At 71.2% G+C, this 661,029-nt stretch carries 543 protein-coding genes, 15 tRNA genes, 6 rRNA genes, 8 pseudogenes and 1 CRISPR repeat array (1 of these 573 cut by a window edge); of the genes and pseudogenes, 341 read left to right on the top strand and 231 right to left on the bottom strand.

Annotated features, from left to right (window positions below; all coding sequences use genetic code 11):
• Positions 1-790: 790 nt before the first annotated feature.
• The 8 genes from rpmH to CFRA_RS11305 all read left to right on the top strand — a co-directional run bounded on the left by rpmH (position 791) and on the right by CFRA_RS11305 (position 6,494).
• Positions 791-934, top strand: coding sequence for a 50S ribosomal protein L34 (gene rpmH / locus CFRA_RS11340; protein WP_075664750.1), 144 nt, complete (start codon positions 791-793; stop codon positions 932-934).
• 1 nt (position 935) lies between these two features.
• Positions 936-1,331: a ribonuclease P protein component gene (gene rnpA, locus CFRA_RS11335; RefSeq protein ID WP_075664749.1), complete on the top strand. Its 396-nt coding sequence runs from the start codon at positions 936-938 to the stop codon at positions 1,329-1,331.
• Positions 1,324-1,569 carry a membrane protein insertion efficiency factor YidD gene (gene yidD / locus CFRA_RS11330; RefSeq protein WP_075664748.1) on the top strand — a complete coding sequence of 82 codons (246 nt, stop codon included), beginning with the start codon at positions 1,324-1,326 and terminating at the stop codon, positions 1,567-1,569. Before rnpA ends, yidD begins: the two co-directional genes overlap by 8 nt.
• A 6-nt stretch (positions 1,570-1,575) precedes the next feature.
• The gene (yidC, locus tag CFRA_RS11325) at positions 1,576-2,703 is read left to right on the top strand and encodes a membrane protein insertase YidC (RefSeq protein WP_075664747.1); all 1,128 of its coding nucleotides are present in this window, start codon (positions 1,576-1,578) and stop codon (positions 2,701-2,703) included.
• Positions 2,704-2,849: 146 nt separating this feature from the next.
• Entirely contained in the window at positions 2,850-3,422 is a 573-nt protein-coding gene (gene rsmG / locus CFRA_RS11320; RefSeq protein WP_245797776.1) for a 16S rRNA (guanine(527)-N(7))-methyltransferase RsmG, read from the top strand.
• A 237-nt stretch (positions 3,423-3,659) separates the two neighbouring features.
• Entirely contained in the window at positions 3,660-4,577 is a 918-nt protein-coding gene (locus CFRA_RS11315) for a ParA family protein (protein ID WP_075664746.1), read from the top strand.
• Positions 4,574-5,866, top strand: coding sequence for a ParB/RepB/Spo0J family partition protein (locus CFRA_RS11310; protein WP_075664745.1), 1,293 nt, complete (start codon positions 4,574-4,576; stop codon positions 5,864-5,866). The genes CFRA_RS11315 and CFRA_RS11310 overlap by 4 nt, the downstream gene beginning before the upstream one ends.
• A 4-nt stretch (positions 5,867-5,870) precedes the next feature.
• The gene (locus CFRA_RS11305; protein WP_075664744.1) at positions 5,871-6,494 is read left to right on the top strand and encodes a hypothetical protein; all 624 of its coding nucleotides are present in this window, start codon (positions 5,871-5,873) and stop codon (positions 6,492-6,494) included.
• A 149-nt stretch (positions 6,495-6,643) separates the two neighbouring features.
• Here CFRA_RS11305 and CFRA_RS11300 read toward each other — a convergent pair whose 3' ends face one another.
• The 7 genes and pseudogenes from CFRA_RS11300 to CFRA_RS11270 all read right to left on the bottom strand — a co-directional run.
• Entirely contained in the window at positions 6,644-7,837 is a 1,194-nt protein-coding gene (locus CFRA_RS11300) for an N-acetylmuramoyl-L-alanine amidase (protein ID WP_075664743.1), read from the bottom strand.
• 113 nt (positions 7,838-7,950) lie between these two features.
• Entirely contained in the window at positions 7,951-8,277 is a 327-nt protein-coding gene (gene trxA / locus CFRA_RS11295) for a thioredoxin (protein WP_075664742.1), read from the bottom strand.
• On the bottom strand, positions 8,274-9,221 hold the full coding sequence (gene trxB / locus CFRA_RS11290) for a thioredoxin-disulfide reductase (protein ID WP_075664741.1): 948 nt from the start codon (positions 9,219-9,221) through the stop codon (positions 8,274-8,276). Before trxB ends, trxA (CFRA_RS11295) begins: the two co-directional genes overlap by 4 nt.
• Positions 9,222-9,381: 160 nt before the next feature.
• The gene (locus tag CFRA_RS11285) at positions 9,382-9,969 is read right to left on the bottom strand and encodes a sigma-70 family RNA polymerase sigma factor (protein ID WP_075664740.1); all 588 of its coding nucleotides are present in this window, start codon (positions 9,967-9,969) and stop codon (positions 9,382-9,384) included.
• Positions 9,970-10,142: 173 nt separating this feature from the next.
• A complete protein-coding gene (gene murJ, locus CFRA_RS11280; RefSeq protein ID WP_156888019.1) occupies positions 10,143-13,577 on the bottom strand; it encodes a murein biosynthesis integral membrane protein MurJ in 3,435 nt (1,144 codons plus the stop codon).
• A gap of 54 nt (positions 13,578-13,631) precedes the next feature.
• Positions 13,632-16,169: a serine/threonine-protein kinase gene (locus tag CFRA_RS11275; RefSeq protein WP_075664739.1), complete on the bottom strand. Its 2,538-nt coding sequence runs from the start codon at positions 16,167-16,169 to the stop codon at positions 13,632-13,634.
• Positions 16,166-16,654 (bottom strand): annotated as a pseudogene (locus CFRA_RS11270) (NUDIX hydrolase); the annotation flags it as partial. The gene CFRA_RS11275 and the pseudogene CFRA_RS11270, both read right to left, overlap by 4 nt.
• Positions 16,655-16,847: 193 nt before the next feature.
• Here CFRA_RS11270 and CFRA_RS11265 point away from each other — a divergent pair.
• From CFRA_RS11265 to CFRA_RS11250, 4 genes are all read left to right on the top strand, one after another.
• On the top strand, positions 16,848-18,290 hold the full coding sequence (locus CFRA_RS11265) for a CCA tRNA nucleotidyltransferase (protein ID WP_075664738.1): 1,443 nt from the start codon (positions 16,848-16,850) through the stop codon (positions 18,288-18,290).
• A gap of 97 nt (positions 18,291-18,387) precedes the next feature.
• Positions 18,388-18,993 (top strand): YqgE/AlgH family protein, encoded by a 606-nt coding sequence (locus CFRA_RS11260; protein WP_075664737.1) that lies wholly within the window; start codon positions 18,388-18,390, stop codon positions 18,991-18,993.
• A 321-nt stretch (positions 18,994-19,314) separates the two neighbouring features.
• Positions 19,315-20,040: an AzlC family ABC transporter permease gene (locus CFRA_RS11255; RefSeq protein ID WP_075665039.1), complete on the top strand. Its 726-nt coding sequence runs from the start codon at positions 19,315-19,317 to the stop codon at positions 20,038-20,040.
• Positions 20,040-20,396, top strand: a complete 357-nt coding sequence (locus CFRA_RS11250) for a branched-chain amino acid transporter permease (RefSeq protein ID WP_075665040.1) — start codon at positions 20,040-20,042, stop codon at positions 20,394-20,396. Before CFRA_RS11255 ends, CFRA_RS11250 begins: the two co-directional genes overlap by 1 nt.
• A 262-nt stretch (positions 20,397-20,658) precedes the next feature.
• On the opposite strand, the gene CFRA_RS11245 is transcribed toward CFRA_RS11250, so the two are convergent.
• The 10 genes from CFRA_RS11245 to CFRA_RS11200 all read right to left on the bottom strand — a co-directional run bounded on the left by CFRA_RS11245 (position 20,659) and on the right by CFRA_RS11200 (position 31,054).
• On the bottom strand, positions 20,659-20,970 hold the full coding sequence (locus CFRA_RS11245; RefSeq protein WP_075664736.1) for a hypothetical protein: 312 nt from the start codon (positions 20,968-20,970) through the stop codon (positions 20,659-20,661).
• A gap of 134 nt (positions 20,971-21,104) precedes the next feature.
• Positions 21,105-22,100, bottom strand: a complete 996-nt coding sequence (locus CFRA_RS11240) for a bile acid:sodium symporter family protein (RefSeq protein ID WP_075664735.1) — start codon at positions 22,098-22,100, stop codon at positions 21,105-21,107.
• A gap of 138 nt (positions 22,101-22,238) precedes the next feature.
• Positions 22,239-22,610, bottom strand: a complete 372-nt coding sequence (locus CFRA_RS11235; protein ID WP_075664734.1) for a Rieske (2Fe-2S) protein — start codon at positions 22,608-22,610, stop codon at positions 22,239-22,241.
• A 747-nt stretch (positions 22,611-23,357) separates the two neighbouring features.
• Positions 23,358-24,224, bottom strand: a complete 867-nt coding sequence (gene trpA, locus CFRA_RS11230) for a tryptophan synthase subunit alpha (RefSeq protein ID WP_075664733.1) — start codon at positions 24,222-24,224, stop codon at positions 23,358-23,360.
• Positions 24,221-25,450 (bottom strand): tryptophan synthase subunit beta, encoded by a 1,230-nt coding sequence (gene trpB / locus CFRA_RS11225; protein WP_075664732.1) that lies wholly within the window; start codon positions 25,448-25,450, stop codon positions 24,221-24,223. The genes trpA and trpB overlap by 4 nt, the downstream gene beginning before the upstream one ends.
• Before the next feature lie 123 nt (positions 25,451-25,573).
• Positions 25,574-27,094, bottom strand: a complete 1,521-nt coding sequence (trpCF, locus tag CFRA_RS11220; RefSeq protein ID WP_075664731.1) for a bifunctional indole-3-glycerol-phosphate synthase TrpC/phosphoribosylanthranilate isomerase TrpF — start codon at positions 27,092-27,094, stop codon at positions 25,574-25,576.
• Positions 27,084-28,112, bottom strand: coding sequence for an anthranilate phosphoribosyltransferase (trpD, locus tag CFRA_RS11215; protein ID WP_075664730.1), 1,029 nt, complete (start codon positions 28,110-28,112; stop codon positions 27,084-27,086). Before trpD ends, trpCF begins: the two co-directional genes overlap by 11 nt.
• Positions 28,113-28,170: 58 nt before the next feature.
• Positions 28,171-28,836, bottom strand: a complete 666-nt coding sequence (locus CFRA_RS11210; protein WP_075664729.1) for a glutamine amidotransferase-related protein — start codon at positions 28,834-28,836, stop codon at positions 28,171-28,173.
• On the bottom strand, positions 28,833-30,377 hold the full coding sequence (locus CFRA_RS11205; RefSeq protein WP_075664728.1) for an anthranilate synthase component 1: 1,545 nt from the start codon (positions 30,375-30,377) through the stop codon (positions 28,833-28,835). The genes CFRA_RS11210 and CFRA_RS11205 overlap by 4 nt, the downstream gene beginning before the upstream one ends.
• Before the next feature lie 257 nt (positions 30,378-30,634).
• Positions 30,635-31,054, bottom strand: a complete 420-nt coding sequence (locus CFRA_RS11200) for an SdpI family protein (protein WP_075664727.1) — start codon at positions 31,052-31,054, stop codon at positions 30,635-30,637.
• Positions 31,055-31,443: 389 nt separating this feature from the next.
• Between CFRA_RS11200 and CFRA_RS11195 the strand changes: the two genes are divergently transcribed.
• Positions 31,444-32,682 carry a dicarboxylate/amino acid:cation symporter gene (locus tag CFRA_RS11195; RefSeq protein ID WP_075664726.1) on the top strand — a complete coding sequence of 413 codons (1,239 nt, stop codon included), beginning with the start codon at positions 31,444-31,446 and terminating at the stop codon, positions 32,680-32,682.
• A 157-nt stretch (positions 32,683-32,839) separates the two neighbouring features.
• On the opposite strand, the gene CFRA_RS11190 is transcribed toward CFRA_RS11195, so the two are convergent.
• Entirely contained in the window at positions 32,840-34,147 is a 1,308-nt protein-coding gene (locus CFRA_RS11190; protein WP_075664725.1) for an alpha-hydroxy acid oxidase, read from the bottom strand.
• Between the two features lie 236 nt (positions 34,148-34,383).
• On the opposite strand from CFRA_RS11190, the gene leuS reads away from it, so the two are divergent.
• Together leuS and CFRA_RS11180 are read left to right on the top strand one after the other, a co-directional pair.
• The gene (gene leuS / locus CFRA_RS11185) at positions 34,384-37,233 is read left to right on the top strand and encodes a leucine--tRNA ligase (RefSeq protein WP_075664724.1); all 2,850 of its coding nucleotides are present in this window, start codon (positions 34,384-34,386) and stop codon (positions 37,231-37,233) included.
• 10 nt (positions 37,234-37,243) lie between these two features.
• Positions 37,244-38,038 carry a DUF364 domain-containing protein gene (locus tag CFRA_RS11180; RefSeq protein WP_075664723.1) on the top strand — a complete coding sequence of 265 codons (795 nt, stop codon included), beginning with the start codon at positions 37,244-37,246 and terminating at the stop codon, positions 38,036-38,038.
• 103 nt (positions 38,039-38,141) lie between these two features.
• Here CFRA_RS11180 and CFRA_RS11175 read toward each other — a convergent pair whose 3' ends face one another.
• Positions 38,142-38,696, bottom strand: coding sequence for a hypothetical protein (locus CFRA_RS11175; protein WP_075664722.1), 555 nt, complete (start codon positions 38,694-38,696; stop codon positions 38,142-38,144).
• A 189-nt stretch (positions 38,697-38,885) separates the two neighbouring features.
• Here CFRA_RS11175 and CFRA_RS11170 point away from each other — a divergent pair, with 189 nt between their 5' ends.
• Both CFRA_RS11170 and CFRA_RS11165 read left to right on the top strand, forming a co-directional pair.
• Complete coding sequence (locus CFRA_RS11170; protein WP_075664721.1) at positions 38,886-39,965, top strand: DNA glycosylase AlkZ-like family protein; 1,080 nt, start codon at positions 38,886-38,888, stop codon at positions 39,963-39,965.
• A gap of 267 nt (positions 39,966-40,232) precedes the next feature.
• Complete coding sequence (locus CFRA_RS11165) at positions 40,233-41,747, top strand: FMN-binding glutamate synthase family protein (protein ID WP_075664720.1); 1,515 nt, start codon at positions 40,233-40,235, stop codon at positions 41,745-41,747.
• A gap of 73 nt (positions 41,748-41,820) precedes the next feature.
• Here CFRA_RS11165 and CFRA_RS11160 read toward each other — a convergent pair whose 3' ends face one another.
• A complete protein-coding gene (locus CFRA_RS11160) occupies positions 41,821-43,404 on the bottom strand; it encodes a bifunctional ADP-dependent NAD(P)H-hydrate dehydratase/NAD(P)H-hydrate epimerase (protein ID WP_075664719.1) in 1,584 nt (527 codons plus the stop codon).
• Between the two features lie 455 nt (positions 43,405-43,859).
• Here CFRA_RS11160 and CFRA_RS11155 point away from each other — a divergent pair, with 455 nt between their 5' ends.
• Positions 43,860-44,501 carry a VanZ family protein gene (locus CFRA_RS11155; RefSeq protein ID WP_075664718.1) on the top strand — a complete coding sequence of 214 codons (642 nt, stop codon included), beginning with the start codon at positions 43,860-43,862 and terminating at the stop codon, positions 44,499-44,501.
• Between the two features lie 85 nt (positions 44,502-44,586).
• Here CFRA_RS11155 and CFRA_RS11150 read toward each other — a convergent pair whose 3' ends face one another.
• Positions 44,587-45,510, bottom strand: a complete 924-nt coding sequence (locus CFRA_RS11150; RefSeq protein ID WP_075664717.1) for an Fpg/Nei family DNA glycosylase — start codon at positions 45,508-45,510, stop codon at positions 44,587-44,589.
• Positions 45,511-45,853: 343 nt separating this feature from the next.
• On the opposite strand from CFRA_RS11150, the gene dps reads away from it, so the two are divergent.
• The 5 genes from dps to CFRA_RS11125 all read left to right on the top strand — a co-directional run bounded on the left by dps (position 45,854) and on the right by CFRA_RS11125 (position 50,807).
• On the top strand, positions 45,854-46,345 hold the full coding sequence (dps, locus tag CFRA_RS11145; protein ID WP_075664716.1) for a DNA starvation/stationary phase protection protein Dps: 492 nt from the start codon (positions 45,854-45,856) through the stop codon (positions 46,343-46,345).
• Positions 46,346-46,526: 181 nt separating this feature from the next.
• Positions 46,527-48,152: an IS30 family transposase gene (locus CFRA_RS11140; protein WP_075664715.1), complete on the top strand. Its 1,626-nt coding sequence runs from the start codon at positions 46,527-46,529 to the stop codon at positions 48,150-48,152.
• 125 nt (positions 48,153-48,277) lie between these two features.
• On the top strand, positions 48,278-49,768 hold the full coding sequence (locus CFRA_RS11135) for a DUF1846 domain-containing protein (RefSeq protein ID WP_075664714.1): 1,491 nt from the start codon (positions 48,278-48,280) through the stop codon (positions 49,766-49,768).
• A gap of 101 nt (positions 49,769-49,869) precedes the next feature.
• Positions 49,870-50,286 (top strand): aspartate 1-decarboxylase, encoded by a 417-nt coding sequence (gene panD / locus CFRA_RS11130; RefSeq protein WP_075664713.1) that lies wholly within the window; start codon positions 49,870-49,872, stop codon positions 50,284-50,286.
• Between the two features lie 119 nt (positions 50,287-50,405).
• Positions 50,406-50,807, top strand: a complete 402-nt coding sequence (locus CFRA_RS11125; protein ID WP_075664712.1) for an antibiotic biosynthesis monooxygenase family protein — start codon at positions 50,406-50,408, stop codon at positions 50,805-50,807.
• Positions 50,808-50,959: 152 nt separating this feature from the next.
• Here CFRA_RS11125 and CFRA_RS11120 read toward each other — a convergent pair whose 3' ends face one another.
• From CFRA_RS11120 to CFRA_RS11110, 3 genes are all read right to left on the bottom strand, one after another.
• A complete protein-coding gene (locus tag CFRA_RS11120) occupies positions 50,960-51,475 on the bottom strand; it encodes a hypothetical protein (protein WP_075664711.1) in 516 nt (171 codons plus the stop codon).
• A 137-nt stretch (positions 51,476-51,612) separates the two neighbouring features.
• Entirely contained in the window at positions 51,613-52,590 is a 978-nt protein-coding gene (locus CFRA_RS11115; RefSeq protein ID WP_075664710.1) for a universal stress protein, read from the bottom strand.
• 206 nt (positions 52,591-52,796) lie between these two features.
• On the bottom strand, positions 52,797-53,258 hold the full coding sequence (locus CFRA_RS11110) for a MarR family winged helix-turn-helix transcriptional regulator (protein ID WP_075664709.1): 462 nt from the start codon (positions 53,256-53,258) through the stop codon (positions 52,797-52,799).
• A 322-nt stretch (positions 53,259-53,580) separates the two neighbouring features.
• Here CFRA_RS11110 and CFRA_RS11105 point away from each other — a divergent pair, with 322 nt between their 5' ends.
• The 10 genes from CFRA_RS11105 (at position 53,581) to CFRA_RS11065 (ending at position 63,605) form a co-directional block, all read left to right on the top strand.
• Entirely contained in the window at positions 53,581-53,946 is a 366-nt protein-coding gene (locus tag CFRA_RS11105) for a DUF5318 family protein (protein WP_075665038.1), read from the top strand.
• A gap of 117 nt (positions 53,947-54,063) precedes the next feature.
• Positions 54,064-56,268, top strand: a complete 2,205-nt coding sequence (locus tag CFRA_RS11100; RefSeq protein WP_083666982.1) for a transglycosylase domain-containing protein — start codon at positions 54,064-54,066, stop codon at positions 56,266-56,268.
• A 92-nt stretch (positions 56,269-56,360) separates the two neighbouring features.
• On the top strand, positions 56,361-57,983 hold the full coding sequence (locus CFRA_RS11095) for a glycosyltransferase family 87 protein (RefSeq protein ID WP_075664708.1): 1,623 nt from the start codon (positions 56,361-56,363) through the stop codon (positions 57,981-57,983).
• Positions 57,980-58,168, top strand: coding sequence for a hypothetical protein (locus CFRA_RS11490; protein WP_083666981.1), 189 nt, complete (start codon positions 57,980-57,982; stop codon positions 58,166-58,168). The genes CFRA_RS11095 and CFRA_RS11490 overlap by 4 nt, the downstream gene beginning before the upstream one ends.
• Before the next feature lie 150 nt (positions 58,169-58,318).
• Positions 58,319-58,774 (top strand): hypothetical protein, encoded by a 456-nt coding sequence (locus CFRA_RS11090; protein ID WP_156888018.1) that lies wholly within the window; start codon positions 58,319-58,321, stop codon positions 58,772-58,774.
• Between the two features lie 270 nt (positions 58,775-59,044).
• Complete coding sequence (rpsF, locus tag CFRA_RS11085) at positions 59,045-59,332, top strand: 30S ribosomal protein S6 (protein ID WP_075664706.1); 288 nt, start codon at positions 59,045-59,047, stop codon at positions 59,330-59,332.
• A gap of 92 nt (positions 59,333-59,424) precedes the next feature.
• Positions 59,425-60,039 (top strand): single-stranded DNA-binding protein, encoded by a 615-nt coding sequence (locus tag CFRA_RS11080; protein WP_075664705.1) that lies wholly within the window; start codon positions 59,425-59,427, stop codon positions 60,037-60,039.
• 48 nt (positions 60,040-60,087) lie between these two features.
• A complete protein-coding gene (rplI, locus tag CFRA_RS11075) occupies positions 60,088-60,540 on the top strand; it encodes a 50S ribosomal protein L9 (RefSeq protein WP_075664704.1) in 453 nt (150 codons plus the stop codon).
• A 657-nt stretch (positions 60,541-61,197) separates the two neighbouring features.
• Positions 61,198-62,703, top strand: a complete 1,506-nt coding sequence (gene dnaB, locus CFRA_RS11070; RefSeq protein WP_075664703.1) for a replicative DNA helicase — start codon at positions 61,198-61,200, stop codon at positions 62,701-62,703.
• A 212-nt stretch (positions 62,704-62,915) separates the two neighbouring features.
• The gene (locus CFRA_RS11065; protein ID WP_075664702.1) at positions 62,916-63,605 is read left to right on the top strand and encodes a PadR family transcriptional regulator; all 690 of its coding nucleotides are present in this window, start codon (positions 62,916-62,918) and stop codon (positions 63,603-63,605) included.
• A 21-nt stretch (positions 63,606-63,626) separates the two neighbouring features.
• Here CFRA_RS11065 and CFRA_RS11060 read toward each other — a convergent pair whose 3' ends face one another.
• On the bottom strand, positions 63,627-65,972 hold the full coding sequence (locus CFRA_RS11060; protein WP_075664701.1) for a heavy metal translocating P-type ATPase: 2,346 nt from the start codon (positions 65,970-65,972) through the stop codon (positions 63,627-63,629).
• A 187-nt stretch (positions 65,973-66,159) separates the two neighbouring features.
• Between CFRA_RS11060 and trxA (CFRA_RS11055) the strand changes: the two genes are divergently transcribed.
• Both trxA (CFRA_RS11055) and CFRA_RS11050 read left to right on the top strand, forming a co-directional pair.
• A complete protein-coding gene (gene trxA / locus CFRA_RS11055; protein ID WP_075664700.1) occupies positions 66,160-66,546 on the top strand; it encodes a thioredoxin in 387 nt (128 codons plus the stop codon).
• Between the two features lie 275 nt (positions 66,547-66,821).
• Entirely contained in the window at positions 66,822-67,685 is an 864-nt protein-coding gene (locus tag CFRA_RS11050) for a PspA/IM30 family protein (protein ID WP_075664699.1), read from the top strand.
• 184 nt (positions 67,686-67,869) lie between these two features.
• Here CFRA_RS11050 and CFRA_RS11045 read toward each other — a convergent pair whose 3' ends face one another.
• Positions 67,870-69,387, bottom strand: coding sequence for an NYN domain-containing protein (locus tag CFRA_RS11045; RefSeq protein WP_075664698.1), 1,518 nt, complete (start codon positions 69,385-69,387; stop codon positions 67,870-67,872).
• Positions 69,388-69,647: 260 nt separating this feature from the next.
• Between CFRA_RS11045 and CFRA_RS11040 the strand changes: the two genes are divergently transcribed.
• The 4 genes from CFRA_RS11040 to rrf (CFRA_RS11025) all read left to right on the top strand — a co-directional run bounded on the left by CFRA_RS11040 (position 69,648) and on the right by rrf (CFRA_RS11025) (position 75,696).
• Positions 69,648-70,022 carry a GntR family transcriptional regulator gene (locus CFRA_RS11040; RefSeq protein WP_075664697.1) on the top strand — a complete coding sequence of 125 codons (375 nt, stop codon included), beginning with the start codon at positions 69,648-69,650 and terminating at the stop codon, positions 70,020-70,022.
• 509 nt (positions 70,023-70,531) lie between these two features.
• Positions 70,532-72,060, top strand: a 16S ribosomal RNA gene (locus CFRA_RS11035).
• A 348-nt stretch (positions 72,061-72,408) separates the two neighbouring features.
• A 23S ribosomal RNA gene (locus tag CFRA_RS11030) occupies positions 72,409-75,486 on the top strand.
• Positions 75,487-75,579: 93 nt separating this feature from the next.
• A 5S ribosomal RNA gene (gene rrf / locus CFRA_RS11025) occupies positions 75,580-75,696 on the top strand.
• Together the 16S, 23S and 5S rRNA genes form the textbook arrangement of a ribosomal RNA operon.
• A 137-nt stretch (positions 75,697-75,833) precedes the next feature.
• On the opposite strand, the gene CFRA_RS11020 is transcribed toward rrf (CFRA_RS11025), so the two are convergent.
• A complete protein-coding gene (locus CFRA_RS11020) occupies positions 75,834-76,796 on the bottom strand; it encodes a pseudouridine synthase (protein WP_245797592.1) in 963 nt (320 codons plus the stop codon).
• A 178-nt stretch (positions 76,797-76,974) separates the two neighbouring features.
• Between CFRA_RS11020 and CFRA_RS11700 the strand changes: the two genes are divergently transcribed.
• From CFRA_RS11700 to CFRA_RS11005, 4 genes are all read left to right on the top strand, one after another.
• On the top strand, positions 76,975-77,121 hold the full coding sequence (locus tag CFRA_RS11700; protein WP_169842196.1) for a hypothetical protein: 147 nt from the start codon (positions 76,975-76,977) through the stop codon (positions 77,119-77,121).
• A gap of 182 nt (positions 77,122-77,303) precedes the next feature.
• Positions 77,304-78,200, top strand: coding sequence for a universal stress protein (locus CFRA_RS11015; RefSeq protein WP_075664696.1), 897 nt, complete (start codon positions 77,304-77,306; stop codon positions 78,198-78,200).
• Between the two features lie 202 nt (positions 78,201-78,402).
• Positions 78,403-78,666, top strand: coding sequence for a GlsB/YeaQ/YmgE family stress response membrane protein (locus CFRA_RS11010; RefSeq protein ID WP_075664695.1), 264 nt, complete (start codon positions 78,403-78,405; stop codon positions 78,664-78,666).
• 304 nt (positions 78,667-78,970) lie between these two features.
• Positions 78,971-79,624, top strand: a complete 654-nt coding sequence (locus CFRA_RS11005; protein ID WP_075664694.1) for a TetR/AcrR family transcriptional regulator — start codon at positions 78,971-78,973, stop codon at positions 79,622-79,624.
• Between the two features lie 112 nt (positions 79,625-79,736).
• Here the strand turns inward: CFRA_RS11005 and yidC (CFRA_RS11000) are convergent, their stop codons facing one another.
• Positions 79,737-81,185, bottom strand: a complete 1,449-nt coding sequence (yidC, locus tag CFRA_RS11000; protein ID WP_075664693.1) for a membrane protein insertase YidC — start codon at positions 81,183-81,185, stop codon at positions 79,737-79,739.
• Between the two features lie 70 nt (positions 81,186-81,255).
• Here yidC (CFRA_RS11000) and CFRA_RS10995 point away from each other — a divergent pair, with 70 nt between their 5' ends.
• Complete coding sequence (locus CFRA_RS10995) at positions 81,256-82,104, top strand: class E sortase (RefSeq protein WP_075664692.1); 849 nt, start codon at positions 81,256-81,258, stop codon at positions 82,102-82,104.
• Positions 82,097-82,264 (top strand): hypothetical protein, encoded by a 168-nt coding sequence (locus tag CFRA_RS11645; protein WP_156888017.1) that lies wholly within the window; start codon positions 82,097-82,099, stop codon positions 82,262-82,264. Before CFRA_RS10995 ends, CFRA_RS11645 begins: the two co-directional genes overlap by 8 nt.
• Before the next feature lie 64 nt (positions 82,265-82,328).
• On the opposite strand, the gene CFRA_RS10990 is transcribed toward CFRA_RS11645, so the two are convergent.
• The gene (locus CFRA_RS10990; RefSeq protein WP_075665035.1) at positions 82,329-82,976 is read right to left on the bottom strand and encodes a DUF2020 domain-containing protein; all 648 of its coding nucleotides are present in this window, start codon (positions 82,974-82,976) and stop codon (positions 82,329-82,331) included.
• Here CFRA_RS10990 and CFRA_RS10985 point away from each other — a divergent pair.
• Both CFRA_RS10985 and CFRA_RS10980 read left to right on the top strand, forming a co-directional pair.
• A complete protein-coding gene (locus CFRA_RS10985) occupies positions 82,975-84,216 on the top strand; it encodes a sensor histidine kinase (RefSeq protein ID WP_075664691.1) in 1,242 nt (413 codons plus the stop codon). The two genes, CFRA_RS10990 and CFRA_RS10985, sit on opposite strands and share 2 nt — an antisense overlap.
• A gap of 158 nt (positions 84,217-84,374) precedes the next feature.
• A complete protein-coding gene (locus CFRA_RS10980) occupies positions 84,375-85,013 on the top strand; it encodes a LuxR C-terminal-related transcriptional regulator (protein ID WP_075664690.1) in 639 nt (212 codons plus the stop codon).
• A gap of 152 nt (positions 85,014-85,165) precedes the next feature.
• On the opposite strand, the gene CFRA_RS10975 is transcribed toward CFRA_RS10980, so the two are convergent.
• The 3 genes from CFRA_RS10975 to CFRA_RS10965 all read right to left on the bottom strand — a co-directional run bounded on the left by CFRA_RS10975 (position 85,166) and on the right by CFRA_RS10965 (position 87,884).
• On the bottom strand, positions 85,166-85,507 hold the full coding sequence (locus CFRA_RS10975) for a histone-like nucleoid-structuring protein Lsr2 (RefSeq protein ID WP_075664689.1): 342 nt from the start codon (positions 85,505-85,507) through the stop codon (positions 85,166-85,168).
• Positions 85,508-85,754: 247 nt separating this feature from the next.
• Positions 85,755-86,384 carry a DUF6474 family protein gene (locus CFRA_RS10970; RefSeq protein ID WP_075664688.1) on the bottom strand — a complete coding sequence of 210 codons (630 nt, stop codon included), beginning with the start codon at positions 86,382-86,384 and terminating at the stop codon, positions 85,755-85,757.
• A 207-nt stretch (positions 86,385-86,591) separates the two neighbouring features.
• A complete protein-coding gene (locus tag CFRA_RS10965) occupies positions 86,592-87,884 on the bottom strand; it encodes an MFS transporter (protein ID WP_083666980.1) in 1,293 nt (430 codons plus the stop codon).
• Between the two features lie 57 nt (positions 87,885-87,941).
• Between CFRA_RS10965 and CFRA_RS10960 the strand changes: the two genes are divergently transcribed.
• Both CFRA_RS10960 and CFRA_RS10955 read left to right on the top strand, forming a co-directional pair.
• A complete protein-coding gene (locus tag CFRA_RS10960; RefSeq protein WP_075664687.1) occupies positions 87,942-88,898 on the top strand; it encodes a LysR family transcriptional regulator in 957 nt (318 codons plus the stop codon).
• Between the two features lie 8 nt (positions 88,899-88,906).
• Positions 88,907-89,629 carry an LURP-one-related/scramblase family protein gene (locus CFRA_RS10955; protein ID WP_245797589.1) on the top strand — a complete coding sequence of 241 codons (723 nt, stop codon included), beginning with the start codon at positions 88,907-88,909 and terminating at the stop codon, positions 89,627-89,629.
• 83 nt (positions 89,630-89,712) lie between these two features.
• Here the strand turns inward: CFRA_RS10955 and CFRA_RS12000 are convergent, their stop codons facing one another.
• Complete coding sequence (locus tag CFRA_RS12000; RefSeq protein ID WP_075664686.1) at positions 89,713-91,521, bottom strand: cupredoxin domain-containing protein; 1,809 nt, start codon at positions 91,519-91,521, stop codon at positions 89,713-89,715.
• Between the two features lie 156 nt (positions 91,522-91,677).
• Positions 91,678-92,280: a superoxide dismutase gene (locus tag CFRA_RS10945; RefSeq protein ID WP_075664685.1), complete on the bottom strand. Its 603-nt coding sequence runs from the start codon at positions 92,278-92,280 to the stop codon at positions 91,678-91,680.
• A gap of 195 nt (positions 92,281-92,475) precedes the next feature.
• On the opposite strand from CFRA_RS10945, the gene msrA reads away from it, so the two are divergent.
• Positions 92,476-93,150 carry a peptide-methionine (S)-S-oxide reductase MsrA gene (gene msrA, locus CFRA_RS10940; protein ID WP_075664684.1) on the top strand — a complete coding sequence of 225 codons (675 nt, stop codon included), beginning with the start codon at positions 92,476-92,478 and terminating at the stop codon, positions 93,148-93,150.
• Between the two features lie 52 nt (positions 93,151-93,202).
• Here msrA and CFRA_RS10935 read toward each other — a convergent pair whose 3' ends face one another.
• Positions 93,203-93,934 (bottom strand): HAD family hydrolase, encoded by a 732-nt coding sequence (locus CFRA_RS10935; RefSeq protein WP_075664683.1) that lies wholly within the window; start codon positions 93,932-93,934, stop codon positions 93,203-93,205.
• A gap of 11 nt (positions 93,935-93,945) precedes the next feature.
• Positions 93,946-95,892, bottom strand: coding sequence for an alpha/beta-hydrolase family protein (locus CFRA_RS10930; RefSeq protein ID WP_083666978.1), 1,947 nt, complete (start codon positions 95,890-95,892; stop codon positions 93,946-93,948).
• A gap of 323 nt (positions 95,893-96,215) precedes the next feature.
• On the opposite strand from CFRA_RS10930, the gene CFRA_RS10925 reads away from it, so the two are divergent.
• The 4 genes from CFRA_RS10925 (at position 96,216) to CFRA_RS10910 (ending at position 101,188) form a co-directional block, all read left to right on the top strand.
• On the top strand, positions 96,216-97,172 hold the full coding sequence (locus CFRA_RS10925; protein WP_075664682.1) for an L-lactate dehydrogenase: 957 nt from the start codon (positions 96,216-96,218) through the stop codon (positions 97,170-97,172).
• Between the two features lie 220 nt (positions 97,173-97,392).
• The gene (locus CFRA_RS10920) at positions 97,393-99,324 is read left to right on the top strand and encodes a pyruvate kinase (protein WP_075664681.1); all 1,932 of its coding nucleotides are present in this window, start codon (positions 97,393-97,395) and stop codon (positions 99,322-99,324) included.
• Positions 99,325-99,463: 139 nt separating this feature from the next.
• On the top strand, positions 99,464-100,201 hold the full coding sequence (locus CFRA_RS10915; RefSeq protein ID WP_075664680.1) for a glycerophosphodiester phosphodiesterase family protein: 738 nt from the start codon (positions 99,464-99,466) through the stop codon (positions 100,199-100,201).
• A gap of 63 nt (positions 100,202-100,264) precedes the next feature.
• Positions 100,265-101,188, top strand: coding sequence for a DUF5926 family protein (locus tag CFRA_RS10910; RefSeq protein WP_075664679.1), 924 nt, complete (start codon positions 100,265-100,267; stop codon positions 101,186-101,188).
• A 128-nt stretch (positions 101,189-101,316) separates the two neighbouring features.
• Here the strand turns inward: CFRA_RS10910 and CFRA_RS10905 are convergent, their stop codons facing one another.
• The 11 genes from CFRA_RS10905 to CFRA_RS10850 form a co-directional block, all read right to left on the bottom strand.
• A complete protein-coding gene (locus CFRA_RS10905; RefSeq protein WP_075664678.1) occupies positions 101,317-102,453 on the bottom strand; it encodes a hypothetical protein in 1,137 nt (378 codons plus the stop codon).
• Between the two features lie 39 nt (positions 102,454-102,492).
• Positions 102,493-103,203, bottom strand: a complete 711-nt coding sequence (locus CFRA_RS10900) for a hypothetical protein (protein ID WP_075664677.1) — start codon at positions 103,201-103,203, stop codon at positions 102,493-102,495.
• Between the two features lie 130 nt (positions 103,204-103,333).
• Positions 103,334-104,359 carry a J domain-containing protein gene (locus CFRA_RS11640; protein ID WP_156888016.1) on the bottom strand — a complete coding sequence of 342 codons (1,026 nt, stop codon included), beginning with the start codon at positions 104,357-104,359 and terminating at the stop codon, positions 103,334-103,336.
• A 141-nt stretch (positions 104,360-104,500) separates the two neighbouring features.
• Entirely contained in the window at positions 104,501-105,406 is a 906-nt protein-coding gene (locus CFRA_RS10885) for a hypothetical protein (protein ID WP_075664674.1), read from the bottom strand.
• Positions 105,407-105,541: 135 nt separating this feature from the next.
• Complete coding sequence (locus CFRA_RS10880) at positions 105,542-106,444, bottom strand: hypothetical protein (RefSeq protein ID WP_075664673.1); 903 nt, start codon at positions 106,442-106,444, stop codon at positions 105,542-105,544.
• Between the two features lie 316 nt (positions 106,445-106,760).
• Complete coding sequence (locus CFRA_RS11930) at positions 106,761-108,029, bottom strand: LCP family protein (protein ID WP_462917334.1); 1,269 nt, start codon at positions 108,027-108,029, stop codon at positions 106,761-106,763.
• A gap of 362 nt (positions 108,030-108,391) precedes the next feature.
• Positions 108,392-109,255 carry a CPBP family intramembrane glutamic endopeptidase gene (locus CFRA_RS10870; protein WP_415684527.1) on the bottom strand — a complete coding sequence of 288 codons (864 nt, stop codon included), beginning with the start codon at positions 109,253-109,255 and terminating at the stop codon, positions 108,392-108,394.
• A 65-nt stretch (positions 109,256-109,320) separates the two neighbouring features.
• Positions 109,321-110,604: an amidase gene (locus CFRA_RS10865; RefSeq protein ID WP_083666976.1), complete on the bottom strand. Its 1,284-nt coding sequence runs from the start codon at positions 110,602-110,604 to the stop codon at positions 109,321-109,323.
• An 80-nt stretch (positions 110,605-110,684) separates the two neighbouring features.
• Complete coding sequence (locus CFRA_RS10860) at positions 110,685-112,328, bottom strand: 5-methyltetrahydropteroyltriglutamate--homocysteine methyltransferase (protein WP_083666975.1); 1,644 nt, start codon at positions 112,326-112,328, stop codon at positions 110,685-110,687.
• Between the two features lie 17 nt (positions 112,329-112,345).
• Positions 112,346-112,714: a DsrE family protein gene (locus tag CFRA_RS10855; RefSeq protein ID WP_075664672.1), complete on the bottom strand. Its 369-nt coding sequence runs from the start codon at positions 112,712-112,714 to the stop codon at positions 112,346-112,348.
• A 3-nt stretch (positions 112,715-112,717) separates the two neighbouring features.
• Entirely contained in the window at positions 112,718-112,960 is a 243-nt protein-coding gene (locus CFRA_RS10850; protein ID WP_156888013.1) for a sulfurtransferase TusA family protein, read from the bottom strand.
• A 206-nt stretch (positions 112,961-113,166) separates the two neighbouring features.
• Here CFRA_RS10850 and pheA point away from each other — a divergent pair, with 206 nt between their 5' ends.
• Positions 113,167-114,207, top strand: coding sequence for a prephenate dehydratase (gene pheA, locus CFRA_RS10845; RefSeq protein WP_083667079.1), 1,041 nt, complete (start codon positions 113,167-113,169; stop codon positions 114,205-114,207).
• Positions 114,204-114,872: a histidine phosphatase family protein gene (locus tag CFRA_RS10840; protein ID WP_075664669.1), complete on the top strand. Its 669-nt coding sequence runs from the start codon at positions 114,204-114,206 to the stop codon at positions 114,870-114,872. Before pheA ends, CFRA_RS10840 begins: the two co-directional genes overlap by 4 nt.
• A gap of 81 nt (positions 114,873-114,953) precedes the next feature.
• Here the strand turns inward: CFRA_RS10840 and CFRA_RS10835 are convergent, their stop codons facing one another.
• Together CFRA_RS10835 and CFRA_RS10830 are read right to left on the bottom strand one after the other, a co-directional pair.
• A complete protein-coding gene (locus CFRA_RS10835) occupies positions 114,954-115,301 on the bottom strand; it encodes a metallopeptidase family protein (RefSeq protein WP_075664668.1) in 348 nt (115 codons plus the stop codon).
• On the bottom strand, positions 115,298-116,338 hold the full coding sequence (locus CFRA_RS10830) for a septum formation family protein (protein ID WP_075664667.1): 1,041 nt from the start codon (positions 116,336-116,338) through the stop codon (positions 115,298-115,300). The genes CFRA_RS10835 and CFRA_RS10830 overlap by 4 nt, the downstream gene beginning before the upstream one ends.
• A gap of 138 nt (positions 116,339-116,476) precedes the next feature.
• Here CFRA_RS10830 and serS point away from each other — a divergent pair, with 138 nt between their 5' ends.
• Genes serS through CFRA_RS10810 form a run of 4 tightly spaced genes read left to right on the top strand, consistent with a single transcriptional unit; the run spans position 116,477 to position 121,028 of the window.
• Positions 116,477-117,736 carry a serine--tRNA ligase gene (gene serS / locus CFRA_RS10825; protein WP_075664666.1) on the top strand — a complete coding sequence of 420 codons (1,260 nt, stop codon included), beginning with the start codon at positions 116,477-116,479 and terminating at the stop codon, positions 117,734-117,736.
• Positions 117,733-118,602 (top strand): lysophospholipid acyltransferase family protein, encoded by an 870-nt coding sequence (locus CFRA_RS10820; RefSeq protein WP_075664665.1) that lies wholly within the window; start codon positions 117,733-117,735, stop codon positions 118,600-118,602. The genes serS and CFRA_RS10820 overlap by 4 nt, the downstream gene beginning before the upstream one ends.
• Before the next feature lie 5 nt (positions 118,603-118,607).
• On the top strand, positions 118,608-120,137 hold the full coding sequence (gene glpK / locus CFRA_RS10815; protein ID WP_075664664.1) for a glycerol kinase GlpK: 1,530 nt from the start codon (positions 118,608-118,610) through the stop codon (positions 120,135-120,137).
• A gap of 33 nt (positions 120,138-120,170) precedes the next feature.
• Positions 120,171-121,028 carry a Cof-type HAD-IIB family hydrolase gene (locus tag CFRA_RS10810; protein ID WP_075664663.1) on the top strand — a complete coding sequence of 286 codons (858 nt, stop codon included), beginning with the start codon at positions 120,171-120,173 and terminating at the stop codon, positions 121,026-121,028.
• Positions 121,029-121,445: 417 nt separating this feature from the next.
• Here CFRA_RS10810 and CFRA_RS10805 read toward each other — a convergent pair whose 3' ends face one another.
• Positions 121,446-123,623 (bottom strand): N-acetylmuramoyl-L-alanine amidase, encoded by a 2,178-nt coding sequence (locus CFRA_RS10805; protein WP_156888012.1) that lies wholly within the window; start codon positions 123,621-123,623, stop codon positions 121,446-121,448.
• A 304-nt stretch (positions 123,624-123,927) separates the two neighbouring features.
• Here CFRA_RS10805 and glf point away from each other — a divergent pair, with 304 nt between their 5' ends.
• The 13 genes and pseudogenes from glf (at position 123,928) to CFRA_RS10740 (ending at position 145,467) form a co-directional block, all read left to right on the top strand.
• Positions 123,928-125,124 (top strand): UDP-galactopyranose mutase, encoded by a 1,197-nt coding sequence (gene glf / locus CFRA_RS10800; RefSeq protein ID WP_075664661.1) that lies wholly within the window; start codon positions 123,928-123,930, stop codon positions 125,122-125,124.
• 444 nt (positions 125,125-125,568) lie between these two features.
• Positions 125,569-125,814, top strand: a complete 246-nt coding sequence (locus tag CFRA_RS10795) for a three-helix bundle dimerization domain-containing protein (protein WP_075664660.1) — start codon at positions 125,569-125,571, stop codon at positions 125,812-125,814.
• 302 nt (positions 125,815-126,116) lie between these two features.
• Positions 126,117-128,048, top strand: coding sequence for a glycosyltransferase (locus CFRA_RS10790; RefSeq protein WP_075665027.1), 1,932 nt, complete (start codon positions 126,117-126,119; stop codon positions 128,046-128,048).
• Positions 128,045-128,593, top strand: a complete 549-nt coding sequence (locus CFRA_RS10785) for a phosphatase PAP2 family protein (protein ID WP_415684400.1) — start codon at positions 128,045-128,047, stop codon at positions 128,591-128,593. Before CFRA_RS10790 ends, CFRA_RS10785 begins: the two co-directional genes overlap by 4 nt.
• Entirely contained in the window at positions 128,590-129,573 is a 984-nt protein-coding gene (locus CFRA_RS10780; protein WP_075664659.1) for a decaprenyl-phosphate phosphoribosyltransferase, read from the top strand. The genes CFRA_RS10785 and CFRA_RS10780 overlap by 4 nt, the downstream gene beginning before the upstream one ends.
• An 80-nt stretch (positions 129,574-129,653) precedes the next feature.
• Positions 129,654-131,564: an arabinofuranosyltransferase AftB family protein gene (locus tag CFRA_RS10775; RefSeq protein ID WP_483862411.1), complete on the top strand. Its 1,911-nt coding sequence runs from the start codon at positions 129,654-129,656 to the stop codon at positions 131,562-131,564.
• Between the two features lie 292 nt (positions 131,565-131,856).
• The gene (locus tag CFRA_RS10770) at positions 131,857-132,885 is read left to right on the top strand and encodes an alpha/beta hydrolase (protein ID WP_075664658.1); all 1,029 of its coding nucleotides are present in this window, start codon (positions 131,857-131,859) and stop codon (positions 132,883-132,885) included.
• 332 nt (positions 132,886-133,217) lie between these two features.
• Positions 133,218-135,137, top strand: a complete 1,920-nt coding sequence (locus CFRA_RS10765; protein ID WP_075664657.1) for an alpha/beta hydrolase-fold protein — start codon at positions 133,218-133,220, stop codon at positions 135,135-135,137.
• Between the two features lie 2 nt (positions 135,138-135,139).
• On the top strand, positions 135,140-135,697 hold the full coding sequence (locus CFRA_RS10760; protein ID WP_075664656.1) for a DUF732 domain-containing protein: 558 nt from the start codon (positions 135,140-135,142) through the stop codon (positions 135,695-135,697).
• A gap of 3 nt (positions 135,698-135,700) precedes the next feature.
• On the top strand, positions 135,701-136,627 hold the full coding sequence (locus CFRA_RS10755; RefSeq protein WP_075664655.1) for a cutinase family protein: 927 nt from the start codon (positions 135,701-135,703) through the stop codon (positions 136,625-136,627).
• A gap of 189 nt (positions 136,628-136,816) precedes the next feature.
• Positions 136,817-138,670, top strand: a complete 1,854-nt coding sequence (locus tag CFRA_RS10750) for a FadD32-like long-chain-fatty-acid--AMP ligase (protein ID WP_075664654.1) — start codon at positions 136,817-136,819, stop codon at positions 138,668-138,670.
• 186 nt (positions 138,671-138,856) lie between these two features.
• A pseudogene (gene pks13, locus CFRA_RS10745) lies at positions 138,857-143,746 on the top strand (polyketide synthase Pks13); the annotation flags it as partial.
• Between the two features lie 176 nt (positions 143,747-143,922).
• A complete protein-coding gene (locus CFRA_RS10740; RefSeq protein WP_075665024.1) occupies positions 143,923-145,467 on the top strand; it encodes an acyl-CoA carboxylase subunit beta in 1,545 nt (514 codons plus the stop codon).
• A gap of 427 nt (positions 145,468-145,894) precedes the next feature.
• On the opposite strand, the gene CFRA_RS10735 is transcribed toward CFRA_RS10740, so the two are convergent.
• The 5 genes from CFRA_RS10735 to trmB are packed head-to-tail and all read right to left on the bottom strand — an operon-like array spanning position 145,895 to position 151,252.
• Positions 145,895-146,272: a DUF3054 domain-containing protein gene (locus CFRA_RS10735; RefSeq protein ID WP_075664652.1), complete on the bottom strand. Its 378-nt coding sequence runs from the start codon at positions 146,270-146,272 to the stop codon at positions 145,895-145,897.
• Positions 146,273-146,318: 46 nt separating this feature from the next.
• A complete protein-coding gene (locus CFRA_RS10730; RefSeq protein ID WP_245797585.1) occupies positions 146,319-147,335 on the bottom strand; it encodes a lysylphosphatidylglycerol synthase transmembrane domain-containing protein in 1,017 nt (338 codons plus the stop codon).
• Positions 147,336-147,338: 3 nt separating this feature from the next.
• Positions 147,339-149,726 carry an MMPL family transporter gene (locus CFRA_RS10725; protein ID WP_075664651.1) on the bottom strand — a complete coding sequence of 796 codons (2,388 nt, stop codon included), beginning with the start codon at positions 149,724-149,726 and terminating at the stop codon, positions 147,339-147,341.
• Between the two features lie 15 nt (positions 149,727-149,741).
• On the bottom strand, positions 149,742-150,416 hold the full coding sequence (locus tag CFRA_RS10720) for an NYN domain-containing protein (protein ID WP_075665022.1): 675 nt from the start codon (positions 150,414-150,416) through the stop codon (positions 149,742-149,744).
• A gap of 8 nt (positions 150,417-150,424) precedes the next feature.
• Positions 150,425-151,252 (bottom strand): tRNA (guanosine(46)-N7)-methyltransferase TrmB, encoded by an 828-nt coding sequence (gene trmB / locus CFRA_RS10715; RefSeq protein WP_075664650.1) that lies wholly within the window; start codon positions 151,250-151,252, stop codon positions 150,425-150,427.
• A 191-nt stretch (positions 151,253-151,443) separates the two neighbouring features.
• Between trmB and CFRA_RS10710 the strand changes: the two genes are divergently transcribed.
• The 3 genes from CFRA_RS10710 (at position 151,444) to CFRA_RS10700 (ending at position 155,069) form a co-directional block, all read left to right on the top strand.
• Positions 151,444-152,754, top strand: coding sequence for a hypothetical protein (locus CFRA_RS10710; RefSeq protein ID WP_075664649.1), 1,311 nt, complete (start codon positions 151,444-151,446; stop codon positions 152,752-152,754).
• Positions 152,751-153,122: a hypothetical protein gene (locus CFRA_RS10705; protein ID WP_075664648.1), complete on the top strand. Its 372-nt coding sequence runs from the start codon at positions 152,751-152,753 to the stop codon at positions 153,120-153,122. Before CFRA_RS10710 ends, CFRA_RS10705 begins: the two co-directional genes overlap by 4 nt.
• Positions 153,123-153,248: 126 nt before the next feature.
• Complete coding sequence (locus tag CFRA_RS10700; RefSeq protein ID WP_075664647.1) at positions 153,249-155,069, top strand: phosphoenolpyruvate carboxykinase (GTP); 1,821 nt, start codon at positions 153,249-153,251, stop codon at positions 155,067-155,069.
• A gap of 68 nt (positions 155,070-155,137) precedes the next feature.
• Here CFRA_RS10700 and CFRA_RS10695 read toward each other — a convergent pair whose 3' ends face one another.
• The 3 genes from CFRA_RS10695 to CFRA_RS10685 form a co-directional block, all read right to left on the bottom strand.
• A complete protein-coding gene (locus tag CFRA_RS10695; protein WP_075664646.1) occupies positions 155,138-156,010 on the bottom strand; it encodes a YwiC-like family protein in 873 nt (290 codons plus the stop codon).
• A gap of 103 nt (positions 156,011-156,113) precedes the next feature.
• Complete coding sequence (locus CFRA_RS10690; RefSeq protein WP_075664645.1) at positions 156,114-156,329, bottom strand: hypothetical protein; 216 nt, start codon at positions 156,327-156,329, stop codon at positions 156,114-156,116.
• Between the two features lie 63 nt (positions 156,330-156,392).
• Positions 156,393-157,181 (bottom strand): class I SAM-dependent methyltransferase, encoded by a 789-nt coding sequence (locus tag CFRA_RS10685; RefSeq protein WP_075664644.1) that lies wholly within the window; start codon positions 157,179-157,181, stop codon positions 156,393-156,395.
• Between the two features lie 48 nt (positions 157,182-157,229).
• On the opposite strand from CFRA_RS10685, the gene CFRA_RS10680 reads away from it, so the two are divergent.
• Entirely contained in the window at positions 157,230-158,372 is a 1,143-nt protein-coding gene (locus CFRA_RS10680) for a glycosyltransferase family 4 protein (protein WP_075664643.1), read from the top strand.
• 167 nt (positions 158,373-158,539) lie between these two features.
• The gene (locus CFRA_RS10675) at positions 158,540-160,636 is read left to right on the top strand and encodes a bifunctional metallophosphatase/5'-nucleotidase (RefSeq protein ID WP_075664642.1); all 2,097 of its coding nucleotides are present in this window, start codon (positions 158,540-158,542) and stop codon (positions 160,634-160,636) included.
• Here CFRA_RS10675 and CFRA_RS10670 read toward each other — a convergent pair.
• On the bottom strand, positions 160,620-162,182 hold the full coding sequence (locus CFRA_RS10670; protein ID WP_075664641.1) for an MmpA family trehalose lipid delivery protein: 1,563 nt from the start codon (positions 162,180-162,182) through the stop codon (positions 160,620-160,622). The genes CFRA_RS10675 and CFRA_RS10670 overlap by 17 nt on opposite strands.
• A complete protein-coding gene (locus CFRA_RS10665) occupies positions 162,179-163,414 on the bottom strand; it encodes a porin PorA family protein (RefSeq protein WP_075664640.1) in 1,236 nt (411 codons plus the stop codon). The genes CFRA_RS10670 and CFRA_RS10665 overlap by 4 nt, the downstream gene beginning before the upstream one ends.
• Positions 163,415-163,443: 29 nt before the next feature.
• On the opposite strand from CFRA_RS10665, the gene CFRA_RS11745 reads away from it, so the two are divergent.
• Positions 163,444-164,658 carry an acyltransferase family protein gene (locus tag CFRA_RS11745; RefSeq protein ID WP_075664639.1) on the top strand — a complete coding sequence of 405 codons (1,215 nt, stop codon included), beginning with the start codon at positions 163,444-163,446 and terminating at the stop codon, positions 164,656-164,658.
• A gap of 1,230 nt (positions 164,659-165,888) precedes the next feature.
• Here the strand turns inward: CFRA_RS11745 and CFRA_RS12020 are convergent.
• The 3 genes and pseudogenes from CFRA_RS12020 to CFRA_RS10645 all read right to left on the bottom strand — a co-directional run.
• Positions 165,889-167,793 (bottom strand): annotated as a pseudogene (locus CFRA_RS12020) (alpha-(1->3)-arabinofuranosyltransferase domain-containing protein); the annotation flags it as partial.
• 4 nt (positions 167,794-167,797) lie between these two features.
• Positions 167,798-167,995, bottom strand: a complete 198-nt coding sequence (locus CFRA_RS10650) for a DUF2613 domain-containing protein (RefSeq protein ID WP_075664637.1) — start codon at positions 167,993-167,995, stop codon at positions 167,798-167,800.
• Positions 167,996-168,023: 28 nt separating this feature from the next.
• Positions 168,024-168,503 (bottom strand): universal stress protein, encoded by a 480-nt coding sequence (locus tag CFRA_RS10645; RefSeq protein WP_075664636.1) that lies wholly within the window; start codon positions 168,501-168,503, stop codon positions 168,024-168,026.
• A gap of 167 nt (positions 168,504-168,670) precedes the next feature.
• On the opposite strand from CFRA_RS10645, the gene CFRA_RS10640 reads away from it, so the two are divergent.
• The 3 genes from CFRA_RS10640 (at position 168,671) to CFRA_RS10630 (ending at position 173,500) form a co-directional block, all read left to right on the top strand.
• Positions 168,671-169,828 carry a glycoside hydrolase family 3 N-terminal domain-containing protein gene (locus tag CFRA_RS10640; protein WP_245797583.1) on the top strand — a complete coding sequence of 386 codons (1,158 nt, stop codon included), beginning with the start codon at positions 168,671-168,673 and terminating at the stop codon, positions 169,826-169,828.
• A gap of 107 nt (positions 169,829-169,935) precedes the next feature.
• Positions 169,936-171,627 (top strand): VanW family protein, encoded by a 1,692-nt coding sequence (locus CFRA_RS10635; protein WP_075664635.1) that lies wholly within the window; start codon positions 169,936-169,938, stop codon positions 171,625-171,627.
• Between the two features lie 178 nt (positions 171,628-171,805).
• Positions 171,806-173,500 carry an MFS transporter gene (locus tag CFRA_RS10630; protein ID WP_075664634.1) on the top strand — a complete coding sequence of 565 codons (1,695 nt, stop codon included), beginning with the start codon at positions 171,806-171,808 and terminating at the stop codon, positions 173,498-173,500.
• 132 nt (positions 173,501-173,632) lie between these two features.
• Here the strand turns inward: CFRA_RS10630 and CFRA_RS10625 are convergent.
• Positions 173,633-173,706, bottom strand: a tRNA-Gly gene (locus tag CFRA_RS10625).
• 63 nt (positions 173,707-173,769) lie between these two features.
• On the opposite strand from CFRA_RS10625, the gene dcd reads away from it, so the two are divergent.
• The 3 genes from dcd to CFRA_RS10610 are packed head-to-tail and all read left to right on the top strand — an operon-like array spanning position 173,770 to position 176,213.
• Positions 173,770-174,333, top strand: a complete 564-nt coding sequence (gene dcd / locus CFRA_RS10620) for a dCTP deaminase (RefSeq protein WP_169842192.1) — start codon at positions 173,770-173,772, stop codon at positions 174,331-174,333.
• A gap of 48 nt (positions 174,334-174,381) precedes the next feature.
• Entirely contained in the window at positions 174,382-175,719 is a 1,338-nt protein-coding gene (locus tag CFRA_RS10615) for a UDP-glucose dehydrogenase family protein (RefSeq protein WP_156888011.1), read from the top strand.
• 26 nt (positions 175,720-175,745) lie between these two features.
• Positions 175,746-176,213 carry a DnaJ family domain-containing protein gene (locus CFRA_RS10610; protein ID WP_075664632.1) on the top strand — a complete coding sequence of 156 codons (468 nt, stop codon included), beginning with the start codon at positions 175,746-175,748 and terminating at the stop codon, positions 176,211-176,213.
• Between the two features lie 24 nt (positions 176,214-176,237).
• On the opposite strand, the gene CFRA_RS10605 is transcribed toward CFRA_RS10610, so the two are convergent.
• The 4 genes from CFRA_RS10605 to CFRA_RS10590 all read right to left on the bottom strand — a co-directional run bounded on the left by CFRA_RS10605 (position 176,238) and on the right by CFRA_RS10590 (position 180,393).
• Entirely contained in the window at positions 176,238-177,323 is a 1,086-nt protein-coding gene (locus CFRA_RS10605; protein ID WP_075665019.1) for a glycerophosphodiester phosphodiesterase family protein, read from the bottom strand.
• A gap of 118 nt (positions 177,324-177,441) precedes the next feature.
• The gene (locus CFRA_RS10600) at positions 177,442-178,752 is read right to left on the bottom strand and encodes a pyridoxal phosphate-dependent aminotransferase (protein WP_075664631.1); all 1,311 of its coding nucleotides are present in this window, start codon (positions 178,750-178,752) and stop codon (positions 177,442-177,444) included.
• Positions 178,753-178,878: 126 nt separating this feature from the next.
• Positions 178,879-179,550, bottom strand: a complete 672-nt coding sequence (locus tag CFRA_RS10595; RefSeq protein ID WP_075664630.1) for a biliverdin-producing heme oxygenase — start codon at positions 179,548-179,550, stop codon at positions 178,879-178,881.
• 231 nt (positions 179,551-179,781) lie between these two features.
• On the bottom strand, positions 179,782-180,393 hold the full coding sequence (locus tag CFRA_RS10590) for a DUF1707 SHOCT-like domain-containing protein (RefSeq protein ID WP_075664629.1): 612 nt from the start codon (positions 180,391-180,393) through the stop codon (positions 179,782-179,784).
• 187 nt (positions 180,394-180,580) lie between these two features.
• On the opposite strand from CFRA_RS10590, the gene CFRA_RS10585 reads away from it, so the two are divergent.
• The gene (locus CFRA_RS10585) at positions 180,581-183,538 is read left to right on the top strand and encodes an FAD-binding and (Fe-S)-binding domain-containing protein (protein WP_075664628.1); all 2,958 of its coding nucleotides are present in this window, start codon (positions 180,581-180,583) and stop codon (positions 183,536-183,538) included.
• An 18-nt stretch (positions 183,539-183,556) separates the two neighbouring features.
• Here CFRA_RS10585 and CFRA_RS10580 read toward each other — a convergent pair whose 3' ends face one another.
• Positions 183,557-184,018, bottom strand: a complete 462-nt coding sequence (locus CFRA_RS10580; protein WP_075664627.1) for an NAD(P)-binding protein — start codon at positions 184,016-184,018, stop codon at positions 183,557-183,559.
• 245 nt (positions 184,019-184,263) lie between these two features.
• On the opposite strand from CFRA_RS10580, the gene CFRA_RS10575 reads away from it, so the two are divergent.
• Genes CFRA_RS10575 through CFRA_RS10540 form a run of 8 tightly spaced genes read left to right on the top strand, consistent with a single transcriptional unit; the run spans position 184,264 to position 191,315 of the window.
• On the top strand, positions 184,264-185,952 hold the full coding sequence (locus tag CFRA_RS10575) for a nitrite/sulfite reductase (RefSeq protein WP_075664626.1): 1,689 nt from the start codon (positions 184,264-184,266) through the stop codon (positions 185,950-185,952).
• A complete protein-coding gene (locus tag CFRA_RS10570) occupies positions 185,949-186,221 on the top strand; it encodes a hypothetical protein (RefSeq protein WP_075664625.1) in 273 nt (90 codons plus the stop codon). The genes CFRA_RS10575 and CFRA_RS10570 overlap by 4 nt, the downstream gene beginning before the upstream one ends.
• A gap of 51 nt (positions 186,222-186,272) precedes the next feature.
• Positions 186,273-187,061 (top strand): phosphoadenylyl-sulfate reductase, encoded by a 789-nt coding sequence (locus CFRA_RS10565; protein WP_075664624.1) that lies wholly within the window; start codon positions 186,273-186,275, stop codon positions 187,059-187,061.
• Positions 187,058-187,972 carry a sulfate adenylyltransferase subunit CysD gene (gene cysD / locus CFRA_RS10560; RefSeq protein WP_075664623.1) on the top strand — a complete coding sequence of 305 codons (915 nt, stop codon included), beginning with the start codon at positions 187,058-187,060 and terminating at the stop codon, positions 187,970-187,972. The genes CFRA_RS10565 and cysD overlap by 4 nt, the downstream gene beginning before the upstream one ends.
• The gene (locus CFRA_RS10555) at positions 187,972-189,267 is read left to right on the top strand and encodes a sulfate adenylyltransferase subunit 1 (RefSeq protein ID WP_075664622.1); all 1,296 of its coding nucleotides are present in this window, start codon (positions 187,972-187,974) and stop codon (positions 189,265-189,267) included. Before cysD ends, CFRA_RS10555 begins: the two co-directional genes overlap by 1 nt.
• A gap of 4 nt (positions 189,268-189,271) precedes the next feature.
• The gene (locus tag CFRA_RS10550; RefSeq protein WP_075664621.1) at positions 189,272-189,982 is read left to right on the top strand and encodes a sirohydrochlorin chelatase; all 711 of its coding nucleotides are present in this window, start codon (positions 189,272-189,274) and stop codon (positions 189,980-189,982) included.
• A gap of 21 nt (positions 189,983-190,003) precedes the next feature.
• Positions 190,004-190,939: a sulfite exporter TauE/SafE family protein gene (locus tag CFRA_RS10545; protein WP_075664620.1), complete on the top strand. Its 936-nt coding sequence runs from the start codon at positions 190,004-190,006 to the stop codon at positions 190,937-190,939.
• A gap of 49 nt (positions 190,940-190,988) precedes the next feature.
• Entirely contained in the window at positions 190,989-191,315 is a 327-nt protein-coding gene (locus tag CFRA_RS10540; RefSeq protein WP_083666970.1) for an ArsR/SmtB family transcription factor, read from the top strand.
• Positions 191,316-191,343: 28 nt separating this feature from the next.
• On the opposite strand, the gene CFRA_RS10535 is transcribed toward CFRA_RS10540, so the two are convergent.
• Together CFRA_RS10535 and CFRA_RS10530 are read right to left on the bottom strand one after the other, a co-directional pair.
• Positions 191,344-191,838, bottom strand: a complete 495-nt coding sequence (locus CFRA_RS10535) for an Hsp20/alpha crystallin family protein (RefSeq protein WP_075664618.1) — start codon at positions 191,836-191,838, stop codon at positions 191,344-191,346.
• Between the two features lie 157 nt (positions 191,839-191,995).
• Complete coding sequence (locus CFRA_RS10530) at positions 191,996-192,529, bottom strand: type 1 glutamine amidotransferase domain-containing protein (RefSeq protein WP_075664617.1); 534 nt, start codon at positions 192,527-192,529, stop codon at positions 191,996-191,998.
• A gap of 177 nt (positions 192,530-192,706) precedes the next feature.
• Between CFRA_RS10530 and CFRA_RS10525 the strand changes: the two genes are divergently transcribed.
• On the top strand, positions 192,707-193,276 hold the full coding sequence (locus CFRA_RS10525; protein WP_075664616.1) for a nucleosidase: 570 nt from the start codon (positions 192,707-192,709) through the stop codon (positions 193,274-193,276).
• Positions 193,277-194,342: 1,066 nt separating this feature from the next.
• Positions 194,343-195,767, top strand: a complete 1,425-nt coding sequence (locus CFRA_RS10520) for a hypothetical protein (protein ID WP_156888010.1) — start codon at positions 194,343-194,345, stop codon at positions 195,765-195,767.
• A 177-nt stretch (positions 195,768-195,944) separates the two neighbouring features.
• Here CFRA_RS10520 and CFRA_RS10515 read toward each other — a convergent pair whose 3' ends face one another.
• Positions 195,945-197,357, bottom strand: coding sequence for an AI-2E family transporter (locus CFRA_RS10515; protein ID WP_156888009.1), 1,413 nt, complete (start codon positions 197,355-197,357; stop codon positions 195,945-195,947).
• A 503-nt stretch (positions 197,358-197,860) separates the two neighbouring features.
• Between CFRA_RS10515 and dnaK the strand changes: the two genes are divergently transcribed.
• From dnaK to CFRA_RS10495, 4 genes are all read left to right on the top strand, one after another.
• Complete coding sequence (gene dnaK / locus CFRA_RS10510) at positions 197,861-199,717, top strand: molecular chaperone DnaK (RefSeq protein ID WP_075664614.1); 1,857 nt, start codon at positions 197,861-197,863, stop codon at positions 199,715-199,717.
• A gap of 8 nt (positions 199,718-199,725) precedes the next feature.
• Positions 199,726-200,373: a nucleotide exchange factor GrpE gene (grpE, locus tag CFRA_RS10505; RefSeq protein ID WP_156888105.1), complete on the top strand. Its 648-nt coding sequence runs from the start codon at positions 199,726-199,728 to the stop codon at positions 200,371-200,373.
• Between the two features lie 130 nt (positions 200,374-200,503).
• On the top strand, positions 200,504-201,682 hold the full coding sequence (gene dnaJ / locus CFRA_RS10500) for a molecular chaperone DnaJ (protein ID WP_075664612.1): 1,179 nt from the start codon (positions 200,504-200,506) through the stop codon (positions 201,680-201,682).
• The gene (locus CFRA_RS10495) at positions 201,679-202,107 is read left to right on the top strand and encodes a heat shock protein transcriptional repressor HspR (RefSeq protein WP_075664611.1); all 429 of its coding nucleotides are present in this window, start codon (positions 201,679-201,681) and stop codon (positions 202,105-202,107) included. The genes dnaJ (CFRA_RS10500) and CFRA_RS10495 overlap by 4 nt, the downstream gene beginning before the upstream one ends.
• On the opposite strand, the gene CFRA_RS10490 is transcribed toward CFRA_RS10495, so the two are convergent.
• A complete protein-coding gene (locus CFRA_RS10490; protein ID WP_075664610.1) occupies positions 202,052-203,206 on the bottom strand; it encodes an alpha/beta hydrolase in 1,155 nt (384 codons plus the stop codon). The genes CFRA_RS10495 and CFRA_RS10490 overlap by 56 nt on opposite strands.
• Positions 203,191-203,451: a hypothetical protein gene (locus tag CFRA_RS10485; protein WP_075664609.1), complete on the bottom strand. Its 261-nt coding sequence runs from the start codon at positions 203,449-203,451 to the stop codon at positions 203,191-203,193. The genes CFRA_RS10490 and CFRA_RS10485 overlap by 16 nt, the downstream gene beginning before the upstream one ends.
• Positions 203,452-203,540: 89 nt before the next feature.
• On the opposite strand from CFRA_RS10485, the gene CFRA_RS10480 reads away from it, so the two are divergent.
• Complete coding sequence (locus tag CFRA_RS10480) at positions 203,541-204,335, top strand: carbon-nitrogen hydrolase family protein (protein ID WP_075664608.1); 795 nt, start codon at positions 203,541-203,543, stop codon at positions 204,333-204,335.
• A gap of 22 nt (positions 204,336-204,357) precedes the next feature.
• Here the strand turns inward: CFRA_RS10480 and CFRA_RS10475 are convergent, their stop codons facing one another.
• From CFRA_RS10475 to CFRA_RS10465, 3 genes are all read right to left on the bottom strand, one after another.
• On the bottom strand, positions 204,358-205,569 hold the full coding sequence (locus tag CFRA_RS10475; protein ID WP_075664607.1) for a ferredoxin reductase domain-containing protein: 1,212 nt from the start codon (positions 205,567-205,569) through the stop codon (positions 204,358-204,360).
• A gap of 99 nt (positions 205,570-205,668) precedes the next feature.
• Positions 205,669-206,730 carry an LLM class flavin-dependent oxidoreductase gene (locus CFRA_RS10470; protein WP_075664606.1) on the bottom strand — a complete coding sequence of 354 codons (1,062 nt, stop codon included), beginning with the start codon at positions 206,728-206,730 and terminating at the stop codon, positions 205,669-205,671.
• 7 nt (positions 206,731-206,737) lie between these two features.
• Positions 206,738-207,844 (bottom strand): NAD(P)-binding domain-containing protein, encoded by a 1,107-nt coding sequence (locus CFRA_RS10465; RefSeq protein ID WP_075664605.1) that lies wholly within the window; start codon positions 207,842-207,844, stop codon positions 206,738-206,740.
• Positions 207,845-208,011: 167 nt separating this feature from the next.
• On the opposite strand from CFRA_RS10465, the gene CFRA_RS10460 reads away from it, so the two are divergent.
• Together CFRA_RS10460 and CFRA_RS10455 are read left to right on the top strand one after the other, a co-directional pair.
• Positions 208,012-209,367, top strand: coding sequence for a sodium/glutamate symporter (locus tag CFRA_RS10460; protein ID WP_075664604.1), 1,356 nt, complete (start codon positions 208,012-208,014; stop codon positions 209,365-209,367).
• 130 nt (positions 209,368-209,497) lie between these two features.
• A complete protein-coding gene (locus tag CFRA_RS10455) occupies positions 209,498-210,991 on the top strand; it encodes a DHA2 family efflux MFS transporter permease subunit (protein ID WP_083666969.1) in 1,494 nt (497 codons plus the stop codon).
• A 24-nt stretch (positions 210,992-211,015) separates the two neighbouring features.
• Here the strand turns inward: CFRA_RS10455 and CFRA_RS10450 are convergent, their stop codons facing one another.
• From CFRA_RS10450 to CFRA_RS10435, 4 genes are read right to left on the bottom strand one after another with little or no spacing between them, the layout of a single operon-like run.
• Positions 211,016-211,417, bottom strand: a complete 402-nt coding sequence (locus tag CFRA_RS10450) for a hypothetical protein (RefSeq protein ID WP_075664603.1) — start codon at positions 211,415-211,417, stop codon at positions 211,016-211,018.
• A 50-nt stretch (positions 211,418-211,467) separates the two neighbouring features.
• On the bottom strand, positions 211,468-212,367 hold the full coding sequence (locus CFRA_RS10445) for an SDR family oxidoreductase (protein WP_083666968.1): 900 nt from the start codon (positions 212,365-212,367) through the stop codon (positions 211,468-211,470).
• Positions 212,368-212,407: 40 nt separating this feature from the next.
• Positions 212,408-213,541, bottom strand: coding sequence for an MFS transporter (locus tag CFRA_RS10440; protein ID WP_169842188.1), 1,134 nt, complete (start codon positions 213,539-213,541; stop codon positions 212,408-212,410).
• 32 nt (positions 213,542-213,573) lie between these two features.
• On the bottom strand, positions 213,574-214,152 hold the full coding sequence (locus tag CFRA_RS10435) for a TetR/AcrR family transcriptional regulator (protein WP_075664601.1): 579 nt from the start codon (positions 214,150-214,152) through the stop codon (positions 213,574-213,576).
• 210 nt (positions 214,153-214,362) lie between these two features.
• On the opposite strand from CFRA_RS10435, the gene clpB reads away from it, so the two are divergent.
• The 8 genes from clpB to CFRA_RS10395 all read left to right on the top strand — a co-directional run bounded on the left by clpB (position 214,363) and on the right by CFRA_RS10395 (position 222,949).
• The gene (clpB, locus tag CFRA_RS10430) at positions 214,363-216,924 is read left to right on the top strand and encodes an ATP-dependent chaperone ClpB (RefSeq protein ID WP_075664600.1); all 2,562 of its coding nucleotides are present in this window, start codon (positions 214,363-214,365) and stop codon (positions 216,922-216,924) included.
• Positions 216,925-217,159: 235 nt separating this feature from the next.
• Entirely contained in the window at positions 217,160-217,756 is a 597-nt protein-coding gene (locus CFRA_RS10425) for a hypothetical protein (protein ID WP_075664599.1), read from the top strand.
• A gap of 51 nt (positions 217,757-217,807) precedes the next feature.
• Complete coding sequence (locus CFRA_RS10420) at positions 217,808-218,119, top strand: hypothetical protein (protein ID WP_075664598.1); 312 nt, start codon at positions 217,808-217,810, stop codon at positions 218,117-218,119.
• A gap of 48 nt (positions 218,120-218,167) precedes the next feature.
• Positions 218,168-219,004: a sulfurtransferase gene (locus CFRA_RS10415; protein WP_075664597.1), complete on the top strand. Its 837-nt coding sequence runs from the start codon at positions 218,168-218,170 to the stop codon at positions 219,002-219,004.
• A gap of 58 nt (positions 219,005-219,062) precedes the next feature.
• Positions 219,063-220,406: a type III secretion system chaperone family protein gene (locus CFRA_RS10410; protein WP_075664596.1), complete on the top strand. Its 1,344-nt coding sequence runs from the start codon at positions 219,063-219,065 to the stop codon at positions 220,404-220,406.
• An 11-nt stretch (positions 220,407-220,417) separates the two neighbouring features.
• Positions 220,418-220,972 carry an orotate phosphoribosyltransferase gene (gene pyrE / locus CFRA_RS10405; protein ID WP_075664595.1) on the top strand — a complete coding sequence of 185 codons (555 nt, stop codon included), beginning with the start codon at positions 220,418-220,420 and terminating at the stop codon, positions 220,970-220,972.
• A complete protein-coding gene (locus CFRA_RS10400) occupies positions 220,959-221,630 on the top strand; it encodes a TrmH family RNA methyltransferase (RefSeq protein ID WP_075664594.1) in 672 nt (223 codons plus the stop codon). The genes pyrE and CFRA_RS10400 overlap by 14 nt, the downstream gene beginning before the upstream one ends.
• A gap of 89 nt (positions 221,631-221,719) precedes the next feature.
• Positions 221,720-222,949, top strand: a complete 1,230-nt coding sequence (locus tag CFRA_RS10395; protein WP_075664593.1) for a glycoside hydrolase family 76 protein — start codon at positions 221,720-221,722, stop codon at positions 222,947-222,949.
• A gap of 75 nt (positions 222,950-223,024) precedes the next feature.
• Here CFRA_RS10395 and CFRA_RS10390 read toward each other — a convergent pair whose 3' ends face one another.
• Positions 223,025-223,735, bottom strand: coding sequence for a DedA family protein (locus tag CFRA_RS10390; RefSeq protein WP_075664592.1), 711 nt, complete (start codon positions 223,733-223,735; stop codon positions 223,025-223,027).
• A gap of 302 nt (positions 223,736-224,037) precedes the next feature.
• Between CFRA_RS10390 and fbaA the strand changes: the two genes are divergently transcribed.
• Positions 224,038-225,072: a class II fructose-bisphosphate aldolase gene (gene fbaA / locus CFRA_RS10385; RefSeq protein WP_075664591.1), complete on the top strand. Its 1,035-nt coding sequence runs from the start codon at positions 224,038-224,040 to the stop codon at positions 225,070-225,072.
• A 127-nt stretch (positions 225,073-225,199) separates the two neighbouring features.
• Positions 225,200-226,378 carry an FUSC family protein gene (locus CFRA_RS10380; RefSeq protein WP_075664590.1) on the top strand — a complete coding sequence of 393 codons (1,179 nt, stop codon included), beginning with the start codon at positions 225,200-225,202 and terminating at the stop codon, positions 226,376-226,378.
• Here CFRA_RS10380 and CFRA_RS10375 read toward each other — a convergent pair.
• On the bottom strand, positions 226,375-227,247 hold the full coding sequence (locus CFRA_RS10375; RefSeq protein ID WP_075664589.1) for a hypothetical protein: 873 nt from the start codon (positions 227,245-227,247) through the stop codon (positions 226,375-226,377). The genes CFRA_RS10380 and CFRA_RS10375 overlap by 4 nt on opposite strands.
• Positions 227,248-227,383: 136 nt before the next feature.
• Here CFRA_RS10375 and CFRA_RS10370 point away from each other — a divergent pair, with 136 nt between their 5' ends.
• Complete coding sequence (locus CFRA_RS10370) at positions 227,384-228,673, top strand: adenylosuccinate synthase (protein ID WP_075664588.1); 1,290 nt, start codon at positions 227,384-227,386, stop codon at positions 228,671-228,673.
• 30 nt (positions 228,674-228,703) lie between these two features.
• On the opposite strand, the gene CFRA_RS10365 is transcribed toward CFRA_RS10370, so the two are convergent.
• Positions 228,704-229,942: an amidohydrolase gene (locus CFRA_RS10365; protein WP_075664587.1), complete on the bottom strand. Its 1,239-nt coding sequence runs from the start codon at positions 229,940-229,942 to the stop codon at positions 228,704-228,706.
• A 53-nt stretch (positions 229,943-229,995) separates the two neighbouring features.
• Here CFRA_RS10365 and purT point away from each other — a divergent pair, with 53 nt between their 5' ends.
• Entirely contained in the window at positions 229,996-231,219 is a 1,224-nt protein-coding gene (purT, locus tag CFRA_RS10360; protein WP_075664586.1) for a formate-dependent phosphoribosylglycinamide formyltransferase, read from the top strand.
• Positions 231,220-231,250: 31 nt separating this feature from the next.
• On the opposite strand, the gene CFRA_RS10355 is transcribed toward purT, so the two are convergent.
• Positions 231,251-231,766 (bottom strand): GNAT family N-acetyltransferase, encoded by a 516-nt coding sequence (locus tag CFRA_RS10355; RefSeq protein ID WP_075664585.1) that lies wholly within the window; start codon positions 231,764-231,766, stop codon positions 231,251-231,253.
• Positions 231,767-231,970: 204 nt separating this feature from the next.
• Between CFRA_RS10355 and CFRA_RS10350 the strand changes: the two genes are divergently transcribed.
• Entirely contained in the window at positions 231,971-233,080 is a 1,110-nt protein-coding gene (locus CFRA_RS10350) for a LacI family DNA-binding transcriptional regulator (protein ID WP_075664584.1), read from the top strand.
• Positions 233,081-233,096: 16 nt separating this feature from the next.
• Here the strand turns inward: CFRA_RS10350 and CFRA_RS10345 are convergent, their stop codons facing one another.
• Positions 233,097-234,458 (bottom strand): FAD-dependent oxidoreductase, encoded by a 1,362-nt coding sequence (locus CFRA_RS10345; protein WP_075664583.1) that lies wholly within the window; start codon positions 234,456-234,458, stop codon positions 233,097-233,099.
• A gap of 459 nt (positions 234,459-234,917) precedes the next feature.
• Between CFRA_RS10345 and pta the strand changes: the two genes are divergently transcribed.
• The gene (gene pta / locus CFRA_RS10340) at positions 234,918-236,318 is read left to right on the top strand and encodes a phosphate acetyltransferase (RefSeq protein ID WP_075664582.1); all 1,401 of its coding nucleotides are present in this window, start codon (positions 234,918-234,920) and stop codon (positions 236,316-236,318) included.
• Between the two features lie 2 nt (positions 236,319-236,320).
• Positions 236,321-237,514, top strand: coding sequence for an acetate kinase (locus tag CFRA_RS10335; protein ID WP_075664581.1), 1,194 nt, complete (start codon positions 236,321-236,323; stop codon positions 237,512-237,514).
• Positions 237,515-237,579: 65 nt separating this feature from the next.
• On the opposite strand, the gene CFRA_RS10330 is transcribed toward CFRA_RS10335, so the two are convergent.
• The 3 genes from CFRA_RS10330 to CFRA_RS10320 are packed head-to-tail and all read right to left on the bottom strand — an operon-like array spanning position 237,580 to position 242,581.
• On the bottom strand, positions 237,580-240,057 hold the full coding sequence (locus CFRA_RS10330; RefSeq protein ID WP_075664580.1) for a serine/threonine protein kinase: 2,478 nt from the start codon (positions 240,055-240,057) through the stop codon (positions 237,580-237,582).
• Positions 240,054-241,094 (bottom strand): glutamate ABC transporter substrate-binding protein, encoded by a 1,041-nt coding sequence (locus CFRA_RS10325; RefSeq protein ID WP_075664579.1) that lies wholly within the window; start codon positions 241,092-241,094, stop codon positions 240,054-240,056. The genes CFRA_RS10330 and CFRA_RS10325 overlap by 4 nt, the downstream gene beginning before the upstream one ends.
• Positions 241,091-242,581: a hypothetical protein gene (locus CFRA_RS10320; RefSeq protein WP_083666966.1), complete on the bottom strand. Its 1,491-nt coding sequence runs from the start codon at positions 242,579-242,581 to the stop codon at positions 241,091-241,093. The genes CFRA_RS10325 and CFRA_RS10320 overlap by 4 nt, the downstream gene beginning before the upstream one ends.
• A 73-nt stretch (positions 242,582-242,654) precedes the next feature.
• Between CFRA_RS10320 and CFRA_RS10315 the strand changes: the two genes are divergently transcribed.
• From CFRA_RS10315 to CFRA_RS10305, 3 genes are all read left to right on the top strand, one after another.
• Positions 242,655-243,179, top strand: a complete 525-nt coding sequence (locus tag CFRA_RS10315; protein ID WP_075664578.1) for an NUDIX domain-containing protein — start codon at positions 242,655-242,657, stop codon at positions 243,177-243,179.
• 145 nt (positions 243,180-243,324) lie between these two features.
• Positions 243,325-244,383 (top strand): ABC transporter ATP-binding protein, encoded by a 1,059-nt coding sequence (locus CFRA_RS10310; RefSeq protein WP_075664577.1) that lies wholly within the window; start codon positions 243,325-243,327, stop codon positions 244,381-244,383.
• Positions 244,380-245,153 (top strand): hypothetical protein, encoded by a 774-nt coding sequence (locus CFRA_RS10305; protein ID WP_075664576.1) that lies wholly within the window; start codon positions 244,380-244,382, stop codon positions 245,151-245,153. Before CFRA_RS10310 ends, CFRA_RS10305 begins: the two co-directional genes overlap by 4 nt.
• A gap of 82 nt (positions 245,154-245,235) precedes the next feature.
• Here the strand turns inward: CFRA_RS10305 and CFRA_RS10300 are convergent, their stop codons facing one another.
• The 5 genes from CFRA_RS10300 to CFRA_RS10280 form a co-directional block, all read right to left on the bottom strand.
• On the bottom strand, positions 245,236-246,567 hold the full coding sequence (locus CFRA_RS10300; protein ID WP_075664575.1) for a Na/Pi symporter: 1,332 nt from the start codon (positions 246,565-246,567) through the stop codon (positions 245,236-245,238).
• Between the two features lie 228 nt (positions 246,568-246,795).
• Complete coding sequence (cls, locus tag CFRA_RS10295; protein ID WP_075664574.1) at positions 246,796-248,292, bottom strand: cardiolipin synthase; 1,497 nt, start codon at positions 248,290-248,292, stop codon at positions 246,796-246,798.
• Positions 248,293-248,316: 24 nt separating this feature from the next.
• Positions 248,317-249,141 carry an exodeoxyribonuclease III gene (locus tag CFRA_RS10290; protein WP_075665014.1) on the bottom strand — a complete coding sequence of 275 codons (825 nt, stop codon included), beginning with the start codon at positions 249,139-249,141 and terminating at the stop codon, positions 248,317-248,319.
• A 10-nt stretch (positions 249,142-249,151) separates the two neighbouring features.
• The gene (locus CFRA_RS10285) at positions 249,152-250,186 is read right to left on the bottom strand and encodes an N-acetylglutamate synthase, CG3035 family (protein WP_075664573.1); all 1,035 of its coding nucleotides are present in this window, start codon (positions 250,184-250,186) and stop codon (positions 249,152-249,154) included.
• 10 nt (positions 250,187-250,196) lie between these two features.
• Positions 250,197-250,790 carry a peptide deformylase gene (locus CFRA_RS10280; RefSeq protein ID WP_075664572.1) on the bottom strand — a complete coding sequence of 198 codons (594 nt, stop codon included), beginning with the start codon at positions 250,788-250,790 and terminating at the stop codon, positions 250,197-250,199.
• On the opposite strand from CFRA_RS10280, the gene CFRA_RS10275 reads away from it, so the two are divergent.
• From CFRA_RS10275 to CFRA_RS10265, 3 genes are all read left to right on the top strand, one after another.
• Positions 250,789-251,022 (top strand): DUF3263 domain-containing protein, encoded by a 234-nt coding sequence (locus CFRA_RS10275; protein ID WP_075664571.1) that lies wholly within the window; start codon positions 250,789-250,791, stop codon positions 251,020-251,022. The genes CFRA_RS10280 and CFRA_RS10275 overlap by 2 nt on opposite strands.
• A 183-nt stretch (positions 251,023-251,205) precedes the next feature.
• Entirely contained in the window at positions 251,206-252,051 is an 846-nt protein-coding gene (locus CFRA_RS10270; protein WP_156888008.1) for a LytR C-terminal domain-containing protein, read from the top strand.
• A 205-nt stretch (positions 252,052-252,256) separates the two neighbouring features.
• Positions 252,257-253,453, top strand: coding sequence for a glutamate--cysteine ligase (locus CFRA_RS10265; protein WP_083666965.1), 1,197 nt, complete (start codon positions 252,257-252,259; stop codon positions 253,451-253,453).
• 16 nt (positions 253,454-253,469) lie between these two features.
• Here the strand turns inward: CFRA_RS10265 and CFRA_RS10260 are convergent, their stop codons facing one another.
• The 9 genes and pseudogenes from CFRA_RS10260 to CFRA_RS10220 form a co-directional block, all read right to left on the bottom strand.
• Complete coding sequence (locus tag CFRA_RS10260; RefSeq protein WP_075664570.1) at positions 253,470-254,717, bottom strand: hypothetical protein; 1,248 nt, start codon at positions 254,715-254,717, stop codon at positions 253,470-253,472.
• 336 nt (positions 254,718-255,053) lie between these two features.
• A pseudogene (gene mnhG, locus CFRA_RS10255) lies at positions 255,054-255,431 on the bottom strand (monovalent cation/H(+) antiporter subunit G); the annotation flags it as partial.
• Positions 255,431-255,706 carry a monovalent cation/H+ antiporter complex subunit F gene (locus tag CFRA_RS10250; RefSeq protein WP_075664569.1) on the bottom strand — a complete coding sequence of 92 codons (276 nt, stop codon included), beginning with the start codon at positions 255,704-255,706 and terminating at the stop codon, positions 255,431-255,433. The gene CFRA_RS10250 and the pseudogene mnhG, both read right to left, overlap by 1 nt.
• A gap of 2 nt (positions 255,707-255,708) precedes the next feature.
• The gene (locus CFRA_RS10245) at positions 255,709-256,218 is read right to left on the bottom strand and encodes a Na+/H+ antiporter subunit E (RefSeq protein WP_156888103.1); all 510 of its coding nucleotides are present in this window, start codon (positions 256,216-256,218) and stop codon (positions 255,709-255,711) included.
• Positions 256,218-258,089 carry a Na+/H+ antiporter subunit D gene (locus tag CFRA_RS10240; RefSeq protein ID WP_083666963.1) on the bottom strand — a complete coding sequence of 624 codons (1,872 nt, stop codon included), beginning with the start codon at positions 258,087-258,089 and terminating at the stop codon, positions 256,218-256,220. The genes CFRA_RS10245 and CFRA_RS10240 overlap by 1 nt, the downstream gene beginning before the upstream one ends.
• The gene (locus tag CFRA_RS10235) at positions 258,082-258,573 is read right to left on the bottom strand and encodes a Na(+)/H(+) antiporter subunit C (protein WP_075664567.1); all 492 of its coding nucleotides are present in this window, start codon (positions 258,571-258,573) and stop codon (positions 258,082-258,084) included. The genes CFRA_RS10240 and CFRA_RS10235 overlap by 8 nt, the downstream gene beginning before the upstream one ends.
• 1 nt (position 258,574) lies before the next feature.
• A complete protein-coding gene (locus CFRA_RS10230; RefSeq protein WP_083666962.1) occupies positions 258,575-261,781 on the bottom strand; it encodes a Na+/H+ antiporter subunit A in 3,207 nt (1,068 codons plus the stop codon).
• Between the two features lie 305 nt (positions 261,782-262,086).
• Entirely contained in the window at positions 262,087-262,647 is a 561-nt protein-coding gene (locus CFRA_RS10225; RefSeq protein ID WP_075664566.1) for a hypothetical protein, read from the bottom strand.
• A 226-nt stretch (positions 262,648-262,873) separates the two neighbouring features.
• Entirely contained in the window at positions 262,874-264,238 is a 1,365-nt protein-coding gene (locus tag CFRA_RS10220) for a dipeptidase (RefSeq protein ID WP_075664565.1), read from the bottom strand.
• 271 nt (positions 264,239-264,509) lie between these two features.
• Between CFRA_RS10220 and groL the strand changes: the two genes are divergently transcribed.
• The 4 genes from groL to ppk2 all read left to right on the top strand — a co-directional run bounded on the left by groL (position 264,510) and on the right by ppk2 (position 268,358).
• Positions 264,510-266,159 (top strand): chaperonin GroEL, encoded by a 1,650-nt coding sequence (groL, locus tag CFRA_RS10215; RefSeq protein WP_075664564.1) that lies wholly within the window; start codon positions 264,510-264,512, stop codon positions 266,157-266,159.
• Positions 266,160-266,617: 458 nt separating this feature from the next.
• Entirely contained in the window at positions 266,618-266,836 is a 219-nt protein-coding gene (locus tag CFRA_RS10210; RefSeq protein ID WP_075664563.1) for a hypothetical protein, read from the top strand.
• Positions 266,837-266,933: 97 nt separating this feature from the next.
• Positions 266,934-267,152 carry a hypothetical protein gene (locus CFRA_RS10205; RefSeq protein WP_075664562.1) on the top strand — a complete coding sequence of 73 codons (219 nt, stop codon included), beginning with the start codon at positions 266,934-266,936 and terminating at the stop codon, positions 267,150-267,152.
• A 306-nt stretch (positions 267,153-267,458) separates the two neighbouring features.
• Positions 267,459-268,358: a polyphosphate kinase 2 gene (gene ppk2, locus CFRA_RS10200; RefSeq protein WP_075664561.1), complete on the top strand. Its 900-nt coding sequence runs from the start codon at positions 267,459-267,461 to the stop codon at positions 268,356-268,358.
• Positions 268,359-268,484: 126 nt separating this feature from the next.
• Here the strand turns inward: ppk2 and CFRA_RS10195 are convergent, their stop codons facing one another.
• On the bottom strand, positions 268,485-268,958 hold the full coding sequence (locus tag CFRA_RS10195; RefSeq protein ID WP_075664560.1) for a MarR family winged helix-turn-helix transcriptional regulator: 474 nt from the start codon (positions 268,956-268,958) through the stop codon (positions 268,485-268,487).
• A 118-nt stretch (positions 268,959-269,076) separates the two neighbouring features.
• On the bottom strand, positions 269,077-269,553 hold the full coding sequence (locus tag CFRA_RS10190; protein ID WP_075664559.1) for an inorganic diphosphatase: 477 nt from the start codon (positions 269,551-269,553) through the stop codon (positions 269,077-269,079).
• A gap of 108 nt (positions 269,554-269,661) precedes the next feature.
• Between CFRA_RS10190 and dacB the strand changes: the two genes are divergently transcribed.
• The 15 genes and pseudogenes from dacB (at position 269,662) to CFRA_RS11990 (ending at position 287,375) form a co-directional block, all read left to right on the top strand.
• Positions 269,662-270,966, top strand: a complete 1,305-nt coding sequence (dacB, locus tag CFRA_RS10185) for a D-alanyl-D-alanine carboxypeptidase/D-alanyl-D-alanine endopeptidase (RefSeq protein WP_075664558.1) — start codon at positions 269,662-269,664, stop codon at positions 270,964-270,966.
• 4 nt (positions 270,967-270,970) lie between these two features.
• The gene (gene tilS / locus CFRA_RS10180) at positions 270,971-271,987 is read left to right on the top strand and encodes a tRNA lysidine(34) synthetase TilS (RefSeq protein WP_075664557.1); all 1,017 of its coding nucleotides are present in this window, start codon (positions 270,971-270,973) and stop codon (positions 271,985-271,987) included.
• A 171-nt stretch (positions 271,988-272,158) separates the two neighbouring features.
• Complete coding sequence (hpt, locus tag CFRA_RS10175) at positions 272,159-272,743, top strand: hypoxanthine phosphoribosyltransferase (RefSeq protein ID WP_075664556.1); 585 nt, start codon at positions 272,159-272,161, stop codon at positions 272,741-272,743.
• Between the two features lie 150 nt (positions 272,744-272,893).
• Positions 272,894-275,584 carry an ATP-dependent zinc metalloprotease FtsH gene (gene ftsH / locus CFRA_RS10170; protein ID WP_083666961.1) on the top strand — a complete coding sequence of 897 codons (2,691 nt, stop codon included), beginning with the start codon at positions 272,894-272,896 and terminating at the stop codon, positions 275,582-275,584.
• Positions 275,585-275,593: 9 nt separating this feature from the next.
• Positions 275,594-276,184: a GTP cyclohydrolase I FolE gene (gene folE / locus CFRA_RS10165; RefSeq protein WP_075665011.1), complete on the top strand. Its 591-nt coding sequence runs from the start codon at positions 275,594-275,596 to the stop codon at positions 276,182-276,184.
• A 188-nt stretch (positions 276,185-276,372) separates the two neighbouring features.
• Positions 276,373-277,257: a dihydropteroate synthase gene (gene folP, locus CFRA_RS10160; protein WP_075664555.1), complete on the top strand. Its 885-nt coding sequence runs from the start codon at positions 276,373-276,375 to the stop codon at positions 277,255-277,257.
• Positions 277,258-277,357: 100 nt separating this feature from the next.
• Positions 277,358-277,720, top strand: a pseudogene (folB, locus tag CFRA_RS10155) (dihydroneopterin aldolase); the annotation flags it as partial.
• Between the two features lie 143 nt (positions 277,721-277,863).
• Positions 277,864-278,343: pseudogene (folK, locus tag CFRA_RS10150) on the top strand (2-amino-4-hydroxy-6-hydroxymethyldihydropteridine diphosphokinase); the annotation flags it as partial.
• Between the two features lie 98 nt (positions 278,344-278,441).
• Positions 278,442-278,906, top strand: coding sequence for a DUF3180 domain-containing protein (locus CFRA_RS10145; protein WP_075664553.1), 465 nt, complete (start codon positions 278,442-278,444; stop codon positions 278,904-278,906).
• 59 nt (positions 278,907-278,965) lie between these two features.
• Positions 278,966-280,639, top strand: coding sequence for a DUF6779 domain-containing protein (locus CFRA_RS10140; RefSeq protein ID WP_075664552.1), 1,674 nt, complete (start codon positions 278,966-278,968; stop codon positions 280,637-280,639).
• Complete coding sequence (locus CFRA_RS10135) at positions 280,639-281,484, top strand: 6PGD fold domain-containing protein (protein ID WP_075664551.1); 846 nt, start codon at positions 280,639-280,641, stop codon at positions 281,482-281,484. Before CFRA_RS10140 ends, CFRA_RS10135 begins: the two co-directional genes overlap by 1 nt.
• 9 nt (positions 281,485-281,493) lie before the next feature.
• A complete protein-coding gene (locus CFRA_RS10130; protein ID WP_075664550.1) occupies positions 281,494-282,357 on the top strand; it encodes a pantoate--beta-alanine ligase in 864 nt (287 codons plus the stop codon).
• Positions 282,358-282,511: 154 nt separating this feature from the next.
• Positions 282,512-284,101, top strand: coding sequence for a lysine--tRNA ligase (lysS, locus tag CFRA_RS10125; RefSeq protein ID WP_075664549.1), 1,590 nt, complete (start codon positions 282,512-282,514; stop codon positions 284,099-284,101).
• A gap of 504 nt (positions 284,102-284,605) precedes the next feature.
• A complete protein-coding gene (locus CFRA_RS10120; RefSeq protein ID WP_169842186.1) occupies positions 284,606-286,954 on the top strand; it encodes a YhgE/Pip domain-containing protein in 2,349 nt (782 codons plus the stop codon).
• A 298-nt stretch (positions 286,955-287,252) separates the two neighbouring features.
• The gene (locus tag CFRA_RS11990) at positions 287,253-287,375 is read left to right on the top strand and encodes a hypothetical protein (RefSeq protein ID WP_281247441.1); all 123 of its coding nucleotides are present in this window, start codon (positions 287,253-287,255) and stop codon (positions 287,373-287,375) included.
• 78 nt (positions 287,376-287,453) lie between these two features.
• Here the strand turns inward: CFRA_RS11990 and CFRA_RS10115 are convergent, their stop codons facing one another.
• Both CFRA_RS10115 and CFRA_RS10110 read right to left on the bottom strand, forming a co-directional pair.
• Positions 287,454-288,269 carry an arylamine N-acetyltransferase family protein gene (locus CFRA_RS10115; protein WP_075664547.1) on the bottom strand — a complete coding sequence of 272 codons (816 nt, stop codon included), beginning with the start codon at positions 288,267-288,269 and terminating at the stop codon, positions 287,454-287,456.
• Positions 288,263-289,297, bottom strand: coding sequence for an amidohydrolase family protein (locus tag CFRA_RS10110; RefSeq protein WP_075664546.1), 1,035 nt, complete (start codon positions 289,295-289,297; stop codon positions 288,263-288,265). Before CFRA_RS10110 ends, CFRA_RS10115 begins: the two co-directional genes overlap by 7 nt.
• A 451-nt stretch (positions 289,298-289,748) precedes the next feature.
• Between CFRA_RS10110 and CFRA_RS10105 the strand changes: the two genes are divergently transcribed.
• Complete coding sequence (locus tag CFRA_RS10105) at positions 289,749-292,547, top strand: ATP-dependent Clp protease ATP-binding subunit (RefSeq protein WP_075664545.1); 2,799 nt, start codon at positions 289,749-289,751, stop codon at positions 292,545-292,547.
• A 118-nt stretch (positions 292,548-292,665) separates the two neighbouring features.
• Here the strand turns inward: CFRA_RS10105 and CFRA_RS10100 are convergent, their stop codons facing one another.
• Positions 292,666-294,060, bottom strand: coding sequence for a lipase family protein (locus tag CFRA_RS10100; protein WP_083666959.1), 1,395 nt, complete (start codon positions 294,058-294,060; stop codon positions 292,666-292,668).
• Positions 294,061-294,335: 275 nt separating this feature from the next.
• On the opposite strand from CFRA_RS10100, the gene CFRA_RS10095 reads away from it, so the two are divergent.
• On the top strand, positions 294,336-296,051 hold the full coding sequence (locus CFRA_RS10095) for an ABC-ATPase domain-containing protein (protein ID WP_075664544.1): 1,716 nt from the start codon (positions 294,336-294,338) through the stop codon (positions 296,049-296,051).
• 129 nt (positions 296,052-296,180) lie between these two features.
• Entirely contained in the window at positions 296,181-296,354 is a 174-nt protein-coding gene (locus tag CFRA_RS11630) for a DUF4236 domain-containing protein (protein WP_075664543.1), read from the top strand.
• Positions 296,355-296,481: 127 nt separating this feature from the next.
• On the opposite strand, the gene CFRA_RS10085 is transcribed toward CFRA_RS11630, so the two are convergent.
• Both CFRA_RS10085 and CFRA_RS11485 read right to left on the bottom strand, forming a co-directional pair.
• A complete protein-coding gene (locus CFRA_RS10085; RefSeq protein WP_075664542.1) occupies positions 296,482-297,876 on the bottom strand; it encodes a lipase family protein in 1,395 nt (464 codons plus the stop codon).
• A 100-nt stretch (positions 297,877-297,976) separates the two neighbouring features.
• The gene (locus CFRA_RS11485; protein ID WP_083666957.1) at positions 297,977-299,026 is read right to left on the bottom strand and encodes an HhH-GPD family protein; all 1,050 of its coding nucleotides are present in this window, start codon (positions 299,024-299,026) and stop codon (positions 297,977-297,979) included.
• A gap of 47 nt (positions 299,027-299,073) precedes the next feature.
• Between CFRA_RS11485 and CFRA_RS10070 the strand changes: the two genes are divergently transcribed.
• Positions 299,074-299,700: a carbonic anhydrase gene (locus tag CFRA_RS10070; protein ID WP_075664541.1), complete on the top strand. Its 627-nt coding sequence runs from the start codon at positions 299,074-299,076 to the stop codon at positions 299,698-299,700.
• A 118-nt stretch (positions 299,701-299,818) separates the two neighbouring features.
• Positions 299,819-300,523, top strand: coding sequence for a hypothetical protein (locus tag CFRA_RS10065; protein ID WP_075664540.1), 705 nt, complete (start codon positions 299,819-299,821; stop codon positions 300,521-300,523).
• Positions 300,524-300,530: 7 nt separating this feature from the next.
• On the opposite strand, the gene radA is transcribed toward CFRA_RS10065, so the two are convergent.
• Both radA and CFRA_RS10055 read right to left on the bottom strand, forming a co-directional pair.
• Positions 300,531-301,970, bottom strand: coding sequence for a DNA repair protein RadA (gene radA / locus CFRA_RS10060; RefSeq protein WP_075664539.1), 1,440 nt, complete (start codon positions 301,968-301,970; stop codon positions 300,531-300,533).
• Between the two features lie 115 nt (positions 301,971-302,085).
• Positions 302,086-302,664 (bottom strand): hypothetical protein, encoded by a 579-nt coding sequence (locus CFRA_RS10055; protein WP_075664538.1) that lies wholly within the window; start codon positions 302,662-302,664, stop codon positions 302,086-302,088.
• A 325-nt stretch (positions 302,665-302,989) separates the two neighbouring features.
• On the opposite strand from CFRA_RS10055, the gene CFRA_RS10050 reads away from it, so the two are divergent.
• The 9 genes and pseudogenes from CFRA_RS10050 to rlmB all read left to right on the top strand — a co-directional run bounded on the left by CFRA_RS10050 (position 302,990) and on the right by rlmB (position 312,781).
• Entirely contained in the window at positions 302,990-303,580 is a 591-nt protein-coding gene (locus CFRA_RS10050) for a CarD family transcriptional regulator (RefSeq protein ID WP_075664537.1), read from the top strand.
• A pseudogene (gene ispD, locus CFRA_RS10045) lies at positions 303,573-304,325 on the top strand (2-C-methyl-D-erythritol 4-phosphate cytidylyltransferase); the annotation flags it as partial. The gene CFRA_RS10050 and the pseudogene ispD, both read left to right, overlap by 8 nt.
• 181 nt (positions 304,326-304,506) lie before the next feature.
• Positions 304,507-304,989, top strand: coding sequence for a 2-C-methyl-D-erythritol 2,4-cyclodiphosphate synthase (ispF, locus tag CFRA_RS10040; protein ID WP_075665009.1), 483 nt, complete (start codon positions 304,507-304,509; stop codon positions 304,987-304,989).
• Positions 304,990-305,291: 302 nt separating this feature from the next.
• Positions 305,292-306,014: a FadR/GntR family transcriptional regulator gene (locus CFRA_RS10035; RefSeq protein WP_075664536.1), complete on the top strand. Its 723-nt coding sequence runs from the start codon at positions 305,292-305,294 to the stop codon at positions 306,012-306,014.
• A 92-nt stretch (positions 306,015-306,106) separates the two neighbouring features.
• Complete coding sequence (nagE, locus tag CFRA_RS10030; RefSeq protein WP_211272329.1) at positions 306,107-308,215, top strand: N-acetylglucosamine-specific PTS transporter subunit IIBC; 2,109 nt, start codon at positions 306,107-306,109, stop codon at positions 308,213-308,215.
• Positions 308,215-309,405: an N-acetylglucosamine-6-phosphate deacetylase gene (locus CFRA_RS10025; protein WP_075664535.1), complete on the top strand. Its 1,191-nt coding sequence runs from the start codon at positions 308,215-308,217 to the stop codon at positions 309,403-309,405. Before nagE ends, CFRA_RS10025 begins: the two co-directional genes overlap by 1 nt.
• Positions 309,406-309,415: 10 nt before the next feature.
• Entirely contained in the window at positions 309,416-310,177 is a 762-nt protein-coding gene (gene nagB, locus CFRA_RS10020; RefSeq protein ID WP_075664534.1) for a glucosamine-6-phosphate deaminase, read from the top strand.
• A gap of 82 nt (positions 310,178-310,259) precedes the next feature.
• On the top strand, positions 310,260-311,693 hold the full coding sequence (cysS, locus tag CFRA_RS10015) for a cysteine--tRNA ligase (protein WP_075664533.1): 1,434 nt from the start codon (positions 310,260-310,262) through the stop codon (positions 311,691-311,693).
• A 143-nt stretch (positions 311,694-311,836) separates the two neighbouring features.
• The gene (gene rlmB / locus CFRA_RS10010; RefSeq protein WP_075664532.1) at positions 311,837-312,781 is read left to right on the top strand and encodes a 23S rRNA (guanosine(2251)-2'-O)-methyltransferase RlmB; all 945 of its coding nucleotides are present in this window, start codon (positions 311,837-311,839) and stop codon (positions 312,779-312,781) included.
• A gap of 78 nt (positions 312,782-312,859) precedes the next feature.
• Here the strand turns inward: rlmB and CFRA_RS10005 are convergent, their stop codons facing one another.
• The 6 genes from CFRA_RS10005 to CFRA_RS09980 all read right to left on the bottom strand — a co-directional run bounded on the left by CFRA_RS10005 (position 312,860) and on the right by CFRA_RS09980 (position 319,700).
• Positions 312,860-313,798, bottom strand: coding sequence for a CE1 family esterase (locus tag CFRA_RS10005; RefSeq protein WP_075664531.1), 939 nt, complete (start codon positions 313,796-313,798; stop codon positions 312,860-312,862).
• Between the two features lie 90 nt (positions 313,799-313,888).
• Positions 313,889-315,094 carry an SLC13 family permease gene (locus CFRA_RS10000; RefSeq protein ID WP_075664530.1) on the bottom strand — a complete coding sequence of 402 codons (1,206 nt, stop codon included), beginning with the start codon at positions 315,092-315,094 and terminating at the stop codon, positions 313,889-313,891.
• 8 nt (positions 315,095-315,102) lie between these two features.
• Positions 315,103-316,128: a metal ABC transporter permease gene (locus CFRA_RS09995; protein ID WP_083666954.1), complete on the bottom strand. Its 1,026-nt coding sequence runs from the start codon at positions 316,126-316,128 to the stop codon at positions 315,103-315,105.
• Positions 316,129-316,827: a metal ABC transporter ATP-binding protein gene (locus CFRA_RS09990; protein WP_075664529.1), complete on the bottom strand. Its 699-nt coding sequence runs from the start codon at positions 316,825-316,827 to the stop codon at positions 316,129-316,131.
• A 47-nt stretch (positions 316,828-316,874) separates the two neighbouring features.
• Positions 316,875-318,452: an aspartate-alanine antiporter-like transporter gene (locus CFRA_RS09985; protein WP_075664528.1), complete on the bottom strand. Its 1,578-nt coding sequence runs from the start codon at positions 318,450-318,452 to the stop codon at positions 316,875-316,877.
• Between the two features lie 27 nt (positions 318,453-318,479).
• Positions 318,480-319,700 carry a metal ABC transporter solute-binding protein, Zn/Mn family gene (locus tag CFRA_RS09980; protein WP_075664527.1) on the bottom strand — a complete coding sequence of 407 codons (1,221 nt, stop codon included), beginning with the start codon at positions 319,698-319,700 and terminating at the stop codon, positions 318,480-318,482.
• A 97-nt stretch (positions 319,701-319,797) separates the two neighbouring features.
• Here CFRA_RS09980 and CFRA_RS09975 point away from each other — a divergent pair, with 97 nt between their 5' ends.
• A complete protein-coding gene (locus CFRA_RS09975) occupies positions 319,798-320,901 on the top strand; it encodes a LacI family DNA-binding transcriptional regulator (protein WP_075664526.1) in 1,104 nt (367 codons plus the stop codon).
• Here CFRA_RS09975 and otsB read toward each other — a convergent pair.
• The 5 genes from otsB to thrE form a co-directional block, all read right to left on the bottom strand.
• Positions 320,898-321,674, bottom strand: coding sequence for a trehalose-phosphatase (gene otsB, locus CFRA_RS09970; RefSeq protein WP_075664525.1), 777 nt, complete (start codon positions 321,672-321,674; stop codon positions 320,898-320,900). The two genes, CFRA_RS09975 and otsB, sit on opposite strands and share 4 nt — an antisense overlap.
• A gap of 172 nt (positions 321,675-321,846) precedes the next feature.
• The gene (locus CFRA_RS09965; RefSeq protein ID WP_083666952.1) at positions 321,847-322,443 is read right to left on the bottom strand and encodes a hypothetical protein; all 597 of its coding nucleotides are present in this window, start codon (positions 322,441-322,443) and stop codon (positions 321,847-321,849) included.
• Positions 322,440-323,924, bottom strand: coding sequence for an alpha,alpha-trehalose-phosphate synthase (UDP-forming) (locus tag CFRA_RS09960; protein ID WP_075664524.1), 1,485 nt, complete (start codon positions 323,922-323,924; stop codon positions 322,440-322,442). Before CFRA_RS09960 ends, CFRA_RS09965 begins: the two co-directional genes overlap by 4 nt.
• 14 nt (positions 323,925-323,938) lie before the next feature.
• On the bottom strand, positions 323,939-324,328 hold the full coding sequence (locus CFRA_RS09955) for a hypothetical protein (protein ID WP_075664523.1): 390 nt from the start codon (positions 324,326-324,328) through the stop codon (positions 323,939-323,941).
• Positions 324,329-324,638: 310 nt separating this feature from the next.
• Positions 324,639-326,189 (bottom strand): threonine/serine exporter ThrE, encoded by a 1,551-nt coding sequence (thrE, locus tag CFRA_RS09950; protein ID WP_075664522.1) that lies wholly within the window; start codon positions 326,187-326,189, stop codon positions 324,639-324,641.
• Between the two features lie 183 nt (positions 326,190-326,372).
• On the opposite strand from thrE, the gene CFRA_RS09945 reads away from it, so the two are divergent.
• Positions 326,373-326,445, top strand: a tRNA-Thr gene (locus tag CFRA_RS09945).
• 89 nt (positions 326,446-326,534) lie between these two features.
• On the opposite strand, the gene CFRA_RS09940 is transcribed toward CFRA_RS09945, so the two are convergent.
• Positions 326,535-328,049, bottom strand: coding sequence for a cryptochrome/photolyase family protein (locus CFRA_RS09940; protein ID WP_245797579.1), 1,515 nt, complete (start codon positions 328,047-328,049; stop codon positions 326,535-326,537).
• 535 nt (positions 328,050-328,584) lie between these two features.
• Here CFRA_RS09940 and CFRA_RS09935 point away from each other — a divergent pair.
• The 4 genes from CFRA_RS09935 to CFRA_RS09920 all read left to right on the top strand — a co-directional run bounded on the left by CFRA_RS09935 (position 328,585) and on the right by CFRA_RS09920 (position 335,857).
• The gene (locus CFRA_RS09935; protein ID WP_075664521.1) at positions 328,585-330,009 is read left to right on the top strand and encodes a C1 family peptidase; all 1,425 of its coding nucleotides are present in this window, start codon (positions 328,585-328,587) and stop codon (positions 330,007-330,009) included.
• 433 nt (positions 330,010-330,442) lie between these two features.
• On the top strand, positions 330,443-332,191 hold the full coding sequence (locus CFRA_RS09930; RefSeq protein ID WP_075664520.1) for a pyruvate dehydrogenase: 1,749 nt from the start codon (positions 330,443-330,445) through the stop codon (positions 332,189-332,191).
• Between the two features lie 909 nt (positions 332,192-333,100).
• A complete protein-coding gene (locus CFRA_RS09925) occupies positions 333,101-333,814 on the top strand; it encodes a response regulator transcription factor (RefSeq protein ID WP_211272328.1) in 714 nt (237 codons plus the stop codon).
• A gap of 351 nt (positions 333,815-334,165) precedes the next feature.
• The gene (locus CFRA_RS09920) at positions 334,166-335,857 is read left to right on the top strand and encodes a sensor histidine kinase (RefSeq protein WP_245797577.1); all 1,692 of its coding nucleotides are present in this window, start codon (positions 334,166-334,168) and stop codon (positions 335,855-335,857) included.
• Between the two features lie 106 nt (positions 335,858-335,963).
• Here CFRA_RS09920 and CFRA_RS09915 read toward each other — a convergent pair whose 3' ends face one another.
• Together CFRA_RS09915 and CFRA_RS09910 are read right to left on the bottom strand one after the other, a co-directional pair.
• On the bottom strand, positions 335,964-336,713 hold the full coding sequence (locus tag CFRA_RS09915) for an alpha/beta fold hydrolase (protein WP_075664519.1): 750 nt from the start codon (positions 336,711-336,713) through the stop codon (positions 335,964-335,966).
• 35 nt (positions 336,714-336,748) lie between these two features.
• Positions 336,749-337,174, bottom strand: coding sequence for an HIT family protein (locus CFRA_RS09910; RefSeq protein ID WP_075664518.1), 426 nt, complete (start codon positions 337,172-337,174; stop codon positions 336,749-336,751).
• Positions 337,175-337,208: 34 nt separating this feature from the next.
• On the opposite strand from CFRA_RS09910, the gene purD reads away from it, so the two are divergent.
• On the top strand, positions 337,209-338,552 hold the full coding sequence (gene purD / locus CFRA_RS09905) for a phosphoribosylamine--glycine ligase (protein WP_075664517.1): 1,344 nt from the start codon (positions 337,209-337,211) through the stop codon (positions 338,550-338,552).
• Between the two features lie 493 nt (positions 338,553-339,045).
• Here the strand turns inward: purD and CFRA_RS09900 are convergent, their stop codons facing one another.
• Positions 339,046-340,254 (bottom strand): hypothetical protein, encoded by a 1,209-nt coding sequence (locus CFRA_RS09900; RefSeq protein WP_156888006.1) that lies wholly within the window; start codon positions 340,252-340,254, stop codon positions 339,046-339,048.
• Between the two features lie 406 nt (positions 340,255-340,660).
• Here CFRA_RS09900 and purB point away from each other — a divergent pair, with 406 nt between their 5' ends.
• From purB to CFRA_RS09865, 7 genes are all read left to right on the top strand, one after another.
• Positions 340,661-342,100: an adenylosuccinate lyase gene (purB, locus tag CFRA_RS09895; RefSeq protein WP_075664515.1), complete on the top strand. Its 1,440-nt coding sequence runs from the start codon at positions 340,661-340,663 to the stop codon at positions 342,098-342,100.
• A 141-nt stretch (positions 342,101-342,241) separates the two neighbouring features.
• A complete protein-coding gene (locus CFRA_RS09890) occupies positions 342,242-343,138 on the top strand; it encodes a phosphoribosylaminoimidazolesuccinocarboxamide synthase (RefSeq protein WP_075664514.1) in 897 nt (298 codons plus the stop codon).
• A gap of 640 nt (positions 343,139-343,778) precedes the next feature.
• Entirely contained in the window at positions 343,779-345,137 is a 1,359-nt protein-coding gene (locus CFRA_RS09885) for a class-II fumarase/aspartase family protein (RefSeq protein ID WP_075664513.1), read from the top strand.
• Between the two features lie 266 nt (positions 345,138-345,403).
• Positions 345,404-346,825, top strand: a complete 1,422-nt coding sequence (locus tag CFRA_RS09880; RefSeq protein ID WP_075665003.1) for a DASS family sodium-coupled anion symporter — start codon at positions 345,404-345,406, stop codon at positions 346,823-346,825.
• 202 nt (positions 346,826-347,027) lie between these two features.
• The gene (locus CFRA_RS09875; RefSeq protein WP_075664512.1) at positions 347,028-347,993 is read left to right on the top strand and encodes a LacI family DNA-binding transcriptional regulator; all 966 of its coding nucleotides are present in this window, start codon (positions 347,028-347,030) and stop codon (positions 347,991-347,993) included.
• A gap of 412 nt (positions 347,994-348,405) precedes the next feature.
• Entirely contained in the window at positions 348,406-350,649 is a 2,244-nt protein-coding gene (locus CFRA_RS09870) for a S9 family peptidase (RefSeq protein WP_083666949.1), read from the top strand.
• A 127-nt stretch (positions 350,650-350,776) separates the two neighbouring features.
• Entirely contained in the window at positions 350,777-351,562 is a 786-nt protein-coding gene (locus CFRA_RS09865; RefSeq protein ID WP_075664511.1) for a DUF2334 domain-containing protein, read from the top strand.
• A 356-nt stretch (positions 351,563-351,918) separates the two neighbouring features.
• On the opposite strand, the gene CFRA_RS09860 is transcribed toward CFRA_RS09865, so the two are convergent.
• Complete coding sequence (locus CFRA_RS09860; protein ID WP_075664510.1) at positions 351,919-354,801, bottom strand: ExeM/NucH family extracellular endonuclease; 2,883 nt, start codon at positions 354,799-354,801, stop codon at positions 351,919-351,921.
• Between the two features lie 301 nt (positions 354,802-355,102).
• Between CFRA_RS09860 and purS the strand changes: the two genes are divergently transcribed.
• Genes purS through purL form a run of 3 tightly spaced genes read left to right on the top strand, consistent with a single transcriptional unit; the run spans position 355,103 to position 358,420 of the window.
• Positions 355,103-355,354 (top strand): phosphoribosylformylglycinamidine synthase subunit PurS, encoded by a 252-nt coding sequence (purS, locus tag CFRA_RS09855; RefSeq protein WP_075664509.1) that lies wholly within the window; start codon positions 355,103-355,105, stop codon positions 355,352-355,354.
• Positions 355,351-356,058, top strand: a complete 708-nt coding sequence (gene purQ / locus CFRA_RS09850; RefSeq protein WP_075664508.1) for a phosphoribosylformylglycinamidine synthase subunit PurQ — start codon at positions 355,351-355,353, stop codon at positions 356,056-356,058. Before purS ends, purQ begins: the two co-directional genes overlap by 4 nt.
• Before the next feature lie 37 nt (positions 356,059-356,095).
• Positions 356,096-358,420, top strand: a complete 2,325-nt coding sequence (gene purL, locus CFRA_RS09845; RefSeq protein WP_075664507.1) for a phosphoribosylformylglycinamidine synthase subunit PurL — start codon at positions 356,096-356,098, stop codon at positions 358,418-358,420.
• Positions 358,421-358,981: 561 nt separating this feature from the next.
• Here purL and CFRA_RS09840 read toward each other — a convergent pair.
• The 4 genes from CFRA_RS09840 to CFRA_RS09825 form a co-directional block, all read right to left on the bottom strand.
• Positions 358,982-359,911, bottom strand: a complete 930-nt coding sequence (locus CFRA_RS09840) for a class I SAM-dependent methyltransferase (protein ID WP_075664506.1) — start codon at positions 359,909-359,911, stop codon at positions 358,982-358,984.
• Positions 359,908-360,693 carry an ABC transporter ATP-binding protein gene (locus CFRA_RS09835; RefSeq protein ID WP_245797568.1) on the bottom strand — a complete coding sequence of 262 codons (786 nt, stop codon included), beginning with the start codon at positions 360,691-360,693 and terminating at the stop codon, positions 359,908-359,910. Before CFRA_RS09835 ends, CFRA_RS09840 begins: the two co-directional genes overlap by 4 nt.
• Positions 360,690-361,739: an ABC transporter substrate-binding protein gene (locus CFRA_RS09830; RefSeq protein ID WP_083666948.1), complete on the bottom strand. Its 1,050-nt coding sequence runs from the start codon at positions 361,737-361,739 to the stop codon at positions 360,690-360,692. The genes CFRA_RS09835 and CFRA_RS09830 overlap by 4 nt, the downstream gene beginning before the upstream one ends.
• A 114-nt stretch (positions 361,740-361,853) precedes the next feature.
• A complete protein-coding gene (locus CFRA_RS09825) occupies positions 361,854-362,909 on the bottom strand; it encodes a FecCD family ABC transporter permease (protein ID WP_075664505.1) in 1,056 nt (351 codons plus the stop codon).
• Positions 362,910-363,300: 391 nt separating this feature from the next.
• Here CFRA_RS09825 and trhA point away from each other — a divergent pair, with 391 nt between their 5' ends.
• On the top strand, positions 363,301-363,999 hold the full coding sequence (gene trhA, locus CFRA_RS09820) for a PAQR family membrane homeostasis protein TrhA (RefSeq protein WP_075664999.1): 699 nt from the start codon (positions 363,301-363,303) through the stop codon (positions 363,997-363,999).
• A gap of 128 nt (positions 364,000-364,127) precedes the next feature.
• Here the strand turns inward: trhA and CFRA_RS09815 are convergent, their stop codons facing one another.
• Entirely contained in the window at positions 364,128-365,135 is a 1,008-nt protein-coding gene (locus CFRA_RS09815) for an acyl-CoA thioesterase (RefSeq protein ID WP_075664504.1), read from the bottom strand.
• Positions 365,136-365,336: 201 nt separating this feature from the next.
• On the opposite strand from CFRA_RS09815, the gene CFRA_RS09810 reads away from it, so the two are divergent.
• The 3 genes from CFRA_RS09810 to purM all read left to right on the top strand — a co-directional run bounded on the left by CFRA_RS09810 (position 365,337) and on the right by purM (position 368,826).
• On the top strand, positions 365,337-365,720 hold the full coding sequence (locus CFRA_RS09810; RefSeq protein ID WP_075664503.1) for a sterol carrier family protein: 384 nt from the start codon (positions 365,337-365,339) through the stop codon (positions 365,718-365,720).
• Between the two features lie 467 nt (positions 365,721-366,187).
• Positions 366,188-367,747 carry an amidophosphoribosyltransferase gene (purF, locus tag CFRA_RS09805; protein WP_245797566.1) on the top strand — a complete coding sequence of 520 codons (1,560 nt, stop codon included), beginning with the start codon at positions 366,188-366,190 and terminating at the stop codon, positions 367,745-367,747.
• Positions 367,744-368,826 carry a phosphoribosylformylglycinamidine cyclo-ligase gene (purM, locus tag CFRA_RS09800; protein WP_075664502.1) on the top strand — a complete coding sequence of 361 codons (1,083 nt, stop codon included), beginning with the start codon at positions 367,744-367,746 and terminating at the stop codon, positions 368,824-368,826. Before purF ends, purM begins: the two co-directional genes overlap by 4 nt.
• A 196-nt stretch (positions 368,827-369,022) precedes the next feature.
• Here purM and CFRA_RS09795 read toward each other — a convergent pair whose 3' ends face one another.
• Both CFRA_RS09795 and ygfZ read right to left on the bottom strand, forming a co-directional pair.
• Positions 369,023-369,265 carry a DUF3073 domain-containing protein gene (locus CFRA_RS09795; RefSeq protein WP_211272327.1) on the bottom strand — a complete coding sequence of 81 codons (243 nt, stop codon included), beginning with the start codon at positions 369,263-369,265 and terminating at the stop codon, positions 369,023-369,025.
• Between the two features lie 283 nt (positions 369,266-369,548).
• Positions 369,549-370,679: a CAF17-like 4Fe-4S cluster assembly/insertion protein YgfZ gene (gene ygfZ / locus CFRA_RS09790; RefSeq protein ID WP_075664500.1), complete on the bottom strand. Its 1,131-nt coding sequence runs from the start codon at positions 370,677-370,679 to the stop codon at positions 369,549-369,551.
• Positions 370,680-370,701: 22 nt separating this feature from the next.
• On the opposite strand from ygfZ, the gene CFRA_RS09785 reads away from it, so the two are divergent.
• A complete protein-coding gene (locus CFRA_RS09785; RefSeq protein WP_075664499.1) occupies positions 370,702-371,673 on the top strand; it encodes an aminodeoxychorismate lyase in 972 nt (323 codons plus the stop codon).
• A gap of 152 nt (positions 371,674-371,825) precedes the next feature.
• Here the strand turns inward: CFRA_RS09785 and CFRA_RS09780 are convergent, their stop codons facing one another.
• Complete coding sequence (locus CFRA_RS09780) at positions 371,826-372,449, bottom strand: heme-binding beta-barrel domain-containing protein (protein WP_075664998.1); 624 nt, start codon at positions 372,447-372,449, stop codon at positions 371,826-371,828.
• A 181-nt stretch (positions 372,450-372,630) separates the two neighbouring features.
• Between CFRA_RS09780 and CFRA_RS09775 the strand changes: the two genes are divergently transcribed.
• Complete coding sequence (locus CFRA_RS09775; RefSeq protein ID WP_075664498.1) at positions 372,631-373,731, top strand: diacylglycerol/lipid kinase family protein; 1,101 nt, start codon at positions 372,631-372,633, stop codon at positions 373,729-373,731.
• A 144-nt stretch (positions 373,732-373,875) separates the two neighbouring features.
• On the opposite strand, the gene CFRA_RS09770 is transcribed toward CFRA_RS09775, so the two are convergent.
• Positions 373,876-374,664, bottom strand: coding sequence for an LmeA family phospholipid-binding protein (locus CFRA_RS09770; protein WP_075664497.1), 789 nt, complete (start codon positions 374,662-374,664; stop codon positions 373,876-373,878).
• A 44-nt stretch (positions 374,665-374,708) separates the two neighbouring features.
• Here CFRA_RS09770 and mshD point away from each other — a divergent pair, with 44 nt between their 5' ends.
• The 5 genes from mshD (at position 374,709) to pstB (ending at position 380,074) form a co-directional block, all read left to right on the top strand.
• Positions 374,709-375,701, top strand: coding sequence for a mycothiol synthase (mshD, locus tag CFRA_RS09765; RefSeq protein WP_075664496.1), 993 nt, complete (start codon positions 374,709-374,711; stop codon positions 375,699-375,701).
• Positions 375,702-376,019: 318 nt separating this feature from the next.
• Positions 376,020-377,081, top strand: a complete 1,062-nt coding sequence (gene pstS, locus CFRA_RS09760; RefSeq protein ID WP_156888097.1) for a phosphate ABC transporter substrate-binding protein PstS — start codon at positions 376,020-376,022, stop codon at positions 377,079-377,081.
• A gap of 198 nt (positions 377,082-377,279) precedes the next feature.
• On the top strand, positions 377,280-378,305 hold the full coding sequence (gene pstC, locus CFRA_RS09755) for a phosphate ABC transporter permease subunit PstC (protein WP_075664997.1): 1,026 nt from the start codon (positions 377,280-377,282) through the stop codon (positions 378,303-378,305).
• A 21-nt stretch (positions 378,306-378,326) separates the two neighbouring features.
• Positions 378,327-379,256: a phosphate ABC transporter permease PstA gene (gene pstA, locus CFRA_RS09750; protein ID WP_075664494.1), complete on the top strand. Its 930-nt coding sequence runs from the start codon at positions 378,327-378,329 to the stop codon at positions 379,254-379,256.
• 44 nt (positions 379,257-379,300) lie between these two features.
• Entirely contained in the window at positions 379,301-380,074 is a 774-nt protein-coding gene (gene pstB / locus CFRA_RS09745; protein ID WP_075664493.1) for a phosphate ABC transporter ATP-binding protein PstB, read from the top strand.
• 222 nt (positions 380,075-380,296) lie between these two features.
• On the opposite strand, the gene phoU is transcribed toward pstB, so the two are convergent.
• On the bottom strand, positions 380,297-381,037 hold the full coding sequence (gene phoU / locus CFRA_RS09740; RefSeq protein ID WP_075664492.1) for a phosphate signaling complex protein PhoU: 741 nt from the start codon (positions 381,035-381,037) through the stop codon (positions 380,297-380,299).
• A gap of 255 nt (positions 381,038-381,292) precedes the next feature.
• Complete coding sequence (gene dusB / locus CFRA_RS09735) at positions 381,293-382,438, bottom strand: tRNA dihydrouridine synthase DusB (protein ID WP_075664491.1); 1,146 nt, start codon at positions 382,436-382,438, stop codon at positions 381,293-381,295.
• 258 nt (positions 382,439-382,696) lie between these two features.
• On the opposite strand from dusB, the gene scpC reads away from it, so the two are divergent.
• Positions 382,697-384,199, top strand: coding sequence for a succinyl-CoA:acetate CoA-transferase ScpC (gene scpC / locus CFRA_RS09730; RefSeq protein WP_075664490.1), 1,503 nt, complete (start codon positions 382,697-382,699; stop codon positions 384,197-384,199).
• 238 nt (positions 384,200-384,437) lie between these two features.
• Positions 384,438-384,510: transfer RNA gene (locus tag CFRA_RS09725), tRNA-Lys, on the top strand.
• Positions 384,511-385,011: 501 nt separating this feature from the next.
• Here the strand turns inward: CFRA_RS09725 and CFRA_RS11685 are convergent.
• Together CFRA_RS11685 and CFRA_RS11680 are read right to left on the bottom strand one after the other, a co-directional pair.
• Positions 385,012-385,449 (bottom strand): N-acetylmuramoyl-L-alanine amidase, encoded by a 438-nt coding sequence (locus CFRA_RS11685; protein ID WP_281247481.1) that lies wholly within the window; start codon positions 385,447-385,449, stop codon positions 385,012-385,014.
• Between the two features lie 86 nt (positions 385,450-385,535).
• Positions 385,536-385,889: a metal-sensitive transcriptional regulator gene (locus tag CFRA_RS11680; RefSeq protein WP_075664489.1), complete on the bottom strand. Its 354-nt coding sequence runs from the start codon at positions 385,887-385,889 to the stop codon at positions 385,536-385,538.
• A gap of 162 nt (positions 385,890-386,051) precedes the next feature.
• Here CFRA_RS11680 and CFRA_RS09710 point away from each other — a divergent pair.
• The 7 genes from CFRA_RS09710 (at position 386,052) to CFRA_RS09680 (ending at position 390,371) form a co-directional block, all read left to right on the top strand.
• Positions 386,052-386,124, top strand: a tRNA-Glu gene (locus CFRA_RS09710).
• A gap of 34 nt (positions 386,125-386,158) precedes the next feature.
• A tRNA-Asp gene (locus CFRA_RS09705) sits at positions 386,159-386,232 on the top strand.
• A gap of 384 nt (positions 386,233-386,616) precedes the next feature.
• Positions 386,617-386,690, top strand: a tRNA-Asp gene (locus CFRA_RS09700).
• 27 nt (positions 386,691-386,717) lie between these two features.
• Positions 386,718-386,790: transfer RNA gene (locus CFRA_RS09695), tRNA-Phe, on the top strand.
• Between the two features lie 476 nt (positions 386,791-387,266).
• Positions 387,267-387,548, top strand: a complete 282-nt coding sequence (locus CFRA_RS09690; protein ID WP_075664996.1) for a GNAT family N-acetyltransferase — start codon at positions 387,267-387,269, stop codon at positions 387,546-387,548.
• A gap of 174 nt (positions 387,549-387,722) precedes the next feature.
• On the top strand, positions 387,723-388,361 hold the full coding sequence (locus CFRA_RS09685) for an ABC transporter ATP-binding protein (protein WP_075664488.1): 639 nt from the start codon (positions 387,723-387,725) through the stop codon (positions 388,359-388,361).
• A gap of 3 nt (positions 388,362-388,364) precedes the next feature.
• A complete protein-coding gene (locus CFRA_RS09680; RefSeq protein WP_075664487.1) occupies positions 388,365-390,371 on the top strand; it encodes an FtsX-like permease family protein in 2,007 nt (668 codons plus the stop codon).
• Between the two features lie 87 nt (positions 390,372-390,458).
• On the opposite strand, the gene epsC is transcribed toward CFRA_RS09680, so the two are convergent.
• Together epsC and cysK are read right to left on the bottom strand one after the other, a co-directional pair.
• Positions 390,459-391,043 (bottom strand): serine O-acetyltransferase EpsC, encoded by a 585-nt coding sequence (epsC, locus tag CFRA_RS09675; RefSeq protein ID WP_075664486.1) that lies wholly within the window; start codon positions 391,041-391,043, stop codon positions 390,459-390,461.
• A 153-nt stretch (positions 391,044-391,196) separates the two neighbouring features.
• Positions 391,197-392,129 carry a cysteine synthase A gene (cysK, locus tag CFRA_RS09670; RefSeq protein ID WP_075664485.1) on the bottom strand — a complete coding sequence of 311 codons (933 nt, stop codon included), beginning with the start codon at positions 392,127-392,129 and terminating at the stop codon, positions 391,197-391,199.
• Positions 392,130-392,643: 514 nt separating this feature from the next.
• Here cysK and ramA point away from each other — a divergent pair.
• From ramA to CFRA_RS09635, 7 genes are all read left to right on the top strand, one after another.
• Positions 392,644-393,483, top strand: coding sequence for an acetate metabolism transcriptional regulator RamA (ramA, locus tag CFRA_RS09665; protein ID WP_075664484.1), 840 nt, complete (start codon positions 392,644-392,646; stop codon positions 393,481-393,483).
• Between the two features lie 259 nt (positions 393,484-393,742).
• On the top strand, positions 393,743-395,017 hold the full coding sequence (murA, locus tag CFRA_RS09660; RefSeq protein WP_075664483.1) for a UDP-N-acetylglucosamine 1-carboxyvinyltransferase: 1,275 nt from the start codon (positions 393,743-393,745) through the stop codon (positions 395,015-395,017).
• A gap of 581 nt (positions 395,018-395,598) precedes the next feature.
• Positions 395,599-397,127: ribosomal RNA gene (locus CFRA_RS09655) — 16S ribosomal RNA — on the top strand.
• Between the two features lie 339 nt (positions 397,128-397,466).
• A 23S ribosomal RNA gene (locus CFRA_RS09650) occupies positions 397,467-400,546 on the top strand.
• Between the two features lie 91 nt (positions 400,547-400,637).
• A 5S ribosomal RNA gene (gene rrf / locus CFRA_RS09645) occupies positions 400,638-400,754 on the top strand.
• 859 nt (positions 400,755-401,613) lie between these two features.
• Positions 401,614-402,312 carry an ABC transporter ATP-binding protein gene (locus CFRA_RS09640; protein WP_075664995.1) on the top strand — a complete coding sequence of 233 codons (699 nt, stop codon included), beginning with the start codon at positions 401,614-401,616 and terminating at the stop codon, positions 402,310-402,312.
• A gap of 6 nt (positions 402,313-402,318) precedes the next feature.
• A complete protein-coding gene (locus CFRA_RS09635) occupies positions 402,319-404,913 on the top strand; it encodes an ABC transporter permease (protein WP_075664482.1) in 2,595 nt (864 codons plus the stop codon).
• Between the two features lie 74 nt (positions 404,914-404,987).
• Here CFRA_RS09635 and CFRA_RS09630 read toward each other — a convergent pair whose 3' ends face one another.
• The 3 genes from CFRA_RS09630 to CFRA_RS09620 all read right to left on the bottom strand — a co-directional run bounded on the left by CFRA_RS09630 (position 404,988) and on the right by CFRA_RS09620 (position 407,351).
• Complete coding sequence (locus tag CFRA_RS09630; protein WP_083666945.1) at positions 404,988-405,335, bottom strand: FluC/FEX family fluoride channel; 348 nt, start codon at positions 405,333-405,335, stop codon at positions 404,988-404,990.
• Positions 405,332-405,817: a CrcB family protein gene (locus CFRA_RS09625; protein WP_075664481.1), complete on the bottom strand. Its 486-nt coding sequence runs from the start codon at positions 405,815-405,817 to the stop codon at positions 405,332-405,334. The genes CFRA_RS09630 and CFRA_RS09625 overlap by 4 nt, the downstream gene beginning before the upstream one ends.
• A gap of 112 nt (positions 405,818-405,929) precedes the next feature.
• A complete protein-coding gene (locus CFRA_RS09620) occupies positions 405,930-407,351 on the bottom strand; it encodes an alanine/glycine:cation symporter family protein (RefSeq protein WP_075664480.1) in 1,422 nt (473 codons plus the stop codon).
• 210 nt (positions 407,352-407,561) lie between these two features.
• Here CFRA_RS09620 and pgm point away from each other — a divergent pair, with 210 nt between their 5' ends.
• The 4 genes from pgm to CFRA_RS09600 all read left to right on the top strand — a co-directional run bounded on the left by pgm (position 407,562) and on the right by CFRA_RS09600 (position 410,506).
• Complete coding sequence (pgm, locus tag CFRA_RS09615) at positions 407,562-409,217, top strand: phosphoglucomutase (alpha-D-glucose-1,6-bisphosphate-dependent) (RefSeq protein WP_075664479.1); 1,656 nt, start codon at positions 407,562-407,564, stop codon at positions 409,215-409,217.
• Between the two features lie 238 nt (positions 409,218-409,455).
• On the top strand, positions 409,456-410,178 hold the full coding sequence (locus CFRA_RS09610) for a DsbA family protein (RefSeq protein WP_075664478.1): 723 nt from the start codon (positions 409,456-409,458) through the stop codon (positions 410,176-410,178).
• A 136-nt stretch (positions 410,179-410,314) separates the two neighbouring features.
• A tRNA-Ala gene (locus tag CFRA_RS09605) sits at positions 410,315-410,387 on the top strand.
• Positions 410,388-410,433: 46 nt separating this feature from the next.
• Positions 410,434-410,506, top strand: a tRNA-Ala gene (locus CFRA_RS09600).
• A 92-nt stretch (positions 410,507-410,598) separates the two neighbouring features.
• Here the strand turns inward: CFRA_RS09600 and CFRA_RS09595 are convergent.
• From CFRA_RS09595 to CFRA_RS09580, 4 genes are read right to left on the bottom strand one after another with little or no spacing between them, the layout of a single operon-like run.
• Positions 410,599-411,213: a response regulator transcription factor gene (locus CFRA_RS09595; RefSeq protein ID WP_075664477.1), complete on the bottom strand. Its 615-nt coding sequence runs from the start codon at positions 411,211-411,213 to the stop codon at positions 410,599-410,601.
• Complete coding sequence (locus tag CFRA_RS09590; protein WP_075664476.1) at positions 411,210-412,424, bottom strand: sensor histidine kinase; 1,215 nt, start codon at positions 412,422-412,424, stop codon at positions 411,210-411,212. Before CFRA_RS09590 ends, CFRA_RS09595 begins: the two co-directional genes overlap by 4 nt.
• The gene (locus CFRA_RS09585) at positions 412,406-413,173 is read right to left on the bottom strand and encodes an ABC transporter permease (RefSeq protein ID WP_075664475.1); all 768 of its coding nucleotides are present in this window, start codon (positions 413,171-413,173) and stop codon (positions 412,406-412,408) included. The genes CFRA_RS09590 and CFRA_RS09585 overlap by 19 nt, the downstream gene beginning before the upstream one ends.
• Complete coding sequence (locus CFRA_RS09580; protein WP_075664474.1) at positions 413,170-414,150, bottom strand: ABC transporter ATP-binding protein; 981 nt, start codon at positions 414,148-414,150, stop codon at positions 413,170-413,172. Before CFRA_RS09580 ends, CFRA_RS09585 begins: the two co-directional genes overlap by 4 nt.
• Positions 414,151-414,202: 52 nt before the next feature.
• On the opposite strand from CFRA_RS09580, the gene CFRA_RS11625 reads away from it, so the two are divergent.
• From CFRA_RS11625 to CFRA_RS09565, 3 genes are all read left to right on the top strand, one after another.
• Positions 414,203-414,550: a hypothetical protein gene (locus CFRA_RS11625; RefSeq protein ID WP_156888003.1), complete on the top strand. Its 348-nt coding sequence runs from the start codon at positions 414,203-414,205 to the stop codon at positions 414,548-414,550.
• 192 nt (positions 414,551-414,742) lie between these two features.
• Complete coding sequence (locus CFRA_RS09570; protein WP_075664472.1) at positions 414,743-415,201, top strand: pyridoxamine 5'-phosphate oxidase family protein; 459 nt, start codon at positions 414,743-414,745, stop codon at positions 415,199-415,201.
• Positions 415,183-415,944, top strand: a complete 762-nt coding sequence (locus CFRA_RS09565; RefSeq protein ID WP_075664471.1) for a fructosamine kinase family protein — start codon at positions 415,183-415,185, stop codon at positions 415,942-415,944. Before CFRA_RS09570 ends, CFRA_RS09565 begins: the two co-directional genes overlap by 19 nt.
• Before the next feature lie 106 nt (positions 415,945-416,050).
• Here CFRA_RS09565 and nadE read toward each other — a convergent pair whose 3' ends face one another.
• A complete protein-coding gene (gene nadE, locus CFRA_RS09560; protein ID WP_075664993.1) occupies positions 416,051-416,908 on the bottom strand; it encodes an ammonia-dependent NAD(+) synthetase in 858 nt (285 codons plus the stop codon).
• Positions 416,909-417,217: 309 nt separating this feature from the next.
• Here nadE and ykgO point away from each other — a divergent pair, with 309 nt between their 5' ends.
• From ykgO to nrdE, 4 genes are all read left to right on the top strand, one after another.
• Positions 417,218-417,340: a type B 50S ribosomal protein L36 gene (ykgO, locus tag CFRA_RS09555; protein ID WP_005288826.1), complete on the top strand. Its 123-nt coding sequence runs from the start codon at positions 417,218-417,220 to the stop codon at positions 417,338-417,340.
• A 372-nt stretch (positions 417,341-417,712) separates the two neighbouring features.
• A complete protein-coding gene (gene nrdH, locus CFRA_RS09550; RefSeq protein ID WP_075664470.1) occupies positions 417,713-417,946 on the top strand; it encodes a glutaredoxin-like protein NrdH in 234 nt (77 codons plus the stop codon).
• 259 nt (positions 417,947-418,205) lie between these two features.
• Positions 418,206-418,637 (top strand): class Ib ribonucleoside-diphosphate reductase assembly flavoprotein NrdI, encoded by a 432-nt coding sequence (gene nrdI / locus CFRA_RS09545; RefSeq protein ID WP_075664469.1) that lies wholly within the window; start codon positions 418,206-418,208, stop codon positions 418,635-418,637.
• 170 nt (positions 418,638-418,807) lie between these two features.
• Positions 418,808-420,967 (top strand): class 1b ribonucleoside-diphosphate reductase subunit alpha, encoded by a 2,160-nt coding sequence (nrdE, locus tag CFRA_RS09540; RefSeq protein ID WP_075664468.1) that lies wholly within the window; start codon positions 418,808-418,810, stop codon positions 420,965-420,967.
• 271 nt (positions 420,968-421,238) lie between these two features.
• Here the strand turns inward: nrdE and CFRA_RS09535 are convergent, their stop codons facing one another.
• Positions 421,239-421,946: a FadR/GntR family transcriptional regulator gene (locus CFRA_RS09535; RefSeq protein WP_075664467.1), complete on the bottom strand. Its 708-nt coding sequence runs from the start codon at positions 421,944-421,946 to the stop codon at positions 421,239-421,241.
• A gap of 224 nt (positions 421,947-422,170) precedes the next feature.
• Here CFRA_RS09535 and nrdF point away from each other — a divergent pair, with 224 nt between their 5' ends.
• The 4 genes from nrdF to CFRA_RS09515 all read left to right on the top strand — a co-directional run bounded on the left by nrdF (position 422,171) and on the right by CFRA_RS09515 (position 428,345).
• Positions 422,171-423,187, top strand: a complete 1,017-nt coding sequence (nrdF, locus tag CFRA_RS09530) for a class 1b ribonucleoside-diphosphate reductase subunit beta (RefSeq protein WP_075664466.1) — start codon at positions 422,171-422,173, stop codon at positions 423,185-423,187.
• 1,153 nt (positions 423,188-424,340) lie between these two features.
• A complete protein-coding gene (gene ctaD, locus CFRA_RS09525; RefSeq protein ID WP_075664465.1) occupies positions 424,341-426,035 on the top strand; it encodes an aa3-type cytochrome oxidase subunit I in 1,695 nt (564 codons plus the stop codon).
• A gap of 283 nt (positions 426,036-426,318) precedes the next feature.
• Positions 426,319-427,593, top strand: coding sequence for a phosphoserine phosphatase SerB (serB, locus tag CFRA_RS09520; protein ID WP_083666943.1), 1,275 nt, complete (start codon positions 426,319-426,321; stop codon positions 427,591-427,593).
• Entirely contained in the window at positions 427,590-428,345 is a 756-nt protein-coding gene (locus tag CFRA_RS09515) for a peptidyl-tRNA hydrolase (protein WP_075664464.1), read from the top strand. The genes serB and CFRA_RS09515 overlap by 4 nt, the downstream gene beginning before the upstream one ends.
• Before the next feature lie 172 nt (positions 428,346-428,517).
• Here the strand turns inward: CFRA_RS09515 and CFRA_RS09510 are convergent, their stop codons facing one another.
• The 3 genes from CFRA_RS09510 to CFRA_RS09500 form a co-directional block, all read right to left on the bottom strand.
• Entirely contained in the window at positions 428,518-430,500 is a 1,983-nt protein-coding gene (locus CFRA_RS09510) for an ATP-dependent DNA helicase (RefSeq protein ID WP_075664463.1), read from the bottom strand.
• A gap of 22 nt (positions 430,501-430,522) precedes the next feature.
• The gene (locus CFRA_RS09505; protein ID WP_075664462.1) at positions 430,523-431,872 is read right to left on the bottom strand and encodes a nicotinate phosphoribosyltransferase; all 1,350 of its coding nucleotides are present in this window, start codon (positions 431,870-431,872) and stop codon (positions 430,523-430,525) included.
• A gap of 82 nt (positions 431,873-431,954) precedes the next feature.
• Positions 431,955-432,674 (bottom strand): hypothetical protein, encoded by a 720-nt coding sequence (locus tag CFRA_RS09500; protein ID WP_075664461.1) that lies wholly within the window; start codon positions 432,672-432,674, stop codon positions 431,955-431,957.
• A gap of 149 nt (positions 432,675-432,823) precedes the next feature.
• Here CFRA_RS09500 and clpS point away from each other — a divergent pair, with 149 nt between their 5' ends.
• From clpS to CFRA_RS09480, 4 genes and pseudogenes are all read left to right on the top strand, one after another.
• Positions 432,824-433,123, top strand: coding sequence for an ATP-dependent Clp protease adapter ClpS (gene clpS / locus CFRA_RS09495; protein WP_075664460.1), 300 nt, complete (start codon positions 432,824-432,826; stop codon positions 433,121-433,123).
• A gap of 26 nt (positions 433,124-433,149) precedes the next feature.
• Positions 433,150-433,725 (top strand): DUF2017 domain-containing protein, encoded by a 576-nt coding sequence (locus tag CFRA_RS09490; RefSeq protein WP_075664459.1) that lies wholly within the window; start codon positions 433,150-433,152, stop codon positions 433,723-433,725.
• Position 433,726: 1 nt separating this feature from the next.
• A complete protein-coding gene (locus CFRA_RS09485; protein WP_075664458.1) occupies positions 433,727-434,677 on the top strand; it encodes a P1 family peptidase in 951 nt (316 codons plus the stop codon).
• A gap of 17 nt (positions 434,678-434,694) precedes the next feature.
• Positions 434,695-435,243: pseudogene (locus CFRA_RS09480) on the top strand (rhomboid family intramembrane serine protease); the annotation flags it as partial.
• Positions 435,244-435,492: 249 nt separating this feature from the next.
• Here CFRA_RS09480 and CFRA_RS09475 read toward each other — a convergent pair.
• Positions 435,493-436,470, bottom strand: coding sequence for an aldo/keto reductase (locus tag CFRA_RS09475; RefSeq protein ID WP_245797559.1), 978 nt, complete (start codon positions 436,468-436,470; stop codon positions 435,493-435,495).
• A gap of 139 nt (positions 436,471-436,609) precedes the next feature.
• Between CFRA_RS09475 and murI the strand changes: the two genes are divergently transcribed.
• The 4 genes from murI (at position 436,610) to CFRA_RS09455 (ending at position 439,680) form a co-directional block, all read left to right on the top strand.
• Positions 436,610-437,425 (top strand): glutamate racemase, encoded by an 816-nt coding sequence (gene murI / locus CFRA_RS09470; protein WP_075664456.1) that lies wholly within the window; start codon positions 436,610-436,612, stop codon positions 437,423-437,425.
• A 54-nt stretch (positions 437,426-437,479) separates the two neighbouring features.
• Complete coding sequence (locus CFRA_RS09465) at positions 437,480-438,250, top strand: MBL fold metallo-hydrolase (RefSeq protein ID WP_075664455.1); 771 nt, start codon at positions 437,480-437,482, stop codon at positions 438,248-438,250.
• Positions 438,251-438,314: 64 nt separating this feature from the next.
• Positions 438,315-439,055, top strand: a complete 741-nt coding sequence (gene rph, locus CFRA_RS09460) for a ribonuclease PH (RefSeq protein WP_075664454.1) — start codon at positions 438,315-438,317, stop codon at positions 439,053-439,055.
• A 4-nt stretch (positions 439,056-439,059) separates the two neighbouring features.
• Complete coding sequence (locus tag CFRA_RS09455; protein WP_075664453.1) at positions 439,060-439,680, top strand: non-canonical purine NTP pyrophosphatase; 621 nt, start codon at positions 439,060-439,062, stop codon at positions 439,678-439,680.
• Between the two features lie 505 nt (positions 439,681-440,185).
• Here CFRA_RS09455 and CFRA_RS09450 read toward each other — a convergent pair.
• From CFRA_RS09450 to CFRA_RS09440, 3 genes are all read right to left on the bottom strand, one after another.
• Positions 440,186-441,547, bottom strand: coding sequence for an HNH endonuclease signature motif containing protein (locus CFRA_RS09450; RefSeq protein WP_156888002.1), 1,362 nt, complete (start codon positions 441,545-441,547; stop codon positions 440,186-440,188).
• A gap of 298 nt (positions 441,548-441,845) precedes the next feature.
• A complete protein-coding gene (locus tag CFRA_RS09445) occupies positions 441,846-442,220 on the bottom strand; it encodes a DUF3817 domain-containing protein (protein WP_075664451.1) in 375 nt (124 codons plus the stop codon).
• Positions 442,221-442,345: 125 nt separating this feature from the next.
• The gene (locus CFRA_RS09440; protein WP_075664450.1) at positions 442,346-442,894 is read right to left on the bottom strand and encodes a hypothetical protein; all 549 of its coding nucleotides are present in this window, start codon (positions 442,892-442,894) and stop codon (positions 442,346-442,348) included.
• A 147-nt stretch (positions 442,895-443,041) separates the two neighbouring features.
• Between CFRA_RS09440 and CFRA_RS09435 the strand changes: the two genes are divergently transcribed.
• The 4 genes from CFRA_RS09435 to thiE all read left to right on the top strand — a co-directional run bounded on the left by CFRA_RS09435 (position 443,042) and on the right by thiE (position 445,136).
• A tRNA-Leu gene (locus tag CFRA_RS09435) sits at positions 443,042-443,125 on the top strand.
• Positions 443,126-443,144: 19 nt separating this feature from the next.
• Positions 443,145-443,543: a holo-ACP synthase AcpS gene (acpS, locus tag CFRA_RS09430; RefSeq protein WP_075664991.1), complete on the top strand. Its 399-nt coding sequence runs from the start codon at positions 443,145-443,147 to the stop codon at positions 443,541-443,543.
• Between the two features lie 67 nt (positions 443,544-443,610).
• Complete coding sequence (thiM, locus tag CFRA_RS09425) at positions 443,611-444,456, top strand: hydroxyethylthiazole kinase (protein WP_075664449.1); 846 nt, start codon at positions 443,611-443,613, stop codon at positions 444,454-444,456.
• Entirely contained in the window at positions 444,453-445,136 is a 684-nt protein-coding gene (gene thiE / locus CFRA_RS09420; protein ID WP_075664448.1) for a thiamine phosphate synthase, read from the top strand. Before thiM ends, thiE begins: the two co-directional genes overlap by 4 nt.
• A gap of 40 nt (positions 445,137-445,176) precedes the next feature.
• Here the strand turns inward: thiE and CFRA_RS09415 are convergent, their stop codons facing one another.
• Both CFRA_RS09415 and bcp read right to left on the bottom strand, forming a co-directional pair.
• Positions 445,177-445,827, bottom strand: coding sequence for a TetR/AcrR family transcriptional regulator (locus tag CFRA_RS09415; RefSeq protein WP_075664447.1), 651 nt, complete (start codon positions 445,825-445,827; stop codon positions 445,177-445,179).
• A 13-nt stretch (positions 445,828-445,840) separates the two neighbouring features.
• Positions 445,841-446,335 carry a thioredoxin-dependent thiol peroxidase gene (gene bcp / locus CFRA_RS09410; RefSeq protein ID WP_075664446.1) on the bottom strand — a complete coding sequence of 165 codons (495 nt, stop codon included), beginning with the start codon at positions 446,333-446,335 and terminating at the stop codon, positions 445,841-445,843.
• Positions 446,336-446,395: 60 nt separating this feature from the next.
• Here bcp and CFRA_RS09405 point away from each other — a divergent pair, with 60 nt between their 5' ends.
• From CFRA_RS09405 to CFRA_RS09390, 4 genes are all read left to right on the top strand, one after another.
• Positions 446,396-447,139, top strand: coding sequence for a DsbA family protein (locus CFRA_RS09405; protein ID WP_075664445.1), 744 nt, complete (start codon positions 446,396-446,398; stop codon positions 447,137-447,139).
• A 152-nt stretch (positions 447,140-447,291) separates the two neighbouring features.
• On the top strand, positions 447,292-447,567 hold the full coding sequence (locus tag CFRA_RS09400; protein ID WP_075664990.1) for a DUF3618 domain-containing protein: 276 nt from the start codon (positions 447,292-447,294) through the stop codon (positions 447,565-447,567).
• 148 nt (positions 447,568-447,715) lie between these two features.
• Positions 447,716-448,663: a hypothetical protein gene (locus tag CFRA_RS11470; RefSeq protein WP_083666939.1), complete on the top strand. Its 948-nt coding sequence runs from the start codon at positions 447,716-447,718 to the stop codon at positions 448,661-448,663.
• On the top strand, positions 448,647-449,765 hold the full coding sequence (locus tag CFRA_RS09390; protein WP_156888001.1) for a hypothetical protein: 1,119 nt from the start codon (positions 448,647-448,649) through the stop codon (positions 449,763-449,765). The genes CFRA_RS11470 and CFRA_RS09390 overlap by 17 nt, the downstream gene beginning before the upstream one ends.
• 5 nt (positions 449,766-449,770) lie before the next feature.
• On the opposite strand, the gene CFRA_RS09385 is transcribed toward CFRA_RS09390, so the two are convergent.
• From CFRA_RS09385 to uxaC, 7 genes are all read right to left on the bottom strand, one after another.
• Positions 449,771-450,328, bottom strand: a complete 558-nt coding sequence (locus tag CFRA_RS09385) for an isochorismatase family protein (protein ID WP_075664443.1) — start codon at positions 450,326-450,328, stop codon at positions 449,771-449,773.
• Between the two features lie 203 nt (positions 450,329-450,531).
• Positions 450,532-451,032 (bottom strand): gluconokinase, encoded by a 501-nt coding sequence (locus CFRA_RS09380; protein ID WP_075664442.1) that lies wholly within the window; start codon positions 451,030-451,032, stop codon positions 450,532-450,534.
• Between the two features lie 93 nt (positions 451,033-451,125).
• A complete protein-coding gene (gene manD / locus CFRA_RS09375) occupies positions 451,126-452,361 on the bottom strand; it encodes a D-mannonate dehydratase ManD (protein ID WP_075664441.1) in 1,236 nt (411 codons plus the stop codon).
• A gap of 311 nt (positions 452,362-452,672) precedes the next feature.
• Positions 452,673-454,784: a cytidylate kinase family protein gene (locus CFRA_RS09370; protein ID WP_245797557.1), complete on the bottom strand. Its 2,112-nt coding sequence runs from the start codon at positions 454,782-454,784 to the stop codon at positions 452,673-452,675.
• Between the two features lie 279 nt (positions 454,785-455,063).
• Positions 455,064-456,887, bottom strand: coding sequence for a beta-glucuronidase (uidA, locus tag CFRA_RS09365; protein WP_075664440.1), 1,824 nt, complete (start codon positions 456,885-456,887; stop codon positions 455,064-455,066).
• Positions 456,888-457,117: 230 nt separating this feature from the next.
• Entirely contained in the window at positions 457,118-458,500 is a 1,383-nt protein-coding gene (locus tag CFRA_RS09360; protein ID WP_075664439.1) for a mannitol dehydrogenase family protein, read from the bottom strand.
• Complete coding sequence (gene uxaC, locus CFRA_RS09355) at positions 458,497-459,906, bottom strand: glucuronate isomerase (RefSeq protein WP_075664438.1); 1,410 nt, start codon at positions 459,904-459,906, stop codon at positions 458,497-458,499. Before uxaC ends, CFRA_RS09360 begins: the two co-directional genes overlap by 4 nt.
• Positions 459,907-460,039: 133 nt before the next feature.
• Between uxaC and CFRA_RS09350 the strand changes: the two genes are divergently transcribed.
• The 7 genes from CFRA_RS09350 to cas3g all read left to right on the top strand — a co-directional run bounded on the left by CFRA_RS09350 (position 460,040) and on the right by cas3g (position 469,031).
• Positions 460,040-460,876, top strand: coding sequence for an ABC transporter ATP-binding protein (locus CFRA_RS09350; RefSeq protein WP_083666938.1), 837 nt, complete (start codon positions 460,040-460,042; stop codon positions 460,874-460,876).
• Entirely contained in the window at positions 460,873-461,619 is a 747-nt protein-coding gene (locus CFRA_RS09345; RefSeq protein WP_075664436.1) for an ABC transporter permease, read from the top strand. Before CFRA_RS09350 ends, CFRA_RS09345 begins: the two co-directional genes overlap by 4 nt.
• Position 461,620: 1 nt before the next feature.
• Entirely contained in the window at positions 461,621-462,223 is a 603-nt protein-coding gene (locus tag CFRA_RS09340; RefSeq protein WP_075664435.1) for a TetR/AcrR family transcriptional regulator, read from the top strand.
• Positions 462,224-462,432: 209 nt separating this feature from the next.
• Positions 462,433-463,062: a type I-E CRISPR-associated protein Cas6/Cse3/CasE gene (locus tag CFRA_RS09335; RefSeq protein ID WP_075664434.1), complete on the top strand. Its 630-nt coding sequence runs from the start codon at positions 462,433-462,435 to the stop codon at positions 463,060-463,062.
• Positions 463,063-463,132: 70 nt separating this feature from the next.
• Positions 463,133-464,419 (top strand): type I-G CRISPR-associated protein Cas7, encoded by a 1,287-nt coding sequence (locus CFRA_RS09330; protein ID WP_075664433.1) that lies wholly within the window; start codon positions 463,133-463,135, stop codon positions 464,417-464,419.
• 5 nt (positions 464,420-464,424) lie between these two features.
• Entirely contained in the window at positions 464,425-465,663 is a 1,239-nt protein-coding gene (csb2, locus tag CFRA_RS09325; protein ID WP_075664432.1) for a type I-G CRISPR-associated protein Csb2, read from the top strand.
• Positions 465,660-469,031, top strand: a complete 3,372-nt coding sequence (cas3g, locus tag CFRA_RS09320; protein WP_075664431.1) for a type I-G CRISPR-associated helicase/endonuclease Cas3g — start codon at positions 465,660-465,662, stop codon at positions 469,029-469,031. The genes csb2 and cas3g overlap by 4 nt, the downstream gene beginning before the upstream one ends.
• Positions 469,032-469,085: 54 nt before the next feature.
• A CRISPR array of direct repeats spans positions 469,086-471,188; the repeat unit is 28 nt; unit sequence GTCTTCCCCGCATGCGCGGGGGTGAGCC.
• A 73-nt stretch (positions 471,189-471,261) separates the two neighbouring features.
• Here cas3g and CFRA_RS09315 read toward each other — a convergent pair.
• The gene (locus CFRA_RS09315) at positions 471,262-472,371 is read right to left on the bottom strand and encodes a LacI family DNA-binding transcriptional regulator (RefSeq protein ID WP_075664430.1); all 1,110 of its coding nucleotides are present in this window, start codon (positions 472,369-472,371) and stop codon (positions 471,262-471,264) included.
• 206 nt (positions 472,372-472,577) lie between these two features.
• On the opposite strand from CFRA_RS09315, the gene CFRA_RS09310 reads away from it, so the two are divergent.
• The gene (locus tag CFRA_RS09310; protein WP_245797771.1) at positions 472,578-473,867 is read left to right on the top strand and encodes a glutaminase; all 1,290 of its coding nucleotides are present in this window, start codon (positions 472,578-472,580) and stop codon (positions 473,865-473,867) included.
• A 130-nt stretch (positions 473,868-473,997) separates the two neighbouring features.
• Here the strand turns inward: CFRA_RS09310 and CFRA_RS09305 are convergent.
• Positions 473,998-474,073 (bottom strand) — tRNA-Lys (locus CFRA_RS09305).
• A gap of 625 nt (positions 474,074-474,698) precedes the next feature.
• On the opposite strand from CFRA_RS09305, the gene CFRA_RS09300 reads away from it, so the two are divergent.
• Positions 474,699-475,886 (top strand): L,D-transpeptidase, encoded by a 1,188-nt coding sequence (locus CFRA_RS09300; protein ID WP_075664428.1) that lies wholly within the window; start codon positions 474,699-474,701, stop codon positions 475,884-475,886.
• 144 nt (positions 475,887-476,030) lie between these two features.
• On the opposite strand, the gene CFRA_RS09295 is transcribed toward CFRA_RS09300, so the two are convergent.
• Together CFRA_RS09295 and orn are read right to left on the bottom strand one after the other, a co-directional pair.
• Positions 476,031-476,103, bottom strand: a tRNA-His gene (locus tag CFRA_RS09295).
• A gap of 48 nt (positions 476,104-476,151) precedes the next feature.
• Positions 476,152-476,805: an oligoribonuclease gene (gene orn, locus CFRA_RS09290; RefSeq protein ID WP_075664427.1), complete on the bottom strand. Its 654-nt coding sequence runs from the start codon at positions 476,803-476,805 to the stop codon at positions 476,152-476,154.
• A gap of 286 nt (positions 476,806-477,091) precedes the next feature.
• Between orn and nrdD the strand changes: the two genes are divergently transcribed.
• Both nrdD and nrdG read left to right on the top strand, forming a co-directional pair.
• Entirely contained in the window at positions 477,092-479,257 is a 2,166-nt protein-coding gene (nrdD, locus tag CFRA_RS09285; protein ID WP_075664426.1) for an anaerobic ribonucleoside-triphosphate reductase, read from the top strand.
• A 13-nt stretch (positions 479,258-479,270) separates the two neighbouring features.
• The gene (gene nrdG, locus CFRA_RS09280; RefSeq protein ID WP_245797555.1) at positions 479,271-479,972 is read left to right on the top strand and encodes an anaerobic ribonucleoside-triphosphate reductase activating protein; all 702 of its coding nucleotides are present in this window, start codon (positions 479,271-479,273) and stop codon (positions 479,970-479,972) included.
• Between the two features lie 77 nt (positions 479,973-480,049).
• Here the strand turns inward: nrdG and CFRA_RS09275 are convergent, their stop codons facing one another.
• Both CFRA_RS09275 and cmrA read right to left on the bottom strand, forming a co-directional pair.
• Positions 480,050-480,481, bottom strand: a complete 432-nt coding sequence (locus CFRA_RS09275; protein WP_075664425.1) for a hypothetical protein — start codon at positions 480,479-480,481, stop codon at positions 480,050-480,052.
• Positions 480,482-480,572: 91 nt separating this feature from the next.
• Complete coding sequence (cmrA, locus tag CFRA_RS09270) at positions 480,573-481,373, bottom strand: mycolate reductase (protein WP_075664424.1); 801 nt, start codon at positions 481,371-481,373, stop codon at positions 480,573-480,575.
• Between the two features lie 137 nt (positions 481,374-481,510).
• On the opposite strand from cmrA, the gene CFRA_RS09265 reads away from it, so the two are divergent.
• On the top strand, positions 481,511-482,704 hold the full coding sequence (locus CFRA_RS09265; protein ID WP_075664423.1) for a chymotrypsin family serine protease: 1,194 nt from the start codon (positions 481,511-481,513) through the stop codon (positions 482,702-482,704).
• A 59-nt stretch (positions 482,705-482,763) separates the two neighbouring features.
• On the opposite strand, the gene CFRA_RS11985 is transcribed toward CFRA_RS09265, so the two are convergent.
• From CFRA_RS11985 to CFRA_RS09245, 4 genes are all read right to left on the bottom strand, one after another.
• Positions 482,764-484,179 (bottom strand): TrbL/VirB6 family protein, encoded by a 1,416-nt coding sequence (locus CFRA_RS11985; protein WP_075664422.1) that lies wholly within the window; start codon positions 484,177-484,179, stop codon positions 482,764-482,766.
• Positions 484,180-484,583: 404 nt separating this feature from the next.
• A complete protein-coding gene (locus CFRA_RS09255; RefSeq protein WP_075664421.1) occupies positions 484,584-485,288 on the bottom strand; it encodes a hypothetical protein in 705 nt (234 codons plus the stop codon).
• 245 nt (positions 485,289-485,533) lie between these two features.
• Positions 485,534-486,511, bottom strand: a complete 978-nt coding sequence (locus tag CFRA_RS09250) for a glutathione S-transferase family protein (RefSeq protein ID WP_075664420.1) — start codon at positions 486,509-486,511, stop codon at positions 485,534-485,536.
• A 129-nt stretch (positions 486,512-486,640) separates the two neighbouring features.
• Positions 486,641-486,717: transfer RNA gene (locus CFRA_RS09245), tRNA-Arg, on the bottom strand.
• A 134-nt stretch (positions 486,718-486,851) separates the two neighbouring features.
• Between CFRA_RS09245 and CFRA_RS09240 the strand changes: the two genes are divergently transcribed.
• From CFRA_RS09240 to CFRA_RS09220, 5 genes are all read left to right on the top strand, one after another.
• Entirely contained in the window at positions 486,852-489,236 is a 2,385-nt protein-coding gene (locus CFRA_RS09240; RefSeq protein WP_075664419.1) for a bifunctional copper resistance protein CopD/cytochrome c oxidase assembly protein, read from the top strand.
• A 163-nt stretch (positions 489,237-489,399) separates the two neighbouring features.
• The gene (locus CFRA_RS09235) at positions 489,400-489,975 is read left to right on the top strand and encodes a single-stranded DNA-binding protein (RefSeq protein WP_075664418.1); all 576 of its coding nucleotides are present in this window, start codon (positions 489,400-489,402) and stop codon (positions 489,973-489,975) included.
• A gap of 89 nt (positions 489,976-490,064) precedes the next feature.
• On the top strand, positions 490,065-491,735 hold the full coding sequence (ettA, locus tag CFRA_RS09230; RefSeq protein ID WP_075664417.1) for an energy-dependent translational throttle protein EttA: 1,671 nt from the start codon (positions 490,065-490,067) through the stop codon (positions 491,733-491,735).
• Between the two features lie 100 nt (positions 491,736-491,835).
• Positions 491,836-492,330 (top strand): acyl-CoA thioesterase, encoded by a 495-nt coding sequence (locus CFRA_RS09225; RefSeq protein WP_075664416.1) that lies wholly within the window; start codon positions 491,836-491,838, stop codon positions 492,328-492,330.
• Positions 492,327-493,142 (top strand): DUF8185 domain-containing protein, encoded by an 816-nt coding sequence (locus tag CFRA_RS09220; protein ID WP_075664415.1) that lies wholly within the window; start codon positions 492,327-492,329, stop codon positions 493,140-493,142. Before CFRA_RS09225 ends, CFRA_RS09220 begins: the two co-directional genes overlap by 4 nt.
• A 158-nt stretch (positions 493,143-493,300) precedes the next feature.
• Here the strand turns inward: CFRA_RS09220 and CFRA_RS09215 are convergent, their stop codons facing one another.
• The gene (locus CFRA_RS09215) at positions 493,301-494,272 is read right to left on the bottom strand and encodes a mechanosensitive ion channel family protein (RefSeq protein WP_075664414.1); all 972 of its coding nucleotides are present in this window, start codon (positions 494,270-494,272) and stop codon (positions 493,301-493,303) included.
• 252 nt (positions 494,273-494,524) lie between these two features.
• On the opposite strand from CFRA_RS09215, the gene CFRA_RS09210 reads away from it, so the two are divergent.
• On the top strand, positions 494,525-495,685 hold the full coding sequence (locus CFRA_RS09210) for a cystathionine gamma-synthase (RefSeq protein WP_245797549.1): 1,161 nt from the start codon (positions 494,525-494,527) through the stop codon (positions 495,683-495,685).
• A 64-nt stretch (positions 495,686-495,749) separates the two neighbouring features.
• The gene (locus tag CFRA_RS09205) at positions 495,750-496,541 is read left to right on the top strand and encodes an SDR family oxidoreductase (protein WP_083666935.1); all 792 of its coding nucleotides are present in this window, start codon (positions 495,750-495,752) and stop codon (positions 496,539-496,541) included.
• Here CFRA_RS09205 and CFRA_RS09200 read toward each other — a convergent pair.
• Positions 496,495-498,510 carry an FAD/NAD(P)-binding protein gene (locus CFRA_RS09200; RefSeq protein WP_075664413.1) on the bottom strand — a complete coding sequence of 672 codons (2,016 nt, stop codon included), beginning with the start codon at positions 498,508-498,510 and terminating at the stop codon, positions 496,495-496,497. The genes CFRA_RS09205 and CFRA_RS09200 overlap by 47 nt on opposite strands.
• Before the next feature lie 132 nt (positions 498,511-498,642).
• On the opposite strand from CFRA_RS09200, the gene CFRA_RS09195 reads away from it, so the two are divergent.
• From CFRA_RS09195 to CFRA_RS09145, 11 genes are all read left to right on the top strand, one after another.
• Positions 498,643-500,283, top strand: a complete 1,641-nt coding sequence (locus tag CFRA_RS09195) for a TIGR04028 family ABC transporter substrate-binding protein (RefSeq protein ID WP_415683958.1) — start codon at positions 498,643-498,645, stop codon at positions 500,281-500,283.
• Positions 500,280-501,218 carry an ABC transporter permease gene (locus CFRA_RS09190; protein ID WP_075664411.1) on the top strand — a complete coding sequence of 313 codons (939 nt, stop codon included), beginning with the start codon at positions 500,280-500,282 and terminating at the stop codon, positions 501,216-501,218. The genes CFRA_RS09195 and CFRA_RS09190 overlap by 4 nt, the downstream gene beginning before the upstream one ends.
• A gap of 10 nt (positions 501,219-501,228) precedes the next feature.
• Complete coding sequence (locus CFRA_RS09185) at positions 501,229-502,119, top strand: ABC transporter permease (protein WP_083667064.1); 891 nt, start codon at positions 501,229-501,231, stop codon at positions 502,117-502,119.
• Positions 502,119-503,771, top strand: a complete 1,653-nt coding sequence (locus CFRA_RS09180) for a dipeptide ABC transporter ATP-binding protein (RefSeq protein ID WP_075664410.1) — start codon at positions 502,119-502,121, stop codon at positions 503,769-503,771. The genes CFRA_RS09185 and CFRA_RS09180 overlap by 1 nt, the downstream gene beginning before the upstream one ends.
• Entirely contained in the window at positions 503,761-505,134 is a 1,374-nt protein-coding gene (locus CFRA_RS11980) for an alkylhydroperoxidase domain protein (RefSeq protein ID WP_075664409.1), read from the top strand. Before CFRA_RS09180 ends, CFRA_RS11980 begins: the two co-directional genes overlap by 11 nt.
• Positions 505,135-505,195: 61 nt before the next feature.
• Positions 505,196-506,095: a phytoene/squalene synthase family protein gene (locus CFRA_RS09170; RefSeq protein WP_245797547.1), complete on the top strand. Its 900-nt coding sequence runs from the start codon at positions 505,196-505,198 to the stop codon at positions 506,093-506,095.
• A gap of 2 nt (positions 506,096-506,097) precedes the next feature.
• Positions 506,098-507,648: a phytoene desaturase family protein gene (gene crtI, locus CFRA_RS09165; protein WP_075664408.1), complete on the top strand. Its 1,551-nt coding sequence runs from the start codon at positions 506,098-506,100 to the stop codon at positions 507,646-507,648.
• A 142-nt stretch (positions 507,649-507,790) separates the two neighbouring features.
• Complete coding sequence (locus CFRA_RS09160; RefSeq protein ID WP_075664407.1) at positions 507,791-508,033, top strand: GntR family transcriptional regulator; 243 nt, start codon at positions 507,791-507,793, stop codon at positions 508,031-508,033.
• Positions 508,034-508,207: 174 nt separating this feature from the next.
• A complete protein-coding gene (locus tag CFRA_RS09155; protein WP_075664406.1) occupies positions 508,208-509,365 on the top strand; it encodes an ABC transporter substrate-binding protein in 1,158 nt (385 codons plus the stop codon).
• Positions 509,366-509,406: 41 nt separating this feature from the next.
• On the top strand, positions 509,407-510,210 hold the full coding sequence (locus CFRA_RS09150) for an ABC transporter permease (RefSeq protein ID WP_075664405.1): 804 nt from the start codon (positions 509,407-509,409) through the stop codon (positions 510,208-510,210).
• A complete protein-coding gene (locus CFRA_RS09145) occupies positions 510,203-510,958 on the top strand; it encodes an ABC transporter ATP-binding protein (RefSeq protein ID WP_075664404.1) in 756 nt (251 codons plus the stop codon). The genes CFRA_RS09150 and CFRA_RS09145 overlap by 8 nt, the downstream gene beginning before the upstream one ends.
• A gap of 65 nt (positions 510,959-511,023) precedes the next feature.
• On the opposite strand, the gene CFRA_RS09140 is transcribed toward CFRA_RS09145, so the two are convergent.
• Both CFRA_RS09140 and CFRA_RS09135 read right to left on the bottom strand, forming a co-directional pair.
• Positions 511,024-511,572 (bottom strand): OsmC family protein, encoded by a 549-nt coding sequence (locus CFRA_RS09140; RefSeq protein ID WP_075664403.1) that lies wholly within the window; start codon positions 511,570-511,572, stop codon positions 511,024-511,026.
• Between the two features lie 182 nt (positions 511,573-511,754).
• Entirely contained in the window at positions 511,755-513,761 is a 2,007-nt protein-coding gene (locus CFRA_RS09135; RefSeq protein ID WP_075664402.1) for an FAD/NAD(P)-binding protein, read from the bottom strand.
• A gap of 233 nt (positions 513,762-513,994) precedes the next feature.
• Here CFRA_RS09135 and CFRA_RS09130 point away from each other — a divergent pair, with 233 nt between their 5' ends.
• Positions 513,995-514,762 carry a YwaF family protein gene (locus CFRA_RS09130; RefSeq protein WP_075664401.1) on the top strand — a complete coding sequence of 256 codons (768 nt, stop codon included), beginning with the start codon at positions 513,995-513,997 and terminating at the stop codon, positions 514,760-514,762.
• Between the two features lie 60 nt (positions 514,763-514,822).
• Here the strand turns inward: CFRA_RS09130 and pepN are convergent, their stop codons facing one another.
• Positions 514,823-517,453: an aminopeptidase N gene (pepN, locus tag CFRA_RS09125; RefSeq protein ID WP_075664400.1), complete on the bottom strand. Its 2,631-nt coding sequence runs from the start codon at positions 517,451-517,453 to the stop codon at positions 514,823-514,825.
• Positions 517,454-517,553: 100 nt separating this feature from the next.
• Between pepN and CFRA_RS09120 the strand changes: the two genes are divergently transcribed.
• A complete protein-coding gene (locus CFRA_RS09120; protein WP_075664399.1) occupies positions 517,554-518,168 on the top strand; it encodes a mycothiol-dependent nitroreductase Rv2466c family protein in 615 nt (204 codons plus the stop codon).
• Between the two features lie 99 nt (positions 518,169-518,267).
• On the opposite strand, the gene CFRA_RS09115 is transcribed toward CFRA_RS09120, so the two are convergent.
• The gene (locus tag CFRA_RS09115) at positions 518,268-519,347 is read right to left on the bottom strand and encodes a type I restriction enzyme HsdR N-terminal domain-containing protein (protein ID WP_075664398.1); all 1,080 of its coding nucleotides are present in this window, start codon (positions 519,345-519,347) and stop codon (positions 518,268-518,270) included.
• Between the two features lie 348 nt (positions 519,348-519,695).
• Entirely contained in the window at positions 519,696-520,760 is a 1,065-nt protein-coding gene (locus CFRA_RS09110) for an amidohydrolase family protein (RefSeq protein WP_075664397.1), read from the bottom strand.
• A 100-nt stretch (positions 520,761-520,860) separates the two neighbouring features.
• Between CFRA_RS09110 and CFRA_RS09105 the strand changes: the two genes are divergently transcribed.
• Positions 520,861-521,124 carry a hypothetical protein gene (locus tag CFRA_RS09105; RefSeq protein WP_075664396.1) on the top strand — a complete coding sequence of 88 codons (264 nt, stop codon included), beginning with the start codon at positions 520,861-520,863 and terminating at the stop codon, positions 521,122-521,124.
• A gap of 112 nt (positions 521,125-521,236) precedes the next feature.
• The gene (locus CFRA_RS09100; RefSeq protein ID WP_075664395.1) at positions 521,237-521,713 is read left to right on the top strand and encodes a ribose-5-phosphate isomerase; all 477 of its coding nucleotides are present in this window, start codon (positions 521,237-521,239) and stop codon (positions 521,711-521,713) included.
• Positions 521,714-521,738: 25 nt separating this feature from the next.
• On the opposite strand, the gene CFRA_RS09095 is transcribed toward CFRA_RS09100, so the two are convergent.
• Both CFRA_RS09095 and CFRA_RS09090 read right to left on the bottom strand, forming a co-directional pair.
• Positions 521,739-522,575 (bottom strand): aldo/keto reductase, encoded by an 837-nt coding sequence (locus CFRA_RS09095; protein ID WP_075664394.1) that lies wholly within the window; start codon positions 522,573-522,575, stop codon positions 521,739-521,741.
• Positions 522,576-522,732: 157 nt separating this feature from the next.
• The gene (locus CFRA_RS09090; protein WP_083666933.1) at positions 522,733-523,587 is read right to left on the bottom strand and encodes a hypothetical protein; all 855 of its coding nucleotides are present in this window, start codon (positions 523,585-523,587) and stop codon (positions 522,733-522,735) included.
• A 243-nt stretch (positions 523,588-523,830) separates the two neighbouring features.
• Here CFRA_RS09090 and CFRA_RS09085 point away from each other — a divergent pair.
• The 5 genes from CFRA_RS09085 (at position 523,831) to CFRA_RS09065 (ending at position 527,169) form a co-directional block, all read left to right on the top strand.
• Positions 523,831-523,905 (top strand) — tRNA-Gly (locus CFRA_RS09085).
• Positions 523,906-524,192: 287 nt separating this feature from the next.
• Positions 524,193-524,266 (top strand) — tRNA-Pro (locus tag CFRA_RS09080).
• A 51-nt stretch (positions 524,267-524,317) separates the two neighbouring features.
• A complete protein-coding gene (gene tig, locus CFRA_RS09075; RefSeq protein WP_075664392.1) occupies positions 524,318-525,706 on the top strand; it encodes a trigger factor in 1,389 nt (462 codons plus the stop codon).
• A gap of 120 nt (positions 525,707-525,826) precedes the next feature.
• The gene (locus CFRA_RS09070) at positions 525,827-526,465 is read left to right on the top strand and encodes an ATP-dependent Clp protease proteolytic subunit (RefSeq protein WP_281247480.1); all 639 of its coding nucleotides are present in this window, start codon (positions 525,827-525,829) and stop codon (positions 526,463-526,465) included.
• A 95-nt stretch (positions 526,466-526,560) separates the two neighbouring features.
• Positions 526,561-527,169 carry an ATP-dependent Clp protease proteolytic subunit gene (locus CFRA_RS09065; RefSeq protein ID WP_075664982.1) on the top strand — a complete coding sequence of 203 codons (609 nt, stop codon included), beginning with the start codon at positions 526,561-526,563 and terminating at the stop codon, positions 527,167-527,169.
• A gap of 64 nt (positions 527,170-527,233) precedes the next feature.
• Here the strand turns inward: CFRA_RS09065 and fabG are convergent, their stop codons facing one another.
• Positions 527,234-528,016, bottom strand: a complete 783-nt coding sequence (gene fabG / locus CFRA_RS09060; protein ID WP_075664390.1) for a 3-oxoacyl-ACP reductase FabG — start codon at positions 528,014-528,016, stop codon at positions 527,234-527,236.
• Between the two features lie 212 nt (positions 528,017-528,228).
• Here fabG and CFRA_RS09055 point away from each other — a divergent pair, with 212 nt between their 5' ends.
• Positions 528,229-530,196, top strand: a complete 1,968-nt coding sequence (locus CFRA_RS09055) for a choice-of-anchor I family protein (protein ID WP_075664389.1) — start codon at positions 528,229-528,231, stop codon at positions 530,194-530,196.
• Between the two features lie 6 nt (positions 530,197-530,202).
• Here the strand turns inward: CFRA_RS09055 and CFRA_RS09050 are convergent, their stop codons facing one another.
• Complete coding sequence (locus CFRA_RS09050) at positions 530,203-531,492, bottom strand: D-serine ammonia-lyase (RefSeq protein ID WP_211272325.1); 1,290 nt, start codon at positions 531,490-531,492, stop codon at positions 530,203-530,205.
• A gap of 147 nt (positions 531,493-531,639) precedes the next feature.
• Here CFRA_RS09050 and CFRA_RS09045 point away from each other — a divergent pair, with 147 nt between their 5' ends.
• Entirely contained in the window at positions 531,640-532,314 is a 675-nt protein-coding gene (locus CFRA_RS09045; RefSeq protein ID WP_156888000.1) for a nucleoside/nucleotide kinase family protein, read from the top strand.
• Here CFRA_RS09045 and pdxT read toward each other — a convergent pair.
• A complete protein-coding gene (pdxT, locus tag CFRA_RS09040) occupies positions 532,311-532,946 on the bottom strand; it encodes a pyridoxal 5'-phosphate synthase glutaminase subunit PdxT (protein ID WP_211272324.1) in 636 nt (211 codons plus the stop codon). The genes CFRA_RS09045 and pdxT overlap by 4 nt on opposite strands.
• Positions 532,943-533,851, bottom strand: coding sequence for a pyridoxal 5'-phosphate synthase lyase subunit PdxS (pdxS, locus tag CFRA_RS09035; RefSeq protein ID WP_075664386.1), 909 nt, complete (start codon positions 533,849-533,851; stop codon positions 532,943-532,945). The genes pdxT and pdxS overlap by 4 nt, the downstream gene beginning before the upstream one ends.
• Before the next feature lie 131 nt (positions 533,852-533,982).
• Here pdxS and CFRA_RS09030 point away from each other — a divergent pair, with 131 nt between their 5' ends.
• The 5 genes from CFRA_RS09030 to CFRA_RS09010 all read left to right on the top strand — a co-directional run bounded on the left by CFRA_RS09030 (position 533,983) and on the right by CFRA_RS09010 (position 541,330).
• Positions 533,983-535,392, top strand: coding sequence for a hypothetical protein (locus CFRA_RS09030; RefSeq protein ID WP_156887999.1), 1,410 nt, complete (start codon positions 533,983-533,985; stop codon positions 535,390-535,392).
• A gap of 1 nt (position 535,393) precedes the next feature.
• Positions 535,394-536,944 carry a MocR-like pyridoxine biosynthesis transcription factor PdxR gene (gene pdxR, locus CFRA_RS09025; protein WP_075664384.1) on the top strand — a complete coding sequence of 517 codons (1,551 nt, stop codon included), beginning with the start codon at positions 535,394-535,396 and terminating at the stop codon, positions 536,942-536,944.
• A 212-nt stretch (positions 536,945-537,156) separates the two neighbouring features.
• A complete protein-coding gene (locus tag CFRA_RS09020) occupies positions 537,157-538,281 on the top strand; it encodes an acetyl-CoA C-acyltransferase (RefSeq protein WP_075664980.1) in 1,125 nt (374 codons plus the stop codon).
• Between the two features lie 66 nt (positions 538,282-538,347).
• Complete coding sequence (locus tag CFRA_RS09015) at positions 538,348-540,636, top strand: 3-hydroxyacyl-CoA dehydrogenase/enoyl-CoA hydratase family protein (RefSeq protein ID WP_075664383.1); 2,289 nt, start codon at positions 538,348-538,350, stop codon at positions 540,634-540,636.
• Positions 540,637-540,742: 106 nt separating this feature from the next.
• Entirely contained in the window at positions 540,743-541,330 is a 588-nt protein-coding gene (locus tag CFRA_RS09010; protein WP_075664382.1) for a TetR/AcrR family transcriptional regulator, read from the top strand.
• On the opposite strand, the gene CFRA_RS09005 is transcribed toward CFRA_RS09010, so the two are convergent.
• The 4 genes from CFRA_RS09005 to CFRA_RS08990 all read right to left on the bottom strand — a co-directional run bounded on the left by CFRA_RS09005 (position 541,327) and on the right by CFRA_RS08990 (position 546,866).
• The gene (locus CFRA_RS09005; protein ID WP_075664381.1) at positions 541,327-542,919 is read right to left on the bottom strand and encodes a class I adenylate-forming enzyme family protein; all 1,593 of its coding nucleotides are present in this window, start codon (positions 542,917-542,919) and stop codon (positions 541,327-541,329) included. The two genes, CFRA_RS09010 and CFRA_RS09005, sit on opposite strands and share 4 nt — an antisense overlap.
• A gap of 161 nt (positions 542,920-543,080) precedes the next feature.
• A complete protein-coding gene (locus CFRA_RS09000) occupies positions 543,081-544,481 on the bottom strand; it encodes a sugar porter family MFS transporter (RefSeq protein ID WP_075664380.1) in 1,401 nt (466 codons plus the stop codon).
• Between the two features lie 284 nt (positions 544,482-544,765).
• Entirely contained in the window at positions 544,766-545,758 is a 993-nt protein-coding gene (locus tag CFRA_RS08995) for a LacI family DNA-binding transcriptional regulator (RefSeq protein WP_075664379.1), read from the bottom strand.
• A 148-nt stretch (positions 545,759-545,906) separates the two neighbouring features.
• Positions 545,907-546,866 carry an aldose 1-epimerase family protein gene (locus tag CFRA_RS08990; RefSeq protein ID WP_075664378.1) on the bottom strand — a complete coding sequence of 320 codons (960 nt, stop codon included), beginning with the start codon at positions 546,864-546,866 and terminating at the stop codon, positions 545,907-545,909.
• 144 nt (positions 546,867-547,010) lie between these two features.
• Between CFRA_RS08990 and CFRA_RS08985 the strand changes: the two genes are divergently transcribed.
• The 4 genes from CFRA_RS08985 (at position 547,011) to clpX (ending at position 552,583) form a co-directional block, all read left to right on the top strand.
• Positions 547,011-548,606, top strand: a complete 1,596-nt coding sequence (locus tag CFRA_RS08985; protein WP_075664377.1) for a xylulokinase — start codon at positions 547,011-547,013, stop codon at positions 548,604-548,606.
• A gap of 29 nt (positions 548,607-548,635) precedes the next feature.
• Positions 548,636-549,346, top strand: a complete 711-nt coding sequence (locus tag CFRA_RS08980) for an L-ribulose-5-phosphate 4-epimerase (RefSeq protein WP_075664376.1) — start codon at positions 548,636-548,638, stop codon at positions 549,344-549,346.
• Between the two features lie 53 nt (positions 549,347-549,399).
• Positions 549,400-550,908, top strand: coding sequence for an L-arabinose isomerase (gene araA, locus CFRA_RS08975; RefSeq protein ID WP_075664375.1), 1,509 nt, complete (start codon positions 549,400-549,402; stop codon positions 550,906-550,908).
• Between the two features lie 385 nt (positions 550,909-551,293).
• On the top strand, positions 551,294-552,583 hold the full coding sequence (gene clpX, locus CFRA_RS08970) for an ATP-dependent Clp protease ATP-binding subunit ClpX (protein ID WP_075664374.1): 1,290 nt from the start codon (positions 551,294-551,296) through the stop codon (positions 552,581-552,583).
• Positions 552,584-552,696: 113 nt separating this feature from the next.
• On the opposite strand, the gene CFRA_RS08965 is transcribed toward clpX, so the two are convergent.
• Positions 552,697-553,509 carry a TetR/AcrR family transcriptional regulator gene (locus tag CFRA_RS08965; RefSeq protein WP_075664373.1) on the bottom strand — a complete coding sequence of 271 codons (813 nt, stop codon included), beginning with the start codon at positions 553,507-553,509 and terminating at the stop codon, positions 552,697-552,699.
• A 347-nt stretch (positions 553,510-553,856) separates the two neighbouring features.
• On the opposite strand from CFRA_RS08965, the gene CFRA_RS08960 reads away from it, so the two are divergent.
• On the top strand, positions 553,857-554,831 hold the full coding sequence (locus CFRA_RS08960) for a malate dehydrogenase (protein ID WP_075664372.1): 975 nt from the start codon (positions 553,857-553,859) through the stop codon (positions 554,829-554,831).
• A gap of 159 nt (positions 554,832-554,990) precedes the next feature.
• Positions 554,991-556,511 carry an Hsp70 family protein gene (locus CFRA_RS08955; RefSeq protein WP_075664371.1) on the top strand — a complete coding sequence of 507 codons (1,521 nt, stop codon included), beginning with the start codon at positions 554,991-554,993 and terminating at the stop codon, positions 556,509-556,511.
• A gap of 26 nt (positions 556,512-556,537) precedes the next feature.
• Here the strand turns inward: CFRA_RS08955 and CFRA_RS08950 are convergent, their stop codons facing one another.
• Positions 556,538-558,133, bottom strand: a complete 1,596-nt coding sequence (locus CFRA_RS08950) for an MFS transporter (RefSeq protein WP_245797545.1) — start codon at positions 558,131-558,133, stop codon at positions 556,538-556,540.
• A gap of 200 nt (positions 558,134-558,333) precedes the next feature.
• On the opposite strand from CFRA_RS08950, the gene CFRA_RS08945 reads away from it, so the two are divergent.
• The 4 genes from CFRA_RS08945 (at position 558,334) to CFRA_RS08930 (ending at position 563,874) form a co-directional block, all read left to right on the top strand.
• Complete coding sequence (locus CFRA_RS08945; protein WP_211272323.1) at positions 558,334-561,048, top strand: valine--tRNA ligase; 2,715 nt, start codon at positions 558,334-558,336, stop codon at positions 561,046-561,048.
• Between the two features lie 95 nt (positions 561,049-561,143).
• Positions 561,144-562,703 carry a bifunctional tetrahydrofolate synthase/dihydrofolate synthase gene (gene folC / locus CFRA_RS08940; protein ID WP_075664979.1) on the top strand — a complete coding sequence of 520 codons (1,560 nt, stop codon included), beginning with the start codon at positions 561,144-561,146 and terminating at the stop codon, positions 562,701-562,703.
• Complete coding sequence (locus CFRA_RS08935; RefSeq protein WP_075664368.1) at positions 562,700-563,137, top strand: DUF4233 domain-containing protein; 438 nt, start codon at positions 562,700-562,702, stop codon at positions 563,135-563,137. Before folC ends, CFRA_RS08935 begins: the two co-directional genes overlap by 4 nt.
• Positions 563,138-563,271: 134 nt before the next feature.
• Positions 563,272-563,874: a hypothetical protein gene (locus tag CFRA_RS08930; RefSeq protein ID WP_075664367.1), complete on the top strand. Its 603-nt coding sequence runs from the start codon at positions 563,272-563,274 to the stop codon at positions 563,872-563,874.
• Between the two features lie 37 nt (positions 563,875-563,911).
• Here CFRA_RS08930 and CFRA_RS08925 read toward each other — a convergent pair whose 3' ends face one another.
• Positions 563,912-565,465: a purple acid phosphatase family protein gene (locus CFRA_RS08925; RefSeq protein WP_075664366.1), complete on the bottom strand. Its 1,554-nt coding sequence runs from the start codon at positions 565,463-565,465 to the stop codon at positions 563,912-563,914.
• Positions 565,466-565,620: 155 nt separating this feature from the next.
• Between CFRA_RS08925 and ndk the strand changes: the two genes are divergently transcribed.
• Positions 565,621-566,031, top strand: a complete 411-nt coding sequence (gene ndk, locus CFRA_RS08920; protein WP_075664365.1) for a nucleoside-diphosphate kinase — start codon at positions 565,621-565,623, stop codon at positions 566,029-566,031.
• A 40-nt stretch (positions 566,032-566,071) separates the two neighbouring features.
• Here ndk and CFRA_RS08915 read toward each other — a convergent pair whose 3' ends face one another.
• Positions 566,072-566,848: a thioesterase family protein gene (locus CFRA_RS08915; protein WP_075664364.1), complete on the bottom strand. Its 777-nt coding sequence runs from the start codon at positions 566,846-566,848 to the stop codon at positions 566,072-566,074.
• 82 nt (positions 566,849-566,930) lie between these two features.
• Positions 566,931-567,701 (bottom strand): hypothetical protein, encoded by a 771-nt coding sequence (locus CFRA_RS08910; protein WP_156887998.1) that lies wholly within the window; start codon positions 567,699-567,701, stop codon positions 566,931-566,933.
• 304 nt (positions 567,702-568,005) lie between these two features.
• Between CFRA_RS08910 and CFRA_RS08905 the strand changes: the two genes are divergently transcribed.
• The 15 genes from CFRA_RS08905 to CFRA_RS08835 all read left to right on the top strand — a co-directional run bounded on the left by CFRA_RS08905 (position 568,006) and on the right by CFRA_RS08835 (position 584,177).
• Positions 568,006-571,608, top strand: coding sequence for a translation initiation factor IF-2 N-terminal domain-containing protein (locus CFRA_RS08905; protein WP_415684279.1), 3,603 nt, complete (start codon positions 568,006-568,008; stop codon positions 571,606-571,608).
• A 217-nt stretch (positions 571,609-571,825) separates the two neighbouring features.
• The gene (gene rplU, locus CFRA_RS08900) at positions 571,826-572,131 is read left to right on the top strand and encodes a 50S ribosomal protein L21 (RefSeq protein WP_075664362.1); all 306 of its coding nucleotides are present in this window, start codon (positions 571,826-571,828) and stop codon (positions 572,129-572,131) included.
• A 45-nt stretch (positions 572,132-572,176) separates the two neighbouring features.
• Positions 572,177-572,476 (top strand): 50S ribosomal protein L27, encoded by a 300-nt coding sequence (gene rpmA / locus CFRA_RS08895; protein ID WP_075664361.1) that lies wholly within the window; start codon positions 572,177-572,179, stop codon positions 572,474-572,476.
• 122 nt (positions 572,477-572,598) lie between these two features.
• A complete protein-coding gene (obgE, locus tag CFRA_RS08890) occupies positions 572,599-574,119 on the top strand; it encodes a GTPase ObgE (RefSeq protein WP_075664360.1) in 1,521 nt (506 codons plus the stop codon).
• Between the two features lie 15 nt (positions 574,120-574,134).
• A complete protein-coding gene (proB, locus tag CFRA_RS08885) occupies positions 574,135-575,259 on the top strand; it encodes a glutamate 5-kinase (protein WP_075664359.1) in 1,125 nt (374 codons plus the stop codon).
• A 14-nt stretch (positions 575,260-575,273) separates the two neighbouring features.
• Positions 575,274-576,197, top strand: a complete 924-nt coding sequence (locus tag CFRA_RS08880) for a D-isomer specific 2-hydroxyacid dehydrogenase family protein (RefSeq protein WP_075664358.1) — start codon at positions 575,274-575,276, stop codon at positions 576,195-576,197.
• A 5-nt stretch (positions 576,198-576,202) separates the two neighbouring features.
• On the top strand, positions 576,203-577,117 hold the full coding sequence (locus CFRA_RS08875; protein ID WP_075664357.1) for a D-isomer specific 2-hydroxyacid dehydrogenase family protein: 915 nt from the start codon (positions 576,203-576,205) through the stop codon (positions 577,115-577,117).
• A 36-nt stretch (positions 577,118-577,153) separates the two neighbouring features.
• Positions 577,154-578,455, top strand: a complete 1,302-nt coding sequence (locus tag CFRA_RS08870; protein WP_075664356.1) for a glutamate-5-semialdehyde dehydrogenase — start codon at positions 577,154-577,156, stop codon at positions 578,453-578,455.
• A gap of 4 nt (positions 578,456-578,459) precedes the next feature.
• Entirely contained in the window at positions 578,460-579,278 is an 819-nt protein-coding gene (locus CFRA_RS08865; protein ID WP_075664355.1) for an alpha/beta hydrolase family protein, read from the top strand.
• 9 nt (positions 579,279-579,287) lie between these two features.
• On the top strand, positions 579,288-579,944 hold the full coding sequence (nadD, locus tag CFRA_RS08860) for a nicotinate-nucleotide adenylyltransferase (protein WP_075664354.1): 657 nt from the start codon (positions 579,288-579,290) through the stop codon (positions 579,942-579,944).
• Positions 579,945-579,996: 52 nt separating this feature from the next.
• Positions 579,997-580,461: a ribosome silencing factor gene (rsfS, locus tag CFRA_RS08855; protein ID WP_075664353.1), complete on the top strand. Its 465-nt coding sequence runs from the start codon at positions 579,997-579,999 to the stop codon at positions 580,459-580,461.
• A 13-nt stretch (positions 580,462-580,474) separates the two neighbouring features.
• Positions 580,475-581,191: a histidine phosphatase family protein gene (locus CFRA_RS08850; protein WP_075664352.1), complete on the top strand. Its 717-nt coding sequence runs from the start codon at positions 580,475-580,477 to the stop codon at positions 581,189-581,191.
• A complete protein-coding gene (locus CFRA_RS08845) occupies positions 581,188-581,997 on the top strand; it encodes a DegV family protein (RefSeq protein WP_075664351.1) in 810 nt (269 codons plus the stop codon). The genes CFRA_RS08850 and CFRA_RS08845 overlap by 4 nt, the downstream gene beginning before the upstream one ends.
• A gap of 81 nt (positions 581,998-582,078) precedes the next feature.
• Entirely contained in the window at positions 582,079-582,789 is a 711-nt protein-coding gene (locus CFRA_RS08840; protein ID WP_075664350.1) for a ComEA family DNA-binding protein, read from the top strand.
• Positions 582,786-584,177, top strand: coding sequence for a ComEC/Rec2 family competence protein (locus tag CFRA_RS08835; RefSeq protein ID WP_075664349.1), 1,392 nt, complete (start codon positions 582,786-582,788; stop codon positions 584,175-584,177). Before CFRA_RS08840 ends, CFRA_RS08835 begins: the two co-directional genes overlap by 4 nt.
• Here CFRA_RS08835 and CFRA_RS08830 read toward each other — a convergent pair.
• Complete coding sequence (locus CFRA_RS08830) at positions 584,140-584,877, bottom strand: hypothetical protein (RefSeq protein ID WP_075664348.1); 738 nt, start codon at positions 584,875-584,877, stop codon at positions 584,140-584,142. The two genes, CFRA_RS08835 and CFRA_RS08830, sit on opposite strands and share 38 nt — an antisense overlap.
• A 234-nt stretch (positions 584,878-585,111) precedes the next feature.
• Between CFRA_RS08830 and holA the strand changes: the two genes are divergently transcribed.
• Genes holA through CFRA_RS08815 form a run of 3 tightly spaced genes read left to right on the top strand, consistent with a single transcriptional unit; the run spans position 585,112 to position 587,103 of the window.
• Positions 585,112-586,065, top strand: a complete 954-nt coding sequence (holA, locus tag CFRA_RS08825; RefSeq protein ID WP_415684291.1) for a DNA polymerase III subunit delta — start codon at positions 585,112-585,114, stop codon at positions 586,063-586,065.
• Positions 586,066-586,075: 10 nt separating this feature from the next.
• Positions 586,076-586,462 carry an ankyrin repeat domain-containing protein gene (locus CFRA_RS08820; protein ID WP_075664346.1) on the top strand — a complete coding sequence of 129 codons (387 nt, stop codon included), beginning with the start codon at positions 586,076-586,078 and terminating at the stop codon, positions 586,460-586,462.
• The gene (locus CFRA_RS08815) at positions 586,459-587,103 is read left to right on the top strand and encodes a LysE family translocator (protein ID WP_075664345.1); all 645 of its coding nucleotides are present in this window, start codon (positions 586,459-586,461) and stop codon (positions 587,101-587,103) included. Before CFRA_RS08820 ends, CFRA_RS08815 begins: the two co-directional genes overlap by 4 nt.
• Before the next feature lie 79 nt (positions 587,104-587,182).
• On the opposite strand, the gene rpsT is transcribed toward CFRA_RS08815, so the two are convergent.
• Together rpsT and CFRA_RS08805 are read right to left on the bottom strand one after the other, a co-directional pair.
• Positions 587,183-587,446 carry a 30S ribosomal protein S20 gene (gene rpsT / locus CFRA_RS08810; protein ID WP_075664344.1) on the bottom strand — a complete coding sequence of 88 codons (264 nt, stop codon included), beginning with the start codon at positions 587,444-587,446 and terminating at the stop codon, positions 587,183-587,185.
• A gap of 220 nt (positions 587,447-587,666) precedes the next feature.
• Positions 587,667-588,209 carry a type II toxin-antitoxin system PemK/MazF family toxin gene (locus tag CFRA_RS08805; protein ID WP_075664343.1) on the bottom strand — a complete coding sequence of 181 codons (543 nt, stop codon included), beginning with the start codon at positions 588,207-588,209 and terminating at the stop codon, positions 587,667-587,669.
• Positions 588,210-588,358: 149 nt separating this feature from the next.
• On the opposite strand from CFRA_RS08805, the gene lepA reads away from it, so the two are divergent.
• The gene (lepA, locus tag CFRA_RS08800) at positions 588,359-590,209 is read left to right on the top strand and encodes a translation elongation factor 4 (RefSeq protein ID WP_075664342.1); all 1,851 of its coding nucleotides are present in this window, start codon (positions 588,359-588,361) and stop codon (positions 590,207-590,209) included.
• A 3-nt stretch (positions 590,210-590,212) separates the two neighbouring features.
• On the opposite strand, the gene CFRA_RS08795 is transcribed toward lepA, so the two are convergent.
• Genes CFRA_RS08795 through CFRA_RS08785 form a run of 3 tightly spaced genes read right to left on the bottom strand, consistent with a single transcriptional unit; the run spans position 590,213 to position 593,986 of the window.
• Positions 590,213-591,430: a DUF418 domain-containing protein gene (locus CFRA_RS08795; protein ID WP_075664341.1), complete on the bottom strand. Its 1,218-nt coding sequence runs from the start codon at positions 591,428-591,430 to the stop codon at positions 590,213-590,215.
• Entirely contained in the window at positions 591,427-592,074 is a 648-nt protein-coding gene (locus CFRA_RS08790) for a DUF1707 SHOCT-like domain-containing protein (protein WP_075664340.1), read from the bottom strand. The genes CFRA_RS08795 and CFRA_RS08790 overlap by 4 nt, the downstream gene beginning before the upstream one ends.
• Positions 592,075-592,111: 37 nt before the next feature.
• On the bottom strand, positions 592,112-593,986 hold the full coding sequence (locus CFRA_RS08785; RefSeq protein WP_075664978.1) for a BCCT family transporter: 1,875 nt from the start codon (positions 593,984-593,986) through the stop codon (positions 592,112-592,114).
• A 346-nt stretch (positions 593,987-594,332) separates the two neighbouring features.
• On the opposite strand from CFRA_RS08785, the gene CFRA_RS08780 reads away from it, so the two are divergent.
• The gene (locus CFRA_RS08780; protein ID WP_075664339.1) at positions 594,333-596,264 is read left to right on the top strand and encodes a BCCT family transporter; all 1,932 of its coding nucleotides are present in this window, start codon (positions 594,333-594,335) and stop codon (positions 596,262-596,264) included.
• Positions 596,265-596,344: 80 nt separating this feature from the next.
• Here CFRA_RS08780 and CFRA_RS08775 read toward each other — a convergent pair whose 3' ends face one another.
• Together CFRA_RS08775 and CFRA_RS08770 are read right to left on the bottom strand one after the other, a co-directional pair.
• A complete protein-coding gene (locus CFRA_RS08775) occupies positions 596,345-597,622 on the bottom strand; it encodes an HNH endonuclease signature motif containing protein (RefSeq protein WP_075664338.1) in 1,278 nt (425 codons plus the stop codon).
• A gap of 655 nt (positions 597,623-598,277) precedes the next feature.
• The gene (locus CFRA_RS08770; protein WP_083666927.1) at positions 598,278-600,026 is read right to left on the bottom strand and encodes an FUSC family protein; all 1,749 of its coding nucleotides are present in this window, start codon (positions 600,024-600,026) and stop codon (positions 598,278-598,280) included.
• 187 nt (positions 600,027-600,213) lie between these two features.
• Here CFRA_RS08770 and CFRA_RS08765 point away from each other — a divergent pair, with 187 nt between their 5' ends.
• Positions 600,214-601,635, top strand: a complete 1,422-nt coding sequence (locus tag CFRA_RS08765) for a YeeE/YedE thiosulfate transporter family protein (RefSeq protein ID WP_075664337.1) — start codon at positions 600,214-600,216, stop codon at positions 601,633-601,635.
• Between the two features lie 23 nt (positions 601,636-601,658).
• Here CFRA_RS08765 and CFRA_RS08760 read toward each other — a convergent pair whose 3' ends face one another.
• Genes CFRA_RS08760 through CFRA_RS08750 form a run of 3 tightly spaced genes read right to left on the bottom strand, consistent with a single transcriptional unit; the run spans position 601,659 to position 604,847 of the window.
• Entirely contained in the window at positions 601,659-602,429 is a 771-nt protein-coding gene (locus CFRA_RS08760) for an aldose epimerase family protein (protein WP_075664336.1), read from the bottom strand.
• 48 nt (positions 602,430-602,477) lie between these two features.
• The gene (locus CFRA_RS08755; protein ID WP_075664335.1) at positions 602,478-604,061 is read right to left on the bottom strand and encodes a PTS ascorbate transporter subunit IIC; all 1,584 of its coding nucleotides are present in this window, start codon (positions 604,059-604,061) and stop codon (positions 602,478-602,480) included.
• A gap of 15 nt (positions 604,062-604,076) precedes the next feature.
• Positions 604,077-604,847: a PTS sugar transporter subunit IIAB gene (locus CFRA_RS08750; protein WP_075664334.1), complete on the bottom strand. Its 771-nt coding sequence runs from the start codon at positions 604,845-604,847 to the stop codon at positions 604,077-604,079.
• Positions 604,848-605,049: 202 nt separating this feature from the next.
• Between CFRA_RS08750 and CFRA_RS08745 the strand changes: the two genes are divergently transcribed.
• From CFRA_RS08745 to CFRA_RS08740, 3 genes are read left to right on the top strand one after another with little or no spacing between them, the layout of a single operon-like run.
• A complete protein-coding gene (locus CFRA_RS08745; RefSeq protein ID WP_083666926.1) occupies positions 605,050-606,009 on the top strand; it encodes a bile acid:sodium symporter family protein in 960 nt (319 codons plus the stop codon).
• Positions 606,010-606,020: 11 nt separating this feature from the next.
• Positions 606,021-606,173, top strand: a complete 153-nt coding sequence (locus CFRA_RS11620; protein WP_156887997.1) for a hypothetical protein — start codon at positions 606,021-606,023, stop codon at positions 606,171-606,173.
• Positions 606,174-606,182: 9 nt separating this feature from the next.
• Positions 606,183-606,494: a hypothetical protein gene (locus tag CFRA_RS08740; RefSeq protein ID WP_075664333.1), complete on the top strand. Its 312-nt coding sequence runs from the start codon at positions 606,183-606,185 to the stop codon at positions 606,492-606,494.
• On the opposite strand, the gene CFRA_RS08735 is transcribed toward CFRA_RS08740, so the two are convergent.
• The 7 genes from CFRA_RS08735 to CFRA_RS08705 all read right to left on the bottom strand — a co-directional run bounded on the left by CFRA_RS08735 (position 606,491) and on the right by CFRA_RS08705 (position 614,841).
• A complete protein-coding gene (locus tag CFRA_RS08735) occupies positions 606,491-607,729 on the bottom strand; it encodes an amino acid permease (RefSeq protein ID WP_075664332.1) in 1,239 nt (412 codons plus the stop codon). The genes CFRA_RS08740 and CFRA_RS08735 overlap by 4 nt on opposite strands.
• Positions 607,730-607,851: 122 nt before the next feature.
• Positions 607,852-608,763 carry a ribokinase gene (locus tag CFRA_RS08730; RefSeq protein ID WP_075664331.1) on the bottom strand — a complete coding sequence of 304 codons (912 nt, stop codon included), beginning with the start codon at positions 608,761-608,763 and terminating at the stop codon, positions 607,852-607,854.
• Positions 608,764-608,817: 54 nt separating this feature from the next.
• Complete coding sequence (locus CFRA_RS08725; protein WP_075664330.1) at positions 608,818-609,768, bottom strand: DUF808 domain-containing protein; 951 nt, start codon at positions 609,766-609,768, stop codon at positions 608,818-608,820.
• 88 nt (positions 609,769-609,856) lie between these two features.
• Positions 609,857-611,215, bottom strand: a complete 1,359-nt coding sequence (locus tag CFRA_RS08720) for an FGGY family carbohydrate kinase (protein ID WP_075664329.1) — start codon at positions 611,213-611,215, stop codon at positions 609,857-609,859.
• Positions 611,216-611,220: 5 nt separating this feature from the next.
• On the bottom strand, positions 611,221-612,036 hold the full coding sequence (gene panC / locus CFRA_RS08715) for a pantoate--beta-alanine ligase (protein ID WP_075664328.1): 816 nt from the start codon (positions 612,034-612,036) through the stop codon (positions 611,221-611,223).
• The gene (gene panB, locus CFRA_RS08710; protein ID WP_075664327.1) at positions 612,033-612,866 is read right to left on the bottom strand and encodes a 3-methyl-2-oxobutanoate hydroxymethyltransferase; all 834 of its coding nucleotides are present in this window, start codon (positions 612,864-612,866) and stop codon (positions 612,033-612,035) included. Before panB ends, panC begins: the two co-directional genes overlap by 4 nt.
• Positions 612,867-612,933: 67 nt before the next feature.
• Positions 612,934-614,841, bottom strand: a complete 1,908-nt coding sequence (locus CFRA_RS08705) for a solute carrier family 23 protein (RefSeq protein WP_075664326.1) — start codon at positions 614,839-614,841, stop codon at positions 612,934-612,936.
• A gap of 204 nt (positions 614,842-615,045) precedes the next feature.
• Here CFRA_RS08705 and CFRA_RS08700 point away from each other — a divergent pair, with 204 nt between their 5' ends.
• Both CFRA_RS08700 and CFRA_RS08695 read left to right on the top strand, forming a co-directional pair.
• Positions 615,046-616,395 (top strand): TRAP transporter large permease subunit, encoded by a 1,350-nt coding sequence (locus tag CFRA_RS08700; RefSeq protein ID WP_075664325.1) that lies wholly within the window; start codon positions 615,046-615,048, stop codon positions 616,393-616,395.
• Positions 616,396-616,490: 95 nt separating this feature from the next.
• Complete coding sequence (locus CFRA_RS08695) at positions 616,491-616,751, top strand: hypothetical protein (RefSeq protein WP_075664324.1); 261 nt, start codon at positions 616,491-616,493, stop codon at positions 616,749-616,751.
• Between the two features lie 13 nt (positions 616,752-616,764).
• Here CFRA_RS08695 and CFRA_RS08690 read toward each other — a convergent pair whose 3' ends face one another.
• Entirely contained in the window at positions 616,765-617,490 is a 726-nt protein-coding gene (locus tag CFRA_RS08690) for a GntR family transcriptional regulator (protein ID WP_075664323.1), read from the bottom strand.
• Between the two features lie 87 nt (positions 617,491-617,577).
• Here CFRA_RS08690 and CFRA_RS08685 point away from each other — a divergent pair, with 87 nt between their 5' ends.
• The 3 genes from CFRA_RS08685 to CFRA_RS08675 all read left to right on the top strand — a co-directional run bounded on the left by CFRA_RS08685 (position 617,578) and on the right by CFRA_RS08675 (position 623,400).
• The gene (locus CFRA_RS08685; RefSeq protein WP_075664322.1) at positions 617,578-620,505 is read left to right on the top strand and encodes an FAD-binding and (Fe-S)-binding domain-containing protein; all 2,928 of its coding nucleotides are present in this window, start codon (positions 617,578-617,580) and stop codon (positions 620,503-620,505) included.
• Positions 620,502-621,410 carry an AEC family transporter gene (locus CFRA_RS08680; RefSeq protein ID WP_075664321.1) on the top strand — a complete coding sequence of 303 codons (909 nt, stop codon included), beginning with the start codon at positions 620,502-620,504 and terminating at the stop codon, positions 621,408-621,410. The genes CFRA_RS08685 and CFRA_RS08680 overlap by 4 nt, the downstream gene beginning before the upstream one ends.
• Before the next feature lie 130 nt (positions 621,411-621,540).
• Positions 621,541-623,400, top strand: coding sequence for a BCCT family transporter (locus CFRA_RS08675; RefSeq protein WP_083666924.1), 1,860 nt, complete (start codon positions 621,541-621,543; stop codon positions 623,398-623,400).
• A 9-nt stretch (positions 623,401-623,409) separates the two neighbouring features.
• Here CFRA_RS08675 and CFRA_RS08670 read toward each other — a convergent pair whose 3' ends face one another.
• Positions 623,410-624,402, bottom strand: coding sequence for an LLM class flavin-dependent oxidoreductase (locus CFRA_RS08670; protein WP_075664320.1), 993 nt, complete (start codon positions 624,400-624,402; stop codon positions 623,410-623,412).
• Between the two features lie 126 nt (positions 624,403-624,528).
• Positions 624,529-625,941 (bottom strand): branched-chain amino acid transport system II carrier protein, encoded by a 1,413-nt coding sequence (gene brnQ, locus CFRA_RS08665; protein WP_245797544.1) that lies wholly within the window; start codon positions 625,939-625,941, stop codon positions 624,529-624,531.
• A gap of 140 nt (positions 625,942-626,081) precedes the next feature.
• Between brnQ and CFRA_RS08660 the strand changes: the two genes are divergently transcribed.
• Entirely contained in the window at positions 626,082-627,326 is a 1,245-nt protein-coding gene (locus CFRA_RS08660; protein WP_156887996.1) for a hypothetical protein, read from the top strand.
• Between the two features lie 6 nt (positions 627,327-627,332).
• On the opposite strand, the gene CFRA_RS08655 is transcribed toward CFRA_RS08660, so the two are convergent.
• Both CFRA_RS08655 and CFRA_RS08650 read right to left on the bottom strand, forming a co-directional pair.
• Entirely contained in the window at positions 627,333-628,463 is a 1,131-nt protein-coding gene (locus CFRA_RS08655) for a MalY/PatB family protein (protein WP_075664318.1), read from the bottom strand.
• Between the two features lie 68 nt (positions 628,464-628,531).
• Complete coding sequence (locus CFRA_RS08650) at positions 628,532-630,472, bottom strand: ABC transporter ATP-binding protein (protein WP_075664317.1); 1,941 nt, start codon at positions 630,470-630,472, stop codon at positions 628,532-628,534.
• Between the two features lie 156 nt (positions 630,473-630,628).
• Here CFRA_RS08650 and CFRA_RS08645 point away from each other — a divergent pair, with 156 nt between their 5' ends.
• Positions 630,629-631,159, top strand: a complete 531-nt coding sequence (locus CFRA_RS08645) for a hypothetical protein (protein WP_083666923.1) — start codon at positions 630,629-630,631, stop codon at positions 631,157-631,159.
• Positions 631,156-631,704: an isopentenyl-diphosphate Delta-isomerase gene (gene idi, locus CFRA_RS08640; protein ID WP_075664316.1), complete on the top strand. Its 549-nt coding sequence runs from the start codon at positions 631,156-631,158 to the stop codon at positions 631,702-631,704. The genes CFRA_RS08645 and idi overlap by 4 nt, the downstream gene beginning before the upstream one ends.
• Positions 631,705-631,710: 6 nt before the next feature.
• On the opposite strand, the gene CFRA_RS08635 is transcribed toward idi, so the two are convergent.
• From CFRA_RS08635 to treS, 3 genes are read right to left on the bottom strand one after another with little or no spacing between them, the layout of a single operon-like run.
• Positions 631,711-633,024, bottom strand: a complete 1,314-nt coding sequence (locus tag CFRA_RS08635; protein ID WP_075664315.1) for a carboxylesterase family protein — start codon at positions 633,022-633,024, stop codon at positions 631,711-631,713.
• 4 nt (positions 633,025-633,028) lie between these two features.
• Positions 633,029-634,225: a phosphotransferase gene (locus CFRA_RS08630; protein ID WP_075664314.1), complete on the bottom strand. Its 1,197-nt coding sequence runs from the start codon at positions 634,223-634,225 to the stop codon at positions 633,029-633,031.
• Complete coding sequence (treS, locus tag CFRA_RS08625; protein ID WP_083666922.1) at positions 634,222-636,099, bottom strand: maltose alpha-D-glucosyltransferase; 1,878 nt, start codon at positions 636,097-636,099, stop codon at positions 634,222-634,224. Before treS ends, CFRA_RS08630 begins: the two co-directional genes overlap by 4 nt.
• Positions 636,100-636,172: 73 nt before the next feature.
• Between treS and CFRA_RS08620 the strand changes: the two genes are divergently transcribed.
• Entirely contained in the window at positions 636,173-636,385 is a 213-nt protein-coding gene (locus CFRA_RS08620; protein WP_075664313.1) for a hypothetical protein, read from the top strand.
• Positions 636,385-636,531, top strand: coding sequence for a hypothetical protein (locus tag CFRA_RS11675; protein WP_169842182.1), 147 nt, complete (start codon positions 636,385-636,387; stop codon positions 636,529-636,531). Before CFRA_RS08620 ends, CFRA_RS11675 begins: the two co-directional genes overlap by 1 nt.
• A 13-nt stretch (positions 636,532-636,544) precedes the next feature.
• Here the strand turns inward: CFRA_RS11675 and malQ are convergent, their stop codons facing one another.
• On the bottom strand, positions 636,545-638,680 hold the full coding sequence (gene malQ / locus CFRA_RS08615) for a 4-alpha-glucanotransferase (RefSeq protein ID WP_075664971.1): 2,136 nt from the start codon (positions 638,678-638,680) through the stop codon (positions 636,545-636,547).
• Positions 638,681-638,997: 317 nt separating this feature from the next.
• Here malQ and CFRA_RS08610 point away from each other — a divergent pair, with 317 nt between their 5' ends.
• The 14 genes from CFRA_RS08610 to CFRA_RS08545 all read left to right on the top strand — a co-directional run bounded on the left by CFRA_RS08610 (position 638,998) and on the right by CFRA_RS08545 (position 653,642).
• Positions 638,998-640,842, top strand: a complete 1,845-nt coding sequence (locus tag CFRA_RS08610; protein ID WP_075664970.1) for an AMP-dependent synthetase/ligase — start codon at positions 638,998-639,000, stop codon at positions 640,840-640,842.
• A 144-nt stretch (positions 640,843-640,986) separates the two neighbouring features.
• Positions 640,987-641,679: a hypothetical protein gene (locus tag CFRA_RS08605; protein WP_075664312.1), complete on the top strand. Its 693-nt coding sequence runs from the start codon at positions 640,987-640,989 to the stop codon at positions 641,677-641,679.
• Between the two features lie 12 nt (positions 641,680-641,691).
• The gene (gene hemW, locus CFRA_RS08600) at positions 641,692-642,912 is read left to right on the top strand and encodes a radical SAM family heme chaperone HemW (RefSeq protein ID WP_083666920.1); all 1,221 of its coding nucleotides are present in this window, start codon (positions 641,692-641,694) and stop codon (positions 642,910-642,912) included.
• An 88-nt stretch (positions 642,913-643,000) separates the two neighbouring features.
• Positions 643,001-644,029 carry a heat-inducible transcriptional repressor HrcA gene (hrcA, locus tag CFRA_RS08595; protein WP_075664311.1) on the top strand — a complete coding sequence of 343 codons (1,029 nt, stop codon included), beginning with the start codon at positions 643,001-643,003 and terminating at the stop codon, positions 644,027-644,029.
• Positions 644,030-644,122: 93 nt separating this feature from the next.
• Complete coding sequence (gene dnaJ / locus CFRA_RS08590; RefSeq protein ID WP_075664310.1) at positions 644,123-645,265, top strand: molecular chaperone DnaJ; 1,143 nt, start codon at positions 644,123-644,125, stop codon at positions 645,263-645,265.
• 9 nt (positions 645,266-645,274) lie between these two features.
• Complete coding sequence (locus CFRA_RS08585) at positions 645,275-646,030, top strand: 16S rRNA (uracil(1498)-N(3))-methyltransferase (protein ID WP_075664309.1); 756 nt, start codon at positions 645,275-645,277, stop codon at positions 646,028-646,030.
• A gap of 11 nt (positions 646,031-646,041) precedes the next feature.
• Positions 646,042-647,079 (top strand): PhoH family protein, encoded by a 1,038-nt coding sequence (locus tag CFRA_RS08580; protein ID WP_075664308.1) that lies wholly within the window; start codon positions 646,042-646,044, stop codon positions 647,077-647,079.
• A 3-nt stretch (positions 647,080-647,082) separates the two neighbouring features.
• On the top strand, positions 647,083-647,709 hold the full coding sequence (gene ybeY / locus CFRA_RS08575; protein ID WP_075664307.1) for an rRNA maturation RNase YbeY: 627 nt from the start codon (positions 647,083-647,085) through the stop codon (positions 647,707-647,709).
• A gap of 3 nt (positions 647,710-647,712) precedes the next feature.
• Positions 647,713-649,035, top strand: coding sequence for a hemolysin family protein (locus CFRA_RS08570; RefSeq protein ID WP_075664306.1), 1,323 nt, complete (start codon positions 647,713-647,715; stop codon positions 649,033-649,035).
• 34 nt (positions 649,036-649,069) lie between these two features.
• Positions 649,070-649,918: a pyridoxal kinase PdxY gene (gene pdxY / locus CFRA_RS08565; protein ID WP_075664305.1), complete on the top strand. Its 849-nt coding sequence runs from the start codon at positions 649,070-649,072 to the stop codon at positions 649,916-649,918.
• Between the two features lie 31 nt (positions 649,919-649,949).
• Positions 649,950-650,867, top strand: a complete 918-nt coding sequence (gene era, locus CFRA_RS08560) for a GTPase Era (RefSeq protein ID WP_075664304.1) — start codon at positions 649,950-649,952, stop codon at positions 650,865-650,867.
• Between the two features lie 7 nt (positions 650,868-650,874).
• Complete coding sequence (gene recO, locus CFRA_RS08555) at positions 650,875-651,624, top strand: DNA repair protein RecO (RefSeq protein WP_075664303.1); 750 nt, start codon at positions 650,875-650,877, stop codon at positions 651,622-651,624.
• Positions 651,625-651,662: 38 nt separating this feature from the next.
• The gene (locus tag CFRA_RS08550) at positions 651,663-652,424 is read left to right on the top strand and encodes an isoprenyl transferase (RefSeq protein WP_075664302.1); all 762 of its coding nucleotides are present in this window, start codon (positions 651,663-651,665) and stop codon (positions 652,422-652,424) included.
• A gap of 102 nt (positions 652,425-652,526) precedes the next feature.
• On the top strand, positions 652,527-653,642 hold the full coding sequence (locus CFRA_RS08545) for a VIT1/CCC1 transporter family protein (protein ID WP_245797542.1): 1,116 nt from the start codon (positions 652,527-652,529) through the stop codon (positions 653,640-653,642).
• 36 nt (positions 653,643-653,678) lie between these two features.
• Here the strand turns inward: CFRA_RS08545 and CFRA_RS08540 are convergent, their stop codons facing one another.
• Together CFRA_RS08540 and CFRA_RS08535 are read right to left on the bottom strand one after the other, a co-directional pair.
• Positions 653,679-654,146 carry a Fur family transcriptional regulator gene (locus CFRA_RS08540; RefSeq protein ID WP_075664301.1) on the bottom strand — a complete coding sequence of 156 codons (468 nt, stop codon included), beginning with the start codon at positions 654,144-654,146 and terminating at the stop codon, positions 653,679-653,681.
• A gap of 208 nt (positions 654,147-654,354) precedes the next feature.
• Positions 654,355-654,705 (bottom strand): ArsR/SmtB family transcription factor, encoded by a 351-nt coding sequence (locus CFRA_RS08535; RefSeq protein ID WP_075664300.1) that lies wholly within the window; start codon positions 654,703-654,705, stop codon positions 654,355-654,357.
• Positions 654,706-655,127: 422 nt separating this feature from the next.
• Here CFRA_RS08535 and CFRA_RS08530 point away from each other — a divergent pair, with 422 nt between their 5' ends.
• From CFRA_RS08530 to CFRA_RS08520, 3 genes are read left to right on the top strand one after another with little or no spacing between them, the layout of a single operon-like run.
• On the top strand, positions 655,128-656,513 hold the full coding sequence (locus CFRA_RS08530; RefSeq protein WP_075664299.1) for a glycine--tRNA ligase: 1,386 nt from the start codon (positions 655,128-655,130) through the stop codon (positions 656,511-656,513).
• Positions 656,514-656,538: 25 nt separating this feature from the next.
• Complete coding sequence (locus CFRA_RS08525; protein WP_083666917.1) at positions 656,539-657,090, top strand: hypothetical protein; 552 nt, start codon at positions 656,539-656,541, stop codon at positions 657,088-657,090.
• A gap of 10 nt (positions 657,091-657,100) precedes the next feature.
• On the top strand, positions 657,101-657,574 hold the full coding sequence (locus CFRA_RS08520; protein ID WP_075664298.1) for a hypothetical protein: 474 nt from the start codon (positions 657,101-657,103) through the stop codon (positions 657,572-657,574).
• Positions 657,575-657,613: 39 nt separating this feature from the next.
• Here CFRA_RS08520 and CFRA_RS08515 read toward each other — a convergent pair whose 3' ends face one another.
• A complete protein-coding gene (locus CFRA_RS08515) occupies positions 657,614-659,635 on the bottom strand; it encodes a TPM domain-containing protein (protein ID WP_075664297.1) in 2,022 nt (673 codons plus the stop codon).
• Positions 659,636-659,712: 77 nt separating this feature from the next.
• On the opposite strand from CFRA_RS08515, the gene CFRA_RS08510 reads away from it, so the two are divergent.
• Complete coding sequence (locus CFRA_RS08510; RefSeq protein ID WP_075664296.1) at positions 659,713-660,990, top strand: deoxyguanosinetriphosphate triphosphohydrolase; 1,278 nt, start codon at positions 659,713-659,715, stop codon at positions 660,988-660,990.
• On the opposite strand, the gene CFRA_RS08505 is transcribed toward CFRA_RS08510, so the two are convergent.
• Positions 660,987-661,029 carry the 3' portion of a hypothetical protein gene (locus CFRA_RS08505; protein WP_245797540.1) on the bottom strand. Its footprint extends 221 nt past the window's final position, so only the last 43 of its 264 coding nucleotides appear in the window; its start codon lies beyond the right edge, outside the window; the stop codon is at positions 660,987-660,989. The two genes, CFRA_RS08510 and CFRA_RS08505, sit on opposite strands and share 4 nt — an antisense overlap.

Genomic DNA, 661,029 nt, shown 5'->3' with positions numbered 1-661,029 from the left:
GCGGTGGCTGAAAATCCCACGGAAATCCCACGGACCCGGGCTCCGGGCCCGTGGGGGCCACCGCGCACCGCCGCGGCGGGGTGCCGCGGCTTCGCGTCTTGCTCATGAACTTGTCATTTCGAGGTCACTCGTTGTGCACCGGGCGCCCCACAGGGCGATCTGTGCGCCGACCTCGTATTCCACACCGTTATCCACAGGTGTGGACAGCGGCGCGGGCCGGAGTTCTCCACAGGCCTCACTCTAGCCTGTGGAGAATGTGGTTCTCCCAAATCAGAGCCATGACCTGCGGTTTCCATCCGGCCCGCGGAAACCCTCAACTCGATGTTGAGAGTTATCCACAGCCCGGTGATTAACCGGCCTGTGGGAATTGTGGGCGATAGCCCCATTGTTCCCCATCGCCCCCGATCACGAGACATCGCCCGCCTGTGGAGTTTCCCGCGGCGCGCCGCCGGGAGCGCGACGCGCCGTGTGGCCTGCCCGCGGGCCGGAGCGGACGGGGAAATTACAAGAAAGGAATTACAGGGGCCCCCGTCTGAGCGGCGCGTTCTCACCGGCGTGTCGATTTGGCCCGGGCCTGCGATCTCCCGTAGTCTGTCATGGTCTGTCGCACCGGCTAACCACGTGCCAGCGGCCCCGGGTCCCCGGGGTCGGAGGTCCCCGGACCGAATGGCCGACGGTTTGTCCCGGTGCGCTCTTACGGAGCCCGGCCGCCTGCGGCGCCGCTCCGGAAGTCATGTACGTGCGGCTCCCCTCCGGGAGGGGCCGGGATGAAAACTTTGAGGAGACCACTGTGAGCAAGGGCAAGCGGACCTTCCAGCCCAACAACCGCCGCCGCGCCAAGAAGCACGGCTTCCGTACCCGCATGCGCACCCGCGCCGGCCGCGCCATCGTCGCCGCCCGTCGCCGTAAGGGCCGCGCGAAGCTGACGGCCTAAGGTGCTGCCCCGGCACCTCAAGCTGACGTCCCCCGCGCAGTTCACGCGGGTGATCCGCGGAGGGACCCGGGCCGGAACCAAGACACTGGTCGCCCACCTGGGCGACCCCGAGACCGGGCCCCGGATCGCCACCCAAGGCGGTCCGCGGTTCGGTCTCGTCGTGTCTAAGGCCGTCGGCGACGCCGTCACCCGCCACCGCACCTCGCGCCGGCTGCGCCACATCTGCCGGCGCCTCGCCGAGGACGGCACCGTCGTCCCCGGTGAGGGTGTGGTCGTCCGCGCGCTGCCGGCCGCCGGCACCGCGGACTCGCAGCGTCTGGAACGCGACCTGCGCAAGGCGGTCGCCAAGGCGCGCGGGCGCGGGCGTCGGCAAGCGGAAGGCACCCACGGTGCCTAGTGTCGCCGCGCGGGCCGTGGCGGCGTCGATACGCTTCTACCAAAAGTACATCTCACCCCTTAAAATGGTGGCGACCTGCCGTTTTCAGCCCAGCTGCAGCGCCTACGCCCTCGAGGCGGTCCAGACCCACGGAGCGGTCAAAGGCACGGCACTCGCGCTCGCCCGGCTGGCCAAGTGCGGCCCCTGGCACCCCGGCGGCATCGACCCGGTCCCACCTCCGACCCCCAAGGAGCCCTGAACCTTCGTGCTCAACTTCATCTACTGGCCGATCTCCGCGGTCCTGTGGTTCTGGCACAAGATCTTCGCCTTCCCCTTCGGCGCGGATTCCGCTGTCTCGTGGATCCTCGCGATCATCTTCCTGACCTTCACCCTGCGCATCCTGCTGTTCAAGCCGATGCTCAACCAGATGCGCTCGAGCCTGAAGATGCAGAAGATGGCCCCGAAGATGCAGGCCATCCGTGAGAAGTACAAGAACGACCAGCAGAAGATGATGGAGGAGACCCGCAAGGTCCAGAAGGAGATGGGGGTCAACCCCGTCGCCGGCTGCCTGCCGGTCCTGGCCCAGATGCCGGTGTTCATCGGCCTGTTCCACGTGCTGCGCTCCTTCAACCGCACCGGTGACCAGGCCGGCGGCCTGGGGCTGAGCCCCGAGGAGAACGCCAACATCCCGAACTACATCTTCGGGGTCGACGAGGTGCAGTCCTTCCTGGGCGCCAAGCTCTTCGGCGTGCCGCTCTCGGCGTACATCTCGATGCCGCAGGACATGTACGCCGCGTTCCCGGACTCCGAGTCCCTGTCGCGCGGGATGATCATCGCCGTCGCCGCGCCGCTGATCGTCATCATTGTGCTGGCCACGCACTTCAACGCCCGCCAGTCCGTCGAGCGCATGAACCGCCGCCGCGAGTCCGGCAAGACCGCCGCGCCGAGCAACGACATGGCCGCGATGCAGACCCAGATGATGTCCAAGATGATGATGTGGGTCATGCCGGGCACCATCCTGTTCACCGGCTTCATCTGGCACATCGGCCTGCTGTTCTACATGGTGGCCAACAACATCTGGACCTTCTTCCAGCAGCGCTACATCTTCGCCAAGGTCGACGCCGAGGAGGAGGCCGAGGAGGCCGCCGCACTGGAGGCCAAGCGCGCCACCGCCCCGAAGCCCGGCCAGAAGCCGAAGCGCAACAAGGGCAAGGGCGCGGCCAAGGCGAACGACGCGGCCGCGAACACCGCCACCAAGACCGACGCCCCCAAGGCCGGAAACGCCGGTAACGCGGGCGCGGCCAGCAAGCCGAAGCCCGGCCAGAAGCCGCAGAACGCCAAGGGCGGCAAGAAGAAGAACAAGAACAAGGGCAAGAAGGGCGGCAAGCGGTGAGCCAGTCCCCCGAGACCGCCGGCGACGCCAGGGGCGCCGCCGCGGACGACGGCACCGACGCCGCCGACACCCTGACCGGTGACCTGGCGCGGGCGGCCGCCCGCGTCTTCGGCGACCGCCTCGATACGGCCCGCGAGTACCACCGGATGCTGGCGACCACCGGCTCCGAGCGCGGCTTCATCGGCCCGCGCGAGGTCCCGCGCCTCTGGTCGCGGCACATCCTCAACTGCGCGGTGGCCGGCGAGGCCATCGAGTCCGGCGCGCGCGTGACCGACGTCGGCTCCGGCGCCGGCCTGCCGGGCATCCCGTTGGCCATCGCCCGGCCCGACCTGAAGATCGTGCTGCTCGAGCCGCTGCTGAAGCGGTCCAACTTCCTTCACGACGTCGTCCGCGAGCTCTCCCTGGACAACGTCACCGTCGCGCGCGGTCGCGCCGAGGAGAAGAACATCCGGCGGGCCCTGCCGGCCGCCGACGTGGTCACCTCCCGCGCCGTGGCCCCGCTGGGCAAGCTGACCCGCTGGTCGCTGCCCCTGGCCAAGCGCGGCGGCGCGATGGTCGCCATGAAGGGCACCAGCGTGGCCGAGGAGCTCGAGCGCGACGCCCGCGAGATCGCCGCCGCCGGCGGAACGGACGCGGAGATCCTCACCGTCGGCGAGGACGTGCTCGCCGAGCCGACGACGCTGATCCGCATCGTCCGCGGCACCGACCGGGTGCACTGAGGCGCAGACGCGCGCCGAAGCCGCGGCGCGCAGGCGCCCGCCCCGGCTCCCGGCAGGCCTGGCCGGTGTCCCCCACCCGCCCGTGAGCGGCGGGCCCGGAGTCACCTCTCGGGCACCCGGCGCGAGCGGATAGAGTGGGGTGGGTAATCCGCGGCCGGCGCCCGGGCAGGGGCACTCCCCTCCAGGCGTCCGCCGCGGCGCGATCGCAGCGAGACGGAAAGGGGCAGATGCACCAGCATGGCCGATGAGCACAGCGCGCCCGAGGCCGCCATCCCGGAGCGCGCCCGCCTGGAGCGCCCGGAGCGCCCCCGGCTGATCACCGTGGCCAACCAGAAGGGCGGGGTGGGCAAGACCACCTCCGCGGTCAACCTGGCCGCCGGCCTGGCCAGCTGCGGGATGAAGGTCCTGGTCATCGACCTCGACCCCCAGGGCAACGCCTCCACCGCGCTCGGTGTCGAGCACCGCGCCGGGACCACCTCCAGCTACGAGCTGCTCATCGGGCAGGCCACCGCGCAGGAGGCCGTCCAGGTCAGCCCGCACCACCCGAACCTGCACTGCATCCCCGCCACCATCGACCTGGCCGGCGCGGAGATCGAGCTGGTCTCGATGGTGCGCCGCGAGTACCGCCTCTACGACCAGCTCAAGGGCGGGGTCCTCGGCGAGCGCGAGTACGACTACGTCTTCATCGACTGCCCGCCGTCGCTGGGACTGCTGACCATCAACGCGATGACCTTCGTCGAGGAGGTCCTCATCCCCATCCAGTGCGAGTACTACGCGCTCGAGGGTGTCGGCCAGCTGCTCAACAACATCTCCATGATCCGCGAGCACCTCAACCCGATGCTGCACATCTCGGCGATCCTGCTGACGATGTACGACGCGCGCACCAAGCTCGCCGAGCAGGTCGCCGCGGAGGTCCGCGAACACTTCGGTGACGTCACCATGCGCACCGTCATCCCGCGCTCCGTGCGCGTCTCCGAGGCCCCCGGCTACGGCATGCCGGTGCTCGCCTACGACCCGTCCTCGCGCGGCGGGATGGCGTACGCGGCGGCGGCCGAGGAGTTCGCAAAGCGCGGTGACTACACCCCCGGCGAGGGCACGGGCCCGATCGGCGTCAGCCCGGCGACCGCCGAACAGCTGAAAGGTAACGAGGAATGACGAAGGCGCAACCGAACCGCCGCGGGGGCCTGGGCCGTGGCCTGGCCGCCCTCATCCCCACCGGCGCGGAGAAGCCGCACCTTTCCGACGCCGCGGCCGACGCCGTGTTGGGCCGCTCCCGCCCGGCGCGTGACCCCCGCGACCCCGACCCGCGGGACGCGGATCCGCGCGACGCGCGCGATCCCCGGGACCCTGACCCGCGCGACGCCGCGGGCGAGTCCGCCACGTCCGCCGAGAACGGCAAGAACGGCAACGACAAAGGCGCCGGGAAGTCCGGCAAGGGCGCGGGCAAGTCCGGCAAGGCCAAGGACGCGGCCAAGAACAAGGACACCGGCAAGGGCGCCGGGAAGGCCGGCAGGGCCAAGAACAAGGACGCCCCGAACGGCCGCGCCCCGCACGCCCCGCACGTGACCCCCGGCCCGGCCACCCCCGGCCTGGACCGGCTGATCGCCGAGGCCGGCGACCGCGACCCCGCCCCGACCACCCAGGACGTCGGCGCGACCTACCAGGAGATCCCGGTCGGCGAGATCTACCCGAACGAGCGCCAGCCGCGCCAGGTCTTCGACGAGGACGATCTGTCCGAGCTGGTCCACTCCATCCGCGAGTTTGGCCTGCTGCAGCCGATCGTCGTGCGCCCGGCCGACCACGGCTTCGAGATCATCATGGGCGAGCGCCGCTGGCGCGCCGCCGGCAAGGCCGGCCTGGGCCGCATCCCGGCGATCGTGCGCGAGTCCGACGACACCTCGATGCTGCGCGACGCGCTGCTGGAGAACATCCACCGCGTCCAGCTCAACCCCCTCGAGGAGGGCGCGGCCTACCAGCAGCTGCTCGAGGAGTTCGACGTCACCCAGGAGGAGCTGGCCCGCCGCCTCGGTCGCTCGCGCCCGACGGTCACCAACACTATCCGGCTGCTCTCGCTGCCGGTGCCCGTGCAGCGCAAGGTCGCCGCGGGCGTGCTCACCGCCGGCCACGCCCGCGCCCTGATGGGCCTGAAGACCGGCGCCGAGGCCCAGGAGGCCCTGGCCGAGCGCGTCGTCGCCGAGGGGCTGTCGGTGCGCGCCACCGAGGAGGCCGTCACCCTGCTCAACCGGGGCGACCAGCCCAAGAAGCGCGCCGCGCGCTCGCAGGTCGAGCAGCCCGAGGCGATGACGCACGCCGCCGAGCGGCTCGCGGACGCCTTCGACACCCGCGTGACGGTCACCATGGGCAAGCGCAAGGGCAAGATGGTCATCGAGTTCGGCGACGAGGCCGACTTCGAGCGGATCATGGCGTTGATCGAGAAGCACTGAGGCGATGATCCCCCGGCTGGCCCCCGTCGCGCAGGAGACGCTGACCTCGGTGCACCCGCAGGCGGCGCGCAGCGTGTTCTGGGAGCTCGGGGATCTCGACGCCGGTGACCCGCTGCTCGAGAAAGAGGCGTGGCTGACCACGGTCCTGCTCACCTTCGGCACCTGCGGGTTCAACCTCGACGCCGGCTCCGGCCTGCGCGGCCGGGCCCGCGCGACCGTGCTCTTCTGCCCGCCCGCCGACGCCGCCGGCTGCGCGCGCATGCCCAGCGGCCCCGTCAGCGCCGACGCGCTGGTGCTGACCAGCCTCTTCGTCGACCCCGACCTCACCGTCGGCGCGAGCCACGTGCTTGTCGACGCCGCGCTGGCCGAGCTGACCGCGCGCCGCACCCGTGTCGTGGAGGCCTTCGGCTACCGCGACGGCGTGGAGTGCTCGACGCTGCCCGGCTCGCTGGTCGGCCTGGTCGCCGACCCGCAGGCCGTGGGTCTTTTGCCCGCCGAACTGCTCGCCGCGACCGGCTTCGAGGTCGTCGCAGAGCACCCCGTCTTCCCGCGCTTCCGCCTCGAGCTGCCGCCGCCCAACGGGCTGCTCTCCGCCGCCGAGGCCGAGGAACTGCTCGCCCCGGCCTAGCACTCCGACCTAGCGCCCGCGGCGCGTGCAACGAGCGCCCGCGGCGCGTGCAACGAGCGCCCGCGGCGCGCGCAGCGCGCCGCACACGCGCAGGAGCCGACGCCCGTGCGCGCACGGGGCGCGACGGGACGTCGGCAATTGATGGGGGTCTAGCTGCTGCGCTTCTCGTCGCGGAGCAGCTCCGCGAAGCGGTAGGTGCCCGTGCGCTGGGTGTCGTTGTCCAGCAGGTAGAGGCGCTTGACGGCGACCACGACGGCCTCGGCGATCGCGTCGCGCTTGGCCGGGTCGGTGATGATGGCGACGTCGCCCGGGTTGGTCAGGTAGCCGGCGACGACCTCGACGGTGGGCATCCGCGTCAGGCGCAGCACCTCCCAGGTGCGGCCGTGGTTGCCGCAGTTGGTCAGCTGCGTGCGCGCGACGATCTCGCGCTGGATGTAGCCGGAGAGCGTCTCACCGGTCAGGGAGTTCGCGCCGATCTCGGAGCCGAAGTAGAAGGTGGCCACGCCGGCGGCCTTCTCGTTGGGGTAGCTGTCGCAGGCCAGCGAGATCATCAGGTCCGCGTCCATCGCGTTGGCCATGTCCGCGCGCGCCTTCGCCGGCGGGTCGTCCTGGCGGGTGCGCGACAGCGTGGCCTCCATGCCGGCCGCCGTCATCCGGTCGCGGATGCGCTCGGCGAGGTCCCAGAGGATCTCCTCCTCGGTGATCCGCCCGTAGTGGCCGTCGACGGTCTGCCCCTGGCGGCCGTTGCCCAGCGCCGGGTCGATGACCACGCGCTTGCCGGCCAGGCGGGGACCCGCCTGGCGGACGTGCTCGCGCTCGCGGATCGCCTGGGCGGAGCCGCCCGTGATGCGCCGGCCCAGCAGGCTCAGCGCACGGGCGGTCTCGGGGCCGAACTCGCCGTCGGCGTCGATGCCGGAGTTGAGCTGGTAGGTGCGCAGCGCGTGGGCGGTGTCCGGGCCGAAGTGTCCGTCGATGCGGTCGGAGTAGAAACCGAGCTCCTGCAGCTGCTTCTGCAGCTGGGCGACGTCGTCGCCGAGCACGGGCTCGGTGTCGTTGAAGCGCAGCACGCGCTCGCCCAGCGTGTAGGAGGCGCCGCGCAGCTCGCGCAGCGTCATCTCGTCGATGCGGCCCGTGGGCATGATGCCGCGGGTCTGCTGGAAGGCCTTGATCTGCTGGGCGAGGTCCGCGTCGAAGTAGGTGTCCTCGTCGGAGTACTGGCGTGAGGACGCCGAGGTGTCCGGGATGTCACCGGCGTACCCGCTCAGCAGGCCCAGACGGGCCAGCGTCATCCTCGCCTCGGCCACACGCGGGCTACGGTCGCCGACTCGGAGAACGTCGGTCACGGCACTCCTTCCCAGACGTCGCACGTCTGTTACCCGGGCGTCGGGGCGCCCGGTCATCGGGCGCGGTCGGCCCGCCTTCCAGGCGCCGGGGCGCCTGTCCTAAAGATTAGCAGCTACAGAATCTTTTCCACGCGCCGGAGGATCTCGCCGGCCGGGCGTGCCCCGGTGAACTCGTCGACCTGCCTGCCGCCCGAGTAGATGACCACCGTGGGGATCGAGAGGACCTGGAACATGGCCGCCAGGCCACGCTCCGAGTCGACGTCGACGGAGACGACGCGGGCGCGCTCACCGAGCTTGTCGGCGACCTTCTCGAGCTCCGGGCGCAGCGCCTTGCACGGCCCGCACCACTCGGCCCAGAAGTCCACGAGCACCGGCACGTCCGACTCGACGACCTCCTTGCGGAAGGTCGCCTGGGTGACCGGGGTGACCGCGGCGCTCACGCCTCAGCCTCCGCACCGAGACCCAGGGTCTCGATGTAGGCCTGCGCGTCGAGCGCGGCGCGGCAGCCGGAGCCGGCCGCGGTGACGGCCTGCTGGTAGTGGTCGTCGACCAGGTCGCCGGCGGCGAAGACGCCGGGCACCGAGGTGCGCGTCGAGGGCTCCTCGACCTTGACGTAGCCGGCCGGGTTCAGCTCGACCTGGCCGTCGAGGAACTTCGAGCGCGGGTCGTGGCCGATGGCGACGAACAGCGCGGTGGCGTCCAGCTCGCTCTTCTCGCCGGTGACGGTGTCGGTCAGCTCGAGGCCGGAGACCTTGCCGTCGGCCTCGTGGATGGTCGAGACGGTCTTGTTGACCAGGAAGTCGATCTTGTCGTTCTGGCGGGCGCGCTCGAGCATGATCGGCGAGGCGCGGAACTCCTCGCGGCGGTGGATCACGGTGACGGACTCGCCGAAGCGGGTGAGGAAGTTGGCCTCCTCCATCGCGGAGTCGCCGCCGCCGACCACGGCGATCTTGTGGCCCTTGAAGAAGAAGCCGTCGCAGGTCGCGCAGGTGGACACGCCGCGGCCGGAGAGCTCCTCCTCGCCGGGGATGCCCAGGTGACGCGGGGCCGCACCGGTGGCCAGGATGACCGCGCGGGCGCGGACCTCCTCGTCGCCGACGTGCAGGACCTTCTCCTCCCCGTCGAGCTCGACGGAGTCGACCAGCTCCTGGCGCAGGTCGGCGCCGAAGCGCTCGGCCTGGCTGCGCATGGTCATCATCAGGTCGGGGCCCATGATGCCGTTCTCGAACCCGGGGTAGTTCTCCACCTCGGTGGTGTTCATCAGCGAGCCGCCGAACTCGAAGCCTTCGAAGACCACCGGTTTCAGCTCCGCGCGCGCGGCGTAGAGCGCGGCGGTGTATCCGGCGGGGCCGGAACCGATGATCGCGAGGTCGTGAACGGTCATTGATGTCTCCTTGATGGACGCGTCTGTGCCGAGGAGCCATCCTACCGTGCACCCCCGGAGACCCGTGCTTGACGACGTCGCGCGCGGCGCCGTCGGCGCGCACGTGCGGGTTGCGGCTCGTGCCGCAGCCTGCGCTGCGGCACCGTGGGCGCGCGGCGCCTCAGGCGACGAGCTGGCCGGGGCGCGCGGCGGTGGAGTCGTCGCGGGCCAGCGCGGGGTCGAGCACCTCGCGCAGGCGCTCGCGGGCCCGCCAGGCCCGCGACTTCACCGTGCCCGGGGCGACGCCCAGCAACGCGGCGGCGTCCGCGACGCTGTAGCCCGCGACGTCGACAAGCACGACGGCCGCGGCCTGGCCGGGTGTCACCTCCTTGAGCGCGCGGCGCACGGCCATGCGCAGCTCGGCGCGGTGCATCGGGTCGTGGCGCATGCCCAGGCGGCGGTGCGCGTCCTCGTCGAGAACGGGCGTCTCGACGCGGTTGCGGGCCCGCCCGATGTGGTCGAGCGCGGAGTTGGCCACGAGCCGGTGCAGCCAGGTGCTCAGGCGGGCCTCGGCGCGGAAGCCGTCCAACCCCTGGCTGGCGCGCAGGTAGGCGTCCTGGAGGATGTCCTGGACGTCCTCCTCGCGGCGGGCGTAGCGCCGCGCGACGGCCTGCATGCGGCGGTGGTGTCGGTTGAGTATCTCGGCGAAGGCCCCCTTCTCGCCGGCGCGGTACGAGCGCACGAGTTGCACGTCGGTGTGCTGGTCCATGTGTGATTCCCCCCGGAATGTTTGTTACGCCGACAGTAAACCGCGCCCCGGCCGCCCGCGCCCGGCGGGCCCGCCCAGTGTGGTGGTCACGGCGTCCCGGGCACGGCGAAGGCCCGGCCCCCGTCGGGGAGCCGGGCCTGGGCGGTGCGGTGCGGGCCGTGGGGTCGCGCGGACTAGCCGCGCTGGCCGACCACGCGGACCTCGCTGACGGTGACGTCGCCGTCGAACCAGATGCGCACCCCGGAGCTCGGGGCGGCCTCGGCCAGCTCGATGACGTTGCGGCCCGAGGCCAGCTCGCCCGCGGCCAGCTGCTCGCCGGCGCCCTCCCGCGCGGCGTCGGGACCCTCGGCGGCCTGCGAGCCGGCGGCGTCACCGCCGGAGCCGGGGCCGCCGGTCGCGCCCGCGGCGTCCTCGGCGACCTGCTCGATGCGGTAGCCGACGCCCGCGTCGCCCTGGGTGACCACGACGGTCTGCACCGGCACGGCGGCCTGGAGGGTCAGCTCCAGGCCCTCGCCGCGGCCCAGCGTGACCGAGGTCGAGGTGTCGCCGTCGACGGCCGCGTGCGCGTCGCCGCCGTCGGGAAGGGTCTCGGCGGACTCGAGGGACTGCACCAGCGGCAGCGGGTCCGGGCCCCGGGTCTGCGAGGTGCCCGGGCGGCTGACGGGGGCGTCGCCCTCGCCGTCGCCGAGCACGCCGGCCAGGTAGGTCGCCGCCACGGCGATGCCCACCACGGCGCCGAAGACGAGCACGGCCAGCACGCCGGTGCCCTTGCGCGTCAGGCCGCGCTCGCCGAAGCCGGGGCGCTGCTCGACGGTCGGGGCCTCGTCGGTGTGCACCTCGAGCTCGGCGGGCTCCTCGTCGGTCTCGCCGAGGCCGGCGCGGCGCAGCCGCTGACCCAGCTCGATCGGGTCGGTCTCGCCCTCGTGGGCGGCCTGCAGGACGCCGACGACGTCCTCGGGGGCGCTGTCGGTGTCGACGAGCAGGCCGAGCGCGGAGGCGACCGCGGAGGAGTCCTCCTCGCGGGAGGCGTCGGCGAGCACCGCCGGGAAGGCCAGCACGGCCTGGCCGGAGGTGTTGATGCGGATGCGCGACCAGTTGTCCAGGCCCAGCGGGGTACCGGCCTCGTGGGCGCGGCCGACGGCGTCGGCGAGCGGGCTGAGCGCGTAGGCGGCGGCGCGCGGGTCGGCGCCGCCCTCCTCGGCGACGGTCTTCAGCGGCGAGCCCTCGACCCAGTCGGCGACGATCAGACAGCCGTTGCGGTAGGCGGAGACCGTCACGTTCGGCGCGATCGACGGGTGGTTCAGCCCGGCGAGCTTGCGGGTGCGGCGGGTGACCTCGGCGGCCGCGCCCGCGGCGGCGGCCGGGGTGGCCGGCGCCAGCGGCGACATGCCGGAGGTGTCGACGAAGACGAGCGCGACGCGGCGGCCCGTGGCGCGCTCCTTGGCCTCCCAGAAGCGGGCGCCGGTGGCGGAGCCGTGCTCGGCGAGCAGGCGGTAGCGGCCCGTGTCCACCGAGGCGCCGGGCACCAGGCGGGGTCCGCGGACCACGCCGGCGGACATCGGCGGCGGCACCGGGGTGGCCGCGAAGGAGTCGGAGACGAGGTACTGCTCGGAGATCTCGCGCACGGTCGGCTCGCCGACCTCGAGGCCGCGCTCCTCGTCGACGCGGATCAGGCGGCGCAGGCCCGGCACGCGCTGGACCAGGGCGCCGAGGTTCTGCACCTCGGGCAGCCTGGAGAAGCTGAGCACGACGCCCGTGGCGACGAGGAAGATGACGCCGACGACGCCGAGGCGCAGCAGCTGGCCGATGCTGCCGAGTGCGGCGAGCAGCGGCGCGGCGACCACGTCGATGAGCCAGCCGGTCAGCAGCGCCGCGGCCACGCCGACGATCGAGGAGGCCAGCGCCCACACGGAGGTGCGCAGCACGGAGCCGGTGCCCAGGGGGCCGAGCTTGCGGCGCAGCAGGAACCAGCCGATGAAGGCGCCGGCGATGAAGCCGAAGCCGTTGGCGGCGCCGAGGAGGATGACCACGCGGTGCGGCGAGGAGGCGACCATCGGCGCGCCCACGGAGAGCACGACCTTGGTGGCGGTGATGCCGGCGATGATCCACGTTGGCGTCCACGCCTCCTCGCGGGCGTAGAAGACGCGCAGGTGCAGCAGCACGGTGGCGTACGGGATCAGCGTGAAGGCGGAGAAGCTCAGCGTCAGGCCGAGCAGCTCGGAGGCCTCGCGCTCGAAGGCGCCGTAGTGGAACAGCGCGATGCCGATGTCCCGGCCGAAGGCGGTGAAGAAGAGGACCACCGGGATCAGGGCGATGAAGGTCAGCTTCGTCGCCAGCGTCAGGTCGCGGACCACGCCCTTGTCGTCGCCGTCGGCGGCGTTGCGCGAGAGCCGGGGCATCAGGGCGGTCAGCAGGGTCACGCCGATGATGCCGTAGGGCACCTGCAGCAGCAGCCAGTGCTGCTGGTAGATGTTCGGCGCGGCGGCCGAGGAGGCCGACGCGATATTGGTCGTGATCACCCAGCCGGCCTGGGAGATGGCCACGTAGACGATGATGGCCATGGCCATCCCACCGAAGGCCTTGAGGCGCTCGTCGATGCCCCACAGGGGGCGCAGGTCGACGCCGGCGCGCTTGAGCGGCGGGATGAGGATGAGCATCTGCACCACCACGCCGGCGGTGGTGCCCAGGCCCAGCAGCAGCACGTGCGGGTCCGTGATCGGGCTCGGCGCGTTCGGGTCCAGCCCGCCGGGCAGGAAGCGGTAGAGCAGCAGCACGGTGATGGACACGACGTTGTTGGCCACCGGGGCCCACGCGCCGGGCCGGAAGACGCCCTTGGTGTTGAGCACGGCCATGAACAGGGAGAACAGCCCGTAGAAGAGGATCTGCGGGAGCACCAGGAAGGCGAAGGACGTCGACTGGGTGACGTTGACCTCGCCGTCGCTGCCCAGGGTCAGCCGTGTGAGCAGCGGCGCCCCGACCACGGCGAGGACCGTGACCACCCCCAGCAGGGAGAACGCCAGGGTGAACAGGCGGCGCACGAAGGCGCTGCCGTGGTCGGCGTCCTCTTTCTCGGCGCGCACGAGCACGGGCACCACCAGCGAGGTCAGCACCGCGCCGAGGACGATCTCGGTGATCAGGTTCGGCAGCGTGTTGGCCGTGTTGAACGCCGAGGAGATCGCGGGGCCCAGCGAGGCGCCGATGAGCACGTTGCGCAGGAACCCGGTGATGCGCGAGAAGAGCGTGGCCACCGCCATCGAACCGGTCGAGCGCACGACGTCGGCGTCGGAGGTGCCCTCGCGGCCGTCGTCGGAGCCGCCGGCGGCGGAGCTGCCGGAGCCGGCCGCGCCGGAGCTCGCTGAAGCGGAGCCGGCGCCGGAGCTCCCGGCACCCGAGGTGTCACCCGGGCCCCGCTCCCCCGCCGGGGCGTCGGCCTCGGCGACGGGGCTGCCCGGCGCGGCGGTCAGCCGCGAGCGGTCCTCGGTCGGCTCGTCCGGGGTCTCCGAGGCGGTGGTCGCCGCCGAGCTCGGCTCCGGCACGGGGGCGGGCGGGGCGGCGGCGCGGAAGCGGCCGCGCAGCCCGGGTCCGTTGGGACTGTCAGAGGGGTTCACAAAACCCCATTGTGTCCGCCGGGGGACCCGAACGGAAACTGCCACGCGCCCGGGTTATCGCCCGGAGCGCTTTAATTTCCGACGTCGCGCCTGCGCGCCCGTGGCGCGCACCCGGCGGCGGTGCCGCCGCCCGGCGCGGAAGAGGGCGGCCAGTGCGAGGCCGCCGACGAGGGTGACCCCGGCGACGGTGGCGCCGATCAGGCGTGCGCGGGTCTGCACGGTGATGTCGACGCGGTTGGAGATCGCCGCGCCGTCCGGGGTGGACAGCCACAGCTCGAGGTCGGTGCGCCGGTCGTTGTCCGGGATGTCCGCGGTCATCGACACCGTCAGGGAGCCGCGCGCCGGGATGCGCACCTCGTCGGGCGTGTTGAGGGTGGCCTCGCCCTCGGCGACGTAGTCGATGCGGGTGCGCGTGGGCAGCGGCAGGCCGTTGCGCGCGACGATGATCAGCGGCGAGGACTCCGAGGAGCGGGTGTAGACGTTGCCCGGGGGCATCAGCTCGACCGAGGAGCGCAGGTCCTGCAGCATCACCCGGTTGCCGCCGAGGCGCCCGGCGGTGGCGTCGACGGCGGCGTCGAAGCCGGCCACCGAGCGGCGCCGCGCCACCGTCAGCGCGGTGAGGATGTCGCGGCGCAGCGGGGCGGTGAAGCCGTAGCGCGTCAGGGCGATCGAGGGGTCGTTGGCCATGATGCGCGTCAGGTCGTCGGTGTAGGTCGCCTGCTGGGTCGCGCGCAGCACCTCGGCGTCGGAGTAGACGCCCGGGTCGGTGAACGGCGCGCCGAAGCCCTCCCCTGCGTCGGCCCCCGTGGCCGCGGCGGCCTCGGAGGCGGCGGCGAGGTCCGCGCCGTCGGCGCGGTCGACGGTCAGGTAGTCGGAGAGGGTGACGGTACCGCCGGCGGCGGCCACCGCGGCGTCGAGAATCGCGGCCGCGGACTCGCCGTCGGCGTGGCCGGGGACGGTGACCAGCACGGGGTCCTCACCGCGCAGGGCGAGGTCGACGGCGCCGGCGGCGGTGGTCTCGCGGGCCACGGGCGAGTCGAGGCGGTAGTCCAGCCGGGTCTCCGGGTTGGCGTAGCCGGCGGTGACCGGCTGCTCGCCGACGGTGGCCAGGGTCGCCGTCAGCGAGCCCTGGTGGGTCACGGCGCGGATGCCGGGGGCCAGCTCGGCGAAGTGGCCGGCGCGTGGGGCGGACCAGACGGTGTTGTCGGCGACGAGCACGGAGACGGTCTCGTCCGGCGGGCCCGGCACCCCGGAGCCGGCGGCGGGCAGGCCGGGGTCGTCGAGGGTGGAGCGCCCGGAGGCGTCCGAGCGCGGGGCGTCCGAGGCCTCCCAGGCCGGCTCGATGGCCGCCGCCGAGCCCTCGCCGGTGTCCGCCCAGGCCAGGGCGGGGGCGGTCGCGGGCTCGACGTAGCCGGCGCCGGGGAGCACGACGTCCTCGAGCGGCTCGGCGCCGAGCACGGAGCGCAGGGTGTCCGGGCCGCGCTGGAGGGCCTCGCGCATCAGCCAGGGGTCCCCGGTGCGCGCCACGGCGTCGAGGTCGGTGTCGGCCCAGGGCATCGCGACGGTGCAGCCCTGAGCGAGCGCGCGCAGGCGCTCGAGGAAGGCGGCGGCGTCGTCTGCGCCGCGGCCGGGCTCGCCTGTGGAGTCGTCGTCGAGCGACCAGGAGTCGCGCAGCCGGCGCTGCTGGGTGGCCTGGGAGCGGCGCGTCTCGGCCACGGTGTAGCCCTGGGTCATGCGCTCGGCGGCGTCGACGAGCGCGGGGTCGATGGCCAGGCAGAGCCCGTCGCCGAGGGTCTCGTGGCGGGCCTCCACGGCGCTGAGCAGGCCGTCGAGGCGCCCGCCCGGGGCCATGGCGTCGGCCAGGGACTCGTCGCGCAGGATCAGCGGCGCGGCCTCCGGGGCCTCGCCGGTCTCGCCGGGGACGGTGTCCACCTGGGCGGTGACGCGGACCAGGACGGTGGCGGGCGCGCGCTCGTCGTCAATCTCCCCGTCGGCGGCGGAGTCGGTGGTGCCGGCGCCCGCGCCGGTGCCCCCGCCCGCGCTCGCACCGGACTCCCCCGTCGGGCCCGCGGCGTCGCCGACGGCGACGAGCATGCGCTCGCTGGTCACCTCGGTGCCGGCGCGCACCTCGACGGCGACGGGGTAGACGCCGGAGGCGGTGCCGGGCAGGTCGACGGTGACCTCGCGGGTCTCCCCCGGGCCCAGGTCGGCGGCCGGTTCGGCGGGCCCGGCGGGCGCGTAGGCCGAGCGGTCCTGGACCAGCGCGGTGCGCGCCTCGGCGACGTCGCCGACCGCACCCGCGCGCAGCGGGGTGAGGCTGACCGGGCCGAGCTCGTGGTCGGTGGCGTTGCGCAGCTTCACGGTGATCTCGGCGTCCTCGCCGGCGGCCACGGACCGCGGGGCGGAGACGGTGTCCACGAAGAGGTCGGTCTCGCGCTCGTCGGCACGCACCGCCGGGTTGACCCACGTCTCGCGCGACTCCGGCGCGGACGGGGACATGGGGAACCCCTGCCCGGCCGCCGGCGCGGCCGAGGTCACGGCCAGGGGCAGCGCGACCAGGGCCGGGACGGCGAGTGCGGCCAGGCGCCTCATCGCGGCGTGTACCTCTCCTCCTTGAGCGCCAGCTCGGGCAGGAGGTCGTGGGCGCGGCGGGCGAGCTTGCGCTCGTCGGCGTACGCCAGGCGCTCGATGAGGCGGTCGGCGGGCACCCAGGTCACCTCGGTGACCTCGGGGTCCTCGTCGTTGAGGTAGCCGTCGACGAAGCGCAGCAGGTGGTGGTGGACGGTCTTGTGGATGCGCACGCCCTCGGAGACGAACCAGTAGTCGATCACGCCGAGGTCCGCGAAGACCTCGCCGTGGATGCCCGTCTCCTCCCAGACCTCGCGCTCGGCGGTCTCGTGCGGGCCCTCGCCGGGCTCGACGTGGCCCTTGGGCATCGACCACAGCAGGCGCCCGCGGCGGTCCAGCCGGCCGATCAGCGCGACGTAGATGCGCGAGAGGTCGACCTCGCCGTCGTGGACGGCCTCGCGCAGACCGGACACGACGAGGCCGCCGGCGGAGGTCTCGTCGCGCGTGGGCATCGGGGGGCGCTGCGGTTGGCGCCGCCGCCGCTTGTCCGACTGCTGGGGGCGCGGCCGACGCCTGCGCCGGCGCCGACGCCCGCCGTGGCGCTGGTCGTCGTTGGTACTCATCATCTGTAGATCGTATCCTGCAGGGGTGACTTCCCAGGACTCACCCGCCGCCAATCCCCTGCCCGCCGGTTCGGCGGCGATGCTCGCCCGCGCGGAGGCGACGGTTCTGGGACTGAAGGACGTGCTCGGGCCGCTGGTGGCGGACTTCGCCGCCCGCGGCGAGTCGCTCTACCTCGTCGGCGGGCCCGTGCGCGACGCGCTGCTCGGCCGGCTCGGCCACGACCTGGACTTCACCACCTCGGCGCGCCCCGAGGTCATCCAGGAGATCCTCGCCGCGCACTCCTCGGCCGTGTGGGACACCGGCATCGAGTTCGGCACCGTCTCCGCGCAAATCGCCCACCAGCAGGTGGAGATCACCACCTTCCGCGCGGACACCTACGACGGTGTCAGCCGCAACCCCGAGGTGCGCTTCGGCGACAGCCTCGACGCCGACCTCGTGCGCCGCGACTTCACCGTCAACGCCATGGCCGTGGAGTTGCTTGACGACGCCGCGTCGGGTTTCTCCTGCCGGTTCCATGACCCGTTGGGCGGGTTCCAGGCGCTGGTGGACGGCGTGCTGGACACCCCGGACGCGCCCGAGCGCTCCTTCGACGACGACCCGCTGCGCATGCTGCGCGCGGCGCGCTTCGTCTCCCAGCTGGAGTTCCGGGTGGCCGACCGCGTGGTCGCCGCGATGACGGAGATGGCCGGGCAGATCAAGCGCATCACCGTCGAGCGCGTGCGCGCCGAGCTGGACAAGTTCATGGAAGGCCGCGCGCCCTGGCTGGGCTGGGACCTGCTGGTGGCCACGGGGCTGGCGGACCTGGTGCTGCCCGAGGTGCCGGGGCTGCGCATGACCCCGGACGAGCACCTGCAGCACAAGGACGTCTACGCCCACTCGATGACGGTGCTGCGCCAGGCGATGGACCAGGAGGAGGACGGCCCGGACCTGGTGCTGCGCTGGGCGGCGCTGCTGCACGACTGCGGCAAGCCGGCCACGCGGGCGGCCAAGCCGGGCGGCGGGGTCAGCTTCCACCACCACGAGGTGGTGGGCGCGAAGCTGGTGCGCCGCCGCATGCGCGCGCTGAAGTACTCCAAGCAGATGGTCTCCGACGTCAGCCAGCTCGTCTACCTGCACATGCGCTTCCACGGCTTCGCCGACGGCGAGTGGACGGACTCGGCGGTGCGCCGCTACGTCACCGACGCCGGTGACCTGCTGCCCCGCCTGCACAAGCTGGTGCGCGCCGACTGCACCACCCGCAACCGCCGCAAAGCGGCGCGTCTGCAGGCCAACTACGATCGGCTGCAGGACCGGATCGAGGAGATCCGCCAGCGCGAGGACCTGGCCAAGGTGCGCCCGGACCTCGACGGCAACGAGATCATGGCCGTGCTGGGCATCGGCCCGGGCCCGCAGGTGGGCAAGGCGTGGTCCTTCCTCAAGGAGCTGCGGCTCGAGGAGGGGCCGCTGGAGCACGACGACGCGGTCGCGCGGCTGAAGGACTGGTGGGCCGGTCAGGACGACGCCTCGGGCGCGGACGCCTGAGCGGTCTGACCCGGCCGGCCCGTCCGATCTGTCTGGTTTGTCCGGTCTGTCTGATCTGCCCGCGACGGGCATGAGCGAGCGAAGGGAGCTGCAAGCGGTGGAGGACTTCTACTCCGACCGGCTGTTCAACGCGCTGGAGCGCACGGAGCCGGAGGCTGGCATGCTGCTGGTCGCCGCGCCCGGCATGCCCTCCCCCGAGTTCGCCCGCTCGGTGGTGCTGGTGGTCCAGCACACCGAGTTCATCACCTTCGGCGTGAACCTGGTGCAGCGCAGTGACGTCGCGATCGCCAACGTGCTGCCCGAGTGGGTCACCGCAGCGGTGAAGCCGCAGGTGATCTACCTGGGCGGGCCGGTGCAGCCGCAGTCCGTGGTCGGTCTGGGCGTGACGCGCCCGGGTGTGGACATCGGGGCGAACCCGCGGCTGACGCGGCTGGCCAACCGGCTGGTGCACCTGGACCTGCGCGGCGAGCCCGAGGAGATGGTCGAGGACCTGACGGGGCTCAGGCTGTTCGCCGGCTTCGCCGAGTGGGCGCCGGGTCAGCTGCAGGAGGAGATCGAGCGCGGCGACTGGTACGTCACCCCGGCGCTTCCCGGCGACGTGATCGCCCCGCCGCGCGCGGACCTGTGGTCCGAGGTGATGCGCCGTCAGCCGATGCCGCTGCCGCTCTTCTCCACCTTCCCGACGGATCTGGTGGACAACTAGGTTCGCGGGCCCGGGGGCGCGGGGCTGGGGCGCCTCCGGTTTCGGGGCTCCGGAGGTTGGGGTCCCTCCGGTTTTTGGGGCTCGGGCGTCTGGGGGCTCGGGCGTCTGGGGGCTCGGGTGTTTGGGGACTCGCGTGTCCGGTGGCTTCGGCGATTGTCGCGGGACCCGGTGCGCCCTGAATCTAAGCGCTCGTCGAACTGAACCGAGCGGTACACTGTCACGCACGCCTGTGCCGGATCCCGTCTGTCGGTGGTGCGTGCGGGGGCGTGACTCCCCGTCCGCGGTCGACGGGGTGTGCCGAGGACGGAAGGGATGGTGAGCATGCCGAGCGGCGTTTCACGTGAAACACTCTCGGAGATCAAGGGTGGCGTCAAGGAGACATGGGCGGTGGGCCTGGGGCTCATCCCGCTGGGACTCGCCTTCGGGCTGCTGATGGTCCAGTCCGGTTACGCGTGGTGGTGGACCCCGATCTTCTCCACCGTCATCTACGCCGGCTCCATGGAGTTCCTGGCGATCAATCTCGTCGCCACGGGCATCGGCCCCGGCTCTGCGGCGCTGACCGGGTTCATGGTGAACTTCCGGCACATCTTCTACGGGCTGACCTATCCGCGCGACCAGATCGACTCCGCGGTGGGCCGGGCCTACTCCACCTATGCCCTGACGGATGAGAGCTACGCGATCGTGTCCGCGCGCCCGCCGGGGCACATCACGGGTACCCGGGTGCTGACGATCCAGATCGTCTGCCAGCTCCTGTGGGTCATCCCCGGCATCATCGGCGCGCTCGCCGGCGAGGTGATCCCGGACAACATCACGGGCATGGAGTTCGCGTTGACGGCTCTCTTCGTGGTGCTGGCCTGGGAATCCTTCGCGAACAACCGGGACTGGTCGCTGCCCCTGACGGCGGTCGGACTCGGCGTTCTGGGCGCGGTGCTGGTCCCCGGCCAGATGCTCGTCCTGGCGCTGGTGGCCTACTTTGTTCTGCTGATCCTGCGCTACCGCATCCCGCGGCTGGACGACGCGCTCAAGCTGAAGGTGGGTGAGGCGTGATGCTCGACTTCCACGTCGCCGGCCTGCCGGCGGACATCACCCTCGGCATGGTGCTCGCCGTCCTCATCCCGGTCGGCATCGTCACGGTGCTCATCCGCCAGGCCCCCTACTCCGCCCGGAAGCTGCTGAAGAACAACTACTTCGTCGGCACGCTCGCGTTGACCATGCCGGTGGGCGTGATGGTCATCCTCGTCGTCTACACGCTCATCGGGCAGACCGAGGCGCCCGGAGGTCTGCTGGCGAGCGGCATCGCTCTCGCAGTGACCGTCGGGCTGCACGCCTGGCGCCGCGATTCGGGGCTGTCGATCCTCGGCGGCACGGCGACCTACATGATCCTGGTGAACCTCGTGTTCTGAGTTTGGTGGCTTGCCGGTCCTCGGGCTCCCGGGGTTCAGGCTCTCTTCGTCCTGTGCCGGAGGGTCGAAAGCGGGCCAGTGTTTCACGTGAAACACTGGCCCGCTTTCCTTGTGCGGAGGGATCTCGGGACTGCTGTGCGGCGGGAACTCGGGACTGCTGCATGGCGGACGCCCCGGTACCGTCGCGGGGCCGGTACCCGGAAGGTCCTTTGCGGCGGGTCCCCGGGTCGGCGCGTTCCCCACCACCGTGGAGCGCCGGTGCTCAGTTCAGGCCGGGGAGAATGGCGGCGGCCTCAGCCCAGAGCGCCTCGAACTCGTTGGCGTCCAGACGGGTCGCCTTCAGATCCGGATAGTCGGAGTAGGTGTCCGGGTGCGGGACAGTGCTTCCCGGGACGGCGACCTCGCCGTGCGGTGTGCCCTCGACCCACGCGCCGGTGACCGCGAACTCCGCGGTCTGCTGGACGAGGCGGACCATCCGGGCCGTCTTTGAGTCGATCTCCTCGACCTCGGCGGTGTGCACCATCGGCTCGGCGCCGGGCACGGACAGTTCGGTTCGCACGTAGATCTTGCTCATGGGTCCCGAGACTACCGCGTCCGAACCGGGTTCACGTGGGTGGCCTGTGACCACTCCCCCGCCCGCAGAAAGGGAGCGCCGGCCCGACAACCGAGGGTGTCAGGCCGGCGCTCCGGTGCGAACTTCGACGGGTCTCAGGCGGTCGCCTTCTCGGTGCCGCCTTCGGCGGTGTTGTCACGTGCGTAGCGGGCGGCGAGCCAGGAACACATCATGAGCTGAACCTGGTGGAAGATCATCAGAGGGAGGATGAGCAGGCCCAGTCCCCCGCCGGTGAAGATGACCGAGGCCATCGGCAGGCCGGAGGCGAGCGACTTCTTGGTGCCGCAGAACTCGATGGCGATGGTGTCCTTGCGGTTGAATCCCATCTTCTGCGGCACGAAGCGGGTCAGCCACAGCATGAAGGCCACGAGCACGACCGAGAAGATCACGAGGAACAGGACCTCCCACACCCCGGTGGTGCTCCAGATGTTCTCGACCATGCCCTTCGAGAACGCCGCGTAGACGACCATGGCGATCGAGCCCCGGTCGACGATCTTGGTGCCCTTGTTGGCGGCGAAGTCCTTCACCCAACGCCTCGAGAGCTGACCGAGGATGAACGGCAGCAGCAGCTGCAGGGCGATGTCGCGGAAGACGGTCGCGTCGATGTGGATGCCGCCCTCACCGCCGGTCATGAGCAGAAGCACAAGAACCGGGGTCAGGAACACGCCGGCGAGGTTGCTGGCCGAGGCGGCGACGATCGATCCGGCGACGTTGCCCCTGGCGATCGACGTGAAAGCCACCGACGACTGCACCGTGGAGGGCACCAGCGTGAGGAAGAGGATCCCCATGTAGAGGTCATGGGAGATGAAGGAGGTGAGCGGCCGGAGAGCCACACCTATGATCGGGAAGACGACGAAGGTGAAGCACAGGATCACCAGGTGCAGCTTCCAAGCCTTCACTCCCTCGAGGGCCTCGCGCGGCGAGAGGCGGGCACCGTAGAGGAAGAAGAGCAGTGCGATGCCGATCTTGGTCGCGACGTCGAAGGCGTCGGCGAAGGCACCGCGGGCCGGCAGGATGATCGCGATGATGACGGCCAGGATGATCAGGACGATCAGCGGGTCCGTGCGTTTGAGACGGTCGAGAAGATTCACTCCCCCATGGTAAGACGCGGGTCACGTTTCACGTGGAACCTTCGCGTCGCGGATGGGGTGTGGAGTCTTTGGGCAGGGTGCCGAACGGTCCGACGCCCCGGAGAAGGCGTCTGCGTGCCGGAGGGCACCCCTTCTGGGCTAGTCGGTGACTGCGAGGGTGTCGCCGTTCTCCGAGATCTGAGCCTCGGTCAGCGGGTCGCGGGCCGGCCCGTTGAGGACCGCACCGTCGGAGATGCTGAACATCGAACCGTGGCCCGGGCAGCGGACCTTGTCGCCCTGGACCTCGTCGATGTGCTGGTTGGCGTGCGGGCACAAGGTGGAGTAGGCCTTGTACTCCCCCGCGGTCGGCTGGGCGATGATGAAGTCGCCGACGATGACGGCGCTGCCCACCGGGACGTCGGCGGCGGGGACCTCCTCGGGCTCCTTGGAACCACAGGCGGCGAGGAAGGCGCCGGCGAAGGTGGTCGCGGAACCGAGGAGGAAGAGGCGACGGGAACACGTGTGAGTCATGATTCCAGTATGCCCGCGCGGACGTGGAATGGAAAACGTCTGTGACAAAATAGGTATGTGTGTGCAGTAAATATTGAAACGTCACTGTGACAGAGTACGGCGTGGTTCCGCCTAGGCTCGATATGGTGACAAGCTCCGAATATTGAATAGCTCAATCGTTGGCGAATCCTGTATACGGAACTGAAGTCGGGCTTCCGTGTCCGCCGCGTCGCGATCGAGGCCCAGACGCTCCGAACCCGCGGCAGGAAGGCGACCGTCATTCTTCCGAGGTGAAGTTCGCGTTCTGCGCTGTCCCGTCGAGCCCCTTCGGGCCCCCGGGTGGGTCGCGTGCTCTCGGCCGCGAGGTGAGTCGAGTGCCCTTCGAGCCCCCGGGGTGAACCGTGCGTGACAGTCCCCGTCCACGAGCCGTGCCTTGCGGTCCGCTCTGGCCGAGTCAGTGCGAGCCTACTCCCCCGCCAAAGCCATTGACGAGCCCATTACCCTCCCACGCCGGCGCCTCGCTCGTCGCCTTCGGGCGAGGCGATTTCACTCCCTGACCCGTCTGGTGCGGTGCCGCTCCCTGGCTGGAGGCAAGGGCATTCGTGACGGACTGCGACCCTCCCCGAAACGCCGAAGAGCCCCGAGGTTTCACGTGAAACCTCGGGGCTGACCGGCGCCTAGAAGGCGGCGTCGAACGCGTCCCGGCACCGACGGCAGCGCTCCGGCGGCCGCAGCGGCGAACCGGCGCCCCGGTGGCGAAGCCCGCACCTACTCGGCGCGCGTTGCCGCCTTCATCGCGGAGACGTACTCACGCAGCTCCTTGGCGAGCGCGTCCCAGTCGCCGACCTTCATGGCCGGCACGTCGTGCAGCGAGTGCGACTCGCGGGAGTCCTCCACCAGGTGCTCGGCCACGATGTTCGTGATCGCCGAGCCGGTGATGGCTCCCGAGGCGCCCGAGGCGATGACCTCGCGCACGTGCTCCGGGCGGGAGATGCCGAAGCCGACGAGAACCGGCGGGGCGCCGGCGGCCTTGAGCTCGTCGATCACGGCGTCCAGGCCGGAGTTCGTGGCCTCCAGCTCGGTACCCGTGACACCGTCGCGGGAGATCGCGTAGACGTAGCCGGAGGACTGCGTGGCGACGTCCTCGAGGATCGCGCCGCTGGCGTGCGCCGGGGCGATGAAGACGGTGTCGACGCCAGCGGCGTGCGCCGCCGGGACGAACGGACCGGACTCGCGCAGCGGGACGTCGGGAAGCAGCACGGAGTCCGCCCCGGCCTCGTGGAACTCGCGGTAGAAGTTGTCCAGGCCGCGCGTGACGGGGACATTGCCGTAGACCAGCATTCCGATGGGCAGGTCCGGGAACTCCGCGCGGATGGTGCGGATCTCCTCGAGCACCTCCTCCACGGTCGAGCCCCCGGCGAGCGCACGGGTGTGGGAGGCCTGGATGGTCGGGCCGTCGGCACTCGGGTCGGAGAAGGGGACGCCGAGCTCCAGAGCGTCGGCACCCGCGGCGACGACCTCGCGCACGATGCGCAGCGAGTCCTCGACGGAGGGGTCGGTGGCCATCACGAAGGGGACGAAGGCCCCCTCGCCACGCTCGGCCAGCGCGGCGAACAGATCGGTGTAGCGGGTCATCGGTTCTCCTTGTAGACGAGTTCGGGGTGCTCCTCGAGGGTGCGGCGCACGTGGGCGACGTCCTTGTCGCCGCGGCCCGACAGGGAGACCAGGATGTTGAGCTCCTCGGTGGCGGTCTTGGCGCGCTTGAGCGCGTAGGCCAGCGCGTGGGAGGACTCGAGGGCCGGGATGATGCCCTCCTTCAGGGAGAGCAGCTGGAAGGCCTCGAGGGCCTCGGCGTCGGTGATGCCGACGTAGGTCGCGCGCCCGCTCTCGGAGAGGTAGGCGTGCTGCGGGCCCACGCCCGGGTAGTCCAGGCCGGCCGAGATCGAGTAGGACTCGTCGATCTGGCCGTCCGCCGAACGCATCACGTAGGACCGTGCGCCGTGCAGGACACCGATCTGCCCGTTGTTGATCGTGGCACCGTGCTTGCCGGAGTCCAGGCCCGCTCCCCCGGGCTCGGTGCCGACAAGCTCGACGGACTCGTCGTCGATGAAGTCCGCGAACATACCGATGGCGTTCGAGCCGCCGCCGACGCAGGCGACCACGACGTCGGGAAGCCGACCGGTGCTCTCGAGCATCTGGGCGCGCGCCTCCTCGGAGATCACACGGTGGAACTCACGCACGATCGTCGGGAACGGGTGCGGGCCGGCGGCGGTGCCGAGCAGGTAGTGCGTGTCGTGGAAGGTGGCGGTCCAGTCGCGCAGCGCCTCGTTGACGGCGTCCTTGAGCGTGCCGGAGCCGGTGTCGACGGGCACGACCTTCGCGCCGTGCAGCTGCATGCGGTAGACGTTCGGCTGCTGGCGCTCGACGTCCTTGGCGCCCATGTAGATCACGCACTCCATGCCGAGCAGCGCGCAGGCGAGCGCGGTGGCGGTGCCGTGCTGGCCGGCGCCGGTCTCGGCGATGATGCGGTGCTTGCCCATCTTCTTGGCCAGCAGGATCTGTCCGATGACCTGGTTGGTCTTGTGGGCGCCGCCGTGGACGAGGTCCTCGCGCTTGAGGTAGATGTTCGCCGGGCCGTCTAGCGGCAGGTTACGGCAGCGCGTGATCGGGGTGGGTCGACCGAGGTACTCGCGCAGCAGGCCGCGGTACTCGGCCATGAACTCCTCGTCCTCGAGCGCCTCGACGAAGGTGCGCTCGAGCTGGTCGAGAGCGGGGATGAGGGCCTCGCCGACGAACTGGCCGCCGAACTGGCCGAAGTAAGCCGGCAGAAGCGTCTTTCCGCCGATCGTCCGTTCAGTCATGGTGTTCTCTCTGTCTCGTGGTGTGTGGTTCTAAGTAAGTGGTGTGTTTCGCGTGGGTGCGGTGCCGGGCCCGATCGCGGCGCGGCCCTGGGCGACCGCGCGGCGTCGACGGTTCCGTCGCTCTCAGGCGCGGCGCCCGCGGATGATTTCCGACGCCGCGCGCAGGCGTGCGGCGTCCTTGTAACCGGCCCAGGATCCCGCGTCCTCGCCGTACTCGAAACCGGAGTTGAGGTCGACACCGGCGCAGCCGGCCTCGAGCGCCTCGGCGAGGTTCCCGGGGTTCAGACCCCCGGCGAGCAGTGCGTGGGCCTTGACGTCGTCGGGGATGGCGGACCAGTCGAAGGCCGAGCCGGTGCCGCCGTCGCCGGAGTCGAGGACTAGGCGGTCGACCTCGCCGACGAGCGCGGCGGCGGTCTCGGCGGGGGTCGCGGCCGCGGCACCGGCCTCAGCGTGGGCAGCGCCGGTGCCCGCGCCGGCACCGGCCGGGTTCTCCCCCGCCGGGCTCATGGACACGGCGCGCCAGATCTCCACGCCCTCGGGCAGCTCGGCGCGCACCGAGGCGATGAACTCCTTCTCCGCCTCGATGGAGCCCTGGTACGGCGCGTGCAGCTGCGCGGCGTCGACACCGGTCTCGCGGACCAGCTCGCCCCAGCCGGATGTTTCACGTGAAACGGCGGCGAAGCGCAGACCCGGCTCGGCGGCGATGATCTCCTTCGCGGTTTCACGTGAAACATTGCGCGGGGAGCCCTCCGCGAAGACGAGTCCGCCCCACGTCGCCCCGCAGGCGCGGGCCACCTGGGCGGCGGTCTTGGTGCGCAGGCCGCAGACCTTCACGGTGCCGAAGACGAGCTCGCGGGCCGCGAGGTCGATGTCCGGCTGCGAGGTCAGCTGCGAGCCGACCAGGAACGCGTCCGCGTGGCTCAGTGAGCGCACGGTCCGGTTGTCCCGGATGCCGCTCTCGGCGACGATGACCGCGCCCTCGGGCACCAGCGGCGCCAGGCGGGCCGAGCGCGACAGGTCGATCGAGAGGTCGTTGAGGTCGCGGTGGTTGACGCCGAAGATCTTCGCGCCGAGCGTGGTCGCGCGGGCGACCTGCTCCTCGCTGATGACCTCCGTGAGCACGTCCAGGCCGAGACGGTCGGCCTCGGCTGAGAGCCGGGCGTACTCCTCGTCGGAGAGCACGGAGAGCATCAGCAGGATCGCGTCGGCGCCGAAGTAGCGCGCGGCGTGGATCTGCACCTCGTCGACGATGAAGTCCTTGCACAGCACCGGCAGGTGCGTGGACGCGGACACGGTCGCCAGGTGGTCGTAGTCGCCGCCGAACCGCTCCGGCTCGCACAGCACGGAGATGCCGGCGGCGTAGCGCGAGTAGATCCGCGCGATGTCGCCGGGGTGGTAGTCCTCGCGGATCATCCCGAGCGACGGCGAGGAGGACTTGCACTCCATGATGAAGCCGGCGCCGGGCTGCGAGAGCGAGTCGAAGAGCGAGCGCGTCGAGCGCGGCAGCGTCTCCGGGTCCACGTGGGAGATGCGCGCACGGATCTCCGGCAGGTGGGTGCGCCGGGAGGCGACGATGCCCTCGAGCACCGTCGGCAGCGCCCCTCCCCCGCCGCCGTGCGCGGCGTCGGTCGAATCAGTTCGCATAGTCGGCCTCCTCGTGCTTGTGCAGCCAGGCGTTGACCTCGCCGGAGTCCATGAGGCCCAGCGCCTTGTCCACGCCGGCGCGCAGGGACTCCGCGGCGTCGGAGATGTAGAACATGCAACCGGCGGAGGCGGCGATCGCGGCGCGGTGCGCGGCCGGGCCGGAGCCGTCGAAGGCGGCGTAGAGGTGCCTGGCGTTCTCGGCGCCGTCGCCGCCGACCATCTCGGCCAGATCGTAGGTGTCCAGGCCCAGGTCGCCCGGCGTGATCTCGTACTCCTTGATCTCACCGTCACGGGTGAGCTCCCAGACCTGCGTCGGGCCCCACACGGCGACCTCGTCGGTGCCGGCGCCGTGGACGACCATCGCGCGGCCGCGGCCCAGGTCGCGGAAGACCTCGGCGATCATGCGGCCGACCTTCGGGTTGGCCACGCCCATGATCTGGAACTCGGGGCGCGCCGGGGAGAGCACGGGGCCCAGGGTGTTGAAGAGGGTGGGCACCTTCAGGGCGCGGCGCACCGGCTGCACGTGCGAGACGGCCGGGTTGTAGGCCGGCGCGAAGAGGAAGGTGAAGTTCGAGGCCTCGAACTGGCGCACCGCGCGGTCCGGGTCGAGGTCCAGCGGGATGTTCATCGCCTCGAGCACGTCCGCCGAGCCCGACTTGGAGCTGACCGAACGGTTGCCGCACTTGATCATCTTCGTGCCGCCCGCGGCCGCGACCAGCGAGGCGCCGGTGGTGATGTTGATCGTGTTCTTGCCGTCGCCGCCGGTGCCGGCGGTGTCGAGGATGCCCTCGCCGGTGATCGGGAAGGGACGGCCGGCCTCGATGAAGGCGCGGGCCGCACCCAGCAGGTCGGCGTAGGTCTCACCGCGGGTGCGGATCATGGTCAGCAGCGCGGCGATGTGCACCTCGTCGTAGTCGCCGACGGTCAGCGGCGTGAAGACGGAGCGCGCCTCCTCGACGGTCGGATCGGGGTTGTCCAGGTACTTGACGAGTGCGTTCAGTGCGCTCTGGGAGGTCATTGTCTTGTGCGTCCTTGTCTGTTTCGTGTGGGTTGCAGTCTTGCTTGCCGACGCCGCGTCAGTCGCCGTCGCCGGTGGTGTCGCCGCCCGCGTCGTGGGCTGCGTCGTGGGCCGTGCCGTGGCCTGTGCCGTCCGCGAGGCGGGCGATGCACCGGTTGAGCAGTACCGGCCCGTCGGGGCTCAGCAGCGACTCCGGGTGGAACTGCAGGCCGATGGCGTTCGCGCTCTCCCCCGCCATGACGACGGGTCCGGTCTCGGAGCGGCAGTAGCCCAGGGCGGTCATGCCCTCGGGCATCCCGGTGGTGCCCAGCGAGTGGTAGCGGGCCACCGGGACGTGGCGCCCGGTGGCCGGGTCGGCCAGGCCCGCGAAGAGCGGCGAGGCGGCGCCCTCGTCGGTGAGCACCATGTCGTCGGTGATGCCGTGGACCGGCCCGCAGGCCGCCACGGTGCCGCCGTGGTACTCGAGCAGCGCCTGGAAGCCGAGGCAGATGCCGAGCACGGGCACCTGCGTGGCGTCGGCACGCGCGATGACGTCCATCAGGCAGCCGGCCTCACGCGGGTGGCCGGGCCCGGGCGAGGCGACGATCAGGTCGGGCTCGAGGGCGAAGACCTCGTCGACGGACACGGTGTTGCGCACGACCACGGTCTCGTGGGTGGCGGCGAGCGTGTCGACGAGGTTGTAGACGAAGGAGTCGCGGTTGTCCACGACGACGACCCGGCTCATCGGATCACCTCCAGTTCCTTGTTCTGGGCCTCGGCCAGCGCGTGCAGCACCGCGTAGGCCTTGTGCAGGGTCTCGTCCGCCTCGGCCTGGGGGTCGGAGTCGCGGACCACGCCCGCGCCGGCCTGGACGGTGGCGACGCCGTCCTGGACGAACGCGGAGCGGATGACGATGCAGGTGTCCATGTCGCCGGCACCGTCGAGGTAGCCCACGGCCCCGCCGTAGGAGCCGCGGCGCACGCCCTCGGCCTCGCGGAGCAGCTCGCTGGCGCGCAGCTTCGGCGCGCCGGTCAACGTGCCCATGTTCATGCAGGCGCGGTAGGCGTCCAGGGCGTCCAGCCCCTCGGCCAGGGTGCCGGCGACCTTGGAGACCAGGTGCATGACCGCCGAGTAGCGGTCCACGTCCATCAACCCGATGACCTTGCGGGTACCGGGCTCGCAGACGCGCGCGACGTCGTTACGCGCCAGATCGACGAGCATGGTGTGCTCGGCGAGCTCCTTGGCGTCGGTGCGCAGCGTGAGCTCGTTGCGGATGTCCAGCTCGTCGGTGGCGCCGCGCGGGCGGGTGCCGGCGATCGGGTAGATCCGCAGGGTGCGGTCGGCCGCGGTGTACTTCAGATTCGACTCGGGCGAGGCGCCGAAGAGCTCGAAGGGCCGGTCGGTCGCCCCGCGCAGGTAGAACATGTACGGGCTGGGATTCTCGGCGCGCAGGCGGCGGTAGGCGGCGAAGGCGTCGGGGCACTCCGTGGTGAAGGCGCGGGCGGGCACGACCTGGTAGATGTCGCCGGAGTAGATGTTGCCCTTGAGGCGCTCGACGGCCGCGCGGAACTCGGCGTCGGACTGCGTCGCGCGCGCCGGGAGGGTGCCGGCGTGGCCGCGCTCCCCCGCCGTGGCCTGCGCGGTGACGGCCGGGTCGTCGGCCGTCGCGGCGTCGGGGGCGTCGGTGAAGCCCTCGGCGAGGCGGGCCAGGCGGTCGAGCTCGGCGTCGAGGCGGTCCTTCTCCCCGTCGCCGTAGGCGAGGGCGTAGATGCGCGCCGAGTTGTCCCGGTGGTTGATCTCGAGGACGATCTCGGCGAGCAGGAACTGGTAGTCGGGGAACGTGTTGGGGCCGTCGGGGACCTCGGGCAGCTCCTCGAAGGTGCCCAGGTAGTCGAAGGCGAAGCCGCCGACGAGCAGGCCGCCGGAGTTCTGCAGGCGGCGCAGCGGCTCGACGGTGCTCGCCGCGGTGAGGCGCTCGCGCTCGTCGGCGGCGGTCGAGGCCGGGAAGGTGTAGCCGCCGGCGTCGATCTTCGCGGGGGTCTCGGCGAGCTCCTCGTCGAGACCGGCGTGGCGGGCGGTGCCGCCGGCGGAGAACTCCTCGACGGTGACGCGGTCGCCCGTGCAGGTCAGGCGCAGCGAGGAGGCCAGGATCCCGAGCGAGGAGATGCCGGAGCGGGTGGTGATGTCTGCGCTCTCGAGGAGCGCGGTGGTCGGTGCGGTGGCGCCGCCGAGGTGGGCGAAGAGCCCGGAGGCGTCTTCTCGGTAGGCGACGGTGCGTTCCAGCACGGTCGGTTGTGGTGCGGGCAACGGCGGACCTTTCTCACGTCGTCAGTTCGGGTCTGTGCGGCTCGGGCGGCCCGGATACGACGAAACGGCCCGCCGGATGATGCGTGCGAGCCGTGGAAGGTGTGGGTGCAACAGGGTGCAGGAAATCGGTGGCCCGCCGGTTAAGCGCGCCACCACCACTGCTGAAGAATGTTGCTCACGGGAAAGAGGATAGACCCCCGGTGTGCCGTGTGCAACACCGGGGGTGACGGGGTGGATCAGTCGTCCGCGCGCTTGGCGGCGCGGCGCAGGGCGTCCAGGTCGACCTTCGGGGTGTCGTCGGTGCTCTCCTCGGCGATGCGGCGCGCGTCGAGGGCGGCGACGGTGTGCGCTCCCCTGCCGGCGCCCGCACCGATCGCCGCGACCGCGCCGACGACGAGGGCCACGGGGACGATCCACCCCCAGCCGCTGACGATGGAGCTGAAGGCGGCGGCGAAGGCGAGCAGCACGCCGGCGAAGACCCACATGGGCCCGGCGATGCGGTGGGCGGTGACCCACAAGTCCTTCGAGCGGCGTACCTCGGGCACGCGCAGGCCGATCACGGAGTTGCCGGGCAGCCTGCCGGTCCATGCCAGGGCCCCGACGATCAGGACGGCGACGGCGAGGACGGCGAGGACTACGGTGACGGCGATGCTCATGGTCGTGATCTTACGGGTCACGCCGGTGGGCCCGGCTCTCGGGCGGACGGGCGCCAAGGTGGCCCGGGGCGGCCGATGAGCCGCCGGAGAGGACGGAGGAAGCACCGGTCGGTGGACCTTTGAATAGCGTCACTGTGGCGATATGTGCGAAAGGGGCGCCGCACGCGAGCCCGGCCGTCGGTGCGCGGGAGCAGCCCGGGTGGCAGACGGGAGTCGGCCGGGACTCGACCAGGAGAACCGCCCGACCCGTCCGGGGGCGACGTCCGGGGGCGGCGGTCCAGCACCGATGGCGGATTCCCGCAGGACGCCGAGTAGTCTCTTAGCCACCGCACAACGAACCGTGCGAGTATCCCAAGTCATTTCAACCACCCGAGAAAGCACTTCCCGCCATGGATCTCAAGCGCCTCTCACAGTCGTTGCTCTTCCGCGTGGTCGTCGCGATCATCCTCGCGGTCATCTGCAGCCGGTTCTTCCCCGAGGGGCTGGCCCGCGTCTTCGCCACGTTCAACGGACTGTTCGGCAACTTCCTCAGCTTCTTCGTCCCCGTCCTCATCTTCGCGCTGATCACCCCGGCCATCGCTGGCCTGGGCCGCGGCGCGGGTAAGTGGCTGGCGATCACCACGGGCATCGCCTACACATCGACGATCCTCTCGGGTTTCCTGGCCTACGCCCTCGCGCGTGGGGTCTACCCGGCGATGCTCGGCGGCCAGTCCGTCGCCGAGAACGTCGCCGACGTCTCCGACGGTGAGCTCGAGCCCTTCTTCAGCATCGAGATGCCGCCGCCCTTCGAGGTCATGACGGCCCTGCTGCTCGCCTTCTGCGTCGGCGTGGCCATGACCGTGGTCAAGTCCGACACGCTCTACGCGGCCAGCCGCGAGCTCGAGCGCGTGGTCATGAAGGTCATCTCGGCCTTCGTCGTCCCGCTACTGCCGCTGTTCATCTTCGGCATGTTCCTCGGCCTCGGCATGAACGACAACCTGCTGGACACCTTCGTCCTCTTCGGCAAGGTGCTGCTGCTGTCGATCGCCATGACCGTCGTGTACCTGATCTTCCAGTTCGTCGTCGCGGGCATGGTCGCCGGGGTCAACCCGTTCAAGGCGCTGGTGAACATGCTGCCGGCCTACGCGACCGCGCTGGGCACCGCCTCGTCCGCCGCGACCATCCCGGTCACGCTGCGCTCCACGCTGAAGAACAACGTCGACGCCAACGTCGCCGGCTTCACCGTGCCGCTCTGCGCGACGATCCACCTCGCCGGCTCGATGATGAAGATCATGCTCTTCGCCTTCGCCATCGTGTTCATGGCGGACATCGACGTCTCCGTCGGCCTGGCCATCGGCTTCGTGCTCATGCTCGGCATCACCATGATCGCCGCGCCCGGCGTGCCCGGCGGCGCGATCATGGCCGCCGTCGGCCTGCTCGGCTCGATGCTCGGCTTCGACGACAACCAGATCGCCCTGATGATCGCGGCCTACATCGCGATCGACTCCTTCGGCACCGCCGCCAACGTCACCGGCGACGGCGCGATCGCCCTGATCGTCGACCGCTTCGCCCGCGGCAAGATCAGGGCCGCCCGCCCCGAGGAGTCCGTCGCCGCGGACCTCGAGATCGAGGGCGCGGAGAAGGCTTAAGCCCGCTCCCCCCTCCCCCGCGCACGGCAGCGCCCCCGCACCGAGTGGTGCGGGGGCGTTTCGCTTGCCGACGCCGCGTCGGTCACCGTGGGAGCACGGGTGGCGCCGTGGGCGCACGGGCGCGGCGACGCCGCGCCGCGCGGCGTCGGAAAGCGCCCTAGCGGCGGGCGCGCTCGTACTCGCGCGCGGCGGTGCGCCAGTCCAGGTCGACGTGCTCCGGGGTCAGCGCGTGGATCGAGTCCACGCCCATCAGCCCCAGGGCGCGCTCCATCTCGTTGCGGAAGATCTCCAGCGCGTGGGAGACGCCCTCGGCGCCGGCGGCCATCAGCCCGTAGAGGTAGGCGCGGCCGATGAGCACGGCGTCGGCACCCAGCGCGCAGGCGGCGACGACGTCGGCACCCGACATCACCCCGGTGTCCAGCAGGATCGTGGCGTCCTCGCCGAGCGCCTCGCGCGTCTGCGGCAGCGTGTAGAGCGGCACCGGGGCGCGGTCGAGCTGGCGGCCGCCGTGGTTGGACAGCACCACGCCGTCCATGCCCTCGTCCATGCAGCGCACGGCGTCCTCGGTGGTCTGGATGCCCTTGACCAGCAGCGGGCCGTCCCAGTTGCGGCGCAGCCAGGCCAGGTCCTCGAAGTTGAGGGTGCGGTCGAAGAGCTTGCCGATCTCCGAGAAGGACTTCAGTCCCCCGCCGACGTTGGCGAAGCCGAGCGGCTCGGTGCTCAGGAAGTTCAGCCACCACTCCGGGCGGTAGGAGGCGTCCAGGAAGGTCTTCCACGTCAGCTGCGGCGGGAAGGTCATGCCGTTGCGGGTGTCGCGGTGGCGCGCGCCGGTGACCGGGCAGTCGACGGTGACCATCAGCGCGGTGAATCCGGCCTCCTTCGCGCGGCGCATCAGGTCCTCGGAGAGCCCGCGGCCCTCGGCCTTGGTCAGGTAGAGCTGGAACCAGTGGGCGCCCTCGGGGGCGGCCTGCCGGACCTCCTCGATGGTGGCGGTGCCCATGGTCGACAGGGTGAAGGCGACGCCGGCCTTGGCCGCGGCGCGCGAGCCGCCGACCTCGCCCTCGGCGTGCATCATGCGGGTGAAGCCCGTCGGAGCGATGGCCAGCGGCATCGACAGCTTCGAGCCCATCACGGTGGTCTCCAGGGTGATGTCCTCGACGTTGCGCAGCACGCCCGGGCGGAAGGACAGCTCCTCGTAGGCGGTGCGCGAGCGGGCCAGCGAGAGCTCGCGCTCGGCGGCGCCGTCGACGTACTCGAAGGGGCCCTTCGGGGTGCGCCGGCGGGCGATGCGGCGCAGGTCCCAGATGTCGGCGGCCTTCTTCAGGCGGTCGGCGCGACGGTCCGAGCTGGGCAGCTCGAGGTGCAGGTAGCCGGCGATGTCCGCCAGGGCGGGCAGCCGGTGGGTCAGGGGCGCCAGGCGCTTCGCCGTGGCGGGCTTGGGCGCGGGGTTCTGCGAGGTGGGCATGGGCGGGACTTTCTGTCGGGTTATCGGTACGACACGTCTGACGTTACCGGCCGCGTCAAGGGTCCCCGCCGTCGACTTCCGACGCCGCGTCGCTCACCGCGGGCGGGTGCGGGGCGCGGCGTGGCCGGCCGGGCGCGTCCCGGGCGGGGCGCGCCGCGGGCGGGTGAGGGGCGCGCCGACGCCGCGCCCCGGGACGTCGGCAAGCACGCAGGACACGCCGACTAGACTGTGTCAGCATGGAAACGCCGAGCACCCCCGCCCACCGCTACACCGCGGAGCTGGCCAACGAGATCGAGAAGCGCTGGCAGCAGTTCTGGACCGACAACGGCACCTTCGACGCGCCGAACCCCGTCGGCGACCTCGCGCCGGCCGACGGCAAGCTCCCGGAAGACAAGCTCTTCGTCCAGGACATGTTCCCGTACCCCTCGGGCGCGGGCCTGCACGTGGGCCACCCCCTCGGCTACATCGCCACCGACGTCTACGCCCGCTACAACCGCATGCTGGGCAAGAACGTCCTGCACACCCTGGGCTACGACGCCTTCGGCCTGCCCGCCGAGCAGTACGCCATCCAGACCGGCACCCACCCGCGCACCACCACGATGGCCAACATCGAGAACATGCGCCGCCAGCTGGGCGCCCTGGGCCTCGGCCACGACCAGCGCCGCAGCGTGGCCACCACGGACCCGGAGTTCTACCGCTGGACGCAGTGGATCTTCCTGAAGATCTACAACTCCTGGTTCGACGCCGAGCGGCAGAAGGCCCGCCCCGTCGACGAGCTGATCCCGCTGCTCGAGAGCGGCGAGATGCCGCTGCCCGAGGGCTTCGAGGGCCCCTACAGCGAGCTCTCCCGCCTCGACCAGCAGCGCGTCGTCGACGAGTTCCGCCTGGTCTACCGCGCGAACTCGACGGTCAACTGGTGCCCGGGGCTGGGCACGGTGCTCGCCAACGAGGAGGTCACCGCCGAGGGCCGCTCCGAGCGCGGCAACTTCCCCGTCTTCCGCCGCCGCCTGAGCCAGTGGATGATGCGCATCACCGCCTACGCCGACCGCCTCATCGACGACCTCGACCTGCTCGACTGGCCCGAGAAGGTCAAGACGATGCAGCGCAACTGGATCGGCCGCTCCCACGGCGCCGACGTCACCTTCGACGTCGCCGGCAACGACGTCACCGTCTTCACCACCCGCCCCGACACCCTCTTCGGCGCGACCTACATGGTGCTCGCCCCCGAGCACGAGCTTGTCGACGCCCTGGTGGCCGACGCCGGCGCGTACGGGGACGTCGACGGGCGCTGGACCTACGGCTGCGCCACGCCGGCCGAGGCCGTGGCGGCCTACCGCCGCGACATCGCCGCCAAGTCCGACCTGGAGCGCCAGGAGAACAAGGAGAAGACCGGCGTCTTCCTCGGCGTCTACGGCACCAACCCCGTCAGCGGAGCCCAGGTCCCGGTCTTCATCGCCGACTACGTGCTCACCGGCTACGGCACCGGCGCGATCATGGCCGTGCCGGCCCACGACGAGCGCGACTACGAGTTCGCCCACGTCTTCGGCCTGCCGGTGATCGAGGTGCTCTCCGGCGGCGACATCGACAAGGAGGCCTTCGTCGGCGACGGCCCGCACGTCAACTCCGCCAACGACTCCGGGCTGGACCTCAACGGCCTGGGCAAGGCCGACGCGATCGCGAAGGTGACCGCCTGGCTCGAGGAGCAGGGCACCGGCGCGACGAAGGTGCAGTACAAGCTGCGCGACTGGCTCTTCGCCCGCCAGCGCTACTGGGGTGAGCCCTTCCCGGTGGTCTACGACTCCGAGGGGGTGGCCCACGCGCTGCCTGAGTCGATGCTGCCGGTCGAGCTGCCCGAGGTCGCCGACTACACCCCGCCGACCTTCGACCCCGACGACGCCGAGAGCGAGCCGCACCCGCCGCTGGCCAAGGAGAAGGACTGGGTCACCGTCGAGCTCGACCTCGGCGACGGCCCGCAGACCTACCGGCGCGACACCAACGTCATGCCGCAGTGGGCCGGTTCCTCCTGGTACCAGCTGCGCTACATCGACCCGACGAACTCCGAGGCCTTCTGCGACCTGGAGAATGAGCGCTACTGGACCGGCCCGCGTCCCGCGGAGCACGGGCCCGAGGACCCGGGCGGCGTGGACCTCTACGTCGGCGGCGTGGAGCACGCGGTGCTGCACCTGCTCTACTCGCGCTTCTGGCACAAGGTGCTCTTCGACCTGGGTTACGTCAGCTCGAAGGAGCCCTACCGCCGCCTGTACAACCAGGGCTACATCCAGGCCTACGCCTACACCGACTCCCGCGGCGTCTACGTCCCGGCCGCCGAGGTCGAGGAGCGCGACGGCAAGTTCTACCGCGACGGCGAAGAGGTCAACCGCGAGTACGGCAAGATGGGCAAGTCGCTGAAGAACGCGGTGGCCCCCGACGACATCTGCCGCGACTACGGTGCGGACACCCTGCGCGTCTACGAGATGTCGATGGGCCCGCTGGACACCTCGCGGCCCTGGGCGACCAAGGACGTCGTCGGTGCGCACCGCTTCCTGCAGCGCACCTGGCGCCTGGTGGTCAACGAGGACACCGGCGCCGCGCAGCTCTCCGACGCGGAGCCGACCGAGGACGACCTCAAGGCGCTGCACCGCACCGTCGCCGGCGTGCGCGAGGACTACGAGCACCTGCGCGACAACACCGTGGTGGCCAAGCTCATCGAGTACGTCAACCACCTGACCAAGGCCTACCCGGACGACGTGCCGCGCGAGCTGGTCACCCCGCTGGTGCTCATGCTCGCCCCGCTGGCGCCGCACCTGGCCGAGGAGCTGTGGCGCCTGCTCGGCCACGACGAGACCGTCGCCTACGAGCACTTCCCCGAGTTCGACGAGAAGTGGCTGGTCGACGACGAGGTCGAGCTGCCGGTGCAGATCAACGGCAAGGTGCGTGCGCGCATCATGGTCGCCGCCGACGCCTCGAAGGAGGACGCGGTGGCCGCCGCGAAGGCGGACGCCAAGATCGCCGGCCACCTCGAGGGCAAGACCGTGGTCAAGGAGATCGTCGTGCCCGGCCGCATGGTCAACCTCGTGGTGAAGTGAGTCTGAACCGGTGAGCTCGAACCCCTGGGCCCTCTACGAGGAACTCGCCGCGGGCGTGCCGGCCGACCTGACCGTCAAGGACTACCAGGTCGCCGGCCGCTGGGCGTGGGTCGAGGCCTCCGACGGACAGGTCGGCATGGCCGCGGTGTACCCGGGCGACGGGCGGCCGGTGTCCTTCAACTCGATGGACGGCCTGTTCGGGCTGCCGCTGCGCGAGGCCGCCGGGCTGGCGAAGTCCTGGAACTTCACCGAGGCCGGCATCGGTGTGGCCGCGATGAACGCCTGGTACAACCACCCGGACCGCGGGGGTGCCGTGGGCACCGACGTCGCCGAGCTCAACCCGGGCCGTGCCGCGCGGGTGCTCGGCCGCTCGCACGGGGACTCCTTCCGCGTCTTCCGCGACCGCGTCGCCGGGCGCAAGGTCGTCGTGGTCGGCCACTTCCCGGGCCTCGAGGAGATGCTCGCCCCGGTCTGCGACCTGGCGATCCTGGAGCGCCACCCGCAGCGCGGCGACTACCCGGACTCGGCCTGCGAGTTTCTGCTGCCCCGGGCGGACTGGGTCTTCATCACCGGCTCGGCGCTGGTCAACAAGACGATGCCGCGGCTGCTCGAGCTCGCCGGGCCCGCGATGACCGCGGTGGTCGGGCCGAGCACCCCGATGACCGGGCTGCTCTACGACCACGGCGTGGACGTGCTCTCGGGCTTCCTGCCGACCGACTGCGAGCGGCTGACCGTCAGCCTGCGCGGCATCGGCGGCGGGCGGCGGTTCAACTACGGCCGGCAGGTCAACCGCGCGAAGGAGTAGGGCCGGCCGGTCCGGATCCCGGGCCAGGACCAGCTGGCCCGATCCCGGTCCCACTCCCCCGCCCGGCCAGGGGCCTGGGCCCTCGGGGCCGGCCCCGGACCCGTCAGAGCGTCCCCGCGACGTCGGGGATGAAGAGGGACGCCAGCACCAGCAGCACCACGACCACCCCGGCGACGATCCCCCACCGGCGCTTCTCCAGCAGCGGCAGCTCGGAGTCGGGGCGGGCGAAGAGCTCCTTCTCGTCGGCGGTCAGCAGCGCCCAGTCCTCGGTGTAGGCGTCGCGGCGGCGGGCCCACTCGGCGACGTGCCGGGTGTCGCGTCGGTTGCACCACAGCCAGTAGGCGCCCGGCACCGCGAAGACCAGGAAGTAGAAGATCGACGCGATCCAGCTGTTGACGGCCTCGGACTGCGGGTACTCGCCGGACACTCCCCCGCCGCCGACGAGCATGACCGCTCCCATGACCACCGCACCCCACGCGGCGACGCGCTTCCAGCCGGCGGGTCGGTAGGCGCGCAGGCGGGCGGCGGCCTCCCCGGCGCTGACCGGGGCGGTCGAGTCGGCACCGCCCTTCTCGAAGTGGCGGTCGTTGTACTCGACGTAGGCGGCCGCCGGATCCTCGTCGTCCCGCGCCGCGCCGTCTGCATCCCTGGTGCTCATACCCGAAGGCTACCGGTCCCCCGCGGCACGGAGAACCGCAGATCTCGCCGCCGCGCACGTCCGTTCGAATCGGCGCGCCCCGCAGGCCACCACGACCGGCCCCGTCATCACCATTCCCCCGCTCCCAGTCCCCCGCGCTCTCCCCGCACCGCCTTTAAAGTAAGGGCAGCCACAGCTACACTTGCTGGCATGGACACGAACCGAGAGATCCGCGCGCGACGCCTCGTCGCCCAGCATCTCGCCGGTTCCGCCGCGCGGCCGTCGACGGCGGGGCCCGTCGAGGTGCTCCGCGAACTGCTCGCCCTGCGCGCCCGCCGCTTCTGGCCGGGCGTCACCGCGTTGGCCGAACGCGCGGGCTGCCGCCCCGAGGACGTCCTCGACGAGGTGCGCGCCGGGCGCATCGTGCGCACCCGCACCGGCTGGGGCAGCGCCGTGCTCGTCGCCGCCGGGGACGCCCGCTGGCTCAGCGCGACCCTCACCTCCGCCGGCGCCCGCCTGGCCGACCTCGCCCGCGCCCGCCTGCTCGACCTCGCCGCCGAGGACATCGACACGGCCCGCGAGGTGCTGCTCGCCGAGCTCCGCGAGCGTCCCTTCGCCGATCCCCTGCGCTCCGCCGAGGCCTTCGCCCTGCTCGCCGAGCACGGCGTCGACCCCGACGGCGGCCGCGGCCCGCACCTGCTGACCATGCTCTCCCGCCGGCCCGAGGTCGTCTGCGGCGCGACCCGCCGGGAGGCGACCTACGCCCACGTCGACTCCCTGCCCGTCGCCCAACGTGAGCTCGCCGGCGACGCCGCCCTCGCCGAGCTCGCCGCGCGCTTCCTGCGCTCCCACGGGCCCGCCGACGCCGCGGACCTCGCCTGGTGGGCGGGACTGAGCCCCGCCGTGGCCGCCCACGCCGTCGACGCCGCCGAGGGCGTGGTGCCCTTCTCCCCCGTCGCGGACGAGACGATTGCCGACGCCGCGCGCGACGCCACCCCCGGCTTCGAGACAGGCGTGCGCCGGGGCCGGTGGATGGCCGACTGGCAGGCCGAGGTCACCTCCGGCGAGATCAAGCGCGCGCTGCGGCGCACCGTGGTGCTGCCCGCCGTCGACGAGTACGTCCGCGGATACGCGGACACCTCGCTGGTGCTCGGCGAGGCCGGCCGCCCCGAGGCCTTCTACGGCGAGCGCGGCATGCCCGCCGCCTCCCCCGGCAACGCCGGGCTGCCCGCCGACATCTTCGGCCAGCTCACCGTCGCCCACGGCGAGGTCATCTCCCCCGCCGCCTGAGCGCGGCACCGTCCGGGGCCGCCCGTCTCCCCCGCCGCCTGACCGCGCACCGCGATGCGCACCCACCGACCCGCGGGCCGCGCCTGGAGCTGCCACGCGGAACTGCCCCGTGCGGGCCGTGAAAGCACCCCCGAAAACCCACCCACATCTCACATCTGAACTCTCGGTGAGTTCCGCCCACCTCTGCGTCGGAAATCGGCCGGGGTTAAGCTGGAAGTTGACTGTGAACTCAGACTCTTTCTCCGGTAAAAACAGAGGTGATCCACGGTGGGTAAGCGGACGGCGGGCGTCCTCGGCGCGGCGGCGGCAGCGGTCGCCGCACTGGCGGTACGCGACTACCGCCAGCCCAAGCACTCCATCCTGCGCAACTACCCCGTTCTCGGGCACGCGCGCTACGCACTCGAGGCGATCCGCCCCGAGCTGCAGCAGTACTTCATCGAACGCAACTGGGACGGCCGGCCCTTCGACCGCAACACGCGCAGCCTGATCTACTCGCGGGCCAAGGGCCAGACCTCCACGAAGGCCTTCGGCACCGAGGAGGACGTCAGCGCCCCCGGCCACCGCACCTTCGTGCACTCCATGCGGCCCGTCGAGGTCCCCGAGACCCCGCCCCGGGTGCACATCGGCGGCGACCGGTGCACCAAGCCCTACGACATGGCGCTGCTCAACGTCTCGGCGATGAGTTTCGGCTCGCTGTCGGGCCGTGCGATCCAGGCGCTCAACAAGGGCGCGGCGATGAGCGGGTTCGCCCACGACACCGGCGAGGGCGCGATCTCGCCGTACCACCGCACCTACGGCGGCGACCTCGTCTGGGAGCTGGGCACCGGCTACTTCGGCGCGCGCACCCCCGAGGGCGGCTTCGACGAGAAGGTCTTCGCCGAGAAGGCCCAGGACCCGCAGGTCAAGATGGTCTCGCTCAAGCTCTCTCAGGGCGCGAAGCCGGGCCTCGGCGGCGAGCTGCCGGGTTCGAAGGTCACCGAGGAGGTCGCCGAGATCCGCGGCATCCCCGTCGGCAAGACGTTCCTGAGCCCCGCCGGGCACACCGTCTTCGACACGCCCGAGGGCCTGCTCGAGTTCGTCGACCTGATGCGCAGGCTCTCCGGCGGCAAGCCCGCCGGCTTCAAGCTCTGCGTGGGCTCCAAGCGGGAGTTCCTCGCGGTGTGCAAGGCGATGCTCACGACCGGGCTGCTGCCGGACTTCATCATCGTCGACGGCTCCGAGGGCGGCACCGGTGCGGCGCCCCAGGAGTTCGAGGACCACGTCGGCCTGCCGCTGACCCAGGGGCTGACCTTCGTGCACAACGCGCTGGTGGGTGTGGGCCTGCGCGACAAGATCGCGATCGGCGCCTCCGGCAAGGTCGCCGCCGCCAATGACGTGGTGCGCCGCCTGACGCAGGGCGCGGACTTCACGAACTCGGCGCGCGCGATGATGATGGCCGTCGGCTGCATCCAGGCGCAGCGCTGCCACGTGGGCACCTGCCCGGTGGGCGTGGCCACGCAGGACCCCCGCCGCGAGCGCGCCATCGACGTCGAGGACAAGGCCATGCGCGTCAAGCGCTACCAGGAGGCCACCGTCCACGAGGCGCTGCGGCTGATGGCCGCGATGGGCGCCGGCGAGCCCGCCGACCTGCGCCCCGACATGATCCGGCTGAACACGGCCGCCGGGGTCTCGCGCACCTACGGCGAGACCTTCGACTGGCTCGAGCCCGGCTGCCTGGTGGACGGTGACGTGCCCGAGAAGTGGCGCGAGGACTGGGAGGCCGCGGACCCGAAGAGCTTCTGAGTCTCGGTCCAGGCGGCATCCGCGATCCTGGCGTGAGCGCCGGACCTGCGGAAACAGGCCCCGGGGCGCGCCTTTAGTGGGCGTGCTCCATCTCCGCGGTCGCCCACGGAAGCGCGGCCGCGATGTCGGAGGCGACGATCGGCGCGGGCCCGTAGGGCGTCTGCGCCGCCAGCCACGCCGCCCGCGCGTGCAGCGCCGCCGCCGTGACCGCCGCGGCGTGCACCTGCCCGCCGCGCGCGAGCCAGGCCCCGCACAGTCCCGAGAGCACGTCGCCGGAGCCCGGCGTGGCCGCCCACGAGTGGCCCGAGTCGACGACCGTGGCCAGCTCCGCGGAGGCCACAACGGTCAGCCGCCCCTTGAGCAGCACCGTCGCGTTGAGCTCGCGGGCCAGCGCCCGCGCCGCCGTGATGCGGTCGGGGCCGGTCTCGCCGCCGATGCGGGCGAACTCCCCGGCGTGCGGCGTGAGCAGGCAGTTGCCGTGCTTGACGACGTCGCGCCGCAGGGCGTCGTCGCCGGCGAGCACCGTGAGTGCGTCGGCGTCGATGACTAGCGGCTCGGGGCGCGCCAGCAGCTCGGCCAGCTCCGCACGGGCTTGCGCGCCGGTGCCGCGGCCCGGGCCCACGACCCAGGACTGCACCCGCCCGGCCGCCCCGACGGTGTCACTGGCGACGACCTCGGGGTGGGCGCGCACGACCTCCTCGCGGCAGCCGCCCGCGTATCGCACCATCGCCGAGGTCGCCCGCAGGGCCCCCTCGGTGGCCAGCACGCCGGCGCCCGGATAGGTCGCCGAGCCCGCGGCGACGCCGGTGACCCCGCCGGTGTACTTGTCGTCGCCGGCGCCCGGCTCCACGGCCTCGAGCAGGCGGTGGGCGGCGACCGGGCGCGCCGGGTTCGACGCCGACCACCGGAAACCGGGACGGTCAATGGCACGGGTGAAAAACTCGTCGTCGGCAATCGGCTGCTCGGCCAGGATGCCGGAGAGCATCCTGCCGCCGAGGCCGATGTCGGCGAGCAGGACCTCGCCGCAGGCCGGGGTGAGTGCGTGGACGCGGCGCAGGCCGCCGAAGGTGACGGTGACCGTCGCGGTGACGTGGCGCGGGGCGCCGGTGTCGGGGTCGGCCCCGAGGCGCTCGCCGGTGTCGGCGGCGATGCCGCTGGGAACATCGACGGAGAGGACCGGCACGCGGTTGGCCTCGAGGTCGGCGACCACGGCGGCGGCGTCGGGGCGCAGGCCGGGCCGGCCGCCGATGCCCGTGACGCCGTCGACGGCGAGGTCGGCCTGCAGTGCGGGGGAGCGGTCGGTGTCCCGGCCGCTGTCCCGGCCGGGGTCCGCGGGGTCGAGGATGACGCCGCCGGCGTCGCGCAGGGCCCGCAGGGCACGCTCGTGCGGGTGGGAGCCGAGCAGGACGGCCGTGACCCGGTGGCCGTCGAGCTGGAGGCGGGCCCCGGCGTAGAGGGCGTCGCCGCCGTTGCCGCCGGAGCCGACGAGCAGGACGACGCGGCCGGCGTGTTCGCCGGCGAGGTCCGTGAGCATGTCGCGGGCGGTGGCGGCGACGGCCGCGGCGGCCTCGCGCATGAGCTCGTCCGGCTCGGCCTCGGCGTCAAGCAGGGGGCGTTCGGCGTTGCGGACCTGTTCGACGGTGTAGAGCTGCTCCATGACCACGAGCTTACGGGGGTTGGGCGCACCCCGGCGGGGTGAGAATGCCGGCTCCTGGGGGAGGTGGACGCGGGTCGGCGGGGGAGGGTCTCCGGACCGCGCCCGAACCCCGCCGAGGAAGATAGATTAGGCAACCCTACCCCCGGGTGGGGGCGAACGGTAATGCTCTGACCTGGGGTGATCGAAAATCGGGGTGAAGATTCGGCTGAGCCCTAGTCAACCGAAAGAGGTAAGGATAACCTGTACTTAGATCAGCGCAACGGGGACTGCCGGAGAGGTCCCCGGGAACCTGATCGAACGGGAAACCACAGTGAGTGCGTCCACCTTGGGTCGTGCAGTGCAGAAAACCCCGGTCCGAAACCCCCACGCGGGTGACGGTCCGGGGTTTTTCTGTTGCGCGGTGCGCGGCATCCGTCCGGGGCCCGGCCCCCACGCGGCGTTGTTAAGCTGTGCCCATGTCCAGCCCCGTCCGCCGACCGCTGCCGCTCGGCGCCGTGATCGCCTGCCTGGTGTCGTACGCGGCGGTGATCCTGGCGCTGACCACGCTCAAGGCCTACTTCGCGATCGGCTACCTGTGGGACCCGGCCAACCAGCGCGTGCGCGAGCTGCGACTGATCCCCTTCGAGCACTTCTTCACCTCGAGCACCTGGTTCGGCCCGGTCTTCGACGCCGTGGGCAACCTCGCCTTCTTCGTGCCCTTCGGCTGGCTGGTGGCCGTCGCCGCGGAACGGCTCGCCTTCGACGCGGCGGCCCGCGGCAGCCGGTTCGCAGCGCCGGGCCCGGTGCGCACCGCGGCGGTGGCAGGCCTGGCGTTCTCGCTGTGCATCGAGATCACGCAGTACATCTGCGCGCTCGGGCGCACGGACGTCGACGACCTGATCTTCAACACGCTCGGTGCGGCGCTCGGTGCCTGGATCGCCGGGCTCGGCGGGCGGCGGTGGCGCTGGCTGCTCGTGCTGGTCACCGCCGCGGCCGTGGTGGTCTTCGTGGTGCTGGTGCTGCTCGGCCAGCGCCTCGGCGACCCGGACAAGATCGTCGAGACGGCCGCCGGGCTCCAATTGACGACGCCCGCGGTTGTCGCCCCCGGCGTGGACTGACCGGCGAGTGCGTCACCGGCGCGCCGGGGCGCGCCGGACGTGTGCCCCGGGGCGTGCCGGACCAGCGTCCCGGGGCGTGCCGCGGTCAGCGCCGGCCCGGCTGGCAGGACGGGCACCAGAAGAGGTTGCGCCCGTCCATCACCTTCTGCTCGACCGGGGTGCCGCAGACCAGGCACGGTTGGCCGGCGCGGCGGTAGACGTAGACCTCGCCGCCGTGGTCGTCCTTGCGCGGGGCGCGGTGCATCGCCTCGGGCGTGTGTTCCGGGCGCACCGTGTCGATCCGGCCGCGGGCGACGCCCACGGCCATCAGTTCCACCAGATCGGCCCAGATCGCCCGGAGGACCTTCTGCGGGACGTCGCGGCCCGGGGTGAAGGGGGAGACGCCGAGGCGGAAGAGGGTCTCCGCGCGGTAGATGTTGCCCACCCCGGCGAAGAGCTTCTGGTCCATCAGCAGCGCGCCGATGGCGCGCCGGGAGCGGGACACCTTCGCGAGGGCCTCCGAGGGGTCGGCGTCCGCGCGCAGCGGGTCGGCGCCCTGTTTGGCGATCTCGGCCTCCTTCTCCGGGACGCTGAGCAGCCGGCACCACTGCGGGCCGTGCAGGTCGGCGGCGACGGTCTCGTTCGCGTCGGCGATGCGCAGCCGGACCTGGCCGACCGGCTCGGCGAAGGGCGCGACGTTGAACTTGCCGATCAGTCCCAGGTGAATGTGGACGACGGGGTGGGGGAGGTGCGTGCCCGCCGCGGTGCCCGCGGCGCCTGCGGTGTCGTCGACCCCGGTCGGGCCGGCCGCGGGCCTGTCGGTCTCGGCGGGGTCGCCGGACGAGCCGGCGGGGGAGAAGTCGATGAAGAGGTGCTTGCCCCACGCCTCCGCGGAGCGCAGCACCGTGCCGTCGAGTCGGGCGGCCTCGGTGGCGAAGCGGCCCTGCGGCGAGGAGACCTCAACCTCCTGGCCGCCGAACGTCTCCGTCAGCTGGCTCGCGAGGCGGTGGATGACGTGTCCCTCCGGCATCGGGACTCCTTTCCGTGTTCGCCTAACTGTCTACGCCCGCCCGGGCGCGGTCCCGTGACCGGGTCACCCGCGCCGTCGCGACCCGGGCTCCCGCGCGCAGTCGCCGTTGCCGCATCGCCGGCCGCCACCCTGGGCCACCCCCGCAACGGGGTGACTGAAGGGACGTCGTTAAGTGCGGGAAAACGGACATTTCTGGGAGTGCCCGACCGGGCATCTCACAATGCCTATCAATGTAGTCATATCACCAAGAAAAACCCAATAAACGCAGGTTAGGCGGCCCTTAAACTTCTTACGTAAGCCTTTGAGACGTAGCCCGAAACCAAATCCGCGCTATAATGAGGGCATGTCGAATTTCACTGTTCCCGGAATCAACGAAAACGACGCCAAGAAGCTCATTGACGGGCTGCAGGAGCGTCTGACCGACTTCAACGACCTTCACCTGATCCTGAAGCACGTGCACTGGAACGTCACCGGCCCGTCCTTCATCGGTGTCCACGAGATGATCGACCCGCAGGTCGAGGAGGTCCGTGGTTACGCCGACGAGGTCGCCGAGCGCATCGCCGCCCTGGGTGGCGAGCCGATCGGCACCCCGGCCGGTCACGCCGAGGGTCGCACCCCGCTGCAGTACGACCTGAACAAGGCCGACACCCAGTCGCACATCCGCAAGCTCGCCGAGCTGTACACCACCGTCATCGAGCGCCTGCGCGAGTCCCTGGCCGAGGCCGGCGACATCGACCCGATCACCGAGGACATCTACATCTCCGAGGCCGCCGGCCTGGAGAAGTTCCAGTGGTTCCTGCGCGCCCACATCGAGGACGAGAACGGCAACATCTGAGCCCGTTTCCCTCTGACGGCCCGCCCGCCGTGGCAGTGACGGCGTGAGGCGGCCGAAGCCTGAAGCGCGAGGCCCCGGGCGACCTTTCAACAAGGTCGCCCGGGGCCTTTTCCGCGCTCTAACGAGCCTTAGCTTCAGAGGGTCGTTGCAACTTTCCCCCAATGGAAGGCTGCCAACGACCATGCCGACAACCAGCCCCTTTCACTCACTGACCCAGTCAGACAAGAACCGGCTGACCCAACTGATCACCACCGGCTTAAGCGTGCGCGCCGCCGCGCACCGCATCGGCTGCAACTACAAACACGCACTCAACTTCGCCCACCACCACAAACTGATCACCCCGACACAACCGCCTGTCCTGCCCACCGGCGCCGCAGACGCGTTGATCACCGCGATCAAAAGCGGGGCAAGCATCCACGCGGCGGCGATGATGGTCGGCATCTCCCCGTCGATGGGCTACCGCATCGCATCCAGGGCAGGACTGCACACCCGGCTGACCCGCCGGCAACAACACATCCGCGCCACCGCCAGGCGCATCGACTTTCTCTACCTGCGCCTCGCCGGCATCCCACGGGCCCAGGTGTGCACCACACTTGCGATCGAGCCACGCCAGGGCCGCGACTTCGAGAAAGGACTGACCAAAACTCGAGGACAACGCCGCCGCTTTATCCCCACCGGGCCGGACGCGGCGACGTATAACAGGTTGATGGACGCCCTGATTGAAACCTGCGACGTCATCGAACAAGGCCGCCGGGCCATCCCCGCCCTGCCCGAGGGTGTTAACCCCTACAAACCGGTCAGCAGCAGGTACCTGTCGGTCAGCCAACGTGCGGTGATCGCCGACATGTACCGCGAAGGGGCGACGAAAGCCGCCATCGCCCGCGCCGTGGGCGTGCACCCGTCGACCATCGGGCGGGAGTTGTCGCGCAATCGCACCCCGCACGGCCCGTATCGGGCTGAGGGCGCCCAGCTCAAGGCCGCCGCGCGCAGGTTGCGGCCGAAGACCTCGAAGATCCTGTCAAACAGACGCCTGTATGACTATGTAGTCGAGGGTTTGCGGCGACAATGGTCCCCGCAACAGATCAGCGGGCGTATCCGCCTGGATTTTCCCGATGACGAGGAGATGCGCATCAGTCACGAGACGATCTACGACGCGTTCTACCTGGACGCGAAAGGCCGGTTGAAGGATCTGGGGCTTGCCCTTCCGACCGGCAGGAAGAAACGTCGACCCCGCGGTCGGCCGCGCGGCGGTGGCGGTATCCGGCGCTTCGTCGATGAGATGGTGCTCATCGACGACCGTCCCGACGAGGTCGCCGAGCGGGTCATGCCCGGTCATTGGGAGGGTGATCTGATCCTGGGCAAGAACAACGCCTCGGCGGTGATCACCCTGGTTGAGCGTGTCAGCAGGTTCGTCGTGCTGGGTCATCTGCCGGCCAGGCATGACTCGGTGGAGGTCACCCGGGTGTTAAAGGAGCTTGTCGGTGGTATCGATGAGTTGATCTTCTCGTCGATCACGTGGGATCAGGGCTCTGAGATGGCAGGCCACAAGGCGTTTTCGATGGCGACTGATGTTCCGGTGTATTTCTGTCACCCCGGATCCCCGTGGGAGCGGGGCACCAACGAGAACACCAACGGCAGGCTGCGTCGCAACCTGCCGAAGTCTTCGGATCTGTCGGTGTATTCGTCGATGGATCTGGAGATGATCGCCAACATTCACAACAACACTCCGCGCAAGGCGTTGGGGTGGCGTACTCCTGCTGAAGTGATGGCTCAGGCGCTTGCAGACGTCGGTAGCATCACCGACTAGAAATACCCGTCGTTGCGACGACCCCTAGAAACCACCAGCCCCACCCTTAAACGCCCCCACCTTTTAACGCGCCCACCTCCGCAATTACCGCCAACGCCCCCGCGCTGGGCTAGAATAAAGGTCCCATGGACCTGGGATTTGACCGTCAGAAGTACATCCGCCTGCAGTCAGAGCACATCATCGCCCGCCGTGGGGACATCGGGGGAAAGCTCTACCTGGAGATGGGCGGCAAACTCTTCGACGACTTCCACGCCTCGCGCGTGCTGCCCGGGTTCGACCCGGACACGAAGATCGCCATGCTCGAGCAGCTGCGCGACGAACTCGAGATCCTGCCCTGCATCGGCGCGAAGGACCTCCAGCGCAAGAAGGTCCGCGCGGACCTCGGCATCAGCTATGACGAGGACCTGCTGCGCCTCATCGACGCCTTCCGCGAGCGCGGCTTCCTCGTCGAGCACGTCGTGATCACCCAGTTCGAGGACACCAACGCCGAGGCCGTCGAGTTCGCCGAGCGCCTGACCAACCTGGGACTGAAGGTCCACCGCCACTTCGTCATCGAGGGCTACCCCTCCAACGTCGACCGCATCGTCTCCCCGGACGGCTTCGGCCGCAACGAGTTCGTCGACACCTCCCGCGACCTCGTCGTCGTCACCGCCCCGGGGCCCGGCTCCGGAAAGCTGGCGACCTGCCTGTCGCAGGTCTACCAGGAGCACCAGCGCGGCGTGAAGGCCGGCTACGCGAAGTTCGAGACCTTCCCGATCTGGAACCTGCCGCTGGAGCACCCGGTCAACCTCGCCTACGAGGCCGCCACCATCGACCTCGACGACGTCAACGTCATCGACCACTTCCACCTGTCGGCCCACGGCGAGTCGACGGTCAACTACAACCGCGACGTCGAGGCCTTCCCGCTGCTCAAGTCCATGCTCGAGCGCGTCACCGGCACCGTGCCGTACCAGTCGCCGACCGACATGGGCGTCAACATGGCCGGCTACTGCATCAGCGACGACGCCGCCTGCCGGGCCGCCTCCGTCCAGGAGATCATCCGCCGCTACTACAAGGCGCTCGTCGACGAGGCCCGCTCCGGCACCGAGGACACCACGCTGTCCGACCGCGCCGCCGTGATCATGGCCAAGGCCGAATGCTCGACCGCGGACCGCGCGGTCGTCGCCCCGGCACTCGCCATCGAGGAGAAGACCGGCCAGCCGGGTGCGGCGATGCAGCTGCACGACGGCACCATCGTCACCGGCAAGACCACTCCGCTGCTCGGCCCCTCGGCCGGCATGCTCATCAACGCGCTCAAGCACCTCGCCGGCATCGACCGCGAGCTGCACCTGCTCTCCCCGGAGGCCATCGAGCCGATCCAGACGCTCAAGACCGAGCACCTCGGCTCGCGCAACCCGCGCCTGCACACCGACGAGGTCCTCATCGCCCTGTCGGTCTCGGCCGCCGCCTCCGAGGAGGCCCGCCGCGCGCTCGCCGAGCTGCAGAACCTCGCCGGTTGCGACGTGCACACCACCACCATCCTCGGCTCCGTCGACTCCGGCATCTTCCGCAGCCTGAACATGCAGGTCACCAGCGAGCCGAAGTACTGGAAGAAGCAGCTCTACCGCAAGAGCTAGGTGCGTGCGCGGCGCGGTCAATTGTCCTCTCACGGGTGACACGAACTACGATTAGCGGCGTTTCGGGGCGCCCGCCCCGGCCCCGACCCTGAAGGACAACCATGCTGCGAACCGTCCTCGGCGCGAAGATCCACCGCGCCACCGTCACCCAGGCCGACCTGCACTACGTCGGCTCCATCACCATCGACCCCGAGCTCTGCGACGCCGCCGGGCTCATCGAGGGCGAGAAGGTCGCCGTCGTCGACATCGAGAACGGCAACCGCCTCGAGACCTACGTCATCCCCGACGCGCCCGAGGCCGCCGGCAACGGGCGCATCTGCATCAACGGCGCGGCCGCGCACCTGGTAAAGCCCGGCGACCTCGTGATCATCATGAGCTACGTGCAGGGCACCGAGGAGGAGGTGCGCGCCTGGGAGCCGAAGATCGTGCACGTCGACGCGGACAACCGCATCGTGGCCGTCGGCAATGACCCGGCCAAGGCCGTGCCCGGCGCGAGCGACCAGGTCTCGAGCCGGTAGCGGGTCTCGCGGGGCGGCCGCCGGGTGCTCGCCGGCGGTCCTCCGGGCGGCCGCCGGCGGGGGAGCGGCCGGTGCGCGGGCCCGGCCGCGGTGGCGCCTGCGCAGGTATCCTCGGGGACATGAGCATCGTCAAGATCAACGCACTGACCGTTCCCGAGGGCGCCGGCGAGACCCTCGAGGAGCGCTTCAGCCACCGTCTGCACGCCGTGGACGACCAGCCCGGTTTCGAGGGCTTCCAGCTGCTGCGTCCCACCGCCGGTGAGGACCGCTACTTCGTGGTCACCTGGTGGGCCGACGAGAAGTCCTACGACGACTGGGTCCACGGCCAGGACTTCGCCCGCAGCCACGGCGACGTCGCCGACGCGAACAAGACCGGCCACGGCACCCACGACGTCCACGCCTCCGGCGGCGAGTCCCACGGTGCCTCCGAGTCCGCCGAGAACGGTGACACCGCGCGCCGCCCCGCGGCCGTGAAGTCCGAGGTCCTCGAGTTCGACGTCGTCCTCGACTCGACCAAGTAGGCGCCGAGCCGAGACCGACCCGCGCAGACTGGAGCCCCCGTCCGGGAATCTCTCCCGCACGGGGGGCTTCGGCGTGGTTGCCTCGGTCTGCATGCCTAGACCGGCGCGGTCTGCGCGCCTAAGCCGGCGCCGCACGGCCTGTGTCGCCGGTCTTAGGGCGCGTGCGTGCCCAGGATCGCGACCTGGCCGACCGTGGTCATCCACAGCATCGCGTGCGGCACCAGGAACCAGAACGCGCCCATCCAGCTGCCCCAGCGGATGTAGCGCTGCAGCTTGCGCACCATGATGATGCCGCAGCCGACCATCCCGCCGATCGGCACCACGCAGGAGCCCAGCGACCAGACCAGCTCCCAGCGTCGCGAGCACAGCCAGGTGTTGAGCCCGGCGGCGCAGTTCTCGCCGCCGCTGAGCCGGGAGGCCAGCGCCAGCAGGAAGGACACCAGGAAGGAGAGGACCACGGTGCCGGCGAACCACAGCCACGCCTGCCGGGTGGAGCGGCGGTTGGCCTGCGCCTGCAGGTACGGGTCCGGCTCGTCGGCGAGCTCGTCGAAGCTGTGCGGCTCCGGGCGTGGCTTGTTGTAGCGGTCCGCGTCTGCGACCAGGTCATTCTCCGGGTGCTCACGCTCGCGTTCCCGCCCGCGGCGCCAAGAGAAATCTTCCTCACTCATACCCCCGGATTCTACCCACACCCCGGACACGTCAAGACCCACCGGTACCCGAAACTCCCCGCGTACAGCTGCGCCGGGTGGTCCGGCGGTTCACGCCCGGCACGCCGGCCGAGGCGCCGGGGCCCGCCCGGCGGCCCTCAAGACCGCCGCATCGGGAAGATGACCACCGGCACGCCGACGTGCGGCAGGAACGCCGAGGTCGCCGAGCCGACGAAGACCCGCTCGAAGGGGCCCTGCGGGTTGGACGCCAGGCACAGCAGGTCGCCCTTCTTCCACTTCAGCGCGTCGACGGCGCCGCCCCAGCCGTTGCCCGTGGCCACGGAGCTCTCCAGCTCGAGGTCCGGCATCGCCTCGGCGATGCGGTCGCGCACCCGGTCCAGCATGGCCAGTGAGTGCTCCCGCCAGTCCGCGGAGAGCTCGCGGGAGAGGTCCAGGCTGTCCTCCAACGGGGTGTCGGAGATCCCGGTGGGGGAGAAGGCCAGCACGCGCAGCGGCACGCCCCACGCCCGGGCCCGGACCGCCGAGCGCAGCAGCGCCGGGTCCTCCGGGTCGAACTCGCCCTCGAGGAAGGCGAAGTTGACCCGGCGCACGCCCTTCTTGGACAGCTTGACCTTGCGCGGGGACAGGCACACCGGCCGCGGCGAGGAGTGCAGCAGCGCGTCCGCGGTGGAGCTGACGGAGAACCGGCCCTTCGGCGCGGTCGCGTCGGAGTCCAGCGCGATGACGTCGGCGTCGAAGTCCTCGGCGGCCGCGGTGATCAGCGCGTGCTCGGAGGGGCCGTCGGCGAAGACGGCGACCTTGTCGTCCCACATCTCCTCCGGGATGCCGGCCTCGGAAAGCGCCTGCTCGACGCGGCGGCGGGCGGCCTTGGCCTCGCGGGAGAACCACTTGCCGTACTTGCCGCCCATCTTCTTCAGCGAGGTCGCCGGCCAGGGGCGCACGAACGTGGTCACCGCCCGCACGGTCACCGGCGCGGTGCGGCCCAGCCAGGCGGCGAACTCGACCGCGTCGCGCGGCTGCGCGTCCGGTCGCAGAGCGATGAGGACGCGGGTGGGCCGGTCGTCCGGCTCAGTCAACTGGGTGGGCCGGAGTTCCGACCCGGAAGCGTCTGCCATACGTGAGGTGTTCGATGTGTCGGGAAAGTGGAGGTGCCGGCCCCGGGGACCTGCCTGGCCCCGTCACCGGCGTGCGGTGAGCCGCGGATGCGACTCCGCCTGGCCTCAGATTACGCGGGCGCGCACCGCCCCCGTGTCAGAGGCGTCCACTTTTTCGCCCCGCAGGGGCCCGACGCAGGGCCCCGGACGGGCCTCAGCGGCCGCCTCTAGTGGTTGCCGGAGTCCCCGACGCGGTTGCCGTAGGCCTCGGCCAGGCGGTTGATCACGTCGGCGGCCTGGTCGGCGGTCTCCAGGTCCTTCTCGTCGAGGCTGCGCAGCAGGTCGGCGAAGTAGGCGTTGCGCTCCTCACCGACGCGCTTGAGCTCCTCGGCGCCGTGGTCGGTCAGCCGCACGCGCACGCCGCGGCGGTCGGTGGTGTCGCGCAGGCGCTCGACCATGCCGCGCTGCTCGAGCTGGTGCAGCGCATTGGAGGCGGTGGGCATGCGGATGCCTTCCTCGCGGGCGATCTGGCTGATGCGCGAGGGACCGTTCTCCGAGAGCCGCGACAGGATGGACAGCTGGGGACCGGTCAGGTCCGACTGCTCCGCGACGCGGAAGTACATCACGTACAGCTTGGTCAGCGCCGGACGCATGCGCCGGGCGATGGTCTCGGGGGTCAAAGCGTTCATGTCCTACCTTCGACGTCGACGGGTGCCGCGCCGCGCGGGGACCGGGGGAGGCGGCGATCACCTGAATACTACATTTCCTACAGTATGCCTATCTAATTTCAGGTTGCCCCGCAAAAGCCTCCCCTGCTCACCCCCGCTTGCCGACGTCCCGCACGTCCCCGCGCCCGGTTCCCGCACCGTTATAAGGGGTCGCCTGCGGCGACCCCCGCGCCGCCCGCCCGGGCGGCGCACGCGGCCACGGCGTCGGGGCGCGCGGACGTCGGGTGGCGCGGCGTCGGCAAGCGCGCCGGGCGGTCACGGACACGGGGTTAGGCTGGTGGGCATGTTCGAGATCGTCCGTCCCGTCAGCCACCGGGTGCGCCGTGCGCGCGTGCTCGCGGCGCTGCGCGACGGGCAACTGCGCAGGCAGGCGGCCTGCGACGCCGACGCGCGCCTGATCGCCGCCGCGCGCTTCCACGGCCGCGTGGCCGGCCGGGCCTGCCCGGTGTGCGGCTCGGACCAGCTGCGCGAGGTGCGCTTCGTCTACGGCGACGGGCTCGGCGAGCGCGCCGGGACCGCCCGCGGGCGCCGCGAGCTCGAGGCCCTGGTCGCCGAACTGGGGGAGGTCGGCGTCCACCTCGTGGAGGTCTGCCCGGGGTGTGGCTGGAATCACCTTCTCGGGTCCGGGGTCGCGGTCCCGCGGAGCTGAGCGGCGCGCGCCGTGGTGTCGCCGTTCGACCCCACGTAAAGGGGGACGTAATCTCTTGGGAGAAGTGTGTACACGGCGCGCCGGGGTCCCGGCCCGCGCGCCGTGCCGTGCGAAGTGATGGGGACCAACGTGTCAGAAGAGAACAGGTCCGGCGACACGCCGGCGAAGTCCAAGGCGAAGGAAGGCCGCCGCTCCGGCGGGGCGCGCCGCCTCGAGAAGTCCGGCGGCGGGCGTAGGCGCTGGCTGCAGTGGACCGGCGGCATCCTGGCCGCCGTCGTCATCCTGCCGATCCTCGGCTTCATGGTCGCCTACCTGCTCGCGGACGTGCCCGAGCCGGAGGAGCTGACCAGCGCGCAGGTCTCGCAGATCTACGCCGCCGACTCCGAGACCGAGCTGGCGCGCATCGTGCCGCCGGACGGCAACCGCCGCCAGGTCAAGCTCGAGGACATCCCGGACGGCGTGCAGGACGCGGTGCTCGCCGCGGAGGACCGCGAGTTCTGGACCAACCCGGGCTTCTCGATCACCGGCTTCGGCCGTGCCGTCATCGGCCAGATCACCGGTGACGCCTCCGCCGGCGGCGGCTCGACGATCACCCAGCAGTACGTCAAGAACGCGCTGGTGGGCAACGAGCACTCCCTGGCCCGCAAGGCCCGCGAGCTGGTCTACTCCACCAAGATGGCCAACGAGTGGACCAAGGAGGAGGTGCTGGCCGCCTACCTCAACACCGTCTACTTCGGCCGCAACGCCTACGGCGTGGAGGCCGCGGCCAACGCGTACTTCGACAAGCACGTCTCCGACCTGACGCCGGAGGAGGGCGCGGTGCTCGCCGCGGCCATCCAGCGGCCCAGCGAGCTGGACCCGTGGGTCAACCTCGAGGAGTCCGAGGCCCGCTGGAACTACGTCATGGACGGCATGGTCGAGTCCGGTACGATCCCCGCCGAGCAGCGCGCCGCCGCCGTCTACCCCGAGGTCCAGGACCCGGCGAACTACTCCGCCTACACCGAGGCCTCCGGGCCCAACGGCATGATCAAGAACCAGGTCATCGCCGAGCTCGAGACCGTCGGCCTGACCGAGGAGGACGTGACCACCCGCGGCCTGCGCGTGACCACCACGATCGACCCGCAGGCCCAGGACGCCGCCCTCGACGCCGTCTACGGCAACACCGAGGGCGCCAGCGAGAGCCTGCGCACCGCCGTGGTCTCCGTCGACCCGCGCTCTGGCGCCGTGCGCGCCTACTACGGCGGCGAGGACCCCTCCGGCTGGGACTTCGCCAACGCCGGCCTGCAGACCGGCTCGACCTTCAAGATCTTCGGCCTGGCCGCCGCCCTGCAGCAGGGCATCCCGCTCTCGGCGGCCTACTCCTCGGACCCGGTGACCCTGCCGGGCGGCATCCCCGTCGGCAACGTCGGCGGCGAGAGCTGCGGCACCTGCTCGATCTCCGAGGCCCTGAAGCGCTCGCTGAACACCAGCTTCATCCGCCTGCAGGACGACCTGGAGAACAAGACCCAGGACACCGCGGACATGGCCCACGCCCTCGGCGTGGCCCGCTCGATCCCGGGCGTGCCGGAGACCCTCACCGAGAACGGCGAGACCCCCTACGAGGGCATCGTGCTCGGCCAGTACCAGTCCCGCCCGCTCGACATGGCCGTCGGGCTGGGCACCCTGACCAACCGGGGTGTCTGGCAGCAGCCGCACTTCGTCAGCAAGGTCGAGACGGCCACCGGCGAGGTCCTCTACGAGTTCGACGACAAGGGCGGCGAGCGCCGCGTCAACGAGACCGTGGCCGACAACGTCATCCAGGCCATGCAGCCGATCGCGGCCTACTCCAACGGCCACGTGCTGGCCAACGGCCGGCCCTCGGCCGCCAAGACCGGCACCACGCAGCTCGGCGACACGGGCAACAACAAGGACGCCTGGATGATCGGCTCGACCCCGCAGCTGTCCACCGCCGTGTGGGTGGGCACCGTGGACAACTCGCCGATCTACATGTACGGCTCCGGGATGCCCTCGGACATCTGGAAGTCCACCATGGACGGCGCCCTGCAGGGCCAGGAGATCGAGAACTTCCCGCAGGCCAACCCCGTCACCTGGGGCGAGGGCAACTACAACACGGCCTACACGCCGCCGGCTACCCAGGCCGGCACCGGTTCGGCCACCCCGACCAGCGAGGCGCCCTCGCCGGAGGCCACGGAGCCGGAGCCGGCCCCCGAGCCCGGCCCGGCGCCGGAGCCGGTGCCCGGCGGTGACCCCAACGGCGGCGGCCAGCCGGCCCCGCCGGAGCTGCCCGAGCTCGACGTGCCCGAGGAGCTGCTGCCGTTCTGAGTGAGACGTCGAGCCCCGCGGCGGGCGCGGCGGACGCTACGGCGCGGCGCGGGACGGCGCCCGCCGGGGCGTCCGATAGGGTCGCGCGCGTCGTGCGCCCGGCCGCGCGCGTCCAGCCCGCCCGCACCGAGCCCGTCGCCCGCGGTGTCATCGAGCGCCTCGGCGGGCCCGTCGGCCGGCGCGCCCTGATCGGCCGCCAGCGCTGGTGGACCCCGCTGCGGGTGCTGCTGACCCTCGCGCTGACCTTCCTGGCCCTCGGCTACCTCTCGAAGGCCAACTGCCTGTTCGGCACCGCCGAGTCGGGCGTGAACTGGTCGGGCAACCGGCCCTACATGTCGGCCTGCTACAACGACATCCTGCCGCTGTACTCCGGGCGCGGTCTCGACGAGCCGGGCGACCCCTACGCCTACTCCTGGTCCGAGGACGGCCGGCTGCGCTACATGGAGTACCCGGTGCTCGCCGGGTGGTTCCAGGCGGTCGTCGGCGCGGTCGCGCACTACACCTTCCCGGTGGTGCGCCTGCTTCTCGACGTCCCCGAGGCCTCCTGGTACTTCACCCTGACCGCGCTCGTGCTCGCCTGCATGTGGCTGGTGGTCATCCGCCTGGTCGCCGAGCTCGCGGGCAACCGGGTCTGGGACGTGGTGCTCGTCGCCGCCTCGCCGGTGATCATCATGCACGCGTTCACCAACTGGGACATCCCCTCGATCCTGTGCGCCGCCGCCGCCCTGGTCGCCGTGAAACGCGGCGCGCCGGTGTGGGCCGGCGTGTGGATCGGTGTGGGCACGGCCGTGAAACTCTGGCCGTTGTTCCTGCTCGGCGCGTTCCTGGTGCTCGCCGTGCGCTCGAACCGCTGGCGGCCCTTCGTGGACATGACCTGCGCGGCCGTGGTGGTCTGGACGGCGGTCAACCTGCCGGTCATGGTCGCCCACCCGGAGGCCTGGGGCGAGTTCAACCGCCTCAACAGCACCCGCGGCGCCGAGTGGACCACGATCTACCAGGTCTTCACCCGCGTCACCGGGGTGAACCTGAGCGTCGGCTTCCTCAACACCGCCTCCTTCGTCCTCTTCGCCGGCGCCTGCCTGGCGGTCGCGCTGCTGGGCCTGCTCGCGCGCCGCCGTCCCCGGGTCGCCGAGCTGGTCTTCCTCATCGTCGCGGGCTTCCTGCTGTTCAACAAGGTCTGGTCGCCGCAGTACTCGCTGTGGCTGGTGGTCCCGGCCGTCCTCGCCCTGCCGCGGTGGCGCCTGCTGCTGACCTGGATGACCCTCGAGCTGCTCATGTGGCCGGCGACGATGATCTACATCGGCGCCGAGGAGGGCGACAAGATCCCCGCCGAGATGTTCGACCTGCTCATCCTCACCCGCGACGGTTTCATCGTCGCGATGGTGGTGCTCGTCGTGCGCCAGATGCTCGGCCGCTCCCGCGACCGCGTGCTCGCCGCCCACCGCGGCGTGGACATCCTCGCCGGCCCCTTCGGGATCGCCGACGCCCCGTGGGTCACCGCCCGCGCCCGGCGTTCCGGCGGGCGCGCCGGGTGGGCCGTCGAGGGCGACCCCACCGTGCGCGGGTGCTGGGGCCCCGAGATTTCCGACGCCGCCGTGGCCGGCGTCGGCGCCGAGGGCGCCGCCGGTGCGCAGGACGCCGCCGGTGCGTCCCGGGCGGGGCGTCCGGCCCGGCCCGCCGGTCCCGCCGACCCCGGAGAGGAGGTGGGTCGATGAGTCCCGTGATGTGGGTGACCGTCTGCTCCGTGCTGATCGCGTTCTTCTGCCTGCTGGGCGCCTTCGCCCTGTTCATGTACGGCAAGCCGCGCAAGTGGGTGTGGCTGCTCGGCGGGCTGGCGTTCGTGTGTGTGACCGTCATCCCGGTCGGCATCGCCGTCTTCTACGCCTCGGTCAACAACTAGGCGCCGGTGCGCCGGGGCCGGTGCGGGGCGCCGACGCCGTGGGGTGAGGGCACCGGCGCCGTGGGGCGAGAGCGCCGACGCCGTGGGCCGGGGGCACCCGGGCGGGTGGGCGCACTGCCGTTTCGTTGCCGAATACGTAGCGTGGCGGACATGACCACTAACGCGCTGACCAAGTTCTCCCGCGCCGCCGTCGCCGGCGTCGCCGTGATCGCCCTGCCCCTGCTCTCCGCCTGCTCCGGTGAGAGCAACACCGAGACCGTGACCGAGACCGCCACCGTGACCAGTGCGGCCGGCGGCGACGACAACGCCGACGACCGCGACGACAACGCGGGCGCCACCGAGACCGTCACCGAGTCGGCCGACGCCGGGAACACCGCCGCCCAGGGCGCCTCCCCGGGCGACCCGGCCCCCTGCGAGGTCGCCTCCTTCTCCGACGAGGCCCGCAACGACATGGCCGAGGAGGGTCTCGACGAGCAGCGCGTGCGCGACGTCGTCGCCCAGGGCTGCGGCACCGCCGAGCTCGACGACGGCGTCTGGGAGATCGACGTCGAGGAGATCGACGTCGAGATCCTGCCGGACGGCACCGTGGTCGACGTCGACTCCTAAACCACCCGCGGGCGCCGCGCCCGCTCCCGCGCGCCGCGCCCGCTCCCGTGCGCCACGGCGCGCGGGCGGCGCACCCCTGCACGAAGACCGCCGACGGCGCGCACCGCGGCGTCGACAATCGAAGGTCCGCCCCCTGACCGGGGCGGATTACTTTTTTCGGCCCCGATGCGCTACCCTTGTCGGGTTGCCTGACGCAGGCGACCCTCCTGCCCCACCCGACCGGGTGTGGCCGAAATTCGATTACCAGACCATAGGAGGTGATGAGGTCCCGTGCGTCACTACGAAATCATGATCATCCTGGATCCGAGCCAGGATCAGCGCAACGTTGCCCCGTCCCTGGAGAAGTACCTCGAGGTTGTCCGCAAGGAGAACGGCACCGTCGAGAAGGTGGATGTGTGGGGCAAGCGTCGCCTCGCCTACCCGATCCAGAAGCACGAGGAAGGCGTGTACGTCGTCGTCAACCTCGAGTGCGAGCCGGCGACCGTCGACGAGTTTGACCGCCTGGTCTCCCTCAACGACGCGACCCTGCGCACGAAGGTTCTGCGCACCGACAAGTAAAGCGGCAAACTGGTGTAGAACGACGCGCCGGCGGAGAGCCGGTGCGGTACCGAACTGCCCGATGAAAGCTTGAAGGAAGGTCTGAACCAACCATGGCTCAGGGAGACACCCCGATCACCATCGTCGGCAACCTCGTCGCCGACCCCGAACTGCGTTTCACCGCGTCGAGCATCCCCGTCGCAAGCTTCCGCGTGGCCTCCACGCCGCGGTTCTACAACCGCGACACCGGCCAGTGGGAGGACGGTGAGGGCCTGTTCCTCACCTGCAACGTGTGGCGCCAGTACGCGGAGAACGTCGCCGAGAGCCTGTCCAAGGGCATGCGCGTCGTCGTCAACGGACGGCTGCGCCAGCGCTCCTACCAGACCCGCGAAGGCGAGAACCGCACGGTCTACGAGATCGAGGTCGACGAGGTCGGTCCTTCCCTCAAGTACGCGACCGCCCAGGTCACCCGCAATCCCCGCGAAGGCGGCGGGGGATACGGCGGTGGCTTCGGCGGCGGCCAGAACCGCTCCGGCGGTCAGGGCGGAGCGCCCCAGGGCGGCTTCGGCCAGGCCCCGCAGGGCGGCTTCGGCGGGGGCAACCAGCCCCAGCCGTCCGGCCAGAACCCCGGCGGCCAGTCGAACCAGGGTCAGGACAACGACCCCTGGAACTCGGCCCCGCCCGTGGGCGGACAGTTCGGCGGCGGCGACGATGACCCGCCGTTCTAGACCAGCCGCGAATCACCCACCATTCCTCTTGAACGAAAGGCAGGGATCATGAAGCTGATCCTCACCGCCGCCGTCGAGAACCTGGGCGACGCAGGCGACGTCGTCGAGGTGCGTGACGGCTACGCACGTAACTACCTGCTTCCGCGCAGCCTGGCGATCCAGGCGACCCGCGGGGCGCTCAAGCAAATCGACGGCATCAAGCGGGCCCAGGAGGCCCGTGCCATCCGCGATCTGGACCACGCCCGTGAGGTCCGCGAGCAGGTCGACAAGCTCGACAACGTCAAGGTCTCCGTCCGCACCTCGGACAAGGGCAAGCTCTTCGGCTCCGTCAAGCGCGACGACATCGTCGACGCGGTGCGCGCCGTCGGCGGCCCCGCGCTGGACAAGCGCGCCATCGAGCTGCCGAAGACCATGATCAAGACCACCGGCAAGTACACGGTGCGCGTGCAGCTGCACCCGGACATCGCCGCGAACCTGAACTTTGAGGTCGTCGCCGCCTAACTGGCGCGCGCACGACGGCGCCTTCTGAGGCGCCCAACGACAACAGCAGACCCGGCCCCCGCCGCATCCCGCATGGGACGCGTCGGGGGCCGTGGTCTTTCCCGGGGTGGTCTGCGGGCGCTCCGGCGGCCGTGTGGCGGCCGTGTGGTGGGCCTGGGCCGGGCCTGGGGCGGGCCAGGGGCGCCCGCGCCTGTGCGGGGCTGTGGATAACTGGGGATGAATACGGGCCGGCTCACCGGCTCTTCACCTCGTTCACGGCGATTTCAGGCGCCTATCACCTGCCGTGTGCCGCGTCAAACCGCCGCGGGCTCGGTTCGCGGGGGTGGTCCGGCGGGGGTGAGATATCCGACAAAACCCTCTGACCAGCACTGATGATGGAAAGGCCTGGTCGCGCCCGCCGCGGCGGCGAGTTCTCCCCACGTGCTCCACACGTTCTCCACAAGCGCGTCTCGGCCGATGGGGAGTTGTGCACAACCCCTGTGGAGCGATCTGTGGATAACTTCGCTCTGTGAGGCATTTTCCACCCGCGCCGGCGAGCCCGTGTGGTATGTCGACGGGTGCCCGACGGGTAATGTTGCGGGCGTCAGAGGGCCCGCCCGCCGGCGGGTCCGGGGGAGCAGTGCGAGGGCCGCGGGGGCGGCCGGGAAAAGGAGAGCGATGAGCCCGTCCAGCTCGGAGGCAAGCTTCGACGACCAGGCGCTGCCGCCGGTGCCGGCGGCCCCGCCCGAGCCCGACGACGACTTCCCGCGCTCCGGCGGTCGCGGCCGCTCAGGGGCGCCCGGGCGGCGCCGCTCCGAGTACGGCGGGCCCGCCTTCGACGACTCGCGCGCGGGCAACTCGGGCTTCCGCCAGCCCCCGCACGACCGCGAGGCCGAGCAGGGCGTGCTGGGCGCGATGCTGCTCAGCCCGAACACGGTGCTCGACATCGTCGAGATCCTCACGCCGGACGACTTCTACCACCCGGCCCACGCCCTGATCTACAAGGCGATCATCGACCTGTTCGCCGAGTCCAAGGACATCGACCCGGTCATCGTCGCCGGGCGCCTGGACCGCCAGAACGAGCTCGACCGCGTCGGCGGCGCGCCGTACCTGCACACGCTGATCTCGTCGGTGCCCACGGCCGCCAACGCCCGCTACTACGCCGAGATCGTCGACGAGAAGGCCACGCTGCGCCGCCTGGTCGAGGCCGGCACCCGCGTGGTCCAGCTCGGCTACGAGGGCTCCGAGGGCGCCGAGGTCGACGCGGTGGTCGACATGGCCCAGCAGGAGGTCTTCGCGATCAACAACGACCGCTCCGCGGAGGACTACGCGGTGCTGGCCGACATCCTGCAGCCCACGCTCGACGAGATGGACGAGATCACCGCCAACGGCGGCCTGGCCATGGGCGTGCCCACCGGCTTCATCGACCTCGACTCGGTGACCAACGGCCTGCACGGCGGGCAGATGATCATCGTCGCGGCCCGACCCGGCGTGGGCAAGTCCACCCTGGCGCTGGACTTCGCCCGCTCCTGCTCGATCAAGCACGGCATGACCTCGGTGATCTTCTCGCTCGAGATGTCGAAGTCCGAGATCGTCATGCGCCTGCTCTCCGCGGAGACGGAGATCAACCTCGCGGACATGCGCTCGGGCCGCATGGACGAGGAGGCCTGGCAGATCCTGGCCAACCGCGTCGGCGACATCTCCGAGGCGCCGCTGTTCATCGACGACTCGCCGAACATGACGATGATGGACATCCGCTCCAAGGCGCGCCGGCTCAAGCAGAAGCACGACCTGAAGCTGGTGGTGCTCGACTACATGCAGCTGATGAGCTCGGGCAAGAAGGTCGAGTCCCGTCAGCAGGAGGTCTCGGAGTTCTCCCGTCAGCTCAAGCTCCTGGCCAAGGAGCTTGACGTGCCGGTCGTGGCGATCTCGCAGCTCAACCGTGGCCCCGAGTCGCGCACGGACAAGCGCCCGCAGCTGGCCGACCTGCGTGAGTCCGGTTCGCTGGAGCAGGACGCCGACATGGTCATGCTGCTCTACCGCCCGGACTCCCAGGACAAGGACAACGAGCGCGCCGGCGAGGCCGACATCATCCTGGCCAAACACCGCGGCGGCCCGATCGACACGATCACGGTGGCCCACCAGCTGCGGTGCTCCCGCTTCGTGGACATGGCGCGCGGCTAGCGGTTCGTCGGGGGCTTGACGACGCCGCGCGGTGCCCTGGGGCGGGTACGTGCGGCCGGGTGCTGTCGGGGTGAAAGGGCAGCTCAGGGGGAGTGACTTACTGAAGATATCGCTACGTCTTGACGTAGCGATACTTAGCGATATACGCTCGACGCCGTTCCTAGCGATATATAACGATATGTTCGGCGGGTGTCGGCCACGAAGGGAGAACCATGAACGCGACGAACGACTTCAACGGATTCAACGACTTCAGCGGCTTCGGCGGCTTCGGGGGTTTCGGCCGCTTCGGCCGCTTCGGCCAGCGTGGCCGGCGCAGCGTCGGCAGGCAGGGTGCGCCGGGCTTCATGCGGCGGGGTGACTTCGGTCTCGGCTTCGACTTGGGTGGCCCGCGGGGACCCTGGGGCGGCCGGGGCGGGCGCGGACGCGGCGGGCGGGCCCGCCGCGGCGACCTGCGCAACGTGATCCTGTTGCTGCTCGAGGAGCAGCCGCGTCACGGCTACCAGCTGATCACCGAGGTCGGTGAGCGCACCGACAACCGCTGGACCCCCAGTCCCGGCACCGTCTACCCGACGCTGAACCTGCTCGAGGACGAGGGCCTGATCACCATCAGCAACGTCGGCGGCCGCAAGGTCGCGGAGCTGACCGACGAGGGCCGCGCCACCGTCGAGGAGCACCGCGCGGAGTGGACCCGGATCCTCGACGCCTACGGCGACCCCGAGGGCGCGGAGGGGGCCGGCCCGGGCGCCCTGCGCCACGAGCTCCACCGCCTGGTCGCGGCCGTGCGGTTCCATGGCCGCGACCCGGAGAGCTTCGCCAGGATCGCGCGGATCCTCCGCGAGGCAAGCGAGCGCATCGAGTCCGAGGGGACCGACACCGAGGCTGGCCGGGAGCAGGCCGACTAGGCCGACCGGCCGCCGCGCCCCCTACCGGGCGAAGGCCGAGCGGAACCCGCGCAGCCGCAGCGAGTTGCTCACCACGAACACCGAGGAGAATGCCATGGCGATCCCGGCGAACATCGGGTTGAGCAGGCCCAGCGCGGCGACCGGGATCAGGGCGACGTTGTAGGCGAAGGCCCAGAACAGGTTGCCCTTGATGGTGCCCAGCGTGCGCCGTGAGAGCCGGATGGCGTCGGCGGCCGAGCGCGGGTCGTCGTTCATCAGGGTGATGTCGCTGGCCTCGATCGCGACGTCCGAGCCCGCCCCCATGGCCAGGCCCAGGTCAGCGGTGGCGAGTGCCGCGGCGTCGTTGACCCCGTCGCCGACCATGGCCACCGTGCGCCCGGCGGCCTGCAGCTTCTCCACCTCGCCGACCTTCTCGTCGGGCAGCACCCCGGCGATGACCTTCCCGATGCCGACCTCGCCGGCCACCGCGCGGGCGGCACCCGCGTTGTCGCCGGTGAGCAGCACCGGCTCGAGTCCCAGCTCGCGGAAGGCGCCCACGGCCTCGGCCGAGGAGCCCTTGACGGTGTCGCGCACCGTCAGCACGCCGGCGGCGGCGTCGTCGACGAAGAGCGCCACGGGGGTCGCGCCGGCGTCCTCGGCTGCGACGACCAGCTCCCACGCGGCGTCGGAAAGCTCCTCGCGCACGGGGCGACCCACGCGCACGCGGCGGCCCTCCACGGTGGCCTCCACGCCGTGGCCGGCGGTGGCGGCGAACGAGTCGGCCGCAGGCACTGTGCCGGTGAAGCCGGCGACGATCGCGCGCCCGATGGGGTGCTCGGAGCCGGCCTCGACGGCGGCGGCCAGACGCAGCGCGTTCTCGTCGCCGTATCCGTCGAGCCCGGTCGCGGAGTCGAGCGACATCTCGCCGGTGGTCACGGTGCCGGTCTTGTCCAGCACGATCGTGTCGACGCGACGGGTCGACTCGAGGATCTCGGGGCCCTTGATCAGAAGCCCCAGCTGCGCGCCGCGGCCGGTGCCCACGAGCAGGGCGGTCGGGGTGGCCAGGCCCAGCGCGCAGGGGCAGGCGATGATGAGCACGGCGACGGCGGCGGCGAAGGCGTCGGCCGTGCCGGAGCCGGCGGCCAGGTGCCAGACGAGCGTGATCACGGCGACGGCCATGACGGCCGGCACGAACCACTGGGTGACGCGGTCGACGAGGCGCTCGACGGGCGCCTTCTTCGCCTGCGCGGCGGTGACCAGGCGGCCCAGCTGGGCCAGGGTGGAGTCCTCGCCGAGGCGGGTGACCTCGACGAGCAGGCGCCCGGAGGTGTTCAGCGTGGCGCCGGTGACCTGGTCTCCGGCGGTGACCTCGACGGGCACGGACTCGCCGGTGAGCATCGACTCGTCGACGGCCGAGGAGCCGTCGGTCACGCGCCCGTCGATGGGGATCTTCTCGCCGGGGCGCACGAGGACGGTGTCGCCGACGCGCAGCGCCTCGACGGCCACGCGTCGCTCCACCCCGTCGCGGATGACGGCGGCCTCCTTCGCGCCCATGTCGAGCAGCTCGCGCAGCGCCGCGGAGCTCTGCCCCTTGGCGCGGGTCTCGAACCACCGGCCCAGCAGCAGGAACGTGATGACCACGCCGACGGTCTCGAGGTAGATCTCGTCCATCCCGGCGCCGGCGTGCGCGGTGACCGACATGTGCATGCGCATGCCGGGGTCGCCCGCGTCGCCGAGGAAGAGCGCCCACAGGCTCCACAGGTAGGCGGCGGTGGTGCCCAGCGAGATCAACGTGTCCATGGTGAATGCGCCGTGGCGCAGGTTGGTCACCGTCGCCTTGTGGAACGGCCAGCCGGCCCAGAAGTACACGGGGCTGACCAGCGCGAAGACGAGCCACTGCCAGTGGTCGAACTGCAGGGCGGGCACCATCGAGAGCACCGCCGCGGGCACACTGAGCACGGCCGCGCCGATGAGATGCCGGCGCAGGTAGTCGGCGTGGGCGTCGCGGGCCCGGGAGATCGCGTCGGTGCCGCCGCCGCTTGCCGACGTCGCGCCCGCGCCCGCGGCGCTCCCCGCGCCGTCGGCGGTGGCCGAGGCGCCGTCCGAGTCTGTGTCGGGGCCGTCGCCGGTGCCGGCGCCGCTGAGCTGGAAGGCGCCGTAGCCGGTCTTCTCGACCACGCCGATGAGGTCGGCCGGGGTGGTCTGCCCCGGGTCGTAGTCGACGCCGGCGGTCTCGGTGGCGAAGTTGACGCTGGCGGTCACGCCGTCGAGCTTGTTGAGCTTGCGCTCCACGCGGCTGGAGCACGACGTGCACGTCATGCCGGTCACGCCCAGGTCGATGTGGGCCTGGGCGCTCGCGTCCTGTCCTGGTGCCTGCGCTGTCGTCATGCCCTGAATTTTATACCCCCCGGGGGTATGCGGCAAGGGGGTGGCGGGCTGCGTGGGCCGGGCGGGGGCCTATAGGATTCGGGGCGGAATAAGGCGCAACCTCTCAACGTTGTTGAGGTTGCCCGACGCGGAACCGGCGAGGCTCCGCGACGAACATGAACCCAAATCATTAGGAGGCGCCCCGACCATGGCGACCATTGACGTGACCGAAGACACCTTCGAGAAGACCGTGACCGGCGAGGGCATCGTCCTCGTCGACGCCTGGGCCTCGTGGTGCGGTCCCTGCCGGGCCTTCGCCCCCACCTACGAGAAGGCCTCGGACAAGCACGAGGACGTCACCTTCGCCAAGCTCGACACCGAGGCCAACCAGAACCTGGCCGCCGCGCTCGAGATCCAGGCGATCCCGACCCTGATGGCCTTCCGTGACGGCATCATGGTCTACCGCGACTCCGGCGCCCTGCCCCCGGCCGCCCTCGAGGACCTGGTCAACCAGGTCAAGGGCCTGGACATGGACGATGTCCGCCGCCAGGTCGCCGAGCAGAACGCGCAGGCCGACCAGCAGGGCGACAAGTAGGTCCCCTGACCGCTGCTCGCTGAGGCGTGCAGGGTGCGCGGCCGGTCCACAGGTCCGTACCCCGAGGCACCTGACCGCCGGCCCGCGCGCCGCGGCACCGAACCGCCGTCCGGATCCGATCCGGGCGGCGGTTTTCGCGTCCCCGGAGCGGGCCACCTCACATTTCGCCCGGCGCAGGTGAGAAAGCCCACGTAGACTCGTCGGTGCATGAGCCCCTTCCGCGGGCGTGGCCGCGCGCCGGGCGCGCGGCGAGCGAAACAGAAAGGCTGACCACCGTGGCAAATCCCTTCAGCAAGGGCTGGAAGTACCTGATGAGCTCGTTCGACCAGAAGATCGACGAGAACGCCGACCCCAAGGTGCAGATCCAGCAGGCCACCGAGGAGGCCAAGCGCCGGCACGCCGAGATCTCGCAGCAGGCCGCCTCGGTCATCGGCAATGAGAAGCAGCTGTCCATGAAGCTGGACCGCCTGCGCAAGGACCAGGCGGACCTGCAGGACAAGGCGCGCCAGGCGGTGCAGATGGCGGACAAGGCCAACGCCTCCGGGGACGCGGAGAAGGCCCGCCAGCTCAACGAGACCGCCGAGGTCTTCGCCACCCAGCTCGTCGCCGTCGAGCAGCAGGTCGAGGAGACCGCGACCATGCAGTCGCAGGCCGCCCAGGCCGCCGAGCAGGCCCGCCGCCAGCAGGCCGAGTCCGAGGCCCGCCTCAAGGAGCAGCTCTCCCAGATCGACCAGCTGCGTGCCCAGGTCGACCAGACCAAGATGCAGGAGGCCTCCACCCGGGCCCTCGACAGCATGAACACGGTCGGCGGCGACGACTCGGTGCCCACGCTCGATGACGTGCGCGACAAGATCGAGCGCCGCTACGCAGACGCCCTCGGCGCCCAGGAGCTGACCCGCAACTCGGTGACCGACCGGATGAGCGAGATCGCTCAGGCCGGCAACGACATGCGCGCCGCCGACCGCCTCGAGCAGATCCGCGCGGAGCTCGGCGGCGAGGAGCGCGGCGAGCTCACCGCGGGCGAGGACGCCCCGGCGGATGCCGGGACCGACGAGGCCACGGACCCCGCGGGCGCAGCCGACAGCGCGACCGATGCAGCCGCGGACGCCAAGGACGCCGGCGAGGACGCCGACCGCTGAGACCCTCGGGCCAGGTCAGCCGCACGGGCGATCGACCTGCCCGCGGTGTCCGGCCCGCGCGCCGGGCCCCGGAGACACAGTCCGCCTCAGCGCACGAGAAAAGCGCCCCGGTCTTCACCGGGGCGCTTTCGCGTGTCCGGCGCGGGCCCGGCCGGCGCCGGGTGCCCTGCACCGGGCGGGTGCGTCAGTTCTGGCGGCGGACGTTGATGAGCACGCCGCGGATGCCGGCGTGGAAGCCGTCGCGCAGGTTCACGCGCTGCTTGTCGCTGAGCGTGTACTCGTGCAGCGTCTCGCAGGCGAACTGCAGCAGCGGGCGGTCCACCTCGGGCGGCAGCCCGCCGCCGGAGAGCATGTGGGCCTGGTCGCGCTGCTCGCCGGTGGCGGCGTTCTCGTACCACCAGGTCGCGTACTGCTGGCCGACGTCGAACGGCGTCTGGAAGCCCGCCGAGGCCCACACCTCGTTGGGCAGCGGCACGTAGCGCGAGCGCAGCCGACGCTTCGGGGCCATCATCGAGGGCTTCGGGCGCGGCTTCGGCTTGGGCTTGGCCTCGCCGGCAATGTCGCGCTCGACGGCGGAGTCGGCGTCGGGCGCCGGGGTCTTCGGGTGCGCCGCGGCGGACGCCTCACCCGCGGCCGTCGCCGCACCGTCGGCCTCGGCGGCCGGGGAGCCCTTCGCGGCCGAGGTCTGCTGGTCCTTGGTCTGCTGGTCCTTGGCCTGCTCGTTCCGGGCCTTCCGGTTCCCGCCAGGGGCCTGCTCCTTCGCGACCTTCTCCTTCGGGCTCTCACCCGGGCCCGCGCCCTTGGCGTCCTTCGTCTTCTCGTGCCTGCCGGCCTCCGCGGAAGCGGCGGCACCGGAGGTCTCGGAGGCGGAGGCGGAGGCGTCGGACGCAGAGACGTCGGACGCGCCGGAGGCGGCGGCGTCCGCTCCCGTGGCGGCAGGCGCGGCGTCGGCAATCGAGGCGCCGGCGCTCTCGGCGCACGCGGTGCCCTGCGCCTCCTGGTCGGCGGCGGTCGGGGTGGCCGGCGCCTCGGGACGCTCGGGCGAGGTGCTCGGCGGCTGGTCGCCCGCGGTCGCGTCGCCGGGCACGGAGTCGCCGTCGTTGTTCTCGGTTACCGACCCGGCGGCGGGCTCGCGCACCACCGGCGGGATCGGTCCCTCGAGCACCTCGAGGTGCATGGAGTCGTGGAAGTCCTCGCGCGGGTCGAGGATCGTGGTCGTGTCGCAGTGGTGGCGCAGGGCCGAGGACATCGAGTCCCAGCCGAAGCCGTAGAGGTGCACGCGCACGCCGCGTCGCGAAGCCTCGCTGACGCCGGGGATCATGTCCGCGTCGCCGGAGACCAGCACGATGTCCGAGCACTGCTGGTCCACCGCGGCGAGCACCATGTCGGCGACGAGCCGGGTGTCGACGGCCTTCTGCGTACGCCGCTCACCCCACTCGATGAGCTGGCCGGCGCGCAGCTGCACGCCGTCGCAGGTGCGCAGGGCGCGCTGGTAACGGTGCGGGCCGGAGTCGGGGATACCGTCATACCAGAGCTGACGGTGGATGGGCTGGTGAAGCTGGTTCTCGATCATCTCCCCGAGGACGTGCACCACGTCGGGGAGGTCGATCTCTAGTTGTGCGCGGGCCCCCGTCTCCCACGAGTTGTAGAAGCTCGCCAACAGATAGCTGGTGTCGACGAAGACAAGTGTGCGTTCAAGCATGGCTCCTAAAGTCCGTTCGCTAAGAGAGTTCTAAGACAGTTTCTGTCCCCAGCATGCACCACCGCCGCCGCCCGCGTCGACGCCTCACGAGGTTTCCGCAGGGCAGGGCACAAAAAATTGACGACGCCGCGTGGGTCGCCGTCGGCGGTACGGGCACCGTGGCCGGGGTTAGTTACTAGACTAACTAACCGACGATGACGTCCCGGACCCGCGGGTGGGGGAACCACCGGCGGCGCCGGGCGGTGTTGAGGAGGTGTCCCGTGGAAGATCAGGCGCAACCGTTGTTCAGGCAGATAGCCCGGTTCATCGAGGATGCGGTCGCGGAGGGGGAGCTCGCCGTCGGCGAGCGCGTCTCCTCGACCAACGAGCTCGCGCGCTTCCACTCCGTCAACCCCGCCACCGCGCGCAAGGGGCTGGCGATGCTCGTGGAACTCGGGGTGCTCGAGCGCCGGCGGGGCATCGGCACCTTCGTCGCCGAGGGGGCGCGCGAGCGGGTGCTCGCCCGGCGGGGCCGGGACTTCGCCCAGCAGTATCTGGCGCCCACCGTCGATGAGGCGGTGCGGCTCGGGATGTCGCGGGAGGAGTTGCACGGGCTCGTCGACCGCGTCGCGGAGAGTCGCGGTCTCTATCGGTGAGTCCGTGGGCGGGTGCCGCAGGCGCACGACGCTGAGCGGGGCTCTTGCGAACGTGAAAAACTATGTTGGCCTGCAGATTTGGCAAGTCTTGGACCCGTGTGTAAATTAATGGGGGTCAGCGCGACCGACAGCGCCCCGCCGCGGAGAGATTCCAGCGGTGAGATGGCGGAAGGAAAACAGCGACTGGCTACCTCGAACCGTAACGGCAAGCATCCTGATCGGATGCGAACCTAGCGTGTTTGTGTTGTGTGAGAACTCGATAGTGTGTTGATGTACTTTTTGTGGTGCGTTTCTTGTGGCTTGTCCGCCGGCGCTACCTGGGTTGTATGCCTTAGGTGGTGTTGGTGTGTGCCGGTGGGGGTTGACCTTCCTGGACCTTGGGTCCAAATGAATGGTTTTTGCCGGTGGCAGGTTGCTTGGAGTGCATTTTTTGTACTTTTGAGTTTTTTCTTGTCAGTTTTTTGTTTGTCAGGTTTCGGGCTTTTCACGGCTCGTTTTTTGCGAATTTTTTTGTGGAGAGTTTGATCCTGGCTCAGGACGAACGCTGGCGGCGTGCTTAACACATGCAAGTCGAACGGAAAGGCCAGTGCTTGCACTGGTACTCGAGTGGCGAACGGGTGAGTAACACGTGGGTGATCTGCCCTCAACTCCGGGATAAGCCTGGGAAACTGGGTCTAATACTGGATAGGACCACATCGTGGATGGTGTGGTGGAAAGCGTTTTGCAGCGGTTGGGGATGAGCTCGCGGCCTATCAGCTTGTTGGTGGGGTAATGGCCTACCAAGGCGGCGACGGGTAGCCGGCCTGAGAGGGTGTACGGTCACATTGGGACTGAGATACGGCCCAGACTCCTACGGGAGGCAGCAGTGGGGAATATTGCACAATGGGCGCAAGCCTGATGCAGCGACGCCGCGTGGGGGATGACGGCCTTCGGGTTGTAAACCTCTTTCGACCGTGACGAAGCCTTTGGTGACGGTAGCGGTAGAAGAAGCACCGGCTAACTACGTGCCAGCAGCCGCGGTAATACGTAGGGTGCGAGCGTTGTCCGGATTTACTGGGCGTAAAGGGCTCGTAGGTGGTTTGTCGCGTCGTCTGTGAAATTCCGGGGCTCAACTCCGGGCGTGCAGGCGATACGGGCATAACTTGAGTACTGCAGGGGTAACTGGAATTCCTGGTGTAGCGGTGGAATGCGCAGATATCAGGAGGAACACCGATGGCGAAGGCAGGTTACTGGGCAGTTACTGACGCTGAGGAGCGAAAGCATGGGTAGCGAACAGGATTAGATACCCTGGTAGTCCATGCTGTCAACGGTGGGCGCTAGGTGTGAGACCCTTCCACGGGTTTTGTGCCGTAGCTAACGTTTTAAGCGCCCCGCCTGGGGAGTACGGCCGCAAGGCTAAAACTCAAAGGAATTGACGGGGGCCCGCACAAGCGGCGGAGCATGTGGATTAATTCGATGCAACGCGAAGAACCTTACCTGGGTTTGACATACACCGGATCGCCCCGGAGACGGGGTTTCCCTTTGTGGTCGGTGTACAGGTGGTGCATGGTTGTCGTCAGCTCGTGTCGTGAGATGTTGGGTTAAGTCCCGCAACGAGCGCAACCCTTGTCCTGTGTTGCCAGCACATTGTGGTGGGGACTCACGGGAGACTGCCGGGGTGAACTCGGAGGAAGGTGGGGATGACGTCAAATCATCATGCCCCTTATGTCCAGGGCTTCACACATGCTACAATGGTCGGTACAACAGGTTGCGATACCGTGAGGTGGAGCTAATCCTTTTAAAGCCGGCCTCAGTTCGGATTGGGGTCTGCAACTCGACCCCATGAAGTCGGAGTCGCTAGTAATCGCAGATCAGCATTGCTGCGGTGAATACGTTCCCGGGCCTTGTACACACCGCCCGTCACGTCATGAAAGTCGGTAACACCCGAAGCCCACGGCCCAACCTTTTAAGGGGGGAGTGGTCGAAGGTGGGATCGGCGATTGGGACGAAGTCGTAACAAGGTAGCCGTACCGGAAGGTGCGGCTGGATCACCTCCTTTCTAAGGAGTATTTCTTATATTTTTTTGAATCCGGGTGGACGCACGCCACATTGGCGGCGGAGCAGGCCACTAAGTTAGAGACCACCATGAGGGCCCACACCGTTCCGGTACGGGGTGGGCGGCAGGTCATCAACACACTGTCGGGTGTCTGGCACGACACCGCACACACCACAGCCGTTGAGGTTGTGGTGTCGCGTGGTTCGTGTGCGGCACGGTGACGCCGGCCGGGACGATTGGTCCCGATGCCTGGTTGGTTGTCGTGTGTGGTGTGTGAGAACTGGAGAGTGGACGCGAGCATCTTATTTTTCTTGTTGTTGTTCGAATTTTTTGCCTTTTTGGTTATTCGATTCGTGTTTGTCTAGTGGCGCACGGTGGATGCCTTGGCATGCTGGGCCGATGAAGGACGTGTGAGGCTGCGTTAAGCCTCGGGGAGTTGTCAACTAAGCGTTGATCCGAGGATGTCCGAATGGGGAAACCCGGCCGTCGTTGTTGGCGGTCACCTGCCGGTGAATGTATAGCCGGTTGGGAGGTAAGGCGGGGAAGTGAAACATCTCAGTACCCGTTGGAGAAGAAAACAATTGTGATTCCGTGAGTAGTGGCGAACGAAAGTGGATTTTTGGCTAAACCTGTCCGCGTGTGACACCGTTTCCGGGGTTGCGTGGCAGGGGTTGTGGGCTTTGAACGTGTCGGTGCGGTAACCGCCGGCGGATGGATGTGTGTGGTAAGCGGAACCGGCTTGGAATGGTCGACCGGAGTAGGTGAGAGTCCTGTACGTGAATGCCGCATGTGTTGTCTTGTTCTTGTTTGCCCGAGTAGCAGCGGGCTCGTGGAATCTGCTGTGAATCTGCCGGGACCACCCGGTAAGCCTGAATACCCAGTGTGACCGATAGTGGATAGTACCGTGAGGGAATGGTGAAAAGTACCCCGGGAGGGGAGTGAAATAGTTCCTGAAACCGTGCGCTGTCAAGCCGTCAGAGCCCTTTAGGGGGTGATGGCGTGCCTTTTGAAGAATGAGCCTGCGAGTCAGCGGCACGTCGCGAGGTTAACCCGTTGTGGGGTAGTCGTAGCGAAAGCGAGTTTTTATGGGCGTTTAGTGGCGTGTCCTGGACCCGAAGCGGGGTGATCTACCCATGGCCAGTGTGAAGCGACGGTAAGACGTCGTGGAGGCGCGCACCCACTTAGGTTGAAAACTGAGGGGATGAGCTGTGGGTAGGGGTGAAAGGCCAATCAAACTCCGTGATAGCTGGTTCTCCCCGAAATGCATTTAGGTGCAGCGTCGAAGTGAGCGTGCCGGAGGTAGAGCTACTGGTTGGTTGAGCGGGATTATCGTCTTAGCAACATCAGCCAAACTCCGAATGCCGGTGTACGTGTTCTTCGGCAGTGAGACCGTGGGGGATAAGCTCCATTGGTCGAGAGGGAAACAGCCCAGATCGCCGGTTAAGGCCCCTAAGGGTGTGCTCAGTGGAAAAGGATGTGGGATCGCGAAGACAGCCAGGAGGTTGGCTTAGAAGCAGCCATCCTTGAAAGAGTGCGTAATAGCTCACTGGTCGAGTGGTCCTGCGCCGACAATTCAGTGGGGCTCAAGTACACCGCCGAAACCGCGGCAGACTTTTTTGTCTGGGTAGGGGAGCGTCGTGCACGCGTTGAAGCGTCCGGGTGACCGTGTCGTGGAGTGTGTGCGAGTGAGAATGCAGGCATGAGTAACGAATCTGGCAGGTGAGAATCCTGCCCGCCGGATGACCAAGGGTTCCTGGGTCAAGTTCGTCTTCCCAGGGTGAGTCGGGACCTAAGGCGAGGCCGACAGGCGTAGTCGATGGTAAACGGGTTGATATTCCCGTACCCGAGTGTGCGCGCCCAGTGGTGAGCCGGGGATACTAACCATCCGGTCGGTGCCTTTTTGTCCACTTCGCCTTCGGGTGTTGTGGCGTGGTACCGGTCGCGTGGGGCCTGATCCGTAGTAGCCAAGTGATGGGGTGACGCAGGAGGGCAGCCACGCCGTGTTGTTGGATTGCGCGGTGTAAGCGGTGAGAGGCTCCGGTGAGGTAAATCCCGCCGGAGGATAACCTTGGGCCGTGAAGCGTAGACACATAAAGTGTTGATGGTGGTGTGCTCATGCTGCCGAGAAAAGCCTCTAGCGAGTGCACATTCGGCCCGTACCCTAAACCGACACTGGTGGTCAGGTAGAGGATACTAAGGCGTTCGGGTGAACTGTAGTTAAGGAATTCGGCAAATTGCCCCCGTAACTTCGGGAGAAGGGGGGCCACACCTTGGTTGGTGTGGCCGCAGTGACAAGAGGGAAGCGACTGTTTACTAAAAACACAGGTCCGTGCGAAGACTTCACGTTGATGTATACGGACTGACGCCTGCCCGGTGCTGGAAGGTTAAGAGGACCTGTTAGACCCTTTGGGGTCGAAGCGGAGAATTTAAGCCCCAGTAAACGGCGGTGGTAACTATAACCATCCTAAGGTAGCGAAATTCCTTGTCGGGTAAGTTCCGACCTGCACGAATGGCGTAACGACTTCCCTGCTGTCTCAACTACAGGCCCGGTGAAATTGCACTACGAGTAAAGATGCTCGTTACGCGCGGCAGGACGAAAAGACCCCGGGACCTTCACTATAGCTTGGCATTGGTGTCCGGTCCGGTTTGTGTAGAATAGGTGGGAGATTGTGATCCGGCATCGCCAGGTGTCGGGGAGTCGTAATGTGAAATACCACTCTGACCGGGTTGGCCACCTTGAACCTTGGCCCATGATCTGGGTCGGGGACAGTGCCTGGTGGGTAGTTTAACTGGGGCGGTTGCCTCCTAAATGGTAACGGAGGCGCCCAAAGGTTCCCTCAGCCTGGTCGGTAACCAGGTTTTAGAGTGTAAGTGCACAAGGGAGCTTGACTGCGAGAGGGACTTCTCGAGCAGGGACGAAAGTCGGGACTAGTGATCCGGCACCTACTTGTGGATGTGGTGTCGCTCAACGGATAAAAGGTACCCCGGGGATAACAGGCTGATCTTCCCCAAGAGTCCATATCGACGGGATGGTTTGGCACCTCGATGTCGGCTCGTCGCATCCTGGGGCTGGAGCAGGTCCCAAGGGTTGGGCTGTTCGCCCATTAAAGCGGCACGCGAGCTGGGTTTAGAACGTCGTGAGACAGTTCGGTCTCTATCCGCCGCGCGCGTGGAAACTTGATGGAAGGCTGTCCCTAGTACGAGAGGACCGGGACGGACGTACCTCTGGTGTGCCAGTTGTCCCGCCCGGGGCATGGCTGGTTGGCTACGTACGGGAAGGATAACCGCTGAAAGCATCTAAGCGGGAAGCCTGTTCCAAGATGAGGTTTCATTTGAGGTCCCCTGTAGATGACGGGGTTGATAGGCCGGATCTGGAAGCATCGTAAGGTGTGGAGGTGACCGGTACTAATCCGCCGAACAAACACAAACACAATGACAGGTGATCCTGTTGCTCGCGTCCCACTCTCCGGTATCTGACACGCCACACGGGCCACTGGTTTCGGCCCGCCGGTTACAGGTCGTGTCGGTGGTTATAGTGGCGGGGAAACGCCCGGTCCCATTCCGAACCCGGAAGCTAAGCCCGCCAACGCTGATGGTACTGCACTCGGGAGGGTGTGGGAGAGTAAGTCACCGCCGACACCACAACTCAAAAAACGGAATACGGGAGCGCCCCTCGGTCGAAGTCATGTCGACTGAGGGGCGCTCCTTTTCGCGTATCCGGCCCCGTTCCATCCCTTTCGCGCCCCCTCTTTTTTCGGCGCCTTAGACGCTGAATCTCAATTCCATCCCCGGGTACGGAACTGCCGGCGCTCACCGCTCAAGGGATCGGTGAATGACAACTCGACCGACTTCAGCATCAGCGGGTGGTCGAACTCGCCCCAGCCGTCCGGGAGGATCTCCGGGTATAGCGGGTCATTGCAGATCGGCACGCCGGCGGCGTTCATGTGCACCCGCAGCTGGTGTGTCTTCCCCGTCCTCGGATGCAGGCGGTATACGGCCCAGCCAGGATGCGCCCCACCGCGTGAACCACAGGAGTCAGCGATCATCCCGCAGTCGCCCGTGGAGCGGACCACGGATCCCAGCTCGGTCACGGCGTTCGCCGTCCCGGGGACCTCCCGGGCCTGGAGGATCCCGCGGGTCTTCTCGATGCGGCTGGACCACACGACCCCTCCGGCACCGCGACCGGAGGCGGCACCGGGGAGCCGGGAGACGGCGCCGGCGCCCTCCGCGAGCGCTTGGTCGTACCGGTCCACGGCCTCGTACGTCTTGGCCACTACGCCGGACTCGAAGAGACCCTGGTACGCGCCCCGCACCTCGCGGCGGTTGGTGCACAGCACCAGTCCCGAGGTCGCCCGGTCCAGACGGTGTGCCGGGGCGATCTCCTCGTTGCCCGTCGCCCTCCGGAGGCGAACCACAAGGGTCTCGGTGACGTGTGCTCCCCGCGGCACGGTCGCCAGGAACGGCGGTTTGTCGACGACCGTGATGTCGCGGTCTGCGTAGACGACCTTCACCTCCCCCGGAACCGGAGCCTCGGGCGCCGGCATGCGGTAGAACCACACGTCCGTGCCCGCGGTGAGTCTGTCCTCTGCGGCGAGGGGCGCGGCGTCGGCAAGCACCACCTCGCCGGCGGCGAACCGTGCGCGCACCGCGGCGTCGTCGTCCTCGGGGTGGCGGTGTCGCTGCCCGCGCACCGCGGCGGAAACCAGCTCGAAGGCGGTGACCGTCGTATCCGCCGGCACCCGCAGTCGGCTGGCCGTGAGCCCGCCTCTCGGGGGCAGCGGGGCCGTGCGCGTGCGGCGGCGGGGGAGGGGACGGGGCGCCGATCCGGGGGTCGCACGCCCGTCCGGCACCGGCGACGCCGGGTCCGGGCCCGTTGTGGCCCGATAAGGTTCGTCGCTGTGTAGTACCATCGTCGGCATGGATCTTAACGCAATTCTCGCGCCCATCGTCGAGTTCTTCTCCACCGACCTCGGCCAGGTCATCGGCCGCTTCCTGACCGCCATCTACGAGTTCCTCTACCCGGCGAACTCCGAGGCCCCGCACGAGGTCCCGATCCCGGAGTAGGCCTCCGGCCACATTCCCCGCGGTGAGGGGGTTCCTCTCGGGTACCCCCGTGTGGGCGTCACCACCCACAACACGCGTCACCCCCGGAATGTAGACTGAAAGTGTGAGACGCGGTCGTCTCCGTCGGGTGAGCGACCGGGACAACACCGAGAACCATTCGACTCACAGAAAGGTCGATCAAGATGCCTCAGGAAGACATCATCGTCGTAGCCGTCGACGGCTCGAAGGCCTCGCACGTCGCCGTCCGCTGGGCGGCGAACACCGCCCTGAAGCGCGGTGTGCCGCTGCGCCTCGCCTCGAGCTACACGATGCCGCAGTATCTCTACGCCGAGGGCATGGTCCCGCCGCAGGAGCTCTTCGACGACCTCCAGGCCGAGACCATGGAGAAGATCGACGAGGCCCGCGAGATCGCCCACCAGGCGGCCCCGGACATCAAGATCGGCCACACCGTCGCCGAGGGCTCCCCGATCGACATGCTGCTCGAGATGTCGAAGTCCGTGACCATGATCGTCATGGGCTCGCGCGGTCTCGGCGGCCTGTCCGGCATGGTGATGGGCTCGGTCTCCGCCGCCGTCGTCTCCCACGCCTCCTGCCCGGTCGTCGTCGTCCGTGAGGACAACAACGTCGACGAGACCACCAAGTACGGCCCCGTCGTCGTCGGCGTCGACGGCTCCGAGGTCTCCCAGAAGGCCACCGAGTTCGCCTTCGCCGAGGCCGACGCCCGCGGCGCCGAGCTCGTCGCCGTCCACACCTGGATGGACATGCAGGTCCAGGCCTCCCTGGCCGGCCTCTCGGCCGCCCAGCAGCAGTGGGAGGAGATCGAGGGCGAGCAGAAGAAGCTCCTCGACGAGCGCCTCGCCGACCTCGTGGCCAAGTACCCCAAGGTCGACGTCAAGAAGCTGATCACCCGCGACCGCCCGATCCGCGCGCTGGTCGACGCCGCCGAAGGCGCCCAGCTGCTCGTCGTCGGCTCCCACGGCCGTGGCGGCTTCAAGGGCATGCTGCTCGGCTCCACCTCGCGCGCCCTGCTGCAGTCCGCGCCCTGCCCGATGATGGTCGTCCGCCCGGACACCCACTAGGCGGTCACCGGGCCGACCGGCCCGCCCCCGCGCCGGGCGAGAACCGGCGCGCGGACGCGGGGGCAGGTATAACGGTTCGATGAAATAATCGCATCAAACGCCGCCGACCCCTGGCATAGGGGGCCGGCGGCGTTTACCATTGGCATAAGCGGTCCATGTATCGCACACGGAATAAAACAATTACGAGCAAAGGACATTCATCATGCTTGGTATCGGTATCGTTGCGTGGATCATCATCGGCGGCCTCGCCGGTTGGATCGCCTCCAAGATCAAGGGCACCGATGCGCAGCAGGGCCTCCTGCTGAACATCGTCGTGGGCGTCATCGGCGGCCTGCTGGGCGGCTGGGCCCTGAGCCTGTTCGGTGTCGACGTCGAGTCGGCCGGCTGGTTCTTCAGCTTCCTGACCTGCCTCGTCGGCGCGGTCATCCTGCTGTCGATCGTCCAGGCGTTCACCCGCAAGAAGTAGGCCGGACGCGGAATCACATTCCGCATCGAGCACGGACCCGTCGGGCATCGCCCGGCGGGTTTTCGCATGCCCGGGGCCGGAACCGCGCTGTGCGCCCACCCCGGGCGTGCCCCCGCGTCCAGCCCGCGCCCACCCCGCCCGTGCCCCGTACCCGGCCCGCGCGCACGAGCGCGGCCGCCGCGCGGGACGTCGCCAATCTCACGGGTGTGGACCGCCCCCACCGAATGAAGTGAACGTACCGGTTTGTCTAGTATGGTGGTGCACGGATTCGACGGAAACCACACCCGAAAGGACGAGCAGTCAGGTGGCCACCTCGAGCACCACGAAAAAGAAGAAGGCGACGGGAACGGGCCGCAAGACCGGCCGGCGCCGCTCGCGGCCGAGCCCGCGCGAGCGCCTGCTGGCCTCCGCGACCAACCTGTTCACCACCGAGGGCATCCGCGTCATCGGCATCGACCGCATCCTGCGCGAGGCCGACGTGGCCAAGGCATCGCTGTACTCGCTCTACGGCTCCAAGGACGCGCTGGTCGTGGCGTACCTGGAGAACCTCGACAAAAACTGGCGCGAGGCGTGGGCCGAGCGGACCAGGGAGATGACGGACCCGGAGGACAAGATCCTCGCGTTCTTCGACCAGTGCATCGACGACTGCGAGAAGGAGAACTTCCGCGGCTCGCACTTCCAGAACGCCGCCAACGAATACCCGCGGCCCGACACCGACTCCGAGAAGCTCATCGTCGCCACCGTCATGGCGCACCGCCGCTGGTGTCAGGAGACGCTGACCGCGCTCCTCGACGAGAAGAACGGCTACCCCTCGGCCTCCCAGGCCAACCAGCTGCTCATCTTCCTCGACGGCGGCCTGGCCGGCGCCCGTCTGCTGCGCGACGCCGCGCCCCTGCGCACCGCGCGCGACCTGGCCCGCCAGCTGCTCTCCGCCCCGCCGGCCGACTACTCCATCTAGCCGCCCGGCCGGCTCACTTTCCGACGCCGCCGTGGTCGGCGTCGGCGCGCAACCCTCGGGTGTGCGGTGCGGAGGCGCCCGTCGCCGCGGCTGCCGGCCGCCGCAGGTGGCTTCAGCCCTTGCGGTGACGCCCGCCCTGCGCACGTCGCCGCCGGGTGCGCTTCGTGTCCAGGCGGTGCCGGCCGCCCCCCACCGCCCGTGCCGGGCTCTTCGTCCCCGAGGGGCGGGTCTTCGGCTCCGCGGCCTTCTCCGCCTCGGCCTCGGCCTCCGTCTTGGCCTCCGCCTCCGCTTTGGCCTTCTGGAGCTCAGCCTGCTTCGCCTCGCGCTTCTTGCGCGAGCTCTCCAGCGCCGCGGCGTGCATGGCGAGGAACTCCTCGCTGTCATAGGGCAGCAGCTTCGCGCCCTTCTCGGGCCCGGCCCACTCGCGGCTGGCCGTCAGGCCTTTCTTGGCCTGCAGCTTCTGCGCCCGGTTGAAACCGCGCTCGCGGCCCTTCGCCTGCGCGCGGGCCTTGGCCACGACCTTCTTGCGGGCCTTCTTCTCGGCCTTCTCCTTCTTGCGCGCCTTCTTCTCCGCGCGCAGCTCCCGGTGCAGCGCCGGGGCCTTCCACGGCGCGATGAACATCAGGGCGCGCTTTCCGCGGCGGCGCCACTTGGCCCGCCGACGTTCGGCGCTGCGCTCCTTGTGCGCGCCGTGGCGCTCGCGGCGGAAGGCGCGGAACTCGTCGGTGATCGGGTAGCGCGTCTGCAGGAAGAAGTACATGATCGCCTGCTGGCTGAGCGTCCAGAGATTGTTGGCGAACCAGTACAGCACGATCGCCACGGGCAGCGGCCCGTTCCAGCCGGCGTTGAAGAGCATCAGCGGCATCAGGACGAGCATGCCGATGAACACGCGGTTCATCACGATCGACGAGTGCGAGTCCCAGTTGAACTGCTCGAAGTTGCGGAAGATCGACAGCCCCATGTTCAGCGTGGTGAACGAGACGGCCAGCACCAGGATCGGCAGGACGAACCGGGCGACCGTCTCGCCGGTCGTGCCCAGCTCGGCCAGGATCGCCGGATCCATCGTCCGGTAGGCCGGCAGCGGCACGTCGCGCACCGTGGTCTCGAGGAAGGAGGCCACGTCCGCGGAGCTGAGGAACCCGATGCCGGAGTGTTCGGCGTCGATGCCCTCCGTGGGGCGCGCCATGCGCACGATGACCCGGTACAGGCCGAGGAACGCCGGGATCTGGATCAGCGGCGGCACGCAGCCGGCCAGCGGCTTGTAGTTGTAGCGGTCGTAGAGCTCCTGGACGCGCCGCTGGTGCTCGGCGGCGCCCTTGTGGTCGCTGCGTTCGCCGAAGTCGTCGTTGATCCGGCGCAGCTCCGGCATCATCAGCGCCATCGTGCGGCCCGACTTGTACTGGAACCAGAAGAACGGCGTGATCAGCCCGCGCACCGTGACCACCAGGCCCACCAGGGAGAGCACCCAGGCGATCGAGCCGTCGAGCCCGAGCACCGAGTGCAGCAGCAGATGCCACAGCTTCATGATCCCGGAGACCGGGTAGGCAAAGGCGTCGAGCACGCGGGGGACCTCCCTTCAGGCCCGAGAGCCGGGGCGATCGCCCCGGGTGGCGGTGGAGTACAGTTCACCTATGATACGTGGCCGCCACAACTCCCAGGGGGCGACACCGGCGCGCCCCAGGTTGAGCGTGCGCCAGGTCCTCGGCGAACTGCTCGTCATCGTCGGCGCGCTGTGTCTTCTCTTCGCCTTCTACGAGTCCTTCTGGACCAACCTCGAGTCCGGCCGCCTGCAGGACGACAAGGGCGCGCACCTCGAGGACGCCTGGGCCGCCTCCCGCGACAACCCGCGGCGGGTGATCCAGCCGGAGGCCGGCGACGCCTTCGCCTGGCTGACCGTGCCCGCCTTCGGCTCCGACTTCCGCTTCGCCGTGGTCGAGGGCACCGACGACGCCGCGCTGCAGGCCGGCCCCGGCCGCTACTCGACCACCCAGATGCCGGGCGAGGCCGGCAATTTCGCCGTCGCCGGCCACCGGGTGGGCAAGGGCGCGCCCTTCAACGACCTGGGTCGCCTGGAGGTCTGCGACGAGCTCGTCGTCGAGACCCGCGAGGCCGTGTTCACCTACCGGGTGCTGCCCATGGACTCCGATCCCTCGGCGCGCCGGGCGGCCGCGGAGGCCTGCCTGTCCCCCGGGCAGGTCGATCGGGTCGCCGGGGGCGACTACGGCGGGCTGCTCGGCCGCCAGATCACCTGGCCCTCGGACACGTCGGTGCTCGAGCCGCTGCCGGGGGTCCCCGACGCCGCCGCCGACCGGGCGGGGCTGGAGTCGCTGATCACGCTGACGACCTGCCACCCGCAGTTCTCCAACGCCGAGCGCATGATCATCCACGGCATGCTCACCGGCGTCGAGCCCAAGCCCGGTGCGCCCGCCCCGCAGCCCGCGCCCGACGTCGTCGAGCCCGCAGCCGAGGGAGGTGAGTGAACCGATGATCCTCTACCTGTGGCAGCGCACCCCGGGCCCGAAGGCGCTCAAGGCGCTGGTGGCACTGGCGATCCTGGTGGGCCTGTTCTTCCTGCTCATGGACGTCGTCTTCCCGTGGGTCTCCACGCTGATGCCGTACCAGGACGTGGCGGTCTCCTGAATTTCCGACGCCCGCGCCGCGCCCCCGGGCACGCACGGGCGCGCGCCCGCCGGGTGGCCGGCGCCTAGAGCCCGAGGTTCGCGATGACCTCGCGGGCGACGGCCTCGGCCTTGACCGACTGCCCCTGGTCGCTGAAGACGACCACCGCCGTCGGCCCCTTGGCCACGGCGTAGAGCGCGCCCCACGGCTCGGCGACGAGCTGGCCGCCGGCGCGCCCGCCCGACCAGCCGGGGATCTCCTCGGCCGGGTTCGTCGAGTCGATCGGCGCGGCGCGGTCCACCACCGCCGTGGCCTCCTCGGGAGAGGCCATGTGCCGCACGCTGACCTGCAGCTGCGGGGCCTCGCCGTAGGACCAGAACACGCAGGCGGGGGTGGCGAAGCGCTCGTCGGTGCCCTGGCCGGTGACCTTCTGACCGTTGGTGCGCGCCACCCACTCGGAGTCCAGGTAGGGGCAGGGCGTCCCGTTCTCGCGCCCGCCGGGGACCTCGGGGTCGGCCTCCACCGGCAGCCCGTCGGCCTCCGCCGCGCCCGCGGCGCCCGCGGCGTCCGCGCCGTCCGCCCCGTCCACGGTGACGTCGGTCGCGGCGGTGGTGGGCGCGGCGTCGTCAATCTCTCCCCCGCCCGGCGCGGAGCAGGCGGTGAGGGCGGCGGCGAGGCCGACGGCGACGCACGCGGAAAGGCGCGGCAGGCGGCTGGGTAGGCTACGGAGCATGAGCACCAGCTTAGAGCGCCGCGCTCCCGAGGCTCCCGGGGGCGAGGGGCTGCGCAACGGCCAGTACATCCTCACCTCGGTGGTGCTGATCCTCTCGGTGGTCGCCAGCGTCGAGATGCCGGTCAACCTCGCGCTGCTCAACCTGCTGCTGTGCGGGGCCTTCACCTTCGTCTACTTCTCCGGCACCGTCGACTGGCCGCGCTGGCCCGCGCTCGCCCAGTGGGCGTGGGTGACCGCGCTGAGCGTGGTGTGGCTGCTCATGCTGCCGGTCAACGACGTCTCGATCTACCTGATCCTCAGCCTGTTCTTCGTATACCTGGCCGTCTTCAACGACTGGCGCGGCGTGGCGGCCGTGGTCGCCGCGACGCTGATGTCGATCCTGATCCAGATCCCCGACGGGCTGACCCTCGGCGGCGTGGTGGGGCCGGCCATCTCCGCGCTGGTGGTCGTGGCCATCCACGTCGCCTACCAGAAGCTGTGGCAGGTCTCGCGGGAGCGCAGCGAGCTCATCGAGGAGCTGATGACCACCCGCAACGAGCTCGCCGAGACCCAGCACGCCGCCGGCATCGCCGCCGAGCGTGAACGCATCGCCCACGAGATCCACGACACCGTCGCCCAGGGGTTGTCCAGCATCCAGATGCTGCTGCACGCCGCCGAGCGCGATCTGGCAGCCACCGGGCTCGACGAGGAGGCGCAGGCGCCGGTGCGCATGCGCATCGACCAGGCGCGCCAGAGCGCCCAGGACAACCTCGCCGAGGCGCGCGCGATGATCGCCGCGCTGCAGCCGGCCAGCCTCTCGGAGGGCTCGCTCGAGGACGCCCTGGGCCGGGTCGCGCGCAGCTTCGGCGCCAGCGGCGAGATCGACATCGACGTCGACGTCGAGGGGGAGCCCGCGGTGCTGCCGATGAAGGCCGAGGCGATGCTGCTGCGCGTCGCCCAGGGCGCGGTGGGCAACGTGGTCAAGCACTCCGGGGCCACCCGGGCGCGCATCACGCTGAGCTTCCTGCCCGACGCCACGCGTCTCGACGTCGTGGACAACGGCCACGGCTTCGACCCCGAGGCGCTCGCCGAGCGGCCCGCCGGACTCGGCCACGTCGGCCTGGACGCCATGCGCCGGCGCGCCGCGGAGGTCGGCGGCACGCTCGCCGTCGAGTCCAGTCCCGGCAGCGGCACCGCCATCTCGGTGTCCGTGCCCGTCGCCGAGGACGGTGGGCAGGGCGCCGCCGAAGCCCGCGGCTGACGCCCGCGTCCCCCGGTCGGGGGTTGGACCACTGAAGGTGGGAGTCTAAACTCAACCAAAGAAGTACCCCCGTGTCCGGGACGATCCCGGGCGCGGGGTGCGGCCTGACCGGCCGCCCCAGACGATCACACAGGTGAGGAGATGCCGTGGCGCGAAGCGTGATCCGAGTGCTGTTGGCCGATGACCACGAGATCGTCCGGATGGGCCTGCGCGCCATCCTGGACGGAGCGGAGGACATCGAGGTCATCGGGGAGGTCGCCACCGCCGACGCGGCCATCTCCGCGGCCCAGGCCGGCGGCATCGACGTGATCCTGATGGACCTGCGCTTCGGCGCCGGCGTGGAGGGCACCAAGCTGACCACCGGCGCCGAGGCCACCCGCGAGATCAAGGCCCGGATGAGCCACCCGCCGAAGGTGCTCGTGGTGACCAACTACGACACCGACGCCGACATCCTCGGCGCCATCGAGGCCGGTGCCGTGGGCTACCTGCTCAAGGACGCCCCGCCCGCCGAGCTGATCGCCGCGGTGCGCTCCGCGGCCGACGGCGACTCCGCGCTCTCGCCGGTGGTCGCCGACCGCCTGATGACGCGCGTGCGCACCCCGCGCTCCTCGTTGACCCCGCGCGAACTCGAGGTGCTCAAGCTCGTGGCCGCCGGCTACTCCAACCGCGAGATTGGCCAGGAGCTCATGCTCTCCGAGGCGACCGTGAAATCGCACCTGGTGCACATCTACGACAAACTCGGCGTGCGCTCGCGCACCTCGGCGGTGGCCGAGGCCCGCGAACAGGGCGTCATTTAAGCGCGCACGCGGCAAGCCCCGGTGCCCTTTCCCGGAAACGGGGAAAGGCACCGGGGCTTTTCGGTCGGTCGCGGTGTCGGAAACGGCGCCGGTCGGGTGGCGTGGCGCCGGTCGGGGCGTGGTGCCGGGCGGGGAGCGGCGCCGGGGTCTAACTAATGCGCGGCGTTGTAGGCCTCGATGATCTCGGAGGGGATCTTGCCGCGGTCGGCGACGTTCTTGCCCTGCTCCTGGGCCCACTTGCGGATCTCGCGGGCCTTCGAGCCGCGGGCCGCGCCGCTGCGGCGCCGGTTCGAGCCGTTGGAGCTGCCGCGCACCGGGGTGGCCTTCTCGATGTAGGGCTCGAGAAGCTTGTGGAACTCCTCCGCGTGCTCGGGGCTGAGATCCAGCGTGTAGTGGTTGCCGTTGACGCTGAAACGTGTCACTTTCATCGTATTCTCGTCGAGCGGGGTTCCGTCGAGATCGTCAAAGTACTGGACGACTTCCTTGCGTGCCAATTGGTTCACCTCAATAAATCCATTGTCTCAGTGGATGTTCCGGAATCGGTTCCGGTAAGGGGGAGCCGCCAATTCCGCTATCGTTTTTATTCTGCACGTTAGTCGGCCATTCAGCAATACGCGGGAAATTGAATAAGGCAGTATTGGGTTACAAAAAACCGGTCGGGGCGGGAAGTCCCGCCCCGGCCGTCACAGGGGGCATTCTGCGTAACAGGAAACGCGGGCCCGTGCCCGCGCCGCCGTGGGATCAGGCCAGCTTCGCGTGCACCTGGTCGGTCAGCGACTCGAGGTCGCGGCCGATCGCGTCGTGGGCGCGGCGGCGCTGCTCGGGCGTCATGTACTCGGCGTTGTCCACGGCGGTGGCCAGCTCGTCGAGGCGGTTGTTTACGTCCTCGCGGAAGCCCGACTTCAGCGGGGCGTCCTTGACGGAGTTGCGCACGCCCTGGATGCGGGCCTTCAGCGAGGCGCCGTAGCCGGAGAACTGGGCCAGCTGCTCGGAGGTCACGCCGTAGCGGCGGGCCCGGCGGGCCTCGATCTGCTCGCGGCCGGCGGTCACCGCGCGGTAGACGACCGGGATGAGCAGCGGGGTCAGCAGACGGGCGGCCCCGGCCCAGCGCTTGACCTTGTCCTTGTTGAAGCGGCCGGCCTTGAGCTGGGCCAGCTGGTTCTCCGCCATCTTCTTCTCGTGCTTGCGCCGGGCCTTGAGCCCCTTCTGCTCGGCCTTGATCAGCTGCTTCTCCTGGCGCGCCAGGAGCTTCTCACGGCGCTCGGCGGCCTTGTGGCGGGCCTTGACCTCGCTGGCCGCGCGCTTCTTGGCGGCCTTGATCTCGGCGGTGGCGCGCACGCGGCTCTTGTGCAGGGAGGAGAGAATGCCCATGGTGATCGAAGTCCTTCGGGTAGTCGGCGTCAATTTCCCGGGGTCTAAAAGGGGCCGGGGCGGTGTTTCCGCCACAATCTTACCCGTCGACTCGGACCGTGACGCGGGGATCCACGCGGTCCGGGGCATGACTCGGTGGCGGCCGGGGCATGACTCGGTGGCGGCCGGGGCATCGGCGGGCGGGGCCCGGCGGGTGGCCGCCGCGTGTCAGGCCGCCTCGGCGGGGTGCCTGCGCTGCCAGACCAGCAGCACCACGGCGACGGCGGTGACCAGCAACGAGCCCAGGGTCAGCCAGGCGATGAGCCCCGACCAGCCGAAGCGCAGGAAGAAGAAGCCGCTGACCCAGCCGATCACCGAGGAGCCGACGTAGTAACAGAACAGGTACATGCTCGAGGCCTCGGCGCGGTTCTCGGTGGCGATCGCACCGACCCAGCTCGAGGCGATCGAGTGCATAGCGAAGAACCCGGCGGTGAACACGAAGAGCCCCGCGATCGTCGCCGCCAGCCACGGCAGCCCGTTGAGCAGGACGCCCACGACCATGGAGGCCGCGCCGACGGCCATGACGGGGCCCTTGCCGAAGCGCGAGGCGTAGCTGCCCGCCCGCGCCGAGGACCAGGTGCCCGACAGGTACATCAGGAACACCGCGCCAACGAGCGCCTCGGAGAGCCCGAAGCGCTCGATCATGCGGAATCCCATGAAGTTGTACAGGGAGACGAAGGTGCCCATGCCGGTGAAGGCGGTCAAAAATAGCAGCGCCAGCCGCGGGTTGCTCCAGTGGCCGACCATGGCGCGCAGTTCGGAGCGCGCGTGGATCTCCTTGGGCCGGAAGAACCGCTGCCTCGGCAGCAGCGCCCACAGCGCGGCGGCCATGACCACGGCCCACAGCGCGGCGGTGAGCATCGCCCAGCGCCAGGTGGAGAACTCCAGCACACCGGCCGGGATCAGGCGCCCGGTCAACCCGCCGACGGTGTTGCCCGCGATGTAGAGGCCCATCGCCCGCGGCAGGTCCCGGCCGTCGATCTCCTCGCTCAGCCAGGTCATCGCCACCGCGGGCACGCCGGCGATGACCGCGCCCTGCAGGCCGCGCAGCGCGATGAGCACCGCCGGGTCGGTGAAGGCGGGGATGAGCAGGCCGAGCAGCGATGCCAGCACCGCGGAGGTGATCAGCACCGGCCCGCGGCCGAGCCGCTCGGAGAGGATCGAGGCCGGCACGATGCACACGGCGAGCATGCCCGTGGCCGCCGAGACCAGCAGCGCCGCGGTGGAGGCGTCGATTCCCAGCTCGCTGACGAAGGTCGGCAGGATCGCCTGGGTGGAGTACAGCGCGTTGAAGGTCGCCAGCCCCGCGCACAGCATGGCCAGCGTCGCGCGCCGGTAGGCCGTCGTGCCGTGGCGCAGGCCGCGGTCACCCTCGTCCGCGCCCGCCTCGGGCGCGGCCTGGGACGCCGCGTCGCGCGCGGCGTCGGAAATCGGTGCGTGCTCGTCACTGGATGCGGCCATGGCAGCATCATGCCCGCCCCGCGATCATGAGTAAAATGCCAGAAACAACGCCAAGCCATGCAGGAAGTGAATGACATGTCCGAGGTGACGCTCACCGACCTCGCCGGATTCCTCGCGCTTGCCGACGCCGCGGTGGCCGAGCGTGCGTCGTTGACGGACGTCGCCGGGGAGTTGGGCGTGTCCCAGCCGACGCTGTCGCGTCGGATCCGGCGCGTCGAGGAGTACGTAGGCGCCGAACTCTTCGACCGTGACGGCCGGCGCATCGCACTCAACGCCCGCGGGCAGGCCTTCCTCGACCACGCGCGCCGGGCCGGCCACGAGATCGAGCGCGGCACCGCCCTGGTGCGTCGCCTGATGGACCCCGAGCGCGGCACGGTGCGCCTCGACTTCATGCACTCGCTGGGCACCTGGCTGGTGCCCCGGCTGCTGCGCAGCTACCGTCTGGCGCACCCGGGCGTCGAGATCGCGCTGCACCAGGGCGCGGCGCGCCACCTGGTCGACCGGGTGCTCAGCGGGGCGGCCGACGTCGCGCTCGTCGGGCCCGCCCCGGCGCCGGAGCTGCGCGACCGGCTGCGCTGGCACCCGCTGCGCGCCCAGCGCCTCGCGCTCGCGCTGCCGCAGGAGCACCGCCTGGCCGTCGGCGCGGCGGGCAGTCCGCTGGCCCTGGCCGAGGTCGCCGGGGAGCCGTTCATCGGCATGCTGCCCGGCTACGGCACCCGCATCCTGCTCGACCGGCTGGCCGCCCAGGCCGGCTTCCGGCCGCGCTTCGTCTTCGAGTCGATGGAGCTGACCACGGTGACCGGGCTGGTCTCCGCGGGGCTCGGCGTGGCGCTGTTGCCCATGGACGACCCCTACCTCGCGCCGACCGGCCTGGTGCTGCGCCCGCTGGACCCGCCCGCCTACCGCGAGCTGGGCGTGGTGTGGCGCCGCGAGACCCGGCCCGCGCCGCCGGTGGACCAGTTCCGGCGCTTCGTCGTCGGCACCGCTGGCGACGACGCCCCGGCTGCGGGATGATCGTCGTCATGACACAGGACGCAGCGAACGGATCCGGCGGCAGCCGTCGGGAGCGGGACGGCCGCTGGGAACAGGACGGCCAGGGCCAGGACGGCGGTTGGGGGCAGGACGGCCAGGGCCAGGCCGGGCCGCAGGGCCCGGGTCAGCCTGGTCCGCAGGGCCCGGGCCAGGCCGGCCGCGGCGGGCTGCTCGAGCAGAACACGCTGGTCTTCCAGCAGGTCACCGGGGTCACGAGCAACAACTTCGACATCACGGACCTCGCCGAGGCACCGGTCGGGCAGATCCTCACCGGCGGCTCCGGCCTGTCGCGGGCCTTCTTCGGCGCGCGCAAACTGGCCGTCTCCGAGCTGGACGGCACCCCGGTCGTGCTCGTCGACGACGTCATGTCGATCGGCTTCGACCGCTTCACCCTGAGCGATCCGGCGGGCAACGAGCTCGCCCAGGTGCAGACCAAGCTCAGTTTCCTGCGCAAGCGCGTCGGCATGGAGCTGGCCGGCGGGCACAGCATGGAGCTCAGCGGCAACGTGCTCGGCTTCGAGTTCGACTTCGAGATCGACGGGAACCGGGCCGCGCGCGTGACCCGGGAGTGGGCCGGTGTGGGCCGGGCCTTGATGGGCCACTCGCGTTACCGCCTCGACCTCGACCCCGAGCTGCCGGCCTGGCTGCGCGCCGCGGTCATCGGCGGGGTGGTCGTACTCGACCTCATCCGCGCCAAGGCCGCCCGCCGCTGACCGTGGCCGCCCGCCGGTGATCCAGGGGCGCCGGGCCGGTGATCCAGGGGCGCCGGGCCGGTGCGCCCCGCCCGCCGTAAGGCTCAGGCGGCGTGGACCGTCAGCGTCATGCCGCGGGTGCGGTGGCCGGCGATGGTGCACCAGCCCTCGAGCGTGCCCTCGACGACGCCGAGGTCGACCTCCGTCGACTCGCCCGGGGTCAGTCGGCCCGAGCGCGCCCCGTTGGCCATGGCGAGGTCGTGCGCGGTGGAGTCCTCATTGACCAGCTCGAGGATCACGTGCGCTCCGGCGGGGACCTCGACGACCTCGGGGGAGAAGACCATGTCGCCGGCCGAGACCTCCACCCGCACCGCGTCCGCCGCGTCACCGGCCGCCGCGGAAGCACCGCCTGAGCCGCCCGCCCCGCCCGGACCCGCGGCACCGGCGGCCCCGCTGAGACCGCCGAAGCAGGCGACGAGCAGCGCGACCAGGGCCACCGCGAGACCCGCCTGGCCCGCGGCCCCGGACGTCCCGGAGCCTTCGCCGGAACGGTCGGAACCGTTGGAGCGGCCGCCGCGGCCGGTCCGGTCCGCAGAGTCGCCCGCGGTCCCGGCCGCACCGGCACCCGCGTCCTCCCCGGCGAGCTGGACCCGCGCCGCCCGCACCAGCAGCACCGGCACCGTGACCAGCACGCCGACGCAGATGAAGGAGGCCAGCACCTTCAGCCAGGAGTTCTCGGCGAGCTGCCACACCGCGAAAGACAGGTTGAATAGCACGACGCGGAAGACCGCACCGCGCGAGGCCACGGCCGTCCCCGCCGGGGCGCGGTGGCGCAGTCCCACGGGAACCAGGTGGCTGACCGTGCCGAAGAGCAGCTGCGCGCCGAATGCCACGAGCAGCGCGGTGGTCGGGACCGCGGGCTGGGCGGCGTCCCCCGCCAGAACCACCGCGACCGCGTACCAGGCGACGATGACGACCAGCCACGCCACCGCACAGGTCGCCGAGAGGGAGGGGTAGCTCGCCCGACCCGCGCGCAGGGCCGGCGGCAGCCAGCCGGCGAGGCCGACGGCCCAGCCGGCGGCGTAGAGCGCGAGCCCCGCGGCGGCCACCGGGGCAGAGTCGACCGCGAACCCGACCGCGGCGAGCACCGTGGCGGCGGCCACCCCGCCGAGCAGCAGCCGGGGGCGGCGCAGCAGGCCGTTGAACCGCCACAGCGCGGGGAAGAGCACGATCAGGCTGGCCGCGGCCGAGAGCCCGACGAAGCCGAGCACCATCAGGCACACGTGCGCCGGTCGCAGCCGTGTCACGAGGTCCTCCGGCCCGGCGGCCATGAACGCGCCCACCGCCGCCCCGCAGGCCATCAGCAGCCACGCGAGCACGTAGCCGACCACCGTCGACGCCGTCCGCGGGGACTTCCCGCCCCGGCGGGCCCGTTGCAGGCGCCCGGCGATGACCAGGGCCTGGACCACCGCGGCCACGGCGATCAGCCCGGCGCCGCACACGGTGAGCGTCCACGAGTCCGGCCAGGCCTCGGAGGCGAGGTCGGCGGCGAGCATGAGCGCGGCGCCGAGGTTGAACAGCACGGCGCGCCGGCGCGGGGTCGGCTCCGTGCGCTCCCGCGGCGCGTCGGGTTCCCGCCCGCCCCGACGGGGCCGGGGCAGGAAGCGCACGGAGAGCCGCTCGCTCCACAGCAGCAGGGAGTTGCCCAGCACGCCCAGGGTGAAGGCGTGGATGAGCACCCACCGATAGCCGGGCAGGAACGGGTGGCTCAGCCCCGCGACCACGAGCGCCGCCAGCCAGAAGGCCGTCGGCCGGCCGACCTGGTCGAGCACCGCCCGGCGCAGGCCGGGGCGGTCGGAATCGGGGGAGCGGGAGGGCTTGTCCGGGTCCTCCGGCGGGCGCGTGGTGTGCATGATGCCCAGCCTAGACGCGGTTTAACACGTTTCCAACAGTGCTAAATGTGGGGCGTCCGACACAAAGCGAGACCCCGCCGGCGCACCCTGCGGTGCGCGGCGGGGTCGTGTCCCGTTGCGGGGACGGCCTGGAGGTTCAGGCCCTAAAGACCGGCCTTACTTCTTGGCGGCGGCGTAGCGCTCGGCGACGTCGTCCCAGTTGAAGACGTTCCAGACGGCCTTGACGTAGTCGGCCTTGACGTTCTTGTACTGCAGGTAGAAGGCGTGCTCCCACATGTCGAGGAGGAGCAGCGGGGTGAGGTTGATCGACAGGTTGCCCTGCTGGTCGGTCATCTGCTCGATGACGAGACGCTCACCGATGTGGTCGTAGCCCAGCACGGCCCAGCCGGAGCCCTGCAGGGACAGCGCGGCGTTGGAGAAGTGGTCCTTGAACTTCTCGAAGGAGCCGAAGTCGCGGTTGATCGCCTCGGCCAGCTCGCCGGTCGGCTCGCCGCCACCGTTCGGGGACAGGTTCTTCCAGAAGATGGAGTGGTTGGTGTGGCCGCCCAGGTTGAAGGCCAGGTTCTTGGACAGGGCGCGCACGGTGTTCTGGTCCGTGCCGTCCTCGCGGGCCTTCTCCAGGGCCTCGAGCGCAGCGTTGGCACCGTCGACGTAGGTCTTGTGGTGCTTGTCGTGGTGCAGCTGCATGATCTCGCCGGAGATGTGCGGCTCGAGGGCGTCGTAGTCGTAGGGGAGATCGGGGAGCTCGTAGACAGCCATGGGTTAACCGGTCCTTTCGTGGTTGCGTTTGTTCGGGCTGCGGCCGTGACGTCCGTGACGTCCGCCGCGCGCCGTGAGCCCCATGATAGGACTTTCCGTGGGTGGTGCAAGGGTTCAATAACTTGGATTTATTACTTCATATTGTGCTAACTCGGGCCCCTCCACGTGCCCGCCCGCGGTGCTAGCCTGGCGCGCATGTCGTGGCTGTTTCCCCGTACCCCTGAACTCGTCGACCCCGCCGACGCCCTGCGCGGCGGCGACGCACCCGTCCTGCCCGAACCCGCCCCGCACGCCGTGCTGGGCACCCCGATCACCGGCGTGTGGGAGCCCGGCCAGCGCAGCGTGATCGTCGGGCTCGGCTGCTTCTGGGGCGCCGAGAAGCTCTACTGGCGGACCCCGGGGGTCGTCTCGACGTCGGTCGGCTACGCCGGCGGCGTCACCCGCAACCCCACCTACCGCGAGGTCTGCACCGGCCGCACCAATCACGCTGAGGTCGTGCGCGTCGTCTTCGACCCCGAGCGCATCACCCTCGAGCAGGTGCTCGCCACCGGGCTCGAGGCCCACGACCCGACCCAGGGCTTCCGCCAGGGCAACGACGTGGGCACCCAATACCGTTCCGTCATCTACACCGAGGGCGAGAGCGCGATTGACGACGCCGCGCTCGCCCGCCGTCTGGTGGCCTCCTACGGCGAGCGCCTGGCGGACGCCGGCTTCGGTGCGGTGACCACGGAGATCATGCCGCTGGCCGAGACGCCGGCCGGCGAGTTCTTCCTCGCCGAGGACGAGCACCAGCAGTACCTGGAGAAGAACCCCGGCGGCTACTGCCCGGTGCACGCCACCGGCGTGGCCTGCGGCCCCGCCGACCGGTAAAGCTGCGGCCCCGCCTCTTAGTCAGGCTGCGGCGGCGCCGGCCGCCGCAGCGTCAGCCCTCGCAGCGCGTGAAGTTCAGCTCGTCGAGGCCGCCGACGACGAAGGCCTCGGCGGGCAGGTCGTCGTGCCCGGCCTCCGCGGCGCGCCCCGTGCGGCGGGCCCGGTCGCGGCCGGCGCCGGCGCAGCTGCGGTCCAGCAGCACGGCGCTCAGGCCCGCGTCGACGGCCGCGCGCACGTCGGTGACCGGGTTGTCCCCGATCATCACGCCCTCCTTTACACCCAGCCGCTCGAGTGCGCCGGTGAAGGCGCGCGGGTCCGGCTTGGGCACCCCGGCGTCCACCGTGGCCAGCAGCACCAGTCCGGGCAGAGCCAGCCCGGTGGCCTCGAGCTTGGCGGCCTGCATCTCGGAGCGGCCGTTGGTGAGCACGCCCACCGGCCGGCCCGAGTTCAGCGCGCGCACCAGGCAGGAGTGCGCGTCGGGGAAGGCCGTCCAGTTCTCCCGGTAGAGCTCCAGGTAGCGCGCGTAGAGCCCGAGCGCCTCGTCGCGGGTGAGACCGGGACGGCCGAGGAAGCCGCGGGCGCGCTCGACGCGCTGGCCGAGGTGGTCGGTCTCGCCGCGCTCGTAGGCGGCGAACCAGCGCCGCTCGAGCACCGACCACCGCGAGATGACCTGCTCGTCGGTGCCGTCGAGGTCGTTCTCCCGGGCCCAGGCCACGCAGGCGGCCGCCGCGGCGGCGTCGTGGTCGAGCAGCGTGCCGTCGAGGTCGAAGAGGATCGCTCGCATGCCCCCGGATTCTAGCCGCGCCGCTGGTGGGCGGCGGTCCAGCGCGCCGCCCGGTCCTTCAGCGGGGCGGTCAGCTCCACGGTGGCCGCGTCGCCGAGCACCGCGGCCCAGTAGTCGAGGAACTCGGCGTGGTAGTTGTGCCCGTGGCCGCCGGGGGCGCGCAGGCAGGTCAGCATGTCGACGGCGACCTGCCAGCCGGTGATCAGCGGCACCCACCGGGTGTCGACGGGCACGTCGAGGCGCTGCGCGGCGGGGGCCTTCTGCCCGCGCGCGCCGGGCTCGGCCAGCCAGTCGGGGCGGCGCAGGAAGAGCGCCGGGCCCCACCAGGAGATCGGGTCCGAGGCGTGCTGGGCCACCACGACCCTGGGGTGCGCCCACGGCTGCGGGTAGTCGTCGCCGCGCCAGTCGTGGTGCAGGTGGCTGGGGTGCGCGGCGAAGCGTACGTGCGCGCCGTCGCCGACCACGGGCAGGCGCCAGGGGCTGTCCCGGCGCCGGGCCTCGGTCAGCCGGCGCGTCAGACGGGTGAAGGTGGGCGCACCGGTGAGCACCGCGCCGTCGGCAAGCTCGAGCAGCTCGTCGAGGTCCCGGAAGGCGTCGGCGGTGCCGTAGGCGCCGAGCGACTCGCCGGTGACGAAGACGCGCGGACGGTCCCCGGGGGCGCGCCCGGCCAGCGCGCGGCGCACCTCGGTGAAGAGCGCGGCGGCGGCCGCGCGGGGCAGCGCGCCGTCGTTGAGGTAGCTGAGCAGGCTGGGCAGGAACGTGTACTGGATGGAGGCCATGGCGCAGTCGCCGCCGGTGAGGAACTCCACGGCGTCGACCGACCAGTCCGGGATCCAGCCGGTGCCCGTCGAGCAGTGCAGGACCAGCACCCGCCGGTCGAGCCCGCCGGTGCGCTCGAGCTCGGCCACGGCGCGCCGGGCGGCGGCCCGCACACCGCCGGGCGGCGCGGCGAGCGCGCGGCGCAGCTTCTCGGTGGAGCCGGGCCCGCCGACGCTGCGGTCGGCGTCGTCGACGGCGGCCAGACCGACGAAGACGCGCACGGGCTCCTTCGCCTCGACGCCGGTCACGGCCGTGATGTCGGCCGCCCGCGGGCCGTTGGACATGTTGGCCCGGCCGGCCGCGCCCAGCGAGTCCCAGCTCTCGGCGGAGACCGGCGAGCCGGAGCGCTCGGCGCGCCAGGGGCGGGTGACCCCGGAGAAGGTCTGACGGTCGAGGAACTCGGCGTGCTCGGCCATGCGGATGAGCACGCGGCGGACGACCACGCGGTCGCCGACGAGCACCCAGGCCCCGGCCACGGCGGCCAGCGCCGCCAGCCCCGCGGCCCAGCGCGGCGCCCGCGGCACGGCGCGGTGCAGGCCGGCGCGGGTGCGGTCGAAGCCCTGCTGGGTCAGCTCGCCGACGAGCAGCAGCGCGGCGTAGCCGGCGGTGCCGGCGACGGTGCCCGCGGTCAGCTGCGCGAGTCCGCGCGGGGTGGGCATGCCCACCAGGCCAGCCTGCCGGCGGCCGCGGCGCAGGGCGGCGCCGAGTGCCACCAACGTCGTGGCCGTCAGCCCCGTGTGCGCGGCGGCGAGCACGGTGGGGCGCACCCGGTACCAGCCGCGCGGGCGGGGCAGGCGCGCGCCGCCGTGGCGCAGCAGCCACCACACCAGGGAGCCGGTCAAATGCCCCAGGCCCTGGGCGGCGGTGAGGTTGGTGGCCGTCGCCCACCAGGGGCGCGGCAGGAGGGAGGGGCTCAGGGCCAGCCAGGTGGCCACCTCGGCGCCGACGATGCCGGCCTCGGTGGGCCGCCGCGGGCCCGAGTCGGGGTCCTGGCCGGGCATCGAGCGCACCCCGGGGAGCAGTCCGGCGCCGAAGCCGAGGGCGCTGCGGGCGGCCGAGCCGACCGCGCGGGCCGCGGCGCTCAGTCGCTGCGCGGCCTCGGCGCGGCGGGAGCGGGACGCGGCGGGGCGGTGCACCATGCCGTGGATCTTCGCAGAAGGTCCGCACGCGCGCCGGGCATGCGTCGCCAAGCGTGAAAATAGTCACAAATCGTGTCCGTGCGGGGCATTTCCGGGCCTCAAACGGGCGCGAAACCACATGTTCGGGCATAATGGGTCTCGGTTGCCGGAGCCGCCGACCACGGGGTCGGCGCCCGGGCCAGATGGACCGTCAGGGCCACCAAGACCCGAGAACCCATACGCACAACGAGCGGCCGCGACGCGGTCGCCCGCCGGGAGTCCACCGCACTCCACTCACTCACGCGGTCGTCCCGGCGATAACCAAGCAACAGGGAGATGCCGCCATGAACAAGACCGTCGGAAACAAAGTCGTCCTCATCGGCTGCGGTGACGTCGGAGTCGCCTACGCCTACGCGCTGGTCAACCAGGGCACCGTGGACCACCTCGCGATGATCGACATCGACGAGAAGAAGCTCGAGGGCAACGTCATGGACCTCAACCACGGCGCCGTCTGGTCCGCCTCGCACACCCGCGTGACCAAGGGCACCTACGAGGACTGCCGCGACGCCGCCATGGTCGTGCTGTGCGCCGGCGCCGCCCAGAAGCCGGGCGAGACCCGCCTGCAGCTGGTGGACAAGAACGTCAAGATCACCACCGGCATCGTCAAGGACGTCATGGCCAACGGCTTCGACGGCATCTTCCTGGTCGCCGCCAACCCGGTCGACATCCTGACCTACACCACCTGGAAGGTCTCCGGCCTGCCGTGGCAGCGCGTCGTCGGCTCCGGCACCGTCCTGGACTCCGCCCGCTTCCGCTACATGCTCGGCGACCTCTACGAGACCGCCCCGAGCTCGATCCACGCCTACATCATCGGCGAGCACGGCGACACCGAGCTGCCGGTCCTGTCCTCCGCCACCATCGCCGGCGTGTCCATGCGCCGCATGCTGGAGAAGGACGCCGACCTGGAGCCGCGCCTCGAGAAGATCTTCGAGGACACCCGCGACGCCGCGTACCACATCATCGACGCCAAGGGCTCGACCTCCTACGGCATCGGCATGGGCCTGGCCCGCATCACCCGCGCGATCATCCAGAACCAGGGTGTGGCCCTGCCGGTCTCCGCGCTGCTGCACGGTGAGTACGGCCAGGAGGACATCTACATCGGCACCCCGGCCGTCATCGACCGCGGCGGCATCCGTCGCGTCGTCGAGCTGGAGATCTCCGAGCACGAGATGGAGCGCTTCACCCACTCGGCCAACGTCCTGCGTGACGTCATGGACAAGACCTTCGGCGAGGACAAGTAACCCACCCGCGTCGCTTGACGACGCCCCGTCGGCCCCACGTCGTGCATCCGCGCGGCGTGGGGCCTTCGTCGCTGCGCGACGAAGGCCGGGGGAGCGCGGGGACCGGGGGCGGGTGCGCCTCGCCGGTGCAAAAGATGCCGCGTGCGGCGAACGCATGCACAATGAGCCACGTCAGACCCCTCGACGCCGCCCGGACCGGGCGGGGAAGGACCGCCGCCACGTGGACGCCCCGGAGAACCAGGAGTACCTGCGCTCGCTGACCGACCGCATCGACGCCCTCATCGCGGCCGTCGAGCGCGTCGGCGAGGACCACGCCGAGGCGCTGGCGAAGGTCCACCCCACCCACCGCGACGGCGCGCTCAACGTGCTGCGCTACGCGGAGCTGCGCACCCACGACCTGCGCCCGCTGCAGGCCGGGCTCGCCGACTTCGGCGCGACCCGCCTGTCGACCACCGAGCCGGCGGTGCTGGGCCGGCTGCGCGCCGCCCGCCAGGCCCTCGGCGCCTTCTACGACGAGCCGCGCAAGTTCCGCTACTCCGAGATCGCCGATGCCTTCGCCCGTGCCGACGAGATCCTCGACGACCACGCCGACCGCCTGCTCGGCCCGGCGCTCGACGAGACGCACTCGCGCATCATGGTCACCCTGCCCACCGAGGCGGCCGACGACCCCGGGATCGTCAGCGGCTTCATCGCCACCGGCGCCGAGCTGGTGCGCATCAACGCCGCCCACGACGACGAGACGGTGTGGCTGCGGATGGTCGACAACGTCCACCGCGCCGCCGAGGAGGCCGGCCGCGAGGTGCGCATCGCCGTGGACCTGGCGGGCCCGAAGCTGCGCACCGGCGCGATCGTGCCCGGCCCGCAGGTCGGCCGCGCCCGCGTCAAGCGCCTGCCCACCGGCAAAGTCATCGCGCCGTCGCGCATCTGGCTGAGCCCCGTGAACCTCCCTGCGCCCGCCACGCCCGAGCTCGACGGGCGCCCGGTGCTGCCCGTGCAGGTCGACGCCGAGTGGCTGGCGCGCATGGCCGTCGGCGACCGCATCAGCCTGCACGACAACCGCGGCTCCAAGCGCCACTTCACCGTCAGCGAGGTGCACGCCGACGCCGACGGCGCGGGCACGCCGGCGGTGCTCGCCGAGGGCCGCCAGAACGCCTACATCGCGGAGGGCACCCTCCTCGAGCACGACTGGGTCAAGGCCCGCGCCCACGGCATCCCGGCCACCGAGCAGCGCCTGCGCCTCGAGACCGGCGACGAGCTGATCCTCACCGACGACCCCGCCCCGGTGGACCCCGCCGGGCAGGAGGTCCCGCGCATCGGCTGCACCCTGCCGGAGGCCGTGCGCGCCATCCGGCCCGGCGACCGCGTGCTCTTCGACGACGGCGTGATCGAGGGCGTGGCCCGCGGGACCAACGCCGGCGCCGACGGCGGGGCGGCCGAGGGGCCGACCGAGGTCCGCCTCGAGATCACCCGCACCAAGATCGGCGGGGCGAACCTGGCCGCCTACAAGGGCATCAACCTGCCGGACACGGACCTGCCCGTGACCAGCCTGACCGAGGAGGACAAGGCGGCGCTGCGCTTCACGGCCGCCCACGCCGACATCGCGGACGTCTCCTTCATCCGCGACCGCGCGGACGTCGACACCGTGCTCGCCGAGCTGCACACGATCGTGCGCGCGGCCGAGGAGGCCGGCGACGAGGCCGCCGCCGCGCGCGCCCGCGACCTGGGCGTGGTGCTCAAGATCGAGACGGTGCCCGCCTACGAGGGCCTGCCGGACATCATGCTGGCCGGCATGCAGCACGCGAACTTCGGCGTGATGATCGCCCGCGGCGACCTCGCCGTCGAGCTCGGCTTCGAGCGCCTGGCCGAGGTGCCGGGGCTGATCATGGCGATCGCCGAGGCCGCGCACGTGCCCACCGTCATGGCCACCCAGGTCCTCGAGCACCTGGCCAAGGACGGGCTGCCCTCGCGCGCCGAGATCACCGACGCGGCCTACGCGCTGCGCGCCGAGGCCGTCATGCTCAACAAGGGCCCGCACATCAACCAGGCCATCGAGGTGCTCTCCCGGATGTCCACGAAGCTGGGCCGCTCCCAGCGCAAGAACCGCATGCTCATGCGCCGCATCAACAGCTGGGTGCCCGAGCCGGAGAACTAGAGGCAGCGCGGCTCCGCCGCGCTGCCGGGCGTCGGCACGCACCCGGGCGTCGGCACGCTCCCGGGTGATGCGCACGCCCGCGTCGGAAAGCGCGCGGCGGCGGTCGGCGAAATCGGCCCTACGGTGCCATGATGGGTGTGTGAAGATCATCGCGCACCGTGGCTACGCCGGAAAGTACCCCCCACTGACGCGGCTGGCCTACGAGAAAGCCCTTGAGCTGCCCATCCACGGCGTCGAGACCGACATCCGCCTCACCCGCGACGGCCACGCGGTCTGCTTCCACGACCCGGTGGTCAACTTCGGCACCGACGGCTCCGGGCGCACCTCCGGCAAGACCCTGGCCGAGCTGCGCGAGCTCAACATGGGCGACGAGGCGAACCCGCAGCGGATCCTCACCCTCGGCGAGCTGATCGAGCTGGTCAAGGAGTACGAGGACAAGCACCTCTACATCGAGCTCAAGCACCCGGTGCGCTACGGGCGGATGGTCGAGGAGACCGTGGCCAACGTGCTGCGCTACCACGGGGTCTCGGAGGACCCGCGGATGCACGTCATCTCCTTCTCGCCGATCGCCATCGGGCGCATGGCCCGGCTGCTGCCCCGGATCGGCCGCGTGGTGCTGCGCCGGCCGGTGCTGCGCTACCTCTACCCGATCGACCCGAAGATCGGCCGGCCCGACGTGATGGGGCTGTCGCTGATCCGCGCACACCAGCACCCGAGGCTGATCGGCGCGAAGCTGCTGCCGACCTACCTGTGGACGGTCAACGACGTCACGCAGATGAACTGGGCCGCCAACCACGGCGTGGACCTGCTGGTCACCGACGAGCCCGAGATGGCGATGTGGATGCTCGCCGGGATGGGCAGCGTCGGCCGCGAGTGACCCGGCGGCGCTGAGCGGGGCGTCCGCCCTGCCTGCGGGGCGGTACACGGTATCTTGGTGCCCATGTCGAAGAAGTCGAAGAAGAACCGCGAGAACCTGCCCGAGGGCATGAGCCGCCGCCAGGCCAAGCTGGCCAAGCGCGCCGCCGAGCGCGAGGCGCTGGCCCGCGACCCCCGCCCGTTCGGCGGGCTGGCCTGCGAGGCCGACCTCGTCGCCCTGCAGATGTTCGTGCCCTCCGCCGTCGCCACCGTGGCGGTCGACGGTGCCGAGCGCCCCGTGCGCATCGTCACCGTGCTGCCCGGCGCCGGCGCGGCCGTGGTCCGCGGCGAGGGCGACGCCGAGGAGGCGCTGGTGGCCCTCCAGGTCCAGTCGCGCACCGACAACGCCGGCCGCGACCTGGCGTACGCCCTGAACTGGGCGCGCACCGCCGCCAGCGGCGAGACCCTCAGCTCGACCGCCGCCGACGGCTCCCAGCCGAAGCTGACCGACCTGATCCCGGCGGACGCGGAGCTGGACATCACCGTCCACGACGACTTCTCCTGGTGGGTCCCCGAGGGCGTGACCCCGGACATGGCCGTCAACCAGGCCATCCAGCAGGCCAACGCCACGATCATGCCGTCCGAGCGCATCGACGCCGACGTGCCCGGTGCGGTGTGGTGGGTCAACCCCGGCTCCGGCAAGGCCCACATCCGCTGGGTGCGCCCCGAGAAGGAGGAGGACAAGGTCCTCACCGCGCTGGCGCGCATCGCCGCCCGCGGCGAGCTCAAGCTCGGCGAGGAGACCAAGTTCGCCGGTGTGTTCCGCACCCACGGCCTGGTCGTGCCCGTATGGGACCTCGACCCCGAGCGCGCCACCGACTCCTACGGCGAGGACCTCGCCCGCGTCCAGGCCGCGATCGAGGCCGAGTACGACAACGACGCCCAGCTGACCGCCGACGAGCGCAAGCAGCTGCAGAACATCAAGTCCCGTCAGGTCACCATCGGCTAGACGCCCGGGAGACCGGACGCCGGCCCGGCCCGCGCATCCCGCGTGGGCCGGGCCGGCGGCGTTTCCGGCGGCGTTTCTGGTCGGGGTATCACCGGCGCTGTGCCGGGGCGTGTGTCACCGGGCGTGCGTCACGGGGTGCCGAGGATCAGGAAGTACCACGAACCGCCGTACTCGGCGAACATGATTCCGGGCATCTCGCCGCCGGTGCCCTCGAACTCGACCAGGTAAGCGTCGGTGATGTCGGCACCGAACTCCTGCCTGACCGCTTCGAGCTCGGCGTCGCTGAGAGCGTTCTCGGAGAGGCGGTACTCCGCGTCGATGGTCGGGGTGCCGCCCGCGCTGTCGGCCAGCGCCGTGTACTCGTCGGCCTGGATCGAGGCGTAGGACCGGGCGGACAGTGCTTCGGCGGAGGGGTCCCCGGCGAATTCGCGCACCAGGTCCATGTTCGTGTGCTCTTCGATCCAGGCGGCGCGGTCGTCGCGGTTGTCGAGCGCCATGAACTCGTCGGCCATCGCGCGTGGGTCCGACCCGCCCGCGGGGGCCTCGTCCGGGCCGTCGGCGGATGCGCCCCCGGAGGCCTCCGCGGAGTCGCTCTCGGGACCGGCCGCGCCGGAGTCGGTGGGGCTCTCCGCCGGGGCGCTGACGGAGGTGCCGGCTTCGTCCGCCGCGTCGTCGGACGCGCGGCCGACGACCAACACGAGGAGCGCGATGACCAGGCCGGCGATGATCACGAATGCTCCGATCACGGCGGCGATGATGATCCCGGTCCTCGACGAGCCCGGTGTCTGTGCGCCCTGGGGCCGAGGGCCGTCGTACTGGCCGCCCCAACCGCCCTCGGCGGCCCAGCCACCCTGCGCTCCGCTCTCCGCGGCCCAGCCGGCCGCGGGGTCCGGCTGGTTGTACTGGCCGGCCTGGGGGTCGAACTGGCCGCCCTGGGGCGGGGCCCCGTCGTCCTGCCTGCTGTACCGGGCGTAATCCCGCTGACCGTACTGGCCCTGCTGCGGTTCCGGGTGGTCCGGCATGGACGCCAGGTCGCTGATGTCCCGGCGGGTCAGCGGGGCCGCGTCCGGGTCGTCGAGCACGGCGTCGTACCTGGCCCGTCGGCCGGGTGAGCCCAGGACGGCGAGGGCGTCGCGCAGCTCGTCGGCGCCGCCCGGGTTGGTGGTCTGCCCGGTCTGCAGGCGGCGGGTGATCTCCTGGCTGAGCTCTTCGCAGGAGGCTGCGCGGCTGACTCCGAGTGCGGCGTAGAGGTCGTGGTGGGCCATGGAACTAGTCCTTCCGGGGTGCTCTGTGCACGAGGTGCTTCACTGATTGGCGGAGACGAGGTAGTACCACACCCCGTTGGACTCGACGAACTGGACGGCCAGCACGTGCGGCATGCCGTCGGCCTCGTGCATGAGGTCCGCGGCGAAGAAGTCGGAGATCTCGCCGCCGAACTGCTGGTTCAGGTCCGCGAGCACGTCGTCGCCCGGCAGATGGGCCGTCTCGGAGAGGTAGTACTCGTTCCGGATGTCCGGGGTGGGGGTGGCCCCGGACGCGCCGAGCTGGGTGTCGTACGCGTCAGCCTCCTGGGCGGCGAACTCCTCGAGGGTCTTGCCGTCCCGGTCGTGCGCCTCGGGCAGGCCCTGGTAGGCGTGCTGCTCGAGCCAGTCGGTCCGCGCCTCGGTGTCGGTGCCGAAGGCGATGTACTCCTCGAGCATCTGGTGCGGGTCCGAGCCGCCGGTGGGCGCGTCGGCCGTGCCCTCGGCGGAGTCGTCCGCGGATCCGTCCGAGGGGGCCGGGGAATCGCCGGCATTCTCGTCGACGGACCCGGAGGCGGCGCCGTCCGCGGGGTCGTCGGTGGACGTCGCGGCGACTGTCTCACCGTCCTCCGGGCCGCGGGTCACCGCGTAGCCGACGAGGGCGCCGACAGTGAGCACCAGGACGACGATCGCCGCGATCAGGACGGGCTTCGCCCAGGACGGTCGCCGCGGCGCCGCCCCGTCAGGGCGGTCGTGGAGGTCGTGGTCGGCCATGGCCTGTGTCCTTTCCGGGCACCGTCGGGTCGTTTCTGGCTAGACCTTAACAGTTAGCTGTGTCACAGGCCGCGCAATTTCCCGGAGTCGCTTGCCTCGGGCCCGCTCACGCGCCGACCCTTGAGGCATGTCACTCGGGGTAATAGATCAGGAAGTGCCACGATCCGCCGGACTTCACGAAAATGACCCCGCCCGAGTTGCGGAAATCCACCATGTAAGCGTCGGTGATATCAGATCCGAAGGACTGTCTCATGGTCGCGGCATCCTTTGCGCTGAAGTCGCCTTCGGAGAGGAAGTAGTCAGCTCTGACACGCGGAGTGCCGTTCTCATTCACCGCATCCGCATACGCTTCGGCCTCGATCTCCGCGAAATTCCCGAGTGAGACCTGATTGGTGTCATCATCGGTTGCATCTGAGAATTCCTTCACCAGGTCGAAATCGGTGTGCTTCTTGATCCACTTGGCGCGCTTGTTGCGGCTGTCGAGGGCCATGAACTCATCGAGCATTTCTCGCGGGTCCGAGGATCTGGCGGAGGTGCGCTTCGAACTGCTGGTGGAGCTGCTCGGGGACGACGATTTGCCGGATTTGTTGGTGGAGCTGCTCGTGGACGACGATTTGCCGGACTTGTTTGCGGAGCTGCTCGTGGACGACGATTCGCTGGACTTGTCAGCGGACCCGCTGTCAGAGGAGGTGGTGGTCGTCTCGGCGGCGCTGGCCGGCTTGTCGCCGGAGCCGTCGCGGAGCAGGAAGAAGCCGAGGGCGGCGGCGACGAGGACCACGACGGCGATGACCGCGGCCAGGATGAGCTTGGACTTCGAGGTCGGCTGGGTCTGCGCCCCCGCGGCGGTGCTTTGGCCGGCCTGGTAACCCTGCGGGCCGGCCTCGTACCCCTGCGGCGCCGGTTGCTCGGGCATGTTGGCCAGGGCGGTGATGTCCGCGGGGGTCAGCGGGGCCGCGTTCGGGTTGTCGAGGACGGCGTCGTACTGGGCACGGCGTCCGGGTGAGCCCAGGACGGCGAGGGCGACGCGTAGCTCGTCGGGGCCACCCGGGTTGGTGGTCTGGCCGGTCTGCAGGCGGCGGGTGATCTCCTGTCTGAGTTGCTCGCAGGAGTTGCCGCGGCTGACTCCGAGCGAGGCGTAGAGATCGTAGTGGGCCATGTCCGGGTGTCCTTCCTGGGTGCTGCCTGTGCGCTGACCGGTGAACTGCCTTCAGCTTTCATAGAAAGAAGCTAAGGGGTGGGAAGCCGCTTCGCCAACGAAGTGGGGAGCGCTTCCCGGTGTTGTCCCGACGCGCCGCAGTCACCCGAGCTCCGCCAGGTCAGCCTGCAAATCGGATTGGTAGGAGACGTAAAACCACACCCCCTCACGTTTCTGGAGCATGAAGATCCCGGCTGTGCCGGTATCGCCCTCGAACCTTGCCTCGTAGGCATCGGAAGTGTCGCGGCCGACCGAGTCTCTCCATCCACGGGTGTCAACGTTGGAGAAAGGGTTCTTCTCCTCCTCGGAGAGGACGTATTCCTCGAGCTTTTTCGGCGTGCTGTTACTCTCCCCCAGAGTTTGTGAGTACGCATCGGCCTGGCTGAGGGCAAATGTCTCGAGGGAGTACACATCCGACATTGGTCCCTCGGCTTTCTCTCGAATCAGGTCGAAATCGGTGTGCTGTTTGATCCATTCGGCACGCTCGTCCCGAGTCTCAAGCGCCATGTACTCGTCGACCATCTGGCGGGGATCGGAGCCACCCGAAGCGGTCGGATCGGGTGCATCGGCCGAGTCGCTGGTGGACGTCTCTCCGGGAATTGCGGTCTCGTCGTCGGAGTTTTCGCGGATCAGGAAGAACGCGGTGGCGGCGGCGAAAATGAGCGCGACGACGGCAACAGCTGCGGCCAATACCGGCCAGGGCTTGGACGCTTTATTCGCTTGGGGGGCAGGCTGGTTGATCTGCGGGCCGGGTTGGTCGGGCATGGCCGCCAGGTTGGCGACGTCTGCAGGGGTCAGTGGGGCCGCGTCTGGGCTGTCCAGCACGGCGTCGTACTGCGCCCGCCGCCCCGGCGACCCCAGGACAGCGAGGGCGACGCGCAGCTCGTCGGGGCCACCGGGGTTGGTGGTCTGTCCGGTCTGCAGGCGGCGGGTGATTTCCTGGCTGAGCTGTTCGCAGGAGTATCCGCGGCTGACTCCGAGTGAGGCGTAGAGATCGTAGTGGGCCATGTCCGGGTGTCCTTCCTGGGTGGTGACAGGTGCTTCGTCTCTAGCTGGCCTCATGAGAGTCCAGGTTCAATAATCCGTCCAGGGACGGGCGCCGCTTGAAGGAGTAAACGAAGTAGTGCCATGAGTCGCCGGTCTTCACGAAGAGGATGCCGTTCGCTCCCCGTAGCCAGCTTCCGAGTCGAATATGGCTTCGTAGGCGTCTGTGATGCCGGGCCCTAACTCTTTCCTGTGAGCATCGAATTCTTCGGGGGTGATGTCCTCCTCGGACAGGTAATTTTCCTCGATGACGGTCAGCTCGCCGTCGGCGAGGTCCGCGGAGTAGAAGTCGGCCTGCATTGAGGCCCACGTCTCGGGCGACACCGAAAGACCTGAATCGTCTTGGAGTGCGGCATTGGGTAGCAGGTCGAAATCGGTGTGCCGCCTGATCCAGTCGGCGCGCTCGTCACGGTTGTCGAGGGACATGTACTCCTCTAGCAATGCACGCGGGTCTGAGCCGTCGGCGGATGGGCTTTCCGAGGTCGTGGCGGTGCCTGCCCCCTCCGCGGTGAAGCCTCCGCGGAGCAGGAAGAAGCCGGCGATGGCTGCGAACGCGACGACGATGACGGCGACGACCGCGGCAAGGATGAGTCTGGTATTCGCGGGGCCCTGAGCCGCTGGCTCTGTGGCCTCTCCCGAGGCCGGTGCGTCGGCCTGATCAGACCGTCCGTGTTGAGGGGCGGGGTGGTGGTGCTGTGGGCCGAACTGTCCAGCTGGCGAGTTAGATTGTCCGCTCTGTGGGCCAGGTTGGTCGGGCATGGCCGCCAGATCGGCGACGTCTGCGTGGGTCAGCGGGGTTGCGGTGGGGTTGTCCAGCACGGCGTCGTATTTCGCGCGGCGACCGGGGGAGCCGAGGACGGCGAGTGCGGAGCGGAGCTCGTCGGAACCGCCTGGGCTCGCGGTCTCCCCGGCCCGCAGCCGACGGGTGATCTCCTGGCCCAGTTGTTCGCAGGAATCTCGGCGGTCCAGGTTGAGAGCGGCGTAGAGGTCGTAGTGGGCCATGTCCGAGTGTCCTTCCGAGGTGGCAACTGAGGAAGCCTGTGACAAACGCTACCATTTTCCTGGGTGAAATATGGCAGAAACCTGGGACACTTCTCTCGATCTGCTTTGCGGAGACCGGTCAGGAGAATATTCCAGCGAAGTGGAACCGTGAATCTTCGGACCCGGCGAACTGTGCGGTCCGATCCCCGAGGTGGTCGTCTTTCCCGACTCGGAGCCCCTCCCCATAGAAGTCGCCGGCCGGACTCCGCCCGCCCGGACCCCGACCGCCCATCCACGGGCCGCCCATCCACGGGCCGCCCGACGACCGGCCGCCTGCCTACCGGATCGAGTCGAACAGCGCGTTCGCGCCCGCCTCGTCCCAGAGCACCACGTTGCCCACGTCGTAGTCGGCGAAGCCGCCCACGGGCACGGTCTCGGTCTCCACGCCGCGCATCGCCAGCGCCACGCGCGCCAGGTGCCAGACGTGGTCGCCCTCGCCGACGGTGAAGGAGCCGGTCACGCGGTTGAGCATCGGGACCGAGCGCAGCGGGTTGATCAGCGTCGCCGGCGAGGTGACCTTGTCCAGCAGCGCGCTGAAGAACTCACGCTGGCGGGCCACGCGGTCCAGGTCGCCGTTGGCGGTGGCGCGGGTGCGCACGTAGCCGAGCGCGGTGGCGCCGTCGACCTTCTGGCAGCCCGCGGCGATGTCCAGGTTGGCCAGCGGGTCGCTGATCGGCTCCTCGGGGCAGACCGTCACCCCGCCGACGGCGTCGACGGTGTTGGCCAGGCCACCCATGCCGATCTCCGCGTAGTGGTCGATGCGCAGGCCCGTGGCCTGCTCGACGGTCTCGGTCAGCAGCTGCGGACCGCCGTAGGTGAACGAGGCGTTGAGCTTGTCCATCCCGTAGCCGGGCACGGAGACGTACGAGTCGCGCGGCAGCGAGATCAGCTTCGCCTTGCCCGTGGTGGGGATGTGCAGCAGCATCACCGTGTCGGTGCGCCCGACGCCGATGTCGCCGCCGGTGCCGAGGCGCGCGATGTCCTCCTCGGAGAGCCCCTGGCGCGAGTCCGAGCCGACGAGCAGCCAGTTCGTGCCCGCCGTGTTGGCCACGCGCTGCTCGGGCTTGGCCTCGACGCGGTTGAGCCGTGTGTCCGCCCACAGCGTGGTGAGCACCGCGAGGACGAGCACCACCGCCAGGATGCGGCCCAGGCAGCCGCCGCAGCCGACGCGCGGCATGCGTGGCATCCGGAATTGACGACGCCGCGCGGGTGGCGCGTCTGCGTATCCGGGACGTCGGCGTCGGGGGCGCGGCCGGTCGGGGCCGCGTCCGGTGTCGCGGTAGGCGGCGCGCTCCCGCTCGCGGTAGGCCTCGGCCTGGCGCCGGGCGTAGCGGTCCTCGCGCTCGCGGCGGGCCTGCTCTTCGGGGGTGGGGATGTACTGGCGCGGCCGGTCCGGGTCGCGCCGGGCACTTGCGGCACCTGCGGCACCTGCGACACCTGCGGCACCCGCGGCTCGCGCCGCTCCCGCGGCGCCGGCCGCCGGGCGTGCGCCCCGGCCGTCGCGCGGGGCGCGCTCGTCGGGGCGGCGGTAGCCGCGGCTGCGCAGGTTGACGTCGTCGCGGCGGCCGAAGGCGCGGGGCTGCTCGCGGCGGGCCCGGGCCTCGCGTTCGCGCAGCTCCCGTTCGCGGTCCTCGCGGGTGTCGCGGGAGCGGTCCGGGCGGTCGGCGCGGTCACGGCGCTCGCCGGCGGGGCGGCGGCGCACAGGGCGGCCGAAGCGGTCGCGCAGCACACGCCCGTCCTGGCCGTAGACGACGTCGCCCAGGTCGGCGTCCGGGTCGCTGTTGCTGCGGTGACGCCCGCTGTGGCGGCCCGGCTCCTCGCCGCGCCGCCAGGGGGAGTCTCCTGTACGCCGTTGATCCATGGGGACACAATATCGCCCGGGGGCCGGGCGGACCGGAACAACCGCTCTTATCCGACGCCCGGGGGAACGCCCAGGAAGCACAGCCAACCGGCCCGGGCGAGCAGTGCGTAGCCGACGAAGGCCACCGCGTCGATGAGGAAGTGCGCGACGACCAGCGGCCACCACCGGCCGGTGCGGTGGAAGTACCAGGCGAAGAGAACGCCCATGACGAGATTGCCGAAGCCCGCCGAAACCCCCTGGTAGAGGTGGTAGAGCCCGCGCAGCACGGCCGAGGCCGCGATCGCCCCGCCGGGGCGCAGCCCCAGATGGCGCAGGCGCGTGACCAGCCAGACGACCACCACGGCCTCCTCGCCGAAGGCGTTGGCCGCCGACCAGACCAGAAGCGCCGGGGCCTCCAGCCACGGCACGGTCATGGCGGTGGGCACGACGACCTTGGACAGGCCCAGATGGACCGCCGTGACGTAGAGGACCAGCCCCGGCAGGCCGATCAGCGCGGCCAGACCCGCCCCGTGCAGCAGGTCGCCGCGGGTGAAGCCGCGCCGCGCCGGGCCGCGCTCCGGTCCCGGTCCCGCGGCCGCCGACCCGCTGCGGGGACCCCGCGGACCGGTCTCCCCGTCCGCGCGCGCCGGGCCCGGCACCACGGCCAGCAGGTAGAGCGCGAGCGCGCCCCAGGCCAGCAGCACCGCGGCCGAGGTCAGCTGCAGGCCCAGGTCCAGCCAGGGGATCCGCGCCTGCGGGGAGTAGAGCGTGGTCGACTGTTCGTTGAGCGCCTCCGGCTTGAGCAGAGCGTCGATCAGCCGCAGCACCGCGCGCACCGCCGAGGCGCCGAAGGTCACCGTCAACACGATGAGCAGCTCGCGCACGAGCACCCGGCGCCGCACGGCGCCGGCGGCGGAGCCCGCCGCGCCCACGGGCGAGCTCACCGCGCCGCGCGCTGCGTCGCCCGCTGCGCTGTCCACCGCGCCGTCCGCCGCGCTCACGGCGTCACCTGCGCGGCGAGGGCGAGCACCGCGGCGTCGGAAAGCGTGAACGAACCGATCTGCACCGAAGCCGGCAGCGGGCGGGCGGCGTCGACGGGCACGGAGACGGCCGCGCCCCCGGTGAGGTTGAACAGCGAGCCCCACGGCGTCCAGGCGGTCTGGGCGTCGAAGTCGTCGGCAGGCGCCAGGCGGGAGAACGCGCCGAGCGCCGGCGGGTCGTAGGCCAGCGTCGGGGTGAGCAGGGCGTCGACACCCCAGGCGTGCCGGTAGAGCTCGGCGATGCGCGCGCGCCGGGCCACCGCGCCGGTGACCTGCGCGTCGGTCAGCGCGAGGCCGCGGCGGCGCAGGTCGGCGACGACGGGGCTGGCGGGGCCGGTCGCCTGCGCGGCCCCGGAGAGCAGCAGCACGCGGAAGACGTCGAAGACCTCGTCGGTGGCCTCGGGGCGGGAGACCTCGACGACCTCGTGGCCGGCGTCGGCCAGGCGCTCGGCAGCCAGACGCGCGCCGCGCTCCCAGCGGGTGTCCACGTCCGCGCGCGGGGCGAACAGCGGCTCGGTCAGCAGCCCCACGCGCACCCGGCCGGCCTCGGGGTCCAGGCCGTGCAGCCGGGCGGTCAGCGCGAGGTCGCGGGTGAGAAAACCGGTGGCGGCCAGGCCGTCGCGGCGGTCGTGGGCGGGCTTGAACCCGACGAGCCCGCAGGCGGCGGCGGGCACGCGCAGGGAGCCACCGCCGTCGGAACCCTGGGCGGCCGCCACGATCCCGCGGGCCACGGCCACCGCCGCGCCGCCCGAGGAACCGCCGGGCGTGCAGCCGGGCAGGCACGGGTTGTGCGGCGCGACGCCGCCGACGGGCTCGCAGTAGGCGGTCAGCCCCAGCTCGGAGGTGGCCGTCTTGCCCGGGACCACCGCGCCGCGCTCGCGCAGCATGCGCACCACCGGGTCGTCGGCCTCGGCGAGGTGGACGCGCAGCGTCGAACCCAGCCCGGTGGGCATGCCCGCGACGTTGTTGAGGTCCTTGGCCGGCACCACCAGCCCGGCCAGGTCGCCGTGGGCGGACTCGGCTTGGGCGCGGGCGGCCGCGGGGTCCAGGTGGGTGAACCCGGCCGCCGCGGGACTGACCCCCTCGAGCGCGGAGAAGAAATTGTCGACGCCGCGCAGCGCCCGTTCCGCGTCCGCCGCGGCGTCGGCGCCGGGTACTGCGGCACCGGTGTCCCCGGGCACGGCGGTCCCGGAGGTGAACAGGCCGTGGAAGCCGGGGTCGGCGGAGGGGCGGGCGGTCATGGGGGCAAGCATAGGTGCCCGCCCCGGACCGCCTCAGCCCCGCGCCGGGTCAGGTCTGCGCGGACCCGGTCCGCTCCGGGTCAGCTCCCCGCGCGCAGCATGTCGCGGGCCCGGGCCATGGCGGCCAGCTGCCCCTCGGCGATCTTCGCGCTGACGATCGGGTTGTCGGCGAAGGTGGCGAAGCCGCAGTCCGTGGTCAGCAGCACCCGGTCGCGGCCGAGCTCGTCGATCGCGGCCTTCGCCCGGGAGACGATCGCGTCGACCTCCGGGATCTCCGGCACCTTCTGGTTGACCACGCCGACACCGACGCGCTGGTCGTCGCGGATGCCGCGCAGCGCGCTGAGCTCACCGGCGCGCGGCGTGCACAGCTCGAGGATCAGGTTACCCACGTTGACCTCGGAAAACAGCGGCACCAGCGGGGCGAAGTCGCCCGAGAGCGCCGCCGACTCGTCCGGGGTCCAGTTGCCGCGGCACACGTGCAGCGACAGCCGCTTCGGGTCGAAGCCGGCGGTGGCCTCGCGCAGCAGCCCGCGGGCGAACTCGAGCTCCGGTACGGAGTCCTTGCGCTCGCCGAGCGCGCCGCACATGAAGGTCCGCCCGCCGCCGCCGGCGGTGCCGTAGAGCACCTCGGTGAGCACCGGCTCGTCGAGCTGCACCAGTGCGGTGCCGCGGGCCAGCAGCGCCGCGATCTCCTCGCGCAGCACGCGCACCACGTCGCGGGCCAGGGCTTCGCGGTCGTCGTAGGCGCGGTCGGAGATGCACTCCATCCACATCGTGCGCGTGAGCAGGTACGGCCCCGGCAGGCACGCCTTGACGGGGGTGTCGGTGACCGACTGGACGAACTCGACCTCGTGGGCGGCCAGCGGGCGGTCGCGCCCCAGCGGCCCGAAGACCGCCGGGTGGCGCACCTCGTCGGCCGGCACGTCGAGCGCGCGCAGCTCCCGGCCGAACTCCTCCGGGTCGTCGACGTAGGGCAAAAGGTCGGTCACGGGGATCAGCTGCGTGTTCTGCAGCAGCCCGGCGACGAAGCTGGAGTAGTTGTCGCGGCGCTGCTCGCCGTCGGTGACCACGTCCACGCCCGCGCGCTCCTGCGCGGCGAGCGCCAGGCGCACCGCGTCGTCGGCGGTCTCGTTGAACTCCTCGTCGGTCAGCCGGCCCTCCAGGTGCTGGTGCAGCGCGGAGAGCAGCCACCGCGGCCGCGGCCAGGAACCCTGGGTGATCACCGACAACGGCTCGACGGCCGGCGCCGGCGCGGGTTCGGGCAGCCGCTCCGGGATGAAGGGCTCGACCACCGGCTGGGTAATCTCCATCTGCACCTTCTTGCGCTTGCGCTTTCCGACGCCCGCGGTGGCCGTGGCGTCCGGGAACGGGAGCCCGGCGCCCGCACCGGCGGGCGCCGCCGCGGCGCCCTCCGACGCCGCGGCAGGCGCGGCGTCGTCGGTCCCGGGCGGGGTGAACGCGCCCTTGCAGACGAGGAAGCTCCAGCGTTTACGGCCCTCCGCGTCGACGTCGGAGTGGACGTTGACCAGGTCGTTGCGGGTCAGGTTGCACCAGGAGGGCAGGTCGACCTCGACGGTGGACTCGTAGGAGACGATCTCGAGCAGCTGACCGGGCGCCAGCGGGTCGATGTGCTGCCGGATCATCAGCAGCAGCCCGTTGCCGCAGTCGAGGTCGCCGCCGTTGAACCCGGCGTCGGGGGTGTAGGGGTGGACGGACTCGGCCATGGCGCGCCGCCCGCGGACTAGTAGCTGACCGACGGGGTGCCGTCGGCCAGGAACTCGACCAGCTTGGCGCCGCCGACCACGGTGGCGCCCTCGATCAGGTCGTCCTGGGTGAAGCCGCGCTTCTTGATGCAGGGCGCGCAGACGTAGAGCTTGCCGCCCGCGGCGACGAAGTTGTCGATGAGCTCCTTGATCGGGGCGAAGCCCTCCTCGTGGATGTCGTCGGCGTAGCCGGCGACGGCCAGGCGGGCGCCCTCGGTGGACAGGAAGACCATCGTGTCCTGGTCGGAGCCGACGGCGGCGTTGGCGACGACGAAGCCGACGGTGGCCTTGTCGGTGTCGTTCTTGGCGTGGGTGATCGAGACGCAGAACTTGCCGGTGGCGGTCATGGTTTAGTCCTCTTTCTTCCGGATGATGAAGGTCGGCGGGTCGGAGTACACCAGCGTGTTCCCCGTCAATCCGCACCAGGCGGTCACGTCGATGAAGATGCCCTCGCCGGTGGCGGTCAGGTGCAGCACCTCACCGGGGGCGAACTCGTCGCGGAAGGCGAGCTTGAGTTTGACCAGCAGTTGGCCGCAGGAGAGGTCGCCGACGTCCCAGTAGAAGTCCGGTTCCACCTCGGCATCGGGTTGCACGTGTCCTCCTCGTGGACGCGTCACGGCGTCCGGCTCCAGGCTACGGGCGATCCCGCGGTTCCGCGCGGCGTGCAGGCTCCTTGGGGGATGGGCGCCGACGCGCGGCGGCGGGCGCCACGGGTGGGTGTGGCGGGCGACGGAGGGCGGGTGTGCGGGGTGGGGGAGAGCACCCGGCGGGCGGCGCCCCGGGCGATATGCTGGCGGCCATGCAGTCCACCGTCGCCTACCTCGGCCCGGCCGGCACGTTCACCGAGGCCGCCGTGCTGAAGTTCGCCGCCCGCGGCGCCTTCCCCGGCGCCGCCGGGGCCGCGGACCCCGCCCCCGAGACCCTGCCGCTGGGCTCGCCGACCGAGGTCCTCGACGCCGTGCGCGCCGGGCGCGCCGCCTTCGGCGTCATCGCCATCGAGAACTCCGTCGACGGGCCGGTCACCCAGGCCTTCGACGCCCTGGCCGCCGGCGAGGTCCAGATATACGACGAGCTCGACCTCGACATCGCCTTCACCGTCATGGCCCGGGCCGGCACCGCGCTGGCCGACGTGCGCCGCCTGGCCAGCCACCCCGTCGGCTACCAGCAGGTGCGCGGCTGGCTGGCCGCCCACGCGCCGGGCGTGGAGTTCGTGCCCGCCTCCTCCAACGGGGCGGCCGCGCGCATGGTCGCCGAGGGGGAGGTCGACGCCGCCGCGGCGCCCGGCCGCGCCGCCGAGCTGTTCGGCCTGGACCGGCTGGCCGACGGCATCGCCGACGTCGAGGGTGCGAGCACCCGCTTCGTGCTCGTCGGCCCGCCCGGTCGCCCGCCGGCCCGCACCGGGCGCGACCGCACCTCGGTCGCCTTCCGCCTGCCCAACACGCCGGGCACGCTCGTCGGCGCGCTCGGCGAGTTCGCTCAGCGCGGCGTGAACCTGACCCGCATCGCCTCGCGGCCGACCCGCGAGCTGATGGGCACCTACGTCTTCTACGCCGACATGGCCGGCCACATCGACGACGCCCCGGTGGGCGAGGCCCTGCGCGCCCTGTGGCTGCGCGCCGAGCACATCGCCTTCCTGGGCTCCTGGCCCGACCGCACCGACCCGGAGCGGGAGGCGGCCGCCGGCGGGCCCGACCTGGGGCGCATCGCCGCGGCCACCCGCTGGGTCGACGCGCTGCGCGCCGGTGAGCCGGTCACCGACACCGCCGCCGGCGGAGCGACCACCCAGGCCACCGGGGCTGTCGCCGACACCGAGGCCACCGACGAGGAGGAGACGAAATGACCGGCCGCATCATCCTGGTCCGCCACGGCCAGACCGCCTCGAACATCCACCGCGTGATCGACACCCGACCCCCGGGCGCCGAGCTCAGCGAGCTGGGCCGCGCCCAGGCCGCCGCCGCGGGCCGCGAGCTGGCCGGCCTCTCCGGCGAGCGTCTGGCCCGCATCTACTGCTCGGTCGCACTGCGCGCCCAGCAGACCGCGGTGCTCGCCGGTGCCGCCTTCGAGCGGGCCCGCGGCCTGGCGACCGGCACGCTGCGCCTCGACGTGCGCCAGGGTGTGCAGGAGGTCTACGCCGGCGACATGGAGCGCATCGCGGGTCCGGAGAACATCGCCGCCTACCTGGCCGTGCTGCACCGCATGCTCGCCGACGACGCCGCGGCCGCCTTCCCGCACGGCGAGGACACCGCCGCGGTGCTGGGGCGCGCCCGTCCGGTGCTCGAGTCCATCGCCGCCGAGCTCGACGGCACCGAGCACGACATCGCGATGGTCTCCCACGGCGGGGCCAGCCGCGTCATGGCCGCCCACGCCGCCGGCGTCGACGCCGACTGGGCCTTCGAGTCCCGGCTGCCCAACACCGGCTTCATCGTCCTCGAGCCCCACGGCCGCCCCTTCGGGCAGTGGGACATGGTGCGCTGGGACGTCGCCGAGCGCGACGTCGACGCCTGAAACCGGGGTCGCCGCGTCCGCGGGGCGGCGGCGTCCGCGCAGCGGGCGCCGACGGCGACCACCGGGGCGTCGGAAATTGGGTCAGCCCCAGCCCAGCTGGTGCAGCTGGCGCTCGCTCATGCCGAAGTAGTGGCCGACCTCGTGCAGCACGGTCACGCGCACCTCGTCGGCGAGCTCCTCCTCGGTCGCACAGAAGTCCTCGAGGGCCTCCTTGTAGACGAAGATCGCGTCCGGCAGGTAGCCGGTGTGGTCGAAGGTGCGCTCGGTCAGCGCCACGCCGACGTACTGGCCCAGCAGCGTGGGCTGCTCCTCGTTGCGGTCGCGCACGAGCACCACCACATTGACCATGCGCCGGGCGAACTCCTCGGGGATGGTGTCGAGGGCGTCGTCGACCATCTCCTCGAAGCGCTCCTCGGAGACGCGGATCATGGCGCCGGGGCGGGGGAGCTCTCCGCCGGGGCGGGCGCGGACGGCGAGGCGGGGGCCGACTCGCCGCGCAGCGGGCGGCGCTCCGGCGGCGGGGGCGGGACCTCGCCGTTGACGGTGAACTCGCCCTTCGCGGAGCCGGCCAGCGTGTTGAAGCCCTGGTCACCGGCGCTGACCAGCGCACAGTTGACCGAGCGGGACCCGCCGTCCCAGGACTCCGCGGACAGCGAGGACCAGAACGGCTGCAGCGTCGAGCGGTAGAGCTCCTCCTCGTCGCCGAGGTAGTCCATCGCCGCCTGGGTGCAGACCTCCTTGAGGTGCTCGTCCTGCTCCTCGACGCTCGGGGTGCCCTGCGGGAAGACCGGCGCGAGGTCCACGATCAGGGTGGTCTCCAGCTGGTGGTCCGCCCCGCAGTCGACCTTGTGCAGTGCGTTGACCTCGTCGACGGCCACGCACTCGCCCGGCTGGGTCACCCGGGCCTGGTCGACCTTGGCGACGTTGCCGTGGGTGGCCACCGGGGTGCCCGAGTCGTCGGTGGACTGCAGGCCGCACAGCAGCGTGCGGTCCCCGGCCTCCCAGTCGGCGGCCGGCGGCAGGATCGAGGCCACCGAGTAGCGGCCCGAGGGGTCGAGCCGGCCGTCGAGGTAGCGCAGCGTGACCGCGCGGCACAGCTCCTCGCGCAGCTGCGCCTGGCGGGTGACGTCCGGGCGTTCGGCCTCGTCGCCGAACTCGGAGGACGGGTAGGTGCCCAGGTCCTCGCGCGCCGAGACCTCGAAGCGGTGCTCCTGGTCGCAGTCCGTCTGCTCGAAGCCGGTGGGCGTGCCGTCCGCCGCGGTGGACCAGTTCAGGCAGGCCCCCGCGTCCGCGGTGGTGAAGGAGACCGCGTCCGCCGAGTCGCCGTGCGACTGCGCGGGGCCGGCCTGCGGGTCGGCTTCCTGGGACACCAGCGTGTAGGCGCCGACGAAGACCGTCGACGCCAGGGCGGCCAGCAGGGCCGTGCGCACGGAGGTCGCCGAGCGCCACCTTGATCTCGAATTCATAACGCCCCCAGTCTGCCACCTGCGGCGGGGGAAGGACAGTCCACGCGCCGGGGCGACGGCGGTCTGCTCGCCGGTCCCGGCCCCGCCGCCCCGCCGGTCCCGGCCCTGCGCGCGGGGCCGCCCGGTAAGATCAGCGCCATGATTGATCTCAAGCTCCTCCGCGACAACCCCGACGTCGTGCGCGCCTCCCAGGTCACGCGCGGCGAGGACCCCCAGCTCGTCGACGCGCTCCTCGAGGCCGACGAGGCCCGCCGCGCGGCGATCCGCTCCGCCGACGAGCTGCGCCAGGAGCAGAAGGCCTTCGGCCGCAAGATCGGCCAGGCCGACCCGGCCGACCGCCCGAAGTTGCTCGAGGGCGCCGAGGACCTCAAGGCCCGCGTGCGCGCGGCCGAGGAGGAGCAGAAGACCGCCGAGGCGCGCGTGGTCGAGCTGCAGATGAAGATCTCCAACGTCGTCGAGGGCGCGCCGGCCGGCGGCGAGGACGACTTCGTGGTCCTCGAGCACGTGGGCACCCCCACCGAGTTCGACTTCGAGCCGAAGGACCACCTGGACCTCGGCGAGGGCCTGGGCATCATCGACATGAAGCGCGGCACCAAGGTCTCCGGCTCGCGCTTCTACTACCTCGTCGGCGACGGCGCCTTCCTCGAGCTGGGCCTGATGATGCTGGCCGCCGAGAAGGCCCGCGCCCGCGGCTTCGAGCTGGTCATCCCGCCGGTGCTGGTCAACCCCGAGATCATGAGCGGCACCGGCTTCCTCGGCGAGCACTCCGACGAGATCTACTACCTCGAGCGCGACGAGCAGTACCTGGTGGGCACCTCCGAGGTCGCCCTCGCCGGCTACCACTCCGACGAGATCATCGACCTCTCGGACGGCCCGCGCCGCTACGCCGGCTGGTCGACCTGCTTCCGCCGCGAGGCCGGCTCCTACGGCAAGGACACCCGCGGCATCCTGCGCGTGCACCAGTTCAACAAGCTGGAGATGTTCGTCTACTGCCGCCCCGACCAGGCCGTCGAGCAGCACCGGGCGCTGCTGGACATGGAGCGCGAGATGCTCGCCGAGATCGAGGTGCCCTACCGCATCATCGACACCGCCGGCGGCGATCTGGGCCAGTCCGCGGCCCGCAAGTTCGACACCGAGGCGTGGGTGCCCACCCAGCAGACCTACCGCGAGCTGACCTCGACCTCGAACTGCACCACCTTCCAGGCCCGCCGCCTCAACATCCGCTACCGCGACGACAACGGCAAGCCGCAGACCGCCGCGACCCTCAACGGCACCCTGGCCACCACCCGCTGGCTGGTCGCGCTGCTGGAGAACCACCAGCGCGCCGACGGCTCCGTGGTCGTGCCGGAGGCCCTGCGCCGCTTCGTGGGCAAGGACGTCCTGGAGCCGAAGGCATGAGCGCGCGCCGGGAGGGATTCGAACGCCGCGGGCAGTTCCTCGTGCCCGCGGGCACGGAGCAGGTGCCCGCGCACCCCGAGTCGCGCGAGCTGGTCTACAACCGGATCATCATCCGGATCATCAAGGCGGTGCTGCGTGCCCAGGGCCTCGAGATCAGCGTGACCGGCTCGGAGAACGTGCCCGCCGAGGGCGGCGCCCTCCTGGCGTCCAACCACACCAACTACTTCGACTTCATCCTCGGCCAGATCCCGGCGCACCTGCGCGGCAAGCGCCTGACGCGCTTCATGGCCAAGAAGGAGATTTTCGACGTCCCGGTGGTCGGCGCGCTGATGCGCGCCATGCACCACGTCAGCGTCGACCGCGCCGCCGGCCGCGGCTCGATCGAGGCGGCCGTCGAGCATCTCAGGGACGGCGAGCTGGTGGGCATCTACCCGGAGGCGACGATCTCCCGCTCCTTCGAGCTCAAGGAGTTCAAGACCGGCGCGGTGCGCATCGCCGCCGCGGCCGGCGTGCCCGTGGTGCCGATGGTGACCTGGGGCGGCCAGCGCATCTGGACCAAGGACCTGCCCAAGAACCTCGGCCGCAGCCACCTGCCGGTGGTCATCCGCGTCGGCGAGCCGATGGACCCCACCGGCGACCCGGAGGAGGCCACCGCGCGCCTGCGCGCGAAGATGAGTGAGCTTCTCGACGCCGCGCGCGCCGAGTACGAGGCGGCCTACGGGCCCTTCGAGGACGGCGCGCCGTGGCTGCCGGTCTCCCTCGGCGGCTCGGCGCCGACGCCCGAGCAGGCGCTCGAGATCGACCGGCGCGAGCGCGCCGAGCGCAAGGCCCGCAAGGAGGCCAAGGCGAAGAAGAAGGGGAACTGACCTCCATGTCCGGCCGCCGGCGCTACGTCGCCGCCCTCGACCAGGGCACCACCTCCACCCGTGCGGTGATCGTCGACGAGTCCGGCCGGGAGGTCGGCGTCGGCCAGTACGAGCACCGCCAGATCCTGCCGCGCCAGGGCTGGGTCGAGCACGACCCGATGGAGCTGTGGCGCAACACCCGTCGCGCGATGGCCAAGGCCCTGGCCGAGGCCGACGTCGCCCGCGAGGACGTCGTGGCCCTGGGCATCTCCAACCAGCGTGAGACCACCGTGGTCTGGGACCGGCGCACCGGCCGGCCCGTCTACAACGCCATCGTCTGGCAGGACACCCGCACCACGGAGATCTGCCGCGAGCTGGCCGGCGACGCGGGCGACGACCGCTGGCAGTCGCGCACCGGCCTGCTGATCAACTCGTACCCGGCCGGGCCCAAGATCGCCTGGATCCTCGACAACGTCGAGGGCGCGCGCGAGCGCGCCATGCGCGGCGAGCTGGCCTTCGGCACGGTGGACACCTGGCTGTTGTGGAACATCACCGGCGGCGCGCGCGGCGACCAGGGCCGGCCCGCGGTGCACGCCACGGACGTGACCAACGCCTCGCGCACCCTGCTGATGGACATCCGCACCCTCGAGTGGGACGAGGAGCTGTGCGACGCCGTCGGCGTGCCGCCGGCGATGCTGCCGGAGATCCGCCCCTCGGTCGGCGACTTCGGCACCGTGCGCGCCCGCGGCTCGCTGGGCGGGGTGCCGCTGACCGCGATCCTGGGCGACCAGCAGTCGGCGATGGTCGGCCAGGGCTGCCTGGGCCCCGGCGAGGCGAAGACGACCTACGGCACCGGCCTGTTCCTGCTGCAGAACACCGGCGAGCGCCCCGAGCTCAGCGACCACGGCCTGCTGACCACCGTCGCCTACCAGGTCGAGGGGCAGGCGCCGCACTACGCGCTGGAGGGCTCCGTGGCCGTCGGCGGCTCGCTGGTGCAGTGGCTGCGCGACCAGCTCGGCATGATCCGCACCGCCCCGCAGGTCGAGGAGCTCGCCCGCGGCTGCGAGGACAACGGCGGCGTCTACGTGGTGCCGGCCTTCTCCGGGCTCTTCGCCCCGCGCTGGCGCGCCGACGCCCGCGGGGTCATCGTCGGGCTGACCCGCTTCGCCGACCGCCACCACATCGCCCGCGCCGTGCTCGAGGCCACCGCCTACCAGGTCCGCGAGGTCATCGACGCGATGTCCGCCGACGGCGGGCGCGGCCTCGACGAGCTGCGCGTCGACGGCGGCATGACCGACAACGACCTGCTCATGCAGTTCCAGGCGGACCTGCTCGGCGTCGACGTGGTGCGCCCGCGCTCCACCGAGACCACGGCCGCCGGCGCCTGCTTCGCCGCGGGGCTCGGGGCGGGGCTGTGGTGCGACACCGACGAGATCAGGGAGCTGGCCGGCGAGGGGTGCCGGTGGTCCCCGGCGGCCGACCGGGGGCGCATGGAGTCGCTCTACCGCGACTGGAACCGCGCGGTCGAACGCTCCTACGGGTGGGTCACCGACTAGCGGGGCCGCGGTCCACTAAGCTGAACTATTGACATGAACGATCCGATCCAGCTCAACCGCCCCGCCACGGCCCCCGAGAAGCGGCCGCGGCTCATCGCCTGCGACGTCGACGGCACCCTGTTGACGTCGGCAGAGCGTGTCTCCGCGCGGCTGCGCGCGGTGCTCACCCGGGCGCTGGAGACCGGCGCGGAGGTCGCGCTGGCCACCGGGCGCCCGCACCGGTGGATCTACCCTGTCCTCGAGCAGCTGCCGGTGATGCCGGTGTGCGTGACCGCCAACGGTGCGGTGCTCTACGACTCCGCCAGCGACACGATCCTGCGCCGGCACGAGCTCGCCCCCGAGGCCATGTCCGAGGTCGTCGGCATCGCCCGCCGCGAGTTCGGCGAGGTCGCCGTGGCGTGCGAGCGCTCCGGCGAGTCCGCCTTCGACCCCGAGGAGAGCCTCTTCGTGGTCGCGCCGAACTACATGCACACCTGGGAGGCCCAGGGCTACGCGGTGCTCTCCGAGGGCACCGTGCTCGCCGAGCCGGCCGTCAAGCTGCTGCTGCGCAACGAGTCGATGTCCGCCCCGGAGATGTACGCCAAGCTGGCCGACAAGATCGACCCGCGCCTGGCGCAGCTGACCTTCTCGATGGAGGAGGGGCTGCTCGAGGTCGGCGCGCCCGGGGTCACCAAGGCCCTCGGCGTGGCGGACCTCTCCGAGATGCACGGCGTGCCGCAGGACCGCTGCATCGCCTTCGGCGACATGGCCAACGACGTCGAGATGCTGCGCTGGTGCGGTTACGGCGTCGCGATGGGCAACGCGCGGCCCGAGGTCAAGGACGCCGGCGACTTCACCACGGTGACCAACGACGAGGACGGCGTCGCCCGCGTCCTCGAGTGGTGGTACTGAGCCGGTCGCGCTGAGCCGCTGACCGTCGGCCCCGCCCTCTGAGCAGGAGATTAGTATCGGGCGAGAAAAATATTAGTCAGGGTGTAACACCGGGCGGCTCAAAAGCGTTAGTCGGGGTGAACCTACCCGCGGGGTCGCGCGGGGAAAAGTTCCCCACCGCGGCCCCACAGACTCCGAAGGAGCCTCAACATGTTCGATTCCCTGCTCACCTTCTTCAACACCCTCGTCGACCTCTTCCAGGGCGGCGTCAACGGCATCTTCCACGCCGTGTCGAACCTGCTCAGCAGCTAGTCCCGCCTTCAGGGACCACGACGGGCCCCGCACCCTCCGCCACGGAGGATGCGGGGCCCGTCGCTGTTCGCTGCGCGTCCGGCGCGCGCCCGGTTCGGATCCGGCGCGCGTCCGGCGCGGGTCGGCCTAGTTGCCGGCCAGGTTGATGTCCACGGCGCCGGTGGCCGGGTCGTAGCTGATCAGGCCGTTCTGGAAGTCGACCTTCTGCACGCCGCCCTCGGTGCGCTGCTCACCGGTGGGCAGGCCCAGCGGGCCGGAGTCGAAGCCCTGCTTGGCCCAGGCGTCGGCGATCGCGCCCCACAGCGCGTGGGTGCCGGCCGCGTCGGAGGAGGTGATGATGCCGTTGTCGAACAGCGCGTAGCTGGTCTCGCCGCCGTTGGCCGCCGGGGTGGTGGTGACACCCGAGCGTGCGGAGCCGAGCACCGGGCCGAAGACGGCGTTGATGTCGCGCCACTTGGCCTCGATCTCGGAGTTGCCGCTGAGGGTGACCAGCTTGTCGATGATCGGCGGCACGTCGCGCAGCGTGATGTCGTTGAGGACCTTCACGTCGCCCAGCTGGCCGATCTCGGCGCGCACGTCCGGGTTGGCCAGCACGGCCGCGATGCCCAGGGCGGCCAGCCCGCCCACGGCGGCGACCTGCTCGGCGCGGCTGTCGCTGGTCAGGCCCTTGAGGATCTCGGTGACGTCCCGGTCGCCGCCGGCCAGCGGCCCGCGCGGGGCGTCGCCCGTGTTCGCGGCCCGCTGGTTGGTCGTCGTGGTCGTCGAGTTCGACTGCGGGGTGGTCGTCGAGGTCGTGGACGTCCCGTCCGACTGCGTCGTCGTCGACGGCGTGGAGGTCTGGTCCGAGGTGCCCGGCGAGGTGGTCGTCGAGGTGGACTGCTCCGCGCCGGTCGCCCCGCCCTTGATGGCGCTGTACTGCGCCTTGGCGAGCTGACGGATGCGGTCCATCTGCGCGTAGCCGGCGTCGCCCGGGCAGGTGGTCCGGCCGACGTCGCGGTGGGCGAAGATGTTCGGCAGGGTGACCGGGGTGCCCGCGGGGTACTTCGTGTAGCTGGTGCCCTCGGAGTAGTGCGTGGAGCGGCCCGTGGGGTCGAAGCCGGCCACGGCGGCGCGCCAGCCGGCCAGCTTGCCGACGGCCTCGATGGTCGCCTCCGGCGGGGTGGTCGAGGTGTAGTCGCCGATCATCGAGATGCCCCAGGTGTTCTGGTTGAACCCGCCGGCGTGGGCGCCCTGGACGGCCTTGGTCAGTCCGCCGTAGCGGCCCTCGTAGATGGTGCCGTACTTGTCCACCAGCGCGTTGTATCCGATGTCGCACCATCCCAGGGTGACCGCGTGGTAGTTGTAGATGCCGCGCACCTGGGCGGCGGCCTGGGCGCGGGAGTAGTTGTTGGAGCCCGCGGTGTGGTGGATGGTCAGCGCCGAGACGTGGTCGTCGATCTGCGGGCTCATGCAGCGCTTGCTCTCGTTGGCGCCCCAGCCGCCGCGCGAGACGATGCTCGGCATGCCGTCGGTCTCCGCGGTCGGGGCGATGCCCGCCTGCGCGTTGCCGTCGATGAAGACGGCCGAGAGGTCCTCGGCGTCGGTGGCCGAGGTGTCCTCGGTCTCGGCGACCGGGCGGATGCCCGCGTAGTCCGCCGGCATCGGCGCCGCGCCGCCGGCGTCACGGTCGTCCCCGTCGCTTTCCGACGCCGCGTCGTCCGACGCGGGCGCGGCGGGCTCGGCGTCCCGCGCGGGCGCGGTCTGCTCCGGCTCGGCGTTCTCTGCGTTCTCGTCGCCCTCGGGAGCGGCGTCAGCCGCGCCGTCGGCCGCATTTTCTTCCCCAGGAGCGGCGCCAGCCGCTCCGTCAGCCGCTCCGTCAGCCGCTCCGCCGAGGAGGTCGACGCCGGCGGTGGAGACCTGCACCTTGTGGGTCGGCTCGACGTAGATCAGCTCGGTGCCGTGCTTGTCGCCGGCGGTCTCGCCGATCGGCTCGAGGTCGTGCCAGGGGCCCCACTGGCCGTCGATCTCGGCGCGCACGTAGGCGGCGACGTCGCGCGGACCCTCCCAGGTCAGCGCGAACATGCTGAATTCCTCGTCGCGGGTGAACTCCTTGACGGTGCGCTCGCCCTCGCCGCCCTGGGCGTTGATGGCGGCGTCGTCGACGGCGACGTTGTCGCCGTCGGCGAAGGACTCGGAGACGTTGAGCACGTCCACCGGGCCGGAGCCGTCGGACTGGGTGTTGAGGACCTGGTTGCCGCCGAAGACGGCGGCGGCGAGCAGGGCTACGGAAGAGACGACCGCGAGTGTCGGGCGGTGCCTCTTCATGGTGAGTCGGCGACGTTGATGCACGGAAGCTCCTGGTAGAGGGTCGGGTCTGGTGCTCCGGGCCCGCGCGGCGCCGCGGCCCGGTACAGCTGTGAAAGCTGAGGCTAGATGAAACCGCTGACGATAGTAGTTGATAAAAGTGGTGATTGATACTCGTGTGACGGATTTTTCTTGAGGTGTCACCGAAATATCGCCCCCGCGTACGGCCCCCGGGCCGTCGCCCGGGCGCCGCACGGCGCCCGCCCGCACACGCCGCACGGCGCGCCTGCGCGGTACGCGCGCGGCGTCGATAAGCTTGGGTGCCATGAGCAACTATGACCTGATCGTCGTGGGCTCCGGCCTCTTCGGACTCACCGTCGCCGAGCGCGCGGCCAGCCAGCTGGGCAAGCGCGTGCTCATCGTCGAGCGCAGGCCGCACCTCGGCGGCAACGCCTACTCCGAGGCGGAGCCCGAGACCGGCATCGAGATCCACCGCTACGGCGCGCACCTGTTCCACACCAGCAACGAGCGGGTCTGGGAGTACGTCAACCAGTTCACCGACTTCACCGGCTACCAGCACCGCGTCTTCGCGATGCACGACGGCACCGCCTACCAGTTCCCGATGGGGCTGGGTCTGATCAACCAGTTCTTCGGCCGCTACTACTCGCCGACCGAGGCCCGCGAGCTGATCAAGGAGCAGACCGAGGGGCTCGACCCCGAGGCCGCGCAGAACCTCGAGGAGCGCGGCATCGCGCTCATCGGCAAGCCGCTCTACGAGGCCTTCGTCAAGCACTACACCGCCAAGCAGTGGCAGACCGACCCGACCGAGCTGCCGGCCTCGATCATCTCCCGGCTGCCCGTGCGCTACACCTTCGACAACCGCTACTTCACGGACATCCACGAGGGCCTGCCCGTCGACGGCTACACCGCGTGGCTGGAGAAGATGGCCGACCACGAGCTCATCGAGGTCCGCCTCGACACCGACTTCTTCGACATCGCGGAGAACCTGCGCGCGGAGAACCCGGACGCGCCGGTGGTCTACACCGGCCCGCTCGACCGCTACTTCGACTACGCGCACGGCCGGCTGGGCTGGCGCACCCTCGACTTCGAGACCTCGGTCGAGCCGGTGGGCGACTACCAGGGCACCCCGGTGATGAACTACAACGACGCCGACGTGCCCTTCACGCGCATCCACGAGTTCCGCCACTTCCACCCGGAGCGCGCGCGCAGCTACCCGAAGGACAAGACGGTCATCATGCGCGAGTACTCGCGCTTCGCGGAGGAGGGCGACGAGCCCTACTACCCGATCAACACGCCCGAGGACCGCGAGAAGCTCGAGGCCTACCGCGCCGACGCCGCGCGCGAGTCCGAGGAGAACAAGGTGCTCTTCGGCGGCCGCCTGGGCACCTACCAGTACCTCGACATGCACATGGCCATCGGCAGCGCGCTGAGCATGTTCGACAACCTGCTGGTGCCCTTCTTCGAGGAGGGCAAGCCGCTCGCCCAGCCGCGCGGGCACTAGGGCAGGACGCCTTCGGCGCCCTCCCGGGGAACGGGGCGTCGGCGCCGGTCCGGGGGCGCTGTCGGCGTTCCCCAGGGGGACAGGGAAGGGGCACGGGCCGCGGGCCTGTGCCCCTTCGGCGTCTCGTGGGGTCGACGCCGGGGGAGGGGGCGTGATCCGGGGTGAACGGGACGCATGTGACGTGAGCCATATGGCGCGGAGACGGGCGAACGCACCTCACCTGCAAAGTTAACCTTGCGTTAACCTATGGCCGTCGGTTAAAGTGAACACCAGGTTAACGGAGAGGGAACGAGAAGTTCTCACCGGGTGACCGGCCGGAAGCGAAAGTTTTCCGGAGAAGTTCGACGGAAATGCTTGACCGGCTGGACTTCACCCGCTAGGTTAACGGTAAGTTAACAAAGCAACACCGCAGAATTAACCACAACGAAAGGAGCGGTGACCAACATGTCCAACACTCTCATCAACAGCCTCCGAGAGGACCTGCACGCCCGCTTCGACGACGACCTCGGCGCGCAGCTCGTGGACCGCGTGCTGGATGAAACCGTCGAGGCCAAGAAGGACGCGGTGACGATGTTCCGGACCGTGCTCATCGAGCGCGAGGCCGTCGCCCGCCTGGCCGACCGTGCCGGCATGGCCGACGTCCACGTCCTGCACTCCGTCGAGAACGACTGCGCGGCCCTCGCGGCCTGATCCGCAGCACCCCGGCACCCGCCGGCGAAGTCGAAGCCTTCGACCCCCGACCCCCGACCCCCGGGCCGCTCACCGCGGCACCGGGGGTCGCGGCGTGTTTGATGACGGTGCGCGCCGCGCCAGCGGCTACCCTTTAACGAGGTACACCGCGCGGAAGGGTCGCCCGTCCCACCCGCGCCCGCCGACCCCCGACCCGAAAGGCGAGACTGAGCACCGTGAGCGAATCCGCTTCCAGCACCCCGCAGTCGGCCGACCGCGCCACCGAGGCCGCGGCTCAGGCCGTCGGCCGCGCCGTCGAAAAGCTGCAGCGCCTCCTGCTGCCGCGGCTCGGCGAGCCCGGCGACGTGCGCACCCTCTACCTGATGGAGACCGACTCCTCGGGCGGGCGGGTGCGCTTCCCCGACCGCCTCTCCGTGACCGTCCCGGCCGGCGACGAGCTCAGCTTCGAGACCTACTTCAACGCCTTCCCGGCCTCCTACTGGCGCCGCTACTCCCAGCTCGACAGCGTGATCCTCAAGCTCGAGGTCGCCGGCACCGCGCGCATCGACGTCTACCGCTCGCGGCCCGACGGCGGGCGCATCGCCGTCGACGCCGCCGTGGTCACCGACGGCACCGCCGCCTTCGAGCTCACGCTCGCGCCCTTCGAGGACGGCGGCTGGTACTGGTTCGACGTCACCGCGGAGACGGAGGTCACCCTCTCCGACGGCGGTTGGTACGCCCCGGTCGCCCCCGGCCCGCAGACCATGCCCGACGGCACCCAGGTCGGCCCCTTCGAGCGCCGCGTGACCGTCGGCATCCCGACCTTCAACCGCCCGACCGACGCGGTGGCCGCCCTCGAGGCCCTGGCCGCCGACCCCGAGGTCGACGAGATCATCGACGCGGTGCTCATGCCCGACCAGGGCGACCGTCACCCGGCCGACGAGCCCGGCTACGCGGAGATCACCGCCCACTTCGGCGAGCGCTTCCACGAGTTCCGCCAGGGCAACCTGGGCGGCTCCGGCGGCTATTCGCGCATCATGTTCGAGGCCCTCGGCGGCGTCGACGGCGAGGGCGAGGCCGACCACGGCAGCCCCTACATCCTCTACATGGACGACGACATCGCCATCGAGCCGGACTCGATCCTGCGCGCCGTCCAGGTCGCCCGCTACTCCGCGCGCCCGACCATCATCGGCGGGCAGATGCTCAATCTGCTCAACCGCGCCGAGCTGCGCACCATGGGCGAGGTGGTCAACCGCGGCGACTTCATGTGGGGCCCGGCCCCGCACGTCCACTACGACCACGACTTCTCCCGCAACCCGATGAACGACCTCGGCAAGCCGGGCGACCGCCCCGAGGTGCCGAACTCGCGCGACCTGCACCGCCGCATCGAGGTCGACTACAACGGCTGGTGGATGTGCCTGTTCCCGCGCGTCGTCGCGGAGACCACCGGCCAGCCGCTGCCGCTGTTCATCAAGTGGGACGACACCGAGTACTCGCTGCGCGCCGCCCGGCGCGGCTTCGAGACCGCCACCTGGCCCGGCGTGGCCATCTGGCACATGTCCTGGGCCGACAAGGACGACGCGATCGACTGGCAGGCCTACTTCCACCTGCGCAACCGCCTGATCGTCGCCGCCCTGCACCACGACGGCGGAGTCGACGGCATCATCCGCTCGCTGCGCAAGACCACCTTCAAGCACGCCATGTGCCTGGAGTACTCGACGCTGGCCATCCAGCTGGAGGCCATGCGCGACTTCCTGGCCGGCCCGGACCGGCTCTTCGACATCCTCGAGTCCTCCCTGCCGCGCATCAACAAGATCCGCTCGGAGTACCCGGACGCCCAGAAGCTGCCGGCCGCCTCCGCCCTGCCGCGCGCCACCGGCGCGCCCGGCGTGCCCACCCAGAACATCGGCGGGCGCCTGGCCAAGATCAAGAAGATCCCGTGGCTGCTCAAGGGCGTGGCCCACTCGCTCAAGCCCGCCGACCCGGCCGCCCACGAGGTGCCCCAGCTCAATCTCGCCAAGGACGAGGCCCGCTGGTTCTCCCTCTCGCGCGTCGACGGCGCCACGGTGACCACCGCCGACGGCAAGAACGTCGTCTTCCGCAAGCGCGACCGCGACCTGGCCAAGAAGCTGGTCAAGGAGACCTTCGCGCTGCACCGGGAGCTGCGCGAGAACTTCGACCGCCTGCGCGCCCAGTACCGCGCCGCCGCGCCCGAGCTGACCAGCCGCACCGCCTGGGGGAGGATCTTCCGGTGAGCCTGATCGACCTGAAGAAGCTGCGCGCCCGCGAGAGCGACGCCCTGGTCGCCCTGCAGGGGGCCGTGGCCGACGTCCCCGGCGTGCTGCCCACCGCCCGCGGGCTCTCCCACTTCGGCGAGCACGCGCTCGGCTGGCTGGGGCTCTCGGCCGCCGGCGCCGCCCTCGACGCGCCGCGCCGCCGCGCCTGGCTGCGCGTGGGGGCCTCGGCCTTCCTCGCGCACGCCGCCAGCGTCGCGCTCAAGCGCGTCGTGCGCCGGCCGCGCCCGGACGACCCGCGGATTTCCGTCGGCGTGGGCACCCCCTCTAAACTGTCGTTCCCCTCCTCGCACGCCACCTCGACCACCGCGGCGCTCGTCTCGGTCGCCGAGCTGACCGGCAACCGGTTGCCGCTTCTCGGCGTGCCCGTGATGATGGTCTCGCGCATGGTGCTCGGCGTGCACTTCCCCGTCGACACGGCCGTCGGGGCCGCGATCGGGGCGGCGACCGCCAAGGCGGTCAGCGCCGTCGACGCACAAGCCGACAGGAAGGCACGGACAAGGTGACACATCAGCCAGAGCAGCGGATCTTCGACTCCGAGCCCCACACCGAGGGCGTCGACACCAGGAAGAAGCGCCGGCCCCCGCGCAACCTCGCCGAGGGCATGGTCAAGGCGCTGCGCCCGAAGCAGTGGGTCAAGAACGTCCTCGTCGTCGCCGCCCCCGCGGCCGCCGGCGCGGACGCCCTGACCGACCCGCGCACCCTCGCGGACGTCGCCCTGGCCTTCGTCGTCTTCTGCCTGGCGGCCTCGTCGATCTACCTGATCAACGACGCCCGCGACGTCGAGGCCGACCGCGCCCACCCGACCAAGCGTTTCCGCCCGATCGCCGCCGGCGTCCTGCCGGTCGGCCTGGCGTACGCGATGGCCGTCGTCCTGATCGTCGGCGCGGTGGGCCTGTCCTTCCTCGCCACGGCGGGCGCGCAGCTGGCCCTGGTCGTCGCCGTCTACATCGGCCTGCAGCTGGGCTACTGCTTCGGCTGGAAGCACCAGCCCGTCATCGACATCGCGCTGGTCTCCTCCGGGTTCATGCTGCGCGCGATGGCCGGTGGTGTGGCCGCGGGCATCTCGCTGTCGCAGTGGTTCCTGCTGGTCATGGCGTTCGGCTCGCTGTTCATGGCCTCGGGCAAGCGCTACTCCGAGCTGCTGCTCTCCGAGCGCACCGGCGCCAAGATCCGCAAGGCCTTGCAGGGCTACACCCCGACCTACCTGCGCTTCGTGTGGACGCTGGCCGCCACCGCCGTGGTCATCGCCTACTCGCTGTGGGGCTTCGAGATGGCCGGGCAGGCCTCCGGGGCCGCCGGCATCTGGTACCAGGTCTCGATGGTGCCGTTCACCATCGCGATCCTGCGTTACGCCGCGGACGTCGACCGCGGTGACGGCGGCGCGCCCGACGAGCTGGCGCTGACCGACCGCGTGCTGCAGACCCTGGCGCTGGCCTGGATCGCGTGCATGGCCGTTGCCGTCTACCTCGTCCCCGCACTGTGAAGCACCGTCCGGGCCGGCGCACCGCGGTCCCGCTGACCGCCGCGACGGCGACCGCCTCCGGCGTGCTCGCCGCCGCGCTGATGTTCTGGGGCGGGTACGTCCGGCGCTGGATGAGCGACGACGGCCTCATCGTCCTGCGCACGGTGCGCAACCTCATGGCCGGCAACGGGCCGGTCTTCAACGCCGGCGAGCGGGTGGAGACCAACACCTCGGTGCTGTGGCAGTACCTCATCTGGGCCGGCGCCGAGGTCACCGACTGGCGCCTCGAGCGCGTCGCCACCGCCCTCGCGCTCGCGCTGACGGTCCTAGGCGTCCTCTTCGCCGCCCTCGGCGCCGCTCGGATGTACCGCGGCGCCGGCGCCGGCCGTGCCGGTCTCGTGCTCGTCCCCGCCGGCCTCGTGGTCTACCTCGCGCTGCCGCCGGCCCGCGACTTCGCCACCTCCGGCCTCGAGTGGGGTCTCTCGTTGGCCTGGCTCGGCGTGCTGTGGTGGCTGCTCGCCCGCTGGGCCACCCGCGCCGGGGCGTCCGCGCGCCTGGTCGGCGTGCTCGCCTGCTGGGCGGGGCTGAGCTGGCTGGTGCGCCCCGAGCTCGCCCTCTACGGCGGCGTGGTCGGCCTGCTGCTCCTGATCGCCGCCGCGAACTGGCGCCGCGTGCTGCTCGTGCTGGCCTGCGGGTTGCCGCTGCCGGTGGCCTACCAGATCTTCCGCATGGGTTACTACGGCCTGCTCACCCCGCACACGGCCGTGGCCAAGAGCGCCTCGGGCTCCGACTGGGGCTCCGGCCTCGACTACGCCCGCGACTTCATCGTCGCCTACCAGCTGTGGCTGCCGGCGCTGGTGCTCATCGCCCTCGGCGCCTGGTTCGCCGTACGGGCGCGCGGCCGGCGTGAAATTGCCGACGCCGCGTCGGTCCCCGCCCGCGGTGTCCGTGCGGCGTGGGCGCGGCGCGCCGCCGCGCGCCGCCCGGCCGTCGCCGTCGGTGTGGTGCTCGCGTGCGCGGCGCTGCACGGTGCCTATGTGCTGCGCGTCGGCGGCGACTTCATGCACGGCCGGATGTGGCTGCTGCCGCTCTTCGCCGCGCTGCTGCCCGTGGCCGTCGTCCCCGTCCTCGACCGGGACCGCCCGGACCGGCTCGGCGTGCTCGCCACCGGACTGGCCTGCACGGGCCTCGCCGTCTGGGCGCTCGTCGTCGTGCTCGCGGGTCACCGTTGGGAGCTCCCGGAGGCGGACGGGGAGCTCGAGATCGTCGACGAACGCGCCTTCTGGACCACCGTCTCGGGCCGCGAGCCGGGTGACCCGCCGCGGTGCGCGGAGGACTTCCTGGCCATCGGCTCGATGCAGGGCTTCCCTGGGGCGGTCGCCGAGGCCCGCAGCGAAAATGACGCGCAGGTCATGCAGATCACGGTGGACGGGGGCCGCGGCTACGACTGGGTCACCGTCCCGCGCACCGACGGCGCGGACGGCACGCCGCGGGACCTGGCCGGGGCCCCGACGACGCTCTACATGCTCAACCTCGGGATGACCAGCATGAATGTCCCGTTGGACGTGCGCGTGCTCGACACGGTGGGCCTGGCCACGCCGCTGGCGGCGCGTCAGCCGGAGATCCCCGAGGGGCGCGTGGGCCACGACAAGTACCTCCCGGCGGAGTGGCAGCTCGCCGACGGCGGGGCGGACCTGGAGATCCTGCCGCACTTCGTCGACGCCGACGAGACCCGCGCCGCGCGCGCGGCCCTGCGCGACGCGGAGATCGCGGAGCTGCTCGCCTCCTACCGCGAGCCGATGAGCGCGCAGCGCTTCCGGGCCAACGTCCGCTTCGCACTGACCGGCGGGCGCACGCTGCAGCTCGACCCCGACCCGCGGACCTACCTCGACGTCGGCTCCGACGCCGCCGCCGGGCTCCCCGACGCTGCCGCAGGGGAGCGGCCGCGGGTCGCGTGGCCGGTCGAGGTACACACCGACGGTGACCCGATGGCCGCTCGCTGGGCGCGCTGAAGCGCGCCCCGCGCGGCGTCGGAAAGCGGCGCGCCGGTACGGGTAACCCCCTGGTTAAGTCACAAAACGGTCACGGGAAGATAAAATTCAACTTTTCTCGTGCTGGGAGCTGCCCTATACTGCCAACCAAACAATCCCCCGGCCGGCGCCGGTCACCCGGCGCGCCAGGCCGCGGGGCTCAGCCACGTGTAACACCGCACCGAGTTCCGCCGATGGAGCGGGGGACGCCCGGCACCAGTCGGGTTCCCGCCGCCGATCGAGGGCGGATCGCCGAACCAAGGAGAATCCCAGAATGTCTGTACTGAGCACTCTGCGCCACGCCGGTCGCAAGACCGTCGCCGGCGTCGCCGCGCTCGCCACGGCGGCCGGTCTCATGGTCGCCGGGGGCGGCGTCGCCCAGGCCCAGGGCAACCGTGACTGGCTGCGCCCGGACGCCACCGGCACCTGCGACTGGGACGGCGTGGGCTTCTGGGTCCAGCGCTGTGACGTCTGGTCCGACGCGATGGGCCGCAACATCGCCGTCCAGATCCAGCCCTCCGGCCGCGGCGGCAACGCCGGCCTCTACATGCTCGACGGCCTGCGCGCCACCGAGGTCTCCAACGCCTGGCTGGTGGACACCAACGCCGCCGCGACCTACGCGGACAGCAACATCACCCTCGTGATGCCGGTCGGCGGCGCGGCCTCCTTCTACGCGGACTGGAACGGCCCGGCCACCTACGACCTGGAGAACCCGGTCAACTACCAGTGGGAGACCTTCCTGACCTCCGAGCTGCCGGCCTACCTCGAGGGCAACTTCGGCGTGGCCCGCGACAACAACTCGATCCTGGGTCTGTCGATGGGCGGCACCGCCGCGCTGACCCTCGCCGCCAAGCACCCGCAGCAGTACCGCCAGGCCCTGTCCTTCTCCGGCTACCTGACCACCACGATGCCGGGTTGGCAGACCATGATGCGCGCCGCGCTGCTCGACGCCGGTCTGTACAACCTGAACAACATGTACGGCTCGGTGCTCAGCCCCCGCCGCTTCGAGAACGACCCGTTCCTGAACATGGAGGGCCTGCGTAACACGGACGTCTACATCTCCGCCGCCACCGGTGTCGCCGGCCCGCAGGACGCCGGCTACCTGCCGGAGCACCAGGCCTCCGGCGCCGCGCTCGAGGCCGCCTCGCGCGTGTCCACCCAGGCGTGGGACGCCAAGGCCCGTGCCCAGGGCATCAACTTCACCGCGGACTACCCGGAGACCGGCCTGCACAACTGGGCCAACTTCGGCGACCAGATGAACAAGACGAAGGGCCGCGTGCTCGACGTCATGAACGCGCACTGACCGCGCCGGGCGGCTCCGCCGTCCGCCGCCGGTGCCCAGGCGCCGTCGTCCCCCCGGGGCGGCGGCGCCTTTCGCGTGCCGGCGCCTTTCGCATGCAGAAGTTCTTGCGGTTTCCTCCGCGTGTCACTTCCCAAACTCTCAAGTTGTACTTAAACTTGATGGCGACCTAGCGGACCGGGCCCTGACCCGGATCCGGACAGGCGACGTCCCGGAGGAGGGGAACCTCCGGGGCCGCACCGCCACGACGGGTCGCGAGTCGACGTGCGCGCACGCCCGCGCACGGGGCAGACCACCCAAGCGGACACCAGCGAAAGACACTTTAAGGACAGCTCATGCGTGACAAGCTCCACCGCGCCTCCTGGCGACGTTCCCTCTTCCTCGCCGCCACCGCCATCCCGGTGAGCCTGGCGACCGCGGCCGCTCTCGCCCCCGTGGCGGGTGCGCAGTCCGCGATCCCCGGTTCCAGCGGCAGCAGCCTGACCGACTCCATCGCGCCGAGCGGCGGCGAGCCGGAGCGCTCCCCGGTGCGCACGGAGTACCCGCAGATCGAGGGGCTGCCCGAGGGCGTCTCGATCGACCACGTCGACTGGCTGACCAACCGCCGCATCGCGATCTACATCAAGTCCGCCGCCATGCCGGACAAGCCGATCCAGGTCCAGATGCTGCTGGCCCGCGACTGGCACACCAACCCCGAGGCCACCTTCCCGGAGGTCTGGGCGCTCGACGGCCTGCGCGCCCGCGAGGACCACAGCGGCTGGACCATCGACACCAACATCGAGCAGTTCTACGCGGACAAGAACGTCAACGTGATCCTGCCCGTCGGCGGCGAGTCCTCCTTCTACTCCGACTGGCTGGAGCCGGACAACGGCAAGCACTACATGTGGGAGACCTTCCTCATCGACGAGCTGATCCCGGTGCTGCGCAACGGCTACCGCTCCAACGGCGAGCGCGCCGTGGTCGGCATCTCCATGGGCGGCACCGCGGCGGTCAACCTGGCCGAGCGCAACCCGGAGATGTTCAAGTTCGTCGGCTCCTTCTCCGGCTACCTGGACACCACCAGCCCGGGCATGCCCACGGCCATCCGCGCCGCCCAGACCGACGCCGGCGGCTACAACACCACCGCCATGTGGGGCCCGGACGGCTCCCAGGCCTGGATCGACCACGACCCGAAGCTGGGCATCGAGGCCCTGAAGGGCAAGACCGTCTACGTCTCCGCAGGCAGCGGCAAGGAGGACGCGCTGGGCCGCGCCCAGGGCAACCTGGCCGGCATGGGCCTCGAGGTCATCTCGCGCATGACCAGCGAGACCTTCGTCAACCGCGCCAAGGCCGCCGGCGTGGAGCCGGTCGTGCACTTCCGCCCCTCCGGCGTGCACTCCTGGGAGTACTGGCAGTTCGAGATGACCCAGGCCTGGCCCTACATCGCCGAGACCCTCGGCGTGCCGGAGGAGGGCCGCGGCGCGGACTGCGCCCCCGTCGGCGCCATCGCCGAGGCCACCCGCGGCGGCGTGATCGGCTCCTGCGTGAACAACGAGTACGACGCCGGCGAGGGCGGCAAGGCCCAGGACTTCCGCGGCGGCACCGCCTACTGGTCCCCGGACACCGGCGCCCACGCCCTCTTCGGCGCGATCAACGCCCGCTACGCCGAGCTCGGCGGTGCGAACTCCTGGCTGGGCTTCCCCAAGACCGGCGAGCTCACGGCCCCGGACGGGGTGGGCCGCTTCGTCCACTTCGAGCACGGCTCGATCTACTGGACCCCCGAGACCGGCGCCCACGCCATCCCGGGCGACATGTTCCGCCACTGGGGCACCACCGGCTACGAGAAGGGTGACCTGGGCTACCCGACCGGTGAGCCGGTCGAGCGCGACGGCGGCATCATCCAGGCCTTCCAGGGCGGCTACCTCGTGCGCGACAAGGCCGGCAAGAACTACTGGGTGCGCGGCCTGATCGCGAAGAAGTACGGCGAGATGGACGGCCCGGGCAGCGAGCTGGGCTTCCCGAAGAGCAACGAGTACCTGATCAAGGGCGGCGCCTTCCAGGAGTTCGAGAACGGCAACATCTACTGGTCGCCGGACACCGGCGCCCACTTCATCCGCTACGGCGGCATCTTCGACGCCTGGGGCAAGCACCAGTGGGAGCAGGGCAAGTACGGCTACCCGACCGAGGACCACAAGAACCTGCCCGGCGGCGGCGAGTCCGTCTCCTTCGAGCACGGCCGGATCTCGCAGTCCAACGGCGTGGTCAAGGAGGACTGAGCGTGTCCCTACGATTGACGAAGCCCGCGCGCCGCACGTTTGCGGCCCTGTGCGCCGCCGGTTGCCTGACCCTCGCCGCCTGCGGCGGCGAGGCCACCGTCGAGCACTCCGACGCCACCGGTGCCCCGGAGGCCTCGACCTCCGCGACCGACAACGGCGACAAGGACAAGAACGACAAGGACAAGAACGACAAGGACAAGGACAAGGACGGCGCGTCGGAGACGACGTCGCAGAAGTCCGGGTCCCACCGCGGCGGCGACGAGGCCGAGGGCGACCTCGGCGCCCGTGAGGTCGACGAGGTGCCCAGCGGGGCGCCCGCCGCCGACCCGGCCGAGGGCGACTACCTGAAGGCCCTCGACGAGAAGGGCATCCGCACCGCCGACGACGCCGACCAGCTCGTCGGGCTGGCGCGCACCGTCTGCGCCGAGGACAACGAGGACGGCGGCCGGGTGACGGCCGAGGCCGTGGCCGGCCAGCTCGTCGAGCAGAAAAAGACCGACCTGGACCAGCAGGACGCTGCGCAGTTACTCGTCGACACCGCGCGTGCGGAATACTGCTGACCCATGAGAAAGACTCTGACGGTCATCGCCGTCATCGCCGTGGTGCTGCTCATCGGCGCCGGGGTGGTGCGGTGGCAGAACACCCGTGAGGCCGACGGGCCGGGGACCGGCCCGCAGCCCACGGAGACCCTCGGCGAGGGCGACACGCCCGGCCAGCCCGACTGGTGCCCGGCGGTGGAGTTCATCTCCGCGCCCGGCACCTGGGAGTCGGCCCCGGACGACGACCCGATCCACCCGCAGGCCAACCCGGAGTCCTTCATGCTCAAGGTCTCCGCGCCCCTGCAGGAGCGCTACCCCGAGGACCAGGTCAAGGTGTGGACGCTGCCGTACACCGCGCAGTTCCGCAACATCAACGCCGACCACGAGATGAGCTACGACGAGTCCCGTCAGGAGGGCACGGCCAAGCTCAAGGGCGAGCTCAAGCTCACCCACGACCAGTGCCCGCAGACCGACTTCGTGCTCGCCGGCTTCTCCCAGGGCGCGGTCATCGTCGGCGACGTCGTCGCCGAGATCGGCACCGGCCAGGGGATCATCCCCGCCGAGCGGGTGCGCGGCGCGGCCGTCGTCGCCGACGGCCGGCGCGTGCCCGGCGTGGGCGTGGTGCCCGGCACCCAGGTCTCCGGCGTGGGCGCCGAGGTGGCGCTGGCGCCGCTGAGCAAGCTGGTCCAGCCGATCGTGCCGGGCGCGACGATGCGCGGCGAGCGCGTCGGCGGCTTCGGCGAGCTCAACGACCGCACCATGGACATCTGCGCCCCGGACGACGGCATCTGCGACGCCCCGCGCGACGTCGGCAACGCCCTCGGCCGCGCCCGCGAGCTCGTGGAGGCCAACGGCGTCCACGCGCTCTACGCCTACAACGAGCACGTGGTGCCCGGCACCACCACCGACCAGTGGCTCATCGGCTGGGCGCAGGGTCTCATCGACTCCTGACCCGGGTGCCCGGAAGGGCGCTGAACCCGGCCCGGTATGGAACGCGCCGGGCGCCGGGGTTCCCGGACATTGCGGTGGGCCACATGCTATTTTCTTCGTCAAAGTAATAAATCGGCCGAGGGGCGCGATCTGCCCCGTGGACCCCGACACCGACCGAGGGGCTCGGCCACGAGCCCAAAAGGAGAAGCGATGGATCTGACCGCGGCAATGGGCCGGTTCTTCAACGAGAAGGGTGAGATCACCCTCGTCCCGCAGCTGACGCTGGCCGGACTCGGCGAGCTGCTCTACCAGGCCGACGTCGCGGCCGGGGGAGGGGACCGCGTGGTCCTGCGCGCCTGGGACTTCTCGGAGAGCCTCGAGGGCACCGCCACCGAGTACACCCGCACCCAGGTCAACACCCGCATCAAGGCCGTCGCCGGGCGCCTCCAGCAGGTCGCCGGCCCCGGTGACCGCGTCGCCATCCTGGCCGGCAACTCCCCGGAGTACATCTTCTCCTTCATGGGAGCCCTCTACGCGGGCCTGATCCCCGTGCCGCTCTACGACCCCAACGAGCCGGGCCACGCCGAGCACCTGCGCGCCGTCTTCGACGACTCGAAGCCCTCCGTGGTGCTGACCAACTCGGCCTCCGCGCGCGCCGTGCGCGCCTACTTCGCCGACCGCCCCGGCCCGGAGCGCCCGCGCATCATCGCCGTCGACGCCCTGCCGGACTCGCTGGCCGAGGCCTGGAAGAACCCCGCCGAGCTCGCCGCCGCGGCCGGGATCGAGCCGCCGGCCGCCCCGGTCGACCTGCCCGCCTTCCTGCAGTACACCTCCGGTTCGACGCGCACCCCGGCCGGCGTGCAGCTGACCAACCGCTCGATCCTGACCAACGTGCTGCAGATCTTCCGCGCCGCCCAGCTGAAGACCCCGCTGCGCCTGGTCGCCTGGATCCCGCTGCACCACGACATGGGCATCATCCTGGCCGCCTTCGTGACCATCCTCGGCCTGCAGAACGAGATCATGGCCCCGCGCGACTTCATCCAGCGCCCCGGCCGCTGGATCCGCCAGCTCGACCGCACCGAGGGCGAGGACGGCGACGTCAACGTCTACACCGTGGTGCCGAACTTCGCCCTGGAGCTGGCCGTGCGCTACGGCATGCCCGCCGAGGGCGAGTCGCTCGACCTGAGCGCGCTCGACGGCATCATCGTCGGCTCCGAGCCGGTCACTGAGCGCTCCATCGAGTCCTTCATCGAGGCGTTCACCCCCTACGGCCTGGAGCGCAGCGTGCTGCGTCCCTCCTACGGCCTGGCCGAGGCCTCGCTGCTGGTGACCACGCCGCAGAACCCGGAGCGCCCGGTCATCTCCCGCTTCGACCGCGACGCGCTGGCCGAGGGCCGCGTCGAGTTCGTCGACCGCGACGCCGAGAACGGCGTGACCTTCATCTCCAACGGTCAGGTCGTCGAGCCGCAGCGCCTGATCGTCGTGGACCCGGAGACCCGCACCGAGGTCGCCGACGGCACCATCGGCGAGCTGTGGACCCACGGCGAGAACGCCGCCGCCGGCTACCTCGACCGCCCGGAGGACACCGCCGCGACCTTCGACAACACCCTGGCCGGCCGCCTCGACGAGGGCGGCCACGCGGCCGACGCCCCGGACGGGGGCTGGATGGCCACCGGCGACCTCGGTGCCGTCGTCGACGGCGAGGTCTACATCACCGGCCGCCTGAAGGACCTCATCGTCGTCGCCGGCCGCAACCACTACCCGCAGGACATCGAGTACACCGTCGGCGCGGCCACCGACCAGGTCAACTCCGACGCCGTGGCGGCCTTCTCGGTGCCCGGCGAGGACGTCGAGGAGCTCATCGTGCTCGCCGAGCGCGCCGACGACGCCGACCCGGCCGGCGACGCCGCCGCCGTGGGCGCCATCCGCGCCGCGGTCAGCCACACCCACGGCGTGGCGCCCACCGAGGTGCGCGTCCAGGACCCGGGCACCATCGCCCGCAGCTCCTCGGCCAAGATCGCCCGCCGCGTGGCGGCCAAGCGCTACCTCGCGGAGCGCGGCTGAGGAAGCACCCCGCGACCGCACCGGCGCCCGGCCCCGTGACCTCCGGAATGTCACGGCCGCCGGGCGCCCGTGCGATAACGGGGGTTAGTACCATCAACATCAGGACGTGGCCCGCCGGCCACCCCGCAACACACGACGGACACGGAGGACACCCGCTCAATGGATGACGCCCGAGGCGGAGCCGCAATGACGGTCGAGGAGATGCAGGACTGGCTGCGCGGCTGGGTCGCCGAGCAGACCGGCCTGGCACCCGAGGAGATCGGCGACGACAAGCCCCTGGAGAACCTCGGGCTGTCCTCCCGCGACGTCGTCGTCCTGTCCGGACAGCTGGAGAAGCTGACCGGCACCCGGCTGGACGCGACCGTCGCCTACGAGTTCCCCACCATCGCGGCCCTGGCCCGCCACGTCGTCACCGGCGGCCCGGCCACCGCCCGCCCGACGGTGCCGGGCGCGCCCGCGCCGGGCACCGCGGCGTCGGCAAGCTCCCTTCCCGAGCACCACGACATCGCCGTCGTCGGCATGGCCGCCCGCTTCCCGGGCGCCGACGACACCGAGAAGATGTGGGACCTGCTGGTCTCCGGGCGCTCGGGCACCTCCACCGAACCGCCCGCCGGGCGCTGGTCGGAGTACGCCGGCGACGAGACCGTCAGCCGCAAGCTCTCCGAGCTCAACATGGCCGGCGGCTACCTCGACGACATCGCCTCCTTCGACGCCGAGTTCTTCGGGCTCTCCCCGCTCGAGGCGACGAACATGGACCCGCAGCAGCGCATCATGCTCGAGCTGACCTGGCGCGCCCTCGAGGACGCGCACCTGCCGGCCAACGAGCTGCGCGGCAAGCCCGTCGGCGTCTTCTACGGCTCGTCGAACAACGACTACGGCATGCTCATCACCGCCGACCCGGCCGAGGCGCACCCCTACGCGCTCACGGGCACCTCCAGCTCCGTGATCCCGAACCGCGTCTCCTACGCCTTCGACTTCCGCGGGCCCTCGGTCAGCGTCGACACCGCCTGCTCGTCCTCCCTGGTCGCCGTGCACGACGCCGTCAAGGCGCTGCGCTCCGGCGAGGCCGACGTGGCGCTCGGCGGCGGCGTGAACATCATGGCCGCCCCGTTCGTGTCCACCGCCTTCGCCGAGCTCGGCGTGATCAGCCCGACCGGCGGCATCCACGCCTTCTCCGACGACGCCGACGGCTTCGTGCGCGGCGACGGCGCCGGCGTGCTCGTGCTCAAGCGCGTGGCCGACGCCGTGGCCGACGGCGACGAGATCCTCGCCGTGATCAAGGGCTCGGCCGTCAACTCCGACGGCCACTCCAACGGCCTGACCGCCCCGAACCCGGACGCGCAGGTCGACGTGCTGCGCCGTGCCTACGCCGACGCCGGGGTGGACCCGGCCACCGTCGACTACGTCGAGGCCCACGGCACCGGCACCATCCTCGGCGACCCGATCGAGGCCACCGCCCTGGGCGCGGTGCTCGGCGCGGGCCGCGAGCCCTTCGACCCGCTGCTGCTCGGCTCGGCGAAGACCAACTTCGGCCACACCGAGTCCGCCGCGGGCTCGGCCGGGCTGATCAAGGTCGTGCTGGCCATGCAGAACCGCACCCTGCCGCCCTCGCTGAACTTCTCCGCGCCCAACCACTTCATCGACTTCGACGCCGAGCACCTCGAGGTCGTCGAGGACCCGCGCGAGTGGCCCGCCTACTCCGGGCACATGGTCGCCGGCGTCTCCGGCTTCGGCTTCGGCGGCACCAACGCCCACGTCGTCCTCGCCGAGTGGGACCCGGCCGACTACCCGAACCTCCAGGCCGGCGGGCACACCGCCCAGCTGGCCGACCCGGAGGACCCCACCGTCCTGCTGCCGGTCTCCGGCCTGGTGCCCTCGCGGCGCAGGGCCGCCGCGGCCGCCCTGGCCGACCACCTCGAGGCGAACCCGGACACCGACCTGGTCGCCCTCGAGCGCGCCCTGGCCGGCCACAACCACGGCCGCTCGCGCGCCATCGTGGCCGCCGACGCCGTAGAGACCGCCGTCAACCGCCTGCGCAAGGTCGCCGACGGCGTGGTCTCCGTGGGCATCCGCGCCGCCGACGCCCCGGCGGCCGCCGGCCCCGTCTTCGTCTACTCCGGCTTCGGCTCCCAGCACCGCAAGATGGCCAAGGAGCTGTGCGCCCTCTCGCCGCTGTTCGCCGCCCGCATCGACGAGCTCGACGAGACCGTGCGCTTCGAGTCCGGCTGGTCCATGCGCGAGATCATCGAGGACGACGGGCAGACCTACGACCTCGAGACCGCCCAGGTGACCATCACCGCCATCCAGATCGCGCTGACCGATCTGCTCGCCGAGCTGGGCGTGCGCCCGGCCGCCGTGATGGGCATGTCGATGGGCGAGTTCGCCGCGGCCTACGCCTGCGGTGGCGTCGACGCCCACGACGCGATGCTCATGGCCTGCCACCGCGCCCGCCTGATGGGCGAGGGCGAGCGCACGCTCAGCGAGGACCAGCTGGGCGCGATGGCCGTCGTGGAACTGTCCGCCGAGCAGCTCGAGGAGCGCCAGGCCGCCGACGGGCGGTTCGCCGGCGTGGAGCCGGCCGTCTACACCGCCCCGGGCATGCTCACCGTCGGCGGGCCGCGCCAGGCCGTGCTCGACCTGGTCGCCGTCCTCGAGGAGGAGGGCAAGTTCGCCCGCGCCCTGAAGGTCAAGGGTGCGGGCCACACCAGCATGCTCGAGCCGATCATGGGCGAGCTCGAGGCCGAGATCCTCGGCGTCACCGGCCGCCCGATCACCGTGCCGCTGTTCTCCTCGGTCGACCGCGGCCGCGTCTACGAGCCCGGCGAGGCCCCGCACGACGCCGAGTACTTCCTGCGCTGCACCCGCCACTCCGTCTGGTTCGAGGACGCCACCCGCCTCGCCTTCGAGCGCGGCCACTCCACGATGGTGGAGATCGCCCCGAACCCGGTGGCGATCATGGGCCTGATGAAGACGGCCTTCTCCGTGGGCCGCGGCGACGCCAAGCTGCTCTTCGCGCTCAAGCGCAAGGTGCCCACCGCCCAGTCGATGCGGGACCTGCTCGCCGAGATGTACGTCGCCGGCGCCCCGGTCGACCTGCTGGGCCTGCACGGCTCCGGCGAGGCCGCCGCGGCCCCGGGCGCCCCCTTCAAGCCGCAGCACTTCTGGACCGCCGCGCGCCCCTCGGCCGGCTCGCGCGCCGGGCTGCCCGGCAACCGGGTGACCCTGCCCGGCGGCACGGTGGCCTTCGCCGCCGACGCCGCCGAGGTGCCCAGCACCGTCGCGCTGCTCGAGGCCGCGGCCGCCGCCGTCGACCCGGAGGCGCGCCTGGTCGCCAGCGAGGAGCCCGGCTCCCTGCCGGCCGCCGGCGAGGTGACCACCGTGGTCACCCGCTCGCTCGGCGGGCTCGACGTCGAGGTGCACGCCGTCTCCGAGGCGGGCGTGACGCACCGCGTGGCGGAGGGCTTCGCCCTGGCCGCCGGGCTGGGCGGGATTTCCGACGTCGCGCAGTCCAACCTGGGCGTCGCCCCCGTCGCCGCCCCGGCCGCCGACGAGCCCGTCGTCGACCCCTCCGCGGCGCCGGCGGCCTCGCGCTGGGACCCCGAGAGCGGCGAGTCCGTCGAGCAGCGTCTGCGCGCCATCGTCTCCGAGTCGATGGGCTACGACGTCGACGACCTGCCCGTCGAGCTGCCGCTGATCGACCTCGGCCTCGACTCCCTGATGGGCATGCGCATCAAGAACCGCGTGGAGAACGACTTCCAGATCCCACCGCTGCAGGTCCAGGCGTTGCGCGACGCCTCCGTCGCCGACGTCATCAAGATGGTCGAGGACCTCGTCGCCCAGAACGGCGCGGCGGCTTCGCCTGCCGCGCCCAAGGCCGACACCGAGGCCGACGCTGAATCACAGGACTCCGAGGGCGCTGACGCCCACGACGCCGCCGGAGTCGACAGCCAGGACGCCAAGGATGCCCACGACGCCGCCGGTGCGGACGCCGCCGCCGACACCAAGGCCGAGGCCGTCACCGCCGTCGCCCCGCGCGACGCCGCCGAGCGCATGGCCTTCGGCACCTGGGCCGGCATGACCGGCGCCGCCGTCGCCGGCGTGACCCACCCGCTGCCCGCGATCGACGCGGACACCGCGGGCAAGATCGCCGACCGCCTGACCGAGCGCTCCGGCATCGAGGTCTCGGCCGCGGACGTCACCGCCGCCGGGAGCGTGGCCGCGCTGGCCGACCTCGTGCGCGCCGGGCTGGAGAGCCCGGTCGAGGGTAACGTCCGCGTGCTGCGCGAGCGCCCCGAGGGCTCCGAGGCCCCCGCGGTGGTCATGTTCCACCCGGCCGGCGGCAACTCGGCGGTCTACCAGCCGCTGACCCGCCGCCTGCCCGAGGACGTGCCGGTCTACGGCATCGAGCGCCTCGAGGGCCCGCTCGCCGAGCGCGCCACGGCCTACCTCGACGACATCCGCCGCATCGCCGACGGCCGCCCGATCGTCCTCGGCGGCTGGTCCTTCGGCGGGGCGCTCGCCTACGAGGTCGCCCACCAGCTCAAGGACTCCGACGTCGAGGTCGCGCTCATCGCGCTGCTCGACACCGTGCAGCCCGCCGAGCCGGCCCCGGACACCCTCGAGGAGACCAAGGCCCGCTGGGGCCGCTACGCCGCCTTCGCCAAGAAGACCTACGGCCTCGACTTCCCGGTGCCCACCGAGCTGCTCGAGTCCGCCGGCGAGGACGCGGTGCTGGGCATGCTCGGCCAGTACCTCGCCCAGGCCGACCCGGCCGAGCACGGCCTGGCCGCCGGGGTGCTCGAGCACCAGCGCGCCAGCTTCGCGGACAACCGCATCCTCGACCGCCTCGACCTGAGCGTGTGGGCGGACGTCACGGTGCCCGTGGTGCTCTACCGCGCCGAGCGCATGCACGACGGCGCCATCGAGCTCGAGCCGGCCTACGCCCGCATCAACCCGGACGGCGGCTGGGCCGCCATCGTCGACGACCTCGCGATCGTCCAGCTGCACGGCGACCACCTCGGCGTGGTCGACGAGCCGGAGATCGCCACCGTGGGCGCCGACCTGACCGGGCGCGTGCGCCGCGTCGAGCAGGGCGCGGCCCCGAACCTGCCCGCGGAGGCGGAGGCGGCGCAGGCCGCCGCGGCCGCCGCGAAGAACGACAACGACACGACGGAATCGAGTGATCGCGCGTGACAGAGTCCGCAGAGTCCACCGCGAAGGCGGCGGAGGCCGCCGCGGCCGCGGAACCTGACCTGAGCACGACGGCCGGCAAGATCGCCGACCTGGAGGCCCGCCTGGCCCGGGCGCAGGACCCGGGCAGCGAGCGCTCCCGCACGAAGCGTGACGAGGCCGGGCGCACCACCCCGCGCCAGCGCATCGCCGCGCTCGTCGACGAGGGCTCCTTCACCGAGATCGGTGCCCTGGCCAAGACCCCGGGGGTAGCCGACGCCTACTACTCCGACGGCGTGGTCACCGGCTTCGCCCGCGTGGACGGTCGCCCCGTGGCCGTCTACGCCCACGACAAGACCGTCTACGGCGGCTCGGTGGGCGTCACCTTCGGCCGCAAGGTCGTCGAGGTGATGGACATGGCCATCAAGATCGGCTGCCCGGTCATCGGCATCCAGGACTCCGGCGGCGCGCGCATCCAGGACGCCGTGACCTCGCTGGCGATGTACTCGGAGATCGCGCGGCGTCAGCTGCCGTTGTCCGGGCGCAGCCCGCAGATCTCCGTGATGCTGGGCAAGTGCGCCGGCGGCGCCGTCTACGCCCCGGTGACCACCGACTTCGTCATCGCCGTCGACGGCGAGACCGAGATGTACGTCACCGGCCCGGCCGTCATCAAGGAGGTCACCGGCGAGGCGATCTCCTCGGCCGAGCTCGGCGGCGCCCGGCGCCAGGAGCAGAACGGCAACGTCTCGCTCGTCGCCGAGAGCGAGGAGGACGCCCTCGAGATGGTCCGCGACCTGCTCGCGCACCTGCCCTCGACCTGCTTCGACGACCCGCCCGTGCTGCCGGCGCCCTCCGACGAGGAGATCGCCGACGCCGTGGAGCTCGACTCGTTCATGCCGGACGACACGAACGCCGGCTACGACATGATGGAGCTGCTCGCGCAGCTCGGTGACGACGACGAGCTCATCGAGATCCAGGAGGGCTACGCCCAGAACCTGATCTGCGCGCTGGGGCGTGTCGACGGCCGCACCGTCGGCTTCGTGGCCAACCAGCCGCTGCAGTACGCCGGCTGCATCGACGCCGACGCCGCGGACAAGGGGGCGCGCTTCATCCGCATCTGCGACGCCTACAACATCCCGCTGATCTTCGTCGTGGACACCCCGGGCTACCTGCCGGGCGTGGCCCAGGAGGAGGCCGGTCTGATCCACCGCGGCGCGAAGCTCGCCTTCGCCGTGGTCGAGGCGACCGTGCCGAAGGTCGCGCTGATCGTGCGCAAGGCCTACGGCGGCGCGTACGCGGTGATGGGCTCGAAGAACCTCACCGGCGACATCAACCTGGCCTGGCCGACCGCGCAGATCGCCGTGATGGGCTCGGCGGCCGCCGCCGTGATGATCCAGGGCAAGCGCATCGCCGCGGCTCCGCCGGAGCAGCGGGAGATGATGAAGAAGATGTTCATGGACTTCTACGACCAGAACATGACCAGCCCGTACGTCGCCGCTGAGCGCGGCTTCCTCGACGCGATGATCCAGCCGCACGAGACGCGCATCGCCCTGCGTCGGGCGCTGCGCCAGCTCGCGGACAAGGACACCCGCGACCTGCCGAAGAAGCACACGATCTCGCCGCTGTGACCGTCCGGCGGCCCCGGCGGTGACCCGGCGGCGGGTGTGTCGCTCCCGGTGACGACCCCTCGGTGCGTCGCCCGGGTAACGCCGCGCGCCGCGGATACGATTGAGCATCTGTGGCGCGGGTCCGCGCCGCTCCGGTGGGCCGGTCTCTATGAGCCCGGCCCGGCCCGGTCCCGCCAGCCAAGCAACACCGTTTTTTCCCGAGGAGGCTCCCCGTGATCAGCAGCGCCATCGACATCGTCGGCGATCTCGTCAACTACGTCGTCATGATCTTCAACCAGCTCATCCACCTGGTCAGCTGAGCTTGAACCCCCGATGACCCGGTCCGCGCCCCCGCGTGGGCCGGGTTTTGCGTTCCCGGGCGCCCCTCGGCGGTGCCCCTCGGCGGCCCCTTCGGCGGTGCCCCTCTGCGGCGCGCCCGGGCCGCCGCCTAGCGGCGCGCCTCGACGGCGGAGGCGACCCCGCGCCAGCCGAGCATGAGCAGCGCGGACATGGTGCCGGCGACGATCATGAAGGACCAGTGCGGCACCGCGCCGTGCTTGACGCCCCAGATGGTCAGGCCGCACACGACGGTGATCAGCCAGACCATCAGCCCGCCGGAGCGCACGCGCCGGCCGTTGCGGCCGGTCAGCGCGGCCACGCCCCAGCCGAGCGCGACGCCGAGGGCGAAGGGCCACAGGGTGGACAGCCAGCCGGCGAAGCTCAGCGGCATGTCCTCGGACTGGTGGGCGATGCGCGCCAGGAGCGCGAAGACCCCGATCGCGACGATGTCCCCGGCGATGGCGGGGAGGTTCAGCTTCTTCTGCATGCCCTCCATTGTGGCCCACCGCGGCGCGCGCCGGAAGTCCGGGAGCTCAGTCGCGCCGGCCCAGCAGCCACTCGACGAAGAAGACGAGCCAGCCCACGGCGGCCAGGCCGACGAAGCTGAGCGCGCGGAAGACGAAGACGCCGCCGACCGCGGGGGCCGAGGGGATCTGGGCCAGCGGCACCAGCAGCGAGACCATCGCCACGTCGACCGGGCCCAGCCCGCCCGGGGTGATCTGCGCCTGGCCGACGAGCTTGGCCAGCAGGAAGGCCAGCACCGTGCCGGAGAGCGTCGGCTCGACGCCGACCGAGATCAGGCAGGCGTAGAGGCAGGCGATCTCGAGGCACCAGTTCGCGATCGCCCAGAAGAGCGCCAGCCCCAGCGTGCGCGGCGGCACGTCGACGGCGCCGAGCTGGTCGACCAGCTCGCGGAACTTGTCCACCCAGCGGTCCTCGGGCGCGCGGGTGAGCCGGTTGAAGCGCCGCAGCACCGCCTCGACCCACCGCCGCACGGTCGGCGGGTGCCGGCCGAGCCAGCGGAAGGCGGCCACCAGCGCCACGAGCACCGCGATCGAGCTGATCAGCGTCAGCGGGTTGATCGAGGCGTCGAGGAAGAGCACCGCGCACAGGCCGAGCACCGCCATGCCCGCCCCGGCGAGCACGCCGGAGATGACCAGGTACCAGGCGGCGACCACGGAACCCGCGCCCCAGGCCTTCTGGCGCAGGAAGATCATCGTCGCGGAGACGGCCGGCCCACCCGGCAGGGAGGCCGACCAGGCGTTGGCGGCCAGGCCCAGCATGTTCGCCGCCCACCGGCCGACGCGCACGCCCGCCCCGCGCAGCAGGACGACCATCATCTCGGCCTGCGCGTACATGGCGGCGGCCAGGGCGAGCACGCCGAGGGCGATCCAGCGCCCGTCGGCCTCGCGCACGTGGTGCACGCCCTTCTCGATGACGTCGGTGTTCGACTGCAGGGCCCACGCCAGGGCGGCCAGCAGCACCGCGACGACGGCCACGCGCACCCACGGGTTGCGCAGCAGCCGCAGCGGACCGTGCTCCGCGGTCACGCCCTAGTCCCGGTCCTCTTTGCCGAGGCGGCGCATCAGCTCGTCGAAGGGCACGAGGCTCGAGTCCTGGTCGGTGGTGCGCCCACCGCGGGCGGCCTCGTGGGAGTCGCGCGGCACGGCCGCGGAGACGGCGAGCTCACCGCCCTCGGCGACGGGCGCGGCGTCGTCAAGCACCGCGGCGTCGTCACGCGACGCCGCACCGGCACGCCCGGCGGCACCGTCGGCACCGTCGACCCCGCCCTCACGCGCGACGGCGCGCTCGGAGGCCACCGCCTCGCCGTGGCCCATGCGGCGGTAGACGGCGCGCACCCAGCCGGGCGCCCACCAGTTGTCTTCGCGCAGCAGGTGCATCACGGCGGGCACGAGCATCATGCGGATGACGGTGGCGTCGAGCAGCAGCGCGGCGATCATGCCGAAGGCGATGTACTTCATCATCACGATCTCGGAGAAGCCGAAGGCGCCGGCGACGACGATCATGATCAGCGCGGCGGCGGTGATGATGGAGCCGGTGTGGGCGGTGCCGAACTTGATCGAGGTGTCGGTCGTCTCGCCGCGGTGTCTGGCCTCGACCATGCGGGAGACGAGGAAGACCTCGTAGTCGGTGGACAGGCCGTAGACGATGGCGATGATGAGCACCAGCACCGGGCTCATCAGCGGGCCCGGGGTGAAGTTGAACAGGCCGCCGCCGAGGCCGTCGACGAACATCAGCGTCAGCACGCCGAGCGTGGCGCCCAGGCCCAGCAGCGTCATGATCACGGCCTTGGCCGGCAGGATCAGCGAACCGAAGACCAGCGCCATGAGCAGGAAGGTCGCCGCGACGATGTAGAGCGCCATCCAGGGCAGCTTGTCGAAGAGCGCCTCGATGGACTCGATCTCCATCGCCGGGGTGCCTGCGACGTAGACGTCCACGCCCTCGGGGGCGTCGATGGCGCGGAGGTCGTCGACCACCTGCTCGTTGTGGGAGCGGTCGGTCACGCCGGCGGAGAGCACGGTGGTGCCGTCCTCGGTCGGCGAGGCGGAGAAGCGCCCGGTCAGGTTCGGCACGGTGGCGGCCTGGCGGTAGACCTCGGCGAGCTGCCGGTTGTCGGCGCCGTCGACGACGAGCTTGACCGGCTCGGTGCGGAACTGGGGGAACTCCTCGTCGAAGGCGGCCTGCGCGGTGCGCGTGTCGTTGTCCGGCGGCAGATAGGTCTCGTTGATGCCGCCGAAGGTGATGCCCACGACCGGGATCGCGAGCGCGACGAGCACGCCGGCCACGCCGACGGTGACGGCCTTGGCGTGGCGCATCGCCCAGGCGGGCAGGCGCCACCAGACCGTGTCCTCGAGGCGGCGGGCCGTGCGCGCGGTGCGCCGCACCGACAGGCGGTCGATGTTGGTGCCGATCATGCCGAAGACCGCCGGCAGCACGGTCACCGAGAGCAGCGCGGCCAGGCCGACCGCGGAGATCGCGCCGTAGGCCACGGACTTCAGGAAGGCCTGCGGGAAGACCATCAGGCCCGACAGGGCCACGGCGACCATGCCCGCGGAGAAGACCACGGTCTGCCCCGCGGTGGCGGTGGTGGTGGCCACGGCCTGCGGCACCGGCTGGCCCTTGTCCAGCTCCTCGCGGAAGCGGGAGACCATGAACAGCCCGTAGTCGATGGCCAGGCCCAGGCCCAGCAGGGTGACCACGGACTGGGCGAAGACGTTGACCTGGGCGACGCCGGCGAGCGCGGAGAGCACGCCCAGCGAGCCGAGGATGGAGAGCACGCCGACGATCAGCGGCATCGCGGCGGCGACCACGGAGCCGAAGACGAGGATGAGCAGCACGCCGACCACGGGCAGGGCGACCAGCTCGGCGCGCTGGACGTCGGCGGCCATGCCCTCGTCCAGCGAGTCGGCCACGGCGGTCGCGCCCGCGACCTGCAGCTCGACGCCGTCGGGCAGGTCCTGGCCGCGCAGGTCGTCCTCGATCGCGCGGAAGTCCTTCAGGGTCTGCTCGCCGTCGCCGCGCAGGGAGACCGCGGCGAAGGCGGCGGTGCCGTCCTCGTTGATCAGCTGCCGGTTGTGGCCGTTGAAGTAGCTGGTCACCGACTCGATCTGGTCGGGGTGGGCCGACTCGATCCGCTCGATCTGCCCGGCGATCTCGGAGCTGGTGTCTTCGCGGGAGAGCACGCCCGGGTCCGCCGAATAGAGCAGGATGACGTCGCCGCTGTTGTCGCGGCCGAAGGTCTCCTGCTCGATCTGCGCGCCGACGGTCGAGTCGGCGCCCGGGTCCTCCCAGCCCTCCTGGCTGAGCCGGTCGTCCAGGCGCATGCCGAAGGTCAGGTAGAGCAGCGCGATGAGCGCGACGACGACCACCGGGACGAGGCGACGGTGGCGGTAGGCGAAACGCCCCCAGGCGTGGAACATGGTCTCCTCCCGGGTCTAGTCGGTGAGAGCGGTGAGCGGGCGGAACGGCTGCAGCCAGGCGCCGCCCTCGGGCAGGTTGTCCAGGTTGACGCGCGGCAGGGGCTCGCGGAAGACGCCGTCGATGTCCTCGAGGTCGACGAAGTCGAAGTTCTCCGCGTGCACGGCCCAGGCGGCGTGCTCGTGGAAGCCGAGGACGGTGACGGGCAGGCCCTCGTCGGTCAGCTCGTCGATGAGCCCGCGGAAGTTCTGCCCGTCGGCGGAGGCGACGACGAGCCCGCGCAGCGTGCCCTCGTCGTGGCGGCGCCGGATGTGGGCGAGCATGTCGGGGTCGACGTCGGAGTCGTCGGTGGTCTTCGGCTTGGCGAAGACGGCGAAGCCGATGTTGCGCAGCGCCTCGACCCAGGGGCGGACGTTCTCCGCCGCGCCCGGGGTGACGTTGGTGAACACGGTGGCCTCCGGCAGGACCTGCCCGCCGGTCTCCGCGCCGAGGCGCGCCGCACGGGCGACGAGCCAGCGGCCGACGGCGTCGAAGCGCGGCCGGTGCACGGAGGTGGGCCGCCCGCCGAGGATCGCGCCGAGGCCCATGTCGAGGTTCGGCGCGTCCCAGACCAGCAGCAGCCCGTCCGGTCCGGGCTCGGCGCCCTCACGGTAGGGGTGGACGGTGGCGTGCTCGTGGGTGCCTGCGTTCATGTGCGTCATTATCGCGCATCGCCTTCTTCCCGGTCGCTTTCCGACGCCGCGTCGGTCGCCGCGGGCGCGTCCGTGCGGCGCCACAGGAACTCCGTGATCTCGTGCTCGAGGCGGTGACCGCGACCCTCGAACTTGGTGATGACCTGCCGGTCGGTCAGGATCGGGCACTCCGGCCAGGGCCAGCCCTGGTACTCCAGCAGCGGCTCGACGTCGACGAGCTCGGCTATCCACTCCGCGTAGTCGGCGTGGTCGGTGGCCACGTGCAGCACGCCGCCGGGCTTCAGCCGGGTGGCGATCAGGTGCAGCGGGCCGGACTGGATGATGCGCCGCTTGTGGTGGCGGGCCTTGGGCCAGGGGTCCGGGAAGAAGACGCGCACGCCGGTGAGCGACGCCGGCGGGATCATGCGGGCGAGCACCTCGATGCCGTCGCCGCGGACCATGCGGATGTTGTCGACCCCGTTGCGCGTCAGGTTGCCGAGCATCTTGGCCAGGCCGGGCTTGTAGAGCTCGGCGGCGATGACGTTGGTGCCCGGTTCCGCCAGCGCCATGGCGACGGTGGAGGTGCCGGTGCCGGAGCCGATCTCGAGGACGGTCGGCGCGTCGGTGCGTCCGAACCAGGCGTCGTAGTCGATCGGACCGGAGTCCTCGGTGAGCACGGTGCCCAGCTCGGGGAAGCGCTCCTGCCAGAGGGCCTGCTGGTTGTCGGTCAGCGTGCCGCGTCGGAAGGAGACGGTGCCCAGGCGCGGGTAGTCCAGACCGTCGTGGAACTCGGTCTGCGGGGGCCGCCCGGCGGGCAGCTCGCCGACGCCGCGGCCGGTCGTGTCGGGGGTGGTCATTGGCCTCATTGTTCCCGTAGGTCCCGTGAACTTCAATTCATCTCTCCCGTGACGTCGGTTGCGGCGGGTGGGGTGGTTGCGCCCCGGGCGGCCGCGGCGGTTGCGTCCCGGGCGGGCGCAGCGGTTGCGCGCCGGGCGGGCGCGGGGGACGATGCGGGCAACGCACGGGGTGCCGGGGGAGGGGGAGCACCGTGGCCGAGACGCCGCCGATCTTCGCGGCGGTCGCCGACTGGGTGGCCGCCCGCCCGCTGGGCTGCCCGGCCGCCGCGGCGCTCACCGACGTCCTGCACGCGCTGACCGGCCCGCCGCGCACGGCGCTCACGACGCTCGACGCCGCCGCTCAGCCTGAGCTGGCCGCGGTGGCCGCCGAGTTCGGCTGCGCCCGCCCGGCCTGGCCCGTCGTCGGTGCGGGTGTCGACGCCGTCGTGCTCGTCCACCCCGGCCCGCTGCCGCCCGGGACCGCCGCGCGCCTGGCCTGCGGGCCGCAGCTGTTCTGCGTGGTGGACTCCGCCGCCGAGGCCCGCGCGGCGCTCGCCGCCGGCGTGGACCCCGCCGCGCTCCTGGCGACCCGGGCGCGCATCCTCGCCGGCGAGCTGCGGGCCCTGGCCCACCGCCTGCCCCGCCTCGCCGCCCCGCTGCAGGAATTGGCCTCCCTTTCCCCGGGAGAGATTGACGACGCCCGCGGTGCCGGCGCCGCCGGTTCCGTCACCGCCTCCGTCGCCGGTGGTGCGGCGGTCGCCGTGGCCGGCCCTGACGCGCAGGCCTGCCGCCGGGTGGCCGCGCGCCTGCGCGCGGGAGGGGTGGAGGTCGCCGGTCCGGGCGCGGCGGTGCTCGTCGCCGTCGCCCCGCCCGGCGGGTGGACGCCCGCCGATCACGCGGCACTCGCCGCGGCGGGGGAGGGGCGCGCGGTCTACTCCACCGCGGCTTTGCCGGCGGGCGTCCCCGGCGAGCACGTCGCGGAGGGCGACCTCGTCGCGCGCCTGGCCGCTCCTCTTCCTCCCGCACCCGACGGGCGGGCCTGGCGGACCGCGGCCGGGGTGGTCACCCGGCGCCGGCTGGCAGGACTCGACCGGGAGCTCGTCCGCGCGCTCGCCGCCGGCGACCCGGAGTCCGGTCACCGCATCCTCGCCGGGGTCGCCTCGGAGGCACGGTCCGGCGTCCCAGCGCGGCGTGAGGCCGAACTGCGCGGGGCGCTGGGTGAGGCGCTGCTGGTCGCCCTGCCCGCCGCCGTCGGGGCGGGCCTGGCCGTCGGGCGCACGCTGGGGGCGGGCGCGGGCGTGCTGGCCGCCGTGCTCGCGGGGCTGCTCATCGGTGCCGTGCGGGGGCTGACGGCCCACCGCCGGCGCGGGCGGGCCGGTCTGGTGCGCGCCGTGGAGGACCTGCGGGCCCGCGCCCGGTCCACCGGGCCGGCGGCGTCCACCGGGCCCGCCGGCCCGGCCGGTGCCGGGGTGCGCTGGCTGCGCCGCCGCGGCACCGGGGTCACGGGCGGAGGTGCCGGATGACCGGGTGGTGGGAGTTCCTCCTCGGCGACCCGGGCGCCACGGTCGGCACCGGCGCCGCGGCCGACTCCGGCGGGCCGGGGGCCGTGGGCGAGCCGGGCGGCTCGGTGGTCGCCGGGCTGCCCGGCGCCGGGGACACGCTCGCCGTCGTCGCCGACCTCGACGGCGACGGTGTGGCCGACCACGCCACCGTCGTCGACGCGCGGGGCCGTCCCTTCGTCTTCGTCGCCGGGCCCGCCGACGGTGACCCGCACGACGTCGGAAATCTCACGTCCGACGAAGCGGGACCACCGCATACCCCCGAAAGTGGTACGACATCGGTGGACGATCCCGCAGGAAACCGCCGTTGGTTCTGGGTTTCCGGCCCATGACAGACGTCCAAAAGTGATATTTGTCGTGGCCACGTTCAGCGGGCGGCGCGATCACACACGGATCATTACTCTTGAGTATGTACGTGCAGATCCGAAAAGACGTGACCCTGAACCAGGAGTTTAAGTATGGCCACTGAGATCAAGGGCCTGGTCGGCCCGGCTCCCACCGAGAACGAGAAGCTGCTCGAGTGGATCGCTGACGCGGTCGAGCTCTTCGAGCCGGAGAAGGTCGTCTTCGCCGACGGTTCCCGTGAGGAGTGGGACCGACTGACCACCGAGCTCGTCGAGGCCGGCACCCTCATCCGGCTGAACGAGGAGAAGCGCCCGAACAGCTTCCTCGCCCGCTCGAACCCGTCCGACGTCGCCCGCGTCGAGTCCCGCACCTTCATCTGCACCGAGACCGAGGACCAGGCCGGCCCGACCAACAACTGGGCCCCGCCGCAGGCGATGAAGGAGGAGATGCTCGACAAGTACAAGGGCTCCATGCACGGACGCACCATGTACGTCGTGCCCTTCTGCATGGGCCCGATCAGCGACCCGGAGCCCAAGCTCGGCGTCCAGCTGACCGACTCCGCCTACGTCGTGCTCTCGATGTCCATCATGACCCGCATGGGCTCCGAGGCCCTGGACAAGATCGGCAAGGACGGCGAGTTCGTCCACTGCTACCACTCCGTGGGTGCCCCGCTCGAGCCCGGCGAGGAGGACGTCGCCTGGCCGTGCAACGACACCAAGTACATCACCCAGTTCCCCGAGACCAAGGAGATCTGGTCCTACGGCTCCGGCTACGGCGGCAACGCCATCCTGGCCAAGAAGTGCTACGCGCTGCGTATCGCCTCCGTGATGGCCAAGGAGGAGGGCTGGATGGCCGAGCACATGCTCATCCTGAAGCTCACCAGCCCGGAGGGCAAGGTCTACCACGTCACCGGCGCCTTCCCGTCGGCCTGCGGCAAGACCAACCTGGCCATGATCACCCCGTCCATCGAGGGCTGGAGCGCCGAGGTCGTCGGCGACGACATCGCCTGGCTGCACCTGCGTGAGGACGGCCTCTACGCCGTCAACCCGGAGAACGGCTTCTTCGGCGTCGCCCCGGGCACCGACTACAACTCCAACCCGATCGCCATGAAGACCATGGAGCCGGGCAACACCCTGTTCACCAACGTCGCGCTCACCGACGACGGCGACGTCTGGTGGGAGGGCATGGGCGAGGCCCCCGACCACCTCATCGACTGGAAGGGCAACGACTGGACCCCGGACTCCAGCGAGAAGGCCGCCCACCCGAACTCCCGCTACTGCGTGCCGATCAAGCAGTGCCCGACGGCCGCCCCGGAGTACGACGACTGGAAGGGCGTCAAGATCGACGCCATCCTCTTCGGTGGTCGCCGCCCCGACACCGTCCCGCTGGTCACCCAGGCCCACAGCTGGCAGCACGGCACCATGATCGGTGCGCTGCTGTCCTCCGGCCAGACCGCCGCCGCCGAGGGTGCCGTGGGCACCCTGCGCCACGACCCGATGGCCATGCTGCCGTTCATGGGCTACAACGCCGGTGAGTACCTGCAGAACTGGATCGACATGGGCAAGCGCGGCGGCGACAAGCTGCCGGCGATCTTCCTGGTCAACTGGTTCCGCAAGGACGAGAACGGCAAGATCATCTGGCCCGGCTTCGGCGACAACTCCCGCGTGCTGAAGTGGATCGTCGACCGCATCGAGGGTCGCGTCGGCGCCGACGAGACCGTGGTCGGCCACACCGCCCGCGCCGAGGACCTCGACCTCGAGGGCCTGGACACCACCGTCGAGGAGGTCAAGTCCTGCCTGACCGCCCCGGCCGAGAAGTGGGAGGCCGACCTCGAGGACAACCAGGAGTACCTGACCTTCCTGGGCAAGCACGTCCCGCAGGAGGTCTGGGACGAGTTCGGCAAGCTCAAGGAGCGCATCGAGAGCGCCAAGTAGGCCTGCCCGCCACTCGGATCTGAGACCCCGTCCCCGCGTGGGGGCGGGGTCTCCGCGTGCGCGGGTCTCTACAACGCCGCGCAGAGCGCGCCGACGCAGACCAGCAGCAGCGGCGGGTTCTCGCGCAGGCCGACCTGCTTGGGCGTGAACTTCTCGCCGCCGGCGGCGCGGTGCGGGTACCACCAGGAGCGAGCCAGCGCCCAGACCATCGCCGCGGTCAGCAGCACGCCGGCCGGCCACATCGGGCGCAGCCAGGCGATCAGCGCGACCGTGACCAGCAGGGCCACCGCGTGGTAGCCGATGGAGGCGGCGAGGTAGCGCCGGTTGCCCTTCTCCCGGATCATCGACTTCACGTAGGTCACCGCCCCGGAGAAGAACATGGCCAGCACCACCGTGCCCAACCACGCCGTGCGCGGGACCTCCCCGAGCGTGCCGTGGGCGCCGACCTGCACGAGCACCGGCACCAGCAGCGCGGAGGCGATCGTCGTCGAGACCCCCGAGAGCGTCGAGCGCGGCCGGCCGAGCAGCGTCTCCACGCAGGCGACCGCGATGAGCGGGCCGAAGAAGAGCGCCCACCAGGCCAGCTGGGGCTGTAGGGCGAGGGCGAGGAGCCCGGCGACGCCGGCGACCGCGCCGTAGACGTAGACCGGGGTGACGTACTGCCTGCGCCGCTCCGGGGTGCGCGCCTTGGCCGTCAGCCCGAAGGCGAAGAACGCGCCGTAGCCGAAGAACCAGGCCACGAGCACGGCGAGCAGCACCGCGAGCGCGCGGGCCGGCGCGTCCGCGCGGACGAAGTGGACCACCGCGGCGATCGTGCCGACCACCGCCGGGGAGATCAGCATCGCCCACGCGCCGTGCTGGTTGGGCAGCCACGGCGAGATGCCGTGGCGCCGCTTCCTGCGGGTTCCGGGGTGGTGTCGGGTCGTCTCTGCGGTGTTCACGGCCCTGAGCCTAGCATCATCCGAAAGTTTGAAACCGGGTGGGCCGTGTTTAATTGGGCCGTGTCTAATGCGGCGTCCGGCGTGACGCGCCGACGCCGGGGAGCTACATCGGCCAGGCGAAGGCGGTCAGGATCGCGGCGGCCAGCAGCAGCCAGGCCCGCCGGCGCGCGGCGACCACGCCGCCGACGACGATCGCCACCGTGGTCAGCGCCGCATGCGCCCAGTTCATGGCCTGCGGGGCCTGGTCGCCGGTGAACGGCGCGCAGAGCCACACCGCGGCGATGAGCAGCCACGCGATGATGTTCGGGGCCTGGCGCACGGTGGTCCTCCCCGGACGACGGTCAGGTACGTCGGCGAGGTTAGCGCGCCCGCACCCGGGCGTCTAGGACTTGCGCAGCACGATGACCAGATTGCTCACCAGGAACTCCCGCAGCCCCGGCACCCGCGTGACCCACCACGCCCAGCGCGGGTGGTAGCGCGGGAATAGGCCGACGACCTCGGCCGCCCCCGAGTCGGCCACCGGGCGCGCCCAGCGCAGCCCGTCCGCGCACGAGACGGCGAAGAGCGAGCGGCCGAAGACGTTCTTCGGCTCGTGGCCGTGCCGGCGCGTGTAGCGCTCGCGCGCGAAGTCGCCGCCGACGTAGTGCTCCCACAGCCCCGTCTCGTGTCCGCCGAAGGGGCCCAGCCACACCGTGTAGCTGAGAACCGTCAGCCCGCCGGGGCGGGTCACCCGCAGCATCTCGGAGCCCATCGCCCACGGGTCCGGCACGTGCTCGGCGACGTTCGAGGAGTAGACGACGTCGAAGGCGCCGTCGCGGAAGGGCAGCGCCTCGCCGGCGCCGCGCACCGAGGCCGCCACCCGGATGCCCGCGGCCGCCATCTCCCCGGCGTCCGGTTCGAGCCCGACGTAGTGCGCCCCGCGCCGGGCGAAGGCCTCGGCGAAGTATCCCGGGCCCCCGCCCACGTCGAGCACGCGCGCCCCACGCAGGGCGGGCGCGGCGTCGTCAATCGAACCGGAGGCGTCGGCGACCAGGCAGCCGAGAAGCCCCGCGGTGTCCTCGGCGAGGTGGCCGTAGAAGCGCGCGGGGTCGGTCTGCTCGACGCGGACGTCGCGCAGCAGGGCGAGCGCGCGCGGCAGCGTGGCCCGCGCGCGGGTGTGGGGCAGGTCCATGACCGCCAGGCTAGTGCGGCGCGCGCGCCGGTTAGGCTGGGAGGCCACATGAAGATCCTGCTGTTGTGCTGGCGCGACACCGCCCACCCCCAGGGCGGCGGCTCCGAGCGCTACCTCGAACGCGTCGGGGCGTATCTCGCGCGCCACGGCCACGAGGTCGTCTACCAAACCGCCGTCTACCCGGGCGCGGCCCGCCGCGAGGTCCGCGACGGCATGACCTTCTCGCGCGCCGGCGGGCGCTACACCGTCTACGTCCGCGCCGCCGTCGCGATGCTCGCCGGGCGCCTCGGCCTCGGGCCCCTCAGGGACGTCGATGCCGTGGTGGACACGCAGAACGGCATCCCGTTCTTCGCCCGCGTCTTCGCCGGCCGCCCCACCGTGCTTTTGACCCACCACTGCCACCGCGCGCAGTGGCCGGTCGCCGGGCCCGTCATCGGCAGGCTGGGCTGGTGGCTCGAGTCGTGGCTGGCCCCGCGCGTCTACCGCGGCGCGCCCTACGTGACCGTCTCCGCCTCCAGCCGTGGCCAGCTCGTCGAACTCGGCGTGGACCCGGGCCGCATCCGCATCGTCGCCAACGGCGTCGACCCGCTCGAGGTCCCCGACGTCGGCACCGGCGCCGACACCGACGCCCCACCGGCGACCGCCCCCGTGCCCGACGCCCCCGTGCGCGTGGTGACGCTGTCGCGCCTGGTGCCGCACAAGCGCATCGAGCACGCCATGGCCGCCGTCGCCGAGCTGCCCGGGGTGGTCCTCGACGTCATCGGCTCCGGCTGGTGGGGCCCGCGCCTGCGCGAGCACGCCCGCGACCTCGGCGTGGAGGACCGCGTGGTCTTCCACGGCCAGGTCGACGAGGCTACAAAGCACCGCATCCTCGCCGGCGCGGCGCTGCACCTGATGCCCTCGGCCGCCGAGGGCTGGGGCCTGGCCGTCGTCGAGGCCGCCCAGCACGGCGTGCCCACCGTCGGTTACGCCGCCTCCGGCGGGCTGCGCGACTCGATCGACCACGGCCGCACCGGCGTGCTCGTCGAGCCCGACGACCCGCGCGCGTTCACCGCCGCCGTGCGTTCATTGCTTGACGACGACGCGGTGCGCGCCGCGATGGGCGAGCGTGCGCGTGCGTGGGCCGCCGGCTTCTCCTGGGCGGACACCGGCGCGGCCTTCGAGGAGCTGCTCGCCGAGATCGCGCGGTGACGCCGGGGCCGGCCGCGGCGCCGGGCGCGGCGCGGTGACCGGTGGGTTTCGCCCGCGTGACGCGGCGGTGAATTCCCTTTTCTTGCGCTGCAAGTGTCCTGAACCGCGGCTATGAAAAACATGAGGGTGCCCCGGACCGGGGCCGCCGCAGAACCTAAGGAGCCTTCATGTCCCACCGCATCCCGCGCCGCGGTCTGGCCGCCCTGACCGTGCTCTCCGTGAGCACGCTCGGACTGGTCGTCCCCGCCGGTGCCCAGGAGGAGGAGAACGGGTCCGCCCGCTTCCACATCTCCAACATCACCGACTTCCACGGCCACTTCGCCGCCAACAAGTCCGACCCCGGCGCCGCGATGCTCAAGTGCGCCGTCGACAAGGAGGCCGGCGACCTGCCGTCCTCCTTCGTCGCCTCCGGCGACCTGGTGGGCGGCTCGCCCTACGCCTCCGCGCTGCTCGAGGACGAGCCGGCCATCGAGACCCTCAACCAGATGGGCCTCGAGGTCTCCGCGGTGGGCAACCACGAGTTCGACAAGGGCTACGCGGACCTGAAGGACCGCATTGAGCCGGCCGCCGACTGGGACTACCTGGGTGCCAACGCCGAGGGCACCGAGCTGGCCTCCTACAAGATCGTCGATCTCGACGGCGTGAAGGTCGCCTACGTCGGCACCGTCACCGACGACATGCCGAACCTGGTCTCGCCCGGCGGCATCGAGGGCATCGAGTTCACCGACCCGGTCGCCGCGACCAACAAGGTCGCCGACGAGCTGACCGAGTCCGGCGAGGCCGACGTCGTCGTCGGCCTCTTCCACGAGGGCGTCACCGACCCGGCCGCCTTCTCCGAGAACGTCGACGTCGTCTTCGCCGGCCACACCCACCAGCCCGTCGAGCCGAACCTCGACCGCCCCGAGGGCGTGCCGCTGGTCATGCAGGCCGGCAGCTACTCGCAGTACCTCAACTCCGTCGACTTCAGCTACGACCGCGAGTCCGACACCCTGACCGTCGACTCCGCCGAGCTGCTCGACGCCGCGGCCATCAACGCCTGCGGCAACCCCGACCCGGCGATCGAGGCCACCGTCAAGGGTGCTGAGGAGGCCGCCGAGGAGGAGGGCGCCAAGGTCGTCGCCGAGATCGACGCCCCGCTGACCCGCGGCGTCAACGCCGGCGGCGACCCGGGCTCCAACCGCGGCGTGGAGTCCACCGCCAACAACTTCCTGGCCGACGCGGCGCGCTGGGCCATCTCCAACAAGACCTCGGTGACCGCCGACATCGGCGTGATGAACGCCGGCGGCGTGCGCGACGACCTCGACGCCGGCGAGGTCACCTACGCCGAGGCCTTCGCCGTGCAGCCCTTCGGCAACGAGATCACCTACACCCGCCTGACCGGTGAGCAGTTCAAGAAGGCCCTGGAGCAGCAGTGGAAGGACGGCGGCGAGCGTCCCGTGCTCTCCCTGGGCGTCTCCGACAACGTCTCCTACGTCTACGACGTCGAGGCCCCGGCGGGCGAGCGCATCAAGTCCGTGACCGTCGACGGCGAGCCGCTCGATCCCGGGCGCGAGTACGTCGTCGCCGGCTCCACCTTCCTGCTCGAGGGCGGCGACTCCTTCTCCGCGCTGGCCGAGGGCTCCGAGCTGGCCGCCACCGGCCTGATGGACATCGAGGCCTTCGTCTCCTACCTGCGCGACAACGAGGACGCCGCCCCGCGCGCCGGCCAGTCCAACGTCTCCGTGCACCTGCCGGAGAAGGCCGCCGCCGGCGAGGAGATCACCGTCGAGCTGTCCAGCCTGATCTACTCCGTCGACGACCCGGCCAAGAAGGTCACCGTCCGCGTCGGCGACACCGAGGTCGAGGCCGACATTGACCCGGACCTGGGCGAGCCCGGCCACGGTGAGGCCGGCAAGGCCTCCGTCACCCTGACCCTGCCCGAGGACGCCACCGCCGAGACCGAGCTGACCGTCACCACCGACGCCGGCACCGAGGTCTCCGCCCCGCTCGGCTCGCTCACCGAGATCGACGGCTCCGGCGACGACAAGCCCGGTGAGCCCGGCTCCGGCGACGACGGCTCCTCCGGCTCCTCCGGCTCGTCCGAGTCCGGCAAGATCGTCGGCGGCGTGCTCGGCGGCCTGCTCGGCCTGGGCGCCCTGGTCACCGCCCTGCTGGCCTTCCTGCTGCCGGGCGTGCCGGGTGCCCTGCCGGGCGCGCTCGACCGCCTGTCCGAGCAGTTCCCGCAGGCCGCCCCCTTCATCGACCAGCTCAAGAACGCCCTGTGACCCGCAGGCGCCGGGCGGTGAACGCCGCCGGCGCCGCCGCGGCCCACAGCACGGTCAACACGACGCCCGCCACCTTCGGCCACACCGGGGCGGCGGGCGCCGTCGTCTGTGCGAGCACCCCGCCGTCGCGGTCGATGACCCAGCCGACGCCCAGCTGCGCCAGCGCGTCCAGGTCCCCGGCCCGCCACGCCTGATCGGCCGCCGACCAGCGCGCCGAGGGCTCGTCCACGGTCACCCCGTCGACCACCAGCCGCCCCGCGGCCACCGTGGGCAGGGCCTTGTCCCAGTAGTCGACGGTGGGCACCCCGTCCACCGGCACCAGGCCGGTGGCACCGGCCACCAGCACGTCGCGACCGTCGGAAATCTCCCGCGCGACGGCGGGCACCGGGTCCGGCACCGGCGCCAGGCGGCGCAGCGCGGCGGGGAAGTCGAGGGCCTGGACCACGACGAGCACGAGCGCCAGCCACGCCCAGCGCTCGCGGGCGCCCAGCCGGCTGAGCCCGCCGAGCCCGGCCACGAGCGCCGGCACGGCCAGCAGCACGAACTTGTGGGCGTCGCGCACAAGGCCCGCCCCGGGCACGGTGGCCACCGCCCAGGCGAACCAGCCGGGCACCAGCCACGCGGCCAGCGGAATGACGAGACCGACTCCCGCGGCCACCCACAGGGGGCGGGCCACCGCGCGCCGGCCGAGCAGGCAGAGCAGGGTCAGCGCCAGGCCGAACAGTCCGAAGCCGGCGGCCCGCGAGTCCGGGGCGGCGCCGGCGTTCCAGATCCCGCCCAGGCTCAGCAGCGTGCCGCCGGTGCCCAGGTGCGCCTCGGCGCGCGGGGCGAAGGCCGCCGCCGAGGCCGCCGTCGCCGTGCCCGCACCCGCCCCGTCAAGCGCCGCCCACGCGGCCGGCACCAGCCACGGCAGGCACAGCGCGCCCGCCAGCGCCCAGGTCAGCGTCGCATCGCCGGGCTTCTTCGCGCCGCCGGCACGGGCACCGGCACCGGCGCCGCCGCGCCGCACGGTCAGCCCGCCGACGAGCCCGCCGAGCAGCGCGCCCGTCGGGGTCAGCGCGGCCGGCACCATGCCGGCCCACGCGAGCCCCGTGCGCCCGGACAGGCCCGCCCAGGCGATCGCGGGCAGGAGCCAGCCGGCGACCGCCAGCGACCAGTGGCCCTGCAGCAGGCGCTCGACCACCGCGGGGTTGAGCAGCGTGAGCGTGGCGCCGGCCGCCGCGGCCACGGGCCCGCCGCCGACGTGGCGCACGAGCGCGACCGCCCCGCCGGCCCCGGCCACGGCCCCGGCGGCGAGGATCCCGCGGGCCAGCCAGGAGGCCGGCAGCACGAGTCCGGCCAGGGCGAGCAGGCCGTCCTGGGGCGCGTTGCGCGCCGGGAGGTCGCCGAAGCCGAAGGCGCCGGCCGTCAGCGCCGGCGAGTCGAGCACCAGCATGTCGCGGTGGGCGAGCACCCCGGGCGCGGCGAAGGGCAGCAGGACGGCGCCGACAAGCAGCGTGCACCAGGCGGCCACGGCCGCCACGGCGAGGGCGTCGCGCCGGCTCATCGCCGCGCCGGATCCGCCGCCCGCCCGCGCCGGATGAACGCGGCCACCCCCAGGCCGACCACCACGAGGGTGAGCACGCGGCACACCCACGCCAGCGCGGCCAGCGCGCGGCGGGTGTCGATCGTGCGGCGCGCCTCGTCGCGGGCGGCCGCACGCGAGTCGTCGTCCCAGTGCGTCTCGGCGGCCAGCAGCGTGCGCGCGTCGACGGTGCGCGTCGCGGAGCCGCCGATCTGCTCGACGGCCCGCGGCCCGCCCGGGGCGCGCACGGCCTCGCCCGAGCCCTCCGGGTCCGCGCCGGCCACGGTGGCGTCGGCGTACTCGGCGGGGTCCTCGGCGGCGGCCAGGTAGACGCGCACGCGCTCGGCGACGTCCACGATGCGCCCGGACTGCGGCTCGACCTTCACCTCGCGGTCGACGGCGTAGTAGGGCTCGAGGGTGACCTCGGCGTCCGGGGCCAGCCCGCGCTCGCCGAGCTGCCCGGCGTCGTAGAAGCGCCGGGCCGGGCCGCGCACCGCGAGCTGCCCGGCGGCCTCGGCGCGGTCCTCGCCGAGCGCGGCGAGGGTGTCGGTCAGCCGGTGGCCGGCCACGCGCTGGCCGTAGACGTGGGTGAGCATCGACTCCTCGGCCGGGTCGGCCGGCGCCTTGCCGCGGTAGTCGAGGTAGGTCGTCTCCATCAGCCACGGGTCGAAGTACTGGTAGGAGCGCTTCTCGGCCTCGACCGGGAAGTCGTGGGTCAGCCCCTCGCGCACGAAGTCGCCCGTCTCCTGGTCCACCCCGGCCGCCGGGATCTCGACGCCGACGCGGCTGGTCGGGTAGGCCGAGGGGAAGGTCGAGTCGCGCTCGAGCACCGCCCGGTCGTGCACCCGGGCGAGCAGCTCGCCGTCGGCGGTGACCTCGCTGCGCGCGTCGGCCAGCGCACCGTCGCCCTCGGTCTCCGCGTCGTCGGGGTCGGTGCGCGCGGCGGTGTAGTCCACGGTCCGGTCCACCGCGAGCTCCACCGTGCGGGCCAGCTCGCCGGGCGCCTCCGCCGAGTCGGCGAGCTCTTCGGCGTCCACGACCCGGGCGTCGGGGTCCACGGAGCGCACGCTGCGGCTCACCCCGACCTCGAGGTCGTACATCAGGTACAGCACCACGCGCGGGGCGACGTCGCCGACCAGCAGCAGCACGAGCACGGCCGCCAGGGTCGCCAGGGCGGCGCGCCGCCGCGTCCCCGGCTGTCCCACGAGTCCCACGGGCGCCTCCTTCCAGTACCCTGGCGCAGGTGAGCGAGGTTATCTCGGGCCAATCCTACGCACGCCGCTTCGTCGAGTCCCTCGAGGGCCTGCGCGCCGTGGCCGCCGCGGGGGTGGTGGTCACCCACGTCGCCTTCCAGACCGGCGTGGACCCGGCGAGCCACTTCGGCGCGCTGACCGCCCGCTTCGACTTCTTCGTCGCCGTCTTCTACGCGCTCTCGGCGTTCCTGCTGTGGCGCCGCCACCGCACCGACCGCCGCTTCGGCCGCTACTACCGCCGGCGCATCGCCCGCATCGCCCCGGCCTACCTCGTCTGCGCGCTGGCGGTCCTGCTCTGGCTGCCCGAGGCCTTCGGCGCCTCGCCGCTCCAGGCCCTCGCCCAGCTGACGATGACCCAGATCTACGTGCCCGACGGCCTGATCGGCGGGCTGACCCACATGTGGTCGCTGTGCGTGGAGGTCGCCTTCTACCTGGTCCTGCCGTTGCTCGCGCTCACGGTCGGCCGCCTGACCCGCCGCCGGGCGCGCGTGGCGGGCGTCCTGGTACTCACGGCGGTGCTCTCCGCGTGGCCGTGGCTGCCCTTCGTCGCCGCCGCCGACGGCGCGGTCAACCTGCAGATCTGGCCGCCCAGTTACGCGCCCTGGTTCGCCGTCGGTCTGCTGGCCGCCGAGGCCGAGAGCTGGCTCGCCGGGCGCCCCGTCGCCCGCGCCCGCGTCGCGCGCCTCGCCGCCCCGCGGGGGCTCTACTGGGCCGCGGCGATGGTCGTCGCCTGGGCCGCCGGGCGCGAGTGGTTCGGCCCGCTGGGCCTCGAGCACCCCTCACCCGGCGAGTTCAGCGCGCGGATCGCCGCCGGCGCGCTCTTCGCCGCGCTGATCGTCGTGCCCTACGCGCTGGCCCCGCGGCCTTCCGACCTCATCGCCACCGCGCCGCTGCGCCTGGCCGGCCGGTGGAGCTACTCACTGTTCCTCTGGCACGTCGCGGTGCTCGGCGCCGTCTTCCCGCTGACCGGCATCGGCACCTTCACCGGCGGCTTCTGGCCCGTGCTGGCCGTCACGCTCGTCGTCTCGTTGGCCGTCTCCGGCGTCTCGCACGCGCTCATCGAGCAGCCCGTCCTCGACTGGCAGCGCCGCCGCGAGCACCGCCGCCAGGACCGCCCCGGCCAGCAGCGCCGAGTCGCCGGCGTAGAGCCCGTGCGCGCCGGGCGGCCAGGGGGCACGCGCGAGCCACGCCGGGCCCGCCCCTAGCGCGCCCGCGACCAGCCACGTCGGCCGGATCCGCGTGAACCTGTGCACCACCCACGCGACCAGGGCCGCGCCCGCGCCGGCGACACCGCCGACGAGCACCGCCGCGAGTGTGACCACCCCGAAGCCGGCCCACTTCCGCCCGATTGACGACGCCCCGGTGGTCACCGTCGTGCGCACGTCCGGCGCGTTGCGCACGGCCGACGCGGTGCGAGGGGCCTCCGCCCCTCGCGCCAGGGCCAGGACGAGCCCCACCAGGGTCAGCGCCGCGACCGCGCCGCCGCCGAGGAGCCCGGCCCGGTAGGCCGGCTGCCCGGCGAAGGAGAACTCCACGGTGCCGCCCACGCCCGCCGGCACCCGGAAGGCCTGCATGCCCGCGTCGAGCACCGCCGGCTCCAGCTCGCGGCCGGCCACACCCGCGCGCAGGCCGGGGTTCGCCGAGCGCCCGGTCAGCAGCCACCGCTCGTGGTCGGCCGGGGCGATCTCCACCGGGCCGCCGGCCCCGCCGCCGAGGGCCTCGACGTGCTGCTCCGGCGAGGCGGTGAAGCCCGGCTCGGCCAGCTCCACCCAGTCCGCGTCGGTCTCGACGAGATGGGTGCCCGCATCGAGGTCCACGGTCCCGCCGCGGGGGACCGCCCGGCCGTCGACGAGCACCTCGGCCGCACCGGCGGCGCGGACGGTGACGGTCATCTGACGCGGGGCGGTGAAGACCCGGCGCACGGCGCCGGGGTCCGGGGCCAGGCGCTGGAAGAAGAAGGCCCGCACGTCCGGGGAGGTGTCCGGCACCTCGATCGCGCGCTGCACCCCGGCGGAAAGCTCGCTGATCCCGACGCGCTCGGTCAGCTCCACGCGCACGGGCACCCCCGCGCCGACGCGCACGGTGCGCGGCACGCCCGCGCGCAGCGTGACGTCCAGGCGCCGGTCGCCCGCGGCGACCTCGACGGTCGTGTCCGCGGTGGCCGTCACCGTCACCTCGCCGTCCGGCTGGTCCGGGGTGACCTCGAGGAACTCGCCGGCCCCGCGGCCGGGGGCGGGCCACCAGGCGGTCTGCGGGTCGCCGTCGACGGCCGCGGTCGCCGAGCGCGCCGGGTCCGCCCCGCCGAAGCTCGTCGCGTCCGCCGCCGAGGAGGAGGCGGCGACGTGGCCGCCGTGCTCGACCACCCGGGTGCGCGGGCCCGTCGAGGGGTAGTCGGGCACCGGGTTGCGCACGTCCGCGCCCTCGGCGCGGTCGGACAGCGCCGCGGAGGTCGCGTCGCGGACCTCGCCGTAGTTGCGCGCGACCAGCTGCGGGGTGTCGGTGACCACCTCGGCGTCGCCGGGGACCAGCCGGCGCACCGCCGGGCCGCCCGCGGCGTCGAGCAGCGGCAGCGCCTCCCCGCCGCCGGCGACGCGCACCGGCTCGCTGTCGATCAGCCGCATGCCGGCCCGGGCGTCGAGGACGTGCACCTCGACCTCGCCGTCGCCGAAGGTGTGCACCTCGCCGGGAAGCAGGTCGGCGACGGCGGCGGCGTCGTCGCGGGTGCGCGGGTCGTCGAGGTCGTGGCGCACCAGCACCGCGCCGATCCCGAACGAGCCGAGCGCCCGGGCGGCGGCCTCGGGGTCGGCGCGCAGCGCGGCGTCCAGCCCGTCGAGGCCGCGGATGGCCTCCGGGTCGACCAGCGGGATCGCGTCGCGCACCGCCCAGGGGTTGTCGGCCAGCGGCTGGATGGGCTCGTCGCGGGTCCAGCCCCACTCCTGGCGGGCGAAGGGGCTGGGCGGGTAGACCAGCGTGCGCGTCTCGAGGGTGTCGAGGAACGCGGCGGCCTGCGGCCAGTAGTCGGGGACCTCCTCGTAGGCGCCGCGCGGCAGCAGCCGTCCGGAGAGCGCCGGCGCGGCCGAGGCGGCGAGCATCCCCGCGACCAGCACCAGTGCCGCCGTCCGCTGCGGCGCTGACGACCGCGGCCCCCGCACCCCGCGCAGCCCCCGCCCCGCGGCCAGGCGCTCGACCAGGAAGGCCACGCCGACGGCCAGCGGCACGCGCACCAGGGGATCGAACTTGTGCAGGTTGCGCAAGGGCGCGAGCGCCCCGTCGAGCAGGCCGACCCACCAGTCGCCCAGCGGGCCGTGGCCGAGCCCCAGCACGACGAGCCCGCAGGCGAGCATCAGCAGCCACGGCGCGCGCACCCGCCGGGGCACGCAGCGCAGCCCGATGAGCCCCGCGGCGGCCACGGCGAGGGTGACGACCACGAAGACGGGCTCGCTGACCAGCGCGAAGCCGGCGCGGCGTTCGGTGTCGACGAAGGGGGTCCAGCTGGTGGTCCCGCGCAGGATCTCCGCCGGGTTGAGCCAGCGGGTGGTCACCCCGGCGGACTCGATGAAGTCGGTGAACGGCGGCGCGTACCGGCCGAGCACCAGCAGCGGGATCAGCCACCAGAGGCTGACCAGCACAGATCCCGCCGCCCACGTCGCCGCGGTGGCGCCCAGACGGCGACGCGATGCGGCGTCGTCAATCAGGCGCCACAACAGCACCACCGCGCCGGGCACGCAGGCGGCGAGTGTCGCGGTGGCGTTGACCGCGCCCATCAGCGCGACGGGCAGGGCGGCGGCCGCGCCCGCGCGCCAGCCGGGGCGGCCGAGCAGCGCGAAGACCACCCAGGGGGCGAGCATGACCGGCCAGGTCTCCGAAGAGATCGCGGTCAGCGTCGTCAGCACGCGCGGGGCGGCGACGAAGGCGACGGCGCCGGCGACCTGCGCGGGCGTGCCGCGCACACCCAGCCGGCGCAGCAGGGCGAGCATGCCGGAGTAGCCGACGGCGAGCACGAGCAGCCACCAGGCGCGCTGGGCGAGCCAGTCGGGCAGCCGGTCGGTCAGCCAGAAGAAGAGGCCCTGCGGGAAGAGGTAGCCGTAGGCCTGGTTCTGCAGCTGGCCGAGGGTGAAGGTGTCCGTCCACGCGTCGAGTGCGCGGGCGAGGAAGCCGCCGGGGTCGACGGCGAGGTCGTGTTTGGTGTCGGCGGCGGTCAGCCCCGGCTGCTGGAGCAGCACTAGGGCGGCGAGGACCAGCCAGCCGATGACGTGCGCGCGCCAGGGGGCGGGCAGGGCGTGCCAGGGGGTGGGCAGGGCGTGCCGCGGGCGCGCCGGGTTCAGGGCCGCAGAGGCCATCGCGTCAGTCGCGCGAGCCGTACTCCGGTCCGCCGAGCAGCGCGTTGTCCGCGGTCACGGCCTCGCCCTGGGGGACCGAGTCGGCGCCGGTGAACATGGCGACGCCCATCACGGCGACCACCCCGAGGGCGACGCCGACGACCGCGCTCGCCAGCGCGGGACCGACGGAGCGGCGGTTGAGGGAGTCGGATTCGAGGGCCATGCCCGCAACCTTAGCAGCGCGGGCGGGCCTATTCGTCCGCGTCGTCGTCCGCGTCGTCCTCCTCGGGCGGGACGATGAACAGCGGCACCTCGGAGTTCTTCAGCAGCGCGTCGGTCACGGAGGTCTGCCACAGGGCGCGCAGCCCGCTGATCCCGCGCGCACCGGCGACGATGACGTCGGGGCGCAGCTCGCCAGCGGCGTCCAGGATCGCCGACCAGGTCGAGGTCGCCGACTCGACGAGGTGGGCCCGGGCGTGCAGGCCGAGCTCCTCGGCGAGCGCCACGCCGGCGCGGCAGGTGTCGCGGGCATGGCCGTAGGCGGGGTCGTCGGCCTCGGCGGTGTCCGGCCAGTCGCCCTGGTGGTTGCCGGTCATGGAGCTGGCGCGCGCGGCCTGGCGGTACATCGGCTCCCAGGCGGTGATGATCTCCACATGCCGCGGCGCGAGCAGGCGCGCGGCGTAGGTCAGCGCCCGGCGCGACTCGTCCGAGCCGTCGAAGGCGATGAGCATGGTGGTTTCTGCTGGGCCGGGGTTCACGGTCTTCCTCCCGAGGTCGGGTAGCTTCCGGGGTCCGCCCGTTTCCGTGCACGGACGGTTGTGCCGCCAGTCTACGTCCCGGCGGGGTAGGTTCGGGACCGTTCCGCCTCCCCGTCCACGCCCCACCGAGAGGAGCCGCCGTGCCCGCCCGCCGCGTGTCCGCCGTCGCCGCCGTCCTGGCGTGCGCGCTGCTCACCGCGTGTTCCACCGGCTCAATTTCCGACGCCCCGTCCGCCCCCTCGGCTGCGTCGCCGCCGGCGTCGGCGCCTGCGTCGACGGCCCCCGCCGACGCGGAGGCCGCGGAGGCCGAGGCGGCGAAGAAGGCCGAGGAGGCCGACGCCGAGGCGCGCCGGCTGGCGGCCTCGCTGATGGTCGTCGGCGTCACCGACTATGACTCCGCGCGCGCGGCGCTCGCCGCCGGGGCCGGCGGCATCTTCGTGGTCAGCTGGTCGGACCCGGGGCTGCTCACCGAGCCGGGCCGCGACATCCACGCCCTGCGTGCCGAGTTCGGCGAGGACTTTGAGGTCTCCATCGACTTCGAGGGCGGGCGCGTGCAGCGCCACGCGGACGTCCTCGGCGGCATCCCCGCCCCCCGCGAGCTGGCCGCCGCCGGGCCGGACGAGGTCCGCCGGGTCGCCTTCGAGCTGGGCACCCGGCTGCGCGCCCGCGGCATCGACACCGACTACGCCCCGCTCGTCGACGTCGACACCGCCGGGCTGGACATCATCGGCGACCGCGCCTTCGGCACCGACCCCGCCGCGGCCGCGCAGGGCGCGCAGGCCTTCGCCGCGGGGCTCACGGACGCCGGGGTGCGGCCCGTCTACAAGCACTTCCCCGGCCACGGCGCGGCCAGCGGCGACACCCACGAGGGCCCCGCGGTGACCCCGCCGCTGGGCGAGCTGGAGCACCTGGACCTGGCCGCCTTCGGCCCGGCGGTCGCCGCCGCCCCGCAGGGCACCGGGGTCATGGTCGGCCATCTCAGCGTGCCGGGGCTGACCTCGGGGGACACCCCCGCCAGCCTCGACCCGGCGGCCTACCGGCTGCTGCGCTCGGGCGCCTACCCCGGCGGGGTGCCCTTCGAGGGCCCGATCTACACCGACGACCTGTCCGGTATGGCGGCCGTCTCCGAGCGGGCCACCCCGCCCCAGGCCGCCGCCCGCGCCCTGGTCGCGGGGGCGGACCGGGTGCTGTGGTCCTCCGGGGAGGGCCTCGACGAGGCGGTCGACCTGGTCGCCGCGGCCGTCGCCGACGGCGGCATCACGCTCGACCAGCTGCGCGCGGCGGCGGCCCGCGGCTGAGGATCCGCGGGTGCACGGTGCAGATCCGCGGGTGCACGGTGTGACCTCCGGGTACGCGGGTCGCTAGGGTTGAGCGCGTGACAGACTCGTATTCCCTGGACGATCACGTGCGCGACGACCGCGACGACTCCGGTTCCGGCCGCTGGGTGAAGGTCACCGCCGGCGTGCTCGTCGGTCTCTTCCTCATCGCCGCGATCGTCTACGTCGCCGACTACCTGGCGACCCGCGACAACGTGCCCCGCGGCGCGACCGTCGGCGGGGTGGCCATCGGCGGCATGAGCCAGGACGAGGCGCGCCGCACGCTCGAGAGCGAGCTCGGCGGCCTGGCCGTGCGCCCGGTGAGCGTGACGGCCGGGGAGATGAAGGAACGCTTCACCCCCGCCGAGGCCGGCGTGGGCCCGGACTGGGCCGCGACCGTCGCCGCCGCCGGCGAGCAGTCCGCCAACCCGCTGACCCGCCTGCGCGGGCTGTTCACCACCTACGAGGTGGACATCGTCAGCGAGGTCGACGACGCGCGGTTCCAGCCCGCGCTGCGCCGCGTGGTCACCGGGCTGACCCGCGAGCCGGTCGACGGCCGGGTCAACGTGGACGGCGGCCGGGTCAACGTCGACGAGCCGGTCGACGGCCAGCAGGTCGACCGCGAGCAGCTGCGCGAGGCCATGGTCACCGGCTGGGCCGACCCCGAGGGCGTCGAGGTGCCCGCGGACGTGACCGGGCCGGCCATCGGCGAGGACGCCGTGAAGGAGGCCGCCGACGGACCGGCCGCCAAGGCCGTCTCGGCGCCGGTGACCGCCCACGGGCGCGAGGACATCGACGGCGTGCTGCCCGTCGAGCGCATGGGCGAGGTGGTCACCTTCCGCCCGGACGGCGACCGCCTGGTCGAGGAGGTCAACGTCGAGGCCGCCCGCGGCATCCTCGCCGAGGGCCTGGACGAGAGCGAGCAGCCGCAGCGCAACGCGCAGATCCGCTTCGTCGGCGACACCCGCGACATCACCCCGCACTCGGACGGTGTCTCCGTGGACTGGGACGCCACCCTCGAGGGGCTGCCCGGACGCATCACCGGCGACGAGGACCGCGAGTTCGACGCGGTCTACAAGGACGAGCCGGCCACCTTCACCACCGAGATGGCGGAGAAGGCGACGTTCGACGACGTCGTCGGTGAGTTCACCACCGGCGGTTTCTCCGACACCTCGGGGCAGAACATCCGCCGGGTCGCCTCCCAGGTCGACGGCGCGATCGTCGCGCCGGGCGACACCTTCTCGCTCAACGGCTACACCGGCCCGCGCGGCACCGCGCAGGGCTACGTCGAGGGCGGCATCATCATCGACGGCCGCGCCGGCAAGGCCGTCGGCGGCGGCATCTCCCAGTTCGCCACCACCCTCTACAACGCGGCCTACTTCGCGGGCATGGAGGACGTGGCGCACACCCCGCACAGCTACTACATCTCCCGCTACCCGGCCGGCCGCGAGGCCACCGTCTACGAGGGCGCGATCGACCTGGTCTTCCGCAACACCAGCCAGTACCCGGTGCGCATCGAGACCTCGGTCGGCGGCGACAGCGTGACGGTGCGCCTCAAGGGCGTCAAGCAGGTCGATGTCGAGTCGGTCAACGGCGGCCGCTGGGCGCAGACCAGCCCGCACGAGCAGCAGGTCTCCGGCCCGGACTGCTCGCCGTCCTCGGGCGCGCCGGGCTTCACCACCTCGGACACCCGCATCATCCGGGACCTGTCCGGCAACGAGATCTCGCGGGAGACCCAGACGACGGTCTACGACCCGCAGCCGATCGTCCGCTGCAGCTAGCCGCCGGGGGAGACGACGGGGAGAGGACTCGGGGAGATGAACGGGGAGCACCGGAGAGTGCTCCCCGTTTAGTTGGGTGGGGGAGACTGCAGCGGTCGATGGTGGTCGGTATCGTTACCGCACAGCGCCGCCTCACGGGGCGGGCCTCAACCGACGTCAGAATCCACGAGGAACCATTATGTCTCAGCACTACGACCTCTACGCCTCTCTCGGGCTGAACCGGGAGGCGAGCTGTGAGGAGCTCGGCGCCCAGCTCACGGCGCGCCTGGAGACCCTCCGCCAGGAGGGTGCCGGACCTGACTCGCCGCAGGTCGACGAGGTCTCCACGGCCCGCACCATTTTCTCCGACCCGCAGCTGCGTCACCTCCACGACGCCCGCCTGAATGACCCCGAGGCCACGCCCATCGACATTCCGGCGCTGCACGAGCTCGCCGCCTCAGGCTCGGGCCACCGTGACGTGCCGGCCGCACCGGCCGCTCCCGCCGCGCCGTTCGCCCCGGTCGAGGCGAACGAGCCGGGCAAGGCGGACGACCTGGGCAAGGTGAACGAGCACGACAAGCTGGATGACCTGGGCAAGGTGAACGAGCCGGGCACGGTGGACAGCCTGGGTGAGTCGGACGACTCCGCCGGTTCCACGGCCGTCCCGCTCTCCGAGGCGGAGACCACCAAGGTGCGCGTCGACGACGCCCCCGCGGACAAGCCGGGCGCGCACGCTGAGCCGGACCTCAAGGACCACAAGGATCACAAGGCCCCCGAGGGCGACAAGGACCACGACGCCCCGCAGGCCCCGCTGTTCCAGCAGCCGGGCCAGGCCGGCCCGCAGGGGCCGCAGGGTCCGCACGGCCCGCAGAACCAGCAGGCCCCGAACTTCGGCCAGCCCGGTCAGCCCGGTCAGCCGGGCCAGCCCGGCCAGCAGGGCCCGCAGTTCCAGCAGCAGAACCAGCAGCCGCAGGCGCCGACGCCGCAGCAGCCCCCGAAGCAGTACCGGCTCCGGGACGCCGAGGAGCCGGCCGCCACCTTCAAGGAGCGGCTCGCCCAGCTGCCCGGGCTGCCGAAGGCGATCGTCTACACCGCCCTCGGCGGATTCGTGGTCGCCCTGCTCGGCATCTTCATCCTGCCGGGCCTCGTCTACGCCGCCTTCGACTCCGGGCAGTCGGACATCTTCGGTATCTCGGACGCGTTCACCGGGAGCGCGCTCCTGGCCGCCATCCCCGTCTCGTTCGCCCTCTGCTTCGGGCTCTGCCTCCACGCGCTGGCGCTGGCTCTGCTGGTGCTGCGCGGCCGCAGCGAGCTGAACAACTGGGCCCTCATCGCCTCGACGGCCCCCATCGTCTGCGGCGCCCTGATGGCGCTCCTCTTCACCAACTTCCGGATGTCCTGGACGGCCCTGTTCGCGCTCTTCTACGCGATCGCGCTGATCATCATGCTGTCCATGGCGGAGACCCGCGCCTGGTTCCAGGGCAAGATCCGCGAGGAGATCCCGCAGCCGCAGTTCCAGCAGCCGCAGAACCAGTTCCAGGCGCCGGGCCAGTTCGGCCAGCCGCAGCAGAACCGCTTCCAGCAGCCGCAGCAGCCGCAGCAGCCGCAGTCGGGTCAGTTCCCGCAGCAGGGCCAGTTCCCTCAGCAGCCGCAGTCGGGTCAGTTCCCGCAGGGGCCGCAGTTCCCGCAGTCGGGCCCGTTCGGCCGGCCGCAGCAGCCGGAGTCGGGTCAGTTCCCGCAGTCGGGTCCGTTCCAGCAGCCCCGGCAGGGCCAGTTCCCGCAGGGGCCGCAGGGCCCGCAGTTCGGCCGGCCGCAGCCGGGTCAGCAGCAGGACCCGCAGTTCCCCCGGGGCCCCCAGGGTCAGCAGAACCCGGGCTCCGGTGAGAACCGCTAACTGAGCCTCAGGAACACCCCGAGACCGCCCCGAGGACGAAGGCCGGACCGCGATCACGCGTCCCGGGGCACCCGAAGCACCCCGAATCACACGAAACCCCTGAACCGGAGGCCCGGTCCAGGGGTTTCGATCTGGAGCCGATGACGGGAATCGAACCCGCGTATTCAGCTTGGGAAGCTGATGTTCTGCCATTGAACTACATCGGCACTGGCGTACACCTTAACACCGCGCCGACCCCTCGGGGAAACCCGGTCGCTACCATGGGGGACGTGCTTCTCTCCGACCATGACATCCGCTCCGCGATCGAGTCCGGGGACCTGGGCATCGAGCCCTTCGACCCGGAGCTCATCCAGCCGTCCAGCGTTGACGTGCGTCTCGACAGGTTCTTCCGGGTCTTCAACAACTCCCGCTACACCCACATCGACCCCAAGCGGAGGATGTCGGAGCTGACCACCCCGGTCGAGGTGGCCGAGGGCGACTCCTTCGTGCTCCACCCCGGCGAGTTCGTGCTCGCCTCCACCCTCGAGTGCTTCACCCTGCCGCCGCACCTGGCCGGCCGCCTCGAGGGCAAGTCCTCGCTGGGCCGCCTCGGCCTGCTGACCCACTCCACGGCGGGCTTCATCGACCCGGGCTTCTCCGGCTTCATCACCCTGGAGCTGTCCAACGTGGCCAACCTGCCGATCGTGCTCTACCCGGGCATGAAGGTCGGCCAGCTGGCGATCTTCAAGATGTCCTCGCCGGCCGAGGTGCCCTACGGCTCCGCCTCGTTGGGCTCGAAGTACCAGAACCAGCGCGGCCCGACGCCCTCGAAGTACTACCTCAACTTCGACTGACCCCGCTCGCGCTGCGGCCCGGCGGGGGAGGGGGTAGACATGACTGTCATGAAGATGACTGTCATCGGTACCGGTTATCTCGGGGCGACCCACGCGGCGTGCATGGCCGAGCTCGGCCACGACGTCCTCGGCGTCGACGTCGACCCCGCCAAGATCGAGGCGCTCAGCGACGGTCGGGTCCCGTTCTTCGAGCCCGGCCTGCCCGAGGTCCTCGAGCGCACCATGGAGTCCGGCCGGCTGCGCTTCACCACGGACTACGCCGAGGCCGCCGGGCACGCCACGGTGCACTTCCTGGCGGTGGGCACCCCGCAGCAGCGCGGCAGCTACGCCGCGGACCTGACCTACGTCCACGCGGTGCTCGACGACCTGGTGCCGCGCCTGGAGGGCCGCCACCTGGTGCTCGGCAAGTCGACCGTGCCCGTGGGCACCGCCGTCGAGCTGCAGGAGCGCGTCGACGCCCTGGCCGCCGAGGCCGGCAGGGGCGCGGAGGTCGAGATCGCCTGGAACCCGGAGTTCCTCCGTGAGGGCTACGCGGTCAAGGACACCATCACCCCGGACCGCATCGTCGTCGGCCACCGGACCGACCGCCCGAGCACCGCCGTGGAGACCGCCCGGGAGATCTACGCCCGCCCGCTGGACGAGGGCACCCCGTTCTTCGAGATGAACCTGCCGACCGCCGAGCTGGTCAAGGTCTCCGCGAACGCGTTTTTGGCCACCAAGATCAGCTTCATCAACGCTGTCTCCGAGATCTGCGAGGCCACCGGCGCCGACGTGACCCGGCTCGCCGACGCCATCGGCGTCGACGACCGCATCGGCCGGAAGTTCCTCGGCGCGGGCCTCGGCTTCGGCGGCGGCTGCCTGCCCAAGGACATCCGCGCCTTCATGGCGCGCGCCGGCGAGCTCGGCGTGGACCAGGCCCTGACCTTCCTGCGCGAGGTCGACGCGATCAACCAGCGCCGCCGCGAGCGCGTCGTCGAGCTGACCCGCGAGCTGACCGGCGGGCGGCTGATCGGCCGCCGCGTGTGCGTGCTGGGGGCGGCCTTCAAGCCGAACTCCGACGACGTGCGCGACTCCCCGGCGCTCAACGTCGCCGGTTCCCTCTCCCTGGCCGGCGCCTCCGTGAGCGTCTACGACCCGCAGGCCATGGCCAACGCCGCGCGCGTCTTCCCCACGCTCGGCTACGCCGGCAGCGTCGAGGAGGCCCTCCAGGGCGCCGAGGTCGTCGTGCTGGCCACCGAGTGGCGCCAGTTCCGCGACCTCGACCCCGCCGCCACGGGTGAGCTCGTCGACGAGCGCGTGATCATCGACGCCCGCAACGTGCTCGACGCCGACGCGTGGCGCGCCGAGGGCTGGACCGTCGCCGCCCTGGGGCGTGCGTTGAATTGACGACGCCCCCGCGCAAGCCGGCCGGGATGAGCTTCGAGACGTTCGTGGAGCGACGCATCCGGGAGGCGCAGGAGCGCGGTGACTTCGACGACCTGCCCGGCGCGGGCAAGCCGTTGCCCGTGCGCCGCGGGCCGGACACCTGGCTGAGCCGGCGCCTGGCCGCCGAGGACGTCGACCGTGAGGCGCTGCTGCCGCCGGCGCTGCGGCTGCGCAAGGAGCGCGAGCGTCTGGCGGGAAAGGCCCGCACCTGTGCCACGGAGGCCGAGGTCCGCGAGCTCGCGTCCGGCTTCAACCGCCAGGTCGCCGAGGTGATCCGCCAGGGCGTCGGCGACGGGCCCAACCTGCCCGTGCACACGGTCGACGTCGACGAGCTGCTCGGCGAGTGGCGCGCGGCGCACCCGCCCGCGCCGCGGGTGCGCGCCGACGTCGAGGGGCGCGACGTCGTCAATCGAAGCCGACCCAGGCGCCGGTGGTGGCTGTGGTGGCGGCGTTGAGTCGCTGAGCCGCAGAACCGTCGGCTACTGCCGGGCCCCGCCCGGCAGGTAGGTGATGCCGCGCTCGTCGAGGATGCCCTTCAGGCGCGTCGGGTAGTCGGTGATGATGCCGTCGACGCCGAGGTCGATCATCTTCTGCATGTCGGCGGCCTCGTTGACCGTCCACGGGATCACCGGCAGGCCGGAGGCGTGGGCGCGGGCGACGAGGTCCTCGTCGACGAGCTCGTACTCGGGGGAGAGCGCCCCGGCGTTGAGCTGCGCGGCGGCCTGGGTGATGTCGCCGTCGACGGCGTCGAAGTCCACGTCGCCGGTCCACACGGAGTCCGGCTTCCAGGTGGTGTCGTCCCAGAGCAGGACCGTCATCAGCTTCGGCTCGGCCTCGTGGACCAGGGGCAGGGAGCGCCAGTCGAAGGACTGGATCGTCGCCCGGTCGACCACGTCGCGCTCCTGGAGCACGGGCACGATCGCGTCGACGAACTCCTGCGGGCTGGCCGACTTCTCCGGCTCCTCGGCCTCGATCTTCGTCTCGATGTTGAAGCGGACCTCGGGCTCGCCGGCGGCGACGTCGAAGACGTCCTCGAGGCGGATCAGCGAGTTGGCGTGCGGGTGCTCGGCGTCGGGGAAGTCCTCGAGCTGCTTGTTGCAGTTGAGGGTCTGCAGCTGCTCGTAGGTCAGCTCGTGGACGAGCTTGCCCACGTAGGGGAACTGCTCGTCGCCCTCGGTGACCGGCTGGGTGTCCTCGCACTTCTCGGGGTCGATCTCCGGGTCGTGCCAGACGACGGGCACGCCGTCGGCGGAGAGGACCACGTCGAGCTCCAGGGTGGTCACCCCGGCCATGAGGGCCTCGGAGAAGGCGCCGGAGGAGTTCTCCGTCCACTCGCCGCGGCCGCCGCGGTGGGCCTGCAGGTCGAAGGTGTCGCCGAGCATCTCGCCGGCGCCGACCAGGTTCTCCTCCTGCGACTCCGTGGTCGGCTCGGCCTCGCCGTCGCCGCCCTCGTCGTTCGAGCAGCCGGTCAGCGCCAGGGAACAGGCCGCCAGGACGGCGGCGGTGGTGCGCACGGTGTTCTTCGTGCTCTTGGTGCTCTTCGCGCGGGGCAGGAAGCGGGACATCATCTGGCCTTTCGGGGGTCCGGGGCTGCCGCTCTCGGCGGCGGGTGGGTCCGCGGTCACGATAACCCCGCCCGCGCCGCCGCGCAGCCGTCGTGGGCCTCGGGTGCCCGCCCCGCCGCTACTGCTTGTAGCTCGCCAGGAAGTTGCCCAGCCGCTCGATGGCGGCGTCGAGCTCGGAGACCCACGGCAGCATGACCACGCGGAAGTGGTCCGGCGTCGGCCAGTTGAAGCCGGTGCCCTGGACCAGCAGGATCTTCTCGCGGCGCAGCAGGTCCAGCATCAGCTGGGTGTCGTCGTGGATGTCGTAGACCTCGAGGTCCAGCTTCGGGAAGGCGTAGAGCGCGCCGCGCGGCTTGACGCAGCTGACGCCCGGGATCGCGTTGAGCTTCTCGTAGGTCACGTCGCGCTGGCGGGTCAGGCGACCCATCTCGCTGGTCAGGTCGTAGATGGACTGGCGCCCGCCGAGGGCGACCTGGATGGCGTGCTGGGCCGGCACGTTCGGGCACAGGCGGGTGCCGGCGAGCAGCTCGAGGCCCTCGATGAAGCCGCCCGCGTGGTCCTTCGGGCCGGTGAGCACCATCCAGCCGGAGCGGTAGCCGGCCACGCGGTAGGCCTTGGACAGGCCGTTGAACGTGATGGTCAGAAGGTCCGGGGCCAGCGTGGCGATCGAGACGTGCTGCGCGTCGTCGTAGAGGATGCGGTCGTAGATCTCGTCGGCGAGGATGAGCAGGTCGTACTCGCGGGCGACCTGGACGATCTTCTCCAGGACCTCCTTCGAGTAGACCGCGCCGGTCGGGTTGTTCGGGTTGATCACCACGATGGCCTTGGTCTTCTCGTTGACCTTGGCGCGGATGTCCTCGATGGAGGGGTTCCAGTCGTCCTCCTCGTCGCAGAGGTAGTGGACGGCCTTGCCGCCGGCCAGCGTGGTCGCCGCGGTCCACAGCGGGTAGTCCGGCATCGGGATCAGTACCTCGTCGCCGTCGTTGAGCAGCGCCTGGGTGACCATGGTGATCAGCTCGGAGACGCCGTTGCCCAGGAAGACGTCGTCGACGTCGAAGTGCGGGAAGCCGTCGATGAGCTCGTAGCGGGTCACGATGGCGCGGCGCGCCGGGATGATGCCCTTGGAGTTGGAGTAGCCCTGCGAGGTCGGCAGCGCGGCGATCATGTCGCGCACGATGACGTCCGGGGCCTCGAAGCCGAAGAGCGCCGGGTTACCGGTGTTGAGCTTGAGGATGCGGTGACCCTCCTGCTCGAGCCGCTCGGCCTCGGCGGCGATCGGCCCGCGGATCTCGTAGAGGACGTCCTTGAGCTTCTCCGACTGGTCGAACTCGCGCCGCGGCCGACGCCGCCGGGCGGGCTTCGCGGCCTGTGCGGGCTGCGCGCTCTCGGCGGTCTCGGCGGACGTGTTCTTCTGCTTCTTGGTACTCACGGGACCTATCGTGCCACGTGACGACGCCCGCGCGGGAGCCGGTCGCAGCATTTCTTGCGGTGGTCGGTGCGCGCCGTGGCGGAATCAGGGTAGGGCCGTCAGGGGTGGGGCATCAGGAGTGGGGCATCAGGCCCGGGCGCTGTGAACCAGGTGGCGTTCGCCGAGCTCGGCGAAGACCGCGTGGTTGAGCGCGAAGGCCAGCGAGGCCTCCTTGACCGCCGCCCGGTACTCGCGGTCGTCGAGATCGAGGCGGTCGAGGCGCTCGCGGTAGCCGTCGCGGTAGGGCTTGATCTTGCCCACCGCGGAGAAGTCGTAGAAGGTCGTCGCCTCGGCGCCCAGGCCGTAGGCCTGGTGCATCTTGCGGGCGATGATCTGCCCGCCGGACATGTCGCCGAGGTAGCGCACGTAGTGGTGGGCGACGAGGCGCGCCGCGTCGCCGGCCGCGGCCAGCTCCTCGAGGTGGGCGACGTAGGCCCGGGTGGCCGCGCCCTCCGGCAGCTCGCTGCGCCAGTTCACCCCGGCCATCGCGGTCATATCCGCGGCGATCGCGGCGTGGCGTTCCAGCCGGGGGTCCGCCAGGCTGGTCAGCCGCGAGTCGCGGGCGGCGACCGTGCGTACGGCCTTCTCGAGCGCGGTGTAGACGCGCTGCAGCTGCGCGGTGTAGTCGGCCAGCGCGGCCACGGGCAGGGTGCCGCCGACGAGGGCGCCCATGAAACCGGCGTTCTCGGCGTCGGAGTGTGCCTCGGTGGTGCTCGTGCGCAGGTCGCTCGCAAGTGAGCGCAGGGTCGTGCTGGTCATCTCGGATCCTTCCGGTCCATCCGTTGGTAGATGAGGCTTACCTTAGACGCAAAAACGGGGGTCGAGAAGACCCTGAATCCAACATCGTTCTTTCGGCTGATCTGCTTCTTCCTCCGGTTCTTCCTCCGGTTCTTCCCCCGGCTCCACCCCCGCGCCGTCGACCACCGGCTCTTTCCCCCCCGCGCCGCCGACCGCCGGCTCCACCCCCGCCGCGCCGGTCACCGGCTCCTCCTACTGCTGCCCCCGGCTGCCGAGGAAGTTCTGGGCGATCCCCATCGCCTGGTCCGTCAGCTCCTCGCGCCTGCGGCGCTGCTCGGCACGCTTCTCCGCGGTGCGCAGCCGCTCGGCGGAGTAGATCTCGCGCAGGCGCTCCCGTTCCAGCTGTGCCGGTGAGGGGGCGTACCAGGAGTCCGGGCCGACCTTGGCCACGTAGAGCAGGATGAAGACCACGGGCACCAGCGCGAGCGCGACCCCGAGGATCGTCGCGCCGGCCACACCGGGGACGGCGGCGCCGACGACCGTGCCGCTGATCGCGGCGACGGCGCTGAGCATCAGCGCCGCGGCCCGGGGATGCCGGCCGCGCTTGCGGGCGGCGGCGATCTCGCTCGCGGAGTAGACGGCCTCGCCGGCGTCGCCGGCGCGGAAGACGCTGCGCGGCAGGTCGGTGAAGAGCACGTCGAGTTCGCGGCGCACCTGCGCGGCGGCGGCCGCCTGGCAGCGGGAGTCGTATTCGGTCAGGTCCAGACGCCCCTCGGCCATCGCGCGGCCGAGCGCGGACATGGCGGCCGAGCGGTCGGCGTCGGAGAGCCGGACCTCCGGGGTCCTGGAGTTCTGCGGGGTCACGTCACCGATCCTACCGGGCGCCGCGCCACCGGTCATCGGGGAAAACCCTGATCCGCGCCATCGTCGCCGGCGTCCCGTCCGCACCGCCGCGGTCGCCCGACCCGCACCCCCGCGCCACCCCCATCTTGCGGATAGGCGAGCCTCAGCACACTACGCGCGGCCACCCCCGCGATTCTACCCTCGTCATATGAGCCCCATCGCCGCGAAGAACCCCCACCGCATCGCGCGCCCCGACGTCCGCCAGCTGGACGGCAGGACCGAGTTCCCCGACCGCGTGCCCGACCACATGGCCGCCGGCACGCCCGAGCCCCTCAAGGGCGACCTGATCCGCCTGCTGGGCGAGGACAAGGTCCTCCACCGGGCGATCGACCTGGTCCGCTACGCCACCGACGCCTCGCCCTACCGCATCCTGCCCCAGGTGGTGGTCACCCCGGAGACCACCGACGACCTGGTCAAGCTGATCAACTACACGCGCGGCACCGGCCGCCACCTCACCTTCCGCGGCGGCGGCTCCTCGCTCAACGGCCAGGTGCAGACCGACGAGATCCTCGTGGACATGCGCCACCACTTCCGCGGCATGGTCCTCGAGGGCACGGTGCTGCGCGTGCGCCCCGGCGAGGTCCTGCGCAACGTGCAGGCCGTCCTCGCCCGCTCCGGGCGCCGCTTCGCCCCGGACCCGGCCAGCGAGTCCGTGGCCACCATCGGCGGCATCCTCTCCAACAACTCCGGCGGCATGCGCTGCCCGCCGGAGCAGGACAGCTACCACAGCCTCGAGTCCGTGCGCCTCGTGCTCGCCTCCGGCACCGTCGTCGACACCGGCGAGCCGGACGCGGACGCGAAGCTGGCCGCCGCCGAGCCGGAGATCCACGCCGGCCTGGCCGCCCTGCGCGACGAGATCCGCGCCGACGAGAAGCTCGTGGCCCGCCTGCGCCGCAAGTTCTCCATCCGCAACACCAACGGCCTGCGCCTGGACGCCTTCCTCGACGAGGACCTGCCCGTCAAGATCCTCGGCCGCCTCATGGTCGGCTCCGAGGGCATCCTCGGCTGCATCGACGAGGCGCGCCTGCGCACCCTCGAGCTGCCCACCAGGCGCGCCGTGACCTGGGTGATGCTGCCGCGCCTCGACCTGGCCGCCGGCTACGTCGCGGACATCGTCAAGGCCGGCGCCGCCGCCTGCGAGCTGCTCGTCTCCCCGGTGCTGCGCGAGTCCGTCGGCAACTTCGCCGGCGCCGAAGAGTCCTGGGCCGACCTCTCCGACGACGACTCCGCGCTGCTCGTCGAGGTCGCCGGCCGCGACGAGGAGGAGCTCGAGGAGAAGATCGCCGCGGTGCGCGAGGTGCTCGCCGACGCGGAGCTGACCAGCCCGCTGGAGTTCATGTACGACAAGGTCTCCATGGACCAGGCCTGGGAGATTCGCAGCGGGCTCATGCCGCTCTTCTCGACGACGCGCCCCGACGGCTCCGCGCTGCTCACCGAGGACGCCTGCTGCCCGCCGGCCGAGGTCGGCGCCGCGTCGAAGGACCTGATGGACCTCTTGACCTCCTTCGGCTACCCGCCGATGGTCATGGGCCACGCCGCCTACGGCAACCTGCACTTCTTCCTCACCCCCAACTTCGAGGACGAGGCTGCCCGCGACGAGTACGCCCGCTTCATGCAGGCCTTCTCCGAGCTGATCCTGGACAAGTACGACGGCTCGATGAAGGCCGAGCACGGCACCGGCCGCAACATGGCGCCGTTCGTGCGCCGCGAGTGGGGCGACCACATCTACGAGCTGTTCTGGCGGGTCAAGAAGCTGCTCGACCCGCACGGCGTGCTCAACCCGGGCACCAAGCTCAGCCTCGACGACGAGATCGCCATGCGCGACTTCAAGAGCTACCCGCGCATCGAGGAGGTGGCCAACGCCTGCATCGAGTGCGGCTTCTGCGAGTCGATCTGTCCCTCGCGCCACGTCACCGTCACCCCGCGCCAGCGCATCGCCCTGCGCCGCGAGATGGCCCGCCAGCCCGAGGGTTCCCCGGTCCTCGACGCGCTGCACGCCGACTACGGCTACGACGCCGTCGACATGTGCGCCGCCGACGGCACCTGCGCGATCGCCTGCCCGATCTCCATCGACACCGGCGCGATGATGAAGCAGTTCCGCGCGCTCGAGGCCACCGAGACCGCCGACCGCATCGCCCTGGCGCTGGCCAAGCGCTGGGAGACCGTCGAGGCCGCCGCCCGCACCGGGCTCGGCGCCGCCGACATCGTCACCCGGGTGCTCGGCAAGCCGGCCGGCACCGCGCTCGTCTCCGGCATCACCTCGCTGGCCCGCAAGGTCGTGGCCACCGACCTGATGCCCTCGGCGGAGAACGGCCTGCCGCCCGCCGCCGACGCGAGCCTGCCCGACACCGAGTCCCAGGGCGCGGCCGCCGTCTACTTCCCGGCCTGCATCAACCGCATGTTCGGCCGCTCCAACGGGGAGAAGTCACTGGCCCAGACGCTGGTGGACCTCTCCGCGCGCGCCGGGCGCCCCGTGGTCATCCCCGACGACGTCGCCGGCTCCTGCTGCGCGACGCCGTTCTCCTCCAAGGGCTACAAGCCCGCGAAGAAGTACATGTCCGAGCAGCTCGCCCGCGACCTGATCCGCTGGTCGGACCACGGCCGCCTGCCCGTCGTCGTCGACGCCGCCAGTTGCACGCACAACATCCTCGACGAGATCCCCGGCCAGCTCGACGGCGAGCTCGCCGAGCAGTTCGGTGAGGTCCGCGTGCTCGACGCCGTCGAGTGGGCGCACGACGAGCTCGTGCCCGCCCTCGAGGTCACCCACCGCGCCGGGCGCGTGGCCGTGCACCCGAACTGCTCGCTGCAGCACATGGGGCTGGCCGACGAGCTTGTCGACGTCGCGCGCTTCGCGGCCACGGACGCGTTCGTCCCGCACGGCGCGGCGTGCTGCGGCGCGGCCGGCGACCGCGGCCTGCTGCACCCCGAGCTGCTCGAGGCGGCCACCCGCGACGAGCGGGCCGGCCTCGAGTCGGCGGAGGCGGACATGGCCGTCGACGCCTACGTCTCGGCCAACCGCACCTGCGAGGTGGGCATGGAGCAGGTCACGGGCCGCGACTTCGAGCACGTGCTCTACCTGCTCGACGAGGCGACCCGCAGGGACTAGACGCGGGGCGGCTCCGCCCTAGACGCAGACGGGCACGCCGGTGGCGCGGCGCGTGAGCTCGCGCCACTCCGCGAGCCCGCCGACGGCCTCGCCCGGCCCGGCGGTCCAGGTGGTGTGGGCCAGCCCGCGCTCGTCGAGCAGGGCGGCCAGGTCGCCGGCGCCCGCCGGCTCCACGCGCCCGAGCGCGTCCAGGAGCGCGGCGGTGTCGGCGTGGGTGCCGGAGACACCGGGGACGGTGCTCAGCACGGCGTCGTAAATCGAGGCCAACTCGGCGGCGGTGACGTCGCGGCCCACGGTGACGTTGCCCAGCAGGCGCACGCGGTCGGTGCGGAACCAGCGCAGCAGGCCGGCGGGGGCGGGGCGGGCGTCGATGAGGTCCACACACAGCGGCGGCAGGGCTCGGGCGATCCTGTCCGCGGCGACGATGCCGGCCGGTCCGGCACCGACGACCGCGACGCGGGGTACTGCGACGTCGGTCATCGTGGGGTCCTTTCCTAGACTGGGTTGTCTAAAAATTTAGCACCCGGGGCGGAAAAACGGCGTGTTTTCATTCAGAACGCATCTGTGAGCTGTTTCATTCACGGTGTTAGTGTCTCCTAAAATGCCTGCGCAGAGCGTATAAGAAACGATAGACCATGTGGTTCACGGTTGAATAGACCGAGCGGTATTTCTAGGGTGTGTCGCATCCCACTGAACACGTCTCCGCACCCCGAGGAGCGGCACCCATGGCACCCACCACCACCAAGGTCCGAGAGCGCAAGCGCACCCCGCGCAAGAAGAAGCCCGAGGGCCAGTGGAAGATCGACGGCCGCGAGCCGCTCAACGACGACGAGCGGATCAAGCAGGCCGACCCGGCCTTCGCCGTGCGCCGGCGCGTCATCGACGTCTACTCCAAGCAGGGCTTCGACTCGATCGCCCCGGAGGACATCGCCCCGCGCTTCAAGTGGCTCGGCATCTACACCCAGCGCCGCCAGGACCTCGGCGGCGAGTACACGAGCAAGCTCGAGAACTCCGAGCTGCAGGACCGCTACTTCATGATGCGCGTGCGCTTCGACGGCGGCCTGGCCAGCCCGGAGAAGCTGCGCGCCGTCGGCGAGATCTCGCGCGACTACGCCCGCTCGACCGCCGACTTCACCGACCGGCAGAACATCCAGCTGCACTGGATCGAGATCGAGAACGTCCCGGCGATCTGGGAGAAGCTCGAGAGCGTCGGCCTGTCGACGATGATGGGCTGCGGCGACGTCCCGCGCGTCATCCTCGGCTCGCCGGTGGCCGGCGTGGCCGCCGAGGAGATCATCGACGGCACCCCCGCCATCCGCGAGATCCAGGAGAAGTACCTGCACAGCGGTGACTTCGACAACCTGCCGCGCAAGTTCAAGACCGCCATCTCCGGTCACGCCCGCCAGGACGTCACGCACGAGATCCAGGACATCTCCTTCGTCGCCTCCGTGCACCCCGAGCACGGCCCCGGCTTCGCCTGCTTCGTCGGCGGCGGCCTGTCGACCAACCCGATGCTCTCGAAGTCGCTCGGCGTCTGGGTCCCGCTCGAGGAGGTCGCCGAGGTCTGGGCCGGCGTGGCCGGCATCTTCCGCGACTACGGCTTCCGCCGCCTGCGCAACCGCGCCCGCCTGAAGTTCCTCGTCGCCCAGTGGGGCATCGAGAAGTTCCGCCAGGTCCTAGAGGACGAGTACCTGCACCGCAAGCTCATCGACGGCCCCGACGTGGGCACCCACCCCGGCTACCGCGACCACATCGGCGCCTACCCGCAGAAGGACGGCAAGTTCTACCTGGGCGTCAAGCCCACCGTCGGCCACACCAGTGGCGAGCAGCTGATCCGGATCGCGGAGGTCGCCGAGCGCTTCGGCGTCACCCGCATCCGCACCACCCCGGAGAAGGAGCTGCTCTTCCTCGACGTCGAGCGCGAGGACCTGACCAAGCTCTCGGCGGCCCTCGACGAGGTCGGCCTCTACGCCCACCCCTCCGAGTTCCGCCGCGGCATCATCTCCTGCACCGGCCTGGAGTTCTGCAAGCTCGCCCACGTGACCACGAAGGCCCGCGCCATCGAGCTCGTCGACGAGCTCGAGGAGCGCCTCGGCGACCTCGACGTGCCGCTGAAGATCTCGCTCAACGGCTGCCCGAACTCCTGCGCCCGCACGCAGGTCTCCGACATCGGGCTCAAGGGCCAGACCGTCACCGACGCCGACGGCAACCGCGTCGAGGGCTTCCAGGTCCACCTCGGCGGCTCGATGAACCTCGACCCGAACTTCGGCCGCAAGCTCAAGGGCCACAAGGTCATCGCCGACGAGCTCGCCGACTACGTCACCCGCGTCGTCGGCCGGTTCAAGGAGCAGCGCCACGAGGGCGAGCAGTTCCGCGAGTGGGTCGTGCGCGCCGACGAGGAGGACATCAAGTGAGCCTGCGCCGCGAGCCGAACCCGAACCGCAACCACCCGCTGTACTGCCCGTGGTGCGCCGGCGAGCAGCTCTTCCCGGCCGAGGAGAGCGACTTCGCCTGGAAGTGCTCCGACTGCACCCGCGTCTTCGAGGTCCGCTACTTCGGCCAGGACGACCCGCCGCAGCGGCCCGCGCCGGCGCGCTCCACCTCCGCCGCGCTGGCCGACTCCCTGCGCCGGCACGCGGGGGACCCCGTCCTCGGCGGCGCTGCGGGCACCCCCGAACACTGACACACTGACCAGCACACCCCGACCCGAGAGAACGAGAGAAAGGAGGCCACCGTGACGAGCGTGAACCTGCTGGGCAACGACTCCGGCGGCGCGCACTACCGCGACCCCGAGGTGTCGCCCGAGGGACCCCGCGAGACCGAGCCGCTGAGCCCCGAGACGGCCGCCGCCAACGAGCGGCTGGTCGACGAGTGGGCCGACCGCCTCCACGACGCCCCCGCCGACGAGATCATGGAGTGGGCCCACGAGCACGCCCCGGGCGCGATCGCGGTGACGATGTCCATGGAGAACACGGTGCTCGCGGAGCTCGCCGCCCGGCACCTGCCCGAGGCGGACCTGCTCTTCCTGGACACCGGCTACCACTTCGCGGAGACCCTGGACACGGCCCGCGCGGTCGACGAGCGCTACGAGCTGCCCCTGGTCACCGCCCGGCCGATCCTCACCCGCGCCGAGCAGGACGCGACCTACGGCCCGGACCTCTACCGCTCGAACCCGACGGCCTGCTGCCGGATGCGCAAGGTCGAGCCGCTGGCCCGGCAGCTCTCCGGCTACGTCGGCTGGGTCACCGGCCTGCGCCGCGCCGACGGTCCGACCCGCGCGCACGCGCCGGCCCTCTCGCTCGACCACACCGGTCGGCTGAAGATCTCCCCGATCATCACCTGGACGCTCGAGGAGACCCAGGAGTTCATCGACGCCAACCACCTCGTGGAGAACCCGCTGACGCACCAGGGCTACCCGTCCATCGGCTGCGCCACCTGCACCCTGCCCGTCGCCGAGGGCCAGGACCCGCGCGCCGGGCGCTGGGCCAACTCCACCAAGACAGAATGCGGACTGCACTCATGACGACCACCACCATCTCCCCGCTCTCCCCGCACCTGAAGGAACTCGAGGACGAGTCGATCCACATCCTGCGCGAGGTCGCCGGACAGTTCGACCGGACCGCGCTGCTGTTCTCCGGCGGCAAGGACTCCGTGACCGTCTTCGAGCTGGCCCGCCGCGCCTTCGCCCCGGCGGCCGTCCCCTTCGAGCTGCTGCACGTCGACACCGGCCACAACTTCCCGGAGGTCCTGCGCTTCCGCGACGAGCTCGTCGAGCGCACCGGCGTGCGCCTGCGCGTCGCCCGCGTCCAGGACTGGATCGACCGCGGCGACCTCGTCGAGCGCCCCGACGGCACCCGTAACCCCCTGCAGACGGTCCCGCTCGTCGAGACGATCGAGGAGCAGGGTTACGACGCCGTGCTGGGCGGCGCCCGGCGCGACGAGGAGCGGGCGCGCGCCAAGGAGCGCGTCTTCTCCGTGCGCGACTCCTTCGGCGGCTGGGACCCGCGCCGCCAGCGCCCCGAGCTGTGGGACCTCTACAACGGCGGGCACCTGCCGGGCGAGAACATCCGCGTCTTCCCGATCTCCAACTGGACCGAGTCGGACGTCTGGGAGTACCTGGGCGCGCGCGACATCGACCTGCCGGAGATCTACTTCGCCCACGACCGCGAGGTCTTCGAGCGCGACGGCATGTGGCTGACCCCCGGCGGGTGGGGCGGGCCCCGCGAGGGCGAGGAGCTGGTCACCCGCCGGGTGCGCTACCGCACCGTCGGCGACATGTCCTGCACCGGCGCGGTGCTCTCCGAGGCGGCCACCGTCGACGAGATCCTCGCCGAGATCGCCACCTCCACCCTCACCGAGCGCGGCGCGACCCGCGCGGACGACCGGCTCAGCGAGTCGGCCATGGAAGACCGCAAGAAGGAAGGCTACTTCTGATGACGACCGCCACCGCCCCCGCGCACGCCAGCGACGCCCTGGCCGACCGCGAGACCCTGCGCCTGTGCACCGCCGGCTCCGTCGACGACGGCAAGTCGACCTTCGTCGGCCGCCTCCTGCACGACACCCGCTCGGTGCTCGCCGACCAGCTCGCCAGCGTCGAGCGCACCAGCGCCGACCGCGGCTTCGACGGCCTCGACCTCTCGCTGCTCGTCGACGGCTTGCGCGCCGAGCGCGAGCAGGGCATCACCATCGACGTCGCCTACCGCTACTTCGCCACCGACCGGCGCACCTTCATCCTCGCCGACACCCCGGGCCACGTGCAGTACACGCGCAACACGGTCACCGGTGTGTCCACCAGCCAGGTCGTCGTGCTGCTCATCGACGCTCGCCACGGCGTGGTCGAGCAGACCCGCCGCCACCTGACCGTCGCCGCGCTGCTCGGCGTGCGCACCGTCGTGCTCGCCGTCAACAAGATCGACCTCGTCGACTTCGACGAGCGGGTCTTCCGCGACATCGAGTCCGACGCCCGCGCCGTCGCCGACGACCTCGGCATCGACGACCTCAAGGTCGTGCCCATCTCCGCCCTGCTCGGCGACAACGTCGTCGAGCGCGGGGCGAACATGGACTGGTACACCGGCCCGACCGTCCTCGAGATCCTCGAGGGCGTCGAGGTCGCCCGCGGCCGCGCCAACGACCTGGACTTCCGCTTCCCGGTCCAGTACGTCATCCGCGAGCACGCCTCCGACTACCGCGGCTACGCCGGCCGCGTGAAGGCCGGCACCGTGCACGTCGGCGACACCGTCACGCTGCCCGAGGGCCGCGAGGCCGTCGTCGCCCACATCGACACCCCGGACGGCGAGGTCGAGTCCGCCACCGCCGGCGACTCCGTCGTGCTCCGCCTCGACCGCGAGATCGACATCGTGCGCGGCGACCTCATCGCCGGCGCCGGGCGCCCGGAGGCCACCCGCCGCTTCGCCGCGACCGTCGTGGGCTTGAGCGACAAGGAGCTCACCCGCGGCAAGCGCGTGAAGATCCGCTACGGCACCCGGCTCACCCGCGGCCGGATCACCTCCGTCGACAGCATCGTCTCGATTGACGACGCCGCGCCCGTCGCCGAGGGCGCCGACCTCACCGTCGGGCTCAACGACATCGCGCACGTCACCGTCGACGTCGCCGAGGCGTTGCCCGTCGAGGACTACGCCGCCCGCGGCGCGGTCGGATCCTTCCTCGTCGTCGACCAGGCCGACGGTGACACGCTGGCCGCCGGACTCGTCGGGACCAGGCTGGGGTGAGACCGTGGAACCGCTGCTGATCACGCTCTCGCACGGCTCGCGCCGCCCCGGCGCCGCCCGGGGCAGCCGCGCGCTGACCTCCGCGGCCGCCGCGCGCTGCGCCACCACCGGGGTCTCCGCCTTCCTCGAGCTGGCCACCCCCTCGCTGCCCGAGGTCGCCCGCGTCCTGCCCGCCGGCACCCCCGCCGTCGTCGTGCCCCTGCTGTTCAGCGCGGCCCACCACGCCAACGTCGACGTCCCCGCCGCCGTCGCCGCGGCCCGCGACGCGGGCCTTCAGGCCCGCGCCACCCACGGCCTCGGGTTCGGGTCCGAGACCGCGGGGGTGCTGCGCGACGTCGTCAATTCCGAGGCGCCGGCAGGCGCCGACCTGGCCCTCTACTCGGTCGGGTCCTCGCACGCCGACGCCAACGCTCAAGTCCGGGGGCTCGCCGCCGAGCTCGGCGCGCTGACCGGGCGCAACGCCTCCCTGGTCACCGCCACCAACGGCCCCGACCCGGCCGAACGCCTCGCCGAACTGGCCGCCGCGGCCGGCCCGCGCGGGCTGCACCTCGTGCCCCTCTTCGTCACCTCGGGCCTCCTGCTCGACCGTCTCGTGCGGGCGCTTCCGCGCGTGCAGGACGCCACCGGGGTGACCGTCACCCGATCCGGCCCGCTGGCCACCCGGCTCGCCGACGTCGTCGCCGACCGCTTCCGCTCGGCGCTCATCTACGCATGACTCCCTGAAGGAGATCCGACCATGACCACCCTCATCCTCATCGCCCTCGCCGGGCTGGCGGCGCAACTCGTCGACGGGGGCCTGGGCATGGGCTTCGGCGCCACCTCGACGACGATCCTCATCGCCCTCGCCGGCCTCGGTCCGGCCCAGGCCAGCGCCGTGGTGCACACCGCGGAGATGGGCACCACCCTGGTCAGCGGCGTGAGCCACTGGCGCTTCGGCAACGTCGACTGGCGCGTCGTGCTGCGCCTGGCGGTGCCCGGGGCGGTCGGCGCCTTCCTCGGCGCGACGGTGCTCTCCAACCTGGACACCGAGGCCGCCCGGCCGATCACCGCGACCGTGCTGACGGCCATCGGAGTCAACCTGGTCTGGCGGTTCTCCCGGGGGCGCGTGCGGCGCGACTACTCCGGGCGCGGGCACTCCACGGGCTTCCTCGGCACGCTCGGCGCCTTCGGCGGCTTCATCGACGCCACCGGCGGCGGGGGCTGGGGTCCGGTGACCACCTCCACGCTGCTGACCCTCGGCAAGACCGAGCCGCGCCGGGTCGTCGGCACCGTCAACACCGCCGAGTTCCTCGTGACCACCGCGGCCGTCGCCGGCTTTGTCGTCGGCCTCTGGGACGACCTGGTGGCCAACCTCGCCGCCGTGCTCGCGCTGCTGGTCGGCGGGTGCATCGCCGCGCCGATCGCGGCGTGGCTCGTCTCCCGGATGAACCCCGCCGCACTCGGCGGGGTGGTGGGCACGCTGCTCGTGCTGCTCAACCTGCCCGTCGTGCTCGCCCCCTTCGACGTCACCCCCGGGGTGCTCTGGGGTCTGCGCCTGACGGTCCTCATCGTCGGCGGCTCGCTCGCCCTGCGCGGCTGGCTGCGGGCCCGGGCGGCGCTGGCCGTCGAGCCCGAGCGGCAGACCACCGTCAACGCCGAGCCGACGGGCACGCTGCTCGGCGACCCGCGTTAGGGCTGTAGGTCGCGGTGGGTACGCCCGCGCACGCGATAGGATGGGGCCCATGAGCGGGCGCGAGGAACTCCTTGACCTGGCCGACCGGTGGGCCGGCCTGTTCAAGCTGCTCGGGGACCCGACCCGCCTGCGCCTGCTGGCCGTCATGCACCACCGCGCGCCCGGCACCGCCACCGTCACCGACCTCGCCGAGGCCACCGGGGTACGCGTGGCGACGGCCTCCGCCGCGCTGCGCGCGATGGAGGCCGCCGGTGTGGTCAGCGGGGAGCGCGTCGGCCGCGAGGTCCGCTACACGCTGGACAACTCACGCATCCACGACGTGCTCCACCACGTGGGGTTCTCCCACGACAGCTACTCCCACGAGTCGTTGGACTAATTGAGGCCGGTCCCGGCCGGGCCGGGGACTAGTTCTCCCCGGTCTCGCTCGCGGCCTCGCTCTCGGCCTCGATCGTCTTCCGCGGCTCCGAGTGGGTCACGGAGATCTTGCGGCTCTTCGCGCGCTCGGCCAGCGGGAGGGTGACCGTCAGCACGCCGCCGGAGTAGTCCGCGGTGACGTTCTCGTTGTCCACGGAGTCGCCGACGGTGACCTGGCGGCGGTAGGTGCCCGTGAAGCGCTCGTTGGTCACCCACGAGGTGCCGTCCTCGCTGGTGCCCTCGTGCACCGTCGGACCGGTGGAGCGCTCGGCGGAGATCGTCAGCACACCGTTGTCGATGTCGATGTCGATGCTCTCGGGGTCGACACCCGGCAGGTCGGCGTTCAGGACGTAGTTGTTGCCCTCCTTGTAGAGGTCCAGCGGCATGAAGCGCGGGGTGCGCGAGGTGGCCCCGGCGCCGCTGCCGAAGACCTGGCGGGCCAGGTTGTCGAGCTGGGTGAAGGGGTCGTACTGGACGAGTGCCATGATGTTCTCCTCTGCGTCTCTCAAACTTGCTTACACCCTACTCAACTCTTTGCGGCCGAGGTTTATTCCAACGCGCTCAACTTTTCTTGTTTTGGCTGGTCCAGACATGCGTAAGCCCCGCCGACGGTGAGGTCGGCGGGGCCGTCGTCAATCTCTCTTAGTGGATGCCCTCGGCGAACTCCTCGACGATCTTGGCGTTGAACGCCGGCAGGTCGTCCGGGGTGCGGGAGGTGACCAGGCCCTGGTCGCACTCGCACTCGGAGTCGACCCAGGTCGCGCCCGCGTTGGTCAGGTCGGTCTTGAGCGACTTGAACGAGGTGACCGTGCGGCCGCGCAGGGCGTCGGCGTCGGCCAGGATCCAGGGGCCGTGGCAGATGGCGCCGATCGGCTTGCCGGCCTCGGCGATACCGCGCACCAGGGCGACGGCGTTATCGTCGGTGCGGATGATGTCGGCGTTGTTCGTGCCGCCGGGCAGGATCAGCGCGTCGAAGTCCTCGGCCTTCGCGTCCGCGGTGGTCAGGTCGACGGTGACCTCGGCGCCCTTCTTGCCGGTGATGGTGCCCGACTCGGTGGAGACGACCTTGACCTCGGCGCCCTCGGCCTTGACGGCCTCGACCGGGCTGGTCAGCTCGGAGTCCTCGAAGTCGTTGGTGGCGACGACGGCGACCTTGACGTTGTCCAACTGGCCCATGACTCTTCCTCCTGATTGATCGGTAACGTTTACGGCACCGAGGGTAACCATCGGCGCGCACTATTCAAGGTTTCCTGCGCAGCGGTGGTCTCGGGGCCTGCTTTGGTCATATCTGTGTCGTTGTCTGTGTCTGTGTCTGTGTCGTCTTTGCCGTCGTCTCTGTCAGGGGAGTCCCGCATGTCCGCACCCGTGCTCTTTGTCGCCGCCGACCGTGGCGAGGCCGCCGGCCTCCCGTCCGGGGCGGAACTCCTGGTCACAGGCGTGGGGCTCGTGCGCGCGGCCGCCGCGGTGGCGCGTCGGTTGGCGCGGCGCGAGTACTCGCGGGTGGTCAACATCGGTACCGCCGGCGCGCTCCACGACGGCATGCGCGGCGTATTTGAGGTCGAGACCGTGACCCAGCACGACCTCGACGTCGCCGCGATCGAGCGGATCATGGGTGTGCCGTTCCCGGTCGAGCTCTCGCTGCCGCTCGTCGGCGGGGGCGCGCTGCCCACGGCGCGCCTGGCCAGCGGCGACGCCTTCATTTCCGATGCCGCCGTCCGTGCGCGCCTGGCCGCCTCGGCGGATCTCGCTGAGATGGAGGGTTACGCCGTCGCGTGGGCCGCGCGCGAGGCCGGCGTCCCCGTCACCCTGCTCAAGCAGATCAGTGACAACGCCGACGACGAGTCTGAGGCGCGCTGGCTCGGAGCCCTCCCGCGCGCCGCCGTCGAACTTGCCGACGCCGCGCGCACCCTCGGCTTCGTGTGAGGGCGCGGCGTCGGCGGTGGGGCGGTTGGCGTTCAGTGTCGACGGGTTGTGGTTGCGGGTTGCTGGTGCTTGGTGCTTGGTGCTTGTTGGTTGTTGCTTGTTGCTTGTTGCTTGACGACGGTCGTGGGTCGCTCTGATGGTGGGTAACGCCCGTGATGGTGCTTAGCCGGTAACTGTTTGTCGAGGTGAAGGTGGTTCTTGGTCTGGTTCCGCCTGGGGGTTGGCCCGGATTGGGGTGTGCAGTGATCTACTGCAAGATTCTCCCGCCTACGTCGGCCGGTCATGTAGTGATTCACTGCAAGAACTTCGGGGCCGGGTCAGGGAGGGGCGGGGTGTGTCGGACCGGGGGCGCAGTGATCTACTGCAACGTCTCGTCGAGGGACTCGGGTGCCGGCGCAGTGGGTTACCGCACCGGTCCCGTTGGGGAATGGCAGGTTTCCGGACCGTGGCTCCGCCCGTCCGGCATCGCGTTGCAGTCATCTACTGCAAGCCTCGACAGTCTCCGGGGTCCGTCGCCTTATCGGCACTGATGCAGTGACCTACTGCAAGCTTAGAGTCGGTGACCCGCCGGCCATGAGAGCTTGCCGACCGTTGGGCCCCGTTGCAGCAACTCACTGCAAGACCTGGGCAGGCAGCCGCGACACCACAGGCCTCCTCCCGTCTGGTCTCCCGGCGCAGTGATCTACTGCAGCCCCCATCCAGTCCCGCCGATATCGACTTCGGAACGGCAGCGCAGTGACCTACTGCAGCCCCCATCCAGTCCCACCGATGTCGACTTCGGAACGGCAGTGCAGTGGCCTACTGCAACCCCTACCCGCGAGCACCATCCGGCACGCGCCCACCCCAAAACTCTCAGCCCATATTCGAACACATGACCGACCCATGTCACACCCCTCCACTACACTGAAACCCGAACACACAAGACACAACAAAACACCAGCACACACCACATAACCAGGGGGTAGAAAGGACCATGCGACACCACCGGGGACAACGAAAAGGCCACCACAAAGGATCGAACACCCACATCAAAAAGAGGCTCGGAATCCCCCAAGCTCACCGCACGATGGCCCGGCAGGAGACCAGCCGGCGCCGACGCATCGCCGCCAAGAAAATCAAGACCCGACTGCGCGCCCGCCAGGCCGCCCGTAACCGACGCGAAGAGGAACTACGACTCATGCGCGCCAACCGGTGGCGGAAAAACCAGGCCCCCGCAGGACACATCCCACAAAAAGACGGCACCAACCCACCCAACTACTTCTCGAACACCGACCAGACCGACCCCGTGGCCGTGAAAAGCCAATGGAAACGGCGCCTCGACTACGAGATCTGGATGGACAACCAACCCCGCGCCAACGAGACCATCACCGCCTACTCGACACGCATGGCCGCCTCCACCGCGGTCAGCCGCTACACGATCAAAGACTCCTACGTGACCTCGCTTGGCGCCTACATCGACAAACTGCCCAGGCTGAAGGCCCTACAGGAGATGCTCTTCCACATCGAGGTCAGCTCGCTGCGCACCATCGGCGCCGCCGTCATGGCCGTGGGGGACCCCGTGATCCTGGCACGTATCGATGAGGGCATCACTGACTTTCTCACCCCGACCGCGCCGAGGCAGGCGTTTCCGACGACCTCGAAGATCAGCGACAAGATCAACGAACTGGTCAACCTCTACGACCCCGAGATCCGCCTGCCCCGCGACTTCGACGACGACGGCACACCCGCACCGATACCCGGCATCTTCGAGGCGGACGACTCCCTTGCCGGGGTGACCGAGTACCGCATCACCCTGCCGGATGATCAGGCCAGCATCCTCAACGCCGTGCTGCAGACGAAATCCCTCTCCGATGGGACGAGTCTGACCCAGGCGTTCTACGACACGTTGACCGACAACACCACCGTCACCGTGACCAAGTGGGTCTACCAGGCCGCTGATCTGACCGAAGCGCCGATGTGGCTGCCCGGTGCCGGCTGGCTGTCGCCTGCCGCCCAGGCCCGCTGGGAGGAGATGGTCACCACCGTCAAAGACGCCACCTTGGGCCGGCAGGAGGAAACCGCCGCCCATGATCCGACGATGGGGCTGGACGCCTGGGTTACGGGTGTGCACGCCGACTGCTCGGGCCCGTCGTCGACGACGAAGACACCGGCCACGCAGTTCGAGCACCGCATCCCTCATGAGGAGGGCGGGGCCACGGCACTGGATAATGCCTCGAGGGTGTCGCAGCACTGGCACAACCTGAAGACCGACGGGCAGGTGAAATACCTCCACGACCCGGTGTCGGGGATGACGGTGTGGTTGTTGCCGGGCAACATCTTCCAGGTCAGTGTCCCGGACGGGCCTCTGACTCCGGGTGGGGCGCGTCTTGCGATGACGGTGGCGGAGCATCGTCGGCAGGCTGAGGAGCGGGCGAGGGCCCGGGGTGAGGCGAAGCGGGCTGCCCATAACGAAAAGATCGGTTACGACCCGGCCGCCCCGGTGCCCTTCTGACCAGGCGACGTTCTGACCGGGTTCTCTGCTGCCCCGGGTTCTCGTCGAGCCCGAGAACCTCCGGGCCTAGAGAATCCTCGGCCCGAGAGCCCCAACCCCCGCAAACCACAAAAAACGACGCCCACGCGCAGGGCGCGGGCGTCGGAAAGCAAGGAGAGGAGGTGAAGGAGAGTGGACTCAGTCCTCCGGCTTGCCGACCGCGACGGCGGAGCCACGGGTCTTCTTGAAGCTCGTGAGATCCCGCAGGTGCTCACGGACCTTGGTGAAGCCCTCGGACGCGGTGAGAGTCTCGCCGCGGGCGGTCGCGATCTGGATGTCGTCGATCGTGATCTCGCCGGCGCGCAGCGCCACCATCTCCGAGTGGTAGCGGAACCACACGGCCACGACGGCGGCGACCGGCACCGCGAGGAAGGCACCCATGATGCCGAAGAGCGTGGAACCGACCGTCACCGAGAGCAGCACGATCGCGGCGTGCAGGTTCATCGCCTTCGACTGGATGATCGGCGAGAGCACGTTGCCCTCGATCTGCTGGACCAGGACGATGAGCGCGAGCACCAGCAGCGCGTTGGTCAGGCCGTTGGTCACCAGCGCGATGACGACGGCCAGAGCGCCGGCGGTGAACGCACCGATGATCGGGATGAAGCCCGCGAAGAACGTGATCACGGCCAGCGCCAGCGCCAGCGGCACCTGCAGCACGACCAGGCCCAGACCGATGAAGACGGCGTCGACCGCGGAGACCAGCGCCTGCGCGCGGATGAAGCCGGCCAGCGTGTTCCAGGACCGGGAGAGCACCTCGGTCAGGTGCCAGCCCGCGTTGCCGCCGGTGTACTGACGCATCCAGGGCAGGAAGCGCGGGCCGTCCTTGAGGAAGAAGAACGTCATGACGACCATGACCAGCAGCGTCACCGCCGCCGAGGTCGCCCCCGACAGGCCGGCGAAGACACCGGAGGCGATCTGCGAGGCGCGCTCCTGCAGGAAGCCCATGACGTCGTTGAGCAGGTTCTCGAACTCGCCGAGCTCCAGGTTGAGCGGCGGGCCCTGCACCCAGTCCAGCAGCCGCTGGCCGCCGTCCTGCGCCTGCTCCACGAGCACCGGGATCTGCTTGCGGATCGACGGCGCGATGAGGGCGCCGACGCCGAAGATGATCGCGACCGCGCCGAGCAGCGTGATCACGACGGCGAGCGACGCCGGGACCTTGTGCTCGCGCAGCCACTTGACCGGCGGCCACAGGACGGTGCAGACGATGAGCGCGAGCAGCACCGGCAGCAGGCCGGTCCAGACCATGCCGAGGCCCTGCCAGAGGATCCAGCCGGCGGCGACCATGATGATGAAGCGCAGCGCCCAGCCGGCGGCCCAGCGGCCGTCGCGGCCGATGATCACGCCGCGGTCGGTCACGCCCTCGTCGCGCTCGACCGCGCCGGCGAAGGTGCCCTCCACGTGCGCGTGGACCGTGGCGGGGAAGTCCTCCGTCATGCGGCGCTGGGCGTCCTCCTCCGGCGGGGTCGGCGGATCGACCTGCTCGGAGCGCTCGATCTGCTCTTCGGTGCGCGAGCCCGCGGGCTGCTCACCGGACTTATCGGAGTTCGTCATATAGCGAGCGTATCGGAGCGGACCGCCGAGGGACACCCGGACGGCCGCCGCGGGCCGGGCCCGCCCGGGAGATGGCCGGGGAGAGTGCCCGGGCGGCAGCCCGGGGAGAGTGCCCGGGAAACAGTCCACGAGATTAACGACGCCCCGCGCCCAGGGCGTCGGCGCGCAGGCGACCGTGCGCGGTCGACTGCGCTTGCTCGACGGCGCTTGCTCGACAAAGCGCGGTCGACGGTGCGCGGTTGACGGTGCGCAGGCACGCACGTTGGGAGAGGGCTGCACAGGGTGGGGGACGCGCGACGTCGGAAATTTATGTGCGTTGAGCTGCGGAGACGGAGAAAGTTGAGTCTGTATGGAACAATTTTGGCGCCGGGGCGTTGTACCTGGTGCGAGGTTGAGTGAGCCTGGCTCAAGGGATTCTGTTACAGTGGTCCGCGTTGAGCCGCGACGGGTCAACTCCGCCAGAAGCTAACGAACGAACACTTAAATCAGGAGGAACACACACCATGGGTCGCGCAGTAGGAATCGATCTCGGCACCACCAACTCGGTCGTCTCCGTGCTCGAGGGCGGTGAGCCGCAGGTCATCGCGAACTCCGAGGGTTCGCGTACCACCCCGTCGGTCGTCGCCTTCGCCAAGAACGGCGAGGTGCTGGTGGGCCAGTCCGCCAAGAACCAGGCGGTCACCAACGTCGACCGCACCATCCGCTCGGTCAAGCGCCACATCGGCGACTCGAGCTGGCACGTCGACATCGACGACAAGAAGTACACCGCGCAGGAGATCTCCGCGCGCACGCTGATGAAGCTGAAGAGGGACGCCGAGAGCTACCTCGGTGAGGACGTCACCGACGCCGTCATCACCGTCCCGGCCTACTTCGAGGACTCCCAGCGTCAGGCCACCAAGGAGGCCGGCCAGATCGCGGGCCTGAACGTCCTGCGCATCGTCAACGAGCCGACCGCGGCCGCCCTGGCCTACGGCCTGGAGAAGAACGACGACGACCAGACCATCCTGGTCTTCGACCTCGGCGGCGGCACCTTCGACGTCTCCCTGCTCGAGATCGGCGACGGTGTGGTCGAGGTCCGCGCCACCGCCGGCGACAACGAGCTCGGCGGCGACGACTGGGACCAGCGCATCGTCGACTGGCTCGTCGAGAAGTTCCAGGGCGCCCACGGCATCGACCTGACCAAGGACAAGATGGCCCTGCAGCGTCTGCGTGAGGCCGCCGAGAAGGCCAAGATCGAGCTGTCCAGCTCGCAGCAGACCTCCATCAACCTGCCCTACATCACCGTCGACGCCGACAAGAACCCGCTGTTCCTGGACGAGACCCTCTCGCGTGCCGAGTTCCAGCGCATCACCCAGGACCTGCTGGACCGCACCAAGAAGCCGTTCAACCAGGTGCTCTCCGACGCCGAGCTCTCGGTCTCCGAGATCGACCAGGTCGTCCTGGTCGGCGGCTCGACCCGTATGCCGGCCGTGGCCGACCTGGTCAAGGAGCTCTCCGGCAAGGAGCCGAACAAGGGCGTCAACCCGGACGAGGTCGTCGCCGTCGGCGCCGCCCTGCAGGCCGGCGTGCTGCGCGGTGAGGTCAAGGACGTGCTGCTGCTCGACGTGACCCCGCTGTCGCTGGGCATCGAGACCAAGGGTGGTGTGATGACCAAGCTCATCGAGCGCAACACCACCATCCCGACCAAGCGCTCCGAGACCTTCACCACCGCCGAGGACAACCAGCCCTCCGTGCAGATCCAGGTCTTCCAGGGCGAGCGTGAGATGGCCAGCGCCAACAAGCTGCTCGGCTCCTTCGAGCTCGGCGGCATCGCGCCGGCTCCCCGCGGCGTGCCTCAGATCGAGGTGACCTTCGACATCGACGCCAACGGCATCGTGCACGTCACCGCCAAGGACAAGGGCACCGGCAAGGAGAACACGATCACCATCCAGGACGGCTCCGGCCTGTCCCAGGAGGAGATCGACCGCATGGTCAAGGACGCCGAGGCCCACGCCGAGGAGGACAAGAAGCGTCGCGAGGACCAGGAGACCCGCAACTCCGCGGAGTCGATGGTCTACCAGACCCGCAACTTCGTGAAGGAGAACGAGGACAAGCTCTCCGACGACGTCAAGGGCAAGGTCGAGGACGCCGCCAAGGGCGTCGAGGAGGCGCTCAAGGGCGACGACCTCGAGGCCATCAAGTCGGCCGTCGAGAAGCTGTCGACCGAGTCCCAGGAGATGGGCAAGGCCATCTACGAGGCCAGCCAGAACCAGGGCACGACCGAGGCGGGTGCCGCCGGTACCGCCGGCGCCGCTGACGACGACGTTGTCGACGCCGAGGTCGTGGACGAGGACGAGAACAAGGACGGTGGCGATAAGTGACCAACCCGATGAGCGACGACCCCGGCGCCCCCGAGGCGACCGACCCGGAGGCGACCAGCCCCGAGTCCGCTGAGGCCGCCGTCGAGGAGGCGGAGGCCGTGGTGGACGACGCCGCTGCCGCCGACGCTGAGGCTGCTGAGCCGGAGGCGGAGGCTGCGCACGAGGCGGAGGACGGCCTCGCGGCCGAGCTCGCCGAGCGCACGGAGGACCTGCAGCGGGTCACCGCCGAGTACACCAACTACCGGCGGCGCACCGAGCGGGAACGCCAGGCCGCCGTCGAGCACGCCCGCGCCGGCGTGGTCGGCCAGCTGCTGCCGATCCTCGACGACCTCGAGCTGGCCCGCCGCCACGGCGACCTCGAGGACGGACCGCTGAAGTCCTTCGCGGACAAGTTCCGCGGCACGCTCGACTCGCTGGGCCTGGAGGCCTTCGGCGAGGAGGGCGAGCCCTTCGACCCGGAGATCCACGAGGCCGTCCAGGACGCCTCGACCGGCGACGAGAAGGTCCTCGGCAACGTCCTGCGGCAGGGCTTCTCCCTCGGCGGGAAGACGGTGCGCACCGCGATGGTGATCATCGGCGACCCGCAGGGCGACGCCCCGGCGGACAACGGGGACTCCGAGGACTCCGCGGACGCGGAGCACACCGAGGAGGCCTAGCCCCGCCTCCCGGGCCGTCGGCGCGAGCCGGCGGCCCGGACCTTTAGCACCTTTTACTTAGACAGATTTAGCACCGTATTCAGTTAGCCCGACCACCGATGAAGACGATGGCGGAAGGAGGAGATGCCCAGTGGCTGAACGTGAATGGGCAGACAAAGACTATTACGCGGACCTGGGTGTCTCCTCGTCCGCGGGCCACGACGAGATCAAGCGCGCCTACCGCAAGATCGCACGCGAGAACCACCCGGACAAGAAGCCGGGCGACAAGGCCGCCGAGGCCCGGTTCAAGCGCGCCGCGGAGGCCTACGACGTCGTCGGCGACGAGAAGAAGCGCAAGGAGTACGACGAGTTCCGGGCGATGATCGCCCACGGCGGATTCGGAGGTACCGGGTTCCCGCCCGGCGGGTTTCGCACGTCGACGCAGGGCGCGAACGGATTCAACGTCAACGACATCTTCGGACAGGGTGGAGGATTTTCTGCAGAAGGCGGTCTGGGTGACCTCTTCGGTGACATCTTTGGCGGTAGGGGTGGCGGTCGCCAGCGTGCTTCGTCGCGGTCGCGGCGGGCGTCGCGGGGGGCCGACGTCGAGACGCAGATAACGCTCGACTTCCGCGAGGCCGCCAAGGGCACGACCCTGCCGCTGCAGATCTCCGGCGAGGCGCCCTGCGCGACCTGCCACGGCTCGGGCTCCCGCTCGGGCGAGAAGGCCAACTGCCCCGAGTGCGACGGCACCGGCTACACCAACGAGCAGCGCGGCGCCTTCGGGTTCTCCGCGCCGTGCGCGAAGTGCCAGGGCACCGGCGAGGTCATCGAGGACCCGTGCACCACGTGCTCGGGCACCGGCACCGTGCACCGCACCCGCTCGATCACCGTGCGCATTCCCGCCGGTGTCATCGACGGGCAGAAGGTGCGCCTGGCCGGCCAGGGCGAGGCCGGCCCGAACGGGCGGCCGTCCGGCGACCTCTTCGTCACCGTCCACGTGCGTGACGACGCCGTGTTCACCCGCAAGGGCGACGACCTGGAGGTCACCGTGCCCGTGTCCTTCGCCGAGCTGGCGCTCGGCGACACGGTCACCGTGCCGACCCTGGACTCGCCGGTGCGCGTGAAGATCCCCGCCGGTACCCGCGACGGGCGCACCCTGCGGGTGCGTGGCCGCGGCATCAACGGCGGCGACCTGCTGGTCACCGTCGAGGTGAACGTGCCGACCCACCTGGACGCGGCCGCGACCTCCGCGCTGCGCACCTACGCGCAGGCCGAGCGGGAGTCCGGCTTCGACCCGCGGGCCGACTGGGAGGGGGCGCGGCGATGAGTGACAAGGAAGAGCCGGTCACCGAGGAGGTCTTCGTGATCTCCGTGGCCGCGCAGCTCTCCGGCATGCACGCCCAGACGCTGCGCACCTACGACCGCCTCGGCCTGGTGACCCCCGCGCGCACCCGCGGCGGCGGGCGGCGCTACTCGCGTGAGGACGTCGCGCTGCTGCGCAGGGTGCAGAAGCTCAGCCAGGTCGACGGCGTGAACCTCGCCGGGATCAAGGCGATCCTGGACCTCGACCGCGAGAACGCGGAACTGCGGCGCCGCGTCGACGATCTCGAGGCCGAGAACGAGGCGCTGCGCGAGGCGCACACCGCCCGGACGCGCGGCGGCGAGCTGGTGCCCGTGCCGCGGTCTACGGCCGTGGTCATGTGGAGCCCCGGGGCGCGTAGACGCCGGTCGAATCGCCCGGACCACGCGTGATCGCCGCGAGCGCGGCGAGCGTGACCGGGTCCGCCCAGTAACCGCTGTGGTCCACGCCCCGGCCCGCGTGCCACACGCGCGCCCCGAAGCCGGGGGACGTCGGGTCCCGCCCGTGCACCCCGTCGCGGGCGTCGACGGTCAGGCCGATGGGGTCGGACGCGGACGTGATCGCGTGCACCCCGCCTGCGCCGGCGAGTGAGAGCTCGCCGGCGTTTTTCGCGTCCACCCCCGGACTGCCGACGAGCACCAGGTCATCGGCCTCGAGCGGTGCGCGGTCGTCGCGCGCGGCCCGGGCGGCGACGACGGAGCCGTAGCTGTGGCCGAGGACCACGCGGCGCTGCCCGGGGTTGCGGGCGGCGAGCGAGGCCTGGAAGGTGCGCAGGTCCGCCGCGCCGTTGGCCGCCGGCTCCCGGGCCACCGCGCCGGTCAGCGTCGAGGGTGCGCGGTAGCCGAGCCACATCACGGTCGCGGCCCCGGTCGCCGCGTGCAGGTCGCGGGCCCGGGAGAGGTGACCGGGCCAGGACTCCGGCTTCGAGGAGCCGACCCCGGCGACGAAGGTGAGGGTGGTGTCCGCGTCGTCGAGGTCGCCGACCACGGCGACGATCCCGTCGGGGCCGGCCTCGAGCAGGCGGGCCCCGCTGCCGGCGAAGAGCGGCGCGAGCTCGGGGTTCTCGGTCAGCTGCAGCTCGTGGACGGCGTCGGGGGAGAGGTCGTCGAGGTCGCCGAGGCGGCGCCCGGGCGGGGCGGCCGGCGGAGTGCACAGGGCGGTGACCTCCTCGGCGCAGCGCCGGTCGAGGACCGCGCCGAAGGCGTCGGCGAGGTCGGCGAGCGGGCCCTCCCAGCCGATGAGCCGCTCGTGCAGGGAGGCCGAGAGGTCGAGCACCGAGGCGACCGCGGTCATCTGCGCGGCCGTCTCGGCCCAGGGCGGGGAGGTCTCGGCCAGGCGCGCGACGCCGGCCGCCGGGCCACCGGCCACGTCGACGGCGAGTGCGGACTCCTCGGCGGCCCAGTCGCGGCCGGTCGCGCGGGCGTCGGCGGCGGCCGCGCGCAACCCGGCGGCCGCGGCGCGCAGGCGCAGGGCGGTCAGCGCCGGAGCCATGCGGCGGTCTCCGCGTCGGCGGCCAGCGCGGTCTCGGAGAGCAGACTCAGATCCGCGAGCACCTCGGCGCGGCGGCGGGCGCGATCGGACAGGGTGCCGTTCCAGGCGGTGAGGGCGCGGGTGAGCGCAGCGGCGGTGCGGGGCGGGTCGGCGAGCGGGACGGCGATCGAGGGGGCGTTGACGGCGGCCAGTGCGGCGCGGAGGCGGGCGTGGAAGGCCTCGGTGAGGATCAGGTTCTCGGTCATGGCCCCATTGCAGCGTGCCGGAGCGCGCGGTGCGCGCCGCGAGCGGCGAACCTGTGGATAACTCGGGCCCATCCACATACCCTGGGACCATGCGAATTGCGGCGGCACAGATCCTGTCCACGGGTGACCCGGAGAAGAACCTGGTCACGGTCACCGAGGCGGTCCGGGAGGCGGCGGCCGCGGGCGCGCGCGTGGTCGTGCTGCCCGAGGCGAGCTCCCAGGCCTTCGGCACCGGGCGCCTCGACGAGCGCGCCGAGGAGCTCGACGGGCCCTTCGCCGAAGGCGTGCGCGCGGTGGCCGAGGAGACGGGCACCGTGGTCGTCGTCGGCATGTTCCGCCCGGCCGACCAGGCCTTCCGGGACGGAAGGACGGTCAACCGCGTCTTCAACACGGCGCTGATCACCGGCCCCGGCGTGGACGACCACTACGACAAGATCCACACCTACGACGCCTTCGACTACGAGGAGTCCGCCACGGTCAAGCCCGGCGAACGCGTGGTCACCTTCGACGTCGACGGGGTGCGCCTGGGCGTGGCGATCTGCTTCGACCTGCGCTTCCCGGAGCTCTTCCGCGAGCTGGCCTGCCGCGGCGCGCACGCCGTGGTGGTGCCCACGAGCTGGGCGGACGGGCCAGGCAAGCTCGAGCAGTGGCTGCTGGTGACCCGGGCGCGCGCGATGGACACCGGCTGCTACATCGTCGGGGCGGACCAGGCGCTGCCCGAGGAGGAGACCGACGGGCCGACGGGCGTGGGCCACTCGGTGGTCGTGGGCCCGGACGCGGGCATCGTCGAGGAGGCCGGCGACCGGCCCGGGATCATCTACGCGGACATCGACACGGAGGCCGTGGCGCAGCAGCGCCGCACCCTCCCGGTGCTGCCGCGCTGAGCGCCCGGCCCCGGACGCGGACCTAGTCCCAGCTGAACACGGGCGAGAAGTCCTCGACCTGCACGTCGGCGGCGCCGGCGGCGCGGGCGGCGGCCACGCTCGCTGCGGCCGGCTCGGGCGGGCCGGCGACGATGACGCGCCGGCCGGTGAGGTCCCCGGCGGCCTCGACGGGCTCGGCGACCGTCCTGACGACCCCGGAACCGGCCCCCGCCCCGGAACCAGCCCCGGCCCCCGCCCCGGCAGAAGGCAACTTGACCGAGGAGCGCACCCACCACGCGTCGGTGGGGTGCGCGGCGGTGGCGGTGACGGTGAGCCACGAGGTCGCCGCCGCGAGCGCTGAGAGCGCGGGCAGGTCGTAGAGCTCGCCGGGGTACTCGGCGTGCATGACCACGTGGACCTCGGGGCGGGTCTGGGCGCTGAGCAGCGCGGTGACCAGGGCGCGCAGCGGGGCCCAGCCGGTGCCGTGGGCGATCATCGTCACCGGGCGCGGGTCGGCGGGGTCCAGGCGCAGCCCGCCCTCGGGGCGCCCGAAGACCCACTGGTCGCCCACCCGGGCGCGGCCGAGGTCGTGGACGGGGCAGTCGGCGGACAGGTCGAGGTGGAAGCGCAGCTGACCCATCGCGTCGGCCGGCAGCGCCGGGGCCAGCGGCACCCACACCCCGGGGGTGTAGGTGGCGGTGGTGGGCAGGCGCTGGCCGGGCGTGTAGGCCACCGGCAGGCCGGCGTCCACGGAGATCACCGCGATGCGGCGGGCGGGCCGCTCGACGGAGATGACCTGCCCGGCCGAGGCGGCGGGCACGCCGGCGCGGGCGTCGGCGAGGTCGGCGTCGGCCATGTGGGCGCAGCAGACCTCGGCGAGGTCCTCGGCGCGGGCGGCGGCCAGCGTGTAGTGCGCGCCGGCGGCCTTGAGCGCGGCACGCAGGCCCGCGCGCAGGGCGGTGGCCTGGGCGGCGTAGCGGGCGGCGGGCAAACCGTGGCGGCGCTCGGCGCGGGCGACGGCGGCGAGCCGGCCGGCGACCTCGTCGGAGAGGACGGGCAGGTGGCCGGAGCGCGGCTCCGGGTTGTGCTCGAGGACCCAGGCGGCGACGAAGGCGACGGTGGGCTCGGCGGCGCGCAGGGAGGGCACGGCCGCGGCCTGGCCGAAGTCCTCGGCCAGGCGTCCGCGGACGGCGGCGGCGAAGGCGTCGGCGTGGCCGCGGATCAGGCGGGCGAGGTCGGCGAAGCTGGCGGGCATGGGGCCAATCTTAGGGTCCGGCCCGCCGCGTCACTCCAATGCGTTCAGGCCAGTCACCCCAATGCGTTCAGGCCAGTCACCCCAACGCGTTCAGGTCGGTCACTCCAGCCCGGTCAGGTCGGTGTCCGGGGCGCCCGGCCGCCAGCCGAGCTCGCCGGCGACGTGGCGGGCGAAGTTCTCCAGGATCGAGGCGTTGACCTCGACACCCATCGGGTTGGGGATGGTGAGCATGAGGGTGTCCGCGCTCATCACGGCGGCGTCGGCGCGCAGCTGCTCGACGAGCTTGTCCGGCTCGGCGGCGTAGGTGCCGCCGAAGGTGACGGGCACGCCCTCGCCGAGCGAGCCGACCTGGTCGCCGGAGGCCAGCGTGCCGAAGAGCTCGCGGTCGCGCCCCGTCACGATGGGGAAGACGGAGCGGGAGACGGACACGCGCGGGGTCCAGGGGTGGCCGGCTTCCTTCCACGCGGCGCGGTAGCGCTCGATCTGCTCGGCCTGCAGGTCGCCGAGCGAGGAGCCGTCGGCCTCGCTGACGAGCGTCGAGCTCATCAGGTTCACGCCGTCGTGGGCGGCCTGCTCGGCGGTGGCGTGCGAGCCCGCGCCCCACCAGATGTGGCGGCGCAGCGTCGGCGACTGCGGAAAGACGGGCAGGCCGACGCCCGGGTGGTACATCTGCGGGTACTGGTTCTCCAGGGTGTCGGAGACGGCCATCGCCTCGCCGTCGGCGGCGGCGAGCAGGCGCAGGAACTTCTGCCGGGCCATGTCGCGCCCGTCGGGGGCCTCGGCGGTGTAGCCGAAGGCCTCCCAGCCGCGGCGGGCGGGCTCGGGTGAGCCGCGCGAGACGCCGAGGGCCACGCGCCCGCGGGAGACGAGGTCGAGGGTGGCGGCCTCCTCGGCCAGGTGCAGCGGGTTCTCGTAGCGCATGTCGATCACGCCGGTGCCGACCTCGAGGTTCTCGGTCGCGCCGGCCACGGCGCCGAGCAGGCTCATCGGCGAGGAGTGCTGCGGGGCGAAGTGGTGGACGCGGAAGTAGGCGCCGTTGACGCCGATCGCGTCGGCGCGCCGGGCCAGCTCGACGGCCTGCGTGAGGCTCTCGCCGGCGTCGGGGCCGCTCTGGTGGCCGATGGCGTGGTGTCCGAAGGAGAGGTATCCGAAGTATTTCATGCGGCCATTATAGCTGACGTGTCAACAACTTTGCAGCGGCGCGGCCCGCCTTGCGTCCCGCACGCGTCGCACCCACCGTCGACGCCGTCGAACCGTAGCCCGCGAGCAGCACCCGCGGCTCGCGCTCCGGGGTGACCTCGTCGCGCATCCGGATCCCGCCGCCCGGCCCGCGCAGCCGCAGCGGCGCCAGGTGCCCGAGCGCCGGCCGGAAGCCCGTGTTGAAGAAGATGACGTCCGCGTCCACCGGCCCCGGCTGCGGCGCCCAACTGCCCGGCACCACGAGCTCCCGCTTGCCGACGTCGCGCGGCTCGCCGAAGACGACACCGTGCGCCGTGGCGCGGGCCAGAGGCCCGCGCGAGACGAGCGTGCCGTCCGCGACACCCTCCAGATACTCCGGCAGGGAGGGGATGCCGGTGTTCTCGACCACCGGCCTCGGCGCGCGGCCGGCCGCCGTGTCGGCGCGCACCCGGGCCTCGACGTCGCGGCCCCAGGCCAGGTCGAAGGGGCGGGCGGTGAAGCGCGGCGGGGTGCGGGTGGACCAGACGGTCCCGGTGACCTCGGCGAGCTCGAGGAGGAACTGCACCGCCGAGAGCCCGCCGCCGACGACCACGGTGCGCGCCCCCGCGAAGTCGGCGGCCCGGGTGTAGTCGACCGTGTGCAGCACCTTTCCGCGGAACTCCCCGAGCCCCGGGAGGTGCGGCACGAACGGCCGGGTCCAGGTGCCCGTGGCGTTGACCACCACGCGGGCGCGCCACCGGGCGCCGCCCGCGGCGGTGACCACCAGGGCGTCGTCAATCGACTCCACGGACCGCACCCGCACGGGGCGCAGGACCGGCAGGGCGAACCGGCGCTCGTAGGCGCCGTAGTACTCGGCGACGAGGCGGGAGGCGGGCACGGACGGGTCGGGGCGCCGCATGGGCAGGCCGGGCAGGTCGGCGATGCCGTGGGCGCGGCCCAGGGTCAGGGAGTCCCAGCGCTCGCGCCAGGCGCCGCCCGGACCGGCGCCGGCGTCGAGGACGACGAAGCGCTCCACGCCGCGACGGCGCAGCTCGTGGGCGGTGGCCAGGCCCGCCTGCCCGGCGCCGATGACGACGACGTCGACGTTCGTGTACATGTCACCGAGCCTATCGGGAAAGTGGTGTGACCGAGCTGGTGGTGTGGCCTCCGACGCCGGGAACTAGAGTAGTTGTCTGGTGCACTCCCGAAGGATGATGCGCCGTCCGCGAACCGGACAGTCTCCGGACGGTCCCGGACCCAGACGGATTCTCACGAGGAGCAGAAGTGGAATACACCCCCTTTTCCCTGCTGATTGACGTGGGATGGATCTCCATCCTGATGGTCATCGGCAACGTGCTGCGGCGCACCGTCCCCTGGTTCCAGCAGCTGCTGCTGCCCAGCCCGATCATCGGCGGCCTGCTCGGCCTGCTGCTCGGGCCGGGCGCGCTGGGCTGGATCGGGTTCTCCGACAACATGGGCGACTACACGACGATCCTGATCGCCGCCGTCTTCGCCTCCATGCCCTTCTCCATGGTCTTCGACCGCTCCGTGCGGTCCGGCGCGAAGACCATGTGGTCCTACTCGACCGGCATGTTCATGATCCAGTGGGGCCTGTTCATCCTGCTGGGCATCTTCCTGTTCAAGCCGATCTGGGGCACCGAGGACTGGTTCGGCATGATGCTGCCGACCGGCTTCATCGGCGGCTTCGGCACCGCGGCGGCCGTCGGCTCCTCGCTGGACGCCGCGGGCGCGGACGGCGTGGCCAGCTCGCTGGGCTTCACCTCGGCGACCATCGGCACGCTGGCGGCCATCGTCGGCGGCGTCATCTTCGCCAACTGGGGCATCCGCACCGGGCGCGCCTCGACCGTGCCCGGCACCCTGCCCAAGGAGATGCGCTCCGGCTACATCTCCGAGCACGACGAGCGCCCCTCGATCGGCAAGGCGACCACCAACCCCTCCTCGATCGAGGCGGTCACCCTGCACGTCGGCGTCATCGCCCTGGTGATCATGATCGCCTACTACGTCAACGACCTGATCAAGTACTTCTTCCCGGCGGTCTCCATCCCGCTGTTCGCCATGTCCTTCGTGGTCGGCATCGTGGTCAAGCTGCTGATGAACATGGTCGGCGCGCGCGACTACCTCGACCGCGACACGGTCAACTCCGTCTCCGGTGGTGCGACCGACTACCTGATCGCCTTCGGCATCGCCTCGATCATCCCCTCGGCCATCGCCGACTACCTGGTGCCGCTGGTCGTCCTCTTCGTGCTGGGCACCCTGTGGTGCACGCTGTTCTTCTTCATCGCCTCGCCGGTCTACTTCGGGAAGAACTGGCTCGAGCGCGGCCTCTTCGGCTGGGGCTGGGCCACCGCCGCCGTGGCCACCGGTATCGCCCTGCTCAAGATCGTCGACCCGAAGATGAAGTCCGGCACGCTGAACGAGTACGGCGTGGCCTACATCGGCTTCGCCCCCTTCGAGATCGGCATGACCATCGTCGCCCCGATCGCTGCCGTGGCCGGCTGGACCATGGGACTGGGCATCGTCTCCACGGTGATAGCCGTGGTGGTGCTGGTCACGCCGTTCGTCTTCCGCTGGCTGCCCGGGCACACCCAGGACGAGGCCAGACGCAAGATAATCGGCTGACGGTTGCGGGTCAGGTGACGGCTGGATAGACTGCCCTTCGCTTGACCTGCACCAACCACAATTTCATTGAAGGCCCCGCGCAACCGGACGAATGCGCGGAGGCCTTCTTCGTTGTTTTGAAGGAGCGCGTATGAGCCAGACACCCGCCCCCGAATCCGCCGCCCGCGAGCCCGGACGGCCCGAGCAGCCGGAGAAGCTCGACGCCACCGCGGTGACCGTCATCGCGACCCTGGTGGCCACCTCGTTCGTGATGCTGCTCAACGAGACGGCCCTCTCGGTCGCCCTGCCCGTGATCATGGCGGACTTCGACGTCGCCGCCGCCACCGCCCAGTGGCTGCTCACCGCGGTGATGCTGACGATGGCCGTGATGATGCCGACCACCGGCTGGATCCTGGACCGCTTCACCACCCGCACCGTCTACCTCTCCGCGGCCGTCTTCTTCCTGCTCGGCTCCGTGGCCTGCGCGCTGGCGCCGAGCTTCCCCGTGCTGCTCGGCGGGCGCATCCTGCAGGCCGTGGGCACCGCGATGGTGCTGCCGCTGCAGATGACCGTGGTGATGACCATCGTGCCCCCGGCCCGCCGCGGCACCGTCATGGGCGCGATCTCCGTGGTCATGGCCGTCGGCCCCGCGCTCGGGCCGACCTTCGCCGGCGCCGTGATGTCCTTCTCCACCTGGCACACCACCTTCTGGATCATGGCCGGCCTCGTGGTCATCGCCGGGCTCTTCGCCGCCTGGCGGATGACGAACGTCGGCGAGATCCGCGTCGCCCCGCTCGACGCGCTGTCGGTGGTGCTCTCCGCCTTCGCCTTCGGCGGCCTGGTCTACGCGCTCAGCTCGATCGGCGCCATCGTGCGCGGCAGCGACGCCGCCCCGATCGCGGTCGGCATGGCCGTTGTCGGCGTGATCGGCCTGGCGCTCTTCGTCTGGCGCCAGCTGGCCATGGGGGAGCGCGCGCTGCTGAGCCTGCGCCCGCTGACCGTGCGCAACTTCGTGCTCTGCGCCGTCGTCCTGCTCTTCTTCCAGGCCGCCATGCTGGGCGTGGCCAACCTGCTGCCGCTCTACCTGCAGGGGGCGCTGCTGACCACCGCGCTGCTGGCCGGCCTGGCCACGCTGCCCGGCGGCCTGGTCGAGACGGTGCTCTCGCCGGTCTCGGGCGTGATGTTCGACCGCTTCGGCCCGCGGCCCCTGATCGGGCCCGGCGTGGCGATCGGCGCCGTGGCGCTCTTCTGGCTGTCCACCGTCGACCACGAGACCCCCTACGGGCTGATCCTGGCCGTCTACGCGCTCTTCGCCGTCTCCATGGCCATGACGCTGACCCCGCTGATCACCACCGCGCTCTCCTCGCTGCCCAGCGAGATCTACAGCCACGGCTCGGCGATCTTCAACACCGTCATGCAGCTGGCGGGCGCGGCCGGCACGGCCGTCTCCATCGCCGTCTACGAGGTCGTCGCCGAGTCCCGCGGCGGCGACCCGGCCGCCGTGGGCGTCGGCGCGGGCTGGGCCTTCCTGGTCAACGCGGTGCTGCTGGCCGTCGCGGTCGCCTTCGCCGTGTTCATCCGTCGCCCCGAGGAGGGCGCCGGCTCCGCGAAGGTCACCACCATCACCGAGGAGCCGGCCGCCTAGTTCCCCGGCCTCAATTCCCCGGCTTCAGCTCGCCGGCTTCAGCTCGCCGGCGCGGTGCAGCATCGCGGAGGCGACGGTGAGCCGCAGCAGCGTGGTCTGCTTGCCGACGTCCACCCGGTCGCCGTCGCAGAACCAGTCACCGTCGGCGGCGGGCGCGGCCACGGCCGCGCCGTGCGCGTCGACGAGCAGCACCCAGCCGTGCGGGTCGCGCGGCTGGAAGACGAGCGTCATGTGGTCGTCGGCCGGCAGGCGGCGCAGCGCGGGCCCGGCCATCGAGCCGGGGACCTCGAGCACGCCCTCGCCGGCGGGGCGCACGAGCACCTCGTGGACGCGCGGGAAGTCGCGCTCGGGGGTGGGCACGAGGATGCCGGGGCCGTATTCGGAGAGTTTGCCGGGCAGCTCGGCCGGGGTGACGCGGATGGACATGCCACTCAGGTTAGGCCGGGTCGGTCGAGTCCGTGTCAGCGCAGCCCGGGTCAGCGCAGCCCGTGGCGGCGTGCGAGGATGCCGGCCATCGCGTCGCGGGGCAGGAGCCGCGCGGCGGCGAAGGCCAGCGGGGCCTGCGAGCCGACGGCGTAGAGGGGCGCGGGGCGGGCGGCGGTGACCGGCTTCATGATCTCGGCGGCGACCCGTTCGGCGGAGATGCCGCGCGACTCGTTGCGGTTGAGCCGGCGCAGCATCGTGGTGAACTCCCCGGCGTAGGGCCCGTCCGGGTCGACGTAGACGGTGCGCCGGGCCGACAGTCCGGTGGCGATCGCGCCGGGCTCGACCACGGAGACGCCGATGCCGAAGCCGCGCAGCTCGCGGCGGGCGGCGAAGGCGAACTGGCGCACGGCGGCCTTGGAGGCGCCGTAGCTGCCGCGGTAGGCCAGCGGGAAGCTGCCGAGCATCGAGCCGATGAAGATCACGCGGCCGCGCCGGGAGTTGCGCATGCCGGTCAGCACCTTCTGGGTGACCTCGATCTGGCCGATGGTGTTGATCTGGAAGACGCGCTCGAGCGCGGAGCGCGGCAGCTCTTCGACGGGCCCGTTCTGCGACTCGCCGGCGTTGTTGACCAGCACGGTCACCCCGCCGTCCGCGCTGCCTGAGAGCCCACGGCTGCGCAGCTCGCCGGGCAGCAGCGCGATCGAGGCGGGGTCGGCCAGATCCAGCGGCAGCAGCTCGACGCCCTCGGGCGCGTCCGCCGTGTGCGGGGTGCGTGAGGTGCCCAGCACGCGGAAGCCGGCGTCGCGCAGGGCGACGGCGACGGCGCGGCCGATGCCGCTGGTCGCGCCGGTGACCAGGGCGGTCTCGCCGGGGCGGACCGGCGGCAGGTCGGCGGGCAGGAAGGTCGCCAGGGGAGCCGAGGAGCGGAGCCGGCGCAGGAGGTTTGCCATGGCGACAGTCTCGCAGGTCCGCGCCGTTCGCGCCGGGGAATCAGGGGGAGGTGCGCCACCCGGCGGCGGCGAAGGCGGCTAGAGCGGCCAGCGCACAGGCGGTGGCGGCCAGGGGCACGACCCCGGGCCCGCCGGTGGCCAGCACCCACCCGCCGAGCGCGCCGGCGACGGCGACGCCGAGGTAGGTGCCGGAGGTGTTGAGCGCGACCGCGCTCTCAGCACCGTCGCCGCCGACGGTGAAGTACCAGGCGGTCAGTGCGGGGGAGAGGGTGAAGGCACCCAGGGCCTGCGCGGCGACGACGGCGACGAGCGCGGCGGCCGGGGCGGGCGGGGCCGCGGCGAGCAGCCCGGCGCCCACGAGCCCGCCGGCGAGGACGCCGACGCCGAGCAGGAGGGTGCAGCGCGGCCCGAGCCGGTCGGCGAGCGCCCCGCCGAGGAGGACCCCGGCGACACCCGCCGCCCCGGAGGCGGCGAAGGCCACCGCGCGCAGGTCCTGGCCGGGGTGGGCGGCGGCGAGGTAGGGCGCGAGGTAGGTCAGCGCCATCATCGACCCGCTGATGGCCACGAGATTGCCGAGGAGCGCGGTGGCCACCGGCCGGGCGGCCACGGCCCGCAGCTGGGCGAGCGGCGAGGCGGCCGGCTCGCCGCGGGGGTCGGAGGACATGGTGGCGCGCACGGCGAGCAGGCAGACCACGGCGGCCGCCGCGAGCACGAGGAAGTTGGCCCGCCAGCCGGCCGCGTGCGCGACGGCCACGCCCACGGGCACGCCGAGAGCGATCGCGCCGGTGACGCCCATGGCCACCACCGCGACGTAGCGCCCGACCTTCTCCGGCGGGGCCTGGGCGGCCGTCCAGGAGAACACCGCCGGGGTCACGGCCCCCGTGCACAGCGCGGCGAGCACGCGCAGCACGAGCAGCACCGCGAGGTCCGGCGCGCAGGCGGCGGCGACGTTGACGGCGGCGAAGGCGCCCAGGGCGACGGTGAACAGCCGGCTGCGGCGCACCCCGGCGAGCAGGACCGCTGCCGGGGGCGCGCTGAGCGCGACGGTCAGGGAGAAGGCCGTGACCAGCTGGCCGGCGGCCGGCTCGGAGACATCCAGGTCGGCGGCGATGTCGGGCAGGATGCCGGCGATGACGTAGTCGTCCGTGTAGAGCACGAGCGCGGTCAGCAGCATCACCGCCAGCCACGGGGGCGGAACCCGCCGCCTCATCCGTCGACCCCCGCGGTGACGGCGGCGCGCACCAGCCGGAGCATCTCCCCGGCGGCGAGCCCGCCGTGGCCGGTGACGGACTCGAAGGTCAGCCCGACCATCAGCGCGGTGACCGGCTCGGCGTGCGCGGGGTCGGCGCCCAGGGCGGTGAGCACGGCGGCGACCACCGCGCGCATGTCCCGGGACATCCGCTCCGTGGTGGCGCGGTAGACCTCGTGGGTGCGCGCGGCGGCCATGAACTCGATGAGCACGGTGTTCTCCGCGCGGCGTGCGGCGTCGAGCGGGAGCAGCTCGGCCAGGACGGCGAGCGCGGAGTCGAGGTCGTGGCTGCCGGGGCGCCCGGAGAGGTCGTGGCCGGCCAGCCGACGGCCCATGCGCTCGCCGGCCTCCTCGGCGGCGTCGGCGAGCAGTTGGCGGGCGGTGGCGTAGGTGTTGCGCACGCTGCCCACGTTGAGCCCGGAGACGCGGGCGACGGAGCGGAAGGACAGGGCCGCGGCGCCCTCCTCGGCGACGACGCGGAAGGCGGCGTCGAGGATGCGGGCCCGGCGGCCGGCGGGGTCGACGAGTTTCGGCATGACCCGAACGTATCACAGGTGTGATAAATAAACCGGGCACGTGGCGCGGGCGCGTGCTCCCGGTTAAAGTTGAGTGTCAAAGACTCAAAGAATTTCGCCTTGAGTGGAATGGACTCAACCTCTGCGGCGTTGTGGAGGGTGAACAACAAACCGTGCGGCGCGCGCCGGGGTGACCGGCGCGGCGTCGTCAATGAAAGGCACACGACACTTATGAGCTCCTTCAACCCCACCACGAAGACATCGGAGGCGCTGCAGGCCGCCCTGCAGTCGGCCTCTCAGAACGGCAACCCCGACATCCGCCCGGCCCACCTGCTGGTGGCCGTCCTCGAGCAGGAGGAGGGCGTGGCCGCGCCCGTGCTCAAGGCCGCGGGCGTGGACCCGCAGGCCGTGCTCGACGAGGCGAAGAAGCTCGTCGACGGTTACCCCTCCGCCTCCGGGCAGAACATGGCCAACCCCAACTTCAACCGCGAGGCGCTCAACGCGCTGACCGCGGCGCAGGAGCTGGCCGGCGAACTCGGCGACGAGTACGTCTCCACCGAGGTGCTGCTCGCGGGCATCGCCCGGGGTGACTCCGACGCCGCCGACCTGCTCAAGGGGCGCGGCGCGACGTACGAGGCGATCACCGGCGCATTTCCGACCGTTCGCGGCTCCCACAAGGTGACCAACCAGGACCCCGAGGGGCAGTTCCAGGCGCTGGAGAAGTACTCCACCGACCTGACCGCCCGGGCCCGCGAGGGCAAGATCGACCCGGTCATCGGCCGTGACTCCGAGATTCGGCGCGTGGTCCAGGTCCTCTCGCGGCGCACGAAGAACAACCCGGTGCTCATCGGCGAGCCCGGCGTGGGCAAGACCGCCATCGTCGAGGGCCTGGCCCGGCGCATCGTCGCCGGCGACGTGCCCGAGTCGCTGAAGGGCAAGACGCTGATCTCGCTCGATCTGGGCTCCATGGTCGCCGGCGCGAAGTACCGCGGCGAGTTCGAGGAGCGCCTCAAGGCCGTCCTCGAGGAGATCAAGAACTCGAACGGCGAGATCGTCACCTTCATCGACGAGCTGCACACCATCGTCGGCGCGGGCGCGACCGGCGAGGGCTCCATGGACGCCGGCAACATGATCAAGCCGATGCTCGCCCGCGGCGAGCTGCGCCTGGTCGGCGCGACCACGCTCGACGAGTACCGCAAGTACATCGAGAAGGACGCCGCGCTCGAGCGCCGCTTCCAGCAGGTCTACGTCGGCGAGCCCTCGGTCGAGGACACCGTCGGCATCCTGCGCGGCCTCAAGGAGCGCTACGAGGTGCACCACGGCGTGCGCATCCAGGACTCCGCCCTGGTCGCCGCCGCGCAGCTCTCCGACCGCTACATCACCAACCGCTTCCTGCCGGACAAGGCCATCGACCTCGTCGACGAGGCCGGCAGCCGGCTGCGCATGGAGATCGACTCCTCCCCGCAGGAGATCGACGAGGCCGAGCGCATCGTGCGCCGCCTCGAGATCGAGGAGATCGCCCTGGAGAAGGAGTCCGACGCCGCCAGCGCCGAGCGCCTGACCCAGCTGCGCGCCGACCTGGCAGACGAGCGCGAGAAGCTCTCCGAGCTCAAGGCCCGGTGGGCCAACGAGAAGGGTGCGATCGAGAAGGTCCAGAAGGCGAAGGAGGAGCTCGAGCACCTGCGCAACGAGTCCGAGATCGCCGAGCGCGACGGCGACTACGCCCGGGTCTCCGAGCTGCGCTACGGGCGCATCCCGGAGCTGGAGAAGGAGCTCGCCGAGGCCGAGGGCGCCGCGGAGACCCGCGGTGCGGGCGCCATGCTCACCGAGGAGGTCAGCCCGGACACCATCGCCGAGGTCGTCTCCGCGTGGACCGGCATCCCCGCCGGCAAGATGCTCCAGGGCGAGACCGAGAAGCTGCTGCACATGGAGGACGAGCTGGGCAAGCGCGTCGTCGGGCAGCTCGACGCCGTCACGGCGGTCTCGGACGCGACCCGCAGGGCGCGCGCCGGGGTGGCCGACCCGAACCGGCCGACCGGCTCCTTCCTCTTCCTGGGCCCGACGGGCGTGGGCAAGACCGAGCTGGCCAAGGCGCTGGCCGAGTTCCTCTTCGACGACGAGCGCGCGATGGTGCGCATCGACATGTCCGAGTACAGCGAGAAGCACTCGGTCGCGCGCCTGGTCGGCGCTCCCCCCGGATACGTCGGCTACGACGCCGGCGGCCAGCTGACCGAGGCCGTGCGGCGGCGCCCGTACACCGTCGTGCTCTTCGACGAGGTGGAGAAGGCCCACCCGGACGTCTTCGACATCCTGCTGCAGGTGCTCGACGACGGCCGGCTGACCGACGGGCAGGGCCGGACCGTGGACTTCCGCAACACGATCCTGATCCTGACCTCGAACCTGGGCGCCGGCGGCTCGCACGAGGAGATCATGGCGGCGGTGAAGAAGGCCTTCAAGCCGGAGTTCATCAACCGCCTCGACGACGTGGTCGTCTTCGACCCGCTCAGCCACGAGCAGCTGACCCACATCGTCGAGATCCAGGTCGCGCGCCTGGCCGAGCGGCTCTCGCAGCGCCGCCTGAGCCTGCACGTCTCCGACGCCGCGAAGAGCTGGCTCGGCGACCGCGGCTACGACCCGGCCTACGGCGCCCGGCCGCTGCGCCGCCTGATCCAGCAGGCGATCGGCGACCGGCTGGCCAAGGAGCTGCTCGCCGGGAGGATCGTCGACGGCGACACCGTCGAGGTGGACGTCGCCGACGGCGGCGAGCACCTCACCATCGAGGCGGCCCGCTGAGCGGCGCTCCGCTGAGAGTGCTGCGCTGAGCTGCGCTCCGCTGAGTAGGCGAAATGATCCGCGGTTCACGCCGGACCGCGGAATTTTCGCTGTCCGGGTCTTCGCCGCCCGGCTCGTTGCCACCCGCCTTGTTGCTGCGCGGCTTTCTGCGGGCCCGGCGAATGTGGTGGGGAGCACTCCCGAAGACCCTTAATGAACACTGAAAATAAACTGACTGCAATATAAAATTGCAGGCATGAGGAAGACCATCGTCGCCGCCGGCGCCGCGCTCGCCGTGCTGGCCACGCCCGTCCAGGCCGTCGCCGCCCCCTCCCAGACCCTCGGGGTCGAGATGGGCGCCGGCACCGTCGTCACCCGCACCGTCAAGATCAACTCCGCCGCCGACCGCCAGACCGCGCTGAACTACCTCAAGAAGGTGCGCGCGGACATGTGGGACAGGAACATGCCCGTCGACGGCGAGGGCCTGCAGCAGAAGGTGCCGGACAAGGCCGCCTACGTCGACAGCCTGCAGTGGAGCGGTGACATGGAGCGCATCGCCTACCAGCGTGCCTTCGAGCAGTACGACGCCCGCGGGCTGTCGCACCTGCGCCCCGACGGCACCGACTCCTGGGGCGCGACGGTGGACGGCCGGCAGTCCTGGGGCGAGAACCTCTGCGTGGACAACACGCTGACCGGCTGCCTGCAGATGCTGACCTACGGCGAGGAGAAGGGGCTCCGCGAGGCGGACGGCGACCTCAGCGGGGGCGGCCACCTCTACAACGTGCTCGACCCGGACAAGAACCACGTGGGCGCGGCCTTCCTCGGCAGGTACGGCTCGACCCAGCACAGCTAGTTCCCCTCGGGCACGGCGGCGCTGGACGTCAACGGCACCGCGACGTTCTCGGTGGCCACCCCGAGGCCCGGGGCCTTCAACTTCCGCAACCAGGGCCCGGCCCCGAAGCCGGGTGAGCAGGCCGGTCAGCCGGGCACGAAGCCGGGCGACACCACCAAGCCCGGCGGGCAGCCGGGCACGAAGCCGGTCAACGAGCCGGGCGGCACCACCAAGCCGAGCGACGGCAACTACAAGCCGAACACCCCGGACCTCTCCTCCCTCGGCTCGAGCGGGGAGACCGGCAAGGTCCTCGGCATCATCTTCGGCCTCCTCTCGCTGTTCATCCCCATCGCCGCGTGGCTGATGAACAGCGGCCTGCTGTAGTCCTAGGTCACACTGCGCACCGGGTCCGGTCTGCATAAGATCGGACCTATGACCAACCTCGTCTCGACGTCCCAGCTCAACGAGCTCCTCGCCCGCGGTGCGGCGGTCAGCCTCATCGCCACCTACTGGGGGCCGCACAAGGACGCGGGCTTCACCCGGTTCGCCTCCGAGCACATCCCCACCTCCGTCTACTGCGACCCGGCCGCCGCACTGAGCGGCGTGCCGGACTTCCACGTCGGCCGCAACCCGCTGCCGGACCCGACCCGCCTGCGTGACTGGATCCACAACTGGGGCGTCGACGAGGACAGCGACGTCGTCGTCTACGACGAGGGCCGCGGCCTGCTCGCCGCGCGCACCTGGTGGACGCTGCGCTGGGCCGGCCTGACCAACGTCCGCATCCTGGACGGCGGGCTGGCCAAGTGGCTCTCCGAGGACCGCGTGCACATCGCCGGCCCCGGCACCCTGCCGGGCACCTCGCGCTTCGAGCCGGCGGCCGGCGCCATGCCGGTGCTCACCCTCGAGGAGGTCCGTGACTTCGACGGCCTGCTCATCGACGCCCGCGAGGCCGACCGCTGGGCCGGGCGCCGCGAGCTTCTCGACGTGCGCGCCGGGCACATCCCGGGCGCGGTCAACGTGCCGGTGCGCAGCCTGCTCAACGCGAACAACACCTTCCGCAGCCCCGGCGAGCTGCGCGAGATCTTCGCCGCCGCCGGCGTCACCGGCCCCGAGGACGCGAAGCGCACCTGCGTCTACTCCGGCTCGGGCAACCACTCCGCGCAGCTGCTCGCCGGCATGGAGCTGGCGGGCCTGCCGGGCGCGGCGCACTACATCGGCGGCTGGTCGCAGTGGTCCTACCACGACCTGCCCATCGCGAGCTCCCTCTGAGCGGATCCCGGCCCGGCCCGCCCGCGTGGGCGGGCGCGGTGACGATAGGCTCTAGACCGTGATCCCGACTCTGCTCTTCCTGCTCGCCGCCCTCGCGCTGCTCGCCGCCCTGGCGTTGTGGACCCTCGATTCCCGACGCCGCGGTGGTTCCACGGGCGCGTCCGACGCCCGCCCGGAGCCGGGCGCGGCGGCCCCGGCGCCCGGGGCCGGGCAGGCCGCCGGGCCCGAGCCCGAGCCGGCTGCTGAGGCTGAGCCCGAGGCTGAGGTCGCCGACGACGAGCCGCTTGACGTCGAGGTCGTCGAGGAGCGCGAGCCCGAGGCTGTGCCGGCTTCCGTGACGGCGCCTGCGTCGGCGGACGCGGCCGAGCCGGCGGCTGAGACCGGCGGCGAACCGGAAGCGGAGCGCGGGCCCGCCGCTGAGCCTGAGCCCGCCCCGCAGCGCCGCGGGGGTCTGCACCTGCCGGGCGCGCTGCGCCGCGAGCGCCGCGCCTGGGCCGAGGAGCACGGCTTCAGCTTCGCGCGGGCCGACGAGTACCTGACCGACGAGTGGTCCCGCGGGGCCGCAGCGGCCGGGGCGCCGGCGCGTGACGTCGTCAGCGGCGCCTTCGCCGACGAGTCCGGCGCCGAGCACGAGTTCCATCTGCTGGACCTCGGCCGCAGCCCGGTGCTCGCCGTGCGCCGCGGGGCGGCCTCCCCGGTCGTGGTGGACATGCGCCGCGCCGGTTCCGTCGGCGAGGAGTCCGCGGACCTGGTCGACGTCGCCGAGACCGCGGGCTTCACCGTGCACGCCTCCGATCAGGGCGCCGCCGCCCGCCTCCTCGACGTCCGCGTCGAGCGGGCCCTGTCCGCCATGCCCCCGGCCGTCACGGCCGCCTGGTGCGAGTCGAGCTGGACGCTCGCCGAGCTCGCCCGCGGCACCCGGGTCGAGGAGGCCGAGGCCGCCCTCGCCCCGCTGTGCCTGCTCTCCGACGCCGCGCGCGTGCTGCCGCCGCGCGGCGCGGGCGTGCCCCTGGACACCGACGGGCTGGACCCGAGCCGGACCACCCCGCCGCCGCACGAGCCCGAGGCCGGCACCCGCGAGCCCGAGCACACCCCGGACGCCCCCGAGAACCCGGTGGCCCGCCCGGAGGAGCCGCTCGAGATGCCCTCCCGGGCGCGTGCCCAGGCCCACGGCGTGGTCGAGCCGCGCGCGCTCGGCGGCGACGAGGTCGACGCCATCGCCGAGGGCGGGCACACCGGCGAGGCCACCGACGACCACCAGGGCACCCGCGTGGTGCGCCGTGGCTCGATGAGCTCCTCGATCTTCGACGACCTCACCGCCGAGCTCGGTCACGACCCGCTCGCCGAGGGCGGGGAGGCCGAGCGGGAGGACACGGACCGGGGCGACGACGCGGAGCGCTAGACTTTCAGGCTATGAGCATGAGCGACGTCGACACCTCCGATCTCAACCGCCTGGCCGAACTCGTCCGCGAACTCGCGGTCGTGCGCGGCAAGGTCATCCTCTCCTCCGGCGCCGAGGCCGACTACTACGTCGACCTGCGCCGGGCGACGCTGCACCACGAGGCCGCGCCCCTGATCGGCAAGCTGCTGCGCCAGCTGACCTCCGACCTGGACTTCGACGCCGTCGGCGGGCTCACCCTGGGCGCCGACCCGGTGGGCACCTCCGTGCTGCACGCCGAGGGCCGCCCGATCGACTCCTTCGTGGTGCGCAAGGAGGCCAAGAAGCACGGCATGCAGCGCCGCATCGAGGGCCCCGACGTCAAGGGCCGCAAGGTGCTCGTCGTCGAGGACACCACCACCACCGGCAACTCGCCGCTGACCGCCGTCAAGGCGCTGCGCGAGGCCGGTGCCGAGGTCGTCGCCGTGGCCACGGTCGTCGACCGGGAGACGGGCGCGGACAAGGTCATCGCGGACGCGGGCCTGGAGTACCGCCACCTGCTGGGCCTGGCCGACCTTGGACTCGAGTAACAGCGCCCCCGGCCCCACCGAGTGGAACGAGGGGCGCCACGGCGTCGGCCCCTGGGCCGAGGAGCACCCCGGCGAACCCGTCCCGGACGACGCGCGCCTGGACCCGGAGCTGCTGGCCTCGGGTGACCGGCGCAACGTCGTCGACGCCTACCGCTACTGGCGCCGCGAGGCGATCGTGGCGGACATCGACACGCGCCGCCACCCGTTGCACGTGGCCATCGAGAACTTCGAGAACGACGCCAACATCGGCACGGTGGTGCGCACCGCCAACGCCTTCGCCGTCGACACCGTCCACATCGTCGGCCGGCGCCGCTGGAACCGGCGCGGGGCCATGGTCACCGACCGCTACCAGCACCTGATGCACCACGACACCGTCGCCGACCTGATGGACTGGGCCGCCGGGGCGGACCTGACGGTGGTGGCGGTCGACAACACCCCGGGCAGCGTCCCCCTGGAGACCGCGGAGCTGCCGCGTCGTTGCCTGCTGCTCTTCGGCCAGGAGGGCCCCGGGGTCACGGAGTCCGCCCGGCAGGCCGCGCGGATGACCTGCTCGATCGCCCAGTTCGGCTCCACGCGCTCGATCAACGTCGGGGTCGCCGCGGGCATCGCCATGCACGCCTGGGTGCGCCGCCACGCGGATCTTTCCGCCGCGTGGTGAGCGTGACCCGCCGCGGGCGCTAATATGTGACAGGACGACAACGATGACCGCGCAGGTGCGCGGTGAGCTTGAAGCACAGGACGGGAGACGTGGCGGAGACCACCGGTACAGAGCACGCGGCCTCGGAGAAGTGGGCGCACCGCGCCGACCTCGCGGAGAACGCCATCAACGAGCGCCACGCCTCGAAGCTGTGGGGCCTGCCGCGCACGAACCTCGCCGTGACCGCCTGGCCGCCGACCACCAAGGAGTCGCTGTTCGTGCGCTGGCACTACTGGTGGCAGGCGCACTACCTGGACTGCCTGATCGACGCCTTCGAGCGTCGCGGCACCAAGACCCGTCGGGCGCGGGTGCGCCACACGGTGCGCGGCATCCGCATCCGCAACGGCGGAAGACTCACCCGCAACCGCTACTACGACGACCGCGCCTGGCTCTCGCTGGCGCTGGGGCGCATCAACGAGCACACCGGTCGAGGCACCAAGAAGCAGACCCGGGACCTCGAGCAGGCGCTCCTCGCCGGCATCGACGGGCTGACCGGCGTGCTGCCGTGGCGGGTGGGGGAGACGTTCTACAACGTGCCCTCCAACGGGCCGGCGGCGATCATGATGGCGCGCACCGGGCGCCTCGACCAGGCGATCGCCGTGGTCGACTGGATCCTGGAGAACCTGATCAACGACGACGGCCTGGTCATGGACGGCCTGCGGATGCGCATGCACGGCCCCGAGCTCGTGCGCGACGTCCACCCCTACTGCCAGGGCGTGATGCTCGGCGCGTGCCTCGAGATCGCACTGGCGCTGCGCGAGCGCGCCGGCTTCAGTGCCGACGAGTCGATCTCCGGGTGGGCGGACGCCGACCGGGTCGACGACGCGATGCCCTACATCACCTTCGTGCGCTCGCTGGTGCACGCGCTGGCCCTCGAGATGGCCACCCCGCAGGGCGTGGTGGACTGGGACACCGGCGACGGCGACGGCGGGCTGTTCAAGGGCATCCTCGCGCGCTACCTCGCCGACGTGGCGGTGCGCCTGCCCGCGGACAGCCCGGCGAACCGTGCGACGAAGAAGATCGCGCGCCGGCTGGTGGTCAACTCCGCCGACAGCGTGTGGAACCACCGCCTCGAGGTCGACGGCCTGCCGGTCTTCGCCACCGACTGGACCGACGACGCGCGCCTGCCGCACAACTTCGGGCTGGGTCCGCACTCGCTGGCCGAGCACACCGGCATGGTGCGCATCGCCGAGCGTGACCTCTCGGTTCAGCTGTCCGGCTGGATGCTGATGGAGGCCGCGGCCCGCATCGAGCTGCAGGGTGCGCAGACGGGGGCGTAGGGCGGCCGGCCGGCCCGGCGCCGCCCGGCTCGAGGGCGCTCAGGCCACCCAGGCCGCCCAGCTGGCGGGCGCCGCCTAACTCGCGCGCGCCGCGTCGGGGGCCTCCGGCGCGTCGACGGTGGCGGAACCGGCGCGGCGGGCGTCGAGGAACTTCTTGGCCGCGCCGATGATCCCCGGCAGGATCGAGACGAAGACGATCAGCAGGAAGATCGGCTCGATGTTCTCGCGGATGAAGTCGTAGTGGCCCAGCCAGGCGCCCAGGAGGGTCACGCCGCCGCCCCACAGGGTCGCGCCGCACACGGAGAACGGCAGGAAGACGCGGTAGTTCATCCGTGACATGCCGGCCACCAGCGGCGCGTAGGTGCGCACGATGGGCACGAAGCGGCAGATGATCACGGTGACGGGCCCGTGCTTGGCGAAGAACTCGTGGGACTGGGTCAGGTAGGCCTGCTTGAAGATCTTCCCGTCGGGGCGCCCGGAGAGCGCCTCGCCGAACTTGCGGCCGATCCAGTAGCCGGACTGGTCTCCGAGGAAGGCCGCGCACATGCACGCGACGATCACGGCCCACAGCGGGGCGAAGGAGTCGGGCTGCACGGCGAGCATGCCGCCGGTGAACAGCAGCGAGTCGCCCGGTAGCAGCGGGAAGAGCAGACCGGACTCGATGAAGACGATCAGGGAGATTCCGGGCAGGATCAGACTCCCGAAGGGGCCCGAACCGCTGAGCAGGTACATGGGGTCCATCCAGGTCGGCCCGAGGGCCATGGTGGTGACGAGGGCGTCATGCATGGCAAGAACAGTACGCCCGAAAGCCCTCTTTTCCCCAGCGCAGCGCGGTCAAAAGCGGCCAACCGGGGCGTACGCGGCCGGGTATGACGAACACCACAGCGGGGTGTGGCGCGACGTCGGCAAGCCCCCTGCCAGTACCGGAATGCCCGGATATGTCCGAACGTGTGGCATTTGCTGTGTGGTCGGGCAGCGAAAACGCGCGAGACCTGGCATACTGGGAGCAGCGAACGGGACCGGACATCCGTCGGGGCCCGTGCGGAAACAGACCACCGTCCAGAGGCACCTTTTGGGAGGAAGCTTCAATGCCCATCGCAACCCCTGAGATCTACAACGAGATGCTCGACCGGGCCAAGAAGGAGGGCTTCGCCTACCCGGCGATCAACTGCACCTCCTCGGAGACGATCAACGCCGCCCTGAAGGGCTTCGCCGAGGCGGAGTCCGACGGCATCATCCAGTTCTCCACCGGCGGTGCCTCGTTCGGCTCCGGCCTGGCGGTGCAGAACAAGGTCAAGGGCGCCCTGGCCCTCGCCGCCTTCGCGCACGAGGCCGCCAAGAACTACGGCGTCAACGTCGCGCTGCACACCGACCACTGCCAGAAGGAGGTGCTCGACGAGTACGTGCGCCCCCTGATCGCGATCTCCCAGGAGCGCGTCGACCGCGGCGAGCTGCCCCTGTTCCAGTCCCACATGTGGGACGGCTCCGCCATCCCGATCGACGAGAACCTCGTGATCGCCCAGGAGCTGCTGGAGAAGGCCCACAAGGCCAACATCGTCCTCGAGGTCGAGATCGGTGTCGTCGGCGGCGAGGAGGACGGCGTCGAGGCCAAGCACGGCGCGAATCTCTACACCTCCCCGGAGGACTTCGAGAAGACCCTCGACGCCATCGGACACGGTGACAAGGGCCGCTACCTGCTGGCCGCCACCTTCGGCAACGTCCACGGCGTCTACAAGCCGGGCAACGTCGAGCTGCGCCCGGAGGTCCTCAAGGAGGGCCAGCGCGTCGCCGCCAAGAAGCTCGGCCTCGACGCCGACGCCCAGCCCTTCGACTTCGTCTTCCACGGCGGCTCCGGCTCCGAGAAGGAGAAGATCGAGGAGGCCCTCGGCTACGGCGTCATCAAGATGAACGTCGACACCGACACCCAGTACGCGTTCACCAACCCGGTCGCGCGCCACATGTTCGCCAACTACGACGGCGTCTTCAAGATCGACGGCGAGGTCGGCAACAAGAAGGTCTACGACCCGCGTTCCTACATGAAGAAGGCCGAGCAGGGCATGTCCGAGCGCGTCATCGAGGCGTGCCAGGACCTGCACTCGGTGGGCACCACCCTGAGCAAGTAAGTCCCGCGCCGAGCGTCGCTTGACGACGCCCGCGCCCCGCCCCCGCGTCCCGCACCTGCGTGCGGTGCGCGGGGGCGTCTTCGTGCCCGTGTGATGACGGTAACGCGGGGCGCCTATCCTGGGGCACATGGCAAAGGAGCGTCTCAACACCCTCGACCGGCTGCGCACCGTGGACAAGTCCCTGGCCAGCCGGATGGGCCGGGTGCGCAAGCGGACCTGGGCGATCACCCAGCAGGCCGTGGCCGCCGGCGCCTCCTACTGGGTGGCCCAGGAGGTCTTCGGCCACAAGTTCCCGTTCTTCGCCCCGATCGCCGCGATCATCATCCTCGGCATGACCGGCGGCGACCGCCTGCGCCGCGCCGTCGAGATGTCGCTCGGCTGCATCGTCGGCGTCGGGCTCGGCGACCTCCTGGTCCCGCTGCTCGGCTCCGGGCCGTGGCAGATCGCCGTCGCCGTGGCCTGCGCGCTGGTCTTCGGCTCCTTCATCTCCAAGTCGCCGCTGGTCAACAACCAGATCGCCATCGGCTCCATCCTGATCGCCACGATCATGCCGCCCGGCGGCATCACACCGGCCGGCACCGGGGGACCCGACCGCATGATCGACGCGGTCATCGGCTCGACGGTGGGCATCCTCGTGATCGCCATCCTGCCGGACAATCCCCTGAACGCCGGGCGCCAGGAGATCTCGAAGGTCATGGCGATCGCCTCCTCGGTGCTCGACGACGTCGCCGAGGCCCTGCGCAGCCGCGACGCGCGCAGCCTGGCCAACGCGCTGCAGGCCGTGCGCGACACCCAGGGCGACATCAACTCGATGCTGGACTCGGCCAAGGTCGGCCGCGAGGCCTCGACGCTCTCGCCGCTGCTGTGGGGGTCGCGCCGGCGGGTGCGCTCGCTCGAGCGCATCCTCGGGCCCGTCGACAACGCCGTGCGCAACGTGCGTGTGCTCGCCCGGCGCTCGCGCGTGCTCACCGAGGACGGCGACACCGTCTCCGACGAGCAGATCGAGATCATCTCCGAGCTCTCCGGGATCCTGCTGAGCTTCTCCGAGCTCTACGAGCGCGGCGCCGAGGTCTCCGAGGCCGTCGAGATCCCCAACATCGTCAACCAGCTGCGCCGCCTGGGGGCGCGGGCCAACATGTCGCTGGTCAAGGGGCGGGTCCTCTCGGCGCACGTGGTGCTGGCCCAGACCCGCTCGATCATCGTGGACCTGCTCGAGATCTGCGGGATGTCCCGGCCCTCCTCGCTGGCCGTGCTCGCGCCGACCTCGCGCACCCCGGCCTACCCGCCGGAGGTCTGGGACGATTAGGGACGCACGATCTGCAGGTCGCGCATGTGGCGGTAGAACGTCGCGCGCTTGACCGGCCGCTTGGCCGGCACCCCGTCGACGGTGACCAGGATGTCGCGCCCGCCGGACTGCACGGCGCGGCCGGTGCGCAGGCTCGCCTCGTCGACCTCGCCGTGGGGGCGCAGCGCCCCGCGCAGCCGGGCCAGCGGGCCGCGCCCGGTCTCGGCGGGGGAGTAGGGCGTGGTGAGCACGGCGGCGGCGACGCCCGGGGCGTCGGTCATGGGCACCAGGCGGGCGCCGAAGAGCCCCCGGCGCGGGGGGTGCGAAGCGCCCTCGTCCCTGCGGAAGAGGATCGTGGCGTCGTCGACGATGATCTCGCCGGTGTACTCGCCGTGGGAGAAGTCCTCCAGCAGCGCCGAGCCCGCCACCGCCAGGCCGCGGTCCGAGCGGATCAGCGGCGCCGGGTTGACCGCCCCGTGCAGCGCCAGCGGGAATGCGCCCGCGCCCACCGGCAGCGCCCAGTTCGTCGCCGCGGGCGACGGATCGACCGGCACATAGCCGAACTCCACCCACAGGAAGTCCGCCCGCATGGCACGGGTGAGCACCGCCGACAGCGCGGCGTCGGAACCCACGACCACCACCCGCAGGGCGTCGTCAATGAACCGCGCCTGGGGCGCGGGGCCCGGGGCGCCGAGGTGGCGGACGTCGGGACGCGCGGCGATCTCGTCCAACGACGGGGTGGGGTCCTCCGGCAGCGCGGCGCGGGCGGCATCGTCAAGCACGCGCAGGTCGCCGCGCGCCGGCACCTGCGGCAGGTCGAGCACCTCGGCACCCGCCGGGGCCTGGAGGGCCCGGGCGGCCGGGCCGCAACGGAGGATGAGCACACGCATGGACAGCATTCTAGAGCTGGACGTCGGACGGGTAGAATGATCGCCTGGACGGGCGCGGCCACCGCGCGCCGCGCCGCACTCACGTCACCGTGAACAAGCACCGAGAACCCAGACCCGAGGAAGTGGACATTCCGCCATGGCAGCGATCGTGATCGTCGGCGCCCAGTGGGGCGACGAAGGAAAGGGCAAGGCCACCGACATCCTGGGCGGCCAGGTCGACTACGTGGTCAAGCCCAACGGCGGCAACAACGCCGGCCACACCGTCGTCGTGAACGGCGAGAAGTACCAGCTCAAGCTCCTGCCGGCCGGCCTGCTCTCCGAGAACGCCATGCCCATCCTGGGCAACGGCACCGTGATCAACCTCGAGGCCCTCTTCGAGGAGATCGACGGCCTCGAGGCCCGCGGCGCGGACGCCTCCCGCCTGCGCATCTCCGCCAACGCCCACCTCGTCGCGCCGTACCACCGCACCCTCGACCGGGTCCAGGAGCGCTTCCTGGGCAAGCGCGCCATCGGCACCACCGGCCGCGGCATCGGCCCGACCTACTCCGACAAGGTCGCCCGCGTCGGCCTGCGCGTCCAGGACGTCTTCGACGAGTCGATCCTGCGCCAGAAGATCACCTCCGCGCTCGACGTGAAGAACCAGATCCTGGTCAAGCTGTACAACCGCCGCGCCATCGAGGCCGAGGAGATCGTGCAGTACTTCCTCAGCTACGCCGACCGCCTGCGCCCGATGGTCATCGAGGCCGAGTACGAGGTCAACAAGGGCCTCGACGAGGGCAAGAGCGTGCTCATGGAGGGCGGCCAGGCCACCATGCTCGACGTCGACCACGGCACCTACCCGTTCGTGACCTCCTCGAACCCGACCGCCGGCGGCGCCTGCGTGGGCTCCGGCATCGGCCCGACGCGCATCACCTCCTCGCTGGGCATCGCCAAGGCGTACACCACCCGCGTGGGCGCCGGCCCGTTCCCCACCGAGCTCTTCGACAAGTGGGGCGAGTACCTGCAGGTCACCGGCGGTGAGGTCGGCGTGAACACCGGCCGCAAGCGCCGCTGCGGCTGGTACGACTCCGTGGTCGCCCGCTACGCCACCCGCGTCAACGGCTTCACCGACCTGTTCATCACCAAGCTCGACGTGCTCACCGGCATCGGCGAGATCCCGATCTGTGTCGCCTACGACGTCGACGGCGTGCGCCACGACGAGATGCCGCTGACCCAGTCCGAGTTCCACCACGCCGAGCCGATCTACGAGACGATGCCCGCCTGGGAGGAGGACATCACCGGCTGCCGCACCTTCGAGGAGCTGCCCCAGCGCGCCCAGGACTACCTGCACCGCATCGAGGAGCTCTCCGGCTGCCGCATCTCCTACGTCGGCGTCGGCCCGGGCCGCGACGAGACCATCGTCATCAACGACGTGATGCAGAGCTAGCCCGGGCCAGCTCTGCCGGGGGCTCGGGGGCTAGCCCATCAACCAGGGGGACGCGGCGACCAGGACGGCCTGGGAGCCGCGGTCGAGGGTCGGCTGCAGATCGGGGGCGAAGCCGGGGTTGTGGTTCGCCGGGGCCTTCTCCGGCTCCGCGAAGCCGCCCAGGCCCCAGTAGCAGTACGGCACGCCCAGGGCGTCCGGGATCACCGAGAAGTCCTCGCTGGCCGTCGCCGGGTCGAACTCGACGGTCGGCAGGTGCGCGCTGAACGCCTCCTGCACCGTCGCGGCGGTGTCCGCGTCGTTGTCCGTGAGCGGGTAGACGTCCGAGTACTCGAACGTCGGCTCGCCGGGCATGCCCGCCGCCGCGCACTCGCCGCGCACGATGCGCTCGATGGCGGAGTGCAGGTGCTTTGCGACGTCGTCGTCGTAGGCGCGGGTGTTCAACTTCAGCGTGGCGTGGTCCGGGATCACGTTCGCCGAGTCGCCGGCCTGCACCGAGCCCACGGTGACCACCGCGAAGGTGCCCGGGGCCAGCTCGCGCGAGACGATCGTCTGCAGGCGGGTCACCGCCGCGCACGCGGTGACCACCGGGTCCTTGGCCAGGTGAGGCATCGAGCCGTGGCTGCCCGCGCCCGGGATCGTCACCGTGACCGTCGTCGCCGTGGAGAGCACCGGTCCGGCCGCCGCGCCGACGGCCCCGCCGGGCAGCGTGGTCAGCACGTGCTGGGCGAGGGCGACGTCGACGGCCGGGATCTTCTCGGCCAGGCCGTCCTCGACCATGGCGCGCGCCCCGGCGGCGCGCTCCTCGCCGGGCTGGAAGACGGCGACCAGCCGGCCGTGCCAGGCCTCCGGGTGCTCCACGAGGGCGCGCACCGCGCCGAGCAGCGAGGTCGCGTGCACGTCGTGGCCGCAGGCGTGCGAGCGGCCGCGCTCCGGGTCGGCCGCGTAGTCCTTGCCGGAGTCCTCGGTGACCGGCAGGCCGTCGAAGTCGGCGCGCACGAGCACCGAGCCGCCCTCGGGGTTCTCCGGGTTCTCGACCACGGCGACCACGCCCGTGCCGCCGATGTGCAGCGGCTCCAGGCCGAGTGCCTCGAGCTCCCGCGTGATGCGCTCGGAGGTCTCGTGCTCCTCCATGGCCACCTCCGGGTGGCGGTGGAACCACTTGTAGAGCTCCTCGCGGTCCGCGCGGCTGGACTCGAGGGCGTCGAAGAGGGTGGCCAGGCCGCGGTTGTCCCCGGCGTCCGGTTCGGTGGGCGAAGTGACTGTCTCCATGACCGCGACGCTACCCCTCGGGGCCGCGTGGTCGCCGGGTTAGACTTGCGGGCATGAGTGCACCTGAGTCGATCGGCACGCCGCTGAGCCCCGGCGCCACCCGCGTGATGCTGCTGGGGTCCGGGGAGCTGAGCAAGGAACTGGCCGTCTCCTTCCACCGCCTCGGGGTGGAGGTGCACGCCGTCGACCGCCGCGAGGGCGCACCCGCCCAGCAGGTCGCCCACGTCGCCCACACCGTGGACGTCACCGACCCGCAGGCCGTGGCGGACCTGATCCGCCGCGTCGACCCGGACTTCATCATCCCGGAGATCGAGACCATCGCCGTCGACGTGCTCGAGGCCGCCGAGGCCGCCGGTGCGGCCGGCGTGGTGCCCAGCCCGAAGGCCGTGCGCCTGGCCACCAACCGCGAGGGGCTGCGCCGCATGGCCTCCGAGGAGCTGGGGCTGCCCACCACGACCTACCAGTTCGCCTCGGACCTCACCGAGTTCGAGGTCGCGGTCGGCTCCGTGGGCTACCCGTGCGTGGCCAAGCCGAACGTGGACGGGCCGGACGCGCGGGACAACCAGCGCATCGAGGCGCCCGAGGACGTCGAGCCGGCCTGGCGCGCGCTGACCGAGGGCGCCGGCGACACGCGGGTGATCGTGGAGCGCCTGGTGGACTTCGACGCGGAGATCACCATCATCGCCGTGCGTTCGGTGGACCCGGAGACCGGGCGGATGGCCACCTGGTTCTGCGAGCCGCTGGGCCACCTCTACCGCGACGGGGCCTTCGTCGAGTCCTGGCAGCCGATGGCCGTCAACCCCGACGCGCTGGACAACGCCCGCTCGGTGGCCGCCCGGGTCACGGGCGCGCTCGGCGGGCGCGGGGTGTTCAACGTCAAGCTCTTCGTCGAGGGCGAGGACGTCTACTTCTCCGAGGTGGTGCCGCGGGCGCACACCACGGGTCTGGTCACGCTGGCCACGCAGCGCTTCTCGCAGTTCGACCTGCAGGCGCGGGCCACGCTGGGTCTTCCGGTGGACGCCACGCTGGTCTCCCCGGGGGCCTCGAGCGCGATCCTCTCGCCGGTCGAGGCCGACGCGGTGCGCTACGAGGGGCTCGCCGAGGCGGTGGCGGTGCCGGAGTCGACCGTCGAGCTCTTCGGCAAGCGCGGCGCGACCGTGGGCCGGGCGATGGGTGTCGCCCTGGCCACCGCCGAGGACGTCGCCACGGCCCTGGACCGGGCGCGTGCGGCGGCGCAGGCGGTGCGCATCGTGCCGCAGGAGGGCGGCAGGCTCTAGCGCCTGCCTTCAGGGGGATCAGGCCGCGGGTCTAGGCCGCGGCGTCGAGGGCCTTGACGGCCTCGGCGACGGCGGCCGGGGTGGCCGTCATCGGCAGGTGGGCGACACCGGAGTCGTCGAACTCCTCGCCGGCGGCGGTGAAGCCGAAGCGCTCGTAGAAGCCGCGCAGGTGGGTCTGGGCGTCCAGGCGCACGGTGCGGCCCGGGAAGCGCTCGGCGGCCAGGCGCAGGGTCTGCAGGAGCAGCTCGGTGCCCAGGCCCTCGCCGCGGTGGTCGGCGGCGGTGGTCAGGCGGCCCAGGTGGACGGTCTCGTCGCCGTCGGTGCCCGGGTAGAGGCGGGCGCAGCCGATGAGGGTGGCGTGTCCGTGCTCGGACTTCCGGGTCCAGGCGAGGACGTGGAAGGTGGTGTCGAGGGCGTCGGTGTCGTCGATCTCGGCGTACGGGGTGTTCTGCTCGTGCACGAAGACGTCGACGCGGAGCTTGTAGAGCTGGTGCAGCTCGACGGGAGCCAGGTCCCGGAGCGCGGAAACCGCGAAGTAGTTGGTCATGGCGGGGAAGCATAACCCCGGCTCGTGCCCGCCCGGAAATCGCTGTGACCGATTATTTGGCTTCCGCGCCGCTATGCCACGCCTCTCAGCGGACCCCGCGGTGTCACCCGCGTGGATCCTGTGGGGAGACAAACGGGCGCCCTGCGGGGACAATCGGCGTGGATGTCGCCTCGGCGCATATATGTGCGGACTAACCTGGGGAGAATGAACTCCCGCCGCCCGACTCTCGCGCAGGTCGCCAAGGAGGCCGGGGTCTCGCCCGCGACCGTGAGCCTGGTGCTCAACAAGCGGCCGGGGACCCGCATCTCCGAGGCGACCGCGCGCCGGGTGCGCGCCGCCGCCGAGAAACTCGGCTACCGCCCCGACCCCACGGCCCGCTCGCTGCGCACCGGCCGTTCGCTGACTGTCGGCTTCGTCTCCGACGAGGTGGCCACCACCCGTTTCGCCTCCGCGCTGATCCGCGGCAGCATCGACGTCGCCGAGCGCAGCAGCAACCTGGTGCTCATCAACGAGTGCCCCTTCGACGCCGAGCACCTAGAGCGAGCCGTGGGCGGGCTGGTGTCCCGTCGCGTCGACGGCATCATCTTCGCCCTCATGCAGGCCCGCCACGTCACGGTGCCGCGCCTGCCGGACTCGATGAAAGCCGTCATCGCCAACGGAACGGCCACCGTCGCCGGCACCGACTGGCAGTTGCCCGCCGTGCTTCCCGACGAGCCCGTGGCCGGACGTAGGGCGGCCGAGTACCTGCTGGCGCGCGGTCACCGCCGCATCGCCCTGGTCGGGCGCAGTAAAGAGACTCTGGACCCGGCCGTCTCGGTGTGCGTCTCGGTGCGCATGGGCGCCGTCGACGCCACGCTGGCCGAGGCCGGACTCGACCTGACCATGGAGGTTCAGGGCTCGGTTTGGGAGCCGCCGCTGGGCGCGCGGGCTTTCGAGCGGGTGCAGGCCTTTAACGCGGAACACCCGGACGAGCCGGTCACCGCGGTGATCGCGGGCAACGACCGCATCGCCTTCGGTTTCTTTCAGGCCGCCGCGCACGCCGGGGTGCGCATCCCCGAGGAGATCTCCGTGATCTCCTTCGACGACGAGGTGCTGGCCTCGTACCTGGACCCGGGTCTGAGCACCGTGGCCATCCCGTACCTCGAGATGGGGCGGGTGGCCACGGAGCTGGTGCTCGAGCCGCGCAAACTGCGCGGGCGCAAGCACACCCGCACGGGTGAAGAGGCGGAGGCGGCCTTCCCCGGCCCGGTCGGGGAGGCCTACCTGGTGGACATGCCGCTGGTGGAGCGGGAGTCCGTGGCGGCGCGAGGCTGACGCCTCACGCCCCTGACTACTTGTCCTGCGGACCGGCGTGGGAGACCATCTCGTCCCACTCGACGATCTTCTTGCGCTCGCGGCCCTCGGCCTCGCCCAGGGCGCGCTCGGCGGCGTCGAGACGGTGCCAGCCCTCCCAGGTGGTCACCGCCAGGCCCTTGCCCTCGAGGAAGGCGAGCACCTCGGCCGGGTCGGTGGACTCCGGCTCGGCGAGCTTGCCGCCGTTGTAGTCCTCCAGCAGCATGCCGGTGGTCTCCTTGGCGTCGGACTTGGTGTTGCCGATCAGCCCGACCGGGCCGCGCTTGATCCAGCCGGTGGTGTAGAGGCCCGGCACGGCCGCGCCGTCCTCGTCGAGGACGTGGCCGCCGTCGTTGGGGATCACGGCGCGCTTGTCGTCGAAGGGCACGCCCTCGACGGCGTCGGAGCGGTAGCCCACCGCGCGGTAGACGGCCTGGACCGGCCAGACGGTGAACTTGCCGGTGCGGGTGACCCCGCCGTTGCCGTCGAGCTCGGTGCGCTCGGTCTTCAGGCCGGTGACCTTGCCGTCCTCGCCGAGGATCTCGACGGGCGACTCGAAGAAGTGGATCTGCAGGGTGTGCGGGGCCCCCTTCGGGTCGCGGATGGCATAGTGCTCGAGGGTCTGGCAGACCAGGTCCTGGGACTTCGACTCGCGGCGGGCGGTCTCGCTGGCCTCGTCGTAGTCGATGTCCTCCGGGTCGACGGTGACCTCGATGGTGTCGGAGTAGTCGAGCTCCTTGAGCTCGAGCGGGGTGAACTTCGCCTGGGCCGGGCCGCGGCGGCCGAAGATGTGCACCTCGCGGGCGGCGCTGGCGCGCAGGTTCTCGTAGACGTTGTCCGGGATCTCGGTGACGTGCAGCTCGTCGGCCGTCTTGGCCAGCACGCGCGAGATGTCCAGGCCGACGTTGCCCACGCCGATCACGGCGACCTGCTCGGCGGAGAGGTCCCAGTCGCGGGAGAAGTTCGGGTTGCCGTCGTAGAAGCCGACGAACTCGCCGGCGCCGTGCACGCCCTCGAGGTCCGCGCCCGGGATGTCCAGGACTCGGTCGCCGGTCGCGCCGGTGGAGAAGACCACGGCGTCGTAGTAGCGCTGCAGCTCCTCGACGGTGACGTCGACGCCGACGTTGATGTTGCCCAGGAAGCGGATCTCCGGCTTCTCCATCACGTTGTGCAGCGACTTGACGATGCCCTTGATGCGCGGGTGGTCCGGCGCGACACCGTAGCGGATCAGGCCGAACGGGGTGGGCATGCGCTCGTAGAGGTCGATGGAGACCTCCTGGCCGGACTTGATGAGGAGGTCGGAGGCGTAGATGCCGGCGGGGCCGGCACCGACGACGGCGACGCGCAGGGGGCGAGACATCGTGACTGTGGTTCCTTTACTTCTTCGGGTCTGTCGCTCCGGTGCATGTGCTGCACCTGCTTCGGTACGTGTGCTGCACCATACCCGTTGGTGGGCGGAAGTTGCACCGAGCTGTCTAGAACTGCGCCCAGTCTAACCGCCGCGCGGCGGTTGGGAAACCCCCGCCGCATGTGCGCCCGCACCCCGCCGCGCCGAGGGGTGACGCCAGCGTGCGGCGCGTGCGCGGGGTCGTCGCCGCTGCGGATGTTGGGCCGGTCCGGCGAGGGTACCCTCGGGGGTTGTCGCGTGAATGTTTCCCGCCGAGGTGCGGTCGCGGTGCCCCCGCCGCGCGGCCGAAGCGAAAAGAAAAACCAATCACGAAAAGAGCCCACGGTGCGCTGCGCCACACTATGATGTCCGGTGCCCCGCGCCTGACGGCCACGTCCGCAGCAGACGCCCACAGAAAGGTGGCTTCCCCGCATGACTAACCCGGCGCCCTCCGCGGCCCCCTCGGCACTTCTGACCCTGGTCAACCGCACCTTCGACGGCCTGGACACCGCCGCCCTGGCCGAGTCGCTGGACCTCTCCCACGCCGACCTGGCCCGCGTGGAGCCCACCGTCGGCGCCGCCCTCGCGGCCGGGCTGACCGATTCCGGCGCAACCCTGATCCGGGGTACCGGCGCGCTGGCCCACGACGCCCGCGTCGCCGCCGCCCTCGGCGTGCCGTTGCTGCTGGTGATTGACGACGCCGCCGGCGTCGGCAAGCTCGCCGTCGCCGAGGCCGAGGCCGCGGGTGCGGTGGTCGCCGCGACGCTGACGGCCACCGAGCTGGCCGACGCCGGGCACGTGCGCTCCGCACTGGCCGCGGTCGCCGAGGAGGCCCGCCCGGTCATGTCGCCGGAGGTCTTCGAGCGCCGCCTGGCCGCCCAGGCCGCCGCCGTGGGGGCGCGCATCGTGCTGCCCGAGGGCGACGACGACCGCATCCTGGCCGCCGCCGACCAGCTGCTCAAGGCCGGCGTGGCGCGCCTGACCATCCTGGGTGACCCCCAGGACGTCGCCAAGCGGGCGGCGGACGCCGGGCTGGACCTGTCCGACGCCGAGGTCGTCGACCACCGCACCGACCCGCGCCGCGAGGAGTTCGCCGCCGAGTTCGCCCGCCTGCGTCAGAAGAAGGGCGTGACCCTCGAGCAGGCGCGCGAGCAGATGGACGACGTCTCCTACTTCGGCACCATGCTCGTGCACACCGGCGCCGCTGACGGCATGGTCTCCGGTGCCGCGCACACCACCGCCGAGACGATCCGCCCGGCGCTGCAGATCATCCGCACCTCCCCGGAGGCCTCCGTGGTCTCCTCGATCTTCCTGATGGTGCTGCCGGGCAAGCTGTGGGCCTTCGGCGACTGCGCCGTCAACCCGAACCCGACCGCCGAGCAGCTCGGTGAGATCGCCGTCGTCTCCGCGCGCACCGCCGCCGGCTTCGGCATCGACCCCAAGGTCGCCGTGCTGTCCTACTCCTCCGGCGCCTCCGGCTCCGGCGCCGACGTCGAGCGCGCCGTCACGGCCGTCGAGACCGCGCGCGAGGCCGACCCCGAGCTCGCCGTCGACGGCCCGCTGCAGTTCGACGCCGCCTGCGACCCGGGCGTGGCCGCCAAGAAGATGCCCGACTCCCCGGTCGCGGGCCAGGCCAACGTCTTCGTCTTCCCGGACCTCGAGGCCGGCAACATCGGCTACAAGGCCGTGCAGCGCACCGCCGGCGCCCTGGCCGTCGGCCCGATCTTGCAGGGACTCAACAAGCCGGTCAACGACCTCTCGCGCGGTGCGACGGTGCCGGACATCGTCAACACCGTGGCCATCACCGCGATCCAGGCGGGAGGGAACCGCTAGCCATGCCGTACGCACTCGTCCTCAACTCCGGCTCCTCGTCGATCAAGTTCCAGCTGGTCAACCCTCTGGCCGCGGCCACCGAGAAGCCCTTCGTCGTCGGCGTCGTCGAGCAGATCGGCGAGCCGCAGGGCGCCGTGACCCTCAAGACCCAGGAGGGCACCTTCGCCGTCGAGCAGGAGATCCCGGACCACACCGCCGGCCTGCAGCTCGCCTTCGAGCTGATGGACAAGCACAACTGCGGGCCGCGGCAGGTCGACGTGATCGCCTGCGGGCACCGCGTGGTCCACGGCGGCATCCTCTTCTCCGCGCCGGAGCTGATCAACGACCAGATCCTGGACATGATCCGCGACCTGATCCCGCTGGCCCCGCTGCACAACCCGGCGAACATCGCGGGCATCGAGGTCGCCCGCGAGATCCTGCCGGACATCCCGCACGTGGCCGTCTTCGACACCGGCTTCTTCCACACCCTGCCGCCGGCCGCCGCGATCTACCCGATCAACAAGGACGTCGCCGCCGACTACTCGCTGCGCCGCTACGGCTTCCACGGCACCAGCCACGAGTACGTCTCCCAGCAGGTCCCCGACCTGCTCGGCCTGCCGCCCGCCGCGGTCAACCAGATCACCCTGCACCTGGGCAACGGCGCCTCGGCCGCGGCCATCCGCGGCGGGCTCGCCGTCGACACCTCGATGGGGCTGACCCCGCTGGCCGGCCTGGCGATGGGCACCCGCTCCGGCGACATCGACCCGGGCATCGTCTTCCACCTCTACCGCAACGGCATGTCGATCGACGAGATCGACAACCTGCTCAACAAGAAGTCCGGCGTCAAGGGCCTGGCCGGGGTCAACGACTTCCGCGCCCTGCGCGACATGATCCGCGACGAGAACGAGGACGCCTGGACGGCCTACAACGTCTACATCCACCAGCTGCGCCGCTACATCGGCGCCTACATGGTCTCGCTCGGCCGGGTCAACGCGATCACGTTCACCGCCGGCGTGGGCGAGAACGACTCGCACGTGCGCGCCGACGCGCTGGCCGGCATGGAGACCTACGGCGTCAAGATCGACGCGGACCGCAACGCGGGCCCGAACGACGGGCCGCGCGAGATCTCCACGGACGACTCCGCGGTCAAGGTCTTCGTGGTGCCCACCAACGAGGAGCTGGCCATCGCCCGCTACGCGGTGGCCTTCGCGCAGTAGTCACTGAGCCCGGTCCTTTCCCGGCGGCGCGGTCCTTTCCCGGTGGCGCGGCGTCAGCCGCGCCACTAGAACCACGTCTCGGGGCGGACCTGGTTGGCCATGTCGACCAGCGCGTAGCGGTGCCGGGCGAACGGCGCGTTGCGCGCCAGCCGCCGCAGCGTGTCGGCCAGTCCGGCGCGCAGCCCCCGCTGGGTGAAGGGGAACTCGAAGAGGTCGTTGGGGCTGGCGGCGGCCTCGACGTCGGCGTCGCGCAGGAAGTTCAGCCCGGCCGAGAGCACGGCGGCCTGGATCTGCAGGAAGCGCGGCTCGTTGGTGGGGATCTCCGAGAGCCGGCGCGCGGCGCGGCGCACGCGCGACTCGGTCAGCTGCCCGCCGATCAGATGCAGGATCGTGGTCAGCTGCGCCATGCGGTGGTGCCGGGAGGCCTGCGGCAGCCGGTCGAGGGCGCGCACGGCGGTCTCCAGCTGGTTCTCGGCCATCAGCTGGCGGGCCAGGCCGAAGGCGCTGGACACGGTGGTCGGGTTGGCCGCCCACACCAGCCCGTAGAGGCGGATGGTGTGGAAGCGCAGCACCTGCGGGTCGGTGCTCACGTGCGACCAGTCGTGCGGCAGCCGGTCGACGAAGTCGCCGTTGAGCTCCTCGAGCGTGGCGTGCACGCCGGCGATCGCGCGGGCGTCGTGCGGGTCGAGCAGCGCCACGCCCGAGTAGCCGAGGTTCTGCAGGATCAGCTCGTCGACGGCCGCGAGCGCGAGCTTCGGCGCGGACTCGCCGGGCAGGATGCTCAGCACCTCGAAGAAGTGCTTCTGCGCGGTCACCAGGTCGTCGAGCAGCAGCGAGGTCACCCCGGAGTACCAGTGGAAGCGCCAGTCGTTGCCCAGGGTCTCCTCGAGGCTGGCCAGCCACTCACGGGCCTGGCCGGTGAAGCCGAGGTCGAGCATCGCGCGCACCACGCCGAGCGGGATCTCCGCGGACCGGGTGTACTCGTCGGCGTGCATCGCCTGGCGCAGGGTCTCCAGCGCCTCCTCGGGCTCGGTGTAGGAGAACCCGGAGAGCAGCGGGGCGCCGACGTCGTGCCGGTCGACCAGCGGGACGGCCAGGGCGCCCACGACCTCGGGGGCGGTGATCGCCGCCGAGCGCTCGGTGCCGTCGAGGAGCTGGTCGGTGCGGAAGACGACGTGCTTGGTGCCGAAGGTGCGGCGCTGCGGGGAGAACAGCGAGTGCTGGTTGGGGTGCTGCACCCCGTCGCGCAGGGCGATGATCTCGCGCAGCACCCCGTAGAGCTGGCTGCGCAGCGCGCGGATGTCGGAGAAGCGCTTCTTCGGGTCCGGGTGCGTGGCCCGCTCGAGCAGCCGGTAGTAGCTGAGGTAGCCGCGCAGCATCGGCTCCTCCGAGGGCGAGGGGATGCCCGGGGCGAAGGCGCCGTCCTCGACGGGCAGGTCCAGCGTGAGCGCGGCCAGGGTGCGGCCGATGGTGTAGATGTCGCTGGCCACCGACGGGCCCTCGGCGGCGACCTCCGGGGCCTGGAAGCCGCGCGTGCCGTAGATGTAGCCGTAGGAGCCGATGCCGGTCACCGCCCCCAGGTCGATGAGCGTGACCTGGTCCTCGGTGGCGATGATGTTCTCGGGCTTGAGGTCGTTGTAGACCACCCCGCGCACGTGCAGGTACTCCAGGGCGGGCAGCACCTGCAGGATGTAGGCGATGGCGACGTCGACGGGCATCAGCCCGCCGGGGTAGTCGCGCATCCGGTCCTTCAGGCTGGGCCCGCCGACGTACTCCATGACGATGAAGCCGCCGGGCACGCGCGGGTCGTCGATGAAGTTGAAGATCTTGACCACGCCCGGGTGCGTGATGTCCGCGAGGAACTCCCGCTCCGCCGCGGCCACGCCCGCGTCCTGGTCGCCGGCCGCCGACTGCATGCCCTTGAGCACCACCAGGCGCTCGGAGACGTTGCGGTCGCCGGCCAGGTAGATCCAGCCCATGCCGCCGTGGCCGATCACGCCGAGGATCTCGTACTGCCCGGCGACGACGTCCCCGCGCTTCAGCTGCGGCGGGTCGACCTTGGACCCGGCGGCCTCGGGGTCCTTGAGCGCGGCCTCGGGCGGGACGAGGTCGATGAACGGCAGGGTGACCATGCCGTCGGCGACGACCCAGTCCTGGCGGCGCCGGCCGCGGCGCGAGCGGAAGGTGTCCAGTGCTTTCCGACGCGCGCGTTCCGACGCGTCGCGGCGACGCTCGGCGTCGGTGCGTTGCCGCGGCGCCGGGGCGCCGCGGTTGTCGCGCATCTTGCCCAGGTCGGCGAAGAGCCCGGCCAGGTTCGCCGGGTCGACCTGGTACTCGTCGTCGTCCTCGTCGTCGTCGGCGAAGGGATCGAAGGCGACGGCCTCGGTGCCGGGGGCCGGCTCGTCGTCCTCGTCGGCGAACGGGTCATAGGGCACGGCCTCAGTGGCCGGGCCCTCCTCGTCGTCGGCGAAGGGGTCGAAGGCCACGGCCTCGGTCGCGGGGCCCTCGTCCTGCGGTTCGGGGCGGTTGCGCGGCTCGGTCACTGGGCTTCCTCCTCGCGGTAGATGGCGGGCGGGGGCGACTGGGCGGGCAGGTAGGGGCCGAACCAGCGGTCGTAGAGGCGCTGCCAGGTCCCGTCGGTGGTCACCCGGCGCAGCGTCTCGTTGACCTGGCGGATCAGGCCCGCGGCCTCGTCGGACTCGTCGGCCGCGTCCTCGGGCTGGGCCATGGCCGCACCGTAGTACTCGCGGGTCAGCGGCTCGCCGACGATCTCGGTGAAGTCGTCCTGCGCGGCGATGCCGGAGAGCATCGTGTCGTCGGCCAGGATCGCGTCGGCCTGGTTCTGCTGCAGGGCGACCAGGCAGTCGGACCAGTTGCGGGTCTTGAGCAGGGTCGCCCCCTCGGCGTCGGCGCGGGCGTGCTCGAGGCCGGTGGAGCCGTCGGCGACGCACACGGTGCGCCCGCCCAGGTCCGCCGGGCCGGCGATGCCGGACTCCTTCTGCACCAGCAGGCGCATCTGCGCGCGCAGGTAGGGCACGGAGAAGGCCATCGTCTCCTGGCGCTCCTCGGTGATCGAGGTCGAGCGCAGCACCATGTCCACCTGGCCGTTCGCGATCGCGTCGCGGCGCTGGTCGGACTCGAGGAAGCGGAACTCCACGCGGTCCGGGTCGCCGAAGATGTCGCGGGCGAACTCGCGGGCCAGCTCCACCTCGAAGCCGCGCAGCTGGCCCGACTGCGGGTCGCGGAAGCTGAGCAGGAACAGCGACTGGTCCACGCCCACGATCAGCCGGCCGCGCTCGACGATTCCCGGGATGCGCTCGCGGGCGGTGCGCCCGTCGGGGCGCAGCGAGCCGATGAGGTTGTCGGTGCTCTGCGGGTTCGCGGTGTGCTCGCCGAAGTGCTCCACGCTCGCGCCGGCGGGCAGCGGCGGGCCGTCGTCGCGCGCCGGGGCGTGGCGCTCGACCAGGGCGGGCGGGCGCCCGGAGTCGTGGGCGCAGCCCGCGGCGCCGAAGGCCACGGCGGCGGTGAGGCAGGCGGCGACGGTGCGCCGCGCGGCGTCGGAAATCTCTCTGCGCGTCACAGGTACTCCTGGAAACGGGGGCGGATGCCGACGACCACGGCGATGACGGCGCCCAGGGAGAGCAGCAGCACCGAGGCGGCGACCAGGGTCGTCGCGGCCAGGCCGTCCGCGATGTAGGAGCGCATCGTCGTGCGCGACTCCGCGATCAGCTCGGCCAGCGCCCGGTCGAGGTCGTTGAAGGCCGTGGCCGTGGTCGGGGTGCTGTCGGAGCCGCGGGTGGTGTCCGTGGTCAGGCGCTCGCTGGCGGTGAAGTCCCCGGCGGTCAGCGCGCGGGTGAGCTCCCCGTGTGCGGCGCGCCACTCCTGCAGGGCCGTGCGCGCCTCGTGGACCATGGCCGCCGAGTCCGGGGAGGCGCCGACGGCGGACTCGCCGTCCTCGACGTCGTCGAGGGCGCGGGTGATGCGCTCGGTGGCCTCGTTGAAGGGGTCGGTGCCGTCCTCGTCGAGCGGCTGGCGGCGCACCAGGGCCAGGGTCTCGGCGGTGCGGGCCTGCTGGGCCTCGATGCGCGAGGCCGTCAGCGAGTCCCAGGGGGTCGCCGCCTGGTCGAAGCCGCGCGAGCCCGCCTGCCAGCTGGCCAGGTTGGAGGCGCTGACCCACAGAATGGCCACGACCATCATCGCGGTGGCGGCCAGGAAGCCCTTGTTGAAGCGGCGGCGGGTCTTCCGCCACAGCCACCACTGGGCGGCGGTGAGGAAGGCGACCGCGGCGAGCAGACCGGACAGGGGCACGAACTGCGGGCGGGTCAGCTCGGCCTGGGCGCGGGCGACCTCGTCGCTGGTGTGGTGGAACAGCTCGGCGGCGGTGGGCAGGATCTCGTCGCGCAGCAGCGCCGAGGCGGTCGCCGCGTAGGAGAAGGCCACGGGGTTGCCCTGGCGGTTGTTCGCGCGCGCGGTCTCGACCAGGCCGGTGTAGACGGGCAGCTCGCGCTGGATGGTCGCGATCAGCTCGGCGGCGTGGCCGTCCTCGTCGCGGATGCCGGCGGCGACCTCGGAGGCGGCCAGCGAGGCGCCGTCGACGGCCGAGTAGTAGGAGCGCAGCTCGTGGGCCGGCTGCGGGCCCGAGCGCACCAGCGAGTTCGTGGTCACCGTGTCCGCGAGCGAGAGCTGCGTGTAGAGGTTGTGCGCGGCGTAGCTGGTCGGCTCGGTGACCGTGAGCAGCTCGTCGAGGTTGTTCTGGCGCTCGGCGGAGGACTGCGACATCGAGTAGCCGGCCGCGAAGATCGCCAGGGCCAGCACGATGGTCAGCGTGATCATCCGGCCCGGGGTGGTCAGGACGTAGGAGCCGATCTGGCGCAGGTAGTACTTCGGCACCGAGAAGCCGGTGTGCAGCCACGAGCGCAGCCCGGAGGGCCGCTCGTCGGTGTCCTCGGAGACCTCGTCGAGCCAGTGGTCCTGGGTTCCCACGGGCAGCTCGGAGCGGTCGACCCGGATCTCCCGGGAGCGGCGCGACTGCCGGCCCGACCGGCCGGTCTTGGTCTCGCGGCTCATTCCTTCACTGTATCGTCTGCGCGCCGGCGGGCACACCTTTCTGCCCCGGAAGGAGGCGGCTACCCTGGGGGCCATGGATGGCGACGGCAACGGCTGGGCCGCGGGACCCGCGGGCGGCAGGCAGTGGGGCCGCTTCGGGGCGGCCGGACTCTTCCTGCTCGCGGACCCGCACGCGCCCCGGCTGCTGATGCAGCACCGCGCCCTGTGGACCAACATCGGCGGCACCTGGGCGCTGCCCGGCGGCGCCCGCGACTCGCACGAGACCGCCGTCGAGGCCGCCCTGCGCGAGGCCCACGAGGAGACCGGCATCGCCCCGGCGGACGTCGAGGTCGCCGGCGAGCGGGTGACCGCCGGGCCCTTCGCCGCGGACCCGGGGCGCCCGGAGCTGGCCGGCGGCTGGACCTACACCACCGTCGTGGCCGCCACCGCCTCCGGGGAGCCGCTGGCCACCGAGGCCAACAACGAGTCCCTCGAGCTGCGCTGGGTGCGCCTCGACGAGGTGGAGGAGCTGCCCCTGATGCCCGCCTTCGCCGCCGCGCTGCCGGGCATCCGCGCGGCGCTGCCCGGGGTGCTGCCCGCCTACTTCGCGGGGGAGTGACGCGGGGCGCGGGAGGAGCGACCCGGGCTTCGCGGGGAGTACCGCGGGGGTTTGCGGGGCTTCGCGGGGAGTGTGTCGGGGTATTTACCCGGACGGTGCGCTTGAGCACGGGAAACCGTAAGCGAGGTGTGGCAGTGTTGTCCCCGTGATTGAAGTAGCCAACCTGACCAAGCGCTTCGGGTCCACCTGCGCGGTCGACGACTTGACCTTCCAGGTCGAGCCGGGCGCCGTCACCGGGTTCCTCGGGCCGAACGGGGCGGGCAAGTCGACGACGATGCGCATGATCGTCGGCCTGGACCACCCCACCGCGGGCACGGCCACGATCAACGGCGTGCCCTACGCCCGCCTCGCGCGCCCGCTGCACACCGTCGGCGCCCTGCTCGAGGCGCGTGCGACCCACCCGAACCGCTCCGCCGCCAACCACCTGCGCTGGATCGCCGCCGCCGGCGGCATCCAGCGCTCCCGCGTCGACGAGGTCCTGGGCCTCGTCGGGCTCTCGGACGTCGCCGGGCGGCGCACCGGCGGGTTCTCGCTGGGCATGCACCAGCGCCTCGGCCTGGCCGCGGCGCTCCTGGGTGACCCCGAGGTGCTGCTCCTCGACGAGCCGGTCAACGGCCTGGACCCCGAGGGCATCCGTTGGGTGCGCGGGCTGATGCAGGCCCTGGCCGCCGAGGGGCGCACCGTGCTGGTCAGCTCGCACCTGCTCTCCGAGATGGCGCAGACCGCCGAGCGGCTCATCGTCATCGGCCGCGGTCGCCTGATCGCGGACACCACCACCCACGAGTTCATCTCCGGCCACTCGGCGACGACCACCCTGGTGCGCTCGCCGCGCCTGGCCGAACTCGCCGCCGCGCTCGAGACCCGCGGCGTGGAGATCACGCGCGGCGAGGACCCCGAGGGGCGCGAGCGCCTCGAGGTCGCCGACCACACCCCCGACGAGATCGGCGCACTGGCCTTCGAGGCCGGCGTGCCCCTCGCCGAGCTCGCCGAGCGGCGCGCCTCGCTGGAGGACGCCTTCATGGAGACCACCGGACACGCCGTGGAGTACCACGCCGGGACACCGGGGCCGCCGGCGCAGACCGGGCCGGAACACAACGGGCCGGAACAGAGCGGGCCGGCACAGAACGGGCCGGCACAGAATGGGCCGGAAAAGAATGGGCCGGCACAGAACGAGTCAGCACAGAACGGAAAGGCGGACCGATGAACCTGCTCAACACCGTCCGGGCCGAGACCGTCAAGCTGTTCACCACGCGCTCGGTGTGGTGGACCAGCGCGCTGTTCGTGCTGCTCAGCTTCGGCATCTCCCTGCTGCTGACCGTCACCCCGCAGCAGCCGCTGGGACTGTTCGTCTTCCAGATCCAGCCCTACACCGTCGTCTACGGCATCCCCTCGATCGGACTGCCCGTGCTCATCGTCCAGGCCGTGATGGTGGTGACCACCGAGTACCGCTACCGCATCCAGGCGACCGCCTACCTGGCCAGCCCCCGGCGCTGGACCGTGCCGGTGGCCAAGCTGCTCGTCTACGGGATCTACGCCGCCGCCCTGACCTTCCTGACCGCCCTGCTGTGCCTGGTCGTGGCCAAGGTCCGCGTCGGCGACGACGCCCTGATCTACTCGATGGGCGACCCCGACGTGCTGCGCATCCTGTGGGTGCTGCCCCTGGCGACCTTCCTGGTCGTCTGCTTCTCCCAGGGGGTCGGCCTGCTGCTGCGCCACACCGCCGGCGCCGTGGCGCTGCTGCTCGCCTGGATCCTCGCCCTCGAGGACATCGTCGCCTTCCTGCCCAAGATCGGCGAGCGCATCGGCGACTGGCTGCCGTTCCGGCACCTCAACAACTTCATCGCCGGCGGCGGCCCCGCCGGCGGCGCCACGGGCCTGGACTGGACGCAGGGCGCGTCGCTGGCCTACTTCGTCCTGTGGGCCGCCGGCCTGTTCCTCATCGGCGTCGGGGTGCTGTACAAGCGGGACGTGTGACGCTGACGCGTCACACCGGGAGCGCCTGACGGGGCTGACGCGACGCAGCCGGGGGGGCGTCGCGAGGCGGCAGCGTCGCGACCTAGGTGAAGAGGAGGAACGCGCCGAAGGCGAGGAGGGGGAGCAGGTAGAACGCCGAGAGCACCACGCCGAGCGCGGTCAGCCGGCTGCGGCGGGCGCGCCGGGCGCTCGTCCCGCACAGCCAGTACAGCAGGCGGCGCACCCCGGGCACCAGCGTCACCAGCAGCACCGCCGCGACGTTGAAGAAGACGTGGACCAGGGCCGCCTGCAGGCCGAAGACCCCGTAGGCGCCCGGCACCGTCAGCGCGGCGACCAGGCCACTGACCGTGGTGCCCAGGTTCGCGCCCAGGATCACCCACAGCGCCTCCGTGAGCCGCAGCGTGCGCGTGGCCGCGAAGGGCAGCAGCGCGGAGACCGTCACCGCCGAGGCCTGCACCGTGGCGGTGCCGAAGAGGCCGACTCTGAAGCCGCCCAGCGGGTTCATCCCGAAGAGCCGCTCGAAGAGCGAGCGCGTCGTCGCCGCGAAGAGCACCCGCAGCTGGCGGGCCATCACGCGCAACGCGACCAGGGCGAGGATCGCACCCAGGGTGACGCACACGACGCCGTCGGTAATCTCGCCGGGCAACTGCCCGGCCAGGCCGCGCGTGCCCAGCGCGTCGACGGCCGGCTGGAAGAAGCCGACGAAGGTCACGCGGGCGTCGTCGAAGGCCTCGGTGCGGCCGTCGCCGACCGCCTCGGCGGTGACCTCGGAGATCCGCTCGAGCGGGTGGAAGGCGGCCTCGAGGATGAAGAAGAGCAGCGCGGCCGTGGCGTTGAACCAGGCGTGCAGCGAGGCGGTGCTGAATGCGCGGCGGAAGGCGCCGCGGTCGTCGGCGTAGGAGAACGACGCCAGAAGCGGGGTGACCGTGGTGCCGATGTTGGCGCCGATGATCACGGGCACGGCCACCGGGACGCCGACCGAGCCGGTGGCCACCGCCGCGATCGTCAGCGCGGTCGTCGCCGTGGAGGACTGGGCGACGGCGGTGATCAGGATGCCCAGCAGGAGACCCGCCAGCGGGTGCATCGCGCGCTGCAGCAGGCCCTCCAGCGGGCCGGAGCCGAGCGCGTAGACGCCGTCGATGAGCAGGTAGAGCCCCAGGAACGCCAGCGCCAGGCAGCCGAGGACGGCCGACCAGCGCGCCAGGCGCCCCCAGCCCGAGAGCATGACCATGTCCTCGGCCTCGGGGATCTGCTTGGGGTTCATGAAGTGCTCGACGCCGAGCGGGCCGGCGGAGCTGCGCGCCGCGCGGGCGCGTGCACCGGCGGCGGTCGCGGAGCCGCGGCGCGGGGGAGCGGGCACCCCGCCGCGGTCGAGGCCGTGGCGGATGACGCGGGACTCGGGGAGGTCGACCACCGGTGGGACGGGACGCCGTTTCTCGGCGGGGCTCGGCACCACTTGCGGCCTCCTCCTCACGCTCGTCCGGACCGGTGTTCCTCTACTGTTCAGCTGTCCTTAATCTATCACCGACGTGCACGGTCCAAGAAATATTTTGTCCGGGTGCAACAGGGGTGTGACCCGGGCGCGGGCGCGGGCGCGGGCCGCTGCCGGGGCGGCGCGAGGGCCGGGACCAGGCGCCCCGCGCTACTGGAGCGCCGAGGTCAGCCGCATGACGTTGTCGACGTAGCGACGCATGACCCCGCGGTGGCGCCACTCGGCCAGCGTGAGCTCGGAGGAGGCGCGCCGGTAGGCCTCGGCGAGGTCGTCGAGCTTGAGCAGCAGGTCACCGCGCGCGACGAGCAGCGAGACCTCGTAGTTCAGTCCCAGGCTGCGCATGTCCAGGTTCGCAGAGCCGACCACGGCGACGGTCTCGTCGCCGCCCTCGCCCGGGTCCGCGAGCACGAACTTGGTGTGCAGGATGTAGGGGGCGGGGAACTGGTGGATGCGCACGCCGGCCTCCAGCAGCGCCTGGTAGTAGCTGGACTGGGCGTGGTGGACCATGAACTGGTCCGCCTTCTCCGAGACCATCAGCTCCACGTCCACCCCGCGGTGGCAGGCGGTGATCACGGCCTCGAGCAGCGACTCGTCCGGCACGAAGTACGGCGAGCAGATGATCAGCTTCTCCTTGGCGTGGTAGACCACGGAGTTGAACATGCGCAGCGCCGGCTCGGTGGTGTAGCCGGGGCCCGAGGGCACCAGCTGGACCACGTTCGCGCTCGAGTCGCGCGGCGGGGCGCCGGCCGGCTGCTCGCGGCCGTGCAGGGGGATCTCCTCGCCGGACTCGCTGTACCAGTCGGTGGCGAAGACCATCTCCATCGAGTCCACGATCGGCCCGGACAGCTCGAGCATCACGTCCACCCAGCGCCGCCCGGCCTTGACGTTGCCGCGCACCAGGTAGCTGCGGTCGATCATGTTCTGCGAGCCGAGGAAGGCCACCTCGCCGTCGACGATGACGATCTTGCGGTGGTTGCGCAGGTCCGGCCGGCGGAAGCGCAGCCGCCAGGGCTGCAGCGGCAGGGTCAGGTGCCAGTCCACGCCGAGCTCGTCCAGGCGCCGGCCCAGCTTCAGGTAGCCGGGGTACTTGAGAGACCCGAGCTGGTCGAAGAGCAGGCGCACGCGCACCCCGCGGTCGACGGCGCGTCCCAGTGACTCGAAGAAGACGTCCGTGGTCCTGTCCCAGGCCATGATGTAGATCTGTACGTGGACGTAGTCGCGGGCGCCGTCGATGGCGGCGGCCATCGCGGCGATGGACTCCTCGTAGTCGGTGTGCAGCGCGCGGTCCTCGCCGACGACGGCCGGCAGGTTGGTCAGCTTCCGGTTGAGCCGGATCATCGCGTCGAGGTCGTCGGAGAGGTCCATGCCGGCCGGGTGGTCCGGGGTGTCGGCCTGGATGTCCTCGATCATCGCGTTGGCCTCCTGCTGGATGCGGTGGCGGCGGCGGTTGATGTAGGGCGAGCCGAAGAGCAGGAAGAGCGGCAGGCCGACGAACGGCAGCAGCAGGATGGCCAGCAGCCACGCGGTCGAGGAGCTCGGCCGGCGGCCCTCGGGCACGTAGCCGATGGCGATGATCTTGATGGTGTAGTCGATGATCAACCCGACGAGCTGCCAGGTGTCCAGGTCGACGCTGAAGGAGAGGCCCATGCGCGAGTGTCCGAGGCCCGGGTGTCAGCGCACCGCGTCGAAGTCGGCGACGTCGTAGTCGACCACCACCGGGGCGTGGTCGGAGGCGCCCTTGCCGGAGCGCTCGTCGACGTCGATGAAGGCGCCGGTGACCCGCTCGGCGAGCGGGGCGCTGGCCAGCTGGAAGTCGATGCGCATGCCCTCGTTGCGCGGGAAGCGCCCGGCCGTGTAGTCCCAGTAGGTGTACGGGGTGTCGCCGGTGCGTGCGCGGGTGACCTCCTCGAGGCCGGCCTCGCACAGCCCCTCGAAGGCGGCGCGCTCCGGCTCGGTGACGTGGGTGCGGCCCTCGAAGAAGGCGCGGTCCCACACGTCGTGGTCCTGCGGGGCGATGTTGAAGTCACCCATCAGCGCCAGGCGCGCCTCCGGGTGGGCGTCGAGCTCCTGCTTGACGACGTCGCGCAGCCGCCACAGCCAGCGCACCTTGTACTGGTAGTGCGGGTCGGCGATGGCGCGCCCGTTGGGCACGTACAGGCTCCAGACGCGCACGCCGCCGCAGGTGGCCGCCACGGCGCGGGCCTCGACGCGCTCCTCGTCGATCCCGCCGGTCTTGGTGAAGCCGGGCTGGCCGTCGAAGTGGTCGGCGACGTCCTCGAGCCCGACCCGGGAGAGGACGGCCACGCCGTTCCACTGGTTGTAACCGACGTGGGCGACCTCGTAGCCGAGGTCCTCGAAGCGCTCGGCCGGGAAGTTCTCGTCGGTGCACTTGGTCTCCTGGACCGCGAGGACGTCGACGTCGTGACGGGTCAGGAACTCCGCCATACGGTCGGCGCGGGTGCGCGCCGAGTTGACGTTCCAGGTGGCGATGCGCATGGCCACCACCCTATCCCGAGGTCGCCCGCCGGTGCGCGTAGCGGTGGCGGTGGTGCTCGGCGAAGCCCGCGGAGCGGTAGAGGCGGATGCCCGCGGTGTTGGTGTGCACCACCTGCAGGAACGCCTGGCCGGCGCCGGCGCCCGCACCCCAGGCGAGCATCCCGGCGGTGATCGCCCTGCCCAGCCCGTGGCGCTGGAAGTCCGGGGAGACCTCGACGGCCGAGAGCCCCAGCCAGGAGCGCCCGGCGTCGTCGGCGGTGACGGTGCCGCGGGTGATCGCGGCGGTGCGCCCGTCCGCGGCGCGGATGCGCCCGAAGCTCATGGTGCCGTCGATGTCGCCGCGCAAAAGCTCCAGCGCGTGCCGGGGCAGGGCCTGCCCGCGGAAGTGGTAGAGCGAGTACCACTCCTCGTCGGGGGCGGCGTCGACCTCGAACGTGAACCCCTCCGGCAACGTCGCGGCAGGCGCGGCGTCGTCAAGCGGGCGCGTCATCACCAGGATCTCCGGGCCCCACTCCCACTCGGGCCCGGCGGCGAGGCGCTCGGCCGGGCGCGCGATGCGCTCGGGGACCTGGATGATCGCGGGCATCGAGTGGCGGGCGTAGAAGGCGAGGATCTCGTCCAGCGGCACCGCGCCGAAGCCGGCCTGCGGGCCGAGCGGCGCGGCGGAGTTGGAGCGCTCGGTCACGCCGTCGCCGGCGCGCAGCAGCCACTGCCCGTCGGAGCTGAGCGAGTGCTCGATGCCCGGGAAGGCGCGCGCGGTGGCGACCTCGACGGCGCGGATGTCGCCGTTGCGCACGGTGCGCTCGGGCAGCAGGCGCACGGTGACCAGCTGGGCGCGGTCGATGACCACGGCCTCGGCGTTCGACGGCAGGCCCCCGACCTCCTGCGGGCGCACCGTCAGCGGCTCGAGGGCGACGATGTGGCCGATGACGTCGGTGACCTGGCGGGTGCCCGGCACGCGCCGGCGCACGGTGACCCGGTCGCCGAGGCCGGGGGCTTCGGTGCGGAAGACGCGGCGGATCCCGGAGCGCGGACGCGGACTCATGGGAGAGGGGTCAGTCCTCGGGCTCGTCGTCGTGGCCGAAGGGGTCGCGGACCTCGCCCGGGGTCCAGGTGTTGCCCGGGTGGTCCCAGCCGTGGGCCTTGACGGCCTTCTTCGCCGCGCGCTTGTTGCGGCCGATGAGCACGTCCAGGTAGACGTAGCCGTCGAGGTGGCCGACCTCGTGCTGGAAGCAGCGGGCCAAAAAGCCCTCGCCCTCGGCGGAGACCTCGTTGCCGTCGAGGTCGTAGCCGGTGACCTTGGCCCAGTGGGCGCGGCCGGTGGGGAAGCCCTCGCCGGGCACGGACAGGCAGCCCTCGTCGTCGGAGCCGTCGACGGCCGGCATGGTCTGCGGGATCTCGGAGGTCTCCAGGGTGGGGTTGAGGAAGTAGCCCTCGTGCCAGTGGCCCTCGTCGTCGGGGCACTTGTAGACGAAGATGCGCAGGTCGAGGCCCACCTGGTTGGCGGCGAGGCCGACGCCGTGGGCCTTCTCCATGGTCTCGAACATGTCGTCGATGAGCTCGCGGTACTGCGAGAACGGCTCCTCGGCGGGGCGCGTGGGGTTGTGCAGGACGGGGTCGCCGTAGATGACGATGGGCCGGACAGTCATGGCATACAGTTTAGGCATGTCCACCCCGGCCACCGATGCGGACCTCCTCGAGTTCGCCGAACACGCCCCGCGCTCGCCCGGCGCGCGCGACGAGGCGATCCGGGAGCGCCTGGGGATCTCGCCGGTGCGGTACTACCAGCGGTTGAACAGGTTGATTGACGACGCCGACGCGCGCGCGGCGCACCCGTTGCTGATCGCGCGCCTCGAGCGGCTGCGCGACCGGGGGTTGTGAGCGGCCGGCTGCGGGGTGCGCGTGCGGTGGGGTGCGCGCCGGGGTTGCGGGGGAGCGTGCCGGGGGTGCGGGGGATGTGGTTCCGGGGCGCGGGGTGCGCGCCGGGGTCGCTGCGGATTTTCTGTGCGGTCGGCCCGGCATGGCTGCGGACAGATGGTGCGTAAATGTATTAGTGTTACGCGTGTGACTGATGTGAATGGCAACGGCGGACGCCGCGACGGCAACCACGACTACGACGACGTTTACGACGACGCTCACGAGGGGCAGCCCGAGGCGGCCGCCGGCGCGCACGAGGCGCCCGAGCGCGGGGAGGCCCGCGCCGCGGGTGCCGGTGTGGGCGCGACCGGTGCGGGCGCGGCCGGTTCCGGCGCCGCGGCCCGCTCGGGGCTGCCGCTGCGCGGCCTGGCGATGGTGCTCATCGCCGTCGCCGTGCTGCTGGGGCTCTGGGGTGTCTACGCCCTGACCTCCGGCGGGGACGACGAGGCCTCCGACTCCGCGGCCATGAGCGGCTCGGCCGAGCCGGGTGCCGGTCAGGGTCAGGCCGGCCAGAAGGGTCAGGCCGGACAGAACGGCGCGAACGGGCAGAACGGCCGGGGCGGCGAGGACGCCGCCGGCGAGCGCGCCGGGCAGGACGCCGGGGACAAGCAGCACAAGGACGGCGAGGCCGACGGCCGGACCGCCGAGGGCCAGGCCGGCGCGAACGGCGCGGCCGGCCACGGCGACGCCGCCCCGGCCAAGGTCAACGTGCTGAACAACTCCACCGTGCCGGACCTGGCCGCCCGCCTCTCCGACGAGCTCAAGGGCCAGGGCACCGAGGTCGGCTCCGTGGGTAACCTGCCCGGCGAGGTCCTCCAGGTCCCCGAGAACACCGTCTTCTTCCAGCCCGGCAACGCCGACGCCGAGAAGCGCGCCCGCGAGCTGGCCGACCGCGTCGGCGGCGTGGCCCGCGAGTACGACCAGGCGCTGCCCGACGACACCGCCGGCGCCAACGACCTGACGCTGGTCCTCGCCAACGACGTCGCGCTGTAGCGCCCCGGCGCCGGCGTGCCCGGCGCTGGTCCGCCCGGCGTCGGTGTGCCCGACGCCCGTCCATTCGTGGGCCTTTTCATTCACCGCGGCCCGGGTTGGGGCCACCGGATTCCGTCCCCGGCAAAACGGCCGGTAATCTCCAGGTGACGGCGTGAAAACGCCCGAGGACCACACCCGCAACCCCGAAAGGCCGGGCCCAGAAGCGATGACCACTCCGGCACAGACCCGCGGCTGGGAGCACCCCGGTACCCGCTCCGAGATCACCCCGATCCCGTTCAAGCGCAGCCCCCGCCACACCATCGGTGTGGAGTGGGAGGTCGCCCTGATCGACCCGGAGACCCGGGACCTGGCCCCGCGCGCCGCGGAGGTCATCGCGGACGTGCAGGCCAACCACCCGGAGATCCACCTCGAGCGCGAGTTCCTCCAGAACACCGTCGAGCTGGTCACCGGCGTGTGCGACTCCGTGCCGCAGATCGTCGCCGAGCTCGGCCACGACCTGGACGCCGTGCGCGAGGCCGCCGGCAAGCTCGGCCTGAAGCTGTGGGGCTCCGGCTCGCACCCCTTCTCCGACTTCCGCGAGAACCCGGTCAGCGAGAAGGGCTCCTACAACGAGATCATCGAGCGCACCCGCTACTGGGGCAGCCAGATGCTCATCTGGGGCATCCACGTCCACGTCGGCATCAGCCACGAGGACCGCGTGTGGCCGATCATCAACGCGATGATGACCAAGTTCCCGCACCTGCTGGCCCTGACGGCCTCCTCGCCGGGATGGGACGGCATCGACACCGGCTACGCCTCCAACCGCACGATGCTCTACCAGCAGCTGCCCACCGCCGGCCTGCCGTACCAGTTCAGCACCTGGGCCGAGTGGGAGGGCTACATGCACGACCAGGACATCTCCGGGGTGATCAACCACACCGGCTCGATGCACTTCGACATCCGGCCGGCGCCGAAGTGGGGCACCATCGAGGTGCGCGTCTCGGATGCGACCAGCAACCTGCGCGAGCTGGCCGCCGTGGTGGCGCTGACCCACTGCCTGGTCGTCCACTACGACCGGATGATCGACCGCGGCGAGGACCTGCCAATCCTGCAGCCCTGGCACGTCGACGAGAACAAGTGGCGCGCCGCCCGCTACGGGCTCGAGGCGCTGGTGATCACCTCGCAGGCCACCGACGAGCGGTGGGTCTCCGAGGAGCTCTCCGAGCTGGCCGACACCCTGGCCCCGCTGGCCGAGGAGATCGGCTGCGCCGAGGAACTGGCGCTCATCCCGGAGATCCTCGAGCGCGGCGCCGGCTACGCCCGCCAGCGCCGGCTCTTCGAGAAGCACGGCTCCTGGCTGCCGGCCGTCGACGCGACGATCGCGGAGATGGACGAGCTCACCCCGCCCACCCACGGCGAGTAGCGCTGCGACGCCGCCCTTAGGCGGCCTGCGTCGACCGCGGCCTGAGCCAGACCACCGCGCAGCCCACGGCCGCCACCAGGCAGGCGACGAGGGTCATCAGGACGACACCGTGAAAGTCCGCGGACTCGAGCAGGAATCCCCCGGACACTGACCCGGTGATGAGACCGAGCGGCGGGAGGATCTCGGCGCGGCCGCGGGCGGCGGGATGCGCCCGCCCGAAGGCGCTCCCGGCGACCATCGTCGAACCTGCTGTGTAGGCGAACGCCCAGAGCAGGCCGGAGACGATCATCAGCTGGAGCAGGGCCGCGAAACCCGTTTCGCCACCGTCGTGACCGACGTGGATCAGCAGGAGAAGGCCCGAGGCGACGGCGAAGGAGACGGCGGAGACGACGATCGGCCGGAGGCGGGAGAGGAGGAGCGAGGCCAGGAGGATCGGCAGGTACATCGAGGTCAGGTGGACCTGGGAGAGAACGGCGATGCCGCCGCCGTCCATGCCGTCGACCTGGGCCTGCAGTGGGACGACCGTCATGATCACGGTCATGACCAGGTAGCTGAAGAAGCCGATCAGCGCCCCGGCCCGCAGCCGGCCGGAGTCGTCCGGCGCCTCTCCGCGGGGGACGGCCGGGTCCTCCGCTCCGGTGTCTGCACCGGCCTCTGCACCGGCGTCCGCATCGGCACCGGCCTCGCGAGAGCTGAGACGCGGCGGGGTGGACCCCGGGAGGATGACGGAACCCGCGACCGCCGCCAGCCCGAGGGCGGAGACGGCGATGTAGGCGCGGAAGCTCTCCTCCGGGCCGCCGGCCAGGCTGTCGGCCAGCAGGGGCCCCGCGATCGCCCCGATCACACCGGCGAAGAGCACGAGCCCGGTGTCCCAGGCGGAGGGGCGCGGTGAGAAGTCGACCACCAGAAGGCGGTGGTAGTTGGAGAGCCCGATGAAGACCCCGACGAACAGGAGCCCCACGTAGAAGAGCGGCGGCACCTGCAGGCCGGAACCGCAGGCGGTGAGGATGCCTGAGGCCATGCAGCAGGCGCCCGAGATAGCGAAGGTGTTCCGCACGCCGAGGCCCTGGAAGAGTCTCCCGCCGAACCGTGCCCCGAGGATCGTGCCGGCGCCGATCATGACGTACGAGGCGGTGCCGCCCAGCGAGGAGCCGGTCAGGTGGAAACCGGTGCGGACGGTCAGTGCGAGGTCGATTCCGGCGATCGACATGGAGATCGCGTACAGCAGCGCGAACCGCGCGACGTTGAAGAACGGCGAGATCATCGGGTCTCCGCAACAGGTGGTTCGCGTCGCCGGGGGCCCGCCGTCCCGGTGGCGGTCACCGCCGTGCCGTGGTGGGGGAGGGTCTGGGGCTGTCCCCGTGTCCGGGGCATCCGGGCCACGCCGGAAGTTACCCCCGGCCCGCCGCCTCGGCGAGGCGCCCGGGAGAACTCGTGGAGAACATCCGGGCTCCCCTCAGCGTCCGCCAATGCTCGGGCGGCGGGCCGCCGGACGCGCCCGTGCGGCCCGCCCCTACGCCTGCCCGCCGCGGTCCGGCCGGGCGATCTTGCCGGTCTTGGCCGTCTTCGCGGCCTTGCCGGACTTGGACGCCTTGCCGCCCTTGGTGCGCAGGGAACGCTCCGCGGGGGCGTCGTTACGCGACATGTGCTCCGGGGTGCCGTAGAGCCCCTCGCGGCGGGCCACGCGGCCCAGGCGCTGTGCGGTGACCGGGTTGGTCATGAAGGTGAACAGCAGCAGGAGCACGAGCACGCCCAGGTCGCCGCGCTCGGCGACGGAGAAGTGCTCGGAGCCGAGCACGCGGATGATCGCGCCGATGACCGTCAGGATCAGGCCCGTCGTCTGCGGCTTGGTGATCGCGTGCACGCGCGACATGGTGTCGCCGAAGCGGTGCAGGCCGATCGCCGCGGAGAGCACCAGGAAGGCGCCGCAGCAGATGAAGACGAGCGAGACGAGGTCGGTGAAGAACTGCAGGTGCATCAGGAACCGTCCCTCTTGCGGAAGCGGGCGACGGACACCGAGGAGATGAAGCCGAGCAGCGCGACGACGAGCATCGCGTTGGAGACGGTGGTGTCCAGCGTCCAGCAGATGTAGACCGCCAGCGCGCACTGGATCATGGCGACCAGCCCGTCGAGGCCGAGCACGCGGTCCAGGGAGTTCGGGCCGGCGAGGATCTGGTACGTCGTCAGCACGAACGCCACGCAGAACGCGGCGGCGGCGACGGTGAGCACGCCGTTGTAGATGGTGGGGTCCACGGTCAGCTCCTCTCGAAGATTCTGATCATGTCGCGCTCGAGGCGGCGGATGTTCTCGATCTCGGCGTTGAGGTGCTCCTCGTCGTCCGCGTTGAGCAGGTGGACCGTCCACATGCGGTTGGCGATGTCGATGTCGGAGACCGAGCCGCCCGGCTGCAGGTTGTACGCCGCGGTGGCCAGGGTGAGCACCAGCTCGTTGGCCACGCGCATGGGCACGCGCACCACGGCGGTGCGCGGCGGGGCCTGCGGGCGGATGGCCAGCCAGGCGACCTGGACGGAGGCCTGGGCCAGCTGGCCGAACCAGCGCACGACGAAGCCGAAGGCGGCCGGCCAGTTCATCGAGATGTTGCTGATCGGCAGCTTCGGCAGCGGCAGCAGAACCACCACGAAAGCGGCCACGGCCAGCCCGCCGATGACGTTGGCCCAGGTGAACTCGCCCATCAGGAGGATCCACACCAGGGCCAGCAGGATGATGGCCAGGGGGCGGAAGCGGTTACGCAGCCCGTGGTAGATCATCGGGTCTCCTCCTTGTCCGCGTCCTCGTCGCCGCCGGCGTCCGTGTAGGCGTCGGCGCTGTCGCCGTTGGTGCCGGCGTTGACGTCGGCGCGGCCGGCGTCGGGCCGCTGCACCGGAGACTGCCCGCGCTCGCCGGAGTCCAGGCCGTCGGAACCGGCCTTGCGCGCGCCGTCGGTGCCGGGCTCGTCGTCACGTCGGTGGTCCGCACCGGTGTCCTCACGGGTGGTCGGGTCCAGATCGCGGCCCGGGTCGTCGGCCGAGGTGCCCAGCACAGCCTCACGGTAGACCGCGACGTTGGCCGAGGACTCCGCGGCGCGCTCGGTCACGGAGACCAGCGGGCCGGCGAAGAGAGTGATGGCGCACGAGGCGGCCACCAGCAGCGCCGTGGAGGCGACCATGCCGAAGGGCACGCGGCCGACGTCCTCGCGGTCGGCGATCTCGACCTCGTCGGTGATGTCGGCCAGCGGGGAGGGCCGGGCCATGGCCAGGTTGCCCTCCGGGGCGTCCTTGCGGGAGCGCCAGAAGCCCTTGGACCAGACCAGCACCATCACGTAGAGGGTCAGCAGCGAGGTGACCACCGCGCCGCCGATGAGCAGCCAGGCCCAGAACCCGCCGACCTCGGCGCCGGCCTGCATGAGCAGCACCTTGCCGATGAACCCGGAGAACGGCGGGATGCCGCCCAGGTTGATCGCCGGGATGAAGTAGAGCACCGCGATGACCGGGGTGACGTAGAGCAGCGAGCCCAGCCGGCGCAGCGAGGAGGTGCCGGCCTGGCGTTCGATCAGGCCGACGACCAGGAAGAGCGTGGTCTGCACCAGGATGTGGTGCACGGCGTAGAAGATCGCGCCGTTGAGCCCGTGGGCGGTGCCGAGCGCCACGCCGAAGATCATGTAGCCGATGTGGCTGACCAGGGTGAACGACAGGAGTCGTTTCATGTCGTTCTGCGCCATGGCGCCGAGGATGCCCACGAGCATCGTCGCCAGGGCCACGACCATGAGCATCGTCTGCAGCGAGCCGTCGGAGAAGATGACCGTCTGCACGCGGATGATCGAGTAGACGCCGACCTTGGTCAGCAGGCCCGCGAAGACGGCGGTGACCAGCGAGGGCGCGGTGGGGTAGGAGTCCGGCAGCCAGGCGTCCAGCGGGAAGATGGCGGCCTTGATGCCGAAGGCGACCAGCAGCACGCCGAAGATGGCGGCGCGGGTGCCGTTCGGCACGTCCTCCATGCGGATGCCGACCTGGGCCATGTTGACCGTGCCCACGGCGGCGTAGACCATGGCCAGCCCGAAGAGGAAGACCATGGAGGAGGCCATCGAGACCATCACGTAGCTGACGCCGGCGCGCACACGTGACGCGGAGCCCGACAGTGTCAGCAGCACGTAGGAGGCGACGAGGAATACCTCGAAGCCGACGTAGAGGTTGAACAGGTCGCCGGCGAGGAACGAGATGTTCACGCCCATCGACAGCAGCAGGTAGGTCGGCACGAAGACGGCGACCGGGTCGTGCTCGTCGCCGTCGCGGATGCCCTGCGAGATGCCGTACCACATCACCGCGAACAGCACGAGGCCGGAGACGGTGAGCATCACCGTCGAGAGCCGGTCGGCCACCAGCGTGATGCCCACCGGGGCCTGCCAGCCGCCGATCTGCAGGGTCTGCACGCCGAGCGAGTCGACGACGATGACCATGATCGCCGAGAGCGTGATCGTGGCCAGCAGCGCGATGAAGGCGATGGTGCGCTGGATCATCGGGTGCCGGGAGAAGACCAGCGCGAGCGCGGCGGCCAGCGCGGGGATCAGGATCGGCAGGGGGATCAGGTAGGCGATCACGGGCCCGACGGTGCCGACGAGCCCGGAGAAGTACTCACTCATCGTCCTCCCCCTTCACCGGTGCCTCGAAGGAGCGGGGACCGAAGGTGTCGCCCTCGGAGGTGGGGCTGCCGGTCTCCGGGTCGTCGGAGGCGTCGTGGTCGGGGGCCGCGGCGGCGGTGGTGGGCCGCGCGGCGATGGCGGCGTCCTCGACGTCGTCCTCGATGACGTCCGCCGTGCGGTAGCGGTACTGGCGGTAGGCCAGGGTGAGGATGAACGCGGTCATCGCCATGGAGATGACGATGGCGGTCAGGATCATCGCCTGCGCCAGCGGGTCGGCGATCAGTCCGTCGTGGGCCTCGCTGTCGCGGCCCTCGATCGGCGGGGCGCCGGCGCCGCCGCCGGCCTGCAGGATGAGCAGGTTGGCGCCGTTGCCGATGAGCAGCAGCCCCAGCATCATCTTCGTCATGGCGCGGTCGAGCACCAGGTAGACCCCGGCGGCGACCATGGTGCCGGCGGCGAGCAGCAGGAAGAGGTTGGCGACCATCTCAGCGCTCCTTTCCGTCGGTGTCGTTGTCGGTGTCGTGCTTGCCGACGCCGCGTGGGGCGCCGTGGGCGACTGACTCGCCCTTGCCGGTGGCGTCCGAGCCGCCGGCCGCGTCCGCGGCCGCGCGTTCGGCGGCCTCGTCGGCGGCGGTGCGGGCGTGGGCGGTCCAGTCGGGCTTGGGTCTCTCGGCCGCGGCCGTCTCCGCCGCACCGGAGGCGCCGGCGGGCACCGGCACCGGTATCGGCGGCGAGGCGGCGATCTTGCGCGGCATCTTCTCCGCGTTGGCGTTCGCCCGGGCGCGGGCGCTGGCGCGGCGGCGCTCGGTGGCGCGGGCCACGGAGCGGGCGCGGTCGCGGGCGCGCTGGCGGCGGCGCTCCTCGTCGAGGTCGATGCGCCCGCCCAGCGAGGTCAGGATGTGCATGGCCAGGCCGACGACGATGATGTAGACGCCGGCGTCGAAGAGCAGGGCCGAGGGCACGTGCATGTCGCCGACGAGCGGGACGGTCAGGTCCCAGACCTCGGAGGACAGCGGCGGCCGGCCGATGAACATCGGCCACACCGCACCGGCGACGGCCGCGATCAGGCCGGTGCCGAGGATGCGCGAGGGGTCGACCGGCAGGGTCGCCTCGAGCTCGGGGCGACCGCCGGCGAGGTAGCGCAGGCACAGCGCGAGCGCGGCGACCAGGCCGCCGGCGAAGCCGCCGCCGGGGGCGTTGTGGCCGGCGAAGAAGAAGTAGAGGGAGACCAGCATCATCGCCGGGAAGGCGAGGCGGGTGACCACGTCGACCATCAGGGAACGGTTCTGCGCCTTCTCGGTCTCGATGTCGGCGGAGAGCCAACGGCGGCCCACGGCGCGCAGCGTCGGGCGGTGCGAGGACCGGGAGAAGGAGCGGGTGCCGTAGATCAGGGAGGCCACGCCGACGGCGGCGATGACGATCACGGAGACCTCGCCCATGGTGTCCCAGGCGCGCAGGTCGACGAGCAGCACGTTGACGGTGTTGGCGCCGTGGCCGATCTCCTTGGCCAGGGCTGGCATGAGCTCGGAGATGGGCCGCTCGGAGCGGGCGTTCATGGCGAAGAGCGCCACGATGGTCACCGACAGGCCGGTCGCCGCGGACAGCCAGGCGCGGGCCCGGTTGCCCTTCGGGGTGCCCTTCCACTCGGTGGTGGTGGGCATCTTGCGCAGGACCAGCATGAAGATGACCATCTGGATGGTCTCGACGAGCACCTGGGTCAGGGCCAGGTCCGGGGCGCCGTGCAGGGCGAAGATCATCGCCAGGCCGTAGCCGGTCACGCCGACCATGATCACGCCGGACAGCCGGTTGTGGGTGCGGGTGGCGCCGAGGGCGGCGAAGATGATGATGGTCGCGGCCATGGCCTGCCAGGGGCTGGCCCAGACCTCCATGCGCACGTCGTCGCGGTCGCCGAAGATCAGGGCGGTCAGCGGCATGGCGGCGAGCACGGCGAAGATGACGCCGAGGTTGATCATCAGGGAGCCGCGCTGGGTGGAGGCGGTCAGGCGCAGCGAGATGGTGCGCAGGAAGCTGATGACGGCGTCGTAGGCGGCGTTGGCGTCGCCGAGCGCGGGCTCGGCGAGCTGCAGGCGGTGGACCACGCTGCGCTGCCAGAACATCACGGCACCGCCGGCGATGATGATCGCGGAAAGGCCGAGCGCCGGGGTCAGGCCGTGCCACAGCGCCAGGTGCGAGGCCTCGGTGCCCGGGAAGCGGGAGCCGAGGTACTGGGCGACCGCGCCGTCGAGCGGGGCGGGCCACAGGCCGAGGCCGACGGTGAAGACGGTGAGCACCACGGGCGAGAGCCACAGCTTGGGCCCGTAGGGGTGCATGGTGGCGATCGCCTCGGAGGTGCCGCCGCCGGAGGGGTGGTCCCCGGGCTTGGTGGCGAAGGCTCCGTAGAGGAAGAACAGGCTGTAGGCCATGGTCAGGATGCTGCCGAGCACCAGGCCGACGATCATCAGCGAGCTGGGCATGCCGACCAGGAGCGGCTCGTCCATGACCTTGTCCAGCGCGGTCTCCTTGGCCACGAAGCCGAAGAGCGGCGGGATGCCGGCCATGGAGGCGGCGGCGATGACGGCGAGGGCGAACATGAACGGCCGCTTGCGGCCCAGCCCGGAGATCTCCTCGACGTCACGGGTGCCCGAGGTGTGGTCGATGGCGCCGACGATCATGAACAGCGTCGCCTTGAACAGCGAGTGGCCGAAGGTCAGCGCGAGGCCGGCGAGCTGGGCCTCCCGCGAGCCGATCGCGACCACGGACATGATGAAGCCGAGCTGGGAGACGGTGCCGTAGGCCAGGATCAGCTTGAGGTCCTTCTGGCGCAGCGCCATCCAGCCGGCCACCAGCATGGTCATCAGGCCCATCGGGATGATGACCAGGTACCAGGCGCCGACGACGTTGAAGTCCGGGGCCAGGCGGGCGACCAGGTAGATGCCGGCCTTGACCATCGCCGCGGAGTGCAGGTAGGCCGAGACCGGCGTCGGGGCGGCCATCGCGCCGGGCAGCCAGAAGTGGAAGGGGAAGATCGCGGACTTCGACAGCGCACCGGCGAGGATGAGGATGACGGAGACGACGATGTAGGGCTGCCCGGCCAGGTCCTCGATGCCGGGGATCTCCGAGAGGTTCCAGACCCCGGTCGTCGAGCCGAAGAGGATGATGCCGACGAGCATGGCGAGTCCGCCGAGGGTGGTCACCATCAGCGCCTGGCCGGCCGCGCGGCGCGACGAGGCGCGCTCGCCGTAGTAGCCGACGAGCAGGAAGGAGAGCACGGAGGTGATCTCCCAGAACACGTACATCAGAAGCATCGCGTCGGAGATGACCAGGCCGTACATGGCGGTGGCGAAGAGCACCATCTCGCCGCCGAACTTGGCCAGGCGGCGCGGGGCGGAGTCGAAGTAGCCCCAGCAGTAGAGCAGCACCAGCGCGCCGACGCCCAGGATGATCAGGCTGAACAGGGCGCTGAGCCCGTCCATGCGGAACTCGAGGTTGAGGTGCAGCGGGTCGAGCCAGCGGTAGGTGGCGGTCAGGGTGCCGCCGTCGGCGAAGTTGCCGTCGACGAAGTGCCGTGCCGTCCAGACGAATCCCGCGGCCGGCACGAGCGCGAGGAGCCCGAAGCCGGCCCGGCCCATGGCCCGGATCAGCGGTGGCGCGGCCGCCGAGGTGACGGCGAGGGCACAGAGCAGGATCAGCACGCGGTGAAACTCCCCTTTTCACTTCGGTCGGGCAGGGCCAGGAAACCGGACCGGTAAGACACCCGAGCCGCGGGCCGGCGGGGGCGCTGCTGAACCCGCGCGCGGAATTCGGCCGCGGCGGGCTGAGGGGACGGGGATCTATGGGACACGGCCAACACGCCAGAGTGTACCTATATGTTTCCTGGCCCGTCGTTCCGCGCCGGGGAGGTCACACCCGCCCGGGCCCGGTCCGGGGTCGCCCTGGGCCGCGCGGCGGGACCGTCCCGGAGTGTGCGGGAGGACCGTCCCGGAGTCCGCGGAGGCGCTCAGCCGTGGATGCGCTCGGCGGCGCACGTCAGCGCGTGGACGACGGAGGTCTGCGGGTCGGGGCCGAAGCCCATCGCCCAGGCGGTGCGGTTCTTCCAGGAACCGCGGACGAAGGTGACCGTGGCCTCGAAGAGCGGGTACTGGTGGAAGTCCAGGATCTCGACGGCGCGGCCGGCGTCCGCCAGCAGCTCCGAGCAGGCCGCCGCGGGGCCGGAGGCGTCGATCTCGTGGAACTCCTCGCGCGGGGCGTGGGTCTTGGAGCGCCGGGTCGCGGAGATGCCGAAGCGGAAGGTGCAGTTGTCCCTGCGGGTGCTGGTGACGTGGTTGACCGCCAGGCGCGCCTCGGGGGAGTAGATGGTCAGGAACAGCTGCCAGTCCATCCCGGCGGCCTCCTCGCGCAGCCCGCGGGGCAGGCGGCGGGTGCCGTAGCGGCGGAAGAAGGGGTCGTCCCCGTCGTCGCGATGGCCGGGTGTGTCCGTGGTCCGCGGCGCGGTGGTGGTGCGACGGGTGGGGGTCTGGGTGCTGGCGGTGTCGGCGGTGGTGACGGAGAAGGCGTTCATCGTTCGGTCCTCGTGAAAGTGCGTGGGTGCAGTTGATGGACCGACTCTTCGGCGATGTGGTGCGACGGCTGAACCCCCATGCGCGGGGGTCAGTCCCTATCCCGCGCTGGGGTACGTAGCCTCGGCTACTCGCTGAAGAAGATCGATGAGGTGAGTCACATCGGTGAGCGTATATCGCGCAGCGCTCACCGTGCAAGGGTTTCGCCGGATTTTTCTCCCGGGCCGCCTACTTTCCGTAACGCAGCAGGAAGAGGGCCTCGGCGACGGCGAGGTTCTCGATCTCGGTCGGGTCGACCGACTCGTTGGGCGCGTGGATGCCGGTGCGCGGCTCCTCGACGCCGAACAGGGCGATCTCCGCGTCCGGGTGCGCGTCCTGGAGCACCTTGGTCAGCGGGATCGAGCCGCCGGAGCCGATGGCGGAGCACTCGGCGGCGCCGTAGGCCTCGGCGAGGCAGTCGCCGAGCAGGTGCACGGCGGGGCGCGAGGTGTCGCAGTCGAAGCCCTCGTTGACGTCGTCGATGGAGACCTCGACCTGCGCGCCCCACGGGGCGTGGTTGCGCAGGTGCTCGGCGAGCTTCTCGGCGACCTCGGCCGGGTCGTCGGAGGCCGCCACGCGCAGGTTCAGCCGTGCGCTGGCCGTGGCGGGCACGGCGTTGACGGCCTCGTCGACCGGGGTGGAGGTCCAGCCGGTCAGGGTCACCGCGGGGCGGGCCCAGACCAGGTCGGAGGGCTGGTCGCCGCCGGTGCCCATGATGCTGACGCCGTCGAGCACGCCGGCGTCGGCGCGGAAGGCCTCCTCGGTGTAGGGCTCGCCCGGCCAGGTCGCCGAGGTGTCCACGCCCTCGATCACGGTGCGGCCCGAGACGTCGCGGAGCGAGTCGAGCATGCGCACCAGGGCGAAGGCGGCGTCCGGGGCCGCACCGCCGAACATGCCGGAGTGCATGGCGGCCTCGAGGGTGCGCACGGTGACGGTGACCTGGGCGCCACCGCGCAGCGAGGTGGTCAGCGTCGGGGTGCCCACGGCGGCGTTGCCGGTGTCGGCGATGAGGATCGCGTCGGCGTCGGTCAGCTCCGGGCGCTCGGCGACGAGGTCGTCGAGGCCGGCGCCGCCCTGCTCCTCGGAGCCCTCGGCCACGAGGATGAGGCCGAGGTCGGTGCCGCCGGCGGCCTCGACGGCGCGCAGGGCGGCCAGGTGCATGGCGACGTTGCCCTTGCAGTCGGCCGAGCCGCGGCCGTACCAGCGCCCGTCGCGCTCGGTCAGGGTGAACGGGTCGGTCTCCCACGCCTCGCGTGCGCCGGCGGCGACGACGTCGTAGTGGCAGTAGAGGAGGACGGTCGGTGCGCCGCCGTTGGCGGCGCGGCGGCCGACGACGGCGAGGGAGCCGTCGGTGGTCTCGAGCTTGTCGACGTCGAGCCCGGCGGCGGTGAAGGCCTTCGCGACCCAGTCCGCCGCGGCGGCGGTCTGGTCGGTCAGTTCCGGGTCACCGTGCACGGAGTTGAAGGAGACGAGCTCGGAGAGTTCGCGGAAGACGGTCTCGCGGTCGCCGGCGACGGACTCGCGCACGGCCTGGGTCTGGGTGTCGTTGCTCATGGGCCCACTGTAACTACCCGTGCTGTAACTACCCGCGTCGCGCGCGAGAGCGGCCGCGGGGCCCGTCCGGGCGGGCCCGGAGAGGGCGATCGTGATCTTGCACTCGCAGGGGTCGACTGCTAGAACGGGATCTAGCACTTCACACCGATGAGTGCCAGACAGCGGGTGAGGTTGGCCAACACTCGACCGACCGTGCCGTCGCGGGCGCCTGCTGGCCGATGAACAGACGTGAGTGTCGTCCCCGACAAATCTTTAAAGGAGTAGCAACCACATGGCAAAGATCATCTCCTTCAACGAGGAAGCGCGCCGCGGCCTGGAGAAGGGCCTGAACACGCTCGCCGACGCCGTGAAGGTCACCCTGGGGCCGAAGGGCCGCAACGTCGTGCTCGAGAAGTCCTGGGGCGCGCCGACCATTACCAACGACGGTGTCTCCATCGCCCGTGAGATCGATCTCGAGGACCCCTACGAGAAGATCGGCGCCGAGCTGGTCAAGGAGGTCGCCAAGAAGACCGACGACGTCGCCGGCGACGGCACCACCACCGCCACCGTGCTGGCCCAGGCGCTCGTGCGCGAGGGCCTGCGTAACGTCGCGGCCGGTTCCTCCCCGATGGGCATCAAGCGCGGCATCGAGGCCGCCGTCGAGGCCGTGACCAAGAAGCTCTTCGAGCAGGCCAAGGAGGTCGAGACCGAGGAGCAGATCGCCGCGACCGCCGGCATCTCCGCCGCCGACCCCGAGATCGGCAAGCAGATCGCCCGTGCCATGTACGCCGTGGGCAACGGCGAGGTCAACAAGGACTCCGTCATCACCGTCGAGGAGTCCAACACCTTCGGTGTGGACCTCGAGGTCACCGAGGGCATGCGCTTCGACAAGGGCTTCATCTCCGGTTACTTCGCCACCGACATGGAGCGTCAGGAGGCCGTGCTCGAGGATCCCTACATCCTCCTGGTCTCCGCGAAGATCTCCAACGTCAAGGACCTGCTGCCGCTGCTCGAGAAGGTCATGCAGTCCGGCAAGCCGCTGCTGATCATCGCCGAGGACGTCGAGGGCGAGGCCCTGTCCACCCTCGTGGTCAACAAGATCCGCGGCACCTTCAAGTCCGTCGCCGTCAAGGCCCCGGGCTTCGGCGACCGCCGCAAGGCGCAGCTGCAGGACATGGCCATCCTCACCGGCGGCCAGGTCATCTCCGAGGAGGTCGGCCTCTCGCTCGAGACCGCCGACCTGCCGATGCTGGGCACCGCCCGCAAGGTCGTCGTCAACAAGGACGAGACCACCATCGTCCAGGGCGCCGGCTCCCAGGAGCAGATCGAGGGCCGCATCAAGCAGATCCGCGCCGAGATCGAGAACTCCGACTCCGACTACGACCGTGAGAAGCTGCAGGAGCGCCTGGCCAAGCTGGCTGGCGGCGTGGCCGTGCTCAAGGTCGGTGCCGCCACCGAGGTGGAGCTCAAGGAGCGCAAGCACCGCATCGAGGACGCCGTGCGCAACGCCAAGGCCGCGGTCGAGGAAGGCCTCGTCGCCGGCGGCGGCGTCGCCCTGCTGCAGGCCTCCCACGTGCTGGAGGACGACCTGGGTCTGAAGGGCGACGAGGCCACGGGCGTGAAGATCGTCCGCGAGTCCCTGTCCGCCCCGCTGAAGCAGATCGCGCACAACGCGGGCCTGGAGCCCGGCGTGGTCACCGCCAAGGTCGAGTCCCTGCCGGCCGGTGAGGGTCTCAACGCCGCCACGGGCGAGTACATCGACCTGATGGCCGCGGGCGTCTCCGACCCGGTCAAGGTCACCCGCTCCGCGCTGCAGAACGCGGCCTCCATCGCCGCGCTCTTCCTGACCACCGAGGCCGTCGTCGCCGACAAGCCGGAGCCTGCGGGCGCCGGTGCCGACGCCGACGCCGCGGCCGCGATGGGTGGCATGGGCGGCTTCTGATCCGTCTCCCAAGCCACGTGGCCGCCGCCACTGACCGGTTCTGACCGGGTCACCGGCGGCGAGGGCCGCCCCCGAAAGAGGGGGCGGCCCTCTTTCTGTGAGGCACCTGAAAAGTTGAATTCCAGGTGAATAACACGGAAGTAAAGCAAGGAATATTCCCCACTTATGTGGGCAGGTCCGAGCGTTACAATTCCATTCAGAAAGCATTATCCCAGGTCAGGGGTGTGCCGGAGTTTCATAGCGAAAATATTGGTCTGTATTTCCTGCCTGCCTGGAACCTGGGAGCGACGGAGCTCACATTTTTTCGGTTGACGGGTGAATCCTTTGTGGCAAGATGATCCCTGTGAGCACGGCGCCAGGCGCGAGCGTAGGGGGTAACCTACGGGCCTCACGGCCGCCGAGCTTCGCGTCACATTCATACCGGCCGCAACCGCGGTCCGCACGACAAGGAGTAGAGCATGGACTTCTCCGTCCTTTCCCAGATCTGGTCGCAGCAGTTCGACGAGCTGTCCACCTTCGCCGAGAACATCAAGGTCTTCTTCCAGGGCATCCCGGACTTCTTCATCCAGCTGGCCAAGTCCTTCGGTAGCGAGAACATCGACAACACCAAGGGCCTGTTCCCGACCGAGACCACTGAGGCTCCGGCCTCGGATGCCGGTACCGACGGCGCTGCCTAAGACTGATCTAGCTGTCAGCTCCCTACGCTGACGGCTTGAACTGCCCCACCTGGGGCAACAACTCATCACACCTACTTCTTCGAAAAGGGGAAACGCTATGGCTAACGAGCCGCAGATCGACAACACCTTCACGGGCGACGACGGCAAGGCCACCGAGGCCTGGACCAACCTGCAGAACTGGAACTTCCTGTCCTCCGGCTGGGGCGAGGGCGATGACCACCAGGACACCGTCATCTCTGCTCTGCTGAACACCTTCGGTGGCGTCTTCGCTGACACCGCCGAGGCCATCTCCAAGCTGTTCGGCCTGTTCCGCTAAGGAACTCTCGGCACTGAGTCGCTGAGACTCTGGAGCCTTGAGCGCCCCGCACCTTCGGGTGGCGGGGCGCTTTCGCATGTTCGGGGGTCGGCCTTGCCGCCCCGGGGCGGCTGGCGTCGTGTCTGACTGTCAGCATCGGCCGGCGCACCGCACACGCCGAACGTGCCGCACACGCCTTGCGGGTCCACGGGATGTGGTCTCCGGGGGGTGTGGTACACCGCCCGATCACCCCTGACGGGAGTCGCCGACGTCACCTCCTGAGCTTGCTGTCAGGCAGAACCACCGCATACGGGTAGAATGATTCACATGGCTGAGCACAGTGACGACGATCTGCCGATCATCGACCTCACGAAGACCGAAGGCTACGTGGTCGATGACTCGGACGAGGACGATCCGGCCCTCATCCGCCCGGACGGCACCCCGGTGCAGACCTGGCGTGAGAACTACCCGTACGACGAGCGCATGTCCCGTGACGAGTACGAGCACGTCAAGCGCGCCCTGCAGATCGAGCTGCTGAAGTGGCAGAACTGGACCAAGGACACCGGCCAGAAGCACATCATCCTCTTCGAGGGCCGCGACGCCGCCGGCAAGGGCGGCACCATCAAGCGCTTCAACGAGCATCTCAACCCCCGTGGCGCCCGCACCGTCGCCCTGGAGAAGCCCAGCCCGCGTGAGTCGACCTCCTGGTACTTCCAGCGCTACATCGAGCACTTCCCCTCGGCCGGCGAGATCGTCTTCTTCGACCGCTCCTGGTACAACCGTTCCGGCGTCGAGCGCGTGATGGGCTTCTGCACCGAGTCCCAGCACGCCGAGTTCCTCCGCGAGGTCCCGATGCTGGAGAACATGATCCTCGGCTCCGGCATCTCGCTGACCAAGTTCTGGTTCTCCGTGACCCAGAAGGAGCAGCGCACCCGCTTCGCCATCCGCCAGGTCGACCCCGTGCGTCAGTGGAAGCTCTCGCCGATGGACCTCGCCAGCCTGGACAAGTGGGACGACTACACCCGGGCCAAGGAGGAGCAGTTCCGCTACACGGACACCGACGAGTCGCCCTGGATCACGATCAAGTCCAACGACAAGAAGCGTGCCCGCATCAACGCGATGCGCTACATCCTCAGCAAGTTCGAGTATTCGGACAAGGACCACGAGCTCGTCGGCGAGCCCGACCCGAACATCGTGATGCGCGGCCGCGACCAGATCGGCGACTGATCCGCTGAGACCGGCCGCACCCGCGCCGCGGGTGTGGCCGCCACCGTCGCGAAGCAGCCGAAAGCCGGGCGCGGACCTCTCAAGGTCCGCGCCCGGCTTCTTCTCTGCCTGGCCTGCCGCCTGAGCCTACTGCGCGGGGGTGTCCTCGGCGATGATCGCGCGGGCCAGCTTGCGCAGGTGCTTGAGCTGCTTGGAGGTCGACTCGTCGAGTGCGGCGTCCTCGCCCTCGGCGATGAGCTCGGCGAGCTTGTTGTGGGCCTTGCGGCCCTTCTTCGTGGCCGTGACCAGCTGGCGGCGCCGGTCCTGCGGGTCGCGGGTGCGCCCGGCCCAGTTCTTCTCCTCGAGCCGGTCGATGATGCGCACCACGTCGGAGGGGTCGATGAGCAGCGTGGCGGCCAGGCGGGACTGGTTCTCGCCGTCGCCGCCGACCTCGACCAGGCAGGCGAGCACCCAGAACTCGCGCAGCGTGGTGTCCTCCTCGGCCAGGCGGGACTCCACCTCGTCGCGGGTGCGGCGTCGCAGGCGTTCGAGCTGGAAGGACGGGGAGCTCAAGAGCTCCGCGGGCAGGGGCAGCGGATCGGCGGCGCGCTTTTCGGACATACCCCGAATCTACCGTGTTTTCCGTGCTGACAAGGCAGAACCCGCCGTCGGTGACGAGATTGTGGTCACGTCACGCACGGCGGGCAGGGCCGGAGGGGCCTGTTTCAGGCCGGCGGGCCTACTTCTTGGCGCGCTCCACGGCCTCGGCCAGGATCTTCTCGGCCTCGGCCTTGTCGCCCCAGCCGGAACCCTGGACCTCCTTGTTGGGCTCCAGGTCCTTGTAGTGGACGAAGAAGTGCTCGATCTCGTCCTTGACGTTCTGCGCGACATCGTCGATGTCCTGGTAGCCCTCGTAGCGGACGTCGTCGATGACGCAGAGCAGCTTGTCGTCGCCGCCGGCCTCGTCGGTCATCTTGAACACGCCGACCGGGCGGGCCTCGACCACCACACCGGGGAAGACGGGCTCGGGCAGGATCACGAGGGCGTCCAGCGGGTCGCCGTCCTCGCCGAGGGTGCCGTCGATGAAGCCGTAGTCGGCCGGGTACGCCATCGGGGTGAACAGGTAGCGGTCCAGGTAGACCTTGCCGCTCTCGTGGTCGACCTCGTACTTGTTGCGCGAACCCTTCGGGATCTCGACGGTGACTTCGACGCTCATGCCAGTTGGTCCTTTCTCGGTTGACTTTCCCGTCATCCTACCCGCCCGCGGAGCCACGCCCGGGGTCGCGGGCGGTGGCCGACTCATGCGGGCGGTACGGTGAACCGCGTGAAGTCACAGAAGGCATGGTGGATCACGGCGGCCGCGGCCACCGCCATCCTCGTCGGCGGCGTGGCCGCGGCGGGCGTGGCCTACGACCGCGCCTACGGCGACCTCGAGCACGAGCCGGCCTTCGAGCTGGCCGAGCCGGAGGAGCTCATGGAGCCCGTCGACCCGGTCGCCCTCGACCAGGCCGCCCGCGACCGGCTCGCCGCCGGTCTGCAGGGCGTGGCCGGGGACGCCGAGCTCGGCCGCTTCGGCGCGATCGTCACCGACGCGGCCAGCGGCGAGACCGTCTGGTCGGTCGAGCCGGACACCGCGCTGCGCCCGGCCTCCTCGACCAAGGTGCTCACCGCCGCGGCGGCCGTCGCCGAGCTCGGCGCCGAGGACCGCATCACCACCGCCGTCTACCGGGGTGACAACCCCGGTCAGATCGTGCTGAAGGCCACCGGCGACGTGTGGCTGAACGCCGACTCCCTCGACGAGCTGGCCGCCGCCGTGCGCGCGTCCGGCACCCCGGTCGAGGAGGTCGCCGTGGACGTCAGCGCCTGGTCCGGCGAGCGCATCCTGGCCGGCTGGGACCCCGTCGACGTCGACGCCGGCTTCGTCGCGCCGCTGGACCCGGTGATGATCAACGGCGCGCGCATCGACGCCACCGAGGGCGACGTGCCGCGCAGCCACACCCCGGCCGCCGACGTCGCCGCCGCCCTGGCCGCCCGCCTCGACGCCCAGCCCGCCGCGGAGCCGACGGCCGCGACCGTCCCCGCGGGCGCCGAGAAGATCGCCGAGGTCGACTCGCCCACGCTGGGCGAGCGCATCGACGCGATGATGCTCGACTCCGACAACGTCATGGCCGAGGCCATCGGCCGCGAGGTGGCGCTGGCCCGCGGCGAGACCGGCGACGCCGCCGGCGCGACCAAGGCGACCCTCGACGTGCTCGCCGAGCGCGGCTTCGACACCACCGGCACCGACATCCACGACAACTCCGGGCTCTCGGTGGACAACCGCATCACCCCGCGCCTGCTCGACCAGGTCCTGCACTACGCGGCCACCGACACCGAGCTGCGCCCGCTGCTGACGGCCCTGCCCGTCGGCGGCGCCTCCGGCACGCTGGCCGAACGCTACGGCGACCTGCCCGGGCGCGGCTGGGTGCGCGCCAAGACCGGAACCCTGGACCAGACCTCGGCCCTGGCCGGCGTGGTGACCAGCGAGAACGGCCACCAGTTCACCTTCGCGTTCATCTCCAACGACGTCGACGTCCTCGCCGCCCGCGCGGGCGCGGACCGCCTGGCGTCCCTGCTGCGCGAGGCCTGAGCCGGTGCCCCGCGCCCTCGGCGAGGTGCCCCTGCCGCACGACCCGCCCGCCTTCGGCCGCCTGCGCGTGGCCGTGCGTCGGCACCTGCGCACCCACCCGATTGCCGACGTCGCGCGTGCGACGTCCCGAGTCGGCTCACCGTCGCGGGCTGAGCCTGCGAAGCCCGCGGCGTGCGGGCTGTCGGGTGGACCCGACTCGACCGCGCTGCTCGCCGCGCTGCTGGCCGAGGGCCTCGCCATGGAGGCCGTCGTCGTCGACCACGGCCTGCAGGCCGGCTCCGCCGAGGTCGCTGAGTGCGCCGCCGCCACCGCCCGCCGCCTGGGGGCCACCGCCCGCGTGGTGCGCGTCGACGCCCGCGCCGGCGCCGGGCCCGGGGGAGCGGGCACCGAGGCCGCCGCCCGCGACGCCCGCTACCGGGCGCTGGCACGGGCCTCGGCCGGGCGGGTCTGCTTCATCGCCCACACCCGCGAGGACCAGGCCGAGACCTACCTGCTCGGCGCCCTGCGCGGAAACCCCGCCGGCATGCCCGAGCGCGGCCCCGACCCCGCCGACCCCGCCCACGAGCTGCGCCGCCCGCTGCTGGGCGTCGCGCGCGCCGACACCGCCGCCGCCTGCGCGGAGCTCGGCCTGGAGCCGTGGACCGACCCGCAGAACAGCGACCCCGCCTTCCGCCGGGTGCGCGTGCGCGCCGAGGTCCTGCCGCTGCTCGACGACCTGGTCGGCGGGGCGGCCGCAGGCCCGCTGGCCGCCGCGGCCGCCCGCGTCGCCGCGGACTCCGCCGCACTCGAGGAGTGGGCACGCGGCGTCGACGCCACCGACGTCGCCGCCCTGGCGGCGGTGCCGGCGGCCGTGCGCACGCGCGCACTCGCACACCTGGTACGGAACCGCGGCGGGCGGGTCACCGCGGCGTCGTTAAGCGACCTGGCCCGCCTGATCACCGACTGGCACGGGCAGGGCCCCGTCGATCTCGGCGGCGGGTTGCGCCTGGCACGGCGCGCCGGGCGCATCACGGAGGTCTGAGCCCCGGGGGTGGCACCACCCGGTCATTGTGGCCGTCAGCGCGGGCGTGGCAGACTGTGCGGTGCACGGACCCGGGGAAGCGCCGGTGCCGGCCCGCCGCGGGCGGGTGAGCAGGGCGCGGCGGCCCCGGGCCACCCACACACCGCGAACCCCAGGCCGAAAGCGAGCGACATGCACGACAAGAAAGACTACGACGTCCCCGAGAACCCCTACGGAGACGACGTCGAGGCCGTCCTCGTCCACGAGGACGAGCTCGCCGCGCGCGTCCAGGAGATGGCCGACGCCGTCTCCGAGCGCTACCGCGACAGCGAGCAGGACCTCCTGCTGGTCGGCGTGCTCAAGGGTGCGGTGTTCTTCATGACCGACTTCGCCCGCGCGCTGAGCATCCCCTCCGAGATGGAGTTCATGGCCGTCAGCTCCTACGGCTCCTCGACCACCTCCTCGGGCGTGGTGCGCATCCTCAAGGACCTCGACCGCGACATCGCCGGGCGCGACGTCCTCATCGTCGAGGACATCATCGACTCCGGCCTGACGCTGTCCTGGCTGATCCGCAACCTGCGCCACCGCAACCCGAACTCCCTGAACGTCGTCAGCCTCTTCCGCAAGCCCGAGGCCCAGACCGCCCAGGTCGACCTGCTCGACGTCGGCTTCGACCTGCCCAACGAGTTCGTCGTCGGCTACGGCCTCGACTACGCCGAGCACTACCGCGACCTGCCCTGGCTGGGCACCCTGAGCCGCAGCGTCTACGAGGACTGACGCCACCGCGAACGCGTCCGGTGCGCGAGCGGGTATCGTTGCTCTGTCCGAGGCCGTGGACGCGACAACCGCGGCCTTCCACCCCGTCGCCGCCGTGCGGGAGGAACCCGTGCGGCCGCGACCCCCTGCGACCCCGCGAAGAATGACCACATGAAAAACAAGCGCATCCTGCAGATCGGCGTCATCGCTGCCGTCGTCCTCGTGCTCTTCTACGTCTTCTCCCTGCTCACAGACGACACCAGGGGATTCCAGAAGGTCGAGACCTCGGTCGCGATGAAGCAGCTCGCCGACAACAACGTCGCCGAGGCCCAGATCGACGACCGCGAACAGCGCCTGCGGCTCAAGCTCAAGGAGCCGGTCAACGTCGAGGAACGCGAGGGCGTCGAGGAGATGCTCACGCAGTACCCCGCGCGCACCAGCCCCGAGATCTTCAAGGCCGTCGAGTCTTCCGAGACCGAGAAGTTCGACACCGAGGTCAGCCAGGACAGCTTCCTGGTCAGCATGCTGCAGTTCCTGCTGCCGATGCTGCTGCTCTTCGGCCTGCTGATGTTCTTCCTGGTGCGCATGCAGTCCGGCGGCATGTTCGGCTTCGGCTCCAACAAGGCCAAGCAGCTGACCAAGGACATGCCCACCAACACCTTCGCCGACGTCGCCGGCGCCGACGACGCGCTCGACGAGCTGCAGGAGATCAAGGACTTCCTGCAGGACCCGTCGGTCTACGAGAACCTCGGCGCGAAGATCCCGCGCGGCGTGCTGCTCTACGGCCCGCCCGGCACCGGCAAGACCCTGATGGCCCGGGCCGTCGCCGGCGAGGCCGGGGTGCCCTTCTACTCGATCTCCGGCTCCGACTTCGTCGAGATGTTCGTCGGCGTGGGCGCCTCGCGCGTGCGCGACCTGTTCAAGCAGGCCCGCGAGAACAGCCCCTGCATCATCTTCATCGACGAGATCGACGCCGTGGGTCGCCAGCGCGGCGCCGGCATGGGCGGCGGCCACGACGAGCGCGAGCAGACCCTCAACCAGCTGCTCGTCGAGATGGACGGCTTCGGCGACCGCGAGGGCGTCATCCTCATGGCCGCGACCAACCGCCCCGACATCCTCGACCCGGCGCTGCTGCGCCCGGGCCGCTTCGACCGCCAGATCCCGGTGAGCAACCCGGACCTGGCCGGCCGCGCCCAGATCCTCAAGGTCCACGCCGAGGGCAAGCCCTTCGCCCCCGACGCCGACCTCGACGCGCTGGCCAAGCGCACCGCCGGCATGTCCGGCGCCGACCTGGCCAACGTGCTCAACGAGGCCGCGCTGCTGACCGCCCGCATCGGCGGCAACGTCATCACCGCCGACGCGCTCGAGGAGGCCACCGACCGCGTGATCGGGGGCCCGCGCCGCAGCTCCAAGGTCATCTCCGAGAAGGAGAAGAAGGTCACCGCCTACCACGAGGGCGGCCACACCCTGTCCGCCTGGGCGCTCAAGGACATCGAGCGCGTCTACAAGGTGACCATCCTCGCCCGCGGCAACACCGGCGGCCACGCCATGACCGCCGCCGAGGACGACAAGGGCATGTACAACCGCGACGAGCTCTTCGCCCGCCTCGTCTTCGCCATGGGCGGCCGTTCCGCCGAGGAGCTCGTCTTCGGCGAGCCGACCACCGGCGCCTCCGCCGACATCGAGCAGGCCACCAAGATCGCCCGCGCGATGGTCACCGAGTACGGCATGTCGCCCAACCTCGGTACCGTCAAGTACGGCGAGGAGCAGGGCGACCCGTTCGTCGGCCGCGGCGGCGGCAACCAGCTCGACTACTCGCCGGAGGTGGCCGCGCGCATCGACGAGGAGGTCCACGGGCTGATCGACCGCGCCCACGAGGCCAGCTACGCGATCCTCGCCGAGCACCGCGACTACCTCGACCGCCTGGCCGGGAAGCTCCTGGAGAAGGAGACCCTGCGTCGGCCGGATCTGGAGAGCATCTTCGCCGGCATCGAGCCGCGCGCCGCCGAGGACGTCTTCCCCGGCGAGGACCTGCGCTTCCCGCGCCAGGCCGGCCGCGAGCCCGTCAAGACCCCGGTGGAGCTGGCCCGCGAGCGCGGCGAGGAGCCGCCGAAGCGCTTCAGCATCCTCGAGGCCTCCCGCGCGGCACGCGCCCGCCGCGAGGCCGAGCGCGCCCGCCGCGAGCAGGTGCCCGCCCCGCACAGCGGCCACGGCTCCGGCCACGGCCCGGGCCAGGGCGGCAGCCAGGCCCCGCTGCCCGGCAACGCCGGGCAGGGCGGCGGCTGGAGCTCCGACGCCGCCGGCGAGGGCCCGCGCTACGCGGGCACCCCGCCGCCGGCCGACTGGCACGCCCCGGGCTGGCCGCCGCGCGGCCAGGGCAACCAGGGCCACCAGGGCGCGCCGGGCAACCAGGGTGCGCAGGGCGCCCGGCCCGCTCCGGCGCCCGCCCCGCAGGGCGGCGACACCTGGGGCCGACCGGCGAACCCGGCCGGCCCGGCCGCGGGCCGCGACGCCACGCGCGGCACCGGAGACGGTGCCGGCACCGGCGTGGGCGAGCGGCGGGACGTCGTCAAGCACGACGACACCAAGGACACGGGTGCGCACCCGGTCGCGCACCCCGGCTCCGCGGAGGAGCACCCCGGCGTGAAGTACTACGGCGACGGCGACGACGCCCTCATCGGCTTCCGCCTGCCCGAGCGCGAGCGCCCCGACGCGCCCTCCGAGAAGCTCACCGACGACTGGGGCCCCCGCTCCGCGCGCCCGGACGGCGACGCGGGCGGCCGGCACGCCAAGCCTGAGGCCCCCGGAGACTCCGGGGGCACCGCCGACGGCACCGCCGGCACCGACGGGAAGGACCAGTAAGTGACAGACATCGAAGGCACCGCCGAGAGCGGGCGCCACTTCGACCAGGAGCGCGCCGAGGCCGCGGTGCGCGAACTGCTCATCGCGGTCGGCGAGGACCCCGACCGCGAGGGCCTGCGCGAGACGCCCGCCCGCGTGGCGCGCGCCTACAAGGAGACCCTCGCCGGGCTCTTCTGCGACCCGGCCGACGTGCTCGAGAAGGTCTTCAACGAGGGCCACCAGGAGCTCGTGCTCGTGCGCGACATCCCGGTCTACTCCACCTGCGAGCACCACCTGCTGCCCTTCCTGGGCAAGGCGCACGTGGGCTACATCCCGTCGGTGGACGGCAAGGTCACGGGCCTGAGCAAGCTGGCCCGCCTGGTCGACATGTACGCCAAGCGCCCGCAGGTCCAGGAGCGGCTGACCTCCCAGGTCGCCGACGCCCTGGTCGAGCGGCTGCACGCGCAGTCGGTCATCGTGGTCATCGAGTGCGAGCACCTGTGCATGGCCATGCGCGGCATCCGCAAGCCGGGTGCTGTGACCACCACCTCCGCCGTGCGCGGCGGCTTCCAGCGCAACTCCGCCTCGCGCGCCGAGGCGCTCAGCCTGATCCGCGGCTAGGCGCCCCGCGCCGGGGTGCGGTGGCCGGCCCGCGCCCGGGTGCCGTCGTCGGCCCGCGCCGGGGTGCGGTGGCCGCCCCGCGCAGGGGAGCGGCGCCACGGCAGGTCGGTCGCTGGGCGTGCGCCCCGCGCCGCCTAGGCTCGGAGGGCGAAGACGTCCGGCCTTTGCGAAAGGAACCCCCAGACCCCATGGTCCGTGTCTCCGACCTCACCGTCCCCGACCGCTGCCTCGTGATGGGCATCGTCAACGTCACGGAGGACTCGTTCTCCGACGGCGGGCGCTACCTCGACCCGCAGGCCGCCCTCGACCAGGCCCACCGCCTGGTCGCCGAGGGCGCCGACATGATCGACGTCGGCGGTGAGTCCACCCGCCCCGGCGCCCACCGCGTGCCCGCGGACGTCGAGCGCGACCGCGTCGCCCCGGTGATCAAGGCGCTTTCCGAGGAGGGCATCCGCACCTCCGTGGACACCATGCGCGCCTCGACCGCCCGGGCCGCCGCCGAGGCCGGCGTGGACATGATCAACGACGTCTCCGGCGGCCTGGCCGACCCGGACATGTTCGCCGTGATGGCCGAGACCGACCTGCCGGTGTGCCTGATGCACTGGAAGACCGTCCAGTTCGGCGACGCCGCCGGGCAGGCCGACCACGGCGGCGACGTGGTCGCCGACGTGCACGCCACGCTCGCCCGCCTGGTGGACAAGGCGCTGGCCGCCGGCGTCGACCACGACAACATCGTGCTCGACCCGGGCCTCGGCTTCGCCAAGTCCGCCGAGGACAACTGGGCGCTGCTCGGCGCGCTGCCCGAGTTCATCGACGGCGAGTTCCCGCTGCTCGTCGGCGCCAGCCGCAAGCGCTTCCTCACCGGCGTGCGCGCCGACCGGGGCCTGGCCCACACCCCGCTGGACGCCGACCCGGCCACCGCCGCCGTCACGGCGATCTCCGCGCAGTTGGGCGCCTGGGGCGTGCGCGTCCACGACGTCGTCGTCTCGCGCGACGCCGTCGACGTCGCCGCCAACTGGCACGCCCGCCGCCCCGTCGCCGGTGGCCTGAAGCTGCCCGACGCCCGCGCCTGAGTCTGGCGCGCACCGGCCGCCCGGGTGCGCCGGGGCGCCGGGGCGCCGGGACAAGGCAAGATCTGAGGCAAGGAAAGACCGAGACCAGGAAGGACCCGCAATGGCCGACCGCATCGAACTGACCGGGCTGCGTGTGCGCGGCCGCCACGGCGTGCTGCCCGAGGAGCGCCGCCTGGGCCAGGACTTCATCGTCGACCTCGTCTGCTGGCTGGACCTCACGGCCGCCTCGGAGAGCGACGACCTCAACGACACCGTCAACTACGCGGAGCTCGCCCAGATCGCCCACGACGTCGTCACCGGCGAGCCGCTCGACCTCATCGAGGCCGTCGCCGGGCGCATCGCCTCGGCGGCCATGGAGCGCTTCGCCGAGCTGCACGCCGTCGAGGTCACCGTGCACAAGCCGGCCGCGCCGATCCCGCTGACGTTTGACGACGTCGCGGTGGTCGCCCGCCGCTCCCGCAAGGCCCACGGCGCCGCGCTGCGCGCGGCGCCGGCGCGCGCGACGTCGGCAAGCACGCAGGCGCGCGGGACGTCGGCAAGCACGCAGGTAGGCGGGACGTCGGCAAAGGGCCAGGAAGGCACGCCGTCGGGGGAGGCGCGCCGATGATCCGCGCGGTGCTCTCCATCGGCTCGAACATGGACGATCGCCTGGCGCTCTTGCGCACGGTGCCCGCCGCCATCCGCGCGAGCGGGGACATCCGGCTGGTCGCCGCCTCCTCGATCTACTCGACCGCGCCGTGGGGCGTGGAGGACCAGGACGAGTTCCTCAACGCCACCCTCGTCGTCGAGACCACCCGCAGCCCCGGCGAACTGCTCGCCTTCGGCCAGGGGCTCGAGGCCGACGCCGAGCGCGTGCGGGTGCGCCGTTGGGGCCCGCGCACCCTGGACGTCGACATCGTGCAGGTCATCCGCGACGGCGCCGAGGTGCGCTCCGACGACCCCGTGCTCACCCTGCCGCACCCGCACGCCTTCCACCGGGCCTTCGTGCTCGTGCCCTGGCTCGAGATCGAGCCGGACGCCGAGCTGGCGGGGCGCGCGGTGCGTGGGTGGGTCGGCGAGCTCGACGCCGCCGAGGTCGACGGGGTGCACCGGCGCGGGGCGCTGGAGGAGGGCGCCGGCTCGGACGCGGACGGCGCGGACGCCACGGGCTCGGACGCGGCCGGCGCGGACGGCGGTGAGCGCCCGTGAAACGCACCTCGATCCCCGCGCTGATCGCCGTCGGCGGCTTCATCGCCGCGATGACGCTCATCGCCACCTGGCGCTTCTACGGCTCCATGGCCTCGGTGCCCGTGGCCGTCTCCATCACGCTGTGGGTGATGGCCGTCGTCTGCCTGGTCATCGCGGTCAAGGTGCGCGCCCGGCGCAAGGACGGGCGCATCGGCCAGGACCGCTCGCAGCTCAACCCGATCACCGCCGCGCAGTTCCTGGTCATCGGCAAGGCCTCGGCGTGGACCGGTGCGGTCATCGGCGGGCTCTATGCGGGCATGGCCGCCTGGGTCATCCCGCGCGCGGGCGACCTGGTGGCCGCCGCCTCCGACATCCCCGGCGTGGTCGCCAGCGCGCTCGGCGGGGTGGTGCTCTCGGGCGCCGGGGTCTTCCTCGAGCGCTCCTGCGAGGTACCCCCGCCCGCCGACGGCGAGCCCGCCTAGGGCCGCCGCGGGGCGAGTCGCCCCGGGAAGCCACCGGCGCATTCGGTAGGTTGGAATGCATGACCCGCCCGAACGCCCACGAAGACACGGAGTACTCGCCCGCCGGATCGGCCGGGCGATGGGGCACCCCGGGGCCGGACACCGGCTCCGCTGCCACCCACGGACCCGCCGCCGCGGACACCGCGCGCATCAACCGGGTGCGTGACGACGCCGTGTCCGACGACGCCCGCGGTCCCGGCCGCCGTGGCCGTGCGGACGCCGCAGGTGAGCGGGCGGATGCGACGGGCGCGGAGACACGCGGCGCCGAATCCGGCGTCGGCTCCGACTCCGGCCTCGGTTCCGGTTCCGGCTCCGGCTCCGGCTCGGGGGAGGGCGGCGCCAGCAACTGGCTGCTCATCGCCCTGGTCGCCCTGGCGCTGATCGCCAGCGTCGTGATGCTCCTGACCGACAGCAGTGTGGCGCTGCGCCTGGCGCTCCTGGCCGCCCTGTGGGCCGCCGTGATCGGCTTCTTCCTCGTGGTGCGCTACCGCCGCGCCGCCGAGACCGCCCGCAAGGAGCTCGAGTACACCCAGAACCTGCGCGAGGCCGAGCAGGCCCGCAGCGCCGCCGAGGCCGACGCCGTGCGCGCCCGCGGCGGTGCCCCCGCGCCGGCCAAGGAGGTCAACCTCCGCGAGGAGGACATGCAGCTGCTCGCGGAGATCCGCGACAGCCTCGCCGAGCTGCGCCAGCAGATCGAGGATCTGCGCGGCCAGGCCTTCGAGTACGAGCCCGCCGCCCTGCGCGCCCAGGCCTGGCGCCTGCAGGAGCTGGAGACCCGCGCCCAGGACTCCGGCTTCGGCCCCTGGGGCTCGGGTGCCACCACCTCGGCCGCCGAGACCCAGCACCGCGAGAAGGCCGGCCACGTCTCCGGCGCCCCGTCCGTCGACGCGGTCGCCGGGCGCCTCGGCGCCGAGGACGGCCAGCCCGCCGGCACCCCGTCGATCTCCCCGGAGCTCGCCGAGCTGCTGCGCGAGGACGACGACACCGCCTCCACCTCCCGTGCGAGCGCGCGCCCGGCGCAGGCCAAGCCGGCCGAGCAGCCCACGGTGCAGCAGGCGCAGGTGAAGCCGTCCCAGCAGCAGACCCGGTCCCAGACCCGGCAGCAGGCCGAGCCCGCGCAGGCCCGGCAGCAGGCCGAGCCCGCCGCGAAGCAGGCGGACGCCGCTGCCGCCGCCACGTCGACCTCGACCCGCGCCGCGAAGCCGGCGCAGTCCGCGCCGCAGCAGCCCAAGACGCAGTCCACGCAGCCGAAGCAGCAGCCCGCGCCGCAGCAGGCTGCGCAGTCCAAGCCGCAGGCCCAGAAGCCGGCCGCCACGGCCACCACCGAGCCGACCGTGCACGCCGAGCCGACCGTGAAGACCGGCGGAGCCGGCGAGGCCCCGCAGCCCCGCCGCGGCCAGCACCGCGCCCCCGAGACCGACACCGCGGCCCAGTCCGGGCCCGCCCGCAAGGCCGGGCGGGACTCCGCGACCGGGACCGGCGCCGACGCCTGGCGCACCGAGGGCACCGGGCGAGCCGAGAGCACCGACCACGCTGAGCGCACCGACCGCACCGACCGCACCGCCGAGACCCCGGTCGACGAGGCCGCCGGCGGCCACCACGAGGCGCCCGCCGAGCCCCGCGGCCGCCGCCGCGCCGACGAGCGCTCCGGGGCCCTGACCGTCGCCGAGCTGCTGGCCCGGAGGAACAAGTAGTGCCCGGACCCCGCATCCGCATCGGGGTCTACCTCGGGCGCCCGCACCGCGCCTACCACGGCACCTTCGACCGCCTCGCGCGCGCCGGGCACGCCGTGGTCGAGTACACCGACGCCGCGGAGACCGAGGGCTTCGCCGCCGTGATCATCGTCGCCGGCGACCACCACCTCGCCGACGCCGTCGACGACCTCGCCGTGCACGTCCACCGCGGCCAGATCGTGTTGCACACCGCCCTGGCCCACGACGCCACCGCGCTGGACGCCCTCGAGATCGAGGGCGCCGTCGTCGGCGCCCTGCACCCCTTCGGCACCTCGGAGTGGGTGGTCGACTACGTCGACGAGGCCGGCGAGGCCGTCGTCCAGCTGCTCGTCGCCGAACTCGGCGGCAACCCCGTGCGCCTGCCCCTGGCGGCCCGCGCGGACCTGGCGCCGGCCCTGACCTGGGCCACGGCCACCGGGGTGGTGCGCGGCGAGGCCCGCGCGCTGCTCGACGAGGTCCTCGGCGCGCAGGCCGACCGGGTCACCGAGAAGCTGTTCACCGACCCCGCCCCGGACGAGTCGCTGCCGCTGCCGGACGAACTGGACGACCAGCTCGCCCGGCAGCTCGCCGACGGCGGGCGACCCCGGGCCCGCGCCTTCGTCGACCTGGTGCGCCGGGCCGCGGAGCTGCGCGGCGACCACGACGTCGAGCTGTGGGCGCTGCTGCACCCCGGCCCCGCCGGCGGGGCCGCCGACGCCGAGGAACCCGGCGAGCACCACGCCGACGACACCGGAGACGACAACGACGGCGAGAACAACAAGAACGACAAGAACAACAAGAACGACAAGAACGACAGGAACGACTAGGAGGACCAGATGCCTTTCGAGTTCGGCACCGCCGCCGAGGTCGACGCCACGCTGCTCGCCCGCCTCAGCCACGCGATGCGGCGCACCGGCCGCCCCGTGGTGCTCGTGCCCCTGGGCCGCGACGTCCACGGCGGCCACCTCGCCCTGACCGAGGCCGCCCACCGCCTGCGCGGCGCCGTCACCGTCGTCGCAGTCGACGGTGAGGCGGCGCTCGACGCCGAGCCCGGGACGTCGGCAAGCGAAACAGAGACGCCGGACCTGCGCGCCCGGCTCGCCGCCTGCGGCGCCGACGCCGTCTTCCACCTGCCGGCCGACGACCCGGCACTTACCGGGCGCACCCGTGTGCTGCCCGTCGACCGGGGGCTCGAGCCCGTCGGGGAGCGCGGCCGGGAGCTGACCCGCATCCTCGCGCTGCTGGGCGCCAGCCAGGCCACCGACGTCTTTATCGGCGAGAAGGACTATGAGCTGCTCGTCGACGTTCAGCACGCCGTGACCGACCTGCACCTGCCCGTGCACGTGCACGGCTTTCCCACGGTGCGCATGCCCGACGGCCTGGCGCTCTCGTTGCGCAACGCGCAGGTCCCGCCTGAGATGCGCGAGCGCGCCATCGCCCTTTCGGCGGCGCTGACCGCCGGCGCGCACGTCGCCGAGGACGGTGCCGAGGCCGTGCTGGAGACCGCCGGGGCGGTCCTGAAGGCGGCCGGCGTGGAGCCGGAGTACCTCGAGCTGCGCTCCCACCTGCTCGGCGAGCCGCCGGCCGAGGGGGATGCGCGCCTGCTGGTCGCCGCGCGCTTCGGCGAGGTGCGCCTGACCGACAACGTCGGCGTGCCGCTCGGCGTGGGCTTCCGCGGGCTGGCCGAGCAGTCCGGCTAGCCGCCGCGGGCGTCGCGCCGGCCCGCCGCGGGCGTCGCGCCGGCCCGCCGCGGGCGCCGCGCCGGCCCGCCGTGGGCGCGCACGAGGCGTCCCCCGGGCACGCGCGAGAGTCCGGCTGCGAGTCCTGCGGAGCGGTCCACTACGCTGTGGAGACGTGACTGACGCAAAGGACCCCAAGAACGTCGCCGCCGAGGGCGGCTCTGACCTGCCCGAGCAGCAGCGAGTCCGCCGGGAGAAGCGCGCCCGCCTGCTGTCCGAGGGCACCGAGGCCTACCCGGTGGAGGTCGCCCGCACCGGCAGCATCCGCGAGGTGCGCGAGCGCTACCGCGTGCTGGGGGCCGACGAGGAGAAGACCGGCGCCGAGGGCGTCGTCGAGCTCGCCCCCGGCGAGGAGACCGACGAGGTCGTCTCCCTGGTCGGGCGCCTGATGTTCATGCGCAACACCGGCAAGCTGTGCTTCGCCACCCTCCAGGAGGGCGACGGCACCCAGATCCAGGCCATGCTCTCGCTGGCCGAGGTGGGCAAGGACGCCCTCGACGCCTGGAAGGCCGACGCGGACCTCGGCGACTTCATCTCGGTTACCGGCCGCGTGGTCGCCTCCCGCCGCGGTGAGCTCTCCGTGATGGCCACCGCCTGGCAGATGGCGTCCAAGGCGCTGCGCCCGCTGCCGGTCTCCTTCGCCGAGATGGCCGAGGACACCCGCGTGCGCCACCGCTACACCGACCTGATCATGCGCGAGGCCGCCCGCCGGAACGCCCTGACCCGCATCAAGGTCATGCGCGCGCTGCGCGACTACCTCGAGGGCGAGGGCTTCCTCGAGGTCGAGACCCCGATGCTGCAGACCCTGCACGGCGGCGCGGCCGCCCGCCCCTTCGTCACCCACTCCAACGCGCTGGACATCGACCTCTACCTGCGCATCGCCCCGGAGCTCTACCTCAAGCGCTGCGTGGTCGGCGGCATCGAGCGCGTCTTCGAGGTCAACCGCAACTTCCGCAACGAGGGCGTGGACTCCTCGCACTCCCCGGAGTTCGCGATGCTGGAGACCTACCAGGCCTACGGCACCTACGAGACCGGCGCGAAGCTGATCAAGGGCCTGATCCAGTCCGTGGCCCGCGCCGTCTTCGGCACCGAGAAGGTCACCCTGGCCGACGGCACCGAGTACGACTTCGGCGGCGAGTGGAAGGTCCTCGAGATGTACCCCTCGCTCAACGAGGCGCTGGCCCGCAAGTTCCCCGGCCAGCCCGAGGTCACCGTCGACTCCACCGTCGAGGAACTGCGCGAGATCGCCGACGCGATCGGCCTGGAGTGGCCGGAGAACGGCGGCTGGGGCCACGGCAAGTTCGTCGAGGAGATCTGGGAGCACCTGTGCTCCGACCAGCTCTACGAGCCGACCTTCGTCAAGGACTTCCCGGTCGAGACCTCGCCGCTGACCCGCGACCACCGCTCCAAGCCGCGCGTGACCGAGAAGTGGGACCTCTACGTCCGCGGCTTCGAGCTGGCCACCGGCTACTCCGAGCTCGTCGACCCGGTCATTCAGCGCGAGCGCTTCGAGGACCAGGCCCGCCTGGCCGCCGCCGGCGACGACGAGGCGATGCGCCTCGACGAGGACTTCCTGGCCGCCATGGAGCAGGGCATGCCGCCGACCTCCGGCAACGGCATGGGCATCGACCGCCTGCTGATGGCCCTGACCGGCCTGGGCATCCGCGAGACCGTGCTCTTCCCGCTGGTCAAGCCGGAGGCTTAAGCCCCGGTTCCGGTGCCGGCGCCGGCGATGGTGTCGGCGCAGGCGCTTGTGCCGGTGCCGGCGATGGTGTCGGCCCCGCGGGCGCCGTCCGATTGACGACGTCCCGCGGGTTCGACGAGGCGCGCCACCTCCGGGTGGCGCGTTTTTTCGTGCGCTGCGGAAGGGCGGGGGAGTCGTGTTTCTGCCCGCCGGCGCCGGTGTTTTCCGTGGCTTACGGCGAGTGCGCGGCCAAATTTTTTACGCGTCGGGGGTGCGGCGACAGGGGAGGGGGCATCTGCGCTGTTGTTACTGGTGAGGCGCATGTTGCGAACGGCTGTTAGTGGGGAAGCGGCCGCCGGGGAAGGAGGGGCAGGAACAAATATGTTTCCCAAACACATGACATGAGTTATTAGGCATGCGAAGATGTGGCCCACGACATATAGGTGTCGTCCGGGTCGCCCCCGGACGCCACCGGAGTTCACGCAGGCGTCGCCGGAAGGCGGCGCCCTCAACCGAAGGACAACCATGCCGAGCTCAGAAGCGACAGCGACCCGTAGGCAGTGCCGCGGCCTCTTCTCCGCACTCGACTGGCGCCCGAAGACCATGCTGGCGCGCACCCTCATCGTCTTCCTCCTGGTGACGCCCCTGATCGGCGCGATCACCTTCATGTGGGCGATGTGGGACCCCTCCCAGTACCTGCACTCGACCAAGCTGGCCGTCGTCAACGAGGACGACGGCGCCGAGCGTGACGGCGAGCAGAACAACTACGGCGACCAGGTCGTCGAGGGCCTCGCCGCCGCGGACTACCTCGCCTTCGAGGAGGTCAGCCGCGAGGACGCCGACCAGGGCCTGGTCACCGGCGAGTACCTGTTCGTGATGAACATCCCGGAGGACTTCTCCACCAACGTCCTGTCCGTGATGAGCGAGGAACCCGTCCAGCCGACGGTGACCATCGCCTACAACGACTACAACGGCTCCAACCAGGCCCTGCTGACCTCGGGCCTGGTGCCGCAGATCCAGGCGCAGGTCGCCAGCTCCATCGCCGAGGGCTACAGCCAGGAGATCATCGGCGGCATCAACGAGCTCGGCGACGGCCTGCGCGCCGCCGCCGACGGCGCCGGCCAGCTCGACGACGGCGCCACCCAGCTCAAGGACGGCACCACCCAGGCCAAGGACGGCGTGGGCCAGCTCGACGACGGCGCGACCCAGCTCCACGACGGCACCACGCGCCTGACCGACGGCACCACCCGCCTCAAGGACGGCACCACCCAGCTGACCGACGGCATCGGCCAGCTGCAGGGCGGCACGCAGCAGCTCGGCGACGGTGCCGCGCAGATCGACGACGGCGTGGGCCAGCTGACCGGCCTGCTCATCCCGCTGCTTGAGCAGGTCCGGTCCGTGGCACCCGCCCTGCAGCCGGTCATCGACCTGCTGCACGGCGTCGGCCAGCACGAGCAGGCCGCCCAGCTCGAGGGCATCGTCGGCCGCTTCAACGCCAACAACCCCGACAACATGGTCGCCCAGCTGAACAAGCTGAAGAACGGCACCGCCGAGATGCGCTACAACCTCAACGACCCCTCGGCGCCCTACCTCAACGGCATGAACCGCCTGGCCGACGGCATCTACCAGCTCGACGACGGTGCCACGGAGCTCTCCGACGGCGCGACCCAGCTGCACGACGGCACCACGCGCCTGAAGGACGGCACGACCCGCCTGAAGGACGGCTCGGCCCAGCTCGACGACGGCACCACCCGCCTCAAGGACGGCACCGGGGAGCTGAGCACGCGGCTCGAGGAGGGCGCGGGACGCGCCCCGACCTTCGAGAACGTCGACGGCTCGGCCAAGCAGGCCGCCGCCCCGGTCGCCTTCGACGAGACGAACCTGCACCCGGTCACGACCAACATCGACGTCAACGACCCGACGGCCAAGGAGGTCACCAGCGGTATCTCGCTGATCCTTGTCGTGGTCATCGGCTTCCTGATCATGGCGCTGACCGCCATGCTCGTCCCGCACGTGACCGGCCGCTGGTCGCGCTCGCGCTCGGTCGGCCCGGTGCTCAAGGCCTTCGGCGCGCTGAGCCTGATCAACTTCGTCACCGTCTGCGCGATGGGCCTGATCTCGACCTTCATGGGCTGGTCCCCGGCCAGCTGGCTGGCCACCGTCGTGGTCTTCGCCCTGATCGCGATGGCCGGCGCCGCGAGCTACCAGTTCTTCCGCGCGCTGTTCGGCCGCGTGATCGGCGGCATCTTCTCGCTGGGCATGTACGGCTACGGCGTGCTGGTCTTCGGCGGCGTGTGGCCGCAGCCGATCATCCCGCAGCTGTTCCGCTTCTTCCACCCGACCAGCCCGATGACCTACGCCCGCTACGGCTTCATCCGCGCCACCGACGGCCGCTGGGACGCGACCTTCTGGGCTGGCATCGCCGGACTGCTCTTCTTCATCCTGGTGCCGCTGGCTCTGACGATCGTCGTCCGCGTCGCCCGCATCAACGGCTTCGCCCGCGAGCAGGACGAGCTGATGCTGCGCGAGGAGGACGACTTCTACGCCGAGCAGGTCGACGCCCACGAGCGGGAGCGCGAGCGCGTCTCCGTCGGCGCCGGGATTGACGACGCCGCGCATGACGACGTCGCCGGTACGGGCACGGCCGGCCGCCACGCCGAGGGCGGCGGGGCCGGCGGCGCGAGCGCCGCGGGCTTCGGCGACACGGGGGTGACCGGTTCGGGCCGCGACCGTGCGGCCGGGATCGGCGATGCCGCAGACGCCGAGACGACCGGCCGGCTGGACCCGGTCGACGCCCCGGAGAAGGGCGGCGGCGGAAAGCGCCGCAAGGCCGAGCGCGACCGCCTCGGGAGGCTGCTGCGCCGCCGTAAGTGACCAAGATCACCGGCCCTGACAAACCCGCAGGAGACTAACGCAAACGGGTTCAATCCAAAGGTTTCGATTCGCGGCCGCCGTGTCCCACGGCGGCCGCGACGCCGTTGGCGGGGCCGAAAGATCCGGTTTAACCTGTGTCGTCCGCGAAACACCTCGCCACACCCCGGCCGTAGAAGGCCGGGGTTTTTGCACGCGCGGCGGGCCGCGCGGTGCCGGAGATCACGCGCCCGCGCCGCACCGCGCGGCGTCGGCAAGCAACCGCGCACCACCCGAAACCGAGACGGAAAGCAGGACCCGCATGGCGGCGACCGAAGAAAAGCTGGAGGGCCGGCGCGTCTTCGCGCTGCTGGCCGTCCTCGTCATCTCCGCGATGATGATGATCCTCAAGAGACGACCGTCTCGGTCGCCCTGCCCGCCGTGATGGCGGACTTCGGCGTGCCGGCCGCGCGGGCTCACGCGAGCGGCGTGCGCCGGCCACGGTGGGCTCAGCCGCGCGGGCTCAGCCGCGGTGGGCGAAATCCCACAGTTCGGCCGCCTGTCGCGGATCCACTTCGACGCCGAAATGCCTCCGTAACGCGTCGCGCAGGTCCTCCGCGCCGTCGAGCTCCCGGGTTCCCTGTTCGGTCTTGAGCCCGGTGTTGAAGATGGAGCGGGTGCCCTCGCCGCGCAGCACCACGACGAAGTTCTCGGTGAACATCTGCCCTCGCCTGGAAGCCGCATACCAGCAGGCCATGTCCAAGTCCGCCGGTCGGGGATCCCAGTCGCAGATGCCGTAGACGTCCTTGAAGCCCTCGGGATGCTTGTCCGAGACATCGGTGCGCGACTGCAGGATGCGGTCGATTGCGCGCGGGTCGTCGTCGGCGGCAGGCACCACGCGGAAGCCTGCGCGTTCCGCGCCGTCGAGGGGTACCGCCACGGTGGGCGTACCCCCGCCGAAGCCGGGATCGATGATGTAGCGCCCGCCGTCCAGGTGCGCGATATTGGCGCAGTGCGTGGCCGCGCCCGGCTCCTCGCTGCCGCTGAGCAGTACCCGGGCCAGGAAGCGATGGTGCTCCACACCCAGCTCGTCCAGGACCTGGTGGATGATCTCCGCGTGCTCGAAGCAGAAACCGCCGCGCCTCTGGTCCAGCAGCTTGCGGCGCACGGACTCGGGCGCGATGCTGACCCCGCGGCCCAAGGCCACGTCCACGTTGTCGAAGGGGATCGTCCGGGTGTGCCGGTCGACGACCTCGTCGAGGAACTCGACGCCGTGGGCCGCCGAGGCCTCGACGAGCGCGGACGGGCCGGCGATCCGGTCGCGGTAGCTTTCTAGCACTTGTCCTTCTCTCCGTGGCTTTCACGGGTGCACTTCTCCCCGTGGCTTTCACCGGTACGTTCGCCCAGTTTGAACAGGCGCTCCGCGTTCTTCCGCAGAATCTGTTGTTTCTCCTCGTCGCTGAAGCGTGACGTCCGCACGTAGTCGAAGGCGCGGACGTATTTCTCCCTCTGGAAGTACGGGAAATCGGAACCGGCGATCAGCTGCGTCAGGCCGAAGGTCTCCGCGGCGAGGGCCAACGACGGCTCGTGGAAGTTGGCGGCGTCGAAATAGAACCGCCGCAAGGTCTCGTTCGGTGACGCCGGAAACGCGTCCCAGTCCTCGTAGTTGTCCTCGATTCGCTGCGCCAGCATGGGCAGATCGCCGCCCAGATGCGCGACGTGGAACGTGATCTTGGGGAAGCGACGCGGAACATCAGCCTTCAGCAGCTCCAATGTCGCGGTGGCGTCCTCGACCGGTGCGCCGTTGACCCACTCCAGACGGTGGTCGAGCAACCACTGCGAGTTCGCCCCGCACCCGGTCGGGTGAATATTGACCACCATTTCCCGTTCGTCGAGAAAGCTCCAGACCGGGTCGAGGTAGCCCTCCGAGAGATAGGGCCGCCCCGCCGACAAGGCCGGCAGCCCGACGCCGCAGAACCGGCCGGAATCGTCGATCCACTCCAATTCCTCGAGGGCCGCGTCGAGGTGCGGGAGCGGAAGAGCCGCGTAGCAGTGGAAGCGGCCCGGGTAGGCCTCGGCGATGTCGATGTAGCGCTCGTTGATCATGCGTGCGGCGTACGCTGCGTGCTCGGCTTCGGGCAGGGCGGGGCTCTGCGGTGTCACCGCCAGCACCTGGGCCTCGACTCCGGCTCGATCCATCCATTCGAGCCGCGCCTTCATGTCTTCTGCGCCGGAATCGGCACCCATTCCCTTGGCGATCTCGGTGCTGCCTTCCGGGGCCCCGTGTGCGCCGAGGTAATCCAGGTAATCGTCCGGGTATACGTGCGCGTGCGTGTCGATGGCGTCGAGAGCCCGATCGTGCTGCATCGGCTTCGTCCTAACTGTCGGTGTCCGAGACCTTTTCCCGCACGCGAACGCGGCGGGGCGTGCGCGCTGCTGCGGCGAAGACAATTGCGACTGTCCCCAAGACTATGCCGGTCACTGCGAGCAGGTCGAGGGCCGCTGCGTTCGGCCCCGGGCATATCGCCGCGCTCGGCGACGGGGCCGCCGTGGGGTCTCTGTGTCATGCCTGCGGCGCTGGACATGGACATTGCGACAAGGCCGATCCCGGTCCTCGACCGACGTCCCCGGTCGGTACGCCCGGACCCTTCCGCGGGCCCTGTTCGCTAGCGGCGTACAACGCCGCGCGGGCGCTGTCACCTGCACCGACGGGACGTCGGAAAGCATGGGCTGGCAGAGGGGGCGCGAGAGTGCAAGATCCGGTCACGCCCGCGCGTTAGAGTGGATGACACATTTACGGCAGAAGTTTAGGGGCAACATGTTCGAGCGTTTCACCGACCGCGCACGCCGCGTCATCGTCCTCGCGCAGGAAGAGGCGCGGATGCTCAACCACAACTACATCGGCACCGAGCACATCCTGCTCGGCCTCATCCACGAGGGTGAGGGCGTGGCCGCCAAGGCCCTCGAGTCGATGGGGATCTCGCTGGACGACGTCCGCCGCGAGGTCGAGGAGATCATCGGTCACGGCTCCCAGCCGCACACCGGGCACATCCCGTTTACCCCGCGCGCCAAGAAGGTCCTCGAGCTCTCCCTGCGTGAGGGCCTGCAGATGGGCCACAAGTACATCGGCACCGAGTTCCTGCTGCTCGGCCTCATCCGCGAGGGCGAGGGCGTGGCGGCCCAGGTGCTGGTCAAGCTGGGCGCCGACCTGCCGCGCGTGCGCCAGCAGGTCATCCAGCTGCTCTCCGGTTACGAGGGCGGTCAGCAGGGCGGCGGCTCCGGCCAGCAGGGCGGCGGCTCCCCGGGCCTGACGGGCGCCGGCGCGGCCAGCGGCCCCGGCGGGGGCGGCCGCGGCGGGCAGGCCGGCGAGCGCTCCAACTCGCTGGTGCTCGACCAGTTCGGCCGCAACCTGACCCAGGCCGCCAAGGACGGCAAGCTGGACCCGGTCGTGGGGCGCGAGAAGGAGATCGAGCGCGTCATGCAGGTCCTCTCGCGGCGCACCAAGAACAACCCGGTGCTCATCGGCGAGCCCGGCGTGGGCAAGACCGCCGTCGCCGAGGGCCTGGCCCTCGACATCGTCAACGGCAAGGTGCCCGAGACGCTGAAGGACAAGCAGCTCTACTCGCTGGACCTCGGCTCCCTGGTCGCCGGCTCCCGCTACCGCGGTGACTTCGAGGAGCGCCTGAAGAAGGTGCTCAAGGAGATCAACCAGCGCGGCGACATCATCCTGTTCATCGACGAGATCCACACCATCGTCGGCGCCGGCGCCGCCGAGGGCGCGATCGACGCGGCCAGCCTGCTCAAGCCGAAGCTGGCCCGCGGCGAGCTGCAGACCATCGGTGCCACCACGCTGGACGAGTACCGCAAGCACATCGAGAAGGACGCCGCCCTGGAGCGCCGCTTCCAGCCCGTCCAGGTGCCCGAGCCCAGCGTCGAGCTGAGCGTGGAGATCCTCAAGGGCCTGCGCGACCGCTACGAGGCGCACCACCGCGTCTCCATCACCGACGGGGCGCTGGAGGCCGCCGCCCGGCTCTCGGACCGCTACATCAACGACCGCTACCTGCCGGACAAGGCCGTCGACCTCATCGACGAGGCCGGTGCCCGCATGCGCATCCGGCACATGACCGCCCCGGAGTCCATCCGCAAGGTCGACGAGCAGATCGCCGAGGTGCGCCGCGAGAAGGAGGCGGCCATCGACGCGCAGGACTTCGAGAAGGCCGCCGGCCTGCGCGACAACGAGCGCACCCTTACCGAGGAGCGCTCCGAGAAGGAGAAGCAGTGGCGCTCGGGCGACCTCGAGGAGATCGCCGAGGTCGGTGAGGAGCAGATCGCCGAGGTGCTCGGCTCCTGGACCGGCATCCCGGTGTTCAAGCTGACCGAGAAGGAGTCCTCCCGCCTGCTGCACATGGAGGACGAGCTGCACAAGCGCATCATCGGCCAGGACGAGGCGGTCAAGACCGTCTCCCGGGCGATCCGCCGCACCCGTGCCGGCCTGAAGGACCCCAAGCGCCCCTCGGGCTCGTTCATCTTCGCCGGCCCCTCCGGCGTGGGCAAGACCGAGCTGTCGAAGGCGCTCGCCGAGTTCCTCTTCGGCGAGGAGGACGCCCTGATCCAGATCGACATGGGCGAGTTCCACGACCGCTTCACCGCGTCCCGCCTCTTCGGCGCTCCCCCCGGATACGTCGGTTACGAGGAGGGCGGCCAGCTCACCGAGAAGGTCCGCCGCAAGCCGTTCTCCGTGGTCCTCTTCGACGAGATCGAGAAGGCCCACAAGGAGATCTACAACACCCTGCTGCAGGTCCTCGAGGAGGGCCGGCTCACCGACGGTCAGGGCCGCGTGGTCGACTTCAAGAACACGGTGCTCATCTTCACCTCGAACCTGGGCACCCAGGACATCTCGAAGCCGGTCGGAATGGGCTTCTCCGGCGAGACCGAGGACGACGACACCGCCCGCTACGAGCGGATGAAGCAGAAGGTCAACGACGAGCTGAAGAAGCACTTCCGCCCCGAGTTCCTCAACCGCATCGACGACACGGTCATCTTCCACCAGCTGACCCGCGAGCAGATCGTGCAGATGGTCGAGCTGCTCATCGGGCGCGTCGAGAAGGCCCTCGAGGAGAAGGACATGGGCATCGAGCTGTCCGAGAAGGCCAAGAACCTGCTCGCCCAGCGCGGCTTCGACCCGGTCCTGGGTGCCCGCCCGCTGCGCCGCACCATCCAGCGCGAGGTCGAGGACGCGATGAGCGAGAAGATCCTCTTCGGCGAGCTCGGCGCCGGCGAGATCGTGTACGTCGACGTCGAGGGCTGGGACGGCGAGTCGAAGGACACCGACAAGGCGACCTTCACCTTCACCCCGCACCCGAAGCCGCTGCCCGAGGAGCACTTCGGTGACATGGCCGTCGAGACCGCCGAGGCGGTCAAGGACGTCGAGGACGCCGCCGACGGCGACGTGCCCGAGGCCGACACCGTCAGCGACGAGGAGCTGGACAAGCTGCGCGAGTCGGGCGAGCGCCTGCCCGAGACCCCCGAGCCCGGCCGCCTGACCGGCGATGAGGGCGACAAGGGCGATGAGGGCGACGGCCCCGCCGGCGGCGCGCAGCCGCAGCGCGAGCAGTAGTTCGCTTCCCGACGCCGCGGGGGTGCGCGTGAGCGCGCCCCGCGCCCGCGCTTGACGACGCCCGCGGGGCGCACAGTGGTCAGCCACCGTGCGCCCCGCGGGCGTCGTCAATCTTCTTCTAGGCGTTGCAGGTCAACGCCACGTTCTCACCGCGCACGGCCTGCTCCAGCCAGGGGATGGCGGTGCCCAGCTCGAGCGCGTCCGGGATCGAGTGGTCGACCACCGGCGCGACCGGTCCGACGTCGTGCTCGATGTAGTTCACCTGCGCGCCCTTGGAACACCAGTCCTCGACCATCCGGCGGCCCTGCTCGATGCCGACCAGGTCGTCCTGCACGTTGTGGGTGACGTAGACGGGGATGTCGGGGGCGATGGTGCCGATGCGCTGCTTGTCCAGCACCGACTTCCACGGCTCCTCGTCCAGGTAGGCGCTCACCGGCTCGCCGGACTGCGTGGCGGCCTCGGTGCCCGTGAAGCCCCACTTGAACAGCGAGGACGTCTCGCACTCGTGGTCGGCCTGCTCGAGGAAGCTCTGGCCCTGCTCGCTGACCAGCTCGTCGCGGGCCTCGCGGGTCTCCGGGTAGGTGCGCGTGAAGCCGTTGAGCGTGTAGGCGATGCCGGCCGTCAGCGCGGAGCCGTCGATGTGCTTGGCCACCTCGCCCAGGTCCGCGGGCACGGCCCCGGCGAAGGCGCCGGCGATCTCGAGGTCCGGGGCGTACTCGGCGCGCAGCTCGGCGGCCGCGGCGACGGCCCCGCCGCCCTGGGAGAAGCCCCACATGGCCATCGGGCCGGTGAAGCCCTTGGCGCGGGCGGCCCGTCCCATGTCCAGGGTGGTGTGCGCCTGCGAGACGCGGTTCATGTACGTGTGCGATCCCGGCGTGCCCAGGCCCTCGTAGTCGGGCATCGCGACGGCCCAGCCGCGGCCGAGCATCGCCGCCTGCACCATCGCCTCGTACTCCTTGCCCTTGGCCAGCAGCTTCGAGGGCGCGCACTGGTCGCCGGCGCCCTGGGTGCCCGGGGCGTGGACCATCACGGGCCGCTCGCCGGGGCCGTCCCACGGCACGGCCGGGGTGATCAGGGTGCCGGTGACCGGGATGGGCTCGCCGTTGGCGTCGCGGGAGGTGTAGACGATGCGCTCGGCGGTGGTGCCCCAGGTCGCGCCCTCGACCAGCAGGTTCCAGCTGGACGGCTGGGACTTGACCACCTCGCCGGGCTCGCCGGTCGGGTTCGGGTCGATCGAGGAGTAGAAGCCGTCGGGGTCGATGTCCTCCGGGTCGGCCAGGTCCGCGATGCCGGTGCGGATGGCCATGTCCCACGGCGCGTCGGAGGAGCCGCCGATCGCAGAGGGGATCTCGTTGCCGCTCGAGCCGGTGGGCGCGGACGAGCCGCCGCTGGGCGTCGAGGAGCCTTCGGGTGCGCTGGACTGCGCGTGTGCGGGGCCGGCGCAGACGGAGGCGGCGAGCAGGCCGGCGGTGAACACCGCGGCCGCGCCCGCGCGTGACGAGGTCTTTCGCATGGGGGTCCTTTCGTCGGGGACGTCGTGGGACGGTGGGCGGCTCGCGCCCGGGGCAACGCGGAACGGCCCGGTCACGGGTGTGGCGCGGGTGTGCTCGGGTGTGCCGCGGGGCGCGGCGCAGTGTGTGGTGTGAGACACAAAAAGTTCGCGTTGGGGAAAGTTTAAATGCCCGGCGAATCGCTGTTCGTTCTTTCGGGGAAAAATTTCGTCGGCTAAGAATTTCCGACGCCCGCGGTCGGCGGCGCGGGTGGTTCCGTACCTGGTAGACCGGGGGCGTGCGAACCCTCGACGACCTCTCCCGCGACCTGCACCGCCTCGACGGAAAGCCCTACGGCGCCTACCGCGACCTCACCGGCACCGCCTATGACCTGGGCGGAGGCTGCGTCTTCGTGCTCGACCGCGCGCAGACGGACCCGTACGCCCCGGCCTCGCTGGCCCACCTCGAGATCCCGGACTCCGTCTCCGGGCTGAGCCTCCCCGGGGACCGCCCCGGCCTCATCGGCGCCGAGGACTTCCTCACCCGCGCCCTCGTGCGCGCCGCCGCCCGCGAGCGCGACCTCTCCTTCGGCCGCCCCGGCCAGGAGATCCTCGAGCGCACCACCGTGCGCCTCGGCGCGGAGTCGACGACGGTGCGCTTCACCGTGCAACTTCCCGCGCGCGGGCGCCGCATCCTCGGCCGCGCCGCCGCCGGCACCCTGACCGGCGCGCTGCCCGGGATCGTCGACGCCGCGCTGCGCCCCGTCGCCGCCGCCGAGCTCGATGCGTGGGTCACCCACGCCCGCGACGTGGCCTTCCTGCGCCGCTGGCTGGCGGACGAGGACCTGGTCGCCTTCGTCGGTGACGGCGCGGTGCTGCCGCGCCGCTCGGGCGACTCCGACCAGCCGCTCGCCGACGCCGTCCCCTTCGCCACCCCGGACACCCTGCGCCGGGAGGTCTCGCTGCCCTCGGGGCGGGTGCTTGCCGGCATGGGCGTGCCGGCCGGGGTGACCGTGATCGTCGGCGGCGGCTACCACGGCAAGTCGACGCTGCTGCGCGCCATCCAGCGCGGGGTCTACCCGCACATCCCCGGCGACGGGCGCGAGTGGGTGGTCACCCGGGCCGACGCGGTCTCCGTGCGCGCCGAGGACGGCCGTGCGGTCTCGGGCGTGGACATCTCGCCGTTCATCTCCGGGCTGCCGTCGGGCCAGGACACGGTGAGCTTCTCCACCACCAACGCCTCCGGGTCGACCTCGCAGGCGGCCAACCTCGTCGAGGCCCTCGAGACCGGCGCCACGACGCTGCTGATCGACGAGGACACCTCGGCGACGAACTTCATGCTCCGCGACTCCCGGATGCGTGCGCTGATCAGCCCGGACAAGGAGCCGATCACCCCGTTCGTGGAGCGTGTGCGCGCCCTCTACGAGCGCCTCGGGGTCTCCACCGTGCTGGTCGCCAGCGGCTCAGGCGCCTTCTTCGGGGTGGCCGACCACGTCATCGCCCTGGACTCCTACCGGGTCTCGGACGTCACCGACCGCGCCCACGAGCTGGCGGGGGAGGAGGCCGGTGCCGGGGCCGCAGCCGACCAGGTCTTCGGCGCCGACTCTGCCGCGCCCGACCGTTCGCCGGTGCTGAAGGTCGCCGCCAAGCCCTCCCGTGGCAAGGGCGGCCGGGGCAAGGGCGGCAAGGGCGGCCCGGGCCACGGTGGACGAAAGCCCGCGGGCGCGAAGGGCCGCACCACCATCCGGCTCGGCAGGGACTCCGTCGACCTCGGCCCGGCCGAGCAACTCGTGGACCCGGCGCAGACCACCGGCATCGCCCACGTCATTGACAAGCTGGAACCGCTTCTCGACGGCACCCGCACCCTGGCCGAGGCCGTCGACGAGGTCGAGGCGACCATGGACCGCGACGGCCTGGACGCCGTGGCGCCCTACCGCGGGCACCCGGGTCTTTTCGCCCGGCCGCGCCGCCACGAGATCATGGCGGCGGTCAACCGTTTCCGCGGCCTGCGCTGAGTCTGCGCTCCTCCGGCTCGAACAGTCCGGCCCGCGCGGCCCGAGCACTCCGGCCCGCGCGCCGGGCGGGGGAGTGGTCACGCGCTAAAATCAGGGCAACAACCGGCCTCGACGAACAGGAGTTCCGCCATGGGCATCACCTTCCGCAAGCGCCAGAAGATGGGCAAGGACAGCTGGATCAACTACTCGGGCTCGGGCGCCTCGATGTCCAAGCGCATCGGCCCGGTCACCTTCAACTCCCGCGGCGGCATCTACGTCAAGCTGCCCGGCGGCCTGAACTTCCGCGGCCGCTGGAAGAAGTAGCGTCCTCCCGGTCCCTGAGCCGCGGCAAAATGTAGACCAAGTTCGCCGGCCTCGAAATCCGACCTGGGGAAACGGCGGCTGGCCGAAAACCTGGTGCACATTTTGCCGGCATCCTGCCCCGGGACCGCTAAGAACTCACTCCGGGCACGGCGAGGACCTGCTCGGGCCCGCCGGCCAAAAGCGAGTCGCAGTTGCTCGCCGCCGGCACCCCGTTGAACCGGTCCTGCACCCAGTCCAGGGCCGGACCCGCGTGCGAGAACACCGGGATCGCGTGGTTGAGCCCCGTCTTGGGCGGCAGCTCCGGCAGCCCGTCGTTGCGGAAGTCCACCGTGCCGCCGGCTGCGCAGTAGCCCACGGCCATCCCGCGCGCCTGCGCGTGCGGGATCAGGTCGTCGTGGCGCCCGCTGAGCACGAGCATCGGCGCGCTGATCGGGTGCAGCCCGAGCGCCTGCTCGCTGAGGTACTCGCCGATCGCGGGCTCCTCCTCGAGCACCTCGGACAGCGGGCGCCCGCTCTCTATCAGCTCGGCGGAGTGGCGGAACGCCCAGCTCAGGGCGGTGTCGCCGATGCAGGCGTTCGCCAGCCGGCGCAGCTCCGCCGGGGCCTGCGCGGAGGCCTGACGGTCGAAGGCCTCGTCGACGGCCGGGTCGACGTCGGTGGCGGTGTTGACCGCGTAGCCGAGCACGCCCGCGATCGTCGAGCCGTCCACCCCGCTGAGCACGCTGGTCAGCTCGGCCGGGGGAGCGCCGACGTAGGAGCCGGCGACGTTCAGCCCGGGCGCGTAACCCGCGGCCTCCTCGGCGGCGGCCGCCGCGGCCCCGCCGCCCTGCGAGTAGCCGTAGAAGGCCACCGGGGAGTCGGCGGGCGCGCCGACCAGATCGAGCCCCGCGCGTGCCGAGTCGAGCACCGCGTGCGCCTGCTCGGTGCGGTGGACGTAGTGGTGCAGCCCCTCGGTGCCCAGGCCCATGTAGTCCGTCATGACCACGCGCATCCCGCGCATCGCCGCGGCGTACATCACGGGCAGCTCGTAGTTGATGCCCGCGGCCCCGTTCTGCGGGTCGACCGCACCGAGCAGCCACGGCCCCTTCGACGGCGCGCAGGCGTCGCCCTGCCCGCGCGTGCCGGCGGCCATGACCAGCGTCGGGGTCGGCCCGGCCCCGGTCCAGGGCACGGAGGGCTCGATGACCACGCCGGTGACCGCGACCGGGCGCCCGTCGCGGTCGGTCGACGAGTACATCATCCGGTGCGCCTGCCCGGGCAGCTGCGGTTCGTCGAGCCCGAGCTGGCGCGCGGTCGGGTCCGCGAGGTTGAGCATGTGCGGGGCGAGCTGCTCGCGGATGACGGTCCCCGGCACCTGCGGCACGTCGGCCGGCGCGGAGTAGAACGGGTCGGCCGGGTCCGAGATCAGCGCGTCCGGCGTCGAGGACTGGGCGTGGGCGGGCGCGGTCAGGCAGGCGGCCGCGATTGCCGACGCCGCGAGCGTCACCGTCGCGCGCCGAAGATTGCGTAGGTGCATGAACATGGCGCAAAGATTAGCTGGTTTGAATGGCGGCCACAGGGGTTTCACCGGCAGAAATCCGGAGGTACGGAGGGGTGCGGTCACAGGCGCGGGCCCGCGCCGCTCAGGCCGGCAGGCGGAAGCGGCCGTCGGCGTCCTGCTCGGCCAACCCGTCCTCGATCAGCGAGAACAGGCAGCGCGAGCGCTGCGCGGCGTCGGGCCACACGGCGTCGATCTCCGCCTTGTCCACCGGGTGCTCGGCCGCGCGCAGCACGGCCATGATCTTGCCGCGCACCTGCCGGTCGGTACCCGCGAACTTCTGCACCCGCTTCTTCGCCCCGGCCAGCTCCTCGGCGCTCGGCTCCGGGGAGCCGGCGGCCACCCAGGCGCACCAGGGGCGCACGGGGCAGACGTCGCAGTCGGGGGAGGAGGCGGTGCACACCAGGGCACCCAGCTCCATCAGCGCCACCGATATCTCCGGCCCCGCGGGCAGTTCCGCTTCCTTCCGCTCCGCGCGCAGTCCGTCCTCCCGCGGGGCAGCCGCGGGGGCGGCGGAGCCGTCCCCGTCGGCCGTCGGCGCGGCGACGTCACGCGTGCGCGCGCGGCCGGGCAGCGCGGCGTCGGCAAGCGGGCCGGGCAGGAGCGCGGCGACCTTGCGCAGGTCCGCGGCGCGCGCCGGGCCGGGCAGGTACGTGCCCTCGATAAGGCGGCGGTGCACGCGGCGGACGTTGGTGTCGACCACGGGGACGTTCGCGCCGAAGTGGAAGCAGGCCACCGCGCGGGCGGTGTAGGTGCCGATGCCCGGCAGATCCTCGAGCTCCGCGACGCCGGCGGGGACCTCCCCGCCGTGGCGCTCCACGATCGCGGCCGCGCACTCGTGCAGACGCAGCGCCCGGCGCGGGTAGCCCAGCCGGCCCCAGGCGCGCAGTACCTCGGCACGTCCCGCCGCGGCGAAGTCGGCCGGGGTGGGCCAGCGCCCCATCCACTCGCGCCACACCGGGGCCACGCGGGCGACGGGGGTCTGCTGGCTCATCACCTCGGAGAGCAGCACCCCCCACGCGCTCGTGTCCTCCGCACGCCACGGCAGGTCCCGCCCGTTGGCCGCGAACCAGCCGACCAGCGCGCGCAGCGCCGCCGGATCAGGGGTGGGGAAGGTGGTGTCGGGGGAGGTCATCGCGGCTCGAGTGTATCGGCGGCCACCCCCGGTGCGATCATGGAGGTATGTCCATGACCAAGACCCCGCACGAACCCCAGGCCGTCTGGGAGACCCTCAAGAGGGGCAATGCCCGTTTCCGCGACCACATCTCCGAGCACCCCCACGCCGACACCGAGCGCCGCTACGCGCTGCGCTCCGGGCAGGCCCCGCGTGCCGTGGTGCTCGCCTGCTCCGACTCGCGCGTGCCCGTCGAGCTCGTCTTCGACTGCGGCCTCGGCGACCTGTTCGTCGTGCGCACCGCCGGCGAGATCCTCGACTCCGCGGTGCTCGGCTCCATCGAGTTCGCCGTGCGCGGCCTCGGCGTCGACCTGCTCGTGGTCCTCGGCCACGAGAGCTGCGGGGCCGTCGCCGCCGCCCGCGGTGCGGTCGAGGAGGGCGAGGTGCCCGGCGGCTGGCAGCGCACGCTCGTCGAGAAGGTCGCCCCGGCGCTGATGACCTCGCGTGCCCAGGGCAGGACCGACCCCGCCGACTATGAGCGCGCGCACGTCTCCGCCGTGGTCGACCAGCTGCACCACCGCGTCGAGGGCCTCGACGAGCTCATCGCCGAGAACCGCCTCGGTGTCGTCGGCCTGCGCTACCTGCTCAGCGACTCCGGGCTCGAGGTCGTCGAGGCGCACGGCGTCGAGGCCTGACCGCTTGACGACGCCCCGTCCGGTGCGCGTGGCGCGCCGGGTGCGGGCGCCGGCGGTGGGGGACACGCCCGCGACCGGGCTGACCGGCCCGGCGACGGGTGCGCCATAGACTGGAGGCGTGAGCTCCAAGAACCGTCGGCGACTGCCCCAAGAGATCTACCTCCGCCGCCGCATCGCGGCGATCGTCGCGCTGCTCGTGGTCGTGGCTCTGCTGATCTGGCTGGCCGTGTCCTGCTCCGGCGGCGACGAGGAGAAGAAGACCGACCCGGTCTTCAGCTCCGAGACCAACTCCTGGGAGGCCCCCGCCCCGGAGACCACCTCCGCGAAGGAGTCCGAGAAGTCCACGGACAAGGACAAGGAGAAGGAGTCCGAGTCCGCGAGCTCCTCGAAGGAGCCCAAGGAGTCCGAGACGGTCGCCTCCAACGGCAAGCGCACCTGCGAGCTGTCCGACCTGCGCGTGACCGCCCAGACGGACCGCCCGGGCTACTCGGACGGCACCCAGCCGACCTTCTACATGACGGTGGCCAACCCGACCGACGCCGACTGCGAGATCGACCTCGCCCAGAACCCGCTGCGCTTCGAGGTCTACGACATGGCCACCAACGCGCGCGTGTGGTCCGACATCGACTGCAACAAGCCGATGCAGGAGGGGCGCACCACCTTCAAGGCCGGCGAGGAGCGCCACTTCGAGGCCGTCTGGTCGCGCACCACTTCCGAGCCCGACAAGTGCTCGGACCGCCAGGCCGTGCCGGCGGCCAGCTACTACCTGCACGCGGTGCTCGGCGACAACCCCTCGGCCGCCCAGCCGTTCAACCTGAGCTAGCCGGCCCTCACTTCTTTCTCTCCCCCTTGGGGGCCAGCCCCGCGGCCGTGATCGCCTCGGCCAGGGTGGCCGCCTCGCGCACCGCGATGCCCTCCGGGCGGCGCTCCCCGTCGAGTGCGCCGGCCGGCACCACGGCGGTGCGGTAGCCGAGCCGGGCGGCCTCGGCGAGCCGGCGGGCCAGGTTGGGCACCCGGCGCAGCTCGCCGGCCAGGCCGACCTCCCCGATGGCCACGGTGCGCTCGGGGAGCGCCTTGCGCCGGATCGTCGAGACGGTCGCCAGCGCCACGGCCAGGTCGGTGGCCGGCTCGCCGATGCGCACGCCGCCGACGGTGGCGACGTAGACGTCCTTGTCCTGGGTCGGCAGGCCGACGCGGGCGGCGAGCACGGCGAGCACCATCGGCACGCGGTTGGCGTCCAGGCCGGTGACCACGCGCCGCGGGTTCTTCGCCGGGGTGGTCACCGCCAGCGACTGCACCTCGGCGAGCATCGGGCGCACCCCGTCCATGGCGACCGTGACCGCCGAGCCGTCCGGGGTGGAGCCGCGGTGGGAGAGGAAGAGCCCGGAGGGGTCGGGCACCTCGCGGATGCCGTCGGAGGTCTGCTCGAAGCAGCCGACCTCGCCGGTCGCGCCGAAGCGGTTCTTCATCCCGCGCAGCATGCGCAGGCTGGAGTGGCGGTCGCCCTCGAAGCTGAGCACGACGTCGACGAGGTGCTCGAGCACGCGGGGGCCGGCGACGTTGCCGTCCTTGGTCACGTGGCCGACGAGCAGCACCGGGATGCCGGAGGTCTTGGCCAGGCTGGTCAGCGCGGCCGTGACCGCGCGCGACTGGGCCACGCCGCCGGCCACGCCGTCGACGCCGGTGGCCTGCATGGTCTGCACCGAGTCGACGATGAGCAGCGAGGGTTTGACCTGCTCGACGTGGCCGAAGATGGTGTCCAGGTCGGACTCGGCGGCCAGGTACAGGCTCTCCTCGACGGCCCCGGTGCGCTCGGCGCGCAGGCGGACCTGCCCGGCGGACTCCTCGGCGGTGACGTAGAGGGCGGTGCGCGGCTTCTTCCCGGCCGCGTCGGGCTGGCGGGCCCAGCGGGCGGCGACCTCGAGCAGCAGGGTGGACTTGCCCACACCGGGCTCTCCGGCCAGCAGCACCACTGAGCCGGGCACGATGCCGCTGCCGAGCACCCGGTCGAGTTCCCCGATGCCGGTGGCGACGCTCGAGGAGGCCGTCGGCGAGATCCGGCTCATCGGCTTGGCGGGGCTGGTCGGCGTCAGCGCCGCGGCGCCCGCCGACCCCGCGGAGCCGCCGCCGCTGCGCCCGCCGGCGGCGGGTCGGGGTGCGCGCTCCTCGAGGGTGCCCCAGGAGCCGCAGTCCGGGCAGCGGCCCAGCCACTTCAGGGCGGTGTGACCGCACTCGGAGCAGACGTATTCGACGCGGGGTTTCTTGGCCATGCCCCCGATTGTGGCGCAGGGGCGTGACAGGCGCGTCCGCGGGGTTCGAACAGCCGCGCCCGCAGACACGAGAAGACCCCGGCCGCAGCCGGGGTCTCATGCAGGTGAGAGAGGACTACTCGTGGTTGTCCGCCGGGTCGCCGGTGCCGCGCTCGAAGTGGCCGGCCTCCGGGTGCTGCTCGGAGACGGTGGCGGTCACGGTGATGTCACCGGAGTCGAACTTGAAGGTCACGTCGACGTTGCCGGCGACGGCGTAGTCGCCGTCGAGCTCGGTCTCGGTGTAGTCGATGCAGCCGGCGTCCTTGGCCTGGGCGTTACGGTCGTGGGCGGCCTCGGTGTCGGAGACCAGCGAGCACGGGTACTCGATGGTGGCCGCGCGGAAGCCGGGGGCCTGCCGGCCGTCGACCTCGACGGCCTCGAGGCGGTGGTCCGCCTGGGAGGTGTCCTGGTTGACCGCGACGAACTTCAGGTTGGCGTTGCCCGCACCGTCGACGACGACGGTGACGTCGCGGACGGCAACGGAGCCGTCCTCGGCGTCGGCGGAGGCGCCGTCGACGGCGGCGACCTGGCTGGACGTCTGGGTGATCTGGCCTGCCGAGCAGGATGCCAGCGCCAGCGCGGTCAGAGCGGTCGCGCAGATGACGCCCCCGCGGCGGGCGGTCGACTTCAGGGCCTTCACGAACATGTCCTCCATTGGTGCGGTGACTACGCTTCTCAGGGGTTAACTGTAGTAAACACGGGGGCGAGTCACAGAAACGTCAAGCTTTCGACGGACTCCCGGGGGCAGACTTTAGGGGGAACCGGGGGTGGGGCCGGCTCGCGCGGTGTGACGGCGCCGTGTGCCGACGCCGCCCCGGCCCGTGCGCAGGCGCCGCGGCCGCGCACCGCCCCGCGCCCACGGCGCGGCGGGCGGGACGTCGTCAAGCGGCCGCGTGAACGCCGGGAGTGCAGGCAGGGCCGGAAAACGCCCGTGGTAGAATGGGCGCTCCGTGTGTCTGCCGCAGCGCAAGGAGGAGCCCATGGATTACAAGGTCGGGTCGGTCGTCGTCTACCCCCATCACGGCGCCGCCGTGATCAAGGACATCGAGCAGCGGGAGATCGGGGGAGAGACCCTGGACTACCTGGTGCTCCAGGTCAACCAGTCCGACCTCGTGGTTCGTGTGCCCATCAAGAACGCCGAGCTCGTCGGCGTGCGCGACGTCGTCGACGACAAGGGCCTGCGCGCCCTGTTCGACGTGATGCGGCTGACCGACGTCGAGGAGGCCGGCAACTGGTCCCGCCGTTACAAGGCCAACCAGGAGCGCCTCGCCTCCGGCGACGTCAACAAGGTCGCCGAGGTCGTGCGCGACCTGTGGCGCCGCGACCAGTCCCGTGGGCTGTCCGCCGGTGAGAAGCGCATGCTCTCCAAGGCGCGCCAGGTGCTCGTCGGCGAGATCGCCCTGGCCGAGCTCGGCGACAAGAAGAAGGGCGAGAAGATCCTCGCGGAGGCCGACAAGGACCTGCGCGCCCAGCGCGAGGCGGCGGGCCTGCCCACCACCGACGCCGAGGTCAAGCCGGACGGCACCGACGTCGACCTCGACGACCTCAGCTTCGACGACGAGGATGCCTGACCGGCACGTCACGGCGCTCGTCGCCGCCGCCGGGCGCGGCACCCGGCTCGGGGCGCGGGTGCCCAAGGCCTTCGTCCCCCTGCGCGGGCGCACCCTGCTCGAGCGCTCGGTGACCGCGATGGTCACCGCCGAGGTCGTCGATGAGATCATCGTCCTGGCCAGCGCCGACATGGAGGGCTACGCCGCCGACCTGCTCGCCCGCCGCGGCATTCTGCCCACCCCCGGCAGCGCCTCTTCGGGCGCACCGCGCGTGCGCATCGTGCGCGGCGGCGGCGAGCGCGCCGACAGCGTGTGGGCGGGCCTGCAGGCCATCGAGGGCTCCGAGGGCGTGGTGTTGATTCACGACGCCGCGCGTGCCCTCACCCCGCCCGGCATGATCGCGCGCGTGGCGCGCGCCGTGCTCGAGGGCGCGCCCGCCGTCATCCCCGTGCTGCCCGTGGTCGACACCGTCAAGCGTGTCGACGGCGCCCGCGTGCTGGGCACCCCGGACCGCTCGGCGTTGCGCGCGGTGCAGACCCCGCAGGGCTTCGACCTGGCCGCGCTGCGCGCCGCCAACGAGGCCTACTTCGCCGAGACCGAGCCGAGCTTCACCGCCACCGACGACGCCTCACTGATGGAGTGGCACGGCGCCGAGGTCACCTGCGTGCAGGGCGACCCGATGGCCTTCAAGATCACCACCCCGCTGGACCTGAAGCTGGCGCAGACCATCGTCGACGAGGCCGAGCCGACCGTCTTCGACGTCCCGGACGCGGCCGCCCCCTCCGACGACGCCACACCCGCCGACGACGCCGCGCCCGGGGACCCCGGCGCCGCGGCGGGGTCCACCTCCTCCGCCCCCGAGACCGACTGAACCAGGAGTGACCGTGACCGAAACGCCCCGCGAGAACAACACGCCCGCGACCGAGTCCGCGGGCGCCGGTGCCGCCGTGCCCGCGCCCGTGCCCCGGGTCGGCGTGGCCACCGACGCCCACCGCATCGAGGCCGGCCGCGAGTGCTGGATCGCCGGGCTCCTCTTCGAGGACGCCGACGGCTGCGAGGGCCACTCGGACGGCGACGTCGTCTCGCACGCCGTGGTCGACGCGGTGCTCTCCGCCGCGGGCCTCGGCGACCTGGGCTCCCTGGTCGGGGTCGGCCGCGCCGAGTACACCGGTGTCTCCGGCGCGCGCCTGCTCGAGATCGCCGCGGAGAAGCTGGCGGGGGAGGGCTTCACCGTGGGCAACGCCGCGGTGCAGATGATCGGGCAGACCCCGAAGGTCGGCCCGCGCCGCGCCGAGGCCGAGCGCGTGCTTTCCGCCGCGCTGGGCGCGCCGGTCAGCGTCTCGGCGACGACCACCGACCACCTGGGCTTCACCGGCCGCGGGGAGGGGCGTGCCGCCGTGGCCACCGCCGTCGTCTGGCGCACGCGCTGACGCCGGTCCGCCGGGGGTGACCACCGCGGCGTCGGCAAGCGACGCGGCCGGGTCGGCACGTGCGCGCCGTGGGTGCGTCGCACGCGGCGTCGGCGGGCACGCCACGCCGTGGCACGCGCCACGTGCGCTAACTCACCCCCAAATTCACCCCCGTTTATGTACTCCGGACTTCCGTCGACCTACACCCTACGGTCTATGCTTAGGTCAGATGTCTGATTTCGACCTCTGACTCCAGACGTCGCCCCCGGAGCCCTCCGGTGGGTCGGCGCCCGGGTCCACGAACTACAGGTGGAGACCTAGAAGTGCCAGATTTCACCGGCCGGGGACGCCTCCGGCACCGCTCGGCCGCCCAGGCGGCGGCCCAGGGAATCAAGGACTACATCCGCAACCACGGACTCGTCGAGGGGGACCTGCTGCCCTCCGAGGCGGACATGTGCGAAGACCTCGGGTGCTCGCGCTCCTCGATCCGCGAGGCCGTGCGCACCCTGGCCACGCTCGACATCGTCGAGGTGCGCCACGGCTACGGCACGTTCGTGTCGGGGATGTCGCTGAGCCCGCTGGTGGAGGGCCTGGTCTTCCGCACGCTCGTGGACTCCGAACGCTCCGTGGAGCGCATGCGCAACATCGTCGAGGTCCGCTACGGACTCGACACCGCCGTGACCACCGGACTGATGGGTGCGCTGACGCCCGAGCAGGCCGAGGAGCTGCACGGGGTCGTCGCGCAGATGCGCGCCCACGCCGACGCGGGTGAGCCCTTCCTCGAGGAGGACCACCACTTCCACACCCTGCTGATGAGCCACGTGAAGAACCACCTGGTCCGCGAGCTCTCGGACGCGATGTGGCGGGTGCAGATGCAGGTCGCCCCGGCCCTCGGCCTGGCCACCTCGAAGGAGTGGGCCAGCAGCGTCGACTCCCACGACGAGATGGTCGACGCCATCGTCGCCGAGGACCCCGGCGCCTACCGCGCGGCGGTGCGGAGCCACTACCGCAATCTGCTGGACGCGTTGGCGAAGGCGGACATCTAAGACTTTCAGCCCGGAGAAACCGGGTGCAGCCATTTCCCGACGGGGCCTCCGCGGAAGGTCGCCCCCGCCGGCTCTACTAAAGGAGAACGGCCGTGGACAAGATCATGGCTCCTCTTCAGAAGCTAGGCAAAGCCCTCATGGGCGCGGTGGCGGTCCTGCCCGTCGCCGCCCTCATGATGGGCGTCGGCTATTTCCTCGAGTCGAACGGCGGCGACAACCTCGCCACCGTCGCAAGTGTCTTCCAGGCGGCCGGTAACGCCGTCCTGGGCAATCTCGGTGTCCTCTTCGCCGTGGCGATCGCCTTCGGCCTGGCCAAGGACTCCAACGGTGCGGCCGCGCTGTCCGGCTTCCTCGGATTCGTCACCGTCACCCTCATCGTCGGCCCCGAGGCCGTCGCGGGCTACCGCGGCATCGAGGACCCCGAGGCCCTGACCGGCCAGGAGGCCCTCGACTGGGCCTCCCAGGGCTGGGACGCGATCGGCACCGGCAACGTGCTGCTCGGCATCGTCGTCGGCATCCTGGCGGCGTGGACCTACAACCGGTTCCACCAGACCCGCCTGCCCGACGCCCTGGCGTTCTTCTCGGGCCGCCGCCTCGTGCCGATCCTGACCTCCTTCTTCTCGATCGTGCTGGCCGGGGTCTTCTACCTGCTGTGGCCGCTGCTCTACAACGGCCTGTTCCACTTCGGCCAGTGGATCCAGGGCATGGGCGCGTTCGGCGCCGGCATCTACGGCGTGGTCAACCGCCTGCTCATCCCGACCGGCCTGCACCACGCCCTGAACTCGATCTTCTGGTTCGACGTCGTCGGCATCAACGACATCGGCAAGTTCCTCGGTGGCGCGGACACCCTCGCCGCCGCCGACGCGGCCACCAGCGCGGCGACCTGCCCCGGTGTCTGGGACGGCTCGACCTGTGACGTCGTCGGCGTGATCGGCCAGTACCAGGCCGGCTTCTTCCCGGTGATGATGTTCGGTCTGCCCGGCGCCGCGCTCGCCATGACGCTGCGCGCCAAGGGCCCGCGCCGCAAGGTCGTCGGCTCCCTGATGCTCGCCGGCGCGCTGGCCGCCTTCCTGACCGGCGTCACCGAGCCCCTCGAGTTCTCCTTCATGTTCGCCGCGCCGCTGCTGTTCGTCCTGCACGCGCTGCTGACCGGCATCTCGCTGGCCATCGCCTCCTTCTTCCAGTGGACCGCGGGCTTCGGCTTCTCCGCCGGCCTGGTCGACATGCTGCTGAGCTCCCAGAACCCGCTCGCCAACAAGTGGTGGATGCTGCTCCTGCTCGGCGTGATCTACTTCTTCGTCTACTTCGGCGTGTTCTACCTGGTCATCGGCTGGCTCAACCTCAAGACCCCGGGTCGTGAGGACGACGAGGCCGCCGCCGAGGCCACCGAGGAGGTCTTCTCCTCCGACGACCCGCTGGTGGCCAAGTCCGCCCGCATCCTGCAGGGCCTGGGCGGCGCCGACAACATCGACTCCATGGAGTACTGCGCCACCCGCCTGCGCACCACCGTGGTCGACCCCGAGCTGGTCGACGACGCGGTGATCCGCTCCGCCAACGTGCCCGGCGTCATCCACCCCTCGCACAAGGCCGTCCAGGTCGTCATCGGCCCGAACGTGCAGTTCGTGCACGACGAGGTGCGCCGCCAGATGCAGCACCCGGTCGCCGTCTCCGCGACTTCCGCCCCGATTGCCGACGCCGCGCCGGCCGACGCGGGCGCGTCCGCGCCCGTCGCCGGCACCACCGAGCTCGCCTGCCCGGTGGCCGGTGAGGTCATCGCGCTCGACAAGGTCGAGGACCCCGCGTTCTCCGGCGGTGCGGTCGGCGAGGGCTTCGCGGTCAAGCCGGCCGAGACCGACGAGCTGGTCTACGGCTCCCCGGTCGCCGGCACCGTGATCATGGTGCCCAAGACCCGCCACGCCGTCGCGCTGCGCACGGCCGAGGGCCTGGACGTCCTCGTCCACATCGGCCTGGACACCGTCAAGCTGGCCGGTGAGGGCCTCGAGGTGCTCGTCGCCAAGGGCGACACCGTCGAGATCGGCACCCCGATCGCCCGTGTGGCGGCCGCCGACCTGCGCGAGAAGGGCGTCGACCTGACCACCCCGGTGGTCGTGACCAACAAGAAGAAGGTCGCCGCGGTGCGCGCCGCCCACACGGGCGCCGCCGTCGCCGGCGAGAAGGCAGTGGAGGTGGACTACCACTGATGTCCGCACACGTGTTCCGCGGAACCCTGGTCAACGGCATCGACGAGCCGCGCGACTGTGAGGTCGCCGTCGACGCCGACGGCACCGTCGCCCGCGTCGACATCGCCGAGCCCGGCGCCGATGGCGGGCCGCGGCCGGACCCGGCCGGTGCCTCCGGCCCGGTGATCACGCCCGGCTTCGTCGACGTGCACAACCACGGCGGCGCGCGGGGCGCCTTCCCCACGGGCACGCTCGAGGAGTGCCGCCGGGCCGCGGACTACCACCGCAGCCAGGGCACGACGCGCCTTCTGGCCAGCTTCGTCTCCGGCACCGAGGAGGAGCTGACCCGCCAGCTCGGCGTGGTCGCCCCGCTCGTGGCCGAGGGCACGCTCGCCGGCGTCCACCTCGAGGGGCCCTTCGTCAACACCGAGAAGTGCGGTGCCCAGGCGCCCGACCGCATCCAGGACGGCGACCCGGCCATGTTCGAGCGCGTCCTCGACGCCGGCGAGGGCATCGTGCGCTCGATCACCTTCGCCCCGGAGACCCCGAACGCCCGCGCGCTGGTCGACCTGTGCGCCGAGCGCGGCGTGATCGTCTCGCTGGGCCACACGATGGCGGACTACGAGACGACCGCCGAGGTCGTCGACTACGCCGTCGGGCGCGGCGCGACCGTCACGGCCACCCACCTGTTCAACGCCATGCCCCCGCTGCACCACCGCAAGCCGGGCGCCGTCGCGGCCCTGCTGGCCGCGGCCACCGCCGGCCGCGCGGTCGTGGAGGTCATCGGCGACGGGGTGCACCTGGCCGACGGCACCGTCGACCTGTGCGCCGCGGCCGCCGGGGACAACATGGTGCTGGTCACCGACGCCATGGAGGCCACCGGCATGCCGGACGGCAGCTACGTGCTCGGGCCGCTCGAGGTGGTCGTCGAGGACGGGGTCGCCCGCCTGGCCACCAATGACGGCACCCCCGGCGCGATCGCCGGCGGGACGAGCACCCTGGCCCGGCAGGTCACCCGCTTCGCCGCGCGCCACGGTTTCACCCGTGCGGTGCGCGCCGCGTCGCTGCGCCCGGGCCGGCTGCTCGGCCTGGACCAGAACGAGGGACTGCACGTGGGCAACCCGGCCGAGTTCGTCGTCTTCGACGCCGCCGGCCACGTCACCGAGGTCTTCGCCGCCGGGCGGCGGCTGACCGGGTCCGAGAGAGACTGAGGAGAACATCATGGAAGTTGTCATCCGTCACACCGCCGCAGAGGTCGCCGAGGTCGCCGCGGACATCCTGGCCGGCTACATCCGGCCGGGCGGGGTCCTCGGCGTGGCCACCGGCTCGACGCCGATCGCCACCTACCACGAGCTGATCGCCCGGCACGGCCGCGGTGAGCTCTCCGCCGAGGGCGTGGAGTTCTTCGCCCTGGACGAGTACGTCGGCCTCGACCACGACCACCCGCAGAGCTACTACCGCACGCTGCGCGACGAGCTCATCGACCCGCTCGAGGTGGACCCGGAGCACCTGCACGTGCCGGACGGCACGGCGGACCCGCACAAGGCGGGCGGGATCTACGAGGAGCAGATCCTCGCCGCCGGCGGCATCGACTGCCAGCTTCTGGGCGTGGGCGTCAACGGGCACATCGGGTTCAACGAGCCGACCAGCTCGCTGAACTCCGTGACCCGCCTGAAGACCCTGCACCCGCAGACGGTCAAGGACAACGCCCGCTTCTTCGACTCGGCCGAGGAGGTGCCCCGCCACGTGCTCACGCAGGGGCTGGGCACCATCCAGCGCGCCGGGCGGCTGCTGCTGATCGCCACCGGCGCCAACAAGGCCGACGCCGTGGCCAAGCTGGTCGAGGGGCCGCTGTCGGCGGCCTGCCCGGCCTCGATCCTGCAGTGGCACCCGCACGCGACCGTCGTCGTCGACGAGGAGGCGGCCGCCGGGCTGGCCAACCGTGAGTACTACGAGTTCGCGGAGGCGAACAAGCCCGAGTGATCCCGGGGCGGTAACCCCCTGACGTCGCGTCCGTCGGGCCTCACACCGGGGCCCGGCGGGCGCGTCGCTTAGTATTGGGCACGTGACTGCACAGCGAGAGACCCCCGAGACCGGCACGTTGCGGCTCTACGACACCGCGACGCGCACCACCCGCCCCTTCGAGCCGCTGCGGGAGGGCCACGCCTCGATCTACCTGTGTGGTGCCACCCCGCAGTCGCAGCCCCACATCGGGCACGTGCGCAGCGGAGTGGCCTTCGACATCCTGCGCCGCTGGCTGCTGGCCCAGGGCCTCGACGTCGCCTTCGTGCGCAACGTCACCGACATCGACGACAAGATCCTCAACAAGGCCGCCGAGCACGGCCGGCCCTGGTGGGAGTGGGTGTCCACCTATGAGCGCGAGTTCACCCGCGCCTACGACACCCTCGGCGTGCTGCCGCCGAGCGTCGAGCCGCGCGCCACGGGCCACGTCACCCAGATGGTCGACTACATGCGCCGGCTGATCGACAACGGCTTCGCCTACGCGGCAGAGGGCTCGGTCTACTTCGACGTCGCGGCCTGGTCCGCCGCCGAGGGCTCCGACTACGGCTCCCTGTCGGGCAACCGCGTCGAGGAGATGGAGCAGGGCGAGCCGGACTCGCGCGGCAAGCGCGGCCCCCACGACTTCGCGCTGTGGAAGGCCGCCAAGCCGGGCGAGCCGTCCTGGCCCACCCCGTGGGGCCCGGGCCGCCCCGGCTGGCACCTGGAGTGCTCGGCGATGTCCACCTGGTACCTCGGCTCCGAGTTCGACATCCACTGCGGCGGGCTGGACCTGCAGTTCCCGCACCACGAGAACGAGCAGGCGCAGTCCCACGCCGTCGGCGACGGATTCGCCCGCTACTGGCTGCACAACCACTGGGTGACCATGTCCGGTGAGAAGATGTCGAAGTCGCTGGGCAACGTGCTCTCCGTGCCGCACATCCTGACCCTGGTCCGCCCCGTGGAGCTGCGCTACTACCTGGGCAGCGCCCACTACCGCAGCGTGCTCGAGTACTCCGAGGCCGCGCTGACCGAGGCGGCCGCCGGCTACCGGCGCATCGAGGACTTCCTGCACCGCGCCGTCGAGGCCGCCGGGGAGATCGAGCCGGGCGAGTGGACGCCGGCCTTCGCCGAGGCGATGAACGACGACCTCGCCGTGCCCCGTGCCCTCGCCGAGATCCACCGGGCCGTGCGCGCCGGAAACACCGCGCTGGCCGCCGGTTCGGTCGAGGAGGCCGCCGCCGTGGCCGCCCAGGTGCGCGCGATGACCGCCGTGCTCGGCGTCGACCCGCTCTCCGAGAAGTGGCTGGACGCCGGCGGCTCGACTGACGACGCCGCGCACGTCGCCCTGGACACGCTCGTGCGCGCCGAGCTGGACCGGCGCGCGCAGGCGCGCGCCGAGAAGGACTTCGCCACCGCGGACGCGGTGCGCGACCGGCTGGCCGCCGCGGGTGTCACGGTCACCGACACCGCCGACGGCCCGCAGTGGTCCCTGGCCTGACTCGCACAGTTTCTACCTGACCTGCGCGGGCGGTAGGGTTGCCGGGGAGATCGGCGCCCGCGCGCGCCGCGACAAGGCCGGTGCGGGCGCCTGAGGTTCCTTTCAGGGACTCCCGCGTCGGGGATTCACGTGAAGGGGACCTGATGGCAGGAAAGAAGCCACACGTCAAGGGCAACGGCGGCAACAAGAAGGGCGCGACGAAGGGCTCCGGCGGCCGGGGCCGTCGCAGCCTGCGGGGCAAGGGGCCCACGCCGAAGGCGGAGGACCGCGTCTACCACGCCGCGCACAAGCGCAAGCAGGAGCGCACCCGCCGCGACTCGGGGCGCCACGAGCGCGACGTCGACCTGGTGGTCGGCCGCAACCCCGTCGTCGAGTGCCTGCACGCCAAGGTGCCGGCCGAGCGGCTGATCATCGCCGCCGGCACGGGCAACGACGACCGCCTCTCCGAGGCCGTCGCCATCGCGCACTCGCGCAACCTGCCCGTCGACGAGGTGCAGCGCCACCAGCTCGACCGCATGACGGGCAACGGCCTGCACCAGGGCATCGGCCTGCAGATCCAGCCGTACCGCTACGCCGACGTCCACGACCTGATCGGCCGGGTCGCCGACCTCGACGAGCCGGGCATGATCGTCGTGCTCGACAACATCACCGACCCGCGCAACCTCGGCGCGGTCATCCGCTCGGTGGCGGCCTTCGGCGGTCACGGCGTGGTCATCCCGGAGCGTCGCTCCGCCTCGGTGACCGGCGTGGCCTGGCGTACCTCGGCGGGCACCGCCGCGCGCGTGCCGGTGGCCCGGGCGACGAACCTGACCCGCACGGTCGAGGAGTTCAAGAAGAACGGCTACCAGGTCGTCGGCCTGGAGGCCGGCGGCGAGCACACGCTCGACACCTACGACGGCGGCACCGACCCGGTGGTCATCGTCGTCGGCTCGGAGGGCAAGGGCATCTCGCGGCTGGTGCGCGAGCACTGCGACGTGCTGATGAGCATCCCGATGGCCGCGTGGGTGGAGTCGCTCAACGCCTCCGTCGCCGCCGGCGTGGTGCTCAGCGAGTTCGCCCGCCAGCGCCGCGCCGCCGCGCGGGACTGATAGCGGACAGGCGGGGCGAGGCCCCGCCGCGCGGGACTGACGCGGGCCTGCCCCGGGCCGGGCCCGGCGGCCCCGGACTCAGCGGAGCCGCTCGAGGAAGTCGCCGACGACCTCGGCGGCGATGACCGCGTCGCAGTCGGGGCCGAGCATCTCGGCGGTCTCGGTGCCGGAGGGGATGACATGTCCGGCGTCGAGCAGGGTCCACAGCTCGGTGACCGCGTGGGCGGCGTCGCCGGGGGCGGCACCCCAGCGCTCCAGCTCCACGCCGGGCACCGGCTCGCTCACCTCGGGGTCGCCGCCGACGCCGTTGAGCCCCGCGAACTTCGCCGCCGACTCCGGCGCCGACAGGGCGTGGCCGCGGTAGCTGCGCTCGTCGATGCCCACCGCACCGCCCCGGTAGCCGGCCATCGGGTCGGCCGTGCCATGCATGAACAGGCACGGGGTGGGCACCCACCCGGGCGCCTCGACCGGCCGCGCGCCGTCGGTCTGACCGTCGGCGACGGCCCCGGAGGGCAGGTCGCCCGGCAGCTCCACGCCGGGCAGCTCGTGGCCGGGCGCGGGCCAGGTCGCGGCGAAGACCACGGCCGCGTGCAGCAGCCCCGGGGCGTCGCGCAGCAGGCGCATGACCATCTGCCCGCCGTTGGAGTAGCCCAGGCCGGTCACGTTGTCGCGGTCGGCGCCGTGGCGCTCGACCAGCAGGTCGATCAGCGCGCGGGTGAAGCCGACGTCGTCGATGTCGTCGCGCCGGGCCTGCTCGGGCAGGGCGCGGCGGGCGTCGTTGAAGTGGCGGCCCACCCCGTCGGGGTAGGCGAGCACGCAGCCGAGGCGGCAGGCCAGCTCGTCGAAGGTGTTCGCGGTGAAGTTGCGCATCACGTTGCCGGACTGGCGCGAGCCGTGGAAGAAGATCAGCAGTCCCGGGCGCTCGCCGAGGGCCTCGGGCACGATGACGCGGGCGCGGCGGTCGAGCCCGTCGTGGGTCAGGTGCACGGTCTCGACGGAGTATTCGGCGGAACTCATGGATAGGCAGTCTACGCCGTGCTCGGACTGCCAGGCCGCTCAGACTGCCAGGGCGCTCAGACGGCCGGGGCGCTCACACGGCCGGGGCGCTCACACCGCCAGGGTGCACAGCGCCACGGCCACCGGCGCCAGCACCAGGCCCGGCAGGACGAACGCCCGCCAGGGCACGGGCTCGCCGCGGCGGGCCAGCTGATCGAACCACAGCAGGGTCGCCAGCGAGGCCCACGGGGTGACCAGCGGGCCCACATTGACCCCGACGAGCAACGCGAGCGTCTCCGGCCCGGCCGCGGCGGCCGGCTCCAGGGCCAGGTAGGCCGGGATGTTGTTGACCAGGTTCGCCGCCACCGCGCCGGCCGCGGCCGTACCCGGCACCCCGACCCCGCCCAGCGCGGCGATGAGCCCGGCGCTGAGGCCCGAGGCGTGCACCGCCGCGGCGGCCACCGACAGCGCGGCCGCGACGAGCAGCGCACCCCACGGCACCAGGTCCGCGCGCAGCGCGCCGGGCTCCCCGACGGCGAAGCCGGCCGCGAGCACGCCCGCGGCGACGGCGGCCGTCAGCCAGTAGGGCAGTGGCGTGGCCAGGAGAGGCAGCGTGCAGGCGAGCACCACGAGGCTCAGCGCGTGCAGCCGGTGCGCCCCGGAATTGCCGACGTCGCGCCCCACCCGTCCCGGTTCCGTTCCGGCTGCCGCGTGGCCGGGGCGCGTCCCGGACGCGCCCGGGCGGGTGCTCCGGCCGCCGCCCGCGGGCACTGCGGTGCGCCCGTAGACGAGCAGCGCGGCGGCCGAGGCCGCCAGCGCGACGAGGAAGGCGACCCCGGAGACCGGCCAGGCGGCCGCGGTGAAGCCGCCGGCGGTGTCGAAGCGCCCGGCGGCGTCGGCGAGCAGGTTGGTCAGGTTGCTCACCGGCAGCCACAGCGACGCGATGTTGGCCGTCCAGATCACCGGCAGGGCCAGGGCGAGGACCTCGAGCCCGCGCGCCCGGGCGAGTCCGACGGCCACCGGGGTGAGCAGGATGACCGTGGTGTCCAGGGAGAAGAAGGCGGTCGAGACGGCCGCGAGAGCCGTCACCAGCGCCCAGGCGCCCGCGCGCCCGGACATCCCGGGCAGCCGGCCGAGCGCGGCGACCACCGTGTCGAAGGCCCCGGCGCGGGCGGCGAGGTTGACCACCACCGAGATGGCGGCGACGAAGCCGAGGACAGGTGCGAGCCGCAGTGCGGCGTCCCCCAGTGCCCCCGGGTCGGTGGCGGCGAGCCAGCCGACCGCCGCCACGAGCACCGCGCCCAGCAGCGCGCGCACGGTACCGCCTAGTCCCCGGTGGGGCGGTCGGGGACGCCGGAGGCGCCCGGGACGGCCGGCCCGGTGGCGGGACCGCCGGCGGTACCTGTGGCGGCGCCGGTGCCGGAACCACCCGGGACGGCGGGGTCGGCGCCGACGGCGCCGTGCGCGACGTCGTTAATCGGGCCCGTGCTGCGCCGGGCCACGGCGGCCTCGTCGCGCTGCACGCCGCGCGAGCGCCACCAGCCGATCAGCCGGCAGACGAGGTAGATCGCGAAGCTGATCGAGGTCACGAAGACGCTCACGGGAAGGCCGGGCGCCAGCGAGAGGATCAGGCCGCCGACGGCGGAGACCTCCGCGAAGACCACGGAGAGCACCACCGCGCGCACCGGCGAGGCGGTCACCTGCACGGCGGCCGCGCCCGGGGTGATCAACAGCGCCATGACCAGCAGGGCGCCGACGATCTGGACCGACTGGGCGGCGGTGAGGCCGACGAGCACGGCGAAGCCGACGGCGATCAGGCGCACCGGCAGGCCGGCGGCCCGGGCCATCGCCGGGTCCGCGGAGGCGAAGAGGATCGGGCGCCAGAAGACCACGAGCAGCACGCAGACCACGACGGTCACGGCCGCCAGCGCGCGCACGCTCGCCCCGGACACGCCGACGATCTGGCCGGTCAGAAGCGCGAAGGCCGTGCGGGAGTTGCCGGGGTAGAGGTGGATGAACAGCACCGACAGGCCGAGCCCGAAGCTCATGACCACGCCGATGGCGCTGTCCTGCTGGCCGCGCATGCCCAGCAGCGCGAGCACGACCGCGGCCACCACGGCGCCGGCGACCGCGCCGAAGCCGACGCCGACGCCCGCCAGCAGCGCGGCCGAGGCGCCCATGAGGGCGAGCTCGCTGGTCGCGTGCACGGAGAACGACATCTTGCGCAGCACGATCAGCGGGGTGATCGCCCCGGAGACCAGGCCCAGCAGCGCGGAGGCGATGAGCGCCTGGCGCACGAAGTCGACCTGGAGGAGGTAGCCGGTGTCGGCGAGGAACTGGTTGAGGTCCACCTAGACCACCACCAGACGGCCGTCGACCTCGACGACGTTGACGCGGGTGTCGTAGAGGCGGGAGAGGACCTTCGGGTCCATCACCTCCGCGACGGTGCCGGAGACGTGCCCGCCCGGGGTCAGGTAGAGCACCCGGTCGGTGGCCTCGAGCACCGGGTTGATGTCGTGGGTGACGCAGACGACCGCGCCACCGGCGTCGCAGTGGGCCCGCAGCATCGCGACGGTGCGCTGGGCGGCGGCCGGGTCGAGGGAGAGCAGCGGCTCGTCGGCGAGCAGGAGCTCCGGGTCGCCCGCCAGCGCCTGCGCCTGGCGCACCAGCTGCTGCTGGCCGCCGGAGAGCGTGCCGACGCGGTGCCCGGCAAGGCCCTCGCCGCCGACGCGGCGCAGCAGCTCGGCCACCCGGGCGCGGCCCGCCCGGCGGTTGCGGAACACGCCGTGGGCCAGCGAGAGCGAGACCAGGTCACCGGCGCGCAGCGGCAGGCCGGCGGGGAACATGCGCTGCTGCGGGATCAGCCCGACGCGGGCGTCGACGCGCGCGGTGCCGCCGGTGAGCCGGCGGGTGCCGGTGAACACGCCGAGCAGCGTCGACTTGCCCACCCCGTTGGGGCCCAGGACGGTGAGGAACTGACCGCGGTCGATCTCCAGGTCCAGGCCGGACCAGAGCGGGTCGACGGCGGCGTCGGTGAGTGTGGCGAGCATACGGCTTTCCGGTCGGGGATGTGTCCGGGTCAGCGGGTCATGGCCGGTCAGACGATGACCATGACGGGGATGACGAGGATCTTGTAGATCAGCGCGAGGGCGAAGGTCGCGGTGTAGCCGGACATGATGCGCGAGTCGCTCTCGTTCTCCAGGGCGTACTGGAGGACGGCCGGCTGGCCGAGCACGCCGGCCAGACCGCCGTTGGCGCGCGTGGCCGACTGGCCCGCGCCCCAGCTGACGGCGAGGTAGACGCCGCAGCCGACGAGCGCGGTCAGCGCGGCCAGGCCGATGGTGACCAGGCCCTCGAGGGTGAAGGCGGTGTTGACGAAGGCGGGGCCGGAGGCGGTGCCCACGGCCGCGAGGAACATCATCAGGCCCAGCTGGCGCAGGGTGTAGTTCGCGGTGCGGGGCAGCTGCCAGGCGGTGCGCCCGGTGCGCTGCACGGCGCCGAGGATGATGCCGATGATCAGCGGGCCGGCCGCCGCGCCCAGGGCGAAGGAGGAGCCGCCGGGCAGCGGGATCTCCAGCAGGGCCAGCAGGAAGCCGAGGGCCAGGCCGCCGGCGGCGGCGATCCAGTCGAGCTCGGAGAAGGCCTGCACGGAGTCGCCGAAGTACTGGCGGACCTGCTCGGTGCGCGTGGTCGGCATGACCACCTCGGCGATGTCGCCGTACTCGAGGTAGATCTCGTCGTGGGCCAGCATGACCTCGTCGCCGCGGCGCAGGCGGATGACCTGGGCGTTGCGGGAGGCCAGGAAGGGCAGGTCGCCGACGGACTTGCCGGCGATGTCCTGGTTGGAGACGCGGAAGCTCTGGATCGTCAGGTGGTTGTCGCGGCGCATCGACAGCTGGCCGACGCGCTTGCCCAGCTTGCGGATGATCTCCGGCAGGGCCGCCTTGGTGCCCAGCACGGCGATGGTGTCGCCCTTGCGCACGTCCGTGAACTCGGTGAGCACGCTGCGGTGACCGTCGCGGATGATGGTGGCGGCCTGGAACTGGTCGCCCCACTCCTCCTCGAGGGCCTCCATGTCGGCCTCGGAGACGTCCATGGTGACCTTGATCCGCGCCATGCGGATCTTCTTCTCGTCCGGGTCGACCTGGTCGTTGCGGGCCTTCCACTCACGGTTGATGGTGAAGGCGACGACGAGGATGGCCAGGGCCACGCCGGTGGGGTAGCCCAGCGAGTAGCCCACGGCCGGGGCCTCGGAGCCGGTCTGGTCGGTCGCCAGGGCCAGCGACGGGGTCGAGGTCAGCGAGCCCGAGAAGACACCGAGGGCGACCTCGCGGGTGATGCCCAGCAGCTGGGCGCCGAAGACCGCGGCGGCCGCGGCGGCGGAGACCGACAGGATCGCCGCGCCCATGGGCAGGAGCTGTTCGCGGAAGTTCTTGAAGAACGTCTCACCGGCCTCGAGGCCGACCATGTAGACGAACATGCCCAGGCCGAGGTCCTGGAAGATCGTCAGGGACTCCTCCGGCAGGTCGACGAAGGCGCCGACGGCGAGACCGATGAACAGGGAGCCCGCCGCGCCGAAGCGCAGGGGCCCGAAGGGGATCGCGCCGAAGGCCGCGCCCGCGGCGATGACTATGAAAAGGGTCAGAAGTACCTGACCGTCGAGAAAAGAGAGCACCTGACGAGTCTATTACCTGGTCACGAATTAAGCAGCTTCGGAACTGTCAGCGGCCTGTGTGAGATTGTCGACGGTCTCGGTGAAGAAGTCGAGGAAGTTCTTGTCGCTCGGCGGGGTCTCCGGGATCTCGACGATGGTGATCCCCTTCTTCTCCGCGGTGTCGCGCAGGCGGTCGGTCAGGTCCGTGGCGGTCTGCGGATTGTAGACCAGCAGGTCGATCTCGTCGTTGTCGATGGCGTCGAGGAAGGCGGCGGCGTCGGCGGCCGAGGGCTCACCCTCGTTGAGCGTGGTGCGGCGGAAGCCCTCCGGGGTCACCTCCTGGACGTCCGAGTGGGCGAGCAGGTGGTCGGCGATCGGCTCGGTCTGCGCGACGCGGATGGCGGGCATGCCGTGCAGCTTCTCGTGCAGGCCGTCCAGGCGCTCCTCGACCTTCTCGGCGTGCGTCTCGATGTCCGGGTCGATCTCGTGGATCGCCTCGGCGACGTCCTCGGCGACGTCGGCGACGGACTCCGGGTCGTACCAGACGTGCTCGTTGGCCTCGGCGTCGACGTGGCCCTCGGCGTCGCGGCCGGCGGGGTCGCCCTCGGCGTCCGCGTGGCCGTGGTTGTGCTCGTGCTCGTGGGCCTCGGTGTCGCCGTGGTCGTGGCCCTCGGCCTCGTCGTGGCTGTGCTCGCCCTCGGCGTGCTCGTGGTCGTGGTCGTGACCCTCGGCGTGCTCGTGGTCGTGCTCGGCCTCACCGTGCTCGTGGTCGTGACCCTCGCCCTCACCGTGCTCGTGGTCGTGACCCTCGCCCTCACCGTGCTCGTGGTGGTGGTGACCGACGAGGTCCAGGGCGTGCACGATCAGCGGCGCCTCCTCGCCCTTCTCGGCGAGCGGCTCGTAGAGCCAGGCGTCGTAGCCGCCACCGCCGACGACGACGATGTCGGCCTCCTCGGCGCGCGCCATGTCGGCGGCCGTCGGCTCGAAGTGGTGCGGGTCGACGTCGTCGCCGGTGATCACCGGGGTGACGGCCACGCGCTCGTCGTCGGTGACCGCGCGGGCCACGTCGCCCCACACGGAGGTCGACGCGACGACCTTGATCTCGGCGTCCGGGTTGTCGGTGTCGCCGCCGGCGTTCGGGCCCTCGGCGGAGTCCGAGGAGCACGCCGCCAGGCCGGCGGTGAGGGGTACGGCCGCGCCGAGGGCGGCGGCCGTGCGGATCAGGCCGCCTCGGCGGGCGGCCGGCTTCGGGGAGAAAGTCTTTCGCATGACCCCAAGGAACCATTAATGAAAACGGGTGTCAACATGAAAACGTATTGAAAAAGCGTCCCGACGCATGTGTCCCGGGCGCGTAGGCTCTGGTGCCATGCCCCGTCGATCGCAGCGTCACCCCACCCTGGCCTCCCTGGCCGCCGACCTCGGGGTCTCGCGCACGACGGTCTCCAACGCCTACAACCACCCCGAACAGCTCTCCGCGGAGCTGCGCGAGCGCATCCTCGCCGCCGCCGTCGCCCGCGGCTACCAGGGCCCCGACCCGGCCGCCCGCTCCCTGCGCACGAAGCGCACCGGCGCGATCGGGGTGGTGCTCACCGAGGACCTCACCTACGCCTTCGAGGACCGCGCCTCCGTGGACTTCCTCGCCGGTGTCGCCGAGGCCACCGCCGGCACGCAGACCTCGCTGACCCTGATCCCCGTCGGCCCGGACGCGACCTCACCGACCTCGCCCGTGGCAGCCGCCGTGGTCGACGGCTTCCTCGTCTACTCCGTCGCGGAGGGCGACCCCTACCTCTCCGCCGCCCAGGGCCGCGGGCTGCCCGTGGTCGTCTGCGGCCAGCCCGGTGACGTCGCCGGCGCCGACTTCGTCGGCATCGACGACCGCACCGCCATCGCCCCGGCCGCCCGCGCCCTGGTCGACGCGGGCCACCGCCGCGTCGGCGTGCTGGCCATCCGCCTGCTCGCCGAGCCGACCTCGGGCGCGGTCGACCTCGACCAGCTGGACCGGGCCGCCCTGCACATCCAGCGCGACCGCATCCGCGGCGTGCTCGACGAGCTGGCCGCCGCCGGAGTCGACCCGGCCACCGTGCCTGTGGTCACCCGGCACATCAACGACCCCCGCAACGCCTACGACGCCGCCCACGAGCTCCTCGAGGCCCACCCCGGGATCACCGCGGTGGCCTGCACGACCGACTCGATGGCCTTCGGCGTGCTCGACTACGCCCGCGACCACGGCATCGACGTGCCCGGCGAGCTCTCGGTCACCGGCTTCGACGGGGTCTCGCGCGCCCTGGAGACGGGGCTGACCACCGTCGTGCAGCCCAACGTGGAGAAGGGGAAGGTGGCCGCACGCCTGCTCGCCGACGCCGTCGACGCCCGCCTGTCAGACCACGCCCGTGAACACGAGCGCGTCGTGCTGGACACGACCTTCGCCCCCGGGGCGACCGTGGCCGCCCCGCGGAAGGGAACCGCCTAGGCGCGCGCGGCGCGGGCGTCGGCAAGCTCGGTGAGCCACGCGGCCACGCCGGGGATGTCCGCCACGCGGGCGCGCGCCTTCGTCTCGCCCTCGCCGACCTTGACGCCCAGGTCGTTCTCGCTGAGCACCGCGAAGCCGCGCTCGTCGGTGGTGTCGTCGCCGAGGAAGACGGTCGCGTCCGGGTTGAGGCGCTCGCGCTCGGCGGCGATCCAGGTGCCCTTCGTCGCGTCCGAGACGGAGAACTCGACGATCATGCGGCCGTCGGTGATGTGAGCGCCGTGCGGGTCGATGTTCAGCGCGGCCTGGCGCATCTGCTCGGCCATCGGGGTGCCGGCGACCGGGCGGTAGTGCAGGCCGCGCTGGAAGGGCTTGAACTCCACGAAGCAGGGGTTGCCCTCGCACAGCGCCTCGAGCTGCTCGGTGATCGCGTCGAGGGCGGCCTGCTGCCCGTCGGTCAGCAGGTTCTCCGAGCCCTCCGGCTCGGCGCCGTGGGAGCCGACCTTGCGCACCGGGGGATCCAGCGGGCAGATCTCCGACAGCTCGGCCATCATGCGCCCGGAGAGGATCACCACGTCGGTGCCCGGCATCAGGGCCAGGCGACGCAGCGCCTCGATGGCGTTCTCGTCGACCGGGACGTTGAGCCGGTCCGAGCTGTGCCAGGCCAGGGTGCCGTCGAAGTCGCAGACCACCAGCAGGCGGTCGACGGCCGCGAGCTCGGCGACGGTGGGGGCGGACTTTGACGAGGTGGGCGTGGAAGCCTGGTCGTGGTTCATGGCGCTCATGCTATCGGCAGCCCGGCCCGCGGACCCAGCGGTCGGCCCCGCCTGTGGCGCACCCCGCGCCGCGCGGGGAAGTGGAGCCGGGTCTCAGGCGCGCGAGACGGTGCGCCGGGCGGCCGGAACCGGATGCGGTCGGAACCGGGCGCGGCCGGAACCGGGCGCGCTGTCAGCCCGCGACGAGGCGGATCGCCGGCGCGTCGATCGCGTCGGAGACCTGGGTGAGCACCATCTCGGAGTCGCCGGGGTGTGAGATCTCGAAGGGGCCGTCCAGCAGGGCCACCAGCTCGTCGTGGACGTGGCGCGCCCCGCCCACACAGTCCTCGGGGGCGTCGTTGACGGTCACGCGCGAGAAGGTGACGCGCTCGGCGTCCTCCGGGTCTCGCCGCTCGCCGGCGGCGTCGGTGTAGGCGGCCTCGGCCTGCAGCGGCACACACCCGGTGAAGCCGCTGACCGTCGAGGTGCCGAAGGCCAGCTGGGCCAGGCCCGCGGCCGGGCCCGGCACGGCGGCGGTGGCCCCCGGCTCGGTGTAGATCGCGGTGACCTGCCAGGTCGTCTCGCCGATCAGGGGATCCTGCGCGCAGCCGCTGAGCAGCCCCACGGCGAGCGCGGCGCCCAGCGCGCCGGCGGCGCGGGCACCGCCACGGCGGGAGGCACCACGGCGGGAGGCACCACGGCGGGAAGCACCCGCCGCGCGGGAGTCGCCCGCGACCGCGCGGGAACCGCCCCGCGCACCCGGGCGCGACGTCGGAAAGCGGAAGGTCATCGCCTCTCCTCCAGACAGTGCAGGAAGGACCGCGCCCACAGGTCGACGTCGTGCTCGCTGACCTGGCGGTGCATGGCGAGCATCCGCGCGCGGGCCTCCCCGGGACGGTACGCCAGGTCCGCGGCGGCCTGGTGGATGGCGCGCTTGATCGAGTCCAGGTCGAAGGGGTTGCACAGGTGGGCCTCGGCGAGCTCCTCGGCCGCGCCCGCGAACTCGCTGAGCACCAGCGCGCCCGAGCCGTCCGGGTGCGCGGCGACGTACTCCTTGGCCACCAGGTTCATCCCGTCCTTGAACGGGGTGACCAGCATGATGTCGGCGGCGGCGTAGAAGACCGCGAGCCGGGCCTTGGGCACCGAGCGGTGCAGGTACTCCACCACGGGGCGCCCCGGCTCGCCGAAGCGGCCGTTGATGCGGCCGACGGCCTCCTCGACCTCGGAGCGCGCCTGGCGGTAGTGCTCGATGCGCTCGCGCGAGGGCGTGGCCACCTGCAGCACGGTGAAGCGGGTCTGCGGCATCGCGCCGGACTCGAGGAGCTCCTCGACGGCGCGCAGCCGCTGCAGGATGCCCTTGGTGTAGTCGAGCCGGTCCACGCCCAGCATCAGCAGGTCCGGGTGCCCCAGGTCCGCGCGCAGAGCCTCGACCTCGGCGGGGTCCGGGTGCGCGATCGAGTCCAGGTCGATCGAGATCGGGAAGGCACCCACCCCGACGCGGCGCCCGTCCGGGGCGGTGACGTGGGCTGAGATCTCGCGCACCGAGGGGTCACCGGAGACCTCGAGGGTGTCCGGCAGGCCCGTGTGGGAGCCCGCGCGGCCGGCGACCTGGCGGGTCAGCTCGAGGAAGTTGCGCGCGCAGCCGGCCAGGTGGAAGCCGATCAGGTCGGCGCCGAGCAGCCCGCGCACGACCTCCTCGCGCCAGGGCAGCTGGCGGAAGAGATCGGGCGAGGGGAAGGGGATGTGCAGGAAGAACCCGACGGTGACGTCGGGGCGCAGCTGGCGCAGGATGCCCGGAACGAGCTGGAGCTGGTAGTCCTGCACCCACACCGTCGCGCCCTCGGCGGCGACCTCCGCGGCGGCCTCGGCGAAGCGCAGGTTGACCTCGCGGTAGGCCGCCCACCAGGAGCGGTCGTAGGTCGGGGTGGCGATCAGGTCGTGGTAGAGCGGCCACAGCGTGGCGTTGGAGAAGCCCTCGTAGAAGTCGCGGTAGTCGTCCTCGCTCAGCGCGACCGGGTGCAGCAGCACGCCGGAGTCGGTGCGGAAGGGCTCGGGCACCTCGCCGACGACGCCGGGCCACCCGACCCAGCAGCCGCGGTGCTGCTCGAGCACCGGGGAGAGGGCGGCGACGAGTCCGCCGGGGGAGGGTTTGACCTCGAGGGTGCCGTCGGCGGCGCGCTCCAGGTCGACGGGCAGGCGGTTGGCCACGACGACGAAGGAGCCGGCCCCCGTGTCGGAGCCGGCAAGTGCGTCGTTGGCGGGGCTGTCCATGCTGGGCCGACCGCCTAGGACTTCTTCGTGGACTTCTTGGACGCCTTCTTCGTCGTCTTCTTCGTCGACTTCTTGGCGGCCTTCTTGGTCGTCTTCTTCGTGGACTTCTTGGACGCCTTCTTCGACGATTTCTTCGTCGACTTCTTGGAGCCCTTCTTCGACGACTTCTTGGAGGACTTCTTGCCCTTCTCCTCCTCGGCCGGGTCGGGCAGGCCGTGGGCCTCGGCGAACTTGCGGTAGTTCAGGCCCTCCGGCTCCACGCCGAGCATGCACATCAGGGTCACCCCGTCGACGACGTCCTCGGCGTAGCTGGCGACGACGCCGCGGGCGGAGGCGGCGGTCTCCTCCTCGACCTTGTGCAGCGACTCGGGGCTGGGACGGTTCTCGGTGACCTTGGGCGGCACGGATCCTCCTGGAACTGGCGCGGGCATGTGAGAGGCCGGGACGGGCCCGGCCGACAGGGCCACCATTCTACGCCACCGGCCCCGAGCCGGCCCGACGGCCCTGGTTAGGGGGTATCGGGCGCTCAATTGACGACGCCGCGCGCCGGGCCCCGTCGCGAGCCCGCGCGGCGTGGGTGTGTGGGGCGTCGGCGCGGGCGCGCCGACGGCGGGATCGGGGGATGCGCCGGCGGTGGGGGATCGCACCGCCGATGGGGCACTGACGGCGCGGGATGCGCCGACGGCGGAGCACGGGACGTCGGAAATCTCCGTCCTAGGGCTGGCCGGGGTCCTCGGGGCGGTGGCGGCGCTGGGGGCGTGGGGGCAGCCAGCGCTGGCGGGGGCGCACGGCGCGGGCCTCGGCGGCGATGCGGGCGTCGCGACGCGCGGCGGCACGCTTGGCCTGGGCGAAGGTGACCCGCCCGGCGCGGCGCAGCGCGCGGTAGGGGCGGAAGACGTGCGGGCGGCGGATGCGGCGGGCGATCCACTCGCCGAGGACCAGGCCGGCGGCCAGGCCGCAGGCGATGGCCAGCGCGCGCACGATGTTGGTGAAGCCGAGCAGCATCTGGTCCGACATCGCCGCGTACATGCCGCGGTAGACCGCCAGGCCCGGCAGCAGCGGGGTGATGCCGGCGATCGCGGAGATCAGCGGCGGGACCCGGAAGCGGCGTGCCAAGAGGCCACCGGTCAGGCCGATGGCCACGGCGGCCAGGGAGGAGGCGGTGACGTCGCCGAAGCCGAGGAACATCACCATGCCGTGGTACATCGCGGCACCGAACGCGCCGACGAGGCCGGAGAGGGCGACCGCGGACCACTCGGCGTAGGAGCCGATGGCGAAGCCCATGACGGTCAGCGCGGCGGCGATGACGCGGACCGGGTAGGTCTGCGGGTTGCGGGTGGACACCGCCTCCAGCGGCGGCAGGTCCACGCCGACCAGGTCCGCAAGCTGCAGGCCGATGCCGACGCCGGCGATGATCGCGCCGGTGAACAGCAGGGTCTCGAAGAAGTGGGCGCCGGCGGTCACGGGTGCGCCGGTGATGGCGTCCTGGATCGACTGCACGAGCGTCAGGCCGGCCAGCAGCACGATGATCCCCGAGGCCACGATCTGGCTCGGTCTCATCTCCGCGGCGTGGTTCTCCACCAGCGCCCAGACCACGGCGGCCGGGATGGTGGCGATGATGCCGCCGGCGACGCACTGGAAGAAGTAGGGCAGCCCGTACCAGTTGAGCAGCTTGCCCACGCCCATGATCAGCATCGAGGTGACGAACGCGATCAGGCCGACGAGCCAGGAGCCGCCGAGCATGATCGCGACCGCGCCGCCGAGCAGCCCCCAGCCGAAGACGGCGGTCAGCGGGCCGTAGACGCCGCGCTTGGGCTCGAGCTCGTCGAGGGCCTTCTCGGCGGCCTCGGGCGGGGTGGTGCCGTCCTGGATGGAGCGGATGAGCCGGTCGACGGCGGAGAGCTTGGAGAAGTCGGTGGTCAGCGAGCGCACGACGCGGAAGACGGTGACGGGCTGCTTCTGCACGGTGCCGATCTGCGCGAAGATCGTGATGTTGTTCATCGTGATGTCGCTGTGGCACCAGTACAGGCCGTAGGCCGAGGTCACCGCGCGCATCTGCACCTTCGTGTCCGCGTTGGACGTCCCGGAGCTGAGCAGGATGTCGCCGATGCGTGCCGCGATGTCCATCACGGCGGCGACCTGCGCGCGGTCGGTCAGGTCGATCGGGGCGAACGGGGAGGGCGGCGCGGTGTGCGCGACGTCGACGGTCGCGAGGGACACGGGCCGCTTGCTCCAGCTGCGCAGGCGCGCGAAGAGACTGGACACGGCGGTGAGCGGGGCCTTTCTACCAACGTCTACCAACGGGGCGTGCCGCGCGTTCAGGCACGGCGGCGACGTGCCGCCCGCGGGCGACGCCCCGTACTCTAGCGCCGGGGGACGTGGTGCGCGAAGAAGTCCACAAGGTAGGCTTTCTGCGTCGCCCGTACGCCTCATGGCGGCGGGTGGTCCGCTGGAGTGGCGCAATTGGTAGCGCAACGGTCTTGTAAACCGTAGGTTGCGGGTTCAAGTCCCGTCTCCAGCTCTGTTTCCGCCGGTCAGCGGTGGTTGTCCTGGCTGCGCACTCGATGAGGCCGGCCGGAGTGTCAGAAAAGTGTCAGTTTATTCCGCGCCTCAGCGGTCTTTGATGCGCTCGTAGGCCGCCAGCGCGCGGCGTCGCGAGGCCTTCAGGTCCAGCATCGGCTCCGGATAGGCGTCGGTGCCCAGCTCAGGCACCCACCGCGCCACGTATTCGCCGTCCGGGTCGAAGCGTTCGGCCTGCGTGACGGGGTTGAAGATCCGGAAGTACGGCGCGGCGTCGTCCCCGCAGCCGGCGACCCACTGCCAGTTGAACGGGTTGGCCGCGTGGTCTGCGTCGACGAGCCGCTGCCAGAACCACTCCTCGCCGTGGCGCCAGTGGATGCCCAGGTTCTTGGTCAGCAGACTGCCGACGACCATCCGCACCCGGTTGTGCATCCGCCCCGTCTCGGCCAGCTCGCGCATCCCGGCGTCCACCAGCGGGATCCCGGTGCGCCCGGTCTGCCAGCGCTCGAGGTCCTCACGGTGCTCGGCGGGGCCGTCGGCGGGGAAGTACTCCCAGCCGAAGTCGTCGAAGCGGGAGCGCATGTTCACCCACGCCATGTCCGGGTGGTGGTGCAGCCGGTGCCACGCGAAGTCGCGCCACAGCAGCTGCCGCAGAAACGCATGCGCGTCGCCGGCGGCCTTGGGCTCCCTGTCGGCGAGCTCCGCCACGGTCACCCACACCTCGCGGGGGCTGACCTCCCCGAACCGCAGGTGCGCCGAGAGCCCGCTCGTCGCGTCCACGGCCGGGAAGTCGTGGCCCTTCTCGTAGCCGGGCCCCTCGACGAGCTTGCGCAGGAACTCCGCCAGCCGCGCCCGCGCGGCTTCCTCACCGGGGGTGTTGTGGCGTTCCAGGGAGACGTCGCGTCGCCGCGCCACGTCCCCTCGATTGCCGACGTCGCGCCGCGCGGCGTCGGCAATGTCCGTTCCGGGTCCGTGCAGTGCGGGCTCCGGCAGCGGCGCGCCGAGCGCGCCGGGGGTGTCGATGAGTTCTCCGGCGCGCCGGGAGAACGGGGTGAAGACGCGGTAGGCGCCGCCCTGCTTCGTGGTCACGTCGGCCGGCTCGGTCAGCAGGTGGCCGGGGTGCTCGGTGACCGTGAGGCCCGCGGCGCGCAGGGCGGCGGCGACAGCGGCGTCGTGTTTTGCGAGCGGGACGTGGTGGCGGTGCTGCCAGGTCGCGGCGCCCGCACCGGTGACCCGGGCCAGCCGGGGGAGGAGCGTGGCGGCGTCGCCGCGGGCCCGGATGAGCGGGACGCGGTGGGCGCTGAGGCGCTGCTCCAGCTTGCCGAGGCTCTGGTCCAGCCACCACGCGGCGGCCTCGCCGGGCTCGCGCACGCCGGTCGCGGACTCGGGTTCGTCGACGTGGACGACGATGACCGCGCCGCGGGCGGCGGCCCAGGTCAGGGCGGGGTTGTCGGCGAGGCGGAGGTCGTCGTGGAGCCAGACGAGGGTCAGCGGCTCGGCGTCGGTGCGCCCGGCCTGGCCTGACTGTTGGGCGTGGTCTGCCTGGCCTGCCTGTCGGGCTTGGTCTGCCTGGCCGGCCTGGCCTACCTGCGGGTCCTGGTCCACGAGGTGCTCCTATTCTTCCGGTCTCCCGGTCTGCCGCCCATCGGTTTGTCGGTCTTCGGAGCCGTCGGTTCCCGGCTTTCCGCCCGTCCGCGGGTCCGGCGCGCCAGTCTATGCGGCCCGCGCGGCCCCACCGTGGCCGCATGTGCCCCACGGTGTCCGCGTCTACCGACCCCGGTCCGGTAATCCCGAAATCGGTCCCGCATCGCCGCAGGTCACGGAATCGGCCGAAATCGCTTACCGACCCCGGGTCGGTAAAACCGTGACCCGCCGGGCCGCGGTGGGGTCGAACGGGGCCGGGATCCGGCTGTAATGACCCACCGGGGCTGGCCAGGCCCCGATCAGCCCGGGTCCGCTCCGATCAGCTCGGGTCCGCTCCGATCAGCCAGGCCTGCCCCCGACCGGCCCCGGAAAACCCGCCCGACCGGCCCCGGACCTGCCGCACCCGGGCCAGACCACCACCGGCCCGGTGTACAACGGGAGGGAGACACTGAAATGTCCAGGAACGCTCCCGAAACCCCCGAAAGGACCCAGAAAAGTGAGCACCACCGGCCAGAACACCCCCGCGGACGGCGCCGTCGCCGTCGACCAGGTCCGCGACTGGAACGAGTCCGTCGGCTCGGAGCCGGCGGTGCGCGTGGCCACCAACGCGGCGACAGTCACGGACGTCGACAAGCTCACCCTCAACCGCGGCGCCGTCACCGCGCTGGACACCTCGGTCTCGCACAAGGTCGACGACTGGGCCGTCGCCGACCAGAAGCGTTCCGGGCGCTGCTGGATCTTCGCCGGCCTGAACTCCCTGCGTGCGGCCGTGATGAGCAAGGAGAACATCAAGGACTTCCAGTTCTCCCAGGGCTTCGTGCACTTCTACGACAAGCTCGAGAAGGCCAACCACTTCCTGGTCGCCATGGACCAGCTCGCCGACCGCGAGCTCGACGACCGCACCGTCCAGCGCCTGCTCTCCCAGCCGGTCGAGGACGGCGGCCAGTGGAACATGTTCGTCGCGGTCATCGAGAAGTACGGCGTCGTGCCGAAGTACGCCATGCCGGAGACCTGGTCCTCCGAGCACACCGCCAGCCTCAACCGCGACCTGCACACCGTGCTGCGCCGCGGTGCGCTGCGCGTGCGTGCCGCCGCCGGTGCGCCGGAGTCCGGCTCCTCGCGTGACGACGCCGCGGTGGTCGCCGCGCGCGAGGAGACGTTGCGCGCCGTGCACCGCGTGCTGACCGTGCACCTGGGCGTGCCGCCGGAGTCCTTCGTGTGGCAGTACCGCGACAAGGACGGCGGCTTCCACCGCGACGGCGAGTTCACCCCGCAGGAGTTCGGTGAGGCCTACCTGCCGGAGGACCTGGGCGACTACGTCTGCGTGGTCAACGACCCGCGCAACGGGTACAACCACGCCTACACCGTCGACCGGCTGGGCAACGTCGTCGGCGCGCCGAAGGTGACCTACCTGAACGCGGAGATCGACGTGCTCAAGCGCGCGGCGATCGCCTCCGTGGTCGACGGCCACCCGGTGTGGTTCGGCTGCCAGACCACCGCCTTCACCGACCGCGAGAAGGGCTACTGGGCCAGCGACCTCTACGACCGCGCCGGCTTCTACGGCCTGGACGCCGAGCAGATGGAGATGGACAAGGCCGACCGCCTGCGCACCGGTGAGTCGCTGATGGAGCACGCGATGGTCTTCACCGGCGTCGACCTGCCCGACGAGAACGTCTCGAGCTCGGCCGACCTGCCGGCCACCGCCGAGGAGATCGCGCCGCGTCGCTGGCGCGTCGAGAACTCCTGGGGTGACGAGAAGGCCGACAAGGGCTTCTGGACCATGGCCGACAACTGGTTCGCCCCCTACGTCTTCGAGATCGCCGTGCCGCCGCGCTACCTGCCCGAGGAGCTGCTCGCCGCCCGGGACGAGGAGCCGACGGTGCTGCCCGCCTGGGACCCGATGGGTGCCCTGGCGAAGTAAGCCGGTCCGGCCCGTCCCGTGGAACCGGGGCTGGCGCACCCCTCTGGCCGGTGCACCTGCCGGCCGCCTACCTCAATGGCCGCACCCTCCGGCCGGCGCACCCGCCGGCCCAGCCCGCGGAACCTCACCGGTCCGCGGGCTTTCGCGCGCCGGGCGCGCCTGCGCGCGCCCGCGCCCGGTCGCACCCGGGCACACCGCGGGACGTCGGCAAGCGGCGGTGGGGCGCGACGTCGGCAAGCGGCGGTGGGGCGCGGCGTCGGCAAGCGAAACCTGGCCCGGTTGAGCCGGAGCACACGTTCACCCCGCGGAACGTGAGATCTCACACATCATTGGTGTGCTCTTTGTTGTCCCTTGGACGTAGGCTGTCTCCATAGGCGATAGCCTGTGCAACTTAAAAAGAAGACAGCGATAGTCAAGAGGAGCATTCACCACAGTGGCACTCACGTACGCTGAAGCACTGGTCAAGACCCTGGAGAAGCTGGGCGTGCGCCGCATCTACGGCGTCGTCGGCGACTCCCTGAACCCGATCGTGGACGCCGTGCGCGACTCCAAGATCGAGTGGATCCACGTGCGCAACGAGGAGGCCGGCGCCTTCGCCGCCGGCGCCGAGTCCGTCGTCACCGGTGAGCTCGCCGTGTGCGCCGCCTCCTGCGGCCCCGGCAATACCCACCTCATCCAGGGCCTCTACGACGCCAACCGCAACGGCGCCAAGGTCCTGGCCATCGCCAGCCACATCCCGTCGCGCCAGATCGGCTCGCAGTTCTTCCAGGAGACCCACCCCGAGCAGATCTTCCAGGAGTGCTCCGGCTACTGCGAGATGGTCAACTCCGGCGAGCAGGGTGCCGTGATCACCCACCACGCCATCCAGTCCACCCTCTCCGGCAAGGGTGTGTCCGTCCTGGTCGTGCCCGGTGACGTGGCCACCCAGGAGGTCGAGGAGACCCGCTTCCTGGACTCCAAGTTCTCCAACGCGCGCCCGATCGCCTACCCGGACCCGGCCGAGGCCGCGGACCTGGTCGCCGCGATCAACAAGGCCAAGTCGGTCACCCTCTTCGTCGGCGCCGGCATCGCGGGCGCCCGCAAGCAGGTCCTCGAGCTCGCCGAGAAGATCAAGGCCCCGATCGGCCACGCCTTCGGCGGCAAGCACTTCATCCAGTACGACAACCCCTTCGACGTCGGCATGTCCGGCCTGCTCGGCTACGGCGCCTGCTACGACGCCTGCCAGGAGGCCGACCTGCTGATCCTCATCGGCACCGACTTCCCGTACAACGACTTCCTGCCGTCGAAGAACGTCGCGCAGATCGACGTCGACGGCGCCAAGATCGGCCACCGCACCACCGTGCGCCACCCCGTCGTCGGTGACGCCGGCGCCGTGATCGACAACATCCTGCCCTCGATCGAGGAGAAGAAGGACCGATCCTTCCTCGACCGCCAGCTCAAGAAGCACGCCAAGCTGCTCGAGAGCGTCGTCGACGCCTACTCCAAGAACGTGGACAAGCACGTGCCGATCCACCCGGAGTACGCCGCCGACATCCTCGACGAGCTCGCCGCCGACGACGCGATCTTCACCGTCGACACCGGCATGTGCAACGTCTGGGCCGCGCGCTACCTGACCCCGAACGGCAAGCGCATCGACATGGGCTCCTACCGCCACGGCACGATGGCCAACGCCCTGCCGCAGGCCATCGGCGCCCAGGCTCAGGACCGCAACCGCCAGGTCATCAGCATGTCCGGCGACGGCGGCCTGGGCATGCTCATGGGTGAGCTGCTCACCGTCAAGCTGCACGACCTGCCGGTGAAGATCTTCACCTTCAACAACTCCTCGCTGGGCATGGTCAAGCTGGAGATGCTCGTCCAGGGCATGCCGGAGTACGAGACCGACCACGACCACGTCAACTACGCGCAGATCGCGGAGGCCGCCGGCATTAAGGCCATCCGCATCGAGGACCCGAAGAAGCTGCGCGAGGGCATCCAGGCGGCGCTCGACTACCGCGGCCCGGTGCTGGTGGACATCGTCACCGACCCGAACGCGCTGTCCATCCCGCCGAACATCACCTGGGAGATGCTGATGGGCTTCTCCAAGGCCGCGACCCGCACCGTCATGGGCGGCGGCGTCGGCTCCATGATCAACATGGCGCGTTCCAACCTGCGCAACATCCCGAAGTCGACCGCGCAGTTCTAGTCGCTGGGGTTCTGTCGGCGCCTCCGTAGAGGGCTCCGACCCCAGCTGCTCTGCCCCGGTCAGGTTCCCGAGAGGGTCCCTGACCGGGGTTTTCGCGTGCGGGGGTTGACCTTGACGCGGCGTGAAGCGGCAGACTGATCGGCATGAGCGAAACGGACGTGACCCCGCGCGACGGCGGAGATCGGACCATCGGTGAGGCCGCCGAGCTGCTCGGTGTGAGCACCCGAACGGTGGGGCGGGGATAGGGAGAGGCGGGGGTCGGAGGGCGGGGCCCGAGAAAATGTGTCGTGGGGGAATTCAACGACCGACGTTTTCGCAGGTCGCACAGAAAGGTCGGGTCTGGGATGACACAAAAAGCCGGTCGGCACTCCAGAACCGCGGCCGGCACGCTGAAAACCCGGCCGCCAGGCCAGAACCCCGGCCTGCCCGCCGAAAACCTGGTCGACACTCCAGGACCCCGGCCTGCCCGCCGTGCGGAGGGGCCCGCACTCCGGCTGCCAGGCCGTGCAGACACCCGCGCAGCTCCCGGGCCCTGTCCTGCGACCCGGACTCTCCGGGTCAGACTTGTCTGTGTCCCCGGTAACGCAACTCGGAGACTATGAGCTTCGCCCTAATTTGCTCTTTTGCGCACGCCCCTGTCGCACCGCCTAAAAGTTCATGACCTGCATGAACACGGTTCACTACGTACAGAAAACATTCAGCAACCATTCAGGCACGGCCGATGACACACGTGTCTAATGGAGGTCAGTGAACCGGCGGAAGATATCGCGCCGCCGGCACGGGGCCCACCGGGCAAACGGATCGGTCGGCCGGCCACCAGGCACCGGGTCGACCACCCAACACCGGCAACCGGACCCCGGCGCTGGCCATTAGCCCCACCGGACCGAGCAGAGAGATTGAGCAGGATCCATGGACAACATCAATGACACCAACCAGATCAAGGTCCTCGTCGTCGACGACGAGCCCAACATCGTCGAGCTGCTGACCGTCGGCCTGAAGTTCCAGGGCTTCGACGTCCGCTCCGCCGGCAACGGCAACGAGGCCCTCGAGGTCGCCCGCGACTTCCACCCGGACGCCTTCATCCTCGACGTGATGATGCCGGACATGGACGGCTTCGAGCTCCTGCCGAAGCTGCGCGAGGCCGGCATGGAGGGCCCGGTGCTCTTCCTGACCGCCAAGGACGCCGTCGAGAGCCGCATCCACGGCCTGACCATCGGCGCCGACGACTACGTGACCAAGCCGTTCTCCCTGGAGGAGGTCATCACCCGCCTGCGCGTGATCCTCCGCCGGGGCGCCGCCCAGGACGGCGGCCGCGACGACGCGACCGTCACCTACGCGGACCTCACCCTGAACGACGACACCCACGAGGTCACCAAGGCCGGCGAGATCGTCGAGCTCTCGCCGACCGAGTTCAACCTGCTGCGCTACCTGATGCTCAACGCGGAGGTGGTGCTCAGCAAGTCGAAGATCCTCGACAACGTCTGGCACTACGACTTCGGCGGCGACGGCAACGTCGTCGAGTCCTACATCTCCTACCTGCGCCGCAAGGTCGACACGGGCGATCAGCCGCTGATCCACACCGTGCGCGGCGTGGGCTACGTGCTGCGCCGCCCGCGCTCCTGACCCACACCCCGCGCCCGGCGCCGCCGGACCGGGGCACCCAGCACCCGCGCACCACGCGGGTGAGTCGAGAGCAGGGACGGAGCGTGTCCACGTATGCACGGTGACGACCGCGCCAAGCGTCAGATTTCCGACGCCCGCGCCGACGCCCCGAGCGCCGCATCTGCGGCGCCCGGCGCCGACGCGGGGTCCGGCGTACCCGAAAGTGCCGGCACAGCCGACACCTGGGGAACCCGGATCACCCCGGCGGCGGGCCCCAGCTCCGCGAATGACCCGCAGACCGGCGCCCCGGCTGCCGCCGACGACCGGCAGGCCGGTGTCCGGGGCTCCGGGGACGCGACCGCGGCGTCGGCCATGGCTGACACCGACGACGCCTGGGCCACTGCGCCCACCCGCGTCGACGGCGCCACCGGCACCGCTGATACCACCGGCGTCGACGGCATGGCTGATACCACCGGCGCCACCGGGACAGCCGGCACCGCCGGCTTTGACGGCGTGGTGGGCGCCACCGGCGGCACCGGGACCAGCGGCGCGACCGGCACCGCATCCGCAGGCGCCGCAGGCGCCGAGGGCGCGGAGACCGTAAGGAAGGGCACCCGGCGAAAGGGACGGGGCGTCGGCAAGCAACGGAAACGGGCCCGGTACGGGCGGCGGCGCGCATGGCGTGGCCCCATCGCTGCGCTGAGCACGAGCGTCTCGCTGCGCTTCCTGATCCTGACGCTGATCATCCTGATCTCGGGGGCGGGCCTGTTCGGCTCGTCGATCGCGGTCTCGCAGATCATGCGCGACGCCGTCTACGGGCGCGTCGACGAGGAGCTGCACGACTCGCTCGGCGGCTGGGCCAACAACGCCGAGATCTTCCACGCCGGCGGCGCCGGGGCGCGCCCGCCCAGCGAGTACGTGGTGATCAAGATCTTCCAGGACGGCTCGATGGTCACCTACAACGAGGCCGGCGGCGGGCCGGACCTGGGGCAGGTGCGCCTCGGCGTGGGCATCCAGACCGTCGGCAGCGACCCCGGCACCGGCGACCAGGTGCGTTGGCGCACCATCACCGACAGTCAGCAGGGCGTGACGACGGTCGTGGCGAAGTCGCTCGCCTCCGAGGACGCGATCATGGCGAACCTGAACAACATCCAGGGCCTGATCAGCCTCGTCGCGCTCGCCATGATGGGCGGGCTGGGCTACGTGATGACCACGCGCGCGCTGCGCCCGCTCAGTGAGGTCAAGGAGACGGCCAACGCGATCGCCGCCGGCGACCACGGCCGCCGCCTGCCGAAGTGGAACACCGACACCGAGGTCGGCCAGCTGGCCCGCTCGCTGAACACGATGCTCGAGCGCCTGCAGGCCTCCATCCGTGAGTCGCAGGCCAAGGAGGAGCAGATGCGCCGCTTCGTCGGCGACGCCTCCCACGAACTGCGCACCCCGCTGACCAGCGTGCGCGGCTACGCCGAGCTCTACCGCAGCGGCGCGGTCAGCGACGTCGACATGGTGCTGGGCAAGATCGACGCGGAGTCCAAGCGCATGAGCGTGCTCGTCGAGGACCTGCTGGCGCTCACACGCGCCGAGGGCCAGAAGCTCGAGATGAAGCCCGTCGGCATGCTCGAGCTGTGCCTGTCGGTGGCCAGCTCCGCGCGGGCGGCGTTCCCCGAGCGACACATCGACGTGGACAACCGCATCGACGAGGTGCCCATGGTCGAGGGCGACAAGGACCGGCTGCACCAGTGCCTGCTCAACCTGGTCACCAACGGTCTGCGCCACGGCGGCGACGACGCCGAGGTCACCCTGCGGCTGCGCGAGGACGGGCCGGGACACCTGCTGGTGCAGGTCGCCGACGACGGCCGCGGCATGTCCGCCGAGGACGCCGCGCACATCTTCGAGCGCTTCTACCGGGCCGACACCTCGCGCTCGCGGGCCTCGGGCGGCTCGGGGCTCGGCCTGGCGATCACCAAGTCGCTGGTGGAGAAGCACGGCGGCGCGATCTCGGTGGAGTCCAAGGAGGGCGTGGGCTCCGTGTTCACGATCCGGCTGGCGCGGCTGCCGGAGTAGCGCCGCGGGCCTGCGGGCTGCGGTCGGGCGGTCAGCGCCTTTCGGGGATCCCGCGGGCTCGCGGAGGAGGGGAGCCGCCGGGGAACCGCCCGGGCGGCGCGGCGCGTCAGTCGAGCGCGGCGAGGACCTCGTCGACCAGTTGAGGGAGGTTCTCGTGGCGCACCCCGTGCACGCGCACGAGGTGGAAGGCTGGTGCCGGATCCGGGGCGGCCGCGTCCGCACCGGCCGCGTCCGCACCGGCTGCGTCCGCCGCAGCCCCGCCCGGCCCCTCAGGCGCCCCGGCCAACCCCCGAAGATCCGAGGACGCCTCGGGAACGACGTGATCGGCGTCGGAGACGACCGAGACGACGCTCAGGCCCGCGTCGAAGAGCGAACCCAGCGGTACCGGGAGCCCGGGCACCTCGCCCGGCCGGTCCGTCATGACCTCGGCCGCACCCGCCGAGAAGAACCGCACGATGCCCCGCGCCGGCACCCGGCGCAGCCGCGGATCCGCGAGACGCGCCGGCAGCCCCCGGAAGCAGGCGCCCAGCCCCACCAGGCGGCGCACCGGCACCCCGGCGCCGGCCAGCAGCAGTCCGTGCAGCCCGCCCAGCGAATGACCCACCACGTCGATGGACCCGTCGGGCGATTCAGCGACCAACCTGCGCGCCACCGGCAGCAGTTCGGCCTGCGCCGCGGCCAGCGGCGCCGTGCCGCGCCCGCCGTACGCGGGCGCGCAGACGGTGCGCTGCGCGACGTCGGCAAGCGAAGAGAGGAGCGGGCCGAAGTTCCCCGGCGAGCCGACCGACCCGTGCAGAACCAGCAGCGGGCGCACGCCGGTGGCCCGCGAGACGGCGGGCCCGGGCAGTTCGGGCACGCGCCCGCGGGTGGGGACCAGCCTCAGCAGGGGATTCAGCGCGGGCGACCCTCGGAGTCGGTGTCTAGGGCGGCGCGCAGCTTCTCGGCGGCCTCGTCCATCTTGGCCGGGTCCGTCTTATCGGCGGGGATGGCTGCCGAGAGGTCGTAGCCGGACATGTCGTCGGCCGGGAAGACGTGGATGTGGGCGTGGGGTACCTCGAACCCGGCGATCAGGTAGCCCGCGCGCGCCGAGCCGAACGCCTCGATGACGGCGCGGCCGACGGTCTGGGCGACGTCGTTGAGGTGGGCCCACAGCTCCGGGGCGATGTCCGTCCATTTGTCGACCTGCTCGACCGGCACCACCAGCACGTGCCCGTAGGCGACCGGCTCAATGCTCAGGAACGCGACCGCGCGGTCGTCCCGGTAGACGAAGCGGCCCGGCAGGTCGCCCTCGATGATCTTCGTGAACACGCTACTCATGGCCCTCAGCCTACGGGGCCGTACACTCAGTGTCATGAAAATCCTCGTCATCGGCGCCGGCGCGCGCGAACACGCACTGCTCAAGGGCCTTTCTGCGGACCCCGTCCGCCCCGAACTCCACGTCGCCCCCGGCAACGCCGGCATGGCCGGGACCGCCACGATTCACGACGTCCCGGTGACCGACGCAGGCGGTCTCGTCACCCTGGCCCGTGAGGTCGCCGCAGACCTGGTGGTCATCGGCCCGGAGGCGCCGCTCGTGGCGGGCGTGGCCGATGAGCTGCGCGCCGAGGGCTTCGCGGTCTTCGGGCCCTCGGCGAAGGCGGCCCGGCTCGAGGGCTCGAAGGCCTTCGCCAAGGACGTCATGGCGGCCGCGGGCGTGCGCACGGCGCGGGCCCGGCAGCTGGCCCCGGGCGCGGAGGCGGAGATCGAGTCCGCCCTCGACGAGTTCGGCCCGACCTGGGTGGTCAAGGACGACGGGCTCGCCGGCGGCAAGGGTGTCGTGGTCACCCCCGATCGTGCGGTCGCCCGCGCACACGCCGAGGAGGTGCTCGCCGCCGGCAACCCCGTGCTCTTCGAGTCCTTCCTGGCCGGCCCCGAGGTCTCCCTGTTCTGCCTGGTCGACGGCGAGACCGTGGTGCCGCTGCTGCCCGCGCAGGACCACAAGCGCGCCTACGACCACGACAAGGGCCCCAACACCGGCGGCATGGGCGCCTACTGCCCGCTGCCGTGGCTGCCGGAGGACGGCGTGCAGCGCATCGTCGACGAGGTCTGCCGACCCGTCGCCGCCGAGATGGTGCGCCGCGGCGAGCCGTACTCCGGCCTGCTCTACGCGGGTCTGGCGTGGGGTCCGGAGGGCCCGGCCGTGGTGGAGTTCAACGCCCGCTTCGGCGATCCCGAGACCCAGGCGGTGCTCTCGCTGCTCAAGACCCCGCTGGCCGGGCTGCTGGACGCCGTGGCGCGCGGGAAGCTCGCCGAGCACCCGGCCCTGGAGTGGGAGGACGGCGCGGCGGTCACGGTCGTGCTCGCGGCCGAGGACTACCCGGCCGGCCCGCGCAAGGGCGACGCGATCAGCGGGCTTCCCGAGGACACCGCGGACGCTTACGTGCTGCACGCGGGGACGGCGGCCGGTTCTGCAGACGCTGGTTCCGGGGCCGAGGCCGGTGCCGGTTCTGCGGCGGGGGCCGAGGCCGGTGCCGGTTCTGCCGCGCCCGAGTTCGTCTCCGCCGGCGGCCGGGTGCTGTCGGTGGTGGGCAAGGGCGCGGACCTCGCCGAGGCCCGCGAGCGCGCCTACTCCCTGCTCGAGGGCATCGAGCTGAACGGCTCGTTCTACCGCCACGACATCGGCGCAGCCGCCCTGGAGGGGCGCATCTCGCTCTGATCCCGGTCTGACGGGGAGGGGGCAGGGCCCGGGCGGCCGGTTCCTGCGCTCCCTGTCCGGTGGGCCCGGGCCAGTTTCCTCTGGTCCGGGCCTTCCCGGCCTCCCGATCTGGTCGACGGTTCCTGTCCTGCCCTCCCGACCTGGTCCACGGGTCCTGTCCTGCCTTCCGACCTGGCCCACGGGTCCTGTTCTGCTTGACCGACCTGGTCCACGGGTCCTGTTCTGCCCTCCCGATCTGGCCCACGGGTCCTGTTCTGCACCTGCGGGACGGGTCCGTGGGCATTTTGTGTAGGTTTGTCGGGCTGTCTCTGCGTTTCCGCAGGTCAGATTTCGGGGCCTCGGGCAAACCGCAACAAAATGCCCACGGGGAGGCCGTCGAACACCGACGCTGGTGCTGGTGGTGCGCGTGTGACACGATCGCCGGATCAGGTCGGGGCTGGCACCGGATCAGGTCGGGGCCGGCACCGGATCCGGGTGGGCCGGCACCGGGATTTCACCCGGGGAACCAGGGGTCCCGCTGGCCGTGGCGTCGGCCACGACCGAGGTCCGGCACGAACCCGTCGACCGTCGGCTGATAACCCGGGAACTCCTCGGGGAAGGAATCCATGTAGTCCCGCCTGCGGTCGTAGGGGAGCTTCGGCACGTCCGCGTAGAAGCGGCCGCCCTCACCCGGGCGCACCCGCGTGAAGTGGCGGTCCCGCCCGTAGCGGTACCGCAGCCCCGCCGCCCACTCCTCCATGCTGGGCGGCAGCGACCACCGGGACGGGTCCAGCGCGAGCCCGCGCCCGGCCAACCGCCGGTGCAGATCCACGATCTCGGTGAAGATCTGTCCCCGCCGGAAGGCCGAGGCATCCACGTGACGCAGCGTCAGCCCCGCATTCGTCAGGAGTCGGGCGCGCTCCAGCTCATGGGAGGCCCGCTGCGCGCCGGCCGGCCCCGCGGTCTTCGCCGCGCCCTCGTACTCGACGACCAACCCGGAGTCCGGAAACAGGAAGTCGGCGCGCCCGAGCAACACCCCGCATTCGTCGTAAATCTCAGCCTGCTGCACAGGGTGAAGCCCCAGCTCACGAAGCCGGACACGCAACCTCGTCTCCTGCGGGGACTCGCTCCACGGGCCCGCGAGGGAGGCCACGCGGCGCGCGCGTGCGATGCCGCGCGTCAGGAGGCGCCGGCCGAGGGCCGTGCTGATGGACTCCGGGTTCGCGAGTCCGAGGTGCAGTGCGTGTTCCAGCGGGACGAGGCTGTGCAGGAACCCGTCGAGGCGCGCGGCGTCGAGTGCGCACTGCGTCGGGTCGAGGACCGCGACCCGGTGCCCGCCGATCTCGAGGTACCCGGCCTGTCCGCCGATGTCGCCGGCGGAAGCGGGTGCGGTGAAGATGCGCACGTCGGGGCGGTCGCGGGCGCGGATGTTTTGGGGGAGGAGGATGTCGACGGTGATCTCGCGGTCGGAAACGTGCAGGTGGAGGCCGTTGATCAGTGCGCCCGTCTGTCCCGTGATCACGCTGCCGGGAAGTGAGACCTGCGCCGCGGCGGCCTGGAACATCGCGCGTGCGGGCCGTTTGAGCTCGTGCCACTCGCTCTTCGCCACGAAGACCCCGGGTGCGAGGCGGATCATGCGGCCCGCGCGGTGGTCGGCGTAGATGCGGTTGCGGGCGCGCTTCCCTAGGGCGCGCATGACAAGAAGTTCTCCCCCGAGATCCACAAGTGCACTGAATCACTCCGGGTGGGGTGACGCAACCGGAGAGGCGGGGCGGGGATGGGGTTGGGTGGGTTTCTGGGGTGGGGCGGTGGTCATGGGGCCTTGGGTAGGTGGCTGTGGGGTTCTGGCCTGGGGCCCGTGGGCATTTTGTGTAGGTTTGTCGGGCTGCTTCGGCGTTTGCCCAGGTCAGTTTTCGGGGCCTCGGACAAACAGCAACAAAATGCCCAGAGGGGACCCAAGGGCCTCGGACAAACAGCAACAAAATGCCCAGACGGGCCCCAAAGGGGAGCCCAAAGGGGAGCCCGCGGGACCGGTCCTGCTCTCGCCGGCCCGGGCACACGGGACGCCCGCCCCCACCGCCCACCGCACGGGGTGCACCACGGGGGGTGGGGAGCGGGCGTCGGCAATAATGGGGGACATGGCTGAGAAGAAGCAGATCGCGAATGTCCTGGCGTCCCGCTACGCCTCCCCCGAGCTGACGGAGCTGTGGAGCCCGGAGCACAAGATCGTCCTGGAGCGGCGCCTGTGGATCGCGGTGCTGCGCGCGCAGCGCGACCTCGGCGTCGAGGTGCCCGAGGAGGCCATCGCCGCCTACGAGGCGCAGGTCGGCAACGTCGACCTCGAGTCCATCGCCGCGCGCGAGCGGGTCACCCGCCACGACGTGAAGGCCCGCATCGAGGAGTTCAACGCGCTCGCCGGCTACGAGCACATCCACAAGGGCATGACCAGCCGCGACCTGACCGAGAACGTCGAGCAGCTGCAGATCCACCGCTCCCTGACCCTGGTGCGCGACAAGGCCGTCTCCGTGCTCGCGCGCATCGCCGAGCGCGCCGCCTCCTACCGCGACCTGGTCATGGCCGGCCGCTCCCACAACGTCGCCGCCCAGGCCACCACGCTGGGCAAGCGCTTCGCCTCCGCGGCCGACGAGATGCTCGTCGCCGTCGCCCGCCTCGACGACCTGATCGGCCGCTACCCCCTGCGCGGCATCAAGGGCCCCATGGGCACCGCCCAGGACATGCTCGACCTGCTCGACGGCGACGAGACCAAGCTCGCCGAGCTCGAGCACCGCATCGCCGGCCACCTCGGCCTGGACCGCACCTTCGACTCCGTCGGCCAGGTCTACCCCCGCTCCCTGGACTACGACGCCCTGTCCGCGCTGACCCAGCTCGGCGCCGGTCCCAGCTCCCTGGCCACCACCATCCGCCTGATGGCCGGCAACGAGACGGTCACCGAGGGCTTCAAGGAGGGCCAGGTCGGCTCCTCGGCGATGCCGCACAAGATGAACGCGCGGTCCTGCGAGCGCGTCTGCGGCTTCCAGGTCATCCTGCGCGGCTACCAGTCGATGGCCGCCGACCTGGCCGGCCAGCAGTGGAACGAGGGCGACGTCTTCTGCTCCGTGGTGCGCCGCGTCGCGCTGCCGGACGCCTTCTTCGCCGCCGACGGCATGCTCGAGACCTTCCTGACCGTGCTCGGCGAGTTCGGCGCCTTCCCCGCGATGATCGACCGCGAGCTCGAGCGCTACCTGCCGTTCCTGGCCACCACCCGCATCCTGATGGCCGCCGTGCGCGCCGGGGTCGGCCGGGAGACCGCCCACGAGGTCATCAAGGAGAACGCCGTCGCCGTCGCGCTGGACATGCGCGAGAAGGGCGCCGGCCAGGACCTCGTCGAGCGGCTGGCCGCCGACGACCGCCTGCCGCTGGACAAGGCGCAGCTCGACGCCGCCCTGGCCGATCGCCACGCCTTCATCGGCGCCGCCCAGTCGCAGGTCGACCGCGTGATCGCGCGTGTCGACGAGCTGGCCCAGGCCCACCCGGAGGCCGCCGCCTACCGGGGCCAGGAGATCCTGTAAAACGACGCTTGCCGACGCCGCGCCCACGGCACTGTGGGCGCGGTGCGGCGTGGGGCGGGACGTCGGAAAGCGGGGGAGTGGGTGGTGGCGGGGGCCGCTCCCGATTACCGCGCGCCCGGAGCGGGTAATACACTTCGGTCCATGCGTCCTGACCTCTCCGAGTACACGCACCTGACCGCCGGCAAGGTCCGCGAGATCTACGAGGTGGACGAGGATCACCTGCTGATGCTCGCCACCGACCGGATCTCCGCCTACGACCACATCCTGGACACCGAGATCCCGGACAAGGGTCGGATCCTGACGGCCATGAGCTTCTTCTTCTTCGACCAGATCGACTTCCCGAACCACCTGGCGGGCCCGGCCGACGACGAGCGCATCCCCGAGTCCGCGCTGGGCCGGGCGATGGTCTGCCGCAAGCTGGAGATGCTGCCCTTCGAGTGCGTCGCGCGCGGCTACCTGACCGGTTCCGGCCTGCGCGAGTACAAGGCGACCGGCAGCGTGTGCGGTGTCGAGCTGCCCGAGGGGCTGGGCGAGGCGGACAAGCTGCCCGAGCCGATCTTCACCCCGGCCACCAAGGCCGAGCTGGGCGACCACGACGAGAACGTCTCCTTCGACGTGATGGTGGACAAGCTGGGCCGCGAGCGCGCCGAGGAGGTCCGCGACACCACGCTGAAGGTCTACCGGCAGGCCGCGGCGCTCGCCGAGGAGCGCGGCGTGATCCTGGCCGACACCAAGTTCGAGTTCGGCCTGGACGCCGAGGGCAACCTGGTGCTCGCCGACGAGGTGCTCACCCCGGACTCCTCGCGCTACTGGCCCGCCGAGGGCTACCAGCCGGGCAAGGTGCAGCCGAGCTTCGACAAGCAGTTCGTGCGCGACTGGCTGACCGGCCCGGAGTCGGGCTGGAACCGCGACTCCGACGAGAAGCCGCCGGCACTGCCGGGCTCCGTCGTCGAGGCCACGCGCGACCGCTACGTCGAGGCCTACGAGCTGGTCTCCGGCAAGTCCTTCACCAGCTGGTTCGGCACGGACTCCGAGTAGGGGTTCGTTTCAGGTCGGGGTCGGGGGCTCTCCGGCGCAGCCCGGGTCGGGGGACCTGGGTTGAGCTGAGATCTGGCCTTGGTAGAACCCGGGTTGGGCTGAGATCTGGCCCGGGGCAGGCGGGCTGGGGTCGGGCTGAGCTCTGGCCCGGGTGGGGGACCTGGGTTGGGCTCGGGTTGGGCTGAGGTCTGGCCCGGGTGGGGGACCTGGTTGGGCTTCCGTCGGGCTGGGCCCCGGTTTGGCCCAGCCCGCTCCACCGCCCGCCGTCGGTTTTACCGGCCGCGGGCCGGTAATCCTGAAATGGGGCCTGCATCGCCGCAGGTCAGTAGGCGGGCGCTTTTCGGTTACCGACCGGGGGTCGGTAAATCCGTGCAGAGGCGGGGCTCGGGAGCGGTCCCGGCCGGTCGACGAGCCGGCGTCGGCCACCTGAACCACCTCAGCCACCCCAATCGATAGGGAGCTCTTCGGGGGCTGATTGTGTGTTCCCACGCACATTAGACGGCATACTGTTGACTCTGCACGGACGACATGGATACGATTCCATATGTCAGATGGAAACGATTCCACACGGGCGATCCAGACGCCCGACGTTCCATCCCGCCGAAGTTCACACCGACGTTCCACACGAAGGAGAAACGCAATGTTCCCCACCGACAAGGCCCCGTTCTCGATGCTCTGGCAGTTCGCCGCCAACGACGACCAGCTCGACATCTTCTCCTCCGACTCGACCATCACCGCCTGGCTCGACACCGAGGCCGCCCTCGCGCAGGCCCAGGCCAAGCACGGCGTGATCACCGACGAGGACGCGAAGGCCATCACCGAGGCCGCCGTCCTGGAGAACATGGACCGCGAGCGCCTGTGGGCCGACGCCAAGAATGTCGGCTACCCGATCCTCGGCCTGGTCCGCCAGATCTCCGAGCACCTGCCCGAGGGGCCCAACGGCCGCGTCCACTACGGCGCGACCACCCAGGACATCATGGACACCGCCCTGGCCCTGCAGATGACCCGCTCGCTGGACAAGATCGACGCCCAGCTGCGCCGCCTCGGCGACGCGCTCGCCGAGCGCGCCGAAGAGCACAAGGACTCCGTGATGCCGGGCCGCACCCACGCCCAGCAGGCCATCCCGACCACCTTCGGCGCCACCCTGGCCACGCTGCTCGAGCAGGTCCGCCGCCAGCGCGAGCGCCTCGCCCAGGCCCGCGAGCGCGTCGCCGTGATCTCCCTCTACGGCGCCGGCGGCAACAACGCCGCCCAGGGCGAGACCGCCCCGGCCGTGCGCCACGACATGGCCGAGATCCTCGGCCTGCGCGACCCGCAGATCTCCTGGCACGTCGAGCGCGACGTGCTGGCCGACTTCGGCTGGATCTGCGCGACCGTCTGCGGCACCGTCGCCAAGTTCGGCCGCAACATCGTCGATCTCTCGCGCACCGAGGTCGCCGAGGTCTTCGAGCCCTACAACTCCCACCGCGGCGCCTCCTCGACGATGCCGCAGAAGGTCAACCCGATCTCCTCGGAGCTGATGATCGGCATCTCGACCGTCGCCGGCGCGCTGGCCTCCGCGCTGCCGCGCATCCAGGAGTCCGGCCACGAGCGTGCCGCCGGCGAGTGGCAGGGCGAGTGGTTCCTCATCCCGACGCTGGGCAACCTGGCCGGCGCCGCCGTCGACGAGGCCGTCGTCGTCGCCGAGGGCATGCGCGTCGACACCGAGCGCATGCGCGCCAACCTGGACCTGGACGGCGGTCTGATCATGGCCGAGGCCCAGATGATCCAGCTCGCCCCGGCGCTGGGCCGCGAGAAGGCGCACGACCTCGTCTACGAGGCCTGCACCAAGGCCCGCGAGACCCACACCCACTTCCAGGAGGAGCTGCCGGTCATCGCACGCGAGCACGGCAAGGAGGATCTCCTGCCGGACGAGTTCGTCAAGCCGGAGCACTACGTCGGCGAGGCCGCGCAGATGGTCGAGGAGGCCGTCGCCCGCTGGCGCGGCATGGACGCCTGACCCCGCCCTGAGGAAACACCCACCCAGAACCACCAGGCCAGAGGAGTAGCACCATGAAAAACGGGGAGCCCGGCGCCGACCCGGCCGCCACCACCGGCGCCACCGGCGCCGACCCGGCCGCCGGCACCGCCGGCACCGCCGCCACCGGTGACGCGCCGACCGCGACGCAACCGCCCACGGCGGGGCACGCGGGCGTCGGCAAGCAGACGGCGACGAAGGCGCCGGAGGGCAAGGTCGACGCGCCCGGGCGCGCCCACTGGGTCGACCTGGCCTGGCGCTTCGGCGTCCCGCTGGCCATCTTCGCCGGCCTGTGGTTCTGCCCCCACCCGGAGGCGCTGAGCGACCAGGCCTGGCGGATGTTCGGGCTGTTCGTCGCGACGATCGTGGCGATCATCCTCAAGCCGATGCCGATGGGCGCGGTGACGATCATCGGCATGGTCATCGGCGTGCTCACCGGGCTGATCCCGCTGACGGCGCCGAAGGACGACCCGGGCGCGGCGTACGCGCTGATGGGCTTCGGCAACTCGACGATCTGGCTGATCGTCATGGCGTTCCTGATCTCGCGCGGCTTCGTCAAGACGGGCCTAGGCCGGCGCATCGCGCTCTTCTTCGTCTCGAAGGTGGGCGGCAAGATGATGGGCGTCTCCTACGGGCTGGCGATGGCGGACTTCGTGCTCTCCCCGGCGATCCCCTCGGCCACGGCGCGCGGTGGCGGCATCATGGCGCCGATCATGAAGTCCGTGGCACTGACCTACGAGTCCGAGCCCGGCCCGACCCGGCGGCGCGCCGGCGCCTTCCTGGCGATGAACGTCGGCCAGGTCAACGCCATCACCTGCGCGATCTTCCTGACCGCCATGGCGGGCAACCCGCTGATCGCCTCGCTCGCCGGCCAGCTGGGCGTCGAGATCACCTGGACCAACTGGGCGCTCGGCGCGATCGTGCCCGGCATCGTCGCGCTGATCGTGGTGCCCTACGTGGTCTACCTGGTCTACCCGCCGGAGCTGAAGGAGACCCCGAAGGTCAAGACCATGGCCCAGGGCGAGCTGCGCAACCTCGGCCCGCTCACCTACGGCGAGAAGGTGCTCGCCGGGACCTTCGTGGTGCTGCTGCTCCTGTGGACCCTCGGTGACCTGGTGCTGGGCATCTCCGCGACCACGACGGCCTTCGTCGGCGTGATCATCCTGCTGATCACCTCCGTGCTGACCTGGGAGGACGTCATCCGCGAGAAGGCGGCCTGGGACACCATGGTCTGGTTCGCGGTGCTGTACATGATGGCCACGGCGCTGTCGAAGTTCGGCTTCATCGACTGGATCTCCGAGCTGATCGCCTCCGGCCTGGGCGGCATGCACTGGGGCCTGGCGCTGGTGCTGCTCGTGGTGATCTACTTCTTCAGCCACTACCTGTTCGCCTCGGCGACGGCGCACATCTCCGCGATGTACATCGCCTTCCTCGGCGCGGCCATCGCGCTGGGGGCCCCGCCGCTGATGAGCGCGCTGGTGCTGGCCTACACGTCGAACCTGTTCACCTCGCTGACGCAGTACGCCGGCGGCGCCTCGCCGACCCTGTTCGGCATGAACTACATCCAGGTCGGCGAGTGGTGGCGCACCGCCGCGATCGCCGGCGTCGCCTCGCTGACGATCTGGATCGTGGTCGGCGGTGCGTGGATGAACCTCATCGGGTTCTGGTGAGTGGTCCCGCTTGACGACGTCGCGCGTTGACGCGCCGGGCGGTTCCGCGCCGGGCCCCGGGTTGGTTCCCGGGGCCCGGCGCTCCGCTGCGGCGGGTGCGCCCGTCCCCGCGGGTGCGGGCGCCCGAAAGGGCGAGTCCGAGCGCCCCGGGCGCGCCGACACCCGCCCGGGCCGCGCCGGGCGGCCCGCTAAAATCACCCGGGTGAGCTCGAAACCCTCGTTGAAGGCGGTCGCGGAGTTGGCCGGTGTCGGTTACGGCACGGCCTCCCGCGCGCTGACCGGCAACGGCTACGTCTCGCCGCAGACGCGCGAGAAGGTGCTCGCCGCCGCCCACGAGCTCGACTACCGGCCGAACATCCTGGCCAAGGCGCTCCGCGAGGACCGCACCAACCTCGTCGGCGTGATCCTGCCGGACCTGCTCAACGAGTTCTACTCGGACGCCACGCAGGTCATCCACGAGGAGCTGACCGCCGCGGGCTACCAGATGATCGTCGCCGCGGCCGCCGACGCCGCCGAGCAGGACGCCGTGGTCGACTCCATGATCCAGCACCGCGTCGCCGGCGTCATCCAGGTCCCGGTCCCCGGCGCCCGCGCCACCGACGAGGCGCCCCTGGTGCAGCTCAACCGATCCGACCTCGGCACGGACGTCGCGGCCGTGGTCTGCGACGAGCGCGACGGCTTCGCCCGCCTGGGTCGCCTCGCGCTGCGTCCCGGCGAGCGGGCGGTGGTGCTGCTCGGCCAGGCGGGGCTGTCCACGACGCGGGCGCGCCTGGCCGGCCTCGAGCGGGCGGCCGAGGAAGTCGGGGCCGAGCTCGAGGTCCGCCACGGCGTCTACACCGCGACCTCCGGCTACGACCTGACGGCCGAGGTGCTCAAGGACCCCGCGAGCGCGCCGGGCACGCTGATCGCCGCCTCCCCGCGTCTGATGGCCGGCGCGGTGCGCTGCCTGTGCGACCGCGGCCTGCAGGTCCCCGAGGACATGCGTCTGGCCGGGTTCGACGACCCCGAGTGGTACCGCTTCTTCGGCCCGGGCATCACGGCCTTCGTGCCGCCGCACCGCGAGATGGGCAAGGCGGCGGTCAAGATGCTGCTGGGCCTGATGCGCGGCGAGTCCGGCGGGGTGGTGCGCCTCGACGGCGAGGTCGTCGAGCGCGGCTCCCTCGGCTGAGCGGGGCGCCAGGGCTGAGTGCGGTTCCCGCGGCTGAGCGGGGCCCACCACCCGGCTCGGCGTGCCACCCGACCCACCACGCGGCTGTTACCACCCCGCCGCACACCCGCTCACCGCTGCTTTTACCGGCCGCGGGCCGGTAATCCTGAAATGGGGCCTGCATCGCCGCAGGTCAGAAAGTGGGCACTTTCCGGCTACCGACCGGGGGTCGGTAAATCCGTGCCCGCCTGTGCCGTCGACCCCGCTCGATGCGCCTCGGCCAAACCCCGCCCGACCCGCCACGAGGTCGCCGCGGCGCGCAGCGCGCTGGACCGGCGTCGGCGTGCCGTCTAGCACCCGCGGGCGGGTGCCGTACCCCGGCATGCCCCGCCCCACGTCGCACCCGGCGCGGTGATCACTAGCATCGGGTCCCATGAATTCCTCTCGACCCGATCATCCCGCCGAACCGGTGCCCGCGACCCAGGAGCTGCCCGAGCTCCCCGACGTCGCCGGTGGGCGCGACGCCGCCGGTGGTGCCGAGGTGCCCGCCGCGCCGACCGCTCCGGTGCGCACCGTCGAGCGCCTGCACCACGGCATCAGCTTCATGGACGACTACGAGTGGCTGCGTGACAAGAGCGACCCGGAGACGATCGCCTACCTCGAGGCGGAGAACGCCCACACCGAGGCCGCCACCGCCGGCCTGGAGAAGCTGCGCGGGAACATCTACGCCGAGATCTCCTCGCGCATCAAGCAGACCGACATGTCCGTGCCGCAGCGCTCCGGCGACTGGTGGTACTACGGGCGCACCGAGGAGGGCCGCGACTACGGCTTCTCCTGCCGCATCCCGGTGGACAAGGAGGCCGATCCCTGGACCCCGCCGGTCATCCCGGAGGAGGGCCGCCCCGAGGGCGAGCAGATCATCCTCGACCTCAACGAGCTGGCCGAGGGCCACGAGTTCTTCGCCCTCGGCGCCTCCTCGGTCACCGACTCCGGGCGGCTGCTGGCCTACTCCGTGGACACCGCCGGCGACGAGCGCTTCGAGCTGCGCGTGAAGAACCTGGAGACCGGTGAGCTTCTCGAGGACCGCCTCGAGAACATCTTCTACGGCGCGGCCTGGGCCGGCGAGGACTTCCTCTTCTACACCACCGTCGATGACGCCTGGCGGCCCGACGCCGTGTGGCGCCACCGGCTGGGCACCCCGCAGTCCGAGGACGTCTGCGTCTTCCGCGAGGACAACGCCCGGTTCAACGTCGGTGTCGGCTCGACGCGTTCGCGCAAGTACATGTTCATCGTCACCAGCTCGAAGCTGACCACCGAGGCGTGGGTCGCCCCGGTCGACGAGCCGGAGTCCGAGTTCAAGGTGCTCTGGCCGCGCCGCGACGGCGTCGAGTACGACGTCGACCACGCCGTCGTCGGCGGTGTGGACCGCTGGGTGGTCACCCACAACGCCACCGGCCCGAACTCCGCGGTGGCCGAGTGCCCGGTGGGCACGCTCGGCGACGAGCTGCCGGCCTTCGAGGACATGCACGAGCTGGTTGCGCACAGCGAGTCCGCCCGTGTCGAGGGCGTGGACTGCTACCGCGACCAGATCTTCCTGGGCTACCGCGCCGAGGGCATCGGACGCGCGGCGGTGATGCGGCTGACCGGTGAGGTCGACGAGCGCGGCTTCGGCAGCTTCGAGGAGATCACCTTCGACGAGGAGCTCTACACCGTCGGCGTGGTGGGCAACCCCGAGTGGGACGCGCCGGTGGTGCGCCTGTCCTACGGCTCGTTCACCACCCCGGCGCAGCTGCTGCAGTACCGGGTCGCCGACGGCGAGCGGACGCTGCTCAAGCAGCAGGAGGTCCTCGGCGGCTACGACCCGTCGCGCTACACCGCCTACCGGCTGTGGACCACGGCCTCGGACGGCGCGGAGATCCCGGTCTCGGTGGTGCACCGCACCGACGTCGACCCGCTGGCCGAGCCGCGCCCGACGCTGCTCTACGGCTACGGCTCCTACGAGTCGGCCACGGACCCGGCGTTCTCGGTCTCGCGGCTGTCGCTGCTGGACCGCGGGATGGTCTTCGCCATCGCGCACGTGCGCGGCGGCGGCGAGATGGGGCGTGCCTGGTACGACCACGGCAAGCAGCTGGAGAAGAAGAACACCTTCACCGACTTCATCGCGGTCGCCGACGACCTCATCGACCGCGGCATGACCGCCCCGGACCGCCTGGTCATGGAGGGCGGCTCGGCCGGCGGCATGCTCGCCGGCGCGGTGGCGAACATGGCCGGCGACCGCTTCCGCGGCATCCTCGCGGTGGTGCCCTTCGTCGACCCGCTGACCTCGATGCTCATGCCGGAGCTGCCGCTGACGGTCACTGAGTGGGACGAGTGGGGCGACCCGCTGCACGACCCGGAGGTCTACCGCTACATGGCCTCCTACGCGCCCTACGAGAACGTCGAGCCGAAGGACTACCCGGACATCCTGGCGGTGACCTCGCTCAACGACACCCGCGTGCTCTACGTCGAGCCGGCGAAGTGGATCGCGCGCCTGCGTGCGACGGCCCGCGGCAACTTCCTGCTCAAGACGGAGATGTCCGCCGGCCACGGCGGTGTCTCGGGACGCTACGCCCGCTGGCACCAGACGGCCTTCGAGTACGCCTGGATCGTGCACGAGGCCACCGGCCTGCGCGCCTGACGCCACCGGCCTGCGCTGCTGACGCCCCGGGGCTGACGCTCAGCGGGCGGGGGATGCGCCTCGCCCGAGCTACGACCTCCCCGCCTCGCCGCGACAGGAGCGGCCGCGGGTGGGATAATCGCGTCCCATGAACGGTCGGCTGTTGGTGTCCATCTCATCCATCTTCCGCGACACCCTGCCTGCTGCGGCCCGCACGCTCGCTGACCTCGACGCCGAGGGACTGACCACGAGCCTCTTGATCGCCCCGCACATCGACGGCGACTGGCACCTGGCCAAGGACCCGGAGACGCTCGACTGGGTGCGCGCGGAGCGCGACGCCGGGCGGGCGATCCTGCTCAACGGCTTCGACCAGGCCGTCCAGGGCCGCCGGGCGGAGTTCGACCACCTGCCCGCCCACGAGGCCCGCCTGCGGCTGAAGGGCGCGACCCGGCAGATGGCGAGCCTCGGCGTGGTCACGGACCTGTTCGCCCCGCCCCGCTGGCGGCTGTCACCCGGCACCCTCGAGGTCGCCGACGAATTCGGCTTCCGCCTCATCGGCTCCACCCGCGGCGTCTACCTGCGCGAACCGGACCCGGCCGACCCCGACGCGAGTGCCGGCGGCCCGGACGACGGGAACTCCGCCGAGCCGGACGAGAACGACAAGAACGACGCCGGGCCGTGGCGCCTGGTCTCTTCGCGCAACCTCTCAGTCGGCGAGGGCTTCGGCTCGCCCGGCTGGTGGCGCCGTAACATCATCAAGGCCGCGCGCCGCGGTGCGCGGAAGGGCAACACGATCCGCCTCTCGGCCTCCGCGCGCAACCTCTCCGAGCAGAAGGTCGCCCGCGACTTCGTGGCCGCCGCCGTCGCCGCCGCAGAGGGTGGCGCCCGCCCGGCCTCCTACGCGGAACTCACCGCGCAGGCCCCCTCCAATTGACGACGTCCCGCTGCTCCCCGTCGCCGTGCCCCGCGCCGTGGGCGGTGCGCAGCGGCGGTGCCCCGCGCCGTGGGTAGTGCGCAGTGGCGGTGCTGCACACCGCCGCGTCTGGGTTCCGTGGATCCTGGAGGACCAGCGGCCCGGATGAATGATCCCGGGGAAGCGACGGCCCGGATTACTGATCCCGGGGAAGTGGTGGCCCGGATGAATGACAGATAACTGAGGCGCGCCCGGTACGAGAAACTTCTCGTGCCGGGCGCGCCGGGTTTCACGCTGGCGGTGAGCCGGGCTCCGGCCGACGGTGAGTCGGGTTCACGCGTGTGGTGAGCCGGCGGGCCCGCCGACTCACCGGTGCGTCAGAGGCGGAAGCCGGTCAGACGCTCGATCTGGTCGCGCAGCTCGGCCGGGGCGAACTGCTGGAACGCCCAGACGAAGATGCCGCCGATGCCGAGGACCGCGATCAGGGCGCCGAGGACGCCCAGGGTCGCGGAGCTGCCGACCGAGAGCTCCGAGGAACCGCTCGAGCCGTCGCCCGGCTCGTCGTCACCGGGCTTGCCGCCGTCACCGGGGTCCTGGCCGTCGTCGCCGGGGTCCTGGCCGTTGTCCGGGTCGTCCGTGGAGCCGGAGGACTTCAGGTTGAAGCCGACCTTGACCGGGTCGTGATCGGAGGCGCGGAAGACGATGTTCTCCGGGTCGTCCTGGTAGAAGTCGACGACGTTGTAGTTGCGTCGCGAGTACTCGAAGGCCAGCGGCTCATCGGCGTTGATGTCCCAGACCTCCGCGTCGACGACGCGGTCCATCGCCGCGGCGTTGCCCAGCGCGTGGTCGAGCGAGCCGAGTCGCGCGGAGAACTGGTAGGAGATGCCGGCGTCGTGCTTCTCGGCGATGTTGGTGTAGCCGCCGTGCTCGAGCACGGCCAGGGTGCGCTCCTTGGAGTAGGAGTTCAGGTCGCCCAGGATGAAGGTCGGGGTGTCCGCCCAGTCCTCCTGCTCCTCGAGGTGCTTCAGCAGGGCCTCGGCCTGGCGGGCGCGGACGTTCGGGTTGTTGCCCTGGCCGTCGCCGGAGTCGGCGTCGTTGTTGGCCACCGAGCCCTTGGACTTGAAGTGGTTGACCACCGCGACGAAGCTGTCGGTCTCGTCGTTGCCCTCGGACTCGGTGCCCTCAGCACCGTCGTCGGCAGCGGCGTCATCGGAACCGCCGGCGCCGGCCGGGCGGAACTCCTGGGCCAGCGGCTGGCGGGCCAGGCCGGTGAAGGCCGCGTCATCGAAGATGCGCGACTCGCCGACCGGCTCGACGGTGTCCGGGTTGTAGATGAAGGCGGTGCGGATGACGTCCTCGGCAGTGCCGGTCTTCTCCGGGGAGGGCACGTAGGCCCAGTTGCCGCCGGCGGCGTTCAGCGCGTCGACCAGGCGGGCCAGTGCCTCGTCGCGACGCTCCTTCGAACCGGTGACCGAGTAGGTGTTCTCGATCTCCTCGAGGCCCAGCACGTCGACGTCGAGGCGGTTGATCGCCGCGACGATCTTGCGCTCCTGGTCACCGAAAGCCTCGGCGGTGTAGGCGCCGCGCACGGTGCAGCCGCGCGCGGTGACCGGGTTGCCCTCCCGGTCGTCGTAGGACTGGCAGTTGTGATCGGCGCCCAGCGAGGTGAAGTAGTTGAGCACGTTGAAGCTGGCGATCGAGTAGTCGCCCTCGACGGAGTCGACCGCCTCGAGCGCGGCCGGACGCGAGTCCTCCCACGTGATCGGCAGGTCGGCGCCGGCGGTGTTGCCGGTCACCGGTGCGGTCGGCTGCAGCGACCACGCGTCGAAGCGGTAGTCGAGGACCACCGGGTGGGCGAAGTCCACCGCGTCGCCGGTGCGCAGCGACTTGATCGTCTGCGCGTCGTCCTGCGCGATCCAGGGCAGCGGGGTCGCCTGGTCGCCGCGCAGGTAGTTGCGCGAGCGGCCGTCGTCGAGCACCAGCACCTCCTCGGCCTGCTCCTCGGTCAGCTGCTGGACCGGCGAGTCCGCGTCCGTGTCCGGCTCGTGGACCTCGGTGGCCTGCAGGTACGGCTCGTCGCCGGTGGCCAGCTGCACGGTGCCGAACTGGTTGAGGTTGTAGTTGCCGGTCACCGTCATGTCGCCGGTCGGCTTGACCAGCATGCCCTCGAAGGCCTCGCGGGCCTCGTCGCCGGCGGGCACGGCGTCGATCTCCAGGGCGACGACGGGCTCGAGGTCCTCGACCGGCTCGACGTCGGTGGCCTTGATCTGGGTCAGCCCGTAGTGCTCACCGGCGGTGCCGGTCACGGCCACGGAGGCGCCGACCTCGGGCAGCTCCTTGCCGGAGCCGGTGTAGACGAACAGGCCGTGGGAGGCGTCGCCGGACTTCGGGGCCTCGGAGCCGGTGCCCGGGTCCTGCAGGTAGAAGCCGTCGAAGCCGCCCTCGGGGTAGGCCGCGGTGACCACGCCCTCGACGGTGACGGTCTCGCCGTCCAGCGGGGTGGTCTCCCCGGTGCCCTGGACGTCGGCGGCGGTGACGCGCTCGCCCGGCTCGACCGGGGTGGAGCCGTCGTCACCATCGTTACCGTCGTCGCCCGGCTCCGTGGCGTCGTCCGAGGCCTGCGGGGTCGGGGTGCCCACGGTGAAGTCGGCGGAGTTGTCGTCGGTGTCCACGCCCTCCTCGGTGCGCTGCACCGAGGTGCTGTTCGAGGTGGCGCCGGCCGGCGCGCCCTCGAAGTTCTGGGCGGAACCCCAGCCGACCAGGTCGACGACCTCGCCGGAGGCGTCGGTCAGCTCGGCGATGGCCTGTTTGGCGGCGAAGTTGAAGCCCGCCTCGAGGTCGACGCCGGGCAGCTGCTCACCGTTGTCGCCGCCGTCACCGGCGATCAGCAGGTGGCCGCCGGCCGGTACCTCGCCGGTCAGCGTCGTCGCGGTGCCCGAGTTGCCCTTGGTGGACTGCTGGTCGAGGGTCCAGCCCTCGACGCTGATCGGCTCGTCGGTCGGGTTGAAGAGCTCGACGAAGTCTCGGTTGAACTCGGCGCCGGAGTTGCCCCCGCCGCTGTAGACCTCGTTGATGACCACGTTGGAGCCGTCCGGCGCGGCCACGGCCTGCGGGACGACGATCGAGCCGGCGGCCGCCGTCACCGCCGCCGTCAGGGCGGCGGTGACGGTACGGCGCACCGGGCGGCGCAGGGGACGGCGCACGGTGGGGGAGACGGGACGTCGGAAATCGGAGGAGGGGGAGGGGCGCGGGGGCGTCATGTATTCACGCTTCCTGTGAGCTGTCGTGGGACCAGCTCATTGTCAGCCTTCAGGCGGCTGACGGCAGCGTGTACGGAGAGCATGAGCGCACGCCGCCAGCGCGTTCACCCCCGGGGCGGGAAGAATTCCGCCGCGGGCCAGCCGGGAGCCACCGCAGGTTCACCCCCGCGCGGCCCACCCCGGCCCGCACGGGTGGTCCGGCGCGGGGTGCGCGAGGCGGACGGGGCTTAGTTTCCGCAGCACCGGGGCGGTAGGCTCTGTGACGTACCGATACCTGCGAAGCCCAAAAAAGGGGAGACCTGTGGCCCGTGTAGTAGTCAATGTCATGCCCAAGGCGGAGATCCTGGACCCCCAGGGCCAGGCCGTCGTCCGCGCCCTGCACCGCACCGGCGTCGAAGGCGTCGCCGACGTGCGCCAGGGCAAGCGCTTCGAGCTCGAGGTCGACGACTCCGTCGACCGCGCCGAGCTGGAGAAGGTCGCCGAGACCCTGCTGGCCAACACCGTCATCGAGGACTTCGAGGTCGTCGTCGAGGCCGCGGGGGAGGCGCAGTGACCGCGCGCATCGGAGTCATCACCTTCCCCGGCACCCTCGACGACGTCGACGCCGCGCGCGCCGTGCGCTACGCCGGTGCCGAGGCCGTGGCGCTCTGGCACGCCGACGCCGACCTCAAGGGCGTCGACGCCGTGGTGGTGCCCGGCGGCTTCTCCTACGGCGACTACCTGCGCAGCGGCGCGATCTCCGCGATCGCGCCGGTGATGGGCGCCGTCGTCGAGGCCGCGGGCAAGGGCATGCCGGTGCTGGGCATCTGCAACGGCTTCCAGATCCTCACCGAGGCGCACCTGCTGCCCGGGGCGCTCACCCGCAACCAGAACCTGAGCTTCCACTGCGTGGACACCGTGCTCCGCGTCGAGAACACCGACACCGCCTGGACCCACGGCGTCGACGCCGACTCGGTCTCCGGCTCCGGCTCGGTCTCCGGCGACGGCGCCGGCATCCTCATCCCGGCCAAGCACGGCGAGGGCCGCTTCCAGGCCTCCGCCGAGACGCTCGCCGAGCTCGAGGGCGAGGGGCGCGTGGTGTTCCGCTACACCGACAACTTCAACGGCTCGATGAACTCGATCGCCGGGATCTGCAGCGCCAACGGCCGCGTCGTCGGCCTCATGCCGCACCCCGAGCACGCCATCGACCCGCTGACCGGCCCGTCCACGGACGGCCTCAAGCTGTTCGTCTCCGCGGTCGGCACCATCGCCGCCTGACCGTCGCGCCCGAAGCCCGAAGGGAGTTCCCCACACCATGACCGTCAACAACGACACCGTCGCCGCGGCGCAGGCCGACCCGCACGCCGAGCAGCCCTACCGCGAGCTCGGCCTCAAAGACGACGAGTACCACCGCATCAAGGAGATCCTGGGCCGGCGCCCCACCGACGCCGAGCTCTCCGTCTACTCCGTGATGTGGTCCGAGCACTGCTCCTACAAGTCCTCCAAGGTCCACCTGCGCTACTTCGGTGAGACCACCACCGACGAGATGGCCGAGAAGATCCTCGCCGGCATCGGCGAGAACGCCGGCGTGGTCGACATCGGCGACGGCAACGCGGTGACCTTCCGCGTCGAGTCGCACAACCACCCCTCCTACGTCGAGCCGCACCAGGGCGCAGCCACCGGCGTGGGCGGCATCGTCCGCGACATCATGGCCATGGGCGCCCGCCCGATCGCCGTGATGGACCAGCTGCGCTTCGGCCCGGCCGACGCCGCCGACACCCAGCGCGTGCTGCCCGGTGTGGTCGACGGCATCTCGCGCTACGGCAACTGCCTGGGCCTGCCCAACATCGGCGGCGAGACCTCCTTCGACGCCACCTACGCCGGCAACCCGCTGGTCAACGCCCTGTGCGTGGGTACCCTGCGCTCCGACGACCTGAAGCTGGCCTTCGCCTCCGGCACCGGCAACAAGGTCATGCTCTTCGGCTCGCGCACCGGCCTCGACGGCATCGGCGGCGTGTCCGTGCTGGCCTCCGACACCTTCACCGAGGGCGCCGAGCGCAAGCTCCCGGCCGTCCAGGTCGGTGACCCCTTCGCCGAGAAGGTGCTCATCGAGTGCTGCCTCGACCTCTACTCCGCCGGCGTGGTCGTCGGCATCCAGGACCTCGGTGGCGCCGGCCTGGCCTGCGCGACCAGTGAGCTGGCCGCCAACGGCGACGGCGGCATGCGCATCAACCTGGACAACGTCCCGCTGCGCGCCAAGGACATGACCGCCGCCGAGATCCTGGCCTCCGAGTCCCAGGAGCGCATGTGCGCCGTGGTCACCCCGGAGAACGTCGAGCGCTTCCGCGAGATCTGCGCCCACTGGGACGTCACCTGCGCCGAGATCGGCGAGGTCGCCCCCGGCGAACGCCTGGTCATGACCCACCAGGGCGAGGTCGTCTTCGACGCCCCGGCCCACACCATCGCCGACGACGCCCCGCAGTACAACCGCCCCTGGGCCCGCCCGGCCTGGCAGGACGAGCTGCAGGCCCATCAGCCGGTCGAGCGGCCGGCCGACCTGGCCGAGGCGCTCAAGAAGATGGTCGCCTCCCCGGCGCTGTGCTCGCGTGCGCACATCACCGAGCAGTACGACCGCTACGTGCGCGGCAACACCGTCAAGGCACTCAACTCCGACGCCGGTGTGCTGCGCATCGACGAGGAGACCGGCCGCGGCGTGGCCGTCGCCTCCGACGCCTCCGGCCGCTACACCAAGCTCGACCCGAACACCGGCGCGCGCCTGGCGCTGGCCGAGGCCTACCGCAACGTCGCCGTCACCGGCGCCCGCCCGGTCGCCGTGACCAACTGCCTGAACTTCGGTTCCCCCGAGAACCCCGACGTGATGTGGCAGTTCCGCGAGGCCGTCCACGGCCTGGCCGACGGTGCCCAGGAGCTGGGCATCCCGGTCTCCGGCGGCAACGTCTCCTTCTACAACCAGACCGGTGACGAGCCCATTCTGCCGACCCCGCTCGTCGGCGTGCTCGGCGTGATCGACGACGTCGCGGACGCCACCGGCCACGACCTGGGCAGCGTGCCCGAGCCCGAGTACATCTACGTGCTGGGAAAGACCCACGAGGAATTCGGCGGCTCCGTCTGGCAGGAGGTCTCCGGCGGCGGGCTCAACGGCCTGCCCCCGCAGGTCGACCTCGCCGACGAGGAGCGCCTGGCCGACTTCTTCGTGCCGGCCGCCGCCCACGGCCTGCTCACCGCCGCGCACGACTGCTCCGAGGGCGGCATCGCCCAGGCCGTCGTCGAGATGGCGATGCGCTCCGGCCTGGGTGTGGACCTGGACCTGACCGCGGTGCACGAGGAGCTGTTCACCGCGCTGTTCTCCGAGTCCGCCTCGCGCGCGGTCATCGCGACCACCGCCGACCGTGCCGACGCCGTCGAGAGCCTGCTCGGCGAGGCCGGCGTGCCGTTCATCCCGGTGGGCAAGACCGTCGCCGACTCCCGTGAGCTGAAGGTCACCGGCGAGGACGACGCGTTCACCGCCGACCTGGACGAGCTGACCGAGGCGTGGGCCGCGACCCTGCCCGACCTGTTCGACCACGCCGTGGGCGCGAACTCGAACCCCGAGGAGCTCGAGGAGCTCGAGGAGCTGTAGGGAAGCGGGGCGGTCCCGGGGGTTCGTGGTCCGGGATGGTTCCGAAGTGGTGCCCCCGGGGCGCTTCCGGGCAGCGGCCCCGGGGCGCTCCGGAGAGATGCTGCCGGGGTAGTCCATGGGGCGCCGTTCCCGAAGGCGAGCCGCCGTGCCGGAGACCGGTGCGGCGGTTTTCGCGTGTTGGTGGTGCGGCGGCCCGGTGTCTGGCGGGCGGTGCGGCTGTGTCGCGGGCAGTCGGGGTGGTGCGGTGGCTCCGGGCACCGAGAAAATGTGTCGTGGGGGAATTCAACGACCGATGTTTTCCCAGGTTGCGGTGAACGGGCCGGGCTGGGAAGACACAAAAAGTCGGTCCGGGCCAGTCCCTCCGGGGGATATGGAGCCAGTCGCTCCGGGTGAAATGGGGCCAGTCCGCGTGGGTATGGGGCCGCCCCGGGGAAATGGAGCCAGTCCGCGTGGGTATGGGGCCGATCCGGGGATATGGGGCCAGCCGCGGGGGCTCGGGCCGCCCCGGGGGCATGGGGCTTCTGGCTCGGGGAATGGGGTTGCTGATTCTGGACTGGCCGCTTAGACCCGTCCGCTGACGACGTAGTGGGGGCGGGACTCGTGGCCCGGGGCGGTCCCGAGCTCCGCGTCCAGTTCCTGGACCCGCGCTACCTCTTCGACGGCCACGTCCGCTAACCCCGCCGCGTGGAAGACCCGGGCGAAGGCCTCCGGCCCGCGGGCTCCGGCCAACGGCAGCGACCGTACCGTCTCGTCCGTGTAGGTCCGGGCGAACTCGTCCGGTCCGCCGGCCGACTCGACCTCGAGGTCACCCACGGTGCCCTCAGGGAACCAGTTCGCGTCCACGCAGACCACCCGGCCGCCCGGGGCGAGCAGCTCGGCCCAGGAGCGGACGGCGGCGACCGGGTCGCGCAGGGTCCACAGCAGGAACCGGGAGACCACCGCGTCGAAGCCGGCGGCGGAACCGGGAGTCGCGGGACCCGGAGTCGGGGAGTCCAGAGCCGCGGAACCGGCACCCGCGGAACGAGTGCCCGCGGAAGCGGTATCCCTGGAGTTTGCATCCGCGGACCCCACCGCGTCGAAGCCCACGCCCACCCCGAAGCCGGCCGCGGCCAGGCCGGGGGCGGGTGAGACGGCGTCCGCGCGGACGAAACGCGCCTCGGGTGCGCCGGCGCGACGTCGGCAATCGAGCTCGGTGCGGGCGGCGGCGAGCATGCCCTCGGCGGTGTCCACCCCGACGACGTCGTGGCCCAGGTCGGCGAGCAGGAAGGCGAGGTAGCCGGAGCCGGTGCCGCAGTCGAGGATGCGGGCCGGGGCCGCGGGCAGGTGCGCGGCGAAGACGCCGGACCACAGCTCGCGGTCGACTCGGGCGCGGCGGCCGTGCATCTGGTTGCCGTGGTAGGCCGCGGCGCGGTCGGACCAGTAGCGGTCGAGTCGCGCCTGCAGCTGAGCCGTGCCCGCGGCCGTCAGGTCAGTGCGCAGGGAAGTGGTCATCTCGCCTCCTTGCCGAAGGTGTCGAAGAGCAGCACGATGCGCCCGTGGACGTCGACGCGGTCGACGCGGGTGCGGTAGACGGTCTCGAGGACCTCGGGGAGCAGGATCTCGTCGGGGGTGCCCGCGGCGATGACGCCGCCCCGGTCGAGGAGCACGAGCCGGTCGCAGTAGCGCGCGGCCAGGTTGAGGTCGTGGAGCACCACCACCGTTGAACCCTCCCGGTTCGCGACCAGGTCCAACAGCTCGTACTGGTAGCGCACGTCGAGGTGGTTGGTCGGCTCGTCGAGGAAGAGGTACGGGGTCTCCTGGGCCAGCGCGCGGGCGATGAGCGCGCGCTGGCGCTCGCCGCCGGAGAGCGACTGGACGTCGCGCGGGGCGAGGTCCAACGCGCCCAACGAATCCAGGGCCGCCTCGACGATGCGCTCGTCCTCGGCGCGCGGGCGGGCCGTCGCGCCCAGGTAGGGCAGCCGGCCCAGCATGACCAGGTCGGCCACGCGGATCGGGATGTCCGACTCCTGTTCCTGGGTGACCACCGCTATCTCGCGAGCCAACTGCTTGCGCGGGATCTCGCCGAGCGCGCGGCCGGCCACGGTCACCGAACCCTCGTCCGGGTCGAGCGAACCGTAGAGGCAGCGCAGCAGCGTCGTCTTGCCCGATCCGTTCGGTCCGACGAGACCGAGCACCCCGGACGGCGGCACGTCGAGGTCGACGCCGTCGAGCACGCGCTTGCGCCCGCGGTCCAGCGTCAGCCCGCGCGCGCGGATACCGGCGGCATCACTCACTGATTGCTCTCCAGGAACTCGTCGACCTTCTCCAGGCCGTCTACGGCCAGCGGCGTCGGCGGCTCGGCGAAGTTGAGCAGCAGCGGCATGATGCGGTTCTCGCGCACGGCCTTCGCGTTCTCCATGCCCTTGATCTGCTTGACCGCGTCGACCACCGGCCCGGCCTCGCCCTCGGAGTAGAGCGCGATGATCACGTCGGGGTCGCGCGCGACGAGGTCCTCGGCGGTGACCTCGAAGACACGCTCAGTGGAGTCGCCGTAGACGTTCTCCAGCCCGGCGGACTCGACGATCGGGTGCGACATCGAGCCGGTGCCGTAGGCGTAGGTCACGCCGCCGCCGACGGTGGGGTAGAGCACGGCGACCGAGCGGCCCTCGCCGCTGGCCTTGTCCGCGAGCTCGGCGACGCGCTTCTCGAGGTCCGCCACGACCTGCTCGGCCTTGTTCCCGCGGTCGAAGACGGTGCCGTAGAGGCGCACCTCGTCGTAAACGTCGTCCCAGGTCACTGGGGACTCCAACGCGTCGCAGAAGCCGGGCTCCTCGAGCATGCGCACCCCGCCGGTGTAGCCCACGGTCTCGCGGTTGACGGTGTCGGTGAAGCCGAGCACGAGGTCCGGGGAGGTGGCCACGACCTCCTCCCTGGAGATCTGCAGGTGACCGGAGGCGTCGAGCTTGTCGGTGATGCTCGGGATCTCGGCGATCTTCGCGTTGGTGGCGTCGTCGTAGTACTCGGTGGGGTACTGGCCGGCGCGCGCGGTGACGCGGTCGAGCACGTCGAGCGCGTTGAGCGTCGGGATCGAGGCCGGCTTGAGCGTGGTCACGCGCTCGGGCGCGGCGTCGAAGTTGACGGTCTCGCCGCAGTTCTCGACGCTGACGGCTGCTTGATTGCCGACGTCGTCCCCCTCGCCGTCGGCGGTTCCCCCGCCGTTTGCGCCGCAGGCGGCCAGCGGCAGCACGAGGGTGCAGCAGGCCAGGGCGGCGAGGGTGCGGCGGGTGCCGTGGGGGCGGCGCGGGCCGTGGATGCGGCGGGTGCGGGTGAAGGTGTTCATCTCGGGTCCTTCCGGGAGTGTCAGCGGGTGAGTGGTCGATTCAGTTGGTTGGTCTCTGTCGGGTGGTTCAGTTGGTTCGGCGGGGCCGGGCGGGGTGATCCCGGTTCGCCGGAATCAGTTGGCCGGGGCGTACATGCGGCGCACCAGGATCAGCAGGAAGGGCGCGCCGACCAGGGCGGTGATGATGCCGATGGACAGCTCGCGCGGGGCGAGCAGCGTGCGCGCCCCGATGTCCGCCCAGATCAGCAGGATCGCGCCCGCCAGCGCGCTGACCGGGATGACCGCGCGGTGGGCGCCGCCGACGAAGCGACGCGCCAGGTGAGGCACGACCAGACCGACGAAGCTGATGGAGCCGGCCATCGCGACGATGCCGCCGACGAGCAGACAGGTGATCACCAGCAGTCCCGCGCGCAACTTCTCCGGGTCGACGCCGGCGGTCAGCGCGGTCTCGTCGCCGACGGCCAACGCGTCGAGGTTGCGGGCCAGCAGCATCAGCAGCGCCACGGAGGCGGCGACGATGACGGCGATGACGACCAGCGGGCCGTCCCAGCCGGCCAGGCCCAGGGAGCCGAGCAGCCAGAACATCACCGAACGCGAGGACTCCGCGGAGTCGGAGGCGAAGATGAGGAAGCTGGTCACCGCCGAGAGCGCGTAGCCGATGGCCACACCGGCCATGAGCAGGCGGATCGAGGTCAGCCGGCCCTGCGAGCGGGCGACGGCCCACAGCAGCAGGGAGGCGGCCAGTGCCCCGATGAAGGCGCTGCCCTGCAGGGCGTAGTCGCCGAGGCCCGCGCCGAGGCCGAAGAGGATGGCCAGCGCCGCGCCCGTGGAGGCGCCGGAGTTCACGCCGAGGACGAAGGGGTCGGCCAGCATGTTGCGCACGAGGGTCTGCAGGATCGCGCCGGAGAGCGCGAGCCCCGCGCCGACGAGCCCGCCGAGGATGACCCGCGGCACGCGGATCTCCCAGATGATCGCGTCGTGGACGGCGGCGCCCTCGAGGGCCGTGCCGAAGAGGTGGTGCGAGACGACCTGGAGGGTCTCGGCGGGGCGGATGGGCACCGGCCCGGCGCCGACGCCGACGATGAAGGTGGCCGCCAGGGCGACGGTCAGGGCCAGCGTCCACAGCACGGTGCGGCGGCGGGCGGCGGCCAGGCCCAGGGTGTCGGTCATGGCGCCCAGCCTACATTCAAACACTTCTTAGAACAATTGAATGATTGTCGGTCCCGGGGGGTGTCCAGGGAGCTTCCGAGGGGCTCTTCAGAGGCGACCGGGGTCGGCGTGAAGGGTTGCGGTCGGGCCGTGTGGTGGCATACCGCGGGGGTGGCTCCGGGCGTTGTGCTGGCGCGGCCCGCCCGGGCGCGGTAGCGTACCTACGCGATCGTAGGAAGACTATGCGAGGGGGACCACCGTGACTCCGGGACTCCACCAGACCGGCGCCCGCCGCCCCGCCGAGACCGGCCCGGACGCCGGTCCGGCAGGCGGCACGGATCCGGCGCGCCCGGGGGAGCGGGGCGCCGCGCTCGGTGCCGGCGTCCCGGACGCCGGCGACCCCTCGTCGCGCATCTCGCGCTCCTCGCACCCGCGCCGCCGTCGGCGTCCCCTGGTCGACCGGGGCCCGCGCCCCCTGATCCGCGGCTGGTTCCACCTGGTGGCCGCCTGCCTCTCGGTGGTCTCCGGCACGGTGCTGACCACCTTCGCCTGGATGACCCTGCCCTGGTGGCAGGCCCTCGGGGTGACCGTCTACGCCGTCGGCCTGCTCACCCTCTTCGGCGTCTCCGCGGCCTACCACCGCGGGCCCTGGCGCAGCGAGGCAGCCGTGCGGTGGTGGCGGCGCGCCGACCACGCGACCATCGCCGTATTCATCGCCGCCACCTACACCCCGCTGTGCCTCATCGTCCTCGAGCCCGCCCAGGCGGCCTGGATGCTCGGCACCGCGTGGCTCGGCGCGATCGGCGGGGTGGTGCTCAACCTCGTGTGGATCGGCCACCCCCGCTGGCTCGACGTCGTGGTCTACCTCGCGCTCGGCTGGCTGATCGTCCCGCTCATCCCGCAGCTGTGGCACTCGGCCGGGCCCGCCGTGGTCTGGCTGCTCTTCGCCGGCGGCGTCATCTACAGCCTGGGCGCCGTGGTGTACGGCGCGCGTTGGCCCGGGCGCAGCGCCCGCTGGTACGGCTACCACGAGCACTTCCACACCGCGACGATCATCGCCGCGGTCGTGCACCTGGTGGCCGTCTGGATGGTCGTCGTCCAGGGCGGGTGACGCGGGCGGGCCCGCGTCACCGGGATGCACGCGCCGGGCAGGCGTCACGCCGCGCGCCAGCGCGGCGCAACCCACTCAAGCGCAAGGAAAAACGCCCGCGGTGAGAACCGCGGGCGTCGGCAATTGAATCAGTCGATGCGCTGGTGGGTGACCTGCGGGGTCAGCGAGAGCGGCGAATAGTGACCGCGCAGCTCGCGCAGGGTGTTGGCGTGCTCGGCGAGGCGCTTGTCCTCCTCGGTCTCCGGGACGAAGGTGCGCGCCAGCTGCGGCTCGCCGTCGACGCCGAGGCCGATGTAGGTCACGGTGGCGTGGATGGCGGTCTCGAGCTCGTCGCGGCCGCGGTGGGCGTCACCGGCGCGCACGTGGATCGACATCTGCATCGAACGGGCGTCGGTGCGCATCATGCGGGCGTCGACCTCGATGAGGTCGCCGATCGAGATCGGCTGGTAGAAGCGGATGCCGCCCGCGTAGACCGCGACGGTGCGGATGCCGGACCACTCCATCGTGCAGGCGGTGCCGGCCTCGTCGATCCACTCCATGGCCGTGCCGCCGTGCACCTTGCCGCCCCAGTTGATGTCCGTCGGCTTGGCCAGGAAACGCGTGATCAGACGCGGCGCGTCCGATGGACCCTCGTAGGTCTGCTTGGCCATCTCCGCCTCGATCGCCTTGCGCAGGTCGATACGCGACTCGGCGGCCTGCCAGACGCGCTCCTCCTCCTTGTTGGCCGGGTGGAACTTCGGCACCGCCTGCGAGCGGCCCGTCGCCGTGTCCTTGGCCACGAAGATGACCAGGCAGTCGCAGGCCGGGGAGAAGTGGCCGTCGCGCGGGTCGGCCGAGAGGACCTCGTTGACGATGTGCATCGAGGAACGGCCCGTCATCGCGATGCGCGAGCGGACCTCGACCATGTGGCCCGAGGGGATCGGGCGGGTGAAGTGGATGTGGCCGACGTAGGCGGTCACGCAGTAGGTGCCGGACCACTGGGTGGCGCAGGCGTAGGCCGCCTTGTCGATCCACTCCAGCACGCGCCCGCCGGAGACCCCGCTGGCGCCGGCCATGAGGACGTCGGTCGGTGCCGCCATGAACCTCAGCGTCACCGAGGGGGAGGGGGTCTGGGGCTCGGCGGTGGTCTCGGCCATGGTCCTTCTTCCTGTCACTTCACTCGTTGCTTTCCGACGCCCCGCCGCAGCGCACCCGGGGCGTCCACCCGAGGCCAGGTTACCCGCGTCGCACGTGACTCGCGGGGCAGGCAGGCGGCGCGGGTGGAGTGGGGCTGTGGGGCGGGTCGTGCGGGAGTGCGGCGAGGCTCGGGAGAGCGGGGCGGCGCTAGGCTGACGGCCATGAAGAAGGTCGATCCCGCAGAGGCCCGAGCCGCCGTCCTCGCCGTCGCCGACTGGGTCCGAGACCCCGACAACGTCGCCCGCCCGGCCCGGCCCGCGGTGGCCGCGGCCGTGCGTGCCACCGCCCGCACGCTGGCCCAGGAGGCGCCCGGCCACACCGTCGAGCTGCGCGTGCCGCCGTTCGTCGCCGTGCAGTGCGTCGAGGGGCCGCGCCACACCCGCGGCACCCCGCCCAACGTCGTCGAGTGTGCAGACCTGGACTGGCTGCGTCTGGCCACCGGGCTCGAGGACTTCGACGCCGCCGTGGCCGACGGGCGGGTCCAGTCCTCCGGCTCGCGCGCCGGGGAGGTCGCCGCCCACCTGCCGGTCGTGCCGCTGGAGTGAAGTTCCCGGGGTGGTTGGCCGGGGATCTGTGGTTGGTGGCCGGGGTCCCCGGGGAGGTTGGTCGGGGATCTGTGGTTGGTGGCCGGGTCCCCGGGGGGGGGTGGCCGGGGGCCGTGGGCATTTTGTGTAGGTTTGTCGGGCCGGCTCGGCGTTTCCGCAGGTCAGTTTTCGGGCTTTCGGACAAACCCACACAAAATGCCCACCGGTGAGGCCATCGGACACCGACCTTGGTGCTGGTGGTGCACATGGGGCTCGCTTGACGGCTTGGGCCCTGGGGCCATAGCGGGCGCGGGGCTAGGGGACCCACGACCCGCGCCGCCCCCGGCTCTCCTGACTCTCCCGGGGCCGCCGCCCCGACTGCCCCGGGGCCGCCGCCCCGACTGCCGCGGGCTCCGCGCCGGCGCCCGGGGCCGGGGCCGGGCAAGGGCGTTCGTGTCCCGCGACAACGGGCCGTTAAGATGTGGGGTGTGGCAATCGAGAACTGTCCCGGACCGCACGGCGTCGCCGCGGACCTCGACGACCGCGGCGAGAATGAGCCGCGCGAGGAATGCGGCGTCTTCGGTGTGTGGGCTCCGGGTGAGGAAGTAGCCAAACTCACCTACTTCGGGCTGTTCGCCCTCCAGCACCGCGGCCAGGAGGCCGCGGGCATCGCGACGGGCGACGGCGACCGGATCGTGGTCTACAAGGACATGGGCCTGGTCTCCCAGGTCTTCGACGAGTCCCTGCTCAGCGCCTTCGAGGGGAGCGTGGCCATCGGCCACACCCGCTACTCGACCGCCGGCGGCAAGGACTGGTCCAACGTCCAGCCGATGTTCCGCTCGACGCGCGACGGCCTGGACATCGCCCTGGGGCACAACGGCAACCTGGTCAACTACGTCCAGCTGCGCGACGAGGCCGTGTCCAAGGGCCTGATCGACCGCGAGGACGCCTCCGACACGACCGTGCTGACCGCCCTGCTCGCCGACGGCGTGCACGGCGAGACCGGCATCTTCGAGGCCGCCCGCGAGCTGCTGCCGCGGGTGACCGGCGCGTTCTGCCTGACCTTCACCGACGGCAAGACCCTCTACGCCGCCCGCGACCCGCAGGGCGTGCGCCCGCTGGCCCTCGGCCGGCTCGAGCGCGGCTGGGTCATCGCCTCCGAGACCTGTGCGCTCGACATCGTCGGCGCCTCCTTCGTCCGGGAGATCGAGCCCGGCGAGCTGGTGGCCGTGGACAACACGGGCATCCGCTCCGAGACCTTCGCGAAGCCGCGCCCGCGCGGCTGCGTCTTCGAGTACGTCTACCTGGCCCGCCCGGACTCCGTGATCCGCAACCGCCCGGTCAACGCCGCGCGCATCGAGATCGGCCGGCGCCTGGCCCGCGAGTACCCCGCGGACGGCGACCTGGTCATGCCCGTGCCCGAGTCCGGCACCCCGGCGGCCGTCGGCTACGCCCAGGAGTCCGGCATCCCCTTCGGGCAGGGCCTGGTCAAGAACGCCTACGTGGGCCGCACCTTCATCCAGCCGACCCAGACGCTGCGCCAGCTGGGCATCCGCCTCAAGCTCAACCCGCTGCGCCACATGATCGAGGGCAAGCGCCTGATCGTCGTCGACGACTCGATCGTGCGCGGCAACACCCAGCGCGCCCTGATCCGCATGCTGCGCGAGGCCGGTGCGGCCGAGGTGCACGTGCGCATCGCCTCCCCGCCGGTGAAGTGGCCGTGCTTCTACGGCATCGACTTCGCCAGCCCCGGGGAGCTGATCGCCAACTCGTCGTCGGCGGCCGACGAGGAGACCGTGGTCTCCTCGATCTGCACCGCCATCGGCGCCGACTCGCTCGGTTTCGTCTCCGTCGACGCGATGGTCGAGGCGACCGAGCAGCCCCGCGACGAGCTGTGCTGCGCCTGCTTCGACGGGCACTACCCGCTGGGCGTTCCCGCGGGCAACGACAACGCGGAGGCCGTGGCCGCCCTCCAGCACTGCGGCAGCGCAGATGAGTTCAACGACCTGGTCATGGCCGCCGAATCGAAAGGAAACCTGAACGGATGAGTGAGAACGAGGCCGCCTCCGGCGAGCAGACCGGGGCCTCCTACGCGGCGGCCGGCGTGGACATCGCCGCCGGCGACCGCGCCGTCGAGCTGTTCGCCCCGCTGGCCAAGAAGGCGACCCGCCCCGAGGTCCGCGGCGGACTCGGCGGCTTCGCCGGGCTCTTCGCCCTGAGCGAGTACCGCCAGCCGCTGCTGGCCGCCGGCTCCGACGGCGTGGGCACCAAGCTGGCCGTCGCGCAGGCCGTGGGCAAGCACGACACCATCGGCATCGACCTGGTGGCCATGTGCGTCGACGACCTGGTGGTCTGCGGCGCCGAGCCGCTCTTCCTGCAGGACTACATCGCCATCGGCAAGGTCGTGCCCGAGCACGTCGCCGAGATCGTCTCCGGCATCGCCGAGGGCTGCATCCAGGCCGGCTGCGCGCTGCTGGGCGGCGAGACCGCCGAGCACCCCGGCCTGATGGCGGAGGGCGAGTACGACGTCTCGGCCACCGCCGTCGGCGTCGTCGAGGCCGACGAGCTGCTCGGGCCCGACCGGGTGCGCGCCGGTGACGTCGTCATCGGCATGGCCTCCTCGGGCCTGCACTCCAACGGCTACTCCCTGGCCCGCCACGTGCTCCTCGAGCGCGCCGGCCTGCCTCTCGACGGCTACGTCGAGGAACTGGGCCGCCCGCTGGGCGAGGAGCTGCTCGAGCCGACGCGCATCTACGCGCAGGACTGCCTGGCTCTGGCCGCCGAGTGCGAGGTCAAGACCTTCTGCCACGTCACCGGCGGCGGCCTGGCGGGCAACCTCTCCCGCGTGATCCCGGAGAACCTGACCGCCCGCCTGGGCCGCGGCACCTGGACCCCGGGCCAGATCTTCCGCACCATCCAGTCCCTCGGCCAGGTCAGCCAGGAGGAGATGGAGAAGACCTTCAACATGGGCGTCGGCATGGTCGCCGTCGTCTCGGCCAACGACCGCGACCGCGCGCTGGCGATGCTGGCGGCCCGGCACGTCCCGTCCTGGGAGCTGGGCACCGTCACCGAGTCCGCGGACGGCGAGGAGCGCGTCGAGCTGACCGGCAGCCACCCCGGTTACTGATCCGGAGGGGCCGCGCCCGCGCGCGACCCCCGCGCCCGCCCCGCGGCCCACGTCGGCCGCGCCCCCACACACGACGCCGGTCCCTGCGGCCACGCCGAGCGGCCGCGCCCACACACGACGAAGCGCCGGTCCCTCCCGCTGGGGGAGGGACCGGCGCTTCGACGTTCACCGCCCGGGCCATAGCCCGGGACGGAGATCAGCGGCTACCGGTGGCCCGGCCGTCGCCGTCCTCCGTGTCGTCCTCGTCGTCGATGTAGGCGGCGTACGGGTCCTCGTACTCGTCGTAGTCCTCGTAGTCGTCATACCCGTCGTCGTGGGAGTCCTGGCCGGACTTACCGGCCAGCTCCCGCTGCAGCGACTCAAGGTCCATCTCGGGCGTGTAGTACTTCAACCGGCGTGCGACCTTCGTCTGCTTCGCCTTCGCGCGTCCGCGGCCCATGGCCATGACCCCCTTGGAGTTCGGGACTATCCAGGGCAATTCGGATAACCCATCGGCTGTTCAATCGTGATTATTCCTGTAAGACAGGATAGCGGGTACGCGAAAAAATTTCTGCAATGGGCCCTGAGCACTACTTATAGGGCAAAGCTGGCGAAAGCGCGGTTAAGTTTCGTCAGTCCCGGGGCGGTTCCGGCGCCGTCGGCGGGCGCCGCCCGGCGTGCCCAGTTCCGCCGTGCTTCGCGCGGCTGGTCGATGGCGGCGCGCCCGGCGCCGCCCGACGCGCTCAGCTCCGCCGCGCCTCGCGCAGCCGGTCGATGGCGGCGCGCCCGGCGTGCTCGCCCTCGTCGACCGGCAGGCTGTCCGGGTCTACCACCGCGGCCGCCTCGCCGGCCTGCAGCTGCCCGCCGGCGGAGAGCGCCGAACGCTTGACCAGACCCAGGGCGACCGGCCCGTCCTCGAAGTGGTGCACCACGGTGCCCAGCCGGCCGACGCGGCGCCCGCCGGGCCCGGCGGTGATGTCCGTGCCGGGCACCGGCAGCTCGGGCGCCGAGCCGTCGAGCTGGAGCAGCACCATCAGCCGCGGGGAGCGGCCGATGTTCTCCACCCGCGAGACGGTCTCCTGGCCGCGGTAGCAGCCCTTGTGCAGGTGCACCGCGCCCGGGTGCCCGTGGCGGCCGATCCAGTTGGCGACCTCGTGGGCGATGGACTTGTCGTCCAGGTCGGCGCCGTGCTCCGGCTCCATCGCGGCCACGCGGGCGGCCGTCCAGGTCATCAGGCCGGCCGGCTGCACGCCGGCGCCCGACAGGGCGGCGGCGAAGTCGGCCAGGTCCCCGCGCTCGACGAGGACGTCGGTGCGGGCCGGGCCCGCCCAGTCCACGGTGCGGGTCACGGCGACGCCGGGCAGCGCGGCGTCGTCAATTGAGGCGGTGTCACCCAGGACGGTGACCACGCCCAGTTCGGTGGGCTCGACGGTGACCTTGGACCAGAAGATCATCCGCTCGAGGTAGCCGCGCAGCGACCCGGCCTGCGCGGCCGGGAGGTCCAGGTAGAAGGCGTCGGCGGTGCGGGTGACAAAGGCGTGGTGGACGACGTGGCCCTGGGAGTCCATGTCGAGCGCCTCGGCGGAGAATCCGGGCTCGGCGTCGTCGAGCTTCTGGGAGAGCAGGTTGTTGAGGAACTCCGCGGCCTCCTCGCCGGTCACGCGCAGCACGCCGCGCTGCGAGCGGTCGATGATCACGGGGCCCCGGGTGGCCGCGCGCTGCTCGCCGAGCGGGTCGCCGTAGTGCCAGGCGACGCCGGCGGCGTCGATGCCCGCGGCCGCGGGGTCGTCCGGGTTCGCCGGCGTGGCGCCCGGTAGGTCCAGAAGGGGGGAGCGGTAGGTCTGCGAATCCGTCACGCCCCCGATGGTAGCCATGCGAAACAGGCATAATCGAGGTATGGCTGTCCCACAAGGAACCCGAGCGCCCGTCATCTTCGTCCTGGAACCGTTCGGGGGTTCGATCCGGCGTAACAACCCGAACCTGCCGTTCATCTTCTGGGACGACGCGGCGGTCACCCGCGGTGACGGGGTCTTCGAGACGCTGCTCATCCGCGACGGCAAGGCCGCCAACCTGCGCAGGCACGCGGAGCGCTTCCGCTCCTCGGCGCGGCTGCTCGACATGCCGGAGCCGGACGCGGAGTACTGGGCGCGCGCGACCGCCGAGGCCGCCGAGGCCTGGGTGACCGAGCGCGGCGAGGGTGTCGACGCCAAGTGCGTGTGGACCTACACCCGCGGGCGCGCCTCGACCGGCTTCCCCAGCGCGTGGCTGGTGCTCAGCGACATCCCGCAGAAGACCCTCGACCAGCGCGCCAACGGGGTGAAGGTGATGACCACCCCGCGCGGCTTCAGCGTGGACACCACGCTGCCCGGCGTCGACGAGGTCACCCGCGGCGGCACCGGGCCGGGCGAGGAGCGTCGCGTCGCACCCTGGCTGACGGTGGGCGCGAAGACGCTGAACTACGCGGCGAACATGGCCGCGCTGCGCTGGGCGCACGCCCACGGCACCGACGACGTCATCTACGTCGACCCCCGCGACGTGCACCCCGACAAGGGCCCGCGCGTGCTCGAGGGCGCGACCTCGACGGTGGTGCTGGCCAAGTCCAAGAAGCGGCTGCGCACCCCGGTGCCGGGCGGCGAGGTGCTGCCGGGCACCACGCAGGCGGCGCTCTTCGAGCACGCCGAGGCCGCCGGCTGGCGCTGCAAGGCACGCGACATCTACCTGCGCGACCTCAAGACCGCCGAGAGCGTGTGGCTGGTCTCCTCGGTGCGCGTGGCCGCCCGGGTGCTCTCCCTGGACGGCAAGACCCTCGAGGTCGGCGGGGACCCCGAGGAGGTCCGCGCGCTCATCGAGGGCGCGCTGGGTTCCTGACCTGTCAATTGCCGACGCCGCGCGTGCCCCGCGCGGGCGCGCACGCGGCGGGTGGGCGCGTTCCCCGGCCCCGGGGGCCGGGGCGTCTGGCCCCGGGTGGGCCGGTGCTTGGTCCCGGGTGGGTGCGCGCCTGACCCCGGGTAGGCCGGCGCCTAGCCGGCGTAGCGGGTCAGCTCGGCGGACATGCGCGGGCGCAGCTCGCCGTCGACCATGCGCTCGTCGACCCAGCCCAGGTGGTTGTTGGGCAGCAGGCCGTAGAGGCGCTTGCCCGGGCCGAGGGCCTTCGGGCCGGTCTCGGTGACCATGGTGGAGGCCGACTCGACCTGCCAGGCGCGCTCGGAGATCGGCTTGCCGTAGAAGATCTCGGCCACGCCGGTCGAGTGCGTGGTCACGATCTCGATGTTGTCCTTGGCGTCGATGCGCCAGAAGCCGGACTCGCGCTGGTCCTGGCCGGTCGCCTCGCCGTTCTCGTCGATCTTCCAGATGCGGGACTCGAAGACGAGGTAGTTCTCGCCGTCGTGGGCGAAGGTGACCTGCTGGCCGAAGGCGTACTGGCCGTCCTCGGCGGTGTCCGCCTCGCCGGTGCCGCGCCACACGCCCACCAGGGGCAGCAGGGCGAGCAGGCCGTCGTGGATGTTCGGGCCCTGGCGCAGGTTCGCGGTGTCCTCGGCCACGGGCAGGTCGCCCAGGTTCGGGATGTTGCGCCCGGCGGTGTCCTTGGACTGCTCGGCGGCGAGGTTGATCGCCTCGTTGCCGTCGAGGGTGCGCGCCTTCATCGGCTGCTGGTCCGAGCCCTGCCCGGCGGCCTTTCCGGCGGCCTGGGCGTCGGCGGCGGTGTCCGCCCGGGAATCGGGGTTGTTCTGCGCGTTGTCGTGCTCGTGGCTCATGCGCACCAGGCTACAAGGCGCGCGTGACGACGGCGGTCTGGGAGGGGGCGTTGACCGTTAGGGTGGGGGCATGCGCGCGCTCCTGATCACGAACCCGAACTCGACGGGTCAACGGCCCGAGGTGATGCGGCAGGTGCTCGCCCACCTCCTGCCGCTGCCCGGCCTGCGGCTGAAGTCCGTGTTCACCCACTACCCGCAGCACGCCGTCGAGCTGTGCGCCGGGCTGACCCGTGCGGACTACGACGTCGTCATCGGTGTCGGCGGTGACGGCACGCTCAACGAGATCATCAACGGCCTGCTCGGCGGCGACGCCGCGGGTTCCGAGGGCGCGGCCGACGACACCGACCCGACCCGGATCGCCGAGGCCGAGCCGGGCGCGCCCGCCCCCGAGCCCGCCGAGCTGCCGGCGCTCGCGCTGCTGCCGACGGGCTCGGCCAACGTCTTCGCCCGCGCGCTCGGCTTCCCGCAGGACCCGGTGGCCGCGGCGGAGCTGCTGGCCCGGCTGCTGCGCGAGGACCTGCGCCGCACGATCCACCTGGCCCGCTGGAACGGCAACTGGTTCGGCGTCAACGCCGGCTTCGGCATCGACGCCGACGTCATCGCGCGGATGGAGCGCGCCCGCTCCCGCGGCTTCGCGGCGACCCCGCTGCTCTACCTGACCACCTCGCTTCTGGCCTGGAACCGCATCCGCCGTGACCCGCCGCAGATCAGCGTGCGCGCGACCTCGGTGGACGGCGGGGAGATGGAGCTGGACGACCTGCCGCTGCTCTTCGCCTCGAACACGAACCCGTGGACCTTCCTGGGACCGCTGCCCGTGGTGACCAACCCGGCGAACTCCTTCGACCGCGGCCTCGGCCTGTTCGGCCTGACCCACCTCGACGGCGTTGGCGGTGTGGCCGGCATGCTGCACCTGCTGGGCATGGGGCACTCGCGCTGGTTCGAGCGGTTCATCGAGAAGCGCACCGTGCGCGTCGACGACGCCGCCGACCTCACGCTGCGCAGCGTGCGCCCGCGCAACTTCCAGGTCGACGGGGAGCTGGCCGGCGAGTTCGACGAGATCCGCCTGCACACCGTGCCCGACGCCATCGAGGTCTTCGCCCCGCGCGAGGAGACCCGGTTCAGTGACCGCCCGCTGCGGCAGGTGCTGCGCGACTTCCTGCGCTGGCACTAGGAGCGCCGCGCGCGGGTCGTGCTGTGCCGCCCGGGTCCCGCGTCCTGTCGGCGTCCCGTCCCCGGCGCTGAGGTCGGCGCCGCGCGCCGGGACCTGCGCCGTCCGCTACCTGTCGGCGCCGCGCGCCGGGACCTGTGCCGCCCGCTACCTGCCGGCGCCGTAGTCCGTGGAGTCGAAGTCGCTGGCCTCGGACGACTCGATCGGCGCGAGGTCGCTCAGGCTGACGGTGATGTTGCGCCGCTGCGCCTCGAAGCGCAGGGAACCGCCGCTGACGCCCACCGACTCCACGCGCGACTCCAGCGGCAGCACCCGGGTGTCCAGGTCCCAGGAGAACGCCGCGGCGGCCTCCTCCTCGCGGCCCTCGGGGGCCTCGAGGACCTCGAAGGGGCGCATGGTGAAGTGCTCGCCGTCGAGACGCAGCGTGGCCAGCACCGTCACCGGGTCCGAGAAACCGTCCGGCGTGCCGGTCAGCTGCACCTCGGTGGCCCCGCCGCCGGTCGGCGAGATGTCGTAGGGGTTGGAGATGTCCAGGTCCGTCATCCCCAGCTGCTCGCCGACGGCCACCCCGTCGAGGCTGATGCGCCGGGTGCTCAGCTCGGCGCGCGCCCCCGAGATCTCCCCGGTGACCACCTGGTCGGCGGTCACCTTCAACCCGTCGAGCTGGGTGGAGGCGTTGACCAGGCCGAAGCCGGGGGTGTCCACGTCGAGCACCTCGACGCTCATCCCGGAGATCTCGCCGGTCAGCGTCGAGGCCAGGTACGGGCTGCCGCCGATGGAGACGCGCGGCTCCATCTCCAGGTTGGACTCCCGGGCCACCGCGGACGCGACGTGCGCCTCCGCACGGGCGGCCACCGCGGCGTCGGCAAGCAGGCCACACGCGCCGACGGCGACCACGACGCCGCCGGTGAGCACCAGTTTCCGGGACAATTTCACAACGAGCCATTGTAGCGGGGCCCCGCGTGGCTAGGGTGGGCGCCATGACCGCAAGCGAGATCACCGTGCACACCGGAGCCCCCGACGCCGCGGCCGCCCGCGACCTGGTCGCGCGCGCCGCGGAGGCCGACGGCTTCGAGGCCCTCTCCGAGCAGTTCCTGCTCGGCCTCGACGACGCCCGCCTGGGCCACCGCCACCTCACCGTCACCCGCGACGGTGCCCTGGTGGGGCTCGCGGCCGCCGACGGGGAGTCCGCCGAGCTGGTCGTCGACCCGGAGGCGCGGCGCGCCGGGGTGGGCCGCGCGCTCGTCGGGAAGCTGGGGCCGACCCCGCTGTGGGCCCACGGCGACCTGGAGCCCGCGCGCGCCTTCGCGCGCGAGCTGGGTTACGGCGCGCAGCGTGAGCTGCTCGTGCTCGCCGTCGCCGGGGAGACGCTTTTCGACGCCGCGTCCGTCTCCTTCACCGCGCCCGGCGTCGCCGAGGTGGGGCGCGAGGGTTTCCTTGCCCTCGACCTGGCGGAGTCCGAGCGCCGCTTCGGCCGCGACGCGGTGCTCGACGCGTGGCTGCAGGCCAACAACGAGGCCTTCTCCTGGCACCCCGAGCAGGGCGGCTGGGACCGCGGGCGCCTCGAGCGGGCCATGGAGGCCGAGTGGTTCGACGCGGGTGACGTGTGGCTCCTGTGGAGCGGCGGCGACTCCGTCACCGCCACCGGGGCCGAGGACGCCGCCGGGGGAGAGGGGACCGAGTCCGCGCAGGGCTCTGTGCCGCCGCTGGCGGGCTTCCACTGGACGAAGTGGCACGGCGGGCCGGCCGGCGAGGCCGTCGGCGAGGTCTACGTCATCGGGCTGGCCTCCGACTTCCGCGGCCGCCGGCTCGGCGACCCGCTGCTCGAGGTCGGGCTCGAGCACCTCGTGCGCCGGGGCGCGGACCGTGTCATCCTCTATGTCGAGGCGGACAACGAGGCGGCGGTCAAGGCGTACCACCGCCGCGGTTTCACGGAGGCCGAGCGGCACGTGGTCTACGGGCCGGCTGAGTAGTTCTGCCCGTTAATACCCCCGCACGGGGGTGTTATGACCGGACAGACTCTGTGATCTTATCCGGAATTCTCTACGACAAGTGCCCGTTAACACACAGGTTGCAAGGGTCTCTATAAGCAAGTTTCTGTCGGCGACCCCCACCGTTAACGGGCCGTTCATCTTACATTGTCGCTGCGTACGCATGGGTTCCTTAGGTTGGTGCCACGTGAGCAACGGAGGTAGCCGGCATGTCCACGCCCCGGCGTGAAGGCGCACGGCCCGTTGGTTGCTCTCTATCTCTACGAGACATCCACGAGTCCCGCATCGCGAAAGGTTTCCCTGATGAAGAACTTCAAGCGTTCCGCCGCCGTCCTCGGCGTCGTCGCAACCGCGTCTGTCGCCCTGGCCGCCTGCTCTGAGGGCGGCGAAGGCGGCGAGCTGATCGGCGAGGGCGCTTCCTCGCAGCAGAACGCCATGGACTACTTCGGCACCAAGTTCTCCGAGACCGGCTCCAGCCTGGCCTACAACGCCTCCGGCTCCGGCTCCGGCCGCCAGAACTTCATCGGCGGCCAGGCGGACTTCGCCGGCTCCGACTCCCCGCTGAAGGACGACCAGATCGACCCGGCCAAGGACCGCTGCGGCGGCGCTGACGCCTGGCACCTGCCCTTCGTGATCGGCCCGGTCGCCATCGGCTACAACATCGACGGCGTCGACAACCTGAACCTGTCGGTCGAGAACGTCGCCAAGATCTTCAAGGGCGAGATCACCAACTGGAACGACCCGGCCATCGCCGAGGAGAACGAGGGCACCGAGCTGCCGGACCAGGACATCACCGTGGTCTACCGCTCCGACGAGTCGGGCACCTCCGACAACTTCCAGAAGTTCCTCAAGGCCGCCGCCCCGGACATCTGGGAGACCGACGGCCAGCAGTTCCCGACCGCCGTGGGCTCCGGCGCCAACGGCTCCAACGGTGTGGCCACCGAGGTCAACAACACCGCCGGCGCCATCACCTACGTCGAGGCCGGCTTCGCCCACCAGAACGACAACGTCGAGGTCGCCAACATCGACTTCGGCCACGGCCCGGTCGAGCTCGGCAACGAGTCCGTCACCAAGGCCCTCGACAACCTGACCTTCGAGACCGAGGGCAACGACATGGTCGTCGACTCCGACGCCCTGTTCGCCATGGACACCGAGGGCGCCTACCCGCTGGTCCTGACCACCTACGAGATCGTCTGCTCCGACTACAGCGGCACCGACAAGCCGGAGACCGCCGAGACCCTGAAGAGCTTCCTCAACCTGGCTCTGGACCACCAGGACGACGAGCTGGCCGACCGCGGCTACATCCCGGTCACCGGTGAGCACGCCGACCGCCTGAAGACGGCCGTCGACGCCATCCAGTAGCCTGACCGAGGCTCATCAGCCTCCCGGTCACGTCTGACCGACCGCAGAACGCCCCCGAGGACCCTCGGGGGCTTCGCGGCGCCAGCGTGACGGTGCCCCGCCCGGCGGGCGGGACGCCCACTGCCCCAGAAACACAAAAATCTTGTGAAGAAGGATCGCCGCCACATGGCAAACACCCCGAACGTCGACGAGCGCGAGATGCTCGACGGGGACCCGGCCGTCGCCGGTAAGACCGCCACCGGAGGCGCCGCCCCGGCCACCGATGAACCCAAGGTGGCCGGTAAGGGCGCCGGGGTCAAGCGACCGGGTGACCGTGTCTTCGAGTTCCTGTCCACCGCCGCCGCAACCCTGATCACCATCATCATCGCCGCGATCGGTCTGTTCCTGATCCTTCGCGCCATCCCCTCGCTGTCCCGTAACGAGGGCGGCCTCTGGGGCTTCCTGACCTACGCCGGCCCCTGGCAGACCCAGGACACCACCGCGATGCAGTTCGGTATCCCGAACATGTTCGCGGTCACCGTCCTGATCTCGCTGGTGGCCCTGCTGCTGGCCATGCCGATCGCACTCGGCGTGGCGATCTTCCTGTCGAACTACGCCCCGAAGCGCGCCGTCAAGCCGCTGGGCTATCTGGTCGACATGCTCGCCGCCGTGCCCTCGATCGTCTACGGCCTGTGGGGCTGGCAGACGCTCGGGCCCTTCCTCGGCGACTTCTACGAGTGGCTGCACAGCTGGGCCGGCGGGTTCTTCCTGTTCGCCACCTACGACAACTCGCCGGGCTTCGGCACCGGCCGCAACATGTTCACCGGTGGTGTGGTCCTCGCCGTGATGATCCTCCCGGTCATCGCCGCCACCGCCCGCGAGGTCTTCGTGCAGACCCCCAAGGGGCAGATCGAGGCCGCCCAGGCCCTCGGCGCCACCAAGTGGGAGGTCGTGCGCATGACGGTGCTGCCCTTCGGCCTGTCGGGCTACATCTCCGGCGCGATGCTCGGCCTCGGCCGCGCGCTCGGTGAGACCATGGCCCTCTACATGGTCGTCTCGCCGTCCTCGCAGTTCCGGTTCTCGCTCTTCGACGGTGGCACCACCTTCGCCACCGCCATCGCCAACGCCGCCGCGGAGTTCAACAACGACATCTCCGCCGGCGCGTACATCGCCGCGGGCCTGGTGCTGTTCCTGCTGACCTTCGTGGTCAACAGCATCGCCCGCGCCATGGTGAAGTCCAAGTAGGAAGGTGGGGAAGAAACAATCATGACCCAGGCAACCAAGGTCACCCCGGGCGGAGACGGCAAGCTCTCCGCCGACGGGCCCGTGTTCAACCAGATCTCCTCCTCCCGACGGATCACCGACAGCATCGCCAAGGTGGTCATCTACCTGGCGATGGTCATCGCGCTCGTCCCGCTGGTGTGGGTGCTCGCCGTGGTGATCAAGAACGGCATCGGCACCGTCATCGACCCGTCGTGGTGGACCCAGTCGCAGCGCGGCGTGTCCAACTCCTCGCCGGGCGGCGGCGCCGCCCACGCGATCATCGGTACGCTCGTGCAGACCCTGATCTGCTCGATCATCTCGATCCCGATCGGCATCTTCACCGCGATCTACCTCGTCGAGTACTCCCGCGGCGGCAAGCTCGGCCGGATCACGACCTTCATGGTCGACATCCTCTCCGGTGTGCCCTCCATCGTCGCCGCGCTGTTCATCTTCGCGCTGTGGATCTCGGTCCTCGGCCAGGGCAAGTCCGGCATGGCCGTGGCCCTGTCCCTGGTGCTGCTGATGGTGCCGGTCATCGTCCGCAACACCGAGGAGATGCTCCGCGTCGTCCCGGCGGACCTGCGTGAGGCGTCCTACGCCCTCGGCGTGCCGAAGTGGAAGACGATCGCGCGCATCGTCCTGCCGACCGCCCTGTCCGGCATCATCACCGGCATCATGCTGGCCATCGCCCGCGTGATGGGCGAGTCCGCGCCGGTGCTGATCCTCGTGGGCACCTCCAACATCATCAACTGGTCGCCGATCGGTGGCCCGCAGTCCTCGCTGCCGCTGATGATGCTGGACATGTACAAGGCCGGTACGGCCCCCGCCGTCCTCGACAAGCTGTGGGGCGCGGCCCTCACGCTGGTCATCATCATCGCCCTGCTGAACATCGGCGCCCGGATCATCTCCGCCCGGTACTCCGTGAAGCACTGAGGCCATCGAGAGAAATTTACGAAGAAGAGAACCAGGAGCTAGAGATGTCGAAGCTTGAACTGCAGGACGTCAACATCTACTACGGCGACTTCCACGCCGTGCAGAACGTCAACCTCTCGGTGCCGGCCCAGTCGGTCACCGCCTTCATCGGGCCGTCCGGCTGCGGTAAGTCCACCGTGCTGCGCACCCTCAACCGCATGCACGAGGTCATCCCGGGTGCCTCCGTCCAGGGCAAGGTGCTCCTCGACGGGCACGACATTTACGGCCCGAAGGTCGACCCGGTCTCGGTGCGCAACACCATCGGCATGGTCTTCCAGAAGGCCAACCCGTTCCCGACCATGTCCATCGAGGACAACGTCGTCGCCGGCCTGAAGCTGTCCGGCGAGAAGAACAAGAAGAAGCTCAAGGAGGTCGCCGAGCGCTCGCTGCGTGGCGCGAACCTCTGGGAGGAGGTCAAGGACCGCCTCGACAAGCCGGGCGGCGGCCTCTCCGGTGGTCAGCAGCAGCGTCTGTGCATCGCCCGCGCCATCGCGGTCGAGCCCGAGGTGCTGCTCATGGACGAGCCCTGCTCGGCCCTCGACCCGATCTCGACCCTGGCCGTGGAGGACCTCATCCACGAGCTCAAGGAAGAGTTCACCATCGTGATCGTGACCCACAACATGCAGCAGGCTGCCCGTGTGTCCGACCAGACCGCCTTCTACTCGCTCGAGGCCACCGGCAAGCCCGGCCGCCTCGTCGAGGTCGGCCCGACGAAGAAGATCTTCGAGAACCCCGACAAGAAGGAGACCGAGGACTACATCGCCGGCCGCTTCGGCTAAACCTCGGCAGACGGAAGAGGCCTTCCCCGCTCGCTGCGGGGAAGGCCTTTCGCCGTGTCCGGGGCGGCGCCATGCGGGGCCCTGCACCTCTGCGCCGCTACGCCCGTGCCCGCGCGCCGCCGGGGACACGGAGCTTCCCGGGTGACAGGGTCTCCAGGGGCGCAGAAGTGCCGCGAAAGCCGGGGGAGAAGCTGAGAGTCCCGCGGGCCCTGGGCCTGGGCCCTACCGCCCGTGGCGGTGGGAGAACTGCCGCTCGAGCTCGGCGAAGCGGCGCTCCACGTCGGCCTGGGACTCCTCGTCGCGGCGGCGCGCGATGTACTCCTCGCGCACCAGGCCCGTGGTCAGGTAGATCACCCGCGAGGAGACGTTGACCGCGTGGTCGGCGTAGCGCTCGTAGTAGCGGGCGATCAGGGCCACGTCGACGGCCTCCCGGGTGGTGTAGGGCCACTCGCGCTGGGTGAGCACGAGCATGATGTGCTCGTGCAGGTCGTCCACGGCGTCGTCGTCCTCGTTGAGGCTGACCGCGGAGTCGGCGTCCGGGTCGACGAGCAGGTCGCGGATCTTGGCCACCATGTGCAGGCCGAGCCGGCCCATCTCCTCGAAGAATCCGCGCACCCGCTCGGGGCACGCGTACTCCGGGTGGCGGCGCCGCGCGGCGTTGGCGATGTGCATCGCGAGGGCGGCCATGCGGCGGAAGTCCTCGACGATGTAGATCGAGGAGACCACCTGGCGCAGGTCCCGGGCCACGGGGCCCTCGAGGGCCAGCAGCTCGACGGCGCGGGCCTCGCAGCGGTCGACGATCTCGTCGAGCTCCTCGTCCATGGAGAGCGCCTCCTCGGCGGACTCCAGGGAGGCGCGGGTCAGCGCGTCGTTCGCCTTGTCCATGACAGAGCTGACCAGATCACACATGACGATCAGGTCATGGGCGAACGAGTCGAGATGTTCACGGTAGGCTGCACGCATGCCGAATAGGATACCCGCAACGGTCTGAAAGGCCCTTGTCCGAAGGGCTACGCATGGGGGAACTTTAGGTTAACCGTCGGGTAACAACGCACTTCAGAGCGTGCATATGTCCCACTACTTATGGGTTACCGCCATTTGTGGTGCCCGGCGTGTTTCCGTCCGGGCCGGCCCACGTCCGGCCCGCCCCCGCGTCCGAGGCGGTGCAGCCGCCCACGTCCCACTTCCGGCCTGGGGCCCCGCGGCCGCCCGAGGCCCCTATCCGCCGCTGTTCTCGATCTCGGCGCCCACCGGCACCGTCTCGTCCTCCGGGTCGTCGAGCCAGCCCTCGGGCAGTGCGACCTTCGCCGCCGACCCCTTGCGCCCGCGCGCTCCCGAGGCGTCCTCGGCGACGACCTGGGAGTCGCGCCACGGGTCCAGCTCCGCGGAGAGTTCCGCCAGCGAGGAGATCCGGGCGAGCTTCCCGCGCAGGTCCCCGCCGACGGGGAAGCCGCGCAGGTACCAGCCGATGTGCTTGCGCAGCATCCGGCAGCCGTGCTCCTCGCCCCCGACCTCGGCGAGCAGCCGGGCGTGGCGCTCGATGATCCCGGCGACCTCCCCGAAGGTCGGCTCCGCCGGGATCGGCAGCCCGCGCAGCTCGGCGGACAGCTCCGCGAACAGCCACGGCCTGCCCAGGCAGCCGCGTCCGACCTCCACGCCGTCGCAGCCGGTCGCGTCCATCATGGCGCGCGCGTCGCCGGCGGCGAAGATATCGCCGTTGCCGAGTACGGGCACCCCGGTGCCGGCCATGTGCTCGACCAGGCGGGCGATCTCGTCCCAGCGCGCCTGGCCCGAGTAGCGCTGGGCGGCGGTGCGCCCGTGCAGCGTGACCGCGGCCGCGCCCTCCTCGGCGGCGATCCGCCCGGCGTCCAGGTGCGTGTGGTGCTCCTCGTCGATGCCGATGCGGAACTTCACGGTCACCGGGATGCCGGAGTCGCCGCTGGCACGCACGGCAGCCGCGACGATGTTCGCGTAGAGGCGCCGCTTGTAGGGGATCGCCGAGCCGCCGCCGCGCCGGGTCACCTTCGGCACCGGGCAGCCGAAGTTGAGGTCGACGTGGTCGGCCATGTCGCGGTCGACGACCATGCGCACGGCCTCGTAGGTGTACTTCGGGTCCGAGGTGTACAGCTGCAGGCTGCGCGGCGACTCCTCGGGGTGGAAGCGCGTCATCTTCAGCGTCTTCTCGTTGCCCTCGACCAGGGCACGCGCGGTGACCATCTCGCAGACGTACAGCCCGGAGACGGTCCCGATCTTCTCCTGCTCGAGGTGCCGGCACAGCATGCGGAACGGCATGTCGGTCACCCCGGCCATCGGGGCGAGCACGACCGGCGAGGCCAGCTCGAGATTTCCCACGCGTAAACTCACGGCCCCATTCTGGGGGACGCGCACCCACGGCGCCAAAAATTGCCGACGTCGCGCCGCGCGGCGTCGGCAATTGACGTGCGCGTCGCCGGGGGTGACGTCCGCCCACCGGGCGGACGCGACGCTGCAGGTCAGCGAATCGTCATGAGTTTCGGCAGGACGCGGGTGACATTGCGTGTCACGTATCACTATCATTGGGTCAAGTGGCGCGGCCAGCCGCGCGAAACCGCACCCCAAGACGTCGACAAGCTAAGGAAGACAATGAGCGAGCGTATCGCCAACGCAGCCCTGCAGGGCAAGGTCATGTCCGCCGAGGAGGCGGCGCAGTTCATCGACAACGGCGCGACCGTGGGCATGTCCGGGTTCACCGGCGCCGGTTACCCCAAGGCGCTGCCGACCGCCATCGCCGAGCGCGCCAAGAAGGAGCACGCCGCCGGCAACGACTACAAGATCAACGTGCTCACCGGCGCGTCCACCGCCCCCGACTGCGATGGTGTGCTCGCCGAGGCCGACGCGATCAACTACCGCGCGCCCTACCAGTCCGACCCGTCGATGCGTAAGGCCATCAACTCGGCCGCGATGAAGTACCAGGACATCCACCTGTCCCACATGGGCATGCTGGTCCAGCAGAACTTCATCGACGTCGACGTCGCCGTCATCGAGGCCGTGCGCATCACCGAGGAGGGCAACGTCGTGCCGTCCTCCGCCGTGGGCAACAACGTCGAGTACATGGACGCCGCCGACAAGATCATCATCGAGATCAACGAGTGGCAGTCCCTGGAGCTCGAGGGCATGCACGACATCTGGGAGATGCCGAAGCTGCCGAACCGTGTCCCGATCCCGATCACCAAGCCGGGTGACCGCATCGGCACCCCGTACATCGAGGTCGACCCGGAGAAGATCGTCGCGATCGTCAAGACCGACGAGGCCGACCGCAACGCCCCGTTCAAGCCGGCCGACGAGATCTCCGAGAAGATCGCCGGCAACTTCCTCGACTTCCTCGAGGCCGAGGTCGCCGCGGGCCGCCTGAGCTACGACGGCTACATCATGCAGTCCGGCGTGGGCAACGTGCCGAACGCCGTGATGGCCGGCCTGCTCGACTCCAAGTTCAACAACATCCAGGCCTACACCGAGGTCATCCAGGACGGCATGGTCGACCTGATCGACTCCGGCAAGATGACCGTGGCCTCGGCGACCTCCTTCTCCCTGTCGCCGGAGTACGCGCACAAGATGAACGAGGAGGCCTCGAACTACCGCGAGCACATCATCCTGCGCCCGCAGCAGATCTCGAACCACCCCGAGGTCATCCGCCGCGTCGGCCTGATCGCCACCAACGGCATGATCGAGTCCGACATCTACGGCAACATCAACTCCACCAACGTCTCCGGCACCCGGATGATGAACGGCATCGGCGGCTCGGGCGACTTCACCCGCAACGCCTACATCTCCTCGTTCATCTCCCCGTCGGAGGCCAAGGACGGCAAGATCTCCACGATCGTGCCCTTCGCCTCGCACATCGACCACACCGAGCACGACGCCATGGTCGTCATCACCGAGTACGGCTACGCCGACCTGCGCGGTCTGGCCCCGCGTGACCGCGTGGCCAAGATGATCGCCATCGCGCACCCGGACTACCGTGCGCAGCTGGAGGAGTACTACGAGCGCGCCCTCAAGGGCAAGGCGCTGCACACCCCGCACGACCTGGGCACCGCGTTCTCCTTCCACATCAACCTGGCCGAGAACGGCACGATGCGCCTGGACTAGGGGCGGTTGCCGTCCCCGTTAGTCGGGCACTGGCGCGGCGCCGGCCGGGCCTCGGCTGAGCACGGATCCAGTCGTCGCCTCGGCCTGGCGGCACGCCGGGACGCGGCCCGCGCAACCGGCGGGCTGATTGCGGCACCGGTTGTCCTGCACGTTAGGATGACCGGTGTCGCTTCGCCGTTTCACCGGCGTTCGGCCTGCCGCTTTATGGCGGGTACTCCGCTCTTTTGGCGGCGGATACGGGCCTCTAGCTCAGTTGGTAGAGCTGCGGACTTTTAATCCGAAGGTCGTGGGTTCGATCCCCACGGGGCCCACTGTTTTCCCACCGCGTCGGACCTAGGTTCCGGCGCGGCGGGTTTTCCGTGTTCCGGGGGCAGTATCTGTGAGGGGCAGGGCCCGGATCGCTTCGCCGGGCCGGGCCGGGCCTTGCCGTCGCGTCGGGGAGGAGTGCGGGCCAGCGGCGGCCGCCTTCCGGGCTGCTGTGTGCCGGTGGGGCCGGCTCTCCGGGGTCATACGGAGGCCGGAAGGACCGTTTCCTGGTGCGGACTGCGCGGTTTTACCGACCGGGAGTCGGTAGGCAATGTGGGCCAACTCGCTGACCTGCACTTTCGCGACCCCCGAAACGCGATTACCGACCGGCGTCCGGTAACAACCCGCGCGGCAGGGGTGGGACAGTCGGTAAAAACCCGCGCGGCAGGGGTGGGACAGTCGGTAAAAACCCGCGCGGCGCCGACGGGATGGGGTGCAAACCCGCCGATTCGGTACAGGCCCGGTGAGAAATCTGCCCGCTCAGCCGGCCCCGGAGCCCCACCCACTCACCCGAGCCTCGTGCGCACCTCCGCCAGGAACTCCGCCCACGGGAAACCCTCGCCCGGGTCGGTGTGGTCGGTGCCGCCCCACACGCGCGTGGCGTCGTGCGTCGTGATCCCCGGCAGCTCCGCGACCGTCGCCTGGCGCGCCGGGATGCCGTAGCGCGCGCACCAGTGCGCCGTCACGTCCGCGCCGGCGGCGAGCAACGCAGGCTGAGCGAGCCACTCCTCACGGGACCAGCACGCCTCGGCGACGAACGCGAGGTGCAGCAGGACCCGGTTGCCCAGGTTCCCCGTGGACCACGTGCACCAGTCGTCCGTGTTCGCGCGCATCCGTCGCCCCGCGGCGTCGACAAGCACGTGGTAGCTGCCGTCCCGCACGCGCAACTGATGCCGCGCGACGGCGTACACGGAGCCGCTCGCCGGCGTCTCCGTGGTGTGCAGGCAGATGCCCTGCAGCCCGGTCGTGGGGCGCGGGCCACCGACGGCGAAGCGCGCGCTCCAGTCGACGTCGAACCAGTCGGGCCCGCTCAGGACTTGACCATCCGCTTGATGGCCTTCATCGCCTCGGTGATCTTCTCGTCGCCCGAGCCGTCGTCGCTGTCGATCGCGTTGGCCACGCAGTGGCGCAGGTGGTCGTCCATCAGCGTGACCGAGACGTTCTGCAGCGCCGAGGTCGCCGCGCTGATCTGGGTGACGACGTCGATGCAGTAGACGTCCTCCTCGATCATGCGCTGGATGCCGCGCACCTGACCCTCGATGCGCTTGAGCCGGCGCAGATAGGCGGCGCGGTCGCTGCTGTAGCCGTGCGTGGCGTGCTCCGCGTCCGCCGGATCGCCCGGGGTCCCGGAGCCGCCGCAACAGTGGTCGACAGGGGCACTCATGCAGGAGATTCTACCCCCGGGGTCGGGGAGTGCGCCGCTTGACGACGTCCCGCCCGACGCCCGGTGCGGTACCTCGCGCGGTGCGGGTGGGCGACGATTTGGGCGGTTATGGTCCGATCGCGTATATTTCTACGGGCTGGCCCCGTGCGAGCGTGGTCGGACGCCCCCATCGTCTAGCGGCCTAGGACACCGCCCTTTCACGGCGGCGGCACGGGTTCGAATCCCGTTGGGGGTACGGAAGTCCCCCGGGGTTTCCCACAACAGAACATGGCCCTGTGGCGCAGTTGGTTAGCGCGCCGCCCTGTCACGGCGGAGGTCGAGGGTTCAAGTCCCTTCAGGGTCGCCGACGAGGCGCCGTCCGGTTCAACCCGGGCGGCGCCTTTTTGTGTTCGGGCGTGCTCTTAGCTTCAGAGGGGCGTTGCAACTTTCCCCCACGGAAGGCCGCCGACGGCCATGCCGACGACCGGCCGGGACGGGCTCCGAGGGGAGGGTTGGCACGGGCTTGTCGGGGAGGGCCGGGAAGAGCTCGGCGGGGAGGGTCGGGCAGCGGTCCGGTGACGGCTGGGAGACAGTATTCCGCGCGCCCGCGGGAGGGGAGCGAAACGGGCTTTTTGAGACTCGCGAAAATATGCGGTGAACAGCTGATTTGTTGGGTATCTGGGTTCTGTGTAAAGTAACGACCCGTACCGCACAGCCCGGTCGGGTTAACGGTACCGCTTCATTTCGAGGCCCTGTGGCGCAGTTGGTTAGCGCGCCGCCCTGTCACGGCGGAGGTCGAGGGTTCAAGTCCCTTCAGGGTCGCCGAGAAGGCCGGAAGGCAACTTCTCTGGCCAGATAGCTCAGTCGGTAGAGCGTCCGCCTGAAAAGTGGAAGGTCGACAGTTCGATCCTGTCTCTGGCCACCGCAACACGATCCCCGTCCCGGGTAACCGGGCCGGGGATCGCGGCGTTTCCGGGGGTGGGACCACGACGCTTCCGGGGTGGGCAGTGGTGTTTCCAGGGCGGGGAGCGGTGTTTCCGGGGTGGACGGGCTCTGCGTCGAGGGTTTTACCGACCTCGCGTCGGTAAGCGATTTCAGCCGATCTGCTGACCTGGGGTTCTGCCGGCTCCAAAACGCGATTACCGCCCGGCGGTCGGTAAAACCGGCCAGCGTCCCTCCGCATTCTGCGGGCCAAGCCGGGGCCGTCGCCGTATCGACCCGTTCCGGCCCACTCTTCACCCCGCGGTTGCATGTGCCAGGCGTCCAAAAAAGTCATTTGCGTGCCTGCACATGCAACGGACGCAGGGCGGTGACCGATCCCCGGCCCGCCGCGGTCAAACACCGGTCCCATTCCGCGAACCCCTGCGCTCGCCACTCCCGCGCCCCTAGAGTGTGGGCATGGCTGAAGAATTCGCGCACGACGCCGCCAACACCCGCTACACCGTCACCGTCGACGGCGAGCCCGCCGGCTTCGCCGAGTACGCCGAGACCACCGACGGTGTCCTCGACTTCCACCACACCGTCATCGACCCGGCCTTCCGCGGCCGCGGTCTCTCGGGCAAGCTGATCGCCCACGCTCTGGGCGAGGTCCGCGCCGCGGGCAAGAAGATCATCCCGAGCTGCTCAGCGGTCGAGCGGTTCATCGAGAAGAACCCGGACCAGAGCGACCTGGTCGCCTGAGCGTCTCGTGCGGAGCGAACACCCCGTGACCCACACGTAAACTCCCGCCGAACTCTTGCACGTCCCCACCGAACCGCCTTGACGCTGCGGGGGGGCGACGTTACTCATGGATACGGCAAGAAGCAGGGGGCCGTCCGCGCCTCCTGCCCCATCGACCGGAAATGTGGTTCGGCCATGCAGCTGAGCTGGGAAGACGTATCTTTTCAGTACTCCAGGTACTCGCGTCCCATTCTCGAGGACGTCTCCCTGACCCTCTCCGGGCCGGGCCTGCACGAGGTCCGCGGCCCCTCCGGCAGCGGCAAGTCGACGGTGCTCGACCTGCTCGCCGGGCTGCGCGCGCCGACCTCGGGCAGGGTGCTCGTCGACGGCAGGCGCCTGGCCGCCGGCTCCCCGAACAAGGCCGCCCGGTGGCGCGCCCGCCACGTCGGCTACGCCCCGCAGGCCCCGACGCTCTTGGCCAGTCTGACCTGCGCGGAGAACCTCGAGCTCGCGGTCAACGTTGCCGGCCGCGGCCTCGACCACGCCGGCCGCGCGCGGCTCCTCGAGCGCCTCGGCATGGCGCCCTTCGCCGAGGCCCTCCCCGAGGAGCTCTCCGGCGGCCAGCGGCAACGCGCCGCCGTCGCCCAGGCCCTGTGCTCCCGGCCGGAGCTGGTCCTCATGGACGAGCCCGTCAGCGCGCTCGACGACGCCAACGTCGCCGTCGTCGAGGACCTCCTGCGCGAGGCCGTCGAGACCGGGGCGACGGTCGTCTACTGCTCGCACCGCGAGCTCTTCGGCGGCCGCGCCAGCACGCTCCTCGAGATGGGGGAGTGACCGGTGAGCACCGCGACCACGCCCCTGGACCGTGAGGACCCAAGCCCGAAGACCCCACGCCCGGCCCGCCCGACCACGCCCCGCGCCGCCTACCGCCACGAGCTGGCCACCACGGCGGGGCCCTACATCGGCGGCATCGTGCTCGCCGCGGTCGTGATCGGCACGCTCGTCGGCACGATCCTCTACGTCGCCTTCTCCACCGGCGGCAGCCCGGACTTCAAGGCCGGCGTGACCAACATGAGCCTGATCGCCGTCGTCCCGGCCGTCGCCGGCATCCGCCTGGCGCACCGCAACTTCGTCTCCGACCACCGGCCCACCATCGACGCCCTGCGCAACCTCGGGGTGACCGGCGCGTTCTTCCGACGTCGCCTGATGGTCCAGGGCCTCCTGCTCGCGGTGCTGGGCACCGCCTCCGCCGTCGTGCTCGGGCGGCTCCTGGCCACCCCGCTCTTCCGCGTCATCCTCCTCGGGCTGAACAAGGAGCTGCCGCACACGTGGGGCTCGCCGCTGGACGTCGCCTGGAGCTCGGCGATCGTCATCGTCCTGCTGTACCTGCTCGGCGTGGGCACGGTCCGCGTCGACAAGACGCTGGCGCGCGAGGACGCGGGTGCGGGAGAGTCCCGTACGCGCTCGTGGAGCTTGACGACGCTCGCGGGGTGGACGTTGGCGGGCGTGAACATCGTCGCCGGAGTGTGGTGCATGCTCACCGAGCCGCCGGGGTGGGTGGTCCTGGTGCTGGTGTTCACCCTGCCGTTCCTCGCGGCCACCCTGGCCGGGCCCGTCGGACGGTTCCTCGCCCGGGTGGTCTCCGGCGGGTTGCGGCGCATCGGCGGCTGGTCCTCGCCGGCGGTGGGCATCCGCTCCGCGGAGCGCGTCGGGACGATGTCGCGGGTCGGGTTGGCCACGGCACTGGTGGCCATCCCGCTGGCCGGGTTCACCGGGGCGCAGGCGGCGCTGTGGGCCGCCGACCACGCCGCTGCGGAGAAGTTCTCCGACGCCCCGGTGGTCGTCGACGGCGACCACCGGCTGCTCGAGCCGGCGCGGGCCGAGGAGGTCTGCGGCGAGCTCGGGGACGACTGCCTGGGCGTGGTCTACTGGCAGCCCTCGGCCTACGAGTCGGAGGGGGAGACCTCCGTTCCCCGGGAGCGTGCCTCGGACTACTCGCTGGCCGGCTCCGACCCGCGGGTCCTCGTGGAGGTCCTCAACGTCGGCTGGACGTTCGGGACGCCGGAGGGCGCCGTGCAAGACGAGCAGGCTCCGGAGAACGCCGGCCAGGAGGAGCAGGCGCCGGAGGACGCCGCGCAGGAGCAGCAGATCCCGGGGCAGCAGGCCCCGGAGGGTGCCGTGCAGGAGGAGCAGGCCCAGGGTGGGCCCGCGGAGAGCGGCAGCCCGTTCTACCCGGGCTTCATGGTGCCCTTCTCCGGGCTCTCCGACGACCCGCCGGTCAACCCGGACTGGGGTCTGCCCGTCCTCGACGCCGCCGCCCTCGACGGGCGGGGCGAGTCCGGGGACGGGGATCTTTCCGCCCCCGGCGGTCGGGACCTCGGGGGCCTGCGGGTTGAGCCGGCCGACGAGTGGGCCCGGCACGTCGACATGGACAGCCAGATCATGTACGGCCCGCACGGCGACGGCACGGCCGGGTTCATCCCCACCGCCGCCTACACGCTGCTGGCGATCTGCCTGGTGCTGGCCGTGGCGGTGATGGGCAAGCGGGCGCGGATGCACTGGTTCTTCGCCCCGCTGTGGCTGCTCGGGCGCACCCGGCTCAGCCTGCGGCACGCCCAGTTCTGGGCGATCCTCTTCCCCTACCTGGCCGCGGCGCTGACGGCGGTGCTCTGCGGGCTCTGGTACACGCTCGTCGTCCACGTCGCAGTGACCGGGCGGCCGGGTGCGTTCATGCCGTACCTGCCGCCGGGTCTGTGGGTGCTCTTCGGCGTGGTCTTCCTGGCGACCAGCGCCACGGCGTTCCTGCCCGCCCCCGAGCGGCGCCGTCCGGTGACGGCGGACTGACCGGCGCGCCGACCTGCGGGCGTCGGTCCCGCCCCGAGCCGCGCCGCGGCGAAGCCCCAGACCGACTCGACCGGGCGCCGGATCCCGCTAGATCTCGTAGGCCCCGCGGGAGACGTAGTAGTCCGGGTCGACCAGGTGGCGGCGCTCGTCGCGGCCGCGCGGGCGGCACTGCGCCGGGATGCCGACGGCGATGCAGTTGGCGGGCACGTCCTTGGTCACCACGGCGTTGGCGCCCACCGCGGAGCCCTTGCCGATGGTGATGGGGCCGAGCACCTTTGCGCCGGCGCCGATGACCACGTCGTCCTCGACGGTGGGGTGGCGCTTGGTCTGGGTGAGCACCTGCCCGCCCAGGGTCACGCCGTGGTAGAGCATGACGCCGTCGCCGATCTCGGCGGTCTCGCCGATGACGATGCCCATGCCGTGGTCGATGAAGAAGCGCCGGCCGATCGTCGCGCCGGGGTGGATCTCGATGCCGGTGAAGAAGCGGTTGAGCTGCGCCAGGATGCGCGCCGGGCCCTTGGCTCCGCGCACCCACAGCCAGTGGGAGACGCGGTGCGACCAGATCGCGTGCAGACCCGAGTAGACCAGGGCGTTCTCGACGTCGCCGCGCGCGGCCGGATCGTGCTCGCGGGCGTTCTTCAGGTCCTCGATGATCATGGACACGACACTCATATCGCAATGATAACAACGGTGCGCCGCGGCCAGCGGCGCTTCGCCCTCCCCGCGCAGACGGCGACGCCCGCACACCGGGTGAGGTGCGCGGGCGTCGTGAATTGAATGGGCGGGGCGCACCCGCCCGGACCGCCGCTGTGGGCGGGAAACCGCTTAGTTGCGGATGTCCTCGTAGAGGAGGGTGGAGACGTAGCGCTCGCCGAAGTCGGTGACGACGGTGACGATGGTCTTGCCCTTGTTCTCCGGCTTGGCGGCCAGGTCGAGGGCGATCTTGACGTTGCCGCCGGAGGAGATGCCGCCCAGGATGCCCTCCTCCTCGCCGAGCTTGCGGGCCCAGGCGACGGCGTCCTCATTGGTGACGGTGACGACCTCGTCGATGGCCTTGCGGTCGAGGACCTCCGGGATGAAGTTGGCGCCGATGCCCTGGATCTTGTGCGGGCCGGCCTCGCCCTTGGTCAGCAGCGGGGAGCTGGCGGGCTCGACGGCGTAGATCTGGGTCTCGGGCTTGCGCTCCTTGAGCACCTCGCCGACGCCGGAGACGGTGCCGCCGGTGCCGAAGCCGGCGACGAAGATGTCGACCTTGCCCTCGGTGTCGTTCCAGATCTCCTCGGCGGTGGTCTTGCGGTGGATCTCCGGGTTGGCCGGGTTGGAGAACTGGTTGGCGGCCACGGCGCCCTCGCGCTCGGCGAGGATCTCGTTGGCCATGTCCACCGCACCCTGCATGCCGGCGGCACCCGGGGTCAGCACGATCTCGGCGCCGTAGGCGCGCAGCATGACGCGACGCTCGGTGGACATGGTCTCCGGCATGGTCAGCACGACGTTGTAACCGCGGGCGGCGCCCACCATGGCCAGGGCGATGCCGGTGTTGCCGGAGGTCGCCTCGACGATGGTGCCGCCGGGCTTGAGCTCGCCGGAGGCCTCGGCGGCGTCGATGATCGCCTTGCCGATACGGTCCTTGACGCTGTTGGCGGGGTTGAAGGACTCGACCTTGACCAGGACGTCGGCCTCGAGGCCCTCGGTCAGGCGGTGCAGGCGAACCAGCGGGGTGTTGCCGATGGTGTCGGTGATGTTGTCGTAGACGGTCATGTCTGCGATCGCTCCTCAGTGTTTTCGATCGGGGTGTTTTATCCGGCGCGCGGTCTCCCGCGGCGCCACGGCACACACCCTAACACAGTTTTAGACCGCCTTGTATGAACGCGACAGACAGGACGGTCTATACGACGTGTGAGTGGAATCACGACGTATGGTTTTCAATACCGAATGGACCCGATCGGACACGCCGACGTGCCCGCATGCGTCGGTTCACGGGCCCGCCCAAGGGCGCTCGGGGGTGGCTCACATGCAACGGGCACCTGCCTTTTAGGTCCGCTACCTGCGTTATCGGACACAAGCAAAAGAGGTATTACCAATTCGGGGGGATCCCCCGGGGGCAACACATTCCGGAAAAATTATCGCCGTCGGGTCAATGACGTGCCGAAAGGCCGATTTTTCCCCACCCCCGCCCCTGGATATACTCGGGGTGTCGGGTCGCGTCCCGAGAAGCCGGCCCGGGTGTGGTAACTGGGTGCACACGAACGGGTGCACCTCCCAGGAGGACAGCATGGAAGCCCAGCGGATCAAAGATGACGACGAAGCCGTGCGCGTTGCGCTCACCTCTCTGCGCAACGCCACCGGCATCCCGGTGGCGATGTACGCCACCCTGCTTCCCGACAACCGCCTGCAGATAACCCAGTGGCTGGGCCTGCGGACCCCCGCCCTGCACAACCTGGTCATCCCGCCGGGAGTCGGCGTGGGCGGCCGCGTGGTGGCCAGCCGCCGGCCGGTGGGTGTGAGCGACTACGCGCGGGCGACGATCATCTCCCACGAGAACGACAAGATCATCCAGGACGAGGGCCTGTACTCCCTGGTCGCGGTGCCGGTGATCGTGCGCCGCGAGATCCGCGGCTGCCTCTACGTCGGCGTCCACTCGCCGGTGCGCCTCGGCGACAAGGTCATCGAGGAGGTCACCATGACCGCCCGCACCCTCGAGCAGGACCTGGCGATCAACTCCGCGATGCGCACCGCCGCGGGCGTGAAGTCCGGCGGCAAGGCCGGCCGCGTGATGAACGGCGCCGAGTGGGAGCAGATCCGTTCCACCCACTCCAAGCTGCGCATGCTGACCAACCGCATCACCGACGAGGCGCTGCGCCGCGAGCTCGAGGTCCTCTGCGACCAGATGGTCAGCCCCGTCCACGTCAAGCAGACGACCAAGCTGTCCGCCCGCGAGCTCGACGTGCTCTCCTGCGTCGCCCTCGGCCACACCAACGTCGAGGCCGCCGAGGAGATGGGTATCGGCGCCGAGACCGTCAAGAGCTACCTGCGCTCCGTGATGCGCAAGCTCGGCGCGCACACCCGCTACGAGGCCGTCAACGCCGCCCGCCGTATCGGCGCGCTGCCCTGACATCCGGTCGATTTCCGACGCCCCGGTGCCGCATCGGGTGCGGCACCGGGGCGCTTTGCGCGTGTGGGGGAGTGCGTCGGGGCTCGTGTGTGTGCGTGCGGCGTGCCTCGTGCGTGTGTGGGGGAGTGCGTGGAACGGCGTGCGCGTGCGCGGTTGTCGTGCGTCGTCGTGCGCGAGTGTGCGCCGGATGTGGCGCGGATGCGGTGCAGGGAAGCGCTGCAGGCGGCGCGGGGCGGTGGGTGCCGCTAATCTTGCGGGTGTGAAGGACCAGTTTGTCGTTAATGGTGGAGCCCGGCTCAGCGGTCAGGTCAGGGTCGGCGGCGCGAAGAACAGCGTGCTCAAGCTCATGGCGGCGGCGTTGCTCGCCGAGGGCACGACCACGCTGACCAACTGCCCGCGCATCCTCGACGTGCCGCTGATGCAGAAGGTGCTCGAGGGCCTGGGGTGCGATGTCGAGGTCGACGGGGAGACCGTGCGCATCACGACGCCGGCGCGCCCGAGCCACGACGCCAGCTTCGAGGCCGTGCGCCAGTTCCGTGCCTCGGTGTGTGTGCTCGGCCCCCTGACCTCGCGGTGCGGGCGGGCCGTCGTCGCCCTGCCCGGCGGCGACGCCATCGGCTCGCGCCCGCTGGACATGCACCAGTCGGGTCTGGAGAAGCTCGGGGCCAAGACCCGCATCGAGCACGGCGCCGTCGTCGCCGAGGCCGATGAGCTGCACGGCGCGGAGATCCACCTGGACTTCCCCTCGGTGGGTGCCACCGAGAACATCCTGACCGCGGCGGTGCTCGCGCAGGGGCGCACGGTGCTCGACAACGCCGCGCGCGAGCCGGAGATTGCGGACCTGTGCGACATGCTCGTGTCCATGGGGGCGCAGATCTCGGGGGCGGGCAGCTCCACGATCGTCATCGACGGGGTCGAGAGCCTGCACCCGACGGAGCACCGCGTGGTCGGCGACCGCATCGTCGCCGGCACCTGGGCTTACGCCGCGGCCATGACGCGCGGTGACATCACGGTGGGCGGGATCTCGCCGCGCCACCTGCATCTGCCGTTGGAGAAGCTGAAGATCGCCGGCGCCGAGGTGGAGACCTACGAGAACGGTTTCCGGGTGCGTATGGAGCGTCGCCCGCTGGCCACGGACTACCAGACGCTGCCCTTCCCGGGCTTCCCGACGGACCTGCAGCCGATGGCCATCGGCATCTCCGCGATCGCGGAGGGGACCTCGGTGATCACGGAGAACGTCTTCGAGGCGCGCTTCCGCTTCGTCGACGAGATGCTCCGCCTGGGCGCGGACGCCACCGTCGACGGCCACCATGTGGTGCTCCGCGGGATCGAGGGACTGTCCTCGACGGATGTGTGGTCCTCGGACATCCGCGCCGGCGCCGGTCTGGTGCTCGCGGCGCTCGTCGCCGACGGCACCACGACCGTGCACGACGTCCACCACATCGACCGCGGGTATCCGGACTTCGTGGAGAACCTCGCGCGCCTGGGCGCGGACATCCGCCGCGAGCGGGTGGAGGAGCAGCCCATCTACTAGCGGTGCGGTCACGCCCGGGTACCGGAACTGCCTGGAAGATGCGACCAACGGCGCGGAGTCGCGGAAAACGGCGCCGAAAAATCCCCCGTATGCAGGCGATTTGTCAGCATGCGGGGGAACGCGTAACCTATCGCCTCGTCGCCGCGAGAGGCGCTGGTCGCCAGGTCAGACACTGACCGGGATCGGGCTTGAGGCGGGCGGCAGGTACCGCGGGTTAACGCGGGGTTGACGGAAGTCAGCCTGGGTGTTAACCTCGGTGGAACCAAGCTTCCGGGGGTCATCGCCGTTTTTGGTGGTGGTCCTGGTGTGCTTGTGTTGTGTGAGAACTCGATAGTGTGTTGATGTACTTTTTGTGGTGCGTTTCTTGTGGCTTGTCCGCCGGCACTGCCTTAGGTTGTATGCCTTTGGGTGGTGTTGGTGTGTGCCGGTGGGGGTTGACCTCCCTGGACTTTGGTCCGAATGATTGGTTTTTACCGGTGGCAGGTTGCTTGGAGTGCATTTTTTGTACTTTTGAGTTTTTTCTTGTCAGTTTTTTGTTTGTCAGGTTTCGGGCTTTTCACGGCTCGTTTTTTGCGAATTTTTTTGTGGAGAGTTTGATCCTGGCTCAGGACGAACGCTGGCGGCGTGCTTAACACATGCAAGTCGAACGGAAAGGCCAGTGCTTGCACTGGTACTCGAGTGGCGAACGGGTGAGTAACACGTGGGTGATCTGCCCTCAACTCCGGGATAAGCCTGGGAAACTGGGTCTAATACTGGATAGGACCACATCGTGGATGGTGTGGTGGAAAGCGTTTTGCAGCGGTTGGGGATGAGCTCGCGGCCTATCAGCTTGTTGGTGGGGTAATGGCCTACCAAGGCGGCGACGGGTAGCCGGCCTGAGAGGGTGTACGGTCACATTGGGACTGAGATACGGCCCAGACTCCTACGGGAGGCAGCAGTGGGGAATATTGCACAATGGGCGCAAGCCTGATGCAGCGACGCCGCGTGGGGGATGACGGCCTTCGGGTTGTAAACCTCTTTCGACCGTGACGAAGCCTTTGGTGACGGTAGCGGTAGAAGAAGCACCGGCTAACTACGTGCCAGCAGCCGCGGTAATACGTAGGGTGCGAGCGTTGTCCGGATTTACTGGGCGTAAAGGGCTCGTAGGTGGTTTGTCGCGTCGTCTGTGAAATTCCGGGGCTCAACTCCGGGCGTGCAGGCGATACGGGCATAACTTGAGTACTGCAGGGGTAACTGGAATTCCTGGTGTAGCGGTGGAATGCGCAGATATCAGGAGGAACACCGATGGCGAAGGCAGGTTACTGGGCAGTTACTGACGCTGAGGAGCGAAAGCATGGGTAGCGAACAGGATTAGATACCCTGGTAGTCCATGCTGTCAACGGTGGGCGCTAGGTGTGAGACCCTTCCACGGGTTTTGTGCCGTAGCTAACGTTTTAAGCGCCCCGCCTGGGGAGTACGGCCGCAAGGCTAAAACTCAAAGGAATTGACGGGGGCCCGCACAAGCGGCGGAGCATGTGGATTAATTCGATGCAACGCGAAGAACCTTACCTGGGTTTGACATACACCGGATCGCCCCGGAGACGGGGTTTCCCTTTGTGGTCGGTGTACAGGTGGTGCATGGTTGTCGTCAGCTCGTGTCGTGAGATGTTGGGTTAAGTCCCGCAACGAGCGCAACCCTTGTCCTGTGTTGCCAGCACATTGTGGTGGGGACTCACGGGAGACTGCCGGGGTGAACTCGGAGGAAGGTGGGGATGACGTCAAATCATCATGCCCCTTATGTCCAGGGCTTCACACATGCTACAATGGTCGGTACAACAGGTTGCGATACCGTGAGGTGGAGCTAATCCTTTTAAAGCCGGCCTCAGTTCGGATTGGGGTCTGCAACTCGACCCCATGAAGTCGGAGTCGCTAGTAATCGCAGATCAGCATTGCTGCGGTGAATACGTTCCCGGGCCTTGTACACACCGCCCGTCACGTCATGAAAGTCGGTAACACCCGAAGCCCACGGCCCAACCTTTTAAGGGGGGAGTGGTCGAAGGTGGGATCGGCGATTGGGACGAAGTCGTAACAAGGTAGCCGTACCGGAAGGTGCGGCTGGATCACCTCCTTTCTAAGGAGTATTTCTTATATTTTTTTGAATCCGGGTGGACGCACGCCACATTGGCGGCGGAGCAGGCCACTAAGTTAGAGACCACCATGAGGGCCCACACCGTTCCGGTACGGGGTGGGCGGCAGGTCATCAACGCACTGTCGGGTGTCTGGCACGACACCGCACACACCAGTTCGTCTGGTGTCGCGTGGTTCGTGTGCGGCACGGTGACGCCGGCCGGGACGATTCGTTCCTTGGTCTGGTCGCTGCCGTGTGTGGTGTGTGAGAACTGGAGAGTGGACGCGAGCATCTTATTTTTCTTGTTGTTGTTCGAATTTTTTGCCTTTTTGGTTATTCGATTCGTGTTTGTCTAGTGGCGCACGGTGGATGCCTTGGCATGCTGGGCCGATGAAGGACGTGTGAGGCTGCGTTAAGCCTCGGGGAGTTGTCAACTAAGCGTTGATCCGAGGATGTCCGAATGGGGAAACCCGGCCGTCGTTGTTGGCGGTCACCTGCCGGTGAATGTATAGCCGGTTGGGAGGTAAGGCGGGGAAGTGAAACATCTCAGTACCCGTTGGAGAAGAAAACAATTGTGATTCCGTGAGTAGTGGCGAACGAAAGTGGATTTTTGGCTAAACCTGTCCGCGTGTGACACCGTTTCCGGGGTTGCGTGGCAGGGGTTGTGGGCTTTGAACGTGTCGGTGCGGTAACCGCCGGCGGATGGATGTGTGTGGTAAGCGGAACCGGCTTGGAATGGTCGACCGGAGTAGGTGAGAGTCCTGTACGTGAATGCCGCATGTGTTGTCTTGTTCTTGTTTGCCCGAGTAGCAGCGGGCTCGTGGAATCTGCTGTGAATCTGCCGGGACCACCCGGTAAGCCTGAATACCCAGTGTGACCGATAGTGGATAGTACCGTGAGGGAATGGTGAAAAGTACCCCGGGAGGGGAGTGAAATAGTTCCTGAAACCGTGCGCTGTCAAGCCGTCAGAGCCCTTTAGGGGGTGATGGCGTGCCTTTTGAAGAATGAGCCTGCGAGTCAGCGGCACGTCGCGAGGTTAACCCGTTGTGGGGTAGTCGTAGCGAAAGCGAGTTTTTATGGGCGTTTAGTGGCGTGTCCTGGACCCGAAGCGGGGTGATCTACCCATGGCCAGTGTGAAGCGACGGTAAGACGTCGTGGAGGCGCGCACCCACTTAGGTTGAAAACTGAGGGGATGAGCTGTGGGTAGGGGTGAAAGGCCAATCAAACTCCGTGATAGCTGGTTCTCCCCGAAATGCATTTAGGTGCAGCGTCGAAGTGAGCGTGCCGGAGGTAGAGCTACTGGTTGGTTGAGCGGGATTATCGTCTTAGCAACATCAGCCAAACTCCGAATGCCGGTGTACGTGTTCTTCGGCAGTGAGACCGTGGGGGATAAGCTCCATTGGTCGAGAGGGAAACAGCCCAGATCGCCGGTTAAGGCCCCTAAGGGTGTGCTCAGTGGAAAAGGATGTGGGATCGCGAAGACAGCCAGGAGGTTGGCTTAGAAGCAGCCATCCTTGAAAGAGTGCGTAATAGCTCACTGGTCGAGTGGTCCTGCGCCGACAATTCAGTGGGGCTCAAGTACACCGCCGAAACCGCGGCAGACTTTTTTGTCTGGGTAGGGGAGCGTCGTGCACGCGTGGAAGCGTCGGGGTGACCTTGGCGTGGAGTGTGTGCGAGTGAGAATGCAGGCATGAGTAACGAATCTGGCAGGTGAGAATCCTGCCCGCCGGATGACCAAGGGTTCCTGGGTCAAGTTCGTCTTCCCAGGGTGAGTCGGGACCTAAGGCGAGGCCGACAGGCGTAGTCGATGGTAAACGGGTTGATATTCCCGTACCCGAGTGTGCGCGCCCAGTGGTGAGCCGGGGATACTAACCATCCGGTCGGTGCCTTTTTGTCCACTTCGCCTTCGGGTGTTGTGGCGTGGTACCGGTCGCGTGGGGCCTGATCCGTAGTAGCCAAGTGATGGGGTGACGCAGGAGGGCAGCCACGCCGTGTTGTTGGATTGCGCGGTGTAAGCGGTGAGAGGCTCCGGTGAGGTAAATCCCGCCGGAGGATAACCTTGGGCCGTGAAGCGTAGACACATAAAGTGTTGATGGTGGTGTGCTCATGCTGCCGAGAAAAGCCTCTAGCGAGTGCACATTCGGCCCGTACCCTAAACCGACACTGGTGGTCAGGTAGAGGATACTAAGGCGTTCGGGTGAACTGTAGTTAAGGAATTCGGCAAATTGCCCCCGTAACTTCGGGAGAAGGGGGGCCACACCTTGGTTGGTGTGGCCGCAGTGACAAGAGGGAAGCGACTGTTTACTAAAAACACAGGTCCGTGCGAAGACTTTTAAGTTGATGTATACGGACTGACGCCTGCCCGGTGCTGGAAGGTTAAGAGGACCTGTTAGGCCATTTTTTGGTCGAAGCGGAGAATTTAAGCCCCAGTAAACGGCGGTGGTAACTATAACCATCCTAAGGTAGCGAAATTCCTTGTCGGGTAAGTTCCGACCTGCACGAATGGCGTAACGACTTCCCTGCTGTCTCAACTACAGGCCCGGTGAAATTGCACTACGAGTAAAGATGCTCGTTACGCGCGGCAGGACGAAAAGACCCCGGGACCTTCACTATAGCTTGGCATTGGTGTCCGGTCCGGTTTGTGTAGAATAGGTGGGAGATTGTGATCCGGCATCGCCAGGTGTCGGGGAGTCGTAATGTGAAATACCACTCTGACCGGGTTGGCCACCTTGAACCTTGGCCCATGATCTGGGTCGGGGACAGTGCCTGGTGGGTAGTTTAACTGGGGCGGTTGCCTCCTAAATGGTAACGGAGGCGCCCAAAGGTTCCCTCAGCCTGGTCGGTAACCAGGTTTTAGAGTGTAAGTGCACAAGGGAGCTTGACTGCGAGAGGGACTTCTCGAGCAGGGACGAAAGTCGGGACTAGTGATCCGGCACCTACTTGTGGATGTGGTGTCGCTCAACGGATAAAAGGTACCCCGGGGATAACAGGCTGATCTTCCCCAAGAGTCCATATCGACGGGATGGTTTGGCACCTCGATGTCGGCTCGTCGCATCCTGGGGCTGGAGCAGGTCCCAAGGGTTGGGCTGTTCGCCCATTAAAGCGGCACGCGAGCTGGGTTTAGAACGTCGTGAGACAGTTCGGTCTCTATCCGCCGCGCGCGTGGAAACTTGATGGAAGGCTGTCCCTAGTACGAGAGGACCGGGACGGACGTACCTCTGGTGTGCCAGTTGTCCCGCCCGGGGCATGGCTGGTTGGCTACGTACGGGAAGGATAACCGCTGAAAGCATCTAAGCGGGAAGCCTGTTCCAAGATGAGGTTTCATTTGAGGTTCCCTGTAGATGACGGGGTTGATAGGCCGGATCTGGAAGCATCGTAAGGTGTGGAGGTGACCGGTACTAATCCGCCGAACAAACACAAACACAATGACAGGTAATCCTGTTGCTCGCGTCCCACTCTCCGGTATCTGACACGCCACACGAACCCCTTTGAGGGTTTGCCGGTGTGAAACGTGTCGGTGGTTATAGTGGCGGGGAAACGCCCGGTCCCATTCCGAACCCGGAAGCTAAGCCCGCCAACGCTGATGGTACTGCACTCGGGAGGGTGTGGGAGAGTAAGTCACCGCCGACACCACAACTCAAAAAACATATATGGACGGCACCCGCCGCTGGTTTTCACCGGCGACGGGTGCTTTTTAGTGTGCGCGTTTCCTTTTCCCGATTTCCGGGATATTCCGTATCCGGTGCATTTATTTCGATGGCGTTTCCTGTGGTTTATCCACTGTTACAGAACCGTTGTTTTCCTTCTGTCCGGCTCGGCGCCCGTCGACGGTGCTGAACCGTCGTCGCTGGTGAGCTGGTGTGGGCGGACCCGGTAACGATGTCCGTGCTCCCGCCCGATGGTCCTCCGGGAAGGGTTGTCGAAGGGCCTGAACAGGGTCCCGGGCACCCTCGCCGACCTGCACGTCCAGTGCACTTGACGGTAGAATTTAATGGTTGTAACCCCAATCGACGACGACTCCGAGAGCAGGACACATCTGATGGGAAAGCACTCGATCCGTCCGGACCGCAACAACGAGTCACGCAGGGCGCGGGCGGCCGAGACTGACCCGGTTACCTCGGCCAAGGACAACTCCTCCGCGGGCGGTTCGAGCGCCCTCGGGGCCGGCGGCCTGTTCACCCACAGTGAGTCCGCGCAGGATGGCGTGGGAGAGCCGGAGGACGCCACGCGCACCGACCTGCCTGCCGTGGACGCCGACGGCGACACCGCGTCTGCAGGGGCCAGTGCCGCTGATGGCCCCGCGCCGACCGGCCCGGTCGCAGATGACACCGTGGACGCGGGCCCGGCCAAGGCCGCGGAGCGCACGGAAGCGGAGGAAGACGCCCGGCCCACGCAGGGCTGGGCGGCGACGTCGGAGGCCACCGAGGGCGAGCGCGACGTCGTCAAGCGGAAGGAGTCCTCGGAGGGCTTCGCCGCCGAGGCCGTCGGGCTGGTCAAGCGCTTCGGCCAGGGCGAGACCGTGGTCACCGCCCTCGGCGGTGTGGACGTCGCGTTCCGCACCGGGGAGTTCACCGCGATCATGGGCCCCTCGGGCTCCGGCAAGTCGACGCTCATGCACTGCATGGCCGGGCTCGACTCCGCCACCGAGGGCAAGGCCTTCATCGGCGACACCGACCTGTCGACGCTGAAGGACAAGGAGATGACCGCGCTGCGTCGTGACCGCCTCGGCTTCATCTTCCAGTCCTTCAACCTGGTGCCCACCCTGACCGCCGCGGAGAACATCACGCTGCCCAGCGACATCGCCGGCCGTGACGTCGACGAGGCCTGGTTCCGGGAGATCACCGAGCGCCTCGGCCTGGCCGAGCGCCTCGAGCACCGGCCCGCCGAGCTCTCGGGCGGCCAGCAGCAGCGCGTCGCCTGCGCCCGCGCGCTCGTCTCGCGCCCGGAGATCATCTTCGGCGACGAGCCCACCGGCAACCTGGACTCGAACTCCTCCGGCGAGGTCCTCGACATCCTGCGCACCGCCGTGGACAAGGACGGGCAGACGGTCGTCATCGTCACGCACGACCCGCGCGCGGCCTCCTACGCCGACCGGGTGGTCTTCCTGGCCGACGGCATGATCGTCGAGGAGCTGCGGGACCCGACCATCGAGCAGATCGCCGCCACGATGACCGGAATCGAGGGCTAGTCCCGGATGGCACTCAGCAACTCCGCCATGCGCCGCGTCTCGCTGCGCAACATCGGCTCCCACAAACTGCGCCTCGCGCTGACCGTCATCGCGGTCGTGCTCGGCACCGCGTTCATCTCCGGCGCCTTCATGTTCACCAAGGCGCTCTCCTCGACCTTCGACAACGCGGTCGCGACGTCCTTCGACGGCGTCGACGTCGTGCTCGGGCCGGGCGAGGGGCAGCCCGGCATCCCGCTCTCCGAGGTCGACACCCTGCGCGCCGACGACAAGATCGGCGCCGTGAACATCCACAACAACACCACGGTCGCGGTCGGTGACGCCGAGGGCAACGCCCTCCAGGCCGGCGGCACCTCGTCGATCCACGTCTGGTACCCCGAGGGCGAGTCCGTCGGCGCCGACGAGCCCCTCGTCGAGGGCAACGCGCCCGAGGGGCCCGACCAGGTGGTCATCAACGAGGCCGCCGCCGAAGAGTACGGGCTCTCCCCGGGCGACCAGCTGACCGTCGTGGACCCGCAGTCCCGCGCCGAGCTCGAGGTCGCGGGCGTCTACACCACCGACGTGGACGGTGCGAGCAACACCGCGGCGCCCCTGCTCGGCATGGCCGAGGGCGGCTTCATCGAGCGCTACACCGACGGGCAGACCATCAGCCAGGTGGTCCTCTCCGCCCCCGGCGACGGGTCGGCCGACGCCCTGCTCACCCACGTCGAGCAGACCTACCCGCAGTACACCGCGGACACCGGCGAGAAGCTCGCCGAGCAGATGAGCGAGCAGATCAGCGAGGCGCTGAAGTTCGTCAACTACTTCCTCGTCGCCTTCGGCCTGATCGGCCTGCTGGTGGGCACCTTCCTGATCGCCAACACCTTCTCCATGATCGTCGCCCAGCGCACCAAGGAGTTCGCCCTGCTGCGCGCCCTGGGTGCCTCGCGGCGCCAGATCACGGTCTCGGTCGTCTTCGAGGCGCTGGTCGTCGGCCTCCTCGGCTCGGCCGTCGGCGTGCTCGCCGGCATGGGCCTGGTCGCCGCCATCAAGGCGGTGCTCGCGGCCACCGGCAACGAGCTGCCCGCCTCCGGGCTGGGCCTGAGCTGGCAGGCGGTCCTCATCCCGATCGTGCTGGGCACCGTCGTGACCGTCATCTCCGCCTGGACGCCCGCGCAGCGTGCCGGCCAGGTGCAGCCGGTCGAGGCCATGCGCTCGACCGAGGCGGCCACCTCCACCCCGCTGACCGCGCGGACCATCTTCGGTGCGGTGCTCGCCGCCGTCGGCGTCGGCGCCGCGGTGTGGGGCGCGTTCAACGAGGACTGGAGCGCCAACACCCGCGCGATCCTCGTCGGGGTGGGCCTCTTCGGCGTCATCGTCGGCTTCTTCTTCGCCGGCCCGGCGCTGTCCATCCCGGTGGTGCCCTCGCTGGGCCGCGTGATCGGCCTGCCCTTCGGGTCGATCGGCCGGCTCGCCGCCACCAACTCGCGGCGTAACCCGCGCCGCGTGGCCACCACCGCCTTCGCGCTGACGCTCGGCATCGCGCTCGTCACCGCGATCGGCATGCTGGGCCAGACGATGAAGGCCTCGATGGCGGACTTCTACGAGGACAACGTGCGGTCCGACTTCGTGCTCTCCGGCCCGACCAGCGGCCAGTTCCCGCTGCCGGCGGAGACCGTCGAGGACGCCCGCGGGGTCGACGGCGTCGCCTCGCTCGGCGAGATCTACATGCTGCCGATGCTCGTCGACGGCCAGACCCCGCAGCCCGGCTCGCCGATGGGTGAGGCCGTCGAGGGTGACCTGACCGAGGCGCTGCCCCTCGAGCTCGAGGAGGTCGCCCCCGGCGAGGACAAGGCCGAGGCCGCCCGCACCGAGGGCAAGGAGGGCTTCTACGCCACCCCGTCCCTGGCCGCCGAGCGCGGCTGGCAGGTCGGCGAGAGCTACGCGCTGACCGGGCCCACCGGCGGGCGCACCGTCGAGGCCCCGCTGCTGGGCACCTTCGACGGCACCGGCCCGATGATCATGCCGGTGATCGCGACGAAGACGACCGCGGAGCAGTTCGCCGCGCCCGACACGATGCGGCTCTACCAGGTCGCCGTGAACAAGACCGAGGGCAAGGACGCCGACGAGCTGCGCGCGGGCCTCGAGGAGGCCGTCAAGCCGCTGCTCGTGGTCCAGGTCCTGGACTCCAAGGACATGGCCGAGGAGATGGGCGGCGCCGTCGACGCCATGCTCAACATCCTCTACGGGCTGCTCGCCCTGGCCGTGATCATCGCGGTGCTGGGCATCGTCAACACCCTGACGCTCAACGTCATCGAGCGGCGCCAGGAGATCGGCATGCTGCGCGCGGTGGGCACCCAGCGCCGCCAGGTGCGCACGATGATCATCCTCGAGGCGGTGGCGATCGCCGTCTTCGGCGCGCTGGTCGGCATCATCATCGGCCTCGGCCTGGGCTGGGCCTTCCTGCGCGTGCTCGCCGAGGAGGGCCTCGACACCATCGTGGTGCCGTGGGGCCTGATCGGCTGGATGCTCGCCGGCTCCGCGGTCGTGGGCGTGCTCGCGGCGCTGTGGCCGGCGTCCCGCGCGGCGCGCACGGCACCGTTGGACGCGATCGCGGAGGATTGATTTCCGACGTCCCGGTGGTGACGGCGGCTGCGCCACCGTCACCGGGGGGGGGCGGCGGAAGCCGCCGCGCGTGCCTACTGGCTGAGCCAGAGACCGAGGCCCGCGAAGACCAGCCCGCCGAGCACGGTCGCGGCGGTGTAGCCCGCCAGCTTCCACCACCGGCGCGCCTTGGCCAGGCCGCCGAACTCGGCGACCAGCGTCGACAGCGTGGACAGCGCCCCGGCGAAGCCGGCGGCCAGTGCGGTGTGGGCGATCCCGTCGATGCCGAAGGCCACTCCCGCGGCCAGCGAGCCGCCCATGTTGGCCAGCCAGGTGCCCGTCAGCCCGCCGGGGAAGCGCGCCAGCAGGTAGCGCAGGGCGCCGCCCAGCGCACCGGTGCCGGCGACGCAGACAAGGACCAGCGCGGGCGTCGTCAAGCTCACTTCGCCCTCCCCTCGGGACGGGTGTGGTGCACCGTGCGGTGGGCGCGGGCCTGCTCGGCGGCGCGCACGCCGCGCGCGCCGGCGGTCCCGGAGCCACCGGCGTCATCGGATGAGGTGCGGTGGTGGCGCCAGGTGCGGCGCTCGGCGAGCACGTCGCCCACGCCCCAGGCGGCGAACCCGCCCAGCACGGTCGCGGCGAGGTAGGCGACGGCCTCCCAGGCCGGCACGTGGTAGAAGACGACGACCACAGCGGAGAAGCTGCTGAAGCCGCCGAGGACGCCCTTGCCCCAGAACAGCCCGGGGCGGAAGAAGCCCATCGCCAGGCAGGCCAGCAGGTTGATGCCCAGCAGCGGCCACAGGGAGCCGGGGGCCAGCCCCTGCAGCCCGAAGCGGGCGCAGGCGCCGAAGACGGCGCCGCAGGCCACGACCAGCGTGCGCCCGGTCTCCCGGGACACGGTGTGGGCGAGGTCTGCGGCGGTCACGCTCTGGAATTCTAGCCGGGTGCGGGGCCGGCGCCGGGCGGGGCCGTGTCGCCCCGGTGCGCTCCGTGGCGCCCGGCGGCGGTCCGGAAGGCCCGACGGCGGCCGGGTGCGGTCAGCGCCAGTCGGAGCTGGTGGACTCGAGGTGGCGGCGCACCGCGTCGGCGTCGGCGGTCAGCTTCGGGTCGAAGCGCAGGTACTCCCTGGTCTCCTTGGCCACCAGGCCGGAGAGGAGCAGCAGGCCGATCAGGTTCGGCAGCGCCATCAGGGCGTTGGCCAGGTCCGCGAAGGTCCACACCAGGGTCAGCTCGGTGGTCGCGCCGACGAAGACGACGCAGGTGAAGAACAGGCGGTAGGGCAGGGAGAACTTCCAGCCCAGCAGGGCGACCACGCAGCGCTCGCCGTAGTAGGCCCAGCCGAGGATGGTGGAGAAGGCGAAGAAGACGACCGACAGGGAGACGATCGTTCCGCCCCAGTGGCCCGGCAGGGCGGTGGAGAAGGCGGCCGCGGTCATGGTCGCGGCGTTGTCCTCGCCGCGGTCCCACACGCCCGTGGTCACGATGCACAGGCCGGTGATGGAGACGACGATGATCGTGTCGATGAAGGTCTGGGTCATCGAGACCAGGCCCTGACGGACCGGGTGGGTGGTCTTGGCCGCCGCGGCCGCGATCGCCGCCGAGCCCATGCCGGACTCGTTGGAGAAGATGCCGCGGGCGACACCCATCTGGATGACGACCAGGAAGGCCGAGCCGACGAAGCCGCCCGTGGCGGCGGTGCCGGTGAACGCGTCGGTGAAGATCAGCTCGAACGCGCCGGGCAGGGAGGTGATGTTGAGCAGCAGCACCACGATGCCGCCGACGACGTAGACGACGATCATCATCGGCACGAACGCCGAGGTGATCCGGCCGATCGACTGGATGCCGCCGAGCAGCACCGCGCCGATGCCGACGAAGAGCAGCGCGCCGGTGGCCACCGGGTCCAGCCCGAAGGTCTCCTGCATGCCGTGGGCGACGGCGTTGCCCTGGGTGGTGTTGCCGATGCCGAAGGAGGCGACGATGGCGAAGAGGGTGAACAGGAAGGCCAGGATCTTGCCCGCCGGGCCCCTGATGCCGCGGCGCAGGTACTCCTGCGGGCCGCCGGCCTGCTCGCCGTTGTGGTCGGTGGTGCGGAAGCGCACGCCCAGGAACGCCTCGGTGTACTTCGAGGCCATGCCCACCAGGCCGGTGATCCACACCCACAGCAGCGAGCCGGGCCCGCCGATGGAGATGGCCGTGGCCACACCGACGATGTTGCCGACGCCGACGGTGGCGGCCAGCGCGGTGGTCAGCGCCTGGTAGTTGGTGATGTCGCCCTCGACGTCCTCGCCCTCGCTGCCGTCGATGAAGGCCTTGCGCAGGGAGCGGCCGAGGGTGCGGAACTGGAGGAAGCCCAGCCGGCACGTCAGGTACAGGCCGGTGCCCAGCAGCAGCGGGATGAGGATGAACGGTCCCCACACCACCGCGGCGACGGAACCGAGGAAGTCATTGAGCGTGTCCATGGTCACAGAATCTAATTCCCGATAGGTAACAAAGGAAGTGAAACGGGACATTCTCACCCGAGCGGGGGTATCGGATCACCGTGCGCGTCCCGCGACCCTGCACGCCCGGGCCGAAACGGGGGACAATGGGTGCCGGAGGCGCGACGTCGTCCACGCGACGGCCGCACGCGCACGCACCGTCACCCGGACGCAAAGGAGATCCAGGACCCCATGGCACACGAACGCGCAGGCCAGCCCGCCCGCCCCGAGGACCTCATCGACATCGCCGAGGTCGTCACGGCCTACTACACCCGCACGCCCGACGCGGACGACCCCGACCAGGCGGTCGCCTTCGGCACCTCCGGGCACCGCGGCTCCTCCCTGGACAAGGCCTTCAACGAGAACCACATCCTGGCCATCACCCAGGCCATCGTCGAGTACCGCCGCGCCCACGACATCGGCGGCCCCGTCTACATCGGCCGCGACACCCACGCCCTGTCCGAGCCCGCCATGGTCTCCGCCCTGGAGGTCCTCAAGGCCAACGAGGTGCCCGTGCGCGTCGACGCCGCCGGCCGCTACACCCCGACCCCGGCGGTCAGCCACGCCATCCTCGCCCACAACGCCAAGCTTTCCGGCGGGGTGACCGGCACCGACCCGAAGCGTGCCGACGGCATCGTCATCACGCCCTCGCACAACCCGCCGCGCGACGGCGGCTTCAAGTACAACCCGCCGTCCGGCGGGCCGGCCGGCGCCGACGCCACCGACTGGATCGCCGACCGCGCCAACGAGATCCTGCGCGGGGGCCTGAAGGACGTGCGCCGCACCCCGGTCAGCGGCGTGCGCGACGAGTTCGCCGAGGCCTTCGACTTCATGGGCGAGTACATCGCGGACCTGCCCAACGTCGTCGACCTGGACGCCATTCGCGAGGCCGGCCTGCACATCGGCGCCGACCCGATGGGCGGCGCCTCCGTGGACTACTGGGGTGCCATCGCCGAGGCGCACAACCTCGACCTCGAGGTGGTCAACCCGCAGGTCGACGCGACCTGGCGCTTCATGACGCTGGACACCGACGGCAAGATCCGCATGGACTGCTCGAGCCCGGACGCGATGGCCTCGCTGATCGCCAACCGCGACACCTTCGACATCGCCACCGGCAACGACGCCGACGCCGACCGCCACGGCATCGTCACCCCGGACGCCGGGCTGATGAACCCGAACCACTACCTGGCCGTGGCCATCGAGTACCTGTTCAGCCACCGCCCGGGCTGGCCGGCCTCGACCGCCGTGGGCAAGACCCTGGTCTCCTCCTCGATGATCGACCGCGTCGTCGCCGAGATCGGCCGCGAGCTCGTCGAGGTGCCCGTCGGCTTCAAGTGGTTCGTGCCGGGGCTCATCGACGGCACCATCGGCTTCGGCGGCGAGGAGTCCGCGGGCGCGTCCTTCCTGCGCACCGACGGCACCGTGTGGTCGACCGACAAGGACGGCCTGATCATGGACCTGCTGGCCGCGGAGATCACCGCCGTGACCGGCAAGACGCCCTCGCAGCGCTACGCGGAGCTGGCCGAGAAGTTCGGCGCCCCGGCCTACGCGCGCACCGACGCGCCGGCCGACCGCGAGCAGAAGGCCGTGCTCAAGAAGCTGTCCCCGGAGGACGTCTCCGCCACCGAGCTGGCCGGCGAGCCGATCGTGGACAAGCTCGTCGACGCCCCCGGCAACGGTGCGGCCATCGGCGGGCTGAAGGTGACCACGGAGAGCGCCTGGTTCGCCGCCCGGCCCTCCGGCACCGAGGACAAGTACAAGATCTACGCGGAGTCCTTCCGCGGCGCCGAGCACCTCGCCCAGGTGCAGGAGGCCGCCCAGGCGGTCGTCTCGGAGGTGCTCGAGTAGCGACGGAGCGGGCCCGGGCGCGGGCTGTGGTGCGCGGCGCCGGCCCCGCTGCCGCGGTCCCGGGCACGCCGCGTGGGACGGCCGGAGGGGCCGGGGCACGCCGTAGCGCACCCCGCACAATGATGGGCGACCCCACGCGACCTGCGTGGGGTCGCCTTTCTGGGCTAGACTCCCTCCGCGAACCACACGGGCAGGGGCCGACCCCGTCCGTCCAACGGAAGGAAACGAGAGCGCGCACGTGAGCAGCACCGTCAAGTCGCCGAACCAGAAGAGCAACGGCTTCCTGTGGGCCGTCATCGCCGTGGTCGTCATCGCGGCCGTGGTGATCGGCTACATCATCATCTCGGGTCAGTCGAAGAGCAAGGTCGAATTCGAGGGCCAGGTCGAGCCCGTGGCCATGAGCCAGCAGATCGACGACGAGGCCTTCAAGCTGACCGCGGAGGACTCCGCCAAGACCGACGACAAGACGCCGAAGGTCGAGATCTACGAGGACTTCCTCTGCCCGCACTGCGCCGAGCTCGCCGTGGCCGACAAGGACCAGCTCAAGGACGCCATCGAGGCCGGCGACATGGACGTGGCGATCCGCACGATGTCCTTCATGGACCGCGGCAACGAGGACGGCCAGTCCCACCACATCCTGGCGGCCGTCTACGCCGTCGGCGAGTCCGGCGACGCCGAGCTGTACTGGAACTACCGCCAGTACCTGCTCGAGCACCAGCAGGACATCTACCAGCAGTGGGGCGACGAGGAGCTCGCCGACCTCGCCGAGCAGATGGGCGCGGGTGACGACGTCGTCTCGAACATCCGTGACGGCAAGTTCACCGACGAGGCCCGCCAGTTCGGCAAGGACAACGAGGACCGCTTGCGCGCCACCGACGACGGCGTGTCCTCCCCGCGCATCTTCGTCGACGGCGAGGAGATCCAGCTGAGCAGCGACTGGGTCGAGAAGGTCCGTCGCTAGCCGCACCGCCGGCGACGCGATTTCCGACGTCGCGTCGGTCGCCGTCGCCGTCCCCCGCACCCGTGCCGCAATTGCGGCCGGGAGCGGGGGATTTGGTCGTTTCCGGGTGCGCCATGTACATTGTCAGGAGTCTTGAGGGGCTATGGCGCAGCTGGTAGCGCACCACACTGGCAGTGTGGGGGTCACGGGTTCGAATCCCGTTAGCTCCACTCCGGAAAGGCCGGTTTCGGCCAGCCCGGTCAACTGAATACCCACGGGGCTATGGCGCAGCTGGTAGCGCACCACACTGGCAGTGTGGGGGTCACGGGTTCGAATCCCGTTAGCTCCACTTCCCGGAGGCGGGCCGCTCGAGAGAGCGGCCCGCCTCTTTTTTCGTGTGCGTCCCCGCGGGAGAGGAGGACCGGTGGGCGGGGAGGGGAGTCAGATCCAGCCTTCGCGCCAGGCGATGTGGGCGGCCGCGACCCTGGTGTCGGCGCCGAGTTTGCTCATCGCGGTGGAGGCGTAGTTGCGGACGGTGCCGGGGGCCAGGTGCGTGCGTTCGGCGATGGTGCGGACCGTCGCCCCGTCGAGCGCCTCGCGGAGCACGTCGAGTTCGCGTGCGGTGAGCGGGCAATTGCCCTCGGTCAGTGCGGCCCCGGCGACATTGCCGTCGATGTAGCGGCCGCCGGCGTGCACCGTGCGGAGGATCCCGGGGAGGTCGACCACTGAGGTGGCCTTGGTCACGAAGCCGCTCACCCCGGCCTCGAGAGCGCGGCGCAGGACGGCGGGCCGTGCGTGCCTCGTCAACAGGACGACGCGGGTCGAGGGCGCGTCTGCGCGGATGGCGGTGGCCGCCTCGATGCCGTCCAGTCCGGGCATCTCCAGATCGAGGACGGCGATGTGGGGGTGCTCCCGGAGGGCGGCCTGGACGGCTTCGCGGCCGTCTCTGGCGGTGGCCGCGACGATGAAGTCCTCTTCGAGGGAGAGAAGGGTGCCGAGGGCTTCTCCGATGAGGAGTTCGTCGTCGGCAAGGACGATGCGGATCGGTGTGGTCACTGTGCCTCCGTGGAAAGTGGTAGCCAGGCGTCGAGATGCCCACCGTCGTCGTCGGTGCTGGTGAAGGTCAGTCGCCCTCCCGCCCCGGCGTAGCGGCGTGCCAACGTGTCGAGACCGCTGCCCGGGGATCCGGACTGTGGCACGGCTGGGCCGGAGTCGGTCAGGGTCAGGGAGACGCCCTCGCGGCCGGCCCGCTTCTCGGGCCGGACGCCGATCTCGCACCGCTCGGCCCGCGTGTGGCGGAGAATGTTCGTGATCCCCTCGCGGATGGTCCGTCCGAGGAGACGGTCGGCGGTGTCGGAGAGGGCCGGGGGAGCGTCGCAGTCGACGCGCACGGTGATGCCGGCTGACGTGAGCACCCGGGCCGCGTTGGCCGCCTCCGTCTTGACACTGACTGCACGGTAGGCGTGCACGACGCTGCGCATCTCGTCGAGCGCGGTCGCGGCGATCTCGCGCAGCCTCGAGGCGTGCTTCCGAGCGTCTTCAAGTCTGCCGGTGTCGATCAGCCGCTGGACGAGCTGCGCCTCGACGGCGAGCAGTTGCAGGTGCTGACCCTGGATGTCGTGCAGATCCCCGGCGAAGCGTTGGCGCTCGTGGGTGACGGCGCGCTCGGCCTCCCTCGTGCGCAGATCGTCGACCTCGAGCGCGAGCGCGTACACCGCGTCCTGCGCGATAACCGCGAAAGCGAGCAACGCACCGACCGCGACCGTCAGCCCCAGATCGTCCAGGCTTCGGTCTTCCGCGCATGCGAGGGCGACGAGGAGGCAGGCGGCGGCCGCCACGGCGGTCTGCAGCGAACTCGTCCAGAGGGATCCGATCGCCACCGCGCGGAGGGCGAGGGCGACCGGTAATACCGCCGCCGACAGGCCTCCGGAGGTGCCGGGCATTATCGCGACGAGCAGGGCGGACCCGGCGACCATCGCGATGCTCCAGGTGGCCCTGACCGGTACGCTCCGCCACAGCCGGGAGAACCGGGGGCCCGGGACCGCCTCGGTGAACAACGCGAGTCCACCGAGCACACCGACGAGTCCCGCGAGAACAATCCCGACGCCCGTCATCCGGTTGTGGTCCTCAGCCACGAAGACGCCCACGGGGACGAACAGCGCCGCGAGGACGAGCACCGCGTGGGTCGATCTGATGTAGGTGGCGATCGCCGGGAACGACGCCGGCCGGGAGTCCGGGGGCATGGCGGTCAGCGACGTCGTTCCCACCGGAACGTCCGGTGCGACAGCACGCTGAGGACCACTAGCCATGCCACCACAATGCCAGCATCGGCGGCGAACCTCAGCGGGTCACCGTCGGCGGTCCAGGCTGCGGTCGTCAGATCGGCGTTGGCGACCAACGGCACGGCCCGCAGGGCGAGATGCGCCGCCGGATCAGAGATCGTGGGGAGCAGTGAGGCCGCTCCCATCGTCGCCACGAACAACGGCAGCATGGTCCACTGCGCCTTCTCCGGGTTGGCCGTCACCGCGCTGGTCGCGACTCCGGCGAGCGCGGCCACGAGGATGCCGCTGGCGCCGGCGGCCAGAATCACCAGGGGCCGGTCGGGAGTCGGAGCGCCGAGGGCGAGGAGGCCGGAGTGGACCACCACGAGTTGGAAGAGTCCGACCACGACGGGTGGCGTCAGCAGGCCGGTGATGATTCCCAGGTCGGGCAGAGGCGTCGTCCGCAGTCGTTTCAGCGCCAGTGTGTGCCGTCGGGCGGTGATCGTGTTCAGGGCGACGAAGTACACGGTGATGCACAGCACCGCCGCGGTGTGGCGGCCCCCGATGCCCGCCCATGTCCCGGCGTTCTCGGTGCGCTCTCCGATCCAGGTGATCGCCAGCAGCCCGGCGGGCACCAGCAGACTGACGGCGATCATCGCGGGTTGCCGGAGGAAGACCCATAGCTCCGAGGCGACGAGCGCCCGCCACAGCTGCGAGGTCTTCCGGACAGGTCGGGCAGATGCGGTCATGCTCATGCGTTCGTCCTCTCTCCGGTAGTCTCTCGGCCCCCGGCGTCGGCGACGTCGAGGAACACCTCCTCCAGGGAAGCCGGCGAGCTACGCAGCCCGTCGAGCGCCAGCGCGTGTTCCCGGCTCCAGTCGATGACTTTCCCGACGTCCACCTGGAGATCGGAGGTACGGATGCGCACGTGCGTCCCTCCCGTCCCGGAAGCCGCCTCCAGGTCGCCGTCGAGTCGCGTGGCCAATGCGTCCACCGTGTCGCCGGTCGCGGGGACGCTGAAACTGATCGTCGCGGGGATCGTCGCGAGTACCCGCTCCATCGGCCCTTCGCGGGCGACCCTGCCGCGGTCGAGGATCGTGACGGTCTCGGCGAGGCTCTGCGCTTCGTCGAGATAGTGCGTCGTCAGTAGCACCGCAGTGCCTGAGGAGACCACGTCCCGGATGGTCCGCCAGACCATCCGCCGGGACTGCGGGTCGAGACCCGTCGTCGGCTCGTCGAGGACCATCAGTTCGGGGTGACCCCACAGGGCCATCGCGAAGTCCAGGCGCCGCCGCTCCCCGCCGGACAGCACCGAGACGGCCTCGTGCCGTCGGTGAGTCAGCCCGACCAGCTCCAGAACCCGGTCCGTGCTGTCCTCGCGCAGATTCAGTCCCCGCCACAGGTCGAGCTGCCCGGAGACCGTCATCTCGTCGACGAGGCCCGACTCCTGCAGCATCGTCCCGGTCCGCGCGGAGATCCGGGTGCGCTCGCGCGCCGGGTTGAATCCGAGGACGTCGATGCCGCCGCGGGCGGGGCGCCGGAAGCCCTGGACGGTCTCCAGGAGCGTCGTCTTTCCGGCGCCGTTCGTGCCCAGAAGCGCGTGGATCGATCCTCGGGGGACGGAGAAACTCACGTCCCGGACCGCGGTGAAGTCTCCGTAGGAGCACCAGACGTTCTCCACCGAGACGACCGGGTCCCCGGATGCGGGGTCGTTGACTGCGTGGAAGCTCATGCCTCGAGTCTCAGGCGAGTTTCTTCCGGGCGACAGTCATGGATGTCACGGGTTGGATGACATCTGTCATTCGGTCGATGACATGTGTGTCTGGTGGCCCGGGGCGGCGACCGGGACCGTGGTGTCCATGACTGGATGGCCACAACCTGAAACTGCACCGAACCCGTCCCCGAGCCAGAGCCTGGGCGCCGACCTGATGGGGCTCGGCCCTGCGTCGACACCCGGGCGGGAGCTGCTCGCCGCGGCACTCCAACTGGGGCTCGTGATTCTGTTGCTCTTCGTGCTGTTCCCCGATCGTGTCCCAGACCCGGCGAAATGGCTGCTGCTGGGCGCCGGGGCGGTTTTCTTCGTCGTCCGTGCGGCGATCGGCATCCCCAAGTGGCGCCGTCGGTCGGCGTGACCTCGATGTCATCGGCACACATCCGGAGTTTCCCGGCGTCGACCGAGTGACCGGAGGACTCCGGGACGTCGCCGGGGACCCCGTTCGGGGGCCATGCGCCCGGACCGTCGCCGCCGCCGGTGAGACCACGTGCCCGCGCAGGCACGGGGACCGTCGCAGCGAGGAAGGCGACAAAAGGGGATAATGGGAGACATGAGTAACTACGATTCCACCGAAGGTGTCGTCCAGTACCTCGACGAGTCGGAGTCGCGGGAGAAGCTCGCCTCCGCCCAGCTGGGTCGCGTCGTCGTGCGCCGCTCAGACGACATGGACATCTTCCCCGTCAACTTCGTCATCGACGACCGCGGAGACATCTACTTCCGCAGCGCCGAGGGCAACAAGCTGTTCACCATCAACCTCAACCACGACGTCCTCTTCGAGGTCGACAACGTGGACAAGGAGGCCAACCGCGCCTGGTCCGTGGTGGTGCGCGGCAACGCCGAGCTGCTGCAGCACGCCGACGAGATCGAGTACGCTGACAGCCTGAACGTGCGTCCGTGGCTGCCGACGCTGAAGTACAACTACGTCAAGATCACCGCCTCGGAGTTCTCCGGGCGCGCCTTCGAGCTCGGAGAGGAGCCTGACGGATACGGATGGGACGGCAGGGGATAACCAAGCGCCCGGGCCAGCGTGACGCCGCGCGCGCCGAGGCGGCCGGCCTGGCCTGGCTGCGTGAGGCCAGCGACCGTGTCGTCGAGGTCCTCGAGGTCACCGACAGTTCACTGACGACGGCCCGTGTCGCCCCCGACCGCCCGACCCCCGAGGCCGCGCGGCGCGCCGGGCGCGAGCTCGCCCGCATCCACGACGCCGGCGCCGAGGCCTTCGGCTGCCCGCCGCCCGGTTGGACGGGGCTGAACTACATCGGCACCCAGTCGCAGGCCTGCGAGCCGCGGGAGCGCTGGGCGGACTTCTACGTCGAGCAGCGCGTGCTGCCCTTCGCCCGGGCGGCGCACGAGTCCGGCAACATTGACGACGTCGCGTGGGACACCGTCCGGCGCGCCTGCGCCGCCGTGCGCGAATCCGACGCCTTCGACGACGCGAAGCCGGCGCGCATCCACGGTGACCTGTGGGCGGGCAACCTGCTCTTCGGTGCGGACGGCCCGGCGTTCATCGACCCGGCCGCCCACGGCGGGCACCGCGAGACGGACCTGGCGATGCTCGACCTGTTCGGCGCGCCCTTCCTCGAGGAGATCCGCGCCGGCTACGAGGAGGCCCACCCGCTGCCGAAGGGCTGGCTGGACTTCACCTGCGTCCACCAGCTGCACCCGCTGGCGGTGCACGCGTTGACCCACGGCCCGGCCTACGGTCAGGCCCTCGAGTCCCGCGCCGCGGAGACGCTCGACCTCCTGGGCTAGCGCCCCGCCCGGGCCGCGCCTGGAACGCCGTGCGGGGCGGCTCCCACCGGCGATGCACCGGCGGTGGGGCAGGGGGGCCGATTATCTCCCCACCGGCGAACCGGTATTAACCCCGGGTGGCGTGCTCAGTGCGGCGCCACCAGGTATCGGCGGGGCCGGCCGGCAGGTGGCGCTTGTGCTCGCCGCGGCGCCAGTGCCGCTCGATGGTCTCCGCGTCAGCCGCGTCGACCGCGCGGCCCTCCAGGTAGGCGTCGATGGCCCGGTAGCTCACGCCGAGAGCCTCCTCGTCCGGCAGCGCCGGGCGCTCCTCCTCCAGGTCGGCGGTGGGCACCTTCTCCCACGTGGAGGCCGGTGCGCCCAGCCGCTCGAGCAGCGCCGCGCCCTGGCGCTTGTCCAGGCCGGCCAGCGGCAGGACGTCGGCGGCGCCGTCGCCGAACTTGGTGAAGAACCCGGTGACGTTCTCCGCGGCGTGGTCGGTGCCGACCACCAGGGCGCCGAGCTCGCCGGCCAGGGCGTACTGCGCGATCATCCGCTGGCGGGCCTTGACGTTGCCGAGGTTGAAGCCGCCGAGCCGCTCGAGGCCCAGCGCCTCGGCCGCGGCCGCACCCATCGCCGCGGTGGCCGGGGCGATGTCGACGGTCAGTGAGCGGTCGGGGGCGATGAAGTGCAGCGCGGTCTGGGCGTCGTCCTCGTCGGCCTGCACCCCGTGCGGCAGGCGCACCGCGGTGAACTCGGCCTCGCCGCCCTCCGAGCGGATCCGCTCGCAGGCCAGCTGGGCGAGCCTGCCGGTCAGGGTGGAGTCCTGGCCGCCGGAGATGCCGAGCACGTAGCCGCGCGCGCCGGTCGTGGTCAGGTAGTCGGCGAGGAAGGCCACGCGCGCCTCGATCTCGCCGGCGGTGTCGATGCGCGGGCGCACGCCGAGGGAGTCGATGATGTGCGCCTGCAGCGGCCGCGGCGAGGACATCTCCGGGGCGGCCCCCGTGGGCGAGGTGGCGGGGTGGTTCCCGGACGAGCCTGCGGTGGCGTCCCGGGCGGGGGAGGGGTTGTCGGTCGGCTGATCCATGGCTCCGACTCTACTGCCGGGGCCCGCGAGCGGTGCCGACGTTTTGGCCGATCGGCCCCGGTGCGGTAACATGGCTGCTCGTTCGTGGCCCGACGCGCCCTTGAGGCGCCGCCGGGCCGCCGTGGCGACGCGGGATGACCCCGCGCCCGTCATGCCCGCCCATCAGCTTGAGGTGCGCGAGCGCGCACGCGATACAGGAAGGAGCGCCCGATGAAGGTCCGCAAGTCGCTTCGGTCGCTGAAGAACAAGCCGGGTGCCCAGGTTGTGCGGCGCCACGGCAAGGTCTACGTGATCAACAAGAAGGATCCCCGCTTCAAGGCCCGCCAGGGCTAACCGAGGGCCCTGAGTGCGATGCCCGTGGGGCGTCGCACCACCCCGCGACGGCGGTCTTCCCCGCGACGTGGATCACCCTGTGAGGGTGTTTCCGCGCACACCGGGAAGACCGCCTTCCGCCTTTCCGGGGGAAATGCCAGCCGTGTAACTACACGGGACGGATGAGGCCTCCACATGTAGTGGCCGCATTCTCCGCCCAGCTGGGAATATCACGAACGTAACTACTATATGTAGTGAGTCTTGCGTAAACCGACCACAACGGATAGTGTCAGAGGGGTCGCGCAGGGAAGCGCTGGAAACCGCCGGGGGACCGGACGGTGGCCGCCACCCGGCGCAGGGAAACACGGGAACGAGAAGCGAGGAAGCCCCACGATGGCCATCACCGTCTACACCAAGCCGGCCTGCATGCAGTGCAACGCCACCAAGAAGGCGCTGGACCGCGCCGGCCTCGACTACACCACCGTCGACATCTCCATGGACGACGAGGCCCGCGACTACGTCATGGCCCTCGGCCACCTCTCCGCCCCGGTCGTCGAGGTCGACGGCGAGACCTGGTCCGGCTTCCGTCCGGACCGCATCAAGGCGCTCGCCGGCAAGGCCGCCTAAGAGGCAGCAACCCGGCCGACCTGGCCCGCGCCGCATGAGTGGCGCCGGAAGGTCGGCACCCGGCCGCCCGGCCCACGACGGCCCGGCGCCCATCGGGCGCCCACGCGCCCACGGTGCGGCTGCGCACCGGGCGAGCGACGCGACGTCGTCAAGCACGACGCGCCACAACTGGATGAATCGCAGAAACCCACGAAACCCCCGTGCGGGCCGCCGCGAGGCGCACCCGTAGGGGGTTTTCCCGGAAAGGACGTGAGCGGCCGTGCTGGTCGTCTACTTCTCCTCGGCCACCGAGAACACCCGCCGGTTCGTCGACCGCCTCGGGCTGCCGGCCAAGCGCATCCCACTGCACCGCACCGACCCGCCGCTGCACGTCGACGAGCCCTACGTCCTGATCTGCCCCACCTACGGCGGCGGCGCCTCCATCACCGGTAAGAACTCCCGGCCCGTGCCCAAGCAGGTCATCCGCTTCCTCAACGACGAGCACAACCGCTCGTACATCCGCGCCGTCATCGCCTCGGGCAACTCGAACTTCGGCACCGACTTCGGCCTGGCCGGTGACGTCATCTCCGCCAAGTGCAAGGTGCCCTACGTCTACCGCTTCGAGCTGCTCGGCACCGCCGAGGACGTCGACCGCGTCCGCGAGGGGCTGACCGAGTACGCCGGCGAGCTCGGCCTCGAACCCGCAGCCTGACAAGGCGCCCGGGCGCCGCTCCGGGCGGCACGGGTACAACAGAAGGGGACCTCTCCGGGACCCCGCAGACACCGCCGGGCAGACACCGCCGGAATTAGACTGCACCGCAGCAGCACCGCAACAGCACCGCACCGCACAAGAAGAACCGTTAGCGAAAGGCCAGATCAACCGTGAGCCAGGACCTGGGTAAGACCGTCGCCGAGCCCGCCCGCCGCGAGGAGCAGCTCGACTATCACGCCCTCAACGCACTGCTGAACCTCTACGACGAGGACGGGCGCATCCAGTTCGAGAAGGACCGCGAGGCGGCCAACCAGTTCTTCCTCCAGCACGTCAACCAGAACACCGTCTTCTTCCACGACCTGCGCGAGAAGCTCGACTACCTGGTGGACAACAAGTACTACGAGCCGGAGGTGCTGGCGAAGTACTCCTTCGAGTTCGTCAAGAGCCTCTTCCAGCGCGCCTACGCCTTCAAGTTCCGCTTCCAGACCTTCCTGGGCGCGTACAAGTACTACACCTCCTACACGCTGAAGACCTTCGACGGGCGCCGCTACCTCGAGCGCTTCGAGGACCGCGTCTCCATGGTCGCCCTGGCGCTGGCCGACGGCGACGAGAAGCTCGCCGAGGGGCTCGTCGACGAGATCATGTCCGGCCGCTTCCAGCCGGCCACCCCGACCTTCCTCAACGAGGGCAAGGCCCAGCGCGGCGAGCCCGTCAGCTGCTTCCTGCTGCGCATCGAGGACAACATGGAGTCCATCGGCCGCGCCATCAACTCCGCGCTGCAGCTGTCCAAGCGCGGCGGCGGCGTCGCGCTGCTGCTGAGCAACCTGCGCGAGGCCGGCGCCCCGATCAAGCACATCGAGAACCAGTCCTCCGGCGTCATCCCCGTGATGAAGCTGCTCGAGGACTCCTTCTCCTACGCCAACCAGCTCGGCGCGCGCCAGGGCGCCGGCGCGGTCTACCTGTCCGCGCACCACCCGGACATCCTGAAGTTCCTCGACACCAAGCGCGAGAACGCCGACGAGAAGATCCGCATCAAGACCCTCTCGCTCGGCGTGGTCATCCCGGACATCACCTTCGAGCTGGCCAAGCGCAACGAGGACATGTACCTGTTCAGCCCGTACGACGTCGAGCGCATCTACGGCAAGCCCTTCGGCGACATCTCCATCACCGAGCACTACGCCGAGATGGTCGAGGACCCGCGCATCCGCAAGACCAAGATCAACGCCCGCCACTTCTTCCAGACGGTCGCGGAGATCCAGTTCGAGTCCGGCTACCCCTACATCGTCTTCGAGGACACGGTCAACGCGGCCAACCCGATCGAGGGCCGGATCAACATGTCCAACCTGTGCTCCGAGATCCTCCAGGTCAACACGCCCAGCGAGTTCAACGACGACCTGACCTACTCGCACATCGGCCAGGACATCTCCTGCAACCTCGGCTCGCTGAACATCGCCAAGACGATGGACTCGCCCGACTTCGCCAAGACCATCGAGACCGCCGTGCGCGGCCTGACCGCCGTCTCCGAGCAGACCTCCATCGACTCGGTGCCCTCGATCCGCGAGGGCAACAAGGCGGCCCACGCCATCGGCCTGGGCCAGATGAACCTGCACGGCTACCTCGGCCGCGAGCACATCCACTACGGCTCGGAGGAGGGCCTGGACTTCACCAACGCCTACTTCGCCGCGGTGCTCTTCGCCGCGCTGCGCGCCTCCAACAAGCTTGCCGAGGAGCGGGGCGAGACCTTCGAGAACTTCGAGAACTCCGACTACGCCGACGGCTCCTACTTCGACCGCTTCGACCCGGCCGAGTTCGCGCCGCGCACCGAGCGCGTCCGCGAGCTCTTCGCCGCCTCCAGCATCCACACCCCGACCGCCGAGGACTGGGCGCAGCTGAAGGCCGACGTCATGGAGCACGGCCTGTTCAACCGCAACCTGCAGGCCATCCCGCCGACGGGCTCGATCTCCTACATCAACAACTCGACGTCCTCGATCCACCCGATCGCCTCCAAGATCGAGATCCGCAAGGAGGGCAAGATCGGCCGCGTCTACTACCCGGCGCCGCACATGGACAACGAGAACCTGGAGTACTTCCGGGACGCCTACGAGATCGGCTACGAGAAGATCGTCGACACCTACGCCGAGGCGACCAAGTACGTCGACCAGGGCCTGTCGCTGACGCTCTTCTTCAAGGACACGGTGACCACCCGTGACCTCAACAAGGCCCAGATCTACGCCTGGCGCAAGGGCATCAAGACCCTCTACTACATCCGCCTGCGCCAGATGGCGCTCGCCGGCACCGAGGTCGAGGGCTGCGTGAGCTGCATGCTCTAGGCCGCGGCCGGGTGCGAGCCCGAAATTGCCGACGACCCCGCCACGCCCGCGCCGTGCTTCCCTTCCGGGAGGTGCGGTGCGGGCGTTTTGGTGTGCGAGGGAGCGGGGGAGTGTGCGAAACGGGTGCCGTCATGCGCCGTGGGCGAACAGCGGGGGTGGAGCCGGCGCAACGGGTGTCGTTGCTCGCCCCCGGCGCAACGGGTGCCGTCATGCGCCGTGGGCGCAGTGCGCGGCGTCGGCAAGCGAACGGGCGGAGGCGCCGAACCAGGAACTAGTACGCCTGGGCGTCGACCTCGACGAGCAGCGCGCGGCTGAGCTCCGCGGCGTGGCCGGCGTCGCCGTCGGCGATGGCGCGGGCCAGGTCGAGGTGGTGGTGGACCGACTTGTCGGAGAGGCGGGCCGGCTGCAGGCCGAACTCGGTGCGCCCGCGCATCACGGAGACGACGGACTCGGTCAGGGCGACGATCATCTCGTTGGCGGAGGCCTCGAGAATCAGGGAGTGGAAGGCGACGTCGACCTCGAGGAAGTCGTCGGTGTTGGCGCGGCCGGCGGCACCGATCCTGCCCAGGCGGTCGGCCATTTCGAGCAGCTCGGCACGCTGGGCCTCGGTGGCGTGGCGCGCGGCCTCGCGGGCGGCGACCGGCTCGATCGCGGTGCGCAGCAGCGCCAGGGAGCGCAGCTGGTCCTCGCGGGTCTGCCGGGAGTTCAGCCGCCAGCGGATCACCGCCTGGTCGAGCACGGACCACTGGGCCATCGGCTGCACGGTCAGCCCCACCCGGCGGGAGGACGCGACCAGCCCCAGCTGCTCGAGGGCGCGCATCACCTCGCGGGCGACTGTGCGCGAGATGCCGAAGCGCTCGCTGAGGTCGCCGAGGGTGAACACGGAGCCGACGGGCATCTCCCCGGAGCAGATCTCGCCGCCGAGAACGTCGAGCACGTACTCCAGCAGCGGCCCCGTCCCCGGGTTCGTGCGCGCCATGAGTCCTGCCTTTCGCGGTCCTTGGGTTTCACTTCAACTGTAGTTCATACGGTGTGACCTGCGGCCACGGCCCCCGTCACGCGGTGGCGCGCGGCCGGGTAGATTGGGTGGGCAAGCCGCGCGCGCCGCCGCCGGCCCCGCGCCCCGCCCACGCCGGCGGGCGCCGGGGCCCGCAGGGCCGGCCGCGCGAGACGGAGACCAGCAGTTTTCAAAGGAGCGCACCGATGGCTGAGACCCCGGAACACGTTGAACCGCGCGAGGACTACGACGACTACATCGCCGACCACGGCGACGTGGTCAAGGCGATCAACTGGAACGAGATCCCCGACGAGAAGGACCTCGAGGTCTGGGACCGCCTGACCGGCAACTTCTGGCTGCCGGAGAAGGTCCCGGTCTCCAACGACATCAAGTCCTGGTCCACGCTCAACGAGCTGGAGCAGCAGACGACCATGCGTGTCTTCACCGGCCTGACGCTGCTGGACACGATCCAGGGCACCGTCGGCGCGGTCTCGCTGCTGCCGGACGCGACGACGCTGCACGAGGAGGCGGTGTACACCAACATCGCGTTCATGGAGAGCGTGCACGCCAAGAGCTACTCGAACATCTTCATGACCCTGGCGAACACGCCGATGATCAACGACGCCTTCCGCTGGTCCGAGGAGAACGAGAACCTCCAGCGCAAGGCCAAGATCGTGCTGTCCTACTACGAGGGCGAGGACCCGCTGCGCAAGAAGGTCGCCTCCACGCTGCTGGAGTCCTTCCTCTTCTACTCGGGCTTCTACCTGCCGATGTACTGGTCCAGCCACGCGAAGCTGACCAACACGGCGGACATCATCCGCCTGATCATCCGTGACGAGGCCGTGCACGGCTACTACATCGGCTACAAGTTCCAGCGTGGCCAGGAGAAGATCACGCAGGCCGAGCGGGACGACCTCAAGGAGTACACCTTCGACCTGCTCTACGACCTCTACGACAACGAGCTGCAGTACACCGAGGACCTCTACGACGAGCTCGGCTGGACCGAGGACGTCAAGCGCTTCCTGCGCTACAACGCCAACAAGGCGCTGATGAACCTCGGCTACGAGGGGCTCTTCCCGGCCGACGAGACCCGCGTCTCCCCGGCGATCCTCTCCGCGCTGTCGCCGAACGCCGACGAGAACCACGACTTCTTCTCCGGTTCCGGTTCCTCCTACGTCATCGGCAAGGCCGAGGAGACCACGGACGACGACTGGGACTTCTAGCCCCCGCGGCGGCTGCCGCGCCCGATTGCCGACGTCCCATCGGTCCCGCAGGCGGTTCCGTCCCGGTCGCCGCGGCGCGCGTGGTTGCCTGCCGGGGCTGCGTGGCAGGTTGAGTGCCCCACTCCGCGATCGCCTCGCGTGCTGAAGGCCCGGGCTTCACGTCCGGGCCTTTTCTCGTGTCTCCCTGAAGGTCTTCCCGGGCGATCGGCACCGCTGCATCGTCTGCCGAGGCCTTCCGCCCGCTTCACGCCTTCCTCTCCTCTATCTCTTGTCGCCACGGTTGCGGCGCCCTCGCCCTCCGCGCCGTCCGCAGCGGCAGAGCGTCGCCCGCTCGCGCTCGGCGGGCCCGCGCCTGCGCCGGCGTCGCCGGGCCGTCCGCGCCGCCCGCGTCGACGACCAAGCCGTCACTGTTTTCTCCTCCGCGTGCCGCACCCCGGTGGTGTCGCCGGTTCCGACGCTGAGTCATGCTTCGCACTGCCTCTCGGTCTGTGTTGCCCGGGTCGCCGGGCCGTCCGCGCCGTCCGCAGCGGCAGAGCGTCGCCCGCTCGCGCTCGGCGAGTACCCATCGGCACCCAGCCGTTCAGCCCGGCCTTCGGCGTCGCCTGCTCGCGATCGGCTGGCCCGCGCCTGCGCCCGGGTCGCCGGGTCTCACCTGTTCGCGCCTGCTCGCTCCTGTGCCTACCCGTTCCGATTCCCGTGACTGGCGGGACGGGCGTTATGCCCGTGACTGCCGGGGCGCTCCCGCGGCCGGCGGGTCCGTGCCGGAGTGGGGGAGCGTCCGGACGACACGCCGCCTACACCTTTTGGCTAAGCCCCCCAGGGGGTAACCGAATTGCCGCATTTCGGGGGCGGTGGCGATCCGCCTCCGGGGCGTGCCGGCCGCGGCCCCGAAGGGAGGTCACGTCCACCTGCCGCCGGGAGGCCGCCGGGGCGGCCCGTGACGCTGGGACAACGCTGAAATCTCTGAATGAAACCTGCTCGCGGGGCCGCCGCATGCCCCGGAACCTGCGCCGACATGCTCCGCGACGGTGCCGCCACGGCGGTCCCGGAGGCCTCGCTGTATCTGGCATCGACGCCGGGAACTGGCTTAGGATTGGGCGTGTAACACTTGCGGCGACCCCGGTCCGGGGTCGCTTATAGTCAGGAGGAATTTATGACTGCTGTGGCACCACGGCGCGAAACCCATGTCGCGCCGGCGCGCCCGGAGCCCACGGGCAACGCCCGCAAGGGCTCCAAGTTCTGGATGCTGCTGACGACCACCGACCACAAGCAGCTCGGCATCATGTACATCATCATGTCGATGATCTGGTTCTTCGTCGGTGGCCTGATGGCGCTGATCATCCGTGCGGAGCTCTTCAGCCCCGGCCTGCAGTTCCTGTCCAACGAGCAGTTCAACCAGCTGTTCACCATGCACGGCACGGTGATGCTGCTGGCGTTCGGTACCCCGATCGTCTGGGGCTTCGCCAACTACGTGCTGCCGCTGCAGATCGGCGCGCCGGACGTGGCCTTCCCGCGTCTGAACTCGTTCGGCTTCTGGATCACCCAGCTCGGCGTCGTCGCCATGCTGCTCGGCTTCATCACCCCCGGTGGTGCCGCCGACTTCGGCTGGACGATGTACTCGCCGCTGTCCGACTCAATCCACACCCCGGGTGTGGGCGCTGACTTCTGGATCATCGGCGTCGGCGCCACCGGTATCGGCACCGTCGCCTCCGCGATCAACATGCTGACCACCATCCTGTGCCTGCGAGCCCCCGGCATGACCATGTTCCGCATGCCGGTCTTCACCTGGAACATCCTGGTGGCCTCCGTCATCGCGCTGCTGATCTTCCCGCTGCTGCTGGCCGCGGCCCTCGGCATCCTCTACGACCGCAAGCTGGGCGGCCACATCTACGACCCGGGCAACGGCGGCTCCATCCTGTGGCAGCACCTGTTCTGGTTCTTCGGCCACCCCGAGGTCTACGTCCTGGCACTGCCGTTCTTCGGCATCATCTCCGAGGTCATCCCGGTCTTCAGCCGTAAGCCGATGTTCGGCTACGTCGGCCTGGTCTTCGCCACCCTGTCCATCGGTGCCCTGTCGATGGCCGTGTGGGCGCACCACATGTTCGTCACCGGCGCGATCCTGCTGCCGTTCTTCTCGTTCATGACCTTCCTGATCTCCGTGCCGACCGGCGTGAAGTTCTTCAACTGGACCGGCACCATGTGGAAGGGGCACATCACCTGGGAGACCCCGATGATCTTCGCCGTGGGCTTCATGGCGACCTTCCTCTTCGGTGGTCTGACCGGCATCATGCTGGCCTCCCCGCCGCTGGACTTCCACCTGGCGGACTCCTACTTCCTGATCGCGCACTTCCACTACACCCTGTTCGGCACGCTGGTGTTCGCCTCCTTCTCGGGCATCTACTTCTGGTTCCCGAAGATGACGGGCCGCATGCTGGACGAGCGTCTGGGCAAGATCCACTTCTGGCTGACCTTCATCGGCTTCCAGGGCACCTTCCTGGTCCAGCATTGGCTGGGCAACATGGGCATGCCGCGTCGTTACGCGGACTACCTGGACTCCGACGGCTTCACCACCCTGAACCAGGTCTCCACGATCTTCTCCTTCCTGCTGGGTCTGTCGGTCCTGCCGTTCATCTGGAACGTCTTCAAGTCCTGGCGCTACGGCGAGGTCGTCACCGTCGACGACCCGTGGGGCTACGGCAACTCCCTCGAGTGGGCCACCTCCTGCCCGCCGCCGCGCCACAACTTCACCTCGATGCCGCGCATCCGCTCCGAGCGCCCGGCCTTCGAGCTGCACTACCCGCACATGGTCGAGCGCATGCGCCGCGAGGCCCACACCGGGAGCCACTGACGGCCACCCCGTAGCGACCATGGAGCGCACATCTCCTGACTGAAAGCTCGGACCTCCCCCTCCCGCCCGCACCGCGGGCGACGGGGCGGGGTCCGAACTTTTTGCGTTCCGGGCCTGCCGTAGGCTTCATGTGACACCCCTCTGCGGGCGGAGGCGGTCGCCTATCGGGCGCCGCCGCGCCGGCCGGCCGCCCGGGTCCCCGCACCCGCCGGCGCAGCAACCACCACCCGATCTTCAGACAACCCCTCGTTCGAGCGTCCAAGGACAAGGAAGCTTCATCACCGTGACCGACACCCACGACAACCCCACCGAGTACCGCGTCGAGCTCCAGGACGGGCTGACCCCCGCGGTGATCACGGTCTCCGGCCCCGACCGCCCGGGCGTCTCCGCCGCGTTCTTCCGCGTGCTCTCCGCCCACGAGGTCCAGCTGCTCGACGTCGAGCAGTCCGAGTTCCGTGGCCGCCTCCAGCTCGCCGCCTTCGTCGGCGTCACCCCCGAGCGCACCGACGTGCTGCGCGACGGCCTGGAGACCACGCTGCGCGCCCACGATCAGCGCGTGACGGTCGAGCTGCCGGAGCAGCCGGCGGTGGGGCGCCCGCGCTCCACCCACGTCGTCGTGATCCTGGGCAACCCGGTCACGGCCCGCGACGTCTCGGCCGTCGGCCAGACGCTGGCGGACTACGGCGCGAACATCGACCGCATCCGCGGCGTGGCCGACTACCCGGTCACGGGCCTCGAGCTGCGCATCACGATCGCCGACCCGGAGCCGGGCGGCGGCGCGGCGCTGCGCAAGGCGCTGGCCGAGCGCACCTCCGAGCTGGGTGTGGACATCGCCATCGAGCGCGCGGGTCTGCTGCGCCGCTCCAAGCGCCTGATCTGCTTCGACTGCGACTCCACCCTGATCACGGGCGAGGTCATCGAGATGCTGGCCGCCCACGCGGGCAAGGAGGCCGAGGTCGCCGAGGTCACCGCCCGCGCCATGCGCGGCGAGCTGGACTTCGAGGAGTCCCTGCGCGAGCGCGTCGCCACGCTCAAGGGCCTGGACGTCTCCGTGCTCGACGAGACGGCCGCCGCCATCGAGCTGACGCCGGGCGCGCGCACGACGATCCGCACCCTGAAGAAGATGGGCTACTCCGTGGCCGTCGTCTCGGGCGGCTTCACCCGCGTGCTCGAGGGCCTGGCCGAGGAGCTCGAGCTCGACTACGTGCGCGCGAACACCCTGGAGATCGAGGACGGCAAGCTGACCGGCCGCGTGCTCGGCGACGTCGTCGACCGCGCCGCCAAGGCGAACTTCCTGCGCTCCTTCGCCGAGGCCGAGGGCCTGCAGATGCACCAGACCGTCGCGGTCGGCGACGGCGCCAACGACATCGACATGCTCTCCGCCGCCGGCCTGGGCATCGCCTTCAATGCGAAGCCCGCCCTGCGCGAGGTCGCCGACACCTCCGTCAACCACCCCTTCCTCGACGAGGTGCTCTACATCCTGGGTGTGCCGCGCGAGGAGGTCGACTCCTCCGACCTGGAGGAGGGCACGTTCCGCAAGGTGGCGCTGGAGCGTTGACACCCCCGCTTGACGACGTCGCGTCGGTGCGCGTCGCGCACCAGTTCCTGCGGGCGTCGGTCAGTGCCGACCCCGCCGACCGGGACGAGGACCCGTCGCGCCCGGAGACGGTCCAGGCGATGCAGATCGCCCTGGAGATCCCGAAGCAGGACCCGCCGGCGCGCACGGACCTGCTGGAGGCGGCCGCGCGTGCGGTGGTGGCGGTCTGCCTGGACCCGCGTGCGGGGCAGGACGGGCCGTGGCGCGAGGGGCTGGCGGCCTGGTACGGCCACCGCATCCGCAAGGTGGCCCGCCGGGCGCGCAACAAGGCGTGGCGTGACGTGCAGGCGCTGCCCGGCGTGACGGTGACGCAGAACGGCACCTCGGCGCGCGCGTTCGTGCCCTCGGCCGTCTCCGAGGTGCCGCACGCCGTGTCGAAGCTGCAGATCCGCGGCACGGACCTCGAGGCCGACGAGCCGGGCGAGGTCCCGGAGGGCGCCGCGCTGATCCTCGTCGACGAGGCGCTGGCGATGAGCACGGGCAAGGACGCCGCCCAGGTCGGTCACGCCTCGATGCTGCTGGCCGCGGCGATGGACACCGATTCGGCGGTCGCGTGGGCGGCGGCGGGATTCCCGCTGGCGGTGCGCGAGGTGCCGGCCGCCGAGTTCACCCGGGCGGCGGAGCGTGCCGACGCCGTCGTCGTCCGCGACGCCGGCTTCACCGAGGTCGCCCCGGGTTCCGCCACCGCGGTGGCCCTCCCACCGCGCCGCTGACCTGAACCGCACCCGGTCCGCGGGACGCTCCGTAGGGCCTGCTCGGCGTTGTGCGTCAAGGGGAAAGCTGGCTCCGCTGGGGCGCCGAGATGGTGCATAGGCTGGAGCAACACTGCCACGGGGCACCGTGAGGGGGCCGCCACGGGGCCAGCGTCTGGCTCGGGGAGTGCGCCTACTTCTTGGCGCCGGTGACGAGGCGTTTGAGGGCGCCGCGGGCGACCTGCCCGTCGGTGGTCTCCCAGTAGCGGGGGATCGAGGCGCGCAGGAAGGACCCGTAGCGCTTGGTCACCAGGCGCGGGTCGAGCACCGAGACCACCCCGCGGTCGGTCACCGAGCGCAGCAGCCGGCCCGTGCCCTGCGCGAGCAGCAGCGCCGCGTGGGTGGCGGCGACCTCCATGAAGCCGTTGCGCCCGGCGGCGTCGGCGGCCTCCTTGCGCGCCTGCAGCAGGGGGTCGTCGGGGCGGGGGAACGGGATGCGGTCGATGATGACCTGCGAGCACGACGGCCCCGGCACGTCCACGCCCTGCCAGAGCGTCAGCGTGCCGAACAGGCAGGTGTGCTCGTCGGCGGCGAAGCGGTCGACGAGCGCGCCGGTGGCGTCGTCGCCCTGCAGCAGCACGTCGAAGGGCAGCCGCGGGCGCAGCGCATCGGCGGCCTGCCGGGCGGCCCGCTTCGAGGAGAACAGCCCGAGCGTGCGGCCCCCGGCGGCGAGGACGAGGTCGTGGATCTCGTCGAGCACGGTCTCGTCCAGGCCGGCCCGCCCGGGCAGCGGCAGGCTCTTGGCCACGTAGAGGATCGCCGAGCTCCGCGGGTCGAACGGCGTGCCCACGTCCAGGCTGTCCCAGGCACCCTTGGCCAGCCCCCAGGTCGCGGCCATCGCGTCGAAGCGCCCACCCAGCGCCAGCGTCGCCGAGGTCAGCACCACGGTGTTCTCCGCGAACAGGCGGCCGGCCAGCAGCTCGGCCACGGACAGCGGCGCCACGGTCAACGCCGCGCCCCGCCGCTCGTCGACGGCCAGCCACACCACGTCGTCCTGCTCGGTGGGGTCCTCGACCTCGAAGACGGTCAGGATGCGCACCAGCGCGTCGTGCAGTTCGAGCAGGTGGTTCGACAGGTTCATCCGCTCGGCGTGGCGCTCGGGGTCGTCGCTGGCCTCGCCCTGCGGCGCGTCGGCGACGTGGCCGCGCAGGTCCCACACGGCGTCGCGCAGCCCCACCAGCAGCGTGCGGGTGTGGTCGTCGACGCTGGTCCAGCGCCCGTCGCCGAGCGTGACGGCGTAGTCGGCCCACGCCTCGGCCGCCTCGACCAGCTCGGTGTCACCGCGCGCCTTCAACTTGCCGGCGCGCGTGGCGGCCTGCTTGAGCGCGGTGCCGGTGATCTGCTCGGTGGCCACCGACGTGATGCGCCCGTCGAGCTCGTGGGCCTCGTCGACGATCACCACGTCGTGCTCGGGCAGCACCGCCGCATCCGAGAGCGCGTCGATGGCCAGCAGCGCGTGGTTGGTCACCACCACGTCGACGTCGGCCGTGCGGGCACGGGCCAGCTCGGCGAAGCAGTCCTCCCCGTGCGGGCAGCGGTTGCGCCCCAGGCACTCCCGCGAACTGACCGACACGGTGCGCCACACCTTGTCCGGCACGCCCGGCTCGAGGTCGTCACGGTCGCCGGACTCGGTCTCCTGCGCCCAGTCGCGCACCCGCTTGACCTGCCGGCCCAGCCACCCGACGTCCGCCTCGTCCAGCAGGGCCTCGTCCTCGGGGGCGTCGGCGGCGGCGATCTTGTTCAGGCAAAGGTAGTTGCCCCGGCCCTTCTGGATCGCGAAGGTGGGCCGGTGCGGCAGCATCCCCTCGAGCGCGTCGGCCAGCCGCGGCAGGTCCCGGCCCACCAGCTGGCGCTGCAGCGCGATGGTGGCCGTGGAGACGACGACGGTGGTGCCCGTGGCCTGGGCGTGCCGGATCGCGGGCACCAGGTACGCCAGCGACTTGCCGGTGCCGGTGCCCGCCTGCACGGCGAGGTGCCGCTCGGCGTCGATCGCACCGGTGACCGCGTCCGCCATGCGCGCCTGGCCGGCGCGGCGGGAACCGCCCAGGGCGGCCACCGCGGCGTCGAGAAGCGAGGCGGTGGAGGGCAGCTCGGTTACGTCAGCGTCGTCGGACATGGACCCCGAGTCTAGCCGCGCGTCACTCCCGCGCGGTCTCCGGGAAGCCGACGAAGCGCACCGTGATGGCCGGCTCGTCGCGCGAGAGCGCCAGGCCCTCCCACGGCAGGGTGACCAGCTGGCCGGCGAGGTAGTCGCGCGACTCCTGCAGCGTCGGCTGGTCGGGCACGATCTCGCCGTCGCGCATCAGCGGCACGGTCAGCTCGCGGGCGTCGGCGTCGCCGACCTCCGGGTCCGCGGCGTCGAAGGGCACGACGATCTCCTCGATGGCGGTGCCGGTGGAGCGGTAGGTGCGCAGCGCGCGCTTGGTGCCGCCGGTCATGGCCTTGCCGCGGGAGCGCTTGGCCACCGGGTGGCCGTCGACCTCCACGAGCTTGTAGACCATGCCCATCGTCGGCGAGCCGGAGCCGGTGACCACGGAGGTGCCCACGCCGAAGGAGTCGACGGGGTCGCCGCGCAGGCCGGCGATGGAGAACTCGTCGAGGTCCGAGGAGACGACGACCTTCGTGTTGTAGGCGCCGAGCTCGTCGAGCTGCCGGCGCACGCGCCGCGTCATCGAGCCCAGGTCGCCGGAGTCGATGCGCACGCCGCCCAGCCCGGTGCCGGCGACATCGATGGCGGTGCGCACGCCCTGCGCGACGTCGTAGGTGTCGACCAGCAGCACCGTGTCCACACCGAGCGACTCGATCTGCGAGCGGAAGGCGCCGGCCTCGTCGGGGCGGCCGTCCTCGTCGACGTGCAGCAGCGTCCAGGCGTGGGCGGAGGTGCCGGCGGCCGGGATGCCGTAGCGGTGCGCGGCCTCGAGGTTCGACGTCGAGTCGAAGCCGGCGAGGTAGGCGGCGCGCGAGGCGGTCACGGCGGCGTACTCGTGGGTGCGCCGCGAGCCCATCTCCATGATCGGGCGGCCGTCGGCGGCGGTGACCATGCGCGCGGCGGCGGTGGCCACGGCGGAGTCGGCGTTGAGGATCGACAGCACGACGGTCTCGAGCAGCACGCACTCGGCGAAGGTGCCGCGCACGGTCAGGATCGGCGAGTACGGGAAGTAGAGCTCGCCCTCGCGGAAGCCGTCGATCTGGCCGCTGAAGCGGAAGTTGCGCAGGTACTCGACGGTCTCGTCGCTGAGGAAGTCGAGCGTGGCCAGCTGCTCCTCGGTGAAGTAGAAGTCGCGCACGGCCTCGAGCACCCTCGGGATGCCGGCGACCACGCCGTAGCGGCGCTCATTGGGCAGTTTGCGGGCGAAGACCTCGAAGGTCGCCTCACGGTGTGCGGTCCCGTCCCGGAGGGCGGCCTCCAGCATCGTCAGCTCATACATGTCGGTGAGCAGCGAGGTGGAGCGGTTGACGGGGAGGGAGGAGTTGTTCGGCTCAGCCATGACCCCACCCTAGTACCCGTGACCTCGCCCACGTACCGGCTAACCCCTTTCGCGTCGGAACGCGCCGGAACGCGGCGGCCGGTCAGTCGGCGGTGTGCACCTCGTAGAAGTCGTCGGTGCGGGTGATCTGACCCTCGGAGTCGACCCAGAGACGGTCGCCGTCGATGTAGATCGTGGTCGCCCTCGTGGTCATCTCGAAGTAATCGTCGCCGGAGTGCCGCGTGACCTCGGTGCGCCAGGGCCCCTGCCCGAAGTTGTCGAGGTAGTACAGCCCGGAGCCGCCGTCGCAGATGAGCACCTCACCGGCCGACGCCTGCGCGGCGTAGACCCACCGGTCGCCGTTCTGGCAGCTCATGCCGCCGTCGAAGCCGGTGCGGGACATGCCCTCGGGCACGTCCGTGGCGCGGGTGCTGCTGCTGGTGGTGGTGCTCTTGCTTGACGACGCCGCGGTGCTCGGCGCCCCGTGCGTCGTGGTGCCCACGGTGCTCAGTTCCGCCTGCCCGGCGGTGGAGGCGTCGGTGTCGTCGCTCTCCCAGGGGCGCAGCAGGGCGAGGGCGGCGCCGAGGCCGATCAGGGCGAGCACGGCGACGGCGATGAGCACGGCGAAGCCGGCGCGGCGGCCGCGGGAGCCGCCGTCGTCGGGCTGCTCGGGCTGCGGCGGCACCTGGTACCCGCCCGGGTAGCCGCCGTCGTACTGCCCGGGGAAGACCTGCTGCGGCCGCTGCGGCCGCTGCGGCTGCTGCGGCTGCTGCGGGCCGTCGCCCCAGGAGTCGGGGTACCGGCCGCCGTCGTTCTGGGGCATCGTCTTCTCCTTCGGGCTCGGGGCGGGGTCGCAGGCATGATGCTACCCGGGCCCGGTGCGCGACCGACGCGGCCGGCTGCCCCGGGGCGCCGGGCATGACTAGGCTGTGGGACATGGAACGGCCGTCGATGCGATACCGGGAGACACTGATGGGTTCACCCATGGCCACCCCCGAGGTGGACGAGGAGATCGAGGTCGACGTCGCCACCTCGGAGAACCTGCCCTGGATGTGCATCGTCTGGGACGACCCGGTCAACCTGATGAGCTACGTGACCTACGTGTTCCAGACGGTGCTGGGCTACGGGCGCAAGCGCGCCACGGAACTGATGATGCAGGTGCACACCGAGGGCCGGGCCGTCGTCTCCTCCGGGGAGCGCGACAAGGTCGAGGGCGACGTGAAGAAGCTCCAGGTCGCCGGCCTGTGGGCGACGATGCAGCAGGCCGGCTGAGGCGCGAGGAAGGCAGAGCAGCAGACATGCAGGACTGGCGCAGGAAGAAGGGGCTCATGCGTGCCCCGCGCTACCACACGGTCTTCGACCCGATGGAACGTGAGGTGCTGGGCAACCTGGCCTCGACGCTCGGCGAGGCGCTGATGGAGCGCGTGCGCTCGGCGCCGAAGGACGAGCTGGCCGAGATGACGGGCATGCCCTCCGGCCACCGCGAACCGCCGCAGGACCCGGGCCTGGCCCGGCTGCTGCCGAACTTCGCCCGCGAGGGCGACGAGGAGTTCGACGGCGACAACCAGCTGCTGCGCTCGCTGCACGAGAATGACATCACCCGCGCGAAGCTGGAGAACCTGCAGGCGGTGACGGGGGCGCTGGGCCCGGACGGCGGGGTGGACGTCACCCTCGACGAGTCCGAGGCGCGCGCCTGGGTCGCCGCGCTCAACGACATCCGCCTCTACGTCGCCGCCGGCAACGGGCTGGCCGGCTCGGGACTCGAGGGCACGGAGGTCGTGCCGGGTGAGGCGGCCACGGTCGAGGCGGAGCGCCTCGTCGAGTGGCTGGCCTACAACCAGGAGTCCCTCCTGACGGCCCTGACGGGGGAGTGAGATGACCGGTTCGCTTGTCGACGTCCCGGGTCTCGCCGTCGGGCATGCAAGTCTCGGTGACACCGGGGTCACCGTGGTGCGGGTGACCGACCCCGCCGGCGCCGTCGCCTCCGTCGACGTGCGCGGCGGCGGGCCCGGCACCCGCGAGACCGACCTGCTGGCCCCGGAGAACACCGTCGAGCGCGTCCACGCGGTCGTGCTCGGCGGCGGTTCGGCCTTCGGGCTGGCCGCCGCGGACGGCGTGATGCGCGCCCTGGCGGAGCGGAACATCGGCTTCGCGCCGCTGGGGGAGGGGCACCCCGCCCGGGTGCCGATCGTGCCGGCGGCCGTGATCTTCGATCTCGCGGTCGGTTCGGCCGACCACTTCCCGTCCCCGGCGGACGGGCGCGCCGCGCTGGCCGACAGCGTGGACAACCACTCCGACGCCCGCGGCAGCGTGGGCGCTGGCTGCGGGGCGAGCGCCGGGCGGCTGCGCGGCGGTTTCGGCCAGGCGGCCGTGACCGTCGGCGAGCACACGGTGGCCGCCGCGGTGGTGGCCAACCCGGTCGGCGAGGTCGTCGACCCGGTGACGGGCCGGTTCTGGGCGGACGAGGACCGCGCGCCGGCGGACCCGGCCCGCATGGCGGTGCTGCAGGCGCCGGACGGTTCGCTGAACACGACGATCGGCGTGGTCGCCACCGACGCCCCGCTGACCAAGGCGCAGGCGCGCCGGGTGGCCATGGTCGCCCACGACGGCATCGCCCGGGCGGTGCGCCCGGCGCACTCGCCGTTGGACGGCGACACCCTCTTCGCGCTCTCCACCGCTCCTGTCGCCGCCGGCCTGGACCCGGTGGCGCTGGCGCGCATCGGCGAGGCCGGGGCGGAGGCCGTCGCGGCCGCTATCGTCGACGCCGTCGCCAATGCGGCGCCCGGCGGCGAGCTGCCGGTCACCGCCTACGAGGAGCTGCTGTGAGGCGGGCTCCGTCGAACCTGCGCACGGGGCTGGCCTGCGCCGTCGGCTACCTCGTGGTCATCTGGGCGGTGCACCTGATCAACCTGTTCTTCTTCGGCGGCAGCCTGGTCGCGCTGGGCATCCACCCGCTCGACCCGTCGAGCCTGTGGCACATCGTCACCGCGCCGGTGCTGCACGCGGACTTCTCGCACCTGACGTCGAACTCGGTGCCCGGGGCGATCTTCGCCTTCCTGGTGGGGCTGTCCGGCCGACGGGCCTTCTGGGAGGTCACGGCCTTCGTCGTGGTCGTCGGCGGGGCCGGCACCTGGTTCTTCGGCGGGGTGGGCACCAACCACATCGGCGCCTCGATGCTGGTCTACGGCTGGCTGGTCTACCTGCTCGTCCGCGGCGTCTTCAACCGCTCGCTCGGCCAGATCGCGCTCGGGGTGGTGCTGTTCATCTCCTACTCGGGGATTCTGTGGGGCGTGCTGCCCGGCACCCCGGGGATGTCCTGGCAGGCGCACCTCTTCGGGGCGATCGGCGGCGTGCTCGCCGGGATGATCATCACCTCCGACGACCCGCGCCCCTCATCCGGTCGCGGCATCGGTAACGGTTCCGTCGGCAACCTCGGTACTGGCCAGCAGGGCTTCGGCGGCCAGAGCTTCGGAACCCAGGGGCCCGGTTCCGCCGGTACCTTCGGCACCGGCTGGTCCGGCCGAGTCTGACCACAGGGAGCGTTACGTGGCGGTACCTCAGCCGTACTTGCTGTCGGGCCGGCCCCCGTTTGTAGTGCGGACGAAGCAGCGCCCACAAGCGTCGGGGTGCGGCACCGCAGGTCAGGCGTAGGGGTCGCTGACCGCGTCCAGCGAGGTGACCTCCGCCGGGCTGAGCTGCAGGCCCGCCACGGCCACCAGGGCGTCGAGCTGAGCCGTCCGCGAGACCGAGGCGATCGGCGCCGTCGCACCCTTCGCCCGCAGCCAGGCCAGCGCGACGGTGGGCACCTCGACGTCGTGCATCGCCGCGACCTGCTCCAGGCGCGCGACCACCCGCAGCGCCTCCGGGGTCACCATGCCCTCGGTGAACCGCGAGCGGGCCGTGCCCGCCACGTCCGCCGCGCTGCGGTACTTGCCCGTCAGCACGCCGGAGGCCAGCGCGAAGTAGGGGAAGACCCCGGGGCGGTACTGCTCGACGACCGGGCGCAGCTCGGTCTCGTACTCCGCACGGTGCAGCAGGTTGTAGTGCGGCTGCACCGCCACCGGGAACGCCGGGGTGCCCCGGGAGACCCGGAAGAACTCACGCATCCGGTCCGCCGGGTAGTTCGACAGGCCCACGTGGCGGATCTTGCCCGCCTCGACGAGCCCGGCCATCGTCTCCACCTGGTCCTCGACCGGCACCTGCGGATCGTCGGCGTGCAGGTAGTACAGCGGGATCGTCTCCAGGCCCAGCCGGCGCAGCGAATCCTCGCAGCCGGCGGTCACCGCCGCGGCCGTGACCGTGTCATTCGGCGGCAGCTTGCCCACCTTCGTGGCCACCACGACCTCGTCGGCGCAGCCACGCTCGGCGAGCCACGCACCGATGACCTGCTCGCTCTCGCCACCCGAGAGGCCCTCGCCCCACCGGGAGTAGACGTCGGCGGTGTCGATGAAGTTGCCGCCCGCCTCGCGGTAGGCGTCCAGGATCTCGAAACTCGTGGCCTTGTCGGCGGTCCAGCCGAAGGTGTTGCCGCCCAGGTTCAGGGGGAAGACCTCCAGGTCGGAGGCACCCACCTTCACGCGGGCCGGGTCAGGGGCGGAAGTGGGGTTCGACGTGTTCACGCCCCCGATCGTAACGGCGCACGGCGGGACGTGCCCGTACTCCGAGAACCCGTCACGTCGACCGCGGGACGCCCAAGCAACGCAACCGCGCGACGGGCGCGACGTCGGCAATTGAACGCCCGCGATAGGATCGGGGGCCGTGAACGACACCAGCGCACCCATCGGCATCTTCGACTCCGGCCTCGGCGGGCTGACGGTGGCGCGCACCATCGTCGACCAGCTGCCCAACGAATCCGTGGCCTACATCGGCGACACCGCGCACGCCCCCTACGGCCCGCGCCCCATCGCCGAGGTGCGCCGGCTCGCCGCCGACATCGCCGACGAACTCGTCGGCCGCGGCTGCAAGGCGCTCGTCATCGCCTGCAACACCGCCTCCTCGGCCTTCCTGCACGACGCCCGCGAGCGCTACGACGTGCCCGTCATCGAGGTCATCCGGCCCGCCGTGCGCCGCGCCGTGGCCACCACGCGCAACGGCAAGGTCGGCGTGATCGGCACCCGCGGCACCATCAACTCCGGCGCCTACCAGGACCTCTTCTCCGTCACCCCCGGCATCGAGGTCACCGCCGCCGCCTGCCCCGCCTTCGTCGACTTCGTCGAACGCGGCGTGACCTCCGGCCGCCAGATCCTCGGCGTGGCGGAGGGCTACCTCGCGCCGCTGCAGGCCGCCGGCGTCGACACGCTCGTGCTCGGCTGCACGCACTACCCGCTGCTCTCCGGCGTCATCCAGCTCGCCGTCGGCGACGACGTCACGCTCGTCTCGTCGGCCGAGGAGGCCGCCAAGGACACGCTGCGTGCCCTCGCCGAGCACGACCTCTTCCGTGACCCCGAGGTCGACGGGCCGCCCACGCGCACCTTCGAGTCCACCGGCGACCCGCGCACCTTCGCCGCCCTCGCGCACCGCTTCCTCGGCCCCGAGCTGGCGCAGGTGCGCGAGACCGACATCGCCTGGAGCTGACCCGGCGGGGCGGGGCGTTCGAAATATTTTGCCGGGCGTGGCACTGTTGAGTGCATGAGGTTGACCATCCTAGGAAGCTCGGGCAGTCTGGCAGCGCCCGACAACCCCGCCTCCGGCTACCTCCTCGAGGTCGACAACGCGCCGGGGGTGGTCCTCGACCTGGGCCCCGGCACCCTGGCCCGGTTGCAGAGCTTCATCGACCCGGCCAGCGTGCACGTGCTGTTCTCGCACCTGCACGCCGACCACTGCCTCGACTTCCCCTCGCTGATGGTCTGGCGCCGCTTCCACCCGGACGCCCCGGCGGTCGCGCGCAGCCTGCTCTACGCGCCCAAGCCCGCGCCCGTCTTCTTCGGGCGGCTGTCCTCCGACGACCAGCCCGACGGCGTCGACGACCTCTCGGACACCTTCGCGTTCACGCCGTGGCGCGCGCACGAGCCCGAGATCGTCGACCGTGTCACCGTCACGCCCTACCCGATGGTCCACCCCGTCGAGGCCTACGCGCTGCGCGTCGAGGAGCACACCACGGGTGCCACGCTGGCCTACTCCGGCGACACCGCCTACAACGACCAGCTCGTCGAGGCCGCCCGCGACGTCGACCTGTTCCTGTGCGAGGCCAACTGGGGCACCGACGCCGGCGACGACGTGCCCGGCATGCACATGAACGGCGCCGAGGCCGGCCGTGCCGCGCGCCTGGCCGGGGCGAAGCGCCTGGTGATCATCCACGTGCCGCCGTGGGTGGACAAGCAGGCCACCGTGGCGGCGGCCGCGGAGGAGTTCGGCGGGCCCGTCGAGTTCGGCGAGCCCGGCACCGTCTACACGGTCTGAGCCGTCCGGGCCGCCCCGGGCCCGGCGCGGCCCGCGCGGGGGTGCGGCGCGGTAGCCTGGGCGCATGAGTTTCACGCAGAGCTACCGCCGCGCCGACGGGCGCGCCCAGGACGAGATGCGCCCGGTGCGCATCACCCGCAACTTCACCTCGAACCCGGCCGGCAGCGTGCTCGTCGAGTTCGGCGAGACGCGCGTGATGTGCACCGCGTCGGTGGAGGAGCGCGTGCCGCGCTTCAAGAAGGACTCCGGCGAGGGCTGGCTGACCGCCGAGTACGCGATGCTGCCGGCCGCCAGCAACGAGCGCATGCCGCGCGAGTCCGTCAAGGGCAAGCTCAAGGGCCGCACCCAGGAGATCTCGCGCCTGATCGGCCGCTCCCTGCGCGCCGCGGTGGACCTCTCCGAGCTCGGCGAGAACACCATCCAGATCGACTGCGACGTGCTGCAGGCCGACGGCGGCACCCGCACCGCGTCGATCACGGGCGCCTACGTGGCGCTGGCCGACGCGATCAAGGAGCTCAAGACCCGCGGCGTGGTGCCGGGCAACCCGCTCAAGGAGCCGGTCGCGGCCGTGTCCGTGGGTCTGATCGAGGGCCACGTCTGCCTGGACCTGCCCTACGAGGAGGACTCCCGCGCCGAGGTCGACATGAACGTGGTGATGAACTCCGAGGGCCAGTTCGTCGAGATCCAGGGCACCGGCGAGGAGGGCACCTTCACCCGCGAGCAGCTGGGGCTGTTCCTCACCGTCGCGGAGAAGGGCTGCCGCGAGCTGGTCGAGGCGCAGCGCGCGGCGCTGGCCGAGGACTGAGCGCATGCGTCTGCTGGTCGCCTCGAACAACCCCAAGAAGCTCGCCGAGCTGCGCCGGATTCTCGACGCCGCGGGGCTCGACCATGTCGAGCTCGTCCCGCTCGCCGAGGCGCCGGCCTACCCGGAGCCGGTGGAGACGGGCCGCACGTTCGCGGACAACGCGCTGATCAAGGCGCGCGCGGGTGCGGCGGCGACGGGTCTGGTCACCGTGGCCGACGACTCGGGCCTGGCCGTCGAGGAGCTCAACGGCATGCCGGGTGTGCTCTCGGCGCGGTGGTCGGGCGGTCACGGCGACGACGCCGCGAACAACTCGCTGCTGCTGGCGCAGATGGGCGACGTCCCGGATGAGCGCCGTGGCTGCGCCTTCGTCTCCGTGTGCGCGCTGGTGACCCCGGATGGCGAGGAGACGCTTTCCGAGGGCCGCTGGGAGGGCCGGCTGCTGCGTGAGCCGGTCGGGGAGAACGGATTCGGCTACGACCCGCTCTTCGTGCCCGCGGAGGAGGATGCGGCGGGTTCCTCGCCGCGTTCGTCGGCGCAGCTGAGCGCGGAGGAGAAGGACGCGCTGTCGCACCGTGGCAAGGCGCTGGCCGGTCTGGTCGACGCCATCGCGCGCCTGGCCGGCTGAGCCGCTCTCAATTTCCGACGCCCCGCATCCCCACGGTTGCGGGGCGCTCTTGCGCGGTGCGTCGGGGCATGTCGAATCGCCCGGCCGGTGCGCAGGGTCTTGTGATTCGAAGGCGGTGACCGGCGTGATCCGCCTGCCGTGCCGTGCCTGGGCGGGAGCGGAGAGGGCTGATCGGGCTACTCCGGCGGCTGCGTCCGGGGCATTCCTCGTGAGGGCATGCCGAATTACCCGGCCGCGTGCCGGGTTCTGTGATTCGAAGGCGGTGACCGGCGTGATCCGTCTGCCGTGCCGTGGCTAAGCGGGAGCGGAGAGGGCTGATCGGGCTACTCCGGCGGCTGCGTCCGGAGCATTCCGCGCGAGGGCACGCCGAATTCCCCGGCCGGTGCGCCGGGTCCTGTGATTCGAAGGCGGTGAACGGCGTGATGGCGGCAGCGAGGACCCCCACGCGCTACCGCGAGTGGGCGGGACTGCCGGTCAGCCCAGGCGGGGCGGGTGTTTCGGCGGTTTAAGCGGCCCGGGCGGTGCGGCGGGCGGCGTGCTCGGCCATCATCCGCCGCGCCAGAGTCGGCGTGGCATCCCGCTGCTTCCGACCACCCGGCAACACCCGGTAGACGTCCAGACCGTCGCGTTCGATCCGACCGTGACGGACCGGGCCTTCCGGATCGTCGTCGTTGGCGGCGTTGTGGTACTTGCACAGCGGCGTCAGGTTGTTGATGTTGGTCATGCCGCCACGTGCCCAGGAGGTGTCGTGGTCGGCCTGGCAGAACTCCGCCGGCTGGTTGCACTCCGGATGGGCACACACCCCGAAGGTGGCGCCGAGCATCGTGCGCTGCTTGCCGTTGGCGAACCGGCTTGTCCGGTACAGGTTGCTCGGGCCCTCGGTCGGGTGGACGAGCATGATCATCGAGTTGTCGTCGAAGATCATCTCCGGGATGCGCGTCGGGATCTCCGCGGCGAACAGTTCCAGGTCCGCAGCGTCCTCGGCGTTCTCGGCGTCGGTGTCCGGGACGGGAACCAGTTGGCCGCCGGGCCGGAGGCCAGCCAGGTTTCCGGTTGCCTGGTCGCGGTGTCCCCGCGAATCATCAGTGCCGGCGTCCGCCGCGGTGGCGGCTTCGGCTTCGTCGCCGGGCTCTGCGGCGGGGCGGGTGGTGCCCGCCTGGCGCAGCAGGCGCTGAAGGAACTCCGAGCCCGTCATTCGCGAGCCATCCGAGGCGACCAACTCGATGTCGTCGCCCCGGCCGTCCTCGATGCGCACCGCCTCATCCAGACTCAAGCCCACCACCGGGCGCAGCACCGACTGCGGGAAGCCCCGGGTGAGCATGTCGGCGAAGGCCTCACCGCAGGCCATAGCGTCCACGTTGTCCTCGCCGACGAGCTTCGCCGCCGCGGTGTGGGCCGCGTGGCGAAGCGCTCCGATCTCCGCCGACGGACCGCGGAACAACAGTCCCTGCCCCTTGGTCTTGGAGTTGATGAACTGCAGGCTACGGGTCTGCGGGACGGGCTCAGCCGGCCCGTTGTACTCGTCGAGTAGCTGCTGGCAGGCCTTGCGTACCTCGTCGTGGGTGCCAGCGGTCCGGCAGGCCCGGGTGCGGAAGCCCCAGGCGCGGCGTTGGTTTTTCACCTTCGCGGCAAACGACTCGATCATGTCGAGGGTGACGATGGAGTGGCCGTTGTCCCGGGCGGCCTGAATGGCGTTGGTCTTCGCGGAGGTCTCTGGGAAGTACTCGCGGGCCACCCGCGCGATCTTCTGCGCGTCCATCGGAAGGACGCCTAGGTCGATGAGTTGGTGTTTGCTCATGCCTCGGGCGGCCTCGGCGAGGCCTATGCCCCGGCGGGTGACCGTGATGAGTTGGTCGAGCAGGTTCATGTCCCCCAGCATGACGGGCCCGCAGACAGCACGCGAGAGTACGTTGCGGCGTCTGTGGAGCGCGGGGAGCGGTCCACAGGCGGCCCTCCGGGCCGGCGCACGGGGGCGGCGACTTCTGGTACGGGCCCCGGGATAGCGGGAGAAAGCACGCGCACAGGAATTGGTACAGCGCGCATGACCAGGTGCACCTGTGACGCCCAGGTGGGACAGGACCGGGGCGCGGGAGTGCAACGACCGCGCCCACGCACCCACCGGGAGGGAACCGCGGGGGTGCGGGAGGGGACGTCGGAAAGCGGGGTCAGCGCTCGTTGAGCTGGAACTTCTCCGTGACCTCGCGGCGGCGCCAGTGCTCGACGAAGAAGGACAGCAGCGGCACCACGCCCGAGATCGCCGTGACCACCCACGTCGCCGGCTTCCAGCGGGCCTTCAGACCCAGGTTCAGCGTCGCGATGACGAACGCGATGTAGGCCCAGCCGTGCAGGATGGCCACCCACGTGGCCCAGGAGGGCATGTCCATGTGCAGCACGTATTCGGCGATCATGCGCGCGCACAGGAGCAGCAGCATGCAGCCGGTCACCCAGGCCGCGACGGAGAAGATGGTCAGGGCCTGGCGCACGCGGCGCTTGCGCTCCGGGTGGACCTTCGGGCGGGGCTTCTCGGCGGGTGCCGTCATGGGGTCAGTCTCCTGGTCTCGGTGATGTCTCGGTCATGCTCTCGGTCGGTGGCGCGGAGCGCTGCCGCCCCGCCCATGAGTGGTCGAATCCGGTCGCGCGTCGGTTCCCGGCGCCGGCCCCAGCGTCAGTCGCGGGCGCGCCGGTCCGGGTCGCCGGCGAGGTCGGCGAGCCCCGAGAGGTCCTCGCCGCCGCGGCGCCGCCGGTTGAGCCGGTTGAAGTCCTCGACGTCCAGGTTCGGGCGCTCGGGCAGGAACTGCGCGACCTCCTCGGAGGCGGTGTCGTCGAACTCGGCGGCGTCCGCGGCGTAGAGGCGGTCCATTTCCGGGTCCGAGCTGCCCGTCGGGGCGCCGTCCGTGCCGTCCGGGTCCGCGTCCGCGGCGTCGCCACCGGTGCCGTCGGCGTCCCCGCGCTCCGCGGCGTCGAGGGCCGCGTTGTCCGCGTCGATCTTCTCGTTCTCGTACTGCAGGAACTTGCGGTAGGCGTAGACGAAGAAGGCGCCGAACATCGGCCACTGGAACGCGTAGCCGAGGTTCTGGAACGTGCCCGAGCCGGACTGGAAGCGGGTCCACTGCCACCAGGCCAGCGCGATGGTGCACACCACGGCGATCGCGAGGAAGACGACGTGCGTGAAGCGGACCCGCACGTGCTGCCGTCTCTTCCTCTCGCCACTCATGACTGTCCAGGATACCCGGATGCATCAAAAGGCGGAAAGCGCCGCCAGTGTCGCCGGGCCCCTGCTTCCGCCGCCCGGTGGCCGGGAAACCCGCCCGCCGGGCAGCGCGGTCCACCGTGCGCGGGCCCCGTTATGATGGACGCCTGCGCGCCCGTGGCGGAACTGGCAGACGCGCTGGATTTAGGTTCCAGTGTCTTTGACGTGGGAGTTCGAGTCTCCCCGGGCGCACCAGTGCAACAATGGCAACATGTTGACCATCGGCACCGACCTGGTGCACGTGCCCGCCTTCGCCGCCCAGCTGGCGGTCCCCGGCAGCCGGTTCGGGCGCGTCTTCACCGCCGCCGAGCAGCGCCGCGCCGCCGGCCACGTCGACCGCGACGCCCACCTGGCCGGCCGCTGGGCCGCCAAGGAGGCCTTCATCAAGGCCTGGTCGCAGGCCCTCTTCGCCCACCCGCCCGCCATCGCCGCCGACGAGGTCGACTTCGCCGAGGTCGAGACCGTCGCCGACGCCTGGCACCGCCCCGCCTACCGCCTCCACGGCGCCGTCGCCGAGGCGGCCGCCGCGAGCCTCCCCGACGGGTGGCGCGCCGAGCTGAGCATCAGCCACGACGGTGACTACGCCGTCGCCCAGTGCCTGCTGCACGCGTGACCGGTGCCGGACCGGCGCCTGCTCCACGGCCGGGAACCGCCAACCCTGCGGGGTACCCTTGGCAGCCATGACCGACACCTCCGACATCGCCCCCGGCCTCGACGCCGAGGAGCTGGCCGCCACCTTCGCCGAGGTCCGCGCCAACGGCCCCCTCGTCCAGTGCATCACCAACACCGTGGTCACCAACTTCACCGCCAACGCGCTGCTCGCCGCCGGCGCCGCCCCGGCGATGGTGGACATCGTCGGCGAGGCCGGCGACTTCGCCCGCGTGGCCGGCGGCGTGCTGGTCAACCTGGGCACGCCGACCCCGGAGCAGCGCACCGCCGCCCGCGAGGCCGTCGCCGCCGCCGGCGAGGCCGGCACCCCCTGGGTCCTCGACCCCGTCGCCGTCGGCGCGCTGCAGGTGCGCACCGAGCTGGCCGCCGAGCTCGTCGAGAAGCACCCGGCGGCCGTGCGCGGCAACGCCTCCGAGATCCTCGTGCTCGCGGGCACGGGCGCCGGCGGGCGCGGCGTGGAGTCCACCGACACCCCCGAGGCGGCCCGCGCGGGCGCCGAGGAGCTGGCCCGGCGCACCGGCGCCGTCGTCGCCGTCTCCGGCGAGCGCGACCTGATCACCGACGGCGAGACGACCGTGCTGGTCAGCGGCGGCGACGCCCTGCTGACCCTGGTCACCGGCGCCGGCTGCGCCCTCGGCGCCCTGGTCACCGCCTTTGTCGCCGGCCGCGGCGGCCACTCCGTGCTCACCGCCGTCACCGCCGCCCACGTCGCCTACGGCCTGGCCGCCGAGCGCGCCGCCGAGGAGGCCGACGGCCCGGGCAGCTTCGCCGTCGCGCTTCTCGACGCCCTGCACAACCTGCGGCAGGACGACGTCGCCGCCGGCGCCCGCGTCGAGGTCCTGGAGCCCGCCGAATGAGCGACGAACGCGAAGTCAACCGTGCCGCAGCGGCCCGCGGCATCTACCTCGTCACCGACCGCGCCCAGTGCGGCGCCCGCGGCGTCGTCGAGACCGTGCGCCAGGCCGTCGACGCCGGGGTGACCACCGTCCAGCTGCGCGACAAGGACGCCACCGACGAAGAGATCCTCGCCTGCCTGCGCGAGCTCGCCCCGGTCACCGCCGGGCGCGCCGTGCTCGTCGTCGACGACCGCCTCGACGCCGTCGTCGCCGCGCGCCGCGAGCACCTCGCCGTCGACGGGGTGCACCTCGGCCAGTCGGACACCTCCGTGGCCGTCGCCCGCGCCGCCCTGGGCCCCGACGCCGTCGTGGGGCTGACCGCCGACCGCCCCGAGCACCTCGAGGCGCTGGCCGAGCTGCCCGCCGGCACCGTCGACTACCTGGGCGTCGGCGCCGTCCACCCCACGGCCACCAAGGCCGACGCCCCCGAGGCGTTCGGGGTGGCCGGTTTCGCCGACTTCGCCGCCGCCGCGCCGTTGCCGTGCGTGGCCATCGGCGGGGTGAAAATTGCCGACGTCGCGCCCCTGCGCGCCGCGGGTGCCTGCGGCGTCGCCGTGGTCTCGGCGATCTGCGCCGCCGACGACGCCCGCGCCGCGGCCGCCGAACTCGTCGCCGCATGGGCGAGCGCGGACGCGCGCTGAGCGCGCACGGGCGACCGACGGGACGTCGGCAATTGGACGCCTAAGCGCCGGCGACGGTGAACAGGTACGCCACGAGCATGCGCTTGGTCTCGGCGACCACGGCGTCGACGTCTGCGTCGGTGCGCTCGGGCGCGCCCACGGCGTAGTTGAGCAGCGAGACCACCGTGTGCACGAGCACGCCGGCGAGTTTGCGGCGCTCGGCACGCGGCACCCCGTGGGCCAGCGGGCCGAGCACCCCGGCGATCAGGTCGAGCATCTCGCGCTCGGTGTCCGCGGCCGTCGCACGCGTCGCCGGCGTCGACTGCACCGCGTGCCAGACCGCGCGGCGCGAGGGGTCGCGCACCCACAGCTCGGCGAGGTGGTCGATGAAGTCCTCGAGCACCACCGGCCACTGCGGGGTGGGCACCTGCTCGGAGAAGGACCGCAGCGCGGCGACCGTGGCGTTGGTGTCCTCGCGGTCGAGCTCGCAGACCATCGCGTACTTGTTGGCGAAGAACTGGTAGATCGTGCCGATCGGCACGTCGGCGCGCTTGGCGACCTCGTCGAAGGTGAAGGACTCGAAACCGGACTCGACGAGCACGCCGCGCGCGGCGGTGAGGATCCGGGAGAACCGCTCCCGGCTGCGCGCCTGGGCGGGACGCCGACGCGGACGCAGGATCTCCTCGCCCGCCGGGGCGTTCGCCGTGCTCACCGTCCGGGTCTCCCTAGGAGTTGTCCGCGGCGTCGAGGCCGTCGAGGTCACGGATGAAGCGGGCGACGTGCCCGGTGGCCTTGACGTTGTACTTCGCGGCGCCGATGGTGCCGTCCGGCTCGACGAGGAAGGTCGAGCGGATGACACCCTGGACGACCTTGCCGTAGTTCTTCTTCTCGCCGAAGGCGCCGTAGGCGGTCATGACCTCCTTGTCGGGGTCGGAGAGCAGCGGGAAGGTCAGCCCGTGGTCCTCGCGGAAGGCGGCGAGCTTGTCCTGCTTGTCCGGCGAGACGCCCACGACGTCGATGCCGGCGTCGTTGAGCTGGGTGAGGCTGTCGCGGAAGTCGCAGGCCTCCTTCGTGCAGCCGGGGGTGTTGGCGCGCGGGTAGAAGTAGACGATGACGCGGCGGCCGGCGAAGTCCGACAGCGAGACCTCGTCGCCGTGGTCGTCGGTGAGGGTGAAGGCGGGGGCGGTGTCGCCGGGCTGGAGTTTCTTCGTCTCGGTCATGGGCGCCACTCTACCCGCGGCCGTGGGCGCGTCCGCGGGAGTTACGTACACTTCGTGGATATGAACGCTTTCCGACGTCCCGTCCGTTCCCTCGCCGCCCTGCTCGCCGTGGGCGCGCTGACGCTCGCCGGCTGCGCCGGCGACGAGGGTGATACCTCCGGCTCGGCGGAGGCCGGCGCCTCGCTGACGGCGTCGTCGTCCGGCAGGGAGGACACCTCGGCCTCGGATTCGGCCGACGCCGAGAGCGACGAGTCGCCGCTGGTGGCGCTCGCGCGCGACAGCGCCGACGACCCGCGGGCCCTCGGGGACCCGGAGGCGCCGGTGAAGGTGCTGCTGTTCACCGACCCGTCCTGCCCGCACTGCTCGAACTTCCACGAGAACGTGCTGCCGAAGCTGCAGTCGGACTACATCGACGACGGCGAGGTCTACCTCGAGGTCCACGACCTCGGTGTGCTCGGCGAGGACTCGGTGAAGATGTCGGCGGCCTCGCGCGCCGCCGCCGACCAGGGCCGCTACTTCGAGTACATCGACCAGCTCTACCCGGCCACGCTCAACGGCGAGACCCGCGGCGTCGACGACGACCAGCTGGTCGAATGGGCCGAGGCCGCCGGCGTGCCGGAAATCGACACCTTCCGCGAGGCGATCTCCGGCGAGGACCTCGCCGCCAACGTGCAGTTCGACTCCGAGGCCGCCACGAACGCGGGCCTGAAGGTCGTGCCCACCGTGATCGTCAACGGCAAGGAGGCCGAGAACGTCGAGGAGCCCGACGCCTTCCTGCCGCAGATCGACGAGCAGCTGGACTGACCGACGCGCGGCCGACGCACGCCGCACCGGGGCGACGCTGACACGGCACGCAAAGGTGTGGCAGACTCATTACCCGGATACCCGCTTTCCGGGGTAGGGGCCTTGGGCGGCCCCGGAAAGCGGAAGCAGACAGAGTTGATTGGGAGATGACCGTGGCACGAGACATCGATGACATCCAGCGCGACATCGAGCGCACCCGCAGGCAGCTGGCCGGCACGCTGGATCAGCTCGCCGACCGCAGCAAGCCGAAGAACCTGGCCGAGGACGCGAAGACCCAGGTCACCGACTGGCTGAAGGACCCGAAGGTGCAGAAGATCCTCGCCGGCATCGGCGTGGCCGTCACCGGTGTGGTCGTCTTCGCGGTGGCGCGCTCGCGCCGCAACCGCAACGACCTCAAGGAGCTGCGCAAGCTGCTCGCCGACCGCTGACCCGGTCGCGGCGCCGCGCGGCGCCCGTGCCCGGTGGGGAGTGCTCCCCGCCGGGCGTTTTTCGTCTGTCCATCTCAGGGAGTCCGGGGTAACTTCGCAGGGTAAGGTCAACGCGGACCACCTCATTGTGCGGTGAGAAAGGACGATCATGAGCCCGAACGGCACGCCGGACCCGCAGAACGACCGCGACTGGGCCGACCAGTGGGGCAGCGACTCCGAGACGCGCCGCATCCGGCCCGATGCGCCGGGTGCGGACCAGGCCGGCGGCCAGGGCGGTGAGGCCGGGCGCAACGCGCCGCGCCAGTACTTCCCCGGCGAGACCGAGCCCGGCATGCCCGACGGCTGGCAGGCCCCGCAGCAGGGGCCGGGCTTCGGCCAGGGCGGCTATGCCCAGGGCCAGGGCTTCGGCCAGGGATTTGGTCCGGACGGCTACCCGCAGGCCCAGGGGCAGGGTTTCGGCCCGGGGCAGGCCTACCCCGACGCCCAGGGATTCGGTCCGGACAGCTACCCGCAGGGCTACGACCAGGGCTACAGCGACGTCTGGGCCTCCGGGGGCGACGCGACCGGAGCCGGAAGCGGCAAGGGCCGGGACCGCACCTTCGTGGTGCTGTGCAGCGTCGCCGGCGTGCTGCTCGTCGCCGTCGTCGCGCTGGTGCTGTGGCTGTTCGTCTTCTCCTCGGACGGCGACGACCCCGAGACCGACGCCGCCGCCAACACGCTGACCTCGCAGGAGAACAGCGAGTCCGCGAGCGCGCCGTCGACCGCCGCCTCGTCCTCCTCGTCCTCCTCCGAGGAGGCCGGTCGGCCCACCGACGCCTCCGTGCCCTCGGACGCCTGGGCCGTCAACGAGGCCGCCAAGAACAACGAGCCGAGCGGCGACTTCAACAACGTCTACGCCGCCGGGCCGACCAGCGAGCCGTTCGCACTTGCCGTGCGCGACGCATTCGTGGATGCTTACCTGGACAACGGCCGCACCGACCAGACGATCGACGTCCGCAGCTCGGTGACCGGCCGCAGCTACACCATGAACTGCAAAGACAACGGCTCCTACGTGCACTGCACAGGCGGTAACAACGCGAATGTCTACATCTCCTGACCGTCTGGTCCGGGCCCACGCCGCGGTGGCGGCCGCCGCGCTGCTGGCGGCCTCGCTGACCGCCTGCACGATTGACCAGCCCGAGGACACCAGCTCCTCCGCGACGACGACCGCGCAGCCCACCCCGACCGGGGACCCCGAACCCGTGGACCCCGGCAACCCCGGGGTCTCGGAGGAGGCCCTCGAGAAGCTCGCCGACGAGGTCTCGGAGAAGTTCGGCCAGCCCGTCGGCGTGGCCGTCGCCGACCCCCTCGGCGTGCACACCGGCGGCGAGATCGAGTCCGCCTCGGCCTGGTCGACGATCAAGGTTCCCATCGCGGTCGCCGCCGAGCGCGTCGCCACCGGCGCAGGTGCCGCAGACGGCGCGGATGGCGCCGTCGCGGCGGAGGACGCCTCAGCGGACGGCGCCGGTGGTGCAGCCGGCGCAGGCTCTCGACCCGACACGGACACCGACGCGGGCAGCGGCGCCACCGGCGACACGTGGATCGACCAGCTCGTCGAGCAGGCGATCACCGTCTCCGACAACGACGCCGCCAACAGCCTCTGGCTCAGCCTCGGCGACACCAGCACCGCCAGCCAGGCGACGGACGCGGTGCTCGCCGACGGCGGCGACGAACTGACCGACGTCGAGACCGACGTGCTGCGCTCCGGGTTCTCGGCCTGGGGCCAGACCGACTGGGCCGTGGCCGCGCAGGCCCGCTTCGCGCTGAGCCTGCCGGAGATGGCCGGCGCCGAGCGCGTCGTCGAGGCGATGGGGCAGATCAGCCCCGACCAGGCCTACGGCCTCGGCCGCATCGACGGCGCCCACTTCAAGGGCGGCTGGGGCCCGAACGACCAGACCGGCGCCTACGAGGTCCGCCAGTTCGGCTTCGTGGACACCGACTGCGGAGTGCGCGGCCTGGCGGTGGCCACCGACGGCGGCGACTACGCCCAGGGCCAGGAGGTCCTCGACGAGCTGGCCCGCGGCCTCGACAAGCTCGTCTGCGCGCCCCGCGGCGCCGCACCGCAGCCCACGGCGACGGACGACGCCGCGCGCACGGACGGGACGTCGGAAATTGACCGGCAACGCACCGCCACGCCGCACCCGACGCCGGGCGCCTAGCCGACCTAGATGATCTCGGCGCCGGCGGCGCGCATCTCCTCGATCGCGGCGGCGCCGCCCTCCTCGCTGACCGGCGAGCACAGCGACGTCAGCACGCGCACCGAGAAGCCGCGCTCGAGGGCGTCGAGCGCGGTGGCGCGCACGCAGAAGTCCGTGGCGATGCCGCACACGTCGACCTGCGTGACGTCGTGCGCGCGCAGCCAGGCCTCCAGGTCCTGCCCGCCGTCCGGGGTGGTGCCGGAGAAGCCGGAGTAGCCGTCGTCGTACTGGCCCTTGTGGAAGTACTCCTCGACGGCGGCGTCGGCGAGCGCCGGGTGCATCGCCGCGCCCTCGGTGTCCGCGCGGCAGTGCACGGGCCAGGTGTGCACGAAGTCGGGGTTCTCGGCGAAGTGGCTGCCCGGGTCGATGTGCCAGTCCTGGGTGGCCACGACGTGCTCGCAGCCGCCCGCGCCACGGGCGACGACCTCGGCGATGGCGGCGGCCACCCGGTCGCCGTCCGCGGTGCCGAGCGCGCCGCCGGGGCAGAAGTCGTTCTGGGTGTCGACGATGACGAGTGCCTTCATGCGGTCTCCTGACGGTCGGGGCGGAAAGTTCCTTCCGGCTAAGCGTAGTCGGGCGCGCCCGGGCGGGGGTGCACGGTTTTCGGCCCCGGGACACGCGGTGTGTCCCGGGGCCGGGGTTGCCGCGTCGCGGGCGGCAGGTCTTGGGGCGCCGTGGCGGCGCGTGCTTGCCGACGTCGCGCCGCGCGGCGTCGGCGAGCGCCGTACTAGTTGTCGCGCAGCCAGGCGGCGGCGTTCTCGGCGACGGTCTCGGGCGGGTCGGCGATGTCGACGACCACGCCGGGCTCGTCGTCGCTGAGCGGCTCGAGCGTGGCCAGCTGCGAGTCCAGCAGCGAGGCCGGCATGAAGTGGCCGGTGCGGTTCTCCATGCGCTCGCGCAGCAGCTCCGGGGTGCCGTGGACGTGCACGAACTTCGCGTCCGGCGCGGCCTGGCGGATCAGGTCACGGTAGCTGCGCTTCAGCGAACTGCAGCCGATGATGCCGCCCTCGGCGCTGTCGTGCAGCCACTGGCCGACGAGGCGCAGCCACGGCCACCGGTCGTCGTCGTCGAGCGCCTCGCCGCGCGCCATCTTGTCGATGTTCTCCTGCGGGTGCAGGTCGTCGCCGTCGCGGTAGGGCAGGCCGAGTCGCTCGGCGAGCAGCTCGCCGACGGTCGTCTTGCCCGAGCCGGACACGCCCATCACGACGATGTGGGGGTGGGCTGCCATCTCGTTCTCCTTCTAGTTGCTGCGCCGGCGGCGCGGGTCGTGCGCCGCGCGCGCCGGGTGTGGGCGTGGCCCGCGGGGACCGCGCCCGGTGGACTACCAGTTGTGGACGGTGCCGTCCGCGAGCCGGTTGTAGGGCAGGTAGGCCTGCTCGTAGGGGAACTTCTCGGCGATCTCCGGGTGGAACTCCACGCCCAGGCCGGGGTTGTCGCCCGGGTGCAGCAGGCCGTTCTCGAAGGTCATGGAGGTCTCGAAGACCTCGAGGGTCTCCTTGGAGTGGGTCATGTACTCCTGGGCGCCGTAGTTGTGGATGTTGATGTCCAGGTGCAGCTCGGCGGCGAAGCCGATCGGCGAGACGTCCGTGGGGCCGTGGAAGCCGGACTTGATCTGGTACGGCTCGGCCTGCGCCATGACCTTCTTCAGCGGGGTGATGCCGCCGAAGTGGGTGGTCGCGCAGCGCACGTAGTCGATGAGCTGGTTGTCGATGAGGTCCTTGATGTCGTAGACGGAGTTGAAGACCTCGCCGATGGCCAGCGGGGTGGTCGACTGCTGGCGCACGTAGCGCAGGTTCTCCTGGTTCTCGCCGAGGGTGACGTCCTCGAGCCAGAACAGGTCGTAGGGCTCGAGCGACTTGGCGAACTGCGCGGCCTCGCGCGGGGTCAGGCGGTTGTGGCCGTCGTGCAGCAGCGGCAGCTCGGGGCCGAACTCGTTGCGCACGGCCTCGAAGACGGTGGGCACGTGGCGCATGTAGGCCGCGGAGTCCCAGTCCTCCTCGACGGGCCAGTCGCCGCGGTTGGCCGGCTCGAAGTCGTAGCGCTGCCCGGAGGACTGCTCCTGGGCGGCCACACCGTAGAGCTTCTTGATGCCCGGCACGGAGGTCTGCACGCGGATCATGGTGTAGCCGAGCTCCATCTCGTAGCGGATGGAGTCGAACAGGCTCTCCAGGTCGGTGCCGGAGGCGTGGCCGTAGGCGCGCGCCCCGGTGCGCGAGGCGCCACCGAGCAGCTGGTAGACCGGCATGTTCGCCATCTTGCCCTTGATGTCCCACAGGGCCATGTCCACGGCGGCGACGGCGGCCATGGTCACGGGGCCGCGGCGCCAGTAGGCGGAGCGGTAGAGGAACTGCCAGGTGTCCTCGATGTTGCGGGCGTCGCGGCCGACGAGCAGCTGGCAGACGTGGTCCTTGAGGTAGTGGGCGACGGCCAGCTCGCGGCCGTTGAGCGTCGCGTCGCCGACGCCGACCACGCCGTCGTCGGTCTCGACGCGGAGGGTGACGAAGTTGCGGGAGGTCGAGAAGACGTAGACCTCGGCCTTGGTGATCTTGGCGGACATAGCGGGTCCTTTCTGTGTTCGGCGGGGCGTCCGGGCTGGTGGCGGGCGGTTCCGGCGCGCCCCGGGCCCCTCGTGGGGCGCTCTGGGACCAGTATCCGTGGGGTGGGGAGGGGCAGTAAAGCAGTTGCACGGAGTTGCCGTGATTGCCGCGATTGCCGCGATTGCCGACGTCCCGGTGGTCGCCGTGGCTGCGGCCGCTGCGGCTGGTCGGGGTGGAACGCCGCCCGCCGCGGTGCGCCCGGACCCGCCGGTACCGTGGGACGCGAAGACCCCGGCCGGAGGGGCCGGGGTCGTGCGCGGTTCAGGGGGGGTCAGGCCTTTCCGGCGGACTGGTCCTCCTCGATCATCTTCTGGGAGACGTAGCCCGGGAACTTCGCGCGGTAGGTCTCCGCGATCAGCTCGATGATCTGGCTGCGGGAGAGCTGGCCGGAGTTGAGCACCAGGTCGTAGTACTCGTCGTCGTTCGGGTCCCATTGGTAGAGGGCGTTGGCCATCTCGGCGCGCATGCGGTCCTCGGTTCGGCACTGCCGCTTGGCCGCCGCGCGGTCCAGGCCCGTCACGCGCACCACACGGTCGATGCGCTTCTCGAGCGGGGAGACGATGCGCACGTGCAGCGCGCCGACCACGCGGCTGAGCACCAGCGCGGAGTTGCGGCCCATGATCACGCCGCCGCCGTCGACGGACTTGAGCACCGTGTAGGTGTTGTCGTTGGCGATCTTGCGGTTGGCCGCCAGGTTGGAGGCCTGCGAGAGGTCGGAGCCGGTCAGCGAGACCTTGCGCATCCACCGCGAGATGCCCGAGTCGGTCAGCAGCGCGACCTCCTCGCCGGCCTCGGCCAGTTCGTCGGAGCTGAAGGCCTGCGGGATGTACTTCACGCCGAGGCGGTCGGCCAGGCGCGGGGCGATGTCGGTGGCCGCGGAGCCGCGCAGACCGAACATGGTCACGATCGGCGGGTGCGGCTGGTCCAGGCGGGACAGCAGCGTGCTGCGGTTGCCGGGCGCGGCGGTCTTGACTGCGTCGCCGGAGACGCCCTTGCTCGAGGCGACGGCGTCCTGGGTGCGGCGCTCGTTGAGCTCGGAGACGATGCGGGCGTGCTCCTCGGAGTTGAGCTTGTAGAAGAGGGCGACCAGGATCGCGATGATCGCGAGCACGGCGGGGACCAGGCCGGTGGCCACGCGGATGCCCTGGAGGGCCTCGGCGGACTGCTCGGGGGCCTTGGCCACGTAGCCGAAGGCGCCGATGATCGCGGCGCCGGCCCAGCCGCCGATGCCCTGGCCGCACTTACGGATGAAGGACAGGACCGAGTAGGAGCCGCCCTCGGCGCGGATGCCGGTGCGCCACTCGCCGTAGTCGACGGTGTCGGCCTGCATGGAGAACATCAGGGCGTTGGTGCCGCCGTTGCCGATGCCGAAGAGGAACCAGCCGGCGACGGCCATCAGCAGGCCGCCCTCGGGCACGAAGAAGATGGTGACGTAGCCGAGCACCGCGAAGGCGCCCATGAGCATGTAGCCGTTGCGCTTGCCGATGCGCGCGGTCAGCGTCGCCGTCAGCGAGGCGGCGAGCACGGTGCCCACGGTCTGGGCGAGCATCAGCCAGGTGTAGTAGGCGGAGTTGCCCAGCACGTAGGTGGCGAAGTACATGCCCACCGCGTTCATGGTGAACAGCGAGGCCAGGAGGAACAGCGCGACCAGGCACAGCACGATCAGCGGGCGGTTCTGCCGGATCATCTTGAAGGTCTCGCGGAAGGAGATCTTGCCGGTCGGCTTCGGCACCTCCTCCTTGCAGTTGAGGAAGCAGATGAAGTAGAAGCCGATGGCCAGCGCGGCCAGGCCGATGCAGGTCAGCGTGAACTTCAGGCGGATGCCGTCGCCGGTGGTGTCGTCGAACTGCGGGGCGACGACGAAGGACAGCGCCACGCCCGTGACGGCGCCGGCGATGGCGCGGGCACCGGAGAGCTTCGAGCGGTCGACCGGGTTCTGGGTCATCGCGGCCGACAGCGAGCCGTAGGGGATGTTGACGAAGGAGTAGGCCAGCTGGAACAGCGCGTCGAAGAGGAAGATCCAGGCGACGGTGGCCGTGGCACCGAGGCCGGCGGGGACGCTGAACAGCAGGACGAAGACGATCGCCAGCGGCAGGGAGCCGAAGAGCACCCACGGGCGCAGGCGGCCGAAGCGGGTGTCGAAGCGGTCGACGGTCTGACCGGCGATCAGGTCGGCGATACCGGCCCAGATCTTGGTGATGCCGTAGATGGCGCCGGCGACCCCGGCGGCGACGCCGGCGATCTCCGTCATGTAGACCATCAGGAACATCGAGGTCATCAGGAACGAGAGGTTGTTGGCCGCGTCGCCGAGCGCGTAGGAGATCACCCGGCGGTTCTTCATCTGCCCGGTCGCCAGACCGGGAGAGGGCTTGGTGGTGGTCACGATCAGCTCCTAGGGGGAGGGGAGGCGTTTGTTGGGGAGACTGCCGGCCGTCTGCGTCCTCGCAGCACCCCGGTCGCTCCCGACTGTCGGGTTATTCAGTTGTGCAGGTCTGTGGGCGGCGGACCCGGGTCCGGGCCCGAAGGCCCGCGCCCGTGTGGTCCGCGCTGTTGCCGGTGCGGCGCAGCGGCCCACCGTCACCTCGGTGACGGTGCGCCAGTCGCGTCGCACCGGGCCCGCCGTCAGCTGCGGCGGCGGGCCAGGGCGGTGCCGGCGGCGGGGTCAGCCGCGCTCGCGGATGCGCCAGTCGCGGCGGCCGTAGGCGGCCTCGTCCTTGGCGGTCCAGCGGCCGCGCAGGTAGCGGGCGGCGGCCTTCGGGCGGCGGTCGCGGGTGAACGCGCCCTTCTTGTTGCCGTCGACGCGGGCGTAGCCGTACTTGGTCTGGAAGTCGGCGAAGTTCCACATCTGCTCACCGACGACCCACTTGCTCGAGTCGAAGACCCGCGCGCACATCTCCAGGTAGGCGACCTGGAAGTCCTCGGTGAACGGCTGGTTGTACACGGAGTGCAGGCCGGCGACGGTGTCGGCGCCGAACTCGGTGTAGATGATCGGCTTGCCGTACTTCTCCCAGCCGGCGAGCTCCTCGGACATGGTCTGCTCGGCGGAGACCAGGTCGCCGGTCTGGAAGTACCAGCCGTTGTAGCGGTTGATCATGATCACGTCGAACAGGTCGGTGATCTTGTCCTCGTCCGGGGTGGCGAAGGTGACGTTGACGAAGCCGACGGGGCGGGTCGGGTCGCAGTCGCGGGCCAGCTGGGCCAGCGGCTCGAAGTACTCGCGGGCGCCGCGGCCGGAGCTGTCCGGCTCGTTGGCGATCGACCAGATGACCACCGAGGGGCGGTTCTTGTCGCGGGCGATCAGGCGCTCGATCTCGAGGCGGTGCTGGGCCTGGGTGTCGTCGTCGACGTGGCCCTTCTCGAAGGTCTCGCCGCCGCCGGAGTCCAGGATGCCGCCGGCCATGCCCCAGTTCAGGCCCACAGCCGGGGTCTCGTCGATGACGACGATGCCGTGGCGGTCGCAGAAGTCCATGAACTCCTCGGCGTAGGGGTAGTGGCTGGTGCGCAGCGAGTTCGCGCCGATCCAGGACAGCAGCTCGGTGTCCTGGATCATGTGGGCGTTGGAGTGGCCCTTGCCCAGGGTCTCGTGGTCCTCGTGCATGCCGAAGCCGGTGAAGTAGAACGGCTTTCCGTTGATGAGGAACTCGTTGTCGCGGACCTCCACGGTGCGCACGCCGAAGTGCTGGGCGTAGGAGTCGACGACCTCGTCGCCGTCGACGAGCTCGATGACCAGGTCGTAGAGGCCGCCGACGCCCGGGGTCCACAGGGTGACGTCCGCGATCTCGGCGCTGCCGGTGGCCCCCTCGCCCTCGGCGACGGTCTTGCCGGTCTGCTTGTCGACGACGTGCACCTTGACGTCGCCGTCCACGGCCTGCTCGATCTCCCAGTTCACCGTGCCGGTGGTGCCCTCGTAGGAGGTGGTGACCGTGACGTCGCAGACGTGGCGCTGCGGGCGGGCGACCAGGGTCACCGAGCGGTGCAGGCCGGTGTAGTTGTAGAAGTCGTGCAGGTAGTTCTGCTGGCGGCGGCCGTCGGGGAGCTCGGTGACGGTTCCCGGGGGGATGCAGGTGTTGTCCAGGCGGTTGTCCACGCGCACGGTCAGCAGGAACTCCTCGCCGGCGGTGACGTGGTCGGTGATGTCGAACTCGAAGGGCATGTAGCCGCCCTTGAAGGAGCCGGCCTCGTGGCCGTCGACCCACACGGTGGCCGCGTGGGTGGCGGAGCCGAAGTGGACCAGGACCTGGTCCTCGCCCCAGCCACGCGGGACGCGCACGCGGCGCTGGTACCACCAGTAGCCGACGTGGTTGCGCACCTCCTCGTCGGCGAAGAGGTCGTTGACGGAGGCCGGCACGGCGATCTCGAGGCCGCCGGGCAGGCCCTCGGAGGTCAGGGTGGCCGGGTCGAGGTCGTTGTCCCAGTCGACGGCGAAGCGCCAGGTGCCGTCCAGTACGCGGGTCTCGCGGGTCGGGGTGTCCTTCGGGGTGAGCATGGGGTTCCTTTCGCGTTGTGGCCCGGGATACCGGGCGAGCTCGGGGAGGAGACGTTCTTCGGTTGTCGCGGTATGCAGTTGTCGGTCTGTTCCCGGTCTGGTGCGGCGCCTGCCGGGGTCTCTCGGCCCAGGCCGCCGGTGCGGCACAGAGCGGGCCGTGGCGCCGGGCGGTGGCGCCGGGACGGGGCACCTGGCGCAGCGCGCCGGGTGGCCTCGCCCCGCGGGGGCTGCTACTCGGCGCGGATCTCGTCGACCAGGCCGCGGATGAGCTCCACGGCCTCCGCGTCGCCGGCGAGCTCCTCGTCGAGGGCCGCGACCAGCGCGGCCACCGGGTCGGACTCGCGGCGGGCGGCGTCGAGGTCCGCGGCGCGGGCGTCCTTGATCTCGGCGTCGTCGCGGGTCAGAAACGCGATCCAGGCGGCCACGGAGAACGCGGCGGCCGCGCCGGAGCGCCCGGCGGCGCGCTCGGCCTTCATGATCGGCACCGCGCGCATGCGCTGCTTCGTGCCGCCGTCGACGCCGATCTGGGCGAGGTTGTGACGGATGCGCGGGTTCTCGAAGCGCTCGATGAGCGCCTCCCGGTAGCCCGGGATGTCCAGGCCGGGTGCGGTGAGGTGCTCGGCGGCCTCGTCCCACAGGGCCTCGACGCGCCGGCGCACGGTCGAATCCCCGATCGCGTCGGCGACGGTGGCGTGCCCGCGCAGCTGGCCGTAGTAAGCCATCAGCGAGTGCGAGCCGTTGAGCAGCCACAGCTTGCGGCGCTCGTACTGCTCGATGTCGTCGACGAACTCGGCGCCGGCGGTCTCCCAGGCCGGGCGCCCGGCGGGGAACTCGCCCTCGATGACCCAGGAGGCGAAGGGCTCGGTGACCACGGGGGCGTGGTCGGCGTAGCCGGTCTCGCGCTCGACGTCGGCGATCAGCTCGTCGGTCGTCGCCGGGGTGATCCGGTCGATCGAGGTCGACGGGAAGGTCACCTCCGCCTCGATCCACTCGGCCAGCCCCTCGTCGACGGCACGCGCCGTGCCCAGCACGGCGGTCCGCGTCATGGGTCCGTTGTCGGCGACGTTGTCGCAGCTCATCACCGCGAGGCCCCCGTGGCCGGCAGCGCGCCGGGCGTTAAGGGCCGCAACCACGCGCCCGGCGGCGGTGGCCAGGGAGTCGGGCACCGCGGCGTCGGAAATCGTGGCGCGCAGCGCCTCGATGTCGGCGGCGACGTCGGCGTCGGCGGTATCCAGCGCGCCGTCGTCGGTGAGGTGGTAGCCGGCCTCGGTCACGGTCAGGGTGATCACGGCGAGCCTCTCGTCGGCGACGAGTTCGACCAGGCGGGCGAGGTTGGCGGCCGGCTGCGCCTCGGACAGCGCGGTGATCAGCTCGGTGGAGTCGCCGTCGCCGGAGCGGGTGACCAGGGTGTAGAGGCCGTCCTGGGGGACGAGCTGGTCGGACAGCCGCGGGCTGCGGCCGGTGAAGGAGCAGTAACCCCAGTCGGCGGAGTCCTCGGCGTGCTGGGTGTACCAGACCTGGTGGGCGCGGTGGAACGCGCCCAGGCCCAGGTGGACCAGGCGCACGGGGCGCGCCGGGGCGTCGACGGTGGAACGGTTGAGCTTGTCGGTCATAGCTTGAACACCCTCCTCGGGGAAGCGTCGATGAGGTCGACGATGATCTCGGCGGCGCGGTCTTCGGTGATGCGGTGCTCGGCCACGAGGCGGGCCAGGTAGCCGGCCTCCACGCGGCGCGAGGTGTTGTGGCGGGCGGGGATGGAGCAGTACGCGCGGGTGTCGTCGATGAACCCGGAGTAGCGGGAGAACCCGGTGGTGCCCGTCGTCGCGGAGCGGAAGCGGTTCATCGCGTCGATCTCGTCGATGAACCACCACGGCGCGCCGACGTAGCAGGACGGGTAGTAGCCGGCGATAGGGGCCAGCTCGCGCGAGTAGGTCGACTCGTCGATGGTGAAGAGGACCAGGTGGAAGTCCGGGTTCTCGCAGAAGTCGCTCAGCAGCGGCTGCAGACCGTCGATGAAGTCCATCCGGAACGGGATGTCGTGGCCGGTGTCGGGGCCGTACTTCTCGAGCGCGGAGGCCGAGGTGTTGCGCCACACGCCCGGGTGGATGGTCATGACCAGGCCGTCGTCGCGGGCCATCTCCGCGAAGCGGTAGGTCATGTTGCCCTCGAAGGCGGCGGCCTCGGCGCGGGTGGCCTCGCCGCGCAGGCCCTTCTGCAGGATGCGCTCGGCCTCGGCGTCGTCGATGGGGTGCACCCAGGAGTCGTGGGTGCCGTGGTCGGAGCTGACGGCGCCGTTGGCCTTGAAGTACTCGCGGCGGTTGCGCATGGCCTCGAGGTAGCCGGCGAAGCCGGTCTTGCCGTCGCCGGCGGTGTCGATGAGCCGGGTGACGTTCTCGGCGAAGCCCTCGTTGTACATCTTCGTGTAGGCGTCCGGGCGGAAGGTCGGCAGGACGCGCGGGCTGAAGGTCGGGTCCTCGGCGAGCGTGCGGTGCGCGGCGAGGTCGTCCAGCGGGTCGTCGGTGGTGGCCAGCACCTCCAGGCCGAAGGAGTCGGCCAGGGCGCGCGGGCGGAAGTCCGGCTGGGCCAGGGTGGCGGAGAGCTCGTCGTAGATCGCGTCGGCCTCGTCGGCGCCGAGGCGGTCGGGGTCGATGCCGAAGACGTGGGCGAACTCCTGCTCCAGCCAGTAGCCGGAGGCGGTGCCGGTGAAGAGGTCCCAGTGCGAGGCGAAGATGCGCCAGGCCTCCCTGGGGCTCGCGCCCTCGGTACCGCCGACGCGGAGCTTGTCCAGGGGCACGCCCGCGGAGTGCAGGACGCGGCACAGGTAGTGGTCGGGGCTGATGATCAGGGCCGTCGGGTCCGGGAAGGCGGCGTCGTCGACGAACATCTGGGCGTCGAGGTGACCGTGCGGGGAGATGATGGGCAGCTCCTCGACGTGGTTGAGCAGCCTGCGTGCGATCTCCCGGACACCCGGGTCGGCCGGCAGCAGCCGGTCGGGGTGGTGTGCGTGGGATGAGTTCATGCCTCTAATTCTCGCGGGGTAGCGCGCAGGGGGAAAGGAGTTGCACGAAGTTGCCGCAAGCGCTTGACGACGTCCCGTCGGGCCCCTCGGCGGCGCCCTTGCATGGGGTTCGCGGCGCGCTAAAGTTAGTCACGTGACTAAAAAACGCGAGACCAAGAACCCGGCGCCGCCCGCCATCGACGTGCGCGACCTGACGGTGGTGCGCGGGAGGAACGAGATCCTGCACTCGGTCAGCTGCCGGCTCGAGGAGGGCTCGATCACGGGTCTGCTCGGCCCCTCCGGCTGCGGCAAGACCACCCTGATCCGCGCGATCGTCGGCGCGCAGAAGATCGCCGGCGGCTCCGTCGAGGTGCTGGGGCTTCCGGCAGGCACCGCGGAGCTGCGCCGCCGTGTCGCCTACACCAGCCAGGGCCTGAGCATCTACCGCGACATCTCGGTGGCCGAGAACGTCGCCTACTTCGCCGGGGTGCACGGCCTCGACGTCTCCGAGGTCGACCGCGCGATCGCGCTGGTGGAGCTCGAGGACCAGCGCGACCAGCGCGTCGACTCGCTCTCGGGCGGCCAGGCCTCGCGCGCGTCGCTGGCGTGCGCGCTCGTCGGAAATCCCGGGGTGCTCCTGCTCGACGAGCCCACCGTGGGCCTGGACCCGCTGACCCGCGAGTCGCTGTGGGCGACGTTCCGGCGGCTGGCCGACGAGGGGGCCACGCTGTTGATCTCCAGCCACGTCATGGACGAGGCGAGCCACTGCGACGAGGTGCTGCTCATGCGCGACGGGCACTTCCTGGCCCACGAGTCGCTTGACGAACTGACCCGGCGCACCGGCACAGCCAGCGCGGAGGACGCGTTCCTCGAGTTGGTCAAGCGGCCGGAGGCGTACCCGGGCGGGGAAGCGGACGCGCCGCACGCGCGAGCCGTGCGCACGGACGACAGCACGAACGAGGGCACGAACGACGAGGAGGGGAACCGATGAACGCCTTCGCCACCACCCGGCGCATCGCCCGGCAGATGAGAAACGACCCGCGGACCCTGGCGCTGATCGTCGTGGTGCCCGCCGCGCTGCTGACGCTGCTCTACTTCGTCTTCGTCGACGTGCCCGTCCCGCCGGGGCGCGCCCCGCTCTTCGACCGCGTCGGCCCGGTGATGCTGGCCGTGCTGCCGATGGTGCTGATGTTCATCATCACCTCGGTGGCGATGCTGCGCGAGCGCACGATGGGCACCCTCGAGCGGCTGCTGACCACCCCGCTGAGCCGCGCCAACCTCGTCGGCTCCTACGCGGTCGTCTTCGGCGGGCTGGCCCTGGTTCAGGCCGCGGTGCTCGCCGCGCTGCTGCGCTTCGCCTTCGACGTCCCGCTCGAGGGCTCCTGGTGCGCGCTGCTCCTGCTCGCCGGGCTCGACGCGCTGATCGGCGTGACCCTGGGGCTGATGGCCAGCGCCTTCGCGCGCACCGAGTTCCAGGCCGTGCAGTTCATGCCCGCCTTCGTCGCCCCGCAGATCTTCCTGTGCGGGCTCTTCGTCCCGATCGACCAGATGCCCGGCGTGCTCGAGGCCGTCGCGCACGTGCTGCCGATGACCTGGGCGGTCGACGTGGCCAACACCGTCATAGCCGAGTCCGGCCTCGACGGCGGCGACTGGCTGCGCATGGCCGGGCTGCTCGCGCTGTCGGTGGTCGCCGTCTTCGGCGCCGCCGTCACCATGCCGCGCAAGGTCGCCTGAGATGGCGCACGGGACGTCGGAAAGCAACCCGCAGCCCACGAAGGGCGAGCGCACGCGCGCGGCGATCGTCGACGCGGCCGCCGCGCTGTTCTCGTGGCGCGCGTTCGACGCGGTCACGGTACGCGAGATCGGAGCGGCCGCCGGGGTCAACCCCGGGCTGATCCACCACTACTTCGGCTCGAAGGAGGGGCTGTTCACCGCCGTGGTGCAGCGCTCGGTGCAGGCCACGGGCGCGCGCGAGCGGCTCGCCGGGCTGCCGGCCGCCGAGCTCGGTGCGCAGCTCGTGCGCCTCGCCGAGGCCGCCTGGGGTGCGCCTGAGCAGGCCGGATGGATGTCCATGATGCGCCGCGCGGTCGCCGAGAGTCCGGAGCGGCTGCGCGACATCGGCGAGAAGGTCTCCACCGCCGCACTCGTCTCGGTGCTGCCGGAGGAGCTGGACCACCGCGAGCTGCGCGCCCAGCTGGCGGCCTCGCAGCTGGCGGGCCTGGTGCTCATGCGCCACGTCGCGGGCGTCGGGGTGTTCGCGCAGCTGGACACCGAGGAGGTCGTGTCACTGGTCGGCCCGACCGTGCAGCGGTACCTGACGGGGGAGTTGGGGGTCTAGGCGCGCCGGGGTGGTTGGTTCACCGGAGGGCGCAGGTGAGCCCGGGGGTAGTTCCGGTTCCTTGTGTGAGCCGTTGACCAGCACATTCGAACATTCATGCTGTTTATTTTGTCAGTTTCGGAGCTCTGTCGCGCGCATCCGTAATACTTGCCGTGAGCATTCGCTCGCACAGGTAAACAAAATGACTGACGCCTCAGGACAGGTGTGAAATGGCAGGACCAACGGAGATCCCACCGCGATGGGAGCTCTCCCTCGACCGCACGACGGCGAGGAAAGGCAGGGAAGACAGGGGGTACGTCCACCGGCTGCTGATGTCGATGCTGCCGGACGGGGTCTTCGACAGCTCCCGGCCGCGTGCAGACGCGCGTCTGCTGTGGGCGTGGACGGGGCCAGCCACGCTGATCGTGGCCAGCGACATCCCGCCTGCACAGGCACGGGGTGTGGAGATGAAACCGACGGCAGCCGTCGAGCCGTTCACCGCAGGCCAGGAGCTCGCGCTGACCGTGCTGCTCGAGACGACCTTCACGAAGGCCGCCTGGGTCCCCGAGGAGATCTGGAATCTGCCGGACCGGCCGGCCATTCGCAACAAGCGGATCCCGGTTCCCGATGACCGGCTCGAGGTCTGGATCCGGGAGAAGCTTGAGCGCAACGGCCTGGCGGCCAAGAACGTCTCGGTGCTCGCCACCTCGCGGGAAAAGGTGAAGAAGCACACGATTCCGACCGCCGCCGTGGCTGCCACGGTCACCGTGGTTGATCCGGAGAAGGCCAATGCGGCGCTGGTCGGCGGACTCGGCCGCTCGAAGAACTTCGGCTGCGGGATGCTGCTGCCGCTCTACTGAAACGAATCACCCCGAAACCCCATCACCGGTGGCCCCGGGTAGGCGGCCGCCACAGACCGAAAGGACGACCATGACCGACCACCAGAGCCTCTCCGAGCGATTCGCCGCCATCCGATACATCGGCGACATGATCCCCACCGGCGGGCGCGGAGCCCCCGTCGCCCCGCCGACCTACATCGGCGAGGAGCGGGGCGTGCCCAAGTTCGCCTACTCGGCCGAGCACCCCGTGCCCGACCCCGCCAGCGGCTACGCCCGCTTCCTCACCGACGAAAACGGCGCGCACGTCCTGCGCCCCGCCGTGGTGATCAACTCCCTGGGCGCCGAGGCCACCGGCATCGAGGCCGCGATCTTCGCCGGCCAGGAGGAGCTGGGTGTGACCCTGCCCGGGATCTTCCTCAACGCCGACGACTACAGCGACGCGGACCTCGAGGGCATCGCCAAGAAGTCGCTGAAGAAGGACAACTCCCAGTACACCCCGGAGACCCTGGCCCAGGCGCTGCGCTTCGACCTCGAGAGCGCCCACGCCAGCACCTGGACCACGCCGCACCGGCACGTGGACACATACATCCGCCACGCCGTCATCGACGGCCAGCAGATCTGGGCCAACCCGGGCAGCGAGGTCTACTCGATCATCGCCCAGGCGTCCCAGGGACGGGCCGACCTGCTGTTCCGCTACTTCCCCAACTCCGCGCTGATGGGCTTCTGGCTCTCCTCGGTCGCCCCGCGGCGGCACAAGCTGGCCCGCGCCCTCTCCTCGACGGTCCAGGGCTACGACGCGCACGAGGTCGTCTACGGAGCGACCAAGGGCGACGTCCTCGGCGGCATCACCAGCACCACCGGCATGCGCCGCAACGCCAAGACCCTCGAGCTCGAGCCCGCGGCGGCGTCGAAGAAGACCGCGCCCTCCGCGGTCGGCCTCGGACTCGTGCCCACCTCCCCGGTGACCAAGGCGTTCTCCTGCAGCGCCATCCTCCGGCGCTCCTCCATCTCCCTGACGCACCTGCGCCACCTCTCGGTGCCGGGCAACCCCGAGGCCTCCACCCAGATCGCGGACGTGCTGGCGTGGATGGGCGTCTACGGGCTGCTCGCCACCGCCTCCGAGGGCTTCTACCGCTCGGGCTGCGACCTGGTCACCGGCTCGGAGAACAGCTCCCTGACTCTGATCGGCCGCGACGGCACTGAGACACCCTGGGACGTCAGCGTTGAGGACGCCGCGGAGGGCTTCCGCGCCGCCTACGCCAAGCTGCCCGAGGAACTGCGGTTCGCCGAGCCGATCAAAGCCGGCTATCCCGAGACGATCGTCGCGGCCCGCGCCGACACCCTGGTCGCGGAGTCCAACACCGCCGAGGAGGAGTAGTCCCCGTGAGCCTCTGCATCCGCGCCCGTTTCATCGTGGGCACGTACTCCGGGCACGCCGGCGCGGGCTCGCCGTGGCCGCCGGCCCCGGCCAGGGTCGTCTCCGCCGCGGTCGCGGAAGCCCACCGGTCCGCGCGGCTGACGGTCCGTGACATCCTGCAGGACCTCTGCCGGGCGGGGAACCCGACCATCGTCGCTCCGGCTGCGTTCAGCTCCGGCGAAGCCAGCTCCTACATGCAGCCACAGGGCGCGACCCTTTCGGGCAAGGTGCCCAAGAGCGAGGTCAAGGCGCCCCGGCGCATCATGGGAGAACGCGGCGGAAAGATCCTCAAGCGGGTCAACGGCCACTACAGCGTGGACGGCGACCTCTACTACCTGTGGGAGGACCTCGACCTGTGCGAGGCGGACCACGAGGCACTCGCTGAGACGCTGCGTGAGATCCCCTATCTGGGGCGGGAGTGCGACCTGGTGCTCCTGGACATCGTCCCGGAGAACCTCGAGACGCTGCTGGACGCCCACCGCGGCACGCACACCGTCCTGCGCCCCTCACCGGTCGGGGGAGTGGCGCTGCGGGGGCTCACCCCCGGGCTGATCAGCTGGCTGGACGACCGCCACGAGTCCATCTTCGCCGAGCATGCCGGCCAGCCGGTGCCGGTCGACCACCGGATCCGTCAGGTGCGCTACGCGGCGGCGACGCCGCTGCCGGACAGCATGTACCTCCTCGTCCTGCCGTTCTCGCGTGCGGTCTCCATCGACGAGGCCCGGCGCCGGGCGGCGACCGTTCAGGCGGGGGAGGGCGGTTTCGTCTTCCCTGTGACCCAGGCCGGCAACCCCTATCTCGACGGTCGGGCGGTGGGCCTCGGCGCGATCACGGACCGCGGGATCGAGGTCTCCGAGGACTTCGACCAGACCTGGCTCGGCGAGGACACGGGTGCTGCGAGCCTGCAGGGAGGCTACTGGCAGCGCGGGGCGCGGGAGTGGATGAGCGTCGTGCCTTTCCTCGGCCACCCGGACCGCTGGGTCGCCCAGCGCCAGATCGAGGCCGCGGTCCCGAACGCCACCGTCCTCGAGCTGGACACCAGGCCGGTGCGGCCCAGCCAGGCACGCATGGCCTCTGACGACACCCATCGCGCGTGGCACGCGGTGCTGCGCACCGAGAAGGAGATCCCCGGCCCGCTGGTGCTCCAGCGGGACACCGGCACCGGGGTATTCCTCCCCGACTACGGCAAGGACGACAGACGATGACACAGTTCCCGAGCTTCGAGACCTTCTACCGCGCGGTTCACGGGTACGAACCGTTCGTCTGGCAGTCCGACCTGGCACGGGCCGTCGCCGAGAGCGGGGAGTGGCCCCGGCAGATCAGTGCGCCGACGGGCGCCGGCAAGACCTCGGTGCTCGACATCGCGGTCTGGGCTTTGGCCCGAGACGTCGACCGCCACGGCCCCTCGGAGCGGACGGTTCCCCTGCGCACCTTCCTGACCGTCGAGCGCCGCCTCGTCGTCGACGGCGCGTACGAGCACGCCACCGCGATCTCGGCCGCCATCGAGTCCGCGCCGGAACTGGCCGCCGTCCGCGATGCCCTGCGAAAGCTGCTCCCGGAGGACTGGAGGGGACCCGCGCTCGGGGTGACCTCCCTGCACGGCGGTGTCCGCGAGGACCGGACATGGTTGCGCCCTGTAGGTGCACAGATCATCACGTGTACCGTCACCCAGCTGGCGTCGCGGAGCCTTTTCCGGGGAGTCGGCGTTTCGCCCGGCATGCTCCCCGTGCACGCGGGACTCGTCGGGACCGACCGCATGATCTTCGTCGATGAGCCGCACCTCGTGCCCGCCGCGGTGCACATGTGGCGCGAGTGCGAGGCGATCCAGTCGGCCGCGCCCGAGGGACCGACCGTCGGGCAGACCGTGGTCCTGGGCGCGACCGTCCCCGACTACCTGTCTGCCGAGTCCCCGTTCGTCGGGAGTCTGGAGGGCGATCCTTCGCCTGCGGCCCGTGCGCGGTGCGGTGTGGCCAAGTCCGCGCGCCTGGTGGAGGCGCCCACACCGGCTGTTGCGGTCAAGGAGCTCGTGTCTTCCGCCTGCGAGGCGTGGGCCGACCGGGACCGCTCCGGCGGCGACGGTGTACTGGTCGTGGTCAACACGATCGCGACGGCCCAGAAGGTCGCCGCCGAGATCGCCAAGAAGCTGAAGAAGGACGCGCCCGCCCACCTGAACGTCCTGACCTCGACGGTGCGCCACTTCGACCGCACAGGAGCCGTCTTCGGTCCGGACACGCTGACGGTTGCGACCCAGACGGTGGAGGTCGGCGTCGACCTCGACGCCTGCGCGCTCGTCACGGAGCTCGCGTCCATGCCCGCGCTCATCCAGCGCTTCGGCCGCCTGAACCGTACGGGCCTGCGGGAGACTACTGTCGCCACGGTCGTCGTCCAGACGAAGGGGGAGGGGATCACCGACAAACCCTCCATTGCGGTCTACGGCGAGGATCAGCTGACGGCGACGTATGAGTTGCTGCAGGAGAACGCGGTGGACGGTGTCCTCGAGGACCTCCCCGGCCTGGGCGTGGCGGACGAGACGTGGGCGGAGAAGCCGAGGACTTGCGCCGTCGCGGACTATCTTCCGCGGCTGACCGCCACCAGGCCACCCGCGCTCGCACCGTGGGAGGCGCTGGCTTTCGGCCCCGACCACCGGGACCGGGTGACCGTCGAGGTCGCCTGGCGCGACAACCTCGACGTCCTGGGCGACTGCCCGATCCACTCTTCCGAGACCATCGCGCTCCCGATTGACGAGGTTCAGTCGTTTATCGGCGGTGCGAGGTCCGGCGGCGAGTTCGCCGACACCCAGGCGAGCGTATCCAGGGTCGCCACGAACGACCCGGTGCGGCTCTCCGTCCGGGTGATTCGCGACGCCGCGTGGGTCGCCCCACAGCGCACCAGCGACGTGCGGCCGGGGGAGACCGTGGTGATCGACAGCTCCGAGGGCGGCTACCTGGCGTCACTCGGCTGGTCGCCGGAGTCCCAGGAACCGGTCGCTGACCACTCCGTGAAAGCGGTGTGCGAGGGACTCACCGGATTCTTCGACGCGGCGCTGCTGCTCGGTGAGGAGCGCGTCGCCGAGGCCGTTGAGGTGGGGGAGGACCTCCGCGCGGAGGTTGTGGAGGCCTTGCCCGCCATGCCCGAGACGGAGCTGATCGTCCACGGTCGTTTCGTCGGGGTCCGGAGTATTCACGATGGCTGGTCTGTCGGAGGCTGGGTGAGTTTGGCCGATCACAGCGCTCAGGTAGAGCGCGTGGCCGGCGAGACCGCGGCACTCGCGGGGCTCGATGACTCGAAGCGGACGGCTGTGAGCGCCGCCGGTCTCCGGCACGACGCAGGCAAGACGGACAAGGCTTTCCAGCAGATGCTGGGAAACTTCGCCGGCGAGCCGTGGGCGAAGGGCCGCGGGAGTCGGCGGCGTCGGGTCCAGGGGCTCGTGCCGGTCGGGTGGCGTCATGAGGTGCTGTCCGCGGAAACCGTCCCAGAGGACATCGACGATGCGGGGCTTGTCAGGCATCTGATTCTCTCCCACCACGGCTGGGGCCGGCCGCTCGTCGGTCACGCAGACAAGGTCATCTTCAACGGCGACAACTTCCGCGAACTGGAAGAACGGTTCGGTCCGTGGGGGCTCGCACTCCTGGAATTGGTTTTGCGTTTCGCTGACTGGGAAGGGTCCCGCTCTCCGCGGTCTCAGGGCATTTCCTGGGAATCTTTGGGGATTGCGGCCCGAAACGATTCCGACGGTGAAATCGCTCAACGTGAATCACAGGAGAATTCCGCCAATTCGACTGTGGTGAAGTTGACCGGTCCCCGCCCCTATTCGTTGACGACAGTGTTCGCCGGAATCGGCGCGCTTTTTGCAGTGACCAGGCAGGGCGACTCAAGTGCTCGGATCCGCTATCGGGATGGCGTGGCTGAACTGGCATCTTCGCAGACTCCGGTCTGGGATGAGCACCTGGCCAGCCAGCTCTACGGTGCTCTGCTGATCGCTTCGGGGCACAAGGACCGAAATGGGAATGACACACCGGAGGCTGACCCTCGGGTGGTGAAGGCAAACAAGTGGCATGTCCGCTACCGGGAGGCAGCCTTGTCATTCGAGGATCTCGCGCGGCCGATGTTCTTCGATGCGGTGCCGGGTGACGGCCCGCATCCGGTGAGTCTTCCAGTATTTATCCGCAATGGAAGCCCTTTCCACTGTTTGAACCACGACGAGTTCGAGGTGCCGGATAACGCCCTGTTTGAGCGTGGTTCGGGGCTCGTTCCCGGGAAGATGAACGGCGGGATCGATGTCGAGGCTGATCTGCGGCTGACGGATGGCCAGGTGGAGGACCGGTATTCTCCAGGGCTGCTGGCGTGGTCGATGCTCGGCATGATCGCGCTGGGGATGCCCGGGTCCGAGTACGGTGTCGGTGTGGTCGACGGCGAGCTCCGACTTGCCCTGCCTCGAGGCTGGGTGACTATGGATCAGATCAGAGACCTGATGCAAGCTGCCCCGGAGCGGTGCGAGTTCCTGTCGTGGCGTTCGGCTTCCTCGACTCTCTCGAGTTACATGAAGTTGTGGTTGCCGGTCGTAGATGGCTGACCGAAGTCGTATCTGGAACAGGGCCTAGGCTGGAATAGCCGCAGCTCGTCGAGTGTCTTCCCCGCATGCGCGGGGGTGAGCCGGACGGCACCCTCTACCGCAAGCACTCCTCGAAGTCTTCCCCGCATGCGCGGGGGTGAGCCTCGGTAGCCGGCCTCGGACTCGGGCTCTCCCCAGTCTTCCCCGCATGCGCGGGGGTGAGCCCCGACGCCACGGGGTCTTGGGCTGAGCGTATCCGTCTTCCCCGCATGCGCGGGGGTGAGCCCTCGGCCTGGCGGGTGGCGTCGACGTTCTCGGTGTCTTCCCCGCATGCGCGGGGGTGAGCCCACCTAGGCAGCAATAGACCACGCCCCGCGCGCGTCTTCCCCGCATGCGCGGGGGTGAGCCCTGCAGCAGGTCCAGCAACGCGTTCGACTTGCGGTCTTCCCCGCATGCGCGGGGGTGAGCCCGAGGGGCTACTCGCGACCGGCGCCGACACGCTGTCTTCCCCGCATGCGCGGGGGTGAGCCCGTCGCGCTCGGCGCGACGATGCTCGCCGCTCGGTCTTCCCCGCATGCGCGGGGGTGAGCCCGAGCTCGGCGACGCGCTCGGCGGCCCACCCGGGTCTTCCCCGCATGCGCGGGGGTGAGCCGCAGGGTCCCCTTTCCGTCGAGATCGCGGAGGAGTCTTCCCCGCATGCGCGGGGGTGAGCCCGTGGGCACCAGGTTGTCTTCGTCGCGGCGGCGGTCTTCCCCGCATGCGCGGGGGTGAGCCCATGGCTTCCACGCACGCCTCGGCGACCGCCCCGTCTTCCCCGCATGCGCGGGGGTGAGCCGATGGCGCTCGAGAGCGTGTTTCAGGGTGTGGCGTCTTCCCCGCATGCGCGGGGGTGAGCCGAAGGAGGATTGATCATGACGGAGAAGACACGAGTCTTCCCCGCATGCGCGGGGGTGAGCCCACCACGAACGTACCCTGCGCCGAGGCCAGCCGGTCTTCCCCGCATGCGCGGGGGTGAGCCGTTCGACGACGACCGGGCAGCCACGTCGGCGGTGTCTTCCCCGCATGCGCGGGGGTGAGCCCCACTCGGCCACGGCGACCACCTCCTGCTACTCGTCTTCCCCGCATGCGCGGGGGTGAGCCGTGGGCGGCCCGGGCGGTGAGCATGGCGGCGACGTCTTCCCCGCATGCGCGGGGGTGAGCCTGTCCCGAACGTCGCGCAGCGTTTGCGGCACGGGTCTTCCCCGCATGCGCGGGGGTGAGCCGAGGGGTGATCACCGATGGCAGAGTCCACATGGGTCTTCCCCGCATGCGCGGGGGTGAGCCCTCACAAAGCGGTAGCTATCACGTACTCGTGGAGTCTTCCCCGCATGCGCGGGGGTGAGCCGTCCACACCACCGCCTCCGGCATGACCACCCGAGTCTTCCCCGCATGCGCGGGGGTGAGCCGATAGCCGGCTCGCCGTCCACTTCCCAGACCCGGTCTTCCCCGCATGCGCGGGGGTGAGCCCGGATCCTCACCCGGGCGCAACGACCACTCCTTGTCTTCCCCGCATGCGCGGGGGTGAGCCCCAGATCGCGATCTCCTGCAACGCCACCCACCTGTCTTCCCCGCATGCGCGGGGGTGAGCCCCTCGAAAACGTCGAGAATTCCGCCCTCGCCGCGTCTTCCCCGCATGCGCGGGGGTGAGCCGTACGAGGTGACCTTCGAGTGCTTCCCCGACGCGTCTTCCCCGCATGCGCGGGGGTGAGCCGCTCATTGGGGTGTCTCCATCGTCAGCGTCGACGTCTTCCCCGCATGCGCGGGGGTGAGCCGGTCAACAAGGACATCCTGGAGCCCCTGGCGGAGTCTTCCCCGCATGCGCGGGGGTGAGCCGGCGCCTGCGATGATGGTGGAGTCGAGTTGGGTGTCTTCCCCGCATGCGCGGGGGTGAGCCCTGGCAGCGCGGCGGCGGCCGCGAGTCGAACAGGTCTTCCCCGCATGCGAGGGGGTGAGCCCAGGCCGCCGATGGCGTTGGGGGTGGGTGGTTGGTCTTCCCCGCATGCGCGGGGGTGAGCCCATCGAGATCACCTCGGCGGCGTCCTCCGGACCGTCTTCCCCGCATGCGCGGGGGGTGAGCCCGTGTCCGTCAGGGAGTCGAACGCGGCCCGCGGGTCTTCCCCGCATGCGCGGGGGTGGCCCGGAGATCATCGTCGACACCGGCATCGGTGATTAAAGTTCCCGCATCCGCGGGAGTCCACCCGGCGGCCGCGACTCAGTCCCCGCCGGGCGCGCGCCGCGTCGACTCCCGTTCGATCAGCCGGTTTGGCAGCACCCGCGGCCGGCTCATCGGCCCGCGTTCGCCGCGCACCAGCGCCATCGCGTTGGCCGCGGCGACGCGCCCGATCGAGCGCAGAGGCCCGGCCACCGTGGTCAGCGAGGGCCGCACGATCGTGGTCAGCTCCGTGTTGTCGAAGCCGATCACGGCGACGTCCTCGGGCACGCGCCAGCCGTCGTGGCGGGCCTGCTGCATGAAGCCGATGGCCACCAGGTCGTTGAAGCACATCACCGCGTCGGTCGGGTCCTTGCGCCAGCGCACGAAGGCCCGGCGCCCGCCGCGGGTGGTCGGCGCGTCGGCGTGCATGTGGTGCACGGAGACCCGCGCCAGCCGGCGCACCTGCTCCAGCGGCAGCTGTTGCGTGCTGCGGGTGAAGGTGACCACCTCCTCGGTGGTCTCCGCGTTGCCCACCGCGTCGAGCAGCCCGCGCAGCCGCGTCGCGTCCGCCCACGAGCCGTCCGGCCCGCCGACGTAGGTGATCGAGCGCGCGCCGACCTCCTCGAGGTGACCCGCGGCCTTGATCGCGCCGTCGTAGTTATCGACCAGCACGCTGGGCACCCCGGGCACCGGTCGGTTGACGCACACCGTCGGCAGGCGGCGGGCGATCTTGGTGACGTCGTTGTTGCTCAGGCGCGCCGAGGCCAGCAACAGCGCGTCTACGTGCGGGATGAACGCCTCGGCGGCCGTGCTCGAGCGCCCGCGGACCTCGTCGACGTTGGCCACGAGCACCTGGAACTCGGCGACGCGCGCGGCGTGCTCGGCGCCGCGGATGATCTCCAGGAAGAACGGGTTGGTGATGTCCGCGACCACGATGCCGAGGTTGCCCGTGCGCTCGCGCCCAGGGTTGCTGCGCGTGGCCAGCTCGCGCCGGTAACCGAGCTTCGCGGCGGCCGTGCGCACCTTCTCCGCGGTGCGGAAGCTGACCCGGTCCGGTTTGCTCAGCGCCCGGGAGACCGTCGCGGCCGACACCCCGGCCGCCGCGGCGACGTCGTAGATCGTGACCTTGCGGTCCGGCTCGCCCTCCGGCGTCGACTCTGCTGACTGCATAAGGGGCAGTATATGTGCGCTTGGGCTCGCGGCAGCGCGTGATTTCCGACGCCCCGCGTCCCCGACGCGGCGCACCGGCGCACCCGGGGCGCGCCACCCGCCCACGCCGCACGGGTGCGCCGAGGGCGAGAAGCACGGCGTCGGCAATCGGGGACAGGTAGCCTGTGTGCGACCGACCGAAGGGTGGAATGACCGTGGTGGAACAGATCAAGTCGCCGGTGCCGCAGTACCTGGAGAACCTGCTCGACGAGGTGCGCGACAACACCGACGGCGCGGTGGCCGACTACATCCCGAACCTCGCCGAGGCCGACCCGGACCCGTTGGCGATCGCGCTGTGCACCGTCTCCGGGCGCATCTACGCCGCCGGCGACGCCGACCGGCTGTTCACCATGCAGTCGATCACCAAGCCGTTCATCTTCGGGCTCGCGCTGCAGGAGCACGGCGAGAAGGTGCTCGACGTCGTCGGGCTGGAGCCGTCGGGGGAGTCCTTCAACGAGCTCTCGCTGGACCGCAGCACCCACCGGCCGATGAACCCGATGATCAACGCCGGCGCCATCGCGGTCAACCAGCTGATCAACGGCACCGAGTCCAGCGTCGAGGACCGCGTGGCTGTCATCCACGACTTCCTCGGCAGGCTCGCCGGGCGCCGTTTGAGCGTCGACGGGGACCTGGCCGACAACGAGCTGGCCGGCGCCGACCGCAACCTCGCGCTGGCGCACATGCTGCGCAGCCACGGCGTGATCAACGACGACGCGCGCGACGCCGTCGACAGCTACATCCGGCAGTGCGCGGCCGAGGTCAGCGTGCGCGACCTGGCCGTGATGGCCGCGACCCTGGCCAACGGCGGGGTGCAGCCGCAGACCGGCGAGCGCGTCCTCGACGCCGGGGTCGCGCGCCTGACGCTGGCGGTGATGAGCTCGGCGGGCATGTACGACGGCGCCGGGCGCTGGATGGCGCGCGTCGGCATCCCCGCGAAGTCGGGCGTCTCCGGCGGGCTGCTCGGCTCCCTGCCCGGGCAGCTGGGCATCGGCACCTTCTCGCCGCGGCTGGACTCCGAGGGCAACAGCGTGCGCGGCCGGCTGCTCTACGAGAGGCTCTCCGACTCGATGGGCCTGCACCTGATGAACCCGGCCGAGGTCGGCGTCCACGCGGTGCGCTCCATCCTGGTCCACGGCGAGGACACGGTGCTCACCCTGCAGGGCGTGATCAACTTCTCCGCCGCCGAGTCGATCCTGCACGAGATCGCCCGCCACGACTTCACCGAGGGGCGCCTGGTCCTCGACGTCACGCGCGTGGTCACCGTCGAGTCGATCGGCCGCAGGTTCCTGTCCTCGGTGCTGGCGAAGATGCGTTCGGCCGGCCTGGACATCGCGCTGCACGACCCGGAGGACCGCCTGCGCGAGCTGACCGTCGACGGCGACCGGCCCGAGAGCCTGGACGCCGAGGAGCTCGCCGAGGTCGAGTCCGAGCCGCCGGAGAACGACGGGGAGTGGTGAGGCGGTGGTGGGCGCCGGCGGCCTGAGTCGCGGCGTCCGCCCGGGCCCGGAATTTACGGACACTTTCCGGACACCCGCTCCCGCACGCAGAAGGGGCCCGGTACTGTGTACCGGGCCCACCTGCTGTTATTGGTGCGCCATCAGGGAATCGAACCCCGAACCCACTGATTAAGAGTCAGTTGCTCTGCCAATTGAGCTAATGGCGCATGTCGCTCGGCGGTCTGTGCCGCTCCCTTGCAACGGACAGTTACTTTAGCATCGCACCCGTGGACCGTAAAATCCGCTGGTCAGGAAGTGTTTCATGCGTTCGGTTGGTGTGCTTGGGCGGCGTGTGCGGCCGGCGTGCCTTCAATACGTCTGCTCCGGGTCGGTGGTGCGCCCGGGGTGTCGGACCGGCGGCGCGCCCCGGGGCGCTCGCGCCCGATTGGCGACGCCGCGCCCGCCCGCCCTGGGGCGGTACCCGCCGCGCCGTGGCGCGCGACGTCGTCAAGCGCACCGGGCCCCGTCGCCCACCCCGGGCGGGGAGCGTTCCCCGGTTCGTTTGGTCCGCTAATAGGTAAGCGGGCTACGATCCGTGTACACGTCCTCAAGCGTGTGCGGGCACCGCCCCGCGCGGGCGAGGGGCGCCGCTCACACAACGTCCGGGATGTTCCGGCGCAGACCGGGAAAATGGTTCGTGACCGGGGGAGACCCCGTTTCCGACGAATTCCCGATAACCGTTTGGTTAAGGTTGTGCGTCGCTGCTAACGGCATGTGGCGGTCGGCCGTAAAGAGGGTATGGTGACCGCAGATCTCCTGCGGGGTAGTCGAAAATTCAAAGGATTGACGGAGATGAAGCATTACCGGACACGGGCGTTCGTCGCCGCCGCGTTGACGGCCGTCGCGCTGGTGGCGTCAGGTTGCACGATCGGCGAGGCCGGTCCCGACCACGAGAACACGGCCGAGGTCGAGGAGGCCTCGCAGGACGCCGAACCGGAGGTCTCCGTGAAGGACGACGCCACCGAGGTCGACCCCTCGGTGCCGGTGAAGGTGACCTCCGCGGGCGAGGGCCTCAAGGACGTCACCATGACCAACGAGCAGGGGTACGAGGTCGAGGCCAAGTTCAACGGGGACCACACGGAGTGGACCACCGACGAGGTCCTCGGCTACAACCGCACCTACACGGTCAAGGCCACCGACAGGAACGGCAAGAAGACCTCCGTCCAGTTCCAGACGATCATGCCGTCCTACACCGCCAACGTTGCGCTCTCGCCGCTGGAGGACTCCGAGGTCGGCATCGGCCAGACCATCGCGGCGCGCTTCTCCGTGCCGGTCGAGGACCGCCAGGCCGCCCAGGATGCCATCAAGGTGACCACCGAGCCGTCCGTCGAGGGCGCCTTCTTCTGGGTGAACAACTACGAGGTGCGCTGGCGCCCCGAGAACTACTGGGAGCCGGGCACCAAGGTCAAGGTCGAGGCCGACATCTACGGCAAGGACCTCGGCGGCGGGGTCTACGGCGAGTCCGACAACGCCACCCGGTTCACCATCGGCGACGACGTGCGCACCGTCATCGACGACTCCACCAAGGAGATGACCGTCTACCGCAACGGCGAGGCGCTGCGCACCATCCCGGTCTCCCTGGGCCGCGACGGCGCCTACGCCACCCCGAACGGCATCTACATGATCGGCGACAAGAACCCGTCGATGATCATGGACTCCGAGACCTTCGGCCTCTCGCACGAGGCTGGCGGCTACCGCACCGCGGTCGACTGGGCCACGCAGATGTCCTACTCGGGCATCTACGTCCACTCCGCGCCGTGGTCGGTGTGGGCGCAGGGCTCGCAGAACACCTCGCACGGCTGCATCAACGTCACGCCCGAGGCCGCCAAGTGGTTCCAGGACACCGTCAAGCGCGGCGACATCGTCGAGGTCAAGAACACCTCCGGCGAGACGCTCTCCGGCTACGACGGCCTGGGCGACTGGAACATCCCCTGGAAGACCTGGAAGGCCGGCAACGCCAAGGACAACTCCGCCGCCTGATCGACTCACCCCCGCACTTGCCGACGCCGCGTCGCCCACCCGGGCGCCGCGGCGTCGCCGTCTCTGCGTGGTGCGGCGCGCGCCACGCGCCCGCAGATGCGAAGAACCCCGCACCGTCTCTGGTGCGGGGTTCGTTCTCTTCGGGGTGGATGACGGGACTCGAACCCGCGACACCCAGGATCACAACCTGGTGCTCTACCAGCTGAACTACATCCACCATCGCCGCGAAATGCAGCGAGGACCACCATAGCCCAGTGGTTCTCATTTACAAAAACGGCTGGTAGGCCTCGGTGGCCTCCTGCTGCGCGGTGGTCGCCTCCTCCGAGGTCGGGCCCGGTTCTGCGACGAAGGCCGCGCGGCGGTAGTAGTCGAGCTCGCGGATGGACTCGACGATGTCGGCCAGCGCGCGGTGGGCCATGCCCTTGTCGGGCTGGTGGTGGTAGACGCGCGGGTACCAGCGCCGCGTGAGCTCCTTGATCGAGGAGACGTCGACCATCCGGTAGTGCAGGGCGGCGTCCAGGCGCGGCATCTGCTCGCGGATGAAGGAGCGGTCGGTGGCGATGGAGTTGCCGGCCAGGGGAGCGGGGTGGTCGGGGTCGCAGTGCTTCGCGATCAGGTCGAGCACGGCCTGCTCCGCCTGCTCCATGGTCACCTCCGAGGCGCGGATCTCCTCGGTCAGGCCGTTGGTGGCGTGCATGTTCTGGACGAAGTCGTCCATCTCCGCCAGCTCCTCGTCGGTGGCGTGGACGACCAGGTCCACCCCTTCGCCGAGGATGTTGAGGTGGGCGTCGGTGACCAGTGCGGCGATCTCGACGATGGTGTGCCGGTGGATGTCCAGGCCGGTCATCTCGAGGTCGATCCAGACCAGCCGGTCGTCCTTGGGGGCCACGGTGTGATTTTCGGTCGCTTGTGCGGACATGCCCCAACTGTAGAACAACGCGACGGTGCGGTCGGCGCGACGTCGTCAAGCACTGGTCAAGCCCCACCGATGGGGTTGGACCCTAAAAGGGGGTACTACATGTTGTGTGTGACGGAAATCTGAGCGGCGGAAAGACGGCGGCGGAGCCAGGGGTGGCGGTCGCCGATAGGCGCGACCTTTCGCAGAAATGAAAAACTTCAAAATCATTCTTACGATGGAGTTCGCTGTTCAGGGTCACAACGACGTAATTACAGCGGTCAGAGCGAAAGGACGGTATCGGATCTCCATGACGAAGGCGACGGTCATCAAGCGGGACGGACGGCACGTGGCGTTCTTCCCCGCCAGGATCCTCAACGACCTGCGCTCCGCCGAGCGCGTCTACGGCGTGCGCCCCGCGCGCCCGGCCGAGGAGATCGTCGCCGAGGTCACCGCCCGCGTCGAAGCCGCCGTTGAAGCCGGCACCGACGCTTCCGGCACCGGCACCGATGCCGACGTCGCCGTCTCCACCGCCCGCATCCGCGAGCTCGTCGACGAGGCCGTGGCCGACTCGCCCGAGGTCCGCGACGCGCTGCGCGAACAGAGCGAGCGCAAGGAGGCCCGGCTGGCCACCGCCACGGACCTCACCCACGCCATCGACCGGGTGGTCAGCAAGGACGCCGACGTCATGGCGGAGAACGGCAACAAGGACTCGCGCACCTTCACCACCCAGCGCGAGATCCTCGCCGGCGCCGTCACCCGGGCCGAGGGGCTGCGCATCTACCCCGAGGACATCCGCCGCGCCCACATCAAGGGCCTGATCCACCTGCACGACCTCGACCGCTCGCCCTTCGGCGCGCTGCCGAACTGCTCGCTGCCGGACTTCGGCTACCTGCTCTCCCACGGCTTCACCCTCGGCAACGCGCGCATCGAGCCGCCGCGCTCGATCGGCGTGGCCGCGACCCTGCTCGTCCAGCTGCTCGGCGCGATCTCCGGCGAGCAGTACGGCGGCATCTCGATCCACGAGATCGACCGCCTGCTCGAGCCGTACGCGGAGCTGACGCTGCAGAAGGACCGCGACCTCTACGCCGAGATCATCGAGGACCCCGACGAGGTCGAGCGCCTGGCGCGCAAGAAGGCCGAGAAGGACATCTACGACGCGATGCAGGCCTTCGAGTACCAGGTCAACACGCTGACCACCTCCGCGGCGCAGACGCCGTTCACCTCGGTCTCCTTCGGCATGGCCACCTCCTGGTGTGCCCGCGAGATCCAGAAGGCGATGCTCGCCGTGCGCGAGAAGGGCATGAGCGGGGAGACCGCGATCTTCCCGAAGCTGCTCTACTTCGTCGACGAGGGCGTCAACCACTCGCCGGGCGACCCGAACTACGACGTCAAGTGCGCCGCGATGCGCTGCTCGACCAAGCGCATCTACCCGGACCTGATCTCCGTGCCGCGCATCCGCGAGGAGAAGAACGGCCTGCTGGTCACCCCGATGGGCTGCCGCTCCTTCCTGCACTACTGGGAGGACGAGGACGGCGAGCCCCGCATCGTCGGGCGCAACAACCTCGGCGTGGTCTCGCTGAACCTGCCGCACCTGGCCATCCAGGCCGAGGGCGACCGCGACGTCTTCTTCGACTCCCTCGACGAGGCCGTGGACCTGGCCGTGCGCGCCCTGCGCCTGCGCGAGGAGATCGTGCTCGGCGCCGAGCTGGAGAACGCCCCGGTGATGTACACCCAGGGCGGGCTGGGCGACCCGACCGGGATCACCTCGGTGCGCGACTGGTACACGGGCAGGAACGAGAAGCGCTCGTCGATCTCGCTGGGCTACATCGGCATCCACAACGCGATGGTGGCGCTGACCGGCGAGGAGCACTGGCAGGAGGACACGGAGCTGCGCGCGCTGGGCCTGCACATCATGGAGCACATCAACGCCCGCGTCGACTCCGTCCAGGACCTCTTCCACGCCAAGCTGACGGTCTACTCGACGCCCTCGGAGTCGCTGTGCGACCGCTTCGCCGCGATCGACCGCGACCGCTTCGGCGAGATCCCCGGGGTCAACGACCGCGAGTACTACGAGAACTCCTTCCACTTCCCGAGCTACCAGGACACCGACCCGGTCTCGAAGATCCACTTCGAGGCGCCCTACATGCACCTGACCCCGGGCGGGTTCATGTACTACGTCGAGGCGCCGAACCTGCAGTCCAACTCCGCGGCCTTCGAGGCGCTGTGGGACGAGGCCTTCGACAACGTCGGCTACTTCGGCGTCAACTCCCCGGTCGACTACTGCTTCCTGTGCGGTTTCGAGGGCGAGTTCCGCTGCGACGAGGAAGGCTACTACTGCCCGACCTGCGGCAACCGCGACGAGACCCAGGCCAGTGTCACCCGCCGGCTGTGCGGCTACCTGGGCTCGCCGATGAAGCGCCCCGTCGTCGCCGGCAAGCAGAACGAGATCAACTCCCGCGTCAAGCACATGTGAGTGAAGGAGGACCATGACCACCGCCGTGCGCACCACGATTGACGACGCCGCGCCTGCCCCCACGGGGCGCACCGACGCACCGTGCGCGGGTGTCGGGCTCGCCGGCTACTACGGCGCCCCGCACACCTCCGCCGAGCGCCTCGGGCGCATCGCCCGCATGGACGAGCGCTCACGCACCTGGGCCGACGCCCCGGTGCTCCGCGTCGCGGACTACAAGCCCTTCCAGGTCCTCGACGGCGAGGGGCTGCGCTGCTCGCTCTACGTCTCCTACTGCGCGTTCAACTGCCTGGGCTGCTACAACAAGGCCGCCCAGAAGCGGAACTACGGCGTCGAGTACACCGCCGAGCTCGAGGAGCGCATCCTGCGGGACCTCTCGGGCCGCCACGTGGCGGGGCTGACCCTGTGCGGCGGCGAGCCGATGCTCAACGCCACGAACCTGCTGCCGCTGGTGCGGCGGGTGCGCGCGGAGCTGCCGGAGAAGACCGTGTGGTCCTACACCGGCTACCGGTGGGAGACTCTCGAGCTGATCGGCGGGGACCGCTGGGAGCTGGTCAGGAACCTCGACGTGCTCATCGAGGGGCAGTTCATCGCCGAGGAGCGCGACGAGTCGGACCTCAAGCCCTTCCGCGGCAGCTCGAATCAGCGGCTGATCGACGTGCCGGCCTCGCTGGCCGCGGGCCACGTCGTCGAGTACGAGGTCGCCGCGCGCTTCTGAGGCGTGTGGTGGCCGGGTGGTCCCGGCCTGCGCCCGAAGCACGGGGGATCCCGCCCGCGCGCCGGGCGTGCGTGCTCCTAGCCCGCGATGACGCTGAAGGTGCCGTCGGCGTGCTTGGCCACGGTGTCGCCGCCCTGGGCGATCGAGCCGTCGGGAAGCTCGAGCTCGGTCAGGTCACGGGTCTCGAACTCCGGCGCGACGAACTCGCCGCCGTCGAACCAGACCTGGAAGGCGCTGCGGGCGGTGCCGGAGCCGCTGAAGATGTGCTGTTCCACGATGCTGCGGTCTCCTTCGGCCGTGTCGTCCTGGGCTCCGCCGGTCTCGGCGCCGTCCGCGGCGGGTGCGCCGCCCTCGGGGGTGGAGCTGCCGGCCGGCTCCTCGTCGGAGGAGGCGGCGACGCCCCAGTTGAAGCCGGGGTCGACGGGGGCGGAGGAGAGATCCGCGCTGGCGGAGAGCGGCGCCCCACCCAGCATCAGGGCACTCAGGAACGTGGCGATCGAGGTGTTCATGGCGCCGAGGTTATGTGCGCCGGAGGCGGAAGTGAACCATTGCCAGGGGATTCCCCGGCACCTCCGCAGTCGCACCCAGCAAGGCCGGGCGTCAGGCCATCTTGGCGTAGAACCAGCCCATCACCGGCGAGAGCAGCCCGCTGGGCGCGTAGGCGGAGATGGCGTTCATCGCCTTCGACAGGGGGCCGGGCACCACGCGGCGGCGGTTCTTGGCCAGGGCCTCGAGGGTCTCGTCGGCGCAGGACTCGTAGGTCGTCCACAGGAAGTCGGGCACGACCTTGTCCACGATGGACTGCTCGGACTCGGGGATCTCGGCCTCGCGCACCGGGCCGGGGGCCAGCAGCGTGCAGTGCACGCCGGTGCCCTTGAGCTCGTAGTGCAGCGCCTCGGTGAAGGCGTTGACGCCGGCCTTGGTGAACACGTAGGTCGCGTTGTTGGGGATCGGCACGTTGCCGGCCGCCGAGCCGACGTTGCACACCGCGCCCTCGCCGCGGGCGACCATGCCCGGCAGCGCGGCGCGGGTCAGGCGGAAGACGGCGGTGGCGTTCAGGTTGAACTGGTTGGTCTCGTAGTCCCAGTCCTGGTCGAGGAAGGGACCGAAGCTGGCGATGCCGGCCGAGTTGACCAGGATGTTGATCTCCCGGTTCTCGATCTCCTCGACCAGCTCGGTGACCTCCTCGGCCTTCGAGAGGTCGGCCGGGCGGACCTCGACGGTGACGCCGTGGGCCTCCTCGAGCTCGGCGGCGATCTTCTCGAGGACCTCCCGGCGGCGGGCGACGAGGACGAGATTGTGGCCGTAGCGGGCCAGCTTGCGGGCGATCGCCTCGCCGATGCCCTGGCTGGCACCGGTGACCAGCGCGGCGGCGGAGGTCGAGGGGTAGGGCAGGGTCATCGGGCACCGTTCCTTCGTCGGGGATCGTGTCGGAATCGTGACACGGCGTGCGTGGTCAACGATGCTACCCGCGCTCGTGGCGGGGCTACACTGGCGGCCGCCAATCGCCCCCGACCCACAGAAAGCGGTATCGACCGATGACGAAATCCGTGCGCACCCGCGTGCTCGCCGCGCTGCTGCCGGCCGCCCTGGCCACCGCCGTGCTTTCCGACGCCCCCGCGGGCGCCGACGAGCGCGCCGCGCTCGCCGCCCCCGGCGCCCCCATGCGCAGCGACGTGCAGCTGACCGACATGCCCCTGCCGGAGTACCTGAACCGGCAGGTCTGCAGTCAGGGCGTGATCGGCACGGTGGTGCTGCCCGACGGCACGCAGCAGCGTGTGCTGGTCACCGCGGGACACTGCCTGGCGCCGATGGAGGGCCAGCCGGAGTTCGGCGACCGGGTCTTCGCGCCGACCCGCAGCGGCGGCGACACCGTCATCGGCTACCGCGACCAGGCGCACGCGCCCGCGACCGGCGAGGCGGACGCCGCGCAGGCCGAGGGGGACCTCGCCGAGACGCTGCGTCTGTCGGTGGACTCGCCCGACTGGGGCACGGCGGTGCTCAACGACGGTGTGGTGGACAGCCGGATGGCCGACTCCGTGGACAAGGCCGGCAACGCGCACGGTGCGCCGGTGCGTCTGACCGCGATCCGCGACTACCCGGACCTCGCCCCGGGCCAGTACGACTTCTCCGTGGCCGGCCAGCCGATCTGCAAGGACGGCACGGCCACCGGCCGCAGCTGCGGCACGCTCCTGGTGCGCTCCCAGAACGGGCTGTGGGCCTGGGACCTGGGCTACGTGCAGGGCGACTCGGGCGGCGTGAACTTCGACCCGAACACCGGAGAGGTGCTCGGTGTCAGCTCCATGGTCTTCGGGCCGATCACCCGTGCCCAGCCGGCCGACGTCGCCGTCGAGCAGGCCTACGGCATCCCCGACGGCCAGGTCAACGAGCACTTCTCGCTGACCGACTCCGAGGCCGCGCACTCCGATGACCTGCGTACCTTCGGCGAGGACGAGGCCACCGCGATGGAGTGGGCCCAGGAGAACGAGGCCGTGCCGGACTTCGTCGCCGAGCACCAGGCCAATGTCGCGGCCGCCGAGGCGGACGCCGCGGAGTACTCGCAGCGCATCGAGGCCGACGCCCAGGGCGGCTTCGAGGCGCTGGGCGCGGGCCAGGACCCGGCGAGCGCCTTCGCGCCGCTGGGCCAGACCCTCGACGAGGCCGGGCAGTCGGCCTCCCACCACGCCGAGGTGCTGCCGGAGAGCGCCGTGCTCTCCATGCTCTCCCAGTAGGGGAGCGGCAGGGTCGGCCGCTCCGGGCCGGCCACAGCGGGTCTGACCGGGTGAGCCCGTCAGGCCCGCTGTTCGCGTGCCCAGTCGCCGATGACGCCGGGCACCGTCGGGGTCGGCTCGCCGAGGAGTTTGCGTCGGTTCTCGTCGAGCTCGACCGCGGTGGTCACCGCCTTGACCGACTTGGACCGCCCGGTGGGCTGACCGCCCGCGTTCGCCCCCATCATCGGGGCGACCGGCACACCGCCGCGCATGCTGGCACCGGAGTGGGTGCCGCCGGAACCTGCGCCCGCGGTCGGGGTGGTGGCACCGGAGACGCCGGGAGCGCCTGCGCCGGGCGCGCCGGGCACGACGCCGCCGAGGCCGGGGCGCCCGCCGGGGGAGTGGGCCCCGCCGAGGCCCGCGGAGCCGCCGGCCGGACCGCCGAACGAACCTGTCGCACCCACGCCGCGGACCGCCCCGAGCGCCGGGGAGCCCGCGCCGCCGGGAAGCCCGCCGCCGATGCCGCGCGGCAGACCTGCGGTACCACCCGGGCGCGATGAGATCGGGGTGGTCGTACGCGGCGACCCGGAGTTGCCGGGAGCCCCGACCGCTCCCGGGGCGAACATCCCCGACTGGGACGCGACACCGGATGCCGGGGAGGCCGCACCGAGCGATCCCGCGCGAGCTGCGCCGCCTGCTCTGGGACCTCCGGTTACTCCGTTGGTCCCACCCAGGGCCCCGCCCCGGCTGAGGGCCGGGGCAGCGCCGGCACCGGTCATCCCCCCGAGCCCGGGGAGCGGACTGTTGGTGCCACCCAGAGTCGGCCCGGCCGCGGGAGCACTGAGCGGGTGACTCGCGGGGCCCGTCGGCGCCGACTGCCCGGCCATGCCGGCGGGTCCGGCGTAGTGGCTCGCCTGAGGCGCGCCCCCGCCGAGGGCGGTGGCCGCCTGGGTGACCAGGTGGTTGCCTGCGCCTCGCCAGGCGCCGGCGGACTCATCGATGCGGGCGTCGGTCGTGGCGAACTGCTGGTTCTCGCCGGCATCGCCGCCGCCTCGGGCGGTGGCGGGGTCCATGAGCATGTGCACCGCCGGGATCGCCGGGGCGAGAGACGCCTGGAACTTCGGCACGAAGGCCGCGAGGAACGCCTGCTCGGCGGCGATGCGCTCGGCCGGCGGCATGGCCGTCACCGCTGCGCGGGCGGCCTGGACCTCGGAGTTGCCTGCGGCGTGGGCCGCGTGCAGGGCCTGGGTGTGTTGCGCCATGGCGGTCGCGTTGGCGGAGAAGTGCCCGGCGCGGGCGGCCATCTCGGTGATGCGGCCGGCGGCACTGTCGAAGACTTCGCCGGTGTTTGCTCCGCTGACGTCGGCGGCGACGGCGTTGAGTTCGTCGGCGACTGTTGCGAGCGTTCTTGCCATGGAGTTCCAGGAGTCGGTGGCCTGGACGGTCAGGTGTGTTCCGGTGGTGGCGAACTCGGTGGCGAGTTGGTCGAGGCTCATCGTCGGTGTGACGACGGGGTGGGTGGGGTTGAGTGCGCCGTAGTTGGTGGCGGGCTCGTCGGGGAGTCGGACAGGGAAAGACGGTTGATAACCCTCTTGGGACCTGGTGAAAAGTTCTCTGGAGTTGAGGAAGTCGCGGGTGGCGATGATCGTGTTGGTCCAGCTCAGGGCATCTTGTGCCCAATTGACCTGGTCCGCGAATTGTCCGAGGACGGTTGCTGCGGAGCCTGCACCGCCGTGGAGGGCAGCTCCGTGGGCGACGCCGAGTTGGTCGAGACCAGAGACTGCGGAGTAAGCCCCGCTGATACTGGATCGTTGGGCTGCGGCCATGGCCTCCTGGGCGGCATTGATCTGGGCAGTGATTCTGGTAATTGCGTGTCTGGTTGCTGCTCGATCTAGTTCGATCATGGTGCATTTCCCCCGATGAGTTTTGTGATCTTTTCGTGCGCTTCCCTCGCACGCTTGCAGGACTCCTCAGTACTCCCGGTATTCAGGGCTGGAGTGAAGATGACTTCCCAACGCCCCCGATTGGTACTCACTCCGCTTACGCACTCGTTCCGACCTGCCGTGCCGTTGACCAGATGCGGCGAAAACGGTTGTTCTTGGGATAGTTCCAGGACTTCAATTCCCTGGGTCTGAAGATCATCCAGAGTGGAACGGGAGCTGAGTATTTGGAATCGTCCGTCACTCGATTTGCGCGGAGATGAGTCGCTCGATGCTGCATATCCGGTGCAGCTCGCGACGTAGCCGGCGAGCTTGTCCATGTCCGGCTCGATCTCCAGCTCGAGACCCGCCTGCCGGTAGATCTCCGGGGAAATCTCCGTGCAGGGGTTGAACTGCTCGTCCGGGTGCGTCGCCATGTCGATCTCGCCCGGCTCGAAGGGCAACTTCGACGACGGGACCCCGAAGAGCGTCGGGCCGTCGCTCGCGCTGACCGTCGCTGAGTCGTCCCCCGTCTCCCCGTTCGTCTTGCCCGCGTGCGCCAGGTCCCGGCGGTAGTCGTCCAAGCGGTCGTTGGCCGCGGCGACGGTGTCGAGCACCGGGCCCGCAGGGCCCGCGCAGCCCGCGGTGAGAAGACCTGCGACGGTGACCGTCGCGAGCGTCGTCAATTGTCGGGTGGGTGGTGGTCGCATCGGCATTGCCCCCTCGCTGTCGAAGCATCTCAACCGGTCGTGATGCGGGGCTCTTACTTCCCCTCATCCCCCTTAGACCGGTCCGGGGCGCCTCCGGTTCCCTTCCCGGGGCGGCCCGTGGGCATCATTGTGCGCGACGCGAAACCATCCCGCATCTCGGACGGGAAACTTCTCGCTCCGGGCGCGGCGGCCGGGCCCACCCGCCCGGCCGTGTCCACCCGCTACCGGGTGAAGGGGTGCTCCGGGTCCGCGGAGAGCTCGGCGCGGTTCTGCGGCTCGGTCCAGCCGGACTGGTCCGGGCCCTTCGGGATGATCGGCTCGGAGCCGTCGGGGGCCACCACGCCCTCGCCGCCGTAGTAGCCCTCCTTGATCGCGTCGAAGTCCGTGGTCTCGCGGAACGCCGGGATCGAGTAGAGGTCGCGGGCGTAGGCCCACAGGTGCTCGAAGTCGACGAGCCGCTGCCGGTTCGCCTTGAACGCGCCGTAGTAGGCGGCGTCGAAACGCGCGAGCGTCACGTAGAGGCGGATGTCGGAGTCCGTGATGTGGTCGCCCCACAGGAAGCGGCGGTCCGACAGGCGCTCCTCGAGCTCGTCGAGTGCGGCGAACAGCGAGTCGTAGGCCTTCTCGTAGGCCTCCTGGGTGGTGGCGAAGCCGCACTTGTAGACGCCGTTGTTGACGTTGTGGAACAGCCAGTCGTTGAACTCGTCGATTTCCGCGCGGTGCCCCTCCGGGTAGAGGTCCGGGGCGTCGTCGGCGTGCAGCGGGGCCCAGGCGACCTCGAGCTCGTTGGTCATCCGGTGGAAGTTGTTGTTGACCACCGCGCCGGTCTGAGTGTCCACGATCGCCGGCACCGTGCCGCGCTTGTCGTAGTCCGGGTCGGCCTTCTTGTAGGCCTCGAGCAGGTACTCGATGCCCAGCACCGGGTCCTTGTCGTCCTCGTCGAGACCGAAGCGCCAGCCGTTCGCCGTGCGCCGCGGGTGGGCCACGCCGACACTGATCGCGTCCTCGAGCCCCAGCAGGCGCCGGGCGATGAGCTGGCGGTGCGCCCACGGGCAGATCATGGCCACGATCAGCCGGTAACGGCCGGCCTCCACCGGCAGCTCACCTTCGCCGATGCCGAAGTGGGTGGTGAAGCTGCTGGACTGGCGCTTGAAACCGCCGTGGCCGTCGGTCTCCTTCGTGCGTTCGCTGACTCCCATGTCTTAATGCTCCTTCACAAATTTCTCGTCGGGGTGGCCGAGAGTGTCTCGGGGACGATACAAGGACCCTACAAGACGGGAAAAGCGCCGGCCACGCACTCAAAAATGTGCGTTGACCGGCGCTTTCGGTGGTGCCCCCAGCAGGATTCGAACCCGCGACCAGCCGGGTAGAAACCGGATGCTCTAATCCACTGAGCTATGGGGGCGCGGCGGGGACGGTGAGTCGGGCGCGATGCGTCGCAACGCGACGTCGGCAAGCGTCCCCACGTGCAGTGACTCTAGCGCACGGCCCCCTGCGCCCCAAGAGGTGGCCGGGCGGCGGGGAAGTAGGGTGGTGGCTATGTCTGACACGCTCGTTCGGGACGGTGAGGCCCCGGCCAGCCCGGCCTCGGGCCCCTCCGTCCGGTCGACCTGGCCGCTCTACCTCGCCTTCACCGTCTTCGCCGGCGTGGTCGGCGCGGCGATCTCCTGGGGACTGCTCGCCGACTCCCTGGCCGCGCTCGGCATCCCGGACCCCGGCCGGCTGACCACCGTCGGCCTGCCCTTCCTGCGCGCGGCGTCCTGGATCGTCTCCGCGCTCGCCGTCGGCTCGTACCTGGCCGCCGCCTTCCTGATCAACCCGGACGTCCCGGAGAACGACAACTCCCGCATCCTCGAGGCGCGTCTGACCGTCGACGGCCACATCGCCGCGCGCACCGGCGCGCTGTCCTCGCTGGCCCTCGGCGTGATCTCCCTGGTCATGGTGCCCCTGACGCTCTCCGACGTCTCCGGCACCCCCTTCTCCCAGGTCCTCCAGCCGGCCGCCTGGGTCACCGCGCTCGAGCAGGTCTCCGCCGCGCAGGCCTGGGCGTGGACGGCCGGCCTGGCCTTCCTGGTCGGTATTCCCGCGCTCTTCGCCCGCCGCTGGTCCAGCCAGCCGCTCGCCCTGGTCTTCGCGGTGCTCGCCGTGGTGCCCAACGGGCTGGACGGCCACTCCGCGGCCGGCGGCAACCACGACTACGGCACCAACTCCTACCTGTGGCACCTGATCTTCCTGGTGCTCTGGATCGGCGGGCTGATGGCGCTGATCGCCCACTGCCGCCGCCTGGGTCCCGACACCGAGACCGCCGTGGCGCGCTACTCCAAGCTCGCGCTCGTCTCGATCATCGTCATGACGATCTCGGGCGTGGTCAACGCCGCGGTGCGCATCGACTTCTCCGACTGGCTGACCACCACCTACGGCCTGATCATCACCGCCAAGGCCGTCGGCGTGGTCGTGCTCGCCTTCCTCGGCTTCGTGCACCGCCAGGTCACCATGCCCAGGCTCGCCGGCCCGCACCCGGACCAGCGCGCCTTCCGCCGCGTCGCCGTCGTCGAGGTGCTGGTCATGGCCGCCGTGACCGGCGTGGCCATCTCCATGGGCCGCACCCCGCCGCCGCCCCCGCGCGACCCGAACCTCTCGCCGATGGCCGTCAAGATCGGCTTCGACCTGCACGAGGCACCCACCTTCTGGAACGTGTGGACGATGTGGCGCTTCGACCTGCTCTTCGGCACCATCGGCCTGGTGCTCGCCGCCGCCTACATCTACGGCGTGGTGCGCGTGCACCGCCGCGGCGGCGACTGGCCCGCGGTGCGCACCTTCTGGTTCCTGCTCGGCTGTTTCTCGCTCACCGTCATGATGAGCTCGGGCATGGGCATGAACATGATGGCGCTGTTCTCCGTGCACATGATCGTGCACATGGGCCTGGCCATGGTCATCCCCGTCTTCCTGGTCCTCGGCGCGCCGTTCACCCTGATGATGCGGGCCTCCGGGCCGGGCGCGCCGGGCCGCCCCGGACCGCGCGAGTGGGCCTTCGCCCTGTGCCACAGCCGGACGCTGGGCTGGATCACCAACCCCGCGGTCAACACGCTGCAGTTCCTCTTCTTCTTCTACATCATCTACATCACCCCGCTCTTCGACGTGATGGTCGCCGAGCACGGCGGGCACGTGATCATGAACGTGCTCTTCGTGACCTCCGGCTTCCTCTACTTCTGGGAGATGATCGGCGCCGACCCGATCCCGCGCCGCGGCAGCGTGCTGCTGCGCCTGGGCTGGCTGATGATCTCGATGCCGGTGCACCTCTACTTCGGCGTCTACCTCATGCAGCTCAACGAGGTGCTCGCCGAGGACTTCTACGCCGGCCTGCTGCTGCCCTGGGCCCCGGACCTGCTGGCGGACCAGAAGGTCGGCGGCGGCATCGCCTGGGCCTCCGGTTCCTTCCCGCTGGTCGTCGTCTTCGGCGCGCTGTTCTACCAGTGGCTGCGCGACGACAAGGCCGAGGAGAAGGCCTACGAGGAACGCGCCGCCGCTACCGACGACGCCGAGCACGACGCCTACAACCAGTGGCTGGCCAGCCTCAACGACGACGCCGAGACCGGCGGAGAGATTGACGACGTCCCGTCCGTCCCCGCCGGCAGCGCCCCTGACGGCGCTGCGCCGGCGCCTGCGCCGCAGGCGCAGGACGACGCGCCCACGGACACGGCGACGGACGCCGCGACGGCGGGCGACGGGGCGTCGGCAAGCGGGGCCGACGACGCGGCGGACGCCGAGGACGCGCGCCCGCGCCGCCGCGACGCACGCCCCGAGCACCCGGGCGTGCCCTGGCCGATGTCGGACTCCGCCTACTACACCGAGGAGTTCGGCGAGGCCCGCGAGCGCGGACGGGACAGGAAGCGTAAGAAGCGCGGCCGGCGCAAGCGGCGCTGAGGCCGGCCTGTGGATGACGCCGGATTGTCCACAGGCGCGCGCCGGGGCGCTGCGCCGGGTCGCGGTCACCGGGCAGCATCGGGGACAAGCCCCCGGGGGGAAATTCCGCGGGAGTGTCCGGGGGCGAACCGAGACCCTCGCGCTCCCGCGGGAAAGGACCGTCATGGCCATCAACCACCCGGTCACCCTGACCGGCAACCTCACCCGTAAGCCCTGGCTGCGGCGCACCCAGACCGGTGCGCTCGTGGTCAAGATGCGCATCGCCGCCGACCGCTCCCTGCGCGACGAGAAGTCGAAGACCGGCTGGAGCAGCGTCGACGAGCTCTTCATCGACGTCGAGGCCTGGGGCGACCTGGCCTACAACTGCCGGACGACCCTGGACAAGGGCTCGCCGATCGTGGCCACCGGCTACCTGGTCACCGAGGAGTGGGAGGGCAAGCAGGGCACGACCGAGGAGGAGCGGCGCCGCTCGCGGGTGCTGCTCAAGGCCCGCGCCGTCGCCCACGACCTCAACCGCCACTTCGCGCGCGTCAACCGCTGCGTCGACGTGCAGGCCCGCTGGGCCGGTGAGCGGGACCCGCAGAACCAGGCGCTGTTCGCCCAGAACGTCGACGAGGACCTCTTCACGCCCCAGGACGCGGGCTCCGGCCAGGCGCCGGGCGGGGACCCGGAGCCGGCCACCTTCGACGCCTCCCCGGGCGGTGAGGAGGCCCCCTTCGCCACGGCGGACGTCGCCTGAGCCGGGCCGGCGCGGCCTGGCCCGGCGCCGCGCTGCTGGTAGGGTTACCCTCTAGTGTCTGACGCGAAAAACCACGACAGAGGGGAAACATGGGCGAGTTCATCTACACGATGAAGAACGTGCGCAAGGCCATCGGTGACAAGGTCATTCTCGACGACGTCACCATGGCCTTCTACCCGGGCGCCAAGATCGGCGTCGTCGGCCCGAACGGCGCCGGCAAGTCCTCCATCCTGAAGATCATGGCCGGGCTCGACCAGCCCTCCAACGGCGAGGCCTTCCTGGACCCCGGCGCCACCGTCGGCATCCTGCTGCAGGAGCCGCCGCTGGACGACTCCAAGACCGTCCGCGAGAACGTCGAGGACGGCCTCGGCGACGTCTTCGAGAAGAAGCGCCGCTTCGAGGAGATCGCCGAGGAGATGGCGACCAACTACAGCGACGAGCTGATGGAGGAGATGGGCAAGCTCCAGGAGGCGCTCGACGCCGCCGACGCCTGGGAGGTCGACTCCAAGATCGAGCAGGCTATGGAGGCCCTGCGCTGCCCGCCGTCCGACGACCCGGTCACCCACCTCTCCGGTGGTGAGCGCCGCCGCGTGGCCCTGGCCAAGCTGCTGCTCTCCGAGCCGGACCTGCTGCTGCTCGACGAGCCGACCAACCACCTCGACGCCGAGAGCGTGCAGTGGCTGGAGAAGCACCTGCAGGACTACCCGGGCGCCGTGCTGGCCGTGACCCACGACCGCTACTTCCTCGACCACGTCGCCGAGTGGATCTGCGAGGTCGACCGCGGCAAGCTCTACCCCTACGAGGGCAACTACTCGACCTACCTGGACACCAAGCAGAAGCGCCTCGAGGTCGCCGGCAAGAAGGACGCCAAGCTGCGCAAGCGTCTCAAGGAGGAGCTGGCCTGGGTCCGTTCCGGCGCGAAGGCCCGCCAGGCCAAGAACAAGGCCCGTCTGGAGCGCTACGAGGAGATGGCCGCCGAGGCCGAGAAGTACAAGAAGCTGGACTTCGAGGAGATCCAGATCCCGACCCCGCCGCGCCTGGGCAACAAGGTCGTCGAGGTCAAGGACATGTCCAAGGGCTTCGACGGCCGCACCCTGATCAAGGACCTCTCCTTCACGCTGCCGCGCAACGGCATCGTCGGCGTCATCGGCCCGAACGGCGTGGGCAAGACCACCCTGTTCAAGACGATCGTGGGCATCGAGGAGCCGGACGAGGGCTCCGTCGAGGTCGGCGACACCGTCAAGCTGAGCTACGTCGACCAGAACCGCGAGCACATCGACCCCGAGGCCACGGTCTGGGAGGTCGTCTCCGGCGGCCTGGACTACATCCACGTCGGCCAGAACGAGATGCCGTCCCGCGCCTACCTGTCGGCCTTCGGGTTCAAGGGCCCGGACCAGCAGAAGCCGTCGAAGGTGCTCTCCGGCGGTGAGCGCAACCGCCTGAACCTCGCGCTGACGCTCAAGGAGGGCGGCAACCTGCTGCTGCTCGATGAGCCGACCAACGACCTCGACGTCGAGACCCTCGGCTCCCTGGAGAACGCCCTCGAGAAGTTCCCGGGCTGCGCCGTGGTCATCTCCCACGACCGTTGGTTCCTGGACCGCACCTGCACCCACATCCTCGCCTGGGAGGGCAACATCGAGGAGGGCAAGTGGTTCTGGTTCGAAGGTAACTTCGGCGACTACGAGAAGAACAAGGTCGAGCGCCTCGGCGAGGAGGCCGCCCGCCCGTCGCGCGTGACCCACCGCAAGCTGACGCGCTAGGCGTCGGCGGGTCCCCGCCCGGCCGGCCCTGAGGCGCCGCTCCAGGCGGCGCTTCAGCCACCGCTTGAACAGGCACGAATCACAGAGGGAAGCGAGAACAATGGCATCCATCCACGAAGGCTCCGTCCACCGGACCTACGTGCCGCTGCGGTGGAACGACTTCGACCGCTACGGGCATCTCAACAACGCCCAGTACATCGAGCTGGCCCAGGAGGCCAGGGTGAAGTTCGCGCTCACCGAGTTCCCGCGCGCCGGGCTGAAGACCCCGATGTTCTTCCTGCGCAACCTCGAGGTCGACTTCATGAAGCCGATCCTGCCGAACAAGGAGGACCGCGTCCTCATCGAGACCACTGTCGAGGCGATCGGCACGACCTCCATGACCACCCGCCAGGAGGTCAAGGACCCCGAGGGCCGGGTGGCCGCCGTGGTGCGCTGCGTGTCGGTGGCCATGGACCGCGAGTCCGCCCGCCCGCGCGCGATCAGCTCCGCGGAGATCGGCGTGCTGACCCAGTACGCGGAGTCCTCCGAGGACAAGGGCCCGGCCGGCGAGCTCGAGGGGCCGGACCGCGGTGACCGGGAAGACGGCGCCCGTTGACCGGCGCGAACGGCGGCTGGACCGAGGAGTTCCTCGAGATCTCCGACGGCGCGTCCGGCCTGCAGGCGCTCGTCTCCCGCGCCGTGGGGCTCGACGCCGCGGCGCTGGCACGCCTGCAGCAGCGCGGTGAGTTCGTCGAGGTCTTCGTGACCACGCCCTTCGACGTGGTCGCCTCCCGCCGCGTGCGCGGCACCGCCTCGCGCGACGGGGCGGTGGTCTCCGCGCGCCGGCTGCTCGACGAGCTCGTCGTCTACAACTCCGCGGAGCCGAGCTCGCGCCACCTGGCGCTGGGCTCGCCGCGGGACCCCTCGTGGCCCGGGGCGCTGCCGCCGGCGCAGGGCTTCAAGGAGATCGACCGGGTGCCCGTCGACGTCGTGCGCACCCTGGCCGACAAGGGCCAGTCCCTGGCCCGGCAGTTCTCCGGCCCGCTGGGCCCGCCGCGCAGCCTGCTCGACCAGACGGTCCTGGAGGTCAGCTCGGCGGCCGCGGACGGCCGGGGGGCCTCGACGGCCACCGGTACCTCGGGCACCTCGGGTGCTGCCGGCACCTCGGCCGCCGGGGGAGCGGATGCCGGCACCGGCACCGGCGCGAACGACGCCGCGTCCGACGGCGCGGCCTCCGACGCCGCCGTGGAGAAGGTGGAGATCCCGATGCGGATGATCTTCACCTGCACCTCGCTGGGGCTGATCCCCGGCTTCGCCGCGGCCACCGAGATCCCCCGCCACCTGCGGGTGGCCAAGCTGGGCCGGTGGGTGCGCGTCGACGCGCCCTTCGGCACCGTCTACCGCTCCACCAGGCTCTCGCTCTTCTGAGCCGCGCGGCAGGCGCGCGAGAACGCTGCGCCGCGCGACACCCCGCGTCACCCGGCGCACGGCCCCGCGCCACCCGCGTACCCGCACACGGAAAAACCGCCGCACCCGGCGGGGTGCGGCGGTGTGGAACCGACGGGACGTCGGAAATTGATGGAGGCCTAGGCCTCGTCGTCCTCCAGCGCGGGGTGCTGGATGCCGATGCCGTGCGGGTAGGGCACCTCGATGCCCTGCTCGTGCATGCGCGCCAGGATGTGGCCCTGGATGCGACGCTGCACGTCCCACTGGTCGCCGGGCATCGTCGTCACCGAGATGCGGTAGGACATGTGGTCGATCTCGAAGGCGGACACACCCTGCATCTTCGGCTTGTCCAGGATCTTGGAGGCCACCTCCGGGTTCTCGCAGGCCTCCTCGGCCGCGGCGGCGATGACCTTGCGCGCCTCGTCCGGGTCGTTGGACAGGCTCACCGGGATCTGCAGGCGGGCGATGGCGTACTCGTCGGAGAAGTTGCCCACGCGCAGGATCTCGCCGTTGCGCACGTACCACAGGGTGCCGTCCATGTCGCGGATCGTGGTCAGGCGCAGCGAGATGTCCTCGACGTCGCCGATGATGTCGTCGCCGACGTCGATGACGTCGCCCACGCCGTACTGGTCCTCGAGCAGCATGAAGATGCCCGCGAGGAAGTCCTTGACCACGGACTGCGCGCCGAAGCCGAGGGCGACGCCGGCGACACCGGCGGAGGCGATCAGCGGCGCGATGTTGACGCCGAGTTTGTCCAGGATCGCCAGCGCGGCCCACACCCAGATGATGATGCCGACGGCGGACTTGCCCACCTGGGCCAGCGTGCGGATGCGCGACTTGCGGCGGCGTTCCTTGGCCCGCTCGGCCAGCGTCTGCTCCTGCTGCTGCTCGGCGTCGCGTTGCCGGCCGATGGGCAGGATGTGCGACTTCTTGCGCGGCTTGCGTTCTATGTTGCTCTCGGCGAGGCGGTCGATGAGGCGGCGCAGCGCCCAGTGCGCCACGACCGCGACCACGAGCGTGATCCCGAGGCTGATGGGCACGTCGATGAGCCACTGCTGGACGAGTTCGTTCTCCCACCAGGAGGTCACGGTGGCGGCCGCGGAATCGGTCATCTCGGAGACACCTTCGGGTGAATTAGCTGCGAGTAATGCGAGGTCATCGGGGTTCATTGGCCCCAACGTAGCGCCCGAGACGGCCCGGCGCGACCCCGGGAGGCGGGCAGGGGGTGAGGGCGGCGCGCAGTCGCTGGACGCGGGGTGCGGGGCAGGGGGAGTGGACCGGATCGTGTGACAAACCTGGACCGCTTGGTCTATTGTTGCGGGAAACCCCGGACCGCCTTTTCCGACGCGAAGGAGAACCCCCACGTGAGCGCCCCGTACCCCGGATTCTTCACCGACGCCATCCACGCCGGCTACCACCCGGACTCACACACCGGCGCGGTCAACGTGCCCGTCTACACGTCGACGACCTTCGCCCAGGACGACATCGCGACGCTGCGCGGCGGCTACGAGTACGGCCGCTGCGGCAACCCGACCACCGCGGCGCTCGAGAAGGTCGTGGCCACCCTCGAGGGCGGCGGGGAGGCCGTCGGCCGCGCCTTCGCCTCCGGCATGGCCGCCACCGACACCGTGCTGCGCGTGCTGACCCGCCCGGGCGCCCACATCATCCTCGGCGGCGACGTCTACGGCGGCACCTACCGGCTCATCGAGACCGTCTTCAAGCCCTGGGGCGTGGACTACTCCGTGGTCGACACCACCGACGCCGGCCAGGTCCGCGACGCCCTGCGCGACGAGACCGCCGTGGTCTGGCTCGAGACGCCGACCAACCCGATGCTCGGCGTGACCGACATCGCCGCCGTCGCCGAGGTGCTCGACGGTCACCCGGCCCGCCTCGTGGTGGACAACACCTTCGCCACCCCCTACCTGCAGCGCCCGCTGAGCCTCGGCGCCGACGTGGTGGTCCACTCGACCACGAAGTACCTCGGCGGCCACTCCGACGTCATCGGCGGGCTCGTGGTCACCCCGCACCCCGAGATCGACGAGCTGGTGCTGAAGTTCCAGGGCGACATCGGCGCCATCCCCGGCCCCTTCGACTCCTACCTGGCCTACCGCGGGATCAAGACCCTCGGCGTGCGCATGGACCGCCACTGCGCCAACGCGCAGGCCCTGGCCGAGTTCCTTCAGTCCCGCGACGAGGTCGCCGAGGTGCGCTACCCGGGCCTCGAATCCCACCCGGGCCACGAGGTCGCCGCGCGCCAGATGGCCGGCTTCGGCGGCATGGTCTCGGTGCGCCTGGCCGGCGGCGAGGAGGCCGCCAAGCAGTTCTGCCGCAACACCGAGCTGATCTGTCTGGCCGAGTCCCTCGGCGGCGTGGAGAGCCTGCTCGAGCACCCGGCGACGATGACGCACCTCTCCGCCGAGGGCTCCGCGACCGCCCCGCCGCGCGACCTGGTGCGCATCTCCGTCGGCCTGGAGGACCGCGACCAGCTGCTCGCCGACGCCGCCCAGGCCCTCGACCGGCTGTAGCCGCGCGGCCGTCGGAGCCGCGAAAACCCTTCTCGCCCGCGCGCCCCCGCGCTACCCTGGCCGCATGAGCACCACCGACACCACCGAGAACACGGAGAACACCGCGGATACCGCGGCCGCCACCGCCCCCGGCACGGAGACGGAGCGCCCCCGCAAGGTCGCCGTCGTCACCGGCGCGACCGGCGGGATGGGCGTCGAGATCGTCGCGGACCTGCTGCGCGACCACGACGTGTGGGCCATCGGCCGCGACGCGGACGGCCTCGACCGTCTCGGCGAGCTGGCGCACGTCACCGCCGTGCAGGCCGACCTGGTCACCGAGCTGCTCGATAAGCCCACTGGCGCGCTCGACGAGGTGCTGGGCCTGGACCGCGTCGACGTCCTCGTCCACGCCGCCGCCGTGGCGCAGCGGCGCACCGTCGAGGCCGCCTCAGCCGGGGAATGGCGCTCCCACCTCGACCTCAACGTCGTCGTGCCCGCGCAGCTGACCCGCCGCCTGCTGCCGGCGCTGCGGGCGGCCGGCGGCGACGTCGTCTTCATCAACTCCGGGGCCGGCGACGGCGCCTTTCCCGGCAACATCGTCTACGCCGCCTCCAAGCACGCCCTGCGCGCGCTCGCCGACGGCCTGCGCAAGGAGGAGGCCCCGGCCGGGGTGCGCGTGAGCACGGTCGCCCCGGGCCCCACCGACACCCCGATGCTCGAGACGCTGGTCGCCCAGGAGGGCGGCACCTACACCGTCGAGCACTACATCGACCCCGACGAGGTCGCCCGCGCGGTGCGCACGGCCGTCGACGCGGGGCCGTCGACCCAGATCACAGAGATCGCGGTACGTCCACGAGTCGAGTTGACGGACCGCTGAGGAAGACCTCGACGGCGTTGCGCGCCGCCTTGTCGGTCTCCTGCAGCATCAGCGGGTCCGTGCCGGGCATCGGCGAGATCGTCGTGTCCGCCATCTGCCCGTAGGTCGGGATGCCCAGCAGCATCAGGCGCTTGTCCGGCGTGCCGTCCGGGTGCACCAGCGCGCGCGTGACGGGGTCGACCTCGGGCGAGCCGGTGGGCACGGCCTGCCCGTCGGAGGTGTGGTTGTTGAAGGCCCGCCAGCGGCCCGCCGCCTCGATCGAGCGCGACAGCCCGTCGGTCGCGCGCTGGATGACCGGCTTGTGCATCCACGCGTCGACCAGCGTCGTCGCGCGCACGGGTGTCTGCGTGGTGGGGGAGACCACCTCGAAGTGCGCCCCGCTTGACGACGCCGCGCCTGCCGCGGCGTCCGTGCCCGGGCTCACCGTCACCGTCGGCTCGGCGCCGAGCAGGGTGACCAGGCCGGCGTCGATGAGGGCGAGCAGCTCGCGGGTGCGGAAGAGCGGCGGGCCCGAGCCGACCATCTGGCCGAGCGCCATGAACGCCGAGAGCGTGGTGCGCCGCGACTCGGCGGTGTAGACGCCCTGGTCGCCGAGGATGGACGCCGGCTTGCGCGAGGCGCTGATCGACCACAGGCCCGCCTTGAGCGGGGAGTCCCAGGCGTCGACGGCCTCGGCGATGTCGCGCGCGAGGAAGCCCGCGATGGTCCCGGTGACCTCCTCCGGGGTGCCGGTGACGCCGTCGAGCGGCTCGAACCAGGCGGAGAGCCGGAAGACGTCCTTCTCGGCGACGTGGTCGGCCAGCGTCTCCTCGAGCCGGTCGACGGGGGTGGCGTCGATGAGCCCGATCAGCGAGTCGAGGTCGGTGTCGATCGCCTCGGGGCGCGTCGCGGCCAGCGTGCGGTAGTAGGCGGCGTGGGCGTCGCGCACGATCGCCGGCCACACCTCGGCGGTGAAGTCGACGCTCTCGCGGCCGCTCAGCTCGTCGATGACGGCGCGCAGCCGCTCCAGGGAGGCCTTCGGCGGCAGCGAGCCGTAGTCGGACTTGGGCACGTAGGGGTAGCCGCGCCGCGAGGAGACCCACAGGTGCGGTTCGCGCCCGGACGGCTCGTAGCGCAGCCCCGAGCGCGCGGAGGAGTCCTCGACGAAGCGTCCGCCGCGGCCGATGCTCAGCAGTGCCATGGCGTCGAAGAAGCCCATGCCGAGCCCGCGCACGATCACGTCGCCGGACTCCGGCACCGCGTCGAGGTCCTGGTCGATGGGGTTGTCCGGGTGCACCCAGGTCAGTCCCGGGTGCTCGGCGACGGCCGCGGCCAGAGCCTCCTCCTCGGCGGTGGGGCCGGGCTGGACCCAGCCCGGGGCGATGACGGTGGCGTCGGCGCGGATGAGCTCGCCGTCGTCCAGGCGCAGCCAGTCGATGCCGTTGTCCTCGTCGGCGATGACCTCGACCACCCGGCCCGGATGGCGCCAGACGGAGACCTCGGGCGGCAGCAGCATCTCGGCGACCTCGGCGAACCAGGTGATGTAGAGCCCGTAGAGCGCGCGGGTGGGGTGGGACTGCTCGACGGTCGCGTCGATCTCGTCGCGGAACTCCGCCAGCTGCGTGGGCCGGACGGGGTTGAGGCGGAAGAGCCGCTGCTTCCCGGCGGAGATGCCCTCGGTCTCGCCGCGCACCAGGCGGATCCACTCGAAGAGGGTGGGTCCCTCCTGGACGGGGTTGCCCACCGAGGAGCCGGGCTCGGTGAACAGCGTGACCGCCCCGGCCAGCGTGTTCATGCACAGCGTCTGGCCCTGGTCGGGGTTCCAGATCCGCCCGCCGTAGAAGACGACGTCGTCGATGAGGTGGATGTACATGAAGTTCTTCGGCGGGTTCGCGGCGATGCGCTCGATGACGGAGATGCCGCGCGGACCGGCGCCGATGACGGCGATGCCGGGGGCGGCGGTGTCGTCGGCTGCGTGTTCCTTGGTCATGCCTCCAGACTCTAGTACACCCCCACTAGACAGCTTTGTATGCCCCTGACGAACTGACCTGTACGTAGCGGTGCTACGGTCGGCGGCGTGAAACCTACGACACCCCGCCCGACCCGCAGGAGGCGGCGCCCCGTGCGCGCCGCCGTGGCCGCCGTCCTGGTCGCCGTCACCGCCCTGAGCGCCTGCGCGCGCCCGGCGGGGCCGGCCGGGGCGGCGGAGAACTCCCTGACCTACCTCGAACCGCAGTTCTTCAACACCCTGTACCCGCCGGCCGCCGGCTACTACGCCAACGGCGCGGTGGTCAACAACATCGCCGACCGCCTCCTCTACCAGGATCCGGAGACCCTCGAGCTCTCCCCGTGGATCGCCACCGAGCTGCCCGAGGTCAACGACGACGCCACCGAGTACACCTTCACCATCCGCACGGACGTGACGTACTCCGACGGCTCGCCGCTGACCGCGGAGAACGTGGTGAGGAACTTCGACCTCTACGCCCTCGGCGACAAGTCGCGCTCGCTGACCAGCTCCGAGCAGATCTCCAACTACTCCCACGGCGAGGTGCTCGCCGAGAACCGCGTGCGCTTCCACTTCGACGCGCCCGCCCCCGGCTTCGCCCAGGCGACCAGCTCCTTCAACGCCGGGTTGCTCTCGGATGCCACCCTGGCCAAGGGCAACGAGGGCTTCTCGCCGGGCTCGGCGACCGGGGTCTCCGGCTCCGGCCCCTTCGTGATCACCGGCGAGAAGCTCGGCACCGAGCTCGTGCTCAGCGCCCGCGAGGACTACGACTGGGCCCCGCCGGCACTTGCGCACCAGGGGCGCGCCGGGCTCGACGAGGTCCGCTACGTGCTCGCCGGCGAGGAGTCCGTGCGCGTCGGCGCGCTGACCGCCGGCCAGGCCGACCTGGTCCGCGAGGTCGCCGCGCCCGAGGAGCGCCACCTCGAGGACCGCGGCATCGGCATCGTCTCCCACGGCACCAACGGGATGAACAACCAGCTGGCCTTCCGCTTCCGCCACCCGCTGCTGCAGGACAGGCGGGTGCGCCAGGCCATCATCGCCGGCGTCGACCGCGGGGAGATCATGCGCACGCTCTTCTCCGCGTCCTACCCGATGGCCGAGGCCCCGATGGCACGCACCGCCCTCGGCCACCGGGCCCAGCCCGAGGAGGCCTACGCCTTTGACCCGGAGCGCTCCAGGGAGCTTTTCGCAGAGGCCGGCTGGACGCCCGGAGAGGACGGCATCCTGGTCAAGGACGGGAGGCGCATGGAGCTGACCGTCAACGAGGCGATCGCCCAGCCACGCTCGCGCGAGGTGGTCACCAAGCTGCAGGAGCAGCTGCGCCGCGTCGGGGTCGAAATCAACCTCAACCCCGGCGACAACGCCACCCAGAAGGCCGACCTGCTCGACCAGGACAAGATCCAGATCGCCCACACCATGGTCGGCCGCGCCGACGTCGACGTCATCCGCTCGCTCTACCACTCCGAGACCCGCAACCAGCTGCTCAACGGCGACTCCGCCGACGGCAGCGTGGGCGACGAGCACCTCGAGAAGCTGCTCGACGCCGTCGCCTCCGACCCGGACGCCGCCGACCGCGAGCGCCTGGCCGGCGAGGCGCAGGACTGGGTCACCGAGAACGCCTACGTGCTGCCGCTGTTCGAGGAGCCCGTCGTCTACGGCGTCCAGCCCTGGGTCAAGGGCTTCCGGCCCGAGTCCATCGGGCGCCCCAGCTTCTACACCGTCACCCTCGACAACGAGGCCAGGGAGGCAGCCAAGTGACCGCCCGCTACATCGCACGCCGCGTCGGCCAGGCCGTGCTCGTGCTCTTCATCACCTTCACCGTCGCCTTCTTCCTGCTCTCGGCGCTGCCCTCCGACGGCGTGCTCGCCCGCTACGCCGGCCCCGAGCTCGGCCTGTCGCTGCAGGAGATCGAGGCCATCCGCGACGAACTCGGCGCCGACGACCCGTTGATCGTGCAGTACCTGCGCTCGCTCGGCGGCTTCCTCACCGGCAACCTCGGCTACTCGGTGCAGACCGGCTCCTCGGTGGCCGGCATGATCGCCGAGGCCCTGCCGGGCACCCTCGCGCTGGCCGCGGCCGCCTTCGTGCTCGCCGTGCTCATCGCCCTGGTCATCGCCGCGCTCGCCGCCATCGAGCGCGCCGAGTGGCTCACCGGTGCGGTGCGCGCCCTGCCGGCCCTGATGGTCTCCTTCCCGAGCTTCTGGATCGGCATCATCCTCATCCAGGTCATCTCCTTCCAGCTCGGCTGGGTGCCCGTCATCGGCGCCAGCAGCGTGCAGGACCTCATCCTGCCGGCGGTCACCCTGGCCGTCCCCGTGGCCGCCCCGCTGGCCCAGGTGCTCGTGCGCGCGGTCGACGAGGTCCGCGCCGAGCCCTTCGTCCAGGCCACCCGCGCCCGCGGCGCCTCGCCGACCTGGCTGTTCTGGCGCACCGTCATGCGCGCGGCCCTGCTGCCCGCGGTGACGATGGCCGGCCTCGTCTTCGGCGAGCTCGTCGGCGGCGCCGTGGTCACCGAGGCCGTCTTCGGCCGCCACGGCCTGGGCCGGATGACCGTCGACGCCGTCGCCTACCGCGACACCCCCGTCCTTCTGGCCGTCGTGGTCATCTCCGCGGCCGCCTACGTGACCATCAACCTCCTCGTGGACCTGGCCTACCCGGTCCTCGACCCCCGCCTGCGCAGGAAGGCGAACTGACGTGACGCACCTGAACCTCACCCCACGCACCCGCGACGCCGACGCCGCAGGCGGCGGTGCCGGCGCCGACCGCAACGGAACCGCCCGGCGCACCCGCGCGGCGTCGGCAAGTGTCTGGCGCCGCCCGGCCACCGTCGCGGCACTCATCGTGCTGGCCGTCGCCGTCATCGCCGCGCTCTTCCCGGCGCTGCTGGCCACCGACGACCCGGTCTCGGGCACCGCCACCCCGCTCGCGCCGCCCTCGGCCGAGAACTGGCTGGGCACCGACGCCGTGGGCCGCGACCTCTACTCGCGCATCGTCTTCGGCGCGCGCCACTCGCTGTCCGGCGCCGTGATCGCCGTGGTGCTCGGCCTGGTCGTCGGCACGCTCGTCGGCCTGCTGGCCGGCACCCGCGGCGGCTGGGTCGACGCGGTGCTCATGCGCGGCGTCGACGTGCTGCTCTCCGTGCCGTCGCTGCTGGTCAGCCTCTCAGTGATCATCATCCTGGGCTTCGGCACCGTCAACTCCGCCATCGCCGTCGGCGTCTCCTCGGTGGCCACCTTCGCCCGCCTGGTGCGCTCCCAGGTGCTCAAGGTCGCCGCCACCGACTACGTCGAGGCCGCCTTCGGCTCCGGCGGCACGCGTACCCAGGTGCTGCTGCGCCACGTGCTGCCCAACTCGCTGGCCCCGGTCATCGCGCTGGCCGCCGTGCAGTTCGGCTCCGCGATCCTGCAGCTGGCCACCCTCGGCTTCCTCGGCTACGGCGCCCCGCCGCCCACCCCGGAGTGGGGCCTGATCATCGCCGAGGCCCGCGACTACATCGCCACCTCCTGGTGGCTGACCCTGATGCCCGGACTGGCCATCGTCGCCGTCGTCCTGGCCGCCAACCAGCTCTCCCGCGCGCTGAGGAAGGTGCTCTGATGACCGGAACCACCCGAACCGGGACAACCGGAAACCCCGCCCAGGCCGCGGACACCCCGCTGCTTCAGGTCCGCGACCTCGCCGTCAGCTACGCCGGCACCCGCGGGCCCGTGCACGCCGTGCGCGGCGTCGACCTCGAGGTCCACCCCGGCGAGATCACCGCGATCGTCGGCGAGTCCGGCTCCGGCAAGTCCACCACCGCCGCCGCCGTGATGGGGCTGCTGCCGGACTCCGCCACCCTGGACACCGGCAGCATCCGCATCGCCGGCCGCGAGGTCACCGACCTGAAGGAACGCCAGTGGCGCCGCCTGCGCGGCACCACCGTCGGCCTGGTGCCCCAGGACCCGCAGAACTCGCTGAGCCCCGTGCAGACCATCGGTGCCTCCGTGGCCGAGGGCCTGGCCATCCACCGCCGCGGCACCCGCGCCACACGCAAGCAGAAGGCCCTCGAGCTGCTCGAGCGCGTCGGCATCGACGACCCCGCCCGCCGCTTCGACCAGTACCCCCACGAACTGTCCGGCGGCATGAAGCAGCGCGCCCTGATCGCCGCCGCGGTGGCCCTCGAGCCGCGCCTGCTCGTCGCCGACGAGCCGACCAGCGCGCTCGACGTCACCGTGCAGAAGACGATCCTCGACCTGCTCGACGAGATGCGCCGCGAGCTCGGCCTCGGCGTCCTGCTGATCACCCACGACCTCGCGGTGGCCGGCGACCGCGCCGACCGCGTGGTCGTCATGCAGCACGGCGAGGTCCGCGAGTCCGGCCTGGCCGCCACCGTGCTGACCGACCCGCGCGACGACTACTCGCGCCGCCTGCTGCGCGACGCGCCCTCGCTGCACACCGCCGAGGCCTTCCGCACCCACACCCCGGACCCGGAGGCCGAGACCGTGCTCACCGTCGACGGGCTGGGCCAGGACTTCGACGGGGTCACCGCCGTCGACGACGTCTCCTTCACCGTCGCCCGCGGTCACACCCACGCCATCGTCGGCGAGTCCGGCTCCGGCAAGACCACCACGGGGCGTGCCGTCGCCGGCTTCCGCGCGCCGACCCGCGGCAGGGTCGACCTCGACGGCGTCGACGTCGGCGGGCTCGACGAGCGCGGCCGCCGGAAGCTGCGCGGCAGGGTCCAGCTGGTCTACCAGAACCCGTACTCCTCGCTGGACCCGCGCCAGCGCATCGGCGCCATCGTCGCCGAGCCGCTGCGCAACTACGGCCGCGACGCCTCCGGGAAGGTCGTCGCCGCCGCCCTCGAACGCGTCGCCCTCGACCCGGCGCTGGCCGGGCGCCTGCCCGCGGAGCTCTCCGGCGGACAGCTGCAGCGCGTGGCCATCGCCCGCGCGCTCGTCGTCGAACCGGACGTCGTCGTCTTCGACGAGGCCGTCAGCGCCCTCGACGTCTCCGTGCAGGCCCAGATCCTGCGCCTGCTCGACCGCCTGCAGCAGGAGCTCGACCTGACCTACGTGTTCATCTCGCACGACCTGGCCGTGGTACGCCAGATATCGGACACCGTCTCGGTGATGGCCGGCGGCCGCCAGGTCGAGTCGGGCACGACCGAGGAGGTCTTCACCCACCCGCAGACCGACTACACCCGCGAACTCATCGACGCGATCCCCGGGTCGCGCTACCGCACAGGAGGACTGAACCTTGGGCTCTGAACTTTCCGCCGACATCATTGACGCGCTTGCCGACGTCCCGTCGGTCACCGACCTGCGCGCCGGGCGCGCCCAGGCGCGCGAGAACGCGCAGCGCGCCTTCGCCGCGCTGCTCGAGCCCGACGAGCCGGGCACCTTCACCCAGGCCGAGCGCTACGCCGTGGCCGCCTTCACCGCCCTGCTCCACGACGAGCAGCGCGCCGTGGTCTTCTACCTGGAGCTGCTCTCCGACGAGACCGACGAGATCCACGCCGGGATGGTGGCCAAGCTCGCCCGCGCCGCCGCGGGACGTGGCCCCTACGGCGTCTACCGGGAGAGCGGGCTGGCAGGCGAGTCCGAGCCCGGTGCGTGGTTCGACGGGGAGGAGGCGGCCGCGAAGGTCGGCGGGCGTCTCGCCGCGGCCTTCGGGCTGGCCCACCTGCTGGTCCTCCACCCGCGCGACGCGCGCCCGGGGACCTGGGAGCCGCTGGCAAAGGCCGGCTGGACCACCGACGAGGCGGTCAGCCTCGCCCAGCTCATCGCTTTCCTCGCCTTCCAGCTGCGCGTCGTGCGCGGGCTGCGGGTCCTCGCCGGCGCCGACGACGGGGGAGCGGACGCACGTGACGGCGGAAGCGCCGGTGACGGCGCAAGCGCCGGTGACGCCGCAAGCGCCGGTGACGGCGCAAGCGCCGTCACCCGGGAAAGGGACGCCGCAGGGGACGCAGACGCCGCGGCAGGCGCGGCGTCGGAAAGCGACGTTGAAGGCAGCGGAGACCTGCCGCTGACCACCTACCCGGACATCCACGCACCCGAGCGGTTCGTCTCGCACGCGCTGGGCTGGCACGCCTGGCTCGAGCCCGTCGCCGAGCGGGAGCTGACCGAGGCGCAGATCGACTCGCTGATAAAGCCCGAGCGCGCCAGGCAACCCTACTTCCGGCTGCTCGCCCGCGACCCCGAGGCGCTGCGGGCGCGCACCCTGACCGACCTGGACATCTTCTACAACACCGACGGCGGGCTCGGCCGCGCCGAGCGCGAGTTCGCCGCCGCCGTGACCAGCCGCTTCAACGGCTGCGTCTACTGCGCCTCCGTGCACGCCGGGCGCACGCTCGCCGAGTCCACCGGACGCGAGGACGACGTCGAGCGCCTGCTCGCCGAGGGCCCGGGCGCCGAGGCCGGCTCCGCGGCCTGGAACGCGGTGCGCGACGCCGCCGTGGCCCTCTCGTCCACGCCCGCCCGCTTCGACGCCGCGCACGTGCGCGCCCTCGAGGAGGCCGGGCTCGACAAGGCCTCGGTGCTCGACGTGATCAACGCGGTGGCCTTCTTCAACTGGGCCAACCGGCTCATGCTCGGCCTCGGCGAGCCCGAGGTGCCCCGCCGCTTCCGCTGAGGCGCAGGTGAGGGTCATCTGAGCTGCGGGGCACGGGTGCCCGCCCGCTAATCTGGCAGCCATGACTGAAGTGGACCGGGAGCGCGCGGGCTACGCGGCGATGGCGCGACGCGCCGCCGCGGCCGTGCTCGCGTGCTACTCGACGAGCTTCGGGGCCGCCACGCGCCTGCTGCCCGCCCGCGAGCGCGCCGACATCCGCGCCCTCTACGCGGTGGTGCGCATCGCCGACGAGATCGTCGACTCCGCCGCCGGGCTCGCCGGCTTCGACGCCGCGGCCGCCCTCGACTCCTACGAGGCCGCCGTGCGCGCCGCGGCGGGAGAGCCCTTCCACACCGACCCGGTGCTGCACGCCTTCGCCGCGACCGCCCGGCGCTGCCGGTTCACCGACGAGCAGCTCGCCGCGTTCTTCGCCGCGATGCGCGCCGACCTGCCTGCCGCGGCGGAGTCGCCTGCGGCGGCGGGGGAGCCGGGCGCGGCCGGAACCGCACCGGCGGCCTTTACGCGCGCCGGGCTGGCCCGCTACATCCACGGCTCGGCCGAGGTGGTCGGCGAGATGTGCGTGCACGTCTTCCTCGCCGGCCCGCCGACCGGCCCGCGTGCGCAGGAGACCCTGGCCGGGGCGCGCCGGCTCGGCGCGGCCTTCCAGAAGGTCAACTTCCTGCGCGACCTGCGCCACGACCGCCACGTACTCGGGCGCGACTACGTGCCCTGGGTGACCGACGGGGCGTCGAAAAGCGAGTTCGTCGCCGAGATCCGCGCCGGCCTCGACGCGGCACGTGCCAGCCTGCCCGAGCTGCCCGCGCGCGCCCGCCTGGCCGTGAGCGCGGCGATCGGGCTCTACGGCGAGTTGACCGACCGGCTGGACGCGGCGACGTGGGACGAGGTCACCGGCGGGCGCATCCGCGTGCCCGGCCCGGTCAAGGCGCGCGTGCTCGCGCGCACCCTGACGAGGAGGAGCTGAACATGACGCAGTCGGCACGGCACGCGGTGGTCATCGGCGCGGGCGTGGCGGGACTGGCCACGGCCGCCCTGCTGGGGAAGGAAGGCTGGCGGGTCACCGTCTGCGAGCGCACCGACGCCCCCGGCGGGCGCATGGGCGAGCTTTCCGTCGACGGCTTCCGCTTCGAGACCGGCCCGAGCTGGTACCTCATGCCCGAGGTCTTCGAGCGTTTCTTCGCCCACTTCGGCACCAGCCCCGAGTCCGAGTACGGGCTGGACCGCCTCGACCCGGCCTACCGCGTCTACTCCTCGGACGGACGCAGCCTGGACGTGCGCACCGGCCACGCCGTCGAGCTCTTCGAGACCGTCGACCCCGGCTCCGGGGCCAGGCTGCGCGCCTACCTCGACCAGGCCCGCGAGGCCTACCGGCTGGCCGAGGAGAAGTTCCTCTACACCACCTTCTCCCGGCCCGCCGACCTGGCGAACGGTGAGGTGCTGCGCCGCCTGCCGGAGCTGGCCCGCCTGCTGACCGAACCGCTGGCGAGGAAGGCCGCGCGGGTGACCCGCGACCCGCTGCTGCGCCAGATCCTCGAGTACCCGGCGGTCTTCCTGGCCTCCCGCCCCGAGCGCATCCCCTCGCTGTACCACCTGATGAGTCACGCGGACCTCACCGCGGGGGTGGTCTACCCGCGCGGCGGCTTCGCGGCGCTGGGCCGGGCGATGGTGCGCGTCGCCGAGGCCCAGGGCGTGCGGATCCGCACCGGCTGCGAGGTCACCGCGATCACCTCCACCGCCGGGCGCGCCGACGGGGTGCGCCTGGCCGACGGTGGGCGGATCGCCGCCGACGCCGTGGTCAGCTGCGCCGACCTGCATCACACGGAGAACTCCCTGCTCCCGCGGGGGAGGCGCAGCTACCCGGAGCGGAAGTGGGCCCGGCGCGACCCCGGCCCCGGCGTGGTGCTCGTGCTGCTCGGCGTGCGCGGCGAGCTTCCGGGCCTGCTGCACCACACCCTCTTCTTCGACGCGGACTGGCGCGCGGACTTCGACGCCGTCTTCTCCGGTCCCGACGGCCGCCGCGACCTGCCGGCGGCGCGCTCGATGTACGTCTGCCGGGCCAGCGCGTCCGACCCCTCGCTCGCCCCGGACGGCTGCGAGAACCTCTTCATGCTGGTACCCACCCCGGCCGACCCGGCCATCGGCCACGGCGACGCCTACGGTGCGGCCGAGTCACCCACGGTGCGTGCGATTGCCGACGCCGCGGTGGCCCGGCTCGGCGCCCGCCTCGGCGTGGGCGACCTGGCCGGGCGGGTGGTGGTGCGCCGCACGATCGGGCCGGCGGACTTCGCCGGGCGCTACCACGCGTGGCGCGGCTCGGCGCTGGGCCTGGCCCACACGCTCGGTCAGTCGGCCTTCCTGCGCGGGAAGAATGTCTCGGACAAGCTCGACGGGCTCTACTACGCGGGCTCGACCACGCTGCCCGGCGTCGGGGTGCCGATGTGCCTGATCTCCGCGGAGAACGTGCTCACCCGCATGCGCGAGCGCGGGGACCTCGGTTCCGCGCCGACGCGGGGGTAGCGCGTCGCGCCGGCGGGTGGGGCTCCGCCTCAGTGGCAGTGTTCCCCTTACAACTGTTCGGGCGGATCCGCTCGTCGGCTGTGACAACTGTGGTGCGCACGAGATAAATCAGGGCAAACTGATTCTCTGTTAGTATCAAATTATGACTCCGGCTCGACCCCGAAAACAGCCCGCCTACCTGCGTATCGCGGACGAGGTGAGGTCCTGGATCGAGTCCGGAAAGTACGCCCCGGGCGAGCGGCTGCCGCACGAGCGTGCGATGGTCGAGCAGTTCGGGGTCGCGCGCATGACCGTGCGCCACGCCCTCGAGATCCTGGAGAACGAGGGGCTCATCGACCGTCGCCGCGGCCGCACCGGCGGCACCTTCGTCGCCCTCGGTGACTGACGGGGCGTCGGCAATCTCTCGGGGAATGGGGAGTCGGGCAGACTGAACGGTCTGGTTTATTATTCACCGCCTGTCCGGCGGTGACCGCGCATTCGGTGACGTGTCCCTTCGCTCTTAGTGGACCGAGTGGTACAGTCCGGGAGAACTGTACGGTCCGAGGGCGGAAGGGATCAGATGGCCGGGACCACCCTGAGGATGACGCGCCGCCAGCTGCTGCGGGCGGCCCTCGCCGTCGGCGGCGCCGCGCTCGGCGGGGGAGCGCTCGCCGGCTGCACCCCTGAGCCCGCGGGCGGGCGCGACGACGCCCCGGTCACGATCGGGTTCGTGCCGATCGCCTGCGCCTCCCCGCTCCTCGCCGCCGACGGGCTGGGGCTCTTCGAACGCCACGGTGTGCGGGTGCGCCTGCGCAAGTTCTCCGGGTGGGCCGACCTGTGGACCGCCTACGCGGTCGGCGAGATCGACGTGGCGCACATGCTCTCGCCGATGCCCGTCGCCCTGGACGCCGGGGTGACCAACGCCGCCCGGCCCACCCGCATCGTGTTCACGCAGAACACCAACGGCCAGGCCGTCACCCTGGGCGCCCGCCACCACCCCGGCGTGCGCGGTGCGGCGGACCTCGAGGGGATGACCATAGGCATCCCCTTCGAGTACTCCGTGCACGCGCTCCTGCTGCGCGACTACCTGACCGCCCACGGGCTCGACCCGGTCGCCGACCTCGAGCTGCGCCTGCTGCGGCCGGCGGACATGATCGCGCAGATGTCGGTGGGCACCATCGACGGCTTCATCGGCCCCGAACCGTTCCTGCAGCGCTCACTGGCCACCGGCTCCGGGCGGGTCTTCGAGCTGACCAAGGACATGTGGGACGGGCACCCCTGCTGCGCGGTCGCGATGGCCAAGGACTTCCTGGCGGACGCGCCGGGGCCCGCCCGCCGCATCGTCGCCGCGCTCGAGGAGGCCGCGCGCTTCGTGAACAACCCGGAGCACGCCCACCGGGCCGCCCCGCTCCTGGGTGCCGAGGCGTACCTCAACCAGAAGCCCGAGTTCATCGAGCCGGCCCTGCGCGGGTCCTATCTGAGCTGGGGCGACGAGGAGATCGAGGACCCGGACTACCTCCGCTTCGGCGACCCGACCTCGTATCTGGCCATCGCGTGGATGGCCACGCAGATCGCGCGCTTCGGCCTCGGCGGCGGGGCGCTCGAACTGGACGACGCGGCCGTCGCCGCCGTCACCGACAGCGTGCTGCCCGCCGACGGCGACCGCGACCTGACCCCGGTCGAGATCAACGGCACCCGCTTCGATCCCGCCCGGCCCACCGCCGCCTACCGCCGCTGAGGCGCGGCGCACCCCCTGACAGACAAGGAGCACCAATCCCGATGAGTACCAGGACCGCGGCGCGCGGCGAGGTGCGCAACCCGCTCTACCCGGTCGCCCTGTTCGTGGTGATCCTCGCCGCCTTCCTCGCCCTCTGGCAGGCGGCGGCCGCCGCCGGCTGGCTCGCCGACATCGCCCCGACGCCGGCGCGCACCGCCACCCGCGCCGTCGAGATCCTCTCCGACCCCTTCTACCGCGACGGGCCGGCCTCCGTCGGCATCTTCTGGCACCTGGTGGCCAGCCTGCGTCGCGTGGTCGTCGGCTTCCTGCTGGCCATGGCCATCGCCGTGCCGCTGGGCTTCCTGCTCGGCTCCTCGGCGCTGCTGCGCCGGGCCGTCGACCCCTTCGTGCAGGTGCTGCGCCCGGTCTCCCCGTTGGCCTGGCTGCCGCTGGGCCTGGCGCTGCTGCGCGACGCCGAGGCGACCTCCGTGTTCGTCATCGTCCTCTCGGCGATCTGGCCGACGCTGGTCAACACCATCGACGCGGTGCGCGGGATCAACCCGACCTACCTCAACCTCGCGGCCACGCTGGGCACGAACTGGTGGGACAAGCTGCGCTTCGTCACCGCCCCGGCCGTGGTGCCCGGCATCGTCACCGGCATGCGGCTGTCGCTGTCGACGTCGTGGCTGGTCATCGTCGCCGCCGAGATGCTCGCCGGGGGACAGGGCATCGGCTTCTTCGTCTGGAACATGTGGAACCGGCTCGACATCGACGCCATCGTGGTGGCCATCGTCGTCATCGGCGTCGTCGGTCTGCTCCTCGACTACCTCATCGCCTCTCTGCAGAAGGTCGTGCGCTATGACTGACATCCTCGTTGACTCCGTGACCAAGACCTTCGGCGAGACCCGGGTCATCGGCCCGACCTCGCTGAGCGTGGCCGAGGGCGAGTTCGTCTCCCTCCTGGGGCCGTCCGGCTCCGGCAAGTCCACGATCCTTAACATGATCGCGGGGCTCGCCGAGCCGAGCTCCGGGACCGTCTCCGCCCTCGGTTCGCCGGTCACCGGGCCCGGCCCGGAGCGCGGCATGGTCTTCCAGAACCACGCCCTGCTGCCGTGGCTGACCGCCCGCGGAAACATCGACTTCGGGCTGCGCTCGGCGCGCCCGGGCCTCAGTGCGGCCGAGCGTGCCGCGCGCGCCGAGGAGTACCTGGCCAAGGTCAACCTCTCGCACGCCGCCGACCGCAGGCCCGCCCAGCTCTCCGGCGGCATGCAGCAGCGGGTCGGCCTGGCGCGGGCCTTCGCCGTCGACTCGCGCATCCTGCTCCTCGACGAGCCCTTCGGCGCGCTCGACGCCCTGACGCGCCGGCAGCTCCAGGAGGTCCTGCTCGAGGTGTGGGAGGCCAACCAGCGCACCGTCGTGATGGTCACCCACGACGTCGACGAGGCGATCCTGCTCTCCGACCGGATCCTGGTCATGTCGCCCGGGCCGGACGCCACGATCATCGAGGACGTCACCGTGGAGCTGCCGCGCCCGCGCTTCGGGGAGGGGGCCGCGGCCGCCGGCGAGTACACCGGCGAGCTGCGTGGCCGCCTGCTCGGCCTGCTCGAGCGCTAGGAGGACGCGGAAGCGCCCGCCGGATCGCTCCGGCGGGCGCTTTCTGTGGAGGTGTCGCGGGCTGCCTAGGCCAGCTCGGCGGTGAGGTTGGCCGGGCGGGTGTAGGTGTTGACCACCGGCGACCACTCGACGGCGTCGTCGACGATCTTCTGCAGGGTCTCGCGGTCGGCGTCGCCGTCCAGGTCGACGGTCACGCGCACGTCGGAGACGCCCGGGCGCTTCTCGCCCTCGATGTCGCCGACGCCCCAGGTCGGGGAGATGTCGATGTCGGACTCGATGTCGATGTCGATCTTGGTCAGCTCGACGCCGCGGTGGGTGGCGATGGCCTGGATGCCCACGGAGATGCAGGCGGCGAGGCCGGCCTGGGCGATCTCGGTCGGGTTCGGGGCGGTGTTGTCGCCCAGCAGCGGGTAAGGCTCGGAGACGAGCACCGGGTCGAGGTCGCGGACCTTGGTGTAGTTGCGGAAGTGACCGTCGGCCTCGGTGTGGGTGCGGATCTTCTTGCGGCCGCCCTCGGGGTTGTCGATGTTCTTCTGCGCCAGCTCGGACAGCTTGTCCTTGTCGATCGGCTCGAGGGCCTCGCCGTCCTGGTGCTTCGGGGTCAGATCAGACATATCAGTCTCCTTCGCGTTGATTGTGTTCCTCAATGTAGCACGCTCGGTCCAGTCATGCCAGACCGCTTGGTCTGTATAGGGTGGACCGAGTGGCTGGAGGTGGTCGCCGTGTGCGGTTGTCCCTGCGTGGCCGGGTCGATTGAGCCGGCCGGGGCAGGCGGCCCGGCGCCGCGCGGCCGGGCTCAGGCCGGCTGCGCGACGACTGCCCGCAGCGCGCGGTCGAGCGCGGAGACCGCGGCCTTGTCGGCCTCCTGGATGAACCAGGAGTCCGTGCCCGGGAGCGGCGGGGCCAGCGTGGTGTCCGGGTACTGGGAGTGGGCGGGGATGCCCACCAGGTGCAGGCGCGGGTCGGTTTCGCCGTCGACGCCGACGGCCAGCCGGGTCTGCGGGTCCAGCTCCGGGGAACCGGTGAGCAGGGTCTCGCCGTCGGCGCGTGTCTCGCTGAACGGGCGCACCCTGCCGGTGGAGACCAGCCGGGCCATCAGCGGGTCCGAGGGCAGGCGACGGATGTCCGGCTTGTGCACCCACGCGTCGACGAGCGTGGTGCCGCGGACCGACTCGCTGGCCGAGTACTCCGAGCGCAGCACCCAGGTGCCCTCGTCGACGTCGAGGACCGGCGAGCCGCCCACCAGCGTCACCACGCCCGCCTCGATGAGCGCGAGCAGCTGGCGCGACCGGAACAGCGGCGGGCCCGAGCACGCGAACTGCCCCAGCGCGACGGCGGTGTGGAAGAGATTGCGCCGCGACTCGGCCGTGTAGCGGGCCTCGGCGCCGAGCACCTGGGTCGGCTTGCGGGCGGAGCCGACCGACCACAGCGCGGCGCGCACCGGCGAGTCCTGCCCGCGCTCGGACTCCGCGATGTCGTGGGCGATGCGTCCGGCGGCCCAGGCGGTCAGCTCGGCGACGGAGTCGAACTGCCGCGGGATCTGCTCGATGTAGGGTACCAGGGAGAACGGCTCGTCCGTGGACTCCTCGACGATCCGGTCGAGGACCTCGACGCCCCCGAAACGGGCGCGCGGGTTGATGTCGGCCGCGTCGATCTCGGCGAGCGCCTCGGCCACCGGGCGGCGCAGCGCGTCCGGGCGGACCCGCGCGAGCGTCTCGACGTAGGTGGCGTAGGCGTCGCGCACCACCGCGGGCCAGACCTCGGTGTCGTAGTCGATGCAGTGGCTGCCGCCGCGCGCGGAGAGCGCCTTGATGACCTTCCGCAGCCGCGGCATCGCGGCCGGGGGCGGGACCTGGCCGTCGGCGGCCTGCGGCAGGAACGGGTAACCGCGCCGCGAGCTGGCGAAGAAACGGGGCTCGTCTCCGCTGGCCTCGTAGCGCAGCCCGCCGGGCGCCGCGGCGTCCTCGACGAAGCGGCCGCCGCGCTCGACGGTGCTCAGGGCGAGGACGTCGAAGAAGCCCATGCCCAGCCCGCGCACGAGCACCCGCTCGCCGGCGGCGATGCCGGCGACGTCCTGGTCGATGGGGTTGTCGGCGCGGACCCAGTGCAGCCGGGGGTCCTTGCGCAGCTTCGCGTTGATCCACTTCTCCTGCTCGGTGAAGCCCTGGTGCTGCCAGCCGGAGACGAAGACGGTGGCGGTGGCGGCGAGCGTCGTGGCGTCGGAGAGTGCGATCTCGTCGCACTCGCCGCTCTCCCGGATGCCGACGGCACGCGCGGCGTGGGCGACCGGGGTGACCCAGTCGGGCAGGCGGTCGAGCACCGAGGAGTAGACCCACTGGATGTAGAAGCCGTAGAGGGCGCGCGGCAGATAGGAGTGGGGCAGAACGGCGTCGAGCTCCTCGGCGGAGAAGTCCTCGGTGACCGGGCGGAACTGCGGCAGCAGCGGGTGTGCGCGGAAGTAGTCGACCTTGGCGGGTGCGATCCCGGTCTCGTCCCCGCGCACCAGGCGGATCCACTCGTAGATCGTCGGGCCCTCGGTGACCGGGTCGGCCACGGTCGCACCCGGTTCGGCGAAGAGCGTCATGCCGTCGGCGAAGGTGTTCATCACCAGCGCGTGCGTCTGGTCGATGTTCCAGATCCGTCCGCCGCCGTGCTGCGCGTCGTCGATGAGGTGCAGGTAGAGGCGTTCGGGCGGGTCGGAAAGGTGCGTCAGGTGCGAGACGAGTCGTTCGAGCACGGCGATGCTGCGCGGGCCGAGCCCGATCACGGCGATCGCCGGGACCGTCGGCGAGGTGGGTGCCACGATCAGTTTCTCCCTCCGGTCTGAATGAAATGTACCGCACAGTCTAGTCATGACATACCGAGCGGGCTAGGTGGGGTCGGTCGGGGTCGCGCCGGCGTGCCCCGGACAGGGCCGGCGGGAGCGCCGGGCCCCGGGTAGAACCGCGCGTCCGGGACAGGTCGCCCGTGACCCACGGTGGGGAAGACCCCGGCTCTCACGGTGGGGGCGACCACCTGTTGCTAAAATCCCGGCTTATGTCGAACGCCACCCGCACCTGGACGTCCCGCCGCACCGGCGGGACGTACCCGGTCATAGAGCAGTTCGACAGCCGGCACCTGTGCGTGATGGTCGTCGGGATCAGCCTGGCCGGCGTGCTCGTCGTCGCCGCGAGGCGCACCCGCGGGATGAAGGCGAACAAGATCGCCCGGCAGCTCACCGCGCTCGTGCTCGGGGTGCTCAGCGTGACCTACCTGGCCGTGATCCTCCGGCCCGAGAACTTCGTCCCCGACGAGCTGGCCCCCTTCCACGTCTCCGACTGGCTGCGCCTGATCGCCCCGGTCGCGTTGGGCACCGGCCAGGAGCACCTGACCGCGATCACCTACTACTGGGGCTTCCTGCTCAACCCCATGGCGTTGCTGACCCCCGACGCCGCGTGGGTGATGGACCGGCGCATCCAGGAGAGCGCCTACTGGCTCTTCCACTGGGCGGCCCTGATCATCCCCGCCGTGCTCACCTTCGGCTACGGCTTCCGGCCCACCTGGTCCGGTTACCGCTTCACCATGGCGTTCAGCATGCTCTGGATGGCCGTCGCCGGGGTGGCCAACGTGCGCACCGGCGGCAACTACGGCTTTCTCGCACGCAAGCCGCGGGGGCGCTCGATCATCGACGTCTTCGGGCCGTGGCCCCGCTACATCGGCGTCGAGTTCGTGCTCGTCGCGATCGCGTGGGCCGGCATGACGTGGATCTGGGAGCGGCGCCCGGCCGGCCGACTCAGCCGCCGTGGGCTGATGCGCAGGGCCTGAGCCCGCGGTTTCCCGCAGGGGTGGAGCGGGCCCCGAGCCCCGCTCCCGTATCTCGACCGCCTACTTCCCGGCGGCCTCGGCGTCCACCTTGCGCAGACGCAGCGTGCGCACCATGCGGTCGCGGTTCTCCGCGAGCAGGCGGTGCAGGCCGCCCGAGGTCTCGGCCAGCAGTGCGTCGGCGCGGCCCAGGTGCTCCTCGGTGACGTCCCAGCGCGGGTAGAGCTCGAGGAGGGTGCGCTGCGCCATCTCGGGGGAGAACTCCTTCCAGATGCGCGGCGCGATCCGGAAGTACTCCTCGTTGAACTGCTGCAGCAGCTCACCGGAGTCGGCCCAGGTCAGGCCCTCTGTGGTGTGGCGGATGCCCAGGTTGGACAGCTCGCCGGAGACGGCGGCGTCCCAGGCGGTGCGCTTGGCCTCGACCGTGGGGATCGCGGCGCGGGCGCGCACCGCGGACATCGTGCCCGAGGCGGAGCGGTCCGCCGCGGCCAGCTCGGCGATCGCGGACTCGGCGGACTCGGCGTCCTCGTAGCGGCTGTGCGCGATCAGCGCGGTCAGCGCCAGCCAGCGCAGGTCGGCGTCCACGGTCAGGGCGCCGACGGTGGTGCCCGGCTCGGCGGACACCAGCTTGAGCAGATAGGCCACAGCGGCGTCGGAGAGCGGTGCCCGGGTCAGCTCCTGGGCGAAGATGAGCGCGGCCTCGGGGTCCTCGCCGCGCGCGCCGGCGATGAGGGCGTCGCACAGCAGGTCGCGGCCCTCGGCCTCGGCCCAGGCGGGGTCGGCGTAGCGGTGCACGGCCGTGGTGGCCTGCGCGAGCACGCGCTCGACCACCGACAGCTGCGTCTCGGCGCCGACGGCCGAGGTGACCAGGCGGGCGAACTCGCGGGCCGGCATCTCGCCGGCGCGGGTCTCCTCCCAGGCGGCCGACCAGCACAGGGTGCGCGCCATCGGCGACTCGATGTCGCCGATGTGCTCGACGACGAAGGCACGGGAGGCCTCGTCGAGGCCCATCAGGCAGTAGGTCAGATCGTCGTCGTTGACCAGTACCAGGTCCGCGGCCTTCTCGCCGACCAGCTCGTCGACCTCGGTGTGCTCGCCGGTGACGTCGACCTCGACGCGGCTGCGGCGGGTGACCTTGCCGTCCGCGCCCAGGTCGTAGAGGCCCACGGCGATGCGGTGGGTGCGCAGGGTCTCGCCGGACTGGACCACCGCGAAGGCGGAGTAGGTGCCGTCGTTCGTCTCGAACTCGGGGGCCAGGCGGGAGATGCCGGTGGCTTTGAGCCACTGGCCGGCCCAGTCGGAAAGGTCGCGCCCGGAGGCCTTCTCCAGCGAATCGAGGAGATCCTCAAAGGTTGCGTTGTCCCACTGGTGGGCGGCGAAATGACGACGCACGCCCGCGAAGAAGTTCTCGCGGCCCACGTAGGCCTGCAACTGCTTGAGCACGCTCGCACCCTTGGCGTAGGTGATGCCGTCGAAGTTCTGGTCGACGGTCTCGATGTCCGAGGCGTCCGTGGAGATCGGGTGCGTGGTCGGCAGCTGGTCCTGCTGGTAGGCCCAGGCCTTCTCGACGGCCGCGAAGGTCACCCACGCGGTGTCGTACTCCGTCTCCTCCGACTGCGACATCGCCGAGGACCAGGTGGCGAAGGACTCGTTGAGCCACAGGTCGTTCCACCAGCGCATGGTCACCAGGTCGCCGAACCACATGTGGGCCAGCTCGTGCAGGATCGTGTCCGCGCGGCGCTCGTAGCGGTAGTGGGTGGCCTTCGAGGTGAACACGTACTCGTCGCGGATGGTCACGCACCCGGCGTTCTCCATCGCGCCGGCGTTGAACTCGGGCACGAAGACCTGGTCGTACTTGCCGTAGGGGTAGGCGTAACCGAAGTTGCGGTGGTAGTAGTCGAAGCCCTGCTTCGTCTCGCGGAAGAGCTTGTCGGCGTCCACGTGCTCCGCGATCGAGGCGCGCGCGTAGATACCCAGCGGCACCACCAGCTCGGTGTCCTCGCCGGGCTGGCCCTCCGGGGTCTCCGGGTGGTGGGTCAGGTGCCCGCGCCACTCGTCGGTGACCGCGACGTAGGGGCCGGCGCACACGGCGATCAGGTAGCTCGACAGCGGGTAGTCCACGGTGGAGCGGTGCACGGCCACGCCGGTGTCCTCGCGGGACTCGGTGACCTGCTTCGCGTTGGCGATCACGGTCCAGCCCAGCGGGGTGGAGATGGTGAAGTTCCAGGTGGCCTTGAGGTCGGGCTGGTCGAAGCAGGCCATCATCCGCTTCGCGTCGGCGGTCTCGAACTGGGTGTAGAGGTAGGTCTCACCGTCCGCCGGGTCGGTGAAACGGTGCAGGCCCTCGCCGGTGCGCGAGTAGAGGCAGCGCGCGGTGACCTTCAGGGTGTGCTCGCCGGCGCTCAGACCCGTCAGGGCCAGGCCCTGCTCCTCGTCGTAGGCGCCGTCGCGGAAGGAGACCGCCTTCGCGGTGATCTCCGCGGCGTCGAGAAGCACCTCGTCGACGCGGGCGGCGCGCAGGTCGATGAACGTGTCGCCGGGCTCGTCGACGGTGAAGCGCACGGTCGTCGTCGAGCCGAACTCCGCGTCGCCTTCGGCGGCGCGGCGCAGGTCCAGATCGACGTCGTAGTGGTTGACGGTGAGCATCCGCGCGCGGGACTCGGCCTCGGCGCGGGTGAGGTTGGTGGAGGTCATGGCCTACACGGTAGTCACCGGCTGGGGCGCGCACGGGCCGCGGGCACGCGAGTGCGGTTAGGCTGGCCCGCGAAGTCACCCGACAGAGAGGAATTACCCCATGACCCAGTCCGTCACCTTCTGGTTCGACGTCTCCTGCCCGTTCGCGTGGCAGACCTCCCGCTGGATGAAGGAGGTCGAGAAGGTCCGCGACATCGAGATCACCTGGCAGCCGATGAGCCTGTCCGTGCTCAACGACGGCCGCGACCTCGACCCGGAGTACATGAAGATGATGGAGGCCAACTGGGGCCCGGCCCGCGTCTTCGCCGCGGTGGCCACCGAGCACCCCGAGAAGGTCGACGAGCTCTACACCACCATGGGCGAGCTGGTGCACCCCGGCGGCCAGGGCGGCAAGAAGGGCTACGGCGCGTACAACGAGGTCATCGCCGAGGCGCTGGCCAAGGTGGGTCTGTCCTCCGACTACCAGAAGGTCGCCGACACCGAGGAGTGGGACGACGCGCTGCGCAAGTTCCACAACGCCGGCATCGAGTCCGTGGGCGACGAGGTGGGCACTCCGGTGATCAAGCTGGGCGACCACGCCTTCTTCGGCCCCGTGATCACCCGCGTCCCCACCGGCGAGGAGGCCGGTGAGATCTTCGACGCCGCGGTGCGCCTGGCCCAGTTCCCCTACTTCTTCGAGCTCAAGCGCTCCCGCACGGAGAGCCCGCAGGTCTAGACCCGCGGTTCTCCGGCAACGGCACGGGGCCCGTCTCCATGAGGGAGGCGGGCCCCGAGTGCGTCGGTCCGGGATCTGATGCCGGGGGCCGGTGAGACGCTACTGGTCGCGGAGAACGCGGCAGCGCTCCCGCAGCTGGTCCGAGAACTCGTAGATGCCCGCGATGGAGTCCAGATCGTGCTGGTGCTGGTGCTTCTCGGCGTCGAAGAGCACGATACGCGGGATCTTCCGGTCGAAGTACAGCCGTGCGATCGGCTTGCGGTTGTTGTCCTGGTAGAGAATCGCGCAGTAGCTCTTGGCGTCGCGTAGGTAGATGTCCCCGACCGGGATCTCGGCGCAGCAGATGGCACGGATGATCCCGAACGCCTGAAGCTCTTCTTCGGTGGTGACGATTCCGCCGGAGTCCTCCGCCGCATCCGGGTCCTCGTCGACGGTGTCGGCCGGCTCGACGTTGACGGACTCGTCGTGCTCCTGCGCGGACTGCAGCCGGCGGTTGGCCTCGTCCTTGAGGAACTGATTCTGGGCGGTGGTGACCAACTTGGTGAAGGCCTCGAGGGTCTGCGCGGTCATGCGTCGCGACGTCACGCGGGCTGCCACCATCTTCACCCAGTCTGTGTCCGGCTCCTTGAACTGCCGGGAGAGGACCTTCCGGATCTCGGAGACGTACTTGAGCTGTTCAGCGCTCGCCGCGATGGTCTCGGAGTCGAAGCGGGACTTCGTGCACATCTCGAGGTGGGGGAAGATGCGGGCGTCAATGTTGGCGAGGTCGATGGTCATGAACGGCTTCTCGTCCATTCGGTTCACGGCGTCCAACTGGGCGTAGAACTCGTAGACCTCGCCGTTGGTGAGAATCGCGAACTCTGTGTCCGTCACATTGAAGTACCGGATCAGCTGGTTGGCGTGGTCCAGGCTGAGGGGCTCGCCGATCTTCTTGCACTCGATCAGGAACCGGAAATCATCACCGGACTTGATCGCGTAATCGACCTTCTCGCCCTTTTTCACCCCGACGTCAGCGGTGAACTCCGGGATGACCTCCCGCGGATCCGTGACGTCGTAGCCGAGCACCGTGCTGATGAACGGAATGATCAGGGCGGTCTTCGTGGCTTCCTCCGTCTCGATGACGGGCTTGAGCTCTTTGACCCGGTTGGCGAGGGAATGGACAGCCTGGTCGATGCTCATGAGCGGCAGCTCCTTCGGGGACTATGGGGCGGTGTTCCTGAAGCGTGCGTCACGTCATTTAACGCTTTACCGGGTCGCACGCTCTTTTCCTGGCGCCTGATGACCCGCGGGAGCGGCGAACTCAAATGGAACCGAAATGTAAACGCGAAAATCGGACCCTCGCCGTCTCCCCGGGAAGCCCAGGTTGCACCACAAATATTACCCGAAAACGTAAAATCTACATTATGTAAAAGTGGCGGCGGAGGCCCTGCCCCGTGGCGGAGGCCCCGCCCCGTGGCGGAGGCCCCGCCCCGCGGCGGAGGCCCCGCCCCGCGACGGAGGCCCTGCCCCGCAGCGGGGGTCGCCGCCCTAGACGACCCGCTCGCCGAGCACGTAGACGCCCCGGACGTCCCGGGTGCGCGAGATGTCGGCCAGCGGGTCGTCGCCGCACAGCAGGATGTCGGCCCGCGCGCCGGGACGCAGCCGCCCGCGGTCGGGGAGCCCCCAGTGCTCCGCCGGGACCTCGGTCGCGGCGAGCAACGCCTCCAGCGGGCTCCAGCCCGCCTCGACCAGCAGCTCGAGCTCGTGGTGCAGGTTGTGGCCCAGCCGGATGTTGACCGGGGTGCGCGGCACGTTGATCGAGTCGGTGCCGGCGAGCACCGGGATCCCGGCCGCACGCAGCGCGCGCAGGCTCTCCGCGGCCGTCGCGTAGCGCCGGCCCGGCACCACCGACATCACCTTCATCATCGTCATCGTCGGGATGCTGAGCGTGCCCGCGTCCGCCAGGCGCGCGGCCAGCTCCGCGTCGACCGGCTCGTCCATCGGCAGGTGCGTGATCACGTCGACGCCCGCGCGCAGCGCGGTCTCCACCGCGCCGTGCGCGGCGGTGTGCGCCACCACGCGCGCGCCCTTCTCGTGCGCGGCGACCACCACGGCGTCGGCAATCTCGGGGGCGGGGCCGCCGTCACCGGGTGCCTCGAGGACGATCTTGATGAAGTCGGAGCCGTCGGCCAGGCGCCGCTCCACCCCGGCGGGCACCTCGGCGGGGTCGGTGACCGTGGCGTAGGCGGGCATGTCGAACTTCGCGTGGGGGCCGGCCGGCCCGATGAACGGCACGCCGGCGGAGAGGAAGGTCGCGCAGTGCCGTTGCCGGCGCAGCGCGTTGGTGCGCTCGGGCGGCCAGGAGGCCATGTCCACGGCGGTGGTCACCCCGAAGTCCGCGAGGGTCTCCAGGTCGCGGCGGCGGTAGAGGTGCAGGTGCGAGTCGATCAGGCCGGGCAGCGCCACCGCGCCGCCGACGTCGGTGATGCGGGCGGCCGGGTCGGTGATTCGCTCGCCGATCGCGGTGATCACCCCGCCGTCCATGCTCAGGGTGGTCGGCGCGGTGATCTCCCGGCCGGTGAACAGGCGGACGTTGCACAGGTGCTCGGACAAGACTGGCGTCCTTTCTTCCCGTCTTTTCCCCTTTGCCTGACGGGCGGCGGCGGGGCGGTAAAATATTCAGCCGAACCATGACCCGTCTCCCGGAGGATCCGTGTTCAGCACCTTCACCATTACCCTCGTCATCGCCGTGCTCGCCGGTGGCCTGGCGTACTACAGCTGGGGTCGTTCGGCGATGCTCTCCCTGGCCGCCGGTGCGGTGTGCGTGGGTGTCTCCCTGATCGCGCTGCTGATGGCCGTGCTCATCAGTCTGGCGTGGTTCCTGAAGCTGGTGCCGCTGGTGCTTTTGGCCGGCGGGGTGTGGCTGGTCTGGCGGGTGCTGGGCCGGCGCCGCCACCGCGAGACGGTGTTGCGCTAGGCGCGGCGGGCGCGGGGTCCGGCGCAACGGCCCGGGCGCGGCAGGGGTGGCCGCGGGGGAGGAAAACAACACGGAGTCCAAAGCCGGTGTCCGGGCGGCTAGACTGCAGGGCATGCGCGTTTACCTTGGAGCAGACCACGCCGGATACGACCTGAAGAACGCCGTGGCTGAGCACCTGAAGGCCGCCGGTCACGAGGTCATCGACTGCGGCGCCCACACCCTCGACCCCGCCGACGACTACCCCGCCTACTGCATCGAGGCGGCCAGCCGCACGGTCAACGACCCGGGCTCCCTGGGCATCGTGCTCGGCGGATCCGGCAACGGCGAGCAGATCGCCGCGAACAAGGTCGAGGGCGCCCGCTGCGCCCTGGCCTGGTCCGTCGAGACCGCCCAGCTGGCCCGCCAGCACAACAACGCCCAGCTGATGGGCATCGGCGGGCGCATGCACTCCGTCGACGAGGCCCTCGAGATCGTCGACGCCTTCATCGGCGCCGAGTGGTCGAAGGAGGAGCGCCACCAGCGCCGCATCGACATCCTCGCCGAGTACGAGCGCACCGGGGTCGCCCCGGCGCTGCCCGAGGAGGAGTAGCCCCGGGCCTCCCTTAGAGGCCCCCTTAAGGCTCCATCTCGTTGGGGTCGCGTCCGACGCGCCCCTCCAGGCCGCGGTCGAGTGCGTCGACCGCGGCCATTTCCTCGTCCGTCAGCTCGAAGCCGAAGACGTCGAGGTTGGCGCGGATGCGCTCGGGGTTCGAGGACTTCGGGAAGAGGATCCGCCCGTGCTGCAGGTGCCAGCGGATGATGACCTGGCCGGCGCCGACGCCGTGGGCCTCGGCGATCCCGGTCACCGTCGGGTCCTGGAGGATCGGGTACTTGCCCTGGCCGAGCGGGCCCCAGGCCTCGACGGCGATCTCGTGGTCGCGGCAGAAGGCGACGTCGTCGCGGCGCTGGTAGGCCGGGTGCAGCTCGAGCTGGTCGACCACCGGCGGCACCGGGGAGTGGCGCAGCAGGTTGTCCAGGTGCTCGGGCAGGAAGTTCGACACCCCGATCGAGCGCACCAGACCGGCCTCGCGCGCGGCGATGAAGCGGTCCCAGACCTTCAGGTAGAGGTCCTGGGCGGGGCAGGGCCAGTGGATGAGGTAGAGGTCGACGTAGTCGAGGCCGAGCTTCTCCAGCGACTCCGCCAGCGCCGCGTCCGGGTCGCCGTGGCGGTCGTTCCACAGCTTGGTGGTCACGAAGATCTCCTCGCGCGGGATGCCGCTGGCCGCGATCGCGCGGCCCACGCCCTCCTCGTTGCCGTAGAACCCGGCGGTGTCGATGTGCCGGTAGCCGGCCTGCAGCGCCAGGCCGACGACCTTCTCCGCGGTGTCGTTGTCGACCTTGTACGAGCCGAAGCCCAGCTGCGGGATCTCGTGGCCGTCGTTGAGGGTGATCGTGGGGACGTCGTTGCTCATGGGCCCAGTGTGCCAGAGCCGCCGCCTGGCGCGGGGCCGGCCAATTGACGACGCCCCGCCGCTCCCCGTCGGGCGCGTCCCGCCCCGTGCGGCACGAGACCCCCGGACTCACGTCCGGGGGTCGGTGGGGAAGCGGGAGGTTAAGGAGGAACAGGGGCTAGAAGTCGAAGCCGAAGCCGCCGAAGTCGAAGCCCCCGCCGTCGCCGCCGAAGTCGAACCCTCCGCCGTCACCGCCGAAGAAGCCGCCGTCGCCGCCCATGTCTCCACCCATGTCGCCGCCGTCGCCCATGTCTCCGGCGTCACCGGCGTCGCCCATGTCGCCGTCGGCGCCCTCCGCGCCGTCGGCCAGGCCGTCCTCGTAGCCGGAGCCGTAGCCGTCCTCGAATGCGTGGGCGGAGTAGCCCACGCCGGACATGCCGGAGAAGAGCGCGGAGAACATCATCACCGAGCCGGCGGTCCACAGGCCGGTCGCCATGGCCGGGGCCCACCACGGGGTGGAGTACCAGCCGGCCGGCACCGGGCGGCCCGCGACCTTGCCGCCGGGGTAGTAGTTCGGCGTCTCGGCGCTGGCCTCGGGCGAGGCGGTGATCTGCTGGCCGTCGTGGTCGATGGTGCGGCGCTCGGTGACCTTGCCGGCGGCGCGCTGGCCGGCCAGCGGCGGCAGCTCGGGGCCGGCGGGCAGGCCCATGATCTCGCGGGCCGCGTTGACGTAGTGCAGGCCCTCGAGCGCGGACTCGCGGGCGAGCTGCGCCTGCTTGACCGTCTCGGCCTGGCCGATGGCGGCCGAGGCGGCGTTGTAGCGCTCGGAGGCGTCGGCCAGCGCCTGGGTGGAGGCGGTGTCGTTGCCGGACAGCGTCAGCACCTGCGAGCCGAGGCGCTCGATCCAGCGGCGGGCGTCGGCCTGCGCGTCGGCGAAGGAGGCGCGCTCGCGGCCGATCTCCTTCTTCTTGTTCGACTGCGCCCAGATGGCGATCCCGGCGCCGATGACGACGAGGAGGAGCAGAAGGGACACTGAATGACCCACTTTCGTTGGCTTCGTTGGCGGTAAAGGTTCTCGTCTGCTTCAACGCGCGGGGCCGGCGGAAAGTTCCTGCCGCCACGCGCGGATCGGCCCGGGACGCGTGCGCCCGGGCAGCGTCGGGGATCGTGTGCATGTTTCGGCCCGGGACGTGGACGTGGACAGCGTCGGCGCCCGCGCGCGGATCAGCGGGGCGTTTGTCCCGGCCGCGGCCTCTGCACTAGGCTGGCTGCCACTGGGAACGTCGTATAGTGGCTAATACCTCAGCCTTCCAAGCTGAAGACGCGGGTTCGATTCCCGTCGTTCCCTCCAGTTGACCGCCCCGCCGGCCGCCCCGCGCGCCGGCGGGGCGCAGTCGTGCCCGGGCCTCTTCGACCCTCTCTCAGCGCCTTCCCCGGGCCCACCCGCAGCCGTCTCACAGCACCTTCCCGGTCCTCTCCCTCGGCCCACCCCGCCCGTCGCCCGCACCTCTGCGGTAGAGTGTCTCGCTTGTCAACGTCGCCCGCCCGGGCGGCGCCGCGTGCCCCGCGGCCTGGGCCCGACGGGCGACCCCGGTGTGGGTCGCCCGCAGACCCCGCCGGTATGCTTGGCGAACGTCGCGGGGCGTGGCGCAGCTTGGTAGCGCACCTGCTTTGGGAGCAGGGGGTCGCAGGTTCAAATCCTGTCGCCCCGACGTAAGAAACATCGAGAAGAGACTTTCGCACCGATCCAGGAGAGTGACTCCGTGAAGAGTTCCGTCGAGAAGCTGAGCGACACCCGCGTCAAGCTCACCGTCAACGTTCCGTTCGATGAGCTGAAGGGTGAGTTCGACAAGGCCTACCAGGCCATCGCCCAGCAGGTGACCATCCCGGGCTTCCGCCGCGGCAAGGCCCCGCGCCAGCTCATCGACGCCCGCTTCGGCCGTGGCCCGGTCCTCGAGCAGGTCGTCAACGACATGCTGCCGTCGCGCTACGAGCAGGCCGTCAAGGAGGCCGACGTCAAGCCGATCGGCCAGCCCGAGGTCGACATCACCGAGATCGAGGACGGCGACCACGTCGAGTTCACCGCCGAGGTCGACGTCCAGCCCGAGATCGAGGTCCCGGACTTCTCCGCCCTCGAGGTCACCGTCCCGGCCCTGGAGGTCGCCGACGAGGACGTCGACGAGGCCCTCGACGAGCTGCGCGGCCGCTTCGCCGAGCTGAAGAACACCAAGCGCAAGATGAAGACCGGCGACATCGCCGTCATCGACATCAAGGCCACCGTCGACGGCGAGGAGATCCCCGAGGCCGGCGCCGAGGGCATCAACTACGAGATCGGCAAGGGCGACCTCATCGACGGCCTGGACACCGCGCTGCGCGGCATGAAGACCGACGAGGACAACGAGTTCACCACCACCTTCAAGTCCGGCAAGTACGCCGACAAGGAGGCCACGGTCAACGTCCACGTCCAGCAGTCCAAGGAGCGCAAGCTGCCGGACCTGGACGAGGAGTTCGTCCAGATGGCCTCCGAGTTCGACACCGTCGACGAGCTGCGTGACGCCACCCGCAAGCAGGTCGAGGAGTCCAAGAAGACCGGCCAGGCCGCCGCCATCCGCGACGAGACCCTGAAGAAGGTCCTCGCCGAGACCGAGTTCGAGCTGCCGCAGACCGTCGTCGACGCCCAGGTCGACGCCCAGCGTCACCAGCTGCTCGGCCAGCTGGCCCACGACGAGGCCGCCCTGAACTCCGTCCTCGAGGCGCAGGGCACCACCCGCGAGAAGTTCGACGCCGAGCAGCGCGAGAACGCCGAGGAGGCCGTGCGCACGCAGCTCTTCCTCGACGCCCTCGCCGAGCAGGAGCATCCGGAGGTCTCCCAGCAGGAGCTCACCGAGCACATCATGTTCACGGCCCAGTCCTACGGCATGGACCCGAACGAGTTCGTCCAGCAGATCAGCCAGTCCGGCCAGATCGGCAACCTGTTCGCCGACGTCCGCCGCGGCAAGGCCCTGGCCGCCGCGATCTGCCGCGTGAAGGTCACCGACGAGGCCGGCAACTCCGTCGACCCCGAGGAGTACTTCGGCGAGGAGGACGAGGACGAGGCGCAGAACGACGCCAAGGCCGAGTCCACCGAGACCACCGAGGCCGAGGACAAGTAACCTCCGCCTGACACGCCGCGAAGAAGGGGCCCGGGTTTGCCCGGGCCCCTTTTCCGACCCCGACGACGCTGTCAGCGAACACGGCGGCGTCGCGGGGGAGTGCGGCGGTAGCCTGGGACCCTGAATAAACGGACGAAGAAAAAGGAGAGACTGACTCTCATGAGCGAACGGACCACCATGGGCCCCGAGAACGCGGGTGCGAACCTGGGCGACTCGGTCTACGAGCGCCTCCTGCGGGAGCGCATCATCTTCCTGGGCAGTGAGGTCAACGACGAGATCGCCAACAAACTGTGCGCGCAGATCCTCCTGCTCTCCGCGGAGGACCCGAACCGCGACATCTCGCTCTACATCAACTCGCCCGGCGGCTCCGTGACCGCCGGCATGGCCATCTACGACACGATGAAGTACTCGCCGTGCGACGTGGCCACCTACGGCATGGGCCTGGCCGCCTCGATGGGCCAGTTCCTGCTGACCGCCGGCACCCCGGGCAAGCGTTTCGCGCTGCCGCACGCGCGCATCCTGATGCACCAGCCCTCGGCCGGCGTCGGCGGCACCGCCGCGGACATCGCCATCCAGGCCGAGCAGTTCGCGCTGACCAAGAAGGAGATGGCCGAGCTGATCGCGGAGCACTCCGGGCAGCCTTACGAGCAGATCGTCAAGGACTCCGACCGCGACCGCTGGTTCACCGCCCAGCAGGCCAAGGACTACGGCCTGGTCGACCACGTCATCGAGACCGTCCAGGGCTCCGTGAGCAACTGAGCGGGAAGCAGATAGGAGAGGTAGAGAGAATGTTCAACCCGATTTCCGCCGGTGGCCTGCAGCTTCCCCAGTCGGGCCCGGCCGCGGGCGCGCAGATGCCGCAGTCGCGCTACGTCCTGCCGAGCTTCATCGAGCAGTCCGCCTACGGCACCAAGGAGACCAACCCCTACGCCAAGCTCTTCGAGGAGCGCATCATCTTCCTCGGCGTGCAGGTCGACGACACCTCGGCCAACGACATCATGGCGCAGCTGCTGGTCCTCGAGGGCATGGACCCGGACCGCGACATCACCATGTACATCAACTCGCCCGGCGGCTCCTTCACCGCCATGACGGCGATCTACGACACGATGCAGTACGTGCGCCCCGACGTGCGCACCGTCTGCCTGGGCCAGGCGGCCTCGGCGGCGGCCGTGCTGCTGGCCGCGGGCACCAAGGGCAAGCGCGCCGCGCTGCCCAACGCCCGCGTGCTCATCCACCAGCCGGCCACCCAGGGCACCCAGGGGCAGGTCTCCGACCTGGAGATCCAGGCCGCCGAGATCGAGCGCATGCGCCGCCAGATGGAGGAGACGCTGGCCCGCCACACCGGCCGGACCCCGGAGCAGGTGCGCATCGACACCGACCGCGACAAGATCCTCACCGCCGAGGACGCCGTGGAGTACGGCATCATCGACCAGGTCTTCGGCTACCGCAAGCTGCACGACTGATCGGTCGGCTCAGGCGGCCCGGGGTGGGCCGCCTGGTTCACGCCGCGCAGCTCAGGCTGCGCGGCTAGGCGCCCTGTTCGCCCTCACGGGCGGGCAGGATCGCCTCGGGGGACTCGGGGAGGATCTGGCCGCCGTCGACGACGATGACCTGGCCGGTGATGTAGCCGGCCTCCCGGCTGGCCAGGAAGCAGGCCGCCGCGCCGATGTCGCGCGGATCGCCCAGGCGCAGCACGGGCACCGCACGCGCCATCTGCGCGTTGTACTCCTCGCCCTGCGCCTTCAGTCCCTCCGTGGCGACGTTGCCCGGGGCCACCCCGTTGACGGTGACGCCGTCGCGGGCGACCTCGAGGGCCGCGCTGCGCATGAAGCCCTGCTGGGCGGCCTTGGTCGCCCCGTAGTGCGCCCAGCCGGGGTAGCCGGTGTGCGAGCCGGTGATCGAGGTCGTGATGACCACACGCCCGTAGCCTGCGGCGCGCATGTAGGGCAGCACCTCCTGGACGGTGACGAAGGCACCGCGCACGTTGACGTCGAAGATGCCGTTCCACTGCTCGTCGGTCATCGTCTCCAGGCTGGCCTGCGGGAAGATACCCGCGTTCGAGCACAGGATCTGGATGCCGCCGAAGGTCTCGTCGACCTCGGCGAACAGGTCGTGCACGGCCTTGCGGTCGGTGACGTCGAGACGGCGGGCGTGCGAGCCCGTCTCCTTTGCGGTGCGCTCGGCGGCCTCGAGGTCGAGGTCGGCGATGACCACGGTGGCCCCGGCCTCGCGCAGCATCTCCACGATCCCGCGGCCGATGCCGGAGGCACCTCCCGTGACGACGGCGGTCTGGTCGGTCAGGTCGAACATGGCGGTCTCCTCACGGTCGCCGCGGCCGACCTCCCCGGGTGGCAGGCCCGTCCCGCGGAATGATCACTCGACTCCCATGCTAGCCACGCGGCGGGGACGGTCCCCGGGAGTTCACCGGGCGGCCGCCGCGCCGTCACCGCGCGGCCACCGCGGCTTCGCACGCCTCGGGGACCCTGGCAGTTGTCTGTCCGCCGACCAGGAAGAGCCTTGTGATGACCTCCAGCCCGTCCGTCCGCACCGCCCGCACCACGCGCACCGGCGTCGCCCTGTGCACCGCCCTGGCCACCGGCCTCGCCGGGCTGGCCACGGTGCCCCACGCAGCGCCGGCGCATGCCGCGGTCGTCGCCAATCCCGTCACGCACTCCGCGCCGGGCGCGGCCATCGGGCTCGAGCCCGTCGGCAGCCACGAGACCGGCGTCCTCGGCGAGTCAGCCGCCGAGATCGTCGCGCACCACCCCGACAGCCAGCGGGTGATGGTGGTCAACGCGCAGTCCGGAAAGATCGACGTTCTCGACGTCTCCGAACCGGCCGCGCCGGAGCTGCTGCACTCCGTCGACGGGGGCGCGGGCACCACCATCAACTCCGTGGCCGTGCGCGCCGACGGCCTGGCCGCCGCCACCGTGGAGCCGGCGGACAAGACCGAGCCGGGCTCGCTGATCTTCTTCGACGCCGCCGGCGACGGCGAGGAGCTCGGCCGGGTGGGCGTCGGGTCGCTCCCGGACATGGTCACCATCACCGCCGACGGCGGCAGCGCGCTGGTGGCCAACGAGGGCGAGCCGGCCGAGGACTACTCCGTCGACCCGGAGGGCTCGGTCTCCGTCGTCGCGCTGCCCGAGACGCTCGAGGCGCCCGCGCAGTCGGACGTGCGCACCGCGGACTTCACCGCCTTCGAGGACTCGCTTCCCGAGGGCGTGCGCGTCTTCGGGCCCGAGGAGGTCGACGGGGCGGAGTACACCACCACCGTCGCGCAGAACCTCGAGCCGGAGTACATCGCCGCCGTCGACGGCACCGCCTACGTCACCCTCCAGGAGAACAACGCCGTGGCCGTCGTCGACATCGCCGCCGCGCGGGTCACCGACATCCTGCCGCTGGGCACCGTCGACCACTCCCAGCCGGGCACCGGGCTGGACGCCTCGGACCGCGACGAGAAGGTCAACATCGCCGAATGGCCGGTCAAGGGCCTGGTCCAGCCGGACTCCATCGGCGCATACCAGGCCGGCGGCACCACCTACTTCGTCACCGCCAACGAGGGCGACGCCCGCGACTGGGACGCCTACTCCGAGGAGGCCCGCGTCAAGCATCTGGGCGACCCGGACGAGACCGACTACCTCGACCGCCCGCTGCCCGGCCCGTGCGAGGGCTTCGCCGGCCTCGACGCCGAGGGCGTCGCGGACCTGCAGGAGGACGAGAACCTCGGCCGCCTCAACATCACGCTCGCCGACGGACTGAGCGAGGACGGCTCCTGCTACGAGGAGCTCTACTCCTACGGCACCCGCGGCTTCTCCGTCTACTCCGCCGACGGCACCCGCGTCTTCGACTCGGGCGCCGAGTTCGAGGAGATCCTCGCCGACGTCGCGGAGCGCTCGCCGTTGGTGTTCAACTCCAACCACGAGGAGACCGCCTTCGACGACCGCTCCGACAACAAGGGCCCCGAGCCCGAGGGGCTCACCCTCGGCGAGATCGACGGGCGCACCTACGCCTTCATCGGGCTCGAGCGCGTCGGCGGCATCTTCGTCTACGACGTCACCGACCCGGCGGGCAGTAAGTTCGTCACCTACGTCAACAACCGCGACTTCTCGGTGGACCCGGACGCGACCGGTTCCGCCGAGGGCGCCGGTGACCTCGGCCCGGAGGGCCTGGCGTTCATCTCCGCGGAGGACTCGCCCAACGGCAGGCCCATGCTGGTGGTGGGCAACGAGGTCTCCGGGACCACGACGCTCTTCGAGATCACCGGCGCGGACGGTGACGACGCGGACGACGGCGACGGTGCCGACGGCTCCTCGGAGGGCGACTTCATCGCGGGCTCCGCCCTCGGTTCCTCGGCCGGCACCGTCTTCGGCGTGCTGGCCGGTGTGCTCGGTCTGCTCGGCGTGCTCGGCCTGTTCGGCCAGCCGCTGCTCAACGCCATGGGTGACCGTTTCCCGCAGCTGCGCGCCCAGATCGAGCAGGCGCTGCGGTAACGCCGGCTACCGCAACGCCGCGCCCCGGCCCGCCGCCAGCAGCGCGGCGAACTCCTCCTCCGGGACCATCGACCCGCCCGTGGACCAGGCGATGTGGGTGGCCCGGTCGAGGCGTTCCCCGTCCAGGCCGCGGGCGCGCAGGAAGTCCGCGTCGGCCTGCACCCGCCACGGGCCGGTGAGCCCCGCGGTCGCCGAGGGCTCCAGGCGCCAGCCCTGGGCGTCGTGGACGCGGGCGACCAGGCCGGTCAGCTCCGCGTCGGAGTGTGTGGCGAAGCCGTCGATACGGCTGCCGACGACGCCGCCGACCAGGCTCGACATCCGCCCGACGGCGAGCCCGTCGGCGTCGGTGCGCCCGTCCAGGCCGATCTCGGCGATGCTGATCTTCTTGCGCAGGCCCGAGCGCTCGCCGAGGAAGACCGCGGGCGCGGCCACCGGTTCGTGCAGCACGCAGAACACATCCGCGCCGAAGGTGCGGTAGAGCCCGTAGGCGATCCCGCCCGGGGCGCCGCCGACCCCGCAGGGCAGGTGCACCCCGAGCGGGTGGTCGTGGTCGACGGGGATCTCCAGGGCGCGCAGCTGGCCCGCCAGTCGCCCGGCGGCCACGGCGTAGCCGGCGAAGAGTGAGAGCGAGGCCTCGTCGTCGACGAAGTGGGTGTCCGCTTGGTCCGCGGCCTGCTCGCGCCCGGCGGCCACGGCCGCCGAGAAGTCGCCGGCGTGCTCGACGACCTCGGCGCCGCGCTCGCGCAGCAGCTCCTTCTTCCACGCCTTGGCGTCGCGGGACATGTGCACCACCGCGCGCAGCCCGAGGGCGGCACCGACCAGGCCGATGGACAGGCCCAGGTTGCCGGTCGAGCCGACGGCGATCGTGTTCCCGGCCAGCGCGCGCCGGCCCGCGGGCGTGCCGGCGTCCGAGGCGTCCAGGCCCGCGGCCTCAAGCACCTCCTCGGCGTACTCGAGCACCTCGTGGATGCCGCCGCGCGACTTCACCGACCCGGAGACCGGCAGCAGGTCGTCGCGCTTGACCCAGAGCCGGCCGCGCAGCTGTGCACCCAGGTCGTCCTCGAGCGCGGCCTGCAGCGCGGGCGCGCACACCAGCGGCGACTCGAGGACGCCGCCGGTGGGCGCGGAGTCCGGGAAGGTCCGCGCGAACCAGCCGGCGAAGCGGGAGAAGCGGGCGCGCGCCTGGGTGACGCGGGCGTCGAGGGCGGCGTCCGCGGCCCAGCCCGGGGCCGGGGACTGCGCGCGCAGCCAGGAGGTGGGCTCGGCGGCGGCGAGCCGGGCGATGACGGGGTCCATGCCCGCCATTGTGCCGGGATCGGCCGGGTCCGGCGCACACCCGGCGTCTGAGACGAAGCATCAGCCCGCCGTGTCCCGCTACACTGCGGTGACTCCCGTGTCCCGGATACCGCAGCCCTGCCGACGAGGCCCAGGAAGGACCATGCGATGACGAGTTCGACGGCGTTGTTCGACCCCGGTCCGAGCGAGCCCCACCTCGGGCCCTTTACCCCGAAGCCGCTCGCCGACCTGCTGCCCGCAGGGCAGGGCCGCCGGGTCGTGCTGATCGACGGCCGCGGTGGCGCCGGGAAATCCACCCTGGCAGCCGCCATCGCGGGCGAGGCGACCCGCTCCGGCCGTCCCGCCGCGGTCGTGGCCACCGACGACCTCGCCTGGCATCACTCGCGCTTCGGGTGGCACGACCTGCTGGTCACGCACGTCATCGAACCGTTTCTCGCCGGCGACGCGGTGAACTACCGGCCGCCCGGCTGGGTGGCCAAGGGGCGTGGGGGAGCGGTGCGGGTGCCCGCGGGAACCCGGTTGCTCATCGTCGAGGGCACCGGTGCGCTGACGGACGCGACCGAGCGGCTGGCGGACCTCGGCGTCTGGGTCACCGGTGACGTCGACGAGCAGCGTCGCCGCGGTATCGCCCGCGAGGTCGCCGCGGGCATACGAGATCAGGACGCGGCCACCCGCTTCTGGGACGACTGGCAGACCGAGGAGCGCCCGTTCCTCGCGTCCCGGCGTCCCTGGGACCTCGCCGACCTCGTGGTGCTCGGCACCGCGGGCGAGGCCCGCCCGCCGGCGGGCCGGGTGCTCGCCGCGGACGGGACCCGCGGCTAGACGCGCGCCCCCGCGTGCTCCCGAACCTGTTCGAGGAACTCCGCGTGGACGGTCCCGTCCCCGGTCAGCTCGGGGTGGAAGGACACGCCGGTCACCGCGCCCGAGCGCACGCCGACCACGCGTCGGCGCCCGTCGGCGTCGACAAGCACCGAGCAGGCCTCGACCCCGTCGCCGAGGCGGATGACCTCGGGGGCGCGGATGAAGGCCGCGGTCACGGTCGCCGCGCCACCGCCGGCCGGCGTCCAGGGCAGCTCCGCCTCGGCGGAGTCGACCTGCGGGCCGAAGGCGTTGCGGCGCACGGTGACGTCGATGAGCCCGAGGACCTGCTGACCGGCGGCCGGGTCCTCGACCTCCGTCGACAACAGGATCAGGCCCGCGCAGGTGCCCAGCACCGGAAGTCCCTCACGCACGGCGGCGATCAGCGGCTCGCGCAGCCCGAAGATGCGGGTCAGCCGGTCGATCGTGGTCGACTCGCCCCCGGGCAGCACCAGGCCGTCGAGGCCCTCGAGGTCACCGGGCCGGCGCACCAGGCGCACGGCGGCGCCCAGCTTCTCCAGGAGCTCGGCGTGCTCGGCGACGCCGCCCTGCAGGGCGAGTACGCCGACGGTGGGCGCGGCCTCCGCGCGACTCACCAGCCGCGCTCCGCCAGGCGGTGCGGGGCGGGCAGGTCGGCGACGTTGATGCCGACCATGGCCTCGCCCAGGCCGCGGGAGACCTCGGCGATGACGTCGGGGTCGTCGTAGGCGGCGGTGGCCTTGACGATCGCGGCGGCGCGCTGGGCCGGGTTGCCGGACTTGAAGATGCCGGAGCCGACGAAGACGCCGTCGGCGCCGAGCTGCATCATCATCGCGGCGTCGGCCGGGGCGGCGATGCCGCCGGCGGTGAAGAGCACCACGGGCAGCTTGCCGGCCTGGGCGACCTCGCGGACCAGGTCATAGGGGGCGGCCAGTTCCTTGGCGCGCACGTAGAGCTCGTCCTCGCTGGCGCCGGCCAGCTGCGCGATCTCCTTGTTGATGGTGCGGATGTGCTTGGTGGCCTCGGAGACGTCGCCGGTGCCGGCCTCGCCCTTGGAGCGGATCATCGCGGCGCCCTCGGCGATGCGGCGCAGCGCCTCGCCCAGGTTCGTCGCGCCGCAGACGAAGGGCACGGTGAACTTCTGCTTGTCGATGTGGTTGACGTAGTCGGCGGGGGAGAGGACCTCGGACTCGTCGATGTAGTCCACCTTGAGCGACTGCAGGACCTGCGCCTCGACGAAGTGGCCGATGCGCGCCTTGGCCATCACGGGGATGGACACGGCGTCGATGATGCCGTCGATCAGGTCCGGGTCGGACATGCGGGCCACGCCGCCCTGGGCGCGGATGTCGGCGGGGACGCGCTCGAGGGCCATGACGGCCACGGCGCCGGCGTCCTCGGCGATCTTCGCCTGCTCCGGGGTGACCACGTCCATGATCACGCCGCCCTTGAGCATGTCGGCCAGGCCGCGCTTGACCAGCGGCGAGCCCTGGGTGGTGCCAGTTACATCGTTGTTATCAGACATGCGGACCATTCTGCGCCCGCGGGTGGTCTACTGAGAAGTCCAAAAATAAACCAGAAAAATAGACCACACGCCGGGTCCAATTTCCGACGCCGCGTGGGTCGCCGTCGCGTGCGCCCGGTACCGTCGCAGGTATGCCGCCCTTCTATCCCGCAGCCGCCCTGGAACGGATGCCCCGCGACGTCCGGGACGACATGGCGCTGGCCCCGGCCGTCGACCGGGTGGTCCGGGAGCTGTGTGCGCCGGAGCCGTTCCTCCCCGAGCAGGTGCGCGTGCTCTTCGTCCTCGGAGACAACGCCCTGGCCGCGGCCGTGCGCGGCGGGGCGCGTCGGCTCGTCGAGGCGGGCGTGCCCGTCGACGTCTGCGGCGCCGTTGCCGGCGAATGCCACGGTTTCCCGCCGGTCACCGCGCACGGCTGGACCGAGGCGGGGGCCCGCGTGCTGGACGCCGAGCCGGTCGCGGTGGGCTACCGCCTGATCGTGGAGAACCTCGGGCCCGGCCCGCTCAGCCCGGTGCAGGCCGACCTCTTCGACGACGCGCGCAGCCAGGGCGCCCGGGTGCTCTCGGTGGGCACGCCCGCCGGCGTCGACCCGCACGACGCCTCCGTGTCCGAGCCGGCGATGGTGCACAAGCGCGGGTTCGGCGAACCGGACGAGCCGATGGCCCACGGCGTCCTGGACCGCCACGTCACGGCCACGGTCACGCTCGCCGCGGGCTTCCGCACCGCCGCCCACGTGCTCTCCCCGCACTGCGGCCAGGTGGTCGCGACCGCCGACTCCGGCCTCCCGCCCGGGCGGGGCCCCGGTGACCCCGCGTTCCACTACCGGCGGGTGGCCGCCGGTGACGCCCCGCTGGAGCGCCCGCTCGACCTCCCGCCGGTGCCGCGGACCCTCGAGCGGCGGGCCGTGGTGACCGTGGCCGACACCGGGGCGCCCGGCCGGCTGCGGGCGCGCGCCGCACTGTCCGCGGGGGCGGCCCGGGTGCACTGTCCCGAGGACGTCGAGGGCACCGAGCCGCCGGGCCCGGCCCCGGAGGCCGCCCCGGTGACCGTGCGCGGCGACGAGATCCGGACGGCGCGCGGCGGCATCCTGCTCGAGCACGCGGAGCCCTCGGTCCACACCTTCCGGGACGCGCTCGCGCGTGCCGACGCCGAGGACGCGGCCGTCGTCGTGCCCGGCCGGCGCGCGATCGTCGCCCTGCCCCTCGGGCGCGGCGCGGTCGTCGACGCCGGCGTGCCCTGGGGCGAGCTGCCCGGCGGGCGCGACGTGCTCGCCGGCCTCATCGCCGCGCGCGTGGCCGCCCACAACCCCGGCTACGACGACTACCTGAACGCCTACCCGCGCCTGCGTGACCACCTGGAGCGGGCCGACGAGCTGCGCGGGCCGTACGCCCAGCCGGTGCTGGAGGCTGTGGGCCTCTACCAGCTGGCCGCGGGCCTGGCCGCCGACGGGCTGCCCACCACCGCCGGCGCCGTCATCGACCACGTGCGTGCCGCCTGGCGGGTCGCGCAGGCCGGCGCCGAAGACCGCGGGGCACGGTACTGAGATGACCGCCGATCCCGCGCGCCCGGCGGGCACGCTGCCGGGCCGCATCGTCGAGGAGGTCCGCGCCCGCATCGCCGCCGGTTCCCTGCGCCCGGGCGACCGCCTGGACTCCACCCGCGTGGCCGCCGCGCGCCACGGCGTCTCGCGTGGCACGGTCGTGGCCGCCTACGAGCAGCTCACCGGCGAGGGCTACCTGGTGACCTCGCGCTCGGGCACGCGCGTCAACCCGCGGCTGCCGAACCTCTCGCTCACCCCGGTCCCCGGCGCCGCGCCGCCCCAGACCGCTGACTCCGCGCAACCAGGGGACGACTTCTCCCGCGGCGAGGCACCCGCCCGCTCGGCCACCCCACCCGGCCGCGGCACCGGCGCCGCGGCGCCGCTCCTGCTCACCCCGGGCGTGCCGGACACCGCGCCGCTGACCTCCACGGCGTGGCGCCGGGCCTGGCGCTCGGCCGCCGCCGACCCCTGCCTGGGCTACTCCGCGCCCGGCTCGCCGCGCCTGGTCGCCGCCATCGCCGAGCACGTCCGCCTCTCGCGCTCGATCGCCGCCGGCCACGTGGTGGTCACCGCCGGCGCGCGCGACGGCATGCGCCTGGTGCTCTCCGCGCTCGCCGCCCGTGGCAGCGACGACGCCCCGGCCGGCGCCCCGACGCGCCGGCTCACCGTCGCCGTGGAGAACCCCGGCTACCCCTCGCTGCGCGCCGTGCCCGAGCGCCTCGGCCACCGCGTCGTGCCCGTCGGGGTCAACGCCGGGGGAGTGGACCTCGCCGCCCTCGACGCGCTGCGCCCGATTCCCGACGCCGTGCTGGTCACCCCGTCGCACCAGTACCCGTTGGGCGCGGCGATGTCGGCCGAGCGCCGCTTCGCGCTGCTGCGCTGGGCCGCGCGCGCCGGGGTCGTCGTCATCGAGGACGACTACGACTCCGAGCTGCGCTACGTCGGCGAGCCGCTGCCCGCCCTGGCCGGGCTGGACACCACCGGCAGCGTGGTCACCCTCGGGTCCTTCGCCAAGAACCTGTCGCCGGGCCTCGGCCTGGGCTTCCTGGTCGTGCCCGAACGGCTGCGCGCCGGGGTGCTCGCCGCCGCGAAGGCGGGCACACCGGTCTCCGGGATCGTGCAGGACGCCGCGGCCAACTTCCTTATCGAGGGTGGCCTGCGCCGCCACACCGCCCGCATGCGCCGGGCCTACCGGCGCCGCCGCGACATCTTCGTCGATGTCTTCGCCGACTATCTCGCCGCCCCGGGCGCGGTTCCCGGCGCGCCCGCCGACGCGCCCGCCGGCACGGTCACCGCACGACCCATGGACGGCGGACTGCACGCGGTGCTCCTCTTCGCCGGTGGCGCGGGCGTGGAGTCCCGCGTGGTCACCGCCGCCCGCGCGGTCGGGCTCGGGGTGACGGCGCTGAGCGACTACTGGCGGCTCGCACCCGGCCAGGAGGGGATCGCCGGCGTGGTCGTGGGCATCGGCACCGGCGGCGAGGAGCGGCTGCGCGCGGGGCTCGTCCGCCTGCGCTCCTGCATCGAGGGCTGCGGGCTGCGCCCGGCTCGGTGACACCGGAAACCGGTGACCTCAAACCGGTTGACGGTCCAGTGTGGCGTAGGTTACTCTCGGGTACCACTTACGAATAGCCATTCGTAGTTGCAGCTCAGACCCGAAAAACCGAGGAGAACACCGTGACCGACGCGCAGACCGCCCCGCGTACCTTCGCCAAGGCCGAGGAGACCTACATCGTCTCGGCCGCGCGCAGCCCGATCGGCAGCTTCATGGGCTCGCTGTCGAAGTTCGCCCCGATCGAGCTCGGTGAGATCGTCGCCCGCGAGACGATCGCCCGCTCCGGCGCCCCGGCCGAGGCCTTCGACGCCTCCGTGGTCGCCAACGTGATCCCCACCCGCCCGCGCGACGTCTACTCCTCGCGCGCCATCGCGCTGCAGGCCGGCCTGCCCGAGTCCGCCACCGCCCTCAACGTCAACCGACTCTGCGGCTCCGGCGCCCAGGCGCTCGTCACCGCCGCCGGCCAGATGCACACCGGCGACAGCGAGCTCGCCTTCGTCGGCGGCGTCGAGGTCATGAGCCAGGCGCCCTACTCCGTCGACGGCATGCGCGCCGGCAAGCGCATGGGCGAGGGCCACCTCTCCGACTGGCTGACCGGCGGGTTGACCTGCCCGATGGGCAACGGCCACATGGGCTGCACCGCCGAGAACATCGCGGGCCGCTTCGGCATCTCCCGCGAGCGTCAGGACGAGTTCGCCCTGACCTCCCACCAGCGCGCCCGCGCCGCGATCACCGAGGGCCGCTTCGCCGAGCAGATCGTGCCCGTCACGGTGAAGTCCCGCAAGGGCGAGACCGTCTTCGACACCGACGAGCACCCCAAGGACACCTCCCTGGAGCAGCTGGCCAAGCTGCCCGCCGCCTTCCAGAAGGACGGCACCGTCACCGCCGGCAACGCCTCCGGCATCAACGACGCCGCCGCCGGCCTCGTGCTGGCCTCCGACAACGCCGTCTCCACCCACGGTCTCGAGCCGCTGGCCCGCGTGGCCGGCTGGGGCATCGCCGGCGTGGACCCGGCCCACATGGGTCTCGGCCCCGTCTCCGCGGTGCCGAAGGCCCTGGCCAAGGCCGGCATCAGCCTCGACCAGGTCGACCTCATCGAGTCCAACGAGGCCTTCGCCGCCCAGGCCCTCGCCGTCCAGGACGAGCTCGGCTTCGACCCGGAGAAGACCAACGTCGACGGCGGCGCCGTCGCCCTCGGCCACCCCATCGGCGCCTCCGGCGTCATCCTGACCGTCAAGCTGGTCCACCGCCTGCGCGCCACCGGCGGGCGCTATGGCCTGGTCACCCTCTGCATCGGCGGCGGGCAGGGCATCGCCGTCGTCGTCGAGGCGCAGTAGCCCGCGCCCCGGCCCCGACCCGCAACGCCCCGGCACCCCCGAACCGACAGACTCAGGAGAACCGCAGTGAGCACCGACAACCAGCAGATCATCCGCACCGCCGCCGTCATCGGCGCCGGCTCCATGGGCTCCGGCATCGCCGCCCACCTGGCCAACGCCGGCGTGCAGGTACACCTGCTCGACATCCCCGCCGACGACGGCGACCGCGACGCCCGTGCCAAGGCCGGCGTCGAGCGCCAGCTCAAGCAGCGCGGCTTCATGGACCCCGAGTTCGCCTCGCGCATCACCCCGGGCAACATCGAGGACCACCTCGACCGCCTCGGCGAGGCCGAGTGGATCGTCGAGGCCGTCTTCGAGGACCTCGACGTCAAGCACCAGACCTTCGCCAAGATCGCCGCCCACCGCGCCCCCGGCACCCCGGTCAGCTCGAACACCTCCACCATCCCGCTGGCCCAGCTGACCGAGGGCATGGACGCCGACCTGCTGGGCGACTTCGCCATCATCCACTTCTTCAACCCGCCGCGCGTGATGCGCCTGGTCGAGCTCGTCGCGGGCCCGCAGACCACCGAGGGAACCGTCGAGCGCCTGCGCGCCATCGCCGAGCGCCAGCTGGGCAAGGTCGTCGTGGACTGCCGCGACACCCCCGGCTTCATCGCCAACCGCGTGGGTAACTTCTGGATGTCCGTCGGCGCCGCGCTCGCCCTCGACCGCGGGGTGCGCCCGGAGCTGGCCGACACCGTCTTCGGCAAGCCCTTCGGCGTACCGCGCACCGGCATCTTCGGCCTCTTCGACTACGTCGGCCTGCAGCTGGTGCCCGCCATCTGGGGCAGCCTGCTCAAGGCCCTGCCCGAGTCCGACGCCTACCACCGCTTCGACATCTCCTCCTCGCCCGAGCTGAAGACCCTGCTGGACAAGGGGCTCACCGGGCGCACCGGCGAGAGCGGCTTCTACCGCGGCCGCGGCGAGGTCTACGACTTCGCCGCCGACGACTACCGCCCGATCGAGAAGCCGGACCCGGCCGCTGACCCGGCCGTCGGAGAGAAGACCGCTGCCGGCGTGATCGCCACCGACAGCGAGGCCGGCCGCTACGCCCGCGACGTCTACCTGCACACCCTGGCCTACTGCTGCGCGGTCGCCGACGAGATCGCCGAGACCGTCGAGCACATCGACCTGGCCATCCAGCTCGGCTACGGCTGGAAGCGCGGCCCCTTCGCCCTGGCGGACGCCATCGGCCTGGACAACCTCGTCGACGCCTACGAGGCCTCCGCCGACTTCGAGACCGTGCCCGGGCTGCTGGGCGAAACGGTCGCCGCCGGCGGCTTCTACCCGGACGGGCCCGCCGGCGACACGGTCCTCGACGGATCCGGGAAGACCGCCGCGCGCCTCGAGCGCGCCGGGGTGGTCACCGTCGCCGCGCTGACCGCCGACGCCGAGCGCATCGCCGGCAACGACAAGGCCGAGGTCTTTGCGCTGACCGGCGAGAACGAGGGCGTGGCCGTGCTGACCATCAACACCCCGATGAGCTCCTGCCACCCGGACGTGCTCGCCGTCTTCCGCGAGGTCGCCGGGCTCGACGGGGTGCGCGCCCTGGTCATCGCCGGCGACGACGAGCGCGTCTTCTCCGCCGGCGCGGACCTCGGCGTGCTCTCCGGCCTGGCGGCCGACGGAAAGGAGGAGGCCTGCGCCGACCTCATGCGCGACGGTGTGCGCTCCCTGGAGGCCCTGCGCCGCGCGCCCTTCCCCGTGGTCGGCGCGGTGCGCGGCGTCGCGCTCGGCGGCGGGCTCGAGCTGCTGCTGCACACCGACGCCTCGGCCGTGCACGCCGAGACCCGCCTGGGTTTCCCCGAGCGCGAGGTCGGCCTCTTCCCGGCCTGGGGCGGCACCGCCCGCACCCTCGAGCGGGCCATCGACTCCGGCGCCCAGGACCCGCACGCCGTGGCCTTCGAGCTGATCATGTCCGCGAAGAAGATCCCGGGCGCGTTCCCGGCGCGGGCTAAGGGCGTGCTGCGCCCGGCCGACCGCATCGTGCTCTCCTCCGACCACGTCATCGCCGAGGCCCTCGAGCTCGCCCGCGAGCTGGCCGGTCAGGACTACTCGGAGCCGGGCGTGCGTGACCTGCCGCTGCGCCCCGCGGACGCCCCGGCGCTGCAGTGGACCGAGGGCTCGGAGACGGACGCGCGCATCGGCCAGGCCGTCGCCGCCGTCTACACCGCCCGCGAGGGCGACCCGGAGGCCATCCCCGCCGACGAGCTGACCACGAGGGAGACCGCCAAGGCTGCCGCGGTGCTCGTGCTGCCCGCCAACGCGGAGCGCGCCGCGCACATGGCCAAGACCCGCCGGCCGCTCAAGAACTGAGGGTCCGACCCATCCTGACCCCGGTGGCGGCGGCGAGAGCCGCCGTCACCCCCGTCCCCGGTGGCGCCGACGGTGTCGGCGCCACCGCGAACTAGTCTGGAACACCATGGCAAACACGCGGCGCAGGGACCAGATCGCGCAGGCGGCGATGAAGCTCTTCGCCGAACGCGGTTACCACGGCACGGGCATGGAGGACATCGCCCGCGAGTGCGGGATGCGCGCCTCCAGCCTCTACAACCACGTCGACTCCAAACAGCGGGTGCTCGCCGAGCTCTGCATCCACTGGATGGGCCGCCTGCTCGAGGTCCACGACGCCGCCGTCGAGGGGATCGACGACCCCGCCGAGGCGCTGGCCGCCGCGATGCGCTCGCACGTGGTCTTCCACGCGCACAACGCCCGTGCGGTCAAGGTGGTCAACAACGAGATCAACAGTCTCGAGAAGGCCGACCGCGACACCGTGACCGGCCTGCGCCGTGACTACGTGGTGCGCTGGCAGAAGATCGTCGCCGCCGGCATTGAGCGCGGTGAGTTCCACGTCGAGGACCTCAAGATCGCCGTCTACGCCCTGATCGACATGGGCATCGGCGTGGCCCTCTGGTTCGACCCCGCCGGGCGCTACCCGGCCGAGGACCTCGCGGAGTTCTACGCCACCGCGGCCCTGCGCCAGGTCGGCGCCGCCGTCCCGGCCGCCTAGCCCTCGCCGGTCCAGGCCTCGCTCAGCCGCGTGCGCGCCACCTTCCCGGTGGCCGTGCGCGGCACGGCGCCTGCGACGTCGAAGCGCACCGGCACCTTGTAGCCCGCCAGCTCCGCGCCCACCCAGGCACGCAGCTGCGCCGAAAGTTCCGCGCCTGCCGGGTGAGACGCGGCGTCGGCAAGCACCACCACCGCCCGCGGCGCCTCGCCGCGCTCGGGGCGACGCCACGCGGCGACGGCGGCGTCGGCAAGCATCGGGTGCGCGCGCAGGCGCTCCTCGACCTCGGCGGGGGAGACGGAGAAACCGTTGTGGTTGATGATCTCCTTGGCCCGGCCGATCACGGTGAGGTCCCGGCCGGTCATGCGGCCGGCGCGCACGGATTCCGCGCCGAGGCGCACGACGTCGCCGGTGCGCAGCCAGCCGTCGACGAGCGCCTCCGCCGTCGCCTCGGGCATGCCGAGGTAGCCGCAGGTCACCTGGGGGCCGCGCACCCACATCTCGCCGGCCTCGCCGGGGGAGAGCACCTCGGATCCGGCGCGCATGACGCGCACGTCGGTGCCTTCCACGGGCGTGCCGAGCGTGGCGGGATTATCGACGCCGCGCACGTTGACGTGGGTGACGGGGGCGGCCTCGGTGAGCCCGTAGCCCTGGATGACCTCGCAGCCGAGCACCTCGGCGGCGCGCTCGGCCAGCTCCGCGCTGAGCGTGTCCGCGCCCGAGAGCACGACGCGCAGCGCGGAGAGGTCGACGCCTCCGGGCACGCCGTCGGCGGCCAGGCGCGCGAGGATCGCGGGTGCGACGTAGCTCCAGGCGACGTTGTGCTGCTGGTGCAGCTTCAGGAAGGTCGCGGGGTCGAAGCCGTCGAGGACGACGAGGTGGTTGCGCCGGAAGAGCGTGGTGCACATCAGCACCGTCAGCCCGTAGACGTGCGCGAACGGCAGCGGCGCGGCGATCGGCCAGTCGCGCTCCATCCCGCACGCGTCGAGCGCGGCCGACATCTGCCGCACGTTCGCCACGAGGTTGGCGTGGGTGAGCACCACCGGCTTCGGCGTGCCCGTCGTGCCCGAGGAGAACGGCAGGCAGGCCACGCCCTCGATTGCCGACGTCGCGTCGCACCCCGTCGCGCCTCCCGCGCCGTGGGCGGTGGTTGCGGTGGGCGCGGTGGGCGCCGTGAGCTGCGCCGGGTCGAGCGCTGCGACGCCGAGGTCTGCGGCGGCGGTGCGTCCGGCCTCGGTGGTGGTCAGCAGCAGGCGGGCGTCGACGCGGCTCAGCTGGCCGGCGATCTCGGCACGCGAGGCCTGGGCGCCGAGCGGGGTGACCGCGGCGCCGGCGGCCAGCGCGGCGAAGAATCCGACGACGAAGGGCAGGCCGTTGGCGGCGTTGAGCCCGACGACGGGGCGGGCGGGCGCGTCGGTGTCTGTCTTGGTGCCGGCGAGGCTGGCGGCGATCTCGGCCGCCCCGGCGTCGACGAGCGCGCGCAGTTCACCGAAGGTGACGGTGCGCCCGTCGGTGGTGTCGGTGACGGCCGGGAGGTCGGCGTCCGCGGCGCTCAGGGCGCCCAGGACGAGGTGGGGGAGGGACTCGGTCACGTCCTCTCAGGCTACGCCGGGTTATTGGCTCGCCGACATGTGAGTGCCGCATCGTAGGTGAGATAGTCGGGTGTCATCGGCGGAGAGCTTGAAGAGGTCGGTGACATGCGCGAAGGCGCGTCTCCCAGAATATCTGGAAGCGCGCCGAGGCAGTTGCGCGGTCAGCGGACGGCGCTGCCCTTCTTCGCTCCATGGGCCTCGATCTCCTCGAGGGTACGGCCACGGGTTTCAGGTACACAGGTTCCGACGAAGATCACACCGGCGACGCAGATCACGCCGAAGATTGCGAACACGGCGTCCTGGGCCATTGAAGCAGTCATGATCGGGAACAGAAGCCCGACGACGAAGGAACCGATCCAATTGAAGGAGCTCGCGAGGCCACTGGCACGCCCACGAATCAGCAGCGGGAATACCTCGCCGACGAGGACCCAAGTGAGCGGCGCCCACGTGAAAGAGTAGAAGGCGACATAGATCGAAAGGAAGACAACGATCATCATCGGGTTGGCGTTTTCGACGACGATGTTTATCACGGCGGGCAGAAGGAACGACGCAGCCATGACCGAGCCGCCGACCATTAGCAGCGTCTTGCGGTTGAATTTGTCGGCGATCACAAGGAAAACTAGCGAGCCGGCCACGAGGATGATGCCCTGAATCACCGGCCACAGCAGTGCATCCGAGGCTGCGGTACCGGTGGCCTCTTCCACGATCAATGGAATGTAGTAGAAGATTGCGTTCGCGCCTTGGAACTGTTGGAACGCAGCTACTCCGACACCGGCGATGACCAGGTAGCGGTACCGGCCCGAGAACAGCATGGACCACGAGCTGGTAGCGTTCGCGCGTTGCTCCTCCGCGGCGTTCTTCTTGATCTCGGCCAGCTCAGGTTCGATCTGGTTCGGCTCGCGGATGTAGCTCAGCACCTGGCGCGCTTGGTCATCCAGCCCGTTCTTAACCAGGAATCGGGGAGATTCCGGAAGTCGTAGAACACCGATGAACAGAATGATCGCCGGGACCGCCGCCAGCGCGAGCATCGAGCGCCAAGCCCAATTGTGAGGAAGATGCTGGAGGAACCAGGCCATGATGTAGCTGAGCAGCATGCCAGAGACGATCATCGTCTGGTTAAGTCCGGAAAGGCGTCCGCGAAGTTCAGCTGGGGCCATCTCCGACATGTAGGCGGGCACCAGAGCACTGGCTGCACCCACTGCGAGGCCTAAGAATACCCGCACCAGAATGAGGTAAATGGTCCCCTGGTCGGGGGAAATCCCACAGAGAAATGAACCGACAGCAAAGATCACGGCGGCAACGAGAATCATCTTCCGGCGCCCAAAACGGTCGGAAAGCTGACCGGACAAAGCTCCGCCGAGGACCGCACCGAGCATCAGAGAGGATGTGATCCAGCCGATTGCAGCCGCATTACCGGCGAGGTCCCAGTCGTGCTGGAGGAACGGAAGTGCGCCGGTCATTACGCCGATGTCATAGCCAAAGAGGATGCCGCCAAAGGCGCCAAAAAAGTAGATGAAGCCGCGCGGAATCTTCCGCTGTGCGGCGGGGGGATGGGATGTCATGGAGAATCTCCTAGAGATTGCGACTCGGGGCGGGAGTGCTCCACGCCCAGGAAGTTAGCGCTCACATGAGCTTGTACTGCCATGTTGTCCCGTCTGTTAGGAAAATGTCAACGCTAACATATTGTGTGACATGTCATTTAGTAAACAAGGTGCATGTTTTGCCAGTTGGGGGCTATCGATCGAAGTGCAAATGTGAAAAAAGACGAAAAAAGCCCCCCTATAAGGGGGGGTGCCTTCTGGCGAAGCCTCTCAAGACTGAGCGTGCGGATGGGCAACTCCGGGGCTTAGGATCTTGGGGCGGCCGTTGACTCGCGTTTTACCAGCTTTGGTGGAACAGGGTCGGTGTCAGGTGTTGCCCCTGAGATCATGGCTAGCGCAGCCTTGATCACTTTGGTCCCCAGGGCGTCGAAGTCCTGGTGAATTGTGGTGAGCGCCGGGAAATAGAAACCACTGCCAGGCAGATCGTCGAACCCAATTACTGAGATCTCATCGGGGACGCTGATGCGGTGGGCGTGAAAAGCGGCGAGCAGGCCAAGAGCCATGTGGTCGTTCGCGCAGAAGACGGCGGTCGGGCGGGCTTCTGGCTGCAGCTGGGCGATCTTTACTCCTGCGGCGTATCCGGACCCCGGGCTCCAGTCTCCCCGTGCGATCCTTGGCTGGATACCAAGCATCTCTGACTGCGTGAGGGCTCCGTCAAATCGGCGTTGAGCGTCGACCCAGTTGGCGGGGCCGGCGAGGAGTGTCACGTCCCGGTGTCCCAGCTCTGCGAGATGGGTGACTGCCAACTCCGCCCCCGCGGTCTGGTCGACACTCAAACACGTGAGCTGGTCTAGGTCTGCTGGCCGTGGGCCCACGATGATCAGTGGAATGTCGAGATCTAGTGAACCGGCGAACCAGACCAACGACTCGCGGGAGGCGATGACGATAATGGCCTCTACCGAACGCTCGAGAAACTCGTCTAACGCAGCGCTGAACTGTTCATCGCTCGTCTCTGCGATAGTCGCGATGAGCGTCAGATAGGAGTGATCTCGCGCGGCGCGCTCAAGCGATGCGAGTGTGCTGGTTGGGCCATAGAGAAATGAGCCGACCGCGATAACGCCGATTAGCCTTGATTGTCTGGTGACCAGTGCCCGAGCCGCGAGATTCCGGCGGTAACCGAGCTGGTCGACCGCTGCCTGGACTTTTTCGCGGGTTTGAGGCCTGACGCCGGGGAATCCGTTGATAACCCGGGACACGGTCTGGTGCGAGACTCCGGCGACGGCGGCGACTTCGGCCATCGTCGGGGAGTTTTTCGGGCGACCTTTTTCACTGCTATGGGGCCGCGCGTTTCTGCGCGTGATCGCTGTGGCGTGCACGCCGTTGCCTTCGGAAGGGGTAGGACTCGGGCGCATGCCACTGCTTTCTCGGCCGGATGCCATTCGGGGACTAAATCATCTTAAGGGACCATCGATACGTCCGCTCCTCCCGGGGGGTGAGCGTGGGCGGCCCCTCCGGTGCATTAAACGCGTTGGGGGCGCACGAGCAAGGCTCAATGGCGACTCCTGTTCGATCCCAGGGAGAATCGGGGAGGTCAGAGGTGAAGACCTGAGCGAACGGCAAATTCTCCGGTTCCCACTCCATCGCCACTCCTGTTCCGTCGGGCCTGGTGATGGAGATCTGGCCTTTTGTGAAGTCGGTGAAGCAGTCGTCTAGCCGTACCCCCTTGAGACAACGGCCAATTCGGAGGTCGGAAAGCGGGGAAGTGCGCAGCTGCCGTCTGCCGGTGGGGAGCTTACGGGAAGGGTCGGTAATCAAGATGGTCTGCGCAGGCACGGTAAGCGTCCAATCGTCAACTGAGCCTTCGCCCGCGGTTAGATACGGATGGATACCGATGCCGAAGGGCGCCGGCGCCGGGGCCTGGTTGATCGCGGTCACGGTCCAGGTCAGCCCCTCACCGGAGAGCCGCCAGTGAGAGGTTAGTTCGATCTGGAAAGGATAGCCGGGCTGCGGGAGGATGGTGGTGCCCATCGTGGCCGTGTCTGGACCAGAATCTATGAGTGTCCAGTTTTCCCAGCACACGAGCCCGTGGAGTGCGTTATTGAGTTCGGGTTCCGTCAGTGCAAGCTGGTGGGTTTGTCCGGCGAAGATATAGTTGCCATCCGCCAGTCGGTTCGGCCAAGGGGCGAGTGTTGCACCGTGATAACAGGGGCGCACTTGGGAAGTTGGCCACGCGCGGACTAGCGGGTGACCGTTGAAAGTCAGGGCTACGAGGCTTCCGCCTTGCGTGGCTATTTGCGCCTGCCATGCATCGCGCTTGAGGCTGACAGTTGTTCCCGCACGGGTGTAGATTCCCCCCGATCTAGGGGAGTCTCCGGCGGGTGATGGGGGGAGTGGAGCGTCTGACATGGGGTTCCTTTCTGGCCATTCCGAAATGTGAGCAATCACATTATAGGTGATTATCTGTGCCATGCTTGACGTCTGTGCTGTTCATAGGTAGATCTGTAGTTGGTACTCGATGTTAGCGATAACAATCACGAAAGGGTTGAGGTTATGAACGCGTCAGCTTCCCCTCCCGGCCCCCTATATCTGGGCATCGAGCTCGGATCGACAAGGATCAAGGCCTGCGCTATCCAGGCCGACGGTACGACCGTTGCGGCGGGAAGTTCTGAATGGGAGAACGACTTCGTCGATGGTCACTGGACCTACTCGTTGGAGGAGGTCTGGGATGGTCTTCGTACGGCATATGCAGACCTGGCGGATAAATACTGTGCGAAGACGGGACAGCGTCCCAAAGAGTTCTCGGCGATGGGGGTGTCCGCGATGATGCACGGATATCTGCCGTTTGATTCTCGTGACGAGCTCTTGGTGCCGTTCCGCACGTGGAGGGATACCTACACGGGCGAGGCTGCAGCGCAACTCACCGAGCTATTCGACCAAAACGTCCCCCTGCGGTGGTCGATCGCGCACTTCTACCAGGCGATTCTGGATGGAGAAGATCATGTCGGAGACGTCGTTTTCCTGACGACGCTGGCCGGCTACGTGCACTGGCAGCTCACCGGTGAGAAAGTTCTCGGTGTCGGTGACGCTGTCGGTATGTTCCCCATCGATTCTGCAGTCAATGACTATGACCCGGAAATGGCAAATGCCTTTGACAGAGTGGCCGCGGAGCATGCGAGTGTCCAACCCATTAAGAAGCTTCTTCCTTCTGTGCTCGTGGCAGGAGAAGTCGCGGGTGAACTAACTGTTAAAGGGGCACGCCTGCTAGATCCGGCAGGTGACCTGGTTCCGGGAATTCGTTTCTGTCCTCCGGAGGGGGACGCGGGAACGGGTATGGTCGCGACTAATGCAGTTAGACCGCGTACCGGCAACGTATCTGTGGGGACAAGCATCTTCGCAATGGTCGTCCTGAATGAGAGAATTGCGGCAGTACACCCGGAAATTGATCCGGTGGCTACTCCTGCTGGCGCGCCCGTTGCAATGGTTCATTGCAATAACGGAACAAACGAGCTGTCCGCCTGGATGGATCTCTTTGCCCAGGTGGCCGTTGCCTTTGGCAAGAACCAGATCATTGACATGGATGACGTCTACCGCGTTCTTCTCACGGAGGCGCTGACCGGTGATGAGGATGCTGGCGGAATCATCGCATTCAACTATCTGTCCGGCGAGCCGATTACCAAGTTGACGGAAGGGCGGCCTCTGGTGGTTCGTGGCCCGGACGCAGACCTGACGGTGGCAAATTTCCTTCGAGCTCAGATCTATGCGGCGTTCGCCACGCTCGAGCTAGGTATGGAAATTCTGAGGGCCGACGGTGTCGACATCGACGTTCTTTACGCCCACGGTGGTTTGTTCCGGACGAAGGGCGTGGGGCAGCGCCTGCTCTCCGCCGCCCTCCATACGCCCGTAGGTGTAGCGGAATCGGCAGCCGAAGGTGGAGCGTGGGGAATCGCACTATTGGCCTGCTATCTGGACGAAGAAAACGGGCGTGATCTCCCGGAGTTTCTCGAGAACGAAATTTTTGTCTCTGTCGACCCGGAGATCTCAGAGCCCCGCCAGGTCGATGCCGACGGCTTCGACCGTTTCCTTAAGTGCTATCGCGAAGGCCTCGAGCTGCAGCGTGCTGCGGTGACCGCCATTCCGGTCAAGTAACCAGAAAACCGGTTCAAGGAGAAAGGGAAATGAAGACTCTTAACGAGTATCCAGCCCATGTTCGCCAGTCTGTCGAGCTAACGCGACGGCGCGTGTCAGAGCTGCATGCGGAGCTTCCCCGTTGGGGGCTCGTCGTGTGGACTGCAGGCAATGTTTCCGAGCGTGTGGTGGTGGACCCGGATGGGGATCCTTCAGCTGCGGATCTCTTCGTAATCAAGCCCTCCGGAGTCAGTTATGACGAGCTGAGCCCTGAGGCGATGGTCGTCTGCGATATCAAGGGAAACCTGGTTGACGGCACCCGAAAGCCCAGCTCTGACACAGCCGCTCATGCCTACGTCTACGAACACATGCCGGAGATAGGTGGTGTGGTTCACACTCACTCAAGTTACGCGTGTGCCTGGGCGGCACGAGGCGAAGAAATCCCCTGTGGACTGACGATGATGGCTGATGAATTCGGAGGTCCTGTTCCTGTCGGTCCATTCGCAGTGATCGGAGACGATTCCATCGGGCGAGGCATAGTCGAGACACTTCGCGACTCACGTTCGCCCGCAGTTTTGATGAAAAACCATGGTCCATTCACCGTCGGTAGAACTGGGCGTAGCGCCGTGAAAGCGGCTGTCATGGTTGAGGAAGTTGCCCGGGCGATGCATCTGGCCCGCGAATTGGGCGAAGAGCAGCCGATTCCTCAGGAGAAAATCGACCATCTGTACAACCGGTACCAGAACGTTTACGGGCAGTAACCAAGCTGGAATCTTCAATCTGCGAAGCACTCACTCTAGAAAGGATGAGTAAAATGATTAACCCGTTCGAAGGTAAGGAGATCTGGTTCCTTACCGGATCGCAGCATCTCTACGGAGAGGAAACTCTCCGCCAAGTCGCTGAGCAGTCCAAGGGCGTCGTGGAGAACCTAAACGCTTCGGGTGACATTCCCGTCAAGATCGTTTGGAAGCCAACTCTCACGGACTCGGATGCAATTCTGGAACGAATCATTGACGCTGGCAGCGACGATAACGTCATCGGCGTTATTGCCTGGATGCACACGTTTTCGCCGGCGAAGATGTGGATCCGCGGTCTCGATGCCCTGAGGAAGCCCCTTCTGCATTTGAACACTCAGGACGATGCGCAGTTGCCGTGGGCGACCATCGACATGGACTTCATGAACCTCAACCAGGCGGCTCACGGTGATCGTGAGTTTGGCTACATTCTTACTCGCATGGGTATCCCCCGCGTCACGATGGTCGGACACAGCACAGAGAAGCGCGTCACCAAACGAATCGCCACGTGGGCTCGTGCGGCAGCGGGGTGGAATGAAGCGCAACACCTTCGAATGGTGCGCTTCGGTGACAACATGCGCAACGTAGCGGTCACTGAGGGCGACAAGACGGAGGCGGAAATCGTTTTCGGTACATCGGTCAACACCTGGGGAGTCAATGACCTTGTCGCTGCCGTAGCAGACGTCGATGAGACTACCGTCGACGCCCTGATTGACGAGTACCTCGACGCCTACGACGTCGCTGACGAGTTGAAGCCTGGCGGTGAGAAGCACGATTCTCTGCGTTACGCAGCGAAACAGGAGGTTGCGCTCCGTGGGTTCCTTGAGGACGCTGGGGCTCATGCGTTCACGGACACCTTCGAGGATCTCGGCGCGCTCCAACAGCTCCCCGGGCTTGCCGTGCAGCGTCTCATGGCGGACGGCTACGGCTTCGGCGCAGAGGGCGACTGGAAGACGGGTCTCCTGATCCGAATCGCGAAAGTTATGGGCTACGGCCTTCCCGGAGGAGCCAGTCTCATGGAAGACTATTGCTACAACATGGTCCCGGGAGAAGAGAAGATCCTTGGGGCACACATGCTCGAGGTTTGCCCGTCTTTGACCGAGAAGAAGCCGCGAATGGAGATTCATGAGCTGGGCATCGGTAATCGGCATGATCCTGTTCGGCTGGTATTCGACACCGATCCGGGCCCTGGCGTCGTGGTCGCTTGGTCAGACCTGCGCGACCGTTTCCGTCTGATCGCAAACACGGTCGATGTCGTCGAGCCCGATGAGCCCCTGCCTAATCTTCCGGTGGCGCGCGCGGTGTGGGAACCGCACCCGGACCTTCAGACGTCGGCAACCTGCTGGCTTACTGCCGGCGCGGCCCACCACACGGTGCTGTCGACTGCTATTGATCTTCGGACTTGGGAGGACTTCGCTCGAATGGCAGGGGTCGAACTCGCCGTCATAGACGAGGACACCACTGTCGGTGGATTCGAGGAATCGCTGCGCTGGAACGCGGTGTACCACCGCATTGCTCAGGGCTTCTGACTCAATTCTGGCTGCTGATGCGAAGGAACCGCCCATCGGTCGTTTCGGCCGGTGGGCGGTTTCTTCTACGCACATCGCTCATCCTGATCGAGTGCGCTGACGGCGTGGCCGTCGCCGACGATCGTGGGCTCACCGAGGCCTCTTTCGAGGTCGCCGAGGATCTCTCCTGAGTCCGCCTCGGAATGCGACTCCGAACACGGTCCCGGACGGGACGCTTCACCCCGGTTAGCAGGGCCAGGGAGACTCGCCGGACCGCCACGCGCTGCGCGTTCGAGGCCCGTGGGCGAGTGCCGCTAAGGTGGGGGTGAAGTCGCGGCGTGGGGGCGGTGTCCCCGCGCCGCGGATGACCCCTTTCCTCGACACGAAGTGAGACGTAGACCGGCTTATGGCACGCATGCAAGAAAGCGCCGACCTGCTCAAGTGCTCCTTCTGCGGCAAGACTCAGAAGCAGGTGCGCAAGCTCATCGCCGGCGGTGGTGTGTACATCTGCGACGAGTGCATCGAGCTGTGCAACGAGATCATCGAGGAGGAGATCGGCGCTGAGGCCGCGGCCGACGAGGAGAAGACCCCGCGCCTGCCCCGTCCCAGCGAGATCGCGAAGTTCCTCGACGAGTACGTCATCGGCCAGGACGAGGCCAAGCGCACCCTGGCGGTGGCCGTCTACAACCACTACAAGCGCATCCGCGAGGCCGACAAGGCCGCCAAGGCCGGGCGCTCCCTGCGCGACGATGACGACGACGTCGAGATCGCCAAGTCCAACATCCTCATGCTCGGGCCCACCGGCTCCGGCAAGACCTACCTGGCGCAGACCCTGGCCCGGCTTCTCGACGTCCCGTTCGCCATCGCCGACGCGACCAGCCTCACCGAAGCCGGCTACGTCGGCGAGGATGTGGAGAACATCCTGCTCAAGCTGCTGCAGGCCTCGGACTTCGACGTCCAGCGCGCCCAGCGCGGCATCATCTACATCGACGAGGTCGACAAGATCTCGCGGAAGTCGGAGAACCCGTCGATCACCCGCGACGTCTCCGGCGAGGGCGTGCAGCAGGCGCTGCTGAAGATCCTCGAGGGCACGGTCGCCTCCATCCCGCCGCAGGGCGGGCGCAAGCACCCCAACCAGGAGTTCATCCAGCTGGACACCTCGAACATCCTGTTCATCGTGGCCGGCGCCTTCGCCGGCCTGGACAAGGTGATCCAGGACCGCGTGGGCAAGAAGGGGCTCGGCTTCGGCGCCGAGATCGAGACCGCCTCCGAGCGCGAGTCCAAGGACATCTTCGCCGAGGTCCGGCCCGAGGACCTGGTCAAGTTCGGCCTGATCCCCGAGTTCATCGGCCGCCTGCCCGTCGTGGCCACCGTGCGCAACCTCGACCGCGAGTCGCTGGTCGCCGTGCTCACCCGCCCGAAGAACGCACTGGTCAAGCAGTACCAGCGCCTGCTGGCGATGGACGACGTCGAGCTCGAGTTCACCGACGAGGCCCTCGGGGCGATCGCGGACAAGGCCCTCGAGCGCGGCACCGGCGCCCGCGGCCTGCGCGCGATCATGGAGGAGCTGCTGGTCCCGGTGATGTTCGAGATCCCGGACCGCACCGACACCGGGCGGGTGACCGTCACCGCCGAGATGGTGCGCGGCGAGGTCGGCCTCGAGGTCGAGACCACCGCCGAGGAGCGCTCCGCCTAGCGAAAATCCGCTCTACAGGCCCCCGAAAGAATGAGACGGCCGTCGCACCCGCGACGGCCGTCTCATGCATTCATGTGTAAATGTCTTCTCCGGCCGCTACCCCCGTGCGACCGTCAGCCGTAGATGACCGACGAGGAGGAGTCGTCCTCGCCGTAGATGGACGGGGACGGGCCCGTGTCCTGCTCGCCGCCCGCCGGCGAGGCCGAGGCGTCGAGGTAGGACTCGTGGCCGTCGTCGGGGATGTTCGCGGTGAGGAAGGCCAGCACCACGTCGACCGCCATGCGGTGGGTGCCGGTGATGTTGCGCTCCGTCGACAGGTCCGCGCCGTAGAGGTTCAGCGCCGTGGCCTGGTCGGTGGCCCGGCGGGCGAGCAGCGCGAAGACGAGGAAGTAGACGTCGAAGGCCGAGATGCCGGGGCGGAAGGCACCCGAGTCCTGGCCGAGCAGCAGCAGACGGTCCAGGTTGAGCAGGACCGGGGTGTGGTCGACCAGGGGAGAGAGCTCGGAGAGGTTCAGCACGCGCTGGACGTTCTCCATCTGGATCATCTTCACGGCCTCGGGGTGGGCCAGGAACTGCTCGTGGAGGGCGCCGATGATGGTGCTCACCCCCTCGACGGGGATGGCGGAGTCGACGTGCATCGCCTCCTCGGCGGGCTGCAGCAGGCGCACGGCCTCCGTCAGCGCCGCCTGGTAGAGGCCGCGCTTGTCCCCGAAGTAGTAGTGGATCATGCGCTTGGACATGCCCGCGTTGCGCGCGATGCTGTCCAGCTTGGCCTCGGAGAACGGCAGGCGGGAGAAACGCTCGAGGGCGACCTCGATGACCCGGCCGGTGGACTGGTTGTCCCCGTGGGCGGCGGTCTCCCCGTCGACGGGCTGGTCGGTACGCGGCTCGGGGCTGTCTGTGTCGCGGAATGCGTCTGATGCCATCGGGGCAGTCCACTTCCTTCCGGGCCGGGATCTATTCCGCCCGCTCGCGCGGGCCTCAGGTACTGCGGTTCGCTTGACCCGCCACGACTGTGCCCACGTCAGGCCCGAGACGGAAATACGCACGCGGGGGCAGTACCAACGGTGTCAACCAAGCCTCATCCTAGGAAAACCGGGCAGAATGGACTGCCCCACTACCAATTCGGGGGTGACCGTAGGTGGTGCCCGGATGTGTGGATTCCGGCTATTCTGGGTGGGGAGTACCGGCACATCCCACGGAAGATGATTGAGAACCAGAAACAAACGGGCGTGACCGGTACCGGACGCCTACCGAAAGGATCCACACACTCATGACCAACCAGCCGAAGAAGATCGTAGTCACCGGCGCCGCCGGCAACATCGCCTACTCGCTGCTGTGGCGCATCGCCAACGGTGACGTCTACGGGCCCGACCAGCCGGTCGCCCTGTCGCTGCTCGAGATCCCGCAGGCCGTCGAGGCCACCCAGGGTGTGGCCATGGAGCTCAACGACTCCGCCTTCCCCCTGGTGAAGTCCATCGACATCACCGACGACGCGACGAAGGCCTTCGACGGCGCCAACGCCGCCTTCCTCGTCGGCGCGCAGCCGCGCGGCAAGGGCATGGAGCGCTCCGACCTGCTGGCCGCCAACGGCAAGATCTTCGGCCCGCAGGGCAAGGCCATCAACGCCGGCGCCGCGGACGACATCCGCGTGCTCGTCGTCGGCAACCCGGCCAACACCAACGCCCTGATCGCCCGGCACTCCGCCCCGGACGTGCCGGCCGAGCGCTTCACCGCCATGATGCGCCTCGACCACAACCGCTCCCTGTCCCAGCTGGCCGAGAAGATCGGCTGCGGCACCGAGGAGATCGAGAACGTCGTGGTGTGGGGCAACCACTCCTCCACGCAGTTCCCGGACATCACCTACGCCACCGTCGACGGCAAGCCGGTCTCCGAGCTGATCGACCGCGACTGGTACCTCAACGAGTTCATCCCGCGCGTGGCCAAGCGCGGCGGCGAGATCATCCAGGTGCGCGGCAAGTCCTCCGCCGCCTCGGCCGCCTCCGCCGCCGTGGACCACATGCACGACTGGATCCAGGGCACCCGGAAGTGGGTCACCTCCGCCTTCCCGTCCGACGGCTCCTACGGCATCGAGGAGGGCCTGGTCTTCGGCCAGCCCGTCACCGCCGAGAACGGCGAGTTCAAGCTCGTCGAGGGCCTGGAGATCTCCGACTTCCAGCGCGAGCGCATCGCCGCCGGCGTCGAGGAGCTCAAGGCCGAGCGCGAGGCCGTCGCCGACCTGCTCTAGGCCGGCCGCGGCACAGCCTCCAGAGACGGTGACCGGTCTCACCGCCGGTCCCGCACCCGCCCCCGCAGGCACGTCCCGCGGGGGTGTGGCGTATCTGCGCCCCGGCACCCGGGGCGCGTCGACGGGTCCCGGCCGCTGAACCGGGATAGCCTTTGGACCATGAGATTCGGGGTCGATTTCGGAACCACCCGCACCGTCGCCGCCGTCGTGGACCGCGGCAACTATCCCGTCGTCCCCGTCGTGGACCCGGCGGGCGACTCACACGACTACCTGCCCTCCGTGGTCGCCCTCGACGGCGCCGGCGGGCTGCTCACCGGCTGGGAGGCCGTCTTCTCGGAGTCGACGGCCCAGGCGCGCTCCTTCAAGCGGCTGCTCGGCGGGGAGCACGCCACCGGGCAGACCCCGGTGCGCATCGGCTCGACCACCCGCCCGCTCGGCGAGGTGCTCGCCGCCTTCGCCGCGGACGTCATCGCCACGCTGCGCGCCCACCAGCGACTCGCCGGTGAGCCGGAGGACGCCGCGCCCGAGATCATGCTCGGTGTGCCCGCCCACGCCGGCAGCGCGCAGCGCCTGCTGACCATCGACGCCTTCGCGCGCGCGGGCGCCGAGGTCATCGGCCTGGTCAACGAGCCCTCGGCCGCCGCGTTCGAGTACACCCACCGCCACGGCACCACGCTCAACAGCCGGCGCAGCTCCGTGATCGTCTACGACCTCGGCGGCGGCACCTTCGACGCGACGCTGCTGCGTATCGACGGCCGCGTCCACCACGTCGAGCACTCCCTCGGCGTCAACCGCCTCGGCGGCGACGACTTCGACGAGGTGCTGCTCGATCGCGCCCTCGGGATCGCCGGCCGCGACGGCGACGCGCTGGGCCGCCGCGTGCGCACCCGCCTGCTCGAGGAGGCGCGCACCGCCAAGGAGCAGATCAAGCCGCAGACCCGCCGCATCGTGCTCGACCTGGGCGAGGGCGACGACGAGGACGTCGCGGTGGTGCCCGTCAAGGACTTCTACGCCCGGGCCACCCCGCTGGTGGAGCGCACCCTCGAGGTGCTCGCCCCGATCGTCGGCACCGACGAGACGCTCACGGACACCGACATCGCCGGCGTCTACCTCGTCGGCGGCGCCAGCGCGCTGCCCCTGGTGCCGCGCATGCTGCGCGAGCGCTTCGGCCGGCGTGTGCACCGCTCCCCGCTGCCGACGGCCTCGACCGCGGTGGGCCTGGCCATCGCCGCCGACCCGGACTCCGACTACGCCCTGCGCGACCGCATGGCCCGCGGCATCGGCGTCTTCCGCGAGACCGACGCCGGCCGCGCGGTCAGCTTCGACCCGCTGGTCGCCCCGGGCCTGGAGGCCGACGAGGACGGCTTCGTGCGCGTGACCCGCCGCTACCGCGCCGCGCACAACGTCGGCGTCTTCCGCTACGTGGAGTACTCCGCCCTCGACGCCGAAAACGGCACCCCCGGGGACCTGAGCCTCCTGGCCGAGGTCACCGTCCCCTTCGACCCGGCGCTCGCGGGTGCCGACGCCGCGCAGCTCGCCCGGGTGCGCGTCGAACGGCGCGCGGACGGACCCGGCCCCCTGGTCGAGGAGACCGTGACCGTCGACCCCGACGGCATCGCCACGGTGCGCATCGCCGTCGAGGGCGTCGACGGCGTGGTCGAGGCGACCGTCGGGCGCTGACCCCGGGCCCCGGACCCCGGTGCGGCCTACTCCGCCCGGACGGTGACGGCCTGGTGGCTGCCGCCGCGGCGGCCGGTGCGCCAGTAGGCCACGGCCACGCCCAGGCAGACCACCATGATCGCGCCGATGGTCAGGTAGGCCACCGCGATCGCGTCGGACCAGGCGCGCACGGACTCGGCCGCGCCCACCGCGGCGCCGCCCGCGCCGGCGGCCAGCGCGAAGAAGATGCCCGTCATCATCGCGTTGCCGATGGCGGTGGTGATGCGCTGCACCGTCTGGGTCACACCGCCGGCCACGCCGCCCTGGGCCGGCGGGACGTCGAGCATCGCCTGGGTCTGGTTGACCGAGGCCATCATGCCCTGGCCGACGCCCTGCACGCCGAAACCGACGGCCAGCCACCACACCGACCAGCCCTGCGGGACCATGAAGGCCGCACCCGCGGCCAGCGTCACGCCGAGGGCCATCATGCCCACGGCGAAGACCTGCAGGCCGCGGCCGTAGTTGATGGCGTACCTGCCGGACCACAGCGAGGAGACCGCGGAGAACGCCGCGTTGGGCAGGCCGATGACACCGGCCAGCAGCGCCGAGCGGCCCAGGCCCTGCTGCAGGTAGATGGCCACCAGGGCGAAGACCGAGGTGATGCCCAGAAACTGCAGGGCGGCCACCGCGTTGCAGTAGCTGAAGGAGCTCAGCGTGAACAGCCGCAGGTCCACCATCGGGTCCTTGCCGCGCGCGGCGTAGCGGCGCTCCCAGAGGATCCAGCAGGCGCCGGTGAACAGGGCCGCCGGCAGCAGCAGCCAGACCATCGGGTGGTTGCGGGTGACGAAGGGCAGCATGATCATCACGACCGTGAGCACCAGCAGCACGGTGCCCACCGGGTCCAGGTCGATGCGCCGGGCCACCAGGTGCGAGCCCTTGCCCGCGTCGCGGCGGCGCCGCTCCGCGCCGAAGGGCAGCCACATCAGGGCCGCGACCACGCCGGCGACACCCAGCGGCAGGTTGATCAGGAACGTCGAGCGCCAGCCGGTCTGCCCGCCGAGCAGCTGGATGAGCACGCCGGCCATCACCGGGCCGAGCGCCACGGAGACCGAGATGACGAAGCCGAAGAGCGCGAAGGCCTTCGCGCGCGCCTGGCCGCGGAAGTACTGCTGGATGATGCCGGTGATCTGCGGGGAGAACACGCCCGCGGCCAGCCCCTGCAGCACGCGCAGCACGTTGAGGACGCCCGCGTGGCTGACCAGGCCGCAGGCCGTGGAGGCCAGCGTGAACAACACCATGCCCGCCGTGAACAGCTCCGCACGCCCGATCAGGTCACCCAGACGCCCCGACGGCACCAGCGCGACACCGATGGCCAGCGCGTAGCCGGACAGGATCCACTGCAGCTCCGTGGAGGACGCCCCCGTGGCCGTGGCGATCGAGCTGAGCGCCACGTTGACGGAGCTTACCTGGATCAGCGACATCGCCAGCGCGATCAGCAGCACCACGAGCATGAGATTGCGGTTGTACCGCCGCGAGGTGCCCACCACGCTGACCCACTTCGGGTCGTGCTTGGCCACCGCCGGCAGATGCGCACCCGGGTTCTGTGCCTTGTTTTCTTCCCTCTTCATCGACGAATCAGTCACGAGGAGCCACCTTACCCCCGTTCCGGGTGGGCGCCGAGCGCGGGAAAGTCACCTGTGGTATTTACGTGACCCCGAACGTGCCGCACGTGCGCAGTGGCCGGGGTCATACGCGGGCGTCGTCAAGCACGGGCCACACGCGCACGCCGGACGGCGCCGACCGGCGCGTTAACGCGCACACCCGGCCGCTATGATTGGTCGCTGTGACTGACCAGAACGCCGCACACACCGACAACCGCGCCGACCTGCTGCCCAAGAGCTGGGACCCCAAGGAGCACGAGGCCGAGCTCTACCAGCGCTGGCAGGACCGCGGTTACTTCCACGCCGACCCCGCCAGCGACAAGCCGGCGTTCTCCATCGTGCTGCCGCCGCCGAACGTCACCGGCCAGCTGCACATGGGCCACGCGCTGGACCACACCCTCATGGACGGCCTGGCCCGCCGCAAGCGCATGCAGGGCTTCGAGGTGCTCTGGCTGCCCGGCATGGACCACGCCGGCATCGCCACCCAGTCCAAGGTCGAGGGCATGCTCGCCGAGACCGAGGGCAAGACCCGCCACGACTACACCCGTGAGGAGTTCGTGGAGAAGGTCTGGGAGTGGAAGGAGCAGTACGGCGGGCGCATCCTCGAGCAGATGCGCGCCATCGGCGACTCCGTCGACTGGGAGCGCGAGCGCTTCACCCTCGACGACGGCCTGTCGCGCGCCGTGCAGACCATCTTCAAGGAGCTCTACGACCGCGGCATGATCTACCGGGCCAACCGCCTGGTCAACTGGTCGCCCGAGCTGCGCACCGCCGTCAGCGACATCGAGGTCACCTACAAGGACGTCGAGGGCGAGCTGGTCAGCTTCCGCTACGGCTCGCTCAACGACGACGAGCCGCACATCATCGTCGCCACCACGCGTATCGAGACGATGCTCGGCGACGTCGCCGTCGCCGTCCACCCGGACGACGAGCGCTACACCGACATGGTCGGCCAGACCTTCCCGCACCCCTTCCGCGACGACCTGACGCTGACCGTCATCGCCGACGACTACGTCGACCCCGAGTTCGGCACCGGCGCCGTCAAGATCACCCCGGCCCACGACCCGAACGACTACGCGATGGGCCTGCGCCACGACCTGCCCATGCCGCAGGTCATCGACGAGGACGGCAAGATCAACGGCACCGGCACCCGCTTCGACGGGCTGACCCGCGAGGAGGCCCGCGAGGCGATCCGCGAGGCGCTGCGCGAGCAGGGGCGCATCGTCAAGGAGGTCCGCCCCTACGTCCACTCCGTCGGCCACTCCGAGCGCTCCGGCGAGCCGATCGAGCCGCGCCTGTCGCTGCAGTGGTTCGTCAAGGTCGACGAGCTGGCCAAGATGGCCGGCGACGCGGTGCGCTCCGGCGACACCACCATCCACCCGAAGAACCTCGAGCCGCGCTACTTCGACTGGGTCGACGACATGCACGACTGGACGATCTCGCGCCAGCTGTGGTGGGGCCACCGCATCCCGATCTGGTACGGCCCGGCCGACGCCGAGGGCAACCGCGAGATGGTCTGCTGCGGACCCGACGACACCCCGCCGGAGGGCTGGGAGCAGGACCCGGACGTCCTGGACACCTGGTTCTCCTCGGCCCTGTGGCCCTTCTCCACGATGGGCTGGCCGGACTCCACCCCGGAGCTGGCGAAGTTCTACCCGACCTCCGTGCTGGTCACCGCCTACGACATCCTGTTCTTCTGGGTGGCCCGCATGATGATGTTCGGCACCTTCGCCGCCAAGATCACCCCGGAGATCCTCGGCGAGGGCGCGGAGTCCCGCCCGCAGATCCCGTTCACCGACCTCTTCCTGCACGGCCTGGTCCGCGACGAGAAGGGCCGCAAGATGTCGAAGTCGCTGGGCAACGGCATCGACCCGATGGACTGGGTCGAGCGCTACGGCGCCGACGCCCTGCGCTTCACCCTGGCCCGCGGCGCCAACCCCGGCGTCGACCTGCCGGTGGGCGAGGACCACGCGCAGAGCTCCCGCAACTTCGCCACCAAGCTCTTCAACGCCGCGCGCTTCGCCCTGATGAACGGCGCGCACGTCGACCTGCTGCCGGACCGCGACGTGCTCACCGACGCCGACCGCTGGATCCTCGACCGCCTCGAGGAGGTCCGCGGCCGCGTCGACGCCTACTTCGACGACTACCAGTTCGCCAAGGCCAACGAGGAGCTCTACCACTTCGCCTGGGACGAGTTCTGCGACTGGTACCTCGAGATCGCCAAGACCCAGATCCCGCGCGACGGCGCCAACGTCGTCGGCGAGAACACCAAGATCGTCCTGGGCCGCGTCCTCGACGTGCTGCTCCGCCTGCTGCACCCGGCCATGCCGTTCGTCACCGAGGTGCTCTGGACCGCGCTGACCGGCGAGGAGTCGCTGATGACTGCCTCCTGGCCGGGCGTGGCCGACACCAACGGCGGTGCGACCACCGACGAGGTCGCCGCCCGCCGCATCGCCGACGCGCAGACCCTGATCACCGAGATCCGGCGCTTCCGCTCCGACCAGGGCGTCAAGCCCTCCCAGAAGGTGCCCGCCCGCCTCGACTTCGCGGCGGCCGACCTGGCCGACCAGGAGGACCTGATCCGCTCCCTGGCCCGCGTCGAGGCCCCGGGCGAGGACTTCGACGCCTCCGCCTCGGTCGAGGTGCGCCTCAACCAGGCCACCGTCGAGGTCGCGCTGGACACCTCCGGCACCGTCGACAAGGCCGCCGAGCGCAAGCGCCTGGAGAAGGAGCTGGCCAAGGCCGAGAAGGAGCTCGAGACCACGGGCAAGAAACTCGACAACCCCAACTTCGTGGACAAGGCCCCCGAGAAGGTGGTCAACGGCATCCGTGAGCGCCGCGTGATCGCCGAGGAGGAGGTCGCCCGCATCCGTCAGCGTCTGGAGGCGATGAACTGATGGCAGACGACGGTTCGATTGACGACGCCGCGTCGGGCTCGACGCCCGGCGCCGACGGCGCCCGTCAGCGCAGCGACGCCGAGCTCGCCGAGGCGATGCTCGCCGGAGAGGCGCTGACCGCCGAGGAGCTGCACCGCCTGGAGGAGGCCGAGGAGAACCTCGGCGCCGGGGCCGACGCCTCGGCCGGTGTGCACCTCGACGAGACGGGCCTGAGCCTGCCGATCGACATGGCCGAGGAGGCCGGTCCCGCCGAGGACGTCGCCATCGAGGAACCCGTCACCGAGGAGGACCTCGCCGCCCTGGCCGAGGTCGAGGCCGAGCTCAACCGGCGCTGGCCGGAGACGAAGATCGACCCGACCCTCGAGCGCGTCGAGGCCCTGATGGACCTGCTGGGCTCGCCCCAGAACGCCTACCCGGTCATCCTCGTCGCCGGCACCAACGGCAAGACCTCCGTGGTGCGCATGGTCGAGTCGCTGCTGCGCGCCTTCCACCGCCGCACCGGGCGCACCACCAGCCCGCACCTGCAGCAGGTCACCGAGCGCATCGCCATCGACGGCGTGCCCGTGCACCCGCGCCGCTACGTGGAGACGTGGCGGGAGATCGAACCCTACGTCGAGATGGTCGACGAGCGCTTCGGGGTGCCGATGAGCAAGTTCGAGGTGCTCACCGCCATGGCCTACGCGGCCTTCGCGGACGCGCCGGTGGACGTCGGCGTCGTCGAGGTCGGCATGGGCGGGCGCTGGGACGCCACCAACGTCGTCTCCGCCCAGGTCGCCGTCGTCATGCCCGTCGGCCTGGACCACACCCAGTACCTCGGCGACACCGTCGCCGAGATCGCCGGGGAGAAGGCCGGGATCATCAAGTCCCGCTGGGACGCCGACGACCTGCTGACCCCGCCGGACAACATCGCGGTCCTCGCCGAGCAGGAGCCCGAGGCGATGGAGGTGCTGCTGCGCCGCACCGTCGAGGTCGACGCCGCCGTCGCCCGCGCGGGCGTCGAGTTCGGCGTGGAGTCCGCCGGCGTGGCCGTCGGCGGGCAGACCCTGACCATCCGGGGCCTGGCCGGCGAGTACACCGACATCTTCCTGCCCCTGTCCGGCGAGCACCAGGCGCGCAACGCCGCGGTCGCCCTGGCCGCCGTCGAGGCGTTCTTCGGCGCCGGCGCCGGCCGCCAGCTCGACCAGGACACGGTGCGCCGCGGCTTCGCCCAGGTCACCTCGCCGGGTCGCCTCGAGCGGGTGCGCTCGACGCCGACGACCTTCATCGACGCCGCGCACAACCCGCACGGCGCGCGTGCCCTGGGCGCGGCCCTCGAGCGCGACTTCGACTTCCGCCGCCTCATCGGTGTCGTCGGCATCCTGGCGGACAAGGACGTCCGCGGGATCCTCACCGAGCTCGAGCCGCACCTCAGCGAGATCGTGTGCACGGCCAACACCTCGCCGCGCGCGCTGGACGCCGAGTCGCTGGCGGAGATCGCCCGCGAGATCTTCGGCGAGGAGCGCGTGCACGTCGCCGCGGCCCTGCCCGGGGCGGTAGAGTTGGCCTTCGAACTGGCCGAGGACGCCGACATCCAGTCCGGCTCCGGCGTCATCGTCACCGGCTCGGTGGTCACCGCCGGTGAGGCCCGCACCCTCTTCGGAAAGGAGCCCGCGTGAGCGACAGGCCCGCGAACGAGACCGCCGGGGTCGAGTACGGCCCGCTGGGCCCGGGGCACGCCCCGGAGAAGGACCCGCTCAAGGGCCTGCGCGGCGTGATGGCCGGCACCCTGGTCATGGAGGCGATCAGCTTCGCGCTGGTGCTCACCGTCATCCTGCGCGTCGACGGGGGCGCCTACTGGACCACCGTCAACTGGGTATCGGTGACGGTGCTCTCGCTGGCCTTCCTGGTGCTGGCCTTTCTGCAGCGGTACAGCTGGGCGATCACTGCCACTGTGGTGCTGCAGGTCGTAGCCCTGGCGGGCTTCCTCATCCACCCGTCGATGGGCATCGTCGCCCTGCTGTTCATCGCCGTGTGGGCCTACATCCTCTACCTGCGCTCCAACCTCATCGAGCGTATGCGCCGTGGGCTGTTGACCACCCAGCACATGTAGGCGGTCCCCGCGCCGCGCCTCCGCGCGCGGAACCTGCACCCCCGGTCCTCCCCGGGGGTTATTCTTTTGTCGGGCGACAGTGTTTTTCCGTCAGGCCGCCCGCACCAGCGACCACGGCGAGAGGACGGCAGGCCATGTCCGCCGACGAAGAACTCCAGGAACTCCCCGACGGGGGACCCGGCGGCGACGGGGCCACGGGGCCCGAGGGGGAGCAGGGCGGCACCCGCCGCGGTGCGCTCGCCGTGCTCGCCGTGGGCGTCGTCGCGGTGCTCGCGATCGTCGGGGTCCTCGGCACGATCGCCTGGCGCCTGCTCAGCGGGCCCGACCCGGTGCCGACGGACACGGGCGCCGGCTCCGGCTCCACCTCGATGGCGGGGTGGCTCTCCGGCTACGAGTTCAACCGCAGGCACATCGACGAGGTCCACGAGCGCTACTCGCACATGGCGGACACCGGGGAGCTGTGGACCTTCGCCCCGGACGGGCACACGGTGGACGTGGACTACAACCGGGCGTTCCTCTACCTGCTGACCGACTACCACGTCGCGCTGCTCTTCACCGACCCGGGGGACGCCGGGTTCAAGGACGGGTGGAAGACCTTCCGCTGGCGCCGGGAGGTCGACGACCTCGAGGACAAGTTCCTGGCCGGCGAGCCGCTGGGCACGACGGTGCGCATCAAGACCGGGGACGGCGAGTTCTACTCCGACGGCACCTACTCCGGCGAGCGGGGCGGGCGCTGACCGGCCGGCCCGCGCGCCCGACCGGTCCCGCGGCGCGCTAGATCACGCCCAGGCGGGTGAGGAAGTCGCGGGTGCGGGCGTCGACGTCGGCCAGTGTGCCGGGCTGGCCGAGGACCGCGATGAGCGCGCCCAGCAGCCCGAACAGGGTGAGCCCGCCGAGCACGCCGGCCGCGATGGCCCCGCCCTCGGAGGAACCGGAGGAACCGTCGTGGCCCGGCTGGTCCCCGTCGTCCCCGTCGCCCGGCTCGTCCGGCGCACCGGAGCGGTCGAGGGTGAACTCGTCGACGAGCGAGCCGTCGGCGACGTTGCGGGTGGTCACCTTCAGCGTCTCGCCGTCGACCTCGACGCTGCTGTAGTCGGGGGTGTAGTCCTGGTCCCACCAGGCGGTCGACTCGTGCGGCAGTCCCTGCTCGGCGGCCTCCTCGCGGGTGATCCCCTCGTGGCGGTCGGCGCGGGTCGGCCCGGCCAGGTCGTAGAACTTCGAGCCGGTCGAGGAGCTGCCGGTCAGGTAGACCGTCTGGCCCTCCTCGGGGTGCAGCACGTCGCCGGGGCCGGCGGCCTCCTCCGGGACCACCGGCTCCAGGCCCTCCATCAGGTGGGTGCGGGTGTGGATGTGGTCGTGGCCGCTGAGCACCAGGTCCACGCCGAGCTCGGAGAGCACCGGCGCGTAGGCCTCGCGCTGGGCGGTGACGTCCGGGTCGAAGTAGTGGTAGCCCTGGCTGAACGGCGCGTGGTGGTAGGTCACGATGACCCAGTCCTTGTCCGCGCCGTGCTCGGTGACGGTCTGGCGCAGGTAGTCGACGTTGCGCTGGATCTGGGGGCCAATGGCGTTGGAGTCGAGCGCGACGACGAGCGCGTTGTTGTGCTCGAAGTAGTAGTTGCGCGCGTCGGCGGCCCGGTTGGGCACGTTGAACTGCTCGTCGAAGAGCTGCGGGGCGAAGACCTCGTGGTTGCCCATGATCGTCGTCGTCGGCAGGCTGCGCAGCTGCCCCGGGCTGTGGAACTCGTCGTACTCGTCGAAGCTGAACTGGTTGACCTGGTCGCCGCCGGAGAGCAGCCAGGAGGCGTCCGGGTGCGCGGCGGTCATCGTGTCCATGGTGCGGCGCCACTGCTCGCCGTCGGCGGCGGCGTCGCCGCTCGCGCCGATCTGCGGGTCGCCCACGTAGAGGAAGTTCCAGGCGCCGTCGAAGGCCTCGGTGGTGTACTCGGCCGGCTCGCTCCAGCCGGCGTCGTCGCTGCCCACGCGGTAGGTGTAGGCGGTCTCGGGCTCGAGCCCGGTGACGGTGGCCTTGCGCGACTGGCCGACCCGCGAGTTCAGCTTCTGCTCGGCGGGGACCTGCTCGGCCGCCTCGAGGTCCTCGCCGGCCGGGGCGATCTGCACGTACTCGGTGCCGGTGCCGGAGCTGCGCCAGGACAGGTTCAGGCTGGTCTCGTCGGGACCGGGGGTGATCATCAGGTCCTCGGCGCGGTGCGGCAGCCCGCTGGAGCCCTCCTGCGCTTCGGCGGGGACGACGGCGAGGCCGAGGGCGAGGGTGACCGCGGTGACGCCGGCGGTCACGCGGCGCCCGGAGATGGGGGAAATCAGAGTCATGCCCGTCAGCCGACCACCCCGGGGTTACGTCCGGGTTAAACCGCGGCGAATTCTTTTGCGGCGCCTGTGCGGCCCCACCAATCCGGGGGACCGCGCGGGTCCGGGCGGGCCTCCGGGTGCGGCGGGTCAGGGGGTGCTCCGGTAGGGTGACGGCCATGACTGAACGCACCCTCATCCTCATCAAGCCCGACGGCGTCCGGCGCGGCCTCGTCGGTGAGATCATCTCCCGTATCGAGGCCAAGGGCCTCAAGCTTGCCGCCCTCGACCTGCGCGTGACCGACCGCGAGACGGCCGAGAAGCACTACGAGGAGCACAAGGACAAGCCGTTCTTCGGCGAGCTGGTCGACTTCATCACCTCCGCGCCGCTGATCGCCGGCGTGGTCGAGGGCGAGCGCGCCATCGAGGCGTGGCGTCAGCTGGCCGGCGGCACCGACCCGGTATCCAAGGCCACCCCGGGCACCATCCGCGGCGACTTCGGCCTGTCCGTGGCCGAGAACGTCGTCCACGGCTCGGACTCCCCGGAGTCCGCCGAGCGCGAGATCGGCATCTGGTTCCCGAACCTCTGATCCGCACCTCCCACGCCCCCGCCTGACGCGGGGGCGTTTTTCACGCCCTGCGCACCGTCAGGCACTGGTTGGCCCGGCCGACCGGCCCGTGGACGTCGTGCAGCACCGAGCTGGTCAGCCCCACCCCGTCCGGGCCCCAGGAGACCGTGGTGTCCAGCCCCGTCCACTGCGGGTCCGGGCGCCGGAAGAGGTGCACGGTCAGGTCCACGTTCGGGAACGCCCACTCGCCGGGCTCACCGCGCGGGGCCACACCGTTGGCCGCGTCGACGCGGGCGATGAACTCGGCGACGTCGTGGCTGTCCTCCCCGGCCACCAGCGTGTTCGGCGAGGTGATCCACGTCGTCGACGCACCCGGCCGCGGCGTGGAGACCTGCCGGGAGACGATCTGGGCGATGAACCCGCCCGGCCAGGTGGCCGTCATGTCGCGTTCCTCTCCGGCGTGCGGCGGCTCGATCGGCGCCTCCTCGACCCCGGCGCCCGCGCTCGAGTCGAAGGCCGCCAGGTACCAGGCCCGCGCGGTGAGCACCGGGCGGTCCCCGCTTGTCATGGTCGCCTGCACCAGCTCGATGGTGCGCCCGGGTCGGACCACCTCGACGGCGACCTCGAAGCCGGTGAACGGCAGGCGCCCGAGGATGTCGAAGCTCACGCGCGCGAGCTGGCCCGGCGCGCCCGCACGCTGCGCGTTCTCCATCTCGTGGACGAGCAGCCCGGCCAGCGGGGCGAAGTGGTGGTCCTCGTCGGACCAGGCGCCGCCGGCGTGCGCGGTCGGCTCGAAGGTGTGCGCGCCGGTGCGCACGAAGAACGATTCGTCTGCCATGCCCCGAGCCTATGGGGCGGGGCGGCCTCCATGTGCGCTTTCGCCCACAATTTCCGACGCCCCGGTGGTCGCCGTCGGCGCGTCAGCGCCCCTCGTGCAGCGCGTGCAGCGTGCGCGCGCCGGTGCGCGTCAGCTCGACGAAGACCTCGGCGCGGCGGTCGCCGGCGTCGATGTCCGAGGTCGCGACGAGCCCCTCGGCGCGCAGTTCCCGCAGGGCGGGGGCCAGCGCCTCGGCGGAGTCCTCCTCGGCAACCCCGAGGGCCCGGCCGAGCAGCCAGGTGCGCACGCGGATGCCGTCGACCGCACCGAGGCGCACCAGCGCGCCGAGCACGTCGAGGTGCGCCTCGGCCGCGCCCAGGCGGGCGTCGGTGACGTCGGCGATGTCGCCGGCGGCGACGATGGCCTGGAGCCGGCGCTTTCCCGCCCGGCTCTTGCGGCGGTAGCCGGCGCGCAGCGCGAGGGCGGCGGCCGCCCCGGAGGCCACGCCCAGGCCCGCGGCGGGCACCCACAGCGGCAGGTCGAGCGCGCCGGCGGGCACCAGGTGGCCGACCGCGGGGCCCAGCAGGGTGACTGCGGCGGGCAGCAGGAACGCCTTGCCGTTGAAGTCGGTGGGCGCCAGCGTCTTGATGTCGTAGCCCTCGCCCTCGGCGAGGGCCCGCGGCTCGGCGAGGTAGATGGCGATGTACATCACGGCGAGCACGCCGAAGCCCACCACCGAGGCCCCGAGGTGCATCGCGGCCGTGGACACCCCGGCGCCGACGGCGAAGATCGAGGTCACCGTCGCCGAGGGGGCCAGCGCCTGTGGGAGGGCCGGGGGAGTGGCGGGGCTGCGGCGGGCGGGCTCGGTGTTCATCGGGGCCAGGGTAGCGCGGGGAGATCAGGGCGCGCGCCGGGCCGCGCCCCGCGGCCAAATGCCGGGGCGTGTGTCAGAATGGTGGACGAGGCGGGTGCGCCCCGCCGCACGCGGGGCACGGCCCCGCCACACAGACTCATAATCAACCCGCCCACGGTCGGCCCTCCCTCGAAGAGGAGACGCCCGGGCCGGGGTCCCGCGTCCCGAGCGGCGGCGGCGGTCCAGGTGGACCGTCTGCGCCCGGGGCGGGTCCCCGCGGGCCCGCGCGCGCCGGGCGACCGTCAGAGCACAAGGAGACATTCCCGTGGCGAAGAGCCCGAAGAAGAAAACTGAAGAAGCCCCGGACACCGCGGAAAACCAGGCCCCGGACAAGACCGGGGAGAAGAAGTCGGCCGGCACCCGTCGCCGCGCCACCAAGCGCACCCGCAAGCGCTCCGTGAAGCGTCCCGCCGGCGAGGCCGCCGAGACCACCGCCGCCGAGTCCGCGCCCGTCGCCGAGGAGGCCGCGGAGCCCGGGAAGCCGGCGAAGAAGACCCGCCGCAAGTCCACCCGCAAGGCCACGAAGAAGGCCACGAAGGCGACGGCGAAGAAGGACGCCTCGAAGAAGGGCGCCAAGAAGTCGTCGAAGAAGACCGCCGCCAAAACCACGGAGAAGACCCCGGAGAAGGCCGCCGAGACCGTGTCGGTCCCGGAGGCCAACGCGACGCTCGCCGCTCGCCTGGACCGCGCGCAGCTGGGGGAGAAGACCCGCGTCCACGCCCTGGCCAAGATGATCGGGCTCTCCTCGCGTGAGCTCGTCGACGCCCTGGCCGAGCTGGGCCTGAAGAAGGTCGCCCAGTCCTCCCTTTCCCGCGAGGAGGCGAACCGTGTCCTCGACGCGGCCGCCGCCGCACCTGCCGCCGATAAGGACGAAAAGACCGAGGAGCCCAAGAAGGCGAAGCGGGCCCGGAGGGCCAAGAAGACCACGAAGCCGGAGAAGTCCGAGAAGGCCGAGAAGACCGAGAAGGCCGAGGCCGCCGAGGAGCGGACCGAGGGCCAGGTCGCCGACTCCGGGAAGACCGGGGACACCGCCGACGAGGCCACCGAGACCACCGACGACCGGGACGACGCCGAGCTGGCGAACATCCGCGTCCAGGTGGAGAACAACGTCGCCAACGAGATCAACCAGATCGAGCGCAAGGTCGACGACGAGCTCAAGGACAAGGCCGCCGGCCGCGACGCGGACTCTCCGGTCTTCCTCTCCCCGGGCGAGGAGGCGGACAGCAACTCCGCCGACAAAAACTCCGCCGACTCCGAAAACGACAGCTCGGACGACAACTCCGACAACTCCGCCGACAACGACTCGGACTCGGACGCCGAGGACAACCCCGACGCAGAGGACGACGCCGGGCAGAACGACGACGCGCCGCGTTCCCGCCGCTCCTCGCGCCGTCGCCGCGGCCGCCGCGGCACGGGCCGCGGTCGCGGACGCCGCGCGACGTCGGCAAGCGACAACGACGACCACGACGACGCCGACACGGACGCGGACGCCCACGCCCACCACGCGGAGAGCGCCGTCGAGCACGCGCTCGACGGCTCCGAGGGCGAGCTGCCCGACGAGCCGGTGGCCCTGAAGGGCTCCACGCGCCTCGAGGCGAAGCGCCGCCGCCGCAGCGAGCGTCGCGAGGAGGCCCGCCAGCGCCGCCACGTGCTCACCGAGGAGGAATTCCTGGCGCGCCGCGAGTCCGTCAAGCGCGAGATGGTCGTGCGCGAGCGCACCCGCAGCGACCACCCGGGCACCGTCGTGCAGGTCGGCGTGCTCGAGGACGAGATGCTCGTCGAGCACTTCGTGACCTCGGAGACGCAGTCGACGATCATCGGCAACCTCTACCTGGGCCGCGTGCAGAACGTGCTGCCGAGCATGGAGGCCGCCTTCATCGACATCGGCCAGGGCCGCAACGGCGTGCTCTACGCCAGCGAGGTCGACTGGCGCTCGGCGGGGCTCGGCGGGCGTTCGCGCCGCATCGAGCAGGCGCTGAAGTCCGGCGACCAGATCGTCGTCCAGGTCACCAAGGACCCGGTCGGTCACAAGGGCGCGCGCCTGACCACCCAGATCTCGCTGGCCGGCCGCTTCCTCGTCTACGTGCCGGGCGGGCGCAGCGCGGGCATCTCCCGCAAGCTGCCCGTGCCCGAGCGCAAGCGCCTCAAGCAGATCCTGCGCCACGTCATGCCCGAGCACGGCGGCGCCATCATCCGCACCGCCGCGGAGAACGTGCCCGAGGAGGCCATCGCCGCCGACGTGCGCCGCCTGCACCGCCAGTGGGAGGACATCCAGGAGGCCGCCAAGCGGGAGAAGAAGTCGAGGGGCTCGCGCCCGGTGACCCTCTACGAGGAGCCGGACATGCTGGTCAAGGTGGTCCGCGACCTCTTCAACGAGGACTTCACCCGCCTGATCGTCGACGGCGAGCGCTCCTGGAACACCGTGCAGAACTACGTGCACTCGGTGGCCCCGGACCTCGAGGACCGCCTCGAGCGCTTCGACCGCCGCGAGCACGGCAACCGCGACGCCTTCGAGGTGCACCGCATCGACGAGCAGCTGCAGAAGGCGCTCGGCCGCGTGGTCTTCCTGCCCTCCGGCGGCTCGCTGGTCATCGACCGCACCGAGGCGATGACCGTCATCGACGTCAACACCGGCCGCTTCACCGGCTCCGGCGGCAACCTCGAGGAGACGGTCACCCGCAACAACCTCGAGGCCGCCGAGGAGATCGTCCGCCAGCTGCGGCTGCGCGACATCGGCGGCATGATCGTCGTCGACTTCATCGACATGGTGCTGCCGGAGAACCGCGACCTGGTGCTGCGCCGCCTGACCGAGGCGCTCGGCCGCGACCGCACCCGCCACCAGGTCTCCGAGGTCACCTCGCTGGGCCTGGTCCAGCTGACCCGCAAGCGCCTGGGCACCGGCCTGCTGGAGACCTTCTCCACGCGCTGCGAGTGCTGTGACGGCCGCGGCATCATCCTGCACGAGGACCCGGTCGAGGAGGACGACAAGGCGCGCCGCCACGAGGAGCGCGACCGTCGCCGCCACGACCGCGACAAGGGCCACGGCTCCGGCGACCCGCGCCGCAAGGAGACCAAGGAGATTGACGACGCCGCGCACGACGGGCGTCCGTCGCGCCGGCGCCGTGGGCGCGGCGCGGGGCGTGCCTCCGACGAGGAGCTCGAGAAGCTGGCCGCCAGCGTCGTGGCCGGCGGCGACGAGGCCGCCGGGGACGAGGCGCCGGAGCGGGACTCGCGCGGCTCGGACGACTCGCACGAGGAGCGCGAGGGCCGCGGTTCGCGGGCCCGCCGCGGCCGGCGCGGCCGCCGTGGGCGCGGTCGGGGCCGGGGTCGCGAGCGTTCCGCGGACCGGACCGAGGAGCGCGGCGACGCGGGCGTAGAGGAGATCACCCGCATCGTCGACCACGCCCTGAGCCAGGCCGACGCCGAGGACCCGGACGAGCCCTCGGGCGCGGACTACGAGACCGCCCTCGAGGAGTTCGAGAAGTCCCCGCGCCGCAGGCGCCGCACCCGCGGCAACTCGCGCTCGGACCACCGGCCGCGCCGGGAGGACTTCACCGAGGAGCCCGAGCCGGAGCACCGCGAGCCCGGGCACGGCGCCGGGCGCGGCTCGGACTCCGACGCCGACTCCGACGCCGGGGACTCCGCCGAGGACGCCTCGTCCACGGAGACGAAGGTCGTCCGCGGGCGTCGCGGTCGCCGTGGCCGCCGGGCCGTGCGCCGCACCACGCGTCGTACGGAGCGCGAGCCGGACCACAGGGCTGAGCCGAAGCGCAAGGCCGAGCCGGCCCGCGAGGAGCCCCGCCGGGAGTCCGGCGCGCAGCACGGGCGGCGCCGCGGACGCCGTCGCGCGACGCGTCGGCGCGGCTAGTCGGGGCGCACCCCGGGCGGAACGTGGTTTGTCTTTTCGCGTGTGCCCGGGGTAGTCTTTGACAGTCGCTGCTCCGGACGGGCCTTTCGGCCCCGCGTGGATTTTCCGCGCCCTCCGCACGGGAGGGTCCGGCGCACCAGAACACATCATGTACCAGTCAGGCCCGTCGACGGGATCCTGAACCGAGATTCGAGATTTTTAAAGGGGTAGCCCGCCTATGTACGCGATCGTCAAGACCGGCGGCAAGCAGTACAAGGTCGCTGAAGGTGACCTCGTCAAGGTCGAGAAGATCGAGGGTGAGCCGGGCACGGCCGTGGCTCTCTCCCCGGTTCTGCTCGTCGACGGCGCCGACGTCAAGGCCAAGGCCTCCGAGCTCGAGGGTGTCAGCGTTGACGCCGAGATCGTCGAGCAGACCAAGGGCCCGAAGGTCAAGACCATGAAGTACAAGAACAAGACCGGTTACAAGCGCCGCGTCGGTCACCGTCAGAAGCTGACCGTCCTCAAGATCAACTCCATCAAGTAAGACGCCCAGAGCGCGCAAACTTTCCCGCGAAGGAGGGAATTCCACATGGCACACAAGAAGGGTGCTTCCAGCTCCAGCAACGGCCGTGACTCCAACGCCAAGCGCCTCGGCGTCAAGCGTTTCGGTGGCCAGCTCGTCAACACCGGCGAGATCCTCGTCCGCCAGCGCGGCACCAAGTTCCACCCCGGTGAGAACGTCGGCCGCGGCGGCGACGACACGCTCTTCGCCCTGAAGGCCGGCGAGGTGCGCTTCTCCACCAAGCGCAACCGTCGCGTGGTCAACGTCGACGAGGTGTCCCTCGAGGCCGCCCCGGAGGCCGAGGCCACCGAGGCCGCGACCGCGTAACACCCGGTCCACTTATACCGCAGAGCGCGGGTCCGCCTTCACCGGGCGGGCCCGCGCTCTTCTGTAGGCTCGCGTGCGTCACCTGCAGGCGAGCCGCCCGAGAGAACCAGGAGAGTCCCACCATGGCCCGTTTCGTCGACCGCGTCGTGCTGCACCTGACCGCCGGCGACGGCGGCCACGGGGCGGCGTCGACCCACCGCGAGAAGTTCAAGCCGCTCGGCGGCCCCGACGGCGGCAACGGCGGCCACGGCGGCGACATCCTGCTGGAGGTCTCCGAGCGCGTCCACACGCTGCTCGACTTCCACTTCCGCCCGCACATCAAGGCCGAGCGCGGCGCCAACGGCGCCGGCGACAACCGCAACGGCGCGCGCGGCGAGGACCTCGTCCTCCAGGTGCCCGTCGGCACCGTCGTGACCACCGAGGACGGCGAGCAGCTGGCCGACCTGACCGAGCCCGGCACCCGCTTCATGGCCGCCGAGGGCGGCTACGGCGGCCTGGGCAACGCCGCGCTGGCCTCCGCCAAGCGCAAGGCCCCCGGCTTCGCGCTCAAGGGCGAGCCCGGCGAGCAGCGCGACCTCGTCCTGGAGCTGAAGTCCGTCGCCGACGTCGGCCTGATCGGCTTCCCCTCCTCGGGCAAATCCTCGCTGATCTCCGTGCTCTCCGCGGCGCGGCCCAAGATCGGCGACTACCCCTTCACCACGCTGCAGCCGAACCTCGGCGTGGTCAACGTCGGCCACGACACCTTCACCGTCGCAGACGTGCCCGGCCTGATCCCGGGCGCGAGCGAGGGCAAGGGCCTCGGCCTGGACTTCCTGCGCCACATCGAGCGCACCGCCGTGCTCGTCCACGTCGTCGACACCGCCACCCTCGAGCCCGGCCGCGACCCCGTGAGCGACATCGAGGCCCTCGAGAACGAGCTGGCCAACTACCGCTCGGCGCTGGCCGCCGACTCCGGCCTGGGCGACCTGGCCGACCGCCCGCGCGTGATCGTGCTCAACAAGGCCGACGTCCCCGAGGCCGAGGAGCTCGCTGAGTTCGTCCTGCCGGAGCTCGAAAAGCGCTTCGGCTGGCCCGTCTTCATCATCTCCGCCGTCGCGCACCGGGGCCTGGAGCCGCTGAAGTACAAGCTGCTGGAAATTGTCGACGCCGCCCGCGCCGAGCGCGCCGCGCGCGAGAGCGCGCGCCCGCAGGTGGAGGCGCAGGTGCTGCGCCCGCGCGCCGTCGACAGGAAGGGCCGCGGCGAGTACGAGGTCGTGCCCGACCCGGAGGAGCCGGGCGCCTTCCTCGTGCTCGGCGACCGCCCGGAGCGCTGGATCATGCAGACCGACTTCGAGAACGACGAGGCCGTCGGCTACCTGGCCGACCGCCTGGCGCGCGCCGGCGTCGAGGACGCCCTGCGCGACGCGGGCGCCGTCGAGGGCGCGACGGTGACCATCGGCGGCATCAGCTTCGACTGGGAGCCGCTGACCGGCGCCGGGGTGGACCCGACCGACTCCGCGCGCGGCACCGACGCCCGCCTGAGCCGCACGACGCGCCGCTCGGCCGCCGAGCGCAAGCGCGCCTCCCAGGCTCGCCGCGGCCTGATCGACGAGTACCAGTACGACGAGGACGAGACCGCCGACCGCGAGCGCTGGCAGGGCTGACTAGCATGTTCACCCATGAGTGAAACGTCGGATGTGCGCGCCCGGATCGCTGCCGCGCGCCACGTGGTGGTCAAGTTCGGCTCGTCCTCGCTGACCGGCCCCGACCACCTCGTCGACACCGCCCGCATCGACCACTTCGTCGACGCCCTGCACGGGCGCATGGCCCGCGGCGGTGACGTCACCGTCGTCTCCTCGGGCGCGGTGGCCGCCGGCATGGGGCCGCTGCACCTCCCCGCCCGCCCGACCGACCTGGCCACCAAACAGGCCGTCGCCGCCGTCGGCCAGGTCCACCTGGTCAACGCCTGGTCCGCCAGCTTCGCCCGCTACGGTGTGACCGCCGCGCAGGTGCTGCTCACCTCCGGCGACGCCGGGCGGCGCGACCGCGCCCGCAACGCCCAGCGCACGCTGGGCCGGCTGCGCCGGCTCGGCACGGTGCCCGTCATCAATGAAAATGACACGGTGGCCACCAGCGAGTTCCGCTTCGGCGACAACGACCGGCTGGCCGCGATCGTCGCCAATCTCACCAAGGCCGACGCGCTGATCCTGCTCAGCGACGTCGACGGCCTCTACGACCGCAACCCGGCCGACCCGGGCGCGCGCTTCGTGCCCGAGGTGCGCACCGGCCACGACCTCAACGGCGTCGTGGCCGGCGCCGGGGGAGCGGTGGGCACCGGCGGGATGGCCTCCAAGGTCTCCGCCGCGCGCCTGGCCACCCGCGGCGGCGTGCCGGTGCTGCTGACCTCGGCGGGAAACATCGCGGACGCCCTGGGGGCGGCGGACGTGGGCACCGTCTTCCACCCGCGCCCCGAGCGCGCGCTGTCGGCCTGGAAGTTCTGGGCCCTCTACGCCGCGGACGCCGAGGGCACCCTCGTGCTCGACCGCGGCGCGGTCGACGCCGTGACCGCCGGGGGCACCTCGCTGCTGCCGGTGGGCATCACGGCGGCCGAGGGCGAGTTCTCCCGCGGCGACATCGTCGACATCCTCGGCCCCGACGGGCAGGTCGTCGGCCGCGGCGAGGTCAACTACGACGCCCCCGTGCTGCGCGGCATGCTCGGCCTGCACAGCGGCGAGCTGCCGCCCGCCCGCCGCCGGCCCGTCGTGCACGCCGACTACCTGTCCAACTTCGCCTCCCGGCTCTAGTTAGTCTGGGCGGCATGAAGTTCACCATGCTGCCCGACGCCTGGCCCGAACCCGTCGCCGAACTCGAGGCCGCCGGCCACGGGTACACCCGCGACCTCGACGAGGCCGATTTCCTCGTCTGGTCCGGAGGTGCGGAGGGCTTCCCGCGCCTGCCCGACTCGGTCGGCTTCGTCCAGTACGTCTTCGCCGGGGTCGAGGAGCTCATCGACGCCGGCGTCATCGACGGCTCGGTGCGCTGGGCCAACGCCGGCGGCGTCTACGCCCGCCCCGTCGCCGAGACCGCCCTGGCGCTGCTGCTCTCCCAGCTGCACCAGCACAAGGCCGCGGCGCTGGCCGCCTCCTTCGACGCGCGCCTGGACCTCGACGCCGCCCAGGGCTGGCTCTTCCGCGGGCCCACCGTCGCGCTCGTCGGCGCCGGCGGCATCGCCCGGGCGCTGATCGGGATGCTCGAGCCCTTCGGCTGCCGCGTCATCGCCGTCAACAACTCCGGGCGCGACGTGCCCGGCGCCGACGAGACGCTCGCCGCCGCCGAGGCCTACGCCGACGCGGAGTTCTGGTCGTGTGCCGACGCCGTGGTGCTCTCCGCCCCGCTGACGGAGTCCACCCGCGGCCTCGTCGACGCCTCGGTGCTGCGCCGCATGAAGGACTCCGCCGTGCTGGTCAACGTCGGCCGCGGCCCGCTGGTGGACACCGACGCCCTGGTGGCCGCCCTGCGCGACGGCGAGATCGCCGGCGCCGGCCTCGAGGTCACCGACCCGGAGCCGCTGCCCGACGGCCACCCGCTGTGGCCGCTGCCCAACTGCACCATCTCCCCGCACATCGCCGCCACCGACCGCGTGGCGCGCCACCTGATCGGCCCGCAGATCGTGGCCAACGCCGCCGCCTTCGCGAACGGGGAGACCATGCCGACCGAGGTCGACGTCGAGGCGGGATACTGAGAGCCATGAGATACGTCATGCTGCCCGAGCCCTGGGAGGAGACCGAGGCCGACCTCGCCGCCGCCGGTCACGAGCGCGTCGAGGACCTCGAGAAGGCCGACTTCCTGCTCTACACCGGCTACTGGGACGCCTTCCCGGAGCTGCCCGACAACATCAGGTTCGTCCAGACCGCCTTCGCGGGCCTCGACGCGCTGGTCCGCAACGGCCAGCTCGACCCGAAGGTGCGCTGGGCGAACGCGGCCGGCTGGTACGCCGACAGCGTCGCCGAGTCGACCCTGGGCCTGCTGCTCGGCGTCCTGCACGAGCACAAGCTGGCCACCCGGGCCGGCTCCTTCGACGTCGTGCCGACCATCCAGGCCCGCTCCCGCTACCTCTTCCACGAGATGACCGTGGTCATCCTCGGCGCCGGTGGCATCGGCGAGCGCCTCATCGAGATGCTCGCGCCCTTCCACGTCCACGTCATCGCGGTCAACACCTCCGGGCGCGACGTGCCCGGCGCCCACGAGACGGTGGCGCTCGCCGACGCCGCCGGGGCCTGGGGCCGCGTCGACGTGCTGGTCAACCTGCTGCCGCTGACGGACGCCACCCGCGGCGTCGTCGACGCCGACCTGCTCGCCGCGCTGAAGGCCGGCTGCATCGTGGTCAACACCGGCCGCGGCGGCACCGTCGACACCGACGCGCTGGTCGCGGCCCTCGCCTCCGGCCACCTGGGCGGGGCGGGCCTGGACGTCACCGACCCGGAGCCGCTGCCCGAGGACCACCCGCTGTGGGCGATGGACAACGTGTTGATCACCCCGCACAGCGCGAACACGCTGCCCAACATGCACCGGGTCACCGGCCCGCGCACCCTCGAGAACATCGCCGCCTTCGAGGCCGGCGAGCGCATGCCCACCGAGGTCGACGTCGCCGCCCAGTACTGACCCCCGGGCCCGCCGGGCGCACTACACTCGTGGGCCATGACCGCCGACGAGACCCACGACGAGACCCCCGAGCGCCGCCGCGAACGCGGGGAGGTGCTCGCCGCCGCCCGCGCCGCGCGCGCCGTCGCCCCCGCGATCGCCCGGCTGAGCAGCGACCGGAAGAACGCCGCGCTGCACGCCGCCGCCGACGCGCTCGAGGCGCGCACCGACGAGGTGCTCGCCGCCAACGGCGCCGACGTCGAGGCCGGTCGCGCCGCCGGGATGAGCGGGTCGCTCATCGACCGCCTGAGCCTCGACGCCGCGCGCGTGGCCGGCATGGCCGCCGGCCTGCGCCAGGTCGCCGCGCTGACCGACCCCGTCGGCGAGGTCCTCGGCGGCCACGTGATGGGCAACGGCATCCGCATGCGCCGCGTGCGCGTCCCGCTCGGCGTGATGGGCATGGTCTACGAGGCCCGCCCCAACGTCACCGTCGACGCCTTCGGGCTCGCCCTCAAGGCCGGCAACGTCGCGCTCCTGCGCGGCTCGCGCTCGGCCCGGCGCTCCAACGAGGCCCTGGTCGCGGTGCTGCGCGACGCCCTCGAGGCCTCCGGCCTGCCGCGCGAGGCCGTCCACCTGCTGCCGTGCGAGTCCCACGGTTCCGTGCGCGACCTGATCACCGCCCGCGGGCTCGTCGACGTCGTCATCCCGCGCGGCGGCGCGAAGCTCATCGAGACCGTCGTCCTGGGTGCCACGGTGCCCGCCATCGAGACCGGCACCGGCAACTGCCACGTCTACATCGACGCCTCGGCCGACCTCGAGCAGGCCATCGCGATCGTCCTCAACGGCAAGACGCGCCGGCCGTCGGTGTGCAACGCCACCGAGACCGTCCTGCTCGACTCCGCGCTTGACGACGCCGCGCGGCTCGCCGTGGTGCGCGCCCTCCAGGAGGCGGGGGTCACCGTGCACGGCGACGTCGACGAGCTGGCCGCCTTCGGCGCCCGCGACGTCGTCGCCGCCGACGAGCACGACTGGGGCGAGGAGTACCTGTCGATGGACATCGCTTGCGCCGTCGTCGACGGCGTGGACGGGGCCATCGCGCACATCGCGCGCTGGACCACCGGGCACACCGAGGCCGTCTGCGCCGAGTCGCGCCGGGTCTGCGAGCGCTTCACCGCCGAGGTCGACGCCGCGGCCGTCATGGTCAACGCCTCGACGGCCTTCACCGACGGCGAGCAGTACGACATGGGCGCCGAGATCGGCATCTCCACCCAGAAGCTGCACGCCCGCGGGCCGATGGCCCTGCCGGAGTTGACCAGCACCAAGTGGATCCTCGAGGGGGACGGCCAGACCCGGCCCTGATCTCATGAGCCTCGCCGCCACCGCCAGAAGAGCCGCCCTCGCCGCCGGCGCGCTGGTCCTCGCCGGGACCGTCGCTCCCGTGGCCGACGCCGCCGTGCCCGCCCCGGAGACCTGCCGGGACGTCGCCGTCATCGCCGCCCGAGGCACGGACCAGGACGACCCCGGCTTCGGGGACGAGGGCAAGACTCTGCGCGGGCTCCTCGACCTCGCCGAGGCCCGCCACCCGGGCCTCAACGCGCGCGCCGAGCTCATCGCGCTCGACCGCGAGGTCTACCCGGGCACCCTCGGCCTGCCGCAGCTCGCCGAGGAAGGCGAGCGGCTCAGCCCCGCCGACACGGCACGGCGCGCCCTCGAGGTCATCCCGGAGCTCGGCCAGGTCCACGCCTCCGACCCGCGCGCGACGATCGAGGCGCTGCCCGGCCACCTCGAGCGCCACGAGGCCGAGACCGGCTGCCGGCCCGACTACGTGCTGCTCGGCTACTCGCAGGGCGCGACGGTGCTCACCGGCCTGGAGACCCGGCTGCACGCGCAGGGCCGGCTGCGCGGGGTGATCTACCTCGGCGACCCGCACGCGCCCCACGGCGCGCTGCCCGGCCTGCCGGAGCTCATGGGCATCCCGCGCGTGCCCGCCGGCGAGGTCGAGCGCGTGGAGTACTGCCTGCCCAAGGACTTCAGCTGCGACTTCTCCCCGGAGGCCGCCGCGCTCGCCCTGGGCGACGGCGGCGGCCCGCACGACACCTACTTCACGGGCCGCCCGGAGCACGCCCCGCGCGAGGCCGAGGTCGCCGACGCCCTGGCACGCATGGTGGACGGAGACGTATAGTTCCGTCCCATGACTAGCCCGAACGGCGCACCGCGCCAGCGTGTCGGCATCATGGGCGGCACCTTCGACCCGATCCACCACGGTCACCTCGTCGCCGCCAGCGAGGTCGCCCACCGCTTCGCGCTGGACAAGGTCATCTTCGTGCCCACGGGCAACCCGTGGCAGAAGGCGGACAAGAAGGTCTCTGACGCCGAGGACCGCTACCTGATGACGGTCATCGCCACCGCCTCGAACCCGCGGTTCTCCGTCAGCCGCGTCGACATCGACCGCGGCGGGCCCACCTACACCGTGGACACCCTGACGGACCTGCGCGCGCAGTTCCCGGACGCCGAGCTCTTCTTCATCACCGGCGCCGACGCCATGCGCTCGATCGTCACCTGGCACGACTGGGAGAGCATGCTCGACCTCGCCCACTTCATCGGGGTCACCCGACCCGGCTACGAGCTCGACGAGGCCGTCGTGCCCGAGGTGCACCGCGAGCACGTCTCCCTGGTGGACGTGCCGGCCCTGGCGATCTCCTCGACCGACTGCCGCGAGCGCGCCGCCGCCGGCGCCCCGGTCTGGTACCTGGTGCCGGACGGGGTGGTGCAGTACATCGCCAAGCGCCGGCTCTATTCGACCGCCGGCGAGGACCGTCTGACCAGCCCGCATTCGCGGCGTCAGTGACGACGTGCAAAGATCGGGGTGAACAACCCTATCCCTAGACAAGAGGAACTGAGTGACTGTCTCCGAGGAATCCCGTCGCCTCGCGTCCGTGGCGGCCCTGGCCGCCGACGACAAGCAGGCTGAGAACACCGCCGTCATCGACGTCTCCGACGTCCTGGCAATCAGCGACGCCTTCGTGATCGCCTCCGCCGGCAGCGAGCCGCAGGTGCGCGCGATCGTCGACGCCGTCGAGGACGCGATGTCCGAGGCCGGCGCCGAGCCGCTGCGCCGCGAGGGAAACCGCGAGTATCTCTGGGTCCTCCTCGACTACGGCGGAGTCGTCGTGCACGTCCAGCGCACCGCGGAGCGTGAGTTCTACGGCCTGGACCGCCTGTACCGCGACTGCCCGCTCATCGAGGTCGAGGGCCTCGAGCCGCCCGAGCGCCCCGGCCGCTGGGCCGACGAGGTCGACCCGAAGGACGCCGAGTCCGTCGAGGACCTGCCGCTGGCCGCCGAGGCCCCCGGCGTGGGCTTCTAGCCGGAAGCCTTCCATGGGCAGGCGACTGATCATGGTCCGCCACGGGCAGACCACCTACAACGCGACCCGGCGGATGCAGGGCCACATCGACACCGAGCTCTCCGAGACCGGCCGCGCACAGGCGCGCCGGGCCGCCGGGCTGCTCCGCGGCGCGGGCATCAGGAGGATCCTCTCCTCCGACCTGGAGCGCGCGGCCACCACCGCCGAGGCGATCGGCGAGGTCCTCGGCCTCGAGGTGCGCCGCGACGCCCGCCTGCGCGAGACCCACCTGGGCGAGTGGCAGGGCCGCACCGGCGCCGAGGTCGACGCCGAGCTGCCGGGTGCGCGCGCCCACTGGCGCCACGACGCCTCCTGGGCCCCGCCCGGCGGCGAGTCCCGCCTCGACGTCGCCCGCCGCGCCCGCCCCGTCATCGACGAGGAGATGGCCGCCTGGCCGGAGTGGGAGGACGCCGCGTTGCTCGTCGTCGCCCACGGCGGCGCGATCTCCGCGCTGACCTCCGACCTGCTGGGCTTCGCGGTGGACCAGTACCCGCTGCTCTCGGGCCTGGGCAACGGCTGCTGGGTGCAGCTGACCGCCCGTCCGCGCTACCGCCCGGAGGCGCCCGCCGCCGGCGCCGCCTTCACCCCGGAGACCGTCGGGGACGCCCAGTGGTACCTCGACGGCTGGAACCTGGGCTCCACCGGCGCGGTCGAGGGCAACGCCGACATGGGGGAGGGGAGCGCCCGGTGAGCGTGCGCATCGTCACCGACTCCTCGGCCGGACTGCCCCCGGGCGTGGCCGAGGAGCTCGGCATCACCGTCATCGACCTGCACGTGATGAGCACCGACGAGGGTGCCTCCACGGCCGGGCTGTCCTCGCTGGAGCTGTGCGCGGCCTACGCCCGCCAGCTCGAGCGCGGCGGCGACGACGGCGTGGTGGCCCTGCACCTGTCCAAGGAGCTCAGCTCCACGTGGTCCTCGGCGGTGGCCGCCGCGGCCATCTTCGACGACGCGGTGCGCGTGGTCGACACCGGCGCGGTCGGCATGGCCGTCGGTGCGGCGGCGATGGCCGCCGCCCGCCTGGCCCAGGACGGCGCGGGTCTCGACGAGTGCTACGCGCTGGCCGTCGACATCCTCGAGCGCTCGGCGACGTGGGTCTACCTGCACCGCCTCGACGAGCTGCGCCGCTCGGGCCGCATCTCGACGGCCACGGCGGTGCTCTCCACGGCGCTGGCCAGCAAGCCGATCATGCGCATCGAGGACGGCAAGATCGAGCTGGCCGCCAAGACGCGCACCCAGACCAAGGCCTTCAGCCGGCTCGTCGAGCTCGTCCTCGAGGGCGCCGAGGGCGAGCCCGTCTTCGTCGCCATCCAGGAGAACGAGGCCCGCGAGTCCGGCCGTCGCCTCTCCGAGATGCTCGAGGAGGTCCTCCCCGAGGGCTCCACGGTGATGATGGTCGAGCTCAGCGACGTCCTCGCCGTGCACGCCGGCCCCGGCTCGCTGGGCGTCAGCGTCGTCTACTCCAACCACCTGAGGGATCTCGACCTCGGCCTGTGAGCCTGTGGATGGCCCCGAACCATCCACAACCGCCCTTCTCCCGCACGCCGCGTGACCGTCCGGCCGCCTAGCGTCACGGCCATGAAGTCCGTCGCAGACCTCCTCGGCGAGCTGGCCCGGCCCACCGGCGAGGAAGACCTGATGCGCGTCGCCTACCCGGCGCCGCGCCTGCGCGTCACCGCCCGCCAGGGCGCACTCGTCGCCGCCGTCCTCGCCGTAGCCGTCGTCGTCTGGTTGATCGTCTCCTCCGGCCCCGAGAAAGAGATTTCCGACGCCGCGCCCGCCTCCGGTGTGCCCGTCCCACCCCTCTCCGCCACGGCCGCTCCCGGCGACGCCGGGAGCGAGGGGAGCGGTGACCTGGTGGTCTCCGTCGTCGGCCACGTCGCCCACCCGGGACTCGTCACCCTGCCGCCGGGTTCACGTGCGGCCGACGCCCTCGAGGCCGCCGGCGCGCTCGAGGGGGTCGACCCGCGCGCGGTGAACCTCGCGCAGCGCCTCACCGACGGCGAGCAGCTCGTCGTCCCCGCCCCGGGCGAGCCGGTCCCGGAACCGGCGCCGGCGCCCGCGCCCGCGCCCGGTGGCGGCGGCTCAGGTGGCGGAGGTGCCGTCTCGCTCAACTCCGCCGACGCCGCCGAGCTGACCACCCTCCAGGGCATCGGCGAGGTCACCGCCGCCGCCATCGTCGAGCACCGCGAGTCCATCGGCGGATTCACCTCTATCGACCAGCTCACCGAGGTCCGCGGCATCGGCCCGGCCAAGCTCGAGGCGCTGCGCGACCAGGTCACGCTGTGAGCGAGCTGCGCCTGGCCCCGGCGGCCCTCCTGGCCTGGGCGGTCGCCCTCGTCATCCTCCTGGGCACCTGGTGGCCCGCGCTCCTTGTGACCGCCCTGGCCGCCGGTGCCGCGTGGTACCTGCGCGCGCCGGGGCAGGCGATTCTCATGGCCGCGGCCGGCGCCGCCCAGACCGTGGTCACCGCCGTGAGCGCGGCGCGCGTCGCGGTGCGCCCGTCGGCCGAGATCACCGGCACCCTGGCCGCCCCGGCCCGCCGGCTCGACCCCGGGCTCTGGCTGCTGCGCGTGCAGGTGCCCGACCGCCCCGCCCCGCTGCCGGTCTTCCTGCGCGACGAGGAGCTTCCCCACCTGCCCGCGGGCACCCCGGTCACCGCGGACGTGCGCTGGCGGGCCGACGAGTCGCCCGGCCTGGCCGGCTACACCGGCACCGCAGGCTCCCTCGAGACCGGCGAGCCCACCGGCCACGCCGGCTGGGTCGCCGGGGTCCGCGCGGCGCTGCGACAGGCCGCTGAGGACCACGTGGGGGAGTCCTCGCGCGGGCTGGTGCCCGGCATGGTCCTCGGCGACACCTCGCTGATGGCCCCGGCCGAGGAGCAGGCCTACATCGACACCGGCCTGACGCACCTCACCGCGGTCTCCGGGGCCAACGTCACCGTCGTGACCGCCGCGGCCTTCCTCATCGTGCGGCTGCTCGGTCTGGGCCCGCGCGTGCAGGTCGGCGCCGCCTTCGCCGCGCTCGTCGTCTTCGTCGCCCTCGTCGGCACCGAACCGTCCGTCCTGCGCGCCGCGGTGACCGGCTCGGTGGGCCTGCTCGCCGTGATCGGCTCCGCGCGCCTGGAGCCCGCCCACGGGCTCTGCCTGGCCGTCCTCGTGCTGCTGCTCGTCGACCCCGGGCTGGCCGCGCAGTGGGGCTTCGCGCTCTCGGCGGCCGCCACCGCGGGCATCGTCGCCGTCTTCCCGGCGCTCTACCGGGCGCTGGCGCGCCCCTGGCTCCCCGACGCCCTCGCCCGTGCCGCGTGCGTGGCCCTGGCCGCCGACGTGGTGACCATGCCCCTGATCGCGGGCATGGCCGGCCGGGTCTCGCTGGTCTCCGTGGCCGCCAACGTGCTCGTCGCACCCGCCGTGGCCCCCGTGACCGTCCTCGGGCTTATCGCCGCGGGACTCGCCGTCCTGCCCGGTGGCCTCGAGGCCGTCCCCCTCCTCCTGCTGGAACCGTGCACCTGGTGGATTCACCGCGTCGCCGTCGCACTGGCCGAGCTGCCCCTGGCCACCGTGGCCGCCGGCCCCCTGTGGGTGGTGGTTTGCTACGGGTGGGTCGTCTTCGCGCTCCTGACCCGGCGCCGCCGGGCCGTCAGCGCCGCGAGTCCCAGAAGGACTGCTCGAGCATGAAGTTGTCGAAGTTGCGGGCCCGCTCGGCGGCCCGCTGGTTCCGCATGATCTGCTGCTGCTGGCGCTCGGTCCGCTTCAGCGCCGCCAGCATCTGCTGGGACTGCTCGTCCTGGTGCATCAACCTGATCGCGGCGCCGACGGAGTCGGCACGCATCGACTCGATGTTCCGGATGACGATGGTGAGCATGGAGGCCGCCATGTAGTCGTCCGGGTAGAAGTTCTCGCCGCCGAGTTTCAGGTAGTCCGTGCGGAGCTTGTTCCTGAGCGCCCCCTGGACGCCCGCGACGTGGTGGAGCTCCTCCGTCTTCTTCCGGAACTTTCCCCGGTTGGCGGCGTTGTTCACCCGGGCGAGCACGAGATCGAGGAGGAACACGCCGACGTAGAGGAGTGCGAGCACCAGGACGTAGTCGAACGCCAGATAGGCCAGCCAGCCGAAGGTCATCTCGTCGATGGCGGTCTCGCCGAAGAGCAGTCGGGAGATCACCGCCGAGGGGCTGCGCCAGTTGAACACCGCGGAGCAGATACCCAGCACGAGCGGGATGAGGAGCCAGGCCCTGCGGGACAGCCTCTTACGGATGGGGCGGTACCGCAGCTTCGTCCGTTCCTGCTCGATCTCCGCCATCTTCTGGTCGGTCAGGTCGAGCTGCTGCACGATCTTGAGCAGGTGCCGAAGCGACGACACGACTTGGGCGCGGTTCACGGGCTACTCCAATCACATGGCGGACGGCGGCCTGCACGGTCCGAGGCCGTGCCACGGCGCGGCATGCCCCCGGGGCAGCCTGAGGCGTGTGCAGGGTAACACCGAGATTTGGTTCAAGCAATTAAACGGTGATCCACCCGGAGTCAACGGTCATCCAGCCGGAGTCAACGGTGATCCAGCCGGAACCCGCCCGTGATCCGCCTGCGGTCGGGCCGCGCGGGGCCGTGTGGCACGATGGTGGCCATGGACGAGCAGGTGCACCTGATCCTGGGGCCGGAGACGTTCCTGGCGGAACGCGCCCGGGCGGCGATCGTCGACCAGATCCGCGCCGGCCGGGAGGGGATCACCGTCACCGACATGCGCGCGGGGGACATCACCGCCGCCGAACTGCTCGAGGTCCTCTCCCCGTCGCTCTTCGGCGACGACCGCATCGTGGTCCTCCACGACGCCGACAAGGCCGGAAACGAGGCCGCCGAGCAGATCCTCAAGGCCGCCGTCGACCCCGGCCCCGGCATCTACCTCGTCGTCGAGCACACCGGCAAGGGCCGCACGAAGAAGATGGCCGAGAAGCTCGCCAAGATCGCGCACGTCTGGCCCGCCGAGGAGATCCGGCAGCGCGACCTGCAGGGCTGGGTCACCCGCGAGTTCCGCGAGCGCGGCGCCCAGGTCGCCCCCGACGTGGTGCGCGCGGTCCTCGAGGGGGTCGGCTCGGACCCGCGGGAGCTCGCCATCGCGGTCGAGCAGCTCGTCGAGGACGCCGACGGGCCCGTGACCACCGCCGTGGTCCGCGCCTACTACGCCGGCGTCGCCGAGGTCTCCAACTTCGACATCGCCGACTGGGCCGTCTCCGGCCAGACCTCCCGCGCCGTGGCCGCCGTGCGCCGGGCCCTCCAGCTCGGCACGAGCCCGGTGCCCATCGCCTCGGCGCTGAGCAACAAGGTCGGCATGATCGCCCGCCTCTACTCCACGCGGGGCCGGGCCGACCAGAACGCCCTGGCCCGCGAGATCGGCGCCCACCCCTTCGTGATCAAGAAGACGCTGCCCGTGGCCCGCCGCTGGTCCGGCGAGGCCGTCTCGCGCGCCGTGATCCTCATGGCCGAGCTCGACGCGGAGGTCAAGGGACAGGGCGGCCAGGCCGAGTACGCCGTCGAGAACGCCGTGCGCCGCATCGCCCGGCTGGCCGGTTAGAGTGTCTGCCATGACGAACCCCGAGCTCCCCGAAGACGTCCAGGAACTGGCCGGCCGCCTGTTCGACATGGCCCGCGAGGGCGACGAGACGCTCCTGGCCTACGTCGACGCGGGCGTGCCCGTCGACCTGGCGAACCAGGACGGCAACACGCTGCTCATGCTCGCCGCCTACGCGGGCCGGGCCGCACTGGTGCGCGCGCTCGTGGAACGCGGCGCGGACGTCGACAAGCTCAACGACCGCGGCCAGGCGCCGCTGGCCGGCGCCATCTTCAAGAAGGAGGACGACGTCGTCGACGCGCTTCTCGACGCCGGCGCCTCGCCCACCGCGGGCACCCCCAGCCCCGTCGACACCGCGCGTATGTTCGGCCGCGAGGACCTCCTGGACCGACTGAGGTGACCTGGGCCCAGTTCGCCTCGGCGATGCTGCTCAACCTGCTCGGCGTCGCCTCGCCCGGCCCGGACATCCTGCTGGTCACCCGGCTGGCCACCCGCTCGCGCACCCACGCCTACCGCGCCGTCGCCGGCGTGCAGACGGGCGCGCTGATCTGGATCACGGCCACCGTCCTCGGCGCCGCCGCGCTCTTCAGCGCCTACCCGGCCGCCGTCGGGGTCATCGAGCTCGTCGGCGGCGTCTTCCTGGTGCTCATGGGCCGCGGCATGGCCGCCTCGGGGCTGCGCCAGCGCCGCGAGCCGCCGGTGGACGCCGAGGCCGCCGCGGCCGCCCTGGGCACGCCGTGGTCGGCCTGGCGCACCGGGCTGGCGACGAACCTGTCGAACCCGAAGATCGTGCTCTTCCTCGCCGCGATCGTCGGCCCGCTGCTGCCGCCGGACCCCTCCCTCGGCGAGGCCGCGCTGCTCGTGCTCGCCCTCTGGCTGCCCTCGATCGCCTACTTCTGGCTTTTGGCCACCGTCGTCTCCACCGAGGCGGTGCGGCGCCGGCTGCTGGGCGCGGGCGCCTGGATCGACATCGGCGCGGGCGTGATCTTCCTGCTCATCGGCGCCGTCCTCGCCTGGCGGGGCGCCGTAGCACTCTTCTAGGTGTGGGGGAGGGGCTGGGCGCGGACACGAAAAAACCGCCGACGTGGCGTCGGCGGTTCTCCTGCTGCTCAGGCGAGCGTCAGGCCAGCTTGTTCAGGGCGCGGGCCATGTTGGACTTCTTGTTCGCCGCGTTGTTGCGGTGGAAGACGCCCTTGGTGACGGCCTTGTCCAGGGTGCGCGACGCGACGCGCAGCTGGGCCTCGGCGGCGGACTTGTCGCCGGCCTCGACGGCCTCGCGGAACTTGCGGATCTCGGTGCGGGCCGCGGAGCGGACCGCCTTGTTGCGCTGACGACGCTTCTCGTTCGTCAGGACGCGCTTCTTCTGCTGCTTGATGTTCGCCATGGGACTACCTCTTTGACGTCGAAATGGTTCTGGACGCGTTCCGGGAGCTCTCGCTCCGGGCACCGGCCGTTCGGGCGAACCCAAGGTCCTGAACGCCTCATCCGGTCGGCGCGACCGCACCCGTGGCGCGGTCAACCCGGGAGATGGTACCAGCGCGCGGGGCGGATCCCCAAAACACAGGACCTGGTCCACTCAGCTCGCCAGGTCCGGTTCCGCCGGTTCAGCTCCACCCGTAGCGGGAGCGCAGCTTCGCGGCGATGCGGTCGAAGCGTCCGCGCGGCAGGAAGATGCCCTGGCGGCGGATGCCCAGCTCGGAGACCTCGAGCACCCGGTCCAGGCGCACCCAGCAGGAGCGTCCGGAGGCGTCGAAGTCGCCGGTGCCGATGCCCAGCCACCGGTCGTCGTCGGCGTGCTCCGGGTTCGGCGAGATCAGCAGCCCCAGCACCGTGTTGCGGTTGTGGCCGACGACCAGGATCGCCCGCTCGCGCAGCGGGGCGTCCGCGCCGTCGGAGGGCGCCCAGATGAAGACGACCTCGCCCGGCTCGGCCTGCCCGTCCATGCCGGGCGCGTAGTAGAGGGCGCGGGCCACGGAGTCGGTGGTGTGCACGCGCACGGCCTCCTGCGCGCGGTCGCGGTCGTCCTCGCGGGTGCCGCGCCCCAGGCGGGCGTTGATGCGGGCCAGCCCGGCCTCGATGGGCGGGGCGTCGGGAAGTACGCGGCGCAGCAGCCGCCCGAGGCGGGTGCGGGCTGGGGGAGAGGGCATCGGTGGTTCTTCGCGTGCGTTCCGGGGTTGGTCCCGCCGACGACCTGGGCGTACGCGCCCGTCCGGCCGGTCGGCGTCACCGCTTAGCTTATACCCGCACGTTGGGTAGAGTGGGGCAGGTTCAGCGAAGAAAGGTGACCGAAGCGCACATGTCCACGAATTTCGCCGAGGAGACGTTCACGGACCCGTCCCGGATCCGGAACTTCTGCATCATCGCGCACATCGACCACGGCAAGTCGACGCTGGCCGACCGCATCCTGCAGCTGTCCGGCATCGTCGCGGCCCGCGACATGCGTGACCAGTACCTCGACAACATGGACATCGAGCGCGAGCGCGGCATCACCATCAAGGCGCAGAACGTGCGCCTGCCGTGGGTGCCGCGCAGCGGGCCGGAGAAGGGCGAGCAGATCGTCCTGCAGATGATCGACACCCCCGGCCACGTCGACTTCACCTACGAGGTCTCCCGCGCGCTCGCTGCCTGTGAGGGCGCGATCCTGCTCGTCGACGCCGCCCAGGGCATCGAGGCGCAGACGCTGGCGAACCTCTACATGGCCATGGAGAAGGACCTGGAGATCATCCCGGTCCTCAACAAGATCGACCTGCCGGCCGCCGACCCGGACAAGTACGCCCTCGAGATCGCCGGCATCATCGGCTGCGAGCCCGAGGACGTGCTGCGCGTCTCCGGAAAGACGGGCGAGGGCGTGGCCGAGCTCCTCGACGCCGTGTGCGAGCACGTCCCGGCCCCGCACACCGACGCGCCCGCCGACGCCCCGGCGCGCGCCATGATCTTCGACTCCGTCTACGACACCTACCGCGGCGTGGTCACCTACGTGCGCATGGTCGACGGCACCCTCAAGCCGCGTCAGAAGGCGCGCATGATGGCCACCGGCGCCGACCACGAGCTGCTCGAGGTCGGCATCGTCTCGCCGACGCCGCGGGCCTGCAAGGGGCTCGGTCCCGGCGAGGTGGGCTACCTGATCACCGGCGCGAAGGACGTCCGCGAGACCAAGGTCGGCGACACCGTCACCTGGGCCACCAAGGGCGCCGAGGAGCCGCTGCAGGGCTACCAGGACCCCTCGCCGATGGTCTACTCCGGGCTCTTCCCGATCTCCCAGGAGGACTTCCCGGCCCTGCGCGACGCGCTGGAGAAGCTGCAGCTCAACGACGCCTCGCTGATCTACGAGCCCGAGACCTCCGTGGCGCTGGGCTTCGGCTTCCGCGTCGGCTTCCTCGGCCTGCTGCACATGGAGATCACCCGCGCGCGCCTGGAGCGCGAGTTCGACCTGGACCTGATCTCCACCGCGCCGAGCGTGACCTACCGCGTCGTCGACGAGGCCGGCACCGAGCACATCGTGCACAACCCGTCCGACTGGCCCGGCGGCAAGCTGCGCGAGGTCTACGAGCCGATCGTCGACATGACGATCATCGTGCCCAGCGACTTCGTCGGCCCGACCATGGAGCTGTGCCAGTCGCGCCGCGGCGACATGAAGAACATGTCCTACCTCTCCGAGGACCGCGTCGAGCTGCGCTACATCATGCCGCTCGGCGAGATCATCTTCGACTTCTTCGACATGCTCAAGTCCCGCACCCGCGGCTACGCCTCCCTCAACTACGAGGAGGCCGGCGAGCAGGAGTCCGACCTGGTCAAGGTCGACATCCTGCTGCAGGGCGACCCGGTCGACGCGTTCAGCGCGATCGTGCACCGCGACGCCGCCCAGTGGTACGGCAACAAGATGACCAAGAAGCTCAAGGAGCTCATCCCGCGCCAGCAGTTCGAGGTGCCCGTCCAGGCCGCCATCGGCTCGAAGATCATCGCGCGCGAGAACATCCGCGCGGTGCGCAAGGACGTCCTCTCCAAGTGCTACGGCGGCGACATCTCGCGCAAGCGCAAGCTGCTTGAGAAGCAGAAGGCCGGCAAGAAGCGCATGAAGGCCATCGGTTCGGTGACCGTGCCGCAGGAGGCCTTCGTCGCCGCGCTGTCCACCGACGACGAGAAGTAGCGCTCAGCGCGCGTCCGAGGTGCGCCTCCCCGGCCGCGCCGGCAGGTCCTCGGCGGCGATCCGGTCGATCGTCCGTCGCAGCAGCGCCTCCAGCGGACCGCGCTCGAAGCGCCGGCGCCACAGCGGGCACAGCACCACCGCGGCCAGCACCGATCCGGCGAGCCACCAGGGGTGACCGCCGTCCTCGGGCACCGCGATCTCGCCCGGGGTCTGGCCGGTCTGCTCCGTGTAGGCGTCCTCGAAGAGCCGCGACTCGTAGGCGGTCCAGTCCTGCCAGTCGTCCAGCCCGGCGACCTCCTCGCGGAACTCGTCGAAGTCCTTGTCGCCGTAGGGGGAGGAGGGCGTCGAGGAGTAGGGCACCGCGTCCGCGGCCTCGGGCCCGTCGAGGACCCCGCTCAGCGGGACGGTCGCGGTCACCACGTGGAGGACGTAGACCGTCAGCGCCATCGTGCCCACCGCGCGCAGCGGGAAGACCGCCCGCCGCGGCGTCGGCGCGTGGCAGACCCACAGGCACAGCCCCGTCAGCGCGGCCGCCACGCCGCACGAGTAGAGCACGTCGAGCACCCCGCCGGAGTGGCCGACGGGGGAGAGGAACGCCGCCGCCACGCCCGTGCCCGGGTTCGTGGCCGTCCCCGGCACCCCGGCGCCCGCCAGGTGCCGGTGCACCAGCCCGGCCGCCCCGAGCGCCGCGCCCAGCAGCGCGGTGCCCACCGCCCACTCGCGCGCGGCGAAGAACACCCGGTGCAGCAGCATGCCGAAGACGCCGTAGGCCAGCCAGGCCAGCGGCGGGTAGCCCCCGGTGAAGCCGGTGACCACGGCCGCCAGCCCGCTGAACAGCACCAGCCCCACGAAGGCCAGCGCGAGCGTCCAGGTGCGCCAGCGGGTCAGCGGGCCCAGCAGCACGTAGATCGCGCCCACGGGCACGAGCACGATGAGGATCGTCGTCGGCAGGACGCCGAGCACGACGCCCGCGGCGATGAGCAGCAGGCCGCGCACCAGCGCCCGGAAGCGGGCCCGGGCGACGGCCGGCCCACCCTCCGCGTCGGCGCGCGAGTTCATCAGGGACAGCGAGCAGCCGGCCAGCACGGCGAACATCGCCGAGGGGAAGCCGTCGGTGGCCGTCTCGATCCAGCCGCCCTTCGGACCCAGGTGCGCGACCATCATGCCGAGCACGGCCAGGCCGCGGGCCAGGTCCAGCCCGGTCAGACGCGGTCGGCTCACGGGCGACCTCCCGCGGGCACGATCTTCACTTCCACCCCGCCCATCAGCGCCAGGCCGGTCACGCGCACCACCGGGGCGTCGTCGGGCAGCTCCCACTGGTGCACCTGCACGCGCCGGTCCGTCGTGACCTCGAAGCCGCCGAGCACGCCCGCGCCGTCGCAGACGACGCGCACGCCCTCGGGCACGTAGACGTCGACGCCGCCGCAGATCGCGATGGCCGTGATGGTGGTCTCGTGGCTCTCCAGGCGCGCGTCGCTCAGGTCGAGCTCCGTGCCACCCAGGATCGCCAGCGAGAGGTGGTCCTCGCCGCAGGTCCACCGCTTCATCTCGGTGCCGCCGAGGATGCCCATCGAGAACCCGCTGGCGTTCTGCATCGAGTGGCCGACCTGGCCACGCGCCAGCGCGACGGCGTCGCGCACCCGGTCGGGCTCCTCACGTGGGGCACGCGCCACGGGCTCGTCGGGCGCGACGTCGTCAAGCAATCCGCCGAGCTCGTCGGCGAAGCGGGCGTTGAAGGCGGCGGCGGAGCGCTCCTCGAACTCCGCGATGGTGAGCTGGCCGCGGCCCATGGCCTCGGCGAGGAGATCGGAGGTGCGCTGCCGTTCGGCGTCGGTCGCGCGGCGCCGCGGGGTCTCGTCGGTCATACTCACGAGCTTACGGCCCGGGGCGCATAAGCGCCGCTCACTCGCGGCGTTCGTCACCCTCCGGGTAGGCCGAGGGGTGGGTGGCGTCGGGGGAGCCGTCGCCCCACTCGCCGGAGGTGTAGTCGAAGCCGACGTCGCGGCCCTCCTCGTCGGTGCGGCGGTACCACTGCGTGTAGTCCTCGGAGGTGGAGTCGAAGGCCGCGCCGGCGCCCATGCCCTTCTCGGAGCGGCGCACGGCGAGCTCGAAGTCGTCGCCGTACTCGGCCAGGCCGCGGTAGACCGCGTTCTTGACCGCGGCGTCGCCGTAGCTGCGGCGCAGCGCCGCCGGGTCCGTCGAGAGATCCTTGATGAACGCGACCACCAGCGCGAGCAGCACCACCGAGAACGGCAGCGCGATGAGGATGGTCAGCGACTGCAGGCCGGACAGGGCGTCCTCGCCGCCGGTGAGCAGCATGACCACCGCGATGCCCATCATCGCCAGGCCCCAGAAGACCACGACGAGCTTCTTCGGGGCGGTGTCGCCCTGCGAGGAGAGCGTGCCCATGACCACGGAGGCCGAGTCCGCGGAGGTGATGAAGAAGACCGCGAGGACGAAGATGAGCACGAACGGGGTCAGCTGCGCCAGCGGCAGGGTGTCGAAGAGCGCGAAGAGCACCTGCTCCGGGGTCGCCGAGCCGTCGAAGCCGGCCACGCCCTCGCGCGAGAGCGTGATCGCCGCGCCGCCGAAGACGGTGAAGGCCAGCGCCAGGATCAGGCTGGGCACCGCGAGCGTGACCACGGCGAACTCGCGCAGCGTGCGCCCGCGGGAGATGCGCGCGATGAACATGCCGACGAACGGCGTCCACGCGATCCACCAGGCCCAGTAGAACGAGGTCCAGCCGGACTGGAAGTCGATGGTCTCCTCGCCCCAGGACAGCGACTTGCCCAGCATCGCGGGCAGCTCCTGGAAGTAGGTCAGGATGCCCGAGGGGATGAGGTTGAGCAGGAAGAGCGTCGGGCCCGCGAGGAAGACGAAGGCGACCAGCGCGAGCGTCAGCGTGATGTTCGTGTTGGACAGGTAGCGGATGCCGCGCGAGACGCCCGAGACCGCTGAGACGATGAACCCACAGGTCAGCACCGCGATAATGGCGATCAGCGCGTTGTTGCCCAGCGGGCCGGCGCCGGAGACGATCTCGACGCCCTGGCCGATCTGGATCGCGGAGAGACCCAGCGTGGCGGCGGTGCCGAAGACGGTGGCGAAGATCGCGAGCATGTCGATGACACGGCCCAGCACCCCGTTGGCGCGGGGGCCGAGCAGCGAGCGGAACGCCGAGGAGAGCAGGGCGGGGCGCCCGCGCCGGTAGGAGGAGTAGGCCAGCGCGCCGCCGACCAGCGCGTAGAGCGCCCAGGCGGCCACGGCCCAGTGGAAGTGCGACTGCGCCATCGCCTGGTGCAGCGCCTCGGGGGTCTCCGGGTCGACGGTGTGCGGCGGCGGGGTCAGGTAGTAGGACAGCGGCTCGGAGGGGCCGAAGAAGAAGATGCCCACGCCGATGCCGGCGCCGAACATCATGGCCACCCAGGAGAAGCGGCTGAACTCGGGCTCCTCGTCGTCGGTGCCCAGCCGGATGCGCCCGAAGCGCGAGCAGGCGAGGTAGATGGTCGCGCCGATGCCGACCATCATCACGGCGTTGAGCAGCCAGGACGCGTTGACCATCGCCCAGGAGAAGGCGGTGTCCGCGGTCGCGGCCACGCTGTCGGGGTTGATGATGCCCCAGGCGATGAACGCGACGATGAGCGCGGCGGTCACGCTGAAGACGAAGCGGTCCACGCCGAAGCTGTTGCGTTGCTCGTCGACGCTGATGCCGGGCACGAGGCCGGGGTGGATGTCGTGCGGGTAGATGCCGACGGAGGTCGAGCGGGTCTGGGAGAGCAGCCGGTGGACGAGCTTGCGCTCGTGGACCTCGGGCCGGCTCTTGCGGGATTGTTCGGGCACCGGGTGCGGTCCCTTCCTCGCCCCCGGGGCCCCGGCGTCGTCCCCGCTTGCCGACGACCGCGCGCCGCGCCGTCGGCGCGTCTGCGTGCGGTGGTGCGGTGCTGCGGGTCGGAGACGCGGTGCGCTGCGCGGGCGGTGGAGTACAGGTACCCGGCTGATTATGCCTGCTCGCTGTGAGGCGCCCGAATGTCACACACGTCTCGGCCCCCGTTCGTGGGGGATCGGTGTTAGCCTCTACGTCTTCCAGCTGAGGCATTAGACGCACAGAAAGAGAGGGGTCGAGCCAGTGGACGATCACCGACCGGAGCAGGAACCGGAGTCCGAGAGCCAACGCCGGCGCGCGGAACGCACCGCCGAGGACCGCACCGTCGTCACCGAGGTGCGCCGCAAGCGCGGCAAGCGCTCGAAGCGCCGGAAGCGGGGCGAAGACATCCACCCGGGGCTGATCCCGGGCATCGGCGTGGAGAAGACCGGCGTGGCCTTCCCGACGAGCTGGTCCGTCTTCGCCGCCGCGCTCGTCGTCTCGGTGGCGGTGCTGCTCTGGGCGATGTTCGCCCCCGACAACCTCAACGAGGTCGGCACCGGCATGCGCGAGTGGGTCACGGCCAACTTCGGCTGGCTGTTCACCGCCATGGTCGCGGCGATCATGGTCTTCCTGCTGGCGATCGCGGTCGCGCCGACGGGCAACATCCGCCTCGGCGAGGACGACGAGGAGCCGGACTACTCGCGGGCGAGCTGGATCTCCATGCTCTTCGCCGCGGGGCTGGGCATCGGGCTGATCTTCTACGGCCCGATGGAGCCGATGAGCCACTTCCTCCAGGCCCCGCCGGCCTCGGACGCGGAGTCGGGGACGATGGCCAACGTGCTGCCCGCCCTCTCCCAGGCGCTCTTCCACCAGACGCTGTTCACCTGGGGCATCTACGCCGTGGTCGGCGGCGCGATCGCGTACGCGACCTACCGCCGCGGGCGGCTGCCGCTGATCTCCGCGCTCTTCGAGCCGGTCTTCCCGAACGGCCCGCGCCGCTTCGTCGGCCGGATCATCGACATCTTCGCCCTCCTGGTCACCCTCTTCGGCACGGCGACCTCGCTGGGCATCGGCGCGCTGCAGATCCAGGCGGGCACCGAGATCGTCACCGGCTGGTCGACGGCGGGCAACACCTTCCTGATCGTGTCCGTCTCCCTGCTGACCGCGCTGTTCATCATCTCCGCGGTCACCGGCGTGAAGAAGGGCATCCGCTTCCTGTCGAACGTGAACATGCTCCTGGTCATCGTGCTGGCGGCCTTCGTGCTCGTCACCGGGCCGACGGTCTTCCTGCTCGACCTGATGCCCAGCGGCTTCGCGGACTTCCTGGGCCGGGTGCCCGAGCTGTTCTCCGTCTTCCCGAGCCAGGGCGGCGACAACGCCGAGTTCATGACGACCTGGACCACGATGTACTGGGCCTGGTGGCTGTCCTGGTCGCCGTTCGTCGGCATGTTCATCGCCAAGATCTCCCGCGGGCGCACCATCCGCGAGTACGTGCTCGTCGTCATCTTCGCGCCGGGGATGATCTCGGTGGTCTGGTACACGATCTTCGGCGGCACCGCGATCTCCCAGGTCATGAACGGCATGGGCCTCGAGATCGTGGACTCCGGCGAGAACGTCATGTTCGACCTGCTGGACAGCCTCCCGCTGTCCACGATCACCCAGGTGGTCACGCTGGTGGCCATCCTGATCTTCTTCGTGACCGCGGCCGACTCGGCGACGGTGGTCATGGGCTCGATGTCCCAGAACGGCCGGCCGATGCCGACGCGTTCCGTCAGCGTGATCTGGGGCCTGGCCCTCGGCCTGATCTCCCTGTTCCTGCTGCTCGCCGGCGGCCAGAACGCGCTGTCCGGCCTGCAGGCGGTGATGGTCACCTGCTCGCTGCCGTTCGTGGTGATCCTGCTCGCCGCCATGGTCTGCTGGGCGATCGACCTGCGCAACGACCCGTACATGATCCGGCGCCGCTACGCCGACGCCGCGATCGCCAAGGGTGTGCACCGCGGCATCGAGGAGCACGGCGACGACTTCGTCTTCGCCTCGGAGCACGTGTCCTCCCGCGAGGGCGCGGGCTCGGACTTCGCCACCGAGGACCCGACCTACAGCCGCTGGTACACCGAGCACACCGACTCCGAGGGTGTGCCCTACGGCGAGAGCGACGCCGAGCGCGAGGACGGCCAGGGAACCGAGCGCGCTTAGTGCACCTGTCGCGCCTGTCGCGCCTGACGCGCCGGCGACCGGGACGACCACCGGTACGACCACCGGGATGACGCCGCCCATCAGAACGGCGGGGGAGCCAGGGGGTCGTACCCCAGCTCCGCGTTGCGGCGGTGCCGGGCGGCCTCGGCCGCCGCGCGCCGGCGGGTGGCCTTCTCGGTGCGGTACTCGCCGACCGAGCGGGCGAAGCGCGCGCCCTTCGGGCTGAGCGGGCCCTCCGGCACGCTGACCGTCCAGTGTCCCTCGTCGGTCCACCACACGGTGATCCCGGTCGACGGGTCGGCCAGGTAGCGCACGTGTCCCTCGGTCTTGAGGTTGTGCCAGCGCTGGGAGAGCCGCGAGAGGTTGTCCAGCGCCGTTACCCCGCCTGTCTCGTGCGGGACGCGGTGCTCGATCTGGGTGCCCTCGGTCTCGGTCGTCGAGCTCGGCGCGGCGCAGCTGTCGTGCACCCCGGCCGTCCAGGCCTTCAGGCCGGCGGTCGCGTCGTGGGCCGCGGTCTCCTCGAGCCGGCCCTCGTCCAGGTCGCGGTAGGTGGTGATCATGGACCGCCAGCGCTCGTCGCCCTCCTCGTTGAGCCAGCCCGCACCCGGCATCCACACCGGGGCGTTCTCGATGTCCTTGGCCGTGTAGAGGTTCATCGCCACGCTGACCTTGCCCGACTTGGCGAGCAGCTGGTGGAAGGCGGTCGCCCGCGAGCAATCGTGGTGGAAGGCGTAGGCGTCCACCTTCTTCATCAGCAGCTGGCCCATGTCCTTGGGCAGCGTCAGGTAGAACTCCGTGACCCCGGGTCTGCGGTCGTCGATGCCGAAGGCGCCCGGGGCCACCCGGTTCTCGTCGAGTTCGGTGTGGTCGTCGAGGAAGACCTCGGGGTCGAACTGGTTGATCAGCTCGTTGATCTTGCGGGTGATCTGCCGGGTCGTCGGGATCGACTGCCGGGGCGCGGTGGGGGTCAGGAAGCCGGTGATGCCGGCGTCGATCTGCGCGAGGGCCTCGGGGGAGTCGATGATGCTGATGCGCTCGCCGATCTTGCGCAGGCTGACCATCGAGACGTGCGCGAGCATGTCCTGCAGCGCGACCAGCCGCGGCAGCTTCTCCTCCAGGCTGACCAGCCCGGGGATGTAGGAGTCCTTGATGGTGAAGTGGCTCTCGCCGGTGGCCGCGGCCATCCGGGCGGCGTAGTTCTCCAGTTGCTCGTCCGGGCCCGGCAGGTTGTCCATCCACAGCCGCCACACGGCCCGACGGGCCTCGCGGCCGGCCAGTGCGACGGGGTCGGTGACGTCCGTGTGCGAGTAGAAGAAGGCCGGATTCGAGCCGCCCGCCGGTGGAACGTGGCCGTCCACGAGCCGCTTCGGCGGCGGTGGTGCGGTGGCGTCTCTCACACGTCTGGTGGAACTGGTGTTTGTGTCTGGTCCGGGTTGTCTCCGGGCGCCTGCGTGTCCGGTCATGGTCGTTCTCCACTCCCCGAAAAATGGTTCTGAACTGCGGTGATGATGGACTTTCCGGTTACGTTCAGCAGTCTATAGGAGGGGCGTGACAGGACACGTTCACGTGTGCGAACGGGGTCGGTGGTGGTCGGATGCCGGCGCGGTGGGACCCGACACCGGCGCGGTGGGCTCCGACACGGGTGCGGTGGGCTCCGACACGGGTGCGGTGGGGCTCGGGGAGGGGAGCAGTAATCTACTTCCCCGCTGCACCGCCCAATCATGGAGTCCGCCAACTCTGGGTCTCATTCCACGAAGCAGTAAAGTGCTTTACCATGTCAGTGCCCGTCTCTTCCGCCGCGTCCCCGACTTTGCGGCGTCCCGCGCGTCGCACGTCCCTGTCTGCGCGACCTGTCCCCGGCCCCCAGATTTCCGACGCCCCCGCGCCCCGCCCGGGGCTGCGCCCCTCCCCGTCGGCGTCCCCGTCCCGGGGCGGCTGCGCCGCCCCGCCCCCGCCAGACGCCCCACGCACGCGCGCGCCGGTGACCACCGGGACGTCGTCAATTGAACGCGGTCAGTCGCCGCTGGCGCGCACGCGGCGGGAGAGCTCGGTGATCTCGTCGAGGGTGAGCTCGCGGGCGTCGTTGCGCGTGCAGTGGTCGAGCAGCGCGTAGCCGGCCTGCTGGATGGCGACGTGGCGCGGCCACTCCCGCTCGGCGGCCTCGGGGGTGTCGTTGACCAGCGTCTGCGCGGCGCGGCGCTCGGAGAGCAGCTCGTACTGCAGGTCGCGGCGCTCGGCCAGCGCGCCGGCCGGGTTGGTGGTCAGCAGCGCGCCGAGCAGTGAGCCCATCGCCTTGTGGCAGCGGGCGACGAGGCGTGCGTGGTGGCGCGGCTCGGCACCCGGCTGCCAGAACCACAGCATCAGCAGTGCGAAGGTCACCGCGAGCGCGACCTCCGTGGTGCGGGAGACGACCACCGAGCCCAGCGGAGCCGTGCCCGCACCGCCCATGAGCAGCGCCAGCGGGGTGGTGAAGATGACGCAGAAGGCGTAGTTGCGCACCACGAAGATCTCGGCGAAGAACTGGCAGACCGCCAGCACCGCCAGCAGCGACCAGCCTTCGACGCCGGTCGCGTGGAGCAGGGCGAAGAAGCCGATGCCGGCCACGGAGCCGACGAGGCGCTGCACGCCGCGGATCGTCCCCGGCACGCGCGAGGGGCCCCACTGCAGGGTCAGCAGCACGCTGACCACGGCCCAGTCCGGGCGGTCCAGCTGCAGCGCCAGGCCGATCGCGCCGGCCAGCAGCGAGGCCAGCGCGACCTTCGTCGCCGTCATCGTCGCGTGCGAGTAGGGGTGGATCGAGCGGTAGATGCGGTAGGCGACCGTCGGGCGGGCGTGCGGGATCGCGGTGCGCTCGAGGTCGACGTAGACGGGGGAGTCCTCCATCTCCTCGGACTGCTCGGTGCCGGCGAAGCGGGAGTCCAGGCCGGCCAGGCGCCGGTGCGCGGCGACGGTGCGGCGCGCCAGTTCGGAGCGGGCGGGGTCGATGACGTGCCCGCCGCGGACCACGCCGGCGTCGGACAGGCTGACCCAGGCGGTCTGCAGGGCGGACTCGGCCTGGTGCTTCTTGGCGACGGCCGGGCGCGGCGCGGCGGCGAACTCGGCGACGGTGCGCTCGAGGGTCTCCACGGCCTGGGTCTCCGGGCGGTGGCGGTGGATGAGTGCCGGGGCCATGCCGATGACCATCGCGGACAGCGCGCCGACCAGGGACCACGCGCCGACCTCGACGGGGTTCAGGCCCAGGCGGGCGACCATCGTCGCGCCGCCGCCGACCATGACGATGAAGAAGGAGCCCGGCGCGGGCAGGCGCAGCGCGTTCTGCACGAAGGCGCCGATCGTGGCGATCAGCGCGGTGAAGATCGCCGGCAGCGCGAGCCACCAGTGGGCGGCGCCTGCGGAGAGGTGGCTGAAGGCGACGGAGCCGACGAACGCGCCCGAGACCGAGGCCAGCGCGATCAGCCCGCCGGCGACGGCCATCACGCGCCAGCGCGTGCGGTAGGGGTGGCCCTCGCCGTAGATGACGGTGAAGCCGCCGGCCGCGATGAGCAGCATCTCGTTGTCGAAGCCGAGCAGGAGGGCCGCCGCACCCGGCAAGGCGAGGGCCAGTGCAGCGCGCAGCGCGCCGGGCCAGCGCGGGCCCGGGGTGGAGAAGGAGGTCAGCAGCGTCCACGGGTCGGGACGGGCCGGCATCGGCTCCGGGGGCTCGGGCGATGTGGGGTCGGCGGGGTGCGCGGGGTCGGCGGCCACGGGCGGTTCCTCCTTCATTCTTCGGTTGTGTTCGAACTGGCAAACCATAGCACCGGGCGGGAATTTCCGCCCCGGATGTTCCGTGTCTCATAGACCATTCGGTCTGCTGTGTCTAGACAAAGGAGTCCAGCGCGCGCTAGGATCCGGGACGTTCCCTGAGACGGGCCCGGCTCCCGGGCCCGCGGAAGATCACAGAGGAGACCCCATGATCGTCACCGGCCTGGCGCTCGGCGCCGTGCTCGGCATCGTCATGCAGCGCGGACGCTTCTGCGTCACCGGCATGCTGCGTGACCTCTTCCTGCAGCGCTCCTGGCGTACCCTCGTCGCGCTGTTCATCGTCATCGCCGTCCACGCCGTCGGCATCGCCGCGCTGACCGGCGCCGGCGTCATCGCGCCCGAGGCGACCACCTTCAAGCCCGCCGCGGTCGTCATCGGCGGCTTCATCTTCGGCCTGGCCATCGTGCTCGCCGGCGGCTGCGCCTCGGGCACCTGGTACCGCTCGGGCGAGGGCCTGGTCGGCTCGTGGATCGCGCTGATCATGTACTGCCTGTCCGCCGCCGCGATGAAGACCGGCCCGCTGACCGGCTTCAACGAGTTCCTGCGCTCCTGGGACACCGGCTGGACCGACCTGCCGCGCACCTTCGGCGTCTCGCTGTGGTGGTTCGCGATCCCCTTCGCCCTGTTCACCGGCTGGGCCGCGAACCGCTTCCTGCAGCGGGAGGCCGCCGCGCCGAAGGTCGCGAGCCTCGGAGGGTCGCGCTGGAAGCGCCCGCTGCACGTCTACGCCGCCGCGGTGGCCGTCGGCGTGCTCGGCGTGATCGCCTGGCCGCTCTCGGCCGCCACCGGCCGCAACGACGGCCTGGGCATCACGACCCCGAGCGCCAACCTGGCCAACTGGACGGTCACCGGCGACGCCGAGCGCATGGACTGGGGCGTGATGCTGGTGCTCGGCATCCTCGTCGGCTCCTGGATCGCGGCGCGCGCGACCGGCGAATTCCGCGTCCGCCTGCCCGACGCCACCCAGGCGGTGCGCTCCGTGGTCGGCGGCGTCGGCATGGGCGTCGGTGCCTCGCTGGCCGGCGGCTGCACCGTGGGCAACGGCATGGTCCAGACCTCCCTGTTCAGCTACCAGGGCTGGGTCGCGCTGCTGTTCATGGCCCTCGGCGTGGGCGTTGCGGCCAAGCTGTGGCTCAAGCCCGCCGAGGCGCCCACCTCCGCCGAGGACGAGGTGCTTGACGACGCCGCGTCGCACGGCGTCGCCGAGTCCGTCACCGTCGGCGCGCCGCAGCGCCCGGCCGGTGGCCGGGGCGGCGACGGTGCGGCCGTCGCCGGCAACTTCCAGGTGGCCACGGGGCTGGTCACGGTGGCCGGCAAGAAGAAGGCCAAGGCCCGCGAGATCGGGCAGGGCCGCTACTTCCTCGACCAGATGGGCGCCGTGTGCCCGTTCCCCCTGATCGAGACCAAGGACGTGCTCGACTCGCTGGACGCCGGCGAGGAGTTGGTCATCGACTTCGACTGCACCCAGGGCACGGAGACGATCCCGCGGTGGGCCGCGGAGAACGGCCACGAGGTCACCGACTTCCACGCCAAGGGCGACGCGGGCTGGCAGATCACGATCCGGAAGTAACGCCCACGTCCGGGACCCGGGAGCTAGAGCTCCCGGGTCTCCACGCGCATCCCGATGGTGGCCGACTGGCCCGGGGCCAGGGTGAAGCCGCGCAGGCGGGTGCCCAGGCGGGCGGGCTCGACGCAGACGAAGCGGCGCCAGCCGTCGGCGTCCAGGTCGCCGGGGGCGTCGGCCTCGCCGGGGTTCCACACCACGGTGTGGTCCGCGCCCTGGTCGAAGACGGCGATCTCGCGGCCGCCGGCCCGGTCGATGATGCGGGTCGGGCCGCCGACGGCGGCGTGCGGCTCGCGGGAGTCGACGAGAGTGCCGTCGAACTCGTAGGTGCGGCCGTCGGCGCGGGCGACCATGACCTGCGTGACGTCGGAGACCGCGAAGTAGGGGTGCAGCGCCAGCTGGACGGGCTGGGTGGTGATGCCGCGGTTGAGCACGTCGAGGCCCACGCTCAGCGAGTCGGCGGCGCCGCGCACCGTGAGCACGAGGCGCAGGCCGCGCCAGGTCACCCAGGCGTCGTAGCCGTCCTCGTGCGGCTCGTGGTTCCACTGACGGCGGCGGGCCCAACCGTGGGCGGGCTCGCGGCCCTCGATCAGGTCGTTGAACCAGGGGGCGATGACGGGCACGCCGCCGCGGATCGAGGAGCCGGGGGAGTAGTCGGCGTCGGCGGAGAGGTAGAACAGCTCGCCGGTGGCCGAGTCGGCGGACAGCAGGTGCGCGCCGTGGTCGGTGAAGGTGACGGGGCCGGCGACCTGGGCGTCGGCGGCCCCGGGGATCTCGGGGCGGGGGAAGGGCTGGGTCATGCGACCCAGCCTAACCGGCCCCGCTCGACCGCCTGCCCGAGCGGCAGGTCAGTCCACCGGCGCCGGGGGCGGGGTGGGCGCGCCGGCCGGCGGCGCGATCTTCGGGTACTTCGCGGAGGTGCCGGTGGCGGTGCCCTCGGCGTCGGAGGCATCCGAGGAGGCGGCAGCGGTGGGCGCCGCCGAGCCCGGCTTCTCGCGCCAGGGCGTCGGGTCCCAGTTCCCCTCGACGAGCTTCCTCTGGCTGAACAGGCCCAGGCCGAAGACGGCCGCGCCGACGAGCACGATGAGCAGCAGGCCGGCCACACCGCCGACGTTGCCGGCGGAGCCGACGAGGATGCCGAACCAGCCGAAGTCGGCGTCGCCGAAGGTCGTGTTCTCGGAGCCGAAGGCGCCGAGCACGCCGAGCAGGAAGGCCGGCAGGAAGGTGATCAGCAGGCCGTTGGCGAAGGCGCCCGCGGCCGCGCCCCGGCGCCCGCCGGTGGCGTTGCCGTAGACGCCGGCCGCGCCGCCGGTGAAGAAGTGCGGCACGAGTCCGGGCAGGATCAGCGCGGCGCCGAAGACCGGGTTGAGCCACAGCGAGAGCACCGCGAGACCGACCAGGCCGCCGAGGAAGGAGAAGATGAAGCCGATGAGCACGGCGTTCTGCGCGTAGGGGAAGACGATCGGGGCGTCGAGCGCCGGGATCGCGCCGGGCACGACCTTGGCGGCGATGCCCTGGAAGGCGGGCACGAGCTCACCGAGGATGGTGCGCACGCCGAAGAGGATCACGGCGACGGCCACGCCGAACTGCAGGCCCTCGGTGAAGGACTGCATGATGAAGTTGCCCGGGCCACTTGCGCCGTCCGGGAAGGCGGCGTAGGCGGCCTCGGTGCCCTGGCGGGCCATGGACAGGAACGCCAGGACGATGTACATCAGCGACATCGACAGCGCGGTGGCGACCATCGAGTCGCGCAGGAAGCGCAGGCCGTCGGGCAGTTCGAGCTCCTCGGTGGAGCGGCTCTCGTGCTTCCCGCGGCCGCCGACGAGCTTGCCCACGGCGCCGGAGAGCAGGTAGCCGGCGGTGCCGAAGTGGCCGATGGCCACCGAGTCGTCGCCGGTGATGCGGCGGGTCCACGGGTGGGCGATGGCGGGCAGGGCGACCATCAGGACGCCCAGCAGCACGGCGCCGAGGGCGATGACCAGCCAGTCGTCGTAGCCGGCGGTGATCAGGATGATCGCGAGCATCGTCGCCATGAACAGCACGTGGTGGCCGGTCAGGAAGACGTAGCTGAGCGGGGTGAAGCGGGCGAGCAGCAGGGAGACGGCGAAGCCGAGGATCATCACCCAGGCGACCTGGGAACCGTACTGCTGCTGGGCGATGCCGGCGATGGCCTCGTTGGTGGGCACCACGCCCTGGGCGCCGAGCGCGCCCTGGATCATCGCGCCGAGCGGCTCGAGGGTGGCGGAGACGAGCGTGGCGCCGGCGCCGATGAGCAGGAAGCCGAGCGTGGCCTTGATGGCCCCGCCGATGACCTGGCCGACGGAGCGGCGCATGGCCGCCAGGCCGACGGCGGTGATGATGCCGATGAGGAACGCCGGCACCGAGAGGATCTCGTTGACGAGGAATTGGGGGATGGCGATCAGCCAGTCCATGTGCAGGCTCCTTGCCTAGATGTCGTAGAGCTCGCGCAGCGCGGCGTCGATCTCGGTGGTGGAGGTGAAGTCCCCGATGACGTGGACGGGGATGCCCACGTCGCCGAGGGTGCGGGCGATCTCGCCGGAGGTCAGCACGAGGTCGGCCTCCTTGGCCTTGCCCTTCGCGGAGATGGTGTCGGTGGCCTCGACGGTGATGAAGGGCGCCCAGCCCCAGCGGTCGAGCACCTCCTCGAGGGTGTTCTTCAGGAAGAGCGAGGTACCCAGCCCGTTGCCGCAGACGGTGAGGATCTTGTTGCGGGTGGTGCCCTCCTGCGTGCTTGACGACGCCGCGCCTGCCGCGGCGTCGAGCACCTCGCGCAGCTCGGCGGGGGTGCGCGCGGCGTCGAGCGCCGCGCGGCGTCGGGAATCTCCGAGCAACTTCGCCAGCTGGGCCATGGCGGTGGTGTGCGCCTTGTCGTCGCGGGCGGCGAGCGCCACGACGAGGCTGACGGGGTCGTTCTTCGCGTGGCCGAACTCGACGGGCTCGGCCAGGCGCAGCCAGGAGATGCCGGTGCGGTGGACGGCCTCGGAGAGACGGGCGTGGGCGAAGGCGAAGCCGGGGGAGATCACGATGTAGGGGCCGTGTTCCTCGAGGCTGGCGATCATGGCGTCGGTGTACTCGGGCTCCGCGACGCCGGCGGCGCCGAGGAGGTCCCCGGCCTGCCGCACGGCGTCGCGCCAGTCCCGCGCGTGGGCGTCGAGGGCCGTCGACTCGTCCGCGAGGAGTTCGGAAAGTGTGGTCATGGAAGGCATTTTAACCGTCTCCGAAAGGCATTCCAATGACTTTCAGAGGGTATCCCAATGGCAGACATCAGATGAGTGGATGTATGCTCCAGGAATCCCCTATGGGGGTGGTCTTCGACACGTCATGGGTCGAAGGCTAGTGTGATTCACACCGTGGGAAACGGATCCCATGGACTGATACGCCGGAAGGAAGGCGAATACCGTGACCCAGACGAACCTGGACACCCGCGCGACCGACAACCGCTCGGCACGAATTGTCGTGACCGGCTTCCCGATCTTCATCCTCCTCGGTACCGCCATCGCCTTCTTCTTCCCCGGCCCCTTCATTCCGCTGACCGACCACATCACCGCGTTCCTGATCGTGATCATGTTCTCGATGGGCCTGACGCTGACGCTGCCCGACTTCAAGGTCGTGGCCACCCGCCCGGCGCCCGTGTTCATCGGCGTGGTCGCCCAGTTCGCGATCATGCCGCTGCTGGCCGTCGGGGTGGCCAAGGCGCTGCGCCTCGACCCGGGTGTCGCGGTCGGCCTGCTGATGCTGGGCTCCGTGCCCGGCGGCACCTCCTCGAACGTCATCGCCTACCTGGCGAAGGGCGACGTGGCGGTCTCCGTGGCCATGACCAGTGTCTCCACGCTGGTCTCGCCGGTCATGACCCCGATCCTGATGCTGCTGCTCTCGGGCACCCGCACCGACGTCGACCCGGGCGCGATGGCGCTCAGCCTGGTCGAGACCGTGCTCGCGCCCGTCGTCGGCGGCCTGATCGTGCGCGCCGTGGCCGGCGACCTGGTCGACCGCATCCTGCCGGTCCTGCCGGTGGTCTCCATCGTCTTCATCGGCGGCGTCGTCTTCGGTACCGTCGGCGCGAACGCGGAGCGGCTGGCCAGCATCGGCGTCGGCGTCTTCGGCGCCGTGCTGCTCCACAACGCGCTGGGCTACCTGCTGGGCTACCTGACCGGCAAGGTCTTCCGCCTGCCGGAGACGGTCAACCGCACCCTGGCCACCGAGATCGGCACCCAGTCGGCCGGCCTGGCCTCGGGCATGTCCGCGCGCTTCTTCGCGCCCGAGGCCGCACTGCCCGGCGCGGTCGCGGCGGTGCTGCACAACATCACCGGCGCGATCTACGCGGCGTTCATGCGGCGGCGCCCCCTGCCGGACGCCTAAGATCCGGAGGCATGGAGCACCACCGGAACCACGGTGCGCACCGGCTCGGGCCCGAGCCGGACTCCGCGCACGACGAGGACCTGGACGCACTCGAGGAGACCTTCGAGGTGCCCGAGGAGCACGTGCTCGACTTCGCCGAGCTGCCCCGCTGGTACGCAAGCTGAGAGAGGCCCGTGGCGACACTGGCCTGGCCGGGCTTCGACGGTCCGGTCTCGGGCTCGGTGCCGGAGCTGGCGGAGCTGTGGCTGTCGCGGTGCACGGACCGGCCGCTGTCCTCGCTCTCCCCGGCGCTCGACCCGGCGCACCTGCCGGAGGCGGTTGCACCGGGATCCCCGGTCGCGCTGCGCTGGCTCTCCGGCTTCCCGGTCCCGCTCGACGCCTCCGTCGTGGAGGTCTCCACGTTCCGTGGGGTGGGCAAGGTCAAGCTCCGCGCGATCGTGGAGTGTCTCGTCCAGGAGGCCGTGGACGCGGGCGGGGCGGCCTAGAACATCGCGTAGATGACCGCGCTGATGGCCACCAGGCCCGCCACCACGACGAAGACGTTGGAGGCGTGCCTGCGGTAGGGCGCCAGCGCGGGCACCCTGCGGATCGCGTACATCGGCATCAGGTAGAGCAGCGCGGCGATGACGGGCCCGGAGAGCGTCTCAATCAGGTCGAGCACGCCCGGGTTGAGCACCGCCGCCAGCCACGTGGTCAGGAAGATGAAGGCGTAGACGCCCAGCTGCAGGCCGCGCTCGGGGAGGGGACGGTTGAGGACGCCGCGCACGATGCTCGCCGCGCCCTCGCTCGCGCCGAGCACGTGGCCGAAGTACGAGGAGACGATCGCGGCGATCGCGATGACCGGCGCCAGGTAGGTCAGCACGGGGTTGTCGAAGACGTTGGCCAGGTGCGAGAGCACCGGCAGGTTCGCCTCGCGGGCGTCGGCCAGCCCGTCGGCGCCGAGCGCCAGCGAGCAGGACCACACGAAGAACATCGTGAAGACGGTCAGCAGCGTCGCGGTGGCGGCCAGCACGACGCTGGCGCGCCGGGCGGCGTTGTCGCCGTGGGTGCGCTGCATGGCCAGCGAGAACTGGGAGATCGCCGGGGAGTGGTTGAAGGAGAAGACCAGCACCGGGATGACCAGCCAGACCGCGCCGACGGTGGCCCACACCCCGGGCGAGGGTGCACCGAAGAAGCCCTCGAGGTTCCAGGAGGGCACAAGGTACAGCGAGATCGCGCCGAGCAGGAAGATCAGCGGGTAGACCAGCACCTGGGTCACGGCGAGCATGAGCTTCTGGCCGAAGACCATCACCAGGGTCATCGAGCCGACGAGCAGGCCGGAGAGCAGCACGCGGTTGATCTGCGGGCCGCCGAGCTGGTTGACGATCAGGCTGTCGACGGTGTTGGTGATGCTCACCCCGTAGATGAGCACGATCGGGTAGATCGCCGCGAAGTAGAGGACGGTGACCACCCAGCCGGCGGTGGTGCCGAAGTAGTCGCGGGCGACGACGGTGATGTCCTCGCCCTTGCGCGGGGAGACGCAGACCATGCGCGCGAGCGCGCGGTGCGAGAAGTAGGTCATCGGCCCGATCAGGAGGGTCGCGATGATGAGCGGCCACACGCCGGAGGCGCCGGCGTTGATCGGCAGGAAGAGGATGCCGGCGCCGACGGCGGTGCCGAACAGGGAGATCGCCCAGCTGGCGTCGATCCGCCGGGTGCGGGTGGGGGTGGCAGCGGTCATGGAGGGCCTCGGGACGGGGACAGTGCGTGGGCCGACACCCGTACCCGGGTGTGTCGTCCGCGACAAATGCTAGCGAGCGGGCGCCCCGCCCCGATAACCGCGCCGGTCAGGGACGCGGGGGCCTAGACCTCCGGCAGGGCGTCGCCGACGCGCGGGTAGGAGGCCTGTGCGCCGCGCCCGGTGGCGGCGAAGGCGCCCACCCGGGCCGCGTAGCGCGCGGCGTCGCGAATCGTGTCGCCGGCCACCAGGCGGGCGACGTAGGCGCCCGCGAAGGCGTCACCCGCTCCGACGGTGTCCACCGCCTCGATCCTCGGCGTGGGGATCGCCGTGGTGCCCTCGGCGTCGGCGACCATCGCGCCGGCCGCGCCGAGCGTGAGCAGCACCGAGGGGAAGCCCACCTCGAGCAGCGCGGCGGCCAGGCGCCCGGGGTCCTCGGAGTCGATGCCCGCGCCGAGCTGGTCGAGGATGAGGCCGGCCTCGTGCTCGTTGGCCATCAGCGGGTCGGCGGCCAGCAGCGCGTCGCGGTCGACCTCGATGACCGGCGCCAGGTTGACCACCACGCGCACGCCCGCCTCCCGGGCGATCGCGACGGCCGCGGCGAAGCCCTCGGCGGGGATCTCGCCCTGCAGCAGCACCACCTCGGCACCGGCGATCAGGTCGCGGGCCTTTTCCACCGCGGCGGCGTCGACGGTGCCGTTCGCGCCGGCGACGACGAGGATGGTGTTCTCGCCGGCGGCGTCGACGGTGATGACGGCCAGGCCGGTCGTCTCGTCGGTCTCGGCGACGGCGGCCAGGTCCACCCCGGCGTCGCGGAGCAGCTCGGTGGCCGGCGCGGCGTAGGCGTCGCGGCCCACGGCGCCGACCATCGCCACCTCCGCGCCGAGGCGGGCGGCGGCGACGGCCTGGTTGGCGCCCTTGCCGCCGGCGGTGATCCCGCCGCCGGTGGCCATCAGCGTCTCGCCGGGCTGCGGGTGGCGGGCGACGCGGGTGTTGAGGTCCGCGTTGATCGAACCGACGACGACGATCTTGCTCATGGGTGCTCCTTCGTGGGGGTCCGTTGCGGTCCAGCCTAGCGTCGTCGCCGGGCCTCAGGCGTGGGTCTGCGACTCCGCGCCGGGGCTGTGGCTGCGGCCGCGGGCGCGCTGTACGCCCCAGACGATCCCGGCGACCGCCGAGCCGACGATGAAGCCGACCACCGCGGAGCAGGCGGTGTCGATCAGCCAGCTCAGCGCGCCGATGTCGGTGAGCCCGGAGAGACGGGCGACGAGCTCGTGCGGGGCGTGCCAGCCGAACTCGGCCACGCCGACGACGAGGATGTGCCCGCCGACCCAGAGCATCGCGAAGGTGCCCACCACGGAGAGCACCGTCATGATCCGCGGCATCGCGTGGACCATGCCGCGGCCGAGCGCGGCGAGCGCGCCGTCGGACCCGCGGTCGAGGTGCGCGCCGACGTCGTCCATCTTGACCAGCAGCGCGACCACGCCGTAGACGCCGCAGGTGACCAGCAGCGCGACGACGACGAGGACGGCCGCGCGCATCCACAGCGGCTCGTCGGCGACCTCGTTGAGCGAGATGACCATGATCTCCGCGGAGAGGATCAGGTCGGTGCGGATGGCGGCCTTGACCACCTCGTCCTCGCTGCGGCCGCCCTCGTCGTGGTGGCTGGCCCCGCCGTGGCCCTTGCCCAGCAGGTACTCCCAGATCTTCTCCGCGCCCTCGAAGGCGAGGTAGGTGCCGCCGCACATGAGGATCGGGGTGAGCGCCCAGGGCGCGATCCAGCTGAGCAGCAGGGCGATGGGCAGGATGATGACGATCTTGTTGACCAGGGAGCCCTTGGTGATCCGCCAGATCATCGGCAGCTCGCGCGCCGGGGAGGCGCCCTGGAGGTAGCCCGGGGTCACCGCGGCGTCGTCGACGACGACGGCCGCCGCGCGGGAACTGGTCTTGCCCGCCGCCGCAGCGACGTCGTCGGCCTGGGCCGCGGCGTTGCGCGCGATGACGGAGATGTCGTCGAGGAGGGCTGCGAGTCCGCCGGCCACGGTGCGACCACCTTTCCGTTTCGGGGTCACCCGCGGCGCGCGGGCGATTACCCCACCACGATATGGCACGCGCGCGGCCGGCGCGCTGTCAGCCGAGTTCGCCGAGGACGTCGTAGAGGTGACGGTGGCGGGCGCGCACCCCGCGGTAGGAGGCCACGGCGGCCGGGTCGGGCGCGATGACCTCGCCCTCGGCCGCGGCGGTGCAGCCGGCGGCGCCGAGCAGCGCGGCGTCGGTACCGCTGACGGCGCGCACGGGGCGGCCGGTGACGTCGGCGAGGATCTCCAGCCAGGGCCGCGAGTGCGAGCCGCCGCCGGTGACCGGCAGCACGGCGTCGGAGTCCAGGCCGGAGTGCGACAGGGCGAGGGCCACGCCCTCGAGCACGGCGGCGTAGAGCTCGGCGGGCCCGTGGTCCTCGTGCACGCCGACCAGCGCGGCGCCGAGCCCGGCGTCGCGCACGGGGAAGCGCTCGCCGTGCAGGCTGGGCAGCGCGAGCACCCCGGTGAACCCGCGCGGGCGCCCGGTCAGCAGCCGGTCGGCGTCCTCCGGCGTGGCGTCGGCGAGGAAGGCGCGGCGCGCCCAGGCGGCGGTTGCGCCCGCGCTGGTGAGCGCGGCGATGCGCAGCTCGGCGTCGCCGGCGGCCAGGCGGTGCACGAGCCCGGGTTGCGTGGTCTGTCGCTTGACGACGCGCGCGTGCCACCCGCTGGTGCCCAGGTAGACGTAGTCGTCGCCCGGCGTGAGTCCGACCACCCCGGCGGTGGTGGCGGCCGCGTCGCCGGGGGCGAGGTCGACGGGGAGGCCGGCGGGCAGGCCCAGGAGCTCGGCCGCGGTGGTGCCGAGGGGGCCGTCGGCGATGGCCGGGAGGGTGGCGGGGTCGACGCCGGCGGCCGCGCAGACCGCCGGTGACCAGGCGCGGGCGTCGAGGTCCATCAGCCCCGTCGTCGAGGCGGTGGTGGAGTCGACCGCTGCCGGGCAGCCCAGCTCGTGGGCCAGGTATCCGGCGGGGGAGAAGAGGACGGTGGCCGCCGCGGCGCGCGGATCGCCGGTCTCGCGCAGGCGGCGCAGGACGGCCGCGGAGCTGGTCGCGTTCTGCTCGTTGCCGGTCACGGCGGCCCAGTCGGGCAGCTCGGCGGCGAGGGCGCGGGCCTGCGGCTCGGCGCGGGTGTCGTCGTAGAGGACGGCGGGGCCCAGCGGCCGGCCGGCGGCGTCGAGGCAGATGACGTCCTGCATCTGGCCGGTCAGCGCCATGCGCTCAGGCGCCGGCCCGGCGGCGAGCACCTCGGTGACCGCCGCGCGGGCGGCGGCGAGCCAGTCGTCCGGGTCCTGCTCGCTGCGCCCGTCGGGAGCCGTGTCGGTGGGGTAGGGGTGCCGGGCGGCGGTGAGCACGCGGCCGTCGACGAGCGCGGCCTTCGCCCCGGAGGTGCCGAGGTCGAGCGCGAGGACGACCACGGCGGCTACCCGAGCAGGCGGTTGTCGATCAGGCGGGTGCCGCCCACGCGGATCGCGCCGAGGGCGAGGGTGCCCTCGGGATCGGCGGTGAAGGTCGCCGGGTCGACGATCTCGAGGTAGTCCAGCTCCACGCCCTCGGCGGCGGCCAGCTCGGCGCGGGCGGTCTCCAGGTCGGTACCGTCCGCGATCGCGGCGAGCGCGCGCGGCAGGGCCAGGGCCCGGGAGCGGGCCTCGGGGGAGAGGTGCTGGTTGCGGCTGGACTCGGCCAGACCGTCGGCGGCGCGCACGATCGGCACCGCGCGGACCTCCGGGCCCAGGTTCAGGTCGGAGACCATGCGGCGGACGATCATCAGCTGCTGGGCGTCCTTCTGGCCGAAGTAGACGCGCGCCGGGCGGACGAGGCTGAGCAGCTTGGTCACCACGGTGGCCACGCCGTCGAAGTGGCCGGGGCGCCAGGCGCCCTCGAGCACCTCGCCCATCCGGCCGGTGCGCACCCACACCTCGGGCACGCCCTGCGGGTACATCGCCTCCGCCTCCGGGGCGAAGACGACGTCGACGCCCTTGTCGGAGAGGAACGCGACGTCCTTGTCGACGTCGTGCGGGTAGTCGCGGTAGTCGTCGCAGTCGCCGAGGTCGGTGAACTGCAGCGGGTTGACGAAGACGCTGACGACGACGTGGTCGTTCTCCTCCGCGGCCTTCGCCACGAGCGAGGCGTGGCCCGAGTGCAGGGCACCCATGGTGGGCACCAGGCCCACGGTGCCGTCGAGTCCGGCGAGCGCGGCGCGCAGCTCCTCGGGGGTGCGGGTGACGACGGGGCTCACTTGTCCCGCTCCTTCGAATCCCCGAAGCTCTCGGCGGCGGCCGGGAAGGTACCGGCCTCCACCTCGTCGGCGTAGGTGCGCGCGGCGGCGAGCAGGTCCTCGCCGAGCTGCGCGAAGCGGCGCACGAAGCGCGGGGCGCGGCCGCGGCCCAGGCCGAAGGCGTCGGTCCAGACCAGGATCTGGCCGTCGCAGCCGGCGCCGGCGCCGATGCCGATGGTCGGGACGGCGACCTCGGCGGTCACCCGGGCGGCGAGCTCGGCGGGCACCATCTCCAGCACCACGGCGCACGCACCCGCCTCGGCGACCGCCGCGGCGTCGGCAAGCAACCGCTCGGCGGCGTCGCCGCGTCCCTGCACGACGTGGCCGCCGAGGGCGTGCTCGGACTGCGGGGTGTAGCCGATGTGGGCGACGACGGGGATGCCGGCGTCGACGATGCGGCGGATGGTCGGGGCCATCTCGACGCCGCCCTCGATCTTGACGGCGGCGACGCCGGCCTCCTTCATCAGGCGCACCGAGGAGGCGACGGCCTGGGCGTCGGACTCCTCGTAGCTGCCGAAGGGCAGGTCGCAGACGACGAACGCGCGCTTCGCGGCGCCGGCGACGGCGCGCGCCATGGTGATCATCTCGTCGAGCGTGATCCCCAGCGTGGAGTCCTGGCCGAGTACGACGTTGGCCGCCGAGTCGCCGACGAGGAGCAGGTCGATGCCCGCCTCGTCGAAGATGGCGGCCGTCAGGGCGTCATAACTGGTCAGGGCAGTGATCTTTGTGCCCTGGGCCTTGGCCTGGGCGAGGTGGCGGGTGCGCACCCGTCGAGCATCAATACCGTGCATGTCACGGGATTATAGGGCGCGCCGCTCGCCGCCGGGCCAGGTAGTACGGGGTTCAGCGGTACCGGGGTCAGTCCAGCTCGGTGAACTTGCGCTCCCAGGAGGAGCGCACCGGGTTGGCGTCGGCGAGCAGCATGTCGAAGCGGTCGCCGGCGATCTCGACGATCTGGCTGAGTGCAACGCGGTGCTCCTGCTCGTCGGAGTTGGCCAGGCGGCGCACGCCGTCGCGCACGACGTCGTCGACGCTGTCGGTGGTGTCCAGGAAGGCGACGAAGGGCATGTGGAAGCGCTCGCGGTACTCGGCGGAGATGCGGCGCAGGCGCTCGGCGTCGACGTCGTCGATGTCGCCCAGGGCCAGCGAACCGCGGTCGCGGGAGATCTGCGCGGCCTCGTCGTCGTCGACGAGCAGCAGCTCGGCCATGTCCGGGTAGTCGTGGATGAGCTCCTCGCGGCGGGCCGGGTCGGCGGAGAGCACGGCGACCTGGACGGCCTCGCGCAGCGTGTCGACGGACTCGAAGGGGCGGGACTCCCAGGTGACCTCGAGCGGCCAGACGCGGTTGTTGAACAGCGGCTTGAAGGCCTCGACGAACTCCTCGCGGCTGAACTCGTTGACCTCCGCGAGCGAGTGGCCGCGGGCGACCTCGCCGCCGGACTGGTTGCCGACGTGGAAGAAGAGGAGGTTGAGCAGGATCGCCGTGATCGCGCCGGTGGACATGCCCGAGGAGAAGAAGGTCTGCGCCCAGGTGGGCAGCACCTCGGCGACGTCCGGGCGGAAGGTGATGAGCATGGCCAGGCCGAGGGCGGTGGTCACGATCACCGAGTTGCGGTTGTCCGACATGTCGGCCTTGCCGATGGTCTGCATGCCGACCCAGGCGACGTTGGCGAAGAGCATCAGCGACGCCGCGCCGAGCACCGGGGCGGGGATGGAGGCGACCACGGCGCCGGCCTTGGGCAGCAGGCCGAGCACGATCATGAAGCCGGCCGCGGCGGCGGCCACCCAGCGCGACTTCACGCCGGTGATGCGGACCAGGCCGACGTTCTGCGCGAAGCAGGTGTACGGGAAGGAGTTGAGCACGCCGCCGAGGGTGGTGGAGATGCCGTCGGCGCGGATGGCGCGGGCGACGTCCTCGCGGCGGGTGCGGCGGCCGACGATCTCGCCGGTGGCGAAGACGTCGCCGGTGGTCTCCACCATCGTGATGATCATGACGATGATCAGCGCCAGGCAGGCCATCAGGTCGAAGCGGGGGACACCGAAGTAGAACGGGGTGGTGATGCCGAAGACGCCCGCGTCGCCGACGGCGTCGAGGTTCGCGTCGCCCAGGACGAGCGCGACGACGGTGCCGGTGACCAGGCCGATGAGGATGGACAGGGTGCCCAGGAAGCCGCGCAGGAAGCGCTGGGCGAGCACGATGATCAGCAGGGTGCCGAAGGCGTAGGCCAGGTCGCGGCCGGCGGGGGTGCCCTCGGCGTAGTTGACGAAGTCGTTGGTCGAGACGGCCAGCAGCGAGGTGCCCATCACCAGCAGCACGGTGCCGGTGACCACGGGCGGGAAGTACTTCAGCAGCCGGGCGAAGACCGGGGTGACCAGGAAGGTGAAGACGCCGGCGACGATGACGGCGCCGTAGATGGTCGGCAGTGCGGCGGTGCCGCCCGCGCCGTCGGTCGCGCCGAGGCCGACCGCGATGATCGGCGCGACGGCCGTGGTGGTCACGCCCTGGACGATGGGCAGGCGCACGCCGACGTGCCGGCCGATGCCCACCGACTGGATGATCGTGGCCAGGCCGCAGGTCAGCAGGTCCGCGTTGATCAGGTGGACGGTGGTGGCCGTGTCCAGCTTCAGCGAGGAGGCGATGAGCAGCGGCACGATGACGGCGCCGGCGTAGAAGGCGAGGACGTGCTGCAGGCCCAGGGCCGCGAGCTTGGGCGGGGCGGGCACCCGGTCGACGGGATGCACTGGGGTGTCGGTCGCGGTGGTCACGGGGGTTTCAGTTCTCCTGGCCTGGGGCGTGGGCGAGGGACGCTCACGGTTGTCTGGCAGTTACCTGGATATTCTGGCCCCGGCGGTGGGCGGGGGCAAAAACCCCGTGACGGGGGTGGCCATGGGGACGCCGCGTAGTAGATGTAGCACGTAACATGCTAACGTGACCGACACCACGTTTCCCGACGAACATGAGGAGCAACGATGGGTATCCTCGCCCTTCTGGTCTTCATCGCGGTCACGGTGGTGCTCAATGTCGGGTTCAAACGCGACATCGCCGAGTCACTGCTCGCCGCTCTGCTGGCCATCTCGTTATTCGGTGGCACCGACGCGCCCCGCCTGCTGTGGGACAGTGTCGTCGAGGCCGCCCAGTCCGAGGTCACCTTCGCCGGTATGGCCTTCGTCTTCATGGGCATCATCGTCCAGTCGACGGGCCTGATCGACCGGCTGATCTCCATCCTCAACTCGATCTTCGGTCGCCTGCGTGGCGGTGCGGCCTACGTCTCGACGCTTGGCTCCGCGATGATCGGCCTGATCGCCGGCAACACCGCGGGCAACGCAGCCACCGTCGGTTCGGTGACCATCCCCTGGATGAAGCAGACCGGCTGGTCCAAGGAGCGCGCGGCGACGCTGCTGGCCGGCAACTCCGGACTGGGCGTCGCACTGCCGCCGAACTCCACGATGTTCATCATCCTCGCCCTGCCCGCCGCGGCCGGGGCGTCCGCTTCGTCGACCTACGTCGCCCTGGCCTGCGCCGGTGGCTGGGCCGTGCTCTACCGCATGCTGCTGGTCTTCGCGTGGACGCGCATGGACAAGGTGCCGGCCACCCCGAAGTCCGACCGCTCCTCCTTCGCCGACGCCATGCGCGCCGGGTGGCGCTCGCCGCTGATCTTCATCGGCATAATCATCCCGGTCGTGCTGACCATCGGCCCGCTGGCGGAGTGGCTCAAGTCCGACGCCCGCATCGGCGGCGACGGCGTGAAGGCCATCTCCATCATCGTGTGGGTGCCGATCCTGATCACCATCATCGCGCTGCTCGAGGGTGCCAACCGGATCCGGCAGAACAACGCACACTTCCGGGTCCAGCTGCTCCGCGACGCCCCGCAGTTCGCCACTGTGGGCATCTCGCTGTTCTCCGCGCTGGCCGCGGCCAAGGTCATGGAGTCGCTCGACGTGGGCCCGCAGCTCTCCGGCTGGTTGGACTCGCTGGATCTGCCGCGCGCGCTCATGGTCGCCCTGGTCTGCGCCCTGGTCATCGTCGTGGCCACCCCGCTGTCCTCGACGGCGACGGCCGCCGCGATCGGCGCTCCCGCCGTGGCCGCGCTGACCGCCGTCGGGGCCGACCCGACGCTGGCGATCATCGTCGTGCTGCTGTGCACCTCCACCGAGGGTGCCTCCCCGCCCGTCGGTGCGCCGATCTACCTCTCGGCGGCCATCGCGGAGGCGAACCCGACGAAGATGTTCGTCCCGCTCATCGTCTACTTCGTGGTCCCGATGCTCCTGCTGGCCTGGATCGCCGGCATGGGCTGGCTGCCGGTCTACATCCCCGGCTGACCGGATGGCCGCTGCGCTCCGGTGCCGCGGCCCCCGGAAGACAGAGACACAGACATAGAAAAACAGAGACAGAGAGAATCTGAGAGGACTGCATCGTGAGCAAGTTGTTTCTCGGCGTGAAGACCCTGTTCTTCTTTTTCCTCGCGGCCTTCCTGCTGCTGGGCGCCGTGATTGTGCTCGGTCAGCTCGTCGGAGTGTTTTTCGGCTCCGGGTCCGTGGTCGTCGGGCTCTCCGAAGGGCTCGGCCCCTGGGCCTTCGCGGCTTCGACCTTGTGCGCGCTGTGCGCCTTCGGCCTGAAGTACCAGCCGGAGCACCGCCGTCTGCGCGGCCCGGGCGACGTCGACCCGGAGGACTAGAACCTCCCGGGAATCAGAGCCCCGCGGCGTAGCGCGACCAGATCTCGGTCGCGCGCGTCGTGTCGTCACCGAGCGCCTGGTGGAGCAGGAGCTTGCCGGTGGTGGTCAGGTGCTCGCGCATCGTCGCCCGTGCGGCCTCCGCGTCACCGTTGCGGATGGCTTCGAGGACAGGGCGGTGCTCGTCGAGGATGTCGGCGAGCGTGCGTGAGGAGCCGGCCGTACTCGAGCCGAGGATGCGGGTGTGGGTGCGCAGCGTCTCAACCAGTGCGCCGCCGCGGTGCGAGCCTCCCATGTCCATGATCAGGGAGTGCAGTTTGCGGTCCTCGGTGAAGAACGCGTCCTCGAGTGCGCCGGACTCATTCGTGTCTCCGGCCTCGTCCACCGCCGCGAGTGCGGACATGCGCGCCACCAGGTCGTCGGCGGCGGCCAGTTGCTCGGGGGTGCGCGAGAGCGCGGCGCGGTAGGCGGCGAAGGGCTCGATGCCCAGGCGTAGCCCGAAGATCTCCGCGACGTCCTCGGGGCGGGTCTCCACCACGCGGAAGCCGCGGTTGCGGGTGAACTTCACCAGCCCGGCCTCCGCGAGGCGGAGCAGCGCGTCGCGGACGGGGGAGCGGGAGACCCCGAGCTCGGCGGAGAGCTGGTAGACGCTGTACCAGGTGTCCGGGGACATCGACCCGTCGACGATCTTGTCGCGGACGGTGTCCATCACCTGTTCGGTCAGGGTGCTCGGCGTCTGCATGGCCCCATTATGCACGGACTATGGACAGTAGCGTGTAACATGTTGCCGGAACGGAGCATCCGAGGCAGGCGCCAGAGGAAGGGATTCATGCCGCACCAGACCACTCCTAAGACCACGCCCGGAGACACCCTGCGGTTCCACCGCGTCGACCCCGCGGTATACGGTGCGGGTTCGCGCACCGGACTCCGCACTGACATGACCACGCGGGTGGCCTACTCCTCAGACGCCGGGCTCTTCCGGCGTATTCCCGCCGCTGTCGCCGAGCCGCACGGCGTCGGGGATCTGCGCGACGTGCTCGCTGTGGCCCGCGAGCGCGGTTGGTCGGTCACCGGCCGCGGCGGCGGCTCCTCGGTCGCGGCCAATGCGATCGGCGAGGGCGTCGTCGTCGACACTTCGGCGCACTTCAACCGCATCCTCGAGCTCGACGCGGAGGCGCGCACCGCCGTCGTCGAGCCCGGCGTGGTCTGCGACGCGCTGCGCCGCGCCGCCGCGCCCCACGGCCTGACCTACGGGCCGGACCCGTCGACCCACTCGCGCTGCACCATCGGCGGCATGGTGGCCAACAACGCCTGCGGCTCCCACTCGGTGGCCTGGGGCACCGCGGCCGACAACCTGATCTCGCTGGAACTGATGCTGGCCGACGGTCGCACCGTCACCGTCGGGCCCGAGGGCTGCTCCGACGAGGAGATCGACGCGAAGCTACGCGCGCTTTACGCCGACAACGCCGAGCTGATCGACACCGAGTTGGGCCGCTTCCCGCGCCAGGTCTCCGGCTACGGGCTGCATCACCTCGCCGAGAATCCCGCCCGTGCGATCGCTGGCTCCGAGGGCACCCTCGGCGTGATCACGAAGATGAAGGTCCGCCTGGTGCCGGTGCCCAAGGTCCGCGCGCTGGCCGTGCTGGCCTTCGAGACCGTCTATGACGCCGCTGCCGCCGCGCCTGTGCTGCGCCAGCCCGGCGTGGCCACCATCGAGGGCATGGGTGGCGACCTGCTGGCCGCCCTGCGCTCCAAGCAGGGCCAGGCCAACGCGGGCAAGAACCTGCCCGGCGAGCGCAAGGGGCTGGCCGCCGGTGGCTGGCTCTACTGCGAGACCGGCGGCGACACCGTCGAGGAGGCCGTCGCAGCGGCCGAGCAGGTCGCCGGCAGCGTGGCCACCATCGACCACGTCGTCGTCAGCGACCCGACCGAGATGCGTGGGCTGTGGCGCATCCGCGAGTCCTCGGCCGGCACCGTCACCCGCCTGCCCGACGGCGGCGAGGCCTGGCCCAACTGGGAGGACTCCGCGGTGCCGCCGGAGAACCTCGCCGACTACCTGCGCGGTCTCTACGCCCTGATGGACCGTTACCACCTGCGCGGCATCCCCTTCGGCCACTTCGGCGAGGGCTGCGTGCACGTGCGCATCGGCTTCGACTTCACGACGCCCGCGGGGGTCGCCGCCTTCCGTGACTTCATGCACGAGGCCGCGCAGCTGGTCTCCTCCTTCGGCGGCTCGCTCTCCGGCGAGCACGGCGACGGCCGCGCCCGCTCCAGCCTGCTGCCGGAGATGTACTCGAAGGAGATGCTCGACCTCTTCGCCGAGTTCAAGGCGATCTTCGACCCCGAGGGCGTGTGCAACCCCGGTGTGCTCGTCGATCCGGACGAGGTCACCGAGGGCCTGCGCATGGACCCCGCCCAGCGCGGCCTGGACATCACCCCGGTGCACCGCTTCACCTCGGACAAGGGTGACTTCCTCTCCGCGATCAACCGGTGCGTCGGTGTGTCCGCCTGCCGCTCCGAGGACGACGCGATGTGCCCCTCCTTCCAGATCACGGGCGACGAGGTCCACTCCACCCGTGGGCGTGCCCGCCTGCTCGCCGAGATGTACCGCGGCGAGGCACTGCCCGACGGCGTGCGCTCCAAGGAGGTCGAGGAGGCCCTCGATCTGTGCCTGTCCTGCAAGGCCTGCGCCTCCGAGTGCCCCGTCAACGTCGACATGGCCACCTACAAGGCCGAGTTCCTCCACCACCACTACCGCCACCGCATCCGGCCCATGGCCCACTACCTGATGGGCTGGCTGCCGGTGCTCGGTGCAGTCGCCCACCGCATCCCCCTGGTGCCGCGCATGGTCGACTGGGCCATGCACGCCCCGGTCGTCTCCAAGCTCATGGCGCGCGCCGGGGGCCTGGACACCACCCGTCCGCTGATCCACTTCGCCCACGAAAACCTGCAACGGTGGCAGCGACGGCGGGCGGACGCGGCGTCGTCAAGCGACGACCGCGAGACGGTGGTGCTGTGGCCGGACTCCTTCAACAACCAACTCGGCACCGCGCCGGCGCAGGCGGCGGTGCGCGTGCTCGAGGCACTCGGCTTCGACGTCATCATCCCCGACGGATTCGTGTGCTGCGGGCTGACCTGGCACTCGACGGGGCAGCTGACCGTGGCCAAGAAGGTCCTCGAGCACAGCGCCGAGGTGCTCGAGCCCTACCTCGATGAGGGGCTGACCGTCGTCGGTGTGGAGCCGTCCTGCACCGTCATGCTCGAGCACGAGTCCACCGAGCTGTCGGCTTCGCCGCAGATCGCGCGGCTGGCGCGGCAGACCCGGTCCTTCGCGCAGACCGTCGCCCCGCGCATCCGCGAGCTCGTCGACGACGGCGCGCTCGACGTCTCCGGGCTACCGGCGGTCAGCGCCCTGACGCAGGTGCACTGCCATGAGCGCTCCCTGGGCGATCCGCAGGAGGCCGCCGACGTGCTCGCTGCGCTCGGCGTCGAGCAGGAGACCATCTCGACCGGCTGCTGCGGGCTGGCCGGCAACTGGGGCTTCGAGAAGGGTCACGGTGAGCTGTCCATGGCCCTCGGCGAGCGTGAGCTCTTCCCGCGGGTGCGGGAGGCCGCCGCGGCGGACACCACCGTCATCGCCGACGGCTTCTCCTGCCGCACCCAGATCGAGCAGGGCACCGGGGTGCGCGCCCGGCACATCGCCGAGGTGCTCCTCGAGATCCTCGGGCAGGCCGGCCTGGCGGGGGAGCGCGGATGACGAATGTTCTGACCGGCTTCGGCGTCGTCCTCGTCGTCATGGCGTTGGGCTGGGTGCTCGCGCGCACCGGGACGCTGGGGCCGCAGGGACAGCGGGCGCTGGCCGCCTTCGTCTACGCGATCGCCACCCCGGCGCTGCTCTTCGACAAGCTCGTCCACACCGACCCCGCCGAGGTCTTCTCCGCCCACCTCGCCGTGGCGGCGATCTCCGCGCTGGCGGTGGGCGCCTGCTTCGGGCTCTTCGCCCGCTGGGTCTTCGGCTTCCGCCGCGACGAGGCCGTCATCGCCGGGCTGGGCTCCTCCTACGCCAACGCCGGCAACCTCGGCGTCCCGCTGGCCGCCTACGTGCTCGGCGACGCCGCCGCGGTGGTGCCCGTGATGCTCTTCCAGATCGCCTTCTACGCCCCGGTCACGCTGACGGCCATCGACCTGATGCACGAGCCCGGCGCGAAGTGGTGGCGCAACGTCGTCGTCGCGTTCAAGAACCCGATGCTGCTGGCCGCGATCGCCGGCATCGTCTTCGCCGCCGGCCGCCTGCCGGTGCCCACCCTGATCGAGGAGCCCGTCGGCATGCTCGCCGGGGCCTCGGTGCCGCTCGCGCTCGTCGTCTTCGGCATGTCGCTCTACGGGCACTGGCCCCGCCCGGGCGCGCCGGTCGTGTGCGCGGCGGTGGCCAAGACCGTCGTCCAGCCCGTGGTCGCGGGCCTGATCGGCGCGCTGGTCTTCGGCATGACCGGGCCGGCGCTCCAGACCGCGGTGCTGCTCGGGGCACTGCCGACCGCGCAGAACGTCTACACCTACGCGCTGCGCTTCCGCGTCGGCGAGGACTTCGCCCGCGACACCGGCGTGGTCTCCACCGTGCTGGCCGTGCCCGTCATCATGGTCGCCGGCGCGCTGCTGGCCTGAGGCGCCGGCGGCCGCCCGGGAATGCCCGGAAACGTGCTCCCGGACCGAAATCTTCTCGCGGGGGTGCCTACCTCTATGCTCTACAAAGTAAATGTGAGCCCGCACGGGCCCGTCGAACGGAAGCTGACACATGCCTCCCACCCCCGAAACTGAACACTCGCGGCAACGAGAGGAGCAGACGGGGCGCGCCCGTGAACGGGCCGCCGCATCCGCCCGCCCGCTGGCCCGGCTGCAGTCCGACCCGGTCGTCTTCCTCGGTGCCGTCGGATTCGTCGTCGCCTTCGTGGCCGTGACCATCATCGCCGGCGACTCCGCCCGCGACGTCTTCGCCGTGGCCTCCGACTGGCTGCTGTCCAACCTGGGCTGGATGTACATCGGCGGCATCTCCGCCGCCTTCATCTTCCTGGTCTGCATCGCGCTCTCGCGCTACGGGCGCGTCAAGCTCGGCGACGACGAGGACGAGCCCGAGCACAGCTTCCCGGTCTGGTTCTCCATGCTCTTCGCCGCCGGCCTCGGCGCGGTGCTGATGTTCTGGGGCGTGGCCGAGCCGCTCAACCACGCCTACAACGTGCCGATGGCCGACGCCGAGTCGATGAGCGAGGACGCCATCCGCGAGGCGTTCGTGTTCACCTACTACCACTTCGCCCTGCACATGTGGGTCATCTTCGTGCTGCCGGGCCTGGCGCTGGGCTACTTCATCTACAAGCGCAAGCTGCCCCCGCGCCTGTCCTCCGTCTTCGCCCCGCTGCTGGGCGGGAGGATCTACGGCCTGCCCGGCAAGCTCATCGACGTGCTCGCCATCGTGGGCACCACCTTCGGCATCGCCGTCTCCGTCGGCCTGGGCACCCTGCAGATCAACTCGGGCATGCACCAGCTGTGGGGCGTGCCGGAGATCTCCTGGATGCAGCTGCTGATCGTCGTGACCATCACCGCGATCGGCTGCGTGTCCGTGGCCACCGGCCTGGAGCGCGGCGTCAAGATCCTCAGCAACATCAACATCGGCGCCGCGATGGCGCTCATGGCCTTCGTGCTGCTGGCCGGGCCGACGCTGACCCTGATCAAGTTCCTCGTCGAGTCCTTCGGCCTCTACGTCACCGGCCTGCCCGAGGTCATGTTCTGGACCGACTCCTTCAACGACAACCCGGGCTGGCAGGGCAAGTGGACGGTCTTCTACTGGGCCTGGACGATCTGCTGGTCCCCCTTCGCCGGCATGTTCATCGCCCGCATCTCCCGCGGGCGCACTGTGCGCGAGTACATCTTCGGCGCGCTGGCCGTGCCCTCGCTGTTCTCCGTGATCTGGTTCGGAATCTTCGGCCGCGCCGGCATCGAGCTGGAGAACAGCGACCCGGGCGTGCTGACCCAGCCGGTCGTCGAGGAGGGCAACGTGCCCGCCGCGCTGTTCAACCTGCTCGACGCCTACCCGCTGACCGGCCTGGTCAGCGCGTTCGCCGTGGCGATCATCGCGATCTTCTTCATCACCTCGATCGACTCGGCGGCGATGGTCAACGACATGATCGCCAGCGGTGCCGAGGACAAGACCCCCACCTGGTACCGGGTGATGTGGGGCGCGCTGATCGGCGCGGTGGCCGCCGCGCTGCTGGTCATCTCCCCGGAGTCCGGCATCGAGGCGCTGCAGGAGGTCGCCATCATCGTGGCCCTGCCGTTCTTCCTGACCAACTTCGTCATGATGTACGCCCTGGTCAAGGGCATGACCGACGACGCCGCGTCGGTGCGCCGCGTGCGCACCCGCCAGTGGGAGGTCACCGACAGCGCCGAGAAGCTCGAGGAGCACGAGGCGCGCCCGGCGCCCGGCTACGACGAGGAGGGCAACGCCCTGGACCGGCCCATCCTCGAGCGCGACGAGGAGGGCCACTACCTCGTCGACGGCGAGGTCTTCTCCGCGGCCGAGGACGAGGACTTCGAGACGGGCGAGAACTACCGCCTCATCGAGCAGTCCCGCCCGCGCTCGGCCGAGGAGTGGGACGACTAGGACCCGGGGCTAGAGCCCCCAGGCCTCGGCGAGGATCTCCATGGCCCGGTCGGTCTTCTCACCGGTGGGCGACTGCAGGGAGATCATAAGCTCGTCGGCCTGGGCCAGTTTGGTGAACTCACCGAGGTAGCGGTGCACCTCCGCGCCGTCGCCGACGGCGGTGAACTGCAGCATAGAGATGATCTGCTGGCCGGACGGCGAGTTGACCAGCGCGTCGAGGTTCTCCTCGCTGATGTGGCGCCCGGCGGGTCCCCGGGTGGCCATGTTGCGCACGCGCTCGCGGGCGACCTGCTCGAAGTCGGCGCGCGCCTCGTCGACGGTGTCGGCGGCGGTGACGTTGACCGCGGCGATGACGTAGGGCTCGGGGTAGCGCTCGGACGGCTGGTAGTTCTGCCGGTAGTAGCTGGTCGCCTGCGTGAGGTGGCGCGGCGCGAAGTGCGAGGCGAAGGAGTAGGGCAGGCCCATCTTCGCCGCCAGCGTCGCGCCGAACATCGAGGAGCCCAGGATGTAGAGCGGCACGTTCGTGCCCGCGCCCGGCATCGCCTGCACGCCGGGGATCAGCGAGTCGCCGGAGAGGTAGGCGGCCAGCTCCGCGACGTCGTCGGGAAAGTGCTCCGCGGCGCGCGGGTCGCGGCGCAGCGCCCGGCCCAGCGTGTTCTGGTCGGTGCCCGGTGCCCGGCCCAGACCCAGGTCGATGCGGCCCGGGTACATCTCGGCGAGCATGCCGAACTGCTCGGCGACGACGTAGGGGGAGTGGTTGGGCAGCATCACGCCGCCGGCGCCGAGGCGGATCCTCTCGGTCTGCGCGCCGACGTGCGCGATGAGCACCGCGGGCGCCGAGGAGCTGATGGTGCTCATGTTGTGGTGCTCGGCGTACCAGATGCGCGAGTAGCCCAGCCGCTCGGCCTCCCGGGCCAGCCGCACCGAGCGGGCGATGGAGTCGCCGGGGCGCTCGCCGTCGTGGATGGTACAGAAGTCGATGAGGGACAGCGGGACGTTCATGGGGACCTTTCGCTCGCGGATTACAGGGGTCTCTGGCCCGTGCAACGCGAAAGCGGCCGGGATTAGTCCCGGCCGCCATCCGATTTCCGACGCCGCGTGCGTGGCGGCGTCGCGCGTCAGTGCGCGTTACTGCGCCGTGACGCCGGCCTGATCGGCCTGCTCCTCTTCCTCCATGGCCTTGACCAGGGCGGACTTTGGCTGCGGGTGGTCGGTGGTGAAGTCGAGGATCACGCCGATGACGAAGGCGACGACCACGGGCAGGACCCAGCCCAGGGTGAGGTCCTGCATCGGGGCCCAGTCGACGACCGGGGAGAACGAGGTGACGCCCAGCTCGATGGCGACGGTGATCGCGGACCAGATCACGGCGACCCACAGGGACAGGCGGAAGGTCCAGTAGAAGGAGGTCTTCCTGCGCACCAGCGGCTCGATCAGGGTGATCAGGATCAGGGTGATCGCCGGCGGGTAGATGAAGGAGACGACCGGGGCGGCGATGGCCAGCACGGTGTCCAGGCCCATGGTGGCCATGCCGAAGGACATCACGGCGAAGAGGACGGCCCAGACCTTGTAGGTCACGCCCGGCAGCAGCAGGGCGAAGAACTCGCTGGTGGCGGCGATCAGGCCGACGGCGGTGGTCATGCAGGCCAGCAGGACGATCAGGCCGAAGATGATCTGGCCGGCCATGCCCATGGTCAGGTTGGACGCGCCGGCGAGCAGTTCGGCGCCGTCGGCGTACTTGTCGCCGTCCGGGATGACGGTGCCGATGAAGCCCAGGCCCAGGTAGATCAGGGCCAGCAGGACGCCGGCGCCGATGCCGCACCAGATGGTGCCGCGCACGCGGGCGGCGCCCTCGGGGATCTTGCTGTAGCGCAGCGCGGAGATGACGACGATGCCGAAGGCCAGGCCGGCGATGGAGTCCATCGTCAGGTAGCCCTGCAGGAGGCCGCCGGCCATCGGGGCGTCGGCGTAGTCCTCGGTGGGCGCGCCCGGGGTGCCGTCGAACCTGGCCACGGCGATGACGATGAGGACGACCAGCAGGATCAGCAGCGCCGGGGTGAGGAACTTGCCCAGCTTGCTGACGATGGAGGTCGGGTTGTAGGCCAGCGCCAGCGCGATGCCGAAGAAGATGAAGTTGAAGATTCCCGAGGCCAGCGTGGAGTCCCAGCCGGTCAGCGGCTGGATGGCGGTGGAGAAGCTCACCGCGCCGGTACGGGGCAGCGCGTAGAACGCGCCGATGGACAGGTAGGCCAGGACCGGGAAGACCAGGCCGAAGAGGTAGCCGCCGCGCGAGGCGAGGTCGCGCATGTTCGCGCCCGAGATCGCGATGGCGATGATCGCGAGCACCGGCAGGGCCACGCCGGCGATGAGGAAGCCGAACATGGCCGGCGCGAAGCTCTCTCCGGCCTGGAGGCCGAGCATCGGCGGGAAGATCAGGTTGCCTGCGCCGAAGTACATCGAGAAGAGCATGAACGACGTCGCGATGAACACGCCGAAGGTCATGCCCTTCGCCGTGCCCTTGAGGGCCGGGGCAGTGTTGCTCATGTGCGGTCCCTGTGCTTTCTATGGGGGTTTTCCTGTCGAATAGGGAACCAGAATACGACGTGACCCGGGCTACAACACAACTTCGGCCACTGATAATTTCTTTCGCACCCCCGGCGGGGTGGTCCATTACCATCGGGGTCATGGCTGCTGACTCGAAGGGGACCGCTGCGGGCGCCCGCGGCGCCCGACCGACCGTCCATCTGGTCAACTCGCGTGCGGAGCTGCGTGAATTCATCGCGTTGCCCGGTCGCCTGGAGGGCTGGTCCACGAACGACGTGCCCGTGCGCGCCGACGAGGTCACCAAGTGGTACCGGGGCCGCTCCGTGCTGCCGGGCGTGCGCCTGTGGCTGGCCCGCGACCGCACCGGCGCGGCCGTCGGGCGCATGGTCACCCACCAGTCGGCGCTGCTGAACGGCCGTCTCTCCCGCGGGCCCGAGGCCCTCGGCGAGCACGTGCGCGCCCAGCTCTTCGGCGCCTTCGTCGCCGCCGACCCGGTGGTGGCCAGGGCCCTGATCCGCCAGGTCACCCGGATGGCCCACGGCGTGGGCGCCACCCACGTCTTCGGGCCGTGCACCCTGCTGCCGAACATGGGCGGCGGCGTGCTGCGCTCCGGCTTCGACCGCCCGGCGTTTTTGACCGGCGCGTGGAACCCGGACTGGCTGCCGCAGGTCCTCGAGGAGGAGAACTACCGCGCCTGGCACGTCACCGACACCTGGCGTATCGTCGTCGCGAAGATCCCCGCCGAGCGCGCCGTGCGTCCCACCGAGTCCGACTGGCGTGCCAAGGGGCTGCGCCTGCGCCGCCCCGGGCGCTTCCGCGTGCGCGCCGAGGCGCTGGACCTGCTGTGGGTGCTCAACGACTCCTACGGTCACCTGCCGTACTTCACCAAGCTCTCCCGGGAGTACCTCGGCGAGAAGCTGGCCGGCCTCGAGCCGCTGCTCGACCCGAACCTGCTGGTGATGGCCGACGACGCCTTCGACGGGCGCACCGTCAGCTTCAGCCTGGCCATGCCGGACCCCTCGGTGCTGCTGCGCGCCTCCGACGGGCGCATCGACCACCGCTCGACGGCCCGCCTGGTGCGCGCGAAGCTGCGCGGGGAGGCCCGCGACGCGGTGCTCATCGCGCAGGCGACCCACCCGGACGCGCAGCTGGGCGGCGCGCTCAACCTGGTCACCCGGGAGCTCTACGCCTCGCTGCGCGAGGGCGGCTACGACCAGCTGCACATCGGGCGCATCAGCCGCGACAACCCGGGCGCGGCCGCCGTGCTCTCCAAGGCCGGTGGCCACCCCGAGCAGGAGACGGCCTTCTACATCCACGAGCTGCCCACCGAGCACTGGGACCCGGAGAGCGGGGACGACGAGGACGACGTCCTCGGGTTCTTCTAGGGGAGCCTAGGAGCAGGCGGCCACGCCGCGGGCGATGCGCTCGACGGCCTCCTCGAGGATCTCGCGCGAGGTCGCGAAGTTCAGGCGGGCGTGCCCCGGCCCGCCGGTGCCGAAGGCGCGGCCGTCGTTGAGCGCGACCTTGCCGTGGCGCACGAGCAGGCCCGCCGGGTCCTGCGAGATCGGGGTGTCGCGGAAGTCCAGCCACATCAGGTAGGTCGCCTGCGGGCGGTGGACCTTCAGCCCCGGCACGGCCTCGGGCAGCGCCTCGACCAGCCAGTCGCGCTGCTCGCGCAGGTGGGCGACCTCCTCGTCGAGGAACTCCCGACCGGCGTCGTAGCAGGCCTCGGCGGCGAAGATGCCCATGGTGCCCACGCCGTCCTTGGCCACGCCGGTCATGGTGTGCCAGGCGTGCCGGTCGGCCGGGTTGGTCAGGATCATCTGGGCGCACTTGAGGCCCGCGATGTTCCACGCCTTGCTCGTGGCGGTGACGGTCACGCAGACCTTCGCGGCGGTCTCGGAGAGACCGGCGGCGACGACGTGCCTGCCGTCGTAGACCAGTGGGGCGTGGATCTCGTCGACGAGCAGGCGGGCGTCGTAGCGGTCGGCCAGCGCGACCAGCTCGGTGAGGAACTCCTCGGAGAGTGTGTAGCCCAGCGGGTTGTTCGGCGCGCAGACCAGCATGGAGCCGGCGCCGTCGCGGAAGGCCTCCTCGACGTCGGCCAGGTCGATGCCGCCGTAGGCGCCGACCTCGACCTTCTCGCGCCCGGCGGTGGCCGGGATCTGCAGGAAGGGCGGGTAGGCGGGCACGGGCACCACGACCGCGGAGCCGGGCCGGGTCATGTGCTCGACGGCCAGCAGCAGGCCGCGGACGACGTCGGCCACGGGCACCACGTGCTCCGGGTCCGGGCGCCAGCCGAAGCGCCAGTCGTAGAAGTCCGCCAGGGCCTCGCCGAGGCGGTGGTGGGCGGGGGTGTAGCCGAGGGACTCCGCCTCGACGCGTTCGCGGATGACCCGCTTGACCGGCTCGCAGGTGGCGAAGTCGGACTCCGCGATCCACGCCGGCAGCACGTCGTCGGGATACTGGGTCCACTTGCGGGTCTGGCGGGCGCGCAGCTCGCCGATCTCGGGAACATGCATGCCTGGCAGTCTAACCGCGTCCCGGCGGCCCGTGTCCGCGGCCCCGGCGGAGGCTGCGGCGTTCCGGCTCAGTCCGCGTCCCCGCCCGCGCCGGCGGTCTCCCCGCCGGATTCCGCGGCCTCCCCGGCCTCCGGGGTTTCTTCCCCGTCCTCCCCGTGGCGGCCGGTGCCGATGCCGAACTCGCGCAGGCGGGCGCGGTCGGCGGCCGAGTCGGAGGCGGTCAGCGCCAGCAGCTGCGCGTAGATGCCGCCGGAGCGGGCCAGCTCCGCCGGGGAACCGACCTCGTCGACGCGGCCCTCGTCGAGGGTGACCAGGGTGTCCACCCCGGCGATGGTGGACAGGCGGTGGGCGATGACCAGCGTGGTGCGCTCGCGCATCAGCTCCTCGAGGCCGGCCTGCACGGCGCGCTCGGAGGCGTTGTCCAGCGCGGAGGTCGCCTCGTCGAGGACGAGGACGGGCGCGTCCTTGAGCATCGCGCGGGCGATGGCGATGCGCTGCTTCTGCCCGCCGGAGAGCCGCAGACCGCGCTCGCCGATGACGGTGTCGTAGCCGTCGTCGAAGGCGGTGATGAAGCCGTGGGCGTGGGCGCGCCGGGCCACCGCCTCGATCTCGGCGTCGGAGGCGTCGGGCCGGCCGTAGGCGATGTTCTCGCGGATCGTCCCGGAGAACAGGTTCGGCTCCTGGAAGACCACGCCCACCGAGGCGCGCAGCTCGGCGGCCGAGAGCTCGGCGACGTCGTGACCGCCCACGGTGACCCGCCCCGAGTCCGCGCGGTAGAGGCCCAGCAGCAGGTTCACGATGGTCGACTTGCCGCCGCCGGAGGCGCCCACCAGGCCGATGCGCTCGCCCGGGGCGGCGGAGAAGGTCACGTCGCGCAGCACGGGGGAGCCCTCCTCGTAGGAGAACCACACGTCCTCGAAGCCGACGGCCGCGCCGTCGGCCGGGGCCGGGGCGGCGGTGGGCGCGACGTCGAGAAGCGGCACCCCGGAGGCGGAGGCCGCCGCGACGAGCTGGCGCTCGGCGGTGGGCTCGACGGGCTCGGACATGACGTTGAAGTAGTCACGCGAGCCGGCGATGGCGCGCTGGGCGGCGTCGACGATCCAGCTCATCATGAAGACCGGCTGCTTGGCCATGTTGACCATCTGCAGCAGCATGACCATGTCGCCCAGCGAGAAGTGCCCGTGGAGGGTGCGCAGGAAGAGCGTCAGGTAGATGCCCAGGAAGATCACGTTCATCGCCGCCCCGCGCAGCGAGTCCATGCGGTGCCAGAAGGAGGACTGCGTGCGCGTCAGCCGCACCGTGCGGTCGAAGCGCTCGGCGAAGGAGCGCAGCTCGCGGGGCTCGGCGTCGAAGGACTTGGTCACCTTGACCTGGCCGACGACCTCGGCGAAGCGGCCGCCGGCGACGTCGATCTCGTGGTTCTTGTCCGCCTCGATGCGCTGCCAGCGCCGGCTGGTCAGGGCCGTCAGCCACATGTAGACGGGGAAGAGCGCGGCGAGCATGAGCGCCAGCGGCCAGTAGTAGACCGCCGAGACGGTCAGCACCGCGGCGACGGTGATCAGGGTGGGGAAGAAGTTGTTGGCGAAGGACTGCAGGAACTGCGTCACCGAGGCGATCGAGCGGTCCAGCCGGGCGATGACGGTGCCGGTGCGCTGGGTGTCGAAGTAGCGCTGCGGCAGGGTCAGCAGCTTGGCGAAGTACCGGGTGGAGAGCACCTGGCGCATGCGGGCGGCCATCACGTCGCCGATGTAGCCGCCGACGTTAGTGGCCAGGGTGCGCGCCAGGTCCACGCCGAAGAGCGCGACGGCCAGCCAGACGATGGTGGTCACGACGGTGCGCGTGACGTCGCCGTCGTCGGAGAGCGCGGCGACGATGGTGTCGGTGGCCTCGCGCAGCAGGAACGGGGAGACCAGCGAGAGCGCGGCCGTGACCACCGAGGTGATGAATACCCCGAGGTAGAACGGCCACAGCGCGCCGGTGCTGCGGATGATGCGGGTCAGTGCGTGCACGGTTGCTCGGTGCCTCCCTGGGGACGGACGGGACGGGGGTGGGTGCTCACGGATACGGACATACCCAGGGTGCAACGCACCGGCGCGCCGTCCTAATCCCGCGGCCCGCTAGAATCGGCTGAGATCCCGGACACCAGGCAGGAAGGTAGCGAGACCGTGGCGAACCAGACGATCGCGGGCACACTGCGCAGGGCGGCGGCAGCCGCGGTGGTGGTGCTCGTCGGCACGGGCCTGGCGGCCTGCGGCGACGAGGACGCCGCGGAGAAGGAGGGCCTGGCGGTGACCACCAGCCAGACCCCGGACTTCGTGCCCGAGGAGGCGGCCGAGAAACAGGTCAACGCCACCGAGGACAACGTCGAGGACCCGGGCCTGCACCTGCGCTACACGCTGCAGGGCACCGTCTCCGGCCAGGCGGGCGGCTCGATCATCACCGTCGAGGTGGAGAACCTCAACGACGTGCCCGTGCCCCCGGACGCGCTGGAGAAGCCCACCCTCGAGCTCTCCGACGGCTCCACGGCCGACCCGATGGACGCCGAGGCCGCCGGCGTGGCCGGCATGGACGGCCTCGACCGCCCGCTGGGCGCCGGGGCCACGACCAACCTGCGCTACCCGTTCAACGTCTCGCCGGGCAACCTCTCCTCGGCGAAGTTCACCCTGGGCAACGTCGTCTTCGAGGGGCAGCTGTGAGCGAGGAGCTCGTCGTCCTCGCCGACGCCGCGGGCGAGCCCGCGGGCACGGCGCTGAAGTCCGAGGTGCACACCGCGGACACCCCGCTGCACTTCGCGTTCTCCGCCTGGCTGCTCGACCCGGACGGCCGGGTGCTGCTCACCCGCCGTGCGCTGAGCAAGAAGACCTGGCCGGGCGTGTGGACCAACAGCTTCTGCGGCCACCCCGGCCCCGGCGAAGAGACCGCCGACGCGGTGCTGCGCCGCGCCGCCGAGGAGCTGGGGCTCGCGCCGGAGCGCCTGGGGGCCCCGCAGCTGGTGCTGCCGGACTTCCGCTACCGCGCGGTCGACTCCTCGGGCGTGGTGGAGAACGAGATCTGCCCGGTCTTCACCCTCACCGTCGACGACGCCGCGGCACCCGCCCCGCGTCCCGAGGAGGTCGACTCCATGGCGTGGCTGACCGCCGGCGACGTCGTGCGCGCGGCCGGGGCCGCGCCGATGGTGTTCTCCGAGTGGATGGTCGACGAGCTCTCCGACGCCCGCCTGCGCCGCGCCCTGGGCGCGTGACCGGGCTCAGCGCCAGCGCGGACGCTGGAAGGCCAGCCGCACCGCACGCAGCGGGTCGCTGACCCCGGTGCGCTCACCGGAGTCCCGGTCGATGCGCACCGCCTGACGCTCGGGGCGGCGGTGGGCCGGCCAGCCCGGCTCGCCGGTGCGCGCGTAGTCGAGCAGGAGACCCAGCAGGTGATCGCCGTGGGCCTCGGGCCCGCCCTGGGGGCCGGTGCCCGGCCCGAAGATCAGCGGCAGGTCGTCGCAGTGCACCGCCGGCTGGTTCTTTGTCCCCGTCAGCTCCATCAGCCAGACGGGCCCGGCGGCGTGCTCGGCGGTCTCGGCGGCCCAGCGCCGGATCATCGCGTCGCCGGCGAGCCGGGCGAGCGGCCGGTCCGGGTCGGTCCCGGCCACCGCGTCGAGGTAGCTGCCCGCCGGGACCTGCAGGCCGAAGAGCGCGTGCGCCACCTTCACCGCGAATCCGCCGAATCCCGCGCGGTCGATCCGGGCGGTGGTGGACTCGTTGTAGAGCTCGTCGCGGGTGCAGCTGACCAGGACGGGCACCTCGGCCAGCTCGTGGGCGTCGAAGGGCGCCGGGCCGAGCGCGAGGTCGTGGAAGTAGCGCGAGCGGAAGCGGCGCATGCCGCGGGCCAGCGCGCGCGGGTGCCGCTCGAGGCGCCGGGTGAAGTGGCGCCGGGTCACCGGGGTGCCCTGGATGCGGCGCAGCGTGCCCTTGCGCTTGTCGAAGGGCACCCGCGGGAAGGCCGGGGAGAGCGCCCAGACCCGTCGGAAGAGGCCCTGGTAGTGGTCGGTGCGCGTCAGCCACAGGCAGATGCCGGCGCCGGCGGACTGCCCGGCCAGCGTGATATTGCCCGGGTCGCCGCCGAAATGCTCGATCTCGCGCTGCAGCCACTTCAGGGCGGTCAGGCAGTCGTCGACGCCGCGGTAGCGGTCCGGCTCGTCGTCGTGGAAGCGCACGAAGCCCTGCGCGTCGAGCCGGTAGTCGATCGAGACCCCGACGACCCCGCGGCGGGCGAGGACGCCCATGTCGAAGTCCTCGTGGGAGCCCTCGTGGTAGGCCCCGCCGTGGATGAAGACGACCACGGGAAGATCCGAGCCGAAGCGCGCGCTCTCCGGGGCGGCCAGGGTCAGGGCGACGGCCTCGGGTCGCGCCCGGCGCGCGTCGACCTCGGCGGGTTCGGCCGGCTCCTTGGGCAGCTCCTCGGCCGGGCCGAAGGGCTCGGGGAAGCGGCAGTAGGGCACCGAGTGGAAGACGCGCGCGCCGTCCGCCAGCGTGCCGGTGTAGAGGGCCCGGGGGCTCTCGACGGTGGTGTCCACGGCGCTACCCGAGGATCCCGGTGACGGCGGCCCGCGGGATGCCGGCCCAGTCGGGCCGGTTGTTGGCCTCGTAGGCGACCTCGTAGAGGGCCTTGTCCAGCACGTAGGCGTCGAGCCAGCCGGCCGGCACGGCCTGGGCGTCGAGCGCGCCGTAGCCCTCGAGCAGCGCCTCGGTCGCCTCGGCGGCCCAGCGGGCCGGGTCGGTGGGGCCGGGCCGGCCCGAGTAGGCGTTGAAGTGCGCCGCATAGTCGATCGAGCGGATCAGCCCCGCCAGGTCGCGCGCCGGGCTGTCCGGCAGACGGCGCTCGGCCAGCGGGCGGGCCGGCTCGCCCTCGAAGTCGAGCAGCACGTAGCGCTCCCCCGTGAAGAGCACCTGGCCCAGGTGCAGGTCGCCGTGGACGCGGTGGGCGGTGCCGGTGGTCCCGGAGAGCCGCGCGTAGCGCCGCCGGGCCTCGTCGGCGACGTCGGCGAGCTCGGGGGCCTGGGTGACCAGCGAGTCCAGACGGGAGCCCAGGCGCCCGGCCAGGCCGTCGCCGCTGAGCTCCGTGGTGCCGAAGGTCCCGGCGAGCGCCTCGTGGACCTCGCGCGTGGCCGCGCCCAGCAGCCGGGCGCGCCCGGCGAAGGAGGTGCCCGTGCCGGCGACGTCGACGGCGTCGAGCCAGCCGTCGCGGGAGTCGGCGATGAACTCCTGGACCACGGCCAGGGCGTGGGGCTCGCCGTCGATCTCGGCGTCGACCCAGGCGTGCAGGCGGGGGACGGCCGGCACCTCGCCGATGCCGGAGAGCAGCTCGATCTCCGGGTTCAGGCCCGGGGCGAGCTTGCGGAAGAACTTCACCGCCACCTTCGGGCCGGTCTCGTCGGAGTAGATCAGCGTCGAGTTGGACTGCTCCTGGCCGAGCGCGCGGCCGTGCAGGCCGGCGAGCACCGAGGCGTCGCCGTGCAGCCGGCCGAGCGGCGCGCGGCCGCCCGCCAGGGCGGCGCCCAACGCATCGGCGTGTTCGCCCAGGACGTCGTGGCCCGCGGCGTCGACAAGCATCTGGTAGCGCTCGGTCGTCTCACCGTGGCGGGCGGCGACCACCGCGGCGCGCACGCCGTCGAAGTCGGCGGCGTGCTCGACGCGCGCGGCGTCGACACCCGCGGTCTTGGCGCCGTAGAAGCGCTCGGCGGCCAGCCCCGCGGCCAGGTCGGACTCGAAGCTCATGCGCGCTCCTCGAGCTCGAACCAGAAGAAGCCGTGCGGGGCGAGCGTCACCGTGAACGGGCGGTCGGTGACCCGCGGGAAGTCCGCGCCGCCGGAGAGCTCGCGCGGCACCCGGCCGGCGAACTCGCTCAGGTCCAGCTCGACGGCCTGCGGGACGGCGGAGAGGTTGTTGACGCACAGCAGCGTCTCGTCGCGGTAGCGGCGCACGAAGCTGAGCACGGCCTCGTTGGTGGTGTCCAGGGCGCGGAAGTCGCCGAGGCCGAAGGCCGGGTACTGCTGGCGGATGTGCACGTAGCTGCGCACCCACTGCAGCAGCGAGTTCGACTTCTTCATCTGGTTGTCCACGTTGACCGTGGCGTAGCCGTACTGGTCGTTCTGGACGACGGGCAGGTAGAGCCGCTCGGGCTCGGCGGTGGAGAAGCCGCCGTTGCGGTCCGAGGACCACTGCATCGGGGTGCGCACGCCGTCGCGGTCGGCCAGCCAGATGTTGTCGCCCATGCCGATCTCGTCGCCGTAGTAGAGCACCGGCGAGCCCGGCAGGGAGAGCAGCAGCGCGTGCAGCAGCTCGAGCTGGTTGCGGTCGCCCTCGAGCAGCGGGGCGAGCCGGCGGCGGATGCCCACGTTGGACTTCATCCGCGGGTCGCGCGCGTACTCGCCGTACATGTAGGCGCGCTCCTCCTCGGTGACCATCTCGAGGGTCAGCTCGTCGTGGTTGCGCAGGAAGATGCCCCACTGCGCGGAGTTCGGGATCGCCGGGGTCTCGGCCAGGATGTCCTTGATCGGGGCGGCCTTGCCCTGGCGCACGGCCATGAAGATGCGCGGCATGACCGGGAAGTGGAAGGCCATGTGGAACTCGTCGCCGTCCGGGCCGTCGCCGAAGTACTCGACGACGTCCTCGGGCATCTGGTTGGCCTCGGCCAGGAGCACCCGGCCGGGGTACTCGGCGTCGACCATGGCGCGCACGCGCTTGAGGAAGGCGTGGGTCTCCGGCAGGTTCTCGCCGTTGGTGCCCTCGCGCTCGAAGAGGTAGGGCACCGCGTCCAGGCGGAAGCCGTCGAGGCCGAGGTCCAGCCAGAAGCGCATGACGTCGAGCATCGCCTCCTGGACCTCGGGGTTGTCGTAGTTCAGGTCCGGCTGGTGGGAGAAGAAGCGGTGCCAGAAGTACTGGCCGCGCACCGGGTCCCAGGTCCAGTTGGACTCCTCGGTGTCGATGAAGATGATGCGCGCGTCCGGGTAGCGCTCCGGGTCGTCGGACCAGACGTAGAAGTCGCCGTAGGGGCCGTCCGGGTTCGCGCGCGACTCCTGGAACCAGGCGTGGGTGTCACTGGTGTGGTTGACCGCCAGGTCCGTGATCACGCGGATGCCGCGCTGGTGGGCGGCGTCGACGAGCTCGACGAAGTCGTCGACGGTGCCGAACTCGGGCAGGATCTCGCGGTAGTTGCGGATGTCGTAGCCGCCGTCGCGCAACGGGGAGTCGTAGAAGGGCGGCAGCCAGATGCAGTCCACGCCGAGCCACTTGATGTAGTCCAGCTTGGCCGTCATGCCCTTGAGCGTGCCCGAGCCGGTGCCCTCCGGGTCGTAGAAGGAGCGCACGAGCACCTCGTAGAAGACGGCGGTCTTGTACCACTCGGGGTCCTTGCGCTCCCACGGCGCCTCACCGGGCGCGGGCGCCGGGGTCTCGTAGTCGCGGGCCTCGTGCTCGACGAGGTAGCCCTCGTCGTCCACCGGCGGGCGGGCGGCGGCCGCGGACGGGGCGGGGGAGCCCTCGGCGACGGCCCCGGCCACGGTGGGCGCGGCGGGGCGTTCGGCGTCGGGGGCGGGGGTGAATCGGCCGACGTATCCGGGATCGGTGTCCTCAGTGGGGCGGTTGCTCATGGGCACCAGGGTAGAAGCACGGCCGGGGTCGTGTCACAGATCCGGTGACCGGGGGAGGCTAGACTGTCGCGGTGTGACCGCCGTGTATGACTGGGTCGCGCAGACCCTGGTGTCGGCGCCCATCGCCGTGCAGCTGTTCGCGCTGCTGGTGGTGGTGCTGCCCGTGTGTGCGGTGGCGGCGATCGTGCTTTTGCGCGCGATCGACGTCGCGGCCGTCGGTTTCCGACGCCGTGGTGGTTCCACGGGGGCGGGTGCCCCCGGGCGCGACGAGGAAGGACGTGAGTGATGGTGGACGGCAACCCCGAACAGCTGCGCAAGGAGGACCAGGCGCGGCCGCGCGGCAAGCGCCGCTACCCGCAGTCCCTGGTGACCAAGGCGCTGGTGCTGCTGCTCGTGATCGTCGTCGTGGCCTGGGTGTTCTCCCTGTTCTGACGGGTGCGCCGCGTCAGCGCCGCACAGCCGCGGCGGCGATGCGGCGGAACATGGGGTTCCGGGGGAGGTCCTCGATGAGGACGGGGTCGCCCGCGCCGTCGCACAGCGGCAGGCGCCAGTTGGGGTAGAGGTCGCCGGTGGTGCCCGGCTGGTTCTGGGTGCGCCGGTCGCCGACCATGTCCACCAGCTGGGTGCAGGTCAGCGCCGAGGCGGTGCCGGCGATGAAGCGGGTCAGCGCCTCGATGAGCGCGACCGCGTCGCCGCGCTCGTCGCGCAGCCGCCCGGCGAACTCGCCGGGGTCGCCCTCGAAGCAGCCGGCCTCGCGCACGGCGTCGAGCACCCGGTTCTGCCAGGCGAGGTCCTCGGCGTGCTCGGCCTCGGCGGGGCGCAGCAGCAGTCCCAGCTCGTCGCGCAGGTCGATGTGCACACCCTCCAGGTAGGCCGCCGTCGGCGGCAGGTCGTGGGTGCCCACCGAGGCCAGTGCGAGGCGGCGGTAGTGCTCGCGGGCCAGGGGAGCGCCGCCCTCGGGCTCGCCCTCGAACCAGAGCACCGAGGTGCCCAGCACGCCGCGGTAGGCCAGGGCCTCCTGGACCCAGCGCTCGAAGGTGCCCAGGTCCTCGCCGATGACCACGGCGCCGGCGCGCTCGGCCTCGAGCGCGAGGATGCCGAGCATGGCCTCGAAGTCGTAGTGCACGTAGGCGCCGTCGGCCGGGCGCTTGCCGCGCGGGATCCAGAACAGGCGGAACAGGCCGAGCACGTGGTCGACGCGGATGCCGCCGGCGTGCCGCAGCACGGTGCGCAGCATGTCGCGCCAGGGCGCGTAGCCGGCCTCGGCGAGGCGCTCGGGGTGCCACGGCGGCTGGGACCAGTCCTGGCCCTGCTGGTTGTAGCCGTCCGGGGGAGCGCCCACGGACGCCTGCGGGGCCAGCACGTCGGCGAGCACCGCGGCGTCGGCACCTCCGGGGTGCGTGCCCACGGCGAGGTCGGCGACCACGCCGACGGACATGCCGGCGGCCCTGGCGCGGGCCTGGGCGGCGGCCAGCTGCTCGTCGCAGAGGAACTGCAGCCACATGTGGAAGTCGACGGTGTCGCGGTACTCGTCCTCGCCCGGCTCGTCCATCGCGTGCGCGCCGCGCTCGGCGGAGCGGGACGGGTCGAACTCGCGGTCGGCGCACCAGCGGGCGAAGTCGACCAGGCCCTCGCCCTCGCGGGCGACGAAGTCGCGGAAGGCGGCGGCGCGCCCGGCGGTGGGCTCGAGGGCGTGCAGCTCGCGCAGGACGGCGAGCTTGGCCTCGAAGACGGGGTTGCGCTCCAGGATGTCGGCCGTGGTGTCGGCGGCCTGGAACTCCTCGGCGATCTCCGCGACGTCGGCACGCAGCTCGGCGTCGAGCTGGCCGAACTCGGGCACGTCCTCGACGCGCAGGTAGATCGGGTTGACGTAGCGGCGGGTGGTCGGCAGGTAGGGCGAGTCCTCGACCGGCGGCACCGGCTCGGCCGCGTGCAGCGGGTTGACCAGCAGGTAGTCGAAGCCCTCGGCGGCGACGGTCTCGGCCAGTGCGCCGAGGTCCGCGAAGTCGCCGATGCCCCAGGACTCGCGCGAGCGCACCGAGTACAGCTGCGCCATCACGCCGGCGCGCGGGTGCTCGACCAGCTCGGCGGCGCCGCTGAGGCGCTCCGGGGTGACCACGAGCGTGGCCTCGGCGGTCAGCTCGCCGTTGTCTCCGGCGGTCAGGTGCAGGCGGTGCCAGCCCTGCGGCAGGTCGGCGGGGACCTCGAAGCTCGCCTCGCCCCAGACGGTGCCGTCGACCTCGCGCGGCGGCGTCCAGTTCTCCCGCTGGGCGGCCGGCCGCCGCGCGCCGTCCTCGAGCTCGACCGTGACCTCGGCCGGCCAGCCGTCGGGCACGTGCACGGGGAAGACGTAGGGGAAGCCCTCGGTGGCCACGACCGTCGGCGGCAGCGGGCGGGAGGCCAGCTCGTCGCGGCGGTGCTCCAGGGCGGCGGCCGGGTCCGCCGTGTCCACGCCCATCGCGGCGAGGAGGTCGGTCAGTGTCGCCTCCCCGGCGACGACGTGCTCGCCGCCGCTGCCCTCATAGGTGGTGGCGATGCCGTAGGAGTCGGCCAACTCGTGCAAGAGGTCCCGGGAAGTCACGGAGCCCATTCTGACATGCAGATGTGTCACCTGTCCCGGCGTGGGGGAGTCGCGGGGGGCCGGATGCTGTGAACTGATTCACCGATTTGCGCACATGTGTCCCGAGGCTCACGTATGTTCGGGAAAGAAGCCGCAGATAGCGCCTCCCCGCGATGCGGTACATTGTGAGGGAATCTTCATGTTTCCGTCCTGTTTCGCCGTCGCGGGGGTACCCCGTACATGCACCCCAGAGCGATGGAGCGAGGAAAGTGAGCACCACTGTGACCGAGGCCGACCAGCCGACCACCCGGGACGACCACACCCCCGACGCCGCGCCCGTGGCGTCCGCGGGGCGTGAGTTCTCCACCCCGGCCGAATTCGAGGTCGGGCCGAACGAGACCGTCCTGACCGCGTTCATCGACCAGGTCCGTGACCGCCCCTACGGCATCAGCTTCCTGCGTCCGCACAACTACGAGTGGGTCAACGTCACCTCCGAGGAGTTCCTCGAGGAGATCTTCGAGGTGGCCAAGGGGCTTATCGCCAACGGCGTGGAGCCCGGCGACCGCGTGATCCTGCTGGCCGCCACCCGCTACGAGTGGTCGCTGCTGGACTTCGCCATCTCGGCCGCCGGCGCCGTGCTCGTGCCGATCTACCCGTCCTCCTCGGCCGCGCAGATCCAGTGGATCGTCGAGGACTCCGGCGCCGTCTTCGCCGTCACCGAGACCGGCGAGCACACCGACATGATGCGCAACCTCGTCCTCGACTCCGAGGGCAACCCGCGCCTGGTGGACTCGCCGACGCAGCTGCGCCGCATCGTGGAGATCAACTCCGCCGGCGTGGACACCCTCAAGTTCGAGGGCCGCGGCCTCGAGGACGCCGTGGTCTGGGAGCGCATCGAGAACACCCGCTCCTCCGACGTCGCCTCGATCGTCTACACCTCCGGCACCACCGGGCGCCCCAAGGGCTGCGTGCAGACCCACTACAACTGGCTCTCCCAGGTGCGCGCCCTGCTGACCAACCCGATCGCCGCCAACGCCGTGGCCCCGGGCAAGTCCGTGCTGACCTACCTGCCGCTGGCGCACGTGCTCGCGCGCGCGGTCTCCCTGGCCTGCGTGGTCGTCGGCTGCCTGCAGTCGCACTGGCCGGACACCCACACCCTGCAGGTCCAGCTGGCCCGCTTCCGGCCGAACCTGCTGCTCGGTGTCCCGCGCGTCTTCGAGAAGGTGCGCAACGCCGCCGCCTCCCAGGCCGCGGAGAAGGGCCCCGTCGGGCGTGCGATCTTCGCCCGCGCCGAGCAGGCCGCCATCGAGTACTCCAAGGCCATGGACACCCCGGCGGGCCCCAACCGCTACCAGGAGGCCCAGCACCGCCTGTACCACAAGCTCGTCTACAAGAAGATCCACGAGGCCGTCGGCGGCCGCGTGGAGTACTGCATCACCGGCGGCTCGCCGATGGGCAGCGAGCTGCTGCACTTCTTCCGCGGCATCGGCCTCGGCGTCTTCGAGGGCTACGGCCTGACCGAGACCTGCGCGGCCGCCTCCGTCGACTTCGAGGACCAGAAGATCGGCTCCGTGGGCCGCCCGCTCGGCGGTGGCTCGGTCAAGATCAACGACATCGGCGAGATCCTCTTCAAGGGCCCCTGGGTCTTCAAGGAGTACTGGAAGAACCCGGAGGCCACGGAGAAATCCTTCGAGGACGGCTGGTACAACACCGGCGACCTCGGTGAGATCGACGAGGACGGCTACATCTTCATCACCGGCCGCAAGAAGGACCTCATCGTCACCGCCGGCGGCAAGAACGTCTCCCCGGCGCCGCTCGAGGACATGCTGCGCTCCCACCCGCTGATCAGCCAGGCGCTCGTGGTCGGCGACGGCAAGCCCTTCATCGGCGTGCTGCTCACCCTCGACGACGAGGAGCTGGGCCGCTGGAAGATGGACCACAACATCCCTGAGCACCGCTCGGTGCGCGAGGTCGCCGCCGACCCGGCGCTGCGCGCGGAGATCCAGGACGCCATCAACCAGGCGAACCTGACCGTCTCCCACGCCGAGGGCATCAAGAAGTTCTACATCCTCGACCGCGACCTGACCGAGGAGCAGAACGAGCTGACCCCGACGCTGAAGGTCAAGCGCAACGTGGTCACCGAGCGCTACGCGGACGCGATCGACAAGATCTACCGCCGCTAGGCGCCCGGCGCGCCGTCGGGAATTTCCCCGCGGACTGCCATAGAGTCTGTGGCTGTCGGCAGAAGTCTCAAGGAGAACTTCAAGGTTAGAGTTCCCGCGCGGGGACGGCGGGGGATCCCGTCGGAAAGGAGCACCGAGGTAGTCATGCAGCGTTTCGCGGCAGAGCTGCGCCACCGCGAGCTCACCCAGGAGCTCTACGACATCGGTGACGAGGTCGCCTCCTACATCGAGAACCTCGCCGAGGCTGTGGCGGACTTCGACGTGGAGCTCGTCCACGACTGCCTCGCCGAGTTCGACGTCATCGCCGGCGAGGGCCGCGCGGACTCCCGCGTCGTCCTCGGCGAACTGGTCGGCCTGCGCCAGGCGCTGACCTCCGGGGTGCGCTCCGGGACCCTGAGCGTCTTCGACCGCCCGGCCGCCGCGCCCGCCGCGGAGGGCCCCGGCCAGCTCACGGCCGCCGACCTGCTCGCCGGCCACCCGCTGACCGGCCCCGTGGTCGTCGCCGAGCTCGCCGCCGCCCTGGACGGGCGCACCACCGCGACCACCGGGCACCTGGCCGCCCTCGTCGAGCACCTGCTGGAGCGCACGGACACCGTCGCCCGCGACCTCGACTCCTTCAGCTACCCGCACTTCCTGGCCCGCCTCGCCGCCGACGTGCACGTCGCCGTCGAGGGCTGGTGCGCCACCGTCGCCGAGGCCTACCCGGCCTACGCCCGCGCCCGCCGCGGCAGCCACCCGCCGGCCTTCCTGGCCGAGCGCGCCCGCATCGACGCCGTGGTCGCCCGCGTGGCCGCCCGCCGTCGCGCCGCCTCCGGCACCGGGGGCGCGGCCGGATAGACTGGCCGGGCCATGCGCCAGTCACCCGCCGAGACCTTCACCCTGCCCGAGACCGCCACGTCCGAGGCGCGCGCGGAGTTCGCCGCCGCGCCCTTCGGCGTCTACGTCCACGTGCCGTTCTGCGCCACGCGCTGCGGCTACTGCGACTTCAACACCTACACCCCCGGTGAGCTGGGCACCTCGGCTTCCCCGGGCAGCTACCTCGACGCGCTGGCCGTCGAACTCGAGCGTGCCGCGGAACTCATGGGGCGGCGCGGCCAGCTGCGCGCCGCGGACACCGTCTTCGTCGGCGGCGGCACCCCGAGCATGCTCGGCGCCGAGGGGCTGACCCGCCTCCTCGACGCTGTACGCGGCTCCTTCGGTCTGGCGCCGGACGCCGAGGTGACCACCGAGTCCAACCCCGAGTCGACCTCCCCGGAGTTCTTCGCCGGGCTGCGTGAGGCAGGCTTCACCCGCGTCTCGCTGGGCATGCAGTCGGCCGCCGGTCACGTCCTGCAGGTCCTGCAGCGCCGCCACACCCCGGGCCGCCCGGTCGCCGCCGCCCGCGAGGCACTGGCGGCCGGCTTCGAGCACGTCAACCTCGACATGATCTACGGCACGCCCACCGAGACCGACGACGACGTGCGCGCCACCCTCGACGCCGTGCTCGACGCCGGGGTCGACCACGTCTCCGCCTACTCCCTGATCGTCGAGGAGGGCACGGCCATGGCGCGCAAGGTGCGCCGCGGCTTACTGCCCGCCCCGGACGAGGACGTGCTGGCCGCCCGCTACGAGCTCATCGACGCCCGCCTGCGCGACGCCGGCCTCACCTGGTACGAGGTCTCCAACTGGGCGCGCCCGGGCGGGGAGTGCCGGCACAACGAGATCTACTGGGTCGACGGCAACTGGTGGGGCGCGGGCCCCGGGGCCCACTCGCACGTGGTGGACACCCGCTTCCACAACGTCAAGCACCCGGCCACCTACGCGCGTGCCGTCGCCGGGGGCGGGCTGCCGCTGGCCGGCGGGGAGACGCTGACCAGGGCCGACCGCCACACCGAGCGCATCATGCTGGGCCTGCGGCTGGCCCGGGGCATCCCGCGCGACTGGCTCTCGGGGCGTGCCGACGCCGCCGTCGCCGACTTCACGGCCCGCGGCCTGCTCGAGACCGTCGCCGGGCGCCTGCGGGTCACCGACGCCGGGCGCCTGCTCGCCGACGGCATCGTCACCGACCTGCTCATCGCCGAGGAGGACTGAGCCGGGCGCGTAGACTCCGGGGTGCGAAGGGACGGCGGAGACCGTCAGCGACCGCACAAGACGTCGAGCGAGAGGAGGCGCGGAGAGGATGGCACTATCCACCGACGACCGCCGCCGCGAGGTGCTGCGCGCCATCGTGGCCGACTACATCGCCTCACAGGAGCCCGTCGGTTCCAAGGCGCTGCTGGAACGCCACAAGCTGGACGTCTCCTCGGCCACGATCCGCAACGACATGGCCGTCCTCGAGTCCGAGGGCTACATCCAGCAGCAGCACGCCAGCTCCGGGCGCATCCCCACGGAGAAGGGCTACCGCCAGTTCGTCGACCAGCTGCACAACGTCAAGCCGCTCTCCGGGCCGGAGCGGCGGGCCATCTCCTCCTTCCTGGAGCAGGGCGTGGACCTCGAGGACGTGCTGCGTCGCTCGGTGCAGCTGCTCAGCCAGCTGACCCGCCAGGCCGCGATGGTCCAGCTGCCCACCCTGACCGTCTCGCGCGTCAAGCACTGCGAGGTCGTCGCGCTCAGCCAGGTGCGCCTGCTGCTCGTGCTCATCACGGACACCGGCCGGGTCGACCAGCGCAACGTCGAGCTCGACGCGCCCGTCGACGACGAGGACGTCGCGCGGCTGCGCGACCTGCTCAACTCCGCGCTGGTCGGCTACACGCTCACCGAGGCCTCCGCCCGGCTCGGCCACCTGGCCGCCGAGGCGCCCGCCGACGTGCGCCAGGCCGTCATCCGGGCCTCCACGGTGCTCATCGAGACCCTCGTCGAGCAGCCCAACGACCGCATCATCCTCGCCGGCACCGCGAACCTGTCGCGCATGGCCGGGGCCGTCTCCAACACGCTGCCGGTCGTCCTCGACGCCCTCGAGGAGCAGGTGGTCATCCTGCGGCTGCTGGCCAACGTCCCGGACCTGGGCAACGTCAGCGTGCTCATCGGCGACGAGATCGAGAACGAGGAGCTGCGCGGCGCCTCGGTGGTCACCGCCGGCTACGGCGCGGAGGGTGCGACCCTCGGCGGGCTCGGCGTGGTCGGCCCGACCTACATGGACTACACGGGCACCATCGCCCGGGTGGCCGCGGTGGCGCGCTACGTCTCGCGCGTCCTCACCGGTGAGTGATCCCGTCTTGCTAGTACACTTGCCAGTCTGATCGACCGGTGTAGTCACACCGGCACGTTTGTACCCGTTTCTCGTAAAGGATCTGTTGCAACTGTGGCCCGCGATTACTACGCCATTCTCGGGGTGGACAAGTCCGCCTCGGACAAGGAGATCAAGAAGGCCTACCGGAGGCTCGCCCGCAAGTACCACCCGGACGTGAACCCCTCCGAGGAGGCCGCGGAGAAGTTCCGCGAGATCTCCGTGGCGCACGAGGTGCTCACGGACCCGGACAAGCGCCGCATCGTAGACATGGGCGGCGACCCCATGGAGCAGGGCCAGGCGGGCGCCGGCGCCGGGGGCTTCGGCGGCTTCGGCGCCGGGGGCGGCCTCGGCGACATCTTCGAGGCCTTCTTCGGCCAGGGCGGCACCCGCGGCCCGCGCTCGCGCGTCCAGCCGGGCAACGACGCCCTGCTGCGCACGGTGATCACCCTCGAGGAGGCCTACTCGGGCCTGCGCAAGGAGGTCACCGTCGACACCGCCGTGCTCTGCGACCGCTGCGAGGGCACCGGCTCGGCCTCCAAGGCCAAGCCCGTCAAGTGCGACCAGTGCGGCGGCGCCGGCGAGATCCAGGAGATGCAGCGCTCCTTCCTGGGCAACGTGATGACCGCCCGGCCGTGCCCGAAGTGCTCGGGCTTCGGTGAGGTCATCGAGGACCCGTGCCCGAAGTGCGACGGCGGCGGCCGCGTGCGCGCCCGCCGCGACATCACCGTCAACATCCCGGCGGGCATCGCCGACGGCATGCGCATCCGCATGGCCGGCGCCGGCGAGGTCGGCCACGGCGGCGGCCCGGCCGGTGACCTCTACGTCGAGGTCGCCACCAGGCGCCACCCCGTCTTCACCCGCGACGGCGACGACCTGGACTTCACCGTGCGCGTGCCGATGGTCGACGCCGCGCTGGGCTGCTCGGTCAGCGTCACCGGCCTGGACGGCGAGGACGTCGCCATCGACGTCGCCGCCGGCACCCAGCCCGGCGAGCGCGTGCGCGTCGAGGGCCGCGGTATGCCGCGCCTGCGCAGCGACGGCCACGGCGACATGCTCGCCCACATCGACGTCGTCGTGCCGGCCGACGTCGACGACCAGACCCGCGACCTGCTCGAGCAGGTCCGCGGCCGCCTGCGTGAGTCTGCGCGCGTGACCCAGGAGGGCGACGGCGAGGAGTCCTTCTTCGACCGCCTGCGCAACCGCTTCCGCCGCTAGGAGACCGCCGTGTCGCTGCCCGTCTTCCTGCTCGACGCCCCGCTCGCCGGCGAGCCGCCGCGCACCGTCGAGCTGACCGGCCCCGAGGGCCGCCACGCCGTCACCGTCCGGCGCATCACCCCCGGCGAGCACGTCGAGCTCGTCGACGGCGCGGGGGTCCGGCTGCGCGCGCTCGTCACCGCCGTGCACGGCAAGGACCGGCTGGTCTGCGAGGTCGAGGAGGCCGGCGTCGACCCGGCACCGGTCCCCGAGGTCACCGTCGTGCAGGCGATCCCGAAGTCCCCGCACGCCGACCTCGCCGTCGACCTGCTCACCCAGGCCGGCGCCGACGAGATCGTCGCCTGGGAGGCCGACCGCTGCGTGGCGCGCTGGAGCGGCAAGCCCGGCAAGGCGGAGAAGGCCCTGGGCAAGTGGGCCGACCGCGCCCGGGAGGCGGGCAAGCAGGCGCGTCGCGCGCGCCTGCCGCGCCTTTCCGGCCCGGTGGACACGCACGCACTCGTCGGCAATCTCGCGCAGGCGGGGGAGGAGACCGTCGTGGCCGTGCTGCACGAGTCCGCCACCCGCCCGTTGCGGGAACTGCCGCTTGACGACGCCGCGCGCGTGGTGCTGCTGGTGGGCCCCGAGGGCGGCATCGGCGACGACGAGCTGGGCAGGCTGCGCCAGGCCGGCGCGCAGCCGGTGCGCCTGGGCCCGGAGGTGGCGCGCGCGTCCTCGGCCGGGGCACTGGCACTTGCGGCCGTCGGGGCGCTGACCGGCCGCTGGTAACATCAGCCCGTGTGACAGCACCAGATAACCCGCAGCAACCCAAGCCCGCCCGCACGCCGGTGATCACCGGCACCGTCCGCCTCGACGAGGCGGTCGCCGCGCAGGTCGTCGGCCCGGGGGACGCGAACCTGCGTGTGCTGGCCAACCTCATCGACTGCGACGTCTTCGCCCGCGGCGGCGAGGTCGCCCTGACCGGCCCCGGCCACGAGGTGCAGCGCGCCAAGCGCGCCATCGCGGAGCTGGCCTCGCACGCCGCGCGCGGCCAGGCCATCACGCCCGACACCGTGCGCCACACCGTCCGCCTGGTCACCGCCGAGTCCCCGGAGTCCGTCGCCGCGATGGTCGGCTCGGACATCGTCTCCCGGCGCGGCAAGACCATCCGGCCCAAGACGATGGGCCAGAAGGACTACGTCGACGCCATCGACGAGAACACGGTGGTCTTCGGCATCGGCCCAGCCGGCACCGGCAAGACCTACCTGGCCATGGCCAAGGCCGTCCAGGCGCTCAAGGCCCGCCAGGTCTCCCGCATCATCCTGACCCGCCCGGCCGTCGAGGCCGGCGAGAAGCTGGGCTTCCTGCCCGGCACCCTCGGCGAGAAGATCGACCCGTACCTGCGCCCGCTGCACGACGCCCTGCGCGACATGGTGGACCCGGAGTCCATCCCCAAGCTCATGGAGTCCGGCGTGGTCGAGGTCGCCCCGCTGGCCTACATGCGCGGGCGCACCCTCAACGACGCCTTCGTCATCCTCGACGAGGCGCAGAACACCACCGCCGAGCAGATGAAGATGTTCCTGACCCGCCTCGGCTTCGGCTCGAAGATGGTGGTCACCGGCGACATCACGCAGGTCGACCTGCCCGGCGGCAAGGCCTCCGGCCTGCGCCAGGTCCGCCGCATCCTGCGCGGGGTGCCGGACATCCACTTCGCGGAGCTGTCCGCCGACGACGTCGTGCGCCACGCGCTGGTCGGGCGCATCGTCGACGCCTACGACCGATTCGACCAGGACCGCCAGGAGCGCCCGGCACGCGGCGCGGGGCAGAAGGAGAACTGACCAATGGCCATCGAGGTCTTCAACGAGTCCGGCTACCCCGGCGTCAACGAGGAGATGCTCATCGACGTGATCTCCTTCGCGCTCGGCGAGCTCGACGTCCACCCGGAGGCCGAGGCGAGCATCTACCTCGTCGACCAGGACACCATCGCGGACCTGCACGTGCGCTGGCTCGACCTGGAGGGGCCCACCGACGTGATGAGCTTCCCCATGGACGGGCCCACCCCCGGCGCCGTCGGCGGGCGCCCGGACGCGGACGCGCCCGGGCCGACGATGCTCGGCGACATCGTGCTGTGCCCCGAGTTCGCCAAGCGCCAGGCCGACGTCGCCGGCTACGGCCTCGACCACGAGCTGGCCCTGCTGACCGTCCACGGCTGCCTGCACCTGCTCGGCTACGACCACGCCACCGCCGACGAGGAGCGCGAGATGTTCGCCCTCCAGAACGAGCTGCTGGCCGACTGGTACGACGACGCCGAGCGCCGCGGGACGGAGTTCCCGCCCAAGCCGACCGGCGCGGCCGCCTTCCCGAGCGCGGCCGACCGCGAGGAGCTCGACCGCAGGGTCCCCGGCGGCGGCGTGCCGCCCATCGCCGAGCCGCGCCGCCGCGACGGCGGGGCGGACGGGGAGGCCTAGCCGGTGAGCCTGCTCATCTCCGCGGCAGTCACCGTCCTGGCGCTGCTGCTCTCCGGCCTGCTGGGCACCACCGAGTCGGCGCTGGCGAGCATCTCGCGCGCCCGCGTCGAGCAGCTCGTCGAGGACGAGCGCCCCGGGGCCCGCAAGCTGCTGCGCGTGCTCGACCGCCGCGCCGAGCACATCAACATCCTGGTGCTTCTGGGCACCGTCCTCGACGCCACCGCCGCCGTCTTCGCCGCCGCACTGGCGCTCGGCGTGATCGACTCGGCCGGCTGGGCGCTGACCACGGCGATCCTGGCCGTCTCCCTGATCAGCTTCGTCGTCGTCGGCGTCTTCTCCCGCACCGTCGGCCGCAAGAACCCCTACTCGGTCTGCCTGCGCACCGCCGTGGTGCTCAGCGCCGTGCACAAGATCCTCGGGCCCTTCTCCCGCCTGCTGATCCGCCTGGGCAACCTGCTGGCCCCGGGCCGCGGCTTCCGCGACGGGCCCTACGCCACCGAGGTCGAGCTGCGCGAGATGGTCGACATCGCCCAGGAGCACGGGATCGTCGAGGTCGAGGAACACCGGATGATCCAGAACGTCTTCGACCTGGCCGGCACCATCGCCCGCCAGATCATGGTGCCGCGCCCGGAGATGATCTGGATCGAGGACACCAAGACCGCCGGCCAGGCGACCAGCCTGTGCGTGCGCTCCGGCCACTCGCGCATCCCCGTCATCGGCGAGAGCATCGACGAGATCGTCGGCGTGGTCTACCTCAAGGACCTCGTCGCGCGCACGTACCACATGTCCGACGGCGGGCGCTCCGTGCTCGTGCGCGACGTGGTGCGCCCCGCCCAGTTCGTGCCCGACTCCACCCCGCTGGACGTGCTGCTGCACCAGATGCAGCGCGACCAGAATCACCTGGCGATGCTCGTCGACGAGTACGGCGTGATCGCCGGCATGGTCTCCATGGAGGACATCCTCGAGGAGATCGTCGGCGAGATCGCCGACGAGTACGACGCCGCCGACGACGACCCCTTCGAGCGCGTCGACGACCGCACCTTCCGCGTGGTCGCCCACATGTCGCTCGAGGAGCTGGCCTCCGGCGTGCGCGACGCGACCGGCGAGCGCCGCGAGTTCGACGACGAGATCACCGACGAGGTCGACACCGTCGCCGGCGTGATCACCTTTGAGCTCGGGCGCGTGCCTCTGCCGGGCAGCCACGTCACCGTCGACGGCATGAAGCTGACCGCCGAGGGCGGCAACGACCGCCGCGGGCGCGTGCGCGTGCGCCACGTGCTCGTCGAGCTCCTCGACGTCCCGGAGGACGCAACCGACCCCGAGTGACCGGCGCGGAAGGCGGCACGGCACGATGTAAGCCATGAACGTGCTCTCCATCCAGTCCGCCGTCGCCTACGGTCACGTGGGCAACTCCGCGGCCGTCTTCCCCCTCCAGCGCCTCGGCCACGAGGTCTGGCCCGTCAACACCGTCAACTTCTCCAACCACACCGGCTACGGCGCGTGGCGCGGCCCGGCGCTGCCCGCCGCCGACGTCGCCGCCGTCGTCAAGGGCGTGGCCGAGCGCGGCGAGCTCGCCAACGTCGACGCCGTGCTCTCCGGCTACCAGGGCGGCTCCGACATCGCCGACGTCATCATCGACGCCGCCGCGCAGGTGCGCGCCGCCAACCCGGAGGCGCTCTACGTCTGCGACCCGGTCATGGGCAACGCGAAGTCCGGTTGCCACGTCGACGACGCCATCCCGCCGCTGCTGCGCGACAAGGTCGTGCCGGTGGCCGACGTGATCACCCCGAACCAGTTCGAGCTGGGCTACCTCACCGGCCGCGAGGCCACCGACCTCGAGTCCACCCTGGACGCCGTCGAGGCCGCCCGCGCCATGGGCCCGAAGACCGTGCTGGTCACCTCCGTCGAGCGCCCCGACCGCCCCGAGGGCACCGTCGAGATGCTCGCCGTCGACGACTCCGGGCGCTACCTGGTGCAGACGCCGTACCTGCCGTTCAAGCGCAACGGCTCCGGCGACGTCACCGCCGCGCTGTTCACCGGCCACTACGTGCCCGGCCGCGACGCGGCCGGCGCCCTGGCCAAGACCGCCTCGAGCGTCTTCGACCTGCTCAAGCTGACCTTCGACCGCGACAGCCGCGAGCTCGAGCTGGTCGCCGCGCAGGACTTCTTCGCGAACCCGCGCGGGCAGTTCGAGGTCCGCGAGGTCTAGCTCCGGGGCCGGGGCGGTTAGACTGGCCCGCGTGAGTTTCACCGACACCCCCGAGGGCTTCCGCTCCGGTTTCCTGAGCTTCGTCGGCCGGCCGAACACCGGCAAGTCGACGCTGACCAACGCGCTGGTCGGCGAGAAGATCGCCATCACCGCCGACCAGCCCGAGACGACCCGCCACCCCATCCGCGGGCTCGTCCACCGCCCGGACGCCCAGATCATCCTCGTCGACACCCCGGGCCTGCACCGCCCGCGCACGCTGCTCGGCGAGCGCCTCAACGCGCAGGTCCAGGAGACCTACTCCGACGTCGACGTCATCGCGCTGACGGTCCCAGCCGACGAGAAGATCGGCCCCGGCGACCGCTGGATCCTGGACAACGTGCGCGCCGCCGCGCCGCGCACCCCGATCGTCGGCGTGGTCACCAAGACCGACAAGGTCTCCCGCGACGCCGTCGGCGCCCAGCTGCTGGCACTGCACGAGCTGCTCGGCGGCGAGAGCGAGGTCGTGCCCGTCTCCGCGAAGGACGGTGTGCAGCTCGACGTGCTGCTCGACGTGATCACCGGGCTGCTGCCGGAGGGCCCGAAGCTCTACCCGGACGACCACGTCACCGACGACGACACCGAGACCCGCATCGCGGAGCTGATCCGCGAGGCCGCCCTGTCCGGCCTGCGCGACGAGCTGCCGCACTCGGTGGCCGTCCAGGTCGACGAGATCCTGCCGGACGAGGAGCGCGAGGGCGTGCTCGACGTGCACGCGGTCATCTTCATCGAGCGCCCCGGCCAGCGCCGCATCATCGAGGGCCCGCAGGGCCGCCGCATGGGCCGGATCATCTCGACCTCCCGGCGCGGCATCATCGACCTGCTCGGCCAGAACGTCTACCTGGACCTGCGCTTCAAGGTGCTGAAGAACTGGCAGTCCGACCCGAAGGCGCTCGGCCGGCTGGGCTTCTAGGAGGGTCGTGCGCAGGGAGAGTTTCCGCGACCGGGCGCTGGTGCTGCGCACCTACGACTTCGCCGAGGCCGACCGGGTCATCGTGCTGCTGACCCGGGGCCACGGCATCGTGCGCTCGGTGGCCAAGGGGGTGCGCCGGGCGAAGTCGCGCTTCGGCTCGCGCCTGCAGCTCTTCGTCGACCTCGACGTCCAGCTCTACCCGGGCCGCAACCTGGCCACGATCACCGGCGCGGACACCGTCGCCTTCTACGGCTCCGGGATCATCGACGACTACGAGCGCTACGCCGCAGCCTGCGCCGCGCTCGAGTGCGCCGAGCGCCTCGCCGTCGCCGAGGACGGCTCCGACCCATTTCTCTACGACGTCGCGCTGGTCACCCTGGGGCGCATCCAGCGCGTCGCCAACCCCGTCCTCGCGCTGGACGCCTTCATCCTGCAGGCGACGGCGCACGCGGGCTGGGCGCTCAGCCTCTTCGACTGCGCGCAGTGCTCGGCGCCGGGCCCGCACCACGCCTTCCACCCGGGCGCCGGGGGAGCGGTGTGCCTGCACTGCCGGCCGAGCGGCTCGGCCGACGTGCCCACCGAGGCGCTGCACCTGATGTGGCTGCTCGCCCACGACCGCGTCGAGCAGGCCGTCGCCGTGGTCGCCGGGGAGGGCGGCGCCGAGCTGGCGGCCGTGGCGCACCGGCTCACCCGCGCCCACCTGCAGTGGCAGGTCGAGGGCCGCGTGGCCGCACTGGCGGTGCTCGACGAGGGGTGAGCCCTCGCGCCGGCGGGCCCTTTGGCACAATTGGGCCTGTGACTGAGCAGAATTCCGCAGGGGTCGCCGGCACGTTCGCGGCGACGGGTGTCCCGGCCGAGCTGGTCCCGCGACACATCGCACTGGTCATGGACGGCAACGGCCGCTGGGCCCGCCAGCGCGGGATGAAACGCACCGAGGGCCACCGCCGCGGGGAGGCGGTGCTCATGGAGGCCGTCGACGCCTGCCTCGAGATGGGCGTGGAGTACCTGTCCGCCTACGCGTTCTCCACGGAGAACTGGCGGCGCAGCCACGACGAGGTCCGCTTCCTGATGGGCTTCTCCCGGGACGTGCTGCGCCGCGAGCGCGACATCCTCAACGAGAAGAACGTGCGCATCAAGTGGGCCGGCCGCCGCCCGCGCCTGTGGCGCTCGGTGATCCGCGAGCTCGAGGCCGCCGAGGAGCTGACCCGCGACAACACCGCGATGACGCTGGTGATGTGCGTCAACTACGGCGGGCGCGCCGAGATCGTCGACGCGGCCCGGAAGCTGGTCGCCCGCGCCGCGGCCGGCGAGCTGCGCCCCGGACAGGTCACCGAGGACTCCTTCGCCGACTACCTCTACGACCCCGAGATGCCGGACGTCGACCTCTTCCTGCGCCCCTCCGGTGAGCGGCGCACCTCGAACTTCCTGCTGTGGGAGTCGGCCTACGCGGAGATGGTCTACCAGGACAAGCTCTTCCCGGACTACACCAGGCAGGACCTCTTCGACGCCGTGCTCGAGTACGCCAAGCGCGACCGCCGGTTCGGCGGGGTGAAGTGACCGGCGGGGCCTGAGCGAACTTTTTCCGGGCGCCGACCTGTCTTCCCTCCGCCCGCTCGTACGGGTACGCTGCTATGGGTTCCGGAGGAAGGAGGAGACCAGGTGAGCGAGGACAACGGCGCGGACGTGCGGCCCGTCGAGGAGCCCCCGACAGCCCGCCAGATCAAGCGCTGGCGGCGCTACCTGGCCAACGAGCGCGCCGAGGCCGCCGTCTACCGGGAGCTGGCCCACCGCAAGGAGGGCACCGAGCGCGACATCCTGCTGCGCCTGGCGGACTCCGAGTCCCGTCACGAGGAGTACTGGCGCGCCAAGCTCGGCGAGTACGTCGGCATGCCCCAGCAGCCGGGCCTGCACACCCGCTTCATGGGCTTCCTGGCCAAGAACCTCGGCTCCGTCTTCGTGCTCGCGCTGATGCAGTCCGCCGAGGCGCGCACCCCGTACGTCGACGACGCCGACGCCCCGGACCAGATCGCCGCCGACGAGCGCGTCCACTCCGAGGTCGTGCGCGGCCTGGCCGAGCAGTCCCGCGAGCGCATCTCCGGCGGCTTCCGCGCCGCGGTCTTCGGCGCCAACGACGGCCTGGTCTCCAACCTCGCCCTGGTGCTCGGCATTCTCGGCTCCGGGGTCAGCCCCACCATCGTGCTGATCACCGGCATCTCCGGTCTGCTGGCCGGCGCGCTGTCGATGGCCGCCGGCGAGTTCATCTCGGTGCGCTCGCAGGCCGAGCTGATCGAGGCGACCCGCCCCAACGACGAGATCGACCGGGTCATCCCGGAGCTCGACGTCAACGCCAACGAGCTGGCCCTGGTCTACCGGGCCCGCGGGCTCGAGGAGGACGAGGCGCAGGAGCGCGCCCGCGAGGCGCTCGAGCAGTTCCGCCAGGCCGAGCTCAACAGCCAGGTGCCGGCCGGTGCGGCCCCGGCGTCCAAGGAGTCCGGGGTGGACGGCGCCTGGGCGGCGGCGCTGTCGTCGTTCTGCTGCTTCGGCCTCGGCGCGCTGATCCCGGTGCTGCCGTTCATCTTCGGCGCGAGCATCAGCGTCGGCGCGGTCGTCGCGATCATCCTGGTCTCGATGGCGCTGCTGTTCACCGGCGGGGTCACCGGCGTGCTCTCGGGCCGCCCGCCGCTGTGGCGCGCCGTGCGCCAGCTGCTCATCGGCCTGGGTGCGGCCGGGGTGACCTGGGCGCTGGGCTCGCTCTTCGGCGTCGTGCTCGGCTGAGCCGGCGGGCCAGTCGGTCGGCGGGGGAGAGGGGAGCTACCCGGCGGTGTCGGCCTCGGCGGCCTCGGCGGCCTCGGTGCGGGCCTTCTTCGTCCTGCACTCGGGGCACAGGCCGTAGACCTCGGCGTCGTGGCCGGTCAGCTCGAAGCCGTGGCTCGAGGCGACCTCGGAGGCCCACTTCTCCACCGGGCCGCCGTCGATCTCCTCGGTGCGTCCGCACTCGGTGCACACGAGGTGGTGGTGATGCTTCTCGGTCATGCAGTGCCGGTAGAGCGTCTCGCCGCTGGCCATGTGCAGCGCGTCGACCGCGTGGATCTCGGTCAACGACTGCAGCGTGCGGTAGACCGTGGTCAGGCCGACCTTCTCGCCGCGCTCCTTGAGCTCGGAGTGGATCTTCTTGGCCGAGGCGAAGTTGTCCAGCTCCAGCAGGACGGACACGATCGCCGAGCGCTGGCGGGTGCTGCGCGTACCCAGCTTCGGGATGGCGGAACTGACCGTGCCCATGGTGCGACACTCCTTCGGACGGCGGGGCGGGAAGTTGTTGAAACTCATTGTAGTTGCAGCGGGGCGCGCCGGCGGGGCGTCGGCGCTGGTGACCCGGACATGCGTCGGCCGGGCCGGTGACGATGTCGCGTGTCGTCACCGGCCCGGCCGGTCTGTCACCTGAGTCGGTTACCTGGGAAGTGGATCGATAAAGAAACAGCGCGTGCGCTCAGGCCTGTCGGCCGAGCTGCGGCGTGCCGCCGCGGACGATGGCGGCGAGCCGGGCCGCCTGGTCGATAAGGTCGCCGGCCGCCGGGGTGGTCAGGCGGTACATGACCTCGCGGCCGCGGCGCTCGGACTCGACGAGACCGGACATCTTGAGCACCTTGAGGTGCTGCGAGATGAGGGGCTGGGACTTGCCGAGCTCCTTGACCAGCTCGTGGACGAAGTGGTCGTGCTGCTGCAGAAGCTTCACGATCTTCAGGCGGAGCACCGAGTCCAGGGTGCTGAGCACCCGGGCTGCGTCAGTGACCTCTTCGGGCCGGTCGTCGCTGTTCCCTATCAAGTTTTTCGTCGTCATGAGAGTCTTACCAATCTTGTTCGGTGCCTCCGAGCTCGCATTCTATCGACGCCGTCTACTCGGTCCAAGAAGTGTTAACAGGGGCGTGGCCAGCGGTTTGCCCGCCTCGACCCCTCGGCAGGCCCACGACCAGGAGCCTTAGGTGAAATGCATTCACAGTGCAAGTTCCGAGATGTGAAGAATCACACAACAGACGTGTTATGTCGGCCAATTGGCGTGATATGTCAACCGTCGTGCACATGTCGCCGCGCGGACGGTTCCCGGGTCGCCCGTGTGCACCCGCGGCGTCGCCCCGGGGTCGCCGGGGGAGCGGGGCGGGTGGACAGTTAGAATGGAGCGCACGTGTGCCACCGTGCTCCAACTTTTGTACGGTGTGCCCAGACAGTCCCACCCACCAACCACAACGAGGAGCCCTCTCTCCCATGGCGCAGCAATCCGTCATCGACACCGTCGTCAACCTGTGCAAGCGGCGCGGTCTGGTCTACCCGGCCGGCGAGATCTACGGCGGTACGCGCTCCGCCTGGGACTACGGCCCGCTGGGCGTGGAGCTCAAGGAGAACATCAAGCGCCAGTGGTGGCGGCACATGGTCACCTCGCGCGGTGACGTCGTCGGCGTGGACACCTCGATCATCCAGCCGCGTCAGGTGTGGGTCGCCTCCGGCCACGTCGAGGTCTTCACCGACCCGCTGGTCGAGTCGCTGCACACCCACAAGCGCTACCGCGCCGACCACCTCATCGAGGCCTACGAGGAGAAGCACGGCCACGCCCCGGAGAACGGCCTGGCCGACATCAACGACCCGGAGACCGGCCAGCCCGGCAACTGGACCGAGCCGCGCGCCTTCTCCGGCCTGCTCAAGACCTTCCTGGGTCCCGTCGACGACGAGGAGGGCCTGCACTACCTGCGCCCGGAGACCGCCCAGGGCATCTTCATCAACTTCAAGAACGTGATGAACTCGGCGCGCATGAAGCCGCCGTTCGGCATAGCCAACATCGGCAAGTCCTTCCGCAATGAGATCACCCCGGGCAACTTCATCTTCCGCACCCGCGAGTTCGAGCAGATGGAGATGGAGTTCTTCGTCAAGCCCGGCGAGGATGAGCAGTGGCACCAGTACTGGATCGACGACCGTCTGCAGTGGTACATCGACCTGGGCATCGACCCGGAGAACCTGCGTCTCTACGAGCACCCGAAGGAGAAGCTGTCGCACTACTCGAAGCGCACCGTCGACGTCGAGTACGCCTTCGGCTTCACCGGCTCGAAGTGGGGCGAGCTCGAGGGCGTGGCCAACCGGACCGACTACGACCTGCGCGTGCACTCCGAGTCCTCCGGTGAGGACCTCAGCTTCTACGACCAGAACGACGAGGAGCGCTGGATCCCCTACACCATCGAGCCGGCCGCCGGCCTGGGCCGCGCGATGATGGCCTTCCTGGTGGACGCCTACCACGAGGACGAGGCCCCCAACGCCAAGGGCGGCGTGGACAAGCGCGTCGTGCTCAAGCTCGACTACCGCCTCTCGCCGGTCAAGGTCGCCGTGCTGCCGCTGTCCAAGAAGGAGCCGCTGGCCGGCAAGGCCCGCGAGGTCGCCGAGACGCTGCGCAAGCACTGGAACGTCGACTACGACACCTCCGGCGCGATCGGCCGCCGCTACCGCCGCCAGGACGAGATCGGCACCCCGTTCTGCGTCACCGTCGACTTCGACTCGCTCGACGACGACGCGGTGACCGTCCGCGACCGCGACACCATGGAGCAGGAGCGCGTCGCCCTCGATGAGCTGGAGGGCTACCTGGCCGCCCGCCTCATCGGCTGCTGACCCGCAGACTAGGGAGGAGATTTGTGTGACTGACATCCACTACACCTCGTGGGGACCGCGCCACGCCGGTGAGAACGCCGTGCTGCTCGTGGGCAAGGGCCCGGAGGAGCTGGGCAGCTTCGGCGTGGAGAAGGCCGAGGTCGGCGGCGAGACCTGGCAGCTCAAGGCCGACGGGGCCAAGGGCGTGCTGGTGCGCACCGGCGACGGCCGCGAGTTCCGCGCCGACGGTGCCGCCGGCCCGAAGAAGCAGGTCGCCGTGGACCTCGCCGGCAAGAAGCTCACCCTGGTCAACGAGAACAGCTCCAACTGGGTCGTCCTCGACCCGGAGGGCGTGAAGATCGCGCAGTTCTCCGGCACGAACAACGGGGTGCGACGCAGCATCCTCGAGTTCTCCGCCGACGAGGGGGAGCCCGAGAAGGCCCGCGCCGCCATCGACGCGCTGACCCGTGACGAGGTCGTCGCGCTGAGCTTCTTCACCCGCACGATCCTGGAGGCGAAGCTCTCGCGGACCTCCGGGATGGTCATCGTGACCCTGGTGGCGGCCACCATCCTGGCCGTGCTGACCTTCCTGATCTAGGGTCGACGCCATGACGGAGGCGACGGGGCTGTTCGGCGGGGCCGACACGGGCACCTGGGTGTGGCGGGGCAACGAGCTCTTCGACGGCCTCGGCCACCAGGTCGCCTCCGTGCGCTCCGACGTCCTCTTCCACGCCGGGGAGCGCATGCTCCTCGAGTACAGCCCGGGCGGGCGCTTCCGCCTGCGGGCCACCACGGCCGGCGGCGCGGTCTACACCGCCGCCCAGAAGGGGCTGACCGTCCAGCACCTGCACGGCTCGTGCGAGGGGCGGCGCTACGAGATGGACCGCACCTCGCTGTGGCGCAAGGAGCGCGCCATCCGGGCAGCCTCCGGCCCCGTGGCGCTGGTGCGCCCGCGCATCTCGGGCGCCGTCGAGATCGTCGACGACCCCGAGGAGATGTCGCCCATGCCCGCCGCCGACGCGGTGTTCCTGTCGTGGGCGTGCGTGATGGTCGACTCCCCGGTGCGCAAGACGCGCACCTAGCGGACCGCCCGGAACCGTCCGGCGGACCAGGGGACAGGCCTAGAAGCGCCCGCCGGCGCCACCGCCGAAGCCGCCGAAACCGCCGCCCCCGCCGCCGAAGCCACCGCCCCCGAAGCCGCCGCGGCCGCCGAAGCCGCCGCCGAACCCGCCGCGGCCGCCGGAGGAGAGGATCCCGTTGACGAGCATGCCCGCCAAAAAGGCCCCGCCGGAGCCGCCGGACTGGTTGCGCCGCTGGCGACGCTGGTAGTCGTCGTAGTCGTTCTTGGCCAGTCGGGCGGCCTGCTGGGCGCGCCGGGCGGCCTGCCCGGCCAGGTCTGCGCCCTGGCGCGGCTCGCCCGCGGCCTCGGCGCGCTGCAGCAGCTGGGCGGCCCCGGCCAGCTCGCCGCGGGCCCTGGAGCCCACGATCGGCCCGCGCGAGGCGATCAGGTCGTCGGCCGACTGCACCGCGGCCCGCGCGGCGTCGAGCTGCTGGCGGTAGACGCGCAGCAGCCGCTCGTGCCCGGCGGTGGCCTCGCCGGCGCGCTCGAGGGCGTCGTCGAGGCGCCCGTCGAGCTCGGTCAGGTCGGTGAAGGCCCCCAGGGGATCGGCCTGCCCGCGCTCGCGCCCGGCCGCCAGCGCCGAGTCGGCCTCCCCGGCCAGCGCCTCGAGGCCGTCCCAGTCGCCCGGAGCGCCACTGGCCCGGCCGCGGGCGGCCAGCTCGCGGGCCTGGGCGATCTCGCCGTCGATCTCGTCGTAGAGGGCCGGCAGCTGGGTGCGCGCGGTGGCCAGGTTGTCCTCGGCGTGCTCGACGGCGTCGAGCATCCGCTCGGCGACCTCCACGGCGTGCTCGGAGTCGCGCATCGCGGCCACGGCGCCGCCCTGCCGGCCGGCGGGCCGGTCGGCCAGCTCGCGGGCCTGGTCGAGGCGCTTCTCGGCCTCGTCCACGCCGGCCTCGGCCAGCTCCGGGTTGTCGGCGACCGAGCTGAGCGCCTCCTCGGAGTGGTTCTGCCGCAGCGCCTCGAGGCGGCTACGGGCCTCCGGGATGCGGGCGCGTACGTCGACGGTGCGCCGGGTCAGCTCCGCGATGTGGTTCTCGGCGGTCAGCAGCATCTCACGGTTGTCCGCGAAGTCCTTCGCCTGCGCGTCGAGGGCGTCCTGCGCCGTGGAGCAGTCCGCGACCACCCCGGCCAGGAGCTGGCGGCGCTCGGCGTCCGAGCCCGCGGCCGCCCCGAGGCGGTCCTGGGTGGCGTAGGCGGAGTCCATCGCCCGCCGGGCGTGCGCGGCGGCCTCGGCGAAGGGCCGGGCGCGCTGCTCGCCGAACTCGGCGCGGGCCAGGCGCAGCTCCTCCTCGGCGCGCCGCAGCGACTCGTCGGTGGCCACGACGGCCTCGTGGGCCAGCTGCTCGAGCGTCTCCAGCGGCAGGCGGGCCAGCGAGCCGGTGTCGGTCGGGTCGATGCGCCGGGCGCTCTCGAGGCGGTCCGCCTCGTCGCGGGTGCGCTTGCGCCGCGACCAGGCCCACAAGCCGCCGCCGGCGCCCGCGGCGGCCACGGCGGCGCCGCCCAGCCAGGCGACGGACTCGCCGGAGATCTGCCCGGAGCTGACCGCCGCGTCGATGAAGGCCTGCGCGGCGCCGTTCCAGTCGCCGTCGGAGAGGTGGGGGCGCACGGCCTTGTCCAGGTCGTCGATCTCGGACTGCGTCCAGTCCACCCCGCCCTGCACGAAGTACTGGCGCAGCTCCGGGGCGACCACCATGACCGCCAGGTTGTTGCCGCCGTTGGCCTGGACGGTGTCGCGGGCGTACTCCTCGGGGCCCAGCCCACCGAAGTCCGGCACGAAGACGACCATCAGCGAGCGCTGGTGGTCCACCTGGTACTGGGCGACCTGCTTGTTCAGGTCGGCGACCTCGTCGTCGCTGAGCACCCCGGCCTCGTCGACCACGCTCTGGCTGTAGGACTGCGGCCCCTGGGAGACGGCGACCGACGCATCGGTCGCGGCGAACGCGACGGGGAGCAGCGCGACGTCGGCAAGCGGGACAAGGGCGGCGGCGCCGAGGGCGGCGAGGATCACGCGCGGTTTCGTCATGGGGCCAACAATAGTGGAGGCGGTGAAACCGGCACGTCGCAGCCATTTCCGCACCGCCGGCGGTTAGTATCGCCTGCGTGTACACCTACTCGTCCGCCGACACCGAACGTCGCCTGGCCGAGGGGCCGAAGGGCAGCCGGATCGCCGCGACCGAGACCGACCACCGCAGCGCCTTCTCCCGCGACCGCGCGCGCGTGCTGCACTCCGCCGCGCTGCGCCGGCTGGCCGACAAGACCCAGGTCGTCGGCCCCCGCGACGGCGACACCCCGCGCACGCGTCTGACGCACTCGCTCGAGGTCGCCCAGATCGCCCGCGGCATCGGCTCCGGGCTGGGCATGGACCCGGACCTCTCGGAGCTGGCGGGGCTGACCCACGACATCGGGCACCCGCCCTACGGCCACAACGGCGAGCGCGCCCTCGACGAGGTCGCCGCGGACTGCGGCGGCTTCGAGGGCAACGCACAGACGCTGCGCATCCTCACCCGGCTCGAGCCCAAGGCGGTCGACGGGGAGACCAGCTACGGGCTCAACCTCACCCGCGCCGCCCTCGACGCCGCGTGCAAGTACCCCTACACCCGCACCGCAGCCGACGGCAGCCACCGCCGCAAGTACGGCTGCTACGACGAGGACGCCGCGATCCTGGCCTGGATCCGGGAGGGCAACCCGGGCACGGACAAGTCGCTCGAGGCGCAGGCGATGGACTGGGCCGACGACATCGCCTACTCCGTCCACGACGTCGAGGACGGCATCGTCTCCGGGCGCATCTCACTGGCGGTGCTCTGGGACCTCGTCGAGCTCGCGGAGCTGGCCGAGGCCGGCGCGCGGGCCTTCGGCGGCGACCCCGAGGAACTCGTCGCCGCCGCGGACCACCTGCGCCAGCTCGACGTGGTCAACGACGCCGCCGAGTTCACCGGCAACCTGCGCTCCTTCGCGCGCCTGAAGAAGATGACCAGCGAGCTGGTGGGCCGCTACGTCGGCGCCACGGTGCAGGCCAGCCTCGACGAGGCGGCCGCGGAGGCCGGGAAGCTGGGCCGCCACCACGGCCGGCTCGTCGTGCCCGCGCAGGCGCGCGCGGAGGTCACGCTGCTCAAGACGATCGCCGTGCTCTACGTGATGGACCAGCACTCCCACATCGCGCGCCAGGACCGGCAGCGCGAGCGCATCTTCCGCGTCTTCGACTACCTGAGCGCGGGCGCGCCGGGTGCGCTGGACCCGATGTTCGCCGACTGGTGGCGCCAGGCCGACTCGGAGGCCGGCCGCCAGCGCGTGGTCGTCGACCAGATCGCCTCGCTGACGGAGTCGCGGCTGGAGCGCATGGCCCGCGAGACCGCGGACCTCTCCGTGTTCATGGGCTAGAGCTGCAGCTCGACGCCGAGGTCGGCGAGGACGGCGCGC

It is taken from the genome of Corynebacterium frankenforstense DSM 45800 (genome assembly GCF_001941485.1).
Taxonomy (GTDB): Bacteria; Actinomycetota; Actinomycetes; order Mycobacteriales; family Mycobacteriaceae; genus Corynebacterium; species Corynebacterium frankenforstense.
Note: the sequence above shows the minus strand (reverse complement) of the source record. Positions and strands in the feature narration are given on the sequence as shown.

Excerpts from the sequence above, each read along its gene's own strand:
- CFRA_RS08755 (WP_075664335.1), bottom strand. The coding sequence starts at position 604,061 with ATGGACTGGCTGATCGCCATCCCCCAATTCCTCGTCAACGAGATCCTC.
- CFRA_RS10755 (WP_075664655.1), top strand. The coding sequence starts at position 135,701 with ATGAGAAAGACTCTGACGGTCATCGCCGTCATCGCCGTGGTGCTGCTC.
- CFRA_RS11135 (WP_075664714.1), top strand. The coding sequence starts at position 48,278 with ATGGACCTGGGATTTGACCGTCAGAAGTACATCCGCCTGCAGTCAGAG.
- CFRA_RS08965 (WP_075664373.1), bottom strand. The coding sequence starts at position 553,509 with ATGGCATCAGACGCATTCCGCGACACAGACAGCCCCGAGCCGCGTACC.
- CFRA_RS09505 (WP_075664462.1), bottom strand. The coding sequence starts at position 431,872 with ATGGCTGAGCCGAACAACTCCTCCCTCCCCGTCAACCGCTCCACCTCG.
- CFRA_RS09830 (WP_083666948.1), bottom strand. The coding sequence starts at position 361,739 with ATGAACACCTTCACCCGCACCCGCCGCATCCACGGCCCGCGCCGCCCC.
- ramA (WP_075664484.1), top strand. The coding sequence starts at position 392,644 with ATGGAAGCCCAGCGGATCAAAGATGACGACGAAGCCGTGCGCGTTGCG.
- CFRA_RS09445 (WP_075664451.1), bottom strand. The coding sequence starts at position 442,220 with ATGACGGCACCCGCCGAGAAGCCCCGCCCGAAGGTCCACCCGGAGCGC.
- groL (WP_075664564.1), top strand. The coding sequence starts at position 264,510 with ATGGCAAAGATCATCTCCTTCAACGAGGAAGCGCGCCGCGGCCTGGAG.
- CFRA_RS09925 (WP_211272328.1), top strand. The coding sequence starts at position 333,101 with ATGGACAACATCAATGACACCAACCAGATCAAGGTCCTCGTCGTCGAC.
- CFRA_RS09215 (WP_075664414.1), bottom strand. The coding sequence starts at position 494,272 with ATGACCGATTCCGCGGCCGCCACCGTGACCTCCTGGTGGGAGAACGAA.
- brnQ (WP_245797544.1), bottom strand. The coding sequence starts at position 625,941 with ATGAGCAACACTGCCCCGGCCCTCAAGGGCACGGCGAAGGGCATGACC.
- pstA (WP_075664494.1), top strand. The coding sequence starts at position 378,327 with ATGACCCAGGCAACCAAGGTCACCCCGGGCGGAGACGGCAAGCTCTCC.
- CFRA_RS11245 (WP_075664736.1), bottom strand. The coding sequence starts at position 20,970 with ATGAGCAAGATCTACGTGCGAACCGAACTGTCCGTGCCCGGCGCCGAG.
- CFRA_RS09885 (WP_075664513.1), top strand. The coding sequence starts at position 343,779 with ATGTTCCCCACCGACAAGGCCCCGTTCTCGATGCTCTGGCAGTTCGCC.
- dnaK (WP_075664614.1), top strand. The coding sequence starts at position 197,861 with ATGGGTCGCGCAGTAGGAATCGATCTCGGCACCACCAACTCGGTCGTC.
- CFRA_RS10315 (WP_075664578.1), top strand. The coding sequence starts at position 242,655 with ATGGATGGCGACGGCAACGGCTGGGCCGCGGGACCCGCGGGCGGCAGG.
- CFRA_RS10370 (WP_075664588.1), top strand. The coding sequence starts at position 227,384 with ATGGCAGCGATCGTGATCGTCGGCGCCCAGTGGGGCGACGAAGGAAAG.
- CFRA_RS09570 (WP_075664472.1), top strand. The coding sequence starts at position 414,743 with ATGAGTAACTACGATTCCACCGAAGGTGTCGTCCAGTACCTCGACGAG.
- CFRA_RS09055 (WP_075664389.1), top strand. The coding sequence starts at position 528,229 with ATGACCTCCAGCCCGTCCGTCCGCACCGCCCGCACCACGCGCACCGGC.
- CFRA_RS11470 (WP_083666939.1), top strand. The coding sequence starts at position 447,716 with ATGAGCCCGAACGGCACGCCGGACCCGCAGAACGACCGCGACTGGGCC.
- CFRA_RS10685 (WP_075664644.1), bottom strand. The coding sequence starts at position 157,181 with ATGGACCTGCCCCACACCCGCGCGCGGGCCACGCTGCCGCGCGCGCTC.
- CFRA_RS10470 (WP_075664606.1), bottom strand. The coding sequence starts at position 206,730 with ATGAAATACTTCGGATACCTCTCCTTCGGACACCACGCCATCGGCCAC.
- glpK (WP_075664664.1), top strand. The coding sequence starts at position 118,608 with ATGTCCGGCCGCCGGCGCTACGTCGCCGCCCTCGACCAGGGCACCACC.
- CFRA_RS08535 (WP_075664300.1), bottom strand. The coding sequence starts at position 654,705 with ATGACGACGAAAAACTTGATAGGGAACAGCGACGACCGGCCCGAAGAG.
- CFRA_RS08870 (WP_075664356.1), top strand. The coding sequence starts at position 577,154 with ATGACCGCCGACGAGACCCACGACGAGACCCCCGAGCGCCGCCGCGAA.
- CFRA_RS10610 (WP_075664632.1), top strand. The coding sequence starts at position 175,746 with ATGAGCTTCGAGACGTTCGTGGAGCGACGCATCCGGGAGGCGCAGGAG.
- CFRA_RS11985 (WP_075664422.1), bottom strand. The coding sequence starts at position 484,179 with ATGAGCCTCGACCAACTCGCCACCGAGTTCGCCACCACCGGAACACAC.
- CFRA_RS09980 (WP_075664527.1), bottom strand. The coding sequence starts at position 319,700 with ATGCGAAAGACTTTCTCCCCGAAGCCGGCCGCCCGCCGAGGCGGCCTG.
- CFRA_RS09440 (WP_075664450.1), bottom strand. The coding sequence starts at position 442,894 with ATGAGTGGCGAGAGGAAGAGACGGCAGCACGTGCGGGTCCGCTTCACG.
- ctaD (WP_075664465.1), top strand. The coding sequence starts at position 424,341 with ATGACTGCTGTGGCACCACGGCGCGAAACCCATGTCGCGCCGGCGCGC.
- trxA (WP_075664700.1), top strand. The coding sequence starts at position 66,160 with ATGGCGACCATTGACGTGACCGAAGACACCTTCGAGAAGACCGTGACC.
- CFRA_RS10355 (WP_075664585.1), bottom strand. The coding sequence starts at position 231,766 with ATGACCAACTACTTCGCGGTTTCCGCGCTCCGGGACCTGGCTCCCGTC.
- CFRA_RS10265 (WP_083666965.1), top strand. The coding sequence starts at position 252,257 with ATGACCACTCCGGCACAGACCCGCGGCTGGGAGCACCCCGGTACCCGC.
- CFRA_RS08765 (WP_075664337.1), top strand. The coding sequence starts at position 600,214 with ATGATCGTCACCGGCCTGGCGCTCGGCGCCGTGCTCGGCATCGTCATG.
- CFRA_RS08605 (WP_075664312.1), top strand. The coding sequence starts at position 640,987 with ATGCAGCGTTTCGCGGCAGAGCTGCGCCACCGCGAGCTCACCCAGGAG.
- CFRA_RS08530 (WP_075664299.1), top strand. The coding sequence starts at position 655,128 with ATGGCGCAGCAATCCGTCATCGACACCGTCGTCAACCTGTGCAAGCGG.
- CFRA_RS08730 (WP_075664331.1), bottom strand. The coding sequence starts at position 608,763 with ATGAGCAAGATCGTCGTCGTCGGTTCGATCAACGCGGACCTCAACACC.
- lepA (WP_075664342.1), top strand. The coding sequence starts at position 588,359 with ATGTCCACGAATTTCGCCGAGGAGACGTTCACGGACCCGTCCCGGATC.
- CFRA_RS09225 (WP_075664416.1), top strand. The coding sequence starts at position 491,836 with ATGGCATCCATCCACGAAGGCTCCGTCCACCGGACCTACGTGCCGCTG.
- CFRA_RS12000 (WP_075664686.1), bottom strand. The coding sequence starts at position 91,521 with ATGCACACCACGCGCCCGCCGGAGGACCCGGACAAGCCCTCCCGCTCC.
- CFRA_RS11990 (WP_281247441.1), top strand. The coding sequence starts at position 287,253 with ATGGCGGCGACCGAAGAAAAGCTGGAGGGCCGGCGCGTCTTCGCGCTG.
- CFRA_RS10840 (WP_075664669.1), top strand. The coding sequence starts at position 114,204 with ATGACCGGCCGCATCATCCTGGTCCGCCACGGCCAGACCGCCTCGAAC.
- CFRA_RS10365 (WP_075664587.1), bottom strand. The coding sequence starts at position 229,942 with ATGGAGACAGTCACTTCGCCCACCGAACCGGACGCCGGGGACAACCGC.
- folP (WP_075664555.1), top strand. The coding sequence starts at position 276,373 with ATGGTCCGTGTCTCCGACCTCACCGTCCCCGACCGCTGCCTCGTGATG.
- CFRA_RS10070 (WP_075664541.1), top strand. The coding sequence starts at position 299,074 with ATGTCCATGACCAAGACCCCGCACGAACCCCAGGCCGTCTGGGAGACC.
- CFRA_RS10350 (WP_075664584.1), top strand. The coding sequence starts at position 231,971 with ATGAACTCCCGCCGCCCGACTCTCGCGCAGGTCGCCAAGGAGGCCGGG.
- ppk2 (WP_075664561.1), top strand. The coding sequence starts at position 267,459 with ATGGCTGAGCACAGTGACGACGATCTGCCGATCATCGACCTCACGAAG.
- CFRA_RS08790 (WP_075664340.1), bottom strand. The coding sequence starts at position 592,074 with ATGACCGACGAGACCCCGCGGCGCCGCGCGACCGACGCCGAACGGCAG.
- CFRA_RS09155 (WP_075664406.1), top strand. The coding sequence starts at position 508,208 with ATGGCCGGGACCACCCTGAGGATGACGCGCCGCCAGCTGCTGCGGGCG.
- nrdG (WP_245797555.1), top strand. The coding sequence starts at position 479,271 with ATGACCACCGCCGTGCGCACCACGATTGACGACGCCGCGCCTGCCCCC.
- trpD (WP_075664730.1), bottom strand. The coding sequence starts at position 28,112 with ATGACCTCCCAGAGCGCACTGAACGCACTCGTCAAGTACCTGGACAAC.
- ndk (WP_075664365.1), top strand. The coding sequence starts at position 565,621 with ATGACTGAACGCACCCTCATCCTCATCAAGCCCGACGGCGTCCGGCGC.
- CFRA_RS11150 (WP_075664717.1), bottom strand. The coding sequence starts at position 45,510 with ATGCCGGAGGGACACGTCATCCACCGCCTCGCGAGCCAGCTGACGGAG.
- CFRA_RS09890 (WP_075664514.1), top strand. The coding sequence starts at position 342,242 with ATGCGTCCTGACCTCTCCGAGTACACGCACCTGACCGCCGGCAAGGTC.
- CFRA_RS08960 (WP_075664372.1), top strand. The coding sequence starts at position 553,857 with ATGACCAACCAGCCGAAGAAGATCGTAGTCACCGGCGCCGCCGGCAAC.
- CFRA_RS09815 (WP_075664504.1), bottom strand. The coding sequence starts at position 365,135 with ATGGCCGAGACCACCGCCGAGCCCCAGACCCCCTCCCCCTCGGTGACG.
- CFRA_RS08685 (WP_075664322.1), top strand. The coding sequence starts at position 617,578 with ATGCCGCACCAGACCACTCCTAAGACCACGCCCGGAGACACCCTGCGG.
- fabG (WP_075664390.1), bottom strand. The coding sequence starts at position 528,016 with ATGTTCGACCTGACCGACCAGACCGCCGTCGTCACGGGAGGTGCCTCC.
- CFRA_RS09140 (WP_075664403.1), bottom strand. The coding sequence starts at position 511,572 with ATGTCTGATCTGACCCCGAAGCACCAGGACGGCGAGGCCCTCGAGCCG.
- CFRA_RS10605 (WP_075665019.1), bottom strand. The coding sequence starts at position 177,323 with ATGTCCCGCTTCCTGCCCCGCGCGAAGAGCACCAAGAGCACGAAGAAC.
- CFRA_RS10480 (WP_075664608.1), top strand. The coding sequence starts at position 203,541 with ATGCGAATTGCGGCGGCACAGATCCTGTCCACGGGTGACCCGGAGAAG.
- CFRA_RS09690 (WP_075664996.1), top strand. The coding sequence starts at position 387,267 with ATGGCTGAAGAATTCGCGCACGACGCCGCCAACACCCGCTACACCGTC.
- CFRA_RS09200 (WP_075664413.1), bottom strand. The coding sequence starts at position 498,510 with ATGACCAAGGAACACGCAGCCGACGACACCGCCGCCCCCGGCATCGCC.
- ftsH (WP_083666961.1), top strand. The coding sequence starts at position 272,894 with ATGAAAAACAAGCGCATCCTGCAGATCGGCGTCATCGCTGCCGTCGTC.
- CFRA_RS10705 (WP_075664648.1), top strand. The coding sequence starts at position 152,751 with ATGACCGGGTGGTGGGAGTTCCTCCTCGGCGACCCGGGCGCCACGGTC.
- CFRA_RS09825 (WP_075664505.1), bottom strand. The coding sequence starts at position 362,909 with ATGACCGACACCCTGGGCCTGGCCGCCGCCCGCCGCCGCACCGTGCTG.
- CFRA_RS10275 (WP_075664571.1), top strand. The coding sequence starts at position 250,789 with ATGGCATACAGTTTAGGCATGTCCACCCCGGCCACCGATGCGGACCTC.
- CFRA_RS09865 (WP_075664511.1), top strand. The coding sequence starts at position 350,777 with ATGAACGGTCGGCTGTTGGTGTCCATCTCATCCATCTTCCGCGACACC.
- rpmA (WP_075664361.1), top strand. The coding sequence starts at position 572,177 with ATGGCACACAAGAAGGGTGCTTCCAGCTCCAGCAACGGCCGTGACTCC.
- CFRA_RS11485 (WP_083666957.1), bottom strand. The coding sequence starts at position 299,026 with ATGACCTCCCCCGACACCACCTTCCCCACCCCTGATCCGGCGGCGCTG.
- ettA (WP_075664417.1), top strand. The coding sequence starts at position 490,065 with ATGGGCGAGTTCATCTACACGATGAAGAACGTGCGCAAGGCCATCGGT.
- CFRA_RS11060 (WP_075664701.1), bottom strand. The coding sequence starts at position 65,972 with ATGACGACAGCGCAGGCACCAGGACAGGACGCGAGCGCCCAGGCCCAC.
- CFRA_RS11015 (WP_075664696.1), top strand. The coding sequence starts at position 77,304 with ATGCCTCAGGAAGACATCATCGTCGTAGCCGTCGACGGCTCGAAGGCC.
- CFRA_RS09405 (WP_075664445.1), top strand. The coding sequence starts at position 446,396 with ATGAACGCTTTCCGACGTCCCGTCCGTTCCCTCGCCGCCCTGCTCGCC.
- CFRA_RS08515 (WP_075664297.1), bottom strand. The coding sequence starts at position 659,635 with ATGACGAAACCGCGCGTGATCCTCGCCGCCCTCGGCGCCGCCGCCCTT.
- obgE (WP_075664360.1), top strand. The coding sequence starts at position 572,599 with ATGGCCCGTTTCGTCGACCGCGTCGTGCTGCACCTGACCGCCGGCGAC.
- purD (WP_075664517.1), top strand. The coding sequence starts at position 337,209 with ATGAAAATCCTCGTCATCGGCGCCGGCGCGCGCGAACACGCACTGCTC.
- panD (WP_075664713.1), top strand. The coding sequence starts at position 49,870 with ATGCTGCGAACCGTCCTCGGCGCGAAGATCCACCGCGCCACCGTCACC.
- CFRA_RS11255 (WP_075665039.1), top strand. The coding sequence starts at position 19,315 with ATGCCGAGCGGCGTTTCACGTGAAACACTCTCGGAGATCAAGGGTGGC.
- CFRA_RS09910 (WP_075664518.1), bottom strand. The coding sequence starts at position 337,174 with ATGAGTAGCGTGTTCACGAAGATCATCGAGGGCGACCTGCCGGGCCGC.
- CFRA_RS08985 (WP_075664377.1), top strand. The coding sequence starts at position 547,011 with ATGAACGCGTCAGCTTCCCCTCCCGGCCCCCTATATCTGGGCATCGAG.
- CFRA_RS10545 (WP_075664620.1), top strand. The coding sequence starts at position 190,004 with ATGACCACCCTCATCCTCATCGCCCTCGCCGGGCTGGCGGCGCAACTC.
- CFRA_RS10210 (WP_075664563.1), top strand. The coding sequence starts at position 266,618 with ATGGACTTCTCCGTCCTTTCCCAGATCTGGTCGCAGCAGTTCGACGAG.
- thiM (WP_075664449.1), top strand. The coding sequence starts at position 443,611 with ATGACCGACACCTCCGACATCGCCCCCGGCCTCGACGCCGAGGAGCTG.
- CFRA_RS08805 (WP_075664343.1), bottom strand. The coding sequence starts at position 588,209 with ATGCCCTCTCCCCCAGCCCGCACCCGCCTCGGGCGGCTGCTGCGCCGC.
- CFRA_RS09500 (WP_075664461.1), bottom strand. The coding sequence starts at position 432,674 with ATGCCCCAGAACGACGGCGGCCGGTACCCCGACTCCTGGGGCGACGGC.
- CFRA_RS09095 (WP_075664394.1), bottom strand. The coding sequence starts at position 522,575 with ATGAGCAACGACGTCCCCACGATCACCCTCAACGACGGCCACGAGATC.
- CFRA_RS10190 (WP_075664559.1), bottom strand. The coding sequence starts at position 269,553 with ATGAGCGTCGAAGTCACCGTCGAGATCCCGAAGGGTTCGCGCAACAAG.
- CFRA_RS11065 (WP_075664702.1), top strand. The coding sequence starts at position 62,916 with ATGAACGCGACGAACGACTTCAACGGATTCAACGACTTCAGCGGCTTC.
- CFRA_RS10475 (WP_075664607.1), bottom strand. The coding sequence starts at position 205,569 with ATGCCCGCCAGCTTCGCCGACCTCGCCCGCCTGATCCGCGGCCACGCC.
- CFRA_RS08660 (WP_156887996.1), top strand. The coding sequence starts at position 626,082 with ATGGCTGCTGACTCGAAGGGGACCGCTGCGGGCGCCCGCGGCGCCCGA.
- CFRA_RS10415 (WP_075664597.1), top strand. The coding sequence starts at position 218,168 with ATGACCAACCTCGTCTCGACGTCCCAGCTCAACGAGCTCCTCGCCCGC.
- CFRA_RS11110 (WP_075664709.1), bottom strand. The coding sequence starts at position 53,258 with ATGAACGCTTTGACCCCCGAGACCATCGCCCGGCGCATGCGTCCGGCG.
- CFRA_RS10900 (WP_075664677.1), bottom strand. The coding sequence starts at position 103,203 with ATGGCCGACCACGACCTCCACGACCGCCCTGACGGGGCGGCGCCGCGG.
- CFRA_RS11105 (WP_075665038.1), top strand. The coding sequence starts at position 53,581 with ATGTTCGAGATCGTCCGTCCCGTCAGCCACCGGGTGCGCCGTGCGCGC.
- purT (WP_075664586.1), top strand. The coding sequence starts at position 229,996 with ATGAGTGCACCTGAGTCGATCGGCACGCCGCTGAGCCCCGGCGCCACC.
- CFRA_RS10390 (WP_075664592.1), bottom strand. The coding sequence starts at position 223,735 with ATGCATGACGCCCTCGTCACCACCATGGCCCTCGGGCCGACCTGGATG.
- CFRA_RS10585 (WP_075664628.1), top strand. The coding sequence starts at position 180,581 with ATGAGCCCCATCGCCGCGAAGAACCCCCACCGCATCGCGCGCCCCGAC.
- CFRA_RS10735 (WP_075664652.1), bottom strand. The coding sequence starts at position 146,272 with ATGCAGAAGAAGCTGAACCTCCCCGCCATCGCCGGGGACATCGTCGCG.
- CFRA_RS09385 (WP_075664443.1), bottom strand. The coding sequence starts at position 450,328 with ATGAAGGCACTCGTCATCGTCGACACCCAGAACGACTTCTGCCCCGGC.
- CFRA_RS09485 (WP_075664458.1), top strand. The coding sequence starts at position 433,727 with ATGACCGGTTCGCTTGTCGACGTCCCGGGTCTCGCCGTCGGGCATGCA.
- CFRA_RS11630 (WP_075664543.1), top strand. The coding sequence starts at position 296,181 with ATGGGCATCACCTTCCGCAAGCGCCAGAAGATGGGCAAGGACAGCTGG.
- CFRA_RS10960 (WP_075664687.1), top strand. The coding sequence starts at position 87,942 with ATGCAGGAAGTGAATGACATGTCCGAGGTGACGCTCACCGACCTCGCC.
- uxaC (WP_075664438.1), bottom strand. The coding sequence starts at position 459,906 with ATGAACTCATCCCACGCACACCACCCCGACCGGCTGCTGCCGGCCGAC.
- CFRA_RS10595 (WP_075664630.1), bottom strand. The coding sequence starts at position 179,550 with ATGACCAGCACGACCCTGCGCTCACTTGCGAGCGACCTGCGCACGAGC.
- ykgO (WP_005288826.1), top strand. The coding sequence starts at position 417,218 with ATGAAGGTCCGCAAGTCGCTTCGGTCGCTGAAGAACAAGCCGGGTGCC.
- CFRA_RS09810 (WP_075664503.1), top strand. The coding sequence starts at position 365,337 with ATGAAGAAGGTCGATCCCGCAGAGGCCCGAGCCGCCGTCCTCGCCGTC.
- CFRA_RS09235 (WP_075664418.1), top strand. The coding sequence starts at position 489,400 with ATGGCCATCAACCACCCGGTCACCCTGACCGGCAACCTCACCCGTAAG.
- CFRA_RS10905 (WP_075664678.1), bottom strand. The coding sequence starts at position 102,453 with ATGGCCCACCACGACCTCTACGCCGCACTCGGAGTCAGCCGCGCAGCC.
- CFRA_RS09490 (WP_075664459.1), top strand. The coding sequence starts at position 433,150 with ATGCAGGACTGGCGCAGGAAGAAGGGGCTCATGCGTGCCCCGCGCTAC.
- CFRA_RS11140 (WP_075664715.1), top strand. The coding sequence starts at position 46,527 with ATGCCGACAACCAGCCCCTTTCACTCACTGACCCAGTCAGACAAGAAC.
- cas3g (WP_075664431.1), top strand. The coding sequence starts at position 465,660 with ATGACACAGTTCCCGAGCTTCGAGACCTTCTACCGCGCGGTTCACGGG.
- CFRA_RS10105 (WP_075664545.1), top strand. The coding sequence starts at position 289,749 with ATGTTCGAGCGTTTCACCGACCGCGCACGCCGCGTCATCGTCCTCGCG.
- mshD (WP_075664496.1), top strand. The coding sequence starts at position 374,709 with ATGACCGCAAGCGAGATCACCGTGCACACCGGAGCCCCCGACGCCGCG.
- CFRA_RS09150 (WP_075664405.1), top strand. The coding sequence starts at position 509,407 with ATGAGTACCAGGACCGCGGCGCGCGGCGAGGTGCGCAACCCGCTCTAC.
- CFRA_RS11160 (WP_075664719.1), bottom strand. The coding sequence starts at position 43,404 with ATGGAGCAGCTCTACACCGTCGAACAGGTCCGCAACGCCGAACGCCCC.
- CFRA_RS10335 (WP_075664581.1), top strand. The coding sequence starts at position 236,321 with ATGCCGTACGCACTCGTCCTCAACTCCGGCTCCTCGTCGATCAAGTTC.
- CFRA_RS09100 (WP_075664395.1), top strand. The coding sequence starts at position 521,237 with ATGCGCGTTTACCTTGGAGCAGACCACGCCGGATACGACCTGAAGAAC.
- CFRA_RS08850 (WP_075664352.1), top strand. The coding sequence starts at position 580,475 with ATGGGCAGGCGACTGATCATGGTCCGCCACGGGCAGACCACCTACAAC.
- CFRA_RS09115 (WP_075664398.1), bottom strand. The coding sequence starts at position 519,347 with ATGAGCATCGACCAGGCTGTCCATTCCCTCGCCAACCGGGTCAAAGAG.
- CFRA_RS09920 (WP_245797577.1), top strand. The coding sequence starts at position 334,166 with ATGGCTGACACCGACGACGCCTGGGCCACTGCGCCCACCCGCGTCGAC.
- CFRA_RS11170 (WP_075664721.1), top strand. The coding sequence starts at position 38,886 with ATGGACACGAACCGAGAGATCCGCGCGCGACGCCTCGTCGCCCAGCAT.
- CFRA_RS10615 (WP_156888011.1), top strand. The coding sequence starts at position 174,382 with ATGAAGATGACTGTCATCGGTACCGGTTATCTCGGGGCGACCCACGCG.
- CFRA_RS09965 (WP_083666952.1), bottom strand. The coding sequence starts at position 322,443 with ATGACCTTCCGCTTTCCGACGTCGCGCCCGGGTGCGCGGGGCGGTTCC.
- nrdD (WP_075664426.1), top strand. The coding sequence starts at position 477,092 with ATGACGAAGGCGACGGTCATCAAGCGGGACGGACGGCACGTGGCGTTC.
- CFRA_RS10525 (WP_075664616.1), top strand. The coding sequence starts at position 192,707 with ATGTCCGCACCCGTGCTCTTTGTCGCCGCCGACCGTGGCGAGGCCGCC.
- CFRA_RS10085 (WP_075664542.1), bottom strand. The coding sequence starts at position 297,876 with ATGTTCATGCACCTACGCAATCTTCGGCGCGCGACGGTGACGCTCGCG.
- pdxY (WP_075664305.1), top strand. The coding sequence starts at position 649,070 with ATGAACGTGCTCTCCATCCAGTCCGCCGTCGCCTACGGTCACGTGGGC.
- CFRA_RS10700 (WP_075664647.1), top strand. The coding sequence starts at position 153,249 with ATGGCCACTGAGATCAAGGGCCTGGTCGGCCCGGCTCCCACCGAGAAC.
- folC (WP_075664979.1), top strand. The coding sequence starts at position 561,144 with ATGCTCGCCGGAGAGGCGCTGACCGCCGAGGAGCTGCACCGCCTGGAG.
- CFRA_RS11125 (WP_075664712.1), top strand. The coding sequence starts at position 50,406 with ATGAGCATCGTCAAGATCAACGCACTGACCGTTCCCGAGGGCGCCGGC.
- CFRA_RS10110 (WP_075664546.1), bottom strand. The coding sequence starts at position 289,297 with ATGCAGCACGATCGGGCTCTCGACGCCATCGACACGCACGCGCACGTA.
- CFRA_RS10925 (WP_075664682.1), top strand. The coding sequence starts at position 96,216 with ATGAACAAGACCGTCGGAAACAAAGTCGTCCTCATCGGCTGCGGTGAC.
- pyrE (WP_075664595.1), top strand. The coding sequence starts at position 220,418 with ATGAGCATGAGCGACGTCGACACCTCCGATCTCAACCGCCTGGCCGAA.
- CFRA_RS08700 (WP_075664325.1), top strand. The coding sequence starts at position 615,046 with ATGGGTATCCTCGCCCTTCTGGTCTTCATCGCGGTCACGGTGGTGCTC.
- CFRA_RS09330 (WP_075664433.1), top strand. The coding sequence starts at position 463,133 with ATGACCGACCACCAGAGCCTCTCCGAGCGATTCGCCGCCATCCGATAC.
- CFRA_RS10720 (WP_075665022.1), bottom strand. The coding sequence starts at position 150,416 with ATGAACGCAGGCACCCACGAGCACGCCACCGTCCACCCCTACCGTGAG.
- nadE (WP_075664993.1), bottom strand. The coding sequence starts at position 416,908 with ATGTCCTCGCCGCGGCCGCTGCAGGCGCACATCATCGACTCCCTCGGC.
- CFRA_RS11195 (WP_075664726.1), top strand. The coding sequence starts at position 31,444 with ATGGATCTCAAGCGCCTCTCACAGTCGTTGCTCTTCCGCGTGGTCGTC.
- CFRA_RS10910 (WP_075664679.1), top strand. The coding sequence starts at position 100,265 with ATGTCGAAGAAGTCGAAGAAGAACCGCGAGAACCTGCCCGAGGGCATG.
- CFRA_RS10205 (WP_075664562.1), top strand. The coding sequence starts at position 266,934 with ATGGCTAACGAGCCGCAGATCGACAACACCTTCACGGGCGACGACGGC.
- CFRA_RS11235 (WP_075664734.1), bottom strand. The coding sequence starts at position 22,610 with ATGACTCACACGTGTTCCCGTCGCCTCTTCCTCCTCGGTTCCGCGACC.
- CFRA_RS08735 (WP_075664332.1), bottom strand. The coding sequence starts at position 607,729 with ATGACCGCTGCCACCCCCACCCGCACCCGGCGGATCGACGCCAGCTGG.
- CFRA_RS10440 (WP_169842188.1), bottom strand. The coding sequence starts at position 213,541 with ATGCTGCTGACCGCGCTCGTGCTCTACACGGACGACTACGTCATCGCC.
- CFRA_RS10865 (WP_083666976.1), bottom strand. The coding sequence starts at position 110,604 with ATGACCGCCCGCCCCTCCGCCGACCCCGGCTTCCACGGCCTGTTCACC.
- hpt (WP_075664556.1), top strand. The coding sequence starts at position 272,159 with ATGCACGACAAGAAAGACTACGACGTCCCCGAGAACCCCTACGGAGAC.
- CFRA_RS08670 (WP_075664320.1), bottom strand. The coding sequence starts at position 624,402 with ATGAACGTCCCGCTGTCCCTCATCGACTTCTGTACCATCCACGACGGC.
- CFRA_RS10280 (WP_075664572.1), bottom strand. The coding sequence starts at position 250,790 with ATGACTGTCCGGCCCATCGTCATCTACGGCGACCCCGTCCTGCACAAC.
- CFRA_RS08875 (WP_075664357.1), top strand. The coding sequence starts at position 576,203 with ATGAGATACGTCATGCTGCCCGAGCCCTGGGAGGAGACCGAGGCCGAC.
- CFRA_RS11200 (WP_075664727.1), bottom strand. The coding sequence starts at position 31,054 with ATGAGCATCGCCGTCACCGTAGTCCTCGCCGTCCTCGCCGTCGCCGTC.
- cysD (WP_075664623.1), top strand. The coding sequence starts at position 187,058 with ATGACGACCACCACCATCTCCCCGCTCTCCCCGCACCTGAAGGAACTC.
- trpCF (WP_075664731.1), bottom strand. The coding sequence starts at position 27,094 with ATGCGAACTGATTCGACCGACGCCGCGCACGGCGGCGGGGGAGGGGCG.
- CFRA_RS11265 (WP_075664738.1), top strand. The coding sequence starts at position 16,848 with ATGCTCGCCCGCGCGGAGGCGACGGTTCTGGGACTGAAGGACGTGCTC.
- pstB (WP_075664493.1), top strand. The coding sequence starts at position 379,301 with ATGTCGAAGCTTGAACTGCAGGACGTCAACATCTACTACGGCGACTTC.
- clpX (WP_075664374.1), top strand. The coding sequence starts at position 551,294 with ATGGCACGCATGCAAGAAAGCGCCGACCTGCTCAAGTGCTCCTTCTGC.
- cysK (WP_075664485.1), bottom strand. The coding sequence starts at position 392,129 with ATGACCGTCTACGACAACATCACCGACACCATCGGCAACACCCCGCTG.
- epsC (WP_075664486.1), bottom strand. The coding sequence starts at position 391,043 with ATGAGTGTCGTGTCCATGATCATCGAGGACCTGAAGAACGCCCGCGAG.
- CFRA_RS09580 (WP_075664474.1), bottom strand. The coding sequence starts at position 414,150 with ATGAGCTTCCACGCAGTCAACGACCCCGCATCCGGGGACCCGGTCGTC.
- CFRA_RS10575 (WP_075664626.1), top strand. The coding sequence starts at position 184,264 with ATGGCACCCACCACCACCAAGGTCCGAGAGCGCAAGCGCACCCCGCGC.
- leuS (WP_075664724.1), top strand. The coding sequence starts at position 34,384 with ATGGAAACGCCGAGCACCCCCGCCCACCGCTACACCGCGGAGCTGGCC.
- CFRA_RS11680 (WP_075664489.1), bottom strand. The coding sequence starts at position 385,889 with ATGAGTGCCCCTGTCGACCACTGTTGCGGCGGCTCCGGGACCCCGGGC.
- CFRA_RS10580 (WP_075664627.1), bottom strand. The coding sequence starts at position 184,018 with ATGACCGACGTCGCAGTACCCCGCGTCGCGGTCGTCGGTGCCGGACCG.
- cmrA (WP_075664424.1), bottom strand. The coding sequence starts at position 481,373 with ATGACCCTGCCCTACCCCTCGACCTCCGCCGCCGCGCTGGTCACCGGT.
- CFRA_RS09380 (WP_075664442.1), bottom strand. The coding sequence starts at position 451,032 with ATGGCAGCCCACCCCCACATCGTCGTGATGGGCGTGTCCGGCTCGGGC.
- CFRA_RS08770 (WP_083666927.1), bottom strand. The coding sequence starts at position 600,026 with ATGAAGGAGGAACCGCCCGTGGCCGCCGACCCCGCGCACCCCGCCGAC.
- CFRA_RS09340 (WP_075664435.1), top strand. The coding sequence starts at position 461,621 with ATGGCGCACGGGACGTCGGAAAGCAACCCGCAGCCCACGAAGGGCGAG.
- treS (WP_083666922.1), bottom strand. The coding sequence starts at position 636,099 with ATGAGCAACCGCCCCACTGAGGACACCGATCCCGGATACGTCGGCCGA.
- CFRA_RS09455 (WP_075664453.1), top strand. The coding sequence starts at position 439,060 with ATGCGTCTGCTGGTCGCCTCGAACAACCCCAAGAAGCTCGCCGAGCTG.
- CFRA_RS09170 (WP_245797547.1), top strand. The coding sequence starts at position 505,196 with ATGACTGAAGTGGACCGGGAGCGCGCGGGCTACGCGGCGATGGCGCGA.
- CFRA_RS10445 (WP_083666968.1), bottom strand. The coding sequence starts at position 212,367 with ATGGCAAACCTCCTGCGCCGGCTCCGCTCCTCGGCTCCCCTGGCGACC.
- bcp (WP_075664446.1), bottom strand. The coding sequence starts at position 446,335 with ATGACCGAGACGAAGAAACTCCAGCCCGGCGACACCGCCCCCGCCTTC.
- pheA (WP_083667079.1), top strand. The coding sequence starts at position 113,167 with ATGCAGTCCACCGTCGCCTACCTCGGCCCGGCCGGCACGTTCACCGAG.
- CFRA_RS10455 (WP_083666969.1), top strand. The coding sequence starts at position 209,498 with ATGAGCCAGACACCCGCCCCCGAATCCGCCGCCCGCGAGCCCGGACGG.
- CFRA_RS11310 (WP_075664745.1), top strand. The coding sequence starts at position 4,574 with ATGACGAAGGCGCAACCGAACCGCCGCGGGGGCCTGGGCCGTGGCCTG.
- CFRA_RS08880 (WP_075664358.1), top strand. The coding sequence starts at position 575,274 with ATGAAGTTCACCATGCTGCCCGACGCCTGGCCCGAACCCGTCGCCGAA.
- dnaB (WP_075664703.1), top strand. The coding sequence starts at position 61,198 with ATGAGCCCGTCCAGCTCGGAGGCAAGCTTCGACGACCAGGCGCTGCCG.
- CFRA_RS10120 (WP_169842186.1), top strand. The coding sequence starts at position 284,606 with ATGCCGAGCTCAGAAGCGACAGCGACCCGTAGGCAGTGCCGCGGCCTC.
- CFRA_RS10025 (WP_075664535.1), top strand. The coding sequence starts at position 308,215 with ATGTCCGCACACGTGTTCCGCGGAACCCTGGTCAACGGCATCGACGAG.
- ygfZ (WP_075664500.1), bottom strand. The coding sequence starts at position 370,679 with ATGGCTACCATCGGGGGCGTGACGGATTCGCAGACCTACCGCTCCCCC.
- fbaA (WP_075664591.1), top strand. The coding sequence starts at position 224,038 with ATGCCCATCGCAACCCCTGAGATCTACAACGAGATGCTCGACCGGGCC.
- CFRA_RS10830 (WP_075664667.1), bottom strand. The coding sequence starts at position 116,338 with ATGAATTCGAGATCAAGGTGGCGCTCGGCGACCTCCGTGCGCACGGCC.
- CFRA_RS08680 (WP_075664321.1), top strand. The coding sequence starts at position 620,502 with ATGACGAATGTTCTGACCGGCTTCGGCGTCGTCCTCGTCGTCATGGCG.
- CFRA_RS10725 (WP_075664651.1), bottom strand. The coding sequence starts at position 149,726 with ATGTTCCACGCCTGGGGGCGTTTCGCCTACCGCCACCGTCGCCTCGTC.
- CFRA_RS10285 (WP_075664573.1), bottom strand. The coding sequence starts at position 250,186 with ATGAGTCCGCGTCCGCGCTCCGGGATCCGCCGCGTCTTCCGCACCGAA.
- CFRA_RS10375 (WP_075664589.1), bottom strand. The coding sequence starts at position 227,247 with ATGCGTGTGCTCATCCTCCGTTGCGGCCCGGCCGCCCGGGCCCTCCAG.
- CFRA_RS10630 (WP_075664634.1), top strand. The coding sequence starts at position 171,806 with ATGTCTCAGCACTACGACCTCTACGCCTCTCTCGGGCTGAACCGGGAG.
- CFRA_RS11010 (WP_075664695.1), top strand. The coding sequence starts at position 78,403 with ATGCTTGGTATCGGTATCGTTGCGTGGATCATCATCGGCGGCCTCGCC.
- CFRA_RS10495 (WP_075664611.1), top strand. The coding sequence starts at position 201,679 with ATGAGTGACAAGGAAGAGCCGGTCACCGAGGAGGTCTTCGTGATCTCC.
- CFRA_RS10835 (WP_075664668.1), bottom strand. The coding sequence starts at position 115,301 with ATGATCCGCGTCTCCGAGGAGCGCTTCGAGGAGATGGTCGACGACGCC.
- trpB (WP_075664732.1), bottom strand. The coding sequence starts at position 25,450 with ATGACTGAACGGACGATCGGCGGAAAGACGCTTCTGCCGGCTTACTTC.
- CFRA_RS10140 (WP_075664552.1), top strand. The coding sequence starts at position 278,966 with ATGACCCGCCCGAACGCCCACGAAGACACGGAGTACTCGCCCGCCGGA.
- CFRA_RS09990 (WP_075664529.1), bottom strand. The coding sequence starts at position 316,827 with ATGCTCGCCACACTCACCGACGCCGCCGTCGACCCGCTCTGGTCCGGC.
- CFRA_RS11100 (WP_083666982.1), top strand. The coding sequence starts at position 54,064 with ATGGGGACCAACGTGTCAGAAGAGAACAGGTCCGGCGACACGCCGGCG.
- CFRA_RS10485 (WP_075664609.1), bottom strand. The coding sequence starts at position 203,451 with ATGACCGAGAACCTGATCCTCACCGAGGCCTTCCACGCCCGCCTCCGC.
- hemW (WP_083666920.1), top strand. The coding sequence starts at position 641,692 with ATGCGCCAGTCACCCGCCGAGACCTTCACCCTGCCCGAGACCGCCACG.
- CFRA_RS08820 (WP_075664346.1), top strand. The coding sequence starts at position 586,076 with ATGACGAACCCCGAGCTCCCCGAAGACGTCCAGGAACTGGCCGGCCGC.
- orn (WP_075664427.1), bottom strand. The coding sequence starts at position 476,805 with ATGTCCGCACAAGCGACCGAAAATCACACCGTGGCCCCCAAGGACGAC.
- rpsT (WP_075664344.1), bottom strand. The coding sequence starts at position 587,446 with ATGGCGAACATCAAGCAGCAGAAGAAGCGCGTCCTGACGAACGAGAAG.
- pepN (WP_075664400.1), bottom strand. The coding sequence starts at position 517,453 with ATGACCTCCACCAACCTCACCCGCGCCGAGGCCGAGTCCCGCGCGCGG.
- pdxR (WP_075664384.1), top strand. The coding sequence starts at position 535,394 with ATGACCGCCGATCCCGCGCGCCCGGCGGGCACGCTGCCGGGCCGCATC.
- CFRA_RS10555 (WP_075664622.1), top strand. The coding sequence starts at position 187,972 with ATGACGACCGCCACCGCCCCCGCGCACGCCAGCGACGCCCTGGCCGAC.
- CFRA_RS10670 (WP_075664641.1), bottom strand. The coding sequence starts at position 162,182 with ATGAGCCGGCGCGACGCCCTCGCCGTGGCGGCCGTGGCCGCCTGGTGC.
- CFRA_RS09160 (WP_075664407.1), top strand. The coding sequence starts at position 507,791 with ATGACTCCGGCTCGACCCCGAAAACAGCCCGCCTACCTGCGTATCGCG.
- radA (WP_075664539.1), bottom strand. The coding sequence starts at position 301,970 with ATGGCCAAGAAACCCCGCGTCGAATACGTCTGCTCCGAGTGCGGTCAC.
- nrdH (WP_075664470.1), top strand. The coding sequence starts at position 417,713 with ATGGCCATCACCGTCTACACCAAGCCGGCCTGCATGCAGTGCAACGCC.
- CFRA_RS10540 (WP_083666970.1), top strand. The coding sequence starts at position 190,989 with ATGAGCGGGCGCGAGGAACTCCTTGACCTGGCCGACCGGTGGGCCGGC.
- CFRA_RS10885 (WP_075664674.1), bottom strand. The coding sequence starts at position 105,406 with ATGGCCCACTACGATCTCTACGCCTCACTCGGAGTCAGCCGCGGATAC.
- otsB (WP_075664525.1), bottom strand. The coding sequence starts at position 321,674 with ATGAACCACGACCAGGCTTCCACGCCCACCTCGTCAAAGTCCGCCCCC.
- phoU (WP_075664492.1), bottom strand. The coding sequence starts at position 381,037 with ATGCGTGCAGCCTACCGTGAACATCTCGACTCGTTCGCCCATGACCTG.
- CFRA_RS09685 (WP_075664488.1), top strand. The coding sequence starts at position 387,723 with ATGCAGCTGAGCTGGGAAGACGTATCTTTTCAGTACTCCAGGTACTCG.
- CFRA_RS09250 (WP_075664420.1), bottom strand. The coding sequence starts at position 486,511 with ATGGGAGTCAGCGAACGCACGAAGGAGACCGACGGCCACGGCGGTTTC.
- crtI (WP_075664408.1), top strand. The coding sequence starts at position 506,098 with ATGACGCAGTCGGCACGGCACGCGGTGGTCATCGGCGCGGGCGTGGCG.
- CFRA_RS11250 (WP_075665040.1), top strand. The coding sequence starts at position 20,040 with ATGCTCGACTTCCACGTCGCCGGCCTGCCGGCGGACATCACCCTCGGC.
- CFRA_RS09065 (WP_075664982.1), top strand. The coding sequence starts at position 526,561 with ATGCCGCAGTCGCGCTACGTCCTGCCGAGCTTCATCGAGCAGTCCGCC.
- nadD (WP_075664354.1), top strand. The coding sequence starts at position 579,288 with ATGACTAGCCCGAACGGCGCACCGCGCCAGCGTGTCGGCATCATGGGC.
- CFRA_RS08630 (WP_075664314.1), bottom strand. The coding sequence starts at position 634,225 with ATGAGCTTCGAGTCCGACCTGGCCGCGGGGCTGGCCGCCGAGCGCTTC.
- CFRA_RS09205 (WP_083666935.1), top strand. The coding sequence starts at position 495,750 with ATGAGCACCACCGACACCACCGAGAACACGGAGAACACCGCGGATACC.
- CFRA_RS11175 (WP_075664722.1), bottom strand. The coding sequence starts at position 38,696 with ATGAGCACCAGGGATGCAGACGGCGCGGCGCGGGACGACGAGGATCCG.
- CFRA_RS10240 (WP_083666963.1), bottom strand. The coding sequence starts at position 258,089 with ATGAGTGAGTACTTCTCCGGGCTCGTCGGCACCGTCGGGCCCGTGATC.
- holA (WP_415684291.1), top strand. The coding sequence starts at position 585,112 with ATGGTGGCCATGGACGAGCAGGTGCACCTGATCCTGGGGCCGGAGACG.
- CFRA_RS11285 (WP_075664740.1), bottom strand. The coding sequence starts at position 9,969 with ATGGACCAGCACACCGACGTGCAACTCGTGCGCTCGTACCGCGCCGGC.
- CFRA_RS08955 (WP_075664371.1), top strand. The coding sequence starts at position 554,991 with ATGAGATTCGGGGTCGATTTCGGAACCACCCGCACCGTCGCCGCCGTC.
- CFRA_RS10795 (WP_075664660.1), top strand. The coding sequence starts at position 125,569 with ATGTCCAACACTCTCATCAACAGCCTCCGAGAGGACCTGCACGCCCGC.
- nrdF (WP_075664466.1), top strand. The coding sequence starts at position 422,171 with ATGGCTGAGACCCCGGAACACGTTGAACCGCGCGAGGACTACGACGAC.
- proB (WP_075664359.1), top strand. The coding sequence starts at position 574,135 with ATGAGTGAAACGTCGGATGTGCGCGCCCGGATCGCTGCCGCGCGCCAC.
- CFRA_RS08925 (WP_075664366.1), bottom strand. The coding sequence starts at position 565,465 with ATGACTCTGATTTCCCCCATCTCCGGGCGCCGCGTGACCGCCGGCGTC.
- CFRA_RS08910 (WP_156887998.1), bottom strand. The coding sequence starts at position 567,701 with ATGAACACCGAGCCCGCCCGCCGCAGCCCCGCCACTCCCCCGGCCCTC.
- pdxS (WP_075664386.1), bottom strand. The coding sequence starts at position 533,851 with ATGTCTGATAACAACGATGTAACTGGCACCACCCAGGGCTCGCCGCTG.
- CFRA_RS08750 (WP_075664334.1), bottom strand. The coding sequence starts at position 604,847 with ATGACCACACTTTCCGAACTCCTCGCGGACGAGTCGACGGCCCTCGAC.
- CFRA_RS09775 (WP_075664498.1), top strand. The coding sequence starts at position 372,631 with ATGCGCGCGCTCCTGATCACGAACCCGAACTCGACGGGTCAACGGCCC.
- CFRA_RS10810 (WP_075664663.1), top strand. The coding sequence starts at position 120,171 with ATGAACGATCCGATCCAGCTCAACCGCCCCGCCACGGCCCCCGAGAAG.
- CFRA_RS10970 (WP_075664688.1), bottom strand. The coding sequence starts at position 86,384 with ATGGGCATTCTCTCCTCCCTGCACAAGAGCCGCGTGCGCGCCACCGCC.
- CFRA_RS10855 (WP_075664672.1), bottom strand. The coding sequence starts at position 112,714 with ATGACCGCCACCGGCAAGTTCTGCGTCTCGATCACCCACGCCAAGAAC.
- CFRA_RS08540 (WP_075664301.1), bottom strand. The coding sequence starts at position 654,146 with ATGGGCACGGTCAGTTCCGCCATCCCGAAGCTGGGTACGCGCAGCACC.
- CFRA_RS09535 (WP_075664467.1), bottom strand. The coding sequence starts at position 421,946 with ATGGCGCGCACGAACCCGGGGACGGGGCCGCTGCTGGAGTACGTGCTC.
- CFRA_RS11115 (WP_075664710.1), bottom strand. The coding sequence starts at position 52,590 with ATGGCAGACGCTTCCGGGTCGGAACTCCGGCCCACCCAGTTGACTGAG.
- CFRA_RS10320 (WP_083666966.1), bottom strand. The coding sequence starts at position 242,581 with ATGAGCCGCGAGACCAAGACCGGCCGGTCGGGCCGGCAGTCGCGCCGC.
- CFRA_RS09130 (WP_075664401.1), top strand. The coding sequence starts at position 513,995 with ATGTCGAACGCCACCCGCACCTGGACGTCCCGCCGCACCGGCGGGACG.
- CFRA_RS10750 (WP_075664654.1), top strand. The coding sequence starts at position 136,817 with ATGGATCTGACCGCGGCAATGGGCCGGTTCTTCAACGAGAAGGGTGAG.
- CFRA_RS08675 (WP_083666924.1), top strand. The coding sequence starts at position 621,541 with ATGCCTCCCACCCCCGAAACTGAACACTCGCGGCAACGAGAGGAGCAG.
- CFRA_RS10195 (WP_075664560.1), bottom strand. The coding sequence starts at position 268,958 with ATGTCCGAAAAGCGCGCCGCCGATCCGCTGCCCCTGCCCGCGGAGCTC.
- CFRA_RS09240 (WP_075664419.1), top strand. The coding sequence starts at position 486,852 with ATGTCTGACACGCTCGTTCGGGACGGTGAGGCCCCGGCCAGCCCGGCC.
- glf (WP_075664661.1), top strand. The coding sequence starts at position 123,928 with ATGAGCAACTATGACCTGATCGTCGTGGGCTCCGGCCTCTTCGGACTC.
- CFRA_RS10880 (WP_075664673.1), bottom strand. The coding sequence starts at position 106,444 with ATGGCCCACTACGACCTCTACGCCGCTCTCAACCTGGACCGCCGAGAT.
- CFRA_RS10645 (WP_075664636.1), bottom strand. The coding sequence starts at position 168,503 with ATGCTCATCGCCTTCGACGGCTCGGACGAGTCGCGCCGGGCGCTGACC.
- trpA (WP_075664733.1), bottom strand. The coding sequence starts at position 24,224 with ATGACCCGCTACACCGATCTGTTCGCCGCGCTGGCCGAGCGTGGCGAG.
- uidA (WP_075664440.1), bottom strand. The coding sequence starts at position 456,887 with ATGCTCACCCCGAAGGACACCCCGACCCGCGAGACCCGCGTACTGGAC.
- pstC (WP_075664997.1), top strand. The coding sequence starts at position 377,280 with ATGCTCGACGGGGACCCGGCCGTCGCCGGTAAGACCGCCACCGGAGGC.
- CFRA_RS09180 (WP_075664410.1), top strand. The coding sequence starts at position 502,119 with ATGACCGGAACCACCCGAACCGGGACAACCGGAAACCCCGCCCAGGCC.
- dps (WP_075664716.1), top strand. The coding sequence starts at position 45,854 with ATGTCGAATTTCACTGTTCCCGGAATCAACGAAAACGACGCCAAGAAG.
- CFRA_RS08655 (WP_075664318.1), bottom strand. The coding sequence starts at position 628,463 with ATGCATGTTCCCGAGATCGGCGAGCTGCGCGCCCGCCAGACCCGCAAG.
- CFRA_RS10945 (WP_075664685.1), bottom strand. The coding sequence starts at position 92,280 with ATGGCTGTCTACGAGCTCCCCGATCTCCCCTACGACTACGACGCCCTC.
- CFRA_RS10465 (WP_075664605.1), bottom strand. The coding sequence starts at position 207,844 with ATGTACACGAACGTCGACGTCGTCGTCATCGGCGCCGGGCAGGCGGGC.
- CFRA_RS08690 (WP_075664323.1), bottom strand. The coding sequence starts at position 617,490 with ATGCAGACGCCGAGCACCCTGACCGAACAGGTGATGGACACCGTCCGC.
- CFRA_RS10680 (WP_075664643.1), top strand. The coding sequence starts at position 157,230 with ATGAAGATCCTGCTGTTGTGCTGGCGCGACACCGCCCACCCCCAGGGC.
- CFRA_RS10260 (WP_075664570.1), bottom strand. The coding sequence starts at position 254,717 with ATGATCTCGCCGTTCTTCAACGTCGCGCGGTTCGCGCTGCTGTACGCG.
- CFRA_RS10860 (WP_083666975.1), bottom strand. The coding sequence starts at position 112,328 with ATGGCCGAGTCCGTCCACCCCTACACCCCCGACGCCGGGTTCAACGGC.
- CFRA_RS10235 (WP_075664567.1), bottom strand. The coding sequence starts at position 258,573 with ATGGTCGCCAACCTCTTCCTGCTGCTCGCCGCCGGCACCATGGTCGCC.
- CFRA_RS09960 (WP_075664524.1), bottom strand. The coding sequence starts at position 323,924 with ATGGACAGCCCCGCCAACGACGCACTTGCCGGCTCCGACACGGGGGCC.
- CFRA_RS11210 (WP_075664729.1), bottom strand. The coding sequence starts at position 28,836 with ATGAGCCGGGTCGTCGTCGTGGACAACCGCGACTCCTTCGTCTACAAC.
- CFRA_RS10535 (WP_075664618.1), bottom strand. The coding sequence starts at position 191,838 with ATGGCACTCGTCCAGTACGACCCCTTCACCCAGCTCGACAACCTGGCC.
- CFRA_RS08995 (WP_075664379.1), bottom strand. The coding sequence starts at position 545,758 with ATGGCCGAAGTCGCCGCCGTCGCCGGAGTCTCGCACCAGACCGTGTCC.
- araA (WP_075664375.1), top strand. The coding sequence starts at position 549,400 with ATGATTAACCCGTTCGAAGGTAAGGAGATCTGGTTCCTTACCGGATCG.
- cls (WP_075664574.1), bottom strand. The coding sequence starts at position 248,292 with ATGGGCCTCTCCTTCAGCGTCGACCTGGACACCTGGCAGCTCGTCGGG.
- CFRA_RS11640 (WP_156888016.1), bottom strand. The coding sequence starts at position 104,359 with ATGGCCCACTACGATCTCTACGCCTCGCTCGGAGTCAGCCGCGGCAAC.
- CFRA_RS09120 (WP_075664399.1), top strand. The coding sequence starts at position 517,554 with ATGACCCAGTCCGTCACCTTCTGGTTCGACGTCTCCTGCCCGTTCGCG.
- CFRA_RS08760 (WP_075664336.1), bottom strand. The coding sequence starts at position 602,429 with ATGACCCAGCCCTTCCCCCGCCCCGAGATCCCCGGGGCCGCCGACGCC.
- CFRA_RS11700 (WP_169842196.1), top strand. The coding sequence starts at position 76,975 with ATGGATCTTAACGCAATTCTCGCGCCCATCGTCGAGTTCTTCTCCACC.
- CFRA_RS10965 (WP_083666980.1), bottom strand. The coding sequence starts at position 87,884 with ATGGCCGCATCCAGTGACGAGCACGCACCGATTTCCGACGCCGCGCGC.
- pta (WP_075664582.1), top strand. The coding sequence starts at position 234,918 with ATGACTAACCCGGCGCCCTCCGCGGCCCCCTCGGCACTTCTGACCCTG.
- CFRA_RS09275 (WP_075664425.1), bottom strand. The coding sequence starts at position 480,481 with ATGAACACCTCGATCGCCACGTTCCTGAGTGCCCTGATGCTGGGTGGG.
- ybeY (WP_075664307.1), top strand. The coding sequence starts at position 647,083 with ATGGCCATCGAGGTCTTCAACGAGTCCGGCTACCCCGGCGTCAACGAG.
- msrA (WP_075664684.1), top strand. The coding sequence starts at position 92,476 with ATGTCGTGGCTGTTTCCCCGTACCCCTGAACTCGTCGACCCCGCCGAC.
- CFRA_RS08915 (WP_075664364.1), bottom strand. The coding sequence starts at position 566,848 with ATGGCAGACGAATCGTTCTTCGTGCGCACCGGCGCGCACACCTTCGAG.
- CFRA_RS10770 (WP_075664658.1), top strand. The coding sequence starts at position 131,857 with ATGTCTGTACTGAGCACTCTGCGCCACGCCGGTCGCAAGACCGTCGCC.
- CFRA_RS09360 (WP_075664439.1), bottom strand. The coding sequence starts at position 458,500 with ATGACCGACAAGCTCAACCGTTCCACCGTCGACGCCCCGGCGCGCCCC.
- CFRA_RS10935 (WP_075664683.1), bottom strand. The coding sequence starts at position 93,934 with ATGCGAGCGATCCTCTTCGACCTCGACGGCACGCTGCTCGACCACGAC.
- CFRA_RS09840 (WP_075664506.1), bottom strand. The coding sequence starts at position 359,911 with ATGACCACTTCCCTGCGCACTGACCTGACGGCCGCGGGCACGGCTCAG.
- CFRA_RS09390 (WP_156888001.1), top strand. The coding sequence starts at position 448,647 with ATGTCTACATCTCCTGACCGTCTGGTCCGGGCCCACGCCGCGGTGGCG.
- CFRA_RS09780 (WP_075664998.1), bottom strand. The coding sequence starts at position 372,449 with ATGAAGGCGCGCACCCTCGACGGCAACGAGGCGATCAACCTCGCCGCC.
- CFRA_RS10990 (WP_075665035.1), bottom strand. The coding sequence starts at position 82,976 with ATGCTCCGTAGCCTACCCAGCCGCCTGCCGCGCCTTTCCGCGTGCGTC.
- CFRA_RS09450 (WP_156888002.1), bottom strand. The coding sequence starts at position 441,547 with ATGAACCTGCTCGACCAACTCATCACGGTCACCCGCCGGGGCATAGGC.
- CFRA_RS11155 (WP_075664718.1), top strand. The coding sequence starts at position 43,860 with ATGTCCAGCCCCGTCCGCCGACCGCTGCCGCTCGGCGCCGTGATCGCC.
- CFRA_RS10520 (WP_156888010.1), top strand. The coding sequence starts at position 194,343 with ATGGCCCGGCAGGAGACCAGCCGGCGCCGACGCATCGCCGCCAAGAAA.
- CFRA_RS10130 (WP_075664550.1), top strand. The coding sequence starts at position 281,494 with ATGCCTTTCGAGTTCGGCACCGCCGCCGAGGTCGACGCCACGCTGCTC.
- panB (WP_075664327.1), bottom strand. The coding sequence starts at position 612,866 with ATGCACGGTATTGATGCTCGACGGGTGCGCACCCGCCACCTCGCCCAG.
- trxB (WP_075664741.1), bottom strand. The coding sequence starts at position 9,221 with ATGACCGTTCACGACCTCGCGATCATCGGTTCCGGCCCCGCCGGATAC.
- grpE (WP_156888105.1), top strand. The coding sequence starts at position 199,726 with ATGAGCGACGACCCCGGCGCCCCCGAGGCGACCGACCCGGAGGCGACC.
- CFRA_RS11045 (WP_075664698.1), bottom strand. The coding sequence starts at position 69,387 with ATGCTTGAACGCACACTTGTCTTCGTCGACACCAGCTATCTGTTGGCG.
- CFRA_RS11080 (WP_075664705.1), top strand. The coding sequence starts at position 59,425 with ATGGCTCAGGGAGACACCCCGATCACCATCGTCGGCAACCTCGTCGCC.
- CFRA_RS10055 (WP_075664538.1), bottom strand. The coding sequence starts at position 302,664 with ATGGAGGACATGTTCGTGAAGGCCCTGAAGTCGACCGCCCGCCGCGGG.
- CFRA_RS09345 (WP_075664436.1), top strand. The coding sequence starts at position 460,873 with ATGAACGCCTTCGCCACCACCCGGCGCATCGCCCGGCAGATGAGAAAC.
- CFRA_RS09000 (WP_075664380.1), bottom strand. The coding sequence starts at position 544,481 with ATGACATCCCATCCCCCCGCCGCACAGCGGAAGATTCCGCGCGGCTTC.
- CFRA_RS10345 (WP_075664583.1), bottom strand. The coding sequence starts at position 234,458 with ATGTCTCGCCCCCTGCGCGTCGCCGTCGTCGGTGCCGGCCCCGCCGGC.
- nagB (WP_075664534.1), top strand. The coding sequence starts at position 309,416 with ATGGAAGTTGTCATCCGTCACACCGCCGCAGAGGTCGCCGAGGTCGCC.
- CFRA_RS09265 (WP_075664423.1), top strand. The coding sequence starts at position 481,511 with ATGACGAAATCCGTGCGCACCCGCGTGCTCGCCGCGCTGCTGCCGGCC.
- CFRA_RS10050 (WP_075664537.1), top strand. The coding sequence starts at position 302,990 with ATGGATTACAAGGTCGGGTCGGTCGTCGTCTACCCCCATCACGGCGCC.
- CFRA_RS10100 (WP_083666959.1), bottom strand. The coding sequence starts at position 294,060 with ATGCGAAAGACCTCGTCACGCGCGGGCGCGGCCGCGGTGTTCACCGCC.
- rlmB (WP_075664532.1), top strand. The coding sequence starts at position 311,837 with ATGGCAGGAAAGAAGCCACACGTCAAGGGCAACGGCGGCAACAAGAAG.
- CFRA_RS10805 (WP_156888012.1), bottom strand. The coding sequence starts at position 123,623 with ATGAAGAGGCACCGCCCGACACTCGCGGTCGTCTCTTCCGTAGCCCTG.
- CFRA_RS09335 (WP_075664434.1), top strand. The coding sequence starts at position 462,433 with ATGGCAGGACCAACGGAGATCCCACCGCGATGGGAGCTCTCCCTCGAC.
- CFRA_RS09785 (WP_075664499.1), top strand. The coding sequence starts at position 370,702 with ATGGCTGTCCCACAAGGAACCCGAGCGCCCGTCATCTTCGTCCTGGAA.
- CFRA_RS10765 (WP_075664657.1), top strand. The coding sequence starts at position 133,218 with ATGCGTGACAAGCTCCACCGCGCCTCCTGGCGACGTTCCCTCTTCCTC.
- CFRA_RS11490 (WP_083666981.1), top strand. The coding sequence starts at position 57,980 with ATGAGTCCCGTGATGTGGGTGACCGTCTGCTCCGTGCTGATCGCGTTC.
- CFRA_RS11120 (WP_075664711.1), bottom strand. The coding sequence starts at position 51,475 with ATGAGTGAGGAAGATTTCTCTTGGCGCCGCGGGCGGGAACGCGAGCGT.
- CFRA_RS10435 (WP_075664601.1), bottom strand. The coding sequence starts at position 214,152 with ATGCCGAAACTCGTCGACCCCGCCGGCCGCCGGGCCCGCATCCTCGAC.
- CFRA_RS10675 (WP_075664642.1), top strand. The coding sequence starts at position 158,540 with ATGTCCCACCGCATCCCGCGCCGCGGTCTGGCCGCCCTGACCGTGCTC.
- CFRA_RS09030 (WP_156887999.1), top strand. The coding sequence starts at position 533,983 with ATGCCGCCCTTCTATCCCGCAGCCGCCCTGGAACGGATGCCCCGCGAC.
- CFRA_RS09860 (WP_075664510.1), bottom strand. The coding sequence starts at position 354,801 with ATGACGCCCCCGCGCCCCTCCCCCTCCTCCGATTTCCGACGTCCCGTC.
- CFRA_RS09465 (WP_075664455.1), top strand. The coding sequence starts at position 437,480 with ATGAGGTTGACCATCCTAGGAAGCTCGGGCAGTCTGGCAGCGCCCGAC.
- CFRA_RS11305 (WP_075664744.1), top strand. The coding sequence starts at position 5,871 with ATGATCCCCCGGCTGGCCCCCGTCGCGCAGGAGACGCTGACCTCGGTG.
- CFRA_RS10995 (WP_075664692.1), top strand. The coding sequence starts at position 81,256 with ATGATACGTGGCCGCCACAACTCCCAGGGGGCGACACCGGCGCGCCCC.
- CFRA_RS11620 (WP_156887997.1), top strand. The coding sequence starts at position 606,021 with ATGGAGCACCACCGGAACCACGGTGCGCACCGGCTCGGGCCCGAGCCG.
- CFRA_RS09620 (WP_075664480.1), bottom strand. The coding sequence starts at position 407,351 with ATGGACACGCTCAATGACTTCCTCGGTTCCGTCGCCGCGGTGGTGTGG.
- CFRA_RS11275 (WP_075664739.1), bottom strand. The coding sequence starts at position 16,169 with ATGAGGCGCCTGGCCGCACTCGCCGTCCCGGCCCTGGTCGCGCTGCCC.
- CFRA_RS08865 (WP_075664355.1), top strand. The coding sequence starts at position 578,460 with ATGAGCCTCGCCGCCACCGCCAGAAGAGCCGCCCTCGCCGCCGGCGCG.
- CFRA_RS10305 (WP_075664576.1), top strand. The coding sequence starts at position 244,380 with ATGAACCTGCTCAACACCGTCCGGGCCGAGACCGTCAAGCTGTTCACC.
- purB (WP_075664515.1), top strand. The coding sequence starts at position 340,661 with ATGGGGGACATGGCTGAGAAGAAGCAGATCGCGAATGTCCTGGCGTCC.
- scpC (WP_075664490.1), top strand. The coding sequence starts at position 382,697 with ATGAGCGAGCGTATCGCCAACGCAGCCCTGCAGGGCAAGGTCATGTCC.
- CFRA_RS10005 (WP_075664531.1), bottom strand. The coding sequence starts at position 313,798 with ATGAGTTCCGCCGAATACTCCGTCGAGACCGTGCACCTGACCCACGAC.
- CFRA_RS09045 (WP_156888000.1), top strand. The coding sequence starts at position 531,640 with ATGACGAGTTCGACGGCGTTGTTCGACCCCGGTCCGAGCGAGCCCCAC.
- CFRA_RS10775 (WP_483862411.1), top strand. The coding sequence starts at position 129,654 with ATGTTCTGGGGCGGGTACGTCCGGCGCTGGATGAGCGACGACGGCCTC.
- CFRA_RS09795 (WP_211272327.1), bottom strand. The coding sequence starts at position 369,265 with ATGGGCCGCGGACGCGCGAAGGCGAAGCAGACGAAGGTCGCACGCCGG.
- CFRA_RS10650 (WP_075664637.1), bottom strand. The coding sequence starts at position 167,995 with ATGGCCCTCGAATCCGACTCCCTCAACCGCCGCTCCGTCGGTCCCGCG.
- CFRA_RS10530 (WP_075664617.1), bottom strand. The coding sequence starts at position 192,529 with ATGGGCCAGTTGGACAACGTCAAGGTCGCCGTCGTCGCCACCAACGAC.
- CFRA_RS08980 (WP_075664376.1), top strand. The coding sequence starts at position 548,636 with ATGAAGACTCTTAACGAGTATCCAGCCCATGTTCGCCAGTCTGTCGAG.
- CFRA_RS08930 (WP_075664367.1), top strand. The coding sequence starts at position 563,272 with ATGTCCGCCGACGAAGAACTCCAGGAACTCCCCGACGGGGGACCCGGC.
- rplI (WP_075664704.1), top strand. The coding sequence starts at position 60,088 with ATGAAGCTGATCCTCACCGCCGCCGTCGAGAACCTGGGCGACGCAGGC.
- purL (WP_075664507.1), top strand. The coding sequence starts at position 356,096 with ATGACCGTCAACAACGACACCGTCGCCGCGGCGCAGGCCGACCCGCAC.
- CFRA_RS09975 (WP_075664526.1), top strand. The coding sequence starts at position 319,798 with ATGCCCCGTCGATCGCAGCGTCACCCCACCCTGGCCTCCCTGGCCGCC.
- CFRA_RS11190 (WP_075664725.1), bottom strand. The coding sequence starts at position 34,147 with ATGCCCACCTCGCAGAACCCCGCGCCCAAGCCCGCCACGGCGAAGCGC.
- CFRA_RS09300 (WP_075664428.1), top strand. The coding sequence starts at position 474,699 with ATGAAGCATTACCGGACACGGGCGTTCGTCGCCGCCGCGTTGACGGCC.
- hrcA (WP_075664311.1), top strand. The coding sequence starts at position 643,001 with ATGGCACTATCCACCGACGACCGCCGCCGCGAGGTGCTGCGCGCCATC.
- thiE (WP_075664448.1), top strand. The coding sequence starts at position 444,453 with ATGAGCGACGAACGCGAAGTCAACCGTGCCGCAGCGGCCCGCGGCATC.
- CFRA_RS10225 (WP_075664566.1), bottom strand. The coding sequence starts at position 262,647 with ATGAACGCCTTCTCCGTCACCACCGCCGACACCGCCAGCACCCAGACC.
- manD (WP_075664441.1), bottom strand. The coding sequence starts at position 452,361 with ATGTCCGCCAAGATCACCAAGGCCGAGGTCTACGTCTTCTCGACCTCC.
- rplU (WP_075664362.1), top strand. The coding sequence starts at position 571,826 with ATGTACGCGATCGTCAAGACCGGCGGCAAGCAGTACAAGGTCGCTGAA.
- CFRA_RS10425 (WP_075664599.1), top strand. The coding sequence starts at position 217,160 with ATGAGGAAGACCATCGTCGCCGCCGGCGCCGCGCTCGCCGTGCTGGCC.
- CFRA_RS09020 (WP_075664980.1), top strand. The coding sequence starts at position 537,157 with ATGGGCTCGCTGTCGAAGTTCGCCCCGATCGAGCTCGGTGAGATCGTC.
- CFRA_RS10930 (WP_083666978.1), bottom strand. The coding sequence starts at position 95,892 with ATGGTGCACCGCCCCGCCGCGTCCCGCTCCCGCCGCGCCGAGGCCGCG.
- CFRA_RS09315 (WP_075664430.1), bottom strand. The coding sequence starts at position 472,371 with ATGCAGTCAGCAGAGTCGACGCCGGAGGGCGAGCCGGACCGCAAGGTC.
- CFRA_RS09635 (WP_075664482.1), top strand. The coding sequence starts at position 402,319 with ATGGCACTCAGCAACTCCGCCATGCGCCGCGTCTCGCTGCGCAACATC.
- CFRA_RS08840 (WP_075664350.1), top strand. The coding sequence starts at position 582,079 with ATGAAGTCCGTCGCAGACCTCCTCGGCGAGCTGGCCCGGCCCACCGGC.
- rsmG (WP_245797776.1), top strand. The coding sequence starts at position 2,850 with ATGCTGGCGACCACCGGCTCCGAGCGCGGCTTCATCGGCCCGCGCGAG.
- CFRA_RS10820 (WP_075664665.1), top strand. The coding sequence starts at position 117,733 with ATGAGCGCGCGCCGGGAGGGATTCGAACGCCGCGGGCAGTTCCTCGTG.
- CFRA_RS09010 (WP_075664382.1), top strand. The coding sequence starts at position 540,743 with ATGGCAAACACGCGGCGCAGGGACCAGATCGCGCAGGCGGCGATGAAG.
- CFRA_RS09510 (WP_075664463.1), bottom strand. The coding sequence starts at position 430,500 with ATGTCCGACGACGCTGACGTAACCGAGCTGCCCTCCACCGCCTCGCTT.
- CFRA_RS10450 (WP_075664603.1), bottom strand. The coding sequence starts at position 211,417 with ATGTCCATCCGCGTCACCCCGGCCGAGCTGCCCGGCAAACTCTCCGAA.
- CFRA_RS10490 (WP_075664610.1), bottom strand. The coding sequence starts at position 203,206 with ATGGCTCCGGCGCTGACCGCCCTGCGCCTGCGCGCCGCGGCCGCCGGG.
- CFRA_RS09870 (WP_083666949.1), top strand. The coding sequence starts at position 348,406 with ATGAATTCCTCTCGACCCGATCATCCCGCCGAACCGGTGCCCGCGACC.
- CFRA_RS09585 (WP_075664475.1), bottom strand. The coding sequence starts at position 413,173 with ATGAGCATGACCGCATCTGCCCGACCTGTCCGGAAGACCTCGCAGCTG.
- CFRA_RS10985 (WP_075664691.1), top strand. The coding sequence starts at position 82,975 with ATGAGCACCAGCTTAGAGCGCCGCGCTCCCGAGGCTCCCGGGGGCGAG.
- CFRA_RS10515 (WP_156888009.1), bottom strand. The coding sequence starts at position 197,357 with ATGACGAACTCCGATAAGTCCGGTGAGCAGCCCGCGGGCTCGCGCACC.
- CFRA_RS08520 (WP_075664298.1), top strand. The coding sequence starts at position 657,101 with ATGACGGAGGCGACGGGGCTGTTCGGCGGGGCCGACACGGGCACCTGG.
- CFRA_RS09565 (WP_075664471.1), top strand. The coding sequence starts at position 415,183 with ATGGGACGGCAGGGGATAACCAAGCGCCCGGGCCAGCGTGACGCCGCG.
- CFRA_RS10220 (WP_075664565.1), bottom strand. The coding sequence starts at position 264,238 with ATGAGCAACGACACCCAGACCCAGGCCGTGCGCGAGTCCGTCGCCGGC.
- CFRA_RS10380 (WP_075664590.1), top strand. The coding sequence starts at position 225,200 with ATGGCAAAGGAGCGTCTCAACACCCTCGACCGGCTGCGCACCGTGGAC.
- clpS (WP_075664460.1), top strand. The coding sequence starts at position 432,824 with ATGGGTTCACCCATGGCCACCCCCGAGGTGGACGAGGAGATCGAGGTC.
- clpB (WP_075664600.1), top strand. The coding sequence starts at position 214,363 with ATGAGCTCCTTCAACCCCACCACGAAGACATCGGAGGCGCTGCAGGCC.
- trmB (WP_075664650.1), bottom strand. The coding sequence starts at position 151,252 with ATGACCACCCCCGACACGACCGGCCGCGGCGTCGGCGAGCTGCCCGCC.
- CFRA_RS10290 (WP_075665014.1), bottom strand. The coding sequence starts at position 249,141 with ATGCGCATCGCCACCTGGAACGTCAACTCGGCGCGCACCCGCGCCGAC.
- CFRA_RS09145 (WP_075664404.1), top strand. The coding sequence starts at position 510,203 with ATGACTGACATCCTCGTTGACTCCGTGACCAAGACCTTCGGCGAGACC.
- CFRA_RS10955 (WP_245797589.1), top strand. The coding sequence starts at position 88,907 with ATGACACAGGACGCAGCGAACGGATCCGGCGGCAGCCGTCGGGAGCGG.
- CFRA_RS11090 (WP_156888018.1), top strand. The coding sequence starts at position 58,319 with ATGACCACTAACGCGCTGACCAAGTTCTCCCGCGCCGCCGTCGCCGGC.
- CFRA_RS11315 (WP_075664746.1), top strand. The coding sequence starts at position 3,660 with ATGGCCGATGAGCACAGCGCGCCCGAGGCCGCCATCCCGGAGCGCGCC.
- pgm (WP_075664479.1), top strand. The coding sequence starts at position 407,562 with ATGGCACACGAACGCGCAGGCCAGCCCGCCCGCCCCGAGGACCTCATC.
- CFRA_RS11675 (WP_169842182.1), top strand. The coding sequence starts at position 636,385 with ATGGTGGACGGCAACCCCGAACAGCTGCGCAAGGAGGACCAGGCGCGG.
- purM (WP_075664502.1), top strand. The coding sequence starts at position 367,744 with ATGAGTGAGAACGAGGCCGCCTCCGGCGAGCAGACCGGGGCCTCCTAC.
- CFRA_RS08990 (WP_075664378.1), bottom strand. The coding sequence starts at position 546,866 with ATGTCAGACGCTCCACTCCCCCCATCACCCGCCGGAGACTCCCCTAGA.
- CFRA_RS09050 (WP_211272325.1), bottom strand. The coding sequence starts at position 531,492 with ATGGACCCCGTCATCGCCCGGCTCGCCGCCGCCGAGCCCACCTCCTGG.
- serS (WP_075664666.1), top strand. The coding sequence starts at position 116,477 with ATGATTGATCTCAAGCTCCTCCGCGACAACCCCGACGTCGTGCGCGCC.
- rph (WP_075664454.1), top strand. The coding sequence starts at position 438,315 with ATGAGTTTCACGCAGAGCTACCGCCGCGCCGACGGGCGCGCCCAGGAC.